The sequence below is a fragment of the Propioniciclava coleopterorum genome, from assembly GCF_011393335.1.
Classification (GTDB): Bacteria; Actinomycetota; Actinomycetes; order Propionibacteriales; family Propionibacteriaceae; genus Propioniciclava; species Propioniciclava coleopterorum.
Map to the genome: position 1 here is coordinate 1751726 of NZ_CP049865.1, position 909546 is coordinate 2661271.

Below are 909546 nucleotides of genomic sequence, written 5' to 3' on the forward strand. Positions count from 1 at the left end.
GCGCCGGACGCCGGAGTGCCTGATCCGGCGCGCGAGGAGGCCGACATGGGAGACCAGAGCCAGCCTCCGCAAGAGGCGGCCGCCGCGGCCCCAGGCACGCCTGCTCAGGGGCCCGACGCGGCCCGGGAGGAACGCGGGGCGCCCCGTGGATTGCCCGCCGAAGCGGACGTCCCCGCGGCGGAGGCCCAGGCGCCCGATGCGGCCACGCCCGGCGAGGCGAGCACCCCGGCTGAGGCGAGCACCCCGGCCGCCGGCGTCCGCGCGCCCGACGCGGGAGCAGCCTCCGATCCGGTGCAGGGGGCGCCCGCGCCTGCTGATCTGCTCATCGCCGGGGTCACCTCGCTCGCCGCGGCCGCCATCGTGGGTGGGATCGGCCTGCAGCGCCGGCTGCAACGCCACTCCCGACCCGTGGGGCGCCGGTTCGTCCAGCCGGGGGAGGACCTCTCCCGCTACGAATCCGCGCTGCAGCAGGCGGGCGCGGGCGCCGCGGCCCTCGCCGGGGAGCGCACCACCTCCGGACGCGACGAACTCCTGGCCAGGGCGCAACGCCTGCTGGCGGACGCGTGGCGGCGTCCGGGGCAGCGCGCCGTACCGCTCGCCCGCGCCACCGTCGACGACCAGGGCGTGGCCTTCGCGTTCGCCGAACCGCCGTCCGCTGCCCCGGCGGGCTTCGCCCGGATCGGGGACACGCTGGCCATCTCCTGGGAGCAACTCGCCGCCTCACCGGACGTCGACGGGCCGGCGGCGTTCCCCGCCCTCGTGACGCTGGGACGCGAGGCGTCGGGCGCCCACGTGATGCTGGACGCGATGGAGTCGGGCGTCCTCGGCATCGCCTGTCGCGCGGAGCAGGGCCGCGGCGAGGTCCTCTCGGCGATCCTGATCGAGCTGGGCTGCGCCCCGTGGGCCGACGAGCTGGAGCTGCTCGTCGTCACCGGCGATCCCGACTTCGCGCGGGCGACGGCGGCCTCCCGGATCGCCACCGAGGCCGACGCCGCCGCCGCCCTCGCCCGGATCGAGACGCTCGCCCGGGCTCGGGCCGAGGGGGCCGACGGCCGTTCCTGGCGCGATCGCCGGCTCGACCCCGACCTGACCGACGCGTGGGCCCCCGTGATCGTCCTGTGGGAGCAGCCCCTTGGCGCCGACGACCTCGGGCGCCTGCGGGCGGCACTCGACGGGCGCGGCGACGGTCTCGCGGCGATCGTGGGCGTCGACGCCCCGGCCGGCGCGGCGGACTGGACCCTGACCTGGTCGCCGCCCGCCCCGGCCACCGGCGCGCCGCCGCCACCACCCCCGCTCGTCGAAGCCGGCGGCATCAGCGTCACACCCCAGGCGGTCTCCGACGACACCCGCGCCGCCGTCACCGGGCTGTTCGCCCTGGCCACCACGACCTCCACCGAACCCGCGCCCTGGTGGCCCGAGGAAGAGGCAGACATGGACATCGTCGCGATCGAACCCGCCCCCGAGGGCGCCCAACAACGCGCCGAGGTGCGGTGGAGCCGCCCCGGGTCGCTCCGGGGCGACACCCTCGCCGGCGAGCGGATCGGGCCGCGCCTGCACCTGCTGGGGCCCGTCGAGCTGACCGGCTGCGCCGGCGACCCTCCGTCCCGGGCGCAGCGCCAGTGCGTCGAGTACTGCGCCTGGCTCCACCTGCATCCGGGCGCCTCGCCGCAGCAGATGGGCCGCTCGCTGCTCGTCGCGGAGGGCACCCGACGCTCCAACCTGAGCCGGCTGCGGACCTGGCTGGGCTCTTCGGACGCGGGGGAGTTGTACCTCCCGGATGCCTACTCCGGACGGATCTGGCTGTCGGAGGACGTGACCTCCGACTGGGGCGACCTGCTCCTGCTCACCTCCGGCGGTCTTAACGCGCTGCCGCTCGACCGGCTCCTGGCGGCGCTGCGCCTGGTGCGGGGCGCGCCCCTGGCCGACGCGGCTCCGGGACAGTGGGGCTGGGCCGAGGAACTGCGGGCCGACGCCGGCGCGTTGATCCGCGACATCGGGGTCGTGGCCGCCCGCCGGGCGCTCGAGGACGGCGACATGGATACCGCGCGCTGGGCCGCCGGCCGCGCGCTGGTCGCCGCCCCCGACGACGAGTTGCTCATGGTGGAGCGCATCCGCACGGAGCATCGCGCCGGTCGTCCCGACGACGCGCGCCGGCTGGTCCAGCGCGTCACCCGCACCGCCCGGGCCCTCGGGCTCGACCTGCTGCCCGAGACCGTGGACGTGTGCCAGCAGGTCGTGGAAGGCCGCCTCCGCGCCCGCAACTGAACCAGTCTGACGGCGTCTGGGGCGGGACGCCGGCCGGTCCTCTGTCAGAGGGTGCAAGCGGCGTCGGGACACGCCGCCCCGACCGCTCGAGCACGCGCCGCCTGGTGCCCAGGCACTGGCCCTCGGCTCTCTCGCTCGGATCGGTGCTGTGAGCTCAGTCCACTCGCGGGGCTGAGGCCCGCAGGGACGCGAGGGCCGCGACGAAGGCGTCCGAGATCTGCGGGTCGGGGACCCGGACGCGGATCCAGGAGCGCCCCAGCCCGGGGAAGGATTCGCCGCGCCGCACCGCGAAGCCGCGGGCGGCCAGCGCCGGGCGCACCGAGTCCGGGCCGAGCTCGGCGGTGTCGACCAGCACGAACGGGGCGTGGCCGGCGACCACGCCGAACCCGGACGCCTCCAGGGCGGCGACCAGATGGTCGCGGTGCCGGCGCACAGTCCGGTAGCGCTCGGACGCCTCGGCGCGGGAAGCCTGCGACGACACCGCGACCATCGCGGCCAGCGCGGGGCTGGACACCGGCCACGGCGGCTGGGCCGCCGCGAGCCGGGCGATCAGCGCGGGATCGCCCACGATGTACCCGACGCGCAGCCCGGCGAGTCCCCAGGTCTTGGACAGCGACCGCAGCACGAGGCGTCCGGGCATCGTCGGCTCGATCAGCGACTCGGCCTCGTCGGCGGCGTCCATGAAGGCCTCGTCGACCACGAGCAGGCGCCCGCGTCCGGCCGCGAGCAGGTCGTCGCGGGCGTGCAGCCAGCCGGTCGGGTTGGTCGGGTTGCCCACGAACAGCGCGTCCGCCCAACTGGGCAGCGCGCCCAGCGCGGGCGCGTAGCCGGTCCGACTCCCCGGCTCCACTCCCGCCCGTGCTCCGTCGTTCCGCGCCCGCGCGCCGTCGTTCCACGCCCGCGCGCCTTCATTCCGCGGCCGCGCGCCGTCGGGTCGCGACTCCGCGGCGAGCGCCCCCGTCGCGGCGCCCCCCATGTCCCCGGTGTGCACCGGCAGCAGCCACCGCTGCACCGCGCGGCCCGCGGCCCGCAGGGCGGCCTCCGGCTCGGTGAACTGCGGATGCACCACCAGCGGATGCGCCGCCTCAATCGTGCGCGCGACCAGGGAGAACGCCTCCGCGCCCCCGGCGGTCGGCAGCACCATCTCGGGCGGGACGCCGTGGGCGGCGGCGATCGCCTCGCGGGCCTCGTCCAGGCGCGGGTAGGCCCCGAGGGTGGCCGTCGCGTCGTGGATGATCGTGGCCAGCCAGGGCGGCGGACCCGCCGACTGGACGTTGACGGCCAGGTCGACCAGCCCGGGCGCGACATCGGCGTCCCCGTGGTGGTGCAGGTCGATCCCGCCGACAGCCGGCGGGGCCGCGTCCGACCGTCCGGCATCGAGCGGCGCCGCTGCATCAGGGTGGCGGGCGGGCACGAGCAGCGATGCGACGGCGTCCGGCTCGGCCTCCGGACGAGCCGCGGCGTACCGGGCGGCCGCGTCGGCGAAGCGCTGCGCGGCGTCGGGGACTCCTGCCCAGTGCAGGTGCAGGTAGGAGCTGTGCAGGGTCGGCGTCCCGGTGCCCGCGGGGTCGAGGGAGAAGCCCTCGGCCGCCGCGTCCCACTCCCAGGCGGGCTCGGGCCCGTGCCCGGGGCTCGTCCGCGTGCGGTGGAACTCGTGGCCCAGCGTGGTGGCGCCGGCGTCGGCGAGCAGAGTCGGGGTCGGTGCGGTGGCGGACCGGTAGCCGAGGGTGAGCGGCGGCGTCATCCGCGCCGAGGAGGGCAGCGCCCCCACCATCGGGTGTCCGTCCAGGTGCTCGCCCAGGTACAGCTGGCCCGCGCACTCGGCCACCGTCGGCACCCCGGACGCCACGGCGGCGGCCACGGCGGCGCGTAGCGGCTCGTTGGCGCTCAGGTCGGGCGCGTGCACCTCGGGGAAGCCGCCCCCGATGTAGAGCGCGGACGTCCGCGGCGGCAGGGCCGCGTCCAGCAGCGGGTCGACCTCGACGACTTCGCACCCGGCCGCGGCGAGCAGTTCGGTGGTCTCGGGGTAGCGGAAGGTGAAGGCGCGTCCGCCGAACACGGCGATCCGCGGCCGTCCGGGGACGGCGCGCACCTCGGCGGCCGGGTCCCAGGCGGTGGCGTGCAGCGGGGCGGCGTCGGCGGCCAGCGCGAGCACGCCATCCAGGTCGACGTGGGCGCCGAGGTGGGCGGCGAGGGCCGCGATGGTGGCGGCCGACCCGGCGCGTTCGCCGGCGGGGACCAGCCCCAGGTGCCGCGAGGGCGCGGCCACCGACGCGTCCCGCGGCAGGACGCCGACCACCGGGACGCCCGCGTCCGCGAACACGCGGGACAGCTCGGCCCCGTGGCGCGGGCTCGCGGTGCGGTTGATGAGGACCCCGGCGATCCGGACGGTCGGGTCGAACGCGGCCAGGCCGAGCGCGGCCGCGGCGGCCGTCCGCGACGAGCCGGCGGCGTCCACGACGAGCAGGACGGGGGAGCCGGTGAGCGTCGCCACGTGCGCGGTGGACCCGTGCCCGTCGGTGCCCAGGCGCCCGTCGAACAGCCCCATGACGCCCTCGATCAGCGCCACCTCGGCGGGCTCGGGGACGCGGCAGCCGTGCAGCAGCAGGGGCACGATCCGCTCCTCGCCCACCAGCACCGGGTCGAGGTTACGGCCGGGCCGTCCGGTCGCCAGCGCGTGGTAGCCGGGGTCGATGAAGTCGGGTCCGACCTTGAAGCCCGCCGCCCGGACGCCGCGGGCCGTCAGGGCCGCCAGCAGCCCCGTGGTGACGGTCGTCTTCCCCGCCGAGGACGCGGCCGCCGCGATCACCAACCGCGGGAGCGTCACCCCCGCGCCCGACCTCGTCGGCGTCGCGCCCGCCGTCGACGGCGCGGGCGGTGCGTCCCGGACCTGCTGCATCGGACCCCCTCACGTCCCGGGTGACGATTGTGCCGCAGCACCGGCACACCCTGCGGCTCCGGCACACCCTGGCTACGTCGCACTCGGCGGGCCAAGCCGGACCCCCGGGCCTCCGCTGAGCGGCGACCCTGGCGCGAGCCGTGGCTGCGTCAGCGGCCCGAAAAATCAACAACGACGCACTCGAGCCCCGATTCGGGGTGATCCGACGGCTTTCGGGGGCCGCGAGTGCGTTGATGGTGATTTACTGGCCGACCTCCACCGCGCGGGTCGAGCCGCCGGCCAGTCGAGGTCAGCGGGACTGGCGCGTGACGAGGCCGGCCGAGGTCGCGGAGCCGTGGGGGCACCGACCTGCCCGTCAACGCCGTCCACCTCGTGGAGGGCGGACGCGAGGTGACCGCCCACATGATGGCCGCGCCCGGAGGGGCTCGGGGCGGGAAGTCGCGGTCGGAGTCGGGCGCACGGCGAACGCGCGGAAGGGGAAGAGATCAACCAAAGGACCGTCGACCTGCTGTCAGCGGGCCAGGGTGAGCAGCGCGTCCAGGTCCGCGTGGGCCTCGAGGGCGTCGGCGACCTCGTCGAGCATCTGTTCGCGACGGACGGCGAAGTCCACCGCGCTCGGATCGGGGCGCCACGCCGAGCCCGCGGCGTCCGCGACGCGCGCGAGCCACGCCCGGCGGAAGCCGTCGTTCTCCAGGGCGCCGTGCCAGATGGTGCCCCAGGTGTTGCCGACCCGCACGCCGTCCAGGAACGGCTCGTCGCCGCCGTCGACGGTGACGACCCCGTGGTGGATCTCGTACCCGGTGACCGGGTGGCCCTCCCAGGAACCCGACGGGCGGCCCAGCGTCTTGTCGGGGCGGAAGTCGACCCGGGTCGGCAGCAGCCCCAGACCGGTCACGGCGCCGTCGCCGGACTCGACCGGGTCGTCGATCACCCGCGCCAGCATCTGGTAGCCGCCGCAGATGCCCAGGATCGCGCCGCCCGACGCCGCGCGCTCCCGCAGCGCGGCGTCCAGACCCCGCGCGCACAGCCAGCCCAGGTCGGCCAGCGTCGACCGGGAGCCGGGCAGCACCACGAGGTCGGCGCGAGCGAGGTCGTCGGGGCGGTCCGCGACGAACACGTCGATGCCGGGCTCGGCGGCCAGCGCGTCCAGGTCGGTGGCGTTCGAGATCCGCGGGAACCGGACGGCCGCGACCCGCAGCGTCCCGGCGGCGCCCGGCGTGCGCGGCCAGCGCGCGAACGCCAGCGCGTCCTCCGAGTCGAGCCACACCTGCTCCAGCCACGGCAGGACGCCGAAGCACCGCAGCCCGGTGCGGGCCGTCAGTTCGGCGAGTCCCGGCTCGAGCACCGCTTGGTCGCCGCGGAACTTGTTGATCAGGTATCCCGCGAAGCGGGCCCGGTCAGCGTCGTCGACGATCGCCCAGTGCCCGAAGATCGAGGCCAGGACGCCGCCGCGGTCGATGTCCCCGACCAGCAGCGTCGGCAGGCTGAAGCGCGTGGCCAGCCCCAGGTTCACGTAGTCGCCGGCGCGCAGGTTGATCTCGGCCGGGGACCCGGCGCCCTCGGCGACCACCACGTCGTGGGTGGCCGCGAGTTCCTCGAATGCGGCGAAGGCCGCCTGCGCGAGGGCGGCGCGTCCGGTGGCGTACTGTCCGGCCTCCAGCGTCCCGCCGGGGCGTCCGTTGAGGACGACGAACGAGCGCCGGTCGGTGGCCGGCTTCAGCAGCACGGGGTTGTGGATCGCGGACGGTTCCACCCCGGCGGCGAGCGCCTGCAGGTACTGGGCGCGCCCGATCTCCGAGCCGTCCGGGCAGACCATGGAGTTGTTCGACATGTTCTGCGCCTTGAACGGCGCCACCCGGACGCCGCGGCGCGCCCACGCCCGACACAGCCCGGCCACGATCAGCGACTTGCCGGCGTCCGACGAGGTGCCCGCCACGAGGAGTCCTGTCACCGGCCGATCCTCCCACGGGGCCCGGTCTCGCCGTGCTCGGTCCCGCCGTGCCCGACACCTCGGTGGCCTGGGCCTCGGTGGACAGGCCGGACGCGAGCCGAGGCGGCGCCTGCCGCCCGCTCGCGTCCCTGTGACCGCGGTCGGGCGGCGAGCCACTGCTCGGCTCAGAGACGGCTCGGCCCCGGGACCCGACGCACCATCGGCGTCGCGAGTGACCGGACGTCCCCTGCATCGGAGAACCTGCCGCGCAGGGGCGGTGCCGACGGCCCCGATGCGGGATGATGGGGGCGAGGCCGCATGCCGGTCCCATCGCCCGGGGCGGCGGCCGCAGCCCGTTCCGCCGGGGCGGGGGAGCGGGCGCACGCCGTAGGTAACGCGCTGGCCGGTCGCGACGACCGGCCGAGACACCGGAAGGAACGACATGGAGATCGTGATCTGCAGCACTCCCGAGGAGGCCGGCGAGGTCGCCGCGGCCCGCGTCGCGCAGGTGGTGAAGGAGGCCGGTCCCCGCGCGGTGCTCGGCGTCGCCACCGGTTCGTCGCCGCTGGCCCTGTACGAGGGCCTGACCCGGCGCGTCGAGGAGGGCACCCTCGACCTCTCGGAGGCGTCCGCGTTCGCGCTCGACGAGTACGTCGGGCTCCCCGCGGGTGACCCGAACAGCTACGCGGCCACGATCGACAAGACCGTCACCGTGCCGCTGAAGATGAACCCGGCGAACGTCCACGTCCCCGACGGCGCCGCCGAGGACCTCAAGCAGGCGTGCGAGGACTACGAGGCCGCGATCAAGGCCGCCGGCGGCGTCGACGTGCAGATCCTGGGCATCGGCTCCAACGGCCATATCGGCTTCAACGAGCCGTCGTCGTCGCTGGCGTCCCGCACCCGGATCAAGACGCTGAACGAGCGCACCCGCGAGGACAACGCCCGCTACTTCGCGTCCATCGACGACGTGCCGCGCCACTGCCTCACCCAGGGCCTGGGCACCATCATGGATGCCCGCGCCGTCGTGCTGGTCGCGCAGGGCGAGGGCAAGGCGGACGCCGTCGCGGCGCTCGCCGAGGGCCCGGTCAGCACCATGTGCCCCGGCTCCATCCTGCAGATGCACCGCACGGTCACCGTCGTCGTGGACGAGGCGGCGGCGTCCAAGCTGAAGCTGCGCGAGTACTACGACGTCACCTACGAGCACAAGCCCGAATGGCAGGAGTTCGACGCCTGAGTCCGCTCCACGAACCCGGGTTCCGCCGCGCGCGGGGCCCGGGTTCGGCACTTCGGCGTGTGAAGCTCACCGCGGCCGGGACGTTCGGGCGCCAGCGCGACGTTTCTTGGTGCCGCGGTCGGGCGGCGCCACGCGGCGAGTGACCAGCGCCCGCGACCCGGGGCGGTGTGTCGTCGTGGTGTCCCGAGCGCGCGTGCCCGCAACGGCGACCAGGGGTGATGCCGCCGCGAACCAGCGCTGGGGGCACCAGAGCGACACCGCCGCGTAGAGCGCACCGCCCCGGCACGCCCCGAACCGACGAAGGTCAGGCCCGCCAGGTGAAGATGATCTCCGGACGCCCCGAGCCGCCCAGTCGCTGTGCGCGCGTGGCGCGGCCCTGCTCGGTGAGGTACTGCAGGTAGCGCCGGGCGGTCACCCGCGAGAGCCCGAGCGCCCGCCCGACCTCGGACGCCGACGCGCCGCCCGGCGAGCCGCGGAGCGCGGCGATCACGTCGTCCAGGACGCCGCGGTCCAGCCCCTTGGGGGCGTTCGCCGGGTCCGTGGGACGCCGCAACTGCCCGATCATGGCGTCCACCGCCGCTTGGCTCGCCGCCGGCACAGCGTCGAGGCCCGCGCGGTAGGCGCGGTACGCCTCGAGGCGGTCGCGCAGGTCGGCGAACGTGAACGGCTTGAGCAGGTAGCCCACCACCCCGAGCGTCAGCGCCGTGCGGACCGGCTCGACCTCCCGCGCCGCCGTGATGGTGAGGATGTCCACGGGACGCCCCGCGGCGCGGACGCCGCGCAGCACGTCGAGCCCGCTGCCGTCGGGCAGGTTGAGGTCGAGCAGCACGAGGTCCACCGGCCGGCGGGCCAGCGCGCAGGCCGCCTCGTGCACCGACGCCGCGGACCCCACCACCTCGAAGCCGGGAACCCGCGCGACGTACTCCGCGTGGGCGGCCGCGACCAGGGGCTCGTCCTCCACGATCAGCACGGCCAGCTCAGCCATCCCGGCCCCCGATCCCCGCCACGCCCCCGGGCTCAGTCGTGCCCAACCCGCCGGCCCCCGGGAGCCGCACCTCGAACGTCGCGCCCGGACCCCGACCCACCGTGACCGTGCCGCCCAGCGCCTCGACGACCTGCCGGGTCAGCGTCAGGCCGATGCCCCGGCCGGCCGGGCCGTCGGCGTCCTTGGTGGTGAAGCCGCGCTCGAACACGCGCGCCGGGTCCGGGACGCCGGGGCCGTTGTCGCTCACCGTCAGGAGCAGGCCGTCATCGACCTGGGCGTCGACCTCGACGACGGCGCCCTGCCGGCCGGCGACGGCGTCCAGCGCGTTGTCGATCAAGTTCCCCAGCACCGTCACCAGCGCCTGCTCGGGCGCGGTCCCGGCCGGCAGGTGGGCGTCCGGGTCGAGCGTCAGCCGGACGCCGCGCTCGGACGCCTGCGCCGACTTGCCCAGCAGCAGCGCCGCGACGGCGGGTGGCTCGATCGCCGCGAGGATCGCCGCGTCGGCGTCCCGCTCGCCGCGCAGCCGGCCCGTCGCGAAGGCGACCGCCTCCTCCGCACGCCCCAGCTCGATCAGCGTGACGACCGTGTGCAGCCGGTTCGCGGCCTCGTGGCTGCGGGCGTGCAGCGCGTCCGCGAGGCCCTGGGTGGCGCTGAGGCGTCCGGTGAGGGACTCCAGTTCGGTGCGGTCGCGCAGCGTGGTCAGGGTGGCGACGCGCCGGCCGTCCCGGACGACCGCGTCGCTGGAGACCAGCAGCAGCCGCGCGCCCGTGGCGTGGGCGACGTCGACCTGCTGCGCGTCCCCGACCAGCAGCGCCGCCAGGTCGGGTGCGAGCCCCAGGTCGGCGACCGGGCGGCCGACGGCGTCCGGGCCGAGCCCGAGCAGCCGGACCGCCTCGTCGTTGATGACCTGCACCCGCCCGGAGGTGTCGGCGATGACGAGGCCCTCGCGGACCGCGTGCAGCAGCGCGTCGTGGTGGTCGTGCAGCCGCCGCACCTCGGACGCGTTCAGCCCCAGCGTCTCGCGGCGCACCTGGCGGGCGACCACCCAGGCGCCGGTTCCGGCGACGAGGGCGGCGACCACGCCCGGCACGACCATCTGCGGCCACATCGCCCACAGCGCCTGCGACACCTTCGCCCGGACGATCCCCACCGACACCAGGCCGACGACGCGGCCGTCGTCCAGCACGGGCACGACCGCGCGGGTGGAGGGCCCCAGCGTCCCGGTGTACTGCTCCACCACGATCCCGCCGCGCCGGGCGGCGTCGGTGGTGCCGAGGAACGTCCCGCCCACCAGCGCCTGGTTCGGGTGGGTGTACCGGACGCCCTCGGGCGTCATCACGACGACGAAGTCGGTGCCGGTCGCGTCCCGCGTCCGCTCGGCGAAGTCGGTGAGCTCCGCGGTCGGCCCGCCGGCCGCGAGCGCGTCCCGAACCTCGTCGGACGCCGCGACGGTGCGCGCCACGTCGGTCACCTGGTCGGCGGCGGCGTCCTCGACCTGGACGCTGGCGCGCCAGAACCCCAGGGCGACCGACGCCCCCACCACGAGGACCGCGACCACGCCCAGCACCGCCAGGACGTGCGACGCGACGCTGCGCTGCGGGGAGGCCATGTCAGACCAGCGTGAGTTCCACGACGGGCACCGCGACGTCCGGACGCCGCACCGGCAGGTGCACCGTCAGCGTCCCGGCGGGCTCGCCCGCGGGCGTCATGTTCGAGGGGCGCCGGCCGGGGTCACTGACGGACGTCCGCAGCCAGGAACCGTCGTTGAGCAGGCGGGCGTAGCTGACGCGTCCCGCGAGGCCGGGCAGGTGGACGTACCCCAGCGGCCACGTGTGCAGGAACAGGTACAGCCTCGATCCGGACGCCGTGTAGACGCCCTCGCGGGGCGGCGTGAACGGGGCGTGCCCCGCGCCGACGATCGCGTCGCGGTGCAGGTCCATCCAGGTCCCGATCTCGGCGAGGGTGGCCGCGTCGCGCGCCGTGAGGGCGCCCCGGCCGTCCGGGCCGACGTTGAGCAGCATGTTGCCGTCCATGGACACGGAGTCGGCGAGCATCCGCACCAGCAGGTCGGCGGGCTTGTGGTCGACGTTGTCGCGGTCATAACCCCACGACCCGTTCATCGTCTGGCACGCCTCCCACAGCTGCGGCGCGCCGGACGCGTCGGTCAGCGGCGAGGTCGGCTGGTACTGCTCGGGGGTCACGAGGTCCCCGGGGATGCCGAGGCGGTCGTTGACGAGCATCCCGGGCTGCAGTTCGCGGCACAGGGCCAGCAGCCGCTCGGCGTCCCAGTCGGCGGCGCCCTTGCCGTCCTGCCCCGGGTAGGAGAAGTCGAAGAACAGGTAGTCCAGGGGGCCGTAGCCGGTGAGCAACTCGCGGACCTGACCGTGGAGGAAGGTGCGGTAGCGGTCCATGTCCCGGCCGGCGTTGAGAGCGTCGCGGTCGGGCGCGTCGCGCAGGGGGTGGTGCTCGTCGACCGTGAAGTCGGGGTGGTGCCAGTCGATCAGCGAGTGGTACAGCCCGACCCGCAGCCCCTCGGCGCGGCAGGCGTCCACGAACTCGCGCACCAGGTCGCGCCCGCAGACCGCCGGGGAACTGAAGTCGCTCAGCGCGGTGTCCCACAGCGCGAACCCCTCGTGGTGCTTGCTGGTCAGCACGGCGTACCCCATGCCCGCCTCGCGCGCGGCGCGGGCGAGGGCGGGGGCGTCGAACCGGTCGGGGTCGAAATGCTCGAGGTAGGGCCGGTAGTCCTCCTCGCTGAGGCGCTCGCGGTTCTGCACCCACTCGTGGCGCGCCGCCGCCGAGTACAGGCCGAAGTGGACGAACAGCCCGAACCGGGCGTCGGTGAACCAGTGCGACATGCGACTCCTTCGTCGGCGGACCGCGGCATGACCCGCCGCGGGTGAACACTATGAACACAAGGATGCCTCCGACCGGGGCCGCGCGGGACGCTGACGACGGGTCACGCCGTGGTGGCCCGCTCCCCGGACGGAGTTGTACCCATGATTGCCCTGCACACCGGGATCGCGATCGTCGCGATCATCCTGCTCATCATCAAGGTGAAGGTCGACCCGATCATCGCCCTGATCCTCGGCTGTCTCTACCTGGGGCTGGCCTCGGGGATCGGCTTCGCCGAGACCGTGGACGCCATCACCGCCGGCTTCGGCGACATCATGACCAAGATCGGCCTGCTCATCGGGTTCGGCGTCCTGATGGGGGCCCTGCTGCACTCGATGGGGGCCTTCAAGGTGATGGTCGAGGCGCTCGTGCGCGTCGTCCCGCCCAACCGGCTGCCCTACGCGCTCACCCTCGCGCTGAGCACGATCGCCCCCTCGATCTACGTCGACGTCCAGGTCGTGCTGGCGGCCCCCGTCGCCCGGTCGTCCTCGAAGTTCCTCGGCAAGAACGGGCTGGCCTGGCTCGCCGGCGCGCTCGGCACGGGCATCTTCTGCGGCTACGTGTTCGTCGTCCCCGGCCTGTCCGCCATCTCGATCGCCGGCCTGCTCCAGGTGCCGCTGGGCACCTACCTGCTGTTCGGCATCGTGATCGGCCCGGTGACCGCCGTCATCACGACCTGGCTGTTCCGCCGGATGCTCAACCGCGGCTGGTGGAACGCGGCCAAGGACGAGGAGGAGTCCAACGCCGAGGACATCGAGCAGGCCGAGGAGAGCGTCGCCCCCGAGAAGCGGCCGTCGCTGGCGCTGTGCCTGGCACCCATCGTCGTCCCCCTGATCATGATCGCGACCGGCGCCTTCTGCCAGCTCGCCGGGATCGAGAACGCCTTCATCAACTTCCTCGGCGACGCCAACGTGGCGCTGTTCATCGGCCTGCTGGGCGCCTACGTGATGGCCCGCCGGTACGTCGGCCTCGAGCGCTCCACGCAGGCCTTCACCGAGGGGCTGCAGACCACCGGCGAGATCCTGCTGGTCACCGGCGTGGGCGGTTCGCTGGGCGCGGTCATCAAGGCCACCGGCCTGGCCAAGCTGCTCGGCGGCCTGTTCTCGGTGGACGCCGGCGCGCCGGTGATCCTGTCGCTGCTGCTGGCCTGGTTCATCGCGGCGCTGCTGCACCTGGCGATCGGGTCGGTCTCGGTCGCGGCCATCACCGCGGCCGGCATCATCGCGCCGATCGCCGGCCAGTTGCCCATCGCGCCCGTGGCGCTCGGCCTGGCGATCGCGTCGGGGTCGCTGTTCGCGCTGCAGGTCAACAGCAACTTCTTCTGGATGTTCAAGTCGCTGCTGGGGCTGTCCACGCAGGGTTCGCTGAAGACGATGACGACCGTGACGAGCATCGCGTCGTTGGTGTCGCTGCCCCTGGTGATGGTCGCCTCGCTCGTCGCCCGGTGACCGTTCCCACCCCCACCAGGCTCGGCGTCCCCGCTCGCCCGGGGCGCCGGCCCTGCACTTTCGGCGGGATTGACAGCGTTCTGCTCGCGCGGACGCCCCGAACGGGTCTACTCTGAGAGAACTACTACACGCCATAGTGTTCCGCACGTGGGGCTGAATCCGCCCCGCGCGTCAGGGTGAGACCGTGGTGGCGTCAAGGAGACAATCCACATGTCAGCGTCCGCACCGGAGGCGTCCGCGCCCATATCGTCACGCAGCGACCGCAAGTTCTTCGGCCACCCGGCCGGACTCGGGTGGCTGTTCCAGGTCGAGATGTGGGAGCGCTTCTCCTACTACGGCATGCGCGCGATCCTGCTGTACTTCCTGGTCGACACGTTCGCCAACGGCGGCCTCGGGCTGCCCGAGACGACGGGCCAGGCGGTCGTCGCGACGTACGGCGCGGCCGTCTACCTGCTGGCGATCCCGGGCGGCTTCATCGCCGACCGCGTCATCGGCCCCTGGAAGGCGACGCTGTACGGCGGCATCGTCATCATGGCGGGCCACATCTGCCTCTCGATCCCGAGCGTGGCGACCGCGTGGATCGGCATCTGCCTCGTCGCGATCGGCACCGGCTTCATCAAGCCGAACCTCTCCACGATGGTCGGCGAGCTCTACGACGAGGAGGATCCGCGTCGCGACGCCGGCTTCCAGATCTTCTACATGTCGATCAACGTCGGCAGCTTCTTCTCCCCGCTCGTCGTCGCGTTCCTGCGCGGCAACTGGGGCTACCACGCCGGCTTCGCCGCCGCCGCGGTCGGCATGGCGTTCGCCCTGACCGCCTTCCTCATCGGGCGCAAGGCGCTGCACGGCATCGGCAACCAGGTGCCCGACCCCCTGACCGCCGAGGGACGCCGCCGGCTCGGCATCATCTCGCTCGGCATCCTCGCGGGCGCGGCGCTGCTGTTCGTGCTCTTCAACGCCCTGGAGGGCGACATCCCGGCCGCCATCATCGACACCGTCGCGGCGATCTCGATCATCGCGTCGGTCGGCTACTTCGTGGCGATGCTGCGCAGCCCGCGCGTCACTGCGCCCGAGCGCAGCCACGTCAAGGCGTACATCCCGCTGTGGATCGGCGCCATGTTGTTCTTCATGATCTTCGAGCAGGCCGCCGGCAAGATGGCGACGTTCGCGATGAAGAACACCGACCTGCACCTCGGCGCGCTGACGATCGACCCCTCGTGGTACCAGTCGATCAACCCGTTCGGCATCGTGATCCTCGCGCCGATCGTCGGCGCCTTCTTCACCGCGCGGGCGGGCAAGTTCCCGAACACGGCCGCGAAGTTCGCGTTCGCCGTGTTCCTGATCGGCATCTCGGCCGTCGCGATGGGCGCCGCGTTCCAGGCGTTCCCCGGCGGGGACATGCTGGCGCCGTTCTACGTGCTGGCGCTGGTCTTCCTGCTGCAGACCGTCGGCGAACTGTTCCTCTCCCCGGTGGGCCTGTCGGCCACCACGCTGCTGGCGCCCAAGGCGTTCGCGTCCCAGGCGATGGCGCTGTGGTTCCTCACCTCGGCCGCCGGCCAGGGGATCGCGGCGCTGGTCATCAAGGCGATGGCCGGGCTGTCCGACGCCACCTACTACTACGTGCTGGGCGCCGTCACCCTGGTCTGCGCGGTCGGCCTGTTCGCGCTGGTGCCCTGGACGCAGCGCAAGATGAAGGACATCGAGGACATGAAGCTCCGGGCCGCCGAGGCCGAGCGCGCCGAGCGGGCCGCCCGCTAGCCTCGCGGGTGAGGGGCCCGACCTCCCGGGCCCGCACCGGAGGGAGCCGGCGATGACGTGGCTGTTCGGCGTCGGCCCCGCCGTCCTGATCGTCCTGGGCGGCGTGGCCACGTACCTCTGGTTCAGTCGGCTGGATCCCGACGTCGTCGTCCCCGACGTGTCGCCGCGCGAGCCGGCGGACAAGGGGAAACGGGTCTGGAACGCGCACGTGTGGCCGCCGGGCCGGCGCTTGCCCCACCTGGAGGGCGTCGGCACCCTCACGCTGGCCGACGGCGTGTTGAGCTTCGCGCCCCAGGGCTTCGGCCACGCCTGGAGCGTGCCGGTCGCCGACCTCCGCGTCGGGCTGGCGTCCCGCAACGGCGTCCCGGACATCTGGCTGACGGCCGAGAGGGGCGCCTTCGCCCGAGGGGCGACCGTGCTCCACGGCGAGGTGGCGCGCGGCCGGCTGCTGTTCACCGAGCGGGTCGACTTCAAGGGTCTGGTCGAGCGGCGGGACGCTGCGGAGTTCGTCGGGTGGCTGCGCGCGGCGGGGGCGCTGTTCGATCCCGCCGCCCGGCCGCCGCGCCGGGGCCGACGGACGCCTCCCGCCGGGTGACGGGGCCCGGCGTCCGGGCCCGCTCGAGGGCGGGAATAATTGAAGCTTCATGTTGTGGAGGGGGTGACCCGTTGCCGCTCCCGGCGCGGGAGGGAAGGAGAACCCCCGATGACCGACACGATGCTGACCTGGACGCAGGGCGTGTACGCCTTCGACCGCAAGGACTACGGCGCGGCGGTCGAGCACTTCTCGCAGGTGCTGGCCGCCGAGCCGGGCAACCTGAACTGCCGGGAGTACCTGGCCCGGGCGCAGTACCACCGCGCCTCGCTGGGCCCCGCCGAGCAGGAGGCCCGCCGCATCCTCGAGGTCGACCCCACGAACGAGTACGTGCAGATGCTCCTGGCCCGCGCGCTGGAGCGTCAGGGGCGCCACGAGGAGGCCGCCGGCGTGCGACGCGTGCTGGCCGCCCTCAGCGGAGATGCCCGCCACGCCGCGGGCCACCGGGCCTTCGCCTGAGCGTCCCCGACGCCCGCCGTCCCTCCCGAGGGCGGCGGGCGTCGTCGCGTCCGGATGCGCCCGCCGGCGATGGTCGACCCTGGCCGAACGGCGTTGTGCGCGGCTAGGTTGATCCGTGGCTCGATCCGCTGACGAGAGGAAATGCCCATGCGGCCCCACCTTCTGCAGTTCACGGCCACGGCCGTGACGGTGGCCCTCGTGGCCTCGCTGCACCTGGGAGCACCACGAGAGGCCCCGGCTGCGGAAGCGCCGCCGGGGACCACGCAGCGCGTCGCCGGACAGGCGCGCGATCTCGCCGATCTCGGTGCGCTGGAGACGGCCCACCCCACCGATCCGGACGCGGCGCTGGCCGCCCTGGTGGACGCGGCCCTGACGTCCGCCCCCCTGGAGGCCGGGACACCCGCCCTGCTCGACGACACCCCGATCCTGGACAACCTGGACGCCGCCGAGCTGATGGGCCTGCTCCAACTCGCCCGCGACGACGGGCGCAGCGCGCCCGACGTGATCCGGCAGTACGGCGCCCAGGACGCGACCGCGGCGGCCGCCGATGCACTCGCCACCGACTATCCCGAGACCTTCGTCGGGGCGGAGCTCAACCGGGCCGATGGATCGAACTGGTTCGGCTTCGTGGGCGACGTCCCGGAAGCGGCGTTGACCCGGATCGCGGCGCTTCCGGCCCCCAGCGACGTGACCTCCGGGCTCGCGCACTCGCGGGCCCGCCTCGAGGCGCTGGCGCTCGATCTCACCAGCGGCCTGAGCATCGCGTCCTCCTCGTGGCCGGAGTTCGACGCGCAACGACTCGTGTACCGCGTTCACGGCGGTGACCCCGCACTGCGGCGGGCGGCGCTCGAACGCGCGCGAGGGATCGCGGGCCGCGCAGGGGTGGCGCTGGACGCCTCGATCGAGCCCGGCGGCGTCACAGCCGAGGACGGCTACGCCCGCGGGGGCATGACCGTGAAGGGGCACAACTCGGGCAAGCCGCAGGGAACCTGCACCGGCGGGTTCATCATGAAGACCTCGACGGGCGGACGGCGGATGTCCTCGGCCGGGCACTGCGGCCAAGCGATGCAGGCCGGAGCGCTGCTGCGGCTGCGCGCCATCGACGGCGGCAACTCGGCGCCTGTCCGCGAGACGATCAGCTGGGACAATCGGGACGGAGACCTGGCGCTCTTCACGTTGGGCACCTTCAAGCCGATGGCGGTGTTCTACGCCAAGTCATCACTCAAGGTCAGCGTGCGGGGCTGGAACCGCTGGTCCGCCAAGGGGACCTCGCTGTGCAAGTTCGGTGTGACCACGGGCTTCACCTGTGACGTGGTCGACCGGACCGGCTTCACCCACATGGGCACCGGGGAACTGGTGAAGATGCGGCAGGGGAAGTCGGATCACGGCGACTCGGGTGGCCCTTGGTTCTCCGGCCACACCGCCTACGGGATCCACTCCGGCCGGACGCTGATCTCGAGGGATTCCTTCTACACGCGGCTGAACGGCTTCGTACGGCATGACACCTACGTCGTCCTCTACTGACGGTCGGACTCACCGCGAGGTACGGCACCTCGGCGCGTGTCGGCGCGGCTGCTCAGGAGGGTCCCAGGGGCGTGCCGACGCCCGGAAGGTGGGCGGCGCGGTACTCGCGCGCCCGGGCCGCACAGTTGGGGTTGACCGCGCTCAGCCCCAGCGCGTCCACGCGCTGCATCCGCTCGCCCATCCGGCGCCAGGCGGCCGCCAGCCGCCCGCGCCAGGAGGGGTGCGCCCCGGCGTCCATGGGAACAGCGTAACCCCGCTCCGGAGCGGGGCCTGTGCCCCGGCGGCTCGCACGCACTAGGGTTCACGGGTGAGCGAAGAGCAGGGCACGGGGATCGATCCCACGCAGGAGCAGGACACGCCGGACGTCGACGAGGTGACGGCCGCGCAGGATCCGGCCGATCCGACCTCGGAGGAGGCCGCCGCGACGGCGGAGGAGGCCCCGGCGGCGGACGGCCCGGGGAAGAGCCCGACCGAGGCACAGGAGCAGCCCGACGCGTCCGACGCGACGCCCGAGGAGACCGAGGCGTCCCGTCAGCCCGCCGAGCCCGAGCAGGATCCGGCTCCCGCGCACGGGGACGAGTCCGACGAGTCGGCCCAGCAGCAGCACGCGATCGAGACGCCGCAGCCGGCCCCCGAGCCCGAGCTCGACGGCTTCGCCGCGCTGGGCCTGGAGCCCAAGATCCTCAAGTCGCTGAAGGACCTCGGCTACGAGCGTCCCTCGCCGATCCAGGCCGAGACCATCCCGGCGCTGCTGGAGGGCCGCGACGTCGTGGGCCTCGCCCAGACCGGCACCGGCAAGACGGCGGCGTTCGCGCTGCCGATCCTCCAGCGGCTCGAGCGCAAGCACAAGGTGCCCCAGGCGCTGGTGCTCGCGCCCACCCGCGAGCTCGCGCTGCAGGTGTCGGAGGCGTTCGAGACCTACGCCACGCACATGAAGGTGCGGCTGCTGCCGGTCTACGGCGGGCAGGGGTACGGCGTGCAGCTGGCCGCCCTGTCGCGCGGCGTGGACGTCGTCGTCGGGACGCCGGGCCGGGTCATCGACCACCTCGAGCGCGGCACCCTCGACCTGTCGGAGCTGCGGTTCCTCGTCCTGGACGAGGCCGACGAGATGCTCAACATGGGCTTCGCCGAGGACGTCGAGCGCATCCTGGCCGACACCCCCGCCGACAAGCAGGTCGCGCTGTTCTCCGCGACGATGCCGCGGCAGATCCGGTCGCTGGCCAGCACCTACCTGGTCGACCCGCTCGAGATCATGGTCAAGGGCAAGACGGCGACCGCCACCAACGTGACCCACCGCTACGCCGTGGTGTCCTACCCGCGCAAGCTGGACGCGATGACCCGGATCCTCGAGGTCGAGGACTTCGACGGCATGATCGTCTTCGTCCGCACCAAGAACGAGACCGAGACGCTGGCCGAGAAGCTGCGCGCCCGCGGCTGGTCCGCGGCGGCGATCAACGGCGACCTGCCCCAGGCGGCCCGCGAGCGCACCATCAACCAGCTCAAGTCCGGCAAGCTCGACATCCTGGTCGCCACCGATGTCGCCGCGCGCGGCCTGGACGTCGACCGCATCAGCCACGTGGTGAACTTCGACATCCCCACCGACACCGAGAGCTACGTCCACCGCATCGGGCGCACCGGCCGCGCCGGCCGCAGCGGCGCCGCCATCTCGTTCGTCACCCCCGCGAGCGGCACCTGCTGCGCTCGATCGAGCGGGTGACCGGGCAGTCGCTGGCGCAGATGGACCTGCCGACCGTCGACGACATCAACGCCACGCGCCTGTCGCGCTTCGACACGGCGATCACCGAGGCGCTGGCCGACACCGAGCGGATCGACTTCTTCCGCGACGTGGTGAGCCACTACGTGCGGGAGTTCGACGTTCCCGAGGTGGACGTCGCCGCCGCGCTGGCCGCCGTCGGTCAGGGCGAGGAGCCGCTGCTGCTGGACGAGTCGTCCGAGTTCAAGCCCGAACAGTTCAAGGGCTCGCGCCGCGACCGCGACGACGACGTCCGCCCGGGCGGGTCCGAGCGGCCGCGCCGGGCCGCGGGCGGCGACAGCCACCTGGCGACCTACCGGATCGCCGTGGGCCGCCGCCAGAAGGTGACGCCCCGCCAGATCGTCGGGGCGCTCGCCAACGAGGGCGGCCTCGGGCGCGAGGACTTCGGACGCATCGACATCCGCGGCGACCACTCGCTGGTGGACCTGCCCGCGCAGTTGTCGGAGGAGGTGCAGCGCAAGCTCGCCCGCACCCGGATCTCGGGCCAGCTCATCGAGCTGCGGCCCGACAGCGGCGGCGGCTCCCGCGGCGAGAAGCCGCGCGGCAAGGACGGCTTCGGCGGCAGGGACCGCCGGGGCAAGGGCGGCGGCTTCAAGGGCAACGACCGCGGCCACCAGGGTGGCAGGGGCCGCGGCGGCTGGGACGACGACCGCGGCGGACGCGGCGGCAACGGCCGCTCCTGGGGGCGCGACGACAAGCGCCGCTGACCCAGGCCGATGAGCCGCCCCCCGCGTCACGTCGCCCGCGCGTCGCCCACCCGGGGCGCGGCGCTGGCCCACGCCGCGCGGGAGCTGCGGCAGCACCCGGCGCGGTACGCGGCCATGCTGCTGGCGGTCGTGGTGTCGGTCACGTTCCTGGCGGCGAGCCAGGTCGTGCTGGCCACCGAGTCCCACGCACTGGCGGCCCGCAGCGTCCTGTACGCGTCCCGGGCGGACGTGATTGTGGACACCTACGTCTGGAACTGGGGCGGGGCCGTCGCGCAGCGCGACGGCGCCCTGAGCGTGGCCGAGACCGCGCTGAAGGCGGACCCCGCGGTGGTCGTGGTCGAGCCCTTCAGCCAGGTGCGCGGCGAACTCGTCAACGGCGAGAGGGTCGCGGGGGTCATGCTCACCTCGGCGTTGAGCAGCCCCGCTCTGCGCTGGGCCGAGCCGGTCGAGGGACGCCTGCCGGACGGCCCCGGCGAGACGCTCCTGGCCCAGGAGACCGCCGCGCAGCTCGGGCTGCGGGTGGGCGATCCCGTCCAGCTCAACATCGTCGGGGCGGCGCCGCTGACGGTCGTCGGGCTGACCCGCGAGCGCGGCTACGGGACGCCGCCCGCCTACGTGCCCGCCTCCACGATCGCCGAGGCCGGGAAGGCGCTGCCGCCGGCCGACCCCCGCGTCATCATCAACCCCCGGGACGCCGCGGAGAAGACCCCCGGCTCTTCCGGCGGCACCGTCGGCGTCCGGCTGCTGGTCCGTACCGCCGACCCGTCCCAGGCGCCGGCCGTGGCCGCTGACGTCGCCGACGCGCTCTACGCGGCCGGGCACCTGCGCGTCGTCGCGGAGGCGAAGCTCGCCTCGACGGTCCGCGCCCAGGCCGCCGAGGCGGAGGGACGCTCGGAGTCGGCGACGCCGCTGCTCGTGACGGCCGCGGCGGGGGTCGCGCTGCTCGTGGGCGCCCTCATCATCGGCAACACGCTCACCATCCTGCTGACCCAGCGGCGGCGGTCCATCGGGCTGCTGCGGGCGGTGGGGGCCACCCGCCGCCAGGTGCTGGAGCGGGTGCTGGCCGAGGCCGTGCTGCTCGGGGCGGTCGGCTCGCTGGTCGCCGTGCCGCTCGCGGTCGCTGCGGCGGCCGTCATCGCGGGGTGGGCGACCCACTCGCTCGACTTCGGGCTCGTGGTGCCGTGGGGCGCGGTGGCCGGCGCGGTCGGGCTGGGCTTCCTCATCACCGTGGTGGCCGCTGTCGGCCCGGTGCTGCGGGTCACCCGGGTCTCGCCGCTCGAGGCGCTGCAGCCCGCCGTCCCGGTCAGCCGGGCGGCGGCGCACGCCCGGCGGCGCGCGCTGGCCTGCGCCCTCGTGGGCGCGCTGGGGCCGGGGCGCTGACGTGGGCGCTGCTCGCCGGCGGCGCGCCCGCCGACCGGCGCCTGTGGGTCGGGCTCGCGGGCGGCCTCCTCGCCGCCGGCGCGGGCCTCGTCGCGACGCCGCTGTACGTGCCCGCCCTGATGCGGCTGGTCGCCGCCCCGCTCACCCGCCGCAGCCCGCTCGCGCGCGTCGCCGTCGCGGACGCCACCCGGAACCCCGGGCGCGTCGGGGCGGCGGCGTCCGCGCTCCTCGTCGCGGTCGGGCTGATCGTCGTCGTCCAGGTCACCGTGGCGGGCGTGCGGGCCGCCGCGTTCGCCGAGATCGATCGGCGCTACCCGATCGACATCGCGCTGCAGTCCGCCGTCCGGGGCCCCGACCTGATGAACCCCAACGGCAGCGGGCCGGAAACGTACCGCGACGCGAGCGGACGCCTCATCGGCTTCCAGCCCGACGCCCTCGACATCGTCCGCGCCACTCCCGGGGTCGCGAGCGCGGTGATGGTCCCGATGAGCGACACGGCCCTCGCGATCACCGGCACGAACACGGTCGGCGAGTATCCCGTCGCGCCCCTCACCCCCGAGGCGGCGGCGGCCCTCCGGAGCCCCCTCACCCTGGAGCGGGGCGAGGTGGGGTTCCCCACCGACGCCATGGCGGACCTGCGCGGCGACGTCGGGACGCGGGTCCAGATCATCCTCATGGTCGGGGAGTACCAGAACCTCACGATGGTGCGCGCCGACGTCGGGCCGGACGTCCTCGTCGTCCGGCCCGAGACGTTCGCCGCGATGCAGACCCCCACCCGCGACGGCCTCATCCTCGTCACGCTCACCGACCCCGACGACGGCGACTCGGTCGGGGACACGCTGCGGGCGCGCCTCACCCAGGCGAACCCCGGGATGGCGCTGGGCGGCAGCGCCGAGCAGAAGGCGGCCCTGCGCGCCGTCCTCAACGACCTGACGGCCGTCATCACCGGGCTGCTCGGCGTCGCCGCGCTGGTCGCGATGATCGGCGTCGGCAACACCCTGAGCCTGTCGGTGATCGAGCGCACGCGGGAGCATGCGCTGCTCCGCGCGCTGGGGGTCACCCGGGGCGGGCTGAAGCGGATGCTGCTGGTCGAGTCGGTGCTGCTCGCCGTCATCGCCGTCGTGATCGGGGTGGCCGCGGGCGTCGGGCTGGGGTGGGCGGCGGCGCGGCTGATCGCGGACAGCCTCGCCCTGCCCGCACCGCCGCTCACCCTGGACGCCGCCCCGCTCGCGATCACCGCCGCGGTGGTGCTGGTGGCCGGGGCGCTGGCGTCCGTGCTGCCCGGACGCCGCGCCGCGAGCACCGCGCCCGTGGAGGCGCTCGCCGATGTCGGCTAGATCAAGGAGGCAGCCATGACCGAGCCCGTTCCCAGCCGCGCGCTGCCGGACGACGGGGCGGTGCGTCCGGTGGTCGCGCCGCGGCATGCGCGGAGGAGCGCCGCGCCGCGGCACGCCGAACGGGACGCCTCCCCGCGCCGCGCCATCGCGCCGGGCACGCCTCCGCCCGCCGTCGAGGCGCGCGCTCTGCGGAAGGTCTACGGGGAGGGCGACACGGCGGTCGAGGCGCTGCGCGGCGTCGACGTCTCCTTCGCCCGGGGCACCTTCACCGCCGTCATGGGGGCGTCCGGGTCGGGGAAGTCGACGCTGATGCACTGCCTCGCGGGGCTCGATCGGGCCAGCGCGGGCTCGGTGAGCATCGGCGGCGTGGAGCTGGGCACCCTCGGCGACGACGACCTGACCCGGCTGCGGCGCGACAAGGTGGGGTTCGTCTTCCAAGCGTTCAACCTGCTCCCGACGCTCACGGCCGCGCAGAACATCACCCTGCCGCTGGAGTTGGCCGGCCGCCGCGTCGACCCGGACGCCCTCGCGGCCGTCGTCGACCAGCTGGGCCTGGCCGACCGCGTCGACCACCGGCCCTCGGAACTCTCGGGCGGGCAGCAGCAGCGCGTCGCCATCGCCCGGGCGCTGATCGCCCGGCCCGACGTGGTCTTCGCCGACGAGCCCACCGGGGCGCTGGATTCGGTCACCGGGCATGCCCTGCTCGCCGAGCTTCGCCGCGCCGTGGACGAGGACGGCCAGACGATCATCATGGTCACCCACGACCCGGCGGCGGCCGCGTACGCGCACCGGCGCCTCACGCTGGCCGACGGCCTGCTGGTGGGGGACGACGCCGGGGCGGCGTCCGTGTAGTGTGCGGAGCACCCATCGCCCGAGCACGGAGGCACCGGCCCAGCCCATGAACGAGATCGCGGTTTTCGCCGGCAGCGCCGGCGTGGAGTTCGCCCACCAGATGTGTGCCGAGCTCGGGGTCGAGCTCAAGCCGTCCCGGATCCAGCGGTTCGCCAACGACTGCCTCGAGGCGCAGCTGCTCACCAACTGCCGCCAGCGCGACGTGTTCATCGTGCAGCCGCTGGTCGCCCCGGTGCAGGAGAACCTGATGGAGCTGCTGATGATGATCGACGCGGCGCGCGGCGCCTCCGCCGGACGCATCACCGCCGTCATCCCGCACTACTCCTACGCGCGCTCCGACAAGAAGGACGCCCCCCGGATCTCGATCGGCGGCCGGCTCGTGGCGGACCTGCTGAAGGCGTCCGGCGCCGACCGCGTCCTCACGATGACGCTGCACTCGCCCCAGGTGCAGGCGTTCTTCCGGATCCCGGTCGACCAGCTCCACGCCCTCAACGAGATGGCCGAGCACTTCCGCCGCGAGGACCTGTCCAACACCATCGTGGTGTCGCCGGACCTGGGCAACGCCAAGGTCGCCACCACCTTCTCCCGGATGCTCGGCACGCCGGTCGCGGCCGGCGCCAAGCAGCGCTTCGAGAACGACCAGGTGCGGATCACGAGCATCATCGGCGACGTCCACGGCCGCGACGTCATCGTGCTGGACGACGAGATCGCCAACGGCTCGACCATCCTGGAGGTGCTGCGGCTGCTCCGCGAGGAGGGCGCCGGGAGCGTCAAGGTGGCGTGCACGCACGGCATCTTCTCCAACGGGGCGGTGCAGCGGATCGCGGCCGACCCGAGCGTCACCGAGATCGTGTGCACCAACACGGTGCCCATCGCTGAGTCCAAGCACGACCCGAAGCTGACGATCCTCACCGTCGCGCCCGCGTTCGCCAAGGCGATCCACCACATCCACACCGGCGAGTCGGTCAGCGCGCTGTTCAACGCGCCGTAGGACGGTCGCGGTCGGGGCCCCCGGCCCGTGCCTCGCATGACCCGTCCGCCTGACGACGCGGGGCTGCCGCGCCCGCGCGCCCGGCTCCTACGATGGGGGCCATGACGCGCGAACCCCTGACCCTGGTCGGCAACGCCAAGGGCGGCACCATCAGCGTGCTGCGGCTGCACGAGGGCGAACTCGTCCCCCTGCTCACCAACTCGGTGGGGGCGGGGTGCAGCACCTTCGCGGTGGACGCCGCGCGCGGGCTGGTCTACAGCGCCACCACCGCGCCGACGCCCGCAATCATCACGCTCACCCTCGATGCGGCCACCGGCGAACTCGCCGAGATCGCCCGCACCGACATCCCGGACGCCCTGGCGTACCTGACCCTGTCCCGCGAGGGGACGCTGCTGCTCGGCGCCTCCTACCACGGCGGCTGGGGCGCGGTCTGGCCCATCACCGAGGGCACCGTGGGGGAGGCGACGGCGCGGGTCGAGTACGCCAACCTGCACTGCGTCATCACCGACCCCGCCGGCCTGCACGCCTACTTCGTCTCGCTCGGGGCCGGGCTGATCGCCCAGTACGAGCTGGACGCCGACGGCCGGCTCGCGCCGCTGTCCCCCTCGACCGTCGCGGCGCCCGAGGGTTCGGGGCCGCGCCACCTGATCCTGGGCGGTGCGGGCACCGACGCCTACCTCGTCACCGAGTACTCCGGCGAGGTCATCCGCTACGCCCGCGACCGCTCCTCCGGCGTCCTGACGGCGCAGGAGGTGCTGGAGGTGTTCGATCCGACGATCGGGCTGAAGCACAGCCGCTTCGGTGCCGACCCGCGCGCCGAGCACCTGATCTGGGGCGCCGACCTGCACCTGGCCCGCGACGAGCGGTACCTGCTGGCGTCCGAGCGCTCGGGCAGCACCGTCGCCACCGTCGAACTCGACGAGGGCGGCGTCCTGGGGCGGGTCGTGGCCCTGTGGTCGACCGAGCAGCAGCCCCGCGGCTTCGGCGTGGCCCCCGACGGCGTCGCGGTCGTGGTGGCCGGCGAGGCGTCCGGGGCCGTGGCGCTGGGGACGGTCGACCCCGACGGGTCGGTGACGCCGCGGCAGCGGGTCGAGACCGGCGCCGGCCCGAACTGGGTCCGGTTCGCCTGAGCCGGGCTCAGTCGAGGTCGGTCTCGAGGTTGCCCGCCCGGTGCAGCGCGGCCTCGGCGTGCGCGGCGCCGTTGGCGCGGCCCTCGGCGGCACCGCCCTGGGGGTGCAGCGCGTGCGGGTGCAGGCCGTTCGCGCGGGCCGGCGCTTCCTGACCGGGGGCGTCCTGGCCGGTGCCGCGGACGGCGGCTCCCTGGGGCGCGACGGTTCCGGCTTCGTGCGCGGCGCCGTTGAGCGCGGGGGCCCCGTGCCACTCCCACAGTGAGCCCGGCCGGCCGCGCCCCGCGACGACCTTGCGGCTGCTGACCCGCAGCCCGGCGATCCCGCCGAGGCGGCGGTTCAGGTTGCCCCGGTCCGGGGCGGCGCCGGCGAGCGACTCGGTCAGGGCCACCGCCTTGCTCACCGGGAACTCCGGCCCGGTGATCGCGCGGGTGAAGGCCTCGTTGCGCCACAGCCGGTCCACCAGCAGCGGGCGACCCACCTCCACCATCTGGTTGTGGTCGAACGCGAGCGTCGGGACGTCGTCGAAGGAGTGCCATTCGACCGGCCCGGTCGCCTCGCCCTCCTCTGCGACGGCCCAGAGCACGACCGACAGCGTGGCGCCGCGCGGGTCGCGGTGCGGCTCGTCGAACACGGTCAACTGGCCCTGGCCCCGCACGCCGAGGCCCACCTTGGTCCGAACGGCCCGCTCCGCGGCGTCCGCGAGGCGCTCGCCCTCCCACAGCGTCACCCCCGGCAGGGCCAGGTGGCCCGCGAAGGGGGCCGCGGAGCGGCGGACCAGGGCCAACTCCACGCGCCGCAGCGGCGCGTTGTAGCGGAGCGTGATGGCGTCGACCGAGACGTTCGAGGTCGGTGGGCGATTCATGTAAGCGTCCTTGCTCGGAACCGGATTCCCAACCCACACTAGCCCGGAGTGGTCGCCGGGGAGCGGAAAGGCGAACGCCCGTTAGGCTGAGGGCCAACGGAAAGAAGGATCCTCCCATGTCGCTGTTTTCCCGGGTAGAGCAGGCCCCGCCGGACGCCATTCTGGGCCTCACCGAGCAGTTCAAGGCCGACACCAACCCGCGCAAGGTGAACCTGGGCGTCGGGGTCTACCAGGACGCCACCGGGAAGCTGCCGCTGCTGCGCTGCGTGGCCGCCGCCGAGCAGCGCCTCGCCGCCACCCCGACCGCGAAGGGCTACCTCGCCATCGACGGCATCCCCACGTACGGCCGCGAGGTCAAGGAACTGGTCTTCGGCGCGGACTCGCCGCTGCTCGAGCAGGGCCGCGTCGTGACGGCGCAGGCGCTCGGCGGCACGGGGGCGCTGAAGCTGGGCGCGGACCTGATGCGTCAGGTCACCCCGGACGCGACGGTGCTGATCTCGACGCCGAGCTGGGAGAACCACCTGGCGCTGTTCACGCGCGCCGGCTTCACCGTGGAGAAGTACCGCTACTACGACGCCGCACGCAAGGGCGTCGACGTCGACGGCATGATCGAGGACCTGCGCGCCGCGGCGCCCGGCACGATCGTGGTGCTGCACGCCTGCTGCCACAACCCGACCGGCTACGATCTGGCCCCCGCCGACTGGCAGCGCGTGATCGACGCGGTCGTCGAGGGCGGGCTGACCGCGTTCCTGGACATGGCCTACCAGGGCTTCAGCCAGGGCATCGAGGAGGACGGCGCCGTCGTGCGCGCGTTCGCCGAGCGGGTCCCGTCGTTCCTGGTGTCCACCTCGTTCAGCAAGAGCTTCTCGCTGTACGGCGAGCGCGTGGGTGCCCTGTCGGTGGTGTGCTCCGACGCCGCCGAGGCGGCCCGCGTCCTGTCGCAGCTCAAGATCGTCATCCGCACCAACTACTCCAACCCGCCCACGCACGGCGCGGCGCTGGTCGAGACGGTCCTGGAGGACCCCGAACTGCGCGCCCAGTGGGTGGCCGAGCTCGGCGAGATGCGCGACCGGATCAAGGCGATGCGCACCAAGCTCGTCGACGGCCTGGCGGCCGCCGGCGTCGAGGGGATGGGCTACATCACCGACCAGGTCGGCATGTTCAGCTTCTCGGGCCTGACCAAGGAGCAGATGCAGCGGCTGCGCGCCGAGTACGCCGTCTACGGCACCGACACCGGCCGGATCTGCGTTGCGGCCCTCAACGACGACAACGTCGCCTACGTCAGCGAGTCGATCGCGGCGGTGCTGCAGGGCTGACGCCTCCGGTGATCGGGGCGCCCGCCCCGATCACGGAGTGTGCCCGGCGTCAGGGCGGGGTTCCTCCAGCGGGGCCGCCGAGGGCGGCTGCGGCCGGGGGAAGTCCTCGACCGCGTACTTGAACGCCAGCACGATGACGTCGGCGGCGTGGTCGGCCGTGAACGACGCGGTGTTGACGATGAGGTCGAACGGCTGGGTCTGGGTCGGATCCCAGCGGTACAGGCGGCGGGCCAGGTCGGCGCGGACGCGATCCTCCCGCTCCTGCCGCTTGCGCGCCTGGTCCAGGGGGATGCCCGCCTGCGCCGCCGCGTAGGCGACCCGTGCGTCCGCGGGCCCGGTCAGCTTCACGTGCAGCGCCTTGGGTTCGCGGGCGAAGATCTTGGTGGCGTTGCGGCCGAGGATCACCGCGCCGCGCCCGGCCAACTCCAGCAGCGACTCGGTGTTCTCCGTGACGATCTCGTGGTCGGTGCGGGAGGCCAGATCCCACGTCAGGTCGGCGTCGGTGGGCATGGGGGTGAGGGAGCGCAGGAAGCGCTCGAAGAAGTTGGCCTCCGCGGCGTCGCGCTCGGCGGCCGCCTCGAAGGTCTCCGAGCTCACCGCCTGCCCGATGTAGGGGACGCCCAGCTGGGCGGCGACCCGCTGCCCGATCGCCTCGGCGCCGGCGCCGTACTGCTCGAAGATCGTCACCAAGGGGACGCCGAGGGTCTGCTTGGGCAGCCCCGCGCCGCCGCACGCGGCCGGGTGCAGCCGGAAGCGGGCCGCCTCGCCGTCGCCCTCGCGGGTCACCACCCCCATCGCCTCGAAGGTGGCCAGCGCGTGCGCGACCCCCTCGGCGGTCAGCCCCGGATCGTTGCCGATCACCGCCGCGGTCAGTTCGGCCCGCGGGGCGGCGTCCGGGTGTTCGGCCAGGAAGACCAGGACGGCCCGCCGCGGGGCGGTCATCCGTTCGCCGCGGCCGCGCAGGCGCTGGCTCGTGTCGCTGATCAGTCGGTCGAGGTCCATGGCTCAGGCTAACCCGAGATATTCCTCGAGGGTCAAGGATGAGTCCGGACCGAACGCCGCCGCCACCTCGACGCCGACCCAGCGCAGGTGCCAGGACTCCCACGCGTACCCCGTGATGTCGGTCTTGCCGTCGGGGTAGCGGACGATGAAACCGTGCTCGAAGGCGTGCTTGGCCAGCCAGGCGGCGTGCGGCGTGCGGGCGAACGCCGAGCCGCGGTTCCGCCCGTCCCAGGCGTCCAGCGACAGGCCCGTCTGGTGCTCCGAGGCCCCCGGTTCGGCGTAGTACCGCCGCGCCGTGGCCTCGGGATAGGTGCGCATCGCCTTGTCGAAGCTGGCCTTCTGGGTCGCGAAGCTGCGGTAGCCCGACCGGATGCTCATGGTCAGCCCGTCCGCCTTCGCGGCCGCGGCGAGCCGGCCGAACCCCGCCGTGGCGTCGGGATGCAGCCCGTTGCTGCGGCCGGCCCAGTCCGGGACGTAGCCCGCCGAGACGCGGTGGGTCTTGCTCACCACGACGAGGCCCTGGACGGTGTACGGCGTGGCCAGCGCCGGCCCCGTCCGGTCGTCCGGCGGAGGCGTGGGCCGCGTCGGCGTGGGGGTCGGGGTGGGGGTGCTCGGCGCGGGGAGGCCGGCTCGAGCGCCGGCCCGGCCGTCCCGGGCGGGGGAGCGGGCGCGGGGGTGGTGCAGCCGGCGAGCAGCAGCGCGCCGCCCGCGGCCAGGAACGATCGCCTTTTCACCCGTGCAGTCTAGGAGCGCCCCTGTACTACTGGGTGTCGTAGTAATGTCGTGGACATGACCGACACCGCCGGCGAGGCCGCGCGCACCCCCCGTCCCGCACCCGGCCACCCCTCCCACCCAGCAGGACGCGGCGGGCACCCGGGAGGTCATCCCGGCGGGCACCCGCACGCGGCGCCGTCGCGCCGGCACCTCGACTTCGACTCGGCCCCTTCATCGCGATCTGGGAGACGACCCAGGCCTGCGACCTGGCGTGCAAGCACTGCCGCGCCATGGCCCAACCGCTGCGCGACAGCGGCGAGCTGACCACCGACGAGGCCAAGGCGCTCATGACGCGGCTGCGCGAGTTCGGGCCGATCGTGTTCGTGTTCTCCGGGGGCGACTGCTTCAAGCGTCCGGACATCGTCGAACTGGTGGAGTTCGGCGCGAAGCTGGGGCTGCGGATGGGCATCACGCCCGCCACCACGTCGCTGGCCACCAAGGACCTGCTGATCCAGCTCCGCGACGTCGGCCTGACCCGGGTCGCGATCTCCCTGGACGGCTCGAACGCCGCGATCCACGACGAGTTCCGGCGCGTGCAGGGCTCGTTCGACCACGGGCTGCGGATCCTGCGGGAGGCCCAGGAGGTCGGGCTGTCCACGCAGGTCAACACGGTGATCCGCAAGGCGAACATCGACGACATGGACGCCATGACCGAGCTGATGACCACGCTCGGGGTGGTGTTCTGGGAGGTCTTCTTCCTGGTCCCGATGGGGCGCGCGAAGGCCGAGGACGTGGCGTCCGCCGACGAGTTCGAGGCGGTGTTCCACCAGCTCTACGACCTGTCGAAGACCGCGCCCTTCGACATCAAGGCCACCGCGGCCCCGCAGTACTCGCGCGTCGTGATGCAGCGCAAGCGCGCCGAGGTGCGCGCGGGCGCCGACGAGGACGTCACCGAGGTGATGACCCGCGGCATGCACTACTCGCAGTCCGACGGCATCGGACGCGCCCGCAACGTCAACGACGGCGACGGGTTCGTGTTCATCTCCCACACCGGCGACGTGTACCCCTCCGGGTTCCTGCCCGTGACGGCCGGCAACATCCGCGACGACGACATCATCGACATCTACCGCAGCTCGCCGGTGTTCCGGGCGCTGCGCGACCGCACCCAGCTCAAGGGCAAGTGCGGCGTGTGCGCCTACCGGGACGCGTGCGGCGGCTCGCGGGCGCGCGCCTACGCGATGACCGGCGACTACCTGGCCGAAGAGCCGTTCTGCGCCCACCAGCCCACGCGGGCGCCCCTCGTCGCCAGCCCGGCGCCGCGCTGATCCCCGCCGCGTCGGGTCAGCCGGCGTCGCGCGACCCGGTCGGTGGCAGGTCCGCCCCGCTCCCCGGCGCGGCGGCGTCCACCTCGGCCCGGCCGCGCTGGAGCGCCCAGCGGCGGTGGGCGCGCTCGATGCCGCGCTCGGCGGGCGGGGGCAGCGGCGTCCGGGGGACCGGGCGGCTCAGGATGTGCTCGAGGATGCCGGTGAGCCGCTCCGCGGGGATCACGCCGTCGGGCCCGGGACGCCGTCCCTCGAAGTAGCCGCCCCGCCCCTCGTGGACGACGGGCCCGCCGTCCACGATCGTGACGCGGCCCTCGTCGACCGCGCGGTGCCACGGCGAGCTCGCGGTGATCGGCCAGCGGCCGGGGAACGCGAGCGGGCCCAGCAGGCGCGAGCGGTCGCGGCTGCCGCGGATGTCCCAGAAGTGCTGCAGGTGGTCGAAGCCGGGGTCGGCGCTGAACACGCCGCCGATCGAGACCACGCTGACGGGCGCGCCCAGCAGCGACAGCATCGAGGACGCCCCCAGCGCCATCTGGCCGCCGCCGCTGAAGCCGACCAGGGTGACGGGAACCCGGCTTCCGGGGGTGTAGCCGTGCGCCAGGAGGGCGTCCCAGATCGCCAGCGCCAGCCCGGCGTTGAAGGTGGGGCCGTACCGCGGGTCGGCCGAGACGAGAACCTGGAGCACGTTGCGCAGGTTGATGAGGTAGGGGGCCAGGCTCTCGCGGCGGACGCGGCGCAGCCGGGCCAGCGACGACCACAGCCACGAGGTGGCGCGCTGCAGCAGGTTGCGGTCGTCCGCGGCGTAGGGGAAGACGTCCGCGATCACCTCGACGCGCGGCAGGTCGTCGGCGACGCGGCGCCACACGGCCTGCTCCCGCTGCGAGATGCCCTTCCCCTCCACCACGCCGATCCCGGACAGGTAGACCACGTAGCGCTCCGGGCCGTCCGCGGGGCGGCGGCCGCCGGGGCCGGCTTCGCGCTGAGCGCCATGGTGCGGCGCGCCTCGACCGCGCCCTGGGAGGACCACCACCGCAGCGACTCCAGCGGCGCCAGCAGGGCGAACGCCACCAGCAGGCACAGCAGGACGCCGAGCAGCCAGAACACCATCATGGCCGGCCGCCGTTCTCCGCGTCCGGTGCGTCGGGGGGCGACGCGTCCGGGGAGGGGGCCTCGACGGCGCTCGCGGCGGGGCGGGGCTCCCGGTGCCGGCTCGCCAGCACCGGGACGAACGGGCCGCCGGTCAGGATGTTCGCGGACGTGACGAGCACCGGCTCGCCGGTCGCCAGCGTCCACAGCCGCGACGACACCCACCCCAGCGGGGCGCCGAGCAGCCGGGCGAGCAGCTGCATCAGGAACCAGCCCGAGCCGGTGATGAGCAGCGCGAGCCACGCGGGGAGGTCGTAGGCCGCCCCCAGCAGCAGGAACAGCAGGAGGAAGGACCAGACCTCCAGGACCCGGCCGATCCCCAGCCCGACGTAGGGGAGGAACGTCAGTGCGTTGAACACGTGCGGCGCCAGCGCGAGCAGGAAGACCGTCAGGATCGTCGTCACCGGGAGGGGCAGCCCGGTGACCGCGAGCGCGACGCCCCAGGTCACCAGTGCTTCCAGCAGCCGCAGCGCGATGAGGTAGACCAGCGCGAGCGCCCCGGAGATCAGCGCCCGGACGCCGCGGATGCGGTTCAGGAACAACACGCCGCTCTGCCCGACCCCGATCGACAGCAGTGCCAGCGCCGCCACCCCGATGGATGACCAGAGCAACGGGAGCGTGCCGAGCCGTCCGGTCAGGTCGGCGTCCTGCCGCAGGACGTCGCCCACCAGTTGCAGCGCGGCGACGAGCGCGCCCCAGACGTCGGGCATCACGCCTCTATCGTCGCACCACCCGGGGTGCAGCGAGGTCCGCCGCGCGGCCCACGGATCGGACGGCGCCCAGGCGGGGGTCTGCCTTGCGGGCGGGTCGGAGAGGCGGGCGGGCTGAGGAGAGGACGTGGTGTCCGCGTCGTTCTCGTCGGGCCGCTGGGGAAGCCTGCCCGGTCCACGCCGAGGCCTGCGAGAGGGCGGGGTCACGGCGAGTGCCTCGGACTCCGGCCCCCAACCGCCGGCCACTCCACGCCGGGGTCTGAGAGGGCCGGCCGCGGTGGTGCTGGGGGCTGTGGACCGTCAGCCAGCGGCTCGTCCTCACGGCGCCTGCGAGGCTGCCCGGGAGTTGAGAACGTTCAGGAAGCTGGACCGACGTCGGCGCGGCACCCTGGCTACAGGGCCGAGTGGTGAATTAGCGCTGGCGGGGTGGGTTCCGATAGCCGCGCCGCGCGTTCCCCGCTCATACTTTCGTACAGGCACACTCCCGGGGGTGTCCACCGTAGGGATGAATCTGCCCGGGGTTCCGTGTCGGACCTTGGGGAAGTATGAGGAATTTTCATAAACTTCACATATGCGCAACAGGACGGCCAAGGATGCCCTGGCCCGGTGGATGGTACTCACCGCCGCCGGTGCCGGCCTCGTCGTGCTGTTCCCCCCGGCCGCGTTCGGCGGCCCGTCCTCGGCCGAGCCGGTGGCGTCCGCGGTGCACTTCGTGCCCGTGATCGCGGCGAGCGTCGTCGCCGCCGCCTGGGTCGTGTTCCACCTCCACGTGGCGCAACTGCGGATCCCCTGGCACCGGGACGCCGCCGCGGTGGCCCTCATGGTCGTCGGTTCGCTGGGCGCGGTGGCCACGATCGTCGGGATCGCCATGAACTCGCTGCCCGTGCTGCTCGCAGCCCTCGCGGCGTCCGCGTTCCTGCACCTGGCGCTGGCGTGTCGGATCGACCGCCTGCGCCATGGCCGGGTGAACCCCGTCGTCAGCGTGCCGGCCGGCCCCGTCCCCTCCTGACCCTCACGTCTGCGGCGGCCGTCGAAGCCGCGACGTCAGGGCCGCTCCCGGCCCCGGGTTCTGCTCAGAGGTAGGTGTCGAGCGCCTTGAGGATCGCGCCCTTGGAACGGGCGCCCTTGATCTCGGTGGCCAGCTCGCCGTCCACGAAGAGCTGCAGGACCGGGATGCTCATGATCCCGTAGCGCGCCGGCGTCGTGGGGTTGTCGTTGGTGTCGAGCTTCACGAAGTCGATCTTGTCGCCGTGCTCTGCGGCGAGCTCCTCGATGATCGGGGAGAGCTGCTTGCACGGGGTGCACCAGTCGGCCCAGTAGTCCACGAGCACGGGCTTGGACGACTTCAGGACCTCCTGGTCGAACGTGGCATCGGTGACGGCGGGGACGTTGCCCATGGTCTCTCCTCAATGGTGGGTCGATCGGTGATCGTGTCGGTGCCATCCTAAACGCCGCCGATGCGTCCGGTTCTTCCCGGCGTCCCGACCGAGGTCCGGCCCGGCCCGGCCCGGCGTCCCGACAGAGGCGCGGATCAGCGTCCCGACCGAGGCGCGGGTCAGCGTCCCGACCGAGGCGCCGCCGACCCGCGCGCCGGTATCGAACCGCGCCATGGTGGCGGCCGCATGCCCGTGCGGGGAGCATCCTGGCACGCGACGAGGGTCCGACGCGGGATCAGGCCCGCAGGCGTCCCGGCGCGGTGGTTACGCTCGCCTCATGGAGTGGATGCGGATCGGCGAGGTGGCGCGCCGCACGGGGCTGACCACGCGGACGCTGCGTCACTACGACGAACTCGGCCTGCTCGTCCCCAGCGGACGCACCGACACCGACTACCGGATGTACACCCTGGAGGACGTGCAGCGGCTGCTCGCGATCCAGCACCTGAAGTCGCTGGGGCTCGGGCTGGCCGAGATCGCCGCCGCGCTCGACGACCCCGGCTTCGACCCGACCGCCACGCTGCGCCGCCACATCGAGGCGGTCGAGGACCGGATCGCCGCCGAGCAGGACCTCCTGCACCGCCTGACGTCGCTGGTGGCCGCCCCGCACGAGGACTGGGACGACGTCCTGGTGGCCATCGCCCTGAGCGAGAGGCTGCGCCACCCCGAGGCGGCCGTCCGGTTCCGAGCCACCCTCGACGCCCCGCCGACATCCCCACGCCGGACCTGATCGAGTTGCTGCGCGGCGACCCCGAGCCGGGGGTGCGCGAGGTCGCGAGCTGGGCGCTCGTCCAGCGAGGCCCCGAGGCGTTCGACGCCGTCGCCGGGCACCTGGCCGACCCGGACGCCGACGTGCGCCGCCAGATGGCGCACGTGCTGGGCAAGCTGGCCGACCCTCGGGGTGTCGATCCGCTCGCGGCGCTACTGTCCGACCCCGCGCCGGAGGTGGCCGCCAAGGCCGCCTTCGCGCTGGGTCAGCTCGGCGGGGAGGACGCCGTCGCCGCGCTGGCCGGCGCGCTGGGACGCGGCACCGCCACCCAGCGCGCCACCGTCGTCACTGCCCTGGGTCGCCTCGGCTCCCTCCGGGCGTCGCGGCCGGACGCGCTCGGGGCGGCGCCCGCGGTCGCGGACGTCCACGACCGGCAGGGCGGCCTCGACCGGCAAGGCGCCCGCGGCCCGCGGTCGGACGCGGCCCGGGCGGCGGTGGCGGTCCTCGCCTTCGGGGACCCTGCGGCGCGCGCCGACGCCGCCGAAACACTGGGACTGCTGGACGACCCGGCCGCACTCGGCGCGCTCGCGGCGGCCGCGTCCGATCCGGTGGAGGAGGTCCGCCTCGCCGCCCTGATGGCGCTGGCGTCTCTGCCGGGGGCTGCCCCGACGTTGGCCGCCCGGGCCGACGCCGAGGGTCGCACCGGGATGCTCGCCCGGGCGCTCGCGGCCCGCGCGCGCTGATCGCCGCACCGAGGTGAGGACCGGCCGGCAGGCGGGGTCGCCCCCAGACCACGGGTCGCCCCTGAGAAATCGGGTCGCCCCCTAGAAATCAAGAACGACGCACTCGAGGGGCGGGCCGCAAATCCCACAAGGGGAAATGCCGGCGCGCTCGGGTTCGAGTGCGTCGTTCTTGATTTCTCGGTGGTCAGCCCAGCCGGGACGCGACGGCGGCCACGCGCGGGTCGGGGTCGCCGGCGAACGCGGCGGCCTGCGCAGCCGCTTCCTCGCCGAGTTGGCTCAGCGCGGCGAGCGCGGCCAGGCGGACGTCGGCCTCCGGGTCGGAGGCCAGCGCGGCGAGCGCGTCCGCGCCGCCGGCGGCGTCCTCGCCCAGGTGGCCCAGGGCGTCGGCGGCGTGCTCGCGCACCCGGGCGGCGTCGGAGCCGAGCGCCGTCACCAGCGCGGGGACGGCGTCGGCGCCGAAGCGGAAGAAGGCCCCGGTGAGGGCGTCCTTCTGCAGGGCGTCGCCGTCGCCGAGCCGGGTGGCGAGCAGCGGCAGCGCCTCGGGGCGGCCGGTGTTCGCCACGGCGCGGTAGGCCTTGATGGCGACGTCGGCGTGCGGGTCGGCCAGCAGCGGCGCGAGCGCGTCCAGGTGCGCCGGGTCGGCGGCCTTGCTCAGCACGTGCGCGCCGGTGCGGCGGGTGTCCGCCGACTCGGCGTCCAGCATGCCCAGGACCTGCGGCAGGGCCTGGTCGATGTGCTGGACGGTCGCCCAGGTGAGGTCCTCGCGGACGCAGCTGTCGCCCTCGACCACGAGCCGCTCGATGAGCGCGCTCGCGGCGGCGGGGGTACCGTCGTGGCGCACCCCGAGGGCCAGGGCGGCCTGGCGCCGGGTCGTGCCGTCCGGGTGGGACAGCAGGGTGATCAGCTGATCGGTGTTGGTGTCGTTCATGGGTCGTTCCCACCTCCTGATCCTCGACGGTAGACGTTCACGTCGCGTGAAGGTCAAACGCACTGGCTAAGCTCGCCGCCTACGCGCACCCCCGCGCTCCTCGACGAGGATCAGCCGCCCCCGTGACAGAAGGACCGATGATGAGTCGCACCGCACTCGCCCGCGCTGGATCGGCCGCGGTGGCCGTCGCTGCGGCGCTGACGCTGGCCGGATGCAGCTTGGTGTCGCCCGCCGCCCCGAGCGGAGCGCCGGGACCCCCGGCGACGGAGCAGCCCGCCGCTGCGGAGACGGGAACGCCCGGAGCGGAGTCGACGGCCACCGCACGGTTGCCCAAGTACTCGGATGCGTACCAGATCGGCAGCTGCCTGGCGCTCACGGGAGACGCCCAGTACCTGGTTCCCCCTGTTCCGTGTTCCGAGGCGCACGAGGAGGAGGTCTTCGGCTTCTTCGAGTTCCCCGACGGCGGCTATCCCGACGAGGCCGCCCTGCAGAAGTTCCTCCGGGGTGCCTGCGATGAGGCGTTCACACGGTACGTCGGTATGGAGGAGCGCGATTCCAAGTACGGGTGGTACGGGGGGGTGCCCGGCGTGGCGAGCTACGAGCGGGGCGGCCGTGAGGGCGTGTGCCTCGCCTTCGCCGACATCCACGACATCACGAACCTCCCCGTACTCACCGGGTCGATCAAGGGCACCAACGAGTGATGCGTCGGCGCGGCGCTGCGGGCCATGACGTCGGGTCGCCGGTCCGGGTGGCGAAGGATCAGGCGCGCGCGATGGCCTTGTCGGTGAGCACCGCGTCGGCCAGGGCGGCGAGGTAGCGCTCGGCGTCCAGCGCAGCGGCGCAGCCTGTGCCGGCCGCGGTGATCGCCTGCCGGTAGGTGTGGTCGACGAGGTCGCCCGCGGCGAACACGCCGGGCAGGTTGGTCTCCTGCGTGCCGGGCTTGACCAGCACGTAGCCGCCGGCGTCCAGGTCGACCTGGCCGCGGACGAGTTCGGAGCGGGGGTCGTGGCCGATCGCCACGAACACGCCCTGCACGGCGACGTCGCTCGTCTCGCCGGTCTTGACGTTGCGCACGGTGATCGACTCCACCGACACGTCGCCGTTGATGGACTCGACGACCGAGTCCCAGAGCATGCTGACCTTGGGGTCGGCCTCCGCGCGGGCGGCCATGATCTTGCTGGCGCGCAGCTCGTCGCGGCGCACGACCATCGTCACGGTCTCGCCGAAGCGGCTGAGGAAGGTCGCCTCCTCCACGGCGGAGTCACCACCGCCGATGACCGCGATCGGCTTGTTGCGGAAGAAGAAGCCGTCGCAGGTCGCGCACCACGAGACGCCCTTGCCGGAGAGCTTGTCCTCGCCGGGGATCCCCAGCCGGCGGTAGCCCGAACCCATGGCGAGGATCACGGCCTTGGCGCGGTACTCGACGCCGTTGGCGTCCTTCACGACCTTGATGGGGCCGGTCAGGTCGACCTCGACGACGTCCTCCTCGACGAGCTCGGCGCCGAACCGCTCGGCCTGGCCGCGCATGTTCATCATCAGGTCGGGGCCCATGATGCCCTCGGGGAAGCCGGGGAAGTTCTCGACCTCGGTCGTGTTCATCAGCGCGCCGCCGGCCTCGACCGATCCGGTGAACATGAGCGGCTCCAGCGCCGCGCGGGCGGTGTAGATGGCCGCGGTGTAGCCGGTGGGGCCGGAGCCGATGATGATGACTTCGCGAACGTCGCTCATGCTGCTTTCCTCGTGTGGGCGTGTGGGGTCAGCCTACTGGCCGCGCCCCCTCAACCCCGCCGCGCCGCCGGGCATTCCCGGCCGGCCGTCTCAGGGCGTGACCTGGATCTCCGCGATCGTGCCCTGGTAGTTCGGGCCCACCCGGGGCAGCGCGGTGAGGTACACCAGGACGAACCGCGTCGTCACGGGGCGGTCCAGGTGAAGTTGGACGTGGCCCGTCGACGGCTCGAACGAGGCCACGCGCCGCCACGAGGACGCCGCGTCCAGGGGCGGGCTCGTCACGTCCGCCTGCACCGGGACGCGCACCTCGCCGGTCGTCGGGGCGTCCCCGAGCGTCAGGACGATCCACGACACCGGCTTCGGCTCGCCCAGGTCGACGACGACGCCGGCGCCGGGCTTGCGTCCGTTGAAGTCGGCCGACCTGCCGTACCGCTCGGTGGTCCAGGCGGTCGCCGGGTTCCCGTCGATCGTGAGCTGTGCCAGGTCGGGGTTCTCGCGGTCGTCGCCCCCGTCGGCGCTGGGGTCGAAGTCGCGGGCGCCCGCGAGCACGTAGGCCTGCTGGGGTGCCGCCGGCATCGCGCTGGTCCGGTTGAACTGGTTCACGAAGACGCCGACCAGCCCGACCACCAGGGCGATGACGACCAGCGCGAGCAGCGCGCCCTGCCAGCGTCGGGAGGGGTCGCGCGAGGGTGCCTGCTCCGAGACGCGCAGCTGCTCCGACGGCGGGGGGATCGGCGTGTAGGGCTGTCCGGGCGCCGGCTCCTCGTCGTCGACGTCGGACCAGATCGACTGGGTGGCCTCCTCGTGGTCCGGGCTGCCCCACGGCGAGGCGGGCGCGTCCGCGCGGTGATGCAGGGCGCCGGTGGGCTCGCCGGGATCGTCCTCGACCGGCTCGTCGTCGGCCGAGGGCCGCGATCCGAACACCCGGCGTCGGCGCTCGAACGGGACGTCCTGGCTGACGCTCAGACGGGCGGCGCTCGCGGGCGCTCCACCGGAGGCGGCGGGAGGAACGGCGGCGACGCCCCCGGGCGGCCGGCCGGGGGCTGTCCGCCGGACGCGGGTGGTTGCGCGCCGGACGCGGGTGGCTGCGCACCGGGGGCGTGCGGCCGCGCGGCGGGCGATCCGTCGACGGGAGCGGGTTCGGCCGCCCGACCTTCCGGACGCCCCAGCGGTCCGCGTCCGGACGCCCCGGGCAGCCCCTGCGGCGTCCCCGCGGGGATCCGCACCAGTTCGACCGGACCCTCGAGCCGCAGTTCGAGCAGGTGGGCGGCGTCGGCGCCCCCGAGCAGCGCCGAGAGCGCCTCGGCGATGTCGGCGGCGGTGGTCAGGGGCGTGCCCCGGCCGCGCGGCGCGCTGGAGAGGATCCGCTCGGCGATGTCGGACACCTCGACCGACACCCGGGTGGACGCCTGGTCGGGCGGCAGTGGGCGGCCGTGCCGGTCGGTGGTGGCCGCCGGGAGCCCGTACCGGCTCGGCCCGGGCCAGCGGGCGGTCAGGGACGCGTACAGCACCTCGCCGAGCGCCTGGACGTCGGCGCGCTCCGGGTCGCTGTCGGCGGCGTCCGGGTGCAGCGCGTGCTCGACCAGGAAGCCGACGATCTTCGGGTTGCCGCTGGTGGTGACGACGATGGTGTCGGGGTTCAGGACCCGGTGGTGCAGCCCCTGGGCGTGCATGCCGGCCAGCCCGGCCGCGAGCTCGCGCACCAGCCAGGCCGCCTCGAGGTCCGACAGCGGGCCGTCGTGCAGCAGCAGTTCGAGCGAGCGTCCGGGGGCGTACTCGCAGACGACGAAGCTGCCGGCGCCGCCCGACTCGTCGAGCACGGCGTCCCACACCCGTAGGAACCGGTTGTCGATGGCGGGGGCCGCGCGGCGGGCCTGGTCGAGGACGTCGAGGGCGCGCGGGTCGTGCGGGTCGAGGATGTGGATCAGCACCGGGCGGCCGAGCTTGAGGTCGAGCGCCCGCCAGGTGACGGTCGAGCCGCGGCGGTTGAGGGGTTCCTCGAGCCGGTAACGGCTCTCGAGGATGTCGCCCTGGGCGTCGCGCGGGTCGAAGTCGGGGTCGGCCGGGGTGCTCGACGGGTCCGGATAGGCCAGGACGACGGCGTCCCGCTCGGCGGCGCCCTCGATCGTGACGGCCTCCTCGGCCTCGGCGAGCTCGGTCGGCAGGGAGTCCCCGCGGCGCCGCAGGACGGCCAGCAGTTGCCCGGCCTCGGGGATGTGCAGCAGGCGCGCCATGCCGAAGAAGGTGGCGCCGGCGAGGGCGAGCGCTCCCAGGAACGCACCCAAGGTCACCCCGAAGGACGCCTCGCGCGTCCACCAGGCGATGCCGGCGGCCAGCAGCGCTCCGGGCAGCACCGACAGGAAGAGCTGGGTGAGCAGCCGCACCAGCGGCGCGCCGGACAGGGTGGGCAGCCGGCGCGCGAGCAGCCGATGCGTCAGCAGGGCGCCGACCAGGTAGGCCACCGCGTAGGCGATCGCCAGCCGCGGCGCGACGGTGGCGGGGTCCTGCACGAGCGCGACCAGCCCGACCGCCAGGGCGACGTTGACCAGCGCGATCCCCACCTGCACGAAGAACGGGGTGCGGGTGTCCTCCAGCGCGTAGAACCCCCGCAGGTGGACGTACTGGACCGTGAACGGCACCAGCCCCAGCGCGAACGCCATCAGCGTCCAGCCGATGAACGCCCAGGTGTCGGCGTTGGCGCCGTGGCCGAACGCGAGCCGCGCGAACGGCAGGCCGAGCACGAGGAAGGCCACCGCGGCGGGCACCAGGAACGTCAGCGCGAGCCGCATGGTGCGCATCGTCTCGGCGGCGACCCCGGGCAGGTCGTGCGCGGCCGCGAGCCGGGACGCCGAGGGCAGCATCGCCGTGGCCAGCGAGACCGTCAGCAGCGAGTGGGGCAGGATCCACACCAGGTAGGCGGTGTTGTAGGCCGTCAGTCCGGCGCCCGGGACGCCCGCCTGCTCAACGGTCGCCCCGCTCGCGAGCCGGCTGACGACGACCTGCACCAGCGTGGTCAGCAGCACGTAGCCGAGCATCCACTTGGCGAGGTGGAACGTCTCTCCGAGCCCCTGGCCCTTCAGGTCGAAGCGGGGCCGGAAGGTGAGGCCCGTGGCCCGCATGCTCGGGATGAGCGCCAGCGTCTGCACCAGAATGCCGATCGTGGAGCCGATGCCGAGCACCAGGACCTGCTGGTCGGAGAACGGCGCCGACCGGTCGCCCGACGTGCCCCAGATCGCGAGGTAGAGCCCCAGCACCCCGATCCCGACCACGTTGTTGAGGATGGGCGCCCACATCATCGGGCCGAACCGGTCGCGGGCGTTGAGCACCTGGCCGATGAGGAAGAACGCGCCGAAGAAGAACAGCTGCGGCATCGTCAGCAGGGCCATCAGCACCAGTTGCTGCCAGTGCCCGGCCATCGCGGGGGTGCGCCACACGCCGGCCGTCCACAGGCTCATCACCTGCGGCGTGAGCAGCATGGCGACGGCCGTCACCCCGAGCAGGACGAGCGTGAAGGCGGTCATGATCCGGTTGATGAACGCCTCGCCCGCGTCGGCGTCGTTCCGGGTGTGCCGGACGATCTGCGGGACCAGCACCGTGTTGAGCGCGCCGCCGGCGAACAGCATGTACAGCGAGTTGGGCACCAGCGTCGCGAGGGTGAACGTCTCGACCTGCGGGTTGGCCGAGCCCAGCACGATCACGAGCAACCCGGCGCGCAGGAAGCCGAGCACGCGGCTGATGAGCGTCCCGGACGCCATCACCGCGGTCGCGTTGAGCAGCCGCCGGCTGGATGCCTCGGGCGTCGGGGACGCGGTGGGCGCGGGCGAACGCGTCGGCTCAGCCATGTCCCACCCCCTTCTGGCGCGCGCGCACCTTCTTGATGCGCAGCGCGGTGCTCACGACCAGCACGATGCCCGAGACGATGACCAGCGTCCACGCGATCGCGCCGAAGTTGGTGGTCTCCACCGTGATCTCAGTGTCGGGGGTGAGCCGACGACCGTCCACGGATTCCAGGTGCACCTGCGCGGTCACCACCCCGCCGCCGGCCGCGGTCGCGGCGAGCATGACGGTGCTGCTGGCACCCGCCTGCACCGTGACGGGCTCGGGGGCGGTGAAACGGATGCGCTGGGGGTTGTCGGTACTGACCGCCACCCGGACGACGGCCGGGTCGGTGAGGTGGTTGGTCACGGTGACGGGGAAGTCGCTCGTGGCGCCGGTCATCGAGAAGCGGGGCAGCGCGTCCAGGGTCACGGGGGGCTCGGCGGTCGCCGCGAGCCGCCGGTCGATCGCGTCGAACCACGCCTGCTGCTGCGTCTCGGCGTCCTCCCACCGCAGCGAGCCGCCGCGGGCCACCTGGGCGTCCGCGATGTCGGCGATGCCCGTCGAGGGGGCCAGCGCGCCGTAGACGCGGAGCCGCTCGCCGAGGCGCTCGAGCCGCGCGACCACGTCGCGCGTGAGGACGCCGGTGCGCGGGGGCGAGTGGGGGTCCACTCGGCGGGCGGCGTCCCCAGCACGTCGGCGAGCGGAGCGCGGCGGAAGCCGGCGGGCAGCGGGTCGGCGTCGGAGGCGACGTCCGCGGCGGTGCGGAGCCAGCGGACCTGGCCCCCGCCGGCGAGGGCCTGGGCGGCGAGGGTGTTGCGCCGGTTCACCGGCGTGTCCGGCAGCAGGGCCGTGGGGCTGAACGAGGGGGGATCCACCTCGACGACGGTGACCCCGCCGGCGCGGGAGACGGCGGCGGGAAGCCGGACGCCGAGCGCGAGGACGGGGGCGCCGAGGGGCTCGACCCGCTTCAGCGCGGCCGCGTCCGGGGAGACCAGCAGGACCGCGCGGGAGCCCGGGCTCTCCACCCGGGCGCCGGCCGTCACGGCGTCCTCCTGCAGCGCGGGGAAGCGGGCCGTCCCGGACGCGGACAGGTCGGGCGTCCCGAACAGGCCCGTGTGCCCCCGGGACGCGTCGAGCGCCTCGAACGCCTCGAGCCACGCCGCGGCGGCCGCCTCGCCCTCGCCGCGCACGCGCTCGGTGCCGGAGGTGACGAAGTAGCCGTCGGCCATGTCGCGGACCTCGGCGAGCAGGCCGGGATCCACGAACCAGTCGGTGTCGCGGGCCGCGGCGGCGTCCAGGAGTGCGCGGAGGCGTCCGGTGGAGAGTTCCTCGGCGAGCCCGTCATCGGTGAACAGGTCGGCCTTGATCTGCCGCGGCCGCGAGGAGAGTTCCACGACCGACGCCACCGGGACGTCCTGGCGGGGCACCTGCGCCAGCGTGCGCAGCGTCCCCAGCGTCCGGATCGGGGTCTCCCCGACGGCGCGGCCCGCGGCGTCCACCCCCACCCAGTAGGAGGCCGTCGCGCCCAGGCCGAGGTTGCTGGTGGCGGCGTCCACGGAGAACGCGGTGGTCTGGCCGGGCTGGATCTCCTGGTCGGCAGCGGTGAGGGTGACGGTGGCCGTCTGCCCGCCGACCGTGCCCCCCTCGGTGGTGGTCTTCTCGGTCAGGGCCTTCTCGACGGCCTCGCGGGACACGAGCGGCCGCGACGAGCGCCACAGCGAGACGGTCAGGGTGCGCAGCGGCGCGTCGGAGGTGTTGGTGACCGTGCCGGCCAGGTGCAGGCGGCCGTCGACGACCTCGGCGCGGCTCAGGGTGAGGGAGACGGCCTGCTCCGCCGCGTGCGCCGGCGGGCCGGTCAGCGTGAGCGCGACCAGCAACAGCAGGCTGAGCAGGGGTCCGAGGATCCGGCGGCGGCAGGGGCCGGGCCGGTTCGCAGTCACCTGTCCATCGTAGGCCGCTAAGCTCGATCAACGTGTCCTCCCTCTCCGTAGACCAGCGTCGCGCCCTCTCCGAGGCGGTGCTCGCGACCCCGGCGATCCGCCGGGTCGGCGACGCCTTCGCGGCGTCCGGGTACGACCTGCACCTGGTCGGCGGCCCGGTGCGGGACGCGCTCATGGGGCGCGGCGTGCACGACCTGGACTTCACCACCGACGCCCGCCCGGACGCGATCGAGGCGATCCTGCGGACGCTGACGCCCGCGACCTGGGACATCGGCCGCGCGTTCGGCACCATCGGCGCCGCGCTGCGCGACGGCGGCCGGGAGGACATCGTCGAGGTGACGACCTACCGGGCCGACTCCTACGACCCGGCCTCCCGCAAGCCGACCGTCGAGTTCGGCGATTCCCTCACCGACGACCTGATCCGCCGCGACTTCACCGTGAACGCCATGGCGCTGTCGGTCGTCAACGGCGCCTTCTCCGACCCGCACGGCGGCCTGGGCGACCTGGCCGCGGGCGTGCTGCGGACGCCGTCGCCGCCCGAGGTCTCCTTCGGCGACGACCCCCTGCGCATGATGCGCGCGGCCCGCTTCACCTCGCAGCTCGGCTTCACGCCCGCGCCGGAGGTCGTCGCGGCCATGGAGTCCATGGCGAAGCGGATCGACATCATCTCCGCCGAGCGGGTCCGCGACGAACTGTCGCGCACGCTGCTGTCGGACGCCCCGCGTCCCGGCCTGGACCTCCTGGTGCGCACCGGGCTCGCCGACCGCGTCATCCCCGAGGTGTCGGCGCTGGTGCGGGAGGTGGACGAGCACGGCCGTCACAAGGACATCTACGAGCACACGCTCACCGTGCTCGAGCAGTCGATCGACCTCGAGAAGGCGCGGGGCCACGCGCCCGACCTGGTGGGGCGGCTCGCCGCGATCTTCCACGACGTCGGCAAGCCCCGCACCAAGCGGTTCGAGGGCGGCGGCAAGGTCTCGTTCCACCACCACGACGTCGTCGGCGCCAAGATGACGAGGAAGCGGCTCGCCGAGCTGCGGTTCTCCACCGACCAGATCAAGGCGGTCGCCAAGCTGGTCGAGCTGCACCTGCGCTTCCACGGCTACGCCGACACCGACTGGACCGACTCCGCGGTCCGCCGCTACGTGCGCGACGCCGGCGATCAGCTCGAGCGGCTCCACATCCTGACCCGCGCCGACTGCACCACCCGCAACCAGCGCAAGGCCAACCGGCTGCGGACCGCCTACGAGCAGCTCGAGTGGCGCATCGACGAGCTCGCGGCCCAGGAGGAGCTGGACGCCATCCGGCCCGACCTGGACGGCACGCAGATCATGGCGATCCTGGGGATCAAGCCCGGCCCGGTCGTCGGCCGGGCCTACGGGTTCCTGATGGAGCGCCGCCTGGAAGAGGGCCCGCTGGGCGAGGAGCGTGCCACGGCCGAACTGCTCGCCTGGTGGGCCGACCAGGAGCACTGAGCACGCCCGCGAGCCCGGGCTCCGCGGGCTGCTCCTCGGGGGGCGGATGTCGTCCTGGTGCCCCGAGAGCCGGTGCCGATCGCCGCGACCAGGGGTGATGCCGGCCAGGCCGGGCGCTGGGGGCACCAGAACGACATCCCGGGCCGCGCGGACGCCGCGCCGCCGCCCCCGGGCACCCTCGGCCGCGCCGATGGCAACCCCGGACGCCGGATGCGGCGGCGCGGCCCCGCGGTGAGAGCATGGCGGGGACGTCGAGGCGAAGGGAAGTGCGGTGCGGGAGCGGTTGAGGTCGGGGGTGGCCCGGTTGTCGGCGGCGCCGATCGCGCTGCTGCTGATCTCGATCACCACGGTGCAGCTGGGCTCCTCCATCGCCAAGGACCTCTACTCGCTGGCGGCACCGCTGTCGGTGGCGTGGCTGCGGCTCGGCGCCGCCGCGATCATCCTGGGGGTGCTCACCCGGCCCAAGCTGACCGGGCGGTCGGCGTCCGACTGGGGCTGGGTGGTCGGCTACGGCGCCAGCATGGCCGCGATGAACGTCACCTTCTACGAGGCGATCCAGCGGATCCCCGTCGGGATGGCGGTCACGCTGGAGTTCCTGGGCCCGCTGGGGGTTTCGGTGGCGCTGTCGCGGCGCTGGCGCGACCTGCTCTGGGTCGGCCTCGCCGCCCTGGGCGTCGCGCTGCTGGGCTTCTCGCCGGGGGATCTCGACCCGATCGGCGTCCTGTGGGCGCTGGCCGCCGCCGCGCTGTGGGCGGCCTACATCCTGCTCGCCGGGCCGACCGGACGCCGCTGGTCCGGCGTCGACGGCGTCGCCGTCGCCTTCTGGGTCGGCTTCCTCGGCGTCACCCCGATCATGCTGGCGCTGGACGCCTTCCCCGACCCGATCGTCCGGGTCTGGCTGGTCGGCGCCGCCGTCGGCCTGCTCAGCTCGGTCATCCCCTACGGCATCGAGATGGTGGTGCTGCGGCGCATCGAGCCCCGCATCTTCGGCATCCTGATGAGCCTCGAACCCGCCGTCGCCGCCCTGGCGGCGCTGATCCTGCTGGGCGAGACGCTGCGTCCGGTCGAGGTGCTCGCGATGGCGTGCGTCGTCGCGGCGTCCATCGGCGTGGTGCGGACCGCGCGGAGGCGTCCGGAGAACACCACGGAGGCCGCCGCGGAGGAGGGCCTGTAGCCGGCGCCGCGGCGGCGGCGCACCGGCCGTGAGGATCGGCCGGACGCTCAGCCGACGGCGGCGTCCAGCCTCGACAGGGTGGCCTCGTCGACCGCGAAGCGCCACGGTTCCGGGTCGCGCGGCGTCCGCCCCACGAGCGAGCGGCCCTCGGGCGGCGCGGTCCAGTCGACGAGTTGCGCGCACGTGAGGTCGAGCGCCTGGAGCAGCGTCTCGAAGTTCCCGCGCAGGGCCGGGGTGGGGAGGTGGCGCCCGTTCAGCCAGCCCTGCAGCGTGGCCGGCGGGACCCCCGCGACCCGGGCCGCGGCGCGGATCGACAAGTGCTTGCGGATGCGCGCCTCGTTGATGAGCCGCCCGATCTCTGGGTAGGGGGGCCGGGGTCCGTCCATGCTTGTAGTATCAACCAATCGTGCCGATATGTGCCACGCGGTCCACGCTCACGGGCGTACGAATGTGTACGACTTCGGCGCCGATTGCCCTAGCAGTCACGTGAAAGCGGTATCAGGGGCGCGTGGGGCGCCGGCGGCGGCACCCGTCGGCAGCGGAGGGGCCCGACCCGGTTCCGCCGGCGGGGACACGCGATTACCCTCGAGGGATGAACGTGTTCACCCTCGCATCCCGCGTCGCGGTCGCCGCGCCGTTCGTCTACCTGGGCTGGCAGGCCGCCCGTCAGCCCGGCGGGCGGGTGAAGGCCGCCGAGGCCTTCGGCATCCCCGCCGACCTGTCGGATCTGGCCGTGCGGGCCAACGGCGCGGCGATGGTCGCCGGCGGCCTGTCCGTCGCGACCGGCATCCTGCCCCGGCTCGGCGCCGCGGGCGTGCTCGCCGCCCTGGTGCCCACCACGATCGCCGGCCACCCGTTCTGGAAGGAGACCGACCCGCAGGCGCGGGCCGCTCAACTCACCCAGGCGCTGAAGAACCTCGGCATGGCCGGTGGGCTGCTGGCCGTGGTGGCCGCCCCCGGAGGCCGCACCCCGAGCTGACGGCTCGCGCCGACCACCCCCGCGACCGCACCATCGGCTGACGCCTGCGACCGCACCACCGGCAGACGGTGCCCCCTGCGACTGCACCACCGGCTGACGGGGCTGTCCGCCGGGCGTGGATCGCGAGCCTCACCGCGGGGTCAGCGTGGGGGCGGGGCGATCACGACGAGCCGCGGCAGCGGGACCTCGCGGCGAGGGACGACCGTCGCCGGCACCTCCCCCTCGGGTCTACCCGCGGCCGGGACCTCGAAGCCGCCCCAGCGCGGAAGGGCCGCGGCCACCACCCAGTCGGATCCGACGGGCCCGGCCGAGAACTCGCCGCCGGTGAGCGCGGCGCGCTCGCTCAGGCCGAGCAGCCCGTAGCCGGTCGAGAACGGATTCGGGGTCGGGGTCGCCGCGGGTCGGCTCGTCACGGTGAGGGACAGCGTGGCCGCCGAGACCCGCACGTCGATCCGGCAGGGGGACGCGGGGGCGCCGTAGCGCAGGATGTTCGTGGTCGCCTCGCGCAGGATCCTGGACGCCGTCCGCCGCGTCACCGGATCGCAGTCGTCGGCCCCGGGGTCGACGTGGCTCGTCACTGCGTGACCCGCGTCCGTGAGCGCCGACGTGACCGCCGCCACGGCGACCGTGGGGGCGAGCCAGGTGGCGGACGCGGCGGGCTGCGGTCCGCTGCGGCGTCCGGCGGCGATGATGATCTCCAGGTCGGCCCGGGCGCTGCCCAGGATGTCCGAGACCCGCCGCGCCACCGCGCGCACGGCGCTGCTGTCAGCCCGCCGGGTGTGGGCGTCCACCTGGAGGCCGATCAGGGTGAGCTGGTGGGCCACCACGTCGTGCAGTTCGCCCGCCAGCAGGCGGCGCTCGGTGCTGCGGGCGGACGCGGCGGCGGTCCGCAGCTGATCGAGGTCCTCGAGTTGCGCGGCCCGGGTCCGCAGGAGGTGGCCCGCCCCCAGGCCGATGATGAGCCCCAGCGTCAGCGGCACGAAGATCAGCACGCCGAGCGCCTCCGGTTCCAGGCGCCCCCACGCGGCCGCGACGCCCGCCACCGTCCACGCGATCGCGAACGGGGCGAGCCAGCGCGACGAGCGGGCCGCCAGCACCGCCGTCAGCGCGATGACCGCCGGGAGCAACGGCTGCTGGATCGACGGGTCGGGGCGGGCGCCGAGCAGCAGCACGACCAGCCCGGCCGCGAGCAGCCAGGTCGCGACCCGCGGGGCCCAGGGCAACACCGACAGCCCGAGCCACAGCGGTGCCCAGAGCGCCGCCGCCGCCCAGCCTGCGTCGCCGGAGGCCAGCAGCCCGCCCGCCGACACCCCGACGGAGATCAGGCAGGCGAGCGCGAGCGCGCTGAACCCGAAGCGCAGCGGGCCGAGCGGGACCCGTGCGAGCCAGTGTCCCCGTCCGGGGTCGACGGCGGACGCGGGGGCGGCGCCGAGCGGGACGCTGCGCTCCCACGCCTCACCGCCCGCCTGGCTCAGCCGCACCGAGACGGCGCCGCCCTCGCGGCGGCACTCCAGGAGGATCTCGCCGCCCGGGACGCCGCGGCTCCGCAGCGCCTCGGCGCCCTCGCGCAGGGTCCGCGCGAGGGCGGCCCCGACGCCGGGCGACATGTCGCCGACCTCCTGGTCGACCGCGAGGGTCACCGGGAAGCCGTAGCCCACCAGCACGTCCTCCACGCCCTCCAGGACGCCGGCGATCGACACGGGGGCCGCGTCGGTGGTGTCGCGAAGGGTCGTCACGAGCCCGCGCAGCCGGGCCAGGGCCCCGTCGGCCACCTGCCGCACCCCCGCGAGGGTCTGGGCGACCTCGGCGTCGCCGGCGCCGTGGACGGCGGTGCGCACCCGCTCGTCCGCGTCGGCGAGGTCCTCGCGCAGGATGGTGGCCAGATCGTCGGCCAACGCGCTGCGTTCGGCCTGCTGCACGGCGCGCGCCCGCCGGGCGAGCGCGTCCATCTCGGCGGAGGCGCGGCGGGCGTTGCGCCGCGCGAGCCGGAGCATCAGCCCGGCGAGCAGGCACACCGCGAAGAACAACAGCGACACCAGGGCGTCCCAGGCGGTGGTCAGCACCGATCCCGCCAGAACCGCGGCCGCCAGCGCCACGACGCAGAGGAGGGCGTCCCGGCGGGGCAGCGTCCCCAGCGCCACCACGACGGTCACGAGCAACGGAAGGATCCCGAGCGCGTAGCCGGGCTGGAACGCGCCGGCCACCAGCACGCCCGCGGTCAGCACGGTGGCGGTCCGGGGGTGCCGCGGCGCGATCGTGACCGCGACGGTCGCCACGACCGCGACGACGATCACCCCTGCCGCGACGCCCGGGGTACCGATGACGTCGATCGCCTCCCAGGCGGCCAGCGCCGCGACGAGCAGGTGGATGACGCGCAGGATCTGCAGCGTCGGCACCCGCGCCGTTGTGGGCGTCATGGTCGTCTCCTGGGGGGGATGGAGCAGCGTCGGTCCTAGCAAACCACGGATCAGGCCTCGTGGGGCAGGGTGAGGGCGACGACCCAGGAGCCGTCCTGTGGTCCGGAGGCGAAGGATCCCCCGGTCAGGCGTGCCCGCTCCCGGAGCCCGCGCAGGCCCCAGCCCAGGCGCGCGCCGGCGAAACCGGCGGGCAGCGCGCTGCTCACCTGGAGTGTGACGAGCTGGGCGTCGACGGTGATCCGGACGGCGCACCTCGTGCGGGGGGCCGCGTAGGCGACGACGTTCGCCACCGCCTCGCGCAGGGTGCGGCTGAGGGTGCGCTGCACGGTCATCTCGAGCTGGTCGGCCCGGGCCGGCACCTCGATGCTGGGGTCGAACCCGGCCGCCACCAGCGCCTGCTGGGCGGCCGCTGCCGCCTGCGTGGGGGTGAGGTGCTCGGCGAGTTCCCGGATCTCGGTGCCGGACGCGGCGGTGCTGGGGTCGTCGCGCAGCACGTCGACCAGGAGCCGCAGCTCGGTCAGCGCGGCACCGGTCTCGCGCCCGACCGTCGCCAGGACGCGGCGTAGGGCCGCCTCGTCCTCGTTGCCGTCGACGCCCATGAGCTGCAGCGACGCGGTCGAGAGGTGGTGCGACACGACGTCGTGCAGTTCGCGCGACAGCGTCCGACGCTCGTCGGCGCGGATGCGGGCGCTCTCGGCGGCCTCGTGGCCCTCGGCCAGTTCGCGGCGCTCCTGCCGCGCCGACACGTAGCGCATCGCCGCGCCGCACAGCAGGCCGACCGCCAGGTTGAGGCCCAGCGTCGCCGCGACGGGCGTGGCGAACGGGCCGGCGAGCGCGGCCCGCGCGACGACGAAGGCGACCAGCAGCACGGCCACGGAGGCGGCGGTGCGCCGGCCCACCTGCGCCAGCCCGATGGCCGGTACGAGCAGCAGCAGCATGCTTTCCAGGCCGGTGGGGGTCCAGAAGATGGCGGCCGTCAGGGGGATGGCCGCCAGGACGATCCCCAGCCGGGGCCGCCACAGCAGGGTGAGCAGGGCCGCGTAGGAGACGAGGTCCATCACGACCACGAGCGGGGTGTCGGCGAAGGTGAGCGGCGACACCACGGTGAGCCGCAGGTAGTCGATCAGCAGGAAGGCCCCGAGCGCGGTCGCCAGGAGGCGCAGCTGGGTGCCTCCGCTCAGCGCCCGCACGCGGCGAGCGGTGAACACGCCGACCCGCTCGCCGGTGCTGAACGCCGTGGTGGACATCGGGGTCAGCGCCCGCACGCCCGGGGCCACACGATGCAGATCCACATCTGCTTCGGCTCCCGGATCAGGGTCTGCTGCGCGGGTTGGACGGCCGCGAGCGGGCCGAGGACCCCGGCGAGGGCGAGGGCGGTGAGAGCGAGCTTCAACTGGTGCATGACGGCCATCCTTGGCGGGTCGAGGGAGGTGATGTCGCAACACTCTCCCGAACGGCCCCGGCCCCACCAGTTCACCTTCGGTCAGGTCGTCCCGGCGTCCCGGTCTGGCCGTTGGTGAATGGCAACCGGGGCCCGGTGGCTGAAAGATGGGGGCATGGGCTCCTCCACCCCCGCCGCGGTCCGGGTCCTGATCGCCGATGACGACGTCCTGGTGCGCGACGCCTACCGGGCCTTCTTCGCCGCGCGCGGCGAGTTCACGCTGGTGGGGGAGGCGCGCAACGGCACCGAGGCCGTCGAGTGCTACGCCACCCTCGAGCCCGACATCGTGCTGATGGACCTGCAGATGCCCGGGATGTCCGGCATCGAGGCGACCGGCGCGATCTGCGCCAAGCGGCGGGACGCCTGCGTCGTCGCCCTGACCACCTTCGGCACCCGCGAGTACATCGTCGCGGCGCTGCGCGCGGGAGCGTCGGGCTACCTGCTGAAGGACGCGGGCGCCGACAACCTGCTGGCCGGCATGCACCAAGCGCTGCGCGGCGACATGCCGCTGTCCTCGGCCGTTCGCCGGCAGCTGGTGGCGACCGTGACCTCGGAGGAGTCCTCGCCGCGCCCCAGCGCCGACGTCGGGCTGACCCCGCGCGAGCACGAGCTGCTGCAGTGGCTCACCAAGGGCATGACGAACTACCAGATCGCCCGGCAGATGTACGTCTCCGAGGGGTCGGTCAAGCAGTACCTGGCCCACATCGGCGACAAGCTCGGTGTGAAGTCCCGCACCCAGATCCTGGTCCGCGCCATCCAGCTCGGCCTGGTCGATCCCCACCTGGCCGACCCGGACTGAGCGCACGGGCGGGCCGGGTTCACGTTCGGCCAGTGTTGGCCCCCGGCCGTTGTCGGTGCGCCGGCCCTGTGTTTGATTCGTAGCCAGAACGCTCCGACCCCGGGAGCGCCTCCCGAAAAGGAGTCCGACGTGACCCAGATGGAAGCCGGAACGATGACGACCCCCGAAGCGTTCGCCCCCGCGCCGATCGACGCCCGCGGCGTCCGGAAGGCCTACCAGGTGGGCGACGGGTTCAACGAGATCCTGCACGGCATCAGCCTGCAGGTCGCCCCGCAGGAGATGGTCGCGGTGATGGGGCCCTCGGGCTCCGGCAAGTCGACCCTGCTCTACTGCCTCGCGGGGCTGGAGGCGCCCAGCGCCGGCGAGGTGGCCCTGGCGGGCCGGCCGTTGGCCGCGCTGAACCGCACCGACCTGGCGAAGATGCGGCGCGCCGAGGTGGGCTTCGTCTTCCAGTCCTACAACCTCATCCCGACGCTGACGGCCGCCGAGAACGTCGCGCTCCCCGCCACGCTGGCCGGGCGCAGGCCGGACGCCGACCTGATCGCCCGCACCCTCGCCGCGGTCGGGCTGACCGAGCGCGCCGACGCCCGGCCGCCCTCCATGTCGGGCGGCGAGCAGCAGCGCGTCGCGCTGGCCCGGGTGCTGGCGCAGCAGCCGCAGGTGCTGTTCGCGGACGAGCCGACCGGCGCCCTGGACAGCCGCACCGGCGAGATGGTGCTGGCCGAACTCGTCCGGATCGCCCACGAGCCCGGGCGCTGCGCGCTCGTGGTCACCCACGACCCGTTGGTGGCCGCGGCGTGCGATCGGGTGCTGTTCCTGCGCGACGGCCACCTGGTGCGCGAGCTGCGCGGCGGCTCCCCCGCGCGGTGGCCGAGGCGCTCGCCGCGCTCACCTCGGAGGGCTGAGCCGTGCGCACGCTCTACCTCGCGGAGCTCCGCGACTCGTGGACGGCCTGGCTCGGCGTCTGCCTCGCCTTCGTCGTGACCAACCTGTCGTTCGCCAACTCGGCGCTCGTGCAGGCGTCCGGCTGGGCGGCCGTGCGCAAGGGCGAGCTGGACCTCATGGCCAGCGGCGAGTTCACGCTCGTGCCCATCTCCAACTACGTGTTCTCGGGGCTGGTGGGTCTCACCGTGATCGCCACCTCGGCGAGCATGGTGGTGGACGCCCGCCGCGGCAGCCTGGCGCGGCTCGCGCTGGCCGGGGCAACGCCGGCCCAGGTGGTGCGTACGGTGATGCTCCAGCTGCTGGCGGTGTCGCTGGCGGCCGCGGTCATCGCGGACCTCATCGCCGTGGCGACGTTGCAGCCGTGGCTGGCCTTCCTCACCACGGGGCTCGACTCGGGCGAGGTCATCAAGCAGCCGGCCCCCGTGTACGACTTCGGGGCGGTGCTGCTGGCCAACGCGGGCGTCGTGCTGGTCGCGCTCCTGGGCGGCTACGGGCAGGCGCGTCGGGCCGCAGCGGTCCCTCCCGTCGAGGCGTTGCGGCAGGCCGCCGCCCCGCCGCCGCCGCGGATGCGGGTGCTGAGCTGGGTGATGCTCGTGGTCTGCGCGGGCGTCCTGGCGCTGCTGTTCGCGGCGATCATCCCGATCGCCTCGGTGCGCGACAGCGAGACCGTGAGCACGCTGCTGCAGATGTCCCTGGTCGCGCTGGTGCTGTTCGTGGTGATGGTCGCGATCCTGTCGCCGATCCTCATCAGCCCGCTCGCGCGCGGCTGGACGGCGCTGATCCCCACCCGGGCGGCGGTGTGGCAGCTCGCCCGCAAGAACATCTACGTCCGCGGCCCCCGCTTCGCCCGGTCGGTGATCCCCATCATCTTCACGATCGGTTTGATGCTCGGCCTGCTGGCGCTCGGCCCCACGATCTACGCGACCAGCGCGGCCAGCGGCCTGGACGGCGGTCCGATCACCCTGGACAAGGCCGGGATCGGCGCGTTCCTGTCGCTGCTCGGGCCGGCGCTGGCGATCGCGCTGGCCGGCGGCGTGGGCAACCTGTTCATGATGAGCAAGCAGCGCGACGCCGAGCTCGCCCTGCTCGGCATCACCGGCGCCACGCCCGACCAGCGCCGCGTCCTGCCGCTGCTCGAGGCGGTGATCCTCGTGGTGACGGCCGCGATCCCCGCGGTCGCGGCGCTGGGGGTCATGCTGGGCTACCTCGGGCTCAGCTTCACCGCCACCGGGATGGTGCCCGCGTTCGCGGTGCCCGCGATCGCCTGGGCTGTGAGCATCGGAGGGACCGGCCTGATCATGATGGCGGCCACCGTGCTGCCGACGCTCGGCGCGCTGCGCCTGCCCGAGCCGCGCGTGATCGCGCGCCTGGCCGCCGAATAGGACCCGGGCCCTCCTCCGGGTCGCGAGCCCGGCCCCCGTCACGGGGGCCGGGCTCTCGTTCGTCGTCGCCCGGGTTCGCGAGGGTGCCGGCTCTCCTTCGCCGCTCGGCGGTCGCGCGGGGAAACACCTTCGACCAGACGCGCTGGACGAACGGCCAAAGGGGGCGTCCACGCATTGACCGGCCCCCGATGCTGGGTTTTGATGGAGCCAGGAAAAAGAACCAGGAAAGCGGAGATCTCCCTTTCCAGCGACATTCCCTTCACCCCGACCTAGGAGGATTCCATGGGCGTTCGACCGGAGTATTTCATGGCCACGCACCCCGATTCCCCCTTCTACGGCGCGCCGCAGCGCCTCGACGAGATGATGGGCGCCGGCGAGCGCCTCCAGGCGGCCGACCTCCCCGCCGGCTGGTTGCGCCAGACCTTCGGCGTCTGGGAGGGATGGACGCCGCGCGACTGGCGTCCCCGCCTACAGGGCTGGAAGATCCACGTCTCCGCGTCCCTGGCGCACGCCACCACCACGCTGGAGCGCGTGACGTCGATCTGCGTCGAGCGCGAGGTGGCGTTCAAGTTCCTCCCCAACGAGGCGATGCTGGCCGACACCAACGGCAAGCAGGCCGACCGCGGTTCCTCGGGCAAGTTCGTCACGATCTACCCCGGCGACGACACCCAGTTCGCCGAGCTGCTGATCGCCCTGGAGGACGCGCTGGCGGGCCAGGACGGCCCCTACATCCTCAGCGACCTGCGCTACGGCGACGCCCCGGTCTACGTCCGGTACGGCGGCATCATGGCGCTGCACTACCCCGACGAGCGCGACCAGCCGGTCGCGGCGCTCGCCGGGGGCGACACCCTGACGCTGGTCCCCGACGAGCGGCAGCCGAAGTTCACCGTCCCGGCCGGCGTCGAGCTGCCCGCCTGCCTGGTCGCGCCGTACGAGCGCTCCCGGCAGGGCACGCCGTCGCGGCTGCGCGAGTTCAAGGCCGTCTCGGCGCTGCACTTCAGCAACGCGGGCGGGGTCTACCTCGCGACGCTGCCCGACGGCACCCGCCGCGTCCTGCGCGAGGCCCGGCCCCACACCGGCATCGACGGCCGCGGCCGCGACGCCCTCACCCGCCAGCTCGAGGAGGAGCGCGTCCTCACCGACCTGAGCGACCTCCCCGGCGTCCAGCACCTCGTCGGGTCGTTCACCGCCTGGGAGCACCGCTACCTGGAGCTCGACTACGTCGTCGGCCGGACGCTGACCTCCTGGGTCGTGCAGAACAGCCCCTACGACTCCCGCGACGGCGGCGCCAAGCGTGCCGAGTACGGGCGTCGCTGCCGCCGCATCGTCGGCCGGCTCGTGGACACCGTCGCCGCCATCCACGCGCGCGGCTGGTGCATCGGGGACGTGCACCCCGGCAACATCATGGTCACCGACGACGACGACGTGGTCATCCTCGACCTCGAGGACGCCAGCCGCCTGGACGCCGAGCGCACCGTCGGCTTCCGCGTCTTCGAGTTCTGCGCCCCCGAGGAGTTCACCGCCGAGCAGGCCGACTGGTACGCGGTGTCGCGCTCGATCATGCTGCTGTACGAAGCGGACTGGGAGCTCGAGGTGGTCGCGCCCGCCTTCTGGGCCGAGGCCGTCCGCCGGCTGGAGGCCGAGTACGGCGCCGAGGCCCGCGCCCAGCTGGACGCGGTGACCGCCCGGTTCCCGACCCTCGAGCATCACCTGCTGTCCCCGCGGGAGACGGTCGGGCTGTACGCGACGCCGCCGACCGCCGACGAGGCGATCCCCGCGCTGGACGCCGGCGTCGCCTGGTCCCGGGCCTTCTCGGCGCGGAACTCCTACCCGGGCGACCCGACGCAGGCCCGCGACGTCAGCGAGAGCCTCGGCTTCGGGAGGGCCGGCGTGGTGTGGTCGCGGCTGCGCACCGACGCGGCTCAGCACTCCGACGACCTCGACCTCCTCGAGGCCGCGGCTCGCGACTGGTCGCCGGAGGAGATCCCGGGCCTGTACGACGGCCTCGCCGGCCTGGCGCTCACGCTGGCTGACGCGGGTCGCCCCTCGGCCGCCGTCGCCGCCGCCCGGCGCGCGCTGCAGGGCGCCGAGGCCCGGCGCCGGCTCGACCTGTACGGCGGCCAGGTCGGCGTCCTGCTGGCCGGCATCGAGGTGGCGGCCGCGACCGGCGACGAGGAACTGCGCCGCGACGCGCTGGCCGGTCACGAGCGGTTGCACCGGGCCGTGGCGCGGGCCGGGGGACACCTCGACGCGCTCACCCACCGCCGCGGCCTGCACTTCGGGCTCGCCGGGCTGGCGCTGCTGGACCTGTCGGCGCACCTGGCCACCGGCGAGGCGCGGCTGCTCGACCGCGCGATCGACCGGTTGGCCGACGAGGTGGGCGCCTGCTTCGTCACCGCCGACGGCGAGATGATGGTCCGCGACGTCGACAACAACCGGGCCCTGCCCTACATCGAGTGGGGCAGCGCCGGGGTCTGGGCGGTGGTGCAGCTCGCGGAGCGGCTCGCCCGGCAGCGGCTCCTGGACGACGAGCAGCGGGACGCCTTCGCCCGCTCCTGCTCCGCCGACTTCTACGTCTACCCGGGTCTCGACCACGGGCGCTGCGGCACCGCGGTGGTCCTCAGCGGCGCCGGCCCCCGCTACGCGGCGGAGGTGCAGCGGCAGCGCGACCTCGTGCTGGCCACGCTCCTCAAGCGGCTCGACATGGCCTTCGTGGCCGGTGACGGCTACCTGCGGCTGAGCTCCGACCTGGCGACCGGCGCCGCCGGCGTCCGGCTGGGCCTGCACTGCCTGGCCGCGGGCCGGCCGTTCGACTGGCTCCCCCTGGGGCGCGGCACCGCCGACCGGATCGCCGCCCTCCCGCTGCCCGACGCCGCGGGCGTGCCGGTCCCCGACCGGCCCGCGGCCCTGATCCCGGGGGTGGTCGGCCATGGCTGACGCCCTGTCCCTGCAGGACATCGACCTCGTCGAGACGCCTGCGGAGGAGTACCACTCGACCAACAGCGTGTACGCGTGCGTGCTGATGAGTCAGCTCAGCATCGGTTGTTGAGTACGCGCGAGAACTCAAGGAAAGGAGGTGAACACCATGGCTGACGTCCTGAACATGCAGGAGGAGTACCCGGAGGTCCCCCGCGAGGAGAAGGCGTCGAACGTGAGCTGGGGCTTCTGCCGCAACAGCTACCGCTCGTACGCGTTCTGCCTGGTCAAGTGAGGCCGGCGCCCGCCCCGACGCACCCGGAAAGGAGGTGAACCCATGGCCGACATCCTGAGCCTGCAGGAGGCCTACGACCAGACGCCCGACGAGGAGAAGGCGTCCCGCTGGTCGATCGCCGTGTGCCACAAGAGCTACAAGTCCCTGGTCGCCTGTTTCGTCAAGTGACCGCCCGCCCCGTCGACCCGTGAAGGAGGTGAACCCATGGCCGAGATCCTCGATCTCCAGGACGGCGAGCAGGAGACGCCGCGCGAGGAGAAGGCGTCCAACATCAGCCTCCGCTGGTGCCGCAACTCCTACATCTCCGTGGCGCTCTGCTTCGTCAAGCAGTGACCCGCCCCCGACCCATCGAGTTCCCGAAAGGAGGTGACGAACATGGCTGACATCATCGATCTGCAGGCCGGCGACGAGCAGGTTCCCGGCGAGGAGAAGGCGTCGCACGTGTCCTACGCGTTCTGCCGCAACTCCTACAAGAGCCAGGCCTGGTGCTGGAAGTGGTGAGTGATCGCCACCTCGATGGCCGGCTCGGACAGCGCCTATCTGGCTGATCCGACCATCACCGACGACCGCCGTCGTCCCTTTCGGGACGGCGGCGGTTCTCGCGTGCCGGCGTCCCCTGGCGATTCGTCCCGGCTTTCCTAACGAACGGCCAGGACGTTTCTTTTCGCATTGACCGGGGCATTCGTCGGCATTTGGATGAAGGCATCCCCGAAGGGTTCGGGGAAAGGCGAAGGAGACGGAGATGGCTGACGTGATCTCCCTGCAGGGCGAGGGCTGCCAGTCCCCGGACGAGGAGAAGAACTCCCATCTCTCCTACGCCGCCTGCAACAACTCGCGCCAGAGCCAGGCCTGGTGCTGGCGCTGGAGCTGAAGGAGGAGCGATGGCCGACGTGCTGCGGCTGCAGGCCGAGGACGACCGCCCGGCGACGCCGGGGAGGAGAAGGTCTCGAGGCTCAGCTACCTGCAGTGCCACAGGAGCGCGGTGAGCGTCGCCCTGTGCGCGGTGTTCCCCCGCCGCTGACGACAAGTCAGGGAGTCGTCCCGATCGGCGCCTATCCGATCGGAGCAACTCCCTGATCCCCACCAATGGTGCCACGAGAGTGGCCGTTCGTGAATGGACAGCCGGCCCGACCGGCGACAGGAAGGAGCCCCGATGTCCGCATCGACCGCCGGCGCGCAGCGCATCGGTGAGCTGCTGGCCGACCCACCCCGCAGCCCGCTGCGGCGCCTGAACGCCATCCTGGCCTCGGACCGACGGGCGATGCTCGTAGCGTTCGTCGGCACCATCGTGGCGTCGCTGGCCTCCCTGGCCCAGCCGGCGCTCACCGGCGCCATGGTCGCCGCGCTGCAGCAGATGGACCTGCAGCTGCTCGCGCGGATCGGCGGTGTCCTGGTCGGGGTCGCGGTCCTGGGGTCGCTGCTGTCGGCCGGGGTCAACCTGGTCGTCGCCTACGCCGGCAACCGGCTCGTAAGGCACTTCCGCGACGAGTCGGCCGCCATCGCCTTGAAGGTGCCGGCGGAGAAACTGGTCGAGCACCCCACCGCCGACCTGGTGGCCCGCTGCTCGATCGACTCGGAGAAGATGGGCGACGTCTTCACCCGCGGCCCCATCCAGGCGCTCGGCAGCCTCGTGCTGGTCGGCGGCTCGCTGGTCCAGATGCTGCTCATCGACCCGGTGCTCACCGGGTCGGCCGTCGGGTTGTGCGTGCTGGCGCTGGTGGTCATCGTGATCGCCTCGCAGCGGCTCACGGGCATCTCGTTCGAGCGCCAGGAGGCCCAGGGCGCCTACGTCGCCGAGGTGACCCGCGCCCTGGACGCCGTCCTGACCATCCGCGCGTTCGTGGCGAACCGGTTCGCGATCGGACGCCTCGCGTCCACCAGCCAGCGCCTGCAGGACGCGTCCAACCGCACCGCCCGCGCCCAGGCCTTCATGGAGCCGCTGGTCTCGGGCCTGATCCAGGCCACCATGCTGGCCATCGTCCTCATCGCGTTCGTGCGGGTGCAGTCGGGCGCGCTGCCGGTGGACGCCCTGGTGGCGTTCTTCCTCTACACGATGATGCTCGTCGGGCCGATCGCGGGCGCCACCGAGACCGTCATGCTGATGGCCGAGACGCTGGGCGCGCTCAAGCGTCTCGTCGAGCTGCGGCTGGTCACCGAGCGGACGCCGCGCGTCACGCTGGAGCTGCGCGAGCGCCTGGAGCACGAGACGCTCGAGGAGTACGGCAACCGGCCCCGGGCCGACCCCGACGTGCTGGAGGGCGAGATCAGCTTCCGCAACGTCTCGGTCACCTACGCCGGCGCCGGCGAGGGGGCCGGCGGGCGCGAGCACGCGCTGAGCGACGTCTCGTTCGACGTCCCGCGGGGCTCCTGGGTGGCGCTCACCGGCACGTCGGGCTCGGGCAAGTCCACCATCCTGTCCCTGATGGAGCGGTTCCTGGTGCCCAGCCGGGGGCTCATCCTGGTCGACGGGATCCCCCTGGAGGACCGCGACGAGGACGTCTACCGCAGCCAGGTGGGCTACATCGAGCAGGCCTGCCCGCTGTTCGCCGGCACGGTGCGCGACAACCTCCTGCTCGGCCTCGACGGCATCGACGACGCGGAGTGCTGGGAGATGCTCGGACGCGTCGGGCTGGGCGGCGTCATCGGCGAACGCCCCGAGGGCCTGGACGCCCCGGTCGGCGAGTCGGCCTACGCCTTCTCCGGCGGGGAGCGGCAGCGCCTGGCCATCGCCCGGACCCTGCTGCGGCGTCCGCGCCTGCTGCTGCTGGACGAGATCACCTCGGGTCTGGACGTGCTCAACCGCACCCAGATCATGGGGCTGATCCACTCCACGATGGGCGGCATCACCACGCTGGCGGCGGGGCACGGGCGGTTCGCCACCCAGGGCGCCGACCGGGTCCTCGTGCTGGACCGCGGCCGGCTCGTGGAGGACGGCGAACCCGACGCCGTCGCGGCCCGCTCGGCCCTCTTCCGCTCCCTGATCGCGCAGTAGGGGCCGGCGATGAGCGAGTACGGCTGGGTCGACGACCTCGACGCCGACGCCTTGGTGGCCGAGCTGCGCCGCCACGGCGTCGAGCTGGACGGCGACCCCTCCCATGCCGACCCGGGCGCCGACCTGGACCCCGAGGACCTCTACCAGCTGATCCCGCTGGGGCGGACCTGGCTGCGGCTCGACCCCGACTCGGCCGGCCGGATCTGGGGGTCCTTCATCCCGGACGCCGCCCACCCGGCCGTCACCGACGGACGCCCCCCGATGCGGCTCGACGACGACGCCGCCGACCTCGACGGCTGGATGACGGCGCGCGCCGACATCGACGGCTCGGGCCGCCGCTGGGTCAGCGTGATGCGCCGACCCGAGCGGGAGGCGTACGTGGCCCTGCTGTACGACGCCGGCCCCGAGCGCCCTTCCCGGCTGCTGACCGTGCCGGGCGTCTACCCCGACATCACGCTGCTCGACGACGGCGACCGGCTCGCGTTCGTCGAGCCGGACCGCGAGGTGCGCGGCGGGCAGCGCGCGGTCGTCGCCCGGACCGACGCCGCCGAGTACGAGAGCTCGCGCACGGTCATCTCGTCCTCGCCGACCGGGGGCATCGGCATCCGGCCGTGCTCGGTGCGGCGGTTCTTCAAGCTGAGCCGCGGCGTCCGGTCGCAGCGGGTGTGGGACCTGGTCGACGTCCGGACGCCCACGCCGCGGCCCGTCCCGGTGCCGGGCGCGCCGGGCGAGCCGCACCTGTTCGACGTGGCCCTGCTGCACGGCGCGCCGGTGCTGATCCAGATCCTCAACGGCGACGGCGCCTGGACGCTGCAGGCGACCGAGCTCGTGGACGGCGAGCCGCGCCACTCCTGGGTCTGCGCGACGGGCGTGGGCCGCGCCCGCGAGGTCACCTCCGGCACCGAGTACGCCGTGGTGCGGGTCTCCCGCGACGGCGAGGAGACCCTGCACCGGATCGGCATCGCGGGCTTCTCCTCCGGGGTCGAGCCGCTGCTCCGCGCCCCCGGGCTGCTCGACCTGTCCGCCAACCAGGTCACCCCGTCCATCGGGTTCGCCGCCCTGGAGATGAGCGGCGGCATCCCGCCGTTCGAGTGGTACTTCGACAACGCCGGCGCCGTCCGCAACGACCCCGCGCGCGTCGAGCGCCGGGCCGCCGGGCTGGCGCGGGCCGCGCGCGAGACGTTCCACTCCGACGACGGCTACCCGGTCGATCTGGACGTCCGGTGGCCGGCACGGGCGGGGGAGGCCTTCACCGGGCCGGTGCTGCTCATGGTCTACGGCGCCTACGGCCTCGACCTCGACCTCGACAGCGATCCCGACCTGAGCCGCTGGCTGGACGCCGGGTTCGCCGTCGCCACCCCGCACGTGCGCGGCGGCGGCCCGGAGCGGCGCCACCTGGCCGGGACGCGCGCCAACCGCGACCGCTCCCTGGCCGACACCGTCGCCGCCATCGGGCACCTGCGCCGCGGCGACGGGGCGCTCACGGCGTCCGAACTGGTCGTGCTGGGCGCCTCGGCCGGCGGCTTCCTGGCGGCGACCACGCTGAACACCTGTCCCGGCGACGTGGACGCCTGCGTGATCGTCAACGGCTTCGTCGACCCGCTCACGAGCCTCCTGCGCGAGGACACCACCACCCGCGCCAGCGACCAGGACGAGTGGGGCGACCCGCGCGGCAACCCCAACGACCTCGCGACGCTGCGCGCGATCTCGCCCGTGGACAACCTGGCGGCCGCCTCGGGGGCCGAGGCCCTCGTCGTCGTGGCCGCCTGCGACGTGCGCGTCAACCCGCGGCAGGGCCTGAAGTGGTTCCTGCGCTACCGCGGCCTCGGCGGCCCGGCGACGCTCTGGTACGACCCGCAGGGCGCCCACGACTGCTGGGGCGCGGGCATGTCCCGCTCCGCGCTCGTCGACTGGGTGACCGCAGCCCTGGCCCGCCGTCGGCGCGACCGCGCCGCCTGACCCCGCCGATCGGAAGGAACCATCATGACGAAGACCACCCGCCGCCGGCGCTGGGCCGGCGCGATCGCGGCCGTCCTGGCGCTCGGGCTGGCCCCGCTCGCAGCCCCGGCCGCCGCGGCGTCCGGGCCGGACGTCACCTCGGCGCTCGAGCGCCGCCGCGTCGACACGGTGCCCACCCCGGCGCTGGACTGGCGACCGTGTGAGTGGGGGGAGTGCGCGCGGGTGCGGCTGCCGCTGGACTACGACCAGCCCCGCGGGGCGAGCGTCGAGGTCGCGCTGACCCGGATCCCGGCGCGCCGCCCCGACCTGCGGATCGGCAGCCTGTTCCTCAACCCGGGTGGGCCCGGCATGTCGGGAACCCAGTTCCCGCAGCGCGCGCTCGCGTGGCTGGGCGACGACGTCCAGGACCGGTTCGACCTGATCGGCATGGACCCGCGCGGGACCAACGACAGCACCACGAGCCGGTGCTTCCGCTCGCCGGAGCGGCTGGACGCCGTCACGGGCGTCCTCACCGGCATGGGCTTCCCGGTCACCGACACCGAGGAGCGCGACTTCATCCGCGGCGCCCGCGCCGTCGCCACCTCCTGCTCCGGGCCCGGTCGTCAGATGGCCTCGGCGATGTCGACGGCGCAGGTGGCCCGCGACATGGACGTCCTGCGCCGGGCGGTCGGCGACCGGAAGCTGTCCTTCCTGGGCTTCTCCTACGGCACCTACCTGGGGCAGGTCTACGCCAACCTGTTCCCCGACCGGGTGCGCGCGCTGGTGATCGACGGCGTGGTGGATCCGACCGCCTGGGTCGGGTCGGCGCGGACGGCCGGCACGCCGATCTCGGTGCGCATGAACTCCGCCCCGGCGAGCTGGGCGGCGCTGGACGAGACGCTGCGGCGCTGCGCGGCGTCCGGTGCATGCCCGATCGCCGACCCGCACGCGACCCTGGCGCGCGTCACCGACGCGCTGAAGCGGCAGCCGCTCACCATCGACGACCCCGAGAACGGGCCGTGGGAGCTCACCTACCAGCAGTTCGTCTCGACGCTGCTCTACAGCCTGTACGGCGAGGCCGGCCCCGAGGAGATCCCGGGCCTGATCGCGATGGTGGACGCGATGCAGCAGCCGGAGCCGGCCGGCCGCGCCGCGCGCGGCGCCGGGCCGGCGCGGGAGTACGGCGCCGCCACCCGGCGCGCCGTCCAGCACGCGCGCGGCTACGACAACTCCCTCGAGCAGGTGCCGATCGTGATGTGCAGCGACAGCCGCAACCCGCGTCGCGCCGACGCCTGGGAGCGGCTCGCCGACCGCGAGGACGCCCGCGCCCCGTACTTCGGACGCCACTGGCTGTGGGGGTCGGTCTACTGCGCCCAGCAGCACTGGCGGGCCACCGACGAGGACGCCTACGCGGGCCCCTTCACGAAGGTGACGTCAGCGCCCGTGCTGGTGATCGGGAACGAGCATGATCCGGCCACCTCGTACGCCTCGGCCGTCGCGGTCTCGCGGCTGATCCCGCGCAGCCGCCTGCTGAGCAGCAACAACTGGGGCCACACCGCCTACGGCGTCTCCGCGTGCGCGACCGCCCACGCCGACCGCTACCTGGTGGCCGGGACGCTGCCGCCCGCCGGCACACGCTGCACCGACGGGGCGCAGCCCTTCGGCTGAGCGGCCCAGGGGATCACTTCCGGGGGGTCTGGGCGACCTCGAAGTCGAACACGAACGTGCCGTCGGGCGTGACGTGGGTGATGGTCACCGCCACGTCGTAGACGTCGCTGCCGTCGGTCAGTGAGCACGGCAGCGTGTCGCCGGGGGCGATCCACACGGGTTCGCTGCCGCAGTCGACCTTCGGGCGCCGACCCACCTGCTTCTCCAGCTCGTTCTCGACCGACGTGGCGATCCCCTCGGGCCGGGACTGCATCCTGCCCTCGGCGTTCATCGTGGGCGTCGGCGTCGGGGTGGCGGACGGGGCCGGGGAGGACGGGACGGGCGCCGACGGCTTCGCGGCGGGCGACGTCGGCGCGCCCGTGACCGGTGCGGTCGTGGTGGGGGCTGAGGGGAACGCCGAGAGCACCGAGCAGCCGCTCGCCCCCAGGGCCGAGACGAGCAGGAGGCCGACGGCGGCGAGTCGCGAGCGCTTCACGGGGTTTCCTTCGGGTTGGGGGCGGGGAGACGCCGCGGGCCGCCCGGGGGACGGGCCCGCGGCGCCCGGTCACAGGACCGGGGAGGTGTGCCAGATGCGCTGGATGTAGTCGCGCATCGAGCGGTCGGAGCTGAAGTAGCCGGTCCGGGCCACGTTCAGGATCGCCGAGCGCGTCCACGCGTCGGTGTCGGCGTACTTCTTCTCGACCTCGGCCTGCGCCGAGACGTAGGAGTCGAAGTCGGCCAGGGCCATGAACCGGTCGGAGTTGAGCAGGCTCTCGGCGAACTGGGCGAACATGTGGGTATCGCCGTCGGCGAAGTAGCCCGACAGGATCAGGTCCAGGGCGGCCTTCAGCTGCGGGTTCTTCGCGTAGTACTCGCTGGGGTGGTAACCCTTGGCGCCCAGCTCGGCGACCTGCGGCTCGTTCATGCCGAACAGGAAGAAGTGCTTGTCACCCACCAGTTCGCGGATCTCGACGTTGGCGCCGTCGTCCGTGCCGATCGTGAGCGCGCCGTTGAGGGCGAACTTCATGTTGCCGGTGCCGGACGCCTCCATGCCGGCCAGCGAGATCTGCTCGGACAGGTCGGCGGCGGGGATCAGCTTCTCGGCCAGGGTGACGTTGTAGTTGGCCGGGAAGGCGACCTTGAGGCGCCCCTCGAGCCGCTCGTCGTTGTTGACCTTCTCCGCCACCTTGTTGATGAGGTGGATGGTCTCCTTGGCCATCTTGTAGCCCGGCGCGGCCTTGGCGCCGAAGACCACCGTGCGCGGCGTCACGTCGGACGCGGCGAGCTTGCCCGAGAGGACCTGCTCGTACAGCGACACGATGTGCAGCAGCTTCAGGGACTGGCGCTTGTACTCGTGCAGCCGCTTGACCATCACGTCGAGCAGGTGGCCCTCCGGCAGTTCGATGCCGTCGCGGGTCTTCAGCAGGTCGGTGAGGCGCGTCTTGTTCCACTGCTTGATCTCGCGGAACTTCGCGCGGAAGTCGGCGTCGTCGGCGTAGGGCTCCATCTCCTTGAGCCGCTCCAACTGGGTGACCCAGCCCGACCCGATGGTGTCGGTGATGAGCTCGGACAGCTTCGGGTTCGCCATCCGCACGAAGCGGCGCGGCGTCACGCCGTTGGTCACGTTGGTGAACTTGTCGGGCATCATCTGGGAGAAGTCCGGCAGCACCTTGTCGCGCAGCAGCTGGCTGTGCAGCTCGGCCACGCCGTTGACCTTCGTCGCGGCCACGGTGGCCAGGTAGGCCATCCGGACGCCGCGCTCGGGCAGCTCGGCGATGATCGACATGCGGCGGGCGCGCAGCTCGTCGCCGGGGTACTCCTCGCGCACGCGGGCGAGGAACTCCTCGTTGATCTGGTAGATGATCTCGAGGTGCCGCGGCAGCAGGCGGCCGAGCAGGTCGGTGGACCACACCTCGAGGGCCTCGGGCAGCAGCGTGTGGCAGGTGTAGGCGAAGCACGAGGTGGTGACGTCCCACGCCTCGTCCCAGGTGAAGCCCTTCTCGTCGATCAGGATGCGCATCAGCTCCGGCACCGCGATCACGGGGTGGGTGTCGTTGAGCTGGAAGTGGATCCGCTCGGCGAGCCGGTGCAGGTCGAAGCCCTCCTCCAGCTCGCGGTCGATGAAGTCGTGCAGCGAGGCGGCGACGAAGAAGTACTGCTGCTGCAGGCGGAGCTCCTTGCCCTGCGGCGTCGAGTCCTCGGGTAGAGCACCTTGGAGATGTTCTCGGCGAACGTCTGGGCGCGGACGGCCTGGGCGTAGTCGCCGGCGTTGAAGATCTGCAGGTCGAACGCCTGCGTGGCCTGGGCGCTCCACAGGCGCAGCGTGTTCACGCGGCCGTTGAGGTAGCCGGGGACCATGTAGTTGTACGGCACGGCGAGCACGTTCCAGGACGGCACCCACACCGACGTCTCGACGCCGTCGACGACCTTCTTCTCGGTGTGGCCGCCGAAGTCGACCTGCACGGACGCCTCGGGGTGCCGGAACTCCCACGGCGAGCCCAGCTGCAGCCAGGTGTCGGGCTGCTCGACCTGGCGGCCGTCGACGAACGTCTGGCGGAAGATGCCGTACTCGTAGCGGATGCCGTAGCCGATGCAGGGCACGTTCATGGTGGCCAGCGAGTCGATGAAGCACGCGGCCAGGCGGCCCAGGCCACCGTTGCCGAGGCCGGGCTCGACCTCCTGGTTGCGCAGCGTCGCGAGGTCGATGCCGCACAGGGCCAGGCCCTTCTCGGCGATCTCGGTCAGGTCGGACGCCAGCAGCGCGTTGCCGAGCTGGCGGCCCAGCAGGTACTCCGCCGACAGGTAGCCGACGACCTTGGACTGGGTCTCGCGGTTCTTGCCGCCGGTCTCGAGCCAGCGCGCCATCAGGTAGTTCTTCACCGTGCTCGCCAGGGCCAGGTACTGGTCGTTGACGCTCGAGCGCGACAGGGCCACGCCCTGGTTGGTGTTCAGTTCGTGCAGGAACTCCTGGACGAAACCGTCCACCGAGTGCGGCGGGGACGAGACGGGGGCCGTCGCACGCGGGTGCGTGGGCGTCGAGGTCGGGCCGAACACCCGGTGCTCCACGGACGCGGGCGCGTCGGCGGTCGGCTGGTGATCGAGCGGCTGCGCAGTTTCAGGCATGGTCCCCAGAGTAGGGCCGGATCTCAAGGCGGGTGAACGGGTCCAGCGCAACGGCGTCGTCGGGCGACCGGGGGCGGGCCCGGGCTCGGATCTGTCCGGGATGCGGACGGATCCGGCCGGTGCGCCGCTGGTGCGGGGGCCGACGGCGCGCGTCCGCCGGCCCCCGCACCGCTCAGCCCAGCGTGCTCGGCGCCTTGGCGGGGACGCCGTGGACCTGCTCGCCCACGAAGCCCAGGACGACCTCGTACCAGACCTTGGCGTGCTGCGGCGTGAGGATCCAGTGGTTCTCGTCGGGGAAGTACAGGAACCGGTGCGGCGAGGCGCCGTCGGCGTCCGCGGGCAGGCCGGAGTCGCTCAGCAGCTCCCACCACAGCCGCAGGCCCTCGCCGATCGGGACGCGGTAGTCCTTGTCGCCGTGGATGACCAGCATCGGGGTGGTGATGTTCGCCACGCTGGCGTGCGGGGAGTGCTCCAGCGTCATCTGCTCGCTCATCTCGCGGCGCCAGTAGAACGGGGCGTCGGTGGTCGGGCCGAACTGGTCCAGCGCCCACAGCGAGGCGTGGGTGACGACGCCGGCGAACCGGTCGGTGTGCCCGGCGATCCAGTTGGCCATGTAGCCGCCGAACGAGCCGCCCATGGCGACCGTCTTCGAGCCGTCGACGTCGTCGCGGGCCTCGACGGCGTCGGTGATCGCCATCAGGTCGGTGAATGGGTGCGCGCCCCACGATCCCCAGCCGCGCTGCACGAACTCCTCGCCGTACCCCGTGCTCAGCGCCGGGTCGGGCAGCAGGACCGCGTAGCCCTGCGCGACCATGATCCACGGGTTCCAGCGCCAACTCCACGCGTTCCACGACGCCACCGGGCCGCCGTGGATCCACAGCGCGAGCGGCGCCTGGTGCTCGGGTGAGGCGTCGGCGGGCAGCGCCAGCCAGGCCCGGACGCGCTGGCCGTCGGCGGCCTGCGTCTCGACCTCGACCAGGCGTCCCGGCACCTCGGGGCGCTCCGTCGGGTTCGGCAGCCGGGTCACGTCGCCGGAGGCCACGTCGATCCGGACGACCTCGCTGGGGAACGCGTAGCCGGAGCGCACCGCGTAGACGGTCGCCCCGTCGGGGGTGATCGCTGCGGCCGAGTAGGCGGCGTCGTCGTGGGTGAGCTGCCGGCGCGCGCCGCCCGCGGCGTCCAGGATGAACAGCGGGCTGCGTCCGTCCTGGTCGGCGTGCACCAGCAGGCCCGAGCCGTCGGGCAGCCACGCGAGCGGGGTCGCCCAGCGGTCCCAGCCGGGCGCCAGCGGCGTCAGGTCGCCCGTAGCGAGGTCGAGGACGTGCAGGGCCCAGGACGGCGTCCGCTCGGGGGTGCCGACGCGCTCGACGTCGACGATGGCGCGGCGGCCGTCGGGGCTGACCGGGCCGGCCATGTAGCCGGTCGTGGCGTCGGGGGTCAGCAGGTCGCGGCGGGTGCCGTCGGCGTCCACGCGGGTGACGGTCTCCGAGGACTCGCCCCGGGCCGCGGGGATCGTGCGGGTGACGAGCACGAACGACCCGTCGGGCGCTGGGAACACCGGGGAGTTGAGCAGCCCGGACCCGATGCCGCGCGTGAGGTCGGTGAGGGTGGCGCGGGGCTTGTCCGGGTCGGACCCCAGATCGGGGTTCACGGCGGCGTCCGGGGTGACGGCGAAGACGTGGGGGTGGTCCGGGCCCAGATCGTGGTCCCAGAACCGGACGGGGCTGCCCGCGTGCAGGATCGCGGACACCTTCTTCTCCTTGCGCTCCTTGCGCAGGTCGGCGTCCCGCTTCTCGGGGTCATGGGCCTCCTCGCCCGCGACGGGCCGCTCGGCCGCCGGCAGGACGCCCGCGCTCACGAACACCGTGCCGGAGCCCTGCGCGACGGTGACGCCGTCCACGCCGCCCGGGCGGGCGACCAGCGTCCGCGCCTCGCCGCCGGCGGCCGGCAGCACCCACAACGCGCCGGTCGGGTCGTCGCCGTCCCGGGCGTCCGGGTCGGGCCGCGCCGAGAGGAAGTACAGGTCGTTGTCGGGGCCGTAGGCGATCCCGGACTCGCCCTTGCCGCTGCGCGTGACGCGGCGGGCGGGCCGCTCGCCGGCCGGGTCGAGTTCCCAGACGGCGTTCACGTACCTGGTCTTCGTCGGGTCGAGCGTCGAGACGACCGTCGCCAGGCGGGTCCCGTCGGGGCTCAGGGCGAGTCCGTTGAGCCGGGGGAGCGCGATGTAGGCGTCCAGGTCGTGGAAGGGAGTCTGCTGCGTCATGGCCCCATCCTGCCGCGCGGGACGGACACGCGACCCGTTGCGGCGCAGCCGTCCCCCGGATCGTGACCGGGGGCGATGCCCGGCGGCGTCAGGAGTGCGGCGGCGCCACCGGGTACTCGGGGACGGCGGACCGGATACCGGCGTCCTGGAGGGAGCGCACCGACTTGGCGAGCAGGTCGCGCTGCAGCGCCCACTGCTGGTTGGGGGCGGTCTTGGCGAGGATCGTCAGGGTGATCACGCCCGGGGTCACCTTGTTGACGCCCAGCACGGAGGGGCGCTCCAGCAGGACGTCGCCGAACGTCTTCTCGTCGAAGACGCGGTCGACGACCTCGTTGAGCACGGCGACGGCGCGGGCGGTGTCCTGCCCGGGCGCGATGGGGATGTCGATCGTCGCGGTGGACCAGCCCTGGCTGCGGTTGCCGACGCGCTGGATCTCGCCGTTGCGGACGTACCAGACCTGCCCGGAGACGTCGACGAGTTTCGTGACGCGCAGCCCGACCTCCTGGACGGTGCCGACGGCCTCGCCGGTGTCGATGAGGTCCCCGACGCCGAACTGGTCCTCGAAGATCATCAGGATCCCCGAGATGTAGTCCCGCACCAGCGACTGGGCGCCGAAGGCGAGCGCGACGCCTCCGATGCCGGACGCCGCCAGCACCGGCTCCAGCGGCACGCCGAGGATCCGCAGGATCGTCAGCGCCACGAGCACGATCAGGATGACGTCGACCGCGTTGCTCAGCACCGACCCGACCGTCTTGACGCGGGCCTCGTGCCGTGCGTTCAGGGCGCCCGAGAGATGGCCGAGCACCTTGTCGGCGCGCGATTCCTTCGGCTTGTGCTGCTCGCTGGCCTTCACCGAGGCGTTCACGCCGGTCCGGATGGCCCGGCGCAGCACGAAGCGCGCCACGATCGCGATGAGGAGCACGACTCCGATCTCGATGGCCGTGTCGGGCCAGGTCGCGGTGATGAGCGGCGTCATGCCCCCATTGTGGCGGACGTGCCGACGACCTGCCGCAGCGCCGCGTCGGGCGTAGGGTGGTGTTGCCCGCCACCACGTCAGAGAGGTGCGCCATGTCCGTGATCGAGAACTCCAAGCTGACCGTCGTGGGGGCCGGCAGCGTCGGGACGTCCATCGCCTACGCCAGCCTGATCCGGGGTGCCGCCCGGCACGTCGCCCTGTACGACATCGCCCACGCGAAGGTCGAGGCCGAGGTGCTGGACCTGGCCCACGGGACGCAGTTCACCGGGGCGACCGAGATCAGCGGCGGCAGCGACCTGTCGGTGATCGAGGGCTCGCAGGTCGTGGTCATCACCGCCGGCGCGAAGCAGAACCCGGGCCAGTCCCGGCTCGACCTGGCGGCCGTCAACGCCGGGATCATCACCGACATGATGCCGAAGCTCATGGAGGTGGCCCCGCAGGCCATCTACGTCATCGTCACCAACCCGTGCGACGTGCTGACGGCCATCGCCAAGGAGGTCAGCGGCCTCCCCGCGCACCAGATCTTCTCCTCGGGCACGATGCTCGACACCTCGCGGCTGCGCTGGCTGCTGGCCCACCGCGTCGGCGTCTCGACGGACTCGGTGCACGCGTCCATCGTGGGCGAGCACGGCGACACCGAGTTCCCGCTGTGGTCGACCGCCACCATCGGCGGGGTGCCCGTGCTGGACTGGCGCGGCCCGCACGTCGACCCCATCACCCGCGAGGAACTCGACCACATCGCCGCCGACGTCCGCGACGCCGCCTACACGGTGATCCAGGGCAAGGGCGCGACCAACTACGCGGTGGGGCTGTCGACGACCCGCGTGGTGGAGGCGATCTTCCACGACCAGCGGTCCGTGCTCCCGGTCAGCACCGTGCTCGACGACTTCCACGGCGTCTCGGGCGTGGCCCTGTCGGTGCCCTGCATCGTGGACGCGGCGGGCGCCACCCCGATCAAGGAGACGCGGTTCGACGACGAGGAGTGGCGGCTGTTCGAGGCCTCCGCCGAGGAGATGCGCCGGGTCGCCGCGGACCTGGGCCACTGAGCGGCGGCGCCGCTCAGGCGGCCGTCGGCCGCGCGGTCTCGGGCGCGTCGGACAGCGCCAGGGTGGTCAGCGCGTCGGTGAGCACCGCGTTGAAGGTCTCCGGGCGCATCGCCGTCACCAGGTGTGACGCGCGCGGCACCACCAGGAAGCTGGCCTGCGGGGCGAGCCGGCGGAACAGCCGCTCGTGCAGCCGCAGCTGGTCGAACTGCCCGTTGACGAACCACGCCGGCATCGTCAGGCGGCGGACGGCGGTGGGGAGGTCGAGCGCGGCGAGGCTGGCCAGGGCGGCGTCCTGGGCGTCCAGGGCGTAGCCGCCCGCGGCGAAGTCCCCGCGGGTCGCCACCGGCAGCGTCGCGGTGAGCGCCAGCCGGGTGAAGGCGAGGCCGCGCCCGGGGAGCCGGTCGACCGCCTTGAGGACGCCGCGGTAGGCCTTCAGGCCGAAGCCGCGCGGCAGCGACGTGCAGGACGCCGCGACCAGCCCGGCCAGCGGCGGGCGGGGGTGCGAACCGGCATAGGCCGTCGTAAGCAGGCCGCCCATCGAGTGCCCCACGAGGAGCACCGGCCCGGACGCCGCGGCGGTCCGGACGGCCTCGTCGATGGTGGCCAGGGCGGCGTCCAGCGTGAAGGCCTCGGCCCGGCGCTCCCCGTGCCCGGGAAGATCGACCGCCGTGCCCGTGACGCCGAGCGACGCGACGTGTTCCAGCTGGGGTCGCCACATGGTCCGCGAAGTGCGGATGCCGTGCACGAAGACCACCTGGGGAGCCATGGATCCAGGCTAGCGAGCCGCCGCAGAAGCGGTAGGGGCCCACGGTCTCCCCCGCTCGGCCGGCGGTGGCGGCCGGCGGCCGGGCGGGGTGCTGCCGCGGGCTCAGGTGCCGTCGGACGCCGCCGCCGTGGCCGGCCGCGCGCCCGCGTCAGGCGCCCGCGATCGCGTCGGCGAACCAGCGGGTGAGCGTCGTCGGGTGGGTGATCGCGGTGCCGACCACGACCGCGAACGCGCCGCGCCGCATGGCCTCGGCGGCCTGGGCGGGGGAGTGCACCCGGCCCTCGACGAACACGGGCAGCGCCCCCAGCGCGACGACCTGGTCGACCACCTCCCAGTCGGGGCCCTCGGTCGGGGGGCGCTCGCCGGTGTAGCCGGCCAGCGTGGTGCCGAGCACGTCGACGCCCGCCGCCACCGCGGCCTGCGCGTCGGCGACCGAGCCGCAGTCGGCCATCACCAGCACGTCGGGGAAGGCCGCCCGCAGTTCGGCGACGGTCTCGGCGAGCGTCCGGCCGTCCGGGCGCGGCCGGCGGGTGCCGTCGAGCGCGACGATCTGCGCGCCCGTCTCCGCGACCGCCAGGCAGTCCGCCAGCGTCGGGGTGATGAACACGCCCTCGCTCCCGACCTTGACCAGCCCGATCACCGGGACGTCGATGGCCGCGTGCATGGCGCGCAGGTCGTCCAGGCCCTTGCCGCGGATGCCCACGGCGCCGCCGGCGACCGCGGCCTGCGCGATCTGCGTCATGGTGCGCGGGTCCAGCATCGGCTCGCCGGGGTAGGCCTGGCACGACACGACCAGCCCGCCGCGCAGCGCCTCAAGGATCTCGTTCATGGTTCCTCCACTCGTCAGATGTCGTGCGGCCCGGCGAACACCGCGCTCGCGGCGCCCAGGAGCGCGGCCGCCTGCCCCGCCGCGGCCGGGACCACGGGGACGCCGGCCAGCACGTCGATCAGTTCGGCGCGCAGGGTGGCCTCGAACCGATCCCACCACAGCGGCCCGGCGTCGACCAGGCCGCCGCCGAGGACGACCAGTTCGGGGTCGAGCGTCGTGACGATCCCGGCGACGCCGCGCGCCAGCCCGGACGCCGCGGCGTCGATCGCCGCGAGCGCACGCGGGTCGCCGGCCCGGGCGCGCTGGAAGACGGCGCGGGTGTCGGCCACCTCGGCCGACCCGCCGCGCGCGAGGTAGCCGCGATGGATGGCCGGCCCGGCGGCCAGGGCCTCGAGGTGGCCGGTGCGTCCGCACGGGCAGAGCAGCCCCTCGGCGCCGGGGGCCGGGACGTGGCCCATCTCGCCGCCGACGTGGTGCGCGCCGGTCCGCAGCCGTCCGTCCACGACCACCGCGCCGCCGATCCCCGTTCCCGCGGCCACCATCAGGAACGTGGACGCCGACGCCGCGGCCCCCACCCAGGCCTCCCCGAGCGCGTGCGCGTCGACATCGTTGCGGACCTCGACGACCACGTCGCCCAGCCGGTCCCGGACGCCGGCGCGCAGGTCGGTGCCGACCCAGTCGCGGAACGTGGAGGTGGCGGACACGATCACCCCGGCCCGGGCGTCCACGGCGCCCGCGGTCCCGATGCCCACGCCGGCCAGGCGCGCGCGTCCGGCCGGCCCGGCGTCGGCGGACGCCGGGGTGGCGAGCGCGGCGCGCACGGCCCCGGCCACGGCGCGGGCGACGGTGTCGAGCACCGCGTCCGGGCCGACGGCCGCCGGGGTGGGCAGCGTCACGATCGGCCCGACGTCGCCGCCGACCGAGACCACGGCGGCCGAGGTCTTGGTGCCGCCGAGGTCGACCCCGACGACGAGCGGGCGGGTCGTCACCGCGTCAGGCCGACCTCGTCGAGGATGGCCACGATCTGCTCGGTCTCGGCGTCGGTGAGGCCGCGCATCGGGGCGGGCATCGTCGGGGTGTCGATGATCCCCAGCGCCGCCGCGGCGGCCTTGAAGGCGCCGATCCCGGCGGCGTCGCCCGAGCGTCCCTGGGGCACGAACGCGATCTCGAACAGCCGGGCGAGCCGGTCCTGCTCGGCGCGGGCGGCCGTCCAGTCGCCCTCGGACGCGGCGCGCCACAGCCGGGCGTAGCCGGCCGGGTCGACGTTCGCGAGCCCGGGGACCGCGCCGTCGGCGCCCAGCAGGGCCATGCCGTCGACCATCACCTCGTGGCCGGTCGACAGCGACAGCGGGCTGCCCGCGGCGCGGTTGGCGGCCACCAGCCTGCGGAAGGCCACGTCGTCGCCGGAGGAGTCCTTGACGCCGGCCAGGACGCCCTCGCGGCCGAGCTCGACGAGCATGTCGACGCCGAGCTTGGTGTGGACGCGGACGGGCACGTCGTAGGCGACGACGGGGACCGAGACCGCGCGCGCCACCAGCCGGAAGTGCTCGGCGATCTCGCCGGCGTCGTTGAGCGAGTAGAGCGGGGCGGTGACCACGACGGCGTCGGCGCCGCGGGCCTCCACGTGGCGGGCCTGGTCGATGACGCGGGCCGCGGACATGTCGGGGGTCCCGACGAAGACGGGGACGCGGCCGGCGGCCAGCGCGACCACCCGGTCGACGACGGTGTCGCGTTCGGCGTCGGTCAGGTACGCGACCTGGCCGGAGGAGCCCAGCACGAAGACGCCCGAGACGCCGCCGGAGATCAGGTGTTCGACGAGGCGGTCGAGGCTGTCGAGGTCGAGGGAACCGTCCGCGCGCAGCGGGGTGAGGACGGGCGGGACGATGCCGTTCAGGAGGGACATGGCTGGGGACTCCTCAGAGTAGGGACGGAACCGCGCTCAGCAGAGTGCGGGTGTATTCGTGGTGCGGGTCGGTGAACAGCTGGTCGGCGGGGCCCGTCTCGACGATCCGGCCGGCGTACATGACCGCCATCCGATCCGAGACGTAGCGGACGGTGGAGATGTCGTGGCTGATGAAGACCATGCCCAGGCCCAGCTCGTCCTTCAGGTCGGTGAGCAGGTTGAGCACCTGGGCGCGCACCGACACGTCGAGGGCGGAGGTGGGTTCGTCGGCGACGATCACGTCGGGCTCCAGCGCCAGGGCGCGGGCGATGGCGACGCGCTGCCGCTGCCCGCCCGAGATCTGGCGGGGCAGCACGTCGAGGGCGGACTCGGGCAGCCCGACGAGCCGCAGCAGGTCCCGGACGCGGTCCCCGCGCTCCTCCGGCGTCCCGATGCCGTGGACGCGCAGCGGGTCGACGAGCTGGTCCCGGACGGTCATGCGCGGGTTGAGCGCAGTGGCCGGGTCCTGGAACACGACCGAGACCGAGCGGCCGAGCGTCCGGCGGGTGGAGGCGTCGTAGTGCAGGGGCTGGCCGTGGAACAGCACCTCGCCGTCGGTGGGGTGCTGCAGCCCCACCAGGACGCGCGCCAGGGTCGACTTGCCGCAGCCCGACTCGCCGACGATCCCGACGGTCTCGCCGCGCGCGATCGTGAAGTCGACGTCGTTGACGGCGTGCACGGTGCCGGGCTTGAACAGCCCGCCGGTGCGCGTCCGGTGCACGACGTGGACGTGGCGCAGCTCCAGAACCGGCGCCGGCGAGGTGGGCAGCCCTTCGGGACGCCCGGGGGTGCCGTCGGCGGGCAGTTCCGGGGTGGTCGCGACCGGGATGGCTTCGCTCATCGGACGTCCTCCAGTTCGGGGTGCGCGGCGTACCGGTGGCTCGTGCCGGGCACGGTCACCAGGTCGGGGCGGACGTCGAGGCCGACGTCGGGGTGCGAGGAGCGCGGGGCGAACCGGTCGCCGCTGACGAACTCGCGGGGGCTCGGGACCACGCCGGGCACCTGGTGTAGGCGACCGGTGCCGGCCTCGATGGACAGCACGGAGCCGAGCAGGCCGCGGGTGTACTCGTGGCGGGGGTCGGTGAGCAGGTCGAACGTCTCGCCCGACTCCACGACCTGGCCGGCGTACATCACCGTGATCTTGTGGGCGACCTGCGCGACCAGCGCCAGGTCGTGGCTGACGAACACCATCGCGAAGCCCAGCTTCTCGCGCAGGTCGTTCAGCAGCTCGATGACCTGCTTCTGCACCGTCACATCGAGGGCGGTCGTCGGCTCGTCGGCGATCACCAGTCTCGGGTTGCGGGTCAGCGCCATCGCGATGAGGACGCGCTGCCGCTGGCCGCCGGACAGCTCGTGCGGGTAGGAGTTCAGCGTCCGGGTGGGGTCCAGGCCGACGAGCTCGAGGAGTTCCTCGGCGCTGCGGCGCCCGCCGCGGGAGGTGAGCTGCTTCATCTGCGCCTTGATGAGCATCGACGGGTTGAGCGAGCTCAGGGCGTCCTGGTAGATCATCGCGATCTCGTGGCCGCGCAGCGCGTTGTGCTCCTTGGGCGACAGCGCGAGCAGGTCGGTGCCGTCGAAGAGCACCTGGCCGGACAGCTGGGCGGTCTTCGGCAGCAGTCCCATGATCGCCATCGAGGTGATCGACTTCCCGCAGCCGGACTCGCCGACCAGGCCCATCGTCTCGCCGGGGCGGACCGTGAAGTTGACGTGGTCGACCACGTCGACGTCGCCGTGCGCGTCCGGGAACCGGATCGACAGGTCGCGCACCTCCAGCAGCGGGGCGTTCGCGCCGACGAAGACGAGTCGGTCGTCGCGGGCGCGCTCGGCGGAGGCCAGGGCGGCCAGCCGGTCGGCCAGCGGGACGACCTCGCCCTGCGCCTCGGCCGGCGTCCCACCCGCGCGGGGCGCCGAGGACGCCTCGACCGGGTCGTTGAGCTTCACCTTGCGGGCCCGCGGGGCGACCATCGCGTCGGTCATGCCCTCGGAGAGCACGTTCAGCGACAGCGTGGTGATGAGGATCGCCAGTCCGGGGAAGAACGTGGCCCACCAGCCGCCGATCAGGAGCAGTTGCTTGCCCTCGGCGAGCACGTTGCCCCACGACGGGTTCGGCGGCTTCACCCCCGCGTTGATGAACGACAGGGACGCCTCGAACACGATCGCGTCGGCGACCAGCACCGTGGCGAACACCAGGATCGGGGCGATGCAGTTGCGGGCGACGTGCCTGGCGAGGATCCACGGCGTCGAGGCGCCCATGACGCGGGACGCCGAGACGTAGTCCTCGCCGAACTGCGCCAGCACGTTGGCCCGGACGACGCGGGTGAGCTGCGGGGTGTAGAGGAACGCGATCGCCAGCACCAGCACCGGGATCGAGTTGCCCCACCCGGCGACGAACACGGCGGCCAGCGCGATGCCGGGGAAGCTCATGACGATGTCGAGGATGCGCATCAGCACCTCGGAGACCCACTTGCCGGCGGTCGCCGCGATCGAGCCCAGGATGGCGGCGGCGACCAGCGCGACGGCGGTCGCCGCCAGGCCGATCACCAGCGAGTTGCGCGCGCCGTTCAGGACGCGGGAGAACACGTCGCGGCCCAGGGCGTCCGTGCCGAACCAGTGCTCGGCGCTCGGCGGCAGCGCGGGGACGCCCGAGGCCAGCGGGTTCACCGTGACGAGCGGGGCGAACAGCGCCCCGAGGACCACCACGCCGAACACGATCAGCGCGATCCGCGATCCCAGGGGGAGCGCGCCGAGCCGCAGCCCGGGCCGGGAGAGCTTCTCGGTGAGGGTGCGTCGCATGTCAGACCGTCCTGATCCGGGGGTTCACGATGACGTAGAGCACGTCGACGATGATGTTGATGGCGATGAACGCGATGGCCACCGTCAGCGTCACGCCCTGCACGAGGAACACGTCGTTGCGGGTGACGCCGTCGAGGATGAGCTGGCCCATCGCCTGGATGTTGAAGATGATCTCGATGATCACCGCGCCGCCCATCAGGTAGCCGACGCGCAGGCCCAGCACCGTGATGGGGGTGATGAGGGCGTTGCGCAGCACGTTGCGTCCGACGACCACGGGCATCGGGATGCCGGCGCCCACGGCGGTGCGGACGTAGTCGCGGTCGAGTTCCTCGACCACCGAGGTGCGCACCACCCGGATCAGCGAGCCGGCCACGGGGACCGCCAGCGCGATGGCCGGCAGCGTGATGTTGTTGATCCAGATCCCCGGGTCCTGCGAGAGCGGCACCCAGGTGTCGATCACGGCCGGATACAGCCCGGCGCCGCCCGGAACCGTGGACAGCGCCTGGATCAGCAGCAGGGCCAGCCAGAACGACGGGGTGGCCAGCGCGGCGATCGACAGGACGCGGATCAGTTGGTCGGGCCAACGGTCGCGGTACAGGGCCGCGGCGACGCCCAGCAGCAGCGAGATCACGATGGCCAGCGCCAGGCCGACCAGGGTGAGCTGCAGCGTCACCGGGAACGCCTTGGCGATGAACTGGGTGACCGGGGTGTTGCCCGAGGACGTGCCCAGGTCACCCTGCACCAGCCCGCCGAGGAACCGCACGTAGCGCAGCAGCAGCGGGTCGTTGAGGCCGTGGTCGCGGCGCCAGTCGTCCAGGTCCTTCTGCGAGGCCGATTCCCCGAGCGCCAGGCGCGCGGGGTCCGCGGGGAGAACGACATCACGAAGAACACCAGGAAGGTGACGCCGAGGATCATGATGGGCAGGGCGATCAGGCGTCTCCCGATGAGACGCAGCAAGGTGGTCACGGATTGCACTCCTTCTCGGGGCCCGGGAGTGGGCTCGCCGGGGGTGTGCGCGGGGCCCGTCGATGGGCCCCGCGCGCCGCACGCGGCGGTGGGGTGTTACTTGGTGCTGCCGGTGTCGAGGAACGCCAGGCCGGTCAGGGCGATCGGCTTGAAGTCGACCAGCGACGCCTTGTCGTAGCCCGACGTGGCCTTGCGGTGGAACAGCGGGTACAGCGGGATGTTCTCCGAGAGCAGGTTGAACGCCTTGCCCCAGATCGCCTTCTGGTCCGCCTTCTCGGCCTTGAGGCCGTCGGCCAGCAGCGTCTGCATCTGGTCGTAGGACGGCTGGCCCTTCCAGTGCATCCGGCTGTCGGTCCACACGTCCCCGGCGAACCACCAGCGCATGAGCAGGTCGGGGTCGTTGCCGAACACCGAGGGATCACCGGGGGCCACGACCACGTCGAAGGCGTCCGGCTTGCCGTCGATGGTGTTGTAGACGTCGGAGGACTTCTTCTCGGTGAAGTCGACGCTCATGCCGATGGCCTCCAGGGCCTCCTTGATCAGCGGCGTGATCTTCTTGACCCAGCCGTGGTCGGTGCACAGCAGGCGGAAGCTCTTCAGGCCGGTCTCCGCGAACAGCGCCTTGGCCTTCTCGGGGTCGTAGGCGTAGACGGTGGACGCCTTCTGGTAGTCCGGGTGCGTGTCCTGCAGGAAGGACGTCGCCGGGGTGGCGTTGCCGAGGTAGGCGGTCTGGATCATCTTGTCCAGCGGCAGCGCGTAGAAGAACGCCTGACGGTTCTTGACGTCGTTGAACGGCGCGGCACCCATGTTGAACATCGTGAACAGCAGCGAGAAGCCCTGCTCGGCGGCCACGGTCGAGGACTGCTGCAGCGTCGCGATGGACAGGTCGGGCACCAGATCCATCGCCTGGACGGCCTTGGAGGTGAGCGCGTTGGTGCGGGTCGCGTCGTCCGGCATGATCTTCCAGACCATCTGCTTGGCCAGGGCGGGACGCGAGCCCGTGTAGGCGTCGTTGCGCTCGAACCGGATCTCCTTGGAGGTGGCCGAGTTGTCGGTCATCTTGTAGGGGCCGGTGCCGACCGGGTTGGCGTCGAAGGCCTTGGCGTCGGCGGAGGCGACGGCCTTGGGGACGATCTTGACCACGGCGACGCGCTCGGCGACCAGCGTGACGGGGTAGGCCAGCTTGATCGTGACGGTCTTGTCGTCCTTGGCGGTCACGCCGGAGACGAACGGGATGAACTGGCGGTACAGCGACTTGTTCGCCGGGTCGAGGACGCGCTCGAACGAGTACACGACGTCGGCGGTGGTGACGGGGCTGCCGTTGTGGAACACGGCGCCGTCGCGCAGCGTGGCCTCGTAGGTGGTGTCGTCCACCTTCTTGGGCAGTTCCTTGGCCAGCGCGGCGTACACCTCGCGCTTGCCGCTGGGCAGGATCTCGGTGAGACCCTCCATGGTGTGCCAGTTCGCGGCGACGGTGAGCGCGGCGGACGTGGTCATCGGATCGAAGCCGTTGGTGCCCAGCTCGTAGCTGATCGCGGCCGTGATCGTGCCGTCCTTGTTCACCGCGGCCGCGGTGGCGCCGGGCGTCGTGGTGCCCCGCTGCGCAGGCGTCGTGCCGCAGGCCGACAGCGAGCCGGCGAGGGCCGCGGCGGCACCCAGGGCGCCGCTCAACTTGAGGAAGCCACGACGAGTGGTGGCGAGGGACCCGTTCTCCATTGAATGCTCCTATGATGTCGGACGTCTGATGTCTGACGTTGTGTCATTATAGGCATGGAACCAGCCGAAGGAGCAAGGGATGAAACAGGACCGCCATGACGGGGCGCGTGCCACGGTCACGGCCATCAAGGACCTGATCCTCGCCGAACACCTCAAGCCGGGCGACCCGATGCCGACCGAGGCCGAACTCGTGGATCGGCTGGGCGTCTCCCGCTCCAGCGTGCGCGAGGCCGTCCGGACGCTCGTGGCCCTGGACATCCTCGAGGTGCGGCACGGGACCGGCACCTTCGTCGGCCAGTTGTCGCTGCGTCCGCTGGTGGAGGGCATGGTCTTCCGCGGCGTCCTGCTGCCCGGCGACGACCTGTCGGTGCTGCGCGAGGTCGTCGAGGTGCGCCGCGGCCTCGATCTGAGCCTCGCCCCGCGCGTGGTGGAGCGGCTGTCGGGCGCGGAGACCGACGACCTGCGCGACTGCGTCGAGCAGATGAAGGCGCTCGCCGCCCAGCACACGACCTACCCGGTGCAGGACCGGCAGTTCCACCTCAACCTGGCCGAGCGGCTCGGCAACGCGCTCTACGGCCAGCTCGTCGCGGCCTTCTGGGACATCCACACCACCGTCGCCCCGCGGCTCGGGGTGGTCGGCCAGCGCGACCTCGACGTCACCGCCGCCGCGCATGGCGCGATGCTGGACGCCGCCGTGAGCGGAGATCTCGAGGCGTACCGGGCGGCCGTCGAAGCGCACTACGATCCGATTCTGAGGGTGCTCGACGAACGGCACCCGGCTCCCGTCTCCTGAGGAGGGACAGCGCCATGATCCGACTCCGCGCCGCCCGTGTGTTCACCGGCCACGAGATGCTCAGCCCCGGCGAGCTCGTGATCGAGGGGGAGGCGGTGGTCGCGGTCGGTGCCCCCGAGGAGGGTCCGGGCGAGGTCGTCGACCTCGGCGACGTGACGCTTTCGCCCGGCTACGTCGACGCGCACAGCCACGGCGGCGGCGGCTTCTCCTTCGTCGAGGACGCGCTCGCGGCCGCCGCGCTGCACCGCGCGCACGGCACCACGTCCATCGTCGCGTCCCTGGTCACGCAGTCGATCGACGAGCTCGACGACCAGGTCCGCGCCCTCGCGCCGCTGGTGGACGCCGGCGAGCTGGCGGGCATCCACCTCGAGGGCCCGTGGCTCAGCCCGGCCTACAAGGGCGCCCACCCCGTCGACCGCCTGCGCGACCCCGCCCTGGACGAGGTGAACCGCCTGCTGGACGCCGGCGCGGGCACGGTCAAGATGGTGACGATCGCCGCCGAGCGCGAGGGCGCGCTGGAGGCCATCCGCAGCATCGTCGAGCACGGCGCCGTCGCGGCGCTGGGCCACAGCGACTGCACCTACGACGAGGCGCGGGCCGCCATCGACGCCGGCGTCACGGGCGCCACCCACCTGTTCAACGCGATGCCGGGCCTCAAGCACCGCGAGCCCGGCCCGATCCTGGCGCTGCTGGAGGACCCGCGGGTCTGGTGCGAGCTGATCGTCGACGGCGTCCACCTGCGTCCCGAGCTCGCCGCCTGGGTGATGTCCTTCGACCCCCGGATCGTGCTGATCACCGACGCCATGGCGGCGGCCGGCTGCGAGGACGGCGACTACGTGCTGGGCGAACTCCCGGTGGAGGTGCGCGACCACATCGCCCACATCGCCGGGACCGACACGATCGCCGGCTCGACGCTCACCCTCGACCGCGGCGTGGTGAACTCCATCGCCGCCGGCGTCGACCCGATCGTCGCGCTGAAGGCCGCGACCAGCCATCCGGCCGAGTACCTGAGCCTCTCCACGGTGGGCACGTTCGCGCCCGGCACCCGCGCCGACGCGGTCGTCCTCGGAGCGGACTGGTCCGTCGAGCGCGTCCTGTACCGGGGCGCCTGGCAGGACGCCGCCCGGGCCTGAGCGCCCGAGCGGCGGCCGCCTGCTGCGCAACCGCCGCGGGCGGGCGTCGGGCCCCGACCCGGCGGTCGGTCAGGCCGTCGCGTCCACCGGCGGCAGGTCGGCCACCAGCGCCGGCAGGGCGTCCTGGATCGGCTCGCGGATGATCGCCGAGGCGAGGTAGTCGTAGGGGGTCTCCTCGGCGTTGAGGATCACGACCTTCGCCGCGTGCCCGAACGCGTACGGCACGAGCCCGGCGACCGGGTGCACGGTGAGCGAGGACCCGATCGCCAGCACCAGGTCGGCCTGCTCGGCGAGCTCGACGGCGGCGTCCAGGATCTCCCGGTCGAGCGGCTCCTCGAACAGGATCACGGTCGCCCGGGTGATGCCGCCGCACTCCGGGCAGCGGGGGTCGGGGTCGCCGGCTTCGACCCGGGCCAGCATGGCCGCCATCGCGCCCGTGGCGCCGCAGTCCTCGCAGCGCCAGGCGCGGGCGTTGCCGTGCACCTCGTGCACGAGCCGCGGGGTGGACCCGGCGAGCAGGTGGAGGCCGTCGGTATTCTGCGTCACGATGCCGGCCAGCCGGCCGGAGTCCTCCAGGTCGACCAGCGCGAGGTGGCCCGCGTTCGGCGTGGCGGTGCGGGCGGGGGAGTGGGCGCGGGCCTGCCAGGCCTTGGCGCGCACGTCGTCGTCCTCGAGGTACCACGACAGGGTGGAGATCCTCTCGGCCTCCGGGTCCTGCGTCCAGCGGCCCTGCGGACCCCGGAAGTCGGGGATGCCGGAGGCGGTCGACAGCCCCGCCCCCGTCAGGGCCAGGATCCGGCGGGAGTGGGCCACCAGGTCGCGGGCGGTGGTCAGGTCGGTGTCGGTCACGGCGGGCTCCTTCCTCTCGCCCCATGCTCTCACCGTCGGACGCCCGCGCCGGACGTCGGGGTCAGGGGCGCCGCCGCGGGGGATGCGTGACGACCCAGGCGGCCACGGCCAGCGCCGAGAACCCGACGAGGGCGGTGACGCCCGCCACGACCGCGGGGTCCGGCCGTGTGGAGCGGGGAGCGGGCCGGCGCTGCGGCGGTGAGGGCGGCGTCCAGGGGTCGCCGAACCGGTCCCGCAGGTCCTGGTCCTCCACGGGCTGGGCCGGGAGGAAGCACCAGTTGGCTCCGTAGTGGCCCGCACCGCCGTAGCCCCAGAGCGTGAACGTCGAGCCGACCTCGCGCCTGCCCAGCCCGCAGGCGGGCCCTTCGACGTTGGCGTCCATCGTCACCTCGGGCAGGTGCTCGCCCTTCCAGACCCGCTCGACGCCCAGCACGTGGCGGGCCTGCGTGCGTCCGGGCCCCTGGTACGCCACCTCCAGGACGGTCACGTCGGCGATCAGGTCCGCCGCGTCCATGAGTTCGCTCGTGGTCAGGGGCCGGCAACTGCAGGCGTGGGCCGGCGGCGCGGTCGTCACCTGCGCCCAGCCCAGCGCGCCCAGCATCATCCAGAACGCGGCCAGGAGCGCGGGCAGCCGCCGTCGGGTGGGCATGGGTCCATTCTGCCCTCACGCCGGCCTCTTCGCAGCCCGGCGTCGCCGGCGTCGTGACGCTCCGGCCCGGCTGGGGACGGCCGCCCCGGGACGCCGTTCTCCATCCGGTTGCCGCCCCGGGGTGCACCGAGGTTGGGATCGGGGCGGTGGCCGAGAGAAGATGGGAGGGGGGTCGCCCCAACCCCCGGGATCTGAGGTTCAGCATGCTTCACCACCAGGGCGCACGCCGCGCCGCCGCCATCGCCGCCATCACGGCCCTGACGTTGGCCGGATGCGCCAAGGTGCCGCCGGGTGCGCCCGCCACCCCGGCGCTCGTCACGCCCACGTCCACGCCGACGGCGACCGAGCCGTCGATCACGCCGAGCCCGTCGGCGACCGACGCCTCCCCGACGGCGACGCCGCCCACCGGCCCCACGCCGAGCGGGAGCCCGACCGCGACGGGCACCACGACGCCGCTGCCGGCGGGATGGGTGACCGGCAAGCCGGTCGAGGATCGCAGGATCCCGCCGGGTCAGGGCCACGCGTCGGGGCCGAACACGACCGACAAGGTCGTCCTCACCTTCGACGACTGCCCCAAGACGCTGGACGACATGAAGAGCACGGTCACCGCGATCGAGGCGCTGGGCGTGCGCGTCGTGCTGTTCCCGCTGGGCAACTGCATCGCCAAGGGAACCTTCGACGTGGACTTCGCCCGCCAGCACGGGATGTTCGTCTACTCGCACTCGGTCAACCACCCCCAGCTCACCAAGATCTCCGACGCCGCGATCCTCAAGCAGCTCAAGCCGCCGGCCGTCCAGGGCACGTGGCTGCGCCCGCCGTACGGCGCCGCCAACGCGCACGTCGCCTCGGTGGTCGCCTCGGCCGGCATGAAGATCTGGCTGTGGGACTTCGACACCGAGGACTGGCGCGGCAAGCCGCAGGACCAGCTCGTGAGCGAGGTCGTCCAGTACTCCGAGCCGGGCGACACCGTGCTGATGCACATGCAGTGGCACGGCTTCAACGCCGACGCCGTCGCGAAGATGAAGCAGGGCCTGGCCGCGCGCGGCATCGAGCTGTGCGGCCTCAACGGCCCGGCGACCGCGACGGGTCCGTTCAACTGCTGACCCGCCGGCGGGCCCGTCGCCCGCCGGGAACAGGCCCCGTCCCACGCCGGGAATAGACAAGAACGCTCCGCGGATGACCCAGGAGCGAACATGCAGATCGGCGTCTTCTCGGTGAGTGACATCACCACCGATCCCACGACGGGGACCACGCCCACCGAACACGAACGGATCCAGGCTGCCGTCGCGATCGCCAAGAAGGCCGAAGAGGTCGGACTGGACGTCTTCGCCATCGGCGAGCACCACAACGAGCCGTTCTTCTCGTCCTCGCCCACGACCACGCTGGGCTACATCGCCGCGCAGACCCAGGACATCGTCCTGTCCACCGCGACGACCCTGATCACCACGAACGACCGGTCAAGATCGCCGAGGACTTCGCGATGCTGCCCTGGCCGACGGCCGCGTCGACCTGATGATGGGGCGCGGCAACACCGGCCCGGTCTACCCCTGGTTCGGCAAGGACATCCGCCAAGGCGTCAACCTGGCGGTGGAGAACGACGCGCTGCTGCGCCGGCTGTGGACCGAGGACGTCGTCGACTGGCAGGGCAAGTTCCGCACGCCGCTGCAGGGGTTCACCTCCACGCCGCGGCCGCTGGACGGCGTCGCGCCGTTCGTGTGGCACGGCTCGATCCGCACCCCGGAGATCGCCGAGCAGGCCGCCTACTACGGCGACGGGTTCTTCCACAACAACATCTTCTGGACCATGGACCACACCAAGCGGATGGTCGACCTGTACCGGCGCCGCTTCGAGCACTACGGTCACGGCGCGGCCGACCAGGCCATCGTCGGGCTGGGCGGGCAGTTCTTCATGCGCCGCAACAGCCAGGACGCCGTGAACGAGTTCCGGCCCTACTTCGACAACGCGCCGGTGTACGGCCACGGCCCGTCGATGGAGGACTTCACCTCCCAGACGCCGCTCACGGTCGGCTCGCCGCAGCAGGTGCTGGAGCGCACCCTGTCCTTCACCCAGGAGGTCGGGCACTACCAGCGCCAGCTCTTCCTGATCGACCACGCCGGGCTGCCCCTGAAGACCGTCCTGGAGCAGCTCGACCTGCTGGGCGAGATCCTCCCCGAGCTCCGCAAGGGGTACGCCGAGGGCCGGCCTGCGCACATCCCGGACGCCCCCACGCACGCCTCGCTGGTGGCCGCTGCGCAGGCGTCCGGCACGCTCACCGGCGACCACACGCCCGCCGGTTCCGACGACGTCACGGGCAAGTCGCCCTACGACGAGGCCTGAGGAGGTTTCCACCATGAGCTACCTGCTGGTGATCAGCGCGGGCATGGGCGTCCCCTCGTCCACCCGCCTGCTGGGCGACCGCCTGGCCGGCGCCACGAACGAGGCGGCCGCCGCGCCGCTGGAGGTCAGGACCCTCGAGCTGCGCGACCTGGCGGTCGACCTGGCCCACCACTACACCTCGCACATCGCGAGCCCGGCACTGCGGGAGGCCTTCGACCTGGTCGGGCGCGCCGCGGGCGTGATCGCCGTGACGCCAGTCCTGAACGCCGGGGTCAACGGCCTGTTCAAGCTGTTCTTCGACCTGTTGGACGAGGGCGTGCTCGCCGGCCGCCCGGTCCTGATGGCGGCGACCGGCGGCACCGCCCGCCACAGCCTGGCCATCGACAACGCCATGCTGCCGCTGTTCTTCTACCTGAAGGCGGCGGTGTCGCCGACGGCAGTGTTCGCGGCCACCGACGACTGGGGCTCGCCCGACTCCGGACTCTCGCGGCGGATCGCCGCGGCGGGCGCCGACTTCGCGGCACTGGTCGCGTCGCGTCCGGCGACCGACTACGCCGACGAGTTCGCCGACGTCCCGGACTTCGCCTCGCTCCTGGGCTCCTGACCCGGTGCCCGCCGCGGCCGTCGCCGTCGGCGGGCTCGGGGGTCAGTTGGCGTGGGCGATGACCTTGTCGTAGAGGATGCCGAAGCGCTCCATGCGTCGGTGGTAGTAGTTCAGCCGGTCCGGGTGCGGGACGAACGGCTCGCCCTTCGGGGCGGGCGCCGCCTCGGCGTCCGGGGCCAGGAACGGCAGCGTGGACAGCGCGGTGCCCCGCAGCGTCGAGCGCTTCAGCGTCAGCGGCACCACCGGGACGCCGACGGCGTCCGCGACCATCTGCAGCAGGCTCGGCAGCGTCGCGGCCACGTGCCCGGTCGCGACGATCTCGCGCGGCTGTCCGGTGACGGCGATCAACTCGCGCAGGATCCGGACGTAGGACAGCGCGACCCCCTCGATGGTGGCCCGGTAGAGCTCGACCGGCGTCGTCGCGGCCGAGACCCGGTGGAACACGCCGCGCGCCTCGCCCACCCAGCCGGTCGAGCGCTCGCCGGAGAACCACGGCAGCACCACCGGGAGTCCCGGGGCAGGATCGGCGGCCAGGGCGGCGTCCAGTTCGTCGGCCGGGGGCAGCCTGAGGGTCGCCTCGAGCCAGCTGACCGCGCGGCCCACGTCGTTGAGGGCGCCCCCGAGGATCGAGCTGTGCTCGTCGACGCGGTTGCACCACAGGCCGCGGGGAGGTTGTCCAGATCGCCGGAGACCAGGACGCGGAACGCGCCCGACGTCGCCGCCGAGAGTACGGCGGTCGAGGCGTCCACCGAGCCGGCGCCGATCGACTGGGAGTGCCCGTCCGAGATCGGCGCGAACCACACCGCGTCCGCCAGTTGGGGCCAGCGCTTCCCCACGGCCCGCCGCGGCTCCAGCGGCTGCAGCGGGGAGGCGATCGGGGAGAGTTGCTCCCGGTCGACCCCGACCAGGTCGCACAGCGTGGTGTCCCAGGTCCCGTTGCGGCGGTCCAGCATGCCCGTCCAGGCGGCCGTGGAGGTGCCCGCCGCCGTCGTCCCGATCAGCTTCAGCCAGGCGTACTCGCCCAGGCTCATCCAGCGGCGCACGCGGTCGAAGGTGCGCGGATCGTTCTGCTGCAGCCACAGGAACCGCGGCGGCAGGTAGCCGGTGTGCTGGCGGGTGCCGGTCCGCTGCTGGGTGTCGTCCTCGTTGAGGATGCTCTTGAGGTAGTTCACCTGCGGCGCGCACCGGCTGTCGGCGTAGGTGTAGCAGGGCGTGATGGCCGCGCCGTCGGCGTCCACCCCGACCAGGCTGGACGCGAAGGTGTCCAGCGCGACGCCGGCGATCGGCCCGTCGAACTGCGCCAGGACGTCGTCGATGGCCTGCCCGATCTCCTCGGTGACCTGGTCGGGGTCGATCGTGGACGTGCCGTTGGCGAGCGTGCGGAACGCGTGGGGGCGCTTGGCCTTGAGCTTGCGCACGGGCCGGGCGCGGGCGTCGTAGAGGCCGCTGCGCGTCCCCGAGCTGCCGACGTCCAGGGCCAGTACGAAGGGCCCGGTGGCCTGCGCGGGGGTGACGTCCAGGGTTGCGGTCACGGCTCCTCCAGGGGTTGCGGGACGGCCCCACGCTAGCCAGGCCGGACGGTGCCGCCCGGGAAGGCTTGGCCGGCGAGACGCGTAGGCTGAAGCCCGTGACTCAGCAGACCCCCGAGGGGCGGCGCGCCGACGCGCTGCGGATGGCGGAGATGGCGGCCGCCGGCAAGCGCGCCGAGGCGATATCCGCCCAGGCGCTGATCGACGACTTCGTGGCGACGGCGCGCTCGCGCGGTCTGCCCACCGAGCGGCTGATGGCGACGCAGTTGGACGGCCGCGTCGTCAAGACCGACAAGCAGGGTTGGTACCTCAACAAGAAGCGCTCGGTCGCGATCGGGGAGGGGGGCGAGTGGTACGTCCTCACGGTGCCCTCCACGACGTGGGGCCGGTTCACCGGGGTGAAGCTCCAGCCCTCCCAGCCGGAGCTGGTCGTGGCGCGTGGGGGCCGCGACGGCGAGTCCGGCGACCTGGTGGAGTTCCTGCAGCGCGTGCTGGACGTGGCGGACGGGGCCGGCTCGGATGGGTGACCCGTTTCGGGTGGGCCGCACGTGTCGGGCGGTGAAATGCCCTGAACGTACGGCGCCGAGGGACTGCGGCACCCCAACCAGCAGCCCCCCGGGCTGAAACTGAGATTATGTCAATGCTCTCTCAGGTGCAATCCCTGTGGGGTTACTCGCGTTCAGATGGCTCAGTCGCCGTTCTCGGCTCAGCTTGAATGGTGAATTTGTCAGTCCGACTGATGAAGGCGTGGGGGAGGGGGGAGGTCTCCCCGTGGCGTCCTCCCAGGGGTGACAGGGCTGCCCGCGACCGCCCGGTCCTTCCGTGGGGCGACGCCCGGACGCCGACCCTCGGCGCGGCTCGCGCGGACGCCGCGGCGGCCCGCCGCGCCGCGGGTGCCACCACCTGAGCAACACCGGTTCCGCTACGGACAACACCGCGGACAACACCCCACCGCTTGGGTGGTGCCATGACTCGACATCAGCTGACTGCCACGCTCACCGCGCTCAACCGGGAGTGGGCCGCCCTGTGCCACGAGCACCGCCGGCTCCCTTCCTCCTGGCGGCTCGCGTGCGCCGGTGTCCCCGCCGACAAGGGGCTCGAGCAGGTGCTGGATGCGGTGCGCGCCGACCCGGACGCCACCCTCCTCGGGTTGCTCGCGCTGCACCGTGCCGGCGACCCGCTCGCGGGGCGCGTGGTGATCCAGGCGATGCTGGGCAAGCTCGTGCTGATGGCCGTCCGGGACGCCCAGGCGTCCCTGCCCGACTACCTCGCTGCCATGTGGGAACGTGTGGCTTCCTATCCTGTGAACCGACGCCGGCGTAGGGTCGCCGCCAACCTGGCCTTGGACACGCTCAAGTCGGTGAAATCCAACCGATGGCAACTCGGTTCGGAGTTGCCCGGGTTGCATGCGGAGTCGGTCACCGGGGCGGCGCCCGATCCGGCCGCGGCGCTCGACGACGCCGACCGCGTGCTCGCCGAAGGGGCGCGCCTGGGCGTCATCTCGGAGCTGATCCGCGCCACGATGCGCTGCGTCTACGTCGAGGGCCGCACGGGGGCGGACGCGGCCGCCGTCCTGGGTGCGACGCCGTCCGCGGTGCGCCAGCGCTGCTCCCAGGGGGTGCGGGCCCTGCGTGCCTCGGCGCCGGTGCTGGCCGGACAACTGGTCGGCTGACGTGCCGCCGGGGCGGGGCGGACGGGACGGACGAAGCAGCCCGTCAGCGGCCGGCGAGCCCGTTCTCGTAGGCGAACAGCACCAGGCCGACCCGGTCGCGCGCCTGCAGCTTGGTCAGCAGGCGGCCGATGTGGGTCTTGACGGTTCCCTCGGCCATGTAGAGGGTGCGCGCGATCTCCGCGTTGGTGGAGCCGGCCGCGACCTCGAGCAGCACCTCGCGCTCGCGCTCGGTCAGCAGGGCCAGGCGCGGGTCGTGCTCGCCCGGGGTGGGGACAGGGTGGGGACCACGTGGTCCAGCAGTCGGCGCGTCGTCGACGGCGCCACGACGGCGTCCCCGGCGGCGACGTTGCGGATGGCGTTGAGCAGGTCGGTCGGGCGGGCGTCCTTGAGCATGAAGCCGGACGCGCCGGCCTTGAGCGCGGCGAACGCGTACTCGTCCAGGTCGAAGGTGGTGAGCACCAGCACGCGCGTGTCGATGCCGGAGTCCGCGATCCGCCGGGTCGCCTCGACCCCGTCCATGACGGGCATGCGGATGTCCATCAGGACCACATCGGCGGGCGCGGCGATCAGCGCCTCCACGGCCTCGGCGCCGTTGGGTGCCTCGCCGACGACCTCCAGGTCGTCCTCGGAGTCGATCAGCATGCGGAAGCCGCTGCGGACGAGCGCCTGGTCGTCGGCCAGGAACACCCGGATCGTGGCTGGACTCATCGTTGCGTTCCCTCTCTGCCGACTGGACGGTGCGGGGTGGACTCCCGCACCGGGAGCACCGCGCGAACGCGGAAACCGGGGCCATCGCTGCGCGGCCCCGCGGACAGCGTCCCACCCATCGAGGAGATGCGCTCGTACATGCCGCGCAGTCCGTTGCCGCCGCCGTCGGTGGGGTCGTCGACGCCGGTGCCGTCGTCGACCACCTCGACCGTGATGCAGGTGGCGGAGTAGGTGAGGGTGGCGACGGCCGTCGCGTCCGGGCCGGCGTGCTTGAGGAAGTTCGTCAGCGCCTCCTGCGTGACGCGGAAGACCGTCAGCGCGAGCGCCTGGGACACCGGCTGGGGGTTGCCCTCGACGACGAGCCGGATCCGGTCGCTGGTGCGCCCGACCATGTCGGGGATCTCCTCCAGGGTCGGGGCGGGCGCGTAGGACACGGACTCCTCGTCGGGTCCGGCCCGCAGCACGCCCACGATGCGGCGCATCTCGTGCAGCGCCTCCCGGCCGGTCTCGGCGATCGTGTCGAGCGCCTCCGCGGCCACCTCGGGCTTGCGGGACGCCGCCGCGCGGCCCCCCTCGGCCTGGACGATCATGACCGACAGCGAGTGCGCCACGATGTCGTGCAACTCGCGGGCGATCATCGTCCGGGTGGACGCCTCCGAGAGCCGGGCCTGCTGCTCGCGCTCGGCCAGCAGCAGCCGGTACCGCTCCTCCGCGGCCCGCACCTGGGTCTGGCGGGCGTCGGCGACCTCACGCGCGCGGCGTCCGATGGCGTACGGCGTCAGGACGGCACCCAGGCAGGCGCCCCAGAACAGGACGTAGAAGCTCAGGTTCTCGTTGTAGCGCGAGAACCACTGCAGCGGGCCGAGGATGGCGCCGACCGCGCCGACCACGATCACCGAGCGGGCCATCGGGCCGGGCACCCAGCGCGCCACGCTGTACGCGACGATCGGCACCGAGATGAGCGAGAGCGTGGGGTCGGCGAACACCTGGACCTGCCAGACGCCGCCCACCGTGACCAGCGCGAGCATCAGCAGGGGGGAGTGGCGCCGCAGCACCAGGGGCATGGTCATCGCCGCGGAGAAGAACGTGACCACGGCGAGGTAGTCGGCGCCCTGGGCCGGGAACACGTAGGAGGGGACGATGCTGAGCAGGGTCAGGGACACGGCGAGGATCCCGTCGGCGGCCCAATCTCGGTGGGTCGCCCCCGGCGGGAAGAGGACGTCGACCTTGCTCATCGCCTCAAGCGTAGAAGCGTCCGCCAAGCCGGGGGCGGCGGTCGCCTAGACTTCGTGCGTGGTCTACCTGCGGTGGTTCGGAGTCCTCGGGGCGGTCGTCCTCGCCCTCACCTGGCGCGTGCGCCGGTCCCGCCGGGACGCCGACGCCCGGGTCTGGTCCGACGCCACGGACGCCCTGTAGCCCTCCGGCGCCCACGCCCGGACCCGGCGCAGGGACGCGCGGCCCAGGGTGGCAGTGAGAGGGCTCCCCATCGGTCCCCGACGCTGCCTAGACTGACGCCCGGCAACGGCCAGGTCGTGCTCGATCCCTTGTGAACCGCTGGTTCGGGGCCGGGAGGCGACCGGCGGACGACCGGATCCAGGAGGGGACGCCATGATCGAGGCTCCGCGCGCCGCACACCCGCACCCGAGTCGGCGTCGGCGCGCCCGGACGGTGGTCCTCGCCGTCGTCGGGGTCGTCCTGGCCTCGGCGCTCATGCTCGCCGGCTTCTACGCGTGGCGGGTGTGGTCCACCGCGAGCGAGATCCGCCGTGACGACACGCTCCTCCCCTCGCCGGACGCGGTGGATCCGGAGCGGCCCGCGCCCGCGGCGACGCTCACGGGCTCGTTCAACTACGTGCTGATGGGGAGCGACGTGAACCCCGACGGCGGGGAGGGCCGCAGCGACGTCCTGATGCTGGCGCACGTTCCCCCCGCGCGGGACAAGGTCTACGTGATCTCGTTCCCCCGCGACATGTGGGTCCAGATCCCCGGGCACGGCATGGGCGAGATCAACGCCGCCTTCGCCCACGGCGGCCCCGCCCTCACCACCCGGACGCTCGAGGCGCTGGTCGGCGTCCGGATGGATCACGCGGTGCGGATCGACTACGACGGCTTCGTCGGCCTGACGACCGAGCTGGGCGGGGTCACGGTCGACAACCGGGTGGAGAGCACCAAGCAGGGGGCGTCCGCGGTCTACCACTGGCCCGCCGGGCCGGTGACGCTGCAGGGCGAGGAGGCGCTCAACTACGTCCGGCAGCGCCACGGCCTTCCCCAGGGGGACCTGGACCGGGCCGAGCGGCAGCGCGCCATGGTCCGCGCCATCCTCGGCAAGCTGATGAGCCGCGACGTGCTCGCCGATCCCGCCCGCTTCGCCACCGTGATGGGCGCGCTCGGGAAGCACGTCACGGTGGACGCCGGCCTGACCAACGACGCCCTCTTCGCCGCGGCCTCCAGCATGCGGGTGACGTCGTCCGCCGACATCGTGCTGCTGCAGGCGCCGTTGTCCGGATTCGGTCGCTCGGCAGACGGCCAGTCGATCGACGTCGTCAACACCCGGCAACTCGCCGAGATGCGGGACGCGATCCGCGACGGGCGGATGGCGGAGTACGCCGCAGCGCACCGGAACCAGCCGTTGGTCGGCAACCGCTGATCACACCGCGCCGGGGGACAGGTCCAGCCGGCGCAGGCGCTGCGCGTTCAGCGCGACGACCACGGTGGACGCCGACATCAGCAGCGCCCCGACGCTCATCGGCATCACGATGCCGAGGGGCGCGAGCACGCCGGCCGCCAGCGGCACCGTGACGAGGTTGTAGCCGGCCGCCCACCACAGGTTCTGCCGCATGATCGCGTAGCTGGCCTGCGAGAGCCGGATCACCGACAGCACCGAGCGGGGGTCGTCCGAGGCGAGGATCACTCCGGCCGAACCGATCGCCACGTCGGTGCCCGCGCCGATCGCCAGCCCGACGTCGGCCTGGGCGAGAGCCGGGGCGTCGTTGACGCCGTCACCGACCATCGCGACCCGGTGCCCCTGACGCTGCAACTCGGCCACGCGTCCCGCCTTGTCTTCCGGACGCACGCCCGCGATGACGTGGTCGATGCCCAGCTCGGCGGCGACCGTCCTGGCGACCGCCTCGGCGTCCCCGGTGATCATCCCGACCTCGATGCCCAGCCGGTGGAGCCCCTCCACCGCCTGCCGGGATTCGGGGCGGATCGCGTCGGACAGCCGCAGGCCGCCCACCACCTCGCCGCCGCGCAGGACGTGCAGGATGATCGCGCCTTCGTCGGACCACGTCGACGCGATCGGCAGCGCCGTGACGTGGTGCTCCTCGAGCAGCCGCGGCCCGCCCACGCGGACGCTCGCGCCGGCCACCGTGGCGCCCACGCCGACGGCGGGCGACGAGGTGAAGTCGGACGCCTCGGGCACGGCGACCCCGCGGTCGGACGCAGCCGCCACGATAGCCCGGGCGAGGGGATGCTCGCTCCCGGCCTCGGCCGCCGCCGCCCACGCGAGCACCTCGTCGGCGTCGTGGCCGGGCGTGGGCTCGACGGCGGTGACGGTGGGGCGGCCCGCGGTCAGGGTGCCGGTCTTGTCGAACAGCACCACGTCGACGGTCCGCATCGCCTCCAGAGCGAGCCGGTCCTTGATGAGGATCCCCGCGCGGGCCGCCTTCTCGGTCGAGATCGACACCACCAGCGGGATCGCCAGGCCGAGCGCGTGCGGGCAGGCGATGACGAGCACGGTGATGGCGCGTTCGAGCGCCTGGTCAGGGTGCCCGAGCGCCGACCAGACGATCGCGGTGAGGACGGCGGCGCCGAGCGCGTACCAGAACAGCCAGCCGGCGGCCCTGTCGGCCAGGCGTTGCGTCCTCGAGCTCGACGCCTGCGCGTCGGCGACCAGCTTCTGGATGCCGGCCAGGGTGGTGTCGTCGCCGACCGCCGTGACGCGGACGCGGACGCCGGAGTCGGTCGCGATGGTGCCCGCGACGACGTGGTCGCCCACGCCCCGCTCGACCGGACGCGACTCGCCGGTGACCATCGACTCGTCGAACGTGGCGGTGCCATCGACGATCTCGCCGTCGGCCGGGACCGAGGAACCGGGGCGGACCACGACCACGTCGTTGACGCGCAGGTCGGCCGGGGGCACGGTGACGATCCGATCACCCTCGACCCGCTCGGCCTCGTCGGGCAGCAGCGCCGCCAGCGAGTCCAGCGCGGAGGTCGTCTCGGCCAGCGACCGCATCTCCAGCCAGTGGCCGAGCAGCATGATGGCGACCAGGAGCGCGAGTTCCCACCAGAAACTCAGGGAGGCGTCCAGCAGGCCGAGGCGGGCGCCCCAGGAGGACAGGAAGGCCGTCGTGATCCCCAGGGCGATGAGCAGCATCATCCCGGGCTTGCGGTCCTTGATCTCGGACCAGGCGCCGGTGAGGAAGGGCCGCCCGCCCCACAGGTACATCACGGTGCCCACGACGGGGGCGACCCAGCCGACCCAGGCGGCCGTCGGCAGGTGGTAGCCGAGGAGGTGGGCGAACATCGGGTCCAGCGCCACGGTCGGCACGGCGAGAACCAGCATGATCCAGAACAGCCGCCGGAACATCGCCGCGTGGTGGGCCATGTGGCCCCCGCCGTGGGTCTGCCCTGCCTGCCCGTGCCCGTCGTGCCCGGACGCGTCGTGCCCCGACGCGTCGTGCCGGGAGGGGTCGTGCCCGGGCGCGTGGCCCCCGCTTCCTCGGGGCCGCTCACGCTGTGGGAGGCCCGGTCGTGCGTGGCCGGAACCCGCGCTTCGGGCCGAGGCGAGGGGGAAGGGGAGTCGTGGTGGTCGGGGTGCATGTCTCGATCCTCTCTCATGCCGACGGCTCGAGGGTATACCCCCGGGGGTATCATCCAAGCGGGCTGTGCCCCCAACCGTTCCGCTCGGGGCCGGGGTTCGGTAGAGTCGATGGACCCAATCGAAGGAGGTGGGCGCGATGTTGACGGCGATGTCGCACTTCTTCTCCCGGCTCGTCGAGATCTGGCGCGACTGGCGCAGTAAGGCCGACGGCACCGAGGTGACGGACGTCTATCCGGCGGACGCGGCGGACAGCCCCCAGGTGACCGGCAACGAGTTCCACGCCGCGTTCCACACCGAGGCGGGATTCCTCTAGGGCGCCGCGGTCCCGCTACCGTGCGGGCATGCCCACGATCCGTGCCTCCGGCAACCGTTTCAAGGCCGCGCTCGCCTCGGGCCGACCGATCATCGGCCTGTGGGTGGCGTGCGCCGATCCCTATCTCGCGCTGGTCGCGGGCGGTGCCGGCTTCGACTGGCTCGTCGTGGATGGGGAGCACGGCCCCAACGACGTGCGCAGCATCCTCGGCCAGTTGATCGCGCTCGAGGCCTCCGACGCCGCGTTGGTCGTCCGCGCGCCGATGGGCGAGCCCTGGCTGATCAAGCAACTGCTCGACATCGGCGCCGACACCCTGCTCGTCCCGATGGTCGACGACGCCGAGCAGGCGGCCGCGCTCGTCCGCGCGGTGCGCTACCCGCCGGCGGGGATCCGCGGCGTGGGTGCGGGCGTCGCCCGCGCCTCCGGGTTCGGGCGCGACGCCGGCTACCTGGCACGCGCCGACGACGGGGTGTGCCTCATCGTGCAGGCGGAGAGCCGCGCCGCGCTGGAGAACCTGAGCGAGATCGCCGCGGTCGACGGCGTGGACGCCGTCTTCATCGGACCCGCGGACCTGGCCGCCGACATGGGGCAGCCGGTGGCTTCCGCCGCGGTGCAGGAGGCGATCGCGGCGGGCATCGCCACGATCCGGGCGGCCGGCAAGCCCGCGGGCATCATGACGCCCGACGAGACGCTCAACCGGCGCTACCTGGACCTGGGTGCGCAGTTCGTCGCGGTGGGGGCGGACACGCTGGTGTACGCGTCGGCGCTGGACGCCCTCGCCCGCCGCTACGGGCTCGGCGAACCCGACGCGCAGCCGGCCACCTACTAGGTCCTCGCCCGGCTAGCCCAGGACCCACAGGGCGTTGGACGCCGGCCACGGACGCTCGGCCCAGCCGTCACCGTCGCGTTGCGCGAACGCCACCAGCGGCGTCCAGTGCTCGACGTAGCCGGGCTGCGTGTAGTCCTCGGCGTGGCGGACCTCCAGCCCGCTGACGGCCGCGAACCGCGCCGCGGCGTCCGGGAGCGGGCCCGCCACGGTGTAGTACTCCAGGCCCTCGCGCGGCAGGCTGTCCCAGCCCCAGACGTAGGTGAGGAGGAACTCGGTCGTCCAGCGCGCGTCCCCCTCCAGGGCGCCATCGACCAGTCGGACGCCGCCGTCCCGGCCGTCGCTCCACGGCGGGAGCGCCAGCCACTGTTCGAGGAACGCCGGGCCGTCCTCCGCCCGGAAGGTGACCCGGCAGGGGGTCGCCGCATCGCGCGGCCCGACGCCGTCGCGGATGATCAGGCGCCCACCGGGCCGCAGCATCCGGGAGGCGACCTCGACGGCGTGATCGCGGGCGGCGTCCCGGTCGCCGTCGGCGTAGGACCACACCTCGTGCAGCACCGAGGACAGGATGACGTTGTCGAAGGTCCCGGGCTCGAAGACGGCGTCGGCGTCCAGGATGTCGCCCGTCCGGACCAGGCCGCCGGAGCGCTCCACCGCGGACGCGCTCGCGTCCAGCCCGTGCGCGTCCCAGCCCGCCTCGCGGAGCCGGGCCGTCAGGGAGCCGTCGCCGGCCCCGAGGTCGAGGACGCGCCCGGGCAGCAGGTGCGCGAGCATGCGGGCCTTGTCGCCCAGCCCCGCCGCCATGCGCGCGAAGTACGTGTCGTGATGCAGCGTTCCCAGGCCGTGGTGCTCGGTCATGGCGCCCCTCCCGCCGGCGCGGGCCGCCGGTCGGTCAGCCAGGCTAGCGTCGTGCCCCGAGACGCACGAACCCCGCCCCGGTCGAGCCGGGGCGGGGTTCGTCGCGCGGGGTGTCAGCGGTGGCGTCCCGAGGACGTCGTCGTGAAGGTGCCCTCGGCACGCGTGCGATCGTCGTTGACGACCCGGTAGGAGTAGGTGGTGTCCGGGCTGAGGCGGCCGCCACGATTCCCCACCTCGACCGTGCGGGTGCCGGTGCCGTAGGTGGTCACGGTCCACTGGTCGCGACCCGACGTGACCCGGACGGTCGTCCGGCGCTCGGCGTTGCGCGGCACCGTGATCGTCAACTCGGCCGACGTGCGCCCGGGCGTCACACTGACGGCCCAGTCGCGCGGGTTGGCCGTGGGGCTCGGCGTCGCGGTGGTCGGGGTGGGCGTCGGCCGCGGGGTGGCGGTCGTGGGCGTCGGCGTCGGCGTCGGCCGTGGGGTGGCGGTGGTCGGCGTCGGCGTGGGCGTTGGTGTCGGCTGGGGCTTGCGCGAGGCGTCCAGAGCGATGCCGGTGTAGGTGCCGAACTTGCCGCCGATCTGGTCGTGGTTCACGCCGGGGACCCAGGTGGCCCAGGTGCGGAAGCCCTGGGACGTGTAGTAGGAGTGTCCCGCCTTGGCGTAGCCGAGGGCGTCGTACCGCTCGCTGCTGTTGGCGGCCGTGTCGTTCTGCCCCGTCACCCAGTGCAGGGCGAGGTTGGCCTTGGTGTCCGCGGTGAAGGGCGTGACGCCGACGTTGGGCTTCCCGCCGCCGCCGAAGACGACCGTGCCGCCGAACGCCAGCGTGTTGGCGCGCTTGGGGAGGTAGCACTGCGTGATGAACTGGGCGCCGCCGCTGAACCCGGTGAGCCAGACCTCCTGCGAGGTGACGCCGTGGGTGCTGCGCACGTGGGCGAGCAGGTCGGTGAGGTAGGCCTCGTTGCGGGTGCACGCCGACCACCAGGTCTGATCGGAGGCGGGCGTCTGGACGCTGACGAAGTTCAGGTTGCGCGACGTCGTCTGGGCCGCCAGTCCCGAGCCGCCGCCGATGGCGTAGGACTGCGACGGGTTCCGGTGGCCGTACTGGCCGTCGCCGTCGAGATAGACGAGCAGGCCCGCGGAACTGCCGGACGCCGGATAGAAGTGATAGTTCGAACTCGCCCCGTTGGACGCGGTGAACGGAACGAATTGCTTGATATCGGCCGCGATGGCTCGCGAGGACGTCATCACGACGGCCGTTGCGAGGCACACAGCGGCTGTCGTGACGGCTGCGATTCGCGTCACGAAGGTCAACCCTGAGGGCACGGGATCCTCCGATCAATGTGGATGAACGTTTCATCCACAAGGGAGTATGCACATCCCGTGGCGCGCGTGGGTCGCAGGGGCCAATCAGAGCGAGAAAGCGCTCGATAACAGTGTTTCAATCCTCAACCAGCGGTTGAGGGTTTCCCTCATTCGGCCCGGATGAATGATGAATTAAGGGTCCGCGGGGCGTCTTCGCGAAGGGCCCCGAATCAACCGGGAATGGTCCGGGGCGTGCCCGTCGAGGCGCGAATGGCGAGGTTGGACGGCAGCGCGATGTGTTCCGCGGGCCTGTCCGGGTCGGCCAGGGAGGCGAGGACGAGCCCGAGCGCGCCCGCGGCGAGCGCCTCGATGGGCTGCTCGATCGCCGTCAGCGCCGGGCGCGCGTAGCGCGACACCTCGGTGCCGTCGAACGCGACGACGCTCAGGTCGTCGGGGACGCGCCGGCCCTGTGCGTGCGCCTCGGCCAGCAGGCCGATCGACTGGGTGTCGGAGGAGGCGATGATCGCGGTGATGGTGTCGTCGGCGAGCAGGTCGCGGGCGGCGCGTCGGCCGCCGTCCCGGGTGAAGTCCGAGTGCACCACGTCGCTTGGGTGCGGGGTCAGCCCGGCCGCGGCCAGGGGTCCCGCCAGCCGCGGCGCTGCTGGTGTCGGCGACCGTGTTCGTCGCCGGCCTGCAGGGGATCGGCCTGATCCGCAGCCTGCAGGCGGCCATGCAGAACGCGTCGGTCGCCGGCTGGGTGCTGCCGCTGCTGCTGGTCGGCCTGACGGCCGTCATCGTGATCCTGAGCGGGTCGGGCACGGCGCTGTTCTTCGCGATGGTCCCGCTCATGTACGGGCTCGCGGCGGCGGCCGGCATCAGCGCGCTGGCGGTGACGGTGCCCATGGGCATGGCGGGCAACCTGCTGCGGGCGGCGTCACCGGTGGCGGCGGTCGTGGTCATCGTCGCCGGGGCGACCAAGGAGAGTCCGATCAACATCGTGAAGCGCACCTGGTTCCCGATGGTCATCGGCGTCGTGTGCATGTTCGTGCTGTCGATGTTCATGTTCCTGTGAGCAGGCGGGGACGGGCCATCCGTGCCCTCGTGTTCGGGTCGCTGAACCTCGACGTCACGTTCCGGGTGCCGCACATCGTGGAGGCCGGCGAGACGCTCACCGCGTCCGCGCGGGCCATCCACCACGGCGGCAAGGGCCTCAACCAGGCGACGGCGCTCGCCCGCGCCGGCGTCCCGACGGCGATGGCCGGACGGATCGGGCCCGACGGCGCGCCCGCGTGGCCGACGTCGACCTCGCCGACGTCGACTTCCTGTTCGTCAACGAGGGGGAGGCCCTCGGCTTGGCCGGCTGGGCCTCCACCGCCCGAGAGGCGCTGGAGGCGCTGTCGGCGCGGCGTCCGAGCCAGATCATCGTCATGACGATGGGTGGGGCCGGCGCGATGTGCATGGTCGGGGGCGAGCGCTGGGAGGTCCCCGGCGCGGACGTCGAGGTCGTCGACACCACCGGTGCGGGCGACACGTTCACCGGCTACTTCCTGGCCGGGATCGTGCGGGGCCTGCCCCCTGGTGGACTCCCTGAGGGTCGCCCGGGACGCCTCCGCGATCACCGTCGGACGCCTCGGCGCGGCCGAGTCGATCCCCGAGTGGTCCGAGGTGCGGGCTCAAGCCTGAGCCCAGGGTTCCGCCGGCGCCGTGCGCGCCGGCGGAACCCGAGGCGCGCCTACCTCGTCCAGCCGGGACCGACCTGGAGATCGTCCATCTCGAGCGCTCTGACGCGTCCGTCCGCGAACGTCACCCGGGCGGAGAAGACCCCGATGTTGCTTCCGAGTCGGCGGCATTCGAAGGAGAAGGTGTCGACCGCTCGCGACCGGTGATCCGCGTGCGGGGCGATCGTCTCCGACACGGTGACCTCGTGGCGTGACCCGGGGAGTGTGTGGTCGAGGCCGTCGAGCACCTCCACATCGAACGTCACGCTGGACCAGGTGATATCGGTGAGATTCGTGAATCGAGGGCGGAGCCGGTAGGTGCACGTGCCCGCGCGGCGGTCGGCGGAGACCTCCCAATCGCCGATGAGCCGAAGAGTGTTGCGCGTGGCGATCCGCTCCTCGTCGATGCATCGGTTGACCAGCGCCTGGAACGAGGAGTAGTCCGCGACGTGTGCCTGGCTCGCGAGTGGAAGCTTCGCGAAGCGGTCGCGGGCGGTGGCGATCGCCGGGCAGGCGCCGGACGCACGCGCCGCGTCGAGCAGGCCTTCGACTTCGCCCAGTTCGGCCTCCCCCAGCCCGATCAGTCGGTCCGCCTCAGCGATCGCGTCGGCGTTGTGGACGCGCGCCCGCAGCGTCGGGTCCAGAGCCTCCAGTCGTCCTCGCGCCTCCTCGACGCGGCCGCGCGCGTCGATGTCCACGACCCCGATCCGTTCGATGGCGCGTCCCACCTCCTCGACCTGTGCGGCCTGTTCGGCCCGTTCGCGCTCGATCGCCTGTTGCCGACCGAGGAGTGCGACGCCGCCGCCAACCGCCAGGGACACGGCCAGGAACACCGCGGCCAGCGGCCACCACCGGCGGCGAGCCGCCCCTCAGCGCGCGTCATGGCGCGTCAATCCGGCTCTTCATACCTGCGGTGGGTCGAGGTTGAGTCCGCCGCCGATGAGGAGCATGCGTAGTCGGTAGTTCTCGCGGTTGCGGAAGCCTCTGGCGATGCGTCGGTGGAGCTCGATGAGCCCGTTGATGCTCTCGGTGCCGCCATTGGATGCGCGGCCGGTGTCGAAGTAGGCCAGGAAGGCGTCTTTCCACTGTCTGAGGGTGCGGCCGAGTCGGGCGATCTCGGGGATCGGGCAGGAGGGGAACCCGTCGACGACTTGCTCGGCAATCTGGCGGCCCTTGGCTGGGTCGGGGTGGGCGTAGGCGGCTCGAACCTTCTGGGCGCACTGCCAGGCGACGTGGACGGCGTCGTGGCGGTCATCGGCGGCGATCGCCGCGGCGAGGCGGGCGTGTTGCTTGTCTGTGAGCCGTTCGGCCGCGCAACGCAGGATGTTACGGATCCCGTAGAGCGGGTCGCCGGAACGACCCCGGTGGCCGTGGATCTCCTGCTGCACGCGGCGGCGGACCTCATCGACGGCCCGGCTGGCCAGAGCGACCACATGAAACGCATCAAGGACGGCGGTGGCGTCGGCGAGCTTGTCGTCGATGGCGTTCTTGTAGCCGCGGAACGGGTCCAGGGTGGCGACCTCGACCCCGGCCTTGAACCCCTTCCCGCGCTGGTCGAGCCACGTCTTGTACACGGTGCCCGAACGTCCCGGCACCAGATCGAGCAGCCGGGCATGGACGCGTCCGTCCTTGTCACGAGTGAGGTCGACCATGCCGGTGAGCTCCTTGGGGCCACGCTTGCGGGGGCTCACGTGGTGCCACAGGTGCTCATCCACCCCAAGCGTGGTCACGCCGGCGAACCGGGACTCATCAGCGGCGGCACGCTGCAGGATCGGCTCGATGCTGGTCCACACAGTCCGCCACGTGGTGGCCAACTGCCGAGCCAGCCCGGCGATGCTGGCGTGCTCGCGTCGGACCTGCTCGGTCGCCCAGCGACACGCCCGGGTGGTGAGCATCGCGCGTGGCTTGGCGATCTGTTCGTCCTGCTCGGTGAACACCCCTACGGGACAGGACGGCTCGGGACACGTCCACGTGCGTTTGCGCCAACGCACGCGTGTCGGGGCTCCGAAGCAGGGGATGTCGACCAAGGTGACCGTCCGTCGGCCATGGCTGCGGGCTACCACCCCGCAGGTCGGGCAGCCCATCATCGCTGGTGGGGACTCGACCTCGACCACCAGCCCGGCAGGTCGCCGGTCCACTCCGATGACGTGCACGCCGGGCAAGCCGACCAGACGGTCACAGTTGTCGCAGTAGGCGTCGTCATGGGGGCAGCGCGCAGCACACGTCGTAGGCTCAGACACAGTCGGGGTCCTCGGTGGATAAGAAGCTTGGTAACTCCTGATCCTGAGGGCCCCGACCCCTACCTCAGCCCACCCCGCTCACCCGGCGTGTCGCCCCCGACCCACCGCAAGTACGAAGAGCCGTCAATCCTTGGTCCAGCCGGAACCCAACTGGATCTCGTCCAGGGCCGCCGTCCGGGTGTCGCCGTTCGCGAAGAGGACCTCTACCCGGCGGATGGTGAACCCGTCGAACGTCGCACAGTCGTACCGGAGTGTGAAGGTGGAGCGGGACTTGTGGTCGCTGCCGGGCCCGACGCCCTCGTCGAGGGTGAAGTACTGGGACGTGGAGCCGGCGGCGTCGGGGATCTCGCGGCCCTGCGCGTCGTGGCCACTGACGGTGAAGGTCACGCGGGCCCAGGCGCGATCGGTCAGGTTGCTGAACGTGGGACGCAGGTCGTAGGAACAGATCCCCCTGGACTCCCGCACGCCGTTCACCCACCAGGTCCCGGTCACGCGGACCGTGTTCCGACGGGCGGCCCGCTCCTCGTCGGTGCACTTCGTGGCGAGTTCCTGGAACGCCGCGTGGTCCCGGACGTGGGCGCGGCTGGGGAACGGCAGCGCCTGATAGGTGGTCCCGGCGGGCACGACCGCGGCGCAGTCCCGCGACGCCAGGACGGCGTCGATCGCCCGCTGGGCATGATCGATGGCCTGGACCGTTGCTCGCATCTGAGCGATGGCCTCGTCCAGCACGCCCGCGTTGCGGACGCGCGGGCGCAGGTCCACGCCCAGGGCGAGGTACATCCGCTCGATCCCCTCGACGCGCTCGCGGGCGTTGATGTCGACGGTGCCGATCTGCTCGATGGCCCATTCGACGCGCTCGACCGCCTGGGTGTCGCTCACCGTGCGCAGGAGGGCGAGCCCGCCTCCCAGCAGGGCGAGGGCGAGGACGCCGATCACCAGGAACACCGGCCAGCGCTTCCGGCGCGGAGCCGGCGGGCCGGAAAGGGCCGGAGGAAGCCCGGGGCCGGCGCCGTACGGGGGCGGAGTGGTGGGTACGGAATGGGGCGGCGATCCGTGCGGCTCCGATCGAGCGATCCCGCCGAGATCGCCCGGCCGATGGCCGGGCCATGAGGGGTCCGGGGGTCTCGACATCTCGCCCCTTTTGATCGGGCCCGCACCATTGCGGGCCACCTGAACGCGAGCGTATCGCCGGCCTCCCCCTGCGGGAGCGGAATTGCGTCAAGGGGACGGTTGCACGGATTGAGCTCAGTTCCCAGGGTGTACCCCGGCCAAGGCGTTGATAGCAGCGCGTCTGGTTGAACAAAGGGAGAACGTCAGGATGGGATTGGCTTGTCCACGGACAGATCGGCTCGGGCACGACTTACCCACCGCTGAGGAGAACCCCCATGACTCGTCTGATTCCGCTGGGTGCAGAGGAACGCATGGTCCAACTCGCCGAGGGCCCTGTCCGGGTGCTCACCGGCGGCAACGCCGACGACGCGACGATCCCCGTGGTGCTGATCCACGGCGGCGGCACCGACAACGCAGGCATCTCCTGGTTCCACAGCTTCGCAGCGCTGGGTGGCGATCGCGGCGTGATCGCGGTCGACCTTCCGGGCTTCGGAGGCACGAAGGAGGTGCTGCCCGTGGGAGGTCCCGGACCGATGGCGGACTTCGTCGTCCGGGTGGCCGATGCAATGGGCGTGTCGAAAGCGGCGATGATCGGCGTCTCCATGGGCGGCGATGTCGCGCTCAACGTCGCGCTCCGCCATCCCGAGCGGACGGCGGCGCTCGTCCTCATCGCTCCCGGTGGCCTGGCCGAACGGGTCGGAGGACGAGCGACGCATTTCTTGTCCTGGCTCGGCGCGCAACTCCCCGATTGGCTCCTGCTGCCCCTGGCTCGGGTCGCCAACCGCTTCTCCCGCTCCGTCCTGAAGGCGATCGTCGAGGATCTGGCGACGCTTCCGCCCGAGGTCGTCGACGAGTTCGTGCGTGAGGCCAGAGGCCCGCGGGCCGGCATCGGCTACGGGCGCTACAACCAGGAGACGATCGGCCGGACGCGGCTGCTCAACGACCTGACCCCGCGACTGCACGAGATCGGTGTGCCCACGCTGCTGTTCCATGGTGAGAGCGACCGAATGGTCGACCCCGCGGACTCCCGGCGCGCCGCCGAGCTCATCCCCGATGCGCGGCTCGTGCTCGTCCCGCGCATCGGTCATTGGGTCCAGCTCGAAGCGCCTGATCTCTTCGCCGAGGAGACACGGCGCTTCCTCGCCGCAGTCGAAGGCGCACCCGGCGCGTCGTAGCCGCCGGCGGTGCGCCCGGCGCGAGGACCCGCAAGAGACCGGGCCAGGAGACGAGATTCCGTCCCGAACGACGGTGAGGTCAGGGAGTCTCGACGTCGTCCAGCACCCAAACCTGCTTGAGGGGGATCTGAGCGCGCGTGCCGGCCGGCAGCCGGTCGTACGTCTCGAACAGCTTGTCCAGCATCGCCTCCGCGTCCCACACGCGCAGCATGGTGCGATCCCGCTCGAACTCCTTGCGGGCGGGTTTCGTCACCCCACCCCACGCCACGAGCAGCCCCTGGTCGGCCTTGTGCTGCACCATCGCCGAGTGGAGGCCGCGGACGACCTTGACGTCGATCGGTGAGGACTCCGACTTCACCTCGACGATGAGGGTGGGCGCGTCGAGGCCCAGTGGGCCGCGCCCGGCGATGATGTCGACGCCGCCGTCCGGCCCGGGAGGGGACACCTCGCACTGGAAGCCGAGCACGGTCAGGACGTCGGACACGAGATGCGTGAGCTGGTGCTCCCGGAAGGTGGCCGCCACGTGCGTGCGCACCCGGTCCCTGATGGCTTCGATCGTCGGGGCGGTGTCCGGGTCGGTGACGTTCGTGTCGAGGTTCTCGTGCGCGGGCGTCGTGGTGATGGCCCGCGGATCGACGCCCGTGGCGGCGACGGACTCCAGACGCTCCAACGCGTTGTGGCGCGACGGGCTGAACACGGTCATGGCGCCGCCCAACGTGTAGAGCAGGTCCTGGGCGATGACCGCCTTCGCGACCGGCTCGGGCTGCCAGTCGACGGACACGAACTTCTGTCGGGTGGGGTCCGGCTCGTCGGCGTCAAAGGCATAGCCGCCCGTGACGCGGCCGAACTGCACGTAGCCCGGCCGGGACTTCAGGGGCAGCACGATGAGGTCGCCGGGCTGGATCGTGTTGCGGAACGCCCACAGTTGAGCGGTGTAGTTCGACGCACGGTTGGCGGGGATGCCGGGCTCGCGGGACTCCACCAGCGCCCGCACGTCCTCGCGCGACCGGCACGCAGCGATGTCGCCCAGGTTGGGCCAGCCGATCGTGGCCCGCCCTCGGTCCAGGTTGAACTGTTCGTTCGCGCCCCGTGCGCCGGCGCGCACCACCCATGCGGTCATGGAGTCACTTCCATTCGCGTTTGCCAGTCGGGTTGCTGAGCCTCAGCGCTCGAGAACCCCGTCAGAAAGGGTGGCATGAATGGTCCGCTGGTGCGAGGACCTGCCCGGGTCGCGGTGGACCCAGGGGGACTCGAACCCCCAACCCCCTGCTTGCAAAGCAGGTGCGCTACCAATTGCGCCATGGGCCCCGGCGAAGGTCGAGTATAGGTCACCGGCCCTACCCGCTCACGCGGGGGCGTCCGGCTTTCTGGGGAGCGGGAACGCGAGACCGTAGATCTTGACGGTGCGCCGGTCGGACGGCTGGTCGGCGGCCGCGGCCTTGGCGGCGTCCACGTGGCGCGTGATGAGCTCGGTCAGCTCGTCTCCGAGGGCGTTCATCTCGTCCTTGGTCATGGCGACCGTCGACTCCGAATGCAGCGTGTTCTGCACCCACGCGACGTCCTCGGACGCCTGGCGCGCGCCCCACTCGGTCAGGTGGTCCGCGGTCGCCTGGGTCCAGTGCTGCAGCACCGCCTGTCCGGCCAGCCGGTCCTCCTCGGTGTCGGCGTCGAACCGGAAGCCGATGGGGTGCCACCAGCGCTCGCGGCCGGTGCCGCGACCGATGTCCTCGGCGATGAGGCCGTGCCGCTCGAGCTGGCGCAGGTGGTAGCTGGTCTGGCCGGTGCTCTCGCCGATCTCCCGCGCGAGCATGGACGCCGTCGCCGGACCGCCGTCCTTGAGCAGGTCGTACAGCCGCATGCGCAGTGGGTGGGAGAACGCCTTCAGCGTCGCGGCGTCGAGTCGCCGCGTCTCGGGCTTGTCGGAGGGCATGGTGCAGAGATACCTTTGCAGAGAATCCTTTGCATAACTTCTTCTGGTCCCAGGATAGGGGGCGCGATGACCCGCACCGACGCCGACCCGGCCGGACGCGTCCTCGGGCGCCGCTTCGGCGTCCACCTCTCGGCGGTGGGACTGGCGAACCTCGCCGACGGGGTCGTGCAGACCGCGGTCCCGCTGCTGGCGATCACCCTCACGCGCTCCCCGGCGCTCATCGGCGCCCTGACCGCCGCCGTGTGGCTGCCCTGGCTGCTGGCCGGGCCACTCGCGGGGGTGTACGTCGACCGCTGGGACCGCCGCCGCACCATGCTCGTCGCCCTCGGCGTCCGCGCGGGGCTGCTCGCGGCGGTGGCGGCGCTCGCCGGGGCCGGACGCCTCAGCATCGGAATGCTCGTCGGCCTCGCGCTCGGCTACGGCGCCACCGAGGTCTTCACCGACCTCGCCGCGCAGGCCCAGGTGCCGAACCTCGCCGGACGCGACCCCGGACGCCTCCGCGCGGCCAACGCGCGACTCGCCGCCGTCGAGGCGTTGACCAACTCGTTCGCCGGCCCGCCGATCGCGGGCTTCCTCGTGGCGGCGTCCGCCGCCTGGGCGCTGGGCGCCCCCGCCGCGATCGTCGCCGTGGCGGTCGTGACCCTCGCGGTCGGGCTGCGCGGCCGGTTCGTGGCTGCCCGCGGCGCCACCCAGGACGAGATCAAGGGCACCGCCGCCGGCGCCGACGCGCTCCCGACCGTCCGCGCCGAACTCGTCGAGGGGGCCACCACGCTGTGGCGGCACCCGGTGCTGCGTCCCTTGCTGCTGGCCGCGTCCGCCTGGAACTTCGCGTCGACCGCGTTCATGGCCGTCATCGTGCTCTGGCTCGTCGGGCCGGGATCGGCCGGCGGGTTCAGGCCGCAGCAGTTCTCCCTCGCCCTGGTCGCCATGCCGGTCGGGGCGCTCGCGGGCAGCGTCGTCGCCGAGACCGTGCTGCGGCGCGTCCCTGAGATCCCGGTCATGGTCGCCTGCTGGGGGATCAACGCGGCCGTGACCGTCGTGCCGCTGCTGTCGCCGACCCTGCCCGGTGCAATCGTGTGGCTCCTCGTGGCGGGGTTCGCCGGCACGATCGGCAACGTCGTCACGACCTCGCTGCGCCCCCGCCTCATCCCGGACCGCCAACTCGGCAAGGTGTCGGGGGCCTCGCGGGCGCTCGGCTACGGCGCGATGCCGCTGGGCGCGCTCGTGGGCGGCCAGGTGGGGGAGTGGTTCGGCATCCCGGTCGTCCTGGTCGGGGTCGCGGTGGTCTTCGCGCTGGCGACGCTCGCCGTCGGCGTCCGGGTGCGGCAGTCGCTCGTGGACGCCCTGCTGCCCGCGTCCTGAGTCGTCCCGCGCCCGCGCGCCGGCGCGTCCCCGAGCCCGCGACAAGGCGCGACGCGCGCTCGCCGACATAACGCACGATGCAACCTGGTTGCGCGGTCAACGACTTTTCCCGTACCGTTGATCGCGAGGGGAGTACTTCATAAGCCTCCGCCGGACACTACGAACGGTCACACATCGTTCTCGGCGTGAGCGCCCGACAAGGGTGAAGGAGACCTCAGACCGACAACGATCTGAGGAGACCTGTGTCCCCGCAACTCATGCCGCTCGAATCCGGGCTGTCCACCATCGGCACCCCCGCCCTGTGGGCCTGGACCATCGGCGGCGTCCTGGCGCTGTTCGTCCTGGACTTCATCATCACCCGCCGTCCGCACGAGGTCTCCATGAAGGAGGCCATCGGCTGGTCGGTGTTCTACGTCGCCCTGCCGCTGCTGTTCGGCGTCTACCTGCTCACCCAGTTCGGCGGCCAGATCGGGCTGGAGTACTACACCGGCTACCTCGTCGAGAAGTCCCTGTCGGTCGACAACCTGTTCGTGTTCATGCTGATCCTCAGCGGGTTCGCGGTACCGAAGGAACTGCAGCAGCGTGTCCTGCTCATCGGCGTGGCCGGCGCCCTGGTGCTCCGCGCCATCTTCATCGCGCTGGGCGCCACCCTGATCGCCCAGTTCAGCATCACGTTCCTCTTCTTCGGCCTGATCCTGCTCGCCACCGCCGTGAAGGTGTGGAAGGACGCCCAGGGCGAGGGCCACGACCAGGACGTCTCCGACCTCAAGGTCGTCCGCCTCATCCGCCGCTTCTGGCCGGTGACCGACGACTACCGCGGCACGAAGATGACGGTCATGCAGGCCGGACGCCGCGCGCTGACCCCGCTGGCCGTCGTCACGATCGCGATCCTGGCCACCGACATCATGTTCGCCATTGACTCGGTGCCCGCCGTCTACGGCATCACCGGCGACCCCTACCTCGTCTTCGTGACCAACGCGTTCGCGCTGCTGGGCCTGCGCGCCCTCTACTTCGTGCTGCAGGGCGTCCTGAGCAAGCTGGTCCACCTCAGCTACGGCCTGGCGATCATCCTCGCCTTCATCGGCGTGAAGCTCGTGCTGCACTGGGCGCACGGCGTGTGGGCCTGGGTCCCGACCGTCCCGACGCTCGCCTCGCTGGGCGTCATCCTCGGCGTCCTCACGCTGGTGACCGTCACGAGCCTGATCGCCAACAAGCGCGCCGAGCAGGCCGCGGCGGCCGCGCAGGAGGACGCTCTCGAGGACGCCAACGCCTAGTTCGGAGCGTCGCGCTTGACAGGCCGACGGCAACCATTCTTCGCGTCAGGCGCGGATGCAACTATTCTGGGTATGTGTGGCCGTCGTGTGAGTTGATGTGCTATGTCCGCGCGCGGGTGGATTCCTCCCCCGGGCGCGGACCGCGCCTCGCTCCCGACTCCGTTCGGACCGCACCCGCGGCGTCCCAAAGGCGCGGCGGGTTCGCCGGGCTCAGCGCCGCATGATCACATCCGCCCCGGGGTGCGATCTCCACCGTCCGGCGCTGGGGGCGTCGGCCGCAACCGAGGACAGGCATGACTGAACCCAACCAGGGCCCGACCACGCCCGGGACGCGTTCCGCTGGAAAGCGGAAGGCGCGCCGCACGCCCGGTCAGGTCGTGTTGTCGATCGTCAAGTGGATCGTCGTCGTCGCGATCGCGCTCGCGGTGATCGGCGCCGGCGTGTTCGGCGTCCTGTACGCCACGACGCCGATCCCCGACCCCAACAAGGACTTCAAGACCAACGTCACCACCGTCTTCTACGCCGACGGCCAGGAGCAGATGAGCACCTTCGCGGTGCAGAACCGCGTCTCCATCCCGCTGGCGGAGATGGGCGACATGGCCAAGAAGGCCGTGGTCGCCGGCGAGAACGAGACCTTCTGGGAGGACCCGGGCATCTCCGTGCCCGGCCTGATCCGCGCGGCCACCTCGCTGGTCGGCCCCGGGGACGCCGTGGGCGGCTCGACGATCACCCAGCAGTGGGTCAAGGTCATGTACCTCACCCAGGACAAGACCTTCACGCGGAAGCTGACCGAGATCATCCTCGCTCTCAAGGTGGGTCAGGACCTGCCCAAGGAGCAGATCCTCGAGAACTACCTCAACACCGTCTACTTCGGACGCGGGGCCTACGGCATCCAGGCTGCCTCGCAGGCCTACTTCGGCATCGACGCCAAGGACCTCGACCTGAAGCAGTCCGTGGCGCTGACGGCGATCATCAACTCGCCGGGCAACCTCGACCCGGCCCGCGGCGACGCCCAGAAGCGCGACCTGATGGAGCGCTACCAGTACGTGCTGAACCAGATGGTGAAGCTGAACTACATCACCGACGCCCAGCGCGCCGAGATCTACACCACGCTTCCGGAGTTCCCCCAGATCTCCAACGACTCCCGCTTCGGCGGCCCGAAGGGGCACCTGCTGAAGATGGTCCGCGACGAGCTCAAGGCGGCCGGCTTCGACGAGGCCACGATCGAGGGCGGCGGCCTCCAGATCCGCACCACGATCGACAAGAAGCTGCAGGACGCCGCGGTGACGGCCGCGCAGGACCAGGCCAACAAGATCGCCAAGGCCCAGAAGCAGGACCCGAACTTCTACCACCCGGCGATCGCGTCGCTCGACACCGGCACCGGCGCCATCCTGGCCATGTACGGCGGCCCCGACTACACCAGCGACTTCAACAACTACGCCACCATCGCCCGCGCGGCGGGCTCGACGTTCAAGCCCTGGGCGCTCGTGGCCGGCATCCGCGACGGTGCGTCGCTGACCGACCGGTTCAACGGCGACGAGTTCACGCCCAAGGGCGAGAAGAAGCCGATCAACAACGCGGGCAACCGCAACTACGGCCCGGTGACGCTGGAGAAGGCGACCACGAGCTCAATCAACTCGGCCTACGTGGATCTGGTCACCCAGATGAAGGACGGCCCCAACAAGGTGATCCAGGCGGCCACCGACGCCGGCCTGACCAACCACAACTGGGAGCCGGTTCCCGGCATCGCGCTCGGCTCGGCCGAGGTCTCCCCGCTGGAGGCGGCGCGCGGCTTCGCGACGCTGGCCAACCAGGGCAAGCGCACCAACCCGCACATCGTCGCCGAGGTCAAGGACATCGAGGGCAAGGTCATGTACCAGCCGACGATCAACCCCGAGCAGACCGTCGAGGAGGATGTCTCCCGCAACTCCGTCTCGGCGCTGCTGGGCGTGACCCAGGACGGCACCGGCCGCGTCGCGGTCTCCGGGCTGGGCGGTCACCAGGTGGCGGGCAAGACCGGCACCAACTTCTCCAACGGCGAGACTCTCGCCACGTGGTTCGTCGGCTCGACGCGTCAGATCTCGACGGCGTTCGTCCTGACCGCCGGCCCCAACGCGCGCAGCAACCTGGGCCGCAACACCTACGGCTCGACGTACTCCGCGGTGGGCTGGAACGCCTACATGAAGGTCGCGTTGCAGGGCAAGGAGAAGATCGCCTTCCCGGGACCGGTCAAGCAGACGCGCAAGGGCAACTTCACCGCCCCGCCCACGCCGAAGCCGACCGCGACGCCGACGCCGACGCAGACCACCGTGGCGCCGACGACGCCTCCGCCGTCCCCGACGCAGGAGCCCACCCAGGAGCCGACGCAGGAGCCGACGCAGGAACCGACCCAGGAGCCGACGCCGACCCCGACGCGTCCGACGAACACGCCCAAGCCGACGGCCACCCCGACCAACGGGAACGGTGGCGGCGGGGGCAACGGCGGCGGCGGCAGGCCCACCCCGACGGCGCGGCCCTAGCGCGCCCGCGGCATGACCGCTTCCCCGCTCGACACGCTGCTCGGCGGCCCTCGTGGCAGCCGGGCAGCGGCGTCCCCGCGCCGTGCACCGCTGTCGCCGGTGCTGCTCGCCCTGGGCCTCGCCACGGTCAACTGGTCGATCCTGATGGCGCGGCAGGCGCCCTGCCTGGCCGACCCGGGCGCCCAGTACTCGGCCGGCTGCTACTCCGACATCACCGCCCTGTGGGGGTTTCGGGGATCGAGGACGCCCAGATCCCCTACGTCGAGGCGGACCTGGAGTATCCGGTCCTGACAGGACTGTTCATCTACGTGACGCGGCTGCTCTCGGGGGTGTTCCCCGGCGACCGCATGATCGCGTTCTTCGGCACCACCGCCGTCGCGCTGTTCCTCTGCTTCCTCGGGCTGATCCTCGTTCATCTCCGCATGCCGGCCTCGGAGGTCGGGCCCGTCGGGGGCGTCCGGGGCTGGACCGGAGTGCGCGCGCTGGACGACCGCGAGGGCGCCGACGCCTGGGTGCGTGACCCGCGCTGGCAGGCGGTGATGCTGGCCGCCAGCCCCCTGGTCGCGGCCGGCGCGCTCATCAACTGGGACCTGCTGCCCATGCTGCTGGCGTCCGGGGCCATCCTGGCTTGGGCGAGAGGACGCCCCGGATGGTCGGGCGCCCTGATCGGGCTCGGGACGGCCGCGAAGCTCTACCCGGCGCTGCTCCTGCTCCCCATCGCGCTGATCTGCCTGCGGGACCGGCGCTGGCGCGACGGCGTCGCGACCCTGGCGGGGGCGATCCTGGGCTGGCTGGCGGTCAACCTGCCCGTGTTCCTCGCCGCCCCCGACGGCTGGCTGCACTTCTGGACCTTCAACACCGAGCGCACCGCCGACCTGGGGTCGATCTGGTACGTGCTCGAGGGGCTGGGCGTCCAGTTCCCGAGCCTGACGCTGCTCATGGCCGTCGGCCTGATCCTGGGGGCAGTGGGGCTCGCGATCGCCTACCTGAAGGCGCCGGCGGTGCCGACGCTCGCGCAGGGTGCCCTGCTGATCGTGCTGCTGTTCTGCCTGGTCAACAAGGTCTACAGCCCGCAGTACATGCTGTGGCTGCTGCCGCTCGTCGTGCTGGCGCGCCCCGTGTGGGTCGACTGGTTGGTGTTCACCGCCGGTGAGCTGGTGTACTGGGCGGCGGTCTGGGTCTACCTCGACGGCGGGTTGTTGGCCGGCGACGGCGAGCCGCGCGCCTACTGGGCGGCCATCCTGGTCAGGATGGGGACCGAGATCTTCGTCGCGGCGCGCGTCGTGCGCGACATCGTGGGAGCGCGGGTGGAAGGACGCCGGTGGCGCGAGTGAAGCGGCTGGAGGACGAGAACCTCCGGATCGTGCAGGTGTGGCTCCTGACCCGGCTGCTGTTCGCCGTGATCGCGGTCGCGCTCGCCGTCATGGGGCAGCGCCCCCTGGACTCGGTCGTCGCGCAGTGGGACGTCGCGCACTTCCTCAAGATCTCCACCGAGGGTTACGCCGACCCCAACGAGATGGCGTTCTTCCCCGGCTGGCCGGCGGTGCTGCACGCGGTGGGGCTGACCGGCTTCTCCAAGGTGATGGGCGGCACCGTCATCGCGCTGGCCTGCTCGCTGGCCGCCGCGTTCGCGCTGAAGCGGATCGCGGGGGCGTGGGGCGCCATCGCCTGGCTGCTCGCCCCGACCGCGGTCTTCACCGCGGTGCCGTACACCGAGGCGCCGTTCTGCGCGCTGGCCTTCTGGGCGTGGGAGCGCGCCACCCGCGACAAGTGGGGGCAGGCGGCCGTGCTGGCGGCGCTGGCGTCCACGCTGCGGGTGTCGGGGCTGTTCCTCATCGGCGCGCTGTTCATCCTGGCGCTGACCCAGAAGCTCGGCCGCGGCCAGGTCCTGGCGGTCCGGTTGTCGTGGCTGGTGCTCCCCGCGGCCGTCATCGTGGTGTACGTGGCCTACCTCTACGGGCTCACCGGCTCGTGGACCGCCTGGTTCTCCGCGCAGGAGGCCGGCTGGCAGCGCGGCTTCCACTGGCCGTGGGAGGCGCTGGCCAACCACTGGGGCGTCCTGTGGGTCCCCAACGCGGAGCATCCCGAGTGGCCCTGGGTCTTCCGGGCCGAGCTGATCTCGTGGATCGTCGGCGTCCTGGTGACGCTGGTGGCGCTGGCGAAGAAGCGCGTCGCCGAGGCGTCCTGGGTGGCGGTGCAGGTGCTGGCGTTCTCCGTGTCGTACTGGCTGATGAGCGTGACCCGCGCCGTCCTGCTGTGGTTCCCGCTGTGGCGGCTGATCGGCGAGTTCATCGAGTCCCGCCCCCGGACCCGCGCGTGGGCCGTGCTGGGCTGGATCGCCGCCGGGATCGCCGTCGCCGTGCAGTGCGTCTGGGCCTGGCTGTACTTCACCGGCCGCTGGTCGAGCTGACCCCGCCCCGTTGCGTCGCCCGCGGCGCCCGCGTTTGGGACGGGTTGCCCGCGTTCGGGTCGAGTCGCCCGCGTTCGGGCCCGCGTTCGGGTCGAGTCGCCCGCGCTAGAGACGAGTTGCCCGCGTCTGCGTCAGTTGCCCGCGTAGGAAAGGGGGCATCTGGCGTTTACGGGGCGACTGGCTGCGGCGGCGCAGGAGGATGCGGCACTCGCCCCGGTGAGTCGCCCGCGTTTGGGACGAGTTGCCCGCGTTTGGGACGAGTCGCCCGCGTTGGGGACGAGTCGCCCGCGTTGGGGACGAGTCGCCCGCGTTGGGGACGAGTCGCCCGCGTTTGCGTCAGTTGCCCGCGTAGGAAAGGGGGCGTCTGGCGTGAGCGGGGGCGACTGGCCGTGACGGAACGTGGCCGTGGCACAATCGCGACGTTCGACGCTGACGGCGTCCTGGCGGGCAGGAGGATCCATGGGGCAGGACCTCGCGACGCTGGTGCTGCTGCGGCGCGTCCGGGATCGCATCGACCGGGAGTACGCAGCCCCCCTCGACGTGGAGGCGCTCGCCCGCGGCGTCCACCTCTCGGCGGGGCACCTCAGCCGGCAGTTCAAACTCGCTTACGGCGAGTCGCCCTACCAGTACCTGATGACCCGGCGGATCGAGCGCGCCATGATGCTGCTCCGCAGCGCGGACCTCAGCGTCACCGACGTGTGCTTCGCGGTCGGGTTCTCCTCTTTGGGCACCTTCTCCACCCGCTTCAGCGAGCTCGTCGGGGTGCCGCCGAGCGTGTACCGCGAGCGCGGCGCGCCGTTCGCGCCGGGCATGCTGCCCTGCATTGCGCGGCAGTTGACGCGACCGGTCAGGAATCGAGAAGCCGGCGGCGCCCCCGCGTCGTAGCGTTGCGCGCATGACCATCACCATCGCCAACAGCTTCCTGCCCCACACCGACGCGGAGGCGTCCACGGCGTTCTACCGGGACGTCCTCGGGTTCGAGGTCCGCCTCGACGTCGGCCAGGGCCAGATGCGCTGGATCACCGTCGGCCCCGTCGGGCAGGACACCGCCATCGTGCTGCACCCGCCGGCGCTCGACCCGGGGCTCACGGACGCCGAGAAGACGACGATCAACGAACTGATCGCCAAGGGCAGCCTGTTCTCGATCCACCTGGCCACCGACGACCTGGACGTCGCCTTCGCGGCGATCGAGGCGGCCGGCACCGAGATCGTGCAGGAGCCGATGGACCAGGACTGGGGGAGCCGCGACTGCGCCTTCCGTGACCCGGCGGGCAACATGATCCGCCTGCAGCAGAAGAAGGGATGACCGACATGGCCGGGAAGCAGGGCGACGGCGTGGGGTTCAGCGCCGAGGAGAAGGCCGCCATGAAGCAGCGTGCCGAGGAACTCAAGGCGACCAAGGGCGTCAAGGGGGCGGCCAAGACCGCCAAGGAGTACGAGGCGTGCCTGGCAGCGATCGACGCGCTGGAGGGCGTCGACCGGCAGATCGGCGAGCGCCTGCACGTCATCGTCAGCGAGGAGGCGCCCGACCTCGCGGCGAAGACGTTCTACGGCTTCCCCGCCTACGCCCGCGACGGCAAGGTCGTGGTGTTCTACCAGCCGGCGTCGAAGTTCAAGACGCGGTACGGCACCGTCAGCTTCGACGAGGAGGCGGCCCTGGACGACGGCGTGATGTGGCCGGTCTCCTTCGCGGTGCTCGAGGTGACCCCGGCCGTGGAGAAGGACCTGCGGGCGCTGGTGAAGCGGGCCGCCTCCTGACTCCCACCGATCGCCGGGTCGGCTGAGGTACGGGGGCGGGCCACCGGAGTCCCACGGGCGCGGGGCGTCAGCGGCGGGTCACCGAAGCCCGGCGAACCGAGCCGCCCAGAGCTTGTTCGCTAGCCTGGATGCACCTGCGCTCGCCGATCACCCCGACAGGACGGAGTCACCCGTGACCACCCCCGCACCTTCCGCGCCCGGGAGGCGCATCGCCCGGATCGCGGGCTGGCTGGCCATGGTCGTGGCCCTCAACGTGGGCTGGGTCGCCGGCTCGATCGCGCCGAACCAGGCGGCCTTCCGGGCGTTCGGCGTGTGCGCCCGGGGTGCCTGCCCCGAGGCGTCCGACCCCGGACGATGGGGGGCCGCCTGGATCGTCTGGGGTGCCGGTGCCGCCCTGCTCGCCCTGGGCGCCTACGTGAGCCTGGCGAGCACGGACGTCCGCGACGTCGGCCTGCGGACCGGCGCCGTGGGCGGCGTGCAGCGTGCCCTGCTGGGGGCCGCCGCCGTGACGGGCGTCCTCGCCGTGGGCATGTTGGCGGCCGGAGCGGGCGAGTCGGTCAGCTTCCAGTGGTCGGCCTTCCTCCTGACCGCCACCGCACCCTTGACCGCCCTGATCTTCTCCCTCGTCGTCGGTCGATGGTCGGCGCCGCTGCGCGCCGCCGTCGGGGTCGTGCTGGGGTTCTTCGGGCCCCTCCTGCTGACGTTGGTGTGGGAGTCGTCGATCACCCGCACGCGGACGCCCGGAGGGGAGCTCGGTGGGCTCTACTCCTGGCTGTTGTTCAGGTCGCCGGGCGCCGCGCTCGGGGTGGCCGTGGCGCTTCTGGCGGTCGTCGTGTTCCTGGCCAGCGCGCTCCCATCCCGGGCGGCGCGCCGCTGAGGCTCACGCCTTCGGGCGCACGAACGCGGTCAGCACCTCGCTGAGCAGCCGGACGCGGACGTCGCCGGCGATGGTGTCCGACCCGATCAGGGCCCCCAGGACGCCGTAGTCGTGCACGGCGTGCAGGACGCCGACCGCCTCGGGCCCCGACGCGACCAGTTCGTAGCCGTGCCGCGTCACCGCCTGCTCGATCACCTGCGAGACCGCCTCGGTGCCGCGGCGGTGCGACTCGCGGTAGACCGCCGCCATCTCGGGCGAACGGGCCGCGTGCAGCCGCAGCTCCTGCGCGGCGAGCACCCACGTCTTGTCCGACTCCCGGGACGCGAAGAACACCGACAGCGCCGCCTCGATGACCTCGTCCAGCGACGCGGTGTCGGGCAGCCCCTCCACCGACGCGACGGCGTTGGCCAGCGCGACCATCTGGTCGTCGAACTGGCGCTGCAACGCCGCGACGCACAGGTCGTCCTTGCTCGCGAAGTTGGAGTAGAAGGCGCCGCGGGTGAACCCCGCCGCCTCGCAGATCTCCTCCACGGACGCCCCCAGCACGCCCTTCTCGGCGAACACGGTGAGCGCCGCCTCGACCAGGCGGTCGCGGGTCGCGGCGCGTCGTGCGGTGACCTCGGTCATGGCTCCTCTGTCTGTCGGTACGACCCGACCCTACGGCGAACGCGCCCGCGGCGTGCGTCGCCGGCCCGCAACCCGGTTTGGGTCGACGTGATCGATACAGTACCGTATTCGATACAGTCTTGTATCGAGAGGTCGTCATCGCGTGTCCACCTGGATCTATCGACTCGCCCACGCGTGCTGGCACGCCCGACGCCGCGTGGTGGCGGTCTGGCTCGCCGTCGTGCTGGGCCTCGGCGTCCTGGCGGCCACCGTCGGCGGCAGCTTCGACGACGAGTTCCGGATCCCGGGGCGTCGTCGCAGAAGGCGCTCGACCAGCTGCGGATGACCTTCCCGCAAGCGGCGATGTCGTCGTCGACCATGATCGTGATCGCCCCCGACGGCCGACACATCACCGACGCCGACATCAAGAGCGTCGTCGAGGACGCGGACGCGAAGCTCGACGAGATCCCCTGGGTCGACTCGACCCAGACCCCCTACAACGAATACGTGTCCGGGCTCATCAGCGACGACGGCACCGCCGGGCTGATCCGCGTCAACATCCTGGACGCCTCCGTCTCGGAGTTCACCGACCCGCAGCGGGAGATCCTGCTGGAGGCCGGGGAGGAACTCCAGGCGGCGATCCCCGGCAGCACCGTCCACGTGGGCGGCGAGGTGTTCTCGGTGGAGATGCCCCACATCACCCCCGTCGAGGGGATCGGCGTCGTCGTGGCGATCATCGTCCTCATCGTCGTGCTGGGCTCGTTCCGGGCGGCGATCATGCCGATCATCAGCGCCCTGGTGGGCGCGGCGGCGTCCATGCTGTTGATCATCGCGGCCGCCGGTATCATGCCGATCAACTCCACCACCACCATGCTCGCCCTGATGCTGGCGCTGGCCGTCGGCATCGACTACTCGCTGTTCATCGTCTCCCGGCACCGCGACCAGCTCGCGACGGGCATGGACGCCGAGGAATCCGCCGCCCGCGCCACCGCGACCGCGGGCTCGGCGGTGGTGTTCGCGGGCATGACCGTCGTCATCGCCCTGGTGGGGCTCGCGGTGGCCCAGATCCCCTTCCTCACCACGATGGGCGTCTTCGCGGCCGTCGCGGTCGCCATCGAGGTGGCGCTCGCGCTGACCCTGCTCCCGGCGATGCTCGGGTTCGCCGGCGCCAAGCTCGCGCCGAAGCCGTCGAAGAAGCCCGGACGCAAGAAGTTCGACGCCTCGACCTGGTGGGTCGGCGTCATCACGCGGTTCCCGGCGGTCACGATCGCGGCGGTCGTGCTGATCCTCGGCGCGCTCAGCATCCCCGCCCAGAACCTGCAGCTCGCCCTGCCCAACTCCGGCCGCAACGCGCCCACGGCGACCGACCGGATCACCTTCGACGCCATCAGCGACCGGTTCGGCGTCGGCTACAACGGGCCCCTCGTCATCACCGGGAGCATCGTCGAGTCCACCGACCCGCTGGGCCTGCTGGACGACCTCAAGCGCGACGTCGAGGCGGTCCCCGGCGTGAAGATGGTCGCGATGGCCGTCCCCAACCCCAACGCGGACACCGCCATGATCCAGGTGATCCCCACGACGGGACCCGACGACCCCGCCACGAGCCGGCTCGTCCACGACCTGCGCGCCCTGGAGCCCGGCTGGAAGGCCGAGCACAACGTGGAGATGTCGGTCACCGGGTTCACCGCCATCGCGATCGACGTGTCCGACCAGCTCGGGGCGGCCCTGCTGCCGTTCGGCATCTTCGTGGTCGGCCTGTCGCTGGTGCTGCTGTCGATCGTGTTCCGCTCGATCCTCGTGCCCATCAAGGCCGCGCTGGGCTACCTGCTGAGCGTCGGCGCGGCGTTCGGCCTCACCACGCTGGTGTTCAACCAGGGCATCGGCAAGGAGATCGTCAACCTGCACGACCCGCAGCCGATCATCTCGTTCCTCCCCATCATCCTCATGGGCATCCTGTTCGGGCTGGCCATGGACTACGAGGTGTTCCTCACCTCCCGCATGCGCGAGGAGTACGTGCACGGCAACCGCACCAACCCCACCGAGGCGGGCTTCGTCCACTCGGCGAAGGTCGTCGTCGCGGCGGCGATCATCATGATCGCGGTGTTCGCCTTCTTCATCCCGCAGGGCTCGGGCACCATCAAGCCCATCGCGTTCGGGCTGGCGATCGGCGTCGGGATCGACGCGTTCCTGGTCCGCATGACGCTCGGCCCCGCCGTGATGCGCCTGCTGCACGGCCGCGCCTGGTGGCTGCCGAAGTGGCTCGCCCGCCGGATGCCGGTCCTGGACGCCGAGGGCGAGGCCATCACCCACCAGCTGGCCCTGGCCGACTGGCCGTACCCGGGCGCCGACCACGCCGTCTACGGCGAGGGGCTGGAGGCGTCCGACGGCGACGTCGAGCTGTTCTCCGGCATCGACCTGGACGTCCCCCGCGGCGGCCACGTCGAGGTGGACGGCCCGCCCGCGGCCCGGCGCGCGCTCCTGCTGGCCCTCACCGGACGCCTCGCGCTCACCGGCGGCGACCTCAAGGTGCTCGGGCTGGTGCTGCCGCAGCAGGCCGGACAGGTCCGCCGCCAGGCCACGTTCGTCGACGCCACCGACCCGGACGCCGCCGCGCGCCTGGCCGACCCGGCCGGCGAGCTCGTCGTCATCGACGACGCCGACCGCCTGGACGCCGCCGGACGCGACGCGCTGGCCCGGCTGAACGAGCGTCCCGACATCACCGTCGTGGCGGGCGTCTCCGCCGCCGACGACACCGCGCAGGGCCTCACGCCCCGCGCCACGAACTCCCACCCGGCGCCCGCGGGCGTCGACGACTCCGTCCTCGTTGGAGGTGCCGCATGAAGCCCAACCGTCGCGCGTGGGCGACCGCGCTTGTCCTGTTGCTCGTCCCGCTGCTCGTCGCCGGCGGTCTGCTGTGGGGCACGTCCCGCGCGGACGCGGGCCTGCGCGGCGTCCAGGCCGCCGTCGTGAACAACGACGAGATGGTCACCGTCAACGGGCAGGCGATGCCGCTGGGCCGCCAGCTCGCCGCCGAGCTCGTCGACACCGATCGCGATCAGAACTTCACCTGGGTGCTCGCCTCGGAGGAGAAGGCGGCCGAGGGCCTGAAGTCCGGGCGGTACGCCGCGGTCGTGACGATCCCGCGGGAGTTCTCCGCGGCGGCGTCCTCGTTCAGCAAGCCCGCCAACGAGGCCGTCAGGGCCACCATCCACGTCGAGACGTCGCCGGTGGCCGGCATCTCCGAGACGGCGCTCGGCCAGTCGATCGCCGACGCGGCCGGCAACGCCCTCAACCGCTTCCTGACCGGGGAGTACCTCAAGAACATCTACCTGGGCTTCAACCAGATGTCGGAGCAGATGCTGGAGATGGTGGACGGCACCCGCCAGCTCGCCGACGGGGCCGGGCAGCTCGCCGACGGCGCGGGGCAGTCCGCCGACGGCGCCGACCAGCTCGCCGGCGGCCTGCAGATGGCCGCCGCGGGTTCCCCCCAGCTGCGGGACGGCGCCGCCCAGTCGGCGTCCGGCGCGCAGGCGCTGGCGGACGGCCTCGGGCTCGCCTCGGCCGGTGGCGCCCAGCTGCGCGACGGCGTCAGCTCGGCGACCAGCGGCGCGCACCAGCTCGCCGGCGGCGCCCGGTCGCTGGCCGACGGGACGCGGCAGTGGGCGGACGGGGCCGACACCTACGCCAACGGCGTCGACACCTACGCCGACGGCGTCCAGACCTACGCCGACGGCGTGCGCACGTACGCCGACGGCGTCTCGCAGTACACCGGGACGATCGTGAGCCTGGTGCAGCCGATCCGCGACGCGATCTCCCAGCTGCCCGAGTGGGCCGGCTGGATCACGAAGATCAAGGACGTGGTCGCCGACCTCACCGGCAACGCCATCAAGCTGGACGCGCAGATCCAGCAGGTGATCGAGCGGATCCGCGACTACGTTGAGCGGACGTTCGGCGTCGCCGACGACGCGTCCGCGCTGGCGGCCTCGGCGAAGGCCGCGACGACGCGCGCCGCGAAGGCGTCCGCCGCGCCCACCGCGGCGTGCCCGGCCGAGTTCGCCGCGGTGGAGGGCGGCTGCGAGGCGTTCGCGGCCGGCGTCGCCGCCGCGGGCAAGCAGGCCGCCACCGCCGACGCGCAGTTGGAGGACGCCCTGGCCGGCGTCCGGACCAAGGCAGACGCGCTGGCCGCGGAGGCCGATCAGGCGCAGCAGGCGGGCGAGCGGATCCTCGCGCTGCTCGACAAGCTCTCCGAGGCGTCCACGAAGATGGTCGCCTGGGCGCCCACCGTGCAGGCCGAACTGCAGAAGCTCGAGGCGCAGATCCCGCCCGGCACCCCCACCACCAAGGCCGAGGTGCTGGCGCTGCTCGACCAGTTCCTCGACGCGAGCAAGCAGCTCGACCAGGGCGGCCAGGCGCTCGCCACGGGCGGGCAGCAGCTCGCCGGCGGCGCGGACCAGCTGGCCGGCGGCGCCCGGGAGCTGTCGTCCGGGGCGCGCGGGCTGGCGTCCGGCACCGACCAGATCGCCGGCGGGGTCGACGGGCTGGCCGGCGGGCTCGACCAGCTCGGCGCGGGCGTGGCGGCCTACACCGGCGGCGTGGACACCGCGGCGTCCGGGGCCGCGCAGCTCGCGGGCGGGCTGGGGCAGCTCAGCTCCGGCATCGACGCCTACACCGGCGGCGTGGACCAGGCGGCCGCGGGCGCGACCCAACTGGCCGACGGCCTGGGGCAGCTCTCCGACGGTGCGCGCGGCCTCGCCGACGGCACCGACGAACTCGCCGACGGCGTCGCCGAGGGCGCGGGGGAGATCCCGACCTACAGCGAGGCCGACCGCGACCGGCTGTCGTCGGTCGTCGCGGCCCCCGTGGACACCAGCGGGATCGAGATGCTGGTGCGTCCGAACCTGGCGTGGGTGAGCCTGCTGCTGGTCAGCGCCCTGTGGGTCGGCGCGCTCGCCACCTTCGCCGCGACCGGCCGCACCGACCGGCGCGCCGCGCTCTCGACCGCCGGGACGGGCCAGCTGCTGGGGCGGGCCTTCCTCCCGGGCCTGGGCATCATCGCCGGGCAGGGGGTCCTGCTCGCGATCCTCGGGGCGGTCGCCCTGCGGCTCACCGCCGGCGAGGGGGCGCTGCTCACGATGGTGCTCCTCGTGGCGGCCGGGGCGTTCGCGCTGCTGAACTTCGCGCTCGCCCGCCTGCTGGGCAACCCCGGCAGGCTGGTGTCGCTCGGGCTGCTGGTCGTGACGATGGTGACGGCCGCGACCGCCACGGCGCCGTCGCTCTTCGGCGCCCTGCGGGGGCTCTCGCCGGTGTCCCCGGCCCTGGACGCCGTCCGGGAGGTCTCCACGACCGGGAACGTGACCATCCCCGTGTTCATCCTGGCCGGCTGGGCGATCATCGGGGCCGTGGGTGCCGTCGCCGCCGTCGCCCGGACGCGGATGGTCCCGCTCGCCGCCCTCGCTGCCCGCCGCTGAGGCGCCGCCGGCGGCCCGCGGCCGGCGGCTTGGGCGTCCTGAAGGGGAAACATCGCCCTGGACGGCGCCATCGTCCGCGGGGCGCCGCGGTTACCGCAGTGGCCCCGGGGCGCCGCGGGTTGCCGCCGGACCGGCGCGGCGCTAGGCAGGGGGCATGCAGATCACCGTTCTGGGTGCCGGCACCATCGGGCTCTCGTGGGTGCGGCGCTTCGTGGCCGGCGGCCACGACGTCGTCGTGTGCGACCCGCGTCCCGACCTGGCCGACGCCCTGGCCACCCTCCCCTGACCGACGACGAGCGCGGCCGCGTCCGCGTCGAGGCGGACCGCGCCGCCGCGCTCGCCTCCGCCGACCTCGTCCAGGAGTCCGGTCCCGAGCACCTGCCCTTCAAGCGGGAACTGCTCGCCGACTTCGCCGCGCACGGCCGACCCGCGGCGCTGTGGTTCTCCTCGTCCTCGGCGCTGCTGCCGACCGACATGGCCGCCGACGCGCCCGACGAGGTGGCCGCCCGGGTCGCGATCGGGCACCCCTTCAACCCGCCGCACCTGATGCCGCTGGTGGAGGTGGTCCCCGGCGAGCGCACCTCGCCCGCCACCCTGGACGCCGCGCGCGCGTTCTACGCCGAGCTGGGCATGGAGCCCGCCGTCCTGACGCGTGAGGTGCCGGGGTTCGTCGGCAACCGGCTCCAGAAGGCGTTGTGGGCGGAGGCGTTCGGGCTCGTGCTCGACGGCGTCGTCTCGGTGGAGGACCTGGACACGGTCATGCGGAACAGCCTGGGGCTGCGCTTCGCCTGCGTCGGCATCGTCGAGGCTGCGGCGATGGGCGGCGGCGCCGCAGGCGTCCAGGGGCTGATGGACCTGCTGCGCGAGTCCTTCGCGAAGATCGAACTGGGCGACCTCGACTGGTCCAACGAGGCGCTCGCGCCGCTGTACGCGGCCGCCGAGCGGGCCTACGGGGCGCCGGTGCGTCCGGAGCTGATCGCGCGGCGCGACGCGCTGCTCACCGACGTCCTGCGGGCGCGGGGGCAGCTGGACTGATCAGGACGCGGGCGCAGCTGGACTGATCGGGCCCCTGGAGAAGCCACGGGCCTCAGGACGCGGACGCAGCTGGACTGATCAGGACGCGGGCGCGTCCTCCTGGCCCGCGTCCGGGGTCGCGGGGCGCTCCAGCGCTGCCTGGGCGTCCTTGGACTGCGCGGCCTCCAGGGCGGCCTGCTTCTTCGCGGCGGCCTTGATCGCGACCGAGCGGTGGAAGTCCTCCTGGGTCGGCATGCCGTAGGCGCGCGCGGTCGAGTCGTGCAGTTCGACGACGTAGTTGTAGAGCCGATCCTTGAAGTGGGGGACCGTCTCGCCGGGCAGGGCGCGCTGCGGCGTCCCGAACACGATGTGGACCGGCGGACGCCCCGGGACCGGCAGGGTCTGGCCGTACGGCATCGCCGCGTAGGCGCCGACCAGCGCCATCGGGAGCACCGGCACGTCGTGCTGGATGCTCAGTGCCGACACGCCCGACTTGAACGGCGCCATCGCGCCGGTGCGTGACCGGGTGCCCTCGGGGAAGATCAGCAGCGGGACGCCCTCGTCCAGCAGGCGGCCCGAGAGGCCGGCGTGGCCCTTCATGCCGCCGCGGTCGACGGGGTAGGCGTTGAAGAACAGCCGCGTGCCCATCGACTTGGTCTTCTGCTTGAAGAAGTAGTCGGCGGCGGCGCCCGCGGCGAGGTTCTTGCTCAGCCGGCGCGGCAGCGCCCCGAAGATCACCGTGGTGTCGACGTGGCTGGAGTGGTTCGCGATCGCGATAAAGGGGGCGTTGAGGCCGTCGAGGCGGCGCATGCCGTGGACGTGGACCGACAGCGCGGACCAGATGTAGGGCTTCATGACCAGTTGCTGGGCGATGAAGCGCCCGATGGCGCCGGGGCCGTCGGAGTACTTGCCCAGGTCCTCCTTGCTCACAGGCCGCCCCTCGCGTTGATCACCGCCCCATTGTGCCCTACCGCCGCAGGGCGCCCCAGTGGTCCGTTCACCGTGATGTCACCCTTCCCTTGTCGGTAGCCCGCGGGAAGCGCTCGTGTCGTCGCTGCCCGACGGTCAGCCCTGCTTGGCCTTTGAGAGCCGGCGGCTGATCGCGTGGACGACGCCGCGCGGGAGGTGCTGCAGCGCGAACGCCGCCAGCTTCCAGCGCGTGGTGGGGATCGAGACGACCTTGCCGCGGTCGGCGTCCGCCAGCGCCTCGCGGACGCAGCGCTCGGCGCTGACCCAGACGGGGCCGGGGATGGAGCGCGCCTGGCCGTCCAGGCCGGCCCGCTCGTGGAACTCGGTGGTGACCCAGCCGGGGCAGAGCACGGTGACCGTGACGCCGGTGCCGGCGAGCTCGCCCGCGAGGCCCTCGGACCACACCCGCGCGAACGACTTCACCGCCGAGTAGCCGCCCTGGGCGATCCACGCCGCCAGGGAAGCCACGGTGATGATCGTGCCGCGCCCGCGCGACGCCATTGCCCGGCCGGCGGCTCCGCCCAGCAGCATCGGGGCGAGCGCCATCACATCGAGGGCGCGCTCGAGCTCAGCGGTGTCGGCGTCCAGCAGGGTGGTGGTGAAGCCGAAGCCGGCGTTGTTGACCAGCACGTCGACGGGGGCGTCGGCCGAGGCCAGCCGGGCGGCGACGGCGTCGATGTCGGCGCGGACGGCCAGGTCGGCGGGCAGCACCTCGCAGCGCACCCCGTAGCGGGCGGCGAGTTCCTGGGCCTGGGCGGCCAGCCGCCTCTGGTCGCGGGCCACCAGCACCAGGTCGTCACCCCGGGCGGCGAGCTGGCGGGCGAACTCGGCCCCGATCCCTGCGGTGGAGCCCGTCACGAGCGCTGTGGTCATGCGCCCACGGTAGCGGCCGCAGGGCGCGCGGCAGCCGCCCGGGAAATCAACGATCGCGCACTCACCGCTGCCGCCCGGGGCGTTCGGCCTTGTCGCGCCTCGGGGTAGGGGTCGCGAGTGCGCAGTTCTTGATTTCTGGCTGGGGACACCAGGGCAGCACCCCGGGGCGCCGAGTCCACGAAGTGCCTGGGGGCGGCGATCCAGGGGTGCCGAGCCCACGAAGGCCCCAGGCGCTGAGCCGCGAACGGCCAGGGCGACACCCCCGGGTGCCGAGCCCGCGACAGCACGAGCGCGGCACCCCGAGGGGCGCCGCGCTCGCGTCGCAGAAGGCGAGGGGGCTCAGGCGATGACGGCCTTGACCTCGCGGGCCATCTGGAGTTCCTCGTTGGTGGGGACCACCAGGACCGCGAACGCGGAGTCCTTGGTGGAGATGGCGCGCGCCTCCTTGGAGCGCAGCGTGTTGGCGACGGGGTCGAGCGTCACGCCGAGCGCGGCGAGGCCCTTGACGACGTCGCGGCGCACCGAGGAGGAGTTCTCCCCGACCCCGGCGGTGAACGACAAGGCGTCGATGCCGCCCAGCAGCACGAAGTAGCGGCCGATGTAGCCGACGATCCGGCGGATGTAGACATCCCAGGCGAGTTGGGCGCGCTCGTCGCCGTCGTCCTTGGCCGCCTCGACGTCGCGCATGTCGGACGCGCCGACCAGCCCGAGCATGCCGGAGGCCTTGTTCAGCAGCGTGTCGATCGCGTCGGTGCTCATGCCCGCCTCGCGGTGCAGGTAGGCGATCATGCCCGGGTCGACGTCGCCGGAGCGCGTGCCCATCACGAGGCCCTCGAGCGGCGTGAGCCCCATCGAGGTGTCGATCGCGACGCCGTCCTTGATCGCGGAGATGGACGCGCCGTTGCCGAGGTGGCACACGATCTGGCTCGTCTGCTCGTACGGCTTGCCCAGCAGTTCGGCGGCCCGGTGCGACACGTAGCTGTGGCTGGTGCCGTGGAAGCCGTAGCGGCGGATGTGGTAGCGCTCCGCGACGTCGGTCGGGATGGCGTAGGTGTAGGACGCCGGCGGCAGCGTCGAGAAGAACGCCGTGTCGAACACCGCGACGTGCGGCACGTTCGGCAGCGCCTTCTGCGCGCCGCGGATGCCGGCGATGCCGGGCGGGTTGTGCAGTGGCGCGAGCGGGGAGAGCGCCTCCAGCGTGGCGACGACCGACTCGTCGATCAGCATGGTGCGGGTGAGCTTGTCGCCGCCGTGCACGGTGCGGTGGCCGACCGCCCGGACGTCGTCCAGGCTCGGGCCGTGGTCGGCGAACATCTGCACCATGGCCGCGAGCGCGAGGCTGTGGTTGCTGTACTCCTCGTTGGCGACGAACTCCTCGCCGTTCACCTTGTGCGTGAGGACGCCGACGTCCTGGCCGATCCGCTCGATGAGGCCGGACGCCAGCACCTCCTCGGTGTCGGCGTCGATCATCTGGTACTTGATGGAGCTCGAACCGGCATTGAGCAGCAGGATCGGCGTGGCCATGGTTCTCCTTCGTTCCGGACGCGCTCGCGCCCGACTTTCCTCCGGGCGGGGTCGCCCGGTTGCGTGAGGTTCTCCGCTCCGGGGTCGCCGGGGCGAAAGGGCCGGACGCCGCGGCGTCCGACCCCGGGGTGGCTCAGCTGTGCTGGGCCTGGATCGCGGTGATGGCGATGGTGTTGACGATGTCGTCCACCAGGGCGCCGCGCGACAGGTCGTTGACGGGCTTGTTCAGGCCCTGGAGGACGGGGCCGACCGCCAGCGCGCCGGCTGAACGCTGCACCGCCTTGTAGGTGTTGTTGCCCGTGTTCAGGTCGGGGAAGATGAACACCGTCGCCTGGCCGGCGACCTCCGAACCCGGCATCTTCTTCGACCCCACCGTCGGGTCGACGGCCGCGTCGAACTGGATCGGCCCCTCGACCTTCAGCTCCGGCGCCCGCTGCTTGACGATCTCGGTGGCCTCGCGGACCTTGTCGACGTCCGCGCCCTGGCCCGAGGTGCCCGTGGAGTAGGAGAGCATCGCCACGCGGGGCTCGATGCCGAACGCCCGCGCGGTGGCCGCGGAGCTGATCGCGATGTCGGCGAGCTGCTCGGCGGTCGGGTCGGGGTTGACGGCGCAGTCCGCGTACACGTCGACGCGGTCGGCCATGCACATCAGGAACGAGCCGCTGACGACGGAGACGCCCGGCTTGGTCTTGATGAACTCCAGGCTGGGCCGGATGGTGTTCGCGGTGGTGTTGACCGCGCCCGACACCATGCCGTCGGCCAGGCCGAGGTGCACCATCATGGTCCCGAAGTAGCTCGGGTCGGTCATCTTGTCGCGGGCCTGCTCGAGCGTGATGCCCTTCTTGGCGCGCAGCCGGGCGTACTCGGCGGAGAACCGGTCCACCAGGTCGGGGTCCGACATCGAGACGATCTCGGCGCCCTCGAGGGACAGCCCCAGGTTGAGCGCGCGGTTCTTCACCTCGGTGGCGTCGCCGAGCAGGATGATCTCGGCGGTGCCGCGCCGCAGCACGGTCGCGGCGGCCTCGAGGATGCGGTCGTCCGCCGACTCGGGCAGGACGATCCGGCGCTTGTCGTGCCGGGCCATCTCGGAGAGCTGGTACTCGAACATGAGCGGCGTCCGGATGCCGGCGCGGTCGACCCGCATCGCGGCGAGCAGCGCGTCGGCGTCCACGTTCTCGGAGAACAGCCGACGGCCGAGCTCGGTCTTGCGCTCGGAGCTCGTCATGGTGCCCTCGAGGCCGAACAGCTTCTCGGCGGTGGTGTAGGTGCCCAGGTCGGTGACGAAGATCGGGAGGTCCTGGCGGATGTTGGCGATGAGCTGCGCCATGGTCTCGGGGATCTCGTAGCCGCCGGTCAGCACGAGCGCGGTGAGCGGGGGGAACGCGCCGGAGCGCTGGGCGAGGATGATGCCCGGGATGATCTCGGTGCGGTCGCCGGGGGAGATGACGGTCGACTCGGGCTCGAGGCGCGCCAGCACGTTCGGCAGCGTCATCGCCGCGACGAGGACGCTCTGGCTCTCGTGGGTCATGACGTCGGTGCGGCCGGCGACCTGACGACCGTTGATGGCCTTCACCTGAGCGCCCAGCGTGGGCGCCGCCAGGACGGGGTGCGCCGGCAGCGTGCCGACCACGACGTCGGGCAGGGCCGCGCGCACGGCGTCCGCGTACGGGGTCTGGTCGCCCTCGGGGGTGCGGGTCGGGATGACCGCGATCACCTGGGCATGGTGCTTGTCGAGCAGGTCGACGGTGCTGCGCGCCAGCTGGGTGACCTCGTCGGGAGTCCGGTTCTTGGCCGACACCGCCAGGGCGATGGGAGCGTTCAGGTTCGCGGCCACGCGGGCGTTGAACTGCAGTTCCTGGGCGCCGAGGTTGTCGGTGTAGTCCGAGCCGAGGATCACCATCGTGTCGTAGTGCGCGGCGACCTCGTTGTAGCGCTGCAGGATGGTGGCCAGCGCCGCGTCGGCGTCGGCGCGGACGTCCTCGTAGGTGACGCCGAACGCCTCGTCGTAGTCCTCGTGGACGACCGGCTGGTGCACCAGCGTGGACAGGATCTGGTCGGGTTGATCGCCGCCCGTGATCAGGGGGCGGAACACCCCGACCGATTCGACCTCGCGCGTGAGCGCGTCCAGGATGCCGAGGGCGACCACCGACTTCCCTGTCAGGCCCTCCGGTGCGAGTACATAGATGCTCCGAGTCACGAGGGTCAGGCTACCGGTCGGACGCCGATCCGTGCGGCCCGAGGTGACCGCGATCTCCACGCAACGCCCCCGTTGCCCGGATGGCGGACCGGCGTCCCGCCCAGTGGGCAGGCCGGCGGGGTCGCTCCCCTTGTCGGATCAGAGTCGCGCGCGCAGCCACGCGATCTGGTCGGCGTGCGACACGTCTGCGGTCGGGGTCTCGAGAATGACCGGGGCGCCCGCCTCGCGGACGACCGAGACCAGGTAGTCGGCCTCGCACTCGCCGGCGCCCAGCACGGCGTGCCGGTCCGCGCCCGAGCCCGCGGCGTCCCGGGAATCGTTGAGGTGGACCAGATCGATGCGTCCGGTGATGCCCTTGATGGCGTCCACCAAGCCGTCGGGATCCAGCCCGCCGGCGTGCGCGTGGCAGGTGTCGAGGCAGAATCCGACGTTCTCGATGCCCTTGGCGTCGGCGATGGTGTCCCAGAGTCGGGCGATCCTCTCGAGCTGGCGGGCCATCGCGTTGGCGCCACCGGCGGTGTTCTCGATGAAGATCGGGACGGTCAGGTCCAGGCCCTCGATGGCCTTGCGCCAGTTGTCGAAGCCGACCTGGGGGTCGTCGCCGTTGTTGACGTGGCCGCCGTGCACGATGACGCCGCGGGCGCCGACCTCGGTGGCCAGCTTCACCTGCTTGGCGAGGATCTGCCGGCTCGGGATCCGGATCCGGTTGTTGGTGGTCGCGACGTTGATGACGTACGGCGCGTGGATGAACAGGCCCACCCCGGCCGCCTCGGCGTCCGCCTTCAGGCCGGCGGCGCCGCCCGGATGCGGGACGGCGTGGCCCTTCCAGGCCTGCGGGTCGCCCAGGAACGTCTGCGCGATCGGGAAGCCGTCGGCGTGCGCGGCGGCGATCGGGTCGTCGACGTGGCCGCCGATCTCGATGCTCATGCGCTCAGCCCGCCCAGCACGTCCATGGCCTCGTCGACGTGCGCGATCGGGACCAGGAGGTGGTCGTGGTAGAAGCCGGCGATCACGTTGCACGACAGCCCGACGCGGGCCAGCGCCGTGCTGACCGCGGCGGTGATGCCGACGGCCTGCAGCGACGTGTGCGCCTCCAGGGTGATCCAGCCGAACACCCCGTCGTAGGCGAGCCGATGCTCGTCGGCGATCGCCTGGTCCAGCACGAGCGTGGTGCCCTCGTCCTCGACGATGCGCGCGTGGAACGCGACGTCGGGCGGGTTCTCGCTGGTCACGTAGACGTAGGAGCCCTGCCGGACGTAGGGGCGCAGCGCGCCGAGGATCTCGTGCAGATCGGTCATTCCCGCCATGGCGTCAGTCTAGGGTGGCGAGCGCGCTCAGAGCCGCGGCACTCGAGTGCCGCCGGCTCCGACCCGGGGGACCGGGCTCAGCCGGCGACGCCGGAGGCGTCCGACCAGACGAAGGCGGGGACGGCCCGGATGAGCCGCCGGGCCGACTCCGTGTGACGTAGCACGGCGTCCGGGCCGTGGTAGCCGGTCAGGCCCAGGACGAGGTCGCGCCCGAAGAACTGCCAGGTCGCCTCCTTGGGCGGCAGTTCGGAGACGAGCGCGCGCACCTCGTCGGTGAGGATCGCGTGCGCCTGCCGCTCGTCGCTCGCCAGCACCCCCCAGCCCTTCGCGAAGGCGGGCGAGTCGGATGCCATCCCGCGCAGATCGAGGGCGACCCGGCCGCGCACGTCGAGCGGGGCGACGGCGGCCGGCAGGTCCAGCACGATCACCTGGCGGCGGCGGAACTGCTCCCAGACCACGGCAGCCTCGTCGACCGCCCACTCGGCCTCGAACGTCAGGAACGGGACGCCCTCCAGCGTGCCGCTGGCCACGTTGCGGGCCGAGTGCAGGGCGGTCGGCGTCCGACCCGCTCGCGGCACCGGGCCCTCCTCGAGGTTCCAGCGCTCCGCCAGATCGGGACGGTTCTCCTCGAATCTCAGCCCGTGCTCGGAGGCGAACCGCCGCCACGAGGCGGCGCGCCCTCGCGCCGCAGCGCGCGGACGGGCGTGTTGAGCAGCCATCCGGACAGCCGGACGAGCGCCGGCCCGCCGGCGAAGACCCTGAACGTGCGCATCCCTCGAACCTAACCGACCGCGTCGGCTGAGCCGAACGGTGTCCGGCCGGCTTGCCGAACAGCTGCGCCGCCCTCGCCGCGGCGTCCGCGGCGCTAGGGTGTCCGTGCCAGTCAAGCTCACGCGAGCCCAGGGAACCCGGTGCGAATCCGGGACTGACGCGCAGCGGTGAGGGGGACGGACGGGGCGTGCCGCGATGCGGCCACCACTGGGGCGGACGCCCTGGGAAGGTGCTCCGGCCGGACGATCCCGAGTCCGAAAACCTGCTGGCCCACGCGGGGAGCCCCGCGCGGTCACCGTCGGGCCCACGCGCAGCCAGCCCCCTGACCTGAACAGGTGGAACCATGTCCGTCCTCATCCGCGACCGCGCCGACCGCTGCCCGGGGATCCTGCGTCCGTGGCCCGCCGCCGACGGGCTGCTGGTCCGCGTCCGGCTCGTCGGTGGGCGCATCACCGCCCGCCAGCTGCGCGGCCTGAGTGTCGCGGCGACCGTTTTCGGCGACGGCTGCGTCCGGCCCACGACCCGCGCGAACCTGCAGTTGCGCGCGTTCCCGGGCACCGACGGCGTCCTGGACGCCGACGCGCTGGCCGCCATCGAGGCCAGCGGGCTGCTGCCCGCGCCGGCACACGACCGGGTCCGCAACATCACCGTGTCGCCGCAGACAGGCCTCGCCGGCGGCCGCGCCGACCTGCGTCCGCTGGCCGCCGACCTGGACGCGCAGATCGTCGCCAGCGACGTGCTGCCCGGCCTGCCCGGCAAGTTCGCGTTCGTGCTGGACGACGGCCGCGGCGACCTGATCGACCGGCCCTGCGACGTCGGCCTCGTCGCCCTGGACGCCGAGACGGTCCAGCTCCGCGTCGGCGAGCACTACGGGGCGGTCGTCCCGCTGGCCGCGGCCGCCCGCGAACTCATCGCGCTGGCTGAGCTGTTCTGCGCCGCCCGCGGCACCGGCCCGACCGCGCCCTGGCACACCTACGAGATGGCATCCCCCCTGGTCGCCCCGGTGGACCCCGACCCGCGCGTCCCGCAGGCCACCGGGCCGCTGCCGTTCGGTCCCGTGCCCGGCGGGCTGCACGCGCCGGTGGGCGATGACGGCCTCGACCCCGCCGACGTCGACGCCCTGCTCGCCGGCGTGGACGAGGTGGTGTTCACGCCGTGGAAGGGCGTCCTGATCCCGTCCCCCACGCAGGTGGCGTCCTCGACGCACGGTGGTGCGGCGCAGGCGGACGCCGGCGGCTCGGACGCGGGGCAGCGGTGAGCGGGCTGCGACGTCCGGCCCGGCGCTACCCCTACGTGGACGCAGGGGCGGACATCTACGTCGACTCGTTCGCGACCATCCGCCGCGAGGCCGACCTGACCGGCGTCCCCGCGGACGCGGAGAAGGTCGCCGTCCGGATGATCCACGGCTCGGGGCAGGTCGACCTGGCCCGCGACCTGGTCGTCCACCCGGGCCTGCTCGCCGCCGCCCGCGGCGCGCTGGAGGCGGGAGCGCCGATCCTGTGCGACGCCACCATGGTCGCCACCGGCGTCACCGCGTCCCGGCTCCCGGCGTCCAACGACGTGATCTGCCTGCTGAACGACCCACGTGTGCCCGACCTGGCCCGCGCGTTCGGCACCACCCGCTCGGCCGCCGCGGTCTCGCTGTGGGAGCCGATGCTCGCGGGCGCGGTCGTCGCCATCGGCAACGCGCCCACCGCGCTGTTCCACCTGCTGGAGCTGATCCTGGACGGCGGTCCGCGCCCGGCGGCGATCGTCGGCTGCCCGGTCGGCTTCATCGGCGCGGCCGAGTCCAAGCAGGCGCTGGTCGACCTGGCCGCCGACCACGGCATCGACATCCCCTACGTGACCGTGCTGGGACGCCGCGGCGGCTCGGCGATGACGTCGTCGGCTTTGAACGCGCTGGCCCAGGAGGCCGAGTGAACACCCCCGCGCCCCGCGAGCCCGGCGCCGCGCCTGCCACACCCGTGCCCGAGGCGGACCCCGAGACGGGCCGCGCGGCCGCGTCCGGGACGCTGGCGATCGTCGGCGTCGGTCCGGGCGATCCCGAGCTGATCACCCTCAAGGCCGCCCGGCTGATCGAGGACGCCGACGTGGTGGCCTTCCACGCGGCGCCCGGAAAGGCGTCCAACGCCCGCCGGATCGCGGCCCCGCTGTTCCCCGCGGGCGTCGTCGAGGAGGAGCTGACCTACCCCGTCACCACCGGCGCCACCGACCACCCCGGCGGCTACGCCGGCGCGATGGGCGCGTTCTACGAGGCCGCTGCCGCGCGCCTGGCGGACCACCTGGACGCCGGCCGCTTGGTCGTCCTGCTCGCCGAGGGCGACCCGCTGTTCTACGGGTCCGGGATGTACCTGCACGACCGGCTGGCTACGGCGTACGCGACCGCGATCGTGCCCGGGGTGCCCGCGTTCGCGGCGGCGACCGCCGCGGCGGCGTCCCCGCTGGTCAGGCAGACCGACGTGCTCACCGTGCTGCCCGGCACGCTGCCCGAGCCCGAACTGGCCCGGCGCCTGGCCGACACCGACGGGGCGATCATCATGAAGCTGGGCCGGACGTTCCCGGCCGTCCGCCGCGCGCTGGAGGCGTCCGGACGCCTCGACGGCGCGGTGTACGTCGAGCGCGCGTCGATGCCCGAGCAGCGCCAACTGCTGGTCGCCGACGTGGACGCCGCGTCCGTGCCCTACTTCTCGCTGATCGTGGTGCCCGGCGACGCCCGCAACGGCCGCCGCACCCGCGACGCCGCCGACCCGGCGATCCGCGCGGCCGTGCTCCGCGACGGCGACGGGAGCGACGTGCCGGCGACCCGCAGCGCTGCCCGACCCGGCGGCGCCGACGGTACGAGCGCCCCAGCGAGGTCGGTCGCGGTCGGCGCGAACGTGGGCGGTCTGCACACGGCGGTCCCCGTGCCCGCCGAGTTGCTGGTCGTGGGGCTCGGCCCCGGACCCGACCGGTGGGTCACCCCCGAGGTGACCGCGGCGCTGGCCGAGGTCGAGCATGTGATCGGCTACGGCCCCTACGTGAACCGGGTGCCGCAGCGTGCCGGGCTGATTCGGCACGCGTCCGGCAACACCGTCGAGCGCGACCGGGCCCGGCTGGCGCTCGAGCTGGCGGCGGCGGGGGAGCGCGTCGCGGTCGTGTCCGGCGGCGACGCCGGGATCTTCGGCATGGCGTCGGCGGTGTTCGAGGTCGCCGAGGACCCGGCGTTCGCGGGCGTCCCGATCCGGGTGCTGCCCGGCCTCAGCGCGGTACAGGCCGTCGCCGCCCGCGCGGGCGCCCCGATCGGCGGCGACTTCGCCGTGGTGTCGCTCTCGGACCGGCTCAAGCCGTGGTCCGTCATCGAGGACCGGCTGGTCCACATCGCGCGGGCCGACCTGGTGCTGGCGCTCTACAACCCGGCGTCCCGCTCGCGCACCGAGCAGATCGCCCGCGCCCACCAGGTGCTGCTGGCGCACCGCGCACCGGAGACGGTGGTGGTCGTGGGCCGCGACGTCGGCCGCGCGGAGGAGTCGCTGCGCGTGACGACGCTGGGCGCGTTCGAGCCGGCGTCGATCGACATGAAGTGCCTGGTGATCGTGGGGGCGTCCGGGACGCGCGTCGGCCCCGCCGGGGTGTGGACGCCGCGCTTCGTCCCGGGCGAGGAGGCGCAGTGAATCCCGAACAGACGCGTCCGGAGCCCAGGGGGGACGCGGCCGGGGTGCGCGTCCACTTCGTGGGCGCCGGACCCGGGGCCGCCGACCTGCTGACCGTTCGGGCGGTCCGGCTGCTGGAGGCCGCGGACGTGGTGCTGTTCCCCGGCACCTACCTAGACCCGGGCGTCCTGGCGCACGTCAGCCCGGACGCCGAGCTGATCGACACCCAGGACCTCGACCTGGACCAGATCACCGCCCGGATCGTCGACGCGGCCCGCGCGGGCCGCTCGGTGGTGCGGCTCGCTTCGGGCGACCTGTCGGTCTACTCCGCGCTCCACGAGCAGGCCCGTCGCCTGGACGCCGCGGGCGTCGCCTGGGACGTCACGCCGGGCGTCCCCGCCTACGCGGCGGCGGCCGCCGCGGTGGGACGCGAACTCACCGTGCCACTGCTGGGCCAATCGGTGGTGCTCACCCGCACCCAGGCCCGCTCCACCGCGATGCCGAGCGGGGAGGCCCTGGCCGCATTCGCCGCGACCGGAGCCACGCTCGTGCTGCACCTGGCGATCACCCGCACCCGGGAACTGATGGCCGAGGTGGCGCCGCACGTCGGGGCGGACTGCCCGGTCGTCGTCGCCCACCGGGTGAGTCAGCCCGAGCAGCAGATCCTGCGGGGCACAGTCGCCACCATCGCGGACGCCGTGGAGGCGGCCGGGCTGCGCCAGGCGGCGCTGATCATGGTCGGCCGCACGCTCGATCCGGCTTCGGCGGGGGAGTCCTACCTGTACGACCCGCGCCGCGACCGCACCATCAAGCGCCGGTAGCCGGAACGGCTCAGGCGGGCTTGGTCCAGGCCCACTGGGTGACGCAGCGGGCGGGGGTCCAGCCGGTGAAGGAGCCCAGCGGTGCGGCGACCTCGATGCCGATGCGGGTCAGTTCGCCCCCGCGCTCGGCGAACAGGCCGGCGAGCCGCATCTCGGTCTCCAGCGTGACGCCGTGGACGACCAGCCGCCCGCCGGGACGCAGTGCGGCCAGGCAGGTGTCGAGCACACCCGGGACGCTCGCGCCGCCACCGACGAAGATCGCGTCCGGCTCGGGGAGCCCGGCGAGCGCCTCGGGCGCAGCCCCGCGCACCACGCGCAGCCCCGGCACGCCGAGCGTGGTGGCGTTGCGCATGATCCGTGTGGCCCGCTCCGGGTTGGACTCGATCGCGATCGCCCGGCACGTCGGGTGCGCGCGCAACCACTCGATGCCGACGGAACCGGCGCCGGCGCCGACGTCCCACAGCAGCCCGCCGGGCGTGGGCGCCAGCCGCGCCAGGGCCGAGGCGCGCAGGTCGCGCTTGGTCAGTTGGCCGTCGTGGGCGTAGGCCGTGTCGGGCAGACCGGGCGTCCAGCCCAGGCGGTGCGGCCCGACGACCTCGATGCCCACCACGTTCAGCCGCGGCGAGCGGGCCGACCAGGCGTCGGCGATCCCGTCGATCCGGGACGCGGCGGCCGAGCCGAGGTCGCCCAGGACGTGCAGCCGGCTCGCCCCGTAGCCCGCGCCCACGAGCAGGGCGGCGACGGCGGCCGGGGTCGTCTCGTCCGCGGACAGGGCGAGCACGCGGCGTCCGGGCGCGAGTTCGCGGGCCAGCAGGCCGATCGGACGCCCGACGAGGCTGACGACGGCGGTGTCCGCGGCCGACCAGCCCAGTTCGGCGCGGGCGAGCGCCACCGAGGAGACGGCGGGCACGATGCGGACGGCGTCCGCCCCGAGGAGTTCGACCAGGGTCGCGCCGATGCCGGACACCAGCGGGTCGCCCGACGCGACGGCCACCACGTCGCCCTGCGGCAGCTTCGCCAGCAGGCCAGGCAGGCCCGCCTTCAGCGGGGAGGGCCACGTGAGGCGGCGCTGGTCGGCGGCCTCCGGGACGAGCGCGAGTTGCCGGGGGGCGCCCAGCAGCACATCGGCGTCCTCGATGAGGGCGCGGGACGCGGCGGGGAGCCCGGCGAGACCGTCCGCGCCGATCCCGACCACGGTCAACCGGCGGGTGGGATCGACGCGGTTCAACACGGGTCACCACGCTATCGTGGGCGGCGGCACGAGGTGCCCCGAAGTGACGTTCGTCGGAGACGGCGAAGCGCGCGCGACGGGGAGAATCTGGGAAGCCGGTGAGATTCCGGCACAGGCCCGCTGCGGTGAACCGAGCCCCGGGAGGGGACTCGGCCAAGTCCGAAGACCGGCCTCGCGCCACGACCGACCGGTTGGCGACAGAGCGGGAGCCTCACATGCCACTGCAGTACCCCTTTTCGGCCATCGTCGGCTGCGAGGCCGACGACCTCGACGACATGGGCCTGGCCCTGGTGTTGTCCACCATCTCCCCGGAGATCGGCGGTGTGCTGATCCGCGGCGAGAAGGGGACCGCCAAGTCCACCGCCGTCCGCGCGCTCGCCGCGGTGCTGCCCCCCGTCGACGTCTTCGAAGGGGACCGGTTCTCGATCGACCCCGACGACCCCACCGCCACGTCGCCCGACGTGCCCGCCGCCACGCCGTCGCCCGGCCCGGGCGTGCGTCCCGGGGCGGCACGCGACGACCACGGCGGGGCGGCGTCCGACGACCACCCCGTCGCGGAATGGCCGGCCGCGGGACGCGCGCGACGCACCCGGCCCGTGCGGCTGGTGGAGTTGCCCGTCGGCGCCACCGAGGATCGCGTGCTCGGGTCGATCCACCTGCAGAGCGCCCTGTCGGCGGGGCGGGTGACGTTCGAGCCGGGGCTGCTCGCCCGGGCGCACCGCGGCATCCTCTACGTCGACGAGGTGAACCTGCTGCACGACCACCTGGTCGACCTCCTGCTGGACGCCGCCGCGATGGGACGCGCCACCATCGAGCGCGACGGCATCTCGGTCGAGCACGCCGCCCGCTTCGTCCTGATCGGCACGATGAACCCCGAGGAGGGCGAACTGCGTCCGCAGCTGCTGGACCGGTTCGGGCTCACGGTGGAGGTCGCCGCGCCGCGCGATCCGGGGCACCGGGTCGAGGTGGTGCGCCGCCGGCTCGCCTTCGACGCCGGCCCCGCCGCCTTCGCCGCCCGGTTCGCGCCGCAGGACGCCGCACTGAGCGCCCGGATCGGGGACGCCCGCGCCCGAATCGGCTCGGTGGCGCTCAGCGGGGCGGCGCTCGCCGCGATCGCCCGGGTGTGCGCCGGCTTCGAGGTGGACGGCCTGCGCGCCGACATCGTCACAGCCCGCGCCGCGGTCGCGCACGCCGCCTGGTCCGGACGCGGCACCGTGACGCGCGCCGACATCCGGCAGGCCGCGCTGCTCGCCCTGCCGCACCGCCGGCGCCGCAACCCGTTCGACGCCCCCGGCCTCGACGAGGACCTGCTCGACCGACTCCTGGGCGACGACGAGCCCGAGCCCGACCCCGACGACCTGCCGCCCGAGCCCGACGGCCCGGACGACCCCGGCCCGGACGACCCCGGCCCGGACGATCCCGGTCAGGAGGCCGCCGATGACACCGACGGGTCCGGCGAGCCTGCGACCGACGCCCCCGGGCGCCCCGACGCACCCGAGGGTTCCGACCCGACCGGACGCTCCGACGCCCCGCAGCCGGCGACCGATCCCCAGGGCTCCGCCCCGCCCGAGGACCTCGACCCGCCGCCGCTGGACGCCCCCGCCGACGCCGGACCGGACAGGACGGTCACCGCGGCCGCGCCCTACCGCCCCGGCTGTTCGCGGTCCGCGGGATGGGCGCCGGCAGCGCGGGACGCCGCAGCCGCGCGCTCTCGACCCAGGGCCGCCGGATCGGGGCCGAGCCCGCGGCGTCCGGGGCGGGATCGCTGCACCTCGTCGAGACGCTGATCGCGGCCGCCCGGCACCAGGGCGCGCGCCGCGCGGACGGCGGCCGGGTGCGGCTGGAGGCGTCCGACCTGCGCGTCGCCGCCCGGGAGGGCCGCGAGGCGAACCTCATCCTGTTCTGCGTGGACGCCTCTGGCTCGATGGCCGCCCGGCGCCGGATGACCGCGGTGAAGACCGCGATCCTGTCGCTGCTGCTGGACGCCTACCGCCGCCGGGACCGCGTCGGGCTGGTCACGTTCCGGCGCTCCGGCGCCGAGGTGGCGCTGCCGCCCACGGGTTCGATCGACATCGCCGCGTCCCGGCTGGAGGACCTGCCCGCCGGCGGCCGGACACCGCTGGCCGAGGGGCTGGAGGAGGCGGCGCGGGTGATCCTGCGCGAGCGCGTCCGGGACCCGCGGACGCGTCCGCTGCTCGTGGTCGTCACCGACGGCCGCGCCAACGCCGGCCCGGACGCCCTCGCGCGGGCCGGGCGGGCGGCGTCCGGGATCGCCCGACTGGGCGTCAGCGCGGTGGTGATCGACAGCGAATCGGGGCCGCTGCGGCTCGGACTGGCCCGCACGCTGGCCGCGGCGCTGAACGCGGAGCACGTCGGCGTCGACGAGGTGAGCGCCCAGGCGCTGACCGGCGCCGTCCACGCCTGGCGCGACGCCGCACCCGGCCACGACGCCGCGTTCGGCCCCACACCAGGGTCACCAGCCTCCGGCGCGCGCCCCGCGTCCCGCCGCGTCACGAACCGCACGAAGGGAGCGGCCTGATGCCGCAGGGACAGCCGACGACCGTGCCCGACGACGGGCTCACCACCCGACAGCGCCGCAACCGGCCGCTGCTCGCGGTCCACACCGGCGACGGCAAGGGCAAATCCACCGCCGCGTTCGGGCTGGCGCTGCGGGGCTGGAACCAGGGCTGGAGCATCGGGGTGTTCCAGTTCGTGAAGTCCGCCAAGTGGCGCATCGGCGAGCAGACCGTTCTGGAGCGCCTCGGCGAACTGCACGCCCAGACCGGCGAGGGCGGACCCGTCGAGTGGCACAAGATGGGGTCCGGGTGGTCCTGGACGCGCAAGTCCGGCGACGCCGACGACCACGCCGAGGCCGCCGCCCAGGGCTGGGAGGAGATCAAGCGTCGGCTCGCCGCGCAGACCCACGACCTGCTCATCCTGGACGAGTTCACCTACCCGATGGAGTGGGGTTGGGTTTCGGTCGACGACGTGGTGTCGACCCTGCGCGAGCGCCCTGGCTTCCAGCACGTGGTGATCACCGGACGCCGCGCGCACCCCGCGCTGATCGAGGCCGCCGACCTGGCCACCGAGATGACCAAGCTCAAGCACCCGATGGACGCCGGCCAGAAGGGCCAACGCGGCATCGAGTGGTGAGTGACTAGGGCCGGCTGACCAGCTGATTGATCCGCTGCGGGGACAGCCCGAGCACCCGGGCGGCTTCGCGCTGGGTCATGCCGGATTCGAGCAGGGAGACCACCGCGGAGCGGCGCTTGGCGCCCGCGTCGGCGAGGGCGGAGCGGGCGGCGTCCTCGTCGCGGGCAGCCTCGGCCAGAAGGGTGGCGGTCGTCTCGGGGAGCAGCACGGAGACGTCGACCGCCACGTCGCTCTCGCAGATGTCGAGGTAGGCGGCCACGACGGACCGCGACACCTCGTCCGCCTCGTCCAGTCGGTGCACCTGGGCGGCGATCCCCAGTTCCGGGACGGTCAGCACCCACCACCGGCCTTCGCGCGTGGCGGTGACGTCGTAGGTCGTCATCAGCGTCTCCCTCTTCTCACAGCCATTCATCCGGCACCTGAGTCAGGTGCGCTGCGATCTGGCGCACCACGCCGGCGGACACCTGCCGGTGATGGGGCACGACCCGTTCGCACCGAGCCGTCGGGGAGCCCCCACACCTCGTGCGAGCCCTTGGCCGTCCGCAGCAGCACCCAGCCCTGCGCGCGCAGCACCGCGACGACGTCCCGGTACTTCTGCGGCTTCATGCAGCGTGTCTATCCTACCCTGGATGTCGCAACAAGGGGCCTCTAGAGATCTGTGGGTGACGTGCGACTCAGCCCCTCCGGCGCAGGACCCACGCGAGCGCGTCCGCCGGTGACGTCACGGTCTCCACGCCGTCTCCGTGGTCGGGACGCCGCACCACGACGACCGGGACGCCCAGCGCGTCGGCGGCGTCCAGCTTGGGGCGGGTGAAGTCGCCGCCGGAGTCCTTGGTGATCAGGACGTCGGCGGCGTGCTCGCGCATCAGGGCCAGCTCGCCCTCCAGCGTGTAGGGGCCCCGCGACGTGACCAGCCGCCAGGACGCAGGCAACTCCAGGTCGGGGGCGTCCACCACGCGCGCCAGCACGGCCGAAGCGCGGAGGGCGGGCACGAACCGGGCGAGTTCCTGGCGTCCGACGGTGACGAAGGGACGCGCCCCCAGCGATGCGGCCATCCGGGCGGCCTCCTCGTGGCCGTCGGCGTAGCGCCAGCCCGGACGCGGCTCCCAGCCCGGACGCTCCAGCCGCAGCAGCGGGACCCCCTGGGCGGCGCACGCGGCCGCCGCGTTGGCGGACATCCCGCGCGCGAACGGGTGGGTGGCGTCGACGACCAGGTCGAACCCGGCCAGCGCGGCGCGCAACCCGGGCACCCCGCCGAAGCCGCCGATCCGCACCGCACCCACCGGCAGACGCGGCCGGGCGACCCGGCCGGCGAGCGAGGAGGTGACGTCGATCCCGGCCTCCACCAGCGCCGCCGCCAGCGCCCGTGCCTCGCCTGTGCCGCCCAGCAACAACACCCGAACGCCCGGTGCTGGCGGCTCCCCGCTCACGAGGACGCCTCGGGTGCGCGCAGCAGCGCCAGGTCCATCACCCAGCCGGCGGCCTCCTTCGCCGCGGCCCGGGCCGCCTCGATGGCGGGCACCACGTCCGCGACGCGCCCCGACACCAGCGCCTCCGACGGGGTGCCGAGGTTGGCGCCCCACCAGATGGTCCAGTCGGCCAGGCCGTCCAAGGGCAGCCGGGACAGCAGCATGATCACGATGTTCGTCTGCCCCGACGCCAGCGCCTCGGGCAGCCGCCGCCCGGTGGTGACGTGCACCGGCGCCCCGACCGGGTGCAGCACGATGCGGTGCCGGGCGGCCAGAAGCTGCGGCGCGCTGATGCCCGGGATCACCTCGAAGTCCACGCCCAGCTCGGCCGCCAGCGCCGCGACGATCCGGATCGAGGAGTCGTACAGCGACGGGTCGCCCCACACCAGGAACGCCGCCGAGCCGCCCCGGGCGCGCAGCACGGACGCGTACGCCGCCACCCGGGCGGCGTGCCAGGCGGCGACGGCCGCCGGGTAGTCGGCGGGGTCGTCGCGGTCGCGCGGCGGGTCGTCCACCGCGACGATCGCCAGCCCGAACGGCTCGACGACCGCCCGCCGGATCGCCAGAAGCCCGTCCGCGTCCGACTTCCGCGCCGCGATCACGTAGTCGGACGCCGCCAGCGCGGCCGCCGCCTCCGGCGTGACGTGCTGGGGACCCATCCCGATCCCGACGATCCGGATCGGGCCCACCGGGGCCGATCGGGCGTGCGTCGCAGCCGGGGCCGATCGGGGGTGCGCCGCAACCGGGGATCCCTCGCCGCCCCGTGGGTCGTCGCTCACGCGTCCTCCTCCAGGTCGCCCTCGACGTCCAGGTAGACCTGCTGCATCGCGGCCAGCACGGCGGTGTCCGGCTCGGCCCACAGGCCCCGGTCGGCGGCCTCGTGCAGCCGCTCCACGATGCCGCGCAGCGCCCACGGGTTCGACCGCCGCAGGAAGTCCTGCGTCTCGGCGTCCAGCACGTACTCGCGCGCCAGCGCGTCGTACATCCAGTCGTGGACGACCCCGGCGGTGGCGTCGAAGCCGAACAGGTAGTCCACGGTCGCGGCGAGCTCGAAGGCGCCCTTGTAGCCGTGGCGGCGCATCGCGCCGATCCAGCGCGGGTTGACCACTCGCGCCCGGAACACCCGCGCGGTCTCCTCGGCCAGCGTCCGGGTGCGGACGGCGTCCGGGGTGGTCGAGTCGCCGACGTACGCGCGCGGGTCGGCGCCGGTCAGCGCCCGCACCGTGGCGACCATGCCGCCGTGGTACTGGAAGTAGTCGTCGGAGTCGGCGATGTCGTGCTCGGCGGAGTCGACGTTCTTGGCCGCCACCTTGATGCGGCGGTAGTTGGCGCGCATGTCGTCGGCGGCCGGCGCCCCGTCCAGGTCGCGGCCGTAGGCGAAGCCGCCCCACGCGGTGTAGACCTCGGCCAGGTCGGCGTCGTCGCGCCAGCTCCCGGACTCGATCACCTGCAGGATGCCGGCGCCGTAGCTGCCCGGCTTCGACCCGAAGATCCGGGTGGTCGCCCGCCGGGCGTCGCCGTGCAGCGCCAGGTCGGCGTCCGCGTGGGCCTTCACGAAGTTGGACGCCGCGGGCTCGTCCAGCCCGGCGACCAGGGCGATCGCGTCGTCCAGCATGGCGATGACGTGGGGGAACGCGTCCCGGAAGAAGCCCGAGATCCGGACCGTGACGTCGATGCGCGGCCGCCCCAGCTCGGCGAGCGGCACGACGGTCAGCGACGCCACCCGGCGGGACGCCTCGTCCCACTCGGGCCGGACGCCGAGCAGCGCCAGCACCTCGGCGATGTCGTCGCCGCTGGTCCGCATCGCCGACGTGCCCCACACCGACAGCCCCACCGAGGTGGGGTACTCGCCGGTCTCGTCCAGGTAGCGCTGCAGCAGCGAGTCGGCCATCGCCTGGCCGGTCTGCCAGGCCAGCCGTGACGGGATGGCGCGCGGGTCGACGGTGTAGAAGTTGCGCCCGGTCGGCAGCACGTTCACCAGGCCGCGCAGCGGCGACCCGGACGGGCCGGCAGGGATGAAGCCGCCGTCCAGCGCGTGCAGCACGCCCGCGAGCTCGTCGGTGGTGCGGTCCAGGCGCGGCACGACCTGCTCGGCGGCGAACCGCAGCACGGCCCGCACGTCGGCGTCCTCGTGCAGGCCCTCGACCGCGTCGACCGACCAGTCGGCGTCCTCCATGCCGGCGACCAGAGCGCGCGCCTGCCCCTCGATCCGGTCGACCTCGGCGGTCGGGGCGTCCGGCGCCAGCCCGAGCGCGGCGCGCAGGCCGGGCACGGCGCCGCCGACGCCGCCCCACACCTGCGCGGCGCGCAGGATCGACAGGACGAGGTTCACCCGGGCCTCGCCGGTCGGGGCGTCGCCCAGGATGTGCAGCCCGTCGCGGATCTGCGCGTCCTTGATCTCGCACAGCCAGCCGTCGACGTGCAGCAGGAAGTCGTCGAACTCCTCGTCGTCGGGCCGCTCCTCCAGGCCCAGGTCGCGGTGCATCTCCGCGGCGCGCATCAGCGCCCAGATCTCGCCGCGGATCGCCGGCAGCTTGGCCGGGTCCATGGCGGCGATGTTGGCGTGCTCGTCCATCAACAGTTCGAGGCGGGTGATGTCGCCGTAGCTTTCGGCGCGCGCCATCGGCGGGATCAGGTGGTCCACGATCAGCGCGTGCGCCCGCCGCTTGGCCTGCGCGCCCTCGCCCGGGTCGTTGACCAGGAACGGGTAGATCAGCGGCAGGCTGCCCAGGGCGGCGTCGGGCCCGCAGGACGCCGAGGGCGCGGCGTTCTTGCCGGGCAGCCACTCCAGCGAGCCGTGCTTGCCCAGGTGGACGACCGCGTCCGCGCCGAAGCCGTGCTCCAGCCAGCGGTAGGCGGCCAGGTAGTGGTGCGAAAGCGGCAGGTCGGGGTCGTGGTAGATCGCGATCGGGTTCTCCCCGAAGCCGCGCGGCGGCTGGATCAGGATCACCACGTTGCCGGCCCGCAGCGTCGCCAGCACCAGTTCGCCGGCGTCGTTGACGAACAGCGTCCCGGGCGCCGGGCCCCACGCGTCCGCCATCGCCGCGCGCAGGTCGGCGGGCAGGTCGGCGGTCCAGCGCTCGTAGTCGGACGCCGGGATGCGGGCGTGCGCGTCGGTCAGCTGCGCGCTGGTCAGCCACTCCTCGTCCTGCCCGCCCGCGGCGACCAGCGCGTGGATCAGGGCGTCGCCGGCCGCGGTGTCGTCCTCCGGCGTCCCGGCGGTGTGCGCGGCCAGGATCCCGGTGACCGGGTTGTCGGCGCCCAGGTCGTAGCCGTCGGCGGCCAGGCGGCGCAGCAGCCGGATCGCGGAGACGGGGGTGTCCAGCCCGACGGCGTTGCCGATCCGGGCGTGCTTGGTCGGGTACGCCGAGAGCACCAGCGCCAGCCGCTTCTCGGCGTTGGAGGTGTGCCGGAGCCGGGCGTGGTTGACGGCGATCCGCGCCACGCGGGCGGCGCGCTCGGGGTCGGCGACGTAGTGCGGCAGGCCGTCCTCGTCGAACTCCTTGAACGAGAAGGGCGCGGTGATGATGCGGCCGTCGAACTCGGGGATCGCGATCTGGTTGGCCGAGTCCAGCGGGGTGACGCCGTCGTCGGACGCCGCCCACTCGGCCCGCCCGGTGGTCAGGCTGAGGCCCTGCAGCACCGGGATGTCGAGCGCGGCCAGCCGCGCCACGTCCCAGGCCTCGTCGTCGCCGCCCGCCGACGCGGCCGCCGGCGTGCTGCCGCCCGCCGCGAGCACGGTCACGACGAGGGCGTCCAGGGTGGCCAGCGCCTCGTACAGGTCGTCGGGCGCCGAGCGGAGCGACCCCGCGAAGATCGGGACGCCCACCGCCCGGTCCGTGGCGTCGATCGCGTCGGCCAGCGCGTGCGCGAAGCCGGAGTTCCCGCTCGCCTCGTGCGCCCGGTAGTACAGGACGCCGACGCGCGGCAGGTCGGCGTCCGCGGCCGTGGGAGAGGGCCGCGGCGCGAACCCCCAGGCGGGGATCGCCGCCGGGGGCTCGAAGCCCTCGCCGGTCAGCAGCACGGTGTCGGAGAGGAACGCGTGGAGCTGGCGCAGGTTGTCGGGCCCGCCCTCGGCGAGGTAGCGGTGGGCCTGCGCGGCGACGCCGATCGGGACCGACGACAGCTCCATCAGCTCGGCGCTGGGGCTCTGCTCGCCGCCGAGGATGACCAGCGGCGTCCGGGCGGCGCGCACGGCGTCCAGGCCGGGCCACAGGTCGTGCGGCGAGCCGAGCAGCCGGTAGACGACCAGGTCGGCGTCCGCGAGGACCGCGTCGAGCGCGGCGTCCGAACTGCGGGCCGGGTTCGCCCAGGCGTAGCCGGCGCCCGAGGCGCGGGCCGACAGCAGGTCAGTGTCAGAGGTGGACAGCAACGCGATGCGGATGGTGGGCTCGGCCACGATTCCTCCTGAGGGGTTCTCGCCCCGTCGAACGGTCGGATCGCGCGCGCCCCGTATCTGGCTGGCCGTCCGCGAGGACGACATCACAGTGGCGGAACCGCCCCGGACTCTCACCGGGTTCCTGGCGGACGCGTGCGCGACCACCCTAGGGGACGCCGGTCCCGGGGCCGCGCACGCTCGGCCGCTGGATGGCGGCGGCAGCGGCCGGTCGAGGATCAGCGAGCCGGCACCGCCCGGGCGCTCACCGTGCTCGGACCGGCCGCGCACCCGGCCGCCCCCACCATCGCGCTGCAGCACGGCGCCCAGCGGGTCGGGCGCCGCGACGCGGGGCCTCGATCGGCACTGGTGCGGCCCGCTAACCTACGGTTGTGACAAGTTGGGGCAACGCCGACCCAGGGGGACCGATGGACACCAGCAATATCGCCGTGCGCATGGCCGAGGTCTTCCGGCGGTTCCCGGACCGGCCCGCCACCCGGATCAAGGCCGGTGACGGCTGGGAGGTCCGCTCCTACCGCGAGCTGGCCCGCGACGTCGCCGCGCTGGCCGGCCACCTCGTGGCGCAGGGCATCGAGCCGGGCGACCGCGTCCTGATCCTGTCCAACAACCGGCCCGAGTGGAGCATCGCGGACCTGGCGCTGCTGTCGATCCGCGCCGTGCCGGTGCCGATCTACCCCACGAGCACGCCCGAGCAGGTGCGCCACATCGCCGGCGACTCCGGCGCGGTCTGGGCGTTCGTCGAGAACCAGAACCTGGTCGAGCGGCTGCTGCCGGTGTGGCCCGAGCTGCCCGCGCTGCGCGGCACCTGGACGTTCGACGGCGTCGCCGCCGACGACGCGCGGGTGCGTCCGCTCGCCGACGTGCTGGCCGACCCGGTCTCCCCGGACGCGTCCGCCGCGGCGGCGTCCCGGCTGACGGACGCCTCGGGCGACGACCTGGCGTCCATCATCTACACCTCCGGCACCACGGGCGAGCCCCGCGGCGCCGCCCTCAACCACCGCGGCTTCACCTCCGAGCTCGACTCGCTGGACGCGTTCTTCGACATCACGCCCGAGGACCACTCGCTGGCCTTCCTGCCGCTGTCGCACGCGCTGGAGCGCGCCTGGACGTTCAAGGTGCTCACCTCGGGCTGCATGAACACCTACGTCGCGGACGCCCGCACGGTCGCCGACGCCCTGGTCGAGGCCAAGCCGACGATGTTCGTCAGCGTGCCGCGGCTGTACGAGAAGGTCTTCACCACGGTCCATCAGAAGGTCGCCGGGTCACCGGCCAAGAAGGCGATCTTCCAATGGGCGATGCGGGTCGGCGCCTGGAACCAGCGCGCCTACCGCAAGGGCCGACGCCCCTCGCTCGGCCTGCGCGCCATGCTCCCGGTGGCGAACAAGCTGGTCTTCGGCGCGATCCGGGACGCCCTGGGCGGCCCCAAGACCGTGATGGCGTGCGGCGGCGCCCCGCTGCGGGAGGAGATCGAGGAGTTCTTCTCGGCCGCCGGCATGCTGCTGTGCCAGGGCTACGGCCTCACCGAGGCGTCCCCGCTGATCTCGTTCAACTCGCCGAGCGCGTTCAAGTTCGGCACGGCCGGGCGGGTGATCGAGGGCGGGGAGATCCGCATCGCCGAGGAGGGCGAGATCTGCTACCGCGGCCCGAACGTCATGGTCGGCTACTGGAACAACCCCGAGGCGACCGCCGCGGCGATCGACGCCGACGGCTGGCTGCACACCGGGGACGTCGGCTACGTCGACGTCGACGGATACCTGGTCATCACCGACCGCATCAAGGACATCATCGTCACGTCCGGCGGCAAGAACATCGCCCCGGCCCCCATCGAGGGCCTGATCCTGGCCGACCCGCTGTTCGAGCACGCGGTCGTGCTGGGCAACAACCGCCCCTACGTGACGCTGCTGGTCCGCCCGCACCTGCCCGCGCTGGAGGACCTCGCCCACCAGTTGCACCTCACCTTCGCGGACGCGGGGGAACTGCCGACCCGTCCCGAGATCGTCGAGGAGATCAAGCGGCGCGTCGCGGCGCTGACCGACAAGCTCCCCAGCCAGGAGAAGGTCAAGGACATCCGGGTGATGCTGGAGGAGCTCACCATGGACAACGGCCTGCTCACCCCGACGCTGAAGGTGAAGCGGCGTCAGGTGGAGGAGCGGTTCTCCGCGCTGATCGAGGAGATGTACGAGAAGGTCAGCCACATCAAGGACCGCCGCCACTGAGTCCAGCGGTGGCGTCCGCCTCGGCGGTGCGCGCGCCGCTTCCGGCTCAGATCCAGCCGTTGTCGGTCGCGGATCGCAGCGCCTCGGCGCGGTTGCGGGCGCCCAGCTTGCCGATCGCAGCGCTGAGGTAGTTGCGGACCGTGCCCTCCGACAGGTGCACCGCGCCGGCGATCTCGCCGGTGGACGCCCCGCCGGCCGAGGCGGCCAGCACCAGCGCCTCGCGTTCCGACAGCGGGGACGCCCCGATCGACAGGGACGCCGCCGCGAGGTCGGGGTCGACCACGCGCAACCCGCTGGCGGCGCGGCGGATACCCTCGATGAGCCGGTCGACGGGGGTGTCCTTCACCAGGAACCCGACGGCGCCCGCCTCCATCGCGCGGCGCAGGTAGCCCGGCCGGCCGAAGGTGGTCAGCACGATGACGCGCGTGCCCGGTGAGGCGGCCGCGATCAGCGGCAGCGCGTCCAGGCCGTCCTCGACATCGAGGCCGCCGGCGGGCATCTGAACATCCAGCAGCAGCACGTTGGGGGCGTGCTCGCCGGTCACGGCCACCGCGGCGGCCACGGTGCCGGCCTGCGCCACGACCTCGAGATCGTCCTCCAACCCGAGCGTGGTGGCCAGGGTGGCGCGGATCAGCGTCTGGTCGTCGGCGATCGCCACCCTGATCATGAGTTCCTCCTCGTCGCGGGCGTGGCCGCGTCCGCCCCGGTGTGGGCGGTCGGCGTGAGCACGGTGGCCCGCACGGTCGTCCCCGCCGGCGACGACTCGAGCGTCAGCGCGCCGCCGGCGGCCTCGACCCGCTCGGCCAGGCCGCGCAGCCCGGTGTGGCGCGTGTCGGCGGGGATGCCGCGGCCGTCGTCGGTGATGGTCACGGACGCCTCGTCGGCGGTGATCGTGCAGGTGGTCGCGCCGGCGTGCCGCACCACGTTGGTGACGGCCTCGCGCACGACGTAGCCGAACAGTTCGGCGCGGGCGTCGTCCAGGACGGGCAGCGCCGAGGGCGTCCGGCACTCGACCCCGGCGGCCTGCAGCACCGACCGCGCCGAGGCGACCTCGGCCGCCAGCCGCACCTCGCGCATCCCGGAGGCGGTGGCGCGCACGTCGGCCAGCGCCTGCCGGGCGACCTCGCCCAGCGTGCCGACCTCGGCTCTGGCGGCGCCGTCGTCGCGGCCGATCAGCCGCTCGATCAGGTCGGCCTTGATCGCGATGGTGGTCAGCGAGTGGCCCAGGATGTCGTGCAGGTCGCGGCCGATCCGTTCCCGCTCGGCGGCGACGGCGAGCACGGCGGTGCGCTGCTCGGCGCGCAGCAGCCGCTCCCGCATGCCCGCCTGCTCCATGGCGATGCCGATCGACCAGGCCAGCGCGAACGCCATCACCGACATGATGATCGCGAAGGTGTCGGCCTGCGTGAGGGCGACGCCGACCGCGGCCAGCGCGACGACGATGACCATCGGACGCGCCTCCCGCCACGGAAGCAGCATCGTCGCCACCATGGTCATGTAGGGCGCGAAGTACGACACCAGCGTCGGGGTGTCCGCCGCGACGGCGAGCGCGCCGATCGCGGCGATCAGGCCGGCGAGCCACGTCCAACGGGCACCCGGCCGCCAGTGCATCACCAGGCTGGATCCCAGGAACAGCACCAGCACCGCCAAGGACCCCGCGATCACGGACGGCAGCCGGGCGGGGGCGCCGGTCGCGGTCAAGACGATCGGGATCGCCAGGAACGCCGTGCTCGGCAGCATGTAGCCCGCGCCCTGGGCCAGCGAGCGCCGCCACCAGTGCAGGTCGGTGGCCGCCGGGTCGTAGCCCGGTGCGGTGGACGCGAGCGGCTCGGTCATAGCGGCGCCGGCGTCCAGGTGCCGCCCGGGCCCGCGATCGCCAGCGTGAGTCCGGGCACGTCGTCGCGCACCACGCGGACGTCGGTGCCCAGCGCGGCCAACCGCGGACGCAGCGCCCCCGGATCGGGATGGGTGAGCTCGAAGACCACCAGATCAACCCGTGCCCCGATCGTGCCGGCCGGCGACGGCGTGGCGCCCCAGTCGATGACGAACGGGATGACGCCCGAGTCGTCGGCCGCCAGCGGCCGGGTCAGCCGCCAGGTGAGCAGCGTGCCATCGGGCGCCCGCCGCGACCCGTCGCCCAGCGGGCCGAGGTCGGCGCCGGCGGCGGCTGCGGCGGCCAGGGCGGCGTCCGGGTCGGCCGGGTGGACGGCGAACGTGCGCGCCACCGGCGCGGTGACCCGGTCGAGGCCGAACACCACCTGCTCGGCCGTCCCGACCGCCGGGTCGAGCCCGATGATCTCCAGGTAGGCGCCCTCGCCGAACGTCATCAGGTGGTTGCGGGTGCCGAACCGGGGGTGGACGCCGCCGGCCTCGGGCGTGACCCCCGTGGCGGCCGCGATGGCGGCGACCGTTCCGGCCAGGTCGGGAGTGGCCACGACGATGTGATCGAGGTTGGTGGGGATGGTCATGTCGTCCTCCGTTCGCTGCTGATCACACTACGACGCACCCGTGCGACCCCTGGGGGTGGGGCTCAGCGCCTGGACGTCCGCACGGCCCGCCGGTAGCCCAGCGCGCCCAGCCCGACCAGCACGAGGCTCCAGGCTCCGATCACGGCCACGCCCCGCCACGGGAACTCCCCGCCCATGATCGGCCAGGCGCCGATCTGCGCGGCCCAGTACGACGGCAGCGACAGGCCGAGGGCCTGCATCGGGGCGGGCATCATCTCCAGCGGGATCCACAACCCGCCCAGCATCGACAGCGCCAGCATCACCAGCGTCGTCGCTGCGGACGCCGCGGCCGGCTTGAACCACAGGCCCAGCGTCAGGCCCAGCAGGATCATCGGCAGCAGCGCCAGCAGCAGCAGCGCGAAGGAGCCGAGCCAGGCGGCCGCGTCCAGCCGGACGCCGCGCAGCGCTCCGGCGACGAACACGATCCCGATCGCCGGGATCACCACGCCGACCGCCACCAGCACCTTCGCGGCGACGAACTGCGCCGGGGTGAGGCCGGTGATCATCAGCTGCCGGAACCAGCCCGTCGAGCGCTCGTTCTGGATCTGGTTGCCGGCCGACATCGCCGCGCCCAGCCCGCCGTAGGTGGCCATCATGACCATCATCGCCGCCGCGACGCTGACGCCGCCGTCGGCGGCGTAGCTGCCGAACATCGACGAGAAGAACAGGTACATCGTGGTCGGCATCGCGACGACGAAGGCCAGGAAGCTCCACTCGCGCAGCATGATCCCCAGGCTGCCGAGCAGGTAGTGCACGAACGGGTTGGTCCGGCGTCGGGCGGCGCGGGTGGCGTCCGGGGTGGACGCGGCGGTGGTGAGCGTGGTCATGGCGGTTCTCCTGGTGGTGGTGGGTGTCAGGCGACGAGCTCGAGGAAGGCGTCCTCGAGGCTGGGCGAGGTGACCTCGACGTCCCGGACGCCGGGGTGGGGGAGCAGGGCGCGCAGCGCGGCGTCGGAGTCGGAGCAGTTCAGCGTCCAGCGGCCGGCGGTCTCGGACGCCGACACGACGCCGGGCAGGTCCGCCCAGTCGGCGTGCGGGCCGGCGAAGGTCACGTGGCGGCCGCCGACGACCGCCTTGATCTGGCTGCCGGTCCCGTCGGCGACGACGCGGCCGGCGTTCATCACGACGATGCGCTGCGCGAAGGCGTCCGCCTCGTCGAGGTAGTGGGTGGCGAACACGATGGTGCGGCCGCCGTGTGCGAGGTCGGCCATGGTCGCCCAGAACCGGCGCCGGGTGTCGACGTCCATGCCCACGGTCGGCTCGTCCAGCAGCAGCAACCGGGGATCGCCCATGATCGCCAGCCCGAACCGGACGCGCTGCGCCTGGCCGCCGGACAGCTTCCCGACGTTCGCGCGCAGCAGCGGGGCGAGCTCGGCGCGCTCGATCACCTCGTCCAGCGGAAGCGGGTGCGCGTGCAGACCGTGCATCAGCTTGAGCAGCGTCGAGACGTTGACGTCGGCGAGCAGGGCGCCGTTCTGCAGCATCGCCCCGACCGCGCCGGTGCGGACCGCCGCCGTGGGCGTCCGGCCGAAGACGGCGGCGCTGCCCGCGTCGGGCCTGGCCAGGCCGAGGATCATCTCGGTCGTGGTCGACTTGCCGGCACCGTTGGGGCCCAGCAGCGCCAGGATCTGCCCGGCCGGGACGGTCAGGTCGAGGGCGTCGACGGCGGTGAGCGCGCCGTAGCGCTTGGTGAGCCCGGCGAGCCGGATCGCGGGTTCGGTGAGGGTGGTGTTCGTCATGTCCTCAGCCTCGCCGCGCGCCGCCGGGCTCCCCAGGGGGCGTCGTCACGACCTGGCCGTGACATCCGTCACACGAAGTCCCAATCAGCTCCACATGAAAATGCCGGACTTGGAGTTCACGGGTGGGTGATCCCGAGAGCCTGTCGGGTATTCGCGAGGTTCGCGCGCAGCAGCGGAGCGAGTTCGGCGCGCTCGATCACCTCATTCAGCTCCAGCGGGTGCGCAACCCGGCTGAAGGTCAGCCCATCGTGCGGTGGCCGTCGATCCCCTCGCGGATGATGTCGGCGTGGCCGGCGTGCTGGCTGATCTCGGCGAGCATGTGCAGCGCGACCCGGCGCACCGACCAGCTGACGCCCTGCTCGAACCAGGGCGCCTCGGGCACGGGTGGGCCAGGTCGAGGTCGGCTTCGGCGAGGACGGCCTCCGTCGCGGCCGCCACCTCGTGGATGCGCGCCCGCAGGACGTCCAGAGTCTCGTGATCGGCGAGCACGAAGCGGGTGTCCTCCCACTCGCTGCCGTCCCAGTCGCCGTCGTTCTCGGCGCCCTCCGCGGCGACGGCGTCCCAGTCGACGTCCGACTCGTACACCCCCGATCCGCCGAACGCCTCCGCCCCGGCGACGGCGAAGGCCATCCACTGCTCCTCGGTGTCGGCGACGTGCTTGAGGAGCGACGCGATCGTCAGCTGGCTGACGCTGCTGCGCGAGCGCGCCTGCTCGTCGGTCAGCCCGTCGGCCGTCTGCAGCAGGAAGCCGCGGTGGCGCCGCAGCGTCTCGATCAGGGCGGTGCGTTCGGGGGAGTCCGTCATCGGCTCGCCTTTCGGGTCGGAGGTGCGGTTCCGGGGCCGGGGTGGCCGCCCGCCGCGTGGCGGGGATCCGCCAGGAGGAACGCTACGGCTCGGTCGGCCGCGGGCGGAACCCCTTCGGGCGCCCGGCGCGGCCGCCCAGCGCCGGGCCGAGCACCGCCCCAGCCGATTGAGCACCTGCTCGGCGCGCCTCCAGGCCGCCGCGGGCCGGCGGCGGAGGAAACCGGCAACAGCCCTAGGGTGTGGGCCATGGACCTGGCCTCCGCCCAACGCGACCTGCTCGCCACCGAACGCTGGGCCTGGCTCGGCGCCCACCTCCAACGCTGGTACGCCGCGCCGCTGACGGCCGGAGACGGCGAGGCGCCCGAGGCGATCGCGGCGGCCGAGCGGCGGGTCGGCGTCGCGTTCCCCGAAGCCCTGGTCGAGTGGTTCCTGCTCGTGGGCCGCCGGCTGCGGGCCGTCCAGGACGCGCCGCTGGCCTTGGACGCCGTCGCCGCCGAGGAGGGCGGGCTCGCGTTCTGGCAGGAGAACCAGGACGTGTGGACGCTCGCGGCGACTCCGGCCGGCGACACGGCGATCGACGACGCGTCGTTCGCGTGGGCCGAGCCGCCGCTGGTCGCGGCGCTGGAGGGGATGCTCGCCTCCGATCTGATCGTGGGTGCCTGGTCCGGCGGCGGCCATGGCCCGCTGGGGCGCCTCGCCGACGGCGTCGTCGGCGGCGTGATCGTCGACGGGGAGCCGGACCTCGTGGCGGGCTACCCCGACCTGGGGCTCCCGGCCAACCCGTTCTTCAGCGTCGGCGTCCGCGGGGACGCCGCCACGCTGCTGCGCTGCGACCCGGCCGGCGGCATGGGCCTGGAGTGGGCGGCCGCGACGCCGGACGCCGTGGCGGCCCTGGACAAGGTGGTTCCCCTGGATCCGCCGGGCGGCGTTCACGTCGTGGCGGTCGCGTTCGAGGGGCTCGACCCCGACCTGCTCGGGCTGGTCACCGACGCACGCGGCATCCCGGACGCGGCGCGAGTAGCCCCGTGGCTCGGCGCCGCGGCCGGGCTGAGCACGGCCCGCGCGTCGCGGCCGACCCCCACGACGCCCGGGTCGGCGGTGTTCGAGTACGAGACGACCGAGCCCGACGCCCTCGTGGCGCGGCTCGCGTCCGGGATCGAGGGTCCGCTGCGGGCACACCTGACCGTTGCGCGCCGCCCGGAGCGGATCGGCACGTTCACGCGCGTCTTCCCCGATCCCGGACGCCGCTGGCCCTGAGCCCGGACGCCGCCGGCCCTGCTGAGCGGGCCAGGGACGCCGAACGCCGCGTCAGTCCCCCACGCCGCCTCCCGGGGCGCCGCGCGCGGTCGGTCAGCGCCAGCCCAGCGCGGGCGCGACCTCGGTGAGGATCGACTCGATCACGTGGGTGTTGTACGCCACGCCCAACTGGTTGGGGACGGTGAGCAGGAGCGTGTCCGCGGCGGCGATCGCCTCGTCCTGCGCGAGTTCGGCGATCAGGACGTCCGGCTCGGCGGCGTACGAGCGTCCGAAGATGGCCTGACCGGAGTCGATGAAGCCGACCTGGTCGCTCGCGTCGCGGTTGACCCCGAAGTAGCGGCGGTCCTCGTCGGTGGTGAGCGCGAAGATGGACCGACTCACCGACACGCGCGGCTCGCGCTGCCAGCCGGCGTCCTTCCACGCCTGCCGGAACAGGTCGATCTGCTTGCGCTGCTGCACGTGGAACGGCTCGTCGCTCTCGTGGTCCTTCAGGGTGGAGCTCATCAGGTTCATGCCCAGCTTGGCGGCCCACTGCGCGGTCGCGTTGGAGCCGGCGCCCCACCAGATCCGGTCGCGCAGCCCGGGGGACTGCGGCTGGATGCCGAGCGGGCCGGGGTGCGGGTTGGGGAACATCGGACGCGGATTCGGCTCGGCGAACACGGCGCCGTCGATCACCTGGAGCATCACCTCGGTGTTGCGCCGGGCGACGTCGGCCATGGTCTCGCCCTCGGGGGCGGCGTAGCCGAAGTAGGAGAAGCCGTCGATCACCTGCTCGGGCGAGCCCCGGCTCACGCCGAGCTCGAGGCGTCCGTCGGCGATCAGGTCGGCCGCGGCGGCGTTCTCGGCGAACATCATCGGGTTCTCGTAGCGCATGTCGATGACGCCGGTGCCGATCTCGATGCGGGACGTCCGCGCGCCGATGGCGGCCAGCAGCGGGAACGGCGACCCGAGCTGGTGGGCGAAGTGGTGAACGCGGAAGTAGGCGCCGTCGGCCCCGATCTCCTCGGCGGCGACGGCCAGGTCGATGGACTGGTGCAGCACGTCGGACGCCGACCGCGTCCCCGACTGCGGGTGGTCGCTCCAGTGCCCGAACGACAGGAAGCCGATCTTCTTCATGCCAGAACAATAGGCGTCGCGGTGCGCGCGCCGACCTCCCGGCCTCCCTGGCGGGCGGCGCGGTCGGCGGCGTTCGGCCTCGTCGGGACCGCTTCCCCGACGCGGTTCCTCTCGTCGGGGAAGCTACTCGAACCGGTTGATCATGAACTGGGCAGCCCGCACCAGGTACTCGCGCAGTTCGGCGTCCTCGGGTTCGGGCAGATCCAGGGAGTCGACGGCGGCGAGCATGTGGGTGACCCAGCGGTCCCGCTGGTCGGGGGTGACGGCGAAGGGCGCGTGCCGCATCCGCAGCCGCGGGTGGCCGCGGGTCTCCTGATAGGTCTTCGGCCCGCCCCAGTACTGCTCCAGGAACAGCCGCAGACGGTCGGACGCCGGCCCGAGATCCTCCTCGGGGTACATCGCCCGCAGCGTCGGGTCGCCCGCAACGCCCTCGTAGAACCGGTCGACGAGGGCCTTGAACGTCGGCGCGCCGCCGACGCGCTCGTAGAAACTGGGGAGGTCCTGGGTGGTCACGCCGTCCATGCTGCCACCCGCGGCGTCCCCGACGCGGGCGGGGAAGCCGAACGGGCGCGGACGTCACCGCCCGCGCCCGTTCGACGGGAGATCAGCGCAGCGTCTCGATGAAGATGTCGTTGCCCGGACCCAGCGGCAGGCCGGCGAAGTAGTAGATCGCCAGCACGCCCAGCCACAGCAGCCAGAACGGCACCACGAACGGGAGCATGCCCGACATCAGGTTGCCGAAGCCCGCGTTGGGGATGTAGCGCCGCAGGTACGTGAGCAGCACGATCATGTACGGGTTCATCGGGGTGATGACCTGCGTGGCGGAGTCGCCCACCCGGAACGCCGCCTGCACGAAGGCCGGCTCGAGCCCGACCAAGCCGAACATCGGGACGAACACCGCCGCCATGATCGTCCACATCGACGAGCCCGAGATGATGAACAGGTTCAGCACCGAACACAGCATCACGAACAGGATGATGACGCCGAAGCCGGTCAACCCGGACGCCTTCAGGCCGTCCGCGCCGGCGACCGCGATCCACGAGCCGATGCCCGACCAGTTGAACAGCGCGATGAACTGGCCCATCACGAACGCGAGCACCAGGAACGGGATCATGTCCTTCAGCGCCAGCCCCATCAGCTGCGGGACGGCGTTGAACCCCTTGATGGAGCCCGACGTCTTGCCGTAGAGGAAGCCGCCGACGGCGAACAGCACGAACACGATGAAGACGATGGAGTTCAGCAGCGGCGAGCGCGGCAGGAACTCGCCCTCGGCGTTGCGCCATGGCGAGAACGGGACCAGCACGGCCGCCAGGATCACCAGCCCGGTGATCAGGACGCCCCAGCCGCCGAACTTGAGCCCCCGACGTTCGGCGTCGGTCAGCTCGTGCCCCACGGCCTCGTTGGTGTCGACGGTGACCTCGACGCCGTCGTCGTCGATGGTCAGCACGCTGTCACCGCTCGACTCGACTTCGGCGTCGGAGATGCCCTGGCGGACCAGACGCGGCTCGATGATCTTTTCGATGATGAAGCCGGCAGCGATCGACAGCACGATCGAGGAGACCACGTTGAAGTAGTAGTTCGACACCGGGTTCACCGGGGCGGCGGCCGCCGCGACCGTCGGCACCGACGGCAGCACGGCGTTGGTGATGCCCGCGAACAGGGCGTCCAGCGAGGTGGGCACGATCGACGTCGAGTAGCCGGCGCCCGCGGCCGCGAAGCCGCCCAGCAGGCCGGCGACGGGGGAGCGTCCGACCGCCTTGAAGGCCATCGCGGCCAGCGGCGGCAGGATGACGAACACCGAGTCGGCCATGATCGAGCCGACGACGCCGAGGAAGCCCACCATGTAGGGCAGCAGCCAGCGGGGTGCGGAGCCGATCGCGGCGCGGATGGCGGCCGACAGGAAGCCCGTCTTCTCGGCGATGCCGATCGCGAGCAGGATCGGCAGCACCGTCACCAGGGGCGGGAAGCCGACGTAGTTCTGGCCGATGTTCGAGGTGAACCACGCCAGGCCCTCACCGGTGAACAGGCCCTTGACGACGGTGGCGTCCTTCGCGCCCGGCACCTGCACGGTGACGCCGGCCAGCGCGGCCGCCGTCCCGACGACGCCGACGATGAGGAACAGCCAGATGAAGAGGTTGAACGGCTGGGGCAGCTTGTTGCCGGCCCGCTCGAGCGCCGAGAGCAGTTTGTCGCTCCGCGTGGGTTCGGCCGTGGCGGTTGAGTTGGTCACGTGATGCTCCTTCCCTGGGGGTGCCCGGGTGGTGTTGCAGGTCGTGGTCGGTCGTGTGGTCGGCGTGGCGCCGCGCGCCGGTGCGCGGCGCCGGGAGTGATCCTCTCGTGTCTACTGCGGCTCGGGGAACAGGTGGTCCACATCCATGACGCCGCCGGCGGCCGCGAAGTCCTCGGCGACGGCGCGGGCCAGGTCGTCGTCGACCAGGAAGTCCAGCGCGGTCGCCGCGAGGCCGTAGGCCCCGTCGCCGATGCCCGTCAGGGCGAACTCGGACGCCGCGGCCTCGGCGAAGTCACGGGTGTGCAGCGCGGCGTTCTCGTCGGCGATCTTGAGCAGCGGGTGGATGCCCGGGACGCGGACGCTGACGTTGCCGAAGTCCGTGGACGCGGCGATCGTCTCCGGGACGACGCCCAGAGGAAGGGACCGGCGTCCTCGCTCGCCCTGGGCCAGCGCCCAACGCTCGGTCAGGGGGCCGTTGCTGCGCACCGGCAGCGACGGCGGGTGCTGGTCCCACGCGATCTCGACGCCGACGCCGGCCATGGTCGCCGCGCCGACCGCCAGGTCGTGGACGCGCTGGGACAGGTCGACCAGCGTCTCGGCGAACTTCGAGCGGACGTACACGTCGACGACGGCCTTCTCGGGGATGATCGACGCCCGCGTCCCGCCCTGGGTGATGACGGCGTGGACGCGATCCACCGGGATCATCTGCTGCCGCAGCAGCCCGATCCCCGTGTAGAACAGGGTCGCGGCGTCCAGGGCGTTGCGGCCCATGAAGGGTTCGGCGGACGCGTGGGCGGCCCGCCCCGTGTAGGTGATCGTCAGGGTGCGGCGTCCCAGCCACACCTGGTCGGCGACGTCGTAGCCGTACGGGTGCAGCATGATCGCGGCGTCCAGGCCCTCGAAGGCACCCTCGCGCGCCATGTACTCCTTGCCGGTGTGGCCCTCCTCGCCGGGCGTCCCCAGCAGCACCACGCGTCCGGAGAAGGCGTCGGGACGCCGCCCGGCCAGCCGGTGCAGCGCCAGGAACGCGCCGACCCCCGTGGCGCAGATGATGTTGTGCCCGCACGCGTGCCCGATGTCGGGCAGCGCGTCGTACTCGGCCAGCACCGCGATCGTGCGTCCGCCCTCGCCCGCGGTGAACTCCGCGTGCACGGCGGTGTCGCGCCCGAACGCGCCGACCTCGGCGTCCAGGCCCTCCGCGCGCACCAGGGCGGCGACACGTTCCGCGGACCGGGTCTCCTCGAAGGCGGTCTCGGGGTCGCCGTGCAGGGCGAGCGCGAGCGCGCGCAGGGGCTCCTGGAGGGCGGCGACGTCGGCGGCCAGCTCCTCCCGCAGGTCGTCGGGGGCGCCCGGGTGCGGCGAGGTGATGGGGGCCGCCGTCGCCGTGCGCTCGGCCGTGTCGGCGGCCAGTTCCTCGGAGAAGAACGGCGAGGGGACGGTGGGGGAACTCGGGTGGGACATGGTCGAGACCCTAGCAATGCGCCGTTTTGGACGCCTCGGGGTGCCGGTGGGGCCGGCGCTTCCGGGCGCGGGAGGGGAGCCCGGCCGCGGCGTCCGGGCGGATTGGGGCAGGCGGGGCGGGGTCCGGTAGTCTGGTCGGTGGACCGCTCTGCGCGCGTCCGTGCAGTGAACCCTCCTGCCCCGGGAAAGACCCGTGGCCGCTAGTCCAGAGGAGGTGGGAAATCACATGCGCAAGTACGAGATCATGGTGATCGTCTCCCCCGACGTCGATGACCGTCAGGTCGCCGGCATCGTGGAGAAGCCGCTCGAAGGCCTCAAGGCCGCCGGTGGCACCGTCGACAACGTCGACCTGTGGGGCCGTCGTCGCCTCGCTTACGACATCCAGAAGCAGTCCGAGGGCATCTACGCGGTGCTCGAGGTGACTGCCGAGCCGGACGTCGTCAAGGAGCTCGACCGCCAGTACACGCTCAACGAGCAGATCATGCGGACGAAGGTCATCCGCCCCGACCTGCACAAGTGAGGTCGTTCTCCCCAGATTGTCGTCGGGACCTCGTGTTTGTCGGTCCCGCCTGACAGGCTGGAGGAGTAGCGGACGCCTCGTGCGTCCGGCCTCATCATCAACGTCCGACCGAATCGGAGATCTGAACCAATGGCTGGCGAAACCATCATCACGCTCGTGGGCAACCTGACGGCTGACCCCGAGCTCCGCTTCACCCCGTCCGGGGCGCCGGTGGCCAACTTCACCGTCGCCTCCACTCCTCGCACGTTCGACCGAACGACGAGCGAATGGAAGGACGGGGACGCCATGTTCATCAACTGCTCGGTGTGGCGGCAGGCCGCGGAGAACGCGGCCGAAACCCTCACCAAGGGCATGCGCGTCATCGTGCAGGGCCGGCTCAAGAGCCGCTCCTACGAGACGCGCGAGGGTGAGCGTCGCACCGTGTTCGAGATCGAGGTCGACGAGGTCGGTCCCTCCCTGCGTTACGCGACCGCCAAGGTCAACCGCACCAGCGGTGGCGGCGGCGGTGGCTACAGCCAGCAGGGCGGCTCCGGTGGTGGCGACAACTGGTCGTCCAACCAGGGCCAGGGAGGCGGCGGCGGTTACGGCGGCGGGGGCAACAGCAACCGTCCGCCGGTCAACGACCCTGGGCCTCGGCCCAGAGCGACGAACCTCCGTTCTGATCCCACCCGTTCCACCCACGTCATTCCGGCACTGAGCCGGGCTCCAGGAAGAGAGCACCACAATGGCCCCACAGCGTAAGCCTGTGAACAAGAAGAAGATCGCCCCGGTGAAGTCGATCAAGATCGGCACCATCGACTACAAGGACACCGCGACCCTGCGGAAGTTCATCTCCGAGCGCGGGAAGATCCGCGCCCGTCGGGTGACCGGCCTGTCCGTGCAGGAGCAGCGCAAGGTCGCGATCGCGATCAAGAACGCGCGTGAGCTCGCCCTGCTGCCGTACACGTCGAACGCGCGCTGAGAAAGGAAGCTGACATGAAGCTCATCCTCACCGCCGCGGTCGACCACCTCGGCATCGCCGGCGACATCGTCGAGGTCAAGGACGGCTACGGCCGAAACTACCTCCTGCCCCGCGGCTTCGCGATCCGTTGGACGCGCGGCGCCGAGAAGCAGATCGAGGGCATCAACCGTGCCCGCGAGGCCCGCACGGTCCGCGACAACGAGCACGCCTCCGAACTGCGCACGCAGCTCGAGGGCCTCGAGGTCCAGGTCCCCGCCCGCGTCTCCGACGAGGGCAAGCTGTTCGGCGCCGTCACCGCCGCCGACATCGCCTCGGCGATCAAGAAGGCCAACGGTCCCGCCGTCGACAGGCGCAACGTCGTCATCAGCAAGCCGATCAAGACGGTCGGCGAGCACAAGGTCGGCGTGAAGCTGACCGACGCCGTCACCGCGCACGTCCCGGTCAAGGTCGTCGCTGCCTGATCCTCACCGATCACCGCGAACGCCGGTCACCCTGAGGGTGGCCGGCGTTCGTGCGTCACGGGCCGGTCGCCCTCGGGGTCGGCCGTCCGGCGGGCCGCCGGCCCTGGGGCCGCACGCCCCTGCACCGGCTCCGACCCCCAGGGGCGGCGACCCCCAGGGGCGGCGCCTTCGTTCGACGCCCAGTCGCCCCCTTTTGGTGCAGTTGCCCACGTTGCAGCGGGGGCGTCTGCGCCTCCGGCGGGCGGTTCGTCGCAAAGGTGGGCGGTTCGTCGTGAACGGGGGCGGTTCGTCGCAAGCGCGGGCGGCTCGTCGCGAACGGGGGCGGTTCGTCGTGAACCGGGGTGGACGAGGGTCAGTCGTCCATCTCGCTGGGGTGGACGTTGCTGCGCGCGAGCCGGACGGCGCGGGCGCCGATGCCGCCGGCCAGCAGCAGGCCGAGGATCGTCCAGACGATCCCGTCGGCGATGAACACCGCCACCATGGCGATCAGGATCGGCACCAGGTACATCAGCGACCAGCGCAGGTAGCCGCCGAAGCTCGGCATCGCGACGCCGGCGCTGTCCGCGACGGCCTTGGTCATGAAGTTGGGGCCGTTGCCGATGTACGTGATGGCGCCGCACAGCACCGAGCCGAGCGAGATCGCGACCAGGTACGCCTCGGGGACGCCGGGGGCCATGCCGATGCGTGGCTCGCCGGGAAGCTGGGAGGCCATCTCGAAGAACGTGGCGTAGGTGGGCGCGTTGTCGAGGAACGCGGACAGCCCGCCCGAGAACACGAAGAACGTCACCTCGTTGAGCGGCAGTTGGGGCGCGACCTGCCCGAGGAAGTTCAGGGCGGGGATCATCGCGAGGAAGATCCCGATGAACAGGGCCGCGACCTCCAGGATCGGCGCCCAGGTGAACTGGTTGAGCGAGAACCGCACCTCGCGGTCACCCAGCAGGTAGGAGCCCAGCGCGGCGGCGAGGAACACCAGCTCGCGCCAGGGCACCATCTGGGCGAGCGTGGCGTGTCCGGTCTCGATGGCGTGCAGGTCGAGCGAGGGCACGAAGGCCACCGCGGCGATGATGACGGCGAAGAACACGAAGTTCATCTCGCCGCGGATGCGCAGCGGCGTGACGTCGGTCTCGTCGAACGCGATCGCCTCGTCGGTTTCGCGGGCGTAGGCGCGGCGGTCGAGCGCGTAGTAGGTCAGTAGGAGCAGGGCGTTGACGAACAGCCACTCCACCCAGAGCCGGAACGTCCACTCGAACGGGACGCCGCGCAGGAAGCCCAGGAACAGCGGGGGGTCGCCCAGCGGGGTCAGCAGGCCGCCGCAGTTCGCGACGATGAAGATCGTGAACACCACCGTGTGGACGCGGTGGGCGCGCTCCTTGTTGGTGTTCAGCAGGGGGCGGATGAGCAGCATGGCGGCGCCGGTCGTCCCGATGAACGACGCGATCACGCCGCCGATGGCCAGGAAGATCGTGTTGTTGCGGGGCGTCGCGCGGATGTCGCCGGCCAGGAAGATGCCGCCCGACACCACGAAGAGCGCGAGCAGCAGCATGATGAACTGCACGTACTCGAACAGGGCGTGGACGACCTCGCCGCCGTGGCCCGCGATCACGAACCAGAGGGCGACCGGGATCCCGCAGGCGAGCGCCACCAGCAGTTTGACCGAGTTCTTCTCCCAGGCGTGCTCGGTGGCCGGAAGGAGGGGGAGCACCGCGATGGACAACAGCAGGATGACGAACGGCAGTACGCTCCACCACTCAACGACCATGACCGTTCCCTTCCGCCGACCGCGACGTCGGCCCGCTCATTCTCGCAGCGGCGGACACCGTTCGGGTCGGGTTTCAGTCCTCGTCGGCGTCGGGGTCGGCGTCGGGCGCGGGCTGTGAGGTGGTCTTGCCGGCGTGGAACGTGAACTGCCCCATCGTGCCCCCGGACAGGAACGAGGTCGCCGCCGTCGGCGGGCGATCCTCCTGCCCGGACGCCTCGGGCGCGGCCTTCTCGGCGCCCGGCTGGTTCGGCAGCACGGGCTCGCCGAGCGCGGCGAAGATGGCCCGGTCGATCTGGTCGCGGGCCTGGACGCGGTGTTTGCGCGTTTCGGGCATGCGGACATCCTACGGCCACGCGAGCGGCGGCCCGCAGCGAGAGGGGGCTGGGGGCCGACAACCTGCAGCACGTTCGAGCGGCCCACGTTCCGCGGGGTGGCTCCCGCGACCCGACGCGCCGGGCGTCGCCCGGGGCTGCGTGCGTGTTTCACCCTGCCGGAACAACGACGGGCCCGCGATGTCGCCGCCCGCGCCGTTCCCCGACGTGGGAGGCGTGATGCCCGGCATACGACCGGCGGCGGCGCGGGGGAGTCGAGCCGCGCACGCCGGGTTCTGCGGGAGTGGGCCAACTACCGGACGCGCCGGGCGGCGGTCAAGGGGTGGCCGCAAGGACAATCGAACCCGACACGATGCGGTGTGGGCGTGTAAGGTCATGACAGGTTGAGGTTGGTTGTTCTTGCTGCGGTACCCGTCGGAAGATGAACGAGCGTCACCCCACCGCCCCCGGATCCCCGAGGGTTGTTGTACATAGAAATGAAGGCAGGAAACATGGCCACCGGAACCGTCAAGTGGTTCAACGCCGACAAGGGCTACGGCTTCATCTCCCCCGACGACGGCTCGTCGGACGTTTTTGCGCACTACTCCGCGATCAACTCGCGCGGGTTCCGTTCGCTGAACGAGGGCGACAAGGTCGAGTTCGACACCGAGCAGGGCCCCAAGGGTCTGCAGGCGACCAACATTCAGTCCATCGCCTGATCACACCAAGCTCCAGAACGCCGCGGCCCGTCCAGGGCCGCGGCGTTCTGCGTCCCGCGCCCTGTGGTTCCCCGGGTCGCGCCCCGTGCCCGTGCGGGGCGGGCCGCGGCGTCACAGCACCAGGCTGAGCATCCCCGAGACCAGGATCGCCACGATCACCGTGTTGAACAGGGTGGCGGCGACGGACAGCCAGGCGACCGACCGGCGTCCGGCGGTGGTGAGGATCGCGACGTCGGCGGTGCCGAAGGTCGTCATGACCTGCACTCCCGCGTAGGCGTAGTCGGTCAGCGAGTGCGGGCCCGGATCCGGGAACCGCAGCGTCCGCTCCTTGGCGTCCAGCCGGACCAGGGTGAGGGTGGCGGCGGTGAAGAGCACCAGCCAGCCCAGGACGACCGTGCCGATGGTGGCCAGGATCATGAGGGGGCTGGACCGCAGTTCGGGGTCGGTGAGCGTCACGACCACCACCATCAGCGAGTACATCACCGCCGCGGAGGCCCAGGACGCCGGCGTGGCGCCCATCAGGCGCTCCCAGTGCCGCGCCCGGCGGGACGTTGCCCGGCGCACGGCCAGCAGCAGACCCGAACGCGCCAGCCGCCCGAAGGTCAGCCAGGTGATGGCGAGGTAGAGGGTGAAGTAGGCCAGCTGCGCGCCCACGAGCAGCGCCACCATGTCCCGGTCGGGGTCGCCCCTGCCCCGCAGCCACAGCGACGCCGGGATCACGTACACGACGGACGTCGCGAGCAGGGACAGGAGGGTGCGGCGGGTCTCCGACACCAGGAAGGTCGACCAGCGGCCGGGACGCGTGGGGGCGAGGCGGGCATGGTTCCATCCTGACACTCCGCCGAACCGACCCCGCTTCGGCGTCCGCGGGGCCGATCGTGAGGCGGCGATGACCGGTCGGTCGGAGCGTCAGACCTCGGTCGGGTAGGCTGGGTCGGCCGTCTCCTCGGCCTCGGCGAGGCGCGCGGCCTCCTGCTCCTCATCCTCGGGCGGGATGGGCGAGCCCGGCAGCCGCGCGATGAGCTCGGCGCCGCCCTCGGGCGCGTGACCGGCCTTGACCCAGCCGCCGTGCGCCTGGATCGTCTGGGCGACGATCGACAGGCCGAGCCCCGAGCCCGTCGTGGAGCGGGCGTGCTCGGAACGGTAGAACCGCTCGAAGACGTGCGGGAGGTCCTCGTCGGCGATGCCGGGGCCCTCGTCCGCGACGCGGAACCGGTCGCCCTGCAGTTCGACGGTGATGGTGCCGCCCGCGGGGGAGAACTTCACCGCGTTGTCGAGCAGGTTCGTGACCGCTCGCTCGAGGGCGTCCGGCTCGCCGACGAGGTAGAGCGGGTCGAGCGTGACGCGCCAGGCCAGGCCGGGACCGCGCCGCTTCACCCGGTCGAGGGCGTGGTAGATGATGTCGCGCAGGTCGACCGGCTCGGGGGCCGCCTGCACCGACTCCTCCCGACTCAGCTGCACCAGGTCGCCGACGAGCTGGGTGAACTCGCCGAGCTGGGCGGCCACGTCGCGCAGGATCTCGGAACGGGCGCCGTCCGGCAGCATGCCCTGCCGCTCGTCGGCGACGAGCAGCTCGACGTTGGTGCGCATCGACGTGAGCGGCGTGCGCAGCTCATGGCCGGCGTCCGCGATGAGGCGGCGCTGCCGCTCCCGGGAACTCTCCAGCGCCTTGAGCATCCGGTTGAACGTCGCCCCGAGGTCGGCGATCTCGTCGTCGCCCCGGATCTCGACGGGGGTCAGCTTGTTGGTGGCCGCGATCGAGGAGACCGCGTCGGAGAGCTGCCGGATCGGCTGCAGGCCCGACTTGGCGATCATGTACCCGATCGCCGCGGCGATGGCCGCGCCCACGCCGCCCACCAGGAGCAGCGACAGGCCGGTGGTCTGCAGGATCGCCAGGGTGGGCGACAGCGGACGCCCCACGATGAGCGCGAAGTGCTCGCCCTGGTTCACCAGCGGGACCGACACGATGCGGGTCAGGGCGCCCGCCGAGTTCAGGCCGGTCCGCGACGACCAGCCGTGCGACACCCGGGCGATCGCCAGTTCGTCGGGGCCCCACTCGAGGGTCGTCTGCCGGTTGGGGGTCATGATCGCGTGGCCGTCGGCCCGCACCAGCATGACGATGACGTTGGCGGCCCGCCACGTGGTCGTGTCGATGCCGCCCATGTTCTCCAGGTCCTCCGACAGCGCGCCGGAGGTGATGTTGGCGACGTCCACGAGCTCGGTGTCGAGCTGGTCGTACACCGTGACCAGCGTCATGGCGTAGGCGGCGACGCCCGTCACCGCGACGGCCGCCGCGATGGCGAGGGCGATCAGGATGGCGAGGCGTTCCTGCAGCGAGCGGTTGGCCGAGGAGAAGAAGTCGCGGACCCAGCTCACCATGGACGACTCACGGCGCGGACTCCCGCAGCACGTACCCGATGCCGCGCACCGTGTGGATCAGGCGGGAACCGCCCTCGCCCTCGGTCTTGCGGCGCAGGTAGCCGATGTACACCTCCAGCGAGTTCGCCGTGGTGGGGAACTCGAAGCCCCACACCTCGTTCAGCAGCCAGGAGCGCTCCAGCACGCGGCGCGGGTTCTCCATGAACGTCTGCAGCAGGGCGAACTCGGTCCGGGTCAGCGCGATCCGCTTGCCGCCGCGGGTCACCTCGCGGGTGCCCAGGTCGAGGCGCAGGTCCTCGAAGCTCAGCACCTCGCCGCCCGCGTTCGCCGACTCCTCGTTCTCGGGGCGGCTGCGCCGCGTGAGGGCGCGCAGGCGTGCCATCAGCTCGTCCAGGGCGAACGGCTTGGCCATGTAGTCGTCGGCGCCGGCGTCCAGGCCGTCGACCCGATCCCCGACGGCGTCGCGGGCGGTCAGCACCAGGATCGGCACGTCGTTGCCCTGCGAACGCAGCATGCGGGTCGTCTCCAGGCCGTCGAGCCGGGGCATCATGACGTCCATGACGACGGCGTCGACCTTGTGCGAGGAGAGGTGGGCGAGCGCCTCCAGCCCGTCCTGGACGGCGGAAACCTCGTAGCCGCTGTACTGGAGCGAACGCTTCAGCGAGTCACGGACGGCCTGGTCGTCGTCCACCACGAGGATCTGCATGCGGCCATCCTATCGGCGCAGATCGGACGCCTGAGCGAGGATGCCGGGCATCGCCGCCTCGATGGCGGACAACGTTTCCTCGAACCCGGCGGCGTCGCCGTACCAGGGGTCGTCCACGCCCGTGCCGGGCTCCGCGGCGGGGTCGTAGTCGGTGAGGAGGCTGAGGTTGTCGGCGTCGGGCGCCAGACGCCGCATCCGGTCGAGATGCACCTGCTCCAGGCCGATCACCAGGTCGGCGTCCGCGATCTCGGACGCCGTGATCCGCCGGGCGCGGTGCCCGTCGGCGCGGTAGCCGTGGCGCGTCAGGACGGCGCGGGCGCGGGTGTCGATCGGGTTGCCGGTCTCCTCCGACGAGACGCCGGCCGAGGCGAACTCCAGCCCGGCCAGCCCGTCGCGGTCGGCCCAGCCCTGGGCGACCCGCTCGGCCATGGGGGAGCGGCAGATGTTGCCCCAGCAGACGAAGACGACGCGGACGGGCCGCTCCGACGTCACGAATGCACCTCGCCGCGGCGTCCGACGAAGGAGTTCAGGACGAAGCTGACGATGGAGACGAGCAGGGCCCCCAGAAGGCGTCCCAGAACCCGGTCACGCCCCACGGCACGCCCAGCTGGGCGCAGACCCACGAGGTGAGCATCAGCAGGGCGGCGTTGATGACGAGCAGGAACAGGCCGAGCGTCAGCAGCAGCAGCGGCGACGTCACGAACACGAACAGGGGCTTGATCAGGGCGTTCACGAGGCCGAAGATCGCGGCCACGATCAGGATGGTGACCGCGGCGTTCGCGGGGCTGCCGGTGACGTCGAGCCAGATGCCGGGCAGGAGCCAGGTGGCGACGCCGAGGGACAGGGCGCTGACCAGAAATCGAAGGATCACGTGACCACTCTCGCACGTGCGGCAGAATGGACGCTTCCGGGTTCCACCCTGCCGTGCCCTGAGTCGGTCGGGGTGATGGTGCGAGAGGCTGTGGACGCGTGGGCGAGTTGACCGGTCGGGACTTCCTCAAGGAGGTCGACTTCACTCCGGACGAGTGGAGCCACCTGGTGGAACTCTCGGGGGATCTCAAGCGCGCCCGACGCGAGGGGCGCGAGGAGCAGCGTCTGCGCGGCCAGAACTACGCCCTGATCTTCGAGAAGAGCTCGACCCGCACGCGGGCCGCCTTCGAGGTGGCGGCGCGCCACCAGGGCGCGTCCACCACCTACCTCGACCCCGCCGGCTCCCACATTGGGACCAAGGAGTCCGCCGCCGACACGGCGCGCGTCCTGGAGCGGATGTACGACGGCATCGAGTTCCGCGGCGCCGAGCAGGACACCGTGGAGGAGTTGGCCGAGCACGCCGGGGTCCCGGTCTGGAACGGCCTGACCGACGAGTGGCACCCCACGCAGGCGCTGTGCGACGCCTTCACGATGATCGAGTCCGCCGGACGCCGCGCCGACACGCTGTCGTTCGCCTACCTCGGCGACGCCCGGTTCAACATGGGCAACTCGCTGCTGACGATGGGCGCGATGATGGGCATGGACGTCCGGATCGTGGCGCCGCGCGAGTTCGCCCCCGACAAGTCCCGGGTGGACTCCGCCCGCGAGATCGCCGCCAGCACCGGCGCGCGGATCACGGTGACCGACGACGTCGCCGAGGGCGTCACGGGCGCCGACTTCGTCCACACCGACGTGTGGGTGTCCATGGGCGAGCCCACCGGCGTGTGGGCGCAGCGGTGCCGCGTGCTGGCGCCCTACCGGGTCACCGCGCAGGTCATGAAGCTCGCCGGACCCGACGCGAAGTTCATGCACTGCCTGCCGGCGTTCCACGACCTCAGCACGTCCACGGCGCGGCTGGTGCATGACCTGACGGGGATGCGCGAGCTCGAGGTCACCGACGAGGTGTTCTCCTCCGAGGCGTCGATCGTGTTCGAGCAGGCCGAGAACCGGCTGCACACCATCAAGGCGGTCATGGTGGCGACCGCGTCCTGACGGTCAGGACCCGGCGCGGGCCTCGGCGTCCTCGGCGAACACCAGCGGGCTGAGCGCGCCGACCTCGGTGAGCCAGGCGCGGGCGTCCTCGGGTGAGGTCCACAGGTGCGCGACCCAGCCGGCGCGCTGGGCGCCCTCGACGTTCGGCGTCCGGTCGTCGAGGAAGGCGATGTCGCCGGGCTCGACCTCCAGCACCTCGGCGACGCGGGCGTACACGCCGGCGTTCGGCTTGGTCATCCCCATGGACGCCGAGATGAACCAGTAGTCGGCCTCGTCGGCGAAGTCGGAGTCGGCGATGGCGAGGTCCACGTTGAAGGGGGCGTTGCTCAGCACGGCGACCTCGCGGCCGGTGGCGCGCACGTCGCGCAGCAGCCGGCGCGACTCCTCGGGGAGTTGCGCCCAGGCGGCGCCGTCGAGGGCGGCCAACCCCTGGATCATCTCGGGGGTCGCCGGCTTGCCGAGCCGCTCCAGCAGCGGCGTCCAGTACTCGGCGTCCGAACAGCCGGCGTCGTAGGCGAGCCGGTCGACCCAGTAGGCCTCCTCGTAGTCGGCCAGGGGGACGCCGAGCATCGCCGCGGCGTCCTCGAGGACGCCCTCGCCGGGGGACAGGACGATGCCGAAATCGAACACGACTGCGCGGATCATGCCCCCAGTCTGGCAGGGAAGCCGACGCGGCAGGCCGGGCTCAGGGAGTCGGCGTCTGCGAAGGCGGAGCGGGATCGTCCCCGGCGGCGTCCGGGGTGCTGGGGGCGACCACGGGCGCGGCGTCGGCGTAGGCCCGCGTCAGCACCTTGTAGGGCCGCGAGGCCAGCGCGGCGAGCGTGATCGCCAGGCCGACGAGGCTGACCACGGTGAACACGAGCGCGATGCCGCGCCCGGCGCCGTCGCCCAGCAGCCAGCCCCACTGCGCTTGGCCCTCCGGGCTCTCCATGTAGGGGATGAGGCCGAACTGGGCGATCGGGCCGATCAGGAAGGCGCTGATGGGGGAGGCCGCCACCTCGACGCTCTGCGCGAAGCCGAACACGCGGCCCTGCTTGGCCAGGGGCACGACGCGCTGCAGCACCGTCTGCTCGGCGGCCTCGGCGAACGGGATGAGCGCCATGTAGGCGAGCATCCCGATGACGAGCAGCCAGATGGAGTCGCGCAGCGCGAAGGTGCCGCCGATGATCCACATGGCGACGTTGGCCAGTAGCAGCGTGCGCAGCGGGCGCGACCCCAGGCCGAAGCGCGCCACGACGGCGCCGCCGATCAGGAAGCCCGTCCCGACGATGCCGAAGATGATGCCCCACGCCTCGACCGAGACCAGGCTGAGCCCGTACGGGTCCAGCAGCGCCATGTAGATGCCCCCGATGAGGTTGTTGAACGTGGAGAAGATGATGAGCGCGATCAGTCCCGGGACGCTGCGGATCGCCGCCCACGCGCCGGCGAAGTCCACCTTGCTGGGGGCACCGTCCGCGTGGACGATCTCGGGCTCGGGCAGCGGGACGGTGAGCATGTGCGCCAGGGACGCCACCGTGAGCGCCAGCGCGATGACCAGGGCCGTGGTCATCCCGAGCTGGCCGATCGCCAGGCCGGCGATCACCGAGGTGAGCATGAACGACAGCCCGACGACCATGCCGACCAGGCCGTTCGCCCGCGCGCGGCCGGCGTCCGGGACGAGCAGGGTGACCACGGTGGACAGCGCGATGCCGCGCGCGGACTCCATGATCGCGCCCGTCAGCAGGAACAGCACGAACATCAGGAAGGCGGGGCTGCCGATCCGCAGGATCTCCTCGCGCGGGGAGAGGAAGTAGACCAGTGCCGCCAGGCCGAAGAAGGCAGCGGTGACGCCCTGGGACCAGACCATCACGGTCTTCTTGCGGGTGCGGTCGATCCAGCTGCCGAAGGGCACGCCGAAGAGCGCCATGCCGAGCATGTAGGAACCGCCCAGAATGCTCGTCACGAGCACGTTGCGCGTCTCCAGATACATCCAGAACGTCACCGCGGACCACAGGAAACTCGTGGTGACGTTGGCGATGAAGGTGTTGATCAGCACGGCCCGGAAACTGCGCTGGTCGGGGTCCGAGACCATCGGGCTCCTCACGGATCGGGCGAGCCCGCCCATCCTAGCGACGCGCGGACGCCGGCGAAACGTCGTCCTGGTGCCGCGAGTGGATCGCGCCGCTCGCTGCGCGCCTTGTCAGCGCGCTGCGCCCGGATTCCGCCCGCGTCTGGGGGCACCAGAACGACATCAGCTGGTGGGACGGAGCGGCGGATCGCGCACCCGGTCGCGGGAGGGGGCGTCGTACGTTCGCCCGGCGGCTCAGCAGCGCCGCTGCCGGGTCGATGGCAACCGCCCGACTTCCTACCTACGGTTACGTAACTGTATGGTGGAGCCGTGACCGAACGCCAAGGACCCGACGCGTCCGAAACGGTGGTGACCCCCGGCGGCACCCGCATCGTCCGTAGCGAGGAGTTCATCCAGCTCCTCACGCCCGAGGGCGAGCGGGTCGAGGCCGAGGGCTTCACCTACGACCACGACGACGCGACCATCGCCGCGAACCTGCGCCACATGGTGCTGGGACGCCGCTTCGACACCGAGGCCACCGCGCTGCAGCGCAAGGGCCAGCTCGGCCTCTGGCCGCCGGCGCTGGGGCAGGAGGCCGCACAGGTCGGCTCCGGCGCCGCCGTCGCGGACCTCGACATGATCTTCCCCAGCTACCGCGAGCACTCGGTCGCGCTGATGCGGGGGATCGACCCGCTCGACATGCTCAAGACCTTCCGCGGCACGGCGATGGTCGACTGGGACTCGGTCGCGCACCGCTTCCACCTGTACTCCTTCGTGATCGGGACCCAGGCGCTGCACGCGACCGGCTACGCCATGGGCATGCAGCGCGACGGCGTCGTCGGGAACCCCGACCCCGCCGACAACGGCGCGGTGCTGGTGTACTTCGGTGACGGCGCCACCAGCCAGGGCGACGTCAGCGAGGCGCTGGTGTTCGCGGCGTCCTACGACGCCCCGGTCGTGTTCTTCGTCCAGAACAACCAGTGGGCGATCTCGGAGCCGATCGAGCGGCAGAGCCGCATCCCGCTGTACCGCCGCGCCACCGGCTTCGGCATCCCCAGCGTCCGCGTCGACGGCAACGACGTCCTGGCCGTGCAGGCCGTCACGGAGTGGGCGATGGACCGCGCCCGCCGCGGCGAGGGGCCGACCTTCATCGAGGCGTTCACCTACCGGATGGGCGCCCACACCACCTCCGACGACCCGACGAAGTACCGCGAGCGGGCCGAGGAGGAGGAGTGGCGCGGCAAGGACCCGATCGCCCGCGTCCGCAGCTACCTTCTCGCCCGCGGCGCCATCGACCAGGCGTGGCTCGACGCGCTGGAGGCCGAGTCCGAGGAGCTGGGCGTCCGCGTCCGGGAGGGCTGCCTGGAACTGCCCGAGCCCGTCCTGGAGGACTACTGGGAGCTGGCCTACGCCACCCTGCCGCCCGGCCTGGCCGAGCAGCGGGACGCCTACCTGGCCTACGAGGCCGGCTTCGAGGGGGAGGACGCCCGATGAGCGAGACCATGACCATGGCCAAGGCGCTGAACGCCGGCCTGCGCCGCGCGCTGGAGGCCGACCCCAAGGTGGTGCTCGCCGGCGAGGACATCGGCCAGCTGGGCGGCGTGTTCCGCATCACCGAGCACCTGCAGCGCGACTTCGGCCCCGAGCGCGTCATCGACTCGCCGCTGGCCGAGTCCGGGATCGTCGGGACCGCCCTGGGCATGGCCCTGCGCGGCTACCGCCCCGTCGTGGAGATCCAGTTCGACGGGTTCGTCTACCCGGCGTTCGACCAGATCGTCTCCCAGGTCTCCCGGATGCGCTTCCGCTCGATGGGACGCCTCGGGGTGCCGATGGTCGTCCGGATCCCCTACGGCGGCGCGATCGGCGCCATCGAGCACCACTCCGAGTCGCCGGAGGCCTACTTCGCGCACACGCCGGGGCTCGTGGTCGCGACGCCGTCCACGCCGCTGGACGCCTACTGGATGATCCAGCAGGCGGTCGCCTCCGACGACCCGGTGGTCTTCCTCGAACCCAAGCGCCGCTACCACGAGAAGGGCGAGGTCGACCTGACCGAGCCGCCGCTGGCGTTCGACGCCGCCCGCGTCGTGTTGGAGGGGACCGACGCCACCCTCATCAGTTACGGTCCGATGGTGAAGACGTGCGTGGAGGCCGCGCTGGCCGCCTCGACGGAGGGGCGCTCGCTGGAGGTCATCGACCTGCGCAGCGTCTCGCCGCTGGACGACGCGACCATCCGCGCCTCGGTCGAGAAGACCGGACGCGCCATCGTGGTGCACGAGGCCATCCGCTCCGGCGGCATCGGCGGCGAGATCGCGGCCCGGCTGCAGGAGTGGTGCTTCTACTCCCTGGAGGCCCCCGTGCTCCGTGTCACCGGCTACGACCTGCCCTACCCGCCCAGCCGCGTCGAGAAGAACTACCTGCCCGACCTCGACCGCATCCTGGACGCCGTCGACCGGTCGATGGCCGACTGACCCCAGAACGGAGAACTCCATGTTCGAGATGACGCTGCCCGACCCGGGCGAGGGCCTCCTGGAGGCCGAGATCACCCAGTGGCTCGTCGCGCCCGGCGACGAGGTGAAGGTCAACGACGTCGTGGTCGAGATCGAGACGGCCAAGTCGCTGGTCGAGTTGCCCGCGCCCGTCGCGGGCGTCGTGGCCGCCCTGCACGCCGAGGTCGGATCCCTGGTGCCCGTCGGTTCGCTCATCATGACGATCCGCGAGCCGGGCGACGCGCCGGCGTCGGCCCCCGGCACGGACGCCCCGGCGCCCGCCGGCGCCGACCAGCCCGCTTCCGACACCTCCGCTCCGGCTCCCGGCACCCCCGACGTCGGCACCTCCGACGAGCGGCCGGCCGCCGAGGCCGTCGTGGAGGGGCGCGTCGAGGGCGGCCCCGAGCCCGTCGCCGAGGCCAAGCCCGAGGCGTCCGGGTCGGTGCTGGTGGGCTACGGCACGTCGGCGTCCCGGGTGGCGCGCCGCCCCCGCAAGGGCGTCGCGGTGCCGCAGGGACCCGAGACCGACCAGGTCAACGACTCCTACGGGCTGGACGAATCGCCCGCCCACAAGGTGGATCAGGTGTACCCGACCTCGGCCGTCGACGACGAGCCGATCGAGCCGCCGCTGCCGCGCCCCGAGGACGGCAAGCGTCCGGGCCAGGCCGTCGACCCCGTCGGACGCCCCCTGGCCAAGCCCGCCGTCCGCCGACTGGCGCGCGACCTGGGCATCGACCTGGGCGTCATCGCCGGCACCGGACCCAACGGCACCATCACCCCGCCGACGTCGCGCAGGCGGCCGCCGGGGAGGCGTCCGGACGCCGCGGCGACACCCGGATCCCGCTGCGCGGCGTCCGGCGGCAGATGGTGCAGGCGATGCAGGCCTCGCTGCAGGTGCCGCAGGCGTCGGTCTGGATGGACGTCGACGTCACCGAGACCGTCGCGCTGCTCGACCAGCTCCGCGCCCGCCGCGAGTTCAACGGGCTGCGGATCTCCCCGATCGTCGTGCTCGCCAAGGCCGTCTGCCTGGCGATGGCCAAGCACCCGGAGGTGAACTCGACGCTCGACCTGGACCGCCAGGAGATCGTCGTGCACCCCGACGTGAACCTCGGCATCGCCGCCGCGACCCGCCGCGGGCTGGTGGTGCCGAACATCAAGGCCGCCAACGACATGAACATCCTGCAGCTGGCCGAGGCGCTGAACGAGCTCGTCGACAAGGTGCGCGAGGGCCGAATCACGCCGGCGGACGCCGCCCGCGGCACGTTCACCATCACGAACGTGGGCGTGTTCGGCGTCGAGGGTGGCACGCCGATCCTCAACCCGAACGAGTCCGCGATCCTGCTGCTCGGCACCTTCAACCGGCGGCCCTGGGTCGTCGGGGAGGGCGCCGACGAGCGGATCGAGATCCGTTCGGTAGCCAAGCTGACGCTCACGATCGACCACCGCGTCCTGGACGGCGAGCAGGCCTCCCGCTTCCTCGCCGACGTGGCGACGATCCTCACCGACCCCGGGCTGGCCCTGCTGTTCTGACCGCTCGGCGGTCCGCCCCCGGGGCGGCGCCGGGGTCGGTCGGGCGGGCGCGCCACAATGGGCGGCATGTTGACCACCTCGACGGCCCTCACGCGCCTGGACCACATCCGGGCCAACCTGGACGCCGTGCGCGCCCGGGTCGGCGACCGGCGGGTGCTCGCCGCGGTCAAGGCCGACGCCTACGGGCACGGCGCGGTGGAGGTCGCCCGGATGCTCGAGGCGACCGGCGCCGCCGACTGGCTCGGCGTGGCGACGGTGCCCGAGGCTCTCGAACTGCGCGCGGCCGGCGTCCGGCTGCCGATCCTCAAGCTCAGCCACGCGCTGGGGGAGGACCAGGTCGAGGCCGCGGTCGCCGCCGACGTCGACCTGGCCGTCGTGGACGCCGCGGGCATCGACCTCGTGGCGGCGGTGGCCTCCCGGCTCGGCCGGCGCGCGGCGGTCCACCTCAAGGTCGACACCGGGATGCACCGCATCGGCTGCCCGCCGCAGGACGCCCCGCTCTGGCGGTCCGCGCCGACGACGCGGGGCTGCTGCTGCGGGGCGTGTTCTCGCACCTGCCCGTCTCCGACACCGAGGACGGCCGCGCGTTCACGGCGTCCCAGATCGACCTGTTCCGGGGCGTCACGGCGGCGGTGGAGGCCGCCCGCGGGCCGGTCGAGCTGCGCCACCTCGCCAACTCTGGCGCCGTCCTGATGCATCCCGACGCCTGGTTCGACATGGTGCGGCCCGGGATCATCGCCTACGGGAGCCTTCCCGACCCGGAATCGACGCCGGCCATCCCGCTGCTGCCGGGCCTCGCATGGAGCACCCGGGTCACGTTCGTGAAGCCGCTCGCCGCCGGCGAGACCGTCTCCTACGGCCGCACCTGGACCGCGCCGGCGGACACCCGGATCGCGACCATTCCGGTGGGGTACGGCGACGGGTACTCCCGCCTGCTGTCCAACCGCGGCCGCGTCCTGATCCGCGGCGCCGCCCACCCGATCGTGGGGCGGGTCTGCATGGACCAGCTCATGGTCGAGGTCGGACCCGGCTCCGACGTCGCCGCCGGCGACGAGGTCGTGCTGGTCGGACGCCAGGGCGACGAGGAGATCACGGTGGCCGAGCTCGCCGCCGGCATGGGCACCATCCCCTACGAGGTGACCTGCCTCATCAACGCCCGCGTCGGACGCCGCTTCCGGGCCTGAGCTGCCTGCGGCGGATCACTCCTGGCCGGTGTAGAACGCGTAGGTCTCGTTCGCGCGGGTCGTCGCGGTGACGGGATCGGTGCCGGCGGCCACGTCGGCGTCCGCCCAGGCGTCGGCCGAGCGGCGGCTGAACCGGCGGCCCTCCTCGCCGAGCTGCCAGGCGTCGAAGTCGCCGATGCCGGCGTCCTGGACGCCGAGGTCGAGGGCGAGCCCCAGCAGCGCGCCGTCCCAGCCCGCGCCGGTGGCGCCCGGACCGAACTGCTCCCACATGCCGGCCGGCAGGTCGTCGGCGCGCGCGATGTGCTCGAGTTCGAACGAGGTGCGCCCCTCGCCGGCCTCGGCGAGCGTGACGGTCACCCACGAGTCCGGGGCACCCTCGAACGCCCAGGTCACCGTGTAGTGCGCGTGGCCGCCCTCGGGCGGTCGGCACTCCAGGATGCGGCCGCCGGCGTGCCCTTCGAGCTGGAAGCGGCCCCCGACCCGGAAGTCGCCGTGCACCTGCAGGAACCAGCGTCCGATGTGCTCGGGGTCGGTCACGGCGCGCCACACGCGCTCCAGGGAGACGTCGAACCGCTGGGTCAGGGTCTGCATCCAGGCGGGGGCGCCGTCGTGCTCCGCGGGGTGCAGCGTGCGGGTCACCGCGTCGATCTGCCGGTCGACGTCCACCATGGGGTCCTCCTGGGTTGTCGGATCTCCACCGTACCCCCGCGGTCCCCGACCGGATCAGCCCGCGGTCAGCCGGCGGCGGGTGATGAAGACCTCGCGGGCGTAGCCGCCGATCGCGATCGTCGAATAGCCGTCCATGGTCGCCCCGACCCCACCGCCGAGCAGCGGGATGCGGCGGGCGAACAGCAGGCTGGCGCGGCGGCCGCCGATGCGGCCCACCAGTTCGCCCAGGACGCGCTCGCTGACCTGCCGGTCGAGGGTGACGTCGAAGACCGGCGCGGTGGCGATCGCCAGCGGGGACGTGGGCAGGATGCCGTCGTCGATCAGCTTCCGGACGCCGTCGCGGCCCATGAGGCACAGGATCATGGCGGTGCGCACCGAGCGGGAGTCGATGTCGTAGCCGCGCAGGTGCGCGATCGCGGCGATCAGGCGGATCTGCACCACGGCCAGCCCGGCGATGTTCGCCGGCAGGGTCACCGCCAGGGTGGGCAGGCCGCCCAGGCTCGTCACGAACCCCTGCGCGCCCGCCAAGCCGACGTGGGTGAACACCAGCGACTCGATGGCGTCCTCGACGCCCTCCTTCTTGACCAGGTGCTTCGCCGCGGCCGTCTTGGCACCCGGGACCATGCTGGTGCCGTTGATCGCGGCCTCCAGCAGGCCCCGCAGCGCGTTGCCGCCCACCTCGGGGGCGCGCGCGATCGGGTTCCGGCTCACCTCGCGCGATTCGCCCGTCATGTGTGTCTCCTCACCGCGGTGCCGCTGCCGGGCACTCATGGCCAAGGCTAAGCGGACGACACCCCGCGGCCAACCCGCGATCCCCCGGACGCGGCCCTGAGTCGCCGCGGGGGTGCCCCGGCGGGCGTGCCAGACTGCACGCATGGCGTTGTCGGGGGTCTTCGGGCCGGCGGAGCAGTGGCCGGAGCAGGATCTCATCGCGCTCTCGGTCGAGTTCGACGCCGACCTGGCCGCCGAGGCGTACCGCGCCGGCGTCTTCCCGATGCCGCTGCACGAGGCCGGCTGGCCCCCCGACACCATGGGCTGGTGGTCGCCGATGCACCGCGGCATCCTCCCCCTGGACGACCTGCGCGTCACGCGCTCGCTGCGCAAGTCGGCCCGCCACTACCGCGTCACGGTGGACGCCGCCTTCGACGCCGTGATCGCCCGGTGCGCCGACCCGGCGCGTCCGTCCGGCTGGATCGACCAGGCGGTGATCGGCGTCTACACCGAGCTCAACCGGCTCGGCGTCGCCCACTCGGTCGAGGCGTGGACGCCCGCCGGCGAGCTCGCGGGCGGCCTCTACGGCGTCAGCCTGGGCGGCCTGTTCGCCGGGGAGTCGATGTTCCACGACCCGGCGATCGGGCGGGACGCGTCCAAGGTCGCGCTGCTGGGCCTGGCCGCCGTCCTGGACGACGGCGTCGAGGGGCGGCTGCTCGACGTGCAGTGGGTGACCGACCACCTCGCGACGCTGGGCGCGGTCGCGGTGGACCGCGTCGACTACCTGCGGCTGGCCGAGGAGGCGCTGGCGCTGCCGGCGCCCCGTGGCCGCAGCCGGGGACCGCGGTCGACGTCACCGGGGACGCTCGCCCAGCTTGACCGCCGAGCCGCCCCAGAACTGGTTGCCGCGCAGCACCAGCGTCCCGTTGGAGCCGTCGCCCTGGGCGCCCCGCTCGATGTCGTTGCCCGACAGGATGCCCCGGGTCTCGTCCAGCACGCGGACGCCCTCGGGCACGTGGATCGTGTGGCCGCCCATGAAGGCGTGCAGTTCGAGCACGACGATCACGCCCGGGCCCATCACGTCGCGCAGGTCCATGATGTCGCCGCCCCACCACGCGAAGTTGCGCACCAGCGTCTGACCGGGCGAAAGGTCGTAGCTGCGGCTCGACATGATCGAGAAGGACATGCCGGCGCGGGAGTCGACCACCGCGTCGCTGCGCACCGCCGGGGAGCGCTGCGGCTTCCAGGTGCGGCGCGTCGCGAGCGCGATGCGGGCGGGGTAGTCGCGCGCCTCCGGCAGGTCGGCCATGAGCGGGGGGAGTTCGTCGCGGTAGCGGGCCGCCAGCGTCCGGTCCTGCCGGACGGACAGCTCGTCGGGGGTGATCCGGCCGCGCACGAACGCCTGCTGCAGGATGTCGAGGGCGGCCTCGCGTTCGATGTGCCCGGCGCGCACGCGACGTGCGCTCTGCTCAGACATGGGGTGGAGTCTACGGGGCGCCGCGAGGCGCCCCGGACGACCTCAGCGGGACTTCTTGTCCAGCCGGATGGTGCTGCCGCCGAGGAAGGACGTGCCGGTCAGCACGAGGACGCCGTTGGAGCCGTCGCCGCGGGCCGCCTTCGTCACGTCGTTGCCGCCCAGGATGGCCTCGCTGTTGTCGACCACCTTCACCCCCGAGGGGATGTAGACGGTGTTGCCGCCGAGGATGGCGTCCACGTGCATGGTGACGGTGACGCCCGGGCCGAACGCCCGCGCCGCGCGGATGGTGTCGCCGCCCATGATGGCGATGGTGCGGATCGAGGTCTGGCCCGGCTCCAGGTCGTAGTTCTTGCCCGCCAGGATCGCGTACCGGCTCCCGACCTCCGCGTCCACATCCTCGGCGTGGTGCGCGTGCGCGACGACGCTGCTCAGGCGGGCCGGCAGCGTGCGCGCCTCGGGCAGGTCGGCGACGATGGGGTAGAGCTCGTCGGTGAACTGGCTGGTGAGCGCGCGGTCCTGCCGCTCGGTCACCTCCGACGGTGTGAGCCGACCGTTGGCGAAGGCGTCCTGGATGACGGTCAGGGTCGCGTCGCGGTCCGCATCACCGGCGCGGAGGCGCGGCTGTTCGGGAACGGACGGAGTGCGTGGCGGCATACGACAAGCCTAACCACAGCACCCCGGTTAGTCTGGCTGTGCCCGGGTCGGACCGGGGGCTTCACGGAGGAAGGTGGCGGACATGCCTGAGATGCCGGAGGTCGAGGGGCTGCGTGCCCACCTGGAGCAGAACCTCGTCGGCCGCACCGTCACCTCCGCCCAGCTGGCGGCGTTCAGCGCGCTGAAGACCTTCGAGGTGCCGCTCACGGCGCTGCAGGGGCTCGACGTGACCGCGGTGGAGCGGCACGGCAAGTTCCTCGCGGTGGGCGTCGACGGCCTCTGGCTCGCCTTCCACCTCGCCCGCGCCGGCTGGCTGACCTGGCACGACCCCGTCCCGGCGACCCCGGTGCGCCCGAGCAAGGGCCCGCTCGCGCTCCGCCTCGCGTTCGAGGGCGTGCCCGACAGCCCGGACGCCGACAACACCGGCGAGGGCCCGGTCGGGTTCTCGCTCACCGAGGCCGGGACGCAGAAGCACCTGGCCGTCTACGTCGTGCCCGACCTGGCGCTGGTGCCCGGGATCGCGCGGCTCGGCCCCGATCCGCTGGCCGATGGGTTCGACCTCGAGGCGTTCCGCGGCGTCCTGGCCGAGCACGGCCGCACGCAGCTCAAGGGCCTGCTGAAGGACCAGTCGGTGTTCGCGGGGATCGGCAACGCGTACTCCGACGAGATCCTGCAGGCGGCGCGGCTCAGCCCGTTCAAGCTCGCGGGTTCCCTCACCCCCGACGAGTCGGCGGCGCTGTTCGAGGCCGTCCGGGACGACCTGACCGCCGCGATCGGACGGGCCGTGGGCGCCAAGCCCGCCCAACTCAAGGACGGCAAGCGCACCCACCTGCGCGTCCACGGCAAGGGCGGCGAACCCTGCCCCACCTGCGGCACCACGATCGCCGAGGTGAGCTTCGCCGACTCCTTCCTCAACTACTGCCCCGGCTGCCAGACCGGGGGCAAGCTCCTGGCCGACCGCCGGATGTCCAAGCTCCTGAAGTAGGACCCCATGGCGACCCGCCCGACCGGACGCGGCGGCCGCCCGGCGGCGGCGCCCAGTAGCCTTGGCTCACCCCTGTCGGAATCCTGGAGGCACGAGTGAGCGCGATCGTCGAGCGGTGGCACCGCTTCGGTGATCAGCCGTGGACCCGGGACGGACGCCGCGGGCTCGCGCTCATCGTCGCGTCCTGCCTGGTCACGATCCTGATCGCGTTCCTGGGGCCCTCGACGGTGGCCCTCAACGTCGGCCCCGCCGGACGCAGCCTGCTGCCCCCGTGGTTCGTCCCGGTCGAATGGGGCAAGGCCATCGGCCTGCCGCTGTCGGAGTGGGTCGTGGTGCCGGTGCTGTGGGTCGGCATCACCCTCGGCGCCATCGGGCTCGTCCTGGCCTACCGCGCCGTGCTGGCGGGCTGGCGCCCGCGGATCGCCCGGCTGGTGGGGCTGGGCGTGGGGCTCAACCTGGCCACCGCCTTCACCCTGCCGCTGACCAGCGCCGACGTGCTGATGTACGCGGCCTACGGCCGGATCCAGCGCCAGGGTCTCGACCCGTACAGCATCACGCCCGCCGAGATCTTCCGGCAGTCCTACGACCCCGTCCTGGTGTGGACCGAGCGCCCCTGGCAGGACACCCCGAGCGTGTACGGGCCGATCGCGTCGGCGTCCCAGTGGCTGGCCAACGTGCTGGGCGGGGAGTCGATGCACGACGTCGTGTTCTGGCTGCAGATGCTCGCCGTCATCCCGTTCATCGTGATCGGGCTGGTCGTGGTCAAGCTCGCGGCCGGCGACCCGGCCCTGCAGACCCGCGCCGTGCTGTTCACCCTGCTCAACCCGCTCCTGATCTGGTCGGTGGTGGCGGGCGCCCACAACGAGGGCCTGACCCTGGTCTTCGCGATCATCGGACTGCTCTTCATGCGCCGCAGCGCGTTCGTGACGGGCATCTTCATCGGGCTCGCCGGTGCCGTGAAGGTGTCCCTGGTGTTCTACGGCCTGGCGATGGTGTGGGGGTACCGGCACGACTGGCGCAAGGTCGTCGCGCTCGGTGTGGGGGCGCTCATCCCGATCGGGCTGCTGTACGGCCTGTTCGCGCCGCAGGCGCTGTTCGCGGCGTCCCGCAACACCGGCTACATCTCGGGCGGCTCCTGGGCGCCGTGGCTGAGCTCGGCGCTGGGCTGGGTGATGCCCGACGGCATCGCCCGCTCCATCACGGGCTGGGTCGGCTGGATCGGGCTGTTCGTCATCGGCTGGATGCTGTCGCGCGTCCTGCCGTGGAAGGCGCTCCCCGGCGCCACCGTCCCGGCGGAGCGCGACCCGCTCACCATCACGGTGCGCACCGCCGTCGTGCTGTGCACCGCGTGGCTGGTCACCTCCCCGTACACCCTGAGCTGGTACGACCTCATCGTCTGGGTGCCGCTCGCCCTCCTGCCGCACACCCGCCTGGACGGCCTCATGGTGCTGCGCGGCGCCGCGCTGTCGGTGGCCTACGTCACCGGCCGGACCGTCGGGTTCAGCGCGGCCATGACCGACTCGGTCGCGTTCGTCGTCCGGGACGTGATCTGCTCCGGCATCCAGTGGCTGGTGCTCATCCTGATCGTCCGCTGGTTCTGGACCACCGCCCGCAGTTGGCCCACCCGCGCCTTCGTGACGGCCGGGTTCCGGGACCTGCTCGTCGCCACCCCCCTGGACGCCGCGGGCCGCCCGGCGCCCGTGGTGCGGCACTGGCGGCGTCCGACGGCCAAGCCGTAGGGCGGCGCGCCGGGCCCCCGCCCTAGACTGCCGAGGTGCTCGGATACTTCGGCCCGAGGGGACCTTCACCCACCAGGCGTTGCGCACCGTCACCGACGCGGACGCGCGGCCGTTCGCGAGCGTGCAGGCCGTGCTCAACGCGGTCCGCTCCGGCGAGATCGAAGCCGGCCTGGTGCCCATCGAGAACTCCGTGGAGGGCGGCGTCACCGCCACCCTGGACAACCTGGCGTCCGGCGAGCCGCTGGTCATCACCTCCGAGGTGCTGCTGCCCGTCGCGTTCGTGCTGGCGGTGCGCCCGGGCACGGCGATCAGCGACGTCCGCCGCGTCATCACGCACCCGCACGCGCACGCGCAGACCCGCGACTGGGTGATCGCCAACCTGCCGCAGGCCGTCGTCACCGAGGGCGGCTCGACCGCCGGGGCCGCCGAGGAGGTGGCCCGGGAGGACTCGCGCTTCGACGCGGCCATCTGCGCGCGCGTCGCCGCCGACCTGTACGGCCTGGACTGCCTGGCCACCGACATCGCCGACAACCCCGACGCCGTGACCCGGTTCGTGATGGTGCGGCGTCCCGGCGCGCTGCCCGAGCCGACCGGCGCCGACAAGACCACCCTGGTGGCGTACATGTTCGCCGACCACTCCGGCGCGCTGCTCGACATCCTGCAGCAGTTCGCGATGCGCGGGGTGAACCTGACCCGCATCGAGTCGCGCCCGACCAAGAAGGCGTTCGGGGACTACTGCTTCTCCATCGACGCGGAGGGCCACATCGGGGAGCCGCGGCTGCGCGGCACGCTCAAGGGCCTGCACCGGGTGTGCCGCACCGTGACGTTCCTGGGCTCCTACCCGCGCGCCGACAAGGTCGAACCCAAGATCGCCCGCGGGTTCACCGACGCGGACTACGCCGCGGCCGAGCGCTGGATCGACGACCTGATGGGACGCGAACCGCGCGCCTGATCCCGACCCCGGCGTCCGGGCGTCAGCCGTCGTCGTAGGTGCCCCGCGACGACGAGGCGACCTCCCGGACGCGGGGGAGTTCGGCGAGGTCGCGCACCAGTTGGGTGAGCGAACCGCCGACGGTGTGCAGCTCGATCCGGACGCGCTGCATCCGCGGCCCGCCGGTGTCGTCGCGGACCTGGAGGACGTCGAGGTGGTCCACCGAGGCGCCGCAGTCGCCGATGGTGGACATGATGGTCCGCAGGACGCCGTGGCCGTCCTCGTAGGTGATGTTGACCACCTCGTGGGTCGAGTGGGCGTGCGGCAGCACCCTGCGCAGCGGCCGCAGCCCGAGCACCACCAGGAAGTACAGCAGGGTGGCGAAGCCCGCCAGGTCGAGGACGCCGGCGCCGGCCGCCATCCCGATCGCCGCCACCAGCCACACGCTGGCCGCCGTGGTGAGGCCCTGCACCGACTCGCGGCGCACGAAGATCAGGCCGGCCCCGAGGAAGCCGATGCCGGTGACCACCTGGGCGGCGACGCGCGAGCCGTCCACGTTGGTCACGGTCAGCCCGGGGAGGAGCCACTCGCCCTGCCGCGACACGACGGTGAACAGGGTCGCGCCCAGCCCTACCAGCGCGCACGTGCGGATCCCCGCCGCCTTGGCGTGGAACTCCCGCTCCAGGCCGATCAGCATCGACAGCACCATGCCGACCGTGAGCTCGATCATCGACTCCCAGTGCACCCTCGCCCCCTTGACCGGGCCACCGTCTCGCCAAACGCGTCCCGGCGCAAGTACCCCGCCGGTGGGGTGCGGTCAACGGCGCCCCGGCACCATGACCTCCAGCACGCGGGCGAGGCTGCGGGCCTCCAGCCGGGTGCACGTGCCCATCGCGTCCCCGTCGATCTGGTACGGGACCGGGGCGCGGGTCTCGAACACCACCACCTTCGCCTGCGCACGCTCCACCCCGGGGGCGTCGGCCGCCCGCGCCAGGATGCGGGTGGTGATGGCGCCCCAGTCGGTAGGCCGCTCCGGGGAGGCGACGACCACGTCGAGGCGTCCGTCGTCGGGGGCGGCGTCCGGGGCGATCTGGATCTGGCCCTGGATCGCGCCCACGTTGGCGACCATCGCGAGCCCCACCCGCCGCTCCACGGGCTCGTCGTCGCCGACCTCGATGCGGGCCTCGAACGGCGGCCGGTTGACGGCCTGCAGGGCGGCCATCACGTAGGCGGCCGAGCCGACGATCTTCTTCAGGTCGTCGTTGGTCTCGGCCATGATGAGCGCGTCCGCCCCCATCCCGGCCATCACCAGGGAGTAGTCCGGCTCCCGGTCGTCGGCCCGCACCTCGACCAGGTCGATCGCGCGGACGCGGCCGTCGAAGGCCACGTCGAGGGCCTCGGCCATGTCGAGGGGGACGCCGAGGTTGCGGGCGAGCAGGTTGCCGGTGCCCGCGGGCAGGATCCCCACGGGGATGCCGGAGCCGGCGAGTTCGGCGCAGGCCGTCCGCACGGTGCCGTCCCCGCCCGCGACGAGCGCCAGGTCGACGTCCGCGCGGCGCGCCCGGCGGGTGGCGGCGGCGCCCGAGTCCTGCGCGTCGGTCTCCAGCCACAGCGGCGGTAGCCAGCCGCGCTGCTCGCACTCGCCCTGCACCTGGTGCCGGAAGGTGCCCAGATCGGGGATCTTGGTGGGGTTGTAGACCACGCCCACCCGGCGCTCCACGTCGCCGTTCCAGGCCGGGGTGAGCCGGTTGACGTGGACGCGGAAGGCGGCCAGCGCCAGGGACGCGACGGCGATCCCGAGGAAACCGCCGCCGATCAGGTCGGTGACGAAGTGGGCGCGGAGCAGGAAGCGGTTGGCGAAGACCGCCCACCACACGACCGCCAGCAGGAGCAGGGTCAGCCGCGTGACGAGCAGCCGCCGTCGGGTCACGACCTGCGCGGCGCCGATCATCACCGCGGCCACCGTCGCGGCGGTCATGTGCGCGCTGGGATAGGACAACCCCTCGGCGCTGATGAGCGGGACGACGAACGCGGGCCGCGGCCGTCCGAACCACGCCTTCAACAGGTACACCGCGCCCACCGCGACCGGGATGCTGGCCGCCATGGCCCAGCACAGCCGGTTCAGGCGGCGCCGGAAGGCCCAGAGCGCGAAGCCCGCGACGACGCCGTAGACGATCACCGGGCTGGACGCCAGCGCGAACGCCGCGAGTATCTGCCCGGCGGGGGAGGACGCCTCGACGCCGGGGCCGTCCGAGAGCGCGTCCAGGCCCGCCAGCGTGGGCGTGCGGAGCGTGAGCCAGGACCACAGGACGAACAGGACGGTGGCGATCCCCGCCGCGGCCGGGGCCACGCCCACGTTCCTCCTCATGCGGGCGATTCTCGCACGCGGGTCCCGGGGTTCCGGCCCGCGTCCCGTCGGGGGGCGCCACCCGGCGAGGATAGGATCGAGCCGTGATCGACCCGAAGATTCTGCGCACCGACCCCGACGCCGTCCGCCGCAGCCAGGCGGCCCGCGGCGAGTCCGTGGACCTGGTGGACCAGCTCGTCGTCGCCGACGAGCACCGCCGCTCGCTGATGTCGTCCGCCGAGACGGCCCGCGCGGAGCAGAAGTCGCTCAGTTCCCGCATCCCGAAGGCGTCCGCCGAGGAGCGCGCCGACCTGCTGACCCGGACCAAGGAGCTCTCGGCGCAGGTCAAGGTCGCCACCGCCGAGGCGGAGGCCGCGAACGTGGTCTTCGACGACCTGCTGCGCCAGGTGGGCAACCTCGTCATCGAGGGCGTCCCCGAGGGCGGCGAGGATGACTTCATCGTCCTGGAAGAGATCGGCACGCCGCGCGACTTCGCCGCGGAGGGTTTCGAGCCCCGCGACCACCTGGAGCTCGGCGAGATCCTGGGCGCCATCGACATGGAGCGCGGCGCGAAGGTCTCCGGCGCCCGGTTCTACTACCTGACCGGCCAGGGCGCCCTGCTGGAGATGGCGCTGATGCAGCTCGCGATGGCCAAGGCGCAGGAGTGGGGCTTCACGCCGATCCTGCCGCCGGCCCTGGTGAAGCCGCGCGCCATGGAGGGCACCGGCTTCCTGGGCCAGGCGGCCGAGAACGTGTACCGGATCGAGGCCGACGACCTGTACCTGGTCGGGACGGCCGAGGTGCCGCTGGCCGCCTACCACTCCGAGGAGATCCTCCCGGCCGCCACCCTGCCGCGGATGTACGCCGGCTACTCGCCGAGCTACCGCCGCGAGGCGGGCAGCTACGGCAAGGACACCCGCGGCATCTTCCGCGTGCACTGGTTCGACAAGGTCGAGATGTTCGTCTACTGCGCCCCCGAGGACGCCGAGGAGATGCACGCGAGGCTGCTCGGCTTCGAGAAGGAGTTCCTGTCCACGCTGGAGCTGCCGTTCCGCGTCATCGACGTGGCCGCGGGCGACCTGGGGCTCTCGGCGGCCCGCAAGTACGACTGCGAGGGCTGGGTCCCCACCCAGGGCAAGTACCGCGAGATCACGTCGACGTCGAACTGCACCGAGTTCCAGGCCCGCCGCCTCGACATCCGGCTGCGCGACGAGGACGGCGTCCGCCCGCTCGCCACCCTCAACGGGACGCTGTGCGCGATGACCCGCATGATCGTGCTGCTGCTGGAGAACCACCAGCAGGCCGACGGCTCCGTGACGATCCCCGCGGCGCTGCGCCCCTACCTGGGCGGGCGCGAGGCGCTCACGCCGGTCGCCTCCTGACCCCGTGGCGGCGCTCACGCCGGGGGACGCCCGCGGCCTGATCCCCGCGGCGTTCGCGGCGCGCATGGCGTCCGGGATGCCGGCGGCGGCCGCGTGGGTCGAGGCGTTGCCCGGACTCGTCGCCGACGTCCTGCGCCGCTGGCACCTGGAGCCGGACGGCGACCCGCTGACCGGCTACACCGCCCTCGTGCTCCCCGTGCGGGACGCCGACGGCGTCCTCCGGGCGGTCAAGTTCTCGTTCGTCGAGGACGACAACGTCGGCGAGATCCCGACCATGAAGCTGTGGGGCGGCCGCGGGGCCGCCGAGCTGGTGCGCGCGGACCCGCGCCGCGGCGTCCTGCTCCTGGAGTGGCTGGGCGAGCCGCTCGAGGAGTGGTGGGACGCCGACGAGGCGACCCGCGCCGTCGCCGCGCTGTACCGGGACCTGCATCGGCCCGCGGCGCCGCAACTGCCGGACGGGCACGCGCTGGTCCGCGGTTGGCTGCGCGACCTCGAACGGCTGGGGCGCCGCGCCCCGGCCCCGCCCCGATTCGTCGAGTGGGCGCTGCGGGCCGGCCGGGAGCTCACGGCCGCGCCCGGGTCGCACGTCATCCACGGCGACCTGCACTACCTCAACGTGCTGCGCCGCGGCGACGGCTGGGCGGCGATCGACCCGAAGGGCTACAACGCCGACCCGTGCCTGGAGGTGGTGCCGCTGCTGTGGAACCGTTGGGAGGACCTGGAGGCGTCCGGGGACGTCGGCGAGGCGATCCGCGACCGGTTCTACGCCGTCGTCGACACCGCCGGCTTGGACGAGCGCCGGGCCCGCGACTGGGTCGTCGTGCGGTGCATGATCAACGTCGCCTGGCAGGCGGAGCCGGGCGCCCCGGCCGGCGCGGGGCTCGACTCGGCGCAGGAGTGGCTGACCCGCAACATCACCCTCGCGAGCGCCATGCAGGCCATCGAGGTGGCCGACCCCCTCTGACCCCGCGCCGGGCGCCGGATCGTGCTGGTCTCCCAGAGCGTCGCCCTGTGCCGAGGGCTGGGTCAGAGGGACGTCGCGGGACGCCCCTCCGGCGCCGCACCGCCCGCCGCGACCTGCGCGGACGCGTCGGCGTGCGCCCGGCGGAACGCCTCACCCACCCACGCCCCGCCCGGGTAGACGTTGGCTTCGCCGACGGCGTCCACCAGCCCGGCCGCGCGGAGCCCGGCCAACACGTCGGGGTCCACGGCCGCGAGTTTGAGCGTGGAGCCGTGCGCGGCCAGCCGCTCGGCGTACCGGCGCAGCACGTCGGCGGCGGCCAGGTCGACGTGGGTGGTGCCGCGCAGCCGCAGGATCACGACCGACCCGACCGATCCCGGCTCGATCCGGGGCAGCAGCGACTCGAACCGCGGGGCGCTGGCGAAGAACAGCGAGCCGTGCGGCTGCAGCGCGACCACGCTGCGCGGCGGGACCACCGCGGGCGGGTCGTCCTCGCGGAGCCCGCGCTCGGCGTCCAGGTGCAGGGCGCGCAGCGTCACGCGGGTGGAGTGCTCGGCGACGTAGAGGATCAGACCCAGTCCGATGCCGGCGAGCACCGCGAACTGCAGCGGCACGAGCAGCATGAGCGCGAACGTGGCCGTCAGCACGACCGCCTGGTAGGGGCCGGCGCGCGCCACGGCGTCCGGACGCGCCCGGATCACCGCCCGGACGCCGACCACCGCCAGCAGGCCGCCGAGCGCGGGCAGCGCGGCGAACCCGACGATCCCCGACCCGAGCGCGATGGTGAGCGCCATCGTGGCGGCGGCCACGAACTGGGCCAGCCGCGTCCGGGCGCCGGCCTGCAGCAGCAGGGAGGACGCCGTCAGGGAGCCCCCCGCCGGCAGCCCCCCGAAGACGGCCGACAGCAGGTTGCCCACGCCCTGGCCGACGATGTCACGGGTGGGGCTCGCGCGGCGCCCTTCGGGCGGGGGCAGCCCCGCCGCGACGCCGGCGCCCTGCATGACGCAGACCAGCGCCAGCGACAGGGCCGGGACGACGAGGTCGGGCGCGTCCGCCCAGGCGGGGAGGACCGGGAGCGGGAGCCCGCGGGGCAGGGCGACGAGGTCCCGCATCAGCGGCACCGACGCGCCGGCCCAGGCGTTGAGGGCGACGGCTACCGCGGAGCCGGCCGAGACGGCGAGGACGAGGCCCACGCCCGCGGCCCGCGTCCGCAGGGTCACGACGATCAGGGCGATCGTGACCCCGGCCACCGCCAGGGACGCGGGGCGCCACGCCGCGACGTGGGCCAGCGTGTCGGCGAAGCGGGTGAGCCGGTCGGCGGCGGGGGAGGCGTAGCCGGTCAGGTGGCCGACCTGGCCCAGCACGATCTTGACGCCCACCCCGGCCAGGAAGCCGGCCATCACCGCCGTCGGGGCGAACCGCACCAGGCGCCCGACGCGCAGGGCCGCCGCCAGCAGCAGGAACCCGCCCGTGAGCAGCCCGAGCATCGCCAGGGACGCCGCCGGATCGGGCCGGGCGGCGACGTCGGTGTCGGCCACCACCAGCGACATCGCGCTGGTGGCCTGCACCGCCAGCAGCGGCGTCCCGGTGAGCAGCGCGCCGCCGAGCAGGCCGAAGAGGTACGCGTAGAGGCCGGCGAGCGGGTTCACCCCGGCGAGGACGCCGGCGGCGAGGCCGTCCGGGACGCTGTGGACCCCCAGCACCGCCCCGGCGACCACGTCGTGGCCGAGGGTCTCGCGGGGGAGGGCGCGGCGCCGGCCGCGGTCGTCGGTGATGGCCACGTCAGCGCGGCGGCAGGGTGCCCGGCCGGAGGCCGGGACGCGGTCCGGGGAGCCGGCCGGGGCGTCCCGGGTCGGGCGGCGGCAGCGGGACAGGACGCGGGAGCGGCACCGGGTCGGGAGGCCGCAGCGGGACAGGTCGTGGGAGGGGCGCCGGGTCGGGAGGCGGCAGCGGGACACGATGCGGGAGGGGCGCCGGGTCGGCCGGGTGTCCCGGCCTTGGACCCGGGATCGGGCTCGGCATCGGGACCGGCGGCGTCGTCGCCGGGGCGCCCCGCGGGACGCGGCGTCCGTGCATGGCGTCCTCCCGGCCGATCCGTGCGCCGGGACCTCCGCCGGTGGCGGGTCGGCGACGCTCCCTCGACCCTACGCCCGCACGCTTCCGTCGGCAGCCGAATCGCGACGTCACCCCTGGTCAGAACAAGGTTGTGCGCCGCCTGGGGCCGAGCGTGCCCGGCTGATCCGTGCCCGGGCGGCGGCGCATAACCCGACCGGCCACTCCGGGACGCCTGCGTCCTGGCGGTCGGAGTCGCGGGCCGTCTCGCTGGATCGCTCCCGGGTCGACCGGCGGGCGGGCCCCGACGGTGAGCGCCGGGCCGATCGGAGGTGGACGAGCCCGAGGGAGCGAAAGCGACGTCAGGGCCGGCCGATCGGGGGGGGGACGAGCCCGAGGCGCGCATGCGGGACGGTCGGTGCCGGGCAGATCGGGGATGGACGCGCCGAAGGGGGCGAGCCGACGCCGTTATCGTCGGGGCATGAGCTACGACCACTGGCTGTTCCCCGCCCCCTGGTGTGACGACCCCCGCGCCCTGGAGGCCGCACTCGAGACCGACCTTCCGGCCACACCGACGGCCGCCGCGCTGGCCGCGGAGCTGAACGCCGCCGCGGCGGCGTCCGACGAACGGCTGTTCACCGTCTCCCCGCTGGAGGCCTCCGGCGACCTGCTGGTGGTGCCGTCGCCGTTCGGCAGCGTGCAGGAGGTCCGCGACGTCCTCATCCCGCTGGCGTTCGCGGCGGGCTACGCCGTCCACGACCCGCAGCTCGCCGTTGATCTCGACCCGCGCACCGCGACGCCGGGCGAGCTGACCACCGACGAGCAGGGGTCGTTCCCGGTCATCACGCCGGCGCTGATCGACCACCTCGTGGCGAACATGACCATCGACGACTTCGTGATCGTCGCGACCGACGATCAGGTCTACATGCAGAGCGCCTGCCGCGAGTTCGACGCCTACCAGCTCGAGTACCGCGACGGCTCGGCGGACCGACACTTCGGCACCGAGGTCGCCACCGCCGACGAGGTCGCCGCCGCCATGCGGGGCTGGCTCGCCGGCGACGACTCCAGCTATCGCGACCTCGACTGGGAGCAGGTCACCTTCTAGCGCGTCGGGCGGGTGCTCTCGCGGACGAACAGCTGCCAGGTGAAGTCATGCATCGTCCCGGGCGTGCCCGCACCCGTCGCCGCCCGCACCAGCAGTTTCGCCTGGGCCTCGAAGAAGTCCCGGGGCCCGGCGGTGGTGAGGGACGGCGAACTGCTCGCGCCCGCGGGGGTGTTGCCCAGTCCGGCGACGTAGACGTCCTGGGGGACACGGAGCCCGAGGGACTGCGCCGCCTGGATGGCGGCGAGCGCCGCGTAGTCGGTGTTGCACACGATGGCGCGCGGACGATCGGGCCGGGTGAGGCAGCGCTGGGCGGTCCGGAACGCGTCGGTCCTGCTGCCGTCGTAGTCGAGCAGCCGACGAGCGCTGACCCGTCCGGCGTCAACGGCGTCGAGGTAGGCCCGCCTGCGGTCGCCCTGACGCGTGGCCTCCCCGCGCCCCAGGTAGGCGACGTCGCCGGTCAGCGTCGTGACGTGCTCCATGACCAGCGCCGCCCCGGGACCGGCCAACGACCGGACGACGTCGAACCCGCGAGGCTCCAGGGTGTCGCTCATGGCCACGATCCGCTGACCCGCGCGGGCCATCTCGGTCAGGCGCGGGGCATCGTCGTCCTCGGGGTTGTCGATGTAGAGGAGGTCCGGCTGGACGCGGCGGGCCGTCTCGTACCAATCGCCGTCGGCCTGGATGAGCGCGGTCAGGCCGTTGGCGGACGCGACCCTGCTGATGCTCTCCTGAACGGCGAGGGCCCACGGGTCGCCGATGACCTGGAGGCTCAGCAGCAGGAGCCCGTTGGAGCCCGTGCGCATCGCCTGCGCGGCCGAGTTCGCCCGGTACCCCAGTGTCTCGGCCGCCCGCCGCACGCGCGCGGCGGTCGCCTCGGAGATCGGCACGTTCGCCCCGCGCAGCACGTAGGAGACGGTGGCGGTCGAGACGCCGGCCCGCTCCGCGACCATGCGGATGGTCGCGCGCTGAGGCGGCTTCTGCGTCGCGGGATCGGTCACGCCGATCATTCTCCCGTGATCGCCCCCAGAACGTTGACGTCGCCGAGAAGTGTCGTCTCGGCGTTGGCCAGCGGGACCGGTATCGGGCCCTCGCCGTGCGGGTCCCGCAGCCGCACTCCCAGTCGGAGGCCGGCGAGATCCGGGAGGGCGGCGGTGTCGAACTCCGCGCTCAGGAGCACCGGTGCCGGGGCGGAGGGGGCGTCTTCGGCCCGGCCACCGGGGCCCCACGTGCGGGGGTCGGTGTCCACCCGCTGCTCGGCCACGGCCGCGCCGTCGGCGTCCAGCAGCACGAACGACACCACCCATGGCCGCAACGGGGCGCTGAACCCGACGTTGCGCAGTTCGAGGCGCACCGTCAGGGAGCCGCCGGCCACCGCGGCGCTCCACCACCGACCCTCGAGGCGATAGCCGAGGTGATCCCGCAGGTACTCGAACCACGTCCGGACGCCGGGCAGGTCGTCGCCGTCGCGGAACCAGTCGGACGCCACCCCGAGCCCGGCGGCACCGAGTTCGGCCGATGTGACGGGGGTGCGCCGCCAGGCGGCCAGGGTGACGTGGGCGTTGTGCACGATCCCGAGCGTGTCGGTGCGCAACGTCTGGAGGCGACGTGCGGCCGCCAGGGGATCCACCGGCGCGTCCCACGGGTAGTCGTCGACGCCCTGTTCACCGTCCCAGGGCAGTTCGACGTCCATCGGCATCGTGCCGGACGCCGCGACGTAGTCGGGCCAGCCCTCCTCCTCGGGCCGGAACAGATCCATGCCGTCGTCGGACAGCGTGAAGTAGTCGTTGTGGAAGCCGATCCGAGCCCGGACCGAGGCGTCGGTGACCAGGCGGGACTTCGCGTGGTACCGCAGCTGCGTGTGAAGATCGTCCGGCAGTTCCGCCAGCAGCGCCGTGAGCACCGCGGTGGCCACCTCGGGGTCGGTGGACAACGGGTGGATGCTCGCACCCCATTCGCCCCACAGGCCGAGGAACCCCGCCTGCCACACGGTGACGATGTCGGCGAACTCCGAGACGATCGGCCCGAGTTGGTGGATGTGGGTCAGTACGTCCTCGAGCGTGTACGGCCGCCGCGGCAGGAAGCTGTGGTCGTAGGCGAAGCGCAGCACCACGCTGAACCCGCCGGCGCGGAGTTGTGCCAGGCCGGTGCGGACCTGCTCCAGCGCCTCCCCGGGGAGCGGCCCGCCCACGTAGCGGCCGAGGTAGAAGTACTGCTGGACCACGTCCGCGTCGGCGCCGTAGCGACCGCGGAGGAACTGCACAGCCCCGCCGACGTCGCGCGGGTGGTCCCGCTCGAGCGGCCACACCCCGCACAGCTCCGGCAGCCGGACGTTGAGCTCGTACCGCAGGCCCCGGTGCGGTGTGCGCAGGCGGGGCTGGTCGCGGCGGTGGCCACTCAACGGGCGCGGTGCGGCGGGGACCGCCGCGGTCATGTCATCACCCCTTGCTTCCGCTGAAGGCGATCCCTGCGATGAACTGCTTCTGCAGGAACAGGAACACCACGATCATGGGGATCGTCGCCATGAGCGAACCAGCCATGAGCGTCGGGTAGTCGGTGAAGTTCAGGCCGAGCATCTGGCTCAACCCGACCGACAACGGCATCCGCTCCTGGGTGCTGGTGACGATCAGGGGCCACAGCATCGCGTTCCAGGCGCCCAGCACCGAGAACACCGTGAGGGCGATCACGCCCGACTTCGCCAGCGGCAGCATCACCTTGAAGAAGATCTGGAACTGGTTGGCGCCGTCCAGGCGGGCCGCCTCCTCCAGCTCGGCGGGCAGGCTCATGAAGAACTGACGCATCAGGAAGGTGCCGAAGGCCGAGAAGAGGCCGGGGAGGATGATGCCCGGGACGCTGTCCAGCCAGCCGATCGCCTGGATGATCTCGTACTGGGGAAGCAGGAAGAGCTGCCCCGGCACCATCAGCACCGACAGCACCAGGATGAACAGCGCCCCCCGCCCGACGAAATGCATGCGGGCGAACGCGTAGCCGGCCATGGTGCACAGCACCACGTGGCCCGCCGTGGTGACGACCGTGATGACCAGGCTGTTGATCGCCATGTCCAGGAACGGCATCGACGTGAGGACCTTGCCGAAGTTGGTGAAGACCCAGGGGTCGGGGACCCACTGGGGCGGAACGGCGGTCGCGCCGGCGAAGTTCTTCAGCGACGAGAGCACCTGCCAGATGAACGGGAAGGTCATGGCGATGGCGCCGATGATGAGCACGACGTGCACCACGATCGGCTGGCGGCGCGGGCGGCGTCCGGTGGGGGATTCGGCGGCGGCCGCGACGGTGCGTGTCTCACTCATAGTGCACCCACTTCTTCTGCAACGAGAACTGAATGATGGTGAGGGCGAGGATGATCACCAGCAGCACGAAGGCGATCGCCGCGGCGGCACCCTGGTTGTGCTTGAGGAACCCCGTCTCGTAGAAGAGGAAGACGATCGTCTTCGCATGGGGGAGGGCGGCGCTGTCCGGTCCGATCATCACGTACACCAGGTCGAACACCTGCAGGGCCCCGATGACGGACAGCACGGTGATGAAGAACACGCTGGGGGAGATCATGGGGACCGTGACCGACAGGAATCGGCGGACGGGCCCGGCGCCGTCCATCTCCGCGGCCTCGTACAGCGAGGGAGGGACGCCCTGCAGTGCGGCCATGAAGATGACGATGTTCGACCCCAGGCTGCTCCAGATGCCGACGATCGCGACCGACAACAGGACGGTGCCGGGGTTGTTGAGCCACGAGGTGCCCTGGACGCCGACCATGCCCAGCAGTTGGTTCAGGATCCCGTAGTCGCCGTTGTAGATCATCTTCCACACGAGCGCGATGGCCGCCGGCATCGTGACCACCGGCAGGAAGTAGAGCACGCGGTAGACGCTGCGTCCCTTGAGGCCGGGCGTGTTCAGCAGCGCGGCGATCACGAGGGCCAGGGGGATCCCGACGAGCGAGAAGACGGTGTAGATCGCCGTGTTGAGCAGCGCCTGGGGCAGTTCGGGGTCGGAGAACAACTCGCCGTAGTTCGCCAGCCCGACCCAGGTGGAACCGCCGAAGGCGCCCGTCTCGGTGAACGAGAGGTAAAGGGTCCGGAAGATCGGCCAGATGAAGAAGATCACCAGGCCCAGGATCAGGGGGCCGAGGAACAGCGTCGGCCACAGGAACGTCGAACTGCCCGGAGGGAGGGACACGTCCGCCCTGCCTCCCCCGCGCCGGTGGGAGCGACTCGGGGCGGGGGCGTCCGGTACGACCACGGGGGGTGCCGCGACTGGGAGGGACATGGCCTACTTCTTCGCCTTGTCGATCACAGCCTGGACGGCTGTGTTCAGGGCGTCCAGCCCGTCGGACACGGATTCCTTGCCGGTCCAGATGTTGCGTCGGTGCTCGGACTCCACGTCCTGCCACGATGACATCGAGACCGACTTGGGGTAGCTCTTGGCCGTCTTCGAGGCATCCAGGAACACCTGCAGGTCGAACTGCGGGTAGGACTTCAGCCACGCATCCTGCGTTCCGGCGTAGGCGGGGATGGCGTTGCCGGCCTCCGCCTGGATCCGGGCTCCGTCCTCGCCTGCCACGAAGGCGACGAACTTCTTCGCCTCGTCGAGGTTCTTGCTCTTGGCGTTCACGCCCACCCCCACCGAGTTGAGCACGGTGATGCTGCCCGCGGGGCCCGCCGGGACCGGTGCGACATCGATGTTCTTCGCCTCGGCGCTCATCGCGAAGGTCTTGGCGTTGGAGTTCTGGGTCCAGTACATCGCGATCTTGCCCGAGCCGAACGAGTCGGACGGCGGGGTGTCCGTCATCTGCTGCAGCGTCGGGGAGGTGCCGTCGTCGATGAAGGACTTCAGGAAGCTGACGCCCTCCTTCGCCTGGGGGAGTTGTAGGCCGCGTCGCCGGCGTCGTCGATGACGGTCCCGCCCGCGCTGTAGATGGCCGGGTACCAGTTCTGTTGGGTGGCCGAGCTCGCGGCGAATCCCTTGACGTCCCCCTTCGACAGCGTCTTGGCGTCCTGCTGCATCTGTGCCCAGGTGTAGCCGGGGCCCGGAGCCTTCAGGCCGGCCTCCTCGAAGAGCCGCTTGTTGTACCACATGGCGACCGTGTCGAAGTCCTTGGGCAGGGCGTACTGCTTGCCCTGGTAGTTGAACATGCTGGTGGACGACTCGGGATACGGCGAGAGGTCCACCCCGTCGAGCGGGGCCAACTGGTTCTCGGATGCGTACAGGCCGAAGTAGATGCCCGTGAACCACATCACGTCGGGCCCGTTGCCGGCCGAGACCGTGGTGCGCATCTTGTCCCAGTAGTTGTCCCAGGGGGTGAGTTGGACCTGCACCGTGACGCCGGGGTTCTTCGCCTCGTAGGCGGTCGCGATCTGCTTCATCGCGGGCTCCTGGAGATCGTCCCAGATGGCGAACGTGAGGGTCTTGTGCCCGGCCGGGCCGCCGGCCGGCGTGGCGCACCCCGCCCCGGTGACGGCCAGGGCGGCGGCCAGGAGGGCCGCGGCCACATGTTTGGTGAATTTCATCTCGAGTCCCATCGATCAGAGGGTCCGACGATTCATCTTTGAATCGTTGTGAGTGGTGACTTAATCGATTAAATATCTATTTTCCGGGATGCTAACCCTCGTGCGAGTTATGGAGCAAGACCCATCGTGATCTCGTTTCGGCAACGGGCCGGGTCTGGGCCGATGCGGCTCCGGTGGGCGCCGAGGTGGTGGTGAATCCGCTTGTCAAGCAGCCACGGCGGTGCACCGCGGCGGAAGCGGTTGCTCACGCTGGGCGACTCGCCGCGGCGGCCGAGCCGCGAGGAATTGTTCGGTGCTAGACCCAATCCTTGGATTTGAAAACCAGGTAGAGCGCGACGCTGCCGACGGCGATGAGGGCCACCGACAGCCACAATCCCAGGGGCTCACTGAAGCCCGGGTAGGGCACGTTCTGACCGAACCAGCCCGTGATCGCGGTCGGCACGGCGATGATCGCGGCCCAGCCGGCCAGCTTCTTCATCACGGTGTTCAGCCGCTCGTCGCTGAGCGCCAAGTTGGTCTCGAACGCGGAGCTCACCAGGTCGCGCAGCGACTCGGTCCACTCCGCGGCGCGCAGGACGTGGTCGTACAGGTCGTCGAACCACGGCCGCAGCGCCGGGGCGTCGGTGGTCTGGTCGCGCAGCAGGCCGCTCACGACCTCGCGCATCGGCAGGACGATCCGGCGCAGCGTCACGAGTTCCTTGCGGACGTCGAAGAGCGTCCGCGCGAACGGCGTCCCGGCCTGCCGGTTGTCGAACAGCTGGGACTCGAGCTCCTCGACGCGCTCGTCCAGGGTCTCGATCCAGGCGAACTGGTCGTCGACGACGGCGTCCAGCAGGCCGTGCACGAGTGCGCCGGAGCCCGCGTCGAGCAGTTCGGGATCCTCCTCCCAGCGGCGCACGATCTCGGTCATGTCGAAGGCGTCGTTGCGCCGGATCGTGATGAGCGCCGCGGGCATCACCCACCCGGACAGCCGGCTCAGCGCGAGATGCTCGGCGGTCGACTGCCCCGGGAGCACCGCGTACACGGTGAAGAACAGGTGGGTGTCGTGCCGGATCAGCTTGGGCCGCTCCTTGGGGCCCAGCGCGTCCTCGACCGCCGTGGCGGGCAGGCCGAGCTGGCTCGCGAACGTGGACAACCCGGCGGCGGTGGGGGCCACGATGTCGACCCACACCAGGACGTCGGGGTCGTGCGCGATGTCGACCACGTCCTCCAGCGGCACGTGCTCGTGCAGCAGCCGCCCGTCGCGCCAGGCGCGGCAGCTCACCTGGGTGGCGTCGGCGTCGGGCTGGACGGCGTCCTCGTGCAGTTCCATGCGCCCATGATGGCCCGAGGACCGGCGCCGCGCCGCCCTCGACCGGTGGGACGCGTGGGCGCCTTTCGGCGGGACGCGGGCGGGCCAATACGGTGTCACCATGAGCTTTCGACCCCGACTGGTGGCCCTGGACGTCGACGGCACGCTCGTGGACGAGACGAACATCGTCCGCGCGGACGTGCGGGCGGCGATCCAGCGCGTGCTGGACGCCGGCGTCCCGGTGCTGCTGTCGACCGGACGCAGCTGGGCGTCCGCGCTGACGGTGCTGGAGCAGTTGCCCGACCTGAACGCCGAGCACGTGTGCTCCAACGGGGCGGTCACGGTCCGCTACCCGCCCTTCGAGGTGGTCGACATGCTGACGTTCGACCCGCGCCCCGTGGCGGAGCTGATCCGCCGCGAAGTGCCGGACGCCCTGCTGGCGGTGGAGGTGATCGGGCAGGGCTACCAGGTGACGGGCGAGTTCCCGCCCGGCGAACTGCACGGCGTCATCGAGGTGGTCGACGTCGAGGAGATGATCGGCCGCGACGTCACCCGGATCATCGTGCGCGACCCGAACGCCGGCGAGGACGAGTTCATCGCGCTGGCGGAGCGGCTCGGCCTGGAGGGCGTCAGCTACTCGATCGGCTACACCGCGTGGCTCGACATCGCGCCCAAGGGCGTGGACAAGGCACACGGGCTCGCGCGGGTGTGCGCCCGGGCGGGCATCGACGCCGCCGACGTGCTGGCGCTGGGCGACGGGCGCAACGACGTCCAGATGCTCGAGTGGGCGGGCCGCGGCGTCGCGATGGCGAACGCGCCCCGCGAGGTGCTCGACCTCGCCGACGCCGTCACCGGCAGCGTCGAGGACGGCGGCCTGATCGACGAACTCGACCGCTGGTTCGCCGTCCGCTGACCTCGCGGCGCACCGCTCAGGGGCGACCTCCCGGGGCATGCTGGCCGGGACCTGTCGTTCTGGTGCCCCGAGCGCTCGAGCCCGCCTGCATCGCCCCTCGTCGGCGGGTTCGGGCGCGCGACTGGGGGCACGAGAACGACACGCCGGCCGCAGGCCGCGCCGCCCGCGATCGCCAGCAGCGTCCCGGCGCCGAGGGCCCGCGCACTGACGCCGCGCGGGCGCGGCGGGGTGACCCGGACGCGGCGGCGGTGCAGGCTGGGGGCATGCAGCCGTACGCGCGGGAGCCGGAGTACCTCACCGAGCTCGCCGACGGGACCGTGAAGCAGCTCAACCCGTTCACCGGCACCGAGGTGTGGACGGTGCCCGGGCGCGGCAACCGGCCCCTGGGCATCGCCCACCCCGACCCGCACCCCCTCGACCCGGCGCGGGAGGGCGCGCACTGCTCGTTCTGCGAGAAGCGTTACGCCGAGACCCCGCCCGAGAAGTCCCGGATCGTCGCCACCCCGCACGGCCACGAGACGCTCTACGGCGTCCCGGCCGCCCGCATGAACGACACCGTCGCCGAGTTCCGCCGCGTCCCGAACCTGTTCGAGATCCTCAGCTACGAGTACTGGCACGCCAACTACGGCTACACCCTGCCGGTGCGGGTCGCCGAGCGGCGGCGCGCCTACCTGGAGTCGCCCGAGGGTCGCGCGCACGTCCTGGCGGTGATCGGCACGAAGCTGCGCGCATCGGGACACGACCCGGCCGACATCGCCGCGATGAGCGAGGAGGACCGCATCGAGGCCGCATCCGGGTTCTTCGGCGGCGGCCACGACCTGATCATCGCCCGCCGTCACTACGTGCCCGGCGCCCGCGACGACTCCCAGCTGGCCGGCTCGGGGACGCTCACGCCCGCCGAGCACCGCCTGTTCATCGACGCCACCGTGGATGCCGTCCAGGGGCTCTACGACCTCAACCGGTACGCGCGCTACGTCACCGTGTTCCAGAACTGGCTCAAGCCCGCGGGTGCGTCCTTCGACCACCTGCACAAGCAACTCGTCGCGATCGACGAGCGCGGCGTCCAGAACGAGGCGACGCTGGCGAAGCTGCGTGTCAACCCCAACCTGTTCAACGAGGTGGCGGCCAACTACGCGTCCTACCGGAACCTCATGATCGCCGAGAACGACCACGCGCTCGCGTTCGCCGGCTTCGGGCACCGCTACCCGACCATCGAGATCTACTCCAAGTCGGAGCACTCGTTCCCGTGGGAGCACACCCCGGCCGAGCGGCACGCGATGAGCGACATGATCCACGCCATGCACGCCGCGACCGGCGCGGACGTCCCCACCAACGAGGAGTGGCACTACCGGCCGCTGGACGTGGATCTTCCGATGCCGTGGCGGGTGATGCTGAAGTGGCGCGTCTCGACGCTGGCCGGTTTCGAGGGTGCGACGAAGATCTACCTCAATACGATCGCTCCCGTGACGCTGCGGGATCGGGTGGTGGACCGGTTGTTCGCGTTGCGCGCCGAGCACCGGATCGCCGAGGATCTCAAGCTCGCCTTCGAGGCACCGTGCCGCCCCAACTCGCTGCGGTACGCGGCCGGACGCCGCTGAACCAGGAGGACCGATGAGCCAGCCCGTTCCCTACCAGCAGCCCGAGGCCGTCTGGGCGCGCTTCTCCGCCGACCCGCGCACCTCGCCGGCGCTGCGCGCCTCGGACGCCGACCGCGACGTCGCCGTCGGGGTGCTGAACGCCGCCTTCGAGGACGGTCGCCTGGACACCCTGGAGCACGCCGAGCGGCTGGAGCGGGTGCTCGCGGCGAAGACCTTGGCGGACCTGCCGCCGCTGATCGCCGACGTGGTGGTCAGCGGGCCCGCCGCCGGACCCGCGCCCGCCCGCTCGTCCCACCGGCCGATGCGGCGGGTCCGGAACGCCGCCTTCGTCTGCTGGGTGGCCCTGGCGGCGCTGGTGAACGTCATCTGGGCGGCGACGTGGCTGCCGTCCGGCGGCGGCCCCGCGTACTACTGGCCGATCTGGTCGATGATCGGCACCTTCGTGCCGGTGCTGGTGTTCTTCCTGATCGACCTCATCCAGAGCGGCGGACGGCCGCATCCCGACCTCGGGCACGACACCGGCGGCCGGCGCGCGCTCGAGAGCGATCGACAGCGACGCGAGCGGCGCCGACCCGGCGACCGCTGACGGGAGGTAGTCTCCACACCGGCGACGTATCAGCGTCGCGCCAGGAGGACCATCATGACCCACCCCGTGCCCGTCGAGCCGCCCGGCGATCTCTGGTCGCGCTTCAGCGCGGACCCCCGGACCGCCCCGACGTTCCGCGCCTCGGACGCCGACCGCGACGTCGTGGTGGGCGCGCTCGCGTCCGCCTTCCAGGACGGCCGGCTCGACGCCGACGAGCACCAGTCCCGACTGGAGCGGGCGCTGTCGCTCAAGACCCTCGGGGACGTCGTCCCGCTCATCTCGGACGTGGCCCTGGCGCCCCGCGCCGAGCCCGCGCCGGCCCCGGTGGCCCGGCGTGAGGGGCGCGTGTCGAAGGACCTGCTGCGGAGTTGGGTGACGGTCGCGCTCATCACCAACATCATCTGGCTCGTCATCTCGGTGACGTCCGGTTTCGCGAACTACTACTGGCCGATCTGGCCCATGATCGGCCTCGGCATCCCGGTCGTGGTGAGCCTCATCTTCGGGAGCGGCTCGTCCGGACGCGACGAGCCCGACGCGATCGAGGGGCGCGACTCCGACCGCTGACGTCCCGGGTCTCCGCGTCGGCGCGGTGGACAGCCCTCGTGGAGCCGCCTGGGTGGCGCACCTGGGAAGCGGCTGTTTATTCCTGTCGGTGGCGCGGGCTAGTCTTTCCGCCCGTGGCAGTCATCCAGGCACGCGACCTGACCAAGAAGTACGGCGACTTCACCGCCGTGGACGGCATCTCCTTCGAGGTGGCGCCCGGGGAGTCGTTCGGCCTGCTCGGCCCCAACGGCGCCGGCAAGTCCACGACCATGCGCATGATCGGCGGCACGTCGCTGCGCACGTCGGGCGAACTGACGGTGCTGGGCCTGGACCCCGAGCAGCACGGCCCGCAGGTGCGGGCGTCGCTCGGCGTGGTGCCGCAGCAGGACTCGCTGGACGAGGAACTGCGCGCCCGCGACAACCTCATCGTGTACGGGCGCTACTTCGGGCTGCCGCGGGACTACCTGCAGCGCAAGGCCGACGAGCTGCTCGAGTTCGCCCAGCTCACCGACAAGGCCAAGGAGAAGGTGCAGGCGCTGTCGGGCGGCATGAAGCGCCGGCTCACCATCGCGCGCGGGCTGGTGAACGAGCCCCGCGTCCTGCTGCTGGACGAGCCGACCACAGGCCTGGACCCGCAGGCGCGGCACATCCTGTGGGACCGCCTGTTCCGTCTCAAGGAGCAGGGCGTGACGCTGGTCGTCACCACGCACTTCATGGACGAGGCCGAGCAGTTGTGCGACCGGCTGATCGTCATCGACCACGGCCGGATCGTGGCCGAGGGGTCGCCGCAGGCGCTGATCCGCAGCTACTCGACGCGGGAGGTCGTCGAGGTGCGGTTCGGGTCCAGCCGGAACGCGGCGATGGAGGCGGAGATGCGCCAGCTCGCCGAGCGCATCGAGGTGCTGCCCGACCGGATCCTGCTGTACGCGCACGACGGCGAGGGCCTGCTGGACGAGATCAACCGCCGCCAGCTCAACCCGCTGACGTCGCTCGTGCGGCGCTCATCGCTGGAGGACGTGTTCCTCCGGCTGACCGGGAGGAGCCTCATTGACTGAGCACCCCACCACGCATGCCGGCCCGCAGATCACCTTCAGCGGGCTCGACCACGCCGCCCTGGCCGACCGCACCCGCCGGTGGGGCTGGGTGCAGTACGCCGGCTACCGGGACGCCGCCGAGCGCCCGTTCCTCGGCACGACGCTGGCCGTCGCCCTCGGCAACCCGGTGCTGTACCTGGCCGCGATGGGGCTGGGGCTGGGCTCGATCGTGCAGCAGCCCGTCGACGGCGTCCCCTACCTGACGTTCGTCGCGCCGGGCCTGCTGGTCTCGACCGTCGTGTCGACGGGCGCCCAGTTCGGCACCTGGCCGATCTTCGGCGGCTTCAAGTGGCAGATGAACTACCTGGCCGCGCAGGCCACGCCGCTCGAGCCGAAGCAGATGGCCCAGGGCGAGGCGCTCGCCATCGGCGTCCGGCTGCTGGTGCAGGCCCTGCTGTTCTGGATGATCGGCTTCGCGTTCGGCGCGTGGCCCTCGCCGGGCTCCGTGGCGATGGTCCCGATCGCGATGCTCGCCGCCCTGGCCATGTTCACCCCGCTGATGGCGTACGCGGCGACGCTGCAGGAGGAGGGGCTGCAGTTCAACTTCGTGCAGCGACTGATCGTGATGCCGATGTTCCTGTTCGCCGGCACCTTCTTCCCGCTCGGCGCCATGCCGATCTACCTGCAGTGGATCGGCTGGGTCTCCCCGATGTGGCACGGGACGCAGCTCGCCCGCATGGTGGCGTTCGGGCTGGACGTGCCGCCCTGGCTGGCGGTCGTCCACGTCGTGTTCCTGGTGGGGTTGTTCCTCGGTGGGCTGTGGGCCGCCGGCCGCACCTTCACCCGGAGGCTGGTCCGATGAGCCTGGACGTGATGGCGCCGATCCGCGCCCGCCTGGCCGCCCGACCCACCTGGCTGGGGGCGCTGTACGCCGGCAACGCCCGCGCCGTGATCGAGCGCGGCTTCCGGGTGATCCGCAACGCCAACTGGGGCGTGATCGCCACGGGCTTCTTCGAGCCGGTGTTCTACCTGCTCGCGATGGGCGTCGGCATAGGCGCGCTCGTGGGGTCGGTGCCCGGCCCGGACGGCCGCCCGATCAGCTACGCGATGTACATCGCCCCGGCGCTGCTGGCGACGTCGGCCATGAACGGCGCGATCTACGACTCGGTCAACAACGTGTTCTTCAAGCTGCGCTACAGCAAGGTCTACGAGGGCATGCTGCAGACGTCGCTCGGCCCGATGGACGTCGCGATCGGCGAGATCTTCATGGCGCTGTTCCGCGGCCTGCTGTACGCGATCGGGTTCCTGGGCGTGTTGGCCGCCATGGGCCTGGTGACGAGCGCCTGGGCGCTGGCGATGATCCCGGTGGCGCTGCTGATCGCGCTCGGGTTCGCATCCATCGGCATGGCGGTGACGAGCTTCATGAAGGGCTTCCAGCAGCTCGACCTGGTCCCGATGGTGCTGCTGCCGATGTTCCTGTTCTCCGCGACCCTCTATCCGATCACGGTCTACCCCAGCCGATCCAGTGGGTGATCCAGGCGCTGCCGTTGTGGCACGGCGTCGAGCTGATGCGGCAGCTCTCGGTGGGGTTCTTCACGCCCGGGACGCTCGTGCACGTGGGCTACTTCGTCGTCATGAGCGTGCTGGGGATCGCCGCGGCGAGCCTGCGGCTCCGGGCGCTGTTCCTGCGCTGACGCCGCCCAGCGCGGAGGTCCGGACGCGGCGCGCCGTCGTCATCCCACGGCGGTATCCGCCGGCCCGATCTGGGCGGACGCGGCGGGCCGGCGGTTTGCCGTCCGGGGCGGACGCGGGCAGCGGGCTCTGGGCGCGAGGCTGATGCCTGTCCCGGTGGAACCTCCACCCCGAACGAAAGGCAGCATCATGGCGAGCAACCTCTTCAAGCGCACCGCGGCCGGCCTGCTCCTGGCGGGCAGCATCCTCGTCGCGGCACCCGCCATGGCGATGGCGGACACCATCGTCCACACGGGCACCAACTCCAACGGCAGCCACAACTACGTCAACGTGAACACCGGGTTCACCTTCACGAGTTCCACGTTCCTGGGCCACAAGTTCGAGACCTGCCAGAGGCCGCAGTGAGCCGGCCGGGGCGGCTCGTGGCGGCGGTCGCCACGGGTCTGATCCTCGCGGCGGGCCTCGCCGCGCCGGCCTCAGCGGCACCGTTGCGGGACCAGGGTCGGGCGCCCTGCGACCTCAGCGTCTGCACCCCCTTCCCGTGCCCCTACTTCGGCTGCGAGTGGCCTCGCCTGCCCTGGTAGTCCGCCCCCTCCGACGCCCCGTCACCTCCCCCGGTGACGGGGCGTCGGCGCGTCACGACCGGGGAGCCGGGCCGCGGAAGAAGCCCGTCCGCCAGGCGAGGGCGACCGCCGCCGCCCGGTCCCGGGAGCCGGTCTTCATGAGGATGCGGGCGACGTGGGTCTTGACCGTCGCCTCCGACAGCACCAGCGCGTCGCGGATCTCCTGGTTCGACAGCCCGTCGGCGACGAGCGTGAGGATCTCCTGCTCGCGCGGCGTCAGGACCGCCGTGATCGCGGTCGCGTCCCCCGCCCGGAGCGCGCGCTCGCGCAGCACGTCGATCACCGTGCCGGCCATGGCCGGGTCGATCCAGGCGCCGCCGCCGACCACGCGGTGGATCGCCTCCATGAGCTGACCGGGGGCCGCCTGCTTGAGCAGGTAGCCGCTCGCCCCCGCGCGCAGGGCGTCGTACATGAGCGTCTCGTCGGCGAACGTCGTCAGCGCCAGGACGCGGACGTCGGGGTGGCGCCGGATGATCTCCTCGGTCGCGCGGACGCCGTCCAGCACCGGCATCCGCAGGTCCATGAGGACCAGGTCGGGCGGGTCGGCGTCCACCCGGCGCAGCGCGTCGCGGCCGTCGGTCGCCACCCCGGCGACGCTCAGCCCGGGGGCCGCGTCCACCAGCATCTCCAGCCCGGCGGAGATGAGCGCCTCGTCGTCGACGATGAGGACGCGCAGCGGCGCGGCGGGATCGGTTCCGGTCATCGGGGCCTCCTCGTGGATTCTCACCCGGACGCCTCGGGCGGTGACTGCGGGCCGGTGACGGGTGCGGGGGTGGGCACGGGGAGCCGGGCGGTCGTGACGAACCGGTCGCCGTCGGGGCCGAACTCCAGACCGCCTCCGACGGCGGCGAGCCGCTCGGCCAGCCCGACCAGCCCCAGGCCGCCGGGCAGCCGCGGGGGAGCAGCGCCCCCGACGCCCGGGAGGACGCCGTGAGCGTGAGGTCCTCGCCCCAGGCGATGCCGAGGTCGATCTCCGCCCCGGCGCCCGCGTGCTTCATCGCGTTGGCCAGCGCCTCCTGTAGGAACCGGTGCGCGGCCAGGTCGAGGCTCCGGTCCAGGGGGCGGGGCGACCCCGAGCGCTCCACGGTCACGGTGAGCCCGTTCGCCCGGGCGTCGTCCACCAGGGCGTCCAGGTCGGCCAGCCCACCGAGGCGTTCGCCGCCGTCCGCCGTCTCCGCGGCGTCGGCGCTGCGGAGGGTGACCAGGAGCCGGTGCAGTTCCCGCAGCGCCTGGTGCGCCCCCTGCTCGATGCGGTCGAGTGCGGTGTCGACCCGGGGGCCGACCGGGTCGGTGCGCCCGCCGGCCGCCGCGGTCAGCGCGCGGGCGCCGCCGGCCTGCAGGACGATCCCGGCCAGCGAGTGCGCCACGATGTCGTGCAGGTCGCGGGCGACAGCGCGCCGCTCCGCGATCCGCGCGGCGTGCCGCGCCTCGGCGAGGCTCGCCTCCAGGTGGCGGACGCGCGTCGCGGACCGGGCGGCGGCCCGGCCGACCGCCCAGACGGCCGCCGCGACGCCCCACCACAGCGCCAGGACCGGAACGAGCCGATCGGCGGTGACCGGCCCCGTCCACGCGGTCGAGTTCCAGGCGTTGAGGCCCAGAGGCACCGCCGCGGCCGCGAGCGCGAGCAGCGCGGGCCCCCGCGCAGCCGTGCGGGCGAGGAGGAAGAGCCCCAGCAGCAGTCCCGTGAAGGGCTCCCACGCGGGGATCAACAGCGCGATGGCCGTCGACAGCGCGGCCGCGGCGCCGAAGCCGAGGGCCGGACGCACGGCTGCGGCCGCCCCCGCCACGACAGCCGCGAGCGCCGCCGCGACGAGGGCGGCGACCGGGGCGCTGCCGCCGGGACGCAGTCCCGCGGTCCCGTCCCACAGCGCACTCTCCAGCGCGAAGCCGCCCGCCGCGCAGAGGACCACGGCGGCGAGCGTGGCCCGCCCTAGCGGCACACCTGCAACCGCGGGAAGAGCAGGCACCAGAACGAGCGCGCGGGCATCCGCATGTCGGGGTCGCGTGGGTCGAGGGCGGCCGCGTCCAGTTCGAGCGCGAGCGTGACGAACGCGTCGTCGGCTCCCTGTCCCGCCCGGACCCCAGCGGCGGGCTCGCCCTCGATGCCGGGCTCGGGCAGGTGGACGGCCGTCACGGCGAACGCGCGGCGTCCGTCGGGCAGCGCGTGGCCGGCGTCCGGCTGGGTCAGGGCGTCGGGCACGGCGATCACCACGAGCGGAAGTGGGAGGGAGCGGGCGGTCGTGACCACCGCGTCCGGGGCGAGGGCGATCACGGGGCCGAGTTCGGCGCCGGGGGCCTGAGGGGTGCCTGTGTGCAGGACGACCCGGGGTGGGTTGCTCATGCCCCAGTGTGGCCCGGCAGGGGCGGGGGCGGAAGAGGTCCGGGCCCGCGCGCGGGGCGCGAGCCCGGACCAGGTGGGGTGCCGCGGGCGGCTGGATCAGATGTTCGCGCGGTCGGTGCGGGCGACGGCGCGGTCGAGCAGGTGCAGCCCGCGCTCGGAGAGGTCGCCCGCCGAACCGTCCCCGGTGATGCTCACCGAGACGAGCGAGCGGTCGACCTGCGTGGTCAGGACGACGGTGCCGTCCCAGCTCGCGACGAACGTGGTGCCGTCGAAGACGACCTGAGGGGTGTAGTTCGGGTAGTCCAGCGCCGCGTAGCGGCAGTAGCCGGTGTCGCTCACGACCTGGTCGAAGGCGTGGGCCGCGTCGCCCCACACGGTCACCACCTCGGTGACGCTGGTGCGCTGATCGGCGGTGAGCCAGTTCCACTGGCGGCCGCCCAAGGGGCGCGGCTCGGTGCCCTCGGCGCCGTTGCCGGTCACGTCGCAGTACTGCCCGACGGAGGCGGGCTGGTCGGGGTAGTTCCCCGTGTCCAGGGCGAGCGGGATGCGCTCGCCGAAGTCGCGCGGCGTCAGCGCCACGCGCTTGGGGACCGTCGGCGAGCCGTGGCGGCTCGGGGCGGCGTCGGCGGCGGGGGAGAACAGGGACGCGGTGAGCGCCGTGGCAAGGGTGGTGGCGATGAGCACTGCCTGTGTTGTCCTCTTCATACCGATCCAGACGAGCGGGGCGGCGGGGAGGTTGCGCGGAATCTGCGAGGGGGGTCTGGGATGCCGGGACGCCGCGTGACACCCTGGCTGCATGACCAGGCGACTTCCACCCCCGGTGTACGCGCTCGTCGCAGCGGGGTTGCAGTGGGCGATCTCCCGCCCCCACGCCCACGACGGCGAGCCCGGACGCCGCGTCACGCCGGCGTCCACCCTGGCCGCCCTCCCCGTGCTGGGCGCCGCCGGAGCCCTGGGGGTGACGGCCATCGCGGGGTTCACCCGGGCGGGGACGACGGTGGATCCGCTCGACGTCGACGGGGTGACCCGGCTCGTCGAGTCGGGCCCCAACCGGTTCACCCGCAACCCCATGTACCTTGCGCTCGCCGGCGGGCTCGTCGCGCACGCCGTCGCCCGCCGGTCCTGGGCCGCGCTGCTCCCGGTGGCCGCGTTCGTCGTGCTGCTGGACCGGACGCAGGTTCCGGTCGAGGAGGCGGCGCTGCGCGCCCGGTTCGGCGCCGACTACGACGACTACGTGCGGCGGGTGCCCCGCTGGATCGGGCCCGGCGGGGGCGAGAAGGGCGCCGGCTGAGCACACGTGCCGAGGCCCGACCCCGGCGATATTCGGGGCACGGGGACCCGGTGGGTGACGTCAGGCCGGACGCGTGCCCCGGGCGCGGAACGCCCGGACGCCGCGGCGTCCCAGCCGGAGCGAGACCAAGCCGACGCCGGCGAGGATCAGGCCGGTGGCGCCGGTGACGATCAGGCCGAGCTGCCAGCCCTGGCCGTCCATCACGAAGCCCACCACCGGCGGGGCCATGGCGCTGCCCAGCGTGCTGAAGGTGCCCTGCCAGCCGAACGCCTCGCCCCGGCTCGCCTCGGGGACCACCTCGCCCAGGCGTTCGGTGATCGCGGCGAGGCTGGGGGCGCAGAACAAGCCCGCCAGCCCCATCAGCAGGGTGAACGCCCACGGCGTCCAGCCCAGCGCGCCGAGCGCCGTGGTGACGCCCAGCCCGGCGATCAGCGGGGTCAGGCCGACCGAGCCGCGCGGCAGGCTGCCGAACAGCAGCCCGCCGATCAGCGAACCGCCGCCCCACACGATGATGACGACGGCCAGCATGACCGTGGAGTCCATGGCGCGGGTGGCGGCGACGATGCCCAGGTCGGTGCCCGACAGGGTGAACGCGACGGCGACGGTGGCCACGAAGACGGTGATGACCGGCCCGCTCAGCCACGAGCGGATGCCGCCCCGGCCGTCGACGGTGTCGGTGCGTCCCTCGCTCACCAGCGGCGGGTTGATGATCGTCAGGGCGACCGCCGCGGTGATGCTCAGCAGGGCGAGCAGCGTCAGCGTCCAGCCGGTGCTCCAGTTGACCGCGAGCAGGATGCCCAGCGTCGGCCCGCCCATGAACGCCATCTCGGTGACCACCGAGTCCAGCGCCAGCGCCGGACGCCGCAGCTCGCCCGGGACCGCCGCCAGGACCAGTTGGCGGGTGAGCACGAACCACGGCACCGCCAGCAGCCCCACGCCGGCCATCACGCCCAGCAGCGCCCAGTAGCCCAGGAACGGTGCGGCGACGAAGCCGATCGGAAGCAGGATCAGGCTGGGCAGCAGCGTCCGGCGCAGGCCGAGCGTGTCGAGCAGCCGGCCGCGCAGCGGGGACGCCACGGCGACCGCGATGGTGAACACTGCCGACAGGACGCCGGCGCTCGCGTAGCTCTGGCCCAGGTCGCCGACGACGTGCAGGGTCAGCACCACCATGACGCCGAACCAGGGCGCCTTGCCCAGCGCCCCGAGCAGCACAGCCTGGCGCACGGCCGGGTAGCGCCAGATCACGGCGTAGGAGCGGAAGTTCACCGACTCAGGCTAGTGCCGGACCATCTCCGAACCCCATTCGTTTCCCCCGGTTGCCAGCGGTGCGGCGGGCGCTCCGGAGCGGGCGGTACGGCTAGAAGGTGAGGACGATCTTGCCGATGTTCGAGCCGCCGGTGAGCTGCTCGTGGGCGGCGCGCACCTCGGCGAGCGGGAAGCGGGTCTGGTGCGCGGTCCGGATGTCCCCGGACGCGATCAGGGGCCAGATCTGCGACGCCACCCGCGCCACGATCGCCGCCTTCTCGGGCACCGGCCGGAAGCGCAGCGACGTCGCGGTCACCGTCGCGGACTTGGTCAGCAGGGCGTTGATGTTCAGTTCGCCCTTCACCCCGCCCTGCATCCCGATGATGACGAGGCGGCCCAGGCGGGCCAGGCTGCGGACATTCGAGCCGAGGTACTTGGCGCCCATGATGTCGAGGATGACGTCGGCGCCGTGGCCGTCGGTGGCCTCCTTGAGCTCGGCGACCCAGTCGTCGTGGTAATCCAGCGCGATGTCCGCGCCGAGCTCGCGGCACAGCGCCAGCTTCTCCGGCGACCCGGCCGTGGTCGCCACGCGGCAGCCCAGCGCCTTGGCGTACTGGATGGCGAACATCCCGATGCCGCCGGTGCCGCCGTGCACGAGCAGCGTCTCTCCCGGCTGCAGCCCCACGACGTCCATGTTCGAGACGACGGTGGCCGCGACCTCCATGATCCCGGCGGCCTCCACCAGGTCCACGCCGTCGGGCGGCGGCGCGACCTGCCCCGCGTCCACGACCACGAACTCGGCGTACCCGCCGCCGGCCAGCAGCGCCACACAGGGGTCGCCGACCGACCAGCCCGTGACGTCCTCGCCGACGGCGGCGACGTGCCCCGCCACCTCGAGTCCGATGATCGGGCTCTCGCCCGGGGGCGGCGGGTAGTGGCCCTGCCGCTGCAGCACGTCCGCCCGGTTGACCCCGGCGGCGACGACCTCGATCAGCAGCTGTCCGCGCCGCGGGGTGGGCGTCTCGACCTCTTCGACGGTGAGGACCTCGGGCCCTCCGGCTTCCTTCGTGACGACGGCTCGCATGCCCTCACCCTAGACGCGCGCCCGACGCGCGCGGGACGGCGTCGCCCATGTCCGGAAGGGGACGCCGCCGCTCGCTAGGATGTGGGCGATCGGGCGAGGTCGCATAGTGGACTAGTGCAGCCGCCTTGAAAGCGGCCGAGGTGCAAGCCTCCGTGGGTTCGAATCCCACCCTCGCCGCGTGTCCACTCAGGAGTTCGTGATCCGACCCCGGCCCGCCGTGCGGGCGTTCGCCCTGGCCGCAGCGGCCGCCCTGCTCGGGGCGCTCGCCCTCGTCGGCGGGTCCGCCTGGGGGTGGGGCGTGGTCGGGACGACGGTCGGGATCGTGCTGATGCTCGGCGGGCTGGGGCTGGCGATCCTCGCGGTGGTCTCGGCCCGGCGTCAGGCGGTCACCGTCTCGTTCGACGACGAGGGGTTCCGCGTCGCCTCGGCCGGCGAGCCGACCCACACCGGAACCTGGTCGGCCGTGACGCGCGTGACCGGCGCGCCCGGACGCCTCACGCTGCACGAGGGCGACGAGCGGCGCACTCACCTGATCGCGCCGCGGGGGTCGGACGCCGACCTGGACGCCATCGGCGAGGCGATCGGCCACCACCTCGACGCCGACCGCGGCTACACGGCGTTCGAGGGCTGAGCGTTCCCGCGCATCACTGCGGGTTGTAGGCGCACTCGTCGACGACCGACGCGGGGGTCGCGGGGGCGTTCGGGTCAGCTGTGGGCGGCGCGGACGGGGCGTCCGTCGCGGGCGCGGCGGGCGTGCCCTCGGGGGCCGGCGCCGAGGTCTGCGGCTCGGGTGCCGGCGGGTTGATCGCGGCCAGGACGCGGGCGCGGGCGGCGTCCCAATCGGGCTTGACGGTGCTGAAGCCGTCCTTGTCGTTCTCGAACGAGACGCTCGTCATGGTGCCGTCCTTGACGCGCAGCGACAGCGCGAGCAGGGCGGGCGCCTTGCTGGTGGGGGCGTCGGTGGCGACAATGTTGCGTCCGGCCTTCGACAGCGCCTCGTAGTTGGCCAGCACCGTGGTCGGGTTCGCCTGCTTCACCACGGCCTGCACCACGCAGCGCTGCCGGGCCATCCGGTCGTAGTCGCCGGACGCGGAGCCGTAGCGGCCGCGGGCGAACCACAGCGCGTCCATGCCGTTGAGGCGCTGGTCGGGGCCTGGAGGCAGCCAGCGGTCCGGCGGCACGTTCCCGGTGGTCTTGCCGCCGACCGGCACCGGCGCGTTGATGTTGACGGTGATGCCGCCCAGGGCGTTGATGAACTCGATGAAGCCGTCCATGTTGATCATGGCGTAGTAGTCCACGGGCAGGCCCAGCGCGGCACCGACCCCCTCCTTGAGGGCGTACGCGCCGGGGTCCTCCACGCCGGCAGGGATGGCCTCCGGGCTCTGGACGGGCACGTTGTGGTAGATCGCGTTGAGGAAGTACTCGGCGTCGTTCTGCATCCCGTTGGTGAAGCCGTTGGGCCAGCGCTTGGCCAGCGGCGACCCCTGCGGGAACGGGATCCGCTGGGTCTGGCGGGGCAGGCTGAACAGGACGGTGTCGCCGCTGCGGGTGTCGATGGAGGCGAGGATCACCGTGTCGGTGCGCGCGCCCACGGCGTCCGCGCGATTCTGGCCGGAGTCGCCGCCGAGGATCAGCACGTTGAGCCGCGGCTTGTTGGCCCACGGGTCGCCCGCGGTGCCGAAGTCGTCGCCCTCGGACGGCCCGCCGGCGGCCTCGCCGAAGATGCCGGTGAGCATGGTGGAGGTGTCGTAGAGGGTGCGGGCGCCCACGATGCTGGGTAGGAGCACGACCGCCGAGAGGACGGCCACGGCGAGTCCGCCGACGGCGCGCTGCCAGCCGCGGGGTTCGCGGGGCCGCAGCGCCAGGTGGGTCGCGGCGATGCTGGTCGCCCACAGGACGCCGAAGATCGCCAGCGCGAGGGCGCCGAGGGTGAGGACCGCCGGGCTCGCGGCCGCGGCCAGCACGGCCGCCGGCGAGGTGAGCGTGACGGCGACGCCCGCGATCGCCAGGACGAGGAAGATGCCCAGGAACGCCAGGCCGACCTTTTTGAAACGGGTGCGGGTCAGGCCCAGTCCCGGCAGCACGGTGCCGGCGGTGGCCCAGCCGAGGGACGCCGCGAACGAGCGGCCCGGTTCGGACGCGGGTGCGACGCGACGCGGCTCGAGGTCGGGATCCAGCATCCGCGCGGGCCGGCCGGAGGACGCGCGGCCGTGTCGGGCCGTTGCGCGGGAGTCGACCGCTGGACGGGACGCCGGCGCGACCCGGCTGGCCGCGGCGCGTCCGGGACGGGCTGCGCGCGAGGTCGCGGCGGCGCTGCGGGATCCTGCGGCGCTGCGGGACCCGGCGGCGCGGGAGGGGCGTCGTGCCGGGGCGTCCCGGTCGGCCCGGGCGCTGCGGCCGCGGACGGGGGTGCTGCCGCGTTCGGCGGGGGAGGCGGCCCTGCGCGGGCCGGCGGCGCGCTCGGCGCGCGCCTCGGCCGTGCGGAGCGACGTGGCTTCTGCCGACCGGGTGGGGCGGGCCGCCGAGGTCCGCGGAGGACGCGCGTACGCCCTGGACGCCGCAGCGCCCGCGTCGTCTTCCGCCGATCGGCGCATGCGGTGTACCTCTTCACCTCGGGTGCCGGTCCAGTCTACGTCGGCGCTCCGGCGCTTTTGCTGACGGGGGAGGACGACCGGTAGGCTCTCTGCTTGGCTGAGGAGGTGTCGCCTAGTCCGGTCTATGGCGCCCGCCTGCTAAGCGGGTTTGGGGGTTAACCCCATCGCGGGTTCAAATCCCGCCACCTCCGCCACCTGGCAACAGGATGCAACGCCACTCGGGTTCCCCGGGTGGCGTTCGTCATGTTCAGGGCCTTGTGGTGCCCAACTCTGTGGCCGGACGGCGGGCACGGCGGGTGGCCCCGCGTCCCTTGGCCGTGATCGGTGAGACGCCCGCGAACGAGGCTGTCCCTCGATAGCATCGCGCCAGGTCGGGGCGGTCGAACGCCGTCGTCGGGGCCGCGAGGGGGTGGCCTTCGATCCATCCGGGCGATCGCGTGGGCGGGGGGTTGGCAATGACGGCGAGGTCGGTGCCCGAGCGTCCGGTGTTCGTGACGACATCCGAAAAAGAGGTGTGGCGGCTGCTGGTCGACCAGCTCCCCGACGGGTGCGTGGTGCTGGCCAACCTTCGGGTGTGCGGCGAGGAGCGCGACCACGAGGCGGACCTGGTCTGCCTGATGCCGGGCAACGGGATCGTCGTGGTCGAGGTCAAGGGCAACCGCGTCTGGGTCGAGGACGACCAGTGGTACCAGAAGTGGGGCGGCTCGTCCCGGTGGATCGACCCCGTCGACCAGGCCGCCCGCACGATGTACGCGCTGCGCGACTACGCGGAGGGCGACTTCCGGCACGGTGGGCCGCGGCTGTGCTGGAGCCGCCACGTGGTCCTCGCGCACACCGCCCTTGAGCAGGACTTCGCCATGCCCGAATGCCCGCGCTGGCAGATCAGCGGCAGCAACGACCTGGGCGACCTCGGTGCCCGGATCTGGGAGACCACCGCGTCGCACCGGCCGTTCGGCCGGATCCCGGACGCCGACGACGTCGACGCGCTGCAGGAGATCCTGACCGGCCGCTACCTGCCGTCCCGCGACGTGGTGACCGAGGCGGAGGACCGCGCGCTCGAGGCGGACCGGCTGACCGCCGAGCAGGCGATGCTGCTCCAGGTGACGCGGCTGCTGAACCGCGTCGAGATCCGCGGCGGCGCCGGGTCGGGCAAGACCGTGCTGGCGATCCGGCAGGCGTCCGACCTGGCGTCGGGACGGCTGACCGGGGAGCGCCGACGCGTCGCCGTGGTCTGTTACTCGATCGGGCTGAGCCGCCACCTGCGGCGGCACCTGTTGCGCGGCACCAAGGCCGACCGGCCCGTGTTCGTGGGCACGTTCGAGGAGTTCGGCAACCGCTTCGGCGTCCGCAGCCCCGGGCGCGAGGAGAGCGAGCGGTGGGAGCACGACTTCCCGGCGGAGGTCGCCGAGCGGGTCTCCACGCTCGACGAGGCGGACCGCTTCGACGCGATCGTGGTGGACGAGGCGCAGGACTTCGCCGACCACTGGTGGCCGGCGCTGCTGCTGGCGCTCAAGGACGAGGAGGCCGGCGGGCTGTACGCCTACTCCGATGAGCGGCAGCGCATCTTCCCGCGCTTCGGCCGGCCGCCGATCCAGTTCGTCCCGCTGGTGCTCGACCACAACCTGCGCAACACCCGGCAGATCGCCGAGGCGTTCCTGCCGCTGGCCCCCACCGGCATGGACATCCGCGGCGGCGACGGGCCCGAGGTGACCTTCGTCGCGGCGCCCACCGCGGAGGCTCTGGACGCCGCGGACGACCAGGTCGACACCCTGTTCGACGAGGGCTGGCGCCCGGTCGACATCGCGCTGATCACGATGGGCAAGCGGCACCCGGTGCAGGAGGAGCGGCAGGCGTCCCTGGGGCAGGACGGCTACTGGCGCAGCTTCTGGTCCGAGGACGACATCTTCTACGGCCACGTCCTGGGCTTCAAGGGGATGGAGCGCCCGGCCGTGGTCCTGTGCGTGAACGAGGACGGCGACCGCGACCGCTCCGCGGAGCGCTTCTACGTCGGGTTGTCCCGCGCCACCGACCGGCTCATCGTCGTGGGCGACCCCGCCGTCGTCCGCCGGATCGCCGGCGCCGACGTCGCCCGCCGACTGGGCCTGTAGGACGCCGCTTCCCGGGGGTGTCAGCCGTTCGACGTCGCCTGCCCGTGGCGGTGCGCGCGGGCGTTCACGACACCCCGGTGTTGGTCGCCAGCCGCCCTCGTTCGCGTCGAGTCGCCCGCGTTTGGGACGAGTCGCCCGCGTCTGCGACGAGTCGCCCGCGCTTGTGACGAGTCGCCTGCGTTTGCGACGAGATGCCCCCGTTCGGTGCAGACGCCCACGTAGGAACGGGGGCGTCTGACGCAAAAGGGGGCGTCTGACGCAATAGGGGGCGTCTGGGACGGGCTCCGACGCGCGGAGCCACTACCGCGTATCTGACGAGCCCTGCTCCGCGTCGAGTCGCCGGCGTTTGCGTCGAGTCGCCCGCGTTTGCGACGAGACGCCCGCGCTTGCGACGAGACGCCCGCGCTTGCGACGGGCCGCCCGCGTTTGCGTCGAGACGCCCCCGTTCGGTGCAGACGCCCACGTAGGAACGGGGGCGTCTGACGCAAGAGGGGGCGTCTGGAACAAGCTGTGACGGGCGGAGCCTCTATCGCGCGTGCGGAAGTGCCCACGGGGGCGCCGGGCGTGGCTGCGATCCAGTCGACTCGGGAGCAGAGCGTCCCCGGCGTTCCGTGCGAGAAGCGTGCGCACGCATCGGACGCCGACGCGTCCGGCTCCCGTTGTGTGGCAGGCACGCGAGCGTGCCGCGCGGGAAGACGACGAACCGCCCCGGCGGGGGCCGGGGCGGTCAGTCAAGGGGACGGGTCAGCGGGCGGCGTTGATGCGCTCGCGCAGGGTTTCGAGCTGGTGGTGCAGGCGCGGGGGCACCTTGTCGCCGAACTGCGCGAAGTACTCCTCGGTGAGGTCCGCCTCGGTCGACCAGGCGTCCGGATCGAGGTGGAAGATCGCCTCCACGGTGGCGTCGTCCAGGTCGAGACCCTCCAGGTTGAGGTCCTCGGGCAGCGGCAGGTGGCCGGAGATGCCGTCGCGGGACTCGACCTCGCCCATCACCCGGCGCAGCGCCCACTCGAGCGGGCGGATGTTGTCGCCGAAGCCCGGCCACAGGAAGCCGCCGTCGGCGTCCTTGCGGAACCAGTTCACCTGGAACACCTTCGGCGCCTTGTCGCCCAGCGTCCGGCCCATCTCGAGCCAGTGCGCCCAGTAGTCGGCCATGTTGTAGCCGCAGAACGGCAGCATCGCGAAGGGGTCGCGGCGCAGCGCGCCGACCGAACCCTCGGCGGCGGCCGTCTGCTCCGAGGAGACCGTGGCGCCCATGAAGACGCCGTGCTCCCAGTCGTAGGACTCCGAGATCAGCGGCACGTTGGACGCGCGCCGCCCGCCGAACAGGATGATGTCGAGGGGGACGCCGGCCGGGTCGTCCCAGTTCGGGGCGATGGTGGCGGCCTGCTCGGCGGCCACGGTGAACCGGGAGTTCGGGTGGGCGGCGGGCGTGCCGGACTCCGGGGTCCAGTCCTGGCCGGTCCAGTCGATCAGGTGGTCGGGCGCCTGCTTGGTGAGGCCCTCCCACCACACGTCGCCGTCGTCGGTCAGGGCGACGTTGGTGAAGATCACGTCGTGATCCAGGGCCGCGAGGGCGATCGGGTTGGTCTTGGCCGAGGTGCCCGGTGCGACGCCGAAGAAGCCGGCCTCCGGGTTGATGGCGTACAGCCGGCCATCCTCGCCGGGACGCATCCACGCGATGTCGTCGCCGATCGTCTCGACGGTGTAGCCGGGGATCGTCGGCTGCAGCATCGCCAGGTTGGTCTTGCCGCAGGCGCTCGGGAAGGCGGCGGCCAGGTAGAAGACGCGGCCGTCGGCGTCCCGGGTGATCTTGAGGATCAGCATGTGCTCGGCCATCGTGCCCTCCTCGCGCGACAGCACGGACGCGATGCGCAGGGCGAAGCACTTCTTGCCCAGCAGGGCGTTGCCGCCGTAGCCGGAGCCGAAGGACCAGATCTCGTGGGACTCGGGGAAGTGCGTGATGTACTTCTCGTCGTTCGCGGGCCACGCGACGTCGTCGCGGGGGGTGCCCGCGGCGTCCACGAGGGGGTAGCCGACCGAATGGACGGCCTTGACCCACGGCTGCCCGTCGGCGATCTCCTGCAGGGCCGAGGAGCCCATCCGGGTCATGATCCGCATGTTCAGCACCACGTAGGGGCTGTCGGTGATCTCGACGCCGAGGCGGGAGATGGGGCTGCCGAGGGGGCCCATCGAGAACGGGATGACGTAGAGGGTGCGGCCGCGCATGCTGCCGTCGAAGAGGCCGTGGAGCGTCTGCTTCATCTCGGCCGGGTCGGCCCAGTTGTTGGTCGGGCCGGCGTCCTCGGGGGACGTGCTGCAGATGAAGGTGCGCGACTCCACGCGCGCCACGTCGGACGGGGTCGAACGGGCGAGGTAGGAGCCGGGTCGCAACTCGGGGTTGAGCGGGATCAGCGAGCCCTGGTCGACCATCAACTGGGTGATGGCGGCGCGCTCCTCGTCGGAGCCGGTGACCCACTCGATGCGCTCGGGCTGGGTCAGCGCCGCGACCTCGTCCACCCAGGCGACGAGGTCGGAGGGGGCGTTCGTGGGGGCGTTGTTCGGGATGGTCTGAACGGTCATTCGCTACTCCTTTTGCGTGTCGCCGACCCGTCCACACTGACGGGTCCGGCCTGACCTGATCGCTGCAACCATCCTGCCAAACTCGTGAATCTCCTCCAAATCCGAGCTTCCTGTGCCTAAACTACGGCGCCCACAGTTCGGGGGTGAAGATCATTGTGTGCCGACGACCAATAATCCGGACGCCGCGCGGGCTGCGCCGCGGGGGATCGGTTTCCCGCCGAGCGGACGCAGGGGCCGCGTCGGCGTGGTGCTGGGGGCCAGGGCGCAGGGTGGTGCCGGGGACTCCCGGGCGCAGGGTGGTGCTGGGTGCCCAGCGCTCCCCGTTGATGCCGCAGCCGGCCGGACGCGGCGGGCGGGCCCGCGGCGTCCATGCTCCGTCCTGCCTCGCGGATGACGTGGGCGCCGCCCATCAGGGCAACAAGGCGCCCTCGTGGGGAGCCTCGGTTTTGTGCCGGAGGGGTGAGGGGGCTAGAGTAAATGACCGGTCACCGACCGATGCGCTCGTAGCTTAACGGATAGAGCAGCTGACTACGGATCAGCAGGTTGGGGGTTCGAATCCCTCCGAGCGCGCCACATTACGAAGGCCCCGCCACCAGCACGGTGGCGGGGCCTTCGTCGTCAGGGCGTGTGGCGCAAAGCGCGGTCGCGACGGGTGTCCGTGACGAGCCGCCTGGGCCGCCGTCGCGTCCGGTGCGCAGCGGGATGCCCAGGCCCGAAGCGACCGCCGCATTGCGTCCCCATCACTCCCTGGCGCGACGATTGAGTCTTGAATGCTCCCCAATACTTCTCCTTCACTTCGGAGGTGCGCCGCTTCGGGCGGTGCTTCCACGGACGAAGGAGTCGACATGGGTCTCTCACCGCAGGTCAGCCGCCGGACGTTGCTCACCGGGGTCGCCGCCGCTGCCGTCATCGGGCACGCCACGCTCGGATCTGGGGTGCTGACGGCGCGCGCCGCCCCCATCTCGGAGCTGGAGGCGATCGGCCTGGCGCTCCGCCCGCCGGTCTACCTCCTCGAGACCGCGGTGCCGGCGAACTTCGCCGTGGACCGCGGGGCGCTGTCCATCACGGGCGACCGCGCCAAGGTCGGGGAGGCGAGCCTCAAGTGGGAGCACGGGCCGGCGTCCCGGCTGCGGATCAGCGGCCCGATCGGCTGGGAGCCCGCCCCCTACAAGGCGGGCGACGATCAGGCGTGGATGGGCAAGGTGCCGACCTTCGCGATGTGGGTCTACAACGACGCCCCCTCGGCCGAGCCGCTCGTGGTCGAGTTCGGACGCGGCACGCGCGTGGACACCCGGTTCACGTTCAACCTCGACTTCACCGGCTGGCGCACCATGTGGGTGCGCTACGGCTACGACACCGAGGGCAAGCCGCGCCCCGACATGGACACCATCACCTTCTCGGCGCCCGCCCGCACCGGGACGCTGTACCTGGACCAGATCATCGTGAGCACGCCGATGCGTCCCGACCACCCCACGCCCGACCACCAGGTACCGAAGGTGCAGCCCGAGATCGACCTGGCCGACAACTACCACTGGCTGGCGCTCAACGCGTTCGAGCAGGACCTGGCGCGCCGGGGCCTCCCCACGCCGGTCATCACCGACGCGCTGCGCCGCGACCTGGCGACGATCAAGGAGCGTCAGCTCGCCCAGAACCAGGGCGGCCCCAAGCCGACCGCCGCGCTGCTGGCGCAGTACACCGCCGACGTCGAGGCGCTGGGGGTGCCCGACCTCGCGACCCGCGACGGCCGCCTCGTGCCCGCGCGTCCGGGCGCCTTCGTCGACGGCTACCAGACGGCGATCTTCCCCGCGGAGCTGAGCGCCGGCGTCCGGGCGGGCGTGAAGCCGCTGCGCACCTACACCGACAAGATGTTCCAGATCGCCCGCGCCCACGAGCAGGCCCGGCGGCTCGGGCTGCCGCAGGCCGACGCGCTGGGCCGGCTGTGGCTGCGCTGCCACGTCCACCTGCGCGACCAGGGGTTCGCCGCCGGCAGCGCGCAGGGCACCATCCACCACATCGGCTACCAGCACCGCGGCTGGTGGGACTCGCTCGTGCTGGTGCGTCCGCTCCTGGAGCAGAACGGGCTGTGGGAGCAGGCCCGCGCGGACCTCGCCTGGTTCGTCGGCCTCGGCCGCCTGCTGCAGGACTTCGAGAACCCCGACCACTACGGCGGGCTGGTCGACGTCCTCAACACGCTGCTGCTCGGCCTGGTCACCGCCGCCGTGCTGATGCCCACCGAGCAGGAGCAGATCACCGCGCTCAACGCCGTCCGCGAGTGGTGCGACCGGGCGATCACCCACTCCCCGGGCGTCCAGGGCGGCTTCAAGCCCGACGGGTCGATGTTCCACCACATGGGGATGTTCCCCGACTACGGCCGCGACGGCCTGATCGGCTCGGCGCCCGTGATCGCGCTGCTCGCCGGCACGTCCTACCAGCTGGGCTCCCGAGCGCGCGAGATCGTCCGCAAGGCGCTCCTGACGCTGCGCGCCCACGCCAACACCACCCAGTGGCCGCTGCCTCTGTCCGGACGCAACCCCGGCGGCGTCACCCAGTTGCAGGTCAACACCTTCGGCATCCTCGCCAACGCGCCGCTGCCCGACGGCAGCCCGCTGGACGCCGACGTCGGCCGGGCCTACCTGCGGCTGCTACCCGCCGCCCCCACCGCGGCGCAGAAGGCGCTCGCCGCGCCGCTGCAGGCGGCCGGCCTGGTCGCCGAGCCCGCGCCGGAGGGCCACTGGAGCATCAACTACGGCGTGGTCGGGTTGCACCGGCGCGGGGAGTGGCTGGCCACCATCCGCGGCCACAACCGCTACCACTGGGCGACCGAGATCTACGACGGCGCCAACATGTACGGCCGCTACAACTCCTACTGCTCGATCTGGCTGCAGTCGCGCCGGTCGTCCGAGGGGCCCATCACCAACCAGGCGAACGGGTACGCGCAGCCGGGCTGGGACTGGAACCGTTGGCCGGGCACCACGACGCGGCAACTCCCGTTCGACGAGCTCAAGGCCGACCTGACCGGGACGATCGAGCAGATGGTGCTGTCGGAGTCGGCGTTCGCCGGCTCGGGTTCGCTGGAGGGACGCCACGGCGTCTTCGGCATGGACCTGCGCGAGCACCCGTTCTTCGACCCGTCGCACCGGGCGCGGACGTCGGTGTTCTGCTTCGACGACCGGCTGGTGGTGCTGGGCTCCGACATCCACAACGACGACCGCCGCCACGTCACGCAGACCACCCTGTTCCAGGATCTGCTGATCGCCGGGCTCGACACGACCTGGGACTCCGCCCACGGCACCGCCTCGGGTGCGGTCGAGCGCGTCGAGACGCTGGCCGACGCCCGCGTCCTCGTGGACGCCGTCGGCCACGGCTACTACGTGCCGGCCGGGCAGCGGCTGGTCCAGCAGCGCCGCACCGTCGAGGCACCCGACCAGACCGGCACCAAGTCCGCCGCGGTGCCCAGCGCGGTCGCGGTGCTCGACCACGGCTCCGCGCCGCGGGGTGCGGGTTACGAGTACGCGATCCTCGTCGAGGCCGGACAGGCCGGCGCGGCCGCGTTCGCCGCGTCCATGCGCGGGGAGCGTCCGGCGTACACGGTGCTCCGCAAGGACGCCGCCGCGCACATCGTCGCCGACCGGGCCACCGGCGTCACGGGGTACGTGCTGTTCGAGAAGGGCCAGCAGTTCCCCGGCCCGGTGCGCGGGGTGAGCCGGCCCTGCCTGGTGCTGACGCGGGAGGAGGGCGACGAGCTGATCGTGTCTGTGACCGACCCGGATCTGCACCTCTACGAGGGGCGGGATCCCGACCAGTACGAGCGCGGCCGCTACACCGGCCGGATGACGTCGTACTCGCGTCCGTGGCGCAACAGCCCCAGCAAGGCGTCCACGGTGATGGTGAAGCTGCGGGACGGCTGGCGCGTGGTGTCGGGGCCGGGCAACGGGAACAGCAGCGGCAATCTGAAGGTGACCTGCGTCGACGGCCGCCCGGTGGAGTTCCGCCTCCGCCGCGCCTGACCGACGGGACGGCCCCGGACGCCCGCGCGAGGTGTCCGGGGCCGATTCACGGTCGGTCAGCGCGCGTCAGCTCACCAGCGTTCGGTGACGGTCGGGTTGGCGCGGCACCCGACGTTGTCCACCTGGATGCCCCGGGACGACTTGCCCGGCTCCGTCACGTAGCCCCGAACGGTGACGCAGCGGGAGGCCGTTCCGGTCACCTTCACGGGGCCGGCGTAGTAGGAGTACGAGCCGGTCTGCGAGCCCGCGTCGGTGAAGGAGACGCCGCTGCACCCGCCGGTGAACGAGCGGCACTTCGCGATCTGGACGCCCGTGGCGGACTTCACCCCCCACAACCGGTTGCTGTGCCGCATGCAGGCGCTGTTCGTGCCGCCGTTGGCGGAGGAGTAGTAGACGTCCAACTCGCCGATCTTGTCCCCGCGCGTGCTGTGGACGGCGAAGCTGCCGGTCAGCGAGCCGGTGCAATTCGCGGCGGCGTCCGCGGTGGGGGCGGTCGAGAACAGGACGCCCGCGCTGCCGAGCAGCAGGAAGAGCGACAGGACACAGGTGCGGAGGACTTTCATGGGGGTAACTCCTGACTCGAGGGGGTGATGCAGCCGGAGACGCAGCCGGGTGGCCGTGCCCGCGGGGTGGCCGAAGCCGCCGCCACCGCCCGACTGTAGGCCCGGCGGCGTCCGAGGGGAACCCTCCCGGGAGGGCGGGTGAGTTGACCCGGCGCGACCTGTGCCGGTGGACTGGGCGCATGAGCTCACCGGCGATCGTCCCGCCCCGGCGCCGAGGTGACCTGCCCACGATCCGGCGGCGGATCGAACTGCTGAGCTTCGGCTTCGCGGTGGTGGCGTTCGCGTTCTGGTTCGGGATGGTGCTCAACGAGCCGCACGAGGCGTTCCGCATCGACGTGTTCGTCTACCGGGGTGGCGTCGAGGCGATCCTCGCCGGACGCCCGCTGTACGAGCCGGTCTACGGCCCGCTGTTCTTCGTCTACCCGCCGTTCGCGGCGCTGCTGTTCCTGCCGATGGCGCTGTTGAACGACACCCTGCTCAGCGCCGCGATGATCTCGCTCAACCTGCTGCTGGTGATCTGGACGGTCGGCGTCACCTCGCGCGAGGCCCGCGGCGCGGGCACGGTCATCACCCGCGGCACCGCCGCCTGCCTCGGCATCGGCTTCACGTTCCTGCTCGTGCCGCTGGCCGACACCATGTGGCTGGGCCAGATCAACATCCTGCTCATGGCGCTCGTCGTCGCCGACCTGATCGCCGTCTCGCGCGGGGCGAAGTGGGCCGGCATCGCGATCGGGATCGCGGCCGGGATCAAGCTGACGCCGCTGCTGTTCGTCGTCCTGCTGCTGTGGTCGCGGCGCTGGCGTCCGGCCGGCCTGGCGCTGGGGACCTTCGCCGTCACGGTCGCGCTCGGCTTCGTCGCCCTGCCCCGCGACGCCCTCACGTTCTGGACCGTCGCGCTGACCGACACCCGGCGGATCGCCCCGTCGGAGTGGATCGTCAATCAGTCCTTCGACGGCGTCGTCGCCCGGTTCTGGCCGGACGCCCCGGGCTGGGTCTGGCTCGTGGGGGCCGCGCTGGTCTGCGGGTTGGCGATCCTGCTCGGCGGGCGGCTGCTGAACCGCCGGCTGCCGATCCTGGCCGCCGCGGTCGTCGGCGTCGCGTCCGCGTTCGCGGCGCCCTTCTCGTGGGAGCATCACTGGATCTGGCTGGTCATCCTGTGCTGGTGGCCGCTGTGCGCCGCCATCGTCGGCTTCGTCAACCGGGACCGGCGCTGGCCCTGGTGGGCGGCCGGCGCCCTGTTCGTGACGCTGCTGACCGCCCGCTACGACGACGGACACGGCCGCGCCATCGGCGTCTTCGCGTTCGGCGGCGACGACCCCGACTCGTTGTGGACCATGGCCTACCCGCTGGGCGCGGTCGTCGTGCTGGCCGCGCTGACGGTCGCCGAACTCATCGGCCATCCCAGCCGGACGCCGCAGGTCGACCCGGGTCAGCCACCCGGGGCCTGAGCAGCGTCGCCGCGGCGTCCGAGGCCGTTCCGAGGGGCCTTCGGGTGGAACACGCGGCGGGCGGCGCGCCGCGTCACGCACAATGGAGGCTGACCCGCTTGAAGGAGCTTCATGATCGTCCACGTTTTCGCGCTCACCGCACCGGTGGAGCCGACCGCCGTCTGGCGGCACTGGGTGGACGTCGATCAGTGGCCCGACCACTTCCCGGGGCTGAAGACCGCCAAGCTGAACGGCCCCGTCGCCGTCGGCGCGGTCGGCCTGGTCAAGCCGCTGCGCGGGGGCGCTGGTCCTTCCGGATCGCCGAGGTCGACCGCTCCAAGAAGCGCTTCGCGATCGAGCGCAAGCTGCTCTTCACGACGCTGCGGTTCTCGTTCGCGCTCGATCGCCCCGAGGAGATCGAGGACGGCGACACCCTCGAGCCGCAGCTCCCGAGCGATCCGGACACCTGGACGGCGACCTACACGGTCACCCTCAAGGGCACCCTGGCCGCGATCTACGACCGCACGGCCGCGCGGCCCATCGCCCGGCAGCTGGAGCGGCTGGCCGCCAGCGTGGCCGAGTCGTCCCCGCCGCAAGACTGATCAGCGCGCCGCCGGCAGGGGCTCAGGACGCGTCGTAGGGCTCGTAGGGCAGGTCGGGGAACGCCCGGGCGACACCCGCGTTGCGGATCGTGCCGTCCTGCACGTTGAGCCCCTTCGCCAGCGCCGGGTCGGCCGCCAGCGCCTCGCGCCAGCCGGCCTTCGCGATCCGCAGCACGTAGGGCAGCGTCGCGTTCGTCAGGGCCCACGTGGACGTGTTCGGCACGGCGCCGGGCATGTTGGCGACGCAGTAGAACACCGACTGGTGCACCATGAACGTCGGATCGTCGTGCGTCGTCGGATGGGAGTCCTCGAAGCAGCCGCCCTGGTCGATGGCCACGTCCACCAGCACCGATCCGGGCTTCATGTGGGCCACCATCTCGTTGGTCACCAGCTTGGGCGCGCGCTCGCCTGGCAGCAGGACGGTCCCGATCACCATGTCGGCGCCCAGCACCTGCTCCCGCACCGCCATGTCGGTCGACATGATCCCGCTGACCCGGTTGTCGTAGCGCCAGAACGTCTGCCGCAGCTTCTCCAGGTCGGTGTCGAGGATCGTCACGTCGGCGCCCATGCCGAGGGCGACGTTGGCCGCGTTCTGGCCGGCCGTCCCGCCGCCCAGCACGACGACCTTCGCGTTCTGGACGCCGCCGACGCACCCCATCAGGACGCCGCGGCCACCCTGGGCCTTCATCATCGCGTGGGCGCCGACCTGCGGCGCGAGGCAGCCCGCCACCTCCGACATGGGGTAGAGCAGCGGCAGCAGCCCGCTGGGCAGCTGCACGGTCTCGTACGCGATCGCGGTGGTCCGGGCGTCGATGAGCGCCTGGGTCAGCGGCTCGTCGGCGGCCAGGTGCAGGTAGGTGAACAGCACCAGGTCGTCGCGCAGCAGCCCGAACTCCTCCTCGATGGGCTCCTTGACCTTGAGCACCATCTCGCCGGCCGCCCACGTCTCCTCGGCGGTGGGCAGCACGGTGGCCCCCGCCGTCACGTAGGCCTCGTCCGGCATGGACGAGCCGACCCCGGCCCCCGCCTGGACGAAGACCTCGTGACCCTTGCGCACCAGCTCGTCGACGCCGACCGGCGTGATCGCGACCCGGTACTCATGGACCTTGATCTCGGTGGGGACCGCGATGCGCATGGCTTCTACCCTCCGGACTTGCGGCGGAAGGTGCGCTTGCCGCCCTGCTGACCGTGGGGGCCTCCGGCCGCCTTGCGCTTGTTCTCACCACCGGCCGCACTGCCGTGCTGGGCGGCGCGCTTGGCCTCCAGCGCCGCACGCATCTGCTCCTTGGGATCGGGGGTGGAGTCTGCCTGCTTCGCCGCGTCACTCATTCCCTCACCTTGGCACCTCCCCTCGGCGGCGTCCAGTGGCGGGGGTGGCACCATAGGCGCATGACCCTCTACAGCGCCGGCCTCCTGCCGTACACGTGTGACGAGGGCGCGCTGCGGGTGTTCATCGTCCACATGGGTGGGCCGTTCTGGGGACACCGCGACCAGGGCGGATGGTCCCTGGCCAAGGGCATGTACGTCCCGGGGAGGAGTCTCCGACGGACGCGGCGCGCCGCGAGTTCCTCGAGGAGGTGGGCGTCCCCGCACCCCCCGGCGACCTGCTGGACCTCGGCGAGGTCCGGCTGAGCTCGGGCAAGCGCGTGCACGGGTTCGCCGTCGGGGCCACCCTCGACCTGGCGTTCGTGTCCAGCAACACCTTCGAGGTCGAGTGGCCGCGCCGGTCCGGCCGGATGCAGACCTACCCCGAGGTGGACCGCGCCGGCTGGTTCGACCTCGCGAAGGCCCGCACCCGCCTCACGCAGGGCCAGGTCCCGTTCCTGGACCGGCTGCGCGAGGCGCTGCAGGTGATGCCTACCTGATCATCCCCGTGATCTCCACGGTCAGTTGCTTGGCAGCCGCCGCGGGCGTCTGCCGGTCGAACCGGACCTCCTGCAGCGCCCGCGCGATCGAGTTCTGGCTGTCCGCCGCACCCTCGGGCTGGATCGTGGGCGAGGGGAGCGTAATGTCCTTCCCGGCCTGGGCCAGCCACTCCACGATGTACTTGTCGGTGGCGGACAGGTCGGCCTCCATCGCCGAGAGCGCCGCCTCGGACGAGGGGACGCCGCGGTTCAACTGCTGGATCTTGGCGGCCTGAGGGCTGTTGAGCAGGAAGTCGACGAAGGTGCCCGCCGCCTTCTGCTGGGGAGACTTGGCCGCGATCGACCAGAACATGCTGGCCTTGAGGAACAGGCCGTTCTCGGCGGCCTTGCCGGTGAAGGACGGCGGACGCAGCATCGACACGTCCTGGCCGGTCGCCTTCTGCGCGTTGGCGAGCTGGTTGGTCCACGACCAGAACATCGCCGACTTGCCGGTCGGGAACGCCTGCTGCTCGTAGGGGACCGAGCCGTCCTCCTGGGCCTTGCTGGCGCTGTTGAAGCCGGCGCCCGACGTCATGATCGTCTTCTGCAGCTCGAACCACTGTGCCAGGACGTCGTCGGTGTAGCCCACGCCGTCGGCGCTGAACAGGTCCTGGCCCTTCTGGCGCAGGTAGATGGTCAGGTCGGCGTAGGTGCCGCCGCCGGTGGCACCCACGGTCCCCTCGGGCGACGCCTTGGTGATGGCTTGGGCGGTGCTGAGGTAGTCGTCCCACGTCCAGGTGGAGTCGTCGGGCATTGCAACGCCGGCCGCGGAGAACACGGCGGGGTTCGCGAACAGGGCGAAGGCGTTCCTGCCGGTGGACAGGGCGTACAGCTTGCCCTCGAAGGTGCCCGCCTGGCGGTCGTCGTCGGTCAGGCCGCTCAGGTCGAGGCCCTCGACCTTGGTCAGGTCGGCCAGCACGCCGCGTCCGCCGTACTCGGCGAGGTACTTGCCGTCCATGTTGATCACGTCCGGCGCGGTGTTGCCGGCGACCATGGTCGCGAGCTTGTCCCAGTAGCTGCTCCACTCGGAGGGCTGCGTGGCGACGGTGATGTCGGCGTGCTCGGCGGCGAACGCGTCGACCATCTGCTGGGTGAACCGCTGGTAGAAGTCGGGGCCCCAGAAGCTGAACTGGAGCTTGGCGGGGCCGGCGGTCGCCTGCGGTGCGGCGCTGGAGGAGCAGCCGGCGAGGGCGGCCGCGGACAGGGCGCCGGCGCCGAGCAGCAGCGCGCGGCGGGAGAGGGTGGGGTTCATGATGCGACTCCTCGATGAGAGGTGGGTGGATGAGCCGACATTACGGTAAGCGCTTTCTCGCCGGGAAGTGGTGGCGGCGGGTTGCCCTGGGAAGCGCCGTGATGTCGTCCTGGTGCCCCGAGGCGGCCTGCGTGGCCGGGCGAACGTCCGGCACGGCCGGTGATGCAGAGGGGCCGTGTGGCTGGGGGCACCAGAACGACACGGATGGGCCGCGGCGCGACCCGCGTGGGACGGTGACCCGCCGGGGATGGATCGCGAGCTACCCTCGTCACCTATGTTCGCTCCCGGTCGCCCCCGCGCTCCCCGCCCCGTCGAGGCGACCCGTTGAGCCAGTCCGCCTTCGACCGGCTCGGCCCGGCGTTCCCGCAGCGCGCCCCCTGGGGGACGAGTTCCAAGCTGCGCGCGTGGCAGGCCGAGGCACTGGAGCGCTACCTCGAGGCGGCGCCGCGGGACTACCTCGCGGTGGCGACGCCGGGCGCCGGCAAGACCACCTTCGCGCTCCGCGTCGCGGTGGAGCTGCTGCAGGCCCGGGTGGTGCGCCGCATCATCGTGGTCGCGCCCACCGAGCACCTGAAGGTGCAGTGGGCCGACGCGGCGGCGAAGGTCGGCATCCAGCTCGACCCCGGCACCGGCGGGCGCAAGCGTGGCCGGTCGCGGCAGTACGACGGGGTCGCCGTCACGTACGCGGGGGTCGCGGCGGCGATGCTGGCCTACCAGACGCTCACCTCGAACTTCGAGACGCTGGTGATCCTCGACGAGGTGCACCACGCCGGGGACGCGCTGGCCTGGGGCGACTCGGTCCGCGAGGCGTTCCAGTACGCCACCCGGCGGCTGTCGCTCACGGGCACCCCGTTCCGCTCCGATGACAACCCGATCCCGTTCATCACCTACGCGCCGGCCGAGTCGGGGGCGCTGGTGTCGCGGGCCGACTACACCTACGGCTACGCCGAGGCGCTGCGCGACCACGTGGTCCGCCCGGTCGTGTTCATGAACTACGGCGGCCCCATGCGGTGGCGCACCAAGTCCGGGGACCAGATCGAGGCCAACCTGGGCGAGCTGACGACCAAGGACATCACCGCCCAGGCGTGGCGCACCGCGCTCGACCCCAAGGGCGAGTGGATCGGCGCGGTGCTCAAGGCCGCGGACAAGCGGCTCAGCGAGGTGCGCCGCCACGTCCCGGACGCCGGCGGTCTGGTGATCGCCACCAACCAGACCAACGCGCGGGCCTACGCGCGCCTGCTGGAGTCCATGACCGGGACCAAGCCGACCGTGGTGCTGTCCGACGACGCGGGCGCCAGCGCGCGCATCGAGGAGTTCTCCGCGTCCGAGGACCGCTGGATGGTCGCGGTCCGCATGGTGTCCGAGGGCGTCGACGTGCCGCGGCTGGCCGTCGGCGTCTACGCGACCGCCACCTCGACGCCGCTGTTCTTCGCCCAGGCGGTCGGCCGCTTCGTGCGGACGCGCCGGCGCGGCGAGGTCGCGACCGTCTTCCTGCCGACGGTGCCGATCATCCTGGCGCACGCGTCCTCGCTGGAGCGGCAGCGCGACCACGTCCTGGGCAAGAAGCCCGGCGAGGACGAGGTCGTCGACGTGTGGGAGGAGGCCGAGGCGCTGCTCGCCGCGGCCAACCGGCGCGAGAACGCGTCCGACGAGCTGATGGGGGCCTTCGAGGCGATCGACTCGTCCGCGACCTTCGACCACGTGCTGTTCGAGAACCAGCAGTTCGGGATGCACGCGGTGCCCACCTCCGACGACGAGGCCGACTACCTCGGCCTGCCCGGCCTGCTGGAGCCAGACCAGATCACCCGCCTGCTGCGGGAGCGGCAAAGCAGGCAGGTGCGCCGCCATGACCGGGCGCAGCGCCGCGAGCGCGTCGCGCCCGAGGTCGCCCTGCACCGCGCGCTGGCGTCGCGCCGCAAGGAGCTCAACACCCTGGTCGCGCAGTACGCGCGGGTGAAGGGCGTGCCGCACAGCCACGTCCACGCCGAGCTGCGTCGCCAGTGCGGCGGCCCGACGCTGGCGCAGGCGACCACCGACCAGGTCGAGGCGCGGATCACCCGGATCCGCGAGTGGAACAACCGCCCCTGAGGGCGCTCAGTCCTCCCGCGCCTCCTTCACCTGCGCGACGAGCTGGGTCGGGTTCACGAAGCGCAGCGCGACGAGCAGCATCACCATCATCGTGGTGGTGTAGATGACGGCCATCGCCGAGATGAGCTGGCGGGCCTCGCCGCCGCCCGCCGAGGTCATGGCGCGGTAGATCGCCCACGACGAGGGTGTCGGAGGTGGGACCGGACACCAGGAACGTCAGCTCGAACATGCCCACCGTGCGCACCAGCACGAGGATCCCGGCGGCCAGGATGCCCGGGATCAGCAGCGGCGCCAGGATCCGGGTGAAGACCTGCCGCAGCGACGCCCCGCACATCCGCGCGGCCGACTCGATGGCCGGGTTGATCTGCTCGATGAACGGCGTCATCGTCAGGATCACGAACGGCACCGACGGCACGAGGTTCACCAGGATCACGGCGATGATGCTGCGTCCGAGCCCGAACGAGTACATGACGGTCGCCAGCGGGATGCCGTAGGTGATGGGCGGCATCAGGATCGGCAGCAGGAACAGCAGCGAGACGGCCTTCTTGCCCGGGAAGTCGCGCCGGGCCAGCAGGTACGCCGCCGGGACGCCGATCAGCACCGACAGCACGACGACCGCGAGCGCCACGCCGACCGTGACGCCGATGACGCGGGTCAGGTTGAAGCGCGACCAGGCGCCGGTGTACCAGCTGGTCGTGAACTCCAGCGGCAGCCAGGTGTTGAACCACTGCTTGCCGAACGAGTCCACGACGACGGCGACGATGATCCCGATCAGGAAGACGAGGAAGACGATCATCCCCGCCCACACGAACCACGTCGAGGGGGAGGCGGCGAGCGAGCGCTCGCCGGGGAGCCGGGACGCCGCGGGCTTGCGGCGGGCGCGGCGCGGGGCGGCGGCGGTGTCGGTGGTCATCAGCCCTTGCCTCCTGTCGAGCCCTTGTAGAGGAACGAGCGCCACAGCAGCACCACGGCGACGACGGCGAGCTCGACCACGCCCATCATCAGAGCGATCGTGGACGCCATCGGGTAGTCGTTCTGCTCGCCGAAGGCGCGGAACGCCATGAGCGCCATCACGCGGGTCTCCCCGGTGGGGTCGCCGACCAGGCGGGCCGACGGGAACACCGAGAACGCCAGCACGAAGGTCAGGATGAACGTGGTGGCCAGCCCCGGCGCGAGCAGCGGCGAGCGTCCGGCCGGCGGCCTCCAGGGACGGATCGATGCCGGACAGGTAGGACGAGATGAGCAGGAACGCGAACGGGAATCCCGTGATGACGAGGGAGAACACCACGCCCAGGTAGTTGTTGACCAGCGTGAGGGGCTCGTCGGCGAGGCCGATGCCCATCAGGAACCGATTGATCCAGCCGTGGCGTCCGGCGAAGATCAGCAAGCCCTGGGCGGTCAGGACGGTCCCGAGCGTGATGGGCAGCACCAGGATCGACGTCATGAGGCGCTTGCCCCGGAACCGGCGGCGCAGCACCATCGCGACCGGGATCGACGCCACCACGTTGAACAGCGCCACGGGCAGGGCGAGCCGCATGGTGATCCACACGGAGTCGAACAGAACGGGTCGGTGAAGAACGCCACGTAGTTGGCGAACACCCCGCCGCCCGACTGCTGCTGGGTGGCGAGGTTCGGCTGCAGGGTGAGAACGATGCCGTAGCTGAACGGGTACACGAACAGGACCAGCGTGAAGACCAGCGCCGGCACGAGCAACAGCAGCGAGGCGTCGACGCCCCGCTCGGCGAGCCGGTGCCGCAGGCTCGCGGTGCTGCGCGGCGCCCGGCGGGCGGTGGACGCGGTGGTCATGATGCGGACGCCTCCGCGCGGGCCGGCTCGGCCCCCGACCCCAGCACCGCCGGGAAGACGAGGACGCGCTCGCGGCGGGCGGTCAGGGTGAGCGGCTCGCCGACCTGCGGCGCCAGCGGCGTCCGGACGTGCAGCAGGCCGACGGGGCTGTCGACGCCGACGCTGAACTCGCTGCCGTGGTACTCCGCCACCAGGACCGTGCCGTCGATCGCGTTGTCCGGACGGGGCTCGCCCGGCGGCACCGCGACGAGGTCGTCGGGGCGGATCGCGACCCGCACCTCGGCGCCGACGGTCGGCGCCCCGATGGGAGGCCCGGTGAGGCTGAGGCCGTCCAGGTCCACCCGCGCACGGTCGCCCTCGATCGACGCCAGGCGTCCGGTGAGGAGGTTGCGGTAGCCCATGAAGTCGGCGACGTGCCAGTTCTGCGGGTGGTCGTACAGGTCCTCCGGCGTCCCGATCTGCTGGACGCGGCCCTCCCGCAGCACGACGAGCCGGTCGGCCAGCGACAGGGCCTCCTCCTGGTCTGCGTGACGTAGATCGTGGTCAGCCCCAGTTCCTGGTGCAGGCGCCGGATCTCGGTGCGCATGTCGAGGCGCAACGTGGCGTCCTGGTTGGACAGCGGCTCGTCCATCAGCACCAGCGAGGGCTGGGTGGCGACCGCGCGGGCGATGGCGACGCGCTGCTGCTGGCCGCCCGACAGCTGGCCGGGCAGCTTCTTGGCGTGCTCCTCGAGCTTGACCAGCGCGATGGCCTCCTTGACCCGCGTCGCGATCTCGGACGCGTGGAGCCGCCGCATCTGCAGCCCGAACGCGATGTTGCGCTCGACGGTGAGGTGCGGGAACAGCGCGTAGCTCTGGAACACCATCCCGAAGCCGCGCTTCTCACTCGGGAGGGTGTCGATGCGCCGCCCGTCGAGCAGGATCTCGCCGTGGGTGAGCGGCAGCAGCCCCGCCAGGCAGTTGAGCGCGGTGGACTTGCCGCACCCGGACGGCCCGAGCAGGGCGATGAACTCGCCCGCCCGAACGGTCAGGTCCAGGCCGCTCAGCGCCGCCAGGCCGGCGAAGCTGCGTCCCACGTTGTCCAGTTCGAGCGATTCGAACGTGCCGGCCGTGATCGCCATCGTGTCTCTTCCTTCGGGTGAGGCGGTCCGCCTCGGTGGTCGGGTCGTGACGGGGTGGGTCGTGCCGCGTCCCCGGCCCTTCCGGGTACCGGGGACGCGGCGACGATCACTTCTTGTACTTGCCGGCACCGACCTCGCGGTCCCAGATATCGAACGCCTTCACCATCGCGGCCGGGGGCAGCGGCGTGTGCTTCGGCGCGGACGCGATCAGGTCGTCGAACCACGGACGGCCGAACTCCTTGATCACCTTCTGGTTGGCCTCGGGAGCCTTGTCGAGCGTGGCGCCCTTGATGGCCGGGCCGGGGAGGTGTCGGCACTGAGATCGTGAGCGGGGCGGCGCGTGGCGCCCGCGTCGGTGCCGGGCAGCTCGCGTGAGTACCCGCCGCCGCGTTGTCGGGCTGCCCGCGTCGGCGCCGAGTGGCCCCCGCTTGTGCCCACCCGCCCGGGTTTGGGACGAGTCGCTCGCGTTTGGGACGAGCTGCCCGGGTCTGGGTCGAGTCGCCCGGGTTTGGGTCGAGTCGCCCGGGTTTGGGACGAGTCGCCCGGGTCTGCGTCGAGTCGCCCGGGTTTGCGTCGAGTCGCCCCGCTTTGGGACGAGTCGCCCGGGTCTGCGTCGAGTCGCCCCGGTTTGGGACGAGTCGCCCGCTTTTGGGACGAGTCGCCCGCGTTTGCGCCGAGTCGCCCGCGTTTGGGACCATCGCCCGGGTTTGCGTCGAGTCGCCCGCGTTTGGAACGAGCCGCTCGCGTTTGGAACGAGACGCTCCGTTTTGGGTCAGTTGCCCCCGCAGCAACGGGGGCGACTGACCCGAACGGGGGCGGCTGCACCGCAGTGGGAGCGGACGGAGGGGCGGCTGCGCCTCAGTGGGACGGTTCGGAGCGGGGTGGCTGCGCGTCAGCGGAGACGGCCCGAACGAGGGGGCTTCGCAGCGGTGCGGCTGGAGGATCAGAGTGGACTCGTGTCGCGACGCGCCTGCGGTGCCCACGCCGTCCGCATCCGCGTCGTCCGCATTCCGGTGGGCCGCATCCGCGCCGTTCGTATTCCGGTGGGCCGCACCCGCCGTCCGCGTCGAGTTGCGGGCAGCCCCCGGGTGGGCTCAGAAGAACGGGAGCGCGAGCGCCAGGATCCCGCCGAGCAGCACGAAGAACAGCACCACGCCCCAGGTGACGGCCGCCTTGGTGCGGCGCGGCTTGGCCTTGATGACCGCCGCCATCACCAACAGCGTGACCGCCACGGTGAGCGGTGTCGCGACGAGCGGCCATTCGGCGGGGGTGCGGTCGCGCAGCCACCAGGTGAGCAGCATCACGCCGGTGATCCCGAGCCAGAAGTAGCCGTGCTGGAACAGCGGCTTGGACTCCGAGGTCATCTCGGGGAGCGGTTTCCGGTTCAAGCGCAGCACCATGCCCCCATTGTCTCAGCCTCGCGCCGGACCGGCGTCAGCGCGCGCCCGCGGGCGGGGGGAGCGCTGACTCAGCTCGCACTGGGCCTGCCCCACGGACACCGGGAGCGTGACCCCGCCCACACCGACGCGCGCCCGCGGGCGCGCGTCGGTGGCTAAGGTGGGCGCAGCGGCGGCGCGCGACCGCCCGAGGAGGAGCGATGCCGGTCTTCGAGCGCGACTCGCGCTACCCGTTCCCGCGCGAGGACGTCTTCGCCTGGCATACCCGACCCGGTGCCTTCGTCCGGCTGAGCCCGCCCGGCATGGTCACGGTGCTGCGGCCGCTCAGCGACGGCATCGAGGTCGGCTCCACCGCGGACCTCGTCATCTCGCATCCGCTGCTGGCCGGACTGCTGCCCTCGATCCCGCGCCGCGGCGGACGCGGGCCGGTCGGCGCCCGCTGGCGCGTCCGGCACACCGAGCTCGAGCCGGGCCGGAGCTTCGTCGACGAGCAGGTCAGCGGGCCGTTCGCGAGCTGGCGGCACGAGCACCTCTTCCGCGACGGCCCCGCAGGCTCCACGATCATCACCGACCGTGTCACCTACGAACTGCCCCCGACCCTGCCCGGACGCCTCCCGCTGGCCCTGATCGAGATGCAGCTCGACGGCATGTTCGCGTTCCGGGAGCGGCAACTCCGTGACGACCTCGACCTGCACGCACGCCTCGCGTCCCCGCCGCGTCGGGTCGTGATCGCGGGCAGCAGCGGCATGATCGGCACCCAGCTCGCGGCGCTGCTCAGCACGGGCGGGCACGCGGTGATGCGGCTGATCCGCTCGGGCGTCGCGACCGACGCGGTCCGCTGGGATCCGGCGCACGGACGCCTCGATGCCGGCGCCCTGGCCGGCGCGGACGTCGCGATCAACCTCGCGGGTGAACCGCTGCTGGGGCGCTTCAACCGGGCGCACCGCGACGCCATCCTCCGCTCGCGGCTGGGCGCATCGGCCACGCTGGCCCGGGGCGTGGTGGACGCTGGCATCCCGACCCTCGTCCAGGCGTCGGCCATCGGCGTGTACGGCCCGCGGCGTCCGGGGGAACTGCTGACCGAGGCCTCCGCGCCGGGGGAGGGGCTGCTGGCCGACGTGGTCCGCGCGTGGGAGGGCGCCGCCGCGCCGGCCGCGGCCGCCGGAGTCCGGACCGCCTGGATGCGCACGGGCATCGTCCTGTCCGAGGTCGGTGGGGCGCTCGCGCCGCAGGTGCCGCTGTTCTCGATCGGGCTGGGCGGACGCCTCGCCGCCGCCGACGCCTGGCAGAGCTGGATCGGGCTGGACGACGCGGTGCGGGGGTTCGCGCACGTCGCGCTCGCCGACGCCGCCGAGGGGCCGCTCAACCTGGTCGCCCCGCGGCCGGTCACGCAGCAGGAGTTCGCCGAGACGCTCGGGCGGGTGCTGCACCGGCCGGCGCTCGTGCCCACCCCGGCGATCGGGCCGAAGCTCGTGTTGGGCGGCGTCGGCTACGACCAGATGATCGACACCGACCAGCGCGTCTCGTCGGTCAAGCTCGCCGACACGGGGTTCTGGTTCGCCCAGGGGGCCCTGTCGGACGCTCTGCGCCACGCGCTGATGCGCTGAGCCGCCGCACTCGCCCGAACCGCGTGCCTTGCCCGCCGGATGTGCCGTCCGTCCCGGCCGCTCGCCCACTCGGCGCGCAGGCGGCTCGTGGCGCAGACCACCTGGCTGTTCACCGGCACCATCGCCGACAACCTCAGGATCGCGAACCCGGACGCCGCGGACGACGAGCTGTGGCGCGCGCTGGCCGACGTGGGGCTGGACGGTTTCGTCGCCGCCGCGCCCCGCGGGCTCGACACCCCCACGGGGGTACGCGGCCTGGCGCTGTCGGGCGGCCAGGCGCAGCGGCTCTCCCTCGCGCGGGCGCTGCTGTCGCGGCGCTCGCTGCTGCTGCTGGACGAGCCCACCTCGCAGGTCGACCTGGAGTCGGAGCGGATCATCCTCGACGCCCTGGACCGCCTGAGACCCGACCGCACCGTCGTCCTGGTGACGCACCGCGCCTCCGCGTCGCTGACGGGCGCGCGGACGCTGGAGTTGCGGGCGGGTCGGCTGAGCGAGGGAGGTGCCCGTGTCGACGCCTGAACCGGTCGGACGCCGGACCCTCGCGCGCTGGCTCATCGCGGTCACCCGCCCCGTCCTGGCCCCGCTCGCGGCGTCCACGCTGGTGCGCGTCGTCGACCAGGCCGCGGGCCTGGCGCTGTTCGGGGTGGCGGCGGTCGGCGTGCTCGCCGGGTGGCCGCTCCCCGTCCTGGTCCGCTGCCTGGTGGGGCTGAGCCTGCTCAAGGCCGCAGCCGCTCCGGCGACCTGCTCGAGGTGCACGGCGTGGCGTGGAGCAAGCAGTCGGCGCCGGACTTCCTCGGCGACGTCGCGTGGCGCTGGGGCGACATCAAGGATGCCTTCGACGACTTCTCCCTGGTCGGCACCGTCACGAACGACGGCGTCGAGGAGGTCATCCAGGATGGTTCGCCGGCCCAGTTGCTCGGCGTCGACTACTGGGTGGAGCGCCTCGGGGAGGCCGGGCTGCTCAAGCCGGGCACGGTGTTCATCAGCGGCACCATCCCGATGAAGCAGGGCGTCGACCAGTTCGCCGACGCCTGGGCGGTCGAGTTGTCGGACGGCGCCGGCCATACCAGCCGCGTCCGCTACGACGTCGAGGTGCTGCCGGCCGCCTGGCAGTGAGCGCCGGCCGCGCCGGACGCGACGGAGCCCGCGGGACGCCTCGGCGACCCGCGGGCTCCGCGACGTCAGGGGGCTACTTGCTGGGGCACAGGGGCAGGGTCAGCGCGTCGTGGGTGGCGCGGAAGCCCATGGTGGTGAAGAAGCCGTGGATGTGGGCGCGGTCCTTGTCGGTGGTGACCATCAGGACGCGGGCGCCGCGGCTCTTGGCGTAGCCGACCATCCAGGCGAACACCTCCTTGCCGATGGCGATGCTGTCGGCGCCGGCCCGGATGCGGGCGCCGGAGCAGAACGCCCGGATCCCGCCGCCGCGGGCCATGGTGGTGACGAACGAGAGCTGCAGCGTCCCGATGATGCGGTCGGAGTCGTCGAGGATGACGAGCAGCGACTGGTTGGGGTCGGAGTCGATCCGCTCGAAGGCCGCCTCCAGGTCGCTGTCGCCCGGCGTCGGCCCCAGCACCTCGTCGCTGATCAGCGTGGTGGTCGCGACGTGCTGCGGGGAGGTGGGGTCGTCCGCGAGGAGGCGTTCGATGGTGGGGATGTGCTCGCGGGTGGCACGAATGATCGTGGCCCCGTCGAGCTCGGCGAGGATCTCCATGCCACGATTGGACACCCGTTTCGTCCCCGGGGCAAAACGGCGGTCGACGACGAAGCCCCGCCGCGCTGGACGGCGCGGCGGGGCCTGTGGCGGTCGGGTCAGTTCTTCGGGCGTCCGAAGAAGTCGTCGTCGGTGGGGGAGCCACCCTCGCCGGGCTTCTGCTCGCCGCCCTGGCCGGGCTGTGCGTCCGGGCGGCCGAAGGGATCCTGCTGGCCGGGCTGATCCGGCGCGCCGTACTGGCCGGAGGCGTCGTACTGGCCCGGGGCGCCGTACTGGCCGGGGGCCTCCGGTGCGCCGGGGTAGGGCTGCTGCGGGTCGGCGGCGTAGCGGGCGCCGTCGTCGTACTGGCCGGGCGTCTGGCCGAAGGGCTGACCGGGATCGTTCCAGGGGGCGCCGCCGGGGAACGACGGGCCGACCGGGTACCCGGCGCCGGCGTTGGCCACCTCGCGGGTGCGGCCGAGGTACATCAGGGCGATCCAGATGTAGGAGACGGGGATCAGCGCGATGCTCAGCACGAACGCCAGGAGGCCCCCGATGAAGCCCATGGCGCCGGCGCCCTGGCCCTGGGCGGCGCTCTGCGCCGCGCCGGTGATCATGCCCTGCGGGATCGACGTGATGATTCCGACGACCAGCCCGATGACGAGCTGGTAGCCGAAGGTGCGCCACCAGGCGCCCTTGGTGAGGGCGAACGAACGCTTGAGGGCGTCCCAGGCCTTGAGGCCCTCCTCGGCCATGATCACCAGCGCGTAGGTGATCCTGACGCTGACCCACACGGCGGCGACCATCAGCGCGATGGTGGCGACCACGATGAGGAACGTCGCGCCGCCGCTCGGGTTGCCGCCGCTGCCGGCGATCACGGCGAACAGGATGCTGGCGAAGACCACGTAGGCGGCCAGGCCGATGCCCGCGCAGATCAGGATGAAGCCCACCAGGCGGCCCATGAGGCCGCGGGTGCGCTCGGTGAGGGTGGCCCACGTGGGAACGGTGCGGCCCGTCGCGTAGTCGAGCGTGGCCACCATCATGCGGGCGTAGAAGACGTAGGTGAAGATCGAGAGCGCCACCATGATGAGGACGCCTAGGAGGGACACGCCGATGATCGAGCCCATGAGCGCGCCCGGATCGGGGCGCCCGCTGAGGACCTGCGGCATCATCACCGCGGCGATGATCGCCACGACGATGAGGATGCCGACCAGGGAGATCAGGATCGGGGCGATGACGAGGGGAGGTAGAGCTTCCAGCCCCGCTTGTAGGTGGCGATCGTCGACGAGAACAGATCGCCGAGCCGGAGCGGGCCGGGAGGCGCCGTGGGTTGGTTCGGGGCATGGGGGCGGCATTTTGCGGCATGGACCAAGTCACGCAGGGATCCTAACAACAGGCCCCCCTCGCCTCGGGGAACCGGTGCCCAGGTTGTGGACAACTCCCCACGGGGGCTCCGGGCGTGCGTTCCCCGGGCGTCCGCTCGCACGCCGGAGCGGAGGGCGCGTCCGGCCTAGTGGGAGCCTCCTGGCGCCATCAGGACCTGGGCGACGACGATGTCCTTGCCGTCGTAGGCCACCGAGGGCGGCCCCTGCAGTTCGTAGCCTTCGCGGAGCGCGTCGTTCACCTTGCGTTCGAAGTCCGCGTCGTTCAGCCCCGTGATGAGCTTGTACCGCGGCGCCTCCCCGGACCCCCGGGATGCCCCGGACGCCGCGGGCGCAGCGGCAGCGGGTGCGGGCGCGGCGGCGCGCGCCTGGCCGCGGCGCCGGCGGCGCGGGGACGGCTCGGCGGGCGGGCGTCCGCGGTCGGGCGCCGGGACGGGGGCCTTGACGATCCGGTCGGCGGCGGGCGCGCCGTCGGTGTCGAGCAGCACGACCTCGCCGTAGGCGGGCACCACGGCGTTGACGCCGAGCTCCCGCTTGATGCGGGCCGCCAGGTTCGCCGCCGAGTCCTTCTCGCCGTGCACGCAGTAGACGGTCTGCGGGCGCGGCTCGAGTTCCTTGAGCCAGTCGAGCAGGTCCGAGCCGTCGGCGTGCACCGAGAACTCGTGGTCGTGGTAGATCTCGGCCCGCACCGGGACGTACTTGCCGTTGATCTTGACCTTGTCGGCGCCCTCGGACAGCTGGCGTCCGCGCGTCCCGACGCCCTGGTAGCCGGTCAGGATCACCGCGTTCTTGGGGTCGGGCAGCAGCGCCTCGAGGTGGTGCAGGACGCGCCCGCCGGTCGCCATGCCCGAACTGGAGATGATCACCGCCGGGCCGTGACCCTCCTTGGCGGTCAGCCTCTTGGAGTCCTCGGGCGACTCGACCGTGGTGAGGTCGGGCACCTTCACGAAGTCCTCGGGCCGCAGGTCGGGGCGCAGTTCGTCGGGGTGCGACTGGTAGACCCGCAGCGCCCGGACGCCCATGGGCGAGTTCACGAACACCGGCACGTCGGGGATGCGGCCCTCGCGCTCGAGGTCGGAGATCGTCTTGAGCACGACCTCGGTGCGGTCGATCGCGAACGCGGGGATGACGACGCTGCCGCCGCGCTCGATCGTGCGACGGATGACGTCGGCGAACCCCTCGTGCGGCAGGCCGTCCGGCTCGGGGTGCTCCCGGTCGCCGTAGGTCGACTCGATCAGCACCGTCGGCGCGCCGAGCGGCGTGTCGCGGGGGCGCAGCACCGGGTGGTCGTGGCGTCCCAGGTCGCCGGAGAACAGCGCCGACGCGGTCGGCGTCCAGAGGTTGACCGAGGCCGAGCCGAGGATGTGGCCGGCGCGCGTCAGCCGGATGGTCACGGTCTCGTCGGGCGACGCGGTGAAGCCCGGACGCTCGTTGCCGGTGAGCTCGAAGTCGGTGTCGTACTCCAGCGCGACGAACTGGGGCAGCAGGTCCTCGACGTCCTCGGTGGTGTACAGCGGCAGCGCCGGCGCGTGCTTGGAGTAGCCGCGCTCGTTGGCGTCCTCGGCCTCGAGTTCCTGCAGCTTGGCGGCGTCGCGCATGACGATCTCGGCGAGCTCGCGGGTGCCCTGGGTGCACCAGATGGGGCCGTCGAAGCCGTTGCGCGCCAGGGCGGGCAGGTAGCCGACGTGGTCCATGTGGGCGTGGGTGAGCACCACGTCGGAGATCGTGGCGGGGTCGACGGGGAACTCGTCCCAGTTCTTCAGGCGCCACTCCTTCTCGCCCTGGAACATGCCGGCGTCCACGAGGACGCGGCGGCTGCCGACGGTGACCATGAACTTCGACCCGGTGACGGTCCCGGCGGCGCCGAGGAACGTCAGTGTCGTCGAGGGTGTGCTCGCCATGCGCCCCACTCTGGCATGCTCCCGGGGCCGCGGGAAGGTCCGCTGCGCACCCGTCGCGCCCGGCGGGCGGGCCAAGGAGGGCGTCAGGACGGCCGGAGTGCGTCCAGTTCGCGCTGCCGGGCGGGTGGGGCGGTCTGCCGGTAGGACTCCTCGATCAGGGCGTCCACCTCGTCCCAGTCGGGCTCCTCGGCGTCCAGGGGGAGCGCGAGCCAGCCGTAGGGCCCGTCGTAGGCGGGGACGACGAAGCGGTCGTCGCCCAGCAGCAGGTCGCGGTGGTCGGGGTCGGGCTTGACGAGCAGGGCGCGCGCGAGCGAGGTGTCGTCGTGCGACCCCTTCACGTGCCCGCCGTAGCTGGCGAACGTGCGGGTCGTGAACCAGTTCGGACGGCCGTGGCTGATCCGCTCGGACGCCCCCGGGTAGGCCAGGCACAACTCCCGCAGGGTGGCCAGGAGGTCGTCGTCGGGGGCGAACATCAGCGGATGCGACACCGCTCAGCGCCCCTTCTGCGCCTGCTCCGCGACGCGGAACGCGACGATGTCCGCGATCAGGTCGGTGGGCAGCGGGCGGTCCAGCGGGAACTGGATCGCGCCCTTGCTGTACTTCAGCCCGAGCTCGTCCAGCCGTTCGGCGGCGAACGCGACGCCGGAGGGGCCGGGGTAGAAGCCGACGTGGCCCTTCGCCGTCGCGAAGTGCACGAGGTTGCCGTTCAGCTTGTAGGTCGGCATGCCGTAGGACAGCGCCAACTCCACCTCGGGCACGTTGGCCTCGATGAGCGCGCGCAGTTCGTCGAGCCGTTCGCGGTGCGCCCCCGAGACGCCGGCCAGGTAGTCGTCGATGACTGACATGCTCGGCACTCTATTCGTCCGGCCCCGGCGCCGGACAGCGCCGGGGCGTCCGGCGCGGAACACGCGAGGAGGCGACGTGAGCATCGAGCGGGCACGACGGCACCTGGACGGCTTCGGGCTCGGGGCGCGGATCATCGAGACCGAGGCGTCCTCGGCGACCGTGGCCGAGGCCGCGGCGGCGGTCGGCACCGAACCCGAGCGGATCGCCAAGACCCTGTCCTTCGACCTCGGCGAGGCGGGCATCGCCCTCGTCGTCGCCGCCGGGGACGTCACCGTGGACAACCGGGCGTTCAAGGACGCGTTCGGCGTCAAGGCCCGGATGCTGCCGGTCGCCGAGCTGCCGCAGCGGGTCGGGTACGCGGTCGGCGGGGTGTGCCCCTTCGGCGTCGAGCCGGGCGTCCGTGTGTTCCTGGACGCCTCCCTGCGCCGGTTCGCGACCGTGTTCCCGGCGGCCGGCACGGCCAACTCGGCCGTGGAGCTCAGCCTGGCCGAGCTCGAGGCCGCCTCCGGCGCGGAGGGATGGGTGGAGGTCACGAAGCCGCGCGCCTAGCCTGGTTCGGTGACCGACGCACGCAAGCCCCGCAGGCCGACGTTCCGCGACCCCGCCGCCCTGGAGGCGCTGGGGGAGCGGCACGACCCCATCGCCCAGCTGCACGCCGCCCACGAGACGGCGGCGGCCCTGGTCCGGGTCGGGCGCGCCGCCGAGGACCCCGCGGTGACGCGGCGGCTGGTGGCGCTGGTGGACGAGGTCGGCCTCAGCACGCTGGCCGACCTGTGGGCCACGCGCCCCGCGGCGTCGCTGCCCGGCACGCTGTACCGGCTGTACGTCCTGCGGGAGTGGGTGCGGACCGACCCGACGGGCGTCGCGCGCGAGTACGAGGCCGGGATCCGGTTCACCGAGCCGAACCACGCCGTCGCGGGCGCCGACCCCGCCGGCCCCGACGAGGTGATGCGGGTCGCCGACGAGATCCTGCAGGGCGTCTTCGCCGGCGACCTCGCCGTCGCGCTGGAGCGGGCCGCGGCCTTCGCCCACGTCGTCGCGGCCGGGCGGGCTGACGTGACGCCGGGGATGGACAATGTGGTGCGCGCCGGCCGGCTGCAGGATCTGGCCGCAGAGCTGAGCGCCGCGGCGTCCCTGTGGCGGGCCGGGGATCTGCGCTGAGGCGTCCGGGCGGGTGCTGCGCGGCCCGGGGCGGGGCGGCGGCAGCCGCGGGGCTTGGCCAACGCGTCGGGTGCGCCTATTCTCGTGGAGGCGTCGGGCTGCGGTAGCCCCGGGCTCCAACTTTTGCCGCTGCGAGCGGCCACGCGCCGAGAGGCGCTCCCAGCCCGACGCCCTTACTTGTTCCTCGCCGCGGCGAGGCGCGCCTCAGCGCTGGACGAAGGGCACGCAGAGCTTCGGGTTCGGCCCGGAGCCGAAGCGGTAGTCGTACTGCACCCCGCCGGCCTCGACGATCACCGCGTACCCCGGCTCGAGCGCCTGGGTGTAGACGTGTCCCGGCTCGGGGCAGCCCCACGACCCGTCGTTCCAGGTGACGGCGCGCGCGCTGATGACGATGAGGTCGTCCGTCGCGATGCCGCGCGCGGTCAGGTCGGAGCGGATGGCCTCGAGGCGATCGCCGGGCAGGGCGACCGGCGACCCGGTCTGGTCGGGGATCGGCGGCGCGGTCTCGAACCGGTCGGTGGGGGACGCCGGCGCCGGCGTCGCGGCGGGCTCGGTGGGGCTGGGGGAGTCGGTCACGGGGGCTCCTGCGCATCCGGCGAGCAGGAGCAGTGCGGCGATCGCCAGTGGTGCGCGCATGGTTCCTCCTCGAGGTTCTGGCATCCAGCGTAGCCAGCCCGCCCGGCGGCGTCGCGGAGGTGGCGTTCGGGCCAGGCGTGCGGCGTGACGGCCCGCAGCCGCGGCTCCCGCGCCGGTCAGGCGAAGAAGTCCTCGTCGATCTCGACCACCTTGTACGTCTCGCGGACCTGGACCCCGACCCCGAACCGGATCATCAACTCGGCCAGCCGCTGCCCGTCGATCAGGATGATCCGGGTCGGGGTTGAGCGGGCGTAGTCCACGGCGGCGCTCGAGAAGGCGCTGGTCGTGATGAACACGCCGCTGTCGGCCCGCCCGTGCAGCGCGCCGACGAAGCCCTGCAGGTCGGGCCGCCCGACCGAGTTGCCTTCGGCGTAGCGTTTCGCCTGGATGTAGACCCGGCTGAGCCCGAGGTAGTCCTGGTCGATGACCCCGTCGATCCCGCCGTCGTTGGTGAGCTGGGTCGCCGAACCGGACCCGAGGGTGCCGCCGTAGCCCATCGCCAGCAGCAGTTCGACGACGGCCTGCTCGAAGAAGGCTGGCTCCTTGCCCCGCAGCCGGGTGAGCAGGTCGCCGGCCACCTCGCGGTGGATCCGATCGACGCCGTCCTGCACCTGCTCCGTAGGCGTGAGGCTCGCCACGGAGGACGTCTCTTCTTCGTGCGTGACCTCGTGGGCGTGGATGGCCGGCGGCCTGCTGGAGACGTAGGCCGCAGCCCCGATGCGGGGTCCGTGGTCAGCGACTCCACGTCGCGCTCGCGCATCCCCGAAGGGAACCGTGCGATCAGCGCGTGCCCCGCCGCGGTGATGACGTAGTGACCCCGGGAGGGCCGGTCCAGCGCCCCGACCCTCGTCAGGTAGGACAGCGCCCATCCGACCCGGTTCTCGTAGGTGAGTTGGCCGGACGCCAGGGCGACCGCCATCTGCTCCTCGCTCAGGCGGGCCTGGAGGGACACCTCGTGGCGGATCTCGTGCCTGTTCCGGACCTGACCGTCGGCGAGGACGCGGAGGGTGTGGATCATGAACCCCTCCCAGGTGGGCATGGCGGCGTTGGTCATGACGTTCCCTTCTCACCCGAGAGGCCCAGGAAGCGTTCGAAGAACGCGCCCAGCCGCTCGATCACGCGTTGTTTCTTCTCGCCGTGGCCGCCCTGGGGCGCGAACCGGGACAGGGGCGGCAGCACGGCGGTGATCGCCGTGCCGGTGGTGCGGAGCTCTCCCTGGCGGAAGGCGTCCGCGATGAAGGCGTGCGTCTCGGGCTCGCGCAGGTTCTCCTCGGCGACGATCGCGGCGAGTTCCCGCTCCCGCCGGGCCGCGATGTAGGCCTGCCACTCGTCGTCCACCGCCCCGTGCAGCGACACCTGGTCCACGAAGTCCTCGATGAGGTCGCGCTTGTCGCGCAGGGTCGGGCTGGCGTTGATGGACCGGGTGATCTCGGCCCGGATCTCCTTGTCGTCCCCGTCGCCGCGCTGGTCCCGGAGCCGGCCGACCAGCATGAGGATGTAGTCGACGTTGATCTCGACCTGCTTGATGAGCTCGATCTCGAAGACCACGTCGTCGTTGATCGACTCCCGGTCGGCCTCGCTGCCCCTGCGGAACTCGGCGTGGATGTCCAGGTAGTGGCTGCGGTAGTCCTGCATCTGGCCGGGGCTGAGCAACTCGCTGCCGGCGAACTCGTCGAAGGAGGTGAGGATGTTCACCAGCCGCAGGATCTGGCCGAACAGCTTCACGAACTCCTTCTGCGCCTCCTCCCCGACGATCGGCTGGCCGAGGGGGAAGCCGGCCAGCAACTCGGCGACGTGCGCGGAGTACGCGGCGTAGTACTCGGCGTAGGGGGCCAGTAGCACGACGCCCCGCGCGTCCTTGTTGCCGAAGAGCTCGAGGGCCTCGTTGGTGGCGTCCTCCAGGTTCCGGAACGCGACGATGTTGCCGTAGGTCTTGACCGAGTTCAGGATGCGGTTGGTGCGCGAGTAGGCCTGGATCAGCCCGTGCGAGCGGAGGTTCTTGTCGACGAACAGCGTGTTGAGGGTGGTCGCGTCGAAGCCGGTGAGGAACATGTTGACGACGATGACGAGGTCCAGCTCACGGTTCTTCAGCCGCTTGGACAGGTCCTTGTAGTAGTTCTGGAACCGGTCGGCGGACGTGTCGAAGCTGGTGCCGAACAGGTCGTTGTAGTCCTGGATCGCGTCCTCGAGGAACTCGCGGGAGTCGGTGGACAGGGCGTCGGTGTCGAACGCCTCCTCGTCGAGGATGCCGTCGTCGCCGGCCTCGTTCGCGCCGTAGGAGTAGATCAGCCCGATCTTGAGCTTCCGGTCGGGCACCCGGTCGGATTGCGCGAGCTGGAAGTGGTTGTAGTACCGCTTGGCCGCGTCGATGGACGCCGTGGCGAACAGCGCGTTGAAGCCGCGGACCCGCTTGTCGCCGAGCGCGTACGCCGAGGACCGCCTGGTCTTCTGGTCGAAGTGTTCGAGGGTGTAGTCGACGATCTGGCGGATGCGCTGCGGTGCCAGCAGCGCCTTCTCGGTGTCGATGGCGGGGACCTGAGCGTCGATCACGTTGCCGACCGCGATGGTGTTCACGTAGTCGATGCGGAAGGGCAGCACGTTCTTGTCGGTGATCGCGTCCACGATCGTGTAGGTGTGCAGTTTGTCGCCGAACGCCTGCTCGGTGGTCTTGAGCTGCGGGTTGCCGCCGCTGCCGCTGTTGGCGGCGAAGATCGGGGTGCCGGTGAAGCCGAACAGGTTGTAGCGCCGGAAGGCACGGGTGATGTCGGTGTGCATGTCGCCGAACTGCGAGCGGTGGCACTCGTCGAAGATGATCACCGCGTGCTGGTCGTAGACGGGGTGGCCCTTGTTGCCCTTGACGAAGGACGACAGCTTCTGGATCGTCGTGATGATGATCCGGGCGGACGGGGCCTCCAACTGCTTCTTCAGGATGGCGGTGGAGGCGTTGGAGTTGGCCGCCCCCTTCTGGAAGCGGTCGTACTCCCGCATGGTCTGGTAGTCCAGATCCTTGCGGTCGACCACGAACAGCACCTTGTCGACGCCGGGGAGCCGGGACGCGAGCTGCGCGGCCTTGAACGAGGTGAGGGTCTTGCCCGAGCCGGTGGTGTGCCAGATGTAGCCGCCGGCGGCGACGGCGCCGAGCCGGCGGGCGGTGCTGGCGGCGTCGACGCGCTGGAGGATCTTCTCGGTGGCCACGATCTGGTAGGGGCGCATCACGAGGAGCAGCCGGTCGTCGGTCAGCACGCAGTACCGGGTGAGGACCGCGAGCAGGGTGTGCTTGGCGAAGAACGTCTTCGCGAACGAGGCGAGATCCTGGATGGGACGGTTCTGGGCGTCGGCCCACCAGGAGGTGAACTCGAAGCTGTGGGAGGTCCGTCGCGCCTTGCCCGGCTGGGCGCCGTCCTTGAGGTGCTGCGAGCGCGTGGTGTTGGAGTAGTACTTGGTGAGCGTCCCGTTGGAGATGACGAAGAACTGCACATACTCGAACAGCCCGGACCCGGACCAGAAGCTGGTGCGCTGGTAGCGGTCGATCTGGTTGAACGCCTCGCGCAGGTCGACGCCGCGCCGCTTCAGCTCCACGTGCACCAGCGGAAGCCCGTTGACCAGGATCGTCACGTCGTAACGGTTCGCGTGGGCCGCGCCGCCCTCGCCGTCGCCGACCTCGTACTGGTTGATGACCTGGAGCCGGTTGTTGTGGATGTGGGTCTTGTCGAGCAGCGTGATGTTCTTGGTGGTGCCGTCGTCGCGCTTGAGCAGTTGGACGTGGTCCTCCTGAATGCGGACGGTCTTCTCGACGATGCCGTCGTTCTTGCCGGCGATCCTGGTCTCGAAGAAGGAGTCCCACTCCGCGTCGGAGAACGTGATCTGGTTGAGCGCCTCCAGTTGCGCGCGCAGGTTGGCGACGAGTTGGGCCTCGGTGGTGATCGGCAGGTACTCGTACGCCTGGGCCTGCAACAACGTCAGCAGCTCGGCCTCGAGTTGCGCCTCGGACTGGTACTCGGACGCCCCGGGCTCGGCGGCGTGTTCCGCGACGACCGTGCTGAGGTCGGACACCGCGATCGGGTCGTACACCCGCGTCTGGCTCATGCGGGCGCCTCCTCGAACGTGAGCAGCTTGTCGCGGTAGTACTCGTACTGCCTGCGCCGGGCCGCGATCTCCGCGGGTAGGCCGATGGAAAGGTCCTTAGTAAGGCTCTCAAATGAGCTCAAGCGCTGGACCAGCTTGGTCTGGAGCGCCAGTGGAGGAAGGGGTATCGGGAAGCTCTTGATCAGCTGCATGTTGAGGTCTCCGCGAGCGCCTCGGCCCAAAGCCCTGAGCGACTCATAGTTGGCGCTGACCCAATGGAACACAAACCGGTAGTCGGCAATGGCAGGATCGATCTCAAGATTGCAGCAATGCTGGTTCGTGGTCAACGGAATCTTGGCAATCGCGCATCGAGCGGCGGTGGCGCCGGAGATAGCCACCACCACACAGTTTTCGCGAGCCCAGGTGACGGGGGTTTCACGAAGGGCGGTTTCGTTGATGAAGAGCTCTGTTTTCCAGATTTCATTGAACGCAACTTCCCCCGTTCTGAGCCAGGGGATCGTCCCGTTTGAGTAGTACCTAGAGTCGCGTGCTTTCGGCGTCGCGCCAGTCGAGACCCGACTGGAAATGTCTCCTAGGGTGGACCAGTTCACGTCTGGTGTGCAAACCGCGGAGAAGGCTGCAGTGCGGAGGTATGAGTACTGAGCGATGCGCGCTTCCAGCTCCGCTTCCAGCTCCGCTTCCAGCTCCGCTTCCAGCTGGGTGAACTGATCCAGGACCCGAACGATCTCCCGCTGCACCTCGATCGGAGGGATTGGGAATCGGAAGCGACGGAAACCCGCCATGTCCACTGAGGCGAAGCTGGAGACGGTTGTATTCTTGACGCACCATTCGTCGAGAACGAAAGCGTAGTAGTGTAGAAAGCGAGGCTCCACCTGGTCCCGAAATTCTTGCCGGATGGCCAGTGATGTGAACCTCTGGTTTGAGAGATGCGGAACGGTAACGAGCGCGTGCTCGCCGATAGTGGCTGACGTCGCGACCAGCAATGAGTTGGCAGGGAAGAGCCGCCCCTTGGCGGCTTCCGGCGGGATCAACTGCGTTGCGTACTCTAGTACCCGTCCGTTCGCTCGGATGTCATCCATGCGAAACCAAGGAATCGTCCCGCCTTCCCACAGTTCCGGGTTGGACTTGGGTGGAGTGTAGCCATTTCGGACGTGGAACAGTTGTTCAATCTCAACGAATTGAACAGCTTTAAGATTCGTCGCGTTCGTCAGGCCATCAGCGGGGGTCACTTCGAGCCCTCCAGGTCCGCGACGATCGCGTCGATCGAGGCGCGGAGTTCGGCCTGACGGGCGACGATCCGGGCGATCTCGGCGTTGAGTTCGGCGATGTCGACCACCTCGCGGGTGTCCTCGGCTTCGACGTAACTCGAGACGGACAGGTTGTAGTCGTTCTCGCCGATCGCCTCGTTCGTCACCAGCGTGGCGACGTGGGCGACGTCGGCGCGTTCGGTGACGCGCGCCACGATGTGGTCCTGGTTGCCGGGCAGCAGCTTGTTCTTGTTGCCGACCCGGGAGAACTCGGCCGAGGCGTCCAGGAACAGCACGGCGTTGTCCGCCTTGGACTTCTTCAGCACGATGATGCAGGTCGCGATCGTGGTGCCGAAGAACAGGTCCGGTGGGAGCTGGATGACGGTGTCGACGTAGTTGTTGTCGACCAGGTACTTGCGGATCTTGCGCTCCGCGCCGCCGCGGTACAGCACACCGGGGAACTCGACGATGGCGGCGGTGCCGTCCACCGCGAGCGAGGACAGGATGTGCATCGTGAACGCCAGGTCGGCCTTTGACTTCGGGGCGAGCACCCCGGCGGGGGCGTAGCGGTCGTCGTTGATGAGCAGCGGGTTCGCGTCGCCCTCCCACTTGATGGAGTAGGGCGGGTTGGAGACGATCGCCTGGAAGGGCTCCTCGTCGCGGTGCGCCGGGTCGAGGAGGGTGTCGCCGTGGGCGATGTTGAAGTTCTCGAAGTTGATGTCGTGCAGGAACATATTGATCCGCGCGAGGTTGTAGGTGGTCAGGTTGATCTCCTGACCGTAGAAGCCGCCCACCTTGCCGGGCCCGAGCACCTTCGCGAACTTCAGCAGCAGCGAGCCGGAGCCGGCGGCTGGGTCGTAGACCTTGTTCACCCGCTCCTTTCCCGCGACGGCGATCCGCGCGAGCACCTCGGAGACCTCCTGGGGCGTGTAGTACTCGCCGCCGGACTTGCCCGCCTGCGACGCGTACATCTGCATCAGGTACTCATACGCGTCCCCGAACAGGTCGATCGAGTTGTCGGCCAGGTCGCCCAGCGGCAGGTCGCCGATCGCGTCCAGCAGCTTGACCAGCTTCTCGTTGCGCTTGGCGACGGTCGGGCCCAGCTTGTTGCTGTTCACGTCGAGGTCGTCGAACAGGCCCTTGAGGTCGTCCTCGCTGGGAGTCCCCACCGCCGAGCCCTCGATGTTGCGGAACACCCGCTCCAGCGTCTCGTTGAGGTTCGCGTCGGCGGGGGCGGCGGCGCGCACGTTCCGGAACAGCTCCGAGGGGACGATGAAGAACCCCTTCTCGGAGACCGTCGTGCGGCGGGCGTGCTCGGCCAGGTCGTCGGAGAGGTCGGCGTAGTCGAACCCGACGACCCCCGCGTCGCCTTCGCCCGCATTCAGGTAGGCGGTCAGGTTCTCGGAGACGAACCGGTAGAACAGCATGCCGAGCACGTAGCTCTTGAAGTCCCAGCCGTCGACGCTGCCGCGCAGGTCGTTGGCGATGCGCCAGATGGTCTTGTGCAGCTCCGCGCGTTGGGCTTCCTTCGTGGTGGGTGCCATGACTCCTGCTTCTGCGCTGACGGCGCTGTGATGATGTGGGCTCAAGGTAGCAGCGCCCACCGACAGCCGCCCGCGTGCTCGCACATCGGCGGGGCGCGCCCACGCAGCGCAACGCCGAACGCCCCGCCCCCTGCGAACAGGGGGCGGGGCGCTCGGAGCGACGCGCGGTCAGCGACGACGCAGCAGGATGGCCTCGTCGGCGCCGGACCGGTTGTCCAGGACCGCGACCATGATGCCCTCGGGCTGCTGGGCGGCGAACGCCCGGGAGTCGATCGACACCTTGACCTTCGCCTTCTTCGAGCCCTTGTTGACGTCGACCGACTGGCCGTTCTCGATGGCGGGCGCCCACGCGTTGTAGCGGGCGACGCCGTCGAACTCGTCGTAGGCCGCGCTGGAGGCGACCGACTCGATCGCGCCGGTGTAGGCGAAGACGCCCGTCGCCTTCGTGATGCCCAGGCTGCTCGCCTTGACCGGCAGCAGCGTGGTGCTGTTGTCGGTGGGCGACACCGCCAGGTACCCGGCCGCGCTCGTGGTCTTCTTGGCCACGTCGTAGATGAACACCTCGTTGCGGCCGTCCGCCGAGGCGGCACGGACCAGGCCGGAATCGACCGCGAACACGATGAACTCGGGCCGGCCGTCGTTGTTGCGGTCGATGATCACCTGCGACTGGTTCCGGGCCGCGTTGGAGTAGCGGTCGTAGCTGTTCATCGCGAACACGAGCAGCTTGTCCGAGCCCAGATCGAACGACTGGACGCCGAGCGCCCGCAGGTCGGTGCCGGGGTGCCCGCTGAGGCCGACGTCGTTCTGGCCGTCCACCAGCCCGAGCTGATAGAAGTCGGCCGTCGTGCCGAGCGCACCGCCCTTGTTGGTCAGTTCCACGTTGACGTTGCCGCGGACGCTGACCGAGCCGTTGGCATGGGTCTGCGGGTTCAGGTTGCCGTTGAGGGACGCCTCGACGTTGGCCTGGGCCCGCGGCACGAGCAGCCACGGCACCCGCAGTTCGGTGGCGCCGCCCTTGAGGACGACGTTGCCCGACGCCTCGTAGAACGCGAAGCCGCCCGTCAGCGCGGACCCGACCGAGCCCATCTCGACGTTGACGGTCACGTCGACCTTGGCGGTGCCGCCGGCCGGCACGGTGACCGACCGGGTGCTGAAGCTCACCGAGGCCGGACGCGACTGCGGGGTGGCCTCGTTGGACAGCGCCAGCGTCACCGGGGAGGTGCCGTGGTTGGTGACCGTGATGTTCTTCTTGCCGGAGAACCGGTCGGTGGCCTCGGCGAAGCCGAAGCTCAGGCTCGCCTCACCGAACGAGCCGCTGGCCGTCCGGTAGCTGTCGCCCACCACGGTGACCTGCCCCTTCACCGACTGCGCGGTGTCGACCAGGCCCGCGCCGCCCAGGGTGAGGCGGTAGTCGCCCACCCTGCCCGGGTCGGCGGTGTTGACCAGGTTGGCCGCCACGTCGGGGGCCGACCAGTTCGGGTGCGCCTGGACGTTCAGCGCCGCGACGCCGGCCACGTGCGGGGCCGCCATCGAGGTGCCTGACTTCACGGCGGCGTCGTTGCCCGTGCCCACGCCCGCCGAGACGGTCGAGACGCCGGGGGCTGTGACGTTGGCCTTCAGCCCCGAGTCGCCCGTACGCGGGCCGCCCGAGCTGAACGAGGCGAACTTGGTGAACGCCGGGTTGTCCAGCGGCTGGGCCGCCAGCGTCACCTGCTGGCCGTTCGCCGCGACGACCTTGTCGCCGTCGTCGGTCGCCGCCGAGCCCAGGACGCCGCGGAAGCCCAGGAACGGGATCGTGACCTCGAAGGGGGCGCCGGTGTCGGGGTTCTCGACGATCGCGCCCTCGAACGGCGGGTAGTTGGCCGAGGTGTCGATCATCGCCGCCGCGGCCGCGCCGGCCTGTTGGGCGTAGATCGGACGCGCCGCGCGGGCGCAGGTGCCGCGCACCGACACCGCGAGCTGGTTCGCGCCCGCCTTGATGCCGTTGCTGGTGTAGGCGGCCACCGAGCAGCCCAGGGACTCGTTCTCGGCGGTGGCCGGGTCGTCCTTGAGCGCCACGATCGTGAACGGGCCCGCCGGCAGCGGGTCGAGGCCGTTGGCGTTGATGGCGACCAGGCTGGACCCGTCGGCGAAGGAGACCTTCGCGCCCGGGAACTGGGCCGTGGAGTCGTTCGCGGCGACGCTGACGACGCCGCGTCCGGTGCCCGGCGAGCCGGTCAGGTACGGGTTCGGGCCGGAGTTGCCCGCGGACGCGATCACGACCACACCGGCGCCGACCGCGTTGGACGCCGCGACGGCGGAGGTGTCCTCGGCGGTGCCGTAGCTGGAGCCGAGCGACATGTTGATCACGTCGACGCCGTCCGCGACCGCGCGGTCGATGGCCTCGGTGGTGACGTCGGTCGATCCCGCGCAGCCGAACACCTTGTAGGCGTACAGGTCGACCTCCGGCGCGACGCCCGGCCCGACCTTCCAGGGCTGGCCCGCCGTCGCGGCGTTGTACGGCCCGGTGTAGGCCGCGCCGTCGGCGGTCACGCCGCCGCCGCCCGCGGTGCCGGCCACGTGGGTGCCGTGGCTGTTGCAGTCCAGCGGGTTCGGATCGGGCTTGGGCACGCTCCCGGCGGTGTTGGCGTCGTAGGCGTTGCCGACGAAGTCCCAGCCGCCCTTGATGCGCGGCGCGTTCGGGCCGAACAACGCCGGGTCGGCCGGCTGCGTCTCGGTGGCCTTCGCGGCCTCGAACGCGGCGACGGTGCCGGGGCCGGCGAAGTCGGCGTGGGTGTAGTCGATGCCGGTGTCGATGATGGCGACCTTGACGCCCTTGCCCGTGAAGCCGGTGTCCTGCCACACCTGCGGGACGCCCAGGTAGGGCACCGAGGTGGCGTTGTCGAGCTCGTGCACGGTCACGGCGTGGACGGCCTTGACGCCCGGCGCCTGCGCCAGCGCGTTGACCTCGGTGCCGGCGACCTGCACCTTGACGCCGTTGTAGGCGTCCTGCATCTCGGCCAGCACCTTGCCGCCGACCTGCTTGGCCTTGTCGGCCACGCCCTTCTGCTGCTGCTTCAGCTGCTCGCGGAGGGCCTTCTTCTCGGCGTTGTCCAGCTTGCGGCGCTGCTTGGCCTCGACGACCGTGACGGGATCACCGGACAGCTCCACGATGACCTTGACGGGCGCCTTGCTCAGCGAGCTCGGCACGAGCTTGGCGTCGACCGTGCCGCTGGGGGCGGTGACGAAGCTGTCGACTCCCGAGGGTGGCGCGGCCTGCGCCGTCAGCGGTGTGGCGACGGCCAGCACGGCCGCACCCACCACAAATTTCCAGGTTCGCACGATGGTGGACCTTTCGTCGGTGAGGGGGTGGTCTCCTCACGGGCAGCAGTGCCCGGTCAGTGCTACGAGGGTAGGCGGCGAGAGCGGGGTTGTCTGCCCCCGGTTGTTCACTCTTGCAGTTTGACCCCCGCCCTGGTGGCACGCCGCCGACGTCGCACAACGCCGTCACGCTCGGGGGTTCCCGCTGGCCGCGGGACGGGACCCGCAGCCCGGCGGCCCGCGACCGGACGGTGGCCGGGCGCCCGTCCGGCGGCCGTGACCGGGCGGTTCGCGGGCGGCGGGCGGAACACGGTTCGCGGGCGGCGGGCGGAGCACCGGCGGCGCGGTTCACCGCGCGGTCAGGCATGGGATCACGCCGGCGGCGCGACTACGGTGAACGCATGGAGCCAACGGATCAGCCGGGCGGGGCGGCCCAACCCACGGCCGCCGTCCGCGCCGCCGCGGACCTCGGACTGGACGTGGAGGTCGTGACGCACGGCCCGGTGCGATCGCTGGCCGAGGCGGCCGCCGCCCGCGGCGTCGACCCGCACGACCTCATCAAGACCCTGGTGGTGCGGCGGGGCCCCGACGACTACGTGTTCGTCCTGGTGCCCGGCGACGGCACCTTCAGCTGGCCCAAGCTGCGCGCGCTCCTGGGGGTCTCGCGGCTCTCGATGCCGGACGCCGACGTGGCCCGCGACGTCACCGGGTACGTCCGGGGCACGATCACGCCGCTCGGCGCCACGCACGCCTGGCCGGTGATCGCGGACGCCGGCATGGTCGGACGCCGCGTCTCCCTGGGCGGCGGCGCCCCCGGCGTCGGGCTCTCGGTGGACGCCGATGCGCTCCTCGCCGCGCTGGACGCCACGGTCGCCGACGTCGTGGACTAGCTGCCGGGACGCCGGGCCCCGCCGGACGGGCTGCGGGTCAGTCCGTGCGGCCGCGGCGGCGGACGACGGGGGCCAGGGCGATCACCGCGAGGCCCGAAAGCACGAGCAGCGTCAGGCTGACGCGGAGGTTGGTGAGGTCGCTCACCAGGCCGATGATCGGCGAGCAGAGCAGGAACCCTGCGCGCAGCAGCCAGCTCACCAGCGTGATGCCGGCGCCCTCCGGCAGGCCGGGGAGGCGTCCCGCCGCGGCGTAGGCGGCCGGGATGACCGTCGCGCAACCGAAGCCGGCCAGCGCGTAGCCGATCATGACGGTCGGCAGGGTCGGGACGCCCACGATCAGCAGGCCGCCCACGGCGATCATGACGCCGCCGGCGCGCATCACGTTGACGCGGCCCCAGCGGTCGGTCGCCGGGTCGCCCAGGACGCGTCCGATGAACTGCGCGCCCAGCATCGTGGAGTAGCCGAAGCCCGCCACGCCCGCGGTGACGCCGACCGTCTGCACGAGGTAGACCGCCGACCAGTTGAACCCGATGTCCTCGACCAGGGCTCCGGCGATCGCCAGCACGGCGAGCGGCAGGATCAGCGCCCACGCCCCCGCGGGCAGCTTCGTGGGCGGGGCGGGGTGATCGTCGGGCATCTCGACGCGGCCGCCGTTGGGGAGGCGCCCGAGCCAGGTGGCGAGCACGGCCAGCAGGACGGTGAGCCCCGCGACGCTGCTCAGGTGGACGCCCAGCGGCACCGCCGCGGCCGCCGCGAACGCGCCGATGAAGCCGCCGACCGTGGCGCCGAGGCTCCACAGCGCGTGCAGCGAGTTGATGATGGTGCGGCGGTAGGCGTCCTCGACGCGGACGCCGTGGACGTTCTGCGCGGCGTCCACGATCGAGTCGGTGAAGCCGGCGACGGCCAGCGCGACCGCGAACACCGCGAACGCCGGCGCGAAGCCCGCGATCGAGACGGCGATCGCCATGATGACGGTGCCGCCCAGCGAGACCGCCTGGGCGCCGAACCGGCGGATCAGCGGGGCGGGCAGGGCCGAGGCGATCATGGCCGCGAACGGGCTGATCGCCACCATCAGGCCGAACTGGGTGTTCGACAGGTCGAAGGCGGCCTTGATCTCGGGGTAGCGCGGCAGCAGGCCGGCCAGCATCAGGCCGTTGGTGAAGAAGAACAGCGAGATGCCGGTCCGGGCACGCACGGGGCTGGTAGTGGCCGACACCCGCCCCAATTTACTCTGCGGCGGAGATTACGTCGATGGTCGGTTGCCCTCGGCCATCCCGACCGAGGGCCGCCCGGCTCAGCCGCGCTTCTGGATCGCCGCCCACTCGTCGCGCAGCCCGACGGTGCGGTGGAACGTCGCGGGCAGGTCGGGGTCGACCGCGAAGTAGCCCAGCCGCTCGAACTGGACGACCTCGCCCGGGCTCACGTCCGCCAGCGCCGCCTCCAGCTTGGCGTCGGTCAGCACCTCGCGGCTCGCCGCGTTGAGGTCGTCCAGCGGCTCGCCGGTCGCCGCGCCGGGGTTCTCGGCGGTGAAGAGCCGGTCGTACAGGTTCACCGTCGCGCCGACCGCGTGCGGCGCCGAGACCCAGTGCATCGTCGACTTCACCTTGCGGCCGTCGGGGGAGTTGCCGCCCTGTGAGGCGGGGTCGTAGGTGGCGTTCACCTGGACGACCGCGCCCGAGGCGTCCTTCACCACGTCGGTCGCGGTGACGAAGTACGCGCCGCGCAGGCGCACCTCGCGCCCGGGAGAGAGCCGGAAGAACTTCGGCGGCGGCACCTCGGCGAAGTCGTCGGCCTCGATCCACAGCTCGCCGGTGAACGCCACCTGGCGGGTGCCGTCCTCCGGGTTCTCCGGGTTGTTGGTGACCTCGAAGTGCTCCACGACGGGGTTCCCGTCCGCGTCGGTGGGCCAGTTGGTCAGCACCAGCTTGAGCGGGTTGAGGACCGCCATCCGGCGCTGCGCCGTCTTGTTCAGGTCGCGGCGGACGTAGCTCTCGAGCTCCTCGATCGCCTTGCGGGAGTTGGTCTTGGTGATGCCGACCGCGTCGCAGAACGCCACGAGCGCCGAGGCGGGGTAGCCGCGGCGGCGCAGGCCGCGCAGCGTGGGCATGCGGGGGTCGTCCCAGCCGTCGACGACGCCCTCCTCGACGAGCTTGCGCAGCCGGCGCTTGGAGGTGATGGTGTGCGTCAGTTCCAGCCGCGCGAACTCGCGCTGCTTGGGCGCGGTCGCGGTGAGCGGCAGGTGGGAGAGGAACCAGTCGTACAGCGGGCGGTGCGACTCGAACTCCAGCGTGCACAGCGAGTGCGTCGTGCCCTCGATCGCGTCGGACTGGCCGTGCGCCCAGTCGTAGGTGGGGTAGATCTTCCAGGCGTCGCCGGTGTTGTGGTGGTGCGCGTGCCGGATCCGGTACATGACCGGGTCGCGCATCTGCATGTTCTCGTGCGCCATGTCGATCCTGGCCCGCAGCACGCGCGACCCCTCGGCGAACTCGCCGGCGCGCATCCGGCGCAGCAGGTCGAGGTTCTCCTCCGGCGTCCGGTCGCGGAACGGCGAGTCGGTGCCGGGGACGCCGAAGCTGCCCCGGTTGGCCGACATCGTCTCGCCGTCCTGGTCGTCGACGTAGGCCAGCCCGCGCTCCACGAGGTGCTCGGCCCAGGCGTAGAGCTGCTCGAAGTAGTCCGACGCGTGGCAGACCGAGGCGGGGTGAAAGCCCAACCACTCGATGTCGGAGACGATCGAGTCGACGTACTCGGCCTCCTCGGCGTCCGGGTTGGTGTCGTCGAGGCGCAGCACGGTGGTGCCGCCGAAGTCGTCGGCGACCCCGAAGTCGACCGTGATCGCCTTCAGGTGCCCGATGTGGAGGTAGCCGTTCGGCTCGGGTGGGAAGCGCGTCTGGACCCGGCCGCCGTACGTGCCCTGCGCGGTGTCGGCGCGGACGATGTCGCGGATGAAATCACTGGGTCCGGGCGGCGTGTCGGTCATGAGCGAAGGCTACCCAATCACCGTGTCGGGACCCGATTCGGGCTGCCCTGTTTCAGCGCGCCCGCCGGTGGCGCCGGCCGACTCGAGAGGGCGGGCCGCTCCCGGCGGGCGCGGCGCAGGAGTAGGGCTGCCGCGTCAGTCGACCAGGACGCCGACCTGCATGGACGCCAACTGCGCGTTCGGACGCGGCTTGGTGCTGTGCTGGGTGGTGAACGCCTGGGTGGCGTCGGTGCCGCACAGGTTGAGGATGCGCTGCGGGCCGCCCGGGTGCTGCCCGATCCAGGAGGTGAGGTCGTACACCTTGCCGTCCACGGCCGCCCAGCAGTCCTCGCGGCTGTTGTGGGCCGCCACCTGGGCGAGCGTGTACGCGGGCGCCGACTCCTCGGTAGCCACGGCGCCGGGCTGGGCGCGCCCCGAGCCCCAGACGGCGTCGGCGCCGCTGTGCCCGGTCACGAGGGTCAGGCCGACGACCGCGACGGCCGCCGTCACCGTCAGCGCGCCGGACGCCATGGCCGCCAGCGGCGACGAACCGGGCGGGGCGGCGTCGCGGCGTCGCTCCAGGAACCACCACAGCCACGCCAGCGCCGCGGTCACGAGCGAGACGATCATCAGGGCCGTCCCGAAGGTGGCGTGGGTCTCGGGAAGGGTCTCCTGCTCGGCCAGCACCACCCCGGTGAGCCGCGCGGCGATGGCGGTGAGGGCGCCCACGCTGAGGGTGATCAGGGCCAGGACGCCGTAGCGCTGCCGCACCTTCGGCCACAGGACCGAAGCGAGGACGCCGAGGGCGCCGACCGGGAGCGCGACCACAGCCAGATGGACGACCAGGGGGTGCAAGGGGAGTCCCAACATGCGCACAAGCGTACGGAACGCCCCTGTGAGGCCGGCCGTGCGGGGTGGCCGGCGGACGCCTGCGCAGGGGACGTCGCGGTCGTTGCGCGGACTCTGCGTGAAAGCTCGCCGGGAACAAGAGAAAATGCTGTCATGCTCGGGGCCTCGCCATCATCTTGTTGTGCCAGCTCGTCGGGGAGGTGGTCGTCCACCTGTTCGGCTGGCCGATCCCCGGCGCCGTCCTCGGGATGATCCTCTTCTTCGGCTGGCTGACGCTGCGGCGGGCCGGCGACGACTCCCGCGAGGCCCGCGCCGGCGACCTGCTGGTGAAGTACATGCCGATCCTGTTCGTGCCCGCGACGGTCGGCTGGGTGGCCTACGGCCCGCAGGTCGTCGCGCAGTGGCTGCCCGGGCTGGTCGGCGCGTTCGTCTCCTGGGGGCTGACGCTGGTGCTCGTCGGCTGGTGCGCGCAGCTGCTGCGACCCCGGCGCCGCCCGGCGGGGGAGGCGTCGTGAACCTCGCCGCCACCTGGGAGTGGCTCACGCACTCCCCGCTCACCGCGCTCACCCTGACCGTCGGGCTGTACTGGGCCTGCGACAAGCTGTGGCGCCGCACCGGGCGGCACGCCCTGCTGACGCCGATCCTCACCGCGTCCGCGCTCATCGGCGTGCTGCTGCTGCTGCTGACCGGCTGGGACTACGCGGCCTACGCCGAGGGGACGTCCATGGTGACCTTCCTGCTCGGGCCGGCCACCGTCGCCCTGGGCCTGCCGCTGCACCGGCAGGCGTCCAAGGTGCTCGAGGGCGCGCCCATGGTGCTGGGCGCGGTGCTGTTCGGCGCGGTGTTCTCGGTGCTGTCGGGCTACTGGCTGGCGACCTGGCTCGGCGCGACGCACGAGCTGGCCCTGACGATGGCGCCCAAGTCGGCCACCACCCCGATCGCGATGGCGCTCGTCGAGCAGTTGGGGGGCTGGCCCCGGTCGCGGTGATCTTCGTCATGATCGCCGGCATCTCGGGTGCGGTGATCGGGCCGTGGCTGCTGACCGTGGTCGGCGTGACCGATCCGCGCGCCCGCGGCCTGGCGATGGGGACCGCCTCGCACGGCATCGGGACGGCGCGCGCGTTGCAGGAGGGGCAGACCGAGGGGGCGTTCGCCGGGCTGGCGATGGGCCTGACGGGCCTGGTGATCTCGGTGGCGATCACCGTCCTCATCCCGGTCTGACCAGTTGAGACCCGCTCACTCCTCGACGGCCTCGTAGGGCGGGGACTGGGGGCACTGCACCTCCAGCAGGTTCTGCTTCAACGGCGGCAGGGACCACGGGTAGCCGTCCCAGGTGGGGTCGCGGACGAACCGTTCGCGCGGCGGCAGCTGGACGCTCGGCTCCTGGCCGTGGGCGCGCAGGCACGGGACGAGGAACGTGTCGAGGTACTCCCACACGACCGCGAGCACGGCCGGCTGTGGCCCGTCCCCGAGGAAGCGCGGGTCGGGCGGGTACTGGGCCGCGCACGCGAGTTCGGCCAGCGCCCGGGCCCGATCGGCCGGCAGGTCGCTGCGGGCGCGGCCATCCGACGAGACGGTGGCGGGGAAGCCCGCGTCCGTCGAGCACTGCGCCAGGACGTCGGCGATCTCGCTCAGCCGCACGATCCGGACGCGCGGCGGGAGCGAGGCCACGCTGACGTTGAACCCCTCCGCCACGGACTCCAGGTAGTTGTGGATCCGCCGATCGGCCTCCTCGTCGCTGATCGGCGCCAGGACGGGTGGGGTCGCGGGACGCCAGTCCTTCCACGCCGTGCCGCGGGGGGATCCGACGGCGTCCGCCGTGGGGGTCGCCGGCCCCGGCGTCGGCGCCCGGTGGGGCGAGGGGGTCGGTCCGGTGGTCGGCGCGCCGGGGCCCGCGTCCGGGGACGGACCGGTCCCCGCGGTGCACCCGGCGAGCAGCGCGCCCACCAGCGCGACGGCGACCACCGCCGCGCAGCCGGAGGGGCGGCGCCCCGGTGCGACACGCATGCTCCAAGGATGCGACCGGACGCGGTGGGTGGGAAGCCCCCGCGCTGACGACCGGCGGGGCGTCAGGCGGGCGGCTGAGTCGGCAGGGCGCAGGACGCCGACCCACCCGGCAGGCGCCGCCGGTTCCGGGCCACCCAGCCGTAGAGGGCCGCGGCCGGACGCCGCAGTGCGCGGGAGCCGAGCGCCCGACCCAGCCAGGCGAGCGGGCCCCCGGCGGCCCGCAGGATCTCGGCCCACGCCTCGTGCCCGTAGGCCACCGACCCGTCCGTGCGGACCAGCGGCATCTCGACGAGCGCCCGGCCGGCGTCGACGCCCAGCGCGGCCAGGTCGGAACCCTGGATGCTCGCCAGCGCGATCGTCGGGACGCGGCGGGCCAGGATCCCGGCGCAGCGGGTGCAGAACCCGCAGTCGGCGTCGTACAGGGCCAGCGGACGCGTCGGCCCCGGGACGCCGGGTTCGGGACGCGTCGGCACGATCGTCGGCTCAGGCGAACAGGTCGGGGCGGCCGAACATCGCGGCGGTGGCCCGGGCGGTCGGCGTGCCGGCGTCCGGGTCGGCGCCCGCCTCGCGCAGGGCCGCGATCACGTCGTCGGCCTGCTTGAACACGGCTCCGGCGAGCGGGGTCTGGCCGCGGTGGTTGGGGGCGTTCACGTCGGCGCCGCGGGCGATCAGCTCCGCGACCGTGGCCGCCTGGTCGTGGTAGGCCGCCAGCATCAACAGGGTGTTGCCGTCGGCGTCGGTGAGGTCGACCGGCGCGCCGGCGTCCACGTAGGCGCCCAGCCGGGCCGCGTCGCCCTGCCGGGCCAGGTCGAACAGCCAGTTGGCCAGCGCGGCAGGGTCAGTGCCATCGGGGATGTCGGTCACGTGCCCGAGTCTAGGAGGCCGCCCCGTCCGACCGGATGGTGGCGTTCAGGACGAACGGCCGAACAGCCGGGCGATGTCCTAGGTCAGTCCGTCGGAGTAGGTGGGGTGCTGCGGCCACCCCTGCGGTGAGTCCTCCCAGGCCTCCTGGCGTCCGTAGGGGAGCACGTCGGCCCAGTGCACGACCTGCATGAACTGCTCCGCTCCGCGCCCCGTCGTGGAGTAGGTGCGGTAGACGTCCTCGCCGTCGCGCAGGAAGACGTTGTAGGCGAACCCGCCGCCGGGCGGCGCGTCCACGTCGGCGCCGAAGTCGCTGTCGTGCGTCGAGTACCACTCCAACTCGTTGCCCACCCTCTCCCGGTAGGCCAGCGCCTCGCCGATCTCGCCGGGCGTGACGATGACCAGGCGCGCGTCGTAGGGCTCCAGCAGTTGAGGACGGGTGAACCCTGCGGTCCCGCCGGTGCAGCCCGGGCACTGCCACTGTGCGCCGGGTTGCCACATGTGGTGGTAGGTGATGAGTTGTCGCTTGCCGCCGAAGACGTCGACGAGCCGGACGGGACCCTCGGCGCTCATGAGGGTGTAGTCGGGCATCTTCACCATCGGAAGCCGTCGGCGCTGCGCGGCGATCGCGTCGAGTTCCCGCGTCGCGGCCTTCTCCCGGACGCGGAGTTCGGCCAGCGCGCCGCGCCAGGTCTCGGCGTCGGCGATGGGTGGGCGTGCGGTCGTGGTCATGGGGTTCCCCTCGGTCCGTCGTCCTTCCAGCCTCCGCCCACTCGCGGTCCACCGCAACCCCCACCGCCGATCCGGGGCATCGGGCGCCACAGCCCGGCTCGGCCGGCTCGTCAGGGCAGCAGGGCCAGGAGGGCGTCCGGGTTGTGCCGGAACCGCTCGATGTCGAGCGTGCCCGCCGACAGCGCCTCCAGGGTGGTCGTCAGGACGCGGTTCACCGGCGTCGGGACGCCGAACCGCTCGCCGTGGCGCACCACCGCGCCGTTGATGTAGTCCACCTCGGTGCGGCCGCGGCCGCCGTGCAGGTCGATGTGGAAGCTCGGCATCTTGTCGCCGCGGCTGTCGCCCAGCAGCCGAACCAGCACGGGCTGCAGGATCGCCCTCGGGACGCGGCGGGCGCCGAAGCCCAGCGCGCGCACCGGGGTCCCGGGGAGGTCGACGGGCTTGAACCCCTGCGCGGCCATCACGGCGACGGTCTCCCGCAGCGCCGCGACCTCCATCGCGTAGAGCCGGTCGTCGGCGTAGATCGCGGCCACCGGCAGGTCGAGGATCGCCGAGGATGCGTTGCCCTGCAGGTTGGTCATCAGCTTCGACCACTTCATCGGGCCGGCCTCCGGGTAGGCGCGCGCGCCGAGACCGGCGTGATCCAGCGCCCGGACGACCTTCGCCGACAGCGGGTTGCCCAGCGCGATGCCGATGCCGCGGTGGGTCTCCTCCACCACCGCGCCGAGCCCCGGCTTGGCGATGGCGGTGGCGACCGCCCCCGCGATCACGCGGTCGGCGCCCAGGGCGTCCCGGATGAGGGGCTCGTTGTCGACGCCGTTCTGCAGCGACAGGACGGTGGGGATCGGCAGCCCGGTCGCCTGCAGGTCGCGCAGGGCGCCCGCGGTGTCGAAGGACTTCAGGGCGACCACCAGCACGTCCCAGGGGGCGGCGTCCAGCGCCATCACGGAGTCGGTGAACAGGCGCACGTCGTGGACGCGGCGCGTGCCCGCCCTGGTGGTGATGCTGAGCCCGTTCGCGGCGATCGCGCCCGCGGGGCCCGGTTGCTCGATGAAGCCCACCTCGTGCCCGGCCGCGGCGAGCGAGCCCCCGACGTAGGTGCCCAGGGCCCCGGCGCCCAGGAAACAGAACCTCATGGCCTCACCCTAGTGACGCGGGGCGAGCCGCCCGGGCTGTTGCCGTGAGTCAGCGGCGCGGACCAGGCCGTCACGGGCGGGTGGCCGATGCGCTCGGGGGTGCTCACCTCGCCGTGGCTCACAGCCGGACGCGGTCCGCCTCCAGGAAGCTGGTCACCGCCGGGACGTCGCCGCGCGAACTCAGGTCCAGCACGCCGGCGGCGACCGGGATGACGTCGAACCGGACGCCCTCGGTCATGAGCAGCCGGACGGCGTCCACGACCTCGTACTCCCCACGCACCGAGGGGCCGATGCGGCGGCAGGCGTCCTGGATGGTCGGCTCGAACAGCCAGCAGTTCATGCTCACCATCGGGTGCCGGCCGAACGCGGCGGCCTGCTCGGGCGTCGGCTTCTCGACGATCGCGGTGAGGGCGCCGTCGGGGTCGCGGGTGAGGACGGCGAACGCGTCGAGCCGCTCCTCGGGGATGTTGGACTCCGAGATCAGCACCGACGGCGCGAACCCGATGACGGCGCTGCCGCGGGAGGCCAGCAGCGCCCGCAGCGCCGGCACGGGGTAGAGGTTGTCGCCGTTGACGGCGACGAACCGGTCGCGTCCGGTGAAGTCGGCGGCGGCGGCGATCGCGTCGGCGGTGCCGCGCGGCTCGGCCTGCACGGCGTAGTGGACGGTGATGCGCGAGAGCGGCTGGGCGTCGTAGTACGACCGGATCTCCTCGTGATCCGGAGCGACGACGAGGCAGACGTCGGTGATCCCGGCGGCGGCGAGGCGCGACAGCGAGTGGTCCAGGAACGGACGCTCACCCACCGGCATCATGGCCTTCGCCCCGGACGCTGCCGCCTCGGCCTGGTCGGGCCGCAGGTCGGCGCCGGCGTCGCGGCGCATCCGGGACCCGAGGCCGCGGGCCATCACGACCGCCTTCGTCACGCTCATCGTTGAGCTCCGTTCGTCGAGGGTGGGAACAACGTTGTTCTACCCCCAGTGTGCCGTCTCCTGGAGCGGTCCGAGATCCGGCTCGTCGCGCAGTTCGAGGATCGCTCCCGGCGCGAGCAGTTCGAGCACCACGATCTCGTTGGCGCCGGCCTTCCACAGCGGGGCCGCCGCGTACAGCGTCACCTGCGGGCCGAGGTCCCAGTAACGCCCCAGAAGGGTGCCGTTGAGCCACACGAAACCCTTGCCCCAGCCGGGCAGCGCGAGGAAGCCGTCGGCCGGCCCGTCGACCTCGAGGCTGAACCGGGCGAGCGTCGGGCCCACGCCCGCGGCGTCCGGCGCCCACGCGATCCGCTCGAGCCAGCCGGGGAGGTCGATGCGCAGGGCGCGGGACTCCCAGCCGTGCACGAAGCGGTCCGCGAGCCGCACCGCCGCGAGCCCCTTGCGCTCGCCCATCCGGGGGCCGAAGTTCGTGCGGCCCTGGTTCTCCACCAGGATCGTCAGCTCCGTGCGGGCGCCGTCGGTGCGCGGCGTCATGGGGAGGCGCGGGGTGCCGTCGGTGCGGTCGAACGTGCCGGCGTCCACGCCGTCGACGATCACCTGCGCGCGGTCGGCCAGCCCGTCGAGGATCAGCTCCCGACCGTCCGGCGGGATCACGGTCGAGCCGCGGTACAGCACCAGCCCGTGGTCGGCGCCCAGGTCCTCCAGGCTCAGGGGCGCCGGGGCGGTGCGGGGCGCGTCGAACAGGTCGACGTGGTCGAGCAGGGACGCCCAGGCGAGCGGCGCGGCCGACGCGGGGGCGTGGCGGGGGAGCGGGGCCGGCGGCGCGGGCGGCCTGACGCCGGTGTGCGCGGCGATCGCGGCCCGGAACGCCTCGAACTTGGGCGTCAGCTCGCCTGCCTCGCCGACCGGCGCGTCGTAGTCGTAGCTCGTCACGGTGGGCTGGAACCCCTCCTCGGGGTGGTTGGCGCCGTTCCACAGCCCGTGGTTGGTGCCGCCGTGCGCCATGTAGAAGTTGACGCTCGCGCCGAGCCGCAGCAGGTCGGCCAGGACGCGCGCGGCGTCCCCGGCGTCCCGGACGTGGTGCGGCTCGCGCCAGTGGTCGAACCAGCCGTTCCAGAACTCCATCACCATGTCGGGGCCGCCGGGCTGGAACGAGCGGAGCTCGTCCAGCGCCTCGACCGGACGCGACCCGAAGTTCGCCGTCGCGTGGACGCCGGGCAGCGTGCCGTTGATGAGCCAGTCCGGGCCGGGGCCGTCCGAGGTGAACAGCCAGGTGTCGACGCCGCGGGCGAGGAGCCCGGCGCGGACGTGCTCCAGGTAGGCGGGGTCGCTGCCGTAGGACCCGTACTCGTTCTCCACCTGGACGCCGACGACGGGGCCGCCGCGGGTGGCCTGCAGCGGGGCGACGACGGCGATCACCGCGTCGAGCCACGCGTCCACGTGCGCGAGGTAGGCGGGGTCGGACGTCCGCAGCGTGAGCCGCTCGCGCATGAGCCACGCCGGCAGGCCGCCGAAGTCCCACTCGGCGCAGATGTAGGGGCCCGGACGCACGATGACGTCCAGGCCGAGATCGCCGGCGAGCGTGATGAAGCGGGTCAGGTCGCGCGGCCCGGTGAAGTCGACCCGCCCCGGCGTCCGCTCGTGGTAGTTCCACGCGACGTAGGTCTCGACGGTGTTCAGGCCGAGCGCGCGGACGCGCCGCAGCCGGTCCTCCCACAACGCGGGCGGGATGCGGAAGTAGTGCACCGCCCCGCTGATGATCTGGTGCGGACGCCCGTCCCGCAGGAAGACACCCTCGTCGACCGTGATCGTCACGCCGTCCCCCTGTTAGTTCAGACTCCTAACTAAGTATGGCATGGCCCCGTCGGGGGCCGTCCAGGGTCTCCGGGGGCGCGTGTTTGCCAGACTGGTCCCCATGACACCCTTCGGCAGGAAGCCGCGCCCCGCCAGCCCCCTGGACTCCTTCTGGGCGTGGTGGGCCACGGCCGGTGGGTCGCTCGACCCGACCTCCCCGGGGCCGTGGGTCGAGGACCTGGCCGAGCGGGTCAGGGCGATCCATCCCGGGCTCACCTGGGAGTTCGGGCCCGGCGCGCGGGCGCAGCACCGCCTGACGCTCAGCGCCGCGGGGGACGCCGCCGCGCGCGCCGCGGCGCAGCGCTGGTACGACGCCGCCCCCGAACAGGGCCCGAGGTGGGAGTTCGCGCCGACCAAGACCCCCGACCCCGCCCCGCTGGCGTCCCGCCTGCGGTTGGGGGACGCGACGCTCGATCTGGCCGAGACGGTCTTCGAGGCGCGCACCGACCCGCGCGAGGAACGCGTCCACGTCGGGGTGTTCCATCCCGCCTTCCCCGGCCTCGACGAGCACACCCGTGGCCAGATCGCGTTCCTGGTGGTCGACTGGCTGCTCGGCGAGGACGCCGTGGAGCGCTGGGTGGGGCGCCTCGACCTGCTGGTGGTCCCGCCCGCGCGTCCGGCGTCCGGCGAGGACGTGGCCGCGGCCGTCGCGGCCCTGGCGGCGGCGAACGTCCCCGACTCCTGGGTGATGTACGAAGGGGAGCGCGAGGGCGCGCCCGTGCGGGTGATCTGCCGGGCCGGCGTCCGCTGGGTCGACGTCCCGACGTTCGACACCCACCACCTCATCGCGGTCGCCTACGAGGCCGGCCCCGACGGGCTGCCCGCCGCCGCGCGGAACGTCGAGAACATCCAGGCCTTCTCCGAGCGGCTGAGCGACGCCGTGGGCGGCGAGGGCATCCACCTGGGCCGCGAGCTGTGGAACGGCGTGGCGGTGTTCCACACCTACGTCGACGGCACCACCGACGCGGGGGAGCGGGTCGCCGCCGTGGCGCGGGGGGTCGGGGTCCCGGACGAGGTCGCCGCCGATCCCGGCTGGTCCGAGGTGCGCCACATCACCGGCTGAGCCGGCCCGCATCCCGCCCCGCCCGGGAGGTTCCCGCACTCCGTCGGACGCCTCGCCTAGGGTGGGGGCATGAGCCCTACAGGTCGCGCCGAGGCGTCCCGCGGTCGCCCGGGCGCTCGCGTGTGGTGGGTGGCCTTCGTGGTGCTCGCCCTCATCGTCGCCGGAATCGGCGCCTGGATGTGGACGCGGCCCCCCGCCGAATACACCCCCGCCACCCCGACCCCGACGCCCACCCCGACGCCCTCGATCCCGCCGATCGCCCGGCAGGAGGTGTGGACGTCCGACACGCCGGCGTCCGGCACCTACCTGCTCAACACCATCACCGCGCAGCCGGGCATCGAGGCCCCCAAGACGGTGAAGTACGTGGTGAAGGTCGAGGACACCACCGAGGTCAAGCCCGACGAGGCCGCGGCCGAGGTGCAGAAGACGTTCGACGACCCGCGCGGCTGGGCGGGCTACGGCAAGCGGAACTTCACCCTCGTCAACGACGAGTTGGAGGCGGCGCTGGTCCTCTACATCGCGTCCCCGAAGACCGCGAACGAACTGTGCAAGCCCGCCGACGTGGAGTCCAAGTGGAACTGCCGGGTCGGTGACCGGGTGGTGCTCAACTCCGACCGGTGGCGGTTCATGACCCCCACCTACGACGACCTGGGCGTCTACCGCAGCTACCTCGTCAACCACGAGGTGGGGCACTACCTGGGGCAGGGGCACGTCGGCTGCCCCAAGGCCGGGGCGAAGGCGCCGGTGATGATGCAGCAGAGCATCGACATGGCCGGCTGCGTCCCCAACGCGTGGCCCAAGGACGCCGACTGACGGGCGGTGGCACGCCCGGCCTCAGGAGGCCGACTGACGCGGGGGGCATCGCGCCCGGCCCAAGGGCGTCGACTGACGCGTGGCACGCCCGGCGTCCCGGCGGCGCGCTTGGCTAGGCTCGGCGCGTGATCACCATCCTGTCGCCGGCCAAGTCGCTGGACTACGAGAGCAAGCTCGCCACCCGCAAGCACACCGAGCCGCGACTGCTGGCCGAATCCGAGCGGCTGATCGACGTGCTGCGGCACAAGAGCGTCTCCGAACTGGCCGGGATGATGCACATCTCCGACGAACTCGCCGCCCTCAACGCTCAGCGCTACGCCGACTTCTCGGTGCCGTTCACGACCCGGAACGCCCGCCCGGCGATCCTGGCGTTCCACGGCGACGTCTACCTGGGCCTGGACGCCCCCGGCAGCTTCGGCGAGCGGGACTACACCGCCGCCCAGAAGTCGCTGCGGATGCTGTCGGGACTCTACGGCGTGCTGCGCCCGCTCGACCTGATGCAGCCCTACCGCCTCGAGATGGGGACCCGGCTGCGCACCGACCGCGGGGCCACGCTGTACGACTTCTGGGGCGACACCATCACCGACGTGCTGGCCGCGGACCTGGCCGAATCGCCCGGCTCGGACGTGCTGGTCGATCTGGCGTCGGGGGAGTACTTCAAGGCCGTCCGCCCGCGCCGTCTGGGCAAGCGGATCATCACGCCGCGCTTCGAGGACACCGACGCCCGCGGCAAGCGCAGCATCGTGTCGTTCTACGCCAAGCGTGCCCGCGGGGCGATGGCCGGCTGGATCGTCCGCAACCGGATCCAGAGCGCGTCCCGCCTGGTCGAGTTCGACGAGCTCGGCTACCGGCTGGACGCCGGCGCGTCCCGCCCGGACGCCCCGGTCTTCGTCCGCAGCTTCGAGGACCGCCCGGCCGTCGGCTGACGCCCCGGAGGGACCTGCGACGCAGGCCCATGAGTGGACCGGCGGCGCGGCCCGCCGGTCGTGATCGGGCGGTGGGTGCGAGGATGGCGGGATGGCCATCGAGGTGACGCCCCCGTCGGAGCAGTGGCCCGTGCAGTTCGCCGGGGTCGCGGCGGCGCTCACGCGCGCGTTGGCGGGGGTCCCGGTCGTGGGGATCGAGCACGTGGGGTCCACGTCGGTGCCGGGGCTCGCGGCCAAGCCGATCCTCGACATCGACGTCGTCGTGCGGCGGGAGGACGTCGCCGCGGCGATCGCGGCGCTGGCAGCGGCGGGGTACGAGCACCACGGCGACCTCGGCGTCACCGACCGCGAGGCGTTGCTCGCCCCGGATGCGGACCCCAAGCGCAACGTCTACGTCTGCGTGGCCGGGACGCTGCACCTGCGCAACCACCTCGCGGTGCGTGACGTGCTGCGGCGGCGCCCCGACCTGCGCGACCGGTACGGCGCCGTGAAGCTGGCGCTGGCGGCCGACCCCGCCATGGACATCGAGACCTACCTGGACGGGAAGTCGGACATCCTGCGCGAGGTGCTCGGCCACTCCGACCTGTCGGAAGAGGAGAAGGCGCTGATCTTCGCGCTGAACACGAACCGCTGATCGGCTAGGCGTGCGGCCCCGGAAGCGAGGCCGCGTCGGGGGCGTGGACGATGCCGCCGTTCGGCAGGTCGAACCAGTCGATGTCGCGCGGCCCGTGGCCCTGCAGCAGCGACATCGCCACCTGGATGACGTGGCCGTGCGTCACCAGCACCAGCGCCCCGTCGTGGGCCGCGGTGATCCGGTCGAGGGCCTCGGCCAGGCGCGCGTACAGGTCGGCGACCGACTCCCCGTCCCCCAGCGGATCTCGTTGATGTGCCCCGTCGTCGGGTGGCTGCCGGTCAGCTCTGAGAACAGGAGGCCCTCCATCGTCCCGAAGCTCTGCTCGCGCAGCCCGCGGTCCAGGAACAGCGGCACGTCCAGGGCGTCCGCGATCACCTCGGCGGTCGCCCGCGCCCGCTGCAGGTCGGAGGAGACGATCGCCACCGGACGCGGGCGCGCCACCAGCAGCGCGGCGGCGGCCTCGGCCTGGGTGTGGCCCAAGGGGGTGAGCGGGCTGTCCCACTGGCCCACGACCCGGCCCTGTGCGTTGCCGACGCACTGGCCGTGGCGGACGAACGTCACCGGATGGGGGAGCACGTCATCAGCCTAGCCGCGGCACTCCGGGGCGGCGGGGGCGGCGGGAGGTTGGTGCTCGCCCGGTGTCGGCCGCGGCGGCTACAGGTGCAGCGTGCGGCCCGCGACCACGAGCACGACGTCATCGAGGGCGCGCGCGACGGCCTGGTTGGTCCAGCCGAGCAGGTCGGTGAAGATGCGCCCGGAGCGATGCTCGGGCACCACGCCCCAGCCCACCTCGTTCGTAACGATCACCAGCGGGCCGGGATGCCCGGACGCCGCAGCCGCGAGCTCGGCGGTCCGGTCGCCGATGACGGCCTGCAGGTGGTCGCGGGGGGCGTCCCAGCCCTCGGCGTCGAGCTGGCGGGTGAGCCAGGTCCCCAGGCAGTCGACCAGCACCGGCCCGTCCACCGTGCGCAGCGCCTCCGCCACGTCGAGGGTCTCCAGCGTCGTCCACGTGTGCGGGCGGCTCAGCTTGTGGGCGGCGACGCGGGCGGCCCACTCCGGGTCGGCCTGCGGGTCCGCGGGGTAGCCGGGCGTGACGTAGGTCACCGCCCCCTTGTCGGCCAGCAGGCCTTCGGCGTAGCTCGACTTCCCGCTCCGCACCCCACCGGTCACCAACACGCGCACGTCCGCAGACTACCGGCGCCCCGCCCCCGTCGCCCGGTGTGCTCAGCCGGGGCGGGGGTGTCGTCCTGGTGCCCCCAGTGCCGCGGCGGAACCGAGCGACAAGGGGTGATGGCGACGAGCGGCGCCACTGGGGGCACCACGACGACACGCCGCGGTCGGTGGGTACCCGGGGGTGGCTTTGGGAGCTTCCCCACGGGGGCGGTCTTTGGGGAGCTTCCCCTCACGGGGGCGCTGGTGGCTTCAGCCGATCGCCAGCCCCAGCAGGACGCCGAGCGTCGCGGCCTCCACCAGGGCGCCCAGCACGTCGCCGGTGATCCCGCCGAGGCGCCGGGTCGCGCGCCACAGGACCAGCCCCGCCGCAGCAGCGCCGAGCGCGATCGCCAGCGGCCAACTCCACCAGGTGAGGGTCGCCCCCAGCGCCTGGGCGCCCACCACGGCGAGGTGACCCAGCGCGAGGTTCGCAACGACGGCGACGCCGAGCAGCCAGCCCGGGACGCAGCCGGCCATCGCCTGCCCGAGCCCGTCGGCGCGCGCCGGCCGCACCCAGGCCGCGCAGCCCAGCGCGAGCGCGAGGCGTCCGGTGGCGAGCGCGAGCCCGGCGAGCGCCCAGCCGAGCGGGCGGGCGAGCAGGTCGCCGAGCAGCACGGCCTGGGCGCCATAGACGAGCACGAGGGTCACCGCGCCCATGGGTCCGACGTCGCCGCGCCGCATGATCTCCAGGGAGCGGTCGCGGTCGCGGCCCGAGCCGAGCCCGTCGGCGGTGTCCGCCAGCCCGTCGGCGTGGATCGCCCGGGTGAGCCACGCCAGCGCCCCCACGGCGAGGAACCCGGCGGCGGCCGACGGCACCCCCAGCGCGACGAGCGCCCAGCCGGCCGCGGCGCACGCCAGGGTGACGGGCAGCACCACGAGCCACCCGGCCGCCATCGCGACCCGGGCCTCCGCACGCTCCACCTGGCGTGGGGCGGGGCCGGGGATCGCGGTGAGGGTGCCCCACGCGAGTCGCAGCCCGTCCCCGATGGCGCTCACGCCCGCGCCCTGCCCGGACGCGGGCGCTCCGCGTCGGGCGTCACAGGTCCGCCAGGGCGGCGATCTCGCGCAGCGCCGCGCCGGCCGCCTCGAGGATCGGCACCGCCAGCACCGCCCCCGAGCCCTCGCCCAGCCGCATCCCCAGGTCGAGAATCGGAGTGAGGCCCAGGCGCCGCTGCGCGAGCGCGCAACCGGGCTCGGTGGAGACGTGCCCGGCGACCATCCACGCGGACGCCCCGGGCGCGAGTTCCTCGGCCATAAGCGCCTCGGCGGACGCGATCAGTCCGTCCACCACGACCGGGATGCCTCGGGTGGCCGCGCCGGTCATGAAGCCGACGGCGGCGGCGATGTCGGCCGAGCCGAGCGCCGCCAGCCGCTGCCGCGGGTCGGACGCCCGGGCGCCGACCCGGTCCAGCGCCGCGTCGATCGCGGCGGCCTTGCGGGCCAGGCCGGCGGCGTCCACGCCGGTCCCGGAGCCGGCGACGTCCCCGCCGCGCAGGCCCAGCGTCGCGGCGACGAGCGCCGCCGACGGGGTGGTGTTGCCGATGCCGAGGTCCCCGGCGATGAGGACCTGCGCCCCGTCGGCGATGGCCTCGGCGGCGATGGTGTCGCCGGCGGCCAGGGCGGCGTCCAGTTCGTCGGGGGTGAGGGCGTCCTCGTCGCTGATCGGGCGTGCCGGCCGCACATGGAACCGGCGCACCTCGTCGGGGACGCCGGTGAGCCCGTCGACGCCGAGGTCGTGCACGGTGACCGTGGCGCCGACGCTGCGCGCGATCGCGCTCACGCCGGCGACGCCGGCCAGGATGCCGTGGACCATCGCGACCGTGACCTGGGTGGGGTACGCGGAGACGCCGCGGGCGGCGACGCCGTGGTCGCCGGCGAACACCGCGACGCGGACGTCGGTCAGCGGACGGGGCGGGTTCACCCCCTGGCAGGCGGCGAGCCAGGCGCCCAGGTGCTCGAGGCGGCCGAGTGCGCCGGTGGGCTTGGCCTGGGCGTCGGAGCGGGCCTGGGCGGCGGCGCGGAGGGACGGGTCGGGTGCGGTCACAGTGTTCGTCATGGCCGGACCATCCTCCCACCGATCGCGGAACGCTGAGTTCGCCGGCGCCGCCGCACACCAGGTCCCGCCCGGCCGGTGCATCGGCGGCGGGTCTGGCAGCATCGGGGCATGCGCACGTGGCTGCCGCGCGGCTTCGAGGCCCGCACCGAGACCGAGGTGAAGCGGTCCCGGTTCCTGGCGACCGTGGCGCGCGTGGACGACGAGGCGCAGGCCCGCGACGTGATCGCGCTCGTCAGGGCCGAGTTCCCGGACGCGCGGCACCACTGCCAGGCGTTCGTCGTGGACGTCCCCGACGCGCAGCCGATCGAGCGAAGCTCCGACGACGGCGAGCCCGCGGGCACCGCCGGGATGCCGATGCTGGAGGTGCTGCGCGGCGCCGCGCTGGGCAACGTCGTCGCGGTCGTGACGCGCTACTTCGGCGGGACGCTGCTCGGCACCGGCGGGCTGGTCCGGGCCTACTCCGACGCCGTGTCGTCCGCGCTGGCCGGTGCGCCGCGCGTGCGTCCGGAGCGCCGGCTGCTGTGGGGCGTCGACGTGCCCGCCGCCGAGGCGGGCCGCGTCCAGGGGGCGCTGCTGAACCGCGGCATCGACGTCCTGGACGCGGCGTGGGCCGAGTCGGTACGGCTGACGCTGGCCGTCGCCGACCCGGACGCCGTCCTGCCGATCCTGCGCTGATGCATGCGGCGCCCTCGGCCGTCCCGCCCAGCGGCGTCCGGGGGCGGGCTCAGTGGCCCGCGGGGATCCCCGCCGGGTCGGCGTCCTCGGGCTTGCGCAGGAAGAACGACGCGATCACGGCGGCGGTCCAGACCGCACCCGCGCCCAGGAACGCCCAGTGCGAGCCGGCCAGCATGGCCTGGGCCTCGGGGGCGCCCGCCTGCGCGGCGACGGCGGTCTGCATCGCGAACACCGTCACGAACAGCGCGGTCCCGGCGGCGCCGGCGACCTGCTGGATCGTGCCGATCAGCGCGGAGCCGTGCGAGTACAGCCGCGGCGGCAGCACGCCCAGCGCGACGGTGAACAGCGGCGTGAAGATGCAGGCGAACGACACGCTCATCACCACGTGGGCGACCATGATGAGCCACCACGGCGTCGTCGGGGTCAGCATCGCGAAGAACCCGAACACGGCCAGCACCACCATCGAGGCGGGGACCACCAGCACGCGCGGCCCGACGCGGTCGTACAGCCGCCCGACGAGGGGCCCATCACGCCCATGGCGATGCCGCCGGGCAGCATCATCAGCCCGACGTGCAGCGGCTGCAGCGCGTACACCTTCTGCAGCAGCAGCGGCAGCATGATGATCGAGCCGAACAGCGCCATCATCGCGATCGCCATCATGAGCAGCGCGACCGTGAAGGTGCCGAAGGTGAAGGCGCGCAGGTCCAGGAAGGCGCGCTCGCGGCCCTGGAGCACCAGCTGGCGGGCGACGAAGCCGATCAGGCCGGCGACGCCGACGCCGATCGCGAGCATCGGCTCCCAGAACGGGGCGTCGGAGCCGATGAGGCTCAGGCCGTAGATGAGGGGCGCGAACCCGATCACCGTCAGCGGGATCGACCACAGGTCCAGCGGGGCCCGGGTCGGCTCGCCGGCGTTGCGCAGCTTGAGGCGTCCGAGCACGAGCATCGCCAAGGCGATGGGCAGCACGAACGCGAAGATGTAGCGCCACGAGCCCAACTGCAGGAGCAGGCCCGACAGCGTCGGTCCGACCGCGGGCGCCACCGAGATCACCAGCGAGATGTTGCCCATCACCTTGCCGCGCCCCTGCGGCGGGACGAGGTTCATGATCGTCGTCATGAGCAGCGGCATCATGACGGCCGTCCCGGACGCCTGCACGACGCGGGCGCCCAGCAGCAGCCCGAAGCTCGGGGCGACGGCGGCGAGCAGCGTCCCGGCGCTGAACAGGGTCATGGCCAGGGTGAACACGGTGCGGGTCGGGAACCGCTCCAGCAGCCATCCCGTCACGGGGATGACGACGGCCATCGTCAGCATGAACGCGGTGGTCAGCCACTGCGCGCTGCGCTCGGTGACGCCGAAGTTCGCCATGATGCTGGTCAGCGCGACGTTCATGGTGGTCTCGTTGAGGATCACCACGAACGCGGCGATCAGCAGGATCGTGATGATCGACGTCGACCCGGACGCCGCGGGCGCCTCCTCGGTCGGGGTCGAGGGGTGAGCGGACGCCGGCGCGCGGTCCGCCGCCCGGGAGGTGGCCGGCTCGGGCGCGCCCGGCTGGCCCGGCGCCGGCTCGAAGGTCGGGGTGGTGTGGTCGAACGGCCCGTCCGCGGACGGGCTCGACGAGGTTTCGCGAGTCATGGACATGACGCTCCTCAGCGATCGATGACGGATCGAGGTCGTCGCTGACCAAGAACGAGAACGGGGCTTTACCACACGGTTCCGGGGCGCGCAGCCGAAAAAGAATATGCGAAACGGGGTTCGCGATCAAGGAGGGTTGCGCGGCCCGACCGTCGGTGCGCCCGAGGCGGCGTCGAGCGAACCCCGGCAGTGCGGGCTGGGTCGCCAGGATGGGAGTGGTGGGTTCGGCGCGGGCGATCCGCGCCGAACCCCGGCGGTCAGCCGGCGATCCAGGCGGTGGCGTCCTGCGGCAGCCGACCGTCCTCCAGCGGCGCGGAGGCCAGCAGGACCTCGCCGTCGGGAAGGTCGATCGGGTCGGCGCCGAAGTTGACCACGACGGTCAGCTCGTCGCCGCGCCGGAACGCGAGCACGTCGTCGGCGCTGTCCAGCCAGAACAGGTCGCCGTGCCGGAACTCGGGACGCTCGCGGCGCAGCTTCAGGGCGGCGCGGTACAGGTTGAGCGTCGAGTCCGGATCGGCCGCCTGGGCCTCGGCGGTCAGCTCCGCCCACTCGGCGGGCTGGGGCAGCCACGGGGCGGCGTCCGTGCCGAACCCGAACGGGGCGGTGTCGCCGGACCAGGGCAGCGGCACCCGGCAGCCGTCCCGGCCGCGGACGCGGTGGCCGGAGCGCTCCCAGGTGGGGTCGTCCAGGAGATCCTCGGGCAGGTCCTCGACCTCGGGCAGCCCGAGTTCCTCGCCCTGGTACACGTAGGCGCCGCCGGGCAGCGCCAGCTCGAGCAGGGCGGCGGCGCGGGCGCGGCGGCGTCCCAGGGCGACGTCGGTCGGCTCGCCGTGCATCGCGACGGCCAGCTCGGCCGGGTCGTCCCAGCCCTCCGCGTCGCCGGCGGCGGCGAAGTTCGCGCCGGTCACCGGCTTGCCGTACCGGGTGGCGACCCGGTTGGTGTCGTGGTTGCCCAGCACCCAGGTGGCGGGGGCGCCGACCTCGACGTGTGCGGGCAGGCTCTTGCCGATCACCGCGCGCTGCGAGGCCGCCGACCACTCCGACAGCAGGGCGTCGAAGTTGAAGGTGGAGTGCAGTCGGTCGGTGGACACGTAGCGGGTCAGTCGCTCGATCGGGTCCAGGTAGGCCTCCGCGACGAACACGCGCTCGCCGAGAGCCGTGTCGGCGTACTCGCGCGCGATGGCGCGCCAGCGGCGCTGGATCGCCTCGACGCCCGGGTGGTCCCACTGCGGGCTGCCCGGAGCCTTGTCGTTGTTGCCGTGGCCCGTGACCGGGCTGAGGGCGACGTCGGGGAGGGCGGGGTCCTTGGCCATCGAGTCGGCGACGTCGATGCGGAAGCCGTCCACGCCCCGGTCGAACCAGAACCGCAGGACGTCGTCGAACATGGCGGCGACGGCCGGGTTCTCCCAGTTCCAGTCGGGCTGGGAGATGTCGAACATGTGGAGGTACCACTGGCCCGGCGTCCCGTCGGCGTTGGTGGTGCGCGTCCAGGCGGGGCCGCCGAAGACCGAGCCCCAGTTGTTGGGCGGCAGTTCGCCGTCCTCGCCGCGGCCGTCGCGGAAGATGTAGAGGTCGCGGTCGGACGAACCCGGCTCGGCGGCCAGCGCGCGGCGGAACCACGGGTGGTCCCACGAGGAGTGGTTCGGTACGAGGTCGATGAAGACGCGCAGCCCGAGCGCGTGCGCCTTCTCGATCAGCTCGTCGGCGTCGGCGAGCGTCCCGAAGCGCGGCGAGATGTCGCGGTAGTCGGCGACGTCGTAGCCGCCGTCCAGCAGCGGCGAGGGGTACCACGGGCTGATCCACAGCGCGTCCACGCCCAGGTCGGCGAGGTAGGGCAGCTTGGAGATGATGCCCTGGACGTCGCCGGTGCCGTCGTTGTCGGCGTCCGCGAACGAGCGCGGGTACACCTGGTAGACGACGGCCGTGCGCCACCAGTCGGGATCGTCGAAGTGGGGGTTCTTGGCCGCGACCTGCGGCGTGGAGGATGCGTGGGTCACGCAGACCAGTGTTTCGGCCGCGTGGGCGCACATCAAGCCTTTGCCGCGAAGAATATTCGGCGCCTCCCGGCGCCGGGCGACCCGGCGACCGAGGGGCGGGCCCGGGCGCGTCCGCGGCGGCGCGACCCTAGGCTGACGGCCAGGAACGTCGCCGACGGAGGGACGAGAACCGTGTGGGCCATGCAACTGACCGCGCCGGAGCGGATCGAACGCGTCGAGGTGCCCGACCTGACCGCCGACGCGCTCGGCCCCGACGAGGTGCTGCTGCGGTTCGTCACCGGGGGGCTGTGCGGCAGCGACTCGCCCAAGTTCCGCGGCGCCTTCGACCCGGACGAGCCGTTCGTCGGCGCCCCCGGCGTCCCGCTGCACGAACTGGTGGGCGAGGTGGTCGCCAGCACCTCGTCGCGGCACGCCCCCGGTTCGCACGTGGTCGGCCTGGTGCAGCGGTTCGCCGGCCTGGCCCAGTTCAGCCGGACGGCCGCGGACACGGTGGTCGCCGTCGCGCCCGGCCTCGACCCGGCCGACGCGGTGGTCGTCCAGCCCGTCGCGACCGTGCTGAACGCGCTGCGCCGCCTGCCCGAGCCGGTGAACGACCGGGCCGTCGTGCTCGGGTTGGGTCCGCTGGGGCTGCTGTTCTGCCACACGCTGCACCAGCGCGGCTACCGCGTCACCGGCGTCGACCGGGTGGACCGCTCCGACGTGGCGGCGGCGTTCGGCATCGACGACCTGGTCACGGCGGACATCGACGCGTGGACGGATGCCTCCGGCGCGGACGCGGCCGTGGTCGTCGAGGCGGTCGGGCATGACCAGCGTCTCGTCGCGGACGCTGTCCGCCTGGCCGCGAACGAGGGCCACGTCGTGGCGTTCGGCCTGCCCGACGGCGACGCGATCTTCCCGCTGCGGGAGTTCTACCAGCGCCGGCTGTCGCTGACCAGCGGGAACACCCGCGACTGGCAGCGCTACCTCGCCGAGGCGCAGGACTACGTCCTGGAGCACCCCGAGCTGCACACCGTGGGGATCACCCACCGGTTCCACCCGTTCGACGCGCAGGAGGCGTTCGCCACCCACGTCCGCCCGTCCGCCGGCCGGCTCAAGGTGGTGTTGTCGGAGTCGGTCGCCCGCCGGGGCCAAGGGGCCTGAGGCCCCGGCACCCGGCGGGCGCCCGGGGGCTCAGGACTCGGGCGCCCCGCCGATGTCGACCATCCACGGGATGCCGAACTTGTCGATCAGCTGGCCGTACTCGTCGCCCCAGGCCTGCTTGGCCAGCGGCATCACGATCGTCGCGCCATCCGACAGGCCCTCCCAGTAGCCCTTGAGCTCGTCGGACTCCGTGCCGGAGATGCTGATCGAGATGTTCTGGCCGACGGGGGACGCCTCCATGCCCGGGGGCAGGTCGGACGCCATGATGGTGTAGCCGGCGGGCGTCTCGAGCTGGGCGTGCATGACGCCGTCGGAGTCGCCGAAGCCGAACTGCGCGAAGGTCGCGATGGTGAGCTCGCCGCCCAGGACGTCGCGGTAGAACTCCATGGCCTCGCGGGTCGTGCTCGCGAAGTTGAGGTAGGGGTTGAGACGGGACATGGTTCCTCCGAAATCGATGCGTTGGGGCGCGCGGAACAAGGTAATCCCGCCGCGCCCGCTCTGACCAGACCCCGTCGTCTCGACTTCGACTGCGTTCTTCGGTCACGCGGACCACGCGCGCTCACGCGGCACGGTCAACCCGGGTTCATGGACGCCACAAGGGTGTTCGCCGGCGAGGCGAGGTGCGCGCGGCGGGCGGGTCGCCGCCCCAGGGGATCTCTCAGAGAGTGCCCGGGGCGCGCCGGAGTTCCACCGGCAGGTCCTCCAGCAGGCGGAGCCAGAGCTCGGACGCCGTCGGATAGGACGGCACGGCGTGCCGTAGCACGCGCACGGGGATGCCTCCCACGAGGGCGATCGTCGCCGCGTGCACGAGCTCGGCAGTGTCGGGGCCGACGAATGTCGCCCCCAGCAGGACACCCTCGTCGGCGTCGACCACGAGCTGCGCCCGCCCGGCCGCGTCGTCCTGCAGCAGGGCGGCCCCCGAGGCGGCGTCCCACGGCGCCGAGGAGGTCACCACGCGGTGCCCGGCGTCGCGGGCGGCCGCCTCCGTGAGCCCGACGGTCGCGACCTGCGGGTCGGTGAAGATGACCTGCGGCACCGGGACCGACTCCGGCGGGTCCGCATCGGGCGGGGCACCGCCGAACCGGTGCGCCAGGTCGGCGCCGACGACCCGGGCGCGGTACTTGCCCCAGTGTGTCAGCGGGGCCTCGCCCGACGCGTCCCCGACGGCCAGTAGCCAGTCCGGAAGGCGTCCCGCGGTGACGTCGTCGCGGCCCAGGCCCACGGCGTCCAGGCCAAGGTCGTCCAGGCGGGGGCGGCGCCCGGTCGCGACGAGCACCTCCTCGACCGTGAGCGGGCCGTCGGGTAGGTCGAGGGTGACGTGCCCGCCGTGGATCCGGCCCAACCCGGTGTCGTGGGCGTGCGGGCGGTGTGCGCCGGACGCCTCGACGCCGAACCGGACGTCCACGCCCGCGCTGCGCAGCCCGGCGGCGACCAGGTCGCTCGCGAAGGGTTCGGCCGAGGCCAGCACCCGCTCGCCGCGGACCAGCAGCGTCACGTCGGAGCCGAGGGCGGCCAGCCAGGTCGCCGCCTCGACCGCCACCACGCCGCCGCCGACCACCGCGAGGGTGCCGGGCACCTCGCGCACCCCGGTCGCGTCGCGGGAGCCCCAGGGGGCGAGATCCCGGAACAGCGCCGGTACGACCGGGACGCTGCCGGTGGCGATCACCACCGCGCACCGCGCCTCCAGGTCGCGCGCGCCGTCGGGACCCTCGACCCGCACCCGCCGCTCGCCGATCAGGCGGCCGTGGCCGCGGATCGGGCGCAGGCCCGCGTCGGTCGCCCAGCGCACCTGGCCGGCGTCGTCGTAGTGGGCGACCCACGCGTCCCGGCGGGCGAGCAGGGCGCGGGCGTCCAGGGTCGCGCCCGTCACGCCGGGCAGATGGGACGCCGTCCGCAGCACGCTCACCGGGCGCAGCAGGGCCTTGCTCGGCATGCAGGCGTAGTAGGAGCACTCGCCCCCGAAGAGCTCGCCGTCGATCAGCGCCGCGGTGAGGTCCGTGCCCTGCGTCGCGTACTGGGCGACGTTCTCGCCGACCGGCCCGGCGCCGATCACGATGAAGTCGAACGCGTCATCAGCCATGCTCCAGCCTGACACGGATCCCTCGCCCGAGCGCCCGTGAGTTCCTGGCGCCGGCCCGTCGCCGTCGCAAGGCCAGCCGCCCTCGCTTGGGACGAGCCGCCCGCGTTCGCGACGAGCCGCCCCCGTTCGCGACGAGCCGCTCGCGTTCGCGACGAGTCGCCCGGGTTTGCAGCGAGCCGCCCTCGTTTGGGACGAGTCGCCCGCGTTTGCGTCGAGTCGCCCCTGTTTGCGTCGAGTCGCCCGCGTTTGCGACGAACCGCCCCTGTTTGCGACGACCCGCCCCCGTTCGCGACCAGCCGCTCACTCTTGGAACCAACCGCCCCCGTTCGATGCAGACGCCCCCGTTGCAGCGGGGGCGTCTGCACCGAGAGGGGGCGGGAAGTTGCTGCCCGTCCGACCAATGGACGCCTTCTCAGCGTCACCGGCAGGTGGGGAGGGGCGGCGGTGCTTGGTCACGCGGACGCTCCAGGCGTCGATGCGGACGCGATCGGGCTGCGGGACGCGGTGACACGACGAAGCTGCCGGCGAACTCGGCGAACTCGGCGAACTCGGGAACTCGGCGAACCCGGCGGACGGCGAGTACGGCGTCATGGTCCTCGCGTGTTCGGTCGGGTCGAGGCTCGAACCGGTCGGGGAGGCGGGGCTGGCCGCGCCACCGGGCGGCGGACCTGAGGTCCGAGCACGTCGCGCCACGCCGGTCGGCACGACGCGCGGCCGCCGCGCCGGAGCCGGGCGGGGAAGGCGTGCCACGGTGGACCCATGACGACTCCGGAGTTCGTGCTCGCGCTGCGCGAGAAGATCGGCGACCACCCCCTGTGGCTGCCCGGGGTGAAGGGGATCGTGCTCCGGGCCGTCGGGGAACCGCCGGACGCGACGGCGGAGGTGCTGCTGGTCCAGCGCCGCGACAACGGCCGCTGGACCGTCCCCGCGGGCATCCTCGAGCCCGGCGAGGAGCCCGCCGACGGCATCGCGCGAGAGGTATTCGAGGAGACGGGCGTGACGGCCGAGCCGGTCCGACTGGTGGGGGTGCAGGCGCTGCCGCCGACCGTCTACCCCAACGGGGACCGCGCCCGCTACCTCGACGTGATCGTCGCGCTCGACCCGCGCTCGGGTGAGGCGCACGTCCACGACGACGAGAGCATCGACGTCGCCTGGCGGGCCGTCGACGACCTGGCCGACGTCCCGCCGCTGCACCGCCGCGCGATCGAATGGGCGCTGTCCCAGGATCCGCGCTTCGCGCCCACGGGTGCCGCGGACCCTGCGGGCTGGTTCGTGCACGACGGACGCCCCACGCGGCCCCCGGCGTCCGGAGCGCGCTAGCCAGACGGCCGGGTGGCCGGTCGGTCGCGAGGAATCGGGGCCTGGCGACGATTCCGATCACGCACCGGCAGCAGGGGCCCTGCACGCCGCGGTGTTGGGAACGGCCAGGCTCGAGGCGTCCTGCGTGCGGTCACCGTGAATCGGCGTCCGCCGCTTCCACGCCGGCCCGGTGCCGGCGACCGTGGGCGTCGTGTCCGGGCCCCGCATCCGGATGCAAGGGGAGCGCCACACGTGCGCTGGACGTTGCGCAGGGTGGCGCGCACGTTCTCACGCAGCGGTCGAGCGCCCGTCCCGGTGCCGGCCCCTCGGGGTAGCGTGGCCGCATGGCGCAGATCACCAGCACCGCCGTCGTCCCGACGGACCGGGCGGCGCGATTCGGCAAGCAGTTGGCCTCCCACCTCGGCCGCCGCAACGGCGGGGAGTGGCTCGATGACGAGCAACGCGGGAGCGTCGACTTCGTGGAGGCGACCGCCGCGCTGGCCGCCTCGCCGGACGCGCTCACCCTGACCGTGGACGCCGGACCCGAGGTGATCGAGCGCTTCGAGCAGGTGGTGGGACGCCACCTCGTGCGGTTCGGACGCGACGCCGGGTTCGTGGTGACCTGGACGCGCTCCGACGGCACCCCGGGCAGCGAGCAGCGCTTCGACGACCCGGACGACCGCCCGGAGGCCGGGCAGACCACGAAGGAGGAACAGCGATGACCCGCACCGAAACCGACAGCATGGGCCCCATCGAGGTGGCCGACGAGGCCTACTGGGGCGCGCAGACGCAGCGCTCGCTGGGCAACTTCGACATCGGCCGCGACACGTTCGTGTGGGGCCGCCCGATGATCCGCGCCCTCGGCGTCCTGAAGAAGGCCGCCGCCCAGGCCAACGGCGAACTGGGCGAACTGCCCGTCGAGACCGCCGACCTGATCGTGCGCGCGGCCGACGACGTCATCGCCGGGACGCTCGACGACCAGTTCCCGCTGGTGGTGTTCCAGACCGGCTCGGGCACCCAGTCGAACATGAACGCCAACGAGGTCATCAGCAACCGCGCGATCGAACTCGCCGGCGGCGTCCGGGGCAGCAAGCAGCCCGTGCACCCCAACGACCACGTCAACCGGGGCCAGAGCTCCAACGACACGTTCCCGACCGCGATGCACATCGCCGTCGTCGGCGAGCTCAACGACCGGCTCTACGGCGCGATCGGCCACCTGCGCAACACCCTGGCCGCGAAGGCGGAGGAGTACGCCGAGGTCGTCATGGTCGGCCGCACGCACCTGCAGGACGCCACCCCCGTCACGCTCGGGCAGGTCATCGGCGGCTGGGTCGCGCAACTCGACTTCGCGCTGGAGGACGTCCACCACGCCGAGGGCGGCGTCCGCGAGCTCGCCATCGGCGGGACGGCCGTCGGCACCGGCCTCAACGCGCACCCCGACTTCGGCAAGCTCGCCGCGAAGATGATCTCGGCGGAGACCGGGCTGGACTTCGTGCAGGCCCCCGACCTGTTCGCCAGCCTCTCGGCGCACGACGCCCTGGTCGAGGTCAGCTCGTCGCTGCGCCTGTTGGCCGGCGCGATGATGAAGATCGCCAACGACGTCCGCTGGTACGCGTCCGGGCCGCGCAACGGCATCGGCGAACTGCACATCCCCGAGAACGAGCCGGGCAGTTCGATCATGCCGGGCAAGGTGAACCCCACCCAGAGCGAGGCGGTCACCATGGTCGCCACCCGCGTGTTCGGCAACGACGCGACGGTCGGGTTCGCCGGAAGCCAGGGCAACTTCCAGCTCAACGTGTTCAAGCCGGTGATGGCGCACGCCGTCCTGGAGTCGACCCGGCTGCTCGCCGACGCGGCGGTGTCCTTCACCGACCACTGCGTCGCCGGCCTGGAGCCCAACCTGGCCCGCATCCAGGCCAACCTCGACTCGAACCTGATGCAGGTCACGGCCCTCAACCGGCACATCGGCTACGACGCCGCCGCCGCGATCGCGAAGGACGCCAACAAGACCGGGTCGACGCTGCGCGAGGCGGCGCTGCGGTCGGGTCACCTGACCGAGGAGCAGTTCGACGCGTGGGTCGTCCCGATGGACATGACCCACCCGTCCGCCGCCGAGTAGCGATCCGCCGAGCAACCGATGTTGCTGCTGGTCCCTGCGGACCCGCTGCGGGGTGCCCGCCCGGATCCGCACTGGGCCCGGGAGTACGAGGCCGCGCTCGCGCTCGGCCTGGACGTGGCCCTGCTGGACCACGACGCCGCCGAGCGCGGGGACGCCGCCGCGGCGGTCCACCGCGTGCCCGCCTCGGCCGACGTCGTCTACCGCGGCTGGATGCTGACCGCGGGGCAGTACGCGGGGGTGGCCGGCGCGCTGGCGGGCCGCGGCGCGCGGCTGCGCACCAGTCCGGACGCCTTCCGCGCCGCCCACGAGCTGCCCGGCTGGGCGCCGACGTTCGAGGGGCTGACCCCCGACACCGCGGTCGCAGACGGCTTCGACCGGCCGGCGTTCGAGGCGGCGCTGGACCGGCTCGGCCCCGGTGCCGCGGTGCTGCGGGACCACGTGAAGTCGGCCAAGCAGGACTGGGAGACTGCGTGCTTCGTGCCGGAGGCGTCCGACCGGGAGCGGGCGTGGCGCGTGGCGCAGAACCTGATCCGGATCAGGGGCGACCACGCCGTCGGCGGCCTGGTGGCCCGCCGCTTCGAGGAGCTGACCGGCCCCGAACTGCGCAGCTGGTGGGTCGACGGCGCGCTGGTGTGCATCGGCGCCCACCCGGACGAACCCGACGCCGACACCCCGGGCGGCAAGGGCGTCGCCGCCTGCGACGAGTCGCCCCGCGACCCGGCCCTGGTCGCCTTCCTGGAGGCCATCGGCGTCCGGGTGCGCGGGCTGGGCCTGCCGTTCGTGACGGTCGACCTGGCCCGCGGCGCCGACCGCTGGTGGGTCATCGAACTGGGCGACGGCCAGGTCAGCGACCTGCGCCGCGACGCCGACCCGCGCGTCCTGCTGCGGGCGCTCGCCGAGTGAGCCGGACGCCGTCCCGGCGGGAGGAGCGCTGCAGTCGGGCGCTGCCGGGCCGCGGACGCAGTCGATCGACGGGGCGTCCGACCGTGGGGTTAGGCTCGGACGGGTGAGGATCGCCACCTGGAACGTGAACTCGGTCAAGCAGCGCGTGCCCCGGCTGCTGCCCTGGCTGGACGAGCGCAAGCCCGACGTCGTGTGCCTGCAGGAGACCAAGCTGAGCGACGAGGCGTTCGCCGACCTGCTCGCCGGTCCGCTGGCCGAGCGCGGCTACACCTTCGCCCACCACGGACAGGGCCAGTGGAACGGGGTGGCGCTGCTGTCGCGGGTGGGGCTCGCGGACGTGGAGCGCGGCTTCCCGGGGCAGCCCGACTTCGCCGACCGGGCCGAGGCGCGCGCCATCGGCGCCGACTGCGGCGGGGTGAAGGTGTGGAGCCTCTACGTGCCCAACGGGCGCGAGGTCGACTCCGACCACTACGCCTACAAGCTCAGCTGGCTGGACGCCCTGGCGGCGCACGCGGCGTCCGGGCCGGGCGACGTGGCGCTGTGCGGCGACATGAACATCGCCCCCGCGGACGCCGATCTGTTCGACCCGGCCGCCTACGTCGGCCACACCCACGTCACGCCCCGGGAGCGCGAGCGGCTCGCCGCGTTCGGGCTCGTCGACGTGATGCGGGAGCGCTGGCCCGATGAGCGGGTCTTCTCCTACTGGGACTACCGCGCGGGCATGTTCCACCAGGACCTCGGCATGCGGATCGACCTGGTTCTCGCCTCGGGGCCGGTCGCCGGGCGCGTCCGGGCGACGTGGGTCGACCGGGCCGCACGCAAGGGCAAGCTGCCCAGCGACCACGCGCCCGTGATCGTGGACCTGGACGTCGCGCCCGACGGCGACATCGGTCCGGTCGTGCCGCCGCCGTCGCGTCCAGCGCGGGGACGCCGCGGCGTCACGCTGCCGCAGGGGTCGCGGTAGGCCGCCGAAATGGCACGGCACGGGGGCGACCTCGAACGGACGACGCGGACGGCGGCGTGACGCGTCATGCCGGTGACCGTGCCGGCGAGGGGACGCACAACACCGGTGATCGGGCGGCCCAGGTGGCCGTGCTGGTCGCCCTGAACGAGGCCGATCTGCTCCGCGCGTTCGCGCTGGAGCGCGCGCCCCGCTGGGTACGGGGCACTGTGGCACGACCGTTCCGCGGCCGCGTCCGGCGCCTGGCCGAACAACTGGCGGACTTCGACGCCGCGGTCGCGGCGGTGGGGCTGCCGGCGGCGTCCGCGGCGATGCTCGCTCACCTCGTGCCGCGGCTGACCGTGCGCGGTGCCGCGCCGGCGACTGGTCCGATCCTCGTGGTCGCGAACCATCCCGGGCTGTTCGACGCGCTCGCCCTGTTCGCCGCGCTCGGCCGCGACGACGTGGCCGTGGTCGCCCTGGATCACCCCTTCCTGCGGGCGCTCCCCGCGCTGCGCGCGCACGTGATCCCGGTGCCGGCGGAGGGACCGCGCGCCGGGGTGCTGCGCGCGATGGCGGCACGGTTGGGGTCCGGCGGGGCCGTCGTGACGTTCCCGGCCGGCGCCATCGAACCCGACCCGGGCGTCCGGGACGCGACGGCGTCGTTGGCGCGCTGGTCGGGCAGCGGCGCGACGGTGCTGCGCTTGGCGCCCGGTTCGCGGATCGTCCCGGCGGTGATCAGCGGCGTGCACACGGCCCGCGCCTTGGACCACCCGCTGACGCGGCTGCGGCGGCGTCCCGCCGACCGGGAGTGGCTCGCCGCGGTCGGGCAGCTACTGAGCGCCCGGTGGCGGACGCGGCACGTCACCGTCCGGTTCGGCGCCCCCATCGACGACGCCGACGGGGTGCCGGCCGCGGTCGGCGACCTGCTGGCCGCCGCCAGATGCGCGGGCTGACCATCGCTGTGCTGAGCGGAGACGCCGGCCTGATCGGTGGTGTCGTTCTGGTGCCGCGCGTCGAGTGGGTGCGGCTCATCACCCCTTGTCGCGTGCTCTCGGCCGCCGACTGGGGGCACCAGAACGACACCGACCGGCACGGTGGCGCCGAGGCCGCAGCCGTGGGTGTCGACCAGAAGGTGTTGAGGCGGGGTGGACGGCTCAGTAGCTCGTGCCGGGGCCGGGGCGGTAGACGAGGTCGTCGTAGTCGGGGTGGCGGTTGATCCAGTCGCTGACGAACGGGCAGGTCGAGAGCACCTGCATGCCCTGGCTCCGGACATGATCGAGGGTGGCCTGCACCAGCCGACTTCCCAGGCCGAGCCGCTCCCAGCGGCGACTCACCTCGGTGTGGGTGAAGACGATGATCTCGCTGGTCTGGTCGTAGGAGGCCCACCCCAGCACCTTGCGCCCCAGACGGGCTTCGAAGCGGCGGCGTTCGGGGTTGTCGATGACCTCGACACCGTCCAGTTCGTCCATGCTGCATCATACGACGACGGCTCACCCCCTCCGGGGGAGCGCCGTCTCGGTGACGCCGTTCGGCGGTCGGCTCACGTCGCCATGGGGCGACTCGGGGCAGTGCCGGCCGGCCGCGATGTCAGGGCCTCCACCGTGGAGGCGCCAGTCCCCGCGATGTCAGGGGGTCTCCACCGTGGGGGCGGTCATCGTGGGGGGCGCCGACGAGCCGATCAGTGCTCGGCGCGGAACCGGGCGTGCACCTTCGCCGAGCCGCGGACGTCCTCGGGGGAGAGTTCGGTGGTCTCCGCGACAGCCTTGCCGCGCATCATCACGCCGGCGGGGCCGTCGTAGGCGACGGCGGGCATCGGGCCGTTCTCGCCGAGGAGGCCGGGGTCCGCGACCTGCTCGACTTGGATCGTCGCGTAGCCGCAGGCTGTGGCGATCGCGGTGGCGCGCTGGCGGGCGTCGGCCACGGCGTCCGTGAGCGCCTTCGCCTCCACCTCCAAGCGGGTCGCATCGGTCAGCGCCCATTCGACGTACCCGACGTTGACGTCCTCGTCCGCGCCCCACCGGGTCACCGCGGCGGCGAGTTCGGTGAAGTCGCGGAACTTCACCTGGATGCGCGCCGACGCCGAGTACCGGCGCGGCCCGGGCTTGCCCTGGGGGTTGGTCGGCTGCCACGAGGAGGTGGTCAGCGGACCGACGCTGAACCACGTCACCGGGGCGTCGTCGCCGGCCGCGAGCCGGCGCACCTCGGCGTCGATCCGGGCGACCGCGCTCTGGGCGCGGCGGCTGGCGCGCGCGGCGTCGACGTCCTCGGCCGTGACGCGCATCTGGGCGGTGCCGCGCTCCGGCGGGATGGAGTACTCGCTGGTGCCCATGACGGAGATCTGCATGCGGTTGCCCCCTTCGGCGTCCGGACGCGTCCGCGTCCTGAGGGGACGATACCGGCCCGAACTGCCGAAACAGGCCGGCCACGGAGAGGTCGTGCGGCCCGCGTGGCCGTCCGCGGGCGGGTTGCGAGGTCGTGTGTGTCGGGCGTTGAGCCGGCAGGACCAGAACCCCGGCGCCCGACGCCGCGCCGCCCGGTGACCCGCCACCCGGCGACACGGCCGCCGGTGACCCGGCCACCCGGCGACACGGCCACCCGGCGACCCGGCCATCCGCCGGCGTGGTCGGCGTGGGGCCCTACGATGAGCGGACGTACGAGAGCGAGGGGGAGCATGGACGCGTCCCAGCCGGTGGGGCGGCTGCGGCTGCCGGTGGTCGCCGCGCCGATGTTCCTGATCTCCGATCCCGCGCTCGTGGTGGCGTGCTGCCGCGCCGGGGTGGTCGGGACGCTCCCGGCGCTCAACCAGCGCACCACCGCCGGGTTCGCCGGCTGGCTCGAGGAGATCGAGGCCCAGCTGAGCCCCGCCGACGCGCCCTACGGCGTCAACCTCATCGTGCACCCGTCCAACCCGCGGCTGCGGGCCGACCTCGACCTGGTCGTCGCCCACCGCGTCCCGATCGTCATCACCTCCCTCGGCGCGGTCACCGACGTCGTGGACGCGGTGCACTCCTACGGCGGGCTGGTGCTGCACGACGTCACGACGCTGCGGCACGCCCGCAAGGCAGCCGCCGCCGGCGTGGACGGCCTCATCCTCGTCTCGGGCGGTGCGGGCGGCCACGCCGGCTCGACCAACCCGTTCGCCCTGATGGCGGCCGTCCGGCCCTGGTTCGACGGGCTGGTGCTGCTCGCGGGCAGCCTGTCCACGGGCGCGGACGTCCTGGCCGCGCAGGCGCTCGGCGCCGACCTGGCCTACCTCGGCACCCGCTTCATCGCCACCGCCGAGGCGGGCGCGTCGGACGCCTACAAGGCGATGCTCGTCGAGGCGGGCGCCGCCGACGTCGTCTACACCCCCGCCGTCAGCTCGATCCCGGCCAGCTTCCTGCGCGCCAGCCTGGACGCCGCCGGCATCGACCCGGACGCCGCCCCCGGCCCCGTCGACCTCGACCACCTCACCCGGCCCGATGAGACGCAGGCCAAGGCGTGGCGCGACATTTGGTCGGCGGGCCAGGGCGTCCAGGCCATTACCGACGCGCCCCCGGTCGCCGGCCTGGTCGACCGGCTGGCGGGCGAGTACGACGCCGCGCTCGCCCGGCTCGACGGCCTGGCGCGCCCCCGCGTCACCTGACCGACACGCGGCGTCCGGTGCCCGGCCCCACCGACCGCCGTCCCGACCGGGGGCCGCAGCACACGAGGGGAACAGCGATGACAACGTTCGTCATGGTCGGCTGGGGCTACCGCTCCCGCGCCTGGTGGGAGGCCGCCCAGGGGATCGGCGCCGAGTGCGTCGGCATGGTCGTCCGGACGCCGCGGGACACCCCGGTGCCCGCCTACCACTCGCTGCCCGAGGCGCTGGCCAAGACCGGGGCGAAGCTCGTCGTCGCGTCGGTGTCCTGGGACCAGACGCCCGTGATCGCCCGGCAGGCGGTCGAGGCGGGCGTCGGCGTCCTGCTGGAGACGCCCGCCGCCGGCAACACCGAGGGGCTCGAGGCGCTGTGGCGCGACGTCGGCGCCAGCGGGCTGGTGCAGGTCGCGGAGCAGTACCCGCGCTACCCCTCGCACGCGGCGCGCCTGGCGGTCACGGCGTCCGGGGTGATCGGGACGCCGACGCAGGTCCAGGTGTCCTCGACGCAGACCTACCACGCGGTGGCCCTGATGCGGGCCCACCTCGGCCTGCCCATGGGGGCCGCGCGGGTCACCGCGGCGAGCGTCACCGCGCCGGCGCTGCAGCCGCTGTCGCGCGCCGGCTGGACCGGCAAGACCGAGCCCGAGGACACCACCACCCGGCACGCCGTGTTCGACTTCGGCGACGGCCGCAGCGGCGTCTACGACTTCAGCGACCAGCAGACGCGCAACCTGCTGCGGTTCCGCCGGCTCGCGGTCCGCGGGACGCTCGGCGAACTGGACGGCGACGACGTCGTCCGCTGGGGCGGGCCGGAGACGATCCTGACCGGACGCATCGAGCGGCGGCAGACCGGCTACGACCTCGACATGTCGGGCTTCGATTCGGAGCACCTCAGCTACGAGGGGAGGTGCTGTGGCGCAACCCGTGGCCCGGCAACCACTGGCCCGACGACACGATCGCCACCGCGACGCTGCTGCGCGACACGCTGGCGTGGGCCGACGGCGGAGCCCCGGAACCGTATCCGCTCGCCCAGGGCTGCCAGGACGCCGCGCTCGGCTTCGCGATCGAGCAGGCGATCAAGGCGCAGCGCCCCGTGGAGGTGCCCGCCGGCCCCTGGGCCGGCTGAGGGGCGTCAGCCGAGCGTGAGCTCGACGGCGCCGGTCGCGCCCAGCTGGTAGGGGGACCGCGCCACTCGATCAGGGTCGTGTCGAACGTCCAGGTGGCGTCATCGTGGCCCCTTCCGGGTCGCGCGACCAGCACTCCCCGGTCGCGCGACAGGCCCCTCGCTAGGCGATCCGGTCGATCACGAGCGGGCGGGCGACGAACGTCTCGCCCTCCTCGGCGAAGCTGATCGCGTCCGCCAGCACCTCCTGCGCCCGGCCGAAGCGGGCCGGGTCTGAGGTGTGCAGCGTCAGCAGCGGTTGGCCGGCCTTCACGGCGTCGCCCGGCTTGGCGTGCAACTCGACGCCGGCGGCGAAGTCGACCGGATCCTCCTTGCGGGCGCGGCCCGCGCCCAGGCGCCAGGCGGCGACGGCGACGTCCATCGCGTCGATGCCGGCGATGACCCCGTCGTGGTCGGCGGTGATGACCTCGGTGTCCGCGGCCACGGGCAGCGGGGCGTCCACGTCGCCGCCCTGAGCGGTGACCATCCGGCGCCACACGTCCATGGCGCGTCCGTCGGACAGGGCGGCCTCGACGTCGGCGTCCGGTTGACCGGCGGCGGCCAGCATCTCCCGCGCCAGCGCGACGGTGAGCTCGACCACGTCGGACGGCCCGCCCCCGGCCAGCACCTCGACGGACTCGCGCACCTCGAGCGCGTTGCCGACGGTCAGGCCGAGCGGGGTGGACATGTCGGTGAGCAGGGCGACGGTCTTCAGCCCGGCGTCGGTGCCCAGGTCGACCATGGTGCGGGCCAGCTCGCGGGCCTTGGCCTCGTCGGTCATGAAGGCGCCCGCGCCGGTCTTGACGTCGAGCACGAGCGCGCCCGTGCCCTCGGCGATCTTCTTGCTCATGATCGAGGATGCGATCAGCGGGATGCAGTCCACCGTCGCGGTGGTGTCGCGCAGCGCGTAGAGCTTCTTGTCCGCCGGCGCCAGGCCCGTGCCGGCCGCGCAGATCACGCCGCCGACCTCGCGCAGGATGGTGAACATCTCCTGGTTGGACAGGTTCGCGCGCCACCCGGGGATCGACTCCATCTTGTCCAGCGTGCCGCCGGTGTGGCCGAGGCCCCGGCCCGACAACTGGGGCACCCGGACGCCGAACGCGGCGACCAGCGGCACCAGCGGCAGCGTGATCTTGTCCCCGACGCCGCCGGTGGAGTGCTTGTCGGCGGTCGCCCCCAGCACGGTGAAGTCGAGCCGCTCGCCGGACTCGATCATCGCGCGCGTCCAGCGCTCGATCTCGGGGCGGGTCATGCCGTTGAGGAAGATCGCCATGGCGAGCGCGGACATCTGCTCGTCCGCGACGACGCCCCTGGTGTAGGCGTCCACCACCCAGGCGATCTGATCGTCGGACAGTGTTCCGGAGTCCCGCTTGGTGCGGATGACGTCGACAGCATCGAAGGGCTCAACCATGGGCTCAGCGTATGGCTCGGACTAGGTTGGGACCACTCGAACGGCGCCGTCCAGGGGAGGCAGCATGAGCAACACCGAGACCGACGCCCGCCCGATCGTGTGCGAACACGGCGAGGCGGCCGACCCCCACCTGGTGGAGGCCTACGAACCCAAGGACGTGCAGCTGGGCGGCGAGGACGCGATGCGGGTGCGCCGCACGCTGCCGAACCTGCGCCGCTCCTTCGTGGGCGCCTGGTGCTTCATCGACCACTACGGCCCCGAGGAGGGGGCGTGCATGGACGTGCCGCCGCACCCCCACACCGGGCTGCAGACCGTGAGTTGGCTGTTCAGCGGCGAGATCGAGCACCGGGACTCCGGCGGCGTCCACGCGATGGTGCGGCCCGGCCAGGTCAACCTCATGACGTCCGGCTACGGCATCGCGCACTCTGAGGTGTCGACGCGGAGCCGGGCCGCGCTGCACGGCGTCCAACTGTGGGTGGTGCTGCCCGAGCACTCCGCGGACCTGAGTCGCGAGTTCCAGCACCACGAGCCGGACGCCGACGCCCCGGCCCCCGGCGTCTCGGCGCGGACGTTCATCGGACGCCTCGGCGACGCGTCCTCGCCGGTGCACACCGAGACGCCGCTGCTGGGGGCGGAGATCGTCCTGGCGCCCGGGGCGACGTGGGAGACCGAGGTCGCCTCCGGGTTCGAGCACGGCGTCCTGGTCGACACCGGCGTCGTGGACTTCGACGGCACCCGCCTGGACCCGAGCGTGCTCGGCGTCCGAGACGCGGGCCTGGGGCACCTGCGCCTGCACAACCCCACGGACGCCCCCGCCCGGCTGATGCTGCTCGGAGGGGAGCCGTTCGACGAGGGCGTGGTGATGTGGTGGAACTTCATCGGGCGCAGCCACGAGGACATCGCCCGGCTGCGGCAGGAATGGAACGACGCCCCCGACGACCGCTTCGGCGCCGTCGCCGGCTACCGGGGGCCGGTGCCCCGGCTGAAGGCGCCGGTGCTGCCGGATCTACGGCTCAAGCCGCGGTTCCGTCGGGGCCGTGCCCAGTAGAGCCGGCGACGTTGCCGGCCCGGACCGCCCCAGGTAGGCAGGGGCCAGGGCTGTTCCGGGCACGAAAAAGCGCCGAGACCGGAAGGTCTCGGCGCGGTCTGGGCGAACAGGGTCAGCGGGGCTGGTCGTGGTAAACGAGATCCGCCATGTTCATGCCCCCGTGGAAAGCCGCCTTGAGGCTCAGGAACAGGAAACGCATCGCACACACTCACTTATTGTCGTAAATCTTCCGGCTGTCCGCCGCTCTGGCTACAAATATACGCGACTAGCACTCGTTAGCGCAACAGGCAACGGTTCTGGTTGCACTCGCTTGCCTCCCCGCGCGATCCCGCCTTGTCGGAGCCGTGATGGGGTGTCCAAATAGGCGTCCAGTATGTGGACGCGCCGGGAGCGCGGCAGGTCCGCGGTTCCGGCGGGCGGGGCGGTCGCGGGGGGGCGAGACGTCGCGGCGCCCCGTCCGGGTGGGTGTGGCCGTGGTCGTCGCGGGCGCGCCGTCCCGGGTGTGGCCGTGGTCGTCGCGGCAGCGACCGCTCGAGAAAGGCTGCCGGCGGGGCGGTTCGCGGTCCGCCCCGCCGGCGCTGTTCCAATGGGGCGTGGCGCGCTCAGGCGTTCGGGTCGTCGCGCAGCGCCTCCCGGCGCTCGTCGTCGGCACTGTCCGAGGCGTCCTGCGGCGGGGGCAGGCTCTCGTCCTCGTGGGCCGTCCCGTAGTTCTTGGGGGCGCCGTCCTCGGTCTGGTTGGCGTACTCGGCGTAGGGAGTGGGGTCGCCCTCGTCGACGATGCCGCCGGGGCGGAGGCGGTCGATCTCCGAGACCTCGCCGCCGTCCACGTACTCGCCCTGGTTGTCGCTCATGCGCGCTCCTCTCGTCGGTGAGTGGGTCCGCCGGCCGCTCGCGGCGGGGTGCGGGCCGCGCGGCGGGGGTGCCGCGTCCGGTCAGCCTACGCCGCGGGTGGTCGCCGCGTAACGGCGTGAGGGGCGCCCGTCCGCCCAGCAGCCCCCGGATCATGCAGCGGTTGGCGTCGAGTTGCGCAAGGTTGCCAAAAATGGACAGCGCTTTCTTTGAAAACATCGGATGAACGACCGGCGTCGCGCCCAACGACGTTTCACCAGCTTCGGATCCCGCATGACGTGGTTATCTAGGACCTTCATCTCTATTTTTGTGCGGTTGCGTGTTGTTGTCCCCCTTCGGGGGACACGTCCCCCTGGCCCGGAGCGGGCACGGGGAGCCCTCCTCCCGAGGGGGTGACGTCCTCCGACGTGTGACGCCTCACCCATAACATGGGTTCGTTGATCTTCGCCGGTCCTCTCAACTCGCCCTCGTCAGGAACGGTGTTCCATCTTTCGGGAGGCCCCGCCCATGACATTGTCCACATCGACCCGCGCCGAGGTGCAAGCCGGATATCTGTTCCCCGATGTACAGATCGATCCGTCGAATCGGCCCCACCGCCTCATCGAGTTCTTCGAGCGATCCGTCGATCGCGCTCCCGACCAGACCGCCCTGGTGTGCCACGGCGAGACCCTGACGTACGCCGACCTCGAACGGCGCGCGAACCGGCTGGCCAACCACCTCATCGCCCAGGGCGCGCGCCCGGGGGAGCGGGTCGGCATCTTCGTCCAGCGTTCCGTGGACATGTACGTCGCGATCCTCGGCGTCGTCAAGACCGGCGCGGCGTACGTCCCGATCGATCCGGCCGCGCCCGCGGACCGCGTCCACTACTTCGCCCAGGACGCCTCGCTCGTCGCCCTGCTGACGACCTCCGACAAGGTCGACGTCGCACGCGAGGCCGGCGTCCCGCTGCTGCAACTGGACACCGAGGCCGAGGTCATTGCCGCACGGTCCGAGCGGCGTCCCCACACCGATCCCGCGGGCGATCCGGTCGCCTACATCATCTACACCTCGGGCTCCACGGGGCGTCCCAAGGGGGTGCTGGTCGCCCAGTCGTCGATCACCAACTTCGTCGACGTCGCGATCCAGATCTACGACGTGCGGCCCACCGACCGCGTGTACCAGGGGCTCACCATCGCGTTCGACTTCTCTTTGGAGGAGCTGTGGCCGACGTGGGGCGTCGGCGCCACCATGGTGGCCGGCCCGATCGACGGCCGTCAGGTCGGCAGCGGCCTGGCCGACTTCCTCGAGGAGGAGCGGGTCACGTTCTACCACGGCGTGCCGACCGTTCTGGCCACGATCGACCGCCCGCTGCCGCTGCTGCGCACCCTCAACCTCGGCGGCGAGGCCTGCCCGCAGGGGCTCGTGGAGCGCTGGGGCGGCCCGGAGCGGCGGATCCTCAACACCTACGGCCCGACCGAGTGCACCTCCTCGTGCACCTACGCCGAACTCGTGCCCGGGAAGCCGGTCACGATCGGCGTCCCGCTGCCCACCTACTTCGCCGCGCTGCTGGGGAGGACGGCCAGCCGGTCGCCGACGGCGAGATCGGCGAACTCGCGATCGGCGGCGTCGGGGTCGCGATCGGCTACCTCAACCGCCCCGACCTGACGGAGGCCAAGTTCGTCGTCAACGAGCACGGCGACCGGATGTACCGGACGGGCGACCTCGCCCGCCTGACCGCGGACCGTGAGATCGAGTACCTCGGGCGCGCGGACGCCGAGGTCAAGGTGCGCGGCCACCGCGTCGACCTGGGGGAGATCGAGACCTCGATCCAGGAGAACCCCGCCGTGCAGGCGGCCGTGGTGAACCTGATCGACAAGGAGATCAACGGCGGCCGGCTCGCCGCCTTCATCCTGCTCGCGCGCCCCGTCGACGACGTGGACGCGCTGCGGATGGACCTGCACGAACACATGCGCGCGAAGCTCCCGCCGTACATGGTCCCGGACTTCATCGACACCATCGACACCATCCCGCTGATGCCCTCGGGCAAGGCTGATCGCAAGGCGCTGCCGCGTCCGGCGACGGACCCGCTGGTGTCCTCCGGGGGCGAGTTCGTCGCGCCCGAGGGCGAGATCGAGGAGTACCTGAACGGGGTCTGGGCCGACGTGCTCGGACTGCCCGCGGAGACCATCTCGGTCGCGGCCGACCTGTTCGACGACCTCGGGGCCACTCGCTGGTCGCCGCCACGCTGGTGTCGGCCCTGCGCCGCTCCGGCGAGTTCGGCACAGCGACGCTGTCGGTGCCCGAGGTGTACGAGCACCCCACGATCCGCGGTCTCGCGGCCCATCTCGCGGAGCAGGCGACGCAGGACCGGTTGCCGCGGCTGTCGCGGGACGAGGTCGTCGCGGCGCGCCCCGCCCCCGCCCCCTGGTGGCGCGTGTGGGGTTTCGGGCTCGCGCAGTTGGGCTGGATCGTCGCCACCGTCGTGGTCGCGATGTTCCCGGTCGGGATCGTCTACGCCGCCAACGGCGGCGAGCCGAACTACACCATGCTGCTGCAGATGGGCCTGACCGTGCCGTTCTCGTACCTGCTGTCGCGCTGGGCGATGCCCGCGCTGGCCGCCAGGACGTTCGGACGCCGGATCCGGCCGGGCAGCTACCCCCTGTACGGGGCGATGCACCTGGCGGTCTGGGTCGTCGGGCGCGCCATGAGCCTGTCGCCCATGCCGCGGCTCGCCGGCTCGCCGTACGCGCTGACGTACCTGCGCTGGTGCGGTGCGCGCATCGGCCCGGAGTGCCACCTGGGCACCGCCGAAATCCCGCTCCCCACGATGCTCGAGGTCGGCCGCAACGTGACCGTCGGCTACGCGACGCACCTCGCCGGCTACGAGATCCGCGGGGGTTACCTGCACGTCGGACGCATCCAGTTGGGTGACGACGTGATGGTGGGGGCCAACTCGGTGCTCGCCCCCGGCGCGGTGCTCGGCGCCGGCGCCGTGCTCGGCAACCAGTCGCTGGTGCCCGAGGACGTGGCGGTGCCCGCGGGCGAGTTCTGGGACGGTTCGCCGGCCACCAACGGCTCGCGCGATGCCGACCCGGTCGTCACGGAGATGCTCGAGTGCGATCACGCCCCCCGCGACTGGGGGCGGGCCGAACTGAGCCGCTTCCGGGTGAGTATCCTCGCGCTGGAGCTCGTCCCGATGGTCGCGCTGATCCCGTCCTTCCTCCTGGTGTGGGCGACCCTCATGACGTTCGATCACATCGCGGCGCTGCTGATGACGCTCGCCACGGGGCCGTTGTTCGTGATCACCGCGTGCACGCTCATCCTGATGCTGCGGCGGTTCGCCCTGGAGCGCACCCCGGTCGGCATCCACCACCTCCGTTCGACGCTCGGCGTCGAGAAGTGGTTCTCCGACCAGCTCCTCAGCGTCAACCTCGAGTTGACCAACTCGCTGTTCGGCACCCTCTACACGCCGCACTGGCTCCGCCGGCTGGGGGCGAACATCGGCAAGCACGCCGAGATCGCCACCATCGCGAACATCGACCCCGATCTCCTCACGCTGGGCGAGGGCGCGTTCGTCGCCGACATGGGCTCGGTCGGGTCGGCGATCTACGCCAACGGCCACGTCGCGTTCCGGCCCACCACGGTCGGCGACCGGGCGTTCGTCGGGAACGCCGCGTTCGTCCCCTCGGGGAGCGAGATGGGCGACAACTCGCTCATCGGCGTCATGTCCATCCCCCCGACCGGGGGCATGGCCGAAGGGACGTCCTGGCTGGGCTCGCCCGCGATCTACCTCCCCAAGCGCGAGGTCTACGAGGAGTTCGACGAGAAGGCCACCTTCGCGCCCCCGCGCTGGAAGGTCGTCTCGCGCTACGTCATCGAGTTCTTCCGGGCCTGCCTCCCGGCCACGATCCTGGGCCTGTCGACGTTCGGGACGCTCATGACCGTCTCGCTCATCGCGGCGGAGGAGCTGCCCCTGTGGGTGACCGTGGCGGCCACCCCGCTGCTGGCGCTCGCGTTCTCGGTGCTCACCGTCTTCGTCATCGCCCTCATGAAGTGGCTGATCGTGGGGCGCTACCGGCCCCGCGTCCAGGCGCTGTGGAGCGGGTTCGTCCGCCGCACCGAGTTCATGACCGGCATCTTCGAGACGACGGCGGTCCCGGTCCTCTTACAGACCCTCGCGGGCACCCCCATGCTGCCGCCGCTGCTGCGCCTGTTCGGTGTGCGGATCGGACGCCGCTGCCTGCTGGACACCACCTACATCACCGAGTTCGACCTGGTGACGATCGGCGACGACGTCTCCGTCGGGGCGCACGTGTCGCTGCAGACCCACCTCTTCGAGGATCGGGTCATGAAGATGGGCCGCGTCCGCCTCGAGGACGACAGCTCGATCGGCGTCCGCGGGATCGTGCTGTACGGCGCCACCCTCGGCGACCACGCCGAACTGGCGCCGCTGTCGCTGGTCATGAAGGGTGAATCCATCCCGCCGGCGACCCGCTGGATCGGCATCCCGGCCCGACCCGACGCGATCGGCGCGGGTGAACTCCCGGCCCCGATCCCGCGACGAGCGCGGGTGCACGCATGACCGACGTGGGGGCGTGGCCGCCGTGGCCGGTGTCCCGCAGGCGGGCGGCTCCCGGTCGGAGGACCTGCCTCCGCCGCCCGGGCCGGCACAACCGGCGACCGGCACGCTGCCCCACGCGTGCGAGGAGCCCAGCCACCCCCGCCGCAGCGGGCTCGGGCTGCCGATCGTCCGACAGCCCCGGTTGTTCGGCCTGGACATGGCGCGCGGGCTGGCGATCGTCGGCATGATGATCGTGCACGTGACGCCGATGGTCACGTCAGCCGGCACGAAGCCCGCTGCCTGGCTGCTGTCCTCGGGCAACGCCGCCGCGCTGTTCGCGGTGCTCGCCGGCGTCGGCGTGGGGCTCACCACGGGTCGCTCCACCCCGCCGCGCGGACGCCGGTGGGTGGCGGCCTGCCTGAACCTGCTCGTCCGCATGGTCTTCATCGGCACCATCGGTCTCCTGCTGGGCTTCTTCATCCCCGCCGAGCACGCCGAGATCATCCTGCCGACGTACGCCGTCCTGTTCGTGATGCTGATCCCGTTCCTGCGGGCCTCGCCGCTGTTCAACCTCTCGATCGGCGTCATCCTGGCGCTGCTCGCGCCCGTCGCGAGCCACATGATCAGGAACACCTGGGCGCTGCCCGGCTGGGACGCGCTGCAGGGCGTCGTCGAGAACCGGACGCTGCTCGATCCGATCATCGACCCCGTCGGGACGCTGCAGTTCGTCGTGCTCACCGGCGCCTTCCCGGCGCTGACCTGGTTCGCCTACTCGCTGGTCGGGCTGGGGACCGGCCGGGCGCGGATGGCGAACCGGATCGTCGCGGTGCGGCTGCTGCTCGGCGGCTTCGTCGTCGCCTGCACGGCTCTGATCGCGGAGTGGATCCTCATGGACGTCGTCGGGGGGCGCAACGCCCTGGGCGCCGTGGCCGCGCGCACCATGAGCCTGGAGAACTTCACCGACATCCTGGTCTGGGGTGCCACGGGCACCGTCCCGACCACCGACTGGTGGTGGAACGCGGTGCTCGCGCCGCACACCGGAACCTCGCTTGACCTGCTGTTCACCCTCGGCGTGGCCACCAGCGTGCTGGGGGCCTGCCTGGTGATCGGGCGCGTCGCCGCGGCGCCGTTCCGTCCCCTCGCGGCCCTCGGCTCGATGCCGCTGACCGCCTACGTCGGCCACCTGATCATGCTCGAGGTGCCCGCGCTGGGGCACGACTCCTGGCCCACCCTGCTCATCCAGCTCGGAATCCTGGTGGCCTTCGCGCTGGTCTGGCGGACGTGGTTCGCGCGCGGCCCGCTCGAGGCCGCCCTCGCCCTGCTGACCGACGCGATCAAGCGGGCGTTCAGCGGGCCCTACCGGCCGGCGCGCAGCAGATGAGCGCCCGGGGCCGCTGCGACGTGTGGGTCGTGCCGGTGGCCCCCGGTTCAGCCGACGCCGTCGCCGGACTCCTGGCGGCGGCGCTGGCGAGTTGGGACGCCAGGCCCGCACCGTTGGTCCGGTCGTGCCGCCGCTGCGGCTCGACCGCGCACGGGCGCCCGGCGCTCTCAGCCCCCGACGCGCCCGCCGTCTCCTGGTCGCGGACGCGCGGGGCGGTGGCGTTGGCGCTGACCGACGCCCCGACCGTCGGCGTGGACGTGGAGGGGCCGCACCCGGACCGCCGCCTGGACACGCTGGCCGACTGGGTCTGGACGCCGCGGGAGCGGGCCGCCGCGGCCACGGCGCCCGACGCCGGCGCGCTGCTGCTGCGGGACTGGGCGCGCAAGGAGGCCGTCCTGAAGGCGTGGGGCTGGGGCCTGGCCCTGCCGATGGCCGAGGTCGACCTGGCCGACCGCCGGGCGACGCGGCCGGGCGAGCGGGACCTCGTCGTCCACGACCTGGGGGATCTGGCGACGGTGTGGGGTGCGCCGACGGCGTCCGGGATCGGGGGCGCGGTGGCCGTCCCGCCCGGCGTCGCCGTGAGAGTGCTCGACGGGCGGCCGTTGCTGGGCCGCCGGCGGGCTACGACTGCTTGACGTCGAGGCGGCCGCTGTAGCGCGCGATCCGGAAGGTGCCGTCGGTCTGCCGCTCGAGGTAGTGCACCGGCTCGTTGCGCGCGGCGAACGTCACGGGGTGCCCGCGAGCGGCCATCTCCAGCCCGGCGCGATACGCGAAGCGGACGCTGATGAGGCCGGTCTCGCCCTCCAGGCCCACCCGGCCGCGCTCGATCGCCTGGGACGTGACCACCTGGCCGCGCGCGGGCTTCTGGATCTCGGCGTCGGCCTCCCAGCCGCTGAACATCAACACGTCGAGGTTCTCGCGCGCGACGGGTTCGCCGCGCAGCGCACGGTCGACCTCGTCGCGCCAGTACTGCTGGGCGAGCGGCGTGAGCTGGCCGATCACGGGGGAGATGAGTGCCTCGGAGGTCGGGCGGCGCTCGGGATCCATGAGTTCCTCGCGGAACTGGTGCGTGAGCGCGAAGTCCACCGAGAACTCCCAGGCCGCCCGGGCCACGTCGGCGCCGACAGCGGTGACGACCTCGGCGTCGTACTCGGGTTCGCGGACCCACAGGCTCGGAGCGGCCGCCTCGGGGTCGACCATCGCGGCGCATCCGGACAGGAGCACGGCGGCCGCGACGGCCGCCACCCCCCGGACGGCCGATCGGCGGCTGATCTGGATGTGGCTCAATGGTCCTCCCGCGACCTCGACAAAGCCTCACCAGTTTACGGTGTCACCCCCCGGAGGGACCACGTTATGCCGTGGGTTCCACGCAACGGATCGGCCCTGACGACGCGCGTCGCCGCGGCCTCGGCGGCCTCACGCGATCGGCTCGCCCTCCGCGGGTGGGGCGCCGGGGTCCGCGGCCAGCTCCGCACGCAGGGCCAGCGCCTCGGCCAGGTCCGCGCCGAACACGTCGGCGTTCCGTGCCGCCAACTCCCGGCGCAGTTCCACGGCGTCGTCCGCGGCCGCGAGCGCGGCGTTCAGATCGCCGCTCAGGCGGGCCTCCCGCGCCCGCTCGAGCAGTTCGTCGGACCGGGCGGCCAGCCGCAGCGAGTCGGCGGGAGGCAGGTCGGGGCGGGGCGGGGGCTGGGTCTCCGCCTCCAGTTCGGCGGCCCGCTCGGCGACCCGGGCACGCAGCCAGGACCACGCCGCGGCGGCCGCGAACCCGATTCCGGCCAGGACGCCGAGCGAGAACACGGTCTGCGCCGTGGCCCCCGTCGCTGCGGCGGCTTCCGGGTCGGTGCCGGCCTGGTAGCTCCACGCGAGGATCGTGCCGCCGGCCACCGCCAGGCAGGCCAGCGACGCGATGATCAAGGTTCGCCGGGACATGGGCCTCGCTTCCGTTCGCAACTGCTGCGATCCACCCTAGGGCGCGTGCCGCGCGGCGCGGCCGACGCCCTGGCGGGTGGCCGTGGGGGGCGGGTTCACCTAACCCGGGGGCGTTTGGTCTGCCGGAGGGGGCGACATGGGGGATGGGACTGACGACCGCGTCGTGGAGAGTGGCGGCCGCCGGCTCCTGGTCTGCGCCGACGACGGGCCGGTGATCGCGTCCACCCAGGACGCGCTGGACCTCATCGGGGCGGCCTTCCGGAACGCGGAGTTCGTGGTCGTGCCCGCGCATCGGCTGGACGCGTCCTTCTTCCGGCTGGGGACGGGGTTCGCCGGCGACGTGATGCAGAAGTTCGTGAACTATCGGGTCAAGCTCGTGGTCCTCGGCGACATCGATGCCCACCTCGAGCGCAGCGACGCGTTCCGTGGCCTGGTGGCCGAGTCGAACGACGCCGACCACATCTGGTTCCTGCCCGATCTCGACGCCCTCGACGCCAGGCTGGCCGGCGCCGCCTGACGCGGCTCAGAGGGTGCGTCGAGCGGCCCTGTTGCGCGACAACCATGGTGGCGTGTTCGCCGCGGTGGTCGGTTCGCCGCGGTGGTCGGTTCAGCCAGCCGGGAGCGCAGGAGGCGGGCGCTCCCACTAGTCCCGGGGGAGGGCGAGTTCGACCACGACGCGGTGCCCCCGGCGGTGCACCTCGCGGAAACCGTGGGACAGGAACGTGCTCAGGACGCCGGTGTAGAGGTCGCCCCCGGGCAGGCGACCGCCGTCGGTGTCGACCGGACGCGCCAGCAGGCGGCTCGCCGCGTTGCGCTCGGCGTGGTCGACGGCGGCCTCGAGCATCTCGGTGGCGATGCCGGTGTGCCGCGCCACCGGCCGGACGACGAAGCAGGTGATGGCCCACGTGGCCGGATCCCCCAGCGGGAGGCGTGCGTTCGGGTAACGCTCCCGGGGGCCCACCTCGACCCAACCGGCGGGTTCCTCGTCGAGGTAGGCGATCAGCCCCGGCGCCGGGTGCTGGCCGACCACCTGGCACAGCAGAGCGGCACGGTTGGCCTCCGAGGCGTCGAAGGACCACTCGGGATCGATGAAGTACTGGCACCAGCAGCGGGCGGGGCCGCCGCGATGCCCGAACACCGAGGCGAGGTCGTCCCAGCGTGCGGGGGTCGCGGGGTAGATGGTGAGGGGTCGTGTCCTCATGACGCCTCCTCAGGGAAAAGACGGTGGCGTTCACCGAGAACTGTACGCGCCGAACTCCCTCACCACTAGGTGCGATGCCAGAAAATCAGACGGAAATCGGGGCGAGGCATGCCTCCGCCGCGGCCTCGGCGTGCGTGGCCATCGAGTCGATGACCGGCAGCGGCGAATCGGCCTGGGAGATGAGGAGTTCGATCTCGGTGCAGGCCAGCACCACGGCCTGCGCGCCGGCGTCCTTCAGGGCCTGGATCTCGGCGACGAACACCGCGCGGCTGGCGTCGGTGACGATGCCCTGGGTCAGCTCGTCGAAGATGATGCCGTCGATCACCTCGTGGCGGTCCGGGGCGGGCGCGATGGCGGTGATGCCGTGCCGCGCGAGGCGCTCGGCGTAGAAGTCCTCGGCCATGACCCACTTGGTGCCCAGGATGGCGAGCCGCTCGAAGCCCTGGCGGGTCGCGGCGGCGCCCACGGCGTCCGCGATGTGCAGCAGCGGGACGCCCATGGCGGCCTCGACGGCCGGGGCGACCTTGTGCATGAGGTTGGTGCCGATGAGCACGGTGTCGGCGCCGGCGCGCTGCAGGCAGCGGCCCGCCTCGGCGAGCAGTTCGCCCGCGGCGTCCCAGTCCTCGGCGACCTGCATGGCGCGCACCTCGTCGAAGTCGAGCGAGTCGATCATGATCTTGGCGCTGTGGTGGCCGCCGAGCGCCTCCTGCACCTTGGCGTTGATGATCCGGTAGTAGTTGATGGTCGAGTACCAGCTCATCCCGCCGATGATCCCGATGGTCTGCATGGCCGCCCCCCTGCGTGTCGAAAAAACCCCCGTGGCTTGCCTCTATGCTCCCGGGGAGTCGGGTTTCCCGGAAGGCCGAGATCGTTGCCGGGGCATAAGCCACACTTATGCCATGGATCCGCGACGCCTGTTGATCTTTCGAGCAGTCGCCCGCGCCGGCTCGTTCTCGGCGGGGGCGCGCGAGTTGGGCTGGACGCAGCCGGCCGTGAGCCAGCACATGGGACGCCTGGAGCGCGAGATCGGGACGCCGATCTTCGCGCGCAGCACCCAGGGCGTCCAGTTGACCGAGGCCGGGCAGGCGCTGCTGCGTCGCGCCGACGAGGTGGCGGGGCTGCTCGCCGCCGCGTCCTCGGAGATGGCCGACTTCACCCTGGCGGGCGCCGGGCGGGTCCGGCTGGTGGCCTTCCCCTCGGCGCTGGCGACGCTGGTCCCGCGCGCGCTGGTCGCGCTCGAGCGCACGCATCCGGGCGTCGAGGTCGCCCTCAGCGAGGCCGAGCCCCCGAGGCGGTCGAGGCCGTCCGCGCCGGCGAGGCCGACGTCGCGCTCACCTTCCGCTACGAACACGAGGACCTGCCCGCGGACCTGACGGCGCTCGCCCTGGCGGTCGAACCCGTCCGGCTCGTCGTGCCGCGCTCCCGCCTGATGCTCGGCGGCAGGGTGGCCGACCCGCACGGGCTGCGGACGCTGGACGGCCTGCGCGAGGCCGTGTGGGCGGCCGGCTGCGAGCGCTGTCGCGCCCACCTGCTGCGGATCTGCGCGTCCGCCGGATTCACCCCGCGGGTGCGGCACACCACCGACGACTACGTGGTGGTCCAGGCCCTCGTCGCCCAGGGGCTGGCCGTCGCCGCGCTGCCGGAGTCGTCGCTGGACGCCCACCATCACCCCGACGTGCTCGCCCTCGACGTCCCCGGGCTCGGCGCGCGCACGATCGACGCGGTCACCCTGCCGGGCGTCGAGCGGGTGCCGGCGGTGGCCGCCGTGCTGGGCGCGCTGGCCGGGGCGTCCTGACGGGAGGGGGCGCCCACGGCCTTGTGGCCTACTCCTCGCCCGTCGCGCGGGCGCCGGCGGGCTCGGTGGCCTGCGGCGACCCGGCGCCGCTGCCGTGCGGGGCCGCCACGACGCGGCTGCCGGCCAATCGGTCGTGCGGGGGGCGTCCGCTGCCGAGGACGGTCATGCCGACCCCGACGCCCACCACCACGTAGGTGAGCGCGGTCGCCGTCAGGATGAACGGGGCGCCGGTCTCGAAGAGTCCGAAGCTGGCGCCGAGCGCGACGGTGTGCCCGAGTTGCCACGGGATGGCGATCTTGGCCACGTTGCGCAGCAGCGCCCGGCCGCGGGGGAGCGGGCCACCGTCCGTCGACCCGACCCGCAGGCCCCGCGCCCGCTTGCCGCGGGTCGCCGCGTGGGGGCCGGACTCGGCGGCCGCGGCCCAGACGGTCGCCACGGCGGCCGGGATGAGGCTCAGGCCCCAGACCGGCCAGAACGACAGCGCGGGGAGGGTCAGGTAGGCGATGACCCCGGGCACCGCGAGCAGCGCGGCCACGCCGAGGTAGCCGAGGCAGTCCAGGGCGTACGCCTGCAGCCGGAGTCCGGCCAGGTGGTTGATGAGGGTGCGGCGGGGCGTGTCGGGCTCGAAGGGTGGGGGCATGCGCCCCAGCGTCGCCCGCCCGCGCGGAACCGTCAAGGGTCGCCGAGGGACGGTGCGTCGGACCCGACACCGCGCCGAGCGGACGCCGGGCGATCCGCCGCCGGGCCATCCGGCACCGGCGGATCCGGGGCTGTCTCTGCCTTGGATAAGTACTTGTTCATATAAAACAAGCCTGATATAAAGAGGTTGTGCACGCCTTCGACATCCTCGGCGACCCCGTCCGGCGCCGGATCCTGGAGCTCCTCGCCGCCGGCGAGGTGCCCGCCGGCGGCATCGTCGACGCCGTGACGGCCGAGTTCGGCATCACCCAGCCGGCGGTGTCGCATCAGCTCCGGATCCTTCGGGATGCGGGCTTCGCCGAGGCGCGTGCGGACGGCCGTCGGCGGCTCTACGCGCTGCGGCCGGAGCCGTTCCGCGAGGCGCAGGCGTGGCTGGAGCGCTACGGGGCGTTCTGGACCCAACGGCTGGACGCGCTGGACACCGAGGTGGCCCGCGTCCGCAGGCAGCGAGAGGAAGACCCGACATGACCGCGACCGACCGACTCGACGTGTTCGCCCGAGCCCTCACGGGCAGCGCGGAGCGCCCCGCCCTCACCTTCACCCGCAGCTATCCGGTGGACGCCGACGACCTGTGGGCGGCCGTCACCGACCCCGCCCGCCTGGCCCGCTGGCTCGGCGCCGTCGAGGGCGCCCCCGCGGGGGTGGGGGATTCCTTCCGCGTCGACCTGGGCGACCACGACCTCGTCGACCTGGTCGTCACGGCGTGCGGGCCGGGTCGCGTCGCCTGCCGGTGGCGCTACCCGGGCGAGCCCGACAGCGAAGTGGTCGTCGCGGTCGCGCCCGAGGGCCCGGGATCGCGCCTCACCCTCACCCACGCCCAGTTGGCCGCGGCTGCCGCGCTCGACTACGGCGGCGGCTGGGAGGACCTGCTCGACGCCCTGGCTGCACGCCTCGCAGGTGGGGCCGCCGGTCCGGTGGGCGACGATGGAGGTTCCTGGCCCGTCGGCGGCTCGGTCGACCGGTGGCGGACGATCCGCGACGGCGTCCTGGAACTCGAGCGGACGATCGCCGCGTCGCCCGACCGAGTCTGGGACGCGCTCGCCACGCCTGAGGGGTTGGCGTCCTGGTGGTGGCGGCACTGGGGCGACGTCGTCGTGGAGGCCGACGTCCGGCCCGGCGGCGCCTACCGGATCGCGGCACCCGGCGCGGGCATCGTCCTGGAGGGGCGCTACCTCGCCGTGGACGCCCCGGACCACCTCGCCCTCACCTGGGTCTGGACCGACGCGGACGGGGCCACGCGCGACGAGGCGGTCGACCTCGCGCTCGCCGAGGCCGGCGACGGGGCGACCCTGCTGACCGTGCGGCACAGCGGCCCGTGGGCCACCCCGGCGCCCGCGCAGGACTACCGGCAGGGCTGGGAGTTCACCCTGGCGCAGCTCGCGGACGTGCTCGCCGGGTCTTGACAGGTGACCAAATGGTCACCTAATGTCGAGGGCATGGACGACAGCGACGCAGTGTTCAAGGCGCTGGCCGATCCTGTCCGGCGACTGCTGCTGGATGCTCTCTTCGAGCGGGACGGCCGCTCGCTCGGGGAGCTCGAGGCCGTCGTCAACGACCACGTCGAGATGACCCGGTTCGGCGTCGCGAAGCATCTGCGGCAGCTGGAGGCGGCCAACCTCGTCACCACCCGCAAGCAGGGCCGGGAGAAGCTCCACCATCTCAACCCCGTCCCCATCCAACAGATCCACCGACGCTGGATCGGCAAGTACACGCGGCGGGCGACCATCGCCGGCGCCTTGCTCGACCTGAAGTCGGCCATCGAGGAGGAACAGCCATGAGCGACATCCAGATCTACACCGTCTACATCGAGGCCCCCGCCGCCCGCGTGTGGGACGCCATCACCACATCGGAGTTCACCAACCAGTACGGCTACGGCGGCGACACCGAGGTCGACCTGACCCCGGGCGGCGTCTACCGCAACCTCACCTCGCCCGGCATGAAGGCGATGGGGATGGGGGACGTGGCGGTCAGCGGCGAGGTGCTGGCCGTGGAGCCGAGGTCCCGCCTGCAGATCACCTGGGCGCCCGCCTGGTACCCGGACGCCGCCCCCACCACCGTGACGTGGGAGCTCACCGAGTTCGAGGGGCCGCTCACCAAGGTCGTCCTGACGCACGACGTCTCGGCGAACCCGGAGCTGGGGCGCGAGATCGCCGGCGGCGGCGAGCCCACCCAGGGCGGCGGTGGCTGGCCGTGGATCCTGGCCGGGCTCAAGACCGTCCTCGAGACCGGACGCCCCATGGTCAACTCCGGCTCCTGACGGCTAAGCCGAGCCTGAACCGACGTGGCTCGCTCCGCACCGCGGGGCGGGCCTCCGGTCGTTCTCGGGGTCCGCGGTCGGATTCCCCACAGCGTCAAGCCGCTGAGATCCGGTTTCGGCCCCGCGTCAGCTGCGGCGGGCGCGGTCGAGCGCCAGCGCGAGCTGAGTGCGGTCGGCCGCGTCCAGCTTGCGGAGCAGGGTCGAGACGTAGTTCTTGACCGTCCCGGGCGCCAGGTGCAGGCGCCGGGCGATCTCGGGGTTGCTGAGCCCGTCGGCGACGCAGTCGGCGACGGCCCGCTCCGCGTCGGTGAGGGACGCGAGGGGATCCGGCGCCGGCTCGCGCGGCCCCGCCAGCGCCGTCCGGGCGACGCGCGGATCGAGGTGGAGCCCGCCGCTCAGCGCGGTGCGGACGGCGGCGACCACCGTTTCGGGGGAGGTGTCCTTCAGCAGGAGTCCGGCCGCACCGGCGGCCAGCGCCTCGGACACCACCGCCTCGGTGTCGAAGGTCGTCAGGGCGAGCACGGGCAGCCCCGGGAACTGCTCGGCGCAGCGCCGGATCAGCTCCGGCCCGTCCATGCCCGGCATGACCATGTCGGTCAGGACGGCGTCCACCTCGGTGCGCGCCAGCAGGGCCAGCGCGTGCGCACCGTCGCGCGCCTCGGCCACGACCCGCGCCTCGCCGGTGCTGTCGAGCAGCATCCGCAGGCCGCGGCGCAGCAGCTCCTGGTCGTCCACGACGAGCAACCGCAGCCGCGTCATGCGGCCAGGCCGCTCGGGTAGCGGGCGTCCAGCACGAACCCGGACGCCTCGGGTGCGGCCCGCAACGTCCCGCCGGCCGCCTCGACGCGCGCCCGCAGGTGGCGGAGCCCGAAGCCGGGTTCGAGCCGTCCCGTCGGGCCGCCGTCGTCGGCGATCCGTACCCGCCGCTCGTCGCCGCCGTCGAGCGTCACCGTGACCGACGTCGCGTCGGAGTGGCGCGCCACGTTGGTGAGCCCCTCCTGGATGATCCGGTACGCGAGTGGGTCCAGGCGGGCGGTCTCCCCGGTGTCCGCGCGGACGAGGTCGACCGCCAACCCGGTGCCCGCGAAGGCGCCGGCGAGGCGCGCGAGGGCGGCGTCCAGATCGATGGTGGTGGCCTCCTCGGCGGTCAGCGGGCTGAGGCTGCGCACGAGCAGGCGCAGCGAGGCCAGCGCGTCGCCCGCCTCGGCGCGGGCGCGCTCGACCTCCGCCCACGCCGCCCCGGGGTCGGGGCGCAGCCGGAGCGCCACGTCCAGCCCCATGCCGACGATCGTGAGCCGCTGCCCCAGTTCGTCGTGTAGGGCGCGGGCCTGCTCCATGCGCTCGCGGGCCAGTGCGCGGTCCAGTTCGGCGAGCGCCTCGTCGCGACGGGCGGCCGCCTCACGTTCGCTCAGCGCGCGCGCCAGATCCAGTTGGGCGATCGCCTCGGAGGCGAGGATCCCCAGCGCCACGAGGACGCCCACCATGGCGAGGTTCTCGACCGCGCCGCCCCGCGGGGGCCAGATCGCGTAGCTCGTGGCGACGGCCGCCACGACGGCCGCCCCGACCGCGACGGCCGTCCAGCGGCCGAACTCCCACACCAGCCCGCACAGGGCGAGCGCCGCGAGCGGCACGCCGGAGACGTTGCCCGAGACGCCCCACACGGCCAGGCCCAGCGCGCACAGCGCCACGGCCCATCCGCGTCCGGGTCGGCTGCCGCGCGTGCGCCACCAGCGGGTCGCGACCAGGGCGGTCGCCGGGGCGAGGGCGGCGAGCGCCGCCGCGTGCCACCACGGCCGGCCGCCGTCCAACAGGTACAGGGCGCCGAGCAGCGCGGACGCGCAGGCGACGCCGAGGGTGGCGGCCGCGAGGCGTCCGAACCGGCGGGAGGCGGCGACGTCGGGGGTCATGCCTCCCCATTGAACTGGACGCGCCCGACCGGCGCATGTGACCGGGGTCACATCGCGGGCCGCCGGGTCGTGACCGCGGGCACTGGGGCGGGGCGTCGCGAACCGGTGGGCTGGAGGCATGCGAACCGAGAAGGAAATCATGACCGGGGTGAACGGGTCCGAGCCGGACCTCCCGCGCGGGCGGGGCCGGCTGGGGACGCTCGGGCGGTGCCTGATCGCCGCCGTGGGGATGCTCGCGTGCGCGGCGGCGCCCGCGCTGGTGCTGCTGATCCCGCCGCTGGGGCCTGGCTGGCGACCCCGCCGGGCGGCGGCGTCCTCACCGCCCAGGTGGCCGTCCTGACCGCGTCCTACGGGCTGGCGCCGCTGGCGGCGTGGCTGCTGTTGCGCCTGTGCGCCCGCGTCGAGGGGGTGTCGTGGCGCAGCTACCTGGGTCCCGCGTCCGGCCGCCGGGCCGTGGCCGTGCTGATCACGACGGCGCTGCCCGTGGCGGCGGTGACCGCGGCGGCGTCCTGGGGCGCGTGGTGGTCCGGTCTGGACGCCGGGCGCCCCGTGCTCGGCGGCGCGGGTGGCCTGCCGCTGTTGCTGGTGCTGTTCTACGGCCTGGCGCGGGCGTTCGTCCTGCAGGGCATCCAGGAGGAGTGGTGGTTCCGCGGCTTCGCCTTCGTGGACGTGCGCCGGCATCCGTGGTTCACCCTCGCGGCGACCACCGTGGCGTTCACGGTGCTGCACCTGACGTCCTCGGGTGGCCAGCAGTCGGGCGCCGAGCGCGTCCTCTACCTCGCGCTCCCGCTGGGCATGGGCCTGTGGGCCGGGGTGGAGCGCTGGTGCTCGGGCACCGTGTGGGCGGCGGTCGGCGTCCACGGCGGCATCCACACGGGGCTGCTGGTGCCGGCGCTGCTCGGCTGGCCGCAGGGGCCCGCGTCCTGGGTGGTGCTGGGCGTGACGCTCACCGTGGCGGCGGCGCTCCGGCTCGCGCTCGCGCGGCCCTAGCGCCCGTCGCGACCGTGAGGTGTCGTTCTGGTGCCGCCAGTGGGCCGGCGCGCCGGCGCGAATCGCCGTGACCAGGGGCGATGCGTCGGGGGTCGCGCGCTCGGGGCACCAGAACGACACGATGCCCCGGGACGCGGACGCGCCGCCCGGGAAGCCCGGGCGGGCGTCAGTGCTGATCGGGCCTCAGCGGCCGAAGATGCGGCCGAAGATCCCGCCGCTCGAGGACGACGACTCGGCCTTCTCGTGGCCGGGGCACCATTGGCCGGCGGGCACGGTGGCCTTCACCGAGTCGATGTGCTGGCCGCAGCCGGCCCAGGTGGTCTTGCCGCAGGTCTTGCAGGAAACAGGTCGGCACATGGGTGGTTCTCCTTCGTGGAAACGTTTTTGGTGGTGTCGTGCGGTGCTGGTCAGGCCAGCGTCAGGAAGAGCTTCTCGAGCTCCTCGGTGGTGATGCCGTCGCCCTCACGGGCGGCGTCGGGATCGGTGATGCAGTCCTTCATCGCGGTCGCGATGATGGCGAAGCCGGCCTTGTCCAGGGCGGACGAGACGGCGGCGAGCTGGGTGACGACGTCGCGGCACGAGCCGCCGGCCTCCATGGCGTCGATGACGCCGTTGAGCTGGCCGCGGGCGCGGCGCAGGCGGTTGAGGATGCGGCGGTGGGCGTCGGCGTCGGTGGTCGTCATGGTCGGTCCTTCCGGGGTCGGGGTCGGGGTCGGGTCGGATGCTGGGGTGGCGGGCACGGGCGGCGGGCCAGGCGCGGGCCGCCCCGCGCCCCCGTGCCGCCCGGGTGCGGCGGGGTGCCCACGCTATGCGGGAACGGTCTCCCGCTCGAGGACGTCGGCGGCCCGATCCCCGAGCGTGGCCCGCAGGGTGAGCATCCCGCCCGACAGCGACGCCGAGTCGAACCCGGCCTGGGCCAGGACGCGGTGCGCGATCGCCGACCGCACGCCGGAGGCGCACAGGACGCGCACCGCCCGGCCCGCCGCGGCGGCGTCCACCTCGTCGAGGCGGTCGCGGAGCTGGGTGTGCGGGATGTTGAGCGAGCCGGGGAGGTGGCCGGTCGCGTACTCGGCGACGCTGCGGGTGTCGAGCAGCAGGGCGGTGTCGCGCACCTCGTCGAGCTCGTCGGCGTACCAGAGCCGCAGGGTCTCGTCGAGGACGTTCGAGCCCACCATGCCCGTCAGGTTCACGGCGTCCTTGGCCTGCCCGTAGGGCGGGGAGTAGGCCAGGTCGAGGTCGATGAGGTCGGCGACCGTCATGCGGGCGCGGATCGCGGTGGCGAACACGTCGATGCGCTTGTCGACGCCCTCGGCCCCGACGGCCTGCGCGCCCAGGAGGAGGCCGTCGCCGTCGCGGACGTGCACGATGAGGTGGATCTGCCCCGCGCCGGGGAAGTAGCCGGCGTGCTGGTTGGGGTGCAGGTGCAGGGTGCGGTAGGCGAGTCCCGCGGCCGCCAGGGACGACCGGTTGGCGCCGGTCATCGCCGCGGTGAGCGTCCCGACCCGGACGATCGCCGTCCCCACGGGGGCCGGGATCGGACGCGCCTGCTCGGGGCGGACGATGTGGTCGGCCACCTGTCGGCCGGCGCGGTTCGCGGGGCCCGCGAGCGGGACGGGCCGGCGCACGCCGGTCACGGCGTCCACCGACGCGACGGCGTCGCCGACGGCCCGGACGCCGGGCGCGGACGTCCGGCCGTGCTCGTCCACCAGGATGGCGCCGCGCTCGCAGGCGATGCCCGCGGCCTCGAAGGCCTCGGTGTCGGGGCGGACGCCGACCGACAGCACGACCAGATCGGTGGCCACGCGGCTGCCGTCGCCCAGCACCACGGTGTCGTGGCCGGAGGCGTGCTCGATGGCGGTCGCGGCGACGCCGGCGCGCACGTCGATGCCCAGGGCCCGCAGTTCCTCGGTGACCAGGTGGGCCATCTCGGGCTCCAGAGCGGGCAGGACGTGGGGCGCGAGTTCCACGACGGTCACGTCGAGCCCGCGCTCGGCCAGCGCCTCCGCGGCCTCCAGGCCGATGAAGCCGGCGCCGAGCACGACGGCGCGCCGGGCGCCCGCCTCGACCTTCTCGCGCAGGGAGATCGCATCGTCGACGGTGCGCAGCGTCCGGACGCGCGGGGAGTCGAGGCCGTCGATCGGCGGGCGGATGGCCCGCGCGCCCGGCGCGAGGACCAGCGCGTCGTAGGACAGGTGCCGGACGCCGTCGGGCGTGCGCACCTCCACGGTGCGCGCCTCGGTGTCGACGCCGATGACGTCGTGCCGGGTCCGCACGTCCAGGTTCAGGGCGGCCTCCAGCGACGCCGGCGTCTGGACCAGCAGCTTGTCCGCGTGCTCGATCTCGCCCCCGACGTAGTAGGGCAGGCCACAGTTCGCGAACGAGACGTGCTCGCCCCGCTCCAGCACGACGATGTCGGCTGTCTCATCCAGTCTGCGGGCGCGGGCCGCGCAGCTCATTCCGCCGGCGACGCCGCCGACCACCACGATCTTCATGTCCATCAAGATACCCCCGGGGGTATCGAGATCAAGCCCGGTTGCCTTGCGGTTGCCGCGGCGGACGCCCCGCCGTCGCGGCAAGCGGGTGGCGCGGGCTACCCGCGCGCCTGGCGGCGGTACAGCAGTGTGGCGACCGCGTAGGCGACCGCGAGGATGCCCAGGCACCACGCCAGGGCCACTCCCAGGTCGGCCCCGACGGGACGCCCGGCGAGGAGGTCGCGGATCGCGTTCACGATCGAGGTGACCGGCTGGTTCTCCGCGAACAACCGCAGCGGCCCCGGCATCGTGGCGGTCGGGACGAACGCGGAACTCACGAACGGCAGGAAGATCAGCGGGTAGCTGAACGCGGACGCCCCGTCGACGGTCCTCGCCGTGAGGCCGGGGATCACCGCCACCCACGTCAGAGCCAGGGTGAACAGCCCGAGGATGCCCGCGACGGCGAGCCAGGCGAGCGGCCCGGCGGGGGAGCGGAACCCCATCAGCAGCGCAACCGCCACGACGATGACCAGCGAGACCGCGATGGCCACCAGGGAGGTGAGCACGTGCGCCCACAGCACCGAGGAGCGGGCGATCGGCATCGAGCGGAGTCGCTCCATCAGGCCGCCCTCCTTGTCCTGGAACAGGCGGAACGCGGTGTAGGCGATGCCCGAGGCGATGGTGATGAGCAGGATGCCCGGCAGCAGGTAGGTCACGTAGGGCTCGGGCCCGGCGGAGATGGCACCGCCGAAGACGTACACGAACATCAGCATCATCGCGATCGGCATGAGCGCGGTGGTGATGATCGTGTCGGGGCTGCGGGTGACGTGCCGCAGCGAGCGTCCCAGCAGGGCGGACGTGTCGGCGAGGGCGTGGCTGGTCATCGGTGTTCCTCCGTGGTGGCTGCGGCCGACTGGTGGCCGGTGTCGGGGCCGGCGCCCCCGGACGCCGCGCGCGGGCCGCCGACGAGGGCGAAGAAGACGTCCTCGAGGGTCGGCTGCTTCTCCACGTACTCGACGGTCGCGGGCGGGAGGACGGCCTTGAGTTCGGCCAGGGTGCCGTCGATGATGATCCGACCCTCGTGCAGGATGGCGATCCGGTCGGCCAGGTGCTCGGCCTCGTCGAGGTACTGGGTGGTCAGCAGGATGGTCGTGCCCTTGCCGGACGCCTCCCGCACGGCGTCCCAGACCTCCAGGCGTGCCTGCGGATCCAGTCCCGTGGTGGGCTCGTCGAGGACGATGATCGGCGGGTCGCCGATCAGGCTCATCGCGATGTCGAGGCGGCGCCGCATCCCGCCCGAGTAGGTCTGGACGCGCCGGTCGCCGGCGTCGGTGAGCCCGAACCGCTCGAGCAGCCGTCCCGCGACCGCGCCCGGGGCGTCCACGTGGCGCAGGCGCGCCATCAGGACGAGGTTCTCCCGGCCCGTGAGGACGTCGTCCACCGCGGCGAACTGCCCGGTGAGGCTGAGGGACGCCCGCACGTCGGCGGCCTGGGTCGCCACGTCGAAGCCGTGGACGGTGGCGGTGCCCGCGTCGGCCCGTAGCAGCGTGGCGATGATGCGCACCAGGGTGGTCTTGCCGGCCCCGTTGGAGCCCAGCAGCGCGACGATGCTGCCCGGCTCGGCGCGCAGGTCGACGCCGCGCAGGACGGAGACGTCGCCGAAGGACTTCTCCACGCCGGTGACGGCGATGGCGCTCATGACTGGCTCTTCTCCGCGGCGTCGATGGCCTCGATCAGGCGCCGGCGCTCCTTGTTGACCCACTGACCGTCCGCGTAGGTGCGCAGGAAGTCCTCGGCGAAGGCGACGGGGTCCTCGCCGACGATCGTCCGCACGGGCGTGCCATCGGCCGCGGCCTGCTCGAAGAGGTCGGCCAGATCGTCGGCCATGGTGACGATGACGTCGCCCTTCACGATCGACCCGTAGTAGGTGAGGTAGCGCTCGATGGCCTCGGTGGCCCGGCGGTACGGCTCGGGCAGGGCCGCGACCCGGGCCTTGTAGGCGCGCCAGCGGCGCTTGTCGCCGAGGTCGCCGACGACCTTCTCGAGCAGTTCGTTGATGTTCATGCGTGGTTCTCCTCGTCCCGCAGGGCGGCCAGGCGTCCGTCGAGGAACGCCCAGGTCCGCCAGAATTCGTCCAGTTGGTCGCGGCCCTGGTCGTTGAGCGAGTAGACCTTCCGCGGCGGCCCCTTCTCCGAGGGGACCTTCGCGACGTCGACCAGCCCGCGTTGTTCGATGCGCAGCAGCAGCGCGTACACCGTCCCTTCGGCGATGTCGGCGAACCCCTGCTCGCGCAGCCAGGTGGTGATCTCGTAGCCGTAGGCGGGGCGGGCGGCCAGGATCGCCAGGACGATCCCCTCCAGGGTGCCCTTGAGCATCTCCGTCATCTGCCTGCCCACCGCGTCCTCCTGCTACTCACTGACACTGACTACCAGTACATAGTAACGCCGAGTACCGAGATGGCAAGGGGGTCGGGGCCGTGAGTTTCGCTGTCGGACCTGTCAGGCGGGCTGGCAGTGGGGGCAGACGAACAGTTCGCGCTGCTCCGGGGGCGTCCCAACCGTCACGCGCGTGATCGGGGTGCCGCAGCGCCGGCAGGGGCGCCGCGCCCTTCCGTACGCGAACGGCTCCGGACGCCGCCGCAGTCCGAGCATCAGCAGCGAGGGCAGCCGCTCCACCAGGCGGGCGAGGGTGCCCGGGTCGGCCGCCGCGACCGGCGTAAGCGGGTGGAGGCCCTGCAGGAACAGCGCCTCGGACGCCCAGTAGGTCCCGACGCCGGCGAGGATCCGCTGGTCGAGCAGGGCGTCCCCCAGCGTGCGGTCGGACGCCGCGCGCAGCCGGGCTAGCGCCGCCGAGGCGTCCCACTCGGGGCCGAGGACGTCCGGCCCAGATGGCCGATCAGGGACGCCTCGCGGTCGGTCGGCACCAGGTCGAGCATCCCGAGGCTGAACCCCACCGCCACGTGCGCCCCGGTGACGAGCACGGCACGCGCCAGCGTCCGCGGGCCGGGGATCGGCCGTTCGCCGGTCGCCCAGACGCGCCACGAGCCGTCCATCCGCAGGTGCGTGTGCAGGGTCAGCGGCGGCCCGTCCGCGGCGTCCAGCCTGGTCAGGAGGTGCTTGCCGACGCTCCGGGTACCCACGACGCGGCGGCCCACCAGGCGGGCCGCTGGCGCCGAGGGCCAGCGCAGTTCGGCGCGGGTCAGCACCTCGCCGCTCAGCCGGTCGAGTCGGCGGGCGGTGAGCAGGACGCTGTCACCCTCGGGCATGTCCCCCATGGTGACGCATCGGGAATCACTCGCAGGCGTGCAGCGTGGGCCGGTAGGTCAACTCGAGCGTCCGGCCGTCGAGGACCCGGTGCTCGAGCAGTTCGAGGTCGTAGTCGTCCACCCCGGCGAACAGCGGCTCGGTCCCGGTGTCCCCGGTGAGCACCGGGAACACCGTCACCTGGATCCGGTCCACCAGCCCCGCCGCGAGCAGCGCCCGGTTCAGCGACAGGCTGCCGTGCGAACGCAGCGGGAGCGGCGAGGCCTGCTTCAGCCCGGTCACGACCTCGACGGCGTCGCCGCTCGCCAGGGAGGCGTCCGGCCAGTTCAGGGGGGCGCGCAGCGTGGACGAGATCACGGTCGCGGGGAGATGGGTCATGAGGCTTACCCACGCGTCGCCGACGTCGGGGAACTCGTCCCGGCGGTCGAGGAAGTCGACGAACATCCGGAAGGTGTCGGCGCCGAAGACCATCAGCTGCGGCTCGGAGTAGAGCTCCCGGCGACGTTCGAGCAGTTCGGGGCCCTGTTTGCCCCAGTAGCCGCCCCAGTCGCCGATGGTGGCGCCGTATCCGTCCAGGGTGGAGAACAGGTCGACGGTGTAGGTGGCCAGCATGGCGCCTCCTCATGGGGGAGCCCGACAGCCCCGGCGAGGGTGGCCTCCGGGAAGGGTCGCCTGCGGCCGCCCACCCGCCGGAACGTCGGCACGGGACGTGGTCCCGTGGCCGCCATGGTAGGCACGCCGCGGTCCGTGAGAAAAGGCGTCCCACCCTGCCCGGGTGGGTATCCCCCTGCTCAGAGCGGCCAGGACTCGGGGGCGCCCGCGATCCGGACGGTGATTCCCAGGACGCGGCCCCGGCGGTTCAGCGCGACGTGCGCGACGGCGTCGCCCTCCTCGTGGTGCAGGACGACCCGCCCCACGATCGGCCCCGGCGCGCGGCCCCGAAGGGGCTCCCCGTCCAGGTGGTGCAGGGTCGCCGCGCCGATGCTCTCGTGGGCCCCGATCGCGTCCACGATCTGAGCGCGCACCGTGCGCAGTCGCTTCACGCCGAGGCTCCGCGCGCAGGTGGACGTCATCCGCGCCCTCAGGGACGCCAGGTCGTCGCGCCCGAACAGGGAGGCCGCGTCCCGGGCCGCCGCCTCGGTCGGCGTGTGATCCGGCGCGACCGTGGTGGTCGGGTCGCCGAGTTCGGCGTGGGCGAAGCGCTTGTAGGCGGCCTGCCGCGAGACGCCCAGGGTGTCGGCGATCTCCTGCCAGGTGTGTCCCGCGTCGTGGGCGGCGGTGACGCTCCTGCCCAGGTCGATGTCGGCCGCCGCGACGGCCTCGCGGGCGCGGAGGATCGCCGCCAGGGTGGGGCTGCCCTCGGCCGCCGCTCCGCCCGCCGTGTCCCCACGCTCCGACGGCGCGGCCGGGGTGCCGCCCGACGGTCCGTAGCGGCGATCCTGGGCGTGCCCCGTGGGGGAGTCGGGGCCGGAGCGGCCCTGGAGTGCGACACCCTGGAAGGGGTCGTGCGGGTGGGGTCGGGTCACGGGCGCGCGTCGTCCTCGTGGCGAGAGGCGGTGGACGCCGTCGCGGCGGTGCTGACGGCGCCGACACCGATCGCCACCGCGATGCCGACGATGACCGCCACCCCGGATGGGCGTGCAGCAGGGTGTGGGCGATGACCATCGCGAGGGCGCCGCCGACGAACTGGACCATCTTCGTCATGGACGCCTGTGGCGTGCGGGGCGCGCCGAACAGGGCGGCGTCCCGGCCGAAGGATGCCGGCGCGAACCACGCGCCGACCGCGAACGCCACGGCGCAGAGCGCTCCGACGGCGAGGTCCGGGGCGGTGATGCCGTCGAAGGGGCTGGCCAGCAGGACCGCGAGAGCGACGATCGTGACGGCGATGACGATGCTGAGGGGGGTGCGCATGCTCCACTCTCGGCCCGGTTTCGGATATCTGTCAACCCTGTGTTGACAGATCTGGTCGTTCTGCCGGCGTCCCCTCGCCCGGCTGCGACGCGCGGTCGCCGCCGGGCGATCGGGGTCAGACGACGATGCGGATCTCCCGGACCTGGGTGTTGCCCTTGGTGTCGACGAAGACGCGGTACTGACCCACCCGGTACGTCCCGGCCGCGTTGTTGCGGATTGTGACGGTCTCGGTCAGTTCGACCACGGCGCCGCTGGGATAGGTCTCCGTGACGGTGATGGTGAGGCTGTTCGACGAGCCGGACCCGCGCGTCACGACGGCCGTCGGCGCCACGGACGCGGGGCTCTCCCAGCACGCGTGCAGGGTGAGGTCGTCGGTGACCGGCGTCGCGAAGTCGTACGGCGCCGTGCAGGCGGCGTCGACGGACCAGCCGGTGAATCGGTGCCCGGGCCGGGTCGGGTCGGCGGGCCGCTCGACCGTCGCGCCGTCGTGCACCGCCACGGCGTCGATGGGCGAGCCGCCGCCGGTGTCGAAGCTGACGCGGTGGCCGTTGACCACGAAGATCTCCGACCAGCCGCTGCTCCCGGCCGCGTTCAGGGCGCGGATCCGGAACACGTACATCCCGTTCGGGTCGGACGCCGTGGCGAGCAGCGAATCGGTCTCCGGCGTGGCGAACTGGTTCATCGTCTCCGTGACGAACCTCGTGGGACGAGGCCCGGCGGGGATGTCCGCGACCGACGTCCAGGCGCCGCGACCCTGGTCCCACTGCAGTTCGTACTGCGTGGTGGTCACGTCGGGGTCGGCCCAGACGACCGTGAAGGTGCCCTCATGGACGACGACCTTGCCGGGAGCCGGGATGAAGTCGCTGATCGCCGAGCGGACCTCGTCGTTGATCGTGACGTCGGTGACGCTCGGTGCGACCGGGGCCTGCGTCGCCGCGGGCGCGGGGAGGGCGCCGGACCGGGTCTCGATCTCGGTGCGCAGCGCGGCCGCCTGGGCGTCGGTGCCGGTCGGCCACACGCCTCCCGCGTTCGGGCGGAACGACCAGTCGAACTGGGCCGGCGGGTTGGTCGTCATCGCCGGGTTCGTGGTGGTCGAGCCGGCCGCCACGACGACGCCGATGTCCAGGTCGGGGTCGAAGTTCGCCCGGGACGCGGCGTCCAGGACGTTGGGCTGCAGCGCCAGCGCCGCCTCCCGGAGGTCGGACAGGGCGGCCTCGGTCAGCCCGGGTCGCAGGTCGGAGTCGCGCCGGAAGCCGGACACGTCGGCGGGGAAGTCGCCGTCGGTGGCGACCTCACGGGTCACGATGAAGCCCGGGGCGTCGCCGAAGAAGTGGTTGAAGCCGGCGTTCGCGGTGGCGGACTCGCCGGGCCCGGGCTCGTAGTCGATCGTCTGGCTTCCGCGGGCGTGGCCCTGGCGGCTGCGCAGGAACGGGAAGTTCACCGTGTCGAAGACGTTGCCCTCGGCCCAGATCGTGGCGTTGTGGCCGGCGCCGATGCCGTAGCCGGTGTTCCGGTCCAGCAACTGGTTGTGGTACGGGTGGCCCTGGATGTGGTCGTAGAGGTTGTTGAACACGTGGACGCGCCCGTTGCGGACGCGCGGGGTGCGCTCCTCGGACCCCTGGAACCAGTTGTGGTGGATCGTGCCGTAGTGGGCGCTGATCGATCCGGCGCCGCCGCCCACGAGCATCGCCTTGCTGCTGCCGGCGAAGTGGTTGTAGCCGACGGTGTAGTTGCGGGCGTGGTTGGAGATGTCGACCGCGCCGTCGCCCTTGGCCTGGTCGGGGTCCTGGCCGAGCGCGAGGTGCTTGTTCTGGCCGTAGCCCAGGGTGTTGTGGTGCACCCACAGGTTCGAGCCGCGCGTCCCGGTGCCGCCGCCGTCGAGGTAGATGGCGTCGTCGTACCACTGGTCGAAGTTGAGGTTGCGGAACTCGACGTTGTGGGCGCCGGCGGTGGTGATGCCCCAGCCGAACAGGGTGGCGTCGGGCCCGATGCCCTCGACGGTCACGTTGCCGTTGCCCTTGCCGATCGCGACCATGCGGCTGTCGGTGGCCGCCGGCGGCACGACTGCCCCGGCGCCGGCCTTGGTCGCGGCGACGGTGTCGAAGGAGCCGACGGTGCCCAGGAAGCGGATCACCAGCGGGGTGCGGGCGTCCGCGGCGCCGCCGCGGCCCGCGGTGAAGGCATCGGCGGGCAGCGTGGTCGCCATGGTGTCGTGGCTCACGTAGCGCACGACCGCGGCCGGGTCGAGGCGGCCGTCGGGCAGGTAGCCGCCGGTGGCGCCGTTCGGCGCGGCGGCGTTGGTGCCCGGGAAGTCGGAGACCCGCTGCGTCGAGGGCACGAACGCCGCGCCGTTGCGCGGGAACGACTCGGTCGTCAGGCCGGAGAGGGTGTGGAGCACGGTGGCGCCGTCGGTGGCGCGCACCTGCAGGTCGTAGCCGCCGCGCGGCAGCCCCGGCACGTCGACGCGCCAGGTGTTGCGGGCCGGATCGACCTCGCGCACGAGTTCGGCGTCGGCCTCCTCCCAGGAGGCGAGCCAGCCGGTGATCGGGCTGCCGTCGCGCCAGTCGAACGCGCCGGTCGTCCGCACGAAGACCCGGTAATCGGCGGCGTCGCCGGTCCAGGTGGCGTGCGCGGACTCGAACCAGGTCCCGCCGCTGGCCTGCGCTTCCGCGGCGCGCGCGGTGGTGGCCAGGGCGGGGAGCATGCTGACGGCGAGCAGGGCGCTCGTCAGGATGCCGAGGGATCTCTTCACTCCCATAGGGAAGCTCCTTCGACAAGAAAGCGGTTGCCGGGACGCCAGCACGGCCTTCGGGCGCCGGGAAGGGCTCGCCTCTGAATCGTCGCGCCGCCCGCGTTTGTGACGAGTCGCTCGCGTTTGTGACGAGTCGCTTGCGTTTGTGACGAGTCGCTCGCGTTTGTGACGAGTCGCTCGCGTTTGTGACGAGTCGCTCGCGTTTGTGACGAGTCGCCCGCGTTTGGGACGAGTCGCCCGCGTTCGGTGCAGTCGCCCCCGTAGGAAAGGGGGCATCTGCCACAAAGGGGGGCGACTGCGCCGGCGTGGCGGAGCGCGTGCGATCGCCATGATGCGTAGCGGAGCGGGGCACCCGCGTCTTGGCCGCGTCGCGGAGGCGCCCGGCCTTCGGGCAGACCCGGCGACGAGTCCTTCGTCATCCGATGGGCGTGAACTGGGAAGCGCCGGGTGCCGGGGCCCTTGCTGTCGTTCTGGTGCCCCGAGAAGGAGTCGCCTTCCGCGGGTGCCCTTGTCAGCGCAAACCGGGCGGTGCGCGGCGTCCAGTCGGGGCACCAGAGCGACGTGTGCGCCCCAATCGCCGAGATGAGCGAGGAGAGGCTCCCTGGCGAGGAGAGTGCCTGCCGGCCATGCGGGTCGGCACCCGCACGTCGGCGATCGCGCGGCGGGACGGATTGGCCGTTGACTCGTACCTGGCCGCGATCACGATCGGGTCCGGGTGTGCCCTCACCCCTGGCCGGTCGGCTGGTCCGGATGCGGCCGAGGGGCGCCGGCGTCCACGGTGGGGTCGGCGATGTGGACGGCCACGCCCGCCGCCCGGAAGCCGTCGAGCAGGGCGGCCGGGGCGTCCGGGGTGGTCACGAGGTCGTCCAGGTCGTCCAGATCGGCGAACCGGAACGACGAGGTGCGCGTGAGCTTGGTGCCGGTCGCCAGCAGGACGACCCGGTTGGCGGCCGCGCGCATCTCGCGCTTGATGCGGGCGTCCTCCCAGGTCGTCGTGGTGAGGCCGTGGGTGGGCGAGGCGGCGCAGGCGCCGATGAAGGCGAGGTCGGCGCGGACGTTCCGGATCGCGTCGATGGACGCCGCCGCGCCGGCCGCGAGGGTGTCGGGCAGGAGGGGGCCGCCCGGCGTGACGACCTGGCAGGCCGGGTCGGTGCCCAGCACCACGGCGGTGTGCAGTGACAGGCACAGGGCGGTGAGGGGGCGGCCGCGCAGTTCGTGGGCCACCGCCACCGTGGTGGTGCCGTTGTCGAGGATGATCGACTGGTCCGGCTCCACCAGCGCGGCGGCCACGCGGGCGATCGCCGCCTTCAGGTCGTGTTCCTCGGCGGCGCGGACGTGGTGCGGCATCGGCGTGCCCCGCTGGTGGACGCGGACCGCGCCCCCGTGGATGCGCCGGAGCAGGCCGCGGCCCTCGAGGTCGGCCAGGTCGCGGCGGATCGTGACCCCGGAGGCGCCCGTGAGCTCGGACAGGGCCTCGACGGAGACGGGCTGGTGGCCGATCGCCCGAATGATCACTTTGTGGCGAGATGATCGTTGCACATGATCATTTGAGCATGAACCATGGGGTCATGACCAGCGGACGAGCGAAGGGAACGATCATGAATCGGCCGTGGCGGAGGGGACTGCAGGACGTGCTCGAGATGGGCGGCGTCGTGGTGGCCGTGGAGGCGATCGTCGACCCGGGGCTGCGCGCCTCCCGGGTGCCGACGGGCTGGGCGGTCGAAGCGGGCGCGGCCCCACGTCCCGCGCGTCCGACGGGGCTGCGCACCGACGTCCGGCACGCCGCCGGCCTCGCGCCCGAGGTGTCCGGCGAGGACACCGACGGCCTCAACGCCGCCCGGCAACTGCTGTGGCTGCTCGACCTGCTCGGCGTCCCGTGGTGCTACGTCACCGACTACTCCGAGGGTGAGGCGGTCGTGCAGTTGCTGATGGCGCAGGTGCCGGTGAAGCCGGTGCTCGGCGACCTGACCGCCTACGGGCTCGCGGGCGCCGCGCACGCGATGGGCGTCCCGGCGCTGAGTTGCGCGGCGCTCCTGCCCGACCGGCACGGCCCGCACGACGAGGCGGTCCTGGCTGGGATCCTGCCGCTCACCCTGGGACGCGTCTTCGGCGACGTCCCGGACGCCGCGGGCGACGTCCCGGCATCGGGCGGCGCGCTATCGGGCGTCGGCTGGGCCGCCCGGCTGGCCGGGGCAGTGGAGCGCTTCCAGTCCGAGGGGCTGCGCCGCACCGCCGCGGTGCTCCGCCCCGCGTGAGCCTCGCGCCGGCGTGAGCGACGCTCGCCGCCCGCGGCCGGGCGCGCGCCGCCGCGCCCACGTTTGCGGCAGTCGCCCCCGTTGCACCGTGGGCGGCTGACGCGAGCGGGGCGGCTCGCTGCATACGGGGGCGACTGGGCGTGTGCGCGGCGGCGAGGCGCGTCTGGTTAGGGTGGTGGTTCAGGACGGCCGCGGCGAGGCGCCGCGCGCCGGGACTCACCCCCGAGCCCAGGAGACTGCATGTTCACCGAGTTCCTCCGCGACCATCTGTTCACCGTCGGCTGGTACGGCCTCATGGCGTTCGTCTGGCTGGGATGGTCGCAGGAGGCGCCGCCGAAGAAGCTGCGGGTGTGGCTGGGCATCGCGTCGGTCGTCGGCCTCGGCCTGGCCGTCTTCTTCGGCATCCAGGTGGCGCGGCACTGGAGCGAGCCCGCCGCGCTCGACACCCGGCTCGGCTGGTACACCGCGCTCGTGGCGGCGGAGGTGGTCGCCGCCGGCGTCGGCGCGATCGTCCTGGCGCGCCGCGGCGCCTCCCGGTGGATCGCCTGGTGGGTGGGCATGGTCGTCGCCGTCCACTTCATCCCGCTCGGCTTCATCCTCTCCGACCCCGCCAACGTGGTGCTCGGGCTCGTCCTGACCGGCGTCCTGGTGTGGCTGGTGCCGCGCCTGCGCGCCGACGACCGGCCCACCAGCCGGCTCGTCGGTCCCGTCCTGGGCTTCTCACTGCTGGGTTTCGCCGTCGTCTCCGCCCTGATGGCGCTGCCGAAGTTGTAGCGGGACCTCCGGCCCGGCGAACGAGGCCCGTGGAGCGGCGCTACACCGTGTGGTCGTGGGCGCCCGGGGACATCAGCCGCGCCAGCGTGGACGCAGAAGCGAGCATCGCGGAGGTGGCCGCCGCCAGGTGGGCGTCGCCGGGCGGCTCGCCCGCGATGGTGGCGAGCAGCACGGCCCGGCGGACGAGTTCGCGCGCGAAGGAGGCCGTCGTCCCCTCGGTCGCCGTCGCCGCCTCGGCGATCCCGGCGTCGCTGAACGTGTCGGGGGCGGGGGAGTACAGCCGCAGCAGCCGGCGGCGGCCCTCGTCGTCCGGCAGGGGGATCTCCATGGCCAGGTCGATCCGGCCGGGACGCTGGGTCAGGGCCCGCTCCATGTCGTCGACGCGGTTGGTCGTGAGCAGGAAGGTGACGTCGGCGTCCGGGTCGAGGCCGTCCATCGCGTCCAGCACCTCGAACAGCAGCGGCTTGAGGCCGCCCATCATGTCGCGGTCGGACGCGATCAGGTCGCAGTCCTCCAGGACGACGATCGCGGGTTCCAGCTTGCGCGCGAGCCCCGCCGCGAGCCCGATCGCGCGCAGCGTCTCGCCCGACAGCAGCACCACCGTGTGCTCCGGCGTCCCGCTGAGCAGGTGGCGGACGGTGTGGGTCTTGCCCGAGCCGGGCGGACCGTACAGCAGCAGCCCGCGCTTGAGGTGCTGCCCTTGGGCGCGCAGCGCGTCGGTGTGGGCGGCGAAGCCGATGACCTGCTCGCGGATGCGGTCCAGGACGCCGGCCGGAAGGATGACGTCCTCGGCGGGCAGCTCGGGACGCTGGACGAACGTGACCCCGTTCGCCGTCGCCTCGTAGCCGGTGGCGTCCAGGGTGATGACCTGGCCGCGCAGCACGCTGTGCTCGATGGAGAGCGCCCGGAGTTCGGCCAGCAGTCGCTGGGCGACCGTCCGGTCGGAGCACAGCACCTCCAGGCCCGCCTGCTCGCGTCCGTAGCGGGGGTTGGGTTGTCGCAGCAGCACCGCGACGGGCTGCCCGTCGTAGCGGAACAGCCGGACGCCGAACCCCAGGCAGGTCCGCTCGGTGTCGGGACCCGTCGGGAGACTCGCGTAGTCGACCGGCCCCACCGACGTGTGGGCGAACGCGTGCCGCTGCAGCATGTCGGCGAACTCCGCGTGGTGCCGCATGTCCCCCGTGACGCCGATGAGCACGGCGTCCGGGTCGCGGTCGGCGAGCATCTCGAGGGCGATGTCGGCGTCGACGTAGCGGTGGGCGGGGATCCGGTCGGCCACCACGGGCACGGCGGCGGCGTCGGCGCCCAGGTGCGCGCTGAGCCGGGCGGTCAGCGGTTCCCCGCCCGTGGAGAGGCTGTGCCGCTGCACGATGTCGAGCAGTTGCTTCAGGGTGTCGAGCGTCTCGGTCTCAGGGGTGCCGGTCATGGCGGCAGCGTAGGGACGCGCGCGTCCCGCCGAGAGGGGAGGGCTCCACCTCGTGCGGGGCCGCGCCGCGGCCGGACGCCGCCGCGGCGCGGTGTGCCCGTCAGCGGAGGAGCACGAGCTCCTGGGTGGCGCGGGTCATCGCGACGTAGCGGTCCACCGCGCCGGCGACGCCGGGGCCGAAGGCGTCCGGATCGAGCAGGACGACCAGGTCGAACTCGAGGCCCTTGGCCTGCTCGGGCGGCAGCGCGAGGACCCGCTCGCGCGGCGCGGGCAGCGGCCCGGTGCCGATGATGCAGGCGACCCCGTCGTGGGTGGCGAGCCAGTCGGACACCACGGCGTCCAGGTCGCCCGGCGACCCGTGGCGCACCGGGATGCCGGCGCGGCGGATCGACGTCGGCACCGAGGCGTCGGGCAGGGCGGCGAGGATGATCGGCGCGGCGACGTCCATCACCTCCTGCGGGGTGCGGTAGTTCACCGTCAGCTCGGCGCGCCGGACGTGGTCGAAGCCGAGGCGTCCGAGCCGGTCCTCCCAGGCTTCGGCGAAGCCGCCGCGGGCCTGCGCGCGGTCGCCCACGATCGTGAAGCTCCGCGACGGGCAGCGGCGGATCAGCATCGCCCACTGCGCGTCGGTGAGCTCCTGGGCCTCGTCGACGACGATGTGCGCGAACGGCCCCGCGAGCGGGTCGCGACCGTCGTCGAACCCGGACTCGTCGACCAGCGCCTCCCGGATGCTGGCGCGGCGCAGGTACTGCAGGCCGCTGTCGGGGTCGTCGTCGGTGCGCAGCAGGTAGTCGACCACCTCGTCCATCTCCGCGCGGTCGCGGGCCAGACTGGCACGGCGCTCCTGCTGCTTCGCGGAGAACTGCGGGTCGCCCAGCCGGGCGCGCATGGCGTCCAGCAGGGGCAGGTCGGCGTCGGTCCACGGTGAGCCCTCGGGACGCCGCAGCGCGCGGGCGTCCTCGGGGTCGATGCCCGGGACGCAGCGGCGCAGGTAGGCGGGCACGGCCCACAGGTCGGCGACGAGGTCGTCGGCGTGCAGGATCGGCCAGGCGGTGCGGAACTGGTCGCGGAGTTCGGCGTTGCGGGCCAGGTCGGCGCGCAGTTCGTCGGGCTCCTCGCCGGCCTCGCGCTCGACGAGTTGGGTGAGCAGGGCGTCCCACACGTCGTCGCGGGCCTCGTTGTGCGGCGTGCCCGGGTCGACCTCGGCGAACGCCTGCGCCCAGTCGTCGGCCGTCACCGCCACGTCGCCCCAGCCGGTCTCGAGCGCGGTGTCGTCGGTCGGCGGTTCCTCGTACAGCGCCACCGCCGGCTCGATCGCCGCCACCAGCGGCAGGGACGCCTTCAGCGCGGCCACGCGCGGGTCGGGTTCGGGGATCGCGTCCGCCGCTTCGGGGACCAGGTCGGCCGGCGTGCAGGTGCGCACCCCCTCCTCGCCGAGGCTCGGCAGCACGTCCGCGACGTAGTCGAGGTAGGGCTGGTGGGGGCCGACCACCAGGACGCCGCCGCGATGGCCGCCCAGCCGGGGGTCGGCGTAGAGCAGGTAGGCGGCCCGGTGCAGGGCGGCGACGGTCTTGCCGGTGCCCGGGCCACCCTCGACGACCAGCGCGCCGCGGGAGTCGGCCCGGATCACCGCGTCCTGGTCGGCGGCGATGGTGGTGAGGACGTCGCGCATCCGGCCCGTCCGGCGCTCCCCGAGGCTCGCCAGGAAGGCGGAGTCGTCGTCGAGCGCCAGACCGGCGCGGGCGGCCGGGCCGGCGTCGGGGTGGAGGAGTTCGTCCCAGTAGTCGACGATCCGGCCCAGCGACCACCGGTACCGTCGCCGGCTCGCGACGCCGCGGGGCTCGGCGGCGGTGGCGGCGAAGAAGGGTTCGGCCGCCGGGGTCCGCCAGTCGATGAGCAGCGGCTCCTCCTCGGGGCCGGTCGCGCCGATCCGGCCGATGAAGGTAACCGTCCCGTCGGGGGCGACGACGCGGCCCAGGCACACGTCGCGCCCGAACCGGCGCAGGATGCCGAGGCGTCCGGACAGGCGGTGGATGTCGAGGTCGCGGTCCAGGGCCTTGCGGCCGCGTCCGGCGGGCTCGGCGCGGAGCCGGTCGAGGTCGGACGCCAGCGCGGCGGCCTGGGCGTCCAGCGTGGCGGCGACGCGGGACAGGTGCGCCTCGTCGGCGCCGATGCGAGAGGGGTCGGCCTTGGCGGCCAGGCGAGGGGGAAGGTGGAAGATCGGATCGCTCACGGGTGCTCCTGGGTCGGTGCTCGTCGCGCCCGTCGGGGCGGCGACGGCTACCGAGTATGCGCGCCGGGGAGGGCCTTGCGGCAAGCCCCCGGTGGGTCTATAGATTTGAAGTGCAGGGACGCTCGCGGGTCCGCGGGTCCGCGGCGCGAGGTCTCCACAACCCCGAGAGGCAGCCTGCGGAGACACAACCCTGGAGACGCAACCCCAGGGATCAGAGCATGCGTCGACGCGCGCGGATCACGCCGCGGGACCCGGCGGCGCCTCCACGGGGCGCGGCACGTACTCCAGCAGTTGGATGCCCGCGTCGAAGGTCCGGCTCTGCACCAGATCGAGCAGCAGGTCGGGGTAGCCGTCGAAGATCCGCTCGCGCCCCGTCAGCCCGGTGATGACCGGGAAGATGACCACGCGGAACCGGTCGACCAGGCCCGCATCGAGGAGTGCCCGGCACAGGCTCAGGCTGCCGAGGGTGCTCAGAGGCGGCCCGTCCTGCTCCTTGAGCGCTCGCACCGCCGCGACGGCGTCCCCCGTCACCAGCGTGGTGTTCGGCCAGGCGAGCGGCTCGCGCAGCGTCGAGGAGAACACGTACTTCGGGGTCGCGGCGAGGGGATCGTCCTCCCCGGCGGCCGCGAAGCCCGACATCAGCCGGTACGTGGTCGCCCCCATGAGCAGCGCATGCTCGGGTTGGTCCGCCAGCCAGGCCAGGTACTCGGGCCCCTCCATGCCCCAGAACCCCGGCCACCCCTCGGCGGCGGCGTACCCGTCGAGGGAGATGATGAAGTCGATGGTCAGTGTGCGCATGACGCACCTCCCGATGTTCGTCAGCCCTGATAGCCGATCAGCCAGGTGACGCCGAACCGGTCGCGGACCTGGCCGTCGTGGTCGCCCCACGGGCGCACCTGCAGCGGGTCGAGGATCTCGCCTCCCTCGGCGAGGTCGGCGAACCACTCCTCGAGCACCGCCGGTTCTGCCGTCCCGAGCAGCGCGAAGAGCAGGCCGTCGACGCGCAGGGATGCGTCGCCCTCGTCCGCGTCGGTGGCGAACAGGTCCACGGGACCGTTGAGCATCCCGTGCGCGATGGCGTCCGGGCGGGTGTCGCGCCCGAAGTCCGCGTAGGTGTGCAGGACCAGTTCGCCGCCGAAGACGCCCTGGTAGAACGTGAGCGCTTCGCGGGCGGTGCCGTCGAGGAAGAGGTACGGGGTGAGACCGGTCATGCGTCCACGCTACGACGCGCGCGCCGATTCGGGAACGCCCGCGGTGCCGCGGGACCAGCGGTCCGGGTCACTGGAAGTCGTCGTAGGGGACCACGGGCGCATACCGGTCCTCCTGGTCGCGAGCCATGAGGTCGATGCGCCAGAAGTCGCCCGGCGCGAACGGGACCAGGCTGTCGCAGCGTCGGTAGACGCCGTCGGGGCCGAACAGCGAGTCGCTGCCGTACCACTCCGCCCCGGTGCCGTAGCGGACCTCTTGGAGGCGCATGACGGGCGGAACACCGATGCGGGAGGCGATCGATGGTCATGTGCAGGCTGATCGCGACGGGGTCACCTAGCGGTGCAATGAGGTTTGGTTGCCCGGGTGGAAGCGGTCTGGCATCATGAAAGCAAGCCAGGCCACTGCGGTGAGTGCTGGAAGTGAACCCGGGATTTCCTGCCGGACGACAGGGCCCGGGTTTCGCGTTGTTCGGGCTCAGTGCCTACGGCGCGCGCTCGATGAATGTGATCTTGCTGGCGAGCCGGTCGAAGAGCTCCGGTTCCCCGCAACGTCGGGCCGTGACCATGCCGCACAAGGCGTCAGGAATCCACAGCAAAGGTTCGTCTCGGCCCACTTGGTGGTCGATCCGCATGGTGCTGTTGAGGAGGCGCCGCTGGCGAAGGTGGTCGAGCATCTGCCGGTCGCGTTGATCGTCCTTGGGACCCCGCGATTCGAGGATGACCTGGTCCACACCCAGGCCTGCCAGTTCGGGGAAGAGCACTCCCAAGGTGAGCCGTCGGCGACGCTCCGATGTGGCGTGAACCTCGTGAGGTGAGGTGACCACCACGAGGTGTTCGATGTCGAGTGCAGCGAGCGTTTCCGTGATCCGGGCCTGGCGACGCGACTGCTCATCGCGCCAGTGGAGCTTGACCTGGCCGGGGAGGAGCAGCCCCGCCATGGCGAGACGGGTCGGCTCACACTGCCGCAGGGTCGTGATGGCGGCCCCCATGATGTACGTGCCGGGGTCGTCCCGCGTGTTCGAGCCGGACTCATCGACCCACGCGATGAAGGCGTCATCGATCACGGTGGTGCATCACTACCGCTGCATGTCGACGAAGCGGCTCAACGCGCCCTGGAAGGCGACGGGCAGCACGTCGGTGGCGCCGTTGCGGTGCTTGGCGACGATGAAGTCGGCCTCGCCGGCGCGGGGGGACTGCTTGTCGTAGGCGTCTTCGCGGTGCAGCAGGATGACCACGTCGGCGTCCTGCTCCAACGAGCCGGACTCACGCAGGTCGGACAGCATCGGCTTCTTGTCGGTGCGGGACTCCGGGCCACGGTTGAGCTGGGACAGCGCCACCACGGGCACCTCGAGTTCCTTGGCCAGCAGCTTGATCTGGCGGGAGAACTCCGAAACCTCCAGCTGGCGGGACTCGACCTTCTTGCCGGAGGTCATCAGCTGCATGTAGTCGATGATGATCAGCTTGAGATCCATGCGCTGCTTCAGGCGCCGCGCCTTGGAGCGGATCTCCATCATCGTCAGGTTGGGGGAGTCGTCGATGAACAGCGGGGCCCGGCTGACCTGGGAGGTCTTGGCCGAGATCCGGCTCCAGTACTCCTCGGTCATGTCGCCCTTGCGGATCGCGCCCATGGGGACGCCGGACTCGGCGGCCAGGAGACGCATCACGATCTCGGACTTGGTCATCTCCAGGCTGAAGAAGACGCTGCACAGCCCGTGCTTGATGGACGCCGCCCGCGCGAAATCAAGGCCGAGGGTGGACTTACCCATGCCCGGACGCGCCGCGACGATGATCATCTGGCCCGGGTGCAGGCCGTTGGTGAGGTGGTCGAGGTCGATGAAGCCGGTCGGGACGCCGGCCATCTGGCCGTGCTGGGCCAGCGCCTCGATCTCGTCCAGGGTGACCTCGACGAGCTCCGACAGCGGCTGATAGTCCTCCGAGGCCCGGTTTTCGGCGACCTCGAAGATCGCCTGCTGGGCGGCGTCGACGATGTTCACCACGTCGCCCTCGGCCTGGTAGCCCATCTGGCTGATTTTCAGCGACGCGTCGACGAGCCGGCGCAGGATCGCCTTGTCGCGCACGATCTCGGCGTAGTAGGTGGCGTTCGCCGTCACCGACACCGCCGACACGAGCTCGTGCAGGTAGATGTGGCCGCCGATCTGCTGGATCTGGCCCTTCTTGCTCAGGTTGTCGGCGACGGTGATCGCGTCGACGGGCTCGCCGCGGCCGTACTGATCCATGATCGCGTCGTAGATGTACTCGTGCGCGGGCCGGTAGAAGTCGCGGCCCTTGAGCACCTCGGTGACCTCGCCGATCGCGTCCTTGCTCAGCAGCATCGCCCCGAGCACGCTCTGCTCGGCGGGCAGATCCTGCGGCGGCGTCCGATCGGAGCCACCGCCGGACCGCCCGAAGGGGACGACATTGTCGGACCACGATCCCTGCTGGTCCATCGACATGTGATGCGTCCCTTCCTTCACGATCGCGACGCTAGGCGCCGCCTCCGACAGTTCCCGCACGTCGGCGGCGCGTGTGGGGGCCACGGTGACGGGATCATCCGAACGTAGCCCGCCCGGAGGCGTCCCACAAACCCTCCATCAACCTCCGCCTGTGGATGAAATGTGGATAGGTGTGGACCCACGCCGCACCCCCTGTGCACGACACGCCGGACGCGGTGGGCCCGCCCCGGCAACTGAACGCAGCAACCACGCCCTGACAAGGGAAAACGGTCCGATCCGCCTGTGGGTGACGGGCGGATTTTCACTCTTCCTCGTCGGCGGAAGCCGAGTTGACGTCTCCCGACCCGGGGGTGCTATGGGGGCGTCCGGGGCGCGGTTGTCCACAGGAATCGGGCACCCCTGTGGGTGACGGGGAGGCGTCCCCGCCCCGGCTGCGGCGGTGGGGTTTGATCCGCGCCCCGCGCGCGTGAAACTAGGGGGTGACTGCCCGTAACGCCCCGTGGAATAAACCCCCATGGGGTATGGTTGAGCCCGTCAGGAGGCAACACATGAACGACGACATCGCCATGCCGGAGGTGCCGAACGACGCCAGCACGCTGGCCACCGACGACACCCCGCAGCCGACGCTCGAGTCCGCGCCCGAGCAGGCCGAGCAGGCCGAGGGCTGCTGCCACCCCGACGATCCGGACGCCGCCCACCAGCACGGCTACATCACCGCCAAGGACAACTACCTCCGCCGCCTGCGCCGCATCGAGGGCCAGGCCCGCGGCCTGCAGCGCATGGTCGAGGAGGAGAAGTACTGCATCGACATCCTCACCCAGGTCTCCGCGATGACGAAGGCCCTGCAGTCGGTGGCCCTGGAACTGCTCGAGGACCACATGGCGCACTGCGTCGTCTCGGCCGCGCGCGAGGGCGGCCAGGCCGCCGAGGACAAGATCCAGGAGGCCTCCGAGGCGATCGCCCGGTTGGTCCGCAGCTGAACCCCCTGACACCCACCACTGTTCACAGCAACGAGGAGTAGAGATCGTGGATCTGAGCATCAAGGACGCCAACGCGACCGGCGGCGGCTGCAACTGCGGCTGCGGCGGCCACGAGGAGGCGGCGACCGAGCAGGCGCAGCCGACCTGTGCGTGCGGCGCCGACTGCACCTGCGGCTGCCAGGACGGCGGACCCTGCACCTGCGGTGAGGAGTCCCCGGTCGCCAAGGACACGTCCGACGCCCCGGCCGGCGCCACCGTCGGGCAGTACACCGTCTCCGGCATGACGTGCGGCCACTGCGTCAACGCGGTCACCGAGGAGGTGTCCGCCATCCCCGGCGTCACCGAGGTGAGCGTCGACCTGGAGTCGGGTTCGCTCAAGGTCATCTCCGACGCGCCGGTCGACTTCGACCGCATCGTCGAGGCCGTCGCCGAAGCCGGGGACTACTCCGTCTCCTGAGGCAGGCAGCGGGCCGGGCGACCGGCCCGCGGGCGCCCCGGCGTCCCACAACTGAAGATCCCAACCGCCAGGACCGGCCCGTCCTCGCCCCCGGGGCGACCACACGCCGGCCCTCCGCACGAAGGAGCACCACCGTGTCCACCCGGACCACCACCCCCGTCACCACCGACCCCGACCGGCGCGCGTCGCTCGAGCTCGACATCAGCGGCATGACCTGCGCGTCCTGCGCGGCCCGCATCGAGAAGAAGCTCAACAAGGTCGACGGCGTGACCGCCTCGGTCAACTACGCCACCGAGAAGGCCAAGATCCTGGCCCCGACCGCGCTCAGCCTCGACGAGCTCATCGGCGTCGTCGAGAAGACCGGCTACGGCGCCAAGGCGCCCGACCCCGCCGCGCCCGAGGTCGACCGCGTCGCCCCGCTGCGCCGCGACCTGCTGCTGGCCGCCGCCCTCGGCCTCCCGGTCATCGCCATGGCGATGATCCCCGCCCTGCAGCTGCCCGGCTGGACGTGGACCTCCCTGATCCTGACCACCCCGGTCTACTTCTGGGCCGCCCGGCGCTTCCACCACTCCGCCTGGGTCAACCTGCGCCACGGCGCCACCACCATGGACACCCTCATCTCGCTGGGGACGTCGGCCGCCTACTGGTATTCGGTGTGGGCGCTGCTGTTCACCCACGCCGGCGACCTGCACTACACGCACCCCTTCGAGTTCAGCATCGGGCACTCTGACGGCGCCGCCATCTACTTCGAGGCCGTCGTCGGCATCGTGGCGTTCCTGCTCGCCGGACGGCTGTTCGAGGCCCGCGCCCGCACCCAGTCGTCGGAGGCGCTGCGGGCGCTGCTCACGCTGGGGGCGTCCGAGGTCACCGTGCTGCGCCGCGGTAAGGAGGAGCGGCTGCCGATCGACTTCCTCAAGCTCGGCGAGGAGTTCGTCGTGCGCCCCGGGGAGAAGATCGCCACCGACGGCGAGGTCGTCTCCGGCGGCTCCGCGGTCGACGAGTCGATGGTCACCGGGGAGTCCCTGCCGGTCGACAAGCTGCCCGGCGACCACGTCATCGGCGCCACCGTCAACGTCAACGGGCGCCTCGTCGTCCGCGCCACCGCGTTGGGGGAGGACACCGAACTCTCCCGCATGGCCCGCATGGTCGAGGAGGCCCAGACCCGCAAGGCGCCCGTCCAGGCGCTCGCCGACCGGATTTCCGGGGTGTTCGTCCCGATCGTGCTCGGCATCGCCGCGCTCACGCTGGTGGGCTGGCTGCTCGCCGGCGAGACCGCCCTGTTCGCCGCCACCGCCGCCGTCGCCGTCCTGATCATCGCCTGCCCCTGCGCCCTGGGGCTGGCCACCCCCACGGCCCTGCTCGTCGGCACCGGACGCGGCGCCCGCATGGGCGTCATCATCTCCGGGCCCGACGTGCTCGAGCGCGCCCGCTCGGTGCGCGCCATCGCCCTGGACAAGACCGGCACCGTCACCACCGGCGAACTCCGCGTCGTCGGCACGGTGCCGGCGGCCGGCATCGCGGACGCCGAACTGCTCCGCTGGGCCGGGACGGCCGAGTCCGGCTCCGAGCATCCGCTCGCGCAGGCGATCGTCGCGGCGGCGTCCGAGGGCGGGCTGGGCGTCCTGGACGCCTTCGAGAACGTCCCCGGCGAAGGGGTCCGCACGCGCGTGGACGGCGTCGACGTGGCCGTCTCGCGTCCGGACGCCGTGGCGGCCCTGCCCGCCGCGCTGGCCGAGGCGGTCGACGCGTCCCAGGGCCGCGGCGAGACCGCGGTCGTCGTGGTGCGCGCCGGACGCCCGGTGGGCGTGATCGCGCTCGCCGACACCGTGAAGCCGACGTCGCGCGAGGCGGTCGCGCACCTGAAGGAACTGGGGCTGACCCCGGTGCTGATCACCGGCGACAACGAGCGCGCCGCCCGGGCGGTCGCCGCCGACGTCGGCATCGACCGGGTGCTGGCGGACGTGCGTCCCGACGGCAAGGTCGCGGCGATCCGCGACCTGCAGGCCGAGGTGGGGCAGGTCGCGATGGTCGGCGACGGCGTCAACGACGCGGCCGCGCTCGCGGCGTCCGATCTGGGGATCGCGATGGGCTCGGGCACCGACGCCGCGAAGGAGGCCGCCGGCATCGTGGTGATGCGTCCCGACCTCATGCTGGTCGTGGACGCCGTCCGGCTCTCCCGCGCCACGCTGCGCACCATCCGGACGAACCTGTTCTGGGCGTTCGCCTACAACGTGGCCGCCATCCCGCTGGCCGCGTTCGGCCTGCTCACCCCGATGATCGCCGGCGCCGCCATGGCGTTCAGTTCGGTGTTCGTGGTGTCCAACTCGCTGCTGCTGCGGCGGTTCCGGCCGATCTCCGACTAGGGGGATCCCGGGGCCGCGCGACGGGCCGGAGCCGCCGGTTCCGGCCCCGTCGTCGACGCCCGTCGCGGCAGTATCGCGGTTCGTCGGAAAGTGTCCCCGCTGACTGTCGCTTGCGAGTGATCGGGCCGGCACCCTCGCAGTCGCCAGTTATACTAGGGCTACTGGTATGACAGGAGTTGGGCATGAAGACCTGGAAAGTGGTGGTGGCCTCCGCCGGAGCGCTCGCTCTCGGGTTGGGCACCTGGGCGGGGTGGGGAGTGTGGAACAACCTGACGGCGTCCGACCGGGCCCTGGTCGCCGTGGAGCGGGCCGGCTTCGTGGAGCGAACCGCGACCGTGAACGGGCGCGCGATCGCCTACGGTGAGGGCCCGGACAACGGGCCGGCGCTGCTCCTGATCCATGGCCAGTCCACCGACTGGAAGAGCTACGCGGGTGTCCTCCCGGAGTTGGCGCGCCGCTACCACGTGTACGCCGTCGATTGCTTCGGCCACGGACGCTCCGCGCACGATCCTGCTCTCTACGACGCCGCCGGCCACGGAGTGCAACTCGGGGCATTCCTGGACCAGGTGGTCCGTGGGCCCGTCATCGTGTCCGGGCACTCCTCGGGAGGGCATCTCGCCGCGTGGCTCGCGGCCCATCACCCCGACGTCCGGGGCGTCCTGCTGGAGGACCCGCCCTTCTTCACCACCACGCTGCCGCGGGCGGCGACCACCTGGAACTACGTCGACCTGGCCACCACCGCGCATACTTTTCTCGCCGAGGGTGGCGGCGACTTCGTGGCCTACGTGAACGAGCATCAGCGGATATGGCGGTTCTTCGGTGACTCGGCCGACTGGTTCAGGCAACAGGGACGTGACTATCACACGCGGCATCCTGGCCAGCCGATCAGGTACTGGGCCATGCCCCCGGTGATGAACGAGTCCGTGCGCGGCCTGGCGGCCTACGATCCCCATTTCGGCGATGCCTTCCACACCGCCAGTTGGGACGCGACCTGGGACCAGGCCGCGACGCTGGCGTCCATCGACGTGCCGTCGACGCTGGTGCACACCCGGGTCTCCTACGACGAGGACGGAATCCTGATGGCGGCGATGGGGGAGGAGGAGGCGGCGCGCGCGCGGGCGCTCATCCGGGGCGTGGAGTTCGTCAAGACCGATACGGGCCATGGCTTCCACGTCGAGGATCCCGCCCACTTCATCCGGCTCGTCGACGGGCTCGCCGCTCGGCTTCCGTGAGCCGCGTGGGGGAGAATGGGCGCATGCCGGATCAGCACTTCACCATTCCGTCCGGGCCGCCTCCTGCCGGGCGGCTCGCGGCCACGGTCAAGGTGGGCGCCAAGGGGCAGATCGTGATCCCGCAGGACGCACGTGACATGTTCGGGATCCGGCCAGGTGACACGCTTCTGCTGCTCGCTGACGTCGAGCGGGGGATCGCCATTGTCCGCAACGACGTGTTCCGCGGGTTCACGGATGCCGCGCTCGACCACGCTGCGCCCCCGTTCCCGCCGAAGGACCCTTCTGTCTGACCGGCGCGTCACACCACAGCGACGCCGACAGGCTTGACGGAAGTCGGGCGCTCAGCCCAGCGGGAGCGGGCGGGCCGGGTGCAGGGCGTAGTCGGCCATGTGGTCGAAGACGCCGCGCAACTCCACGCGCGCCGGATCGCGGTAGTAGCCGCGCTGCGCGTCCGGGAAGTCCTCCCAGGCGCCCGAGAAGTCGAACGCCCACGTGAACAGGTCGTGGGGCTCGTCCGACACCGCGAAGAGCACCCGGAACCCGTGCCGCTCCCGGAGCGGGACGACCCGGCGCCACAGGTCCAGGAAGCCCGGCCAGCCCAGGATCGAGTACCGGCGCATCACCACCGTGCCGGCCTCGCCCGCGGCGTCCGGGGTGGTCAGCAGCTCGACGCGCACCGGCCGCTCCACCAGGTTGCCGAAGACGTGCGGCGCCGCTGACCGGCCGACCGCCAGCGCGTCCGGGTCGGTCGCCAGGGCGGCGCCCCGCGGACGTGGTCCGGGTGCGACCACAGCGCGGTCACCTTCGGCTCGGCGTCGGTCTCGACGAACGCCCGGTGCAGCACGAACCCGTGCCGGCGGCGCGCGGCGACCTCGCGCGGCCACACCCCAAGCCAGGCGTCCAGGTGTCCCGGCCGCACGGTGAAGCGCTGCAGCGTCGTCACGCCCGGCGGAACGGGGGCGCGGTCCAGGGGTGGGCTGGCCATGCCCTGATCGTTTCACGGCGCTACGGTGTCCCGGTGTCGTCCTCCGCAACCCGCCCGATCGCGGCGCTGATCCTCACCAACATCCTCGGCGGCGTGGGGGTGGCTTCGGGTGTTGCGGTGGGGGCGCTCCTGGTCGCCAGCCTCGGCGGGACCGCCGTCGCGGGTCTTGGGCAGGCAATGTCGGTGCTCGGCGCCGCCGTCGCCGCCGTCCCGCTCGCCAACCTCGCCGCCCGCCGCGGCCGCCGCATGGCGCTCGGGGTCGGCTACGTCATCGCCGCCCTCGGCGCGGTCGGGATCCTGGCCGGCGCCACCCCGGGGGTGGCTGTGGCTGACACTGGTGGGCGTCACCGCCTTCGGATTCGCCCAGGCGACGAACCTCCAGTCCCGCTACGCCGCCTCGGACGCCGCCCCGCGCGCCACCCGCGGCCGCACCATGTCGATCGTCGTGTGGGCGACCACCATCGGCTCGGTGGTCGGCCCGAACCTGAGCGAGTCCGGCGCCGAACTGGGGCAACGTCTCGGACTCAACCCGCTCGCCGGCCCCTACCTGTTCTCGCTGCTCGCCTTCGCCCTCGCCGCGCTCGTGGTCGTCGCGGTCTACGGACGCGCCGGCGCCGCCCCGGCCGGCTCGATCCCACCCGCCCCGGACGCACCGGACGCCGCCGCGGCGCCGACCCCTGGCCCGACCACGCCGGTTCAGCCGCCAGCCGCGGGCACCGCGACGTCGGCGTTCGGTGGCGTCCCGGCCCCGGTGTCCGGGACCCCCGTTCCGACGCCGGCGTACGGTGCCTCCACCTCGAGGCCTGCCTACGGCGAGCCCCCGGCCCCGCGCCCGGCTCCGCCCCCATCCCGGCCCCGACCCTGCCGCCGGGCTGCGCCCGGGCGCCCTCATGGCGCTGCGCTGGGCGATGGCCCACCCGGTCGCCCGGTTCGCGGTGCTGCTGCTGGTGATCGCCCACGCGGTGATGGTCGGCATCATGTCGATGACCCCGGTGCACCTGGGGCACGAGGGCGAGGGGCTGCGCATCGTGGGCCTGGTCATCAGCCTGCACATCCTCGGCATGTACGCGCTCAGCCCGGTCTTCGGCTGGATGGCCGACCGCGCCGGTCCCCTCAGGACCGCCCTGGTCGGACTGATCATGCTCGGCGCCTCGGCAGCGCTCGTGTTCGTCGGGTCGGCGTCGCTGGCGGTCGTGATGGCCGCCCTCATCCTGCTGGGGCTCGGCTGGTCCGCCTCCACGATCTCCGCGTCGGTGCTGCTCGCCGGGGTGAACGCCGGCGCGCTGCGGGTGCCGCTGCAGGGCGCCACGGACGCGCTGATGAACTACGGCGGCGCCGTCATGGCCCTCATCAGCGGCCCGCTGCTCGCCGCGCTCGGGTTCGGCGGCCTCGCCCTGGTCGCGGGCCTGCTCATCATCCCGGCCGCGGCCTTCGGCTGGATCGCCCGCCGGCACCGCCGCGCCGAGTCCGTGGTCTGAGCCGGACCCTCAGGAGGCGTGCGGACGCCGCCGCCGAGAGATCAGCCAGCGCACCCGCAGCAGGCTCTGCTCCAGCAGCAGCCCGGGGCGACGTCGGTCCCGAGGACCCGCCCCCGCGAGGACCTGCCCGCGGCGCGGGCGGGACGCGGCGGCGGGGTCAGCGGTCCGCGACGTCCCCGTCGATGTAGAGCCAGCGGCCATCCTCGAAGACGAAGCGGCTGCGCTCCCGCAGGACGCCCGCGCGGCGTCCTGCGCGCCAGGACGCGGTGAACGTCACGGTGCCGGCGTCCTCCCACGCCCGCCCGGCCTCGGTCGCCTCGATGACCAGACCTGTCCAGACGGTGTCGGCGTCCAAACTCAGGTCGGCCGGACGCGTCGAGGGGTGCCAGGTGTCGGCCAGGTAGCCGGTCAGCCCGCGCGCGAACGCGGCGTAGCGCGAGCGCATCAGCGCGGACGCCGTGGGTGCGCCGCGGCGTCCGGCGTGGAAGGGCCCGCAGCACGCGTCGTAGGGCTTGCCCGACCCGCAGGGGCACGGGTCGCTCACGGCGCCCCCCGCTCGCCGGGGCCCGACCCGTCGGAGGCCTCCTCAGGGCGCCCACGGTCGTTCCCGCCCGGCGCGTCCTCGTCCGGGTCCGGCGCATCGCCGCCGGCCGGGAGGCCCGGTTCCGCGCCGCCGACGTCCCCGGACCGGGCTGCGGCCCCACCCGGAACGGCCCCACCCGGAACGGCCCCACCCGGAACGGCCCCGCCCGGAACGGCCCCGCCCGGTACGGCCGCACCCGGAATGGTCCCACCCGGAACCGCGTCGCCGTCGGGCGGGATCGCGTGCATGGACTCGGCCACCGGCCGCCCGGCGGCGAGGTCGCGGTACAGGCTGATGATCGCCTCGGACTGGTGGTGGATCGTCCACCAGGACGCCATCTCGCGGGACCGGGCGTGCGCCCGCGCCGCGAAGTCGGGCGACTCCAACCGCCGGATCATCGACACCAACTGCCGGGCCAGCGACTCCGGGGTGGGGCGGGCGAACAGGCCGTTCACGCCCTCGTCGACCACCAGCCGGAGCTCGGGGTCCACGGACACGATCGGCAGCCCCGCGTGCGCCGCCTCGTGCAGCACCAGCGCCTGGGTGTCGGTGGTGGACGGGAACGCGAACACGTCCGCGGACGCGTAGTACGGGCCCAGGTCGTCGCGCGGCACCTGGCCGACGAGGGTGACGCCGCCGCGCCGCCGCGCCGAGCGGAGCTTCTGCGCCAGCGTCGAGGACACCTTCCAGTCGCCGACGAACATCAGCTCGGCGTTCGGGATCTCCTCCCGGACCCACGCGAAGGCGTCCACGAGCAGGGCGATGTTCTTCTCCGGCGCGATCCGCCCCACGTACAGGATCCGCGGCCCGGACGCCGCCGGCAGCGGCCGGCCCTCGGGGAGGGCGTCCAGGCCGTTGGGGACCACCCGGATCCGGGAACGGAACGCGAGCTCGCGGACGCGCAGCGCCGTCTTGTCGGAGGGGGCCGTCACCAGCTCGGCGGCCTCCAGCATGCCGCGGGCGGCGTTGAGCAGGCTGCGGCGCGACAGGCTGCCGCCGCGCAGGCGGAACCGGAGCCGCCGCAGCGACAGCCAGTTGCGGTCGACGAGCCAGCGCCGCATCTCCTGAAGCTGCGGGCGCTTCATGCCCCGCGTGGCGACCTTCAGCAGTTGGTAGAAGGCGTCCATGAAGGGCGTGAGCATCGCGTAGTGGTCGGCGTAGGCCTCGAAGTCGGTGTGCCAGGTCACCAGCAGCGGGCGCTCGACCCGGTCGGCGGCCCAGACCCCCAGCAGCCCGATCGGGCCCAGCCCGTGCACGTGGATGATGTCGGGCGGGTCGGCGGCGAACTCGTCCAGCGCCCGCTCGAAGCCGCGGCCGCCCGCGACGGCGACCGGGACGCCGGGCAGCTTGATCGAGGGCAGCCGCTTCTCCGAACGCAGCGGATGGTCGCGGTACGGATTGGGCCCGTCGGTGGCCGGCGCCACCACGAGCACCTCGAAGCCTGCGGCGAGCAGTTCCCGCTCCAGGAACTGGACCGCGAACAGCAGCCCGCTGGGGGAGGGGCCGTAGTTGTCGGTGAACAGCGCCACCCGTAACCGACGGCCCGTCGGCGCCGCTCCGGAGGGGACGCCGTGGGCGGCGGGGCTGTGGCGGGCGCGGGTCGGCTTGGAGGGTTCCATCGCCCCCGATCCTACGGGGAAGGGCGACCGCCCGCGGCCGGGCGCGGTTGCGAGGAACGCCTCCGCCCGCGGCGGGATCGGATTACCGTGAAAACGGAGGGGTCACGACGGTGGCCTCCCCGCTACACCCCCGAAGCTGTTACCCCACAGAAATGGAGCGTGACGTCATGACGTCGTACGTGGCAGTGCTGACCTTCCCCAACAGCGCGGACGTCTACCAGGCGTACTCGGACCTGAAGTCGTCCCCCGTCATCGGCGAGGTGGGCTCGGCGGTGATCCTTCAGCGGGACGCCGACGGTGCCCTCACCGTCCCGCAGGACTTCGACCCCGGCGCCGGCGCCGGCGTCGCGACCGGCTCGCTCGTCGGCCTGCTGGTCGGCATCCTGGGCGGACCGCTCGGCATGCTGCTGGGCTGGGGCGCCGGCGCGGCGATCGGCGCCCTGACCGACGCGGATCGCGCCGACGACGCCGACTCGGCGCTGTCGGTGCTCGCGCGGAGCGTCCCCGCCGGGCGCAACGCCCTGGTGCTCCAGACCGAGGAGACCGACGAGTCCGCCCTCGACCACTTCGCCGCCGACCGCGGCGCCACCATCGTGCGCCAGCCGCTCGACGAGGTGCTCGCCGAGGCGGAGGCGGAACAGGACGCAGCCGAGGTCGCGCGCGAGGCTGCGAGCGAGAAGCTGCGGTCGGAGCGCAAGGCCGGGCGCAAGGAGAAGATCGAGGACCGCATCGCCGCGCTGAGGGCGAAGCTGGAGCAGCTCTAGGCCGGCGCCCACCCATGCACGAGGTCCCCGACCACGCTGTCGGGGACCTCGTCGGCGGAGCAGGTCCGCCTCAGGGTGGCTTCGGACCCGCTAGAGCGAGCCGTACCGTTCCTTGGCCGCCTGGATCGCCCCGACGTAGCCGCCGCGCTCGATCGCGTCGGCGTCGGTGACCATCGGCAGCGCCACCATGCCGCGCATCTGGTCCAGCGAGGTGAACCCCTTGCGGACCAGCCAGCTGTGCAGCCCGCCCACGAGTTCGGCTGTGTAGCCGCGCCCGTGCCGGATGAGCGACGCCGTCGTCATCACGACGTCGGCCCCGGCCAGCAGGTACTTCACGACGTCGTCGCTGGTCTCCACGCCCGTGGACCCCGCCAGCGAGGCCCGCGTGTGGTTGCGGAGCGCCGCGATCCACGTGCGGGGGAGCCGGCCCTCGTGCGGCGTGGACAGGTCGAAGGACGTGTCCATCCGCAGGGTCTCTGGGTCGATGTCCGGCTGCAGGAAACGGTTGAACAGCACCAGGCCCGCCGCGCCGGCGTCCACCAGCTGCAGGGCCATGTTGCCCGGCGAGCTGAAGTACGGCGACATCTTCACCGACACCGGGATCCGGACCGCGTCGGCGACAGCCGCCACGATCTCCAGGTGCCGCTTGGCGACGACGTCGCCGGTCGTGGCGATGTCGCCGGGCACGAAGTAGATGTTCAGCTCGATCGCGGACGCCCCCGCGTCGGCCAGCTCGCGGGCGAACTCGACCCAGCCGCCCAGGTCGGCGCCGTTGAGCGAGGCGATGATCGGGACGTCGACCGCGTTGACGGAGCGCTCGACCAGCGACAGGTAGGTGTACGCAGCCGACTTGGTCGTGATCGGGTTCGCCGGGAAGTAGTCCAGCGCCTCGGGGGAGGCGTTCTCATGCGACGCGATCAGCGCCTCGTCACGGGCGACCTCGGCGCGCAACTGCTCCTCGAACAGCGAGTAGAGCACGATCGCGGACGCCCCGCCCTCGGCCAGGCCCTTCACGCCGTCGACGTTCTGGCTGAGCGGACCGGCGGACGCAACGACGGGGTGCTTGAGCTCGAGCCCCAGGTAGGTGGTGGTCAGATCCATCGCTCACTCCTTCGCATCGGCGGCGAACTGGCCGGCCCCGCGGGCCGCCATCTCCTCGTAGTCGCGCCAGCGGCGCTCGACCTGCTGCTGCCCGAACTCCAGCATCCGCTCGGCGGCCTCGGGGTCGGACTGCCGCAGCATCCGGAACCGTAGCTCGTTCTCGTGGTACTTGCTCAGCGGGAAGCGCGGGCGCGGCGAGTCCAGCAGGAACGGGTTCCGGCCGGCCATCCGCAGCACCGGGTTGTACCGCATCAGCGGCCAGTGCCCCGAGTTGACGGCCAGGTACTGCTGGTCGAGGCCCTTCTTCATGTCGATGCCGTGGGCGATGCAGTGGCTGTAGGCCAGGATGATCGACGGCCCGTCGTAGGCCTCGGCCTCCCGGAACGCCTTCAGCGTCTGCTCCGGGTCGGCACCCATCGCCACGCGGGCGACGTACACGTTGCCGTAGGAGATCGCCTGCAGGGCCAGGTCCTTGGAGATGGTCTCCTTGCCGGCGGTGGCGAACTTCGCCACCGCGCCCATCGGCGTCGCCTTGGACGCCTGGCCACCGGTGTTGGAGTACACCTCGGTGTCCAGCACCAGCACGTTGACGTCCCGGCCCGAGGCGAGCACGTGGTCCAGGCCGCCCGAGCCGATGTCGAAGGCCCAGCCGTCGCCGCCCACGATCCACACCGAGCGGCGCAGCAGGTGGTCGGCCACCGAGCGCAGGTCGGCCGCCTTGGGGCCCTCGAGGCCGTCCAGGACGCCCTTGAGCTCCTCGACGCGGGTGCGCTGGGCGCTCAGGTCGGACTCGTACTGCTGCTCGGCGTCCAGGATGGCGTCCACCAGGTCGTCGTTGCCGATGACGGGACGCATCTCGTCCAGCCGGGTGCGCGCCAGCTCGGTCTGCAGGTCGGCGGCCAGGCGCAGGCCCAGGCCGAACTCGGCGTTGTCCTCGAACAGCGAGTTGGACCAGGCCGGGCCGCGGCCGTACTTGTTGCTCGACCACGGCGTGGTGGGCAGGTTGCCGCCGTAGATCGAGCTGCAGCCCGTCGCGTTGGCGATGGACGCGCGCCCGCCGAACAGCTGGCTCAGCAGCTTCAGGTAGGGCGTCTCGCCGCAGCCGGTGCAGGCGCCGGAGAACTCGAACAGCGGTTCGAGGTACTGGACGCCGCGGACCGTCGCGAAGTCCACCCGGCTGCGCCGGTTGATCGGCAGCGACTCGAAGAACGCCACGTTGGTGCGTGCGGGCTCGCGGTCCTCGACGAGCTCGAGGTTGATCGCCTTGCGGTTGTGGCCGCCGTTGCGCACCTTGACCGGGCACGCCTCGACGCACAGGCCGCAGCCGGTGCAGTCCTCGGCGTACACCTGCAGGGTGTAGCGGGCCCCGGGCAGGCCGGCCGCGTTCAGCTCGGCGGTCTGGAAGCCGTCGGGCATGCCGTCGAGCGCCGTCTCGGGGTAGTACTTGGCGCGCAGCACCGAATGCGGGCACACGAAGGCGCAGTTGCCGCACTGGATGCACTCCTGGGGGTCCCACACGGCGACGATGTCGGAGATGTTCCGCTTCTCGTACTGCGTGGTGCCGCTGGGGTAGGTGCCGTCCACCGGCAGCGCCGACACCGGCAGCAGGTCGCCGTTGTCGAGCAGCATCTGCGCGGTCACGTCGCGGACGAACTCGGGCGCGTGGTCCGGCACGGGGGCGAGCAGCTGCTTGTCCGAGACGGGCGCGTCCGGCACCTCGACGCGGTGCAGGTGCGCGACGGCGGCGTCCACGGCGTTCTCGTTCTTGGCCACCACGTCGGCGCCGCGGCGTCCGTACGTCTTGCGGATGGACTCCTTGACCGCCTCGACGGCGTCCTCGCGCGGCATCACCTTGCTGATGGCGAAGAAGCACGTCTGCAGCACGGTGTTGGTGCGGTTGCCCATGCCGGCGGCGCGGGCGACCGCGTTGGCGTCGATCGTCCACAACTCGCAGTCCAACTCGATGAGGCGGCGCTGCATCCCGACCGGCAGGTGCGCGAACAGCTCGTCGGGGCTGTGGTGGCTGTTGACCAGGACGACGGTGCCCCGGCGGGCCATCTTGAGCACGTCGACGCGCTCGAGGATCGACCAGTGATGGACGCCGATGAAGCCGGCCGCGTTCACCAGGTAGGGCGCGGTGATCGGCTTGGGGCCGAAGCGCAGGTGGCTGACGGTGCGGCTGCCGGACTTCTTGGAGTCGTAGACGAAGTAGCCCTGGGCGTACGTCCCGTCCTGGCTGCCGAGGATCTTGATGGTGTTCTTGTTGGCGCCGACCGTGCCGTCGGAGCCGATCCCGAAGAAGACCGCGCGCAGCGTCTTGTCGGACTCGACGTCGATCTCGGGGTAGTCGATGCTCAGCATCGTCACGTCGTCGTTGATGCCGACGGTGAACCGGGGCCGCGGCGAGGGCTTGTCGAGCTCGTCGAAGACGCCGATGACCATGCCCGGCGTGAACTCCTTGCTGGACAGCCCGTAGCGTCCGCCGATCACGCGCGGCAGGGTGGCCCGCGCGCCGGAGGAGACCGCCTCGGCCAGCGCCGAGGTCACGTCGAGGAACAGGGGCTCGCCGCCCGCGCCGGGCTCCTTGGTGCGGTCCATGACCGCGATGCGGGTGGCCGAGGCCGGGATGGCCGCGAGCAGCTGCTCCACGGGCAGCGGGCGGTAGAGCCGGACGTGGACGACGCCCACCTTCCGGCCGCGCTCGTTCATGTACTCCACGGCCTGCACGGCGGTCTCGATGCCCGAGCCCATGATGACGATGACGGCTTCGGCGTCCGGGTCGCCGTGGTACTCGACCAGGCCGTAGCCGCGTCCGGTGAGCGCGCGGTACTCGTCCATGGCCTGCTGGACGATGCCGGGCACCTTCTCGTAGAAGGGGTTGACCGTCTCGCGGCTCTGGAAGTAGGTGTCGGGGTTCTGCGCCGTGCCGCGGATGTAGGGGTGCTCCGGGCTCAGGGCCCGGTTGCGGTGCTCGATGATGAGCTCCTCGGGCACGTAGGCGCGCAGGTCGTCGTCGCTGAGCATGTCGAGCGTGTTCAGCTCGTGGCTGGTGCGGAAGCCGTCGAAGAAGTGCAGGAACGGGACGCGGCTGCGCAGCGTGGAGAGCTGCGCGATGGCCGCCATGTCGTGCGCTTCCTGCACCGACGCCGAGCTGAGCAGGGCGAAGCCGGTCTGCCGGACCGCCATGACGTCCTGGTGGTCGCCGAAGATGGACAGGCCCTGGGCGGCCAGCGAGCGGGCGGCGACGTGGAACACCGTCGAGGTCAGCTCGCCGGCGATCTTGTACATGTTCGGGATCATGAGCAGCAGGCCCTGCGACGCGGTGAACGTCGTGCTCAGCGCGCCGCCCTGGAGGGCGCCGTGCAGCGCGCCGGCGGCGCCGCCCTCGGACTGCATCTCGATGACGGTGGGCTTGACGCCGAAGACGTTGCGGCGCCCCTGGCTGGCCCAGTCGTCGGCGAGCTCGGCCATGGTCGAGCTCGGGGTGATCGGGTAGATGGAGCACAGCTCGTTGAGCCGGTAGGCGACGGAGGCGGCCGCCTCGTTGCCGTCGATGATCGCTCGGGTCATGGTCGTGTCAGTCCTTCTCAGCGCTCGGGGATCATCTCGATGGCGTGGACCGGGCACTGCTCGTAGCAGGTGCCGCAGCCGGTGCACTTGGCGTAGTCGTACTTGTAGCGCAGCCCCTTGCCGAGTTTGATGACCGCGTCCTCGGGGCACGAACCCAGGCAGCCGTCGCACTCGATGCAGTTGCCGCAGCTCAGGCAGCGCCACGCCTCGGTGCGGGCCTCGGTCTCGGTGAGGCCGCCGACGACCTCGTCGAACGCGACGCGCGCGGCGACGGCGAGCTCGGGCTGGGTGGTGCGGCGGTTGTCGCCCCAGTACCAAAGATTGAGCTTGTCGAAGCTGGCCAGGTCGTGCTTCTCGGTGAGGATCGCGGGCATGTTGGACAGCCACAGGTCGATCATCTTGGCGGCCTTCTTGCCGTGGCCGACGCCGATGGTCACCGTGCGCTCGGAGGGCACCGCGTCGCCACCGGCGAAGATGCCGGGGACGTCGGTCATGAGGGTCCTGGGGTCGACGTTGACGACGTCGCCGTCGAAGCTCATGCCGGGGATCGAGTGCAGGAAGCCCGAGTCGGCCTCCTGGCCCAGCGCGAGGATGACCGTGTCGGCCTCCAGCGTCTCGAAGCGGCCGGTGCCGCGCGCCTTGCCGGCGTCGTCGAGCTCCATGATCTCGACCTGCATCTGGCCCTCGTCGAACTGGTTGATGGTGCGCAGCCAGTTCATCTTGACGCCCTCGCGGACGGCCTCGGCGTGCTCCTCGGCGTGCGCGGGCATCTGCTCCTGCGTCCGCCGGTAGACCACGATCGACTCCTCGGCGCCCAGGCGGCGGGCGGTGCGGGCGGCGTCCATGGCGGTGTTGCCGGCGCCGTAGACCGCGACGCGGCGTCCGATCAGCGGGCGCTCGCCGGAGGCGACGTCGCGCAGGAAGCTCACGGCGTCCACGATGCGCCCGGCGTCCATGGTGGGGATGTCGACCCGCTTGGACAGGTGCGCCCCGATCGCGACGAACACGGCGTCGAAGTGGCCGGCCTTCTGCTCGGCGAGCAGGTCCTCGACCTTGTGGTTCTGCACGAACCGGACGCCCAGGTTGCGGATGCGCTCGATCTCGGCGTCCAGGACATCGCGGGGAGGCGGTACTCGGGGATGCCGTAGCGCATCATGCCGCCGGGCAGCTCGGACCCGTCGTGGATCTCGACCTCGTGGCCGAGCATCGCCAGGTGGTAGGCGGCCGACAGGCCCGAGGGGCCGGACCCGATCACCAGGACGCGGCGTCCGGAGGTGCGGGCGGGCTTGAGGAACTGCCAGGCGTTCTCGATGGCGGCGTCGCCGAGGAACCGCTCGACCGAGTGGATGGAGACGGCGCCGTCCAGCTCGATGCGGTTGCAGGCGGTCTCGCACGGGTGGTAGCAGACCCGGCCGTGGATCGCCGGGAACGGGTTGTTGCGGGTCAGCTCGCGCCACGCGCCCAGGTCGTCCTTGGCCTTGACGAGGCGCAGCCACTCTTGGATGTTCTCGCCGGCGGGGCAGGCGTCGTTGCAGGGCGGCAGCAGGTCGACGTAGATCGGCATCCGGACGCGCACGGGTCCGACGCGGCCCGCCGAGGTGCCCAGATCGGGCAGTTGTGTCAGGTTGCGGGTCGTGGGCTGGTCCATGCTCAACCTCCGAGTCGGGGCACTGATGCGGTAACACTACCTTTTGTAGTAGATCCCCGCAGGCTTGGCAAGCGTTTTCCCGAGAGATAATTCGGCAAGGTTGTCGACACGAAAAACATTTCGTGTTAGTGGGGCTGATGATGGGGTTCGCCGCTCGCGCTGCTGCGTCCCGCGTTGGGGGCGGTCTGGGGCGCGTCGCCCGCGTTCGCGACGAGTGGCCCGCGTTCGCGACGAGTGGCCCGCGTTCGCGACGAGTGGCCCCCGTTCGCGACGAGTGGCCCCCGTTTGCGACGAGTCGCCCTCGTTTGCGACGAGTCGCCCTCGTTTGGGACGGGCCGCCCCCGTTTGCGACGAGCAGCCCGCGTTCGCGACGAGCCCCCCGTTCGCGACGAGTCGCCCCCATTCGCGTCAGTTGCCCACGTAGGAAAGGGGGCAACTGGCGCTAGCGGGGGCGACTGGCCGCGGCCGTCTCACTGCAGGGGGCTGTGAGAGCCCCCGTGATCGAGCGGGCGTCTCGCGGCGGGCTGGCGTCTCGCGGCGGGTTGGGTGTCCCGTTCATCGAAGAGGCGGGACGTGGTCGGAGCCGAACGCGGTGCCGCAGTGGCGAGACGTCCAGGTCGGCGGCCGGTCAGGACGCCGAGGTGCGGACCATGCGGTGCATCATGAGGTCGCCCCATTCGGGGCCGGAGCGGCCGCCGAAGCCGTCGAGGCGGAAGCCGTTGCGCTCGTAGAACCGCTGCGCGCCCGCGTTCCCGTCGATCACCCAGAGGTAGGCGTCCTGGTGGTCGGGTAGGACGGCGTCCAGGAGTTCCTGGCCCAGGCCGCCGCCGCGCACCTCGGGCATCACGTACAGCGTGTCGAGGCACCGCTGCGCGCCCGCCGGGACGTGGGCGTCCCCGAACAGGTGGAGTTCCCAGTCGCCGACGCCCTTGAAGGCCGACGCCACGCCGATGACGGCGCCGCGCGCGCTGCGCGCGATCCGGTGGCGCGCCTCGGGTTCCACGCCGGCCTCGGCGGCCGCCGCCTCGGCGTCCAGGTCGGCCGCGAAGGCGGCCCGTCGCTCCGGCGCGGACTCCCACAAAGCGGCCGCGTGGCCGGCGTCGGCGAGGTGGGCGTAGGCGACGTGCTGCATGGCGATGTGGGCGCGGACGGTGTCGTCGATGTCGGCCGCCGTGAGCGGCGCGATGGAGGCGTGGTGCATCCCTCCATGATCGCAAACCAGGGGGTCCGCGCGCGCATCGGGGTTGCCGCGAGTTGCTGCAACCCGACGGCAATGTTCCGATTTGGGTGGTGAGACCCCGGCGTCCGTGTTGCACTCTACTTACACGAGCAACGCAAGATCTGCTTACACGAGCAATGATCGTGTGGTCAGCGATGACACCCGATGCGGGGTGTTGTGGCCGGCCCTCGGTGGGCCTCAGGCTCGCCTCACACACAAGGAAAGGCCGACACAGGTGTCAGACAACAACCAGGGTCCGGACGAGGACCAACTCTGGGGAGCTTCCCGCGTCTCCGGGACCGACGACTTCGCCGCGATGACCCCGCAGGGCGTCACCGTCCTGGACGGCGACGAGGACGATGACGAGCGGGACTTCGTGCCCCGCAGGGCCGCTTCATGGGCGCCCTGTCGCTCGGCGTCTCCCAGTCGATCGACAACTCCGAGGGCGGCGTCTCGAAGACGTTCTTCCCGCAGATCATGGTCGCCTTCGGGCTCGGCGACGCCCAGCTCGGCCTGCTGAACGCGCTCAGCAACGCGGCCCGCATGATCTTCGGGCCGGTCTGGGCGATGCTCGCCGACCGGTTCGGACGCAAGCCCATCCTGTTCGTCGTCACCGGCGTCTGGGGCCTGTGGACCATCGCGACCGGCTTTGCGACGAGCTGGCCGATGCTGCTCGTCCTGTACTCGGTCGCCCTGATCGGCACCGTGGCGTCCGAGCCCATCCTGAACGGCCTGCTGGGCTCGCTCTACAAGCGCTCCGAGCGGGGCCGGGCGTTCGGCATCGTCCGCTCGACGTCCTCCGGCGTCGCGATCGTGCTGACGCCGCTGCTGGGCCAGTTCGGCCACAACCCCGAGGGCTGGCGCTACGCGATGATCGCGATGGGCGTGCTGTCGCTGCTGTCCGGCGTCCTGATCCTGCTCTTCGTCAAGGAGCCCAAGGAGGTCGCCGCCGACGACCGCGCCGAACTCAAGGCCGACGCCGGCATGTTCTCCTGGGCCGACGTCCCGAAGCTGTTCAAGATCCCCACGATCGCGTTCATGGCCCCGATGCTGCTGCTCGTCACCTCGCTGGTGCTGTTCGGCTTCATGAACCAGGTGTGGGCCCGCGACCTCGGCTACGGCGTGGTCAACGCGTCCTACCTCAACACCGTCTTCCAGATCGGCTCGACGCTGTCGGCGCTGCTGGGCGGCTTCCTCGCCGACTTCTTCGTCCGCAAGCTCGGCCCCAAGGGTCGCGTCACCCTGTTCCAGCTCTACGCGGTGTCGTTCGGCATCATCATCGCCCTCACGATGTACTTCTCGTCCTGGTGGGACGCCGACGTGTCGCCGGGCACCGGCCAGACGGTCACCAACGACCCGAGCCTGCTGTACTACGTGATGGTCTTCCTCATGGGCCTGGTGTTCTCGATCGGCTTCACCGGGTGCGTGCTGCCGATGATCTCCACGGTCTGCCCCAAGCAGCTCTCGGCGACCGCGTTCGCGGTGCTGTTCTCCCTGATCCAGGGCGGCATCAACGTGGTCTACAACCTGGCCGTCGGCCAGATCGCCGACGCCATCGGCAGCCTGCCGCTGACGATCCTGGTCGGCGTCTCGGTCCCGTACTTCCTGAACGCGATCTACTGGTTCGTCTTCTACAAGACCTACCCCAAGGACATCGCCCTGCAGGATCAGCGCAGCGAGCTGATCGCCCAGGGCAAGTTCTGAGTGCTCGTCTCAGGGCCGCGGTTCTGAGCGCCCGAAGTTCTGGGCCCAAGTTCTGATCCCTCCGGACCGACCAACCCTCACCGCAGGGCCGGACGCCTCGGCGTCCGGCCCTGCGGTGTCCGCGCTTGGGGCGGGTTCGACTCGGGCCGCCCGAATCAACGACGCGCCGCCCGCGTGTACGTCGAGTCGCCCGCGTTGGTGACGATCCGCCCGCGTTCGCGACGAGCCGCCCGCGTTGGTGACGAGCCGCCCGCGTTCGCGACGAGCCCCCCGCGTTCGCGTCACGCCGCCCGCGTTTGTGACGAGCCGCCCGCGTTTGTGACGAGCCGCCCGCGTTCGCGACGAGCCCCCCGCGTTCGCGTCACGCCGCCCGCGTTTGTGACGAGCCGCCCGCGTTGGTGACGAGCCGCCCGCGTTCGCGACGAGCCCCCGCGTTCGCGTCACGCCGCCCGCGTTTGTGACGAGCCGCCCGCGTTGGTGACGAGCCGCCCGCGTTCGCGTCGAGCCGCCCGCGTTGGTGACGAGCCGCCCCCGTTTGCGACGAGTCGCCCTCGTTTGTGACGAGCCGCTCCGTTTCCGGTCAGTTGCCCCCGGTGCAACGGGGGCGACTGACCCGAACGGGGGCGACTCGGCGCGCGGGAGGAGTCCGCGTGCGAAGCGCGTCGCCCGGCAGGCGTGTAGACGCCGTCGCGGACGTGGGGTCCACCCGGACATCGGGACCTCGGGTTCTGCAGGGTCCTCCACCTTCGCGGGCCGGGTTGCCCACCGCGAGCCGGTCGCGGAGTGGGCCGGGCCCCAGGAAGCCGAAGCTCAGTCGAACTTCACGAAGGCGCGGATGGGGGAGTCCATGTCGCGGATCTCGGTGAACCCCCGCGCCTCGTAGAACGCGCGCTGACGCGGCTCGTCGTCGGTGATCAGGGCCTTCTGCCGCACGGTGCAGAAGGGTTCCAGGACGCTCTGGAGCAGGCGCGTCCCGATCTGGCGCCGCTGGTGCGTGGGCGCGACCAGGATGTCCTGCAGGTAGACGATCGTCAGGCCGTCGCCGACGACGCGCGCCAACCCGACGAGCCGGTCGCCGTCCCGCGCGCAGACCACCCGCAGGGATCGGCTCATCGCGTCGTAGAGCAGCGAGGGGTCCCGGGTGTAGGTGTTCCAGCCGACGCTGTCGTAGAGGGCGACGAGTTCCTCGACGCGGGGGAGGTCGTGGTCCGTCAGCTGGATGCGGGGCATGGGGACGACCCTAGGCCGCGGCTCGGTGGACCAGGCGCAACGCCGCACCGTGGTGCGCAAGACCGGCGTGTGGCAATCGGGACGTCGTGCGCGGTGTGCAGGCTCAGACCGGGCGCATCGGTCGGCGCATGGTCGGCCCGGCCCGAGCACGGCCGCGCGTCGCGCTGGCCGGGCTACCTCGTCGGGCGAGGGGAGTTCTGAGGGGCTGACGCCACGCGCGTCAGCGCACCAGCGCGCCGATCCCGGCGAACAGGCCCCAGATCAGCAGGCCGACCAGGACGAGGGAGACCACCACGAACGCGGCCACCATGGCGACGGCCAGCCCGAGGTAGCCCTTGGCGCTGACGTCGACGCGGCGGCCCGTCCGGACGCACTCCTCGAGCAGCCGGTAGTTCTTGCGGTTGGCCCGGTGCAGCACGTCGAGGGCGTCGCCGGCGACCGGGACGAAGCCCATGCCGGTGTCCAGCAGCAGGTTGCCGCCCATCCTGGCCAGCACCGGCAGCGGGACGCGCTGGCGGACGGCGTCCACCATGATCGCGCTCGACAGGCCGGTGCCGATGAGGTCGCCCACGCCGGGGATGAGCCCGACGACGGCGTCCGCGCCGATCCCGAAGGTGGTGCCGGGCACGCGGATCAGGTCGTCGGTGAACCGGGCCAGTGCCCGGCTCATCGTGATGTCGGGATAGGGCTCCCGCGGCGGTGTGCTCACGCCCCGAGGCTAGTGCGGCGGGGCGCGGAGCGGCATCGGGGCACCCCCGAGCCGACGCGGACGCCACCCCGGACGCCGAGCGGGCAGCACGTCCTGACAGCGCGCGCCGGAACGCCGCGGCTCGGCGGCCGCAAGAAGGGCGCTGGATGTCCTGACCGGACGCGTTGATCAATGTGCCCGCTCGAGGCGTCGCACGGTCTCGACGTGGTCCGCCAGTTCATCGTCGGTGAGAGGTGGCAGTCGGAGGAACCATCGGAAGAGGAGGGGCGCCAGAAGGAGCTCCATGGCTTGCTCGGCGTCGGCGAAGCCGTCTGCAGCGACCAGCCGGGCGAACTGCCGTTGCTGGGGCTGTAACAGCGCGGTGTGGAACTGGCGGGCGATCGCGTCGTCGCTCTGAACAGCAGCGGCCAACATCCGCAGCAGTGAGGCTCGTGGTTCGGATGCGAGTTCGGCGCTGGTCGCCTTCAATGCCTCAAGCAGTTCGGGGTGGCCGACGAGGGGCTCGGCCGCAGCGGATTCTGCTGCCAGAGCATCGAACAGGAGGGCATGCAGCGATGGCCACGTGCGGTAGAGCGTTTGCTTTCCGACACCCGCTTCGGCGGCGATTCCCTCCATGGTCAGAGCGCTCGGTCCGCCGCGCTCGGCGAGATGCAGGACGGCGGCGAACACACGCGCAGCAGTGGTAGGGCGGGCCATGGCCAGAGTATAAACGAGACGCAGCGTCTCGTTTGGTGTTCAATGACGCCATGACGACAACGAACACCTGGCTCATCACCGGCGCGAGCAGCGGTCTTGGTCTTGCCTTGACCCAGAAAGTATTGGCTGCGGGCCATCGCGTCGTGGCCACCAGCCGCTCGGGCGCGCTGCCTGTGCAGCACCCAGCTCTGACCGTGATGCACCTGGATCCGACCGACCGGAGAGAGTGTCGGCGAGCCGTCCAGGAAGCTCACGAGGTCGCAGGCCGACTCGACGTCCTGGTGAACAACGCGGGCTACGGCCTCGTGGGCGCCGTCGAGGAAGTCAGCGAGGAGCAAGCGAGGGCCATCCTTGAGGTCGACCTCTTCGGCCCCTTGTGGCTCACCCAGGCGGCGATCCCGCTGATGCGCGCTCAGGGCAGGGGCCACATCGTGCAGGTCTCCTCGACCGGCGGGGTCGGCTCCATGCCGATGCTCGGCCTGTACAACGCCGCGAAGTGGGGCCTTGAGGGTTTCACCGAGTCCCTGGCTGGCGAGGTCAGCTCCATGGGTGTGCGTGCCACCCTCGTCGAGATCGGCGCCATGGATACCGAGTGGGCGACCTCGGGGATGCAGTTCAGCTCGCCGCTTCCCGCGTACGACGAACTGCGCCGACAACTCTTCGGAACCTCCCTCGTGCCCTGGCCGAGCGAGCCTGGGGCCACGGGCGGCGGCTCGTCTCCGGCAGTCATCGCCGAGGGGATTCTCGCCCACGTGAACGCGGAAGAAGGGCCCCTACGGCTGGTCCTCGGTGAGGGCGCCGCCGACCAGATCCGCATGGTTCTCGATCAACGCCACCGGGACTATGCGCGTCAGCCGGGGTTCCGGGTCGAGGGCTGACATCCGCCGCGCGGCCGGATGCGCGCCTCGCTTGGGCTCAGTCACGCTGAGCGCTGGGGACGCTGGGCGTCGAGTTGGAGTCCGCCGCGCCCCTCGGCGGCGCGCCGCTCAGCGTCCCCATCGCCCATGAATCGCGCGACGGCAGGGCTCCCCGGTCAGGAAAGCTAGAAGTAGACGGCGACCGGACGGCCGTTGGGGCCGTCCATCACGGTGATGTCGGTGTTGAAGATCGTGCTCAGGACGCCGTCCTGCATGATCGCCTCGGGGGTGCCGAACTCGGCGATCACGCCGTCCTTCATCGCGCAGATGTAGTCGGAGTAGGCCGCCGCGAAGTTGATGTCGTGCAGCACCACGATGATGGTGCGGTCGAACTCGGCGGCCGCGCGCCGCAGGTGGCGCATCATCGCGACCGAGTGGGCGATGTCGAGGTTGTTGAGCGGCTCGTCCAGCAGGACGTGGTCGGTCTCCTGGCACAGCACCATCGCGACGTAGGCGCGCTGCCGCTGCCCGCCGGAGAGCTGGTCGAGGTAGCGTCCCTCGAGTTCGCCGAGATCGAGGAAGTCGATGTAGCGGCTGATGATCTCCTCGTCCGCGCGGGTCAGGCGGCCCTGACTGTGCGGGAAGCGTCCGAACCCGACGAGCTGGCGGACCGTCAGCCGGGTGATGAAGTGGTTCTCCTGCCGCAGGATCGACAGGATCTTGGCCAGGTCGCGCGATTTGGTGGACGCCACGTCGTACCCGGCGACCTCGATGGCGCCCTCGTCCATCCCGAGCAGCCGGCCGATCATGGTGAGCATGGTGGACTTGCCGGCGCCGTTGGGTCCCACGAGCGCGGTGATCCCGCCGGTGGGGATCGTCAGGTCGATCGGGCCGATCGCCACCTCGGAGCTGTAGCGCTTGACGACGCTGTCGAGGGAGATCACAGGCGGCCCTTCTTGAGGATGACGATCAGGAACACGGTGCCGCCGACGAGCTCGATGATGATCGAGACGACGCCGGAGCCGTAGAAGATGTGGTTCATGACGAAGTAGGCGGCGCTGAGCACCACGAACCCCGTCAGCGCCGCGACCGGGAACAGGTAGCGGTGGTCGAACGTGTCCGCGAACTGGTAGGCCAGCGTGGCGACGAGGAAGCCCAGGAACGTCAGGGGCCCGACCAGCGCCGTGGACGTCGCGATCAGCGCGGACGCGGCGATCAGGACGATGATCATGGTCCGGCGGTGGTTGACGCCCAGGTTGACGGCGGCGTCCCGGCCCAGGCTGAGGGTGTTCAGCGAGCGCGACATCGCCCACAGGACGGCGACGGAGACGACGACGAGGGGGATGGCGACCGGGAAGTAGGCGGGGTTGGCGTTGCTGACCGAGCCGAACATCCGCGCCGTGAGGACGTCGAACTCGCTCGGCGTGAGCAGGCGCTGCATGAACGAGGAGACCGCGCCGAGGCCGCCGCCGATCACGATGCCGATCAGCAGCATCACCTGGAGGTTCGCGAAGCGTCCCGACAGCAGCCAGCCGTACAGCGCGCAGGCCAGCGCCATCATGATCACGACCTGGAACACGAACGACCACACGCCCGTGAACGAGACCAGCCCGGCCAGGCCGAACAGATACACCGAGGTGGTCTGGATGGCCCGGTACAGCGACTCGAACCCCATGATGGACGGCGTCAGGATGCGGTTGTTGGTGACGGTCTGGAACGCCACCGTGGCGACGGCCTGGCAGACCGCGATGAGCGCCATCACGAAGACGGCGACCGAGCGGTGCTGCGCGATCAGCCAGAAGCCGCGGGTGCCGAGGGGCATCGGGTTGGCGTAGCTGATGAGCAGGGTGCCGAACAGCAGCGCCAGCCCGACCAGCGCGGCGACGACCAGCCAGTAGCGGCGGGCGGCGCGCGGCGTCGGGAACGCGCCCGACCGTCGGGGCGAGGACGCCTCGCGCGGGGCGGCGGGCGCGTGGGGGGCGGCGGTGATCAGGGCCATGGTCGTTACCTCACAGGGCCCCGGCGCGGCGCTGGCGCAGGAGCAGGGCGATGAAGACGGCCGCACCCACGATCCCGAGGATCAGGGAGACGGGCACCTCGAAGGGCATGATGATGACGCGGCTGATGATGTCGCAGGCGGTGACGATCCCGACGCCGAGCAGCGCCACCCAGGGCAGGTTGCTGCGCAGGTCGTCGCCGCGGATCATCGAGACGATGTTGGGCACGATCAGGCCCAGGAACGGCAGGTTGCCCACGACGACCGTGACCACGCCCGTCGCGATGGCGATCAGCCCGGTTCCCAGCAGGACGATGCGGTTGTAGTTCAGGCCGACGTTGGTGGCGATGTCCTCGCCGAGCCCCGCCACGGTCAGCCGGTCGGCGACGACGAAGATCGCGATGACGATCAGCACCACGACCCACAGCACCTCGTACTGCCCCTCGATGACGCTGATGAAGCTGCCCGCGAACCACACGCCCAGGTTCTGCAGCGAGTTGGTCTGCAGGGCGACGAAGGTGGACACCGACCCGACGACGGCGCCGAGCATGATCCCGACGATGGGGACGATGAGCGAGGAGCGCAGCGTGACCCGGCGCAGGAACGCGAAGAAGATCATCGTGCCGATGAAGGCGAAGATGACGGCGCCGACCATGCGCACCAGCAGCGGCGGGTTGGGGAACACGATCATGGTCGCCAACAGCCCGAGGCCGGCCCACTCGGTGGTGCCGGTCGTGGTCGGCTCGACGAAACGGTTCTGGGTGAGCAACTGCATCACCAGGCCGGACATGGCCATGGCGGCGCCGGCGAGCACCAGCGCGATGGTGCGGGGGACGCGGGTGATGAAGAACATCTGCCAGCCGTCCTCGGCGCCGACGATGTCGTAGACGCCGACGAACAGCGACGCCACCAACAGGACGCCGACGACGGCGACCCCGATGAGGAGCCGCCAGTCGAGCAGTCCCGCCGCGCGGGTCGCGCGGGGTCTGGTCGTGGTGCCCGTCATGGGTGTCGCCGTCGCCGGAGGGGGTGTGGTGTTCAGTGCGCCGTCCTCACTTGGCCGCGGAGAAGGCCTTCGCCAGTTCCTCGAAGAACGTGGTGTAGGTCTGGATGCCCTCGTTGGTGTAGGTGTCGGCGGGCATGTAGACGATCTGGCCCTTGGTGACCGCGGTCACGTTCGCCAGCGCCTTGGAGTCCTCGAGCACCTTCGCCGCCGGGACGAACGAGGGGTCGCCCGCCTTCACGGCCGCGTCGCGGTCCATGACCAGGATCCAGTCGGGGTTGGACGCCGCGATGGTCTCCACCGAGATGTCGTCGCCCTGGTGGTCGTCCGTCGCGCCCTCGATCTTCAGCGCCGGCTCGAAGCCCACGAGGTCGAAGACCGGGCCGAGCGTCCGGCCGACCTTGGGGGCGAGGTAGCCGATCTTGCCGCCGGAGGTGTTGACCGCCATCACGGTCTCGCCCTTGTCGTAGGCCTGCTTGACGGCGGCGATGGAGGCGTCGAACTTGTCGTTGATGGCCTTCGCCTCGGCGTCCTTGCCGAACACCTTGCCCAGCTCGGTGGTCTGACGCTTCAGCTCGGAGTCGAAGGGCTGGTCCTCGCGGGGGTCGAGCAGCAGCTGCACGGCGCCGGGCGCGCGCGTCGCGATGTCGTCGTACTTGGCGGCGAACCGCTGGCCGGTGATGATCAGGTCGGGCTCGGCGGCCGTGATGAGCTCCAGCTTGGGCTCGTTGTGGGTGCCGATGTCGACGATCGACTCGTCGGTCTTGAGCTTGTTGGTGTTCGGCATCAGGCCGCGGGACGCCGCGACGGGCTTGACGCCCCACTCGGCCAGCGTCTGGAAGGTCCGGTTGTCGAGGGCGACGACCGACGCGGGCGGGGTCGTCACGGTCTTGGTGCCCTTGTTGTCGGTCACCTGGACGGTGGTCGCGGTCTGGGCGGAGGGGGAAGCGGCGGGCGCGGCGTTCTGTGCGGCGCAGCCGGAGAGCGCGAGGGCGAGCGCGGCGACGGGGGCCAGCGCGCGGCCGACGAGGCGGTTCATGGGTCTCCAGACGTTCGAGGTTGTTTAGGCTTACCTAAGTTAGGTCAACCTAAGCATGTGGCGGCAAGGCCACGCAACTCGTTGCCCAATATACGTGAGACTCCGCTTTCCTAATTCTGGTGCGCGTCGGCATCGAGGGCAGGTCGGGGTGGTCGGCCACGGGCCGCGGCCAGGCCTCCATGTGCGGGTGCTGTGGTCAGCCGAGCACGAGTTCGCGGTCGCAGCGCGCCCGGACCTCCGGGTCGTGCGTGATGACCAGCAGCGGGGACGCCCCGGCGCCGGCCCACACGTCGTCGAGCAGCGCGCTCGCCGTCTCGGGGTCGAGGTGCTCGCTCGGCTCGTCCAGGATCAGCACCTGGTACTCCCCGACGACCAGGCGGGACAGCGCCAGGCGCCGCGCCTCGCCGCCGGACAGTGCCGTGCCCAGTTCCCCGACGACCCGGTCGGCCGCCACGTCGAGGCGGACGGCGGCCAGCGCGGCCTCCACCTGGTCGCGGGTGGCCGCCTTGTCGCCGATCATCACGTTCTCGGCCACGGAGGTGGAGAAGATGTGGGCGTCCTGGGCCAGGTAGCCAACCCGCCCGGTCACCTCCACCGAGCCCGCCGCGGGCGGGATCAGCCCCAGCAGTGTCGCGGCCAGCGTCGTCTTGCCGATCCCGGAGGGCCCGACGACGGCCAGCGACTCGCCCGGCCCCACCTCGAACGTCAGCCCGCTCAGCAGCGGGGCCGCCCCGGCCAGCCGATGCTGAGGTCGCGGGCCGCGAGCGCCGGCGTCGCGGCCGTCGGGGCGGCGTCCAGGTCGCCGCGGCCGACGGGCCGGGCGGCGAGCAACTCCCGGACGCGGGCCAGCGCGACCCGGGCGCGGGTCGAGGTCTGGGCGGCCTTGGTGAAGTCGGCGAAGACCTCGTGCAGCGCCAGCGGCATGAGGGTCAGGACGGCGAGCAGCGTGTGGTCCAGCGTCCCGGCGCGCACCTGCACGGCGCCGATCCCCAGGGTGGCGATCACCGAGCCGCCCGCGGCCAGCGTCTGGAGCGCGGTCGCCAGGCCGCGGGTGCGTGCGGCGCGCTCCTCGTGGCGGCGCAGTGCGTCGTCGGCGGCGGCCACGCGCGCCAGGGCGCGGTCCTGCGCGTCGTAGGCGACCAGGTCCGGGGCGGTGCGGCCCACCTCGTGCACCGCGTCGGCCAGGGCGCCGCGTCCGGACAGGGTAGCGGCATCCGCGCGGGCTGACAGCCGGGCGGCCAGCCAGGGTGCCAGCACCCCGGCGACCAGCGCCCCGGCCAGCAGCGCCAGCGCCGCGGGCCACGAGAAGACGCCCATGATGACGGTGGTCGCGAGCAGCACGAACAGCCCGGATCCGAAGGGCAGCAGCACCCGGACGACGGCGTCCAGCACCGCGTCGACGTCGGCGACCACGCGGGTGAGCAGGTCGCCGCGGCGGCGTCCCAGCAGGGTGGTTCGGGCCAGCGCCCGGTAGGTGTCCAACCGCAGCGCCGATTGCAGCCGCAGGCCCAGGTCGTGACCCACCAGCCGTTCGAGGTAGCGGAACACGCCGCGGCTGATGCCGAACGCGCGGACCAGCACGGACGCGGCGGTCAGGTACATCACCGGCGGATGCTCGGCGGCGCGCGACAGCAGCCAGGCCGAGACGCCCATCAGCGCCACCGACGACAGCGACGCGGCGCCGGCCAGCAGGACGGCCAGCGCGAGCCGCGCCCACCCGCGGGGGACGGCGGAGATCAGCGAGCGGAGCAGGGGGATCACGACGCGGCCCCGATCGTGACGACGCGGTCGGCCTCGGCGAGCACCGCCGGCCGGTGCGACACGACGACCACCGTGACGCCGGTGCCCCGCAGGCTCCGCAGCAGGGCGGCCTCGGCGTCGGCGTCCAGGCCGGCGGTGGGCTCGTCCAGCAGCAGGACGTCGGCCCCCGCGTCGATCCGCAGCAGGGCCCGGGCGGTGGCGACGCGGCGGCGTTCGCCCGCCGAGAGCCCCTCGCCGTCGTCGCCAACCGGACGCTCCGGGTCCATGCCGGCCGCCCCGGCCCGGGCCAGGGCGTCGGCCAGCGCCGTGGCGTCGGCGTCGGCGTCCGCGAGGCGGAGGTTGTCGGCGATCGTCCCGTTCACCATGCCGGGGTCCTGCCCGACGAACGCGATCCTTCGGCGCGCGGGCAGGGTCAGGGCGCCCGCGCTGGGGCGGAGAAACCCCATCAGGGCGTTGAGCACCGTGGTCTTGCCGCCGCCCGAGGGGCCGGTGAGGACGACGAACTCGCCGCGCCCCACGGTCAGGTCGACCCCGGTGACGGCGGGGCCGTCCGCGCCCGGGTAGGTGTGGCCCAGGCCGCGCGCCCGCAGGACCGGCCCGGCCTGCTCGGAAGCCTCGGACGCCTCAGGCGCCGGCGCGGGGCCGGCCGGACCGGAGGGACCCGCGGCGTCGATCACCGCGAAGGCCTGGTCGGCGGCGGCCATCCCGTCGGCGGCGTCGTGGTAGTGGACGCCGACCTGGCGCACCGGCAGGTAGACCTCGGGCGCCAGGATCAGCACGAACAGCGCGGTCCCCAGCTCCAGGTCGCCGTACACGACCCGGAACCCCACCGTCACCGCGATCACGGCCACGGACAGGGTGGCGAGCAGCTCCAGGACGAACGCCGACAGGAACGACACCCGCAGCGTCCCCATGGTCTCGGCGCGGCTGGCGTCCTCGGTCTTGGTCAGGCCGATCGCCTGGGCGCGGGCGCGTCCGAAGACCTGCAGCGTCGGCAGCCCGGCGACCAGGTCGGCGAAGTGCCGGGCCAGCCGCTGCTGGGTGCGCCAGCGCTTCTTGGTGCGGGCCTCGGTCGTCCAGCCGACCAGCGCCATGAACACCGGGATCAGGGGCAGCGTCAGGACGATGATGAGGGCGGCCTGCAGATCGGCGAGGGCGATCGCCGCGCCCACGATCAGCGGGACGGTGCAGGCCAGCGCGAGCTGCGGCAGGTACTTGGAGTAGAAGCCGTCGAGCGCGTCCAGCCCGACGGTGGTGAGGTTCACCAGCCCGGCGGTCGAGGTGCGGTCGGCCAGCGGGTCCGCCAGCCGCGCGGCCACGATGTCGCGGCGCAGCTGGGACTTCACCGCGGCCGCGGCCCGGTGCGACATCAGGGTGTTGAGCCAGTTCAGCCCGGCCTTGGCCGCGAAGATCCCGGCCAGGGCGAGCAGGGCGGGTGCCAGCGCGGGCCACTCCCGGGTCCCGGGGACCGGGGTGAGGTAGTCAAGGCCGGGGGCGGCGTCGAAGAACCCGGCGATGGTGTCGGCCAGCACCCGGCCCTGCCCGACCGTCAGCAGCGCCAGCGCGACCCCGATCGCAACCCCGGCGACGAGGTAGCCGCGCGTCGCGCGCGCCCGGCGGAGCAGGCGCGGGTCGATCGGGCCACGGGTGGGCGCGCCACCCTCGGGCGCCGGGGATGCCGCAGGGGCGGCGTCCGGGCGGACGCCGCCCCTGGCGGTCTGTTGTGGTGGCACCCCGTCAGGCTACGCGGACGCGGAAACCGGGATCGTGGCGACGTCGTCGGGGATGTTCTTCGTGCTGATCCGCTTGCGGAACACCCAGACCGACCAGCCCTGGTAGGCCAGCACGATCGGGACGAAGACCACCGCGGCGCCGGTCATGATCGACAGGGTGAGTTCGGTGGACGCCGCCGTGACGCGGTCGAGCGGGATCCCCGTGCCGGAGTTGATGAAGCCGAGGTTCGGCCACATCCGGATGAAGATCCAGACGGCGACCAGCAGGATCGTCACGGTGGTGCTGGCGAACGCCCAGCCGTCCCGGTCCGCGCGGATCGCGACCCAGGCGGCCACCAGGGCCACCGCGGCGACGGCCGCGAGCGCCCAGCCGAGCGCGCCGATGCCGAAGGCGACGTTGGCCCAGATCAGGTAGGCGGCGCCCAGCACGATGGCCGCGAGCCCCTCCTTCTGGGCGAACGCCTTGGCGCGCTCGTGGACGGTGTCGCGCGTCTTGAGCGTGATGAAGTTCGCGCCGTGGAACAGGAACAGCGCGACCATCACGACGCCGCCCAGCAGGGCGAACGGGCTGAACAGGCTCCAGAAGCCGCCGGTGAAGACGTGGAGGTGGTTGCTGCCCTCGGCCAGCGCGACCGGCATCCCGATGATGAAGTTGGCGAACCCGACCCCGAAGACCAGCGACACGATGAACGAGCCGATGCAGGCCATCCAGTCGAAGGCGTTGCGCCAGCGGGCGTCGGGGTGCTTGGCGCGGTACTCGAACGAGACGCCGCGGATGATCAGCCCGACCAGGATGAGGAACAGCGGCAGGTACAGCCCCGAGAACAGCGTGGCGTACCAGCCCGGGAAGGCCGCGAACATCGCGCCGCCGGCGGTCAGCAGCCACACCTCGTTGCCGTCCCACAGCGGGCCGATGGTGTTGACGATGACCCGGCGTTCCTTCTCGTTCTTGCCGAGGAAGGGCAGCAGCATGGCCACGCCGTAGTCGTAGCCCTCCAGCACGAGGAAGCCGATCCACAGGACGGCGATCAGGCAGTACCAGACCACCTGCAGGGTGGTGGGCTCAGTGGCGAGAAGCGTCAGCATGTCGTCTCACTCCCTCTCAGTAGGCGAAGGAGAGGACGTCGTCCTCACCCTTGATCTCGACGGGAGCCACCTCGGCCGGCAGGCCGGCCTTCGCGTAGCGGATCATCAGCCCCACCTCCACGACGGCCAGCGCCCCGTAGATGAGCGTGTAGAGCACCATCGTCGCGAACACCGAGCCGACGCCCACCCCGGGTGAGACCGCGGACGCCGTGGGCAGCACCCCGGCGACGATCCAGGGCTGGCGGCCCATCTCGGTGAAGATCCAGCCCGCGGAGTTGCCGAACAGCGGCCCCAGGACGACGGCCAGCATCAGGAAGGACCACAGCACCGAGTGTTTGGGCAGGCGATCCTTGCGGAGCGTGAACAGCGTCCAGGCGCCGATCGCGATGGCGATGAAGCCCAGCGTCATCATGATGCGGAACGTCCAGTAGGTGACCGGGATGTTGGGCGTGAAGTCGCTGATCCCGATCGTGGCGAGCTTGTCGGAGTAGGCCTGCTGCAGCGCGTTGTTCGGGTTGACCAGCGCGCCCTGGCGGTAGGACTCCTGCAGGTTGTTGATGCCCTCGATGCGCGCGTAGGGGTCGTTCTTGGCCAGGATGCCCAGGACGCCGGGCACGTGGATCTCGAAGATCGGACGCGAGCCGTCCAGGCTGCCGATGGTCAGCAGCGAGAACGGCGCCATCTCGCCGTCGCCGCCGGCGGTCTCGTACAGCGCCTCGGCCGCGGCCATCTTCATGGGCTGGACCTGGTACATGACCTTGCCCTGGAAGTCGCCGGACAGGATCACGGCGGCGCCGGAGGCGAGCAGCACCCAGGCGGCGAACTTGGTCGACCAGCGGAAGGCGGACACGTCGGCGTCCTCCTGCGCGGTGCGGTCGGCCTTGTTGAGCTTGGCCAGGTGCCAGCCCGAGATCGCCAGGACCAGGCCGCTGCCGGTCATGTAGGCGGCCGACAGCGTGTGGGGGAAGGTCGCCAGGAAGACCGGGTTGGTCAGCAGCGCCCCGAAATCGGTCATCTCGGCCCGGTCGGTGAACGGGTTGTAGGTGGCGCCGACCGGGTTCTGCATGAAGCTGTTGGCGGCGAGGATGAACACCGCCGAGACCGTGGCGCCGGCCGAGGCGAGCCAGATGGCGGCCAGGTGCAGCTTTTTGGGCAGCCGGTCCCAGCCGAAGATCCACAGGCCGAGGAACGTCGACTCGAGGAAGAAGGCCAGCAGGGCCTCCAGCGCGAGCGGCGCGCCGAAGATGTCACCCACGAAGCGGGAGTACTCCGACCAGTTCATGCCGAACTGGAACTCCTGCACGATGCCGGTGACGACACCCATGGCGAAGTTGATGAGGAAGAGCTTGCCGAAGAACTTGGTGAGACGGAGGTATTTGTCGGCTCCGGTCCGGACCCACATCGTCTGCATGACCGCCACCAGCAGCGACATCGCGATCGTGACCGGCACGAAGAAGTAGTGGTAGACGGTGGTGATACCGAACTGCCATCGTGCGATCGTTTCGGGACTCATGTGCGGGAGGGTACTACCCCTTGTCGTGGCCTCCAAGTCGAGTTGAGTAGCCGTTTTCTACTACTAAGTGTCGTAGCAAGGATGATGTGTGGATATCATGGGGCTATGCCGATCCTCGGAGACCTCGAACACGCGGTGATGAACGTGCTGTGGGCGCGTTCGGTGCCGACGCCCGTTCGCGACGTGCATGAGGCGCTCGCTCAGAGCCGGGAGATCGCCTACACGACGGTCATGACCGTGCTCGACCGACTCGCCAAGAAGGGCATCGTCACGCGCCACCTCGAAGGCCGCGCCTGGCTGTACCAGCCCGCGCGCAGCCGCCTCGACCTGTACGCCGACACCGTGAACGAGGCGCTCGCGACGCTGGAGCCCGAGGAGCGCCTGTACGTGCTGCGGGGCCTGTTGGCGCAGGAGTCCCCGGCCGACGCCTGAACGTTGCCGCTCGTCACGCCCCCGTTGCGGGGTAAAACCCCTAGTAGGTAAGCCTTTCCTTCGTTGCGCCCGCGCGCGTTCCGGCGCATCATCGGTGTTGTGAGGACCACCGAGATCCCCGACGAGCGGGCCGTCGTGCGCCCGCCGCACGCCGAAGAGGGCGGCGACTCCCACGCCGCGCTGCTGAACAAGCTGCGCGCCGCGGTGCTGGGCGCCAACGACGGCATCATCTCCACCGCCGGCCTCGTCATGGGCGTCGCCGGTGCCACGACGAACAGCGCGGCCCTGGCGACCGCCGGCATCGCCGGCCTGGTCGCCGGTGCGCTGTCCATGGCCGCCGGTGAGTACGTCTCGGTCTCCGCCCAGCGGGATTCGGAGCGCGCGCTGCTGGCCAAGGAGCGGCACGAGCTCGCCACCATGCCCGAGGAGGAACTCGACGAACTCGCCGGCCTGCTGCGCGAGCGCGGCCTCAGCGCCGACGTCGCGCATCGGGCCGCCGAGCAGATGATGGCGCACGACGCCCTGGGTGCCCACGCCGACCTGGAGCTCGGCATCGACCAGCACGACCTCGTCTCGCCGTGGGCCGCCGCCGTCTCGTCGCTGTTCTCGTTCGCGGTCGGCGCCCTCATCCCGCTGCTCGCGATGGTGCTGGCCCCGGCCGATGTGCGCGTCGGGGTCACCGTCGGCTCGGTGCTGGTGGCGCTGTTCCTGACCGGGTTTGCGTCGGCGCGTGTGGGCGGGGCGCCCCCGGCGCGCGCGATCGCCCGCAACATCGTGGGCGGCTTCCTGGCGATGGCCGTCACCTTCGGAATCGGCACGCTCGTGGGCACGCAACTCGGCTGACCCGCCGGGCCCCGCGTGTCAGGATGGGGGTGACCCACGAGGAGGGAACGATGAGCTTCGACGTCGACCACGTGCTCCGCGAGGCCACCACCGCGGAGCTTGCGGCCCTGGTGTGCGGCGACGGATTCTGGGAGACCGCGGGGATCCCGCGGCTCGGGGTGCCGAAGCTGTGGCTCTCCGACGGGCCGCATGGGCTGCGCGTCGACAAGGCGGGCGACCTCACGGACGCCGAGCCGGCCACCTGCTTCCCGACCGCCGTCGGTCTGGGGTCGTCCTGGAACCCGGCGCTGCTCAAGCGCGTCGGGGAGGCGCTCGGGCTCGAGGCGAACGCCCTGGGCGTCGACGTGATCCTGGGGCCGGGCATGAACATCAAGCGTTCGCCGTTGTGCGGGCGCAACTTCGAATACTTCAGCGAGGACCCGCACGTGTCCGGGACGCTCGCCTCGGCGATGGTCTACGGCATGCAGAGCGTCGGCGTGGGCGGCTGCGTCAAGCACTTCGCCGCCAACAACCAGGAGACCGACCGGATGCGCGTGGACGCCGTGGTCTCGCAGCGCGCGCTCCGCGAGATCTACCTGGCCGGCTTCGAGCGGGCGCTCGCGGCGTCCCAGCCCTGGATGGTGATGTGCGCCTACAACCGGCTCAACGGGACGCTGGTGTCGCAGGACCCGTGGCTGCTCACCGACGTGCTGCGCGGCGACTGGGACTACCGCGGCGCCGTCGTGAGCGACTGGGGGCCGTGTACGACCGGATCGCGGCGCTCATCGCCGGGCTCGACCTGGAGATGCCGCACGCGCCGGGCAACTCGGACGCCGCGATCGCCGAGGCTGTCGAGTCGGGGCAGCTCAGCCGCGAGCTGCTCGAGCTCGCCGCCGAGCGGATCCTCGTCCTCACGCACCGGGCGGTCACGGCGGTGCGCCCCGCCGGCAAGCTCGGCCATCACGACCTGGCGCGCGAGGCGGCCGTCGAGTCGACCGTGCTGCTCAGCAACGACGGCGTCCTGCCGCTGGCGGACGGGGTGCGGGTGGCGCTCGTCGGCGAGTTCGCCCGGACGCCGCGCTACCAGGGCAGCGGGTCGTCCAAGGTGCACCCGATCCAGCTCGACCGGCTCGTCGACACCCTCGCCGAGCGGCGCGAGGTCACCTTCGCGCCCGGGTTCGCGCTCGACGGTGAGCTCGACGACGACCTGATCGACGAGGCGGTGGCCGCGGCCGAGGCGTCCGATGTGGTGGTGGCGTGCCTGGGGCTGCCCGAACCCGAGGAGACCGAGGGCGCCGACCGCACCCACCTGCGGCTGCCGGACAACCAGCTCGCGCTGCTCGCCGCGCTGGCCGAGGTCGGACGGCCCGTCGTGGTCGTGCTGTCGAACGGCTCCGCGGTCGAGGTGGCCGCCTGGCTCGACCAGTGCAACGCCCTGGTGGAGGGTTGGCTGGGCGGGGAGGCCGGCGCGCTCGCGCTGGCCCAGGTGCTGACGGGCGAGGCGGAACCGTCCGGACGCCTCACCGAGACGCTCGGCCTGCGGCTGGCGGACTACCCCAGCGCGCTGATGTTCCCCGGCGAGACCGGCCGGGTGCTGTACGGCGAGGACGTCTTCGTCGGGTACCGCGGCTTCGACGCCCTCGACCGCGAGGTGGCGTTCCCGTTCGGGCACGGCCTGGGTTACACCACGTTCAGCTACGACAAGCTCGCGGTGAAGGCCGTCGGGACCGTCGCGAGCCGCGACCTGCGCGTCGCCGTGCACGTCACGGTGACCAACACCGGCGGGCGGGCCGGCGCCGACGTCGTCCAGGTGTACGTCCGCAACGCGCCCGCGTCCGTGCCGCGACCCGTCCGCGAACTGCGGGGATACGCCAAGGTCTGGCTCGAGCCGGGGAGAGCCGCACCGTCACGATCGCCCTGGACGACCGGGCGTTCGCGTTCTGGTCCACCGAGCACGACCGCTGGGTCGTGGAGAGCGGCGACTACGCCATCGAGGCCGGTCCGAACAGCCGCGACCTGCCGCTGGCCGGGGGCATCCACCTGGACGTGCCCGCGCTGCGGACCCGGCTGCACGACGAGTCCACCATCGACGAGTGGCTGGCCGACACCGAGGCCGCCGAGGCGCTGCAGGCCCGCGTCCTGGAACGCGGCGGCGAGCGCTTCGAGATCCCGCCGGGCCTGCTCGCCGTGGTGGGCGGCCAGCCGCTGCGCCGGTTCGTCCAGTTCCCGGGGAGCGGGATCACCGTGGAGGACGTGGACGCGATCCTGGCGCGCTACGGACGCTGAGGGCCCGGCACGAGCGGTCCGAGCCCCCGGCGCGGAGTGCGCCGAGGGCTCGGAGGGGACGCCGCGGGCCGGATGCTGTGAGCGGCTCGCGGACCCGCGTCAGTTGCGGGGGCCGTCGCCGCCCAGGTACTCCTCGTGGGTGATCGCGGTCGGCGTGTGCCGGACGGTCTTGTTCACCACAAAGGTCAGCACGCCCAGGACGGCGCCGATCGCGAGCAGGATCAGGGCGATGGTGAACTGCTCCATCGGGCGTCCCGTCCACGGGCCCACCAGGTAGAACGTGCACAGCCCCGCCACGATGGGGATCCACGTCGGCGCGGTGAAGTGCTGGTGGTCGACCTTGTCCTTGCGCAGCACCAGCACCGCCACGTTGGTGATGGTGAACACGCCGAGCAGCAGCAGCGCGGTCGTTCCGCCCAGCTGGGACACCTGACCCACGAACGTGATCAGCACCGCGGCCAGCGCGGAGGTGAACAGGATCGCGAACCACGGCGTCCGGCGGGCCGACAGCACCTTGCCGAACACCGGCGGGAGGATGCCCTGCTTGGACATCCCGTACAGCAGGCGGGACGCCATCAGCATGTTGATCAGGGCCGTGTTGGCCACGGCGAACATCGAGATGAACGGGAAGATCGCGCCGAACGGCAACCCCGGGGCGCCCATCTGGACGACGGTGAGCAGCGGCGTCGCGCCCGTCTTGGTCAGCTCCCCGACCGGGACGATCGCGACGGCGGTCAGGGACACCAGCACGTAGATGACGCCGGTGATCCCCAGTCCGGTGAGCATGATCTTGGGGAAGATCTTGTTCGGCTCCTTGGTCTCCTCGGCCATGTTGACCGAGTCCTCGAAGCCGACCATCGCGAAGAAGGCCACCGACGTCGCGGCCGACACGGCCAAGAAGACGCCCTTGTCCTCGGGGGTCTCGAACACCATGGCGCGGCTGAAGTCGGCCTTGCCGTTGGCCATCGCCAGGAACCCGACGAAGATGACGATGAGAAGGCCGGACAGCTCGATGATCGTGAGGACGATGTTCGCCTTGACCGACTCGCCGACGCCCCACAGGTTCACCGCCATCACCAGCGCGATGAACGCCAGGGCGATGATCGTGATCGTCACCGGGGAGTTCCCCAGGCCGAAGCCCTTCATGAAGTTCTCGGCGAAGGCCCGGGACGCCGTGGACGCCGACGTGATGCCGGAGGCCATCACGGTGAACGCCACCATGAACGTCAGGAACCCGATCTTGAACGCCTTGTTGGTGTAGACCGCCGCGCCGCCGGCGTGCGGGTACTTGGTCACGAGCTCCAGGTAGGCGAACGCGGTCATCACGGCCACGACGAACGCCAGCAGGAACGGCAACCAGACCGCGCCGCCGACCTCCTTGGCGACCGTGCCCGTGAGCGCGTAGATGCCGGTGCCGAGGATGTCGCCGATGATGAACAGCAGCAGCAGTCCCGGGCCCATCACCCGCTTGAGTTCGTCCTTGTGTTCCTCGATCTGTTCCGTCGACCGGAGATCGGACATGGGGGTGCCTCCTTACTCGTCAGGGGCGACGCGGCGTCGTCGCCGCGTGATGGGAGCACTTTTCTGCAACGTCGTCCCGGTGTAAAGGGTTGTGATCCAACTGATACTGAGGCGCGCGGACGCCGAAGGGGCGCCCGCAGTGCGTGCGCGGGCGCCCCTCGGCGACGGGCGGAAGGCGTCCGGGCGCGACCGCGGCGTCCGGACGCAGGCCTCAGGCGGCGTCCTCCTCGAGCTGGGGGCCGCTGAACTGCGACTGGTAGAGGTCGTGGTAGGCGCCCCTGGCGTCCAGCAACTGCTGGTGATCGCCCTGTTCGACGATCGAGCCGTTCTGCATGACCAGGATCGCGTCCGCGTCCCGGATCGTGGAGAGCCGGTGCGCGATCACGAACGACGTGCGGTTGGCCCGCAGCGCGTTCATGGCCCGCTGCAGCAGCAGCTCGGTGCGGGTGTCGACCGAGCTGGTCGCCTCGTCGAGGATCAGGATCGCCGGGTCGGCCAGGAAGGCGCGGGCGATCGTGATGAGCTGGCGCTCGCCGACCGAGATGTTGGAGCCCTCGTCGTCGATCAGCGTGTCGTAGCCCTCGGGCAGCGAGTGGACGAACCGGTCCACGTAGGTGGCGGTCGCCGCGGCGCGGATCTCGTCTTCGGTGGCGTCCGGACGCCCGTAGGCGATGTTCTCCCGGATGGTGCCCTGGAACAGCCAGGTGTCCTGCAGCACCATGCCGATCTTGGAGCGCAGTTCGGCGCGCGGCACCTGCGCGACGTCGACGCCGTCGAGCGTGATGCGCCCGCCGTCCAGCTCGTAGAACCGCATCAGCAGGTTGACCAGGGTGGTCTTGCCGGCGCCGGTGGGGCCCACGATCGCCACGGTCGAGCCGGGCTCGACGGTCAGATCGAGGTCCTCGATGAGCGGCTTGTCCGGGGTGTAGGAGAACCGGACGTCGGAGAACTCGACGCGCCCCCGCGTCGGCACGGGGAGGTGCTGTGCGCCGTCGGCGACCTGCTCCTCGGCGTCCAGCACCTGGAAGACGCGCTCGGCCGAGGCGACGCCGGACTGCAGCAGGTTCGACATGGACGCGACCTGCGTGATCGGCTGGGTGAACATCCGGCTGTACTGGATGAACGCCTGGACGTCGCCCAGGCTCATCTGGCCGGTCGCCACGCGCAGGCCGCCGACGACGGCGACCGCGACGTAGCTCAGGTTCCCGATGAACATCATGACCGGCATCATCAGGCCCGAGAGGAACTGGGCGCCGAAGGCGGCCTCGTACATCTGGTCGTTGTCGCGCGCGAACGCCGCCTCGACCTCCTTGCTGCGGCCGAACACCTTCACCAGCGCGTGGCCGGTGTAGGCCTCCTCGACCTGGGCGTTGACGTCGCCGGTCGACTTCCACATCTGCGCGAACCGGCTCTGGGAGCGCTTGCCGATCACCATGGCCGCGGCCAGCGAGATCGGCACGGCGACGATCGCGATGATCGCCAGCACCGGCGAGACCCAGAACATCATGAACAGGACGCCGACGAGCGTGAGCAGGTTGCTCAGGAGCTGGCTCAGCGTCTGCTGCAGCGACTGGGCGATGTTGTCGATGTCGTTGGTGACGCGGCTCAGCAGTTCGCCGCGGGGCTGCCGGTCGAAGAACGACAGCGGCAGGCGTCCGAGCTTGGCCTCGACCTGTTCGCGCATCCGGTACACCGAGTTCTGCACCGCGGTGTTGAGCAGCCAGCCGGCCGCCCACGCGACCACGGCGCCCGCGACCGCCAGCGAGATCGCCAGGATGCCGACGCGGGCGACGGCGTCCCAGTCCACCCCGACGCCGGGGGTGAGGTTCATGCCGGACAGCATGTCCGCGAAGGTGCCCTGCCCGGACGCGCGCAACTGCTCGATGATCGTCGCGAGCGGGACGCCGGCCGGCAGGTTCTTGCCGATGAGGCCGGCGAACAGCAGGTTCGTCATCTCGCCGAGGATCTTGGGGTTGACCACGTTCATCACCACGGCGAAGGCGGTGAGGATCGTCACCACGATGATCCGCGGACGCTCGGGGCGCAGGTTGCCCAGCAGGCGCTTGAGCGAGGGACCGAAGTTGATCGCCTTCTCGTTCGACATGGCGGCCATGGGGCCGTGCCCGCGGGTCTGCGGCGCGTTCTTGTCCCGCACCGGCGCCTCGGTGACGCGGTGCGGGGTGTTCTTGGCGTCGCTCATGCTGCCTCCTCGGCCTTGAACTGGGAGTCGACGATCTCGGCGTACGTGGGGCAGGTCTCGAGCAGTTGCTCGTGCGTCCCGATCCCCTCGATGCGGCCGTCGTCGAGGACGATGATCTGGTCGGCGCCCGCGATGGTCGCGACGCGCTGGCCGACGATGACGACCGCGGCGTTCTCGGTCTCGCCCGCCAGGGCGGCCCGCAGGCGGGCGTCCGTGGTGACGTCGAGGGCGGAGAAGCTGTCGTCGAAGATGTAGACGTGCGGGCGCCGGACCAGCGCGCGGGCGATGGACAGCCGCTGCCGCTGGCCGCCCGAGACGTTGGTGCCGCCCTGGGCGATCGGGGCGTCCAGCTGACCGGGCATCTGCTCGACGAAGTCGCGGGCCTGGGCGACCTCGAGCGCGTGCCACAACTCCTCTTCGGTCGCCTCCGGGTTGCCGTAGCGCAGGTTGGACGCGACGGTGCCGGTGAACAGGTACGGCTTCTGCGGCACCAGGCCGATCGAGCCCCACAGCACGTCGGGGTCGAGTTGGCGCACGTCCACCCCGTTGACGCCGACCGTGCCGGACGTCGCGTCGAACAGGCGGGGATCAGGCTCACCAGGGTCGACTTGCCGGCGCCGGTCGAGCCGATGATCGCGGTGGTCTGGCCGGGCGCGACCGCGAACGAGATGTCGGAGAGCACCGGCACCTCCGCGCCGGGGTAGGTGAAGGTGACGTTGTCGAAGACGACCTGGCCCGGGTCGGGGTCTCGGTGACCCCGTGCTCGGGCGGGACGACGCTGGAGCGGGTGCGCAGCACCTCCTGGATGCGCTGGGCGCAGACCTGGGCGCGCGGCGCGATCATCAGCATCATCGTCGACATCATCACGCTCATCAGGATCTGGATGAGGTACTGCAGGAACGCCGTCAGCTGGCCGATCTGCATCTCGCCGGCGTCCACCCGCAGGCCGCCGAACCACATCACGCCCACCGAGGACGCGGCCATGACGAACTGCACGACGGGGAACAGCGTGAGCATGCGGCGTCCGACGCGCAGCGAGGTGGTGGTGAGCTCGCGGTTCGCGCGGGCGAACCGCTGCGACTCGTACGGCTCGCGGACGAAGGCGCGGATGACGCGCAGGCCGGAGATCTGCTCGCGCAGCACCCGGTTGAGCGTGTCGATCCGGCCCTGCATCTGCCGGAACAGCGGCATGGCCTGCATGAGGATGATGAGGATGACGGTGCCCATCACGGCGACGGCGACCGCGATCAGCCACGACAGGCCGACGTCCTCGCGCAGCGCCATGAACAGGCCGCCGACCATCATGATCGGTGCCTGCACGATCATGAACGCGGTCATCATGACCAGCATCTGCACCTGCTGGACGTCGTTGGTGGTGCGGGTGATCAGCGACGGGGCGCCGAAGTGGCTGACCTCGCGCGCGCTGAAGCTCAGCACCCGGTCGAAGACCGCCGCGCGGAGGTCCCGGCCGAAGCCCATGGCGGTCTTGGCGCCGAAGTAGATGGCGGTGACCTGCCCCAGGATCTGCACGAGCGAGACGCCGAGCATGACGGCGCCGAGGCTCCAGATCACGCCGGTGTCGCCCTTGGCGACCCCCTCGTCGATGATCCGGGCGTTGAGCGTGGGCAGGTACAGGGACGCGGCGGTCGAGATCAGCTGGAACAGCACGATCAGGCCGACGTTGCGCCAGTAGGGGCGCAGGTAGGTCTTCAGTGTGGCGAGGAGCATCAGGCTTCCTTTGCGATTCCGTGGAGAAGCAGGTCGGTGATGGCGGCGGGGTCGGCCAGGTCGGGGTGCCCGGCGAACGGGTGGAGCGCCCCGAACGTCAAGGAGATGAGCGCGGACGCGGCGAGATCCGGGCTGGTAGACAGCTCGGCGCGGTGACGGGCGAGCACGGCCGTGGTGGCGTCGGTGATGCGGCGGTGGAACGCGCGGGAGCCGCTCTTGCGCCGGTCGTCGTCGCAGGCGCTCTTGTCGCCGGTGTCGCGGCCGTCGTGCGGGTCGCCCGGGTGCGGCCCCCAGCCCGGGGGCGGCGGGAACTCGTGCGCGAGCTCGATCAGGGTGCGGGCCCGCAGCACGTGCGCCGCGATCAGCCCCGCCAGCCGTGTCACCGTGGCGGCGAGGTCGCCCTCGGGGATCCCGGCGAGTTGGTCGGCGATGTCGTCCTGGTGCATGGCCTGGTGGATGGACGCGTGCACCAGGTCGTCCTTGGACGCGAACACCCGGAAGATCGTGCCCTCCGCGACGCCCGCAGCCTCGGCCACCTGCCGGGTGGACACCGCGGCGCCGTGCTCGGTCAGCAGCGGGATCGTCGCTTCGATCAGCGCCCGGCGGCGCTCGTCGCGGGGGAGTGGTTTGGCTCTGGTCACGGTGTCGAAGGATAGGTGAGTGAGTGCTCACTCACAAACGGGATGCCTCCTGTTGCGCAAACGGCCTTGCGAGTCGTGTGTGGCGCAACCGTGGAAACCGGACGACGTGACCCGCCGCACGGACTAGCCTCCTCAGGGAGGTGGGCATGGATCTGGTGCTGAAGGCCGCGACGCTGGTCGCGATCATCGCGCTCGGCTACCTCGTGAAGCGGCTGGGCTGGCTGCAGGGCGCCGACTTCCGCGTGCTGTCCACCATCGCGCTGCGCATCACCCTGCCCTGCGCGCTCATCGTCGGCTTCGACAAGTTCGAGATCCAGCCGTCCCTGCTGTGGCTGTCGCTGTTCGCCTTCGTCACGGTCGTCGCCGGGCAGGTGATCTCGTGGGTGGTCGAGCGCCGGTGGGGGCTGCGCGCCCAGGCCTTCGGCGTCCTGAACGTGTCCTCGTTCAACATCGGCCTGTTCGTCATCCCCTACCTCGGCGCGTTCCTGGGGCCCGAAGCCATCGTGATCGCGTCGATGTTCGACGTCGGGAACGCCCTGTCGGCCGCCGGGGTGGGGTACGCGTGGGGGCTCGGCCTCGCGGCCGGCCGGAAACCGTCGATCCTGAAGTTCCTCAACACGCTGCTGCACTCGCCGGTCTTCATGACCTACCTCGTCCTCCTGCTGCTGGGACTGTTCCGGATCCACCTCCCCGGCCCCGTGCTCGGATTCGCCGCCACAGTCGGCGCCGCGAACACGTTCATCGCGATGTTCATGATCGGCATCGGGCTGGAGATCGTGCTCGACCGGCGCTCCTACGTGGTGGCCGCCCGTTACCTGGCGACGCGCTACGCCGTCGTGGCGCTGGCCGCGATCGCGCTGTGGGTCCTGGTGCCGTTCTCGCACATGGAGAAGGTGGTCCTGACGGCTGTGCTCGTCGCGCCGATGGCGGCGATGTCGTCGGGGTTCACCGCGGAGGCGGACCTCGACGTGAGCGTGTCGACGTTCATGACGACCTTCACCGTGCTGGTGGCGATCGTTGCGATGCCGGCCCTGCTGTTGGCGCTCGGCTGATCGCTGCCATGTCGCATTCCTGCTAGATCTTGGCGTCCGCGTGCCGCAGGATGGACGCATGATCCCGAACCGAGAGACCTGCCTGGCGGCCGTCGCCAGCCGCGATGCGCGGTTCGACGGCAGCTTCTACACCGCGGTGACGTCCACGGGCATCTACTGCCGCCCGTCCTGCCCCGCCCGGACGCCGCGGGCCGCCAACATGGTCTTCCACCCCAGCGCCGCCGCGGCGCAGGCCGCCGGGTTCCGCGCCTGCAAACGGTGCCGCCCCGACGCGGTGCCCGGTTCGCCCGAGTGGGACGCCCGCGCCGACGTCACGGCCCGCGCCATGCGCCTGATCGGCGACGGGGTGGTGGATCGCGAGGGCGTCGACGGGCTGGCGTCCCGGCTGGGCTATTCGGTGCGGCAGGTGCAGCGGCTCACGCTCACCGAGGTGGGGGCCACGCCGCTGAGCCTGGCCCGCGCGCAGCGCGCCCACACCGGGCGCATCCTGCTTCAGACCACCGACCTGCCGCTGGCCGAGGTGGCGTTCGCGGCCGGCTTCGGCTCGATCCGGTCGTTCAACGACACCATCCTCGCGGTCTACGCCGCGACGCCGTCGGCGCTGCGCGGCCAGGGCCGGACGCCGGGGCGGCGTCCCGGCGAGCGGCTGCTGGAGATCTCGCTGCGGCTGGCCTTCCGCGCCCCGTTCGACCCGTCCAACGTCTTCGGGCACCTGGCCGCCACCGCCGTCCCCGGCGTGGAGGAGTGGCGCGGCGGCGCGTACCGCCGGACGCTCCGGCTGCCCGGCGGGCCCGGCATCGTCGCCCTCGCGCCCCGCGCCGACCACGTCGCCGCCACGCTGCATCTGAGCGACCCGCGCGACCTCACCCCCGCGATCGGACGCTGCCGCCGGCTGCTCGACCTGGACGCCGACCCGGTCGCCGTGGACGCCGCGCTCGCGGCCGACCCGGCGCTGGCCCCGCTCGTCGCGAGCAACCCGGGCCGCCGCGTCCCCCGGACGGTCGACGGCGCCGAGTTCGCGCTGCGGGCCGTGCTGGGTCAGCAGGTCTCCACCGCGGCCGCCCGCACGCACGCCGGCCGCCTCGTCCGCGCCCTCGGCGAGCCGATCACCGACCCGGCCGGCGGCCTGACGCACCTGTTCCCGACGCCCGAGGCGCTCAGCGAACTCGCCCCGGGGCACCTGGCCGCGCCGGCGTCCCGGATCGCCACCTTCACCGGTCTGGCCGCCGCGCTGGCGTCCGGACGCCTCGACCTCGACCCCGGCGCCGACCGCGACGAGGCCCGCACGGCGCTCGGCGCGCTGAAGGGCATCGGGCCGTGGACCGTCGAGATGGTCGCGATGCGCTCCCTCGGCGACCCGGACGCCTTCCCCGCCACCGACCTGGGCCTCAAGCGGGCCGCCGCCGAGATGGGCCTGACGGACATCGCCGCCGCGTCGCGGCGCTGGCGACCCTGGCGCGCCTACGCCACCCAGTACCTCTGGGCGGTCGACGACCACCCGATCAACCATCTCCCCCAGGAGGAATCATGAAGCACCGCATCATCGACTCGCCGGTCGGCCCGCTGGCCCTCGTCGTGGACGACGACGGCGTGCTGTGCGCGCTCTACATGGAGAACCAGGCGCACCACCCCGGCGAGGAGGCGCTCGGCGAGCGGGACGACACCGTCGCCGCGGACGCCGTGGCCGAGCTCGCAGAGTACTTCGCCGGCGAGCGGACCGCCTTCGACGTCCCCACCGCTGCCCGCGGGACGGACTTCCAGAAGGCGGTGTGGCGCGAGCTCGCCGCCATCCCCCCGGGGAGACCCGGACCTACGGCGAGGTGGCGGCCGCCCTGGGGAAGCCGTCGGCGTCCCGGGCCGTCGGCGCGGCGACCGGACGCAACCCGATCGGCATCATCGTGCCCTGTCACCGGCTGGTCGGCTCCACCGGCAAGCTCACCGGCTACGCCGGCGGGGTGGAGAAGAAGCGCTGGCTGCTGGACCACGAGCGCGGCTGAGCCGATCCCGCGGCACCCCCTCGGCGTCCGGGGCGGCCGGGGCTAACCTGTGACCCGTGACGACTCACGCCAACGAATCCGTCCCGCCGCCGATCACCCTGGTGATCCTGGGGGCGTCCGGTGACCTGACGCACCGCCTGCTGCTCCCCGGGCTCGGGACGCTGCTGCGGGCCAAGCCCGCCTACGACGTCCACCTGGTCGGGGCCGCGGCCGCCGACATGACGGCCGACGAGTGGCGCGACCGCGTCCGCGGCGGGCTGGAGGAGGGCGGCTGCCGCCGGCAGCGAGCCGACGACATGGCCGCGGCGTCCACCTTCGTGCACCTCGACGTCACCGACCCCAAGGAGATGCAGACCTTCCTCGACGCTCAGGCCGCCCAGGGACGCCCCATCGTCCTCTACTTCGCGCTGCCGCCGGCGGTCACCCAGAAGTCGATCGGGGTGCTGAGCGGGTTGAACCTGCCCCCCGACATCCGGCTCGCGCTGGAGAAGCCGTTCGGGTCCAGCCTGGCGACCGCCAAGGAGCTCAACGCGCTGCTCGCGGGCTTCATCCCCGAGGACCGGCTGTTCCGCGTGGATCACTACCTCGGCAAGGCGACCGTGCTGAACCTGCTCGGGCTGCGGTTCGGGAACCGGATCTTCGAGCCGGTGTGGAACGCCGCCAACATCGAGCGGGTCGAGATCATCGCCGACGAGGCGCTGGCGCTGGAGGGGCGCGCGGGCTACTACGACCACGCCGGCGCGCTGAAGGACATGATCCAGAGCCACCTCATGCTGGTCATGGCCATCTTCGCGATGGAGCAGCCGGCCCGCATCGACGCGGTCGAACTGCGCGACCTCATCGTCCACACGCTGCGCTCGACCCGGCTGTGGGCCGGCGAGGGGGAGCGGTCCTCGCACCGCGCCCGGTACACCGCGGGCAGCATCGACGGACGCCAGGTGCCCGACTACGTCGCCGAGCCCGGCGTGGACCCCGAGCGCATGACGGAGACGCTGGCCCAGGTCACCCTCGAGATCCACAACGCGCGCTGGGCCGGGGTGCCGTTCCGGCTGCGCAGCGGCAAGGCGCTCGGCGACGGGTTCCGCGGGATCGTCGTCCAGTTCCGGCCGGTCGCGCACCTGCCGGTGGGCTTCCACAACGAGGCCGCCCCGAACGTCCTGGTCATCGGGTTCACGCCCGAGACGCTCGCCCTGCGCGTCACGACGAACGCCGAGGGGGACCGCTGGGACCTGGAGACCAGCACCCTGTCGACGCAGCTGGGCGAGTCCCCGGTCCGCCCCTACGGCGAGATCCTGGACGAGATCCTGACCGGAAACATGCTGCTGGGCGTCCGCGGCGACATGGCCGAGGAGAGCTGGCGCATCCTGGATCCGCTGCTGCAGGAGTGGGCCGACGGGGTCGTCCCGATGGACAGCTACAGCGCCGGCTCGTACGGACCGCAGGCCTGGAACGACGCGCCCGGCGCCTGACGCCGGCGCGGGCGACCCCGGTTCGGGGCGGGCACCGATCCTCGATAGGCTGTCGGGGTGACCGGAACCAGCCCTGCCGCAGCGCAGCCCGACCAGCCGTCCGTCTCCGAGCAGGTGCAGGTGCGCCAGGAGAAGCGCGCCCGCATCATCGCCGACGGCGGACAGGCCTACCCGGTCGAGGTGCCGCGCACGCACGCGCTCGCGGCGGTGCGCGAGGCATGGGGGCACCTGGAGCCCGGCGTGGAGACCGACGAGGTCGTGAGCGTCGCGGGCCGCATCATGTTCCTGCGCAACACCGGCAAGCTGTGCTTCGCGACGCTGGCCGACCAGTTCACCCAGGACGCCGACGGCGGCCGCCTGCAGGTCATGCTGAGCCTGGCCGAGGTCGGCCAGGAGTCCCTGGACCGCTGGAAGGCCGACGTCGACCTGGGCGACTTCGTGTCGGTCACCGGCCGGGTCATCGCGTCCAAGCGCGGCGAGCTGTCGGTCATGGCGACCGACTGGACGCTGGCGTCCAAGTCGCTGCGTCCGCTGCCCACGCTGCACAAGGACCTGTCGGAGGAGTCCCGCGTCCGGCAGCGCTACGCCGACCTGGTGGTGCGCGACGAGGCCCGCGCGATGGTCCGCACCCGCGCGGCCGTCACCCGCTCGATCCGCGAGACGCTGCACCGGCTGGGGTTCCTGGAGGTCGAGACGCCGACGCTGCAGCTGATCCACGGCGGCGCGGCCGCGCGTCCGTTCGGCACGCACCTCAACGCGTTCGACATCGACATGACGCTGCGGATCGCGCTCGAGCTGTACCTCAAGCGCGCGATGGTCGGCGGCACCGACCGGGTCTACGAGATGGGCCGCATCTTCCGCAACGAGGGCATCGACTCCTCGCACTCGGCCGAGTTCACGATGCTGGAGTCCTACCAGGCCTGGACCGACCAGCGCGGCATCGCCGAGACCACCCGCCAGATCATCGTCGACATCGCCGACGCGCTGGGCAGTCGGCAGATCGAGACGCCCGACGGCGTCATCGACCTGGACGGCGAGTGGCGCTGGCTGCCGCTCTACGACGGCCTGAGCGAGGCCGTCGGCGAGACCATCACGCTGGACACCCCGCTGGCGCGGCTGCAGGCCATCGCGGACGACCGCGAGATCGCGTTCGACCCGGCCTGGGGCGCGGACAAGCTCGCGGTGGAGCTGTTCGGCGAGATCGTCGAGCCGGGCCTGCTGCAGCCGACGTTCGTGTGCGACTACCCGGCGATCGCGCAGCCGCTCGCCCGCCCGCACCGCGACCAGCCCGGCCTGATCGAGGCCTGGGACCTCATCATCGGGGGCATGGAGCGCGGCACCGGCTTCAGCGAGCTGATCGATCCGGTCATCCAGCGCGAGCGGTTCACCGAGCAGTCGCTGCTCGCCGCCAAGGGCGACCCCGAGGCGATGCAGCTCGACGAGGACTTCCTCAACGCCCTGGAGTTCGGCGCCCCGCCGATGGGCGGCATGGGCATGGGCGTGGACCGCATCGTCATGCTGTTCACCGACAAGGGGATCCGCGAGACCATCCTGTTCCCGCTGCTCAAGCCGCAGGGCTGAGCCCACGCGCGACGAGGGCCCCGGGACACATCGTCCCGGGGCCCTCGTCGCGTCGTGGGGCGCTCAGCGGCGCGGCGTCACTTCCACTGCGTGGCGACGCCGAACGAACCCGCCATCAGCACCATGGCGATCAGCATGTTCCAGTTGCCCAGCGTGGACATCACCGGGACGCTGATGCCGGTGGAGGTCGTGAGGTACCACACGACCAGCCAGGCGACGCCGAGCAGGAGCAGGGTCAGGAAGGTCGGCACGACCCAGCTGCGCGTGGTGGTCAGCTTCTGCTGCTTCTTCTTGGGGCGCTTGGCGTCCTTCGCGGCGCGCGCATCGGCGGCGACCGCGGGGTTGCCGGACTTCGTCGCGTCCTTCTTCTTCTCGTCGGCCACCGACCACTCCACTCGTTCCCGGATCACAAATCGACCCAAGCCTACCAACCGGCGGCGCCGCGGCCCCTCATCCGCGCGCGCTCGTCGGCGCGGTCCTGCCGCTGGACGCCGCCGCATAGGCTGGGCGGCATGAGGGCTGGGGAGGTGTTGCGGCAGGCGCGGGAGAGCGCCCGCGTGACGTCGTGGCCCAAGCGCGCCGCCACCGTCGCCGTGTGCGTCCTCGCGGGCTGATGATGGCCGTCGGCGCCCTCGCCTCCCGCGGCAACGACCTGCGCCCCGAGCGAACGACCGAGCTGATCGCGCTGGTCCGCGCCGAGACCGACCGCGCGGACGCCCTGAGCAAGCACGCGGCGGCGCTGCGGCAGGAGGTCGACGACCTCACCCGGCGGCGTGCCGGGGCGGCGCAGGGGCCGGAGGCGTCCGCGCTGCAGGCCGCGGGGCAGGCGGCCGGCACGGTGCCCGTGTCGGGACCCTCGGTCACCGTGACCCTGACCGACGCGCCGGCGTCCGTGCAGCCGGCGGGCGTGGCCGACGACCTGCTCGTGGTGCACCAGCAGGACATCCAGGCGGTCGTGAACGAGCTCTGGGCCGCCGGCGCTGAGGCCATGACGATCCAGGGCCAGCGGGTGGGCGCGCGCACCGGCATCAAGTGCGTGGGCAACACGGTCGTGCTGCACGGCGTCCCCTACGCGCCGCCGTACGTGATCACGGCCATCGGCGACCAGACACGGATGGAGCAGGGGCTGCGCGACAGCAGCTACCTGACGATCTACCGCCAGTACGTGGACGCCTACCGCCTGGGCTACGAGGTGACACGCCAGGCCCGCACCGAGATGCCGGCCTTCACCGGGCCCGCGTCGTTCGCCCGCGCGGACGCGGTGCGCTGACGCGGCGCCGGACGTCCCCGCGGCTCAGGCGTCGGTGACGGCCATCAGCGGCGCCAGGCCGGCGGCCCGCGCCGGCGCGTCGAGGTCGCCGCAGGCGGCCAGCCAGTTCGCCAGCATCTGATAGCCGCCCTCGGTCAGGACCGACTCGGGGTGGAACTGGACGCTCTCGACCGGCAGGTCGCGGTGCCGGACCGCCATGATGACGCCCGACGCCGTCCGCGCCGTCACCTCCAGGACGTCCGGGACCGTCGCGGGGTCCAGGGCCAGCGAGTGGTAGCGCGTCGCGGTGAACGGGGACGGCAGCCCGGCGAACACGCCCTGCCCGTCGTGGAAGACCTTCGAGGTCTTGCCGTGCAGCAACTCGGGGGCGCGCCCCACCACGCCGCCGTACGCGACCGCGATCGACTGCAGGCCCAGGCACACCCCGAAGATCGGCAGCGTGCCCGCGCGGCCGCGCACCAGGTCGATGCAGACGCCGGCGGCCTCCGGCGTTCCGGGGCCGGGGGAGAGCAGGATGCCGTCGTAGGGCGCCGCGAAGTCGGGGTCCTCGAACCGGGGATCGTCGTTGCGCCAGACGTCGACCTGCGCGCCGATCTGCGCCAGGTAGCTGACGATGTTCCAGACGAACGAGTCGTAGTTGTCGACGACGAGGATCCTTGCCATGGCGTCCATTCTCCCTCAGGTCGCGCGCGGTGCCGCGTCCGGATCTGCGGCGAGACGCCGACGCCCGCCGGGCCGCGCGGGGCGGCGTCCGGCGGGCGTCGGGGATCTGTCACTGGTTCTCGTCGTCGTCCCCCGACTTGGTGGGTGTCGGCGACGGGCTGGCGGACGTCGGGGTGCTCGTGGGCGTCGGGGTGGCCGAGGTCGGCGTCGGGGTCGGCGTCGGCTCGGGGCCCTTGGAGACGATGATGGTGATCTTCTCCGACCGCTGCACCGTGGTGTCCGCGTCCGGGCTGGTGGACATGACCTCCCCGGCCTTCATGCTCGGGTCGAAGGCCTCCTGGGTGGCCAGGTTCGTGAAGCCGGCGTCCTTCAGGGTCTGCTCGGCCTGCGCCAGCGTCTTCCCCCGGACGTAGGGCACCTTGGCGCGCCCGGTGGCGACCTGCAGGCGGATGGTCGAGTCGGACGCGACCGAGGACCCCGACGGCGGATCCACGGCGACGACGGTGTCGGGCTTGTCGTCGGCCGACTCGCGGTCGGCCTCCTCCTGCAGGATGGACGCCTCGTTGAACCCCGCTGTCACGAGGGCCTGCTTGGCCTCGGCGAACGACTTGCCCGTCAGGCCCGGGGGCACCGTCAGGAAGAGCGGCCCCTGGTTGATGGTCAGCTTGACCGTGGAGCCCTCCAGCACCTCGGTGCCGGGCTGCGGGCTGCTGGTGACGACCCGGTCCTTGGTGGCGTCGTTGGGGCCGTGCACGAACTCGATGTCGGGCTTGAGCCCGACCCCGGCCAGCGCCGACTCGGCCTGCGGCTGGGTCTGGTTGATGACCGCGGGCACCTGCACCTGCTTGGGCCGCGACTGCTGCTGCAGCAGGAACCAGCCGGAGACCAGGCCGACCAGCAGGAGCGCCACGACGGCGAGCGTCCACCACAGGCGCGCCCTGCTGCGGGGCTTCTCCGGCACGGGTTCGGGCTCGACGGGGGCCTCGCTCGGCGAGACCACGGTCGGCGCGACGGTCGGCGCCGTGGCGGGCATCAGCTCGGTCGCCTCGCCGGCGACCAGCGCGGCGCCGGCCAGCGGGATCGTCGCCGTCACCGGCCGCCCCTCGAGGATCCGCGCGACGTCGTCGCGCATCTCCTCGGCGGTCAGGTAGCGGTCGTCGGGGTTCTTGGCCAGCGCCTTCAGCACGACCGCGTCCATCGCGGGCGTGACCTCGGGGTCGAGTTGGCTGGGCGGTACCGGCTGCTCGCGGACGTGCTGGTAGGCCACCGAGACGGGCGAGTCGCCCTGGAACGGCGGGCGCCCCACCAGGAGCTCGTACAGCAGGCAGCCCGCGGAGTAGATGTCGGAGCGGGCGTCGACGGACTCGCCGCGCGCCTGCTCGGGCGAGAGGTACTGCGCGGTGCCGATCACGGCCGCGGTCTGCGTCATCGTCGAGGAGGTGTCGGAGACGGCGCGGGCGATGCCGAAGTCCATCACCTTCACGATGCCGGTCGTGGTGAGCATCACGTTGGCGGGCTTGATGTCGCGGTGGACGATCCCCGCGCGGTGGCTGTAGGCCAGCGCCTCCAGGACGCCGACGGTGAACTCCAGCGCCCGCTGGGGCAGGATCGGGCGGCCCTCGCGCAGGATGTCGCGCAGCGTCCTGCCCTCGACCAGCTCCATGACGATGAACGGGACGCGGGTCTGGCTGTGCGGATCCAGTTCCTCCCCGGTGTCGTAGACCGACACGATGTTGGGGTGGTTCAGGCCCGCTGCCGCCTGCGCCTCGCGGCGGAAGCGCTCCTGGAACGTCGGGTCGCCGGCCAGGTCGATGCGGAGTTCCTTCACGGCGACGTCGCGGCTCAGGCGCAGGTCGCGCGCCTGGCTGACCAGCGCCATCCCGCCCCGGCCGATCACCCGGCCGACCTGGTAGCGCCCGCCGAGGATCCTCGGCTGGTCGATCATGACTTCCTCCCTGGTGGCGTCCGGGTCGTACTTGGCCCGGCGCGGTACGTGCTGGTCGTTCATCGCATCGACTCGATCACTGCTTGGGCGATCGGGGCAGCATAGCGACCCCCCGAGATCTCGCTTCCGTCGACGCCCGCGTCCTGCACGAACACGGCCACGGCGATGGCCGGGTCGTCGGCGAAGGCGACGAACCAAGCGTAGGGCGCGCGGTCGCCGTCCGTGTTCGCGGTGCCGGTCTTGCCCCCGACCCGGACGCCCGGGATCTGCGCGCGGCGTCCGGTGCCGTTCTCGACGACGCTGACCATCATGTCCTGCAGCGCCCGGGCGTTCGCGCTCGACATCGCCGTGGACAGCTGGCGGGGCTGCGGGTGCTGATGACGTTGAGGTCGGCGCCCCGGATCCTGCTGACGAGGTAGGGGTCCATCACGACGCCGTTGTTCGCGACGCCGGCGGCGACCATGGCCATCTGCAGCGGGCTGGCGGCGACGTCGTAGCCGCCGATCGAGCTCAGCATCGTCTGGGCCGGGTCGGGGTTGTCGGGGAAGCGGCTCGCGACCCCGTCCAGCTCGGGCAACTGCTTGGCGCCGAAACCGAACTTCTGCGCCTGCTCGCGCAGCTTGTCGGCGCCGAGCTGGCCGCCGACGCTGGCGAAGGCGGTGTTGCAGGAGCTCTGCAGCGCCTGGCGCAGCGAGGTGGGGTCGGCCGAGCAGCCCGAGGAGTTGGACAGCTGGTACGTCGACCCGGGCAGCGTGAGCTTGGCGGGCGAGGGCACCTCGGTGTCCGGGGTCATGCCCGACTCCAGCGCGGCGGCGCTCACCACCAGCTTGAACGTCGAGCCCGGGGGTAGACCTCGCGGGCGGCCCGGTTGTTCATCGGCCTGGCCGGGTCGGTCGTGAGCGCCTTCCAGGAGTCCTGGGTGGCCTGCAGGTCGTGCGAGGCCAGGGCGTTGGGGTCGAAGCTCGGCGACGACACCAGGGCCTTGATCGCGCCGGTGGTGTAGTCGATCGCCACGACGCCGCCGGGGCGGTTCCCCAGGCCCTGGGCGGCGGCCTGCTGCGCGCGGGCGTCCAGCGTCGTCTCCAGCGTGGCGCCCTGCGGCTTCTTGCCGGTCGCCGCGTTCACGAGGTTCTGGAGGAACTGGGAGTCCGAGGTGCCCGACAGCTGCGCGGAGTAGAACTTCTCCAGCCCCGAGCCGCCGTACAGGAACGAGTAGTACCCGGTCACGTGGGCGTACAGCGGGCCCTGGGCGTAGGACCGCTGGAACTGGAAGCGGTCCTGCACGGGCGACGAGGTGACGATCGGGGTGTTGCCGACCATGATGTCGCCGCGGTCGGTGCCGAACTCGGCGTCCCGGACGCGCCGGTTGGCGGGATCGGAGGTGAGCGACGGCGTCCGGACGACGTAGGCGAAGGACGCGTTGAGCATCAGGGCCAGGAACATGACCATGACGACGACGGAGACCTTGCGGATGGGCCCGTTCATGGGGTTCCCTCCTCGGGGTCGCGGGGGGCCTCCGGGGGCGAGCCGGGGGCGGGCACGGCGCGCTGGGCGACGGTCGGCTCGTCCATGCCGAGCGGCTCGTCCATGCCGAGCGGCTCGTCGGCGCCGAAGGCGGCGGGGTCGGGACGCGGGGGCTCGGCGTGCGGGTCGGGCTGCGGCGCGCGCTGCACCGGGATGGCCTGCGTGGCCTCGGCCGACAGGGACGCGAACTCGCCGGTCGGCGCTTCGGCCTGCGGCCGGCGGACCTGGTGGGTGATGGTGAGCATCAGCGCCAGCAGCAGGTAGTTCGAGATGAGGGAGCTGCCGCCCTGCGACACGAACGGCGTGGTGAGGCCGGTCAGCGGCAGCAGGCGGGTGATGCCGCCCAGGATGATGAAGACCTGCAGCGCGAACGCGAACGCCAGGCCGGTGGCCAGCAGTTTGCCGAACGGCTCGCTCGACCCCAGCGCCGCCCGCAGCACCCGGGCGACGATGACGCCGAACAGCACGACGAGCGCGCACAGGCCGTACAGGCCGAGCTCCTCGCCGATCGCGGCGCCGATGAAGTCGTTCTTGGCCAGCGGCGTCAGGTACGGGCGCCCGAGCCCCCAGCCTGTGCCGAACAGCCCGCCCCAGGCGAAGCCGAACTGCGCGCTGATCACCTGGAGGTTCTTGTCGTAGTCGGAGAACGGGTTCAGCCAGGACGAGAACCGGGTCTGGACGTGGTCGAACATCGAGTAGCCGACGACGCCGAGCACCGCGACCATCAGGACACCGAGGATCGCCCAGCTGGGACGCTCGGTGGCCACGTAGAGCATCGCGACGAACAGCCCGAAGAACAGCAGCGTCGTGCCCAGGTCCTTCTCGAACACCAGGATGATCAGGCTGAACACCCAGGCGACGCCGATGGGCGCCAGGTCGCGGGGCCGGGGGAAGTCGATGCCGAGGAAGCGGCGTCCGGCGGTCGCCAGGACGTCGCGCTTCTCCACCAGGTAGGACGCGAACGCGATCGACAGCACGATCTTGGCGATCTCGGCGGGCTGGAACGAGAACGGGCCGAACTCGATCCAGATCCGGGCGCCGTGGTTCTCCTTGCCCAGCCCCGGCACCAGCGGGGACAGCAGCAGCAGGAAGCCGGCCACGAACCACAGGTAGGTGTAGCGCTGCAGGACGCGGTGGTCGCGCAGCAGGAAGACGGTGACGCTGAACACGGCGACCGCGACGGCGAGCCAGGTGAGCTGCAGCCGCGCGCTGGCCAGACCGTCGGCCTGGTCGAGCCGGTAGATCATCGACAGGCCCAGCCCGTTGAGCAGGAACACCACCGGCAGCAGCAGGGGGTCCGCGTACGGCAGCCGCCAGCGCACGACGCCCCAGGCGATCGCGCCCAGGCCGAACCAGGCGCCGAGCGCGGCCGGCCAGCCCTCGGGCAGCGCGCCGTCGTGTTGGTTCATGCTCACCATCAGGTACCCGGCCGAACCGAGCGCCAGCGCGAACAGCATCATCAGCGCGGAGACGACCGTCCGCTTGCGGTAGACCACGACCTCCGCCATCAGCAGTCCTCCGGCGGCGTGATCGGCGTGACGCTGGGGACGGGGTGGCGGTCACCCCCGGCGAGGCGGTGTCGGTGGGCTGCGGGCTCGCGGGGTCGAGCGGGACGCCGTCGATCGTCGGGCTCGGGGTGGGACTGGGCGTGGGCGTCGCGGTGGCGCGGGCGCGCTGCTCGCGCTGCGCCACGCAGATCGCCGCCTTCTCCTTCAGCTCGCCCATGGTGGAGCGGGCGGAGTCCAGGTCGCCGACCCGGATCGTGGAGCGGACGCGCTCGGCGTAGTAGGGCGGCAGGTCGCCGACGCGGGTGTCCTTGTCGGCCTCGATGAGCGAGGAGAGGTCCTGGCCGAGCACCCGGTCGGGCACGCCGCGGAACAGCGCCACGTACTCCTGCGACGGGCCGATGAAGTACTGGGTCTGGGTGTACTGGTACCACAGCGTGCCGCCGCCGACGAGGGCGAGGACCGGCACGAGCACGGCCAGACTGATCTTGAGCCACGTGGACGGCCTGCGCCGCCCGGTGAGCGCGTAGCGCTCGGCCTCGGTGATGGCGCGCTCCTGGACGCCCTCGGGGTCCACGTCGGCCGCCGAGAACGACAGGGTGTGCTCGGCGCTGTCGGGTCCGCCGAGGCTGTCGGCGGCGCCGAACGCCTCGGGGCGCCGGCCGGCCCGCCGTCCTCGACGTCCGCCAGGACGATGGTGATGTTGTCGTGGCCGCCCGCGGCGTGCGCCAGCCCCACGAGGCGGTCGATGGTCTCGCCGCGCGGCAGTCCCGCGGTGAGGACGGGCGCCATGGCGGCGTCCGTGACGAGCCCGCACAGGCCGTCGGAGCAGATCATGAGGCGGTCGCCGACGCGGATGTCGAGCCAACCCAGGTCGGGCTCGTGCTGGGCGGCGCCGTTGAGCACCTTGAGCACCAGGTTCTTGTGGGGGTGCTCGAGCGCCTCCTCCTCGCTGATCCGGCCCTCGTCGACCAGCGACTGCACCCAGGAGTGGTCGCGGGTGACGCGGTGGAGGCTGCCGTCGCGGACGAGGTAGGCGCGGGAGTCGCCGATGTTGACCACGGCGAGCCGGTCGTCGGCGAGCACGAAGCCGCAGACGGTGGTGCCCATGCCGGCCAGGCCCGGGTCGTCCTCGACGCGCTCGATGAGGCGGTCGTTGGCGCGGGCCAGCGTGCTCGCGAGCACCGTCAGCACGTCGACCAGTTCGCCCGGCTCGTCCTCGCCGGTCGGGACGGGCTCGCCGGACGCCTCCCGCTCGGCCCGGGCGGCCGCCACGCGGGCGTCCAGCTCGGCGTCGGTGCGCTCCAGCTCCCAGGTCGCGATCGCGGAGGCGAGGTCGCCGGCGGCGGCGCCGCCCATGCCGTCGGCCACCATCAGCATCGTGGGGGAGACGTACGCCGAGTCCTGGTTGGTGGTGCGCACCAGCCCGATCTCGGAGTGGGCGTCGTAGCTCAGCGTCAACGCCATGCTCACGCCTCCACGGTGAGCAGGGTCCGCCCGATCCGCAGCGTGTCGGCCGGTGTGAAGCGGGTCGGCCCGCTGAGTCGCTCGTTGTTGAGGTAGGTGCCGTTGGTCGAGCCGAGGTCCTCCACGACGTAGCCCTGGCCGCTGCGGTAGATGCGGGCGTGCCGGGTCGAGACGTAGTCGTCGTCGAGGATCAGCTGGCAGTCGGCGCTGCGGCCGATCTTGAGCTGATCGCCGAGCGCCATCGTGAGGCCGGCCTGCTTGCCGCGCGTGATCCGCAGCGTCGTCGGCACGACCTGGGCGGCCGCGCGGGCGCGGCGCTTCGTGCGCGGCTCGGCGGCCTGCTGCGCCGGGTGCGGTGCCTCGACGGCGTTGGCCGGGACGCGGCGCCCGAACAGGTCGGAGCGGATCACGGCGCCCGTGAAGAGGATGAAGACCCACAGCAGCGCCAGGAAGGCGAACTTGAGGGCGAAGACCAACAGCTCAGACATCGGTCACCGGCGACCTCACCAGCATCCGCGTGTTGCCGAGCTCGATGCGGGAGCCCTCGCGCAGCGGCGCGGACTGGACGCGGCGGCCGTCCACGATGATGCCGTTGGTCGACCCCATGTCCTCGATGCTGACCTGCGGGCGGTCGCCCTGGCCGTGGACGCTCACGCGGGCGTGCAGCCGCGAGATGCCCGGGTCGTTGATGCGCACGTCGGCGTCCGTGCCGCGGCCCAGCGTGAAGCCGGGCTCGGTGAGCGGGTGCCGGATGCCGTTGACCTCCAGCACGAGCGCGGCGCGCCGGATCGACGTCGTGGTCGCGGGCGTCGCCGCGGCGGCGACGGCCTGGCTGTCGACGGTGAACTGGCCCAGCGGCAGTTCGGCGTCCTGCTCGTAGGCGATCGTCACGGGCCCGTTGAAGACGTAGCCGGCGTTCGCCGCGTACTCCCGCAGCTGCGGGATGATGTCCTGGTTCAGGGTGCGGCTGTAGGGGACGAGCCGGTCGTAGTCGTGGCTCGACAGCCCGATGGTGAAGTCGTTGGGGACGAGCTTGCGGTTGCGCGACAGCAGGCGGGCCTCGGCGTCCAGTTCCTTCTGGAGGCGCGCGGTGATCTCGACGGGCTGCACGTCGCCCTTGAAGGCGCGCGCGAAGGCACCGTTCACGACGCCCTCCAGCTTGCGTTCGAGGTTGTCGAAGACGCCCACGTGTCCCTCCTCACCTCGCATCGTCTCACCCGCGCACGGCGCACGGGCCCGGTCAAGCCTAGCTCGCCCCGTCGCACGGGCCTTCGTCCCGCCCCTCGTGACCGAGGAACCGGCTGTCGGTTCAGCGAGCCTACTCCAGGACGACGGCCACGGAAGGCGTGCTCAGACGGATGACGTCGGCGGTCGCAGAGACGTCGCCGAAGGCTGCGACGAGGGTGCCGCGCAGCGGCGCCTCGGTGTCGGCGTGCGGGGCGGCGATGACCGTGAGCGGGCCATGCTGCAGGCGGAACCAGCCGGGGCCGTGGGCGGTCGAGGACTCCAACCCCGGTCGCTCCAGGTGCGCGTTCCTGAGCCGCATCAGCGTCCGGTACCAGGCCAGCATCGGCGCGTGCTCCGGCGTGGTGAGCTCGTCCCAGTCCAGCTTCGACGCCGCGAAGGTGTCGGGGGACTGCGGGTCGGGGATCTGCGGGTCGGGGCCGTACAGCGCCTCCCAGCCGTGCCCGGCGAACTCGCTCTGGCGGCCCTTCGTGACGGCGGCGCCCAGTTCGGGCTCGTGGTCGGTGAAGAACAGGAACGGGGTCGTGGTGCCCCACTCCTCCCCCTGGAACAGCATCGGGGTGAACGGCGACAGCAGCAGCAGCGCGGCGCCGGCGGCGACCTGTTCGGGGCTCAGCGTCGCGGCCGGGCGGTCGCCCAGGCCACGGTTGCCGACCTGGTCGTGGTCCTGGGTGAAGGTGACGAACCGGCTCCGCTCGACGTCGTCGGGCACGGGGGCGCCCCAGTCGCGTCCGCGGAACGTGGAGTAGCCGCCGTCGTGGACGAACACCCGGTCGAAGGCCCGCTGGAGGGTCTCCTCGCTGCCGAAGTCGACGTAGTAGCCGAACGTCTCCCCGGTCAGCCACGCGTGCAGGGCGTGGTGGATGTCGTCGGCCCACTGGCCGTCCATGCCCCGGCCACCGTCGGCGGTCGGGGTGATGGTGGCGATCTGGTTCTCGTCCGATTCGGCGATCAGCGTCCGGGGCAGCCCCGTCTCGGCCTCCAGCGCGGTGACCGCGTCGGCGAGCTCGGCCAGGATGTGGCGCGGGGAGTCGTCGACCAGGGCGTGCACGGCGTCCAGGCGCAGGGCGTCCAGGTGGAAGTCCCGTAGCCAGCGGATCGCGTTGTCGACGATGAACGCCCGGACGCCGTCGGCGCCGGCGTCGTCGAGGTTGATCGCCTTACCCCACGGGGTGTGGTGCTTGTCGGTGAAGTACGGGCCGAACACGGGCGCGTAGTTCCCGGCGGGGCCGAAGTGGTTATAGACGACGTCGAGGACGACCGCCAGACCGTGAGCGTGGGCCGCGTCGACGAACCGCTGCAGCGCGGCCGGCCCGCCGTAGGCCTCGTGGACGGCGTAGAGCGAGACCCCGTCGTAGCCCCAGCCCCGGTCGCCCGGGAACGGGACGACCGGCATGAGCTCGACGGCGTCGACGCCGAGGGTCGCCAGGTAGTCGAGGCGTCCGATGGCGGCGTCGAGGGTGCCCTCGGGGTGAACGTGCCGACGTGGAGCTCGTAGATCACCCCGCCCAGGACGCGGCCGCCCGTCCAGCCGGCGTCGCCCCACGCGTGCGCGGCGGTGTCGAACGTCCGGCTGGCGTCGTGGACGCCGTAGGGCTGCCGCGGGCTGCGCGGGTCGGGGCGCGGGGTGCCGCCGTCCACCGCGAGCAGGTAGTCGGTGTCGGGCGGCAGGGCGAAGGTCCACAGGCCGCCCTCGCCGCGCTCGAGCGGGATCCTGGCGTCGTCGCGGCCGGGCAGCACCGCGGTGACGGACTCGGCGTCCGGCGCCCACACCTCGATCGGGAGGAGTGCGGCCGGCCCGGGGGTCGACGCCGCGGCGGGGGTGTGCTCGGGGGTCATGGCTGGTGGCCTTCCTCGGGCTTGTCGAAGAACCGCTTGGTGAGCCAGCCGAGCAGGCCGGTCACCTCGGCGTCGGACTCGTCGTCGCGTTGGGTCGGGGTCGGCTGGTGCCGCACGCCCGGACGGAACAGCGGGATGCCGATCTCGGGGGTCGGCGCGTCGCCGTCGGCTTCGGCGTCCGCGGTCTTCTCCAGGACGGCCGCCGGGTAGCGGTTCAGCAGGTCGGCGATCAGGACGCTGCCGCCGTCGAACTCGGCGCCGGTCAGGACGTCGCGCCAGCGGCCGGCGGGCAGGACGACGGTGTGCTCGGTGAAGCCGTGCGTCTCGATCACGCGGTTCAGCCGGGCCGCGATGGTGACGACCTGCGGGTCCTCGCCGCGGGCGAAGCACACGGCGTGCCCGGTGCTGGCCGGCAGCGGCCGGTAGGCGGCCGTCGCGCCGACGAAGGCGTCCGGACGGCGGCGGCGCAGCCGGTAGATCTCGCGGGTGAGGTGCTGCTTCTCCTCGGCCAGGTCCTGGGGCGCGCGGCCGTCCAGGGCGGACGCCGTGGCGGCCAGCGCCTCGAAGTCCGCCGCGGAGCGGTTGTCGGGGTCGACCAGGTAGTTCTGCAGCGTCTCGCAGCTCTGGTAGTTGTCCGCCACCCCCAGGCAGGTGAGCTGGATCGCCTTGCGCGACAGGATCGAGGTGCGCACCGCGTCGTTGGTGAACTCGTACCAGTCGGCGAACGCGCCCAGGATGTCGCCGTCGGCGTACAGCTTCTCGATGAACGCGCTCAGCTCGTGCTCGCGCTCGGGGTCGCCGTGCGTCCAGGACGTCCAGATCTTCTGCTCGCGCGACGCCTTCAGCATGTACGCCTCGAGGCGCTCGCGCTCGATGGGGCCCTCGGCCGTCCAGGTGCCGGCCAGCGTCTGCCACAGCAGGTTCTCGGTGTGGCCCTCGATCGCGCCCTCGGCGTAGGGGTGCAGCTTGGTCAGCAGCGCGCGCCACTCCGAGGAGTACTGCGACAGGACGCCGATGCGGCTGCGGACGTCCTCGGAGCGCTTGGTGTCGTGCGTGGTGCCGCACGTCATGGTCGCCGGCCACTCCTGGGCCATGGTGGAGGCCCACTGGTGGAACTCGTCGGGGTTGATGCTCCACGCCTCGGGGTTGCCGCCGACCTCGTTGAGGGCGACGAGTTGGGTCCACCGGTAGAAGGCGGTGTCCTCCACGCCCTTGGCCATGACGGCGCCGCACACCTGCTGGAACCGGATGACCAACTCGTCGCGCTGGACGCGCTGCGTGCGTCCCTCGACGCCGACCTCGCGGCCCAGCACCAGGTCGACGACCACCTCGAGGGTCTCGTGGAGCTCCTCGTCGAGGTTCGCCCGCGCCAGGCGGGCCGCCTCGTTCACGATCTCGATGGACGCCTCGGGCGCCGGCTCGCCGGGGACGATGTAGGCGCGGTAGCGGTCCAGCGCGACGATCATCTCGGTGAGGCAGGCGCGGATCCAGCTGAAGGTGTGGTCGCGCAGCATGATGTCGTCGCGGCAGATGGCGTCGGCCAGCGTCGCCAGGCGGTGCACCTCGGCGAACAGGCTCGTGGTGGCGACCTCGCGCTTGGAGGTGGTGATCACCTCGGGCAGCGTCCCGGGGATGTCGCCGGTGATCACGTGGGCGATGTTGCCCAGGTCGCCGGCCCCGTTGGGGTCGCAGTGCAGCGCGGAGATCCGCCAGCTCGCGTCGTAGCCGGTCGTGCCCGCGACCGGCCAGTCGGCGGGCAGTTCCTCGTGGCCCTCCAGGATCTTCTCGGCGGTGATCCAGGCGCCGCCGGTGGCCATCGACAGCCGACGCAGGTAGCCGCGCGGGTCGGCCAGCCCGTCGGGGTGGTCGATGCGGAACGCGTCGATGTGGCCGGCGTGGAACAGGTCCAGCAGCAGGGCGTGGGTGGCGTCGAACACCTCGGGGTCCTCGACCCGGACCGCGACGAGGGTGTCCACGTCGAAGAAGCGGCGGAAGTTGAGCTCCTCGTCGGCCACCTTCCAGTAGGCCAGCCGGTAGAACTGCTCCTGGACGCACAGCGGCAGTGGCAGGTTCTCGGTGCCGGCGCGCACCGGGAAGACGTGGTCGAAGTAGACCAGGACCGGCTGGGGGCCCTCGTCCTCCATGCCGGGGACGACGCGCTGCTCCAGCGTGATCTCGTTGTTCGCCAGCACCGTGCCGATCCGGGCGCCGAGCACGGGCATCAGCGTGCCGTCGGCGCCCTCGGCGGTGCCGTCGAACCAGGCGGCGTACGGCGACGCGGGGCCGTCCTTGAGCACCGACCACAGCGCCTTGTTGTAGTACAGCGGCGTCGGCACGCCCATGTGGTTGGGGACCACGTCCACGATGACGCCCATGCCGCGGGCGTGCGCCTCCGCGGCGAGCCGCTCGAAGCCGGCGCGCCCGCCGATCGTGGCGGAGATGGTCGAGTGGTCGACCACGTCGTAGCCGTGCGTGCTGCCCGGGGCGGCCTGCAGGATGGGGAGAGGTACAGGTCGGTGACGCCGAGGTCGTCCAGGTAGTCCAGGTGCTCGCGCGCCTGGTCGAAGGTGAGATCGGGTCCCAGCTGCAGCCGGTAGGTGGACACCGGCGTGCGGCGTCCGGTCGAGGGCAGGTGCGTGGGGTGGGTCTCGCTCACGGCCGTTGTCTGGGTCACTCGTTTCCTCCGAGGATCGGGTGCGTCAGGAGCCCCCAATCTATCCCTGTCGGCCCGATTCGGAGTTGGCCGTCGGGCCGTGCTAGGCTAGCCGGGCTGTTCCCGAGAGGGAGCTAGGCGCGAGTGGCGGAATGGCAGACGCGCACGGTTCAGGTCCGTGTGTCCGAAAGGACGTGGAGGTTCAACTCCTCTCTCGCGCACCACGGCTATTTAGTACAAGTAGCCCGATTTGTTCAGTAGAACCCCCGGCCTGGGGAGACCCGGGCCGGGGGTTCTGCGTTGTCAGGCTCTCAGGGGGCGGGCGAGGCACCAACGCGGTGTCCAGCCGGGACGATCCGGTGATGGTCAGCCTCCCGGAGGTCCTCAGAGACGACGAAAGCCCCCGACCGGACCTGTTTCCGGGCAGGGGCTACTGAGGCGAGGACTACGAGGCGATGCGCTCCGGCTGGGCCGGGGAAGTTGTGGGGTCGGACTCAGGTGGTCCGGCCCGGGTGGGCTGTGGAGGATGGTTGCCGTCCCACCAGGCCGGGTCCTCGTCGTCAGGCAGGTAGGGATCAGGTTCCCCGGTCCACTGCTCATAGAAGTCGCTGGGCATGTTGATGATGAGGCGGGTGTTCACGGCGTCCACGTTGGCGTGTCCCAGTGGATCGAGAAGAACGGACAGGTTCCCGAGGACGGCCCCAAGTCCTGACAAGCGAAACGCCCCCATCTCTTGGCGGAGGCCGGGGGCGCTTCGGAAGTCCTACCAGGACGCTCGAAAGGAGCGGTTTCATGCTAACACCTGGCGTTGACCAGGCAATCTGTGCCCCGGAGGGCGCGTCGTGAGCACGGCAAAGGCAGGCTAAGCGCGACTGCCATTCTCGTGGTTGGAGGATGAGGTGTTCACTGACGTGATGAGCGCGGGGGCCTTTAGGCTCCGTGTTCTCCTGACGGCGCACTGTGCCTACGACCTGACTGACGGCTGGGTCTCCGAGAGGCTCATGCGCTCGCTGGTTGACCAGCCCGACAGCCTTGAAGAGTTGCTTCGTCTGGGCTATCTGGAGCCTGCCGTTCGCGAGGACCGTGGTGTCCAGATCGAGGGCTACCACCTCTTGGGGTTCGGGGACGAGCAGATGAGCCGGGACCAGCGCCTGGCTGAGCGTGAGGCGGCACGAAACAGGATGCGCAACGTCCGAGCAAGCAGGAAGGGTAACGGTGTTCGAGGGAACGTTCGCCCGAACGTGCAGGAGAATACCGTCCGAACCGACGACGAACGTTCGCGACGTAGTAGTAGTGCCAGTAGTAGTGGTAGTGGAAGAGACTGAGTGGTTGCGGCCATCGGTGATCCCACGCTGGAGGTCGCACAAGGCGCTGCGCGCCGCCTCGACGGGAGTCACCGTCTGGCATTCGGTCCGCAGTCCGCGAACCGCCAGCAGCCCATCCAGGTCGACAACAAGCACTGTGACAGTGCCAGCAGGTTCGCCCTTCCGGCCACGCCCTTTGGGAACCCGGCCCACCCGCCCCGGGGGAAGCCTGCCGAGTCAGGCGGCTCGGGCAACTACGAGCAGCCTCTGCATGCCTCCCAGGCTGAGATGCTCCTGCTGGCGCGGATCAGTCCCGAGCGCTTCGTCAGGCAGATGAGGGTCAAGGCCGACCAGAAGGGCTGGGCGCACATCGACTGGAGTGGCTTGGTGGCCAAGCAACGTTTCGTCAAGACGCTGGCGGTGCGGCAGGGGGAGGTCGAGGCGCTCTTGCCCCAGGTGGAGGCGTGGCTGGCGGAAGGCGCTCAGTGATCGCTTCGAGTCAGTCAGGTCTCGGCCCAGCCTGGCCGGTTCTGTCGGCCTGGCCACCTACGATCAGAAGAGCGGCCCTAATGGGCTTTGACACGCAGCAAGGCAGGTACATGAAGCGCAGCCCCAAGGGACGGCTCGAACTCACTTGGATGGGCAAGGACTCTGCCCTCATCCCGGTCGAGGACGGCAAGTACGACTATGCCTGGGTGGACCCAAGCGACCCCCGTGCCCTGGAGGTCAAGTCCATCGAGGTCGTGGAGCAGGTCGGTGAGATCGACGGCCCGACCGGGGCGAACGAGAACCTGCTCATCGTCGGAGACTCGGGAGACGCCCTCCGCTCACTGGGGACGATCCCAGAGTACGCGGACAAGTACCTGGGCCAGGTCAAGTTGGTCTACATCGACCCGCCGTTCAACACGGAAGAGACGTTCGAGAACTACGCCGACCAGTTGGAGCACTCAATTTGGCTGACTCTGATGCGTGACCGCATCAGCGAGATGGGGCCACTTCTTACACCTGATGCGTCGATCTGGGTGCATCTGGACGACGGTGAAGTGCATCGCATGCGCCTGTTGCTGGATGAGGCGTTCGGTGCCGACCGCTTCGTAACGACGATTGTCTGGCAGAAGAAGACATCCAGAGACAACCGCGCAGCCTTCAGTTCAAGTCAGGACTACATCTTGGTGTACGCCCTCCAAGGTGCTCAGGTCTGGAAGCATGCGCGCCATCGACTGCCGGACATGGGACGGTTCGCCAATCCGGACCACGACCCACGGGGTCCTTGGCGCAGTGTTCCGATGTCTGCTCAGGCGGGCCACGCAACGCAGTCGCAGTTCTATGACATCACCACTCCAACTGGCGTAGTCCACTCTCCGCCCCCGAACCGTGCCTGGACATACACCAAGCCTCGTTTCGAAGAACTTCTCGCGGATGATCTGATCTATTGGCCCCGAAACGGGGATGGCAAGCCGCGCTTGAAGAAGTTCCCGACAGAAGACGATGGGCTGGTCCCCATGACGATCTGGCTGACCGATGAGGTTGGCGGGAATCCAGATGGAAAGCGGGAGAGCAGCGCGCTCTTTGGCGAGGATTCTGTCTTCGACACACCCAAGCCCGAACGACTGCTGGAGCGCGTTGTTCACATCGCGACCTCTCCGGGGGACTTGGTGATGGACTTCTTCGGAGGCTCAGGCACGACGGCGGCAGTGGCCCACAAGATGGGGCGACGCTGGCTGACCGTGGAACTCAGTCAGTCCAACGCTGATCGCTTCATCACTCCGCGACTGACCGCCGTCGTACGTGGAGAGGAGCCTGGTGGGATCACGTCTACCTCTGAGCGTGTGGCGGTCGAAGAACTGCCCGATGGCATGACGGCCCAAGAAGCCCAGAAGTTCAACTCTCTTTTGACCAAGGCGGCGAAAGGGATGGACATGCTTGATTCCGCGACGCTGAAGGCCCTACGCGCAGCGACCAAGACTTGTGACGAGAAGACCCTTCTCTGGGAAGGTGGTGGCGGATTCACCGTGTCGAAGATGGGTCCCTCAATGTACGAGGTGGATGACGAGGACGGTCAGGTCTTCCTGTCCCCGACGCGACGAACGGGGCTTGGTCCAAGGCCATCGCTGGGCAGTTGAAGTTCACCCTCACTCCAGACGATCCTGTCTTCTGCGGCGTCCGCAACCGACAGCGACTCGCGGTCATCGACGGCGTGGCTGACCAGAGCGTCGTCCGGACCGTGGTCGAGCACCTGGGCCAGAAGGAGAAGGCTGTGATTGTCGCCAAGGGAGTGCTTCCCGAAGCAGCCCAACTGCTTCAGGAGTTGTCGCCCGGGTCCCGGGTGAAGAAGGCTCCCGAGGACATGTTCCCGAAGGGGACGGTGAACTGAGGTGGCTGTGGATATCACTTACGACGAGGCACTGATCGAGGAGATCGCTGCCCGGTTCGACCTGCGCGATCCCAACAAGAACGCGCTGTCGGCTGTGGTGCAGAGGATCGCTGATGGCCATTCGGGGCTTCAGGAGATGGTCACGGACCTGGCCACGGGCGTCGGGAAGACGTTCTTGATGTCCTCACTGATCGAGTATCTGGCGCAGCAAGGCGTCCGCCACGTCCTGGTGGTGACGCCGGGCTCCACGATCCAGCGCAAGACGTTGATGAACTTCGATGCTGCCTCGCACAAGTACGTGGCAGGGGCAGACATCGCGCCCTTCATCGTGACGCCGGACAACTTCCAGGCGGCGAACGTCGGTTCGGTGTTGCGTGACGCGAAGCGCCTGAAGGTGTTCGTCTTCAACGTGCAGCAGTTGATCCGTCCCACCGACAAGGTGAGCCGGAAAGTCCGTGATGAGGACGAGAACCTCGGGGACGCGCTCTACTCGCACCTGACCAATGCCGACGACCTCTTCGTCATCGCGGACGAGCACCACGTCTACCGGGAGAAGGCCAAGGCGTTCTCGGCAGCCATCCGCGACCTGGGCCCGGTCGCCCTGGTCGGCCTTACTGCCACGCCCGACAAGGACGACTACACCAAGGTGATCTTCCAGTACACGCTGGGCGAGGCCATCGCTGACGGGCATGTGAAGGTGCCGGTCATCGTCTACCGGAAGGACGGCACGAAGGACGAGCGGACGCAGTTGCAGGACGCGTGCCAGTTGCTCGGGCACAAGGAGAAGTCCTACGGGGTCTATCGCCAAACCAGTCCTGATGCTCCTGCGGTCAAACCAGTGCTGTTCGTTGTCTGTCAGACCATCGAGCACGCCACCGAGGTCGGTCAGTTGCTCGCACAGCCGGGCATGATCGGGGACGGCTCGCAGGTGCTGGAGATCACCTCTCAGTCCTCCGACGAGGCTCTGGAGGCGCTGGCGAAGGTCGAGGAGCCGGACTCTCCGATCCGCGCCATCGTCAGCGTGAACATGCTCCGCGAGGGCTGGGACGTCAAGAACATCGCGGTCATCGTGGCCTTGCGGAGGCTGGCCTCCCAGACCCTGACGGAGCAGATTCTTGGCCGTGGCCTGCGGCTGCCCTTCGGGCAACGCACTGGTATCGCGGATGTCGACCAGGTCGACCTCGTGGCACACGACTCCTACCAGCAGTTGCTCTCCCAGAAGGACGTGCTCCGACAGCGAATCCAACTCCCATCGACGGCGGTGGAGGTGGACGATCAGGGCTTCGCCACCAGCGCCGAGGTCGACCCGAACCAGCCCGTCCCCGTAGACCCCGGTACGGGTTCACCCGAGCCCGGGCAGGTCGGTGGTGCCGGAGGCAGCAGCAGCCTGACTCCTGCCCCGGGCCAGTGGACCCTCTTCGAACTGGAGGAGGACGAGTCCGCCCAGGACGAGGACTACCAGCCGAATCCTGGTCTTATCTTCGAGGAGACCGAGCAGCGGGTGGAGACCAAGGTCCCCGAGCCGCAGTACCGCGTCGAGGGTGCTCCGCAGATCATCTTCCCCCGACGCGAGTCTCGACTGGTGCACTCGCCCTTCTCACTGTCCGACATCCCGGACGGTGACGCCGAGAAAGCAGGGGTGGCCTTCATCAAGGAGGTGCCCACCTTCATCTTCCGGGACGCACTGGAGGCCAAGCGGACGGGTGATCAGGTGCAGATCATCAGCACCCCGCAGGGAACGGCGGAGGCCCAACAGACCTTGGCCGGCCTGGACGTGGTGCACGAGGAACTGACAGCCGCGATCATGCAGCAGCCGGAAGTTCCGGCGGAGAAGGCGTCCAAGAACGCCGCGAAGCGCCTGGTGAAGGCGTTCCTGAAGGGCGCAGGCGTCACCAGCGACGACGAGACCGCTGAGTGGGGCACCAAGCGCCGCCAGCAGGCCGTGGAGGGCATGCGGTCGATGATCCGGGACAAGATCACCAACCGGCCCCGGCAGGAGTCGTTCGAGTTCGTCGGCATCACGCTGCCACTGGAGCCCGTCACGGTGGAGCCGGACGCCCCCATGGCCCACAACGTGACCAAGTTCAAGAAGGGCCTCCAGTACGTCGGCTGGAAGAAGAACGTCATGCCGATGGCCACCTTCGACGCCGGGACCACGGAGTGGCAGTTGGCCCTGCTCATGGACCGCGATCCGAACATCCAGTGGTGGGTGCGCATCTACACCAACGGTCAGGCGTTCATCCGCACCACGGACGGCTACTACTTCCCCGACTTCATCGCACTCGACAAGGATGGGACCTGCTGGCTGATCGAGGGCAAGGCCAACGATCACGCCAAGGATGACTCGGTTCTGCGCAAGAAGAAGGCTGCCGAGGACTGGGCACGGGCTGTGCGGGACGAGGATGACTTCGGCACGTGGCGGTACATGTTCGCCACCGAGTCCGACATCAAGCAGGCGGGAGGCTCCTGGAACGCCCTGCTGACGAGCACGAAGCCGGAGTAGGGATGGACGAATGACGAGGCATGAGGGCTTCTTCCAGCAGCGTCAACCCGCAGCCGTTCTGAAGCACGCGCTTCTGCGGGAGTACACGAAAGTATTCGCAAGCACCGTTGGCTCTCAGGACCGCGCTCGACCCGTCTGGGTCATCGACGGATATGCGGGAGCCGGTGCGTATGAAGAGCCCGACCCCGAAGGAACCCATCCGGACGGCTCGCCCCTGATCGTTCTGAAGATGGCTGAGGGGTTCCAAAGCAAGGAGTTGTCCGCACTGCTGGCTACGGACCGAGTGATTCCGGTCGTCCACGGCATCTCTTACGAGGACCTGCGCGATGAGAGCCCGTTGCTGGCATCCCGCTCGGGGCTGAGCACTGGGGAGGACACGCTGGAGCAGGTCGCGGTGAAGATCGCCAACGCTGTGCGCCCGGAGCAAGGCTGACGCCGGGGCGCACAGCAGTCGTACACCTGTGTGCCTACTCTCGATAGCACCTAGCCACGCAAGGCCGATCCGAGAGGGACCGTCATGAACCAGCACCACACGCCCGGCGACACCCTCCGGGCCGAACTGGAGGCCCTCAATGCCGAGTTCGAGGCTGAGGAGCGCGAGGACCGCTGCGCTGAGGCCCAACGCCGCCGACAGGGGCTTCCGGAGTCCAAGCGGGACATCCGTGCGTATAAGGGCTTCGCAGGCGGCGGCGCGGCTCCCCGATCCTGAGATCGGCCTAGCCGCCCGCGACCCATGCCTCCTCCAGCAGCACCGAAGCCAGCGCGTACTCGGTGCGGTCCCGGTCGAGGTCGGGGATGAGGTGGGTGAGCCGGTCGAGCGCTGCGTTGCTCGCCTCGAAGACGGTTGTGATGAGGGACTGCTGTGCCACGGTGTCGATCATGTGCCTGGACTGTAGCCCGGATGTCGGACAGCCTCATCCTTACTGGCCAAGTGCTCTTGCCCTCTCCTCCATGAAGACCTACAGGAGCCCCGCGACCTGAGTGAGTCGCGGGGCTCCTGTTGTGGGTCAGCCCTTCGGCGGGTGGGAGTCCTTCCCGTAGGAGTTCTTCTCACCGATGGTGCCGTCCATCTTCTTGATGAAGTGCTCCACTCCCCGATCCTTGGCCATCTCGCGCCCAGCAGCCTGCGCTGACGCCTTGGTGTCGTGGACGTTGCTCGCCCGGCTGTTCCCCTGCGCGCGGTTCTTCCACTGACCGTCCTCGTGGTAGGTCTCGATGTCGCCCTTGGCCATGATTCACCTCCCTCCTACGCTTGTCTTTTCTCCAGCATGGACGGCACCACTGACACTCCTCGGGAGTGAGGGTTACTCACGGGCAGAAGCCGCCGTGCGCCAGTGGTTCAGGATGTCGTCGCGGTAGTGGTGCTGGGGGTGTCTGGCACCGTCCACCCCGACCCACTGCCGATCCGCGACGTGCGGCCGACAGGACGCCGCCCACGGACGCGACCGTGCCCGCCGCGCGGACGCGGCGGGCACGGAGACGGTTCAGGCGATCCGGGCGATCGGGGCGCCCTGGGCGACCTCGTCGCCCTCGGCGACCAGCAGGGTGATGGTCCCCGCGACGGGGGCGAACACCTCGGCGTCCACCTTGTCCATCTGGACCTCGCCGACCAACTGGCCCTCGCCGACGGCCTCGCCGTCCGCGGCGTACCAGGTGGCCAGGACGCCGGTCGCGTCCGGACGCTCCGGGCTCATCTGCGGGAACGTCAGTTCCGTCATGCGAGCACCTCCCGGATGCCGGCCTCGATCCGCTCCTGGCGCGGCAGCACCGCGTACTCCAGGACGTGGGCGTAGGGGATCGGGGCGTCCGCCATGGTGATCCGCTTCGGCGGCGCCTTCAGCAGCCCGGGATCGGACTCCACCACGGTGGTGACGATCTCGCCCGACAGCCCGAACGACTGGTAATCCTCGTCGACGACCACGAGGCGTCCGGTCTTGCCCACCGAGGCGAGGATGGCCGCGCGGTCCAGCGGGACGACGGTGCGCAGGTCGATGACCTCGACCGAGATCCCGTCCTGGGCGAGCTTCTCGGCCACGTCGAGGGCGTGGTGCACCGACAGCGACAGCGTCACGACGGTGACGTCGGTGCCCTCGCGGGCCACGGCCGCCTTCCCGATCGGGACCAGGTATTCGCCCTCGGGTACGACGCCGATCGACCGCGGGTTCTTCGCCATCCAGGGCAGCCCCATGACGCCCTTGTGGAACATGAACACCACCGGGTCGTCGTCGCGGATCGCCGACGCCATCAGGCCCTTGGCGTCCGCCGGGTTCGACGGCACGACGACCTTCATGCCGGGCAGGTGCGCGAACGTCCCCCACAGGCACTGGCTGTGCTGCGCGCCGTCGGAGTAGCCGCCGCCCACGGCGGTGGTGAGCACCATCGGCACCTTCACGTTGCCACCGGACTCGAAGTGGATCTTCGCCATGTGGTTGTAGATCTGGTCCAGACACACCCCCATGAAGTCGGCGAACATCAGCTCCACGATCGGACGCATGCCCTCCACGGCCGCGCCGATGCCCAGGCCGATGAACGCCGTCTCGGAGATGGGCGTGTCGATGACGCGGGTCGGTCCGAACTCCTCCAGCAGGCCGCCGGTGGAGCCGAAGATGCCGCCGTAGCTGCCGACGTCCTCGCCCAGGTAGAGCACCTCGGGGTTGGCCCGCATCTCCTGGGCGATCGCTTCGGCCATCGCCTTGCTGGTGTTGAGCCGCCGGGTGGGGGCCGCTGTCGTCGTGGTCATGTCATGCCTCCTTCGCGAACGCGTACCGCGTCGCCTCGGCCGGGTCGGGGAGTGGGCTGTCCTTGGCGTGGCTGATCGCCGCCTCGACGCGCTCGGACGCCGCCGCGGCGATCCGCTGCTTGGCCGCGTCGTCCAGGACGCCGTCGGCGACGAGCGCCGCCTCGTAGCGGGGGATCGGGTCGTGCTCGGCCACGTCGGCCAGCTCCGGACGGTAGCCCTGCGCGTCGCCCTCGAAGTGCCCCAGCATGCGCAGCGTCGAGACCTCCAGCAGGGACGGGCCGCCGCCGCTGCGCGCGCGCTGCACCATCTCCGCGGCGGCCGCGTGCACGGCCTCGACGTCGTTGTCCTCCACCCGGACGCCGGGGATGCCGTAGGCGGCCGCCCGGTCGGCGTTCGAGGGGATCGCGGTGGACGCCGAGCGCGGCACCGAGATGCCCCACGCGTTGTCCTCGACGACGAACACCACCGGCAGCTTCCACAGGGCCGCCAGGTTCAGCGACTCGTGGAACGCGCCCTGGTTGGCGGCGCCCTCGCCGGTCGCCGCGACGGCGATCCGGTCGGTGCCGCGCCGCTGGAACGCGAACGCCTGACCTAGCGCCGGCGGGTAGCCCTCGGCGATGATCCCCGAGCACGAGAAGTGCACGGCCGGGTCGAAGAGGTGCATGTGCCCGCCGCGGCCCTTGCCCAGGCCGGTCTCGCGCCCGAAGATCTCGGCGGTCATGGCGTCCAGGTCGACGCCGTGGGCGATCGCGAAGTGGTGCGGGCGGTGCGTCGCGGTGACGGCGTCGTCACCCGTCAGGTGGGCGCACACGCCGACGGCCACCGGCTCCTGCCCGGCGGCCAGGTGCATCTCGCCGGGGATCAGGCCCTTGCCGATGTCGAAGCCGGGGCCCTTGTCGGCGTGGTACTCGCGCTGGATGGCGAGCTCGTAGGTGCGGATCAGCACCATCTGCTCGTACAGCGCGAGCCGGTCCTGCTGCGTGAGTGTGGTGGGCGAGTCGAGCGTGGCCGAGGCGCCGGTTGGCTCGGTCATGGTGAACCTCCTTCGTTGGTGGTTCACCCCACTGTCTCCCGCGGCGTCCGCCCCAGCCAGACCGGTTGTTTCACATGGTGATAGAACGCCGTCGCCCCGGTGCCGGTCAGCCGAGGCGGTCCGCCTCGAGGGCGAGTGAGAGCAGGCTGGCGGCCCGCCGGAGCGTCGAGCGGTGCGCCAGCGCGGTGTCCAGGTTGGTGGTCGGCAGCGACACCGCCACGGCCCCCACGGCGTGCGACCCGGGGACCGCCGCCGCGATGCAGGTGGTGCCCAGCGCGTACTCCTGGATGTCGACGGCGATGCCCGGCTCGGCGTCGAGTTCGGCCAGCAGGGCGCGCCGGTTGGTGTGGGTGTGCGGGGTCAGGTCGAGCAGCGGGTGCCGCGCCAGGTAGTCCGCGCGCCGCTCGTCGGGGAGCGCCCCGAGGATCGCCTTGCCCAGCGCGGTGGCGTGGGCGGCCTCGTGCAGGCCGACCCACAGGTCCGTCCGCGGCGCGCCCGGGGCGTCCACGATGTCGACGATGTCGATCTCGCCGTCGTCGAGGAACGCCAGGTAGGCGGCGGCGCCGAGTTGCTGTTGCAGCGTCCGCAGCACGTGGCGGGCCCGCTGCGGGATGGCGTTGGCGCGCTGCGCGCGGGCCAGGTGGCCGACCTGGTCGCCCATGACGTAGCCGCCGTCGCTGCGGACGAGGTAGCCCTCGTGCACCAGGGTGCGCAGCAGGTGGTAGGCCGTCGGCAGCGGGATGTCGGTGAGCCGCGACAGCTGCTTGGCGGTGACCGGACGCCCGGCGTCCCCCACGGTTTCGAGCAGCGTCAGGGCGCGGATGACCGAGTTGATCAGTGTGGGCTCCGCGGCCATGCGTCCCTCCCCGCCGTTGCTCGACGCTAGGCGGCGCGCCGCGCCCCGGTCAAGGCCCGACCGGGGACGAGGCGCCGGGCGCGTCCGTCGCGGAACGGCAGCCGCACGGGCGGAGTTAAGGTACCTTAACTCTTGTGCAGGATGGTGTTCTCTCCCGCGACGCGGGGCTTCAGCCGGCGGCCGCGCCCCGGCGTCCCGGCGTGCGCACCTGGCTGTGGGGGCCGGCCTTCGTGGCCGCCATCGCCTACGTCGACCCCGGCAACGTCGCGGCCAACCTGACGGCGGGCGCCCGGTACGGCTACCTGCTGGTCTGGGTGCTGGTCGGCGCCAACGTCATGGCGCTGCTGGTGCAGTACCTGTCGGCCAAGACGGGGCTCGTCACCGGTTCGAGCCTGCCCGAACTGCTCGGACGCCGCCTGCGCCGGGGCCCCCGCCTCGCCTACTGGGCCCAGGCCGAGCTCGTCGCCGCGGCGACCGACCTGGCCGAGGTGCTCGGCGGGGCGATCGCGCTGAACATCCTGTTCGGGCTGCCGCTGGTGTGGGGCGGCCTGATCGTCGGCGTCGTGTCGATGCTGGTGCTCGCGATCCAGACCCGCCGGGGGCAGCGCCCGTTCGAGTTCGTCGTGATGGGCCTGCTGCTCATCATCACCGTGGGCTTCATGGCCGGGCTGTTCGTCAGCGACGTGTCGTGGCCCGCGGCGGCGTCCGGCCTGGTGCCGCGCTTCGCGGGGACCGAGTCGGTGCTGCTGGCGGCCGGCATGCTCGGCGCGACGGTGATGCCGCACGCCATCTACGTCCACTCGGCGCTCGCGCGCGACCGGCACGGCCACCAGCCGCACGAACTGCCGCGGCTGCTGCGCGCGACCCGCTGGGACGTGCTGGCGTCCATGATCGTCGCCGGGGCCGTGAACATCGCCATGCTGCTGCTGGCCGCCGCCAGCCTGCAGGGCGTGGGCGGCACCGACTCGATCGAGGGCGCGCACGCGGCCATCAGCGGGACGCTCGGGTCCGTCATCGGCACCCTGTTCGCCGTCGGGCTGCTGGCCTCGGGGCTCGCCTCCACCTCGGTGGGCTGCTTCGCCGGCGCGACGATCATGGCCGGCCTGCTGCACGTGCGCGTCCCGATGCTCGCCCGGCGCGCGCTCACCCTGATCCCCGCGCTGGTGATCCTGGCCACGGGGGTCAACCCCACGTGGGCGCTGGTGATGAGCCAGGTGGTGCTGAGTCTGGGCATCCCCTTCGCGCTGGCGCCGCTGGTCCGGCTGAGCAGCGACCGGGCGCTCATGGGAGACTTCACCAACCCGCGCGGGCTGCAGGTCGTGGCCTGGGTGGTCGTCGGGCTCGTCGTCGCGCTGAACGTGGCCCTGATCGGATTGACGCTGACCGGAGGTGGTTGATGGAGGCCGACGAGCTGACGCCGGTCATGCAGGACTACCTCAAGGTGATCTGGTCGGCCGTCGAGTGGGGCGACCCGCCCATCACGACGACCGGGCTGGCCGACCGGTTCGGGACGAGCCGCGCCAACGTGTCCGACGTCATGCGCCGCCTCCACGGCCACGGGCTGGTCGACTACGAGCCGTACCGGCCCGTCACCCTGACCGCGCTGGGGGAGCGGCTGGCGCTGGCGATGGTGCGGCGCCACCGGCTCATCGAGTGCTTCCTGGCCGACGTCCTGGGCTACAGCTGGGACGAGGTCCACGACGACGCCGAGCGGCTCGAGCACGCCGCGTCCGACCGGTTCCTCGACCGCATCGACGCGCTGCTCGGCCACCCGACCGCCGACCCGCACGGCGACCCGATCCCCACCCCGGACGGCCGGCGCCCGGCTCCGCCCGGCGCGATCGCCCTGCCGGACGCCGCCCCGGGCCCCCACCGCGTCGTGCGCGTCTCGGACGCCGACCCGGCCGTGCTGGCGCGGCTGGAGGCGCTCGGCGTCCGCCCGGGTTCGATGCTGACCGTGCGTCCGGACGGCGGGTACGCCGACGCCGCGGGGGACCCGCTCGACCTGGGCGCCGCCGAGCGGGACGTCCGGGTGCTGCCGCCCCAGGACTGACGCCCGCGCGTCACGCCTTCTGCAGCGCCTGCAGCACGGCCGGGTCCTGGGCGTCCAGCCAGTCGCACAGCCAGCGGTGGCTCACGAGCTGGACCTCGGGGGTCCTACCGAACTCGGTCATCAGGGCGAGCAGGTTCTCCTGGTAGACGCCACCGACCCACGGGGTCATGTGGTTGCCCAGGATCAGCGGGGCCCGGTTGCCGCGCAGGCACAGCTGGAGCGCGTTGCGCAGCGCGTCGGCGTGCTCGGCCTTCCACGTCCGCCGCTGGGACGCCGACCCGCCGTTGGTCTTCCCGCCCGCCTGGACCACGAGGAAGTTGTAGTCCATCGGGATGATGCGCCCGCCCCGGAACGGGATCTGGAACATCGACATGTCGTAGAGGCCGTAGCGGTCCTTGGCGGGCCAGGCCTGCCGCGGTCGGACGCCGGAGGAGTCGTAGCGCCAGCCGCGCTTCGCGATCACGGGCAGCAGCGTCGCGCGGCCGGCGAGCTCGGGGGTGCGGCCGCCGACGAGTTCGCGGCGGTGGTCGAACGGGAGCGGGTCGATGTCGGTCCAGCCGGTGATCGTGCGCCACGTCGTGACGAGCTTGTCGACCTGGCTGAGTTCCTGCTCCCAGTCGGCCGACGTCCACGACGGCACGCCGTTCGGGTCGGAGAAGTGCCCGCAGAAGTGCGTCCCGATCTCGTTGCCGGCGGCCCACGCCGCGGAGATGTCGATGATCGTGCGGCGCACGGTCGCGTCCGACATGAAGGAGATCTGGGAGTCCCCGGCCGGGCGCCGCGGCGGCTGGTACTGGGTCCGCTTCGACTTGGGCAGGAAGTACAGCGCCGAGAGGAACATGGTCTGGGTGCCGTCGACGGCGCGGGCGGCGCGCACGTAGTCGAGGATCGCGTCCTGGTTGCCGGAGGCGCCGTCCCAGCTGAACACCACGAACTGCGGCGGGCGTTCGCCGGGCCGCAGCCGCGTGATCGGCCGCTGGAAGGGCTGCGGGTCCGGCGACGGGGCCTGCGAGCCGTCCCCGATGGGGGCGCCGAGCCGCACCCGGGGCGTCCCGGTGGGGGAGGGCGAGGGCGACGCGGTGCCCGGCGAGGTGGGCGAGGGGCTGCCCGGCGACGGGGTGCCCGGCGAGGCCGCGGGCGGCGGCGATGCGGTCGGGGCACCCGCGGGTCCGGGGCGGACGACGGCGCAGCCGGACACGCCGACGCCCGCGGCCAGGGCGAGGAAGGCTCGTCGGTCGAGTCGTGTGGGTCGATCCGCGGTCATGGCGTTCCGTTCAGCGGGCGTTGCCTCTCAGGCTAACCCCGTACCCCGGAACGGCAAGGACGTTCGCCCGTGTGGCGCGCCAGGCCGCGACCGAGCGGGCCGGCGCATACCGGCGGCAGGCTCAGGTGGTCTCGCGCAGCATCAGCGTCCCGGGCAGCAGGACGCGCCGCTCGGGCACGGTGTCGCCCGTGGTGGAGGTGATCATCGACACGGCCTCGGCGATCGCCTCGGCGGCGGGGAGCCGGATCGTCGACAGGCGCGGCCGCGTCTGGATCGGCAGCGCGTCGTCGCAGCCCAGCAGGGAGGTGTCGGCGGGGATGGAGACGCCGCGATCGGACAGGCCGTCCAGGACGCCGCAGGCGATGACGTCGTCGAAGGCGATGAAGGCGTCCACCTCGGAGGGGAAGCCGGCGGCCATGCTGCGGGCCTCGTGGTAGGTGCCGGACTCGTCGCGCAGGTACGTCGTCGACAGGCCGAGCTCGTCGGCGAGCCGCTCCAGGGTGGAGCGGCGCTCGAACTCCGACCACGAGCGGTGCGGGCCGCCGACGTAGCAGAACGAGCGCGCACCCTGGTCGACCAGGTGGCGGATCCCCTCGGCCAGGGCGTCCGCGGACGAGACGAGGACGCGCGCGACCTCGGTGGTGTCGTTGTTGACCAGGACGAGCCGGGTCGCCGCCCCGACCTGCCGCAGTTCCTCGGGCGTGAGCCGCGACGAGGCGATGATGAGCCCCTCGCAGTGCGGCACCAGCGAGGCGATGTGCGCCCGCTCCCGGTCGGGCACCGAGTTGCTCTCGACGGTCAGCAGGGCCAGGCCCGCGGCCTCGGCGGTGCGCTGCGCCGCCCGGATCAGCGGCGGGAAGAACGGGTTGGTGACGTCGGGGACGATCAGCCCGAGCAGGCCGGTCTTGCCGGTCACCAGGGCGCGCGCGTGCCGGTTGGGCACGTACCCCATCGACTCGGCGGTCGCGACGATCCGCGCGACCGTCTCCGGCCGGAGCAGGTTCGGCGCGTTGAAGGCGCGCGAGACCGTCGAGGCGGACACCCCGACGACCCGCGCCACCTCGTGGATGGTGGACCGGCCCGGCACCTCAGGCCCCGAGGAGGCCCCGCCCGGCCCGCGTCAGCAGTTCGGCGGAGCCGCGGCGGAAGGGTCCCGGCATGGCGTAGTACATGCAGGCATCCTCCACCTCGTAGCCGCCCTCGGGGTAGGCGTCCGCGGTGGGCAGGTAGCCCGCGACCCCGTCGGTGTACCCGGCGACCATCACCCGCGGCCGCACGGCCTCGAGGTCCTCGGCCACCCGCAGGAACGGCTCGCCCGGCAGGGTCACGATCGCGGCGGCGCCCAGGTCGATGACGCCGACCCGCCCGCGCCACGGCTCGGCCTGGTCCTCGGGACGCCAGGCGCCCGCCCACGCGATCCAGATGTCGAGGACGGCCCGCTGCCCGGGGTCGGCCGCCTCCCGCTCGGCCTCCCAGCCGGCGCGCCGCGCGGCCACCTGCTCGGGGTCGAGGTCCTCGTAGCCGAGCTCGATCGGGGTGGACGCGAACCGCGCGGTGTCCACGGCGAGCGGCTCCCAGGACGCCGACGCCAGCCCGGACGCGAGGCGTCCGCCCAGCTCGGCGGCCCGCTCGAACGTCCGCCCCGAGGCCTGCTGCGAGCTGAAGGACGCCGTCGCGGCGTGCCCGGTGTTCACGTCGCCGGCCGCGCCGGTGAGGAAGACGCACGGCGCGCCGCTGTCGTCCTCGACGCCGGCGCGCAGCGGGTGGGCGTAGTCGGCGGTGATGAGGGTGTTCGTGCCGTCCAGCACGACCGGGTGGCAGGGGTAGGACGCCAGCGTCGCGATCACGGCGCCGTCGGCGTCGGCGAACCGCAGCGCGGTCAGCGGCGGGTCGATGGCCCGCTCGGGGTGGCGGCGGTCCTTCGCGACGCCGGTGCCGCGCACCGACGCCCAGGCCGCGGTCGCCGGCCGCGCCGACGCCCGGGCCGCGTCCAGGGCCTCGATCGCGGCCGCCACCACGGCGTCGTGCACCGCGGCGGCGTGCCCGCCGGCGCGTCCGCACCCGATGGAGGGCCCGCTGTGGGTGTGCAGCGCCGACACCACGGCCGCGTCGACGCTGTCGGGCCGGTCGGCGCCGGTCGCGGCGGCCTCGATGGCCGCGCAGGTGTCCTCGTGCAGGACGCAGGCGTCCACCGCGACGACACCGACCCCGCCCAGGACGAGCGCGCGCACCGTGGTCGGGTCGTGGACGCCGGTGCTGGGCGAGCGCCGACCGGCGAACCCGCCCATCGGCGTCCCGGCCGGGACGTCGACCTCGCGCACCGCGGCGCCGACGTCGATCACGGGCGCACCCCCTGGCGCAGCACGTCGACCACCGCGCCCGCGGCGTCCAGCAGGACCAGATCGGCGCGGGCGCCGGCCTGGACGCGGCCGATGGTGCGATCGCCGATCACCCGCGCGGGCGTTGCGGAGGCCATCTCGACGACGGTCGGCAGGCCCAGCGGGGTGTGGGTGAGCGTCCACGCGACGACCTGGGCCAGGTTGACCCCCGACCCCGCCAGCATCTGGCTGTCGGCGAGGGTGAGGCGGCCGTCGGCGTGCAGTTCGACGTCCCCGCCGACCGGCTGGCGGTAGCGGCCCGGCGCCGCCCCGGCCAGCGCGACCGAGTCCGAGACCAGGAACGAGCGTCCCGGCCCCTTGGCGCGCACCATGGTGGTGAGCGTGTCGGCGGGCAGGTGGTGGCCGTCGCCGATCAGGCCGGCGGTGAGCCGGTCGTCGGCGAGCTGGGTCCAGATCGGGTTGGGGTGGCGGGGCAGCGTCCCGAAGATGCCGTTGCCCAGGTGCGTCGACAGGGTCGCGCCCGCGTCCACTGCGGCTCGGATCTGTTCCGGGGTCGCGTGGGTGTGCCCGACGGCGACCCGCACCCCGGACGCCACGATCGCCGCGATCTGTTCGGGGGCGCCGGCCACGTGCGGGGAGACCGTCACGTAGCCGAGCGGCCCGTGCTCGGCCCAGCGGGCCACCTCGGCGGCGTCCACCGGGCGGATCTGGGCCAGGTCGTGCGCCCCGCGCGGGCCGTCCTGCTCGGAGAGGAACGGGCCCTCGACGTGCACGAACGGGATCGCGGCCGCGACGACCGGGTCGGCGTCCCGGGCGGCGGTGATGGCGCGCATCGACGCCACGATCGCCTCGTGGGAGGCGGTGATGATCGTCGGCACCCACGTGGTGACGCCCTTGCCGGCCAGCACCTGGGTGATGCCGGCGACCGCCTCGGGGGTGGCGCCGGCGCCGTTGACGTCCAGGCCGGCGTAGCCGTTGACCTGCAGGTCGATCAGGCCCGGGATCACCCAGGGCAGCGTGGCGTCGCGGGAGTCGGTCCGGCGGACGCCGACGATCCGGTCGCCGCGGGTCTCGACCTCCAGGACCTCCCCGGTGTCGGGGCTGCGGCCCTCGATCACAGGCATCGCACGCGCCCCTTGAACCGGGAGATGAACCGCTGGTTCGCCTCGTCGCCGCCCGGCGCGTTGCCGCTGCGCCACATCGGCACCTCGACGCCCCGGCCCGCGAGCCGCTGCAGCGTCTCCAGCATGATCCAGTTCAGCGCGAACGCGTTGGCGAACGTGGAGCTCGCGCCCGAGCGTTCCAGGGCCCCCTCGACCTGGATCAGCGCGTCCCCGACCGGGACGTGCGTGTTGACGTGCAGGTCCACCACGTCGTGCAGGTTCTGCTTGGAGGGATGCCGCGCCGGATGGTCGGGCGCGGTGTTGTCGGCGTGCTCGCGCGAGCTGACGCCGATGACCGTCGCACCGAGTTCGCGGGCCCGGAGCGCGGCGTCGATCAGCGCCGCGTTGATGCCGTAGGCGTTCACGAGGATGAGCACGTCGTCGGCGCCCAGCGAGGCGTCGTCGATGACGATGCGGCCGTAGCCGGGCGTCCGCTCGATCGCCATCGAGCGCAGGGCGCCCGAGGACATGAGCGTGCCCTCGTCGAGGATCGCGGAGACGTGCATCAGGCCGCCGGCGCGGAAGAACACCTCCTGGCTGGCGAGGTTCGAGTGCCCGCCGGGCCCGTACACGTGGACGAGCCGGTCGGCCTCGATCTGGTCGGCCAGCACGTCCGCGACCGCCGCGACGGCGTCCGGCTCGGTGGCGAGGATCTGCTGCATCAGGCCGGTGACGGCGCCGTAGTACTGCGCGCCGAGGCTCTCGGGCTGCACGTCACTCATCGGCGGCCGCCTCCTCGTCCACGTGCAGTTCGACGTTGGGGTGCAGCTTCAGCGCGGTCCCGGGGACGTCGGGGGTCGGGTCGAGCGCCAGGGTCTGCGTCACGGCGTTCTTCTTGGCCTCGCCGAGCACCGAGCACACGACGAGTCCGGCGTTCAGCAGGCGGGGGATCGTCACGGTGAGCGCCTGGGCGGGCACGGCGTCCAGGGACGGGAAGTGGCCCTCGTCGACCTGCTGCTGCCGGGAGGTGACGTCCAGTTCCACCAGCCGGACGGCCGCGGGCTCGTCGAAGTCGGCGGGCGGGTCGTTGAAGGCCAGGTGCGCGTTGACGCCCAGCCCGCACAGCGTGACGTCGAACGGCTCGTCGCCCATCGCGGCGGCGTACTGGGCGACGGCCTGCTCGCCCGGCTTGGTCGGATCGATGCGGTGGAAGGTCGGCGTCCCGGCGACGTGGTCGAAGAAGTTCGTGTGCAGCCAGTTGCCGAAGCCCTGCGGCGCGTCCTCGGACAGGCCGAGGTAGTCGTCCATGTGGAAGAACGTCACCTTGTCGAAGTCGATGTCCTGGGCCGCGAGCGCCGTGAGCGTCGGCGCCTGGCTCGGGGCGGCCGCCAGCATGACGCGGGCCGCGCCGCGCTCGGCGATGGCGGCGTTGATCGCCTGCGCCGCGTGCTCGGCGGTCACCGCGCCGAGGTCGGCGAGGGAGGGGTGCACGGTGTAGCTCAGGGGATGCGTGGACATGGTGTTCCTTTCGATGCGGTTGAGGAAGATCAGGGCGCGGGCGATGTGGAACGGGTCCTTGACCGGCAGCGCGACGACCCGGTTGAGCGGGTCGCCGGCGCGGTCGCGGATCTGGATCCACTCCTGCCCCGCGGCGGGGAAGACGCGCATGGTCCACTCCTCGACCCGGGCCGCGTCGGCGGCCAGGTCGGGGGAGACGTGCGCGTAGAAGGCGAGCCCGTACAGGGCCTCGGCGTGCACCCACCACAGCTTGGTGTCCCAGGTGTCGGCCACCAGGGCCTCGTACGGCGAGCCGGGGACGGCCTCGCCGCGCGGGACGCCGCCGTCGCGGTCGACGTAGCGCAGGACGCCGCCGTCGCGGTCGTCCCACCCGACGGCGATCGCGCGACGGGCGTAGTCGGCGCGGAGTTGCGGCGTCAGGACGGCGAAGCCCGGGTCGTCGGCGATGGCATGCTCCATCATCCACAACAGCTCGAGCAGATGGCCAGGGGTGACGTGCCGGGCGAGCAGCGTGTCCTCCTGGCCGGGGCGGGTGGGGGCGAACTCGCGCCACTCGCCTCCGGGGAAGTGTACGTCCTCCAGCTGCCGCCCGGCCCAGTCGCGGACCGCGCGGGCGGCGTCCGGACGGCCGGGGGTGCGGTACAGCTCGGCCGAGACGTGCAGCAGGGTCATGGGCCCTGCCAGGTCGGTGAACCCGTCGGGCACCGGGTAGGGCTCGGACGTGGCCGTGCGCCCCTCGATCGCCGCGCGGGCGGTGTCGAGGATGCGCACCGCGGCGGCGAGCCAGGCCTCCGCCCGGGGGTCCCCGGCGGGCAGCTGACGCAGCCCGGCGGAGACGCCCAGGACGAGGAAAAGGTCGGCGAACACGCTGGTCGCGGTCTCGCCGGCGGCGTCGGGGACCGGGACGCCGTCCTCGGTGACCCGGAAGTGGGTGCGGCCGTCGTCGCGGACCGCCTCGGCGAGCATCCGCTCGCACGTGGCCAGGCAGCGGCGGCGCCACAGCCCGGCGTCCAGGTCGAGGCGGCCGGCGTCCGCCTCGTCGGCCAGCTCACCCGACATCCAGGCCCAGCGGCCCTGGGACCAAGTGAACCGGTCGGGGGTGGTGAGCGCGCCGGCGTTGTCGAACCCCGTCCGGACGCCGCCGCGCTCGTCGTCGACTCCGTGGTCCTCCCACCACGGCAGGATCTCCTGAGTCAGGTGGGAGGACCACCGAGTCGCGTGCGTCATGCCCGGCTGCCCTCCACATCCGCCTCGCCGGCGACCATGTCCTCGTTGAGGGAGTCGATGAGCGCGTCGGTCTCGGGGGTGTTCTCGGGCTTGATGAAGCCGATGGCGACGAACAGGATGATCGAGACGAGCACCGGCGTGGCGACCGTCCAGGCCTGTGCGTTGTTGCCGAAGGTCTTGATCCAGTCGGCCAGCACCCAACGGTTGAGGGCGAACATCAGGAGGCCGCCCGCCGTCGAGATGAGCGCCGCCGACGAACCGGAACGGCGGAAGTAGGGCAGCATGCCGAACAGCATCGGCACCGCGACCGGGCCGACCAGCGCGCCGAACCACAGGATGAGCAGGCCGAGCACGCCGCCGAAGCTGTCGGAGGTCAGCGCGATGATCATCGAGAAGGTGATGAACAGGAACGTGATCAGGCGGGAGAAGAACAGCTCGGTCTTCTCCGGCAGGAACGACTTGCCCTTGCGGAACTGCGGGATGATGTCGCGCACGACGACCGACGCGATGGCGTTGGAGTCCGAGGACGTCATCGCCATGGTGTGGGCGAACATGCCGGCGAGCACCAGGCCGATGAGGCCCTGCGGCAGCAGTTCGGTGGCCAGCAGCGCGTAGGACTGATCCGGCTTGGCCAGGTTCGGCAGCAGGATCGGGGCGGCCCACATCGGGAAGAACAGCACGAGCGGCCAGATCAGGTACAGCCCGGCCGACAGCAGCAGGGAGCGCTTGGCCTCCTTGCCGTTCTCGGTGGCGATCATGCGCATCGCGAGGTTCCACGTGCCGCCGTTGTAGGACAGCGTCGAGATGATGATGTACGCGAGGAAGAAGCCGAGCGTGAGCGTGCCGTTGAACGGCAGCGAGTTCTCCGGGGGGAGCTGCTTCCACATGGTGATCGGCGTCGCGGCGCCGTCGAGGCGCATCATCACGGCGACGGCCAGCGCGATCGCGGCCACGAACTGGATGACGAACTGGCCGAAGTCGGTGAGCACGTCGGCCCAGATGCCGCCGATCGTGGAGTAGATCATCGTGACGCCGCCCACGAGCAGGACGCCCCACACCATCGGGACGCCGGCGAAGACGTTGAGCAGGATCGCCGAGGCGGTCCACTTGGCGGCCACGTCGAAGATCTTCAGCAGGGCGCCCGACCACGCCAGGACCTGCTCGGTCGCCACGTTGAAGCGGACGGCCAGGTACTCCAGCGGGGAGATGATCCCCAGCCGCTGCCGCAGGCGCGGCCAGCGCGGCGCGAAGAAGATCGCGCCGATCACGCAGGCGATGGTGATCGAGATCGCCCACCACACGTACACGGCGAAGCCGGTGGTGTAGGCGAGCGCGGCGTAGCCGACGAACACGGCCGCCGAGTAGCCCGACATGTGGTGCGAGATGCCGACCAGCCACCACGGCACCTTGCCGCCGGCGACGAAGAAGTCAGCAGCGTTCTTGATCCGTCGCTTCGACCACCAGCCGATCGCGACCATCACGAGGAAATACGCGCCGACCACGATCCAGTCAAGCGTTCCCATGGGTGTCCCCTCCTAGAAGGCCCTGCGCCAGTGCCGAGCCATTTCGGCGGACTATGGCATGCAATCGATTGCATGGGAAGCGGTTCGCGCCGCGGGTCACCCGGGAGGGGTTACCGTCCTTCGGCGGGGCCGTGGTGTGCCATCAACTCCATCTGCTCCAGGACCATGGTCACCGCGCCCTGCTGCTTGTCCGGCGGGTACTTGTACCGGCGGAGCAGCCGCTTGATCTCTGAGCGCAGCTTGGCCTGGACGTCGGGGCGACGGGTCCAGTCGGTGCGCGTGTCGCGCCGCATCACGGCCACGAGTTCGCGGGCGATCTGCGCGAGGACGTCCTCACCCTGGAGGAGCACGGCGGAATCGTTCTGGCTGACGGCGTCGTAGAAGGCGAGTTCGTCGTGGGACAGCGGCGGGTCGAACGCGTCGCCACGGCGTCCCTCGTCGGAGACCTCCGCGATCAGGTTGGCCAGTTCCGCGAGCACCTCGGCGGCGGTGAGCTGCTGATTGGTGTAGCGGTTCATGAGCTCGGTGATCCGCTCGCTGAACGCCTTGGTCCGCACCACGTTGCCGGCCGTGGCGTGGCGGGCCTCCTGCATGAGCAGGTCGCGCAGCGCCTCGATGGCCAGGTGGGGGTGGTCGGCGCGCTGGACCTGGTCGAGCATGGCGGGCGTGAGCGCGCCGAGGGTGGGGCGGGGGATGCCGGCCGCGGAGTAGATGTCGGTGATATCGCCGGTGGCGGTGGCGTCGGCGACGACGCCGCGCAGGACGCGCAGGATCTCCTCGGGGATCGGCTCGCCGCTCGCCTCGCGCTCCTTGGCGTCGTACTTGGCCATCCAGACGCGTACTTCTTCGTAGAAGCGCACTTCGCTCTTGAGGTGCGACCACGACTCGGCCCCGGACGCCAGCGCCCAGATGCGGCCCAGTTGGGCCGACAGGATTCGGTAGCGCTCGCCGAGCGTCAGTTCGCCCCCGGCGACCTGGTTGCCCGGCGTCAAGGGGGAGCGCAGGTACTCCACGGCCCCCGCGACGGCCTTCCGCCCGCGGTGGGGATCGTTGGACCCCAGAATTGTCTTCCAGCCGAACCCGGCCAGGAGGCCACGGAGTGCCTCGATGAGCTGGATGCCGGCGGCCGCCGCCTCGTCGACGGTCTTGCCGACCGGCCGGGACGCCTGGTCGGTGTCGGTGTACTCGGCGAGCGCCGCGCGCAGGTTGTCCGCGAGCGGTGCGTAGGCGACCAGGAGGCCGTCCTGCTTGCCCCGGTAGGTGCGGTTGACGCGGGCCAGGGTCTGCATCAGGAGGGCGCCCTTGAGCGGGCGGTCCAGGTACAGGGTGTGCAGCGGCGGGGAGTCGTAGCCGGTCAGCATCATGTCCTTGACGATGACCAACTCCAGCTCGTCCTCGATGTTCTTGAGGCGTTCCTTCACGACCGCGTTCTCGGAGTCGCGCCGGACGTGGTCGCGGATCGGCGGCACGTCGGACGCATTGCCGGAGTAGACGACCTTGATCCGCCCCTTGTCGAGGTCGTCGGAGTGCCACTCGGGCCGAAGCGCGACGATCTCGGTGTAGAGCCGGGCGCAGATCTCGCGGGTCGCGCCGACGATCATGGCCTTGCCGTGAGGCACCACCTCGGAACCGGAGGCCACGCCCCCCGCATCCGCGGCCGCGTCGGCCCCATCGGTCGCGTCCGCGTTGGCGAGCGCCTCGGCCATCCGCAGCCGCCGGGCTTCCCAGTGAGTCACGATGTCGCGGGCGAGTGCCTCGATCCGCTCCGGTGCGCCGTAGATGGCGTTGATGACGGCCACCGACTTTTCGATCCGCTCACGCTCGGCCAGGTCGAGGCCCCGGCCCTGCTCGTCGGCGATCCGGTCGAGGTCGTCGGCGGACACGTCGTCGGCGAGCTTCACCTGGATGAGCCGCGGCTCGAACGTGACGGGCACCGTGGCGCCGTCGTCGACCGCGCGGCTCAGATCGTAGATGTCGATGTAGTCGCCGAACACCTCGCGGGTGTTGCGGTCGGTCTGGCTGATCGGGGTGCCGGTGAACGCAATGAGGGTGGCGTTGGGGAGCGCGTCCTTGAGGTGGCGGGCGTAGCCATCCAGGTCGTCGTAGTGGCTCCGGTGCGCCTCGTCGACGATGACGATGACGTTGCGCCGCTCGGTGAGCAGGGGATGCTCGTCGCCGGCGTCGCGCTCGGCCGCGTTGCGCCCGAACTTCTGCAGCGTGGTGAACAGGATGCCACCGCTGTTGCGGTTGGTGAGTTCGGCGCGGAGCCCGCTGCGGGTCTTGACCTGCTGCGGGGTGTCGGCGAGCAGCGTGGAGCGGGCGAACGTCTCGTACAGCTGCCCGTCCAGCTCGGTGCGGTCGGTGATGACCACCAGCGTGGGGTTGAGCAGCCGCGGGTGCGTCATGACGAGGTTGGCGTAGAGCTCCATCTCCATCGACTTGCCCGACCCCTGGGTGTGCCACACAACGCCCGCCTTGCCGTTGCTGTCGACCGCGCGCACGGTCGAGGCGACGGCCTTGCGGACCGCGAAGTACTGGTGCGGCTTGGCGATCCGCTTGGTCAGTGCCCCGTCCTTCTCGTCGAAGGCCGTGTAGTGCAGCGCGATGTCGAGGAACCGGTCGGGCGCCAGCAGGCCGAAGGTCAGAGCCTCCAGCTCGGGCAGGTTCGGACCGGTCTCCAGCGGGACGCCGTGTTCGTCGACCTTCCAGGGCGAGTAGTGGTTGAGCGGGGTGAAGGGGGTGCCGTACTGGGCGGTGAGGCCGTCGCTGATCACGGTGGCGACCACTGTCCGGAACGCGAGCGGGAACTCGTGCAGGTAGGTGCAGAGCTGGCTGTGCGCCTTGGCCACGGTCGCCTGCTTCGAACCCGCCTGCTTCAGCTCGACCACCACGAGCGGCAGCCCGTTCACGTAGAGCACGACGTCGAAGCGACGGCTGAACCCCTTGTCGATCAGCCGCACCTGCTGAACGGCGAGCAGGTCGTTCTCGTCCGCGGAGGCGGACAGCAGCCGCAGCGTCGGGTTCTGCTCGCTCCCGGTCGCGTCCACGAACGTGACCCCGCGGTACCCGTGCACCAGGTAGTCGTGGAACGTCTTGTTCTCCGCGGGCGCGTCCTGGGACGCCGGCACCAGCACGTCGGACGCCGCCTGCGCCAGGTACTGGTCGGGCACCTCCGGGTTGAGCTTGCGCAGCGCGGCGAGGAAGTCGTCGCGGTGCGCGAGATCCCCGAGCGAGGACCGCTGCGCCTCGAACTCCTGGCCCTTCCCCGGACGCCAATCCAGGTCGGCCAGCCAGTCGAGCATGGTCGCTTCCCACTCCGACTCGAGCATCACAACACTTCCTCCGCGGACGCCACGGCGTCCTTGACCTTGATGGTTCCGTCCATGAGCGCGGGCAGCAGCGTGTCCCGCAGCTCAGCCAGGGTGCGCGACTCGCGAGAAGCGGCGAGCGCACGAGCGTGGATGGGGTCAACCTGTTGGTGAAACTGTTCGAGTACCTGTGTGTCGGGTAGATCGAAGTGCATCGTCTTGAAGACCCCGCGCGGAAGCTCGAGGAATGTGGCTCCGTTGGCTCGGTTGAGGTACTCGGGAACACGGCGCTCCATCTCGTGCAGAAGCCACCAGCGGTGGGTGTCCTCATGCGGCGTCACGACGATGAAGCCCTGGTTCACAGCCGTCGGAACTTGGTTCACGGCAAAAGCGCCGATGGTCGCTCGGGAAGTCATGAGGATGCTTCCGACGGGGTAGAGGGGAGACGAGCAGGCGGCGAAACCCTCAGCCGTGATGTGCCGAGGAGTGTCGTCCAGGTAGGGAGCGCCGAGCGCCGTAATGTCGCTCGGCACAGCCCATGGGACGTCGCCGTCCCAGTACTCCGGTCGCTTGGTACTTGGCGTTGCCCCGCCTCCCACAGATGCCACCTCGGTGTACAGCGTGTCGCTGGTCGCCTCCTGTTGGAGGACACGTGCGTGCAGGGCGCGACTGAGGCCCAGGCAGGTAGCGATGAGTTCGGTGTTGGCGGCGATCTTGTCGTCCAGGGCCCCAAGCACCTCCGAGATCGCCTGCTGCTCCGCAAATGACGGCAATCTCACGCGGATGGAGTTCATGGAAGCCTGCGATAGTTTGGGCTGGGTCGAACCGGTCAAGTATCCGCTGATATCAGTTACGGCGAGCAGGTAGGCGAGGAAACGCGTGTCGGCGACCCCTGGCTTGCCGCGGACCACATGCGCGTGGTTGTTCACCCAAAACTGTCCTTTCGCGAGAAAGGCCACCGGTGTTGATCGACTCCTCAGGTTCTCGCCATCCTCGGCGATGAGTAGGTAATCTCCCTCGAAGAGGAAGCCATCCACCCAATCGACGATGCCGGAAGCCCCGTAATACGGGTAGGGGCCAGCGATGCGCTGTGAAGCAGTGACCGGGACTCGCTTTGAATCGAAGTTGTCGAGAATTTCCCCCAGGCTCAGGTCGACCTTCACTTCTCAAGCCTCTCCAGTTGCTGTCGGACGGAGGCCTGCAGGCGCGTTGACTGGTTGAAACCCTGTTCTAGAGCCGATGAAAGTTCTTGTATTCGCTCGTGCACTTTTTTCCCAGCAACGGCGAGGTGGGCACCGACGAAACGTCCCGGAGTTAGCGCGTACTCCGCCTGCTTGATGTCGAACGCCGAAGCTGATCGGCAGAATCCCGGGACGTCTTCGTAGATGCGGTCACGCGTCTGGTCACTCCCCCCTCCATCTGTGCTCGACGCGACTGCCGGCATCCCCCGCCACGTGTGGTAGGTGTCGGCGATCTTCTGGATGTCGGCGTCCGAGAAGGCGCGCTCGGCTCGGGTCACCATGTGCCCCAGCGAGCGGGCGTCGATGAACAGCACCTCGCCGCGGCGGTCGATCGACCCGACGCCCCGGTCGGACTTGTCCTTGTCGAAGAACCACAGGCACACGGGAATGCCGGTGGAGCGGAACAGCTTCTCGGGCAGGGCGACCATGCACGAGACGAGGTCGTTCTCCACCAGTTGGGCGCGGATCTCGCCCTCGCCGCCGGAGTTGCTGGTCATCGAGCCGTTCGCCAGCACCACGCCCGCGGTGCCCTTGGGGCCCAGGTGGCTGATGATGTGCTGCAGCCAGGCGTAGTTGGCGTTGCCGGCGGGCGGGACGCCGTAGGCCCAGCGGGCATCGGACTCGCGGCGGTTCCAGTCGGAGATGTTGAACGGCGGGTTCGCCATGACGTAGTCCATGGGGGTGCCCGCGTGGTAGTCCAGCGCGAAGGTGTCGCCCCAGCGCGGGCCGAGGTTGCCGTTGAGGCCGTGGATCGCGAGGTTCATCTTCGCCATCCGCCAGGTGCTCTCGTTGAGTTCCTGGCCGAACACCGACAGGTTGGACGGGTCCTCGTGGTGCGCGGCCAGGAACTTCTCGGCCTGCACGAACATGCCGCCCGACCCGCAGCAGGGGTCGTAGACGCGGCCCTTGCGGGGCTGCAGCATCTCCACGATCACGCGAACGACGCTGGCGGGCGTGTAGTACTCCCCGCCGCGGCGTCCCTCGGCGGAGGCGAACTTCGCCAGGAAGTACTCATACACCTCGCCGAGGAGGTCGCGGGCCTTGGTGGCGCCCTGCCCGGCGAACTGCATCGAGTTGAGCAGGTCGAGCAACTCGGCGAGCCGACGCTGGTCGACGTTGGGCCGGTTGAACAGGCGGGGGAGCGTGCCGTCGAGGGACGGGTTGGCGCTCATCATGAGGTCCATGGCCTCGTTGATCCGCTGCCCGATCGTCTTGTCGCCCTGCACCTTGGCCAGGTCGAGCAGCGTCGCCCACCGGGCGTCGAGGTCGACCCAGAACACGCCATGGCCGGTGTACTCGTCGGGGTCCTCCAGGGTGTCCTCGATCTGCTCGGCGTCATAACCCTCCTCGGCCAACTCCGCCTCGATCTCGGCGCGGCGCTCGGTGAAGGCGTCGGAGACGTACTTGAGGAAGATCAGCCCGAGCACCACGTCCTTGTACTGGGACGCGTCCATGGAGCCGCGCAGCTTGTCCGCGGCCTTCCAGAGCGTGTCCTTCAGCTCTTTGGCCGAGGTGGGCACCGGCGCAGCCGCCGGCGTCTTGGATCGCGCCATCATTCGCCTTTCATCGGGTCGGGTCGGAGGTTGTGGAACGCCACGGAGCCCGGAAGCACCGAGCGAACCACGAGCGTGCGGAGTTCGTCCACGTGGGCTTGCCGAGCGCGAAGCTCGGCGTCGACGTCGTCGAGGCGGGCCAGCACGAGGTCGGCCTGGTCGGCGTCCTGGGCGAGAGGGATCGCCCAGGTCCGCCACTTGCTGTTCCCGGGAGGCAGGGCATTGATCGTCGCGGCGAGCGCCCGGGCGGAGAACGGTGTCCCCGGGGCGACCCGGAGGGCGCGTGCCGGGTAAGCGACGGCGGCACCGCCCGCGGCGTCCACCATGGCCCGAGGCCTCCCGGAGGTCGCGAAGATGACGTCGCCGGGCTCGGTCAGCTTCACGTCCGGATATGCCGCCGTGAGAGCGAGGAGATCGACGACCTCGGGGAGGCCAGTGGCGAGGGCGCCCGCCGTCCATACTCGGGTGCTGCCCGACGGCAAGGCGGCCAGGCGTGCGCCGGCCAGCATGGCGATCTGGCGCGTGCGGACCGCCTCCGCGAGCGTGATGTGGCGACGCATCCCGTCCACCTGCAGGGTCGGAGCGAGGCCGTCCAGAGCGGTCGTGGGCGCGCTGAGCGACTCCAGCAGTTGTTGGATGCGGGCGGCGTCATCAGCCGGTGCGGCTACTTGCTCCGTGGTGGGGAGCCGAAGCGAGGCCAACGAGCCGGCCGCGGCCAGCAGCGTTGTGGCGGAGGCGGGCTGCAGCAGCGCGAACGCTCGCTCGCTGGCCTGGCGGGATGCGGCGACGATGTCGTCCAGCAATTGCTGCCACCACACCTCGCTCGGCTGGTGGCCGGAGAGGTCGCCCACGCGGATGATCTCGGGTGCGTCTGAGCCGAGCAGCCACAAGGCCAGGTGCTCGCGACCGGCGGCCCGGTCCAGGCCCTGCGGGAGGCGAACCGCGGCGATCAGCGTCCGCGCCGCTGGCCGCAGGAAGGTGTCCCGGCGCCCCTCAACATCGCGGGGTAGAGGGTCGGTGAGCACGGACGCCGGACCGACCAGGAGCGCCATCGTCCGGCCGCTGAGCTGGAGGGCCACCTCATCGGCGATGTCGAAGGCGGCCTTGGGATCGCGCGGGAGCGTCACGAGGACGACCGCGCCGTCGGGTGTACCCCAGTCCTCCTCGAAGGCGGTGACCCTGGGCCGTTGCCCGTGGGCGGCGTACCGGCGACGGATCCCGCGGAGGCTGGAATCGGGGTCGTGGGCCGCGAGCACGATCGTCGACTCGGGGAGGTCAGGATCGTTCCGGACGAGAGCGTCGGCGGCCGTGCCGGACACATCGATCAACGTCCCATGATCGGTGACCAGAGCACGAGCCGCCGTGCTGAGGAAGCGCGCTAGGGCGTCGCCCATCTCGATGGGCTTCGCGGCGGAGGGGCGGGCCGCACCCCGAGCGCGCGAGGCCACCAGGAGTTCTTCGTAGGCGTCCGCCGTTGTCCAGGCCGCGTCCGCGAGGGTGTCGGCCTCGGCTCGGAGAAGTTGGCTGTCGGCGTCCTCGGCCTCGCTGAACAGCCACGCGTCGTCGGGGTCGATCTCATCGACGAGGTCGAGGAGGTCCTCGGGGTCCGTGGCGGCCAGGGCGACCCCGGTCACCGCCCGGACGGTGAGGAGAGTCAGGAGGCGGTCCAGGGTGGGAGCGTCGTGATGGGAACGAGCAAGGGTGAGGGCTGCATCTCGGCGCGCTTCGGGGTTGTTGCCGCGCCGGGTGGTCTCGAGCCAATCGAGCACCTCGTCGGCCCGAAAGCGTCCGTCGGTCATCGGCGCCGGGAAAGGAGCCCCAGCGACCACACGCTTGCGCCACATGGAGACCACCGGCCGCCGCACCCCAGCCAGGCGCGCGACGTCGGCGAGCGAGAGCGCCGTGGCGGCTTCGTCGGTGGTCATGCCCCCTCCTCCCGGGGGTAGTTGACGCGGATGCACACACACTATTCGACGCCGTGCGAAGTGGCTGTCTCAAACATGATAAGGGGGGTTATCAGACAAGCGGGTAGTCATGCCGAGCGACGCGGATCATCATTGACCTGGGTCATCGCACAGGGCGATGTCCAACGTGAGGAGTTGTCGTGTGCTCCCACTGATGCGGACGAGGGAACTCGCCCATCAACAGAACGAGCGCCCGGCCCTGGCAGGCCGAGCGCTCGGGGCACGGGGTGAACCGCGCGGGGTTGCGTTCCTGCAGCACATCACCTCCCGTGCCCCAACGCAAGCGAGGCACGGGAAGGAGGTGAGGATCAGATGGGCAAGTCCAAAGTGACGAGCACCAAGGCCGCGAAGGCGGCGAGCAAGGTGCTGTCGAACCCGAAGTCGAGCAAGGCCGCCAAGACGGCGGCCGGCTCGGCGCTGTCCCAGAAGCCCTCGAAGGGCCGCTGATTCGGAGCCGGGGTCGTCCTGGCCCCGGCTCTTCACCTACAAATTGCTGAAGGAGCAACATCATGAACTGGTACTTCTCTGTCGCTAACACCAGTGGCGGACAACCGAGCTGGTGGCTGTATGCCGGCAACCACAGGATGGTGGCGTGGGCGGGCGAGACGTTCCCGTCGACCTACAACGCGCACCGTGCTGCCGCGTCGTTCAAGGCGGGCGCTGCGACGGCTCGCTACGAGGTCTACCCGGATGCGGGCGGTTCCTACCGGTGGCGTGCATGGCGGGCCTCGGACAAGGTCGCGGCGTCTGGGGAGTCCTTCTCCAGCCAGAGCGCGGCTTCCGAGGCGGCGCGCAATGTGCAGCTCAACGCAGGGGGCGCGTCGCTGTAGTTCGCGATGGGCCGGGTGGCGGGGAAGTCGCCGGCCTCAACGCCCCGGACGTGCGCCGGGTCAGAAGTCCCAGTCCTCGTCCTCGGTGTTCACCGCCTTGCCCATCACGTAGCTGGAGCCCGATCCGGAGAAGAAGTCGTGGTTCTCGTCCGCGTTGGGCGACAGGGCGGCCAGGATCGCCGGGGAGACGGCTGTGGCGTCCTTGGGGAACAGCGCCTCGTACCCCAGGTTCATCAGGGCCTTGTTGGCGTTGTAGCGCAGGAACGCCTTGACGTCCTCGGTCAGGCCGAGCGGGTCGTAGAGGTCCTGGGTGTAGTCCTCCTCGTTGTCGTACAACTCGTACAGCAGCGAGAACGTGTAGTCCTTCAGTTCCTCGCGCCGCTGGGGCGACGCGTCCTTCAGGGCCTGCTGGTACTTGTATCCGATGTAGTAGCCGTGGACGGCCTCGTCGCGGATGATCAGCCGGATCAGGTCGGCGGTGTTGGTCAGCTTGGCGCGGCTCGACCAGTACATCGGCGCGTAGAAGCCCGAGTAGAACAGGAACGACTCCAGCATCGTGGAGGCGACCTTCCGCTTCTCGGGGTCCTCGCCGTAGTAGTACTCCAGCACGATCCTGGCCTTGCGCTGCAGGTGCTCGTTGTCCTCGCTCCACCGGAACGCGTCGTCGATCTCCGCGGTCGAGATGAGGGTGGAGAAGATGGAGGAGTAGCTCTTGGCGTGCACCGACTCCATGAAGGCGATGTTGGTGTACACGGCCTCCTCGTGCGGCGTCCGGGCGTCGGGGATGAGCGACACCGCGCCCACGGTGCCCTGGATGGTGTCCAGCATGGTCAGGCCGGTGAACACCCGCGTCGTCATGAGCTGCTCGGCCGGCCGCAGCGTCCGCCACGACGGGATGTCGTTGGACAGAGGCACCTTCTCGGGCAGCCAGAAGTTGGAGGTGAGGCGGTCCCACACCTCGAGGTCCTTGTCGTCCTGGATCCGGTTCCAGTTGATCGCCTGGACGCCGCGCAGCAGGGTCGGCTTGTCGGTCACGTTCGTTCCTTGGTCGTCGCTCGTCGTGGTGGTGGGAGGCGTCACAGCATGCAGCTGACGCAGCCGTCGATCTCGGTGCCCGCCAGCGCGAGCTGGCGCAGCCGGATGTAGTAGAGGGTCTTGATGCCCTTGCGCCACGCGTGGATCTGCGCCCGGTTGAGGTCGCGGGTCGTCACGTTGTCGGGGAAGAACAGCGTCAGCGACAGGCCCTGGTCGACGTGCTGGGTGGCCGCCGCGTAGGTGTCGATGATCTTCTCGGGCCCGATCTCGTAGGCGTCGGCGTAGTACTCGAGGTTGTCGTTGGTCATGTAGGGCGCCGGGTAGTAGACGCGCCCGATCTTGCCCTCCTTGCGGATCTCGATCTTCGCCACGATGGGGTGGATCGAGCTCGTGGAGTGGTTGATGTAGCTGATCGACCCGGTCGGCGGGATCGCCTGCAGGTTCTGGTTGTACAGCCCGTGCTGGGCGACGTCCGCGGCGAGTTCGGCCCAGTCGTGCGGCGTGGGGAGGTGCACGCCGGCGTCCGCGAAGAGCTGCGCGACCCGCGGCGTGGCCGGCGTCCAGTCGCCCCCGACGTAGCGGCGGAAGTACTCCCCGGACGCGTAGGTCGACCGCTCGAAGCCGTCGAACGTCTCGCCCCGTTCGCGCGCGATCGCGCAGGACGCCCGCACCGCGTGGAAGGCGACGGTGTAGAAGTACAGGTTGGTGAAGTCCAGCCCCTCCGGCGAGCCGTAGTGGATCGCCTCGCGCGCCAGGTACCCGTGCAGGTTCATCTGCCCCAGTCCGATCGCGTGGCTCATGGCGTTGCCGCGCTCGATGCTGGGCACGCACGCGATGTCGGACTGGTCCGAGACGGCGGTCAGGGCGCGGACGGCCACCTCCACGGTGCGGCCGAGGTCGCCTGAGTCCATCGCCCGGGCGATGTTGAGCGAGCCGAGGTTGCAGGAGATGTCCTTGCCGACGACGTCGTAGGACAGGTCGTCGTGATAGGTCGACGGCGTGGAGACCTGCAGGATCTCCGAGCACAGGTTCGACATCGTCACGCGCCCGTCGATCGGGTTGGCGCGGTTCACCGTGTCCTCGAAGACGATGTAGGGGTAGCCCGACTCGAACTGGATCTCGGCGAGCGTCTGGAAGAACTTGCGCGCGTTGATCTTCTTCTTGCCGATGCGGCCGTCGTCGACGAGCTCGTGGTACTTCTCGCTGATCGAGATCTCGGTGAACGGGACGCCGTGGACCCGCTCGATGTCGTAGGGGCTGAACAGGTACATGTCCTCGCCGGCGCGCGCCAGCTCGAAGGTGATGTCGGGGATGACGACGCCCAGCGACAGCGTCTTGATCCGGATCTTCTCGTCGGCGTTCTCGCGCTTGGTGTCCAGGAAGCTCAGGATGTCGGGGTGGTGGGCGTGCAGGTACACCGCGCCCGCGCCCTGGCGCGCGCCGAGCTGGTTGGCGTAGGAGAAGGAGTCCTCCAGCAGCTTCATCACCGGGATCACGCCCGAGGACTGGTTCTGGATCTTCTTGATCGGGGCGCCCGACTCGCGGATGTTGCTCAGCGACAGCGCCACGCCGCCGCCCCGTTTGGACAGCTGCAGCGAGGAGTTGATCGCCCGGGCGATCGACTCCATGTTGTCCTCCACGCGCAGCAGGAAGCAGGAGACGAGTTCGCCGCGCTGCGCCTTGCCGGCGTTCAGGAAGGTCGGGGTCGCCGGCTGGAAGCGTCCCGCCATGATCTCGTCGGTGATCTGCTCGGCCAGCGCGCGGTCGCCCGCGGCGAGGGTCAGGGCGACCATGCAGACGCGGTCCTCGAACCGCTCGAGGTAGCGGCTGCCGTCGAAGGTCTTCAGCGTGTAGGAGGTGTAGTACTTGAACGCGCCCATGAAGGTCGGGAACCGGAACTTCACCGCGTAGGCCCGCTTGAACAGCGACTTCACGAAGTCGAACCCGTAGGCGTCCAGGACGCCGGCCTCGTAGTAGCCCTCCTCCACCAGGTAGTCGAGCTTCTCCTTCAGCGAGTGGAAGAAGACGGTGTTCTGGTTGACGTGCTGCAGGAAGTACTGCCGGGCGGCGAGCCGATCGGCGTCGAACTGGATGCGGCCGTCCGCGTCGTAGAGGTTCAGCAGCGCGTTCAGCGCGTGGTGGTCGAGGCGGTGGACGTCGGCTTGGTCGGTGCCGGGGTCGGTGAGAACGGTGGAAGCCATGAGTGGAGCCCTTCGCGGACAGCCTCGACGTCGTCGGGCGTGCCCATCAGTTCGAACTGGTAGAGGTGGGGGACGCCGCACTTGGCGGCGATGATCGTGCCGGCGAGGCAGTAGGCCTCGCCGAAGTTGGTGTTGCCGGCGGTGATGACGCCCCTGATCAGGGCGCGGTTGTCGACGTCGTTGAGGAAGCGGATGACCTGCTTGGGGACCGCGCCGCCCTGGTTGCCGCCGCCGTAGGTGGGGACGACCAGCACGTAGGGTGCGGCCGCCCGCAGCGGTTCGTCCGAGCCGCGCAGCGGGATCCGGGACGCGGGCAGGCCCAGCTTGGACACGAAGCGATGGGTGTTCTCCGAGGTGGAGGAGAAGTACACCAGCCGGACAGCGGCCTGGGCGGCCGCCACGTCAGGCCGCGGCGACGCGTGCGGCCGCCGCCTGGATCCGATCCGGACGGAACCCGGACCAGTGCTCGTCGTCGGCGACCACGACCGGCGCCTGCTGGTAGCCCAGGGCCAACACCTCGAGGAGCGCGGCCTCGTCCGCGGCCAGGTCGACGACCTCGTAGGCCAGGCCGAGCTTGTCCAGCGCCCGGTAGGTGGCCGTGCACTGCACGCAGGCGGGCTTGCTGTAGATGGTGATGCTCACGTGAGGGAGTCCCTTCCGTCCGATCCGTCGCGAAGTGGGTGTGCCTGCGCAGCCGACGAAAAGGGGTGGGACCGACGCGGACCGGAGGGTCCGCCGCGGCGCAGCCCTCCCGCGAGGCCGAGCAAACGGGCGCCCGGGCGTCCGGGGACGCGTCGGGCGGCAGAGGCAGGTCTTCGGACTCGTGGGCTGGGACCGGCTGTACGTGCCGGTCGGTCCTACTGGCCGTCGCTTCCCAGGACGTGGCGTCCCAGTGCTGTTGACGGCGGTCGTTCCCACTCACCGCTGCGGGGCAGTTCCGGACTCTCACCGGATTCCCTCTTGCGACGACCCACCTGGCTGGTGGGCCGAACCGCTGCGTCCGCCACTATATACGGAAAATCACACGGCTGTAACCCCCACATCTAGTGGGCGGGGGCTCAGGTGGCGTCGTCGAAGGCGCCCGTCACCCAGCCGATGTGGCGGGCAGCGGACGCCGCGACCACCCGGTCGGCGTCCTCGGTGATGGCGTTGGCGAAGTTGGACCAGAGCCGGGAGTAGCTGCGCTCGCCCAGCGTGGCGAGCATCCGCTCGACCGTCGAGCCCGACAGCGGGATCCGATTGGGGTAGCTGCGCATGAAGCTCACGCTGCTGCGGTCGGGGTTGGCCATGATCGTGTCGCCGGCCAGCAGGACGCCGCGGCCGTCCGCGCCGGACGTCCAGTGCAGGACGAGGCTGCCCGCGAAGTGGCCGCCGAGCGTGACGATCTCGGCGTCCTCGGCCAGGCGGTGGGCGCCCTCGATCTCCACCAGGCGCTCGTCGCGCCGCTGCACCCAGCCCGCGTCCGGACGCGAAATCAGCACCGGCGCGTCGTCCAGCGCCCGCGACCAGGCGACCTGGGCGCCGTACATGTGCGGGTGGCTCGCGACCACCGCGATCACCGGGCCCAGGCTTTCGATGAACCCGACCGCGCCGCGGTCGACCAGGCCGATCGGGTCCCACAGCACGACCCCGTCCGCCGTCCGGATCACCTGCATCGTTTGACCGATGCCGACGTCGGACGCGGTCACGCTCCACTGTCGCTCGTCCACCTGGCCGACCGTCACGACCGAGCGCGCCGCGAGATCCGCCTGGGTCGTCCACGCCTGCCCGGACGCGGGCACCCACTGCCGCTCGTCGGCGCAGATCGGGCAGACCGCGGGGAGCGGCGTCGTCGCCTCCACCCCGCAGGTGGCGCAGCTGATGAGGTCCGGTTCGAACGTGGTCGCCATGGTCGCTCCTCGGGTCGTGCCTCGAGGCTAGGCCCGATCCCGCGCAGGCGGAACCCCGCCGACCCGCCTCGGGGGCGGTGCCGATCCCGGCAAGACGGACCATTGACCGCCGAACAACTCGTATGCATACTTGCATGCAAACAACGGCGTGACACCTCTGGAGGACGAGAACAACATGAGCGAGACGGGCGCGGAGCTGCTGGTGGCATCCCTGGGGGCAGCCGGGCTGACCACCATCTTCGGGGTCCCCGGCGATACGGGGGTCGCGTTCTACGACGCGCTCGAGTCCAACACCGCCGGGGTCCGGCACGTGCTGGCACGCGACGAGCGGCACGCGGCGTTCATGGCGGACGCCTTCGCCCGCGCCACCGGACGCATCGGCGTCGTCGAGGTCTCCTCGGGCGGCGGGGCGACGTTCGCGGTCGGCGGCCTGGGGGAGGCGCGCGCGTCCGGCATCCCGGTGCTCGTGCTCACCTCCGACATCCACCGCGCCAGCCGCGGCACCGGCGCGCTGACCGAGATCCACCAGCCCGACCTGTTCAAGGCCGTCAGCAAGCGCGTCATCTCGGTGGACGCCGCCGCGGACATCCCCGCCGCCGTCGCCGAGCTCGCCGCGGTCGCCGTCGCGGGCCGCCCCGGCCCCGTCGTGCTGATCGTCCCCGAGGACGTCTACGAGCAGCCAGTCGACCTGGCCGCCGCCGACCTCGCCGCGCCCGCCGCGGCCGCCCGCACCACCCCGGCGGAGCGGACGCCCGCCCCGCAGGACGCCGTCGAGCGGGCCGCCGCCGCGCTCGCCGCTGCGCAGCGTCCCGTGATCTTCGCCGGCTCGGGCGTGCACGCCTCCGGCGGCTGGGAGGCGCTCGCCGACCTGGCCGAGCGGGCGGCCGCGCCCGTCGCCACCACCATCCACGGCGTCGGCGTCCTGCCGGACGCGCACCCGTGGCTCCTGGGCACCTGCGGCAACAACTCGGGCCTCAGCGCCGTCAACGCGCACCTGGCCGACGCCGACTTCGCGCTGTTCGTCGGGACCCGCGCCAACGCGACCGACACCAACGGCTGGACGACGCCGCCGCGCGCCATCCCGACCGCCACCATCGAGATCGAGGACGCGCGCGTCGACCGCAACTACCCCGACACCATCGGCCTGCCCGGCGACGCGGCGACCGTGCTCGCCCAGCTGGCCGCGGCGGTCGCCGAGGCGGCCCCCGACGTCCGCGCGGCGCGGGCCCGCGCCGCGGCCCAGGTGCGCGACGCGTGGCGCCACGAGGACTCCGGCACGCGCCCCGGCAGTCTGCCCGCCGGCATGATCGACGCCCCCGACGTGGTCACCGCCGTCGCCGAGGCGCTGGTCGGCACCCCGGCCGTGGCGGTCGCGGACCCGGGCACCCCGACGCCCGCGGTCACGATCTACTGGCCCAACGAGCGGGCGGGCCGCGACGTCCTGATCCCGCGCGGGCACGGGCCGATGGGGTACGCCATCCCGGCCGCCGTCGGCGCCTCCTTCGCGCGTCCGGGCGACCCGATCGTCGCGTTCACCGCCGACGGCAGCCTGGCCATGGCGTGCGGCGAACTGGAGACGGCCGTGCGCTACGCGCTCCCCATCCTGTTCGTGGAGCTCGACAACCGCTCGCTGGGCTGGATCAAGATGCTGCAGCACCTGTACGAGGGCGAGCGCTACTTCGGCGTCGATCCCGGCCCGATCGACGGCCCGGCCCTGGCGCGGGCGTGCGGGATGCGCGGCGTCCACGCGGCCACGGTCGAGGATCTGCGCGCCGCCGTGGAGGCGTTCGCCGCCGACCGGCTCCCGACGTACATCGCGGTCCGGGTGCCGCACATGATCGACCGCGTGCCGCAGGTTCCGGCCTGGCACGCCGCCTTGGCGGGCGACTCCGAGCGCCCCGTCTACTAGGTTCACCCGGTGGGGCGGCGGAAAACGCTGTCCCACCGCGGATGGCCGGCGCGCGGGGAGGTTCCCGCGCGGCGGTCCCGGCGCCCTTCCGCGACGCCGACCAGGCTTTGCCGACCCTCGACGATGAGAGGAATCCTCCGATGACGACCACCGCATCCACACCCGCTCAGGTGAACCGCCGGCGCCACGGCGCACCCGCGTGGATCATCGCCCTGTTCACAGCCCTCGCGCTCGCACTGGCCGGCTGCAGCGCCCTCGCGGACGGCGAGCCCGGCGCCCCGGGCCAGCTCGACGCCATCTCGGTCGCCGGGGCGGGCCCCACCAGCACCTGGTACCAGTACGGCGCCGCGATCTGCCAGCAGGTCACGACCGAACTGGGGGCCGCCTGCACCCCGACGCCGTCGACCGGCGTCGTGGAGAACATCCGCACCGTCGGGGAGGGCAGCGTGACGATGGCGTTCGGCCACCCGAACGTCCTCGCCGACGCCGCCGCGGGCAAGGGCCAGTTCAGCGCGCCGGTCACCAACCTGCGCTCGCTGGTGGCGACCTACCCGTTCGCGCTGCACGTCGTCACCCTCAAGAAGAGCGGCATCACGACCCTGGAGGGCCTGCGCGGCAAGCGCCTCGGCGCCGGCCCGGGCGGCAGCGTCGACATCGAGTACTTCCAGGCGATCCTGGACGCCGCGGGCATCCCGCTGGCGGACCTGCAGACCCGCCAGTTCGACCTGAGCGCCCGCGTCGGCGCGCTGCGCGACGGCAACGTGGACGCCATCGTGGCGCTCGGCGGCGCGCAGGCCGCGTCGATCCAGGAGCTCGCCGCGACCGCCGAGATCTCCTACATCCCGATCCCGGCCGACATCCTGGCCAAGGTCAACGCCGCGCAGCCCGCCTTCACCGCGGGCACCATCCCGGCCGGCACCTACAAGGGCGTGGACGCCGACGTCCCGGCCCTGTTCGGCTTCGGCGTCCTGTTCGCCCGGGAGGACCTGCCCGAGCAGGCCGCCTACGACATCACCCGCCTGGTGCTGGAGAAGCACGACGCGATCGCCGAGGCCGTCCCGGCCGCGAAGGAGACCACCAAGGAGACCGCCGGCAACGTCCCGATCGACCTGCACCCGGGGGCGGCGCGCTACCTCAAGGAGATCGGGGCGGTCAGCTGATGTCGGGCACCCAGTCCCCGGCGGAGGTGCGCGGCGCCGACCTGGTCGAGGAGACCCCGCAGGAGGCCGCCGCCGCGCGCAAGCCCTGGGTGAACGCGCTCGTCGTCGCCGCCAGCGTCGGCCTGGCGCTGTTCCAGCTCGCCACCGCCGTCTTCGGCGAACTGGAGGCGCTGTCGCAGCGTCCCATCCACCTGGCGTTCGTCTTCGTCATCGGGTTCATCGTCGCCCGCGGCCGGCTGCCGCTGCCGCTGCGGCTGCTCGCGGCCACGGCCGGCGTGGTCAGCACCGTCTACCTCGTGACGATCAGCGGCGACCTCGCGTCCCGGATGGGCCGCGGCACGCCGCTCGACCTCACCATGGGCGTCCTGTGCATCCTCGCCACGCTCGCGCTGGGCTGGGTCGCCATGGGGCCGGCGCTGAGCATCATCGCGTCGCTGTTCCTCGCCTACCAGTTCTTCGGGTTCTGGCTGATGGGCCCGTTCCGGCTCGCCCGGTTCGACCTGTCGCGCGTGGTGTCCTACCAGTACCTCACCTCCGAGGGCCTGTTCGGCATCCCGCTGGGCGTCATGGCGAGCTTCGTGTACCTGTTCCTGCTGTTCGCATCCCTGCTGAAGGTCAGCGGGCTGGGCAACCTGGTCATGGACCTGGCGCTCGGCCTGGCCGGCCGCAGCTCGGGCGGGCCGGCCAAGGTCGCGGTGATCTCCAGCGCCGCCACGGGCACCATCACCGGCTCGGTGGTCGCGAACGTCGTCTCGACGGGGTCCATCACGATCCCGCTGATGCGCCGCACCGGCATGACGCCGCGGTTCGCCGGCGCCGTGGAGTCGGTCGCGTCCACGGGCGGGTCGTTCCTGCCGCCCGTCATGGGCACGGCGGCGTTCCTGATGGCCGACATGACCGGACGCGGCTACGGTGCCGTCGTCATGGCCGCGACCATCCCGGCGCTGCTGTACTACCTGTGCCTGTACCTCCAGGTGCACTACTACGCCCAGGCGAAGGGCATGACCGGGCTGCCGGCGTCCGAGATCCCGGACTGGCGCGCGGGGCTGAAGGGGCGCTGGCACCTGTTCGCCGCGCTCGGCGTCCTGGTGTACTTCCTGGTCATCGACCGGGCCACGCCCGCCCGCAGCGTCCTGTACGCCATCGGCGCGCTGGTCGTCCTGGCGCAGCTGCGCCGCGGCACCCGGCTCAACTGGCGGGTCTACGTCGACGCCATGGTGGACGCCGGCAAGATGACGGTCTCCGCGACCGCGGGCTGCGCGCTGGCCGGCGTCATCATGGGCGTCGTCACGCAGACCGGCATCGGGCTCACGTTCGCCAACATGGCGGTCAAGCTCGCCGCCGGCAACGAGTACCTGCTGCTGTTCTACGTCGCCCTGGGCGCCACGCTGCTGGGCATGGGCGGGGTCGCGACGGTGGCCTACCTGATCCCCGCGATGATCGTCGCGCCCGTGCTGGTGAAGTCGGGCATCGACCTGATGGCCGCGCACCTGTTCTGCCTCTACTACGCGATGCTCAGCTACATCACCCCGCCCGTGGCGCTGGGCAGCTTCGCGGCGGCCGGCATCTCGGGGGCCAGTCCACTGGCGACGTCGATCACATCGGTCCGGCTGGGGATCGTCGGCTTCGTGCTGCCGTTCATGTTCGTGAAGGACCCCGAACTCCTGCTGCAGGGCGACGCCCCGGGGATCGCGCTCACGCTGGCGATCTGCGTGCTGGGTGTGTTCGGCTTCGCGCTGGCCTTCGAGGGCTGGATGCGCGGCCGGCTGACCATCGTGGAGCGGGCCGTCGCGCTGATCGGGGCGGTGCTGGTGCTGATCGTGCCCGGCGACACCCCGACCACGGCGGGCGCGGTGCTGGTGGCCGCGCTCATGGTCTGGCGCTACGTGGCGTCCCGGCGGGCTCCCCAGCCGGTGCGGGGGTTCTGACATGGGCGCCCCCGCCCGGATCCGGGTCGATCACGCGATCATCGGCTGCCGCGACCTCGCGGCGTCCTCGGCGCGCCTCGAGGCGGCCGGACTGCGGGTCGTCCCCGGCGGCGACCACCCCGGACGCGGCACGTCCAACGCGCTGATCGGACTCGCCAACGGGTACCTCGAGCTGATCGCCTACGCCCGGCCCGAGGAGACCGGCCCCGGCGCCGTGCGGAACTCGCGCGTCGCCGAGCTCGTCACCGGCGCCGAGGCGTGGGTCGGCTTCGTCCTGCACGCCGACGACATGGCGCACGCCACGTCGCTGCTGGCGGGCGCCCCCGGGATCGGGGCGATCGCCGGGCGGGACGCCGACCGCCGGACGCCGAGCGGGGACCTGCTGCGCTGGACGTCGGCGATGGGGCAGGAGTGGGAGTTCGGCACCGACGCGCCGTTCCTCATCACCTGGCCCGACGGCTCCCCGTCGCTCGACGCGACGGCCGGCGACCTGGTCGCCGTCGTCGTCAACAGCCCCGAGGGGCGGCTGCCGGAGATCCTGCGACGCTGCGGGCACGCGCCGCGCTCCGAGGCGGGCGGCGCCGCGTTCTGGGACCTGGACGGCGGCCCGACGCTGATCACGGTCGCGGACGGCCGGGCCGCGGGCGTGGTCGGGGCGGCGCTGCGGCGTCCGGACGCGGCCCCGGCCGACGTGGGGCCCGACGACGTGGCCTGGCTGCTGGGCCGGCCGAGCACCGGTGCCGTGACGTTCACGCCGCGCGGCGGTGTGGAGTGGGTGACGACGTGAGGAGCGACATGCGCGACGCGACGATCCGGATCGGTGCGGGCTTCGACGGCCACCGGGAGGTGGACGGCCTCGACCTGCGCGTGCGCGACGGTCGGATCGTCGAGCGCGGCGCCGCCGGGACGCTGGCCGGCGGCGAGGTGGTCGACCTGACCGACCACTACGTCACGCCCGGGCTGGTGGACGCCCACGTCCACCTCAACTCCCAGGGCGGCCGCTCGCTGGCGCAGTGCCTCGCGACCCCGTACAGCCTGGAACTGTTCCAGGCCGTCGCCAACGGGCGCGAGCTGCTGCGCCACGGCGTCACAGCCGCGCGCGACCTCAGCGGGGTGCCGACCGGCTTCCGGGACGCCCTCGCGGCGGGCCTCGCGCCGGGGCCACGGCTCCGCGTCGCGGTGACGCCGCTGGGACGCACCGGCGGCCACGGCGACCGCTGGACGCGCAGCGGCGTCGACGCGATGCCCGAGCAGCCCGAGGTGCCCTCGGGGCTCGTCGACGGCCCGCTCGAGGTCAAGAAGCTCATCCGCGTGCTGATGCGCCTGGGCGTGGACTGCGTGAAGGTCTACGCGTCCGGCGGCGTCACCAGCAGCACCGAGTCGGCGCAGGCGGCCGGCCTGGACGCCGAGGAACTCGACGCGGCGGTGCGCACCGCGGCCGAGGGTGGCCGCGCGGTCGCCTCGCACGCCACCTCGCTGGAGGGGGCCCGCCTCAGCGTCCGCGCCGGCGTCCACACCCTCGAGCACGGCATGTACCTCGACGACGACCTGGCCGCGGACATGGTCGCGCGCGGCACCTTCCTGGTGCCCACGCTCGTCGCGCCCCTCAGCCTGATCCGGCGCGGGGAGGCGGGCGACCCGGCCGTCCCCGCCGCGACGCTGGCCAAGGCGCGTGCCGTCGCCGACGACCACCGCGTCAGCCTGGCGCTCGCGCTGGCCCGCGGCGTCCGGATCGCGGTCGGTTCGGACGCGGGCTCGGTGCCCTACGGCAGCGGGACGCTGCAGGAGTGCGTCCTTCTGGCGGAGGCGGGGCTGGCGCCCGACGCCGTGCTGCGCGCCGTCACGACCGACGCTGCGGCCGCCGCCGGATTCTCCGGTGGCGAGGGGAGCCTCGACGTGGGCGCCCCGGCCGATCTGATCGCCTGGGACGCCTCCCCGATCGCCGACCCGGCCGTCCTCGGCGACCCGCGCCGGCAGACGCAGGTCCGGCAGGGCGGCGTCGTCGTCGCCGAGCGGGGCGCGCTGCGGCCCACGCCCTGACCCCACCCCGCGGCGCCGCCCGGCGCCGCGACCCGCCCCCTCACTCGACCACGCCGCGGCACAGGGGCCGCGCGCGTTCCCACCAGGAAAGGTTCGTCCATGAAAGCGCTCGTCATCCAGCAGTCGGGGCCCATCCGGGAGTCCTGCGTGATCCAGGAGATCGACCGTCCGGCCCCCGGGCCCGGGGAGGTCCTGGTGCAGGTGGAGGCGTCCACGTTCAACTACCACGACGTGTTCACCGTGCGCGGGATGCCGGGCATCACGATCGGGTACCCGCGCGTCCCCGGCCTGGACGCCGCCGGGCGGGTCATCGCCGCCGGCGAGGGCGTGGACCCGGCCCTGGTCGGGACGCGCTGCGTCGTGTTCCCGCTGCACCCGACCAAGGGGCTGATGGGCGAGATGCTCGACGGCGGGATGGCCGAGTACCTCGTCGCGCACGCCGACCAGGTGCTGCCCATCTCCGAGGAGATGGACGCCGCGGAGGCCGCGTCGCTGGGCGTCGCGTACGGCACCGCCTACCGGATGCTGATCACCAAGAAGACGGTGAACCCCGGCGACCGCGTCCTCGTGTTGGGCGCCGCCGGCGGCGTCGGCGTGGCGGCCGTCCAGCTCTGCAAGGACCTGGGCGCGGAGGTGATCGCGGCCGTCGGCAGCGAGGACAAGGCCGAGGTGATGCGGGCCATCGGCGCCGACGCGGTCGTGAACTACCGCGAGCACGACTTCCGCAAGTGGGTCTTCGAGCACTACGGCAAGCCGTCGCGCCGCGACCCGGGCACCGGCCTGGACGTCGTGGTGAACTCCACCGGCGGCGACACCTGGGTCGACGGGCTGAAGTGCCTGCGCCGCGGCGGCCGGGTGGCCGTCTGCGGGGCCACCGCCGGGTTCGACCCGAAGGAGGACCTGCGCTTCGTGTGGACGTTCGAGCTGTCGATCGTCGGCTCGACGGGCTTCACCCGGCCCGAGGTCGAGGAGGTCATTCGGCTCACCGAGGCGGGGCGCCTGCGCCCCCTGGTCTCGACGCGCCTTCGGCTCGACGACGCGGTCGAGGGCCTGGCGATGCTCGAGGACCGCACCGCGATCGGCAAGGTCGCCATCCTCCCGGGCGGGGCGACGGCATGAGCACGCTGGAGCACATCAACGGGCGGCTGGCCGCGTCGGAGTTCTACGCGAGCATGGGGCTGGTCGCGACCGACCTCGCGCCGGACCGCCTGGAACTGCGGGCCACGCTCGGCGCGCCGTACATCGTCGGCGGCGAGCAGGGGTTCGTCCACGGCGGCATCCTGGCGACCCTGCTCGACCTGACCGGCGACTGGGCACTGTTCGGGGCCGGCATGGCGCCCGGCCCGACCGTGACCCTGACCGTGAACTACCTGCGCCCGGTTCCCGCCGGGGCGGTGCGCTGCGTGGGCGAGGTGCTGCGGCTGGGACGGCGTCACGCCTTCTGCCGGGCGAGCATCCTGGCCGAGGACGGCACGCTGCTGTGCTTCGGCGAGGGCGTGTACGTGCCCGCGGCGGCCCCGGAGGAACCGTGATGTTCACCGGGCTGGTGGATCGGCGCCGCGGCGGCGCGACCGCGATCCTGGAGGCGGGCCAGAGCGGCTGGCGCCGCGTCAGCTACGACGAACTGCTGCGCGCGGCGGCGCTGCGCCGGGAGGGGCTGGCCCGGACGCTGCGCCCCGGCCAGCTGGTCTTCCTGCGCGGGAACAACTCCTCGGCGTGGCTGGCGAGCTTCCTGGCGGCGACGGACGCCGGCGCGGTGGTCGTCCCCCTGCCCGTCAGCACGCCCGAGCCCAAGGTTCGCGCGCTGGCCGAGCGGCTGGGGGTCACCGCGATGCTGGACGCCGCCCACGACTTCGCGCCGACCCGGCTGCCGCACGCCGCCGACGCGCCGCCACCGCCCGCGGGCACGGCGGTTGTGCTGCTCTCCTCGGGCACGACGGGGGAGCCCAAGGGCATCTGCCTGGGCGCCGAGGGGTTGGCCTGGGGGATCCGCGCCGAGGCGCCCGCGAACCGGTTCGTGGGCCGCCCCCGGCTCGTCACCGGGCCGCTCAGCCACATGAACGGGCTGACCAACTCCCTGCGCACGCTGGCGGGTGGCGGCACGGTCGTCTACCCGGCCGACCTGTCCGGACGCGGCGTCGAGGACGCGCTCGTCCACGGGCGCGTGGAGGAGGTGCTCGCCGTCCCGGCGCTGTTCGCCAAGCTGCTCACCGAGGGCCGCGCCGGCGTCACGTTCCCGCTCGTGCAGCACGTGTCGCTGGGCTCCGCTGCGCCGTCGGAGGAACTCGCCGGCTTGATCGCGGCGGCCTTCCCCGAGGCGGTGGTCACGAACCGGTACGGCACGACCGAGGCGGGCTTCATCGTCTTCCAGTTCGACTCCGACGCGCCGTTGACGTCGCTGGGGCGGCCCGACCCGCGCGTCGAGGTCCGGCTGCGCGACGCGGCCGACGTCGAGGGCGGCAGCGAGGGCGTCCTGCAGGTGCGCTCGCCGCTGCGGGCCCTGGGTTACCTGGGCACGTCGGCGCCGTTCCCCCTGGAGGCCGACGGCTTCGTCGACACCGGGGACCGGTTCCGGGTCGGACCCGACGGCCGGTGGGCCTGGCTCGGACGCGCCGACGACATGGTCGACTGCGGCGGCCAGCTCATCTCCCTGGAGGAGGTGGCGCAGGCCGTGCGCAGCCACCCCGGCGTCCTCAACGCCCAGGCGGTCGCCGTGCCGTCGGCCACCAAGGCCAACAAGCCGGTGGTCTTCGTCGTCCCGCGGGGCGACGCGGCCCCGGGCGAGGAGGAACTGCGGGCCTGGGCGTCGCAACAGCTGGACCCCGTCGCGCTGCCGCGGCAGGTGTGGCTGCTGGACGCCCTGCCGGTGGGTGCCGCGGGCAAGGTCGACCTGGCCGCGCTGCGGCAGCGGGCGCTCGCGGAGGCCCGCCCCGAGGTGCGCCTGTGATCGGCGCCACCTGGCTCGGGGTGGACGCCGGCGTCTGGCTCGTCGTCCTGGCGATGGTGCTCATCGGCGCCGTCGTCCAGGGCGTCGTCGGCTTCGGGCTCGGGATCGTGGCGGCGCCCATCGTCGCCGGGGTCGCGCCCGAGCTCATGCCGGGCGCCCTCATCGTCGCGTCGATGCCGCTGCCGCTGCTCACCCTGGGAGGGGAGTGGCGCTCGATCGACTGGCGCGCCCTGGGCTGGCTCATGGTCGGGCGGCTGCCCGCGACCGCGGTCGGGGTGGCCCTCGTCGCGGTCATCCCGGTGCGGGCACTCCAGCTCATCGTCGCGGCGTCAGTGCTGCTGGCGCTGGGGTTGTCGCTGTTCCGGCTCGAGGTCCCGCGCAACCGCGGCACGCTGGCCGGCGCGGGCGCGGTGGCCGGCATCACCGGCACCACCTCGGCCATCGGCGGCCCGCCGCTGGCGATCGTCCTGCGCAACGACGAGCCGGCGCAGGCGCGGGCCACGATGGCGGTCTACTTCCTCGTGGGGGCGGTGCTGTCGCTGACCGGCCTGACGCTGACGGGCAGCATCGAGCCCTCCAGCCTGGCGATCGGGGCGCTGGGGACCCCGGCGGCCGTCTTCGGGTTCCTCGTGGCGCTCCGGCTGCGGCGCCACGTCGCGGGCGGCCGGTTCCGCACCGCCATCACCGCGGTGAGCGCGGTCGCGGCGGTCATCCTGCTCCTGCGGGCGCTGTAGCGCTCAGCGCGCCGGTCGCGGCGCGCGGTGCCGCTGCGGCGGCTCGGCACCTCCTCGGCGCCCCGCGGCGGCTCAGTGCCCCTGCAGCAGCTTGGTGGCCATCAGCACGTGGTCGCGGGCCGCGACGGCGGCCGCCTCGGCGTCCCCGGCGTGGATGGCCTCGGCGATCCGGACGTGCTGGGCCCACGAGCGGGCCAGCTCGGCGGGGCTGTAGCCGGCCTCCACCTGGCGGTTGAAGGCCAGGATCGTGTTGCGGTCGGTGTCCTCGGCGAGCCGGGGCGAGTGGGCCGCCTCGAGGATCCGCCCGTGGAAGGACGCGTTGATGTGCACGCGCTCGTCGCCGCGGAGCTGGTCCGACTCCTCGTACCGGTGGGCCAGCGCCAGGATCGCGGCCTTCTCCTCGGGGGTGCCGCGGACCGCGGCCAGGTAGGCGGCGTGCGCCTCCAGCGCCGCGCGGACCTGGTAGATGTCCTCGATCTCCGTCACCGAGTGCCGCCGGACGACCCAGCGCCGCCGCTGCGAGACCACCAGGCCGTCGCGGGCCAGCCGCTGGACGGCCTCGCGCACCGGCGTCCGGCTGACGCCGAGCCGCTCGGAGAGCTCGGCCTCGGCCAGCGCCTCCCCGGGCATCAGCTCCCCGGCGACGATCGCCTTCTTCAGCGCCGCGTACACCTTGGAGCTGGCGAGCAGGCCGGGGCCGCTCTCGCCGGTTTCGGGTCCAGACTCGTCCACGACGCCGACCCTATTGCACGGAGCCGCACCGCTGGGAGCAATCATGTATGCAACTTTACATGCAAAGGGTCCGCCGGTCATGATGTCGGCATGGATGGAGTGACCCGCGTGCCCCTGCCCGTCAACGAGCCGGTCCTGGGTTACGCCCCGGGCTCCCCCGAGCGCGCGGCCCTGGAGGCCAGCCTGGACGCGCTCGCGACCCGCGAGCCCGCGCTGCTGCCCGCCTGGATCGGCGGCCGCTTCGTCCCAGGGTCTGGGGAGCGGATCGACGTGACGATGCCGTCGGACCACGGTCACGTCCTCGGCTGGATCCGGGCGGCGGGCGCCGAGGACGCCCGCGCGGCGGTCGACGCCGCGCTGGCCGCCGGGCCCGCGTGGGCGGACCTTCCCTTCGACGAGCGCGCCGCGGTCTTCCTGCGCGCCGCCGACCTGATCGCCGGGCCCTACCGCGCCGAGATCAACGCCGCCACCATGCTGGGCCAGGGCAAGACGGCCCAGCAGGCCGAGATCGACTCCGCCTGCGAGCTCGTCGACTTCCTGCGGTTCAACGTTGCCTACGCGCAGCGGATCATGGCCGAGCAGCCCGAGAGCGCGCCCGGGGTGTGGAACCGGATGGAGTACCGCCCCCTGGAGGGTTTCGTCTACGCGATCACGCCGTTCAACTTCACCGCGATCGCGGGCAACCTCCCGACCTCGGCCGCGCTCCTGGGCAACCCCGTGGTGTGGAAGCCCGCCGTCACGCAGACCCTCGCGGCGTCGGTGTTCGCCCGCGTGCTGGCGCAGGCGGGCCTGCCCGGCGGCGTCATCAACATGCTGCCCGGGCATGGCCGCGAGATCTCCGACGTCCTGCTGGGCCACCGCGACCTGGCCGGCATCCACTTCACCGGCTCGACGCCCGTCTTCCAGTCGCTGTGGCGCCAGGTCGCCGACAACATCGCCGGCTACCGCTCCTACCCGCGCCTGGTCGGCGAGACCGGCGGCAAGGACTTCGTGGTCGCCCACCCGACCGCCGACCGGGCCGCGCTCGTCACCGCGCTCGTGCGCGGGGCCTTCGAGTACTCCGGGCAGAAGTGCTCGGCCGCGTCGCGGGCCTACATCGCCCGCTCGGTCTGGGACGACATCCGCGACGACCTCGTGGCGCGCACCGACGCCCTGGCCGTCGGCGACGTGCGCGACCTGACGAACTTCACCTCGGCGGTCATCGACGAGCGCTCGTTCCGCAAGCTGGCCGCCGTCATCGACGCCTGCCACGCCGACCCGGGCATGGACGTCGTCGCCGGCGGCACCTACGACGACAGCGTCGGCTGGTTCGTGCGTCCCACGGTCGTCGTGGGGACCGACCCCGCCTCCGACCTGTTCACGACCGAGTTCTTCGGCCCCATCCTCGGCGTCCACGTCTACGAGGACGCCGACTTCGAAGCGGTGCTCGACCTCGTCGACGAGGCGTCGCCCTACGCGCTGACCGGGGCCGTCTTCGCGACCGACCGGGCGGCGGTGCTCGAGGCGTCCCGCCGGCTTCGCTTCACGGCGGGGAACTTCTACGTCAACGACAAGCCGACCGGCGCGGTCGTCGGGCAGCAGCCCTTCGGCGGCGCCCGCGCGTCCGGCACCAACGACAAGGCCGGCTCGCTGTGGAACCTCATCCGGTGGGCCAGCCCGCGCGCCATCAAGGAGGCGCTGGTGCCGCCGACCAGCACCGGCTACCCGCACATGGAGGCCTGAATCGGTCCGCCGCGCGGGGCGTCCGGACCGGGAGGGCGGGCACCCGCGCACCGCCGGGTGGCCCTCGCTCGGGGTGCGGACGGCGTTGTCGCGGCCAAGCGCGGCAATCCGTTGACCCCAAGGTGATCGATCACTAACGTCGCAGATCAGGACCAACATCCGCGATCGGAAGGCGATCATCATGCTGCGCGTCGGCATCATCGGGACCGGCGGCATCTCGGCCGCCCACATCAACGGCTACCTTGAGTTCGGCGATCGGTGCGAGATCGTCGGGCTGTGCGACATCGTCCCGGCCAAGGCCGAGGCCCGCAAGGAGGAGTTCGGCCTGACGGGGGCGCGCGTCTACGACGACGCCGGCGCCATGCTCGCCGCCGAGGACCTCGACCTGGTCAGCATCGCCACCCCGCCCAACACGCACGCGCCGCTGGCGATCCAGGCGCTGCAGGCCGGCGTCAACGCGCTGGTGGAGAAGCCGATGGCGCCCTCGCTGGAGGAGTGCGACGCCATGCTGGCCGCCGCGGAGGCGTCCGGGAAGCTGCTCAGCGTGGTCGCCCAGAACCGGTTCCGCGACGATATGGCCACCCTCAAGGAGGCGCTCGAGTCGGGGCTGCTCGGCACCCTGTCGCACGCCCAGATCAACTCGGTGTGGTCGCGCTCGCTGCCGTACTACGACCTGTGGTGGCGCGGCACGTGGGCGTCCGAGGGCGGCGGCTGCACCCTCAACCACGCCATCCACCACCTCGACCTGACGCTGTGGCTGCTCGGCCGCCCGAACGCGGTCACCGCGGTGCTGTCCAACGCCCAGCACGACAACGCCGAGGTCGAGGACCTGTCGGTGGCGATCCTCGCCTACGACCGCGCGCTGGCCGAGGTCACCTCCTCGGTCGTCCACCACGGCGAGGACCAGCAGTCCATCATCATCCAGGGCCAGCATGCCCGGGTGGCGCAGCCGTGGCACGCGGCCGCCGACGCGCACCGGCCCAACGGCTTCCCGTCCGGCCCCAACACCGACCTGGTCGAGAAGCTGGACGCCCTCGCCGAGGCCCACGAGCCGCTGCCGCACACCCGGCACGCCGGCCAGATCGGGGACGTCCTGGCCGCGCTGGCCGAGGGCCGCGAGCCGGCCATCACCGCCGCCGACGGCCGCAACTCGATCGAGCTCGTCACCGCGATCTACGAGTCCGGCATCGAGCGCCGCACCGTCGATCTTCCGATCCCGCCCGAGGATCCCTACTACTGCTCCGGCACGCTCGTCGAACGTGCGCCACACTTCTATGAGAAGTCCGCCTCGGTCAGCGACCTGGACGGCGAGATCACGGTGGGAGCAACGCAGTCATGAACAACAACAACGCACAAGGAGCGATCTCCATGGCCTCTGACGGGATGAACTACGCGCCCGCACCCATGCCCAAGCCCGTCGTCGAGCCCGGCGACTTCACCTTCTCGGTGGTCGGCCTGGACCACGGCCACATCTTCGGGATGACCGAGGGGCTGCTGGGCGCCGGCGCCACCCTGAAGTCGGTCTACGATCCCGACCCGGCCAAGCTCGAGGCCTTCAAGGGCCTGTTCCCCGACGTCGAGGTGGCCCGCGCCGAGGAGGAGATCCTGGGCGACGATGCCGTGCAGCTCGTCGCGGGCGCCGCGGTCACCGCCGACCGGGCGCCGCTGGGCCTGCGCGTCATGGAGGCCGGCAAGGACTACTTCACCGACAAGGCGCCGCTGACCACCCTGGAGCAGTTGGCCGCGGTCCGCGAGACCACCGCCCGCACCGGCCAGAAGTACGCCGTCTACTACAGCGAGCGCATCCACGTCGAGGCCGCCGTCATGGCCGGCCAGCTCATCGAGCAGGACGCCATCGGCCGCGTCATCCAGGTGATGGGCATGGGCCCGCATCGCCTCAACGCGCCGTCGCGTCCGGACTGGTTCTTCGACAAGGAGCGCTACGGCGGCATCCTGTGCGACATCGGCTCGCACAACTTCGAGCAGATGCTGTACTTCACCGGCGCGAAGGACGCGACGGTCACCGACTCCAACATCGCCAACTACGCGCACCCGGAGTACCCGGGTCTGGACGACTTCGGCGACGCCCACATCGTGATGGACAACGGCGCCTCGGGCTACGTCCGCGTCGACTGGTTCACCCCGGACGGCCTCAGCACCTGGGGCGACGGGCGCACCTTCATCCTCGGCACCGAGGGCTACATCGAGCTGCGCAAGTACGCCAACATCACCACCGGCGAGGGCCCCGGCCACGTCTTCCTGGTCGACGGCAAGGGCGAGCACCACTTCAACGCCACCGGCAAGGTGGGCTACCCGTTCTTCGGTCAGCTCGTCCTCGACTCGCTGAACCGCACCGAGAACGCGATGACGCAGGAGCACGCGCTCAAGGCCGCCGAGCTGTCGGTCCAGGCCCAGCTCCAGGCGCGGGACCTCACCCCGCGCGGCTGAGACCCCTCCACGCAGCGGTGCCCGCCTCCCCCGGGGAGGCGGGCACCGCTGTCGGTGTGATCAGGACTTGTCGTCGTCCGAGGGGCCGGGGCCGAGCGGGATCGCGCCGGTGCCGTCCTGCTCCTCCTCGATGACCTCGGTCTCCTCGAGTTCCTCGACCGCGAGGTCCTCCTGCTTCTTGCGGAGGTCCTCGTCGTCCTGCGTGCGGTCCGGGTCGCTCATGGGGTCTCTCCTTGCTGCTCGCTCGGATGCCGGGCGACCCGGGTGTCCAGGCCGCTTCCCGGCGGGGGTGCGGCCACTATAACCACGTCCGGTGCGCCACGTCAGGGGTGCCGAACCGGCCCTGAGCAGGGCGGGCGTCCGGACGCGCTGTCTGTTCGGCGTCCGGACGCCCCGCCTGTTCGACGCCCCGGGCGAGCCGGGGCGCGCCGGCGAGGTCAGCCGCGGCGGGCCGTCACCATGGTCGCGCCGCCCTCGGCGAGCCGCAGGGTGTCGCCCTCGATCTGGTACGAGGTCGCCTTCTCCAGGGCCGCGGCGAACTGCTGCTCCTGCTGCATGACGCCCTCGGGGGCGGGGCACATCTTGCGCGTCGTGGCGAGCGGCCCGAGCTTGATCGTGCCGTCGGAGAACGTCGCCGCGCCGTTGATGGCGTTGCAGCCGGCGTTGGCCGAGACGGAGTCGCCGGTGAAGGCCACCGTCACCTCGGTGTCGACGATCGGGCTGGTCACCCCACCCGCGCCGTTGTTGAACCCGGTGACGACCCATTTGGTTCCGTCGAGGTCCTGGGAGGTCACGGCGAACGCGAGGATCGCCTTGCCGGACGCGTCACGCAGTTCGAGGCGGTCGAAGCGGGCGGCGTAGGTGCGGACCTCCTTCAGCGCGCTGAGGAAGGCGGTCTCCTGGGTCATCACGTCGGGCGCGCACGCCATCATCGTGGAGGTGGCGTCCCCGACCGTGAGGGTGTCGCCGTGCAGCGTGAACGACGCCTGGTAGCGGTTGCACCCGGCGCTGCCGCTCACGCGGCCGTCCGCGCCGAACAGCGCGGTGACGGTGGACCCGGCGACGGGGGCGGCGCCGCGCAGGTCCTCCAGCACCCAGGAGGTGCCTCGGGGGTCGCTGTTGGCGGCGTCCGGCCGCGGCGTGCCCGCGGGGACCGCGTCGTACGCGCACCCCGTCAGCAGCAGCGGCAGCGCGCACAGCGCGACCCAGAATGTACGGATGGTCATGAGGCCCTCCCGGTCTCGTCGTCGGCGCGCCTGTTCGCCCCGTTGCGCTGCGCGTCGTCCGTCCAGTTTAGTGGCGGACGGATCTCAGGGCCGCATCAGCGTCAGCAACTCGCGGGCCCAGGCGGCGGCCTTGGCCGTGTCGACGTGGTCCTGGCTGCCCTTGCCCAGCACCGCCAGAAGCAGGCGCTGGAAGAAGCCGACCTCCTCCTTGACGTAGCGGCCCGCGAAACTCTCCGACGCCGCGGCGTCGACGGACTCGACGGCCGGCCGGTTGTAGCCCAGCGCCTCCTCGCGCTTGCTGGGATCGGCGGCGTTCAGGCACGTGTTGAACACCGCGACCTTCGTGGCCAGCAGGGCGGCCTGGTGGGCGTCCAGCCAGGCGGACGCCTCGGGGTACCACACCGTCGCGTTGATGCCCGAACCCACCACCACGAGGTCGGCGCCGTCGATCGTCGGGGCGTCGGCGAGCGAGGCGAGCCGGACGCGGTGGCCGCCCTGGCGGAGCGGCGCCTCCAGCGCGCGGGCGATGTCGTGGGCGGCACCGCTGCGGGTGGCGTAGGCGATCAGGACGGAACCCATGATTCCTACACTACAGGCTGTAGTAATGCCGAGGCGAGTCGGGTTTCCTTCCCGGCGTCGCTCAGTCGACCGCCTCCACCAGGTGCAGCACGGCGTTCTCGGGGAACATCAGGGGGGCCGCCACGCCCGCGCCGGCGAGCGCGGCGCCGGTCAGGACGACGCCCTCGCCGTCGCCCCACCACGCGGGCGGGCGGAGTGCGGGCGGCCGGCCGGCCAGCAGCGGACGCACCCGGTAGCGGCGGTCGGCGTCCAGCCCGGGCAGGCGCAGGCGTCCGGGCAGGGCGGTGTCGGGGGAGGCGACCAGCGCGTGGCTGAACACCGCCCGGGAGCGGTCCGGCGCGACGACCCCGCCGGCCAGGATCGCGGGGTCGGGGTGGTCGATCCGGATCAGGTCGCCGCGGAGCAGCAGCCCGCGTTCGCGCTTGTAGAAGGCGATCCACTCGGCGAGCTCGGCCCGATCCTCGGGGCCGGCCGTGCGCAGGTCCCACTCGATGCCCAGGTGGCCGAACACGGCCGTGGCCGCGCGGAAGTTTAGGGTGTGCGAGCGGCCCGTCGTGTGCGAGGTGCCGCTGGCGATGTGGGAGCCCATCATCTCCGGGGGGACGAGCTGGGTCGTGCCGCGCAGCATCCGCTGGCGGTCGAGCGGGTCGATGCAGTCCGACACCCAGACCCGATCGGTGCGCGCGAGCACCCCCAGGTCGACGCGGGCGCCCCCGGAGGAGCACGACTCGATCTCCAGGCGCGGGTGGGCCGCCCGCAGGTCGTCCATCAGCCGGTAGGCCGCCAGGGTCTGCGCGTGCACGCCCGGGCGTCCGGACGGCTGGGTGCCCGCGTCGATCAGGTCGCGGTTGTGGTCCCACTTGATGTAGTCGAGGTCGTACTCGGCGATCACGGCGCTCATCGCGTCCCGGACGTGGGCGTAGCACTCCGCGATGCCCAGGTTCAGCACCTGCTGCTGCCGCGACGGGATCGGCGTGCGTCCGCCGGTGGCCATCACCCACTCGGGATGCGCCCGCGCGACGTCGGAGTCGAGGTTCACCATCTCCGGCTCGAACCACAGCCCGAACTGCATCCCCAGCCCGCGGACGTGATCCACGAGCGGGTGCAGGCCCTGGGGCCAGACGTCCGGGGACACGAACCAGTCCCCGAGCCCGGCCGTGTCGTCGCGCCGCGCCCCGAACCAGCCGTCGTCCAGCACGTAGCGCTCGACCCCGACCGAGGCCGCGATGTCGGCCAGCTCCAGCAGCGGCTCCAGGGCGTGGTCGAAGTAGACCGCCTCCCACACGTTGAGCGTCACCGGACGCGCGGCGTCCGGGTGCCCGGGGCGGGCGCGCATGAACCGGTGGAACCGGCGCGCCACGGCGTCCAGCCCCCGGCCGTGGGAGCCGTGCAGCCAGGGCGAGGTGTAGCTCGCGCCCGGTTCGAGGACGACCTCGCCGGGCAGCAGCAGCTCGCCGCCGCCCAGGACGCGCTCGCCCGTCAGGACGCGTTCGGCGTAGTGGGTGTGGTTCCCGCTCCAGCCGACGTGGACGCCCCACACGTCGCCGCCGGCGAATCCGAAGCCTGGGCTGCCGGCGTGCAGGACGGTCGCCGCGTCCGCGCCGGTGCGGCCGTGGCGTCCCTCGCGCAGGTGGGTGCCGAGGGTGAACGCCCGCCGCTGCGGGACCCGCTCCTTGCCCCAGCGTCCGCCGTAGTCGAGCAGTTCGTCCGCCTCCGCGGGCACCGGGTAGGCCAGGGTGAGGTCGTCGAGCTGGTAGGCGTCCGTCCCGGTGTTGGTCAGAATGGCGCGGCTGCGCAGCAGGCCGCCGGCCGCCAGCTCGACGGTGAGCGACAGCCCCAGCCCGGACGCCTCGTCGCCGGCCTCCACCTCCAGGTGGCGTCCGGTGGCCAAGGTCGGCGCATCGGATCCGTCCGCCGCGAGGGGAGCGCCGTCGAGGGTGAGGCCGGTGACCGCGAAGCGCGGCGACCAGTCGCGCCCCGCGCGCGACCCGCTGATCCCGGGGCGTCCGACCCAGCCGGTGTGCGCCTCGGGCAGCAGGGCCAGCCGCGGTGGCGTGTCGGGCAGGTTGGGGCCGGGCGGCGGAACCGCCGCGGCCGCGACGGCCGCCGCGTCCGCGGGGCTCAGATCGCCCAGGTCGGCTCCCCAGTGCAGGATCGCGGGCAGGCGTCCGGCCGTGAGATCGAGGAGGACGGCGACGTCGTCGCCGCGCAGCAGGACGGACGTGTGGTGCGCGGTCATGGCACCACTCTTGCGGGGCGACGCCCCCGGTTCCAGCGGGTTCCGCCGGATTGCCGCGCCAGTCCCGCGCGTGGGGGACGCGTCCGCACCGGGCCACGCCCGGCCGGGCTCCGGCGCCGGCCCGAGGGCATCCGGCGGCGAGCAGACGCCCTGCGCCCGGTTCCCCCGCCGGGTCGGTGCGCCGGGTCGGTCATCCGGCGCGGGCGCGGGCCCGATCAGTCGGCGACGAGCGCGGACGCGGTGTCGACGTCGGTGATCAGCGTGGTGACCCAGCCGCCCAGCAGCGCGGCCCGGATCGCTTCGACCTTGCGCGGGCCCCCGGCGGCGGCCACGCGGCGGGGGACGCGGCGCAGTTGGGCCTCGGTGATCCCTGCGATCTGGGCGTCCACGTCGGCGTTCAGGGCGCGCCCCTGCCCGTCGAAGTACCGGAAGCAGATGTCGCCCACGCCGCCCAGCCGCTGCACCCGGTCGGCGACGCCGTCCAGGATCGTGCCGCTGTCGCGCAGCAGCGGCGAGGGCTCGACGCTGCCGATGCCGACCAGCGCCTGCCCAACATGACGGTGGTCGTGCCCGCCGATCCGGCGCAGACCGCCGCGGTGCTGCGCTGGGCCCACGGCCACGACGGCCCGGTCTACGTCCGGATCGCGCGGGAGCCCGTGCCGGCGATCTTCGACACCGACCACGTCTTCCGTCCCGGCCGGGTCGACGTGGTGCGCGAGGGGAGCGACGTGACCCTCGTGGCCAACGGCATCGTGCTGCACCGCACCCTGGCCGCCGCCGAGGCGCTGGCCGCGGAGGGTGTCGAGGCGCGGGTGCTGGCCGCCGCGTCGGTCAAACCGCTGGACGACGCGGCGATCCTCGCCGCCGCGCGCGAGACCGGCGCCATCGTCACCGTCGAGGAGGGTTACGCCGCCGGCGGGCTGGGCGGCGCCGTCAGCGAACTGGTGGCCCGCGAGGCGTCCGCCCCGGTGCGGGTGCTCGGCTTCGGCGACGCCTTCGCCGCGACCGGCTCGGTGGACTGGCTGCTCGCCCAGGCCGGCCTCACGCCGGCCGGGATCGCCGCCGCGGCGCGCGATCTGCTGCGGGTGGCCGCCTGAGGGCGCCGACGTCGGTCAGGAGGCGTTCAGTCCAGCGCGAGGCGCCGCGCCATCACCGGGATCAGCGCGTCGCGGAACCGGCGCCGGAACGTTCCCAACTCCTCCAGGCCGGGCGGAGCCGGACGCCGCCCCGCGTCGGCGAGGAACGCCATGGCCCCCAGCAGCGCGTCCGTGAGGACCTGCGGCGATACGCCCCGTGCGGCCAGCCAGGCGTCGGTGACCTCGCCGGGGTCGAAGGTCGCGCCCTGGCCGTACGCGGTCGCCGTGAGCAGGCAGGCGTCCAGGTGCGCCGTGCCGCGGGCCGCCCACGGCCAGTCCAGGATCCAGGCCCGCCCGTCGGCCAGCAGGGTGTTGTCGGAGCGGGCGTCCACGACGCAGAGCCGGTCCCCGTCGCTGCGGGGCAGGGCATCGAGCGCGAGTCGGTCGAGCTCCGGAAGGTGCGCGGCGATCCACGGATCGAGGTCGGGATCGGGATCGTGGATCAGCCGGGTGAACCCCGCGTAGTCGGATCCCAGCATCTCCGAGGCGGCTGGCAGGTCGAGAGCGGACGCGTCGACGGCGCCGACCGCTCCGAGGGCGTCCAGGGTCGCTTCGAAGTCGGGGAGCAGCCAGGGGATCTCCGGCTGCCGGCCGTCCACGTCCTCGAAGAGCAGCACCACCCAGCCGTCCAGTTCGGTCGTCGCGAGCATGCGCGGCGCCGGGACGCCCGCGGGCAGCAGCGCGTTCACCCGCGCCTCGGTGCGGTAGAGCGCCGCCGAACCTCGTTCTGGCTCGGGTGAACGGCCTTGCAGAACGCCCGACGGCCGTCGGCGAGCCGCAGCCGCTCGGCCGCTCCCGGTGAGAAGCCCCCGGTCTGGGGCAGGTGTTCGACGACCGCGCCGCCCAGGGCGGACTCCACCCAGGCGTGGACCGGCCCGGGGAGGTCCTGGTATCCGATGCGTCGCGTGAACACACCGGCACGCTACCGGCTGCGCGGCGGATCGCCGGTGGCGGGCGGGGCGCGTCGTTAGGGTGGACGCCGACGCCGACACCAGGAGGAAGCGCGTGGACCCGCAGCAGCTCGAATCGATCGCCGCGATGCTCGGGGTGGTGGGGCGCCTGCACCGCGAGCCCCCGGGCGACACCGAACTCGGCCTGCTGCGCGCGCTCGTCGACCAGTGGCCGCTCGACGCGGCCCCCGACTCCGACGCCGGCCTGGAGCTGTGGCGCGCCTCCGCGGACGCGGGGGAGGACGCCGCGCAGATCCGCGCCGACCACGACCGGCTCTACGGCGTCGCCGCCAAGGCTGTGGTCGCCCCCTTCGAATCGGTGCAGCGCGAGAAGGACCGGCTGGTGTTCGGCCAGGCCACCCACCAGGTGCGGGACGCCTACGCGCGGCTGGGGCTGCAGGCGCCCGAGCTCAACCGCGAGCCCGACGACCACGTCGGGCTGGAGCTCGACTTCCTGTCCCAGGCTCTGCTGCTGGCCCGCGACGCCGCCGACGCGGGGGACGCCGCCGCCTCGGCCCGCATCCTCGACGCGGCGGCGGACTTCCTGCGCGAGCATCCGCGCGCCTGGGTGCCGGACGTGATGGCCACGGTGCGGGACGAGGCCGACACCGCGTTCATGCGGGGCCTGGCGCTGCTGACGCGCGCGGTGTTGGACGCCGCCGATCGCTCGCTGCCGGCGCGCGATTGAGGCCGCCGGCGCACCGCCCGGTGGGCGCGCCGGCTCGGGTGCGTCGGCCCTTGGGTCGGCCCAGATCGAGGGGCCGCGGCTCAGGTCAGTCCGCTTCGATCAGTCCGGCTCGGGTCCTGCCCGCTCCGGGGCGGCCGGCAGGGCCTTGCGTCGTCCGGTCGCCGAGCGGGAGCGGCGCAGCGTGATCGACCCGTCCGCGTCCGGACGCGCCAGCTGCCACGGCGGCGCCAGCGTCAGGTAGACCTCGACGACGTCCTCGGGTGGGTCGGTCATGCCGGTGACGATCCACGCGTGGATCACCGCGACCATGCTGTGGGCCTGCTGGCTGATCGCCATCGCCGTCCACAGCGGCGGCACCGGTGGGCCGGTCAGCAGTGCCGTCATGGCGTGGACGTAGCGGCTGGACGCCTCCTCGAAGTAGTTCGTCAGGGCGCCCGACACGGTCGACTCCTGCGACGTGATGACCTCGTAGACGGCGCGGTGGTCGCGCACGTGCTCGAGCAGCCCCTGGTAGATCTGGCGCCACAGGCCGACGTAGTCGGCGCCGGCGTGGCTCATCTGCTCGGCCAGCGCGTCCAGCCGGGGCCGGAGCTCGGCCACCAGGGTCTCGGCGAGCAGGGCGGCCGGCGACGCGCCGTGGGCGTAGAAGGTGGCGCGCGACACCCCGGCCGCCGTGGCGAGCTCCGCGACGGTGATGGTCTCGGCGGGTCGGGTGGCGGCCAGGTCCAGGAGCGCGGCGATCAACTGCTGGCGCACGCGCCGGTAGCGCGGGTCGTCGGCGGGGGTCCGGCTCACGGCGTTGTCCTCTCGTGTACGGGCCGACAGTAGCCGGGTGGTTGAACCGCCAACGACACCGTTGCCGGTGCGTCGGCGCACGGCGTCCCGGTCGGCCATCCGTCACGGTCGTCGGGACGGAAAATGCGGTTTTGCGACACGGCTATTCGACACCTGCACTATAGTGGACAGTTGTCGAATAGGGCCGCGATCCGACGGCCCGGAGGGGGACGGACCGCATGACCGACGAGGCCGTGATCCACGCCGAGGGGGCGCCGCACGAGCAGGCGCGGGGCCTGAGCCGCCGCTCGCTCGTGCAGTGGTCGGCAGCCGTGGGCGGGACGACCGCCCTGGTGACGCTGATGCCGAAGAACACCGCGAACGCCGCCGGACCGGGCGCCGGGGCCGAGGCCGGTTCGGAGTTCGTCTGGTCCGCGTGCACCGTGAACTGCGGTTCGCGGTGCCCCCTGCGCCTGGAGGTGAAGGACGGCACCATCCTGCGCGTCCTGCCCGACGACACCGGCTCGGACGAACTCGGCGACCAGCAGGTGCGCGCGTGCGTCCGCGGCCGCGCCATCCGCCACCGGATCTACAACCCCGACCGCCTCAAGAAGCCGATGAAGCGCAAGCCCGGCACCAAGCGCGGCGAGGAGCAGTGGGAGACCATCTCCTGGGACCAGGCGCTGGACGAGATCGCCGACAAGATGAAGGACATCAAGGCCAAGCACGGCAATGAGTCCATCTACATCAACTACGGCACCGGCACGCTCGGCTCGACCATGGCCCGCTCCTGGCCGCCGGAGCGCACCGCCTTCGCCCGCCTCATGAACACGTGGGGCGGCTACCTGGACCACTACTCCGACTACTCGACCACGCAGATCACCGCGGCCTACCCGTACTTCTACGGCGGCTGGCAGTCGTCCAACTCCTTCGACGACGCCCGGAACGCCCGGCTGCAGGTCATGTTCGGCAACAACCCGCTCGAGACCCGGATGTCCGGCGGCGGGCACACGTTCGTGAGCCAGCAGATCAAGCGCGATCACGGCGTCCGCACGATCATCATCGACCCGCGCTACTCCGAGACGGCCGCGGTGATCGGCGACGAGTGGGTGCCGCTGCGTCCGGGTACCGACGCCGCCCTGATCGCGGGCATGATCCACGTGATGCTGGCCGAGAACCTGCACGACCAGGCCTTCCTCGACCGCTACTGCGTCGGCTTCGACGAGCACACGCTGCCCGAGGGGGCACCCGCGCACGGTTCCTACCGCTCCTACGTGGAGGGCGCGGGCCCCGACGGCATCGCGAAGACGCCGGAGTGGGCCTCCGCGATCACCGGCATCCCCGCCGCGCGGATCGTGCAGCTGGCCCGCGACATCGCCGGCGCCAAGCCGTGCGCGATCACGCAGGGCTGGGGCCCGCAACGCCACGCCAACGGCGAGAACACCGCCCGCGCGATCTTCATGCTCGCCTGCGTGACCGGCAACATCGGCATCCCCGGCGGCGGCACCGGCGGCCGCGAGGGGTCGGCCGGCCTGTCGATCGTCACCCCGTTCAACGACGGCCTGAAGAACCCCTCCAACAAGATCATCTCGGTGTTCTCGTGGCTCGACGCAGTCGAGCACGGCGAGAAGATGGACACGTTCAACGCCGGTGTCTGCGAGAAGCCGGCCCCCGGCGTCCGCGCGGCGAAGGTCCCGGTCGACGCGGAGGGCAACCCCACCAACACCAGGCTCGAGACCCCGATCAAGATGGTGTGGCAGTACTCGGGCAACTCGGTGGTCAACCAGACAGGCGACAACAACCTGTCGGTGGAGATGCTGCAGGACGACACGCTGGCCGAGCTGATCGTCGTGTGCGACATCCAGTACACGGTCTCCGCGCGCTACGCCGACTACATCCTGCCGGGCACCTCGGCCGCCGAGGAGGACGACATCCACCCGGGCGAGAACGGCGGGCCGATGGCGTACGGCATCGTGTCGTCGCAGGCGATCGAGCCGCTGTACGAGTGCCGCAACATCTACGACATCTGCACCGACCTGGCCAAGCGGCTGGGCACCGAGGCCGCCTTCACCGAGGGCAAGAGCCGCGAGCAGTGGCTGCGCGACACCATCGCGGCGAGCCGGGTCAAGGATCCCAAGCTGCCCGACTACGACACCTGGAAGAGCCAGGGCATGTACCGGCGCAACGCCGGTCCGTCCATCGCGATGGCGAAGTACCGCAGCGACCCGGACGCCAACCCGCTGCCCACCCCGTCGGGGAAGATCGAGATCTACTCCGGACGGCTCGCGGCGATGGCGAAGGCGTGGGAGTTCGGGGTGTTCCGGCCCAAGCTCCCCGGCGACCAGCTCACGGCGCTGCCCGAGTACGTCGACTCGTGGGAGAGCGGCGAGGCGGCCCGCGACTCCGACCAGCATCCGCTGCAGGTCATCGGCCACCACTACAAGGGGCGGACGCACTCCACCTACGGCAACGTCGACTGGCTGCAGGAGGCGCACCCGCAGACCGCGTGGCTCAACAACCTGGACGCCGCCGCGCGCGGCATCGCCAACGGCGACGAGGTGTTCGTGTTCAACGACCGCGGCACCGTGAAGCTGCAGGCCCGCGTGACCGAGCGGATCATGCCCGGCGTGGTGTCGATCCCCCAGGGCGCCTGGTACGACCCGAAGCCGGCCTCGGCGGTCGCCCCGCCGCCCGGCGCGAACAAGGACAAGCCCGTCGACGTCGCGGGCAGCGTCAACTCGCTGACGTCGCTGCACCCCTCGCCGCTGGCCAAGGGCAACGCGGTGCACACGACCCTCGCCCAAGTGGTGAAGAGCTAAGAGGATTCAGGACAGATGGCAGAGAACTTCACCCAGGCCGGCGCCCAGTACGGCTTCTACTTCGACCAGACGCTGTGCACCGGCTGCAAGGCGTGCCAGGTCAGCTGCGTGGACAAGCACGACCTGCCCACCGGCGTCCTGTGGCGGCGGGTCGCCGAGTACTCCGGAGGCACGTGGCGCGTGGACGGCACCACCGCGACCCCGAGCATCTTCACGTACTACTCGTCGGTGGCCTGCAACCACTGCGAGAACCCGATCTGCATGCAGGTGTGCCCGACGACGGCGATGACCCGGCGCGACGACGGCACGGTGTACGTCGACGACTCCAAGTGCGTCGGCTGCCGCTACTGCGAGTGGGCCTGCCCCTACGGCGCGCCCCAGTTCAACGCGGACACCGGGCACATGACCAAGTGCGACCTGTGTCACGACTACCGCTCCGAGGGCAAGGCCCCCGCCTGCGTCTCAGGCTGCCCCTCCCGCGCCCTCGACTTCGGCCCGATCGAGGAACTGCGCCGCGCGCACGGCACCGAGGCGGGCATCGCCCCGCTGCCCAACCCGGCGATCACCGAGCCGCACCTGGTGATCACCCCGCACCGCAACGCCCAGCCGTGGGACAACGCCACGGGTCACATCGCGAATCCCGGAGAACTGTGATGAACGCTCATGACCTCCCGATGGTGCTTTTCACCGTCATCTCGCAGCTGTGCGTGGGGACCTTCCTCACGCTCGGCGTGATCAAGATCGTGGCGGCCGGACGCCACTCGGCCCCGTGGTCGAGCGCGTCGTGCAGCCCGTCCTGTACGCCATCGGCCCCGCCATGGTGTTCGGCCTGGCGGTGTCGATGCTCCACATGAACGACATCACCAACACGTTCAACGTGATCCGGCACTGGGATTCGTCCTGGCTGTCGCGCGAGATCCTGTTCGGCGTCTCGTTCGCGGCCTTCGGCTTCCTGTTCGCCCTGATGGAGTGGTTCAACTGGGGCAGCCCGATCATGCGGAACACCGTGGCCGCGGTCGCGGCCGCCCTCGGCGTCGGCCTCGTGCTCGCCGAGTCGATGATCTACTACTCGCTGGTCACCGTGCCCGCCTGGCACTCCTGGATGGTGCCGTTCTCGTTCTTCGCGACCACGATCATGCTGGGCGCCCTCGCCGTGGGCGCCGCGCTGATGGTCACCGCGTGGGTGCGGTCGCGCCGCGCCGACGCCGCGCGTCCGGATTCGCCCGCCACGATCGCGGAGGACCTCAAGCCCGAGGGCTCGACCGGAGGCGGCCTGGCGCTGCAGATCCGGCGCCGCGTCCAGCAGATCAACGCGCCCACCAACCTCGAGGAGTGGACGCTGTCGGTGGGGGTCGTGCGGTGGATCGCGTTCGTGTCCGCGGCCGTCGCCGTGGCGCTGCTCGTGGCCTACCCGGTCTTCATCGGCCAACTGGCCCAGGGCGGCCCCGCCGCGCAGGCGTCGCTGGGGATCCTGATGGGCGGCACGCTCGTCGTCCGGCTGGCCCTGTTGGCCCTGGTCGCGGTCGCGCTCGGGTTCTTCGTGTACCGGATGGCCGCCTCGGCGAAACTGGCGACCGCCCGTACGCTGGTCGTGCTGGTGATCGGGGCCTTCGCGCTCGCGCTGACCAGCGAACTGCTCGGCCGCTTCCTGCACTACGCGATCATGGTGCGGATCGGCCTGTGACCGACCAATTGGAGGCTCGCGTGACGGACGTGACGGCGATGGGTGTCGCCGCGGCGGGGTTCGCCCTGTCGCAGGTCGTGCTGGCCCCGCCCGAACGCGGCTTCCTGCTCCGGATGCGCGACTCGCGCGCCCGGCGCTCCTGGCCGCTGCACGACGCGGCGTCCGAGGCGGGGCTCGCCCTGGTCGGCCAGGGGTTCGAGGCCCAGGGCGTCCGCGAGGACTGGGGCCGGCTGCTCGGCCCCGGCGCCGAGGTGGACGCCCTGCTCCCGGACGCCGCCGCGCTGGTGGAGCTCTACGACGCGCTCGGCGTCCCGGCCGAGCAGCGCGCGGGCGTCCCGGACGGCCACGTCGGGCTGGCCCTGATGGGGCTGGCGCACGGGGTGGCCCGGCGCGCCCAGGTCGAGATCGAGGGCGACGTCGCGGAGGCCGAGCGGCTGCGCGGCCTGACCGCGGACCTGCTGCTGCGGGTGCGGAACGGCGTCACCGCGGCCGCCGACGCCGTGGGCGCCGGAGCCGACTCCACCTTCTACCGCGCCGTCCCGCTCTGGATCGCCGGCTACCTCGACGCCGTCGCCGAGCAGACGGCCTAGCGACGCCGCGATGACCGCAGAGCCGGACCTCACGCGTCCGATGCTGCGATGGCTGACGTCCATCGACCTCCCGGCCCGCGTCCTCGTGGTGTGCGCCCACGGCGGGGCCGGCTTCGTGCCGGCGACCGAGGCGCTCGTCCGCCTCGACGGCTGCGTCGCGGACGCCGGCATCGGCCTGCCCGCCCAACTGCTGGCCTGCGGGGTGGCGCGCGTCGGCGTCCTGCCGTGCGTCGAGGACCCCGCCCGCGGCGCCGCGCAGGTGGCGAGCTGGGCGGAGGTGCTGCCCGACGTCGCCGCCGCGGATCCCGTCCCGACGCCGCGTCGCCGCATCCGGCGGCCGGCCAGCGGCCCGGTCTACGAGTTGGGCCGCCCGCAGGTGTCGCGGCGGTTCGCGTTCGGCCTGGGCGCCGCGCACGGGCTCCCGTTCGCGCTCGCCGACGAGGAGCCCCAGCGGGTGGTGGCCTCCCTGCGTCTGCTGGAGGAGCAGGGGCGCGCCCGGTTCGCGCGTCCCGCGACCCCGGCCGCTGCCGTTCCCGTCGACCCGTCGGCGTCCGGCGAGGTCCTGGCCGCGACCGCCGCCGACCGGCAGTTGACCGGCGAGGACCGGATCGAAACCGTCGACCCGCTTCCCCCGGTGGACGACCACCCCGCGACTCCCGCGGACCAGCCTTGCGCGGCCGTCGACCAGCCCGGTTCCCATCCGGACGCGCCAGGGGCGACCGGCCGGCGCGCCGAGCCCGGCAGCAGCGCGGTCGCGCTGGCGGCGTCCGGGTGCGTGGCGTGCGGAGTGTGCGTGCGGGCGTGTCCGCACGACGCGCTGGACCTGGCCCACGAGGCCGACCGCAGCGTCCTCACGCAGATCCCCGAGCGCTGCTCGGGCGAGCAGGCGTGCGTCCGGCTGTGCCCGCACGACGCGCTCAGCGTCGCCGGCGCGTTCAGCCTGTTCGACCTGGCCCGCACCCCGACGGCGGAGCTGGCCGTGGTCGCGACCGCCGGCTGCAAGCGCTGCGGCGCGCGCCACCCGGCCGCCGAGGGCGAGCTGTGCCCGCCGTGCGCGTTCCGGTCCCGCAACGCGTTCGGCCACATGCCCGTCCAGCCCCGCTAGGCCGAACCCGGCGACCTGGACCCGTCCCTCGCCGCGGGCCCGCCGGCGGGCAGCTGAGAGTCCCGAGCCGGCGTCCTGAGCCGCGCGGGTGGCGATGCTTCCCGATCGACGGGGCGGGCGGTAGGTTCCGCGCATGCGTCGATGGTTGCCGCGCATCCTGCTCGGGGTGCTGCTCCTGCTCGTGATCGCCGTGGTCGGCGCGTACTGGTACGCCCGGCCGCTGCTGCTGACCGGCACCGGCTACGCCGCCCACAACGCCTGCGCCGTGACGCACCTGGCGGGACGCGACGACCCGGCGTCCGACCTGCCGCCGAACCCGCTGGTGCCCTACCTGTCGGTGACGGTGACCGACGACGGAGCGTCCGCGAGCGTGCTGGGCGTCCTGGCGACGCAGAAGGCGTGGTTCACGCCCGGCTTCGGCTGCACGCTGGCCGCGCAGCGCCCCGACCTGGGGAGTGCCACGCCGGCGTCCGCGGGGCGGGGCTGCCCGGCGGGGCATCCGTGGCGGCCGTGGACGCGGCGATCGGGCGGGCGTTCGGCGACGACCTGGACGCCGCGGCGCGGGCCGGGCTGGGCACCCGCGGCGTCGTCGTCCTCAAGGACGGCCGGGTGGTGGGCGAGCGGTACGCCGACGGCTTCACCGCCGACACGCCGCAGCTCGGCTGGTCGATGAGCAAGAGCGTCACCAACCTGCTCGCCGGACGCCTCGCGCTGGAGGGGACCGTCGCCCCGCAGGACCACGACCTGCCGCAACTCCCCGGCGACAAGGCCGCCATCACCGTCGACGACCTGATGCGGATGACCAGCGGCCTGTCGTGGGACGAGACCTACGACCTGGGCACCCCGATCACCCGGATGCTGTTCATGGAGCCCGACATGGGCTCCTACGTCGCCTCGCTCCCCGTCGCCCACGCGCCCGGGGCCTACCAGCAGTACTCCAGCGGCAGCACCACGCTGCTGTGCGACGTGCTCGGGGAGAAGGCCGGCGCGAAGGCCGACCTGCCGCGCCGCGAGCTGCTGGCGCCGCTGGGGCTGAGCCGCGCCACCTGGGAGCCCGACGCGTCCGGGACGCCGGTGTGCGGTTCCTACCTGTGGGCCACGCCCCGGGAGTGGGCGACGATCGGGTGGTTCGCCCTGAACGACGGGGTGTGGAACGGGCGGCGGATGCTGCCCGAGGGCTGGATGGCGCGCTCCACCACCGCCGAGCCGGTCGAGCAGACCCAGGAGGACGAGGGCTACGGGGCCGGCTGGTGGCTCAACACCCGCCCCGACGGCTCGCCCGTCGCGCCCGGGCTCCCCGCGGACGCCTACCGCGCCGTCGGCCACGACGGCCAGCGCGTCTACGTGGTGCCCTCCGAGGGCCTCGTGGTGGTGCGGATGGGCTTCAGCCCGTCGGCCGACGACCTGCGCACCGACGCCCTGGTCGCGGACGTGATCGCCGCCCTGCGCTGACCCGTCAGGCCGGTGGGGTCGCCCGGGCGGCCAGCAGGTCCAGGCCGATGGTGACCACGTCGGCGACCGACGGCAGGGCGTCCACCTCGGCGCGCGGGAGCCACTCGGCCCGGTCGGTGGAGCCGGCCACCTCGGTGGTGCCCAGCGCGCCGCCCACGATGCGGGCGGTGTAGAACAGCCGGACGCCCTTGCGGGGGCGGGGCCGCTCGGTGTCGATCCAGGTCGAGGTGCCCAGGAAGCCGTTCAGCTCGACGTGGTAGCCGCTCTCCTCGTGGACCTCCCGGACGACGCCGTCCTCGACCGCCTCGGCGAACTCGATGCCGCCGCCGGGCAGCGACCAGGCGGCGAGTTCGGGGCGAGCCTCGCCGTTCCACCAGCTCAGCAGGACGCGGTCCGCCGGATCGACGATGACGGCGTAGCCGGCGACCCGGGTGTCGTACTCGGTGAAGTCCATCCCGCCACGCTAACGCGAGCCTCCGCCCTCCGCCGTGGCGCGCGGGCCCGCGGGGCCGGCGGGGTCGCCGGTCAGGCGCGCCACGAGCGGGTCGTTGACCCGGCGCGTGAAGAACTCGATGAGCGGGCCGTTGAAGAACGCGGTCATCACGGTGCCCAGCCCGACGGGCCCCCCGGCGACGGCGGCCGCGACGAGGAACGCCAGGTCCTGCGGGACGCGGACGGCCTTGTACGACCAACCGGTGCGTTCGACGACCATCGGGGCGAGGGCGTCGTACGGGGCGATCCCCACGTCGGCGCTCATGTAGGCGGAGGCGCCGAAGTCGAAGATCATGATGCCGACGAGGAAGTACACGATGGCGGTCAGCGGCCGCCCGTCGTGGGGCAGGATCGGCTGCAGGACGCCCGTGAAGAAGTCGATGAAGAACCCCGTCAGCACCATGTTGATGATCGTCCCGATCCCGATGAACGAGCGGCCCCAGATCAGCACCGGGAGGAAGAGCGCCGCGTTCGCCAGGAGCTGGAACGGCCCCAACCCCCAGCCCAGCAGCGCTCCGACGCCGGCGTTGAAGGCGGTGTAGGGGTCGACGCCGACCCCGCCCACGCGCAGGATCGCGGCGCCCAGGCCGAGGATCACCACGCCCGCCAGCGCGTAGAGCGGACGCACGACGCGGCCTCGATTCGGGTCCTGGGCCATGGTTGAACTCCTGGGGTGGGGGAGATCGGTGCTGCCTGCCCAGCATCCTAGGACGGCGTTGTGGGGGTATCCAGAGCGCGGACGCCGACCTAGCGTGGGGGCATGCAGGCACTGACGATCAGCCCCGGAACCGCCCAGTCGCTCCGGCTCGACGAGATCGACGCACCCCCGGTCCCCGACGGCGAGGTGCTCGTCGACGGCCTGCTCCTGGGCGTCTGCGGTACCGACCGGGAACTCGCCGACGGCGAGTACGGGTGGGCGCCGCCGGGTCGGGACCGGCTCATCATCGGCCACGAGTCCCTCGGCCGGGTCGCCCAGGCGCCGCCCGGCTCCGGGTTCGAGCCCGGTGACCTCGTGGCCGGCGTGGTCCGCCGGCCAGACCCGGTGCCGTGCGGCGCGTGCGCCCACGGTGAGTTCGACTTCTGCCGCAACGGGCGCTACACCGAGCGCGGCATCAAGGAACTGGACGGCTTCGGCGTCCAGCGCTGGACGTCCGCCCCGGAGTACCTGGTGAAGCTCGATCCGGCGCTCGGGCGGGCGGGCGTCCTGATGGAGCCCTGCTCCGTGGTGGCCAAGGCGTGGGACCAGGTCGACCGGATCGGCGGCCGCGCCTGGTTCGAACCCCGGACGGCCGTCGTCTGCGGCGCGGGGCCCGTGGGGCTGCTCGCCGCGCTGCTGGGCGTCCAGCGGGGGCTCGACGTCCACGTCCTCGACGTGGTGACGGCGGGGCCCAAGCCAGGGCTGGTCGCGGACCTGGGCGCCACCTACCACACGGCCGGTCTGGACACCCTGCTGGACGAGGTCCGCGTGGACGTGGTGATCGAGACGACGGGCGTCCCGGCCGTCCTCGCGGCGGCCCTGCGGAATGCGACGCCCTACGCGCTCACGTGCCTGCTCGGCATGCACGACCCCGAGCCGCCCGTCGCCCTCGATCTGGCGACCGTCGGCAGGGACGCGGTGCTGGGCAACACCGTCGTGGTGGGATCGGTCAACGCCAACGTAGCCCACTGGCGCGCCGCCGCGCAGGCCCTCGGGGAGGCCGACTGCTCCTGGCTGCTGCGGCTCCTCAACCGCACCGTCCCCCTCTCGCGCGCGCCGGAGGCCTTCGTGCCCCAGCCCGACGACGTGAAGGTGGTCATCGACCTCCAGCCCTGAGGACGCCCCCTCCGGCGTGCCCGCGGGGCGCTAGCGTTGCCCCGACACCTAGAAGGAGCGACGATGCCTGTTCTCGACCCCTACGCCGCCGATACCGACCGCTACGACGGCCGGATGCCCTACCGCCGGACCGGCGACAGCGGCCTGATGCTGCCCGCCGTCTCGCTGGGGTTGTGGCACAACTTCGGCGACGACGTCCCGTTCGCCCGCCAGCGGGACATCCTGCGCCGCGCGTTCGACCTGGGCATCACCCACTTCGACCTGGCCAACAACTACGGCCCGCCCTACGGCGCCGCGGAGGAGAACTTCGGGCGACACCTGCGCACCGACTTCGCCCCCTACCGCGAGCAACTGGTCATCTCCACCAAGGCCGGGTGGGACTTCTGGCCCGGCCCGTACGGCAACCTCGGCTCGCGCAAGTACCTCCTGGACTCCCTCGACGCCTCGCTGCAGCGCATGGGGCTGGACCACGTCGACATCTTCTACCACCACCGCGCCGACCCGGACACGCCGCTGGAGGAGACGATGGGGGCGCTCGACCACGCCGTCCGCTCCGGACGCGCGCGCTACGTCGGCATCTCCTCCTACTCGCCCAGCCGGACGCAGCGGGCCGTCCAGATCCTCAAGGAGATGGGCACGCCGCTGCTGATCCACCAGCCGTCCTACTCGATGCTGAACCGCTGGGTCGAGGAGGGGCTGCTGGAGGTGCTGCAGGCCGACGGCGTCGGGGCGATCGCGTTCTCGCCGCTCGCCCAGGGCATGCTGACGAACAAGTACCTCGGCGGGATCCCGGGGGACTCCCGCGCCGCGCAGGGCAAGTCGCTGTCGGAGGGCCTGCTCACCGAGGAGAACCTCGCGCACATCAGCGCCCTGAACGACATCGCCGCGGCGCGCGGCCAGTCGCTGGCGCAGATGGCGATCGCCTGGGTGCTCCGCCAGCCGGCGGTCACCTCGGCGCTGATCGGCGCGTCGTCGGTCAAGCAGTTGGAGGACTCGGCCGCCGCGGTCCAGAACCTCACCTTCACCGACGCCGAGCTGTCCGCGATCGACGACCACGCCCGGGAGGGCGGCCTCAACCTGTGGGCGGGGCCGTCCTCGGTGGAGTGAGGCCGGGGCCGGACGCCGAGCGGGCGCGCCCACCGATCCGCTCGGCCCCGGCCTGACCCCGGACGCGTCGCGCCCGGGCGGCGCCGATCAGGCGGTGCTCCACGCGGTGGACCGGTCGCGGCCGGCCGCGATCAGCATCTCGGCCAGCGCCGTGGAGAGCCAGTACGCCGGGAACTCGAGGTGGACGCCGGTGTCGAAGGTCACCGTCCCGTCGCCGAGTTCGAGCCGCAGGCCGTCGAAGCCGTCCGCGTGCCAGATCTGCGAGGCCGGAAACCACCGGGCCCCCGGCGCCGCCATCGCCTCGGCGCGCGGGGCGCGGACCACCGCGCGGACCCGCTCGAACGGGCTCGGACCCGCAGCGGCCGGCAGCACCAGCACCCCGTCGCCGTGGACGAACGCGTCCAGGACGACCCCGCGGTCGATCCGGCCGTCCTCGACGGGGTTCAGCCCGGCCGAGGCGGCCAGGAAGCGTTCGTCCGGGTCGCGGGGGAGCCGCAGGTCCTCGTCGCCGTGGTGCGCGGCGATGAACGCCCTCAGCGGCTCGTTGCTGGAACCGGAGACCGCGTCCCGCAACGCCTCGGCCAGCCCGGGCGGGTCGTCCCACACCACGTGGTCGTCGCCGCCGAGGGACCAGTCGATCCGCAGCGCCCGCACGCCGAGCGCGACCCGGCTCGCGGTCAGCAGTTCCCACTCGAAGTCGGCGCCGACGAACGCCGGGTCGGTCAGCACCGAGCGCGGCGTGGGCTCCTGGCCGCCGTCCAGGATCTCCTCCATGCTCAGCCACTTCAGCTGGTCCCCCGCCCGCTGTGCGACCTCGTCCCAGCCGACCGCCGGGTACGGGGCGACCAGCAGGCCGTCCTCCAGGTCGGTCAGGGACGCGAGGCCGCGGTCGAGCAGGTCGACGGCGAGTTCGCCGCGGGGCGCGAAGCCGCCCGGGCTCGCGGCCAGGATCCGCTGGTGCGCCTCCGCCATGGACGCCCGCGCCCGGCCGTGGTCGAACAGGTCGAGCCGCATCCGGGTCTCCGCCCCGTGCTCGGCGGCGCGGGCCAGGACGGCGCGGGCGTCCGTCAGGGCGGTGCGGGGCGCGATCCGGCCGGCCGCGCGGGTGGCGCGCTCCTCGCGGGCGTGCTCGCCGGTGCCGGCGATGGCGCGGTACACCGCGGCCCGCAGCTTCAGGATCCAGCCGAGATCCGCCCGGGCGGCGCGCTGGGTGAGCCGCTCGCCGAACGGGTCGGTCCCGCCGCCGGCCGCGCTGAGTTCGGCGGTCAGCAGCGCCCGGAACTGGTCGGTGGTCAGCAGGGCCAGCGTCGGCACGCCGACCCGGAGCAGGCCGCGGTCGTGATCGACGCGCAGCGCCGGTTCGCCGTCGAGCGCCAGGCGCTCGGGCGGTGCGACGCGGGCGGCGCGCGCCGCCTCGGTCAGGGTGTCGCGGAGCCGGGGGTGCGGCGTCGGGTCGAGCGGGGTGTCGATCTGGACGGGCGGTGGCCCGTCCCCCTCGCCGCGGCGGGGGAACGCGAGCCCGAGCACGATGAGCGCCAGGACCAGGCAGACGGTGCGCACGAACGGCCCCCAGCCGAGGCCCAGCTCGAGCCACAGCCCCAGCGCGGCGATCCCGCCGGCGATCAGCACCGGGATCAGGAACTGGACGACCGAGGCGACGGTGAGCCGCACGCGGCTCGGGCCTGAAGGCATGACGGGACTCCTCGGGAGGGGGCGGTGGCACCGCAGAGGCTATCGCCCCGGCGAGCCGATGCCGGTGGTCATTCCGGGGCGCGGGGAAGCTCGCGACGCGATCCGTAGGCGCTCAGCAGGAACGGCAGCGCGGAGAGGGCCTGCACCAGCGCGCCGACCCACAGCGTCTCGCGGGCGCCGATCAGCGAGCCCAGGCCCCCGGCCAGCAGCGCCCCGAGCGGCATGATGCCCCACACCACGAACCGGATCGACGCGTTCATCCGCCCCAGCAGGCGCGGCGGGCACAGCCGCTGCCGCGCCGTGACCTGCACCATGTTGTAGCTGACGACGCAGAAGCTCAGCACCACCTCCGCGACGGAGAGGACGACGATCGCACGGGTGACGTCCAGCCCCGCGGCGACCGGGAACAGCGCCGTCGCGACGGCCGCCAGCGCCATCGACAGCCGCAGCATGACGCCCTCGCCGAGACGCTCGGCCAGGCGCGCCGCGAGCAGCGACCCGATGATTCCGCCCACCGCACCCGCGGTGAACAGGACGCCGAGCATCGCCGGGGGCGCGCCGACGTCCCGGAGCACGACCAGCGTCAGCAGGGTGAAGACGATCGTCGAGCCGAGGTTGGACAACCCGGTCGTCGTGACGAGCAGCCGCAGCAACGGCTGGGACGCCACGAACGCGATGCCCTCCCGGATCTCCACGAACAGGTTCTGCCGCTCGGACGCCGGAGCCGGGACCTCGTCGTCCCGGATGAACCCCAGCAGGAACGCTGACAGCGCGAACCCGATCGCGTTGGCCAGCATGAGGAAGGGGGCGGCGATCACGGCGAGCAGCCCGCCGGCGACGCCGGGGCCGCCCAGCCGCGCGACCTGCGCGACGCCCTCCAGGACGCCGTTGGCGCGCCCCACCTGCGCGCTGGGCACCAGGATCGGCAGGTAGCTCTGGTAGCCGACGTCGAAGAACACCGTGGCGACCCCGACCACGCCGGCGATGACGTAGAGGTGCCAGATGTGCAGGACGCCGGTCGCCCACAGCACGGGGATGGCGCAGATGGCGAGCGCGCGCACCCAGTCCGCCACGATCATCACCCGCCGCTTGCGCATCCGGTCGACCCAGCCGCCCGCGAGCAGGCCCACCAGGAGGAAGGCCGCGGTGTTGGCGGCGTTGAGGTAGCCCATCTCGGCCTCGGTGGCGTGCAGAAGCGTCACGGCGATGACCGGCATGGCGAGCAGTTCGAACTGGAAGCCGAACTGGCTCAGCGCCTGGCCGGCGAGCAGCAGTCGGAAGCCGGGGTGGCGCAGCGGGGATCCCGGATCCCGGCCGGGCGCCGGCGGCGAGGCGGGCGTGGACACGGCGTCCATCCTTCCACGGCGGCGGGGCCGGAGCGTGGGCGAGGCGCCGCCCGAACGCCGTCCCGGGTAGCGTCGGGGGCATGCTGAACGTGGACGGCCTGCTCAACCTGCGCGACCTCGGCGGGACCCCGACCCGGGACGGGGCGGTCGTGTTGCCCGGGCGGCTGTGGCGCTCGGAGAACCAGACGCTGCTGGAGCCGTCCGCCCTGGCGGCCCTGCAGGAGGCCGGGCTGAGCGACGTGATCGACCTGCGCAGCAACTTCGAGGCGCAGAACTCGCCGTCGCCGTTCGTGCGGCGTCCCGGGGTGACCTACCACCACCACAGCTACTTCGCCGGCGACTCCGATGCCGCGGTGCTGGCCAAGGCGCTGCCGTGGGAGGGCAAACAGCAGCAGATCCGCACCGGGGACGAGAATGCCGACACCTACCTCGACTACGTCCACGAGCGGCCCGACTCGGTGCTCGCCGCGGTCCGCGCGATCGCCCACGCGCCCGGCGCCGCGCTGGTGCACTGCGCCGTCGGCAAGGACCGCACCGGGTTCACCGTGGCGCTGGCGCTGGGCGCCGTCGGGGTGGCCGACGACCTGATCGTCGAGGACTACGCCCGGACCACCGCCGTCATCTGGGAGGTGGCGCAGCGGCTGTGGCAGGACCCGACCTACGCGCACCGCACCAACGCGGTCACCGCCGAGCACCTCGCCGCCCGGCCCGAGTCGATGCGCGCCGTGCTGGGCTACCTGGACGCCGAGCACGGGGGCGTGGCGCCGCTGCTGCGCGGGCTCGGCTGGACCGACGCCGACCAGGACGCCCTGGCCGCCCACCTGCTCGGCTCCTAGCCCCCCGGCTCAGAGGAGCGCGTCCAGGACGCCGTAGACCATCAGGCCCAGGAAGAACGCGACCACCGCGGACGCGACCATCGCCAGCGGCAGCACCACCCCCTGGACGAGGCGGCCCTCGCGGAGGTCCTCGGCGGTGTCCAGGGACGCCGCGGAGAACGTGGTGAAGCCGCCCAGCAGGCCCGCGGCCAGGACGGGATGCTGCTCGATGCCGCCCGGGATGCTCACGACCAGCGCCATCGCGAACGCGCCGATCACGTTGGTGACGAAGGTCGCGACCCGCGACGTCTTCCCGGCGCGCACGTGCAGCAGCGTGAGGGAGTAGCGCAGCACCGCGCCCACCCCGCCGGCCAGGGCGACCCACAGCCAGGTCATCCGCGGGACCTCCCCAGCGCGTGCCCCACGGCCAGCCCCGCCAGGGCCGCCGCGACGCCCGCGACGATCTGCCCCAGGACGAACCAGACGAGCCAGCCGGTCGCGGAGTCCCCGTAGCCGACGGCCGCGGAGAAGGCGTCCAGCGTGAACGCGCTGTAGGTGGTGAAGCCGCCCAGCACGCCGGTGCCCAGCAGCAGGCGCCACTCGGCGGCGCCCAGCCGGTCCGAGCGCGGCGGCGCGGCCGCCAGCACGCCGATCAGGAACGACCCCAGCACGTTCGCGACGAGGACCGCGTAGCCGGGCGGGTGGGCCGCGTCGTAGGGGAGCGCCAGGCTCAGCAGATACCGCGCCAGGGTGCCCACGGCGCCGCCGACGAAGACGAGCCCGAACCGCGCGGGCAGCCCGGGATCGGTCCGCACCGTCAGCGCCGCCCCGCCCGGGGGCACCGGGGCGTCCGAGCGGGGTGGCGGGGATCACGTCAGTCGAGCGCGTCGAACAGCGAGATCGCGGGGTCGATGATCTTGCCCGGGTTGAGGTTGCGGCCCGGGTCGGTCGCGTCGAACAGCGAGCGCATGATCGCCACGCCCTCGGCGGAGACCACCTGCTCCATCCAGGGGGCGTGCTCCATCCCGACGCCGTGGTGGTGCGACAGCGTCCCGCCGTTGTCGACGAAGGCCTGCTGGATCGAGGTCTTCAGCAGCGCGTACTCGGCGTCGGGGTTGTCGCCGACCTTGAACGCGAAGGTGAAGTACAGGCAGGCGCCCACGTGGTAGGAGTGCGACAGGTGGCACATCACCCAGCCCTTGCGTCCCAGCTGCTGGTAGGCCTTCTCGGCGGCCGCGTACACGGCGCGGTGGATGCCGTTGAGCTTCGACCAGGGCGCGGCCGTCTCGGACACGTCGCCCATGACGTCCTGCTCCAGCAGGAAGTCCCGCAGGTAGGGGGTGTCGAACTTCTTCTGGTCGTAGAGCGCGCCGGGGCCGGTCCCCAGCACCAGGGCGCCGTGCGTCTTCGCGATCTTGTCCACCGCCTTGCGGCGGCGGGCGACGTCCTCGGCGGACCCCTCGAAGCAGACGTAGCTGATGCACATCTGGTCGGTGTCCCAGCCGCGCTTGCGCATCAGCGCCCACAGGCCCTTCTGCCCGGCGGCCTCCACCTTCTTCTTCACGGTCGTGGCGGCCTTCTGGGTGGCCAGGGAGAAGCCGGTCTCGTTGCCGTCGGAGATCCGCACGAAGGTCGTGGGGATCTCCTCGTCGGAGATCTGCCGGATCGCGGCGACCGCGGTCTTCCACTCGGGGTACATGTAGGCCACGACGGTGCGCTCGGCGGGCAGGCGGTGCACCTGCACCCACAGCTCGGTGATGACGCCGAGGCGTCCCTCCGAGCCGATGAACATCTCGCGCAGCGACGGCCCGGTCGACTCGCTGGGGACCGGCTTGAGCGACACGGTGCCCGAGGGACGCACCACGGTCATGCCGCGGACGATGTCGGCGATGTCGCCGTACTTGTCCGACTGCATGCCCGAGGAGCGCGTCGCGGCCCAGCCGCCGACGGTGGAGTGGGTGAACGAGTCGGGCATGTGGCCCAGCGTCCAGCCGCGGTCGTTGAGCGCCTCCTCCAGCGCGGGGCCCTGCATGCCGCCGCCGACGCGGGCCAGCCCGGCCTCCTCGTCGAGCTCGTACAGGCCGGCCAGCAGCCCGGTGTCGAGCGACACGATCGGACGCCGCTCCGCCGGGTCGAGCTGCAGCGAGCGGGCGATGTTCGTGCCGCCGCCGTAGGGCACGACGACGGCGTCCTGCTCCACGGCCGCCGCGAGGACGGCCGCGACCTCGGCGTCCGTGCGCGGGTAGACGACCACCTCGGGCAGCCGGCCGTAGTCGCCGCGGGACACGTGCAGCAGTTCGGTGACCGAGCTGCCGTGGCCGTGGACGACCCGCTCGTGGGCGTCGGTGGTGACCTGGTCGGCGTCGGTGGCCGCGACGAGCGCCTCGAGCAGCGCGCCGGGGACCTCGGACTCGGCCACCGTGGCGGGGTCGAACGCGATGGTGTCGATCTTGCGGGGACGCAGGTCGATGTTGAGCGCCTTCTTCACGAACGGCGCGAAGGCGGGCTTGTTGAGGTAGTTGAAGAACACACCCTCCTCGCCCCAACCCCACCACTTCATGTGCTTGACGTCGGGCTTCATGCTTCTCCTTCGGAAACTCGTCGCGTGGTTCGGCGTCCGGAGATCGCCGAGGAGATCGAACGCATGGCGCCGCCGGGCAGCAGGCGCAGGACGCCGGCCAGCACCTTGTACCGCAGCGACGGGACGGAGACGACCGCGCCGCGCGCCGCGTCCCGCAGCGCCTCGCGCGCCACCTGGTCGGGGCTGAGCCACAGGGCGGCGGGCACCTTCGAGCGCTTCGCCCGGCCGCCGCGGGCGTGGAACTCCGTGCGCACCCAGCCCGGCAGCACCGCCGTGACGTTCACGCCCGTCCCCGCGAGCTCGTTGGCCAGCACCTCGGTGATCGCGAGCGCGTACGCCTTGAGCGCGGAGTAGGAGTCCTGCCGGGTCAGCGCCGAGACCGACACCACGGTGATGATGCTGCCCTGCCCGCGCTCGATCATCGCGGGGCCGCGGCGGACGCCAGGACGCGGGGCGTGCGGCCCATCGCCTCGTACGCCCGGTCGGCCAGCTCGTCGTCGCCGCCGACCAGCGGCGTCTTGAGCGAGAAGCCCGCGTTGTTGATGAGGAGGTCGAAGTCCCCGGTCCGCAACCGGTCGGCGACCCGCTCGACGTCGTCGCGGTCGCTGAGGTCGGCCGCCAGGGTGTCCACCCGGACGCCGAAGGCGTGGGAGAGGTCCGCGGCGACGGTGCGCAGGCGGTCGACGTCGCGGGCGACCAGCACCAGGGGGCGGCCCTCGCGCGCCAGGGCGCGGGCGAAGGCGAGCCCGATGCCGGACGTCCCACCGGTGATGAGCGCTGCCCGCATGGGAAGTCACGCTACATTACGCTGCTCGTGCTGAAGCATCCCCGTGGTGCTTTTGGAAGGAGCACCCGTGCCGACCCAACCCGTGAACGTGCTGCTGACCGGAGTGACCGGATTCCTCGGCCAGGCTGTCCTGGAGCGACTGCTGTCCTCGACCGACGCCCGCATCACCTGCGTCATCCGTCCGCGCGGCGCCCAGAGCGGCCGCGCCCGGCTGGACCGGCTCCTGCGCAAGCCCGTCTTCGCGCCCTGGCGCAAGGCCGTCGGCGACGCCGAGGCCCAGCGGATCTTCGCCGAGCGGACCGACGTCCTCGAGGGCGACCTCTCCACCCTGGAGCGCATCGACGTGCCGGTCGACGTGGTGGTGCACTCGGCGTCGACGGTGTCCTTCGACGCCCCGATCGACGAGTCCTTCGCCAACAACGTCGGCGGCCCGGAGGCGCTCTACGCGGCGCTGACCGCGTCCGGGCAGGACCCGCACGTCATCCACGTGTCGACCTGCTACGTCGGCGGCATCGCCAAGGGCCTGCGGCCGGAGGCGTCCGTGGACCACGACGTGGACTGGCGCGCGGAACTGGAGGCCGCGAAGGTCGCCCGCGCCGAGGCCGAGGCCGCCTCCCGCACGCCGGAGAAGCTGCAGGAGTTCATCGACCAGGCCACGGCCGCGCACGGCAAGCAGGGCCCCAAGACGGTGGCGCGCGCCTCGGAGCAGGCCCGCGCCGACTGGATCACCGCCCGGATGGTCGAGCTGGGACGCACCCGCGCCCGCTCGGTGGGCTGGACCGACGTCTACACGTTCAGCAAGGCGCTGGGGGAGCGGGTCGCGGAGCAGGAGTGGGCGGCCAAGGGCCACCGGCTCTCGATCGTGCGCCCCGCGATCATCGAGTCCGCGCTGCGGCACCCGACCCCGGGCTGGATCGACGGCTTCAAGGTCGCCGACCCGCTGATCATGGCCTACGCCAAGGGCAGCCTGCCCGAGTTCCCGGGGCTGCCCGACTCGGTGCTCGACGTCATCCCGGTCGACTACGTGGTCAACGTGGTGCTGGCGCTCGCACGCCTGGGCCACCAGGGCCCCGAGCGCTCCGACGTCGGCTACTTCCAGGTCTGCTCGGGTGCGTCCAACCCGCTGCCGTTCCACCGGATGTACTCCGAGGTGCGCGCCTACTTCCTCCAGCACCCGCTGGAGGACGACAAGGGCCGCCCGATCATCGTCCCGACGTGGCGGTTCCCCGCGAACAACGCCGCCGAGCGCTCGCTGCGCCTCAAGGAGCGGCTGTCGGCGCTGGGCTCCCGGATCGGCGAGGCCCTGCCCTCCACGGCGTGGACCAGGCAGTGGAGCAGCAGCCTGTCCCGCATGGAGCGCGGGCTGGGGTCGCTGCGCACCTACGTGGACCTGTACCAGAGCTACACGCGCACCGAGATGCTGTTCGACGACCAGCAGACCCGCGCGCTGGGCGCCAAGCTGCCCGACGGCACCCCCGACGACGAGACCTTCGACGTGCGCGACATCGACTGGACGCACTACTGGCAGGACGTGCACCTGCCCGCCATGACGTCCCTGGCGAAGGTGCACGCCCGGGCCTCCAGCGCCCGCAAGGCGTCCCGCTCCAAGGCGCGGGCGCTCGAATCCGGCACCGACGTGCTGGCCGTGTTCGACCTCGAGGGCACCCTGCTGCCGAGCTCGCTCGTGACCCAGTACCTCTCGATCATGCGGTTCATCCGGCCGCTGGCCCAGTTCCCGGCCGAGTTCGCCGACCTCGTCGGCAAGACCAACGTCTACCTCAAGGCCGAACGCCGCGACCGCGGCGAGTTCGTGCGGGCGTTCAGCCGGCGCTACGCCGGGACGCGGGTCGCCGACATCGAGCGGGCGGTCGACGGCCCGTGGGGCGACGCGCTGCTGCGCTCGCTGCGTCCGGGGGCGCTGTCCCGGATCGAGGAGCACCGGGCGGCCGGGCACCGCACGGTGCTGGTCACGGGCTCGCTCGACCTGTTCGCCGCCCCCCTGGCGTCGCTGTTCGACGACGTCGTGGCGTCCCGGATGGAGGTCGCCGACGGCGTCCTGACCGGGTACCTGGCGACGCCGCCGCTCGTGGACGAGGCCCGCGCCCAGTGGCTGAAGGACTACGCCGCCCGGCACGGGCTGGACCTGAGCCGCTCGCACGGGTACGGCGACTCGGTGGCCGACGTCAGCTGGCTGCAGTTGCTCGGGCGTCCGGTCGCGGTGAACCCCGACCTGCAGCTGTACCGCGCGGCGAGCCGTGCCTACTGGCCGATCGAGGACTGGAAGCACGCCTGAGCGGCGAAGTGCCCGTACCTCGGCGGGTGAGGCGACCCTTACCCCGCCGCGGTTAGGATGAGCCCGTGGCTCGATCCCGGATCACGGACGCCCAGTTGTTGGCGCACGTCAACAAGCTCGGCGACGAACACCCCCCGATTCGTCTCGACTCCGTCGACTACACGGTGAACAACCCCGACGTCCTGCGCACCCGGTTCGCGGGCGTCCTGGACTACCTCGCCCGTGTGGAGTTGGAGGTCGAGCGCAACGTCCTGGAACTGCTGACGATCATGCCGAACCCGTCCGAGGCGGATCGGGTGTTCTACTCCGACGTCTGGTACGACCAGGAGATCGCGCACGGCCAGATCCTCGACGAGCTCAAGCGCCGCATCGACCTGCCCGAGGCGGAGCCGCAGCTGGCCGTCGGGTTCGCGGTGCAGGCGCTGGGCGCCCTGGCGCGCTTCGAGCCGATCCAGGACGTCGCCCGCACCATCTACTACTTCACGGGCGCCTCGACCGAGCGGCAGGCCGTCCTGGCCTACAACGCGCTGTCGACGCAGCTGGACGAGCTGGGGGAGAAGGCCGTCCGCGAGACGATCATCAACCAGATCAAGCGGCAGGAGCCCGGCCACTTCGCGTTCTACCGGATGAGCGCCGAGAAGATCATGACCGACGGCACCCTGCGTCCGTGGCAGGTGTTCCTCGCCCGTCTGCTGCGCGAGCGTTCCTACGAGTTGGTGGGCACCCACAACGACCCGGTGCACCAGGCCACGATGGGCGAGGTGATCGACGTGCTGGGCTTCGACGGCCAACTCGAGGCCTTCGCCAAGGAGATCGGACGCCTCGAGGCGAAGCTGCTGTGGGCCAACAAACAGGGCATGGAGTTCCCGCCCTACGTGCTGCGCGCCCTGCGCGAGAGCGTCGAGCTGTACCGCGAGCAGGGTTCCTTCGCGGCGCGGCTCTCCTAACGCTGGCGCGGAATCGTGGGCATGATGGACTCATGACCGAGCACGATTCCCGCTGGATGTACCGGCAGACGATCGACGCGATGGTGGTGGCCTGCCTGCAGGGTCAGGGGCAGGTCTCCGCGGAACGCATCCGCGTCGGGGTCTGGAATCCGAACGCGGACGACGAGACCGACCCCAACCAGGTGACGATGAATGCGCTGCTCCGCTCGATGGAGGAGAGGCACCGCCAGGCGCTGGCCGTGCTCTTCGCCGAGGAGTTCGCCTCCGGCATCTTCAACGCCCTCACCGTGCTGGCGGCCGCCCGGATCGAGCCCTTCACCCAGGGCTACGAGGGCGAGCCGTCCGACGACTTCCTGGGCCGCATCGACGGCTCGGAGTGGCCGACCGAGGCGCACTGATCCTGCCGGAACCCGGACGCCGCGTGCTGCGCGAGGTCGGAAGACCTGCGGTGTGGGCGTCCGGGCGATCGACGGGCGTCGCGGCGGTCCGGCTAGCGCGGGGCGGCCGAGCGGCGCGTCACGGAGCGCTGCGTCCGGTTGAACACCGACCACAGGAAGACGGCCGAGCCGCACCAGACCAGGATCAGCCCGAGCCAATACGACGGGGTGACCACCTGGCCGAACACGGTGATGCCGAGCAGGAACTGGATGGTGGGGCCGAGGTACTGCAGGACGCCGACCACGCCGAGCGGCAGCCGCGGCGCGGCGACGGCGAACATCCACAGCGGCAGCGCCGTCAGGACGCCCGCGAGCACGAGGAGGCCCGTGTGCTGCGCGCCCACCCCGAAGGTGCTGGCGCCGGTCGCGGCCAGGAAGGTCCAGTAGCCCAGGGCCAGCGGCGACAGCACGCCGGACTCCAGGAACAGCCCCTCCAGCGCGGGCAGGGTGGCCCGCTTCTTCACCACGGCGTACAGGCCGAAGGTGGCGGCCAGGGTCAGCGAGACCCACAACCCCGCCCAGTTCTCCCACGCGATGACCACGACGCCGATGCCGGCCAGGATCGTCCCGATCAGGCCGCCGCGGCTCATCCGCTCGCCGAACAGGAAGACCCCCAGCACGATGTTGACCAGCGGGTTGATGAAGTAGCCCAGGCTCGACTCCACGACGTGGTTGTTGTTCACCGCCCAGATGAACGTCAGCCAGTTGCCGCCGATCAGCAGCGACGCGGCCAGCGTCCAGCCCAGGCGTCCGCGGCCCAGCGCCCGGCGTACCCACCCCCACGGTCGGCGCAGCAGGAGCAGCACGATCCCGACGGCCGCCATGGACCACAGCACGCGGTGCGCGAGGATCTCCAGCGGCCCCGCGGGCTTCAGGAGCGGGAAGAGCAGGGGGAAGAACCCCCAGATGACGTAGGCACCGACGCCGGCCAACAGGCCGGTGGCCTCCCCGCCCAGGCGAGGGGCGCCACGCGTCCCGGGATCAGATTGCACGTGAGCACTCTAGGACTCATCGCGGCGCCCGACGCCCGGGCATCCGCTGTACAGCCCTCGGCGTCCCGCTAGGGTCGTTGCGTGCTGCTGTCTGATCGCGATATCGCCGCCCAGCTCGACGCCGGACGCGTCCGGCTCGACCCGTTCGAGCCACGGCTGATCCAGCCCTCCAGCGTCGACGTCCGGATGGACCGGTTCTTCCGGCTGTTCGACAACCACAAGTACCCCTTCATCGACCCCGCCGAGGACCAGCCGGAGCTCACGCGGCTCGTGGAGGTGGACGCCGAGGAGCCCTTCATCCTGCACCCGGGCGAGTTCGTCCTGGCGTCCACCCTCGAACTGGTGACGCTGCCCGACGACATCGCCGCCCGCGTCGAGGGCAAGAGCTCGTTGGGCCGGCTCGGGCTGCTGACCCACGCGACGGCCGGGTTCATCGACCCCGGGTTCACCGGCCACGTCACGCTGGAACTCAGCAACGTCGCGACCCTGCCCATCAAGCTGTGGCCGGGCATGCGCATCGGGCAGCTGTGCTTCTTCCAGCTGAGCTCGCCCGCCGAGCATCCCTACGGCTCCGCGCAGCGCGGATCGCACTACCAGGGGCAGCGGGGGCCGACCGCGTCGCGCAGCTTCGAGAACTTCAGCCGGACGCGGACGTAGCGGCGGATCAGGCGGCCTCGAGCGCGGCGTCGGTGATGAGGCCGCGCAGCAGGACCTGCTCGTGCTCCTCGTACAGGTCGTCCGCGGCCGTCGTGCTCGGCCACAGGGACAGTTCCAGCAGCGCGTGCCCGTGCAGGGCGGCCCAGACGAGCATCAGGCGCCCCTCCTCGGTGCCGTCGCGCAGCAGACCGGCCCCCTCCAGGCGGGCGATCATGTCGCGCAGCGGCTGCAGCGTCTCGTCGGCGAGCGACGTGACGGCGCCCTGCTCGGGATGGCCGGCGAAGACCAGGCGGTACAGCGACGGGTGGGAGCGCGCCCAGTCGCGGTAGGCCCGCAGACCCCGCGCGAACGTCTCGACGGCGTCGCCGGTGGGATCGGCCGGCGGTTCCTGGGCGGCGACGAACGAGGCGCGGGCCACCCGGGTGACCTCCTTGATCAACGCGTCCTTACCCCCGAAGATGGAGTAGATCGCGTTGGTGGAGGTGTCGACCGAGGCGGCCAGTTCGCGCAGCGACATCTGCTCCGGGGACTCCTGCTGAAGGCGCTCGTAAGCAGCCGCGATCAGTCGATCGCGAAGGTCGTCCGGATAGGTGTTCAAGCGCGCCATGAGGCAACACTATAGGGGCAGGAGGCGTCACCGAGCCGTGACGTCTAGGGTTCGCGCGCCTTCACTTTCATTTGGCCCAGTTTCCACGTCTCCACTAGTGGGGCGGGGATTCGCCGCCCCGCTCAGTAAGCGGTCCCCGGCCGATTCGCGACCTCCCCGGGGGAGGATTCCTCTCCCTCGCGCAGGGTGGCCGCGACGGCTACACGGACTCGGTGAGCAGGGCGTCCAGCGCGCGGCGTCCGGCGATCTGGAGCGCCGTCCCGGCCTCGCACTCCTGCGCCAGGATGAGCGCCAGGTGGAGCGCCCACGCGCGGGCCCGGCGCCACGTCGCCTCGTCGGTGGCGCCGCCCTGGCTGAGGCGGTCCAGGAAGATCTCCCGCCCGGTGGCGTCGAAGGTGAGCCACGCGGTGGCCAGGTCGCAGGCCGGGTCGCCCGCGGTCATGTCGCCCCAGTCGATCACGGCCGACAGCTGGCCCTCGGCGCCGACGATGAGGTTCGCGGGGTGCAGATCGCCGTGCAGCCACACGTCGACGCCGTCGAACTCCGGGCCGGACGTCCAGGCCTCCCAGCGCAGGAGCAGAGCGGTGTGCTCCGGTTCGCGCGCGATCCGGCCCCGGGCGCGGGTGTCTGGTCCCTCCTGGGCCAGCGACATGCCGCGGACGGGGTTGAGCGGCGCGTGCGCGGGGGCGGGCACGTGCAGCGTCCACAGGAAGTCGGCGAGTTGCTCGGCGAAGGCCGTGCGGTCGGCGGGGGCGATGTCCGAGGCGCGGGGGCCGTCGAACCAGGGCGCCACCATCCAGGCGTAGGGGTACTCCTCGCTCGGGCGGCCGGCGAAGACGGGCTGGGGGATGGGCAGGGTCACCAGGGGTTCGATGATCGGGAGCCACGTGATCTCGTTCTCGACCAGCGGCGCCGCCACGGCGCGCCGGGGCAGCCGGACGACGAGGGAGTCGCCCAGCCGGAAGATGGCGTTGTCCCAGCCGTTCTCGACCAGGGACAGGGGCAGGCCGGCCAGGGAGGGGCACTGCTGGGACAGCAGCCTCTCCACGAGGGCGGCGTCGATCATCACTTCTGCAACGGGGGTCGGCACGCTCTCTATTGCACGTGGCCGCCCCCGCGTCCTCCAAAACTGGACCGGGGGTTGCCGGGTGTTGTCCGGCGCGCGCGCGAGCGGGCGTGCACGCCGGCCCGCGGCCGCAGGCGCACGGAGGTGGGGACGGCCGTCCGGGTGCGGCATGCTTGGGGCCCATGAGCGTGTTGGAGGACGCCCTCGCCGGGCACCGCGTCGTCGTGAGCCTGCCCGCCGGCGGCATCGCCGACTGGATCGCGGTCGCCGAGGTGCTGGTCCAGGAGGGCCTCAGGGCGTGGGCCTGGCCCGCCGACCAACTCGAGGTTCTGGGCGAGCTCACCTCCCTCTACGGGCGCCGCGCCCACATCGGGGTCGCCGGGGTGCTGAGCGACGAGCAGTTGGCCGCGGCCGCCGCTGCGGGCGCCCGGTTCTGGCTGTCGCCGCTGGCGGTGGACGCCGACCGCGCGGTCCCCCTGCCGTACCTGGCCGGCGCGCTGACGCCCAACGAGGTCGCCGCCGCCGCCCGGACGCGCGAGGCCGCCGTCCTCGTCACGCCGGCCGACGCGCTGGGCACCAGCTACGCCCGCACCCTCCCGGTGCTGGTCCCCGAGGTGGAGATCGTCCCGTGGGGCCGCCTCGAGCGGTACCAGTGCGAGATGTGGCTGGAGGCGGGCGCGAGCGCCGTCGTGGTGCAGGACGTGGTGGTGCGGCCGGAGCTCTCCGACGGGGTCAACGTCATCGACGAGGTGGGCCGCCGGGCCGCCTCGTTCGGACAACTCGTGGCAACAAACACCCCTTAGACCTCCCTGAGTTGGTCCCTGAGAAAATCTCAGTTACCTTGGGTGATGTCCTCAGTTTTGACTCATCAGTAACGGAGACATCAGATGTACCAGCCCCGTCGCGCCGCCGATGTGAATGACGCCATCGCGCGCCCCGAGCCGGAGGGCTACGCAGCCACGTTCCGCTCCGCCCCGCGCCGTTCGGTGCGTTCCCGCTCGCAGCTCATGCGCACCCGGGTCGCCCCCGCCGCGGTGTCCGTCGCCCTGCTGGCGACGTCGGGTGCCTTCGCCCTGAACCTGAAGGCTTCCGAGCAGCCCGCCACCGCCGTGCCGGCTCCCGAGCGCGAGGACACCACCTCCCGTGATGCCTCCCGCCTGATCGAGTCCGAGGCGCCCGCCACCGAGGCTCCGGTCGAGGCCGCCGAGGAGGGGGAGACGCAGGGCGCCGAGGCGTTCGTCGCCGGCTCCTGGGCCTCCTCGTTCGGCACGGCCGCCGGCACCAAGTACGCGCAGAGCGCGCTGACCGTGCACGCCCAGGCGTCCGACGCGTCGGCCTCGCTCGGCAGCGTCAAGGAGGGCGGCAAGGTCTCGGTCACCGACAAGGTCGTCTCCGGCTTCCGCCAGGTCGCCTTCAACGGCAAGGTCGGCTACGTCGCCGACGCCCAGCTCGGCGCGAAGGCCCCGGTCAAGGAGACCCCGAAGCCGACGCCGTCCGCGACGTCCGCCTCCGCGACGTCCGCCTCCGCGAAGGCCAGCAAGGCGCCCGCGTCCAAGGCTCCGGCCGGCGGCTCGAGCGAGGCCTACACCGGCGGCACCGAGTACACCGGCAAGTCGGTGCTGGGCCTCAAGCCGCGCGCCATGGTGGTCTACAACGCGGTCACCGCGAAGTGGTCCTTCACCAGCATCGGCGGGTACCGCGCCAGCAGCCGCTCCAACCACCAGCTGGGCGGCGCCATCGACTTCATGACCTTCAAGGACTCCGCCAAGGGCTGGGCCGTGGCCAACTACGTGGTCGCCAACGCCGAGGCGTTCAAGGTCGATCACGTCATCTTCGAGCAGAAGATCTGGACGCCCTACCGGCCGTACTGGCGTCCGATGGAGGATCGCGGCAGCATCACCCAGAACCACTACGACCACGTGCACGTCTCGGTCAAGCTCTGAGCCTGCGTCGTCACGGCGGCCCGTCCCTTCGGGGCGGGCCGTTCCGCGTCGCAGGGCCGAGAAACCGCCCGCGGGACGGCCGCCACGCGCTTGCCCGAGCCAATAGGCTTCCCCCATGATCGATCCCACCAAGACGGACGCCTGGGCGACGCTGTCCGACCTGTACGAGGGGTTCACCCCCGACCTGCGCGGCTGGTTCGAGGCCGATCCGGGACGCGCGCGGGAGTTCACCCGCACCGCGGGCGACCTGTACGTCGACCTGTCCAAGAACCTGGTCAACCACGCGATCCTCGACACCCTGTGCCGCCTCGCCGACGAGGTGGGCCTCGGTGAGCGCCGCGACGCCATGCTGCGCGGCGACCGGATCAACGTGACCGAGGACCGCGCGGTGCTGCACACCGCGCTGCGGCGTCCCCGCGGCGACGTGCTGGAGGTGGACGGACACGACGTCGTCGCCGACGTGCACGAGGTGCTGGACCGGGTCTACGCCTTCGCCGACCAGGTCCGCTCGGGGGAGTGGACCGGCGTCACGGGCGAGTCGATCACCACGGTCGTCAACATCGGGATCGGCGGCTCCCACCTGGGGTCGGTCATGGTCTACGAGGCCCTGCTGCCCTACAAGCCCGAGGGCCTGGAGTGCCGTTTCGTCTCCAACGTCGACCCCAGCGACATCTACGAGAAGACCGTCGACCTGGATCCGACGCGGACGCTGTTCATCGTCGCGTCCAAGACGTTCACCACGCTGGAGACGATCACCAACGCGCGCCTGGCGCGGGAGTGGCTGCTGACCGGGCTGGTCGAGTCCGGCGCGATCGAGGACACCGACGCCGCCCGCGCCGAGGCGATCGCCAAGCACTTCGTCGCCGTGTCCACCGCGCTGGACAAGGTCGCCGAGTTCGGCATCGACCCCGCCAACGCGTTCGGGTTCTGGGACTGGGTCGGCGGCCGCTACTCGGTCGACTCGGCCGTGGGCACCGCCATCGCGGTCGCGATCGGGCCGGACAACTTCGCCGACTTCCTGGCGGGCTTCCACGCGATCGACGAGCACTTCGCGTCGGCGCCGTGGAAGGAGAACGTGCCGGCCCTGATGGGGCTGCTGAACATCTGGTACACCGACTTCTTCAACTGCCGCAGCCACGCCGTCCTGCCGTATGCGCAGTACCTGCACCGGTTCCCGGCCTACCTGCAGCAGCTCACGATGGAGTCCAACGGCAAGAGCGTCCAGGCCGACGGCGATCCCGTCACCACGGCGACCGGCGAGGTATTCTGGGGCGAGCCCGGCACCAACGGCCAGCACGCGTTCTACCAACTCCTGCACCAGGGGACGCAGCTGATCCCGGCCGACTTCATCGCGGTGGCGACCCCGACGCGGGCGCTGCGCGACGGCGACCAGGACGTCTATGAGCTGCTCCTGGCGAACTTCTTCGCCCAGACCAAGGCGTTGGCGTTCGGCAAGACCGCCGCCGAGGTGCGCGCCGACGGGGTGGCGGAGGAGCTCGTGAGCGCGAAGGTGTTCTCGGGCAACCGCCCCTCGACGTCCATCATGGCGCCGGCCCTGACCCCCTCGGTGGTCGGCCAGCTCATCGCGCTGTACGAGCACATCACCTTCGTCGAGGGCGTCGTGTGGGGCATCAACAGCTTCGACCAGTGGGGCGTCGAGCTCGGCAAGGTGCTGGCCAAGCAGATCACGCCCGCGCTGTCGGGCGACGAGGCGGCCTTCGCCGAGTTGGACCCGTCCACGCAGGGGCTGATCTCCTACTACGAGTCGCACCGCGAGGGCTGAGTCCTTGGCCTCCCGGCAGCGGCGTCGTCGGCGTCCCGTGCTGCGTGTCCTCACGGTCGCGCTGTGCGTGGTCGCCCTCGGCGTGGGCTCGATCGCCGGGCCGGCGCTGTGGACGCGGTGGATGGCGCGCGACCGTGTCCTGACGCTCGCCCAGGCGCCGGCGCGCGACGTCGCGATCATCTACGGCGCGGAGGTGTACCCCTCGGGCCGGCCGTCGCCGTACCTGCGGGCGCGGCTCGACCTCGGCGCCGCGCTGTACAAGGCCGGCAAGGCCAAGGCGTTGATCGTGTCGGGCGATGACGCGGCCTCCCACAACCGCGAGGCGACCAGCATGAAGAAGTACCTGGTCTCGGTCGGCGTGCCGGCGGCGAAGGTCGTCGAGGACGCCTACGGGCTGGACACCTACGACACGTGCGTCCGCGCCCGGGACGTGTTCGGGGTGACGTCGGCGCTGCTGGTCAGCCAGCGCTACCACCTGCACCGAGCCGTGGCGACCTGCCGGGCGGTGGGTGTGGACGCCGTCGGCGTCGGCGACGTCTCGGTGAAGAAGACCTCCAAGCGCTGGGACGAGTTCGCCCGCCGCGAGTTGGGCGCCAACCTGAAGATGGTGTGGGACCTGGTCACCTCCCGCGCGCCGGTGCAGGAGCCCCCCAGCGACGCCGTGAAGCGGGCCCTGGCCGCCTGATCCCCGCGGCGCCGGCCGACCGACGCTCGCCTCGCCGCCCGCCCGCGGCGGGGCGGTGGCCGCCGCGCAACCCGGGTGCGGGTCGGCATCCGTCCTGTGGGATCATGGGGTAATGCAATCCCTCGCCTCTCTGCTCTCGTCGCGGGTCGAGGCGGCCGCCGGAATCGACCCCGAGATGCGGCCCGCCACCAAGCCCCAGTTCGGCCACTTCCAGTCCAACGTGGCCCTGCGCCTGGCCAAGAGCGAGGGACGCCCGCCGCGCGAGGTCGCGGCGAGCCTGGTGGAGCGCATCGACGTCGCCGACCTGTGCGAGCCGCTCGAGATCGCCGGCCCCGGCTTCATCAACTTCCGGATCCGGCCCGAGGTGCTGGCGCGGGCGGCGTCCGACCTGCTGGCCGACCCGCACACGGGCATCGACCAGGCCGAGACGCCGGCGCGGATCGTCATCGACTACAGCTCGCCGAACGTCGCCAAGCAGATGCACGTGGGGCACCTGCGCACGACCATCATCGGCGACTGCTTCAACCGCGTCCTGACCGCGACCGGCAACACGGTGATCCCGCAGAACCACATCGGGGACTGGGGCCGCCAGTTCGGCATGCTCATCGAGCAGGCCCTCGACGAGGAACTGGACCTGGACGGCCTGGACCTGGCCGGCGCCGAGGAGCTCTACAAGCGCGCCAACGCCCGGCTGAAGGCCGACGAGGGCTTCGCCGACCGGGCCCGCGCCCGCGTCGTCGCGCTGCAGGCCGGCGACGAGGAGACGCGCGCCATCTGGCAGCGGCTCATCGACGTGTCCAAGGTCGGCTTCAACGAGGCCTACGACCGGCTGGGCGTCCTGCTGACCGACGCCGACATCGCGGGGGAGTCGTCCTACAACGACCTGCTCGAGGGCGTCTGCGAGGACCTGGAGGCCCGCGGCATCGCCAAGATGGACGACGGCGCCCTGGTGGTCTTCGTCGACGGCTTCGACGCGCCCGCGATCCTGCGCAACAGCCACGGCGGCTACGGCTACGACGTCACGGACGTCGCCGCGCAGAAGTACCGCGTCGACGACCTGCACGCCGACCGCATGATCTACGTCACCGACGCCCGGCAGCACCACCACTTCGAGCTGGTGTTCGCGGTGGCGCGCAAGGCCGGCTACGTGCCGGACACGGTCTCGACCGAGCACGTCGGCTACGGCATGGTGCTCGGCGCGGACGGCCGTCCGTTCTCCACCCGCGAGGGCACCGCCGCCTACCTGATCGACCTGCTGGACGCCGCCGAGGAGCACACCACCCGCCCGGTGGCCCTGGCGGCGATCAAGTACGCCGACCTGTCCAACCAGCTGCAGAAGGACTACGTCTTCGACCCGGAGCGGATGACCGCCACCTCGGGCGACACCGGCCCCTACCTGCAGTACGCGCACGCCCGAGCCAGCCGCATCCTGCGCAACGCCGCGGACCAGGGCATCGCCTGGGACCAGGTCACGGCGCTCACCGAGCCCGTCGAGCAGGCGCTCGCCCTGCAACTGAGCCGCTACGGCGAGATCGTCGCCGGCGTCGCCGCGGACCTGCAGCCGCACAAGCTGTGCACGTACCTGTTCGAGCTGGCCTCGACCATGAGCGTGTTCTACGAGCAGTGCCCCGTGCTGAAGTCCGACGGCGAGGTGCGTACGTCGCGCCTGGCGCTGTGCGCGACCACCCGCAAGGTGCTGGCCTCCGGCCTGGGCCTGCTCGGCATCGAGGCGCCCGACCAGATGTGAGGACGCCCGCCGGCGCTCAGGAGCCGGACGCCTCCGCGGCGGCCTGCTCCTTGAGCGCGTCGGGGTGCTTGCGCCGCTGCTGGGCGAGGTAGGCGGCGCCCACGATGCCGGCGGCGTTGCGCAGTTCGGCGGGGATGATCTTCGTGTTCAGGTTCAGCAGCGGCAGGAACTTGTCGGCGTTCTTGCTCACGCCGCCCCCGACCACGATCAGGTCGGGCCAGGTGAGGAACTCCAGCTTCTCGTAGTACTTCTGGAGTCGCGCGGCCCAGTCCTCGTAGCTGAGGTGCTGCTTGTCGCGCACCGACGCGGCTGCGAAGGACTCCGCGTCCTTGCCGTCGATCTCGATGTGCCCCAGCTCCGCGTTCGGGATGAGCACCCCGTTGTGGATGAGTGCGGTGCCGATGCCGGTGCCCAGGGTCGTCACGATGACCAGGCCGGGGTGCTTCTTGGCCGCCCCGTACCGCACCTCGGCGACGCCCGCGGCGTCCGCGTCGTTGACCAGCACGATGTCGCGACCCAGCAGGTCCTCGAAGATCTTCTCGGCGGGCGCATCCACCCAGGTGGGGTCGATGTTGGCCGCCGAGCGGGTGACGCCGTGCGTCACGACGGCGGGGACCGTGATGCCGATCGGGCCCTTACCCAGTTGGTCGGACAGCTGGTCGACGATCTGCTTCACGACGCCGGCGACCGCTTGGGGGTGGCGGGCTGCGGGGTGGGGATGCGGATCCGCTCGGTGGCGAACTCGCCCTTCTTGAGGTCGACGATGGCGCCCTTGATCCCGGAGCCACCGATGTCGATGCCCAGCGCGTGCTTCTTCATGGACGCAGCCTAGCGAGGCTCCTGCGCGGGGAAGGGGCTTCCGTGGTCTGCCGAACAGTGTCCGGACGTAGTGCGGTCGAGGGCGTCCAGAGGTCGGCCTCCGCTTCGGACGCCTCGTGGGCCGGCGCGGCGAGCTGCCACGCGGCGCCCGAAGGGGGTGGCGAGGTGAGCTCCTGGTTGCGGGCCGCGCGGGCGGCGTCCATCTCCCCGAAGGCGAGCCGGCGCGCCTGGTCGGCCTGGAGATGCTTGATCCGCGTGCGGTCCAGCTGGCTGGCGGTCAGCGCGACCACGCTGGCCAGCCCGAGGCGGCGCTCGAAGGGGCCCTGGTGGAGTTGCATCGACTGGAGCCGGGCGTGCGGGATGATCGTCTGCTGCCGCTCGAACCAGCCGTCGCGCACGGCCACCACCCGGCTGTCGGCGGCGTACCCCAGCCACGACCACGACAGGGGCGAGAGCCAGCGGGCGCGGCGCGGCGTCCGGCGGAAGCGCAGGTCCTGCAGCCTCAGGTCGGGCCACAGGGCGGCGAGCGCCGTCTGGATCTGGCGCGGGTTGCCGATCGGCAGGTAGATGGTCGAGGCGTCCTGCGCGTCCTCGCCCGACGGCATGCCCAGCACGGTGAGGGTAAGGCGGGCGCGCTTCAGGGGCCGCCAGAACAGCGGCTGGCTGATCTTGACCGACTGGACGCGATGGGCCGGGATCGTGTGGCTGTGCAGCGTCGTGAGGCCGCGCGTGATGCGGATGCCGGCCGGCGTGACGGCGAGGGTGAAGTTGAACTGGCCGATCAGCCGTTTGGACAGGAAGCCGCCGATCGCGAGCAGCAACGGCACGACGCCGACGCCGAGCGCGATGAGGGGCTGCTGCAGCCAGATCGAGATGCCGAGCGGGACGAGGAAGGCCAGCAGCAGGAACGGCAGCTCGGTGGAGAGCAGCGCGCCCAGGACGATCTCGCCGGGGTTCAGCCGGATGAGCACCTGGTCGCCCTGGCCGGTGTCGTCCCAGGCGGACGCCTCCCGGCGGGTGTCGCGGGTGGTGACGTGCTGCCGGTGCGCCCGCGCCATCAGGTAGTCGCGCACCTCGGTGGCCCGCTTGCGGGTGAGGAAGGACAGCTTGGTGGCGGGCTCGGAGCCGACCTCGACCGACAGCTCCGCGAGGCCGAGCAGCCGGGCGGCCAGCGGCTGATTGATGTCGACCGACTGGATCCGGCTGTAGGCGATCCGCTTGCTCTCCTGGAACGCGCCGGTGTTCTCGACCCGGAGCTCCTGGTCGTCCATGACGAGCTTGGTCGTCCACCACGTCCAGTAGTTGGTGCCCAGCGTGACCAGCAGCGCGGCGATCAGGCCGAGCATCCACCACGGCGTCTGGGCCAGCAGCGGCCCGAGTTCGCCGATGTCCTCCCAGCGCAGGTTGCCCTGCGCGAGGGCGGAGATCAGCGCGTAGCCACCGGCCAGCACGAAGATCCACGCGCGGACCAGCGGGCTGAGCGGATGCATCCGCTCCTCGGTGCGGCCCTCGGGCACCTGGGCACCCGGCGGGCCCGCCGGGGTGTTGCCGGGCGGAGGGAAGGCGGCATGGCCGGGCTGAGGGAAGGGGGCGTGGCTGGGCGGCGGGTCGTAGCGGTAGTCGGGGCGTCCGGGCGGCGTCGGGTCGGGGTCGGGGCGTAGCGCGCGCCGTGGTCGGGTGCGTCGCCGTCGGCCTCGGCGGGCTCCGGCGCGAACCGGCGCGCGGGGTGCGGCTCGTCCTGGTCCTGGTGGTGGGGCGGCGCGGTGCGGACGCGGTCCCCGGTCGCGGGGTCGGTGTCGGGCGGGGTCGCGGTGCGGCGCGGGCGTTCCTCGCCCGCGGGGTCGGTGTCGGGCGGGGTCGCGGTGCGGCGCGGGCGTTCCTCGCCCGCGGGGTCGGGACCCTCGCGCGCGGGATCGCGCCGCGGGTCGTCGGGGAGGCCGGGCGTCGTCACAGGCCCGACCCCTCGGCGTCGGAGAGTTCGATGATGAGGTCGCGCAGGGCGCGCGCCTCGTCGCCCGGCAGGCCCGGGATGGTGGCGTTGGCGGCGAGGCTCGCCGTCACCACGTCGACGTTCGCGAGCCCGAAGGCGCGCAGCAGGGGACCCGAGGTGACGCGCACCATCTGGATGCGTCCGAACGGGATGATGCTCAGGTCGCGGAACCACAGGCCCTGGACGACGCACAGGTCCTTGTCGCGGCGGGCCCACCCGGTGGCGCGCACGACGCGTCCGGCGCGGACCCAGCGCCACAGCCACCACAGCAGGCCCACGCCGGCGACCACGAGCGGCGGCCAGGTGGGGAACGGGACGAACAGCCACGCGGCGACCGTGAGGGCGCCGAAGACGATCAGCGTCCCGATGGACAGCGAGATCCGGCGGACGGTCGCGAGCTTGGGCGACACGCGCCGCCAGGCCTCGGCCGGTGGCGCGAAGGGCTCGACGGCGCGCTCGGGCGAGCCGTCCAGGCTCGGATCCGGGACGAAGGCAGCGTCGGGACTGGTCTGCATGGTTTCAGCCTACGGGGCGGGGCCGGGTGCGAGGGGTCAGGGCTTCGGCCCCTTCGCGTCGATCCCGCCGAACATGACGAGGCCCTTGAGCACGATCGTGGGGGCGCCCGGGGCGGGGTCGATCCGCTTCAGGTCGGTCCCGCCGAAGAGGGCGAGGGTCTCGTTGCGGACGTTGACGCCGGGCGGCACCACGATGTCCACGCCGCCGAACCCGCAGATGATGTTCATCTCGATCACGTCGGAGGCGAAGGTGGCGTTGCGGAAGTCGAACCGCGAGCCGCCGAACAGGGTCAGGTTGGAGATGTGGCGCCGCGCGCGCCAGCCGCCGGTGCGCTGCATCGAGCCGAACATCGCGAAGGTGGTGTCGGCGGCCTCGTCGGAGGTGCTGCCGTCCAGGCTCGGGGCGCCCGCGGAACTGAACGCGCCGACGGCGCGTCCCTGGTTGGTGCTGGGCACCAGGTCGGCGGTGAGCGCGCGCAGATCCTCGAAGGTCCTGGCCTCCATCGCCTGGGCGACCCGGGTGTCGTGTTCCTCGCGCGTGAGCCGGCCCTCCGCGTAGGCCGCCGAGAGGAGGTCGGAGACCATCGCGCGGTCGCTGTCGCCCGCGCGCATCCCGCCGGCGGGACGCCGCTGCTCGGGTGCGTTGTCGATCATGACAACACGGTAGGTCGCCGCGGGCGCCCACGGCAGGGCGCGGGACGCCAACCAGGGACGAATCGGGGAGTGCCCTGCAGGGCCGGACGACATGCGCGCGGCCCACCGGGGCCGCTATGATGCTCGGGTTGCCTCGGCGACGCGCGGGCGTAGCTCAATGGTAGAGCGCCAGCTTCCCAAGCTGGACACGCGGGTTCGATTCCCGTCGCCCGCTCTCTTCATGCCCGGACGCCGTCTGCGGTGTGGCGCCGGTGTCGACTTCCGCCGGGGATCCCCCTTCCGCCCGTTCGGGACTACCGTTCGTGGTGGGGTGGTCGCGATGGCGCGGCGGCGTTTCCGGGGGCTCGTGGCGGTGGGTGCGCTGATGGTGCTCGTCGCTGGTTGCGCCGCGTCCGTCCCCCTCGCCGCGGACGTCGACCCGCCCGGCGTCGTGTCGGAGGCTGCGCCCACGGCGTCCACGGGCGCACGCGGGACGCAGGGGTCCGTCGCGATAGGCGGCCCGGGACTTGGCGCGGTCTCGATCGAGGTGGAGGCAGCGGTCTCCCGGTTCGCGAGCCCGACGCACCGCATCCTGTGCGAGGTCGCGCGCGACCGCGCCGCCTGCACGCTGCCGCTCGGCATGAACCGGATCGGCGTGCCGTCGCCGGAGCGCGTCTGCCCGGGTGGTGTCGGCACCGTCTCCCGCGTCGAGATCTCGCCCACGGGCATGACGTTCCGGTGCGGGACCGTGTTCGGCCCGTGGGCCGAGCCCGCGACGTCCAGCACCCGGTGGGCCGACGGCCTCGACGTCGGCCTGACGGGCGGCATGGTGACGCTTCCCGACGGCTGGACGCTGGCCGCCCCCCGCGTCTACTGCTCCAGTGCCGACGCCGGGGTGACCTGCATCCACATCCCGACCGGCGAGGGCTTCCGCGTGGCGCCGGCCGGGGTGACGCGCGTGCACGTCTGAGTCGCGGGCCCGCCGCGTCGCGTCCGGGCGCGTCGCTAGGGTGGTGGGCCGAACCCCCGACCCAGGAGCCACCATGACCGGACTGGACCTCGTCTACCGCCGCGACGACGACGGCGTGCTGCACTACCGCGATGCCTGGACCACCCCGGACGCCGTGATGCGGCACACCGGCAAGGTGGGCCACATCGGCGCCCTCCGGCCGCGCCGCACGAAGGACGCCGCGGCGGCGAAGCAGGCCCTGGCCGAGTTCGCGGCCGAGTCGGAGGCTCTGGGGTTCGCGCCGTTCCCCGAGGACGATCGCGCGTGGGTGGTCCTGCAGTACTGGGCCGTCACTCCGGACTTCTCCCATGTTCAGGACGCCCGCATCATGTCGGACCTGTGGGACGCGCTGAGCGGCCACCTGCTGCGGCGCGGGCTGGGGGACTGCGACGGCTACGACGTCGGCGGCCACCCCGAGAACCCCGACCACGCCCGCTACGTGAAGGTCAACTGGTTCTGCCCGGTGGTGGACGCCGACCTGGGCGTCGCGGCGGTGCGCGGGTTCATCCGGGCCTTCCACGTCGGCTCGTCGGCCGTGATCGGGGTGCGCCCCACGCAGGACGCCGATTACGAGCTCGCCTACTCCCCGCGCAAGAGCGACACCGGCTTCTGGATCTAGGGCCATCGGCACCGTCGCACCGGACGGGTGTCACGCGCGCCCCCAGCGTCGGGAACGCGAGCCCTCTCCCACTACGACGAACGGCGCCGACCCGGCAGGGTCGGCGCCGTTCGTCGTCTGGCTCGATCAGGCGTTGCGACCGGCGTAGGTCCCGGCGATCAGCAGGGTCGCGCCCAGGGTGATCGCCACCAGGGCCAGCCACGGCGCCGCGGCCGGGACGTCCGTGCCGGTCTGCGGCAGCACGTCGGTTCCGTCACCGGTGCCGGGCGTCGGCGTGGGCCCGCTCGGGGTGCCGGCGCTGGGGGTCGCGCTGGGCGACGTGACCGGTCCGGAACTCGGCTCGGGATCCGGCGTCGGGGACGCGGTGTCCGAGGGCTCCGGCGTGGGCGTCACCGTCGGATCCGGGGTGGGCGTGTCGCTTGGCGTCGGGGTCGGCGTCGGCGTGTCGCTCGGGGTGGGCGTGGGCGTCGGCGTGTCGCTCGGGGTGGGCGTGGGCGTCGGCGTGTCGCTCGGCGTCGGCGTCGGGGTGGGGGTCGGGGTCGGGGTTGGGGTGTCGCTGGGCGTGGGCGTGGGCGTCGGCGTGGGGGTGTCGCTGGGCGTGGGCGTGGGCGTCGGCGTGGGGGTGTCGCTGGGCGTGGGCGTGGGGGTCGGCGTGGGGGTGTCGCTGGGCGTGGGGGTGGGCGTCGGCGTGGGGGTGTCGCTGGGCGTCGGCGTCGGCGTGTCGCTCGGCGTGGGCGTCGGGCCGGGACGCTCGGCGCAGGGCAGCAGTCCGTTGAAGGTGTGGTGGTGGATCTCCCCGCCGCCCTGGCTCGTGATGTCGCGCGCCAGCCACTGGCCGTTGGTCGTGACGCCGGAGTTGAACGCCAGCGACGCGTCGGGCGCCCAGATCGCGCCGAGGGTGAGGCCGTCGACGCGCACCTCACCGGTGACCTGCGAGAGGTCCAGGAAGATCGAACGGGCGTAGTGCTGCTGGGCACTCTCGGACGGGGACCAGCCCTCGAACCGGAGTTCGCCCAGCGTGGTGGTGCCGGCGGGCACCCGGATGACGAGCGGCGCCTGCGCGGTCGGCGCGTAGCCGCCGGCGCGGTCGAGCTTGATCGTCCGGCCCGCGATCGCCGGCAGGTCGATGACGTTGGGCCGCGTGGTCGAGAACCCCGACACGAAGGCCATGCCGTGCTCCTCGGTGACGGTCACCCGGTTGACGAGGTCGGCGTCGGGGGCGTACATCGCGGCCAGGCACTGGTTGGTCCGCTCGATGCCGGCGCGCAGCCCGCCGAGGTAGGCGTCCACCCCGGACTCGGCCGTGGCGAGGGCGGCCACGTCGGCCCCCTCGAACGGGACGGCCTTCAGGTCGAGGATCCCGCCGGAGGCGTTGGCCACGCGCAGGAAGTCGCGGCCGGCGGCCGGGCCGACGCCACCGCCGCGTCGGCCCCCGGTGAGCCCGGCGACGTCCACGAGCTTGACGGTGGCGACGGCCTCGTTCGAGGTGGGGGCGATCGAGCGGGAATCGTCACGGTTGGAGACGTCGAAGGCGCCGGAGCCCGCGAAGGAACCGGCGAGGATGCGGACCGGGACGCCGTCCACGAGCGGAACGGTGTAGTCGGGTCGGCCGGCGGCCTTGTGGATGACCGGGTAGCCGTTCTGGTTCCCGGAGGCGATCGAGCCGAACACGGCGATCGAGCCCTCGAGCTCGGAGTTGGCCAGGCGGGCGTCGCCCAGCGACACCAGGGTGAAGCCGGCATTGGTCTCGAAGGGCTGGTACGTGGTGACCGCGGCCGAGGCCGGTGACCCGATCAGCACGGTCGCGCCCAGCACCCCGCCGGCGAGCGCCGTGGCCGCCATCGTCCTGCGCAGCCGCTCGGCGACGCGCCCCCTCTGCAAACCCACGGTTGATCCCTCTCCTGGGTGGGTGCGTTCTCGCTGGGGGCGAAGCCGTCTGCGCACGATTCAAAAAAAGAAAGACCCCCTGCCGGCGCGTGCCGATCGGGGGTTGTCCCGGACATGTTAGGAAATTCGTCAACCCCGCTGCAAATCAGCGTAATGAGAGCGCTCTCCGCGGTGGGAAAATTTCACTATGCTACGCACGGTGGAGAGTTGTTTCTTGTGGCGGTGAGCCGGGGTGAATCCCCTTGTCCCGCGGCTGTGGCCGGTTGGAAAGAAACGTCAGGCGCAACTTGCCGGTCGGTGGGCCGTCAGGGCAGGCGCCGGCGCATCTCGGCCACGACGACCTCGAAGGTCGCGCGGCTCACCGACACCGAGACGCGGCGCACGGCGTCGGGATCGACCCGGATCACGCGGTTGACGCGGACCTCGCTGGCCCGGCCCTGCGGATCCCAGGCACCGGTGCCGATGTCGACCCAGTAGCGGCCCTCCCGGGCCTCCTGCCGCGCGTCGCGGTCGTGGTCCACGCTGGTCATCTGCAACGCCAGCAGCCACGCCCCGTCGCGCCCGACCAGCAGCACCGGCCGATCCTTGCCGCGGGAGTGGTCCTCCTCGTAGGGGACCCAGGTCCACACGATCTCGCCGGGATCTGGCCGCTTGCCGGGCACCGGGACGTAGGCCACCTCCGGCATGCCGCGGAAGTCCCCCGGGTAGCCGGACGCCGCGGGCGCCCCCGACGGGCGCCGGGGAGCGCCGGGAGATGTGGACCGCGGGCGGGGCGACCGTCCGGCCGGCTTCTGGGTGTCGCGCAGCCAGGTCCGCAGCCCGGTGCGCAGGGTGTCGCCCAGGATGCGCCCCAGCGCGTCCATCAGTCCCCGGTTGCTCATGCGAGGTACCGGGGCAGCGGCCCGTAGAAGATCGAGCGCTCGGCCGGGGGCGGCGGCGGCACCGGATGCCTGCGCGCATGCCAGGCGGCGAAGAAGGCGCGGGACGCGGGCAGCCAGATCGCCCCGGCGGCCGCGGCGATCGGGAGGATGCTCAGCGCCATCCAGAGGTTGCCGAGCAGCGACAGCAGGGAGACGCCGACCGCGACGAGCGCGGCGACGCGCGTCCAGCCGTAGCCCTGCCACGCGTAGTAGCCCGCGATGATCGCCCCCGCACTGACCAGCAGCGTCACGGCGAACAGCCCGGTGACCATCGCGATCCGGATCAGCGACCCAGGCTCGGTCTCCACCACACCGTTGAGCCAGGCGGCGCCGGCGAACAGGTCGACGTCCTTGGAGCGGTAGAACGCCACCAGGACGCCGGCGACGACGGTCGCCACCCCGAGGTACGCGGCCACCACGGCGACCCAGATCGACCAGGGACGCCGGGGGTCTCCGCTCACCGGATGGATCGAGGTGTCGCGCGGGGCCTCGACGACGGCGATCGCGCCGGCGTCCGGGGCGGGCTCGACGGCCGACGCGGCGTCGTCGGCGCGGTGCTCGGCGGGCTCGGTCGACATGGCGCCCAGTCTAGGCGGCGGCGCGCCGACCGCGCCGCGGCGTCCCGTCGCGCGTCACCAGGGTTCGACCAGGTAGTGCTGCAGGGTGTGGCCGACCGGTCCCGCCAGCGTCCGGGCGGACGCCGCCGCGAGCGCGGGCAGCCGCAGGGTGTCCCGCCCGACGACCGCGCCCAGCAGGGCGGTCGCGGCGAGCTGGGCGCGCAGGACCGCGTTGGCGTGGCCGAAGTGCGTCGCCACGGGGACGAACACCTCGCGGGCGACCATCTCGGTCATGGCGCGGCTGCCGGTCACCTGGGCGGGCACCAAACCGCCCAGGTACTCCTCGTAGCCGGGCTGGTCGTGCAGTTCGAGGAAGATCCGAGCGGCCCGGCGTCCCACCTGGTCCGGCGGGCCCCCGAGCACCTCGGTGAGGTGGTCGGCCGGGTCCCAGGTCGTCCCCATCACCGACAGGGTGAACAGGTCGACCTTCGAGGTGAAGTAGTGGTGGACGAGAGCCGGGTCGACGCCCGCCTCCCGCGCCACCGCGCGCAGGCTGACCTTGTCGTAGCCCTCCTGGTGGAACAATCGGGCCGCCGCGTTCCGGATCGTGCCCTTGGTGTCGTCGTGGCCGGGACGCCGTCCGCGCGGGCGCGCCGCCGCATTCGTGGCCATGATGGCTCCTTCCCTGGCTCGTGGGGTTCCCGCCGATGGGAGTGGACACATGCTGCTCCGCGAAGGCGTCCACGCACAAGCCGAACCGTGCCCGGACGTGCTGACGGGCGCCGCCACCGAACCGTATCGGTGGCGACGCCCGCTGCGTGAATCAGGCCTGCTTCATCGACCCGGTGTCGAGGAAGCGGCGGTGCCAGGCGTGCGCGCGACCGAGGTCGTGCGGGGTGTGCTCGGCGTTGGAGACGGCCGCGGCGTGCTCGATGTACTCCTTGAGCATCTCGCGGTAGTCCGGGTGGGCGCAGTTCTGGATGATCACCTTGGCGCGCTGCTTGGGCGACAGGCCACGCAGGTCGGCCACGCCCTGCTCGGTGATGATCACCTGGACGTCGTGCTCGGTGTGGTCGTGGTGGCTGACCATCGGCACGATGGCGGAGATGTCGCCGCCCTTGGCCAGCGACGGCGACACGAACACCGAGATGTAGGCGTTGCGCGTGAAGTCCCCGGAGCCGCCGATGCCGTTCTGCATCTTCGAGCCCATGATGTGGGTGGAGTTCACGTTGCCGTAGATGTCGGCCTCGATCATGCCGTTGCAGGAGATGACGCCCATGCGGCGGATCGCCTCGGGGTTGTTCGAGATCTCCTGCGGGCGCAGCACGATGTGGTTGCGGTAGTGGGCCGCCTTGTCGTTCATGAGCTTCGCCGCGTCGGGCGAGAGCGAGAACGCGGTGGCGGACGCGACCAGCAGCTTGCCGGAGTCGATCATGTCGACCATGCCGTCCTGGATCACCTCGGTGTAGGAGGTGAGCCGTTCGAACGGGCCCTCGTTGAGGCCGACGAGCACCGCGTTGGCGATGTTGCCGACGCCGGACTGCATCGGGAGCAGATCCTTCGGCAGCCGGCCCTGGGTCACCTCGTTGCCGAGGAAGTCCAGGAGGTGCTCCGCGATCGTCTTGGACTCCTGGTCCAGCGGCTTGAACGGGGTGTTGCGGTCGGGGGAATCGGTCTCGACGACGGCGACGACGCGGTCCCAGTCGATGTCGAAGAACTTCGAGCCGATGCGGTCGCCGGGGGCGGTGATCGGAAGCGGGACGTTGTGGCCGGGCATCTTCATCGAGTAGACGTCGTGCATGCCCTCGAGATCCTCGGACTGCCACGCGTTCACCTCGAGGATGATCTTGTCGGCCTTCTCCAGGTACACGTTGTTGTTGCCGATCGACGACGACGGCACCGCGGTCCCGTCCTCGTTGATCTTCGTGACCTCGATGACGGCGGCGTCCAGGTTGCCCCAGAAGCCGTACCGCACCTGCGGGCCGGAGTGCGAGAGATGCACGTCGCTGTACTCGGAGACGCCGGCGTTGATCTTGCCGCGCATCACCGGATCGGACTGGTACGGCATGCGGGTGGAGATGCCGTCGACGGCGGCCAGGGCGCCGTCGTGCTCGGGGGCGGTGGACGCGCCGGTGTAGGACGCGATCTTGAAGGCCTCGCCCTTGTCATGGGCGGCTTGGATCTGCTCGGCGAGCGCCTCGGGAACGGCCTTGGGGTAGCCGGCGCCGGTGAACCCGGAGAAGCCGACGCGGTCGCCGTCCTTGATCTGCTTGGCGGCATCCTGCGCGGACATCACCTTGGCGCGAGCCTTGTCGTTGGCAATACGCGACATCTATTTCCTCCCTGAAATGACGCTCCTTGGCCGTCAGCCTAGCGGGGGTGGCCCGATGTCAGGCCTCAAATCGACCGGTCCGGGTGGCTCCGCCTCCGCGCCGAGATGAAAGCGCCCGAAAGGCGGACACGTATCCTGGTGAGGAAAGGGGGTCCGCGTGAAGCAGGACGAGTCCACCCACCCCGCACCCGAGGCCGCCGGCGACGCGGAGCCCGGAGCGACGCCCGTAGCCCGACGCCGTCAGGTGCCGTTGTGGCTCGCGATCCTGGGCAACCTCGTCGTCGCCCTGGTGATCGTGTCGGTCGTGCAGGCGTTCCTCGTCCGGGTCCACAACGTGGCGTCCGGGTCCATGGAGCAGACCCTCGGCGTCAGCGACCGCGTCCTGTCCTCCGATCTGCCGTACCTGGCGTCCTCGCCGGCGGTCGGCGACATCGTCATCTTCGGCCACGGCGAGACCTGGAACGACGCCGGCCTGCCGCCCTCCGACGACGCGTTCGTCAACGCGGCCCGCGGGTTCGGCGACGTCACCGGGATCGGGACGTCGAGCCGCACGTACACCGTCAAGCGCGTGCTGGGGACCCCCGGCGACGTCGTGTCCTGCTGCGACGCCACCGGACGGATCGTCGTCAACGGCATGGCGATGGTCGAGCCCTACCTGTACGAGGACCTGCCCTTCGAACTCGGCGTCCTCGACTGCAACTCGGCTCCCATGTCGCCGCGGTGCTTCGGCCCCGTCCCGGTGCCGCGCGACGGCTACCTGGTGATGGGCGACCACCGCTCGAACTCCGCGGATTCGGTCGCCGCCTGCCGCGGCACCCGCCGCACCGAGTGCGCCAAGTTCGTGCCCGCCGAGCGGATCACCGGCAAGGTCATCGCGAAGGCGTGGCCGCCCGGGCCGATCTAGGCCATCCGCGGGACGCCGAACCGCACAGACATGCCGCAGGGGCGGTGTCCGAACCTCCCGGACGCCGCCCCTGCGGTGAAGCCGACCTGTCAGGCCAGGGTGATGCGCTGCTTGAGGTGGTGGGACTCGCCCGGACGCAGGGTCACCGGGTGGCCCAGGGCGTTGGCGGCCTCGATGCAGATCATCTGCTGCCACTCGTCGTCGCCGAAGTCGGGCATGGCGGCGGCCTTGTCGATCCAGGGGTTCCAGATGACCGTGTTCGCCGAGCCGGACTTGGTGATGACCAGGTCGCGCCCCAGCGCCGGGTCGTGGATCGTGACCTCGCCCGTGCTCTCGTACACCCGGTCGGTCTCGCCCGCGACGGTCAGGTCGCCGGACTGGACCTGGCCCTCCTCGCCGGTGACCTTGTCGAAGTAGGTGGCGCCGTCCAGGCCGCTGATCGAGATCTTCGTGACGTCCCCGACGCGCAGGTACGTGTGCAGGGCCTCGTCGAAGGTGATGTCCTCGTCGCCGACGTTGTCGATCTGCAGTTCGAGGCCCAGGTACTCCGGGGTGAACTTCGCCCGGAACCAGGCCTCGTAGCGCTGCGGCCAGTTCGGCTGGTCGCCGCTCATCGACTCGTCGAGCGTGTACTCGACGATGAGGCGGCCGTCGCGGTCGAGGGTGTCCTTGACGTTGGACATGTGCCAGGTCTGGAGTCGGCCGAAGCCGTGGAGGGGCTGCAGGTCGCCGGAGCGTCCGGGGCCGAACCAGGGGAAGCAGATCGGGACGCCGCCGCGGATGGGCTGGCTGTCGGCGAACCACGACTTCTCGCTCATCCAGATGACCGGCTCGGCACCGTCGGGTCGCCAGGACCAGACCTGGGCGCCCTGGTCGAAGATGCCGTAATGCCCGGACTGCCCCTGCGCGGCCTCGACGCCGCGAAGTGGATTGTCGGTGATCTCATGCGCCATCGGTAAGACCTCCTGCTGTCGTTATGACTTTCCCTGGAGCCTAGTCCGGGCGACCATCGCTGGGCGACCGGTTCGCCAAACTGTCGGCGCCGGATTGCGGGGCCGCATTCGGGCGGACGCCACCGTCCGGGTTCAGCCGCGAATCCGCCGGCATTCCAGGTAGAACCGCTTGTCACGGGCGTGTCCCATCGAGAATGTCTTGCGCGGGAAGGGCCCGTCCACGGCCACCGAGGCGAAGAAGTCCTCCTTGGCGATCGCCGGCAGCAGCACGCCGAGGGCGTCCGGACGCCGCCCCAGGTCGTCGACGACCTCGCCGTCGTGCACGTAGTCGGCCTCCGCGCCCGGATGCTCGGGCAGCCACCGGTCCAGGAAGGCCTGGACCGTGCCCACCGCCAGCTGGTGCGTGGGCGCCGTCGCCTCGACGACGCGGACGCCGTCGGCGTCCACGAGCGCGAACGCCTGCCCGGACGCCGCGGCGACCGCAACCTCCGCCGCCGCGGTGTCGGTGACGGGCCGGACGGAGCCGCCGACCGCGGCGACCAGCGCCTCGGCCAGCCCGGGCGCCCCGGTCACGAGCCGGTGGATGGGCTCGAAGTGCAGCGACGGGTCGTGCAGGTTCACCAGCTCCACCAGCGCGTGCCGCCCGGGATGGTCCGGGCCCGCGCCCGCGGCCTTGAGCGCGGACCAGATCGTGGCGGCGGCCGCGAGCGAGTGGTTGCCGTCGCCGACCGCCAGCAGCAGCGGCGCGTCGGCGTCCAGGCCGTAGCGGGACGCGTACGCCTCCGGGGTGACGAGATCGGCCAGCGCCGCGAGGACGGCGTCCTGGACGCCGGCGTCGGCGATCAGCGCCCCGGCGATGTGACCCGAGCCGCCCATCAGGTCGGCGTCGTAGGCCGGCACCAGCCCGTCGCGGGCCGCGTCCACCGCGGCCAGGACCGTGCCGTCGGGGTCGTCGTACAGCACCAGCACGTGGGGGAGTTCGAGGTCGGCGTCCCGGCGGACCGCGATGCGCGGCGGCAGCCGGTCGATCACCGTCCCCTCGGTCGACCGGATCGGGCTGGTCGCCTGCGGGCTGAAGTCGTAGGCGTCCAGGTCGATCTCGACCAGCAGGCCCCGCTGGACGCCGCGGCTCACCTCGCGCTCCACCAGCACCAGCGCCTCGTGCTCGACGAACAGGCCGTCGGCCTCGTAGCGCCGCATCGCCTCCTGGCAGGCGGCGATCCGCGCCTCCACGTCGGCGGCGTGCAGGTGGAGCTCGGGCAGGATCATCCGCAGCGTGGAGGGCGCGTCCCCGACGGCCGCCTCCGCGGCGTCCCAGTAGTCGGGCTGCGCGGTGAACTGGTCGCAGGCGATCACCGCCCAGCGCGCCACATCGACGTCCGGACGCGGCAGCAGGACGAGCGGCACCCGGACGGCCGCCGGCGCGTTCATGCGGCCCCCTCGAAGCTGGATTCCATGCGCTCGATGTAACCACGGCGGGGCGGGCGCACCAAGGCCGGTCCATGCCGCGTCGTCGGGCGGCTCGGGGGCACCGGCCGCGGCGTCTTCGATACGCTGAACGCCATGGCGAACTATCTGGTCACCGGCGGCGCGGGCTTCATCGGCACCAACTTCGTGCGGCACCTCCTCGAGCACACCGATGACCACGTGACGATCGTCGACAAGATGACCTACGCCGCGCGGCCGGAGTCCGTCGACGGGCTGGATCCACAGCGGGTGACGTTCGTCCAGGGCGACGTCTGCGACGCCGCGCTCATGGACCGGCTCGTCGCCGCCGCCGACGTCGTGGTCCACTTCGCCGCCGAGTCGCACAACGACAACTCCCTCAGCGACCCCTCGCCGTTCGTGCAGACCAACGTGGTCGGCACCTACACCCTGCTCGAGGCGGTGCGCCGGCACGACGTGCGCTACCACCACATCTCCACCGACGAGGTCTACGGCGACCTGGAGCTCGACGACCCGGAGAAGTTCACCGCGACCACGCCGTACAACCCCTCCTCGCCGTACTCGGCGACCAAGGCCGGCTCGGACCTGCTCGTCCGCGCCTGGGTGCGGAGCTTCGGGGTGCGGGCCACGCTGAGCAACTGCTCCAACAACTACGGCCCCTTCCAGCACATCGAGAAGTTCATCCCGCGCCAGATCACCAACGTGATCGACGGCGTCCGGCCCAAGCTGTACGGCGCCGGGCTCAACGTCCGCGACTGGATCCACGTCGACGACCACAACGCCGCCGTTCTGCGGATCATCGAGGACGGGCGGATGGGGGAGACCTACCTCATCGGCGCGGACGGCGAGAAGGACAACAAGACCGTCGTCGAGACGATCCTGCGCCTGATGGGCGAGCCGGTCGACGCCTACGACCACGTCAACGACCGCGCCGGGCACGACCTGCGCTACGCCATCGACGCCACGGCGCTGCGCGACGAGCTCGGCTGGCGCCCGCGCTTCACCTCGTTCGAGGACGGGCTGGCCGACACGATCGCCTGGTACCGCGACAACGAGGCGTGGTGGCGGCCGATCAAGGCGGCCACCGAGGCCAAGTACGCCGCCACCGGCCAGTGACCGCCAGCGACGATCAGGAGCGCCCATGAGCGAGTTGAGCATCGAGACCACGCCCGTCCCCGGGCTGCTGGTTCTGACCCTGCCCCTCCACCAGGACGCCCGCGGCTGGTTCAAGGAGAACTGGCAGCGCGCCAAGATGGTGGCGCTGGGGCTGCCGGACTTCGGGCCGGTGCAGAACAACATGTCCTACAACGAGGAGGTCGGCGTCACGCGCGGCCTGCACGCCGAGCCGTGGGACAAGCTCATCGGTCTCGCGCAGGGCCGGATCTTCGGCGCGTGGGTGGACCTCCGCCCGGGCGACTCCTTCGGGGCCTCCTTCTCGCTGGAGATGGGGCCCGACAAGGCCGTGTTCGTGCCCCGCGGCGTCGCCAACGGCTACCAGGCCCTCGCGCCGCACACGACCTACTCCTACCTGGTCAACGACCACTGGAGCCCCGAGGCGCGGGCGTCCTACACCTACCTCAACCTGGCCGACGAGACGGCGTCGGTGCCGTGGCCGATCCCGGTGGAGCAGGCGATCATCTCCGACGCCGACCTGGCGCACCCCCGGCTGGCCGAGGTCGTCCCCATGCGCCCGCCCGCCACGGTCATCCTCGGCGCGTCCGGCCAGTTGGGTCGCGCCCTCCAGGCGATGCTCCCGGACGCGCGCGCGGTCGACCAGGCCGAGCTCGACCTCACCGACGCGGCCGCCGTCGCCGACTTCGGATGGCAGGGCGTCGGCACCGTGATCAACGCCGCGGCGTGGACCGCCGTCGACGCCGCCGAGACCCCCGAGGGACGCCGTGCCGCCTGGCGGGTCAACGTGGACGCCGTCCGGCACCTCGTCGACGCCGCCGGTGAACACGGGTTCACCCTCGTCCACGTGTCCAGCGACTACGTGTTCGACGGGGAGGCGACCACCCACGCCGAGGACGAGCCGTTCAGTCCGCTGGGGGTCTACGGCGCCACCAAGGCGGCCGGCGACGCGCTCGTGGCCACGCTGCCCCGGCACTACATCGTCCGGACGAGCTGGGTGATCGGCGACGGCGGGAACTTCGTGCGGACGATGGCCCGGCTCGCCGCCGACGGGGTCGCCCCGTCGGTCGTCGACGACCAGATCGGCCGCCTGACGTTCACCGACGATCTCGCGGCCGGCATCGTCCACCTGATCGACTCCGGCGCGGGCTTCGGGACGTACAACCTCACCAACGAGGGCCCGCCGGCCTCGTGGTTCGAGGTCGCCCGGCGCGTCTTCGAGCTCACCGGCCACGACCCGGCCTCGGTGTCGCCGCAGAGCACCGCCGAGTTCGCCGCGGGGCGCGTCGTCTCGCCGCGGCCCCGCCACAGCACGCTGGAGCTGGCGAAGATCCGGGCGACGGGCTTCCGCCCGCGCGACGCGGACGCCGCCCTGGTGGACTACCTGCGCTGATCGGCGTCCGAAACGCCGGTGCGGGGAGGGACTTGGCCGACTCGGCGGGGGCACGCGAAGATGGCCGCATGCGCGGAATCATTCTGGCCGGCGGCTCGGGTACCCGGCTGCACCCGATCACCCAGGCGACCTCGAAGCAGCTCGTGCCGGTGTACGACAAGCCGATGGTGTACTACCCGCTGACCACGCTGATGTTCGCGGGGATCCGCGACGTGCTGGTGATCACCACCCCGCACGAGAGCGAGGCGTTCCAGCGCCTGCTCCAGGACGGCTCGCAGTTCGGCATCGACATCAGCTACGCCACCCAGCCCGAGCCCAAGGGGCTGGCGCAGGCGTTCACCATCGGCCGGGACTTCGCGCGCGGCGAGAAGTGCGCGCTCGTCCTGGGCGACAACATCTTCTACGGGCCGGGGCTGGGGCGTCAGCTCCACAAGTACAACGACCTCAGCGGGGCGGCCGTCTTCGCCTACTGGGTGAACGACCCGACCGCCTACGGCGTCGTCGAGTTCGACGACGAGCGCCGCGCCATCTCGATCGAGGAGAAGCCGGCCCATCCCAAGTCCAACTACGCCGTCCCCGGCCTGTACTTCTACGACGAGCAGGTCACCGACATCGCGGCGGACCTGCAGCCCTCGGCGCGCGGGGAGTACGAGATCACCGACGTCAACCGCGTCTACCTGGAGCAGGGGGCGCTGCAGGTCGAGGTGCTGACCCGGGGCACGGCGTGGCTCGACACGGGCACCTTCGACTCGCTCAACGACGCGAGCAACTTCGTCCGGACCATCCAGGCGCGCCAGGGCCTCCAGGTGGGGTGCCCGGAGGAGGTCGCGTGGCGCCAGGGCTTCCTGTCCGACGACGGTCTGCGCGAGCGCGCCGAGAAGCTCACCAAGTCGGGCTACGGCGACTACCTGCTCAACCTGCTGGCGCGCGCGGCCCAGTAGCCGTCAGCCGCAGGCCACCCCGGTGGCGTGGATCGGGCAGTAGCCCGCGGGGTTCTTGAACAGGTACTGCTGGTGGTACGGCTCGGCGTAGTAGAACGCGGGGGCGTCCACCACCTCGGTGGTGATCGGGCCGTAGCCGGCCTCGGCGAGCTTCGGCTGGTAGGACGCGATGGTCGCCAGCGCCGTCGCGCGCTGCTCCCCGTCGACGGGGAAGATCGCCGAGCGGTACTGGCTGCCCACGTCGTTGCCCTGCCGGTCGCCCTGGGTGGGGTCGTGGTTCTCGAGGAAGATCCGCACCAGGTCGGCGTAGGACACCACCGCCGGGTCGAAGACGACCTTGACGGTCTCGGCGTGGCCCGTCAGCCCCGAGCAGGCCTCCTCGTAGGTGGCGTTCGGGGTGAAGCCGCCCTGGTAGCCGACGGCGGTGTTCACGACGCCGGGGGTCGACCAGAACAGCTTCTCGGCGCCCCAGAAGCAGCCCAGGGCGAAGTAGGCGACCTCGGCGCCGGCGGGGACGTCGGTGACGTCGATCCCGAAGATGTCGTGGCGGACGCCCGCGGGCAGGATGCCGGTGGAGCGGCCGGGGAGCGCGGTGGCCGCGTCGGTGGGACGTGGAGGAGTGCGGAAGCCGAACATGTTCCCACGGTACCCAGCCGATGCCCTGACCCCCAGCACGGGGAAGGCTCAGGGTCTGGGGGTGGTGCTCCGGGGTTGTGGGGTTCTGCCGCGCCGAGCAGACTGAAGACACAGCCCGGGAGGTGCCGGCACAGGGCCGGCTCCGTCGAACAGACGACTGCCGAGACCACAGGTCGCTCCCGGTGACGCAGGACAGGAGTGACATGACTGATCAGCCCAACGAGCAGGATCGCCACCACGAGGCGCAGGACGCCGCGGCCCACACGCCCGACGCGGCCGCCGAGGAGACGAGCGCCCGTCACGACGAGGTGCACGCCTCGGCCAAGGACCACGACCCGACGCTGACCCAGGGCGAGAAGTTCACCCCGGAGAAGCTCGGCGACGCGGCCATCAAGTTCGCCACCGAGACGGTCTACGCCGCCGCGGGCCTGGCCAACGTGCTCGCGGAGAAGGCCAAGGAGCTCTACGACGCGCAGCGCAAGCAGATCGCCGACAACACCCCCGAAGGTGTCGACCCGAACTTCCGCAAGTTCGTCGACTCCATGCCCGACCAGTTCAAGACGTTCATGGACGACGCCAACAAGGCGTTCCACGACCTGTCCGAGCGCGGCCGCACCACGATGGCCGACTTCCAGGACCAGGTGCAGCACGCGTGGAAGCAGTGGGAGGAGCAGCGCGAGCAGGACGAGAAGACCGGCGCGTTCGACCTGAAGGACGCCGCGGAGGCGACCCAGGACGCCGAGGCCGCCGTCGCGCCCGAGTCCCCGGCATCGCCGATCGTGCCCGACACGCACGCCGCGGGCGACTCCGACCTCCACGTCGGTGAGTACCCGGGCGAGTCCAAGGGCGACGTCCGCAACGACTGACACGTCCGACCGAGCACACGGCCCCGCATGCCCCGGCATGCGGGGCCGTGGCGCGTCCGGCGCCGCTTCGGGGCGTGTCTCCCGTTGTGGTTGCGCGATCGCCCGCCAGTGGTGCTACAGTCGCCACGGCGCATCGCGCCAAGGTCATCGGGATTGTGACCCACGGCAAAACCCGAGACGTGTGCCCGCACCACCGACGGTCCGGGCGTTCCACGCACGTTTCTGCCGAGGAAGTGACGATGACACGATCATCTCTTTCGGAGCGTCTCGCGGGCGGCCTCGTGGTCTCCTGCCAGGCACTGCCCGGTGAACCGCTCCACACCGAGACCGGCGGCGTCATGCCGCTGATGGCGATCGCCGCGCAGCGCGCCGGCGCCGTCGCGATCCGCTCCAACTCCGCCCGCGACGTCGCCCAGATCAAGGACGCCGTCGACCTGCCCGTCATCGGGCTCATCAAGCGCGAGTACCCGCCGTTCGAGCCGTTCATCACGGTGACGATGGAGGAGGTGGACGCGCTGGTCGAGGCCGGCGCGGACGCCATCGCCCTGGACTGCACGCTGCGCGAGCGTCCGGACGGCCTCACTCCGGCCGCGTTCGTCGCCCGGATCCGGGAGCGCCACCCCGGCGTCCCGCTCATGGCCGACATCGCCACCTACGAGGAGGGGATCGCGGCCGCCGAGGCGGGCGTCGACCTCATCGGCACCACGCTGAGCGGCTACACGCCGCAGTCGGCCGGCGCACCGATACCCGATCTCCCGCTGGTGGAGCGGCTGGCCCGCGACACCGAGGTGCCGATCGTGGCCGAGGGGCGCATCCGGCGACCCGAGCAGGCGCGGGCGGCCCTGGACGCCGGCGCGCACTGCGTGGTCGTCGGCGGCGCGATCACGCGTCCGCTGGAGATCGCGACCGAGTTCGTGGACGCCCTGCGCTGACCCGTCGACGCCGACGGGCACCACCGCCCGAGGCGTCCGCTCCGGCCTGTCGGCCGGCGCACCCCCTCGCCCGCAAGGGCACACGATCCGCCGCCCGGCGACGCGCGGCGCGAAGAGAAAGACGACAACCCGTGTTCAAGACACTCCAGAAGGTCGGCAAGGCGTTCATGCTGCCGATCGCCATCCTCCCGGCGGCGGGCCTGCTGCTGGGCATCGGTGGCGCCCTGTCCAACCCCAACACCGTCGCGGCGTTCCCGGCGCTCGGCGTCCCCGCGCTCCAGGTGGTCTTCCAGATCATGGCGGCCGCGGGCAGCGTCGTGTTCGCCAACCTGCCGCTGCTGCTGTCGATCGGCCTGTGCATCGGGCTGGCCAAGCGCGACAAGGGCACCGCCGCGCTGGCCGGCATCACCGGCTACCTCGTCATGGTCGGCACCATGGAGGCCCTGGTCACCCTCAACAACCCCGAGGGCTCGATCGACACCGGCGTGGTGGGCTCGCTCGTCATCGGCGCCGTCGCCGTGTGGCTGCACAACCGCTACTACAACATCCAGCTGCCGGCCATCCTGGGCTTCTTCGGCGGATCGCGCTTCGTCCCGATCGTCACGGCTTTCGCGGCGATCTTCGTGGGCGTCGCGTTCTACTTCATCTGGCCGCCGATCCAGCAGGGCATGGTCGCCGCCGGCACCGCGATCGCGAGCTGGGGCCCGATCGGCACGTTCTTCTACGGCTTCCTGATGCGCCTGTCGGGCGCGGTCGGCCTGCACCACGTCATCTACCCGATGTTCTGGTACACCCCGCTCGGCGGCACCGAGATCGTCAACGGCGTCAGCATCTCCGGCGCCCAGAAGATCTTCTTCGCCCAGCTGGCCGACCCCAACCACGTCGGGCTGTTCACCGAGGGCACGCGGTACTTCGCCGGCCGCTTCGCCACCATGATGTTCGGCCTGCCGGGCGCCTGCCTGGCGATGTGGCAGTGCGTGCCGAAGGATCGCCGCGCCCGGTACACCGGCCTGTTCCTGTCCGTGGCGCTCACCTCGTTCGTCACGGGCATCACCGAGCCGATCGAGTTCATGTTCCTGTTCGTGGCGCCGTGGCTCTACGTGATCCACGCCTTCCTCGACGGTGTCTCGTTCTTCATCGCCGACGTGCTCAACATCAACATCGGCAACACGTTCTCCGGCGGCGTCATCGACTTCCTGTTGTTCGGCGTCCTGCAGGGCGAGGACCGGACGCACTGGCTGTACCTCATCCCCATCGGGCTGCTGTGGTTCGGCCTGTACTACGTGACGTTCCGCTTCCTGATCACCCGCTTCAAGGTCGCCACCCCCGGCCACCTCGACGACACGCTGGCGGCGGCGGCCACCGACGCGGGCCAGGCCGTGAAGGGCTCGGACGCCGACGCGGCCCCCGCCGAGGGCGAGGGCACGGCGCTGGAGCAGGAGGCCGACCAGGTGCTCACCGCCCTGGGCGGACCCGACAACCTCGAGGACCTCGACGCCTGCATCACCCGACTGCGGGTCTCGGTCAAGGACCCCGCGCAGGTCGACAAGGCGGCGCTGCGCCGCATCGGGGCGGCCGACGTGTTCGAGGTGCGGGGCGGCGTCCAGGCGGTGTTCGGCGGGAAGGCCATCCTGTACAAGAACATCATCAACGAGAAGCTCGGCATCGAGGACTGAGGGAGAAGGAGTCGCATCATGTGGAACCCGTTCGCCAAGGCATCCGCCAAGGACATGGAGTCGGTCCACCGCCCCGTCGAGGGTCGGCTGCTGCCGTTGGAGGAGGTGCCCGATCCCGTGTTCGCCAAGCGCACCATGGGCCACGGCTTCGCCGTCGAGCCGACCGGAGGCACCTTCCGCGCCCCCGTCGCCGGTGAGCTGATCCTGCTGGCCAAGACGCTGCACGCGTACGCGATCCGCACCGACGCCGGCGCCGAGGTGTTGGTGCACGTGGGCATCGACACGGTCACCCTGAGGGGCAAGGGCTTCGCGGCCCTCGCCGCGACGGGGGACCGCGTCGAGGTCGGCGACCCGATCCTGACCTGCGACCTCGACGCGGTGGGGCAGCAGGTGCCCTCGCTCATCACGCCCGTGGTCCTCACCAACGGGAAGGCGTTCACCCTGTCCGAGCCCGACCTGACGGCGGGTCCGGACGCACCGGTCGCCACGCTGGCGAAGGTCTGACCGGCGGCGATGATGCGCGGGGGGCGCGCGACGGTCACGATCCGCCGCATCTACAACAACAACGTGGTGTTGGGGGCCGACCCCGACGGCACGGAGGTGGTGCTGCTCGGTAAGGGGCTGGGCTTCCAGCGGAAGCCCGGCGACCGCGTGGACCCCGCCGGCGCGCAGCGGTTCGTGGCGCAGGGGCCCTACAAGGCCGCGGCGGTCGCGACCCTGCTCAGCGACGCCACCCTGGAGGAGGCGGCGACGGCCCGGGACATCGTGGCGCTCGCCCACGAGCGGCTCCGGGTGCCGGTGAGCCAGGGCTTCCTGCTGCCGGTGCTGGACCACCTGTCCTTCGCCGTGCGGCGCGCCCGGGAGGGGGTGAAGGTCGACATCCCACTGCGCTGGGAGGTCGCCCAGCTCTACCCGCGCGAGGCCGAGGTCGGACGCGAGGCGGTGGCCCTGGCCGGCGACCGCCTCCGCGTCCGGCTGCAGGAGGACGAGTGGGTCGCGTTCGCGCTGCACTTCATCAACCAGCAGTGGGTCGGCGGCGACCTGAGCAAGACGGTGGCGATGACGGACGCCATCACCGGAACGTTCGCCCTGCTGGAGGAACTGTGGGGGCGTCCGCTGGACCAGACGTCGGTGAGCTCGGCCCGGTTCGTGACGCACCTGCGCTACCTGTTCGTGCGGGCGATCGAGGGGCGGCAGCTGGTCGGCTCGGGCATCGACGTGATGGGCGCGGTCCAGAGCGTCTACCCCGAGGCCGCGGAGGCGGCCCGCCGGGTTGCCCAGCTCATCGACGCCTCGGTCAAGGGCAGCCTCACGACCGAGGAGGTCGCCTACCTCGCGCTCCACACGGGACGGCTGTACGCCGAGGTGCACTACCCGGGCTGACCGAGATCGCCGACGCCGGGCGGATCAAAGGGCGGTGGACGGCAGCGCGCGAGCGAGGCCGTCCACGCGTTCGGCTCCGGGCAGCCCCAGCAGGGTGGCCGCGGGCACGAACAGCTTCGAGCCGCGGATCCCCGACCCGACGCACAGCCAGTCCTGGTCCGCGACCGCGCCGTCGACCCAGATCGGCCAGTCGGCGGGTGCGCCCACGGGGGTGATGCCGCCGAACTCCATGCCGGACAGCGCCACCGCCTGCTCGCGCGGCGCGAAGGACGCCTTGCGCGCGTCCAGCCGCTTGCGGACGACGGTGTTCACGTCGACGCGGTGGGTGGCCAGCGTCATGCACACGGCGAACCGCTCGACCTCGCCGCGCACCCCGCGCACGACGACCGCGTTCGCCGACGCCTCCAGCGGGACGCCGTAGCGCGCGCAGAAGTTCTCCGTGTCGGCCAGGTGGGGGTCGATCGGGGTGACGTACGCGTCCAGCCCGGTCGCGGCCAGCGCGGCGCGCACGGGCTCGGCGAGCAGATCGGGGCGATCCAGGGCGGGGGCGGCCTCGAGGCTGCCCAGGACGTCGGCGGGTGGAAGGCTCACCCGCCCGATCCTGCCACGCGGGGCACGCGCCGCCCGGGTCGGCGTCCGAGGCGAGAAACACCGGCCTGGCCTCGGGCCGCGTCCCTAGGCTGGCCGGCATGGGATTCCTCGACCCGGTGACCCTGCTCGGACGCGAGGTGCGGCTGGAGCCCCTCACCTCCGATCACGCGGGCGGGCTGGCGGACGCGGCCCGCCTCGATCAGGTGTGGGGGCTGTGGTACACCTCGGCGCCGGAGGCGGACCGGATGCGCGCCGACATCGACGCCAAGCTGGCGCGGGCCGCGACGGGCGAGATGCTGCCGTTCGCGGTGCTGCGTCCCGACGGCGTCCCCGTCGGCGTCACGACCTACCTGCACCCGCTCCCCGCCGTGCCCGCGGTGGAGATCGGCATGACCTGGCTGGCGGCGTCGGCGCGGCGCACCGCCATCAACACCGAGGCCAAGAAGCTGCTGCTGGGCAACGCCTTCGAGGCGTGGGGATGCCGCCGGGTGGCGTTCCGCACGACCTGGCTCAACCTGCGCTCGCGGGAGGCCATCGAGCGGATCGGGGCGACGTTCGAGGGCCGGATCCGCAACGACCGGGTCATGCGCGACGGCACCGTCACCGACAGCGCGCAGTACTCGATCACCGATGCCGAGTGGCCGGCGGTCAGGCAGCATCTGCGGCACCTGCTCAGCCGCTGACGGCGCGTCCACTCAGGCGCCGGAGCGCTTGACCAGGCCGCGGATCCGCAGGGCCGCCACGATCGCGGCGATGCCGTACACGAGGGCGAACGCGCCGAACATGATGGCCGCGGTCGCCAGCGTCGCGCCCGGGGCGAACATCGTCAGGACGCCGCACAGGATCCCCAACACGCCCACGACGATCAGCATCCACTCGCCGGTGACGGCCTTGCGGATTCTGATGGCGGTGGCGATCTGGGCGATGCCGGAGGCGAAGAACCAGACGGCCAGGATGACGGCGATCGCCGATAGCGCGGCGTTCATGTTCGCCAGCGCGATGCCGCCCGCGACGACGCTGACGATGCCGAAGACCGCCAACAGGGCGCGGGTGCCCCCGCCGGCCAGCGGGATGGTGAACGCGTTGATCAGGAGGCCGACGCCGTCGGCGATCAGCCAGATCCCGATGAGGATGGCCAGGGTGGCCAGAGCGATGCCGGGCTGGACGATGGTGATGAGCCCGGCCAGCACCGCGACGATGCCGCGGGCCAGGATCCAGGGCCAGGTACGTGCTGCGAAGTGGAGCATGAGGGTGGCTCTCTGCGTGGGGATGGGTGCTTCTCACGCTACGCCGACCAGCGTGGGGGAGGAAGCCGCTCCGGGGTCCTTGTGGCGAAGGGCGCCGGCCGAAGTCGGGCCGACCCTGCCAGAGGGGGAACTGGGCGGAGCCGGCGGAGGGAGTGGGCCCGCAATGACGGACCCACTCCTGCGCGGCCCCGATGAGGGGGTCGACGCGCGCCACGCTCAGTGGGTGCGTCCGAGCGCCTCCCACAACCCCAGAAGGTAGGTGATGCCCAGGGCCCGGTCGTGGAGGCCGTAGCCCGGGCGTCCGCGTTCGCCCCAGATGTCACGGCCGTGGTCGGGCCGGACGTACCCGTCGAAGCCCGTCTCGTGAAGTGCCTCCACGATGGCGAACATGTCCAACGATCCTTCCGACGACGGGTGGGCCGTCTCCCGGAACGTCCCCGGCCCGGTGTGCAGGATGTTGCGCAGGTGCACGAACGGCACCCTCCCGAGGGCGCTGAACTCCCGCATCAGGGACGGGACGTCCGTGTCCGGGTCGCTCCCCAGCGAGCCCGTGCAGACGGTGAACCCGTGGTACGGGGAGTCCGTGAAGGCGGCGATGGCCCGCATGTCCTCCGCGCCTTTGACGATCCGGGGCAGCCCGAAGACGGATCGGGGAGGATCGTCGGGATGGACGGCCATCCGGACGTCGTGAGCGCGACAGGCGTCCAGGATCGCGTCGATGAAGTAGGCGAAGTTCGCCCGCAGCCCATCCTCGTCCACGTCGCTGTAGGCCTCGAACAGCGCCTCGATCCCCGCGAGCCTGTCCTCCTCCCAACCCGGCAGCCGGAAGCCGTCGGCGCCGCCCTGCACGCGGAGCATGACGTCGCGGAACGAGCCGGACACGATCTGTTGGTCGTAGGCCATCGAGAAGGAACCGTCGGGTGCTTCCGACCGCAGGTCGGTGCGGATCCAGTCGAACACCGGCATGAAGTTGTAGCAGATCACCTTCACGCCGTGCCGGGAGAGGTTACGGATCGTCGCGATGTAGTTCTCGATGTGGCGGTCGCGCTCCGGCAGCCCGATCTTGATGGCGTCGGAGACGTTGACGCTCTCGACGACCTCCAGGAGCAACCCGGCCGCCTCGATCGCCTCACGCAGGGCGGCGATCCTGGCGAGCGGCCACTCCGCGCCCGCGGGCAGGTCGTGGAGGGCTCCGACGACGTGTCGCACGCCGGGGATCTGGCGCACGTGCGCGAGGGGGATCGGATCGTCCTCCTCGCCGAACCAACGGAATCCCATCTTCATGGCGTGCTCCCGGTCACGTGTCGAGCCAGCCCAGCGGCACCATGACGAGCGCCGGGAACAGCGCCAACAGGAACACCAGCACCGTCTGGGCTATGAAGTAGGGGATGACGGGTCTGATGATCTCGTCCATCTTCACCTTCCCCGTGGCGCAGGCCACGTTGAGTACCGGCCCCACCGGGGGCGAGGTCAGCCCCAGCACGTTGGCGAGCGTGAACACCACGCCGAAGTAGATCGGACTGATGCCCGCGGCGTTGAGCAGCGGCAGCACGATCGGAGTGAGGATCAGGATGGTGGGGACGACGTCCATCGCCGTTCCCACGAGCAGGACCACGATGACGAGGACCACCATGAGCAGCGTCGGGTTCTCCACCAGGGGATCCAGCAGGCCCGTGATGAGCCGGGGGAGGCCGCCGATCGTCATGTAGTAGGCGGCCACCTGCGCCGCAGCGGCCAGGAACATCACGACGGCCGACATCTTGGCCGCCGACCGGAGACCCTGGAAGATCACCGGCAGATCGAGTTCGCGGTAGACCACCGTCCCGACGATCAGGGCGTAGACCACGGCGACGACGCCGGCCTCGGTGGCGGTGAAGATCCCGCCCCGCAGCCCCAGCAGGATGATGACGGGGAGCAACAGCGCCCAGATCCCGTCCAGGACGGTCTTACCGGCTTCCTTCAGGGTCGGCGTCGGCTCGTTCGACCGGACGCCGTCCTTGCGGGAGACGAAGAACCAGATCAGGCACATGATGAGCGTCAGGTAGATCGCCGGTGCGATGCCGCCGAGGAACAGCGACTTGATCGAGACCCCGGCGGTCACGCCGTACACGATGAACGGCACCGAGGGCGGCATGATGGGGGAGACCAGGTTGGCGCTGGCGACGAGGCCGGCGGACTTGGCCCGGTCGTAGCCGGATCGGACCATCATCGGGATGAGGATCGCGCCGAGTGCCGCCGTGCTGGCGACGGCCGAGCCCACCAGGCTGGCGAACAGCAGGCAGGCCAGGATCGTCACGTAGCCCAGGCCGCCGCGGACGCGACCCACGAAGATGTTGGCGAAGGCGATGATCCGGTGGGTGAGCCCGCCGCGGTTCATGAGTTCGCCGGCGAGGACGAAGAACGGCAGGGCCATCATCGCGACCGAGTCCGTGCCGCGCATGAGTTGGGCGGCGAGGATCTGCGGGTCGGCGGCGGCGCCCCCCATGTGGACGCCGACCGCCGCGCCGGCCAGGAGCAGTGAGAAGGCGATCGGGACGCCGAGCAGGATGGCGACGATCAGGTAGGTCAGGAAGAGCAGCAGCAGAAGCACGGTCGTTCCCCTCAGTCGATCTCGGCGAGCGGGTCGGCGCCGTCGTCGCGGATGGTGGTGAGGTCGTCGACCGAGCGACGGGCGACGAACACCTGGTAGAGGTTGCCCACGGCGACGAGGATGATCGCCACCCCGGTCACGACGCCGACGCCGTAGACCAGGGCACGGGGGAACTGGGTCGCCACCCAACGGTCGTTCAGGTTCTGCACGGCCAACTGCCAACTCCCGACGGCGAGCAGGCCCATCATCCAGATGATGACGAGCTGGATGCCGGCGTAGAGCACGCGACGGGGGCGCTCGGGCAGCCGTGTGAGCACGGTGTCCACGCCGAGATGCCGGTTGTCGCGGAACGCGCCGATCGTGCCGAAGTAGACGAGGTAGATGAACGCGAGCCGCGCCACCTCCTCCGACCAGACCAGCCCGGTGGAGAAGACGTACCGCAGCACGACGTTGAGGAAGAACAGGGCGATCATGAGTGCCAGGAAGACCGCCATCATGATGTCGACTCCGCGGAAGAGCCGATCGAGGAATGTGGACATGGGCCGCACCTTCGGTCAGGGGGCGGGTCGCGACGGACCCGCCCCGGGGTTCCGTCAGCTCACCGCTCGGATCTTGTCGGTCAGTTCGCGTGCCCAGGCGTTGTCCGCGTAGAGCTTGTCGGTCACCGGCTTGATCTTCTCGATCATCCGGTCACGGTCGGCGGGGGTCAGTTCGGTCACTGTGAGGCCCTTGTCCTTCAGCGACTGGCGGTCGGTGTCCACGCTCGCGATGTACTGGTCCCACGCCTGCGTCGACGCCTTCGCGGCCGCGTCCCGCACCACCTTCTGCTGCGCCTCGCTCAGCCGGTCCATGGCCGCGTCGCTGGCGACGATCTCCAGCGTCGCGATGATGTGGTTGGTCTCGTAGATGTAGTCCTGCACCTCGTTGAGGCCCTCGCTGATGACCGTGACCATGCCGTTGTCCTGGCCGTCCACGACGCCGGTCTCCAACGCCGAGAACAGTTCGCCGAGCGGGATCACTTGGGCGCTACCACCGAGGTTCTCCGCCAGCCCGATGTGGATCGGGTTGTTCGGCATGCGGAACTTCTGGCCGGCGAAGTCCTCGATCGTCGTGAGCTTCTTGCTGCTGGTGAACGTGCGGGCGCTGTTCGGGCCCCAGCCGAGCACCTGGACGGTCGGGAACTTCTCCTCGAACTTCTGGTTCACCTCGGCGGCGATGTCCCCGGTCCAGACCTTCTTGGCGTGCTCGAGGTCGCGGTACAGGAACGGCCAGTCCGAGATCAGCATCGTGGGGAACTCCTGGTTCATCGGGGTCCCGACCACCGCCACCTCGATCGTGCCGTTGCGGACGCCGTCCCACAGATCGGCCTCGTTGCCGAGGGTGCCCGAGTGGTAGACCTCGACCTGGATCGCCCCGTCGGAGCCCTGCTCGACCTCGGGCTTGAACACCTCGTCGAGGACCTTGGCCATCGGGTGCGTCGCGCCCCAGTTGTCGCCCACCTTCAGGGTGATCGGCTGGTCCTTGGACGCGCCCCGGGGGCCGCCGCGCCCAGGTTGCACCCGGCCAGTGCCAGCGCCAACGCTCCGGCCAATGCGACCGTCGTTACCTTCTTCATCTCACCTGACTCCTTCGATCGGCGGGCTCCGGTGCCCGTCCTGCTCCGTCATCCTGGGAGGCGTCCGGGCGGCTGCTCCGATCGGATCGCCCCCGGGTCGTGTGCGGGGGTGTGCGCGACGTCGCCGTCGCGGCCCGGCGTCGAAAAGCGGGGTTTTCAAGGCAGGACGCTTGTATACAAACGAAGTATGGAAGAAGCGGTCAAGGTCGATTTTTGCCACCCTCGTTGCCCTAGGGTGGGCGCATGGCGAAGAGGGGGGTGGTGGCCGCGGTGCCGTGCAACGCGCGCGACCGGGCGTACGAGGACCTGCGTCGCCGCATCGTCATGGTGGAGCTGCCTCCCGGCGCCGCCCTGTCCGAGAACGAGATGGCCGTCGCGCTGGGGGTCTCCCGCACGCCGGTGCGGGAGGCGCTCCTGCTCCTGGCCAACGAGGGCCTCGTGCGCGTCTTCCCCAAGGTGGGCACGTTCGTGTCGCGGGTGGACGCCGAACAGGTCTCGGAGGCGCAGTTCATGCGGGAGGCCGTCGAGCTCGCGGCACTGGAGTCGATCCGCTTCCCGGTGTCCGCCGACGCGCTGCGGGCGCTCGAGGCGAACGTGGCCGAGCAGGATCGCGTGGGGGACGACCCCGCGCGGTTCTTCGAACTCGACGAGGCGTTCCACCGTGGCCTCATGGAACTCGGCGGTCATGGCCTGTCGTGGTCCTTCGTCGCGGCCGCGAAGGCGCACCTCGATCGGGCGCGGATGCTGGGCGTGACCCTGCTGCCGATCCTCGAGCCGCTGCGCCGCGAGCACCGCGCGATCTACGAGGCGGTGCGCGACGGTGACGGCCCGCGGGCGGCCGCCGCGCTCCGGGCTCACCTGCGCACCGTCTTCGACGACATCCAAACCATCCGTGCGCAACGGCCGGAACTGTTCCTCGCCGACCCGGACTCGCTCCCGACCCGTCGCTCGGTGGCCGTCTGGGAGTGACCTTCGGTTGCCGGGCACCCCGGGAATACCCGGGGCGTCCCCGGGGTTGAGTCTGGTGAACTCAACTTCTCGGATTGAGTCTGTTACGCTCAATCTCGAGTCACCCACAAACCTGGAGGTAAATCAACCATGGCACGTGCAGTCGGTATCGACCTCGGCACCACCAACTCCGTCGTCGCCGCCATGGAGGGCGGTGAGCCGACGGTCATCCCGAACGCGGAGGGCGCCCGCACGACGCCCTCCATCGTCGCCTTCTCCAAGAACGGCGAGGTCCTGGTCGGCGAGGTCGCCAAGCGCCAGGCCGTCACCAACGTCGATCGCACGATCCGCTCCGTCAAGCGCCACATGGGCACCGACTGGAGCATCGACGTCGACGGCAAGAAGTACACCGCGCAGGAGATCAGCGCCCGCGTCCTGCAGAAGCTGAAGCGCGACGCCGAGGCGTACCTGGGTGAGACGGTCACCAACGCCGTCATCACCGTCCCCGCCTACTTCGGCGACGCCGAGCGCCAGGCCACCAAGGAGGCCGGCGAGATCGCGGGCCTCACGGTCGACCGCATCATCAACGAGCCCACCGCCGCCGCGCTGGCCTACGGCCTCGACAAGGGCGACAAGGAGCAGACGGTCCTGGTCTTCGACCTGGGCGGCGGCACCTTCGACGTCTCGCTGCTCGACATCGCCGACGGCGTCTTCGAGGTGAAGGCCACCAAGGGCGACAACAAGCTGGGCGGCGACGACTGGGATCAGCGCATCGTCGACTGGCTGGTCAAGAAGTTCAAGGACGCCCACGGCGTCGACCTCAGCAAGGACAAGATGGCCCGCCAGCGCCTCCTCGAGGCGTCCGAGCGCGCCAAGATCGAGCTGAGCGCCGCGCAGGAGACCGAGATCAACCTGCCCTACATCACGGCGAGCTCCGAGGGCCCGCTGCACCTGGACGAGAAGCTCAGCCGCGCCGAGTTCCAGCGCATGACCCAGGACCTCCTGGAGCGCTGCCGCGCCCCGTTCAACGCGGTCATCAAGGACGCCAACACCTCCGTCGACAAGATCGATCAGGTCATCCTGGTCGGCGGCTCGACCCGCATGCCGGCCGTGGCCGACCTGGTCAAGGAACTGAGCGCCAAGGACCCGAACAAGGGCGTGAACCCGGACGAGGTCGTCGCGCTGGGCGCGGCCCTGCAGGCCGGCGTCCTGAAGGGCGAGGTCAAGGACGTGCTGCTCCTCGACGTCACCCCCCTGAGCCTCGGCATCGAGACCAAGGGCGGCGTGATGACGAAGATCATCGAGCGCAACACCACCATCCCGACCAAGCGCTCCGAGGTGTTCACCACCGCGGAGGACAACCAGCCGTCGGTGATGATCCAGGTGTACCAGGGCGAGCGTGACTTCGCCCGCGACAACAAGTCGCTGGGCAACTTCGAGCTCACCGGCCTGATGCCGGCTCCGCGCGGCCTGCCGCAGATCGAGGTCACCTTCGACATCGACGCCAACGGCATCGTGCACGTCTCCGCCAAGGACATGGCCACCGGCAAGGAGCAGTCCATGACGGTGACCGGCGGGTCGGCCCTGAGCAAGGACGACATCGACCGCATGGTCAAGGACGCCGACGCGCACGCCGAGGACGACCGCCTGCGCCGCGAGTCCGTCGAGCTGCGCAACGAGGCCGACGCCCTGGCGTTCCGCACCGAGAAGCTCCTCAAGGACAACGAGGAGACCATCGGCGAGGACGTGAAGGCCCCCGTCCAGGAGGCGCTCACGAAGCTGCAGGACGCGCTGAAGGGGACGGACAACGACGAGGACGTGAAGTCGGCGATGAACGACCTCAACGAGAAGTCCTCGGCGATGGGGCAGGCGATGTACGCCGCGGCCCAGGCCCAGCAGCAGCAGGCCCAGGGTGGCGACGCCGGCCAGCAGGCCGACGGCGGCTCCGACACCGGTTCCGACGACGCGGGAGACGACGACGTCGTCGACGCCGAGATCGTGGACGAGGACGACAACAAGTAATGCCGAGGCGCCGGCTGGGTAGGCTCCGGGTGACCGGGCGGCCTGCCCAGCCGGTGCCGCGCATGTGCGAGGAAGTGGAGCGAACGTGAACGACCAACACCCTGACGACCTGCCCCAGGACGAGGGCACCGAGCACCGGGACGAGTTCCAGGTGCCCGACGACGCGTCGTCGATCACCGAACCCGCCGCGGACGCCGCGTCCGAGGAGGCCGACCAGCTCAGGCAGCAGCTCGCCGAGCGCACGCTGGACCTGCAGCGTCTTCAGGCGGAGTACGTGAACTACAAGCGGCGCGTGGACCGCGACCGGCACCTGGCCCGCCAGGCGGGGGTCGACCAGGTCGTCAACGACCTGCTGCCCGTGCTGGACGCCATCGACGCGGCCCGCCACCACGAGGAGCTCGAAGGCGGCTTCAAGCTCGTCGTCGACGCCCTGGAGAAGGTCGCCGGCAAGTACGGCCTGGTCGCCTACGGCGAGGTCGGCGACGAGTTCGATCCCACCATCCACGAGGCCCTCATGCAGGTCCCGTTGGAGGGCGACCACCAGCATCAGGTCGTGTCGTCGGTGATGCAGAAGGGGATCAAGCTCGGTGATCGTGTCCTGCGCCCGGCGCGCGTCGGCGTCGCCGACCCCAACTGACGACCGCGCGGCCCGGACGCGAGAGGAGGCGCCGTGAGTACCAAGGACTACATGGAGAAGGACTACTACAAGACGCTGGGCGTCTCCAAGGACGCCAAGCCCGAGGAGATCAAGAAGGCGTTCCGCAAGCTGGCCCGGGAGAACCACCCCGACCAGCACCCCGGTGACGCGGCCGCCGAGAAGCGCTTCAAGGAGGTCTCGGAGGCCAACTCGGTGCTCTCGGACCCCAAGAAGCGCAAGGAGTACGACCAGCAGCGTTCGATGTTCGGCGGGGGCGGCTTCCGCTTCCCCGGCGGCGGCGGCCAGGGCGCGCCCGGCGGCTTCGGCGGCGCGGGCGGACCGTCCATGGACGACCTGTTCCGCAACGCGACAAGCGGCGACCAGAACATCTCCGACCTGTTCGGTGGCCTGTTCGGGCAGTCCACGTCGTCGCGGCGCACCACGCGCAACGCGTCCCGGCGCGGCAGCGACATCGAGGGCGAGGTCACGATCGACTTCGACCAGGCGGTCAACGGCACCACGGTGACGATGCAGACGATCTCGGACACCCCCTGCGCGGCCTGCCGGGGCACGGGGGCGGCGCCGGGCACGTCGCCCGAGATCTGCCCGACGTGCCAGGGCTCCGGAACCAAGACGACCCAGACGTCCGGCGGCTTCAGCGTCGGCGAACCGTGCCCGACCTGCCACGGACGCGGCCTGTACGTCGAGGATCCCTGCCCGGTCTGCCACGGCTCCGGCCGCGGGCAGTCGACCAAGACGATGCAGGTGCGGATCCCGGCGGGCGTCGAGGACGGCCAGCGGATCCGGCTCAAGGGCAAGGGCGGTGCCGGCGAGAACGGCGGACCGTCCGGCGACCTGTACGTGCTGGTCAACGTCACCCCGCACCGCATCTTCGGCCGCAAGGGCGACAACCTGACCCTGACCGCGCCGGTCACCTACGCCGAGGCCGCCCTGGGTGGCGACGTCGAGGTGCCGACGCTCAACGGCCAGCGGGTCAAGCTCCGGATCCCGCCGGGCACGCCCAACGGCCGGACCTTCCGGGTCCGCGGACGCGGGGTGGCGAAGAAGAACGGCGAGAAGGGCGACCTGCTCGTCACGACCGAGGTCCAGGTGCCCAGCACCATGAGCGACAAGGCGACCGAGGCGCTCAAGGCGCACGCGGACGCCCTCGGCGCGAGCGACCCGCGCGCGGACCTGTTCAAGAAGTGACCTCCCGATGAGCGAACGCCTGCCCGCCAACCTCGACGTCGACGCACCGCTGTTCACGGTGTCGGTGGCGGCGAGGTTGGCGGACATGCACCCGCAGACACTGCGCGGCTACGACCGGCTCGGCCTGGTCGTCCCGGTCCGCAACCGGGGCCGGGGCCGCCGCTACTCGCTGCGCGACGTGGCCCGGCTGCGGCACATCCAGCACCTGTCGCAGGAGGAGGGCATCAACCTCGAGGGGATCCGGCGCATCCTCGCGCTGGAGACCGAGCTGGACGAGGCCAACGCGCACATCGACCGGTTGATCTCCCTGCTGGAGGAACGCCAGCTGCCGCTGGCGCCGCGGACCTTCACCGTGGGGCAGGGGACCGTGCACCTGGGCCGCACGGTCCGCACCAAGCCCGCCCGCGCCCTCACCGCCGGCGACTGAGCGCGCCTCATTCCCGGAGGTGGCGCAGGAAGCGCTCCGGGTCGGCCAGGAAGTACCGCTCGTTGACGACCAGGTCGAGATCCTCCCAGGTCGTCGCCTCCATTCCGTGCTGCCCCAGCTGCCAGATGGCCGCCCCGGGCAGCGCCGCGAAGATGGGGGAGTGCGTGGCCATCAGCACCTGCACGTTGCGGTGCTTGAGCAACTCCACCAGCGTGGCGAGCGCGTGCAGCGACGACGTGAACGACAGGGCGGACTCGGGCTCGTCCAGCACGTAGAGCCCCGGCCGGACGACGCCGCGGCCCGTCCGCGTCCGGCTGTCGAGGATGGCGCGGAACGACTCGCCGTGCGACAGGCGGTGGAACGGGTCGCCGCCGGTCGCGTCCAGGTAGCTGAACAGCCCGTGCATCGTCTCGGCGCGCAGGAAGTACCCGCCGCGCGCGGCGCCGGCCCCGCGCACCAACTGCAGCGCCTCGGCCAGGGGCGACTCGGTCGCCGCCGTCGAGAACCGCGCCCCCGTCGACCCGCCCTCGGGGTTGAAGCCGTACGCCTCCGCGACGGCCTCCAGGATCGTGGACTTCCCCGAGCCGTTCTCGCCGACGAGGATCGTGGCCTGGGACAGCTCCAGCCCCGACTCCAGCAGCCGCCCGACGGCCGGGATGTTGTACGGCCACACGCGGGCGTCCCACTCCGCGCCGCGGCGGGCCTCGACCGCGCGGACGGGCCGATCGGTCTCCACCAGCTTGCGTCCCATGACCCCGAGGCTAGGGCGCCGCTCCGACACGAATCGCCGCCACGGCCTGCCGTACGCCCGGACGCTGTGGTTGAATCGGCTCAGAACGGACTCGGCGAACCGGCGGAAAGGGTGGCGCATGAGCGGAACCGCGGCGTCCACGAAGATTTGGCGACGCCTTGGCTCGCACGCCCGCGACGCCCTCCTGCGGGGTCTGACCGCGATCGAGCTGCGCACGATCCTGGCCGACGTGGCCCGGGCGCGCGCGGCCGCGCTGACGCCGGCCGACATCATCAAGCGCTGGCGCGAGGACCGCACGCTGGCACCGTCGACCGCCGACCCGCGCGCCGTGCTGGCGCTCACGCAGCGGCTGTGGGAGGCCGTCCCCTCCGACTTCGCCGGCGTCACGCTGTCCCCGCTCACCGCGCTGGGCACCGGCGCGCACCTGGGCGGACGCGGCCAGAACCGCGTCATCACCACCATGCGCGGCACCGAGCTGATCGCGGACCCGACGCACGCGCTCGCGCTCGAGGCGTCCCGGCAGCGGCGCAACGGCCACGCCCGCGTCCACCTGGCCACGCACGCGCGGGCCACGCACGCGCCCGACCCCGAGGACGACGCGGCCCACCACCTGATGTTCGCGCTGTGCTCCAGCGCGCCCGACGGCGGCGGGATGAGCACCGAGGCCGAACTGCTCGACCTGCACCTGGATTTCTGGCGCGAGGTGATGGGGGCGACGGTGCCGCACGGCCGCGTCCAGCTGGTGGTGTGGGACGCGACCCTGGCGCAGCTGTTGGAGGCGCGGGGGTCCCGCGACGACCTCATCGTGGTGAAGGGCCCCGACAAGACGCCGTGGCGCAACCCGTACGCGGCCGCCGCGTTCCGGCTCGTGGTCGACGGCAAGGAGCCGGTGGTGCTCGGGGACGGCGGGTTCGTGCCGTGGACCCAGGCGCTGACCCGCAACCGCAAGGACCGCTGCCTGGTCTCGGGCATCAGCGTCGACGCGCTGGTCGAGCAGCACTGGATCGCCGCCCAGTAGAACCTCCGGCCGTTCAGCCGGTGATGTCGTAGGTGGCCAGCTTCTTCCTGCTCCGCCGCGTCGAGGACGCCTGCAGCGCCAGCAGTTCGGCGTAGATGCCGCCCGAGGCCGCGAGCTCGTCGGGGGTCCCGATCTCGTCGATGCGGCCGTCCTTGAGCGTGATGATCCGGTCGACGGAGCTGATCGTGGAGAGCCGGTGCGCGATGATCAGGCTCGTCCGGTCGGCCATCAGGTCCTCCAGGCCCGCCTGCACCAGGCGCTCGGAGCGGGAGTCCAGCGCGCTGGTGGCCTCGTCCAGGACCAGCACCGGCGCGTCCTTCAGCATGGCGCGGGCGACCGCGATCCGCTGCTTCTGGCCGCCCGACAGCCGCACGCCCCGCTCCCCGATGAGGGTGTCGTACCCCTGGCCGAGCCGCGCCACGAACTCGTGGGCGTGCGCCCGGGACGCCGCCGCCTCCAGCTCGCCGGCGCTCGCGCCGGGGCGCCCGTAGGACAGGTTCTCCGCGACCGTGCCCGAGAACAGCGACGCGTCCTGGAACACGACGCCGATCTCGCGCCGCACGTCGGCCAGCGGCGCCTCGGCGGTGTCGACGCCCGCCAGGTCGATCTCCCCGGCGTCCGGGCGGTAGAGGCCCAGCAGCAGGTTGACCAGCGTCGTCTTGCCGCCGCCGGACTCGCTGACGAGGGCGACCTTCTCACCGCGCCCCACCTCGAAGCTGATGCCGTGGAGCACCTCCTCGTCGGCGTCGTAGCCGAAGCTGACGTCGCGGAACGCGATGGCCGGCGCGCCCGGCACGGCGGGCCACGCGGGGGAGGGCTCCGGCTCGGCGGGCGGCTCGTCGCCCCCGTCCAGGCGCGGGGAGGCCACCGCGGAGACGGCCGCGTGCGGCTCGGGCTCGGCGTCCATCACCTCGAAGTAGGACGCCGACCCGGCGATCGCGTGCTGGGAGGAGTCGACCAGGAAGCTCATCATCATGACGGGGGTGCGCGCCATCGCCACCAACTGCAGCAGCAGGACCATGTCGCCGATGCTGAAGGCGCCCTGGGCCGTCCGGGCGAACACGATGAGGTAGATGCCGAAGAAGATGACGTTGAGCGAGCCGCGGCGCAGGATGTCCATCGAGTGCCACCAGCGCGACTGCTCGGTCGTGGTGGCCACGACGCGGCGGTAGTGGCCGTCGAAGGCGTCCAGCTCGGAGCGCTCCCGCACGAAGCTCTTCACGACCTTGATCTGGCCGACCACCTCGGCGAACCGGCCGCCCGCGGCGTCCAGCTCGGTGTTCTTGACCGCCTCCAGGCGCTGCCACCGCTTCGAGGTCAGCGCCGTCAGCCAGGTGAACAGCGGGTAGATCAGCACCAGCAGCACCGCCAGCGGCCAGCTGTAGAACGCCGAGATCGCCACGACCGCGATCACGGTGATCAGCGTCGGGAAGAAGCTGTTGGCGAACATCTGGAGGAACTGCGTCACCTCGGAGATCGACCGCTGCAGCCGGTTGATGACCGCTCCGGTGAGCTGGTTGTCGAAGTAGCGCTGCGGCAGCGACAGCAGCTTGGCGAAGTAGCGCGAGCTCAGGATGGCGCGCAGCCGCATCGCCATGGTGTCGCCCAGGTAGCCGCCGAGGTTCGTCAGCACGGTGTTGAGCAGTTCGGCGACCAGCAGCGCCAGCGCGAGCCACAGCAGCGGCGCCAGGCCGCCCCCGCCGCCGCCGATCTGGGCCACGACCTCGTCGGTGGCCCGCGCGATGATGAACGGCGTCGCCAGCGACGTCAGCGCGACGCCGATGGAGGTGAGGATGATCCCCAGGTACCACGGCCACAACTCGCCGGCCGTGCGCAGTACGCGGACAAGCGCACCCACGTCGGTTCCTTCCTGACTGGACGGGCGCGCGGGGAGGGACGTTGGCCGTCCGGACACGGCGCCGACGTCCCACCCTACGTCGACCGGGATCCGGTGGCGAGCGGCCGTCGCGGTGGCTGGCAACCCGAATCCGTGTTCTGCGGCTTCGATGGAACAATGGGGCGTCTGAGAAAGGTTCGGTCATGTTGTTCCGCGCTCCCGCACCCCGTCCAGGATTCCGCGTCCTGACCTTCGAGCTCCCCGCCGATCACCCCGCCGGTCGGATCAGCGTGGTCGGCACCTTCAACGGCTGGACGCCGGGGGCCGATCCCTTCGTCGCCGACGGCCCCGTCCAGCGGGTGGCCGTGACGGTCCCCGCCGACGTGGAGACGTCCTTCCGCTACCTGGGGGAGCACGGGTGGTGGTTCGACGACCGGTCCGCCGACTGGATCGACGACCGCGGCTCGCACGTCGCCCCGGCGCCCGCCGCCGAGGTGGCCGACGCTCCGGCGTCCGAGCCGGTCGAGCCCGCCGCACCGGTGGAGCCCGCCGCACCGCTCGAGCCCGCCGAGGCCGTGGACGGCCCGGCTCACTCCGACGAGGCCGGGGAGCAGATCGAGCCCGAGGACGCACCCGCAGCACCCGCCGAACCCGCCGAACCCGCCGAGGTCGCGGACGCGGCGCCCGAGCCGGGGGAGGGCGACGCCGAGGCGGCCGCCCCGTCGGAGGACGCCGGCCCCCGCCGGGCGGCCGGACACGCGACGCTGAGCGCGGCCGAGTACGCGGTCGAGGTGGCCGACAAGCGGCGCCGTAAGGCCGAGAAGACGGCGCGCAAGGCGGCCGACAAGGCCCGCAAGAAGTCCGCGAAGGCCGCCGAGAAGCTGCGCAAGCACGCCGAGAAGGCCGAGAAGGTCGCCCGCCGGGCGATCCAGGACGCCCACGGGGATCGGTCCGAACGCGCGTGAAAATCTCCTCCACGAGCGCCCGTCTCTGGTGGGCGCTGATCGCGATCGTCCTGTTGTCCCTCAACCTGCGCCCGGGCGCCACGTCGCTGGGCCCCGTGCTGGCCGAGGTGAAGGCCAGCCTCGGCATGGGCGGCACCATGGCGGGTCTCATCACCGCCCTCCCCGGGCTGTGTTTCGCCGTCTTCGGCGCCCTGGCCGTCACCCTGAGCCTGCGGCTGGGGCTGGCCGGCGCGCTGGCGGCCGGCGTCACGGCGACGGCGATCGGCCTGCTGGTCCGCCCGTTCGTCGGCTCGGTGGCGCCGTTCGTGGCGCTCAGCGTCTTCGCGTTCGCCGGGATGGCCGTCGGCAACGTCCTGATGCCCGCCTTCGTCAAGAAGACCTTCCCCAACCGGCTGGCCGGCGTGATGTCGGTCTACACGATCGCGCTGGCGATCGGCGCGACCACCGCCTCCATGATCGCGGTCCCGCTCGCGTCGGGCGGCCCGGAGGGGTGGCGCGTGTCGCTGGGCGTCTGGGGTGCCGTCGCCGCGGTGGCCGCGCTCGTGTGGCTGCTGCTCGCGGCGTCGGAACGCCGGCGGCGCCTCCCCGTGGACGCCGACGCGCCCCGGCGCTCCGGGTCGGTGTTCGCCGTCATGGGCTCGCGCAAGGCGGTCGGCATGGCGGTGTTCTTCGGCACCCAGTCGATGCAGGCCTACGTCCAGTTCGGCTGGATCGCGCAGATGTACCGCGACGGCGGGCTGGACCCGCTGCAGGCGGGCATCATGGCGTCGATCATCCCGGGCTTCGGCATCCCCGCGGGGTTCATCATGCCGACGGTGGCGCAGCGGATGAAGGACCCGCGCCCCATCGTCATCGTCCTGGGCCTGCTGCTGGTGGCCGGCTACACCGGCATCTGGCTCGCGCCCACGGCCGCCCCGATCCTGTGGGCGGTGCTCCTGGGGCTGGCCGGGTTCTCGTTCCCGTTCGCGCTGGCGCTGTTCACCATCCGCACCCGCGACCCGCACGTCACCACGCAGGTGTCGGGCTTCGCCCAGTCGGTCGGCTACTTGTTCTCCGCCGCCGGCCCGTTCATCGTGGGCATGCTGTTCGAGGTGACCGGCAGCTGGACGATGCCGCTGTGGTTCCTGCTCTTCACCGCCTTCCTGGTCACGGTGTCGGGTCTGGTCGCCGCCAAGCCCGGCTACGTCGATGACGAACTCGCCCGCGCCTGACGCCCACGACCGCGTCGTGCTGGCCGTGAGCCTCGTCCCGGCGGGGCGGGTCGCCAGCTACGGCGACATCGGCCGGCTGACCGGCGTCGGCCCCCGCCAGGTCGGGGCGATCCTGCGGGACACCGACGTCGAGGTGCCCTGGTGGCGGATCCTCGGCCACGACGGCGTCCTCGCACCGCTGGCGCGGGCGCGTCCGCACTGGGACGCCGAGGGCATCGAGGTCCGTCCGAACGGCCGCGGCTGCCGGATCCGCGCCCACCGCGCCGACCTGGCCGACCTCGCGACCGAGTATCTGCTGGCCGCCGCGGCGCGGGGCTGGCCGGTGACCGAGCCGGACTGAGTACGGCGCTCCGGGCTTCGTGGGCCGGCCGCGTCCGGCTCCGACGGCCGCCGGCGGGCCGTCCCGCCGCCCCGGCAGGATCAGGCCCCGACGGTCTCCGGCTCGCCGATCACCGGCGGCTGTTCTCCGATGCGGCCCTTGCTGAGCCGGTCCACGATGAGCGCGATGGCGCCGTCGCCGGTCACGTTGGTGGCCGTGCCGAAGCTGTCGATGGCGATGTAGGTCGCGATCATCAGGCCCACCTGCGCCTCGTTGAAGCCCAGCATCGAACTCAGCAGTCCCGCGGCCGTCATGATGGCGCCGCCCGGGACGCCCGGGGCCGCCACCATCGCGATGCCCAGCATGCACACGAACCCGACCATGGTGAGCGGGTCGATCGGCATGCCGCTGAGCACCATGATCGCCACCGAGAACGCGGTGATCTTCACGGTGGAACCGGCCAGGTGGATGGTGGCGCACAGCGGGATCACGAACGAGGCCACCGGCGGGTTGACGCCGGCCTTGATGGCCTGGCGCAGCGTGACCGGGATGGTGGCCGCCGAGGACGAGGTCCCCAGGGCCGTCGCGTACGCCGGCAGCATCGTGGCGAGCGCCCGCAGCGGGTTGCGGCGGGCGACGGCGCCCGCGATCCCGAACTGCACCAGGAGCACCACGACGGTGAGGGCGAACACCAGGGCGATCACCGCGACGAACGTCACGATGATGCTCCACACCTGGCCGGCGACCGTCATGTTCAAGAAGATGCCGAAGATGTAGAGCGGCAGCAGGGGCAGGATCACCCCGGAGATGACCTTCTCCACGATGGCGCGCAGTTCGACGAACCCGCGCTGCATCGTCGCCGACGGCACGAACGTCATGCCGAGCCCGACGACGAACGACAGCACCAGCGCGGTCATGACGCCGAACACGGGCGCCATCTCGACGGTGAAGTAGGGCGCCAGGAGGGCGTCCTCGGGGTTGCCCAGCGAGCCGGGCGCGTTGGTCGGGTCGAGGATGAGCGGGAAGACGGCGCCGCCGACCACGAGCGCGAGCAGCCCGGCGAACAGGGTGGACGCGTAGGCGATGGCGGCGGTGATCCCCAGCCACCTGCCGGCGCCGCGGCCCAGCTCGGAGATGGCCGGCGTGATCAGCGCCACGATGATCAGCGGGATGATGAACGTGAGGAAGTTGCCGAACAGGCCGTTGAAGGTGACGAAGACGCGTGCGAGGGCCGGCGGGAAGAACAGGCCGCACACGATGCCCAGGGCCAGCGCGATCAGGATGCGCGGCAGCAGGCCGATCTTTCTCATGGATGCTCCTCGGGGGTGGTGCCTGAGGACACGCTAGGCGCTGATGAGGGCTTCCGCAGCCCCGACCGGCCGCTTGGGGATCGTCAGGACAGTCAGCGCCGCGACGGCGCACAGTGCGGCCGCCAGGAACCAGGCGCTCACGTAGCTGCCGCTGGTCATCCGCCACAGCCCCGCCGTCGTCGCCCCGATCCCGGCCCCGATCATGTGGGAGGCGAACACCCAGCCGAACACCACGCCGGAGCGGGCCATGCCGAAGTGGAGGCGGCACAGCGCGACGGTGGGCGGCACGGTCGCCACCCAGTCCAGGCCGTAGAACACGATGAAGAACCACAGGCCCCACTCGACGCCCGGCCCCATCACCAAGGGCAGGGCGAGCAGCGACAGGCCGCGTCCGGCGTAGTAGACCAGCAGCAGCAGACGCGAGTCGACGCGGTCGGTGAGCCAGCCGGACAGCAGCGTCCCGATGATGTCGAACGCGCCGACCATCGCCAGCAGGGTCGCGGCCAGCGTCGCGTTCATGCCGTAGTCGTCCGCGGCCGGGATGAAGTGGGTCTGGATCAGCCCGTTGGTGCTCCAGCCGCAGACGAAGAACGACAGCACCAGGGCCCAGAAGGTCCACGTGCGGGCGGCGTCCCGCAGCGTCGCCAGGGCGACCCGCACGGGGTTGGCGGCGTCGTTGGCCGGTGGCAGCGGGGCGTCGAGCGTCAGGTCGGTGGCCCCCAGCGGGCGCAGCCCGACGTCGGAGGGGCGGTCCTGCAGCAGCACGAGCACCAACGGCACCAGCGCCAGGGACGCCGCGGCGACCGACCAGGCCGCCCAGCGCCAGCCCGGCCCCTGGGCCAGCACGGCGATGAGCGGCAGGAAGCTGAGCTGCCCGGTGGCGTTCGCCGCGGAGAAGATGCCCGTGACCAGGCCGCGGTGGCTGTCGAACCACCGGTTCGCGACGATGGCCCCCAGGACGAGCGCCATCGATCCCGTCCCGATGCCGATGAACCCGCCCCACAGCAGCCACAGCTGCCACGGCGCCGTCATGACCGAGGTGAGCGCGCTCGAGACCCCCACCACCGTCAGGGACGCCGCGACCGTGCGTCGCACGCCCCATCGCTCCATGATCGCGGCGGCGAAGGGGGCGGTCAGCCCGTACAGCACGAGGTTGAGGCTCACCGCGCCCGAGGTCACGGCGCGGGACCAGCCGAACTCGGTCTCGATCGGGATGAAGAGCACGCCGGTGCTCGACCGGAAGGCGGCGGCACAGACCAGGGCGAGCAGGGTCACGAACGCGACCCACCAGGCGCGATGGACCGAGCGCGGCATGGGCGGACCTCCCGGGGGCGAGCGGCGCCGATCCGCGCCGCGGTGTGCATTCTGGCACCACGGGCGGCGGCGCGACACGGGCGCACCGCCCCGCGGAAGGGAGTGGTTCAAGGATCCACTACAATGGTGGGTAGCGATCCGCTTCAGTCTTGCCTCGGGTCGCATGATGATGCGATCGTCCACCTCCCGATCGCGGGTCGCGCCGCAACGATCACCCGATCGGCCCCTGCGTCAGCGCGCCGGGCGAGACGCCCAGGAAATCAGGACACGTGACTTCAGCTTTCGCACGCCTCGGCGTGCCCACCAACCTCGCCGACGTCCTCGCCGGACGCGGCATCGACACCCCCACCCCGATCCAGGCGGCGACGCTGCCCGACTCGCTCGCCGGCCGCGACGTGCTCGGCCGCGGCCGCACCGGCTCGGGCAAGACCTACGCCTTCTCGCTGCCGCTGGTCGCGCGGCTCGCCGCCGACCGCCGCAGGCCGGCGCCCGGGCGTCCGCGCGCGCTCGTGCTGGCCCCGACCCGCGAGCTCGCCTCCCAGATCGCCGACTCGCTGCGCCCGCTGGCCGCCGCCGACCGGCTGTCGCTGCTCACCATCTTCGGCGGCGTCAACCAGAACCCGCAGGTCCGCGCCCTGCGCGGCGGGATCGACATCCTCGTCGCGACGCCGGGCCGCCTGCTCGACCTGCGCGACCAGGGCCACCTCAGCCTCGGCGACGTCGAGGTCACGGTGATCGACGAGGCCGATCACATGAGCGACATGGGCTTCCTGCCCGGCGTGAAGAAGATCCTCGCCGACACCCCGAGCCGGTCGCAGCGGCTGCTGTTCTCGGCGACGCTCGACAACGCGGTGAACGTGCTGGTCAAGCAGTTCCTGCACGACCCGGTCGTCCACGAGGCCGACTCGGCGCAGTCGCCGGTGGCGACGATGGACCACCACGTGCTCACCGTCACCCCGGACGAGCGCCTGGACGTGATCGCGGACCTGGCGGCCGCCCCCGGTCGCACCATCCTGTTCACGCGGACCAAGCACGGCGCCAAGAAGCTCGCCAAGCAGCTCATCGGGCGCGGCATCCCCGCGGTCGACCTGCACGGCAACCTGGCCCAGAACGCCCGCACCCGCAACCTCGAGGCCTTCGGGTCGGGCCGGGTCGAGACGCTGGTCGCGACCGACATCGCCGCGCGCGGCATCCACGTCGACGACGTGGCGCTGGTCGTGCACGCCGACCCGCCCACCGAGCACAAGGCCTACCTGCACCGCTCCGGGCGCACCGCCCGCGCCGGGTCGTCCGGCACCGTCATCACGCTGGCCACCCCCGACCAGCGCCGCGACGTGCAGGGCCTGATGCGGGCCGCCCGGATCAAGCCCGAGGTGACCGCCGCCACGACCGAGGTGCTGCAGGGACTCGCGCCCGGTGCGCGGCACGTGCTGTCCGCCGAGCAGGTGGCCGAGCGTCTGCCGGTGACCCCGGTGCAGCAGCAGTCGTCCGGGGGCGGCGGTGGCCGCTCGCGTCGCGGGCGCGGCGGCTCCGCGGGCTCGGGCTCCGGCTCGCGCGGCTCCGGCTCGGCCGGCCGCCCGGCGTCCGGCGGCAAGCAGGCGCCGAAGAGCTCCGGCCCTCGGGGCGGGGCGAAGAAGACGGCCGGCGTGGTGCCGGCGGGCAGCTCCCGGGGCGTGGCCGCCTTCTCGGCCTCGGCCGGGCGCAGCAGCCGCCGCTCCCGCTGAGGCCGCACGGCTGAGCCCTCGGCGTCCGACGCCGGGGGCCGGCCGCGGCCATCCTGCGCGAGGACGCGCGGGGGCCGTCAGATCGGCCAGACGGCCAGCCCGAGCAGAGCCAGGTAGCCCAGGAGCACCACGGCGACCACCGCGAGGTTCCACACCCGGTTCTGCGCCATGACGGCCACGAACTCCCGCAGCAGCGCGCTCGGGTAGTAGTAGCGGGCCGTCGGGGCGCCGACGACCTTGGCGTCCAGGCCGACCGAGCGCGTGAGCATGGCCGCCCGGAAGGCGTGGTAGTTGCTGGTCACCACCACCACGGGCGCGTCCGGGTCCGGCAGCAGCGCCCGCGACAGCACCAGGTTCTCCCGGGTGTTCCTGGACGCCGTCTCGGCGACCACGAGCTCGGCGGGGGTGCCCGCGTCGATCACGTGGCGCCGCATGGCCTCGCCCTCCGGCAGCGTCTCGTCGGGCCCCTGCCCTCCGCTGGTGATCAGCAGCGGACGCGGATCGTGCGCCTCCTGCACCTCCCGGGCCTTCGCCAGGCGCCCGGCGAGCAGGGGCGGCACGCGGTCGCCCAGCAGCCCGGCGCCCAGCACGATGACCGCCTCGGGGTGGGTCCGCAGCGGGAGGCGCCGGTACAGCCACGACGTGCCCGCGAACACCACGAAGCAGAGCGCGACGTAGCCGGCCAGGGCCATGATGCACAGGTACAGGCCGGTCAGGGCCGCCTGCACCCCGATCGGCCAGTCGGTCGGCCACGTCAGGCGCGGCAGGAACGTCAGGCCGAGCATCGCCAGCCCGGCCAGCAGCGACAGCATGTTGCCCGGCGTCCGGGACTCGCGCCGCCACATCATCACGCCGTTGACGAGCAGGAACACCATCAGCACCGGATAGCTGACGAACGTCACCACGAACAGGGTGCCCAGCAGCGCGGCCAGCGGCAGGTACCAGCCGCGTTCGGCCAGCAGGACGCCGACGCTGAACAGCGTCAGGCCCAGGCCCCCCATGAGCATCAGCCCGTAGAGGATCCGACGCCCGTCGGCCAGCATGCGCCAGAGCCCCCAGCCGAAGCACAGCAGGCCGATGACGAGCAGGGGGTAGAGCAGCCAGGACATGCCTCCACCCTGTCACGGCCGTCCGTGCGAACGGGTGACCCGGGCGGCAACCCGTGGAATACTGAGCCCGTCGGCCAGGTTGAGTCTAGTGAACTCAACTTTCCTACCACCCCGCGAAAGGACCGCCGTGGACACCGCGAAACTCACCACCAAGAGCCGGGACGCCGTCAGCGCAGCGCTGCGCAACGCCCTGACCAACGGCAACCCCCAGGCCGAGCCGGCACACCTGCTGCACGCGCTGCTGATGGTGCCCGACAACACCGTGGGCCCGCTGCTGGAGAGCATCGGCGCCGACCCGGCCGCCATCGACCGCTCCGCGCAGGAGGCCATCAAGAAGCTGCCCAGTTCCACCGGGTCCTCGGTGTCGCAGCCGAGCATCTCCGGGGCGCTGGCGCGCGTGCTGGCCGACGCCGAGACCCGCGCCGAGCAGATGGGCGACGAGTTCGTCACCACCGAGCACCTGCTGATCGGGCTCGCCAGCGTCGAGTCGGACGCCAAGCAGATCCTGACCCGGGCCGGCGCGACCGCCGACAAGCTGACCGTGGCGTTCAACGACGCCCGCGGCGGCAAGCGGGTCACCTCCGCCGAGTCCGAGGGCGGGGAGTCCGCGCTCGACAAGTACTCGATCGACCTCACCGAGCGCGCCCGCGAGGGCAAGCTCGACCCGGTGATCGGCCGCGACTCCGAGATCCGCCGCGTCGTGCAGGTGCTGAGCCGCCGCACGAAGAACAACCCGGTGCTGATCGGCGAGCCCGGCGTCGGCAAGACCGCCGTCGTCGAGGGGCTGGCCCAGCGCGTCATCGAGGGCGACGTCCCCGATTCGCTGAAGGGTCGCCGCGTCGTGTCGCTCGACCTGGCCTCCATGGTGGCGGGCGCCAAGTACCGCGGCGAGTTCGAGGAGCGGCTCAAGGCCGTCCTGAGCGAGATCACCGAGGCCGAGGGCCAGATCATCACCTTCATCGACGAACTGCACACGGTCGTCGGCGCCGGCGCGTCCGGCGAGGGCGCCATGGACGCGGGCAACATGCTCAAGCCGATGCTGGCCCGCGGCGAGCTGCGGCTCATCGGCGCCACGACGCTGGACGAGTACCGCGAGCGCATCGAGAAGGACCCGGCGCTGGAGCGCCGCTTCCAGCAGGTGCTCGTCGGCGAGCCGTCGGTCGAGGACACCATCGCGATCCTGCGCGGCCTGCGCGAGCGCTACGAGGCGCACCACAAGGTCCGCATCACCGACGGCGCCCTGGTCGCCGCCGCGCAGCTGTCGAACCGCTACATCACGAGCCGGCAGCTGCCGGACAAGGCCATCGACCTGATCGACGAGGCCGCCTCGCGGCTGCGCATGGAGATCGACTCCAGCCCGGAGGAGATCGACCAGCTCCGCCGGCAGATCGACCGGATGACGATGGAGCAGTTCGCCCTGGAGAAGGAGGAGGACGTCGCCAGCAAGGAGCGGCGCGACCGCCTCGCCGGCGAGGTGGCCGACGCCAAGGAGACCCTGCGCGGCCTCGAGCAGCGCTGGGAGTCGGAGAAGCAGGGCCTCAACCGGGTCGGCGACATCAAGAAGGAGATCGACCAGCTCCGCGCGTCCGCCGACAAGCTGCAGCGCGACGGCGACCTGACCCGGGCCTCCGAGATCCTCTACGGCCAGATCCCCAAGCTGGAGGCCGAGATGGCCCAGGCCGCCGACGACAACGAGGCCACCGCGCCCATGGTCGCCGACGAGGTGTCGGCGTCCGACATCGCCGAGATCATCAGCAGCTGGACGGGGATCCCCGTCGGCAGGATGCTGCAGGGCGAGTCGGACAAGCTGATGAAGATGGAGCTCGAGCTCGGACGCCGCCTCACCGGCCAGGAGCAGGCCATCCGGGTCGTCTCGGACGCCGTGCGCCGCTCGCGCGCCGGCATCAGCGACCCGAACCGGCCCACCGGCTCGTTCCTGTTCCTCGGCCCCACGGGCGTCGGCAAGACCGAGCTGGCCAAGTCGCTGGCGGAGTTCCTGTTCGACGACGAGCGCGCCATGGTCCGCATCGACATGAGCGAGTACGGCGAGAAGCACACCGTCTCGCGCCTCGTCGGCGCGCCCCCCGGCTACGTCGGCTACGAGGAGGGCGGCCAGCTCACCGAGGCGGTGCGGCGGCGTCCCTACTCGGTGGTGCTGCTGGACGAGGTCGAGAAGGCCCACCCCGACGTCTTCAACATCCTGCTGCAGGTGCTCGACGACGGCCGCCTCACCGACGGCCAGGGCCGGACGGTGGACTTCCGCAACGTCATCCTGATCATGACCTCGAACCTCGGTTCGCAGTTCCTGGCCGACACCTCGCTGCCGGTGGAGAAGCGCAACGAGGCCGTGATGGGGATCGTCCGCTCGTCCTTCAAGCCCGAGTTCCTGAACCGGCTCGACGACATCGTGATGTTCGACCCGCTGACGCAGGAGAACCTGGTCCACATCGTCGACATCCAGCTCAAGCGCGTGGCCGCCCGCCTGATCGACCGCCGGATCACGCTGGAGGTCACGCCGGCCGCCAAGCAGTGGCTCGCCGAGAAGGGCTTCGACCCGGTGTACGGTGCCCGCCCGCTCAAGCGCCTCATCCAGACCACCGTCGAGGACGGCCTGGCCCGGGCGATGCTGTCGGGGGCGCTGCACGAGGGGCAGACCGTCACGTTCGACGTGGACGCCGACGGCGACGGGCTGACCATCAAGGACTGACCCGGTCGCCAGGGCCCGACCCGCACCCCGCGGGTCGGGCCCCGTCGCGTCCGGAGGGTGCCCCCGCGGCGTGCGCCTCGCTAGGCTCGGGGCAGGCCACGCGCGTCGAGGAGGAGCCATGCCGTACTTGACCATCCCCGGGGAGAGCCCCATCCAGCTCTACTACCGCGACAGCGGCGGGGAGGGCCGCCCGATCGTGCTGATCCACGGTTGGCCGCTGTCCAGCGAAGCCTGGGCCGAGCAGATCCCCGACCTGGAGCGCTCCGGCCACCGGGTGATCGCCTACGACCGCCGCGGCTTCGGCAAGTCGGCCAAGACGCCGGACGGCTACGACTACGACACCCTGGCCGCCGACCTGGATCAGTTCATGACCCAACTCGACCTTCGGGACGCAGTGCTCGTCGGGTTCTCGATGGGCGGCGGCGAGGTCGCCCGCTACGTCGGGCGCTACGGCGAGGACCGGCTCGCCGGCGTCGTGTTCGCCGCGGCGATCACCCCGGCGCTGTGCGTCACGCCCGACAACCCCGACGGCGCGATGGGCATCGAGGGGTTCATGGACCTGCGCCAGCAGTGCCGGGCCGACCGGGACGCGTTCGTGCCGACGTTCATGACCTGGTTCTTCAGCAACCCCAGCGAGCTCGCGGTGACGCAGCAGCAGTTCCAGGACGCGCTGGCGATCGGGGCCCAGGGCTCCGACACCGCGCTGCAGGACTGCATCGTCGCCTGGGCGGCCGACTTCCGCGAGGACGTGAAGAAGATCGGCGTCCCGACCCTGGTGATCCACGGCAACGCCGACAACAACGTGCCCTTCGAGGCCTCCGGCGCGCGGATGCCGGACATGATCCCGGGTGCGCAGCTCGTCGAGATCGACCACGGCCCGCACGGGATCAACGTGAGCCACGCGGGCGAGTTCAACGCGGCGCTGCTGTCCTTCCTGATGACCCTGTGAGCCCGGACCATCGAGCGAGGGTCGAGAACGACCCGTTCCACGGCGGCGCCTTCCGCGTCATGGCCGGCGACACCGCCCAGTCCTGGGTGGTGCCCGAGGATCCGCTGCACCTGGAGTTCGAGTACGTGCAGCGGATCTGCGAGACGCTCGACGCCACCGTGCTCGCCCGACCCGCCGACGAGCGGCTCCGGATCGTGCACCTGGGCGGCGGCGGGCTCACGATTCCGCGCTACGTCGCCGCGCGGCGGCCACGCACCGCGCAGGTCGTGTGCGAGCCGGACGCCGACCTGGTCGAGGACGTCCGGCGCCTCATCCCGCTGCCGCGGCATTCGGGCATCAAGGTGCGCACGGTGGACGGGCGCGCCGGGCTCGAGGCGATGCCGCCGGACTACCACGACGCCCTGATCCTGGACGCCTTCGACGGCGCCCGAGTCCCGCCCGCGCTGGCCACGGCCGAGTTCCTGGCCGAGGTGGCCGCGCGGCGGCGTCCGAACGCGGTGTTCGTCGCCAACGTGACCGACCGCGCCCCGTTCGGCTGGGCGCGCCGCTTCGTGGCGGGCGTCCGGGCGGTGCACCGCTCGCTGATCATCAGCGCCGAGACGCCGGTGTGGAAGGGCAGGCGGTTCGGCAATCTCGTCGTGGTCGCCTCCAACGGACCCCTGCCGGCCACCGAACTGTCGCGCACGGCCGCGCGCGCCGCGTTCCCGTACCGGTTCCTCGCCGGCCGCGAGGTGGTGGACTGGATCGGCGACGCCGAGCCGTTCACCGACGCGGACGCGCAGGCGTCCCCGGTCCCGCGCCGGGGCACCTGGTTCTCCTGACCCACTGGCATACTCGCACCCGTGACCTCCGATCCCGCCGGCCCCGCGCGCGCCGTCGACGCGCCGCCGCGGCGCCGCCGGCCGCGGGCGATCACGCTGACGGGCCTGGTCGTGTTGGTCCTGGCGCTGGGCGCGCTCGGCTGGTCGGTGTGGGACCTGGTCCTGCGCCCACCCGTGCCGCCCGCGGACGCCGACCGCACGGTCGCCGGGCTGCGCGCCGACTGGGAGGCCGGCCGCGCCGGTCGACCCGACCCCCTGGCGACCGGCTCCGCGATCGCCGTGCTGAGCGTCCCCGCTCTGGGCGGGCAGGAGTGGCCGGTGCTCGTCGGCGCGGACGCCTCGATCCTGGGGCGCGGCGTCGGCTGGTACCCCGGGACGGCCGCGCCGGGCGAACTGGGGAACTTCGCGGTGGCGGGTCACGGCGGGGTGTCCGGCCCGTTCTCCGGCCTGGCGCGCCTCGCCCCCGGCGACGAGATCGTCGTGGAGACCGCCACGCACCGCTTCACGTACCGGGCCGCCGACCCCGCGGTGGCCTCGGTCGCGACCGGCGACACCTGGGTGATCCAGCCGGTCCCCGGCCGTCCCGAGGTGCGCCCGACCCAGGCGCTCCTGACCCTGACCACCGCGCACGACCTGGTCGGCTCGGCCTCGCGGACCGCGGCGTTCGCGACGCTCACCGACGCCGCGCAGAAGTAGGCGGCCGCGGCCTCGCACTAGGCTGAGCGCCATGTCCGACCGCAGCGCGCTCATCGACCACATCTCCGACCTCGCCGTCGTCCGCGGCAAGGTGATCCTGGCCTCGGGCCGCGAGGCCGACTACTACGTCGACCTGCGCCGTGTGACGCTCGACGGCGCCGCGGCACCCCTCGTCGGCAGGGTGATGCGCGAGCTCGTGGCGGACTGGGACTTCGAGGCGGCGGGCGGCCTGACGCTGGGCGCCGACCCGGTCGCGGTCGCCATGCTGCACGCCGCCGCCGCGGCGGGGGAGCGCCTCGACGCGTTCGTCGTCCGCAAGGAGTCCAAGGCCCACGGCCTGCAGCGCCGCATCGAGGGCACCGAGGTCGCCGGACGTCGCGTGCTGGTCGTCGAGGACACCTCCACGACCGGCGGCTCGGTCATGCAGGCCGTCGAGGCGGTGCAGGAGGCCGGCGGCATCGTCGTCGGGGTCGCGACCATCGTGGATCGTGACACCGGCGTCCGGGAGAAGATCGAGGCCGCGGGGCTGCCGTACCGGTTCGCCGTCGGTCTGGACGACCTCGGGCTCGCCTGAGGCGCCCGGCTCGGGGGCTCACCTGAGGCGTCCCGCCCGGGAAAGGATCCGGGGCGTGTCCTGGACGCGGCCGTGTCGCCGCCGGAGGCGCACCGGCTAGTGTGACGCCATGGAGTTCCTATTGATCCTGATCCTCGTCGTGGTCGTCGCCGGCGGTGCCTGGGCCTTCGCGGCCTACAACGGCTTCATCCGGGAACGCAACCTGATCCAGGAGTCCTGGCGTCAGGTCGACGTCGAACTCAACCGTCGCTACGAGCTGATCCCCAACCTGGTGGAGACGGTCCGCGCCTACGCCGCGCACGAGCGGAACACGCTCGAGGGCATCGTCCGGCTGCGCTCGCAGGCCCAGCAGCTCGCCGCTGCCGAAGGTGGCGCGGCCCCGTCCGCGGCCCGGTCGCAGGCGGAGGAGCAGCTGAGCACCGCCGTCCGCGGCCTGATGGTCAGCGTGGAGGCGTACCCGGAGCTGCGCAGCAACCAGAACTTCATCGAGCTGCAGCGCCAGTTGGCCGAGACCGAGGACCGCATCGCAGCGGGCCGCCGGTACTACAACGCCAACGTGCGCAACTACAACACGCGCATCGAGTCGGTGCCGACCAACGTCATCGCGAACATGTTCAAGTTCGAGAAGGCGACCTACTTCGAGGTCAACGAGCCCGAGGTGCGGCGCGCGCCGGACGTGAACTTCGGTGAGATCTCCTACCGGGGCGACACGCCGCAGCAGCAGGGGCAGGTGGGCGCCCAGCACGGCAACGAGCTGCCCAACCCGCAGAACGACCCGTCCCGCTACGGCCAGCAGGCCCCGAACCTCGGCCAGCCGGCCCCCCAGGAGCAGTACCAGGCGCCGAACTACGGCCAGCAGCCGCCGCAGCAGCAGGGTTACCAGGCTCCGAACTATGGCCAGCAGCCGCCGCAGCAGCAGGGTTACCAGGCTCCGAACTATGGCCAGCAGCCGCCGCAGCAGCAGGGCTATCAGGCTCCGAACTACGGCCAGCAGCCCCCGCAGCAGGGTTACCAGGCCCCGGACCAGGGTCAGCAGAGCCCGCAGCAGCAGGGCTACCAGACGCCGAACTACGGCGCGCCGTCCGACCAGCCCCAGGGCGGGACGCCCGAGGGCGGCGACACCCCGACGGACCCGCGCCCCGAGGGCGGCCCGCAGCGGTGATCAACCGCGCGGGCGTCCGACGAGCGTGAGGGCGCCCAGCGCGGCGATGGACGAGCCGCCCAGCAGGAGGTAGATCCCGGCGAAGCCGCGGTTCAGCCCCTGCTGGAACGCCTGCTCGACCTGCGGCCCGGCCGCCCGGATCTCGGACCGGTAGGCGACCAGCGCCTGGTCGAACGTCCCCGGCACCGCATCCCGCAACTCGACGAGCTGGCCCCGCGTGGTGGCCAGCTCGTCGCGCTTCTCCAGGAGGGCGGCGCGGCTGGCGGCCAGATCGTGACGGGCCTGCTCGACCGATGTGCGTCCGGCCCGCAGGTCGTCCCGCGCGCCGGCGAGCGCCGCGCGTCCCTGCTCCAGCTGCGCGCGGGCGGACGCCAGTTCGGCGCGCTGCGCGGTGACGGTGGCCAGCTGGCCGCGCAGGACGTCCCGCTGGGCGGCCGCGGCGTCGCGCTGCCCCTGCAGGTCGGCGATCGCCGCGCGCAGCCCGTTCAGCTGGGCCATGGCCTGTTGCAGGTCGGGCATGCCGGCGGGCGGGCCGGCCGGTGTGGTCGGCGCGGGCGCGGTCGGGGCGCCCGTCGGCGTCGCGGGACCGGTCGGCGTGGGGGAGGCTGTGGGGGACGGCGTGGGCGTGGCCGTGGGTGTCGGCGTGGGCGTGGCGGTCGGCTTCGGGTGGGTGTGGCGGTCGGCGTGGGCGTCGGAGTGGGGCTCGCCGTCGGCGTGGGCGTAGCCGTGGTGCTCGGCGTCGGAGTGGCCGTGGCGCTCGGTGTGGCTGTCGCGCTCGGCGTCGGTGTTGCGCTCGGGGTGCGCGTCGGCGTCGGAGTGGCGGTGGCGCTCGGCGTCGGGGTCGGGCTGGACGTCGGGGTCGGGGTGGCGGTCGCGCGCGGCGTCGCCGTTGCGGTCGGGGTGGGCGTCGCCGTTGCGGTGGGCGTCGGCGTCGCCGTGGCGGCGTGCGGGCTCGCGGTCAGCGGCGGCCGGGATCCGTCCCGGGTCGCGCGGAGCGGGGCGGCCGTGGGGGCCTGGATGCCTGTGGGGGGCTGCGGGGCGGCGCCGGGAGCACCGGGCATGCCGGGCGTCCCCGGGATCGAGGCGGGCGGCCCGGCGTGCGCGGCGGCCGCGGCCTGGGCGGCGGCGATGCCCCGCTCCGCCTGGGCGAGGGCGGCCCGCTGCTGGGCCAGGCCGGCGTCCATGCCGGCCACGGCGCGGTCGAGCCCGGCCACGCCGGCGCGCATGCCGGACGCGGCGGAGTCCAGGCCCGTCACGCCCCGGGACATCTTCGCGAGGGCGGCGTCCATGTCGGACAGCTTGCGGGTCATCTGGTCGATGCCGTCGGTCATGCCGGGGAGCTTGTCGTCCATGTCGGACAGTCCGTCGGCCATGTCGGAGGCCGCGGCGTCCATGCTCGTCACGCCGGAGTCCAGCCCGTCGATGCCGGACTGCACCCCCGCCTGGATCGTGGCGACCGTGGCGGGCGTCTCCTGGTCGAACATCGTCTCGGCGACATGCTCGGACACCCCGACGATCGTCGTGACGTCGGCGTTGCGCAACTCGTCGGTGAGGTCCTGGGGCAGCGAGCCGCCGCCCGCGGTGTCGATGGTGACCTCGGTGGTGTCGAGGGCGGACAGGTCGATGCCCGCGACCTTGTCCTTGAGGTCGGGGTCCTGCTGCCAGGCGGTCAGCGTGCGCTTCAGCTCGGCCGCATGCGGCAGGGCGGGGACGGCGACCCGGGTGGGCAGCACGCCGGTGACGTCGTCCTGGACGACCACGCCGGCCTGGGCCAGGAACCCGACCATCACCGCGGGGGCCAGCGTCGTGCCGATCGAGCGGACCAGCGACAGGGTGGCCAGCGCGGAACTGGACTCCTCCTCGCGCGTCCGCTCCAACATCATGTAGTTGAGCGGCGAGCCGATGACGAAGCCCAACCCCAGCCCGACCAGGCCGAGCGAGACCATGACGCTGGTCAGCGACGGGGACGGGATCGCCCACCAGACGATGCAGGCGGCGGCGATCGCGCTGACGAGCAGGCCGAAGCCCAGGACGGGCTTGGCGCCGAACCGGTCGGTGAGTCGCCCCGAGAGCGGAGCCCCGATGCCGGACGTCAGCCCGAGCGCGATGACCACGTAGCCGCCGCTGCCCGCGGGCAGGCGCAGCGAGTTCTCGGCGAACTGGGGCACGAACACCACGCCCATCAGGATCACGCCGCTGAGCAGCGAGAGCAGCAGCGTCAGGGCGATGCCGCGATCGGTGAAGTAGCTCAGGTTGAGCACCGGGTCGGCCGCGCGCCGCTCGACCAGGATCAGGATCGGCAACAGCACGACGAACGCGGCCAGGTAGGGCCACACGTCGGTGCTGGTCACGCTGCCCGTCACGTCCAGGTAGTCCAGGTTCCGCAGCCCGTAGAGCAGCGCCAGGATCATCGCGACGAGGAGCATGCTGCCCCACACGTCGATGGGTGTCGGCTCGCCGCGGTGGTTCGGCAGCAGCAGAACCCCGGCGCCCACGATAGCCAGGGAGATGGGGACGTTGACGTAGAAGATCCACTGCCAGTTGTCGTTCCCGACGATGTTCAGGATCAGGCTGCCCGCCGACGCGCCGAAGATGTTCGCCACGCCGTAGACGGCCCCGACCAGGCCCAGTGCCAGGCCCCGGCGCTCCTTGGGCACCTCGGTCCCGATCTCGGCGGTCGCGATGGGGAGGATGCCGCCGCCGCCGACGGCCTGCAGGGCGCGGGCGGCGATGAGCATCTCGAAGCTCCCGACGTCCTGGGACAGGCCGCACAGCAGCGAGCCGACGCCGAACAGCGAGATCGAGAGCAGGTAGATCGGCTTGCGTCCGTTGCGGTCGGCGAGCTTGCCCATGATCGGGATGGCCGCCGCGTAGGCGAGCGTGTAGATCGTGATCATCCAGATGCCGGAGGCCTCGTCCACCCCGAGGTGGGTCGCGATGATCGGACGCGCCGGCGTCACGATGCCGGTGTCGATGGCGCCCATGAAGATGCCCAGAAGGTAGAGCGTCATCGGGGCTGCCCAGAGCTTGTTCGCCGATGTGGTCACGCGCCCGAGCATACGCGCGATCGTTCAAAAACTGAACGGTTCGAGGATTGAACTATTCGGGCAGGTTCCGCCCGAAGTCCGTCAGCGACGCGTTCACGTCGGCCAGGAACCGGACGCACAGGGCCAGGTCGTCGGTGCTGTACGCCGCCAGGGCGTCCTCGTGGATGTGCCGCAGCGGGCCGAAGAACGCCGTCGCGACCTCGAGGCCCTTCTCCCCGATGCGCAGCCGCACCCGGCGCCGGTCGTGCGGGTCCGGATCGCGCCACACGTGCCCGGACTCGGCGAGCCGGTCGACCAGGTAGCTGACCGCCGCCGGCGTCAGGTGCAGCTCGTGGGCGAGCTGGCCGCCCGTCAGGGGGTGGCCGTCGCGCTCGGCGCGGTGGATCGCGGTCAGGGCGCGGAAGTCGGACTTCGCCAGCGACTGCCGGGAGGCGAAGGCGGCGCCGATCTGGTCCGCCACCAGCGAGAGCCCCTGCAGCTGGCCCACGATCCCGCCGATGAGCGCCTCACGGGGCGGCGTCGGGTCGCCGGGGGCGCCGGGACGCGCGCCCGTGTCGTCGGGGTGCGTGACCGCGGCTTCGGCGTCCATGGGGGCATGCTAGTCCGGCCGCCGCGGCGAAACTGTCGGACCCCGCGCCTAGCGTGACCACGGTGATGACGAACGACTGGTCCGAGGGCCTCGACGGCCCGCAGCGCGAGGCGGTCGAGCACGGCGACGGTCCGCTCATCGTCGCGGCCGGAGCCGGCACGGGCAAGACGCGGGTGCTCACGGCGCGGGTGGCGCGGCTGCTGGACGCCGGCGTGCCGCCCGAGCGCATCCTCCTGCTGACGTTCACGCGCCGGGCGGCGGCGTCGATGACGAGCCGGGCCGCCGCGCTGTGCAGCGACCCGCAGGCCGCGCAGCGGATCGCGGGCGGCACCTTCCACGCGGTCGCGCACCGGGTGGTCGCGGAGTACGCCCAGCACCTGGGGCTGCGCGACGTCACGGTGCTCGACCCCGACGACGTCATCGACCTGCTCGACCTGCTGCGCGACGAGCACGGCCTAGACGGCACGCAGCGTCGGCTTCCGACGACCCGGGCGATCGCCGACATCTGCTCGCGCGCCGTCAACACCGGGACGCCGGCCCGCGCCGTCATCGCCGACCAGTTCGGCTGGGCCCTGGACAGCGCCGACCAGATCGTCGAACTCCTGCGCCACTACGCGGCCCGCAAGCGCGAGCGCGGCCTGCTCGACCTGGACGACCTGCTGGTCGCGTGGCGCGCCCTCGTCCGGGATCCCGGCGTGGGGGCCCGGCTGCGCGCCCGCTGGGACTGGGTGCTGGTCGACGAGTACCAGGACGTCAACCAGCTCCAGGTCGACATCGTCCACGGGCTGGCCCCCGACGGCACCGGGCTCACGGTCGTGGGCGACGACGCCCAGGCCATCTACGGGTTCCGCGGCGCGAGCGCCGGGCACCTGCTCACCCTCGCCGACTCGTTCCCGGGCTCGCGCCTGGTCACGCTGCAGCGGAACTTCCGCTCGACCCAGCCGATCCTGGATCTCGCCAACGAGGCGCGTCCCGGCGACCTCCCGATCCGGCTGCTGGCCGACCGCGCGGCGCGCGGGGAGCGGCCGGGGCTGGTGGTGTGCGAGAACGGCGACGACGAGGCGCGCACCGTGGCCGACCGCATCCTGGCCGCCCACACCGACGGCCTGCCCCTGCGCGAGCAGGCCGTCCTGATGCGCACGGGCAGCCACAGCGCGCTGCTGGAGGTCGAGCTGAAGGTGCGCAACATCCCCTTCGTGAAGTTCGGCGGGATCGGCTACCTCGAGACGGCGCACGTCCGGGATCTGCTCGCGTCGTTCCGCGTCGTGCTCAACCCCGCCGACGAGGTGTCCTGGTACCGGCTGCTGGGGCGCCACCGCGGCATCGGCAAGGTGCACGCCCGCTCGCTCGCCCGGATGCTCGCCGACGGCGGCACCGAGCGGGCGGCCGAGGCCGTCGCCGAGGCGCCGGCCCGCGCCCGGACGGGCCTCCAGGGCACCCTGACGCTGCTGGGCTCGGTGGACGCCGCCACGGCGGTCCCCGCGATCGTGGACGCCTGCCACGGGGCGGTCGACCCGCTGCTGCGGCAGCACTACCCCGACTGGCAGCGCCGCGTCACCGATGTGGACGGCGTCGCCCGCGCGGCGGCCCAGCACGCCGACCTGCGGGCGTTCGTGGGCGAGCAGGCGATCGACCCGGTCGACCTGGCGGGCGACTGGGCCAAGGATCCGCACCTGGACGAGGACTGGGTGACCCTGTCCACCATCCACTCCGCCAAGGGGCTGGAGTGGGGGGCCGTGCACCTGATCCGGGGCTGCGACGGCGCCCTGCCCTCCGACATGGCGCTGGGCAGCGACGACGGCCTGGCCGAGGAGCAGCGGCTCTTCTACGTGGCCCTCACCCGGGCCCGCGACACCCTGGACGTGTACGTACCCGCGCGCCTGCCCACGCATCCCACGAGCTTCAACGCCCGGTTCATTATGACCAAGCCGAGCCGGTTCCTCGCGCCCGAGGCGCGCGCGCTCATGGACGAGACCGACACGCGGGCGTCCCGCGGCGAGGTCCCCGCCCAGGGCGCCGAGGCGCCGCCGGCGGTGGCGCGGGTGCGGCTCGACGAGTTCGACGACCTGTTCGCCTGAGACGGCCCATGACCCGTTCCGGGTGGCCCGGAGTATGGTCCCTTCGGTGACGACGGGTGCGCAGGAGTTCGATTTCGCGAAGATCAGGTGGATCTACTTCGGCCTGCTGATCGGCATGTTCACCTCATCGATCAGCCAGACCATCGTGAGTCCGGCCATCCCGCGGATCGTGTCGGAGCTCGGCGGCGTCCAGTACTACTCGTGGCTGTCCACGATCGTGATGCTCGTCTCGGCGATCATCACCCCCGTGAGCGGCAAGTTGGCCGACATGTTCGGACGCAAGCGGTTCTACGTCCTCGGCCTGGTCGTCTTCCTGTTCGGCTCGATCCTGTCCGGCGCCGCCCAGACCTTCACGTGGCTGATCGTGTCGCGGGCGATCCAGGGCGTGGGCATGGGCGTGCTCATGCCCCTGTCCCAGACGATCCTGGGCGACATCATCCCGCCCCGGCAGCGCGGCAAGTACGCCGGGTACATGGGGGCGCTGATGGGGGCCGCCCAGGTGGCGGGCCCGCTGATCGGCGGCATCATCACCGACCTGTCCACGTGGCGCTGGCTGTTCTACGTCAACCTGCCCGTCGGCCTGTTCGCGCTGTTCCTGGTCATCCGGTTCATGAACGTGCCCGAGCTCGACATCCCGCGCCGGGTCGACTACGCGGGCATCACGACCATGACCATCGGCGTCTCCTCGGCGCTTCTCGGCATCAGCTTCGGGGGCACGCTGGGCTGGCTGGACCCGATGGTCGTGGCGCTGCTGCTGGTCGGCGCCGTCTTCCTGGTGGCCTTCGTCTGGGTCGAGGGTCGCGCGGCGGAGCCCATCGTGCCGCTGCACCTGTTCCGCAACTCGATCTTCACGTGGTCCGTCGTGGCCTCCTGCTTCATGAACATGGGGCTGATGGCCCTCATCATCTACACCCCCGTGTACGCCCAGGGCGTGCTGGGGGTCTCGGCGACCGAGTCGGGGCTGATCCTCATCCCGATGAACGTCGGGCTGTTCGTCATGGGCATCGTGATCGGCAACCTCACGACCCGGACGGGCCGCTACAAGTCGTTCATGGTGGCCGGGGTGGTCCTGATGGGGGTCGCGACGGTCCTGATGACGCGCCTCACCGCCGACTCGACGTCGCTGCAGCTCACCGCGTTCACCACGCTGTTCGGGCTCGGCGTGGGCATGGCCTTCCAGCTCTACGTGCTCACCGTGCAGAACGCGGTGCAGCGGCGCGATCTCGGGCCCGCGACGTCGTCGCTGCAGTTCTTCCGCAACGTCGCCAACACCCTGGGCACGGCGGTCGCCGGCACGATCATGACCTCGCAGCTCCAGTCGGGCATCAACTGGCGGATGACCCCCAAGGCCCGCTCCGAGGCGCCGCCCGGCGGCATCGACCCCAACGTCGTGCTCAACCACGAGGCGCTGTCCAAGCTCCCCGAGTCCGTCGTCATCATCCTCAAGGCCGCGCTGGCCGATGCCATGCACAGCATCTACGCGCTGCTGCCGTGGCTCGCGCTGGTCGTGCTGGCCGCGACCCTGGCCATCAAGGCGATCCCGCTGCGGGACTCCCTGCCTCCGCTCGAGCCCGAGAAGGCCCTGGACTCCGCCACGATGAGCGCCGCGGACCCGAACACGCTGCCGCTCACCGAGGAGGAGTTCCGCGCCCGCAGCACCGAGCGCATGATGGCCGCCCACCTCATCCTGCTCATCGAGCAGGTCAAGCGCGGCGAGAACGAGATGCTGCGCGCCGCCGTCGCCGAGTACGGGGACGGGGACCTGCAGCGCGGGCTGCAATTGCTGCGCTCGACGAGCACGATGCTGCTGGCCGAGGACCCCGCGGTCATCGACGAGCACGAGGAGTTCGCGGTCGAGCTGTCCGACCGTGGGCAGAAGCGGGAGATGCTCAGCCGCGACATCACCGACGAGCTGAACCGGATCGCCGCCCAGGTGGCGCGGCACGCCGGGCCGGCGGGCCCCGCGGTGAAGCCGCGACTCGGCACGTCGCGGGGGATCGACGCCCGCGCGCTGCAGCGGGCCGTGTGGATGCTGGACACCGCGCTGGTCGCGGACTTCGCCGAGCGACGCTGGAACGCCGTGGACGACACCGACGGCCCCGAGCCGATCATCGCCGTCGACGACGAGACGCCGGTCGACCGCTGGCCGGTGTCAGAGGCGACACCGGGCGAGGGGCCCGACGGCGACGAGGGCCCGGACGGCGACGAGGGCCCGGCGGCGCCCGAGGCGTCCGGGCGCTAGCTACCGGCCCCCGGCGTCGATGGCCTCGCGCTCGCCGGAGTAGCGGTCCTCGACCTTGCTGAAGGCCCAGGACGCCAGGACGCCCAGCGCGAGCATGACCGCGCAGCTGAGGAGGAAGACGGGCAGCGACAGCCCGCTCTTGTCGATCGCCGCCTGCGTGAACACGACGGTGGGGAAGATGGCCAGCGACGAGCCGACCACCATGCCGAGGATGAAGTGGTACATCGCCGAGTAGTGGTGGGCGAAGGCCCAGTCGGCGCCCTTGGCGAACAGCAGGACGCACAGCACCAGGCCGACGAACAGCGGGAGGAAGACGCCCGGGTCGAAGTCCTTGATGCCGGCGGCCATCTTGTCGTACAGGCCGAAGTAGATGAGGAAGTTGGACGGGCTCATGCCGGGCACGATGACGCCCAGGCCGATGAGCGCGCCCGACCCGAGCCACACGCCGATGTTCGGGGTCACGCTGAGGTCGGACTGGCCGCCCACCAGCATGATCGCGAAGATCGCGACCGCGGCGACGGCGAGGATGATCCAGTCCTTGGTCGAGCGGCCCTGCTTGCCCGCCTGGCGCCACAGCGACGGGAACGTGCCGATCACGAAGCCGATGAACAGCGTGACGAACGCGGCCTCGTAGCGGCCGAACGCGGCGGCCACCACGATCGAGAACAGCACGACGCCGATGACCCCGCCGATCCCGATCGGGATGAAGTAGCGGACGTTGGCCCAGAAGCGGTGGCGCAGGTTGGCCAGGAACCGGATCATCGGGTCGTAGACCTTGAAGATCACCGCCAGCACGCCGCCGGACAGGCCCGGCAGGATGAAGCCGATCCCGATCGCGATGCCCTTCAGCAGCCGGACGATCCAGGCGCCGGCCGACTCGGGGACGTCGAGGTAGGCGTCCTGCGAGGGGGACGGCGTCGCGCCGGTGGCGTCGGGGGACGGGGTCTGCGACATGGTCTGCGCTCACTTTCCGGGGACGAGGCCCTGATCGAGGGTACCCGGGCGCCCCTGCGCCGCCGAAGTCCCCACCCGGACGGTTGCAGGGTCCGCCCGGCAACGTCCGGCGGGGCCGCCGTGGTGGCCGACGGCCGTGGGGCGGCGGAGACGCCGGCGCGCGGAACGCCACTAGGGTGAGCCGCGATGAACGAGCCAGTCCCGCCCGCCGCGTCCCTCGTCGACCCGGACGCCGTCCCGGAGGATCCCACCGCGGCGTCCGTCGGCGTCGGGCCGCACCCGCGCCCCTGGCCCGACGACCCGCGGCTCGACCCGGAGCTGCTGGCCGAGGGGGACCGGCGCAACGTGCTGGACCGGTACCGCTACTGGTCGGTCGAGGCGATCGTCGCCGACCTGGACGCGTCCCGCGCGCGGCTGCACGTGGCGATCCAGAACTGGGAGCACGACTTCAACATCGGCTCGGTGGTGCGCACCGCCAACGCCTTCAACGTCGCGGGCGTCCACATCCTCGGACGCCGGCGCTGGAACCGCCGCGGCGCGATGGTGACCGACCGGTACCTGCACGTCTTCCACCACCCGACCGCGGCCGACTTCGCCGCCTGGCTCGTCGAGCACCGGGTCACGGCCGTCGGCGTGGACAATCTGCCCGGCTCGGTGCCGCTCGAGGGCGTCGAACTGCCGCGCGACTGCTGCCTGGTCTTCGGCTCCGAGGGGCCCGGACTGACCGACGAGGTGGTGGCGCTGTGCTCCTCGCTGGTGGCCATCACCCAGTACGGCTCGACCCGCTCGCTGAACGCGGGGGCCGCCGCGGCGATCGCCATGTACCAGTGGTCGCTGCAGCACCGCGCCCGACCCCCGCTCACGACCCGGGGAGCATGAGTCCCCTGTTCGCCCCGCGGGAACGGGGCGGGACGGAGGTGCCCGGTAAGCTCGCCGCCATGGACGTGCTCAGCTACCCGGTGCTCATGGATCCCGAGCCCGCGGTGCTGCGCTGGCGCGCGCGACGGGGCCGGGTCATCAGCCGCGTGATCGGGCTGGTCATCTCGGTCGCGATCTGGGCGGTCATCTGGTGGCTGAACCGGGAGAACCTCTGGCAGGGCTTCTGGTGGATCCTCGGGATCAGCCTGGGCATCTCGGTGGCCCTGCTGCTGTGGTCGGCGATCACCGCGCACCTTGCCAAGCGCGACGTCAAGGCGCTGCACGAGGGGCTCGCGCTGGGCCTGGGCCGCGACGGCATCTACCTCGACGGGCCGGTGCCCTGGGACGCGATCCGCGCCTTCCTGGTGAAGCCGGGCCGCCTGAAGGGGAGCGCGACGCTCGTCGTCGTCTCGAAGGCCGGCACGTGGCGGACGCTGCCGCTGCAGTGGCTCGACCAGACCCCCGCGGCGATCGACAACGCCATCCGCGCGCTGTCGGCGAACCGCCTCCGGATCGACCTCGCCCCGATCGACCGCGACGTCACGGTCGCGCACGAGTGGAGCGTGGCGGCCGCCTGAGCGCCGGGCCGCCCCAGAGCGCTAGACTCACAGGAGTCCGACGCGTTGTAGTACTCGTTGTCCGGCCCGTGGGCGTCGCCGTCTCGGCGGCCCCGGTCCACCGGTCGACCGGGCTGCGACGCGCACCAAGATGCGACAGAATAGAAGACGTAGAAACTGTCTTCCGTGAGGAGAAGAAAATGCCGATCGCAACGCCCGAGGTGTACGCCGAGATGATCGATCGGGCGAAGTCGAAGGGCTTCGCCTACCCGGCGATCAACGTCACGTCGTCCCAGACCCTGAACGCGGCCCTGAAGGGCTTCGCCGACGCCAACAGCGATGGCATCATCCAGTTCTCGACCGGCGGCGCGGAGTACGCGTCCGGCCAGGCCGTCAAGAACATGGTGACCGGCGCCGTCGCGCTGGCCGAGTTCGCCCACGTCGTCGCCGAGCAGTACCCGGTGAACATCGCGATCCACACCGACCACTGCCCCAAGGACAAGCTGGACACCTACGTGCGCCCGCTGCTCGAGGTCTCCGCCGAGCGCGTCAAGGCCGGCAAGAACCCGCTGTTCCAGTCCCACATGTGGGACGGCTCGGCCGTGCCGCTGGACGAGAACCTCGCCATCGCCGAGGAGCTGCTCGCCAAGACGTCGGCCAACCACCAGATCCTCGAGATCGAGGTCGGCGTGGTCGGCGGCGAGGAGGACGGCGTCGCCCACGAGATCAACGAGAAGCTGTACTCGACCATCGAGGACGGCCTGGCCACCGCCGCGGCGCTCGGCCTGGGCGAGAAGGGTCGCTACATCACGGCGCTGACCTTCGGCAACGTGCACGGCGTCTACAAGCCCGGCGCGGTGAAGCTGCGCCCGGCCGTCCTGAAGGAGATCCAGGACGCGGTCGCGGCCAAGTACGGTCGTGAGCGCCCGTTCGACCTGGTGTTCCACGGCGGCTCCGGCTCCAGCCCCGAGGAGATCGCCGAGGCGGTCGCCAACGGCGTCATCAAGATGAACGTCGACACCGACACCCAGTACGCGTTCACGCGTCCGGTCGCCGGCTGGATGATGAGCAACTACGACGGCGTCCTCAAGATCGACGGCGAGGTCGGCAACAAGAAGAAGTACGACCCGCGCGCCTGGGGCAAGGAGGCCGAGGCCGGCATGGCGGCCCGCATCGTCGAGGCCTGCCAGGACCTGGGCTCGGTCGGCACGCACGTCTGAGCCGACCCGACGCACGACCGCGGCGTCCGCCCCCTCGGGGACGGGCGCCGTCGGCGTCTCAGGAGCGCGCCAGCTCCGCGGTGATCGCGGCCGCGATCGAGCCGTCGAGGTTGCGGGGCGTCCAGCCCTCGGTGCGCACCCACTCGCTCGTGCAGCCGGAGCAGGCGAAGACGAGGTCGCCGTCGCGCTCCTCTCCGGTGGGGGACCAGTCGCAGCGGGACTGGCACGGTTCCTGGCGCAGGGCGTGTGGCATGGGGCCATCATCCCAAGTCCGCGGGTCGCGCGGGCCGGGATCAGGCAGCCCGGACGGCCTCAGGTCGTCTCGCTGATGTAGGCGGCCAGCGCGTAGCGCTGGTGCTGCAGGCCGAAGCCGCCCGCCAGATGCCGGGTCAGCGGGTGCAGGAGCCGTCCCAGGACGCCGAAGGTGCGGTAGCCGTATTCGTGCACCAGGTCCGTTCCGCCGGGGCCGTCCGTGAGCGTGAAGCGGTGGTAGCCCAGCGGCTCGCCGGCGTGGCGGGGCGCCTGCAGGATCCGCATGGTCCAGGTGAGCACGTCGCGTCCGGGCTCCTCCTCCCGGCCGAGTTCGGCGCCCAGCGTCATGGACCGGGAGCCGCGGGCGAGCTCCGCGCTCAGCCCGTCGGGGGCGACGTCGCCCTCGCCGAACGCCGAGAAGTAGGGCAGCGCGGCGGGGGCGGCGAGCAGGTCCGCGGCCCGGGCGCGCGGCGTGGACACGTACGAGCCCACCGCGCGGGCGAAGGCCGGGGCGGGCAGGAGGCCCGGGGCCACGGGGACGGTGGCCGCCGCGAACGGGTCCGTCGACCCCTCCTTCAGGGGCGCCACCAGCTCCTGCGGCGCGACGCCGTCGGCGTTCACCAGCCGCCGCACCGCCCCCGAGGGCTCCTGCAACAGCGCGACGAGCAGCGCGAAGGTGTCGGGCGCCCTGGAGGCCGCGTCGGTGATCGCGCGGGCGCGCGCCGTCTCCTTGTACCCGCCCGTACCGGTGGCCGCGAAGGGCAGGGGCTCGGGCAGGGCGTCGGACGCGAGGCCGAGCCCGGCCAGGTCGTCGCTGAGGGCCTCGCGCGCCCGCTCGCGGGCCGAGGCGAGCGTGATCCCGTGGCCGCCGAGCAGTCTGGCCGCGGCGCCGCCGACGCCGAGGAGCCCGAGGTACTGGTGGTCGACGTCCACGGCGTCCGCGCGCTGACGCTCGGCCTCCCGCCAGGAGGCGCTCAGCCAGGCGTGGGTGAGGGAGGGCTTCATCGCGGGGTCCTTCCGGGGAGCGGGAATCGTTTGGCGTACTTCTTGTGGACGGCCTGCCGGGTCACCCCGAGGGCGGCGGCGATCTCCACCCAGCCGCGGCCGGCGCGCAGGGCGTTCTCGACCTGCTGCGACTCGAGCATGTCCGCGACCCGGCGCAGCGAGGCCACCGCGCGCAGCCCGGCGAGGGGGTCGGCCGCGTCGGCCGCCGTCCGGGCGATCTCGGCTGGTTCCATGTCCAGCAACCTAGGTTGACCAGCCCCGCGGTGTCAACTCAGGTTGACGTCGACCCCGCGGGGACGCGGAAGCGCCCGCCCCGAGAGCCGGGACGGGCGCCGCGTGGGACCGGATCAGCGCAGCTGGGTGATGGTGCGGTGGTCCATGTCGTCGAAGTCCTGGTTCTCGCCGGCCATCGCCCAGACGAACGAGTAGGCCCGCGTGCCGACGCCGGAGTGGATCGACCAGCTCGGGGAGATGATCGCCTGCTCGTTCGCGACGATCAGGTGGCGGGTCTCCTCGGGCTCGCCCATCAGGTGCACCACCCGCGCGTCGTCGGCCACGTCGAAGTAGAGGTAGGCCTCCATGCGGCGGTCGTGCGTGTGGGCGGGCATGGTGTTCCACATGCTGCCCTCGGCCAGCTCGGTGACGCCCATCGAGATCTGGCACGACCGGATGCCGTCCGGGTGGATGTAGCGGTTGAGGGTCCGCTTGTTCGACGTCGCCTGCTCGCCGAGCTCGCGCTTGTCGCCCTCGCCGGGCTGCACGAGGGTCGTCGGGTAGGACGCGTGCGCGGGCGCCGAGTACAGGTAGAAGCGGCCCGGGGCGGCGAAGGTGATCTCGCCGGCGCCGCGGCCCACGTACAGGCAGCCCTTGTTCTTGATGGCGTACTCGGTGCCGTCGACGGTCACGACGGCGTCCTGCCCCACGTTCACGATGCCCAGCTCGCGGCGGTCGCAGAAGTTCTGCGCGCGCAGCTCGGCCGGGACCGGCAGGGTCAGCGGGCCGTCGGTCGGGACGGCGCCACCCAGGATCACGCGGTCCTGGTGGCTGTAGAGCAGGTGCACCTCACCGTCGCTGAACAGGTCCTCCACCAGGAAGCGCTCGCGCAGCTCCTCGGTGTCCATCCGCTTGACGTGCTCGGGGCACAGGAATAGCGATTCTCCATCGTTCTCCTCTTTCTCCTCTAGTGGTGTTCGTCGATGTAGCGCTGCATCACCGCGATGTCGGCGTCGCCCAGGCCGGCGGCGTTGAGCCCGTCGTAGAGCGTCCGGAGGAACGCGGTGAGGGGGGTCGGCGTGTCGGTCTTCGCCCCGGCCTCCGCGGCGAAGCGGAGGTCCTTGGCCATGAACTTAGCCGGGCCGGACGCCGAGTACTCGGCGTTCGTCAGCTTGTCCCGCTTCTGGTCCAGCACGCGCGAGGCGGCCAGGCCGCCCGACAGCGCGTCGAACAACTGGGCCAGGTCGATGCCCGCGTCGCGGGCCAGCAGGGACGCCTCGGACAGCGCCGCCACCTCTGCGCCGACGATGAGCTGGTTGCAGGCCTTGGCGACTTCGCCGGCGCCCAGGGGGCCCAGGTGCATCGGCGTCCCGCAGGCCTCGAGCACAGCACGCGCGGCCGCGACGTCGGCGTCCGAGCCGCCGACGAGGATCGACAGGGTGCCGTCCGACGCCTTGGCGACGCCGCCGCTGACCGGCGCGTCCACGACGCGCACCAGGCCGCCGGTGTCGGAGGCGGCCCGCGCGGCGAACGCCTGCACGGCGGCGGGGGAGACCGTCGAGCACACCACCAGCACGGTGGGGGCGGCGACGCCGGCCCACAGCCCGTCGGGGCCTTCGAGCAGCGCCTCCAGGTCGGGCAGGTCGGGCAGCATCGCGATGATGACGTCGGCGCCGTGCGCCGCTTCCCGCGGGGTGGCCGCGGGGGACAGGTTCTCGCCCGTCAGGGCGGTGGCGGCCTCGGGCCGCCGCGCCCACACCGCGGTGGGGAACCCGGCCGCGGCGATGTGCGACACCATCGGTGCGCCCATCAGCCCCGGTCCCAGGAACCCCACGCGCGGCGTGGACGAGGAGGTGTGCTGCGTCACTGCTCGTCGGCTCCCCACACCTGGACGAGCACCTTGCCGGACGCCTGGGAGTCCTTCGCGACCGCGAAGGCGCCGACGGCGTCCTCGGCGGACACGACGTGGGTCACCACGGCGTCCACCTCGGGATGCGAGGCGAGCAGCTCGATCGCCTCGTCGATCTCGTTGTCGAACCGGAAGCAGCCGACCCAGGTGATCTCCCGCGAGACCAGCGCGCTGAGGTCCAGCGCGATGGGCTTGGCGGGCAGCATGCCCACCTGGGCGAGCACGCCGCGCGGCTTGAGGCTCGCCAGGCAGGTGGCGATGGACGCCGGCGCCGAGCTGCACTCGAACGCCACGTCGAACGCCCCCGCGGGCAGGCCGTCCTCGCCGGCCTTGAACACCTCGTCGGCGCCCACCTTCGCGGCCCGCTCGAGCGGGCCGTCCAGGACGTCGGACGCCGACACCGACGCCGCTCCGCGCGCCTTGGCCGCGAACGCGGTCAGCAGCCCGATCGGCCCGGCGCCGGAGACGGCCACCTTCTTCCCGGTCAGGTCGCCGGCCATGGTGCACGCGTGCAGCGCGACCGCCAGCGGCTCGGCCAGCGCGGCGCGCTGCAGCGACAGCCCCTCGGGCAGGACGCGGAGCATGTCGCGCCCCACCAGCAGGGTCTCGGCGAGCGCCCCCTGGGTGTGCGGCCAGGTGGACGCGCTGCCCAGGTAGGAGCCGCCCGGACGCAGGTGGCGCATGTTCTCCATGCCCGCCACGTCCGGACCGAAGGTCGCTGGGTGCACCGTCACCGGGGTGCCGGGCGCCAGTTCGCCGCTCGGATCCAGGTCCACGACCGCGGACAGCTCGTGGCCGGGCGCCAGCGGCTCCCGGACCACGAACGCGCCGTTGGCACCGTGGAAGTAGTAGTGCAGGTCCGAGCCGCAGATGCCGACGTACTGGACGCGGATCCGCACCTGGTCCGCGCCGGGCTCCGGCGTGGGGACCTCCTGGACGGAGGCGTCCTCGGCACCGGAGATCATGAACTGCTTCATGGGTGACCGCCTACCTGATCAGGCCGGCCTGGCGTGGCAGCCAGAGCGACAACTCGGGGACGAACTGGATGACCAGCAGCATGATGATCAGGCCGATGAAGAAGGGCATGAGCGGGCGGATGACCGTCTCGACCTTCTGGCCCGCGACTCTTGCTCCGACGAACAACACTGGTGCTGATGGCGGCGAGATCACCGCGATGCACATGTTGAAGATCATCATCATGCCGAAGTGCACCGGGTGGATGCCGTAGTACTGCTCGGCGATCGGCAGGAAGATCGGCGTGAAGATCAGCACCGCGGGCGTGGCGTCCAGCGGGATGCCGATGATCAGGAGCATCACCATCATGATGAGCAGGAAGATGACCTTGGAGTCGGTGACCGACACGAGCCACTGCCCCAGCAACTTGGGGATGCGGGAGTAGGTCATGACGTAGCTCATGATCGTGCTCAGCGCGATCAGGAAGATCACGACCGAGGACGTGCGGGTCGCGTCCAGCAGGATCTTGGGCAGGTCCTTGACGCCGATCGTGCGGTAGAGGAACGACAGGGTCGCCGCGTAGAGCACCGCGATGGCCGCGCCCTCGGTCGGGGTGAAGATGCCGCCCACGATGCCGCCGATGACGACGACGATCAGGCCGAGGCTGGGGATCGCGCGCCAGGTGGAGAGCAGCGCCTCCTTTGGCGTGGCCCAACGCGCCCCGCGCAGCGCGGGGTTCTTGCGGGTGTACCACCAGACGATGACCGCGCAGGTCAGCGCCCACAGGATGCCGGGAATGTAGCCGGCCAGGAACAGCGCGCCGATCGAGGCCTGGGAGACCAAGCCGTACACGATCGTCGTGTTGGACGGCGGGATCAGCATGCCGGACGGCGCGGAGGCGACGTTGGCCGCCGCGGCGAACCGCATGTCGTAGCCCTCCTTGCGCTGCGCCGGGGCCATGATCGAGCCGACGGCCGAGGCGCCGGCGAGCGCCGACCCGGAGATGGAGCCGAACAGGGCGTTGGCGATGATGTTGGTCTGCGCCAGGGAGCCGGGCATCCGGCCGGTGAGCGTGCGGGCCAGATCGATCAGACGTTGGGCGATGCCGCCCTTGTTCATGATCGTTCCCGCCAGGACGAAGAACGGGATCGCGAGCAGCGGGAACGAGTCGATGCCGCCGTAGATCTTCTGGGCCGCCGTGATGACGCCCTTGTCCGCGCCGACCAGCACCACCAGGGCGACGGCGGAGGGGAGGCCGATGGACACCGAGACGGAGACGCCCAGCGACATCAGCACGAACATGCCGAGGATGAGGATCAACCCCACGACGAGTGGTGCGTTCATCAGATCGACTCCTCCGTCAGGTCGGTCAGGTCCATCTCGTTGGGGTCGACCACGGTCGGCGCCGGCTTGTAGATGGTCTGGATGATGTGGATCACCGAGTAGAGGGCGATCAGGCCGCCCGCGATCGGCAGCGCCATGTAGATGACGCCCTGGGAGACGGGCAGCAGCTGGACGACGTCGTCCATCGTGTTGGCGGCCAGCCGGCCGCCGCCGATGCACATCACCCAGATGGCGAAGAAGGCGACGATGGAGTGGGCCAGGATCTGCATGGCCTTCACGCCGCCGCCGGGCAGCTTGCTGACGAGGAAGTCGATGGCGACATCGTCCTTCTCGCCGATGACGTAGGCCGCACCGATGAGGCCCTGCCAGATGAACACGATGCGCGCGAGCACTTCGGTCCACTCCTGGCCGGAGAGCGGCAGCACCTGCCGGACGAAGACCTGCCAGGTCACCAGCAGGACGAGCACGACGAAGAGGATGATGCAGAACCAGCGCAGGAAGACGTCCAGCCCGCGCTTGAACGCTTCGATGGCGTTGAGCATGGGGTTCCTTTCTCGGGAGGGTCAGCAATGCCGGCCGCCGCCTGAGGGGCGGCGACCGGCATCGCGGGGACCGTCCGGCTAATGCTTAGCCGTTGGCCTTCTGGACCGCGTCGTACAGCTTCTGGCGGACCGGGTTGTTGATCGAGGCCTTGACCAGCGACTCGGTCGCGGCCTTGAAGGCGGACGTGTCGACGTCGTCGTTGAACTTCGCGCCGGTCTTCTCCGAGGCGGCCTTCGACTCCTCGACGAACTCCATGAAGCCCTTGTTGGCGGCGTCGATGGTCTCGGGGATCAGCTCGAGCAGGGCCGTGCGGTCCTTCTCGTCCATCTTGTTCAGCACCTCGGTGCTCATGAGCAGGTAGTCCGGGATCATGAGGTGACGGGTGTAGGAGTAGTACTTCGCGACCTCATCGTGCTTCAGCGCGTTGAAGACGGTCTCGTTGTTCTCCGCGCCGTCGAGGACGCCGGTCTGCAGCGCGCTGTAGACGTCGCCCTGGCCCATCGGGGAGGCCACGCCGCCCATGTCCTGGATCATCTTGACCTGGGAGTCGGACTGCTGGACGCGGATCTTCATGCCGGCCAGGTCGGCCGGGGACGTGACCGGCTTCTTGGCGTTGTAGACGTTGCGGACGCCGGCGTGCAGCGCACCCAGGACCGTGATCTTCTTGCTGCCCTCGATCGACTTCTTGAGGTCGCCCATGACGGCCTCGTCGGCGAAGACCTTGGCCTGCGCCTCGGGGGAGTCGAACACGTAGGGCAGGTTGAACACGATGAAGTCCTGGTTGAAGGACTCCATGACCGGGCCACCGATGTACATCATGTCGACGGTGCCATCGGACACCTGCTGCACGACCTCGTTCTGGGAACCGAGGGTCTCGTTGGCGAAGACCTCGATGGTGTAGCGGCCGTCGGTGGCCTGCTCGAGCTTCTTGCCGAGCTCCTCGGCGGCCTTGAACTGCGGGTGGGCCTCGGTCTGGTTGAACGCGAGGCGGAAGGTCGTCTTCTCGCCACCTCCGGTGCCGCCTCCCCCAGCGGGGCTACCACAAGCGGACAGAGCCAGCGCGGTGATTCCCGCGACGACGGCCGCGGCGATCTTCTTGGCTTGCATTTAGTTTCATCTCCTCATGCTTCGTTGCAAAGTGCCCCTACCGGACGTACGGGCTTCCAGGACCGTGGGTGACTACAAGGATCGCCGCACGTTCTGCTGGTCTTCTGGGTGGACGACGCCGGAGGTGGAGCGTCGGGTCGGGGCGCGCATCAGGCGCTCGCCCCCGGGTCGAGGTTCCGGTTGCGACCGGGCGCACCGAGGACCTCGGGGTTGATGATGTTGCGGGGGACGCGGCCGGCGATCAGGTCGGCGGCGTTCTCGACGGTGCGGCGCTTCAGCTCGCCGTAGCTCTCCTCGGAGTACCACGCCATGTGCGGGGTCACCGTGAGCTGCGGCAGCTCCAGGAGCGGGTCGTCCGCCGGCAGCGGCTCGGTCTCGGTGACGTCGAGCGCCGCGCCGCGGATGGTACCGGCACGCAGGGCCTCGCCCAACGCCGCGGTGTCCACGATGGGGCCGCGGGCGGTGTTGACCAGGATGGCGTCGGGGCGCATGGACGCCAGCGCGTCCGCGTCGATGAGGTGGTGGGTCAGCTCGGTGAGCGGCGTGTGGATGGAGACCACCTGGCTGCGGCGCAGCAGTTCGTCGAGGCTGACGTGGGGGTAGCCGCGGAACTCGTCGGCGTCCCCGGCGAGGATGTCGTGGCAGATCACCTGGAAGCCGAGGCCGGCGGCCTTGCGTGCGGTGGCGGAGCCGATCAGGCCCAGCCCGACGATGCCGAAGACCCGTTCGCCGACCAGGTGCATGGGGCGGACGCCGGGGAAGTCCACCACACCGGCGCGCAGGCCGCGGTCGAGGCGGGTGACCTCCCGGGCGGCGTTCATCGCCAGCGCGATGGCGTGGTCGGAGACCGCCTCGGTGCCGTAGTCGGGGACGTTGCAGACGGCGATCCCGCGCTCGGTGGCCGCGGGGATGTCGACCGAGTCGACGCCCACGCCGTAGCGCGAGACGACCTTCACGTTCGGGAGGGCGTCCAGGATCTCGCCGGTGATCGACGCGTACTGCACCACCAGCGCGTCGGCGCCCTCGGCGCTGGCGATGAGCTCGCCGGGCGTCAGGGAGTTCGCGATGACGAGTTCGTCGCCGGACGCAGCCACGACGGCACGCTCTTGCTCGAACGCGTCGTGGTCGCAGTCGGTGATGACGATCCGCATCAGCCCGCCTCCTTGTGGGGAAATGCCTGTGGTGCGAACGTTGTCACAAAGGTCTAACCTTTCGCAACAACGGCGGCACGTCGTTACTTGATCGAAGCCTTGGACGGAGGTGTCCATGCCCGCACCCGTGGCCTACCAGCATGTGCTGGAGGTGCTCGGCCTCGCGATCGCATCCGACGAAGTGGGGGCGTCCTCGATCATCCTCATCGAGGAGGTCGAGGCCCGCTTCGCGGTGTCCCGCAGCGTGGCCCGCGAAGCCCTGCGCATCCTCGAGTCGCTGGGGATGGTTGCCATGAAGCGCCGGGTGGGTTGCATCGTGCAGCCGCGCGCCGGGTGGAGCGTCACCGACCCGCGGGTGATCCACTGGCGGATCTCGGGCCCCCACCGGGTGCAGGAACTGGACCAGTTGATGCAGCTGCGGGCCGGCGTCGAACCCATCGCCGCGCGCCTGGCCGCCGGGTCGGCCCGCACCGTCGGGCTCGTGCTGCTCGAGCACGCCGAGGAGATGCGGTCGCTGGCGTCCCAGGAGCGGGGGCACACCGCGGAGTTCCTGGCCGCGGACGTCGCCTTCCACAAGGCGCTGCTGACGGGGTCGGGCAACGACCACTTCGCCGCGATGGGGGAGGTGGTGGCGGCCGTCCTGACCGAGCGCAACCGCCTGGGACTGCTCGAGCCGAAGCCGGACCCGCGCGCCGTGCAGATGCACGTGCGGATCGCCACCGCCATCCTCGAGGGCCGGATCGAGTTGGCCGAGGCGAGCGCGCGCGGCCTGGTCGACGTGGTGGCCGCCGAGGTGCTGATGGCCGGCGGCCTGGAGGTCGTGGCCGGGGGCTGACCCGCCGCGCCACCCCGCCGGTTGTCGCCCCGCGCGGGTCGGTGGGCGTCGGCCCGCTCAGGGCTGGGGCTGGTCGTAGGGCCGCGCCGGCACGACGGGCACGCGGCGCATCGACACGGCCAGCGCGATCGCGACCAGCACGAGGCCGCCGGTGAGCGCGGCGACGGCCGGCCAGCGACCCATCGACCAGGCCTGGCCCGCGAGCGCGCCGCAGACCGAGGAGCCGGTGTAGTAGAAGGCCAGATAGAGCGACCCCGCCATCCCGGTGCCGCGACCGCGACTGGCCGCCCGCGCGGTGACCCACCCGCTGGTGGTGCCGTGCGCGGCGAAGAAGCCGAACGTGATGAGGCCGACGCCGCCGACCACGGCGGTGAGGTGGTCGACCAGCGTGAGGGCGACCCCCGCCGCGAAGATCGCCAGGGCGACCGGCACCACCGTCCGCGAACCGAACCGGGCGGCGAGCCGGCCCGCCCACGGCGAGCTGAACGACCCGATCAGGTAGGTGACGAACACGAGGCTGGCGACGCCGACGCCCAGGTCGAAGGGCGGCGCGACGAGACGGAACGAGAGTCCGTTGAACGCCGCGACGAAGGCGCCCATGGCGCAGAAGCCCAGGGCGTACAGCGTCAGCAGGCCGCGGTCCAGCAGCATGCGCCGGGCGTTGTCGGCGAGTTCGACGCGGTTGAGCGGCGTCGGGACGAAGCGGCGCGCCGGCGGCAGCAGCACGCCCAGCGCGACCGCGATCGCCAGCGCCATCGCGGCGATCCCGGCCAGCGCCGCCTGCCAGCCGAAGGCCTCGGCCAGCAGCCCGGTGAGGAGGCGTCCGGACATGCCGCCGATGGCGGTGCCCCCGATGTAGAGCCCCGTCGCCGCGGTCGCCCAGTCGCCGTGGATCTCCTCGCGGAGGTACGCCGTCGCCACCGCGGGCAGCCCCGCGACCGCGAACCCCAGCGCGCCGCGCAGGAGCAGCAGCAGCCCCCAGGTCGGGGCGAAGGCGGACGCGACGGCGATCAGCGCCGCGACCAGCAGGGTGACGCGCATCAGCGTGAGGCGGCCCAGCGCGTCCGACAGCGGACCGAAGACCAGCAGCGCGGCGCCCATCGAGATCGTCGTCACCGACAGCGCCAGGGTCGAGGTAGCCGGCGAGACCCCGAAGGCGTCCGCGAGCAGCGGCAGCAGGGGCTGGGTGCAGTAGACCAGCGCGAAGGTGGCCAGCCCCGCCAGGAACAGCGCGAACGTGATGCGGCGGTGGGCCGGTTCGCCCGGCGTCCACCCCGGCGGCGGGGCGGAGACGGGCGGCATGCGGCCATTCTTCCACCGTCGTCGGCGCCGCGGGTTCGGGCGGTCGCGGCGCTGCCCGCCGCTCAAAAACCTTGTTGTGCAGCGTCCGTGGAACGTTTTCGCCGTGTTGCGCACCGTTGCAGGGCCGGGACTGTCCTAGGGTGAATCGCATGGCCGAAGACGCGCGCACCCTCCTCTTGGCCGCCCCCGTCGGGCGGACTGAGCTGCCGGAGGACCCGGCCCTCGCCGACCTGCTGACCGCCGGGGACGAGGCGTTCCTGGACGTCGTCGCCCGGCACCCCGACTCCTCGCTGGTGTGGGCGCTGCTCGCCGAGGCGTCCCTGCGCGCCGGGAACGTGCAGGGCGACCTCACCGCCTACGCGTTCGCGCGCACCGGCTACCACCGCGGCCTCGACGCGCTCCGCCGCGCGGGCTGGCGCGGCAAGGGCCCCATCCCGTGGGCGCACGAGCCGAACCAGGGCTTCCTGCGGGCGCTGTGGGCGCTGGCGTCGGCGGCGCGCCGCATCGGCGAGCAGGCCGAGTACGAGCGCTGCGTCCTGTTCCTGCTGGAGGCGTCCGAGGAGGGCTACGTCGCCCTCGTGACCTCCCGCCCGTTGTCCCTGTGACGCGCGACGCGGGCCGCCCAGGGACCGGACCCTGGGCTCCCGGACGCCCCGCCCGCTAGAATCAGGGTGTAAGAGCCCGGATCGCACTTGCGCCGGGCTTTCCGTTTGCAGTGAGAGGCGATCATGCCAGGCATCGTGGTCATCGGGACGCAATGGGGCGACGAGGGTAAGGGGAAGGCCACCGACCAGCTCGGTGACCGCGTGGACTACACGGTCCGCTACTCCGGCGGGAACAACGCCGGCCACACGCTCGTGGTGAACGGCGAGAAGTACGCGCTGCACCTGCTCCCCTCCGGCATCCTCAACCCCGGCGTCCCCGTCATCGGCAACGGCGTCGTGGTCGACCTGGAGGTGCTGTTCTCCGAGATCGACGCCCTCGAGGCGCGCGGCGTCGACACCTCCAAGCTGGTGCTGTCGGCCAACGCCCACATCATCGCGCCGTACCACAAGGTGCTCGACAAGGTCACCGAGCGGTTCCTCGGCAAGCGCAAGATCGGGACCACCGGCCGCGGCGTCGGCCCCGCCTACGCGGACAAGATCAACCGCGTCGGGATCCGGATCCAGGACCTGCTGGACGAGGACCTGCTGCGCGACAAGGTCGAGGCCGCCCTGGTGCAGAAGAACCAGGTGCTGGTGAAGATCTACAACCAGATGGCGATCGACCCCGCCGAGGTGGCCGACGAACTGCTGAGCTACGCCGACCGCGTCCGCCCGATGGTCCGCGACGTCGCGCGCGAGCTCAACGACGCCCTGGACGCCGGCCGGCTGGTCGTGTTCGAGGGCGCGCAGGCGCACCACCTGGACGTCGACCACGGCACCTACCCGTACGTGACCTCCTCCAACCCGATCGCCGCGGGCGCCTGCACGGGCTCGGGCGTCGGCCCGAACCGCCTCGACCGGATCGTCGGGATCGCGAAGGCCTACACCACCCGCGTGGGCGAGGGCCCGTTCCCCACCGAACTGCTCGACGAGGACGGCGAGCGGCTCCGCGTCGCCGGCGGCGAGTTCGGCACCACCACGGGCCGCCCGCGCCGCTGCGGCTGGTTCGACCCGCTCGTGGTCGAGGCCGCCTGCACCTACAACGGCGTGACCGACGTGTTCCTGACCAAGCTCGACATCCTCACCGGCTGGGACAAGATCCCGGTCTGCACCGGGTACGAGATCGACGGGCAGATCGTGTCCACCTACCCGGTGATGATGGACGACATCGTCAAGGCCCAGCCGGTGTACGAGTTCCTGGACGGCTGGACCGAGGACATCTCGGGCGCCCGGACGTTCGAGGAGCTCCCGCCCACCTGCCAGGCGTACGTCCGTCGCCTGGAGGAGCTGATCCGCTGCCGGATCTCCGGCATCGGCGTCGGCCCGGGCCGCGAGCAGGTCATCATGCTGCACGACCTGATCGACTGATCCCGCTCGCCCGGGGGGTGGCAAACGCGGGCCTTGCTCACCCCCACCCATTTTGGCCTACCATAAAACGAAATACGTGTCCCCAGGCGAGAGGCGGAGTTCGGTGAAGGCAGCGCGACTGTACGGGCTGGGCGACGTGCGCGTCGCGGACGAGACGGAGCCGACCCCGCGCGAGGGGGAGACCAGGGTCCAGGTGCGCGCGGTCGGGCTGTGCGGCTCGGACCTGCACTGGTTCACCGACGGCGGCATCGGCGACGCCACCATCGGCGAACCGCTCGTGCCCGGCCACGAGATCGCCGGCATCGCGCTGGACGGCCCGCACGCCGGGCGCGTCGTCGCGGTCGACCCCGCGATCCCGTGCGAGCACTGCGCCCGCTGCCTGGAGGGCAACCCCAACCTCTGCCCGCAGGTGCGGTTCTCCGGCCACGGCGACGTGGACGGCGGCGTCCGCGAGATCATGACGTGGCCCACCCACCGCATCTTCCCGCTGCCCGAGGGCACCACGCCCGACGAGGGCGCGATGCTGGAGCCCCTCGGCGTCGCGATCCACTCCTGGGACCTGGGCCACGCCCGCCTCGGGGACGTCGTCTCCGTCGTCGGCGCCGGCCCGATCGGCCTGCTGCTGGTGCAACTGGCGCTGTCGGCGGGCCACACGCTCGGCACCGTGGTGGAGCCGCTGGAGCACCGGCGCGCGGCCGCCGCGGACCTGGGCGCGGGGCACGTCGTCGCGCCCGGCGAGCCCCTGGAGCCGGCCAGCGACGTCGTCTTCGAGGTCAGCGGCCAGCCGGACGCCGTGCGCGCGTCCCTCGAGCTGGCCCGCCCGGGCGGCCGGGTCGTCCTCGTCGGGATCCCCGACGACGACGTCACGACGTTCCCGGCCGCGCTCGCGCGGCGCAAGGGCCTCACCATCGCCATCGTGCGCCGGATGCCCGAGGTCTACCCGCGGGCGATCGACCTGCTCGCGCGGGGCCGGGTCGACCTGACGCCGCTTGTCTCGCGGCGCTTCTCGATCGACGACGCCGCGGAGGCGTTCCGGCACGCGTCCGGCCGCAGCGGACTCAAGATCATCATCGACCCCGGGATGTGAGCGTCATGACCGTCAACGGCACCCTCCACCACATCGCGGACGGCGACTACAGCGCCACCGTCGCCACCGGCGGGGCCACGCTGGTCGCGCTGACCCGCGGCGGCGAGGACCTGATCGCCACCTTCGACGCGGAGGCCGAGGTCGGCGTCGGGTACAAGGGACGCGTCCTGGCGCCCTGGCCCAACCGGATCGCCGACGGCCGCTACACCTGGGCGGGCGTGGAGTACCAGCTCGGCGTGAACGAGCCGGCGACCGGGACCGCGCTGCACGGCCTGGCGTTGTGGATGCCCTGGGAGGTCGTCCGGCACGACGGGACCGCGATCACGCTGTCGCTCGCGATGCCCGGCTCGCTCGGCTACCCCTTCCCGCTCGAACTGGAGATCACCTACGCGGTGGACGCCGAGACGGGGCTGGCGGTGCGGTTCATCGCCCGCAACGCGGGGAACGTGGCCGCGCCGGTGGGGCTCTCGCTGCACCCGTACCTCACCCTGGGCGACCGCCCCGTGGACGCGTTCACCCTCGCGCTGGAGGCCGAGCGCTACCTCGCGGTGGACGACCGCCTTCTGCCGACCGGACTCGTCGACGTGGCGGGCACCCCGCTGGACTTCCGCGGCGGCGCCCCGCTGGACGGCGTGTTCGTCGACCACGCCTACGCGGCGCCCGCCGGGGACTGGGAGGCCGTGCTCCGCGGCCCGGACGGGGCGGTCGGGGTCGCCTCGGACGCACCGTGGGTCCAGGTGCACACCGCGGACGCCATGGGCCGGATCTGCCTGGCCGTCGAGCCGATGACCTGCCCGCCGGACGCCTTCAACGGCCCCGCCGACGCCGTCGCGCTGGCGCCCGGGGCCGTCCGCGAGCTCACCTTCGGCATCCGCGCGCTCGACTGACCCATTCCTGTCGGCGGCCGCCCCTCGGCGGCTGTCGGTACGGCTCCGCGCCCTGCAGCTTCGCGACGCCTCCTCGGGTCGGCACCCCTGGAATCAACAACGACGCACTCGAAGGGCTGCTGGAGAATCTCACTAGGGGGAACGCCGGCGCGCCGGGGTTCGAGTGCGTCGTTCTTGATTTTTCGCGGTCAGCCCAGGCGGGAGGCGACCGAGGCCACGCGTGGAGCGGGGTCGCCGGCGAAGCGGGCCTGTTGGGCATCGACCGACGTCGGCGTGCCGGCAGCGGCGCGAGGCCGACGACCGTTCCGGCGACCGCTCGGCCGGGCTACCGGGCGTCGAGGTCCGCGACCTGGGCGGCCACCCTGTCGTAGCGCTCCTGGATCTCCGGGGTCGGGGTCGCGGTGAAGGTCTCGGACTCGACGACGCTCCACACGGGGGGCTCGGGCTCGCCCGAGGCGACCCAGGCGGCCTGGCGGGCGGCGCCCAGCGCGACGTACTGCGCCGGACGCGGCACCTCGACCGCGACGCCCAGCACCGCGGGGGCGAGCTCCCGGACGGCTCGGGACTGCGCCCCGCCGCCGATCAGGGTGACGCCGTCGATGCGGACGCCCTGGGCCCGCTGCGCCTGCATCCCGACGCCGAGGAGGCACAGCAGGCCCTCCACGCCGGCGCGGGCGACGTTCTCCGGGGTCATGTTGGCCAGCGTCACGCCGGCCAGGGTGCCGGACGCGTCGGGGAGGTTCGGCGTCCGCTCGCCGTCGAGGTGCGGCACGAAGACGATGCCGCCAGCGCCCGGCTCGGCGGCCAGCGCCAGTTCGTCCAGGCCGGCGAAGTCCACGCCGAGGACGCGCGCGGTGGCCTGCAGGATGCGCGCGCCGTTGATGGTCGCGGTGAGCGGGAGGTAGTTGCCCAGGGCGTCCGCGAACCCGGCGACCAGGCCGGTCACGTCGCGCACCGGGGTGGCCGACACCGAGCACACCACGCCGGAGGTTCCGATCGAGACCGTCACCTGGCCGGGCGTGTGCGACAGGCCGAGCGCGGCGCCGGCGTTGTCGCCGCACCCGGGCCCGATCAGCGCGTCGCCCAGGCCGAGGGCGGGATCGCCGTGGCCGGCGGCCTCGTGCGGTCCCAGGACGCGCGGCAGCACGATGTCGGCGACGTCGGCCTCGTCGCGGCGCAGCGCGTGCGCCAGCAGGTCGCGGCGGTACTCCCCGCTCACGGCGTCGAAGTAGCCGGTGCCCGAGGCGTCCGAGCGGTCGGTGACCAGCGTCGACAGGTCGCGGCCGCCCAGCAGCTTCCAGGTGAGCCAGTCGTGGGGGAGGCAGATCGCCGCGATGCGGGCGGCGTTCTCGGGCTCGTGATCGGCGACCCAGCGCATCTTCGTCACGGTGAAGCTCGGCACCAGCACCAGCCCGGTCGCCTGCACCCACGCCTCGGCGCCCAACTCGGCGACCAGGTCGGCCGCGCTGCCCGCCGACTTGGTGTCGTTCCACAACTGCGCGGGCCGGATCACCTCGCCGTCGGCGTCCAGCAGGACGAGGCCGTGCTGCTGCCCGCCCACGCTCACCGCCGCGACGTCGGCCAGGCCGCCCGCCTGCTCCGCGGCGGTGGTGAACGCCTCCCACCAGGCGTCGGGGTGGCACTCGGTGGCGTCGGGATGGCTCGCCGACCCCTCGCGGACCACGCGTCCGGTCTCGGCGTCCACCACCAGGACCTTGCAGGACTGCGTCGAGGTGTCGACGCCGGCGACGAGGGTCATGTCTCTCCTTCGGGACGCTCCGGCGCGCGGCGTGGCCGGCGCGACGGAGTTTAGTTCATTCAAGCAACATAATAGCCGGTCGGCGCCCGGGTCAAGCGGTTCGCGGCCGGATCAGGCGGGCGCGGCGGTCGTGCCGCGGGTGCGCAGGTGCGCCTCGAGGCGCAGGTGCTGATGCTCCGGCGTCCGGCCGCGCAACAGGTCGCTGAGCATCGCGATCGCCTGGACGCCGATCTCGGTGAGCGGCTGGGCCACGGTCGTCAGCGGGTGGGCGGCGCGGTTGGCGTCCGGGATGTCGTCGAAGCCGATCACCGACAGGTCGCGGGGGACCTCCAGGCCCATCGCGTGCGCGATCTCGATCACGCACAACGCGGACATGTCGTTGGAGGCGAAGATGGCCGTGGGCCGCTCGGGCAGGTGCAGCAGGCGCGTCGCGGGGCCGACCGCGCCGTTCCAGGTGTAGTCGCCCTCGGTCATGAGGCCGTCGGTGGACAGCCCGTGCGCCGACATCGCCTCCCGGTAGCCGGCGCGGCGCTCCCGCGCGGACTCCAGGTCGGCGCGCCCGCCGAGGTAGCCGATCCGGCGGTGGCCGAGCTCGACGAGATGGTCGACCGCCTGCCGGGCGCCGTCGCGGTCGTCGACCCGGACGCTGGGGTAGCGCTCGCCGCCCTGGTGGGGATCGACCATGACCAGGGGCAGGTCGAGCAGCGGGTCGTCGATGAGGCTGGGGGCGATCACGATCGCGCCGTCGATCAGGCTGCCGCCCAGCCGCAGCAGCAGCCGGGACTCCCAGCCGGTCGGCGGCGGGGCGTCCCCGACGGTGCCCGACCACGCCATGATCTCCACCGCCGGCACGTGCAGCGCGCCCTGGGCGACGCCCTTGAGTACCTCGGTGGCGTAGGGCTCGAAGCCGCTCACCAGCACGCCGATCACGCCGGTGCGCATCGCGCGCAGGCTCTGGGCCCCGATCCGGCTCACGTATCCGAGTTCGTCGACCACGTTCTTCACGCGCTGGCGGGTGTCCTCGGCGACGCCGTCGCGGCCGTTCATGACCTTGGAGATCGTGGCGACGGAGACGCCCGCGCGATCCGCGACGTCGCGGATGGTGGGGCGGCTGGAACTCATGCGTGTCAGGCTAACGGATGTAAAACGTTTTCGAAACACATTGACACACTTTTGTACTGCGGCGATACTAATATGACGAGCGAGAGCACCCCATCAACGAGGAGGGCGGAGCTGTGCACACGAGCGCAGACCAGGTGAGCGGGACCCGGCGGGTCGACGAACTGCTGGCGGAGATGACCGTGGCGGAGAAGGTCGCCCAGCTGGGCAGCTTCTGGGCCAAGGACGGCGCGGCCGAGGGCGACGTCGCCCCGATGTCGCAGGAACTCGGCCAGGAGGCCCCGGGCTTCGACGCCGCGATCGAGGGCGGGCTGGGCCAGCTGACGCGGACCTGGGGCACGACGCCGCTCACCCCCGAGCAGGGCATCGCCGCGATGCGGGAGCGGCAGCGCCGCGTGATGGCCGCCAACCGCTTCGGCATCCCCGCGGTCGCGCACGAGGAGTGCCTCACCGGCTTCACGGCGTGGGGCGCGACGGTCTACCCGACGTCCCTGGCGTGGGGCGCGACCTTCCACCCCGAACTCGTCCACGACATGGCGCGCGCCATCGGCGAGGACATGGCGGGCGTCGGCGTCCACCAGGCGCTCAGCCCGGTGCTGGACGTCGTGCACGACTACCGGTGGGGACGCGTCGAGGAGACCATCGGGGAGGACCCCTACCTGGTCGGCACCGTCGGCGCGGCCTACGTCCGCGGCCTCGAGGACGCCGGCATCGTCGCGACCTTGAAGCACTTCGCCGGCTACTCGGCCTCGGTCGCCGCGCTCAACCACGGCCCCGTCCGGATGGGGCGGCGCCACTTCCGCGACGTCGTGCTCGTGCCGTTCGAGATGGCCCTGCAGGTCGGCGGCGCGCGCTCTGTGATGAACTCCTACACCGACGTCGACGGCGTCCCGTGCGCGGCCGACCGCTGGCTGCTCACCGACCTGCTGCGCGGCGAGTGGGGCTTCACCGGCACCGTCGTCTCGGACTACTTCGCCATCCGCTTCCTGCAGAGCGCCCACCAGGTCGCCGAGAGCAAGGGGGACGCCGCCGCGCTGGCCCTGTCCGCCGGCCTCGACGTCGAACTGCCCGGCACCGACGCGTTCGCCGACCTCGCCGCGCAGGTGGCCTCGGGCGCGGTGCCCGAGGAGGTGCTGGACGTCGCCGTGCGGCGCGTCCTGGAACAGAAGGCCGAGCTCGGGCTGCTCGAACCCGGCTGGGAGCCCCGCCTGGACGCCGCCGCCGACATCGACCTGGACTCGCCGCGCAACCGGGCGATCGCGCGGCAGCTGGCCGAGGAGTCGATCGTGCTCGTCGCCAACGACGGCACGCTGCCGCTCGCCGCGACCACCAGGGTCGCCGTCATCGGGCCGGTCGCGGCCGACGGCCTCACGATGATGGGCTGCTACGCCTTCCCCAACCACGTGCTGAAGCACCACCCGGGCGTCGAGGCGGGCATGGACCTGCCCACCATCGCCGAGGCCGTGGCCGGCGAGTTCGCCGCCACGACCTTCACCCAGGGCTGCGCCATCGACGGCGACGACGCCTCCGGGATCGACGAGGCGGTCGCCGCGGCTGCCGCCGCCGACGTCGCCATCGTCACCGTCGGCGACATCGCCGGACTGTTCGGGGCGGGCACCTCCGGGGAGGGCAATGACGCGCCCGACCTGCGGCTGCCCGGCGTCCAGCACGAGCTCGTCGAGCGGGTGCTGGCCTCCGGGACCCCCGTGGTCCTGGTCGTGTCCTCGGGCCGCCCCTACGCGCTGGGCGGGCTCGCCGAGCGCTGCGCCGCGGTCGTGCAGGCGTTCTTCCCCGGCGAGGAGGGCGCCGGCGCGGTGGCCGGCGTGCTGTCGGGCCGCGTCAACCCGGCCGGGCGGCTGCCCGTCGGCATCCCGCGGGTCTCCGGCGCCCAGCCGTGGACGTACCTGATGCCGCCGCTGGGCCGGCGCCAGAAGGGCAACACCAGCCTCGACCCGGAGGTGATGTTCCCCTTCGGGCACGGCCTGGGCTACACCGACTTCGAGGTCTCCGACCTGGCGCTCTCCTCCGACGAGATCGCCCCGGACGGCTCGGTCGAGATCGCGGCCGACGTCACCAACACCGGGGCGCGCGCCGGCGTCCACGTGGTGCAGCTGTACCTGCGCGACGAGGTCGCCCAGGTCACCACGCCCGTGAAGCGCCTGGTCGGCTACGCGCGGGTCGCGCTCGAGCCGGGCGAGACCCGGCGCGTCACCTTCGCGCTGCACGCCGACCGCACCAGCTTCACCGGCCTGGACCACACCCGGATCGTCGAGCCCGGCTGGTTCACCGTCTGGGTGGGCCACAGCTCCGAGGACCTGCCGCTGAGCGGGCGCTTCCGCATCGTCGGCGACGTGCGGGCGGTGGGCCACGACCGCGAACTGCTGACGCCCGTCACGATCGCCTGAGCGGCCCCGGAAGAAGGACGACCATGAGGTACTTCCCCGACAGCGACGCCTGCTGGCTGGGCGGGCCGGGCGCGGCGCAGGTCGCCGCCGCCCGGCTGGTCGGCACCACCGGCACGCCGGTGCCGGACGCCCTCGCGGCCGACCACGCCGACGCGGCGGTCCGGCTCGGCGTCGGGGCGGGCGCCGCGGTGGTGGCGCTCGAGCTCGACCCCGACGACGACCTCGGCCCCGAGGGCTTCCGGCTCACCCGGACGCCGCAGGGCGTCGCCGTCGCGGCGGCGTCCGAGCGGGGGCTGGTGTACGGCTACCACCGGCTGCTGACCACCGGCCTGGACGCCGCGCCGCTGGGGGAGCACCGGCCCTCGGCGCCGATCCGGATGCTCGACGACTGGGACAACCTGTCGGCCGCCGAGCACCTGGGCAGCGTCGAGCGCGGGTTCTCCGGGCCCTCGATCCTGTTCGCCGACGGCGCCATGGTGGCGGACCTGAGCCGCCTGCGCGACTACGGGCGGCTCATGGCCTCGCTGGGCCTCAACGCCCTGTGCCTCAACAACGTCAACGTCCACGACGCCGGCACCCATCTGATCGCCGACATGCTGCCCGACGTCGCCCGGGCGGCCGCGGTGCTGCGCGACTACGGCGTCACGACCTACCTGGCCGCCAACTTCGCCGCCCCGATCACGCTGGGCGACCTGACCACCGCCGACCCGCTCGACCCGGGCGTCCGGGCGTGGTGGGCCGAGGCCTGCGCGCGGGTCTACGCCGCGGTGCCGGACTTCGGCGGCTTCGTCGTGAAGGCCGACTCCGAGGGTCGGCCGGGGCCGTTCACGTACGGCCGCACGCACGCCGACGGCGCCAACATGCTCGCCGCCGCGCTCGCGCCGTTCGGCGGCACCGTGTTCTGGCGCTGCTTCGTCTACGACTGCCGCCAGGACTGGCGCGACCGCAGCACCGACCGCGCCCGGGCGGCCGCCGACCACTTCCAGCCGCTCGACGGCGCCTTCGCCGACAACGTGGTGCTGCAGGTCAAGTACGGACCGATCGACTTCCAGGCGCGCGAGGCGATCTCGCCGCTGCTGACGACGCTGCGCGACACCAACGTCGTGATCGAACTGCAGGTCACCCAGGAGTACACCGGGCAGCAGAAGCACGTGTGCTACCTCGGCGAGCTGTGGGCCGAGGTGCTCGGCTTCCGCATCGGGCGGGACGCCGACGGCGGGCCGAGCCTGGGGGCGCTCGTGGCGGGCCCCGCCGGGGCGCGCACCGGCTTCGCGGCGGTCTCGAACGTCGGGGCGGGTGAGTTCTGGACCGGGCACCCGTTCGCGCAGGCCAACCTCTACGCCTACGGCCGCCTCGCCTGGGACCCCGGGCTCGACCCCGCCGACATCCTGCGCGAGTGGATCGCCGCCACCTACGACCTGGACGCCGAGGCGTCCGCGGACCTGGAGGCGATCCTGCTGGGTTCCTGGGCGACGTACGAGGCGTACTCCGCGCCGCTGGGCGTCGGCTTCATGGTCGAGCCCGGCCACCACTACGGCCCCAACGTGGACGGCTACGAGTACTCGCTGTGGGGCACCTACCACTTCGCCGACCGGGACGGGATCGGCGTCGACCGGACCGTGGCCACCGGCTCGGGCATGACCGGGCTCTACACCCCGGAGGTGGCCGCCAGGTACGAGACGCTGGAGGCCTGCCCCGACGAGTACCTGCTGTTCTTCCACCACGTGCCCTACGGCCACGTCCTGCACTCGGGGCGGACCGTGATCCAGCACATCTACGACAGCCACTTCGCGGGCGTCGAGGCCGTGGAGGCGATGCGCGGCAGTTGGGCCGCCCTGCGCGGAGCGCTGCCGGCGAGGGTGGTGGCCGAGGTGGACGCCCGCCTGGACGAGCAGTTGCGCTGCGCCGTCGAGTGGCGCGACCAGATCAACACCTACTTCTTCCGCAAGTCGGGGGTGCCGGACGCCCACGGGCGGCTGATCCACGCCTGAGGCGTCACAGGAGGCGAATCAGGCCCCGCTCGGTGCCGGCGGCCCGGTCCGAGGCGCGGTCCGCCTCGACGTAGAGCGTGAAGGTGCGGCTGCCCGACCGGGCGCGCGCCCAGTCCAGCACCTCACCGACGTCCTGGGCGGCGGTCAGACGCCACTCGTCCGTGGCGCCCTCCTCGTCCTCGAAGTAGACGCGGTAGACCGCGTCCTGCTCCCACGTCGTGTCGCGCGGGTCGACCCCGGAAGCACGCATGTGACCACCTCCTGGCCAGAACCTACGCCGTCGCGCCCGGCCTAGCCAGAGGCCGGTGGCGCTCAGCTCGCGTGCGGGTCGGCGGGCGCGTCGCCCGGGTCGTCCCCATCGGCGAGGAAGTGGGACTCGATGTGGCTGAACACCGGTCGGGTGAGCGAGATCACCACCACACCGATGATGCTGCCCAGGAACGCCAGCAGCCAGTCGAACGTCCAGGCGGTGAGGATCACCAGCGCCAGGCTCATGGCCAGCAGCCCCACGGCGACCAGCGGGCGGATCAGCACGTAGGACGCCGCCAGCCGGGCCACGTCGGGGGTCCGGAACGAGAAGTGGGCGGCGATCGCCTGGGAGAGCCAGGCCCAGGGGGCGCCGACGATGCCGAGCGCCGCGAAGGCGATCGTCCAGCCGAGCCCGACCCCCTCGGGGCGCTGGGACAGCAGGTGGATGTCGACGAGGATGAAGGCCGCGACGGCGACGACGGGGGCCCACAGCAGCAGCGACTGCCGCCAGCCCTGCCGCAGGCCGCGGCGGAACAGGGTCGAGGGCGCCGTCTCGCCGTCGAGCCGGGGGAGGGCGTACAGCACGCCGGTGAGCGCGGGGCCCAGCGACAGCGCCGTCGCCGCGAACAGGATGGCGTTGGAGACATCCGGGGCCAGCGCGACGAGCGCGACCCACCAGGGCAGGCTGACCAGGACGAACCACGCGTCCAGGACCATCAGGTCGTAGACGCGCTGGGCGAAGCGGGCCAGCGGCTTCTCGTCGAAGCCGGGGGCGGGCATCGAGGGCCCTCGGGTGGCGGACATCAGGCCTCCCACGTCGGGGAACGGTGCGGGGCGGCGACGTCGCGTCGCCGCCCCGATCGTTCCGGTGGAACCAGCAGGCTACTTCTTCTTCGACTTGAAGTTGGTGTAGGCCTCGTTGAGCAGGTCGGTGTACTGCTGCAGTCCCTGGCCCTTGAGCTCGGTCTGGAACGCGTCGAACTCGCTCAGCGGGCGCTGGCCGGTCACGAACTTCAGCGTGTTGGTGTCGATGAAGTCCTTCAGCGGCGTCAGCAGCAGGGTGGCCTGCTCGCGCTGCGCCTCCGACAGCGGGTGGGCCGGCGGCAGCGGGATCTGCGTCCGCTCGGCGGCCATCCGCGCCTGCCACTCCTTCTCCTCGGGGGCGAACATCGAGTGCACGAGGTCGGTGGTGCCGCCGTAGGAGAAGTTGCCGCCGGAGAACCCGAAGTCGGCGTTCAGCTTCTTGGGAGCGCCGGGGTTCATCCACTGGTAGGTGACGTCCGGCATGAGCTCACGCTCGCTGCCGTTCCGCTTGAACGTGACGCCCTCGACGCCCCACTTGGCGAACTCCTTGGCGTCGTTGTTGTAGAACAGCCAGTCCACGAACTGCAGGATCGCGGCGAAGTTCTCCGAGTCCTTGGCCTTGGCGGTCAGCATCACGCCGTTCTCCAGGCGGGTGCCGCCGACGACCTTGCCGGCCGGGCCCGCGGGCAGGATGTTCTTGGCGATGGAGTAGGTCCCGGCGCCCAGCGTCTTGTCCATGAGCGCGCGGTGCGACGACGGGTCCTGCGAGTTGCCCGAGATGACGCCGGTCTTGCCGGTGGTGAACGCGGCGATCGCGACGTCGTCCTTCTGGGTGAAGGACTGGGGGTCGAGCAGCTTCTCGGCCACGAGCTTGTGCAGGAACTCCAGCATGTCGCGGAACTGCGGCGTCGTGGCGGAGACCACGAACTTGTCCGCGGCCTTGTCGAACTGGGCGTACTCCTGGTTGCCCCAGGTCGCGCCCGAGGTGGTGCCGTAGGAGTTGGCCACCAGGTTCAGCAGGTTGAGGCCCTGGTAGCGGTCGCTCATCACGTAGTCGCCCCCGACGAGCGGCTTGATCGCCTTCATGGCCTCGTAGACGTCGTCCCAGGTCTGCGGCTCGGAGACGCCGGCCTTCTGCAGCAGGTCGGTGCGGAAGATCAGCGTGTAGTCGGGCCACAGCTTCTCGTGCATGCCGGGCAGCAGGTAGAACTTGCCGTCCTCCTGGCGCAGCGTGTCGAGTTCGGGGTCCAGCTTGAAGTCCTTGGCGAACTTGGAGAAGTTCGGCATCTGGTCGACGTAGTCGCTCACGGGGAGCACCGCGCCCGAGGAGACGAACGCGGCCTCCTGGCCCGGGTAGACCTTCGGGATGACGATCGGGGCGTCGCCGGCGCTGATGAGCAGCGAGCGCTTCTGGTTGTAGTCCGACATCGGAACGGTGGTGACGTCGAGGGTCACCTTGGTCTTCTCGGTCAGGTGCGTCCAGAACAACCAGTCCGACTTGTACGGGTAGTTCGGGTGATCCGAGAACAGGATCGGCAGCGTGAAGGCCTCGGTGGCCGTGAACTGCTGATCGGCCGCGAAGTTGTCCATCGCGCCCTTCTTGCTGCCCTCGGCGACGGGTTCGGTGCCCCCGCCGCCGCTGCAGGCCGCCAACGAACTCGCCAGGGCGATGCCGGCAACTCCGCCGAGCAGCGTCCGCCGCGAAATCGAATACGACATGGGTATTCCTCCTTGTGGTGAGTGGTTCGGTCAGCCCTTGACCGAACCGAGCATGACGCCCGAGACGAAGTACTTCTGGACGAACGGGTAGATGGTCAGGATCGGAAGGACGGTGAGGACCATGGTCACCGCCTTGATGTTGGCCGCGATCTGCGTTTCGTTGTCCACGCTCGCGCCGACGTCGTGGACGCCGCTGGTGCCGGCGATCAGGTTGCGGAGGTAGATGGTGACCGGGAACAATTCCTTCTTGTCCATGTAGAGGAAGGCGCCGAACCAGGCGTTCCAGTTGGCCACCGCGTAGAAGAGGATCATGGTGGCCAGCACGGCCTTGGACAGCGGCAGCACGACCCGGAGGAACGTCTGCACCTGGTTGAGGCCGTCGATGGCGGCGGCCTCCTCGAGTTCGTTGGGCATGCCCTCGAAGAACGACTTCATGACCAGCAGGTTGAACACGCTGATGGCGTTCGGCAGGACCACCGCCCAGATCGAGTTCTTCAGCCCCAGGGTGCTGATGAGGATGTAGTTCGGGATCAGGCCGCCGTTGAAGAACATCGTGAACACCGCGACGCCGATGAGCAGGCTGCGACCCTTGATGTGCTTCTTGCTCAGCACGTAGGCGTAGCAGGTGGTCAGCACCATCGAGATAGCGGTGGCCACCACGGTGTAGAGCACGGTGTTGCCGTAGTTGCGCCAGAACATCGGGTCGGACGCCACGGCGGCGTACGTCACGGTGTTGAAGCCCACCGGGAACAGGTTCACCTTGCCCGCGGTGATGGCCTCCTGGCTGGAGAACGACTGCGCGATGATGTTCACGAACGGGTACAGCGTCAGGAACACCACGAGCAGCAGGAAGGTCACGTTGAAGACCGTGAAGGTCTTGTACGACTGGGATTGCTTCATGATTCAGGCCACCCTCACCACAGGCTCGAGCCGACGAGCTTGCGGGACAGGAAGTTGGCGCTGAGCACCAACGTCAGCCCGATGACGGACTCGAAGAGTCCGATGGCCGTGGCGTAGGAGAAGTTGTTGCTGACCAGGCCGACGCGGTACAGGTACGTCGAGATGACGTCGGCGGTCTCGTAGGTCAAGGGGCTGTAGAGCAGCAGGATCTTCTCGAAACCGACCGCGAGGAACGTGCCGATGTTGAGGATCAGGAGCGTGACGATCGTGGGCAGGATGCCCGGGATCGTGACGTGCAGCGTCTGCCGCCAGCGGTTTGCCCCGTCGATGCGGGCCGCTTCGTAGAGGTTCTCGTCGATCTGCGTGAGCGCCGCGAGGTAGAGGATCGTGCCCCAGCCCATCGTCTGCCACACGTCCGAGGTGACGTAGATGGTGCGGAACCAGCTCGCCTCCTGGATGAAGTTGATCGGGGTGCCCCCGACCGCGCTGATGAGCTGGTTGATCGACCCCTCCAGGGAGACGATCTGCAGGATCATGCCGGCCACGATCACGATCGACAGGAAGTGCGGCAGGTAGGACGCCGTCTGCACGAACTTCTTGAACTTCTTGCTGCGGAGCTCGTTGAGCAGCAGCGCCAGGATGATCGGCATCGGGAAGCTGACCAGCAGCGTCAGCCCGCCGAGGATCACCGTGTTGGTGAAGACCTTCCAGAACGTGGGGTCGTTGAGGAACATCTCGATGTAGCGGAAGCCCACCCAGGACTCGCCGAACATGCTCCCGCCCGGCTGGAACTTCCGGAAGGCGATGACGTTGCCGAGCATCGGCACGTACCGGAAGATCACGAAGAAGGCGAGGGGAGCAGGGCGAGCGCGTACAGCTGCCAGTCCTTGCGGAACGCCTTGCGCCACGTCACCCGGTGTTTGGGCACCTTGCGCGGCTTGCTCGCGTTCATGGCGGCGAGCACCGCGGGGTCGCCCTGGGGTTCGCCCGTGGGCAACGCGGCCGGGTCGGCCGTATTCGTCGACGACATGCCACTCCCTCGTGTCGAATCCGAAGTTTCGGAAAGTTTCGTCGTGTCCGAGACTAGGGGGAGCGCTTTAGTTGTGTCAATAGACTTATCCCGATTGCCCCGAGCCCCGCCTGGACGCCGACGCGCACCCGGCGAGGGCGGGGGGCGCCGCCGTTCGGGCCAGCGTGCCGCGACAAGGGCGGATGGGGATCCCCCGTGGCGGGCATTCGGGTCACGATCGGGTGACGGGGCGTCCGCGATCGGTGCCGCCGAGCCGAGGGCTCGTCGTCGAGGTGATGTCGGTGGGGGCCTCAGGCCGCCGGGAAGCCGATCGCCCGCGCGTGCCGGGCGAAGCGCTCGCCCAGGATCTGGTAGCCCTCGGCGCTGGGGTGCAGCCCGTCGGGCAGCAGGGCGGCGTCCGAGGGGCCGAGCAGGTCCCGCCCGTCGGTGAAGGTGAGGTGCGCGTCCTCGCGGGCGGCGAGCACCTCGGCGATCAGGCCGCGGATCGCGCCCACGCTCAGCGCCCCGTTCACGACGTCCGCCGGGTCGCCCTGCGGGTGCGCCCGGCCCTCGGCATCGAACCAGAGCGGCCCCGGCCGGTCCTCGCCGTCGGGGAAGGCGATGGGGGAGAGCAGCAGGATCGGCGTGGCGGGCCTGCCCTCGCGGATCGTGTCCAGGAAGCCGTGCAGCGCCGGCGCGAACGTCCGTGCCGTCATCGTCGCGCCGTTCTGGATGTTGATCCCCACCGCCAGGCTGATCGCGTCGGCGTCCGAGTCGCGCAGCGTGCGGGCCACGAACGGGTCCAGCATCGCCTGGCCGCCGAAGCCCAGGCTCTGCAGGCGCAGGCCCAGCCGGCGCGCGGCCAGCGCCGGCCAGGTCAGCAGCGGCCCGGCCGCGCCCGAGCACTGGCTGATGGAGGACCCGTAGTGCCACCATCGCGTGCGGGTGTCCTCGGGCAGTTCCCGCAGCCCGGACGCGTCCACGCCGGCGATCTCGGTGACGCCGCCCGGCGGCAGCCACAGCTCCACGGGGCCCTCCCCGGCCGGCAGCGGCACCCGCACGTCCACGAAGGGGGCGTGGCGGTCCGGGACGCCGTCGTCGGTGAGCGTGCAGACCCGCTCGAGGGCCGCGGACGCCTCGGCGTCCCCGCGCAGCGCGGTCACGAGCTGCGGCGGCGCCGCCTCGGGGTGGTAGACGGCCGCCCGCAGCCGCAGCGTCACGGCGTCCGCCGTCGGCCACAGCCGCAGCCGCACGCCCGAGCCGCCCCGGACGCCGCGGTGCATGTCGGCGGGCACCTGCGGCACGGTCCAGCGGGGGAGCCGGCGCGGGATCACGCCCGTGGGTGTGGCCTCGAGATCCAGCGCGCCCGCGACCTCGATGCGCGGATGGGGGAGCGTGAGCATCGCAGCCTCCTGTGAAACGATTTTGTTACGCTGTGATCCTAAAGCCTCGAGCCCGTCCGGCGCCCGCCGCCGCCCAGGAGGAACCCGATGACCGAGTTCGTCTTCCGTCGCCCGCTCAACACCGACTGGATCTGCACGCGTCCGGCCGGGCACTTCGAACGCGTCACCGGCACCAGGCCTCCCGCCCGGGCCGTCCGGCTGCCCCACGACGCCATGCGGGACGCCGACCGCACCCCCGACGCCCCCAGCGGCGGCTCGTCGGGTTACTACCCCGGCGGCGCCTGGCGCTACGAGCGCGTCCTGGACGTGCCCGCCGAGTGGGCCGGCCGACACGTCGGCCTCACCTTCGACGGCGTCTACGGCAACGCCCGGATCTTCGTCGACGACGTCCAGGTCGCGCACCGGCCCAACGGGTACGCCCGGTTCCACGTCGAGATCGGCTCGCACCTGGTCCCCGGCACCCCCGCCACCATCCGGGTGGACGTCCGCACCGGTCAGGACAGCCGGTGGTACTCCGGCGCGGGCCTGTACCGCGGCGTGGAGCTCGTCGTCGCCGACGGGGTGCACCTGGCGCCCGACGGCGTCGTCGCGACCACCCCCGAGGTCGACGACGAGTATGCGGCCGTCGAGGTCGTCGCCCACGTCGTCAACGACACCGCACGGCTGCGCGTCGTCCGCGCCCGCTTCGCCCTCGCGGACGCCGGCGCGCCGGTGGCGGCCGAGGACGCCCCCGTCACCGTGCCCGCGCGCAGCACCATGACGGTGCGCCGCAAGCTGTGGATCCCGAACCCGCGCCGCTGGTCGGTCGAGGACCCGCACCGCCACGACCTCGCCGTCCGGCTGTACGACGGCGAGGAGACCCTGGACGAGACCGCGCTGCGCGTCGGCGTCCGGACGGTGCAGGCCGACCCCTACCGCGGCCTGCGGATCAACGGGACGCCGCTGAAGCTGCGTGGCGCCTGCATCCACCACGACAACGGCGTCCTGGGCGCCGCCGCGCACCCGGAGGCGGAGGCGCGCAAGATCGCCCGGCTCAAGGCCGCGGGGTTCAACGCGGTGCGCATCTCGCACAACCCCGCCTCCCAGGCGCTGCTGGAGGCGTGCGACGCCCAGGGCATGCTCGTGATGAACGAGGCCTTCGACGCGTGGGGCGCCGAGAAGAGCCCCACCGACTACGCCGGACACTTCGACCGCTGGTGGGCCGACGACCTCGCCGCGCTCGTGGCGTCCTCGGTGAACCACCCCAGCGTGATCATGTACTCCATCGGCAACGAGATCCCCGAGCTGGGCCGCGCCGACGGGCGGATCACCGGGCGGCTGCTCGCCGAGGAGGTGCGCAGGCTCGACCCGACCCGCCTGGTCACGAACGGCATGCAGATGCTCTTCCTGGTCGACCTGGACCGGCAGATGGAGGAGGCCGGCGGCCTCAACCAGTTCATGGGCGGTGTGATGGACCGCACCGCCGACGGCGGCCAGGGCTTCGCCGCCGGCCAGAACGTCCTGGCCACCACCCCGCGGGCGGACGCCGCCGTCGAGGAGGCCTGCTCGGTCCTGGACGTGACCGGCTACAACTACGCCGAGGCGCGCTACGCCTACGACGCCGAGCACCGGCCCACCCGGATCAGCGTCGGCTCGGAGACGTTCCCCAGCCGGATCGCGCACAACTGGAACCAGGTCGAGGCGCACCCGCAGGTGCTGGGCGACTTCACCTGGGTCGGGCACGACTACCTGGGCGAGGCCGGCATCGGCGGGCACGCCTACGCCGAGCAGGGGGCGACCTTCCCCTACGGCCTGGGCTACCCCAACCTGACCGCGGCGTGCGGCGACCTGGACCTGCTGGGCGAGCCGCTGCCGATCGCCGCCTACCGGGCGCTCGTCTTCGGGCTGCGCACCGCGCCGGCGATCGCCGTCGAGCGGCCCCAGCACCACGGCTGGACCATCCCGGCGCCGAACGCGTGGCAGTGGACCGACACGATCGCCTCCTGGACGTGGCCCGGTGCCGAGGGGCTCACCACCATGGTCGAGGTGTACGCCGACGCCGACGAGGTCGAGCTGTTCCTGGACGGCCGCAGCCTCGGTCGCGCGCCGGTGGGGGACCAGCGCCTCCTCGTGGCCCGCTTCGAGGTCGCCTACGCGCCCGGCGAGCTGGTCGCCGTGGCGCTGCGCGACGGGGCTGAGGTGGGGCGCACGTCGCTGGCCACCGCGGGCGAGGTGGCCGCGCTGTCGCTGTCCCGGACCGACGTCGCGCCCGACGGGACGCCGACCGTCGCCGACCTGGACGCCGACGGCGGGCTGACGTTCGTCACCGCCGAGCTGGTGGACGCCGCGGGCCGCCGCAACACGGGGTCGGACCGACTGCTCCGCGTCGAGGTGAGCGGCCCCGGCGAGCTGATCGGGCTGGGTAGCGGCGCCCCGCGCACCGAGGAGCGGTTCGACGCGTCGCAGGTGACCAGCCACGACGGCCGCGCCATGGCCGTCGTCCGCGCCACCGGCCCCGGCGAGATCGTCGTCCGCTTCGCCGACGCCGACGGGCTCGCCGCCGAGGTGGTCGTCCCGGCCGTCTGAGCCCACGACGCCCAACGGCGCCGGCCCCGCGAGGGGGCCGGCGCCGTTGCGCGTGCGGGGAGCGTCAGCCGATCAGGTGCATCAGCGCGAGCTGGTGCAGGTTGACGTAGTGGTAGTCGCGCTCGGCGGCCGCGTCCACGTCGAACGCCTCGTCCTTGGCCAGGAAGTCGGCCACCGACTCGCCCTCGGCGAGCGTGGGCTCGGCCAGGTCGTAGACGCCGGACAGCTTCATGGCCTCCTGCACGGCCGGGTCGGCGCGGAAGGCCTTCGCCTTCTCCGCCAGCTGCAGGTAGGTCTCCATGTTGGCCGCCGCCGACTCCCACACGCCGGCCATGCCGTCGGTGCGCGACGGCTTGTAGTCGAAGTGCACCGGGCCGGTGTAGACGTGGGCGTCCGGGGTGGCCGCGAAGCCGTTGACCAGCAGGTCGACCGTGAAGAACGCGCTGAGCAGGTCGCCGTGGCCGAAGACCAGGTCCTGGTCGTACTTCGGGCCGTGCTGGCCGTTGAGGTCGATGTGGAACAGCTTGTCGCAGTACAGCGCCTGGGCCAGGCCGTGGGTGTAGTTCAGGCCCGCCATCTGCTCGTGGCCCACCTCGGGGTTCAGGCCGACGATGTCGCCGTGCTCCAGCGTGGCGATCAGGCCCAGGGCATGACCGATCGTGGGCAGGAAGATGTCGCCGCGGGGCTCGTTCGGCTTGGGCTCCAGGCCGATGCGCAGGTTGTAGCCCTTGTCCTTGATGTACCCGGCGACGGTGTCCAGGCCCTCGGCGTAGCGGGCGTGCGCGGCGTAGAGGTCCTTGGACGAGTCGTACTCCGCGCCCTCGCGGCCGCCCCACATCACGAAGGTCTCGGCGCCGAGCTCGGCGGCCAGGTCGACGTTCTTGAGCACCTTGCGCAGGCCGAAGCGGCGCACGGAGCGGTCGTTGGAGGTGAAGCCGCCGTCCTTGAACACCGGGTGGGTGAACGTGTTGGTGGTGACCATCTCGATCACCAGGCCGGCCTTGTCGGCGGCGTCCTTCAGCTGCCCGACGATCCGGGCGCGGGTCGCGTCGTCGGCGTCGAACGGGAAGACGTCGTTGTCGTGGAACGTGATGCCCCAGGCGCCGAGCTCGGCGAGCTTGTCGCTGTACTCCCAGGGATCGAGCGTCGGGCGCGTGTTGACGCCGAAGGGATCCGTGCCGGTCCAGCCGACCGTCCAGAGCCCGAACGAGAACTTGTCCTCGGGAGTTGGTTTCCGCACCATGTCTGAAGCCTCCTTGCTTTTGTATTTTCAAAAAACTTATACTGTGCATGCTCTACAGTCAAGGGCAATCGCACGGACCCGACGCCGACCCCGAAGCCTGGCGCGCGGCCGATCAGGAGACGATGGAGGAGCAGTGGCCAGCTATCGCGTGGGGCGTCCCGTGCCCGACGAGCGCCCCGACGCGGTGCGCCAGTCGAGCCTGCGGTCGCTCAACCTCGCCACCGTCATCCAGCGCGTGTTCGGGGCGTCGGCGCCCCTGTCGCGCGCCGACGTCGCCGCCGACACGGGCCTGACCCGCTCGACGGTGTCGCGGCTGGCCGACGACCTGATCGCCGGTGGCCTCATCTCCGAGAGCGAGCCGCAGACCGACGGCCAGCGCGGCCGCCCCGCCGTGCCGCTCGTGCCGGCGGGGCTCACGTGGTTCGCGCTGGGGCTCGAGATCAATGTCGGTCGGCTGTCGGCGCGCGTGATCGACCTGACCGGGCAGACGCTGGCCTCCGAGGTGGCCGACGTCGACCTGCGCGACTCCCAGGCCGAGCCGGTGATCGCGCAGTTGGGGGAGATGGCGCGGCGCGTCCTGTCCTCGGCGGACGTCGGCACCACGCTGGCGGGCGTCCAGGTGGCGCTGCCCGGCCTGGTGGACGTCGACGCCGGCGTCCTGTTGCGGGCGCCCAACCTGGGCTGGTGGGACGTGCGTCCGCGCGAGGCCCTCGCCGCAGCCCTCGACCTCGACCCCGCCCTGATCGGGGTCGGCAACGAGGCCGACTTCGCGGCCGAGACGATCGCCTGGGACGCCCCGGGCCGGCCCTCGGACATCGGCGAGTTCCTCTACGTCTCCGGCGAGGTCGGCATCGGGTCGGCCCTGGTCACCTCGGGCAAGGCGATGGCCGGCGGCCACGGCTGGGCCGGCGAGATCGGGCACGTCTGCGTCGACCGGCACGGCCCGGTCTGCGCGTGCGGGGCGCGCGGGTGCCTCGAGGCGTACGTCGGGCAGGCCGCGCTGAGCGCGACGGCCGGCACCCGCGACACCGACGAACTGATCGAGCGGCTCGCGGCCGGCGACGCCCGCGCGCTGGAGGCCGTGACGGAGGCCGCCGAGACCCTGGGCGTCGTCCTGGCCGGCGCGCTGAACCTGCTGGACGTCGCCCGCGTCGTGCTCGGCGGTCACCTGGGACGCCTGGCCGCGCACCTCATCCCCGGCATCGAGACCGAACTGCAGCGCCGCGTGGTGGGGGCGCCGTTCGAGGCGCTGTCGGTGACCTCGGTGCCCGACGACCGCGACATGCCCTCCCTCGGCGCCGCCTACGTGGCGCTGCATCGCGTCCTGGACGACCCCGCCCCCTGGCTGGCCTGAGTCTGACCGGCCTGAGTCGGGCCGACCTGAGTGTGGCGGCCTGAGCCTGGCTGACCTGTGTCGCCTAGCGCGCCGGAACGGACGCCGCCCTCGCGCCGTCCGGCGCGGCTGCCCGGCTGGGCACCCGCACCGGCGTCACGCGAGGGCGGCGTCCGGGGTCCGGCTCAGTCCTCGGGCCAGATCGTCACCTCGTTGCGGCCCGCGGTGAGGCCGAACAGCGGGCCGGCGACGGCGGGCGCGTCGCGCCGCTCCCCGAGGAGGTCGACGTCGAGCACCAGCGGCGAGCCGTCCGGGTTGTCGAACTCGGCGTCCACCATGCGCACGCGCGGCAGGTCGGCCGTCGTGACGACGCCGAACCGGTGGTCGGCGACGGCCGCCGGCAGGGTGATCCCCAGCGTGACGACGCCGTCGACGTCGGTGACCCGCACGTCGGCGTCCTCGTCGCTGACGACCGCGCCGGTCTCGCCGGCGTAGGGCCGGGCGCCGCCGAGGTAGACGTTGTCGCGCAGGTACACCGGGTTCTTGAGGTTCCAGTAGACGTTGACGTCGCCCGGGAGCGCGGCGCGCACCGCCCCCATGTACTCCTCGAACGAGGCCGGGTGGCCGTCGTAGATGCCGGTGCCGTAGGTGATGAGCGCGTCCGGCCACAGCTTCGCGTCGTACGCCTGCGCGACCTCGGTCGGGTCGCCGCCGTTGCCGACGAACACGTTGCCGATCCAGCGGTCGTCGCCGCCGTAGATGGACGCGTACCCGGCGACCTCCGTCGAGTGCGGGACATGGTAGGGCGTCGGACGCTCCATCACGGGCTGCAGCAACACGGTGCCGGCCACGAGGTTGCCCACGTAGGCGCCGCCGTCGCTCATCGTCTCGATGGCCGCGGGGGAGGCGAACACGTTGTGGTCGACCACGTAGGGCCCGTGCGACACCTCGACGTAGAGGTCGCGGCTGTTGCCGTGCAGCACGTTGCGGGAGATCCGCGTGCCCTGGGTCTGCCAGTCGCTCCAGATCCCGAGCGCGCAGTCGTGGATGTGGTTGCCGACGATCTGGACGTCGATGGCGGCGTGCAGCTTGATGCCGCCGATCTCGTGGCCGTAGAACTCCCGCTTGGTGGCGACCGTGTGGATCTCGTTGCCCTCGATCGTGCTGAATACGCAGCCCAGGTGCCCGACGATGCCGTTCTGGCCGCAGTCGTGGATCAGGTTGTTCCGCACGATGTGCGAGCCGATCCGCTCCTTGTTCCAGCCGTACTGCCGCGCCGTGAAGACCGACTCGAGCTGGTACTGGTAGCCGGGCTTGTCGAGGCGGTGGGTGAAGTAGTTGTCGCCCGTCGAGGCCTCCTTGCCCAGCGACACCGCCGAGCACTTGGCGTCGTGGATGTGGTTGTCCTCGATGATCCAGCCCTTGGCCCAGTTGGGGCCGATCAGGCCCGGCTGGTCGGCCGTCGGGGGCGCCCACGGGGTCGCGGCGTGCGCCAGCTCGAAGCCCCGCACCGTGATCCAGTCGACGTGGTTGCGGCGCGGGTAGAACACCGAGCGGCGCACGTTGATCTCGACCAGGGCGGCGCGGGGGTCGGCGTCGCCCACGTTCACCCGGATCGTCGTCTCGTCGGTGCCGACTTCGGCGTGCCAGACCAGCAGCGTCCGGTCCGGGTCGGCGATCGGCATCACCTGGCCGGTCCGGTCGTCGACCACGGTCTCGCGCCGCTCGGGGACCGGAGCGCGTCGAGGTCGCCCGCCTCGTACAGGCTCACCCCGTCGAGGTAGACGTCGCCCAGATGGACGCGGGTGCCCGGCTCGAGCGGCCGCACCACCCAGTCACCCGCCAGTTCGATGGCGAACGGGTTCCAGTCGCCGAACAGGGCGTTGGGCACCGACGCGCGCCAGACCCCGTCGCCCTCGTCCTCCCAGCCGGTCACGGCCTCGGAGCCCTTGATGACGACGTGCTCGCCCTCGGCGGCGGCGTAGGTGATGCGCCGGCTGTCGCTCAGGCCGCCCCGACGGGGGTCGACCCACTCGCGGTACTCGCCGCCGTGCACCAGGACGGTGTCCCCGGGGAGGGCGAGTTGCGCGGCGTGGTTGATGGTCCGCCAGGGCGTCGCCTCGCTGCCGTCGGCTTGGTCCGACCCGCTCGTGCTGACGTGATAGACGGTCATGGCTTCCTTTCATCGTGGCGCGCCCCACGGTGGGGCGCGCCGGTGGGTGTCACTTTCCGATGCCGGCGGTGAGGCCGCTGAGGAGTTGGCGGCGTCCGACGATGTAGAGCAGCAGGATGGGCAGCGTCGAGAGGACGACGGCGGCCAGGACGGCCGGGATGTTCACCTGGTACTCGCCCAGGACGGCCCACAGGCCCAGCGGGCATGACCCGCAGGTTTTGTTCTCCGAAGATACCAAATGCTGCGCAGCTTGTGAAAGGGTTTAGTTGCGCGGATAGACCGATTCAAAACACCTTGTCAGACGCGGTGTGAGGCGCGGCAGGTAGGTCGGGAAACCGATCACCCGGCGAGGAAAGCGGTACCCCGTATGCGCCTGCCGGGCCACCAGTGCCGACCGCATTTTGAGTGATGACGACTAGATAACGATCCAGATCCCCCCGGCGCTCGCGTTTCCCGGCGGAGCGCGCCCGGTCGAGGGTCGCGCCCCTGCATCGGTAGGCTCCGCCCCATGGAACAGCTCACCGTGCTCGTGCTCGGCGGCGGCGGTCGCGAACACGCGCTGGCCCTCGCGCTCGCCGCGGACCCCTCCGTCGCCGGACTGCACTGCGCCCCGGGCAACCCCGGAACCGCCGCCGTGGCCACCAACCATCCGGTCGATCAGACCTCCGGGGACGCCGTCGTGGCGCTCGCGCGCGACCTGGACGCCGACCTCGTCGTCATCGGGCCCGAGGCCCCGCTCGTGGCCGGGGTCGCCGACGCCCTGCGCGCCGCCGGCATCCCCGCCTTCGGGCCTTCGGCGGCGGCCGCCACGCTCGAGGGCTCCAAGCAGTTCGCCAAGGACGTCATGGTCGCGGCCGGCGTCCCCACCGCAGCGTCGGTGTACTGCACCACCGTCGACGAGGTCGCGGCCGCGATCGACGGGTTCGGCCCGCCCTACGTCGTCAAGCAGGACGGACTGGCCGCCGGCAAGGGCGTCATCGTCACCACCGACCGGGACGCCGCCCTCGCCCACGCCGCCGACGCGCTCCCCGCCGTCGTCGAGGAGTACCTCGACGGGCCCGAGGTGAGCCTGTTCGCGATCACCGACGGCGTCACGGCCGTGCCGCTGCTGCCCGCGCAGGACTTCAAGCGGGTCGGCGAGGGCGACGCCGGGCCCAACACCGGCGGCATGGGGGCGTACACGCCCCTGCCGTGGGCGCCCGAGGGCCTGACCGAGGCGATCATGGCGCGGGTCGTGGAGCCGACCGTCGCCGAGATGGCCCGCCGCGGCACCCCGTTCGTCGGCCTGCTGTACGCCGGGCTGGCGCTCACCTCGCGCGGGCTGCGCGTGGTGGAGTTCAACGCCCGCTTCGGCGACCCCGAGACCCAGGCCGTGCTGTCGCTGCTGGAGTCGCCACTGGGCGAGGTCCTGCACGCCGCCGCGACCGGACGCCTCGCCGAGGTCCCCCCGCTGCGCTGGCGCGCGGGCTCGGCCGTCATCGTCGTGCTCGCCGCCGACGGCTACCCCGGAACCCCGAGCCTCGGCGGCGCGATCTCCGGGCCGCGGCTGGACGGCCGCGACGGCGACGTGCACCTCGTGCACGCAGGGACGCGGCTGGCCGGCGACACGCTCGTCGCGTCCGGGGGTCGCGTCCTCGGCGCGGTGGCCCGCGGCGCCGATCTGTCCGCGGCCCGCGTCGCCGCCTACGCCGCGATCGACGACCTGGACGCGCCCACGCTGTTCCACCGCCGCGACATCGCCGAGCGCGCCGCCGCCGGCCTCATCGAGACGCCCACGCTGTGAGCGGCCATCGTCTCCGTCACTGGCGCGCCGACGACGCCCACGTCCTGCTCGCCGCCGTGGCGGGCGACATCGACATCGCCCGGCAGTTGCCCACGCTGGAGACGGTTTCGGACGCCCACGCGCACATCGCCAAGACCTCGGGGGACGACGATCGGGTCGCCTTCGCGATCGTCGACGGCGAGGATGCGGTGGTCGGCGGCATCGCTGCGGTCCTCAACCGGACCATGCGCACCGCCTGGGTGTCCTACTGGCTGCTGGAGCACGGACGCGGCCAGGGGCTGGCCACCCGGGCGACCGTGGCGCTGTCGGAGTGGCTGTTCGAGCACAACATCCACCGCCTCGAACTGGCGCACCGGCTCAACAACCCCGCCTCGCAGCGGGTGGCCGAGCGCGCCGGCTTCGTGCGCGAGGGCATCATGCGCGAGGAACTCGAGTACGACGGCGTCCGCTACGACACCGCGCTCATGAGCCGACTGCCGGGCGATCCCACCCCTGACGTCGAGCCGCTGCCCGGGCTGCGGCGCTGATCCCTCCCGGGGTTCCGTGCGGGGGCCGGACGTGACAGGCTCGAGGTCTCAAACCCCTGAGGAGGTGGAGGTCATGGCACGACTCGACAGCGAGGAACGCGACGACCTGCCCGATTCCGCGTTCGCGTTCCCGGAGCAGCGCAAACTCCCGATGGTGGACGCCGACCACATCCGCAACGCCATCGCACGCTTCGACCAGGTCGAAGACGTCACCGACGCCGACCGCGACAAGGCGTGGAAGCGCCTGGTCGCGCAGGCGCGCAAGCACGACATCGAGGTCTCCGAGGACTCCTGGCGCGAACTGGGGCGGTGACCCTCAGCCGTCCAGCGCCTCGGACGCGGTCCGCCCCCAGCCGTGCAGCGTGACCGGGGAGTCCGGTCCGATGTCGGTCTGGTCCACCCACGTGCCCGCGCCGAGCCCCGGCACGGTGAAGGTCACGCGGGCGGCGCGGTCGCCCGGGTCCAGCGAACTGCCGCCGCCGCGCCACTGCAGCATGAGGAAGGCGCTCTCACCCGGGGCGACGTCGAGCGGCGTCACGGGCCGGTCGACACGCTCGGGCGCACCCGGTCGGCCGTCCGCGTTGACGAAGCCGAGTTCGGGCAGCCGGTCGAGCGCCACGGTCTCGGGGCGCCCGCAGTTCCTCACCTCGACGGGGAGGTAGCGCCGGCCCAGCGCCGCCTCGACGACCCCGAACCGGAAGACCGGCGACCCGTCCGGGCAGGTGTTGGACGGGTTACTGGGCGCGAACGCGTCGGGCCCGGTGGCCGTCGGCGGCGTCCCGGGCGTGGGTGGCGTGGTCGCCGGGGTGGCGCGCGGCGGCGAGGGCGTGGCCGTGGGGGAGACGGGTGCGGGCTGGGACGGCAGCGCCGTCGGCGCGGGAGCGGGGGGCGCGTCCGGCCGGACGCTCGACAGCACCAGCGCGATGGCTCCGCCGGTGGCCAGGGCGACGGTCGCCGCGGCGAGGGCCGCCCGCGTCAGGGTGTGCATGCTCCGATCCCATCACGGGCTCGGGCCGCGCGGGAGCGTTCCGGGACCTCGCCCCGTACGACCCCGGTCGTCAGTAGACGACGACCTTGGCGCCCACCGGGGTGTTGTCGAAGAACCACTTGGCGTCGGAGAGGCTGGCGACGTTGATGCAGCCGTGGCTCGACCCGGCGTAGCCGCGCTTGGCGAAGTCGCCCGAGTAGTGCACGTACATGTTCGGGTTGAACTTGATCGAGTAGGGCATCGACGCCTCCCAGCGGTCCGAGAACGCCTTGGCGTCCTTGGCGTACACGCTGTAGCGCCCGCTCACGGTGGGGAAGATCCGCAGCTTGCCGTTGTCGTCCTTCGTCATGCCGCCGAAGCGCACGTTGATGGTCTTGACGGCCTGGCCGTCGCGCAGCAGCGTCAGCGTGCGGTTGCCCTTGCTGGCGCACAGCACCACGCCCGCCGCGCGGCAGGACGCCGGAGCGGCGTTGGCGCCGGGGCCGCGTCCGGACGCCAGGGCCGCCCAGGTCTCGGGTCCGATGATCGCGTTGTCAGTGATCCCGCGGGACCGCTGGTAGTTGAGGACCGCGTTGGCCGTCGACTGCCCGAAGGTGCCGTTGGGCGTCCCGACGAACAGCTTCAGCCCGGCGAGGATCTCCTGCGCCTTCTGGACGCAGCCGCCCTTGGCGTTGAGGGCGAGGGACTGCCCGGTGCAGGCTCCCACGTCCACCGGAGCCGCCGGGGCGGCCGGCTTCGTGGACGCCGCCTTGGTGGGCTTGGGGGTGCTGGACGCCTTCGGCTTGGCGGTCGTCGGCTTGGCCGAGGTCGGCTTCGCCGTGGCCTTGGGGGTCGGCTTCGGGGTCGCCGTCGCGGACGTCACCGGTGCCACGCTGGGCGTGGGCTCCGGGGTCGCGGTCGTGGGCTCGGGCATCGGCGTGGCCGGGGGTGTGGTCTCGGGCGCGGCCAGCGGGGTCTCGATGGGCGGTGTCGGTGCGAGGGCGACCTGCGGCGGCTGCACGGCACAGGCGGTGAACAGCGGTGCGACGGCCAGACACACGATGGCTGCGGCTCGGCGCTTCATCGGTTGCTCCTTCGGGGGAAGACCCGCCGTCAACGGCGGGCGTAGTACTGCGAGGTAAGCGTCTCGCCCGCGCGTCGGCGCCGCAACCCCGCGCCGCGCGATCGTCGCCGGATCGTGACGCGGCGAACGCCGGACGGCGTTCTCCGGGCCCCGTGGGAAGATGTCCGGGTCACCCGTGCCGCAAGGAGAACCGATGAGCGTCCCCAACGTCCTCGCCACCCGCTACGCCTCGCCCGCGATGCGCGAGCTGTGGAGTCCCGAGGCGAAGATCGTCGCCGAGCGGAAGCTCTGGCTGGCGGTCCTCGGGGCGCAGCGCGACCTCGGCGTCGATTTCGGCGGCGACGATCCGGACGCCGTGATCGCCGACTACACCCGCGTCCTCGGCGACGTCGACCTCGGCTCGATCGCCGACCGGGAGCGCGTCACGCGCCACGACGTGAAGGCCCGCATCGAGGAGTTCAACGCCCTCGCCGGGCACGAGCACGTCCACAAGGGCATGACGTCGCGCGACCTCACCGAGAACATCGAGCAGTACCAGGCGCTGAGCTCGCTCAAGCTGGTCCGCGAGCGGATCGTGTCGGTGCTCGTCGCGCTGACGCGGCTGGCCGTCCAGTACCGCGACCAGCCGATCGCCGGCCGCTCGCACAACGTCGCCGCGCAGATGACGACGCTGGGCAAGCGGTTCGCCACCGCCGCCGACGAACTGCTCATCGCCTACGAGCGCGTCGACGAGCTGATCGCCCGGTACCCCGCCCGCGGCATCAAGGGCCCGGTCGGCACCGCGCAGGACATGCTCGACCTGCTCGGCGGCGACCCCGACAAGCTGGCCGCCCTGGAGCGCCGGGTCGCCGAGCATCTCGGCTTCACGCGCGTCCTGACCTCGACCGGCCAGGTCTACCCGCGCTCCCTCGACGTGGACGTGATCTCGGCGCTGGTGCAGACCGCCGCCGCCCCCTCCAACGTCGCCACATCGATCCGGCTGATGGCCGGCGCGGAACTGGTCACCGAGGGCTTCAAGGAGGGCCAGGTCGGCTCGTCGGCGATGCCGCACAAGATGAACACCCGCAGCTGCGAGCGCGTCAACGGGCTGTCGGTGGTGCTGCGCGGCTACCTGTCGATGGTCGGCGAGCTCGCCGGCGACCAGTGGAACGAGGGGGACGTCTCCTGCTCGGTGGTCCGCCGCGTGGCCCTCCCGGACGCGTTCTTCGCGATCGACGGGCTCTTCGAGACGTTCCTGACCGTCCTGGGCGAGTTCGGGGCGTTCCCCGCCGTCATCGAGGCCGAGCTGCAGCGCTACCTGCCCTTCCTGACCACCACCAAGGTGCTGATGGCCGCCGTCCAGCACGGCGTCGGGCGCGAGCAGGCCCACGAGGCCATCAAGGAGCACGCCGTCGCGGTCGCCCTGGAGATGCGCCAGAAGGGGCTCAAGGAGAACGACCTGCTCGACCGGCTGGCCGCCGACCCGCGCCTGGGGGTGTCCCGCGACGTCCTGGACGCCGCGATCGCCAACCCGCTGGAGCTCACCGGCTCGGCCGCCGCGCAGGTGCACGCCCTGGCCGAGCGGGTCCGCGAGGTGGCGACGCTGCACCCCGAGGGTGCCGCCTACGCCCCCGGCGACGTCCTGTAGCCGGCCAGCCTCGGGCGCGCGGGCGCAGCTGCGCGCGGGCGGGGTGTGCCCTCACGGGGCTTCGGAGGCGTACCACTCCTGGGCGCCGGCGGTCCTCCCGCCGTCGATCACCAGCGACTGCCCGGTGATGAAGGCGGCGTCCGCGCTTCCCAGGAACGCCACGGCGGCTGCAACCTCCTCGGGTCGGCCGAGGCGTCCCAGCGGTGCCAGCCGCGCGACCCGGTCGCGGTACTCCCGCCCGTACTCGCCCCACAGCGGCGTCTCGATCGCGCCCGGCACCACCGCGTTGACCCGGATGCCGGGGGCGTAGTCGACCGCGAGCTGCCGGGTCAGGCTGAGGATCGCGCCCTTCGCCGCCGCGTACGCGGGGAAGCCCTCGAACCCCTGCAGCGCGTGGATCGACGACGTGATCACCAGCGAGCCACCGTCCAGGCGGGGCAGCAGTGCGCGGGCCCCGAGGAACACCGAGTCGAGGCTGACCCGCAGCTGCGCGTGCCAGGCGGCGTCCGCCAGCTCGGTCAGGCGGGCGCGCTCGTTCCGACCGACGTTGAGGACGCCGACGTCCAGCGGTGCCCCCTCGGAGGCGATCGCGTCCCATGCGGCGGGGTCACAGGCGTCGAACAGCGCGGCCTCGGCCGTGCCGCCCGCCGCCCTGATCGCGTCCACCGTCGCGCGGGCGCCCGCAGCGTCCAGGTCGGCGACCGTGACGGCCGCGCCCTCGGCGGCCAGGCGAAGCGCGGTGGCGGCCCCGATGCCGGACCCGGCGCCGGTGATGAGGGCGGTGCGGCCGGCGTAGCGCCGGCAGGTCGTGTCCATGGCACCATCCCAGCACAGCCCGGCGACCCGCTACGGTGCTCGCGTGATGACGAGCCCGCCCCCGCGCGCGCTGTCGGCGCGCGTCGGGATCGTGCTGCTCGTCGTCGCCGGGTTGTCGTGGGGGACCTCCGGGGTGCTGGGGACGCTGCTGGTGCGCGCGTCCGGCCTGCCGTTCCTGAGCGTCGCCGCCTACCGCATCCTGGTCGGGGGGCTGCTGCTGACGGGATTCGCCCTCGCCGGACGCCGGTTCAGGCCGCCGCGGACGCGCGCGGGGATCCTGCGGATCGCGCTGCTCGGCGGGGCGTCCGCGGTGTTCCAGCTCGCGTTCTTCAGCGCGGTCGGCGCGGTGGGGGTGTCGGTGGCGACCCTCGTGGCGATCGGGTCGGCGCCGGTGTTCGTGCTGGTGGTCGACCTCGCCACGGGGCGGCAGCGCCTGCACCCGCGCCTGGTGGCCGCGCTCGCGTGCACCGCGGCGGGCCTCGCGCTGTTCATGGGGACGCCGCCGGCGGGCATCGACCCGGCCGAGGCGCTGCTCGGCTGCGGGCTCGCGGTGGTCGCGGGGGCGGCGTTCGCGTCCATCAGTCTGCTCGGCGCCCGGCCGCACCCGGACTTCGACGACGTCACCGGGACGGCGCTGGCCTTCGGGCTGGGCGGCCTCGTGGTGCTGGTCGTCGCGGCGGCGTCCGGCGGCCCGATCGCCTTCGCCCCGACGCCGGCGTCCGTGGCGCTGGTGCTGCTGCTGGGCCTGATCCCCTCGGCGGTGGCCTACTTCGCGTACCTGACCGGTCTGAAGGCGCACAGTTCCACCACCGGCGTCCTGGTGTCGCTGCTCGAGCCGGTGACGGGCGCGGTGCTCGCCGCCGTCGTGCTGGGGGAGCGGCTGCCGCCCGCCGGGCTCGTCGGCGCGGGGTTGCTGCTGGCGGCGGTGGCGCTGGTGGCGTGGCCGCCGCGCGGCTCAGCGCGAGAGGTGGACGCAGCAGGCGCCGGGCTCGGCGAAGGGGATCAGCTCGGCGTCGGCGTCCCCGAGGTGGCCTGCACGAGCCCGGCGTGGATCGCGCACACGACCCCCGTGTGGGCCTCGGCGGCGTCCAGGAGGGGGCAGGTGTGGAGCCGGATGGTCCGGTCGGCGACGGCGGGGGAGAACCCCAGATCCTCGAGCAGCCGGACGGCCGCCTCGGGTGACGGCGCGTCGGTCTTCGCCGCGCCCCACTCGCGCCCGATCGCGCGGGCCTGCGCGGCGGAGTCCGGGGACTCGTCCAGGTGGGCGGCCACCGCGCTGACGAGTTCGACGTAGGCGCTCACGGCGGGATCGCCACGTAGCGCCGACCGTCCCGCCCTGGTCAGGGTGTACCCCATCGCCGGACGCCCGCGGCCCGAGCGGGGGAGCGGCTCCGCGGACGCCAGGCCCGCCGCAACCAGGCCCTCGAGGTGGGCGCGCGTCGCGTTCGGGTGCCCGCCCAGCCGCTGCGCCAGGGTGGCCAACGGGACGCCGGCGCCCAGCTCGTCCAGCGCCGCCGCGACCCGGGCGCGCGCGGGCGGCAGCGGCTCGCCGGCCTGCAGCCGGGCGGGTCCCGTGCGTCGCGTCGTCATGGGAACAGCATAGTGGAATAAATACAAGGACATGTGTAAGAATGACGGCGACGGTCGGCCCCGGCCGGACTCAACGGGGCCGACCGCCCACGAACCGCCACACCAACGGAGAAGAGAACATGAGCGAACTGCCCGTCGTCGAGCGCCCCACCTGCGGCTGCGGCCACCACGACGAGGACCTGCCCGTCCTGGACGCCCGCGCCATCCCGCACGCGATCCGGCACGCCGCCATCCTCGGCTCCCTCGCCTCCCTGACCCCGGGTGGCGCCATGGCGCTCGTCGCCCCGCACGACCCGCTGCCCCTGCTGGCGCAGATCCGCGACGCCTACGGCGACGCCATCGAGGTCAGCTACCTGCAGCGCGGCCCGGAGTCCTGGACCCTGAAGTTCGCCCGCCTCTGACCGAGCCGCCGCCCGCCGCGGCACCTCCACCACCGCACAGATGAATCCGAGCACGCTCGATCACCCCGAGCCGGCCGCGCCCACGTCACTGGGTCACCGCGCGGCCATTCCAGCGCGCGGGCGGCCGTCTCCGGCACCCCGGACGGCCGCCCCGCGCGTCGCCCTGCTCGCCCTCGGCGGCGTCTGCATGCTCGCCGGCCTGGACGCGGCGCTCGTCGCGCTCGGCGTGTGGGCGCCGGTGACCGCCCTGTACCTGCCCGACGTGCACGGGATGGTGATGGTGCTCGGCTTCATGGGGACCCTCATCGCCCTGGAGCGCGCCCAGGCGCTGCGACAGGCGTGGGCCTACCTGGCGCCGGCGCTGCTGGCCTGCGGCGGCATCGCCCTCGCGCTGGGCGCCCACCTGCTGGGTCAGCTGCTCCTCATCCAGGGCTGCGTGCTGTTCGCCCTGGTGTACCTCGCCCTGTGGCGCCGCGCGCCGCTTCCCCTCGTGGCGGTGCAGGTGCTGTCCACGATCCCCGCCCTGCTCGCCGCCCTCCTGTGGCTGAGCGTCGACGTGGCGGCGCTGCTGCCGCTGCTGGAGGCGTTCCTCCTGCTCACCATCGCGGCCGAGCGCGCCGAACTGGCTCAGCTCAGCCTCGGCCCGCGCGCCGCGCCCCGCCTGGTCGCGCTGGCGTCCTGGCTGGTGCTCGCGGCGTCCGCGAGCCTGCTGTGGCCCGCGGTCGGGACCCGGGCCTTCGGGCTCGGCATGGTCGCCGTCGCCGTGTGGCTGCTGCGCGACGACGTGGTCCGGCGCATGATCCGCACCGACGGGCTGCGCCGGTACAACGCGGCGGCCCTGCTCGCCGGGTACGTCTGGCTGATCGTCGCCGGGCTGGTCTGGCTCGTCGGCGGCGTCCCCGCCTCGGACGGGCTCTACGACGTCGCCGTCCACGCCGTCTTCCTCGGCTTCGGGATGTCGATGATCATGGCGCACGCCCCCCTCATCTTCCCGGCCGTGCTCGGCCGGCCCCTCCCGTACCGTCCGTCGATGTGGCTGCCGTTGGGGCTGCTGCACGGCGGGCTCCTCCTCCGCGTCCTCGGGGACGCCTTCGGCCGGGGGCTGCCCTGGCAGATCGGATCGGTGGTCACCGTGGTCTCGCTGCTCGTCTTCGCCGCAACGGCCTTCGCGAGCGCGGTGCGCGCATGAACCCCACCGTGGCCCCACGCCCCGCCGAACCGGGCGCGCCCGCCGGACGCGGGCGCTCGCGCAGCCGACGCCTGCGCGACCGCGTGGCGATCGTCTGGCTGGCTGCCGCCGTGGTGATCTCGGTCGTCCACCGCTGGGTGCCGAGCGCCACCTGGCTGATGATCCACCTCGTGCTGCTCGGCGCGCTCACCCATTCGGCCATGGTGTGGAGCGAGCACTTCGCGCACACCCTGCTGCGCTCCCTGCCCGACGACGCCGGACGCCGCCGCCAGGACCAGCGCATCGGCCTGCTGGGCGTCGGTTCCCTGCTGGTCTTCGTCGGCGTCCCCACCCAGTGGTGGTGGGTCGTCCTGGCCGGCGCCACGCTCGTCGCCGGGGCGGTCGTCTGGCACGCCGTGCACCTCGTCGCCGTGATGCGCCGCGCCCTGCCGAACCGGTTCCGGATCGTGACGCAGACCTACGTCGCGGCGGCGATCTGCCTGCCGGTCGGCCTGGGGTTCGGCGTCGCGCTCGCCTTCGGGCTGCCGGAGGAGTGGCACGGCCGGCTGGTGGTCGCCCACATGGGCGCGAACCTGCTCGGCTGGATCGGGCTCACCGTGACCGGCACCCTGGTGACCTTCTGGCCCACCATGCTGCGCACCCGGATGGACGACCGCGCCGAGGTGCTCGCCCGCGAGGCGCTCCCCATCCAGCTGATCGGGCTCACCGTCCTGCTGGCCGGCGCGGTGGTCGGCTGGCGGCCGCTGGCGATCTCCGGGCTGCTCGTCTACGGGCTCGGGGTCGCCTGGTGGGGCCGGGCGCTCGTCCGGCCGCTGCGCGCGCACGGGCTGCGCGAGTTCGCGCCCGCCTCCGTCCTGGCCTCCCTGGTGTGGGCGGGCGTCGGCCTGATCTGGGTCGGCTGGCTGCTGGCGACCTCCCCGACGTGGGCCGGCGTCGCCGAGGTGATCCCGACGGTCGCGGGTCTGTTCGCGGTCGGGTTCGCCGCCCAGCTGCTCTCGGGCGCGCTGTCCTACCTGATCCCGTCGGTCATGGGCGGCGGGCCCTCGGTGGTGCGCGCCGGACGCGACTGGTTCGACCGGGGCGCCACCGTCCGGCTGATCGTCATCAACGGCGGCCTGCTGCTGTGGCTGCTGCCGGTGGCGTCCTGGGTCAAGGTGACCACCTCGAGCGTGGTGCTCGTGGCGCTGGCCGCCTTCATCCCGCTCCTGCTGGGCGGCGCGCGGGCGTCCGGGGCCGCGCGTCGCGCCCTGGCCGCCGGCGAGCCGCTGCCCGCGCCGGCCGAGCGGCCGTTCTTCTCGCTCAACCAGGTGATCGCGGGCGTGACGGCGCTCGTGTTGGCCGTGACCCTGGGCGTCGCGGCCGACCCCGCGGCGTCCGGCCTGCCGACCACGCAGGCGGCCACCGCCGGCAGCGGTGCCGTGGCGCCCACGGGGAACACGACCCGGGTCGAGGTCGTGGCCAAGGGCATGAGCTTCATCCCGAACTCCATCACGGTGCCCGCCGGGGATCGGCTCGTCATCGTGCTGCGCAGCGACCCGAGCAACACCCTGGAGCACGACCTGATCCTGCCCACGGGCCGCACGCCCCGCATCAAGGCGGGCGAGACCGCCGAACTGGACGCCGGCGTCATCACCGCGGACGTCCAGGGCTACTGCTCGGTCGCGGGGCACCGGCAGATGGGGATGACGCTCGACATCGTCGCCGAGGGCGCCCCGGCCGGGCACGGCGCCGGAGCCGCCCCGGGCGCGGGGGGCGCCACGCACCAGATGGGCGGCACCGGGACGGGCGAGGCGATCCCGGCCAACCCGGCCGAGACGCTGCAGCGCACGGTCGACCCCGTCCTGCCCCCGCTCACCGACGCCCGCGAGCACCAGATCACGCTGCGGGTCACCGAGGTGCCGCTCGAGGTGGCCCCGGGACTGTGGCAGACGCGCTGGACGTTCAACGGCGCGGGCGTCGGGCCCACGCTGCACGGACGCGTCGGGGACGTCTTCGAGATCACCCTGGTCAACGACGGCACGATCGGGCACTCGATCGACTTCCACGCGGGCGCGCTCGCGCCCGACAAGCCGATGCGCACCATCGCGCCGGGGGAGTCGCTGGTCTACCGGTTCACCGCCGAGCGCGCCGGGATCTGGATGTACCACTGCTCGACCATGCCGATGAGCACCCACATCGCGGCCGGGATGACCGGCGCGGTCGTCATCGAGCCCGACGGGCTCGACCCCGTGGACCACAGCTACGTGCTCGTCCAGTCGGAGGTCTTCCTGGCCAACGCGGCCACCGCGCCCGACCAGGCCCGCGAGATCGACTCGGACAAGGTCGTGGCCGAGAAGCCCGACCGCGTGGTGTTCAACGGCATCGCCAACCAGTACGACCTGTCCCGGTTCCAGGCGCGGGTGGGCGAGCGGGTGCGGTTCTGGGTGCTGGACGCCGGCCCCAACCGGGCCAGCGCCTTCCACATCGTGGGCGGCCAGTTCGACACCGTCTGGACCGAGGGCACCTACCTGCTGCGCCAGGGGAAGGCGGCCCTGGGCGGCACGGACGGCGGCTCGCAGGTGCTGCCGCTGCAGCCCGCCCAGGGCGGCTTCGTCGAACTGAGCTTCCCCGAGGCCGGCAACTACCCGGTCGTCTCGCACATCATGGTGGACGCCGAGCGCGGCGCCCACGGCTACGTGGAGGTCGCCCCGTGACGGTCGGGTGACCCCCCCGGGCGCCACGACGAGGAGGCTGCCGCGTCGAGGTGCGCTTGGCTCCAGATGCGAGCCCACCAACCTGCTGATGGGCGGGCTGAGCGTCGTCGTCACCGGCTGCTCGGCCGCCTCCGGCGCGCCCGCGCCTGCCGTCCGCCACGGCGGCCTGGTCGGCCTCGCGGCGCGGGTCTGCATTGCGTGGGCTGCGCCGCGCGGTGGGCCCGCGTGAAATACCCTGGCGGGAGTGTGGGCCCGGGCATCCCTGACCGGTGGCCTGGGAGTGATCGGGCAACCGGAAGGAAGCGGACGTGAGTCAACTCGGCGGGTTCATCTGGGGCATCGCGGACCAGTTGCGGGGGGTGTACAAGCCGGCGCAGTACGGGACGGCGACGCTCCCGTTCCTGATCCTGCGCCGGATGGAGTGCGTGCTGGCCGACCACCGGGCGGAGATCAACGCTCTGGCCGCCACGACCCCCAACGATGACCTGCTGGCGGCCAAGCTGCGCCGCGACTTCGGGGTGCACTTCTGGAACCGGACCGACTACACGTTGGCGTCGCTGCTGGGTGACCCGGAGAACCTGCGGGAGAACGTGCTGGACTACGTGGCCGGGTTCTCGGCAAACGTGGCCGACATCTTCGAGAAGTTCGGCTTCGACAAGACGGTGGGCAAGCTGGTCGAGAACGATCGGCTGTACCTGGTCGTGGAGGCGTTCGCCGGTATCGATCTGCACCCGGATCGGGTTTCCAACGCCGACATGGGGGAGGTGTTCGAGCACTTGATCTTCAAGTTCTCCACCGCCTCCAACGAGACCGCCGGTGAGCACTTCACCCCGCGGGACGCGATCCGGCTGATCGTGGACCTGGTGCTGGCCCCCGATGATGACGTGCTGGCCACCCCGGGCACGATCCGCAGCATCTACGACCCGACCGCCGGGACCGGCGGCATGCTGAGCGTGGCCGAGGAAGCCATCTGGGAGATGAACGATCAGGCGGTCGTCACGTTGGCCGGGCAGGAACTCAACGACGAGTCGTATGCGGTGTGCAAGTCCGACATGATCGCCAAGGGGCAACGCGTCGACGCGATCCGCCTCGGGGACACGCTGCGCAACGACCTGCACGCGGGCACCACCTTCGACTACTGCCTGTCGAACCCGCCCTACGGTGGCGACTGGAAGGCCGCTGCGGCGGTGGTGCGCAAGGAGAGCGAGAAGGGTGGGGGCCGGTTCGACGCCGGGCTGCCGCGCATCTCCGACGGCCAGATGCTGTTCCTGCAGCACCTGGTCTCCAAGATGCGGCCCGCGCAGGCCGGGGTGGCCAACTCGGGCGGCCGGGCCGGGATCGTGCTGAACGGGTCGCCGCTGTTCACCGGTGGCGCCGGGTCGGGGGAGTCCGAGATTCGCCGGTGGCTGATCGAGTCCGACCTGGTGGACTGCATCGTCGCCCTGCCGACGAACATGTTCTACAACACCGGGATCGCCACCTACGTGTGGATCCTGGACAACGCCAAGCCGGCGCAGCGCCGCGGCAAGATCCAGCTGATCGACGCGACGGCCCGCTGGACGAAGCTGCGCAAGAACCTGGGCTCGAAGAACCGCGAGATCGGTGAGCAGGACCGGGCCGCGATCGTGGAACTGTACGAGGCGTTCACCGACACCGAGGAGTCGAAGATCCTCGAACCGGCCGACTTCGGGTTCTGGGAAATCACCGTCGAGCAGCCGCTGCGGCTCCGCTTCGAGGTGACCCCGGAGGCGCTCGAGGCAGTCCTGGAGGCCAAGCCCGTCGCCAAGCTGAACCCGGCCGACCAGCAGGCTCTACGGGCCGCCCTGGACGCCCTGGCGGGCCAAACGTGGACGAACCGGGACGCGTTCGTGAAGGCGCTGCGCAACGCGCTCACCGCGCAGCGGATCACCCTGGCCGCCCCGGTGATCAAGGCGGTGTGGCAGGCGGTCGGGGAGCGCGACGAGACCGCCGACATCTGCACCGGCCCCAAGGGCAGCATCGAAGCCGACACGGACCTGCGCGACACCGAACTGGTTCCGTTCCGCGACACGATCGAGGACTACTTCGCCCGCGAGGTCACCCCGCACGTGCCGCAGGCGTGGATCGACCACTCCAAGACGAAGGTGGGCTACGAGATCCCGTTCACCCGACTGTTCTACAAGTACGTCCCGCCGCGCCCGCTGGCCGAGATCGACGCCGACCTGGACCAGCTGGCCGCCGAGATCATCGCCATGCTGCAGGCGGTGGAGGGATGAGCTTTCGCGAACTCCGCCTGAGCCGGGTCGCGCGGATCAAACTCGGGAAGATGCTTCAAACGGAGCCGGCAAGCGGGGCAGACATTGAGGCCGACTATCTGCGTGCGGCACACGTTCAGCCGAACGGCTTGATCTTGGACCTGGGCGATGACCAGCGCATGTGGTTCGGACCCAAGGAACTCCTTGATCACGACCTTCGGGCCGACGATGTGGTCATTGTCGAAGGAGGGGCTGGCTACGGTCGGAGCGCGCTCATCAGGACGCCGCGTCCCGGTTGGGGCTTCCAGAACTCGATCGTTCGGGTGCGCCCCAAACCTGGCATCGCTGATGGTGCGTTTCTGGACTATGTCCTGCAAGCTCGCCTTTTTGACGGCAGCATTCCGCTCGTGTGCAGTACCGCCACGATTCCCCACTTCACCGCCGAGAAGGTTGCAGCCTTTCCGGTCCCAGTCCCGCCCCTCTCCGAGCAGCAGGCGATCGCCGACTTCCTCGGCCGTGAGACCGCGAAGATCGACGCGCTGATCGAGAAGCAAACGGCGCTCATCGAGCGGCTGCGCGAGCGGCGTGACTCTGTGTGGTCACGCCTGTACCAAGCCGTGGAGTCCGATGAGGTCCCCGTCCGGCGGATGGTCAGTTCGCTTGTTGACGGGCCGTTTGGGTCGTCGCTCACGTCGGCCCACTACTCCGAGGCAGGTGTCCGGGTTATCCGACTGGGCAACATCGGAATCAACGAGTTCCGGGATGAGGACCAGGCGTTCGTCTCAGAGGCCTATGGCCATCAGCTGTCGGCGCACAGCGCCCTTCCTGGCGATGTCGTCATGGCCGGGCTCGGCGATGAACGTATGCCGCTAGGTCGGGCGGCGGTAGTGCCAAGCGGGCTTGGCTCGGCGATCGTCAAGGCTGACTGCTACAGGCTCCGTCCGATCCCGGGCGTCCTGGCCAGCTACTTGGCCTGGGCGCTGTCGGCACCTCCGGTTCGTCCCCAAGCGTTGGATCTTTCGCGGGAGCAACCCGCTCACGGCTGAACACATCGCTCGCTCGGCGGATCACGGTGCGAGTCCCCAGCTACGCCCGGCAGAAAGATCTGATGGCCGAGTGGGAGGAGCACACCGCGAAGATCGACGCGTTGATCGCGAAGGCGGAGCGGTTCGTGGAGGTGGCGCGTGAGCGTCGTTCTGCTCTGATCACGGCCGCGGTGACCGGCCAGCTCGACATCACCGGGAAGGCAGCATGAGCGCGCAGCACCGGGAGAAGACGTTCGAGGACGAGCTGGTTGCTCATCTGGCGGCGCACGGGTGGGAGTACAGCCCTGACGACGACGGCTACGACGTGGACCGGGCGCTGTATCCGCCGGATGTGGAGGCGTGGCTGGCCGGCACGCAGCCGCAGGAGTGGGACAAGCTGGTCAAGCCGTCCTTCAGCCCCGAGGCGCAGCGCAAGGCCGTCGACAGCTTGTTGACCCGGCTGGCGAAGGTGCTCGATCAGGACCCGAAGGTCGGGGGCGGAAGCCTGGCGGTGCTACGGAAGGGCTTCAAGCATCAGACGGCCAGCTTCACGATGATGCAGCGGCGCCCCGAGCAGACCGTGAACGAGACGATCAACGCCCGGTACGCGGCGAACCGGCTGCGGGTGATGCGGCAGGTGCACTACTCGGTGAAAAAGCCGGCGCTGTCGTTGGACCTGGTGTTCTTCGTCAACGGCATCCCGGTGGCGACCGCGGAGCTGAAGACCGACTTCACCCAGTCGATCAACGACGCGAAGCGGCAGTACCTCTACGACCGGCCGCCGGCTGGCGAGCCGCTGCTGGGGTTCGGTAGCCGGGCCTTGGTGCATTTCGCGGTGTCCAACGACGAGGTGTGGATGACGACCCGGCTGGCCGGGGAGCAGACCCGGTTCCTGCCGTTCAACCGGGGCGTTGCCGGGCATGCGGGGAACGGCGCCGATGAGGACGGCGGCAGCCCGACCAGCTACCTGTGGCGCGACGTGCTGGCCCGGGATGCGTGGCTCGACATTCTGGGCAAGTTCATCCACTACGAGACGACCCAGCACAAGGACCCCGACACCGGAGCGGTGGCGTCCAGCCGCGCGCTGATTTTTCCCCGCTTCCATCAGCTCGATGCGGTCACCCGCCTGGTCGCCGATGCCCGCGTGAACGGGCCCGGCCAGCGGTACCTGATCCAGCACAGTGCCGGATCAGGGAAGACGCGTTCGATCGCGTGGACGGCGCATCGGCTCGCGACGTTGCATGATGCGGCGAACAAGAAGGTGTTCGACACCGTGATCGTGGTGACCGACCGAACCGTCCTGGACGATCAGCTGCAGGAGGCCGTCAAACAGATCGAGACCACCTCCGGGGTCGTGGCCACGATCAGCAAGCGGGAAGCATCCAAGGAATCCTTCTCGTCCAAGTCGGCCTACCTGGCCTCGACCTTGGCCGGCGGCAAGCTCATCGTGGTGGTGACCCTGCAGACGTTCCCGTTCGTGTTGGAGGCGATCCGGCAGAACAAGGCGCTGGCGGGCAGGTCGTTCGCTGTCATCGCCGATGAGGCCCATTCGAGCCAGACCGGGCAGGCGGCGGCGAAGCTGAAGCAGGTGCTCTCAGCGCAGGAGTTCGCCGACCTGGCCGACGGCGGCGAAGTCGACGTCGAGGCGGTCCTGGCCGCCGATGCTGCGGCTCAGGCCGACGCCCACAACATCAGCTTCGTGGCCTTCACGGCGACCCCGAAGGCGAAGACGATCGAGCTGTTCGGCACCCGCCAGGCGGACGGTTCGCCGCCGCGCGCGTTCCACGTGTACACGATGGCCCAGGCGATCGAGGAGGGCTTCATCCTCGATGTGCTGGCCAACTACACCAGCTACTACACCGCCTGGCAGTTGGCCAAGAACGCCGAGTCGAATGGATTGCCGGTCGTCCGCACCGACGAGGAGGGCAACCTGGTCGACCAGGACGCCGCCAGGAAGGGGCTGCTGCGCTGGGTGAAGCTCCACCCGACCAACATCGCCCAGAAGGTGGCGATCATCGTGGAGTTCTTCGAGGCGAACGTGAAGCATCTGCTCGACGGGCAGGCCAAGGCGATGGTGGTGACCGACTCCCGCATGGCCGCGGTGCGCTACAAGCGTGCCATCGACGCCTACATCGCCAAGCAGGGCTACTCGGACGTGGCCACGCTGGTGGCGTTCTCCGGGGAGGTCGTCTTCTCCCCGTCCGATCTGCTGCCGGAGGACGCCGGCACGCTGATCGCCGATGAGCCCTACACCGAGTCCACCATGAACCCCGGCGTGAAGGACCTGCGGGGCGCGTTCGACACCGACGAGTACCAGGTCATGATCGTGGCGAACAAGTTCCAGACCGGATTCGACCAGCCCAAGCTGTGCTTCATGGCCGTCGACAAGCGCCTGGATGGTGTGGCGACCGTGCAGACCCTTTCCCGGCTGAACCGGGCGCTGCCGGGCAAGAAGACGATGGTGCTGGACTTCGTGAACAACCCCGACGACGTGCTGGCGTCGTTCCGGCAGTTCTACGCCGAGGCCGAACTGTCGGGCACCACCGACCCGAACCTGATCCACGACCTGGCCACCAAGCTCGATCTGACCGATATCTACTGGGCCGACGAACTCGGACATGTGGTGGAGGTGTTCATCCAGGGCTTGGGCAACAACGCGCTCGCCGGTGCTCTCCAGCCGGTCAAGCACCGCTACATGGCCCAGTGGAAGGCGGCCCACTCGGGCCACGACAAGGCGAAGGTGAACGAACTGGACCAGTTCCGCAAGGACGTCAGTTCCTATGTGCGGCTCTACGACTTCATCTCTCAGGTGTTCGCGTTCGAGGACACCGACGTGGAGAAGCACGCCATCTTCTACCGGCTGCTGGCGCCGCATCTGCGCACCGACCAGGCGGACACCCCCGTGGACCTGACCGGCGTGACGCTGCCGCTCATCTACCAGAAGAAGACCGGCGACAAGCAGGACCTGGGCTTGGCCCAGGCGCCGGCCGCCGACCCGATGAAGCCCATCACCGGGGTCGGGACCAAACCGCCACGCGAACCGCAGGATGTGTTGTTGGAGCGGGTCATCCAAGAACTCAACGCCAAGTTCACGGGGGAGGACTTCCGCGAAAGCCAGGTGAAGGCGTGGGTGGCGGCGCTGACCGAGGCGCTGCGGGAGGACCAGAGCCTGGTCGCCCAGGCGAAGGTGAACAGCCTGGAGCAGTTCCTGGCCTCCCCGTCGCTGCACGACGCCGTCATGCTGGCCGTGGCAGAGACGCACGTGGCGCAGGGGCGGATGGCTGAGTTGTTCGGTGAGAAGGGTGCGGTCGAGCAGGCGGTCCTGGAGGCGCTCGGGGAGATCTTCTACCGGGATGAGCACGACGCGAAGAACTGACTGACGGCTGTCCGCCGCCTCCTCAGCGGCCGGGGCGTCCGTCGGGCGGAAGTGTTCAGCCGACCCCGACCTGCAGCAGGCGTCCGCCCGCGCCGTCCTCCAGCAGCCACAGCGAACCGTCGGGGCCCTGCTGCACGGCGCGGATCCGGTTCCCCAACGGGACGGTCTGGGTGGCGACGGCGCGGCCGTCCTCGAGGTCGACCCGGAGCAGCGCCTGGCCCGACAGCGCGCCCAGCAGCGCGTCCCCGCGCCACGCCGGCACGGCGTCCCCGGTGTAGAGCAGCAGCGATCCGGGCGACACCGACGGCGTCCACCAGGCCGACGGGGCGACGAACCCGTCGCCGTCGGCGTGGTCGGGGATCTCGCCGCCGCCGTAGTGCGAGCCGTTGGACGCCCGCGGCCAGCCGTAGTTGCCGCCCGGCTCGATCAGGTTGAGTTCGTCGCCGCCTTGGGGGCCCATCTCCGAGGCCCACAGCCTGCCGGCCTCGTCGAAGTCGAGCCCCAGCACGTTGCGGTGCCCGTAGCTCCAGATCGCCTCGGCACCCGGCCGGTCGGCGAACGGGTTGCCCGGCGCGGGGGTGCCGTCGGGCAGCAGCCGCAGGATCTTGCCCAGGGTGGTCGACAGGTCCTGGGCGGGCTCCATCTTCTGCCGGTCGCCCGAACTGACGAACAGGTGGGCGCCGTCGGGGGAGAACGCCAGTCGGTGGCTGAAGTGCCCACCGCCCGACGTCGGGGGTTGCCGCCAGATCGCCGTGAGACCGTCGAGTCGGGCGGCGTCGCCGTCGACGGTGAGGCGGCCCCGGCCGACGACCGCGCCGGACGCCGACCCGTCGCCCTCGACCCAACTCAGGTACACCGTGCCGTCCTCGGCGAAGGTCGGCCCCGGCACGACGTCGCCCAGTCCGCCCTGCCCTGCCACCCGGACGCGCGGCGTGCCCGCCACGGCCAGTTGCTTCCCGGACGCCGGGTCGATCAGGTGCAGGGCGCCGGTGCGCTCGGTGACGGCCAGCCAGGGCGTCCCCGGAAGGAAGGCCATCGCCCAGGGCTCGTCGAACGTGGCGCGCTCCGTCGTCATCACGGAGGGGGAGCCGTGCCGCCCGAGGTCCCGGTCGCTCCCGGCGACGGGGCCGTGACCGGCGGCGGCGACGGTGGGTTCGCGGGACCGGACGCGGTGCAGGCGGTCGCCGACAGCACGCCGGCCAGGGCCAGCGCGGACGCGGCGATCCGGGGGTTCATGTCCCGACGCTACCCGGACGCCCCCAATCCCCGGCAAGCCCCGGGACGCCGTTCGCCGCGGCCGCGCCCCAGGAGCGGCGAGATCGTTCCCCCTTGCGCTCGGCAAAACCCGGGTCTAACCTACAACCAAATGGTTGTATATGAAGGCTCCGAGGAGCAGACGAACCGGATCTTCCGGGCCCTGGCCGACCCGACGCGACGTGACATCGTCCGCCGGACGGTGTCGGGCGAGGCGTCGGTCTCGGAGCTGGCGGCGGCCTACGACATGTCGTTCGCCGCGGTGCAGAAGCACGTCGCGGTGCTCGAGGCGGCCGGGCTGGTCGCCAAGGAGCAGCGCGGACGCGAGCGCATCGTCCGCGGCCGACCCGAGGTGCTGCGGCACGTGCACGCCGTGCTCGACGAGCTCGAACTGCTGTGGCGCACCCGGATGCAGCAGCTGGACGACCTCTTCGCGCAGGAGGCCGAAGCCGACGCCGCCACCCGACCCCACGACGGCACGCCGCCGCCCCCCGTCCCCTGACCGATCGGCCCGCCGGAGAGCGACGGACCCACCACCATTCGGCCGACCCCGGCCATCACCCGAAGGAACCGACATGCCCATCACCGATGTCACCCGCGACCTCGACGCCCTCACGCTCACCGTGGTGGCCGAGTTCCCCGTCCCCGTGCAGCGCCTCTGGGACGCCTACACCGACCCGCGCCAGATCGAGAAGTTCTGGGGCCCGCCGACCTTCCCCGCCACCTTCACCCGCCACGACGCCCACGCCGGCGGGCGCAGCGACTACGTCATGACCGGCCCCGACGGCGAGCGCCACGGCGGCTACTGGGAGTGGCTGTCCGTGGACGCCCCCCGCTCCTTCGAGGTCGTCGACGGCTTCGCCGAGGCGGACGGCCGCCCGAACACCGACCTGCCCACGACCCGCGCCCGGTTCGCGTTCGAGCCGGCCGGGGCGGGGTCGCGCGTGACGTGCGTGTCGACCTTCGGGTCGTTGGCCGAACTCGAGCAACTCGTCGCCATGGGCATGGAGGAGGGCATGCGCGAGGCCATGGGGCAGATCGACGCCGTGGTGGCCGACCTGGCCTCCTTCGCGGCAGGGCGCGGCACCCAGACCCAGCTCCTCGACGACACCCGGGTGCGGATCACCCGCATCATCCGCGGGTCCGTCGAGGACGTCTGGCGCGCCCACCACGAGCCCGCCCTCATCCAGCGCTGGATGCGCGGCCCCGACGGCTGGGTCATGCCCGTCTGCGAGCTCGCCTCCGAGGTCGGCGGCACGTTCCGTCAGGAGTGGGAGACCGACGAGGGTGCCGACCGGTTCGGCTTCACGGGCACGCTGCTGGAGTCGACGCCCCCGTACCGCGAGGTGAGCACCGAGCAGATGATCGGCACCGACGGGCCGGGCACCGTGAACGAGCTCACGCTGACCCCGGTCGAGGGCGGCACGCTGCTCGCCCTGGTCATCACCTACCCCGACGCCGCGACGCGCGACGCGGTGCTGGCGACCGGGATGGCCGAGGGCATGGAGGCCGGCTACGCCCGCCTGGACGCCGAACTCCAGGCCGCCTGACCGGCTGATCCGAGCGGTCGGCCGGCCCCCGGTCGTCCGGCCGCTCATGCCACGGTCGACACGTGCGTCGGGTGCGGACGGAGCCCCGCCCGCACCCGACGCCCGCGGCCCGAACTACGCCGAGACCGGCCGGTTGCTGCGCAGGACGCCCTGGGGGTCCGTCGCCGCCTTGATCGCCTGCAGCCGCGCCCTGGTCGCGTCGTCCCACCAGGTGTTGGCCTCGTCGTGGCCCAGGAAGTTCATCGGCGTCCGACCCGCCGTCGACGTCGCGGCGCAGTCGGCGATCCGGCCCAGCCAGCCCGCGAACACGGGCTCGAGCTCGGGTGCCGGCAGCAGCGCGAACGCCGTCAGGGAGTACGGCTCGGCGATCGGGCCGTGGCTGCCCAGATCCACGGGCGGCTCCGCCAGGCGGCCGCCGAGCTGGCGGATCTGCACGATCGCGACCGGGCAGTCGCTCCCCGGCCCCACCGTCGCCTCCAGCGCGTCCGCCGTCGCCGCGTCGAGCTCGTTCAGCAGCGTGGACACCGACAGCACGGGCGTCGGGTCGACGGGCTCCTCGGCCAGGTGGGGGATCTGCTCGGGCCCCAGCGGGCCGACCGAGTCGCGGATGGCGCCCGGGATGGCGCGCAGCGGCGCGAGCAGGTCGTCCAGTTCGTCCGCCTCGCCGAGGTGCGCGACCGCGACCGTCACGAAGTGGCCGCCGCGCAGGGGTTCGGGGATCTCCGGCAGGGGCGGCAGCGCCATGGCGTGCCACCAGGCCGTGAAGGTGTCCGGCGCCCGCTCGCAGACCGCGCGGAAGGCGTCGAGCACCGGACGCAACCGGTCGATCGGCCACCACAGCTGCCCGCCGTGGATGACGGGGGCCGGGTGGAGGCGCAGTTCGAGCGACACGACCACGGCCAGGTCCCCGCCGCCGCCGCGCAGCGCCCAGAGCAGGTCGGGGTCCGCGGCGTCCACGTGCCGCAGCGTGCCGGTGCCGTCCACCACGTCGGCGGCGACGATGCTGTCGCAGCCCAGCCCGAAGGCCCGCCCGAACCAGCTCAGCCCGCCGGTCAGGGTGAGCCCGACCACGCTGGGGTCGGGGTTGGAGCCCGACAGGAAGGTCAGCCCCGTGCCGGCGAGGGCGGCGCCGAGCTCGCCGGCGTTGACGCCCGCGCCGATCCGGGCGGTCCGTCCCTCGACGTCGATGTCGATCCGATCCAGTGCGCGGGTGCGCAGCAGCAGGGAGCCGCTGACGTCGGCGCCGGCCCCGTGACCGCTGGGCTGGACGCAGACCTGGACGCCCTCGGCGCCGGCCCACTGCACGGCCCCCACGACGTCGTCGACGTCGTCGACCGCCAGGACGGCCAGCGGGCGCTGGTCGACGTTGAGGACCCACGGCGCGCGCACGCGGTCCCAGTCGGGGTGCTCGGGGGTGAACAGGTCGCCCGAGACGCGCAGGCGCAGGGCGTTCAGTGCCGCGGTCGACAGCGTCGGGCCGGGCGGTTCGAAGGTGTGGGACATGGGTGCTCCTCCCGATGGTGCGGCGGTCGCGCGCGCCGGCCGAGGGCTGGAGCCGCGCTGCTCGACTCGACTGCGCCGTGGCGGCGGGGTGTGGGCGTCGACGGTCCGAGGAGACGGGAGCGCTGCGCCACGGGTGAGCGGCTCAGCGTGCACGCGAACCATGGTGAGCGCCCTTGTCCCCGCGTGTCCTCCCCCGAAACGGGTGAGGAGGGCGGCAACACCGCGGGCGGGGTGCCCGAAGCACACGATCCCGGCGTGTCCGCGCGGTCGGAGCTGTCTCGGACAGCGCCGGTGGGGGCACGCCGTCCGGCCTACCATCGAAGGGTGACCGACGACTACTACGGACTCGACCTCCCCCTCGTGTACGCCGGCAAGGTGCGGCGGATGTACGCCCTGCCCGACGCCGAGCCGTCGGAGGAGCGGGGGACCGGCCGGTTCCTGATGGTCGCCACCGACTCGATCTCCGCGTTCGACCACGTCCTGAGCTCGATGATCATGGACAAGGGTGCCGTGCTGACCCGGATGAGCCTGTGGTGGTTCGACCAGCTCGGCGACATCGTGCCGAACCACGTGGTCTCCACCGACGTGCCGCCGCCCGTGTCCGGACGCGCCGTCGTCACGGAGCGCCTGGAGATGATCCCCGTCGAGTGCGTCGTCCGCGGCTACCTCACCGGCTCGGGCTGGGCCGAGTACAAGAAGTCCGGAACCGTCACCGGCATCGAGCTGCCCGCCGGACTGCGCGACGGCGACCGGCTGCCCGAGCCGATCTTCACCCCGGCCATCAAAGCCGAACTGGGGGAGCACGACGAGAACGTGCCCTTCGAGACGATCGTCGCGCTGCACGGTGCCGACACCGCCGAGGAACTGCGCCGGCTCTCGCTGGCGCTCTACTCCCGCGCGGAGGGGATCGCCCGCGAGCGCGGCGTCATCCTGGCCGACACCAAGTTCGAGTTCGGACGCCGCCCTGACGGCACGATCGTGCTGGCCGACGAGGTGCTCACGCCCGACTCGTCGCGGTTCTGGGACGCCGAGCGCTGGCATCCGGGCGGCGCGCAGCCCAGCTTCGACAAGCAGTTCGTCCGGGACTACCTCGCCGAGGAGTCCGGCTGGAACTCCGATTCCGACGTGCCGCCGCCCGCGCTGCCGGCGTCCGTGGTGGCCGCGACCCGCGACCGCTACGTCGAGGCGTACACCCGGCTGACGGGCCTGCCGTTCAACTGACGCCCACGGGGCGCCGGGTGGGCCGTGGCGAGCGGCGGTTCGGATAGGATCGCGGGCATGGCGCGAGTGATCGTTGACGTGATGCCCAAGCCGGAGATCCTTGACCCCCAGGGCAAGGCGGTCACCGGTGCCCTGCAGCGACTGGGTTTCACGGGCCTGACGGTCCGCCAGGGCAAGCGCTTCGAGATCGACGTGGACGGCGACGTGACGCCCGAGCGCCTCGACGAGATCCGGGACGCCGCCGAGAAGCTGCTGGCCAACACCGTGATCGAGGCCTTCGACGTCCGGGTGGACGCCGAATGACCCGCGTCGGCGTCGTCACCTTCCCGGGTTCCCTGGACGACCAGGACGCCCGCCGCGCCGTGACGCTCGCGGGGATGGAGGCCGTCCCGCTGTGGCACGCCGCCCACGACCTGGAGGGCGTGGACGCGGTGATCCTGCCCGGCGGCTTCTCCTACGGCGACTACCTGCGCTGCGGCGCCATCGCGCGCTTCAGCCCGATCATGACCGAGATCGTCGCCGCCGCGAACTCCGGCCTGCCGGTGCTGGGCATCTGCAACGGCTTCCAGGTGCTGTGCGAGTCGCACCTGCTCCCCGGCGCCCTCATCCGCAACGACCGCCGCACCTTCGTGTGCCGCGACCAGACCCTCAAGGTCGAGTCGCGCGACACGGTGTGGACGTGCGCGATGGAGGAGGGTCAGGAGATCGAGATCGTCCTGAAGAACGGCGAGGGCCGCTACATCGCCGACGACGAGACGCTGGCCCGCCTCGAGGGCGAGAACCAGGTGGTGTTCCGCTACCTCGGCGTGAACCCCAACGGCTCCTCCAACGACATCGCCGGCGTCACCAACGCCCGCGGCAACGTGGTGGGACTGATGCCGCACCCCGAGCACAACGTCGAGGCCCTCACCGGCCCCTCGCTGGACGGCCGGCTGTTCTTCGACAGCCTCACGCAGTTCCTCTCGGCGCGCGTCTGAGCCCACGCACCGACGCCCACGCACGCACGAAGGCCGCGCCCCCGCCGGGGCGCGGCCTTCGTCGTCCTAGACGCTGATGTCGTCGGAGTCGCTCAGCTTGAAGAACAGCAGCAGCGACAGCACGGTCGTGATCGTCAGGATCGTCGACAGGGCCGCGGCGGTGCCGTAGCTGGCCCGCATCACCTCGGTGAAGATCGCCACCGACATGGTCGCGGTCTTGCCGGTGTAGAGGATCAGCGTCGAGCTGAGCTCGTTGATGACCGTCACCCAGCTCAGCACCGCGCCCGACAGGACGCCGGGCAGCATGGCCGGCAGGGTGACCCGCACGAACGACTTCATCGGGCGGGCGCCGAGGCTGACGGCGGCCTCCTCGATGTTGGGGTTGATCTGGTGCAGGATCGCGGCCGAGGAGCGCACCGTGTACGGGACGCGGCGCACCACGTACATGATGACCAGGATGGCCACCGTCCCCGACAGCATGAGCGGTGGCCGGTTGAACGTCAGCAGCATCGTGATGCCCAGCACCGCGCCCGGGATCACGTAGGGGAACATGATGAACATGTCGAGGATCCGCGTCAGGATGTTCGCCCGCCGCACCGACACGTAGGCCACCAGGACGCCCACCACCACGATGATGACGATCGCCATCACGCCGAACAGGAAGGTGTTGATGACCGGGGTCATCATGCCGTCCAGCACCTGCCGGTAGCTCTCCAGGGAGAACCCGGGCACGAAGATGACGCCCTTGGTCTTCAGGAACGACGTGTACACCACGGTGAGCTGGGGCAGCGTGGCGACGAACACGATGATCCACAGGAACGCGTTCACCGCGACGGCGCGCCAGCCGTGCAGTTGCTTGGGCTTCATCGGGTTGAGCGCGCTCATCAGGAACTTGCGCCGGTTGCCCAGCCAGTTCTGCACCCAGAACACCACGCCGGCGATCACCATCAGGATCACCGAGATCGCGGCGGCGAAGTTGGAGCTGCCGCCCGTCTCGCCGACGAACTCGTTGTAGATCAGCACCGGGAGCACCGTGTAGCCCTCGCCGATCAGCTGCGGGGTGCCGTAGTCGGCGATGGCCCGCATGAACACGATGACGCTGCCGGCCAGGATCGTCGGCACGATGACGGGCAGGATCACCTTGGTGGCGGTCCGCCAGGCGGTCGCCCCCAGGCTCTCGGACGCCTCCCCGACCGACGCGTCCATCTTGCGCAGCGCGCCGCAGGCGTACAGGTACAGGTAGGGGAACAGCTTCAGCACGAACACCATGGCGATGCCGTTGAAGCCGTAGATCGACGGCATCTCGAAGCCGGTGGTGTCGGACAGGAACCGGGTCACGATGCCCGCCCGGCCGAACAGCAGGATCCACGCGTAGGCGCCGATGAAGGGGGGCGACAGCAGCGAGATGATGATCAGGATGTCCATGGTGCGCTGGAACCGGATCCTGAACCGGGTCACGAAGTAGGCCATCGGGACGGCGATCACGACCGTCCAGAACGTGACGACCAGCGTCACGACCAGGCTGTTGACCAGCGCGCTGCGGTAGTACTCCCGGCCGAAGAACTTCGCGAAGTTGTCCAGCGTCCAGGTGTGGGTCTCGGGGTCCTGGAAGCCCGAGACGATCAGCGTGACGAGCGGGTAGACCAGGAACAGCCCGAAGCCGGCGAACGCCGCCCAGGTCACCCAGGTCCAGAAGTCAGGACGCCGCCGCTGCCCGATCGTTGCCGACGACATTGCTGGTCACCCCCTCGATGAGGGTGCGGCCGGATCCGTCGAAGACGTTGACGGCCCGGGCGTCCAGGCCGAGGTCGATGCTGTCGCCGATCTCGAACAGCCGCGTCCCGAAGTCGGCGCTCTGGTTGACCAGGAACTCCCGGCCGTGGGGGTCGTCGAGGATGTACTGGACGTGCGCGCCGAGGAACTGCCGCAGCCGCACGGTCCCGGACAGTCCGGTGGGGGAGTCGGCCACCACGAAGTTCTCGGGGCGGACGCTCACGACAACCTCGTCGCCGGCGGCGACGTCGGCCCGCAGGGTGTCCAGCGCCAGGGTGTAGCCGCCTGCCAACCGCAGCCCGCCGCGTCCGCCCGCGTTCTCCAGGACGGTGGCGTCGAAGCTGTTGGAGTGGCCCACGAAGCCGGCGACGAACTGGTTGAACGGGCGCCGGTAGATCGCCTCGGGGCTCGCGATCTGCTGGATCTCACCCGCGTTCATGACCGCGATCCGGTCGGAGACCGACAGGGCCTCCTCCTGGTCGTGGGTGACGTAGACGGTGGTGATGCCGATCTCGCGCTGGATGTCGGCGATCGCCTGCCGGATCTCGATGCGCAGCTTGGCGTCCAGGTTCGACAGCGGCTCGTCCATGAGCAGCACCTGCGGGTTGATCACGATGGCCCGGGCCAGCGCGATGCGCTGCTGCTGGCCGCCCGACAGGTTCTCGGGGAACCGCTTGGCCAGGTGCTCCATCTTCACCTTGGCCAGCATCTCCAGGGTCCGGCGCTCGGCGTCCGTCTTGGGCACCTTGCGGTTCTCCAGGCCGAACATGACGTTCTTCTCCACCGTCATGGAGGGGAAGATCGCGTAGTTCTGGAAGACCATGCCGTAGTCGCGCTTGTAGACGGGCACATCGTTGATGACCTGGTCGCCGAACGCGATGGTGCCGCGCTCGATGTCGATGAAGCCCGCGATCATGCGCAGCAGCGTGGTCTTGCCGCAGCCGCTGGGGCCCAGGAGGGTGAAGAACTCGCCGTCGTGGATGTCGGCGGACAGGTCGGGGATGACGACCGTGTCCCCGTATCGCTTGGTGATGTTGCGGATGGTGATGGGAACGCTCACGGTGTCCTCGGCTCGGGTCGGCTCCGCCGGGGCCGGGAATGACCCCGGCGGAGCGGGAAACGGTGGTGGAAGGAAGCCGTCGGCTACTTGGTGAACAGGTCCATGAAACGGTCCTTGACCTTGGAGCCGTTCGCGTCCATCCAGGCCTTGTTCTCGGCCACGACCTTGAGCGTGTCGAGCGCGGGGAAGTTCTTCTGCGTCACGTCGGCGCGGACGGTGCGCAGGCCGTATTCCTCCATCTTCGACTGGTAGTCCTTGCCGGTGAGGAAGTTGATGAAGGCCTTGCCGTTGTCGGTGTTCTTGCCGTTCTTGATGAGCATCACGTAATCGGCCAGAACCATCGTCCCCTCCTGGGGGTAGACGGTCTTGATCTCGGGCTGGACGGCCGCGTACTTCACCGCGTTGGTCTCGTTGGTGATGCCGACCGCGTACTCGCCGGTGCTCACCATGTTGAACACGTTGGAGGAACTGCCCTGCATCTTGTTGTCCAACTGCTTGGCGAACTTCTCGACGTACGCCCAGCCGTCCTCGGGGTTGCCGTTGCCCATGGCGTGCAGCATGTTGACGATCTGGGACAGGGAACTGGACGACTTGGCGGGGTCGGCGAACGCGATCTTGCCCTTCAGCGCCGGGTCGAGCAGCGACGCCCAGCCGTCGACGGTGGCGCCGCCGGTCTGCTTGGTGTTGACCATGATCGAGTTGAGCATGATCGAGAACGGCACGAGGCGCTTGTCGCCGCCGGCCTTGGACTGGTAGTCGGGCAGGAAGGACGCGTCGTCGGCCGGGACGAACTCGGCGAAGCTGGCCAGCGCGGGCGCCACGGACTGCCCCAGGCCACCCCACTGCACGTCGGCCAGCGGGTTCGCGCCCTCGGCCTGGATCCGCTTGATGAGCTCGCCGGTGCCCGCGCTGACGACCTCGACCTCGTAGCCGGACTTCTTGAAGGCGGCCACGGCGGGCTCGTACTGGTCCTTCGGCGAGGACGTGTACAGGCTCAGCACCTTGGAGCCGCCGGCGGGGGCGCCGCCGCCGGTGCCGCCCGTGGCGGGGGTGCCGTTGTCGGAGGAACAGCCGGCCACGACCAGCCCGCCGGCGACGCCGCCGGCCATCATCAGGAACGTTCTGCGCTTCATCGTGAAACCCCTTGTGAAATCAGAGTGGACGCCCAGCCCTCGGCTTCGGGGGCGGGCGGTACTCGGATTCTAGAAAGGGCGAGAATGCGGCCGATAGTGGCCGGGAATGCGCCGGCGTCACGGTTTGGTGATGCACGTCACGAAGGGGCCGTCCGCGATCACGCGCCGATCACGGACGGCCTCGTCGAGGCGGGGGAGTGCTCAGCGTTCGGCGATGGAGAGGCGCTGGTACAGCGGGTGCCCGGGGGCCAGGGCGAGCAGCGCCTCGGCGCCGTCGATCCCCTCCCCGACGGGGGCGGTCAGGGCGAACGTCGGCCACTGCAGCGTCAGGTAGTCGGTGAAGCGTCGCCGAACCCGGTCGCTGCGGAACACCCCGCCGATCGCGGCGACGCGTGGCACGGTCCGGCCGCCCAGGTGGACGCGCTGCAGGGCCGCCTGCACGGACTCCGACAGGTGGGCGGCGGCCTTGTCCAGGATGTTGCCGGCGACCCGGTCGGACGCCGCGAGCTGGTTGACCTGCGCGGAGAACGCCGCGATCCGCGCCACCCGGTCGGGGTCGCCCTGCAGTTCCAGGTAGGCGTTCTCCAGGTCGGGGAACTGCTCGGCCAGCAACGCGGTCAGGCCGGTCATCTGCCGCCGGCCGTCGTAGCCGCGCATCGCGGCCTCCATGGCGGTGCGGCCGATCCAGTACGCGGAGCCGGCGTCGCCGATCAGGTTGCCCCAGCCGTCCACGCGCGCGGCGTCCCGGGGCCCGACCGCGAGGCAGATGGTGCCGGTCCCGGCCGCGATCACGCACCCCTCGCCGTCGCCGAGCGCCCCGAGGTAGCTGGTGATCGAGTCGTGCGCGACGATCACGCGCCGGACGCCGGCGTCCACCAGCAGGGCCAGCAGGTCGTGCGCCGTCTCGCGCCCCAGGCCGGACGAGCCGATCGCGACGGTGTCCACCGGGGCGCCCGCGGCGTCCAGGCCGGCGCGCACGAACGACTCCCACTGCGACGCCAGCGGCGTCGAGGTGCGGACACCAGGCAGGGTCAGGTCGCCGCGGTCCGGGACCCCGACGAAGCGGACGCGGGTCGAGGACTGCCCCGCGTCGAGGGCGAGTGCTGCGACCTGCACGGTCATGGGCGACCTCCCGTTGTCTAGGGGTGCGACCCCGAACGGCGGGGCACCCATCACGCTACCGTCCGGCGGCGCGCGCGTCAGGCCCCCGTCCGGTTCCGGGGGAGCGGGCGCGGGCGCCGCGGGTCGGCGCGGCACGGTAGATTGAGCGGCGTGGTTGACACGGTAGAGAACGCTTGGGCCACCCCCGACGCAGAGCAGCCCTGGGCCGAGCTGGGCCTGAAGGCCGACGAGTACGCGCGCATCAAGGAGATCCTCGGCCGCCGCCCCACCGGGTGCGAACTGGCGATGTACTCCGTGATGTGGTCGGAGCACTGCTCGTACAAGTCGTCCAAGAAGCACCTGTCCCGGTTCGGGGTCCTCGGCGATCAGACCCCGCGCGGTCCGCTGCTGGCCGGCATCGGTGAGCAGGCGGGCGTCGTCGACATCGGCGGCGACTGGGCGGTGACGTTCAAGATCGAGTCCCACAACCACCCCTCCTACGTGGAGCCGTACCAGGGCGCCGCCACCGGCGTGGGCGGCATCGTGCGCGACATCCTCGCCATGGGCGCCCGCCCGATCGGCGTGATGGACCCGCTGCGGTTCGGCCCGCTGGATGCCCCCGACACCCTCCGCGTGCTGCCGGGCATCGTGTCCGGCATCAGCGGCTACGGCAACTGTCTGGGGCTGCCGAACATCGGCGGCGAGGTGCTGTTCGACGCCACCTACGCGGGCAACCCGCTGGTCAACGCGCTGTGCGTCGGCGTCCTCAAGCACGACGACCTCAAGCTGGCCAAGGCGACCGGCCTGGGCAACAAGGTCATCATGTACGGCGCCGCCACCGGCGGCGACGGCATCGGCGGGGCCTCCATCCTGGCCTCCGAGACCTTCGACGCCGACGGGCCCGCCAAGCGTCCCAGCGTCCAGGTGGGGGACCCCTTCATGGAGAAGCTGCTCATCGAGTGCACGCTGGAGCTGTTCGCCGCGGGGATCATCACCGGCATCCAGGACTTCGGCGCCGCCGGCATCTCGTGCGCCACCTCCGAGCTGGCCAGCGCCGGCGACGGCGGCATGCACGTCGATCTCGACACCGTCGTGCTGCGCGACCCGACGCTCTCGCCCGAGGAGATCCTCATGAGCGAGAGCCAGGAGCGCATGATGGCGGTCGTGCGCCCCGAGGACGTCGACACCTTCCTGGGCATCTGCGCCAAGTGGGACGTGCTCGCCACCGTGGTCGGCGAGGTCATCGAGGGCGACCGGCTGTTCATCGACTACCACGGTGAGCGCGTCGTGGACGTCGACCCCCGCACCGTCGCGCACGACGGGCCCGTCTACGACCGGCCCTCGGCGCGTCCGACCTGGATCGACGCCCTCAACGCCGACCGCGCCGAGGACCTGCCGCGCGCGGCGTCCGGCGCCGAGTTGGCGGAGGAACTGCTGACGCTGGTCGGCTCGCCGAACCAGGCCGACAAGAGCTGGATCACCGACCAGTACGACCGCTACGTGCGCGGCAACAGCGTGCTCGCGCAGCCCGAGAACTCCGGGATGCTCCGCATCGACGAGGAGACCGGGCTGGGCATCGCCCTGGCCACCGACAACAACCCGCGGTTCTGCCTGCTCAACCCCTACCTGGGCGCGCAGTTGGCGCTGTCGGAGTCCTACCGCAACGTCGCCGCGTCCGGCGCGGAGCCCGTCGCCATCACCGACTGCCTCAACTTCGGCTCGCCCGAGGACCCCGACGTGATGTGGCAGTTCATCGAGTCGATCATGGGGCTGGTGGACGGCTGCCGCGAGCTCGGCACCCCCGTCACCGGCGGCAACGTGAGCTTCTACAACCAGACCGACGGCGTGAACATCCACCCGACGCCCGTGGTCGGCATGCTCGGCGTGATCGACGACGTCGCCGACCGGGCGCCGATGGGCTTCGCCTACCCCGGGGACGCCGTGCTGCTGCTGGGGGAGACCCGCGACGAGCTGTCGGGGTCGTCCTGGGCCGACGCGGTGCACAGCCACCTGGGCGGCATGCCCCCCATGCCGAACCTCGCCGCGGAGAAGGCGCTCGGACGCGTCCTGATCGAGGCGTCCAAGCGCGGGCTGCTGAGCTCGGCGCACGACCTGTCCGACGGCGGACTGGCCCAGAGCCTGGTCGAGTCGTCGCTGCGCAACGGGCTCGGCGTCTCCCTGACGCTGCCCGCGGGCGACACGACGACGTGGCTGTTCTCGGAGTCCCCGGCGCGCGCCCTGGTCTCGCTGTCCGGCGAGCACTACGCGGCGTTCGCCGAGTTGTGCGCCGGTGCCGGCGTCCCGGTGACGCGGCTGGGCGAGGTCACCGGCGAGGGCGTCCTGGAGGTGCACGGCCAGTTCACGCTGCCGCTGGAGCAGATCCGCGCGCGCTGGGAGGCGCCGATCCGCGACGCCATGGCGGCGCACTAGATCATGGGCGACCCGCGGGAGCCGGGCGGGCAGGCGTCCCCTGACCGTCCCGACCCCGTGCCTCCGCAGCCGGGGGCGTCGCCGCAGTATCCGGGGCAGGGCTGGCGCCCGCAGCCGCCGGCGCCGCAGCAGCCGCCGTACGCCGGGCACCCCGGCCAGGGATCGCCGTACGGCGGGCACCTCGGCCAGGGATCCGCGCCGTGGGGTGCTCCCGCGCCGCAGCCGGCCCCGTCGTCGGGGACGCCGCCGTGGGGTGCGCCGACGCCGCACTCGGCCCCGCCGTCCGGTGCCGGGCCCTGGGGTGCGCCCGCGCCGCACCGGGCCCCGTCGTCCGGCGCCGAGCCGTGGGGCGCGTCCGCTCCGCAGCCGGCCCCGCCGCCCGGCGCCCGGCCGTGGGGCGCGTCAGCTCCGCAGCCGGCCCCGTCGTCGGGGATGCCACCCTGGGGTGCCCCCGCGCCGGCCCCCGGCGCCCCGGACGCCTGGCAGCGTGCGGCTTGGCCCGCGCAGGGCTCCGGCCGGGTCGAGCCGGCGACCCCCGCCGACGCGCCCTACGCGGGCGACGTGCTGTGGCGGCACGACCAGCATCAGGGCTACGGCGATCTGCACCTGCCCGTCGACCGGAACGATCCCTGGGCCGGCGCGCCGCTGCGGGGCGCGGAGCGGTTCGCCGTCCCGGCCGCGCACTGGACGCCGCTGGTCAGCACCTGGATCGGCCCGACGATCCTCCTGCTCACCGTGGGGGAGACCGACCTGCGGGTGCGCGAGCACGCCCGCGCGTCGCTGAACTTCGAGATCACGATGGCCCTGCTCCTGCTGTTGGCGTCGCTGACGCTCGCGGTCGGGTGGGCCGTCGGGTTCGTGCTGGTCCCCCTCGTGGTCGGCTTCTGGCTCGTGGCGCGCGTGGTCGCGACCGTGCGCGCCGGACGCGGCCGGCTCGTCCGCTACCGGGGCGCCCTCCCGGTCATCCGGTAGCCCGGGCGTGGCGATAACGCCGCTATGATGGCCCGCGTGAGTAGCACGACGACCCCGCGGCGAGCGCTGCTGGCGCCCCAGGGGCCGCGGCGGCGCACGCGCCCCGCCCTGGTCGTCCTCGGGCTGGCGTTCCTGCTCCTGGGCGGCGGCGTGCTGGGCTGGAGCGTCTACCAGCTCTACTTCGACCCGCTGGTCGACCCCCGGGTCGCGCAGGCGGAGGTGTCGGACCTCCGCGACGAGTGGCAGCGGCAGCCGGTGGACGGCAAGCCGATCCCCGGCGAGGCGATGGCCCTGCTGCGCATCCCCGGCTTCGGTGAGTCCTTCGAGCAGCCCGTCCTCGCGGGCACGACCCAGGCGACGCTGAAGAAGGGGCTGGGCTGGTTCGACAACACGGCCGAGGCGGGCCAGGTCGGGAACTTCGCCGTGGCCGGACACCGCGGCTCCAAGGGGCCCTTCGCCCCGATCATGACGCTCAACAAGGGTGACAAGGTCGTCGTCGAGACCCGCACCGCGATCTACACCTACGAGCTGACCAACAACCCCCGCGACATCACGGTCAAGAGCAGCGAGATCTGGGTGCTGGACCCCGTGCCCGGCGAGCCCGCCGCCATCCCCACCGAGCCCCTGCTCACGCTGGTCACGTGCGAGGACCTGTTCCACTCGCCCGACCGCACGATCAGCTTCGGCCGGCTGGTCGACACCCAGGCCAAGAAGCAGCCCTGACCGCCGACGGACCGCTGTTCCGCCAGCCGGTAGACTCCCGTCACGTGACCTGTACGGACGCTGTGCGCTTCGACCCCGTCGGTGACCCCAAACCCAATGAGGAATGTGGGGTGTTCGGCGTGTGGGCGCCGGGCGAGGAGGTCGCCAAGCTCACCTACTACGGCCTGTTCGCGCTGCAGCACCGCGGCCAGGAGTCGGCCGGCATGGCGGTCAGCAACGGCGACCGCATCATGGTGTTCAAGGACATGGGGCTCGTCTCCCAGGTGTTCGACGAGCCGACGCTCAACTCCCTGACCGGGCACCTGGCCATCGGGCACGACCGCTACTCCACGACCGGCGCGTCGGTGTGGAAGAACGCGCAGCCCACCTTCCGTTCGACGCACAACGGCGGGCTGGCGCTGGCCCACAACGGCAACCTGACCAACACCGAGGAACTGGAGGCCTGGCTGCGCTCGCGCGACGAGCACGCCAAGATCATCGCCAAGGACTCGATGGACTCCACCAACGACACCTCGCTGGTGACCGCGCTGCTGGCGACCTTCCCCGGCACCACCTGGGACGCCGCGCTCAACGTGCTGCCGCGGCTCGAGGGTGCCTTCTGCTTCACCTTCATGGACTCCTCGGCGCTGTACGCCGCCCGCGACCCCCAGGGCATCCGCCCCCTGGTGCTGGGACGCCTCGAGCGCGGCTGGGTCGTCGCGTCCGAGACCGCGGCGCTCGACATCGTGGGCGCGACGTTCATCCGCGAGGTCGAGCCCGGCGAGCTGATCGCCATCGACTCCGGCGGCCTGCGCTCGGTGCGCTTCGCCGAGGCCAACCCGAAGGGCTGCCTGTTCGAGTACGTCTACCTGGCGCGCCCCGACACCGTCATCGCCGACCGCCGCGTCCACTCGGTGCGGGTGGAGATCGGCCGGACGCTGGCCATGGAGGCCCCGGTGGACGCCGACCTGGTGATCCCCACCCCCGAGTCGGGCATCCCCAGCGCCATCGGCTACGCGGAGGCGTCCGGCATCCCCTACGGGCTCGGGCTGGTCAAGAACTCCTACGTGGGGCGCACGTTCATCGAGCCCTCCCAGACGATCCGTCAGCTCGGCATCCGGCTCAAGCTCAACCCCATCCGGGACGTCATCGAGGGCAAGCGGCTCGTCGTGGTCGACGACTCGATCGTGCGCGGCAACACCCAGCGCGCGCTGGTGAAGATGCTGCGCGAGGCGGGCGCCGCCGAGGTGCACGTCCGGATCAGCTCGCCGCCCGTGGAGTGGCCCTGCTTCTACGGCATCGACTTCGCCACCCGCGCCGAGTTGATCGCGCCCGGCATGTCGACCGAGGAGATCTGCCGCTCGATCGGCGCGGACTCGCTGGCCTACATCAGCCTGGAGGGGCTCGTCGCCTCCACGGGCGTCCCGAAGCGGCGGCTGTGCCGCGCGTGCTTCGACGGGCAGTATCCGTTGCCGGTGCCCGCCGGCGTCGCCGAGGAGATGCGCCTCAACGTGCAGCAGGAGGAGACCGATGAGTGAGCCCACCAGCGCCTACGCCGCGGCCGGCGTGGACATCGAGGCCGGGGACCGCGCCGTCGAACTGATGAAGGCCCACGTGGCCCGCACGCGGCGTCCCGAGGTGCTGGGCGGCCTGGGCGGCTTCGCCGGCTTCTTCGACGCCTCCGCCTTCAAGAACTACGACCACCCGGTGCTCGCCACGTCCACCGACGGCGTCGGCACCAAGGTCGCGATCGCGCAGGCGCTCGACAAGCACGACACGATCGGCTTCGACCTCATCGGGATGCTCGTGGACGACCTGGTCGTCGTCGGCGCCGAGCCGCTGTTCGTCACCGACTACATCGCAACCGGCAAGGTCGTCCCCGAGCGGATCGCCGCGATCGTGCAGGGCATCGCCGCCGCGTGCGAGGCCGCGGGTGCGTCGCTGCTCGGCGGCGAGACCGCCGAACACCCCGGCCTGCTGGACCCCGACGAGTACGACATCGCCGGCGCCACGACCGGCGTCGTCGAGCGCGACAGGATCCTCGGCCCCGACCGCGTCCGCCCCGGCGACGTGGTGCTGGGCCTGGCGGCGTCCGGGCTGCACTCGAACGGCTACTCGCTGGTGCGGCACGTGCTGCTCGAGCGGGCGGGCTGGGCGCTGGACCGCGACGTCCCCGAACTGGATCGGACGCTGGGGGAGGAACTCCTGACCCCCACGCGCGTCTACGCCCGCGACATCCTCGCCCTGATCGACACCGCCCCCGTGCACGCGATCAGCCACATCACCGGCGGCGGCCTGGCCAACAACCTCGTGCGGGTGCTGCCCGCGGGCGTCCGCGCGACGCTGCGGCGCGACTCCTGGACGCCGGCCCCGATCTTCTCGCTCGTGCAGCAGGTCGGAGGGGTCTCGCAGGCCGACATCGAGGCCACCCTGAACATGGGCGTCGGCATGGCGCTCGTCGTCCCGCAGGACTCGGTGGACGCCCTCGCGCGGGAGGCGTCCGAGCGCGGGCTGGACCCGTGGGTGATGGGGAGGTCTCGGCCGCCGAGGGCGAGGCCACGGTCGCGTTGGTCGGCGAGCACGGCGGCGCGTAGCCGGTCCCACCCGGGTCGGTATCGACCCTGGTCGCGGGTCCGCTCGGCACCGGTTCCTCGCGCAGGTCCGGCGTGTCCATGCCCGCCCGTCGGCTTTGTCCACGCCTCGAACTCGGGTACCATCGGCGTCACGAACAGAACCTCACGCGGCTAGACCGCCATGAAGCTAAGGGGGTCGACCCGGACATGGGGCGCGGCCGTGCAAAGGCGAAGCAGACCAAGGTCGCTCGCGATCTGAAGTACCGTACCTTCGACACCGATTTCTCCTCCCTGGAGCGTGAGCTCCGCGGTGGCCAGTCGCCGTACGGCGCCTCCGCCGCCGAGGACGACGTCGACGACACCGAGGACGAATACGACGACGATCCGTACGCGGACGACGACGACGAAGCCGACGATGACGACGCTGCAGGACGCGGCGGGTACTGATCGACCACACCCCCAACGGTGGCGACCCGATCCTCTGGAGGGGTTCGAGCACCGCGATCTGCCCCTGACCGCGCAGCCGCTTCCGGGTGAGTCCCTCGATCCACTGGTCGGCACGCTGATCCGACGCTCCGATCCGGAGTTGCGGCGCAGCGCGCGGGCCGTGCTGCACGTGCACGGGTGGAACGACTACTTCTTCCACCCGCACGTCGCCGAGTTCTACGAGGCGCAGGGTTACGCGTTCTACGCGCTCGACCTGCGCCGCTACGGCCGCAGCCTGCGCGCGGGGCAGTTCCACGGGTACATCGACGACCTCGACGACTACCGCGAGGAGATTGACGGCGCCGTCGCGGCGATCCGGCGCGAGCACTCCCACCTGGTCCTCACGGGCCACTCCACGGGCGGGCTGATCACGACGCTGTGGGCGGGCGACCGCCCGGGGCGGATCGACGCCCTGGTCCTCAACTCGCCGTGGCTCGACATGTGGGGGCCGGTGGGCATCGGAAGCCTCATGCGCCCGATCGTGGGCCCGATCGGCAAGCGGAACCCGACGTCCCCGCTGAAGATGCCGGAGGGTGAGGAGCCGATCTACGCGATGGCCACGCACGTCGACTTCGGCGGCGAGTGGAACTACTCCCTGGACTGGAAGTCCGCCGGCTCGGAGGTCGTCCGCCTCGGCTGGGTGCGGGCCATCCTCAACGGTCACGCCCGCGTCGCCCGCGGCCTGCCGATCGACTGCCCGGTGCTGGTGACGATCTCCGCCCGGACGGCCTTCCTGCGGCGCTACAGCGAGGAGGCCAGGACCGCCGACGTCGTGCTGAACGTGGACCGGATCGCCGCAGCGTCCTGGCACCTGGGGGACGCCGTGACGCTGATCCGCATCGAGGGCGGCATGCACGACCTGAGCCTGTCCCTGCCCGAGCCACGGCAGCGCTGGTTCGACGCCGTGGCGACGTGGCTGCACGCCTACGGCCCGAGCGCCTGAGCGGCGCGGCCCGGAGCTGCCGGCGATCCCGCGCCCGGGACGCCCGCCGCTGGCGGCGGCCGCGCACAGCGTCTGCGGGAAGGCCCTGATCCGCGGCGGGGATGAAGAAAACCGCCGGCGAGGGACTCGCGCGGCGGTGGTGAAGCAACGGTGGAACGGTGGTGGCCAGGACCGGGGTCGAACCGGTGACCTTCCACTTTTCAGGCGGACGCTCGTACCAACTGAGCTACCTGGCCATTGCCTCTACGGCAGCGACCCCGACGGGACTCGAACCCGCGACCTCCGCCGTGACAGGGCGGCGCGCTAACCAACTGCGCTACGGGGCCTTACATGAAGGCCGCTGCCCTTTCGGACAGCTTGAGAAGCATAACCCAGGTGGGGTCCAGGTGTGAAATCGGCCTCGCAACCAGCGCCCCGGCGGCGGATTCCTCGTCGCCGCGCTGGTGCGGCGCGTGGCGTGCGCCTCGGGATCGTGGTGCTGGTCGTTGAGGAGCGTCATGTCCATGGTTCACGAAGCCTCGTCGAGCCCCCACGCGAAGGCCGCCCGCCGTGGCGCCGCGGCAGCAGCACGGGTGCGGGTGGGGCGTCGCGCTCGAGCGCACACCTGGGGCGGGGCACAAAAGTTCGACGGCCCCGCCGGACTCAGTCCGACGGGGCCGTCACCTGGCATCCCCAACGGGATTCGAACCCGTGTTGCCGCCGTGAAAGGGCGGAGTCCTGGGCCACTAGACGATGGGGACAGGCGTGGACAGCATAGGGCACGCCGGGCGCGCGCCCCAAGTCCACAGGGGGCGTCCCCTCAGGACTCCGGCCGCTCCCGGCGGGCGGCGTCCACGGTCGCGCGGGCGCCGTCGAGCCAGGCCTGGCAGCGGGCCGCGAGCTTCTCGCCCCGCTCCCACAGCGCCATCGACTCCGACAGCGGAACCTTGCCCGATTCCAGTTGCTGCACCACCTGCACCAACTGCTCGCGGGCGGCCTCGTAGCTGAGCTCCTGCTCGCCGGTGGGTGCCTGGGTCATGCGTCCTCCTCGGTGTCGGGATCGTGGTCATGCGGTTCGACGTCGACGACCGCGGCGGCGATGTCGCCGTCCATCAGCCGGGCGACGATGATCTCGTCGGGCTCCACCTGCTCGATGGAGGTCACGGTGCGGCCGTCGTCGGTGGTCAGGATGGCGTAGCCCCGCTGCAGCGTGGCCTGCGGCGACAGCGCCCGGATGCGCGCGATGGTGTGGCCCACGGCGTCCTGCTCGCGCTCGAGCGTCCGGGTGATGCCGCGGCGCAGGCGCCCGGCGAGGTCGTCCAGCCGCTCGGCCTGCAGCGCCAGCGCGCCGCCGGGGTCGCGCAGCACCGGTCGCGAGCGCAGGTCGTCGAGGCGCTGCTGCTCGGTGAGGACGCGGCGGGTGATCGCGCCGCGCAGCCGGCTGAGCCCGGTCGCGATGACCTGGGCCTCCGCGACGGCGTCCGGGACGACGAGCTTGGCCGCATCCGTGGGCGTGGACGCGCGGACGTCGGCGACCAGGTCGAGGATCGGGGTGTCGGTCTCGTGCCCGATCGCGGACACGACGGGGGTGCGGCAGTGGAACACCGCGCGGGCGAGGGTCTCGTCGCTGAAGGGGAGCAGGTCCTCCATGGAGCCTCCGCCGCGGGCGATGATGATCGTCTCGACGTGGTCGAGCCCGTCGAGGTGGCGCAACGCGGCCATCACCTGCTCGACGGTCTTCGGGCCCTGCACCAGCACGTGCGAGACCTCGACCCGGGCGGCCGGCCAACGCCGGGAGATGTGCTCGAGGACGTCGCGCTCGGCCGCCGAGTCCTTGCCGGTGATCAGGCCGATCGCGGCGGGCAGGAACGGCAGTCGCCGCTTGCGGTCGGGCTGAACAGCCCCTCGGCCTGCAGCGCCCGCTTGCGCTGCTCGAGGTGCGCCAGCAGCCGGCCCTCGCCGGAGGGGCGCAGGTCGCGGCACTCGAACGTCAGCGAGCCGCTGCCCTGGAACACGGTGGCGCGCACGTGGGCGGCGACGAGGGTGCCCTCGGTGAGCGGCCCGGCGGCGTCCAGGGTGGCCGTGGAGACCGACACCTGGACGCTGACGTCGGCGAGCTTGTCGCGCAGCGTCAGGAAGTGGACGCTGTGGCCGGCGCGGCGCTTGAGCTGGACGATCTGCCCCTCCACCCAGACCGGCCCGGTGCGCTCGACCCAGCCCTTGAGGGCGGTGACCACGGCCCTCAGCGGCTGCGGGGATTCGGGAGAGCTGTCCAACGGCACGGCGCCAGCCTAGGGGGCGCGGCGGACGTTTTCGTCCTCGGGGTGCGTCAGGGGCGGAGAGGGCCGCCCGGCAGGCTCAGGGGGCGGGGTCGAAGAGGGCGACGAGCCGGGCCACCGCGGCCGGATCGCCCGCGACGTCCACGCCCGCCTCGGCCGGCTCCGCGGCCTCGTACAGCACGCGCGTCCAGGCGGTGGAGTCGGCGACGACCCGGGCGTCCGGCTCGGGGACCGTGCCGCGGCGCACCGTGAGGCCGGCGGCGTCCACGCGAGCGACGTAGTCGTAGCCGGGGTCACCATCGCGTCGCCAGACTGGCCCTTCGCGCGTTCTGCGTATCGTCCGCTGGCTGGGCATGCCCGTCCGAGTCGCCCCCGTTTGTGGCAGTTGCCCCCGTAGCAAAGGGGGCGTCTGCCGCGAACGGGGGCGACTCGTTGCGAACGGGGGCGACTCGTTGCGAACGGGGGCGACTCGTTGCGAACGGGGGCGACTCGTTGCGAACGGGGGCGGCTGGTTGCGAGCGGGGGCGACTGGGTGTGGACCGGAGGGCTGGCCGCGCCGAGGCGGCTGCCCTGTGTCGGGTCCTCGACGCGGGCCTACCCCAGGAAGGCCGGGGGCAGGATGCCCTGGGAGGCCAGGCCGGCGATGATCGCCGCGGCCACCACGCCGACGAGCACCAGGTCCCCGGCGCCCAGGGGGACGGGGCGCCAGACCGTGCGCGGCCCGTCCGCCAGCCCGCGGGACTCCAGCGCCAGGGCGATCCGCTCCGCCGAGCGCACCGAGGTCGTCAGCAGCGCGAACGCGCAGCGCCCCCATCCGCGGGCGCCCAGCCGGGGGCGTCCGTCGCGTCCCAGGGGAGCGCGGACCGCGTGGGCCGCCCGGATCGTCGCCCAGCGCGCGGGCATCGCGCCGAGCATCCGATGGCCGGCGAGGATCGCGTAGGCGTAGCGCGGGCTCAGACGCACCCGCAGCAGCAGGCTCACCATCAGGTCGCGCGGCGGCGTCGTCGCCAGGAACCCGAGCGTCAGGACGCCGATCAGCAGTCCGCGCAGGGCCAGGGCGATCCCGATGCTCAGTCCCTCGTACGTCACCCGGATCGGCGCACCGGGCCAGATCTCCGTCCCCGGGCGGCTCAGCGCGTTCACCGACACGAGTCCGACCGCGAACAGGACGAACGGCGCCTGCCCGAGCAGCAGGGTCCGCGCCGGCATCCGGGCGGTGGCGAGCACGCCGACCAGCGCGAGCAGGTACCAGCCGGCGAGCGGGGCAGGGTCGAACATCACCAGGGTGATCAGGGACACACCCAGCAGGACGCCCACCTTCACGGTCGGTTCGCGCCGCGCGAGCCACGCGGCCGGCGCGCCGTGGTGGGCCGCGGCCGGAGGCTGTGGGGTGCTCACGGGACCTCCTCCCGGACAGTGGTCTGCCCACGGGTGCCGTTCTGGACGGTGCGGGGCGCCTCGGTCTGTTCGCCGGGTGGTGCCGCGCGCCCGCGGTCGGCTCCCGCCGTGGTGCGTGCCAGTTCCACGGTCCTGTCGTCGAGGTCGGCCAGCAGGTCGCGCAGTTCGCGTGGCCCCGCGGACGCCTCCGCGACCCGCAGCAGCAGGTGCGGCGGGCGCAGCCGGGCCCGGTCGAGGAGGACGCGGTCCCGGAGCAGTTCGTGTGGGGTCGCGGCGGCGAGCAGCGTGCCCTCGCCCACCACGAGGACGCGGTCGGCGTGCGCGGCGACCGCGCGCAGGTCGTGGCTCGAGAACAACACCCCCTGGCCGGCGTCGGCTGCCGCCCGCAGCGCGCGCATGGTGGTCAGCGCCGCGAGCCGGTCGAGGCCGAACGCGGGTTCGTCGGCCAGCAGGTGCGGGCGCCGATGCAGCAGCATCGCCGCGAGGCTGACGCGCCGCTGCTGCCCGCCCGAGAGCCGGAACGGGTTGCGGTCGGCCAGGCCGAGCAGACCGAACCGGGCCAGCATGGCGTCCACGCGCTCCCGCGTCTCCGGGTCGTCCGGACGCGGCAGGCCGTGCATCAGCTCCGCGCGCACGCTCGTCGCCGCGAACTGGTGCTCGGGGTTCTGGAACACCAGGCCCGGCCGCGGACCCGCCACGGACCCCGCGGCCGCCGGGATGAGCCCGGCGAGGCACGCCAGCAGGGTCGACTTGCCGCTGCCGTTGGCGCCGACCAGCGCGACCAGTTCCCCGCCGCGCAGGTCGGCGTCCACGTCGCTGAGCACCGGCCGTGCGCGCCCGCCCGGGCCGCGCCCCACGGCGAGTCCCCGCGCGACCAGCGGCGCTCCGGCCGGGGACGCGGGCGCCGCGCCCCCCTGCGCTCCGCCCCCGTGCGCGGGGCCGGTCCCGGCCGGGCGACGCCCGGCCAGCCACCGGTCGAGCAGGGCGTCGACGATTCCCGACGGGCCGCGGGCGGGGGATGCGGCGGCCGCAGCCGGTCCCCGCGCGGGGATGCTTCCGGCCGGGCGGCGCTCGGTCAGCCGGGGGTCGAGCAGGGTGCCGGTCGGGCCGAGGGCGGGGGACGCCGCGGCCGCAGGCGCTCCGCGTCCCGGCCCGGTCCCGGACGCGCCGGGCGAGGGCGGCTCCCGCCGCACTCGATGGTCAGTGTGCTGCTGGTCGCGGAGCGTCGCCCGTCCGGGATCGCGCGTTGGAGCGGGTCGTGCGGCGCCGACCACGGCGTCCGGCACGGGCGCACCCAGGAGCGCGCGCAGTTCCAGTTCGGCGGGTAGCCAGCAGCCCTGGCCCACCAGGACGCGCAGGTCGGCGTCCGAGAGGGCGCGCGGGTGGACGTCGTGCCGAACCCGACCGCTGCGGTCGAGCACCAGCCAGCGGGACGGCAGGCCGTCCAGTCCGTCCTCGCCGGCGAGTTCGTCGAGGCGGTGCTCGACCAGCACGTACGCGGCGCCCGTCGCACGCAGCGCCGACGCCAGGGCGCCGCGCACCGCGTCCACGCCGTCGGCGTCCAGCATGGAGGTGGGCTCGTCCAGCAACAGCAGCGGCGGCTCGGGGGCGATGGCGCCCGCCAGCGCCACCCGCTGCAGTTCGCCGCCGGAGAGCTCCCCGGTCGCCCGGCCGGCGAGACCGGACGCGCCCGCCCGGGTCAGCGCGAACCGCACCGCGGGCCAGATGGCCGGCGCGGGCGCGCCGAGGTTCTCCAGCGGGAAGGCCACGTCGTCGACGACGTCGGGCAGGCACACCCCCGACTCGGGGTCCTGCGCGACCACGCCGACCAGGTCGGCCAGCCCGGCCACGGTGCTGTCGGCGACGCTCCGGCCGGCGATCTCGGCCCGCCCGGTGACGTCGGCGTGGATCGCGTGCGGCACCGCGCCGTGCAGCAACCGCAGCAGCGTCGACTTGCCCGACCCGCTCGGCCCCAGCACCAGGACGCCCTCGCCGGGACCGATGACCAGGTCGAACGGGCCGACGCCGTCCCCGGAGCCGAAGACCGCCTCGAGCCCCGAGGTGGCGACCAGCGCGGCGCCGGGCACCTCAGCGCTCCCGCCGCTGGGCCGGGACACCGACCCCGCCGCGCGCCGCGGTGAACTGGTCCAGCACGCCGGTGGCCCGCAGCGCGTCCACGACGACCCGGGCCAGCAGGCCGCCCAGCACCACCCCGGACGCCAGTTGCAGCGCCAGCCGCAGGGGCCAGATGTCCTGGCCGAACCAGTCGAACCGGAACGCGGAGAAGCAGAAGACGAACCCCGCGCCGAGCAGTCCCGACACCGCGAACCGCGCCCAGCCGAAGCGCCGGTAGCGTCCCAGCGCGAAGGGCAGCTCGCTGCCCGCGCCCTGGATGGCGGCCGCCACCATGAGCAGCGGACCCACCGGCGAGCCCAGGAAGACCACCTCGACCACCGAGGCGATCACCTCGGCGATGATGCCCACGAACGGACGCCGGATGATCGCCACGGCGATCGGCGCCACGATCAGCCACCCCCCGAGCAGCACGTGCTGGGCCAGGTCCCCGGCGGGCCCCATCAGGACGGCGAGCAGATTCCACGCCTGCACCAGCACCCAGTACAGGAAGCCGAAGACCACCCCGAGCATCACCATCAGCACGATGTCGCGCAGTGGCAGGGCGCGTGTCCCGCGCGCCGCGGGCTCAGGCGTCGACACGGGCGTGGCTGGGGCTGTTCACGGACACGGTCAGGTGGCTGGTGACGTGCTGGACGGTGCGCCCGACCATGGTCCAGCCGGCGAAGGCGGTCGCGAGGACGTCGCCGAGGTCGCCGGTCAGCCGGGTCACGAAGTGCGAGGACCCCTGGAAGGTGCCGTTGCCGCGGGCCAAGTCGATCGCCGCCTCGATGTCGCGCATGTGGTCCGGGGCGTGGTCGCCCACGGCGATGTCGGCGAGCGGGTACAGCGCCCACTCCGCGGCCGCGAACCGGCCGGTGCGGCGTCCCGCCGGTGGCGCGACGGGACGCGGCCCGGCGCCGCCGGGCGCCGAGCAGCGGGCCTCGCCGGGGCAGCCGCGCGACAGGTGCACCGACACCGACGCGTGCTCGCCCGTCTCCGCGACCGCCGCGGCCAGGTCGGTGACCCACCGGAGCAGCGCGTCCTCGGGCCCGCCCACGTAGGTCGACACGTCGCCGGTCTCGACCACCAGGCCCGAGGCGTCCAGGTCGCCCAGGGCGCCGAGGATCACCTCGGCGTAGCGGTCGCTCATCACGGCCACCGTGACGCGGGCGCCCACGCCGAAGCGCAGCGGGTCCTCCCGCAGGGCGGCGGGCTCGGCGGAAGGTGGTGCGGTGGGGGTCATCATCGTCTCCTTCGTGCGGTTCGTCGCACGAGGAGGATGGACGCCGGATGCGTGTACCTCGAGATTCGCTTCCTTCGCCGGCATGACCCGGATCAGGTTCAACGGTCGGAGTATGAGAACTCCCTCTCAGTCCGGCTTCTCCGGACTCCCGTGCTTCGCGGCCAATCTAGCAGCGCTCCGCCGGCCGACCCGCGCCCGATCCCGGGTGAGACGCCGGCGGTCGCCGGGCCGGAACCGGCCCGGGGTTGCCCGCCGTCTAGACTGGTCGCCATGACCAAGAGCGTTGTCGTGGCCGCGCCGCGTGGGTACTGCGCCGGGGTCGACCGTGCCGTCGTCACGGTCGAGAAGGCCCTGGATCTGTACGGCCCGCCCGTCTACGTCCGCAAGCAGATCGTCCACAACAAGCACGTCGTCGAGGACCTCGAGCAACGCGGCGCCATCTTCGTCGAGGAGCTGTCCGAGGTCCCCGAGGGGGCCACGGTGGTGTTCTCGGCGCACGGCGTCAGCCCCGCGGTCCACGACGAGGCGAAGAGCCGTCAACTGAAGACCATCGACGCGACCTGCCCGCTCGTGACCAAGGTGCACCACGAGGCGAAGCGGTTCGCCGGACAGGGGCAGCAGATCCTTCTGATCGGGCACGCCGGCCACGAGGAGGTCGAGGGCACCATGGGCGAGGCGCCCGACCGCACCATCCTGGTCGAGCACCCCGACGACGTGGATCACGTCGAGGTCGAGGACCCGTCGCGGGTGGCCTGGCTCAGCCAGACGACCCTCAGCGTGGACGAGACCTGGGAGACCGTCACGCGGCTCCGCGAGAAGTTCCCGCTGCTGATGGACCCGCCGAGCGACGACATCTGTTACGCGACCCAGAACCGGCAGTCCGCGGTGAAGCAGATCGCGGCGCACTCCGACCTCGTGATCGTGGTCGGCTCGCAGAACTCGTCCAACTCGGTTCGCCTGGTCGAGGTGGCGCTGGAGGCCGGCGCGAAGGCGTCCTACCGCGTCGACAACGCCGGCGAGATCGACCCGGCCTGGCTGGAGGGCGTCGAGTCCGTCGGCGTCACCTCGGGCGCGTCGGTGCCCGACATTCTGGTGCAGGGCGTCCTGGACTACCTCACCGACCGGGGCTTCCCGACCGCCGTCGAGGAGCGTCTCACCGAGGAGAACCTGACGTTCGCGCTGCCGCCCGAACTCCGCAAGGACCTCAAGCAGGCCAAGGGCCGCTGAGCAGGGGATCCAGCTTGCGCAGGACGCGGTGCCAGCGGGGCGCCCGGCGGCCCGCGGTGATCGCGATCCCGGCGCAGTACTTGCTGATCGAGCCCGGTCGCTGGCCGAGGCGGTGCAGGAGTTGGTCGGCGGTGCTGCGTCCGGTTGCCGACTTCGTCTCCACCAGGACGCCGCCGCGTCCGACCAGCGCGCCCGCGATCGAGCCGTCGAAGGACAGGTCGATGTCGCACGTCAGCCGGACGCCGCCCACCGGATCCACGAACGTCGCCCGGCGGTAGCGGCTCACTAGGCTGGGGCGCAGCGTCTCGGCCGGCGGGTCGCCGTTGAGGTGCGCGTCGATGAACCCCAGCCCGTCCTGAGAGCCCTGCGGCGCCAGGCGATCCATCGCCTCCGCCGCCCACGGCACCCGGTGCTTGACCGTCTCGCCGCGCGCGCCCTTGGCCTTGACCTCCAGGACCGTCAGGTCGGTGTCGAGGTAGCTGCGGGTGCGCACCTTGTACCTGATCCGCCGCCCCTGATGGTGATCGCGGAAGAACCGGAGATCAGGGGTGTCGAAGTAGACCGACAGGTAGTCGAAGACGCGGATGTCGCCGATCTCGAGGACGCGCAGGTCGGGCCCCAGGCCGTCCAGCAGGCGGCTGAGGACGCCGAGCGAGACCAGGTACTTCTGGTCGACGCGGGTCTGGAGTTCGGCGACGGCGTTGACCTCGTCGAGCCCGATGGCGTCCCGATGCGCGGCGAGGTCCTGCAGCAGGATGCGATCGGCCCGGTGCGCGGGCGCGGGCGCAGGCACGAGCCGCCGCCCGACGCGCTCGGGGGCCAGCGTCACGAGGTGTAGGCGTCAGCGCGCGAACGCAGCGGCGCGGTGATGGGGGACTGCGGCGTCTCGGGGGCGCGGTGCGGAAGAGCGGGGCTGGGGATGGCGGCGTACCGCGGGCCGACGTGCCGGATCGGGGCGTACCAGACGTCGAGGACGGTCAGGTCGCGGACGAGGTCCACCTCGTGCACGCTGATGCGGCGCACGGGCGCGCCGAGCCGGATCGACACGGTCCGCTCGAGGAGGTCCGGGTCGAGGATGGCCTCGTCCAGCGTCAGCGTGATCGACGTGATCCGGCGGGCGACCTTGGGGTGGTCGGCGATCGTCACGACGAGCAGGATCAGCGCGGACAGCGTCGGGGTGACCCACCACGCGAACGGCGCGAGGCCGCCCAGCAGGCCGAGCGCCAGCGCCGAGAAGTAGTAGGCGATCTCGCCCTGGCTGATCGCGTCGGACCGCAGGCGGATGATCGACAGCACGCCGAACAGGCCCAGCCCCAGGCCGACGCTCGCCTCGGTCGTTCCCAGAGCGAGCGTGACCGCCATGACCCCGACGTTCAGCGTCAGGAAGGCGAACATCAGATCGCGTCGATGGTGACGGGGGTAGTACAGGGCGACGGCGAGGATCGTGGCCGCGACGAGATCGGTCCCGACGGCCACCAGGCTGGCGAACGAAAGCATCCAAGTCCTAGAGGAGGCAACGCCGACACAGGTGCGTCGGCGGGGTGTGCACAAACACCGGAAGGTTAACGGAAGGTGAACGATCGCGTCACGGGAGGGGATCCCTCCCCCGGGTGGCGTCGCGGACCCCGCGGGCTAGCCCGACAGGCGCTTGGCCAGCGCTTTCGCCTCCTTCTTCGGTGCCCGGGATCCCCACCAATCTCCTGCGCGGAACTTGGCATCGCCGAGGTCTTCGAGCGCCTGGATCAGGTCGGCCACCCGTCCGGGATCGGCATCGGCGAGCGGCCGCAGCGCGTCCACGAGGGCCTGGGACGCCGCGAGGATCGCCTTGCGGTCCCCGGACGCCGACGCCGCCGCCACCGCCGCGCGCGCCTCCTCCAGCGCGGACGGCCGCTCCGCCGGGCCGTCGGCCGGGACGGGCTCCGCGGGCGTGCGGTCGGGGGCTGCGGGCTCGGCCGGGAGCGGCGCCGCGGGCTCGGCCGGGCGTGATGCCGCAGGCTCGGCCGGAAGTGACGCCGCTGGCTCGGGTGCGAGCGGGGCCACGGGCTCGGCCGTGACAGGTCCCGCGGGCTCGGGCGCGACGGGCTCGGGCGCGCGGGGTGCGGGAGCCTCGGCAGGGGCCGCCTCCGCCTGGGCCGGCTCGGCAGGGGCCGGTGCGGGCGCCGGCGCCGGACGCTGCGGGGGCACGGGCGCCGGTCCCGGACGGGGGACGGGAAGGGCCGGGGCGCGGGGGCCGGGGGCGTCGGCTCGGGCTCGGCCGGGGCGGCGGGCTCGCGGCCGGGGCCGGGCGCGGCTGGGGTGGGGCTCGTCGCCGCCGGGCTCGAAGCCGCAGCGGCCTCGTCGGGGGCGGTGGCGACCGGGGCGGCCGCGTCGGCGACGGTGCGGTGCGCGCGGGTGCTCGCGGCCAGGGACTCGTCGTCGGGCAGGTCGTCCCAGTGCGGTGCCGGCCCGGGGCCGGGCAGAGCGGCGCCGCGGGCCGACGCCAGCGCGTAGGCGGGGTCGGGCACCGACGCGACGGCGGTGCCGCGCGGGTCGGCGGCCCGCAGCGCCCGGGTCAGCTCGTGGAAGCTCCGCAGCGAGCGTTCGGACGCCTCGGCGTCCCCGGTGGCGCGCTCGGCCTCGGCGCGGGCCAGCGTCGCGACGGCCAGCCAGGCGGACAGCCCCTCGGGGCGGCGCAGCGACCCGTACCGGTCGAACAGCGAGGCGAGGGCGTCGCGGGCGTCCGCGGCCTCGTCGGAGCGCAGCAGCGCGTCGGCGAGCGCGGTGACCGCGGCGAACTGGGCGGCCAGCCGGTCCCCGGCGCGGGCCTCGGACGCCGCGAGCGCGGCCGCGGCCTCGGCGGCCAGGCCCGCCTGCGCGACGGCCTCCTCGAGGTGTCCGGCTCCGGCGAGGTCGCGGGCCAGGTCGGCGCGGGCGTGCGTCTCGGCGTCGAGCGCGGCGTCCCCGAGCGCGGGCCGGGCCGCGGCCCAGCCGTCGGCCAGGGTGCGCCGCGCCGCGATCGCCTCGGGCAGCGAGCCCGCAACGGGCAGGCGGTCGGCCAGGTCGCGTCCCGCGTCGGCCAGCGGCGTCACGAACCGGCCCGCCTGACCGTCGGCGGCCCGGCCCCGCGTCACCTGGGCGTCGAGGGACGCGCGGGCGACCTGCGTCGCCTCCCGGGCGAACGCGGCGGCGTCGGACGGCAGGCCGGCGGCCCAGCGGGCGTCGCCGGCGAGCAGCAGGGCGTCCACCAGGACGCGGTCCTCGGCCGCGTCCGCGCGGCCCTCGCGGGCGCGCGCCGCCGCGGCGTCGGCGTACGCGTTGGCCAGGGCCAGGTCGCCGTCGGCGAGGGCGCCGCGGGCGCGGGCCTGCAGCAGCCAGGACGCCGTGCGCCCGGCGAGGTAGGGGACCAGGTCGACGTGCGGGAGCAGCCGCATCCACCCCCGCGCGGCGGCCGCCATCTGGCCGGCGGCCGACGGCTGCCCGAGCCCGGCCTGCACCGCGGCGAGCTGCGTGGTCGCCGTGACGAACCGGACGCCGTCGTCCACCGGTGTGAAGGGGCCCACCGCCCCGTGGAGGGCCACCAGGCCGTTGGCGCGCGTGAGCGCGTCCTGGGCGTCGGCGGCGGCCTCGGCGTGGTCGTGGGCCAGCAGCCGCAGCGCGGTCACCTCGTTGAGGGCGTCCACGAGCGGCTCGGCCACCGACACGTCGCTGGCCGCCCAGCCCCGCAGCTTCTTCACCTGCGAGGCGGCGTCCTTGAGGCGGCGCGGGTGGGGATCGGACGGGCTCATGCGGGCTCCCTCGGACAACACGTGGGGGATGGTCCCCTCAGGTTACGCGACGACGCCGACCCGGGCGGGGAGCCCGGATCGGCGTCGACGGTGTGACAACGGGTTACTCGACGTCGCCCTGCACGACGCGGGTCGGCGTCGCCTCGGTCGAGGACTGCTTGCCCGCCGCGGCGCGATCCAGCAGGGCGCGCAGGTCGAAACCGGTGGCGTCGGAGACCAGCTGCATGGTCTGCGTCAGCGTGTCGGTCACCTGGCGCGGGAGCTGGCTTGCGCCGTCGGAGGAGATCACCGTCAGCTTGTCGATGCTGCCCAGCGGCGACGCGACCTTCTCGGCCATCGACGGCAGCACCTCGACCAGCATCTGCAGGACGGCCGCGTCGTTGTAGTTCTTGAACGCGGCGGCGCGCTTGTCCATGGCCTCGGCCTCGGCCTGGCCGACCGCCAGCGTCGCGGCGGCCTTCGCCTCGCCCTCGGCCCGGACGGCCTCGGCCTCGGCGATACGGCGGGCCTTCTCCGACTCACCGCGCTTGGCGCCCTCGATCGCCTCGGCCTCGGCCAGCGCCGAACGGCGGGACTTCTCGCCCACACCGGTCAGGCGGGCCTTCTCGGCGTCGGCCTCGGCGTTCGCGATGGAGGCGGCCTTGTGGGCCTCGGCCTCGAAGATGGCCGCGTTGCGCTGCGCCTCGGCGGCGGTCTCCACGCGGTAGCGCTCGGCGTCCGCGGGGCGGCGGACCTCGGTGTCGAGCTGACGCTCCTTCAGGGCGGCCTGCGCGACGGCGACCTTCTCCTGCTCCATCAGGATCGCCTGGTCGCGGTCGGCCTGGGCCAGCGGGCCGGACGCGGCGGCCTGCGCGCGGGCGGCGTCCGTCTCGGACTGGATCTCGGCCTGCTTCAGCACGAGCGCCCGCTGCGAGATGGCGATCTCCTGCTCGGCGGCGATCTGGGCCTGCTCGGCCTCCCGCCGGGCCTCGGCCTCGGCGACCGCGGCGAGGCGTCCGACCTTGGCCGACTCGGGGCGTCCCAGGTCGGAGAGGTAGGTGCCGTCGTCGGTGATGTCCTGGATCTGGAACGTGTCCAGCACCAGGCCCTGGCCCGTCAGGGAGGACTCGGACTCGTCGGTGACGCGCTGGGCGAAGGCCGCGCGGTCGCGGATGATCTGCTCGACGGTCAGCGAGCCGACGATGGAGCGCAGCGAGCCGGCCAGCGTCTCCTGGGTGAAGGTCTCGATCTCGTCCTGCTGGGACAGGAAGCGCTGCGCGGCGGCGCGGATCGAGTCCTCGTTGCCGCCGACCTTGACGATGGCGACGCCGTCCACGTTCAGCTTGATGCCCTGGCCGGACACGGCGTTGCGGATGGTCACCATGATGCGGCGCGAGCTGAGGTCCAGCACGTGGAGGCGCTGGATGAACGGCACCACGAAGATGCCGCCGCCCATCACGACCTTCTGCCCGGACAGGTCGGTGGAGACCAGGCCGGTCTCGGGGTTGCGCACCTCCTTGCCCTTGCGTCCGGTCAGGATGAACGCCTCGTTGGGTTTGGCGACCTTGTAGCGGCTGGCGACCAGGAGGCCGACCAGCACGACGAGGACCACCAGGCCGATGATGGCGATGGTCATGGGGGACAGGGGCATGGGGCGTTCCTTTCGAGGAGCGTCAGGGGATCGGGGGCGGCAGGACGGGGTCGTCCTCCCGCTTGACGGGGGTGACGGCGACGGCCGTCGGGGAGACCACGGCGGAGACCCACACCTCGGAGCCCTCGGCCACCGGCTGGGCGCAGCGGGCGGCGTACTTGCGCACGTGGCCGCCGACGTTGAGGCGCACCTCGCCGTAGCCGTCGGCGGGGATCGCGGTGATGACGTAGGCCGGGTGGCCCACGAGGGTGTCCACCCGGAAGCTCGCGGAGTCGTCGCGGCGCAGCGCGCGGGTCAGCTTCACCGCGCCGAGGGCGGCGAGCGCCCCGACGACCAGGCCCACGACCACGGCGATCGCGGTGCTGTCGGAGACGGCCAACCCGATGGCGCCGCCGAAGCCGAAGGAGCCCACGAAGGCCGCGATGCTCGAGACCGAGAACAGGTCGTTGTCGAGCGCGTCAAGGTGGAGCGCGCCGTCCAGCACATCGCCGAGGACGAGCGCCAGCACGACCAACACGATGCCTGCCCCGCCGAGCACGAGGAAGGTGGTCACGTCGGTCTCCTCACGCGAATCGGGACGGGGATCTCCGGTCCCGGGTGTTCCGATTTCCACTCTATCGGTAGGACCGGACAACCCGTGGGAGACCGGTTGTTCTGGTCGGCCCTGCTGGTCGGGACGCCGGGCGCGATCCGGCGGTCGGCCGGGCCGGTGGGTTCCTCGTCGCGCCCCGGACGCGTCAGGCGGCCACCGCGAACTCGGCGGCGTCGTGGCCGGCGCGCCGGGCGAGGGCGTCGGCAGCGGCGCGGAACGCCGGCTCGGCGCCGCGGGGCAGCGGACGGTCGGGCCGCAGCTCGACGCGGAACCGCCCGGGCCGCTCGGTGCGCTTCCACGCCCCGACCCGCCGCAGGTCCCAGATCGCAGGGCCGCCGCCGGACTCGCCGTACTTGGCGACCGAGTCCGCGGCGCCGGGCAGCGGCAGCACCGAATGGGTCAGGACGGCCTCGTCGAAGGTGGACAGCAGCCACGCCCCCGCGGCGCCGGTCTCCCCGGTCGGCCCGCTCGAGCGCGCGGACGGACGCCGCTCGTCGAGGGCGCGGGTGCCGGCCAACAGCTCGACGTCGTCCACGACCACGCGGGTGACGCCGTCGCCGAGCTCGCCGATCGCGGCCGCGATCTCGGTCCGGGTCAGGCGGGTCCAGCGCTGCAGGTCGGCGACCGCGACCGGCCCGTGCGAGGCGAAGAACCGCCCGACCAGCTCGGTGACCGCCTCCGCGCGGGGCCGCGGCGCGGCGGGCGGGAGGACGCTGTCGGCGAGGACGTAGGTGTGGCCGTTGAGGCCCGCGGGGTCCACCGGCCCCGAACAGACGAGGCCCTCCAACTCGGCGATCAGGCACACGTGCGACACCTGCGCCCAGAACTCCGGGTGCGACCGGTCCAGGACGCCGGCGCCGACGAACGCCGCGCCCAGCTCCGCCCGGGTCCGCGGCCCCTCGGCGACCTGGGCGAGCAGGAAGTCCAGCCGCGGCGTCCGATCGGCGGGCTCGGCCAGCCCGAGCCTCCGGTGCCGCGCCGCCATCCCCGACAGCACCTTCGGGGAGGTGAGCGCGAGCAGCCAGCGGACGTCCTCGGCGGCGACGTGGTGCCAGGTCGGGCGCAGCACGTGGGTGCGCACGACGCGGCCGGCGTGCAGCGCGGCGGTCGCCTCGGCGGCGGTGGCCCGGGTGCGCTGCGCGAGCGAGTCGTGGGCCAGCGGCACGTCCTGGGACTGCACGGCCAGCGACTCCCGGACCGCGCTCACGGGGTCCGGCGCCGGCGTCCCGGTGAGGCGCTGCAGCGCGAACCGGATCTCCCACAGCTCGCGCACATCCCTGACCCGCAGCCTAGGAGACGCCGGGGGAGGGGCGGGCACGGCCCCCTCCGGCGGCGCGCCGGCGGCCGCTAGCGTGGGGGTGTGAGCCAGACCTTCACCACCCGCGCCCTGCTGTTCGACATGGACTCGACCCTGGTGGACTCCACCGCCGTCGTGGAACGCGTCTGGACGCAATGGGCCGCCGAGCACGACCTGGCCGCGGCTGACGTCCTCGCGGTCATCCACGGGCGTCAGGGGCACCTCAGCATGGCCGAACTGCTGCCCCACCGCTCGCAGGAGGAGAACCTCGCCGACAACGCGGTGATGCTCGCCCGCGAGCTCGACGAACTCGACGGGGTGGTCGAGATCCCCGGCGCCGCCACACTGCTGGCGTCGCTGGGGGACGCGTCGCACGCGCTGGTCACGTCGGCGACCCTCGAGTTGGCCACCGCCCGGATGCGGGCGGCGGGGCTCGCGATGCCGACCGCGGTGGTGACCGCCGAGTCGGTGACGCGGAGCAAGCCGCACCCGGAGGGCTTCCTGCGCGCCGCCGAACTCCTGGGCGTCGGGCCGACCGACTGCGTGGTCTTCGAGGACTCCGCGTTCGGGATCGAGGCCGGGCTGGCCGCCGGGATGCGCGTCGTGGGCGTCGGCCCGACCGCCGCCCGCCACAACCCGACCTGGGCGGTCGACGACCTCACCGGCACGCGCGTCGTGCCGGTGCCCGACGGGCTGCGCGTCACCCTGGGCTGAGCCGATCCCAGCGGGCGGCCGGTGCCGGCGGGGCAGCCGGTCTCAGCGGGTCGCGGACGCGGCGGCGCGGGCCGCGGAGGGGAGCGCCTCGGCGATCCGGTTCAGGGCGGCGTCGTCGTGCGCCGCCGAGAGGAACCAGGCCTCGAACACGCTCGGCGGGAGCGCCACGCCGGCGTCCAGCATCGCGTGGAAGAACGGCGGGTACCGGAACGTGTCGGCGGCCTTGGCGTCGGAGTAGGTCGCCACGCCGCGGGCCGCGGCGTCCTCGCCGAAGAACACGCTGAACAGGTTGCCGGCGGTCTGGATCCGGTGCGGCACACCCACCGCGTCCAGCGCGTCGGCGAGCGCCCGCTGCACCGTCAGCGAGGCGGCGTCCACCTGGGCGTAGGCCGCGGCGTCCGCGAGGGTGAGCGTGGCGATGCCGGCGGCGGTCGCCAGCGGGTTCCCCGACAGGGTGCCCGCCTGGTAGACGGGTCCGACCGGGGCGAGCAGGTCCATCAGCGCGGCGGGGCCGCCCAGGCCTGCCAGCGGCATGCCGCCGCCGACGACCTTGCCGAACGCGAACAGGTCGGGGGTGTAGGTCGGGTTCTGGACGCCGGCCTCCAGCCCCCACCAGCCGGACGGGCCGACGCGGAAGCCGGTCAGCACCTCGTCCAGGATCATCAGGGCGCCGTGCGCGGCGGTGATCCGGCGGATCGCCTCGTTGAAGCCCGGCAGCGGCGTGACGATGCCCATGTTCGCCGGGGCGGCCTCGGAGATCACGCACGCGATCTCGGAGCCGCGCTCGGCGAAGACCGCCTCCAGCGCCGCGACGTCGTTGTACGGCAGGACGATCGTGTCCCCGGCGGACGCCTTCGTGACGCCCGCCGACCCGGGCAGCCCGGCGGTCGCGACGCCCGAACCCGCCTCGGCGAGCAGCGCGTCGGAGTGGCCGTGGTAGCAGCCGGCGAACTTCACGATGACGTCGCGCCCGGTGGCGCCGCGGGCGATCCGCAGCGCGGTCATGGTGGCCTCGGTGCCCGTCGAGACGAACCGCACCTTCTCGGCAGCGGGGACGCGCCCGCGGATCAGTTCGGCCAACTGCACCTCGGCGGTGGTGGGGGCGCCGAAGCTCAGGCCGCGGGTCGCGGCGTCCTGCACGGCGGCGACCACCTCGGGGTGCGCGTGCCCGAGCAGCGCCGGGCCCCACGAGCACACCAGGTCGACGTACTCGCGGCCCTCGATGTCCACCACGTGCGGGCCGGACGCCGACGCCAGGAACACCGGCGTCCCGCCGACCGAGCCGAACGCCCGGACCGGGGAGTTCACCCCGCCGGGGATCACCTCGCAGGCGTGGCGGTAGACCTCTTCCATCGACAGGTGCCCGGGCATGATGTCCTTCCGGTTGGTGGAGCGGGGAGGGGCCGCGCGGGCGCGGCCGACCCGTCCATCCTCGCACGCCGGCCCGGTGGCTCAGCCCGCGTGCTCGATCTCCAGCGCCTCGTCGAACTCGCGTTCCACGGCCGGGTTCGGGCGGTGGGTCGCCAGCGAGACGGCGACGGCCACCAGCAGGTTCAGCGCGAAGGCGGGCAGGATCTCGTACAGCTCGAAGACGCCGCCCAGCGGGTTGAGCACGAGCTTCCACACGAACACGGTGACCGCGCCGACGACCATGCCGGCAGCGGCGCCGGCCGCGGTCAGGCGCCGCCAGTACAGGCTCAGCACGATCGTCGGGCCGAAGCCGGCGCCGAAGCCGGCCCAGGCGAACGCCACCAGCCCGAGGATGGTGTCGTTGCGCTGGGCGGCCAGGGCGGCGGCGACGACCGCCACGATCAGGACGCCGATGCGGCCCAGCCATACACCGCCGGACGGGGTGAGGGGCTTGGTGGAGAAGGCGCGGTAGATGTCCTCCACCAGCGCCGACGACGTCACGAGCAGCTGCGAGGAGACCGTCGACATGATCGCGGCCAGGATCGCCGCCAGCAGGAAGCCGGCCGCGAGCGGGTGGAACAGCAGCTGCCCCAGCGCGATGAAGACGCCCTCGGGGTCGGGCAGCGCGGCCTGGTCGTGCCGGAAGATCGCGATGCCGACGAACGCCGTCAGGGTGGCGCCGAGTGTGGCGGTGAGCATCCAGCCGATGCCGATGCGGCGTCCGGCCTTGGCCTCGGCGGGCGACGTCAGCGCCATGAAGCGGACCAGCACGTGCGGCATGCCGACGTAGCCCAGCCCCCACGCGATCGCGGAGATGATGCCGATCGGGGTGCCGCCCTCGAACCAGGTCAGGAGCTTGGGGTCGACGGCGTTGATCGCCTCCACCATGGCGCCCGGGCCGCCCAGGTGGATGATGCCCACGATCGGCAGGATGACCAGGGCGACGACCATCATCATCCCCTGCACCACGTCGGTCCACGAGACGGCCAGGAACCCGCCGACCAGGGTGTACAGGACGGTGACGACGGCCACCAGCCCCATCCCCACGAAGTAGTTCATGCCGAACGACGTCTCGAAGAAGGTGCCGCCGGCGACCATGCCGGAGGACACGTAGAGGGTGAAGAAGATCAGGATGATGGCGCCCGAGATCAGGCGCAGGAGGTTGGAGTCGTCCTTGAGGCGCGAGCCGAGGAACGAGGGGATGGTGATCGAGTCGCCGGACACCTGGGTGTAGGCGCGCAGCCGCGGCGCGACGAACTTCCAGTTCGCCCAGGCGCCGACGAGCAGGCCGATCGCGATCCAGCCCTCGACCAGGCCGCTGACGTACAGCGCGCCGGGCAGGCCCATCAGCAGCCAGCCGGACATGTCGGCGGCGCCGGCGGACAGCGCCGAGACGAAGGGGCCCAGCGAGCGGCCGCCGAGCATGTAGTCGCCGAAGTCGGTGGTGCGTTTGTGGGCCATGAAGCCGATGACGACCATCGCCACCAGGTAGATGGCCATGGACACGATCTGCCAGAACTGATCGTTCATGGGGGCGACCTCCGGGGTGTGAGGCAGGGGGTGGGGTCACCCTAACCCGGCGGGACGCCGCCCGTCCGCCCCCGCGGCGATCGGCCCGCGGCCCGCCCCGGGCTCAGCGGGCGGCGAGTTCCAGCGCCGCGTAGGTCAGCACGATGTCGGCGCCGGCCCGGACGATGCTGGTGACGGTCTCGGCCAGCATGGCGTCCCGGTCGAGCCAGCCGCGCTCGGCGGCGGCGCAGATCATGGCGTACTCGCCCGAGACCTGGTAGGCCGCGACCGGCACGTCGGACGCCGCGGCGACGTCGGCGAGCACGTCCAGGTAGGACATCGCGGGCTTCACCATCACCATGTCGGCGCCCTCGGCCAGGTCGAGCAGCGCCTCGCGCAGCCCCTCGCGGCGGTTCGCCGGATCCTGCTGGTAGGTGCGTCGGTCGCCCTGCAGCGAGCTGCCGACGGCCTCGCGGAAGGGGCCGTAGAACGCGGAGGCGTACTTGGCCGAGTAGGCCAGGATCGCCACCTCGGCGTGCCCGGCGGCGTCCAGACTGTCGCGGATCGCGGCGACCTGGCCGTCCATCATCCCCGACGGCCCGACGACGTGCGCGCCGGCCTCGGCCTGCGCGACGGCCAGCCGGACGTAGGCGTCCAGGGTGGCGTCGTTGTCGACCCGACCTGCCGCGTCCAGGACGCCGCAGTGGCCGTGGTCGGTGAACTCGTCCAGGCAGGTGTCGGCCATGACGACGGTCGCGTCGCCGACCTCGGCGCGCACCGCGCGCAGCCCGCGGTTCAGGATGCCGTCGGCCCGCGCGCCGGCCGAGCCGGCGGCGTCCTTGTCGGCCTCGTCCGGGACGCCGAACAGCATGATGCCGCCCAGCCCGGCCTCGGCGACCGCGGCGGCCTCCCTGCGCAGCGAGTCGAGTGTGTGCTGCCGGACGCCGGGCAGCGAGGAGATCGGCGCGGGCTCGGTGAGCCCGTCGCGCACGAACACCGGCAGCACCAGCTGGCTGGGGTGGACGCGCGCCTCGCGCACCAGGTCGCGCAGCGCGGGCGTGGCGCGCAGCCGGCGGGGGCGGATCACGGGGGTCATGCGGGCTCCTTCGGCAGGACGGCGGTCAGGGCGCCCAGCACGCCCGCGGCGTCCTGGGTGGCGGCGGTCGCGGTGACGGTCCAGCCGGACGCCGCGGCGGCCCGGGCGGTCGGCTCGCCGAACGCGATCACGGCGACCCCGGCCGGAGCGATGCCGAGCAGGGCCGCGGCGGCCTCGGCGATCGACCCCGCGGTGAGGACGACCGCGTCGTAGTCGGCCCACGGCCGGGTCGCGGGCGGTTCGTCCACCGGGACGGTGGTGTAGGTGGCGACGGTCTCGACGTCCCAGCCCGCCTCGGCGAGGCCGTCGGCCAGCACCGGACGCGCCAGCGCCGAGCCCGGGATCGCCGCGGACGCGCCTTCGGGCTCGGCCGCCAGCAGGGCGGCGAGCAGGGCCTCGGCGTCCGAGCGCCCGCTCGGAACCAGGTCGACCTGGTACCCCAGCTCGGTGATCGCGGCCGCGGTGGCGGACCCGACCGCGGCGATCGCGTCGCCCAGCATGTCGAGCTCGACGTCGGCCTCGGCGAGCACCGCGACGGCGGTCGGCGAGGTGAGCACCACCCAGTCGCAGGTGCCGGGCAGCGCGAAGGGGAGGTCCTCGGTGCGGGTGACGGGGACGGCGTCCACGTCGGCGCCCGCGGCGCGGAGCGCGTCGGCCAGGGCCCCGTCGGCCCGCGGCAGCAGCACGCGGCGGCCGACCAGTTCGGGGCGGGTCGCGGGCGACCACAGCGCGGTGTCGGTGTGGAAGTCGGCCAGCTCCGAGGGCCGGTCGGCGCCCAGCGGCGTCACCTCGGCCGCGCCGCGCGCCAGCAGGGCCTCGGCCACTCGGACGCCGAGCGCCGCGTCGGGCGCGTGGGAGTCGGCCGACGCGGACGCCTCGACGAAGCGGGTGCCATCGGCGCTGAACACTGCGGCCCGCAGGGTCAGGACGCCGCCGGCGACGGACGCGGACGCGCCGACCGGGGCGGCGCAGCCGGCGCCCAGCCGGGCGAGCACGGCGCGCTCGGCCTCGACGGCGGCGCGGGTGTCGGGGTCGTCCAGGGACGCCAGCGCGGCCAGCACGGCGGCGTCCTCGCTGCGGCACTCCACGGCCAGCGCACCCTGCCCTGGCGCGGGCAGCAGCGGCAGGAGATCGCTGATCGCGTCGCCGCGGCCCAGGCGCTCCAGGCCGGCGGCGGCCAGCACGACGGCGTCCAGGTCGGCGTCCGGGCCGAGCGCGCGGGCCAGGCGGGTGCCGACGTTGCCGCGGATCTCGACCACGCCGAGGTCGGGGCGCAGCGCGCGCACCTGGGCGGCCCGGCGCGGCGACCCGGTGCCGACCCTCGCCCCTGCGGGCAGGTCGGCCAGCCGCAGCCCGTCGCGGGCGCACAGGGCGTCGGCGTGCGGCGCGCGGGCCGGGATGGCGCCGATCGCCAGACCCGGGACGGCGGCGGTGGGGAGGTCCTTCAGCGAGTGCACCACCAGGTCGACGCGGCCCTCCAGCAGGGCGACCCGCAGGGCGGCGGCGAACAGGCCCAGGCCGCCGGCGTCCAGCAGCGAGCCGGTGGTGACGTCGCCCTCGGAGCGGATGGTGACCAGCTCGACGTCGTGCCCGGCGGCGCGCAGCGCGTCGGCGACGTGCCCGGACTGGGTGCGGGCCAGTTCCGAGCCGCGGGTGCCCAGCTTCCACGTCATGACAGCTCCTGTGCGACGGCGGTGGCGTGCGGGATGACGGCGGCCAGCCCGGTGCCGGCGAACCAGGCGCCGGTGACGGCCAGGCCGGGATGATCGGCCAGGGACGCGGCGAGCGCGGCGACGCGGGCGCGGTGCTCGGGGGTCTGCGGCGGCAGCGAGTTGGGGAAGTGCACGACCGCGTGCCCCGCGACGTCCTGCTCGCGCAGGTCCACGCCCAGCAGCACGGACGCATCGGCGAGGGCGTCGGCCAGCGTCGGCTCGGGCGTCGGGACGCCCGCGCGGCCGTAGCTGACGCGCAGGACGTGCAGCCCCGACCCGGCGACGACCGCGGGCCATTTGAGCGAGTAGTGGGTGATGGCCTTGCAGGCGACCCGGCGGGTCTCGCCCTCGGCGAGCGGGGTGACGAGCAGGCCCGAGCCGCGCGGCCCGGCGTCGAGGCGGGGCTCGGCCAGGCTGATGCAGACCTGGGCCAGGTCGGCGCCGCGGGGGAGTTCCCAGTCGCCGATGTCCAGGCCCTCGACGGTGCGGAGGAGGTCGAGCGCCGCGCGGCCGTCCAGCGCGATGACGAGGCGGGACGTGGTGTCGACGGTGGTCTCGCCGGTGGCGACCGGCGGCGCGGCGGGGTCGGCGGCGCGGCCGGCGGCGTGGTGCGTCACGCGCCACCGGTCCCCGTCGCGGGCGATCGCGGTCACGACGCGCCGGGTGGCGACCTCGCCGCCCAGCTCGCCGATCCGGGTCGCCAGGGCGCGGGGCAGGGTGAACATGCCGCCGGAGGCGGCCGACACGACGGCGCCGGCGGGCGCGGCGGCGCGAACCGCGGCGGCCGCGCGCACCAGCGAGCCCTCCCGGGCCAGCGCCGCGCGCAGCCCGGGAGAGACGACGTCGACCGCGAGCCGGGAGGGGTGGGCCGAGTGGACGCCGCCCGCGATCGGGTCGACGAGCCGGTCCAGCACCTCCTCGCCCAACCGGGCCGTGACCAGCGCCGCGAGGTCCTCGGCGTCCGCGCCCGGCTCGGGGCCCATCGTCAGGTCCTGGCGGGCGCGGGCGAGCCCGGCCGGCGACAGCAGCGCGGCGACGATGGGGTCGTCCAGGTCGGTCGGGATCCCCAGCACGCCGTGCGGGATCGCGATGGCGTGCCCCGCCGGTTCGCTCGGGTCCGCGCCCGGACGCCGCCGGTGCGACCAGACCCACGAGCCGCCGGCCGGGTCGACCACCTCGAGGCCGAGGTCGGCGCAGAGGCCGGCGACCTCGCGGGAGCGCTTGGCGAACGATTCGGCACCCAGGTCGACCCACACCCCGCCGACGGGGGCACCGAAGACCAGCCCGCCGGGCGTGCCGCGGGACTCCAGCAGCAGGGGAGCCAGCCCGGCCCGGGCGAACGTGTGGGCCGCCTGCAGGCCCCCCACGCCGCCGCCGACGACGATGGCCTCGCGGTGCGTCATGCCTGGTGGATCCGTTCCACCAGCGCCGTCAGGACGCCGGGGTCGGTGGTCGGGGGGACGCCGTGGCCGAGGTTGACCACGTGGCCGGGCGCGTGCGCGCCGCGGGCCAGCACGTCCAGGGTGTGCGCCTCCAGCGGGGCCCAGCCGGCGGCCAGGAAGGCGGGGTCGATGTTGCCCTGCAGCGGGACGCCGGGCAGGCGGCGGGCGGCCTCGTCCAGCGGGGTGCGGTAGTCGATGCCCACCGCGTCGGCGCCGACGGCGAGTTCCTCGAGCAGATGGCCGGTGCCGGTGCCGAAGTGGATGCGCGGCACGCGGCCCGCCACGGCGTCCAGCGCCCGGCGGGACCAGGGCGCCACGGAGGCGGTGTAGTCGGCCAGCGACAGCGAGCCGGCCCAGGAGTCGAACAGCTGGATCGCCGAGGCGCCGGCGTCCACCTGGACGGTGAGGAACTCCCCGGAGATCCGCGCGCACCAGGCGAGCAGGTCGGACCAGGCGTCCGGGTCGGCGTGCATCATGGCGCGGGCGGCGAGGTGGTCGCGGCTCGGCCGGCCCTCGACGAGGTAGGCCGCGAGGGTGAACGGGGCGCCGGCGAAGCCGATCAGCGGCGTCCAGGAGGCGTCGCCCGACGGCGTCCCGGCGAGCTCGTCGCGGATGATCCCGATCGCCGCCGCGATGGCGGGGGTGTCGCCCAGGTCGCGCTCGGCCAGGCGCCGCACGTCGGCGGCCGACCGCACCGGGGAGTCGATGACGGGCCCGACGCCGGGCGCGATCTCGACGTCCACCCCGGCCAGCTTGAGCGGGACCATGATGTCGGAGAAGAAGATCGCCGCGTCCACGCGGTGGCGGCGCACCGGCTGCAGCGTGATCTCGGCGGCGAGCTCGGGGATCAGGCACGACTCGAGCATCGTCGTGCCCTCGCGGACGCGCTTGTACTCCGGAAGGGACCGGCCCGCCTGCCGCATGAACCACACCGGCGGGGTGTCGGGGCGCTCCCCGTTCAGGGCGCGCAGGAGCGGGGGCGTCGAGGAGGAGGAGGTCACCCCCTGATTCTAGGGCGTGCGCTGGGCGGCGGAGTCCGCTCAGCGGGTCAGCCGCAGCCCGGCGGCGGCCGCCACCGCGGCGACGACGGCGGGCAGGTCGGCCGAGGCGTCGACGCGCGGCACGGTGGGGAACGCGAGGTCGAGCCGCTCCCGGTAGGCGCGCACCGTGCGGGCGTCCAGGGCGTCCGGGTCGCCCTCGACCGCGTCGGCGGCGCGCACGGACGCCCGCGCGCTGCCCAGGGCTGGGGCGACGTCGAGCACCACATGGACGAAGCGGGCGCGGGCCGACTCCGCCGCCCACGCCAACCCGTCGGGGAACGTGCGCTCGGCCGCGAGCTGGGAGATCACGGTGGAACGCCCGGCGGCCGCGCGCTCCAGCACGGTCGCCGTGACCAGCGCGCGTGCCCGCAGCCCCGCCGCACCCGGATCCTCCCGCCAGCCGGGCACGTGCGAGCGCACCTCGTCCACGTCGAGGTGGAGCATGCCGGGGACGCCCCGGGCCAGCACAGCCGCCACCGTCGTCTTGCCCGAACCGGGCGCGCCGTTCAGCAGGACCACGACGGGGCCCCTCCACGCGTCCGGTGCCATCCCCCACCCCCTTCGTCGGTGTCGCCGCCCGACCGCGCCGACCCCACGATCCCGCTGCCGCGCCGGGCCTGTGCGCGGTGATCCCGGCAGGTTACGCCCGGCCCGGGCGTGGCGGCCTGTCCCGGCGCCGGGGCGACCGCGAACAGCGTCCGGCGATGTTCCGGCGGGTGGCTGGGATTCGGCCGGTGACGGCCGCGGATGGTTGAATGGGACCGTCATGACGTTGCACCTGATCTCCGTCCATCACGCCGAGCACGGCCTGGCCGCGGTCGAGGCGGTCACCCCGCAGGTCGCCGGCCTCGGGCGCAGGCTGCTCGCCGACGACGCGGTCCGCGGGGCGGTCGTCCTGGCCACCTGCAACCGCGTCGAGGTCTACGTGGACGCCGACGCGCCGGCCGATCACGTGGCCGGCCGCGTCCGCGCCGCCCTGGGGGACGCCGAGCCGCACGAGGGCCCGCTCGCCGTCCGCGAGGACGCCGACGCGCTGCGCCACCTGTTCGACGTCGGCGCCGGCCTGGATTCGATGGTTGTGGGCGAGCGCGAGATCGCCGGCCAGTTGCGGCGCGCGCTGAAGGCCGCGCACCGCGACGGCACCTCCTCGGGGCTGCTCACCGAGACGATCGAGCAGGCACTGCGCACCTCCCGCAAGGTGGCCCACCTGACGCGGCTGGCCACCACCGGCCGCTCGGTCGTCGCCGTGGGCCTCGACATGATCGCGCGCGAGTGGCCCGCGACCCGCGTTCTGCTGGTCGGGACGGGCGCCTACGCCGGGGCGGTCGTCGCCGCGCTGCGCGAGCGGGGCTGCGCCGACATCGCCGTGCACTCCTCCTCCGGACGCGCCGCCGCGTTCGCGGCCTCCCACCCCGGCACCCGCGCCGCGTCGGCGTCCCTGGTCGAGGCCCTGCGCGACACCGACGTGGTGCTCACCTGCCGCGGGCTGGGGCGTCCGGTGCTGACCGCGCCGCTGCTCGCCGAGGCGACCGACGGCCGCGCCGCCCCGCTCGCGGTGCTCGACCTGGCCGTCGCCCGCGACGTCGACCCCGCCGCCGGACGGCTGCCCGGCGTCCTGTTGGTCGATCTGCCCACCATCCAGCGCCACGTCCCCGAGGCGTCCCGCCGCGAGGTCGGCCGGGCGCGCAACCTGGTGGACGAGGGCGTCAAGGACCTGGTCACCCGCCTGAAGGGACGCGAGATGGACCCCGCCGTCATCGCCCTGCGCGACACCGTGAACGCGATGGTGGCCGACGAGGTCGCCCGCCTGCCCCAGGGCCGACCCGTCACCGGCGAGGAGGCGGCACACGCCCTGCGGCGGCTGGCCGCCCGCCTGGTCCACGTGCCCAGCGTCCGGGCCCGCAAGGCCGCCCAGGAGGGGCGCGCCGAGGAGTACCTGTCGGCGCTGTCGGAGCTGTGGGGCATCGAGCCGGCCGTCCAGCCCCTGCTGGCGAACCTCGAGGTCGGCGGCGCCGACGAGCGCGACGTGGACGCGGCCGTGCCGCCCGACACCCTCGACTGCGACACCTGTCCGATCACCGGCCTGCGCCTGTCCGACCTCGGCGCACGCCCCGAGCTGGAGGCGATGTGAGCTTCGACCACGACGCGATCTGCGTGTTGTCCTACGGCGGCCCGCGGGGGCCGGAGGACGTGCTGCCGTTCATGCGGAACGCGACGCGCGGCCGCGGCATCCCGGACGAACGGCTCGTCGAGGTGTCGGGTCACTACGCCCTGTTCGGCGGGGCGTCGCCGATCAACGGCCAGAACGAGGCCCTCGTCGAGGCGCTGCGGGCCGCCCTGGCCGAGCGCGGCATCGACGTCCCGATCGTGATCGGCAACCGGAACTGGACGCCGTACGTCGCCGACACCTTCACCGAGCTGGCCGCCGGCGGCGCCCGCCGCGTCCTGGCGCTGGCGACCTCGGCGTACGCGTCCTACTCCTCGTGCCGGCAGTACCGCGAGGACATCGCCGCCGCCCTCGCCGCGACCGGGGTGGAACTCGAGCTGGACAAGATCGGGCCGTTCGCCGAGACCGACGGCTTCGTCACCGCCAACGCCGACGCGCTGCGCGCCGCGCTCGCGCAGGCCCAGGGCGAGCCGCGCGTCATCTTCGTGACGCACTCGATCCCCACCGCGATGAACGCGGCGTCCGGCCCGGGTGAGGGCAACACCTACGAACGGCAGCACCAGCGCGTCGCGGCCGCGATCGCCGCCGCGGTGGGCCTGCCCGAGGACCGGTGGGAGATCGCCTACTGCAGCCGCTCGGGCGCCCCGCACATCCCGTGGCTCGAGCCGGACGTCAACGACCGCATGGAGGAACTCGCCGCGGCGGGCACCACGTCGGTGGTCACCGTCCCCTTCGGCTTCATCAGCGACCACATGGAGGTCGCCTACGACCTGGACACCCAGGCCGCCGAGACCGCGCAGCGCGTCGGGCAGTCCTACGTCCGCGCCGCCACCGCGGGCACGCACCCCGCGTTCGTCGCGATGCTGGCCGACGCGATCGCCGACCCGCGCCCCGGGCAGGTCGGCGGGCTGCCGTCCTGCGGCGCCACCTGCTGCCTGTCGGGACGCCCCGGGGAGGCCAAGCCGGCCGCCTGCGGCGCCGACGCCACCGCCTGACCCGACCTCACCACAGGAGGAAGCATGACCGATCGCCCCACCGCCCAGCCCGCCGGGCAGCCGCCCGCCAAGGTGCAGGGGGCGCCGTTCAGCGGCGACCCGCGCGACACCTACGTCGCGCCCGAGGAGGTCAACGCCGGCTCCCACTACGTGATGTACGCCGTGTTCTCGACGCTGGTGCCGCTGCCGGCCTCCGACGAGGAGCGCGGCGACGAGGTCGCGGCCGCCCTGCAGGCCGTCGAGGCCGCCGGCGTCACGGTGCGCGGCTGGTACGACGTCGGCGGGTTCCGCGCGGACGCCGACCTGATGGGCTGGTTCCTCGCCGACGACCCCACCCGCATCCAGGCCGCCTACCACGCGCTGCGGAACTCCGATCTCGGCGGACGCCTCGACCCGGTGTGGTCGGCGGTCGGCGTCCACCGCGGCGCCGAGTTCAACAACGCCCACACGCCGTCGTGCTTCTCCGGGATCGCGCCGCGGCCGTGGCTGACGGTGTACCCGTTCGTCCGCAGCTACGAGTGGTACTACATGGACCCGGCCAAGCGCTCCCACATGCTGCGCACGCACGGCATGGCCGCCCGCGAGTTCCCCGACGTGCTGGGCTCCACCACCTCGGCGTTCGCGCTGGGCGACTACGAGTGGCTGCTGGCCTTCGAGGCCGACGAACTGCACCGGCTCGTCGACGCGATGCGCGCCCAGCGCGCCGTCGAGGCCCGGCTCCACGTCCGCGAGGAGACCCCGTTCTTCACCGGGCCCCGCGTCGAGTTGGCGGACTGGGCCACGCGCCAGCCCCTCGCCTGATGGCCGCCTTCGAGGCGGTCCTGTTCGACTGCGACGGCGTCCTGGTCGACTCGGAGCCGATCACCAACCGCGTCCAGCGCGAGGTGCTGGCCGAACTCGGCTGGGAGCTGACCGAGGCCGAGGGCATCGCCCGCTTCGTCGGGCACGCCTTCGCCGACTTCGCCCCCGACATCCACGAGGCGACCGGGGTCTGGATCGACGAGGCGTGGCTCGAGGGCTTCCGGGCCCGCCGGGACGCCGCCCTGCGCGCCGAACTGCGTCCGGTCCCCGGCGCCGCCGACGCGGTGAGGGCGATCGCGGACGCCCTGGGCGGACGCGTGGCGTGCGCCTCGGGGGCCGACCGCGCCAAGACGCAGATGCAGGTCGACATCGCCGGCCTGTCCGACGTGTTCGGGGACCGGATCTTCAGCGGCATGGAGTGCGTGCTGACCAAGCCCGCGCCCGACGTCTACCTGGCCGCCGCGGCGGCGCTCGGGGTCGACCCGGCCGCGTGCGCCGTGATCGAGGACTCGGCCGCCGGGGTGTCGGCGGGGCTGGCCGCCGGCGCCACCGTGTTCGGCTTCGCGCCGCAGGGCCCCACGCACCAGCTCCCCGAGGCCTTGTTGGCCCAGGGCGCGGCGGCGACCTTCTCGGCCATGGCGGACCTGCCCGCCCTGGTCCTCGGCGGGCGGCCGCGAGCGTGACAGCGCCCGAGCCGCCGCGATCCCCGCAGCCGCCCCGGCGCCACCCGCTCAGCCTGTGGCTGCTGGTCGCGGCGTTCGTGCTCGTGCTGGTGATCAGCCTGCCCGGGGTGGCCGAGTCGGCCTCGGACCGGGCGCTGTCGATCGGCGCGGGCGTCGGCCTGGCCGGGGTGGCCTGGAGCCTTCTGCGGGAGTACCGGCGCCGCTAGCGTGGGCGTCATGTCCACCGAGGAGATGCGGCGCCGCGCGGCGGCCTTCGCCGGCACCGGCGCCGAGTACCACCGGCTGCGCCCGTCCTACCCGGGGCCCACCGTCGACTGGATGGTGCCCGCCGACGCGCGCGTCGTCCTCGACCTCGGCGCCGGCACCGGACGCCTCACCGACGCCCTGGTCGCGCGCGGCCTCGACGTCGTGGCGGTCGACCCGTCGGCGTCCATGCTCGCCGTCCTGGCCGCCCGGCTGCCCGGGGTGGTCGCCGTCGCCGGTACCGCGGAGGCCACAGGGTTGCCCGACGCGTCGGTGGACGCGATCGTCGTGGGGCAGGCCTGGCACTGGATGGATCCGGACGCCGCCTCGGCGGAGGCCGCCCGGGTGCTGCGTCCCGGCGGCACCCTGGCCATGGCGTGGAACCAGTTCGTCCCCGCCCCGGCTGGCAGACCGAGTTCGACGCGATCCAGCACTCCGCCCGCGGGATCGACCTGGCCGACGAGCAGGACGCCGCCGCCCGGGCGCCCTTCACCGACCGGGCCGAGGAGCGCTGGACGTGGACGCGGGAGGTGCCCGCGGAGGACTTCCTGCAGCGCTACACCACGCACTCGCCGTTCCTCGTGCAGGACGCGCAGGAGCAGCAGCGCCGGCTGTCGGGTTGGCGCGCCCTCCTCGACGCGCACGCCGGCGCCCACGTCACCGAGCACTACGAGACGCGGGCCTGGCGGTTCCGGCTGCCCGCGTGAGGACCACCCCCGGCGAGCCGGCGGGCCTCAGCGCACCTGGGCGAAGAACCGCACCAGTTCGGCGGTGATCTGCGCCTCGGCGGTGGCGCGATCCACGTCGGGGACGCCGTCGCCGGCCTGCGGGCCGTAGCGCCCGAAGAAGCTGTGGACCGCGCCGGGCACCGTCACCAGCCGTGTCCCGGCGGGCAGGCTGCCCACCCCGGCGCGCACCCGATCGGGATCGGCCACCCCGTCGTTGCCGGCCAGCAGCGACACGGCCGGGAACGGGGCGTCGACGAGGTCGGCATTGTCGGGCGGGTAGGCCGCCAGCAGGACCAGGCCCGCGACGGCGTCCGGGTGCGCGGCGGCGTAGGAGGCCGCCATCGCCCCGCCGAGCGAATGCCCGCCCACCACCACCGGCAGCCCGCCGGCCAACTCGGACGCCAACCGCTCGGCCCGGTCGGTGCCCAGGACCGCGAGGTCGAGCGGCATCTCGGGGATGAGCGTCCGGACGCCGTGGGCCGCGAGCGCGTGCCCGATCCACTCGTAGGCCTGCGGCCGGACCAGCCCGCCCGGGTAGAGCACGAACGCGACCCGCGCGTCGCCCTGGGCCGGGTCGACGACCAGCACGCGGCCGCCCGCCTCCGCGAGCCGGACGCGCGCCGGGGCGTCGGGGACGGCGGCGTCCTGCCCGACGACGAGCGGCGTGCGCAGCACGTACGGCTGGGCCAGGCCGACGCCGTAGCCCAGCAGCCCGAGGATCACGGCCAACAGGAGTCCCGTGCGCTTCTTCACCCCGCCATTGTCCCGGCACCCGCGCGTCGCCCGCGTCATCGCCCGCCGCGGGGGCTCCCGCCCCGAGGGGGATCGCGGCGGAGAAGCGCGCGGCGCGCCGCCTGACCCGCTCCGAGTGATCGCCCTGACAACGCCTGAGGCGCTAGATTCCCGGGATGGACGTCCTGATTCTGGGTGGCCACGGAAAGGTGGCCCTGCTTCTCGCACCGCTGCTCGTCGCGCGCGGTGACACCGTCGACTCGGTCATCCGCAACCCGGAACAGGCCGATGCGGTCCGGGCCTCGGGTGCCAACCCGATCGTCGCCGACATCGAGTCGCTCAGCACCGATGCCCTGGCCGACCTGATCCACGGCCACCACGCGGTGGTGTGGTCCGCGGGAGCCGGGGGCGGCGACCCGCAGCGCACCTACGCGGTGGACAAGGACGCGGCCATCCGCTCGATCGACGCCGCCGAGCACGCCGGCGTGCGGCGCTACGTGATGGTGTCCTACTTCGGATCCGACCTGAACCACGGCGTCGAAGCGGGCAGCGGGTTCTTCCCGTACGCCGAGGCCAAGGCGGCCGCGGACACCTACCTGCGCGCCAGCGACCTGTCGTGGACGGTCGTCAGCCCGAGCACGCTGACCCTGGAGGCGCCCACGGGCAGGATCGACGCGGCGGCGTCCACCTCGGGCAGCGTGAGCCGGGCCGACGTGGCGGGCGTGATCGCCGCCGTTCTCGCCAACCCGACCACGGCCGGGCGCACGATCCGGTTCAACTCCGGGGAGACGGAGATCGCGGCCGCGGTCGCCCGCTGAGGGCGGCTCAGACGGGGCGCGTCACGGCGGCGCGGGGTCGGCGGCGCCGCCGCACGCCCGCCCGGACGAGCTCGAGTTCGGCCAGGGCGGCCATCGCGTGCGGGTCGCCCGCGCGCCAGGCGGCCACCGGGTCGGCGCCGATGCTGCGCAGTTCGTCGATGGGCTGGGTGGCCAGCGCGCGCAGCGCCAGCAGGTCGGTGCCGTCGGCGGTGTCCACCAGCGCCCGCACCTCGGCGGCCCGGCGGGCGAACGCCAGCCGGCGGGGGACCCAGAGGATCAGGATGATCGCGACGGGGATCACGAAGGCCAGCGCGCCCGCGACGGTGGCGGTCTGCTCGATCGCCGCCACCTGCCCGGACGCGGAGGCGGCCAGGTCGCCCAGGGTGCCGGCCATCCCGTCGAGCGGTTGCCGCAGACCGTCCCCGACCAGGGGGATGCCGGCGGCCTGGTTCGCCGCGTCCGCGGCCTGCCGGCGCAGGTCCTCGGCGAGCCCGGCGGCCTGCCGCGACGGCTCCGCCACGGCGCGGATCACGCCGTCGGTCAGCCGGCCCGCGAACCACCAGGCCACGCACCACAGCAGCACGAAGGCGTCGGCCGCGATCTGCCGGGCCAGGCGCCACGACGGGCGGGCGTAGAACTGCATCAGAGCATGAACCGGTAGAAGGGGCTGTCGGGGTCGACGGGCTCCGCCTTGATCGGGCTCCGCTCGATCCGGACGAGCAGCTCGGGCAGGCTGGCGGGGTCGCCCAGTTCGATGCCGACCAGGGCGGGGCCGACGTCGCGGTTGCTGCGCTTGACGTACTCGAAGTGCGTGATGTCGTCCTCGGGGCCCAGCACCTCGTCGAGGAAGCGGCGCAGCGCCCCCGGCTCCTGGGGGAAGCTGACCAGGAAGTAGTGCTTGCGGCCCTCGTACAGCAGCGACCGCTCCACGATCTCCGCGTACCGCGACACGTCGTTGTTGCCGCCGGAGATCACCGCGACGACGAGTTCGCCGCGGCGCGGCGGGTCCAGCCGCAGCGACGCGGTCGCCAGGGCGCCCGCCGGCTCGGCGATGATGCCGTCGGACTGGTACAGCGACAGCATCTCCGAGCAGATGGCGCCCTCGGGGACCGACAGCAGCCGCGGCGCGTGCCGCGACGCGATGGCGAACGTGACGTCGCCGGCCCGGCGCACCGCGGCGCCGTCCACGAACGTGTCGATGCGGCCCAGGCTGGTGGGCCTGCCGGCGTCCATCGCGGCGGCCATGCAGGCGGCGCCGGTGGGCTCGACGGCGGTGATCGCGGTGTGGGGTGAGCGCGCGGCGAGCCACACCAGGCTGCCGGCCAGCAGGCCGCCCCCGCCGACGGGCAGGATCATCCGGTCGGGCTCGCGGCCCAGTTGCTCGACGGTCTCCTTCGCGACGGTGCCCTGGCCCGCGATGGTGCGGGCGTCGTCGAAGGCGGGCACGATCGTCGACCCGGACGCCGCCGCGGCCTCCTCCGCGGCCGCCGAGGACTCGTCGTAGGAGTCGCCCACGACGACGAGCTCCACGAACTCGCGCCCGAAGTGCCGCATCCGGTCGCGCTTCTGCCGCGGCGTGGTGGACGGCACGAAGATCCGGCCCGCGATGCCGAGGGCGGCGCACGCCATGGCGACGCCCTGGCCGTGGTTCCCGGCGGAGGCCGCGATGACGCCGGCGGCGCGCTCGGCGTCGCTGAGCTGCGCGATCAGGTTGTAGGCGCCCCGGATCTTGTAGGAGCGGACCGGTTGCAGGTCCTCCCGCTTGAGCCAGATCTCCGCGCCGGTGGCGGCCGACAGCCGTTCGTTGTACTGCAGCGGCGTCTCCGAGATGACGCCGGCCAGCCGGACGCTCGCAGCGTCGACGTCCGCGACGGTGACGGGCAACGGGTCGCGGCTGGTGCCCGCGGGAAGGTGGCTCACCCGGCCATTGTGCCCCGGTCGCGGCCTGGATCGTCGGGGGCGTCGTCGATGAGATCCAGCAGGGCCGGCTCGTGGCGCCGCAGTTCGTCGGCCTCGGGGAGGGCGGGCTTGCGCGGGCGCCCGAGCGCGGAGGGCACGTCGGTCGCGTCCGCGACGAGCTCGGGGGCGGCGATCTGGCGCAGCGGCTCCTCCACGGACCCCAGCGGGGCCAGCTCGGCCTGGGTGACGTCGAGGTCGCGGAACCGCCGGGCGGTGACCAGGACGCGGTTCTCCAGCGAGCCCACCGACGCGTTGTAGGCCTTGACCGCGGTGCCCAGCGCCCGGCCCAGCTTGTCGACGTTGTGCCCCATGGTGCCGAGCCGGTCGTACAGCTCGCGGCCGAGCTGGGACACCTCCGCCGCGGACGCCGCCAGCTTGGCTTGCTTCCAGCCGTACGCGACCGAGCGGAGCAGCCCGATCAGCGTGGTCGGGGTGGCCACCACGATGTCGCGCGCGCTGGCGTACTCGTGCAGGTCGGGGATGAGCCGCAGCGCCTCGAACCCGAGCGCCTCGTTGGGCACGAACATCACGACGAACTCGGGCGTGCCGGGGTCGGCCTTCCAGTAGTTCTTGCCCGACAGCGCGTCGACGTGACCCTTCACGTTGCGGGCGAACAGCCCGAGGTAGCGCTCGCGCTCGCGCTCGTCGTCGGTCTCCTGCGCGTCCAGGAACGCCGACAGCGGCACCTTGGAGTCGACGTAGACGAACTTGCCCTCGGTCAGCATCACCTTCAGGTCGGGGCGGATCACGCGGTCCTCGCTGGTGGAGGACGTCTCCTGCTGGACGAAGTCGCAGTGCTCGAGCATGCCCGCGAGCTCGGCGACCCGCTGGAGTTGCAGCTCGCCCCACGCGCCGCGGACCTGCGGCTTGCGCAGCGCCGTCGACAGCGCGTTGGTCTCGCGGCGCAACTGCTCGCCGGTGAACTGCACCGCGCGGACCTGCCCGGCGAGCTCGGTCGCCATCGCGACCCGCGCCTGCTCGACCTCGGCCAGCCGGGTGTTGAACGCGGCGAGGCTCTCCTTGATCGGCGCCATCAGCTGCTCGGTGGCCTTGAGGCGCTGCTCGGCGGTCACGTCGGCGCGCCGGCCCTGCTCGTCGAGCGCCTGCCCGCTCAGCAGCTTGAACTCCTTGATCAGCACGTCGCGGTCGGCGGCGACCTCGGCCGCGCGAGCGACGGCAGCGTCCCGCTCCGCGACGGCGGCGACGATCCTGGCCTCGGCCCCCGCCAGGCGCGCCCGGGCCTCGGACGCCAGCGCCGCGGCGGCGTGCGCGTCCGCCCGGGCCTCGGCGACCTCCTGCCGGGCCAGCGCCGCCTCGGCCTTCGCCTCCTGGACGCGGACCTGCGCCTGCGCGGCCGAGGTGCCGGCGTCGGCCAGCTCCGTGCGGGTCTGCGCGGCCTCGGCGCGGGCGCGTTCGGCGTCCGAGCGGGCCTGGGCGGCGTCGGCCCGCAACCGCTCGACTCCCGCCCCGTCGCCGGAGTCGGAGGCCGACTGCCGCAGCCACAGCCACGCCCCAGCGCGCCGAGGGCGACGCCGAGGAGCAGGGCCAGCAGCACCGTCAACGTGTCCATGCACCGATCCTCACAGGTGCTCCCGACAGTTTCCGCCGCGACCCGCCCCCTCACCCCGTAGTGGTGGGCGCACCGCCGCGGCGGGCGTCACCGCCGGAGACTCGGTGGCGGCGTCTCGAGCGACGCGGCGGCCAGGCGCGCCGCCTCGGCCGCGAGCGGGGTGCCGCGCGGCGGCTCCGCGGCCAGCGCGCGCAGGGCCAGGGCCGCCGCGGACGTGCCGCGCGCCCGCCGCGCGAGCTCCGCGGGCGTCGGCACGGGGCTGCCGTAGGCGCGCGCGAGCTCCGCCCCCGCCTCGTACAGCGTGCCCGCGCCCCTGACCTCGGCGGTCGCGGGCAGCAGCGCGGCGATGACCTGCAGCACCCGGTGGCCGGCCAGCGCGCCGATCGATGCGGCGTCGGTGAGCGCGGCGGCCACCCGGCCGGCGTAGATGGCGTGGTCGGCCAGCAGGGCGGCGAGCTCGTCTGCCAGGACGTCCGGGGCCAGCAGGTTCGCCTCGGCGAGCGCGGCCAGCGCCTCGGCCGTGGCGGCGCGGTGGCCGGCTTCCTTGGCCGACAACCCCAGCGCGAGCGCGAACGCCGTCGGGCCGCCGACGAGCCGCCGGGATGCGCCCAGCGCCGCGAACACCTCGGGGACGCCCCGCACGTTCACCACCGCCACGGCGGCGGACAGCGCCGGGGAGAAGTGGGCGGCCAGGACGTCGGGGTTGTTCGCGTACAGCACCCCCGCCCACTGGGCGAGCTGCGCGTAGCCGTCCTGCTCGCGCGCCTCCTCGACGCGGTGGCCGTACTCCTGCGGCACGCGGGTCGTGTCCAGCGCCCGGTCGGCGTAGGACGCGCGCGGCCCGGCGCCCGAGCCCGGGGCCGTGTACAGCAGCCGCGGCGGCGTCGGGTCGCCCGAGCCGAAGGTGCCCTCGCCGACGGCGTGCCGCCCGCGCACCCAGTCCAGGGCGGTGGCCGGCAGCGGCGCCAGCGCGACCTGCTCGACGACGCCGGGTCGCAGCGCCTCCACCAGCAGCGCCCCGGGGCCGTGGGTCGCGATCATCCGGTAGCCGGCGCGGAACGTGTGGATCTCGACGACCTCCTCGGTGCCGTCGGCCCCGAGCCGGTGCGTCGTCGCGGTCCGCTCGCTCACCTCGGCGTCCGGCGGGACGGGCGCGTCGTCGGCGAGGAACACGTGGCGGCGGAAACCCCGGAAGTCGAGGTGGGGGACCGGGAGTCCCAGCCAGGCGCGCAGCCGCACGGCGAGGTGGCGCCGCGGCGAGGACCGGGAGGCGTCGAGGTCGCCCTCGGCCACCGCCAGGGCCCGGTCGGCCAGGCTGCGCCACGCCGGGGCGACGGCGAGGGAGGCCGGGGCGGCGTCCAGGCCGTCGAGCGCCGCCATCATGCCGGGCAGCAGGGTGCCGTCGCCGACGCCCTCCAGGAACGACGCCACCGCGTCGCGCAGGGCCTCGCCCTCCAGCGGAGGCGGGTCCCACGGCAGCGGCGGCAGGTCGGCGCGGCGCGGCCCCGGCACGTCGACCGGCGGCGTCGAGGCGCGGGGCGGCTCGGGAGCGGCCACGGCGGCCGGGAGCAGCGCGGACGCCCGGCGCGCCACGTCCGCGGGCAGCCGTCCGACGACCGACGCCACGACCTCCCCGACCGGCCCGGACGCCTCGGGCGCGGCGGCGACCACGTCGGCCAGGAGCGCGACCTGGCCGGCGAGCAGCTTCTTCTCGGTGCGTTCGAACACCGGCGCGTCCAGCAGCGCGGCGACCTGCTCGGTCGAGGGGCGGGCACCCCCGGCCAGGGCGGCGCGCAGGGTGTCCTGCGCCAGCCCCACCGCCACGCTGGGGGCGGCGGCCAGCACGGCCACGTGCGTCCCCCAGCGCGCCATCGTCTCGGCCGGGGTCGGTTCCAGGCCGCGGTGGACGCGGGGGTACCAGGTCACGGCCCGCGGCGCGAAGTCGCGCAGCAGGGCCGCGAGGCTCTCGTCCAGCAGCCGCGCGCGCACCGCCGGGTCGGCGGCGAGCTCCGCGACCGCGGCCGCCCAGTCCGGCGCCTGCCGCTCGTCGACGAGCCGCCAGTCGCCGCCCAGCGGCTCGACCCGGAACAGCGCCCAGAACTCGTGCCACTGCTCGGGGTGGGCGCGCAGGTGCCCGGGCAGGGCGTCGGGTGCCGGGACCTCGGCGTACAGCCACCACTCCAGGTAGTCCGCGGACTCCGGGCGCAGGTCGTGCGCGGCCTTCACGGCGCGCGCCGTCGCGACGGCCATGCGCGGCTCGCCGCCGGCCTGCGCGAGTTGGTCGAGGAACCGGGCACCCCAGTCCGCGTCGCGCCCGGCCAGCGCGCCGGCCAGCACGTCGGCGAGCGCCTGGGACCGGGCGTCGGGGAACTGGCGGACCTCCCAGCTCGCCATCGCCTCGGCGACGGCCCTGGGCGCCCCCAGCGCGGCCAGGACGAGCGCGGCCCGCGGCGTCCAGCCTTCGGCGCGCAGCAGGCGGCTCGCCGGGACCGTGCGCGCCAGGGCGGCGCGCTCCGCCTCGTCGGCGCCGTCGAACGCGGCGTCCAGCGCGGGGAGGGTGTCGGGGCCGGTGCCGGTGGCGCCGCGCTTGAGCAGCGAGCGGCGGGCGGCGAGATCGGTCATGGTGCCTCCGCGGCGAGGTGGGCGACGAGGACGTGCTTGCAGGGGCCCCGGGTGCCGCGGTACTGCGCGTACCACGGGCAGGTGCAGCGGTCGTCGGCCAGGCGCACCTCGTGGGTCGCGGCGCCGGAGCGGACCAGCGCGATCCCGTCTGTCACCTCGACCGCGCCCGCCTCCGCGAGGGCGTGGGCGTCCGCCAGGCGGGGGTGCAGCGCCGTGAGGGCGGTGGGGAGGTAGGGCAGCGGCCGGTGGAACCAGGCGCCTGCGTCCAGGTCGTAGCCGACCTGCCCCGAGGTGGCGAGCAGCGCCAGCGCCCCCGCCACGCGCTCGGCGGGCAGCCCCGACCCGGCGCCGAGCTTGGCGGGGTCGATGCGCGGGTCGAACGCGAGCAGCGCCGAGACCAGGTCGGCGTCGTGCTCGGTGTGCGGCCCGGCGAGCGCGGACAGCACCGCCCCCTCGCCGGAGAACCCGCGCGTCTTCTCGGGGCTCAGCCCGATCGTCAGCGTCGCGCCCGGCAGCCCCAGGACCCACCCGGACGCCGAGGGCGGCGAGCCGGCCGACACGTCGGGGGCGAAGGCGCGCAGCCCGGTCGCGTGCCGCAGGATCGGCTCCAGGACGCGCAGCCGCTCGGGGCCCGCCACCGCGACGGCGCCGGCCGTGGGCCGCGACGCCAGCCGCAGCCCGCGGGACGCGCGCGTCGCCCACAGGACGGTGCGCGTCGTCGAGGAGCGGGGCAGCCCGCGCACGAACGCCCGTGCCGCGTCGGCGTCCAGCTCGTGGCGCAGCGCCATGCCGGCGCTCAGCGCCTGGGTCTCGGCGAAGCCCTTGAGCCAGCGCGTCGGCAGCGGCACCCTCTCCTCGACCACCGCGCCGTCGAGGGTCGTGGCCCGCAGCCCGTCGGTGCCCACGTCCAGGTGGAGCGGTTCGCGGGCGCGCAGCCCGGCCAGCGCCTGGCGCAGCGGCGGGTTCACGTCGACGTTGGTGACGCCCGCGGCCACGCGCTCGGCGTCGAGCGCGGACGCCGCCACGTCGAGCCGCGCGTACACGCCGCAGCAGGCGCTGAACGACTCCAGTCGCAGCCCCTCCGGGGTCGAGGTGACCACGGGGTCGGCGGCCCGCAGCACCGCGGCCTGGGCGTTCGGGGGCACGTAGAACCGGGTCCGGGCGACCCGCGCCAGCGCCAGCAACCCGGCGGCCACCACGTCGGGACGGGCCACGAAACCCGAGAAGAAGTGCGGGTGTTCGGCCGGGCCGTCGGCGTCGCTGCCGCCGCTCGTCGCGAGCGTGAGGGCGTCCCCGTCCAGCTCCGACGGCCACAGGTAGCGGTAGGTCGCGGTCACGGCGCCACCCGGAGTTCGGTCCGGGTGACGGTGACCAGGTCGATCGCGGCGACCCGGACGCCGTCGGGCACCCCGCGGACGCTCGGGTCGACCCAGACGCCCGTCGCGGCGCGCCAGGGCAGCAACTCCAGGGTGAGGCCGTCGCGGCGGGCGGCGTCCAGGTGGTCGCTCAGGTCGACGTCCCAGACCCGGCCGTGCCAGAAGTGGTCGCTGAGCACCTCCTCGCCGAGTAGGGCGCGCCCGACGTCGCCGCTCCACCTCACCCGCAGCAGCACCCGGTCCGCCCCCGGCGCGACGTCGGGGACAGCCACCGGGACGCGGGCGGCGCCCGAGGCGTCCGTCGGGGCGCTCAGCCGGGCGGCCGGCCCGCCGACCCGGGGGAGCGGGGCGCGGGCGTCCGGTGCCAGGTCGGCGGCCAGGCGTCGCGTCCCGGCGGCGGTGGCGAGTTCCCCGCTCCACCACCCGGCGGGGCCGGTCGCGGCGCGCAGGCCCGGGCCCTGCAGGCGCCGGCCGCCCCACACCGACAGCCGCGTCGTCGGGGCCTCGGTGCGCACGACGAGCGCGCCGTCGCGCACCGAGAGGGCGGCGTCGGCCAGCAGCAGCGTCGGCGCGCCGGCGAGCGGCAGCAGCCAGAGCCGGTCCGCCGAGGCCTGGTCCAGCACGAGCACACGCACCCCGGGCAGGCCGAGCAGGCACGCGGGGCCGGGCTCGGGCTCCACGACGGTCGCGCCGTCGGCGGGCCGGGACGCCGCCCCCTGCACGGGCACGTCGCCCTCGAGCACCACCTCCACCGGGACGCCGTCGGTCGCCCCCAGGACGACCAGGTCGCCCTCGGCGTCGCTCACCCGGGCCAGCAGCTGCGCCGTAGCGCTGCGCAGCGTCACGCCCGGGGCGAGCGGCAGCCGCAGCGGCCACGCGACCGCCACGCCCGCGGGCAGGTGGAGGGGGCGGCTCGGCACGGCGATGACGGCGTCGTCGAAGGCCACCTGCACCTGGGCGACGGGCACCCCCGGCAGGGCGTGCCGGGCGGGCTGGTGCGTGGTCCAGAACAGGTGGCCGCGCCGCCCGTCCGAGCGCACCGACCAGCGCAGGTCGGCGCCCTCGTCCGGCCCGATCGTGGCCGGCATGGCGGCGAGGTCGGGGTCGGCCGCCAGGAACAGGTGCTGGCGCCGCAGCAGGTGGAAGTGGGGCCGGAGCTGTCCGAACTCGCCGATCGGGGCGTGGAAGTCGTAGCTGCGGGTCGGGACGTCGTTGGGGTAGCCCGTGGCCTGCGACTCCTGCTCGGTGCCGTGCGGCCCGACGCGCTGCGTGCCGCCGGCGTACATGTAGTAGCCCTGCCACGCCGAGCCGGAGGCGATCTTCGCCAGCGTCAGCGCGGCCACGTCCTCGGGGGTGACGAGCGGGCGCCGGTGGTAGGCGACGTGCATGCCGCCGCCGAGCTCGCAGGTCGCGAAGGGCACCGCGTCCGCCTTCTGCAGCCGGACGCCGTCCCGCCCGGCGGGCCCGTCGCCGAGGGCGGCGCGGACGTCCGCGCCGACGCCCAGGTCGTCGCGCACCGCGCTGGGCCGGAAGTGCACCGCCGCCCAGTCGGGCCAGTCGGTGTCCGCCTCCTCCCAGAACCCGTCGGCGTAGCCGCCGAACACGGGCAGCAGCGTGTCGGGCACCTGGGCGCCGCCCCAGCCGGTCGCGGTCCACAGCGGGACGCGCAGCCCGGCGTCCTCGGCCAGCGCGCGCAGGGTGGCGAGGTGCCCGGGCTGGTCGTACAGCTCGTTGTCCACCTGGACGCCGACGACCGGCCCACCCTCGGCGTGGTTCAGCCCGGTCAGCTGCGCGGCGATCTCGCCGTAGAGCCGGCGCACGAGCCGCAGGTAGCCGGGGTCGTCGGTGCGGGTGACCACGTCGGCGGCCCCCAGCCAGTCGGGGAACCCGCCCAGGCGGGCCTCACCGTGCGCCCAGGGGCCGAGCCGCACGACGACGTCGAGCCCGTGCGCGGCGGCCCGCTCCACGAACGCGCGCAGGTCCAGGTTCCCCTCCCAGCGGAATCGCCCGGGCTCGGGCTCGTGCGCCTGCCAGAACACGTAGCAGGCCACCGCGTTCAGGCCGCCGGCGCGGGCGTGGGCCAGCACCTCGTCCCAGCGGTGCCGGGGCAGCCGCGCGTAGTGCACCTCGCCGGAGACCGGGAACCAGGGCCGCCCGCCGCGCTCCAGGTGCGTCGCGGTCACCGCGATCCGGTCGGGCGCACCGGGCGGCTCGCCCAGCGGCAGGTGGTCGCGGCGCGGCGGCGCGGGGCGGGGGACGCTCAGCGCCGCCAGGGGCGCCGAGGAGGGTGGGGGCGGCGTGGACGCCGGCGGCGGGGACGGCTTGGACGGGGCGGGCACGGGAGACCTTCCTGTGGCGGGTCGGCACGACTCTACGAGGCCGGCGCGGCGCCCGGGCGGCGTCTTGGTCCGCGAGGTCGCGGGCGCGGCCGACGCGCCTGCCGGACTGCGGCACAATGGCGGCCATGGCTTCGGAGTACATCGACGATCTCGCCTCGTTCGTCACCGCGTCCCCCTCCTCCTTCCACGCCGCCGCCGAGCTGGCGCAGCGGCTGGACGCCGAGGGCTTCGCCGTGCAGGACGAGACGCAACCCTTCGACGCGAACCCCGGCGGGCACTACGCGGTCCGCGACGGCGCGGTGATCGCCTGGTGGCTGCCGGAGGGCTTCGACCCGGCGCGCGCGGGCTTCCGGATCGTCGGCGCGCACACCGACAGCCCCAGCCTGAAACTCAAGCCGCAGCCCACGGCGTCCGCCTTCGGGTGGCAGCAGGCCGCGGTCGAGATCTACGGCGGGCCGCTGCCCAACGCCTGGCTCGACCGCGAGCTGGGGCTGGCGGGCCGGGTCGTGACCCGCGACGGCGAGCAGGTGCTGGTCGCGACGCCCGCCTGGCTGCGCGTGCCGCAGGTCGCCCCGCACCTGGACCGCTCGGTGAACGAGTCGCTGTCGCTGAACCGGCAGCGCCACCTGAAGCCGATCTTCGCGGTCGGGCACCCCGAGCTCGACCTGCTCGACCTGATCGCCGACGTGGCCGGGCTCGACGTCGCCGACGTCGCCAGCCACGACCTGTACGCCTACCCGACCGAGGCGCCGGCGGTGTTCGGGCCGACGGAGGAGTTCTTCGCCAGCTCCCGGCTGGACAACCTCTCCTCGGTGCACGCCGGGCTGCGCGCGCTGCTGGACGCCCCCGAGGGCTCCGACGTGACGGTGCTGGCCTGCTTCGATCACGAGGAGGTCGGGTCGGCGTCCCGCTCGGGCGCCGCGGGCCCGTTCCTGGAGCAGGTGCTGCGTCGGGTGGCCGGCGCGGTCGGCGTCCGGGGGTCGGGGTGGGAGGAACTGCTGGCGCGCTCGTCCTGCATCTCCGCGGACGCCGGGCACGCGATCCATCCGAACTACCCGGAGCTGCACGATCCGGACCACCAGCCGCTGCTCAACGGCGGGCCGCTGCTGAAGTTCAACGCCAACCTGCGCTACACCACGGACGCCGCGAGCGCGTCGCTGTGGCGCCGGGCGTGCGCGGCCGCCGGCGTCCCCACGCAGGACTTCGTGTCCAACAACGCGGTGTCGTGCGGGTCGACGATCGGACCGATGACCGCCGAACGCTTCGGCATCGTGATGTGCGACGTCGGGATCCCGCTGCTGAGCATGCACTCGACGCGCGAACTGGCCGGGGTGCACGATCCCGGCTACCTCGCCGGCGCCCTGACCGCGTACTACGCCGGGGCCTGAGGGCCGGTGCCCGACCCGTCCCCGCGCACGGCTGAGGCCGCATGATCCTCGCGCTGGCCGTCTCGCTGCTGGCGGGGCTGGCCACGTCCGTCGGCGGCGCGCTCGCGCTCGGCCGCCGCACGCTGGAGCGGGCCTGGTTGGCGGTCGCCCTGGCGTTCGCGTCCGGGGCGATGCTGCTGGTGAGCCTCGTGGAACTGCTCCCGCTGGGGATCGCGTCGCTGGGGGAGCAGTTCGGCCCGAAGACGGCCGCCGGCGTCGGCTACCTGGTGTTCTTCGTGGGCATCGGCCTGGTGCTCGCGATCGACCGCTTCCTGCCCCAGCCGCTCAACCCGAACGAGACCGAGGGCCGCGAGCACGAGGTGGCCGCGGGCGAGGTGCCGCACACGCAGCGGCTGCTGCGCTCGGGGCTCCTGGTCGCGTTGGTGCTGGGACTGCACAACTTCCCCGAGGGGATGGCGACCTTCCTCTCGACCTACTCCGACGTCGGCGTGGGGATCCCGCTGGCGGTCGCGATCGCGATCCACAATGTGCCCGAGGGGATCGCGGTGGCCGCGCCGGTGTACGCCGCGACCGGGTCGCGCTCGAAGGCGTTCTGGTGGGCGACGATCTCGGGCCTCACCGAGCCGGTCGGCGGGCTGATCGCCGCCGGCCTGGTCACGTGGGTGATCCCGCCGGCGTTCTTCGGCGTCTTCTACGCGCTGGTGGCCGGGATGATGGTCTTCCTGGCGCTCGACGAACTCCTGCCGGGCGCCTGGCGCTACCAGACCGACAAGCACCAGACCGTCTACGGGATGCTGGCCGGCATGGCCGTGGTCGCCCTCAGCCTGATGCTGTTCGCCTGACCGCCCCCGGACGCGGCGGGTCGCCGCGCCCGGGCCGGGGTGCCGCCGACCCGCGGGTCGGCCGGGCGATCGGGCGGGGGAGCGGTCAGGCCAGCGGGAAGCGGAGCCCCGCCATGGCCGTCCCGTTCCAGCCGGGCGCGGTGATCTCGCCCGGGCGGACGGCGAACACGTCGCCGCCCTGGGCCAGCACCTGCACCACGATCATGGAGGACAGGTCGTAGCCGTCCTTGTCGTAGGCGATCGCGCCGGACGCGGTGTCCAGTGAGCCGCGGATCTCGGCGGTGAAGTCGTACACCATCGTGGAGACCGCCCCGGACGCCGTGGCGCGGGCGATGTCGGCCAGGTCGTGCGCCACCAGGCCGCCCGAGGTGCCGTCCATCAGCCGGGTGGCGAGGGCGTCCACCTGCGCGGCGTTGTGCCCGGGCAGCCGGACGCGGATGGCCTCGTCGATCTCGTGGCCCGCCAGCGCGTCGGGGGAGCCCTGCACGGTGACGAGCGGGTGGCCCGAGGCGTGGGCGTTGCGGTACAGGTCGAGCAGCGGCTGCGCGGCGAACAGGAACAGCGGGATGTCGCGGTCGACGCCGCGCAGTTCGGCCGTCACCGCGTCGGAGACCCGGCGGATGTAGGTGCTGAGCAGCACCTTCAGCCCCTCGTCGCCCACCAGGCGGCGGACGTGGTCCCGGTCGCGCACCGTGGCCCGGTTGGTGGCCTCGGCGACGTCGGCGATGCCGGTGCGCTCGATCTCGAGCTCGACCGCGCGGGTGGTCGCGGTGGCGTGCCACAGGTTCCAGCCGTCCGCCGACAGCGTGAGCGCGTAGGCCTCCTGCGGGGTGGTGACGGCGCGCACGAGTTGCCCGATGTCGTAGCGCGTCCCGACCTGCACCTGGGGCTGCAGGATGTTGGGCAGCACGTAGGCCTCGTACCCGTCCTCGGCGAGGAACAGGGCGATCGACCCGGCCAGCTCCGACCACACGTCGCTCGCGGCGAAGGCGTCCCACTGCGCGCGCAGCGCGTCCTCGACGGCGGGGCGGACCCCGGTCTCCCGCACCTGGCGCAGCGCGTCGTCGACGGCGCTCTTCAGGGCGAGGCGGCTCGCCGGCCGGTCGGCGGGGTCGGTCGGCGCGTAGATCGTGAGGGCGCGCTCGTGGGGCTTGCCCAGCCGGGTCAGGTCGTCGAGGTCGGGTAGCCGGTAGCGGGTTGGCATCTGGGTAACTCCTTCGATTTTGGCCCCTCAAGACTAAAAGTTTCGTTGAGGTTTCTCCTAATCAACGATGAATAACTTGCCTCGACGTCGACACAATGAACACCGTTGTGAATCACGGAATGATTGGTAAGCCTTGCCTCACGCTGAGGCGCAATTCCTCCGATAACGGCGAAATCAGGATGGACGCATCCTCCCGATCATGTTATCAAACCGTTACCCGGGCCGGCTTGACGGACGCCCCGCGCTGAGGTGGACTCTTCCCAACCACTGAGAGCGCTCTCACCTCTCGTGAACCATCGGGTGAGAGCGCTCCCAGCAGGCCAGGCGGGGGGCCCGCCGCACACTGACGAAGGAGTTACAGTGCGCAAGCAACGCAAGGCGGCCATCGCAACGATCAGTGCGTTGGCGCTCGCCCTGACCGCCTGTGCCGGCGGAGGCGCGGGAACCACCCCGACCGCCGCGTCCACGGCGACCGGCGGCGGCGAGCAGAAGATCACGCTCACCGTGGCGACGTTCAACGAGTTCGGCTACGAGGACCTCGTGAAGGAGTACACCAAGCTCCACCCGAACATCACCGTCGAGCACAAGAAGGCCGCGACCGCCGACGAGGCGCGCGAGAACCTCAACACCCGCCTGGCGGCCGGCTCCGGCCTGTCCGACGTCGAGGCGATCGAGGTCGACTGGGTGCCCGAGATGATGCAGTACGCCGACAAGTTCGTCGACCTGAAGGATCCCGCGCTCAAGGGCCGCTGGATCGGCTGGAAGGAGGCCTCGGCCACCACCAAGGACGGCAAGCTGATCGGCTACGGCACCGACATCGGACCGGAGGGCATCTGCTACCGCTCCGACCTGTTCGCCAAGGCGGGGCTCCCGACCGACCGCGCCGAGGTGGCCAAGCTGCTCGCCGGCGACTGGGACACCTACTTCTCGGTCGGCAAGCAGTTCGTCACCAAGACGAACATCCCGTGGTACGACGCCTCCGACGGCGTCTTCCAGGGCATGATCAACCAGATCGACAACCCGTTCGAGACCTCCGACGGCAAGCCGATCCCGCTGGGCGACAACGCCAAGATGAAGGCGACCTACGACAAGCTCATGAAGGCGTCGGTGGACGACAACCTGTCGGCCAACCTCGCCCAGTGGAGCCCCGACTGGGTCAACGCCTTCCAGAAGGACGGTTTCGCGACGATGCTGTGCCCGGGCTGGATGCTGGGCGTCATCGAGGGCAACGCCAAGGGCGTCACCGGCTGGGACATCGCCGACGTATTCCCCGGCGGCGGCGGCAACTGGGGCGGCTCGTTCCTGACCGTCCCGGCCCAGGGCAAGCACCAGGCCGAGGCGAAGGCGCTGGCCAACTGGCTGACGGCCCCCGAGCAGCAGCTCAAGGCCTTCAAGTCCAAGGGCACGTTCCCGAGCCAGGTGGAGGCCATGAAGTCCGACACCCTGCTCAGCTCGACGAACACCTTCTTCAACAACGCGCCGACCGGCAAGATCCTCACCAGCCGCGCCAACGCGATCACGGTGACGCCGTTCAAGGGACCGAACTACTTCTCGATCCGCGCGCTGACCTCGGACGCCATCAACCGCGTCGACGTGGACGCCACCGACGATCGCGAGGCCTCCTGGGCCAAGGCGGTCGCCGCGTACAAGGACCTCGGCCTCGGCTGATCCTCCTGGGGTGCCGGCGTTCCACGGGGCGCCGGCACCCGCCATGTCCAGCCCGTCCGTCACCGACCGCAGGAGGTCATCATGGCTGCCCACGGCACCGCCCAGGGGCGACGCTCACCTGGCGACAGCGGCTCTCGCGGATCGACGTCCGCTGGTCGCCCTACCTCTACATCGCCCCCTTCTTCATCGTCTTCGCGATCGTGGGGCTCTACCCGCTGCTCTACACCGCCTACGTCTCAATGCACCAGTGGCACCTCATCGGCGGCCAGGGCGACTTCGTCGGCCTGCAGAACTACGTCGACGTCGTGCAGCAGGAGCGCTTCACCCGCGCCCTGGTCAACACGTTCTCGATCTTCCTGCTCAGCTCGGTGCCGCAGGTGATCGCCGCGATCGTCATCGCCGCCATCCTGGACGCCAACCTGCGCGCCAAGACCTTCTGGCGGATGGGCGTCCTGGTGCCCTACGTCGTGGCCCCGGTGGCGGTCTCGCTGATCTTCTCCAAGATCTTCGCCGACCAGTCGGGCCTCATCAACACGCTCCTGACGGGGTGGGGGCTCGACCCGATCGGCTTCCACTCCGACCGCTGGGCCTCCCACGTCGCCATCGCCGCCATGGTCAACTTCCGCTGGACCGGGTACAACGCCCTGATCTTCCTCGCCGCCATGCAGGCGGTGCCGCGCGACCTCTACGAGGCCGCCATCGTCGACGGGGCGAGCCGCGTCCGGCAGTTCTTCAGCGTGACCGTGCCGATGCTGCGGCCCACCATCATCTTCGTCATCATCACCTCGACCATCGGCGGGCTGCAGATCTTCGATGAGCCGCGCATGTACGACACGCTCGGCCTGGGCGGCGCCGACCGGCAGTGGATGACGATGACGATGTTCCTCTACGAGCTCGGCTGGGGCGCCCAGAAGAGCTTCGGCCGCGCCGCAGCCGTCGCGTGGATCCTGTTCTTCATCATCGTCGCCATCGGCATGGTCAACTTCGCCCTGACCAGGCGCATCGCCTCCGGGGACGCCCCGCGCGTCCGCCGGCGGCGTCCCCGGAAGGAGGTCGTGCGATGAACTCCGTCGCCGCCGTCGAACAGACCGCCGGCAAGGCGGCCGCCCGCGCCGCCAAGCGCCGCCGCGAGGCCGCGTCCGGACGCCGCCCCCAGCGCGGCTACGGCGCCGAGCGCCGGCCGCCGTGGATCACCTACGCGCTGCTGGTCGTGGTGCTCCTGATCTCGGCGTACCCGCTGTACTTCGCGTTCCTGCTGGCGTCCTCCGACGTCGCCACGATCGCGCGCAACCCGATCCCGTCGCTGCTGCCCGAGCCGCACCTGTGGGAGAACCTCGGCCGGGTGCTGTCCTCCGACATCAACTTCTGGCCCGCCGTGGTGAACTCGATCCTGGTCGCCGTCATCACCGCCTTCTCGGTGGTGCTGTTCTCGACGCTGGCCGGGTTCTCGTTCGCGAAGCTGAACTTCCGCGGACGCGGGCCGCTGCTGGTGTTCGTGATCGCCACCATGGCCGCCCCGACGCAGCTGGGCATCGTGCCCCTGTTCATCGTGATGTCGAAGCTCGGCTGGGTCGGGCAGTTGCAGGCCGTCATCGTCCCCGGGATGGTCACCGCGTTCGGCGTGTTCTGGATGACCCAGTACCTGCAGGAGGCGCTGCCGTACGAACTCGTCGAGGCCGCGCGCGTCGACGGGTGCTCGATGATCCGGACGTTCTGGCACGTCGCGCTCCCCGCGGCGCGGCCGGCGGCGGCGATGCTCGCCCTGTTCACGTTCGTCGGGTCCTGGACCAACTTCTTCTGGCCGTTCGTCGTCCTGGGGTCGAGCAACCCCACCCTGCCCGTCGCGCTGCAACTGCTGCAGGCGACCTACTTCAAGGACTACTCGCTCATCATGGCCGGCGTCGTCATCGCGACCCTGCCGCTGCTGCTGGTCTTCGTCGTCGCCGGACGCCAACTCGTGTCCGGCATCATGCAAGGAGCCGTGAAGGGATGACCTCCACCACCGACCTCACCACGTCCGAGCTGACGTTCCCCGCCGGGTTCTCGTTCGGGACGGCCACCGCGGCCTACCAGATCGAGGGCGCCGCCGCCGAGGACGGCCGCCGCGACTCGATCTGGGACGCCTTCTGCCGCGTCCCCGGGGCGGTGATCGGCGGGGACAGCGGCGAGGTGGTGTGCGACCACTACCACCGGATGCCCGCGGACGTCGACCTCATCGCCGACCTCGGCCTGGACACCTACCGGTTCTCGACGTCGTGGGCGCGGGTGTGCCCCGACGGCGGGCCGGCCAACCCCGCCGGGGTCGACTTCTACTCCCGGCTGGTGGACGAACTGCTCGACCGCGGCGTCCGGCCGTGGCTGACGCTGTACCACTGGGACCTGCCCCAGGCGCTGCAGGAGGCCGGCGGCTGGGTGAACCGCGACACCGCCCATCGGTTCGCCGACTACGCGCAGGTGATGGTGGACGCCCTCGGCGACCGCGTCGACGTCTGGACCACGCTGAACGAGCCGTGGTGCTCGTCGTTCCTGTCGTACGCGGCCGGCGAGCACGCGCCGGGGCACACGTCGCCGTCCGAGGCCGTGGACGCCGCCCACCACCTGTTGCTCGCCCACGGCCTGGGCGTCCAGGTGCTGCGCGGGCACGGCCGCGACCTCACCGTGGGCATCACCACCAACCACACCGTCGCCGACCCGGCCGACCCGGACGATCCCGGCGACGTGGACGCCGCCCGCCGGATCGACGGTGCTTTCAACCGGGTGTTCCTCGACCCGATCTTCCGGGGCGACTACCCGGCCGACGTGCTGGAGGACATGTCCTGGGCCGGTCTCGGGCGCGTGGCGCGCGAGGGCGACATGGCGCTCATCAGCGCCCCGATCGACGTGCTGGGCGTCAACTACTACAACGGCGGCGCCTTCGCCGCGCCCGACCCCCGCGTGCACGAGCCGCTCACGCACCCCGGACCCGGGGGCCTGCTGCGCCGCAGCCCCTACGTCGGGTCCGAGCGGGTCCGCGGGGTGTCGCGCGGCCTGCCCGTGACCGACATGGGCTGGGAGATCCAGCCCGACGGGCTCACGCGGCTGCTGCTGCGGCTGCAGCGCGAGTACACCGGGCCGGCCGGGATCCCCATGGTCATCACCGAGAACGGGGCCGCGTTCCCCGACGTCGCGGACGCCGGAGGGTTCGTCCAGGACCACGACCGGATCGCCTACCTGCGCGACCACCTCGCCGCCGTGCACGCCGCGCTCGAGCAGGGCGCCGACGTGCGCGGCTACCTGGTCTGGTCGCTGCTGGACAACTTCGAATGGGCCTGGGGCTGCGGCAAACGGTTCGGGATCGTCCACGTGGACTTCGACACCCTGGAACGGACGCCCAAGGCGTCCGCGCAGTGGTATTCCGGAGTCGCGCGGACCGGACGTGTCACGCTCGTGTCCTGATGAAGGAACACGATCACGCGGGCCGCCCCCGGGCCACGCTGGAGGATGTCGCACGCGAAGCGGGGGTGTCGCGGGCGACGGCGTCCCGCGCGATCCGCGGCGGCGACCTCGTCAGCAGCGCCAACCGCGAGGCCGTCCAGGAGGCCGTGGAGCGGCTCGGCTACGTGCCGAACCCCGCCGCCCGCAGCCTCGTCACCCGGCAGACCGACACCATCGCGGTGGTCGTGCCCGAGCACGACGACCGGATCTTCTCCGACCCGTTCATCGGGCGCACGATCGCCGGCGTCGGCGAGGCGCTGGCGGACACGCCGCAGCAGGTCGTGCTGCTGATGCGCAGCCGCAGCCGCGGCAACGAGCAACTGGCCGCCTACCTGCGCGGCGGCCACGTCGACGGCATCGTCGTCGTCTCGCACCACCGCGACGACCACCTGGCGCGCGAGATCGCCCGCTCCCAGCTGCCGACGGCGTTCATCGGTCGTCCCCTGGAGGACGGCATCGACCTGCCCTACGTCGACCTCGACAACGTGGCGGGCGGACGCCTGGCCGCCGAGCGGCTCCTCGCGTCCGGGATGCGGCACCCCGCGACCGTCACCGGCCCGCAGGACATGGTGGCCGCGATCGACCGGCTCGCCGGCTGGGGCGAGGCGCTGCGCGCGGCCGGGCTCGACGACTCGGTCCGCTACGAGGGCGACTTCACCATGCTGCCCGCCCAGGAACTCGGGCGGCGGCTGTTCGAGGAGCATCCCGAGGTCGACGGCGTGTTCGCGGCCAACGACCTCATCGCCGTCGGCGTGATGAACGCCGCGCGCGAGCGGGGGCTGCGGGTCCCCGGCGACGTGCGGATCGTCGGCTTCGACGACACGCCCCTGGGGATGTCGACGCACCCGCAGCTCACGAGCATCACCAACCCGGCCGGCGAGCTGGCGCGGATCGCGACCCAGCTCGTCCTGGACCAGTTGGCGGGGGAGCGGCCCGCCTGGCCGGTCATCCTGACGCCCGAGCTCGTGGCGCGCGAGAGCGCCTGACCGCCCCCTGGGCCGTGTCAGCCGACGACGGCGGTCGGCTCGATGCGGACCGGGAAGTTCACCGAGGCGGCGATGAAGCACCAGTCGTGCGCGTCCGCGTGGGCCGCCGCGGCGGCGTCCAGCATGCTCGCGTCGGTCACCGTGACCCGGGGACGCAGCACCGCCTCGACGAACCGGCCCCCGTTGCCCTCGGTCGTCAGCGTCCCGGTCGCCTCGTCGGCGTAGCCGGTGACGACGACGCCGCGGGTCACGGCCGCGTGCAGGTAGCTGAGCAGGTGGCACTCGGACAGGGCGGCGAGCAGCAGTTCCTCGGGGTTCCAGCGGGACGCGTCCCCGCGGAAGTGCGGGTCCGCCGAGGCGGCCACGTCCGGCTTGCCGGACGCCGCCAGGGTGACCGCGCGGTCGTAGTCGCGGTAGCCGGACGTCCCCGTGCCCCGGTCGCCGGTCCAGGTGGTGCTGACGGTGTAGCGGTGATCGGCCATGCGTCGAGTCTGCGGAACGGGTGCCCGTCGGTCAACGGCGCGGGCCGGTCGGCCGGTGGGGCGGCCGGGGCGGTTGCCCGGGAGGACCACCCGAATCGGCCCGCGGCGTCCGGGGCCATAAGATGGACGATCGTGGCACTCACCATCGGAATCGTCGGGCTCCCCAACGCGGGCAAGTCCACCCTGTTCAACGCGCTGACGCGCAACGACGTGCTCGCCGCGAACTACCCGTTCGCGACGATCGAGCCGAACGTGGGGGTGGTCGGAGTCCCCGACCCGCGCCTGGCGGGGCTGGCGAAGGTGTACGGCTCGGAGAAGATCATCCCCGCGACGGTCAGCTTCGTCGACATCGCCGGCATCGTGAAGGGCGCCTCCCAGGGCGAGGGCATGGGCAACGCGTTCCTGGCCAACATCCGCGAGGCGGACGCCATCTGCCAGGTCACGCGCGTCTTCGAGGACGCCGACGTGACGCACGTCGACGGCTCGGTGAACCCCGGCAACGACATCGACACCGTGACGACCGAGCTGATCCTGGCCGACCTGCAGACGCTGGAGAAGTCCATCGTCCGGGTCGAGAAGGAGGCGCGCATCAAGAAGGAGGCGCGCCCCAAGCTCGAGGCGATGCAGGCCGCGATCGAGGTGCTGAACTCCGGCCGGACGGTGTTCGCCTCCGGCATGGACATCGCCGAGCTGAAGGACCTGTTCCTGCTGACGGCCAAGCCGTTCATCTACGTGTTCAACTGCGACCAGGACGAGCTGGCCAACGAGGCCCTGCAGGAGCGGATGAGCGAGCTGGTCGCCCCCGCCGAGGCGGTGTTCCTGGACGCCAAGTTCGAGTCCGAGCTGGTCGAGATGGACGAGGACGAGGCACGCGACTTCCTGGCGGAGATGGGCGTCGAGGAGCCCGGCCTGGACAAGCTGGCCCGCGCCGGTTACGAGACGCTGGGCCTGCAGAGCTACCTGACCGGCGGCCCCAAGGAGGCCCGCGCCTGGACGATCCGCAAGGGCGCCACCGCCCCCGAGGCCGCCGGCGTCATCCACACCGACTTCCAGAAGGGCTTCATCAAGGCCCAGATCGTCTCGTTCGACGACCTGATCTCGCTGGGCTCGGAGGCCGCGGTGAAGTCCGCGGGGAAGATGCGCCTGGAGGGCAAGGACTACGTGATGGCCGACGGTGACGTGGTGGAGTTTAGATTCAACGTCTGACCTCGATCAGGTCAGAATAGATTTCTGACCCACAGTGTTGATGCTGTAGCCTTTCGTTTCAACGTCTGTGTTTGCGTTCGAGATGCGCTTCTCAGTTCGGAGCTGCACTTTGTGCGGCGTGAACATCGAGTCGGCTGAAACCAGGAGAAGCACATGCAAGCGCGAGTAATCGGTTCCGAGCAGTCGATGGAACGGTGGCCTCCTGGTATCGCAATGCTGACCGCGTGCGTGGACTTGTTCGGTTGATCCGTTCCAGGACGCTCTCCGGTGTCGCCGAGAGTGAGTCCTCGCCGCCGCTGATGGTTCTCCGTTCCGGAACGTGGTCGAGTTCCGGTTCAACGTCCAGCGTTTGTTGACGCAGCGCGTACACGTCTTCTCGTGATCAGATTACTCGGGAGCGGATTCCGATGAGACTGAACTGATCGAGCCCATCCACCCGGAGAGACCTTGATCGATCTCAATAGGGATAGCCGTACCGAATGAGGAGAACGATCGCCGACGCCAGTGAATAGATCAAGAACGTGACGCCGAGCCAGCAGCAAGCCAATCGACTTGTCTCATACTCGGCTCGCTTCAGGCGCGGAACCATGAGCGCGAGGCCAGTCACTTGGACCGCGGCGAGTCCCAAGTACGACCAATCCTTGAACACCCACGCCAGGGGCGCAAAATGCACAGCGACACACAGTGCGATCCACCAGCCAAACCACCTGTATCGATGTCGGATCTTCAAGAAGATTGCGCCGGCGCCGATGAAGACGCTCATGACGATGAAGATGGCTCCAAAGACCCACCAGTTGCCGTCGTCCAGGGCGCTTGGCGTGTTCCAGTTGCGGCCGACGAGGACTCCAAATGTCGCGGCAATGATCAACCCGACCGAAGCTCCGACCCACTGTGGAAGTCGAGATTTGGGCGCAGAGTCCTCCTGCGCCATAGCGAACCACACGCACGCCATGACTCCGAACAGGGTAATTGCAAATGCCTGATCTCGCATGAATTCGGTGATCAACGTTCTCTGTCCGTTCGTCGGTGCGCCTGTACCACATGGCTGGGTTCCACGAGGGTGCGGTGAGCAACAGATACTCACGACACACTACCGGCCGTAGCGTGGCCGGTTCCCTGTCAACGCTGGCGCTCATCCTCTGCAGTGCAGTCCCCTCGCGCCGGCGCTCGAAGGCTGGTCGCCTCGTACCGATATCTGTCTTGGCGCTCTCCGTCGATGAGGTTCCGCGTGCCCTGTGAGCAGAGCGTGGTCGGCGTCACTCTGGACGAGCTCGACGCGGTTGCGCGCGGTACCTCGATGCCGTCAGCGGTTTCTCTGCGCTCCGGTAGTGCCGGGCGCTCGGTGCGGTGACCGGCGTCGCGCCCGTCGGGGGCGCGGGACTTGGTTGGCGCTGCCGCAGTGGTCGCCACCATGCACCGTCCGAAGTAAGGATAGGCTTACCTTATGAGTCGGAAGAAGAACACGCCGCCCGACCGGCGGTTCATGGTGGCGCACGTCGTTCGCGTCGAGCGGGTGAGCCCGAACTTCGTCCGGGTGACCCTGGGTGGCCTGGACGGGCTCGAAGCCTGGGGCGCCGACCACTGGTGCTGACTGTTCTTCACGCGCGACGGGCAGGACGCGCTGAAGCTGCCCACGAGCACCACCGAGCTGGGCTGGTACCTGCAGTATCTGGCGACGCCGAAGGCGAAGCGACCCTGGGTGCGCGCGTACACGCTGCGGGACTGCAGGCCCGAGGTCGGGGAGGTGGACATCGACTTCGTCATCCACGGGCATGACGGTGGGCCCATCGGGCCGGGGACGCGGTTCGCGCTCAGTGCGCGCCCGGGCGATCGGGTCGGGTTCCTCGACCAGGGGTCCGCTTTCACCCCCGATCACCCCCACGACTGGACGCTGCTGGTGGGCGACGAGACCGCTCTGCCGGCGATCGCGGGCATCTGCCGCGCGCTCCCCGAGGACGCACGGGGGATCGCGGTCGTCGAGGTCCCCGCCGCCGAGGATCGCCAGGACTTCCCGGCGCCCGCCGACATGCAGGTCGTCTGGGTGGTGCGAGACGAGTCGGGCCGACCCGACGAGCGGCCGGGCGAGCTCGCGCTCCGGACGCTGACCTCGGCGGCCCTGCCCGACGGTGACGTGCACGCCCACGCCATCGGCGAGTCCGCGCTGGCGACGGGAGCGCGCCGCCACCTGGTGCAGGAACGAGGGGTGCCGAAGCGCAACGTCGACTTCGTCGGGTACTGGCGGCACGGCCGGCCGGCGACCGGCTGAGCCGGCCCAGCGCGGGGCGTCCGCGTGGCCGGTGACCTCCTGAGGGCAGAATGCGCCCGGAGGGCAAGGGTCACGTATTGCCCCGCTACGCTCCAGAGGGGGAGCCTGAGGGGGACGCATGAAGCCTTGCCGGTTGCACATCACCGGCGCGAGTGGAGCCGGCACCACCACGCTTGGGCGCGCCCTCGCGACTGCCTGGTCAGTCCCGCACGCGGACACCGACGACTACTTCTGGGTGCCCACGGCGCCTCCCTACACCACCAAGCGGGCAGCGTCCGGACGACTGCGGCTCATGGAGGAGCTGTTCCTCCCCCGGGACGCCTGGGTGCTCTCCGGGTCACTGGTCGGCTGGGGCGACCAGCTGGTCGATCGCTTCGACGCCGTCGTGTTCCTGTCGGTCGACCAGGCTGTCCGAATCGATCGGCTGCACCGGCGCGAGCGGGCCCGCTACGGCGCCGACATCGAGGCCGGGGGCGCGAGCGAGAGGTCCTATCGGGAGTTCATCGAGTGGGCGAGCGGCTACGAGGATCCCGACTTCGACGGCCGCAGTCGCGTCGAGCACGAAGCATGGCTGGACTCGCTTCCCTGCCCGGTGCTCCGCCTGGACAGCGCACGTCCGACCGACGAGTTGGTCGCCGCGATCCTGGACGCCTGATGACCTGATTCACCGCAGAGCGAACCTCACCGCAGTGGGAAACATCACCGCAGAGCGAGGGCGTTCTGGATGTAGGCGTCCTCGATGCCCTGCGACGCGGCGAGGTCGCGGAAGAGCGCGATCGAGGCCGGATGAAGCTCGTAGGTGTCGTCGTAGAGCTCGTCGCCGCGTTGCTCCGACACCTCGAGCCACGCGATCGACAGCTTCAGCAAGCCGCTGATGTCACGCGCGATCGGCTGCGGGTCCCAGTAGCCCATCCCCTGCACGGCGAAGAACACCTCGCCGTCGACCGACGACGGATCCAGCATGATCGGGTCGCCGCCGCTGTCAGCGATGACCAGCATGTTCGGCGGCCAGTCCGCGGCGGGGTCGCCCGTGCGTCCGTCGGTCGCGTAGCCGACCTGCTGACCATCCAAACCGGCGAAGGGATAGAAGGTGATGTCCTGCCAGATGCTCTCCACAACCGCATCGGCCGGGTTGTGCCGGGTGTAGAACTCACGGGCGTCCGCGCGAGCGAAGCGCCTCTCGACCTGATCCGGATCGGTGTCCGCAAGGAACTGAGGAAGCCCGTGGAACTCGACGGCGGTGGTGTTCGCCGTCAGTTCCACGAGGCGCGTGATCAGTTGTTCCACGAGGGTTCCTGTCTGTGAGGGGGGCTGCCCACGGTACGGGGCTCCCGGCTGTGGTCTGGTGATGGTCATTATCGCGTGCCGAAGATCTGCGGACCGGAGCCGACCCGTGTGCGCCGGAGCGGCTGGTGGCCGCCGCCGACGGATGCCCACGCTGGGCGCGTCCGGGATGCGGACGCGTCGTGTCGGGTGGTCGTCGGAGACCGCGAGGATGACGGCAGGCGCGGGCACCCCCGCTCCGCCGCCTGAGAGGAGCACCATGTCCGACGCCACCACCGATCTGATCGGTGCCATCGCCGCCGCGCTGGCCGAGGACACCGCCGAGGAGGGGTGGGACGCCTTCGCGCTGGTCCTCGTCTTCGGCGACGGCTACCGCAGCACCCACGGCTACGCCTACCCCGCCGACGGCTCCATCACGCCGGTCTCGGTCGACTGGGACGACATCGAGGAGCCGCTGCACACCTACCTGGGCGGGTACCTCAAGCCCGGCGACCTGCTGCCCGCCACCATGCTGGTCCAGTTCGACCGCACCTCGGGCCAGTACGAGGTGACGTTCGAGGACAAGGACGAGGACCGCTGGCACGCGGGCCCGTCCAACTTCCAGGAACTGCGCGAGCAACTGCGCCCGAACTTCGCCTAGCGCGTGGCCATGGCCAAGCCCGCTGACCCGGCTGTTCAGGCGGGGCTGGCCGAGGCGGGCACGCTCGCGCAGATCCTGGCGCTCGACCACGCGGCGCTGCTCGACGCCGTCCTTCCCGAGGCGCCGGAGCCGCTCCGGGCCGCCGTCCGGGACGCCGGCTCGCTGGGCATCCTCGCGCGGATGCAGGCCGTCGGGGCGGCGCTGCACCACCACCTCGGCCCCGACGCCTGCGCAGGCCTGGCGCGTCATCGGTCCGACACGGTGCGGGGCTGGGGCTGGTTCGCCCTGGTGGCCGGCCGGCCGTCGGCGTCCGCACCAGATCTGATCGACCTGGTCGTTCCGGCGGCCGACGACGCCCACTTCGGCGTCCGGGAGTGGGCGTGGCTCTGCGTCCGGGAGCGGCTCGCGGGCGATCTGGACGCCGGCATCCCCGCGCTCGCGGCCCTGACGTCGGACCCGTCCGAGCGGATCCGCCGGTTCGCCTGCGAGGCGCTGCGGCCCCGTGGGGTGTGGGCCAGGCACATCGCGGCGCTCAAGACCCGCCCGGAGTCGGCGGCGCCGATCCTCGAGCCGCTCCGGGCCGACGGTTCGCGCTACGTGCAGGACTCGGTCGGCAACTGGATCAACGACGCCGCCAAGACCAGCCCGGAGTGGGCGACGGCGCTGGCCGCGCGCTGGGCGCAGGAGAGCCCGACGCCGGCGACGCAGCGGATCCTGCGGCGAGGGCTGCGCTCGTTGTGAGGGGTGCCTCGCGGCGACCCCCGCGTCTGGAAGCGGTGGCCGGCGCCCAGGGCGATTCGCCCTGCTCGGCCAGCCAGCTGCGGTTCGCGAAGGCGGCCATCACGGCGTCGCGCAGGCGGCGTCCACCCTCGGCCCGGTACAGATCCCGATCCTGGAACGGCGAGGCCGGCCGGAAGGGGGCGCTGGCGTGGATACGCTCGGCCAGCCGGTCAGGTACGCGTGGCCGCCGTCGCGGTGGCCGGCCATCTCGGCGGCGTCCAGCCTGATCAGGACGCTGTCGTCGATCGCCGCGCTGGAGGTGTAGCGGGCGTCCAGGAACAGGGCGCCCTCCTGCTCGACCAGGAACCAGCGGCCCGGCTCGTGGTCGACGTAGCGCACGCCGGACGCCTCCCGGCGCGCCTGCCCGGGGCCTGCCCACCGCTCGACCGGCGGGATCGGCTCCCGCGGACGCCGGCGCGCCTGGTCGGGGGTGTAGTAGGTCAGCAGGGGCTCGCCGCCGCGGACGACGGTGAGGCACGTGACGCGGCCGCAGTCGGTGCAGGCGGCCTGGCTCTCGGCACGCTCCATCAACCCGGACGCCCCAGCGGCAGCAGGTCGGCCAGCCGCCCGCGGCGAACGCGAACCGGACGAATCCGCCCTCGACCGGGACGTACGGCGCCCGCAGCCCGGCGAAGTGCGCCGGGTGGCCGAACGCCCGCTCGAGGTCGCCGATCTTGGCGTCGCTCCCGGCATCCACCCAGGCGCGCAGGTCGGCGTCCGGGAGGCGCAGGACGACCGCGGCGACCGCGCCGTCGTGCGTGACGACCTCGACCCGTGCCGCACGGGTGGCGTCCGAACCGCCACCGCCCCACGAGACTGTCCGCCGACGCCGTTATGCTCGCGGTCATGTCGCGCATGGCCTCAGAACTGACCCGCGTCCGCCCCGACTGGCCCGCCCTCCCCGACGACCTCGAGCGCGCGTTCGCGTGGCTGGAGGAGCACGGGCACGGACGCGACGCGCCCGCCGGCTTCGTGCTCAGCCCGTCCCCGGACGCGGCGTGGGCCCCGGCGTTCGTCTCGGGACTGTCGCTGGAGGGCTACTTCGAGCCCGGCACCCCCGGGTACGCGCGGCTGCTGCCGATCGCCGAGGCGGCCGGGGACGGCTCGCAGGTGCTGCTGTGGCGCGACCCCGAGGACGGGCAGCGCGTCGTCGTGCTGGACTCCGAGGGCTCCGGCCACCTCATCGCCGACGATGCCCGCGACCTGCTCGTGCTGCTGGGCGTCGGCTACGACGAACTGACCGAGTACAGCCTCGGCGAGCCGCCGGCCGACCCCGTCCCGGAGGAGGCGCTGGCCGCCTACCGTGCGTGGCTGACCGAGGCGTTCGGCGTCGAGGTGCCCGACGAATGGCCGGCGGTCGGCGACGACGCCTTCACGGCGTGGCTGGACGCCGAACTCGGCAACGCGCCGGAGCCCGCCCCGAACCCGTAGCCGGGGGGACCGTCATGCCCGGCGAGGTCAACGACCTGCTGGCGCTGCTGGGAACCCCGACGGACCGGACGCGGCGGCGCGGGTGGCGTCCCTGACGGGCGCGTCGATGAAGGCCAAGCTGGCCTCCTCGCGCGTCCCGCTGCGCAAGGTCGGCATCGAGGCCGAGTCGGATCGGCACGGCATCTCGACGTTCTGGATCCGGATGACCGACCGCCCGTTCGGCTCCATCGTGCGGACGGCCGGGCCGGCCTACCCGCGTCCGGACGCGCTGATCGAGGGCCTGGACGCCACCTCGACCCCCGAGGACGCGGTCGCGCTGTTCGGCGAGCCCGAGGCGCAGGGCGCGCTGTTCGTCTCCTACGTCGTCGGCGGTCGCCACGTGAACCTCGGCTTCGAGGATGGCGTCCTCACGCTCGTCACCCTGATGACGAGGCTGCCCTGAGCGTCGGCACCACCGTGGCCCGAGCCCCGGTCCCCGCGTCCGACCCTGGTGACCTCGCGCACGCCGCACCGTCGCGGTACCGGCGGCGCGCGGACCGGGGGCGGGCGATGAGCGATGAGCCCTGGCTGACGGGGCGGATCCCCGGCGCCTGGACGCCCCCGGCCGCTAGGCTCCCGGCATGGCTCTTTCGCGTGACGTGATGATCGAGATCCTGGCCGAGGCGGACCCGGTCGGCCTCATCGCCACGGGCGCGCCGCGCGACGAGTACGCCCGCGAGGCGGACGCCATCCTGGAGCTCACCGGGGTGCCCACGCTCACCGAGATCACCGGCATCTTCGGGGTCAGCTTCGGCGACCCCGGCGCCTGCCAGCGCGAGACCGCCCGCTGGATCGTCGACGAGATGGTCGACCGCGGGGCGGACTTCTCCGCCTGAGGCGCGCGTCGGGCTTCGTCCCCACGGCGCGCCGTTGACGCATCGGCGGCGCCCTGCTTTCCTTCACAAGGGGAAATGCCCGGCGAGCGATCGATGGGGGAGTCCGTGACGACGAACACGCAGGCGCGAACAGGGGCGTGGACGCCGCTGCGGCACCGGGTCTTCCTCGCGCTGTGGCTGGCTCAGCTCGGCTCCAACATCGGCTCCTGGATGCAGACCGTGGGGGGCCAGTGGTTCCTCGTCGAACGCGAGGCCAGCCCCCTGGTGGTCTCCCTGATGCAGACGGCGAACCTGGGCCCGGCCCTGCTTCTGTCGCTGGTGGCCGGGGTGCTGGCGGACGCCTGGGACCGACGCCGCCTGCTCATCCTCACCAACGTGCTCGCGGCCGCCGCGTCCATCGGGCTGACCGTCGTCGCCGCGCTCGGGATGCTCGGGGCCGGCGGCCTGCTCGCCTTCACCGTCCTGATCGGCGCGGCGGTCGCGCTCGGCGCGCCCGCCTGGCAGGCGATCCAGCCGGACCTGGTCCCGCGCGAAGAGATCCCCGCCGCCGCAGCGCTGGGCGGCGTGGGCGTGAACGTGGCGCGGGCGGTGGGACCCGCGCTGGCCGGCGTTCTCCTGGCGCTGACCACCCCGCGGTCGTGTTCGGCGTCAACGCGGCCAGCTTCGTCGCCACCGCGATCGTGCTGCTGCTCTGGCGCTCGTCCCCGGCCGCGCCGCTCCATCCGCAGCCGTTCTGGGCGGCCGTCCGTTCGGGTGGCCGGTACGTGCTTTCGGCCCCGCGCGTCCAGCGCCTGCTGCTGCGGGCGGCGGTGTTCCTAGTGCCCGCGAGCGCCCTGTGGGCGCTGCTTCCGCTCGTCGCGTCCGGCCGGCTCGGCCTCGGGGCGAGCGGCTACGGCGTCCTGCTCGGCGTCCTCGGGGTCGGGGCGCTCGCGGGTGTGGCGCTGCTGCCGTGGCTGCGGACGCACCTGTCGCTGGGGGCGGTGCTCGCGGCGTCTTCCCTCGTGTTCGGGATCGCCACGGCCGGGTCGGCCGTCCTCGGCTACCTCGCGCTGGCGCCGCTGCTCGCTCTCGCCGGCGTCGCCTGGATCATGACCCTCTCGACGGTCAACGCCGCGTTGCAGCTCACCCTGCCCGCGTGGGTGCGGGCGCGGGGGTTGTCGGTGTACCTGCTCGTCATGAGCGGATCGCAGGCGGTCGGCGCCGCCGCGTGGGGATGGGTGGCGACGGTCTGGGGCGTCGCGACGACGTTGTACGTGGCCGCTGCGGCGCTGCTGCTGGCGGCCCTGAGCCTGTGGTGGTGGCCGGTGCTGCCCGGCACGGCCCAACTGCGGCGCGGCATCTCCGAGCGGCTGGTGGACGAGCCGCCCGCCTGGGCCGCAGGCGCCGGTCGGGTGTGGATCGATGTCGCCTACGTGACCGACGTGGCCGACCACGACGCCGTGGCCCGCATCCTCGCGCTCGAGACGGTGCGCAGGAGGACCGGCGCCTCCCAGTGGTACGTCGTCGCCGACGCCGACGGGGCGATCCTTCGTGAGCGGTACCAGTTCGAAACCTGGGACGAGTACGCGCGTCAGGAACGGGAACGGCTCACCGACGAGGACCGCGCGCTCATCGACCGGGCCGCGGCCGGTGCCACCGAGGTGTCGACCTCGGTGGAGTTCGCGGTCGGCCAGCGCTGAGGCGGCCCGAGCGACCGCAGCGCCGACCACGCCTTGCCGTTCCGCGCCCTGACCTCGCCGGAGGCTGGCTCGTCGGCAACCGTCCCGACCCGCCGGCCCGCACCACGAGCTCATCGGTGGCTCTCGACCAGCCCGCGTGACCGGGGCCGACCTGCCGCCCGTCGCCGTCAGCGAGGGGGTGCAAGGCGCACCTGCTGCTCGGCGGCACCGGCTGACCGGACGGCGAGTCGGCTGTCAGCGCCCCCAACTAGACTCGCGGACGTGCCGCCCACCAACGATCCCGCCCCCGAGTTGGGGCTGCCGTACGACGAGGAGCCGCCCTACGACCCGTGGGACGAGCCGCCGTTCGACCCCTACGACGACTGGACGCCCCCCGCCGAGCCCGCCGGCGTCCCGGCCGGAGCCGGGGCCGAGCGCCGCAGTGCCGCCGCGCCGGCGTCCGGGGTGCGTGCACCGCAGTACCCGACCGGCGCCGACGCCCTGGCGACGGTCTACGGCTTCGACTCCTTCCGCGGCGACCAGCAGGCCGTCGTCGAGCACGTCATCGCGGGCGGCGACGCCATCGTGCTCATGCCGACCGGCGGCGGCAAGAGCGTCTGCTACCAGATCCCGGCGCTGGTGCGTCCCGGCACGGGGCTGGTCGTCTCGCCGCTGATCGCGCTGATGCACGACCAGGTGGACGCCCTGCGCGCCAACGGCGTCCGGGCCGCGTACCTGAACTCGACGCAGTCGGCGTCCGAGCGGGCGGCCGTCGAGCGGGACTACATCGCCGGCGAGCTCGACCTGATCTACATCGCGCCCGAGCGGCTGTCCGGGGCGTCCACGCGGGCGATGCTGCGGCGCGGCACCCTCAGCGTGATCGCGATCGACGAGGCGCACTGTGTGTCGCAGTGGGGTCACGACTTCCGGCCCGACTACCTGGCGCTCGGCGACCTGGGGGAGGCGTTCCCCGGCGTCCCGCGGCTGGCGCTCACCGCCACCGCGACCCGGGCCACGCACGCCGAGATCACCCAGCGGCTGCACCTGGACGAGGCGCAGCACTACGTGTCGAGCTTCGACCGGCCCAACATCACCTACCGGATCGCGTCCAAGGCCGAGCCGCGCCGCCAGTTGGTCGACTTCATCGCCTCGCAGCCCGAGGGGGCGTCCGGGATCGTGTACGCCCTCTCCCGCAAGGCCGTGGAGCAGACCGCCGAGTACCTGCGTGGCCGCGGCGTCGACGCACTGCCGTACCACGCGGGCCTGCCCGCCCAGGTGCGGGGGCGAACCAGGGCCGCTTCCTGCGGGAGGACGGCGTCGTCATGGTCGCGACCATCGCGTTCGGCATGGGCATCGACAAGCCGGACGTCCGGTTCGTCGCCCACATCGACCTGCCCAAGTCCGTCGAGGGCTACTACCAGGAGACCGGCCGCGCCGGCCGCGACGGGGAGCCGTCGGTGGCGTGGATGGTCTACGGCCTGGGCGACGTCGTGCAGCAGCGCCGCCTCATCGACTCCGGCGAGGGCGACCGCGCCCACAAGCGTCGGATGCAGGGCCACCTCGACGCCATGCTCGCCCTGTGCGAGACCGTCGAGTGCCGCCGGCAGAACCTGTTGGGCTACTTCGGCCAGGAGTCCGCGCCGTGCGGCAACTGCGACACCTGCCTGCAGCCCCCGACACCTGGGACGGGCTCGTCGCCTCGCAGAAGCTGCTGTCCACGATCGTGCGGCTGCAGCGCGAGCGCGGCCAGTCCTTCGGTGCGGGGCACCTCATCGACATCCTGCGGGGTGCCGAGACCGACCGGATGCGTCAGCAGCGCCACGACCAGCTCTCGACCTACGGCATCGGCAAGGACCTGTCCGAGCAGGACTGGCGCAGCGTCATCCGGCAGTTGCTCGCCCGCGGCGTCCTCGAGTCGCAGGGGGAGTACGGCACCCTCGCCATCACCGAGGCCGGGCTGCCGGTGATGCGCGGCGAGGAGCCGGTCGCGCTCCGGCGGGACGCGCTGGGCCGGGCGTCTGGACGCGCGCGCAAGGCGTCCGCCCCGGTCGGCCTGGAGGGGGAGGACGCCGGCCTGTTCGAGGCGCTGCGCGCCTGGCGCGCCGAGGCGGCCCGCGAGCAGGGCGTCCCCGCCTACATCGTCTTCGGCGACGCCACCCTGCGCGCGCTGGCGACCGAGCGTCCGGCGTCCCTGACCCAACTGGACGCCATCAGCGGCATCGGCGCCAAGAAGAAGGAGTCCTACGGCGACGCGGTCCTGGCCGTGATCGCCGAGCACGGCTGACAGGTTTCCCCCGTGCCGGCGGGCGGGCCTGCCACGCTGAGCGAATGACCATGAAGGGCCGCGGGCCGGAGCCGCAGTACGACTATGAGCGGGAAGCGCGGCGGCTGGTCCGCGCCACGTACCGCCGGATCTGGGACCCCGGCACCCGCACCGCTGGGGCCGATGTCACGGGCTGGTTCCGGCACCCGGAGGTCATCGACGACAGGGACGCGACCGACGCTGCCCTGAGTTGCGCGGGGATCCGGCCGCTCCTTGCTCCAGGGTGGCCCAAGGTGTGGCGGCGACTCCTCGTCCGTCGCACACCCAGGTGACCAGAGGGGCGACCGGAGACAGAGGCTCTGGCCAGTTGGACGGTATCTTTACAACGGTAACTTACCGCTGGTAAGTTCGGGCCATGGTTGATGACTACCACCACCGGAACCTGCGGGCGGCGGTCCTGGAGCGGGCGGCCGCTGTGGTCGCCGACAGTGGACCCGCGGCGCTGACCCTGCGCGGGTTGGCGTCCGATCTCGGGGTGAGTCACGCGGCCTTCCGGCACCACTTCGGCAGTCGCGAGGGCGTCCTGTCTGCTGTGGCGGCCGACGGCTTCGCCCGGCTGGAGGCCGCGTTGTCCGGCGTCCGGGCTGCTGACCCGCATGCGCGGCTGCTGGGCATGGGGGAGGCGTACGTGGCCTTCGCGCTGACCCATCCCGGACACTTCGCGGTGATGTTCCCCACCGAACCCGACCGCTTCGTGGACGCCGACCCTGCGGGGGCCAAGACATACCGACTACTGCGGGAGGCCGTCCTGGCGACGGGGCTCGCGCCCGAGCGTCTGGACGCCGGCGTCGCCGCGGCCTGGGGGCTCGTGCACGGGCTGGCGGTGCTCGCCCACTCCGGCGCTCTGGTGGGCGCGGGGTTGGGTGCTGCCCCCGAGGGCGGCGTCCCCGCGCTGATCACGGCCGCTCTCCGTGCCGCGCCCATCGGCGGCCGGCCATCCCCGGTCGCCGTTGGTGACCGGCCACTCCCGGTCGCCGGCGTTGAGCCGCCTCCTGTCGCCGGCGGCGTCCGTCCGGCCTCTGTCGGAGGCGTCCAGTCACCCTCTGGGGGCGGCGTCCAGCCGCCTGCTGTCGCCACTGGCGGCCAACCACCCCCTGTCGAAAGGAACCTGCCATGAGCCAGTTGACCTCTCCCACCCTGATCTCGGCCGGCGTCGTGCTGCTGACCGTGCTCGGGATCGGCTACGGCGGGACGTTCCTGCTCCGCATCCTGAACGGCGGGCTGGAGTTCACGCCGTTCCAGAAGTCCTCCTTCCGCGCCGGCCACGCCCACGCGGGCGTCCTGGTGACACTCGGCCTGGTGGTCGCGCTGTTCGTCGACCTGTCCGGCGGGCGCGGACTGCTGGTCGAGCTCAGCTACGGCGTCCTGTTCGCGGCCATCTTCATCCCGGCCGGCTTCTTCTTCGGCGCCATGGGTCGCGGACGCACGCGCCCGGGTCCCTGGTTCAACCTGCTGTGGGTCGGGGTCGCGAGCCTCGCCGTGGGCCTCATCTCCGGAGCGGTGGTGCTGATCCAGGCGGGACTGTCGTCCTGAGGCGCCGGTGGCGGTCATGCCGGACAACTCGGTGGGCCCCGGAGCGGTGGTGCTGACTCCACGTCCGGGTCGAGGAACTCGGCCAGGGCATCCACATCCCCGCTCTCCGTTCCTGGGTCGGGGGCGTGGCGAGGTTGAGGCCGTTGTAGGTGGGGGCTTCATGGGCCGACGTCTCGCTGAACGACAAGGACGTCCGGGCCGACGTCTGGCCCGGTGCCGGCTCGGTAAGCATCGGCGACGTGGAACTGGGCTCCTGGCACGACGGCGGTGTCGCTCATCGGGGCCATCGCCGGTCGGTGTGTGCCCCGCGCGACGACGACTTGGTCCGGCTCTCGCGCGACGGTGGGCCTCGCCTTCCAGGCGAGTGACCCGCGCACCGTCACGGTCGATGACCCGCCGGTGCCACGGGTATCAATCTGGTCCCGAGGCTCACAGCCGTGCGGGGCATCACCGCTGCCTGGAGTTGGCCGACCGCGACGTCCTGGACGCCCTCGAGGCCGTCGGCGACAGTGGGCCTGGGCTATCGGGCCGACCAGACGGGCTGGTCGCGTTGGTCGGCGCCAACGACTGCGGCACGTCGACGCTGCTGGCGTGTCTCGCCGCGCTCATCCCGGCAGCCGCGGGTTCCAGGGGGTGCGAGGCCGGGGCTGTGGCCGCTGTGCGATCACTTCATCGTCCACATCAACCGCGATGGTTGCCGTCCGAAATGTTTGGCGGGCTAGGTAGGCGCTCGCCATCGCCACCGCGCTGCTACACCGAACCGCTCCGCCGGCCACATGTTCAGCTGCAGCGGGGCCACTAACTGAGATACGCCCGAGTTCGTCGGCGGGTCATCGGCGGGGTGATGTTCGAATCGGGATAGTGAATCGATCTGGATGCCTCCGTCCTCGGGGGAAAATGTCAGTGGGTCCTTCTAGGGTTGTTTCATGGAGACGTTGATCCGGACGCGAAGTGAGGCATTCCTGGCGAATGTCCTCACGGGTCTGGACGACCTCGACCCCGACGGCTTGGACCGGGTGCTGCTCACCGATGCTGACCGCGTCGCGCTCGCCGAGCAGGCACTGTCGGCGGCGGGTCGTCTGCAAGCGTTGGCCGGGGTGTTGGTGGCTGAGGCGGATCGGGTGGCTGCTCCGCAGGCGGTGGTCGGTGTCGGCACGCTGTCGTGGTTGCACGACGCGCAGCGGATGACCCGTCGCGAAGCGGGCCGGCTGTTGGCCGCAGCCCAGGAAATGTCGAGCCGACCGCTGCTCCGGGAGGCGACTCTCACCGGCGCGGCCACACCGTTGCAGGCGCGCGCGGTCACCCGCGTGCTTGCCCAACTGCCCGAGGATCTTCCCGACCAGAAGGTGCGTGACGCCGAGTCGATGATGGTGGAGTTCTGCGCCCAGTTCGACTCCCACGAACTGGGCCGGCTGGCCCGGCATCTGCTCGAAGTCATCGCCCCGAGGTCGCCGAGGAAACGCTGGAACGCCGCCTCGAGCGCGAAGCCCGGCACGCCCACACGGTGCGGCATCTCTCCTTCACCCCTGATGGGATGGGGTCGGTCCTGATCAAAGGCAGCCTGCCGACGGTCGAGGCGGAACTGTTGCGGGCGCAGGTCGAGGCGATCGCGCACCTGCACCACCGCCGCGCCCTGGACTGCGCCGACCCCCTCGCCGAGAAGGCGACCCCCACCCAGCGCCGCGCTGATGCGCTGATCGAGCTCGCCCGCGCCGCCGCGGTGCACCAGGACGCCCCCAACCACGGTGGGGGCCGGCCGCGGATCATGGTGCTGATCGACCACGATCGCCTGGTCGATGACTGTCGGAAGGCGCAGTTGCTCGATTCGGGTGCGGATCTGACGCCCACGCAGGTGCGGGTGCTGGCCTGCGACGCCGGCATCCTGCCCGTGGTGATGAACGGCGCCGGCGAAGTGCTGGACGTGGGGCGGGCGAACCGCCTGGTCACCCCCGCCATCCGCGCCGCGCTCGTCGCCCGAGATCGCGGCTGCGTGTTCCCCGGATGCGACCGCACCGCCGCCGCGTGCGACGCCCACCACATCACCCCCTGGCAGCGCGGCGGACCCACCTCGCTTCCGAATCTGGTGCTCTTGTGCCGGCACCATCACAACACGGTCGAACCTGACCATCGGCATCCCGACACCCGCTGGCAGATCCGAGTCGACGACGGCGTCCCGGTGGTGATCCCACCGACCAGGGTCGACCCCCAACAACGCCCCCGGCGCAACCACCGACACCGACCACGAACCGACCAGGACGACGCTGCCTCGGACGGGGAACTGTCGGTCGAGGGCCCCTGAGGTTGGACGGGGCACACTCCACGCGCGGGTCGGCGGCCCGCCTGAACCGGAGTAGGTGAACGTGAACGGGTCGACGGTGTCGGCGTTCGCGGCGTGTCGTCGAGAAGACGCCCGTGGTTGGGTCAGTGGCCGGAAGTCCGGTTCAGGATCACTGCTTGCTCGTCGGCGTCGAGGGCTGACCGCGGGTTGGGCGCGTGCTGGGGAGCGGCTGGGTGTCCGCAGTTCTCTGCGCCATCAAGGTTGGGCGCAGACCGCAGCGTCGGCCGCGGCCAGACGTACAGTCCATTCCGAGACGCCTCACCAAGGCGTTTTGCCTTGTCGCCTGGCATGCGAGGCCGGGGCCCATCTCGAAGGTGATGATGCGCTCCGTGGGAGGCAGCGCCGATGTCCGTCTCGGGCGGCGGTCGGCAGCCTCAGCGCACATCCGAAGCGAGGATCTGGGGATGCAGAGGATTTGCTGTGGACAACCATCGCGAGCCCTTGGTGCTGTGCCATGCTGAGCGAACCCCCAGGAGGTGACAATGCCACCCCGACCCGTCTTGCCTGTCACAGTCATTCTGGCTGCCGCGCTGCTATCCGCCTGCACGCCACCCAGCGCGCCCACGCCGGCTCCAACGCCCACGCCGACGTTCAGTTGCGTCCCCGAGGCGGGCGGTGATCCGGTGCCGTGCGGCCCGATCGAGTACGAGCAAGCCCAGAAGCGCGACGCGCTCTATACCGAAGCCGAGAGTGTGTACCGGAACTTCTGGGATGAGTACATGTACGCCTACACGCTCAAAGAGCCGAGTATCTCAGGCGCTCTCGAGGCGGACACAATGGGGACGTTCCGCGGATATCTCGACGCAGAGTTTGCCGCCGATCGGTACACCAGGCGTGTGTCGGGGTCACCCGTGCTGGTGCGTGTCGGCAGGCTTCCCGGTCTCTCTCGCGCCGGATCAGTTGTTGCGCTCCAAACATGCTACGACGCATCTCAGTCTCGATACATGAGGCCGGACGGAGTAGAAGTTGGCGGCGCGATTATCGACGCTCGGATGTATTTCGCCTTCGATGGCGGGTCGCTAAAGATTACGGATGCTGAGGCCAAGGTGGTTCAGTCATGCTAACGTTTCGGCGCATTGTGCTCGCGATTCCCTTCGCGATTTTCGGACTCGGCGCCGGGGTGTTGCCTGTTTCCGCAGACGTGGGGAGTGCCTCGGGATGGGTCGACGCCACTGGAGTTAGCGTCAGCGCGAGGACAGAGAAACAGAGCGTGTCCGGTGCTGGGCCCGCTCGCGCTGAAGCTGCTCCGCAGGGTGGAAGTCGTGTGGCGACCGCCCAGAGGCCCGCCGGGAAAATCTCTGCCGGTTTGACGGTTCTTGCCGTTGGGCCCGTTCCCCCGTCGCTAGCCGGCAGCGTGCGGGCGGGGCGGACGTTCATCCCCGAGTGCTTCAACGGCTTTGAGGAAGTGGCGGCCTGCCAGCCGACCGCTGCTCCGGCGGGACCAGCCGATCCCGCCGACCCGTCGCGGCCGGCGGCGCCGGAACCAGCGCCTCCGACGCGGGCCGAGGTGGAGGCGGTCGTGAGGTCCCTCGTCGCTCGCATGGACCTCCCGAGTCCGCGCCGCAGATCGGGCCGGATCCGTCGGCCAACGAGTGGGACATGGCGGTGGTGGGGCATCCGCTGTGGCTCTGGGTTCCCGGGGACGCCGCGATGAGCTCCCGCGTGACGGGGTACGGGATCACGATCACCCTGGACGCGCGGCGGACGTCCACCACCTTCGCGATGGGCGACGGCAAGTCGGTCACGTGCGCCCGCATGACCCCGTACTCAGCCGGCGTGAAACCGGGGACGGCGTCGCCCACGTGCGGCTACGCCTACTCCTGGCCCTCACTGCCGGACGGCACCTACCGCGTCACAGCGTCCTCGCGCTGGGTGGTCGACTGGACCGCGCTGGGCTTCTCCGGCGCCATCCCTGTCACGATGACCGGCGCTCGCGACCTGCCGGTCGGCGAACTCCATGCGCTGAACGTCGCGAGGTGACGCGTCACCGTCAGGTGGCCGCGGAACGTTGCCCTGCCCCGGTGCTCGCGAGAGTGAACGGGCCGGCGATCGGCGCAGTGCCTCCGCGCTGAACGCTTGGCCAGGAAGTGGCCACCGAGGTGACGGGTCATCCCGGCGTCCGCCGGGTCGACGGGAGGCGCGGGGATCCCCGGTGCGCGTGATCCGGCCACCGCGATCGGCTGACCGACGGACAGGCAGGGGAGAGTGGTTGTCTAGGCTGGCCCGGACATCGATCCACCAGGAGCGCCACCATGGTCGACCCTCGCCGCGCAGGCGGCCCCCCGGACGCCGACGTCGTCCCGGGGCACATCGCCGTCCGCGGCGCGCAGGAGAACAACCTGCGCGACCTGGACATCGACATCCCCCGCGACACGGTCGTGGCGTTCACCGGGATCTCGGGCTCCGGCAAGTCGTCGCTGGCGTTCGGCACCGTCTTCGCGCAGTCGAATCAGCGCTACCTGGAGTCCGTGTCGCCCTACGCCCGGCGCCTCATCAACCAGGGGAGCGCGCCCAAGGTCCGGCACATCACCGGCCTGCCGCCCGCGGTGGCGCTGCGGCAGCAGCACGGCGGCGGCAGCACCCGGTCGACGGTCGGCACGGTGAGCCGCGTCTCGAACGTCCTGCGCATGCTCTACTCGCGCTCCGGCACCTATCCGCCCGGCTATCGGCCCGCCGATCTGGCGGGCAGCTTCCCCCGGGACGCCGCCCCGCTGGACTCCGACAGCTTCTCGCCCAACACCGCCGTCGGCGCCTGCCGCACCTGCACGGGGTTGGGCCGCCAACTCCTGGTCGACGAGAGCCTTCTCGTGGGCGATGGCGACCTCAGCATCCGCGACGGCGCCATCGCCGCCTGGCCGGGGGCGTTCGGCGGCCAGAACTACCGGCGCATCCTCGAGGGCCTCGGCATCGACATCGACGCCCCTTCAACTCGCTGCCCGCGGCCACCCGGCACTGGATCCTGACCACCGACGAACAACCGACCCTGCTGGTCAACACCAGCACGGTCGAGGGCTCCTACCGCGGCACCTACATGAGCCCCAAGCGCTGGGTCGAGCACACCTTCTCCGACACCAAGTCCACCCGGATGCGCGCCACGGCGGCCTCGTTCATGACCGAGCAACTCTGCCCGACCTGTCACGGGCTGCGCCTCAACCCCGAGGCGCTCGCCGTCACCATCGCCGGGGAGAACATCGCCCACGCGGCGTCGCTGCCGCTCACCGAACTGCGCGGCTTCCTGGACGCCGCGCGCGCCCATCCCGACACCGCCGACCTGCCGATCGAGCGCCGGCAGGCGGCCGAGGCGCTCCTGGACGTCCTGGACGATCAGCTGGCCATCCTCGTGGACCTCGGCCTGGGCTACCTGGCGACCAGCCGACCCACGTCGACGCTGTCCGGCGGCGAACTCCAACGCCTCCACCTCGCCACCCAGCTCCGCAGCGGCCTGTTCGGCGTCCTCTACGTGCTGGACGAGCCCTCCGCGGGCCTGCACCCCTCCGACACGGAACTGCTGCTGGGCGCGCTGCAGCGCCTGCAGGACGAGGGCAACACCGTCTTCGTCGTCGAACACAACGCCCCGCTGATCGCGGCGGCGCAGTGGGTCGTCGACCTGGGGCCCGGTGCCGGACGCTACGGCGGCGAGGTGCTCTACAACGGGCCCGCCGCCGGCCTGCGGGACGCCGCCGGCTCGGTCACGGCGCGCTACCTCGGCCCGGACGCCCCTGCCGCCCCCGGCCCGGCCGCGCCGCGCCGCCCCGACCACGCGATCGACCTGCGCGGCGTCTCGGGACACAACCTGCGCGGCATCGACGTCACCTTCCCGCTGGGGGCGTTCACCGCCGTCACCGGCGTGTCGGGCGCGGGCAAGACCACCCTGCTGCACGCCCTGGCCGACCAGGCGCGGCGCGGGCTGCACGCCGACGACGTCATCGCCGACCTGGAACGCAACCCCGACTCGGTCGAGGACGCCGAGGAGCGCGCCCACGGCGTCCCGCTGTGGGATCTTGAGGCGGACCGGCTCACCGTCGCGCAGGCGTCCGGGCTGGAGCGGATCGACCGCCTCGTCGTGGTCGACCAGAAGCCGATCGGGCGGACGTCCCGCTCCAACCTGGCCACGTACACGGGACTGTTCGACGCCGTCCGGCGGCTGTTCGCGGCCCAACCCGAGGCGCGTGAGCGCCGCTTCGGCGCGGGCCGGTTCTCGTTCAACCTGCCGGCCGGCCGGTGCCCGCACTGCCTCGGCGACGGTGTGGTCAGCATCGAGCTGCTGTTCATGCCGACGCAGACCGCCCCGTGCCCGGTCTGCCGCGGCGCCCGCTACAACCCCGAGACCCTGGAGGTGCACTACCGCGGCCGGACCATCGCGGACGTCCTCGCGATGAGCGTCGACGAGGCCCGGGACTTCCTCGCCGACGTCCCGATCCCCGCCCGCATCCTCACCCTGCTCTCCGACATCGGGCTGGGCTACCTGGCGCTGGGGCAGAGCGCGACGACGCTGTCGGGCGGCGAGGCGCAACGCATCAAGCTGGTCAGCGAACTCCACCGGGCACCCGCCGGCCACACCCTCTACCTCCTGGACGAGCCCACGAACGGACTGCACCCCGCCGACATCGACCTGCTCGTCGGACAACTGCAGCGGCTCGTGGACGCCGACAACACGGTCGTGATCGCCGACCACGACCCGCGCACGATCGCCGTCGCCGACCGGGTGATCGATCTGGGCCCCGGCGCCGGGAACGCGGGCGGCCGCGTCGTCGCGCAGGCCACCCCCGACGAGATCGCCGCGGCGCGGGGGAGCGAGACCGGTCGGCATCTGGCTGCGGTCCTGCGCCCCCGGAAGACCTCTGGAGCAGACGACCCGGCCTGAAGCGGGATCGCCCCCGGAACCAACAGGAGCCCGTCCCATGGGTGGTCGAGGACTGATGGGGAGTCCCAGGACGCCGCCGACCGGCGCTAACCGCGCAGTTCGGCCAGCGCGGCCTCCAGTCGCCGCTGCCGGGTGGCCTCCTGCTTGGCCTCGGCGATGCCGCGCGCCAACTCCTTGCGGCGGGTGAAGCTGAGGGCTTCGAAGGCGCGCCGCGCCCGGTCGTCGGACGCGAGGGCCTCGGCCAGCAGCGGCGGCACGTCGACGGTGCGTTCGCCGTCGTCCAGGGCCACGGTGACCTCGACCGTGTCGCCGATATCGACCCCGAGCTGGGCCCGCGACGCCTTGCTCAGTCCGATGCACGCCGGCCCGCCCATCCGCGTCACGCGGAGCCGCGCCGAGGCGTCCCCGATCGTGACGACGACGGGTGGCGTCTTCGCCGAGGACAACTCCGCTGCCTGAGCGTCACTCAGCGGGATGGACGCGGCGGGTCCCGTCGCCTCGATGGTGGTGGTGAACCGGATGCTCGTCATGGCGCCTCCCGTGTCGGTGGTGGCCGATTCTAGGGCCATGCCCGCTCCGGTCCGGGTCCTGAGCCGATGGCCGGGGGGCAGCGGCGGCGCCCCCGTCCGGGCGGACATCCCCACGCGACAGGCCGGGTGGCCGACAAGGGCAAACGATTTCCCGCCGCCGGGGGCTCGACAGGGGAGAAGAACGGTGTGATGGTGGACGAGCCGGGCGACCGGCTCGGCCGACCGAACACCCCCCTGGAGGTTCCCATGGCAGGCGACGACCGCACGAGCAGTTCGATGGAGGCCTCCGAGGCCGCGCGCATCATGGACGACCCGAACGCCACCGCCGAGGAGAAGTCGGTCGCGGCCAGTGTGCTCGCCCAGGACGGCACCGACGACCGCACCAGCGAGCGGGTCGCGGGCGAGGCGGGCCAGTTGCTCGACGACCAGGACATCAGTGCCGAAGACCGCGACGTGGCGGCCTCCGACCTTTCCCAGCGCTCGGACGAGCGCTGATCGCCAGCGGCGCGAGTAGCGCCGCGGCACCCCAAGGCGACGCCGTCCCGAACCACGGTTCGGGACGGCGTCGTCGTCTGCACACGAGTTGCGGTCATCCTGCGCCGGCACGGCTCGGGTGGGCGAAGCGCCGCCTCGATCGGCCGTGGCACTGCTCGCGGGTCCGGCGCCGGCGTGCGTGACACCGCGGTGACCCCGCCCACGGACGACCGCGGCCACGCGGCTAGATCTGCACCGACGGCTCCTCGCCGGGCGCATCCCCCTCGGGGCTGACGACGCCCTTGTCGGCGTCCTCCACCAACGCGCCGACGCCCTCGCCGGGCGGGGTCTGGTCCACGCGCAGGGCGAAGTCGTCGCCGTGCTGGCTGACACCCTCGACCACCGCGGCGTTGATCGCCTCGACGGCGTAGCGGCGCCGCACGATCATCGGGTCGTTGTGCAGGTCCTTCACCAGGGACACGGCCATGCCGATCATCACGATCATGAACGGCAGCCCGGCGATGATCGTGATCGACTGCAGCCCGTTGAGGGCGTCCTCGCCGCCGATGACGAGCATGATCGCCGCGGCCGCGCCGGTGGCGACGCCCCAGAAGATCACCGTCCAGCGGTGAGGTTCCATCGTCCCGTTCTCGCTGAGCGTACCCATCACGATGGAGGCGGCGTCCGCCCCGGAGACGAAGAAGATCGCGACGAGGATCATGACCAGCACCGAGGTCACCGTGCCCCACGGCATGGTGTCCAGCAGCGCGAACAGGGTGCCCTCGACCGACTCGATCTGGCTCAGGCCAGCGCCGGTCTGCTCGGCGTTGATCGCCGCGCCGCCGAAGATCGAGAACCAGATGAGGCTCACGAGGCTGGGGAGCAGCAGCACGCCGGAGACGAACTGCCGGATCGTCCGGCCGCGGGAGATGCGCGCGATGAACATGCCCACGAACGGCGTCCAGCTCACCCACCAGGCCCAGTAGAAGAAGGTCCAGGACGCGAGCCACTCCTCGGCGGCCGTGCCGGAGGCCCCGGCGCGGGCCGACATCTGCATCAGGGTCTGCAGGTAGGTGCCGAGCGTGGTGGGCAGCAGGTTCAGGATGAACACGGTCGGGCCCAGCACGAACACGAACAGCGCCAGCACGACGGCGAGCACCATGTTGGTGTTCGACAGGTACTGGATGCCCCGGCTCACGCCGGAGACCGCCGAGACGATGAAGCAGGCCGTCAGGCCCGCGATGAGGAGCACCAGGAACGTGTTGCCGACCTCGCCGATCCAGCCGACGATCTTGGCGCCGTGCGCGATCTGCAGCGCGCCCAGGCCCAGCGAGGTCGCCGACCCGAACAGCGTCGCGAAGATCGCGAACATGTCGATGATCTTGCCGCCCGGTCCGTAGGTCTGCCGCTTGCCGAGCAGCGGCTCGAACACGGCGCTGATCGTCAGCGGACGCCCCTTGCGGAACACGCCGTACGCGATCGCGACGCCGACCACCGCGTAGATCGCCCAGGGGTGCAGCGCCCAGTGGAACAGGGTGGTCGCCATGGCGGTCCGCACGGCGTTCTCGTTGCCGGCCTCGCCGGTGCCCGGCGGCGGAGCGATGAAGTGGGCCAGCGGCTCGGCGGCGCCGTAGAACATCAGGCCGATGCCCATGCCCGCGCTGAACATCATCGCGATCCACGACACGGTCGAGAACTCGGTGCCCTCGCCGTCGCGGCCCAGCGGGATGTTGCCGTACTTGCCGCCGGCCAGCCACAGGACGAAGAACACGAAGCCGGTCGCGGTGAGCGCGAACAGCCAGCCGGTGTTCGAGACGACCCAGGACAGGCCCGTGCTGGAACTGCTGCTCAGGGTGGCGGGGGACAGGATGCCCCAGAGCACGAAGGCCAGCGACAGGACGGCCGTGACGCCGAAGACCACCTTGTCGAGGCGGCCCGGGCGCTCCTCCCGGACGTCGGCGGTGGGCTCGAGCGCCGGGTGGTTGGCGTCCAGGACGCGGCCCTGGCCGGTGAGGCGCGCCAGGCCGGCCGGGTTGGCCCGCAGCAGCGTCCGGTTGAGCGATTTGGGGGTGGCGGGGCGGCCCCGCCGCGGCGCAGTTTGGGCCGCTTGGGCCCGGGTGCGGCGTCCGGGTTGCGGGGGTGGCGTTCGCCGTTGGTAGCCATAAATATGTCTCCTCGTGCTGACAACCCGCAGTAGGTTACCGGGCAAAGGAAACTGAGTCACCTTGTCGGAGGTCGGTACCACCCCTCGCGGGGCGGTCTGCAGACGGCTAAACCCCCAGTGAGGCGCCGAACTGCGCCACCGACGTGGCGGGCCGGCCGAGGAGTTCGGGGACGTCGGACGTCACGCCCGAGAGCGCCCCGAGGCGACCGCGACGTAGGTCGACACCCAGGCGTCGTACTCCCAATCCTCGTGTCCGGGCCAGTCGCGGCGACGGCTCGCGTAGGCCTCCTCGAGGGTCTCGTCCTCGAAGCGGTAGCGCCGCCCCGACGCCGCGTTCACCTCGGCCAGCGCCTCGGCGAACGTCAGCGAGTCCGGCCCCGTCAGCGTGTACGTGCGTCCGGCATGCGCGGTGGGGGAGGCGAGCACGGCTGCCGCGACCGCGGCGATGTCGTCGCGCACCACGAACGCGCAACGACCGTCCGCCGCGGGCCCACGCACCACGCCGTCGGCGTCCGCGAACTCCGGCAGCACGTCGGTGTAGAAGTTGTCGCGCAGCAGCGTGAAGTTCATGCCCGAGTTCCGGATCGCCTGCTCGGTGGCCCAGTGGTCGCGCCCCAGGGTGAACACGGCGTCCGGCGCGGCCGCCGCGAACGACGTGTACACCAGGTGGCGCACCCCGGCCTCCGCCGCGGCGGCGACGAACGTCAGGTGATCCGCGACCCGGGTGGCCGACTCGCCGGCCGAGACCATGAGGGCCACCTCGATGCCCGTCAGGGCCGCCCGGACCGCCGCCGCGTCGTCGTAGGAGGCGACCGCCACCTCGGCGTCGGGCAGGTCGGGTGCCCGGCTCGGGTCGCGCACCACCAGCCGAAGCGGGTGCCCGCGCTCCGCGAGCAGCGCCGCGACGCGCCCTCCGAGGTGTCCGGTGACGCCGGTGAGGGCGATGCGTCCGGTCATGGGGTGCTCCTCACGAGGGTCCGGGTCAGAAACGGTTCGCCCAGGTGGCCTGACGGGTGTCGGGATCCCAGGAGTACACCTCGTCGCCCGACACGAACGTGCGCAGGACGCGGTTGCGGACGTCGAGGGGGTCGCCGCTCCACAGCACCAGATCGGCGTCCTTGCCCTTCTCGAGCGAGCCCACGCGGTCCTCGACGCCCATGACGGTGGCGGGATTGATCGTGATCGCGCGCAGCGCCGCCTCCGGGTCCATGCCCTCCTTGACCGCCAGCGCGGCCTGGGTCACGAGGAAGTCGATGGGGACGACCGGGTGGTCGGTGATGATCGAGACGTCGACGCCCGCGCGCGTGAGGATGCCCGGCGCCGCTGCGATCCGGTCGCGCACCTCGACCTTCGAGCGGGAGACGATGAGCGGGCCGTACAGCACGGGCACGCCCTTCTCGGCGATCAGGTCGGCGATCTTCCAGCTCTCGGTGCCGTGGTCCAGCACCAGGCGGTACCCGAACTCGTCGGCCATGCGCAGGGCGGTGGCGATGTCGTCGGCGCGGTGGCAGTGCTGCCGCCACGGGATCTCGCGGTTCAGGACCATCAGCAGGGCGTCGTTGACGAGGTGCTGCTGCGCGTCGTCCTTGGCGCCGTGGTTGCGGGCCTCGACGAACGCGTTGCGGATCGTCAAGGCGGTGCCCAGCCGCGTCGAGGGCGTCTTCTTCTGGTCGCCGTAGACCCGCTTGGGGTTCTCGCCCAGGGCGGCCTTCAGCCCGGAGGGGGACTTGAGCACCATCTCGTCCACGACGCGCCCCCACGTCTTGACCGCGACGGTGAGGCCGCCGATCGGGTTGCCCGACCCGGGGTTGACGTTGACCGAGGTGACGCCGCCGGCGAGGGCGTCGTCGAAGCCCTTCTCGAGCGGGTTGATGGCGTCCAGTGCGCGGGCGGCGGCCATCACCGGATCGGTCATCTCGTTGGTGTCGTTGCCGGCCCAGCCTTCACCCTCCTCGTGGACGCCGAGGTGCACGTGCGCGTCCACGAAGCCGGGCAGCACCCAGCCGCCCTCGGCGTCCAGCACCGCATGTCCCTTGGGGATCCGCGCCTTGGGACCCAGCGCCGAGATCTGGCCATCGGTCATGACGATGGTGCCGTCGAAGGGCTCGGCGGTGACGGGGACGATGTGTGCTCCGGTGATGGCGACGTTCATGCGCCCGACTCTAGTCTTCTTCGCTCGGACGCCGTCCCGCCGGCCGCCGGTGGCAACCCCCGGCGGGCACGCCCCGGACCGGGCGGTCAGCGGCCCAGGAAGTCGCGCCAGGCGGGCAGTTCGGCGCGGGCCTGCGCCAACCCGCGGGCGTGGGCGGCCTCCAGTTTGGCCACGTCGCGCTCGGAGTTGGCGATCCGCATGTCCTGCGGCACGAACAGGTACGCGTCGCCCGAACGCTCCAGGTCGAACAGTTCCTCCCGCGTCGCGTTGTAGCGGGTGTGCCGCGACAGCAGCGCGTCGGCGACGGCCGGATACCGCCGGAAGTGGCTGCGGTAGAACCTCGGGTACTTCAGGGGGCGTTTGACGTAGGAGCGCTCCTGGGTGAGCACGACGAAGAACCGCCGGAAGCCGGCGGCGCGGGCGGCGTCCAGCGGGATGCCGCCGGTCTCGCCCAGGGCGCCGTCCACGTGGAGGTCCCCGTCGATGTCCACCGGGGGCATGAGCACCGGCATGGTCGAGGACGCCTGCACCCGGACCATGAGGTCGCGCATCCGGTGGATGTCGTCCCGTCCCCAGCGCACGGTGGCGCCGTCGCGGCAGCGGAAGGCCGTCAGCGACAGTTGCGCCGGATGGTCACGGAAGCGGTCGAACGCGTACGGCAGCGCCTCCTGCGGCCCCGAGGTGTGCTGGTAGATGTACTCGGCGTTGAAGTACCCCCGGCCCCGGGCGAAGCTGCGCAGCCCGCCGAACCGCGGGTCGGCCGCGAAGCTGGTGAAGGACGCCTTCGCGCGCGGCCCGTCCCCCGCGAGGTAGTTCGCCGTGTGGGATGCCCCGGCGGAGATCCCCGCGACGAACGGGAACACCAGGCCCGCCTCCAGCAGTCGCACCACCACCGCGGAGGTGTGAGCGGCGCGCATGCCGCCGCCCTCGAAGATCAGGGCGACGTCGGGGACGTTGACGGCGGGCGGCACGGGCATCCTTTCGTGGTTCCGTCCCCAGGTTAGGCGTCCGGACGCAGCGCCGGACCCTATGGCGCGACCTCCGGCGGCGGGATGGGGGAGTCGGCCTCGTCGGGGGTGTCGGCGGAGACGGGTTCGCGGACGCGGCGCCGGGCCAGGCGGCGGCGCAGCCGTTCGGTGCTCGCGCGTGGGCCGAGCGGCCGGATGCGCAGCGCCCGGAGATTCAGCTCGAGCGGCTCGGGCAGCATCCAGCCGAGTCGGCGCGCCAGCATGCCCAGGATCGTGGTCGTGAGGATCGCCACGAGCATGCCGAGGTCGGGGCGTCCGAACACCTTCATGCAGACGAGGGCCTCGACGCTGCCCAGCGCCGCCAGCGATGCGTACAGGGTGTTGCCCCCGAAGACCGTGGGGGTCTTGCCGACCAGCACGTCGCGCAGCATGCCGCCACCCACAGCGGTGATGACGCCCAGCATGATGCTGGGCAGCACCGCCAACCCGAGCGTGGCCGCCTTGATCGTGCCCGTGGCCGACCAGCAGCCCAGGGCCAGCACGTCGGCCACGACGAGCGAGCGCCGCGGCCAGGTGCCGTCGAGCCGCACCACGTAGGCGACGACGGCCGCGGTCAGGGCGCCGGCGAGATAGGCGGGGTCGGTGAGCGCCACGGGGAAGCCGGAGCTCAGCAGGACGTCGCGGATCATGCCGCCGCCCAGCCCGGTGATGATCGCCAGGGTCACGAACCCCACGATGTCGAAGCGCTTGGAACGCGCGAGCGCCCCGCCCAGCAGCCCGCTCGCGACCACGCCGGTGACGTCGACCACGCGGAACAGGGTGTCCAGTTCCACGCTCGCCCTCCTCTCCTGATCAGGCACCGTAACGGCGCATGCACAGCGTTCTCGTCACGGAATCGCCGCAACCGCGCGCCGGACGATTGTGGCGTTTCGCCCCGGGTCGGTGAGAATGTCCTCGTGCACCTCCCACGCCCCATCACCCTCGTCGCCGCTGCCCTCGTCACGGCTCTCGCTCTGACCGGCTGCGCGACCGCGCAGCCCGGCCCGGTCGCGCCGCTCGCGACGACCACGCCCGCCGCCCCCGACGGTACCGCCACCGCCTCGGCGACACCCCAGGTTCCGGCGTCCGGGACGCCCGCTCCCGCGGTGTCCGGAACGCCCACCCCCGCGGCGTCCGGGACGCCGTCGGCGACGCCCGGCGCGACCCCCGAGCCCACGCTCCCGACGCTGTCGGCGGCCCAGGAGGAGAAGTTCGGCGCGTGCGTGACCAAGCGCATCGAGAACTGGTCGAACGGGGACTGCGCCAAGCTGGCCCAGGAGACCCTCGGCGAGATCGGCTTCCTCGAGGGCGGGACGAGCAAGCGCATCGACGTCCGCACCTCCAACGCGATCCTGAACTACCAGCGCTCCCGGGGCATCAAGGCGACCGGCGCGATCGACGAGGTCACCTGGCTGGCGCTCGCCACGAACCAGGAGCCGCGCTCGACCGACCTCCCCGACGGATGCAAGGTCGGCGGCACGGTGCTGTGCGTCGACCAGGGCGCCCGGACGCTGACCTACCTCGTCGACGACAAGGTCGAGAAGGTCGTGCAGGTGCGGCTGGGCGGCTACGCCCAGCACGCCAAGAAGAAGAACTGGCGCAACTTCCCGACCGCGAACGGCACCTACAAGGTCTACGACAAGCAGCGGAACCCCTACTCGGAGAACTACGGGCCGGCGCGATGCCCTACAGCATCATGTTCCACCCCGACATGTACGTGCACTACTCCTCCGACTTCGCCAAGCGCGGCTACGCGACCTCCAGCCACGGGTGCGTCAACGTCGGCGACAAGGACGCGATCCTGTGGCTGTACGAGAACACCCCGATCGGCGCCACGGTCCACGTCTTCTGATCCTGGGGGGAGGCCCCGAAGGCCTGGACGCCGCCGGGGCGCTCGGAACGGGGCCGGCGGAGCCTCGGGGGCCGCTAGCCTGCGGCCATGACCTTCGCCGAACATGCCGCTTCCCTGTCCGATGAGCTGATCGCCCTGCGCCGCACGCTGCACGCCGACCCCGAGGTGGGCCTCGACCTGCCCCGCACGCAGCGCCGCATCCTGGAGGCCCTGGACGGCCTCGACCTGGAGATCAGCCTGGGCACCTCGTGCACGTCGGTGACCGCGGTGCTGCGCGGCGGCAGGCCGGGACCGGTCGTGCTGCTGCGCGGCGACATGGACGCCCTTCCGGTCGACGAGCAGACCGGGCTGGAGTACGCCTCGACCAACGGCGCCATGCACGCGTGCGGCCACGACCTGCACGTCACCGGCCTGATCGGGGCCGCGAAGCTGCTGGCGGCCCGCCGCGACGAACTGCCCGGCTCGGTCATCTTCATGTTCCAGCCCGGCGAGGAGGGCGAGGGCGGCGCCCGCCGCATGCTGGAGGAGGGCGTCCTGGACGCCGCCGGCGAGCAGCCGGTCGCGGCCTACGGCGTCCACGTGGCCACCGGCCCGTACGGTGTCTTCGAGACGCGGGGCGGCACGCTGATGGCGGGCGCCAACGAGTTGTACGTCACGATGCACGGCAAGGGCGGCCACGGCTCGCAGCCGCAGTCCTCCGTCGACCCGGTGCCCGCGCTGCTGGAGTTCGGGCTCGCGCTGCAGACGATGGTGACGCGCCGGTTCTCGGTGTTCGACCCGGTCGTCGTCACCGTCACGCAGCTGTCGGCGGGCAAGGCCGTCAACGTCATCCCGGCCTCGGCCAAGCTGGGCGCCACCGTGCGCACGCTGTCCAAGGCGTCCATCGACACCCTGCTCACCGAGACGAAGCGGCTCGCCGAGGGCATCGCCGCCGCGCACGGCTGCACCGCCGAGGTGGAGTTCCTGATCGACTACCCGGTCACCGTCAACGACGCCGACGAGGCGGCGTTCGCGCTCGAGGTCGCGGGCGACCTCTACGGCGCCGACCGCGTCGTGGAGGCGTCCGCCCCGCACATGGGCTCGGAGGACTTCAGCTATGTGCTCGAGCGCGTCCCGGGCGCGTTCGTGTTCCTCGGCACCACGCCGCCCGCGATGGACGTCGCGACTGCGGCGTGGAACCACTCCCCGCTGGTGGTCTTCGACGACGCGGTGCTGCCCGACCAGGCGGCCTTCCTCGCCGAACTGGCCTGGCGCCGCCTGCAGCGCCCCTGACCAGCGGAACGGGCCGGAGGGGATTCCCTCCGGCCCGTTCGCGCGCTGGGATCAGCGCGCCGGGGATCAGCTCGCGCGGATCAGCTCGTGGCCGCGAGGTCGTTCGCCGCGACCCAGCCCGGCAGCTCCACCAGGCCGCCGTGGGCGATGATCTTCTCGCCCGACCCGGGCTGGGCGGTCAGTTCGTGGGTGGTGCCGTCGGCGAGGGTCAGGGTGAGGCGGCCGCGCAGGATCGCCTCCTTCACCGACGCGACCTGCTCGGCCGGGATCCAGATCGCGCCGGGCAGCAGCCGCGCGTCGAACGGACCCGCGCCGACCGCGCGCTCCAGGAGGGACCGGTCGGGCGTGACGCCGACGTTGGCCGCGGCGCGGGTGCCGGCCGAGTAGTCGGCCGGCAGCAGCAGGACGCCGCTGGTCCAGGCCGCGACGTGCACGGTGTCGCCCGCGGCGGTGCGCTGGTGGCTGCGCCACTCGATCAGCTCCGGAAGCTCCCAGTCCTGTCGGGACGCGGTGACGGGCTCGTCCAGGGGCGCGCCGCAGGACGCGAGCCACCCGATCAGCCCCGCCACCCGCTCGGCTCCGGACGCCTCGTCGGCCGGCTCCGGCGGCGCGATGACCCCGCCGTCGGGGGCCGCCCACACCACCCGGGCGTCCCGCACCACCTGGCGCGCGCCCGGCACGCGCGCGAGCGCGCCGTCGACCAGGTGGTTCAGCGTGCTGAAGGAGCCCCACAGCTCGCCGTCCTCCTCGATGTCGCGGGCTGCGGCCTCGAGGGCCGCGCGGTAGCTGGCGGGGTGGCACACCTCGTTCTCGGCGAGTTCGACCACCAGCCGGTCCCCGGCCTGGCGCGCGGCCACCGCGCCGCCGGCGGCGAGGACCTCGTCCCAGGTCGCGAGCGCCTCGTGCGCGACCCGCAGGTCGCCCTCGTGCTCGGCCAGCCGTTCGGCGCCGCCGACGAGGACGAGCGCGGAGCGGTCGTCGCGTGGGGCTTCGACATCGGGCAGGCTTCGGATGCGGGCGATCCGCTCCCGCAGCGGCGGGTGGGTGTCGAACGCGGACGCCTCCTGCTCCGCGAGCGCCTCGGCCAGTTCCTCGTCGCTCAGGACGCGGGCGGCGACGACGTCGGCGATGGCGCCGGCCACGGGGCCGCGCAGCCGCGCGGGCTCGCAGGCGGGCATCCGCTCGACGCCGACGACGAAGTCGGCGTGTTCGGCCCGCACGAGGCCCTGCAGGGCGGCGACGGTGGCGTCCCGGCCCGCGACCCGGACCGACACCTCGTCGGCGAGCGTCTCGGCCGCCCGGTCGGGTGCGGCCGCAGCCCAGATGTAGAGCGTGAGGTAGGCCCGGAACAGCCAGCGGGAATACCAGGGCGCCTCCTCCAGATCCGGTGCAGCGCCTGCCGGGTGCGGGCGAGGAACGCGGGCTCGGAGGTGTCACCCCCGACGAAGTGCCCCAGTTCGTGGCCGAGGACGGCCCGCAGTTCGGTGACGGTGAGCGCGCCCAGGATCGGGATGCCCAGCTCCATCTCCTTGATCCCGGCGGCCTCCGTCACGGACGCGTAGTTCTCCCGGGTGAGCACGATCCGCGCCGGGGGATCGGTCTGCGCGGCCCGGGCCAGCTGGGTGACCTCGGCCCACAGCGCGGGATGGTCCTGCGGGGTGAGCTCGGGGCCCTCCAGCGGCTCGGGGCGGCCGGAGCGCACGCTGCGCCAGATCGCCGCGGCGACGACCACCACGAGCGGGACGACGATCCAGCGCAGGAACGGCTGGATGGACAGGTGCGTCGCGGCGCTGGCGGCGAAGGAGAGCCACACGAGCGCCGCGAGCACAGCGACGACGAACAGCGGGAACGCCACCAGGACGAGCCGGGGCGCCCACGCCCGCACGACGGGCACGGGAGTCTCCTGTCTCAGCTGAGCGCGTCGATGATGGAGTTCAGCGTCGCCGAGGGGCGCATCACGGCCGACGTCTTGGCCTCGTCGGGGCGGTAGTAGCCGCCCAGTTCGACCGCGTGACCCTGGACGCCCAACAGCTCGGCGTCGATGGCGTCCTGGTTCGCGGCCAGCGCCTCGGCGACCGGCGCGAACGCGGCCGCCAGCTCGGCGTCCTCGGTCTGCGCCGCCAACTCTTCGGCCCAGTAGCGCGCCAGCCAGGCGTGGCTGCCCCGGTTGTCGATCTGCCCGACGCGGCGGGCGGGGGACTTGCCCTCGTCCAGCAGGGTGCCGGTGGCGGCGTCCAGCGCCTTGGCCAGCACGGCCGCCCGCGGGTTGTCGGCGCTGCGTGCCAGGTGCTCCAGGCTCTCGGCCAGCGCGAGGAACTCGCCCAGGGAGTCCCAGCGCAGGTAGTTCTCCTCGACGAGCTGCTGCACGTGCTTGGGCGCGGACCCGCCGGCGCCGGTCTCGAACAGGCCGCCGCCGTTCATGAGCGGGACGACCGACAGCATCTTGGCCGAGGTGCCCAGCTCCAGGATCGGGAACAGGTCGGTGTTGTAGTCGCGCAGGACGTTGCCGGTCACCGAGATGGTGTCCTCGCCGCGCCGGATCCGCTCGATCGAGCGCTGCGTGGCCTCGACCGGGGACGCGATGGTGATGTCCAGGCCCTCGGTGTCGTGCTCGGGCAGGTACTTCTCCACCAGCGTGATGAGGTTGCGGTCGTGGGCGCGCTCGGCGTCCAGCCAGAAGATCGCCGGGGTGCCGGAGACCCGGGCGCGGGTGACGGCCAGCTTCACCCAGTCGCGGATCGGGGCGTCCTTGGTCTGGCAGGCGCGCCAGATGTCGCCGGGGGCGACGTCGTGCTCCATCAGCACCTCGCCGTCCGCGGTCACCACCTGCACCTTGCCGGCCACGTCGATGACGAACGTCTTGTCGTGGCTGCCGTACTCCTCGGCCTTCTGCGCCATCAGCCCGACGTTGGGGACCGAGCCCATGGTGGTCGGGTCGTAGGCGCCGTTGGCCTTGCAGTCGGCGATGACCGTCGCGTAGACGCCGGCGTAGCTGCTGTCGGGGATCACCGCGAGGGTGTCCGCCTCGGCGCCGTCGGGGCCCCACATGTGGCCCGAGGTGCGGATCATGGCCGGCATCGAGGCGTCCACGATCACGTCGCTGGGGACGTGCAGGTTGGTGATGCCCTTGTCGGAGTTCACCATCGCCAGCGCCGGGCCGTCGGCGAGTTCGGCGTCGATGGACGCCTTGATCTCGGCGCCGTTGGGCAGCGCGTCCAGGCCCGCGAGGATCGAGCCGAGGCCGTTGTTGGGCGTCAGGCCCGCGGCCGCGAGGTCCGCGCCGAACGCGGCGAACGTCTTGGGCAGGAACGCCTTGACGACGTGGCCGAAGATCACCGGGTCGGAGACCTTCATCATGGTGGCCTTCAGGTGCACCGAGAACAGGACGCCGAGCTCCTTGGCGCGGGCGACCTGGGCGGTGAGGAAGGCGTCCAGGGCGGCGGCGCGCATCACGGTGGCGTCGACGACCTCGCCGGCCAGCACGGCCAGCTTGTCCTTGAGGATGGTGACGTCGCCGTTGTGGTCGACGAGCTGGATCCGCAGTTCGCCGGCCTCGGGCATGATCACCGACTGCTCGTTGCTGCGGAAGTCGTCGCGGCCCATCGTCGCGACCTCGGTCCGGGAATCGGCGCTCCAGGCGCCCATCGAGTGCGGGTGCTTGCGGGCGTAGTTCTTCACGGCCAGCGGCGCGCGGCGATCGGAGTTGCCCTCGCGCAGCACGGGATTGACCGCGGAGCCCTTGACGGCGTCGTAGCGGGCCTTGTCCTGCGGGCTCGCGGCCTCGTAGCTGGGCAGGTCGTAGCCCTGCGCCTGCAGTTCGGCGATCGCGGCGTCCAGCTGCGGGACCGAGGCGGAGATGTTGGGCAGCTTGATGATGTTCGCCTCGGGGGTCTTGGCCAGTTCGCCCAGCTCGGCCAGCGCGTCGGCGACCTTCTGGTCGGCGGGCAGGTCATCGGCGAAGGCGGCCAGGATGCGCCCCGACAGCGAGATGTCGCGCGTCTCCACGTCGACGCCGGCCGTGGAGGTGAACGCCTCGATGATCGGCAGGAACGAGAAAGTTGCCAGCAGGGGTGCCTCATCGGTGAGCGTGTAGATGATCTTGGCCATGGCGACGTTGATCTCCCTTGATTCGTGGTGTCGGTGCGCCGTCAGCCTATCGGTTGCGCGGGGGCGCCCGCGGGCCGATCACCGAGGGGCCGCCGGCTGATTCCCCGGGTGGTGGGCCCCCGCGCGATCGCGACGCCGGGGGCCCACGCCCGTGTGTGCGGCCGGAGATGGCGTGACGATTCCAGCCCATGACCCGAGTGAAGGGCCTCCACCCACGTCACCAAGGTGGTGCGCCGGACCAGCGTCCGACGACGGCCTAATCGTTCGAGCCATGCCACGCCGCGAGCGACGTGCCCCACCTGTTTACCCTCGTGCTTCGGCGCGCCGCAAGAAGAAGACGCCGGTTCCACAGGCATCCGCGTGTCGTCCACCGCGCCGGGGGACTCATGCACATCGCGTCCCCCTGTTGTGCACAGCTTGTCCACGGACGCGGCCGTCAGGCCGGCTCGCGAGCATCCGTCAACCGCCGCCCGCTGAGCAGCCCGGGGAGCCCCCGTCCCGCCGCGGTGAGCGGAACGGTGAGCACCGCCAGCGCCCCGAAGAGAAGCTGCGCGGTGCCGCCGGGCAGCAGGCCGAGCAACACGAAGCCGACCACGCCCCCCAGGGCGCGCATCGTCCGGGCGAGGGCCTCGGGCTGCGCGCCGCCGCGGTAGCGGAGTTGGACGGCGAGGTCGCCCACCGAGCGGCCGGTCGCCCAGGTCACGGCGAGCCAGATCGTCACGGGCGCCGCAGTCCCGACGGCCAGGCTCCAGGTGCCGGCGTCCACCGCGGCCGGGTCGCCCAGTACGTAGAACAGGACGAGGTTGACCGCGACGGCGGCCGTCCAGCCGACGAGGGAGGATCCCAGGACGTCGCACAGCATCGCCAGCCAGCGGCGGCCGCGCGTCACCGGGCGCGGCAGGTCGGCGTCCGGCCGGACGCCGCCGCGCCGCCACGTACCCGGCAGGGCGAGCGCGGCCAGCGATCCGAGCGCCGCGCCGAGCGTGTTGGTCTCCAGGTCGACCACGTCGAAGACGCGGTAGGGGCACGGGTAGAGGCCCCACACCCCGGTGAGCTGGGTGAACTCCACCAGCGCCGACACCCCGAGCCCGGCCGCCAGTGCGGTGGGCAGCCCGCGGCCGCCCAGGACGCGGACGAAGAAGCCGAGCGGGGTGAACAGGGCGACGTTGAGGACCAGTTGCTGCACCGCGCGGTTCCGCAGCGGGTTGCCACCGGCGGCCAGGGCGTCGCGCACCTCGGGGATGAAGCCGAGGGGGTCCAGGCTGACGCCCATGCAGCGGTAGCTGTCGGAGGAGGGCAGCGGCAGGAGCGTGTAGGTCCAGATCGCCCAGAAGTAGACCAGCGCGGCCAGCCAAGCCAGCACCCGGCCCCCGCTCAGCCCGCCCCGGCGCCGGTAACTGATCGCGACGAACGGGACGAAGAGCGCGACGGCCGCCAGCAGCCCGACCACGACCGCGACGACCCCGGAATACACCACGCCTCCACCCACCGGGGCACCCTACCGAGCAGGGGTCGGCGAATCGTGCAACTTTCTGGCAACCCCTGCGGAGGTCTGTTGGCGGCACCTATCGTTCGGCACGAGTCCAAGGGAGGCATCGATGCACGTCAGCGCCGCGTTCGTCGAGGCACTGCCGCGCCCGGCGGCTGAGAAAGTGGCCCGGCTGCGGATGCTCATCGCCGAGGGTTCGTTGGCAACCGACGCCCCCCTTCCGATCGCCCGCGTGGCCGAGTCGCTCGACACCGACGCCGACACCGCGCTCGAGATCCTGATGGAGTTGGGGCGCGACGGCTACCTCGAACGGGTCGACGAGGCCACAGTGCGGGTGTGCACCGAGCAGGAGTTCCGCGGCTCGGACGTCCTGGAGGTCCGCGGCATGCTGGAGCCGGCCGCCGTGCGCTGCGCCGCGGTGCACGTCCGCCCCGCCGACCTCATCACGCTGCGGCAGCAGGAGCAGCGGGTCGCCGAAACCGTCTCCGACCGCGACTTCACCGCCTTCCGGCGCGCCGAGGACGCCCTGGTCTCCTCGCTGCTGTCGCTGCACCCCAACGCCGAAATCGCCCGGCTGGTCGCCGACCTGCGCGTCCGGACGCCCTACGACGGCCTGCGGGACGCGCTGGAGTGCGGCGTCCTCGCGCCGACGCTGCAGCCGCACACCCGCCTGCTCGATCTCGTCGAGGCCCGCGACGCCGACGCGGTCGAGGCGCTCATCCGCCGGACGCTCGTGGCCCTGCGGTTCGCGGGCGCGCCCGTCATGGACGCGCCCTACCTGCACGGCGTCCCCGTCGGGCCGGACGGCCAGCCCGACGGCGAGTTCCTGGACGCCGCCTACGACTGAGGGATCCCCTCAGCGCTGCGCCATCGGCACGAAGTCCCGCTCGCGCGGGCCGGTGTAGATCTGCCGGGGGCGCATGATCTTCTGCTCCGGGTCCGTGACGCCCTCCAGCCACTGCGCGCACCAGCCGGCGGTGCGCGGCACGGCGAACAGCACGGTGAACATCTCCGGCGGGAACCGCAGCGCCTCGTAGATGAGGCCCGAGTAGAAGTCGACGTTGGGGTAGAGCCGGCGCGTGACGAAGTACTCGTCCTCGAGCGCGATCCGCTCCAGCTCCTGCGCGATCGAGAGCAGCGGGTTCACGCCGGTCACCTCGAAGACGTCGTCGCAGGCCTTCTTGATGATGCGCGCCCGCGGGTCGTAGTTCTTGTAGACGCGGTGGCCGAAGCCCATCAGCTTCGCGCGTCCGGCCTTCACGCCCTCGATGAACTCGGGTACCCGGTCGACGCTGCCGATACCGCGCAGCATCGCCAGCACCGCCTCGTTCGCGCCGCCGTGCAGCGGCCCGAACAGCGCGCCGATGCCGGCACCCGCCGAGGTGAAGACGTCGTTGCCGGCCGACGCCACGGCACGCACCGCGTTGGTGGAGCAGTTCTGCTCGTGGTCCGCGTGCAGGATGAACAGCACCTCCAGGGCGCGTGAGACCCGCGGGTCGGCGCGGTAGACGCGCTGCTGGCTCTGGAACAGCATCGCCAGGAAGTTGTCCACGTAGCCGAGCTCGTCGTTGGGGTACACGAAGTGCCGGCCGATCGAGTGCCGGTACGCCCAGGCGGCCATGGTCGGGATCTTGCCCAGCAGCCGGATCATGTTGAGCTCGCGGGCCTCGGGGTCGTCGATGCGCCGCGAGCTGGGGTAGAAGGTCTGCATGGACGCCACGCCGGCCATCAGCTTGGCCATCGGGTGGGCGTCGTAGCGGAACGCGTCGATGAGGTCGCGGACGTTCTCGTGCACGAGGCGGTGGGTGTTGACCTGCTTCTCCCAGCCCTCCAGCTGGGCGGCGGTGGGCAGTTCGCCGTAGAGCAGCAGGTAGGCCACCTCGAGGTGAGACGCGCGCGCCGCGAGCTGGTCGATGGGGTAGCCGCGGTACTCCAGGATGCCCTCGTCGCCGTCGATGAACGTGATCGCGCTGCGGCAGGCGGCGGTGTTCATGAAGCCGGGGTCGTAGGTGGCCAGCGGGCCGGCCGCGGTGGGGACCTTCTTCAGGTCGGTGGCGCGGATCGTGCCGTCGGTGATGGGGAGGTCGTGGCTCGCGCCGCCGGACGTGGACACCTGCAGGGTCTCGGACATGGCCTCACCCTAGGGAGACCGCCGCCCGCGCGGGGGCGGTTCCAGCGTGCGACCCCCACCCGTGGACGCCGTGGGCGCTGGTAGGCCCGTCGGCCGGCCCGGGCGTCAGCGGACGGTCGGGGTGGCCTGCTCGTAGCGCAGCCGCCAGGCCTCACCCTGCTTGACCCAGATCGAGGACCGGGCGCTGACGGCGCTGCGGCTGCGGGCGTGCCAGCGCAGCAGCATCACCCAGGGCGCCAGCTCGTCCAGGCCGTCCACCTCGACGCTCACCGGCTCGGGCAGCGGGGCGAGCGAGGCCAGCGTCCTGCCCTTGCCGGAGGAGACGCCGCGGCCGTCGACGCCGGTGAACCGGGGGTGCAGGAGTTCGGCGGCGGCCGTGGCGTCCGAGCGGAGGGCGTCCGACAGCCAGCGGCGCTGGTGCTCGATCACGGGGTGCTCGGCGGCGTCCTCGGCGTCGGTGAACAGGTCCGGTTCGGGGGCCGGGGCGGCGGGCGCGGGGGCCTCGGGCTCGGGGGGCGCCCCGACGCTCGATCCGCGGTAGCCCGGGCCGGCGTCCACCGGACGCCGCTGCTGGTAGGCGGTCGCCGCCGCCCGCGCGCGCACGTCGGCGGCCTCGTTGAGCTCGTGCCCGGCGTGACCCTTCACCCACTCGAACGTCACGCGTCGCCCCGGCAGGGCGGCGTCGATCGCCTGCAACAGGTCGACGTTCTGGACCGGCTTGCCGTCGGCCTTCTTCCAGCCCTTGCGCTTCCAGCCGGGCATCCACTTGGTGACCGAGTTGATGACGTACTGGGAGTCGCACAGGATCAGCAGGTCGTCGGGGTCGTCGGCGGTCTGCTCCAGCAGGTCCAGCACCGCCTTGAGTTCGCCCATGTTGTTGGTGCCGTGCGGCCAGCCGCCCGCCCGCCAGCTCTCCCCGTCCACGAACCAGGCCCAGCCTGCGGGCCCGGGGTTGGACAGGGAGGAGCCGTCGGCGGCAGCGATGATCATGCGCCCCATTGTGCCGGGGCGCGGCCTCACTCCTGCGCCAGCGCCGCCGCGGGCGGGACGGCCGCCGCGCGCCGCGCGGGCAGCATGGAGGCGAGCCACGCGCAGCCGAGCGTCAGGGCGGCGACCAGCGCGAGCTGCAGCCAGGGCAGCCGGACCACGATCGGCATGTCGATCACCAGCAGCGCGCCGACGCCGGCGAGGCCGTAGGCGATGCCCAGGGCGATCCCGGAGACGGCGGCGACCGCCGCCAGCAGCAGCGCCTCGCCGCCCAACATCCGGCCCACGGCCGCCCGATCCAGACCGAGCGCCCTCAGCAGCGCGGTCTCGCGGCCGCGCTCCAGGACCGACAGCCCCAGGGTGTTGCCGACCCCCACCAGGGAGATGAGCACCGAGACGGCCAGCAGCGCCAGCACCACGAGCAGGAGGGTGTTGAACACGCTCGCCAGCATCTCCTTCTCGCCCTGGGCGGAGGCGACCTCCAGGCCGGGGTGATCGGCCAGCGCGGTGCCGAGGGCGCCCAGCGTCGCCGAGGCGTCCGCGCCGGGGGAGAGCTTGACCAGCAGCACCTCGGTCGCCTCGGGCGCGAGCCGCTTGAGCAGCGCGGGGGTGACGGCGGTCAGCGTGGCCTGCGGGACGATCCGGGCCACGACGTCGACGCGGGATTCGTCCGCGGCGACCAGCCGCAGCCGGGAGCCCTGGGTGATGCCGTTGCCGGCGTCCAGCGCGACCTCGTCGTCCCGCAGCCCGCTCAGCCCGGACCAGCCGAGGGCCGCCACGTCCTGGTCGGTCACGCCGAGCACCGACGCGAAGTCGGGCTTGGTGCCGCCCTCGATGCCGGTGGTGAACGTCGGGACCTGACGGGCCGCGGCCACGCCCTCGACGGCGCGCACCTTGTCCGCGACGTCGGGGGTCAGGGTTCCGGCGATCATCACCTCGGCGGGGTAGCGCCGGGCGTTGGCCTCGTCGATGGTCGCCTGGGCGACCGACGAGCCCGTCAGCACCATGGTGACCAGGGTCGTGCCGATGAGCAGGGCGCCCGCGGTGGCCGCCGCGCGGCGCGGGTTGCGGCGGGTGTTCTCGGCCGCGAGGCGGCCCACCACGGTGCCCCGGAACGGGGTGCCGAGCAGCCGCGCCATCGCCGGGATCCACCACGGGGCCAGCAGCAGGACGCCGGTGAAGCTGACGACGCCGCCGGCCAGCCCGAACGGGAGTTCGTGCCGGACGCCGCCGTAGGCCAGCAGGGCCGCGCCCGCCAGCAGGGCGAGCGCCCCGATGACGGTGCGCGTGGCGCCGATCGGGCGCCCCGAGCGGGCCTCGAGGGTCGGGCGCAGCGCCGCCAGCGGCGCGACCCGGGTGGCGGCGCGCGCCGGCACGATCGCGGCCAGCACGGTGACGGCGATGCCGGCCAGCCACGGCACGACGAGCGACACGGGATCCGGCACCACGGTCGCGGCGGAGAACATGTCGGGGGCGAACACCGGCAGCAGGGCCGTCAGCCCGACGCCGACGCCGAGGCCGAGCACGCCCGCGACGGCGGCGGTGAGCGCGGCCTCGCCGATCACCTGGCGGAACGTCTGGCCGCGGGAGGCGCCCAGGCAGCGCAGCAGCGCCAGCTGCCGGGTCCGCTGGGCGACGAGGATCGCGAAGGTGTTGCTGATCACCAGGGCGGCGACGAAGAAGGCGATGACGCCGAACGTCAGCAGGACCGCGGTGACGATCTGGGTGCCGACGGTGAAGTCCTCGACGAGGTCGGCGATCCAGGTGGCCGCCGTGACGGTGCGGGCCTCGGCCGCCTTGACCTGCGGCACCGCGGCGATCGCGTCGGCGAGCGCCTGCGGGTCGCCGGTGCCGGCGACCATCACCTGGGCGTAGAAGTCGCCGACCAGGGGCAGGATGGTCTCGTTGGGGCCGAGCAGCAGCGGCTGGCCGGGCGAGGCGGAGGCGTCCGAGGCCACCTTGACGATCCCGACCACCGTGGACGCCGGGGCGTCCGCCCACGTCAGCGTCGCGCCGACCCCGACCTTGCCGGTCTTGGCCATCGCCTCGTTGATCACCACCTCGCCGGGCGCCGCGGGCATCCGGCCCTCGATCGGGTGGGTGCCGCCCTGGGCCGGCAGGGTCTCGACCATGAGGTAGAACTGCGGCGAGCCGTACACCTGGCTGCCGCTGACCAGGGGCCTGGTCGCGGTGACGCCCGGCACCGCCGCGATGGCGGCGGGGACGTCGGTGGGTAGACCGGCGCTCCGGGTGCCGTCGACGACGACGGCCGCGTCGCCCGCGCGTCCGGCGACCTGGTCGGCGTAGGACCTCGACAGGGAGCCGCCCAGCAGCAGCGTCGCGCACGTGAAAGCGACCCCCAGCAGGATCGCGAGGCTGGAGGAGATCAGGCGGCGTGGTTCGCGCAGCATCCGCGTCACCGCCGCTCGTCGGCCACGATGCGGCCGTCGGCGAGCCGGATGATCCGGTCGCAGCCGGACGCCGCGGCGGCGTCGTGGGTGACCATGACGACGGTCTGGCCGAAGTCGTCCACGCTGCGGCGCAGCACGCCGAGGACGTCGGCGCCGGACTGGGAGTCCAGCGACCCGGTCGGCTCGTCGGCGAAGATCACCGTCGGGCGCATCACCAGCGCGCGCGCCACCGCGACCCGCTGCTGCTGTCCGCCGGAGAGCTCGGAGGGGCGGTGCGTGAGCCGGTCGGTAAGGCCGAGGCTGCCGACGACCTCGTCGAACCACGCGGCGTCCGTGCGGCGCCCCGCCAGCTTCTGGGGGAGCACGATGTTCTCGCGGGCGTCCAGGGTGGGAACGAGGTTGAACGACTGGAACACGAACCCGATGCGGTCGCGCCGCACGCGGGTGAGGCGCTTGTCGTCCAGCCCGGTGAGCTCGGCATCGCCGACCCAGGCGCGGCCGCCGGTGGCGGTGTCGAGTCCGGCCAGCAGGTGCAGCAGCGTCGACTTCCCGCTGCCCGAGGGCCCCATGATGGCGGTGAACTCGCCGGCGTCCAGCTGGGTGCTCACGGTGTCCAGGGCGGTGACGGCGGTGTCGCCGGAGCCGTAGACCTTGCTGAGCCCTTCCGCGCGGACGGCAGGGGGGGCGATGGGCATGGTGGGACGTCCTTTCGTCGACGGTTTCTCCCAGTCTGTCCGCGCGCGGCCGTGGCGCCATCGGTCCCCCGGATCGACGCGTCCCCGCCTGTGGGCGGACGGCCTCCACCCAGGGGGTGAGGGGCGACCGCCCGTTCCTCCGGTCCGCCTCGCGTCCGCAGAGACGCGCAAAGGCCGCCCGGGTGTGCCGGGCGGCCTTTGCGCGTGGTGTGAGCCGTCAGGGCTGGGGGCGCACCAGGCCCGCGTCGTAGGCGAGCACCACGAGCCCGACGCGGTCGCGGATCGCCAGCTTGGCCAGGATGTGGCCGATGTGGGTCTTCACCGTCGCCTCGGCGAGGAACAGCGTGCCCGCGATCTCGGTGTTGGTCAGCCCCTGGGCGACCAGGGTCAGCACCTCGCGCTCCCGCTCGGTGAGGTCGTCGAGCCGCTCGGCCGCGCCCGAGCCGCCCTCGGCCGGCATGAGGGGCACGAAGCGCTCCAGCAGCCGCCGGGTCGCGGTGGGGGCCACGACGGCCTCGCCGCTGTGCACCGCGCGGATGCCGGCCAGCAGTTCGGCGGGGCCGGCGTCCTTGAGCAGGAAGCCGGAGGCGCCGGCCTGCAGGGCGGCGTAGACGTACTCGTCCAGGTCGAAGGTGGTGAGCACCAGCACCTTCACCGGGGAGCCGGACTCGACGATGCGGCGGGTGGCCTCGACGCCGTCCATGATCGGCATGCGGATGTCCATGAGGACGACGTCGCAGCCGGTGGGGCCGGCGGCCGCGCGGACGGCGTCCGCGCCGTTGCCGACCTCGGTGACGACGGTCATGTCCGGTTGGGCGTCCAGCACCATCCGGAATCCCAGGCGCACGAGCTCCTGGTCGTCGGCCAGGATCAGGCGGATGGGATCGGTCATGCGGCGGCTCCTGTGGTGGTGGGCAGGAAGGCCTCGATCACGAAGCCCCCGGTGATGTGGTTGCGTGCGTTCATGCTGCCACCGAACGCCGCGACGCGCTCGCGCATGCCCACCAGCCCGTGCCCCAGCCCGTCGCTCATCCCGGCGCCGCGGCCGTTGTCGCGCACCTGCACCGACACCCCGGCGGGCGCGTGGTGGATGCGGACGCGCACCGACGCGTCGTCGCCCGCGTGCTTGACGGCGTTGGTCAGGCCCTCCTGCACGATGCGGAAGATCGCCAGTTCCATCGCGGGGCTGAGCAGGCGGCGCAGGCCGACGTCGCCGCTGACCTCGAGCCGGACGTCGCGCCCGGCCGCGGTCAGGCCGTCGACCAGGCCCTGCATGTCGCTGAGGGACGCCGCGGGCGCGAGCTCCACGTCCTGGCCCTCCCGCAGGACGCCCACGAGGCGTCGGGTCTCGACCAGGGACTCCTGCGCGGTGGTGCGGATGGTCTGCAGGGCCTTCTCGGCGGTGGCGAGCCGCTGCTCGGGGGGAAGGGTCTCCATCCCCGCGGCGTAGGCGCCGCCGTCGGCCTGCACGACGATCACCGCGAGGCTGTGGGCGACCACGTCGTGCATCTCGCGGGCGAGCCGCTGCCGCTCCTGGGTGGCGGCCAGGATCACGGCCTGCTGGTGCTGGGTCTGCTCGACCGCGAAGGCGTGCCGCTGCGACTCGCTGGCGAGCGTCCGGGAGCGGACGGCGGTCCCGATCGCCCAGGAGGCGGCGACGAGGGACGCCATGCCGGCGAAGGACGTGACGATGGACATCGCCGCCTCGCGGCTACCGCCGGAGTTGAACGCGTTCCAGCCGATGGCCGCCAGCAGGGCGGCCCCGATGCCGACGAACAGCCAGGCGCTGCGCCACCGCTCGCGCCCGTAGGCGGCGACGGTGTAGAGCATGATCGGCACGACGACGTTGGCCGGGGTGGGGCCGAAGTTGAACACCAGCTGGATCAGGTGGGCGGGGATGATCACCAGCGCCACCAGGTCGGGGAACTTGAGTCGCCACAGCATCGGCACGGCCATGCCCAGCCAGTAGAGCCCGATCACGGTGGAGCCGAGGTAGCTGTCGGCGAAGCAGAAGAACGTCACGACCAGGAAGAAGGCCAGGTCGGTCGGTCGCGGGAACCAGAAGGCCGGCTCGCTCGGGCGCAGCTGAGGCCGGGCCGGGGCGTTGGGGGACGTCGTCGAGATGCTCACACGGCAAGCCTAGGAGCGGGCCGGGCCCGATCCATCAGCCCCCGGGATGGTCGCCCCTACCCCGGCGGCATGGTCCGGCGTCCGGGCGTCCGTCAGTGCGGGTGCGAGTGCCGGGTGTGGTCGTGGTCGAAGGGTTCGTCCTCGCAGCCGGGGTCGTCGAGGAAATCCTGGCCGGACTCGTGCAGCGATCCCAGGCCGTAGGCGGCCTCGAGGTTGGCGCGGGTCAGCACCGCCGCAGGGGGCCGGCGGCGAGCACGCGCCCCGACGTCAGGAGCACCCAGTCCGCGGCGCGGGCCTCGTCGAGGTCGTGGGTGGTCAGGACGACGCCGTGGCCGTGCTCCCGCTCGGAGTGGATGATCTCGTCGATGGTGCGCATCGAGACCAGGTCGAGGCCGGTCAGGGGCTCGTCCAGCAGCAGCACCTGGTGCTCCTGCGTGATGCCCTGGGCCACGTAGACGCGCTGGCGCTGCCCGCCGGACAGCTCGTCCAGGTGGCGCTTGGCCAGGTCGGTGACCCGGACGCGGTCCATCGCCCAGGCCACCCGCTTGCGGTCCCGGGCGCTGGGGCGGCGGAACCACCCCAGCGATGGGTACAGCCCCATCGCGACCGCCTCGCGGACCGTGATCGGCGTCCCGGCGGGGAAGGTGAGGGACTGCATGACGTAGGAGGTGGTGCCGCGGCGTCCGGGTGGGCCGTCGAGGACGCTCAGCTCGCCCGACAGCGGCTTGATGATGCCCGCCAGCGCGTTGAGCAGCGTCGACTTGCCGGACCCGTTGGGCCCGATGATCGCGGTCACCGCCTGGTGCGGGATGGTGAAGTCGGACGCCGCGAGCGCCACCTGGTGGCCGTAGCCCAGGGTCAGGCCGGACGCCCGCGCGAACAGTGTCTCGCTCATGCGGTCACCGCCCGGGGGGTCGCGCCCCGCAGCGTCTGCGTGAGCCGGGTGACGGCGAGCACCGCGAAGAAGACCACGATGGCAACGAGCGCCATGGTCGCCGAGCCGGCGGTGCCCCAGTGGTAGCTGAGGGTCAGGCCGAGCCACACGGCGAATGCGGCCAGCACGACCGACAGCCCGAACATCTGCGGGACGGTGCGGGCCAGCAACGCCGCCGTCGCGGGCGGGCCGACGAGCAGGCCGAAGACCAGCAGCGTCCCGACCGCCTGGAAGCTGCCGATGACGGCGGTCGCGATGAGGACGAGCAGCGCGGCGTGGGTGAACCGCGGGCTCATGCCGAGCGTGTCGGCCTTGGCCGGCGAGAACGACAGCGCCAGCAGCGGCCGGTAGAGGATCAGCGAGCCCGCGACGACGATCGAGCCGAGGATCGCCATCGAGGTCAGGGTCGGCTGGTCGACCCCGAAGATGTCGCCGAACAGGATGGAGGTGAGCGAACCGGTGTAGGTGTGCGACTTGGAGATCAGCGCGACGCCGAGCGCCATCATGCCGACGAACAACAACCCGATCGCGGTGTCCTCCTTCAGGGAGGTCTGCCGGTGGATGAGCTCGATGCCGCCCACCATCACGAGCGCCGCGACGGCCGCCCCCAGGTAGGGGCTGAAGCCGAAGATCACGCCCGCCGCGATGCCGGGAAGGACGCCGTGCACGAAGGCGTCCCCGAAGAAGCTCATGCCGCGCAGCACGAGCCACACCCCGACGATCGAGCACGTCGCTGCGGCGATCAGGCCGCCGATCAGCGCGCGTTGTTGAAAGCCCAGCATGAAGGGCTCGGTCCACCAGTCCACGAAGGTCCTCTACTGCTTCAAAGCGTCAGCGACGCGGTGCGCGTCGGTGAGCATCATGCCCTGATAGGTGTCGGCGCCGGAACCGGCGGGGCCGACCGAGCCCTCGTAGAGTTCCACGACGCTGATCTGGGTGCCGGCTTCCTTCGCGACGGCGTCCACCAGGCGGGGGTTGACCGTGTTGTTGCTGAAGATCGCGTGGACGCCATCGGTCTTGATGGTGTTGACCAGGGCGGCCAGCTCGGCGGAGCTCGGCTCCGCGTCGGTGCCGCCGCCGGGGATGACGACGCCGGCGACCTTGAAGTCGTAGGCCTGCGCGAAGTAGCCGTAGGCGTCGTGGTCGGTGACCAGGACGCGGCGGTCGGCCGGGATGGGGGCGAGGATGTCGCGGACCTCGTTGTCGACCTTCACGAGGTCCTGCTGCACCTTCTGGCCGCAGTCGCTGAACTTCGTGTCGCCGGTGGCCTCGGTCAGGCGGTCGCCGATGAGGGCGGCGCCGCGGGCCATGCGGGAGGCGTCCATGTGGACGTGCGGGTCGAGGGGGCCGTGGTCGTGGCCCTCGTGGCCCTCGCCCTCGTGCTCGTGATCGTGGCCCGCCTCGCCCTCGTGGTCGTGGTCCTCCTCGGCGAAGGGGAGGGGGTCGAGCTCGGGGCCGACCTCGAAGACGTTGGCGCCGTCGCCCTTGGCGTTGGCGAGGGTGGTCTGCAGACCCTCCTCCAGGCCCAGCCCGTTGGCGACGACCAGCTTGGTCTTCACCAGGGCGGCCACCTCGGAGGAGGACACCGAGAACTCGTGGGGGTCGTCGCCGGGGCCCATCAGGGTCGCGGAGGTGGCGCCGGCGCACTGGGCGATGTCGCCCAGGACCGAACCCCACTGCGTGGTGGTGGCGATGGCGATGGGGGCGTCCGCGGCGGTCTGGCTGGGCGTGCCCGCGGGGGAGGCGGGGGCCGTCCCGGGCGCGGCCGGGGCGCCCGCGCAGGCGGTGGTGACCAGGGCGAGCGAAGCGATGACCGCGGGGAGGGCGGCGCGGGTGACGCGCATGGGCAGTCTCCTGTCGTTATTGAGAACGATTCTCAATCTAGCAGGGGCGTCCGGCTGGTCAAAAACGCGGGCGCACGGTTGCCACGGCCGATGGACCTTCGGGGTTCTCCGGTGAAGTCGCCCCCGTTTGCGGCAGTTGCCCGCGTTCCTGCGGGGGCAACTGGCGCAAGCGCGGGCGTCTCGGCGCAAACGCGGGCGTCTCGTCGCAAATGCGGGCGGCTTGTCGGAAACGGGGGCGTCCTGTCGCGAGCGCGGGCCTCTTGTCGCGGGCGCGGGCGTCTTGCCGCGGGGCGGGGTGCCGGACGTAGGGGTGGTTCGTCCCGTCGCGAAGGCGGCGGGACGCCGGCGTGGGTGGGGGCGTCAGCGGGGAGGCGGGCCGAGGGTGGCCGACAGGCGGGCCAGGGCGTCGTGGGCGGCGGTGAGGTCCTCGGGGGCATCGCGCCCAGGACGCGCTGCGCGCCGCGCTCGCGCGCGGCCGCCACCTGGGTCAGCAGGTCGTTCCCGGACGCCGTGAGCGACAGCAGGGTGGCGCGGCCGTCCGTCGGGTCGGGGGTGCGGGCCACCCAGCCGCCCGCCACCAGCGCGTCGATCACCTCGGTGGCGGATCCCCGGGCGACGCGGAGGCGTCCGGCGATCTCGGAGGGGCGGGCCGGCTCGAGGCGGTGGATGGCGCGCAGGGCGTGCGCCTGGTGCGGGTTGAGGGGGAGTCCCTCGAGGGCGTCGGCGTTGGCGGCGCGCAGTCGGCGGGCGGCGCGCAGGATCAGGTCGGCCAACTCGGACGTCTCGGACACTGCGGTCTCGGGAATACTCACGGGCCCTCCGTGGTTGATAGTGAGGTAACCTCAGCATATCAACGAAAGGGGAACGCATGAGCATGGGACCCCCTGAGATGCGCGGCCCGTCCCGCATCGACCCCCGTGACCGCGCCCAGTTGGCCGAATCGCCGGTCTCCCCGGAGCGCGTCCTCGCACTGTTCCGCCCCCACCTGGGCCCGCTGACGATCGTCATCGTGACGGTCATCGCGGCCTCCGTGGTGGGCCTCGCGCAGCCGTTCCTGCTGCGCAGCGTCATCGATGACGCCCTGCCCCATGGCGACACCCGGCTGCTGATCGCGGCCGTCGCCGGCATGGTCGCGGTCGCGGCCGCGACCGGCGTCCTCGGCGTCGTGCAGACCTGGCTGGCCACCACCATGGGCCAGAAGGTGATGAGCCGGCTCCGCTCGGACGTGTTCGCGCACCTGCAGCGGCAGTCGATGGCCTTCTTCAAGCGCACGCGCGGCGGCGAGATCCAGTCGCGCCTCATCAACGACATCGCCGGCCTGCAGTCGGTGATCACCACCACCGCCACGTCGGTGGCCTCCAACGTCACCACCGCGATCGGCACGGCCGTCGCGATGGCGATCCTCGACTGGCGGCTCAGCCTGCTCAGCCTCATCGTCCTGCCCCCGGCCATCATCCTCACCCGCCGCGTCGCCCTCATCCGGCGCGACATCACCGCGCAACGGCAGCAGACGATGGCCGACCTGCACGCGCAGGTCGACGAGGCGCTCAGCGTCAACGGCGCGATGCTCACCAAGACCCTCGGGGCCTCCGACGCCCGCATCGACGCGTTCGACAGCACGTCCGCCACGCTGGTGGACCTCGAGATCCGCAGCCAGCTCGCCGGCCGGTGGCGCATGGCCACCATGCAGATCATCTTCGCGACCATCCCCGCCCTGATCTACCTCGCCGCCGGCTTCCCGGCGCTGACCGGGCAGCTGACGATCGGCACCGTGGTCGCGTTCACGGCGCTGCAGTCGCAGATCTTCCGGCCCATCCTCGGGCTGCTGAACATGGGCGCCCAGTGGATCTCCTCCATGGCGCTGCTCAGCCGGATCTTCGGCTACCTCGACCTCCCGATCGACGTGCCGGAGCCCACGCACCCCGTGCCGCTGGACCCCGGGACGGTGCGCGGCCACGTCCGGTTCGACGACGTGTCCTACCGCTACCCCGACGGGGACGTGGACGTGCTGTCCGACATCGACCTCGACCTCACGCCGGGCCGCTCGGTGGCCGTGGTGGGGGAGACCGGCTCGGGCAAGTCCACCCTCGCCGCGCTCCTGGTGCGGCTGGCCGACCCCACGTCCGGACGCGTGACCCTCGACGGGGTCGACCTGCGCGACCTGGCCGGCTCCGACCTCGCGCACGCGATCGGCGTGGTCAGCCAGGACACCTACCTCGCCCACGCCAGCGTCCGCGACAACCTCCTGCAGGCCAAGCCGGACGCCGACGACGCCGAGCTGTGGCGCGCCCTCGAGGTCGCCCAGGTCGCCGACACCGTCCGCGACCTGCCCGCGGGGCTGGACACCGTCGTCGGCGCGCGCGGCCACCGCTTCTCCGGCGGCGAGCGGCAGCGCGTCGCCGTGGCCCGGACACTGCTCGCCGACCCGCGCGTCCTCGTGCTCGACGAGGCCACCAGCGCCCTGGACACCGAGACCGAGCGCGACTTCCAGGCCGCCCTGGACGCCCTCGCCGCGGGCCGCACCACGCTCACGATCGCCCACCGCCTCAGCACCGTGCGCGACGCCGACGAGATCATCGTCCTGGAGCACGGCCGGGTCGTCGAGCGTGGGACCCACGACGACCTGCTCGCCGCCGAAGGGCGCTACGCCGCCCTGGCCTCCTGAGACCGAAGGGCGCTACGCCGCCCCGGCCTGCTGAGCACCGCGCCGCGGCCGTCGTAGGGTGGCCGCCATGGTGCGCCTGGATCCGGAGGTGTGCGCGGCCGTCTGGGCCGCCCCCACGCTGATCCTCCTCCCGGACGCCCCCGCCGCGGCCGCCGAGTGGACGCTGCACGCGAGCGGGGACGGCGGCATCGACCCGGGGCGCCGCGAGCCGGTGCCCTGGACCCAGATCCCGCTGACGCCCGTGCCCGGCCCCCACCCCCGGACGCCGTCGCCGAGCACCCGCACCTGGCCGGCGCGGCGGCGCTGGTCCTCCCCGCCGACGTGGACGCCGCCGCGCTCGCGGCCGGGCAGTTGGCCCTCCTCGGACGCGACCCCCGCGGGGCGGTCGTCGCCGCCACCGGCGTCCAGACCGCGCCGCTGCTCGACGCCCTGTACCCCGACCCGGACGCGCCCGGCGTGAGCTGGGAGGACGGCGTCCCGACCCTGCGGCTCTGGGCGCCGACCGCCCGGGCCGTGGACATCCTCGTGTGGCCCGCCGGGCCCCCGGCGGAGCACGACTCCGGCGCGCCGGCCGCGCCAAGGAGCGGCGAGGTCTCAGGCGACCCGCTGCGCGTCCCCGCGAGCCGCCACCCCGACGGCACCTGGAGCGTCGTCGGCTCGCCCGGCTGGGCCGACGCCCGCTACCTGTACGCGGTGACGGTGTACGCGCCGGCCTTCGACCGGGTGGTGAAGAACCGGGTCACCGACCCGTACGCGCTCGCCCTCACCGCGGACTCGGCCGCCGCGGTGCTGGTCGACCCGTCCGACGCCCGCTGGGCCGACCCGCGCTGGCTCGCGGCGCCGAGCCCGCCGTTGGTGCACCCGGTCGACCAGGTGTCCTACGAACTGCACGTGCGGGACTTCAGCCGCGACGACGTCACCGTGCCCGCCGACCTGCGCGGCACGTACGCCGCGTTCGGCGTCGAGGGCCGCGGCCGCGCGCACCTGCGCCGCCTCGCGCAGGCCGGCCTCACCTCGGTGCAGTTGCTGCCCGTCCACGACTTCGCGTCGGTGCCCGAGCGCCGCGACGCCTGGGTCCAGCCCGATCCGGCCGCGCTGCGCGCCGCGCCCCCGGACTCCGCCGAGCAGCAGCGGCTCGCCGCACACCGGCCGGGTTCGCCGTTCAACTGGGGCTACGACCCCTGGCACTTCCTGGCGCCGGAGGGCTCGTACGCGACGTCGGCGGCGCTCGACGGTGGGCGCCGGATCGCCGAGCTCCGCGGCGCGGTCGGAGCGCTGCACGAGCTCGGCCTGCGCGTGGTGCTCGACGTCGTGTTCAACCACACCCGCGACGCCGGGCAGCAGCCGGCGTCCGTGCTCGACAAGATCGTCCCCGGCTACTACCACCGCCGCGCCCTCGACGGCCGGGTCGCCACCTCGACCGCCGGGCCGTCGGTCGCCACCGAGCGACGGATGGCGGCCCGGCTCGTCACCGACGCCGCGGTGCACTGGGCCCGCCACTACCGGATCGACGGCTTCCGGTTCGACCTGATGGGCCACCACGGCCGCGACGTGATGCTCGGCGTCCGGGCCGCGCTGGACGCCCTCACCCCGAGCGCGACGGAGTCGACGGCCGCGGCGTCACGCTGCACGGCGAGGGCTGGGACTTCGGGGAGGTGGCCGGCAACGCCCGCTTCGTGCAGGCCACCCAGGGCCAGCTCGACGGCACCGGCATCGCCACCTTTTCCGACCGGCTGCGCGACGCCGTCCGCGGCGGGGCGCCGTTCGACGCCGACCCGCGCAGGCAGGGCTGGGCGTCCGGGCTGGCCGGCGCGCCCAACGGCGCCGCGATCAACGGCGGCGCCGACGAGCAGGCACAACGGCTGCTGGCCGCGACCGACGTCGTCCAGGTCGGGCTGGCCGGCACCCTGCGCGACGTCGCGTTCCGCTCGGCGCGCACTGGCCGGATGACCCGCGGCGACGAGATCGGCTACGAGCCCGGACGCCCAGCCGGATACGCGGCCCAGCCGGACGAGGCGCTCAACTACGTGGACGCCCACGACAACGAGACCCTGTACGACGCCCTCGCGTACAAGCTGCCGACCGACACCGACCCCGAGCAGCGCGCCCGCGCCCACCTGCTCGCCCTCGGCGTCGCCACGCTGGGCCAGAACCCGGTGCTGTGGCACGCCGGGGTCGACCTGCTGCGCAGCAAGTCGCTGGACCGCAACAGCTACGACTCCGGCGACTGGTTCAACCTCTTCGACGTGACGGGCGCCGACCACGGCTTCGGCCGCGGCCTGCCGCAGGCCGGGGACAACCGGGCCGCCTGGGGGATCGCCGGCCCCCTGCTCGCCGACCCGGCGCTGCGCCCCGGCGGGGCGCTCGTCCGCTCGGTGCACGAACGGGCGCTGGACCTGCTACGGCTGCGCGCGTCGAGCCGGCTGTTCCGGCTGGGGTCCGCGGCGAACATCGCCGACAAGGTGTCCTTCCCGGCCTCGGGCACCTGGGCGCAGCGCCCCGGCGTCATCCTGATGCTGCTGGACGATTCCCGCGGCGTCCCCGTCGACCCGGACGCGGCGGCCCTGCTCGTGGTCGCGAACGCCCTGCCCTGGTCGGTGCACCAGCCGCTGCCGCCGGCCGTGGGCAACGGCTGGGAGCTCCACCCGATCCAGGCGCGCGGCGCGGACCCGGTCGTGCGGCGCGCCCGCGTCGACGACGGCGCCGCGGCCATCGCCGGCCGCACCCTGGCGGTGTTCCGGCGTCCGCGCGGCTGAGCGGTGCAACCCGCGGGGCCCTCCGGCGCACCGCCGGCTGGGCCGTGGCAACCTGTGAGACCGGACGCCCACGGCCACTCCGGACGTGGAAGGCTGGCTCGGAACCACGCTCTCGACGACGACCACCGGAGGTTCCGTTCCCCATGATCCAGCTCGGCTTCAGCACCATCGGCTGCCCCGACTACACCGTCGACCAGGTCATCGACCTGGCCACCCGCAGCGGGCTGCGGGGGATCGAACTGAGGTTCCTGCAGGGCAGCACCGACTTCGACGAGCAGCCCGAGTTCGCGCCCGACGCGCTCGCCGCCACGCGTGCCCGCTTCGAGGACGCCGGGCTGGACGTGGTCATCATCGACACCAGCCTGCGGATGTGCTCGCTGGACGAGGCCGAGCGGCAGGAGCAGCGCGACCGCGCCGCCCGCTGGGCCGACATCGCGGCCGGGCTGGGCGCCCGCTACCTCCGCGCGTTCGGCGGCCCGATCCCGGACGGGCAGCCCCGCGAGGAGACCCTCGACGCCATCGCGACCGGCCTGTCCGAGCTCGCCGAGATCGCCGACGCCCGCGGCGTCCAGCTGCTGCTGGAGACCCACGACAGCTTCTCGACCTCGGCGAGCATCCTCGACCTGTACGCGCGCGGCGCCTCCGACAAGCTCGGGCTGCTGTGGGACACCCTGCACACGTTCCGGCACGGCGAGGACCCCGCCGACACCTGGCGCGACCTGGGCGAGCGCGTCCGCCACGTGCACGTCAAGGACTCCCGCGTCGCCACCGCCGACGGCTTCGACATCGCCCTGATGGGTGAGGGCGCGGCGCCGATCGACGACATCTGGCGCGTCCTGAGCGACGGCGGCTACGACGGCTACGCGCACTTCGAGTGGGAGAAGGGCTGGCACCCCGAGGTCGAGCACGGCTCGGTGGCGGTGCCGCACTTCGCCGCCTTCATGCAGCGCTTCGCCTGAGGCTCCGGGGAGGGGTCCTGCACCTGCGCCTCGGTGCCCCACCCGCCCGCAAGCCGGCCCCGAGGAGCCATCGGCGCGTCCCACGGAGGAAGCGGTCATGGGCCTCACCGCCGGGGCGCCGTAGGGTGCGCGGACATGGGGGAGAAGCTCACCCGCGCACAGCGCCTTGACCGCCTGCCGTTCACCCGGCAGCACACCCGCCTCCTGGTCGGCTCGGGGGTCGGCTGGGCCCTGGACGCCATGGACGTCGGCCTGATCTCGTTCGTCATGGCGGCGCTGGCCATCTCCTGGAAGCTGGACCCGGGCACGCTCAGCGTCATCGGCTCGATCGGCTTCGTCGGCATGGCCATCGGCGCCAGCCTCGGCGGGCTGCTGGCCGACCGGCTCGGACGCCGCCAGGTCTTCGCGCTCACCCTGCTGGTCTACGGGCTCGCGACCGGGGCGTCCGCCCTGGTCGGCTCCGTGGCCGCACTCATCGCGCTGCGGTTCGTCGTCGGGCTGGGCCTGGGCGCCGAACTGCCCGTGGCGTCCACGCTGGTCAGCGAGTTCGCGCCCAAGCGGATCCGCGGCCGCGTCGTGGTCGCGCTGGAGGCGTTCTGGGCGCTGGGCTGGATCCTCGCCGCCCTGCTGGGCTACCTGCTGGTGCCCTCCAGCCCGGATGGCTGGCGCTGGGCGCTCGCCGTGGGGCTCGTGCCCACCCTGTACGCGCTCGTGGTGCGGTTCGGGCTGCCCGAGTCGGTGCGGTTCTCCGAGAGCAAGGGCCGCTTCGACGAGGCCGAGGCGTCCGTGCGCCGCTTCGAGGACGCAGCCGGGGTGCTGCCCGCCGAGAGCCCGAACGTGGTCCCGGAGCGGACGGCCGGCACGGTGTCGATCTGGAGCCCGGCGCTGCGGGGCCGCACCCTCGCCCTGTGGACGGTGTGGTTCTGCATCAACCTGTCCTACTACGGCGCGTTCATCTGGATCCCGAGCCTGCTGGTGGGACGCGGCTTCCCCCTGGTGAAGAGCTTCGAGTTCACCCTCATCATCACGCTGGCCCAGATCCCGGGCTACGCCGTCGCCGCCTGGCTGATCGAGGTGTGGGGACGCCGCCTCACGCTGGCCACGTTCCTGGCCGGGTCGGCCCTGGCGGCCGTCGGCTTCGGGTTCGCGAACACCGAGATGACCATCCTGCTCGCGGGCTGCCTGCTGTCGTTCTTCAACCTCGGCGCCTGGGGTGCGCTGTACGCCGTCGGGCCGGAGCTGTACCCCACGACGATCCGCGGCACGGGCACCGGGGCGGCGGCCGCGTTCGGCCGGATCGCCTCCATCATCGCGCCCCTGCTGGTCCCGGTGATGCTCGGGGCGGGCGGTTCCGGGCTGGTCTTCGGGGTGTTCGGCGTGGCGTTCATCCTTGCCGCGGCGGCCGCGTTGCGGCTCCCGGAACAGCGCGGCCTCGCGCTGGACGCGGGCTAGGACGCCGTCCCGAAAGCAGGGCAACCCGACGCGATGCCCGCGGGCGTGGCCTAGCCTTGACGCAGAGGTGCCGCGCCCGAAGGGCCGCTGACCGACGATATGAGGAAGGGCATCCATGACTGATTTCACCTGGACCGACCAGGATCGCCGCGCGGTCGACACCGCGCGCGTGCTGGCGGCGGACGCCGTGGAGAAGGTCGGCAACGGCCACCCCGGAACCGCCATCTCGCTGGCGCCGCTGGCGTACCTGCTCTACCAGAAGATCATGACCGTCGACCCCGCCGAGCCCCGCTGGCTCGGCCGCGACCGCTTCGTGCTGTCCGCGGGTCACGCGTCGATCCTGCAGTACAACCAGCTCTACCTCGCCGGCTTCGGGCTCGAACTGTCCGACATCGAGTCGCTGCGCACCTGGGGCTCGAAGACCCCCGGCCACCCCGAGTTCGGCCACACCGCCGGCATCGAGGCGACCACCGGCCCCCTGGGCGCGGGCGTCGCCAACGCGGTCGGCTTCGCGATGTCGGCGCGCCACAGCCGCGAGCTGTACGACCCGACCTCGGCGCCGGGCACCTCGGTGTTCGACCACTACGTCTACTGCATCGCCGGCGACGGCTGCATGCAGGAGGGCGTCTCCGGCGAGGCCTCCTCGCTCGCGGCGACCCAGGAGCTGGGCAACCTGATCCTGTTCTACGACGACAACCGGATCTCGATCGAGGGCGACACCAAGATCGCGTTCTCCGAGGACGTCGAGGCCCGCTACGCCGCCTACGGCTGGCACGTCCAGCACGTCGACTTCACCAACGGCTTCACCAGCTACGAGGAGAAGGTCAAGGACCTCTACGACGCGGTGGAGGCGGCCAAGGCCGTCACCGACCGCCCCTCGTTCATCAAGGTCACCACGGTCATCGGCTGGCCGCTGCCCAACAAGGCCGGCGACCACAGCGTCCACGGCTCCAAGCTCGGTGGCGACGAGATCACCGCGCTGAAGAAGGAGCTCGGCTTCACCGACGAGCCGTTCGCCATCGAGGAGTCGGTCGTCGCGTTCACCCGCGAGAACGCCGCCGAGCGCGCCAAGGCCGCGCACGCGCAGTGGGACCCGCGGTTCGCGTCGTGGCGCGAGGCCAACCCGGAGCGGGCCGAACTGCTCGACCGCGTCCTGGCCAAGCAGGCCCCGTCCGACCTGATCGGCGACCTGCCCGTCTTCGAGCCCGGCTCGATGGCGACCCGCGCCGCGTCCGGCAAGGTGCTCGCCGCCCTGGCGACCGCCACCCCGGAGCTGTGGGGCGGCTCGGCCGACCTGGCCGGCTCGAACAACACCACGATGGCGGGGGTCGACTCGTTCATCCCGGCCGAGCGCAGCAGCCACGAGTTCACCGGCGCCCCCGGCGGCCGCACGCTGCACTTCGGCATCCGCGAGCACGCCATGGGCAACATCATGAACGCGATCTCGATGGACGGGCTCAGCCGCGTCTACGGCGGCACGTTCCTGGTGTTCTCCGACTACATGCGGACCACGCCCCGCCTCGCCGCCCTGTCGCACGTCCCCACCACCTTCGTGTGGACGCACGACTCGATCGGCGTCGGCGAGGACGGCCCCACCCACCAGCCGGTGGAGCAGATCATGAGCCTGCGGCTCATGCCCGGCATCGACGTGGTGCGCCCCGGCGACGCCAACGAGGTGGCCCAGGCCTGGGCGCAGATCCTCAACGTGTGGGATCGTCCGGCCGCGCTCATCCTGTCGCGCCAGAACATGACGACGCTGGACCGCTCCGAGGGCTCCGGCTTCGCGCCCGCGTCCGGCGTGACCCGCGGCGGCTACACCCTCAAGGACGCCTCGGGCGCCCCGAAGGTCGTCGTCGTGGGCACCGGCTCCGAGCTCGAGGTCGCCGTCGCGGCCGCCGAGAAGCTCGAGGCCGAGGGCATCCCCGCCCGCGTCGTCTCGATGCCCTGCGTGGAGTGGTTCCAGCGCGAGGACGACGCCTACCGCGAGGAGGTGCTGCCCGCCGACGCGCCGAAGGTCGTCGTCGAGGCCGGCGTCACGGTCGGCTGGAAGGACCTGCTCGGGGCCAACACCGAGGCCGTCGGCGTCGACCAGTTCGGCCAGTCCGCGGCCGCGGGCGTCATCTTCGAGAAGTACGGGGTGACCGCGGACGCGGTCGCCGCCAAGGCGAAGGCGATGCTCGGCTGATCACAGCTCGATCAAGCGGTGCCCCTTCTCCCCCGGGAGGAGGGGCGCCGACGCGTCCGCTGGCTACGATGGAGAAGTTGCACTGACCCAGTTGCTGGAGGGCCGATGACCGACCACCCCACGTCCCCCGCGCCGCGCAAGCGCCGAGCGGGCAGGATCGCCGCCGTCGCGGGCGGCGCCCTCGTCGTGCTGCTGGGCGCCGGCTACGGCGTCGCGTACGCGATCTCGGGCAACACGCTGGCCCCGCAGACCACGGTCTCCGGCGTCGAGGTCGGCGGGCTCGACCCTGCCGCCGCGCAGGCGAAGCTGACCTCGGAGCTGGGTCCCCGGGCGTCCGCGCCGCTCACGGTCGCGGCCGGGGAGAAGTCGGTCCAGCTCACCCCGAGCAACTGGGGCTGGGCGTCGACTACGAGGCCTCGATCCGGGCCGCGGGCGGCGAGAAGTCCTTCGACCCGCGCGCCATCTGGGACAACCTGACCGGCGGCGGCCCCCGCGACGCCGTGGTCACGCTCGACCCGGCGGTCGGGGAGGCGGCGCTGGCCGACCTGGGCACCCAGGTCCACACCGAACCCGAGAACGCCGACCTGGCGATCGTGGAGGGGGCGCCCAAGCTCACCGAGGCCAAGCAGGGGGCCGACCTGGACGCCGCCGCGACCGTGCGGGCCGCCGAGCAGGTGTACCTGACCGGCACCACGGTGGACGCCGTCGTGACCGCCAAGGACGCCGAGATCACCACCGCGGAGGCGTCCGAGGCGCTCGAGAAGGTCGCCCAGCCGGCGCTGTCTGCGCCCATCACCGTCGCCGCGGGCGACAAGACCTTCGAGGTGGCGCCGGCCACCATCGCGTCCGCGCTGTCGTTCGAGGCCGCCGACGGCGCCCTGACGCCGAAGCTGGACCCCGACAAGCTGATGGCCGCCTCGAGGGCCAAGCTGCAGGAACTCGGCATGCAGGCCCCCAAGGACGCGAGCTTCACCTTCGCCGACGGCCGCCCGACGGTGGTGCCGTCCACGGACGGGCTGGGCGTGTCCAAGGAGAACCTCGCCAAGGCCGTGGGCGAGACCATGACGAAGACGTCCGAGCGCAACGCGTCGGTCGAGGTCGGCGCGCTGAAGGCCGCGTTCACGACCGAGGACGCCAACAACCTCGGGATCAAGGAGGTCACCGGCGAGTTCACCACGAAGTTCCCGGCGACCGCCTACCGCGTCAACAACATCGGCAAGTCGGCCGGGCTGGTCAACGGCGTCCTGGTGAAGCCGGGGGAGACGTTCTCGATGAACCAGGTGCTCGGTCCGCGCACCCTGGCGCGCGGCTGGCAGGCCGGCGGCGCCATCGACGGCGGCAAGGTCGTCGAGCGGATGGGCGGCGGCATCTCCCAGACCACCACGACCACGTTCAACGCGATCTTCTTCGCCGGGCTCGAGGACGTCTACCACAAGCCGCACTCGCTATACTTCAGCCGCTACCCGATGGGCCGCGAGGCCACGCTGGACTACGTGTCGGTGGACATGAAGTTCAAGAACAACACCGAGTACGGCGTCCTCATGCAGGCCTACACCAACAACCCCAAGGTCGGCGGCCAGGGCACGGTGACGGTCCGGGTGTGGTCGACCAAGAAGTACGACGTGAAGGCGTCCGACCCGGTGCAGAGCGCGTTCCGCAGCCCCGGCCCCGCGATCCAGAGCGACGCGGCGGTGTGCAGCCCGCAGAGCGCGATGTCGGGCTTCCGGGTCGACTACAACCGCCTGTTCTACCAGAACGGCGCCCTGGTCAAGACCGAGCCGTTCAACTGGACGTACAACACGCTGCAGGCCGTCCGCTGCACCAATCCCAACGCGCGCGCCGACCGCATCGAACGCTGACGCCTAGCCCACGCGCAGGAACCCGGACGCCGCGGGCGCGTCGTCGGCGCCCGGAAGCCTGACCTGGACCGAGCGCGCGCCCATCCGGGTCGCCCACCAGGCGGCGGCGACCCAGTCGTCCGGCGACCCACCGGCGACCGTCACCCACTCGCCCTCGAACCGGGCTGCGGCGCCCCCGAAGGCCGCGGTCTCGCCCCACGCGGGGACCATCTCGGGCGGCGTCCGGCCGGCGAGCAGGTCGCTGATCCGGGCGACCCACGGCGTCCCTGCGGCGCCGGTGCGGTCGGCGAGGTCGTCCAGGAGGGCACGCGGGGCGGCGTCCGGGCGGCGGCCGCGGCTGATCGGCACCCGCCGCAGCGCCTCGACGTCCCCCCAAGCCAGGCGGCGTTCGGTTCCGTGACGGTCGACGAGGGCGACCGCGTCGGCGTCCACGTGCGTGACGAAGCCGAGCGCCTCGGTGCGGGCGCCGTCGGTGTCGGTGAACAGGACGCCGACCCGTTCGCCGATGCGCAGCGGCGGGTTCAGAGCCGAGAGGTGTTCGCGGCGGTCGGGTTGCATGGTTCCTCCGATGGCGAGTTGTAGAGTGTGAGGCGTCTCCAGGAGACGGGCAGCCACCAACATAGGGGAGCGGTTTTCATGACCTACGTGATCACGTCACCGTGCGTCGACGTCAAGGACCTCGCATGCGTGGAGGAGTGTCCGGTCGATTGCATCTACGAGGGCAACCGGATGCTCTACATCCAGCCCGACGAGTGCGTGGACTGCGGTGCCTGCGAGCCGGTCTGCCCGGTGGAGGCGATCTACTACGAGGACGACGTCCCGGCGGACGAGGCCGAGTACTACGACATCAACGTGAAGTTCTTCGACACGATCGGCAGCCCCGGCGGCGCCGCCCGCATGGGCAAGATCGACGCCGACCACCCGACGGTGGCCGCGCTGCCGCCGCAAGGGGAGTGACCTCCCCGCTGTCGGGGCGCCTTCCCGACTTCCCCTGGGACACGATCGCCGGGGCGAAGGCGCGCGCCGCGGCGCACCCCGACGGCCTGTGCGACCTGTCGGTCGGCACGCCGGTCGATCCCGTCCCGCCGGCCGCGCAGCGCGCGCTGGCCGAGGCCGCCCCCGACTGGGCGGGCTACCCGACCGTGTGGGGGACGCCGACGCTGCGGGCCGCGATCCGCGCCTACCTGGAGGGCCGCTGGTCCTCGGTGCCGCTGACGGACGCGAACGTGCTGCCGGTGGTGGGCACCAAGGAACTGGTGGCGCTGCTGCCGCTGCAGTTGGGCGTGGGCCCGGGGCGCACGGTCGTCATCCCGACGACCGCCTACCCGACCTACGAGGTCGGGGCGAGGATCGCCGGGGCCGAGGTGCTCGCCACCGACGACCCGGCCGCGGCCGCCGCGGCGAACCCGGCGCTGATCTGGATCAACTCGCCGGCCAACCCGCACGGCGCCATCTTGGACGCCGACGCACTGCGCGCCTGGGTGGCCGCCGCCCGCTCGTGCGGCGCGGTGCTGGCCTCCGACGAGTGCTACGGCGAGTTCGGCTGGGACGCCGAGCCGGTTTCGGTGCTCGACCCCGCGATCAACGGCGGCTCGCTGGACGGGCTGCTGGCGGCGTTCTCGCTGTCGAAGCGCTCCAACCTGGCCGGCTATCGCGCCGGGTTCGTCGCGGGCGACGCGGCGGTGGTGGGCGAACTGCTGGCCGTCCGCAAGCATTCGGGGCTGATGGTGCCCGGGCCGGTGCAGGCCGTGATGGAGGCCATGCTGGCCGACGACGCGCACGTCCAGGAACAACGCGAGCGCTACCTGGCGCGCCGCGCGGTGCTCGCGCCCGCGCTCGAGGCGTCCGGGTTCCGCATCGACGACTCCGAGGGCTCGCTGTACCTGTGGGCGACCCGGGGCGAGGACTGCCGCGCCACGGTCGACTGGCTCGCCGAGCGCGGCATCCTGGCCGCGCCGGGGGACTTCTACGGCGAGGCCGGCCGTGAGCACGTCCGGATCGCCCTCACGGCCTCCGACGAGCGGATCGCCGCCGCGGCGTCCCGCCTGCTCGGCTGACCGGGCCGACAGCGGTCAGCGGCCCGGCGTGGGCTGCTGGTCGGGGTAGGTGATCGTCACCGTTGTGGCGTTGTCGGGCTGGCCCTCCCAGGCCCCGGCGACGCGGCCGTTCGGCGTCCAGCTGCGGGAGCCGACCTGCACCGTCGCCGCGCCGTAGTAGGCGGTGTTGCCGACCGCGATGTGCGCGGCCGACCAGGCGTCCCGGCTGGTCTTCGCCGTCACGGTGAGCGTGCCGCCGGAGCGGGTCACCCGGCTCGACTCGGGCAGCGTGCGCGTCAGGAAGGCCTCCAACCCGGCCGGATCCGCGCGCGGCGGGTCCTTCACCAGGCACGTGAAGGACGCCGGCGTCTCGCCGGTCAGGGCGCTCGCGATGCGGCGCGCGTTCTCGACGTGCCGGGCGTAACCGTTGGGGTGGCCGCTGCGCTGCACGGCCTGCGCGACGTCGTTGACGTCGCCGGTCGCCCAGCCCTTGACCTTCACCAGCGCGTCGTAGAACTTCCCCGACGCGTAGTAGGGGTCCTGCACCTGCGCCTCGGTGCCCCACCCCTGCGAGGGACGCTGCTGGAAGAGGCCGAGGGAGTCGCGGTCGCCGTAGTCGAGGTTGCGGATCCCCGACTCCTGGTAGACGGTCGCCAGCGCGATGGTGGAGGCCCGCGGCACCAGCTCGCGCTGGGTCGCAACGCCCACGATGACCGTCGCGTTGTGGGTCTGCTCCACGTCGAGGGGCACCGCGAGTTCCTGCACCTGCGCGACGCACTGGTCGGCCAGGGGCAGCGGCTCCTTGTTGTAGGCGTAGAAGACCGCCAGTCCGGCCAGCACCAGCACCGCGCTCAGCGCGGCGATGGCCAGCCCGGTGAAGACCCGTCCCACGGCACCCATCGCGGCTCAGTTGGCGTGCAGCGCGGCGTTCAGCTCGACCGTGCGGCCGGCGCGCGGCTTGGCCGCGACGGCGCCCGTCACCGAGTCGCGGTAGAACAGCCAGCCGTCGGTCCCGGACAGCTCGGCGGCCTTGACCAGGCGGCCGTCCGGCAGCGCGACCTTGGTGCCGGCGGTGAGGTACAGCCCGGCCTCGACGACGCAGTCGTCCCCGAGCGAGATGCCGATGCCGCTGTTGGCGCCGAGCAGGCAGCGCTCACCGATGGAGATCTGCTGCTTGCCGCCGCCCGACAGCGTGCCCATGATCGAGGCGCCGCCGCCGACGTCGGAGCCGTCGCCCACGACGACGCCCGCCGAGATCCGGCCCTCGACCATCGACGTGCCGAGCGTGCCGGCGTTGAAGTTCACGAAACCCTCGTGCATCACGGTCGTGCCGGACGCGAGGTGCGCCCCCAGCCGGACGCGGTCGGCGTCGGCGATCCGGACACCGGTGGGCATCACGTAGTCGACCATCCGCGGGAACTTGTCCACGCCGAACACGGTGACGTGGCCGCGGGCGGCGCGCAGCGCGGCGCGCACCCCCTCGAAGCCGGCGACCGCGCAGGGGCCGGCGGACGTCCACACCACGTTGGGCAGGACGCCGAAGACGCCGTCCAGGTTGAGGGTGCGCGGGGCGACGGCGCGGGAGCTCAGCAGGTGCAGGCGCAGGTAGGCGTCCGCGGTGGACGCGGGGCGGCGTCCAGGTCGATCTCGACGAGGACGGCCTCGGTGGCGACGCGGCGCACCGCGTCCTGCGTGACGCCGGCGCTCAGCGCGGCGGGCGCCTGCTCCCGGTCGGCGGCGGAGGGTTCCCCGAGCGCGGGCGCGGGGAACCACACATCGAGGACATCGCCGGATTCGGTGGTGGTGGCGAGGCCCCAGCCCCAGGCAGTGCGCGCGGAAGACGTCATGCGTTCCAGCCTACCGGGGGCACAACGGGGCTCAGGACCAGACGACGACCAGCGGATCCTTGGTGAGGTCGACGGTGAAGGCGACCGCGCGCTCCAGGCGGGTGGTGCCCTCGGTGGTCAGGCCGTTCTGCGACACCGTCGCCGTGGCGTCGATCACGTAGGCCAGGGGACCGGTCGCCGACAGGTTCGCGGCGTCGAGCGTCGGGGCGAAGCCGGCCCACGGGTCGTTGACCAGCGCGAACTTCACCGAGCCCGGCGTCACCTCGACGTCGTCGGTGCGGACGCCGAACGGGCAGTCGGCCGGGCGTGCCTCGGTGGAGGCCAGGCACTCGTCGAAGCGGGTCTTCACAGCGGTCAGCACGTTCTGCTTGCCGGTCTCGCTGAGGACGGCCGTGACGTCGAGCGAGGTCGGCTCGGCGTCCGGGGAGGCGACGACGGCCTGGGGCGTCCCCTCGATGCTCACGTTGTCGGTGCCGGTGGCCACGGTGTAGCTGCCCGGGAAGACGGGGTTGGTGCCCTCGGTGACCTTCGCGGAGTTCACGGTCAGCCCGGCGGTGGAGCTCAGCGTCAGGTCGGCCGTGCCGTCGGAGATCAGCCATTGCGTGCGGCCGTCGCCCTCGAGGTGGAGAGTGGTGCTGACGGCCTGGTCGCCGATCCGGTAGCTGGCCGGCACCGTGGCGGCGCTGCCGCCGTCGAAGACCGGGGTGCCCACCTGGATGTCGGTGAGCGGCGCTGTGCTGCGGGACGCGGTGAGCACCTCGCCGGTCAGTAGCGCGGTGTTGGCGGGCTTGTCCGCCAGCGTGGCGAGCGCCGCCTGCGCGTCGCCGCTGGCGATGGAGCTCAAGTAGGTCGTCGCCGTCTGGGCGATGGCCTTGTCACGGTTGGTGTTGGCGGTGCTGATGACCGCCCACACGATGCCGACGACGATGAGGAGCACCGCGAGGCCGGCGGCGAGGAACACCAGCGGCTTGCGCGCGCTCGAGCCGTCACCGTCGCTCTCGGGGCGTCCCCGGCCGGCGGCGCCTCGGAGGCATCGGCGTCCGGGGCCCCCTCGCCGAACGTGTCGTCGGGGTGGGTCTCATCGCCGAGGGGCTCGTCGTCGAACGTCCCGCCCCCGGGCTGGTCGTCGGTCTCGACGGTCCACGACTCCTCGGCGACGTCGAACACCTGGGTCGCGTCCGGGTCGGATGCGAAGACCTGGGTCGCGTCGGGGTCGGACGCGGGGGCGTCCGGCTGCTCCGCGGAGGCCGCGGCGTCGATCTCCTCGCGCGCGGCGAACGCGTCCGCGTCCTCGGCGAACGTGTCCTCGGCGAACGTGTCCGGCTCGGCCTCAGGCGCGTCCTCGTGCGTCGCGCTCGCGTCCCCGAGGCCGTCCGCAGGTGCCTCCCAGGGGTCTTCCGCGGGTGCCTCCCAGGGGTCCTCCGCGGGCGCCTCCCACGGGTTCTCCGCGGTGGCGTCGCCGGCATCCGCGGCGGGCGGTTCGCCCGGCGCTGCGTCGGATTCCTGGCCCTCCTGCGGCAGGGGTCGGGTCGCCTCGGCGTCGGGCTCCCACTCGCTGGGGGTGGCCGGGGAGTGGCTCATCGCGTCCTCCTGTGTCGTGTGCCACCAGCCATGATGCCACGGGCGGGGCCTAGGCTGGCAGCATGTCCCTCGACCTGCACGCCGACCTGCCCGACCTGCTGACCGCCGTCACCGACATCGAATCGGTCAGTGGGAACGAGCGGGCCCTCGCGGACGCCGTGGAGGCGGCCCTGCGCGCGTGCCCCCACCTCGACGTGATCCGGCAGGGCGACGCCGTCGTCGCGCGCACCATGCTCGGACGCCCCGAGCGGGTGGTCATCGCCGGCCACCTCGACACCGTTCCGGTGGCGGCCAACCTGCCCTCGCGGCGCGACGGCGACCGGATCTACGGCCGCGGGACGGCCGACATGAAGGGCGGCGTGGCCGTGGCGCTGTCCGTCGCCGCAGCCACCCCCGAACCGCGCCACGACGTCACCTGGATCTTCTACGACAACGAGGAGGTCGAGGCCGCCCGCAACGGGCTGGGGCGCCTCGCCCGGGAGCGGCCCGACCTGCTGGCGGGGGACTTCGCCGTCCTGATGGAGCCCACCTCGGCCCGCATCGAGGGCGGCTGCCAGGGGACGCTGCGCTTCGAGATCACCACGCTCGGCCTGGCCGCGCACTCGGCGCGCAGCTGGCTGGGGCACAACGCCATCCACGACGCCGGCGCGGTGCTGGCCACGTTGTCGGGCTACCTGCCGCGCACCGTCGTGGTCGACGGGCTGGAGTACCGCGAGCGCCTCAACGCGGTGGGGATCGCGGGCGGCATCGCCGGCAACGTCATCCCCGACCGCTGCACGGTGACCATCAACTTCCGGTTCGCGCCCGACCGCAGCGTCGAGCAGGCACAGGAGCACGTGCGGGAGGTGTTCGCCGGACACGACCTGACGTTCACCGACGCGTCGCCGGCGGCGCGCCCGGGGCTCGAGGAGCCCGCGGCGGCAGCGTTCGTCGCGGCGGTGGGCGGCGAGCCGCGCGCCAAGTACGGCTGGACCGACGTGGCGCGGTTCGCCGAACTCGGCGTCCCGGCGGTCAACTTCGGCCCCGCGGATCCGGGCAAGGCGCACGCGGACGACGAGTTCTGCTCCGTCGACGACCTCTACGTCACCCGCGACGCGCTCGTCCGCTGGCTCGCCTGACCCGCCCCCGGGTCACACCGTTACGCTGGGCCGCGTGAGCAAGAAGGGCAAGAAGGGCTTCCGTCAGCAGGGGCCCGTCATCCGCCGCGGCGACCAGGTGCAGGCGACCACCACCGACCAGCGGCTGCTGCAGGGCGGCCGCGGGAGCGACTGGCTGCACTCCGACCCCTGGCGCGTCCTGCGCATCCAGGCGGAGTTCGTCGAGGGCTTCGGAGCGCTGGCCGAACTCGGCCCCGCCGTCAGCGTGTTCGGGTCGGCCCGCACCCCCAAGGACGACCCCATGTACGCCCAGGCCGTCGCGCTGGGCCGTCGGCTCGCCGAGTCGGGCTACGCGACGATCACCGGCGGCGGGCCGGGCATCATGGAGGCCGCGAACAAGGGCGCCAGCGAGGCGGGCGGCGTGTCGGTGGGGCTCGGCATCGAGCTGCCCTTCGAGGACGCCCTGAACAAGTGGGTCAGCCTCGGCATCAACTTCCGCTACTTCTTCGTGCGCAAGGTGATGTTCCTCAAGTACGCCCAGGGGTTCGTGGTGATGCCCGGCGGAATGGGCACGATGGACGAACTGTTCGAGTCGCTGACGCTGGTGCAGACCCAGAAGATGACGCGTTTCCCGATCGTGCTCTTCGGCTCCGAATACTGGTCGGGGCTGGTGGAATGGATGCAGCAGCGCATGCTGGCCGATGGATACATCAAGGAGACTGATTTCGAGCTGTTCCACGTGGTCGACGACGTGGAACGGGCCGTCGAGATCATCCTCGAGGACGGCCGCAACGGCCACACGCGGGGGGCGTGACGATGGAGTGGTTCCTGTGGGGGATGGTGGTCGTCGTGCTGGGCCTGGCGGCCGTGGCGGCCGCGGGCAGGTTCGGCGGGATGCCGACCACGGCGGTGCACGACAGCCCGGTCCCCGAACTGCCCGACCGGCCGTTGACCGGGGACGATCTGCGGCACCTGCGGTTCGCCGTCACGCCCCGCGGCTACTCGATGGCGCAGATCGACGACCTGCTGGACCGCCTGGCCCTCGAACTCGACGAGCACGACGCGCAGACCCCCGTGGGAACCCGGGTGGCGGTCCGCGGCGGGGACGCCGTCGCGGCGGAGGAATGGGCGAAGTCGCCCGCCTCCGACTCCGAGTTGTTCCGTTCTGCGATAATGGACCCGGACGTGAGCCAGCAGCCAGGAGAAGAGGGAGAACATGGCAGCAATGAAGCCCCGCACGGGTGAGGGCCCCATCGAGGTGGCCAAGGAGTCGCGCGTCATCGCGATGCGGATCCCGGCAGACGGCGGCGGCCGGCTGGTGATCGAGCTCAACGCCCAGGAGGCGGCTGAGTTGCTGGAGGCGCTGAAGGGCGTCGTCGGCTGATCCGACCCTGAACACGCGAACGGCCCCGGAGCGCTCAGCTCCGGGGCCGTTCGCCGTCCGTGGGCTCAGGCGTCCCGGCGCGCCCGATGGCGGGCGATGGCGGCCTCGTAGACCTCCACCGTCTCCTCGGCGATCTTCGCCCAGCTGAACTCGTCGATGCAGCGCTGCCGGCCGGCCTTCCCCATCGCGGCCGCCCGCTCGGGGTCGCGGGTCAGCTCGTTGATGCGGGCCGCGAACTGCGCCTCGAAGTCGGCGACGTAGGCGGCGTCGCCGGCCCGCGCCGGGTCGTAGGGCACGAGCAGGCCCGTGGTGCCGTCCACCACGACCTCGGGGATGCCGCCGACCGCCGAGGCGACGACCGCGGTCTCGCAGGCCATGGCCTCCAGGTTCACGATGCCCAGCGGCTCGTAGATGGAGGGGCACGCGAACACGGTGGCCGCCGTGTTGACCTGGCGGACGTCGGCGCGCGGCAGCATCTCCTCGACCCAGAACACGCGCCCCGGACGCTCGGCGTTCAACGTCGCGAACTCGGCCTTGAACTCCGCGGCGATCTCGGGGGTGTCGGGGGCGCCGGCCAGCAGCAGGATGGTCGTGTCGGGGTCGAGCATCCGGGCGGCGCGGACCAGATGGATCAGACCCTTCTGGCGCGTGATCCGCCCGACGAACGCCACGATGGGCTGATCGAGGGGGACGCCGAGGCGCTCCAGGACGTCCGTGCCGTGATCGGGGGAGAACTCGTCGGTGTCGATGCCGTTCTTCACGACGTGGATCCGGTCGCGCTCCACCTCGGGGTAGGCGTTGGTGATGTTGGTGATCATCGCCTCGGAGACCGCGATGACGGCGTCCGCCTCGGCGAAGGCCGTCCGCTCGATCCAGCTCGAGACCCGGTAGCCGCCGCCCAACTGCTCGACCTTCCAGGGGCGGTCGGGCTCCAGGCTGTGCGCCGTCACGACGAGCGGCACGTCCTGCAACTGGCCGCCGATGATGCCGGCGAACTGGGCGTACCAGGTGTGCGCGTGGATCACGTCGACCTCGGGGATCGCGGCCGCCATGGCCACGTCGGTCCCCAGCGTCCGCAGCGCGCCGTTGGCGCCCTCGGGGAACGTTTCGGGGAAGGCGCGGGCGCCGTCGCGCGGCTCGCCCATGCAGGAGACGTCGACCAGATCGGTGATCCGGGCCAGCTGGGGGACGAGCTGGGCCACATGGACGCCGGCGCCGCCGTAGATGGTCGGGGGGTACTCGCGGGTGAGGATCGAAACGCGCATGCCCAGATGGTGGCACAGGTTCCGGGTCCTCGGGGAGTGAAGTCCCTCGTCGCGGGCGTCACCCGATGCCGGTGGGCGCAGGGTTCCGCCCTCAGTTCTGGGATCCCTTTCCGGGGCCGGTCCGTGTGGCCTAGGTTTAGGCCATGAGCGATCGACCGAATGTCCTGTCGATTGTCCTGGCCGGCGGAGAAGGCAAGCGACTGATGCCGTTGACCGCCGACCGGGCCAAGCCGGCCGTCCCCTTCGGCGGGACCTACCGCCTCATCGACTTCGTGCTGTCCAACCTGGCGAACTCCGGTCTGACCAAGATCGCCGTGCTGACGCAGTACAAGTCCCACTCCCTGGACAAGCACCTCGCGCAGACGTGGCGGATGTCGACCCTGCTGGGCAGCTACGTCACGTCGGTCCCCGCGCAGCAGCGCACCGGCAAGTCGTGGTTCAGCGGCAGCGCCGACGCCATCTACCAGTCGATGAACCTCATCAACGACGAGGATCCCGACTACGTGGTCGTCTTCGGCGCCGACAACATCTACCGGATGGACGTCGCCGAGATGCTGACCGCGCACATCGAGTCGGGCGCCGAGGCGACGATCGCCGGGATCCGCGTCCCGCGCTCCGAGGCGTCCGCGTTCGGCATCATCGACGCGGGCGACGACACGGTCATCGACGCCTTCCTCGAGAAGCCGGCCGACCCGCCCGGGCTGGTGGACAGCCCCGAGGAGTCCTACGCCTCGATGGGCAACTACATCTTCACGCGCAAGGCCTTCGTGGAGGCGCTGCGCGCCGACGCCGAGGACGGCGGCTCCAAGCACGACATGGGCGGCAACATCGTCCCCTCCTTCGTGGACAAGGGCCAGGCCCACGTCTACGACTTCACCCGCCAGTCGGTCCCCGGCGCCACCGAGAAGGACCGCAACTACTGGCGCGACGTGGGCACCATCGACGCCTACCACGCGGCCCACATGGACCTGGTCAACGTCGTGCCGGAGTTCAACCTCTACAACCGCCGCTGGCCGATCTTCACGTCCCAGCCGCAGGCGCCGGGCGCCAAGTTCACCCTGCGCGGCACCGCCGAGGACTCGATCGTGACGTCGGGCTGCATCATCTCCGGCGGTGACGTCGACCGGTCGGTGCTCTCGCCGAACGTCATCGTCGACAAGTGGGCCAAGGTCGAGGAGTCGGTGATCCTGACCGGCGCGAAGATCGGCCGCAACGCCGTCGTCCGCCGCGCGATCCTCGACAAGAACGTGGTGGTCGAGGACGGTGCCGAGGTCGGCGTCAACCCCGACGCGGACCGCGCGCGCGGCTTCCACGTCTCCGAGGGCGGCATCACGGTGCTCAGCAAGGGCGACCGGGTCAGCGCCCAGTAGCCCACGCAGCAACGACCACGGCCCCGCGAGTGACTCGCGGGGCCGTGGTGCGTCGGTGGGTCAGGCCCGGCGGGCCACCAGGACGCCGTCGCCGACGGGCAGCAGCACGGGGGACAGATCCGAAGAGTCGGCGACCGCCGCCAGCGTCTCGCGCATGATGACGGTGTCGTCGTCCTCGTTGCCGGCGTCGGCGACCCGGCCGGCCGACAGGGCGTGGGAGATCACGAGGAGGCCGCCGGGGCGCAGCAGCCGCAGCGACTGCTCGACGTACTCCACGGCCTCGAGCGGGTCGGCGTCGACGAGCACGAGGTCGTAGGCGGCGTCGCTGAGCTTGGGCAGGACCTGCAGCGCGGCGCCGGCGATCAGCCGGGCGCGCCGGGCGGGGATCCCCGCGTCGGTGAGGACCCGGCGGGCGGCCGACTGGTGCTCCGGCTCGGTGTCGATCGAGGTCAGCGTCCCGTCGGGCATCCCGTCCAGCAGGGCCAGCGAGGACACGCCGGCGCCGGTGCCGATCTCGACGGCGGTGCGGGCGTCGATCGTGCGGGCCAGGAAGGTGAGCAGGGCCGCGGTGCCCGGGGAGACGGCGCCGATGCCGAGCCCGTGCGCCGCGGCGCGGGCGGCGGCGGCGTGCTCGGACTCGGGGACGAACGCCTCGGCGTACGCCGAGGCCGCGGTCGGGGGAGGCTGGGCGTCGGTGCAGCGTTCACGGGAGCCACACTAGCGGTCCACGGGTCGGGCGGGCCGACGGATGGGCCTAGACTGTCCCGCATGGCCCCGCAACCTTTCGGGCGACTCATCACGGCCATGGTGACGCCCTTCACGTCCGACGGCACGCTCGATCTCGACGAAGCGCGCCGGCTCGCGGCGTACCTCGTCGACGAGCAAGCCAATGACGGCCTGGTGATCAACGGTACGACCGGTGAGTCGCCCACGACCGACGACGACGAGAAGAAGGCGCTGCTCGCGGCCGTCAAGGCCGAAGTGGGGGACCGGGCGCAGATCATCGCCGGCGTCGGGACCAACGAGACCGCCGCCACCATCAAGCGCTGCCGCGACGCCCAGGACGCCGGCGCCGACGGCGTCCTCGTCGTGACCCCGTACTACAGCAAGCCCCCGCGGACGCCCTGCTGGAGCACTTCGTGCTGGTGGCCGACGCCACCGACCTGCCGGTGATGCTCTACGACATCCCGCACCGCTCGGGCATCCCGATCCCCGAGGACGTCCTCATCGAGCTCGACCGGCACCCGACGATCGTCGCGGTCAAGGACGCCAAGGGCGACCTGGTCAGCTCCGCCCGGGTGATGGCGACCACCAACCTCGCCTACTACTCCGGCGACGACGCCATGACGCCCCCGCTGCTGTCGGTCGGCGGGGTCGGAGTGGTCGGCACCTCCACGCACTTCACCGGCGCCGCGACGCGCGAGTGGCTCGACCTGTGGGCCGACGGCGCCACCGCCGAGGCGCTGGAGATCTACCGGCGGCTGCTGCCGGTGTACACCGGCGTCTTCGCGACCCAGGGCTGCATGCTGGTCAAGGCCGGCCTGCAGGCGCGCGGCTTCTCCGGCAACACCCTGCGCCGTCCCCTGAAGGCGGCCAGCACCTCGCAGGCGCGCACGTTCGTCCAGCTGCTCGAAGCAGCCGGGCTGTGACCCGCTAGCCCCGAAGGTACGCCGTGGATTTCAACATGCCGGAGATCATCGTCCTCGGCGCGCTGGCGATCATCATCTTCGGTCCGGAGAAGCTGCCCGAGCTCGCGCGCAAGGCCGCCCGCGTCCTGGCCTACCTGCGCAAGATCGGCGACGACGCGCGCGGCCAGCTCCGCGAGGAGCTCGGCCCGGAGTTCGACAACTTCAACATCACCGACCTGAACCCCAAGAACCTGGTCGCGCGGCACCTCCTCTCCGGCGACGAGATCGCCGACTTCCGCGAGATGCGCGACGACGCGATCGCCACGGGTCAGCTCGTCAAGGACACCGTCAGCGACGCGACGGGCACCTCGACGAGCGACACCCCGGCCGCCGCCGCGGCGCCCGCGGTGACCGTCCCGTTCGACCCCGAGGCGACCTAGGACGCAGCCGCGGCCGGCGTCACCGGCGCGTCGATCCCGTGCGCTACCCTTCCGCACGTGAGTGGTTCCCCGACGTCGATCTTCGTGTCGCGCATCAAGGGCCTCCCGATCATGGACGCCAGCGGCGACCAGGTGGGCAAGGTCCGCGACGTCGTCGTGCAGAACCGCTCCAACGCCCGGCCGCCCCGGGTCAAGGGCCTCGTCGTGGAGCTGTTGCGGCTGCGGCGGGTGTTCCTGCCGATGGAGCGGGTGCACTCGATCGACGGGCAGCAGGTCATCATCTCCGGTGTGGTGAACACCGTGGTGTTCCAGCGCCGCGACCAGGAGCGCCTCGTCATGGGCGACCTGTTCGACAAGCGCGTCGACCGGCCGGGGGAGAAGCCCGCCACGATCTTCGACGTCGCCATCGAACAGAGCCGGACGCGCGCCTGGGAGGTCGGCGAGGTCGCGCTGCGGGAGGCGACCGGCCGGCCCTTCAGCCGGGGTCACGTCGTGGTGGTCGACTGGGACGAGGTGCCCGACTACTTCGGCGACTCGGCTCAGGGCACCGACCAGGTGGTGGCCCAGCTCGCGGAGATGAAGCCCGCCGACGTCGCCCGCGAACTGCACGAGATGAGCCCCGAGCGCCGCGCCGAGGTCGTCTCCGCGCTGGAGGACGACGTGCTCGCCGAGGCGCTGGAGGAACTGCCCGAAGCCGAGCAGGTCCGCCTGATCCAGCACCTGGACACCGAGCGCGCCGCGGACGTCCTGGAGGAGATGGACCCCGACGACGCCGCCGACCTGATCGCCGAGCTGACCCCGAGCTCGCCGAGACGATCCTGCAGCAGATGGAGCCCGAGGACGCCCAGGACGTCCGGACGCTGCTGAACTACGACGCCGCCACCGCCGGCGGCCTCATGACGCCCGAGCCGGTGATCCTCGGCCCGGACGAGACGGTGGCCGACTGCCTGGCCAAGCTCCGGCAGGAGGAGGTGACGCCGGCGCTCGCCGCCCTGGCGTTCCTGTGCCGGCCGCCGCTGGACACCCCGACCGGCCGCTACGTGGGGGCGGTCCACATCCAGCGGCTGCTGCGCGAGCCGCCCTCGACGCTGGCCGCGAACCTGGTGGACGCGTCCATCGCGCCGCTGCGTCCCGACCATTCGGTCGCCCAGGTGAGCCGCTACTTCGCGACCTACGACCTCGTCTGCGCCCCCGTCGTCGACGACAAGGGCCGCCTGCTCGGCGCGGTCACCGTCGACGACGTCCTCGACCACATCCTGCCCGCCGACTGGCGCGGCCTGCAGCTAGCGGAGGGGGCCGACGATGCCGCCCGCTGATCGCCTCAACACCCCGGACGCTCCCGCACCTGGTTCCCCCGGTTCCGGCTGCCCGACGACGCGTTCGGCTCGTTCGCCGAGAGCTTCGCCCGCTTCATGGGCACGGCCCGGTTCCTGCTGTGGATGACGATCTTCATCATCGTGTGGATCGTCATCAACCACTACAACTCCGACATCCTCGGCGACCCGTTCCCGTTCATCTTCCTCACCCTGCTGCTGTCGCTGCAGGCCTCCTACTCCGCGCCGCTGATCCTGCTCGCGCAGAACCGGTCGGAGGCCCGCGAACGCGTCAGCATGGAGCACGACCGCGAGGTGGCCGCGCAGAGCCGCGCCGACATGGACTTCCTGGCACGCGAGATCGCGTCGCTGCGGATCCGGATCAACGACATGCCGACCCGCGACTTCCTGCGCAGCGAGCTGCGCGACCTGCTGGAGGAACTGAACCGCGACGACGACGACAAGGGTGCCCCCGAGCAGCCCGGACGACCCTGAGTCGGCTTCTCCATCGCGCTGTCCTAGACTGAGGGCATGTCTGTCGCCAGCCTCACCGATGCCGTGTGGGACGCCCTGTCCCACGTTCAGGACCCCGAGATCCACAAGCCGATCACCGAACTCGGCATGGTCGAGTCGGTCGAGGTCGACGAGGCCGGCCAGGCGAGCGTGTCGGTGCTGCTCACCATCTCGGGCTGCCCCATGCAGAACACCATCGAGCACGACGTGCACGCCGCGCTGCAGGGCGTCGAGGGCGTCACCGGGCTCGACCTGAACTTCGGCGTCATGAGCGACGCGCAGCGCGACGAGCTCAAGACCAAGCTGCGCGGCGGCGTCCGGGACCGGGAGATCCCGTTCTCCAAGGACGACAACCTCACCCAGGTGCTGCTGATCGCGTCCGGCAAGGGCGGCGTCGGCAAGTCCAGCGTGACGGTCAACCTCGCGACCGCGCTCGCGGCCCAGGGCAAGCGCGTCGGCATCCTGGACGCCGACATCTACGGCCACTCCGTCCCGCAGATGCTCGGCATCGCGGACGCCGACGTGACCGGCATCGACGACATGATCATCCCCGTGCCCGCGGGGAGAACCTGAGCGCCATCTCGATCGGCATGCTCAAGCAGTCCCGCGACCAGGTGATCGCCTGGCGGGGCCCCATCCTGGACCGGGCCATCCAGCAGTTCCTGGCCGACGTGTACTGGGGCGACCTGGACTTCCTGCTGGTCGACCTGCCCCCCGGCACGGGCGACGTCGCGATGAGCCTGGGGGCGAAGCTCCCCAACGCCGAGGTGATCGTCGTCACCACGCCGCAGCAGGCCGCCGCCGAGGTGGCCGAGCGCGCCGGCACCATGGCGTCCATGGTCGAGCAGAAGGTGCTCGGCGTCGTGGAGAACATGGCCTACCTGGACGCCGAGTGCCCGCACTGCGGCCAGACGCACCGCGTCGACCTGTTCGGCTCGGGCGGCGGCGCCCGCGTCGCCGAGGCGCTGACGCTGCGGCTGGGCTACGACGTGCCGCTGCTGGCCGAGGTGCCGATCGACGCGCGCATGAGCAGCTCGGGCGACGCGGGCGTGCCGCTGGTGCGCCAGGACGCCGAGCGTCCCGCGGCCGCCGCCCTGGCGGGGCTGGCCGAGCGGTTGGCGTCCCGGCGGCGCGGGCTGGCCGGCCGGAAGCTGACGCTGCACGTCGGCTGAGCGGCCGCTCGGCGCCGGGACGCCGGCGGGTCAGTCGACCCGCTCGAAGGTCACCGGCGTCGCCAACTCCACAGTGCGCGACACCGTGCAGTCCCGCTCGTGCGACGCCCGCAGGGCGTTGTCGATCCGGGCGCGGGCCTGATCGCCCTCGGGGCCCTCGGGGAACTCCAGCGCGAACCGCAGGGTGACGTCCTCGAGGTGATTCCCGCCCTCGGTGGACTTGCGTCCCGACGCCGTCACCTCGAAGCGGGTGGGCTCCGCGCGCCGCGCGGTGACCACGTCGACGTCGATCGCCGAGCAGCCCGCCAGTGCCGCGAGCAGCAGTTCGACGGGGCTGAGGGCGCCCTCGCCGCCCACGCGGACGGTGGCGCCCGCGGCGTTCGTGGCCTCGTACGTCCGCGCGCCGGTGCGCGTCAGCGTGATCGAAGTGGGCGGTGCGGTGTGCGGAGTCTGGGTCATCGGCCCATTCTGCCTCGTCAGCGCCGATAGGCTGCCTCCGTGCTGGACGACACGCGGCGCCGCATCGACGGGCACTGGGCCCGCCGGTTCGGCATGCCCGTTCCGGGGCTCTCGCCCGTCATGGTCGGCTCGACCGGACTGCACGAGGACGCGGCGCTGGTGCTGCTGCTGGGCGACCACGCCTACGTGGACGCCCCCCGGGCGCACCTGGACGCCGTCGCGGCGACCGTCGGCGCGCTGCCCCCGGGCGCCGTGCTGGACCCGGCGTCCTGGGGCGCGCTGGCCTCCGGCCCCGTGCTGGGGCCGGCCGACCACTTCTGGGCGGATCGCTCCACCGAACTGCGGCCCGACGTCGGGCTACTGGACGCCGCTCGCCGCGACGAGTTGGCCGCGCACGTGTCGGCGACCGAGTGGGCCGACGCCGGCTTCGACCGGCCCGTGCAGGCGTCGTTCGGGATCGTCGAGGACGGTGAGGTCGTGGCCGCGTCCGTCGTGACGCCGCTGTGGGGCTGGCCGCTGGACGTGGGCGTCCTCGTGCGCCCCGACGCGCGCGGGCAGGGCCACGGCCGCCGGGTCGCGCAGGCGGCGCTCGCCTCCGCGATCGGGATGAGCGGGTTCGCCGGCTACCGGGTGGAGCGGTCGAACACGGCCTCGCGGGCCATCGCGCTCGGGCTGGGGCTGACCCCGCACGGGGCCAACCTGAGCGTGCCCCTGCCCGTAGGCTGACGCCATGCCGACCACGCCTCGTCCCGACCGTGTCCGCCGCACGGTGCTCGCCGTCCCCGGGTCCTCCGACCGCTTCATCGAGAAGGCGCGCGGGCTGGGCGTGGACGCGCTGTTCCTCGACCTGGAGGACGCCGTCGCCCCGGCCGTGAAGGAGGAGTCCCGGCACCGCATCGTCGCGGCGCTGCGCGACCCGGCCGGCTTCGCGGCGCCGACCGTCACCGTCCGGGTCAACGACTGGTCGACGCCGTGGACGTTCCGCGACACCGAGACCGTCGTGCTGGGCGCGGGCTCCCGGATCGACTGCCTCGTGCTGCCCAAGGTGACCCGCGCCGACCAGGTGGTGGCCCTCGACCTGCTGCTGACCCAACTCGAGCACGAGGCGGGACTGCCCGTCGGCGGGATCGGCATCGAGGCGCAGATCGAGGAGGCCCGCGGGCTGACGCACGTGAACGAGATCGCCGCGTCCTCGCCGCGGCTGGAGACCCTGGTGTACGGGCCGGGCGACTTCATGGCGTCCATGGGGATGGCCGGGCTGAACGTCGGAGCCCAGCCCGCCGGCTACCCGGCCGACGCGTTCCACCACGTCATGATGACGATCCTGGTCGCCGCCCGCGCGCACGGCCTGCAGGCCGTCGACGGGCCCTTCGTCGCGATCCGGGACGTCGACGGGTTCACCGCGTCCGCGCGCCGCGCGGCCGCGCTCGGGTACGACGGCAAGTGGGTGCTGCACCCGGGGCAGGTCGAGGCCGGCAACGTGGCGTTCTCGCCCGACCCGGCCGACCTGGCGCGCGCCGAGCGGATCATGACGGCGTACGCCGAAGCGGGAACGGCGGCCGGGGGAGCGCGCGGCGCTATCGTGGTGGACGACGAGATGGTCGATGAGGCCGGGGTGAAACTCGCCGCGGCGATCGTGGCCCGCGGCCGGGCGGCCGGATCCACGATCGGGAGGGAATCAGCATGACGCAGCCCAACGCCTTGAGCGCGAGTTCCTCGCTGTTCAAGCTGGAGTACCCCCAGTCACTGGGGGTCTACGACAGCTACTCCGACGCGCAGAAGGCCGTCGACCAGCTCGCCGACTCGAACTTCCCGGTCACCAACCTGGCGATCGTCGGCACCGACCTGCGCCTGGTCGAGCGGGTCACCGGACGCCGCACCTGGGGCACGGTGCTGGGCCAGGGCGTGACGAGCGGCCTGTCGACGGGCTTCATCGTCGCGATCGTGATGATGATCCTGCAGCCGCAGCCCGATTCGTTCTTCGCGCAGCTGTTGACGGCGCTGCTGATCGGCGTCGTGATCGGCCTGCTGTTCTCGGTGCTGGGCTACGTGCTCGCCCGCGGACGCCGCGACTTCACGTCGGTGTCGCAGACCATCGCCACCAAGTACGAGCTGTTGTGCGAGCACAAGGTCGCCGGGCAGGCCCGCGAGCTGCTCGCCAAGGGCGCCGCCACGCGCGGCAACCAGTTCAACCAGCCGGCGCCGGCCGCCTACCCGGCCTACCCCGGCGCCGACCAGCAGCAGCCCGGCTACGGGCAGGGCTATCCGCCGCCGGCCGGCTACGGCCAGCAAGGCTGGACCCAGGGCGGCTACCCGCAGCAGCCCTACGATCAGGGCTACGGGCAGCAGGCCCCCGCCCCGTACGGCCAGCCCGCCCCGGACGCCTACGGGCAGCAGCCTCCGGGCGGCTACGGCCAGACCCCGGGCTACGGGGAACAGGCGCCCGCCCCGGCTACGGCGAACAGGTGCCCTACGGCGCCACCGGCGGCCAGGAGTGGCGTCCCGGCCCCCAGAGCCCGGTCGATCCCGACGCCCCGCGCCGAGACCAGGACGAGTCCGAGGACCCGGATCGGGGCTTCCGCCGCCCCGAGGGCGACGACCGGGGCTGATCCCTCTCCGAACGCGGCCGTGCCGCCCCTCCCGACGGGAGGGGCGGCACGGTTGTCTTCGGGCTCAGGCGTCCAGCATGTTGCCGCTGAGGTACTCCGCGTAGGCGGGCAGGTCGAGCTGACCCGAGCCCGACACCCCGATGAGGATCACCGGAGAGGTGCCGTCCTCGGCCGCCTGCCGCGCCTGGCGCAGCGCGCCGGCGATCGCGTGGTTGGACTCCGAGGCGGGCACGATGCCCTCGGCGCGGGCGAACTCCACGCCCGCGGCGAACGCCTCGCGCTGCTTGACGGCGATCGCCCGCAGCAGGCCCTCGTGGTAGGCGTGCGACACCAGCGGCGCCATGCCGTGGTAGCGCAGGCCGCCCGCGTGCACCGGGTCCGGCACGAAGTCGGCGCCGAGGGTGTACATCTTCAGCAGCGGCGTCATCTGCGAGCTGTCGCCGAAGTCGTAGCGGTACTCGCCCTCGGTCAGCGAGGGGGCGGCCGCGGGCTCGCACGCCACCACGTCCACGTTCATCCGGCCCTCGATGTTCTCCCGCAGGAACGGGAAGCTGATGCCGGCCAGGTTCGAGCCGCCGCCCGCGCACGCGAACAGGAAGTCGGGCGCCTCCTCGCCGAACTTCGCGAGCTGCTTGATCGCCTCCTGCCCGATGACGCTCTGGTGCAGCGTCACGTGGTTGAGCACCGAGCCGAGCGCGTAGGAGGCGCCGGGGTCGGACGCCGCGACCTCGATCGCCTCCGAGATCGCCATGCCGAGGCTGCCCGGGGTGTCGGGGAACCGCTCGCGGAGCGCGCGGCCGGCCTGGGTGGCGTCGGACGGGGACGCCGTGACGGAGGCGCCGTAGGTCTCCATCAGGATGCGGCGGTACGGCTTGGAGTCGAAGGTGCTGCGGACCTGCCACACCTCGCACGACTGGCCGAAGATCTGCGTGGCGAACGCGAGCGCCGAGCCCCACTGTCCGGCGCCGGTCTCGGTGGTGAGGCGCATGCGCCCGGCCTCGCGGTTGTAGAAGGCCTGCGGCACGGCGGAGTTGGTCTTGTGCGACCCGACCGGGGACTCGCCCTCGTACTTGTAGTAGATGCGGGCCGTCGTGCCCAGCGCCTGCTCCAGCCGGCGCGCGCGATGCAGCGGCGAGGGACGCCACAGGCGGTAGATCTCGCGGACCTTCTCGGGGATCTCGATCCACCGCTCGGTGGAGAGCTCCTGCTCGATCAGCCCGGCGGGGAACAGCGCGGCCAGATCCTCGGCCTGCAGCGGCTGCTGCGTGCCCGGATGCAGGTGCGGCGGCGGCGGCGTGGGGAGGTCAGCCGTGATGTTGTACCAGTGCGTGGGGATCTCGTCCTCGTCGAGGAAGACCTTCGTCAGTTCGGCCATGGCTGAACTGTAGGGCGTCGGGCGCACCGCGCGCGCGACGCCCATAACCGCCGCCCGGACGCGTCCGGACGGCGGCGCGGCTCAGGCCTGCTGGCGGGCCAGCCAGGCCTCGACGTCGTCGGCCTCGCGCGGCAGCGCGTCGGACAGGAGGCGGGCCTCGCCGTCGGTGATGACGATGTCGTCCTCGATGCGGACGCCGATGCCGCGCAGTTCCTCGGGCACGAGCAGGTCGGTCGACTTGAAGTAGATGCCCGGCTCGACCGTGATCACCATGCCCTCGCGCAGCTTGCCGTCGCGGTAGAACTCGCGCCGGGCCTGGGCGCAGTCGTGGACGTCGAGCCCCAGGTGGTGCGAGGTTCCGTGCACCATCCAGCGCCGGTGCTGTCCGCCGTTGACCGGGTCGAGGGACTCCTCGACCGGGACGGGCAGGATGCCCCACGCGTGCAGGTGCTCGGCGACCACGCGGATCGCGGCGTCGTGGACGTCGGAGAAGGACGCCCCCGCCCGCGCGGCGGCGATCCCGGCGTTCTGGGCGGCGAGCACGGCGTCGTAGACCTTGCGCTGCGCGGGGGTGAAGGTGCCGCTGATCGGCAGCGTCCGGGTGACGTCGGCGGTGTAGAGGGTGTCGACCTCGACGCCCATGTCGCACAGGATGAGGTCACCCTCGTGCAGGTCGCCGTCGTTGCGGATCCAGTGCAGCGTGTTGGCGTGGTCGCCGGACGCGCAGATGCTGCCGTAGCCCACCCCGTTGCCCAGGTGGCGGGCGTGCAGCTCGAAGACGCCCTCGCACCAGCGCTCGCCGCGTCCGTTGCGCACCGCGGTGGGCAGGTCGGCGGCGACGGCCTCGAAGCCGACGGTGGTGGCGTCGCAGGCCGCCTGCAACTGCTCGAGCTCGAAGTCGTCCTTGATGAGGCGCAGCTCGGACAGCATGACGGCGAGTTCGTCGTCCGAGGAGGGGTCGGCGCCCCCGTTGCGGCGGCGCAGGTCGTCGACCAGCGTGGTCAGGGACGCGTCCACGTCGCGGACCATCCGGGTCGGGATCCTCCCGAACTTCTGCGACAGCGCGTTCGGGAGCTCGTGCAGCGACCGGGTCTGCAGGCCGGTCATGGCCGCCATCTCCTCCAGCGACTCGCGCTGCCCGACCCACATCTCGCCGTAGCGGGCGTCGGCGTAGAACTCCGCGTCGGTACGCGGGGCGCGGGGCTTGAAGTACAGGGTCGCCTCGTGGCTGGAGCACTCCGGCTTCCCGTCCTCGTTCTCGACGAAGGTGGGCTCCAGGACGAGCACGGCGTCCGGCTCGCGGTCGGCGCCCAGCCCCGTCAGGTGGGCGAAGGCGGAGTGCGGGCGGAAGTTGTAGTCGGTGTCGTTGCTGCGCACGACCAGGTTCCCGGCGGGGACGACGATCCGCTCCCCGGGGAAGGCGGCGCTGACCGCGTCGCGGCGGGCGGGGGCGAACTCGGAGGCCGGCAGCGCCGCGGGCATCTCCTCGGAGTAGGGGGCCCACTTCGTGGGGATGAAGGCCACGAACGCGTCCGAGAACGGAGTCTGGCGGTTGGGTAGCTGTGGCGCCTTCTGCGACATGGAAATGTGTCCCCCTCGATCGTTGTGCCCGGTGTGCTGTCACTCTACCCCGGGGGCGCCCGCCGAGAGCCGTTGTGGGACGCGCGTGGAAGCCCCCGCAACCCGCCGTTCGCTAGGAGTTCCAGTGCAGGACGGCCCAGGATTCCTTCTCGCGTCCCAGCACCGAGACCGATGCCGTCGCCAGCGGGAAGCTCTGCCCGAAGATGAGGGGGAAGTCGAGCCAGCACAGCGCCAGGACGCGCGACGCGTGGCCGTGCCCGAAGCAGATCGCATTCTCGACGCCGGACTCCCGGACGCGCTGCACCACGCGGGTGAGGCGGGCGCGCACCTCGTCCGCGGACTCGCCGCCGGCCGGGCCGTTGAACCACAGCCGCCAGCCCGGGTGGTGCTCGGCGCGGATCTGCTGCGACGTGAGGCCCTCGTAGTCGCCGTAGTTCCACTCGGCCAGATCGTCGGTGACCTCGTAGTCGGTGAAGCCGGCCAGCTCGGCCGTGCGGCGGGCCCGCTCGCGGGGGCTGGTGAGGACGAGGCCGAAGTCCGCCGGGTCGAGGCGTTCGCGCAGCGACAGCGCCTGCTCCACCCCGTTCGGCGTGAGGTCGAGGTCGGTGTAGGAAGTGTGCTGACCCGACTTGCTCCAGGCGGTTTCGCCGTGCCGGACCAGATACAGGTTCGTCATGGCGCCATCCTTGCAGGACGGTGGGGCGGGGGCGACCGCGACCGGCCGGAACGCCCGGGTCGCTGCGGTATCGTGCGAGCGGGCCAAGCACGCAGGAGGAGACCCATGAAGGCAGACCCGGGAGCGCAGGGCAGGTTGCTCGATCTTCAGGCCACCGACACCGCGATGGCCCAGCTGGACCACCGCCGGGCCACCCTCCCCGAGACCGCGACGGCGCGGTCGCTGCAGGCCGACCGCGCCCGAGCGGCCGAGCGGGTCATCGCCGCCGACACCGTGCTCTCCGACGCCGACCTGGAGCTGAAGAAGGCCGAGCAGGACCTGGTCCCGGTGCGCGAGCGCCTGGCCCGCAACGAGACCCGCGTCGCCGACGGCAGCGTCGGCGACCCCAAGGCGCTGCAGGGGCTGCTGGAGGAGATCCAGCACCTCAAGCGCCGCATCGACGAGCTGGAGGACTCCCAGCTCGAGGCCATGGAGCGCCTCGACGAGGCCCGCGCCGTCGCCGACCGGGCCCAGGAGGGCAAGAAGGGCGTCGAGGACGAGTTGCGCGGCGTCCTGGCCGTGCGGGAGACCCGGCTGGGCGAGATCGCCGCCGAGCGGGACGTCCTCGAGCGCGAGCGGCACGTGATCGCCGCCGCCGTCCCCGCCGACCTGCTGGCCCTCTACACCCGGATCGCGGACAAGTCCGGCGGGGTGGGCGCGGCCAAGCTGCAGCACGGACGCTGCGGCGGCTGCCAGCTCGAGGCCAACAACGCCGACATGAACGCCTACCGCGCGGCGGCGCCCGACGAGGTGCTGCGGTGCGAGGAGTGCGGCCGCATCCTGATCCGGACGGCGGACTCGGGGCTGTGAGCCCGATGGCCGCCTACTTGCGGAGCAAGGACGCTCCCGAACCGATCCGCCCCGGGCTCGCGCGGCTGCGTGGCGAGCTGGACGTGCCCGTCGACTTCCCGGCCGACGTCCTCGCCGAGGCGCAGGCCGCCGCCGACGGCGTCCGGCCGCCCGAGCGGGACGCCACCGACATCCCCCTGGTGACCATCGACCCGCCCGGCTCCACCGACCTGGACCAGGCGCTGTTCATCGAGCGCTCCGGGGACGGCTACCGCGTCGTCTACGCCATCGCCGACCTGGAACGCTTCGTCGCGCCCGGCGGCGCGATCGACGCCGAGGCGCACGCCCGCGGCGTCACGCTGTACGCCCCCGACGGCCGCACCCCGCTGCACCCGCCGGTGCTCAGCGAGGGGGCGGCGTCCCTGCTGCCCGACCAGGAGCGCCCGGCGTTGCTGTGGGAGCACACCCTGGACGCCTCGGGCGCCACGGTCGCCTCCACGGTCGCGCCGGCCCGGGTCCGCAGCCGCGCGCAACTCACCTACGAGCAGGTGCAGGCGGCCCTGGACGGCGGCACCGCCGACGACTCGCTGCAGTTGCTGCGCGAGGTCGGCCGCAAGCGCGAGGAACTCGAGCGCGCCCGCGGCGGGGTCAGCCTGCAGATCCCGAGCAGGAGGTCGAGGTCGTCGACGGGCAGTGGACGCTCGAGTTCCGCACCACGCTGCCCGTGGAGGGCTGGAACGCCCAGATCTCGCTGATGACCGGTATGGCCGCCGCGGACATGATGCTCGCCGGCGGCGTCGGCGTCCTGCGGACCCTGCCGCCGTCGCGGCAGGCGGACGTGGACCGGCTGCGCCGCGTCGCGAAGGCGCTGCGGATCCGCTGGCCGGGCTCGGTGACCTACCCGGAGTTCGTCCGGGCGCTCGACCCGGCGCAGCCGCGCGACCTGGCGATGCTGAACGCGTGCACCACGCTGTTCCGGGGCGCCGGCTACGTGGCGTTCGACGGCGAGGCCCCGAGCAGCCGCTGCACGGCGCCATGAACGCCCCGTACGCGCACTGCACCGCGCCGCTGCGCCGCCTCGTGGACCGCTACGCCAACGCGGTGTGCGTCGCGCTGTCGGCCGGCACCGAAGTGCCGCAGTGGGCCCGCGACGGCCTCGCCGACCTGCCGAGCGCGATGGGCAAGGCCACCCAACGGGCCAACGCCTACGAGCGCGGCATCCTGGGGCTGGTCGAGGCGCTGGTGTTGCAGCCCCGGCTCGGGGACACGTTCGTGGGCACCGTGGTCGACCTCAACGAGAAGACCCACCGCGCCGAACTCCAGCTCGAGGACCCGGCGGTGTCCGCGCCGATGGCGGGCGAGGGGGCCGACCTGGGCGAGGAGGCGTCGGCGCGGCTGGTCGAGGCGGACGTCGAGAACGGCACGGTGCTGTTCGAACGCGTCTCGGGGTAGACTCCCTCCTCGGACGAGTCGGCCGGGTGATCGCGGCGCGCGAGCGTCGAGGAAAGTCCGGACTCCACAGAGCAGGGTGGTGGGTAACACCCACCCGGGGTGACCCGCGGGAAAGTGCCACAGAGAACAGACCGCCCCTCCGCGAGGAGGGGTCAGGGTGAAACGGTGGTGTAAGAGACCACCAGCACCCCCGGTGACGGGGGTGGCTCGGCAAACCCCACCCGGAGCAAGACCAAGAAGGGCCACGGCCCGCGGACGCCGTTCGAGCGCTGCTCGCGCGAGGCGTCCGGGTAGGTCGCACGGCATCGCCGGGTTCTCCCGGTGGACCGGAGGCCGCCGGCGACGGCGGTCACAGATGGATGATCACCGCCCCCACGGGGGCACAGAATCCGGCTTACAGGCCGACTCGTCCCACCCATCCGCGCCTGGCAAGGCTCGGTGGTGCCCGGCCGCGACGCCCGGCTAGGTTGGTGACGGCCCGAAAACCGACCCCCGAAAGAGGACCATGACCGACCAGCCCGTGCGCAACCCCGAGGTCTCGATCCCGCTCGACAGCAACCACCCCAAGGTGCCGCAGCTCATCGACAGCGTGATCATCCTCGCCATCGAGGCGCAGAACGCGTTCATCGACAAGTACGCCGACTACGGCCAGTGGGCCGTCGACCTGTCGATCCCGACATTCACCTACACCGGGCCCGACCGGGAGGCCGTATTCACGCCCTACTTCATCGGGTCCACGTCGGGGCAGTCCGACACCTGGATGTGGGGCTGGAACAACATCAACAACTTCCCCGAGGGCGTCGTCGAGATCGCCGAGGAGGTCTACAACTTCGGCGCGCACTTCTCCGAGCCGCTGCTCACCGAGGCCACCCAGCCGCTGGCCGAGGACGCGCGCCGCGAGGCGGGGCTGCCCGAGGCCGACCACGGGTTCGGCATCGAGCGCACGTTCATGCACGTCGCGCAGGCGCTGTCCGGGATCGCCGCGCCGGTCTGGTACCGCGGGCCCTCAGGGCCCAACTCGTACGCGTGGTTCCTGCTGAGCAACCCGGCCGAGTTCAGCCTGCCGGAGGCGTCGGTGCTCACGACGGTCTCGGCGCTGACCGAGGCGCTGCAGAGCGGCTACGTGAGCGACGCCGGCATGGCGCTGGAGGGGTACGCGTCCAAGCGTGAGGGCGTCACCCTCGACATCGACGACACCCAGGCGGTCCTGCACACCCCCGGCGGAGACGTGAACGTGGACCTGGACGATCAGGGGCGGATCGCCCGCATCCACGGCACCGCCGGCCCCGCAGGAGCCGGGCCCGCCGAAGCGCCCGCGGACGAACAGCCCGGGACGCCCCCGGCGCCGGAGAAGCCCAAGGGCTTCCTCGCCAAGCTGTTCGGGCGCTGACGCCGGCGCTCAGAGCGCCTCGGCCGGCCGCAGGCCGAGGCGCTGGAACGCCAGGAAGCACCCGCCGGCGGCCGCCGCGCAGATGGCGCCCGACAGGGCGAGCGCGGTCGGCGCCCCGTAGGTGTCGGTGACCCAGCCGGTGATGAGCGAGCCCAGCGGCGTGGTGCCCATCATGACGACGAAGTAGAGGCTCATCACGCGCCCGCGCACCGTGGGCTCGGACTCCAGTTGGACCGACGCGTTCGCCATCGCGTTGAACGAGACGCCGGCCAGGCCGGTGAGCACCAGCCCCACCATGAACAGGGGCAGCCAGCCGATCAGGCTCAGCACGAAGAGGGCGGCGCCGAAGGCGGCCGCGGTGACCGACAGCCGCCGCGGCGTCACGGTCTCGCGGCGGGCCGCCATCATGGCGCCGAACACCGAGCCGATCGCCATCATGGAGTTGAGGACGCCGTACAGCGCCGACCCGCCGTCGAAGACCTTGCCGGAGTAGGCGGTCAGGATGATCGGGAAGTTGAACCCGAACGTGCCGATGAAGAACACCAGCACGATGGTGATGATGATGCGCGGGTGGCCGGCCACGTACGCCAGGCCCTCCCTGAACGCCCCGACGCCGCGCCCCGTGCGGGGGCCTCCTCGAACTCGGAGGAGTCGAGGGTGGCCAGCGCGTAGATCATCGGCAGGTAGCTGAGCGTGTTGATCACGAACGCCCAGGCGACGCCCGCGGCCGCGATCAGGAGGCCGGCGAGCGCCGGCCCGGTCAGCCGGGCCAGGTTGAAGTTCCCGGAGTTCAGCGCCACGGCGTTGGACAGCAGGCGCGGCGGCACGATGACCCCCACGAAGCTCTGGCGCGACGGGTTGTCCAGCGTCGTGACGATGCCGAACAGCAGGGCGATCAGGTAGACCCACTCGACGGTGACGATGCCGGTGAACGTGATGGCGGCCAGCGCGGCCGACAGGATCATCATGGCCGTCTGCGTCATCATCAACAGTCGGCGCTGGGGTAGCGGTCGGCCAGCACGCCGCCGTAGAGCCCCAGCACCAGCATGGGGCCGAACTGCAACGCCATGGTGATGCCGACGGCGAGGCCGGAGCCGCCGGTCAGCTCGAACACCAGCCAGTCCTGGGCGATGCGCTGCATCCAGGTGCCGTTGTTCGAGATCATCGCGCCGAAGAAGTAGCGCCGGTAGTTGTGGACGGACAGGGACGCGAAGACCGGGAGCCGGTCGTCGCGCGGTTCCTTGGAGCGGAGTTTCATCAGAGGTTCCCCAGGTGCTGCAGGGCCGGGATGGCGCGGAGGAGGGCTTCCTCCTCCTCGGGCGACAGCGTGGCGATGCGGTTGGCGAGCCAGACCGAGCGTTGCCGGACGGTGTCCGCGACGTAGTCGTCACCGGCTTGGTGGAGGTGGACGATCGTGGATCGGCGATCGTTCGGGTTGGGTTTCTTGGAGACCATGCCCAGGTCGGCGAGCCGGTCGATGATGCGCGTCATCGTGGGGGGCCGGACGTGCTCCGCGGCGGCGAGCGCCTGCAGCGTCATGGGACCCTCGCGGCGCAGTCGGCCGAGGACGGCGATGCCGGTCGCGGAGAGGGGCGAGGTGCCGGAACCTTCGTTGCGCAGGCGGCGCGACAGCCGCGAGACGGCCGTGCGGAGGGCGTCCACCTGTTCTGGTTCCATGTGACCCCAGAATAGGTCGTTAGTTAGCCTAAGTAAATAGTTGTTGCGGCAACCACAACACCTCTCGGCGGCGGAAGCGGCGCCGAGGGGGTGGGTCAGGCGAAGTCGGCGGGCGGCGTGGTGAGGATCTCCGCGCCGGTCTCGGTGACGACGATGGTGTGCTCCCACTGGGCGCACCGCGACCCGTCGTTGGTGGCGACGGTCCAGTCGTCGTCCCAGACGTGGCTGCTCGGGTCGCCCAGGGTGAGCATCGGCTCGATGGTGAAGGTCATCCCGGGCTCCATGACGTCGCGGTAGACGTCGTTGTCGTAGTGCAGGATCACCAGGCCCGAGTGGAACGAGCTGTGGACGCCGTGGCCGGTGTACTCCTTCACCACCCCGTAGCCGAAGCGCCTGGCGTAGGCCTCGATCACGCGGCCGATCACGTTGGTCTCGCGCCCGGGCTTCACCGCGCGGATGCCGCGCAGCATGGCCTCCTTGGTGCGCTCCATCAGCAGGCGCGAGTCCTCGTCGAGGTCTCCGACCCGAAGGTGGCGCAGTTGTCGCCGTGCACGCCGTTCTTGAAGGCGGTGACGTCGATCTTGACCAGGTCGCCCTCCTCCAGAGGGCGCGCGTCCGGGATGCCGTGGCAGATGATGTCGTTCACCGAGGTGCAGATCGACTTGGGGAAGTGCCGGTAGCCCAGCGCGCTGGGGTAGGCGCCGTGGTCGAGCATGTACTCGTGCGCCACGGCGTCCAGGCGGTCGGTGGTGACGCCCGGCGCGATCGCGCGCGCGGCCTCGTACATCGCGTCCGAGGCGATCCGGCTCGACTCGCGCATGAGCTCGATCGTCTCGGCGGTCTGCACGTCGGGGCCGGTGTAGCGGTCCGGCGCGGGTCGGTCGACGTAGTGCGGGTGCGCGATCGAGGCGGGGACGGGGCGGCGCGGGGACTGCGGGTAGGGCGTCATGGGTGTCACGCGCCGATCATAGTGGCGCGCCCCGGACGCCTCAGGCGAGCAGGACGACCGAGCCGAGCGCGACCAGCAGGCTCGTGAACGTGCCCACGAGGAAGTACTCCGTCACCTCGTCGACGGCGCGGGGCTCGGAGCGGGCGGCCGCCTGCAGTTCGGGGAACCGGAGCAGGCCCTTGGCCGCGACGACCACCGCCGCGGCCTCCACGTAGCCGGCGGCGCCGAACCCCAGGATCAGCAGCCGCTCCATCGGGCCGAGCAGGCGGCCGCCGCGCAGCCGCTCGGACGCCGGGGCGACCCCCTCCCGGCCGTCCAGCCGGGGCGGCTGGGCGTGGATCGACACCAGCACCAGCCGGACGAGCCGGTTCCCCGTGGCGGTGTTGGCCACGGCCAGCGCGGCGATCATGAGGATGCCGCCGGCGCCGCGGCCGGAGATCGCGGGCACCTGCATCCAGGTGAGCCAGGCGCCCAGCGCGCCGGCCACGGGCGACGCGAAGCCGGACAGCGCGACCAGGGCCACGGCGGGCAGCGCCAGCACTGCCAGCGTCCGGCGCGCCCGGACCGGGGTGCTCTCGGCGGTGCCGGCGACGGCGTCCCAGGCCACGACCGTGGCGGCGATCACGGCCAGGGCGGCCAGATCGGGGCCGACGAACCCGGCCAGCAGGCCGGCGGTCACGCTGAGCGCGGCGCCGAGCAGGCCGGGGACCCAGCGCAGGCCGGGGCGCGCCGCCGCGAGCAGGTCGGCCACGCCGACGCCGAGCAGCAGCAGGGCCAGCCAGCTCATCGGGCCTCCTCCAGTCGGGTCATCGCATCGGCGAGAATAGCGAGCCCGCCGCGGGCGACGCGCTGGCTCACCGCCGACGGGGTCACGCCGAGCGCGGCCGCGGCCTCGGCCTGGCTGCGGCCGGCGCGCAGCCCGACGAGGATGTCCGCGTCGGCGTCGTCGAGCCCGTACAGCCCGGCGTCCACGAGTTCGACCGCGGCCAGCAGCGGGCCGACCGGGCGCGGCAGGTCGTGCGCCGTGCCGATCCCGGTGCGCAGGGCCCGGCGGGCGCCCCGCGCGGCGGCCTCGACGGCCTCGATGGCGGCGCGCGCGGCCCACCAGGCCGAGCCGTCCTGGACGTTGGCGTCGCGGTCGATCACCTCGACGGTGCCCACCCCGAGCCCGAACCGCACGTCGGCGGGGCGCAGCGCGAGCCGGACGCCGTAGCTCGCGGCCAGCGCGTCGCCGAGGGTGGCGAACACGCCCTGGAACTCGTCGCCCGCCGTCACGCGGAGCGGGTCGAGGACGCCGCGCCCCGTGTTGGCCGCGGCCAGGGCGTCCACGAGCCTGCGGTGCAGGTCGGACCGCACCGGGGCCGACCGGGACCCGACCAGGTCGCCCAGCAGCGCCACATAAGCACTGGGCTTCACTTCGCTCATCTGAAGATCATAGCTTCAGTGTGGCGCGCTGTCACCGGGTCGCCCCCGGGCGGTGAGCGCGTGGGGCATCATGGAGGCGCGCGCCGACGATGGTGCGGTTCCGGCCGACGCCCTCAGGAGGGGACCATGCCGCAGGATCAGTGGTACTACTGCCTCGTCCACCACGCCGTCGAGCCCGCCGAGGGCTGCAAGGCGATCGAGCGCCTCGGGCCGTACCCGACGCGCGAGGAGGCCGAGCAGGCGCTGCAGATCGCCCAGGAGCGCAACGAGGAGTGGGACAACGACCCGCGCTTCAACGACGAGGACGAGGACGACGACGAGGGCGGCTCGGCCTTCGACGCCCTGAAGCCCTGAGCCGAGCCGTAACCGTCGTGTAACAGCGGGCGGGCAGACTGACCCCATGGACAAGCAGACCGATTTCGTCCTGCGCACGCTCGAGGAGCGGGACGTCCGCTTCGTCCGGCTCTGGTTCACCGACGTCCTGGGCTTCCTGAAGTCCGTGGCGATCGCGCCCGCCGAGTTGGAGGGCGCCCTCGCCGAGGGCATCGGCTTCGACGGCTCGGCCATCCAGGGCTTCGCCCGGGTCTACGAGTCCGACATGGTCGCCCACCCCGACCCGTCGACGTTCCAGCTGCTGCCCTGGCGCGGCAACCCCGGCGGCACGGCCCGGATGTTCTGCGATATCGGCCTTCCGGACGGCTCGCCGTCCTTCGCCGACCCGCGCCACGTCCTCAAGCGCGCCATGAAGAAGGCCGCCGACATGGGGTTCACCTACTACGTGCACCCCGAGATCGAGTTCTACCTGTTCAAGCAGCCCCTGATCCCGGGCGAGGTGCCCGTCCCGGTCGACCGCAGCGGCTACTTCGACCACACCACGGCCACGGCGGGCACGGACTTCCGCCGCACCGCGATCACCATGCTGGAGCAGATGGGCATCTCGGTGGAGTTCAGCCACCACGAGGGCGGGCCGGGCCAGCAGGAGATCGACCTGCGCTACGCCGACGCCCTCACCATGGCCGACAACATCATGACGTTCCGCGTCACGGTGAAGGAGGTCGCGGTGATGCAGAACCTCTACGCCTCGTTCATGCCCAAGCCGCTGGCCGACCAGCCGGGGTCCGGAATGCACAGCCACGTCAGCCTCTTCGAGGGCGACACCAACGCGTTCTACGACGCCTCCAGCGAGTACAACCTGTCGAAGACGGGCCGCCAGTTCGTGGCGGGGCTGCTGCACCACGCGTCCGAGATCAGCGCGGTGCTCAATCCGTGGGTGAACTCCTACAAGCGGCTCGCGGGCGGGGGAGAGGCCCCGAACTACATCTGCTGGGGGCAGAACAACCGCTCGGCGATGGTCCGCATCCCGATGTTCAAGCCGACCAAGGCCAGTTCGGCGCGCGTGGAGCTCCGCTCGCTCGACAGCTCGGTCAACCCGTACCTGGCCTACGCGCTCATCCTGAACGCGGGGCTGTCGGGCATCGAGAACGAGATGGTGCTGCCCGATCCGGCCGAGGACGACGTCTGGTCGCTGACGGACCGGCAGCGCGAGGCGCTCGGCATCAAGCCGCTGCCGCACAGCCTGGACGCCGCCGTGCGCGCGATGGAGACCAGCCAGCTCGTCGCCGACACCCTGGGCGAGCACGTCTTCGACTTCGTGCTGCGCAACAAGCGGGCCGAGTACGCCGAGTACATGCGCCAGGTGACCCCGCTCGAGCTCAGCAAGCTGCTGCCCTCGCTGTAGGCGCCCTCCCCGGGCGGGGCCCCGGGCGCCCGTCGAGCGGGTTCCCGCACCCCAACCGGACGCCGGCGGCGCCCCTTGTCACGTCCCCGGACGGGCGCTTCCCCACCCCCTGCGCTGAGACACGTCCGGACGCTCGGGCGGGGTGTGTCAGGGTGGATGGATCGTGAACAACACACTCTTCGCCCCCTTCGAACCCGACGCCCACGGCACCCCGCTGCCGGACGCCGTCGTGCGCGTCGGCGAGCGCGGGGACCTGCCCCAGACGGCGGCGCTCGCCGCGCAGCGCGAGGGGGTGCCCCCTGCGACTGGGTGGCCCAGCACCAGCGCCGCTTCGACGCCGAGGGCAACGTGCTGTTCGTGGTCGAGCACGGCGGCCGCATCGTCGGCTACGGCTGGGTCGCCTGGCTGACGCCGGTGCAGCACGGTGGCCGCAACGCGCCCGACGGCTGGTACCTCAGCGGCGTCGTGATCGCTCCGGGGCTGCGGCGCCGGGGGCTCGGCCGCCGCCTCACCCAGCAGCGGATCGCGTGGGCGCTGGAGCGCGGCGACGCGGTCCACTACGTGGTGGCGGCCTCCAACCGGGCCTCCCGCGACCTGCACGCGTCGCTGGGCTTCGAGGAGGTCACCGACGACTTCCGGATGCCGGGCGTCGTGTTCACCCGCGACGACGGGCTGCTGTGCCGGCTGGTCGACCGCGCCGAGGCGCCGGTGATCGACCTGGCCTCGCGCCGCCGCTAGCCCCACCCAGCAGGAGCATCGGGGCGAGCGCCGGCCCGGCGCGCCCTCCGGCTCAGAGGTCGCCGAGCAGGACGCCGAGGTCGGCGTGCGCGCCGCTCGCCCGGACGCGGTGATCCGCCCGCGCGTCCGCCCAGGCCAACCGCCCCGACACCAGCGCCAGCCACGTGGCCGCGTCCGTCTCGACCACGTTCGGCGGCGTCCCGCGCGTGTGCGCCGACGACACGCCCGCGACGCCGATCTGCACGGCCCCGAACGGGGGCACCCGGACCTCGACGAGGCGTCCGGGGTTGTCGGCCTCCAGCCGGAACAGGCTCGTCCGGACGGCGGCGGCGAGGCTCGGACGCCCGACGTCCAGGCCGGCCGCCAGGCACGCCGCGACGAGGCCCTCCTCGGCGCGGGCGGCCAGGTCGGGATCCGTGGGCGGTGCCGCGGCGAGGCGCCGGGCGACGTCCTCGGGGACGTCCGTGTCCTGCGCGGCCGCCGCGCGGACGCGGTCGACCAGCGCCGCGAGCCGGGCCGGCGCCGCGGCGTCCCGGCGCCTCACCGGGTGGCCGTGGGCGTCGGCGTGGGGGAGGAGGCCTGCTCGTTCTGGCGCGCCTGGGCGGCCCCCGATTCGAACTGCTCGAAGCCGCCCGGCACGGGCAGCCGCCGGTCCGCGAGGACGACCAGCTGGCCCTCCTTCAGCCCGGCGGTGACCTCGATGCGGCCGTCGCCCTGGCGTCCGGTCGCGACGGTGACGACCTCGGCGGTCGTGGCGTAGGGATCGGTGACGACCTGCACGGTGCCCGCGTGCTCGGACGTCTTGGTGACCGCCGACATGGGCACGGTCAGGACGTCGGCCGCGCGCGCCAGGTCGAGGGTCACCTGGGCGTAGGAGCCCTCCGGCAGCGTCTGGCCGGGGTCGTCGGTGGTCAGCCGCGCCGGGTAGCGGGGCGTCCCGGAGTCGCTGCTGGGCAGGACGCCGACCGCCGTCACGCTGCCCGTCAGGGTCGGCCGGGACGCCAGATGCCCCACCTGGGCGGTCACGCCGGGGCCGACCAGCGGGCGGTCCGGGAGCGGCACGTCGACCGCGATCGTCACGGCCCCGGGGCCCACGACGGTCGCCGAGCGTCCGGAGGAGGACTCGCCGACCGAGAAGTCGAGCGCGCCGACGACCCCCGAGACCGGGCTGGTGACGGTGGCGTCGTTGAGGTCAGTCTCGGCGCGGTCGACGGCCTGCTGCGCCTGCAGCACCTGTGCGCGGCCGGACGCGATGGTGGCGTCGGTGACGGTCCCGCCGAAGTTCGCGGCCATCTGCTTGGCCATCTCCTCCTGCGCGGCCTTGATCGCCTGCTCGGACGCCTGCTTGGCGGCCTGCTCCATCTGCGCCTGCGCGGCCGCCAGCGCGGCGGTGGCCTGCTGGGTCTGCTGCGCGAAGCCCTGGACGGCGGCGGTGATCGCCGCGCCCGCCTCGCCCTCGGCGGCGGCCACGGCACCCATCGCCTCGGAGCAGGCGGTGATCTGGTCGGCCATGCCGATCAGTTTGTCGAGGTCCTCCTGCGTGATGGGGGGCGTGGGCGTCCCGGAGGGAGTGGGTGCGGGGGTGCCCGACGGCGTCGGGGTGGGGCTCGGGGTCGCGGTGTCCGACGGGGTGGGGGTCGGGGTCGCGGTGTCCGACGGCGTGGGAGTCGGCGTGGCGGTGTCCGAGGGGCCGGGGGAAGGCGTGGCCGAGTCGGACGGCGTCGGCGTCGGACGGTGTCCGTTCCCGGCCGTGGCGCCCGCCGGCGTCGGCGCGGCCGAGCGCGCGTGCGGCTGGTGGCTCGGCAGCGTGGTCGGGAGGCCGGAGGGCAGCGCGGTCGGGACGCCGGAGGGCAGCGCGGTCGGCAGCGCCGTGGGCAGCTGGATGTCCTTGAGCTGCTGCAGCGCCTCGAACACCGGCGTGCAGACCTGCTGCTGGTGCTTGACGACCTGCTGCAACCGGCCCAGCGAGCCGTTCATGGCGGTGACGTAGGCGGGGGTGCCGCCCGTGCCGCCCGGCAGCGTGGCGCCTCCGGTCGCTCCGCCGCCCGGGGTGCCGCCGGTCGGCGCACCGCCCGCGGCGGGAGCGCCGCCGGTCGTCGCGCCGCCGCCCAGCGACGTGGGCGTCCGGGTGGAGCCGGCCTTCTGGGCGGCCAGGTCGGAGTCGAGCTGGGCCTGCGCCTGCGTGAGCTGCGCGCGGGCCTGCAGCAGCGACAGCCGCAGCTCCGCCGGGTCGAGGGAGGCGATCGACTGGCCGGCGGTCACCGTGTCCCCGAGGCGGACGTTGACCGACGTGACGAGCCCGGTGGCGCTGAACTCCACCTTGGCGGCGCCGGTGCGCTCGACGGGGCCGACGAGGGTCAGCTGCTGGCTGATGTCGCCGTGCGACGCCGGAGCCGTGACGTAGGAGAGGGTCTTCTGGGGGCGCGGCCACAGCACGACCAGGAGCAGGACGAGGGCCAGGCCGGCCCCGATCCCGGCGATCAGCTTTCCGCGACGGCTGCGCATCACTCACTCCTCAACGCGTCGATGGGCGGCAGGTTGGCGGCGCGTGCCGCCGGGTAGACCCCCGCGATCACGCCGATCCCCAGGGAGACCGCCAGGGCCAGCAGCGTCGCGGGCAGTGACAGGGTCACCTCGAGGTTCAGCAGCGGCGTCAGGATGGCGGCGCCGAGCAGGCCCACCAGCACGCCCAGCGTGCCGCCCAGCAGCCCGAGGATCCCGGCCTCGACCATGAACTGGCGCCGGATCAGCTTCGGCGTGGCCCCCAGCGCCTTGCGCAGGCCGATCTCGCGGACCCGCTCGCTCACCGACACCAGCATGATGTTCATGACGCCGATGCCGCCCACGATCAGCGAGATGGCCGCGAGCCCGCCCAGCAGGGACGTCAGCACCGACGTCATCGTGCCGGCGGCGGTCAACAGCGCCTGGAAGGTGAAGATCGAGAAGTCCTGGTCCGCGGTGGTGGTCTGCCGGTTCACCGTCAGGGCGTTGGTGATCTCCTGGTGGGCCGCCGCGATGGACGCGTCGTCGCGGGCGGCGACGTAGATGGTGCTGATCGAGTTGGCCATCGACGGCGGCGAGAGCCGCTGCGCCATGGTGGACATCGGGACGACCACCACGTCGTCGTCGTTCGACAGCGACGCCGACCCCGACGACTCCAGCACGCCGATCACGACGAACGTCTGACCGTTGAGCACGACCTCGTGCCCGACCGGGGGCTCCCCGCCGAACAGGTCGCGCGCCGTCTGGGGTCCGAGCACGGCCACCTGCGCCGCCGACGCCTGCTCCGCGTCGGTGAAGAACCGGCCGTCGCCCATGTGGCGGGCGCGGACGTCCATCCACGCCGGCAGCGTGCCGTTGACCTGGGTGGACGTGTCGGCCGTCCCGAACTGCACGGTGACCGCGGACGTCATCACCGGGGCGACGCCGGCGACGTCCGGGGCGACCGTCGGATCCGCGATCAGGGCGGCGTCCGCGAGCGAGAAGCCGGCCCCGCCCCCGCCGCCGGACAGCCCGGCGCCCGACATCGCGCCGCTGCCTCCCGGCATGACGATGAGCAGGTTGGAGCCGAGCTTGTTGATCTCCTTGCCGATCTGCAGCCGGGCGCCCTCGCCCAGCCCGACGGTCAGCATGACCGCCGCGATGCCGATCAGGATGCCGAGCATGGTGAGCAGCGACCGCATCCGGCGGCCGTTGAGCGCCTCGAGCGCGGTGCGCAGGGTCTCGGTCCAGCTCATGCCCGCACCACCTCGTCCTCGGAGATCAGGCCGTCGGTGATCCGCAGGACGCGGCGGGCCTCGCGCGCCACGTCGGGCTCGTGGGTGATGAGCACGATGGTGCGGCCGGCGTCGTGGAGCTCGTGGAACAGGCCCAGGACGTCGCGGGTGGAGACGGAGTCGAGGTTGCCGGTCGGCTCGTCGGCGAGGATCAGCGTCGGGTCGGTGACCAGCGCGCGGGCCACGGAGACCCGCTGCTGCTGTCCGCCCGAGAGTTCGCCGGGGCGGTGATCGGTGCGATCGCCGAGCCCGACGCGCGTCAGCGCCTCTCGCGCGCGCTCGCGCCGCTCGCCCGCCGACACCCCGGCGTAGACCAGCGGCAGTTCGACGTTGCGCAGCGCGGTCATCGAGGGGAGCAGGTTGAACTGCTGGAAGACGAACCCGATCTGGCGGTTGCGCACCTGGGCGAGTTCGGCCTCGCTCATGTGGCTCACGTCGGTGCCGCCCAGCAGGTAGGTGCCCTGGGTGGGCACGTCGAGGCAGCCGAGGATGTGCATCAGGGTCGACTTGCCGGAGCCCGAGGGCCCCGTGATCGCGACGAAGTCGCCGCCGTCGACGTCGAGGCTCACCCCGCGCAGCGCCTCGACCTGCACGGCGCCGGTGTCGTAGGTCTTGCGGACGTCGGCCATCGACAGCAGGGCGGTCATCGGCTCGGCGAGGGGCTCGGGGACGAGGTGCCGCGGGGGTCGAACGGGTTCGGCGGCGGCCCGCTCACGGTGACGGCCTTGGGGGCGAGCAGTTCGTCGCCCACCTGCAGCCCGGACACGATCTCGACGCGGTCGCCGAACTGCCGGCCGGTGGTGACGGGGACCAGGCGGCCCTCGGCGCCGTCGGGCACCCGCACGTGCGCCTGCGTGCCGTCGTACTCGATCGCGTTGCCGGGGACGGTTAGGACGCCCTCGACGGTCTCGGTGGTGACCACCGCGTCGGCGCTGGACCCCGCGAACAGGGCCGAGGTCTTGTCGTTGACCCGGATGGTGACGGGGAAGGTGGCGGCCTGGCCGCTGGCCCCGGACGCGACGATGCCGACGCTGTCGACCGTGCCGCTCACGTGCGTCTCGGTGCCCTTGGGGGTCACCACCGCAGGCTGGCCGGCCTTCAGCGCGGCCACGTCGGCGGTGCCCACGGTGGCCTCCAGCTTCCACGCGTCGGGGACGATGATGACGAACTGGGCGCCCGAGCCCGACGACGAGCCGGAGCCCCCGCCGAGGGAGGACAGGTCGGGGGAGCCGAGCCCCGACAGCCCGCCGCCCATGCCGGACAGGCTTCCGCCCGGCGCGCCGCTCATCCCGCCGCCCCCCAGCGAGGAGCCGAGGCCGCCCCCGCCGCCGCCGGCGACCTGGTCGCCGACCTCGACGTCGACCGTCGCCACGATGCCCGCGATCGGGGCGGTGAGGACGGCGTCGCCGAGCCGGGTGCGGGCCTGGTCCAGCGACGCCTGCGCCGAGGACACCTGGGCCTGCACGGCCGTCACCTGCGCGGACGTGGAGGAGGAGGCGTCGCGGACGGTCTGGAGTTGGGCGCGGGCCGCCTTGAGGTTGGCCTCGGCGAGGGTCGCCGCGTTGCGCAGGTCCCGGTCGTCGAGCGTGGCCAGGGTCTGGCCGGCGGTCACGGTCTCGCCCACTTTGGTGTCGATCGCGCGGACGGTGCCGGGGACGGCGAAGGACACGTTCGCCTGCTGCTGGGGCCGGATCACGCCCGACAGCGACACGCTCGTGGTCTCGCTGGTGCGCGTGACCTTGACGGTCTCCGTCGCGGGCGCGGGCAGCGGGCGCGGGCTCACGAGGGCGAACCATCCGGCGACGAGCGCCACCACGAGCAGGGCGATTCCGATGAGGGTGACCCACCGGCGACGGGACCAGCGTTGGCGGGGTCGATGCGTCGGCATGGGGCCCTACTTCCTGAATCGTTCAGCGTTCCCAATGTAGCCGCCGTCACCCAAAATCAGCGGCGGTAGCATCCCCCCATGGCCCTGGACCGGACGTCGACCCTCGCCGGACGCCTCGCGGGGCGCGGGTTCGGCGATCCGCACCACGCCGCCGGCGTCATGGAGCGATGGCTGGAGCGGCACGACGAGGACGCCGTCATGGCGCTCACCGAGGAGACCCTCGCCAGCGCCGACCCCGACCTGGCCCTGGCCGGCTTCGTGCGACTCGCCGAGGAACAGCCCGCCGGCTTCGAGCGCCTGCTCGCCGACCGCGGGACCGCCCGCCGCGTCGCCCGGGTGCTCGGCGGCTCGGTCGCCCTCGGGCACCACCTCGCCGCGCATCCAGCCTCGCTCGCCGAACTCGAGCACGCGCCCACCCGGCGCGACGCCGACGCGCTGCGCCGCGAACTTCTGGACGCCGTCGGCGCCGATCCCGACGCGGCCGCCCCCGTGGCGCGCCCGGGCGCCTCCGACGACCTGCGGCTCGCCTACCGGCGGGCGCTGCTGCGCGTCGCGGCCCGCGACCTGGACGCCGACGACCCCGTCTCCGTCGTCGCCTCGGTCGGCGCCGAGTTGGCCGACCTGGCCGACTCCACCGTCGAGGCGGCGCTGGCCGTGGCGCGGGAGGCGACGCCGGGTCACGAGGCCGTCCGGCTCGCGGTGCTGGCGATGGGCAAGGCGGGCGCGCGCGAGCTGAACTACGTCTCCGACGTCGACGTCATCTACGTCGCCGAGCCCGCCCTCGACGCGGCCGGCGAGCCGGTCGTCGGCGCGGCGGAGGCCGTCGCGGTCGGGACGCGGCTGGCGGCGGCGCTGTCGCGGACGTGCTCGGCGCACACCGCGGCCGGCACGATCTGGCAGGTCGACCCGAACCTGCGCCCCGAGGGCAAGGCCGGCCCGCTGGTCCGGACGCTGGCGTCCATGCGGACCTACTACGAGAAGTGGGCGAAGAACTGGGAGTTCCAGGCGCTGCTGAAGGCCCGACCGATGGCCGGGGACCGCGCGCTGGGGCAGGAGTTCGTCGACCTGGTGGCCCCCATGGTGTGGCGCGTGGCGGACGACGCCCAGTTCGTGGGCGAGACCCAGGCGATGCGTCGCCGGGTCATCTCGCTGATCCCGGCCCGCGAGGCCGCCCAGGAGATCAAGCTCGGCGCCGGCGGCCTGCGCGACACCGAGTTCAGCGTCCAGTTGCTGCAACTGGTGCACGGCCGGGCCGACGACCGGCTGCGGCTCCGCGGCACCTTCGAGGGCCTGGACGCGCTCGTCGCGCACGGCTACGTCGGCCGCGGCGACGGCCGCCAGATCGCCGAGGCCTACGCGCTGCAGCGGGTCCTGGAGCACCGGATCCAGCTGTATCAACTGCGCCGCACCCACCTGATGCCCACCGACGACCTGGGGTTGCGGCGGCTGGCGCGCGCCGCGCACCTCGAGGACGCCGACGCGCTGGCCGCGGCCTGGCGGTCCTCGACCCGCCGCGTGCAGCGGCTGCAGCAGCGCATCTTCTACTCGCCGCTGCTCGAGGCGGTCGCCCGGGTGCCCTCGGAGCAGGTGCGTCTGACCTCGCAGGACGCCGAGACGCGGCTGCGCGCGCTGGGCTTCAACGACACGGGCGCGGCCCTGCGTCACATCGAGGCGCTGTCCACGGGCATGAGCCGGCAGGCCGAGATCCAGCGGCAGCTGCTGCCCGCGATGCTGGGGTGGTTCGCGGCCGGCCCGAACCCCGACCACGGCCTGCTGGCGTTCCGGCAGGTGTCCGAGGCGCTGGGCTCGACCTCGTGGTACCTGCGCGCGCTGCGCGACGAGGGCGCGATGGCGGAGAACCTGGCGCGGGTGCTGGCGTCCAGCCGGTACGCCGTGGACCTGCTGCTGCGGGCGCCGCAGACGGTGCAACTGCTGGGGGAGCACGCGGGGGAGCGACGCCCCGCCGAGGAGATCCGCGCGGAGATGGCCGCGGTCGCCGGGCGGCACCAGGACCAGGGCGCCGCGATCGAGGCCGTGCGCGCGGTGCGGCGCAAGGAACTGCTCCGGGTCGCCACCGCCGACCTGCTCGGGCGCGCCGGCGTCACCGCCGTGGGCGAGGCGCTCAGCGACGTGATGGCGGCCACGCTCGACGTCGGCCTCGAGGTCGCCGCCCGCGGCGTCCAGGACCCGCCCGCGCTGGCGCTGGTCGCGATGGGACGCTGGGGCGGGGGCGAGCTGACGTTCAGCTCCGACGCCGACGCCATGGTCGTGGTCGCGGACTCCGCCGACCCGGAGGCCAACGCGAAGGCGACGAAGATCGTCACCCGGCTGCGCGAGCTGCTGCGGCGTCCCGGGCCGGACCCGGCGGTCGAGATCGACCTGGACCTGCGTCCGGAGGGCAAGGGCGGCCCGATGGTCCGCAGCCTCGCGTCCTACCTGGCCTACTACGAGAAGTGGTCGGCGACCTGGGAGGCGCAGGCGCTGCTGCGCGCCGCGCACGGGGCCGGCGACCCGGGCGTCACCGCGGCGCTGCTCGCGGGCGTGGAGGCGCGCCGGCACCCCGAGGGCGGCCTGTCGGACAAGCAGGTCGCCGAGATCCGCAAGCTCAAGGCCCGGATGGAGACCGAACGGATGCCGCGCGGCACCGACCCGCGGCGCCACGTCAAGCTGGGGCCGGGCGGGCTGTCCGACGTCGAGTGGACCATCCAGCTCGTGCAGCTCCGGCACGCCCACGAGGTGCCCGGGCTGCGCACGCCCGGCACCGCCGCCGCCCTGGACGCCGCCGTCGCGGCCGACCTGCTCGGCGCCGACGACGCCCACGCGCTGCGCGAGGCCTGGGAGATGGCCACGCGGATCCGCAACGCCACGATGCTGCTGCGGGGCCGCGCCGCCGACTCCATCCCCACCGACGCCCGGGAGCGATCCGCGGTCGCGGAACTGCTGGGCTACGCCAAGGGCGAGGCGTCCTTCTTCATCGACGACTGGACGCGCCGGGCGCGCCGGGCCCGCGCCGTGATGGACCGGCTGTTCTGGGGACTGGACTGAGGGTTCCCCCGCCCGCTCGGGGCGGCTGTTCTAGAATCGGAGACGATGACCACGACCCAGTTCACGACCGTCCCGGCCCGCCTGACGGGCTGGGGGCGCACCGCAGCCAGCACCGCCCGGGTGCTCTCCACCCCCGATGTCGACCAGATCGCCGCGGCCGTCGCGCGGGCCGCCGCCGAGCGCGCCGACGGCGCCGGACGTGGCGTCCTGGCCCGCGGCCTGGGCCGCAGCTACGGCGACGTCGCGCAGAACGGCGGCGGCCTCGTCGTCGACATGACCGCGCTCAACACCATCCACGCGATCGACCCGATCACCGCGACCGTCACCGTGGACGCCGGCGTCAGCCTCGACGCCCTGATGCGGGCGGCGCTGCCGTACGGGCTGTGGGTCTCCGTGCTGCCCGGCACCCGCCAGGTGACCGTGGGCGGCGCGATCGGCAACGACGTGCACGGCAAGAACCACCACTCGGCGGGCAGCTTCGGCGACCACGTCGTCTCGATGGACCTGCTCGTCGCGGACGGCCGCGTCCTGACGCTGCGCCCCGGCGGCTCGCCCGACGATCCCGATGCCTCGCTGTTCTGGGCCACCGTCGGCGGCATCGGGCTGACGGGCATCATCCTGCGCGCGACGCTGTCGATGACCCGCACCGAGACGGCCTACTTCCTGGCCGACGGCGTCGTCACCCACACCCTCGACGAGACGATCGCGGCGCACTCGGACGGCTCGGAGGAGCGCTACGACTACTCCTCGGCCTGGTTCGACGCCATCTCCCCGGCGCCCAAGCTGGGCCGGGCGGCGATCAGCCGCGGCAACCTCGCCACCCAGGCGCAGCTGCAGGAGTTCGCCCCCAAGCTCGCGGCGCGCCCGCTGGAGTTCTCCGGCAAGACGTTCGTGACCCTGCCCGACGTGTTCCCCAACGGCCTGGCCAACAAGCTGACCTTCGGCCTGCTGGGTCAGGCGTGGTACCTCAAGTCCGGCGACTACACCGACCAGATCCAGAGCCTCACCGGCTTCTACCACCCGCTCGACATGTTCGGGGAGTGGAACCGCGCCTACGGCACCAAGGGCTTCCTGCAGTACCAGTTCGTGGTGCCGCCCCAGGCCGTGGAGGAGTTCAAGGCGATCATCGGCCAGATCCAGGGCTCGGGGCACTACTCGTTCCTCAACGTGTTCAAGCTGTTCGGCGAGGGCAACCAGGCGCCGCTGTCCTACCCGATGCCGGGCTGGAACGTCTGCGTCGACTTCGCGATCAACCCCGGGCTGTCCGACTTCCTGACCCGGCTGGACGCCCAGGTCGGCGAGTTCGGCGGCCGCCTCTACACCTCCAAGGATTCGCGCACCACCGCCGAGACCTTCCACGCCATGTACCCGCGGATCGACGAGTGGATCGCTACCCGCCGCCGCATCGACCCCGACAACGTCTTCGCCTCCGACATGGCCCGACGACTGGAGCTGCTGTAATGATCGACGCCACCGGCAACCCCGCCAAGATCCTCGTCCTGGGCGGCACGTCCGAGATCGGGCTGGCCATCGCGTCCGAGTACCTCTCGCACGCGCCCGCCGACGTCGTCCTGGCCTGTCAGCCGGGCGACCCGCAGACCGAGGCGGCCGCCGACCAGATGCTGGCCGCGGGGGCGCCTGAGGTGATGGTGATCGACTTCGACGCCACCGCGTTCGACACGCACGCCGCCGTCATCGACGCGGCCTGGGCCGACGGCGACGTGGACGTCGCGATCGTCGCGTTCGGCCTGCTCGGGGACGCCGAGGCGCTCTGGCGGGACCAGGCCAAGGCCGTCCAGATCGCCCAGGTGAACTACACCGGCGCCGTCAGCGTCGGCGTCCTGCTGGGGCAGCGGATGTCCGCGCAGGGCTACGGCCAGATCATCGTCATGAGCTCGGCCGCCGGCGAGAAGGTGCGGCGCTCGAACTTCGTGTACGGCTCGACCAAGGCGGGGCTCGACGGGTTCTACCGCAACCTGGGGGAGGCGCTGCAGCCCGCCGGGGTGAAGGTGCTGGTGATCCGGCCCGGGCAGGTCCGCACGCGGATGTCCGCCGGGGTCAAGGAGGCCCCGCTGACGGTCGACAAGGAGGACGTCGCCCGGCAGGCGGTGGACGCCGCCCGCGACGGCAAGGCGCTGATCTGGGCGCCGCCGCTGTTCCAGCTGGTGATGCTGGTGCTCAAGCACATCCCGGGCCCGATCTTCCGCAAGCTGCCGATCTAGCCCGCCTCCGTTCGGCGTCCGCAGCGCCGCCGCCAGGGGCACGCGGCGGAACCGGCTACTCGCCGGGGTAGACGACCCCGACCTGCGCGCGCACCTCGTCGAGCGTGGCCATGATCGCCACCGACTCGGCCCAGGGGAGCCAGGGCGACTCCTGGCGGCCCTGCTCGACCAGCGTCGCGAAGTGCGCCGCCTGGTGGGCGAGCCCTCCCGAGCGCGTGATGACCGGCTCCGGGCTGGAGACGCGGTCGCCCGCGAGCGGGACGAGCGTGAGCGACTGCGGGTTGTAGAACGGCCCGCCGATCTCCACGCGTCCGGCGCTGCCGGAGACGGCGGCGGTCGTCGGCGTCCGGGCGGCCAGCGTCGTGCCGAGCAGCGCGTGCGCGTCCGTGCCGGGGTGGCCGTCCAGGACCATCGACACCGTGCGGTCCACGCCGGTGTCGGTCAGCGTCCCGCGGGCCGTGACGCGCGTCGGGGTGCCCAGCACGAAGCTGGCGAACGAGACCGGGTAGATGCCGAGGTCGAGCAGGGCCCCGCCGGCGGCGTCCGGGTCGAACATGCGGTGCCGCGGGTCGGGCGGGAAGAACTGCCCGTGGTCGGCGTGCACCGAGACGAGCTCGCCCAGCGCCCCGTCGGCCAGCAGCTGCCGCAGGACGTCGATGTGGGGCAGGAAGCGCGTCCACATCGCCTCCATCAGGGTGACGCCGGCGGCGCGGGCGGCGTCCACGACGGCCTGGGCCTGCCCGGCGTCCTGGGTGAAGGACTTCTCGACCAGCACGTGCTTGCCGGCCTCGATGGCCGCGAGCGCCTGCTCGGCGTGCCGGCTGTGCGGCGAGGCGACGTAGACGACGTCGACGCCGGGATCGGCCAGCAACTGCTCGTAGGAGCCGTGGGCGCGCTCCAGCCCGTGCTCGTGGGCGAACTCCTGGGCGCGCGCCGTGGAGCGCGACCCGCACGCCACCACCCGCTGCGTCGTGTGGGCGGCCAGGGCGCGGACGAAGCTGGACGCGATGCCGCCGGGGGCCAGGATCCCCCAGCGCAGGACGGGCGCGTCGGCGGGATCGGGGACGCGGGTGAGCGGCAGTGAAGTCACGGGGGTCAGCCTAGGGGAACGGCCGCCGCGTCCGGCCGGGGTCGTGCCACGATGGAGCCCCCGACAGGAAGTGAGCGCACCGTGATCCCAGCCGTTGTCGACCGTCGATTCCTCGACGAGCACCCCGACGCCGTCCTCGCCGACGTGCGGTGGTACCTCGACGGCCGCTCGGGCCGGGACGCCTGGCTCGGCGGGCACCTCCCCGGCGCCGTGTTCGTCGACCTCAACACCGTGCTCGCGGGGCCGGCCACGCCCGAGGCGGGCCGGCACCCGCTGCCCGAGCCGGAGGCCTTCGCCGAGGCGCTGGCCGCGCTCGGGATCGCGGACTCCGACACCGTCGTCGCCTACGACGACGCGGGCGGCGCCTCCGCCGGCCGACTGGTGTGGCTCCTGCGCAACATCGGGGTGGACGCCGCCCTGCTCGACGGCGGCATCGGTGCCTGGGAGGGGCCGCTCGACACCGGCGAGACCACCCGGCCGGCCGCGGCGTTCGCCGCGCGTCCGTGGGACGCCGCGACCCTGGCCACCATCGACGACGCCGCCACCGCGTTCCACGTCGTCGACGCCCGGGCGGGCGCTCGCTACCGCGGGGAGACCGAGCCCGTCGACCCGCGCGCCGGCCACATCCCGGGCGCGATCAACATCCCGTTCCCCGGCAACCTGGACGCCGACCAGCGCTTCCTGCCGCCCGACGTCCTGCGCGCCCGGTTCGAGGAGGCGGGCATCATCGACGCCTCGGCCGTGGTCGTGTACTGCGGCTCCGGGGTGACGGCGTGCCACAACCTCCTGGCCCTGGAGCACGCCGGCCTGGGTCGCGCCCGGCTCTACCCTGGCTCGTGGTCGCAGTACGCCGCGACGACGCGTCCGGAGGCGACGGGAGCGGCACCGGGGGAGCGGCCGCCGGCCGACCCCGACGGCGTCACCCGCTGAGCCGCGCCCGGCCACGCGCCGGCGGATGCCCGGCCCACCTCCGGTCAGCCTTCGCGCCGGTCGGCGCCCGGACGACCTCGGGTCAGCCTGGTCGGCGCCGGACGACCTCCGGGTCAGCCCTCGGCGGTGTAGTGCTCCTTCAGCGCCGGGTAGTAGTCGTCCCAGGCGACCGCGCCCACATCGCCCCCCGTCTCGGAGGCGACCAGCCGGTCGAGGTAGTACTCCCAGCCCGGGCCGACGTCGGAGGCCGCCTCGGCGGTCAGGTCGCGCTGCTCGAACGTGAGCGTGGTGACGCCGTCCTCCTCCTCGAGGTCGAGGTACAGCGTCCAGGCGTCACCGTTCAGGTCCTGGCGCACCGTCAGCCCCGTGGGGGCGTGGCACCGCAGCACCTCCATGGCCGAGGGCTCGGTGGCGCCCTCGGCGGTCATCAGGAAGTCGACCGTCCCGGTGGCGGGGTCGCCGGACCAGGTGCCGATCCACGGCGCGAGCCGCTCCGGCTCGGTGATCGCCGCCCAGACCTCGGCGAGCGGCGCGTGGAACTCCCGGGTCAGCACGATGTCGTTCAGGTCGCCGCGGGGGACCAGGCGTCCGGTGGGGGTCTTCGACATGACTGCCTCCTGCATCGGTGTGGGGAACCAGGATCCCACGATCGACCCCGTTCGTCCCTGTCAGGCGGCGGTGCAGCCCGCGCCCCGGCGGTCGCCACCAAACGGCCGTCCGGACGCTGTGGGCGGCCCCTGCGCCTCGGTGAACGACGAGCCCGCACGGGCGGCGAGCGCCTGCGGCGTTCGCGTCCCGTGCGGGCCGTGTGCGGTCAGGGGCGACGAACCCGCCGGCCGGAGGAATCGGTCACAGGTCGAAGTACATCTCGAACTCGTGCGGGTGCGGGCGCAGCCGCAGGGCGTCGATGTCCTCGCGCTTGAGGTCGACCCACGCCTCGATCAGGTCGGGGGTGAACACGTCCCCGGCGAGCAGGAAGTCGTGGTCGGCCTCCAGGGCGTCCAGGGCCTCGCCCAGCGACGCGGGGACCTGGGCGATCTCCGCGTGCTCGTCGGGCGGGAGCTCGTAGAGATCCTTGTCGATCGGGGCGGGTGGCTCGATCTTGTTCTGGATGCCGTCCAGTCCGGCCAGCAGCATGGCGGCGAAGGCCAGGTACGGGTTGGCCGACGGGTCGGGGCAGCGGAACTCCATGCGCTTGGCCTTGGGGGAGGGGCCGGTCAGCGGGATCCGGATGCAGGCGGAGCGGTTACGCTGGCTGTAGACCAGGTTCACCGGGGCCTCGAAGCCGGGGACGAGCCGGTGGTAGGAGTTCGCGGTCGGGTTCGTGAACGCGAGCAGCGCCGGGGCGTGGTGCAGGATGCCGCCGATGTACCAGCGCGCCAGGTCGGACAGGCCCGCGTAGCCGGCCTCGTCGGCGAACAGCGGGTCGCCGTCCTTCCAGATGGACTGGTGCACGTGCATGCCCGAACCGTTGTCGCCGAAGATGGGCTTGGGCATGAAGGTCGCGGTCTTGCCGGCCTCCCAGGCGGTGTTCTTGACGACGTACTTGTACTTCATGACGTTGTCCGCGGCGCGCAGCAGCGTGTCGAACTTGGTGGCGATCTCGCCCTGGCCGGCGGTGCCGACCTCGTGGTGGGCGCGCTCGATGATCAGGCCGACGTCCTGCAGGTGGCGCACCATGTCGTCGCGCAGGTCGCCGAAGTGGTCCACCGGGGCGACGGGGAAGTAGCCGCCCTTGTACTTCACCTTGTAGCCGCGGTTGGCGTGCCCGTCGATGTCGGTCTCGGCGCCGGAGGCCCAAGCGCCCGCGTCGGACTCGATGAAGTAGTAGGAGGCATTCGCCTTCGTTTCGAAACGCACGGAATCGAAGACGTAGAACTCGGCCTCGGGGCCCATGAACGCGGTATCGCCGATTCCGGTTGACTTCAGGTATTCCTCGGCCTTCCGCGCGATATTGCGCGGGTCGCGGCTGTAGGGCTCCTTGGTGATCGGATCGTGCACGAACCAGTTCATGTTCAGCGTCCTGCTCTTGCGGAACGGATCCATGTACGCGGAGGTGGGATCGGGCAGCAGCGCCATGTCCGACTCGTGGATCTTCTGGAACCCGCGGATCGAGCTGCCGTCGAAGCTCAGGCCCTCCTCGATGATGTCGGCGGTCAGGAACTTCGCCGGGATGGTGAAGTGCTGCATCACGCCGGGCAGGTCGCAGAAGCGGACGTCGATCGTCTCGATGTCGTTGTCGGCGATGTAGGCGAGGAGGTCGTCGGCGCCTTGGAACATGGGTCCTCCGAGTTGGTAGGTGTCTGACGTCCATCGACGCTACTCAGCCAGGATCACCGGCCAGTGTCGCCCGTGTTTCGGCGGTGTTACAGCACCCCGGTACGCTTCCGGACGTGACGCAGGCACTCGATCATCCCGGCCACAGCCTCGGCCTGCCCGAGTCCGGACGCGGGGCGCTGGCCCCCTGGCGGGCCCGGGTGAGCGCTCTGGTGATCGACTGGGGGGCCAGCATGGCCGTCGCGGTCGGCGCCTTCGGCGGCGGCGTCTTCGAGGCCAACACGTGGCGCTCGTTCATGATCCTGGCGGTGTTCTTCGTCCAGAAGGCGCTGCTGACGGCCTTCACGGGCAGCAGCTTCGGCCAGTTGATCACGGGCGTCGGCATCCGCCGGACCGACGGGTCGCCGGTCGGCCTGTGGCGGGCCGTCGTGCGGTCGGCCATGGTCTGCCTGGTGCTGCCGGCGGTCGTCGTCGGACCCGACCGCAGGGGCCTGGACGACCTCGCCCTGGGCACGGTCGTCGTGAACCGCCGCTGATCACTTTTCACTTAGCCACTTGGGGATTCGTCACGCTTGGGTAACGAATGGGAATCGGTTTGTACCACTCCTTGCCCAGCCCGCTTTCGGGATGTGTACGGTTCAGGCACGACTCCCAGCTACCCGTTTTCGGGCAGGTGGTCAGCCTAGAGAGTCCCGCAGGGGGTTCTCCCGCACTCTTGGAGGAACATTGAGCAAGCGCAAGCTTCTCGCCGCAGCAGGCATCGTCCTGTCCAGCGCGCTGGCCCTGTCGGCCTGCACGCCGCCGACGCCGCAGGCGACGACCACCGCGAACACCGCGCCCAAGTCCATCAACGTCGCGTGGAACCAGGCGTTCTACAGCTACAACAACAACACCGACTACGGCAACGCCACGGCGAACGCCAACGTCATCTACATGGCCAACGACAACATCGCCTACTACGACAAGGATCTGAAGCTCGCTCAGAACCCGTCGTTCGGCAAGATGGAGAAGATCAGCGACAGCCCGCTGAAGGTCAAGGTCACCTTCGCCGACACCGCTTCGTGGTCCGACGGCACCCCCGTCGACGCCTCCGACGCGCTGCTGATGTGGGGCAGCCTGTCCGGCCACTTCAACACGAAGGAAGACGTCGAGCAGGACGACGAGGGCAACGTCGGCGCCAACGAGGGCAGCGACGTGTTCTTCAACGGTTCCTCGCCGGGCTACGGTCTGATCACCGACTTCCCGGAGATCTCCGACGACAACAAGTCCATCACCTACACCTGGTCGAAGCCGTACGTCGACTGGGAGATCCTGATGGCGACCCCGACCGGCGTCCCGGCCCACATCGTCGCCAAGCGCGCCCTGGGCACCGCTGACGCCGCCGCGTCCAAGAAGGCCTTCGTCGAGGCGTTCAAGAACAAGGACAACGCCGCGCTGTCGAAGATCTCCAACGTCTTCAACAACGACTTCAACTTCAAGTCGATGCCGGCCGACAAGGAACTCCTCGTCGGTTCGGGTCCGTACACCATCACGGACCTGAAGGAGGAGCAGTACACCACGCTCGAGAAGAACCCGAACTACAAGGGTTCGCACAAGCCGTCGATCGACAAGGTGACCATCCGCATCACCCCGGATCCGCAGGCCTCGGTGCAGGCGCTGCAGAACGGTGAGATCCTCGTCACCCAGCCGCAGTCGACCGCCGACATCCTCAAGCAGCTCCAGGGCATGCAGAACGTGTCGGTCCTGACGCAGAACGGCGGCACCTACGAGCACGTCGACACCGTCTTCACCAACGGCGGCCCGTTCGACCCGGCCAAGTACGGCGGCGACGCCGAGAAGGCCAAGAAGGTCCGCCAGGCGTTCCTGCAGACCATCCCGCGCCAGAAGATCATCGACAACATCATCAAGCCGCTGAACCCGACCGCCGAACTGCGGAACTCGTTCACCACGGTTCCCGATGACAAGGCCGCCTACGGCCCGATCACGCAGGCCAACGGCATGGAGGCCACCTACGGCGGCGGCTCGAACACCGACAAGGCCAAGGCTCTCCTGGCCGAGGCCGGCGTCACCAACCCGACCGTGCGCATCATGTACGCCTCGAACAACACCCGTCGTCAGCAGGAGTTCCAGCTGATCAAGGAGGCCGGCGAGGCCGCGGGCTTCAAGATCGAGGACGTCGGCAGCAAGGACTGGGGCCAGCTGCTCAAGCAGCCGAACCAGTACGACGCGTCGCTGTTCGGGTGGCAGTCCACCTCGACCGGTGTCGCCGAGGTTGCTCCGAACTACCTGAGCACCGGCCAGAACAACTACGGCAAGTACAAGAACGATTCGGTGGACGCGCAGCTGAACGAGCTGAACGTCACCACCGACACCGCCAAGCAGCTCGAGATCCTCAAGAGCGTCGAGAAGCAGCTGGTCGACGATGCCTTCGGCATCACCATCTTCCAGTTCCCCGAGGTCACGGGAATCAGCAGCAAGATCCAGAACGTTTCGTCGATCCCGTTGTCGCCGAACTACTACTGGAACTTCTGGGAGTGGAAGGTCTCCTGACCTTTCCGGTCATCACCGCGTAACATCCTCCGGTGGGGCGTCAGCGAGCCTGACGCCCCACCGGCGGGTGACGGGGCCTCTCGGGCCCCCTCGCATGTCCAGCCCCCGTTCCCTGCTCAATCTCGAGGTACCTATGGCCCGCTTCCTAGCCCGACGGCTCGCGCTCGCGCTCGGCATCCTTTTGGTGTTGTCATTCGTCATGTACGGCCTGCTGGAGATCGCGCTCGATCCCCTGGCCGACCTTCGCGAGAACCCCGCCCCCAACCGCGAAGAGCTCATCGCGAACCGTGTCCGGCTCCTCCACCTCGACCTGCCGTGGTTCCAGCGGTACTTCATGTGGCTGGGCAGTTTCATCCAGGGTGACTTCGGCATCGCATGGAAGACCATGCAGCCCGTCGGCTCCCTCGCCGCGAACGCGATCGCCACCTCGGTGCAGCTGATCTTCGCGGCCAGCATCATCTCGGTGATCACCGGCGTCACGATCGGCCTCATCTCGGCCCTGCGCCAGTACACGTCTTTCGACTACGTCATCACCTTCGTGTCGTTCCTGCTCTACTCGCTGCCCGTCTTCTGGGTCGCGGTGCTGTTGAAGCAGTTCTTCGCCATCGGCGTCAACGACTACATCGCCAACCCGACCATCAACTGGCCGGCGGTCATCATCGTCAGCGTCCTGTCGGGCCTGTTCTGGGCCGGGGCGCTGGGCGGACGACGCCGCAAGAAGCTGATCACCTTCGCCGGCGCCTTCATGGTCACCCTCGGCGTCCTGGCAGCGCTGCTGCTGTCGGGCTGGGTGGGCAACCCCTCGATCGGCATCATCGGGATCGCACTGGTCTCGCTGGCCATGGCGGTCGTCGTGACCGCGCTGTTCGCCGGCATGAACAACAAGCGTGCCCTCTACTCGGCCCTCACCGCAGCCGTGGTCGGCACGGTCGCCTGGTGGCCGCTGCAGTTCCTCTTCTTCTACCAGGAGATGAACTGGCTGTGGATGATCGGCCTGCTGGCCCTCGCCATGGTCGTGTGCGCCGGCATCGGCTGGCTGTTCGGGGACCGGACAAGAACGTCTCGATCCGCGGCGCCATGATCGTCGGGCTCGTCACCAGCGTCCTGATCTTCCTGGATCGCGTCCTGCAGACCTGGGGCCAGTACTACAACTCCAGCGAGATCAACGGCCGCCCGATCGCCACGCTGGGCTCCGAGACGCCCGGCCTCAACGCCGACTTCTGGATGAGCCAACTCGACCGCGCCACGCACCTGGTGCTGCCGACCATCGCGCTGGTCCTGATCTCGTTCGCGACCTACACCCGCTACGAGCGCGGCGCGATGCTCGAGGTGATGAACCAGGACTACATCCGCACGGCGCGGGCCAAGGGCCTCTCCGAGCGCGTGGTCATCGTCCGCCACGCCCTGCGCAACGCGCTCATGCCGCTCGCCTCGATCGTCCCGGTCGACTTCATCACCCTCATCGGCGGTGCGGTCATCACCGAGACGATCTTCAGTTGGGCGGGCATGGGCCGACTCTTCATCGACTCCATGAACAACCAGGAAGTCGATCCCGTGATGTTCTACATCATGCTCACCGGCGCGTTGGCGATGATCGCCAACCTGGTCGCCGACTTCCTGTACGCCGTCATCGACCCCAGGATCCGGGTGAACGCATGAGCAACGACAACGAGCGCAACCAGACCCCGGGTCCCGATGAGGAGCGGCATGTGCGCGACCGCTTCGACGAGGCGATCCCCGAGGGGCCGCTGCACGACCGGGAGATCGCCCTGGATCCCGAGGACGCCGGGGAACACGCCGTGAAGGTGGCGTCGGGCGGTGACGCCTTCGGCCGCGGCGAAGGCGTCGGCGAGGGCAAGGAGGTCCAGGGGATGTCCCAGGGCCAGATCGTGTGGAGCCGGTTCATCCGGCACCGCGGCGCGATCTTCGGCCTGATCACCCTCTCGCTGGTCATCCTGCTGTCGGTGATCTCGATGGGGATCGGCCCGATCAACGGCCTGTGGCGCGACCAGGAACTGCGGTCCGGCGACGTCATCAACGGTGGCGCCCCGACGCTGCAGATCCCGGGCATCAACGGGAACACCTTCAGCATCGGCATGTTCCCCTTCGGCCAGGACTCCCTGGGGCGCGACTACTTCGCCCAGGTGATGATGGGCGTCCAGACGTCGCTGTTCGTCGCGTTCGTGCTCGGCGCGGTCGCGCTGATCATCGGCGTCACGATCGGCTCGCTGGCCGGCTACTACCGCGGCTGGGTCGACATGGCGCTCATGCGCATGACCGACCTCGTCATCACGCTGCCCGTCATCGTGCTGGGCGCCGTCCTCGGCTCGCTGATCTCCAAGCTGCCGCTGCGCCTCAACGCGGGTCCCGAGGTCGCGATCTGGCTCCGCGAGAACATGCCGCTGCTGCTGGCCGTGGCGCTCGGCTGCGTCCTGTGGACCGGCCTGGCGCGCCTGGTGCGGTCGGAGTTCCTGACCCTGCGCGAGCGGGAGTTCGTCGACTCGGCCCGCGTCGCCGGCGCCAGCGACTGGCGGATCATCACCAAGCACATGCTGCCCAACGCCGTCGGCGTCATCGTGGTCAACGTCACGTTGATGATGTCCTCGGCGGTCACCCTCGAGGCGGCGCTCTCCTTCGTCGGCTTCGGCATCCAGGCGCCCGCGGTGTCGCTGGGCCGCCTGATCTCGGAGAACCAGGGCGCCTTCTCGACGCGGCCGTGGCTGTTCTGGTGGCCGGGCCTGTTCATCATCCTGATCGCGCTGTCGATCAACTTCATCGGCGACGGCCTCCGCGACGCCTTCGACCCGAGGACCAAGCGGATCCCCTCGGCGCGCGCCATGCGCAAGGCCGAGGCCCAGTTGGCCGAGAAGAAGGCCAGGGTGGCCGCCGACGCTCAGGGAGGGGCCCGATGATCGGCCGCAAGAAGTCCGAGGAAGCCGTGCCGGAGAACACCTCCGCGTTCACGAAGTCGATCAAGCTGAGCCGCGACACCGGCGGCCCGGTCGCCATGGGCGACACGATCCTGACCGTGAAGGACCTGACGGTCCAGTTCTGGGTCGGCGACGAGTGGTTCACCGCGGTGGACAAGCTCTCCTACACGCTGAAGGCCGGCGAGGTGCTGGCGATCGTGGGCGAGTCGGGTTCGGGCAAGACCCAGTCGTCGATGAGCCTGCTGGGCCTGCTGCCGCCCACCGGCCGCGCGACCGGATCGGCCAACCTCAAGGGCACCGAGCTGGTCGGGATGTCGATCCAGGAGCTGCGCGAGATCCGCGGCAACGAGGTCTCGATCATCTTCCAGGAGCCGATGACGGCGCTGAACCCGGTCTACACCGTGGGGTTCCAGATCGTGGAGACCCTGCGCACGCACTACCTGATGAGCCCGACCGTGGCCAAGGAGCGGGCCATCGAGCTGATGACGCTCGTGGAGATCCCCAGCCCCGCGGACAGCTTCGACAAGTTCCCCCACCAGCTCTCGGGCGGCCAGCGGCAGCGCATCATGATCGCCCAGGCGCTCGCGTGCGAGCCGAAGCTCCTGATCGCCGACGAGCCGACCACGGCCCTCGACGTGACGGTGCAGGCAGAGATCCTGAAGCTGATGCGGGACCTGCGCGAGCGGGTCAGCGCCGGCATCATCCTCATCACGCACGACATGGGCGTGGTGGCCGACATGGCGGACCGCATCATCGTCATGAAGGACGGCGTCGTCGTCGAGCACGGCACGAGCCAGGAGATCTTCAAGAACCCGCAGCACCCCTACACCCAGCAACTGCTGGCCGCGGTGCCGCACCTGGCCGAGCACGTGGACGGGGACGAGCTGAGCGGGCCGCCGCAGACCATCATCATGGTCGACGACGTTCCCGTGCCGCTGTCGGAGCCCCGCTCGGACAAGCCCCGGCCCTCCTGATGGACGACGTGGCGATCGTCTACCCCAAGCAGGGACGCCGCCCCGAGTTCCGCGCCGCCGAGCACATCAACCTGCGCATCGACCAGGGCGAGGTGATCGGCCTGGTCGGGGAGTCCGGCTCGGGCAAGACCACGATCGGACGCGCCGCGGTGGCCCTGCTGCCGGTGCGCGAGGGTAAGCTGGTCGTCGCCGGCCACGACATCACCAACGCGTCGATGAACGAGCTCAAGCCGTTCCGCAAGACCGTCGGCATCGTGTTCCAGGACCCGGGCAGCTCGCTCAACCCGCGCCTGCCCGTGGGGAGTCCATCGGCGAGCCGATGCTGCTGCACGAGGGCCTCAAGGGCGCCGAGCTCAGCAAGCGCGTCGAGGCCCTGCTCGACTCGGTGCACCTGCCGCGCGCCATGCGCAACCGCTACCCGCACGAGCTGTCGGGCGGCCAGCGGCAGCGCATCGGCATCGCCCGGGCGCTGGCGCTGAACCCGAAGCTGCTGATCGCCGACGAACCCACCTCGGCGCTCGACGTGTCGGTGCAGGCGCGCGTGCTGGACCTGTTCAAGGACCTGCAGGCCGAGTACGGCTTCGCCTGCCTGTTCATCAGCCACGACCTGGCGGTCGTCGAGCAGGTGTCCAGCCGGATCGCGGTCATGCACCACGGCCATCTCGTCGAGGTCGGGGACACCCTCGACATCGTCACCCGGCCCCAGCACCCCTACACCCAGCGGCTGCTGTCGGCCGTCCCGGTGCCGGACCCCGACGAGCAGCGCAAGCGGCGCGAGCTGCGCGACGCGATCATCGAGGAGCAGCACATCGTCTCCTGACGATCGGCCCCACCCGCGCCCGTGCCGGGTGGGGCTGTCTCCTCCCCGGGGGTAGGCTGGCCGGATGACCGAGCCAGTCCCGCGCGCCCACGTGATAACGGTGTCCGACCGTTGCCACGCCGGCGAGCGCACGGACGCCTCGGGGCCGGCCGCCATCGCCGCGCTCGCCGCGGCGGGGTTCAACACCACGGCCTCGCTCGTCCCGGACGGGCCCGAGCCGGTCGCGGCGGCGATCCGGGAGGCGACCGCCTCCGGCGCCCGGCTGGTGATCACGTCCGGGGCACCGGGCTGGCGCCCCGCGACCTGACGCCCGAGGGCACCCGCACCGTCATCGAGCGGGAGGTGCCCGGGCTCGCCGAACTGCTGCGCAGCACCCCTGGCAAGCCGCATGCCTACCTGAGCCGCGGCGTCGCCGGCACGCTCGGGGACGCGCTGGTGGTGAACCTGCCGGGCAGCCCGAAGGCCGTCGTCGAGGGCCTGGCCATGCTGCTGCCGCTCGTGCCGCACATCCTCGACCAACTCGCAGGAGGAGACCACTGATGCCCGTCATCCACACCGCCGTCACCCGGGAGGTGCTGGACGCCGCCGCGCACGAAGCGCTCGTCACGGACCCGACCGCCGGGGCGGCCGTCTGCTTCACCGGCATGATCCGCGACCACGACCCCGAGGCCGCCGGCGAGGTGACCGGCATCGAGTACACCCATCACCCCGACGCGGACGCGATGCTGGCCGCCATGGTCGCGCGCGTCCTGGGCGACGCCGACCCGCGGGGGGAGGCGCGCGTCGCGGTCTCGCACCGCGTCGGACACCTCGACGTCGGGGAGCTCGCCCTGGTGTGCTGCGTCTCCACCCCGCACCGCGCCGAGGCGTTCGCCCTCTGCTCGGCGATCGTCGAGGTGATCAAGGCAGAACTCCCGATCTGGAAGCGCCAGCTCGAGTCGGACGGCCGGACCGTCTGGTCGGGCCTCGGGCTGGGGGAGGAGCGCCCGTGAGGGAGTTGCCGCTGCTCATGGACGGCCACGGACGCGAGCACCGCGATCTGCGCATCTCGCTGACCGACCACTGCAACCTGCGCTGCACCTACTGCATGCCCGCCGAGGGGTGCCGTGGCTGCCCAAGGCGAACCTGCTCACCCTGGACGAGCTGCTGCGCATCGTGGCGGTCGCGGTGGACGCGGGCGTCACCGAGGTGCGCCTGACAGGCGGGGAGCCGCTGCTGCGTCCCGACATCGTGGCGATCGTCGGCGGCATCGCAGCGTTGGAGGGCCCGCAGGGGCACCCGGAGGTCTCCATGACCACCAACGGCATCGGGCTGCGCACCACCGCGGGCGCGCTCGCCGAGGCGGGCCTGACTCGGGTGAACATCTCCCTCGACACGCTGCGGCCCGACCGGTTCAAGCAGCTGTCCCGCCGGGACCGGTTCGACGACACCCTGGCCGGCATCGCCGCCTCCCAGGCCGCGGGCATGACGCCGCTGAAGCTCAACACGGTGCTGATGCGCGGCATCAACGACGACGAGCCGATCGACCTGCTGCGGTACGCCCTCGACCTGGGCGCCGAGCTGCGCTTCATCGAGCAGATGCCGCTGGACGCCGGCCACACCTGGACCCGCGAGGGGATGATCACCGCCGACGAGATCCAGGCGGCGGTCGAGCGGTCGTTCGACCTCACCCCGCTCCCTGGGCGCGGGGCGGCGCCGGCCGAGCGCTTCGAGGTGCGGCTCAAGGGCAGGACCCGGCCACCGAGCGCCTCGGCACGGTGGGCATCATCGCGTCGGTGACGCGGCCGTTCTGCGGCGACTGCGACCGGATCCGGCTCACCGCCGACGGCCAGCTGCGCAACTGCCTGTTCGCGACCGGTGAGGCGGACCTGCGGACGCCGCTGCGCGCGGGCGCCGACGACGCGGCGCTGCGGGCCCTGATCCACGAGAACCTGGCGGCGAAGCTGCCCGGGCATGGCATCAACGATCCGGGGTTCCTGCAGCCGCGGCGTCCGATGAGCGCGATCGGCGGCTGAGCCGCTCCTAGCCGCCGGCGAACGGCGGCAGCACGTCCACCAGCGAGCCGTCGGCCAGCGGCGCCTCGGGGAGTCGACGTGCGTGCCGTCCACCAGGATGGAGCAGCGCTCCAGGACCCGGGCGAAGTCGGGGCCGTGCGCGGCGACGAGCGCCTGCCGCAGCGCGCCCAGGGTGTCGGCGTCGACGGTCTCGGCGTTGGTGCCGGACGCCTCGGCGGCGGCGGCGAAGTAGCGGACCTTAGCCATGGGGGTTCTCCTCGGGTCGCGGGGCGGTGTCGAGCGCGTCCTGCAGGCGCGCCATGAGAGCGGTCGGGTCGACGTCGGGGTGCTCGCGCAGCGCCAGGCCGGCGATGAAGGACGCCACGGGGGCCATCGGGCGGGCGCCGGAGTGCGCGACGCGGCGCGTCATCCGCAGCACCGCGTGCTCGTCGGCCACCGCGGGATCGGCCCCCACCCGGCGGCACGCGTCCGCCACGAACGCGGACCAGGCGGCGCGCTCGGCCGGATCGTCGGGCTCGGCCTGCGCCGGGTGGCTGCGGATCCACAGCTCGAGCTGCTCGGGGTGTCCAGGTCCTCCACGGAGGCGCCGTCAGGATCCACCGGCAGCAGGGCCAGGTTCGCCATGACGCCGCGGACCGACCGGTTGGCCGGGTCGCCCCACGCGTCGAAGGCGCGCCGGAGCGCGTCGGTGCGGTAGAAGGCGAGCAGGTGCTGCAGTTCGCCGCCCTCGTCGCGCAGCGCCAGGCCGTCGGCCTCCTCGGGCGCGGACGCCAGCGCGCGGCGCAGCGTCGCGACGGCGTCCGGGGCGCCGGGCAGGTCGCAGGCTAGGACGAGCGTCCAGCCCGCGGGGAGGCCACGGCGTCGAGCCCGGCCAGCACCCCGGCGGCCGGTCCCGTGCCGGCGGGCTCCTCGCGGGTCAGCAGGACGCCGGGGGGCACCGCCACGTCGCCGACGACCACGGTGGTCGAAGCGCCGGTCGTCGCGCGGAGCACGATGTCGAGCAGGCGCTCGCCGCCGACGTCGAGGTCGGCCTTGGAGACGTGGCCCATCCGCGAGCCCTGGCCGCCGGCCACCACGACGGCGTCGAAGTCGGTGCCCATGCCTCAGTCCTCTCGGGTCCAGGTGCCGGAGCGGCCGCCCTGTTTGGACAGCAGCTTGATGTCGGTGATGTGGGCGGAACGATCCAGCCCCTTGACCATATCGATCACGGCGAGCGCCGCGACGCTGACCGAGGTCAGCGCCTCCATCTCGACGCCGGTGCGGTCGGCGGTGCGGACGGTGGCGACGATCTCGACGCCGTCGTCGACGATCTCCAGGTCGACGGTGCAGCCGTGGACGCCGATGGTGTGGGCCAGCGGCAGCAGGTCGGGGGTCTTCTTCGCCGCCTGGATGCCGGCGATCCGCGCCACGGCGATGACGTCGCCCTTGGGGACGCCGCCGTCGCGCAGCAGCGCGATCACGTCGGGGGCGACCGCGACCCGGCCGGAGGCGGTCGCCGCGCGCACGGTCGCCTGCTTGGCCGTCACGTCGACCATGCGGGCCGAGCCCGAGGCGTCCAGGTGGGTGAAGGGCATGGTCACGGCAGCCTCCTGACGGTGAGGGCGTCGCCGGGCGACACCTCGGTGACGTCCTCGGGACGGCCGCCAACGCGTCGGCGGCCACCAGCGAGGTGACCATGTGGGACGCCGACCCGCGCCGGTGGGCGGGCCGGACGACCTGGCGGCCCTCGGCGTCCACGTCGAGCTGGACGGGCACGAGTTGGCGGCGGCCCCGCGGCGAGGTCCAGGCCTCGCCGGCGATCGCCGTGGTCCAGCCGCGGTCGGGGCGGTCCAGCAGCCGGTCCAGCGCGGCGGAGACGAACAACTCGTAGCTCACCGACGCCGACAGCGGGTTGCCCGGCAGGCAGACCACGGGGACGCCCCGGCTGCCCCAGCGGGCCCAGCCCTGCGGCTTGCCCGGCTGCATCCGGACGTGGCGGAAGCGTGCCCCGCGCGTTCCAGGACGATGCGGGTGACGTCGGCGTCCCCGACGCTGACGCCGCCGGAGACGACGATCAGGTCGCAGCGGGCCGCGAGCGCTTCCAGCGCCTGGGTGAGCGCGGCGGGAGTGTCCTCGACGGCTCCGGCCACCAGCGGGATCGCGCCGTCGCGGGCGACCGCGGCACCCAGGAAGGTGGCGTTCGACTCGTAGATCTGGCCGCGCCGCAGGGGCTGCCCGGGCGCGACGAGCTCGTCGCCGGTGGCGATGATGCCGACCCACGGCCGCCGGACGCACTCGATCGTGGCAGCGCCGGCCGCCGCGGCGGCGGCGAGGGCGCGCGGACCCAGCACGGTGCCCGCCGGCAGCACCTGGTCGCCGGCGCGGACGTCCTCCCCGGCGCCGCGGATGTGCTGCCCGGGCCGCACCTCGGCGGCGAGCCGGATCCGGTCGGGCCCCAGTTCGACGACCTCCTCGACGGGGATGACGGCGTCCGCGCCCGACGGCACGGGCGCCCCGGTCATGATCCGCACGGCCTCGCCGCGGCCCAGGAGCGGGTCGGCGTCCGACCCGGCGAAGACGTCGCCGACCACCGACAGCTCGACGCCCGGCGAGGCGTCCGCGACGCGCAGCGCGAACCCGTCCATCGCGGAGTTGGCGAACGCCGGCACGTGGCCGCGCGCCAGCACCGGCTCGGCGAGGGTGCGTCCGGCGGCCTCGCGCAGCGGCACCGCTTCGGACGCCGCCTCGGGCCGCACGAGCGCCAGCACCTCGGCGAGGTACTCCTCGACCGACAGGACGGGGCGGGTGGTCGCCGCCATCAGTAGCGGGCCTTCTCGGGTTCGACGTCGTCGATCCAGGACAGGATGCCCCCGGCCAGCACGCGGACGCGGGTGAAGCCGGCCGCCTCCAGCGACGCGGCGGCGGCTTCGGCGCGCGGCTGCACCTTGCAGTGGACGACCAGGTCGGCGTCCCGGGGCAGGTCCGGGGCGCCGGACAGCACCTCGCCCAGCGGGATCCGCACCGAGCCGTCGATGGCCGCGATGGCGACCTCGGCGGGCTCCCGGACGTCCAGGACGGTCGGCGGGGACTCCCCGTCGAGCTCCGCGGCGAGGTCGGTCGGCGTGATGAGCGTGAACACGGGTTGCTCCTTGGTCGGTTCCGGTGCGGCGGTGTCGGCGCTGCGGTCGCGCGGACGCAGCGGGATGGCGGTGACGGAGGCGTCCAGGAGGTCGACGAACGCGATCCGGCCCAGCAGGGGCGATCCGACGCCGCAGATCAACTTGACCGCCTCGGCGGCCATCATGGAGCCCACCTGCCCGGTCAGCGCGCCCAGGACGCCGGCGTCGCCGCAGCTGGGCACCGTGCCGGGCGCGGGCGGGCGGGGGAACAGGTCGCGCAGGTCGGTGCCGGCCCACGGCGAGGGCGGGGCGTTCCAGAACACCGAGACCTGCGCCTGCGTCCGGTAGACCGAGGCCCACACGTACGGCAGGCCGAGGCGCGCGCAGGCGTCGTTGACGGCGTAGCGGGTGTCGAAGTTGTCGGTGCCGTCGAGGACGAGGTCGGCGCCGGCGAACAGCTCGGCCGCGTTGTCCAGCGTCAGCCGGGTGCGGTGCGTGGTGATCGCGACGCCGGGGTTCAGGGCGGCGACGGCCTCGCGCGCGGTGTCGACCTTCGGCCGTCCGACGGAGGCGTCGGGGTGGATGACCTGGCGTTGCAGGTTGGTCACGTCCACCATGTCGTCGTCGATGATCGTGACCGCCCCGATGCCGGCGGCGGCGAGGTAGAGCAGGGCGGGGGAGCCCAGCCCTCCGGCGCCCAGCACGGCGACGTGGGCGTTGCGGAGCCGGCGCTGGCCGGCCTCGCCGACGGCCGGGACGAGCAGGTGGCGCGCGTAGCGGTGGGTCTCCTCGCGGCTCAGCGGAGGCCCTGGTTCGACGAGGGGGGGCAGGGCGACGGACATGGCTTCAGCCTACCGGGGGGCCCGGCTCAGGACTCGGCGTCGGCGGGCGCCGCGCCCGCGTCCACGGCCGCCGCGGCCACGGCGTCGCGGGCCTGCTCGGTGCCGCCTCCCAGGCCCCAGATGTGGGTGGCCACGGGCGCCATCGGCCGGGTGAAGTCGCGGGCCACCTGGCCCGACAGGTCGTGGATGGCCGCCATGTCGACCGCGCCCGGGTCGACCTCGACCGCCGCGCACACGTGGTCGATCCAGGGCTGCCAGTCGGCGGGGTTCAGGGGGGCTCGGCTCACCCCATCCACCCTAGCGATCATCCGATTCCTCGGTGGCGCTCCCCGGCGTCTACTATCGTGTGTCGTATTGAACACGTGTCGTTTTGAGCGAGGAGATGCGAGATGGCTCCAGAGATCAGCCGCCGGTCGTGGCTGAAGTGGTCGGGTGCGGTGGCGGGCGCCACGCCGCTGCTGACCGCGTGCGCGCCGAAGCAGCCCACGCGCGAGCCGTTGCCGATCGCCACCGACGGCATGGCGGGCGTCGACAAGACGGTGTGGAGCGCGTGCGTTGTCAACTGCGGCTCCCGCTGCCCGCTGCGCCTGCAGGTCAAGGACGGCGCCGTCGTGCGCGTCCTGCCGGACAACACCGGCGACGACTCGCTGCTCAATCGGCAGATCCGGGCCTGCGTCCGCGGCCGCAACATGCGCCAGCGGATCTACAACCCCGACCGCATCAAGACGCCGCTCAAGCGCCGCGAGGGGACGCCGCGGGGTGGCGGCCAGTGGGACGAGATCAGCTGGGACGAGGCGCTCGACCTGTTCGCCGAGAAGCTGAAGCACACGATCGACACCTACGGCAACGAGGCCGTCTTCAAGGTGTACGGGTCGGGCGTGTGGAACGCGCACCTGGGCACGTCGGGCGGCTGGATGAAGCTGTTCAACCTGCTGGGCGGGTCGCTGGGCTACTACGGCAACTACTCGTACTCCCAGATCGGCACCATCACGCGGTTCCACTACGGCAACCCCGACGAGCAGATCTCCAACAGCTTCGAGGACTCGATCGAGAACGGCCGGATGCTGGTGCTGTGGGGCAACAACCCGCAGGAGACGCGGATGTCGGGCGGCGGGCTGGTGTTCACCTCGCTGGAGGCCGCCAAGACCGACGGCCTGAGGATCGTGGTCATCGACCCGCGCTACTCCGAGTCGGCCTCGCTGCTGGCCGACGAGTGGATCGCGCCGCGTCCGGGCACCGACGCCGCCCTGGTCGCCGGCATCGTGCACCACCTGCTCGCCAACGACCTGCACGACCAGGCGTTCCTGGACCGGTACTGCGTCGGCTTCGACGAGGACCACATGCCGCCCGGCATCCCGGCCGGCAACTCCTACCGCAGCTACATCGAGGGCTCGGGACCGGACAAGGTCGAGAAGACGCCGGACTGGGCGGCGGCGATCACCGGCGTGCCGGCCGACGTGATCCGGCGCTTCGCGCTCGACCTCGGTCGCACCAAGCCGGTGAACATCTCCCAGGGCTGGGGGCCGCAGCGGCACGCCAACGGCGAGAACCAGGCCCGCGCGATCTACACGCTGGCCAACGTGCTCGGCCAGGTGGGCATCCCGGGCGGCGGCACCGGCGGCCGCGAGGGCTACTACTGGCCGCTGACGTCGTGGTTCGACGACGGCAAGAACCCCGTGAAGACGCAGATCTCCAACTTCGGGTGGACCGACGCCATCGAGCGCGGCCCCGAGATGACGGCCCTGCGCGACGGCGTCCGCGGCGCCGACCGGCTCAAGGTCGGCATCAAGTTCATGCTCGAGTACGGCGGCAACATGCTCGCCAGCCAGCACGCCGACAACAACCGGACGCGCGAGATCCTGACCGACGAGACCAAGTGCGAGTTCATCTGCGTGGTGGACAACCAGTTCACCGGCTCCGCCGCGCTCGCCGACCTCGTCCTGCCCGACACCACGACCGCGGAGCGCTGGGACCTCGCGCCGAGCGAGTACACCGGCGACATGGCCTACCTGATCATGTGCGAGAAGGCCATCGACCCGCTGTTCGACTCCCGGCCGGCCTACGAGATGGTCACCGGGCTCGCCAAGCGGTTCGGGCTGGAGAAGGAGTTCACCGAGGGCCGCGACCTGGAGGGCTGGGCACGCCACATCCACGAGACGAAGAACGTGCCCGCGGTCCCGGGGATGCCGTCGTTCGACGAGTTGAAGAAGGTCGGCGTCCACCGCTACCACAGCCCGGACGGGCTCACGGTGGCGCTGAAGGAGTTCCGCGAGGACCCGGAGGCCAACAAGCTCGACACGCCCAGCGGCAAGATCGAGATCTTCTCCTCCGAGTTGTGGGAGATGTCCAAGACCTGGGAGTTCCCCGACGCCGAGCGCGGCGACAAGATCACCGCCCTGCCCGAGCACGTGGCCACCTGGGAGGGTGCCGAGGAGGCGCTCGAGGCGGACGCCAAGTACCCGATCCAGCTGATCGGGCACCACTTCAAGCAGCGCACCCACTCCACCTACGGCAACAACGCGAACCTGCAGGAGGCGCACCCGCAGGTGCTGTGGCTCAGCCAGATGGACGCGCAGCGCCGCGGCATCGCCGACGGCGACCAGGTGGAGATCTTCAACGACCGCGGCCGCGTCCAGATCGAGGCCAGGGTCACGCCGCGCATCATGCCGGGGGTCGCCTCGCTGCCCCAGGGCGCGTGGATGCGGATGGACGCCGCGGGCGTCGACCACGGCGGCTCGGTCAACGTCCTGTCGCGGCTGCACCCCACGCCCGTCGCCAAGGGCAACTGCCAGCACACCAACCTCGTCGAGATCAAGAAGGCGTGACGACCATGGCTCTGGGCTTCTTCTTCGACCAGACGCGCTGCAACGGCTGCAAGGCCTGCCAGATCGCGTGCAAGGACAAGCACGACCTCCCGGTCGGCGTCATGTGGCGCCGGGTCGCGGAGTACAGCGGCGGCGGCTGGGTGGACCACGGCGCCACGTTCACCCCGCGGGTGTTCACCTACTACACCTCGATGGCGTGCAACCACTGCGAGAACCCGGTCTGCGTCCAGGTGTGCCCGACCACCGCGATGACCAAGCGCGACGACGGCACCGTGTTCGTCGACGACTCCAAGTGCGTGGGCTGCCGGTACTGCGAGTGGGCGTGCCCCTACGGCGCGCCGCAGTTCGACGCGGCGACCGGGCACATGACCAAGTGCGACCTGTGCGCCGACTACCGCGAGGGCGGCCAGGATCCGGCGTGCGTCTCCGCGTGCCCGGCGCGTGCCCTGGGCTGGGGTGAGATCGAGAAGCTGCGTGCCGAACACCCCGGCGCGGGAGCCGCGATCGAGCCGCTGCCCGACCCCTCGGTGACGCGGCCGAACCTGGTGATCCTGCCGCACCGCGACGCGCAGGCGTCCGGCAGCGGGACCGGCGACGTCCTGAACCGCGGGGAACTGTGACGGGTTCGGCGCCGGGGGTCGACGCCGCGCGGCTGGACGCGCTGGCCGCGGCCTGGACCGTGCTCGGCGGGCTGCTCGCGCAGGCGCCCGACCAGGCGAGCCTCGACCGGGTCCGGGACGAGGAACTGCTCGCCGCCTGGCCGCTCCCGCTGGACGAGGCGGGCGAGCGCGGGCTGGCGCTGCTGCGGGCGTCGCGCGTGGCCGGCGAGGACGCGACCGCGGTCCGCGACGACCACCTTCGCCTGTTCCGCGGCGCCGGCCGGGTGCTCGCCCCGCCGTGGGCCTCGGTGCACCTCAGCGACGAGGGCCTGATGTTCGACGAGGAGACGCTGCGCGTCCGGGAGGTCTACGCGGCCCACGACCTGCAGGTGCCCGGCCTGAACCGCGAGCCCGACGACCACATCGCCGTCGAGTTGGCGTTCTGCGCCGAACTGCTGCTGCGCGCCCTGGACGCCGCGGAGGCGGGGAACCCCGCGCGTGCCGCGGAACTGGTGGCGGCGCACGACGCCTTCGTCACCGACCACCTCGCGCCGTTCGCGCCGGAGTTCTTCGCGCTCGTGGCGCGCCACGCCACCACCGACTTCCACCGCGGCGTGGCCGCGCTGGGCGTCCACGCGCTGGCCGCGTCCCACTGAGGCGGCGGGCCGCCATGGCAGCATGGTCCCCGACCGAAGGGGGACCGATGGGCTGGGTCGACAAGCTGCTGGGGCGCGACAAGCGGGACGGGGATCGTCCCGCCGAGCAGGAGCAGTCCGGGCCGGTCGGCGAGGAGCAACTGCTGGCCGACGCCCGCGAGCGGATCAGGTCGGGGTTCCTCGACCGCGACGATCTGGCCGGGTGGGTCGCGGGCGGCCACGACCTGGCCGAGGACGACCCGCGCCCGCTGCGGGCCGCCGCGCAGGCCTGGGACGAGCGGCTGGCGGAGCAGGCCGGCTGGACCGGCGAGTCCGACTACGACCGGCTCGCCGCCGCGTTCGCCGACCTCGAGGCGTCCGGGGTGCTCGCCCGGATGAACTTCACGTGCTGCAACACCTGCGGCACCACCGAGATCGACGACGAGCGGACGCCCGACCACGACGCGCCCGAGGGCGCCTACCCGTTCCGGGAGTGGGCGTACACGTTCTTCCACTCCCAGGACGCCGAGCGGCTCGCGGACGCCCCGGCCGACCTGTTCCTGACGTACAGCTCGTTCCGTCCAGCCGCCGACGTCGACCCGGACCTCATGGCCCGCGCCCGCGCCGGCGAGCAGGAGGCCCGCGAGCAGGTCGTCCGCCACACCGACGCCACGGTCGGCCGGATCGTGGTCGACGCGCTGGCCGCGCACGGCCTGGCGCCGGATTGGTCCGGCGACCCGACCCGGCGCATCGCCGTCCCGATCACCGACTGGCGCAAGCCGCTGCCCTGAGGCCCCGGACGCGAAACCGCCCCCGACGACGAGTGTGTCGGGGGCGGCAGCACGTCCCAGTGGCGCTACTTGCGGGCCGTCGGGGAGGTCCAGGTGCCCTGCGGGGCGCGGGACGGCGTCGGCCGCTGGCCGGTGTCGCCCTTGCTGCGGTAGACGATGTAGGGCCGCACCAGGTAGCCGACCGGGGCGCTGAACACGTGCACCAGCCGGGTGAACGGCCAGATCAGGATCAGCAGGAAGGCCAGGAAGGCGTGCGCCTGGAACTGGAACGGGGCGCCGGCCATCAGCTCGACGTTCGGCTGGAAGGTGAAGATCGACCGGAACCACGGCGAGACGCTCTCGCGGTAGTTGAAGTGGTCGCTCAGCGCGGTGGAGATGGTGTTCCACATCCCGAAGAGGATCACCAGCCCCAGCACCAGGTACATCACCTTGTCGTTGACGGTCGTGGCGTTGAACACCGTCTTCACGGTGCGGCGCCGGAACACCAGGATCACGAAGCCGACGCAGATCATCGCGCCGGAGACCAGGCCGCCGACGACGGCGATCAGGTGGTAGGCGTGCTGGTCCATCACGACGTCGGTCCACCCCTTGGGGATGACGAGGCCCATGATGTGGCCCAGCAGCGCGAACAGGATGCCGAAGTGGAACAGCGGGCTGCCGATCCGCAGCATCCGCGACTCGTACAGCTGCGAGCTGCGGGTCGTCCAGCCGAACTTGTCGTACTTGTAGCGCCAGATCAGCCCGACGACGAACACCGCCAGCGCCAGGTAGGGGAACACGGCCCACAGGAAGGTGTTCATCGCGTCGCTCCTTGAACGTCGAAGTGGTCGGACAGGGACAGGTCGTCATCGGGGTGCGGGTTGAGCCGCGGGTCGAGGGAGTAGGCGTCCAGGCCGACGTCCTCGTTCGGCGGCCCCTCGGCGACCAGCCGGGCCACCGCCTCGGCCTGCGTGCCGTCCAGCGGGGGCAGGGTGGCGCGGAGGGCGGTCACCGCGTCCGCCCACGCCGAGCGGCGGGTCTCCAGGCCGAGTTGCAGCAGTTCGACGCCCGCCCGGTGGTCGTTGAGCAGCTTCCAGGCGATGCCGACGTCCCCGGTCGCGCCGAACTCCAGCAGGACGCTGAGGTGGTCGGGCAGCTCGTCGTCGCCGATCTCGAGCCCCGCGCGGCGGTAGGCCTGCTTGAACTGCACCAGGGCGATGCCGCGCTTGCGGGTGTCGCCGTGCGCGTAGTACGTCAGGTGCAGCGCGCACTTGCGGGTGGTGTCGAACGTGTCGACGTAGTCGGACCGGAGCGCGGCCAGCGGCACGGACCGCAGGTGCGCGACCACCCGCCCCAACGGCCCGGACGCCTCGGGCGGCAGCCCGGCGAGCGCCTCGTCGATGTCGTCCAGCAGGCCCAGCAGCCGGTCGTCGGGGTAGGACAGCAGCAGCGAGACCAGCTGCCAGGTGGCCCGCAGGTCGTCCTCGCGCCACGTCGGCGCGGGGTGCCGGCGGGACGGCGCGCGCGGCGGCTCCGGCTGCTGCCGCAGGCGCCCGAGCCACTCCATCGGGCGGGGGAGCGGGCTCACTGCGGCCCCTCCGGCCCCGGGATGCCGTGCCGGTGCTCGACCTGCTCGGGCGTGGCCTTGCCCGGGACGCCGCGGCCGTCCCACTCCAGGTAGGTGACCGAGCCGGGGACCTGGCTCATGTCGTCGGCCTGCATGCGGGCCTTCGTCTCGCGCAGCGTCTGGATCGCGACGGGCACCGGCCCGCCCGAGCCGCCGCCGAACGCGCCCGGCCCGGCGCCCTCGCCGACGGGGCACTCGGTGACGAGTTCCTCCAGCGAGTGCGCCTGCTCGGCGTGCGCGGTCGGGATGACGTAGCGCTCCTCGTACTTGGCGATCGCCAGCAGCCGGAACATCTCCTGCATCTCGGTGCCCGTCATGCCGACGGCCGCCGCGATGTCCTCGTTCGGCTCGCGCTCCAGGTTGATGTCGCGCATGTAGGACCGCATCGCCGCCAGCTTGTCCAGCACGTGCCGGACCGGGGTGACGTCGCCGGCGGTGAAGAGATTCGCCAGGTACTCCAGCGGGATCCGCAGCGCGTCGATGGCGCCGAACAGGTTGCCGGCGTCCTCGGCGTCCTCGCCGGTCTCGCGGACGGCGTCCACGATCGGCGACAGCGGCGGGATGTACCAGACCATCGGCATGGTGCGGTACTCCGGGTGCAGCGGCAGCGCGACCTTGTAGTCTTGGATCAGGCGGCGGACCGGCGAGGTCTTGGCGGCCTCGATCCAGTCGGGCGCGATGCCCTGCCGCTCGGCCTCCGCAGCGATCGCGGGGTCGTTGGGGTCCAGGAAGACCGCCCGCTGCGCCTCGTACAGGCCGTGCTCGTCCTTGGTGGACGCGGCGGCCAGCACGGCGTCCGCGTCGTAGAGCATCAGGCCGATGTACCGCAGCCGACCCACGCAGGTCTCGGCGCACACCGTCGGGATGCCCACCTCGACGCGCGGGTAACAGAACGTGCACTTCTCCGCCTTGCCGGTGGAGTGGTTGAAGTAGATCTTCTTGTACGGGCAGCCCGAGATGCACATGCGCCAGCCGCGGCAGCGGTTCTGGTCGACCAGGACGATGCCGTCCTCCTCGCGCTTGTAGATCGCGCCCGAGGGGCACGACGCCGCGCAGGTGGGGTTGAGGCAGTGTTCGCAGATGCGGGGCAGGTAGAACATGAAGGTCTTGTCGAACTCGAACGCGACCTTGTCCTCGATGCCCTTGAGCATCGGGTCGGCGTGGCCCGTCTTGTAGGTGCCGCCCAGGTCGTCGTCCCAGTTGGCGCCCCACTGCGGGTTCATCGGCTCGCCGGTCAGCAGCGAGTGCGGGCGGGCCACGGGGAAGGTCTTGGACGCCGGCGCGTTCAGCAGGTTCTCGTAGTCGTAGGTCCAGGGCTCGTAGTAGTCCTCGATCTCCGGCAGCTTGGGGTTGGAGAAGATCGTGGCGAGCTTGGCGAACCGGTTGCCGCCCTTGAGCTTGAGCCGGCCGTTGCGGCCGAGTTCCCAGCCGCCCTTCCACTGCTCCTGATCCTCGTACCGGCGCGGGTAGCCCAGGCCGGGACGGGTCTCGACGTTGTTGAACCACACGTACTCCATGCCGGTGCGGTTGGTCCATGCCTGCTTGCAGGTCACCGAACAGGTGTGACACCCGATGCACTTGTCGAGGTTCATCACCATCGCCATCTGGGCCATGATGCGCATGCTTGGTCTCCTTGGCTTCGTGAGTCGGGGATCAGTACTCGAGCGGGGCGGTGCGCTTGCGCAGCATCGTCACCTCGTCGCGGTTGTTGCCGGTCGGGCCGAGGTAGTTGAAGGCGAACGCCAGCTGCGCGTAGCCCCCGATGATGTGGCTCGGCTTGATGAGGATGCGCGTCATCGAGTTGTGGATGCCGCCGCGGCGTCCGTTGGTCTCGGTGAGCGGCACGTCGATGAGGCGGTCCTGGGAGTGGTACATGTAGACCGTCCCCTCCGGCATCCGGTGCGACACGATCGCGCGGGCCGACACGACGCCGTTGCGGTTGACCAGCTCGATCCAGTCGTTGTCGGCGATCCCGACGCGCTCGGCGTCCTTCTCGCTCATCCAGACCTGCTGGCCGCCGCGGGACAGGTTCTGCATGAACCAGTTGTCCTGGTACTGGCTGTGGATCGCCCACTTGAAGTGCGGGGTCAGGTACCGCACCGAGACGCCGAGCTCGTTGATCTCGCCCAGGGGCGCCTCGCCGAACAGCTGCGTCATGTTGAGCGGGCCGCGGTAGATCGGCAGCGCCTCGCCGAGGGCCTGCATCCAGTCGTGGTCCAGGTAGAAGTGCTGGCGTCCGGTCAGGGTGTGCCACGGCTTGAGCCGCTCGACGTTGATCGTGAACGGGGAGTAGCGGCGGCCGCCGGACTCCGAACCCGACCACTCCGGCGACGTGATCACCGGGGTGGGCTGGCCCACGATCTCGTTGAACGTGATGATCTTGCCCTCGTGCTCGGCCGCGAGGTCGTGCAGCAGCGTGCCGGTGCGCTTCTCCAGCGTCTTGAAGCCCTGGGTCGCCAGGTGGCCGTTTGTGGTGCCGGCGAGCGCCATGATCGTCTCGGCCACGTTGATGCCGTTGTCGAGCTTCGGACGCCCCGCGTCCACCCCGGCCCCGGTGCGGACGCCGTTCTTGCCCTTGAGGTAGGTGATGGCGCTGTTCACGTCGACCGTGACGGCCTTCGTCGTGGTGCCCAGGGTGTCCATGAGCGGGCCGACCGCGCCGTACTTCTCCGCGATCTTGGTGTAGTCGCGCTCGACCATCACCAGCTTCGGCATGGTGACGCCCGGGATCGGGTCGATCTCGCCGGACTTCCAGTCCAGGACGGCGCCGTGCGGGGTCGCCATCGCGTCGGGCGAGTCGTGCATCAGCGGCACGGCGACCACGTCGGTGCGGGTGCCCAGGTGGTGCTCGGCCAGCTCGGAGAACCGCTGCGAGATGAGCGCGAAGCTGTCCCAGTCGGTCTTGGACTGCCACGGCGGGTTGATCGCCGGGGTGAACGGGTGCACGAAGGGGTGCATGTCGGTGGTGTTGATGTCGTGCTTCTCGTACCACGTCGCCGCGGGAAGGATCACGTCCGACATCAGCGTCGAGCTCGTCATGCGGAAGTCGAGGGTCAGGACCAGATCGAGCTTGCCCTCGGGGGCCTGCTCGCGCCAGGTGATGTCCTTCGGCCGCAGGTGCTCGGGGCTCTCGGCGGCGTTCACCGCGTTGTCGGTGCCGAGCAGGTGCTTGAGGAAGTACTCGTCGCCCTTGGCGGAGTTGCCGAACAGGTTGGCGCGCCACAGCATCAGGACGCGCGGCCAGTTCTCCTCGGCGTCGGGGTCCTCGACGGCGAACTTGAGGCTGCCCTCCTTGAGCGAGCGGGTGACGTAGGGCCCGACCTCCAGCCCGGACGCCTTCACGTCGTCGGCGAGCGTGAGCGGGTTGCGGTCGAAGGTGGGGTAGGTCGGCATCCAGCCCGAGCGCGCGGACTGCGCGAACAGGTCGGCGGTCACCTTGCCCGCGAACTGGCCGTTGCCGGCGCCCTGCGCGCTGAGCTCGTCGGCGGTGAAGGTGTCGTAGCGCCACTGGTCGGTGTTGATGTACCAGTAGCCGGTCTGGATCATCTGCCGGGGCGGGCGGCTCCAGTCCAGGCCGAACGCCATCTGCGCCCAGCCGGTGATCGGGCGCGCCTTCTCCTGGCCCACGTAGTGCGCCCAGCCGCCGCCGTTGCGGCCCTGGCAGCCGGTGATGGTCGTCAGCATCAGCATCGTGCGGTAGATCAGGTCGGAGTGGTACCAGTGGTTGGTGCCCGCCCCCATCAGGATCATCGAGCGGCCCTGGGTGTCGGCGGCGTTCTGCGCGAACTCCCGCGCCACCCGCTCGACCTGCGCGGCCGGGACGTTGGTGATCGTCTCCTGCCAGGCCGGGGTGTAGGCGCCGGTCTCGTCGTCGTAGCCCGTCGGCCACGCGCCCGGCAGGCCGGGGCGGCCGACGCCGTACTGCGCCAGCATCAGGTCGAACACCGTGGTGACCAGGCGGTCGCCGACCCGGCGCACCGGGACGCCGCGGCGGATCGTCGAGGGCGAGCCGTCGGGGTTGTCGAAGATCGGCAGTTCGACCTCGACGGCCTCGCCGCCCTCGGCGAGCAGCGTCAGCTCGGGGCGGAGGTCGCCCAGGTCGAGGTTCCACTTGCCCAGGCCCTCCTCGCCGAAGCGGTGGCCGAGCGTGCCGTTGGGGATCGCGGGCGCGTCGGCGGCCGCGTCCCACAGCGCCGGCTTGAACATGGCGTTCTCGCTGGCCGCCTCCGTGTTGTCGAAGTCGCCGGCGACCAGGTTCTTGCCCGGGCGGTACAGGCCGTCGCCCGCGGCGTCCAGGGTCACGAGGAAGGGCAGGTCGGTGTAGGCGCGGGTGTAGTTCTCGAAGTAGGGCGTGGGGCGGTCGACGAAGAACTCCTTGAGCACCACGTGCCCCATCGCCATGCCCAGGGCGGCGTCCGTGCCGGGCTGCACGGGCAGCCACTCGTCGGCGAACTTCACGTTCTCGGCGTAGTCGGGGCTCATCACGACGACCTTCTGGCCGCGGTAGCGGGCCTCGGTCATCCAGTGGGCGTCCGGCGTGCGGGTCAGCGGCACGTTGGAGCCCCACATGATGAGGTAGCCGGCGTCCCACCAGTCGCCCGACTCGGGGACGTCGGTCTGGTCGCCGAAGACCTGCGGGCTGGCCACCGGCAGGTCGGCGTACCAGTCGTAGAAGCTCAGCATCGAGCCGCCGATGAGGCTGGTGAAGCGCGCGCCGGAGGCGTGAGACACCATCGACATCGCCGGGATGGGGGAGAAGCCCGCGATCCGGTCGGGACCCCAGCGCTTGATGGTGTAGATCTGCGCGGCGGCGATCATCTCCACGGCCTCGTCCCACGTCGCGCGGACCAGGCCGCCCTTGCCGCGGGCGCTCTTGTAGCGCTTGGCCTTCTCCGGGTCCTGCACGATGGACGCCCACGCGACGACGGGGTCGGCGTGCTCGGCCTTCGCCTCGCGGAACATGTCCAGCAGGACGCCGCGGACGTACGGGTAGCGCACGCGGGTCGGGGAGTAGGTGTACCAGGAGAACGCCGCGCCGCGCGGGCAGCCGCGGGGCTCGTACTCGGGCTTGTCGGGGCCGGCGCTGGGGTAGTCGGTCTGCTGCGCCTCCCAGGTGATGATGCCGTCCTTGACGTACACCTTCCAGGAGCACGAGCCGGTGCAGTTGACCCCGTGGGTCGAGCGGACCACCTTGTCGTAGGCCCAACGGTCGCGGTAGAACCAGTCGCCGCGCCCGCCCTCCTTGAACACCGCCCGGTTGTCGGGCGTCGTGGGCGCCTTGCTGAAGAACCTGCCGGCTCCCAGGAGCGCGTCGGACAAAGGGCCGTCCAGTCCCGGACGAGGCTGCGTCGAGGTCATATCAGAGCCTTTCAGGTGAAGCGGCGTTGGTCGAGGGGGCGGCCCGCAGCGGGTCGGGTCGCGCGATGTGGGCGATGCAGAGGTCGGGCCCCACGAAGGCCTCCAGCTCCACCCGGGAGCGGGGCTCGTGCAGCGCCTCCAGCGTCCCGGCGATGACGCCGCGGTGGACGCCGCAGGCGATGGCCGGGTTGGCGCGGGCGAGTTCCAGCAGCGGGCAGTGGTTGAGGCACACGGTGGCCGAGCGGCCCTCGTCCTCCACGGTGACGGTCGGCGCGTAGCCCCAGCGGTCGAGCACGTCGACGACGACGCCGACCTTGCCGAGCCAGGCGCCGGGGGTGAGCGCCGCGCGCGCGACCTCGTCGGCGCCGACCAGGTCGACGGCGTGCTCGACGGCCCAGCGGCGGCCGGCCTCCTCGGCCGAGGGCGCGTCGCCCGAGGCCATCGCGTCGGCCAGCACGGCCGCCAGCAGCCGGTAGCCGTCGGGCTCGGCGTCGGTCTGAGTGGGGACCAGCCACCGCTTGCGCGGCCGTCCGACGCCGGCGCGCTCGTCGCGGCTCGTGACGAGGCCCGCGCCGGCGAGCCGGTCGAGGTGGAAGCGGACGGTGGTGACGTGCAGCCCGAGGCGTCCGCCCAGGTCGGCGGCGGTGAGCCCGCCCGACCGCGTCGGCTGCCCGGCCGGGGCCAGCGAGGGCAGCCCGTCGAGCGCCGCGAGGATGGCGCGGCGCACCGGCGAGGCCAGGACCGCGTCGGCGTCCGCCTCGGCTGCGCTCATGGATCCCCCTTCTCGGGTGAGGTGGTCGCGATAAAAAGGATGTTGGCTGCGAGTCTAGACCCAAGGCGACCCGGCCGTGCAACCCACGGATATTGGTCGGCAATACGCATCTGACACGGGACGATATTCAACTACATGTCGTAGTTGACGGGGGCTGTCTCGATGTGGTGGAATCGACGTCGGTCCAATAAAAATGATCGACACCCCCACGGTCGACATCCCCCACGAGGAGACACATGGCCGACGCCGCCCCGTTCGCCCTAGCCGGAGCGAGGCTCCCGCGCGGGGCGAGGCCCCCGGAGCGACCCGCGTCCTGACGATGTCGACGATCGCGTTCACGATCATGTTCGCGGTGTGGTTGATGTTCGGGATCCTGGGCAAGCCGATCCAGAACGAGTTCGGGCTCACCGATGTCGAGCTGAGCTGGATCAGCGCCGTCGCGGTGCTCAACGGGTCGATGTGGCGCCTGCCCGCCGGCATGCTGGCCGACCGCATCGGCGGCCGCAGGGTCATGATCGCGATGCTGCTGATCGGCGCCGTGGCCAGCTTCGCGGTGTCGTTCGCCAACAGCTACCCGATGCTGCTGGTGCTGGCCTTCCTGGTCGGCTTCGTGGGCAACAGCTTCAGCGTCGGCGTCTCCTGGAACAACGCCTGTTTCAGCGACCGGCGCAAGGGCTTCGCCCTGGGCCTGTTCGGCGCGGGCAACGTCGGCGCCTCGGTCACCAAGTTCATCGGCCCGGCGATCATCGCCGCCACGGCCGGCGCGACCTACACCCTCGGCGTCCAGGGCGGCTGGCGGCTCATCCCGGTGCTGTACGCCCTCCTGCTGCTGGCGACCGCGGCCGCGACCGTCGCGTTCACCCCGCGGCACGACCGGATGCCCGGCGCCACCAAGAGCGTGGGGCAGATGCTGGCGCCGCTCTCGGACGTCCGCGTGTGGCGGTTCAGTCTGTACTACGTGGTCGTCTTCGGCGCCTACGTAGCCCTGTCGGCGTACCTGCCCGCCTACTACGTCGACAACTTCGGCGTCGACCTGGCGACCGCGGGCCTGCTCACCGCGACCTTCATCTTCCCGGCGTCGCTGCTGCGTCCGCTGGGTGGCTGGGTCAGCGACCGCTGGGGCGCCCGCCGGGCCATGTACTTCACGTTCTTCGTGATGCTGGCCGCGAGCGGCGTCCTCATGATGCCCAACGGCCACATCGTCCTGTACCAGCCCGACGGCGGCACCCGCGACATCCTGCACTACTCCATCAGCCTGGGACTGTTCGTGGCGCTGGTGTTCGTGATGGGCTGTGCCATGGGCATCGGCAAGGCCGCCGTGTACAAGCACATCCCGACCTACTTCCCCGACAACGTCGGCTCGGTGGGGGGACTGGTCGGCATGCTCGGCGGCCTGGGCGGCTTCTTCCTACCGCCGATGTTCGCCTACGCCAAGGCATGGACCGGCATGGCGAACACCGCGTTCGGCATCCTGTTCGGCCTGACCGCGATCTGCCTGGTCTGGATGCACTGGACGGTCCACCGCATGCTGGGCGCCGAGTCGCCTCACCTCAGCGACGAGCTCGAGGTGCCCGTCTCCCCGCGCAGCCCCATCGATTCTTTGACCCATGAGGAGGCCCGCGCATGAGCGCGACCGAAGACACCCGCTCCGGCAAGGAGTGGTTGACGAGCTGGAATCCCGAGGACGAGGCCACCTGGGACAAGCGCCTGGCGTGGCAGACCCTGTGGATCACCACCTTCACGCTGACGATGTGCTTCGTCACCTGGTTCCTGCCCAGCGCGATCATCCCCAAGCTGAACGCGATCGGCTACACCTTCAGCAAGTCCGAGCTCTACTGGCTGGCGGCGACGCCGGGCCTGGCCGCCGGTCTGCTCCGACTGGTGTGGATGGTCCTGCCGCCCATCATGGGCACCCGCAAGATGGTGGCCGCCACCACGCTGCTGCTGTTCTTCCCGGTGCTGGGCTGGGGTGTGCGCTCCATGAGCCCCACCGCCCCCTACTGGGAACTGCTCGTCCTGGCGTTCCTCGCCGGCATCGGCGGCGGCGCCTTCTCCGGCTTCATGCCCTCGACGTCCTACTTCTTCCCCAAGCGGATGCAGGGCACCGCGCTCGGCCTGCAGGCCGGCATCGGCAACTTCGGCGTCTCCCTGGTGCAGTTGCTCACCCCGTGGGTGATCGGCACCGGGATGCTGTGGTGGATGGGCCAGTCCCAGCACATGAAGGTGCCGGGCAAACCCGACGTCGAGGTCTGGTACCAGGCGGCCTCGTTCGTGTACCTGCCGTTCATCCTGATCGGCGCCTGGATCGCGTGGCGCTACCTCAAGTCGGTCCCGATCAAGGCCAACATCAAGCAGCAGTTCGACATCTTCCGCAACCAGGACACCTGGTGGATGACGATCCTCTACATCATGACGTTCGGCACCTTCTCCGGGCTGTCGGCGCAGTTCGGTCTGCTGCTCACCAACCTGTACGGGTCGGGCAACCCCGACATCGTGCAGGGCGCGGGCCAGACCGCGCAGTTGCTCGTGCCCGGCTACGCCGTCCCGGACGCCGCCGCGTACGTGTTCCTCGGGCCGCTGATCGGCGCCGGCGCCCGCGTGGCGTTCGCCCCGCTGACCGACCGGATGGGCGGCGCCATCTGGACGCTGGTCTCCGGCATCGGCCTGATCGGCTCGATCTGGTACACGATCGGCGGGCTGACCCCCGACACGTCCTCGGCCGCCACGCTGAGCGCCGGGTTCAACCAGTTCCTGTGGGGCATGCTGGCGATCTTCCTGTTCTCGGGCATCGGCAACGCGTCCACGTTCAAGCAGATGCCGATGATCTTCCAGCCGCGCCAGGCCGGCGGTGTCATCGGGTGGACGGCCGCGATCGCGGCGTTCGGACCGTTCCTGTTCGGCATCGGCCTGACCACCCTGGGCGTCGTGCCGTTCTACTGGATCGGCGTCGCGTGGGCCGTCATGTGCGTCGCGCTCACCTGGTGGCGCTACGCGCGTCCGGGCGCCCCGATGAAGAGCTGACCGGGTTCTTCCCGATCACCGGCCGGGCATCCCACGGGGTGCCCGGCCGCTTCGTTGCCGGGGGAACCGGGAGCGTCGCTGGGGCATCCGGGAAGTGTTGCGGGGGCCAGGGAGTGTTGCGGAAGCCGGGGGAGTCCCGCGGGGAGAGTCAGGCGCCGAAGATGTCGGCCGCGAAGGACGCGTGCGCCTCGCAGCGGGTGCAGCGCGGCCCCTCGCCCGGCGCGAGCACCGCCCGGCAGCGGGTGCAGCGCCCGGGCGCGACGCGGGCGATGATCGCCGGGCCGGGCGGGGCGGCGTCCGGGGTGACGGTGAGGACGTCCTCGGGGCACAGCCGGGCGCACTCGCCGCAGGCCGTGCACGCCTCGGCGTCCAGGATGAGTTCGGCGACGCCGTCCCGACTGCGCCAGCTCAGCGCCCGGGTCGGGCAGGTCAGGCTGCACACCTCGCAGGCGGTGCAGGACGCCGCAACCGCCACGCGCGGCACCGGTGCCTGCGGGTAGGACGCCCGGAGCAGGGCGCGCGCGGGGGCGTCGGGCGAGACCTCCGGCAGGGCGCTGGTCTGCCGGAGCGCGAACACGCCGCGCCGGGTGAACCCACCGCGGGCCCGTCGGGTCCGGGCGGGCGCCGTGGCCGGTTCCACGGTCTCCTCCGCGATGCGGACGCGGCCGTCCACGGTGGCGAGCAGCGCCGCGGTGCGTTCCATCACGCGGCGGGCGAGGGCGGGCGCGCCGCCCGCGCAGGACGCGCAGTCCGCGTGCACGAACCGCACCGTGGGCTGCTCCGGCCCTTCGCGCCCGGACGCGGCGGGGTCGGGGGAGTCACCCCGCACGCGCCGGGACGCATTCTCCGCGGGGGAATCCCCGCGGGCGAGCCGGCCGGCGGCGGCGACGACCGCCTCGGGGTCCAGGCCCGCGAGGCAGGCGACCGCGGCGACCGATTCGGAGCGATCCCGGGGCTCGGCGGCCCCCGCCCGGGCGCAGCGCACCTGCGTGGTTCGCCTCCCGGATGCCCGCGCGACGAGTTGCACCGGCGTGATGGCGGCGCCGGAGAACGCGGACGCCGGGCACGCCGGGACGCACGCGCCGCACCCGGTGCAGGCGTCCACGTCGAGGCGGGGTTCCCGCTCGCCGACCAGCAGGATCGCGTCCGCCGGACACGCGGCCGCGCAGGCCGTGCACGCCCGGCCGTCGGGCCGGGTGCACGCCTGCGCGTCGAGCGCCGGGGCGGTCCCGATCAGAGCCTGGTCACCTCCACCCACGTGTCGAGCTGGGCCGCGCCGCCGCCGATCGGGTCGGTGACGCCGCTGGGCACCTCGACGGTGTCGTCGGCGAGCAGGTCGTTCACCGAGAACCCGGCCCTGCGGGGGCCGGCGAAGCCGGTCTCCTCGTGGCCCGGCGTGACCGCCTGCGCCGCCTTGCCGTGGCCGTACTCCGCCGGCGGCAGCACCTGCTCGCCGTCGATCGTGTAGGCGTGGGCGGCGTAGCCCGAGTGGCCGTACGCGGCGTCCGCGCCGACCACGCCCGGGCGGATGCCCTCGGTGACGTAGGCCACCCCCTCGACCTCCGCGGTCGCCGAACGGACCATGACCTTGTCGTTGGTCTGGATGCCGCGGGCGCGGGCGTCCACCGAGTTGAGGTGGATGTAGTTGCTGCCGCGCACCTCGCGCAGCCAGGGCGAGTTCACCGTGCGGTGCGTGCCGTGGTTGCGCGACTTCCAGTTCACGAACTGCAGGGGCGTGTCGTGGGTGGGGTAGCCCGAGCCGTCGCTGCGCAGCGGCTGGCGCAGGGTGGCCATGCCGTCGAAGTTCTTCCCGGTCATCGGGTCCTTGGCGGCGCCGACCTTCGGGTCATAGAACGCGCACATCCCCTCGTAGCGGTACTTGAGCCAGTCGCCCTCATACCCGTTCTCGTACTCCTGGCCGCCGTGGCCCTCGAAGCGGCCGCCGCGGTTGAGCACGTAGGCGACCTTGGGCCACTCCTCGGCGGTGACCGCGGCCTTCCACGCGGCCTCGTCCCAGGTGTCCTTGAGCACCTTGTTCCGGGTGTCGGTGAACAGCTTCAGCTCCTCGGCCGACGCGTCCGGGACGGGCTTGCCGCCGGCGTAGGCGACGTTCGCGGCCATCTTGAGGTAGTAGTCCTCGACGGTGTTGAAGTGCGCGCCCGGCCCGAAGCCGTCCGTGCCCGCGCCGGGCAGGCCCAACGCCTTGGCCATCTCCAGGTAGAACCACTCCACCGGACGCGGCCCCTCGAACGCCCGCATCGTCGGCTGGCCCAGCTGCGTGACCGCGAACTGCTGGCTCGGGTAGACGCCCTCCTGGGTGAACCGCTCCAGGTAGGAGGTGTCGGGCAGCACGTAGTCGGCGTGCGCCGAGGTATCGCCGATCTCCAGGTCGAAGCTGACCAGCAGCTTGATCTTCTCGGTGTCGTGCAGCTGCTCGGCCCGGCGGTGGCCGCCGGGGGAGCTGTTCAGCGGGCTGTGCCGGTGGATGAACAGCGCGTCCAGGCTGTAGGGGTAGGACGCCAGCGCGCTGGGGATCACCTCGTGGCACAGGTTGCCGGGGAACTGGTACCAGCGCCGCTTGGCCGGGTAGCCGTCGGCCTTGAAGAACGAGGTGTCCTCGTACTTGGACTTCTCCCGCGTGATCGGGATGCCCCACGCCTGGTTGGCGTTCGCCACCTTCTCCAGGTCGTAGCGGCCGGCCCGCGGGCTGAACCCTTCTGACCAGTGATGTGGCCGCCCTTCCAGTCGTGGTTGCCGATCAGGAAGTTGAGGTAGGCGATGGCCCGGATCGCGTCGAAGCCGTTGGCGTGCATCGCCGGGCCCCGGTAGCTCGTGATCGCGGCCCGCTTGCCGTGCGAGGTGAACTCCCGCGCCACGTCGGCGACCGTCTGCGGGTCGACGCCCGCGTCGCCCACCCACTCCTCCAGGGTGCGGGACTGGGCGCGCTCGCGCAGCAGCCTGAACACGGTCTTGGCCAGCACCGGCTTGCCGCCGATCGACAGCTCGACCTCGGCGTCCAGATCGGCGGTCGGCGCGGACGCCGTGGGCGTCACCTGGCCGTTCACCAGGCACACCGGCTCGGGGTCGGCGACCTTGCCGGAGGCGTCCGGCTGCGGCGCCTCGGCCAGGCCGAGCGCGACGGTGGTGACGTAGCCGCCCTTGGGGTCGGAGGTGTTGACCAGGTAGGTCGCGTCGGCCCAGGTGGGCTCGCCGACGGCGTTCGCGGCGGCCTTGTTGGGCTGGCGCAGGTACTGCTCGTCGTAGCGCTCGTGGTCGATGATCCAGCGGATCATGCCCCAGGCCAGCTCGGCGTCGAAGCCGGGCTTGACCGGCAGCCAGGTGTCGGCCTTCTCCGCGGTCTTGCTCATCCGGGGGTCGACGACGACCATCTTCATGCCCAGCTCGCGGGCGCGTCCGATGCGCGGCGCGGTCCACGTCGGGCCCTTGTTGGCCGTCAGCGGCTCAGTGCCCCACACGATCAGGTAGCGGCAAAAATCGATGTCGGCGTACATCCGCTGGAAGGCGGTCGTGGGGTGGGTGCGCGCGTTCGCGACCACGCCCGTGACGCCGCAGGTGCCGCCGTGGTTGAACTGGTTGATGGTGCCGAACTGCTGCAGCGCCCAGCGGGAGCCGAGCAGGTTCATCCGGTCGCCGCCGATCATGGCGAACCGGTTGGACCTGGGGCCCAGCTCGGGACGCTTGGGGTCGAGCAGCTTTTCGCCCCACTTGGCCTCGAAGTCGGCCTGCGTCATCGCGCCCTCGCCGACCAGCTTCCAGTCGTCCATCACGGGCTTCTTCGGCGCCCAGCCGAAGATCTGCTTCACGCCGGGCGTGCCGAGCTCGGGGCTGCCGTTCAGGATCTCCGCCAGCGCCTCGTCCCAGGTGATCGACGCCCACTGGCCCGAGCCGCGCGGTCCGACGCGGCGCAGCGGCGTCTTGAGCCGCTTGGCGTCGTGGGCGACCTGGATTCCCGCCTGGCCCTTGAGGCAGGCGATTCCCCCGACATCGAGCGCGAATCCCTGGCCATGTTCCCCACGCCCTTCACGGCGTCGCCCGGGGTGGTGTCGTAGGGGATCGGACCGATCGGCTGGGTGGTCAGCGCGCTGTAGGGGTTGCCGGCGATCTTGCGGACCAGCGCGGTCGCGCCCGAGTCGCCCGGGTCGCCGAGGCGGACCTTGATGGTGCAGAACGTGTTGCACTGCATGCACATCGAGTAGACGACGTCGGACGCCTCGTACGGGTCTGCGTCCGAGCCGGTGCCGTGCGGTACGGCCTGGGTGAACGGGTTGCCGAAGCCCTCGTGGAACATGCCCACGACGGCCGCGGTGCCCGCGACGCCGGCGGTGGTGCCGATGACGGCGCGGCGGCTGATGCCGCCCTTGGTGGGCTCCTGGTCCTGCGGCGCCTGGGGCGCGGGCGTGACGTCGGTGCTCATGCGGGAACCTCCTGCTGCTGCTCGGCCGCGATGGCTTCGGTGTCGTCGGGGTCGGGGTCGAAGATGGGCTGCCACTCGCAGATGAGCGAGTAGGCCAGCGCGCCGCCGGCGCACAGGAAGGCGGCCACCATCCATTCGTTGATCGTGGGGAAGTAGATGTTGGTGGGGTAGCCGTCGATGACCGGGGGGACCAGCGGCGGGACGACGATGTTGAACCGGACGCCCAGGATGCCGACGATGACCATCATGGCCGCGGCGGCGAGCCAGCCGACGCGCTTCTTCAGCGGCGACATGCAGATGATCAGGGCGGCGACCAGCATCCCGATCTGGAAGAACCAGAACGACCACCAGTAGGGGCCGAAGGCCATGATCCCCATGATCGACTTGTCGTGGTGCTCGAAGGCCAGGATCGGGACGATGAACTCGTAGAACATCAGGCCCAGATCGATGAAGATCGCGCCGACCAGGACGACCGACAGCTGCTGCATCAGCTTGAGGCTGGGCCGCTTGCCCGCGCCGCGGCGCTGCCAGAAGTAGATGGCCATCACCAGGGCGGTGCCCGACACGATGGCCGACACCACGAAGACGATGGGGAACAGGCCGCCGAACCACATGCCGCGCGCCTTGACGACGGCGAAGATCGTGCCGGTGCCGCCGTGGACGCCGAAGATGGCCAGCGGGACGCCGATGATGCCCAGGATCCGCATCCAGCGGTGGGCGCGGATCGGGTCGGTGGTGCGGCGCTGGACCATGATCGCGAACACGAGCTCGACCGCCAGCAGGGCGACGTACATGGTGTAGAACCGGACCTCCCAGCTCAGCGGGGACGTCCAGTGGAAGTGGATCAGCGTGCTCAGGGCGCGGTCGAACCGGCCCAGGTCGAGGCCGATGAACGCCAGGGCGACGCCCATGCAGACGATGGCCGAGAGCAGCGCGGCGCGTCCGATGCGCTCGAACTGGTGCATGCCGAACACGTAGATCAGGCTGGACAGCAGGAACGCGCCCGCCGACAGCCCGACGAAGTAGATGTAGAACGCCACCCAGGCGCCCCACGGCATCTGCGAGGTGAGGTCCGTCACCTGCACGCCCTGGGTGAGGCGCGCGACGACGAACCAGGAGCCGGCGAGCAGCACCAGGCCGAGGAAGCCGTACCAGAGCCTGCGGTTGCGCGGGGTGAGGAACGGCTCGTGGGGCACGTGGCTCCACCAGCGCCGGGCGGGGGACGCCGCGGGGGCGTCCGGGGTCTTCGTGGTCGTGGACATGTGGCTCACCTCAACGCAGGTAGTAGACGCGGGGCTGGGTTCCGACCTCTTCCTTGAGGCGGAACGCCCGGGGCTGGCGGCCAGCTTGCTGACCACGGACTCGGGGTCGTTCAGGTCCCCGAAGAAGCGCGCGTCGCCGATGCAGGTCTCGGCGCACGCCGGCTCCTCGCCGCGTTCGAGGCGGTGCATGCAGAAGTTGCACTTGCGGACCGTGCCCCAGGGCGATTTCCAGGGGGCGCGCTCGCCGCGGTCGACGCCGTACTCGGGCGACTGCAGCACGTCGGCGCCCTGCACCTCGTCGACGTAGGACTCGCCGAAGTCGAAGCTGCGGGCCCCGTAGGGGCAGGCGGTGATGCAGTAGCGGCAGCCGATGCAGCGGTCGCCGTCGATGACGACGATGCCGTTGTCGTGCTTGTAGGTCGCGTTGACGGGGCACACCGTGACGCACGGCGGCTCGTCGCACTGCATGCAGGGCCGGGGAATGTTCACGCGGCGCACATTAGGGAACGTTCCCGTTTCCATTTCCACGACCACGTTGTAGGACACGCCGGGCGGGGTGCGGTTCTCCGCTTTGCACGCCACGGTGCAGGAATCGCAGCCGACGCACTTCTGCAGGTCGATGACCATGCCCCAGCGTGGCCCGCTCGACTCTTGGGTGGGGGACGTCATGGCGCGAAACCTCCTGGTGGGAACGCCGTTGGGCCGAAGAATCTGTGGGGGTGAGCCCCAGTCGGGTACTACCGTATGTCGTAGTTCGAGGTCGTGCAACTCGGGGCGGAGTTGTTCTCGTGTCGCATTCGTGCTACTCGGAAGCATTCAGTGAGCATTGTCCGAATGTCGCCTTGCCTCTTGATTTATCGGCGCGACTATGAGGCGGGTCCGGGGTCGGGGCGCCGGTCGCCGCGGGCGGGCCGGTCGGGGCGTCGCCGCGCCGGGTCGGCCCGGTAGGGTTGAGCGGTCATGGCGCATCTGCTCGGGGCCGAGGGCCTTCACCTGGAATTTCCCACCAAGGTCGTCTTCGACGCCGTCTCGCTCGGCGTGGACGAGGGCGACCGCATCGGTGTGGTCGGACGCAACGGCGACGGCAAGTCCAGCCTGCTCGGCCTGCTGTCGGGGCGGCTGGAGCCCGACGCCGGCCGGGTCACCCGGCGCGGCGGGGTGCGCATCGGCGTCCTCGATCAGGCCGACACCCTGGACCCGGACCTCACCGTGGCGCGCACCGTCGTCGGGGACGCGGCCGAGCACGAGTGGGCGGGCGACCCCCGCGTCCGGGACGTCATCGCCGGCCTGCTGGCCGACGTGCCCTGGGACGCTGAGATCGGGACGCTGTCGGGCGGGCAGCGGCGCCGCGCCGCGCTCGCCGCGCTGCTCGTGGGGGACTGGGACGTCCTGATCCTGGACGAGCCGACCAACCACCTCGACGTCGAGGCCATCACCTGGCTCGCCGGTCACCTCAAGCAGCGCTGGACCCCCAGCCAGGGCGGCCTGCTGGTCGTGACGCACGACCGCTGGTTCCTCGACGAGATCTGCACCGCCACCTGGGAGGTGCACGACCGGATCGTCGAGCCCTTCGAGGGTGGGTACGCCGCCTACATCCTGCAGCGCGTCGAGCGCGACCGGCAGGCCGCGGCCACCGAGGCGCGCCGGCAGAACCTGGCGCGCAAGGAACTCGCCTGGCTGCGGCGCGGCGCCCCCGCGCGGACCTCCAAGCCCAAGTTCCGTATCGACGCCGCCAACGCGCTGATCGCCGACGTGCCGCCGCTGCGCGACGCCCTCGAGCTCCAGAGCCTCGCCGTCGCCCGCCTCGGCAAGGACGTCGTCGACCTGCTCGACGCCGGGCTCGCCTACGGCGACAAGCAGGTGCTCAACAAGGTCACCTGGCGGATCGCGCCCGGCGAGCGCACCGGCGTCCTGGGCGCCAACGGGGCCGGCAAGTCGACGCTGCTGCACCTGATCGACGGCGACCTCGCCCCGACGTCCGGACGCGTCAAGCGCGGCACCACCGTGCAGGTCGCCACGCTGGGCCAGGGGATCTCCGAGCTGGAGGAGGTCTGGGACGACCCGGTCCGCGTCGTGCTGGGCCGGCTGCGCACCAGCTACACCTTCGGCTCCGGCTCCAAGGCTCAGGAGCTCTCCCCGGGGCAGTTGCTCGAGCGGCTCGGCTTCTCCAGCGCCCAGCTGTCCACGCCGGTGAAGGACCTCTCGGGCGGGCAGCAGCGCCGGCTGCAGTTGCTGCTGATCCTGCTGAGCCAGCCCAACGTCCTGATCCTCGACGAGCCCACCAACGATCTGGACACCGACATGCTGGCGGCGATGGAGGACCTCCTCGACGCCTGGCCCGGCACCCTGATCGTCGTCAGCCACGACCGCTACTTCCTGGAGCGGGTCACCGACCAGCAGTACGCGGTCATGGACGGGGCGCTGCGCCACCTGCCGCGCGGCGTCGAGGAGTACCTCGAGCTCCGCGCCGCCGCGGCGGCCGCGCCCCGCCCCGGCGCGTCCGGCCCGTCCCGGCCCGCCGCCGCGCCCGCGTCCGGGCTGACCAGCGGGCAGGAGCGGGCGCTGCGCAAGGAGATCCAGGCCGCCGAGCGCCGCATGGAGCGGCTGCACGCCGAGATCGAGAAGCTGAACGCGACGATGGCCACCGCCGACCCCTCCGACTACGCGGGCCTCCAGGCGCTCCACGAGGACGTCCGCACCCGCGAGGCCGAGATCGAGTCGCTGGAGGAGCGCTGGCTCGAGCTGGCGGACGATCTGGGCTGATCGCCGCCCCACCCGTCTCTTACTGTCTATAGTAGTAAGTACGGTAAGGACGGTGAGGACGGTGAGGGCGTGCACATCCTGGTGTCGCAGTCGAGCGGGGTGCCGCTCTACGAGCAGATCGTGGAGCAGGTCATCCGGGCGATCCTCGCCGGCGAGCTGGCCGCCGGGGACGCCCTGCCCTCGCTGCGCGCGCTCGCGGCGGACCTGCGCGTCAGCCTGATCACCACCACCCGTGCGTACGCCGAGCTGACCGCGGCGGGCTGGATCGTGAGCGTCCCGGGGCGGGGCGCCTTCGTGTGCGAACTGGACCCTGCCCGCATCCGCGCCGGCGCCCTGGAGCGCGTCCGTGCGGACCTCACGCGCGCCGTCTCGCTCGTGCGGGACGGCGAGCACGTCACCCTCACCGATCTGCATCACATGCTGGAGGAGGAATGGCGACGATGAACACGGCGATCGCGACGCGGGGCCTGGTGGTGGAGCACGGGACGTTCGCCCTCGGGCCCCTGGATCTGCAGATCCCCGCAGGTCTGGTCACCGGCTTCCTGGGGGCGAACGGGTCGGGCAAGACGACCACGCTGAAGACGCTGTTGGGGCTCGTCCGACCGCGGGGCGGCGCCTATGAGATGCCGCCGGCCGGTCAGGTCGGGGTCTCGCTCGACGAGCTCTGCCTCGTCCCGGACTGGACGCTGCGGCAGGCGGCGGCGGCGATCGCCGGGTTCCGCCCCGGTTGGGACCAGCCCTACGTCGACGCGGTCTGGGAGCGGTTCGGGTTGCGGCCGGACGCCCGGGTGAAGGAGCTGTCGCGGGGCAGGGAGGGGTGCTCGGGGTCTCGCTGGCCCTGGGGAACCACCCGGCGCTGCTCCTGCTCGACGAGCCCACGAGCGGGCTGGACCCGGGCGCGCGTCTCGACCTGGTGGACCTGCTGCGCGAGCACATGGTGGCCGACGGCAGGACCCTGCTGTTCTCCACCCACATCACGGCCGACCTGGACGACTTCGCCGACCACCTCGTCCTCATCCGGGACGGCCGCATCGTCTCGCAGGGTCCGGCCGCCCAGGTGCGCGAGGGGGTCGCGCTCGTGCGGGGGCTGCGCGAGGACCTGATCGGGGCGCCGGCCGGCCTGCTGCTCGGCGCCCGGTGGCGCGGCGACCGGTTCGAGGGCCTCGTCGCCGTCGACGAACTCGGCGCGGTCCCGCGGCGCTGCGAGGTCGCCGAGGCCTCGCTGGACCAGTTGGTGGCCCTCCTGGGCCGCACGGACCGCGGTGCGCCGCGGGGGAGGACGCGGTGATGGCAGCGACGTGGCGGTTCGCCGGGCTCGACCTGAGGGCCCTGTGGCCCTACTACCGTGCGATGGCGTTCCCGGTGGTGCTCATCCTGGTGGCGCTGGGGGTGACGACCGGCGAGCCGGGCGGCCTGATCGTCGCGATGGCGATGGCGGCCTGCATCTTCGTGCCGCAGTACCTGTTCTCGCTCGACGAGCGCTCGCGGCTCGACACGCTCTACGCGGTCCTCGGCATCCCCCGGGCCGCGGTGGTGCGGGGACGCTACCTGAGCACCCTGGCGATCGCGGGGGCCTTCATGCTGCTGGGCGTGGCGGGGGCGCTCGTGGTCGCGGCGGTGCGCGGCCTGCCGGTGACCGCCGGCGAACTGGCGCTGATGGCCGGGGTGGGGGTGCTGATGATGGCGGTGATCCTCGCGGGCACGCTGCCGCTGCCGTTCGCCCTCGGGCAGACCCGCGCGCGGTTCGCGGCGCTCGGCCTCGCGGGAGGCGTCACCCTCGTCCTCGCGCTCGTCGCCCTGCTCGCGCCGGGCGCGCTGTCCGCCGCGCTGGACGCCCTCGCCTCCTGGCACCCGGCGGCGGTGGCGACGGGGCTCGCGATGGTCGCGGGGGCGTTGCTCGCCGGATCGATCGCCCTGTCGACCGCGCTGTACGGCCGCCGGGACCTGTAGGAACTCAGTAGCCCGAGCGGGCGTACTGCGGGGCCTGGGGGTTGTCCGCCGGCAGCACGCCGAGCTCGGACGCCGCCGCGGCGGCCCAGTGCGGGTTGCGCAGGGCGGCGCGTCCGATCGACACGGCGTCGGCCTGCCCCGACACGAGGATCGTCTCGGCCTGACGCGCGTCGTCGATCAGCCCGACCGCGCTCACGACCGCGCCGGTGCCCGCGAGCGCTGCGTGGATGCGGGACGCGAGCGGCACCTGGTAGCCGGGCGCGACCGGGACGGCCGAGCCGGCGGTCAGGCCGCCGCTGGAGGCGTCCACCCAGGTCACGCCGTGGCGCTCGACGAGGACGCGCGCGAGCCGGGCGTTGGCCGCCACGTCCCAGCCCGACTCCACCCAGTCGGTGGCGCTGAGCCGGATGCCCAGCGGCTTGTCGGCGGGCCACGCGGCGCGCACGGCGTCCACGACTTCGCGCACGATCCGCGTCCGGTTCGCCTCCGAGCCCCCGTAGCCGTCGGTGCGCGTGTTCGTGAGCGGCGAGCAGAACTGGTGCAGCAGGTAGCCGTGAGCGGCGTGGATCTGGACGACGTCGTAGCCGGCCGCGTCGGCGCGCCGGGCGGACGCGGCGAACGCCTCGACCACCCCGGCGATGCCGTCGGCGTCCAGGGCGCGGGCGGGCGCCAGGGAGGGCAGCACGGGGGCGTCCGCGACCCCGACGGTCGCCCAGCCGCCGGCCTCCGGCGGGACGGTGCCCGCGCCGAAGCCCGGCAGCGCCGGGTAGGTGGACGCCTTGCCGCCGGCGTGGGCGAGTTGCGCCCCGGCGGCGGCGCCCTGGCTGTGGGCGAAGGCGACCAGGCGGGCGTGCGCGGCGGTCTGCTCGTCGTTCCACAGGCCGACGTCGCCGGGCGAGATCCGGCCCTCGGCGGTGACGCCGGTGGCCTCGGTCACCACCAGCCCGAAGCCGCCGGCCGCGAAGGCGCCGAGGTTCTGCAGGTGCCAGTCGTGCGGGACGCCGTCGCCGGCGTCGATCGCGTACTGGCACATGGGCGCCACGAAGGCGCGGTTACGCACGAACATCCCCGCGCCGGACGGCGCGGGGATCGTGACGGGCGTGAAGAGCAGGGGTGGGGTCGCCACGGGTCAGCGGCCGCGCATGGCGCGGTTGAGGCCCTTCGGGGTGGGCATCGGACCCTTGGGCAGCGGCGCCTTCGGGCGGACGGCGTCCAGCGCACGGATCCGCTGCTTCACCTCGGCGACCTGGAACGGCTGCAGCGCCTTGGGCAGCTTCTCGATGTGCTTCTGCAGATCGCCCAGCTTCATCTGGCCGCCCGCGTTGCCGAGCACCAGCGTCGTGACGGGCGTCCCGAAGGACACCTGCTCGTGCTTGCGCTGCTCGCCGTTCAGCATCTCGCGGACGCGTCCGGCCGAGCCCTCACCGATCAGGACGATGCCCATCGGCCCGACGACGCGGTGCACCATGTCCATCTGGCGGTTGGCGTTGATGCCCATGTCGTAGGAGTACTTCTTGTTGTTGAGCAGCTGCAGGGCGACCTCGGCCGAGCCCGGCTGCCCCTCGTAGCGCTTGATCGTGGCGAACTTCACCCGGCGGGTCAGGATCAGCATGGCGCCGAGCAGGCCGGCCATCAGCGCGAGCGGCACGTAGGCCCACCACGCCATCTGGGTGAGCAGCCCCAGCACGATGATGACCGCGGCGACGCCCAGGCCGACGCCCAGCATCCACCAGGTGACGGACGGGTCGATCTCGGCCGTGCGCTTGTAGGCCTCGACGATCTGCCGGACGCGCCCCCAGTCGCGGGGGTCGTCGCTGTTCTTCTTGCGCAGCTTCTCGGCCTTCTGCTCGGCCTTCTGCTTCGCGGCGAGCTCTTTCGCCTTCTCGCTAGCCATCCTGGTTCACTCCACGCTCGTCGTTGTGGGTGCCTTCTTGCGGGCCTCGATGGCCTGTCGGTAGAGCCTGCCCGCGCGATACGACGAACGGACCAGGGGACCCGAAAGCACTCCCGCATATCCTAGGCCCTTCGCCTCCTCTTCGAGGTCGCCGAACTCCTCCGGCGTCACCCAGCGGTCGATCGGGTGGTGCAGCGAGGACGGCCGCAGGTACTGCGTGATGGTGATGAGTTCGGTGCCGGCGTCGCGCAGGTCGACCAGCGCCTGGCTGATCTCCTCGCGGGTCTCGCCCATGCCGAGGATCAGGTTGGACTTCGTGACCAGGCCGAACGCCCGCGCCTTCGTCAGGACGCCCAGGCTGCGGTCGTAATCGAACGCCGGCCGGATCCGCTTGAAGATCCGCGGCACGGTCTCCACGTTGTGGGCGAACACCTCCGGGCGGGACTCGAACACCAGCCCCAGGGCGTGCTCGTTGCCCTTGAAGTCGTCCACCAGCAGTTCGACGCCGGTGCCCGGGTTGAGCGCCCGGATCTGGCGGCAGGTCTCGGCGTACAGCCAGGACGCCCCGTCGGGCAGGTCGTCGCGCGCCACGCCGGTGACGGTGGCGTACTTCAGCCCCATCTCGCGCACCGACTCGGCGACGCGCCGCGGCTCGTCCCGGTCGTAGCCCGCCGGCTTGCCGGTGGCGATCTGGCAGAAGTCGCAGCGGCGCGTGCACTGGTCACCGCCGATGAGGAAGGTCGCCTCGCGGTCCTCCCAGCACTCGAAGATGTTGGGGCAGCCGGCCTCCTGGCACACGGTGTGCAGGCCGCCGTCCTTGACCCGTTGCTGCATGTCGCGGTACTCGGGGCCCATCGTGGCCCGGGTCTTGATCCACGGGGGCTTGCGCTCGATGGGCGTCTGCGCGTTCTTGGCTTCGATGCGAAGGAGGCGGCGAGGCTGGGTGTCGGTCACCCGGTCATTCTAAACGCCGTCGGCACCCGGGTCGCGAGGGCGTCTGCCCAGCGCGTCCAGTACGGGTTTCAGCACGAGCCACCACTGGTCGACGGGGCGCCGGACGTCCCAGTCGACGAGGTCGTCCAGGTCCTTGACCGAGCGCATCCCGTCCGGGGTGGCGAAGGTGTGCAGGCTGCCGGACGACGCGAACTGCTCGGTCATCCAGTCGATGACCTGCGCGGCGAACCGGACGCCGTTGATGCGGTCGAACGGCGACGGCGTCCCGCCCTGCTGCACGTGCCCGAGCACGACCCCGCGGACGCTGTAGCCGCCCTGGCCCTCGGCCTCGAACATCCGGGTGAGCAGGTCGGTGGTGTAGAACGCGGAGGCGTCCTCGTTGCGGATCGCCAGCCAGAAGTTCTGGCCGTGGGTGAAGGCGTCCACCATGGCGTCCACGTCGTGCTTGAGGTCGGCGATCGTGATGCCGTCCTCGTGCAGGTAGACGCGCTCGGCGCCGGCGGCGACGCCCGTGGCCAGCGCGAGGAAGCCGCAGCGGCGTCCCATGGTCTCGACCACGAACGCCCGCTTGGACGCCGTGGCGGACTGCTTGATCCGGTCCACCGACTGCACGTCCACGTTCAGCGCCGAGTCGGCGCCGACGGCCATCTGCAGGCCCGGCAGGTTGTTGTCCAGCGACGCGGGCACGATCACCATCGGGATCCCCAGCGCCGGGAACCGCTTGCGTTCGTGGTTGATCCGGTTGAGCGCGCGGTACGCCTGGAAGCCGCCGATGATGACGAGCCCGTCGAGCCCGTGGGTCTCCAGCGAGCGGGCGACCGCGTACAACTCGCTGTCGCCGGGGATGCTGCGGCGCGTGCCGAGGTTGGCGCCGGCCGCGGCCTCCCAGCCCTCGACGTCGCCCCACGACAGCTCGCGCAGGTCGCCGTCGATCAGCCCCGGGAAGCCGCCCTGGATGCCCACCATCGTGTGGCCCTGGTCGACGCCGAGCCGCACGACGGCGCGGGCGGTCGGGTTCATGCCGGGCGCCAGCCCGCCGACGTTCATCACGCCGATGCGGCGCGAGCGTCCGCGCGTGGCCACCTCGGGGCGGGCCTCCGACAGCCGGCGGAACACCCCGGCCATCTGCACGAACGACGGCCCGCGCGCCGCCATCGCCTCGTCGTAGCGGCCCTCGGAGATCAGGGTGGCCACGTCCTTGGTGGCCTGCACGGCGTCCAGCAGCGGCATGGCGTGGGGCCGGTTGGCGCGCACGCCGATGACCTGCGGCTCCCGGTCGCCCGTCATCACCTCGTCGACGGCCGCGCAGCCGACCATCGAGGCCATCCAGCGGTCGTAGGCGCTCGGGACGCCGCCGCGCTGGACGTGGCCCAGGATCGTGACCCGCGCGTCCTCGCCCATCTCGTCGGACAGGACGCGCCGGACGGCGTCCGCGGTGATGGGGTTGCCGTCCCGGTCGGCCGCGCCCTCGGCGACGACGACGATGGATGTCCGGCGTCCGGCGTCGCGGGAGCGGCGCAGCACCCGCGCCATCCGTTCGTGCCAGTCGGGGCCGGGCGGGTTCTCGGGGATGAACACGTAGTCGGCGCCGCCCGCGACGGCGCTCATCAGGGCGAGGTAGCCGCAGTGCCGCCCCATCACCTCGACGACGAAGCTGCGCTGATGGGAGGCCGCCGTGGACGCGATGGCGTCGATCGCCTCGGTGATCCGGTGCAGCGCGGAGTCGGTCCCGATCGTCATGTCGGTGCCGACCATGTCGTTGTCGATCGAGCCGACGAGCCCCACGACCATCAGCGACGGGTGGGTGGACGCCTCCCGCTCGGTGATCAGGCCGTCGGCCAGCAACGTCTCGATGTGGCCGGGCCACTCGTCGCGCAGCACGTCGGTGCCGGTCAGGGAGCCGTCGCCGCCGATCACGACGAGCCGGTCGATGCCGGCGCGGATCAGGTTGAGGGCGGCGGTGCGGCGGCCCTCGGGGTGCGGAAGGCCGCGCAGCGGGCGGTGCCGATCACGGTGCCGCCCTGGATCATGATGCCGCTGACGTCCTCCCACGACAGCGGCCGGATGTAGTCGCCGCCGTCGACGGCGCCCTGCCAGCCCTCGTAGATGCCGTAGACCTCGGCGCCGGCGGTGATGCCGCCGCGCACGACCGCCCGCACGGCGGCGTTCATTCCGGGGGCGTCTCCGCCCGACGTCAGGACCCCGATGCGCACGCTCACGCGGCTCAGACTAGGGCGCGCTCCGGCCCGGACGTCAGCGCGAAGGAAAGTTGCCGTTCCAGTTGCGGTTCGATTGCACGGGCCACGTCGACCAACCGCGGGGGCGCCGCGCCGGTCTCGTCCTCGATGCTCGTGACGCCCGCATCCGCGATGCCACAAGGGATGATGCTGCCGAACAGCCCGGTCGAGGTGGCGGCCACGTTCAGGGCGAAGCCGTGCATCGTCGTCATCTTCGCCACCCGGACGCCGATGGCGCAGATCTTGCGCTCGGGCCGGACGCCGTCCGCCGGCAGCCACACGCCGGTGCGCCCCTCGACGCGGATCCCGGGGACGCCGAACTCGCCGGCGAGCGTGTCGATGACGGCCTGCTCGAGGCGGCGGACGTACTCCAGCGGCCCGTACTTCCGGGTCAGGGTGACGATCGGGTAGCCGACGAGTTGGCCCGGGCCGTGGTAGGTGATCTTGCCGCCGCGGTCCACGTCCACGACGGGCGTGCCGTCCTGGGGGCGCTCGTGCGGCTCGGTGCGCTTGCCGGCCGTGTAGACCGGCGTGTGCTGCACGAAGAGGACCTGGGGGCCGATCTCGCCGGCGACCACGCGCGCGTGCACGTCGCGCTGCAGTTGCCAGGTCTCCCGGTAGTCGCTCTCGGTGAGGTCCGCGCCGTCGTAGCCGAGGTAGGTGAAAGTGAATCCGTCACAGGCGTTCAGGGGTGCCACCCGATCATCGTACGCGCAACGGGTCCGCCCGACCGGCGGTTCCACAGGACGCACGCGCGCCCGCCCCCTCGCAAGGGGACGGGCGCGTGCGCTTGTCAGGAGCGGATCAGACGCCGAACTCGGCGCCGAAGTCGCCCTCTTCGAGGCGTGCCTTGACGAAGGAGAGGAATCGGGCCGCGACCGCGCCGTCGATGATGCGGTGGTCGTAGGTCAGCGACAGGTACATCATGTCGCGCACCGCGATCACCTCGCCGAGCTCGGCGTCCCTGATGACCATCGGGCGCTTCACCAGCGCGCCGGTGCCCATGATGGCCGACTCCGGCTGGTTGATGATCGGGGTGTCGAACAGGGTGCCGGCCGAGCCGTAGTTCGTGATGGTGAACGTACCGCCGCTCAACTCGTCGGGCGTGACCTTGTTGGCGCGCGTGCGGGCCGCCAGGTCGCCGATCTTCTTGGCCAGCCCGGTGACGTTGAGGTCGCCGGCGTCCTTGATGACCGGGACGAGCAGGCCGCGCTCGGTGTCGACCGCGATGCCGACGTGCTCGGCCGCCGGGTACGTGATCGTGCCGGCCTCAGCGTCCACCTGGGCGTTGACCACCGCGAACTGCTTGAGCCCCTCGACGGCGGCCAGCGCGATGAACGGCAGGTAGGACAGCGACGCGCCCTCGCGGGCCTTGAAGGCGTCCTTGGCCTTCGCGCGGAGCTTGCTGATGTTGGTCAGGTCGACCTCCACCGTCGCGGTGAGCTGCGCGGCCGTCTCCAGGGAGGCGTTCATCCGCTGGGCGATCACCTTGCGCAGGCGCGTCAGCTTCTCCGTGGTGCCCCGCTTCTCCGAAGGCTGCACGGGGCCGAGGCCTTGGCGGCCGGCGCCGCGGCGGGAGCCGCCGGTGCAGCGGCGGGTGCCGGGGCGGTGGCCTCGGGCGCCGGGGCCTTGGCCGCCTCGGCGGCGGCCAGGACGTCCTGCTTGCGGATGCGGCCGCCGACGCCGGTGCCCTCGATCGAGGCCAGGTCGATGCCGTGCTGCTGGGCGAGCTTGCGCACCAGCGGCGTCACGTAGCCGGCATCGGGGGCCTCGCCCGTGGCGCGGCGGGGAGCCGCGGACGGGGCGGGGGCGGCCTGCGGAGCCGACGCCTGCGGGGCCGGAGCCGGGGCGGCGGGCGGGGTCGCCGGGGCCTGCGGGGCGGGGCGGCCTCGGGTGCCGGGGCGGCGGGCGCTTCCTGCTGCGGAGCGGCAGCCGGGGCTTCCTGCTGCGGGGCCGGGGCGGCGGGCGCGGGGCGGCCGGTGCGGCGTTGGCGTCGCCGATGATGGCCAGGACGGCGCCGACCTCGGCGGTCTCGTCCTCGGGGACGCGGATCTCCAGGATGGTGCCGGCGGCGGGGGAGGGGACCTCGGTGTCGACCTTGTCGGTGGAGACCTCGACGATGGGCTCGTCGACCTCGACGGTGTCGCCGACCTCCTTGAGCCAGCGGGAGATGGTGCCCTCGGTGACCGACTCGCCCAGGGCGGGGAGGGTGACCTCGGTGCCGGACGCGGGGGCGGCGGCGGGGGCCTGCGGGGCGGGGGCGGCCTCGGGCGCGGGGGCGGCGGGCGCTTCCTGCTGCGGAGCGGCGGCCGGAACTCCCTGCTGCGGGGCCGGGGCGGCGGGCGCGGGGGCGGCCGGTGCGGCGTTGGCGTCGCCGATGATGGCCAGGACGGCGCCGACCTCGGCGGTCTCGTCCTCGGGGACGCGGATCTCCAGGATGGTGCCGGCGGCGGGGGAGGGGACCTCGGTGTCGACCTTGTCGGTGGAGACCTCGACGATGGGCTCGTCGACCTCGACGGTGTCGCCGACCTCCTTGAGCCAGCGGGAGATGGTGCCCTCGGTGACCGACTCGCCCAGGGCGGGGAGGGTGACCTCGGTGCCGGACGCTGCGGCGGCGGGAGCCTGCGGGGCGGGGGCGGCCTCGGGCGCCGGGGCGGCGGGCGCTTCCTGCTGCGGAGCGGCAGCCGGGGCCTCCTGCTGCGGGGCCGCCGGGGCGTCCTGCTGCGGGGCGTCGCCCGCCTCGTTCGGGTCGCCGATGACGGCGAGCGTGGCGCCGACCTCGGCGGTCTCGTCCTCGGGGACGACGATCTGGAGGATGGTGCCGGCGACGGGGGAGGGAACCTCGGTGTCGACCTTGTCGGTCGACACCTCCACGATGGGCTCGTCGACCTCGACGGTGTCACCCACCTGCTTCAGCCATCGGGAGACAGTGCCTTCGGTGACGCTTTCACCCAGCGCGGGGAGGGGGACATTGGTCGGCATGCTCGCAGGCTCCTTCTTCGATGACTGGCCGTTTCCGTCCCCCACACTAGCCCCCTGCCGCGCCTTTCACACCACGGCCCGGGCCGCCCCGAGCGCCCGGGAGCGCTCGGGGACGACCGCTCAGGAGCGCGCGTCGGCCAGCGTGCGGGCCAGCGCCACCAGGGTCCGGACGCCGCTGCCGGTGCCGCCCTTGGGGACATAGTCGTACGGCCCGCCGGTGTTCCACGCGGGGCCGGCGATGTCGAGATGGGCCCACGGCTCGCCCTCGGGGACGAACTCCTGCAGGAAGGCCGCCGCCGTCAGCGCGCCGCCGTACCGGGTGGTGCCCGAGGACGCCAGGTCGGCGACCTCGCTGCGCAGGTTGTCGTGGATGTGCTCGGGGATCGGCAGCTGCCAGAACGCCTCCCCGGACGCCTCCGCTGCATCCAGGAGGGTGTCGGCGGTCCCGTCGTCGGAGGCCATCAGGCCCGCGACCCGCTCGCCCAGCGCCACGACGCAGGCGCCCGTGAGGGTGGCGATGTCGACGGTGAGGTCGGGATCGTCCTCGCTCGCCCGCACCAGCGCGTCGGCCATGACCAGGCGGCCCTCGGCGTCGCTGTTGGCGTTCTCGACGGTCTTGCCGCCGTACATCGTCAGGACGTCGGAGGGCCGGTAGGCCGAGCCCGACGGCATGTTCTCGGCCATGGCCGCGTACGCGGTCACGCGCACCTTCAGCTTCAGCTCGGCGATGGCCGCGATCGCCGAGATGACCGCGGCGGCGCCCGCCATGTCGGTCTTCATCGTGATCATGCCGTCGGCGGGCTTGAGGTTGAGGCCGCCGGTGTCGAACGTGATGCCCTTGCCGACCAGCGCGAGGTGCGCCTTGGCGCCGCGCGGGTTGTAGCTGATCCGGACCAGCCGGGGCGGACGCGTCGACCCGCCGCCGACGGCCAGGATGCCGCCGTAGCCGCCGCGCGCGAGCGCCTTCTCGTCCAGCACCTCGACGTCCAGCTTGGCCGCCTTGGCGACGGCGCGGGCGTCCTCGGCGAACGTCTCGGGGTACAGCAGGTTGGCGGGGGTGTTGACCCAGTCGCGGGCGCGGTTCACGGCCCGCGCCACGGTGGCGGCCGCCTCGACCTGGGCGCCGGCGTCCTTGGCGGCGGACACGACCGCCAGCGACGCGATGGGGTCGGAGGCGGGCTCGCTGCTCGCCTTGACGTAGCCGTAGCTGCCCAGCAGCGCGCCCTCGGCGACGCCGCGGACGACCTCGGGCTCCACGGCGTCGACGCTGATGGCGACCTTGAGGTGCCGATCCCCGGCGGTCGCGGCCGCCGCGCGCACGCCCGACCCCGCGGCGCGGCGCACCTGCTCCGGCGTCACGTCGACGCCCCCCAGGCCGGTCACGACGACGACCGGCACACCCGGCAGCGTGACGGTGGCGCCCACCTTGGTGGTCGCCCCCAGTTGCTGCGCCGACGCCAGCAGCGAGGCGCCCTGGCGCTTGGTCCACGCCTTGTCCAGATCCTCCCCGGCGCCCACGAGGACGGGACCCCCGGAGGCCTCGGCGAGCCCGACGACAAGGACGTCGGCGTCCTTGGGCAGGCTCGATACAGCGGTGATCGGGGCAGCGAAGCGTTGGTCACAGGTCTCATCCCTCCGTGTGGTGGCTCGACTCGCCAGCCTACTCACGGTCGCAGCCCGGCGGGTGCCGGACGGGCACGCGGAGGACGCCGAACGGGCCCGTCCGCTGGGGTAGGTTGAGCGCATGGCCGAGGAGAAGACATCGCCGTTGCACGCGCGCCACGAGGCGCTGGGAGCCAAGTTCGCCGAGTTCGGCGGCTGGTCGATGCCCCTGCAGTACTCCTCCGTGGTCGCCGAGCACACCGCGGTGCGCCAGGCGGTCGGGATCTTCGACGTCAGCCATCTCGGCAACGCCCGGGTCGCCGGGCCGGGCGCGCGGGACTTCCTCAACGCCTGCTTCACCAACGATCTCGGCCGCATCGGCCCGGGCCAGGCGCAGTACACCCTGTGCTGCTCCGAGGACGGCGGCGTCGTGGACGACCTCATCCAGTACCTGGTCTCCGACGACGAGGTCCTGCTCATCCCCAACGCGGCCAACACCGCCACCGTCGTCGACCTGCTCGCCGCCGCCGCGCCCGAGGGCGTCACCGTGACGAACCAGCAGGAGGACTTCGCGATCCTGGCGGTCCAGGGTCCTCGCTCCGACGAGGTGCTTTCCGCGCTCGGCGTCACCGCGGACCTGGACTACATGCAGTTCCGCACCACCACGATCGCCGGCTGCGAGGTGTCGCTGTGCCGCACCGGCTACACCGGCGAACTCGGGTACGAGGTCGTGTGCCGCACGCAGGACGCCGGGGCCGTCTGGGACGCCCTGCTGGCCGCCGGCGAGCCGCTGGGGATGCTGCCCGCGGGCCTGGGCGCCCGCGACACGCTGCGCACCGAGATGGGCTACGCGTTGCACGGCCACGAACTGTCCGACACCATCACGCCGGTGATGGCCGGCCTGGTCTGGGCGGTCGGCTGGGACAAGCCCACGTTCTGGGGCGCCGAGGCGCTGCGCGCGCAGCGGGCCGAGGGCCCGCGCGCCGCTCCCGCGCCATCAAGGCCGCCGGGCGCGGCATCCCGCGTCCGGGGATGGAGTGCGTGGACGCCGACGGCGCCGTGGTGGGCGTCCTCACCTCGGGCACCTTCAGCCCGACGCTGCAGGCCGGGATCGGCCTGGCGCTGCTCGACCCGGCCTACAAGCCCGGCGCCGACGTGGGCGTCCGGGTGCGGAACCGGGTGGAGCCGTTCACCGTGGAGAAGGCGCCGCTGGTGCAGCCCCACGTGCGCGCCCAGTGACGCGGCGGTGGTGGGCGCACGTCGCCCTGGCCGCGGTCGGCGTGATCGTCGTGGTGTGGGTGCTGACGGTCGGGGCGAACCCGACGATCAGCTGCCGGGAGGTCGTCATGCACCCCGGCGACACCTGCGCCAACGCGCAGGGCACCCGCGTGCAGACCTACCAGGAGCGCTACGACGCGGCGCAGCAGGCGCGTCCCGTCATCGGCGGGGTGGGCGCCCTGGTCGCGGCGTTCGGGGCCGGCCTCGCGGTCGCCGAGGTCAGGCGTGCAGGCTCATCGGGCCGTACACGACCCGACCGTCCTGCAGCAGCGTGACCTCGTCGAGGCCCGCGTCCTCGAGTTCCTCGTAGTTCTGCGTGAGCCACGCCTCGGCGTCGGCCTGCGTGGGGAACTCCTGCGCCAGGCCCGTCGTGACGGCCACGGCGTCGTCGGCCTGCGGCGAGTCCCAGCGCCAGGGCATCAGAACGCCTCGCCGCGCTTGATCCGGGGCGGGGGCTGGCGCCAGCGGCGGAACGACATCTGGCGGTTGAAGCCGTAGAACAGCAGGCCCTTCAGCGGCGTGCCCGGGATGCGCTGGGCGGCGAGCTGCTTGAACCGGCGCCACAGCAGGGCGGCGTCCAGCACGATCAGGGCGATGAACGCCCAGGTGGCGTACAGCAGCCACTGGATGTAGGGCGTCAGCTGCGGGATGAACGCCAGCGCCATCACCCCGAGCAGCACGGGCATCGCGATCTCGGCGGGGTTGAAGCGGGAGTCGACCAGGTCGCGCATCAGCGTGCGGCCGGGCGTCTCCTCCTGGCGGGCGAGGTTGCGCTGCCGCTCGACGTAGGTGGCCTCGCGGTCGCGCTTCTTGGCCTCCTTGGGCGACAGCGTCGGGTTCAGGCGCTGCCGTCGGGCAGCCTCCGCGTCACGCCGCGACGGCGTCGGCGCGTTCTTCTTGTCCTGGGAGGAACGCGGAACCACGACGGGTTCGGGCTCGGGCGCGGGGTCCGACTTCTTGAACAGGGCCACGTGTGATCAGGTCCTTCTGCTGCGATGGGAACTCTCCCAGTCTAGTTCAGGGGAAGCTCCGGGGCACGACGCCGTCGCCGACGCGGGGGCGGGGGCTAGGCTGTGACCGCTGAACCGCCCACGGAAGGACCCTAAGGAAGACCATGGCCGGCTTGTTCGAACGACTCAGGATCATTTTCAACGCCAAGGCCGAGAAGGCGCTGGACAAGATGGAGGATCCGCGCGAGACCCTCGATTACTCCTACCAGCGGCAGCTCGAGCTCCTGCAGAAGGTGCGCCGCGGCGTGGCGGACGTCGCCACGAGCCGCAAGCGCGTCGAACTGCAGGCCAACCAGCTGGACGCCGAGATGAAGAAGCTGTCGCTCTCGGCGCAGCGCGCGCTCGAGGTCAACCGCGAGGACCTGGCCCGCGAGGCCCTGACCCGCAAGTCCGGGCTGCAGAGCCAGCTCGAGGACCTGATGACGCAGCACTCCACCCTGCAGGGCGAGGAGGAGAAGCTGGTCCGCGCCAGCACGCGCCTCCAGGCGAAGGTGGACGCCTTCCGCACCCGCAAGGAGACCATCAAGGCCACCTACTCCGCCGCCGAGGCCCAGACGCGCATCAACGAGGCGTTCACCGGCATCAGCGAGGAGATGGGCGACGTCGGCATGGCGATCCAGCGCGCCGAGGACAAGACGGCGCAGATGCAGGCCCGCGCCGGCGCCATCGACGAGCTGCTCGCGTCCGGCGCGCTGGAGGACCCGACGCACACCTACAAGGACGACATCACCCGCGAGCTCGACTCGTTGGCCTCGTCCTCGGAGGTCGAGAACGAACTGGCCGCCATGAAGGCGTCCATCGGAGCCCTCCCCGGGGCTCCCGCCCAGGCGGCGCCTCAGATCGCCGCCAGCCCCGCCCAGCCGGTCGAGGCCGAGGTCACCGAGGTGACCGACGACGCCGGTGCGGGCGACTCCCGTCCGGCGTCCGGCCCGCAGGGGTGACGCCATGATCGTGCGCATCCTGGGTGAGGGGCAGTACCGCCTCGAGGACGCCGAACTGGAGATCCTCAACGCGCTGGACGACGACGTGGAGGCCGCCGTCAAGGCGGGCGACGAGGAGTGGCTCGTCCGGGCCCTGACCCGGCTCCTGGCCGAGGTCAGGGAGCAGGGCAACCCGCTCGACGACGACCTGCTGATCGACTCCGACGTGATCATGCCTGCGGCGGACACGCCGCTGGAGCAGATCCGGGAGTGGATCGGCGACGAGCAGGGTGCCGGGGGTTGCTTCCCTAGTGCGCCTGCTCATCTGCACCGATCGCCTCGGGGCCCTCGCGTCGTCCGACGCGGGGGCCGCGTTGGGTCGCGCGTTCGTGCGCGCCCGCCCCGGCGTCGAGGTCGCCGTCGTGCCCATGGCCGCCGGCGGCGCCGACCTGCGCGCCGCGCTGGCCGACCTGGGCGACGCCTCCCCGGTCGTCACGTCCGGCGATCCGGAGGCGCCGGCCGTCGCGGGCATCGACCCCTGGTCGACATCCCTGGAGATCGGGAACGCCCTGGCCGCCGCGCTGGCGTCCCGGCCGGCACGCGTGGTGGTCGACCTGACCGGCGTTCGCACCCACGACGCCGGTTCGGGCATCCTCGCGGCGCTCGGCGCGCACGCGGACGTCGCCCTGGACGCGGGGGTCGGCGGGCTCGCCGGCATCACGCGCCTCGACCTCGAACCCGCCCGCGCGCTGGTGGGGGACACCGAACTCGTGGCCGTCGTGGACCCGGCCGAGCTGGGCGACCTGTTGCTCGGCCTGCGCGGCGTCACCGCGCGCCGCGGCCACGCCACGGGCGCCGACCCGGCGCTCATGCTCGCCACCGACGCGTCCCTGGGGTCGCTCGCCGGCCTGCTGGGCGTCCCGGACGGCCCGGGGATGGGCGCGGCCGGGGGAGCGGTGGTCGCCCTGACCGCGCTCGGGCGTGGCTCACCACCGGCCCCGCGCTGTGCGCCGAGACGGCGCAGTTCGAGAGGACGGCCGCCGCCGCCGACGTCCTCGTGACCGGGGCCGACCAGCTCGACTTCGTCCGGCGCGGCGGCCCCGTCGTGGGCGAGGTGATCGCCGCCGCCGAGCGGACCCTGCGGCCGTGCGTGGTGGTCGCCAGGACCGTCGACGTGTCGGCGCGCGAGCTCCGGACCTTCGGCGTCGAGGTGGCCTACGCGGTGGGCGGGGAGCCCGACCTGGGCGCCGACGCCCTCACGACCCGCGCCGCGGGCGTGGCGGGCAGCTGGACGTGGTGAGGGCGTCCGGGCTTCGGCGAACCCGCCCCGTGACCTAGACTGGAACGAGCACGGTGCCGCGCATCCCGTTCGGACGCGGCCCCACCGATCACGGAGGAATCACCCACATGAGCGTTGATCAGCAGCCCGAGGTCCAGGCCGACGGCATCATTCTGACCGAGGTCGCGGCGAAGAAGGTCTCCGACCTCGCCGCCAGCGAGGGCGAAGAGGGCCTGGCGCTGCGCATCTCGGTGGCCCCCGGCGGCTGCTCCGGCCTGCGCTACCAGCTGGCCCTGGACGACCGCGATCTCGAGGGCGACATCGAGAAGGAGTGGTACGGCGTCAAGGTCGTGACCGACCGCATGAGCGCCCCGTACCTGTCCGGCGCGACGATCGACTTCGTCGACACCATCCAGCAGCAGGGCTTCACCATCGACAACCCGAACGCGGGCGGCTCGTGCGCCTGCGGCGACAGCTTCCACTGACACACCCCGTGACCGCGAGGTCACGAAAGGGACACAGTGTCCCACACTGCGGGCACCCGGCAGCCTCGGAAGAGGCGATCGGGTGCCCCTTTGGGTTACTGTGCCTAGGTGCATCGACAGCCTGGCCGACCATGCCCTGTTATGGACCGGCCGACGACCAAGGGAAGGGTGTGACGTGGCTCCGAATCGAACCCGGTTCGCCCGTCGAGCCGTCGCGGCGGTGGCCGCCGTCGGTGGTGCGCTGGCGCTGAGTGGCTGCTCGCAGGCGACGCTGGAGCAGTGGACGCGGTGGGGCCTCCCCGAGGCCGCGACCGACCGTGCTCCGTTCATCGGGAACCTGTGGAACGGCGCGTGGATCGCGTCGATGGTCATCGGCGTCCTGGTGTGGGGCCTGATCGGCTACGCGATCATCCGGTTCCGCCGCCGCAGCCACGACGAGGCTCCCAAGCAGACGCAGTACCACCTGCCGATGGAGATCCTGTACACGCTGGTGCCGTTCCTCATCATCGGCGTCCTGTTCTTCTTCACCGTGCAGGCGCAGAACGGGGTCCTGGCGAAGGCCGCGGACGGCGACGTGCACGAGATCGACGTCATCGGGCAGAAGTGGTCCTGGACGTTCAACTACCGCGAGGCGGACAACCCCGCCATCGGCAGCGACGCCCACACCGTCGGCACCATCGAGACGATCCCCACGCTGTACCTCCCGCTGAACAAGCCGGTGCGGTTCAACCTCGAGTCGGCCGACGTCATCCACTCCTTCTGGGTCCCCGACTTCTACTTCAAGCTCGACGTCATCCCGGGCCACCCGAACAGCTTCGACGTGACGCCCACCAAGGAGGGCGAGTTCCTCGGCAAGTGCGCCGAACTGTGCGGCACCTACCACGCGCAGATGGTCTTCCACGTGAAGGTGCTCCCCGAGGCGGAGTACGAGGCGCAGATCAAGCAGTTGGCGGCGTCCGGCCAGACCGGTGACCTGGTCGCCCCGTCGTTCCCGTCCACCGGACCGAAGAAGGAGGGCTGAGCACATGACCGCAACCGCTGCACGCGTCGACTCCAGCGTCGCCGCCGCGCCCGCGCGGCGCCTCGGTAAGGGTGAGCTCGTCTGGTCGTGGATGACGACCACCGACCACAAGGTCATCGCGAAGCTGTACATCTGGACGGCCCTGGCGTTCTTCGCCTTCGGCGGCCTGCTCGCGCTCGGCATCCGCGCCGAGCTGGCGTTCCCGGGGCTGCAGTACCTCAGCTACGAGTCGTTCAACCAGTTCTTCACCATGCACGGCACGATCATGCTGCTGATGTTCGCGACGCCGATGTTCGCGGCCTTCGCGAACGCGCTGATGCCCATCCAGATCGGCGCCCCCGACGTCGCGTTCCCGCGGCTGAACATGTTCAGCTACTGGCTGTACCTGGCCGGTTCGCTGATCGCCTGCGCGGGCTTCCTGAGCCCGGACGGCGCGGCCTCCTTCGGCTGGTTCGCCTACGTCCCGCTCTCGGACGCCATCAACAGCCCCGGCGCCGGCGGCAACCTGTGGATCGTGGGGCTCTACCTGCTGGGCCTGAGCTCGATCCTCGGCGCGGTCAACTTCGTCACCACCATCGTGCTGCTCCGTGCCCCCGGCATGACCATGTTCCGCATGTCGATGTTCACCTGGAACATCCTGGTGACGTCGCTGCTGATCCTGGTCGTCTTCCCGGTGCTCGCGGCGGGCCTGCTGGTCCTGCTCAGCGACCGCGTCCTGGGCACGCACATCCTGGACGCCGCGACCGGCGGCGCGATCCTGTGGCAGCACCTGTTCTGGTTCTTCGGCCACCCCGAGGTGTACGTGCTGGCGCTGCCGTTCTTCGGCATCGTCACCGAGATCATCCCGGTGTTCAGCCGCAAGCCGGTCTTCGGCTACATCGGCCTGGTGGCCGCGACCCTGTCGATCGGCGCGCTGTCGATCTCGGTGTGGGCGCACCACATGTTCGTGACGGGCGCGGTGAACCTGCCGTTCTTCTCGTTCATGACGTTCATGATCGCGGTCCCCACCGGCGTGAAGTTCTTCAACTGGATCGGCACGATGTGGAACGGATCGATCCGCATGCAGAGCCCGATGCTGTTCTCCATCGGCTTCCTGACCACGTTCCTGTTCGGCGGCCTCACCGGCGTCATCCTGGCCTCGCCGCCGCTGGACTTCCAGGTGTCCGACACCTACTTCGTGGTCGCGCACTTCCACTACGTGCTGTTCGGCACCGTCGTGTTCTCGATGTTCGCCGGCTTCTACTTCTGGTGGCCCAAGTGGTACGGCTACAAGCTGGACGAGAAGCTCGCCGTGCTCCACTTCTGGCTGATCTTCCTCGGCTTCCACATGACGTTCCTCGTGCAGCACTGGCTGGGCGTGGAGGGCATGCAGCGTCGTATCGCCGACTACCTGCCGCAGGAGGGCTTCACCTTCCTCAACCAGGTCTCGACGGTGGGCGCGTTCCTGCTGGGCGTCTCGATGCTGCCGTTCCTGTGGAACGTGTACAAGAGCCACAAGTCGGCTCCCCGCGTCACCGAGGACGACCCGTGGGGCTGGGGCCGTTCGCTGGAGTGGGCCACCTCCTGCCCGCCGCCGCGCCACAACTTCACGTCCCTGCCCCGGATCCGCAGCGAGGCTCCCGCCTTCGACCTGCACTACCCGGAGATGTCGGGCCGCGGCGTCGTCGCGCCGGCCGAGCCCAAGGCTGAGATCGCGCAGGAGGAGTCCCGATGAAGTCCGAAGCGAAGATCTTCTTCTTCCTGGTCGCCTTCTTCGCGATCGTCACCCCGGCGTACGCCTACGTGACGTGGTCGATGGGCCACTTCGAGGTGATCGGCACCACGGTGCTGGCGCTCACCCTGCTGTTCTCGCTGATGATCTGGGGTCTGCTCATCATCACCGGGCGCACCGTGGGCATGCGTCCCGAGGACCGCAAGGACGGCGAGATCGTCGAGGGCGCCGGCGCCCTGGGGTTCTTCCCGCCGAGCAGCATCGTCCCGTTCTGGTCCGCGATCGCGATCGCGGTCATCCTGCTGGGCGCCGTCTATGGCTGGTGGCTGTCGCTGCTGGGCGTCGGGCTCGGCATCTGGGCCGCCTGCGGCTGGGCCTACGAGTTCTACACCGGCGACTACAAGCACTGAGCGTCAGGCGAACGGCCCCGGATCCCTCTCGGATCCGGGGCCGTTCGCCGTTCGCACGTCCCGGGCGATCGGAGTCGGCGCTCGCCGCCGCGCGGACGGACCGGGAACCGCTGCGCGGTCGGGTGCTGCCGCCGCGGGGCGGGGCGCCCGGCCGGAAACGCTGTTCCGGGCTGCGGGACGCCGGGGCCGCGGCGGGCCCGGGACCTAGAGTGACGCCATGAAACCGGTCGAACAGCGCGGCGCGTACGCCGTGGGCGCCCTGCTGCTGCTGAGCCTCACCGGCTGCGTGCTGGGCACCGGCGGGCCGCGCCCGGCGCCGTCGAGCCCCGCCCCCGAGCCCTCGGCCGCCCTGGATCTGGCGGGGGAGTGGCGGTCGTTCGAGGTCGGCGGGTCGGCGCCCGAGGGTGCGGCCCGCGAGATCATGATCGCCGTCGAGCCGGCCGCCTCCCCGTCGCCGGGAACCGCGGTGCTGCGGGCGTCCTACGGTGGCTGCCCCGCCGTCTGGGTGACCAGCTACACCCTCGACCAGGGCCGGCTGATGCTGGGCCCGGCCGCGCCGCTGCCGGCGCTGGGTTGCCTCGAGCCGCAGAGCTCGGGGGCCGGTTGGCTGGCCGGCTTCCTTTCGAACCGTCCGGCGGTCGAACTCGCCGACGGGATCCTCACGCTGTCCGGCGGCCCCAGCACGGTGCGGGCCCGCCGCTCCTAGCCGGCGAGCCACCCCCGGGGCCCGGGCTCGGGGTCACCAACTCACGTGGAGCGGGCGACCCTCCTCGTAACCGGAGCGGGACTGGACGCCCACGGTGGCGCGGGCGTGGAAGTCGGGCAGCGTCCTGGCCCCGGCGTAGGTGCAGGAGGAGCGGACGCCCGACGTGATGAAGTCCATCAGGTCCTCCACCCCCGGGCGCGCAGGGTCCAGGTACATCCGCGAGGACGAGATACCCTCCTCGAACAGCGAGGCGCGGGCGCGCTCGAAGAACGCCTGCTCCTTGGTGCGGGCGCGGACGGCGCGGGCCGAGGCCATCCCGAACGACTCCTTGTAGGCGCGGCCATCGGCGTCCCGCATGAGCGGGGAGGTCGACTCGTGCGTCCCGGCGAACCAGGAGCCCACCATGACGGCACCGGCGCCGGCGGCCAGGGCCAGCGCCACGTCGCGCGGGTGCCGCACGCCGCCGTCGGCCCAGATCGCCTTGCCGAGGTCCGCTGCGGCTGCCGCGCAGTCCAGCACGGCGGAGAACTGGGGGCGGCCCACGCCGGTCTGCATCCGGGTGGTGCACATCGCGCCGGGACCGACCCCGACCTTGACGATGTCGGCGCCGGCCTCGATGAGGTCGACGGTGCCCTCGGCGGTCACGATGTTGCCGCCGACGAGCGGCACGCGGACGCCGGTCCGGTCGGCGTGCGCGTCCCGGACGGCCCGCACGCTGCGCAGGGTCTCGAGCATGCGGTCCTGGTGCCCGTGGGCGGTGTCCATGACCAGGACGTCCGCGCCGGCCTCCAGCAGCGTCGTGGCGCGCCGCTCCGTCTCCCCGGAGATCCCGACGGCGGCGCCGATCTTGAGGCGGCCGTCGGCGTCCAGCGCGGGCGCATACAGAGCGGAGCGCATGGCCCCCTTGAGCGTGAGGACGCCCACCAGCTGCCCGGAGGCGTCCACCGCGATCGCGATCTTGCGGCGCTGCTCGGTGAGCAGGTCGAAGACCTCCTGCGGCGCGGAAGTGTCGGACACGATCGTGAGGTCGGTGGTCATCACCTCGTGGACCGGCACGAAGCGGTCCACGCCCGCGGCGTCCGAGGCGGCGACGAGCCCGACCGGGGCGCCGGCGTCCAGCACGACGGCGACGCCGTGGGCCCGCTTGGGGATCAGCGGCAGGGCGTCGGCGACGACCGTGTCCGGCGTCACGCGGATCGGGGTGTCGAACGTGACGTGGGCGGCCTTCACGCGGGCGATGGCCTCGGCGGTCGCGGCGGGGGAGAGGTCCTGGGGCACGATCGAGATCGCGCCGCGGCGGGCGACCGTCTCGGCCATCCTGCGTCCGGAGATCGCGGTCATGTTGGCGACCACGAGGGGCGTGGGCAGCGCCAGGCCGTCGGTCGACGTCAGGTCGACGTCCATCCGCGACCGGATGGAGGAGCGGGTCGGCGACATGAACACGTCGTCGTAGGTCAGGTCATGGTCGGGCTTGCCCGTCGTGAAACGCACGGGGGCCATCGTAGCCCGCGGTGTCGCGTCTGGCCCCCTGGGGCCCGCGCAGCCCCCTCGGGTGGTCTGGGGGCCCCCAGCACGCCCCTTGGCCGGCGCAGGCCGCTGGACGGCCCCTCACGCGCCCTCAGGGCCCCAGGCCGTCGCCCAGGGGCCGGCCGCCCCCGCGGCCTGGTCCTCGTCCGGTGGGGACGCAGAGGGGCGGCGACCCGAACCGGATCGCCGCCCCTCGTGGGTGCTGCTAGACGAGCTGCCTGGGCTCGTCGGACGCGCCTTCGTCCTCCAGGGCGGGGGAGTGGTCCTCCTCCTCGTGGTGGGACGCCTCGGCGATCTCCTCGCGCGTCGGCTTGGCGATGTCGTCGCCGGAGTACCAGCGCGACAGGCGGGCGCGGAGCCCGCTGACAGCGTCCGGGTTCTTCAGCTTCACGCCGTGCTCGTCGTGGGTCGGCGTCGGCTCCAGCGGCGTGAACTGCTGGTGCTGGGTGAGCGTGAAGGCCTCGTCGTTCGAGATCGGCGCGTGCGGCTCGGAGAAGCCACCCGTCGGGCTCTGGACGATGATGCCGGACTCCGAGCCGTGCAGGACGCGCTCGCGGTCGGCGCGCTGCAGCGACAGGCAGATCCGCTTGGTGATGATGAACGCGATCACCGGCCCGACGAACACCGCGATCCGGAGGAACCAGGTCACCGCGTTCAGCGAGATGTGGAACGTGGTGGCGATGATGTCGTTGCCGCCGCCGGCCCACAGCAGGCCGTAGAACGTCATGCCGGCCACGCCGAGCCCGGTGCGGGTCGGGGCGTTGCGGGGACGATCCAGCAGGTGGTGCTCACGCTTGTCGCCCGTGATCCACGCCTCCACGAACGGCCACAGGGCCAGGGAGGTGTAGAAGATGCCCATCAGGACGGCGAACGGCAGGAAGATGTTCCACGACCAGGTGGTCGGGCCCCAGTGGGACTCGATGCCGGGCATGATGCGGACCGCGCCCTCGACCCAACCCATGTACCAGTCCGGCTGCGAACCGGCGGTGACCTGGGCGGGGTTGTACGGGCCGTACATCCAGACCTGGTTGATCGACATCGTCGCGCCCATGAGGATCAGGACGCCGAACACGATGAAGAAGAAGCCGCCGGCCTTGGCCATGTAGACCGGGAACAGCGGGTAGCCGACCACGTTCTTCTCGGTGCGGCCCGGGCCGGGGAACTGGGTGTGCTTGTGGTAGACGAGCAGCGTCATGTGCGCGCCGATCAGGGCCAGCAGGATCGCCGGCACCAGCAGGATGTGCGCCATGTAGAAGCGGGCGATGATCGCGCCGCCCGGGTACTCGCCGTCGAACACGAAGAACTGCACCCAGGTGCCGATGACCGGCACCGACAGGATCGCGCCCTCGGTGAAGCGGAGGCCCGTGCCGGACAGCAGATCGTCGGGCAGCGAGTAGCCGGTCATGCCGGCGATCATCGACAGCGACAGCAGCACGACGCCGATGAGCCAGTTCAGCTCACGCGGCTTGCGGTACGCGCCGGTGAAGAAGATGCGCAGCATGTGCACCGTCATGGCGGCCATGAACAGGATCGCCGCCCAGTGGTGGATCTGCCGGACCAGCAGGCCGCCGCGGACGTCGAAGCTGATCTGCAGCGTCGACTCGAACGCCTCCGACATCTGGAGGCCCCGCATGAGCTGGTAGGTGCCCTCGTACTCGACCTCGGCCATCGACGGCTTGAACCAGATCGTCAGGAACAGGCCGGTGATGAGCAGAACGATGAACGAGTACAGCGCGATCTCGCCCAGCAGGAAGGACCAGTGGTCGGGGAAGACCTTGCGCAGCGCGGCCTTGCCGATCTTCGCGATGCCGACGCGCTCGTCGAGCCAGTCGGCGGGGGCGCCCAGCGTCTTGACGCCGTCGCTCTCGTCGGGACGTTGGGTCTCGAAGACCTCTCCGGTCTCGGGTGAAATGTCAGCGGGCCTCGCCATTACCGGTCACCCTCCTTGAAGTCGTTGCGGGAGTCGCGCTCGAAGAAGCTCGGGCCGACCGGGACCGTGAAGTCGCTCTGGGCGATCAGGTAGCCCTGGCCGTCCACCTTGAGCGGCAGCTGCGGCAGGGCTCGGGCCGCGGGCCCGAACACCACGACGCCGGAGTCGCCCAGGTCGAACGTGCTCTGGTGGCAGGGGCAGAGCAGGTGATGCGTCTGCTGCTCCCACAGGGAGATCGGGCAACCCACGTGGGTGCAGATCTTGCTGTAGGCCAGGATGCCGCCCACCTGCCAGTCCTTGCGGGACTCGGGGATCTTGATGGAGTTGGGGTCCATCCGCACCACGATGAGGGCCGTCTTGGCCTTCATGTTCTGGTACTCCACACCGTGCAGGTCGCGCAGGTTCTCGGGCTCGGCGTTGATCAGCTGGCCGATCTCGATGTCGGCGGCCTTCAGCGGCACCCAGTTGGTGTCGTTGACGACGCGGACGCCCTCGGCCCACAGCGTGTACTCGAGCGTCTTCTTGCGGAGGTCGGCGGTCGGCCAGGGGCCGAGGTCGGCCAGGGTCACCAGGGCGGGGACCGCCATGATGCCCAGCGCGCCGCCGAACGAGGCGAGGATGAGGCCGCGGCGCTTCACGCCCGCGTCCGCCACGCCGGCGTTGAGGACCTCGACGAAGCCCTCCTTCTCGGCGTCGGTGGAGTGCACGGGGTGGCGCTCCTCGGCGATCTCGGTGTCGGTCATCAGCTGGCGGGCCCAGTGGATCGCCCCGATGCCGATGAGCAGCACCGCCAGGCCGGCGGTGAGGCCGAGCAGGGTGGTCTGGACGTTCCAGTTCACGCCCAGCAGGTGGGCCGACGCGTCGCGGGGGACCGCGAAGTAGACGACGACGAACGCGATCGCGAAGACCGGGACGAGGGCGAACGCGGTGACGACCTGCAGGTACGCCCGCCGCCCGAGCGCCGGATCGGAATCCGTGTAGCGCTCGACGTGCTCCTCGATGCCGGGATCGGCGACCGGGAAGTGGGGGTCACCCGGCTCGCGCCGGGCCAGGGTGGACTGATCGTGCGTCATTTCGCGCGCGCTCCTCGAGAAGTGATCCAGACGGCGAACAGGCACAGGCCGCCGATGCCGATGATCCAGCCGAACAGGCCCTCGGTGACCGGGCCGAGCCCGCCGAGCGAGAAGCCGGCGCTCGGCTGGTCCTCGATGCCCTTGAGGTAGCCGATGATCGAGGCGAGGTCCTCGTCCGGGATGGCGCCCTCGGCGAACACGGGCATCTGCTGCGGGCCGGTGCGGACCGCCTCGTAGATGTGCAGCGGCTCGACGCCGTGCAGCGAGGGGGCGTACTTGCCGTTGGGCAGCGCGCCGCCGTTCGCGGCCGCCTGGTGGCACGCGGAGCAGTTGGTGCGGAACAGTTCGCCGCCGCGGGCGATCTGCTCGTCGGTCAGCGTCGAGTAGTCGTACTGCGACGACTTCGGGACGGCCGGGCCGGGGCCCAGCGACGCGACGTAGGCGGAGAGCTTGCCGATCTCCTCGGCGGTGTAGGTGTTCACCTTGCGGGGCGCCTGCTCACCGGGGCGGGCCATCGGCATCCGGCCGGTGCTCACCTGGAAGTCCACGGAGGCGGCCCCGACGCCGATGAGCGAGGGGCCCTGGGAGGTCCCCTCACCGTTCAGGCCGTGGCAGGAGGAGCAGGTCACCTGGAACAGGGCCTTGCCCTCGGCGACCTGCGCCGACGTGCCGGTGTCGGCGGCCACCTGGGCCGACGGCATCAGGGCCGCGTAGAGCGAGCCCAGCAGCACGAGGGCGAGGACGAGCGAGAGTGGACGCGCCGCCTTGTTTCGCCTTCTTGGGGTTCCCGATCGCATGAATGCGCCTTTCGAAGTCGTGACGGACGGGTCAGCGGACGATGTAGATCACGAAGAACAGGATGATCCACACGATGTCCACGAAGTGCCAGTAGTACGAGGCCACGATCGCGCTCACGCGCTGCTCGTGGGTGAAGGTGCGGGCCACGTACGTCCGGCCGAGCATGAAGATGAACAGCAGCAGGCCGCCCAGGACGTGCAGGCCGTGGAAGCCCGTCGCGAGGAAGAAGGCCGAGGTGTAGGCGTTGGTCTGGAGCGTGAAGCCCTCCGAGACGAGCAGGGCGTACTCGTAGGCCTGGCCGCCGAGGAAGACGGCGCCCATCACGAAGGTGAGGATGTACCACTCGCGCATGCCCCACTTGGCGGGGTTGAGGATGCTGCCGGTGCGGGAGACGAAGCCCCGCTCGGCGCGGTAGACGCCGATCTGGCAGGTGACCGACGACAGCACCAGGATCGTGGTGTTGATGAGGGAGAACCACGGCAGGTTGATCCCGAAGAGTTCCTGCATGAAGTGGGAACTGCCCCACTGCCACATGGTCTCCTCACCCGGCGCGGCCATCGCGGTGGTGGCGTTGCGGAGGTTGAAGTACGCGGCGAAGAGCGCAGCGAAGAACATCAGCTCGCTCGCCAGCCAGATGACCGTCCCGACCGCCAACGCGTCGGGACGCCCCTTCACGCCGATCAGGCGTGCGGGCGCCACCGGGTGAAGGGCGCCGTGAGGGACGACGGGGACCGCACTCGACTTCGATGTATTCGCCACGGGCGTCATTATTACCTGTTCACACTGTTGGGGTCACGTCGGGAACCCGGCCTGCGGACAAAAGATGAACGTTCGTGACCTCGCAGGGGTTGACGGACGCCGCAGGACCGCCCCGGAGCCCGGATGCGCGGACGCAGCGGGTGGGCGATAGCATGGCACCCGATCCACGTGGAAAGAGTGAGGACGCGATGAGCGAAGAGGCAACCGCCGCCAAGGCCACCATCCTGATCTACTCCGACGACCGCAGCGTCCGTGATGCGATCAAGGTGGCGATGGGTCGACGCGTGGCCGCCGACCTGCCCGAGATCTCCGTCGTGGAGTGTGCGACCTACCAGGCCGCGATCAAGACCCTCGACGCGGGCGGCATCGATCTGGTCATCGCCGACGGCGAGGCCGCGCCCCTGGGCGGCATGGGCCTGTGCCGCCAGGCCAAGGACGAGATCGCGAACTGCCCGCCGGTGCTGCTGCTGGTGCAGCGCGTCGCCGACGCGTGGCTGGCCACGTGGTCGCGCGCCGACGCCGTGGTGCCCTACCCGATCGACCCGGTGCGTCTCCCGACCCCGGTGGCCGAGTTGCTGCGCGAGCGCCTCGGCAAGCGGGCGACGGTGTCGTGAGCCAGACCTGGCCCGACCTCCTCACCGGTCTGGTGACCGGACACGACCTGGATCCCGCCGACACGGCGTGGGCCATGAACGAGATCCTCGCCGGCGCCGCGTCGCCCGCGCAGATCGCCGGCTTCATGGTGGCGCTGCAGGCGAAGGGCGTCACGCCCGGCGAGCTGACCGGCCTCGTCTCGGGCATGCTCGACAACGCCCGCCCGATCTCGCTGCCCAGCACCGAGGCCGTCGACATCGTCGGGACCGGCGGCGACCGCGCCAACACGGTCAACGTGTCGACGATGGCGGCCATCACCGCCGCCGCGGCCGGAGCCAAGGTCGTCAAGCACGGCAACCGGGCCGCGTCCTCGGCGTGCGGCACGGCGGACTGCCTCGAAGCGCTCGGCGTCGTGCTGGACCTCGACCCCGCGGTGCAGGCGCAGGTCTTCGACGAGGTCGGCATCGTCTTCCTGTTCGCGGCCCACTACCACCCGTCGCTGCGGCACGCCGCCGTCGCGCGGCGCGAGCTGGGGATCCGCACGGTCTTCAACTTCCTGGGCCCGCTGGCCAACCCGGCCCGCCCGTCCGCGCAGGCCATCGGCGTCGCCGACCCCGTGATGGCGCGGAACGTGGCCGACGTGGTCGCCGGACGCGGCCACCGCGGGCTCGTGTTCCACGGCGGAGACGGCCTGGACGAGCTCACCACCACGACGGACAGCCGCGTGTGGGTGATCGCGGACGGCCGCAGCGTCGAGACCACCCTCGACCCGCTCGACCTGGGTATCCAGCGGGCGCAGAAGGCCGACCTGGTGGGCGGGGATCCCGCGCACAACGCGCAGGTGGCGCGGGACGCCTTCGCGGGCAACCCCGGCCCCGTGCGCGACATCGTGGCGTTGAACGCCGCCGCAGCCCTGCTGGCGTTCGAGGGCCCCGACCCCGACGCGCCCCTGGCCGCGCAACTGCAGCCCCGGCTGGAGCGGGCGGCGCGGGCGCTCGACGACGGCGCGGCCACCGACCTGCTGCAGCGCTGGGTGGCGACCACCCAGCGCGTCGCGCGCTGAGCGACTCCGCGCCGGATACGACGGCGCCCGCACGCGGGTGTTCCCTCGCTCGCTGAATCGCCCCTGGTGGCCGTGCGTCGCCGGCGCTGGGCCGGCCTGCTGGGCGCAGCGTTCCGATCCGCCGGCTCAGCCGCCCGGGAGCAGGAGGGCCGCGAACGCCCCCGCGAGCAGCCCCGGGCCGTAGGCGAACCCGCCGGTGCGCCCCGACAGCCGCACCAGCACGCCGGTCAGCGCCCCCGCCACGGTTCCGGCCAGCAGCGCGGTGAGCGCCAGGGGCGGTGAGGTGCAGGCGGTGACTGCCCCGATCGTCGCGGCGAGCCGCACGTCGCCGTAGCCGAGCGCGCCGGTCAGGCGCCACGCGAGGTGGAAGAAGGCCCCCACCCCCAGGGCGCCGAGGACGGCCGCGATCGGTGGCGTCCACGACCCCTGCGCCACGCCCGCAACCACCGCTCCCGCCGCGGCCACCGCCCCGCCCACGAGCGAGAGCCGCCGCGGCAGCCACGTGGTGCGGGCGTCGATCGCACACGCCAGGACGTTGACCGTGCTCAGCGACGCCCACGCGAGCCACAGCGCCGGCGGGGTCGAGAGCCAGGCAACCGCGGTGGCCAGCGCCGCGAGCGCGCCGACCGAGACCGCGAACCCGTGCGTCCCCAGAGCGGCGTAGGGCGGCTTGTGGGCCGCCGGGCCGTCGGGCGGTTCGGGCAGCCGCGCCAGGACCGGGCGGGTCAGCGCGCCGGCGGCGAGCCCCGCCAGGAGGCAGCACGCCACCACCAGGAGCGGCGGGAGCGCGAGCGGGATGCCGGGGGCGGGCATGGGGTGAGCCTAGGCCGCCCGCGTCTCGTGCGGCACCCTGGTCCGGTCGACGGCCTCGGCCAGCGCGCGCGCCAGCAGCGCCTCCACGGCCGTCACGCCGGCCACCCGCCCGTCGAGCACCGCCCCCAACCGCTCGGGCGACCAACGCAGCGCGCCCGCCACGAGGGCGGGGCGGGCGCCGTCCAGCAGCGCCGCGGCGAGGCGCCGCGCCGTCGGCTCGGCCGGGCAGGCGACCCGCCGCAGCCCGGCCAGGGCATCGGGGGAGACCTCCCACAGCCGCACGGCGGTGGGCCGCGGGATGCGGCGCAGCGTGCGGCCGCGGCGCCCGTGCAGCAGGGCGTCCGCGTGGCGCACGCTCAGGCCGGCGTACAGCGCCACGACCTGCCACGGCAGCCCGGTGGTGGCGCACAGGTGGCGCAGGTGGGAGCGGAACGGCGCCGCATCGACCCACGCATCGGCGCAGGCGGGGTCGCGGGTGGGGCGAGGGGAGTGCAGGGGGTGGTCATGCGGGATCCTTTCGCGCGCGTTCACCCAGGAAGGCCTCCCGAGGGACCCGATTGTGAGATGAGCCGCGCCCCGAATGAAACGGTGGGGTCGCCGTCCACCCGGCTGCCGGCGTGCGCAGGGGTCGCCGCCCACCCGGGCGGAGCAGGTGCCCGGCATGCGAAGGGGGCGTGACCACCAGACCGGCGCAGCTGCGGGCATGCGAAGGGGGCGTGACCACTCGCGTGGTCACGCCCCCTGGTGCGTGGTGCTGAGCCCGACCGCTAGCGCTGGGCCTTGGTGAAGCCCGCGGCGGTGGCCGCGTCCTCACTGGCGAACCAGACATCGGCGATGGTGCGCTCGTAGCCCCCGTTGCCGGGGACGTGGAACTTCATCGAACGCTCGTTGCCCTTGATGCTGAAGCCCTCCGGCGGCTCGGTTCCGACGTAGGAACCCTCCCCGTAAGGGCTACCCGCGAAAGGGGCAGCATCACCCTCGGCGGCATCCTTGGCGTCGGAGGCCTTGGCCTTGGCGCTGTCGGCGCCCTTCTTCAGCGCGTCCTTGGCGTCCTCCACGGCGTCCTTGGCGTCGGCCTTGGCGTCGTCGAGCTTGTCGGCCGCGTCCTCGGCGATGTCGGCGGCCTTCGCCTTGACGGCGTCCACCTTGTCGCCCGCGTCGTCGATCCACTCCGCGGCGGCGTCCTTGACCTCCTCGCCCTTCTTCGTCAGGTCATCGACGAGGTTCTGGGTCGAGGTCGGGACGTAGGGCGAGCTGGGCTCGTGGGCCTGCCAGCCGGAGTCGCTCGGCGCGAGGAACTTGCGGATCGCCACGATGACGCCGGCCAGCAGGCCGGTGGCCAAAAGGACCTGACCGAACGTCTTCCAGCCCGACTTCTTCTTCTTGGGCGCGGGGACCGACGGCAGTTCGACCTTCGCCAGGTCGTCCGCGGCGTTGTGGAGCATGTCGCTCACGGCGGGGATGAAGTTGTGCTGCACCTTGTCCCGCGCGCTGTCGACGGCGGGGGCGAGACGGGCGTAGGCCTCGTCGATCGCCGGGGACACCTTGCTCAGCGCCTCATCGAGCTTGGGCTGCACGGCGTCGACGGCGTCGGCGGCGAACTTGGCGCCCTTCTTCTTGGCGTCCTTGGCGAGCGGGGTCAGATAGTCCTGAGCCTGCTGCAGGTACGCGCTCGCCTGCGCGAGGGCGTCCTTGCCGAGGTCCTGGGCGGCGTGGGTGGTGTCACCGACGACGCTCTCGAGGTTCTTCCGTTTCCTCACGGTCTTTCCTCCTGATGGTTGGGTTCGCGTGATCGCGTACCGCCACCGTACCCAAGGCGTCCGGCCGCGCACAGGGCCCGCGGCGAGGTCGCGACCCCGGGCCGACCCCGAGGCGCGACCCCGGTGGCGGATTCGGTACCGTGGTGGGGTAGCGCCCGGGCGAGGACCGGGCGATCCGCAGCGAAAGGAACCAACGTGGCCAAGCAGGCAACGCTCCACACCAACCACGGCGACATCACGCTCAACCTCTTCGACGAGCAGGCGCCCAAGACCGTCGCCAACTTCGTGGGGCTCGCCGACGGCACCAAGGAGTACCGCGACCCGGAGACCGGGGCGGCGACGACCGGCAAGTTCTACGACGGGCTGACCTTCCACCGCGTCATCGACGGCTTCATGATCCAGGGCGGCTGCCCGCTGGGCACCGGCACGGGGGACCCCGGCTACAAGTTCGGCGACGAGTTCCACCCCGACCTGTCCTTCAACCGTCCCTACCTGCTCGCCATGGCGAACGCGGGCCCCGGCACCAACGGGTCGCAGTTCTTCATCACGGTGGTGCCGACCCCGCACCTGAACTTCCGCCACACCATCTTCGGCGAGGTCGCCGATCAGGCCGGCCGTGACGTCGTGGACGCCATCGCGACGGTCCGCACGGGCTTCGGCGACCGCCCCGCCGAGCCGGTGGTGATCGAGTCGGTGGACATCACCGAGGCCTGAGCACAAGCTCTCAGCACGCGGGGGTCGGCGTTCCGCCGGCCCCCGTCGTCGTCCCCGGAGCTACTCGCCCAGGGAGAACGCGGCCTCCAGGTCGTGGGTGGAGTAGGCGCGGAACGCCAGATGGGTCTGGGTGCCGGTCACGCCGGGCACCTTGTTGATCCCGCCCGTGACCACGTCGGCGATCCGCTCGATCTCGCGGGTGCGCACCAGCGCGATCAGGTCCATGTCGCCGGTGACGGAGTACACCTCGGTCACCTCCGGCATCGCCGCGACCCGGTCGGCCACCTCGCTGACCTGGTCGACCTGCGTGGTGATGAAGACGATCGCGGTGTTCATGGGCCCACCCTAGCGACGCGGGCCGGCGTCGTCGGGCTTCCCGCGCCACCCGGCGCCAGGTGCGCTCCCGGGTGGGGTGCCCGCCGCCCACGGCGAGTGGGGAGCCTGCGGTGCCCGCGTCCCGGCACGGCCCGGCGCTGCCCGACCTCGCGGCGTCCGCGTCCGGCAGGGCCCGACGCGGCGGCCGCTCCCTGCCGTCACGTCGACGGCGGCGAGGCGGCCGGCCCCAGCGCGAGGCGGGGCAGATCGTCCTCGGCGATCGTGCCGTGCAGGGGCCAGCCCCATTCGCCGTCGACGTCGATCAGCCGGACGCCGGGCGTCTCGAGCCACGCCGCGACGCGCTCGGTCTCCTCGATCGTGGCCGCGGGCAGCCCCGGGACGGGACGCTCCACCTGCTCCGCGGCCGCCACGGCGTCCCGGGCCACCCCGGGCACGCTCTCGCCCGGCCGGGCCCGGGTGGCCGCGGCGAGGCGGCCGTACCGGATGACGTGCACCTCCCAGCCGGGCTCGGCGCGGCGCACGGCGACGAGTTGCGCGCAGCCGGCCAGCGCGCCGATCCGTCGGGCGCGGGTCGAGGCGCGGACGAAGGTCCGCAGCCGGGCGGTGAGCCGCTCCGCCTCCTCGAACCGTTCCTGCTCGACGAGGCGGGCCAGGCGCGCGCGGGGCGCGCGGACGACGGCCCGGACGTCGATCGTCAGGCCGTCGCGCACGGCGTCGGTGACGTGGTTGTACTCGGCCCGCCCCACCGAGCCGTCGCAGGGTGCCAGGCACTTGCCCAGGTCACCCAGGGCGCAGCGGCTGCCGAGCCGCCGCTCCGACAGGCGCCCGGTGCACTGCCGGATCGGGAAGGCCTCGTAGAGGGCGAGCATCGCCTGCTCGGCCGTCCGCCGGCGCGAGAACGGGCCGAAGTAGCTGGCCCCGTCGTCGGCGACGCGGCGCACCAGGGACAGCCGGGGGAACGGCTCGACGGTGAGCTTGATCCATTGCTGGCGCTCGGGGAACTTCGACCGGCGGTTGTAGCGGGGGGCGTGGGCCGCGATGAGCCGCAGCTCGAGCACCTCGGCCTCCAGGGGTGTGCGGCACACCGTCGTCTCCACGCCGGTGGCGATGCGCACCATCTCCTCCATGCGCGGGCGCTTCTCGGCCGCGGTGAAGTAGCTGCCGACCCGCGCGCGCAGGTTGACGCTCTTGCCCACGTACAGCACCTGACGCCGGACGGTTCCGTCCCGGTCGGGGAGGTCGGCCACGAACCGGTACACCCCGGGTTCGGCGGGCACGTCCTTGGCCCAGGTGCGCTTGGCGCGGCGCTCGGGTGAGACGCCGCGGGTGAACTCCAGCAGGTCCTCGACCGTCGAGACGCCGAGGTTCCCGACGCGCTCGAGCAGCTTGTGCAGCACCTCGACGGTGGCGCGGGCGTCGGTGAGCGCCCGGTGGTTGGGCGGCTCGGCCACCCGGAAGTGCCGTGCGAGCGTGGCCAGCTTGACGTTGGGCACCTCGTCGCGGGTCAGGACGCCGCGGGCGAGCGCCACCGTGTCGACGACCCCGAACCCGGGCCAGGCCAGCTCCTGGGCGGCGCAGGCGCGCTTGAGGAACCCGACGTCGAAGCCCGCGTTGTGTGCCACCAGCACCGCGCCGCGGGCGAACTCCAGGAACGGCGGAACGACCTGGTCGACGCGTGGCGCGTCGGCGACCATCGCGTCGGTGATCCCGGTCAGCACCGAGACGAGCGGGGGGATGTGCGCGTGCGGGTTGACCAGCGTCTGGAACTCGCCCTCGACCTCGCCGCCGCACACCCGCACCGCGCCGACCTCGGTGATGCTCGCGTCGGCGCCCGCGCCCGTCGTCTCCAGGTCGACCACCACGAACGGTGTCGTGGCCAGGGGGCGACCCAGGTCCTCGAAACTCGGTTGCAGCGCTGTCGACGTCATGGGCGGGACGCTAGGCGGCGGCTCCGACACTTCGGTCCCGTACGCCGGGACGATGCGGCTTCGGGCCGGCGGGCGGCGACGCTGCCGAGCGGAGCCGTCCCGGCCCGGGGAGGGGTGCGGGCCGGCGCGGGGCGTGCCGGGGTGTCCTCCGCCGCCCGCGGGTGCCCAGGCACCTGGTGCCGGTTCCGACGGTCCGCCGTGGCGCCGAGGCCCGCTGCGGGCGCATCTCCCGCGCCCGGCCACAGGTTTTGTCGGTGGGCGCTGTCAGGGTGGCGGCATGGACACGATGCTTGTGGATTGCGTCGGCTGCACGGCCCGCGGGCCCGCGTGCAGCGACTGCGTGGTCTCGGTCCTCCTGGGCGTCCCCGAACAGGACGCCCCGGAGATCGCCGGGCTGGCCGACGACGAGCGCAGCGCGCTCGAGGCCATGGCGGCCGGCGGCCTGCTGCCGCCCCTGCGGCTCGCCCGTCCGGTCGTGCCGCTCGCCCCGCCGCGGAGGTGGCGGCGCGGCGCGTGAGATGTCCCAGCGGTTGCTGGGGCAGGGCGTCGTGCGGGGCGGTAGCGTCGGCGCCGTGACGGGTGTGGGGCGACGGGCGGTGCTGCTCGGCGGGGCGGCGCTGCTGGCGGGGTGCGCCGCGGGGCCCGGCGTGGCGCCCGCGCAGCCAGGAGGACGCTCCCCGGCACCCACCGGTGTCGCGCCGGCGCCCACGGGCCCCCGAACGCCGCCGGACGCCTCCGCGCCGCCCGCCGCGGAGCTGAGGTCGGCGACGGTGGCCGAGATGGCCGCGCTCGCGGACCGGCTCAACGGCGCGGTCGCCGCCCGCGACCCGGACGTCTTCGCCGCGGCGTTCGGCCCCGGGGCGACGGGCCGGGCGGGCGTGCTGTACGGCAACGCGCTCGCGCTCGGCGGGTGGCGCGCCGAGGCGGGCGACGGCGTCCTGGTCGTGCGGACGCGCGTCGCGCAGGAGCCCGCGACGACCACCCCGACGCCGACCAGCGGCTGGGCGAGCGCGGCCCTGGTCCCCGCGGTGGACGCCCAGGGGCGCGTGGCGGCGCTCGCCGACCGGGCCGGGGACCACCCGGTGGTCTGGACGAGCGCGCCCGTCCGCGTGCTGACCGAGGGGCGGGTCGCGCTCGTCTCCGCCGAGTCACGCGCGGCCGCGGCAGCGCCCTGGCTCGCCGCCGCCGCGGACGCCGCGGCGCGGCTGGCACCCCTGGACTTCAGCGCGTGGCGCGCCGCGCCCTGGGACGGCTCGCTGACCGCGGAACTCCCCGCGGACCTGCTCCAGTTCGGCGAGGACGCGGGCGTCGGCGCCTACGTCCGCCTCCGCGGCCCCGACGAGGAGCCGCGCATCGTGTGCAGCCCCGCCGAACGGCCCGGCCTGGACGAGCAGGGACGCCGCGAGCTCCTGGCGCACGAGGCGGTCCACGCCGTCACCCGCTCGCCGGGCCGGGCGGCGCCGTTGTGGGCGATCGAGGGCTACGCCGAGCGGATCGCGGAGCGGGTCCACCCCGCGCTGGCGGCCCGCAACGAGGCCGAGCTCCGGGCGGCCTCGGCCGACGGGCTGCCCTCGGACGCCGACCTGCGCACGGGCGCGGCCGCGGCGTACCCGCGCTCCGCGGCGGCGGTGCGCGCCGCGGAGGAGCGCTGGGGGAGGCGCGGGTCGCGGCCTGGTTCGCGGACTGGGCGGGTGCCGCGCCGCCGCCGGCCGAGGCGTTCGCCGCCGAGCTCAGCGGCGCGCTGTCTCGGCTTCGACGCGCTGCATGAACGCCACCGAGGCGGCGAAGACCGTGGCGGCGTCGTGGTCCATGGTCGCCACGTGGTAGCTGTTGGGCAGGATCACCTCGGTGATGTCGTCGCTGGAGACGAGCCGCACCACCGCGTCCGAGGACGAGGCGGGCACCACGTGGTCCACCGCCGAGCGGAACAGGATGATGGGGCAGGTCACCAGGTCCAGGCAGGACCGCACGTCGGCCCACAGCTTGTGCAGTTCGTGCACCGCGGCGATGGGCGTGACGTCGTAGCCGCCCTCGTCCACCCCCTCCTTGCGGATGTCGTTCGCGATCGAGTCGACCTTGCGGACCACGTGCTTGAGCACGCCCGCGAACCGCGCCAGGGGGTCCACGGCCCCGAGCGCGGGATTCACGAGCATGAGCCCGGCGACGTCGGGATGCTGCTCGGCCAGTCGCAGGGCCAGGCTGCCGCCCATGGACAGCCCCGCCACGAACACCGTGTCGCAGGTCTCGCGCAGGGCGGCGTACGCCGCGTCCACGTGGTCGTACCAGTCGCGCCACGCGGTGACGTTCAGCTCCTGCCACGAGGTGCCGTGACCGGGCAGCCGCGGCAGCGAGACGGTGTAGCCGGCGTCGGCCAGATGGTGCGCCCATTCGATCAGGGACGCCGGCGTCCCGGTGAACCCGTGGCACAACAGGACGCCGACGTGCCCGCCGTCGGCGTGGAAGGGCCGGGCGTGCTCGGGGATCGTCATGGCGTCATCGTAGGCGCTGCGCCCACTAGGCTGGCGCGTCAGGAGGTTCGCCTGACATGAGCTGGTACGAGTTTTTCAAGGTGCCGTTCCGCGCCTTCGCGCGGGTCGGTTACGGCGCGCGTGCGGTGGGGGAGGACAACATCCCCGCGAGCGGCCCCGTCATCCTGGCGGGCAACCACATCGGTGCGGCCGACACCTTCGTCATGCCGGCGCTCATCAAGCGCAAGGTGACGTTCCCGGCCAAGGCAGAGATGTTCACCGGCGCGGGCGGCCCGGTCAACAAGCTCATCGCCTGGTTCCTCAAGGCGGTCGGCCAGGTGCCGCTGGACCGCTCCGGCGGCCGCGCCTCGGCCGACGGCCTGGGTCCGATCCTGGAGGTGCTCGAGGAGGGCGGCGTCGCGGGGATCTTCCCCGAGGGCACGCGCTCGCCGGACGGCCGCCTCTACAAGGGCAAGACCGGCGTGGCGCGGCTCGCGCTGGCCTCGGGTGCGCCGGTGATCCCCGTCGCGTCCCGGAACTCCCAGTTCACCGGCAAGAAGCTGGGCATCCCGTGGGCCGACCACCCCGTCATCACCTACGGCAAGCCGCTCGACTTCTCCGCGTTCGCCTGGGGCGTCAACGACCGCGCCGTGCTGCGCTGGGTCACCGACGAGATCATGGCGGCGATCCAGCAGTTGACCGGGCAGGTCTACGTGGACGCCTACGCCACCTCGATCAAGTACGGCGGCATGACCGAGGAGGAGGCGCAGCGCCGCACGAAGTCGCGCCCCGGCGGGGGGCCGGCGCCCCTGCCGCCCGTCGCCCCCGACGAGCCGACCGCCCCCGACGGCGCCGACGCGGGAACCGACCCGGAGGCCGCGCCGGGCGAGGCGTCCTGACCCGACGGACCGCGCCGCGACGCCGCCGCGTCCTACCGGTCGGCTCCGGGGCGGAACGTTGAATCCGGTCGCGTATCCTGTGCCGGTGCCCACGACGATTCCCACGCTGACGGACCTGCACGCGCGCGGAGCGGCCCAGCAGCCGACCTATCCCGACGCTGCGGCGCTCGAGGCGGCCGTCGCCGAACTGCGCCAGCGCCCGCCGCTGGTGTTCGCCGGCGAGGCGGACGAGCTGAAGGCCCGCATCGCGGACGTCGCGGCCGGCCGCGCGTTCCTGCTGCAGGCCGGCGACTGCGCCGAGACCTTCGGGAACGTGACGGCCACGAACATCCGCAACTCGCTGCGCGTCCAGCTGTCGATGGCCGTCGTGCTGCAGTACGCGTCGCAGGTGCCCGTGGTGAAGGTCGGCCGGATCGCCGGCCAGTACGCCAAGCCGCGCAGCAACGACCTGGAGACCCGCGACGGCGTCACCCTGCCCAGCTACCGCGGCGACGCGGTCAACGGGCTGGACTTCACCCCCGAGGCCCGCGTGCACGACCCGCGCCGCCTGCTCGACGTCTACAACAGCTCCGCCGCCACGCTGAACCTGGTGCGCGCCTTCGTCAACGGCGGCTTCGCCGACCTGCGCACCGTCCACAGCTGGAACGCCGACTTCGTGCGCAGCAGCAACGTGGAGGAGAAGTACACCCGCCTCAGCGAGGAGATCGAGCGCGCGATGGCGTTCATGATCGCCTGCGGCGTGAGCGACGACGCCCTGCGCACCGTCCACTTCTGGGCCTCGCACGAGGCGCTGCTCATGGAGTACGAGCACGCCCTGGCGCGCATCGACTCCCGCACCGGGACGCCGTACGGCACCTCGGGCCACCTGCTGTGGGTCGGGGAGCGCACCCGCCAACTGGACGGCGCCCACGTGGAACTGCTGGCCAGCCTCCGCAACCCGCTCGGCATCAAGATGGGCCCCTCGACCACGCCGGCGGACGCCCGCGCGCTGGTCGAGCGGCTCGACCCGGACGCCGAGCCCGGACGCCTCACCGTCATCACGCGGATGGGCGCCGGCACGGTGCGCGACGCGCTGCCCCCGCTCATCGAGGCCGTGGAGGCCACCGGCCGCAAGGTCGCGTGGGTGTGCGACCCCATGCACGGGAACACCTACGCCACCGAGCGGGGCTACAAGACCCGGTCGTTCCCGGTCATCTGGGACGAGGTCGACGGCTTCTTCGACGTGCACGCCGAGCTCGGCACCTGGCCCGGCGGCGTCCACATCGAGCTGACGGGCAACGACGTCACCGAGTGCGTCGGCGGCGTCCACGAGCTCGACGAGGCCGACCTGGCCACGCGCTACGAGACCGCCTGCGACCCGCGGCTCAACCGGGACCAGGGCATCGAGCTGGCCTTCTACCTCGCCGAGCGGCTCCGGGAGGACATCGCCCGCCGGGGCATCAACCCCGTGCAGGCGTTCGAACCGCGCGAGCTGTGATGATCGACCTGCGCTCGGACACCCTCACGCGTCCGACCGCGGCGATGCGCGCCGCCATGGCGGACGCCGCCGTCGGCGACGACGTGTACGCCGAGGACCCGACGATCGCGGAGCTGGAGTCGCGCGTCGCCGCCCTGCTCGGGCACGAGGCCGGGCTGTTCTGCGCGACCGGCTCGCTGGCCAACGTGCTCGGCGTCGCCACGCACGTGTCGGCCGGCCAGGAGGTGCTGTGCGACGCGGGCGCCCACATCGCCCGCGCCGAGATGGGGGCGCACGGCGCCCTGTCCGGCGTGACGATGCGCACGTGGGTCACCCCGGACGGCCGCGTCGACGTCGGCCAGGTCGGCTCGCTGCTCTCCCCGGACGCCGGCCCCTACCTGGTGTCGACGGCCTGCGTCGAGATCGAGAACACGCACAACTTCGGCGGCGGCACGATCCAGCCGTGGGACGACCTCGTCGCGGTGAGCTCGCTGGTGCGTGACGCCGGCGTGGGGCTGCACCTCGACGGCGCCCGGCTGTGGAACGCCCACGTCGCCACCGGCATCCCGATGGGCGACTACGGCGCGCTGTTCGACACCGTCAGCGTCTGCTTCAGCAAGGGCATGGGCGCCCCGATCGGCTCGGTGCTGGTGGGGAGCGCCGAGGCGATGGCCGCCGCGCGGGTCTACCGCAAGCGGCTGGGCGCGGGCTGGCGGCAGGCGGGGCTGCTCGCCGCGGCCTGCCTGCACGCGCTCGACCACCACATCGACCGGCTCGCCGACGACCACGCCGCCGCCCGGGCGTTCGCGGCGCCGCTGATCGCGGCGGGCCTGCCCGTGGTCGCTCCGGACACCAACATCGTGGTCGTCCCGACCGGCGACCGGCCGGCCGCGCACGTGGTCGCGGCGGCCGCCGAGCGCGGGGTGGCGCTGTCGGCGGTCGGGCGCGCGTGGTCCGCGCGGTCACCCACCTCGACGTGACGACGCCCGCCTGCGCCGACGCCGGCGCCTTGTTGGCGGGGCTGCTGGCCTGAGGCCGCGCCCTCAGCGTTCCAGGAGCGCGCTCAGCGCGAGCAGGTCGCGGGCGTAGCCGTCCGGGTCGTTCCCGGCGTTGCGGAAGCTGCGCAGCACGGCGTGCAGCCGCGCCGCCACGGGGTCCTGGGCCGTCGCGCGGGCGACGATGCGATCCACCTGCTTGTCCGATGCGGTCATGCCCCCAGCCTGGCACGGTGCTCGTCCGGGGGGCGACGGCCGGCGCGTCGCGGCGACGGCGCTCCCGCAGTTCCCCTGACGCCGCAGCGGCGATGCGTCCGGTCGGCCACGGTCCGGTTCGCTCGTGCCCGGCTGCGTCCCGGCACTCAGCCCCGGCGCAGCGCAGCCAGGACGCCGCGGGCGGCGGCGCGCCCGGCGCGGGTCGCGCCCAGCGTGGACGCCGACGCGCCGTATCCCACCAGGAAGACGCGCGGATCCCGGGCGGCCGCCACGCCGACGGTGCGGACGCCGCCGCCGGGCTCGCGCAGCCCCAGGCCGGCGAGGTGGTCCAGCGCGTGCCGGAACCCGGTCGCCCACAGGATCGCGTCAGCGGCCACCTCGCGGCCGTCGGCCAGCCGGACGCCGCCCGGGGTCACCGCGGTCATCGGGCCCGCCGAGACCAGGACGCCGCGCGCGATGCCGTCGCGGTACTCGGGCGTGAGGGCCAGCCCGGTGGCGGCGACGACGCTCTCGGGCGGCAGCCCGCGCTCGGTGCGGTCCCGGACGCGCTCCTCGACGGCGCGGCCCCAGTTCTCGTCGAACGGGCGCTCGACCCACTCCGGGGGCCGCCGCGTCACCCAGGTCGTGGACGCGCCCGCGGCGTCCAGTTGCAGGAGGAACTGCACCGCCGAGGCGCCCGCGCCGACCACCACCACGCGGAGGCCGGCGAACTCCGACGCGGCGGTGAAGTCGCGGGTGTGGAGTTGGCGGCCGGCGAAGGACGCGCGTCCGGGGTAGGGCGGCCAGAACGGCCGGTCCCAGGTCCCGGTGGCGTTGATGAGCGTCCGGGTGCGCCAGCGGCGGGCCCCGGCCGCGACCTCCAGAGGGCCGTCGGCCCGGGACTCCACGCCGGTCACCTTGGCGGGACGGAGCACGGGCAGGTCGAAGGCGCGCTCGTAGTCGCCGTAGTAGCGGGCCACCACCCGGGAGGCGGGCTCGTTCGGGTCGGGGGTTCCCAGCGGCAGCCCCGGCAGGTCGTGGACGCCGTGGGCGCGCCCCAGCGTCAGGGAGTCCCAGCGGTGCCGCCACGCGCCGCCGGGTCCGTCGTTGGCGTCGAGGGTGACGAAGTCACGCCAGGGCAGCAGGCCGCCGCGCGCGAGGTGGTGGGACGCGGACAGCCCGGCCTGGCCGGCGCCGATGACGACGGCGGCCAGCGTCTCGTCGGCCCGCGGGGTGTCCATGCCCCCTCAACCTGCTACAACGTTCAACTATTCCGGCGGCCGGCCCCAGACGTGCTGGGTGACGCGGGGCACGCGGGGCCGTGGTGCTCCGGGACGCCTCAGCGGGCCGTCGGCCGCCACGGCCGGCCGCCGCGCAGGTCGTGGACGGTGGTGGGCGTCATCTCGGAGTACCGGCCTTGGGCGAGGTTCCAGCCGCGCTCGGACAGCAGCCCCTCGTGGATGCCGAACCCCTCGGGCGCGCCGAGCGCGCGCAGGAAGTCGATGTGCTCCTTCATGGCCGCCCACGGCCCCATCATCGGGACGGCCACGACGTCGACGCCGTCGGGGGTGGCGTCCAGTTCGTCGCCGGGGTGGAAGAACGTGGGCTCGCCGGGGGCGCTGAGCACCAGGCCGACGTTCCCGATGCGGGGGATGTCGCGGTGGATCTCGGCGTGCGTGCCGCCGACCGCCCGGACGTGGACGTCCCCGATCTCGAGTTCGTCGCCGGGGTGCAGGGGAGCGCTCGTCCGTGCAGGTCGACGTGGTCGAGGATGCCGGCCTCGACGGCCACGACCGCGTCGGGGTTGGCGTCCAGCAGCGGACCGATGTGCTCGGGGTCGACGTGGTCGGGGTGCCGATGCGTCACGAGGACGCCGTCCAGCCCCGTCAGTCGGTGCCAGCCATGGCTGAAGTTGCCCGGATCGATGAGGATGCGGCTGCCGCCCGCCTCGACCAGCACGGCCGCGTGCCCCAGGTGCGTGATCTGCATGCCTCAGCCTAAACCCGGCCGCGCCGCCGTCGCGGGGTCGGTACGCCGGGGAGTCGGGGGCACGCGGCGGGCCGAGGTGCCGGCGAGACGCTACCCGAATGCCCGCGCCGCCGCGGCTCGCGCGGAACGACGTTTTCGCCCGCTGGACGTCCTGGCTTCCCGCGGGCAGCGGTCGTAGGGTCGCGCCGACGACCGGTCAGGTCGCCGGACCTTCGCGACAGGGCCGTCGATGACCACCGAAGCACCCCCGTCCGTCAGGACCCTCACCCTCAACACGACGCTGGCGATGGTGGGGGCCACGATGGCCACGCTCGTGCTGCACGAGTTGTCGCACGCGATCGCCGCCATCGCCCAGGGCTCGCCGGCCCGGCTGTTCCCGTTCGCGTCGGTGGCGCTGCGGGAGCGTCCCGTCCCCGAGCAGATCGTCGAGATGATGACCGGGCCCGTGTTCAGCCTCGTGCTGGGCGTGGTCCTGATCGCGGTGCTGCGCCCCGGGCCCCGCCCCGGTTTCGGCCACCTGTGGCTCTCCTGGTTGGGCTTCACCAGCGCGATGGAGGGCATCGGCTACCTGATCCTGACGCCGCTCGGCGTCGGCGACACGGGCATGTCGGCGGAACTGTCCGGGCTGCCGCCGGCGCTCGGCTGGGTGGCCGCCGCGCTGAGCATCGGGGGCATGGTGCTGCTGGCCCGCGCCTACGGCCGCCGGATCGCGCGCTTCGTCCCGCACGGGGACTCGCCGCGGCTGCGCGGGCTGTCCTTCTACCCGTGGATGATCGGGACGGTCGTCGTGGTCGCGCTGACGCTGCTGTGTTCCCGCTGCCCATGGACATCGTGGGGCCGCTGCTCAACCACCTGCGCCCGCCCGCGCCGCCAGATGGCCGGCCGCCGGGGTGAGCCGGCGGCGGTGATAGGAAGGAGGGCATGAGCGCACCGTCGTCCGATGTCCTGTCCTGGCTGGAGAAGCTGATCGCGATCGACACCACGAGCCGCGACACGAACCTGCCGCTGATCGAGCTCGTCGCCGATCACGCCCGGTCCCTGGGGCTGTCGCCGCAGGTGTTCCCGACCCCCGACGGCGCCAAGGCGAACCTGCTGATCACCGTCCCGGACGCCCAGGGCCGCACCGACGGCGGGATCATGCTCAGCGGGCACAGCGACGTCGTGCCGACCGACGGCCAGGCGTGGACGTCCGACCCGTACACCCTCACTGAGCGCGACGGGCTGCTGTACGGCCGCGGCGTCACCGACATGAAGGGCTTCGACGCCGTGGCGATCAACGCGCTGGCGGCCCTGGTCGCCCAGCCGCTGTCCACGCCGGTGCACGTCGGGCTCACCCACGACGAGGAGGTCGGCTGCGTCGGCGCCCAGCCGTTCGTGGACGCCATGAAGGCCGCCGGCGTGCTGCCCGACATCGTCTTCGTGGGGGAGCCCACCTCGATGCGGATGATCCGCGCGCACAAGTCGATCAACCTCGTGGAGGCGACCTTCCACGGCGTCCCCGCGCACAGCTCGCTCACCTCCTCGGGCGTCAACGCGATCGAGTACGCGGCCTCGCTGGTGCGGTACTGGCGCGAGCAGGCCGACCGCTGGCGCGCCGACGGCCCCTTCGACGAGGCCTACCCCGTCGCGTACACGACCGGCTCGGTCAACCTGTTCAGCGGCGGCAACGGCGTGAACATCGTCCCGAGAGCGCCTCGGTGACGCTGGAGTTCCGGTCCATCGCCGAGACCGACGACCGGGCGGTGCTGGACGCCGTCGTCGCCCACTGCCGCGACCTCGAGGCGCAGATGCGCGCCGAGCATCCCGAGGCGTCCGTCGACGTCACGATCGTGTGCGAGACGGTGGGCCTGGACACCCCGCAGGACGCGCCGGCGGTGAAGCTCGGGCAGGAACTCGGGCTGGAGGTGCAGGCCGACAAGGTCACCTACGGCACCGAGGCGGGCATCTACTCCGAGGGCGGCATCTCGGCGGTCGTGTGCGGCCCCGGCGACATCGCCCAGGCGCACAAGCCCGACGAGTTCATCGACCCCGACCAGCTGGCGCAGTGCGAGGCGTTCGTCGCCCGGCTGGTGGAGCACGTCCGAGCCTGAGGACGCCGCGGGGCTGACGCCGGGCCGCGCACGCGGCGCCCGGGGCCGCGCCGGTCAGACCAGCTTGATCACCACGGTCGAGCCCTTGGGCACCGACGCGCCCTCGCCCGGCTCGACGCTGAGCACCAGGCCGAAGCCGCCGCTGACGAGCCGCTCGAACTTGGGCTCCAGGCCCGCCTGACGGATCCGGTCGGCGGCCGTGTCGGCGCCCTGCCCGCGCAGGCCGGTGGGCACCGTCACCATCACGGGACCCTTGGAGACGACGACGCTGACGGCGTCACCGCGGTGGAGTTGGCCGCCCGCGGGGTCCTGGCGGATGATCGCGCCCTTGGGCACGGAGTCGTGGTTCTCCTCGCTGGTGTTCAGCGTGATCCTGTTCTGGCCCGCCCATGCCTGGGCGTCGGTCAGCTTCTTGCCGGTGAAGTCCACGCCGTCCACGGGCGCCGGGCCGGCGGAGACCACCAGGGCCACCGCGTCGTTCCGCCTGGCCTGAGTGTCCGGCTTGGTGCCCTGGGAGATCACGACCCCGGACGCGACGGTGTCGCTGTGCTCCTGCTTGACCTCGCCGACCTTCAGCGACGAGCCCTGGATCAGGGACGTGGCCTCCTCGGCCGTCTTCCCGACCACGCTCGGGACGGCGAACCGCTCCGGGCCGCGGGAGACCCAGGCGGTCACCACCCCGTCGCGCAGGATCCGGCCGCCCTCGGACGGCTCGGTGCGGATCACCTGGCCGGCCGGGACGTCCTCGGAGTACTCGCGCTCGAACACGACCGCCAGTTCGGCGGCCTGCGCGGCCGCCTGCGCGTCGGTCTGCGTCAGCTTCACCAGGGGCGGGGTGTCGGTGTAGCGGCCCTCGAGCACGTACCAGCCGCCCCAGCCGAGGCCCGCGACGATCGCCACGGTCAGGATGAGCGCCACGATCCGGCCCCACCGGGGCCGCGGGCGCTGGGTGCGCTCGGCGAGCGTGGGCAGCGACGAGGTGTGCGGCGAGGCGGGGGAGTAGGGCGAGGGGCCGTTGCTGTAGAACGGGGCGCCGTCGGTCGAGACGTCGAACGCGGGCGACACCGGCGTGACCGGCGTGAACTGCCGCTCGGCGCCCATCCGCGGGCCGCGGGGGCGGGGCGGACCGGGGCGGCCCCGGCGTCGGTGCGGCGGACCCGCGCGCTCAGCTCGGGGTCGTCCAGCACGCCGCGTCCCAGCGCGTCCCGCGCCGCGCGCAGGTGCCCCAGCAGGACGCCCGCGTCGGCGGGGCGGTGCATCCGGTCGCGGCTCGCCGCCGTCGTGACGAGCGCGTCCACGTACGGCGGGATGCCGCCTCGGCCGTCGCGCCACGTCGTGGAGACCTCCAGCGAGGGCGCCGTGATCTGGTTGTGCACGTGGCTGTAGGCCACCTGGATGGGGGTGTCGCCCGTGTGCGGCTTGCGGCCGGTGAGCATCTCGTACAGCACGATGCCGAGCGAGTAGACGTCGGAGCGGGCGTCCGCGTGGCCCTTGGTCACGAGTTCGGGCGCGATGTAGCTGACCGTGCCGATCACGAGCCCGGTGGTGGACGCCGAGGTGTGCGCGGTCACGGCGCGGGCCAGCCCGAAGTCGGCGACCTTCACCTGGCCGCGGTCGGAGATCAGGACGTTCTCGGGCTTGACGTCGCGGTGGATCAGCCCGGCGGTGTGCGCGGCGGCGAGTGCCGCGGCGACCGGCTCGATGAGTTCGATGGCCCGCCGCGGGTCCATGGGGGCCTCGCGGGTGATGAGCTGGCGCAGCGTGAAGCCCTGCACGTACTCCATGACGATGTAGGGCCGGCCCTCGTCGCTGCCCTGGTCGAAGACGCTGACGACGTTGGGATGGCTCAGATGCGCCGCGGCGCGCGCCTCGGCGTCGAACCGCTGCGTGAAGTCGCCGGACTCGCCCAGCCCCTCGTTCATGACCTTGAGGGCGACGGTGCGGGACAGGCGGAGGTCGTGCGCGACGTACACGGTGGCCATGCCACCGCGCGCCAGCTTCTTGACGACCTGGTAGCGGTCGTCGATCACGTGGCCGATGAGGCCACTGCGTTCAGTCGTCAACACAGATCTCCGCGGCATGGATCGGGGAAGGAGAAGGCATGCCGGGCCCGATGCCGAGTGTAGGCAGGCCCATCAATCACTTCCGGCGCGACCCGCCGGGATTGTGGCAGGCTGTGACCCGTGACCGCACTGCTGGGGATCGCCACCCGTTTGAAGTTGGCCCGTCTGATCCACATCGTGCCCGATGCGCCCGACCTGGTGCCCGTGCTCGCGCCCGCCTCCTACCTGGGCGGTGCCGACGTGGTCATGCTGGACGAGACGCTGCCGGAGTCGTATCGCGACGCGGCGTCCGGGGCGCAGATGGCCGAGATCCGCATCGCCGCGCGCCAGAGCCAGGGCCTGACCGGCTACCTGGGACGCCCCGCCCGCGCCGCCGAGCTGAACGCCGACCTGGTCTGCCTGTCGGAGGACCGCCACGACCCGAAGAAGGCACGGCCCGCGCTGGGCGAGTGGACCCAGATCGGCCGCCGCTGCAACAGCGCCGCCGAGATCGACGCCGCGCTCGCGGACGCCGAGGTCGGCTTCCTGCTCGTCGGGCCGGGGCGCGACCACCTGCTGCACGCCGCGAAGGCGGCCCCGGCCGACGACCCGGCGTCCAAGCCGTGGTTCGCCGTGGGCGGCATCACGCTGGCCAGCCTGGACGCGGTGCTGCGCACCGGCGCGATGCGCGTCGCGGTCGGCGGCGCGATCACGCACGCCTCCGACCCGGAGGGGGCCGCGCAGGCGTTCAAGGAGCGGCTGCGGGACGCGTGGAACGCGAACCCGAAGATGGAGGCCGTCACCAAGGCCGCCTTCGGCGGCGACGTGGTCCTCGAGCTCGACCCGAACACCGGCGCCCCGAAGCCCACGGACCTGAGCCTGTGACCCAGCCCCGCCCGGGAGGGTTGGGGCGGGCCACGGCGCTGATGGCGTCCGGGTCCCTGGTGTCCCGGATGCTGGGGATCGTCCGCAACGCCCTGCTCGGGTTGTGCATCGGCGGCATGGGCGCGGTCTCGGACGCCTTCCAGACCGCGAACACCCTGCCCAACACCATCTTCATCCTGCTGCAGTCCGGCGTGCTGACCGCCGTCCTGATGCCGCAGCTCACGCGCGCGCTGCGCCGGGAGCGCGACGGCGACCGGATGACCGACGCGCTGCTCACGGCGATCTTCGTGCTGATCGGGGCGGTCACGGCGCTCGCGCTGGTGTTCGCCGGGCCGCTGGTGAGCCTGATGGGGCTGCGCGGCGCGGCGCACACCCTGGGCGTCGCGTTCGCGTACTGGTGCCTGCCGCAGATCTTCTTCTACGCGCTGTACGCCGTGCTGGCCCAGGTGCTGAACGTCCGGGAGCGGTTCGGGCTGGTGATGTGGACGCCGGCGTTCGCCAACCTGGTGCAGATCGCCGGCATGGTCGTGTTCCTGTTCCTGTTCAGCCGGCCGGCCGCCGCGCAGCAGTGGTCCCCGGAACTTTTCACGCCGCCGAGGATTGCCGTGCTCGCCGGCACGGCCACCCTGGGCATCGCCGTGCAGGCCATCCCGCTCGCGGTGGCGCTGCCGCGGGCCGGCTACCGCTGGCGCCCGACGCTGCGGCTGCGCGGCTACGGCTTCCGGGCCGCGGGCCGGGTCGCGGTGTGGATGGCGAGCGCCGTGGTGATCGCGCAGTTGGGTGGCGTCGCGACGCAGGCGGCGATCAACCTGGTGGCCAGCGGAGCCCGGGCCAACGGCCAGATCGTCGCCGGCCAGTTCGTCTACCAGCAGGCCTTCACGATCTTCATGGTCCCGCACGGCGTCATCACGGTGTCGCTGCTCACCGCCCTGCTGCCGAGGATGACCCGGGCCGTGCAGGAGCACGACGCCGACCGGCTGCGCGGCGACCTGGGGCAGGGGCTGACGATGCCGCTCGTGGCCATGGTGCCGATCACCGCGCTGCTGGTCGCCCTGGCCCAGCCGATCAGCCGCGTGCTGAACCCCGGCATCGACCCGGAGTCGGTCGCGGCGATCGCTTCGGCGTTCGCCTGGATGAGCGTCGGCCTGGTCGGCTACGCCGTCGTCGGGCTGCAGCAGCGCTACGCCACCGCCCGCGAGGACGGCCGCACGTATCTGACGTTCCAGGTGATCGTGACCGTGATCCAGGTGGCGGTCGCGGCCCTGATCCTGACGGTGCCCCCGCCTCGGCGGTGATCGTCGTCGCGATCGGGCAGACGCTGAGCAACGGCGTCGCCGCGGTGGTCTTCCTGATCGTCGCCCAGCGACAGGTGGGCGGGCTGCCCCTGCGGATGCTCGCCGGCCTGGCGCTGCGCCTGCTCGGCGCGGCTGTGCCCGCGGGGCTGGCCGCGTTCGGGATCGCCCATCTGGCCTTCGGCGCCTGGGGCGGCGGCGTGCTGGTGTCGCTGGGGGTGTGCGCGGTCGCTGCGGCGTGCTTCGGGCTGGCGTTCCTCGCGCTCGCGCGCCTGCTGCGGGTCACGCAGGTCACCGACCTGGTCGCGGGCGTCACGCGCCGGCTGCGGCGCCGCTGATCGAGGGCGGGCCGGACGGACCGCGCCCGGCTAGAACGTGCGGCGCACGGCGACGCGCGCCATCGCCGCCAGGCCGTCGCGCCCGGGCTCGGTGACCGGGGCCGCGGCCAGCGCGGCCAGCGCCGCGTCGTACTCGCGCTCGATCTCGGCCTCCACGGCGTCCAGGGCGCCGCCACCGGCGATGATCGCCCGGGCCCGCTCGACCTGCGCCGCCGTGAGGTCGGGGGCGCCGAACAGTCCGGCCAGTTCGGCGGCGTCCGCCTCGCTCGCGCGGCCGAACGCCTCGGCGGCCAGCAGCGTCAGCTTGCCCTCGCGCAGGTCCTCGCCGGACTCCTTGCCGGTGAGCGCCTCGTCGCCGAAGATGCCCAGCACGTCGTCGCGGTACTGGAACGCCCGGCCCAGCGGCTGCCCGAACGCGGTCAGCGCCGCCAGTTGCGCCTCGTCGGCGCCGGCGGCGGCCGCGCCGACCAGCAGCGGGCGGCGCACCGAGTAGGACGCCGACTTCCAGGTCACCACGGTGGAGATCATCTGGGCCAGGTCGATCCGCCCGGCCTCGGTGCGGGTCAGCGGGTACGGGTCCCGCGCCTGGGCGAGCACGTCGAGGTACTGCCCGGCCGTCACCTCGGTGCGGACGGCCTCCAGGTGCGGGTACGCGCGGGCCAGCGCGTCGGCGTCCAAGCCGCTGCGCCGGAACATCTCCTGCGACCACACCAGCAGCAGGTCGCCCAGCAGGATGCCGCCGGCCCGTCCGAACGCCTCGGGGTCGCCGCGCCACGCGCGCTCGCGGTGGTCCGCCTCGAACTGCCGGTGCGCCGCCGGGACGCCGCGGCGCGCGTCGGACGCGTCCATCACGTCGTCGTGCATCAGGGCCGACACGTGCAGCACGTCCAAGGACGCCGCCGCGCGCACCACCCCCTCGGGCGGGGTGAGCTCGCCGGTGATCGCCGCCCACGCCCACAGCGCGAACGCGGGGCGCAGCCGCTTGCCGCCCGCGGTGAACATCCGGCTCCGCTTCAGCAGCGGCGACGTGGTCGGGGAGATACCCGACAGCACCCCCGCCTGCTCGTCGAGAAAGGCGTCGATCGCGCCGCCGACCGCCGCGCGGACGTCGTCGGATACCGGGTTGTCAGGCGCCAGAGTGACCACGCTGCGAGCCTACCCGCAGCCCGTCGGCGGGGCTGAACTAGGGTTGCCGGCATGCCATTCCCCTCCATCGCCGAGCGGTTGGCCCAGCGTGACGCACCGACCTTCAGCTTCGAGTACTTCCCGCCGGCCGACGACGCCGGCATCCAGCAGCTCATCGGCACCGTCGATCAGCTGAGCCCGCTGCGTCCCGACTGGGTGTCGGTGACCTACGGGGCGACCGGCGCGAGCCGCTACCGGACCTTCTCCGCGGTCGGTGCGATCCGCGGCCAGACCGCCGCCCGGACCATGGGGCACCTCACGGTCGCGGGCCAGGACGAGGGCGAGATCCGCCGGGCGATCGAGGCCTACGAGCGGCTCGGCGTCACCCAGATCCTCGCGCTGCGCGGCGACCCGCCCGGCGGCGGCGCCTACGAGCCGCGCTCGGACGGCCTCGCCACCGCGACCGACCTGGTCCGCCTGATCCGCTCGATGGGCGACTTCAGCGTCGGCGTGGCGGCGTTCCCCGCCGGCCATCCCGAGAGCGACCTCGACCTGGACGCCCGGATCCTGCTGGACAAGCAGGAAGCCGGCGCGGAGTTCGCGGTCACCCAGCTGTTCTTCGACGCCGAGGCGTACTTCGCGCTCGTGGAGCGGTTCCGGGCGCTGGGCGGCACGATCCCGATCGTGGCGGGCATCATGCCCGTGACCGTCCCCAGCCAGATCGAGCGGTTCGCCACCATGTCGGGCGCGCGGATGCCGGCGGCGTTCGAGGCGAAGCTGCGCGCCGTGGCCGACGACCGGGACCGGTTCCGGGCGGTGGGCCTGGAGCTGATGACCGCCCTGTGCGACGACGTCCTGGCCGGGGGAGCCCCCGGGCTGCAGTTCTTCACCCTGAACCGGTCCAAGGCCACGCAGGAGATCCTCGCCCGCCTGCGGGAGATGCCCGCGCGGGTTCCGGCCTAGCCGCACCCGGCGCCCGGCGCGGCCCGGTCAGCCCGCGGCGGCGGGGCGCGTGTCGATGCAGCGCACCGTGCGGGTCGGTAGCCCGGCCAGCAGCACCGCCTGCGCGTCGGCCTCCCGGCCGCGCGGCGCGCGCACCATCCGCGCCACCTCGCGCGCGCCGGCGGCGGCGAGCCCGTCGGCCAGCGCGTCGGGGGAGCGGTGCCAGCGCGGCAGCGTGACGTCGAAGCCCAGCGGCGCGAACGCCCCGCCGACGTCGCGCATCCCCGCGCCGGCCTGGAAGCCGAGCAGGATCGCCCCGCCCGGGGCGGTCACCCGGACCAGTTCGGCCAGCGCGCCGGGCAGGTCCGCGTCGGGCAGGTGGATCGTGGAGTACCAGGCGAACACCCCCGCGAACGACGCGTCGGGGAAGGGCAGGTCGGTCAGCGAGCCGCGCACGAGCGGGACGTCGGGATGGTCGCGGCGCGCCCGGTCCAGCATGCCGGCGGAGGCGTCCAGCCCCGTCACGGCCAGCCCGGCCGCGGCCAGCGTGGGGAACATCCGGCCGGTGCCGCAGCCGGCGTCCAGCACCGTACGGGGCGCGGGGACGCCGGCGCAGAACTCCGCGATCATGCCGTGGTCCGCCGGCGACTCGGGGGAGTCGGCGGCGGACCAGTGGTCGGCGTAGGCGTCCGCCACGGCGTCGTAGGCGGGCGCGACGGTGGCGTCCTCCGGCTCGCCGGGGCGCGCGCTCACGCCGGCTCGAGCTCCGGGGCCGGCACCGCGACCCCCTGGCGCCAGGCGCCGGGGCGGCCGACGTCGAGCGTCACCAGGCGCTGCGTGGGCCGGGTGAGCGCCACGTACAGCACGCGGATGCCGCCCGGGCTCTCGGCGACGATGGCGTCCGGGTCGACGACCACGACGCCGTCGTACTCCAGCCCCTTGGCCTCCAGCGGGCTGGGGAACAGGATGCGGTCGAGGTTCGCCGGGTTCATCCGGGTCGCCAGCCGGCGCTGCAGCGCGCCGCGCAGCGCCTCGCGGCGCGACGGCGGCGCGATGACGCCGACCGTGCCGCCCACCTCGTCGGTGAGCCGGTCGATGACGTCGGCCAGGTCGGCGACCAGGGCCGCCTCGGTGGTGGTGAGCAGTTCGGGTTCGTGGCCCGTCGAACGGACCGCGCGGGGCAGGTCGGCGTCCGGGTAGTGCGGCTCGACGACCTGCTTGGCGAGGTTGAACACCTCGGCCGGCGAGCGGTAGTTCACCGACAGCCGGAAGTCGCGGTGCGGGGCGTTGCCGATCAGCTCGCGCACCGCGCGGCCGACCTCCTCCAGGTCGGGCCAGCTCGACTGCGCCAGGTCGCCGACGACGGTCCAGGACGCCTGCGAGCCGCGGCGCCGCAGCATCCGCCACTGCATCGGGGTGACGTCCTGCGCCTCGTCGACCAGCACGTGCGCGTAGGTCTCGTGGGTGTCCTCGCGCAGGTCGGGATCGGCCTTGCGCTCCCAGACGTCGGAGGTCGTGACGAACTCGGCGACCGACTCCCCGCCCTCGATGAAGACCGGCTGTTCGGCGTCCGGCTCCGATGGCACGGGGCCCAGGATCGCGACGAGTTCGTCGAGCAGCGCGGTGTCGGCGACGGTCCAGGGCGCCTCGCGGGCGTAGGACTCGCTCAGCAGCCGCTGCTGTTCGGGCCGCAGGACGCCCTCGGCGGCGCGCGCCGTCACGGCGGGATCCGCGAGCCGGCGCAACACCTGCGGCGCCGACAGCGACGGCCACCAGGCGTCCATGAACGTCCGGAACGCGGCCTGGTCGGCGATCATGTCGGGCACCTGGTCGGCCTCGACGTCGGTCTCCTCGGGCACCTGCTGGGCCAGGGCGGCGACCACGGCCTTCTGCGCCGACTCGCGCGCCAGGTTGACCCGCTGGTGGCTCAGGATCCCGGCGCGGATGCGGGCGACCTGGTCCGCCGACAGGCTCAGCACCTCGCCCTTGATCGTGACGCGGACGCTCGGCGCCAGCCCGGTGGTGAGGTCGAGCGGCAGGTTCACCAGGGTGCGCAGCACCGTCACCATCTTGAGGCTGCCCTTGACGACGGCGGTGTCGGCGTCGTCGACGGTGTCGCTGGCCACTCCGGGCAGGACGTCGGAGACGATCGACCCGATGGAGCGCAGGGTGACCGAGTCCTCGCCGAGGCTGGGCAGCACCCGCTCGATGTAGTTCATGAAGACGGGGCCGGGGCCGACGACGAGCACGCCGCCGCGCTCGAACCGGCGCCGGTGGGAGTAGAGCAGGTAGGCGGCGCGGTGCAGCGCCACGACGGTCTTGCCGGTGCCCGGCCCGCCGCTGATGACGGTCACGCCCGGGTAGTCGGCGCGGATCGCCTCGTCCTGCTCGCTCTGGATCGTGGCGACGATGTCGCGCATCCTCGTGCCGCGCGCCCGCGCCAGGGACGCCATCAGCGCGCCCTCGCCGACCACGGGCAGGTTGTGGACGTTGGACTCGGCGTCCAGCAGGTCGTCCTCGATCCCGACGACCCGGTCGTTGCGGCAGCGCAGCACGCGGCGGCGCACCACGTCCATGGGACGCTGCGGCGTGGCCCGGTAGAACGGCTCGGCGGCCCGGGCGCGCCAGTCGATCACCAGCGGCTCGTACTCGTCGTCGCGGACGCCGATGCGCCCGATGTAGCGGACCTCCCGGTCCTCGGGGTCGTCCAGGTCGAGGCGCCCGAAGACGAGGCCCTCGTGCTCGGCGTCCAGTTCGGCGAGCCGGCGCGCCGCCTGGTAGGAGAACGCGTCGCGCTCGAACAGGGCGGTGCCGTCCTCCTCGCGCATCCAGGTGTCGCGTTCGGAGCGGAACAGGTTCTGGCCACTGCGCGCGGCGTTGCGGGCGGTGTCGGTCGCCTGGTCGAGTCGGGCGTAGACGGCGTCCACGTGGGCCTGTTCGGTGGCCAGTTCGTGGGCGAGCAGTTCGGCTTCGGTCAAGGTGGAGTCTTCCTCGTCTCTTTTCGGCCAGTGGTCCACTTTACTCCAGCCCGCGCGCGAAAGCGGCGGTTCCCGCCGACCCGTCCGGCGGTCGGCCTCAGCGCGCGAGCGCCTTGTTGGTGGGGCGGATGTCCTCCCCGGTCAGGTGGGCGTGCGCGGCGTAGGCCGCCAGGGCCCCCGAGAGCAGCTGCGCCCACGGCTCCGCGCCCGCGGCGCTGGACGCCGAGGCCAGGAACAACCCGGGTGCTGCCGGGTCGCTGACGAGGGGACGCCGCCGGAGCTGGTCGAAGAAGGTGCCCTCGCGGCGCAGCGGCCGGGGCCGGCGCCAGGCCACGCCGGGGTCGCGGGCGTCCACCACGGCGCGGGCCGGCGACGGGTCGGCGGGGGCGGCGTCGGCCAGGGCGACGCCGCGGTCGGCGATCCGGTCGCGCAGCACGTCGACGAGTTCGGAGGCGGGGCGGGCCGCGCCCGCGGCGTCCAGGAGGCGCCAGCGGCCGAACGTCCGCTCGACGGCGAGCCGGGAGATGAGCCAGGCCGGGGCGGCGCGCGGGTCGAGGCCGCGGTCGGTCGCCAGGGCGGTCACGCGGGCGGCGAGCGTGGGGTGCGGCAGCGTCCGGGCGACGTCGGCGAGGCTGCGGCGCGGGTGCAGGCCGGCGCGCGTCAGGGCGGCGTCCGACCCGGTGGCCGCGGTGATCTCCGCCTCGACGCCGAGCGGGCGTAGCGCCTGCCAGGTCGCGTCCGCGGCGTCCACGAAGGAGCGCCAGGCGTCGGCGTGGGCCGCCCCGAGGGCGTCGCGGTCGGCGTACCAGCGCTGCCCGCGGTCGGTGGGCGGGTCCGGGTCGGCGACGAGTTCCAGGCCGTGCAGGCCCAGGGCGCCCGCGGCCGGGCGTCCGGACTTCTTGAACAGGTCGCGCCACGGGGCGGGGAAGTCCAGGGTGGGGCCCAGTTCGGCGCGCAGCGCCGCCGCCCAGTCGTCGCGCCCGGGCACCAGGACGACGGTGTGCCCGACGCGGGCCAGCCGGACGGCCGCCGCGACGCCGGCGAACGTGCCGCCCAGGACGGTGACGTCGGCCACGGTCAGGCGGGCGCGGGGGTCTTGTTGCGGTCGCGCCACTGCCGGAACTTCACCCAGCCGCGCTTGATGCGGCTGCTGATGGCGTACAGCACGATCAGGCCGGCGATCAGCAGGACCGCCACCACGACCGCCGCGGCGATCGGGGCGAGCGCGACGAGGGTCGCGATGCCCGTGACCGCCACGTCGCCGGCCGAGGAGGCGGCCACGTTGGTGAACGGCTCGGGCGAGGTGTTGACCGCCAGCCGGATGCCCGCCTTGGTGAGGTGGCTGAGCAGCGCGGTCACCCCGCCGACCGTGGCCAGGGCGATGGTGGCCAGGTCGCCGCTCGCGCCCGCGTACACCGCGCCGATGACGGCGCCAGCGATGGGACGCACGACGGTCGAGGCGGTGTCCCAGACCGAGTCGACATAGGGGATCTTGTCGGCGACGACCTCGATCAGGCACAGGATCCCCATCGCGATCAGGACGTCGGTGCGCTGGAACCCCGCGGGCACGCCCTCGATGCCGGCGAACCGGCCCAGGACGCCCAGCACCAGCACGGTGCCCCACGCGTTGATCCCGCTGGCCCATCCCGAGGCGAACGCGGCCGGAAGCATCTCCATGGCGGACAAGCGTAGCGACGTGCGCCGACGCGGCCCGCATCCGGGCCGCGCGCGTCAGCCGGGGGAGCCGGAGTCGAGGCGGTCGGGGGCCAGCAGCGTGACGCGCGCGCCGGAGACCGCGATCAGGCGCTCGCGCTCCAGCCGGGCCAGCGCCCGGCTCAGCGACTCGGGCGTGGTCCCCAGGTAGGCGGCGACGTCGCGCTTGGCCCACGGGAACTCCACCCACGGGCCGCCCGGGCCCGGCGTGGCGGGCAGGTCGAGCAGGTAGGCGGACAGGCGCTCGGCGACGTCGACCGTGGCCAGCGCCAGGCGGCGCTCGGCGTCGGCCAGGCGCCGGCTCTGGACGCGGAGCAGGCCCAGGGCGAGTTCGGGGTGCACCGTGAGGGCCCGCCGCAGCCCGGCGCGGTCGAACGCGCACATCTCGGCGTCGGCGAGCACCTCGATGTGGTCGTCGGGGGCCTCGCCGGTGAAGAACGCGTGCTCGCCCACGACGTCGCCGGGCCCCGCGACGCGCAGCAGCCGGCGGCGTCCTGAGGTGTCGATCCGCTCGACGCGCAGGCGTCCGGTGTGGACGACGAACAGCCCGGCCGGCGGGTCGCCGGCGCGCTGCAGCACCGTCCCGCGGCGCAACCGGCGCGGCATCGCGAGGGCGCCCAGGGCGTCCTGCAGGGCGGGGTCGAGCTGCGCGAACGCCGGCACCCTGCGGACGCACGCGTGACCCGCGGCGTCGTTCGAGGTGGCCATGCCCCACTGTGGCACGCGGCGCGGGCCCGCGGCCTTGATCGACGTCAAGGCGCCGCCCGCCGGCCCGACCTAGCGTCGGCGGCAACCCACCACGATGATGAGAGGTCACCATGTTCCACCTGATCAGCGCCCTGTCGAAGCTCCTGCCCGCCGCCCGCGCGCACTGCGACACCGAGGGCGGCCCGGTCGTCACCGACGGCCGCCGCTCGCTGTCCGACGGCGACCTGGACCACGCCCTGAAGTGGATCCCCGCCGACGCGGAGCCCGAACTGCGCGACGTGTTCGCCGACGCCATCGCGGTGCGCGCGATGGCCGCCCAGGCGCAGCGCGTGGCGGACCGGCTGTTCCTGGAGACCCTGGTGCGGCTGCACCGGGCCGGCGAGGGCGTGGCGTTCACCGGCATCGAGCGGGGAGCGGTGACGCTGCCGCCGGAGGTGGTCGCCGCGGACGAGGCGCTGGTCAGCGGCGACATCGTGCCGCTGCGCGAACTCGTCCCGCCCGAGCGCCGCGACGAGCTCGGCCGTCGGTTCGCCGCGGCGCGGGCGCTGCGCGGCTACGACCTGTCCGACGTGGCGGCCGGGCGCGCGTACGTCGCCGCCTACGTGGACTTCGTGCACTACGCCGAGGGCCACGAGCACGCCCACGAGCACGCGGCGCACGAGCATGCGCACGACCACGCGGGCCACGACGCGGACGCGCACCCCGAGCCGGCCCATGCGTCCTGAGGGTCGGAGCCGACGCCCGGGCTGGCTGCCGCTGGCCCGGGTCGAGGGCGCCTCGATGCTGCCCACGCTGCGTCCCGGGGACGTCGTCGCGACGCTGCCCGCGCTGGGACGCGTCCGGCGCGGCGAGGTGGTGCTGCTGCGGCGCGGCGGCGTCCTGCTGGTCAAGCGCGTGGCGGCCGGCCCCGGCGACCTGGTCGAGATGACCGCCGGACGCCTGCGCGTCCTGCCCGGCGGCCACGACGCCGACTCGGCGTCCGGCCCGGGCGCGCGCTGGGCGGTGCCGCCGGGGAGCTACTTCGTGGTCGGCGACGCCGCCGCCGCGTCCTCGGACTCGCGGAGCTGGCCCGATCCCTTCGTGGCGCGCGCCGACATCCTCGGACGCGTCCGGCGGCGGTTCTCCGGGGTGGGCACCGGCGTGCGTTGACTCCCCCCGGGGTGCGCGAGTAACGTCGCGCGGCTGCCCGTACGCCGAGGGAAGGACGCAGCATGCGCACGCCACCACCGGGGCTGGTCTTCCGCCGGCTCGAGGTACCCACCGACCTGGAGGGCCCCGCCGGCGACGACTTCCGGGCGTTCACCGCGGTCCGCAACGCCATCTACGCCGAGATCGCCGGCAACCACGACGAGGACGCCGACCCGGCGGAGATCCTGGCCAGCTACCGGCCGCACGAGCACGCGGACAAGCGCGCCTGGCTGGTCGAGCTCGACGGCGAGGTCGTGGGGCGGCTCGCGGTGAACTTCCCGCAGGAGGAGGGGTCGCGGACCAGCTATCCGTTCGTCGAACTGCTGCGCGCGGTGTGGGGCCGCGGCATCGGCTCCGCCGCGCTGACCCTCCTGGAGGACCTCAGCGCCGAGAACGGCCGCCCCGTGGTGCAGCTGTGGGCCGAGCATCCCGACGCGCCCGGCGCGCGGATCACCCCGCCCACCGGTTACGGCAGCGTGCCCGACGACCACGTCGCCCGGTTCTTCGCGCACCGCGGCTACCGGCTGGAGCAGATCGAGCGCAAGAGCGTCCTGGACCTGGCGGCCTCCGCCGAGCGGGTCGCCGCGCTGCACGAGCAGGCGCGGGCGGCGTCCGGCGGCTACCGCGTCGTGTCGTGGGCGGGCACCACCCCGCCCGAGTTCGTCGAGGGCTACGCCTGGATGAAGTCGCGGATGTCGACCGACGCGCCCTCGGCCGACCTGGAGATCGACGAGGAGGCCTGGGACGCCGCCCGGATCGCCGAGGAGGACGCCGACCAGGAGGCGGCCGGGCAGCTCGTGCTGGTGACCGCCGCGGTGCACGAGGTGAGCGGCGAGCTGGCGGCCTTCACCGAGCTCGTGATCGGCCCCGATCGGGGGGCCGCGACGCTGCAGGGCGACACCCTCGTGCTGCGCGAGCACCGCGGCCACCGCCTCGGCCTGCTGGTCAAGACGGCCTCGCTCCTGGAGTGGCGCCGCCGCGTGCCGGGATCGCCCCGCCAGCTCACGTGGAACGCCGAGGAGAACCGCCCCATGCTGTCGATCAACGAGCTGATCGGCTACGTGCCCGCCGCCTACATCGGCGCCTGGAAGAAGGAGCTCCCCGCCGACTGACCCGCCCGGGTCGGGACGCCACGCCCGGACCCGCGTCAGGACGCGGGCTCGGGCCGGGTGAGCGGCGGGGTGAGCGCCGTGGCCGGCCCCCGGCGGTAGAGCTGCGCGGGCCGGCCGCCGTCGCGGACGGTCGTCGCGCCGGTGGGCTCGATGAAGCCCGGAGCCCCGGTGACCTTGCGGTGGAAGTTGCGTGGGTCGACGCCGGCGCCCCACACGGCCTCGTACACCCGCCGGAGGTCCGCGATGGTGAACGGCTCGGCGCAGAACGCGGTGGCGAGGGTGCTGTACTCCAGCTTGGCCCGGGCGCGCTCCAGCCCGTCGCGCAGGATCGCGCCGTGGTCGAACGCGAGTGCGGGCTCGCCGCGCAGCAGTGCCTCGACCGGCACCCAGCGGGCGCCCGCGGCGTCCGTGCCGGCGACCGGCGTCGGGAGGTCGGGGAGCAGGGCGAGGTGCGCGACGCTGACGACCCGCATCCGGGGATCCCGGTCGGGGGCGCCGTAGCTGCCGAGTTGCTCGAGGTGGCCGCCCGCCAGGAGCAGGCCCGTCTCCTCGGCCAGCTCGCGGCGGGCCGCCCCGAGGAGGTCCTCGTCGGGGCGGACGAAGCCGCCGGGCAGCGCGGCGTCACCGGCGAACGGCTCGACGCCGCGGTCGATCACCAGGGCGTGCAGGACGCCGTCGCGGAGCGTGAACACGACGAGGTCCACGGTGACGGCGAACGGTGGGAACGCGGTGTCGGGCTGGTCCATGGAGCCAGGCTAACCGGTGATCGTCACGATGACGACAACTACTAAGGGTCGAGTTGACGCTAAGCGCGGTGCGAGTTATCGTCTAGGTGACGCGAAACAGAAGGAGGCGTCATGGCCGACATCACCCGCTACCCGTTCTTCCGCCACCTCCGGGGCACCCCGACCGCGTACGTGTCGCAGCTGCGCAACGGCGCCGTCGTCCGCGAGGGGGTTGGGCTCTCGTTCTGGTTCCGGCCGCTGAGCGCCGCGCTCAGCGAGGTCCCCGTCGACGACCGCGAGCTGCCGCTGCTCGTGCACGCCCGCACCGCCGACTTCCAGGACCTGACCGTGCAGGCCACGCTGACCTACCGGCTCGCCGACCCCGCGCTGGCCGCGCGCCGCATCGACTTCTCCCTCGACCCGGACGCCGGCGGCTGGCACGGCAGCCCGCTCGACCAGGTCGCCGGGCTGCTCATCGACACCGCCCAGCAGCACGCGCTGGCCACGCTCGCCGGGCTCGACGTCACCACCGCCCTGACCCGGGGCGTCGCGCCGGTCCGCGACGCGCTGGCCGCCGGGTTGGCGTCCGACCCGCGCCTGGCCGAGACCGGCATCAGCGTCGTCGGCGTCCGGGTGGTGGCGCTGCGTCCCGAGCCGGACGTGGAGAAGGCGCTGCAGACCCCGACGCGCGAGCGGGTCCAGCAGGACGCCGACCGCGCCACGTACGAGCGGCGCGCGCTGGCGGTCGAGCGGGAGCGGGCCATCGGGGAGAACGAGCTGCAGACCCAGATCGAGCTCGCCCGGCGCCAGGAGCAGCTCGTCGCGCAGAAGGGGCTCAACCAGCGCCGGCAGGCCGAGGAGGCCGCGGCCGCCCAGGCGATCGCCTCCGACGCGGAGGCGTCGCGGACGCGCACCCTGGCCGCCGCCGGCGCCGACGCGACCCGGCTCACGGGCGCCGCGGAGGCCGAGGCGCAGGCCGCCAGCCTCGCCGCCCACGCCGCCACGCCCGAGGGCGTCCTGCTCGCCCTGGCGCTGAAGGAGCTGGCCGCCAACCTGCCCGCCATCGAGAACCTGGTGCTCACCCCGGACCTGCTCGCCCCGGTGTTGGCCCGGCTCGGGGTGGGCGCCAAGGACGCGGCGTGACCGGCCTGCCGCCCCGGGCGGTGCTCGTGCACCGCCGCACCGAGTTCGCCGAGCTGCTCGCCCGGCACGGCACCCGGGGCCAGGCGGCGTTCTTCCTCGCCACCCGCGGCCGCGACCTGGCCGAGGTGGAAACCCGGCACGAGCGGATGGAGGCGGCGATCGCCCGGGTCGCCGCCTCCGTCCCGGCCGACTGGCGGCAGGGACGCGTCGAGCGCGCCGACCTCGACCGCTTCCTGTTCGCCCCCGAGGACCGCATCGTGGTGGTCGGGCAGGACGGCCTGGTCGCCAACGTCGCCAAGTACCTCGACGGCCAGCCCGTCATCGGCGTCGACCCCGAGCCGGGGCGCAACCCCGGCGTCCTGGTGCCGCACGCGCCCGACGACGTGGCGCGCCTGCTCGCGGAGTCGGGCCGGACGGCGCCGCTGACCATGGTCGAGGCCGTGGCCGACGACGGGCAGCGGCTGCTCGCCCTCAACGAGGTCTACCTCGGCCACCCGAGCCACCAGACCGCGCGCTGGACGCTGCGCGCCGACGGGGGCGACGAGCGGCAGGCGTCCTCGGGGCTGATCGTCTCGACGGGGACCGGCGCGACCGGGTGGTGCGCGTCCGTGGCCCGCTCGCGCCGGACGCCGCTGCGGCTGCCCGGCCCCACCGAGGCCGCCCTGGCGTGGTTCGTCCGCGAGGCCTGGCCCTCCCCGGCCACCGGCACCGACCGCGTCGAGGGGCTGCTCGGCCCTGACGCCGCCCTGGAGATCGTCGTCGAGACCGACGGCCTGGTCGCCTTCGGGGACGGCATCGAGGCCGACCGGCTCACCCTCGCCTGGGGTCAGCGCGTCCGGCTCGGGGTGGCGCGGCGGCGGCTCATGCTGGTCGCCGGCTAGCGCGCCACGCCGCACAACGACGTTGTGAGGGCGCCGTGGCCGTGGTTAGTGTGGCCGGGACCGCGCGGCGCGGAGCCGCCACCGACCGTTGAACGACCGGGGGACACATGACCACGACACCCAAGCACGCGCGCGGCGCGGGCCTGCTGGCGGCGGTGATCGCCGCCGCGACGCTGAGCGGCTGCGTCGGCGGCCCTGCGCCGGCGGGTCCCTCCGACACACCGCCGCCCGCGCCCGGGACGGCCTCGGCGACCCCGACCGACAGCGTCGCGCAGGAGTCCGCCAAGAAGGCCGGCATCGACCTCACCGAGCTCGGCGACCCGATCGGCTCGGCGACCATCCCGGCGCAGGGCACCGACTCGGCCGAGGACACCCTCACCGTCACGCTGCACCAGCTCAAGCGGGTCGGCCCCAGCGTGCTGGGCGTCTACTCGTTCGAGGTCGAGTCCTCCTCGACCGACGCGCAGACCCTGCGGGCCTACCTGGGCGGCCTGCCGTGGCGTCCCTACCTGATCGACCAGGTCAACCTCACCAAGCACGCCGTCCTGGAGGGCGGCACGGCCAGCGCGCGCACCGACTCCGACTCCGTCAGGTTCGCGCCCGGGCAGACCCACTACGCGTACGCCTACTTCGCGGGGCCGCCCGCCGACGTGACGGCCATGGACGCCATCATCACCGAGGGTGCGCCGCCGGTCACCCAGGTGAAGCTGTCGTGAGGCGCGCCGTCCTCGCCGCGGCGCTCGCCGCGGGATCGCGGCCGCGGGCACGACGCCGGCCCTCGCGTTGACCGGTGACGAGTGGACCGCCGAACAGCGCGCCGACAGCATCACCCCGCTCGAGAAGGGCATCACCCCGCTCGAGGGCGCCATCACCCCCGTCCAGACGGTCAGCACCGAGCAGGGGGCCACGACGATCAGCCTGCAGTCCGACGTGCTGTTCGCCTTCGGTTCGGCCGAGCTCAGCCCCACGGCGACCGCGAAGATCGGCGAGCTGGTCCGCGGCATCCCGGCCGGGACGACGGTGAAGGTCGACGGGCACACCGACTCCATCGGGGACGACGCCTCCAACCTCGAGCTGTCGCGCCGGCGCGCCGAGACCGTCGCGGCGGCGATCCGCGCCTCCGGCCTGGATGTGACCCTGGAGGTCGCCGGCCACGGCGAGAGCCGGCCGGTGGCCCCGAACCAGAGCGCGGACAAGGACAACCCCGAGGGTCGCGAGAAGAACCGGCGGGTGACGATCTCCTACGGCGGATGAGGCGCGTCCCGCGGCGCGGAGCGGGCCTCCCGAGGCCTCCTCAGCGGGCGTCGGCGTCGAGCCAGTGCACCCAGCGGCCGTGCGACTGGGCGCGCGCCCGCACGACGCCGTCGAGGGCCACGATGAAGTGCGGGGTGTACGGACCCGGCGGGAGGGCGTCCACCGCCGGCCGCAGTTCTGTGATCACGGTGGGCCCCTCGAAGGAGAGCCAGTGCGCGCCGCCGGCGCGGATCGCGTCCACCACGGCGTCCCGGTCGTCCCGCTCCAGGTAGGCCAGCGCGGCCGAGTGCAGCACGACGGGGGTGGCGTCCGGCGCCTGCGCCCGCAGCGCGTCCAGGTGGCGGCGCAGCAGCCCGGCCGGATCCTCCGTCAGGTCCGCACGCGTCGTCGGCGCCGGGTCGGACGCCGCGGCGTCCAGCGCGGCCGCCAGCCGCCCCTCCCGGTCCTGCTCGCCCGGCCACACCAGCGCGCGCAGCCAGCGCCGGACGTCCGGGTCGGCCACCTCGAGCGGGTTGCGGTCCAGGCCGTGCCGGGCGGCGATCACCAGGCCGGCCGGATCGGCGGGCAGCGGATCGTCCGTCACGCAGGGGAACGTCGGGGCGTCCGCCGGGGCCGCCGCGGGGGCGGCGGTCAGCTCGACCGCGCCGGTGTAGGCGTACCGGTAGCGGTCGGCCAGCAGGCACAGCCCGCCCGAGGTGCCCAGCTCCAGCAGCGCGATCGGCTGCGGCAGGGACGCCAGCAGCGGCGCGAGCACCGTGCAGCGTCCGGGCTCGTTGGTCTGGGTGTTGCGGGTCAGCACGATCTCCTCGATCGTCGGCCAGTTCCGCTCGACCCAGGCCAGGAAGTCCGGGCCCGGCTCGGTGGGGCCGTCGAGGTAGCGGATCGCCGCCAGGAACCGGTTCGGCTGGCGGGCCTGCCCGGGCAGCGCGTCGAGCCGGTCGGCGATCGCGGGGGTTTCGGCGATCCAGGCGCACAGCCGCCCCCAGGTCGGCGACGTCGGCTCGGCCTCGGCGCCGAACCACTGGTAGAGCTCGTCGATCGGCGTCCGGACGAACGCGTGCGCATCCTTCATCGGGGGATTATCGCGGCGCGAGCGGGCCGTCGGTCGGGTGCCCGGATCGTGGCGGGACGCCGCGTCGACCCGCGGGGTGGCCGCCCGGGTTCAGGCCCGCCGCCGGGGGCTGCCGCCCCCGTGTGCACCCGCGAGCCGGGCGCCGCGGCCCGGTCATCCGTACGAGCCGAAGTCCTGGGCCTGATGCATGCGTGCCCGCTGCTGGGCCTGGTGGCGGCGGGCGTCCAGGTCGGCCTCGAGCCGATCAGCCTCCCGCGGCGCGGCCGTGGGCGGCGTCGTCGAGGCGCGGCGGCTGAAGCGTCGGCGTAGGTCGGTCCACCATCCCATGGTGACTCCTCGGGGTGTGGGCACCCTGAGGTGGGGCGCCGGTTGCGCTGAGGCTACCCCGGCGGACGGGGCGGGGGAACCCTCGAAGGATGGGGTGTCCGTGGCCGCGCACCGACCGCCGTTCGGAGGGCGCTCGCCCGGGAGGGTGGCGTCCCATCCGGGACCGCGCACCGGCCCCTGGCGAGGGGGGTCGCGGCCGTCTTGACGCAGTGTCGGAGGCCCGGCTTATAGTGAATCTCCCATCGAACAGACGTTCGAATGGTGGTTCCTTCGGGGTGGTCATGCGGCGCTACGACGAGCCGATCGCGGTGCGGTCGGGCGAGGTGGACGGGGCTTTGGGGCCCGTGGAGTTCCTGTGGCGGCGGCGGCTGTGGAAGGTGCTCGACGTCGAGACCACCTGGCGCGAGACCGCCGACTGGTGGTCGGCGCCCGGGGACGACCTGCTGGCCGAGTCCGAGATCTGGCGGGTGCTCGCCGCCCCGAACCGGGCGATGGTGCCGGGGGTCTACGAGCTGGCGCATCCGGTCGCCGGCGACGAGTGGTTCCTGCGGGCGGTGATGGACTGATGTCCCAGCCGATCCGTCCCGCCCGCGGCGAGCGGCCCCGCACCGACCGGCCGCGCGCCGACCGTCCCCGCGCGGGCCGTCCCCGCGGCGAGACCGTGCGTCCCGAGCCGGGGCGCCCCGAGTCCGGCCCCGCGCAGGACCGCGCCGAGCCAGGGCGGGACCGCGCCGAGGCCGCGCGGGAGGGCCGCGCCGAACCCGGGCGGGACCGCGCCGAGCCGGGCGTGGGCACGCCCCCCGCCGCAGCGACGCGTGACGCGCCGGCCCCGGCCGCCGTGCCCAGCGTCGACGCCACCCTGACCGCCGCCGAGGCCGCGGCGACGCCGGCGCGGCGGTTCCTGCTCGCGCACACCGCCGCGCTGCAGGTCGCCGCGCTGGTGCTGTCCCGGCGCCGCGCCGACGTGTCCGGGCGGCCCGGCGCGTGGGCGGCCCTGACCCGCGTCGCGCCCGAGCTGGGGGAGTGGGCCGCCTACTTCGACGCGTTGGCGCTCAAGCGCCGGGCCGTCGAGGCGGGCGCGGTCGGGCTCGTCACCAGCCGCGAGGCCGACGACCTGATCCGGGACGCCCACGCGTTCGCCCGCGCGGCCGGGGTGAGGGTGGGGGCGCATGGCTGACCCGTTCGTCCACCTGCGTGTCGCGTCGGGCTACTCGCTGCAGTACGGCGCGAGCCACCCCAGCGCGCTCGTCGCCGCGGCGGCCGGCCATGACATGGACACCCTCGGGCTCACCGACCGCGACGGCCTCTACGGCGCCGTCCGGTTCGCCAAGGCGTGCATGGTCGCCGGGGTGGCGCCCGTCGTCGGGGTCGACCTGGCCGTCGAGGACGCCGGCGCGCGCCCGCGCGGGCCGCGCGACCCCGCGCCGCCGCACCGCGCGGTGGTGCTGGCGCAGTCGCGGCGCGGCTGGGGCTCGCTGTGCCGCCTCGTCACCGCCACCCACGCCCGCGGCGAGCGCGGCACCCCGGTCACCACCCGCGGCCTGATCGGGGAGCGCCGCGACGACACCGTCGTCGTGCTCGGCCCGGACTCCGACCTGGGCGCCGCGATCGCGGCCCGCGACGAGCCCCGCGCCGAACGGGTGCTGGGCACCTGGTTGGAGCGGCTCGAGCGCGACCAGCTCGTCGTCGGCGTCACGAACCACCACCTGGCCGGCGCGGGGCCGGGCTCCGCGCGGCTGGCCGGGCGCATGCTCGCCTTCGCCGACGCGCACGGGTTGACCGGCGTGCTGACGAACGCGGTGCGGATGGCGCGCAAGTCCGACGCCCCCGTCGCCGACGTGCTGGACGCCGCCCGCCGGCTCGTCCCGCTGGACGCCCGCAACGTCGACCGCCGCAACGCCGAGGGGTACCTCAAGTCCGGCAAGGAGATGCTCGCCGGCGCGCAGGAGGTCACGCTGCTCGCCGGGCGCCGGGACGCGTCGCGCCTGATCGGCGACACCCGCACCCTGGCGCTGCGCTGCGCGCTCGACCCGCGCGCCGACGTCGGGCTGGGTGAGATCCACCTGCCCGAGTTCGACGTCGTCGGCCGCGGCGGGGCGAACGCCTACGCCGAACTGCGCGCCCGCTGCCGGGCGGGCCTGGTCGCGCGCTACGGCGCCCCGAGCGAGGCGGCGTCCCAGCGCCTCGACGACGAGCTGGCCGTCATCGGGCAGATGGGGTTCGCCGCCTACTTCCTCACCGTGGCGCACGTGGTGGAGCAGGTGCAGGGCATGGGCATCCGGGTCGCGGCGCGCGGGTCGGGCGCGGGCAGCCTGGTCAACTACTGCCTGGGCATCTCCGGGGTCGACCCGATCCGCTACGACCTCATCATGGAGCGGTTCCTCTCGCCGCTGCGCCGGGCGCTGCCCGACATCGACATCGACGTGGAGTCCGCCCGCCGGCTGGAGGTCTACGACAAGGTGTTCGCCGACTTCGGGGCGGAACGGGTCGCGGCGGTCGCGATGCTGGACACCTACCGCGTCCGGCACGCCATCCGCGACGTCGGCGCGGCGATGAGCCTGCCGCCGGGCGACATCGACGCCATCGCCAAGTCGTTCCCGCACATCCGCGCCCGCGACGTCCGGCACGCGCTGCGCGAACTGCCCGAGCTGCGGCGGGCCAACCTGAACGACTCCCAGCTGCGGGTGCTGTTCGAGCTGGTGGAGGGGCTGGACGGGCTGCCCCGGCACGTGTCGCTGCACCCGTGCGGCGTCATCCTGTCGGACGCCACCCTCGGCGACCGGACGCCGACCGAGAGCTCGCTGGGCGGCTACCCGATGAGCCAGTTCGACAAGGACGACGTGGAGGACCTGGGGCTGCTCAAGCTCGACATCCTCGGCATCCGGATGCAGTCCTCGATGGCGCACGCCCTGACCGAGATCGAGCGGGTCGGCGGCGGCCGCGTCGACGTGGACGCCCTGGCCCCCTACGACGACGAGGACGTCTACGCGATGATCTCCCGCGCCGAGACGATCGGCTGCTTCCAGATCGAGTCGCCCGGCCAGCGCGAACTCGTCGGCAAGTTCGGCCCCAGCGAGTTCAACGACCTCATCATCGACATCAGCCTGTTCCGGCCCGGGCCGGTGAAGTCCGACATGGTCGTGCCCTTCCTGCGCGCCCGCAACGGCTGGGCGCAGGCGTCCTACCCGCACCCCGACCTGATCCCGGCGCTGGCCGAGACCCGCGGCGTCATCGTGTTCCACGAGCAGGTGATCAAGGTCGTCGCGGCGATGACCGGCTGCTCGCTCGCCTACGGCGACGAGGCCCGGCGCGCGCTCGGCTCGCCCGCCGGCCAAGAAGACGTGAAGCGCTGGTTCTTCCCGGCGGCCCGGGAGCGCGGCTACGGCGAGCCCCTCATCGAGGACGTGTGGCGGATCCTGGTCTCGTTCGCGTCCTTCGGGTTCTGCAAGGCGCACGCCGCCGCGTTCGCGCTGCCCACCTACCAGTCGGCCTGGCTCAAGCACCACCACCCGGCGGCGTTCCTGGCCGGGGTGCTGACCCATGACCCGGGCATGTACCCCAAGCGCCTGATCCTGGCCGAGGCGCGCCGCGTCGGCGTCCCGGTGCTGGGGCTGGACGTCAACGCCAGCCGGGCCGTGTACCGCGTCGAGCCCGACGGGGACGCCCTCGGCATCCGGCTGGCGCTGACCGACGTCAAGAACATCAGCACCGCCGAGGTGGAGCGCATCGAGGCCGGCCAGCCCTACGCCGGGCTGGTCGATTTCTGGCAGCGCGCCGCCCCGGGCGTCGACGTCGCCGAGCACCTGGTGCTGGCCGGCGCGTTCGACTCCCTCTACGGCATCGGCGCCCCGCGCCGGATCACCGCGCACGGCCGGGTCACCCGCCGCGACCTGCTGCTGACGGTCTCCGACCTGGAGCGCGCCGACCGCGTCCACGCCCGGGCGCACGGCCGGGCCCGGGGGCTGGCCGGCGACGGGGCGACGGGGAGGCAGGCCGTCCAGCTGGCGCTGGACCTGACCTCCGACGGGGCGGCGCCCGGCTGCGACGTCCGGGTCTCGGGGTTGCCCGAGATGACCGCGTCGGAGCGGATGGCCGCCGAGCTGTCGGTGCTCGGCCTGGACGCCACCCGGCACGTGATGGAGGAGCACCGCGCCTTCCTGGCGGCGCTGGGGGCGACGTGGTCGGCCGATCAGCTCTCCGCACGCAGCGGCGCCCGGCTGCTGGTGGGCGGGGTGAAGGTCGCCACGCAGACGCCGCCGGTGAAGTCCGGGCGCCGCGTCATCTTCCTCACCCTCGACGACGGCACCGGGCCCGTCGACCTGACCTTCTTCGAGGACGCCCAGGGCGGCTTCGCCACCACGGTGTTCAACTCGTGGCTGCTCGTCGGGCTGGGCGAGCTGCGCCGGACCGGCGCCCGCGGCGTCTCGCTGCGCGCCCTGGGCGCCTGGGACCTGCTGCAGTTGGAGGCGCTGTGGCGCTCCACCCTGGAGGAGACGGGCGACGAGCGGGCGGCGATCGCGGCCGTCCGCGCGCTCATGGACGAGTCGCTGGCGCTGCAGGCGCAGCAGGAGGCCCGGGAGGCGGGGCCGGGGCGGACAGACTGGAACGCCAGGAGCCAGGACCGGCCCTACGCCGACACCGAACACGCCGGCGCCGCGGGCGGCATGGGGCAGCGCCGCGTCCTGGTGCACCCCAGCGGTTTCGTGCAGTCGCCCTACACCGACGTCGCGCCGGCGGGGGAGTCGCCGCGCGCGATCCCGCAGCGCTACGCCGACCCGGGGCGCAAGCTGTGGCACTCCAGCCCGGGCTCCTCGGGGCGCTGAGCCGTGCCCGTCATCGCTCACGTCGACATGGACGCCTTCTACGTCGCGGTCGAACTGCGCCGCCGCCCCGAGCTGCGCGGTCGCCCCGTGTGGGTCGGCGGCGCGAACCGCGGCGTGGTGCTGTCGGCGTCCTATGAGGCGCGGGCGTTCGGGGTCGAGGGCGGCATGTCCTCGACGCGGGCGCGGCGGCTGTGCCCCGACGCGGTGGCGATCCAGCCCGACTACGACGCCTACGAGGCGGCCTCGGAGGGCGTGTTCGCGATCTTCTCCACCATCACCCCGCAGGTGGAGAAGGTCTCCCTCGACGAGGGCTTCCTCGACATCACCGGCACGCGGCGGCTGCTGGGGGAGCCCGAGCAGGTCGGGGAGCTGATCCGGGCGCTGGTCGCCGACGAGCAGGGCATCCCGTGCTCGGTCGGCGTCGCGCCCACCAAGCTGATCGCGAAGATGTCGTCCAACCGCGCCAAACCCAACGGGCTGTTCCGGGTGCTGCCCGGCGACGTGATCGCCTTCCTGCATCCGCTGCCGGTGGAGAAGGTGTGGGGCATCGGGCCGGCGACCACCGGCGCGCTGAACAAGCTGGGGCTCTACACCGTCGGCGACGTCGCGCACACTCCGAAGTCGACGCTGCAGCGGGCGTTCGGGGCGCGGGCCGGCGGCGAGTTGTGGGAGTTCTCCTGGGGCATCGACGGCCGGCGCGTCGTCGCCACCGAGGCGTCCGAGCGGAGCGTGGGCAGCCAGGAGACGTTCGGCAAGGACACCGACGACCTGGGGCTGGTCACCACCGAACTGCTGCGGATCAGCGCGCGGGTCGCGTCCCGGATGCGGCAGGCGCGGGTGGTGGGCCGCACCGTCACGCTCAGCCTGCGGTTCGCCGACTTCCGGACGGTGCAGAAGTCCCTGACGCTGCCGTACCCGACCGACGTCACCTCCGAGATCCACGCCGCCGCCTGCCGGCTGCTGGCGGCGTACCGGCTGGAGCGGCCGCGGTTGCGGCGCGTCGGCGTCCGGGTGGAGAAGGTGCTGGACGTCGACCAGGTCGCCACGCAACCCGCCCTGGACGAGCCGGAGCACGGCTGGCGGGAGGCCGAGCGGGCCGCCGATGCGGCCATCGCGCGGTTCGGCCCGGACGCGGTGTCGCGTGCGACCTTGACCCGGCGCCGGGGTCAGGGCTGATCACGGTTCCGTTTGGCACTTTCGCCGCTTACACTTGGGGCCACAACCGGGGTAGCCCCACCGACGAAGGGAGGCGCGATGGCACTGTCCGAGCACGAGCAGCGACTGCTCGACCAGCTGGGAGCGGCCCTTGCAGCCGAGGATCCCAAGCTCGCCAATACGTTGCGGGGGAATCGAGCGCGTACCCTTCATCGCCGCCGAGCCGCCCTCGCGGGCCTCGGCTTCGTCGTCGGCGTGGTGGCCCTGCTGGCCGGCATGCAGTTCGGCTGGGTCATCAGCGTCGTCGGGTTCGTCGTGATGCTCGCCTCGACCGTCCTGGCGATCAGCGCCTGGCAGCACGTCGAGCGCGGCACCCAGGAGCAGGCCGGGACCCCGCACCGGGCGCCCACCGAACGCGACACCTGGCGTCACCGCCCGAGGACCGGCTCTGACCGACCGCCCCGCCGGCACCTGATCTCCGACCGCCCCCGTGGGGGCGGTCGCGCCGTCTCCGGACCCGATTCCGCCCCGCGTGCGTGGGGCCGGAACCGAGGCTTGACCGCGGGCGAGTTTCCCGGCGCGGTATCCCCGCGCCCGTTCCGGCTGTGGTCAGGCGACGCGGCGCGGGCGGGCGTCCTTGCGGGCCTCCGCGGCCGTCGTCAGGGCGGCGACCACCGTGGTCACCTCGTCGCGCCAGCCGCCGGGCAGGTCGTAGGTCTCCGACCGATCGAACAGCGCCCGCTCCGCCGCCGCGGCCAGCCGCCGCAGCGCCGCCAGGGCCTCCTCGTCGTCGCCGAACCGGGACGCGAGCCGCTCCGCCGCGAACCGCGGCGAGCCGTCGGGCCAGGGCAGCCTCAGGTCGGCGGCCGAGTCCCTCACCTCGTCCCACGCCGCCACGGTGTCGGCGCGCGCGTCGCCGGTGCCGGCCAGGCGCCGTTCGCGGCGCCGCGTGCGCCGCCAACCGGGCAGCAGCCGCGCCACCACGACGCCGCCCGCGACCACGACGGCAGCGGCCAGCAGCCAGGGCAGCAGGCCCAACAGCGAGGCCTCCTCGCCGGCGCCCTGCTCCTCGGGCTGCGGCTCCTCGCTGGGCTGCTCCTCCGGGGTGGGCTCGGCCGACGCGGTGACCTGCTCGGTGGGCTGCGCGGTCGAGGTCGGCGCGGAGGTCGGGTCGGTGCCGGCGGCGTCGCCGCGGGACGGCGTCGGCTCGAAGGCCACCCAACCCTGACCGTCCAGCCAGATCTCCGGCCAGGTGTGCATGTCGCGGGCGGTGACCTCCCACGCGTCGCCGACCCGCGTCCCGGGCACGAACCCGACCGCCATCCGCGCCGGGATGCCGAGCGTGCGGGCCATCAGCGTCATCGCGCCGGCGAACTGCTCGCAGTAACCGCGGTGCGACCGGAACAGGAAGTCCTCGATCGTGGCGATCCCGTCGCCCACGCCGACCGCCGGCGCGGTGGAGTAGGTGAAGCGGTCCGAGCGCAGGTAGGCCTCGAGCGCCTGCGCCTTGGCGCCGGCGGTGCCCCGCCCCTCGGTGACCTGCTCGGCCAGCGTGCGGATGCTCGGCGGCACGCCCGCGGAGTTCGTGTTGAGCTCACGCCGCGGGGCGTCGTTGGCGGACGCCCCCGCGATGGCCCCGGCCGACGGTGAGACGTCCAGGCTCGTCACCGTGTACGAGATCCCCTCGGTGGCCGCGGCACGGTTCGTCCGGTTGAGCGCCATGACGTCGAGGGTGTCCAGCGCGAAGCCCCAGTCGCCGGGGGCGTCGATCCGTTCGGGGGCGTACGGCACCGGCAGCCACTCGCTGCGGAACGCGCCGACCGCCACCTGGGTGGTGCGCCGCTCGCCGCTCGGTCCGCCCGGGACGGCGGGGAAGCGTCCCGAGCCGACGCGGACGTCGGCCAGCGCGAAGCCCTCGCGGGAGAACGCGGGCAGGGTGGCGAGCTTCAGGTAGGCGCCGTCGGGCGCGTCGGTGCGGTAGGACAGGATGACGTCGTCGGTGCCCTCGACCAGGTTGCGCTTGAGGTCGAGGCTCGGGTCGTTCATCTGCAGCGGCTCCTGCGAGCGCCGCGGCTCGAGCTGCGGGAACGCCTGCGCGACGGCGAAGGTCAGCGCGACCGCGACGATGCCGATCCCCACGGTCGTCAGCAGGGCGGCGGCGCGGGTCGCGAACTCGCCGCGCGGCAGGGCCGAGCCCGCCCACAGCACCGCCACGACCGAGGCCGCCAGCAGCAGGAACTCGGTGAACAGCATCGGCGTGACGAGGATCACCGAGGGCACGAGGTAGAGGCAGATCAGCGGCAGGACGCCGAGCGCGGGCTGACGGCGCGGCACCGCCAGGCCGTACGCCAGCAGGGCCAGCAGCGCCGCCGACGTCGCCACGATGAGCGTGACGCCCGGGTTGGCGGCCACGGGGGCGCTGGCGGACTGGATGAAGACCCAGCCGTGGGTGAGCGCGCCCGGCAGGTCGGCCAGCACGTCGGCCCCGAACGAGAACGCGAGCGTCGCGGCGACCCCGACGGCACCCACCACGATCTGGATCGGCACCCGCGGGACGGGCCCGAGCCGCTCGGTGAGCGCGCCGGCCAGCAGGACCGCGGCGGCGGCCAGGAACGAGCCGAGCAGCCCCCCGGTGTCGCGGGTCAGCTGCGTCCAGGGCCACAGCAGCAGCCCGAACGAAACGATGAGCGCCAGGGTGACGCGCCACGTGTACCTCATCGGACGCCCCCCTGGTCGGCCCAGGCGACGGCCAGCGCCTCGGCGGTGCCGGGCAGCGGCCGGACGGACCAGCCGTGGTCGGCGAGGATCGCGGCGCCCGTGTCCCAGGCGCCGCGCTGGTCGTCGGTGGGCGCAAGGACGAGGGCCATCCGGTTCTCCCGGGCGCCGGCCGCCGCCGCCAGCGACTCGGCCACGCTCCGGTCCAACTCGCCGAGCAGGGCGACGATCAGGTGCTCCCCGCCGCTGCGGGACAGCGCGGCGGTGGCCTCCAGGAGGTCGGGGGCGCCGGTGAGGCCCACGTCGACCAGCGGGTCGAGCCAGCGGTCCTCGCCGTCGGGGCGGTCGGCGTCCACGTGGGTGGGCGAACCCTCGGCGTCCACCAGGGTGACGGCGTAGCCGTCGCGGACCAGCCGGACCCCGATCGACGCGGCGGCCGACACCAGCGCCTCGAAGCTGGGGCTGACCGGCCCCGTCGGGGGATGGACGCCCGCGCGGGAGTCGAGGATCACCCAGGCGGTCGGGTCCCAGGCGGCCTCCTCGCGGCGCACCATCAGGCTGCCGGTGCGCGCCGTGGAGGGCCAGTGGATGCGGCGGACGTCGTCGCGCGCCTGGTACTCGCGCACCATGACGTCGTCGGGGCCGGAGATCGCCGTCTGCGGGATCGGGGTCTCACCGGTCGCGCCGTAGGACTGCGCGACCCGCCCGGGCAGCCACGTGAGCCACGGCCGGACGACGACCGTGGTGGCCGCGCTGCTGCGCACCGTGTGGACCCACAGCCCCAGGAAGTCGGCGAACCGGTAGGCGAACCCGGTCAGCCGGAACCGGCCGCGCCGCCGCGGGTGCAGCGGGTAGCCGGCTTCGGTGACCTCGCCGACCCGGGAGGCCGCGAGCCGGAACGGCACGCCCCGCCCCAGTTCGGGATCGGGCACGTCCTCGGCGAACACCGAGGTGAGCGGGCTCGGCCGGACCGTCGTGACGTGGACCAGCACCTCCAGCGGCTCGCCCACCTCCGCGATCGGCGGCGTGAGCCGGCGCTGGACCCGGAACCGCGGCGGGCGCACCAGCACCGAGACGAGCGCCACGAGCGGAAGCAGGAGCAGGAACAGTCCCGGCCACACGAGGTCCTGGTTCCCGAGGCCGAACGCGACCACGAGCAGGAGGACGCCGACCACCCACAGGGTGACGGTGCGCCCGGTGGGACGGGGGAGCGAACGCATCGGGATCAGGTGCGCCGCGGCGCGGGGACGTCGGCGACCAGTTCGGCCACGACGTCGGCGGCGGTGGCCTGCGTGGTCTGGGCGCGGTGGCTCAGCAGGACGCGGTGCGCGAGCACCGGGGCGGCCAGTTCGGAGGCGTCCTCGGGGATGACGTAGCCGCGCCCGGCGATGGCGGCGCGCGCCTTCGCGGCGCGCAGCAGGTGCAGGCTGGCGCGCGGCGATGCGCCGAGCCGGAGCAGATCGGAGGAGCGCGTGGTGGACACCAGGGACACCACGTAGTCCTTCAGCGCGGGGTGGACGTACACCTCGCTGACCCGCTGCCGCGCCCCAGGACGCCGGCGGCGTCGGTCACGGGGCGCAGGGCCGAGAGCGGGCTGCTGGAGGCGTGGTGCTCCAGCATGTCGACCTCGGCGGAGCGGGTCGGGTAGCCCATGGAGATGGCCGCCATGAAGCGGTCGCGCTGCGCCTCGGGCAGCGGGTAGGTGCCCTGCATCTCGATCGGGTTCTGCGTCGCGAACACCATGAAGGGCTCGGGCAGCGCGTGGGTGGTGCCGTCGACGGAGACCTGGTGCTCCTCCATGGCCTCCAGGAGGGCGGACTGGGTCTTGGGGGACGCGCGGTTGATCTCGTCGCCGATCACGATGTTGGCGAAGACGCCGCCCGGCTTGAACTCGAAGGCACGGGTCTGCGGGTTGAACACCGAGACGCCGGTGATGTCGCTGGGCAGCAGGTCGGCGGTGAACTGGATGCGCCGCACGCTGGACTCCAGCGACCGGGCCAGCGTGCGGGCCAGCATGGTCTTGCCGACGCCGGGCACGTCCTCGATCAGGATGTGGCCGCCGGCGAAGAGGACGACCAGCGCCATGTCGATGGCCTGGGGTTTGCCCTCGATGACGCCGCCGATGGCGGTGCGGAGGCGATCGGCCAGTGCGGCGACCTCGGTGACATCGGCGGATGTGGTGTTCGGCACGGCAGAAACCCTACCGGCACGCTCCAACGCCGGCGGGGGCCGGGTCCCGACGCCACCCGGGTGGGTCAGACGCCGAGGGCGCGGCGGTGCACCTCCTGCATGAGCGGCACGACGTCGACCGACATCAGCCGCAGGTCGGCGGGGACCTCGACGGTACGGATCTTGCCGTCGCTCTCCACCTTCACCGACGCGAGGTCGGGGCCGGCCTTCTGATGGATGACGCCGTAGCCGCGCACCGATGTCCACGGGTGCTCGGGCTTGCCGTCCACCGCGAAGCCCGTGCGCGTGAGCACGAGGCGATCCCGCAGCCGGGTGAACCGCACCCCGAGCGCGATCAGGTTGCCGACGAAGAAGGCCAGGATCGCCCCCCAGACGACGGCCGTGACCACGGTGGTGGTCGTGGCCCCGGCTCCTGCGCGCGGGGAGCGCCTGGCTGAACAGCCAGCCGAACATGGCGGCGAAGATCAGGCAGACGACCACCGAGACCATGCTCTTGACGCTGGCACGGTCGATCCCGACGCGGCCGGTCTGCTCGTACTGGGCGAGGGCGGATTCCTTGGTGGGCATGCTCGACACTAGCCCGGGCCCCGGGCGCGCCGCCCGGCGACGCCCGCTCCGCAAGACGCTGTTTCCGCGCGCCGGAGCCGGGCGGCCCGCCTGCGGGTCCTGAGACGTGTCGGCGTCCCGTTCCGCTCCACTTCACTCCCCGCAACGACGCCGCGGCGCGGGCTCGCGGCCCTGGGCCGCCGTGGCGGCGCGGTGCGCCCGGCGCCGGGCGCCCGCGGGTGAGCCGCCCCGATCCCGTCGGAATCGGTCTTGACAAGGCCGTTCGCGCCTCGCCCCTGGGGGCCATTGATTCGAGTGGTGGATTGTGGGGTAATGTGGAGGGTAGTGGAGGAAATCGGCGGCCAGAGGGGAGGGGTGCTGCATGTTCTTGGGCACGCACTTCCCCAAGGTGGACGAGAAGGGTCGGTTCTTCCTCCCGGCGAAGTTCCGGGACGAGCTCGGGGCGGGGCTGATCATCGCCAAGGGGCAGGAACGCTGCTTGACGATCTATGCCCCCGACGAGTTCCAACGGCAGGCGCAGGCGGCCATGAGCGGCCCTTCGACCCTGAAGGGCATCCGTGACTTCCAGCGCATGTTCGCCGCCGGCGCCTCCGAGGAGACGCCGGACAAGCAGGGACGCGTGACCATCCCGCCGGTTCTCCGGAACTACGCGGGGCTGGACAAGGAGATCGCCGTCATCGGCGCCTTCAACCGCGTCGAGGTCTGGGACCTCGAGGCATGGGAGGCGTACTCGGCCAGGCAGGACGAGGCCTACGCCGAGATGGACGAGGAGATCTTCCCCGGTGGGGAGACCCGCTGATGCGAAACCGCCCGCGCGGTGAGGCTTCGGTCCGACCGACGCCCTGACGCCACTTCCCCGGTGTCAGGTCGTCGGTACGGACCGGAACCCGACCGCACGGACCACACGAAGGAGGACCCCATGGTGCAGCCGCCCGCGACGGGACACGTTCCCGTCATGCTGGGGCGCACCATCGAACTCCTCGCGCCCGCCCTCGCCGACGGGGGCACCTACGTCGACTGCACCCTCGGCCTGGGCGGCCACGCCGAGGCGGTCCTGACCGCCTGCCCGAACGCCCGTCTGGTCGGCATCGACCGCGACCCGGACGCGCTGGCGATCGCGGGGGAGCGGCTGGCCCCCTTCGGCGACCGGGTCGCGCTGTACGAGGCCGTCTACGACGAGATCGCCGACGTGCTCGCCGAGGACGGGATGCCGCGGGTGCAGGCGATCCTGGCCGATCTGGGTCTGTCCTCGATGCAGATCGATCGCCGCGAGCGCGGCTTCGCCTACTCCGTCGACGCCCCCCTCGACATGCGGATGGGCCAGGGCCACGGGCTGAGCGCCGCCGACGTCGTCAACACCTACCCGGTCGCCGACCTGACCCGCATCCTGCGCGTCTACGGCGAGGAGCGCTTCGCCGACCGCGTGGCGCGCCGCATCGTCGCCGAGCGGGAGGTCGAGCCCTTCACCACCTCGGCTCGGCTGGTCGCGACCATCGACGCCGCGATCCCCGCCGCGACCAAGGCGACCGGCGGCCATCCCGCCAAGCGCACGTTCCAGGCGCTGCGGATCGAGGTCAACGGCGAACTGGTCGCGCTGGAGGGCCTGCTGCCCGCGGCCCTGGACGCCCTCGCGCCCGGCGGCCGGTTCGCGGTGCTGGCCTACCACTCGCTGGAGGACCGGCTCGTCAAGCGCTCCTTCGCCGCGGCGACCACCGACACCGCCCCGCGCGGGCTGCCGGTGGTGCCGCCGGAGCACCGGGCGCGCTTCATCAACCTGACGCGGGGGGCCGAGAAGCCCACCGGTGGCGAGGCGCAGGACAACCCGCGCGCGGCGTCCGCCCGCCTGCGCGCCGTGGAACGACGGGAGGTGCGGCCATGACGGCCTGGGAGGCGATCAAGCAGGCCCCGCGGAAGCTCGGCCAGGCCGCGACCCGCCCGAACCTGGTGGGGATCTCCAGCCCGCCGCAGCGCATGTCGGCGCTCATGTTCGGCGTGGTCATGGTGGCCGTGCTCGTCGCGGGGCTCGTGGGCGCGCTGGTGCTGAGCACCGCGCTGCAGACCCGCGAGTTCGAGCTCCGCGACGCCCAGCGCACCGCCGGCGAGTTGGGCTACCAGGTCTCGGACCTGGAGTCGCAGGTGAACCGCGCCAAGGCTCCCCAGCAGCTCGGACGCCGCGCCACCGAACTCGGGATGGTGCCCAACCCGCACGCCGTGTTCATCGACCTGGGCACCGGCGAGATCAAGGGCACCCCCACCGCCGCCAACGGCAACGAGATCCCCAGCCTGCGCATCCTTCCGCCCCCGCCGCCGTCGGTCGCGCCGACGCCCGGCGCGGAGGCCCAGCAGGAGGGCACGCCCACCGCCGAGGGGCAGGCAGGCGCCGAACCGGACGCCGCCACCCCCGCCGACCCGACCGCCCCGCCCACCGCGACGCCCTCGACCTCCGCGACACCCTCGGCCACCGCGACGCCGTCGGGCGCAGCCACCCCCTCGCCCGGAACCGGCGGCGCCACGCCGCCCCCCGCCACCGGCGTCCGCCCGACCCCCACGGGAGCGCAGGGATGAGCCGCGACGAGCCCACCCGTCGCCCCCGCGGGGACGCCTCGGGCCGCGGGTCCTCGTCCGGACGCCGGCCCGAGCAGGGCGGTAAGCAGGCGTCCTCGTCCCGCAGCGGCCAGGCGGCCACCGGCCGCGGACGGCAGGGGACCGGGCGCGAGCGCCCGGCCGGCGCGGGCCGCGGCGAGCAGCCGACGGCGCGCTCGGGGGCCCGGCAGGCGCCCCGCTCCGCCGCGTCGCGTCCGGGAACCTCCCGGGCCGCCACGTCCCGGACGGCCGCCGGCCGCCCATCGACCCGGCGCCCGGGAGGGCGACGCCCGGGCCGCAAGCCGGCGTCCACGACCTTCCGGCTGCGCATCCTCATCATGCTGATCGCCGTCGTCTTCTCGTTCGTCGGGGCGCGCGCGGTCCAGATCCAGGTCTTCAACGGCAAGGAGACGGCCGCGCAGGCCGCGACGAAGATGACGGTCGCGCGCGATGTCCCCGCGGTGCGCGGCACCATCACCGGCCGCGACGGCCAGGTGATGGCGCTGACCGAGTCCACCGTCAACGTGATCGCCGACCCCAAGGCCATCTCGACCAACGGCCGCGAGGCCGAGGCCATGAGCGCCAAGGACCGCGAACGGGCCGCCGTGCTGCCCGCCGAGATGGCCGCGATCATCGCGCCGCGGCTCGGCCTGGACGCCGCGGAGGTCGAGGCCAAGCTGCGCCGGTCGGACTCGCGCTACCAGGTGCTGGCCAAGCAGGTGCCCTCCAGCACGTGGGTCGACCTCAGCGCGTCGCTGTCCAAGTACCCCGGGATCACCCGGGAGTCCAACCCGCGCCGGATCTACCCGATGGGCACGGTCGGCAGCAACGTCGTCGGTTTCATGAGCGAGGGCAAGGGCGTGGCCGGGCTCGAGCGCAGCCAGGACCCGTCGCTGACCGGCACGCCCGGTCGGGAGATCTTCGAGACCTCTCCCATGGGCAAGATCCCGCTGGGCAACCAGGTGCTCACCCCGGCCGTCGACGGCACCGACCTGCAGCTCACCCTGGATCCGGACATGCAGATGATGGTCGAGCAGCGGCTGGCCGCCCGCGTGCAGGAGGTCAGCGGCAACTGGGGCGTCGCCATCGTGATGGACGTCGAGACCGGCGAACTGCTCAGCCTGGCGAACTACCCCAGCTTCGACCCCAACGACCCGGGCAAGGCCAAGCCGGGCGACACCGGGAACCGGGCCGTCAACGCCGTGTACGAGCCCGGCTCGGTGCAGAAGGTGCTCACGCTGGCCTCGCTGCTGGACGCCGGCCTCACCACCCCCGACACCGAGTACCGCATCGACGGCACCATCGACGTCGGGACGCACACCGTCAACGACTCGTTCCGGCACGGCCCGATCGACATCACCACCCGCGGCATCCTCGTGCGCTCCTCCAACGTGGGCGCGATCACGGCCGCCCGCGACATGGACTCCGACACGCTGCGCGACTACATGCTCAAGTTCGGGCTCGGCACCAAGACGAACCTCGGCCTGCCCGGCGAGCTGGGCGGCACCGTGCCCGGCGCGAACATGCCCCAGTTCCAGGCCGACTCGATGGCGTTCGGCTACGGCGTCTCCGTCAGCGCGGTCCAGATGGCGGCCGCGGTCGCCGCCGTCGCCAACGGGGCGTCTACACCGAGCCGACGATCGTCCGCGCCACCGGCACCGACGGCGCCCTGACGCCGGCCGCGAAGCCGGAGTCGCACCGCGTCGTGTCGGAGGAGGCGGCCAAGCAGGTCGTGGACATGATGCAGCAGCGCACCCTGTACAACGACGCGCAGATCGGCATCCCCGGCTACAACTCCGGCGCGAAGACCGGGTCGGCACGGTTGGCGTCCACCACGGGCGGCTACTCGGGCCAGGTCGCGTCGATCGTCGGCGTCGCGCCCGTCGAGGACCCGCAGATCCTCGTGTACGTGCTCGTGGCGCGTCCCGACACCGAGGGCGCCGGCCTGGGCATGGCGGGCCCGGTGTACCGCGACATCATGTCCGTGGCGCTTCCGCGTTATGGCGTGACGCCCAGTGATGAGATCGTGAAGACGCAACTGCCCCTGATCAAGGAGGAGGAGAAGCGTCGATGACCGACGACCCACGGCCGTCCGCGGTCGACGGCCTGCCCCTGGCATCCCTGGTGCCGGGGGCGTCCGGCGTCCTCACCGGTGTGACGCTCGACTCGCGCCGCGTGCGCCCCGGTGACCTCTACGTCGGACTGCCCGGCGCCAGCACGCACGGGGCCAGGTTCGCCGACGCGGCGGCCGCCGCCGGGGCGCTTGCGGTGCTGACGGACGCCGAGGGCGCGTCGCTGGCCGCCGGGTCCGGCCTGCCGGTCGCCGTGGTCGAGGACCCGCGGGTCGCCATGGCCGACGTGGCCGCCACCGTGTACGGGCGCCCCGGCGACCGCGTGGAACTGTTCGGCGTCACGGGGACCAACGGCAAGACGTCGACGGTCTTCCTCCTGGACGCCGCCCTCACCGCGCTGGGACGCACCGTCGCGACGATCGGCACCATCGGCTACCGCCTCGCGGGGGCGCCGGTGGAGTCCTCGCGCAGCACCATCACCACGCCCGAGTCCCCGGACCTCCAGGCGTTGCTCGGCGTCCTGGTCGAGGGCGGCGCCGACACCGTCGCGATGGAGGTGAGCAGCCACGCGCTGGCGCTGCACCGGGCCGACGGCATGGTCTTCGACGCCGCCGCCTTCACGATGCTGGGCCAGGACCACCTCGAGTTCCACCACACGATGGAGGAGTACTTCTCCGCCAAGGCGAAGCTGTTCACCGGCGGCCGGACGCGCGCCGCGGTCGTCAACACCGCCGACGACTGGGGGCGCCGGCTCGCCGCCATGGTGGCGGCCGAGGGGGCCGCGACGCTGGTCACCACCCTCGGCGAGGACGCCGACTACCGCGTCCGGTGGGCCGAGCCGCTGCCCGCGGGCGGCTCGCGCGTCCTGCTCGACCACCCCGGCGGCGAGGTCGAGTTCACCCTGTCGATGCTGGGGGAGTTCAACGTCGCCAACGCCGTCACCGCGCTCGCCCTGATCGGCGCGACCGGGGGCGACGTCCGGGCCGCCGCGCGCGGCCTCGCGGACGCGCACGTCCCCGGACGCATGCAGCGCGTCGACCTGGGGGAGGGGCGCCCGCACGTCGTGGTCGACTTCGCCCACACGCCGCAGGCCGTCGCCGCCGCGCTCAACGCCCTGCCCGCCACCGGACGCCGGATCGCCGTGCTCGGGGCGGGCGGCGACCGGGACCCGAGCAAGCGGGGCCCGATGGGCCGCGCCGCCGCCCGCGGAGCCGACGTCGTCATCGTCACCGACGACAACCCGCGCAGCGAGGTGCCCGGCACCATCCGCGCGTCGGTGCTCGAGGGCGCGCGGGGCCGGGGCGCCGAGGTCGTCGACGGCGGCGACCGTCGCTCGGCCATCGCGCGCGCCCTGGCGATGGCCGGGCCGGACGACTGGGTCGCGGTGCTGGGCAAGGGACACGAGACGGGCCAGGACGTCGGGGGGACCGTCAGCCCGTTCGACGACGTCGCGGTGGTCCGCGAACTGGGAGGACAGTGAGATGGAACCGGTGAGCCTGCAGCAGGTGGCGGCCGCCACGTCCGGACGCCTCGCGCGCGCAGCCGACCCGGCGGCGCCCGTCGGCCCGGACGTCGTCACGGACTCGCGCGCCGTCACCCCCGGTGCGCTGTTCGTCGCGTTCCTCGGGGAGCGGGTCGACGGCCATGACTACCTCGATGCCGCGGCGTCCGCGGGCGCCGTGGCCGCGCTCGTCGACCGCGAGGTGGACGCCGATCTGCCGCAGGTGGTCGTGCCCGACACCGTCGCCGCGCTGGCGCTGCTGGCCCGCGACGTCGTCACCCGCGCCGAGGCCGACGGCCTGGTCGTCGTGGGGATCACGGGGTCCTCGGGCAAGACCTCGACCAAGGACCTGCTCGCCCAGGTGCTCGCCGACGCCGCGCCGACCATCGCGCCGCCGGGGTCGTTCAACAACGAGATCGGCGCGCCGCTGACCGCGTGCCGCGTCGGCGCGGACACCCGCTTCCTCGTCAGCGAGATGGGCGCCCGCGGCCCCGGCCACATCCGGGCGCTCGCCGAGGTGATGCGCCCGGGCATCGGCGCCGTCCTCAACGTGGGGCACGCCCACCTGGGCGAGTTCGGCTCGGTCGAGGGCATCGCCCTGGCCAAGGGCGAACTCGTCGAGGCGCTCGCGCCGGAGGGCTGGGCGGTGCTCAACGCCGACGACCCGCGCGTCATCGCGATGGCGCTGCGCACCGGTGCGAGGCTCGCCGCCTTCTCCAGCCACGCCGATCCGGTCGCCACCGACGCCGCGTTGCGCGTGTGGGCCGCCGACGTCCGGCCCGACGACCTGCAGCGGTTCTCCTTCACGCTCCACGCGGCGGGCGCCGTGACGGGGTCGGCGCCGGTCAGCCTGCGCGTCCTGGGCGTGCACCAGGTGGACAACGCCCTGGCCGCCGCCGCCATCGCGCTGGCGGCCGGCCTCCCGTTGGAGGGATCGCGGCCTCGCTGTCGGCCGCGACGCCGCTGTCGCGCTGGCGGATGGAACTCGTCGAGCGCGCGGACGGCCTGGCGATCCTCAACGACGCCTACAACGCCAACCCCGACTCGATGCACGCCGCGCTCGACACCCTGGCCGGCCTGCGCCGCGAGGGCGGGCGCCTGCTGGCCGGCCTGGGCGACATGCTCGAACTCGGCGAGGGCGCCGAGGAGCAGCACCGGCTGGTCGGGGAGCACGCGGCCCGCCTCGGGATCGAGGTCGTCGCGGTGGGCGAGTTCGGCCCCGCGATGGCCGCGGCGGCCACCGCGGCCGGGGCCGGGGCGAGTATGTTGCTGACGTGGCTGATCTCACCGAACGCCTCCGGGGGCGGCCGGGCACCGGGACACGGTGCTGGTCAAGGCGTCCCGCGGGCTGGCGCTGGAACGGGTCGCCGAGGCGCTCGCCGCCACGACTGACGAAGGAGCCCTCCCGTGAGGATGATTCTGCTGGCCGGCGCGCTCGGCCTGATCGGGACCCTGGTGGGGACGCGCCTGGCCATTCACGTGCTCGTGCTGAAGGGGTACGGGCAGTACGTGCGCGACGACGGCCCCAAGGAGCACCTCAAGAAGGCCGGGACCCCGACGATGGGCGGCATCGCCATCATCATCTCGGTGCTGCTGGCCTACGCCCTGGCCCACCTGATCACCTGGACGCCGCCCACGGCGTCCGGGTTGCTGCTGCTCGGGTTGTTCACCAGCCTGGGCTTCGTCGGCTTCCTCGACGACTGGATCAAGATCTCCCGCGCCCGCAGCCTGGGCCTGAACAGCCGCGCCAAGCTGATCCTGCAGACGCTGTTCGCCGTGCTGTTCGCGATCGGGTGCTTCCTGTTCCCGAACTCCCGCGGCGTGACGCCCGCGAGCCAGTACGTCTCGTTCCTGCGCGACATCCAGTGGCTGCACCTGCCGGTCGCGATCGCCGTGCTGTGGATCGTCTTCATCATCGCCGCGCTGTCCAACGGCGTGAACCTCTCCGACGGACTCGACGGGCTGGCGACCGGCCTGACCACGATGGTCTTCGCCGCGTACGCGGTGGTGAACCTGTGGCAGAGCAGCCAGAGCTGCGCCTCGCTGTCGACCGCCGGGCCGCAGTGCTACGAGGTGCGCGACCCCGTCGACCTGGCCGCGGTGTCGCTGGCGCTGGCGGGCGCCTGCTTCGGCTTCCTGTGGTGGAACGCGTCCCCGGCCAAGATCTTCATGGGCGACTCCGGGTCGCTCGCCCTGGGCGGCGCCGTCGCCGGCCTGGCGATCCTGACGCGCACCGAGCTCCTGGTCGTCGTGCTGGGCGGCATGTTCGTCCTCATCACGCTGTCGGTCGTCCTTCAGGTCGGCTACTTCAAGCTCAGCGGCGGCAAACGGCTGTTCAAGATGGCGCCGCTGCACCACCACTTCGAAATGGTGGGGTGGGCCGAGCAGACGGTCGTCGTCCGGTTCTGGATCATCTGCGGCATCTTCATCGCCGCCGGCATGGGGTTGTTCTACGCGGAATGGGTGGTGGCGCAGTGACCGTCAAGGACTGGATCGCCGGCGCCGACCGGCTCTCGCCCTGGGCCGAGGCGACGGTCGTCGTGGCGGGGTTCGGCGCCTCCGGGTTCGCCGCGGCCGACGGCCTCATGGCGCTCGGCGCCGGCACCATCATCGTCCTCGATGAGTCCGACAGCCCCGGTCACCGCGAGAAGGCCGACCTGCTGCGCCGCCTCGACGTCGACGTCCGGCTGGGCGCCGGCTCGACCGCGGAACTCCCCGAGGGCGTCGACCTGGTCGTCACGTCGCCGGGCTGGGCGCCGACCGCGCCGCTGCTCGCGCAGGCCGCCGCGCGCGGCGTCCCGGTCTGGGGCGAGGTCGAACTGGCCTGGCGCATGATGCAGCCCGACCGGGTCGTGCCCTGGCTGGGCGTGACGGGCACCAACGGCAAGACCACCACCACGCTGATGCTCGCCTCGATCCTGAGCGCGGACGGCCTGCGCACCGACGCCGTCGGCAACGTGGGGCGCCCGATCATCGAGGCACTGCTCGACGACATCGACTACGACGTGCTGGCCGTGGAGCTCTCGAGCTTCCAGCTGCACTGGACCGACTCGCTGGCGCTGCACTCCGCGGCGGTGCTCAACCTGCACCCCGACCACCTGGAGTGGTACGCCGACGAGCCGGACCCGATGGCGGCCTACACCGCCGACAAGGCCAAGATCTACTCCCGCGTCACCCACGCCTGCGTCTACAACGTCGCCGAGCCCGCCACCGAGAAGATGGTCGAGGACGCCGAGGTGACCGAGGGCGCCCGCGCCATCGGCTTCCGGCTCGCGACCCCCGCCCCGTCGATGGTCGGCATCGTCGACGACATGCTCGTGGACCGCGCCTTCGTCGAGCAGCGCCGGGACTCGGCCATGCCGCTGGCGCAGATCGAGGACGTCCAGCCGCCCGCCCCGCACAACCTGGAGAACGCCCTGGCCGCCGCCGCGTTGGCGCGCAGCTTCGGCGTGAAGCCGCAGGCGGTCGCCGAGGGGCTGAAGGCGCTGCCGGTCGGCGAGCACCGGATCCAGACGGTGGGCGAGGTCGGCGGCGTCGCCTACGTGGACGACTCCAAGGCGACCAACCCGCACGCGGCGGCGTCCTCGATGCGGGCGTTCGACTCGATCGTGTGGGTCGCCGGCGGGCAGGCCAAGGGCACGTCGTTCGACACCCTCGTGCAGGACTACGGCGACAAGCTCCGCGGTGCGGTGCTGCTGGGCGTCGACCGCGGGGTGATCGCGGACGCGCTGGCCCGACACGCGCCGCAGGTGCCCGTGGTCGTCCTCGACAGCGGCGACACTGGGGTGATGGCACGAGCCGTCGCAGCGGCGGCCGACCTGGCCGAGCCGGGGGACACCGTCCTCCTGGCGCCGGGGTGCGCGAGCCGCGACATCTGGTCCGGTTACGACGCCCGGGGCCGGGACTTCGCCGCTGCGGTGGCCGAACTGGAACAACGCGACGCGTGAGGGGAGGACGGTTGTGGCGATCCTGACCCCGAGTCGCACCACCCGTCCGGCGAGCGCGGCGCCCGGTCGGAAGGACCGCGCCGAGCGGGGCCTGCGGGCCTCGGCGTCGCACTGGCTGGCGCATCCGCTGGCGGACGTGTTCCTGGTGACCGTGCCGACGCTGATCCTGATCGGGCTGGGCACGCTGATGGTCTGGTCGGCGTCGACGCCGTACGGCCAGCGCCAGTTCGACAACCCCTACTACTTCGTCTTGCGGCACGGGATGTTCCTGCTGCTGGCGCTCATCGCCGGGGCCGTGACCGCCCGCATCCGGGTGCAGGCCTACGCCGGCGTGCTGTCGTGGGTCATCCTGTCCGGGACCGTCATCGCGCTCGCGCTCACCTTCACCCCGCTGGGGTACGGCGTGGGCGGCAACAAGAACTGGCTCAACTTCGGCGGCTCCAACACCATGCTGCGGCTGCAACCCGCGGAGTTCGCCAAGCTCGCCATCGTCGTGTGGGGCGCCGCCGTCCTGTCGACCAAGCGCAAGCTGCTGGGCAGCGTCAAGCACGTGCTCATGCCGTTCGTCGTCTTCTCGATGGGCCTGATCGGCCTGGTGGTGCTGCAGAAGGACCTCGGCACCGCGATCATCCTCGCGCTGCTCATGCTCGGCATGCTGTGGTGCGCCGGGGCCCCGCTGCGCGTGATCAGCCTGCTGGTCGCGTTGTTCGGCGCCGGAACCGCCGCGCTGGTTTATCTCGAGCCGAACCGCATGGCGCGCATCCTGGGGTTCCTGGACCCCACCGCCGATCCCACCGGCATCAACCACCAGCCCATCCGGGCGCTCTACGGGCTCGCCACCGGCGGCTGGCTCGGCGTCGGGCTGGGCGCGGGCCGGCAGAAGTGGGGCGCGCTGTCGGAGGCGCACACCGACTACATCCTCGCCGTCATCGGCGAGGAGCTCGGCCTGCTCGGCACGCTCATCGTCTTCGCGCTGTTCGTGGCGCTCGCCTGGGGCGGCTTCCGCATCGCCGTGCGCAGCTCGTCGTTCTTCGGACGCCTCGCGGCGTCCGGCATCACCCTGTGGCTCACCCTGCAGGCGCTGATCAACATCCTCGTGGTGCTCCAGTGGGCGCCGGTGCTGGGCGTCCCGCTACCCTTCGTGTCGTACGGCGGGTCGGCGATGCTGGCCAACGTGATGGCCATCGGGGTGCTGGTGGCCTGCGCCCGGGACGAGCCCGGAGCCATCGCCTGGCGGCGCAAGCGGGCCAAGCGGAAGGCGCCGAGCCGCCGCTTCTCGACGGTCCTGCCGGGCCGTCGCCCATCCTGACGGAGGAACACCGATGGTCTCGATCGTCCTCGCCGGCGGAGGCACCGCCGGCCACACGTCGCCCCTGATCGCGACGGCCGAACGGCTGCGCGAGCAGGAGCCCGACGTCCGCCTCACGGTGGTGGGGACGCCCAAGGGCATCGAGTCGCGCGTGATCCCGGCCGCCGGCCTCGACCTGTGGATGATCCCGCCCGTGCCGCTGCCGCGCCGGCCCACCCCCGCGCTGCTGCGCGTCCCGGGCCGGCTGATGGGGGCGGTGCGCCAGTCCATCGCCATCCTCGACGAGGTCGGCGCGGACGCCGTGGTGGGCTTCGGCGGCTACGTGTCGCTGCCCGTGTACCTCGCCGCCCTCGCGCGGCGCGTCCCGGTCGTCATCCACGAGCAGAACGCCGTGCCCGGGCTGGCGAACAAGATCGCGACCCGGTTCGCCTCGGTCGTCGCCGTGTCGTTCCCCGACACCCCGCTCAAGGGCGCCCGCTACGTCGGCCTGCCGCTGCGCGCGGCCATCTCCCGGCTGGACGCGGACGCGGCCCGGGCGCAGGCGCGCGCCGACCTCGGCTTCGAGGGCGAGCGGCCGCTGCTGCTGGTCTCCGGCGGCTCGCAGGGCGCGGTCGCCATCAACGACGCCACCCTGGCCGCCCGCGACGAACTGCTGGCCGCGGGCGTCGACGTCCTCCACGTGCTGGGGCCCCGGAACCTCACCGGCGACCACGTCGTCGTCACGGACCCCGACACGGGCGCGTCCTACCGGCCCGTCGGCTACGTGGACGCGATGGAGCAGGCCTACGCGGCCGCCGACCTGATGGTGGGCCGCTCCGGCGCCGGCACCGTGATGGAGACCGCCACCGTCGGGCTGCCCGTGGTGTTCGTGCCCCTGCCGCACGGCAACGGCGAGCAGGCGCGCAACGCGACCTTCCTCGTCGAGGGCGGCGCCGGGGTCGTGGTGCCCAACGCCGAGTTCGACGGCCCGCGCCTCGTCCACGAGGTGCTGCCGCTCCTCAACGACCCCGAGCGGCTCGCCGCCGTCCGGGGGCGGCTGGCGGGGCTGGTGCCCAAGGACGCGGCCGCCGACCTGGCGGCCATGGTCCTCGACGTGGCCCGGGGGAAGTGACATGCCACTCATCACGCCCGTCGCCCTCGAACCCCTGGACGCGCTGGGCCCGGTCCACTTCATCGCCCTCGGCGGCGCCGGCATGAGTGGGATCGCCGCCGCCTACGCCGACAGCGGCCTGACCGTCTCGGGCAGCGACCGCGACGACTCCGCGGCCCTGCGGCGGCTCGCCGACCGCGGCGTCACCACCTACGTGGGCCACGACCCCGCCCAGCTGGGCGACGCGCGGACGGTGGTCGTCTCCTCCGCGATCAAGCCCGACAACGTGGAACTCGCGGAGGCCCGGCGTCGCGGCCTGCGGGTGTGGCACCGGTCGGCCGCGCTGGCGGCCCTGATGCTCGGCCGGCGCGGCGTCGCCGTGGCCGGCACGCACGGCAAGACGACCACCACCGGCATGATCGCCACGATGCTGATCGGCACCGACGCCGACCCCGGCTACGTCATCGGTTCGCCGCTGGCCACCACGGGGGAGAGCGCCGCGCTGGGGGGCGGGCCGGCGTTCGTGGTCGAGGCCGACGAGTCGGACGGCTCGTTCCTGCAGTACCCCGCCGAGATCGTGGTGGTCAC

829 protein-coding genes, 9 tRNA genes, 1 other RNA gene, 57 pseudogenes and 5 riboswitches (2 of these 901 only partly in view) are annotated in these 909546 nt (G+C 72.5%); of the genes and pseudogenes, 436 read left to right on the forward strand and 460 right to left on the reverse strand.

Features of this window, described 5'->3' with window-relative positions:
* A protein-coding gene (locus G7070_RS08440; RefSeq protein WP_166233369.1) for an AfsR/SARP family transcriptional regulator crosses the window boundary here: on the forward strand, nucleotides 1-2265 show its 3' portion. The gene continues 756 nt to the left of window position 1, outside the view; the window shows 2265 of its 3021 coding nt (coding positions 757-3021); its start codon lies off the left edge, out of view; the stop codon is at nucleotides 2263-2265.
* Nucleotides 2266-2419: 154 nt separating this feature from the next.
* Here G7070_RS08440 and G7070_RS08450 read toward each other — a convergent pair whose 3' ends face one another.
* Together G7070_RS08450 and G7070_RS08455 are read right to left on the reverse strand one after the other, a co-directional pair.
* Nucleotides 2420-5164 carry a bifunctional hydrogenobyrinic acid a,c-diamide synthase/histidinol phosphate aminotransferase CobBC gene (locus tag G7070_RS08450; RefSeq protein ID WP_206080035.1) on the reverse strand — a complete coding sequence of 915 codons (2745 nt, stop codon included), beginning with the start codon at nucleotides 5162-5164 and terminating at the stop codon, nucleotides 2420-2422.
* Between the two features lie 511 nt (nucleotides 5165-5675).
* Entirely contained in the window at nucleotides 5676-7115 is a 1440-nt protein-coding gene (locus tag G7070_RS08455) for a cobyric acid synthase (protein WP_166233370.1), read from the reverse strand.
* 421 nt (nucleotides 7116-7536) lie between these two features.
* On the opposite strand from G7070_RS08455, the gene nagB reads away from it, so the two are divergent.
* A complete protein-coding gene (gene nagB / locus G7070_RS08460; protein WP_166233371.1) occupies nucleotides 7537-8328 on the forward strand; it encodes a glucosamine-6-phosphate deaminase in 792 nt (263 codons plus the stop codon).
* 304 nt (nucleotides 8329-8632) lie between these two features.
* On the opposite strand, the gene G7070_RS08465 is transcribed toward nagB, so the two are convergent.
* The 3 genes from G7070_RS08465 to G7070_RS08475 are packed head-to-tail and all read right to left on the reverse strand — an operon-like array spanning nucleotide 8633 to nucleotide 12171.
* The gene (locus G7070_RS08465; RefSeq protein ID WP_166233372.1) at nucleotides 8633-9313 is read right to left on the reverse strand and encodes a response regulator; all 681 of its coding nucleotides are present in this window, start codon (nucleotides 9311-9313) and stop codon (nucleotides 8633-8635) included.
* The gene (locus G7070_RS08470; protein ID WP_166233373.1) at nucleotides 9306-10922 is read right to left on the reverse strand and encodes an ATP-binding protein; all 1617 of its coding nucleotides are present in this window, start codon (nucleotides 10920-10922) and stop codon (nucleotides 9306-9308) included. The genes G7070_RS08465 and G7070_RS08470 overlap by 8 nt, the downstream gene beginning before the upstream one ends.
* Before the next feature lies 1 nt (nucleotide 10923).
* Nucleotides 10924-12171, reverse strand: a complete 1248-nt coding sequence (locus tag G7070_RS08475) for an alpha-L-fucosidase (protein WP_166233374.1) — start codon at nucleotides 12169-12171, stop codon at nucleotides 10924-10926.
* Nucleotides 12172-12312: 141 nt separating this feature from the next.
* Between G7070_RS08475 and G7070_RS08480 the strand changes: the two genes are divergently transcribed.
* The 5 genes from G7070_RS08480 to G7070_RS08500 all read left to right on the forward strand — a co-directional run bounded on the left by G7070_RS08480 (nucleotide 12313) and on the right by G7070_RS08500 (nucleotide 17989).
* Nucleotides 12313-13656 carry a GntP family permease gene (locus G7070_RS08480; protein WP_166233375.1) on the forward strand — a complete coding sequence of 448 codons (1344 nt, stop codon included), beginning with the start codon at nucleotides 12313-12315 and terminating at the stop codon, nucleotides 13654-13656.
* Between the two features lie 210 nt (nucleotides 13657-13866).
* On the forward strand, nucleotides 13867-15414 hold the full coding sequence (locus G7070_RS08485; RefSeq protein WP_166233376.1) for a peptide MFS transporter: 1548 nt from the start codon (nucleotides 13867-13869) through the stop codon (nucleotides 15412-15414).
* Between the two features lie 52 nt (nucleotides 15415-15466).
* A complete protein-coding gene (locus G7070_RS08490) occupies nucleotides 15467-16009 on the forward strand; it encodes a hypothetical protein (RefSeq protein ID WP_166233377.1) in 543 nt (180 codons plus the stop codon).
* A gap of 108 nt (nucleotides 16010-16117) precedes the next feature.
* Nucleotides 16118-16465, forward strand: coding sequence for a tetratricopeptide repeat protein (locus tag G7070_RS08495; protein WP_166233378.1), 348 nt, complete (start codon nucleotides 16118-16120; stop codon nucleotides 16463-16465).
* 147 nt (nucleotides 16466-16612) lie between these two features.
* Nucleotides 16613-17989, forward strand: a complete 1377-nt coding sequence (locus G7070_RS08500) for a S1 family peptidase (protein ID WP_166233379.1) — start codon at nucleotides 16613-16615, stop codon at nucleotides 17987-17989.
* Between the two features lie 52 nt (nucleotides 17990-18041).
* Here G7070_RS08500 and G7070_RS08505 read toward each other — a convergent pair whose 3' ends face one another.
* Nucleotides 18042-18227 carry a hypothetical protein gene (locus G7070_RS08505; protein ID WP_166233380.1) on the reverse strand — a complete coding sequence of 62 codons (186 nt, stop codon included), beginning with the start codon at nucleotides 18225-18227 and terminating at the stop codon, nucleotides 18042-18044.
* Nucleotides 18228-18296: 69 nt separating this feature from the next.
* On the opposite strand from G7070_RS08505, the gene G7070_RS18600 reads away from it, so the two are divergent.
* From G7070_RS18600 to G7070_RS08535, 7 genes are all read left to right on the forward strand, one after another.
* On the forward strand, nucleotides 18297-19706 hold the full coding sequence (locus G7070_RS18600; RefSeq protein ID WP_246227568.1) for a DEAD/DEAH box helicase: 1410 nt from the start codon (nucleotides 18297-18299) through the stop codon (nucleotides 19704-19706).
* Complete coding sequence (locus tag G7070_RS18605; RefSeq protein WP_246227571.1) at nucleotides 19703-20470, forward strand: DbpA RNA binding domain-containing protein; 768 nt, start codon at nucleotides 19703-19705, stop codon at nucleotides 20468-20470. Before G7070_RS18600 ends, G7070_RS18605 begins: the two co-directional genes overlap by 4 nt.
* Before the next feature lie 9 nt (nucleotides 20471-20479).
* Nucleotides 20480-21850 (forward strand): ABC transporter permease, encoded by a 1371-nt coding sequence (locus G7070_RS08515; protein WP_166233381.1) that lies wholly within the window; start codon nucleotides 20480-20482, stop codon nucleotides 21848-21850.
* A gap of 107 nt (nucleotides 21851-21957) precedes the next feature.
* Complete coding sequence (locus tag G7070_RS08520) at nucleotides 21958-23187, forward strand: ABC transporter permease (RefSeq protein ID WP_166233382.1); 1230 nt, start codon at nucleotides 21958-21960, stop codon at nucleotides 23185-23187.
* 15 nt (nucleotides 23188-23202) lie between these two features.
* Entirely contained in the window at nucleotides 23203-24039 is an 837-nt protein-coding gene (locus G7070_RS08525) for an ABC transporter ATP-binding protein (protein WP_166233383.1), read from the forward strand.
* A gap of 46 nt (nucleotides 24040-24085) precedes the next feature.
* Entirely contained in the window at nucleotides 24086-25030 is a 945-nt protein-coding gene (locus G7070_RS08530) for a ribose-phosphate diphosphokinase (RefSeq protein WP_166233384.1), read from the forward strand.
* A gap of 101 nt (nucleotides 25031-25131) precedes the next feature.
* The gene (locus G7070_RS08535) at nucleotides 25132-26160 is read left to right on the forward strand and encodes a lactonase family protein (RefSeq protein WP_166233385.1); all 1029 of its coding nucleotides are present in this window, start codon (nucleotides 25132-25134) and stop codon (nucleotides 26158-26160) included.
* A gap of 7 nt (nucleotides 26161-26167) precedes the next feature.
* Here G7070_RS08535 and G7070_RS08540 read toward each other — a convergent pair whose 3' ends face one another.
* A complete protein-coding gene (locus tag G7070_RS08540; RefSeq protein ID WP_206080037.1) occupies nucleotides 26168-27022 on the reverse strand; it encodes an NUDIX domain-containing protein in 855 nt (284 codons plus the stop codon).
* 116 nt (nucleotides 27023-27138) lie between these two features.
* Between G7070_RS08540 and G7070_RS08545 the strand changes: the two genes are divergently transcribed.
* Complete coding sequence (locus G7070_RS08545) at nucleotides 27139-28338, forward strand: amino acid aminotransferase (protein WP_166233386.1); 1200 nt, start codon at nucleotides 27139-27141, stop codon at nucleotides 28336-28338.
* A gap of 30 nt (nucleotides 28339-28368) precedes the next feature.
* Here the strand turns inward: G7070_RS08545 and G7070_RS08550 are convergent, their stop codons facing one another.
* Both G7070_RS08550 and G7070_RS08555 read right to left on the reverse strand, forming a co-directional pair.
* Nucleotides 28369-29340 (reverse strand): cytidylate kinase family protein, encoded by a 972-nt coding sequence (locus tag G7070_RS08550; RefSeq protein WP_166233387.1) that lies wholly within the window; start codon nucleotides 29338-29340, stop codon nucleotides 28369-28371.
* 3 nt (nucleotides 29341-29343) lie between these two features.
* Nucleotides 29344-29850 carry a M15 family metallopeptidase gene (locus G7070_RS08555; RefSeq protein ID WP_166233388.1) on the reverse strand — a complete coding sequence of 169 codons (507 nt, stop codon included), beginning with the start codon at nucleotides 29848-29850 and terminating at the stop codon, nucleotides 29344-29346.
* 470 nt (nucleotides 29851-30320) lie between these two features.
* Here G7070_RS08555 and G7070_RS08560 point away from each other — a divergent pair, with 470 nt between their 5' ends.
* Entirely contained in the window at nucleotides 30321-31379 is a 1059-nt protein-coding gene (locus G7070_RS08560) for a TIGR04053 family radical SAM/SPASM domain-containing protein (protein WP_246227802.1), read from the forward strand.
* Nucleotides 31380-31395: 16 nt separating this feature from the next.
* On the opposite strand, the gene G7070_RS08565 is transcribed toward G7070_RS08560, so the two are convergent.
* Both G7070_RS08565 and G7070_RS08570 read right to left on the reverse strand, forming a co-directional pair.
* The gene (locus G7070_RS08565) at nucleotides 31396-32304 is read right to left on the reverse strand and encodes a hypothetical protein (protein WP_166233389.1); all 909 of its coding nucleotides are present in this window, start codon (nucleotides 32302-32304) and stop codon (nucleotides 31396-31398) included.
* 178 nt (nucleotides 32305-32482) lie between these two features.
* Nucleotides 32483-33235 carry a hypothetical protein gene (locus G7070_RS08570; protein ID WP_166233390.1) on the reverse strand — a complete coding sequence of 251 codons (753 nt, stop codon included), beginning with the start codon at nucleotides 33233-33235 and terminating at the stop codon, nucleotides 32483-32485.
* 607 nt (nucleotides 33236-33842) lie between these two features.
* On the opposite strand from G7070_RS08570, the gene G7070_RS08575 reads away from it, so the two are divergent.
* Entirely contained in the window at nucleotides 33843-34241 is a 399-nt protein-coding gene (locus tag G7070_RS08575; protein ID WP_166233391.1) for a hypothetical protein, read from the forward strand.
* Between the two features lie 64 nt (nucleotides 34242-34305).
* Here G7070_RS08575 and trxA read toward each other — a convergent pair whose 3' ends face one another.
* Entirely contained in the window at nucleotides 34306-34629 is a 324-nt protein-coding gene (trxA, locus tag G7070_RS08580; protein ID WP_166233392.1) for a thioredoxin, read from the reverse strand.
* A gap of 316 nt (nucleotides 34630-34945) precedes the next feature.
* On the opposite strand from trxA, the gene G7070_RS08585 reads away from it, so the two are divergent.
* Nucleotides 34946-35395, forward strand: a complete 450-nt coding sequence (locus G7070_RS08585; protein WP_166233393.1) for a MerR family transcriptional regulator — start codon at nucleotides 34946-34948, stop codon at nucleotides 35393-35395.
* Nucleotides 35396-35400: 5 nt separating this feature from the next.
* Nucleotides 35401-36117, forward strand: coding sequence for a HEAT repeat domain-containing protein (locus G7070_RS08590; protein ID WP_166233394.1), 717 nt, complete (start codon nucleotides 35401-35403; stop codon nucleotides 36115-36117).
* Nucleotides 36118-36301: 184 nt separating this feature from the next.
* Here G7070_RS08590 and G7070_RS08595 read toward each other — a convergent pair whose 3' ends face one another.
* Entirely contained in the window at nucleotides 36302-37045 is a 744-nt protein-coding gene (locus G7070_RS08595) for a HEAT repeat domain-containing protein (protein ID WP_166233395.1), read from the reverse strand.
* A gap of 140 nt (nucleotides 37046-37185) precedes the next feature.
* Here G7070_RS08595 and G7070_RS08600 point away from each other — a divergent pair, with 140 nt between their 5' ends.
* A complete protein-coding gene (locus G7070_RS08600; RefSeq protein ID WP_166233396.1) occupies nucleotides 37186-37746 on the forward strand; it encodes a septum formation family protein in 561 nt (186 codons plus the stop codon).
* A gap of 58 nt (nucleotides 37747-37804) precedes the next feature.
* Here the strand turns inward: G7070_RS08600 and trxB are convergent, their stop codons facing one another.
* The 5 genes from trxB to G7070_RS19565 all read right to left on the reverse strand — a co-directional run bounded on the left by trxB (nucleotide 37805) and on the right by G7070_RS19565 (nucleotide 44532).
* Nucleotides 37805-38773, reverse strand: a complete 969-nt coding sequence (trxB, locus tag G7070_RS08605; protein ID WP_166233397.1) for a thioredoxin-disulfide reductase — start codon at nucleotides 38771-38773, stop codon at nucleotides 37805-37807.
* Nucleotides 38774-38863: 90 nt separating this feature from the next.
* Nucleotides 38864-39697, reverse strand: coding sequence for a discoidin domain-containing protein (locus G7070_RS08610; RefSeq protein ID WP_166233398.1), 834 nt, complete (start codon nucleotides 39695-39697; stop codon nucleotides 38864-38866).
* 38 nt (nucleotides 39698-39735) lie between these two features.
* Nucleotides 39736-42615 (reverse strand): murein biosynthesis integral membrane protein MurJ, encoded by a 2880-nt coding sequence (murJ, locus tag G7070_RS08615; RefSeq protein WP_166233399.1) that lies wholly within the window; start codon nucleotides 42613-42615, stop codon nucleotides 39736-39738.
* Nucleotides 42608-43123 carry a DUF6049 family protein gene (locus G7070_RS08620; RefSeq protein WP_348981494.1) on the reverse strand — a complete coding sequence of 172 codons (516 nt, stop codon included), beginning with the start codon at nucleotides 43121-43123 and terminating at the stop codon, nucleotides 42608-42610. Before G7070_RS08620 ends, murJ (G7070_RS08615) begins: the two co-directional genes overlap by 8 nt.
* Nucleotides 43018-44532, reverse strand: a complete 1515-nt coding sequence (locus G7070_RS19565; protein ID WP_166233401.1) for a hypothetical protein — start codon at nucleotides 44530-44532, stop codon at nucleotides 43018-43020. Before G7070_RS19565 ends, G7070_RS08620 begins: the two co-directional genes overlap by 106 nt.
* A gap of 32 nt (nucleotides 44533-44564) precedes the next feature.
* Here G7070_RS19565 and G7070_RS08630 point away from each other — a divergent pair, with 32 nt between their 5' ends.
* Together G7070_RS08630 and G7070_RS08635 are read left to right on the forward strand one after the other, a co-directional pair.
* On the forward strand, nucleotides 44565-46007 hold the full coding sequence (locus G7070_RS08630) for a CCA tRNA nucleotidyltransferase (protein WP_166233402.1): 1443 nt from the start codon (nucleotides 44565-44567) through the stop codon (nucleotides 46005-46007).
* Nucleotides 46008-46278: 271 nt separating this feature from the next.
* Entirely contained in the window at nucleotides 46279-47181 is a 903-nt protein-coding gene (locus G7070_RS08635) for an EamA family transporter (RefSeq protein WP_246227576.1), read from the forward strand.
* A gap of 47 nt (nucleotides 47182-47228) precedes the next feature.
* Here G7070_RS08635 and G7070_RS08640 read toward each other — a convergent pair whose 3' ends face one another.
* Nucleotides 47229-47567: a helix-turn-helix domain-containing protein gene (locus tag G7070_RS08640; RefSeq protein WP_166233403.1), complete on the reverse strand. Its 339-nt coding sequence runs from the start codon at nucleotides 47565-47567 to the stop codon at nucleotides 47229-47231.
* 206 nt (nucleotides 47568-47773) lie between these two features.
* Between G7070_RS08640 and G7070_RS08645 the strand changes: the two genes are divergently transcribed.
* Entirely contained in the window at nucleotides 47774-48160 is a 387-nt protein-coding gene (locus tag G7070_RS08645; protein WP_166233404.1) for a DoxX family protein, read from the forward strand.
* A 140-nt stretch (nucleotides 48161-48300) separates the two neighbouring features.
* Here G7070_RS08645 and G7070_RS08650 read toward each other — a convergent pair whose 3' ends face one another.
* Genes G7070_RS08650 through G7070_RS08660 form a run of 3 tightly spaced genes read right to left on the reverse strand, consistent with a single transcriptional unit; the run spans nucleotide 48301 to nucleotide 51979 of the window.
* Complete coding sequence (locus tag G7070_RS08650) at nucleotides 48301-50577, reverse strand: sensor histidine kinase (protein ID WP_166233405.1); 2277 nt, start codon at nucleotides 50575-50577, stop codon at nucleotides 48301-48303.
* Between the two features lie 50 nt (nucleotides 50578-50627).
* Nucleotides 50628-51824 carry a sensor histidine kinase gene (locus G7070_RS08655; RefSeq protein ID WP_166233406.1) on the reverse strand — a complete coding sequence of 399 codons (1197 nt, stop codon included), beginning with the start codon at nucleotides 51822-51824 and terminating at the stop codon, nucleotides 50628-50630.
* 5 nt (nucleotides 51825-51829) lie between these two features.
* Nucleotides 51830-51979 (reverse strand): hypothetical protein, encoded by a 150-nt coding sequence (locus G7070_RS08660; RefSeq protein WP_166233407.1) that lies wholly within the window; start codon nucleotides 51977-51979, stop codon nucleotides 51830-51832.
* A 154-nt stretch (nucleotides 51980-52133) separates the two neighbouring features.
* On the opposite strand from G7070_RS08660, the gene G7070_RS08665 reads away from it, so the two are divergent.
* The 12 genes from G7070_RS08665 to G7070_RS08700 all read left to right on the forward strand — a co-directional run bounded on the left by G7070_RS08665 (nucleotide 52134) and on the right by G7070_RS08700 (nucleotide 64953).
* Complete coding sequence (locus G7070_RS08665; protein WP_166233408.1) at nucleotides 52134-52817, forward strand: response regulator; 684 nt, start codon at nucleotides 52134-52136, stop codon at nucleotides 52815-52817.
* Nucleotides 52818-52955: 138 nt separating this feature from the next.
* On the forward strand, nucleotides 52956-53801 hold the full coding sequence (locus G7070_RS08670) for an ABC transporter ATP-binding protein (protein WP_166235119.1): 846 nt from the start codon (nucleotides 52956-52958) through the stop codon (nucleotides 53799-53801).
* Nucleotides 53726-55144 (forward strand): FtsX-like permease family protein, encoded by a 1419-nt coding sequence (locus tag G7070_RS08675; protein ID WP_166233409.1) that lies wholly within the window; start codon nucleotides 53726-53728, stop codon nucleotides 55142-55144. The genes G7070_RS08670 and G7070_RS08675 overlap by 76 nt, the downstream gene beginning before the upstream one ends.
* A gap of 282 nt (nucleotides 55145-55426) precedes the next feature.
* The gene (gene lanKC, locus G7070_RS08680) at nucleotides 55427-58081 is read left to right on the forward strand and encodes a class III lanthionine synthetase LanKC (RefSeq protein WP_166233410.1); all 2655 of its coding nucleotides are present in this window, start codon (nucleotides 55427-55429) and stop codon (nucleotides 58079-58081) included.
* Between the two features lie 148 nt (nucleotides 58082-58229).
* The gene (locus G7070_RS19415; protein ID WP_284690960.1) at nucleotides 58230-58355 is read left to right on the forward strand and encodes a hypothetical protein; all 126 of its coding nucleotides are present in this window, start codon (nucleotides 58230-58232) and stop codon (nucleotides 58353-58355) included.
* Between the two features lie 42 nt (nucleotides 58356-58397).
* Complete coding sequence (locus G7070_RS19420) at nucleotides 58398-58523, forward strand: hypothetical protein (RefSeq protein WP_284690961.1); 126 nt, start codon at nucleotides 58398-58400, stop codon at nucleotides 58521-58523.
* Between the two features lie 36 nt (nucleotides 58524-58559).
* A complete protein-coding gene (locus G7070_RS08685) occupies nucleotides 58560-58688 on the forward strand; it encodes a SapB/AmfS family lanthipeptide (protein WP_166233411.1) in 129 nt (42 codons plus the stop codon).
* A 42-nt stretch (nucleotides 58689-58730) separates the two neighbouring features.
* The gene (locus tag G7070_RS19425; protein WP_284690962.1) at nucleotides 58731-58856 is read left to right on the forward strand and encodes a hypothetical protein; all 126 of its coding nucleotides are present in this window, start codon (nucleotides 58731-58733) and stop codon (nucleotides 58854-58856) included.
* Between the two features lie 241 nt (nucleotides 58857-59097).
* Nucleotides 59098-59226: a hypothetical protein gene (locus tag G7070_RS19430; protein WP_284690963.1), complete on the forward strand. Its 129-nt coding sequence runs from the start codon at nucleotides 59098-59100 to the stop codon at nucleotides 59224-59226.
* A 282-nt stretch (nucleotides 59227-59508) separates the two neighbouring features.
* Complete coding sequence (locus tag G7070_RS08690) at nucleotides 59509-61347, forward strand: ABC transporter ATP-binding protein (RefSeq protein WP_166233412.1); 1839 nt, start codon at nucleotides 59509-59511, stop codon at nucleotides 61345-61347.
* Nucleotides 61348-61356: 9 nt separating this feature from the next.
* Nucleotides 61357-63306, forward strand: coding sequence for an alpha/beta fold hydrolase (locus G7070_RS08695; protein WP_166233413.1), 1950 nt, complete (start codon nucleotides 61357-61359; stop codon nucleotides 63304-63306).
* 24 nt (nucleotides 63307-63330) lie between these two features.
* Complete coding sequence (locus G7070_RS08700) at nucleotides 63331-64953, forward strand: alpha/beta hydrolase (RefSeq protein WP_166233414.1); 1623 nt, start codon at nucleotides 63331-63333, stop codon at nucleotides 64951-64953.
* Between the two features lie 13 nt (nucleotides 64954-64966).
* Here G7070_RS08700 and G7070_RS08705 read toward each other — a convergent pair whose 3' ends face one another.
* The 4 genes and pseudogenes from G7070_RS08705 to G7070_RS08720 all read right to left on the reverse strand — a co-directional run bounded on the left by G7070_RS08705 (nucleotide 64967) and on the right by G7070_RS08720 (nucleotide 71294).
* A complete protein-coding gene (locus G7070_RS08705) occupies nucleotides 64967-65428 on the reverse strand; it encodes a hypothetical protein (RefSeq protein ID WP_166233415.1) in 462 nt (153 codons plus the stop codon).
* 69 nt (nucleotides 65429-65497) lie between these two features.
* Nucleotides 65498-68055: pseudogene (locus G7070_RS08710) on the reverse strand (glycogen/starch/alpha-glucan phosphorylase).
* Between the two features lie 172 nt (nucleotides 68056-68227).
* A complete protein-coding gene (locus tag G7070_RS08715; RefSeq protein WP_166233416.1) occupies nucleotides 68228-70318 on the reverse strand; it encodes a S9 family peptidase in 2091 nt (696 codons plus the stop codon).
* An 88-nt stretch (nucleotides 70319-70406) separates the two neighbouring features.
* Nucleotides 70407-71294 carry a mechanosensitive ion channel family protein gene (locus tag G7070_RS08720; RefSeq protein WP_166233417.1) on the reverse strand — a complete coding sequence of 296 codons (888 nt, stop codon included), beginning with the start codon at nucleotides 71292-71294 and terminating at the stop codon, nucleotides 70407-70409.
* A 92-nt stretch (nucleotides 71295-71386) separates the two neighbouring features.
* Between G7070_RS08720 and G7070_RS08725 the strand changes: the two genes are divergently transcribed.
* Nucleotides 71387-72340 (forward strand): L-lactate dehydrogenase, encoded by a 954-nt coding sequence (locus G7070_RS08725; protein ID WP_166233418.1) that lies wholly within the window; start codon nucleotides 71387-71389, stop codon nucleotides 72338-72340.
* 13 nt (nucleotides 72341-72353) lie between these two features.
* On the opposite strand, the gene G7070_RS08730 is transcribed toward G7070_RS08725, so the two are convergent.
* From G7070_RS08730 to G7070_RS08765, 9 genes and pseudogenes are all read right to left on the reverse strand, one after another.
* Complete coding sequence (locus tag G7070_RS08730; protein ID WP_166233419.1) at nucleotides 72354-73106, reverse strand: alpha/beta fold hydrolase; 753 nt, start codon at nucleotides 73104-73106, stop codon at nucleotides 72354-72356.
* 148 nt (nucleotides 73107-73254) lie between these two features.
* Nucleotides 73255-73935: an N-acetylmannosamine-6-phosphate 2-epimerase gene (locus G7070_RS08735; protein WP_166233420.1), complete on the reverse strand. Its 681-nt coding sequence runs from the start codon at nucleotides 73933-73935 to the stop codon at nucleotides 73255-73257.
* A gap of 14 nt (nucleotides 73936-73949) precedes the next feature.
* A complete protein-coding gene (locus G7070_RS08740) occupies nucleotides 73950-74924 on the reverse strand; it encodes an ROK family protein (RefSeq protein WP_166233421.1) in 975 nt (324 codons plus the stop codon).
* On the reverse strand, nucleotides 74921-75838 hold the full coding sequence (locus G7070_RS08745) for a dihydrodipicolinate synthase family protein (RefSeq protein WP_166233422.1): 918 nt from the start codon (nucleotides 75836-75838) through the stop codon (nucleotides 74921-74923). The genes G7070_RS08740 and G7070_RS08745 overlap by 4 nt, the downstream gene beginning before the upstream one ends.
* Nucleotides 75839-75851: 13 nt before the next feature.
* A complete protein-coding gene (locus G7070_RS08750; RefSeq protein WP_166233423.1) occupies nucleotides 75852-76718 on the reverse strand; it encodes an ATP-binding cassette domain-containing protein in 867 nt (288 codons plus the stop codon).
* Complete coding sequence (locus tag G7070_RS08755; protein WP_166233424.1) at nucleotides 76715-78670, reverse strand: dipeptide/oligopeptide/nickel ABC transporter permease/ATP-binding protein; 1956 nt, start codon at nucleotides 78668-78670, stop codon at nucleotides 76715-76717. The genes G7070_RS08750 and G7070_RS08755 overlap by 4 nt, the downstream gene beginning before the upstream one ends.
* A 1-nt stretch (nucleotide 78671) precedes the next feature.
* Entirely contained in the window at nucleotides 78672-79433 is a 762-nt protein-coding gene (locus tag G7070_RS08760; RefSeq protein ID WP_246227807.1) for an ABC transporter permease, read from the reverse strand.
* A 3-nt stretch (nucleotides 79434-79436) separates the two neighbouring features.
* Nucleotides 79437-79718: pseudogene (locus G7070_RS18615) on the reverse strand (hypothetical protein); the annotation flags it as partial.
* 14 nt (nucleotides 79719-79732) lie between these two features.
* On the reverse strand, nucleotides 79733-81352 hold the full coding sequence (locus G7070_RS08765; protein WP_166233425.1) for an ABC transporter substrate-binding protein: 1620 nt from the start codon (nucleotides 81350-81352) through the stop codon (nucleotides 79733-79735).
* Between the two features lie 79 nt (nucleotides 81353-81431).
* Between G7070_RS08765 and G7070_RS08770 the strand changes: the two genes are divergently transcribed.
* Entirely contained in the window at nucleotides 81432-82145 is a 714-nt protein-coding gene (locus tag G7070_RS08770; protein ID WP_166233426.1) for a FadR/GntR family transcriptional regulator, read from the forward strand.
* A 14-nt stretch (nucleotides 82146-82159) separates the two neighbouring features.
* Nucleotides 82160-83278 (forward strand): N-acetylglucosamine-6-phosphate deacetylase, encoded by a 1119-nt coding sequence (gene nagA / locus G7070_RS08775; RefSeq protein WP_166233427.1) that lies wholly within the window; start codon nucleotides 82160-82162, stop codon nucleotides 83276-83278.
* Between the two features lie 69 nt (nucleotides 83279-83347).
* Here nagA and G7070_RS08780 read toward each other — a convergent pair whose 3' ends face one another.
* The 3 genes from G7070_RS08780 to G7070_RS08790 all read right to left on the reverse strand — a co-directional run bounded on the left by G7070_RS08780 (nucleotide 83348) and on the right by G7070_RS08790 (nucleotide 85257).
* A complete protein-coding gene (locus G7070_RS08780; protein WP_166233428.1) occupies nucleotides 83348-84127 on the reverse strand; it encodes an SIR2 family NAD-dependent protein deacylase in 780 nt (259 codons plus the stop codon).
* Between the two features lie 61 nt (nucleotides 84128-84188).
* Nucleotides 84189-84776: a hypothetical protein gene (locus tag G7070_RS08785; protein ID WP_166233429.1), complete on the reverse strand. Its 588-nt coding sequence runs from the start codon at nucleotides 84774-84776 to the stop codon at nucleotides 84189-84191.
* 208 nt (nucleotides 84777-84984) lie between these two features.
* Nucleotides 84985-85257: a hypothetical protein gene (locus tag G7070_RS08790; RefSeq protein ID WP_166233430.1), complete on the reverse strand. Its 273-nt coding sequence runs from the start codon at nucleotides 85255-85257 to the stop codon at nucleotides 84985-84987.
* Between G7070_RS08790 and G7070_RS08795 the strand changes: the two genes are divergently transcribed.
* The 4 genes and pseudogenes from G7070_RS08795 to G7070_RS08805 all read left to right on the forward strand — a co-directional run bounded on the left by G7070_RS08795 (nucleotide 85247) and on the right by G7070_RS08805 (nucleotide 87717).
* Nucleotides 85247-85879 carry a polysaccharide deacetylase family protein gene (locus tag G7070_RS08795; protein ID WP_166233431.1) on the forward strand — a complete coding sequence of 211 codons (633 nt, stop codon included), beginning with the start codon at nucleotides 85247-85249 and terminating at the stop codon, nucleotides 85877-85879. The genes G7070_RS08790 and G7070_RS08795 overlap by 11 nt on opposite strands.
* 90 nt (nucleotides 85880-85969) lie before the next feature.
* Nucleotides 85970-86167 (forward strand): annotated as a pseudogene (locus G7070_RS19875) (LLM class flavin-dependent oxidoreductase); the annotation flags it as partial.
* 121 nt (nucleotides 86168-86288) lie between these two features.
* Nucleotides 86289-87113 (forward strand): CE1758 family FMN-dependent luciferase-like monooxygenase, encoded by an 825-nt coding sequence (locus G7070_RS08800; RefSeq protein WP_431977890.1) that lies wholly within the window; start codon nucleotides 86289-86291, stop codon nucleotides 87111-87113.
* A 13-nt stretch (nucleotides 87114-87126) separates the two neighbouring features.
* Nucleotides 87127-87717, forward strand: a complete 591-nt coding sequence (locus G7070_RS08805) for a CE1759 family FMN reductase (RefSeq protein ID WP_166233432.1) — start codon at nucleotides 87127-87129, stop codon at nucleotides 87715-87717.
* Nucleotides 87718-87759: 42 nt separating this feature from the next.
* Here G7070_RS08805 and G7070_RS19570 read toward each other — a convergent pair whose 3' ends face one another.
* The gene (locus G7070_RS19570) at nucleotides 87760-88632 is read right to left on the reverse strand and encodes an FGGY-family carbohydrate kinase (protein WP_348981499.1); all 873 of its coding nucleotides are present in this window, start codon (nucleotides 88630-88632) and stop codon (nucleotides 87760-87762) included.
* A pseudogene (locus G7070_RS18620) lies at nucleotides 88599-89249 on the reverse strand (FGGY family carbohydrate kinase); the annotation flags it as partial. The pseudogene G7070_RS18620 and the gene G7070_RS19570, both read right to left, overlap by 34 nt.
* Nucleotides 89250-89344: 95 nt before the next feature.
* Between G7070_RS18620 and G7070_RS08820 the strand changes: the two are divergent.
* Entirely contained in the window at nucleotides 89345-89773 is a 429-nt protein-coding gene (locus tag G7070_RS08820) for a hypothetical protein (RefSeq protein ID WP_246226959.1), read from the forward strand.
* 440 nt (nucleotides 89774-90213) lie between these two features.
* Complete coding sequence (locus G7070_RS08825) at nucleotides 90214-90918, forward strand: RNA polymerase sigma factor (RefSeq protein ID WP_166233434.1); 705 nt, start codon at nucleotides 90214-90216, stop codon at nucleotides 90916-90918.
* 43 nt (nucleotides 90919-90961) lie between these two features.
* On the opposite strand, the pseudogene G7070_RS08830 reads toward G7070_RS08825, so the two are convergent.
* Both G7070_RS08830 and G7070_RS08835 read right to left on the reverse strand, forming a co-directional pair.
* Nucleotides 90962-91626, reverse strand: a pseudogene (locus tag G7070_RS08830) (response regulator).
* The gene (locus G7070_RS08835; protein ID WP_166233435.1) at nucleotides 91623-92861 is read right to left on the reverse strand and encodes a sensor histidine kinase; all 1239 of its coding nucleotides are present in this window, start codon (nucleotides 92859-92861) and stop codon (nucleotides 91623-91625) included. The pseudogene G7070_RS08830 and the gene G7070_RS08835 overlap by 4 nt, the downstream one beginning before the upstream one ends.
* A 58-nt stretch (nucleotides 92862-92919) precedes the next feature.
* On the opposite strand from G7070_RS08835, the gene G7070_RS19435 reads away from it, so the two are divergent.
* Nucleotides 92920-93042 carry a hypothetical protein gene (locus tag G7070_RS19435; RefSeq protein WP_284690929.1) on the forward strand — a complete coding sequence of 41 codons (123 nt, stop codon included), beginning with the start codon at nucleotides 92920-92922 and terminating at the stop codon, nucleotides 93040-93042.
* 192 nt (nucleotides 93043-93234) lie between these two features.
* Entirely contained in the window at nucleotides 93235-94272 is a 1038-nt protein-coding gene (locus G7070_RS08840) for an LCP family protein (protein ID WP_166233436.1), read from the forward strand.
* Here the strand turns inward: G7070_RS08840 and G7070_RS08845 are convergent, their stop codons facing one another.
* Nucleotides 94273-96234: a heavy metal translocating P-type ATPase gene (locus G7070_RS08845; protein ID WP_166233437.1), complete on the reverse strand. Its 1962-nt coding sequence runs from the start codon at nucleotides 96232-96234 to the stop codon at nucleotides 94273-94275. It abuts the gene before it with no gap.
* Nucleotides 96235-96586: 352 nt separating this feature from the next.
* Here G7070_RS08845 and G7070_RS08850 point away from each other — a divergent pair, with 352 nt between their 5' ends.
* Nucleotides 96587-96763, forward strand: coding sequence for a hypothetical protein (locus tag G7070_RS08850; protein WP_166233438.1), 177 nt, complete (start codon nucleotides 96587-96589; stop codon nucleotides 96761-96763).
* Nucleotides 96764-96791: 28 nt separating this feature from the next.
* Entirely contained in the window at nucleotides 96792-97592 is an 801-nt protein-coding gene (locus G7070_RS08855) for an aldolase/citrate lyase family protein (protein WP_246226961.1), read from the forward strand.
* 12 nt (nucleotides 97593-97604) lie between these two features.
* Here G7070_RS08855 and G7070_RS08860 read toward each other — a convergent pair whose 3' ends face one another.
* From G7070_RS08860 to G7070_RS08870, 3 genes are all read right to left on the reverse strand, one after another.
* Complete coding sequence (locus G7070_RS08860; protein ID WP_166233439.1) at nucleotides 97605-98447, reverse strand: methyltransferase; 843 nt, start codon at nucleotides 98445-98447, stop codon at nucleotides 97605-97607.
* 113 nt (nucleotides 98448-98560) lie between these two features.
* On the reverse strand, nucleotides 98561-99694 hold the full coding sequence (locus G7070_RS08865; RefSeq protein ID WP_166230686.1) for an alpha/beta hydrolase family protein: 1134 nt from the start codon (nucleotides 99692-99694) through the stop codon (nucleotides 98561-98563).
* A gap of 287 nt (nucleotides 99695-99981) precedes the next feature.
* Entirely contained in the window at nucleotides 99982-100401 is a 420-nt protein-coding gene (locus G7070_RS08870; protein WP_166235125.1) for a LacI family DNA-binding transcriptional regulator, read from the reverse strand.
* 14 nt (nucleotides 100402-100415) lie between these two features.
* Here G7070_RS08870 and G7070_RS08875 point away from each other — a divergent pair, with 14 nt between their 5' ends.
* From G7070_RS08875 to G7070_RS19885, 3 genes and pseudogenes are all read left to right on the forward strand, one after another.
* Nucleotides 100416-100823 (forward strand): transporter permease, encoded by a 408-nt coding sequence (locus G7070_RS08875; RefSeq protein WP_206079687.1) that lies wholly within the window; start codon nucleotides 100416-100418, stop codon nucleotides 100821-100823.
* Between the two features lie 29 nt (nucleotides 100824-100852).
* Nucleotides 100853-101182, forward strand: a complete 330-nt coding sequence (locus tag G7070_RS19880) for a PfkB family carbohydrate kinase (protein WP_431977941.1) — start codon at nucleotides 100853-100855, stop codon at nucleotides 101180-101182.
* Nucleotides 101068-101313, forward strand: a pseudogene (locus tag G7070_RS19885) (carbohydrate kinase family protein); the annotation flags it as partial. The gene G7070_RS19880 and the pseudogene G7070_RS19885, both read left to right, overlap by 115 nt.
* Nucleotides 101314-101483: 170 nt before the next feature.
* Here G7070_RS19885 and G7070_RS08885 read toward each other — a convergent pair.
* The 3 genes from G7070_RS08885 to G7070_RS08895 all read right to left on the reverse strand — a co-directional run bounded on the left by G7070_RS08885 (nucleotide 101484) and on the right by G7070_RS08895 (nucleotide 104654).
* Nucleotides 101484-102302 (reverse strand): hypothetical protein, encoded by an 819-nt coding sequence (locus G7070_RS08885; protein WP_166233441.1) that lies wholly within the window; start codon nucleotides 102300-102302, stop codon nucleotides 101484-101486.
* A 69-nt stretch (nucleotides 102303-102371) separates the two neighbouring features.
* Nucleotides 102372-103583, reverse strand: a complete 1212-nt coding sequence (locus G7070_RS08890) for an ISL3 family transposase (protein ID WP_206079689.1) — start codon at nucleotides 103581-103583, stop codon at nucleotides 102372-102374.
* A 249-nt stretch (nucleotides 103584-103832) separates the two neighbouring features.
* Entirely contained in the window at nucleotides 103833-104654 is an 822-nt protein-coding gene (locus tag G7070_RS08895; RefSeq protein ID WP_166233442.1) for a hypothetical protein, read from the reverse strand.
* 440 nt (nucleotides 104655-105094) lie between these two features.
* Here G7070_RS08895 and G7070_RS08900 point away from each other — a divergent pair, with 440 nt between their 5' ends.
* Nucleotides 105095-105994, forward strand: a complete 900-nt coding sequence (locus tag G7070_RS08900) for an alpha/beta fold hydrolase (protein WP_166233443.1) — start codon at nucleotides 105095-105097, stop codon at nucleotides 105992-105994.
* A 79-nt stretch (nucleotides 105995-106073) separates the two neighbouring features.
* On the opposite strand, the gene G7070_RS08905 is transcribed toward G7070_RS08900, so the two are convergent.
* From G7070_RS08905 to G7070_RS08915, 3 genes are all read right to left on the reverse strand, one after another.
* Nucleotides 106074-107114: a restriction endonuclease gene (locus tag G7070_RS08905; RefSeq protein ID WP_166233444.1), complete on the reverse strand. Its 1041-nt coding sequence runs from the start codon at nucleotides 107112-107114 to the stop codon at nucleotides 106074-106076.
* 115 nt (nucleotides 107115-107229) lie between these two features.
* Nucleotides 107230-107302, reverse strand: a tRNA-Ala gene (locus tag G7070_RS08910).
* A gap of 37 nt (nucleotides 107303-107339) precedes the next feature.
* On the reverse strand, nucleotides 107340-107924 hold the full coding sequence (locus G7070_RS08915; protein WP_166233445.1) for a winged helix-turn-helix domain-containing protein: 585 nt from the start codon (nucleotides 107922-107924) through the stop codon (nucleotides 107340-107342).
* 66 nt (nucleotides 107925-107990) lie between these two features.
* On the opposite strand from G7070_RS08915, the gene G7070_RS08920 reads away from it, so the two are divergent.
* The 10 genes from G7070_RS08920 to G7070_RS08965 all read left to right on the forward strand — a co-directional run bounded on the left by G7070_RS08920 (nucleotide 107991) and on the right by G7070_RS08965 (nucleotide 118124).
* Nucleotides 107991-109286, forward strand: coding sequence for an MFS transporter (locus G7070_RS08920; RefSeq protein ID WP_166233446.1), 1296 nt, complete (start codon nucleotides 107991-107993; stop codon nucleotides 109284-109286).
* Nucleotides 109287-109528: 242 nt separating this feature from the next.
* On the forward strand, nucleotides 109529-110560 hold the full coding sequence (locus G7070_RS08925; RefSeq protein WP_246226965.1) for a TerC/Alx family metal homeostasis membrane protein: 1032 nt from the start codon (nucleotides 109529-109531) through the stop codon (nucleotides 110558-110560).
* A gap of 293 nt (nucleotides 110561-110853) precedes the next feature.
* Nucleotides 110854-113079, forward strand: a complete 2226-nt coding sequence (locus G7070_RS08930; RefSeq protein ID WP_166233447.1) for a transglycosylase domain-containing protein — start codon at nucleotides 110854-110856, stop codon at nucleotides 113077-113079.
* 12 nt (nucleotides 113080-113091) lie between these two features.
* On the forward strand, nucleotides 113092-113370 hold the full coding sequence (locus G7070_RS08935; protein WP_166233448.1) for a hypothetical protein: 279 nt from the start codon (nucleotides 113092-113094) through the stop codon (nucleotides 113368-113370).
* Nucleotides 113301-114413 carry a glycosyltransferase 87 family protein gene (locus G7070_RS08940; RefSeq protein WP_166233449.1) on the forward strand — a complete coding sequence of 371 codons (1113 nt, stop codon included), beginning with the start codon at nucleotides 113301-113303 and terminating at the stop codon, nucleotides 114411-114413. Before G7070_RS08935 ends, G7070_RS08940 begins: the two co-directional genes overlap by 70 nt.
* Nucleotides 114401-115489 (forward strand): glycosyltransferase family protein, encoded by a 1089-nt coding sequence (locus G7070_RS08945; protein WP_166233450.1) that lies wholly within the window; start codon nucleotides 114401-114403, stop codon nucleotides 115487-115489. Before G7070_RS08940 ends, G7070_RS08945 begins: the two co-directional genes overlap by 13 nt.
* 459 nt (nucleotides 115490-115948) lie before the next feature.
* Complete coding sequence (locus G7070_RS08950) at nucleotides 115949-116374, forward strand: helix-turn-helix transcriptional regulator (protein WP_166233451.1); 426 nt, start codon at nucleotides 115949-115951, stop codon at nucleotides 116372-116374.
* Between the two features lie 10 nt (nucleotides 116375-116384).
* On the forward strand, nucleotides 116385-116795 hold the full coding sequence (locus G7070_RS08955) for a VOC family protein (RefSeq protein WP_166233452.1): 411 nt from the start codon (nucleotides 116385-116387) through the stop codon (nucleotides 116793-116795).
* Nucleotides 116792-117247, forward strand: a complete 456-nt coding sequence (locus G7070_RS08960) for a hypothetical protein (RefSeq protein ID WP_246226967.1) — start codon at nucleotides 116792-116794, stop codon at nucleotides 117245-117247. The genes G7070_RS08955 and G7070_RS08960 overlap by 4 nt, the downstream gene beginning before the upstream one ends.
* 172 nt (nucleotides 117248-117419) lie before the next feature.
* On the forward strand, nucleotides 117420-118124 hold the full coding sequence (locus G7070_RS08965; RefSeq protein WP_166233453.1) for a hypothetical protein: 705 nt from the start codon (nucleotides 117420-117422) through the stop codon (nucleotides 118122-118124).
* Nucleotides 118125-118127: 3 nt separating this feature from the next.
* Here G7070_RS08965 and G7070_RS17745 read toward each other — a convergent pair whose 3' ends face one another.
* A complete protein-coding gene (locus G7070_RS17745) occupies nucleotides 118128-118751 on the reverse strand; it encodes a TetR/AcrR family transcriptional regulator (protein ID WP_206079690.1) in 624 nt (207 codons plus the stop codon).
* A gap of 142 nt (nucleotides 118752-118893) precedes the next feature.
* Between G7070_RS17745 and G7070_RS18625 the strand changes: the two genes are divergently transcribed.
* From G7070_RS18625 to G7070_RS08990, 5 genes are all read left to right on the forward strand, one after another.
* Entirely contained in the window at nucleotides 118894-119076 is a 183-nt protein-coding gene (locus G7070_RS18625) for a hypothetical protein (RefSeq protein ID WP_246226969.1), read from the forward strand.
* Nucleotides 119073-121571, forward strand: a complete 2499-nt coding sequence (locus G7070_RS19440) for an MMPL family transporter (protein ID WP_284690930.1) — start codon at nucleotides 119073-119075, stop codon at nucleotides 121569-121571. Before G7070_RS18625 ends, G7070_RS19440 begins: the two co-directional genes overlap by 4 nt.
* Nucleotides 121568-124198 (forward strand): YhgE/Pip family protein, encoded by a 2631-nt coding sequence (locus tag G7070_RS08980; RefSeq protein WP_166233455.1) that lies wholly within the window; start codon nucleotides 121568-121570, stop codon nucleotides 124196-124198. Before G7070_RS19440 ends, G7070_RS08980 begins: the two co-directional genes overlap by 4 nt.
* A 154-nt stretch (nucleotides 124199-124352) precedes the next feature.
* Nucleotides 124353-124484 carry a 3-hydroxyacyl-CoA dehydrogenase NAD-binding domain-containing protein gene (locus G7070_RS19230; protein WP_166233456.1) on the forward strand — a complete coding sequence of 44 codons (132 nt, stop codon included), beginning with the start codon at nucleotides 124353-124355 and terminating at the stop codon, nucleotides 124482-124484.
* Nucleotides 124436-125233, forward strand: coding sequence for a 3-hydroxyacyl-CoA dehydrogenase family protein (locus tag G7070_RS08990; RefSeq protein ID WP_166233457.1), 798 nt, complete (start codon nucleotides 124436-124438; stop codon nucleotides 125231-125233). The genes G7070_RS19230 and G7070_RS08990 overlap by 49 nt, the downstream gene beginning before the upstream one ends.
* A gap of 78 nt (nucleotides 125234-125311) precedes the next feature.
* On the opposite strand, the gene G7070_RS08995 is transcribed toward G7070_RS08990, so the two are convergent.
* The 8 genes from G7070_RS08995 to G7070_RS09030 form a co-directional block, all read right to left on the reverse strand.
* Nucleotides 125312-126142, reverse strand: a complete 831-nt coding sequence (locus G7070_RS08995) for a lysophospholipid acyltransferase family protein (RefSeq protein WP_246226971.1) — start codon at nucleotides 126140-126142, stop codon at nucleotides 125312-125314.
* A 135-nt stretch (nucleotides 126143-126277) separates the two neighbouring features.
* The gene (locus G7070_RS09000; RefSeq protein ID WP_166233458.1) at nucleotides 126278-127054 is read right to left on the reverse strand and encodes an SDR family NAD(P)-dependent oxidoreductase; all 777 of its coding nucleotides are present in this window, start codon (nucleotides 127052-127054) and stop codon (nucleotides 126278-126280) included.
* Nucleotides 127055-127393: 339 nt separating this feature from the next.
* Nucleotides 127394-128578, reverse strand: coding sequence for an acetate/propionate family kinase (locus tag G7070_RS09005; protein ID WP_166233459.1), 1185 nt, complete (start codon nucleotides 128576-128578; stop codon nucleotides 127394-127396).
* A 133-nt stretch (nucleotides 128579-128711) separates the two neighbouring features.
* Nucleotides 128712-130775, reverse strand: a complete 2064-nt coding sequence (gene pta / locus G7070_RS09010; RefSeq protein WP_166233460.1) for a phosphate acetyltransferase — start codon at nucleotides 130773-130775, stop codon at nucleotides 128712-128714.
* Nucleotides 130776-130913: 138 nt separating this feature from the next.
* Complete coding sequence (locus tag G7070_RS09015) at nucleotides 130914-131702, reverse strand: deoxyribonuclease IV (RefSeq protein ID WP_166233461.1); 789 nt, start codon at nucleotides 131700-131702, stop codon at nucleotides 130914-130916.
* Nucleotides 131699-132082, reverse strand: coding sequence for an ACT domain-containing protein (locus G7070_RS09020; RefSeq protein WP_166233462.1), 384 nt, complete (start codon nucleotides 132080-132082; stop codon nucleotides 131699-131701). The genes G7070_RS09015 and G7070_RS09020 overlap by 4 nt, the downstream gene beginning before the upstream one ends.
* A 77-nt stretch (nucleotides 132083-132159) precedes the next feature.
* A complete protein-coding gene (locus G7070_RS09025) occupies nucleotides 132160-132660 on the reverse strand; it encodes a hypothetical protein (RefSeq protein ID WP_166233463.1) in 501 nt (166 codons plus the stop codon).
* A gap of 56 nt (nucleotides 132661-132716) precedes the next feature.
* Complete coding sequence (locus tag G7070_RS09030; RefSeq protein ID WP_166233464.1) at nucleotides 132717-132854, reverse strand: hypothetical protein; 138 nt, start codon at nucleotides 132852-132854, stop codon at nucleotides 132717-132719.
* Between the two features lie 91 nt (nucleotides 132855-132945).
* A riboswitch (cobalamin riboswitch) is annotated at nucleotides 132946-133137 on the forward strand.
* 59 nt (nucleotides 133138-133196) lie between these two features.
* Here G7070_RS09030 and G7070_RS09035 point away from each other — a divergent pair.
* From G7070_RS09035 to G7070_RS09050, 4 genes are read left to right on the forward strand one after another with little or no spacing between them, the layout of a single operon-like run.
* Complete coding sequence (locus G7070_RS09035) at nucleotides 133197-134111, forward strand: nitrite reductase (RefSeq protein WP_166233465.1); 915 nt, start codon at nucleotides 133197-133199, stop codon at nucleotides 134109-134111.
* Nucleotides 134108-134773 carry a precorrin-8X methylmutase gene (locus G7070_RS09040; RefSeq protein ID WP_166233466.1) on the forward strand — a complete coding sequence of 222 codons (666 nt, stop codon included), beginning with the start codon at nucleotides 134108-134110 and terminating at the stop codon, nucleotides 134771-134773. Before G7070_RS09035 ends, G7070_RS09040 begins: the two co-directional genes overlap by 4 nt.
* A 44-nt stretch (nucleotides 134774-134817) precedes the next feature.
* Nucleotides 134818-136503, forward strand: a complete 1686-nt coding sequence (locus tag G7070_RS09045; protein ID WP_206080116.1) for a precorrin-2 C(20)-methyltransferase — start codon at nucleotides 134818-134820, stop codon at nucleotides 136501-136503.
* Nucleotides 136500-137303, forward strand: a complete 804-nt coding sequence (locus G7070_RS09050; protein WP_246226973.1) for a cobalt-precorrin-4/precorrin-4 C(11)-methyltransferase — start codon at nucleotides 136500-136502, stop codon at nucleotides 137301-137303. The genes G7070_RS09045 and G7070_RS09050 overlap by 4 nt, the downstream gene beginning before the upstream one ends.
* Before the next feature lie 10 nt (nucleotides 137304-137313).
* Here G7070_RS09050 and cbiE read toward each other — a convergent pair whose 3' ends face one another.
* Entirely contained in the window at nucleotides 137314-138534 is a 1221-nt protein-coding gene (gene cbiE / locus G7070_RS09055) for a precorrin-6y C5,15-methyltransferase (decarboxylating) subunit CbiE (protein WP_166233467.1), read from the reverse strand.
* Between the two features lie 29 nt (nucleotides 138535-138563).
* Nucleotides 138564-138709: riboswitch (cobalamin riboswitch) on the forward strand.
* A 40-nt stretch (nucleotides 138710-138749) separates the two neighbouring features.
* Between cbiE and G7070_RS09060 the strand changes: the two are divergent.
* The 3 genes and pseudogenes from G7070_RS09060 to cobO form a co-directional block, all read left to right on the forward strand.
* Nucleotides 138750-139829 (forward strand): annotated as a pseudogene (locus G7070_RS09060) (ATP-binding protein); the annotation flags it as partial.
* A 377-nt stretch (nucleotides 139830-140206) separates the two neighbouring features.
* The gene (locus tag G7070_RS17750) at nucleotides 140207-141073 is read left to right on the forward strand and encodes a vWA domain-containing protein (protein ID WP_206079692.1); all 867 of its coding nucleotides are present in this window, start codon (nucleotides 140207-140209) and stop codon (nucleotides 141071-141073) included.
* Nucleotides 141073-141687 (forward strand): cob(I)yrinic acid a,c-diamide adenosyltransferase, encoded by a 615-nt coding sequence (gene cobO, locus G7070_RS09065; RefSeq protein ID WP_166233468.1) that lies wholly within the window; start codon nucleotides 141073-141075, stop codon nucleotides 141685-141687. Before G7070_RS17750 ends, cobO begins: the two co-directional genes overlap by 1 nt.
* Before the next feature lie 4 nt (nucleotides 141688-141691).
* Here the strand turns inward: cobO and G7070_RS09070 are convergent, their stop codons facing one another.
* From G7070_RS09070 to cobN, 4 genes are all read right to left on the reverse strand, one after another.
* Entirely contained in the window at nucleotides 141692-142069 is a 378-nt protein-coding gene (locus G7070_RS09070; RefSeq protein WP_166233469.1) for a helix-turn-helix domain-containing protein, read from the reverse strand.
* Between the two features lie 292 nt (nucleotides 142070-142361).
* The gene (locus G7070_RS09080) at nucleotides 142362-143117 is read right to left on the reverse strand and encodes a cobalt-precorrin-6A reductase (RefSeq protein ID WP_206079693.1); all 756 of its coding nucleotides are present in this window, start codon (nucleotides 143115-143117) and stop codon (nucleotides 142362-142364) included.
* The gene (gene cobF, locus G7070_RS09085; RefSeq protein ID WP_246226975.1) at nucleotides 143114-143935 is read right to left on the reverse strand and encodes a precorrin-6A synthase (deacetylating); all 822 of its coding nucleotides are present in this window, start codon (nucleotides 143933-143935) and stop codon (nucleotides 143114-143116) included. Before cobF ends, G7070_RS09080 begins: the two co-directional genes overlap by 4 nt.
* The gene (gene cobN / locus G7070_RS09090; protein ID WP_246226977.1) at nucleotides 143932-147555 is read right to left on the reverse strand and encodes a cobaltochelatase subunit CobN; all 3624 of its coding nucleotides are present in this window, start codon (nucleotides 147553-147555) and stop codon (nucleotides 143932-143934) included. Before cobN ends, cobF begins: the two co-directional genes overlap by 4 nt.
* Before the next feature lie 53 nt (nucleotides 147556-147608).
* A riboswitch (cobalamin riboswitch) is annotated at nucleotides 147609-147677 on the reverse strand.
* A gap of 282 nt (nucleotides 147678-147959) precedes the next feature.
* Here cobN and G7070_RS09095 point away from each other — a divergent pair.
* Nucleotides 147960-149768 (forward strand): AMP-dependent synthetase/ligase, encoded by a 1809-nt coding sequence (locus G7070_RS09095; RefSeq protein WP_166233471.1) that lies wholly within the window; start codon nucleotides 147960-147962, stop codon nucleotides 149766-149768.
* A gap of 46 nt (nucleotides 149769-149814) precedes the next feature.
* Here G7070_RS09095 and G7070_RS09100 read toward each other — a convergent pair whose 3' ends face one another.
* The 6 genes and pseudogenes from G7070_RS09100 to G7070_RS09125 all read right to left on the reverse strand — a co-directional run bounded on the left by G7070_RS09100 (nucleotide 149815) and on the right by G7070_RS09125 (nucleotide 154817).
* On the reverse strand, nucleotides 149815-150435 hold the full coding sequence (locus G7070_RS09100) for a response regulator transcription factor (protein ID WP_166233472.1): 621 nt from the start codon (nucleotides 150433-150435) through the stop codon (nucleotides 149815-149817).
* Nucleotides 150432-151604, reverse strand: coding sequence for a sensor histidine kinase (locus tag G7070_RS09105; protein ID WP_166233473.1), 1173 nt, complete (start codon nucleotides 151602-151604; stop codon nucleotides 150432-150434). Before G7070_RS09105 ends, G7070_RS09100 begins: the two co-directional genes overlap by 4 nt.
* Nucleotides 151601-152236: a VOC family protein gene (locus tag G7070_RS09110; protein ID WP_166233474.1), complete on the reverse strand. Its 636-nt coding sequence runs from the start codon at nucleotides 152234-152236 to the stop codon at nucleotides 151601-151603. The genes G7070_RS09105 and G7070_RS09110 overlap by 4 nt, the downstream gene beginning before the upstream one ends.
* Nucleotides 152237-152298: 62 nt before the next feature.
* A complete protein-coding gene (locus tag G7070_RS09115) occupies nucleotides 152299-153102 on the reverse strand; it encodes an ABC transporter permease (RefSeq protein ID WP_166233475.1) in 804 nt (267 codons plus the stop codon).
* 26 nt (nucleotides 153103-153128) lie between these two features.
* Entirely contained in the window at nucleotides 153129-154013 is an 885-nt protein-coding gene (locus G7070_RS09120; protein ID WP_166233476.1) for an ABC transporter ATP-binding protein, read from the reverse strand.
* Between the two features lie 238 nt (nucleotides 154014-154251).
* Nucleotides 154252-154817: pseudogene (locus G7070_RS09125) on the reverse strand (DinB family protein).
* A gap of 246 nt (nucleotides 154818-155063) precedes the next feature.
* Between G7070_RS09125 and G7070_RS09130 the strand changes: the two are divergent.
* Nucleotides 155064-156074 (forward strand): hypothetical protein, encoded by a 1011-nt coding sequence (locus tag G7070_RS09130; protein ID WP_166233477.1) that lies wholly within the window; start codon nucleotides 155064-155066, stop codon nucleotides 156072-156074.
* 93 nt (nucleotides 156075-156167) lie between these two features.
* Here the strand turns inward: G7070_RS09130 and G7070_RS09135 are convergent, their stop codons facing one another.
* The 4 genes from G7070_RS09135 to G7070_RS09150 form a co-directional block, all read right to left on the reverse strand.
* Nucleotides 156168-157190, reverse strand: a complete 1023-nt coding sequence (locus G7070_RS09135; protein ID WP_166233478.1) for an LLM class flavin-dependent oxidoreductase — start codon at nucleotides 157188-157190, stop codon at nucleotides 156168-156170.
* A 123-nt stretch (nucleotides 157191-157313) separates the two neighbouring features.
* A complete protein-coding gene (locus G7070_RS09140; protein ID WP_348981455.1) occupies nucleotides 157314-157703 on the reverse strand; it encodes a globin in 390 nt (129 codons plus the stop codon).
* Nucleotides 157704-157794: 91 nt separating this feature from the next.
* Nucleotides 157795-159420, reverse strand: a complete 1626-nt coding sequence (locus G7070_RS09145; protein WP_166233480.1) for an AbgT family transporter — start codon at nucleotides 159418-159420, stop codon at nucleotides 157795-157797.
* Nucleotides 159421-159531: 111 nt separating this feature from the next.
* A complete protein-coding gene (locus tag G7070_RS09150; RefSeq protein WP_166233481.1) occupies nucleotides 159532-160881 on the reverse strand; it encodes a M20 family metallopeptidase in 1350 nt (449 codons plus the stop codon).
* A gap of 226 nt (nucleotides 160882-161107) precedes the next feature.
* Between G7070_RS09150 and rpsF the strand changes: the two genes are divergently transcribed.
* The 4 genes and pseudogenes from rpsF (at nucleotide 161108) to rplI (ending at nucleotide 162823) form a co-directional block, all read left to right on the forward strand.
* Nucleotides 161108-161401, forward strand: coding sequence for a 30S ribosomal protein S6 (gene rpsF, locus G7070_RS09155; protein WP_166233482.1), 294 nt, complete (start codon nucleotides 161108-161110; stop codon nucleotides 161399-161401).
* A gap of 129 nt (nucleotides 161402-161530) precedes the next feature.
* Nucleotides 161531-162063, forward strand: a pseudogene (locus G7070_RS09160) (single-stranded DNA-binding protein).
* Nucleotides 162064-162125: 62 nt separating this feature from the next.
* Nucleotides 162126-162362 (forward strand): 30S ribosomal protein S18, encoded by a 237-nt coding sequence (rpsR, locus tag G7070_RS09165; RefSeq protein ID WP_166233484.1) that lies wholly within the window; start codon nucleotides 162126-162128, stop codon nucleotides 162360-162362.
* A 14-nt stretch (nucleotides 162363-162376) separates the two neighbouring features.
* Nucleotides 162377-162823, forward strand: coding sequence for a 50S ribosomal protein L9 (gene rplI, locus G7070_RS09170; protein ID WP_166233485.1), 447 nt, complete (start codon nucleotides 162377-162379; stop codon nucleotides 162821-162823).
* Between the two features lie 352 nt (nucleotides 162824-163175).
* Here the strand turns inward: rplI and G7070_RS09175 are convergent, their stop codons facing one another.
* Nucleotides 163176-164582: a sodium:proton antiporter gene (locus G7070_RS09175; RefSeq protein ID WP_166233486.1), complete on the reverse strand. Its 1407-nt coding sequence runs from the start codon at nucleotides 164580-164582 to the stop codon at nucleotides 163176-163178.
* Between the two features lie 73 nt (nucleotides 164583-164655).
* A complete protein-coding gene (locus G7070_RS09180) occupies nucleotides 164656-164916 on the reverse strand; it encodes a hypothetical protein (protein ID WP_166233487.1) in 261 nt (86 codons plus the stop codon).
* Nucleotides 164917-165405: 489 nt separating this feature from the next.
* Here G7070_RS09180 and G7070_RS09185 point away from each other — a divergent pair, with 489 nt between their 5' ends.
* The gene (locus G7070_RS09185) at nucleotides 165406-165612 is read left to right on the forward strand and encodes a cold-shock protein (RefSeq protein ID WP_166233488.1); all 207 of its coding nucleotides are present in this window, start codon (nucleotides 165406-165408) and stop codon (nucleotides 165610-165612) included.
* Nucleotides 165613-165723: 111 nt separating this feature from the next.
* Here G7070_RS09185 and G7070_RS09190 read toward each other — a convergent pair whose 3' ends face one another.
* From G7070_RS09190 to G7070_RS09210, 5 genes are all read right to left on the reverse strand, one after another.
* Nucleotides 165724-166449 (reverse strand): DUF1345 domain-containing protein, encoded by a 726-nt coding sequence (locus G7070_RS09190; protein WP_166233489.1) that lies wholly within the window; start codon nucleotides 166447-166449, stop codon nucleotides 165724-165726.
* A 72-nt stretch (nucleotides 166450-166521) separates the two neighbouring features.
* On the reverse strand, nucleotides 166522-167991 hold the full coding sequence (locus G7070_RS09195) for a sensor histidine kinase (RefSeq protein ID WP_166233490.1): 1470 nt from the start codon (nucleotides 167989-167991) through the stop codon (nucleotides 166522-166524).
* Nucleotides 167992-167998: 7 nt separating this feature from the next.
* Entirely contained in the window at nucleotides 167999-168697 is a 699-nt protein-coding gene (locus tag G7070_RS09200) for a response regulator transcription factor (RefSeq protein ID WP_166233491.1), read from the reverse strand.
* Nucleotides 168698-168706: 9 nt separating this feature from the next.
* Nucleotides 168707-169189, reverse strand: a complete 483-nt coding sequence (locus G7070_RS09205) for a low molecular weight protein-tyrosine-phosphatase (protein ID WP_166233492.1) — start codon at nucleotides 169187-169189, stop codon at nucleotides 168707-168709.
* 34 nt (nucleotides 169190-169223) lie between these two features.
* The gene (locus tag G7070_RS09210; protein WP_206079694.1) at nucleotides 169224-169568 is read right to left on the reverse strand and encodes a phage holin family protein; all 345 of its coding nucleotides are present in this window, start codon (nucleotides 169566-169568) and stop codon (nucleotides 169224-169226) included.
* Nucleotides 169569-169666: 98 nt separating this feature from the next.
* Between G7070_RS09210 and argF the strand changes: the two genes are divergently transcribed.
* On the forward strand, nucleotides 169667-170659 hold the full coding sequence (gene argF, locus G7070_RS09215; protein ID WP_166233493.1) for an ornithine carbamoyltransferase: 993 nt from the start codon (nucleotides 169667-169669) through the stop codon (nucleotides 170657-170659).
* Between the two features lie 3 nt (nucleotides 170660-170662).
* On the opposite strand, the gene G7070_RS09220 is transcribed toward argF, so the two are convergent.
* Both G7070_RS09220 and G7070_RS09225 read right to left on the reverse strand, forming a co-directional pair.
* Nucleotides 170663-171304, reverse strand: coding sequence for an HAD-IA family hydrolase (locus G7070_RS09220; protein WP_166233494.1), 642 nt, complete (start codon nucleotides 171302-171304; stop codon nucleotides 170663-170665).
* Between the two features lie 40 nt (nucleotides 171305-171344).
* Nucleotides 171345-172730, reverse strand: a complete 1386-nt coding sequence (locus G7070_RS09225) for an MFS transporter (protein WP_166233495.1) — start codon at nucleotides 172728-172730, stop codon at nucleotides 171345-171347.
* 306 nt (nucleotides 172731-173036) lie between these two features.
* On the opposite strand from G7070_RS09225, the gene pdhA reads away from it, so the two are divergent.
* The 6 genes and pseudogenes from pdhA to alr all read left to right on the forward strand — a co-directional run bounded on the left by pdhA (nucleotide 173037) and on the right by alr (nucleotide 177906).
* Nucleotides 173037-174200 carry a pyruvate dehydrogenase (acetyl-transferring) E1 component subunit alpha gene (gene pdhA / locus G7070_RS09230; protein WP_246226978.1) on the forward strand — a complete coding sequence of 388 codons (1164 nt, stop codon included), beginning with the start codon at nucleotides 173037-173039 and terminating at the stop codon, nucleotides 174198-174200.
* The gene (locus G7070_RS09235) at nucleotides 174197-175174 is read left to right on the forward strand and encodes an alpha-ketoacid dehydrogenase subunit beta (RefSeq protein ID WP_166233496.1); all 978 of its coding nucleotides are present in this window, start codon (nucleotides 174197-174199) and stop codon (nucleotides 175172-175174) included. The genes pdhA and G7070_RS09235 overlap by 4 nt, the downstream gene beginning before the upstream one ends.
* A gap of 28 nt (nucleotides 175175-175202) precedes the next feature.
* Nucleotides 175203-175928, forward strand: a pseudogene (locus G7070_RS19890) (biotin/lipoyl-containing protein); the annotation flags it as partial.
* A 140-nt stretch (nucleotides 175929-176068) separates the two neighbouring features.
* Nucleotides 176069-176722, forward strand: coding sequence for a 2-oxo acid dehydrogenase subunit E2 (locus tag G7070_RS19895; protein WP_431977891.1), 654 nt, complete (start codon nucleotides 176069-176071; stop codon nucleotides 176720-176722).
* Nucleotides 176723-176788: 66 nt separating this feature from the next.
* Nucleotides 176789-177160: pseudogene (locus tag G7070_RS19235) on the forward strand (alanine racemase); the annotation flags it as partial.
* Between the two features lie 104 nt (nucleotides 177161-177264).
* Nucleotides 177265-177906 (forward strand): alanine racemase, encoded by a 642-nt coding sequence (gene alr, locus G7070_RS19240; RefSeq protein WP_250645983.1) that lies wholly within the window; start codon nucleotides 177265-177267, stop codon nucleotides 177904-177906.
* A gap of 15 nt (nucleotides 177907-177921) precedes the next feature.
* On the opposite strand, the gene G7070_RS09250 is transcribed toward alr, so the two are convergent.
* The gene (locus G7070_RS09250) at nucleotides 177922-178575 is read right to left on the reverse strand and encodes an SRPBCC domain-containing protein (protein ID WP_166233497.1); all 654 of its coding nucleotides are present in this window, start codon (nucleotides 178573-178575) and stop codon (nucleotides 177922-177924) included.
* Between the two features lie 54 nt (nucleotides 178576-178629).
* Nucleotides 178630-179307, reverse strand: coding sequence for an EcsC family protein (locus tag G7070_RS09255; protein WP_166233498.1), 678 nt, complete (start codon nucleotides 179305-179307; stop codon nucleotides 178630-178632).
* A 142-nt stretch (nucleotides 179308-179449) separates the two neighbouring features.
* On the opposite strand from G7070_RS09255, the pseudogene aat reads away from it, so the two are divergent.
* Nucleotides 179450-180160, forward strand: a pseudogene (gene aat / locus G7070_RS09260) (leucyl/phenylalanyl-tRNA--protein transferase); the annotation flags it as partial.
* Here the strand turns inward: aat and G7070_RS09265 are convergent.
* Nucleotides 180140-180763, reverse strand: a complete 624-nt coding sequence (locus G7070_RS09265; protein WP_166233499.1) for a DUF1707 SHOCT-like domain-containing protein — start codon at nucleotides 180761-180763, stop codon at nucleotides 180140-180142. The pseudogene aat and the gene G7070_RS09265 overlap by 21 nt on opposite strands.
* Before the next feature lie 42 nt (nucleotides 180764-180805).
* Nucleotides 180806-181417 (reverse strand): DUF1707 SHOCT-like domain-containing protein, encoded by a 612-nt coding sequence (locus G7070_RS09270; protein WP_166233500.1) that lies wholly within the window; start codon nucleotides 181415-181417, stop codon nucleotides 180806-180808.
* 82 nt (nucleotides 181418-181499) lie between these two features.
* Between G7070_RS09270 and G7070_RS09275 the strand changes: the two genes are divergently transcribed.
* From G7070_RS09275 to pheA, 3 genes are all read left to right on the forward strand, one after another.
* Nucleotides 181500-182402: an Fpg/Nei family DNA glycosylase gene (locus G7070_RS09275; protein ID WP_166233501.1), complete on the forward strand. Its 903-nt coding sequence runs from the start codon at nucleotides 181500-181502 to the stop codon at nucleotides 182400-182402.
* Between the two features lie 95 nt (nucleotides 182403-182497).
* The gene (mptB, locus tag G7070_RS09280) at nucleotides 182498-184141 is read left to right on the forward strand and encodes a polyprenol phosphomannose-dependent alpha 1,6 mannosyltransferase MptB (RefSeq protein ID WP_166233502.1); all 1644 of its coding nucleotides are present in this window, start codon (nucleotides 182498-182500) and stop codon (nucleotides 184139-184141) included.
* Between the two features lie 79 nt (nucleotides 184142-184220).
* Nucleotides 184221-185093 carry a prephenate dehydratase gene (gene pheA / locus G7070_RS09285; RefSeq protein ID WP_246226980.1) on the forward strand — a complete coding sequence of 291 codons (873 nt, stop codon included), beginning with the start codon at nucleotides 184221-184223 and terminating at the stop codon, nucleotides 185091-185093.
* A 22-nt stretch (nucleotides 185094-185115) separates the two neighbouring features.
* Here the strand turns inward: pheA and G7070_RS09290 are convergent, their stop codons facing one another.
* Both G7070_RS09290 and G7070_RS09295 read right to left on the reverse strand, forming a co-directional pair.
* Nucleotides 185116-185817 (reverse strand): MgtC/SapB family protein, encoded by a 702-nt coding sequence (locus G7070_RS09290; protein ID WP_206079695.1) that lies wholly within the window; start codon nucleotides 185815-185817, stop codon nucleotides 185116-185118.
* A 72-nt stretch (nucleotides 185818-185889) separates the two neighbouring features.
* Nucleotides 185890-187440 (reverse strand): bifunctional phosphatase PAP2/diacylglycerol kinase family protein, encoded by a 1551-nt coding sequence (locus G7070_RS09295; protein ID WP_166233503.1) that lies wholly within the window; start codon nucleotides 187438-187440, stop codon nucleotides 185890-185892.
* Between the two features lie 83 nt (nucleotides 187441-187523).
* On the opposite strand from G7070_RS09295, the gene serS reads away from it, so the two are divergent.
* Together serS and G7070_RS09305 are read left to right on the forward strand one after the other, a co-directional pair.
* Complete coding sequence (gene serS / locus G7070_RS09300; protein WP_166233504.1) at nucleotides 187524-188801, forward strand: serine--tRNA ligase; 1278 nt, start codon at nucleotides 187524-187526, stop codon at nucleotides 188799-188801.
* 4 nt (nucleotides 188802-188805) lie between these two features.
* On the forward strand, nucleotides 188806-189765 hold the full coding sequence (locus G7070_RS09305) for an aminoglycoside phosphotransferase family protein (protein WP_166233505.1): 960 nt from the start codon (nucleotides 188806-188808) through the stop codon (nucleotides 189763-189765).
* 62 nt (nucleotides 189766-189827) lie between these two features.
* Here G7070_RS09305 and G7070_RS09310 read toward each other — a convergent pair whose 3' ends face one another.
* Nucleotides 189828-191543, reverse strand: coding sequence for a SulP family inorganic anion transporter (locus G7070_RS09310; RefSeq protein WP_206079696.1), 1716 nt, complete (start codon nucleotides 191541-191543; stop codon nucleotides 189828-189830).
* Nucleotides 191544-192295: 752 nt separating this feature from the next.
* Here G7070_RS09310 and G7070_RS09315 point away from each other — a divergent pair.
* A complete protein-coding gene (locus G7070_RS09315) occupies nucleotides 192296-192919 on the forward strand; it encodes a hypothetical protein (RefSeq protein ID WP_166233506.1) in 624 nt (207 codons plus the stop codon).
* On the opposite strand, the gene G7070_RS09320 is transcribed toward G7070_RS09315, so the two are convergent.
* From G7070_RS09320 to G7070_RS09350, 7 genes are all read right to left on the reverse strand, one after another.
* The gene (locus G7070_RS09320; protein ID WP_206079697.1) at nucleotides 192916-193917 is read right to left on the reverse strand and encodes a LacI family DNA-binding transcriptional regulator; all 1002 of its coding nucleotides are present in this window, start codon (nucleotides 193915-193917) and stop codon (nucleotides 192916-192918) included. The two genes, G7070_RS09315 and G7070_RS09320, sit on opposite strands and share 4 nt — an antisense overlap.
* Nucleotides 193918-193922: 5 nt before the next feature.
* Entirely contained in the window at nucleotides 193923-195350 is a 1428-nt protein-coding gene (locus G7070_RS09325) for a DUF4874 domain-containing protein (RefSeq protein ID WP_166233508.1), read from the reverse strand.
* A 4-nt stretch (nucleotides 195351-195354) separates the two neighbouring features.
* Nucleotides 195355-196224, reverse strand: coding sequence for a carbohydrate ABC transporter permease (locus tag G7070_RS09330; protein WP_166233509.1), 870 nt, complete (start codon nucleotides 196222-196224; stop codon nucleotides 195355-195357).
* Nucleotides 196217-197104, reverse strand: a complete 888-nt coding sequence (locus G7070_RS09335; protein ID WP_246226982.1) for a carbohydrate ABC transporter permease — start codon at nucleotides 197102-197104, stop codon at nucleotides 196217-196219. The genes G7070_RS09330 and G7070_RS09335 overlap by 8 nt, the downstream gene beginning before the upstream one ends.
* Nucleotides 197105-197197: 93 nt before the next feature.
* Nucleotides 197198-197716, reverse strand: coding sequence for an extracellular solute-binding protein (locus G7070_RS19245; protein WP_166233511.1), 519 nt, complete (start codon nucleotides 197714-197716; stop codon nucleotides 197198-197200).
* Nucleotides 197717-197757: 41 nt separating this feature from the next.
* On the reverse strand, nucleotides 197758-198435 hold the full coding sequence (locus tag G7070_RS19250) for an ABC transporter substrate-binding protein (RefSeq protein ID WP_166233512.1): 678 nt from the start codon (nucleotides 198433-198435) through the stop codon (nucleotides 197758-197760).
* A gap of 295 nt (nucleotides 198436-198730) precedes the next feature.
* Nucleotides 198731-199747 (reverse strand): magnesium transporter CorA family protein, encoded by a 1017-nt coding sequence (locus G7070_RS09350; protein WP_166233513.1) that lies wholly within the window; start codon nucleotides 199745-199747, stop codon nucleotides 198731-198733.
* Nucleotides 199748-199847: 100 nt separating this feature from the next.
* On the opposite strand from G7070_RS09350, the gene G7070_RS09355 reads away from it, so the two are divergent.
* The 9 genes from G7070_RS09355 (at nucleotide 199848) to G7070_RS09390 (ending at nucleotide 206497) form a co-directional block, all read left to right on the forward strand.
* Nucleotides 199848-200639: an HAD family hydrolase gene (locus G7070_RS09355; protein WP_166233514.1), complete on the forward strand. Its 792-nt coding sequence runs from the start codon at nucleotides 199848-199850 to the stop codon at nucleotides 200637-200639.
* Nucleotides 200640-200902: 263 nt separating this feature from the next.
* Nucleotides 200903-202237 carry a DUF4921 family protein gene (locus G7070_RS09360; RefSeq protein ID WP_166233515.1) on the forward strand — a complete coding sequence of 445 codons (1335 nt, stop codon included), beginning with the start codon at nucleotides 200903-200905 and terminating at the stop codon, nucleotides 202235-202237.
* 13 nt (nucleotides 202238-202250) lie between these two features.
* Nucleotides 202251-202823 carry a DUF1707 SHOCT-like domain-containing protein gene (locus tag G7070_RS09365; protein ID WP_206079698.1) on the forward strand — a complete coding sequence of 191 codons (573 nt, stop codon included), beginning with the start codon at nucleotides 202251-202253 and terminating at the stop codon, nucleotides 202821-202823.
* Nucleotides 202824-202877: 54 nt separating this feature from the next.
* Entirely contained in the window at nucleotides 202878-203387 is a 510-nt protein-coding gene (locus G7070_RS09370) for a DUF1707 SHOCT-like domain-containing protein (RefSeq protein ID WP_166233516.1), read from the forward strand.
* A gap of 113 nt (nucleotides 203388-203500) precedes the next feature.
* Nucleotides 203501-204421, forward strand: coding sequence for an ABC transporter ATP-binding protein (locus G7070_RS09375; protein WP_206079699.1), 921 nt, complete (start codon nucleotides 203501-203503; stop codon nucleotides 204419-204421).
* Entirely contained in the window at nucleotides 204414-205262 is an 849-nt protein-coding gene (locus G7070_RS09380) for an ABC transporter permease (RefSeq protein WP_166233518.1), read from the forward strand. The genes G7070_RS09375 and G7070_RS09380 overlap by 8 nt, the downstream gene beginning before the upstream one ends.
* The gene (locus tag G7070_RS09385; RefSeq protein ID WP_206079700.1) at nucleotides 205259-205933 is read left to right on the forward strand and encodes an ABC transporter permease; all 675 of its coding nucleotides are present in this window, start codon (nucleotides 205259-205261) and stop codon (nucleotides 205931-205933) included. Before G7070_RS09380 ends, G7070_RS09385 begins: the two co-directional genes overlap by 4 nt.
* Nucleotides 205930-206094 (forward strand): hypothetical protein, encoded by a 165-nt coding sequence (locus G7070_RS17755; protein WP_206079701.1) that lies wholly within the window; start codon nucleotides 205930-205932, stop codon nucleotides 206092-206094. The genes G7070_RS09385 and G7070_RS17755 overlap by 4 nt, the downstream gene beginning before the upstream one ends.
* A 187-nt stretch (nucleotides 206095-206281) precedes the next feature.
* Nucleotides 206282-206497, forward strand: a complete 216-nt coding sequence (locus G7070_RS09390) for a hypothetical protein (protein WP_166233519.1) — start codon at nucleotides 206282-206284, stop codon at nucleotides 206495-206497.
* Nucleotides 206498-206728: 231 nt separating this feature from the next.
* On the opposite strand, the gene G7070_RS09395 is transcribed toward G7070_RS09390, so the two are convergent.
* The 4 genes and pseudogenes from G7070_RS09395 to G7070_RS17770 all read right to left on the reverse strand — a co-directional run bounded on the left by G7070_RS09395 (nucleotide 206729) and on the right by G7070_RS17770 (nucleotide 209761).
* Entirely contained in the window at nucleotides 206729-207418 is a 690-nt protein-coding gene (locus G7070_RS09395) for a response regulator (RefSeq protein ID WP_166233520.1), read from the reverse strand.
* Nucleotides 207419-207959: 541 nt separating this feature from the next.
* Nucleotides 207960-208682, reverse strand: a pseudogene (locus G7070_RS19900) (histidine kinase); the annotation flags it as partial.
* On the reverse strand, nucleotides 208646-209056 hold the full coding sequence (locus G7070_RS17765; RefSeq protein WP_206079703.1) for a hypothetical protein: 411 nt from the start codon (nucleotides 209054-209056) through the stop codon (nucleotides 208646-208648). The pseudogene G7070_RS19900 and the gene G7070_RS17765, both read right to left, overlap by 37 nt.
* A gap of 96 nt (nucleotides 209057-209152) precedes the next feature.
* The gene (locus G7070_RS17770) at nucleotides 209153-209761 is read right to left on the reverse strand and encodes a hypothetical protein (protein WP_206079704.1); all 609 of its coding nucleotides are present in this window, start codon (nucleotides 209759-209761) and stop codon (nucleotides 209153-209155) included.
* A 91-nt stretch (nucleotides 209762-209852) separates the two neighbouring features.
* Here G7070_RS17770 and G7070_RS09405 point away from each other — a divergent pair, with 91 nt between their 5' ends.
* Entirely contained in the window at nucleotides 209853-210347 is a 495-nt protein-coding gene (locus tag G7070_RS09405; RefSeq protein WP_166233521.1) for a methyltransferase family protein, read from the forward strand.
* Between the two features lie 60 nt (nucleotides 210348-210407).
* Here the strand turns inward: G7070_RS09405 and G7070_RS09410 are convergent, their stop codons facing one another.
* Both G7070_RS09410 and G7070_RS09415 read right to left on the reverse strand, forming a co-directional pair.
* Nucleotides 210408-211613, reverse strand: coding sequence for an MFS transporter (locus G7070_RS09410; protein WP_166233522.1), 1206 nt, complete (start codon nucleotides 211611-211613; stop codon nucleotides 210408-210410).
* Between the two features lie 91 nt (nucleotides 211614-211704).
* The gene (locus tag G7070_RS09415) at nucleotides 211705-212676 is read right to left on the reverse strand and encodes an NAD(P)H-quinone oxidoreductase (protein ID WP_166233523.1); all 972 of its coding nucleotides are present in this window, start codon (nucleotides 212674-212676) and stop codon (nucleotides 211705-211707) included.
* A gap of 92 nt (nucleotides 212677-212768) precedes the next feature.
* On the opposite strand from G7070_RS09415, the gene G7070_RS09420 reads away from it, so the two are divergent.
* Nucleotides 212769-212853 (forward strand) — tRNA-Ser (locus tag G7070_RS09420).
* A 1-nt stretch (nucleotide 212854) separates the two neighbouring features.
* Nucleotides 212855-213307, forward strand: a complete 453-nt coding sequence (locus G7070_RS09425) for a hypothetical protein (RefSeq protein WP_166233524.1) — start codon at nucleotides 212855-212857, stop codon at nucleotides 213305-213307.
* A gap of 13 nt (nucleotides 213308-213320) precedes the next feature.
* Here G7070_RS09425 and G7070_RS09430 read toward each other — a convergent pair whose 3' ends face one another.
* The gene (locus G7070_RS09430) at nucleotides 213321-214856 is read right to left on the reverse strand and encodes an LCP family protein (protein WP_166233525.1); all 1536 of its coding nucleotides are present in this window, start codon (nucleotides 214854-214856) and stop codon (nucleotides 213321-213323) included.
* A gap of 515 nt (nucleotides 214857-215371) precedes the next feature.
* Between G7070_RS09430 and G7070_RS09435 the strand changes: the two genes are divergently transcribed.
* Nucleotides 215372-215464 (forward strand) — tRNA-Ser (locus G7070_RS09435).
* A 297-nt stretch (nucleotides 215465-215761) separates the two neighbouring features.
* Nucleotides 215762-217378: a nuclease-related domain-containing DEAD/DEAH box helicase gene (locus G7070_RS09440; protein ID WP_246226984.1), complete on the forward strand. Its 1617-nt coding sequence runs from the start codon at nucleotides 215762-215764 to the stop codon at nucleotides 217376-217378.
* Nucleotides 217379-218122: 744 nt separating this feature from the next.
* On the opposite strand, the gene G7070_RS09445 is transcribed toward G7070_RS09440, so the two are convergent.
* Complete coding sequence (locus tag G7070_RS09445; protein ID WP_166233527.1) at nucleotides 218123-219958, reverse strand: phosphoenolpyruvate carboxykinase (GTP); 1836 nt, start codon at nucleotides 219956-219958, stop codon at nucleotides 218123-218125.
* Between the two features lie 497 nt (nucleotides 219959-220455).
* Between G7070_RS09445 and G7070_RS09450 the strand changes: the two genes are divergently transcribed.
* Nucleotides 220456-220531: transfer RNA gene (locus G7070_RS09450), tRNA-Arg, on the forward strand.
* A 272-nt stretch (nucleotides 220532-220803) separates the two neighbouring features.
* A complete protein-coding gene (locus G7070_RS09455; RefSeq protein WP_166233528.1) occupies nucleotides 220804-223965 on the forward strand; it encodes a chondroitinase family polysaccharide lyase in 3162 nt (1053 codons plus the stop codon).
* 71 nt (nucleotides 223966-224036) lie between these two features.
* Here the strand turns inward: G7070_RS09455 and G7070_RS09460 are convergent, their stop codons facing one another.
* Nucleotides 224037-224528 carry a hypothetical protein gene (locus G7070_RS09460; RefSeq protein WP_166233529.1) on the reverse strand — a complete coding sequence of 164 codons (492 nt, stop codon included), beginning with the start codon at nucleotides 224526-224528 and terminating at the stop codon, nucleotides 224037-224039.
* Nucleotides 224529-224707: 179 nt separating this feature from the next.
* Here G7070_RS09460 and G7070_RS09465 point away from each other — a divergent pair, with 179 nt between their 5' ends.
* Both G7070_RS09465 and G7070_RS09470 read left to right on the forward strand, forming a co-directional pair.
* Entirely contained in the window at nucleotides 224708-225976 is a 1269-nt protein-coding gene (locus tag G7070_RS09465; RefSeq protein ID WP_166233530.1) for a glycosyltransferase 87 family protein, read from the forward strand.
* A gap of 98 nt (nucleotides 225977-226074) precedes the next feature.
* Nucleotides 226075-226557: a hypothetical protein gene (locus G7070_RS09470; RefSeq protein ID WP_166233531.1), complete on the forward strand. Its 483-nt coding sequence runs from the start codon at nucleotides 226075-226077 to the stop codon at nucleotides 226555-226557.
* A 22-nt stretch (nucleotides 226558-226579) separates the two neighbouring features.
* Here G7070_RS09470 and ald read toward each other — a convergent pair whose 3' ends face one another.
* Nucleotides 226580-227692, reverse strand: a complete 1113-nt coding sequence (gene ald / locus G7070_RS09475; protein WP_166233532.1) for an alanine dehydrogenase — start codon at nucleotides 227690-227692, stop codon at nucleotides 226580-226582.
* A 5-nt stretch (nucleotides 227693-227697) separates the two neighbouring features.
* Complete coding sequence (locus G7070_RS09480; protein ID WP_166233533.1) at nucleotides 227698-227886, reverse strand: DUF5302 domain-containing protein; 189 nt, start codon at nucleotides 227884-227886, stop codon at nucleotides 227698-227700.
* A gap of 170 nt (nucleotides 227887-228056) precedes the next feature.
* Here G7070_RS09480 and G7070_RS09485 point away from each other — a divergent pair, with 170 nt between their 5' ends.
* On the forward strand, nucleotides 228057-228422 hold the full coding sequence (locus G7070_RS09485) for an NUDIX domain-containing protein (RefSeq protein ID WP_206080120.1): 366 nt from the start codon (nucleotides 228057-228059) through the stop codon (nucleotides 228420-228422).
* Here the strand turns inward: G7070_RS09485 and G7070_RS09490 are convergent.
* Entirely contained in the window at nucleotides 228415-229713 is a 1299-nt protein-coding gene (locus tag G7070_RS09490; protein ID WP_166233534.1) for an ABC transporter substrate-binding protein, read from the reverse strand. The genes G7070_RS09485 and G7070_RS09490 overlap by 8 nt on opposite strands.
* A gap of 324 nt (nucleotides 229714-230037) precedes the next feature.
* On the opposite strand from G7070_RS09490, the gene G7070_RS09495 reads away from it, so the two are divergent.
* On the forward strand, nucleotides 230038-231801 hold the full coding sequence (locus G7070_RS09495) for a DEAD/DEAH box helicase (RefSeq protein WP_166233535.1): 1764 nt from the start codon (nucleotides 230038-230040) through the stop codon (nucleotides 231799-231801).
* On the opposite strand, the gene G7070_RS09500 is transcribed toward G7070_RS09495, so the two are convergent.
* The 7 genes and pseudogenes from G7070_RS09500 to G7070_RS09520 all read right to left on the reverse strand — a co-directional run bounded on the left by G7070_RS09500 (nucleotide 231767) and on the right by G7070_RS09520 (nucleotide 236127).
* Nucleotides 231767-232714, reverse strand: coding sequence for an ABC transporter permease (locus G7070_RS09500; protein ID WP_206079705.1), 948 nt, complete (start codon nucleotides 232712-232714; stop codon nucleotides 231767-231769). The two genes, G7070_RS09495 and G7070_RS09500, sit on opposite strands and share 35 nt — an antisense overlap.
* Nucleotides 232714-232938 (reverse strand): hypothetical protein, encoded by a 225-nt coding sequence (locus tag G7070_RS17775; protein ID WP_206079706.1) that lies wholly within the window; start codon nucleotides 232936-232938, stop codon nucleotides 232714-232716. Before G7070_RS17775 ends, G7070_RS09500 begins: the two co-directional genes overlap by 1 nt.
* Before the next feature lie 303 nt (nucleotides 232939-233241).
* Nucleotides 233242-233607 (reverse strand): sugar ABC transporter permease, encoded by a 366-nt coding sequence (locus G7070_RS17780; protein WP_206079707.1) that lies wholly within the window; start codon nucleotides 233605-233607, stop codon nucleotides 233242-233244.
* Nucleotides 233604-234092 carry a TOBE domain-containing protein gene (locus tag G7070_RS18655; protein WP_246226986.1) on the reverse strand — a complete coding sequence of 163 codons (489 nt, stop codon included), beginning with the start codon at nucleotides 234090-234092 and terminating at the stop codon, nucleotides 233604-233606. The genes G7070_RS17780 and G7070_RS18655 overlap by 4 nt, the downstream gene beginning before the upstream one ends.
* Before the next feature lie 191 nt (nucleotides 234093-234283).
* Nucleotides 234284-234727: pseudogene (locus tag G7070_RS19905) on the reverse strand (ABC transporter ATP-binding protein); the annotation flags it as partial.
* Between the two features lie 106 nt (nucleotides 234728-234833).
* Nucleotides 234834-234974 (reverse strand): hypothetical protein, encoded by a 141-nt coding sequence (locus tag G7070_RS09515; RefSeq protein ID WP_206079709.1) that lies wholly within the window; start codon nucleotides 234972-234974, stop codon nucleotides 234834-234836.
* Between the two features lie 847 nt (nucleotides 234975-235821).
* Nucleotides 235822-236127 (reverse strand): hypothetical protein, encoded by a 306-nt coding sequence (locus tag G7070_RS09520; protein WP_166233536.1) that lies wholly within the window; start codon nucleotides 236125-236127, stop codon nucleotides 235822-235824.
* Nucleotides 236128-236324: 197 nt separating this feature from the next.
* Between G7070_RS09520 and G7070_RS09525 the strand changes: the two genes are divergently transcribed.
* The 3 genes from G7070_RS09525 (at nucleotide 236325) to G7070_RS18660 (ending at nucleotide 238847) form a co-directional block, all read left to right on the forward strand.
* Nucleotides 236325-237731 carry a TIGR01777 family oxidoreductase gene (locus G7070_RS09525; RefSeq protein ID WP_166233537.1) on the forward strand — a complete coding sequence of 469 codons (1407 nt, stop codon included), beginning with the start codon at nucleotides 236325-236327 and terminating at the stop codon, nucleotides 237729-237731.
* A gap of 39 nt (nucleotides 237732-237770) precedes the next feature.
* Complete coding sequence (locus G7070_RS09530; protein ID WP_166233538.1) at nucleotides 237771-238250, forward strand: ATP-binding cassette domain-containing protein; 480 nt, start codon at nucleotides 237771-237773, stop codon at nucleotides 238248-238250.
* Nucleotides 238251-238481: 231 nt separating this feature from the next.
* The gene (locus tag G7070_RS18660; RefSeq protein ID WP_431977942.1) at nucleotides 238482-238847 is read left to right on the forward strand and encodes a DUF2848 family protein; all 366 of its coding nucleotides are present in this window, start codon (nucleotides 238482-238484) and stop codon (nucleotides 238845-238847) included.
* Between the two features lie 73 nt (nucleotides 238848-238920).
* Here the strand turns inward: G7070_RS18660 and G7070_RS09540 are convergent, their stop codons facing one another.
* The 5 genes from G7070_RS09540 to G7070_RS09560 form a co-directional block, all read right to left on the reverse strand.
* Entirely contained in the window at nucleotides 238921-239442 is a 522-nt protein-coding gene (locus tag G7070_RS09540; protein WP_166233539.1) for a GNAT family N-acetyltransferase, read from the reverse strand.
* A 98-nt stretch (nucleotides 239443-239540) separates the two neighbouring features.
* Nucleotides 239541-240614, reverse strand: a complete 1074-nt coding sequence (locus G7070_RS09545; protein WP_166233540.1) for a glycerophosphoryl diester phosphodiesterase membrane domain-containing protein — start codon at nucleotides 240612-240614, stop codon at nucleotides 239541-239543.
* A 317-nt stretch (nucleotides 240615-240931) separates the two neighbouring features.
* The gene (locus tag G7070_RS09550; RefSeq protein ID WP_166233541.1) at nucleotides 240932-242704 is read right to left on the reverse strand and encodes an MBL fold metallo-hydrolase RNA specificity domain-containing protein; all 1773 of its coding nucleotides are present in this window, start codon (nucleotides 242702-242704) and stop codon (nucleotides 240932-240934) included.
* An 83-nt stretch (nucleotides 242705-242787) separates the two neighbouring features.
* Nucleotides 242788-243177, reverse strand: coding sequence for an MmcQ/YjbR family DNA-binding protein (locus G7070_RS09555; protein WP_206079710.1), 390 nt, complete (start codon nucleotides 243175-243177; stop codon nucleotides 242788-242790).
* An 18-nt stretch (nucleotides 243178-243195) separates the two neighbouring features.
* Complete coding sequence (locus G7070_RS09560; protein WP_166233543.1) at nucleotides 243196-243549, reverse strand: iron chaperone; 354 nt, start codon at nucleotides 243547-243549, stop codon at nucleotides 243196-243198.
* 76 nt (nucleotides 243550-243625) lie between these two features.
* Between G7070_RS09560 and G7070_RS09565 the strand changes: the two genes are divergently transcribed.
* Nucleotides 243626-244099 carry a YbaK/EbsC family protein gene (locus G7070_RS09565; RefSeq protein ID WP_166233544.1) on the forward strand — a complete coding sequence of 158 codons (474 nt, stop codon included), beginning with the start codon at nucleotides 243626-243628 and terminating at the stop codon, nucleotides 244097-244099.
* Nucleotides 244100-244108: 9 nt separating this feature from the next.
* Nucleotides 244109-244711 (forward strand): hypothetical protein, encoded by a 603-nt coding sequence (locus G7070_RS09570; RefSeq protein WP_166233545.1) that lies wholly within the window; start codon nucleotides 244109-244111, stop codon nucleotides 244709-244711.
* Between the two features lie 204 nt (nucleotides 244712-244915).
* Here G7070_RS09570 and G7070_RS09575 read toward each other — a convergent pair whose 3' ends face one another.
* The 7 genes and pseudogenes from G7070_RS09575 to G7070_RS09600 all read right to left on the reverse strand — a co-directional run bounded on the left by G7070_RS09575 (nucleotide 244916) and on the right by G7070_RS09600 (nucleotide 255545).
* Nucleotides 244916-245347 (reverse strand): DUF8738 domain-containing protein, encoded by a 432-nt coding sequence (locus tag G7070_RS09575; RefSeq protein WP_166233546.1) that lies wholly within the window; start codon nucleotides 245345-245347, stop codon nucleotides 244916-244918.
* Between the two features lie 116 nt (nucleotides 245348-245463).
* Entirely contained in the window at nucleotides 245464-245985 is a 522-nt protein-coding gene (locus G7070_RS09580; RefSeq protein ID WP_246226991.1) for a restriction endonuclease, read from the reverse strand.
* A gap of 200 nt (nucleotides 245986-246185) precedes the next feature.
* Nucleotides 246186-246401, reverse strand: a pseudogene (locus tag G7070_RS19910) (winged helix-turn-helix domain-containing protein); the annotation flags it as partial.
* Complete coding sequence (locus G7070_RS09585; RefSeq protein ID WP_166233547.1) at nucleotides 246398-249433, reverse strand: type I restriction endonuclease subunit R; 3036 nt, start codon at nucleotides 249431-249433, stop codon at nucleotides 246398-246400. The gene G7070_RS09585 and the pseudogene G7070_RS19910, both read right to left, overlap by 4 nt.
* Entirely contained in the window at nucleotides 249430-250662 is a 1233-nt protein-coding gene (locus G7070_RS09590; RefSeq protein ID WP_206079712.1) for a restriction endonuclease subunit S, read from the reverse strand. Before G7070_RS09590 ends, G7070_RS09585 begins: the two co-directional genes overlap by 4 nt.
* Nucleotides 250659-252224 carry a type I restriction-modification system subunit M gene (locus G7070_RS09595; RefSeq protein WP_166233548.1) on the reverse strand — a complete coding sequence of 522 codons (1566 nt, stop codon included), beginning with the start codon at nucleotides 252222-252224 and terminating at the stop codon, nucleotides 250659-250661. The genes G7070_RS09590 and G7070_RS09595 overlap by 4 nt, the downstream gene beginning before the upstream one ends.
* 168 nt (nucleotides 252225-252392) lie before the next feature.
* The gene (locus G7070_RS09600) at nucleotides 252393-255545 is read right to left on the reverse strand and encodes a S8 family peptidase (RefSeq protein ID WP_206079713.1); all 3153 of its coding nucleotides are present in this window, start codon (nucleotides 255543-255545) and stop codon (nucleotides 252393-252395) included.
* Between the two features lie 380 nt (nucleotides 255546-255925).
* On the opposite strand from G7070_RS09600, the gene G7070_RS09605 reads away from it, so the two are divergent.
* The gene (locus G7070_RS09605) at nucleotides 255926-256414 is read left to right on the forward strand and encodes an aminoacyl-tRNA deacylase (protein WP_166233549.1); all 489 of its coding nucleotides are present in this window, start codon (nucleotides 255926-255928) and stop codon (nucleotides 256412-256414) included.
* 37 nt (nucleotides 256415-256451) lie between these two features.
* On the opposite strand, the gene G7070_RS09610 is transcribed toward G7070_RS09605, so the two are convergent.
* The 3 genes from G7070_RS09610 to G7070_RS09620 form a co-directional block, all read right to left on the reverse strand.
* Complete coding sequence (locus G7070_RS09610; RefSeq protein WP_166233550.1) at nucleotides 256452-257630, reverse strand: MFS transporter; 1179 nt, start codon at nucleotides 257628-257630, stop codon at nucleotides 256452-256454.
* 78 nt (nucleotides 257631-257708) lie between these two features.
* Nucleotides 257709-259394: a glutamine--tRNA ligase/YqeY domain fusion protein gene (locus G7070_RS09615; RefSeq protein WP_166233551.1), complete on the reverse strand. Its 1686-nt coding sequence runs from the start codon at nucleotides 259392-259394 to the stop codon at nucleotides 257709-257711.
* A 135-nt stretch (nucleotides 259395-259529) separates the two neighbouring features.
* The gene (locus tag G7070_RS09620; RefSeq protein WP_166233552.1) at nucleotides 259530-260243 is read right to left on the reverse strand and encodes a cytochrome b5-like heme/steroid binding domain-containing protein; all 714 of its coding nucleotides are present in this window, start codon (nucleotides 260241-260243) and stop codon (nucleotides 259530-259532) included.
* Between the two features lie 158 nt (nucleotides 260244-260401).
* On the opposite strand from G7070_RS09620, the gene G7070_RS09625 reads away from it, so the two are divergent.
* Together G7070_RS09625 and G7070_RS09630 are read left to right on the forward strand one after the other, a co-directional pair.
* Nucleotides 260402-260737: a CidA/LrgA family protein gene (locus G7070_RS09625; protein WP_166233553.1), complete on the forward strand. Its 336-nt coding sequence runs from the start codon at nucleotides 260402-260404 to the stop codon at nucleotides 260735-260737.
* Nucleotides 260734-261443, forward strand: a pseudogene (locus tag G7070_RS09630) (LrgB family protein). The gene G7070_RS09625 and the pseudogene G7070_RS09630 overlap by 4 nt, the downstream one beginning before the upstream one ends.
* Before the next feature lie 15 nt (nucleotides 261444-261458).
* Here G7070_RS09630 and G7070_RS09635 read toward each other — a convergent pair.
* The 7 genes from G7070_RS09635 to G7070_RS09665 all read right to left on the reverse strand — a co-directional run bounded on the left by G7070_RS09635 (nucleotide 261459) and on the right by G7070_RS09665 (nucleotide 267701).
* Nucleotides 261459-262229: a hypothetical protein gene (locus G7070_RS09635; RefSeq protein WP_166233554.1), complete on the reverse strand. Its 771-nt coding sequence runs from the start codon at nucleotides 262227-262229 to the stop codon at nucleotides 261459-261461.
* A 62-nt stretch (nucleotides 262230-262291) separates the two neighbouring features.
* The gene (locus G7070_RS09640) at nucleotides 262292-262702 is read right to left on the reverse strand and encodes a thiol-disulfide oxidoreductase DCC family protein (protein ID WP_166233555.1); all 411 of its coding nucleotides are present in this window, start codon (nucleotides 262700-262702) and stop codon (nucleotides 262292-262294) included.
* A gap of 10 nt (nucleotides 262703-262712) precedes the next feature.
* Nucleotides 262713-263093, reverse strand: a complete 381-nt coding sequence (locus G7070_RS09645) for an ankyrin repeat domain-containing protein (protein WP_166233556.1) — start codon at nucleotides 263091-263093, stop codon at nucleotides 262713-262715.
* Nucleotides 263094-263171: 78 nt separating this feature from the next.
* On the reverse strand, nucleotides 263172-263822 hold the full coding sequence (locus tag G7070_RS09650) for a DUF899 family protein (protein ID WP_166233557.1): 651 nt from the start codon (nucleotides 263820-263822) through the stop codon (nucleotides 263172-263174).
* A gap of 110 nt (nucleotides 263823-263932) precedes the next feature.
* On the reverse strand, nucleotides 263933-264958 hold the full coding sequence (locus G7070_RS09655; RefSeq protein WP_166233558.1) for a ketopantoate reductase family protein: 1026 nt from the start codon (nucleotides 264956-264958) through the stop codon (nucleotides 263933-263935).
* A gap of 118 nt (nucleotides 264959-265076) precedes the next feature.
* On the reverse strand, nucleotides 265077-265886 hold the full coding sequence (locus G7070_RS09660) for a nucleotidyltransferase family protein (RefSeq protein ID WP_166233559.1): 810 nt from the start codon (nucleotides 265884-265886) through the stop codon (nucleotides 265077-265079).
* Nucleotides 265887-265925: 39 nt separating this feature from the next.
* A complete protein-coding gene (locus tag G7070_RS09665; protein WP_166233560.1) occupies nucleotides 265926-267701 on the reverse strand; it encodes a glycoside hydrolase family 35 protein in 1776 nt (591 codons plus the stop codon).
* Between the two features lie 100 nt (nucleotides 267702-267801).
* Here G7070_RS09665 and G7070_RS09670 point away from each other — a divergent pair, with 100 nt between their 5' ends.
* The 4 genes from G7070_RS09670 to G7070_RS09685 all read left to right on the forward strand — a co-directional run bounded on the left by G7070_RS09670 (nucleotide 267802) and on the right by G7070_RS09685 (nucleotide 271176).
* A complete protein-coding gene (locus tag G7070_RS09670) occupies nucleotides 267802-268803 on the forward strand; it encodes a hypothetical protein (protein WP_166233561.1) in 1002 nt (333 codons plus the stop codon).
* A 69-nt stretch (nucleotides 268804-268872) separates the two neighbouring features.
* A complete protein-coding gene (locus G7070_RS09675) occupies nucleotides 268873-269616 on the forward strand; it encodes a DUF3152 domain-containing protein (protein WP_166233562.1) in 744 nt (247 codons plus the stop codon).
* A gap of 125 nt (nucleotides 269617-269741) precedes the next feature.
* The gene (gene yaaA, locus G7070_RS09680; RefSeq protein WP_166233563.1) at nucleotides 269742-270542 is read left to right on the forward strand and encodes a peroxide stress protein YaaA; all 801 of its coding nucleotides are present in this window, start codon (nucleotides 269742-269744) and stop codon (nucleotides 270540-270542) included.
* A gap of 91 nt (nucleotides 270543-270633) precedes the next feature.
* Nucleotides 270634-271176 carry a GrpB family protein gene (locus tag G7070_RS09685; RefSeq protein ID WP_166233564.1) on the forward strand — a complete coding sequence of 181 codons (543 nt, stop codon included), beginning with the start codon at nucleotides 270634-270636 and terminating at the stop codon, nucleotides 271174-271176.
* 4 nt (nucleotides 271177-271180) lie between these two features.
* Here the strand turns inward: G7070_RS09685 and G7070_RS19255 are convergent, their stop codons facing one another.
* The 5 genes from G7070_RS19255 to cobT form a co-directional block, all read right to left on the reverse strand.
* Nucleotides 271181-271414 (reverse strand): histidine phosphatase family protein, encoded by a 234-nt coding sequence (locus tag G7070_RS19255; RefSeq protein WP_166235157.1) that lies wholly within the window; start codon nucleotides 271412-271414, stop codon nucleotides 271181-271183.
* Nucleotides 271318-271752: a histidine phosphatase family protein gene (locus tag G7070_RS19260; RefSeq protein ID WP_166233565.1), complete on the reverse strand. Its 435-nt coding sequence runs from the start codon at nucleotides 271750-271752 to the stop codon at nucleotides 271318-271320. Before G7070_RS19260 ends, G7070_RS19255 begins: the two co-directional genes overlap by 97 nt.
* A gap of 78 nt (nucleotides 271753-271830) precedes the next feature.
* Complete coding sequence (locus G7070_RS09700) at nucleotides 271831-272358, reverse strand: bifunctional adenosylcobinamide kinase/adenosylcobinamide-phosphate guanylyltransferase (protein WP_166233566.1); 528 nt, start codon at nucleotides 272356-272358, stop codon at nucleotides 271831-271833.
* A gap of 240 nt (nucleotides 272359-272598) precedes the next feature.
* Nucleotides 272599-273384, reverse strand: a complete 786-nt coding sequence (locus G7070_RS09705; protein WP_166233567.1) for an adenosylcobinamide-GDP ribazoletransferase — start codon at nucleotides 273382-273384, stop codon at nucleotides 272599-272601.
* Between the two features lie 40 nt (nucleotides 273385-273424).
* Nucleotides 273425-274444, reverse strand: coding sequence for a nicotinate-nucleotide--dimethylbenzimidazole phosphoribosyltransferase (gene cobT / locus G7070_RS09710; RefSeq protein ID WP_166233568.1), 1020 nt, complete (start codon nucleotides 274442-274444; stop codon nucleotides 273425-273427).
* A gap of 108 nt (nucleotides 274445-274552) precedes the next feature.
* Here cobT and G7070_RS09715 point away from each other — a divergent pair, with 108 nt between their 5' ends.
* Nucleotides 274553-275119, forward strand: coding sequence for an IMPACT family protein (locus G7070_RS09715; RefSeq protein ID WP_166233569.1), 567 nt, complete (start codon nucleotides 274553-274555; stop codon nucleotides 275117-275119).
* A 49-nt stretch (nucleotides 275120-275168) separates the two neighbouring features.
* Here G7070_RS09715 and G7070_RS17800 read toward each other — a convergent pair whose 3' ends face one another.
* From G7070_RS17800 to G7070_RS09725, 3 genes are all read right to left on the reverse strand, one after another.
* Complete coding sequence (locus G7070_RS17800; RefSeq protein WP_206079714.1) at nucleotides 275169-275603, reverse strand: MFS transporter; 435 nt, start codon at nucleotides 275601-275603, stop codon at nucleotides 275169-275171.
* Complete coding sequence (locus G7070_RS09720; RefSeq protein WP_206079715.1) at nucleotides 275543-276754, reverse strand: DHA2 family efflux MFS transporter permease subunit; 1212 nt, start codon at nucleotides 276752-276754, stop codon at nucleotides 275543-275545. Before G7070_RS09720 ends, G7070_RS17800 begins: the two co-directional genes overlap by 61 nt.
* A gap of 257 nt (nucleotides 276755-277011) precedes the next feature.
* On the reverse strand, nucleotides 277012-278784 hold the full coding sequence (locus G7070_RS09725; protein ID WP_166233570.1) for a glycoside hydrolase family 13 protein: 1773 nt from the start codon (nucleotides 278782-278784) through the stop codon (nucleotides 277012-277014).
* A 147-nt stretch (nucleotides 278785-278931) separates the two neighbouring features.
* Between G7070_RS09725 and G7070_RS09730 the strand changes: the two genes are divergently transcribed.
* A complete protein-coding gene (locus G7070_RS09730) occupies nucleotides 278932-279891 on the forward strand; it encodes a zinc-binding dehydrogenase (RefSeq protein WP_166233571.1) in 960 nt (319 codons plus the stop codon).
* Between the two features lie 30 nt (nucleotides 279892-279921).
* Here the strand turns inward: G7070_RS09730 and G7070_RS09735 are convergent, their stop codons facing one another.
* Both G7070_RS09735 and G7070_RS09740 read right to left on the reverse strand, forming a co-directional pair.
* Nucleotides 279922-280329: a VOC family protein gene (locus tag G7070_RS09735; RefSeq protein WP_166233572.1), complete on the reverse strand. Its 408-nt coding sequence runs from the start codon at nucleotides 280327-280329 to the stop codon at nucleotides 279922-279924.
* Nucleotides 280330-280549: 220 nt separating this feature from the next.
* The gene (locus tag G7070_RS09740; RefSeq protein WP_166233573.1) at nucleotides 280550-281971 is read right to left on the reverse strand and encodes a dihydrolipoyl dehydrogenase family protein; all 1422 of its coding nucleotides are present in this window, start codon (nucleotides 281969-281971) and stop codon (nucleotides 280550-280552) included.
* A 759-nt stretch (nucleotides 281972-282730) separates the two neighbouring features.
* Here G7070_RS09740 and G7070_RS09745 point away from each other — a divergent pair.
* The 6 genes from G7070_RS09745 to G7070_RS09770 all read left to right on the forward strand — a co-directional run bounded on the left by G7070_RS09745 (nucleotide 282731) and on the right by G7070_RS09770 (nucleotide 288188).
* Nucleotides 282731-283291 (forward strand): NUDIX hydrolase, encoded by a 561-nt coding sequence (locus G7070_RS09745; RefSeq protein WP_166233574.1) that lies wholly within the window; start codon nucleotides 282731-282733, stop codon nucleotides 283289-283291.
* A gap of 323 nt (nucleotides 283292-283614) precedes the next feature.
* Entirely contained in the window at nucleotides 283615-283992 is a 378-nt protein-coding gene (locus tag G7070_RS09750; RefSeq protein WP_166233575.1) for a DUF2218 domain-containing protein, read from the forward strand.
* Entirely contained in the window at nucleotides 283989-285389 is a 1401-nt protein-coding gene (fumC, locus tag G7070_RS09755; protein WP_166233576.1) for a class II fumarate hydratase, read from the forward strand. The genes G7070_RS09750 and fumC overlap by 4 nt, the downstream gene beginning before the upstream one ends.
* Before the next feature lie 18 nt (nucleotides 285390-285407).
* Entirely contained in the window at nucleotides 285408-286292 is an 885-nt protein-coding gene (locus G7070_RS09760; protein ID WP_166233577.1) for an ATP-grasp domain-containing protein, read from the forward strand.
* Nucleotides 286293-286395: 103 nt separating this feature from the next.
* Nucleotides 286396-287256, forward strand: coding sequence for an exodeoxyribonuclease III (locus G7070_RS09765; protein ID WP_166233578.1), 861 nt, complete (start codon nucleotides 286396-286398; stop codon nucleotides 287254-287256).
* Nucleotides 287257-287312: 56 nt separating this feature from the next.
* Nucleotides 287313-288188 (forward strand): lysophospholipid acyltransferase family protein, encoded by an 876-nt coding sequence (locus tag G7070_RS09770; RefSeq protein WP_166233579.1) that lies wholly within the window; start codon nucleotides 287313-287315, stop codon nucleotides 288186-288188.
* 201 nt (nucleotides 288189-288389) lie between these two features.
* On the opposite strand, the gene G7070_RS09775 is transcribed toward G7070_RS09770, so the two are convergent.
* Both G7070_RS09775 and G7070_RS09780 read right to left on the reverse strand, forming a co-directional pair.
* The gene (locus G7070_RS09775; protein ID WP_166233580.1) at nucleotides 288390-288704 is read right to left on the reverse strand and encodes a GNAT family N-acetyltransferase; all 315 of its coding nucleotides are present in this window, start codon (nucleotides 288702-288704) and stop codon (nucleotides 288390-288392) included.
* A gap of 209 nt (nucleotides 288705-288913) precedes the next feature.
* The gene (locus G7070_RS09780) at nucleotides 288914-289579 is read right to left on the reverse strand and encodes an SIMPL domain-containing protein (protein WP_166233581.1); all 666 of its coding nucleotides are present in this window, start codon (nucleotides 289577-289579) and stop codon (nucleotides 288914-288916) included.
* A gap of 327 nt (nucleotides 289580-289906) precedes the next feature.
* Here G7070_RS09780 and G7070_RS09785 point away from each other — a divergent pair, with 327 nt between their 5' ends.
* Together G7070_RS09785 and G7070_RS09790 are read left to right on the forward strand one after the other, a co-directional pair.
* Nucleotides 289907-290860, forward strand: a complete 954-nt coding sequence (locus G7070_RS09785) for an NAD(P)H-dependent flavin oxidoreductase (protein ID WP_166233582.1) — start codon at nucleotides 289907-289909, stop codon at nucleotides 290858-290860.
* A gap of 77 nt (nucleotides 290861-290937) precedes the next feature.
* The gene (locus G7070_RS09790; protein ID WP_166233583.1) at nucleotides 290938-292035 is read left to right on the forward strand and encodes a Gfo/Idh/MocA family oxidoreductase; all 1098 of its coding nucleotides are present in this window, start codon (nucleotides 290938-290940) and stop codon (nucleotides 292033-292035) included.
* A 108-nt stretch (nucleotides 292036-292143) separates the two neighbouring features.
* Here the strand turns inward: G7070_RS09790 and G7070_RS09795 are convergent, their stop codons facing one another.
* On the reverse strand, nucleotides 292144-293430 hold the full coding sequence (locus G7070_RS09795) for a thymidine phosphorylase (protein WP_166233584.1): 1287 nt from the start codon (nucleotides 293428-293430) through the stop codon (nucleotides 292144-292146).
* 64 nt (nucleotides 293431-293494) lie between these two features.
* On the opposite strand from G7070_RS09795, the gene G7070_RS09800 reads away from it, so the two are divergent.
* On the forward strand, nucleotides 293495-294478 hold the full coding sequence (locus G7070_RS09800) for a pirin family protein (protein WP_166233585.1): 984 nt from the start codon (nucleotides 293495-293497) through the stop codon (nucleotides 294476-294478).
* 602 nt (nucleotides 294479-295080) lie between these two features.
* On the opposite strand, the gene G7070_RS09805 is transcribed toward G7070_RS09800, so the two are convergent.
* Nucleotides 295081-295329 carry a hypothetical protein gene (locus G7070_RS09805; protein ID WP_166233586.1) on the reverse strand — a complete coding sequence of 83 codons (249 nt, stop codon included), beginning with the start codon at nucleotides 295327-295329 and terminating at the stop codon, nucleotides 295081-295083.
* 505 nt (nucleotides 295330-295834) lie between these two features.
* Here G7070_RS09805 and G7070_RS18670 point away from each other — a divergent pair.
* Genes G7070_RS18670 through G7070_RS09820 form a run of 5 tightly spaced genes read left to right on the forward strand, consistent with a single transcriptional unit; the run spans nucleotide 295835 to nucleotide 301883 of the window.
* Nucleotides 295835-296971 carry an AMP-binding protein gene (locus tag G7070_RS18670; protein WP_250645984.1) on the forward strand — a complete coding sequence of 379 codons (1137 nt, stop codon included), beginning with the start codon at nucleotides 295835-295837 and terminating at the stop codon, nucleotides 296969-296971.
* Nucleotides 296972-297009: 38 nt separating this feature from the next.
* Nucleotides 297010-297873 carry an AMP-binding enzyme gene (locus tag G7070_RS19580; protein ID WP_348981456.1) on the forward strand — a complete coding sequence of 288 codons (864 nt, stop codon included), beginning with the start codon at nucleotides 297010-297012 and terminating at the stop codon, nucleotides 297871-297873.
* Nucleotides 297798-299888, forward strand: a complete 2091-nt coding sequence (locus G7070_RS18675) for a Pls/PosA family non-ribosomal peptide synthetase (RefSeq protein WP_348981501.1) — start codon at nucleotides 297798-297800, stop codon at nucleotides 299886-299888. The genes G7070_RS19580 and G7070_RS18675 overlap by 76 nt, the downstream gene beginning before the upstream one ends.
* Before the next feature lie 13 nt (nucleotides 299889-299901).
* Nucleotides 299902-301248: a heparan-alpha-glucosaminide N-acetyltransferase domain-containing protein gene (locus G7070_RS09815; protein ID WP_166233587.1), complete on the forward strand. Its 1347-nt coding sequence runs from the start codon at nucleotides 299902-299904 to the stop codon at nucleotides 301246-301248.
* Nucleotides 301245-301883, forward strand: coding sequence for a 4'-phosphopantetheinyl transferase family protein (locus G7070_RS09820; RefSeq protein ID WP_166233588.1), 639 nt, complete (start codon nucleotides 301245-301247; stop codon nucleotides 301881-301883). The genes G7070_RS09815 and G7070_RS09820 overlap by 4 nt, the downstream gene beginning before the upstream one ends.
* On the opposite strand, the gene G7070_RS09825 is transcribed toward G7070_RS09820, so the two are convergent.
* Both G7070_RS09825 and G7070_RS09830 read right to left on the reverse strand, forming a co-directional pair.
* Nucleotides 301870-302535 (reverse strand): hypothetical protein, encoded by a 666-nt coding sequence (locus G7070_RS09825; RefSeq protein ID WP_166233589.1) that lies wholly within the window; start codon nucleotides 302533-302535, stop codon nucleotides 301870-301872. The genes G7070_RS09820 and G7070_RS09825 overlap by 14 nt on opposite strands.
* A gap of 129 nt (nucleotides 302536-302664) precedes the next feature.
* A complete protein-coding gene (locus tag G7070_RS09830; RefSeq protein ID WP_166233590.1) occupies nucleotides 302665-303177 on the reverse strand; it encodes a hypothetical protein in 513 nt (170 codons plus the stop codon).
* A gap of 136 nt (nucleotides 303178-303313) precedes the next feature.
* Between G7070_RS09830 and G7070_RS09835 the strand changes: the two genes are divergently transcribed.
* Nucleotides 303314-303694: a DUF4180 domain-containing protein gene (locus tag G7070_RS09835; protein ID WP_166233591.1), complete on the forward strand. Its 381-nt coding sequence runs from the start codon at nucleotides 303314-303316 to the stop codon at nucleotides 303692-303694.
* A 126-nt stretch (nucleotides 303695-303820) separates the two neighbouring features.
* On the opposite strand, the gene G7070_RS09840 is transcribed toward G7070_RS09835, so the two are convergent.
* Together G7070_RS09840 and G7070_RS09845 are read right to left on the reverse strand one after the other, a co-directional pair.
* A complete protein-coding gene (locus G7070_RS09840) occupies nucleotides 303821-304378 on the reverse strand; it encodes a GNAT family N-acetyltransferase (RefSeq protein ID WP_166233592.1) in 558 nt (185 codons plus the stop codon).
* A gap of 85 nt (nucleotides 304379-304463) precedes the next feature.
* Nucleotides 304464-305165 carry an aspartate/glutamate racemase family protein gene (locus tag G7070_RS09845; RefSeq protein WP_166233593.1) on the reverse strand — a complete coding sequence of 234 codons (702 nt, stop codon included), beginning with the start codon at nucleotides 305163-305165 and terminating at the stop codon, nucleotides 304464-304466.
* 112 nt (nucleotides 305166-305277) lie between these two features.
* Between G7070_RS09845 and G7070_RS18680 the strand changes: the two are divergent.
* Both G7070_RS18680 and G7070_RS18685 read left to right on the forward strand, forming a co-directional pair.
* Nucleotides 305278-305403: pseudogene (locus tag G7070_RS18680) on the forward strand (LysR family transcriptional regulator); the annotation flags it as partial.
* Nucleotides 305355-306173 carry a LysR substrate-binding domain-containing protein gene (locus tag G7070_RS18685; protein WP_246227836.1) on the forward strand — a complete coding sequence of 273 codons (819 nt, stop codon included), beginning with the start codon at nucleotides 305355-305357 and terminating at the stop codon, nucleotides 306171-306173. The pseudogene G7070_RS18680 and the gene G7070_RS18685, both read left to right, overlap by 49 nt.
* Nucleotides 306174-306201: 28 nt before the next feature.
* On the opposite strand, the gene G7070_RS09855 is transcribed toward G7070_RS18685, so the two are convergent.
* On the reverse strand, nucleotides 306202-306813 hold the full coding sequence (locus tag G7070_RS09855; protein ID WP_166233594.1) for an RDD family protein: 612 nt from the start codon (nucleotides 306811-306813) through the stop codon (nucleotides 306202-306204).
* 188 nt (nucleotides 306814-307001) lie between these two features.
* On the opposite strand from G7070_RS09855, the gene G7070_RS09860 reads away from it, so the two are divergent.
* The 4 genes from G7070_RS09860 to G7070_RS09875 are packed head-to-tail and all read left to right on the forward strand — an operon-like array spanning nucleotide 307002 to nucleotide 309129.
* Nucleotides 307002-307340, forward strand: coding sequence for an ArsR/SmtB family transcription factor (locus tag G7070_RS09860; protein ID WP_166233595.1), 339 nt, complete (start codon nucleotides 307002-307004; stop codon nucleotides 307338-307340).
* Complete coding sequence (locus tag G7070_RS09865; protein WP_166233596.1) at nucleotides 307337-308275, forward strand: SRPBCC family protein; 939 nt, start codon at nucleotides 307337-307339, stop codon at nucleotides 308273-308275. The genes G7070_RS09860 and G7070_RS09865 overlap by 4 nt, the downstream gene beginning before the upstream one ends.
* Nucleotides 308276-308308: 33 nt before the next feature.
* On the forward strand, nucleotides 308309-308650 hold the full coding sequence (locus G7070_RS09870) for an ArsR/SmtB family transcription factor (RefSeq protein ID WP_166233597.1): 342 nt from the start codon (nucleotides 308309-308311) through the stop codon (nucleotides 308648-308650).
* Nucleotides 308647-309129: an SRPBCC domain-containing protein gene (locus G7070_RS09875; RefSeq protein ID WP_166233598.1), complete on the forward strand. Its 483-nt coding sequence runs from the start codon at nucleotides 308647-308649 to the stop codon at nucleotides 309127-309129. Before G7070_RS09870 ends, G7070_RS09875 begins: the two co-directional genes overlap by 4 nt.
* Before the next feature lie 126 nt (nucleotides 309130-309255).
* Here G7070_RS09875 and G7070_RS09880 read toward each other — a convergent pair whose 3' ends face one another.
* A complete protein-coding gene (locus G7070_RS09880; RefSeq protein WP_166233599.1) occupies nucleotides 309256-309888 on the reverse strand; it encodes a response regulator transcription factor in 633 nt (210 codons plus the stop codon).
* A complete protein-coding gene (locus G7070_RS09885) occupies nucleotides 309885-311036 on the reverse strand; it encodes a sensor histidine kinase (RefSeq protein ID WP_166233600.1) in 1152 nt (383 codons plus the stop codon). Before G7070_RS09885 ends, G7070_RS09880 begins: the two co-directional genes overlap by 4 nt.
* 237 nt (nucleotides 311037-311273) lie before the next feature.
* Here G7070_RS09885 and G7070_RS09890 point away from each other — a divergent pair, with 237 nt between their 5' ends.
* Nucleotides 311274-312026 carry a CPBP family intramembrane glutamic endopeptidase gene (locus G7070_RS09890; RefSeq protein ID WP_166233601.1) on the forward strand — a complete coding sequence of 251 codons (753 nt, stop codon included), beginning with the start codon at nucleotides 311274-311276 and terminating at the stop codon, nucleotides 312024-312026.
* 183 nt (nucleotides 312027-312209) lie between these two features.
* Here the strand turns inward: G7070_RS09890 and G7070_RS09895 are convergent, their stop codons facing one another.
* The 14 genes and pseudogenes from G7070_RS09895 to G7070_RS09950 all read right to left on the reverse strand — a co-directional run bounded on the left by G7070_RS09895 (nucleotide 312210) and on the right by G7070_RS09950 (nucleotide 323962).
* Entirely contained in the window at nucleotides 312210-312383 is a 174-nt protein-coding gene (locus G7070_RS09895) for a DUF8730 family Cys-rich protein (RefSeq protein WP_166233602.1), read from the reverse strand.
* A gap of 50 nt (nucleotides 312384-312433) precedes the next feature.
* Entirely contained in the window at nucleotides 312434-312709 is a 276-nt protein-coding gene (locus tag G7070_RS09900) for a metal-sensitive transcriptional regulator (protein ID WP_166233603.1), read from the reverse strand.
* 123 nt (nucleotides 312710-312832) lie between these two features.
* A complete protein-coding gene (locus tag G7070_RS09905) occupies nucleotides 312833-314518 on the reverse strand; it encodes an FAD-dependent oxidoreductase (RefSeq protein ID WP_166233604.1) in 1686 nt (561 codons plus the stop codon).
* A gap of 98 nt (nucleotides 314519-314616) precedes the next feature.
* Nucleotides 314617-315381, reverse strand: coding sequence for an ABC transporter permease (locus G7070_RS09910; RefSeq protein ID WP_166233605.1), 765 nt, complete (start codon nucleotides 315379-315381; stop codon nucleotides 314617-314619).
* On the reverse strand, nucleotides 315378-316196 hold the full coding sequence (locus G7070_RS09915; RefSeq protein ID WP_166233606.1) for an ABC transporter ATP-binding protein: 819 nt from the start codon (nucleotides 316194-316196) through the stop codon (nucleotides 315378-315380). Before G7070_RS09915 ends, G7070_RS09910 begins: the two co-directional genes overlap by 4 nt.
* A complete protein-coding gene (locus G7070_RS09920; protein ID WP_166233607.1) occupies nucleotides 316193-316561 on the reverse strand; it encodes a DUF1048 domain-containing protein in 369 nt (122 codons plus the stop codon). The genes G7070_RS09915 and G7070_RS09920 overlap by 4 nt, the downstream gene beginning before the upstream one ends.
* The gene (locus G7070_RS09925; protein ID WP_166233608.1) at nucleotides 316558-316893 is read right to left on the reverse strand and encodes a PadR family transcriptional regulator; all 336 of its coding nucleotides are present in this window, start codon (nucleotides 316891-316893) and stop codon (nucleotides 316558-316560) included. Before G7070_RS09925 ends, G7070_RS09920 begins: the two co-directional genes overlap by 4 nt.
* Nucleotides 316894-316995: 102 nt before the next feature.
* Nucleotides 316996-317172 carry a zinc finger domain-containing protein gene (locus tag G7070_RS18690; RefSeq protein ID WP_246227846.1) on the reverse strand — a complete coding sequence of 59 codons (177 nt, stop codon included), beginning with the start codon at nucleotides 317170-317172 and terminating at the stop codon, nucleotides 316996-316998.
* A gap of 21 nt (nucleotides 317173-317193) precedes the next feature.
* Nucleotides 317194-317331 (reverse strand): annotated as a pseudogene (locus G7070_RS18695) (DNA glycosylase); the annotation flags it as partial.
* Nucleotides 317332-317336: 5 nt separating this feature from the next.
* Nucleotides 317337-317762 (reverse strand): DNA-formamidopyrimidine glycosylase family protein, encoded by a 426-nt coding sequence (locus G7070_RS18700; protein ID WP_246226994.1) that lies wholly within the window; start codon nucleotides 317760-317762, stop codon nucleotides 317337-317339.
* A gap of 25 nt (nucleotides 317763-317787) precedes the next feature.
* Nucleotides 317788-318372 carry a dihydrofolate reductase family protein gene (locus G7070_RS09935; RefSeq protein ID WP_166233609.1) on the reverse strand — a complete coding sequence of 195 codons (585 nt, stop codon included), beginning with the start codon at nucleotides 318370-318372 and terminating at the stop codon, nucleotides 317788-317790.
* Nucleotides 318373-318551: 179 nt separating this feature from the next.
* Nucleotides 318552-319286 (reverse strand): hypothetical protein, encoded by a 735-nt coding sequence (locus G7070_RS09940; RefSeq protein ID WP_166233610.1) that lies wholly within the window; start codon nucleotides 319284-319286, stop codon nucleotides 318552-318554.
* Between the two features lie 500 nt (nucleotides 319287-319786).
* A complete protein-coding gene (locus tag G7070_RS09945; RefSeq protein ID WP_166233611.1) occupies nucleotides 319787-322429 on the reverse strand; it encodes a pectate lyase family protein in 2643 nt (880 codons plus the stop codon).
* A gap of 717 nt (nucleotides 322430-323146) precedes the next feature.
* Nucleotides 323147-323962 carry a DeoR/GlpR family DNA-binding transcription regulator gene (locus tag G7070_RS09950; protein ID WP_166233612.1) on the reverse strand — a complete coding sequence of 272 codons (816 nt, stop codon included), beginning with the start codon at nucleotides 323960-323962 and terminating at the stop codon, nucleotides 323147-323149.
* 29 nt (nucleotides 323963-323991) lie between these two features.
* Between G7070_RS09950 and G7070_RS09955 the strand changes: the two genes are divergently transcribed.
* Nucleotides 323992-324678 carry a hypothetical protein gene (locus G7070_RS09955; protein WP_166233613.1) on the forward strand — a complete coding sequence of 229 codons (687 nt, stop codon included), beginning with the start codon at nucleotides 323992-323994 and terminating at the stop codon, nucleotides 324676-324678.
* A 240-nt stretch (nucleotides 324679-324918) separates the two neighbouring features.
* On the forward strand, nucleotides 324919-325452 hold the full coding sequence (locus G7070_RS09960) for a hypothetical protein (RefSeq protein ID WP_166233614.1): 534 nt from the start codon (nucleotides 324919-324921) through the stop codon (nucleotides 325450-325452).
* A 40-nt stretch (nucleotides 325453-325492) separates the two neighbouring features.
* Here G7070_RS09960 and G7070_RS09965 read toward each other — a convergent pair whose 3' ends face one another.
* The 7 genes from G7070_RS09965 to dnaB all read right to left on the reverse strand — a co-directional run bounded on the left by G7070_RS09965 (nucleotide 325493) and on the right by dnaB (nucleotide 332766).
* Nucleotides 325493-326878, reverse strand: coding sequence for an AAA family ATPase (locus tag G7070_RS09965; protein ID WP_166233615.1), 1386 nt, complete (start codon nucleotides 326876-326878; stop codon nucleotides 325493-325495).
* 100 nt (nucleotides 326879-326978) lie between these two features.
* Nucleotides 326979-329111: an RNA polymerase recycling motor ATPase HelR gene (gene helR / locus G7070_RS09970; protein ID WP_166233616.1), complete on the reverse strand. Its 2133-nt coding sequence runs from the start codon at nucleotides 329109-329111 to the stop codon at nucleotides 326979-326981.
* Nucleotides 329112-329348: 237 nt separating this feature from the next.
* Complete coding sequence (locus G7070_RS09975) at nucleotides 329349-329909, reverse strand: dihydrofolate reductase family protein (protein ID WP_166233617.1); 561 nt, start codon at nucleotides 329907-329909, stop codon at nucleotides 329349-329351.
* Nucleotides 329910-329929: 20 nt separating this feature from the next.
* Nucleotides 329930-330322, reverse strand: a complete 393-nt coding sequence (locus G7070_RS09980) for a VOC family protein (protein ID WP_166233618.1) — start codon at nucleotides 330320-330322, stop codon at nucleotides 329930-329932.
* 67 nt (nucleotides 330323-330389) lie between these two features.
* Complete coding sequence (locus G7070_RS09985) at nucleotides 330390-330587, reverse strand: hypothetical protein (RefSeq protein WP_166233619.1); 198 nt, start codon at nucleotides 330585-330587, stop codon at nucleotides 330390-330392.
* A 214-nt stretch (nucleotides 330588-330801) separates the two neighbouring features.
* Entirely contained in the window at nucleotides 330802-331383 is a 582-nt protein-coding gene (locus tag G7070_RS09990) for a hypothetical protein (RefSeq protein WP_166233620.1), read from the reverse strand.
* Between the two features lie 12 nt (nucleotides 331384-331395).
* Entirely contained in the window at nucleotides 331396-332766 is a 1371-nt protein-coding gene (gene dnaB / locus G7070_RS09995; protein ID WP_206080123.1) for a replicative DNA helicase, read from the reverse strand.
* Between the two features lie 554 nt (nucleotides 332767-333320).
* Between dnaB and G7070_RS19585 the strand changes: the two genes are divergently transcribed.
* From G7070_RS19585 to G7070_RS10020, 5 genes are all read left to right on the forward strand, one after another.
* Complete coding sequence (locus G7070_RS19585) at nucleotides 333321-333752, forward strand: metal-sensitive transcriptional regulator (protein ID WP_348981457.1); 432 nt, start codon at nucleotides 333321-333323, stop codon at nucleotides 333750-333752.
* A 46-nt stretch (nucleotides 333753-333798) separates the two neighbouring features.
* Complete coding sequence (locus tag G7070_RS18705) at nucleotides 333799-334209, forward strand: heavy-metal-associated domain-containing protein (protein WP_246226997.1); 411 nt, start codon at nucleotides 333799-333801, stop codon at nucleotides 334207-334209.
* Between the two features lie 134 nt (nucleotides 334210-334343).
* Entirely contained in the window at nucleotides 334344-336572 is a 2229-nt protein-coding gene (locus tag G7070_RS10010) for a heavy metal translocating P-type ATPase (protein ID WP_348981458.1), read from the forward strand.
* A 182-nt stretch (nucleotides 336573-336754) separates the two neighbouring features.
* Nucleotides 336755-337804, forward strand: a complete 1050-nt coding sequence (locus G7070_RS10015) for an alpha/beta fold hydrolase (protein ID WP_166233621.1) — start codon at nucleotides 336755-336757, stop codon at nucleotides 337802-337804.
* 23 nt (nucleotides 337805-337827) lie between these two features.
* Nucleotides 337828-338094, forward strand: coding sequence for an AbrB/MazE/SpoVT family DNA-binding domain-containing protein (locus G7070_RS10020; protein WP_166233622.1), 267 nt, complete (start codon nucleotides 337828-337830; stop codon nucleotides 338092-338094).
* 51 nt (nucleotides 338095-338145) lie between these two features.
* Here the strand turns inward: G7070_RS10020 and G7070_RS10025 are convergent, their stop codons facing one another.
* Both G7070_RS10025 and G7070_RS10030 read right to left on the reverse strand, forming a co-directional pair.
* Nucleotides 338146-338481, reverse strand: coding sequence for a hypothetical protein (locus G7070_RS10025; protein WP_166233623.1), 336 nt, complete (start codon nucleotides 338479-338481; stop codon nucleotides 338146-338148).
* A complete protein-coding gene (locus G7070_RS10030) occupies nucleotides 338463-338789 on the reverse strand; it encodes a hypothetical protein (RefSeq protein ID WP_166233624.1) in 327 nt (108 codons plus the stop codon). The genes G7070_RS10025 and G7070_RS10030 overlap by 19 nt, the downstream gene beginning before the upstream one ends.
* A gap of 890 nt (nucleotides 338790-339679) precedes the next feature.
* Here G7070_RS10030 and G7070_RS10035 point away from each other — a divergent pair.
* Nucleotides 339680-340267, forward strand: a complete 588-nt coding sequence (locus G7070_RS10035) for an MFS transporter (RefSeq protein ID WP_166233625.1) — start codon at nucleotides 339680-339682, stop codon at nucleotides 340265-340267.
* Between the two features lie 157 nt (nucleotides 340268-340424).
* On the opposite strand, the gene G7070_RS10040 is transcribed toward G7070_RS10035, so the two are convergent.
* Together G7070_RS10040 and G7070_RS10045 are read right to left on the reverse strand one after the other, a co-directional pair.
* Entirely contained in the window at nucleotides 340425-340811 is a 387-nt protein-coding gene (locus G7070_RS10040) for a YchJ family protein (protein ID WP_166233626.1), read from the reverse strand.
* A complete protein-coding gene (locus G7070_RS10045; protein WP_166233627.1) occupies nucleotides 340808-342379 on the reverse strand; it encodes a glycosyltransferase in 1572 nt (523 codons plus the stop codon). Before G7070_RS10045 ends, G7070_RS10040 begins: the two co-directional genes overlap by 4 nt.
* 257 nt (nucleotides 342380-342636) lie before the next feature.
* Here G7070_RS10045 and G7070_RS10050 point away from each other — a divergent pair, with 257 nt between their 5' ends.
* Nucleotides 342637-343233: a DUF1269 domain-containing protein gene (locus tag G7070_RS10050; protein ID WP_166233628.1), complete on the forward strand. Its 597-nt coding sequence runs from the start codon at nucleotides 342637-342639 to the stop codon at nucleotides 343231-343233.
* A gap of 90 nt (nucleotides 343234-343323) precedes the next feature.
* On the opposite strand, the gene G7070_RS10055 is transcribed toward G7070_RS10050, so the two are convergent.
* From G7070_RS10055 to G7070_RS10070, 4 genes and pseudogenes are all read right to left on the reverse strand, one after another.
* Nucleotides 343324-344334 carry a dihydroorotate dehydrogenase-like protein gene (locus G7070_RS10055; RefSeq protein WP_166233629.1) on the reverse strand — a complete coding sequence of 337 codons (1011 nt, stop codon included), beginning with the start codon at nucleotides 344332-344334 and terminating at the stop codon, nucleotides 343324-343326.
* A 3-nt stretch (nucleotides 344335-344337) separates the two neighbouring features.
* A complete protein-coding gene (nifJ, locus tag G7070_RS10060; RefSeq protein WP_431977943.1) occupies nucleotides 344338-347925 on the reverse strand; it encodes a pyruvate:ferredoxin (flavodoxin) oxidoreductase in 3588 nt (1195 codons plus the stop codon).
* A pseudogene (locus G7070_RS10065) lies at nucleotides 347922-349552 on the reverse strand (NAD(P)-binding protein). Before G7070_RS10065 ends, nifJ begins: the two are co-directional and overlap by 4 nt.
* 628 nt (nucleotides 349553-350180) lie before the next feature.
* A complete protein-coding gene (locus G7070_RS10070) occupies nucleotides 350181-350753 on the reverse strand; it encodes a GNAT family N-acetyltransferase (protein ID WP_166233631.1) in 573 nt (190 codons plus the stop codon).
* Between the two features lie 414 nt (nucleotides 350754-351167).
* On the opposite strand from G7070_RS10070, the gene G7070_RS10075 reads away from it, so the two are divergent.
* Nucleotides 351168-352475 (forward strand): MFS transporter, encoded by a 1308-nt coding sequence (locus G7070_RS10075; RefSeq protein ID WP_166233632.1) that lies wholly within the window; start codon nucleotides 351168-351170, stop codon nucleotides 352473-352475.
* Between the two features lie 810 nt (nucleotides 352476-353285).
* Here G7070_RS10075 and G7070_RS10080 read toward each other — a convergent pair.
* The 3 genes from G7070_RS10080 to G7070_RS10090 all read right to left on the reverse strand — a co-directional run bounded on the left by G7070_RS10080 (nucleotide 353286) and on the right by G7070_RS10090 (nucleotide 355110).
* Complete coding sequence (locus G7070_RS10080) at nucleotides 353286-353705, reverse strand: GNAT family N-acetyltransferase (protein WP_166233633.1); 420 nt, start codon at nucleotides 353703-353705, stop codon at nucleotides 353286-353288.
* A gap of 220 nt (nucleotides 353706-353925) precedes the next feature.
* Nucleotides 353926-354414, reverse strand: coding sequence for a DUF4112 domain-containing protein (locus G7070_RS10085; protein WP_206079718.1), 489 nt, complete (start codon nucleotides 354412-354414; stop codon nucleotides 353926-353928).
* A 168-nt stretch (nucleotides 354415-354582) separates the two neighbouring features.
* A complete protein-coding gene (locus tag G7070_RS10090) occupies nucleotides 354583-355110 on the reverse strand; it encodes a TetR/AcrR family transcriptional regulator (protein WP_166233634.1) in 528 nt (175 codons plus the stop codon).
* Between the two features lie 35 nt (nucleotides 355111-355145).
* Here G7070_RS10090 and G7070_RS10095 point away from each other — a divergent pair, with 35 nt between their 5' ends.
* Nucleotides 355146-355988 carry an SDR family NAD(P)-dependent oxidoreductase gene (locus G7070_RS10095; RefSeq protein WP_206079719.1) on the forward strand — a complete coding sequence of 281 codons (843 nt, stop codon included), beginning with the start codon at nucleotides 355146-355148 and terminating at the stop codon, nucleotides 355986-355988.
* Between the two features lie 164 nt (nucleotides 355989-356152).
* On the opposite strand, the gene G7070_RS10100 is transcribed toward G7070_RS10095, so the two are convergent.
* The 8 genes and pseudogenes from G7070_RS10100 to G7070_RS10135 all read right to left on the reverse strand — a co-directional run bounded on the left by G7070_RS10100 (nucleotide 356153) and on the right by G7070_RS10135 (nucleotide 366098).
* A complete protein-coding gene (locus G7070_RS10100; protein ID WP_166233635.1) occupies nucleotides 356153-356911 on the reverse strand; it encodes an iron ABC transporter ATP-binding protein in 759 nt (252 codons plus the stop codon).
* Nucleotides 356908-357966 carry an iron chelate uptake ABC transporter family permease subunit gene (locus tag G7070_RS10105; protein WP_166233636.1) on the reverse strand — a complete coding sequence of 353 codons (1059 nt, stop codon included), beginning with the start codon at nucleotides 357964-357966 and terminating at the stop codon, nucleotides 356908-356910. Before G7070_RS10105 ends, G7070_RS10100 begins: the two co-directional genes overlap by 4 nt.
* A gap of 10 nt (nucleotides 357967-357976) precedes the next feature.
* Entirely contained in the window at nucleotides 357977-358969 is a 993-nt protein-coding gene (locus tag G7070_RS10110; protein ID WP_166233637.1) for an ABC transporter permease, read from the reverse strand.
* Between the two features lie 46 nt (nucleotides 358970-359015).
* Complete coding sequence (locus tag G7070_RS10115; RefSeq protein ID WP_166233638.1) at nucleotides 359016-360005, reverse strand: siderophore ABC transporter substrate-binding protein; 990 nt, start codon at nucleotides 360003-360005, stop codon at nucleotides 359016-359018.
* 196 nt (nucleotides 360006-360201) lie between these two features.
* Nucleotides 360202-361766 (reverse strand): annotated as a pseudogene (gene cydC, locus G7070_RS10120) (thiol reductant ABC exporter subunit CydC).
* Nucleotides 361763-363340, reverse strand: a complete 1578-nt coding sequence (gene cydD, locus G7070_RS10125) for a thiol reductant ABC exporter subunit CydD (protein ID WP_246227911.1) — start codon at nucleotides 363338-363340, stop codon at nucleotides 361763-361765. Before cydD ends, cydC begins: the two are co-directional and overlap by 4 nt.
* A gap of 168 nt (nucleotides 363341-363508) precedes the next feature.
* Nucleotides 363509-364585: a cytochrome d ubiquinol oxidase subunit II gene (cydB, locus tag G7070_RS10130; protein ID WP_166233639.1), complete on the reverse strand. Its 1077-nt coding sequence runs from the start codon at nucleotides 364583-364585 to the stop codon at nucleotides 363509-363511.
* A 16-nt stretch (nucleotides 364586-364601) separates the two neighbouring features.
* Nucleotides 364602-366098 carry a cytochrome ubiquinol oxidase subunit I gene (locus G7070_RS10135; protein WP_166233640.1) on the reverse strand — a complete coding sequence of 499 codons (1497 nt, stop codon included), beginning with the start codon at nucleotides 366096-366098 and terminating at the stop codon, nucleotides 364602-364604.
* Between the two features lie 105 nt (nucleotides 366099-366203).
* On the opposite strand from G7070_RS10135, the gene G7070_RS10140 reads away from it, so the two are divergent.
* From G7070_RS10140 to G7070_RS18715, 4 genes and pseudogenes are all read left to right on the forward strand, one after another.
* Nucleotides 366204-366530, forward strand: a complete 327-nt coding sequence (locus tag G7070_RS10140; RefSeq protein WP_166233641.1) for a BlaI/MecI/CopY family transcriptional regulator — start codon at nucleotides 366204-366206, stop codon at nucleotides 366528-366530.
* A gap of 99 nt (nucleotides 366531-366629) precedes the next feature.
* Entirely contained in the window at nucleotides 366630-367373 is a 744-nt protein-coding gene (locus G7070_RS10145; RefSeq protein ID WP_246226999.1) for a VIT1/CCC1 transporter family protein, read from the forward strand.
* Nucleotides 367374-367423: 50 nt separating this feature from the next.
* A pseudogene (locus G7070_RS18710) lies at nucleotides 367424-368050 on the forward strand (glycoside hydrolase family 3 N-terminal domain-containing protein); the annotation flags it as partial.
* 107 nt (nucleotides 368051-368157) lie between these two features.
* Nucleotides 368158-369638 (forward strand): annotated as a pseudogene (locus tag G7070_RS18715) (glycoside hydrolase family 3 C-terminal domain-containing protein).
* A gap of 99 nt (nucleotides 369639-369737) precedes the next feature.
* Here G7070_RS18715 and G7070_RS10155 read toward each other — a convergent pair.
* The 4 genes and pseudogenes from G7070_RS10155 to G7070_RS17825 all read right to left on the reverse strand — a co-directional run bounded on the left by G7070_RS10155 (nucleotide 369738) and on the right by G7070_RS17825 (nucleotide 375728).
* Nucleotides 369738-371159 (reverse strand): APC family permease, encoded by a 1422-nt coding sequence (locus G7070_RS10155; protein WP_166233642.1) that lies wholly within the window; start codon nucleotides 371157-371159, stop codon nucleotides 369738-369740.
* A gap of 211 nt (nucleotides 371160-371370) precedes the next feature.
* Nucleotides 371371-373359, reverse strand: a complete 1989-nt coding sequence (locus tag G7070_RS10160; protein ID WP_166233643.1) for an ABC transporter ATP-binding protein — start codon at nucleotides 373357-373359, stop codon at nucleotides 371371-371373.
* Nucleotides 373356-375087, reverse strand: a pseudogene (locus G7070_RS10165) (ABC transporter ATP-binding protein). The gene G7070_RS10160 and the pseudogene G7070_RS10165 overlap by 4 nt, the downstream one beginning before the upstream one ends.
* Entirely contained in the window at nucleotides 375087-375728 is a 642-nt protein-coding gene (locus tag G7070_RS17825) for a TetR family transcriptional regulator (protein WP_206079721.1), read from the reverse strand. Before G7070_RS17825 ends, G7070_RS10165 begins: the two are co-directional and overlap by 1 nt.
* Before the next feature lie 146 nt (nucleotides 375729-375874).
* Here G7070_RS17825 and G7070_RS10175 point away from each other — a divergent pair, with 146 nt between their 5' ends.
* The 6 genes and pseudogenes from G7070_RS10175 to lysS all read left to right on the forward strand — a co-directional run bounded on the left by G7070_RS10175 (nucleotide 375875) and on the right by lysS (nucleotide 381827).
* Nucleotides 375875-376780, forward strand: a complete 906-nt coding sequence (locus G7070_RS10175) for an AEC family transporter (RefSeq protein WP_166233644.1) — start codon at nucleotides 375875-375877, stop codon at nucleotides 376778-376780.
* Nucleotides 376781-376838: 58 nt separating this feature from the next.
* Nucleotides 376839-378311 carry a DNA-3-methyladenine glycosylase 2 gene (locus G7070_RS10180; protein ID WP_166233645.1) on the forward strand — a complete coding sequence of 491 codons (1473 nt, stop codon included), beginning with the start codon at nucleotides 376839-376841 and terminating at the stop codon, nucleotides 378309-378311.
* A pseudogene (locus G7070_RS19445) lies at nucleotides 378308-378460 on the forward strand (methylated-DNA--[protein]-cysteine S-methyltransferase); the annotation flags it as partial. The gene G7070_RS10180 and the pseudogene G7070_RS19445, both read left to right, overlap by 4 nt.
* 89 nt (nucleotides 378461-378549) lie before the next feature.
* Nucleotides 378550-378777 (forward strand): methylated-DNA--[protein]-cysteine S-methyltransferase, encoded by a 228-nt coding sequence (locus G7070_RS19450; RefSeq protein WP_284690931.1) that lies wholly within the window; start codon nucleotides 378550-378552, stop codon nucleotides 378775-378777.
* Between the two features lie 56 nt (nucleotides 378778-378833).
* Nucleotides 378834-380246, forward strand: coding sequence for a glucose-6-phosphate dehydrogenase (locus tag G7070_RS10190; protein ID WP_166233646.1), 1413 nt, complete (start codon nucleotides 378834-378836; stop codon nucleotides 380244-380246).
* 114 nt (nucleotides 380247-380360) lie between these two features.
* Entirely contained in the window at nucleotides 380361-381827 is a 1467-nt protein-coding gene (gene lysS / locus G7070_RS10195) for a lysine--tRNA ligase (RefSeq protein WP_166235176.1), read from the forward strand.
* 77 nt (nucleotides 381828-381904) lie between these two features.
* On the opposite strand, the gene G7070_RS10200 is transcribed toward lysS, so the two are convergent.
* Complete coding sequence (locus tag G7070_RS10200) at nucleotides 381905-382237, reverse strand: cell division protein CrgA (protein WP_246227001.1); 333 nt, start codon at nucleotides 382235-382237, stop codon at nucleotides 381905-381907.
* Nucleotides 382238-382422: 185 nt separating this feature from the next.
* Here G7070_RS10200 and G7070_RS10205 point away from each other — a divergent pair, with 185 nt between their 5' ends.
* Complete coding sequence (locus G7070_RS10205) at nucleotides 382423-383097, forward strand: DUF881 domain-containing protein (RefSeq protein ID WP_246227003.1); 675 nt, start codon at nucleotides 382423-382425, stop codon at nucleotides 383095-383097.
* 24 nt (nucleotides 383098-383121) lie between these two features.
* On the opposite strand, the gene G7070_RS10210 is transcribed toward G7070_RS10205, so the two are convergent.
* The 9 genes and pseudogenes from G7070_RS10210 to treY form a co-directional block, all read right to left on the reverse strand.
* On the reverse strand, nucleotides 383122-383760 hold the full coding sequence (locus tag G7070_RS10210; protein WP_166233648.1) for an aminodeoxychorismate/anthranilate synthase component II: 639 nt from the start codon (nucleotides 383758-383760) through the stop codon (nucleotides 383122-383124).
* Nucleotides 383761-383869: 109 nt separating this feature from the next.
* Nucleotides 383870-385705 carry a Stk1 family PASTA domain-containing Ser/Thr kinase gene (gene pknB / locus G7070_RS10215; protein ID WP_166235180.1) on the reverse strand — a complete coding sequence of 612 codons (1836 nt, stop codon included), beginning with the start codon at nucleotides 385703-385705 and terminating at the stop codon, nucleotides 383870-383872.
* Between the two features lie 59 nt (nucleotides 385706-385764).
* Nucleotides 385765-387190 (reverse strand): annotated as a pseudogene (locus G7070_RS10220) (peptidoglycan D,D-transpeptidase FtsI family protein).
* Complete coding sequence (locus G7070_RS10225) at nucleotides 387187-388737, reverse strand: FtsW/RodA/SpoVE family cell cycle protein (protein ID WP_206079722.1); 1551 nt, start codon at nucleotides 388735-388737, stop codon at nucleotides 387187-387189. Before G7070_RS10225 ends, G7070_RS10220 begins: the two are co-directional and overlap by 4 nt.
* Nucleotides 388738-388941: 204 nt before the next feature.
* Nucleotides 388942-390201, reverse strand: coding sequence for a PP2C family protein-serine/threonine phosphatase (locus G7070_RS10230; protein WP_246227914.1), 1260 nt, complete (start codon nucleotides 390199-390201; stop codon nucleotides 388942-388944).
* A gap of 2 nt (nucleotides 390202-390203) precedes the next feature.
* On the reverse strand, nucleotides 390204-390689 hold the full coding sequence (locus G7070_RS10235; protein WP_166233650.1) for an FHA domain-containing protein FhaB/FipA: 486 nt from the start codon (nucleotides 390687-390689) through the stop codon (nucleotides 390204-390206).
* Nucleotides 390682-391389 carry an FHA domain-containing protein gene (locus tag G7070_RS10240; protein WP_166233651.1) on the reverse strand — a complete coding sequence of 236 codons (708 nt, stop codon included), beginning with the start codon at nucleotides 391387-391389 and terminating at the stop codon, nucleotides 390682-390684. Before G7070_RS10240 ends, G7070_RS10235 begins: the two co-directional genes overlap by 8 nt.
* Nucleotides 391390-391519: 130 nt before the next feature.
* A complete protein-coding gene (gene treZ / locus G7070_RS10245) occupies nucleotides 391520-392992 on the reverse strand; it encodes a malto-oligosyltrehalose trehalohydrolase (protein WP_246227007.1) in 1473 nt (490 codons plus the stop codon).
* 289 nt (nucleotides 392993-393281) lie between these two features.
* On the reverse strand, nucleotides 393282-395744 hold the full coding sequence (gene treY, locus G7070_RS10250; RefSeq protein WP_246227009.1) for a malto-oligosyltrehalose synthase: 2463 nt from the start codon (nucleotides 395742-395744) through the stop codon (nucleotides 393282-393284).
* 332 nt (nucleotides 395745-396076) lie between these two features.
* On the opposite strand from treY, the gene G7070_RS10255 reads away from it, so the two are divergent.
* Nucleotides 396077-396162: transfer RNA gene (locus G7070_RS10255), tRNA-Leu, on the forward strand.
* Nucleotides 396163-396383: 221 nt separating this feature from the next.
* Here G7070_RS10255 and G7070_RS10260 read toward each other — a convergent pair.
* Entirely contained in the window at nucleotides 396384-396578 is a 195-nt protein-coding gene (locus G7070_RS10260) for a hypothetical protein (protein WP_166233652.1), read from the reverse strand.
* A gap of 247 nt (nucleotides 396579-396825) precedes the next feature.
* Between G7070_RS10260 and G7070_RS10265 the strand changes: the two genes are divergently transcribed.
* The 7 genes from G7070_RS10265 (at nucleotide 396826) to G7070_RS10295 (ending at nucleotide 402828) form a co-directional block, all read left to right on the forward strand.
* Nucleotides 396826-397263: a hypothetical protein gene (locus G7070_RS10265; RefSeq protein WP_166233653.1), complete on the forward strand. Its 438-nt coding sequence runs from the start codon at nucleotides 396826-396828 to the stop codon at nucleotides 397261-397263.
* Complete coding sequence (locus G7070_RS10270; protein WP_166233654.1) at nucleotides 397264-397731, forward strand: hypothetical protein; 468 nt, start codon at nucleotides 397264-397266, stop codon at nucleotides 397729-397731. It abuts the gene before it with no gap.
* A gap of 110 nt (nucleotides 397732-397841) precedes the next feature.
* The gene (locus tag G7070_RS10275; RefSeq protein WP_166233655.1) at nucleotides 397842-399365 is read left to right on the forward strand and encodes a site-specific DNA-methyltransferase; all 1524 of its coding nucleotides are present in this window, start codon (nucleotides 397842-397844) and stop codon (nucleotides 399363-399365) included.
* Nucleotides 399362-399616, forward strand: coding sequence for a hypothetical protein (locus tag G7070_RS10280; RefSeq protein ID WP_166233656.1), 255 nt, complete (start codon nucleotides 399362-399364; stop codon nucleotides 399614-399616). Before G7070_RS10275 ends, G7070_RS10280 begins: the two co-directional genes overlap by 4 nt.
* A 7-nt stretch (nucleotides 399617-399623) precedes the next feature.
* Entirely contained in the window at nucleotides 399624-402119 is a 2496-nt protein-coding gene (locus tag G7070_RS10285; protein WP_166233657.1) for a DEAD/DEAH box helicase, read from the forward strand.
* A 10-nt stretch (nucleotides 402120-402129) separates the two neighbouring features.
* Complete coding sequence (locus G7070_RS17830; protein WP_206079723.1) at nucleotides 402130-402552, forward strand: class I SAM-dependent methyltransferase; 423 nt, start codon at nucleotides 402130-402132, stop codon at nucleotides 402550-402552.
* 84 nt (nucleotides 402553-402636) lie between these two features.
* The gene (locus G7070_RS10295) at nucleotides 402637-402828 is read left to right on the forward strand and encodes a hypothetical protein (protein ID WP_166233658.1); all 192 of its coding nucleotides are present in this window, start codon (nucleotides 402637-402639) and stop codon (nucleotides 402826-402828) included.
* A gap of 7 nt (nucleotides 402829-402835) precedes the next feature.
* Here G7070_RS10295 and G7070_RS10300 read toward each other — a convergent pair whose 3' ends face one another.
* From G7070_RS10300 to G7070_RS10325, 6 genes are all read right to left on the reverse strand, one after another.
* Nucleotides 402836-403000, reverse strand: coding sequence for a hypothetical protein (locus tag G7070_RS10300; protein WP_166233659.1), 165 nt, complete (start codon nucleotides 402998-403000; stop codon nucleotides 402836-402838).
* 126 nt (nucleotides 403001-403126) lie between these two features.
* Entirely contained in the window at nucleotides 403127-403351 is a 225-nt protein-coding gene (locus G7070_RS10305; RefSeq protein WP_166233660.1) for a DUF2188 domain-containing protein, read from the reverse strand.
* A gap of 252 nt (nucleotides 403352-403603) precedes the next feature.
* A complete protein-coding gene (locus G7070_RS10310) occupies nucleotides 403604-403837 on the reverse strand; it encodes a lipoyl domain-containing protein (protein ID WP_166233661.1) in 234 nt (77 codons plus the stop codon).
* Nucleotides 403834-404859, reverse strand: coding sequence for an alpha-ketoacid dehydrogenase subunit beta (locus G7070_RS10315; protein WP_166233662.1), 1026 nt, complete (start codon nucleotides 404857-404859; stop codon nucleotides 403834-403836). Before G7070_RS10315 ends, G7070_RS10310 begins: the two co-directional genes overlap by 4 nt.
* 1 nt (nucleotide 404860) lies before the next feature.
* The gene (locus tag G7070_RS10320; RefSeq protein ID WP_166233663.1) at nucleotides 404861-405892 is read right to left on the reverse strand and encodes a thiamine pyrophosphate-dependent dehydrogenase E1 component subunit alpha; all 1032 of its coding nucleotides are present in this window, start codon (nucleotides 405890-405892) and stop codon (nucleotides 404861-404863) included.
* A gap of 106 nt (nucleotides 405893-405998) precedes the next feature.
* Complete coding sequence (locus G7070_RS10325) at nucleotides 405999-406748, reverse strand: IclR family transcriptional regulator (protein ID WP_166233664.1); 750 nt, start codon at nucleotides 406746-406748, stop codon at nucleotides 405999-406001.
* 200 nt (nucleotides 406749-406948) lie between these two features.
* Between G7070_RS10325 and G7070_RS10330 the strand changes: the two genes are divergently transcribed.
* A complete protein-coding gene (locus G7070_RS10330) occupies nucleotides 406949-408145 on the forward strand; it encodes an Nramp family divalent metal transporter (protein ID WP_246227011.1) in 1197 nt (398 codons plus the stop codon).
* Nucleotides 408145-408801, forward strand: a complete 657-nt coding sequence (locus G7070_RS10335) for a metal-dependent transcriptional regulator (protein ID WP_166233666.1) — start codon at nucleotides 408145-408147, stop codon at nucleotides 408799-408801. Before G7070_RS10330 ends, G7070_RS10335 begins: the two co-directional genes overlap by 1 nt.
* 10 nt (nucleotides 408802-408811) lie before the next feature.
* On the opposite strand, the gene G7070_RS10340 is transcribed toward G7070_RS10335, so the two are convergent.
* From G7070_RS10340 to G7070_RS10390, 11 genes are all read right to left on the reverse strand, one after another.
* A complete protein-coding gene (locus G7070_RS10340) occupies nucleotides 408812-410065 on the reverse strand; it encodes a polysaccharide deacetylase family protein (protein ID WP_166233667.1) in 1254 nt (417 codons plus the stop codon).
* A gap of 121 nt (nucleotides 410066-410186) precedes the next feature.
* The gene (locus G7070_RS10345; RefSeq protein WP_166233668.1) at nucleotides 410187-411125 is read right to left on the reverse strand and encodes a LacI family DNA-binding transcriptional regulator; all 939 of its coding nucleotides are present in this window, start codon (nucleotides 411123-411125) and stop codon (nucleotides 410187-410189) included.
* Between the two features lie 28 nt (nucleotides 411126-411153).
* A complete protein-coding gene (locus G7070_RS10350; RefSeq protein WP_166233669.1) occupies nucleotides 411154-412407 on the reverse strand; it encodes an alkaline ceramidase in 1254 nt (417 codons plus the stop codon).
* Nucleotides 412404-413528 carry an N-acetylglucosamine-6-phosphate deacetylase gene (locus G7070_RS10355; RefSeq protein WP_166233670.1) on the reverse strand — a complete coding sequence of 375 codons (1125 nt, stop codon included), beginning with the start codon at nucleotides 413526-413528 and terminating at the stop codon, nucleotides 412404-412406. Before G7070_RS10355 ends, G7070_RS10350 begins: the two co-directional genes overlap by 4 nt.
* Nucleotides 413519-414289: a sugar isomerase domain-containing protein gene (locus G7070_RS10360; protein WP_166233671.1), complete on the reverse strand. Its 771-nt coding sequence runs from the start codon at nucleotides 414287-414289 to the stop codon at nucleotides 413519-413521. Before G7070_RS10360 ends, G7070_RS10355 begins: the two co-directional genes overlap by 10 nt.
* Nucleotides 414282-416252, reverse strand: a complete 1971-nt coding sequence (locus G7070_RS10365; RefSeq protein WP_166233672.1) for a 6-phosphogluconolactonase — start codon at nucleotides 416250-416252, stop codon at nucleotides 414282-414284. Before G7070_RS10365 ends, G7070_RS10360 begins: the two co-directional genes overlap by 8 nt.
* The gene (locus tag G7070_RS10370) at nucleotides 416249-417775 is read right to left on the reverse strand and encodes a sodium:solute symporter family protein (protein ID WP_166233673.1); all 1527 of its coding nucleotides are present in this window, start codon (nucleotides 417773-417775) and stop codon (nucleotides 416249-416251) included. Before G7070_RS10370 ends, G7070_RS10365 begins: the two co-directional genes overlap by 4 nt.
* A gap of 110 nt (nucleotides 417776-417885) precedes the next feature.
* Nucleotides 417886-421104: a type I restriction endonuclease subunit R gene (locus G7070_RS10375; protein ID WP_166233674.1), complete on the reverse strand. Its 3219-nt coding sequence runs from the start codon at nucleotides 421102-421104 to the stop codon at nucleotides 417886-417888.
* A complete protein-coding gene (locus G7070_RS10380; RefSeq protein ID WP_166233675.1) occupies nucleotides 421104-422246 on the reverse strand; it encodes a restriction endonuclease subunit S in 1143 nt (380 codons plus the stop codon). The genes G7070_RS10375 and G7070_RS10380 overlap by 1 nt, the downstream gene beginning before the upstream one ends.
* Nucleotides 422243-423880 carry a class I SAM-dependent DNA methyltransferase gene (locus tag G7070_RS10385; RefSeq protein WP_246227013.1) on the reverse strand — a complete coding sequence of 546 codons (1638 nt, stop codon included), beginning with the start codon at nucleotides 423878-423880 and terminating at the stop codon, nucleotides 422243-422245. Before G7070_RS10385 ends, G7070_RS10380 begins: the two co-directional genes overlap by 4 nt.
* Complete coding sequence (locus G7070_RS10390; protein WP_166233676.1) at nucleotides 423877-425802, reverse strand: hypothetical protein; 1926 nt, start codon at nucleotides 425800-425802, stop codon at nucleotides 423877-423879. The genes G7070_RS10385 and G7070_RS10390 overlap by 4 nt, the downstream gene beginning before the upstream one ends.
* Nucleotides 425803-426153: 351 nt before the next feature.
* Between G7070_RS10390 and G7070_RS19455 the strand changes: the two genes are divergently transcribed.
* Both G7070_RS19455 and G7070_RS10395 read left to right on the forward strand, forming a co-directional pair.
* Nucleotides 426154-426288, forward strand: a complete 135-nt coding sequence (locus G7070_RS19455) for a hypothetical protein (protein WP_284690932.1) — start codon at nucleotides 426154-426156, stop codon at nucleotides 426286-426288.
* A 62-nt stretch (nucleotides 426289-426350) separates the two neighbouring features.
* Nucleotides 426351-426671 (forward strand): DUF1508 domain-containing protein, encoded by a 321-nt coding sequence (locus tag G7070_RS10395; protein WP_166233677.1) that lies wholly within the window; start codon nucleotides 426351-426353, stop codon nucleotides 426669-426671.
* Between the two features lie 60 nt (nucleotides 426672-426731).
* On the opposite strand, the gene nrdF is transcribed toward G7070_RS10395, so the two are convergent.
* From nrdF to G7070_RS10420, 5 genes are all read right to left on the reverse strand, one after another.
* Nucleotides 426732-427706 carry a class 1b ribonucleoside-diphosphate reductase subunit beta gene (gene nrdF / locus G7070_RS10400; RefSeq protein ID WP_166233678.1) on the reverse strand — a complete coding sequence of 325 codons (975 nt, stop codon included), beginning with the start codon at nucleotides 427704-427706 and terminating at the stop codon, nucleotides 426732-426734.
* 41 nt (nucleotides 427707-427747) lie between these two features.
* Nucleotides 427748-429907: a class 1b ribonucleoside-diphosphate reductase subunit alpha gene (gene nrdE / locus G7070_RS10405; protein ID WP_166233679.1), complete on the reverse strand. Its 2160-nt coding sequence runs from the start codon at nucleotides 429905-429907 to the stop codon at nucleotides 427748-427750.
* On the reverse strand, nucleotides 429835-430308 hold the full coding sequence (nrdI, locus tag G7070_RS10410) for a class Ib ribonucleoside-diphosphate reductase assembly flavoprotein NrdI (RefSeq protein ID WP_246227015.1): 474 nt from the start codon (nucleotides 430306-430308) through the stop codon (nucleotides 429835-429837). The genes nrdE and nrdI overlap by 73 nt, the downstream gene beginning before the upstream one ends.
* Nucleotide 430309: 1 nt before the next feature.
* On the reverse strand, nucleotides 430310-430549 hold the full coding sequence (gene nrdH, locus G7070_RS10415) for a glutaredoxin-like protein NrdH (protein ID WP_166233680.1): 240 nt from the start codon (nucleotides 430547-430549) through the stop codon (nucleotides 430310-430312).
* 147 nt (nucleotides 430550-430696) lie between these two features.
* Nucleotides 430697-430918, reverse strand: a riboswitch (cobalamin riboswitch).
* A gap of 47 nt (nucleotides 430919-430965) precedes the next feature.
* On the reverse strand, nucleotides 430966-431796 hold the full coding sequence (locus G7070_RS10420; RefSeq protein ID WP_166233681.1) for an MBL fold metallo-hydrolase: 831 nt from the start codon (nucleotides 431794-431796) through the stop codon (nucleotides 430966-430968).
* Between the two features lie 175 nt (nucleotides 431797-431971).
* Here G7070_RS10420 and G7070_RS10425 point away from each other — a divergent pair, with 175 nt between their 5' ends.
* The 9 genes from G7070_RS10425 to G7070_RS10465 all read left to right on the forward strand — a co-directional run bounded on the left by G7070_RS10425 (nucleotide 431972) and on the right by G7070_RS10465 (nucleotide 442514).
* Nucleotides 431972-433705 (forward strand): thiamine pyrophosphate-binding protein, encoded by a 1734-nt coding sequence (locus G7070_RS10425; RefSeq protein ID WP_166233682.1) that lies wholly within the window; start codon nucleotides 431972-431974, stop codon nucleotides 433703-433705.
* Nucleotides 433706-433845: 140 nt separating this feature from the next.
* The gene (locus tag G7070_RS10430) at nucleotides 433846-434865 is read left to right on the forward strand and encodes a TAXI family TRAP transporter solute-binding subunit (protein WP_166233683.1); all 1020 of its coding nucleotides are present in this window, start codon (nucleotides 433846-433848) and stop codon (nucleotides 434863-434865) included.
* On the forward strand, nucleotides 434865-436793 hold the full coding sequence (locus G7070_RS10435) for a TRAP transporter permease (RefSeq protein WP_166233684.1): 1929 nt from the start codon (nucleotides 434865-434867) through the stop codon (nucleotides 436791-436793). The genes G7070_RS10430 and G7070_RS10435 overlap by 1 nt, the downstream gene beginning before the upstream one ends.
* Nucleotide 436794: 1 nt before the next feature.
* Nucleotides 436795-437580: a VOC family protein gene (locus G7070_RS17835; protein ID WP_206079725.1), complete on the forward strand. Its 786-nt coding sequence runs from the start codon at nucleotides 436795-436797 to the stop codon at nucleotides 437578-437580.
* 8 nt (nucleotides 437581-437588) lie between these two features.
* Nucleotides 437589-438833 (forward strand): metal-dependent hydrolase family protein, encoded by a 1245-nt coding sequence (locus tag G7070_RS10445; protein ID WP_166233685.1) that lies wholly within the window; start codon nucleotides 437589-437591, stop codon nucleotides 438831-438833.
* A 99-nt stretch (nucleotides 438834-438932) separates the two neighbouring features.
* Nucleotides 438933-439952: a zinc-binding dehydrogenase gene (locus tag G7070_RS10450; protein WP_166233686.1), complete on the forward strand. Its 1020-nt coding sequence runs from the start codon at nucleotides 438933-438935 to the stop codon at nucleotides 439950-439952.
* Nucleotides 439949-440365: a PaaI family thioesterase gene (locus tag G7070_RS10455; RefSeq protein WP_166233687.1), complete on the forward strand. Its 417-nt coding sequence runs from the start codon at nucleotides 439949-439951 to the stop codon at nucleotides 440363-440365. Before G7070_RS10450 ends, G7070_RS10455 begins: the two co-directional genes overlap by 4 nt.
* Nucleotides 440365-441780: a class I adenylate-forming enzyme family protein gene (locus G7070_RS10460; RefSeq protein ID WP_166233688.1), complete on the forward strand. Its 1416-nt coding sequence runs from the start codon at nucleotides 440365-440367 to the stop codon at nucleotides 441778-441780. The genes G7070_RS10455 and G7070_RS10460 overlap by 1 nt, the downstream gene beginning before the upstream one ends.
* A complete protein-coding gene (locus G7070_RS10465) occupies nucleotides 441777-442514 on the forward strand; it encodes a sulfite exporter TauE/SafE family protein (RefSeq protein WP_166233689.1) in 738 nt (245 codons plus the stop codon). Before G7070_RS10460 ends, G7070_RS10465 begins: the two co-directional genes overlap by 4 nt.
* A 72-nt stretch (nucleotides 442515-442586) precedes the next feature.
* Here the strand turns inward: G7070_RS10465 and G7070_RS10470 are convergent, their stop codons facing one another.
* Nucleotides 442587-443246: a GntR family transcriptional regulator gene (locus G7070_RS10470; protein WP_166233690.1), complete on the reverse strand. Its 660-nt coding sequence runs from the start codon at nucleotides 443244-443246 to the stop codon at nucleotides 442587-442589.
* A gap of 90 nt (nucleotides 443247-443336) precedes the next feature.
* Between G7070_RS10470 and pruA the strand changes: the two genes are divergently transcribed.
* From pruA to G7070_RS10485, 3 genes are all read left to right on the forward strand, one after another.
* Nucleotides 443337-444968, forward strand: coding sequence for an L-glutamate gamma-semialdehyde dehydrogenase (pruA, locus tag G7070_RS10475; RefSeq protein ID WP_166233691.1), 1632 nt, complete (start codon nucleotides 443337-443339; stop codon nucleotides 444966-444968).
* 181 nt (nucleotides 444969-445149) lie between these two features.
* Nucleotides 445150-446307, forward strand: coding sequence for a Gfo/Idh/MocA family protein (locus G7070_RS10480; RefSeq protein ID WP_166233692.1), 1158 nt, complete (start codon nucleotides 445150-445152; stop codon nucleotides 446305-446307).
* Between the two features lie 29 nt (nucleotides 446308-446336).
* The gene (locus G7070_RS10485) at nucleotides 446337-447416 is read left to right on the forward strand and encodes a Gfo/Idh/MocA family protein (protein ID WP_166233693.1); all 1080 of its coding nucleotides are present in this window, start codon (nucleotides 446337-446339) and stop codon (nucleotides 447414-447416) included.
* 60 nt (nucleotides 447417-447476) lie between these two features.
* Here G7070_RS10485 and G7070_RS10490 read toward each other — a convergent pair whose 3' ends face one another.
* From G7070_RS10490 to G7070_RS10510, 5 genes are all read right to left on the reverse strand, one after another.
* On the reverse strand, nucleotides 447477-447638 hold the full coding sequence (locus G7070_RS10490; RefSeq protein ID WP_166233694.1) for a hypothetical protein: 162 nt from the start codon (nucleotides 447636-447638) through the stop codon (nucleotides 447477-447479).
* A gap of 215 nt (nucleotides 447639-447853) precedes the next feature.
* A complete protein-coding gene (locus G7070_RS10495) occupies nucleotides 447854-448642 on the reverse strand; it encodes an META domain-containing protein (protein WP_166233695.1) in 789 nt (262 codons plus the stop codon).
* An 84-nt stretch (nucleotides 448643-448726) separates the two neighbouring features.
* Nucleotides 448727-449221 (reverse strand): flavodoxin domain-containing protein, encoded by a 495-nt coding sequence (locus tag G7070_RS10500; protein WP_166233696.1) that lies wholly within the window; start codon nucleotides 449219-449221, stop codon nucleotides 448727-448729.
* 61 nt (nucleotides 449222-449282) lie between these two features.
* Nucleotides 449283-451460 carry an alpha-galactosidase gene (locus G7070_RS10505; protein WP_166233697.1) on the reverse strand — a complete coding sequence of 726 codons (2178 nt, stop codon included), beginning with the start codon at nucleotides 451458-451460 and terminating at the stop codon, nucleotides 449283-449285.
* Nucleotides 451461-451675: 215 nt separating this feature from the next.
* The gene (locus tag G7070_RS10510; protein WP_166233698.1) at nucleotides 451676-452080 is read right to left on the reverse strand and encodes a sugar-binding domain-containing protein; all 405 of its coding nucleotides are present in this window, start codon (nucleotides 452078-452080) and stop codon (nucleotides 451676-451678) included.
* Here G7070_RS10510 and G7070_RS10515 point away from each other — a divergent pair.
* Nucleotides 452057-452557 (forward strand): transketolase C-terminal domain-containing protein, encoded by a 501-nt coding sequence (locus tag G7070_RS10515; RefSeq protein WP_166233699.1) that lies wholly within the window; start codon nucleotides 452057-452059, stop codon nucleotides 452555-452557. The two genes, G7070_RS10510 and G7070_RS10515, sit on opposite strands and share 24 nt — an antisense overlap.
* Before the next feature lie 26 nt (nucleotides 452558-452583).
* Here the strand turns inward: G7070_RS10515 and G7070_RS10520 are convergent, their stop codons facing one another.
* Together G7070_RS10520 and G7070_RS10525 are read right to left on the reverse strand one after the other, a co-directional pair.
* Nucleotides 452584-453285 carry a protein kinase family protein gene (locus G7070_RS10520; RefSeq protein ID WP_166233700.1) on the reverse strand — a complete coding sequence of 234 codons (702 nt, stop codon included), beginning with the start codon at nucleotides 453283-453285 and terminating at the stop codon, nucleotides 452584-452586.
* Nucleotides 453282-453509 (reverse strand): hypothetical protein, encoded by a 228-nt coding sequence (locus G7070_RS10525; RefSeq protein WP_166233701.1) that lies wholly within the window; start codon nucleotides 453507-453509, stop codon nucleotides 453282-453284. The genes G7070_RS10520 and G7070_RS10525 overlap by 4 nt, the downstream gene beginning before the upstream one ends.
* Before the next feature lie 92 nt (nucleotides 453510-453601).
* Between G7070_RS10525 and G7070_RS10530 the strand changes: the two genes are divergently transcribed.
* Entirely contained in the window at nucleotides 453602-454234 is a 633-nt protein-coding gene (locus G7070_RS10530; protein WP_166233702.1) for a TorD/DmsD family molecular chaperone, read from the forward strand.
* A gap of 99 nt (nucleotides 454235-454333) precedes the next feature.
* On the opposite strand, the gene G7070_RS10535 is transcribed toward G7070_RS10530, so the two are convergent.
* A complete protein-coding gene (locus G7070_RS10535) occupies nucleotides 454334-455029 on the reverse strand; it encodes a TetR/AcrR family transcriptional regulator (protein ID WP_166233703.1) in 696 nt (231 codons plus the stop codon).
* A gap of 218 nt (nucleotides 455030-455247) precedes the next feature.
* Between G7070_RS10535 and G7070_RS10540 the strand changes: the two genes are divergently transcribed.
* The 7 genes from G7070_RS10540 (at nucleotide 455248) to G7070_RS10565 (ending at nucleotide 462658) form a co-directional block, all read left to right on the forward strand.
* A complete protein-coding gene (locus tag G7070_RS10540) occupies nucleotides 455248-457827 on the forward strand; it encodes a DMSO/selenate family reductase complex A subunit (protein ID WP_166233704.1) in 2580 nt (859 codons plus the stop codon).
* Nucleotides 457828-457842: 15 nt separating this feature from the next.
* Nucleotides 457843-458481, forward strand: coding sequence for a DMSO/selenate family reductase complex B subunit (locus G7070_RS10545; RefSeq protein ID WP_166233705.1), 639 nt, complete (start codon nucleotides 457843-457845; stop codon nucleotides 458479-458481).
* Between the two features lie 115 nt (nucleotides 458482-458596).
* Nucleotides 458597-459511 (forward strand): DmsC/YnfH family molybdoenzyme membrane anchor subunit, encoded by a 915-nt coding sequence (locus G7070_RS10550; RefSeq protein WP_246227018.1) that lies wholly within the window; start codon nucleotides 458597-458599, stop codon nucleotides 459509-459511.
* A gap of 20 nt (nucleotides 459512-459531) precedes the next feature.
* Nucleotides 459532-460101, forward strand: coding sequence for a hypothetical protein (locus G7070_RS10555; protein ID WP_166233706.1), 570 nt, complete (start codon nucleotides 459532-459534; stop codon nucleotides 460099-460101).
* Between the two features lie 10 nt (nucleotides 460102-460111).
* Nucleotides 460112-461206 carry a 4Fe-4S dicluster domain-containing protein gene (locus tag G7070_RS10560; RefSeq protein ID WP_166233707.1) on the forward strand — a complete coding sequence of 365 codons (1095 nt, stop codon included), beginning with the start codon at nucleotides 460112-460114 and terminating at the stop codon, nucleotides 461204-461206.
* A gap of 133 nt (nucleotides 461207-461339) precedes the next feature.
* Nucleotides 461340-461879: a hypothetical protein gene (locus G7070_RS18720; RefSeq protein WP_246227020.1), complete on the forward strand. Its 540-nt coding sequence runs from the start codon at nucleotides 461340-461342 to the stop codon at nucleotides 461877-461879.
* Nucleotides 461819-462658, forward strand: a complete 840-nt coding sequence (locus G7070_RS10565; protein WP_246227917.1) for a serine hydrolase domain-containing protein — start codon at nucleotides 461819-461821, stop codon at nucleotides 462656-462658. The genes G7070_RS18720 and G7070_RS10565 overlap by 61 nt, the downstream gene beginning before the upstream one ends.
* A 4-nt stretch (nucleotides 462659-462662) precedes the next feature.
* On the opposite strand, the gene G7070_RS10570 is transcribed toward G7070_RS10565, so the two are convergent.
* Nucleotides 462663-463112, reverse strand: coding sequence for an NUDIX hydrolase (locus tag G7070_RS10570; protein ID WP_166233708.1), 450 nt, complete (start codon nucleotides 463110-463112; stop codon nucleotides 462663-462665).
* 9 nt (nucleotides 463113-463121) lie between these two features.
* Nucleotides 463122-463808: a YczE/YyaS/YitT family protein gene (locus tag G7070_RS10575; protein WP_206079729.1), complete on the reverse strand. Its 687-nt coding sequence runs from the start codon at nucleotides 463806-463808 to the stop codon at nucleotides 463122-463124.
* Between the two features lie 102 nt (nucleotides 463809-463910).
* On the opposite strand from G7070_RS10575, the gene G7070_RS10580 reads away from it, so the two are divergent.
* Both G7070_RS10580 and mgrA read left to right on the forward strand, forming a co-directional pair.
* Complete coding sequence (locus tag G7070_RS10580; RefSeq protein WP_166233709.1) at nucleotides 463911-464963, forward strand: glucose 1-dehydrogenase; 1053 nt, start codon at nucleotides 463911-463913, stop codon at nucleotides 464961-464963.
* Nucleotides 464964-465026: 63 nt separating this feature from the next.
* Nucleotides 465027-466070, forward strand: coding sequence for an L-glyceraldehyde 3-phosphate reductase (gene mgrA, locus G7070_RS10585; protein ID WP_166233710.1), 1044 nt, complete (start codon nucleotides 465027-465029; stop codon nucleotides 466068-466070).
* A gap of 87 nt (nucleotides 466071-466157) precedes the next feature.
* On the opposite strand, the gene G7070_RS10590 is transcribed toward mgrA, so the two are convergent.
* Both G7070_RS10590 and G7070_RS10595 read right to left on the reverse strand, forming a co-directional pair.
* Entirely contained in the window at nucleotides 466158-467762 is a 1605-nt protein-coding gene (locus tag G7070_RS10590; RefSeq protein ID WP_166233711.1) for a hypothetical protein, read from the reverse strand.
* A gap of 68 nt (nucleotides 467763-467830) precedes the next feature.
* On the reverse strand, nucleotides 467831-469108 hold the full coding sequence (locus tag G7070_RS10595; protein WP_166233712.1) for an MFS transporter: 1278 nt from the start codon (nucleotides 469106-469108) through the stop codon (nucleotides 467831-467833).
* An 80-nt stretch (nucleotides 469109-469188) separates the two neighbouring features.
* Here G7070_RS10595 and G7070_RS10600 point away from each other — a divergent pair, with 80 nt between their 5' ends.
* A complete protein-coding gene (locus G7070_RS10600) occupies nucleotides 469189-469944 on the forward strand; it encodes a tyrosine-protein phosphatase (protein WP_166233713.1) in 756 nt (251 codons plus the stop codon).
* Nucleotides 469945-469953: 9 nt separating this feature from the next.
* Here G7070_RS10600 and G7070_RS10605 read toward each other — a convergent pair whose 3' ends face one another.
* From G7070_RS10605 to G7070_RS19275, 5 genes are read right to left on the reverse strand one after another with little or no spacing between them, the layout of a single operon-like run.
* Nucleotides 469954-470319: a fluoride efflux transporter FluC gene (locus G7070_RS10605; protein ID WP_166233714.1), complete on the reverse strand. Its 366-nt coding sequence runs from the start codon at nucleotides 470317-470319 to the stop codon at nucleotides 469954-469956.
* The gene (locus G7070_RS10610) at nucleotides 470316-470765 is read right to left on the reverse strand and encodes a fluoride efflux transporter FluC (RefSeq protein ID WP_206079730.1); all 450 of its coding nucleotides are present in this window, start codon (nucleotides 470763-470765) and stop codon (nucleotides 470316-470318) included. The genes G7070_RS10605 and G7070_RS10610 overlap by 4 nt, the downstream gene beginning before the upstream one ends.
* Nucleotides 470766-470797: 32 nt before the next feature.
* The gene (locus G7070_RS10615) at nucleotides 470798-472504 is read right to left on the reverse strand and encodes an FAD-binding oxidoreductase (protein WP_166233715.1); all 1707 of its coding nucleotides are present in this window, start codon (nucleotides 472502-472504) and stop codon (nucleotides 470798-470800) included.
* Entirely contained in the window at nucleotides 472501-472926 is a 426-nt protein-coding gene (locus G7070_RS19270; RefSeq protein ID WP_206079731.1) for an SDR family NAD(P)-dependent oxidoreductase, read from the reverse strand. Before G7070_RS19270 ends, G7070_RS10615 begins: the two co-directional genes overlap by 4 nt.
* Nucleotides 472923-473291, reverse strand: coding sequence for an SDR family NAD(P)-dependent oxidoreductase (locus G7070_RS19275; protein WP_206079732.1), 369 nt, complete (start codon nucleotides 473289-473291; stop codon nucleotides 472923-472925). The genes G7070_RS19270 and G7070_RS19275 overlap by 4 nt, the downstream gene beginning before the upstream one ends.
* 67 nt (nucleotides 473292-473358) lie before the next feature.
* Here G7070_RS19275 and G7070_RS10625 point away from each other — a divergent pair, with 67 nt between their 5' ends.
* The 3 genes from G7070_RS10625 to G7070_RS10635 all read left to right on the forward strand — a co-directional run bounded on the left by G7070_RS10625 (nucleotide 473359) and on the right by G7070_RS10635 (nucleotide 476929).
* Nucleotides 473359-475584: an HAD-IB family hydrolase gene (locus tag G7070_RS10625; RefSeq protein WP_166233716.1), complete on the forward strand. Its 2226-nt coding sequence runs from the start codon at nucleotides 473359-473361 to the stop codon at nucleotides 475582-475584.
* Between the two features lie 65 nt (nucleotides 475585-475649).
* Entirely contained in the window at nucleotides 475650-476531 is an 882-nt protein-coding gene (locus G7070_RS10630) for a GTP-binding protein LepA (protein ID WP_166233717.1), read from the forward strand.
* A gap of 32 nt (nucleotides 476532-476563) precedes the next feature.
* Nucleotides 476564-476929 (forward strand): DUF6547 family protein, encoded by a 366-nt coding sequence (locus G7070_RS10635; RefSeq protein ID WP_166233718.1) that lies wholly within the window; start codon nucleotides 476564-476566, stop codon nucleotides 476927-476929.
* Between the two features lie 92 nt (nucleotides 476930-477021).
* On the opposite strand, the gene rarD is transcribed toward G7070_RS10635, so the two are convergent.
* The gene (gene rarD, locus G7070_RS10640) at nucleotides 477022-477960 is read right to left on the reverse strand and encodes an EamA family transporter RarD (RefSeq protein WP_166233719.1); all 939 of its coding nucleotides are present in this window, start codon (nucleotides 477958-477960) and stop codon (nucleotides 477022-477024) included.
* An 81-nt stretch (nucleotides 477961-478041) separates the two neighbouring features.
* On the opposite strand from rarD, the gene dcd reads away from it, so the two are divergent.
* Nucleotides 478042-478617: a dCTP deaminase gene (dcd, locus tag G7070_RS10645; RefSeq protein ID WP_166233720.1), complete on the forward strand. Its 576-nt coding sequence runs from the start codon at nucleotides 478042-478044 to the stop codon at nucleotides 478615-478617.
* A 7-nt stretch (nucleotides 478618-478624) separates the two neighbouring features.
* Here dcd and G7070_RS10650 read toward each other — a convergent pair whose 3' ends face one another.
* Both G7070_RS10650 and G7070_RS10655 read right to left on the reverse strand, forming a co-directional pair.
* The gene (locus G7070_RS10650; RefSeq protein ID WP_166233721.1) at nucleotides 478625-479224 is read right to left on the reverse strand and encodes a TetR/AcrR family transcriptional regulator; all 600 of its coding nucleotides are present in this window, start codon (nucleotides 479222-479224) and stop codon (nucleotides 478625-478627) included.
* Nucleotides 479225-479423: 199 nt separating this feature from the next.
* Entirely contained in the window at nucleotides 479424-480314 is an 891-nt protein-coding gene (locus tag G7070_RS10655; RefSeq protein ID WP_166233722.1) for an aminoglycoside phosphotransferase family protein, read from the reverse strand.
* Between the two features lie 158 nt (nucleotides 480315-480472).
* On the opposite strand from G7070_RS10655, the gene G7070_RS10660 reads away from it, so the two are divergent.
* The 5 genes from G7070_RS10660 (at nucleotide 480473) to argS (ending at nucleotide 486448) form a co-directional block, all read left to right on the forward strand.
* Entirely contained in the window at nucleotides 480473-481093 is a 621-nt protein-coding gene (locus G7070_RS10660) for a beta/alpha barrel domain-containing protein (RefSeq protein ID WP_166233723.1), read from the forward strand.
* Between the two features lie 84 nt (nucleotides 481094-481177).
* Nucleotides 481178-482233: an SH3 domain-containing protein gene (locus G7070_RS10665; protein WP_166233724.1), complete on the forward strand. Its 1056-nt coding sequence runs from the start codon at nucleotides 481178-481180 to the stop codon at nucleotides 482231-482233.
* Nucleotides 482234-482348: 115 nt separating this feature from the next.
* Nucleotides 482349-484016: a glucose-6-phosphate isomerase gene (pgi, locus tag G7070_RS10670; protein WP_166233725.1), complete on the forward strand. Its 1668-nt coding sequence runs from the start codon at nucleotides 482349-482351 to the stop codon at nucleotides 484014-484016.
* Nucleotides 484017-484053: 37 nt separating this feature from the next.
* Nucleotides 484054-484701, forward strand: a complete 648-nt coding sequence (locus G7070_RS10675) for a SanA/YdcF family protein (protein WP_246227022.1) — start codon at nucleotides 484054-484056, stop codon at nucleotides 484699-484701.
* Between the two features lie 112 nt (nucleotides 484702-484813).
* Nucleotides 484814-486448 carry an arginine--tRNA ligase gene (gene argS, locus G7070_RS10680; protein WP_166233727.1) on the forward strand — a complete coding sequence of 545 codons (1635 nt, stop codon included), beginning with the start codon at nucleotides 484814-484816 and terminating at the stop codon, nucleotides 486446-486448.
* 16 nt (nucleotides 486449-486464) lie between these two features.
* Here the strand turns inward: argS and ppgK are convergent.
* The 4 genes and pseudogenes from ppgK to G7070_RS10700 all read right to left on the reverse strand — a co-directional run bounded on the left by ppgK (nucleotide 486465) and on the right by G7070_RS10700 (nucleotide 490426).
* A pseudogene (gene ppgK / locus G7070_RS10685) lies at nucleotides 486465-487267 on the reverse strand (polyphosphate--glucose phosphotransferase).
* Nucleotides 487264-488784 (reverse strand): PH domain-containing protein, encoded by a 1521-nt coding sequence (locus G7070_RS10690; RefSeq protein ID WP_166233728.1) that lies wholly within the window; start codon nucleotides 488782-488784, stop codon nucleotides 487264-487266. Before G7070_RS10690 ends, ppgK begins: the two are co-directional and overlap by 4 nt.
* Nucleotides 488785-489214: 430 nt before the next feature.
* Complete coding sequence (locus G7070_RS10695; protein WP_166233729.1) at nucleotides 489215-489772, reverse strand: PH domain-containing protein; 558 nt, start codon at nucleotides 489770-489772, stop codon at nucleotides 489215-489217.
* A 36-nt stretch (nucleotides 489773-489808) separates the two neighbouring features.
* On the reverse strand, nucleotides 489809-490426 hold the full coding sequence (locus G7070_RS10700) for a DUF1707 SHOCT-like domain-containing protein (RefSeq protein ID WP_166233730.1): 618 nt from the start codon (nucleotides 490424-490426) through the stop codon (nucleotides 489809-489811).
* Between the two features lie 143 nt (nucleotides 490427-490569).
* Here G7070_RS10700 and G7070_RS10705 point away from each other — a divergent pair.
* The 3 genes from G7070_RS10705 to G7070_RS10715 all read left to right on the forward strand — a co-directional run bounded on the left by G7070_RS10705 (nucleotide 490570) and on the right by G7070_RS10715 (nucleotide 492033).
* Nucleotides 490570-490640 (forward strand) — tRNA-Gly (locus G7070_RS10705).
* 105 nt (nucleotides 490641-490745) lie between these two features.
* Nucleotides 490746-491375 (forward strand): hypothetical protein, encoded by a 630-nt coding sequence (locus G7070_RS10710; protein WP_166233731.1) that lies wholly within the window; start codon nucleotides 490746-490748, stop codon nucleotides 491373-491375.
* Nucleotides 491376-491448: 73 nt separating this feature from the next.
* Complete coding sequence (locus tag G7070_RS10715) at nucleotides 491449-492033, forward strand: hypothetical protein (RefSeq protein ID WP_166233732.1); 585 nt, start codon at nucleotides 491449-491451, stop codon at nucleotides 492031-492033.
* Between the two features lie 126 nt (nucleotides 492034-492159).
* Here G7070_RS10715 and G7070_RS18730 read toward each other — a convergent pair whose 3' ends face one another.
* The 5 genes from G7070_RS18730 to G7070_RS10740 all read right to left on the reverse strand — a co-directional run bounded on the left by G7070_RS18730 (nucleotide 492160) and on the right by G7070_RS10740 (nucleotide 497729).
* Nucleotides 492160-493920 (reverse strand): collagen-binding domain-containing protein, encoded by a 1761-nt coding sequence (locus G7070_RS18730; protein ID WP_246227024.1) that lies wholly within the window; start codon nucleotides 493918-493920, stop codon nucleotides 492160-492162.
* Between the two features lie 305 nt (nucleotides 493921-494225).
* Nucleotides 494226-494801 (reverse strand): type II toxin-antitoxin system PemK/MazF family toxin, encoded by a 576-nt coding sequence (locus G7070_RS10725; protein WP_246227026.1) that lies wholly within the window; start codon nucleotides 494799-494801, stop codon nucleotides 494226-494228.
* Nucleotides 494798-495418, reverse strand: a complete 621-nt coding sequence (locus G7070_RS10730; RefSeq protein WP_166233733.1) for a hypothetical protein — start codon at nucleotides 495416-495418, stop codon at nucleotides 494798-494800. Before G7070_RS10730 ends, G7070_RS10725 begins: the two co-directional genes overlap by 4 nt.
* Before the next feature lie 54 nt (nucleotides 495419-495472).
* Nucleotides 495473-496069 carry a TetR/AcrR family transcriptional regulator gene (locus tag G7070_RS10735; protein ID WP_166233734.1) on the reverse strand — a complete coding sequence of 199 codons (597 nt, stop codon included), beginning with the start codon at nucleotides 496067-496069 and terminating at the stop codon, nucleotides 495473-495475.
* A 151-nt stretch (nucleotides 496070-496220) separates the two neighbouring features.
* The gene (locus G7070_RS10740) at nucleotides 496221-497729 is read right to left on the reverse strand and encodes a succinyl-CoA:acetate CoA-transferase ScpC (protein ID WP_166233735.1); all 1509 of its coding nucleotides are present in this window, start codon (nucleotides 497727-497729) and stop codon (nucleotides 496221-496223) included.
* 157 nt (nucleotides 497730-497886) lie between these two features.
* On the opposite strand from G7070_RS10740, the gene lepB (G7070_RS10745) reads away from it, so the two are divergent.
* On the forward strand, nucleotides 497887-498633 hold the full coding sequence (gene lepB, locus G7070_RS10745; RefSeq protein WP_206079733.1) for a signal peptidase I: 747 nt from the start codon (nucleotides 497887-497889) through the stop codon (nucleotides 498631-498633).
* A gap of 89 nt (nucleotides 498634-498722) precedes the next feature.
* Here lepB (G7070_RS10745) and G7070_RS10750 read toward each other — a convergent pair whose 3' ends face one another.
* On the reverse strand, nucleotides 498723-499586 hold the full coding sequence (locus G7070_RS10750) for a D-hexose-6-phosphate mutarotase (protein WP_166233736.1): 864 nt from the start codon (nucleotides 499584-499586) through the stop codon (nucleotides 498723-498725).
* A 132-nt stretch (nucleotides 499587-499718) separates the two neighbouring features.
* A complete protein-coding gene (locus tag G7070_RS10755) occupies nucleotides 499719-501017 on the reverse strand; it encodes a DUF1015 domain-containing protein (RefSeq protein WP_166233737.1) in 1299 nt (432 codons plus the stop codon).
* A 132-nt stretch (nucleotides 501018-501149) separates the two neighbouring features.
* Here G7070_RS10755 and rfbB point away from each other — a divergent pair, with 132 nt between their 5' ends.
* The 3 genes from rfbB (at nucleotide 501150) to rfbA (ending at nucleotide 504497) form a co-directional block, all read left to right on the forward strand.
* On the forward strand, nucleotides 501150-502148 hold the full coding sequence (gene rfbB, locus G7070_RS10760; RefSeq protein ID WP_166233738.1) for a dTDP-glucose 4,6-dehydratase: 999 nt from the start codon (nucleotides 501150-501152) through the stop codon (nucleotides 502146-502148).
* Between the two features lie 25 nt (nucleotides 502149-502173).
* A complete protein-coding gene (locus G7070_RS10765; protein WP_166233739.1) occupies nucleotides 502174-503556 on the forward strand; it encodes a sugar nucleotide-binding protein in 1383 nt (460 codons plus the stop codon).
* Nucleotides 503557-503624: 68 nt separating this feature from the next.
* Entirely contained in the window at nucleotides 503625-504497 is an 873-nt protein-coding gene (rfbA, locus tag G7070_RS10770; protein ID WP_166233740.1) for a glucose-1-phosphate thymidylyltransferase RfbA, read from the forward strand.
* A gap of 3 nt (nucleotides 504498-504500) precedes the next feature.
* Here the strand turns inward: rfbA and msrA are convergent, their stop codons facing one another.
* Nucleotides 504501-505133 (reverse strand): peptide-methionine (S)-S-oxide reductase MsrA, encoded by a 633-nt coding sequence (msrA, locus tag G7070_RS10775; protein WP_166233741.1) that lies wholly within the window; start codon nucleotides 505131-505133, stop codon nucleotides 504501-504503.
* A gap of 203 nt (nucleotides 505134-505336) precedes the next feature.
* Here msrA and G7070_RS10780 point away from each other — a divergent pair, with 203 nt between their 5' ends.
* The 5 genes from G7070_RS10780 (at nucleotide 505337) to G7070_RS10800 (ending at nucleotide 509990) form a co-directional block, all read left to right on the forward strand.
* Nucleotides 505337-505999: a nucleotidyl transferase family protein gene (locus G7070_RS10780; protein ID WP_166233742.1), complete on the forward strand. Its 663-nt coding sequence runs from the start codon at nucleotides 505337-505339 to the stop codon at nucleotides 505997-505999.
* A gap of 239 nt (nucleotides 506000-506238) precedes the next feature.
* The gene (locus G7070_RS10785) at nucleotides 506239-506931 is read left to right on the forward strand and encodes an N-acetylmannosamine-6-phosphate 2-epimerase (protein ID WP_166233743.1); all 693 of its coding nucleotides are present in this window, start codon (nucleotides 506239-506241) and stop codon (nucleotides 506929-506931) included.
* A 131-nt stretch (nucleotides 506932-507062) separates the two neighbouring features.
* On the forward strand, nucleotides 507063-508607 hold the full coding sequence (locus tag G7070_RS10790; protein ID WP_166233744.1) for a PTS transporter subunit EIIC: 1545 nt from the start codon (nucleotides 507063-507065) through the stop codon (nucleotides 508605-508607).
* 18 nt (nucleotides 508608-508625) lie between these two features.
* Nucleotides 508626-509111, forward strand: coding sequence for a PTS sugar transporter subunit IIA (locus G7070_RS10795; RefSeq protein ID WP_246227027.1), 486 nt, complete (start codon nucleotides 508626-508628; stop codon nucleotides 509109-509111).
* A gap of 9 nt (nucleotides 509112-509120) precedes the next feature.
* On the forward strand, nucleotides 509121-509990 hold the full coding sequence (locus G7070_RS10800; RefSeq protein WP_246227029.1) for a PRD domain-containing protein: 870 nt from the start codon (nucleotides 509121-509123) through the stop codon (nucleotides 509988-509990).
* A 24-nt stretch (nucleotides 509991-510014) separates the two neighbouring features.
* Here G7070_RS10800 and G7070_RS10805 read toward each other — a convergent pair whose 3' ends face one another.
* Nucleotides 510015-510581, reverse strand: coding sequence for a YbaK/EbsC family protein (locus G7070_RS10805; protein ID WP_166233745.1), 567 nt, complete (start codon nucleotides 510579-510581; stop codon nucleotides 510015-510017).
* A 98-nt stretch (nucleotides 510582-510679) separates the two neighbouring features.
* On the opposite strand from G7070_RS10805, the gene G7070_RS10810 reads away from it, so the two are divergent.
* Nucleotides 510680-511264 carry a GNAT family N-acetyltransferase gene (locus tag G7070_RS10810; RefSeq protein ID WP_166233746.1) on the forward strand — a complete coding sequence of 195 codons (585 nt, stop codon included), beginning with the start codon at nucleotides 510680-510682 and terminating at the stop codon, nucleotides 511262-511264.
* Between the two features lie 12 nt (nucleotides 511265-511276).
* Here the strand turns inward: G7070_RS10810 and G7070_RS10815 are convergent, their stop codons facing one another.
* The 5 genes from G7070_RS10815 to G7070_RS10835 all read right to left on the reverse strand — a co-directional run bounded on the left by G7070_RS10815 (nucleotide 511277) and on the right by G7070_RS10835 (nucleotide 515977).
* The gene (locus G7070_RS10815) at nucleotides 511277-511828 is read right to left on the reverse strand and encodes an HdeD family acid-resistance protein (RefSeq protein ID WP_166233747.1); all 552 of its coding nucleotides are present in this window, start codon (nucleotides 511826-511828) and stop codon (nucleotides 511277-511279) included.
* 216 nt (nucleotides 511829-512044) lie between these two features.
* Nucleotides 512045-513112 carry a mannonate dehydratase gene (locus G7070_RS10820; RefSeq protein ID WP_166233748.1) on the reverse strand — a complete coding sequence of 356 codons (1068 nt, stop codon included), beginning with the start codon at nucleotides 513110-513112 and terminating at the stop codon, nucleotides 512045-512047.
* Nucleotides 513113-513125: 13 nt separating this feature from the next.
* Nucleotides 513126-514418 carry a TRAP transporter large permease gene (locus G7070_RS10825; protein WP_166233749.1) on the reverse strand — a complete coding sequence of 431 codons (1293 nt, stop codon included), beginning with the start codon at nucleotides 514416-514418 and terminating at the stop codon, nucleotides 513126-513128.
* Nucleotides 514419-514429: 11 nt separating this feature from the next.
* Complete coding sequence (locus tag G7070_RS10830) at nucleotides 514430-514957, reverse strand: TRAP transporter small permease (protein WP_166233750.1); 528 nt, start codon at nucleotides 514955-514957, stop codon at nucleotides 514430-514432.
* Nucleotides 514958-515011: 54 nt separating this feature from the next.
* On the reverse strand, nucleotides 515012-515977 hold the full coding sequence (locus G7070_RS10835; protein WP_206079734.1) for a TRAP transporter substrate-binding protein: 966 nt from the start codon (nucleotides 515975-515977) through the stop codon (nucleotides 515012-515014).
* 299 nt (nucleotides 515978-516276) lie between these two features.
* Between G7070_RS10835 and G7070_RS10840 the strand changes: the two genes are divergently transcribed.
* The 5 genes from G7070_RS10840 to G7070_RS10860 all read left to right on the forward strand — a co-directional run bounded on the left by G7070_RS10840 (nucleotide 516277) and on the right by G7070_RS10860 (nucleotide 521276).
* Nucleotides 516277-517002: a GntR family transcriptional regulator gene (locus tag G7070_RS10840; protein WP_166233751.1), complete on the forward strand. Its 726-nt coding sequence runs from the start codon at nucleotides 516277-516279 to the stop codon at nucleotides 517000-517002.
* A 129-nt stretch (nucleotides 517003-517131) separates the two neighbouring features.
* Nucleotides 517132-519003, forward strand: a complete 1872-nt coding sequence (gene dnaK, locus G7070_RS10845; RefSeq protein ID WP_166233752.1) for a molecular chaperone DnaK — start codon at nucleotides 517132-517134, stop codon at nucleotides 519001-519003.
* A gap of 85 nt (nucleotides 519004-519088) precedes the next feature.
* Nucleotides 519089-519640, forward strand: coding sequence for a nucleotide exchange factor GrpE (grpE, locus tag G7070_RS10850; RefSeq protein ID WP_431977892.1), 552 nt, complete (start codon nucleotides 519089-519091; stop codon nucleotides 519638-519640).
* Nucleotides 519641-519673: 33 nt separating this feature from the next.
* Nucleotides 519674-520849, forward strand: a complete 1176-nt coding sequence (dnaJ, locus tag G7070_RS10855; RefSeq protein WP_166233754.1) for a molecular chaperone DnaJ — start codon at nucleotides 519674-519676, stop codon at nucleotides 520847-520849.
* A gap of 7 nt (nucleotides 520850-520856) precedes the next feature.
* Nucleotides 520857-521276, forward strand: coding sequence for a heat shock protein transcriptional repressor HspR (locus tag G7070_RS10860; RefSeq protein ID WP_166233755.1), 420 nt, complete (start codon nucleotides 520857-520859; stop codon nucleotides 521274-521276).
* A 7-nt stretch (nucleotides 521277-521283) separates the two neighbouring features.
* On the opposite strand, the gene G7070_RS10865 is transcribed toward G7070_RS10860, so the two are convergent.
* On the reverse strand, nucleotides 521284-522027 hold the full coding sequence (locus G7070_RS10865) for an AAA family ATPase (RefSeq protein ID WP_166233756.1): 744 nt from the start codon (nucleotides 522025-522027) through the stop codon (nucleotides 521284-521286).
* Between the two features lie 118 nt (nucleotides 522028-522145).
* On the opposite strand from G7070_RS10865, the gene G7070_RS10870 reads away from it, so the two are divergent.
* Nucleotides 522146-523045 (forward strand): hypothetical protein, encoded by a 900-nt coding sequence (locus tag G7070_RS10870; RefSeq protein ID WP_166233757.1) that lies wholly within the window; start codon nucleotides 522146-522148, stop codon nucleotides 523043-523045.
* Between the two features lie 13 nt (nucleotides 523046-523058).
* On the opposite strand, the gene G7070_RS10875 is transcribed toward G7070_RS10870, so the two are convergent.
* Complete coding sequence (locus tag G7070_RS10875) at nucleotides 523059-524903, reverse strand: ABC transporter ATP-binding protein (RefSeq protein ID WP_166233758.1); 1845 nt, start codon at nucleotides 524901-524903, stop codon at nucleotides 523059-523061.
* A gap of 182 nt (nucleotides 524904-525085) precedes the next feature.
* On the opposite strand from G7070_RS10875, the gene G7070_RS17860 reads away from it, so the two are divergent.
* From G7070_RS17860 to G7070_RS10890, 3 genes are read left to right on the forward strand one after another with little or no spacing between them, the layout of a single operon-like run.
* Nucleotides 525086-525847: an early set domain-containing protein gene (locus tag G7070_RS17860; protein ID WP_206079735.1), complete on the forward strand. Its 762-nt coding sequence runs from the start codon at nucleotides 525086-525088 to the stop codon at nucleotides 525845-525847.
* Nucleotides 525844-527058, forward strand: a complete 1215-nt coding sequence (locus G7070_RS10885) for an MFS transporter (protein ID WP_166233759.1) — start codon at nucleotides 525844-525846, stop codon at nucleotides 527056-527058. Before G7070_RS17860 ends, G7070_RS10885 begins: the two co-directional genes overlap by 4 nt.
* Nucleotides 527036-527398, forward strand: coding sequence for an MGMT family protein (locus G7070_RS10890; protein WP_166233760.1), 363 nt, complete (start codon nucleotides 527036-527038; stop codon nucleotides 527396-527398). Before G7070_RS10885 ends, G7070_RS10890 begins: the two co-directional genes overlap by 23 nt.
* A gap of 80 nt (nucleotides 527399-527478) precedes the next feature.
* On the opposite strand, the gene G7070_RS10895 is transcribed toward G7070_RS10890, so the two are convergent.
* Together G7070_RS10895 and G7070_RS10900 are read right to left on the reverse strand one after the other, a co-directional pair.
* On the reverse strand, nucleotides 527479-528687 hold the full coding sequence (locus tag G7070_RS10895; RefSeq protein ID WP_166233761.1) for a dicarboxylate/amino acid:cation symporter: 1209 nt from the start codon (nucleotides 528685-528687) through the stop codon (nucleotides 527479-527481).
* Between the two features lie 33 nt (nucleotides 528688-528720).
* Entirely contained in the window at nucleotides 528721-530001 is a 1281-nt protein-coding gene (locus G7070_RS10900) for an MFS transporter (protein ID WP_206079736.1), read from the reverse strand.
* Nucleotides 530002-530270: 269 nt separating this feature from the next.
* Between G7070_RS10900 and G7070_RS10905 the strand changes: the two genes are divergently transcribed.
* Nucleotides 530271-531725, forward strand: a complete 1455-nt coding sequence (locus G7070_RS10905) for a DEAD/DEAH box helicase (RefSeq protein ID WP_166233762.1) — start codon at nucleotides 530271-530273, stop codon at nucleotides 531723-531725.
* A gap of 77 nt (nucleotides 531726-531802) precedes the next feature.
* Here G7070_RS10905 and G7070_RS10910 read toward each other — a convergent pair whose 3' ends face one another.
* Nucleotides 531803-532834: a YdcF family protein gene (locus G7070_RS10910; RefSeq protein ID WP_166233763.1), complete on the reverse strand. Its 1032-nt coding sequence runs from the start codon at nucleotides 532832-532834 to the stop codon at nucleotides 531803-531805.
* A 127-nt stretch (nucleotides 532835-532961) separates the two neighbouring features.
* Between G7070_RS10910 and clpB the strand changes: the two genes are divergently transcribed.
* The 6 genes from clpB to G7070_RS10940 all read left to right on the forward strand — a co-directional run bounded on the left by clpB (nucleotide 532962) and on the right by G7070_RS10940 (nucleotide 539743).
* Nucleotides 532962-535541, forward strand: a complete 2580-nt coding sequence (clpB, locus tag G7070_RS10915) for an ATP-dependent chaperone ClpB (protein WP_166233764.1) — start codon at nucleotides 532962-532964, stop codon at nucleotides 535539-535541.
* Nucleotides 535542-535659: 118 nt separating this feature from the next.
* The gene (locus G7070_RS10920) at nucleotides 535660-536490 is read left to right on the forward strand and encodes an alpha/beta fold hydrolase (RefSeq protein ID WP_166233765.1); all 831 of its coding nucleotides are present in this window, start codon (nucleotides 535660-535662) and stop codon (nucleotides 536488-536490) included.
* A 59-nt stretch (nucleotides 536491-536549) separates the two neighbouring features.
* Nucleotides 536550-537311, forward strand: a complete 762-nt coding sequence (locus G7070_RS10925) for a spermidine synthase (RefSeq protein WP_166235198.1) — start codon at nucleotides 536550-536552, stop codon at nucleotides 537309-537311.
* Nucleotides 537312-537332: 21 nt separating this feature from the next.
* A complete protein-coding gene (locus tag G7070_RS10930; protein WP_166233766.1) occupies nucleotides 537333-538007 on the forward strand; it encodes a sortase domain-containing protein in 675 nt (224 codons plus the stop codon).
* A 31-nt stretch (nucleotides 538008-538038) separates the two neighbouring features.
* Nucleotides 538039-538581, forward strand: a complete 543-nt coding sequence (gene pyrE, locus G7070_RS10935) for an orotate phosphoribosyltransferase (RefSeq protein WP_166233767.1) — start codon at nucleotides 538039-538041, stop codon at nucleotides 538579-538581.
* A 109-nt stretch (nucleotides 538582-538690) separates the two neighbouring features.
* Nucleotides 538691-539743, forward strand: a complete 1053-nt coding sequence (locus G7070_RS10940) for a LemA family protein (RefSeq protein WP_166233768.1) — start codon at nucleotides 538691-538693, stop codon at nucleotides 539741-539743.
* Here the strand turns inward: G7070_RS10940 and G7070_RS10945 are convergent, their stop codons facing one another.
* From G7070_RS10945 to G7070_RS10955, 3 genes are read right to left on the reverse strand one after another with little or no spacing between them, the layout of a single operon-like run.
* Entirely contained in the window at nucleotides 539744-540262 is a 519-nt protein-coding gene (locus G7070_RS10945) for a hypothetical protein (protein WP_166233769.1), read from the reverse strand.
* On the reverse strand, nucleotides 540229-542790 hold the full coding sequence (locus G7070_RS10950; RefSeq protein WP_206079737.1) for an MFS transporter: 2562 nt from the start codon (nucleotides 542788-542790) through the stop codon (nucleotides 540229-540231). Before G7070_RS10950 ends, G7070_RS10945 begins: the two co-directional genes overlap by 34 nt.
* Nucleotides 542791-542842: 52 nt before the next feature.
* Entirely contained in the window at nucleotides 542843-543379 is a 537-nt protein-coding gene (locus G7070_RS10955) for a MarR family winged helix-turn-helix transcriptional regulator (RefSeq protein ID WP_166233770.1), read from the reverse strand.
* 65 nt (nucleotides 543380-543444) lie between these two features.
* Between G7070_RS10955 and G7070_RS10960 the strand changes: the two genes are divergently transcribed.
* Together G7070_RS10960 and G7070_RS10965 are read left to right on the forward strand one after the other, a co-directional pair.
* A complete protein-coding gene (locus tag G7070_RS10960) occupies nucleotides 543445-545457 on the forward strand; it encodes an ATP-dependent helicase (protein ID WP_166233771.1) in 2013 nt (670 codons plus the stop codon).
* A 46-nt stretch (nucleotides 545458-545503) separates the two neighbouring features.
* On the forward strand, nucleotides 545504-547699 hold the full coding sequence (locus G7070_RS10965) for an MDR family MFS transporter (protein WP_166233772.1): 2196 nt from the start codon (nucleotides 545504-545506) through the stop codon (nucleotides 547697-547699).
* Here G7070_RS10965 and G7070_RS10970 read toward each other — a convergent pair whose 3' ends face one another.
* Nucleotides 547700-548653, reverse strand: coding sequence for a DUF368 domain-containing protein (locus G7070_RS10970; RefSeq protein ID WP_166233773.1), 954 nt, complete (start codon nucleotides 548651-548653; stop codon nucleotides 547700-547702). It lies immediately after the preceding gene.
* Between the two features lie 186 nt (nucleotides 548654-548839).
* Here G7070_RS10970 and G7070_RS10975 point away from each other — a divergent pair, with 186 nt between their 5' ends.
* From G7070_RS10975 to fbaA, 3 genes are all read left to right on the forward strand, one after another.
* A complete protein-coding gene (locus tag G7070_RS10975) occupies nucleotides 548840-549532 on the forward strand; it encodes a TrmH family RNA methyltransferase (RefSeq protein WP_166233774.1) in 693 nt (230 codons plus the stop codon).
* Nucleotides 549529-550149: a hypothetical protein gene (locus G7070_RS10980; protein WP_166233775.1), complete on the forward strand. Its 621-nt coding sequence runs from the start codon at nucleotides 549529-549531 to the stop codon at nucleotides 550147-550149. The genes G7070_RS10975 and G7070_RS10980 overlap by 4 nt, the downstream gene beginning before the upstream one ends.
* A 179-nt stretch (nucleotides 550150-550328) precedes the next feature.
* The gene (gene fbaA, locus G7070_RS10985) at nucleotides 550329-551348 is read left to right on the forward strand and encodes a class II fructose-bisphosphate aldolase (RefSeq protein ID WP_166233776.1); all 1020 of its coding nucleotides are present in this window, start codon (nucleotides 550329-550331) and stop codon (nucleotides 551346-551348) included.
* Between the two features lie 58 nt (nucleotides 551349-551406).
* Here fbaA and G7070_RS10990 read toward each other — a convergent pair whose 3' ends face one another.
* The 10 genes from G7070_RS10990 to G7070_RS11035 form a co-directional block, all read right to left on the reverse strand.
* Nucleotides 551407-551601, reverse strand: a complete 195-nt coding sequence (locus G7070_RS10990) for a hypothetical protein (RefSeq protein WP_166233777.1) — start codon at nucleotides 551599-551601, stop codon at nucleotides 551407-551409.
* A gap of 59 nt (nucleotides 551602-551660) precedes the next feature.
* Nucleotides 551661-552605, reverse strand: a complete 945-nt coding sequence (locus G7070_RS10995) for a hypothetical protein (RefSeq protein ID WP_166233778.1) — start codon at nucleotides 552603-552605, stop codon at nucleotides 551661-551663.
* Nucleotides 552602-552838: a hypothetical protein gene (locus tag G7070_RS11000; protein WP_166233779.1), complete on the reverse strand. Its 237-nt coding sequence runs from the start codon at nucleotides 552836-552838 to the stop codon at nucleotides 552602-552604. Before G7070_RS11000 ends, G7070_RS10995 begins: the two co-directional genes overlap by 4 nt.
* A gap of 114 nt (nucleotides 552839-552952) precedes the next feature.
* Nucleotides 552953-553726: a 5-dehydro-4-deoxy-D-glucuronate isomerase gene (gene kduI / locus G7070_RS11005; protein ID WP_166233780.1), complete on the reverse strand. Its 774-nt coding sequence runs from the start codon at nucleotides 553724-553726 to the stop codon at nucleotides 552953-552955.
* A 59-nt stretch (nucleotides 553727-553785) separates the two neighbouring features.
* A complete protein-coding gene (locus tag G7070_RS11010) occupies nucleotides 553786-554685 on the reverse strand; it encodes an NAD(P)-dependent oxidoreductase (RefSeq protein ID WP_246227032.1) in 900 nt (299 codons plus the stop codon).
* Complete coding sequence (locus tag G7070_RS11015; RefSeq protein WP_166233781.1) at nucleotides 554682-555704, reverse strand: L-idonate 5-dehydrogenase; 1023 nt, start codon at nucleotides 555702-555704, stop codon at nucleotides 554682-554684. The genes G7070_RS11010 and G7070_RS11015 overlap by 4 nt, the downstream gene beginning before the upstream one ends.
* A 10-nt stretch (nucleotides 555705-555714) precedes the next feature.
* Nucleotides 555715-557025, reverse strand: coding sequence for a TRAP transporter large permease (locus G7070_RS11020; RefSeq protein ID WP_166233782.1), 1311 nt, complete (start codon nucleotides 557023-557025; stop codon nucleotides 555715-555717).
* A complete protein-coding gene (locus G7070_RS11025; protein ID WP_166233783.1) occupies nucleotides 557025-557567 on the reverse strand; it encodes a TRAP transporter small permease in 543 nt (180 codons plus the stop codon). The genes G7070_RS11020 and G7070_RS11025 overlap by 1 nt, the downstream gene beginning before the upstream one ends.
* Before the next feature lie 85 nt (nucleotides 557568-557652).
* Complete coding sequence (locus G7070_RS11030; RefSeq protein ID WP_166233784.1) at nucleotides 557653-558675, reverse strand: TRAP transporter substrate-binding protein; 1023 nt, start codon at nucleotides 558673-558675, stop codon at nucleotides 557653-557655.
* Between the two features lie 149 nt (nucleotides 558676-558824).
* Nucleotides 558825-559826 carry a C-terminal binding protein gene (locus tag G7070_RS11035; protein WP_166233785.1) on the reverse strand — a complete coding sequence of 334 codons (1002 nt, stop codon included), beginning with the start codon at nucleotides 559824-559826 and terminating at the stop codon, nucleotides 558825-558827.
* 115 nt (nucleotides 559827-559941) lie between these two features.
* Here G7070_RS11035 and G7070_RS11040 point away from each other — a divergent pair, with 115 nt between their 5' ends.
* On the forward strand, nucleotides 559942-560661 hold the full coding sequence (locus G7070_RS11040) for a FadR/GntR family transcriptional regulator (protein WP_166233786.1): 720 nt from the start codon (nucleotides 559942-559944) through the stop codon (nucleotides 560659-560661).
* A gap of 57 nt (nucleotides 560662-560718) precedes the next feature.
* Here the strand turns inward: G7070_RS11040 and G7070_RS11045 are convergent, their stop codons facing one another.
* Entirely contained in the window at nucleotides 560719-561963 is a 1245-nt protein-coding gene (locus G7070_RS11045) for an MFS transporter (RefSeq protein WP_166233787.1), read from the reverse strand.
* Nucleotides 561964-562112: 149 nt separating this feature from the next.
* Between G7070_RS11045 and G7070_RS11050 the strand changes: the two genes are divergently transcribed.
* The 4 genes from G7070_RS11050 (at nucleotide 562113) to G7070_RS11065 (ending at nucleotide 565949) form a co-directional block, all read left to right on the forward strand.
* Nucleotides 562113-562568, forward strand: coding sequence for a DUF3151 domain-containing protein (locus G7070_RS11050; protein ID WP_166233788.1), 456 nt, complete (start codon nucleotides 562113-562115; stop codon nucleotides 562566-562568).
* Nucleotides 562569-562691: 123 nt separating this feature from the next.
* Nucleotides 562692-563975: an adenylosuccinate synthase gene (locus tag G7070_RS11055; RefSeq protein WP_166233789.1), complete on the forward strand. Its 1284-nt coding sequence runs from the start codon at nucleotides 562692-562694 to the stop codon at nucleotides 563973-563975.
* Nucleotides 563976-564078: 103 nt separating this feature from the next.
* Nucleotides 564079-565062, forward strand: coding sequence for a zinc-dependent alcohol dehydrogenase (locus G7070_RS11060; protein ID WP_166233790.1), 984 nt, complete (start codon nucleotides 564079-564081; stop codon nucleotides 565060-565062).
* A 5-nt stretch (nucleotides 565063-565067) separates the two neighbouring features.
* Nucleotides 565068-565949 (forward strand): aldose 1-epimerase family protein, encoded by an 882-nt coding sequence (locus G7070_RS11065; protein WP_166233791.1) that lies wholly within the window; start codon nucleotides 565068-565070, stop codon nucleotides 565947-565949.
* Between the two features lie 325 nt (nucleotides 565950-566274).
* On the opposite strand, the gene xylB is transcribed toward G7070_RS11065, so the two are convergent.
* Both xylB and G7070_RS11075 read right to left on the reverse strand, forming a co-directional pair.
* Complete coding sequence (xylB, locus tag G7070_RS11070; RefSeq protein ID WP_166233792.1) at nucleotides 566275-567708, reverse strand: xylulokinase; 1434 nt, start codon at nucleotides 567706-567708, stop codon at nucleotides 566275-566277.
* A gap of 111 nt (nucleotides 567709-567819) precedes the next feature.
* Nucleotides 567820-568830, reverse strand: coding sequence for a LacI family DNA-binding transcriptional regulator (locus G7070_RS11075; RefSeq protein WP_166233793.1), 1011 nt, complete (start codon nucleotides 568828-568830; stop codon nucleotides 567820-567822).
* Nucleotides 568831-568943: 113 nt separating this feature from the next.
* On the opposite strand from G7070_RS11075, the gene G7070_RS11080 reads away from it, so the two are divergent.
* Together G7070_RS11080 and G7070_RS11085 are read left to right on the forward strand one after the other, a co-directional pair.
* Nucleotides 568944-571232, forward strand: a complete 2289-nt coding sequence (locus tag G7070_RS11080; protein ID WP_246227033.1) for a beta-xylosidase/alpha-l-arabinosidase — start codon at nucleotides 568944-568946, stop codon at nucleotides 571230-571232.
* Between the two features lie 23 nt (nucleotides 571233-571255).
* Complete coding sequence (locus tag G7070_RS11085) at nucleotides 571256-573223, forward strand: glycoside hydrolase family 20 zincin-like fold domain-containing protein (protein ID WP_166233794.1); 1968 nt, start codon at nucleotides 571256-571258, stop codon at nucleotides 573221-573223.
* Nucleotides 573224-573227: 4 nt separating this feature from the next.
* Here G7070_RS11085 and G7070_RS11090 read toward each other — a convergent pair whose 3' ends face one another.
* The 7 genes from G7070_RS11090 to G7070_RS11115 form a co-directional block, all read right to left on the reverse strand.
* The gene (locus G7070_RS11090) at nucleotides 573228-573473 is read right to left on the reverse strand and encodes a hypothetical protein (protein ID WP_166233795.1); all 246 of its coding nucleotides are present in this window, start codon (nucleotides 573471-573473) and stop codon (nucleotides 573228-573230) included.
* A 62-nt stretch (nucleotides 573474-573535) separates the two neighbouring features.
* Complete coding sequence (locus G7070_RS11095; protein ID WP_166233796.1) at nucleotides 573536-574276, reverse strand: YesL family protein; 741 nt, start codon at nucleotides 574274-574276, stop codon at nucleotides 573536-573538.
* Nucleotides 574277-574354: 78 nt separating this feature from the next.
* On the reverse strand, nucleotides 574355-575995 hold the full coding sequence (locus G7070_RS11100; protein ID WP_166233797.1) for an ABC transporter substrate-binding protein: 1641 nt from the start codon (nucleotides 575993-575995) through the stop codon (nucleotides 574355-574357).
* Nucleotides 575996-576025: 30 nt separating this feature from the next.
* A complete protein-coding gene (locus G7070_RS11105) occupies nucleotides 576026-576895 on the reverse strand; it encodes a carbohydrate ABC transporter permease (protein ID WP_206079738.1) in 870 nt (289 codons plus the stop codon).
* Between the two features lie 14 nt (nucleotides 576896-576909).
* Nucleotides 576910-577737, reverse strand: coding sequence for an ABC transporter permease (locus G7070_RS11110; RefSeq protein WP_206079739.1), 828 nt, complete (start codon nucleotides 577735-577737; stop codon nucleotides 576910-576912).
* Nucleotides 577734-577925 (reverse strand): hypothetical protein, encoded by a 192-nt coding sequence (locus G7070_RS17865; RefSeq protein WP_206079740.1) that lies wholly within the window; start codon nucleotides 577923-577925, stop codon nucleotides 577734-577736. Before G7070_RS17865 ends, G7070_RS11110 begins: the two co-directional genes overlap by 4 nt.
* Before the next feature lie 290 nt (nucleotides 577926-578215).
* Nucleotides 578216-579307, reverse strand: a complete 1092-nt coding sequence (locus G7070_RS11115) for a GDSL-type esterase/lipase family protein (RefSeq protein ID WP_166233798.1) — start codon at nucleotides 579305-579307, stop codon at nucleotides 578216-578218.
* Between the two features lie 87 nt (nucleotides 579308-579394).
* On the opposite strand from G7070_RS11115, the gene G7070_RS11120 reads away from it, so the two are divergent.
* Nucleotides 579395-581872 carry a glycoside hydrolase family 2 TIM barrel-domain containing protein gene (locus tag G7070_RS11120; RefSeq protein WP_166233799.1) on the forward strand — a complete coding sequence of 826 codons (2478 nt, stop codon included), beginning with the start codon at nucleotides 579395-579397 and terminating at the stop codon, nucleotides 581870-581872.
* A 64-nt stretch (nucleotides 581873-581936) separates the two neighbouring features.
* Here G7070_RS11120 and xylA read toward each other — a convergent pair whose 3' ends face one another.
* On the reverse strand, nucleotides 581937-583115 hold the full coding sequence (xylA, locus tag G7070_RS11125; protein WP_166233800.1) for a xylose isomerase: 1179 nt from the start codon (nucleotides 583113-583115) through the stop codon (nucleotides 581937-581939).
* A 133-nt stretch (nucleotides 583116-583248) separates the two neighbouring features.
* Between xylA and G7070_RS11130 the strand changes: the two genes are divergently transcribed.
* Nucleotides 583249-584469: an ROK family transcriptional regulator gene (locus G7070_RS11130; protein ID WP_206079741.1), complete on the forward strand. Its 1221-nt coding sequence runs from the start codon at nucleotides 583249-583251 to the stop codon at nucleotides 584467-584469.
* Between the two features lie 164 nt (nucleotides 584470-584633).
* On the opposite strand, the gene G7070_RS11135 is transcribed toward G7070_RS11130, so the two are convergent.
* A complete protein-coding gene (locus G7070_RS11135) occupies nucleotides 584634-586058 on the reverse strand; it encodes a right-handed parallel beta-helix repeat-containing protein (protein WP_431977944.1) in 1425 nt (474 codons plus the stop codon).
* A gap of 15 nt (nucleotides 586059-586073) precedes the next feature.
* A pseudogene (locus G7070_RS17870) lies at nucleotides 586074-586621 on the reverse strand (DUF1565 domain-containing protein); the annotation flags it as partial.
* A 508-nt stretch (nucleotides 586622-587129) separates the two neighbouring features.
* Here G7070_RS17870 and purD point away from each other — a divergent pair.
* The 3 genes from purD to G7070_RS11155 all read left to right on the forward strand — a co-directional run bounded on the left by purD (nucleotide 587130) and on the right by G7070_RS11155 (nucleotide 589244).
* Entirely contained in the window at nucleotides 587130-588404 is a 1275-nt protein-coding gene (gene purD / locus G7070_RS11145) for a phosphoribosylamine--glycine ligase (RefSeq protein ID WP_166233802.1), read from the forward strand.
* Nucleotides 588401-588931 carry a GNAT family N-acetyltransferase gene (locus G7070_RS11150; protein WP_166233803.1) on the forward strand — a complete coding sequence of 177 codons (531 nt, stop codon included), beginning with the start codon at nucleotides 588401-588403 and terminating at the stop codon, nucleotides 588929-588931. The genes purD and G7070_RS11150 overlap by 4 nt, the downstream gene beginning before the upstream one ends.
* Before the next feature lie 73 nt (nucleotides 588932-589004).
* Nucleotides 589005-589244, forward strand: coding sequence for a DUF6582 domain-containing protein (locus tag G7070_RS11155; protein ID WP_166233804.1), 240 nt, complete (start codon nucleotides 589005-589007; stop codon nucleotides 589242-589244).
* 3 nt (nucleotides 589245-589247) lie between these two features.
* Here the strand turns inward: G7070_RS11155 and G7070_RS11160 are convergent, their stop codons facing one another.
* Nucleotides 589248-589919: a DUF4232 domain-containing protein gene (locus G7070_RS11160; RefSeq protein ID WP_166233805.1), complete on the reverse strand. Its 672-nt coding sequence runs from the start codon at nucleotides 589917-589919 to the stop codon at nucleotides 589248-589250.
* A 70-nt stretch (nucleotides 589920-589989) separates the two neighbouring features.
* Nucleotides 589990-590982 carry a L,D-transpeptidase family protein gene (locus G7070_RS11165; protein ID WP_166233806.1) on the reverse strand — a complete coding sequence of 331 codons (993 nt, stop codon included), beginning with the start codon at nucleotides 590980-590982 and terminating at the stop codon, nucleotides 589990-589992.
* 193 nt (nucleotides 590983-591175) lie between these two features.
* Between G7070_RS11165 and purB the strand changes: the two genes are divergently transcribed.
* Complete coding sequence (gene purB / locus G7070_RS11170; RefSeq protein WP_166233807.1) at nucleotides 591176-592609, forward strand: adenylosuccinate lyase; 1434 nt, start codon at nucleotides 591176-591178, stop codon at nucleotides 592607-592609.
* 51 nt (nucleotides 592610-592660) lie between these two features.
* On the opposite strand, the gene G7070_RS11175 is transcribed toward purB, so the two are convergent.
* Nucleotides 592661-593425 (reverse strand): SDR family NAD(P)-dependent oxidoreductase, encoded by a 765-nt coding sequence (locus G7070_RS11175; RefSeq protein WP_166233808.1) that lies wholly within the window; start codon nucleotides 593423-593425, stop codon nucleotides 592661-592663.
* Between the two features lie 46 nt (nucleotides 593426-593471).
* Here G7070_RS11175 and G7070_RS11180 point away from each other — a divergent pair, with 46 nt between their 5' ends.
* The 8 genes from G7070_RS11180 (at nucleotide 593472) to G7070_RS11215 (ending at nucleotide 605933) form a co-directional block, all read left to right on the forward strand.
* Nucleotides 593472-594719: a DMT family transporter gene (locus tag G7070_RS11180; RefSeq protein ID WP_166233809.1), complete on the forward strand. Its 1248-nt coding sequence runs from the start codon at nucleotides 593472-593474 to the stop codon at nucleotides 594717-594719.
* A gap of 415 nt (nucleotides 594720-595134) precedes the next feature.
* Nucleotides 595135-595416, forward strand: coding sequence for a DUF2249 domain-containing protein (locus G7070_RS11185; protein ID WP_166233810.1), 282 nt, complete (start codon nucleotides 595135-595137; stop codon nucleotides 595414-595416).
* Between the two features lie 40 nt (nucleotides 595417-595456).
* Nucleotides 595457-596605: a DUF8744 domain-containing protein gene (locus G7070_RS11190; protein WP_246227035.1), complete on the forward strand. Its 1149-nt coding sequence runs from the start codon at nucleotides 595457-595459 to the stop codon at nucleotides 596603-596605.
* Nucleotides 596602-599298, forward strand: a complete 2697-nt coding sequence (locus tag G7070_RS11195; protein WP_166233811.1) for a multicopper oxidase domain-containing protein — start codon at nucleotides 596602-596604, stop codon at nucleotides 599296-599298. The genes G7070_RS11190 and G7070_RS11195 overlap by 4 nt, the downstream gene beginning before the upstream one ends.
* Before the next feature lie 308 nt (nucleotides 599299-599606).
* The gene (locus G7070_RS11200) at nucleotides 599607-601553 is read left to right on the forward strand and encodes a type I restriction-modification system subunit M (RefSeq protein WP_166233812.1); all 1947 of its coding nucleotides are present in this window, start codon (nucleotides 599607-599609) and stop codon (nucleotides 601551-601553) included.
* Entirely contained in the window at nucleotides 601550-602578 is a 1029-nt protein-coding gene (locus G7070_RS11205; protein WP_166233813.1) for a restriction endonuclease subunit S, read from the forward strand. Before G7070_RS11200 ends, G7070_RS11205 begins: the two co-directional genes overlap by 4 nt.
* Nucleotides 602579-602640: 62 nt before the next feature.
* Nucleotides 602641-602787, forward strand: coding sequence for a hypothetical protein (locus tag G7070_RS11210; RefSeq protein WP_166233814.1), 147 nt, complete (start codon nucleotides 602641-602643; stop codon nucleotides 602785-602787).
* On the forward strand, nucleotides 602784-605933 hold the full coding sequence (locus G7070_RS11215; RefSeq protein ID WP_166233815.1) for a type I restriction endonuclease subunit R: 3150 nt from the start codon (nucleotides 602784-602786) through the stop codon (nucleotides 605931-605933). Before G7070_RS11210 ends, G7070_RS11215 begins: the two co-directional genes overlap by 4 nt.
* A gap of 55 nt (nucleotides 605934-605988) precedes the next feature.
* Here G7070_RS11215 and G7070_RS11220 read toward each other — a convergent pair whose 3' ends face one another.
* The gene (locus G7070_RS11220; protein WP_166233816.1) at nucleotides 605989-607008 is read right to left on the reverse strand and encodes a PQQ-dependent sugar dehydrogenase; all 1020 of its coding nucleotides are present in this window, start codon (nucleotides 607006-607008) and stop codon (nucleotides 605989-605991) included.
* On the reverse strand, nucleotides 607008-607169 hold the full coding sequence (locus G7070_RS11225; RefSeq protein ID WP_166233817.1) for a hypothetical protein: 162 nt from the start codon (nucleotides 607167-607169) through the stop codon (nucleotides 607008-607010). Before G7070_RS11225 ends, G7070_RS11220 begins: the two co-directional genes overlap by 1 nt.
* Before the next feature lie 130 nt (nucleotides 607170-607299).
* Here G7070_RS11225 and G7070_RS11230 point away from each other — a divergent pair, with 130 nt between their 5' ends.
* Nucleotides 607300-607689, forward strand: coding sequence for an ArsR/SmtB family transcription factor (locus tag G7070_RS11230; RefSeq protein WP_166233818.1), 390 nt, complete (start codon nucleotides 607300-607302; stop codon nucleotides 607687-607689).
* A 73-nt stretch (nucleotides 607690-607762) separates the two neighbouring features.
* A complete protein-coding gene (locus tag G7070_RS11235; RefSeq protein ID WP_166233819.1) occupies nucleotides 607763-608737 on the forward strand; it encodes an SRPBCC family protein in 975 nt (324 codons plus the stop codon).
* A gap of 114 nt (nucleotides 608738-608851) precedes the next feature.
* Here the strand turns inward: G7070_RS11235 and G7070_RS11240 are convergent, their stop codons facing one another.
* Entirely contained in the window at nucleotides 608852-610240 is a 1389-nt protein-coding gene (locus G7070_RS11240) for an FAD-binding oxidoreductase (protein WP_166233820.1), read from the reverse strand.
* A gap of 324 nt (nucleotides 610241-610564) precedes the next feature.
* On the opposite strand from G7070_RS11240, the pseudogene G7070_RS11245 reads away from it, so the two are divergent.
* A pseudogene (locus G7070_RS11245) lies at nucleotides 610565-611764 on the forward strand (phosphoribosylaminoimidazolesuccinocarboxamide synthase).
* Nucleotides 611761-612438, forward strand: a complete 678-nt coding sequence (gene purQ / locus G7070_RS11255) for a phosphoribosylformylglycinamidine synthase subunit PurQ (protein WP_166233822.1) — start codon at nucleotides 611761-611763, stop codon at nucleotides 612436-612438. Before G7070_RS11245 ends, purQ begins: the two are co-directional and overlap by 4 nt.
* A 66-nt stretch (nucleotides 612439-612504) precedes the next feature.
* On the opposite strand, the gene G7070_RS11260 is transcribed toward purQ, so the two are convergent.
* From G7070_RS11260 to G7070_RS11275, 4 genes are all read right to left on the reverse strand, one after another.
* Entirely contained in the window at nucleotides 612505-614172 is a 1668-nt protein-coding gene (locus G7070_RS11260; RefSeq protein ID WP_166233823.1) for an ABC transporter permease, read from the reverse strand.
* Entirely contained in the window at nucleotides 614135-615271 is a 1137-nt protein-coding gene (locus G7070_RS11265) for an ABC transporter ATP-binding protein (RefSeq protein WP_166233824.1), read from the reverse strand. Before G7070_RS11265 ends, G7070_RS11260 begins: the two co-directional genes overlap by 38 nt.
* A gap of 83 nt (nucleotides 615272-615354) precedes the next feature.
* Nucleotides 615355-616404: an extracellular solute-binding protein gene (locus G7070_RS11270; RefSeq protein ID WP_166233825.1), complete on the reverse strand. Its 1050-nt coding sequence runs from the start codon at nucleotides 616402-616404 to the stop codon at nucleotides 615355-615357.
* Between the two features lie 201 nt (nucleotides 616405-616605).
* Nucleotides 616606-617526 (reverse strand): N-acetylglucosamine kinase, encoded by a 921-nt coding sequence (locus G7070_RS11275; RefSeq protein ID WP_166233826.1) that lies wholly within the window; start codon nucleotides 617524-617526, stop codon nucleotides 616606-616608.
* A 150-nt stretch (nucleotides 617527-617676) separates the two neighbouring features.
* Here G7070_RS11275 and purL point away from each other — a divergent pair, with 150 nt between their 5' ends.
* From purL to G7070_RS11310, 7 genes and pseudogenes are all read left to right on the forward strand, one after another.
* Nucleotides 617677-619935 carry a phosphoribosylformylglycinamidine synthase subunit PurL gene (purL, locus tag G7070_RS11280; protein WP_166233827.1) on the forward strand — a complete coding sequence of 753 codons (2259 nt, stop codon included), beginning with the start codon at nucleotides 617677-617679 and terminating at the stop codon, nucleotides 619933-619935.
* Nucleotides 619936-620367: 432 nt separating this feature from the next.
* Complete coding sequence (locus tag G7070_RS11285; RefSeq protein WP_166233828.1) at nucleotides 620368-620907, forward strand: DUF4870 domain-containing protein; 540 nt, start codon at nucleotides 620368-620370, stop codon at nucleotides 620905-620907.
* A gap of 36 nt (nucleotides 620908-620943) precedes the next feature.
* Complete coding sequence (locus G7070_RS11290) at nucleotides 620944-621630, forward strand: class E sortase (protein WP_166233829.1); 687 nt, start codon at nucleotides 620944-620946, stop codon at nucleotides 621628-621630.
* Between the two features lie 44 nt (nucleotides 621631-621674).
* On the forward strand, nucleotides 621675-623147 hold the full coding sequence (gene purF, locus G7070_RS11295) for an amidophosphoribosyltransferase (protein WP_166233830.1): 1473 nt from the start codon (nucleotides 621675-621677) through the stop codon (nucleotides 623145-623147).
* Nucleotides 623140-624141, forward strand: a pseudogene (purM, locus tag G7070_RS11300) (phosphoribosylformylglycinamidine cyclo-ligase); the annotation flags it as partial. The gene purF and the pseudogene purM, both read left to right, overlap by 8 nt.
* Before the next feature lie 248 nt (nucleotides 624142-624389).
* Complete coding sequence (locus G7070_RS11305) at nucleotides 624390-624629, forward strand: DUF3073 domain-containing protein (RefSeq protein WP_166233832.1); 240 nt, start codon at nucleotides 624390-624392, stop codon at nucleotides 624627-624629.
* On the forward strand, nucleotides 624598-625611 hold the full coding sequence (locus G7070_RS11310; protein ID WP_166233833.1) for an alpha/beta hydrolase: 1014 nt from the start codon (nucleotides 624598-624600) through the stop codon (nucleotides 625609-625611). The genes G7070_RS11305 and G7070_RS11310 overlap by 32 nt, the downstream gene beginning before the upstream one ends.
* Nucleotides 625612-625770: 159 nt before the next feature.
* On the opposite strand, the gene G7070_RS11315 is transcribed toward G7070_RS11310, so the two are convergent.
* The 11 genes from G7070_RS11315 to G7070_RS11360 all read right to left on the reverse strand — a co-directional run bounded on the left by G7070_RS11315 (nucleotide 625771) and on the right by G7070_RS11360 (nucleotide 632625).
* Nucleotides 625771-625847, reverse strand: a tRNA-Phe gene (locus G7070_RS11315).
* Nucleotides 625848-625863: 16 nt separating this feature from the next.
* Nucleotides 625864-625937, reverse strand: a tRNA-Asp gene (locus G7070_RS11320).
* Nucleotides 625938-626275: 338 nt separating this feature from the next.
* Nucleotides 626276-626351 (reverse strand) — tRNA-Glu (locus tag G7070_RS11325).
* Between the two features lie 59 nt (nucleotides 626352-626410).
* Nucleotides 626411-626629 (reverse strand): exodeoxyribonuclease VII small subunit, encoded by a 219-nt coding sequence (locus tag G7070_RS11330; protein WP_166233834.1) that lies wholly within the window; start codon nucleotides 626627-626629, stop codon nucleotides 626411-626413.
* Entirely contained in the window at nucleotides 626626-627465 is an 840-nt protein-coding gene (gene xseA, locus G7070_RS11335) for an exodeoxyribonuclease VII large subunit (RefSeq protein WP_246227937.1), read from the reverse strand. The genes G7070_RS11330 and xseA overlap by 4 nt, the downstream gene beginning before the upstream one ends.
* Nucleotides 627435-627872 (reverse strand): exodeoxyribonuclease VII large subunit, encoded by a 438-nt coding sequence (locus tag G7070_RS18735; RefSeq protein ID WP_246227037.1) that lies wholly within the window; start codon nucleotides 627870-627872, stop codon nucleotides 627435-627437. The genes xseA and G7070_RS18735 overlap by 31 nt, the downstream gene beginning before the upstream one ends.
* 76 nt (nucleotides 627873-627948) lie before the next feature.
* Nucleotides 627949-628137 (reverse strand): hypothetical protein, encoded by a 189-nt coding sequence (locus tag G7070_RS11340; RefSeq protein ID WP_166233835.1) that lies wholly within the window; start codon nucleotides 628135-628137, stop codon nucleotides 627949-627951.
* A gap of 326 nt (nucleotides 628138-628463) precedes the next feature.
* Nucleotides 628464-629267 (reverse strand): energy-coupling factor transporter transmembrane component T family protein, encoded by an 804-nt coding sequence (locus G7070_RS11345; protein WP_166233836.1) that lies wholly within the window; start codon nucleotides 629265-629267, stop codon nucleotides 628464-628466.
* The gene (locus tag G7070_RS11350; RefSeq protein WP_166233837.1) at nucleotides 629264-631354 is read right to left on the reverse strand and encodes an ABC transporter ATP-binding protein; all 2091 of its coding nucleotides are present in this window, start codon (nucleotides 631352-631354) and stop codon (nucleotides 629264-629266) included. The genes G7070_RS11345 and G7070_RS11350 overlap by 4 nt, the downstream gene beginning before the upstream one ends.
* Before the next feature lies 1 nt (nucleotide 631355).
* Nucleotides 631356-631982 (reverse strand): ECF transporter S component, encoded by a 627-nt coding sequence (locus G7070_RS11355; RefSeq protein ID WP_206079744.1) that lies wholly within the window; start codon nucleotides 631980-631982, stop codon nucleotides 631356-631358.
* Nucleotides 631969-632625, reverse strand: a complete 657-nt coding sequence (locus G7070_RS11360; protein WP_206079745.1) for a YkoF family thiamine/hydroxymethylpyrimidine-binding protein — start codon at nucleotides 632623-632625, stop codon at nucleotides 631969-631971. The genes G7070_RS11355 and G7070_RS11360 overlap by 14 nt, the downstream gene beginning before the upstream one ends.
* A gap of 52 nt (nucleotides 632626-632677) precedes the next feature.
* Nucleotides 632678-632787, reverse strand: a riboswitch (TPP riboswitch).
* A 108-nt stretch (nucleotides 632788-632895) separates the two neighbouring features.
* On the opposite strand from G7070_RS11360, the gene G7070_RS11365 reads away from it, so the two are divergent.
* Nucleotides 632896-633852, forward strand: a complete 957-nt coding sequence (locus tag G7070_RS11365; RefSeq protein ID WP_166233839.1) for a 4-hydroxy-3-methylbut-2-enyl diphosphate reductase — start codon at nucleotides 632896-632898, stop codon at nucleotides 633850-633852.
* On the opposite strand, the gene G7070_RS11370 is transcribed toward G7070_RS11365, so the two are convergent.
* The 7 genes from G7070_RS11370 to G7070_RS11395 all read right to left on the reverse strand — a co-directional run bounded on the left by G7070_RS11370 (nucleotide 633830) and on the right by G7070_RS11395 (nucleotide 641111).
* Nucleotides 633830-634681, reverse strand: coding sequence for a polyphosphate polymerase domain-containing protein (locus G7070_RS11370; RefSeq protein ID WP_166233840.1), 852 nt, complete (start codon nucleotides 634679-634681; stop codon nucleotides 633830-633832). The genes G7070_RS11365 and G7070_RS11370 overlap by 23 nt on opposite strands.
* The gene (locus G7070_RS11375; RefSeq protein ID WP_166233841.1) at nucleotides 634678-635349 is read right to left on the reverse strand and encodes a DUF4956 domain-containing protein; all 672 of its coding nucleotides are present in this window, start codon (nucleotides 635347-635349) and stop codon (nucleotides 634678-634680) included. The genes G7070_RS11370 and G7070_RS11375 overlap by 4 nt, the downstream gene beginning before the upstream one ends.
* Before the next feature lie 135 nt (nucleotides 635350-635484).
* Nucleotides 635485-635607 carry a hypothetical protein gene (locus G7070_RS19460; RefSeq protein ID WP_284690933.1) on the reverse strand — a complete coding sequence of 41 codons (123 nt, stop codon included), beginning with the start codon at nucleotides 635605-635607 and terminating at the stop codon, nucleotides 635485-635487.
* Nucleotides 635595-637616, reverse strand: a complete 2022-nt coding sequence (locus tag G7070_RS11380) for a hypothetical protein (RefSeq protein WP_166233842.1) — start codon at nucleotides 637614-637616, stop codon at nucleotides 635595-635597. The genes G7070_RS19460 and G7070_RS11380 overlap by 13 nt, the downstream gene beginning before the upstream one ends.
* A gap of 103 nt (nucleotides 637617-637719) precedes the next feature.
* Entirely contained in the window at nucleotides 637720-639246 is a 1527-nt protein-coding gene (locus tag G7070_RS11385; protein ID WP_206079746.1) for a flotillin family protein, read from the reverse strand.
* A 22-nt stretch (nucleotides 639247-639268) separates the two neighbouring features.
* A complete protein-coding gene (locus G7070_RS11390) occupies nucleotides 639269-639799 on the reverse strand; it encodes a hypothetical protein (protein WP_166233843.1) in 531 nt (176 codons plus the stop codon).
* A gap of 184 nt (nucleotides 639800-639983) precedes the next feature.
* The gene (locus G7070_RS11395) at nucleotides 639984-641111 is read right to left on the reverse strand and encodes a DNA glycosylase AlkZ-like family protein (RefSeq protein ID WP_166233844.1); all 1128 of its coding nucleotides are present in this window, start codon (nucleotides 641109-641111) and stop codon (nucleotides 639984-639986) included.
* An 87-nt stretch (nucleotides 641112-641198) separates the two neighbouring features.
* Here G7070_RS11395 and G7070_RS11400 point away from each other — a divergent pair, with 87 nt between their 5' ends.
* Complete coding sequence (locus G7070_RS11400) at nucleotides 641199-641849, forward strand: HAD-IA family hydrolase (protein ID WP_166233845.1); 651 nt, start codon at nucleotides 641199-641201, stop codon at nucleotides 641847-641849.
* A 42-nt stretch (nucleotides 641850-641891) separates the two neighbouring features.
* On the opposite strand, the gene hemL is transcribed toward G7070_RS11400, so the two are convergent.
* The 8 genes and pseudogenes from hemL to G7070_RS11435 form a co-directional block, all read right to left on the reverse strand.
* Nucleotides 641892-643220 (reverse strand): glutamate-1-semialdehyde 2,1-aminomutase, encoded by a 1329-nt coding sequence (gene hemL, locus G7070_RS11405; protein WP_166233846.1) that lies wholly within the window; start codon nucleotides 643218-643220, stop codon nucleotides 641892-641894.
* An 81-nt stretch (nucleotides 643221-643301) separates the two neighbouring features.
* The gene (gene putP, locus G7070_RS11410) at nucleotides 643302-644789 is read right to left on the reverse strand and encodes a sodium/proline symporter PutP (protein WP_166233847.1); all 1488 of its coding nucleotides are present in this window, start codon (nucleotides 644787-644789) and stop codon (nucleotides 643302-643304) included.
* A gap of 103 nt (nucleotides 644790-644892) precedes the next feature.
* Entirely contained in the window at nucleotides 644893-645864 is a 972-nt protein-coding gene (hemB, locus tag G7070_RS11415; RefSeq protein ID WP_166233848.1) for a porphobilinogen synthase, read from the reverse strand.
* Nucleotides 645861-646550, reverse strand: coding sequence for a uroporphyrinogen-III synthase (locus tag G7070_RS18740; RefSeq protein ID WP_431977945.1), 690 nt, complete (start codon nucleotides 646548-646550; stop codon nucleotides 645861-645863). Before G7070_RS18740 ends, hemB begins: the two co-directional genes overlap by 4 nt.
* Nucleotides 646551-646619: 69 nt before the next feature.
* Nucleotides 646620-647537, reverse strand: a pseudogene (gene hemC / locus G7070_RS18745) (hydroxymethylbilane synthase); the annotation flags it as partial.
* A complete protein-coding gene (locus tag G7070_RS11425) occupies nucleotides 647534-648979 on the reverse strand; it encodes a protoporphyrinogen/coproporphyrinogen oxidase (RefSeq protein WP_166233850.1) in 1446 nt (481 codons plus the stop codon). The gene G7070_RS11425 and the pseudogene hemC, both read right to left, overlap by 4 nt.
* Nucleotides 648976-650019 (reverse strand): uroporphyrinogen decarboxylase, encoded by a 1044-nt coding sequence (gene hemE / locus G7070_RS11430; RefSeq protein WP_166233851.1) that lies wholly within the window; start codon nucleotides 650017-650019, stop codon nucleotides 648976-648978. The genes G7070_RS11425 and hemE overlap by 4 nt, the downstream gene beginning before the upstream one ends.
* A gap of 39 nt (nucleotides 650020-650058) precedes the next feature.
* Entirely contained in the window at nucleotides 650059-650577 is a 519-nt protein-coding gene (locus tag G7070_RS11435; protein ID WP_166233852.1) for a P-loop nucleotide/nucleoside kinase family protein, read from the reverse strand.
* A gap of 247 nt (nucleotides 650578-650824) precedes the next feature.
* Between G7070_RS11435 and G7070_RS11440 the strand changes: the two genes are divergently transcribed.
* The 7 genes and pseudogenes from G7070_RS11440 to G7070_RS18760 all read left to right on the forward strand — a co-directional run bounded on the left by G7070_RS11440 (nucleotide 650825) and on the right by G7070_RS18760 (nucleotide 655654).
* Complete coding sequence (locus G7070_RS11440; protein WP_166233853.1) at nucleotides 650825-652189, forward strand: glutamyl-tRNA reductase; 1365 nt, start codon at nucleotides 650825-650827, stop codon at nucleotides 652187-652189.
* On the forward strand, nucleotides 652186-653220 hold the full coding sequence (gene hemH / locus G7070_RS19915; RefSeq protein WP_246227038.1) for a ferrochelatase: 1035 nt from the start codon (nucleotides 652186-652188) through the stop codon (nucleotides 653218-653220). Before G7070_RS11440 ends, hemH begins: the two co-directional genes overlap by 4 nt.
* A gap of 24 nt (nucleotides 653221-653244) precedes the next feature.
* Nucleotides 653245-654021, forward strand: coding sequence for a hydrogen peroxide-dependent heme synthase (gene hemQ / locus G7070_RS19920; protein WP_246227039.1), 777 nt, complete (start codon nucleotides 653245-653247; stop codon nucleotides 654019-654021).
* Nucleotides 654021-654704: an HAD family hydrolase gene (locus G7070_RS11450; protein ID WP_166233854.1), complete on the forward strand. Its 684-nt coding sequence runs from the start codon at nucleotides 654021-654023 to the stop codon at nucleotides 654702-654704. Before hemQ ends, G7070_RS11450 begins: the two co-directional genes overlap by 1 nt.
* Nucleotides 654701-654910: a hypothetical protein gene (locus G7070_RS11455; RefSeq protein WP_166233855.1), complete on the forward strand. Its 210-nt coding sequence runs from the start codon at nucleotides 654701-654703 to the stop codon at nucleotides 654908-654910. Before G7070_RS11450 ends, G7070_RS11455 begins: the two co-directional genes overlap by 4 nt.
* 112 nt (nucleotides 654911-655022) lie before the next feature.
* Nucleotides 655023-655307: pseudogene (locus G7070_RS19595) on the forward strand (class I SAM-dependent methyltransferase); the annotation flags it as partial.
* Nucleotides 655308-655324: 17 nt separating this feature from the next.
* Complete coding sequence (locus G7070_RS18760) at nucleotides 655325-655654, forward strand: hypothetical protein (RefSeq protein ID WP_166230689.1); 330 nt, start codon at nucleotides 655325-655327, stop codon at nucleotides 655652-655654.
* Between the two features lie 27 nt (nucleotides 655655-655681).
* On the opposite strand, the gene G7070_RS11470 is transcribed toward G7070_RS18760, so the two are convergent.
* Nucleotides 655682-656428 carry an alpha/beta fold hydrolase gene (locus tag G7070_RS11470; protein ID WP_284690934.1) on the reverse strand — a complete coding sequence of 249 codons (747 nt, stop codon included), beginning with the start codon at nucleotides 656426-656428 and terminating at the stop codon, nucleotides 655682-655684.
* 155 nt (nucleotides 656429-656583) lie between these two features.
* On the opposite strand from G7070_RS11470, the gene G7070_RS11475 reads away from it, so the two are divergent.
* Nucleotides 656584-657225 (forward strand): SDR family oxidoreductase, encoded by a 642-nt coding sequence (locus G7070_RS11475; RefSeq protein WP_166233857.1) that lies wholly within the window; start codon nucleotides 656584-656586, stop codon nucleotides 657223-657225.
* Between the two features lie 7 nt (nucleotides 657226-657232).
* Here G7070_RS11475 and G7070_RS11480 read toward each other — a convergent pair whose 3' ends face one another.
* The 6 genes from G7070_RS11480 to G7070_RS11505 form a co-directional block, all read right to left on the reverse strand.
* Nucleotides 657233-657868 carry a hypothetical protein gene (locus G7070_RS11480; protein ID WP_166233858.1) on the reverse strand — a complete coding sequence of 212 codons (636 nt, stop codon included), beginning with the start codon at nucleotides 657866-657868 and terminating at the stop codon, nucleotides 657233-657235.
* A complete protein-coding gene (gene ilvA / locus G7070_RS11485; protein ID WP_246227041.1) occupies nucleotides 657868-659145 on the reverse strand; it encodes a threonine ammonia-lyase IlvA in 1278 nt (425 codons plus the stop codon). Before ilvA ends, G7070_RS11480 begins: the two co-directional genes overlap by 1 nt.
* Entirely contained in the window at nucleotides 659142-660635 is a 1494-nt protein-coding gene (locus tag G7070_RS11490) for a DNA recombination protein RmuC (RefSeq protein WP_246227043.1), read from the reverse strand. The genes ilvA and G7070_RS11490 overlap by 4 nt, the downstream gene beginning before the upstream one ends.
* A 206-nt stretch (nucleotides 660636-660841) precedes the next feature.
* Nucleotides 660842-663376 carry a DUF6493 family protein gene (locus G7070_RS11495; protein WP_166233859.1) on the reverse strand — a complete coding sequence of 845 codons (2535 nt, stop codon included), beginning with the start codon at nucleotides 663374-663376 and terminating at the stop codon, nucleotides 660842-660844.
* A complete protein-coding gene (locus G7070_RS11500; RefSeq protein ID WP_166233860.1) occupies nucleotides 663373-664713 on the reverse strand; it encodes an SWIM zinc finger family protein in 1341 nt (446 codons plus the stop codon). Before G7070_RS11500 ends, G7070_RS11495 begins: the two co-directional genes overlap by 4 nt.
* On the reverse strand, nucleotides 664710-667091 hold the full coding sequence (locus tag G7070_RS11505) for a beta-galactosidase (RefSeq protein ID WP_166233861.1): 2382 nt from the start codon (nucleotides 667089-667091) through the stop codon (nucleotides 664710-664712). The genes G7070_RS11500 and G7070_RS11505 overlap by 4 nt, the downstream gene beginning before the upstream one ends.
* Nucleotides 667092-667207: 116 nt before the next feature.
* Here G7070_RS11505 and G7070_RS11510 point away from each other — a divergent pair, with 116 nt between their 5' ends.
* A complete protein-coding gene (locus G7070_RS11510; RefSeq protein ID WP_166233862.1) occupies nucleotides 667208-668479 on the forward strand; it encodes a M18 family aminopeptidase in 1272 nt (423 codons plus the stop codon).
* Between the two features lie 41 nt (nucleotides 668480-668520).
* The gene (gene zupT, locus G7070_RS11515; RefSeq protein ID WP_166233863.1) at nucleotides 668521-669321 is read left to right on the forward strand and encodes a zinc transporter ZupT; all 801 of its coding nucleotides are present in this window, start codon (nucleotides 668521-668523) and stop codon (nucleotides 669319-669321) included.
* Between the two features lie 85 nt (nucleotides 669322-669406).
* Here the strand turns inward: zupT and G7070_RS11520 are convergent, their stop codons facing one another.
* Entirely contained in the window at nucleotides 669407-670525 is a 1119-nt protein-coding gene (locus G7070_RS11520; protein WP_166233864.1) for a baeRF11 domain-containing protein, read from the reverse strand.
* A gap of 360 nt (nucleotides 670526-670885) precedes the next feature.
* On the opposite strand from G7070_RS11520, the gene G7070_RS11525 reads away from it, so the two are divergent.
* The 5 genes from G7070_RS11525 to G7070_RS11545 all read left to right on the forward strand — a co-directional run bounded on the left by G7070_RS11525 (nucleotide 670886) and on the right by G7070_RS11545 (nucleotide 676653).
* Nucleotides 670886-672193, forward strand: a complete 1308-nt coding sequence (locus tag G7070_RS11525) for an ABC transporter substrate-binding protein (RefSeq protein ID WP_166233865.1) — start codon at nucleotides 670886-670888, stop codon at nucleotides 672191-672193.
* Between the two features lie 200 nt (nucleotides 672194-672393).
* The gene (locus tag G7070_RS11530) at nucleotides 672394-673257 is read left to right on the forward strand and encodes a carbohydrate ABC transporter permease (RefSeq protein ID WP_246227045.1); all 864 of its coding nucleotides are present in this window, start codon (nucleotides 672394-672396) and stop codon (nucleotides 673255-673257) included.
* The gene (locus G7070_RS11535; RefSeq protein ID WP_166233866.1) at nucleotides 673254-674186 is read left to right on the forward strand and encodes a carbohydrate ABC transporter permease; all 933 of its coding nucleotides are present in this window, start codon (nucleotides 673254-673256) and stop codon (nucleotides 674184-674186) included. Before G7070_RS11530 ends, G7070_RS11535 begins: the two co-directional genes overlap by 4 nt.
* A complete protein-coding gene (locus G7070_RS11540; RefSeq protein WP_166233867.1) occupies nucleotides 674183-675628 on the forward strand; it encodes a glycoside hydrolase family 1 protein in 1446 nt (481 codons plus the stop codon). Before G7070_RS11535 ends, G7070_RS11540 begins: the two co-directional genes overlap by 4 nt.
* Nucleotides 675628-676653: a LacI family DNA-binding transcriptional regulator gene (locus G7070_RS11545; protein ID WP_166233868.1), complete on the forward strand. Its 1026-nt coding sequence runs from the start codon at nucleotides 675628-675630 to the stop codon at nucleotides 676651-676653. Before G7070_RS11540 ends, G7070_RS11545 begins: the two co-directional genes overlap by 1 nt.
* A 17-nt stretch (nucleotides 676654-676670) precedes the next feature.
* On the opposite strand, the gene G7070_RS11550 is transcribed toward G7070_RS11545, so the two are convergent.
* Complete coding sequence (locus tag G7070_RS11550; RefSeq protein WP_166233869.1) at nucleotides 676671-677135, reverse strand: OsmC family protein; 465 nt, start codon at nucleotides 677133-677135, stop codon at nucleotides 676671-676673.
* Nucleotides 677136-677267: 132 nt separating this feature from the next.
* Between G7070_RS11550 and ychF the strand changes: the two genes are divergently transcribed.
* Nucleotides 677268-678341, forward strand: coding sequence for a redox-regulated ATPase YchF (gene ychF, locus G7070_RS11555; protein ID WP_166233870.1), 1074 nt, complete (start codon nucleotides 677268-677270; stop codon nucleotides 678339-678341).
* A 457-nt stretch (nucleotides 678342-678798) separates the two neighbouring features.
* Here ychF and G7070_RS11560 read toward each other — a convergent pair whose 3' ends face one another.
* Entirely contained in the window at nucleotides 678799-679347 is a 549-nt protein-coding gene (locus G7070_RS11560) for a hypothetical protein (protein WP_166233871.1), read from the reverse strand.
* Between the two features lie 438 nt (nucleotides 679348-679785).
* Here G7070_RS11560 and G7070_RS17880 point away from each other — a divergent pair, with 438 nt between their 5' ends.
* From G7070_RS17880 to G7070_RS11570, 3 genes are all read left to right on the forward strand, one after another.
* A complete protein-coding gene (locus G7070_RS17880; RefSeq protein WP_206079747.1) occupies nucleotides 679786-679932 on the forward strand; it encodes a hypothetical protein in 147 nt (48 codons plus the stop codon).
* Nucleotides 679933-680607: a siderophore-interacting protein gene (locus tag G7070_RS11565; RefSeq protein WP_431977946.1), complete on the forward strand. Its 675-nt coding sequence runs from the start codon at nucleotides 679933-679935 to the stop codon at nucleotides 680605-680607.
* A gap of 133 nt (nucleotides 680608-680740) precedes the next feature.
* On the forward strand, nucleotides 680741-681262 hold the full coding sequence (locus tag G7070_RS11570) for a P-loop NTPase family protein (RefSeq protein WP_206079749.1): 522 nt from the start codon (nucleotides 680741-680743) through the stop codon (nucleotides 681260-681262).
* A gap of 44 nt (nucleotides 681263-681306) precedes the next feature.
* Here the strand turns inward: G7070_RS11570 and G7070_RS11575 are convergent, their stop codons facing one another.
* On the reverse strand, nucleotides 681307-681894 hold the full coding sequence (locus G7070_RS11575) for an SMI1/KNR4 family protein (RefSeq protein WP_166233873.1): 588 nt from the start codon (nucleotides 681892-681894) through the stop codon (nucleotides 681307-681309).
* Between the two features lie 256 nt (nucleotides 681895-682150).
* Here G7070_RS11575 and G7070_RS11580 point away from each other — a divergent pair, with 256 nt between their 5' ends.
* Together G7070_RS11580 and G7070_RS11585 are read left to right on the forward strand one after the other, a co-directional pair.
* The gene (locus G7070_RS11580) at nucleotides 682151-682531 is read left to right on the forward strand and encodes a hypothetical protein (RefSeq protein WP_166233874.1); all 381 of its coding nucleotides are present in this window, start codon (nucleotides 682151-682153) and stop codon (nucleotides 682529-682531) included.
* Between the two features lie 9 nt (nucleotides 682532-682540).
* Nucleotides 682541-683272, forward strand: a complete 732-nt coding sequence (locus tag G7070_RS11585; protein WP_166233875.1) for a DNA alkylation repair protein — start codon at nucleotides 682541-682543, stop codon at nucleotides 683270-683272.
* 99 nt (nucleotides 683273-683371) lie between these two features.
* On the opposite strand, the gene G7070_RS11590 is transcribed toward G7070_RS11585, so the two are convergent.
* Nucleotides 683372-683839 (reverse strand): hypothetical protein, encoded by a 468-nt coding sequence (locus G7070_RS11590; RefSeq protein WP_166233876.1) that lies wholly within the window; start codon nucleotides 683837-683839, stop codon nucleotides 683372-683374.
* Nucleotides 683840-684157: 318 nt separating this feature from the next.
* On the opposite strand from G7070_RS11590, the gene G7070_RS11595 reads away from it, so the two are divergent.
* The 14 genes and pseudogenes from G7070_RS11595 (at nucleotide 684158) to G7070_RS11650 (ending at nucleotide 698333) form a co-directional block, all read left to right on the forward strand.
* Nucleotides 684158-684742, forward strand: a complete 585-nt coding sequence (locus G7070_RS11595) for a hypothetical protein (RefSeq protein WP_166233877.1) — start codon at nucleotides 684158-684160, stop codon at nucleotides 684740-684742.
* An 82-nt stretch (nucleotides 684743-684824) separates the two neighbouring features.
* Nucleotides 684825-685184 (forward strand): hypothetical protein, encoded by a 360-nt coding sequence (locus G7070_RS11600; protein WP_166233878.1) that lies wholly within the window; start codon nucleotides 684825-684827, stop codon nucleotides 685182-685184.
* Nucleotides 685185-685362: 178 nt separating this feature from the next.
* The gene (locus G7070_RS11605) at nucleotides 685363-685617 is read left to right on the forward strand and encodes a hypothetical protein (protein WP_166233879.1); all 255 of its coding nucleotides are present in this window, start codon (nucleotides 685363-685365) and stop codon (nucleotides 685615-685617) included.
* A 93-nt stretch (nucleotides 685618-685710) separates the two neighbouring features.
* Nucleotides 685711-687296: pseudogene (locus G7070_RS18765) on the forward strand (MFS transporter).
* 444 nt (nucleotides 687297-687740) lie between these two features.
* Nucleotides 687741-688499 (forward strand): annotated as a pseudogene (locus G7070_RS18770) (RecQ family ATP-dependent DNA helicase); the annotation flags it as partial.
* 122 nt (nucleotides 688500-688621) lie between these two features.
* Nucleotides 688622-688882 (forward strand): annotated as a pseudogene (locus G7070_RS18775) (RecQ family zinc-binding domain-containing protein); the annotation flags it as partial.
* Between the two features lie 35 nt (nucleotides 688883-688917).
* Nucleotides 688918-689559, forward strand: a complete 642-nt coding sequence (locus G7070_RS18780) for an RQC domain-containing protein (protein WP_246227047.1) — start codon at nucleotides 688918-688920, stop codon at nucleotides 689557-689559.
* A 394-nt stretch (nucleotides 689560-689953) separates the two neighbouring features.
* A complete protein-coding gene (locus G7070_RS11625) occupies nucleotides 689954-690715 on the forward strand; it encodes a TetR/AcrR family transcriptional regulator (protein ID WP_166233882.1) in 762 nt (253 codons plus the stop codon).
* On the forward strand, nucleotides 690712-691131 hold the full coding sequence (locus G7070_RS11630; protein WP_166233883.1) for a hypothetical protein: 420 nt from the start codon (nucleotides 690712-690714) through the stop codon (nucleotides 691129-691131). The genes G7070_RS11625 and G7070_RS11630 overlap by 4 nt, the downstream gene beginning before the upstream one ends.
* A gap of 926 nt (nucleotides 691132-692057) precedes the next feature.
* A complete protein-coding gene (locus G7070_RS19280; RefSeq protein ID WP_166233884.1) occupies nucleotides 692058-692681 on the forward strand; it encodes a DUF222 domain-containing protein in 624 nt (207 codons plus the stop codon).
* The gene (locus tag G7070_RS19285; protein WP_250645985.1) at nucleotides 692666-693430 is read left to right on the forward strand and encodes an HNH endonuclease signature motif containing protein; all 765 of its coding nucleotides are present in this window, start codon (nucleotides 692666-692668) and stop codon (nucleotides 693428-693430) included. Before G7070_RS19280 ends, G7070_RS19285 begins: the two co-directional genes overlap by 16 nt.
* Nucleotides 693431-695068: 1638 nt before the next feature.
* Nucleotides 695069-695449, forward strand: a complete 381-nt coding sequence (locus tag G7070_RS11645; RefSeq protein ID WP_166233886.1) for a hypothetical protein — start codon at nucleotides 695069-695071, stop codon at nucleotides 695447-695449.
* Between the two features lie 272 nt (nucleotides 695450-695721).
* Nucleotides 695722-696432, forward strand: a complete 711-nt coding sequence (locus G7070_RS17885; RefSeq protein ID WP_206079750.1) for an excinuclease ABC subunit UvrA — start codon at nucleotides 695722-695724, stop codon at nucleotides 696430-696432.
* A gap of 68 nt (nucleotides 696433-696500) precedes the next feature.
* Entirely contained in the window at nucleotides 696501-698333 is a 1833-nt protein-coding gene (locus tag G7070_RS11650) for an excinuclease ABC subunit UvrA (protein ID WP_206079751.1), read from the forward strand.
* An 86-nt stretch (nucleotides 698334-698419) separates the two neighbouring features.
* Here G7070_RS11650 and G7070_RS11655 read toward each other — a convergent pair whose 3' ends face one another.
* Nucleotides 698420-698863, reverse strand: coding sequence for a YdeI/OmpD-associated family protein (locus tag G7070_RS11655; protein WP_166233887.1), 444 nt, complete (start codon nucleotides 698861-698863; stop codon nucleotides 698420-698422).
* A 126-nt stretch (nucleotides 698864-698989) separates the two neighbouring features.
* On the opposite strand from G7070_RS11655, the gene G7070_RS11660 reads away from it, so the two are divergent.
* Complete coding sequence (locus G7070_RS11660) at nucleotides 698990-699358, forward strand: hypothetical protein (RefSeq protein WP_206079753.1); 369 nt, start codon at nucleotides 698990-698992, stop codon at nucleotides 699356-699358.
* Nucleotides 699359-699581: 223 nt separating this feature from the next.
* Here G7070_RS11660 and G7070_RS11665 read toward each other — a convergent pair whose 3' ends face one another.
* The 5 genes from G7070_RS11665 to G7070_RS11685 form a co-directional block, all read right to left on the reverse strand.
* Nucleotides 699582-701546 carry a BCCT family transporter gene (locus tag G7070_RS11665; RefSeq protein ID WP_348981459.1) on the reverse strand — a complete coding sequence of 655 codons (1965 nt, stop codon included), beginning with the start codon at nucleotides 701544-701546 and terminating at the stop codon, nucleotides 699582-699584.
* Nucleotides 701547-701681: 135 nt separating this feature from the next.
* Nucleotides 701682-702458 carry an NAD(P)H-binding protein gene (locus G7070_RS11670; RefSeq protein WP_246227048.1) on the reverse strand — a complete coding sequence of 259 codons (777 nt, stop codon included), beginning with the start codon at nucleotides 702456-702458 and terminating at the stop codon, nucleotides 701682-701684.
* A gap of 25 nt (nucleotides 702459-702483) precedes the next feature.
* Nucleotides 702484-703653, reverse strand: a complete 1170-nt coding sequence (locus tag G7070_RS11675; RefSeq protein ID WP_166233888.1) for an amidohydrolase — start codon at nucleotides 703651-703653, stop codon at nucleotides 702484-702486.
* Nucleotides 703654-703739: 86 nt separating this feature from the next.
* On the reverse strand, nucleotides 703740-704624 hold the full coding sequence (locus G7070_RS11680) for a patatin-like phospholipase family protein (protein ID WP_284690935.1): 885 nt from the start codon (nucleotides 704622-704624) through the stop codon (nucleotides 703740-703742).
* A gap of 56 nt (nucleotides 704625-704680) precedes the next feature.
* Nucleotides 704681-705454, reverse strand: coding sequence for a trimeric intracellular cation channel family protein (locus G7070_RS11685; RefSeq protein ID WP_166233890.1), 774 nt, complete (start codon nucleotides 705452-705454; stop codon nucleotides 704681-704683).
* Between the two features lie 429 nt (nucleotides 705455-705883).
* On the opposite strand from G7070_RS11685, the pseudogene G7070_RS19925 reads away from it, so the two are divergent.
* From G7070_RS19925 to G7070_RS11695, 3 genes and pseudogenes are all read left to right on the forward strand, one after another.
* Nucleotides 705884-706069: pseudogene (locus tag G7070_RS19925) on the forward strand (peptidoglycan-binding domain-containing protein); the annotation flags it as partial.
* Between the two features lie 272 nt (nucleotides 706070-706341).
* Complete coding sequence (locus G7070_RS19930) at nucleotides 706342-706512, forward strand: L,D-transpeptidase (RefSeq protein ID WP_431977947.1); 171 nt, start codon at nucleotides 706342-706344, stop codon at nucleotides 706510-706512.
* A gap of 87 nt (nucleotides 706513-706599) precedes the next feature.
* Complete coding sequence (locus G7070_RS11695; protein WP_166233892.1) at nucleotides 706600-707784, forward strand: M20 metallopeptidase family protein; 1185 nt, start codon at nucleotides 706600-706602, stop codon at nucleotides 707782-707784.
* 80 nt (nucleotides 707785-707864) lie between these two features.
* On the opposite strand, the gene G7070_RS11700 is transcribed toward G7070_RS11695, so the two are convergent.
* From G7070_RS11700 to G7070_RS11710, 4 genes and pseudogenes are all read right to left on the reverse strand, one after another.
* A complete protein-coding gene (locus G7070_RS11700; protein WP_166233893.1) occupies nucleotides 707865-709058 on the reverse strand; it encodes a M48 family metalloprotease in 1194 nt (397 codons plus the stop codon).
* A gap of 146 nt (nucleotides 709059-709204) precedes the next feature.
* Nucleotides 709205-709309 (reverse strand): annotated as a pseudogene (locus G7070_RS19935) (M48 family metalloprotease); the annotation flags it as partial.
* Nucleotides 709310-709692: 383 nt separating this feature from the next.
* Nucleotides 709693-711891 (reverse strand): NADP-dependent isocitrate dehydrogenase, encoded by a 2199-nt coding sequence (locus G7070_RS11705; protein ID WP_166233894.1) that lies wholly within the window; start codon nucleotides 711889-711891, stop codon nucleotides 709693-709695.
* Between the two features lie 436 nt (nucleotides 711892-712327).
* Nucleotides 712328-713368 carry a VanZ family protein gene (locus tag G7070_RS11710; protein WP_206079754.1) on the reverse strand — a complete coding sequence of 347 codons (1041 nt, stop codon included), beginning with the start codon at nucleotides 713366-713368 and terminating at the stop codon, nucleotides 712328-712330.
* A gap of 121 nt (nucleotides 713369-713489) precedes the next feature.
* Between G7070_RS11710 and G7070_RS11715 the strand changes: the two genes are divergently transcribed.
* Nucleotides 713490-714227 (forward strand): GntR family transcriptional regulator, encoded by a 738-nt coding sequence (locus G7070_RS11715; protein ID WP_166233895.1) that lies wholly within the window; start codon nucleotides 713490-713492, stop codon nucleotides 714225-714227.
* A 9-nt stretch (nucleotides 714228-714236) separates the two neighbouring features.
* Here G7070_RS11715 and G7070_RS11720 read toward each other — a convergent pair whose 3' ends face one another.
* From G7070_RS11720 to G7070_RS19940, 11 genes are all read right to left on the reverse strand, one after another.
* On the reverse strand, nucleotides 714237-715511 hold the full coding sequence (locus tag G7070_RS11720) for a citrate synthase (RefSeq protein ID WP_166233896.1): 1275 nt from the start codon (nucleotides 715509-715511) through the stop codon (nucleotides 714237-714239).
* Nucleotides 715512-715616: 105 nt separating this feature from the next.
* Nucleotides 715617-716501: a ribonuclease HI family protein gene (locus tag G7070_RS11725; protein ID WP_166233897.1), complete on the reverse strand. Its 885-nt coding sequence runs from the start codon at nucleotides 716499-716501 to the stop codon at nucleotides 715617-715619.
* 26 nt (nucleotides 716502-716527) lie between these two features.
* Entirely contained in the window at nucleotides 716528-718909 is a 2382-nt protein-coding gene (locus tag G7070_RS11730) for an FtsX-like permease family protein (protein ID WP_166233898.1), read from the reverse strand.
* 5 nt (nucleotides 718910-718914) lie between these two features.
* On the reverse strand, nucleotides 718915-719604 hold the full coding sequence (locus G7070_RS11735) for an ABC transporter ATP-binding protein (protein ID WP_166233899.1): 690 nt from the start codon (nucleotides 719602-719604) through the stop codon (nucleotides 718915-718917).
* Between the two features lie 217 nt (nucleotides 719605-719821).
* Nucleotides 719822-720496 (reverse strand): response regulator, encoded by a 675-nt coding sequence (locus G7070_RS11740; RefSeq protein WP_166233900.1) that lies wholly within the window; start codon nucleotides 720494-720496, stop codon nucleotides 719822-719824.
* Entirely contained in the window at nucleotides 720493-721734 is a 1242-nt protein-coding gene (locus G7070_RS11745; protein ID WP_166233901.1) for a sensor histidine kinase, read from the reverse strand. The genes G7070_RS11740 and G7070_RS11745 overlap by 4 nt, the downstream gene beginning before the upstream one ends.
* A 92-nt stretch (nucleotides 721735-721826) precedes the next feature.
* Nucleotides 721827-721964 carry a hypothetical protein gene (locus G7070_RS17890; RefSeq protein WP_206079755.1) on the reverse strand — a complete coding sequence of 46 codons (138 nt, stop codon included), beginning with the start codon at nucleotides 721962-721964 and terminating at the stop codon, nucleotides 721827-721829.
* The gene (locus G7070_RS11750; RefSeq protein ID WP_206079756.1) at nucleotides 721958-722629 is read right to left on the reverse strand and encodes a metal ABC transporter ATP-binding protein; all 672 of its coding nucleotides are present in this window, start codon (nucleotides 722627-722629) and stop codon (nucleotides 721958-721960) included. Before G7070_RS11750 ends, G7070_RS17890 begins: the two co-directional genes overlap by 7 nt.
* Nucleotides 722626-723474 carry a metal ABC transporter permease gene (locus G7070_RS11755; RefSeq protein ID WP_166233902.1) on the reverse strand — a complete coding sequence of 283 codons (849 nt, stop codon included), beginning with the start codon at nucleotides 723472-723474 and terminating at the stop codon, nucleotides 722626-722628. Before G7070_RS11755 ends, G7070_RS11750 begins: the two co-directional genes overlap by 4 nt.
* A 9-nt stretch (nucleotides 723475-723483) precedes the next feature.
* Nucleotides 723484-724512: a metal ABC transporter substrate-binding protein gene (locus G7070_RS11760; protein WP_166233903.1), complete on the reverse strand. Its 1029-nt coding sequence runs from the start codon at nucleotides 724510-724512 to the stop codon at nucleotides 723484-723486.
* Between the two features lie 32 nt (nucleotides 724513-724544).
* On the reverse strand, nucleotides 724545-725324 hold the full coding sequence (locus G7070_RS19940) for a MarR family winged helix-turn-helix transcriptional regulator (RefSeq protein ID WP_166233904.1): 780 nt from the start codon (nucleotides 725322-725324) through the stop codon (nucleotides 724545-724547).
* A gap of 56 nt (nucleotides 725325-725380) precedes the next feature.
* Between G7070_RS19940 and G7070_RS11770 the strand changes: the two genes are divergently transcribed.
* From G7070_RS11770 to G7070_RS11805, 8 genes are all read left to right on the forward strand, one after another.
* Complete coding sequence (locus G7070_RS11770; protein ID WP_206079757.1) at nucleotides 725381-727177, forward strand: ABC transporter ATP-binding protein; 1797 nt, start codon at nucleotides 725381-725383, stop codon at nucleotides 727175-727177.
* Between the two features lie 156 nt (nucleotides 727178-727333).
* Entirely contained in the window at nucleotides 727334-729127 is a 1794-nt protein-coding gene (locus tag G7070_RS11775) for a hypothetical protein (RefSeq protein WP_166233905.1), read from the forward strand.
* A complete protein-coding gene (locus G7070_RS11780; RefSeq protein ID WP_166233906.1) occupies nucleotides 729124-729933 on the forward strand; it encodes an alpha-1,6-glucosidase domain-containing protein in 810 nt (269 codons plus the stop codon). Before G7070_RS11775 ends, G7070_RS11780 begins: the two co-directional genes overlap by 4 nt.
* A gap of 143 nt (nucleotides 729934-730076) precedes the next feature.
* On the forward strand, nucleotides 730077-730892 hold the full coding sequence (locus G7070_RS11785; RefSeq protein WP_166233907.1) for a sugar phosphate isomerase/epimerase family protein: 816 nt from the start codon (nucleotides 730077-730079) through the stop codon (nucleotides 730890-730892).
* 135 nt (nucleotides 730893-731027) lie between these two features.
* The gene (locus G7070_RS11790; RefSeq protein ID WP_166233908.1) at nucleotides 731028-732344 is read left to right on the forward strand and encodes an MFS transporter; all 1317 of its coding nucleotides are present in this window, start codon (nucleotides 731028-731030) and stop codon (nucleotides 732342-732344) included.
* A gap of 115 nt (nucleotides 732345-732459) precedes the next feature.
* A complete protein-coding gene (gene tkt, locus G7070_RS11795) occupies nucleotides 732460-734529 on the forward strand; it encodes a transketolase (RefSeq protein ID WP_166233909.1) in 2070 nt (689 codons plus the stop codon).
* Between the two features lie 105 nt (nucleotides 734530-734634).
* On the forward strand, nucleotides 734635-735006 hold the full coding sequence (locus G7070_RS11800) for a hypothetical protein (protein WP_166233910.1): 372 nt from the start codon (nucleotides 734635-734637) through the stop codon (nucleotides 735004-735006).
* 23 nt (nucleotides 735007-735029) lie between these two features.
* Nucleotides 735030-736388 carry a VanW family protein gene (locus G7070_RS11805; RefSeq protein ID WP_166233911.1) on the forward strand — a complete coding sequence of 453 codons (1359 nt, stop codon included), beginning with the start codon at nucleotides 735030-735032 and terminating at the stop codon, nucleotides 736386-736388.
* Between the two features lie 3 nt (nucleotides 736389-736391).
* Here G7070_RS11805 and G7070_RS11810 read toward each other — a convergent pair whose 3' ends face one another.
* Entirely contained in the window at nucleotides 736392-736946 is a 555-nt protein-coding gene (locus G7070_RS11810) for a hypothetical protein (protein WP_166233912.1), read from the reverse strand.
* 78 nt (nucleotides 736947-737024) lie between these two features.
* Here G7070_RS11810 and fdxA point away from each other — a divergent pair, with 78 nt between their 5' ends.
* Together fdxA and dapC are read left to right on the forward strand one after the other, a co-directional pair.
* Nucleotides 737025-737345: a ferredoxin gene (gene fdxA, locus G7070_RS17895; RefSeq protein ID WP_206079758.1), complete on the forward strand. Its 321-nt coding sequence runs from the start codon at nucleotides 737025-737027 to the stop codon at nucleotides 737343-737345.
* On the forward strand, nucleotides 737342-738445 hold the full coding sequence (gene dapC, locus G7070_RS11815; RefSeq protein WP_206079759.1) for a succinyldiaminopimelate transaminase: 1104 nt from the start codon (nucleotides 737342-737344) through the stop codon (nucleotides 738443-738445). The genes fdxA and dapC overlap by 4 nt, the downstream gene beginning before the upstream one ends.
* 15 nt (nucleotides 738446-738460) lie before the next feature.
* On the opposite strand, the gene G7070_RS11820 is transcribed toward dapC, so the two are convergent.
* From G7070_RS11820 to G7070_RS11830, 3 genes and pseudogenes are all read right to left on the reverse strand, one after another.
* Nucleotides 738461-739324: a hypothetical protein gene (locus G7070_RS11820; protein ID WP_166233914.1), complete on the reverse strand. Its 864-nt coding sequence runs from the start codon at nucleotides 739322-739324 to the stop codon at nucleotides 738461-738463.
* 6 nt (nucleotides 739325-739330) lie between these two features.
* Nucleotides 739331-740271: pseudogene (dapD, locus tag G7070_RS11825) on the reverse strand (2,3,4,5-tetrahydropyridine-2,6-dicarboxylate N-succinyltransferase).
* 31 nt (nucleotides 740272-740302) lie between these two features.
* A complete protein-coding gene (locus G7070_RS11830) occupies nucleotides 740303-741232 on the reverse strand; it encodes a hypothetical protein (protein WP_166233915.1) in 930 nt (309 codons plus the stop codon).
* Nucleotides 741233-741914: 682 nt separating this feature from the next.
* On the opposite strand from G7070_RS11830, the gene dapE reads away from it, so the two are divergent.
* Genes dapE through G7070_RS11850 form a run of 4 tightly spaced genes read left to right on the forward strand, consistent with a single transcriptional unit; the run spans nucleotide 741915 to nucleotide 744333 of the window.
* Complete coding sequence (gene dapE, locus G7070_RS11835) at nucleotides 741915-742970, forward strand: succinyl-diaminopimelate desuccinylase (RefSeq protein WP_166233916.1); 1056 nt, start codon at nucleotides 741915-741917, stop codon at nucleotides 742968-742970.
* Between the two features lie 34 nt (nucleotides 742971-743004).
* Entirely contained in the window at nucleotides 743005-743763 is a 759-nt protein-coding gene (locus G7070_RS11840; RefSeq protein ID WP_246227050.1) for an LOG family protein, read from the forward strand.
* A 2-nt stretch (nucleotides 743764-743765) separates the two neighbouring features.
* Nucleotides 743766-744194 (forward strand): DivIVA domain-containing protein, encoded by a 429-nt coding sequence (locus G7070_RS11845; protein ID WP_166235231.1) that lies wholly within the window; start codon nucleotides 743766-743768, stop codon nucleotides 744192-744194.
* A complete protein-coding gene (locus G7070_RS11850) occupies nucleotides 744166-744333 on the forward strand; it encodes a DUF3117 domain-containing protein (protein ID WP_166233917.1) in 168 nt (55 codons plus the stop codon). Before G7070_RS11845 ends, G7070_RS11850 begins: the two co-directional genes overlap by 29 nt.
* 65 nt (nucleotides 744334-744398) lie before the next feature.
* Here G7070_RS11850 and glgA read toward each other — a convergent pair whose 3' ends face one another.
* A complete protein-coding gene (gene glgA / locus G7070_RS11855) occupies nucleotides 744399-745598 on the reverse strand; it encodes a glycogen synthase (RefSeq protein WP_166233918.1) in 1200 nt (399 codons plus the stop codon).
* 143 nt (nucleotides 745599-745741) lie between these two features.
* Here glgA and glgC point away from each other — a divergent pair, with 143 nt between their 5' ends.
* Entirely contained in the window at nucleotides 745742-746968 is a 1227-nt protein-coding gene (glgC, locus tag G7070_RS11860; RefSeq protein ID WP_166233919.1) for a glucose-1-phosphate adenylyltransferase, read from the forward strand.
* 60 nt (nucleotides 746969-747028) lie between these two features.
* Here the strand turns inward: glgC and G7070_RS11865 are convergent.
* Nucleotides 747029-747655 (reverse strand): annotated as a pseudogene (locus G7070_RS11865) (O-methyltransferase); the annotation flags it as partial.
* Nucleotides 747656-747736: 81 nt separating this feature from the next.
* On the opposite strand from G7070_RS11865, the pseudogene dapA reads away from it, so the two are divergent.
* The 5 genes and pseudogenes from dapA to G7070_RS11890 all read left to right on the forward strand — a co-directional run bounded on the left by dapA (nucleotide 747737) and on the right by G7070_RS11890 (nucleotide 752034).
* A pseudogene (dapA, locus tag G7070_RS11870) lies at nucleotides 747737-748617 on the forward strand (4-hydroxy-tetrahydrodipicolinate synthase).
* 35 nt (nucleotides 748618-748652) lie between these two features.
* The gene (locus G7070_RS11875) at nucleotides 748653-749036 is read left to right on the forward strand and encodes a sec-independent translocase (RefSeq protein ID WP_166233920.1); all 384 of its coding nucleotides are present in this window, start codon (nucleotides 748653-748655) and stop codon (nucleotides 749034-749036) included.
* Nucleotides 749037-749147: 111 nt separating this feature from the next.
* A pseudogene (locus tag G7070_RS11880) lies at nucleotides 749148-750352 on the forward strand (magnesium transporter MgtE N-terminal domain-containing protein).
* Nucleotides 750353-750448: 96 nt separating this feature from the next.
* Entirely contained in the window at nucleotides 750449-750844 is a 396-nt protein-coding gene (locus G7070_RS11885) for a DUF1003 domain-containing protein (protein ID WP_166233921.1), read from the forward strand.
* A 36-nt stretch (nucleotides 750845-750880) separates the two neighbouring features.
* A pseudogene (locus G7070_RS11890) lies at nucleotides 750881-752034 on the forward strand (Mrp/NBP35 family ATP-binding protein).
* A 30-nt stretch (nucleotides 752035-752064) separates the two neighbouring features.
* Here the strand turns inward: G7070_RS11890 and G7070_RS11895 are convergent.
* On the reverse strand, nucleotides 752065-752493 hold the full coding sequence (locus tag G7070_RS11895; protein WP_166233922.1) for an OsmC family protein: 429 nt from the start codon (nucleotides 752491-752493) through the stop codon (nucleotides 752065-752067).
* A 39-nt stretch (nucleotides 752494-752532) separates the two neighbouring features.
* Between G7070_RS11895 and G7070_RS11900 the strand changes: the two genes are divergently transcribed.
* From G7070_RS11900 to G7070_RS11915, 4 genes and pseudogenes are all read left to right on the forward strand, one after another.
* On the forward strand, nucleotides 752533-753219 hold the full coding sequence (locus G7070_RS11900; RefSeq protein ID WP_166233923.1) for a GNAT family N-acetyltransferase: 687 nt from the start codon (nucleotides 752533-752535) through the stop codon (nucleotides 753217-753219).
* Between the two features lie 4 nt (nucleotides 753220-753223).
* Complete coding sequence (locus tag G7070_RS11905) at nucleotides 753224-754180, forward strand: HpcH/HpaI aldolase/citrate lyase family protein (protein WP_166233924.1); 957 nt, start codon at nucleotides 753224-753226, stop codon at nucleotides 754178-754180.
* A pseudogene (locus G7070_RS18795) lies at nucleotides 754177-754683 on the forward strand (general stress protein); the annotation flags it as partial. The gene G7070_RS11905 and the pseudogene G7070_RS18795, both read left to right, overlap by 4 nt.
* Nucleotides 754684-754958: 275 nt before the next feature.
* On the forward strand, nucleotides 754959-755102 hold the full coding sequence (locus tag G7070_RS11915) for a hypothetical protein (protein ID WP_166233925.1): 144 nt from the start codon (nucleotides 754959-754961) through the stop codon (nucleotides 755100-755102).
* A gap of 64 nt (nucleotides 755103-755166) precedes the next feature.
* On the opposite strand, the gene G7070_RS11920 is transcribed toward G7070_RS11915, so the two are convergent.
* From G7070_RS11920 to G7070_RS11930, 3 genes are all read right to left on the reverse strand, one after another.
* Nucleotides 755167-756477: a TrpB-like pyridoxal phosphate-dependent enzyme gene (locus tag G7070_RS11920; protein ID WP_166233926.1), complete on the reverse strand. Its 1311-nt coding sequence runs from the start codon at nucleotides 756475-756477 to the stop codon at nucleotides 755167-755169.
* A gap of 81 nt (nucleotides 756478-756558) precedes the next feature.
* On the reverse strand, nucleotides 756559-758058 hold the full coding sequence (locus G7070_RS11925) for an aminopeptidase P family protein (RefSeq protein WP_166233927.1): 1500 nt from the start codon (nucleotides 758056-758058) through the stop codon (nucleotides 756559-756561).
* Between the two features lie 112 nt (nucleotides 758059-758170).
* Complete coding sequence (locus G7070_RS11930) at nucleotides 758171-758734, reverse strand: histidine phosphatase family protein (protein WP_166233928.1); 564 nt, start codon at nucleotides 758732-758734, stop codon at nucleotides 758171-758173.
* Between the two features lie 105 nt (nucleotides 758735-758839).
* On the opposite strand from G7070_RS11930, the gene G7070_RS11935 reads away from it, so the two are divergent.
* The 6 genes from G7070_RS11935 to G7070_RS11950 all read left to right on the forward strand — a co-directional run bounded on the left by G7070_RS11935 (nucleotide 758840) and on the right by G7070_RS11950 (nucleotide 762404).
* Complete coding sequence (locus G7070_RS11935; protein WP_166233929.1) at nucleotides 758840-759583, forward strand: zinc ribbon domain-containing protein; 744 nt, start codon at nucleotides 758840-758842, stop codon at nucleotides 759581-759583.
* Between the two features lie 5 nt (nucleotides 759584-759588).
* The gene (locus G7070_RS18800) at nucleotides 759589-760317 is read left to right on the forward strand and encodes an RNB domain-containing ribonuclease (RefSeq protein WP_246227052.1); all 729 of its coding nucleotides are present in this window, start codon (nucleotides 759589-759591) and stop codon (nucleotides 760315-760317) included.
* Nucleotides 760317-760601, forward strand: a complete 285-nt coding sequence (locus G7070_RS18805; RefSeq protein WP_246227054.1) for a hypothetical protein — start codon at nucleotides 760317-760319, stop codon at nucleotides 760599-760601. The genes G7070_RS18800 and G7070_RS18805 overlap by 1 nt, the downstream gene beginning before the upstream one ends.
* Nucleotides 760598-761014 (forward strand): hypothetical protein, encoded by a 417-nt coding sequence (locus tag G7070_RS18810; protein WP_246227056.1) that lies wholly within the window; start codon nucleotides 760598-760600, stop codon nucleotides 761012-761014. Before G7070_RS18805 ends, G7070_RS18810 begins: the two co-directional genes overlap by 4 nt.
* Nucleotides 761015-761028: 14 nt before the next feature.
* Nucleotides 761029-761427, forward strand: an RNA gene (gene rnpB / locus G7070_RS11945) — RNase P RNA component class A.
* A gap of 92 nt (nucleotides 761428-761519) precedes the next feature.
* On the forward strand, nucleotides 761520-762404 hold the full coding sequence (locus tag G7070_RS11950; RefSeq protein WP_166233930.1) for a DUF6882 domain-containing protein: 885 nt from the start codon (nucleotides 761520-761522) through the stop codon (nucleotides 762402-762404).
* Nucleotides 762405-762413: 9 nt separating this feature from the next.
* Here G7070_RS11950 and G7070_RS19295 read toward each other — a convergent pair whose 3' ends face one another.
* The 7 genes and pseudogenes from G7070_RS19295 to G7070_RS11985 all read right to left on the reverse strand — a co-directional run bounded on the left by G7070_RS19295 (nucleotide 762414) and on the right by G7070_RS11985 (nucleotide 766455).
* The gene (locus tag G7070_RS19295) at nucleotides 762414-762986 is read right to left on the reverse strand and encodes an MFS transporter (protein ID WP_166233931.1); all 573 of its coding nucleotides are present in this window, start codon (nucleotides 762984-762986) and stop codon (nucleotides 762414-762416) included.
* Nucleotides 762902-763387 (reverse strand): MFS transporter, encoded by a 486-nt coding sequence (locus G7070_RS19300; protein WP_166233932.1) that lies wholly within the window; start codon nucleotides 763385-763387, stop codon nucleotides 762902-762904. The genes G7070_RS19295 and G7070_RS19300 overlap by 85 nt, the downstream gene beginning before the upstream one ends.
* A 2-nt stretch (nucleotides 763388-763389) precedes the next feature.
* Nucleotides 763390-763662, reverse strand: coding sequence for an MFS transporter (locus G7070_RS19305; RefSeq protein ID WP_166233933.1), 273 nt, complete (start codon nucleotides 763660-763662; stop codon nucleotides 763390-763392).
* On the reverse strand, nucleotides 763662-764081 hold the full coding sequence (locus tag G7070_RS11970) for a MarR family winged helix-turn-helix transcriptional regulator (RefSeq protein WP_166233934.1): 420 nt from the start codon (nucleotides 764079-764081) through the stop codon (nucleotides 763662-763664). The genes G7070_RS19305 and G7070_RS11970 overlap by 1 nt, the downstream gene beginning before the upstream one ends.
* Nucleotides 764082-764176: 95 nt before the next feature.
* A pseudogene (gene map / locus G7070_RS11975) lies at nucleotides 764177-765039 on the reverse strand (type I methionyl aminopeptidase).
* A 31-nt stretch (nucleotides 765040-765070) separates the two neighbouring features.
* Entirely contained in the window at nucleotides 765071-765817 is a 747-nt protein-coding gene (locus tag G7070_RS11980; RefSeq protein WP_166233935.1) for a hypothetical protein, read from the reverse strand.
* Nucleotides 765814-766455, reverse strand: coding sequence for a SatD family protein (locus G7070_RS11985; protein WP_166233936.1), 642 nt, complete (start codon nucleotides 766453-766455; stop codon nucleotides 765814-765816). The genes G7070_RS11980 and G7070_RS11985 overlap by 4 nt, the downstream gene beginning before the upstream one ends.
* A gap of 126 nt (nucleotides 766456-766581) precedes the next feature.
* On the opposite strand from G7070_RS11985, the gene G7070_RS11990 reads away from it, so the two are divergent.
* The 3 genes from G7070_RS11990 to G7070_RS12000 all read left to right on the forward strand — a co-directional run bounded on the left by G7070_RS11990 (nucleotide 766582) and on the right by G7070_RS12000 (nucleotide 768931).
* Entirely contained in the window at nucleotides 766582-766809 is a 228-nt protein-coding gene (locus G7070_RS11990) for a hypothetical protein (RefSeq protein WP_166233937.1), read from the forward strand.
* A 46-nt stretch (nucleotides 766810-766855) separates the two neighbouring features.
* A complete protein-coding gene (locus G7070_RS11995) occupies nucleotides 766856-768193 on the forward strand; it encodes a glutamine synthetase family protein (RefSeq protein ID WP_166233938.1) in 1338 nt (445 codons plus the stop codon).
* Nucleotides 768194-768502: 309 nt separating this feature from the next.
* On the forward strand, nucleotides 768503-768931 hold the full coding sequence (locus tag G7070_RS12000; RefSeq protein ID WP_166233939.1) for a GNAT family N-acetyltransferase: 429 nt from the start codon (nucleotides 768503-768505) through the stop codon (nucleotides 768929-768931).
* A gap of 52 nt (nucleotides 768932-768983) precedes the next feature.
* Here G7070_RS12000 and G7070_RS12005 read toward each other — a convergent pair whose 3' ends face one another.
* From G7070_RS12005 to G7070_RS12025, 5 genes are read right to left on the reverse strand one after another with little or no spacing between them, the layout of a single operon-like run.
* Nucleotides 768984-769475: a sterol carrier family protein gene (locus tag G7070_RS12005; RefSeq protein WP_246227058.1), complete on the reverse strand. Its 492-nt coding sequence runs from the start codon at nucleotides 769473-769475 to the stop codon at nucleotides 768984-768986.
* The gene (locus G7070_RS12010; RefSeq protein WP_166233940.1) at nucleotides 769472-771436 is read right to left on the reverse strand and encodes an efflux RND transporter periplasmic adaptor subunit; all 1965 of its coding nucleotides are present in this window, start codon (nucleotides 771434-771436) and stop codon (nucleotides 769472-769474) included. Before G7070_RS12010 ends, G7070_RS12005 begins: the two co-directional genes overlap by 4 nt.
* Nucleotides 771436-772668: an ABC transporter permease gene (locus tag G7070_RS12015; protein WP_166233941.1), complete on the reverse strand. Its 1233-nt coding sequence runs from the start codon at nucleotides 772666-772668 to the stop codon at nucleotides 771436-771438. Before G7070_RS12015 ends, G7070_RS12010 begins: the two co-directional genes overlap by 1 nt.
* Entirely contained in the window at nucleotides 772665-773354 is a 690-nt protein-coding gene (locus G7070_RS12020) for an ABC transporter ATP-binding protein (RefSeq protein WP_284690936.1), read from the reverse strand. Before G7070_RS12020 ends, G7070_RS12015 begins: the two co-directional genes overlap by 4 nt.
* Nucleotides 773351-774595: an efflux RND transporter periplasmic adaptor subunit gene (locus G7070_RS12025; protein ID WP_166233942.1), complete on the reverse strand. Its 1245-nt coding sequence runs from the start codon at nucleotides 774593-774595 to the stop codon at nucleotides 773351-773353. Before G7070_RS12025 ends, G7070_RS12020 begins: the two co-directional genes overlap by 4 nt.
* A gap of 84 nt (nucleotides 774596-774679) precedes the next feature.
* Here G7070_RS12025 and G7070_RS12030 point away from each other — a divergent pair, with 84 nt between their 5' ends.
* The 3 genes from G7070_RS12030 to G7070_RS12040 are packed head-to-tail and all read left to right on the forward strand — an operon-like array spanning nucleotide 774680 to nucleotide 779862.
* Nucleotides 774680-777640 carry a bifunctional [glutamine synthetase] adenylyltransferase/[glutamine synthetase]-adenylyl-L-tyrosine phosphorylase gene (locus G7070_RS12030; protein ID WP_431977948.1) on the forward strand — a complete coding sequence of 987 codons (2961 nt, stop codon included), beginning with the start codon at nucleotides 774680-774682 and terminating at the stop codon, nucleotides 777638-777640.
* 45 nt (nucleotides 777641-777685) lie between these two features.
* Nucleotides 777686-779101 carry a decaprenylphosphoryl-beta-D-ribose oxidase gene (locus G7070_RS12035; RefSeq protein WP_166233944.1) on the forward strand — a complete coding sequence of 472 codons (1416 nt, stop codon included), beginning with the start codon at nucleotides 777686-777688 and terminating at the stop codon, nucleotides 779099-779101.
* Nucleotides 779101-779862, forward strand: a complete 762-nt coding sequence (locus G7070_RS12040; RefSeq protein ID WP_166233945.1) for a decaprenylphospho-beta-D-erythro-pentofuranosid-2-ulose 2-reductase — start codon at nucleotides 779101-779103, stop codon at nucleotides 779860-779862. Before G7070_RS12035 ends, G7070_RS12040 begins: the two co-directional genes overlap by 1 nt.
* Nucleotides 779863-779917: 55 nt before the next feature.
* On the opposite strand, the gene G7070_RS12045 is transcribed toward G7070_RS12040, so the two are convergent.
* Nucleotides 779918-780952, reverse strand: a complete 1035-nt coding sequence (locus G7070_RS12045) for a Gfo/Idh/MocA family protein (protein WP_246227060.1) — start codon at nucleotides 780950-780952, stop codon at nucleotides 779918-779920.
* Between the two features lie 81 nt (nucleotides 780953-781033).
* Here G7070_RS12045 and G7070_RS12050 point away from each other — a divergent pair, with 81 nt between their 5' ends.
* The gene (locus G7070_RS12050; protein ID WP_246227062.1) at nucleotides 781034-781882 is read left to right on the forward strand and encodes a sulfurtransferase; all 849 of its coding nucleotides are present in this window, start codon (nucleotides 781034-781036) and stop codon (nucleotides 781880-781882) included.
* Between the two features lie 113 nt (nucleotides 781883-781995).
* Here G7070_RS12050 and G7070_RS12055 read toward each other — a convergent pair whose 3' ends face one another.
* Together G7070_RS12055 and glnA are read right to left on the reverse strand one after the other, a co-directional pair.
* Nucleotides 781996-782490, reverse strand: a complete 495-nt coding sequence (locus tag G7070_RS12055) for an SRPBCC domain-containing protein (protein WP_166233947.1) — start codon at nucleotides 782488-782490, stop codon at nucleotides 781996-781998.
* Nucleotides 782491-782731: 241 nt separating this feature from the next.
* Nucleotides 782732-784162 (reverse strand): type I glutamate--ammonia ligase, encoded by a 1431-nt coding sequence (gene glnA / locus G7070_RS12060; protein WP_166233948.1) that lies wholly within the window; start codon nucleotides 784160-784162, stop codon nucleotides 782732-782734.
* 113 nt (nucleotides 784163-784275) lie between these two features.
* On the opposite strand from glnA, the gene G7070_RS12065 reads away from it, so the two are divergent.
* The 12 genes and pseudogenes from G7070_RS12065 (at nucleotide 784276) to G7070_RS19600 (ending at nucleotide 793448) form a co-directional block, all read left to right on the forward strand.
* Nucleotides 784276-784695: an RDD family protein gene (locus tag G7070_RS12065; RefSeq protein ID WP_166233949.1), complete on the forward strand. Its 420-nt coding sequence runs from the start codon at nucleotides 784276-784278 to the stop codon at nucleotides 784693-784695.
* 190 nt (nucleotides 784696-784885) lie between these two features.
* A complete protein-coding gene (locus G7070_RS12070; RefSeq protein WP_206079762.1) occupies nucleotides 784886-786709 on the forward strand; it encodes an ABC transporter family substrate-binding protein in 1824 nt (607 codons plus the stop codon).
* A 184-nt stretch (nucleotides 786710-786893) separates the two neighbouring features.
* Complete coding sequence (locus tag G7070_RS17905) at nucleotides 786894-787790, forward strand: ABC transporter permease family protein (protein ID WP_206079763.1); 897 nt, start codon at nucleotides 786894-786896, stop codon at nucleotides 787788-787790.
* Nucleotides 787787-788368 (forward strand): ABC transporter permease, encoded by a 582-nt coding sequence (locus tag G7070_RS17910; protein ID WP_206079764.1) that lies wholly within the window; start codon nucleotides 787787-787789, stop codon nucleotides 788366-788368. Before G7070_RS17905 ends, G7070_RS17910 begins: the two co-directional genes overlap by 4 nt.
* A complete protein-coding gene (locus G7070_RS12080) occupies nucleotides 788365-789621 on the forward strand; it encodes an ABC transporter permease (protein ID WP_166233951.1) in 1257 nt (418 codons plus the stop codon). The genes G7070_RS17910 and G7070_RS12080 overlap by 4 nt, the downstream gene beginning before the upstream one ends.
* Nucleotides 789618-790613, forward strand: coding sequence for an ATP-binding cassette domain-containing protein (locus tag G7070_RS17915; RefSeq protein WP_246227064.1), 996 nt, complete (start codon nucleotides 789618-789620; stop codon nucleotides 790611-790613). Before G7070_RS12080 ends, G7070_RS17915 begins: the two co-directional genes overlap by 4 nt.
* Nucleotides 790613-791067 (forward strand): annotated as a pseudogene (locus G7070_RS18820) (ATP-binding cassette domain-containing protein); the annotation flags it as partial. The gene G7070_RS17915 and the pseudogene G7070_RS18820, both read left to right, overlap by 1 nt.
* Nucleotides 791068-791259: 192 nt before the next feature.
* The gene (locus G7070_RS18825) at nucleotides 791260-791433 is read left to right on the forward strand and encodes an ABC transporter ATP-binding protein (protein ID WP_246227959.1); all 174 of its coding nucleotides are present in this window, start codon (nucleotides 791260-791262) and stop codon (nucleotides 791431-791433) included.
* 64 nt (nucleotides 791434-791497) lie between these two features.
* Nucleotides 791498-791973, forward strand: a pseudogene (locus G7070_RS18830) (MogA/MoaB family molybdenum cofactor biosynthesis protein).
* Nucleotides 791973-792425, forward strand: coding sequence for a molybdenum cofactor biosynthesis protein MoaE (locus G7070_RS12095; protein WP_166233952.1), 453 nt, complete (start codon nucleotides 791973-791975; stop codon nucleotides 792423-792425). Before G7070_RS18830 ends, G7070_RS12095 begins: the two are co-directional and overlap by 1 nt.
* 109 nt (nucleotides 792426-792534) lie before the next feature.
* Complete coding sequence (locus G7070_RS12100; protein WP_348981460.1) at nucleotides 792535-793212, forward strand: GTP 3',8-cyclase MoaA; 678 nt, start codon at nucleotides 792535-792537, stop codon at nucleotides 793210-793212.
* Entirely contained in the window at nucleotides 793209-793448 is a 240-nt protein-coding gene (locus G7070_RS19600) for a GTP 3',8-cyclase MoaA family protein (RefSeq protein ID WP_348981461.1), read from the forward strand. The genes G7070_RS12100 and G7070_RS19600 overlap by 4 nt, the downstream gene beginning before the upstream one ends.
* Before the next feature lie 238 nt (nucleotides 793449-793686).
* Here the strand turns inward: G7070_RS19600 and G7070_RS12105 are convergent, their stop codons facing one another.
* The 7 genes and pseudogenes from G7070_RS12105 to G7070_RS12130 all read right to left on the reverse strand — a co-directional run bounded on the left by G7070_RS12105 (nucleotide 793687) and on the right by G7070_RS12130 (nucleotide 797675).
* Nucleotides 793687-793995 carry a DUF6457 domain-containing protein gene (locus G7070_RS12105; RefSeq protein WP_431977949.1) on the reverse strand — a complete coding sequence of 103 codons (309 nt, stop codon included), beginning with the start codon at nucleotides 793993-793995 and terminating at the stop codon, nucleotides 793687-793689.
* A 277-nt stretch (nucleotides 793996-794272) separates the two neighbouring features.
* Nucleotides 794273-794548: a molybdenum cofactor guanylyltransferase gene (mobA, locus tag G7070_RS12110; protein ID WP_166233954.1), complete on the reverse strand. Its 276-nt coding sequence runs from the start codon at nucleotides 794546-794548 to the stop codon at nucleotides 794273-794275.
* Between the two features lie 3 nt (nucleotides 794549-794551).
* Entirely contained in the window at nucleotides 794552-795022 is a 471-nt protein-coding gene (gene moaC, locus G7070_RS12115; RefSeq protein ID WP_166235241.1) for a cyclic pyranopterin monophosphate synthase MoaC, read from the reverse strand.
* Between the two features lie 64 nt (nucleotides 795023-795086).
* Nucleotides 795087-795413 (reverse strand): annotated as a pseudogene (locus G7070_RS19945) (gephyrin-like molybdotransferase Glp); the annotation flags it as partial.
* Nucleotides 795320-796246 (reverse strand): molybdopterin molybdotransferase MoeA, encoded by a 927-nt coding sequence (locus G7070_RS12120; protein ID WP_206079767.1) that lies wholly within the window; start codon nucleotides 796244-796246, stop codon nucleotides 795320-795322. The pseudogene G7070_RS19945 and the gene G7070_RS12120, both read right to left, overlap by 94 nt.
* The gene (locus tag G7070_RS12125; RefSeq protein WP_166233955.1) at nucleotides 796246-797388 is read right to left on the reverse strand and encodes a ThiF family adenylyltransferase; all 1143 of its coding nucleotides are present in this window, start codon (nucleotides 797386-797388) and stop codon (nucleotides 796246-796248) included. The genes G7070_RS12120 and G7070_RS12125 overlap by 1 nt, the downstream gene beginning before the upstream one ends.
* Nucleotides 797389-797414: 26 nt before the next feature.
* Nucleotides 797415-797675: a DUF6457 domain-containing protein gene (locus tag G7070_RS12130; RefSeq protein ID WP_166233956.1), complete on the reverse strand. Its 261-nt coding sequence runs from the start codon at nucleotides 797673-797675 to the stop codon at nucleotides 797415-797417.
* A gap of 102 nt (nucleotides 797676-797777) precedes the next feature.
* Here G7070_RS12130 and G7070_RS12135 point away from each other — a divergent pair, with 102 nt between their 5' ends.
* From G7070_RS12135 to G7070_RS12150, 4 genes are read left to right on the forward strand one after another with little or no spacing between them, the layout of a single operon-like run.
* On the forward strand, nucleotides 797778-800213 hold the full coding sequence (locus G7070_RS12135; RefSeq protein WP_166233957.1) for a DMSO/selenate family reductase complex A subunit: 2436 nt from the start codon (nucleotides 797778-797780) through the stop codon (nucleotides 800211-800213).
* A 5-nt stretch (nucleotides 800214-800218) separates the two neighbouring features.
* The gene (locus G7070_RS12140; protein WP_166235243.1) at nucleotides 800219-800833 is read left to right on the forward strand and encodes a DMSO/selenate family reductase complex B subunit; all 615 of its coding nucleotides are present in this window, start codon (nucleotides 800219-800221) and stop codon (nucleotides 800831-800833) included.
* A complete protein-coding gene (locus tag G7070_RS12145; RefSeq protein WP_166233958.1) occupies nucleotides 800830-801468 on the forward strand; it encodes a TorD/DmsD family molecular chaperone in 639 nt (212 codons plus the stop codon). Before G7070_RS12140 ends, G7070_RS12145 begins: the two co-directional genes overlap by 4 nt.
* Nucleotides 801469-801515: 47 nt before the next feature.
* The gene (locus tag G7070_RS12150; protein ID WP_206079768.1) at nucleotides 801516-802238 is read left to right on the forward strand and encodes a DUF6891 domain-containing protein; all 723 of its coding nucleotides are present in this window, start codon (nucleotides 801516-801518) and stop codon (nucleotides 802236-802238) included.
* A 65-nt stretch (nucleotides 802239-802303) separates the two neighbouring features.
* On the opposite strand, the gene narI is transcribed toward G7070_RS12150, so the two are convergent.
* From narI to G7070_RS12175, 5 genes are read right to left on the reverse strand one after another with little or no spacing between them, the layout of a single operon-like run.
* Nucleotides 802304-803038 carry a respiratory nitrate reductase subunit gamma gene (gene narI / locus G7070_RS12155; protein ID WP_166233959.1) on the reverse strand — a complete coding sequence of 245 codons (735 nt, stop codon included), beginning with the start codon at nucleotides 803036-803038 and terminating at the stop codon, nucleotides 802304-802306.
* Nucleotides 803035-803805 (reverse strand): nitrate reductase molybdenum cofactor assembly chaperone, encoded by a 771-nt coding sequence (narJ, locus tag G7070_RS12160; RefSeq protein WP_246227065.1) that lies wholly within the window; start codon nucleotides 803803-803805, stop codon nucleotides 803035-803037. Before narJ ends, narI begins: the two co-directional genes overlap by 4 nt.
* The gene (gene narH, locus G7070_RS12165; RefSeq protein WP_166233960.1) at nucleotides 803802-805466 is read right to left on the reverse strand and encodes a nitrate reductase subunit beta; all 1665 of its coding nucleotides are present in this window, start codon (nucleotides 805464-805466) and stop codon (nucleotides 803802-803804) included. Before narH ends, narJ begins: the two co-directional genes overlap by 4 nt.
* 31 nt (nucleotides 805467-805497) lie before the next feature.
* A complete protein-coding gene (locus G7070_RS12170; RefSeq protein WP_166233961.1) occupies nucleotides 805498-809202 on the reverse strand; it encodes a nitrate reductase subunit alpha in 3705 nt (1234 codons plus the stop codon).
* A 1-nt stretch (nucleotide 809203) separates the two neighbouring features.
* Nucleotides 809204-809974, reverse strand: coding sequence for a helix-turn-helix transcriptional regulator (locus tag G7070_RS12175; protein WP_166233962.1), 771 nt, complete (start codon nucleotides 809972-809974; stop codon nucleotides 809204-809206).
* Nucleotides 809975-810293: 319 nt separating this feature from the next.
* Between G7070_RS12175 and G7070_RS12180 the strand changes: the two genes are divergently transcribed.
* Both G7070_RS12180 and G7070_RS12185 read left to right on the forward strand, forming a co-directional pair.
* Nucleotides 810294-811601, forward strand: coding sequence for an MFS transporter (locus tag G7070_RS12180; RefSeq protein ID WP_206079769.1), 1308 nt, complete (start codon nucleotides 810294-810296; stop codon nucleotides 811599-811601).
* Nucleotides 811598-812995: an MFS transporter gene (locus tag G7070_RS12185; RefSeq protein WP_166233964.1), complete on the forward strand. Its 1398-nt coding sequence runs from the start codon at nucleotides 811598-811600 to the stop codon at nucleotides 812993-812995. Before G7070_RS12180 ends, G7070_RS12185 begins: the two co-directional genes overlap by 4 nt.
* A gap of 148 nt (nucleotides 812996-813143) precedes the next feature.
* Here the strand turns inward: G7070_RS12185 and G7070_RS12190 are convergent, their stop codons facing one another.
* From G7070_RS12190 to nrfD, 5 genes are all read right to left on the reverse strand, one after another.
* On the reverse strand, nucleotides 813144-814253 hold the full coding sequence (locus tag G7070_RS12190; protein ID WP_166233965.1) for a 4Fe-4S dicluster domain-containing protein: 1110 nt from the start codon (nucleotides 814251-814253) through the stop codon (nucleotides 813144-813146).
* Nucleotides 814229-815254: a molybdopterin dinucleotide binding domain-containing protein gene (locus tag G7070_RS19605; protein WP_348981502.1), complete on the reverse strand. Its 1026-nt coding sequence runs from the start codon at nucleotides 815252-815254 to the stop codon at nucleotides 814229-814231. The genes G7070_RS12190 and G7070_RS19605 overlap by 25 nt, the downstream gene beginning before the upstream one ends.
* Before the next feature lie 275 nt (nucleotides 815255-815529).
* The gene (locus G7070_RS18840; RefSeq protein WP_246227067.1) at nucleotides 815530-816819 is read right to left on the reverse strand and encodes a molybdopterin-dependent oxidoreductase; all 1290 of its coding nucleotides are present in this window, start codon (nucleotides 816817-816819) and stop codon (nucleotides 815530-815532) included.
* A gap of 29 nt (nucleotides 816820-816848) precedes the next feature.
* Entirely contained in the window at nucleotides 816849-817430 is a 582-nt protein-coding gene (locus G7070_RS12200) for a hypothetical protein (protein ID WP_166233967.1), read from the reverse strand.
* Nucleotides 817427-819361, reverse strand: a complete 1935-nt coding sequence (gene nrfD, locus G7070_RS12205) for an NrfD/PsrC family molybdoenzyme membrane anchor subunit (RefSeq protein WP_246227069.1) — start codon at nucleotides 819359-819361, stop codon at nucleotides 817427-817429. The genes G7070_RS12200 and nrfD overlap by 4 nt, the downstream gene beginning before the upstream one ends.
* A 291-nt stretch (nucleotides 819362-819652) precedes the next feature.
* On the opposite strand from nrfD, the gene G7070_RS12215 reads away from it, so the two are divergent.
* The 5 genes and pseudogenes from G7070_RS12215 (at nucleotide 819653) to G7070_RS12235 (ending at nucleotide 823405) form a co-directional block, all read left to right on the forward strand.
* Nucleotides 819653-821455 carry an ABC-F family ATP-binding cassette domain-containing protein gene (locus tag G7070_RS12215; protein ID WP_166233969.1) on the forward strand — a complete coding sequence of 601 codons (1803 nt, stop codon included), beginning with the start codon at nucleotides 819653-819655 and terminating at the stop codon, nucleotides 821453-821455.
* A 69-nt stretch (nucleotides 821456-821524) separates the two neighbouring features.
* Entirely contained in the window at nucleotides 821525-821899 is a 375-nt protein-coding gene (locus tag G7070_RS12220; protein ID WP_166233970.1) for a GntR family transcriptional regulator, read from the forward strand.
* Nucleotides 821896-822204 (forward strand): annotated as a pseudogene (locus tag G7070_RS18845) (ATP-binding cassette domain-containing protein); the annotation flags it as partial. The gene G7070_RS12220 and the pseudogene G7070_RS18845, both read left to right, overlap by 4 nt.
* A gap of 68 nt (nucleotides 822205-822272) precedes the next feature.
* Nucleotides 822273-822743 carry an AAA family ATPase gene (locus tag G7070_RS18850; protein ID WP_246228166.1) on the forward strand — a complete coding sequence of 157 codons (471 nt, stop codon included), beginning with the start codon at nucleotides 822273-822275 and terminating at the stop codon, nucleotides 822741-822743.
* Entirely contained in the window at nucleotides 822743-823405 is a 663-nt protein-coding gene (locus G7070_RS12235; protein WP_166233973.1) for an ABC-2 transporter permease, read from the forward strand. The genes G7070_RS18850 and G7070_RS12235 overlap by 1 nt, the downstream gene beginning before the upstream one ends.
* Nucleotides 823406-823409: 4 nt before the next feature.
* On the opposite strand, the gene G7070_RS12240 is transcribed toward G7070_RS12235, so the two are convergent.
* The 9 genes and pseudogenes from G7070_RS12240 to G7070_RS12270 all read right to left on the reverse strand — a co-directional run bounded on the left by G7070_RS12240 (nucleotide 823410) and on the right by G7070_RS12270 (nucleotide 833131).
* On the reverse strand, nucleotides 823410-824531 hold the full coding sequence (locus tag G7070_RS12240; protein WP_284690937.1) for an oxidoreductase: 1122 nt from the start codon (nucleotides 824529-824531) through the stop codon (nucleotides 823410-823412).
* Between the two features lie 3 nt (nucleotides 824532-824534).
* Entirely contained in the window at nucleotides 824535-825299 is a 765-nt protein-coding gene (locus tag G7070_RS12245) for a DUF4191 domain-containing protein (protein WP_166233974.1), read from the reverse strand.
* 6 nt (nucleotides 825300-825305) lie between these two features.
* On the reverse strand, nucleotides 825306-826253 hold the full coding sequence (lipA, locus tag G7070_RS12250) for a lipoyl synthase (RefSeq protein ID WP_166233975.1): 948 nt from the start codon (nucleotides 826251-826253) through the stop codon (nucleotides 825306-825308).
* 9 nt (nucleotides 826254-826262) lie between these two features.
* Nucleotides 826263-828424: pseudogene (locus G7070_RS12255) on the reverse strand (6-phosphofructokinase).
* A gap of 53 nt (nucleotides 828425-828477) precedes the next feature.
* Nucleotides 828478-829188 carry a lipoyl(octanoyl) transferase LipB gene (gene lipB, locus G7070_RS12260; RefSeq protein WP_246227071.1) on the reverse strand — a complete coding sequence of 237 codons (711 nt, stop codon included), beginning with the start codon at nucleotides 829186-829188 and terminating at the stop codon, nucleotides 828478-828480.
* Nucleotides 829189-829294: 106 nt separating this feature from the next.
* Nucleotides 829295-830032: a 2-oxo acid dehydrogenase subunit E2 gene (locus tag G7070_RS19950; protein WP_431977950.1), complete on the reverse strand. Its 738-nt coding sequence runs from the start codon at nucleotides 830030-830032 to the stop codon at nucleotides 829295-829297.
* Nucleotides 829993-830241 (reverse strand): E3 binding domain-containing protein, encoded by a 249-nt coding sequence (locus G7070_RS19955; RefSeq protein WP_431977951.1) that lies wholly within the window; start codon nucleotides 830239-830241, stop codon nucleotides 829993-829995. The genes G7070_RS19950 and G7070_RS19955 overlap by 40 nt, the downstream gene beginning before the upstream one ends.
* A gap of 259 nt (nucleotides 830242-830500) precedes the next feature.
* Nucleotides 830501-831472, reverse strand: a pseudogene (locus G7070_RS19960) (biotin/lipoyl-containing protein); the annotation flags it as partial.
* Between the two features lie 120 nt (nucleotides 831473-831592).
* Nucleotides 831593-833131: a leucyl aminopeptidase gene (locus tag G7070_RS12270; protein ID WP_431977952.1), complete on the reverse strand. Its 1539-nt coding sequence runs from the start codon at nucleotides 833129-833131 to the stop codon at nucleotides 831593-831595.
* An 85-nt stretch (nucleotides 833132-833216) separates the two neighbouring features.
* On the opposite strand from G7070_RS12270, the pseudogene gcvT reads away from it, so the two are divergent.
* From gcvT to G7070_RS12280, 3 genes and pseudogenes are all read left to right on the forward strand, one after another.
* Nucleotides 833217-833996, forward strand: a pseudogene (gene gcvT, locus G7070_RS12275) (glycine cleavage system aminomethyltransferase GcvT); the annotation flags it as partial.
* A gap of 119 nt (nucleotides 833997-834115) precedes the next feature.
* Nucleotides 834116-834313, forward strand: a complete 198-nt coding sequence (locus tag G7070_RS19620) for a glycine cleavage T C-terminal barrel domain-containing protein (RefSeq protein WP_348981462.1) — start codon at nucleotides 834116-834118, stop codon at nucleotides 834311-834313.
* Nucleotides 834310-834627 (forward strand): NYN domain-containing protein, encoded by a 318-nt coding sequence (locus tag G7070_RS12280; protein WP_166233977.1) that lies wholly within the window; start codon nucleotides 834310-834312, stop codon nucleotides 834625-834627. The genes G7070_RS19620 and G7070_RS12280 overlap by 4 nt, the downstream gene beginning before the upstream one ends.
* Here G7070_RS12280 and G7070_RS12285 read toward each other — a convergent pair.
* Together G7070_RS12285 and G7070_RS12290 are read right to left on the reverse strand one after the other, a co-directional pair.
* Nucleotides 834572-834772, reverse strand: a complete 201-nt coding sequence (locus tag G7070_RS12285; protein ID WP_166233978.1) for a hypothetical protein — start codon at nucleotides 834770-834772, stop codon at nucleotides 834572-834574. The genes G7070_RS12280 and G7070_RS12285 overlap by 56 nt on opposite strands.
* Nucleotides 834772-835323 carry a DUF3043 domain-containing protein gene (locus G7070_RS12290; RefSeq protein WP_166233979.1) on the reverse strand — a complete coding sequence of 184 codons (552 nt, stop codon included), beginning with the start codon at nucleotides 835321-835323 and terminating at the stop codon, nucleotides 834772-834774. Before G7070_RS12290 ends, G7070_RS12285 begins: the two co-directional genes overlap by 1 nt.
* A gap of 143 nt (nucleotides 835324-835466) precedes the next feature.
* On the opposite strand from G7070_RS12290, the gene G7070_RS12295 reads away from it, so the two are divergent.
* From G7070_RS12295 to G7070_RS12335, 8 genes and pseudogenes are all read left to right on the forward strand, one after another.
* The gene (locus G7070_RS12295; protein ID WP_166233980.1) at nucleotides 835467-836303 is read left to right on the forward strand and encodes a PspA/IM30 family protein; all 837 of its coding nucleotides are present in this window, start codon (nucleotides 835467-835469) and stop codon (nucleotides 836301-836303) included.
* Between the two features lie 4 nt (nucleotides 836304-836307).
* Nucleotides 836308-836556 (forward strand): annotated as a pseudogene (gene pspAA, locus G7070_RS19965) (PspA-associated protein PspAA); the annotation flags it as partial.
* 154 nt (nucleotides 836557-836710) lie between these two features.
* Nucleotides 836711-837582 (forward strand): annotated as a pseudogene (locus G7070_RS12305) (glycerate kinase).
* Between the two features lie 107 nt (nucleotides 837583-837689).
* Nucleotides 837690-838046: a HesB/IscA family protein gene (locus G7070_RS12315; protein WP_166233982.1), complete on the forward strand. Its 357-nt coding sequence runs from the start codon at nucleotides 837690-837692 to the stop codon at nucleotides 838044-838046.
* Between the two features lie 175 nt (nucleotides 838047-838221).
* Nucleotides 838222-839067 carry an aa3-type cytochrome oxidase subunit II gene (ctaC, locus tag G7070_RS12320; RefSeq protein ID WP_431977893.1) on the forward strand — a complete coding sequence of 282 codons (846 nt, stop codon included), beginning with the start codon at nucleotides 838222-838224 and terminating at the stop codon, nucleotides 839065-839067.
* Between the two features lie 4 nt (nucleotides 839068-839071).
* On the forward strand, nucleotides 839072-840781 hold the full coding sequence (gene ctaD, locus G7070_RS12325; protein ID WP_166233983.1) for an aa3-type cytochrome oxidase subunit I: 1710 nt from the start codon (nucleotides 839072-839074) through the stop codon (nucleotides 840779-840781).
* Nucleotides 840778-841188, forward strand: a complete 411-nt coding sequence (locus G7070_RS12330) for a cytochrome c oxidase subunit 4 (protein WP_166233984.1) — start codon at nucleotides 840778-840780, stop codon at nucleotides 841186-841188. The genes ctaD and G7070_RS12330 overlap by 4 nt, the downstream gene beginning before the upstream one ends.
* A 217-nt stretch (nucleotides 841189-841405) precedes the next feature.
* The gene (locus tag G7070_RS12335; protein WP_166233985.1) at nucleotides 841406-841894 is read left to right on the forward strand and encodes a hypothetical protein; all 489 of its coding nucleotides are present in this window, start codon (nucleotides 841406-841408) and stop codon (nucleotides 841892-841894) included.
* 33 nt (nucleotides 841895-841927) lie between these two features.
* Here the strand turns inward: G7070_RS12335 and G7070_RS12340 are convergent, their stop codons facing one another.
* From G7070_RS12340 to ctaE, 5 genes are all read right to left on the reverse strand, one after another.
* Nucleotides 841928-843394, reverse strand: a complete 1467-nt coding sequence (locus G7070_RS12340) for a GuaB1 family IMP dehydrogenase-related protein (protein ID WP_166233986.1) — start codon at nucleotides 843392-843394, stop codon at nucleotides 841928-841930.
* Nucleotides 843395-843626: 232 nt separating this feature from the next.
* Nucleotides 843627-845351, reverse strand: a complete 1725-nt coding sequence (gene qcrB / locus G7070_RS12345) for a cytochrome bc1 complex cytochrome b subunit (protein ID WP_166233987.1) — start codon at nucleotides 845349-845351, stop codon at nucleotides 843627-843629.
* The gene (qcrA, locus tag G7070_RS12350) at nucleotides 845351-846424 is read right to left on the reverse strand and encodes a cytochrome bc1 complex Rieske iron-sulfur subunit (RefSeq protein ID WP_166233988.1); all 1074 of its coding nucleotides are present in this window, start codon (nucleotides 846422-846424) and stop codon (nucleotides 845351-845353) included. Before qcrA ends, qcrB begins: the two co-directional genes overlap by 1 nt.
* Nucleotides 846421-847221 carry a cytochrome bc1 complex diheme cytochrome c subunit gene (gene qcrC, locus G7070_RS12355; protein WP_166233989.1) on the reverse strand — a complete coding sequence of 267 codons (801 nt, stop codon included), beginning with the start codon at nucleotides 847219-847221 and terminating at the stop codon, nucleotides 846421-846423. Before qcrC ends, qcrA begins: the two co-directional genes overlap by 4 nt.
* A gap of 31 nt (nucleotides 847222-847252) precedes the next feature.
* Complete coding sequence (gene ctaE, locus G7070_RS12360; protein ID WP_431977894.1) at nucleotides 847253-847921, reverse strand: aa3-type cytochrome oxidase subunit III; 669 nt, start codon at nucleotides 847919-847921, stop codon at nucleotides 847253-847255.
* Between the two features lie 248 nt (nucleotides 847922-848169).
* Between ctaE and G7070_RS12365 the strand changes: the two genes are divergently transcribed.
* Nucleotides 848170-848595 (forward strand): response regulator transcription factor, encoded by a 426-nt coding sequence (locus G7070_RS12365; protein ID WP_166233991.1) that lies wholly within the window; start codon nucleotides 848170-848172, stop codon nucleotides 848593-848595.
* A complete protein-coding gene (gene trpD / locus G7070_RS12370; protein ID WP_166233992.1) occupies nucleotides 848592-849638 on the forward strand; it encodes an anthranilate phosphoribosyltransferase in 1047 nt (348 codons plus the stop codon). Before G7070_RS12365 ends, trpD begins: the two co-directional genes overlap by 4 nt.
* A gap of 126 nt (nucleotides 849639-849764) precedes the next feature.
* On the opposite strand, the gene G7070_RS12375 is transcribed toward trpD, so the two are convergent.
* The 3 genes and pseudogenes from G7070_RS12375 to G7070_RS19970 all read right to left on the reverse strand — a co-directional run.
* Nucleotides 849765-850451: a prepilin peptidase gene (locus tag G7070_RS12375; RefSeq protein WP_166233993.1), complete on the reverse strand. Its 687-nt coding sequence runs from the start codon at nucleotides 850449-850451 to the stop codon at nucleotides 849765-849767.
* Nucleotides 850452-850460: 9 nt separating this feature from the next.
* The gene (locus G7070_RS12380) at nucleotides 850461-850982 is read right to left on the reverse strand and encodes a hypothetical protein (RefSeq protein ID WP_166233994.1); all 522 of its coding nucleotides are present in this window, start codon (nucleotides 850980-850982) and stop codon (nucleotides 850461-850463) included.
* Between the two features lie 236 nt (nucleotides 850983-851218).
* Nucleotides 851219-851386 (reverse strand): annotated as a pseudogene (locus G7070_RS19970) (DUF5324 family protein); the annotation flags it as partial.
* 1020 nt (nucleotides 851387-852406) lie between these two features.
* Between G7070_RS19970 and G7070_RS12390 the strand changes: the two are divergent.
* The gene (locus G7070_RS12390) at nucleotides 852407-852925 is read left to right on the forward strand and encodes a peptidylprolyl isomerase (RefSeq protein ID WP_166233996.1); all 519 of its coding nucleotides are present in this window, start codon (nucleotides 852407-852409) and stop codon (nucleotides 852923-852925) included.
* A gap of 60 nt (nucleotides 852926-852985) precedes the next feature.
* Here the strand turns inward: G7070_RS12390 and G7070_RS12395 are convergent, their stop codons facing one another.
* Both G7070_RS12395 and G7070_RS12400 read right to left on the reverse strand, forming a co-directional pair.
* Nucleotides 852986-853261 (reverse strand): Lrp/AsnC family transcriptional regulator, encoded by a 276-nt coding sequence (locus tag G7070_RS12395; protein ID WP_166233997.1) that lies wholly within the window; start codon nucleotides 853259-853261, stop codon nucleotides 852986-852988.
* Nucleotides 853262-853458: 197 nt separating this feature from the next.
* Nucleotides 853459-855189, reverse strand: coding sequence for a DEDD exonuclease domain-containing protein (locus G7070_RS12400; RefSeq protein ID WP_166233998.1), 1731 nt, complete (start codon nucleotides 855187-855189; stop codon nucleotides 853459-853461).
* Between the two features lie 277 nt (nucleotides 855190-855466).
* On the opposite strand from G7070_RS12400, the gene G7070_RS12405 reads away from it, so the two are divergent.
* On the forward strand, nucleotides 855467-855706 hold the full coding sequence (locus G7070_RS12405; RefSeq protein WP_166233999.1) for a hypothetical protein: 240 nt from the start codon (nucleotides 855467-855469) through the stop codon (nucleotides 855704-855706).
* Between the two features lie 1213 nt (nucleotides 855707-856919).
* Here G7070_RS12405 and G7070_RS12410 read toward each other — a convergent pair.
* Entirely contained in the window at nucleotides 856920-857678 is a 759-nt protein-coding gene (locus G7070_RS12410; RefSeq protein ID WP_166234000.1) for an alpha/beta hydrolase, read from the reverse strand.
* A 56-nt stretch (nucleotides 857679-857734) separates the two neighbouring features.
* Between G7070_RS12410 and G7070_RS12415 the strand changes: the two genes are divergently transcribed.
* The 3 genes from G7070_RS12415 (at nucleotide 857735) to G7070_RS12425 (ending at nucleotide 860992) form a co-directional block, all read left to right on the forward strand.
* Nucleotides 857735-858556 carry a lysophospholipid acyltransferase family protein gene (locus G7070_RS12415; RefSeq protein ID WP_166234001.1) on the forward strand — a complete coding sequence of 274 codons (822 nt, stop codon included), beginning with the start codon at nucleotides 857735-857737 and terminating at the stop codon, nucleotides 858554-858556.
* 85 nt (nucleotides 858557-858641) lie between these two features.
* Nucleotides 858642-860033 (forward strand): class II 3-deoxy-7-phosphoheptulonate synthase, encoded by a 1392-nt coding sequence (locus tag G7070_RS12420; RefSeq protein ID WP_166234002.1) that lies wholly within the window; start codon nucleotides 858642-858644, stop codon nucleotides 860031-860033.
* Nucleotides 860033-860992: a threonine aldolase family protein gene (locus G7070_RS12425; RefSeq protein ID WP_246227075.1), complete on the forward strand. Its 960-nt coding sequence runs from the start codon at nucleotides 860033-860035 to the stop codon at nucleotides 860990-860992. Before G7070_RS12420 ends, G7070_RS12425 begins: the two co-directional genes overlap by 1 nt.
* Nucleotides 860993-861055: 63 nt before the next feature.
* Here the strand turns inward: G7070_RS12425 and G7070_RS12430 are convergent, their stop codons facing one another.
* The 3 genes and pseudogenes from G7070_RS12430 to G7070_RS12440 form a co-directional block, all read right to left on the reverse strand.
* Nucleotides 861056-861223 (reverse strand): hypothetical protein, encoded by a 168-nt coding sequence (locus G7070_RS12430; RefSeq protein ID WP_166234003.1) that lies wholly within the window; start codon nucleotides 861221-861223, stop codon nucleotides 861056-861058.
* Nucleotides 861224-861369: 146 nt separating this feature from the next.
* Nucleotides 861370-862443, reverse strand: a complete 1074-nt coding sequence (locus G7070_RS12435; protein ID WP_166234004.1) for an NAD(P)-binding domain-containing protein — start codon at nucleotides 862441-862443, stop codon at nucleotides 861370-861372.
* Between the two features lie 98 nt (nucleotides 862444-862541).
* Nucleotides 862542-863191 (reverse strand): annotated as a pseudogene (locus G7070_RS12440) (MBL fold metallo-hydrolase).
* 229 nt (nucleotides 863192-863420) lie between these two features.
* Here G7070_RS12440 and G7070_RS12445 point away from each other — a divergent pair.
* Genes G7070_RS12445 through G7070_RS17940 form a run of 3 tightly spaced genes read left to right on the forward strand, consistent with a single transcriptional unit; the run spans nucleotide 863421 to nucleotide 865281 of the window.
* Nucleotides 863421-864116 (forward strand): zinc metalloprotease, encoded by a 696-nt coding sequence (locus G7070_RS12445; RefSeq protein WP_166234005.1) that lies wholly within the window; start codon nucleotides 863421-863423, stop codon nucleotides 864114-864116.
* Nucleotides 864113-864892, forward strand: a complete 780-nt coding sequence (locus tag G7070_RS12450) for a M20/M25/M40 family metallo-hydrolase (RefSeq protein ID WP_206079770.1) — start codon at nucleotides 864113-864115, stop codon at nucleotides 864890-864892. The genes G7070_RS12445 and G7070_RS12450 overlap by 4 nt, the downstream gene beginning before the upstream one ends.
* Nucleotides 864889-865281, forward strand: coding sequence for a M20/M25/M40 family metallo-hydrolase (locus G7070_RS17940; protein ID WP_206079771.1), 393 nt, complete (start codon nucleotides 864889-864891; stop codon nucleotides 865279-865281). Before G7070_RS12450 ends, G7070_RS17940 begins: the two co-directional genes overlap by 4 nt.
* Before the next feature lie 54 nt (nucleotides 865282-865335).
* Here the strand turns inward: G7070_RS17940 and G7070_RS12455 are convergent, their stop codons facing one another.
* The gene (locus G7070_RS12455; protein WP_166234006.1) at nucleotides 865336-866199 is read right to left on the reverse strand and encodes a Stk1 family PASTA domain-containing Ser/Thr kinase; all 864 of its coding nucleotides are present in this window, start codon (nucleotides 866197-866199) and stop codon (nucleotides 865336-865338) included.
* The gene (locus G7070_RS12460; RefSeq protein ID WP_431977895.1) at nucleotides 866184-867311 is read right to left on the reverse strand and encodes a protein kinase domain-containing protein; all 1128 of its coding nucleotides are present in this window, start codon (nucleotides 867309-867311) and stop codon (nucleotides 866184-866186) included. Before G7070_RS12460 ends, G7070_RS12455 begins: the two co-directional genes overlap by 16 nt.
* Before the next feature lie 153 nt (nucleotides 867312-867464).
* On the opposite strand from G7070_RS12460, the gene G7070_RS12465 reads away from it, so the two are divergent.
* From G7070_RS12465 to G7070_RS12475, 3 genes are read left to right on the forward strand one after another with little or no spacing between them, the layout of a single operon-like run.
* Nucleotides 867465-868208, forward strand: coding sequence for a thiamine phosphate synthase (locus tag G7070_RS12465; RefSeq protein WP_166234008.1), 744 nt, complete (start codon nucleotides 867465-867467; stop codon nucleotides 868206-868208).
* Entirely contained in the window at nucleotides 868205-869503 is a 1299-nt protein-coding gene (gene murJ, locus G7070_RS12470; RefSeq protein WP_166234009.1) for a murein biosynthesis integral membrane protein MurJ, read from the forward strand. Before G7070_RS12465 ends, murJ (G7070_RS12470) begins: the two co-directional genes overlap by 4 nt.
* Nucleotides 869500-869838: a hypothetical protein gene (locus tag G7070_RS12475; protein ID WP_166234010.1), complete on the forward strand. Its 339-nt coding sequence runs from the start codon at nucleotides 869500-869502 to the stop codon at nucleotides 869836-869838. Before murJ (G7070_RS12470) ends, G7070_RS12475 begins: the two co-directional genes overlap by 4 nt.
* Nucleotides 869839-869868: 30 nt before the next feature.
* Here G7070_RS12475 and G7070_RS12480 read toward each other — a convergent pair whose 3' ends face one another.
* Nucleotides 869869-870984, reverse strand: a complete 1116-nt coding sequence (locus G7070_RS12480; protein WP_166234011.1) for a polyprenyl synthetase family protein — start codon at nucleotides 870982-870984, stop codon at nucleotides 869869-869871.
* Nucleotides 870985-871035: 51 nt separating this feature from the next.
* Between G7070_RS12480 and G7070_RS12485 the strand changes: the two genes are divergently transcribed.
* The gene (locus G7070_RS12485; RefSeq protein ID WP_166234012.1) at nucleotides 871036-871926 is read left to right on the forward strand and encodes a methylenetetrahydrofolate reductase; all 891 of its coding nucleotides are present in this window, start codon (nucleotides 871036-871038) and stop codon (nucleotides 871924-871926) included.
* A 27-nt stretch (nucleotides 871927-871953) separates the two neighbouring features.
* Here G7070_RS12485 and G7070_RS12490 read toward each other — a convergent pair whose 3' ends face one another.
* The 5 genes from G7070_RS12490 to G7070_RS12510 form a co-directional block, all read right to left on the reverse strand.
* A complete protein-coding gene (locus G7070_RS12490; RefSeq protein WP_206079772.1) occupies nucleotides 871954-872658 on the reverse strand; it encodes a class I SAM-dependent methyltransferase in 705 nt (234 codons plus the stop codon).
* On the reverse strand, nucleotides 872655-874883 hold the full coding sequence (locus G7070_RS12495) for a HelD family protein (RefSeq protein WP_246227076.1): 2229 nt from the start codon (nucleotides 874881-874883) through the stop codon (nucleotides 872655-872657). Before G7070_RS12495 ends, G7070_RS12490 begins: the two co-directional genes overlap by 4 nt.
* Before the next feature lie 97 nt (nucleotides 874884-874980).
* A complete protein-coding gene (locus G7070_RS19975; protein WP_206079773.1) occupies nucleotides 874981-875997 on the reverse strand; it encodes a phytoene desaturase family protein in 1017 nt (338 codons plus the stop codon).
* Nucleotides 875961-876560, reverse strand: coding sequence for a DUF4126 domain-containing protein (locus G7070_RS12505; protein ID WP_166234015.1), 600 nt, complete (start codon nucleotides 876558-876560; stop codon nucleotides 875961-875963). The genes G7070_RS19975 and G7070_RS12505 overlap by 37 nt, the downstream gene beginning before the upstream one ends.
* A gap of 54 nt (nucleotides 876561-876614) precedes the next feature.
* Nucleotides 876615-877304, reverse strand: a complete 690-nt coding sequence (locus G7070_RS12510; protein ID WP_166234016.1) for a Crp/Fnr family transcriptional regulator — start codon at nucleotides 877302-877304, stop codon at nucleotides 876615-876617.
* Nucleotides 877305-877414: 110 nt separating this feature from the next.
* Here G7070_RS12510 and G7070_RS12515 point away from each other — a divergent pair, with 110 nt between their 5' ends.
* From G7070_RS12515 to G7070_RS12525, 3 genes are all read left to right on the forward strand, one after another.
* Nucleotides 877415-878029 (forward strand): DUF6448 family protein, encoded by a 615-nt coding sequence (locus G7070_RS12515; protein ID WP_166234017.1) that lies wholly within the window; start codon nucleotides 877415-877417, stop codon nucleotides 878027-878029.
* Entirely contained in the window at nucleotides 878019-878453 is a 435-nt protein-coding gene (lepB, locus tag G7070_RS12520; protein ID WP_166234018.1) for a signal peptidase I, read from the forward strand. Before G7070_RS12515 ends, lepB (G7070_RS12520) begins: the two co-directional genes overlap by 11 nt.
* Nucleotides 878454-878515: 62 nt before the next feature.
* A complete protein-coding gene (locus G7070_RS12525) occupies nucleotides 878516-879604 on the forward strand; it encodes a GNAT family N-acetyltransferase (RefSeq protein ID WP_166234019.1) in 1089 nt (362 codons plus the stop codon).
* A 35-nt stretch (nucleotides 879605-879639) separates the two neighbouring features.
* On the opposite strand, the gene G7070_RS12530 is transcribed toward G7070_RS12525, so the two are convergent.
* Nucleotides 879640-880350, reverse strand: coding sequence for an NUDIX hydrolase (locus G7070_RS12530; RefSeq protein WP_166234020.1), 711 nt, complete (start codon nucleotides 880348-880350; stop codon nucleotides 879640-879642).
* A gap of 111 nt (nucleotides 880351-880461) precedes the next feature.
* Between G7070_RS12530 and G7070_RS12535 the strand changes: the two genes are divergently transcribed.
* The 4 genes from G7070_RS12535 (at nucleotide 880462) to G7070_RS12550 (ending at nucleotide 883607) form a co-directional block, all read left to right on the forward strand.
* Nucleotides 880462-881472, forward strand: a complete 1011-nt coding sequence (locus G7070_RS12535; RefSeq protein WP_166234021.1) for an SPFH domain-containing protein — start codon at nucleotides 880462-880464, stop codon at nucleotides 881470-881472.
* Nucleotides 881469-882353, forward strand: a complete 885-nt coding sequence (locus G7070_RS12540) for an NAD(+)/NADH kinase (protein WP_246227078.1) — start codon at nucleotides 881469-881471, stop codon at nucleotides 882351-882353. Before G7070_RS12535 ends, G7070_RS12540 begins: the two co-directional genes overlap by 4 nt.
* A 107-nt stretch (nucleotides 882354-882460) precedes the next feature.
* Nucleotides 882461-883069: a hypothetical protein gene (locus G7070_RS12545; protein WP_166234022.1), complete on the forward strand. Its 609-nt coding sequence runs from the start codon at nucleotides 882461-882463 to the stop codon at nucleotides 883067-883069.
* 67 nt (nucleotides 883070-883136) lie between these two features.
* Nucleotides 883137-883607, forward strand: a complete 471-nt coding sequence (locus tag G7070_RS12550; protein WP_166234023.1) for an OmpA family protein — start codon at nucleotides 883137-883139, stop codon at nucleotides 883605-883607.
* A 40-nt stretch (nucleotides 883608-883647) separates the two neighbouring features.
* Here the strand turns inward: G7070_RS12550 and G7070_RS12555 are convergent, their stop codons facing one another.
* Together G7070_RS12555 and G7070_RS12560 are read right to left on the reverse strand one after the other, a co-directional pair.
* Nucleotides 883648-884679, reverse strand: a complete 1032-nt coding sequence (locus G7070_RS12555) for a DUF2332 domain-containing protein (protein WP_166234024.1) — start codon at nucleotides 884677-884679, stop codon at nucleotides 883648-883650.
* A gap of 153 nt (nucleotides 884680-884832) precedes the next feature.
* Entirely contained in the window at nucleotides 884833-885006 is a 174-nt protein-coding gene (locus G7070_RS12560; RefSeq protein WP_166234025.1) for a hypothetical protein, read from the reverse strand.
* Between the two features lie 281 nt (nucleotides 885007-885287).
* Between G7070_RS12560 and G7070_RS12565 the strand changes: the two genes are divergently transcribed.
* The 5 genes and pseudogenes from G7070_RS12565 to G7070_RS19980 form a co-directional block, all read left to right on the forward strand.
* Nucleotides 885288-885572: a DUF6504 family protein gene (locus tag G7070_RS12565; RefSeq protein WP_166234026.1), complete on the forward strand. Its 285-nt coding sequence runs from the start codon at nucleotides 885288-885290 to the stop codon at nucleotides 885570-885572.
* Nucleotides 885572-886183 carry an SAV_6107 family HEPN domain-containing protein gene (locus G7070_RS12570; protein ID WP_166234027.1) on the forward strand — a complete coding sequence of 204 codons (612 nt, stop codon included), beginning with the start codon at nucleotides 885572-885574 and terminating at the stop codon, nucleotides 886181-886183. The genes G7070_RS12565 and G7070_RS12570 overlap by 1 nt, the downstream gene beginning before the upstream one ends.
* Nucleotides 886176-889829: a DNA polymerase III subunit alpha gene (locus G7070_RS12575; protein ID WP_166234028.1), complete on the forward strand. Its 3654-nt coding sequence runs from the start codon at nucleotides 886176-886178 to the stop codon at nucleotides 889827-889829. The genes G7070_RS12570 and G7070_RS12575 overlap by 8 nt, the downstream gene beginning before the upstream one ends.
* Nucleotides 889830-889832: 3 nt before the next feature.
* Complete coding sequence (dinB, locus tag G7070_RS12580; protein ID WP_246227080.1) at nucleotides 889833-891005, forward strand: DNA polymerase IV; 1173 nt, start codon at nucleotides 889833-889835, stop codon at nucleotides 891003-891005.
* Between the two features lie 78 nt (nucleotides 891006-891083).
* Nucleotides 891084-891260 (forward strand): annotated as a pseudogene (locus G7070_RS19980) (DUF3040 domain-containing protein); the annotation flags it as partial.
* A 333-nt stretch (nucleotides 891261-891593) separates the two neighbouring features.
* On the opposite strand, the gene G7070_RS12590 reads toward G7070_RS19980, so the two are convergent.
* From G7070_RS12590 to G7070_RS18880, 4 genes and pseudogenes are all read right to left on the reverse strand, one after another.
* Nucleotides 891594-893702 (reverse strand): transglutaminase TgpA family protein, encoded by a 2109-nt coding sequence (locus G7070_RS12590; RefSeq protein WP_166234029.1) that lies wholly within the window; start codon nucleotides 893700-893702, stop codon nucleotides 891594-891596.
* Complete coding sequence (locus tag G7070_RS12595) at nucleotides 893699-894919, reverse strand: DUF58 domain-containing protein (protein ID WP_166234030.1); 1221 nt, start codon at nucleotides 894917-894919, stop codon at nucleotides 893699-893701. Before G7070_RS12595 ends, G7070_RS12590 begins: the two co-directional genes overlap by 4 nt.
* Before the next feature lie 5 nt (nucleotides 894920-894924).
* A pseudogene (locus G7070_RS12600) lies at nucleotides 894925-895916 on the reverse strand (AAA family ATPase).
* A gap of 38 nt (nucleotides 895917-895954) precedes the next feature.
* Nucleotides 895955-896278: a hypothetical protein gene (locus tag G7070_RS18880; RefSeq protein ID WP_246227084.1), complete on the reverse strand. Its 324-nt coding sequence runs from the start codon at nucleotides 896276-896278 to the stop codon at nucleotides 895955-895957.
* A 539-nt stretch (nucleotides 896279-896817) separates the two neighbouring features.
* Here G7070_RS18880 and mraZ point away from each other — a divergent pair.
* From mraZ to murC, 13 genes and pseudogenes are all read left to right on the forward strand, one after another.
* Nucleotides 896818-897255, forward strand: coding sequence for a division/cell wall cluster transcriptional repressor MraZ (gene mraZ / locus G7070_RS12605; protein WP_166234031.1), 438 nt, complete (start codon nucleotides 896818-896820; stop codon nucleotides 897253-897255).
* 120 nt (nucleotides 897256-897375) lie between these two features.
* A complete protein-coding gene (gene rsmH, locus G7070_RS12610; protein WP_166234032.1) occupies nucleotides 897376-898335 on the forward strand; it encodes a 16S rRNA (cytosine(1402)-N(4))-methyltransferase RsmH in 960 nt (319 codons plus the stop codon).
* Entirely contained in the window at nucleotides 898332-899021 is a 690-nt protein-coding gene (locus tag G7070_RS12615; protein ID WP_166234033.1) for a cell division protein FtsL, read from the forward strand. Before rsmH ends, G7070_RS12615 begins: the two co-directional genes overlap by 4 nt.
* A complete protein-coding gene (locus tag G7070_RS19625) occupies nucleotides 899018-900712 on the forward strand; it encodes a peptidoglycan D,D-transpeptidase FtsI family protein (RefSeq protein ID WP_166234034.1) in 1695 nt (564 codons plus the stop codon). Before G7070_RS12615 ends, G7070_RS19625 begins: the two co-directional genes overlap by 4 nt.
* Complete coding sequence (locus G7070_RS19630; protein WP_348981503.1) at nucleotides 900709-901113, forward strand: penicillin-binding transpeptidase domain-containing protein; 405 nt, start codon at nucleotides 900709-900711, stop codon at nucleotides 901111-901113. Before G7070_RS19625 ends, G7070_RS19630 begins: the two co-directional genes overlap by 4 nt.
* Nucleotides 901114-901151: 38 nt before the next feature.
* Nucleotides 901152-902591 (forward strand): UDP-N-acetylmuramoyl-L-alanyl-D-glutamate--2,6-diaminopimelate ligase, encoded by a 1440-nt coding sequence (locus G7070_RS12630; protein WP_431977953.1) that lies wholly within the window; start codon nucleotides 901152-901154, stop codon nucleotides 902589-902591.
* Between the two features lies 1 nt (nucleotide 902592).
* A pseudogene (locus G7070_RS19985) lies at nucleotides 902593-903507 on the forward strand (UDP-N-acetylmuramoyl-tripeptide--D-alanyl-D-alanine ligase); the annotation flags it as partial.
* Between the two features lie 83 nt (nucleotides 903508-903590).
* Complete coding sequence (locus G7070_RS19990) at nucleotides 903591-904004, forward strand: glutamate ligase domain-containing protein (protein ID WP_246227086.1); 414 nt, start codon at nucleotides 903591-903593, stop codon at nucleotides 904002-904004.
* 15 nt (nucleotides 904005-904019) lie between these two features.
* Nucleotides 904020-905090, forward strand: a complete 1071-nt coding sequence (gene mraY / locus G7070_RS12640) for a phospho-N-acetylmuramoyl-pentapeptide-transferase (RefSeq protein WP_166234036.1) — start codon at nucleotides 904020-904022, stop codon at nucleotides 905088-905090.
* Nucleotides 905072-906559, forward strand: coding sequence for a UDP-N-acetylmuramoyl-L-alanine--D-glutamate ligase (gene murD / locus G7070_RS12645; protein WP_166234037.1), 1488 nt, complete (start codon nucleotides 905072-905074; stop codon nucleotides 906557-906559). The genes mraY and murD overlap by 19 nt, the downstream gene beginning before the upstream one ends.
* A 13-nt stretch (nucleotides 906560-906572) precedes the next feature.
* A complete protein-coding gene (ftsW, locus tag G7070_RS12650; RefSeq protein ID WP_206079774.1) occupies nucleotides 906573-907868 on the forward strand; it encodes a putative lipid II flippase FtsW in 1296 nt (431 codons plus the stop codon).
* 13 nt (nucleotides 907869-907881) lie between these two features.
* Nucleotides 907882-908979, forward strand: a complete 1098-nt coding sequence (murG, locus tag G7070_RS12655) for an undecaprenyldiphospho-muramoylpentapeptide beta-N-acetylglucosaminyltransferase (protein ID WP_166234038.1) — start codon at nucleotides 907882-907884, stop codon at nucleotides 908977-908979.
* A gap of 1 nt (nucleotide 908980) precedes the next feature.
* Nucleotides 908981-909546: the beginning of a UDP-N-acetylmuramate--L-alanine ligase gene (murC, locus tag G7070_RS12660; protein WP_166234039.1), read on the forward strand. 853 nt of this gene lie beyond the right edge of the window; 566 of the gene's 1419 nt are visible here — the first part of the coding sequence; the start codon lies at nucleotides 908981-908983; its stop codon lies off the right edge, out of view.

Coding starts and splice junctions, on each gene's coding strand:
- G7070_RS08450 (WP_206080035.1), bottom strand. CDS start 5,164: ATGCAGCAGGTCCGGGACGCACCGCCCGCGCCGTCGACGGCGGGCGCG.
- nagB (WP_166233371.1), top strand. CDS start 7,537: ATGGAGATCGTGATCTGCAGCACTCCCGAGGAGGCCGGCGAGGTCGCC.
- G7070_RS08465 (WP_166233372.1), bottom strand. CDS start 9,313: ATGGCTGAGCTGGCCGTGCTGATCGTGGAGGACGAGCCCCTGGTCGCG.
- G7070_RS08470 (WP_166233373.1), bottom strand. CDS start 10,922: ATGGCCTCCCCGCAGCGCAGCGTCGCGTCGCACGTCCTGGCGGTGCTG.
- G7070_RS08475 (WP_166233374.1), bottom strand. CDS start 12,171: ATGTCGCACTGGTTCACCGACGCCCGGTTCGGGCTGTTCGTCCACTTC.
- G7070_RS08480 (WP_166233375.1), top strand. CDS start 12,313: ATGATTGCCCTGCACACCGGGATCGCGATCGTCGCGATCATCCTGCTC.
- G7070_RS08485 (WP_166233376.1), top strand. CDS start 13,867: ATGTCAGCGTCCGCACCGGAGGCGTCCGCGCCCATATCGTCACGCAGC.
- G7070_RS08490 (WP_166233377.1), top strand. CDS start 15,467: ATGACGTGGCTGTTCGGCGTCGGCCCCGCCGTCCTGATCGTCCTGGGC.
- G7070_RS08495 (WP_166233378.1), top strand. CDS start 16,118: ATGACCGACACGATGCTGACCTGGACGCAGGGCGTGTACGCCTTCGAC.
- G7070_RS08500 (WP_166233379.1), top strand. CDS start 16,613: ATGCGGCCCCACCTTCTGCAGTTCACGGCCACGGCCGTGACGGTGGCC.
- G7070_RS08505 (WP_166233380.1), bottom strand. CDS start 18,227: ATGGACGCCGGGGCGCACCCCTCCTGGCGCGGGCGGCTGGCGGCCGCC.
- G7070_RS08515 (WP_166233381.1), top strand. CDS start 20,480: ATGAGCCGCCCCCCGCGTCACGTCGCCCGCGCGTCGCCCACCCGGGGC.
- G7070_RS08525 (WP_166233383.1), top strand. CDS start 23,203: ATGACCGAGCCCGTTCCCAGCCGCGCGCTGCCGGACGACGGGGCGGTG.
- G7070_RS08530 (WP_166233384.1), top strand. CDS start 24,086: ATGAACGAGATCGCGGTTTTCGCCGGCAGCGCCGGCGTGGAGTTCGCC.
- G7070_RS08535 (WP_166233385.1), top strand. CDS start 25,132: ATGACGCGCGAACCCCTGACCCTGGTCGGCAACGCCAAGGGCGGCACC.
- G7070_RS08540 (WP_206080037.1), bottom strand. CDS start 27,022: ATGAATCGCCCACCGACCTCGAACGTCTCGGTCGACGCCATCACGCTC.
- G7070_RS08545 (WP_166233386.1), top strand. CDS start 27,139: ATGTCGCTGTTTTCCCGGGTAGAGCAGGCCCCGCCGGACGCCATTCTG.
- G7070_RS08550 (WP_166233387.1), bottom strand. CDS start 29,340: ATGGACCTCGACCGACTGATCAGCGACACGAGCCAGCGCCTGCGCGGC.
- G7070_RS08575 (WP_166233391.1), top strand. CDS start 33,843: ATGGTACTCACCGCCGCCGGTGCCGGCCTCGTCGTGCTGTTCCCCCCG.
- trxA (WP_166233392.1), bottom strand. CDS start 34,629: ATGGGCAACGTCCCCGCCGTCACCGATGCCACGTTCGACCAGGAGGTC.
- G7070_RS08585 (WP_166233393.1), top strand. CDS start 34,946: ATGGAGTGGATGCGGATCGGCGAGGTGGCGCGCCGCACGGGGCTGACC.
- G7070_RS08595 (WP_166233395.1), bottom strand. CDS start 37,045: ATGAACGACACCAACACCGATCAGCTGATCACCCTGCTGTCCCACCCG.
- G7070_RS08600 (WP_166233396.1), top strand. CDS start 37,186: ATGAGTCGCACCGCACTCGCCCGCGCTGGATCGGCCGCGGTGGCCGTC.
- trxB (WP_166233397.1), bottom strand. CDS start 38,773: ATGAGCGACGTTCGCGAAGTCATCATCATCGGCTCCGGCCCCACCGGC.
- murJ (WP_166233399.1), bottom strand. CDS start 42,615: ATGGCTGAGCCGACGCGTTCGCCCGCGCCCACCGCGTCCCCGACGCCC.
- G7070_RS08640 (WP_166233403.1), bottom strand. CDS start 47,567: ATGGACGGACCCCGGCCCCCCTACCCAGAGATCGGGCGGCTCATCAAC.
- G7070_RS08645 (WP_166233404.1), top strand. CDS start 47,774: ATGAACGTGTTCACCCTCGCATCCCGCGTCGCGGTCGCCGCGCCGTTC.
- G7070_RS08650 (WP_166233405.1), bottom strand. CDS start 50,577: ATGACGCCCACAACGGCGCGGGTGCCGACGCTGCAGATCCTGCGCGTC.
- G7070_RS08655 (WP_166233406.1), bottom strand. CDS start 51,824: ATGTCCACCACGGCGTTCAGCACCGGCGAGCGGGTCGGCGTGTTCACC.
- G7070_RS08660 (WP_166233407.1), bottom strand. CDS start 51,979: ATGCACCAGTTGAAGCTCGCTCTCACCGCCCTCGCCCTCGCCGGGGTC.
- G7070_RS08665 (WP_166233408.1), top strand. CDS start 52,134: ATGGGCTCCTCCACCCCCGCCGCGGTCCGGGTCCTGATCGCCGATGAC.
- G7070_RS08670 (WP_166235119.1), top strand. CDS start 52,956: ATGGAAGCCGGAACGATGACGACCCCCGAAGCGTTCGCCCCCGCGCCG.
- lanKC (WP_166233410.1), top strand. CDS start 55,427: ATGGGCGTTCGACCGGAGTATTTCATGGCCACGCACCCCGATTCCCCC.
- G7070_RS19415 (WP_284690960.1), top strand. CDS start 58,230: ATGGCTGACGTCCTGAACATGCAGGAGGAGTACCCGGAGGTCCCCCGC.
- G7070_RS19420 (WP_284690961.1), top strand. CDS start 58,398: ATGGCCGACATCCTGAGCCTGCAGGAGGCCTACGACCAGACGCCCGAC.
- G7070_RS08685 (WP_166233411.1), top strand. CDS start 58,560: ATGGCCGAGATCCTCGATCTCCAGGACGGCGAGCAGGAGACGCCGCGC.
- G7070_RS19425 (WP_284690962.1), top strand. CDS start 58,731: ATGGCTGACATCATCGATCTGCAGGCCGGCGACGAGCAGGTTCCCGGC.
- G7070_RS19430 (WP_284690963.1), top strand. CDS start 59,098: ATGGCTGACGTGATCTCCCTGCAGGGCGAGGGCTGCCAGTCCCCGGAC.
- G7070_RS08690 (WP_166233412.1), top strand. CDS start 59,509: ATGTCCGCATCGACCGCCGGCGCGCAGCGCATCGGTGAGCTGCTGGCC.
- G7070_RS08695 (WP_166233413.1), top strand. CDS start 61,357: ATGAGCGAGTACGGCTGGGTCGACGACCTCGACGCCGACGCCTTGGTG.
- G7070_RS08700 (WP_166233414.1), top strand. CDS start 63,331: ATGACGAAGACCACCCGCCGCCGGCGCTGGGCCGGCGCGATCGCGGCC.
- G7070_RS08715 (WP_166233416.1), bottom strand. CDS start 70,318: ATGACGCAGCAGACTCCCTTCCACGACCTGGACGCCTACATCGCGCTC.
- G7070_RS08720 (WP_166233417.1), bottom strand. CDS start 71,294: ATGACGCCGCTCATCACCGCGACCTGGCCCGACACGGCCATCGAGATC.
- G7070_RS08725 (WP_166233418.1), top strand. CDS start 71,387: ATGTCCGTGATCGAGAACTCCAAGCTGACCGTCGTGGGGGCCGGCAGC.
- G7070_RS08730 (WP_166233419.1), bottom strand. CDS start 73,106: ATGGCTCCCCAGGTGGTCTTCGTGCACGGCATCCGCACTTCGCGGACC.
- G7070_RS08735 (WP_166233420.1), bottom strand. CDS start 73,935: ATGAACGAGATCCTTGAGGCGCTGCGCGGCGGGCTGGTCGTGTCGTGC.
- G7070_RS08745 (WP_166233422.1), bottom strand. CDS start 75,838: ATGTCCCTCCTGAACGGCATCGTCCCGCCCGTCCTCACCCCGCTGCGC.
- G7070_RS08750 (WP_166233423.1), bottom strand. CDS start 76,718: ATGAGCGAAGCCATCCCGGTCGCGACCACCCCGGAACTGCCCGCCGAC.
- G7070_RS08755 (WP_166233424.1), bottom strand. CDS start 78,670: ATGCGACGCACCCTCACCGAGAAGCTCTCCCGGCCCGGGCTGCGGCTC.
- G7070_RS08765 (WP_166233425.1), bottom strand. CDS start 81,352: ATGGAGAACGGGTCCCTCGCCACCACTCGTCGTGGCTTCCTCAAGTTG.
- G7070_RS08770 (WP_166233426.1), top strand. CDS start 81,432: ATGAAACAGGACCGCCATGACGGGGCGCGTGCCACGGTCACGGCCATC.
- nagA (WP_166233427.1), top strand. CDS start 82,160: ATGATCCGACTCCGCGCCGCCCGTGTGTTCACCGGCCACGAGATGCTC.
- G7070_RS08785 (WP_166233429.1), bottom strand. CDS start 84,776: ATGCCCACCCGACGGCGGCTGCCCGCGCTCCTGGCCGCGTTCTGGATG.
- G7070_RS08800 (WP_431977890.1), top strand. CDS start 86,289: ATGATGGGGCGCGGCAACACCGGCCCGGTCTACCCCTGGTTCGGCAAG.
- G7070_RS08805 (WP_166233432.1), top strand. CDS start 87,127: ATGAGCTACCTGCTGGTGATCAGCGCGGGCATGGGCGTCCCCTCGTCC.
- G7070_RS08825 (WP_166233434.1), top strand. CDS start 90,214: ATGACTCGACATCAGCTGACTGCCACGCTCACCGCGCTCAACCGGGAG.
- G7070_RS08835 (WP_166233435.1), bottom strand. CDS start 92,861: ATGAGCAAGGTCGACGTCCTCTTCCCGCCGGGGGCGACCCACCGAGAT.
- G7070_RS08840 (WP_166233436.1), top strand. CDS start 93,235: ATGATCGAGGCTCCGCGCGCCGCACACCCGCACCCGAGTCGGCGTCGG.
- G7070_RS08845 (WP_166233437.1), bottom strand. CDS start 96,234: ATGGCCCACCACGCGGCGATGTTCCGGCGGCTGTTCTGGATCATGCTG.
- G7070_RS08850 (WP_166233438.1), top strand. CDS start 96,587: ATGTTGACGGCGATGTCGCACTTCTTCTCCCGGCTCGTCGAGATCTGG.
- G7070_RS08855 (WP_246226961.1), top strand. CDS start 96,792: ATGCCCACGATCCGTGCCTCCGGCAACCGTTTCAAGGCCGCGCTCGCC.
- G7070_RS08860 (WP_166233439.1), bottom strand. CDS start 98,447: ATGACCGAGCACCACGGCCTGGGAACGCTGCATCACGACACGTACTTC.
- G7070_RS08865 (WP_166230686.1), bottom strand. CDS start 99,694: ATGACGTCCTCGCGAGCCATCGCGGCCGATATCAAGCAATTCGTTCCG.
- G7070_RS08900 (WP_166233443.1), top strand. CDS start 105,095: ATGACTCGTCTGATTCCGCTGGGTGCAGAGGAACGCATGGTCCAACTC.
- G7070_RS08905 (WP_166233444.1), bottom strand. CDS start 107,114: ATGACCGCATGGGTGGTGCGCGCCGGCGCACGGGGCGCGAACGAACAG.
- G7070_RS08915 (WP_166233445.1), bottom strand. CDS start 107,924: ATGCCCTCCGACAAGCCCGAGACGCGGCGACTCGACGCCGCGACGCTG.
- G7070_RS08920 (WP_166233446.1), top strand. CDS start 107,991: ATGACCCGCACCGACGCCGACCCGGCCGGACGCGTCCTCGGGCGCCGC.
- G7070_RS08930 (WP_166233447.1), top strand. CDS start 110,854: ATGACTGAACCCAACCAGGGCCCGACCACGCCCGGGACGCGTTCCGCT.
- G7070_RS08935 (WP_166233448.1), top strand. CDS start 113,092: ATGACCGCTTCCCCGCTCGACACGCTGCTCGGCGGCCCTCGTGGCAGC.
- G7070_RS08950 (WP_166233451.1), top strand. CDS start 115,949: ATGGGGCAGGACCTCGCGACGCTGGTGCTGCTGCGGCGCGTCCGGGAT.
- G7070_RS08955 (WP_166233452.1), top strand. CDS start 116,385: ATGACCATCACCATCGCCAACAGCTTCCTGCCCCACACCGACGCGGAG.
- G7070_RS08960 (WP_246226967.1), top strand. CDS start 116,792: ATGACCGACATGGCCGGGAAGCAGGGCGACGGCGTGGGGTTCAGCGCC.
- G7070_RS17745 (WP_206079690.1), bottom strand. CDS start 118,751: ATGACCGAGGTCACCGCACGACGCGCCGCGACCCGCGACCGCCTGGTC.
- G7070_RS19440 (WP_284690930.1), top strand. CDS start 119,073: ATGACCTTCCCGCAAGCGGCGATGTCGTCGTCGACCATGATCGTGATC.
- G7070_RS08980 (WP_166233455.1), top strand. CDS start 121,568: ATGAAGCCCAACCGTCGCGCGTGGGCGACCGCGCTTGTCCTGTTGCTC.
- G7070_RS19230 (WP_166233456.1), top strand. CDS start 124,353: ATGCAGATCACCGTTCTGGGTGCCGGCACCATCGGGCTCTCGTGGGTG.
- G7070_RS09000 (WP_166233458.1), bottom strand. CDS start 127,054: ATGACCACAGCGCTCGTGACGGGCTCCACCGCAGGGATCGGGGCCGAG.
- G7070_RS09005 (WP_166233459.1), bottom strand. CDS start 128,578: ATGGCCACGCCGATCCTGCTGCTCAATGCCGGTTCGAGCTCCATCAAG.
- G7070_RS09015 (WP_166233461.1), bottom strand. CDS start 131,702: ATGAGCATCGAGATCGGCGGCCACGTCGACGACCCGATCGCCGCCGCG.
- G7070_RS09020 (WP_166233462.1), bottom strand. CDS start 132,082: ATGGCGGGAATGACCGATCTGCACGAGATCCTCGGCGCGCTGCGCCCC.
- G7070_RS09030 (WP_166233464.1), bottom strand. CDS start 132,854: ATGCGCACGTTCAGGGTCTTCGCCGGCGGGCCGGCGCTCGTCCGGCTG.
- G7070_RS09035 (WP_166233465.1), top strand. CDS start 133,197: ATGTCCGTCCTCATCCGCGACCGCGCCGACCGCTGCCCGGGGATCCTG.
- G7070_RS17750 (WP_206079692.1), top strand. CDS start 140,207: ATGGGCGCCGGCAGCGCGGGACGCCGCAGCCGCGCGCTCTCGACCCAG.
- cobO (WP_166233468.1), top strand. CDS start 141,073: ATGCCGCAGGGACAGCCGACGACCGTGCCCGACGACGGGCTCACCACC.
- G7070_RS09070 (WP_166233469.1), bottom strand. CDS start 142,069: ATGACGACCTACGACGTCACCGCCACGCGCGAAGGCCGGTGGTGGGTG.
- G7070_RS09095 (WP_166233471.1), top strand. CDS start 147,960: ATGGACACCAGCAATATCGCCGTGCGCATGGCCGAGGTCTTCCGGCGG.
- G7070_RS09100 (WP_166233472.1), bottom strand. CDS start 150,435: ATGATCAGGGTGGCGATCGCCGACGACCAGACGCTGATCCGCGCCACC.
- G7070_RS09105 (WP_166233473.1), bottom strand. CDS start 151,604: ATGACCGAGCCGCTCGCGTCCACCGCACCGGGCTACGACCCGGCGGCC.
- G7070_RS09110 (WP_166233474.1), bottom strand. CDS start 152,236: ATGACCATCCCCACCAACCTCGATCACATCGTCGTGGCCACTCCCGAC.
- G7070_RS09115 (WP_166233475.1), bottom strand. CDS start 153,102: ATGACCACGCTCACCACCGCCGCGTCCACCCCGGACGCCACCCGCGCC.
- G7070_RS09120 (WP_166233476.1), bottom strand. CDS start 154,013: ATGACGAACACCACCCTCACCGAACCCGCGATCCGGCTCGCCGGGCTC.
- G7070_RS09130 (WP_166233477.1), top strand. CDS start 155,064: ATGGACCTGGCCTCCGCCCAACGCGACCTGCTCGCCACCGAACGCTGG.
- G7070_RS09135 (WP_166233478.1), bottom strand. CDS start 157,190: ATGAAGAAGATCGGCTTCCTGTCGTTCGGGCACTGGAGCGACCACCCG.
- G7070_RS09150 (WP_166233481.1), bottom strand. CDS start 160,881: ATGTCCCACCCGAGTTCCCCCACCGTCCCCTCGCCGTTCTTCTCCGAG.
- rpsF (WP_166233482.1), top strand. CDS start 161,108: ATGCGCAAGTACGAGATCATGGTGATCGTCTCCCCCGACGTCGATGAC.
- rpsR (WP_166233484.1), top strand. CDS start 162,126: ATGGCCCCACAGCGTAAGCCTGTGAACAAGAAGAAGATCGCCCCGGTG.
- rplI (WP_166233485.1), top strand. CDS start 162,377: ATGAAGCTCATCCTCACCGCCGCGGTCGACCACCTCGGCATCGCCGGC.
- G7070_RS09175 (WP_166233486.1), bottom strand. CDS start 164,582: ATGGTCGTTGAGTGGTGGAGCGTACTGCCGTTCGTCATCCTGCTGTTG.
- G7070_RS09180 (WP_166233487.1), bottom strand. CDS start 164,916: ATGCCCGAAACGCGCAAACACCGCGTCCAGGCCCGCGACCAGATCGAC.
- G7070_RS09185 (WP_166233488.1), top strand. CDS start 165,406: ATGGCCACCGGAACCGTCAAGTGGTTCAACGCCGACAAGGGCTACGGC.
- G7070_RS09195 (WP_166233490.1), bottom strand. CDS start 167,991: ATGGTGAGCTGGGTCCGCGACTTCTTCTCCTCGGCCAACCGCTCGCTG.
- G7070_RS09200 (WP_166233491.1), bottom strand. CDS start 168,697: ATGCAGATCCTCGTGGTGGACGACGACCAGGCCGTCCGTGACTCGCTG.
- G7070_RS09220 (WP_166233494.1), bottom strand. CDS start 171,304: ATGATCCGCGCAGTCGTGTTCGATTTCGGCATCGTCCTGTCCCCCGGC.
- G7070_RS09225 (WP_166233495.1), bottom strand. CDS start 172,730: ATGGTCTCGGACCCCGACCAGCGCAGTTTCCGGGCCGTGCTGATCAAC.
- G7070_RS09235 (WP_166233496.1), top strand. CDS start 174,197: ATGAGCGAGACCATGACCATGGCCAAGGCGCTGAACGCCGGCCTGCGC.
- G7070_RS19895 (WP_431977891.1), top strand. CDS start 176,069: ATGCAGGCCTCGCTGCAGGTGCCGCAGGCGTCGGTCTGGATGGACGTC.
- G7070_RS09250 (WP_166233497.1), bottom strand. CDS start 178,575: ATGGTGGACGTCGACCGGCAGATCGACGCGGTGACCCGCACGCTGCAC.
- G7070_RS09255 (WP_166233498.1), bottom strand. CDS start 179,307: ATGACGGGCGAATCGCGCGAGGTGAGCCGGAACCCGATCGCGCGCGCC.
- G7070_RS09265 (WP_166233499.1), bottom strand. CDS start 180,763: ATGTCTGAGCAGAGCGCACGTCGCGTGCGCGCCGGGCACATCGAACGC.
- G7070_RS09270 (WP_166233500.1), bottom strand. CDS start 181,417: ATGCCGCCACGCACTCCGTCCGTTCCCGAACAGCCGCGCCTCCGCGCC.
- G7070_RS09275 (WP_166233501.1), top strand. CDS start 181,500: ATGCCTGAGATGCCGGAGGTCGAGGGGCTGCGTGCCCACCTGGAGCAG.
- G7070_RS09295 (WP_166233503.1), bottom strand. CDS start 187,440: ATGAGGAGGAACGTGGGCGTGGCCCCGGCCGCGGCGGGGATCGCCACC.
- G7070_RS09315 (WP_166233506.1), top strand. CDS start 192,296: ATGAGCTACGACCACTGGCTGTTCCCCGCCCCCTGGTGTGACGACCCC.
- G7070_RS09325 (WP_166233508.1), bottom strand. CDS start 195,350: ATGACCGCGGCGGTCCCCGCCGCACCGCGCCCGTTGAGTGGCCACCGC.
- G7070_RS09330 (WP_166233509.1), bottom strand. CDS start 196,224: ATGAGTGAGACACGCACCGTCGCGGCCGCCGCCGAATCCCCCACCGGA.
- G7070_RS19245 (WP_166233511.1), bottom strand. CDS start 197,716: ATGACGGACACCCCGCCGTCCGACTCGTTCGGCTCGGGCAAGATCGCG.
- G7070_RS19250 (WP_166233512.1), bottom strand. CDS start 198,435: ATGAAATTCACCAAACATGTGGCCGCGGCCCTCCTGGCCGCCGCCCTG.
- G7070_RS09350 (WP_166233513.1), bottom strand. CDS start 199,747: ATGGAACTGCACGAGGACGCCGTCCAGCCCGACGCCGACGCCACCCAG.
- G7070_RS09355 (WP_166233514.1), top strand. CDS start 199,848: ATGAGCTTTCGACCCCGACTGGTGGCCCTGGACGTCGACGGCACGCTC.
- G7070_RS09360 (WP_166233515.1), top strand. CDS start 200,903: ATGCAGCCGTACGCGCGGGAGCCGGAGTACCTCACCGAGCTCGCCGAC.
- G7070_RS09365 (WP_206079698.1), top strand. CDS start 202,251: ATGAGCCAGCCCGTTCCCTACCAGCAGCCCGAGGCCGTCTGGGCGCGC.
- G7070_RS09370 (WP_166233516.1), top strand. CDS start 202,878: ATGACCCACCCCGTGCCCGTCGAGCCGCCCGGCGATCTCTGGTCGCGC.
- G7070_RS09385 (WP_206079700.1), top strand. CDS start 205,259: ATGAGCCTGGACGTGATGGCGCCGATCCGCGCCCGCCTGGCCGCCCGA.
- G7070_RS09390 (WP_166233519.1), top strand. CDS start 206,282: ATGGCGAGCAACCTCTTCAAGCGCACCGCGGCCGGCCTGCTCCTGGCG.
- G7070_RS09395 (WP_166233520.1), bottom strand. CDS start 207,418: ATGACCGGAACCGATCCCGCCGCGCCGCTGCGCGTCCTCATCGTCGAC.
- G7070_RS17765 (WP_206079703.1), bottom strand. CDS start 209,056: ATGAGCAACCCACCCCGGGTCGTCCTGCACACAGGCACCCCTCAGGCC.
- G7070_RS17770 (WP_206079704.1), bottom strand. CDS start 209,761: ATGAAGAGGACAACACAGGCAGTGCTCATCGCCACCACCCTTGCCACG.
- G7070_RS09405 (WP_166233521.1), top strand. CDS start 209,853: ATGACCAGGCGACTTCCACCCCCGGTGTACGCGCTCGTCGCAGCGGGG.
- G7070_RS09415 (WP_166233523.1), bottom strand. CDS start 212,676: ATGCGAGCCGTCGTCACGAAGGAAGCCGGAGGGCCCGAGGTCCTCACC.
- G7070_RS09430 (WP_166233525.1), bottom strand. CDS start 214,856: ATGCTGGATCCCGACCTCGAGCCGCGTCGCGTCGCACCCGCGTCCGAA.
- G7070_RS09445 (WP_166233527.1), bottom strand. CDS start 219,958: ATGACCGTTCAGACCATCCCGAACAACGCCCCCACGAACGCCCCCTCC.
- G7070_RS09455 (WP_166233528.1), top strand. CDS start 220,804: ATGGGTCTCTCACCGCAGGTCAGCCGCCGGACGTTGCTCACCGGGGTC.
- G7070_RS09460 (WP_166233529.1), bottom strand. CDS start 224,528: ATGAAAGTCCTCCGCACCTGTGTCCTGTCGCTCTTCCTGCTGCTCGGC.
- G7070_RS09465 (WP_166233530.1), top strand. CDS start 224,708: ATGAGCTCACCGGCGATCGTCCCGCCCCGGCGCCGAGGTGACCTGCCC.
- ald (WP_166233532.1), bottom strand. CDS start 227,692: ATGCGCATCGCGGTCCCCACCGAGATCAAGGTCCATGAGTACCGGGTC.
- G7070_RS09480 (WP_166233533.1), bottom strand. CDS start 227,886: ATGAGTGACGCGGCGAAGCAGGCAGACTCCACCCCCGATCCCAAGGAG.
- G7070_RS09485 (WP_206080120.1), top strand. CDS start 228,057: ATGGTCCCTGGCCAAGGGCATGTACGTCCCGGGGAGGAGTCTCCGACG.
- G7070_RS09490 (WP_166233534.1), bottom strand. CDS start 229,713: ATGAACCCCACCCTCTCCCGCCGCGCGCTGCTGCTCGGCGCCGGCGCC.
- G7070_RS09500 (WP_206079705.1), bottom strand. CDS start 232,714: ATGACCACCGACACCGCCGCCGCCCCGCGCCGCGCCCGCCGCAAGCCC.
- G7070_RS17780 (WP_206079707.1), bottom strand. CDS start 233,607: ATGACCACCGCGTCCACCGCCCGCCGGGCGCCGCGCAGCACCGCGAGC.
- G7070_RS09520 (WP_166233536.1), bottom strand. CDS start 236,127: ATGGTGCTGCGCTTGAACCGGAAACCGCTCCCCGAGATGACCTCGGAG.
- G7070_RS09525 (WP_166233537.1), top strand. CDS start 236,325: ATGCCGGTCTTCGAGCGCGACTCGCGCTACCCGTTCCCGCGCGAGGAC.
- G7070_RS09530 (WP_166233538.1), top strand. CDS start 237,771: ATGTGCCGTCCGTCCCGGCCGCTCGCCCACTCGGCGCGCAGGCGGCTC.
- G7070_RS09540 (WP_166233539.1), bottom strand. CDS start 239,442: ATGGAGATCCTCGCCGAGCTCGACGGGGCCACGATCATTCGTGCCACC.
- G7070_RS09550 (WP_166233541.1), bottom strand. CDS start 242,704: ATGGCGAGCACACCCTCGACGACACTGACGTTCCTCGGCGCCGCCGGG.
- G7070_RS09555 (WP_206079710.1), bottom strand. CDS start 243,177: ATGTTCGCCCCCGACGACGACCTCCTGGCCACCCTGCGGGAGTTGTGC.
- G7070_RS09560 (WP_166233543.1), bottom strand. CDS start 243,549: ATGTCAGTCATCGACGACTACCTGGCCGGCGTCTCGGGGGCGCACCGC.
- G7070_RS09575 (WP_166233546.1), bottom strand. CDS start 245,347: ATGCGCGCACCACTGGCGATCGCCGCACTGCTCCTGCTCGCCGGATGC.
- G7070_RS09585 (WP_166233547.1), bottom strand. CDS start 249,433: ATGAGCCAGACGCGGGTGTACGACCCGATCGCGGTGTCCGACCTCAGC.
- G7070_RS09595 (WP_166233548.1), bottom strand. CDS start 252,224: ATGGCACCCACCACGAAGGAAGCCCAACGCGCGGAGCTGCACAAGACC.
- G7070_RS09605 (WP_166233549.1), top strand. CDS start 255,926: ATGGAGCCAACGGATCAGCCGGGCGGGGCGGCCCAACCCACGGCCGCC.
- G7070_RS09615 (WP_166233551.1), bottom strand. CDS start 259,394: ATGACCGACACGCCGCCCGGACCCAGTGATTTCATCCGCGACATCGTC.
- G7070_RS09620 (WP_166233552.1), bottom strand. CDS start 260,243: ATGTTGGGACTCCCCTTGCACCCCCTGGTCGTCCATCTGGCTGTGGTC.
- G7070_RS09635 (WP_166233554.1), bottom strand. CDS start 262,229: ATGCGTGTCGCACCGGGGCGCCGCCCCTCCGGCTGCGCGGCGGTGGTC.
- G7070_RS09650 (WP_166233557.1), bottom strand. CDS start 263,822: ATGACCACGACCGCACGCCCACCCATCGCCGACGCCGAGACCTGGCGC.
- G7070_RS09655 (WP_166233558.1), bottom strand. CDS start 264,958: ATGAGGTTCTGTTTCCTGGGCGCCGGGGCCCTGGGCACCTACGTCGGG.
- G7070_RS09660 (WP_166233559.1), bottom strand. CDS start 265,886: ATGAGCGTGACGAAGGCGGTCGTGATGGCCCGCGGCCTCGGGTCCCGG.
- G7070_RS09670 (WP_166233561.1), top strand. CDS start 267,802: ATGACACCCTTCGGCAGGAAGCCGCGCCCCGCCAGCCCCCTGGACTCC.
- G7070_RS09675 (WP_166233562.1), top strand. CDS start 268,873: ATGAGCCCTACAGGTCGCGCCGAGGCGTCCCGCGGTCGCCCGGGCGCT.
- G7070_RS09685 (WP_166233564.1), top strand. CDS start 270,634: ATGGCCATCGAGGTGACGCCCCCGTCGGAGCAGTGGCCCGTGCAGTTC.
- cobT (WP_166233568.1), bottom strand. CDS start 274,444: ATGACGAACACTGTGACCGCACCCGACCCGTCCCTCCGCGCCGCCGCC.
- G7070_RS09715 (WP_166233569.1), top strand. CDS start 274,553: ATGCGCACGTGGCTGCCGCGCGGCTTCGAGGCCCGCACCGAGACCGAG.
- G7070_RS09720 (WP_206079715.1), bottom strand. CDS start 276,754: ATGACTCGCGAAACCTCGTCGAGCCCGTCCGCGGACGGGCCGTTCGAC.
- G7070_RS09725 (WP_166233570.1), bottom strand. CDS start 278,784: ATGTGCGCCCACGCGGCCGAAACACTGGTCTGCGTGACCCACGCATCC.
- G7070_RS09730 (WP_166233571.1), top strand. CDS start 278,932: ATGCAACTGACCGCGCCGGAGCGGATCGAACGCGTCGAGGTGCCCGAC.
- G7070_RS09735 (WP_166233572.1), bottom strand. CDS start 280,329: ATGTCCCGTCTCAACCCCTACCTCAACTTCGCGAGCACGACCCGCGAG.
- G7070_RS09740 (WP_166233573.1), bottom strand. CDS start 281,971: ATGGCTGATGACGCGTTCGACTTCATCGTGATCGGCGCCGGGCCGGTC.
- G7070_RS09745 (WP_166233574.1), top strand. CDS start 282,731: ATGACGACTCCGGAGTTCGTGCTCGCGCTGCGCGAGAAGATCGGCGAC.
- G7070_RS09750 (WP_166233575.1), top strand. CDS start 283,615: ATGGCGCAGATCACCAGCACCGCCGTCGTCCCGACGGACCGGGCGGCG.
- fumC (WP_166233576.1), top strand. CDS start 283,989: ATGACCCGCACCGAAACCGACAGCATGGGCCCCATCGAGGTGGCCGAC.
- G7070_RS09760 (WP_166233577.1), top strand. CDS start 285,408: ATGTTGCTGCTGGTCCCTGCGGACCCGCTGCGGGGTGCCCGCCCGGAT.
- G7070_RS09775 (WP_166233580.1), bottom strand. CDS start 288,704: ATGGACGAACTGGACGGTGTCGAGGTCATCGACAACCCCGAACGCCGC.
- G7070_RS09780 (WP_166233581.1), bottom strand. CDS start 289,579: ATGCAGATCTCCGTCATGGGCACCAGCGAGTACTCCATCCCGCCGGAG.
- G7070_RS09785 (WP_166233582.1), top strand. CDS start 289,907: ATGGACGCGTCCCAGCCGGTGGGGCGGCTGCGGCTGCCGGTGGTCGCC.
- G7070_RS09790 (WP_166233583.1), top strand. CDS start 290,938: ATGACAACGTTCGTCATGGTCGGCTGGGGCTACCGCTCCCGCGCCTGG.
- G7070_RS09795 (WP_166233584.1), bottom strand. CDS start 293,430: ATGGTTGAGCCCTTCGATGCTGTCGACGTCATCCGCACCAAGCGGGAC.
- G7070_RS09800 (WP_166233585.1), top strand. CDS start 293,495: ATGAGCAACACCGAGACCGACGCCCGCCCGATCGTGTGCGAACACGGC.
- G7070_RS09805 (WP_166233586.1), bottom strand. CDS start 295,329: ATGAGCGACAACCAGGGCGAGTACGTGGACGGCGGCGAGGTCTCGGAG.
- G7070_RS18670 (WP_250645984.1), top strand. CDS start 295,835: ATGACATTGTCCACATCGACCCGCGCCGAGGTGCAAGCCGGATATCTG.
- G7070_RS19580 (WP_348981456.1), top strand. CDS start 297,010: ATGTACCGGACGGGCGACCTCGCCCGCCTGACCGCGGACCGTGAGATC.
- G7070_RS18675 (WP_348981501.1), top strand. CDS start 297,798: ATGTTCCCGGTCGGGATCGTCTACGCCGCCAACGGCGGCGAGCCGAAC.
- G7070_RS09820 (WP_166233588.1), top strand. CDS start 301,245: ATGAGCGCCCGGGGCCGCTGCGACGTGTGGGTCGTGCCGGTGGCCCCC.
- G7070_RS09830 (WP_166233590.1), bottom strand. CDS start 303,177: ATGTCCCGGCGAACCTTGATCATCGCGTCGCTGGCCTGCCTGGCGGTG.
- G7070_RS09835 (WP_166233591.1), top strand. CDS start 303,314: ATGGGGGATGGGACTGACGACCGCGTCGTGGAGAGTGGCGGCCGCCGG.
- G7070_RS09840 (WP_166233592.1), bottom strand. CDS start 304,378: ATGAGGACACGACCCCTCACCATCTACCCCGCGACCCCCGCACGCTGG.
- G7070_RS09845 (WP_166233593.1), bottom strand. CDS start 305,165: ATGCAGACCATCGGGATCATCGGCGGGATGAGCTGGTACTCGACCATC.
- G7070_RS09855 (WP_166233594.1), bottom strand. CDS start 306,813: ATGCCCCCACCCTTCGAGCCCGACACGCCCCGCCGCACCCTCATCAAC.
- G7070_RS09865 (WP_166233596.1), top strand. CDS start 307,337: ATGACCGCGACCGACCGACTCGACGTGTTCGCCCGAGCCCTCACGGGC.
- G7070_RS09870 (WP_166233597.1), top strand. CDS start 308,309: ATGGACGACAGCGACGCAGTGTTCAAGGCGCTGGCCGATCCTGTCCGG.
- G7070_RS09875 (WP_166233598.1), top strand. CDS start 308,647: ATGAGCGACATCCAGATCTACACCGTCTACATCGAGGCCCCCGCCGCC.
- G7070_RS09880 (WP_166233599.1), bottom strand. CDS start 309,888: ATGACGCGGCTGCGGTTGCTCGTCGTGGACGACCAGGAGCTGCTGCGC.
- G7070_RS09885 (WP_166233600.1), bottom strand. CDS start 311,036: ATGACCCCCGACGTCGCCGCCTCCCGCCGGTTCGGACGCCTCGCGGCC.
- G7070_RS09895 (WP_166233602.1), bottom strand. CDS start 312,383: ATGTGCCGACCTGTTTCCTGCAAGACCTGCGGCAAGACCACCTGGGCC.
- G7070_RS09900 (WP_166233603.1), bottom strand. CDS start 312,709: ATGACGACCACCGACGCCGACGCCCACCGCCGCATCCTCAACCGCCTG.
- G7070_RS09905 (WP_166233604.1), bottom strand. CDS start 314,518: ATGAAGATCGTGGTGGTCGGCGGCGTCGCCGGCGGAATGAGCTGCGCG.
- G7070_RS09910 (WP_166233605.1), bottom strand. CDS start 315,381: ATGACCAGCCACGCCCTCGCCGACACGTCCGCCCTGCTGGGACGCTCG.
- G7070_RS09915 (WP_166233606.1), bottom strand. CDS start 316,196: ATGAGCGCCATCGCCGTCACCGGCGTGGAGAAGTCCTTCGGCGACGTC.
- G7070_RS09920 (WP_166233607.1), bottom strand. CDS start 316,561: ATGAACATCAACGAACTGCTCGAGAAGGTCGTCGGCGACCTCGGCGAC.
- G7070_RS18700 (WP_246226994.1), bottom strand. CDS start 317,762: ATGCCCGAGGGTGACAGCGTCCTGCTCACCGCCCGCCGACTCGACCGG.
- G7070_RS09935 (WP_166233609.1), bottom strand. CDS start 318,372: ATGCTGGCCACCTACACCGTCGACCTGTTCTCCACCCTGGACGGATAC.
- G7070_RS09945 (WP_166233611.1), bottom strand. CDS start 322,429: ATGGGAGTGAAGAGATCCCTCGGCATCCTGACGAGCGCCCTGCTCGCC.
- G7070_RS09955 (WP_166233613.1), top strand. CDS start 323,992: ATGACCAGCGGACGAGCGAAGGGAACGATCATGAATCGGCCGTGGCGG.
- G7070_RS09960 (WP_166233614.1), top strand. CDS start 324,919: ATGTTCACCGAGTTCCTCCGCGACCATCTGTTCACCGTCGGCTGGTAC.
- G7070_RS09965 (WP_166233615.1), bottom strand. CDS start 326,878: ATGACCGGCACCCCTGAGACCGAGACGCTCGACACCCTGAAGCAACTG.
- G7070_RS09975 (WP_166233617.1), bottom strand. CDS start 329,909: ATGCGCACACTGACCATCGACTTCATCATCTCCCTCGACGGGTACGCC.
- G7070_RS09980 (WP_166233618.1), bottom strand. CDS start 330,322: ATGACCGGTCTCACCCCGTACCTCTTCCTCGACGGCACCGCCCGCGAA.
- G7070_RS09985 (WP_166233619.1), bottom strand. CDS start 330,587: ATGCGCCTCCAAGAGGTCCGCTACGGCACCGGGGCGGAGTGGTACGGC.
- dnaB (WP_206080123.1), bottom strand. CDS start 332,766: ATGGACCAGCAGGGATCGTGGTCCGACAATGTCGTCCCCTTCGGGCGG.
- G7070_RS19585 (WP_348981457.1), top strand. CDS start 333,321: ATGAACGACGACATCGCCATGCCGGAGGTGCCGAACGACGCCAGCACG.
- G7070_RS10015 (WP_166233621.1), top strand. CDS start 336,755: ATGAAGACCTGGAAAGTGGTGGTGGCCTCCGCCGGAGCGCTCGCTCTC.
- G7070_RS10020 (WP_166233622.1), top strand. CDS start 337,828: ATGCCGGATCAGCACTTCACCATTCCGTCCGGGCCGCCTCCTGCCGGG.
- G7070_RS10030 (WP_166233624.1), bottom strand. CDS start 338,789: ATGGCCAGCCCACCCCTGGACCGCGCCCCCGTTCCGCCGGGCGTGACG.
- G7070_RS10035 (WP_166233625.1), top strand. CDS start 339,680: ATGGCGCTGCGCTGGGCGATGGCCCACCCGGTCGCCCGGTTCGCGGTG.
- G7070_RS10050 (WP_166233628.1), top strand. CDS start 342,637: ATGACGTCGTACGTGGCAGTGCTGACCTTCCCCAACAGCGCGGACGTC.
- G7070_RS10055 (WP_166233629.1), bottom strand. CDS start 344,334: ATGGATCTGACCACCACCTACCTGGGGCTCGAGCTCAAGCACCCCGTC.
- G7070_RS10070 (WP_166233631.1), bottom strand. CDS start 350,753: ATGCACCACGCCTCCATCGCGCCGCTCACGGCGGCCGACATCGACGAC.
- G7070_RS10075 (WP_166233632.1), top strand. CDS start 351,168: ATGGGCGCCCTGTCGCTCGGCGTCTCCCAGTCGATCGACAACTCCGAG.
- G7070_RS10080 (WP_166233633.1), bottom strand. CDS start 353,705: ATGCCCCGCATCCAGCTGACGGACCACGACCTCCCCCGCGTCGAGGAA.
- G7070_RS10090 (WP_166233634.1), bottom strand. CDS start 355,110: ATGGCCCGCCCTACCACTGCTGCGCGTGTGTTCGCCGCCGTCCTGCAT.
- G7070_RS10105 (WP_166233636.1), bottom strand. CDS start 357,966: ATGGCCCTGATCACCGCCGCCCCCCACGCGCCCGCCGCCCCGCGCGAG.
- G7070_RS10110 (WP_166233637.1), bottom strand. CDS start 358,969: ATGACGGGCACCACGACCAGACCCCGCGCGACCCGCGCGGCGGGACTG.
- G7070_RS10115 (WP_166233638.1), bottom strand. CDS start 360,005: ATGAACCGCCTCGTCGGCCGCGCGCTGGCCCCCGTCGCCGCGCTCGCC.
- cydB (WP_166233639.1), bottom strand. CDS start 364,585: ATGCTGACGCTTCTCGCCACTGAGCCCACCACCCTGCAGGTGGTCTGG.
- G7070_RS10135 (WP_166233640.1), bottom strand. CDS start 366,098: ATGAGTCCCGAAACGATCGCACGATGGCAGTTCGGTATCACCACCGTC.
- G7070_RS10140 (WP_166233641.1), top strand. CDS start 366,204: ATGCCGATCCTCGGAGACCTCGAACACGCGGTGATGAACGTGCTGTGG.
- G7070_RS10155 (WP_166233642.1), bottom strand. CDS start 371,159: ATGTCCGATCTCCGGTCGACGGAACAGATCGAGGAACACAAGGACGAA.
- G7070_RS10160 (WP_166233643.1), bottom strand. CDS start 373,359: ATGAGCGACGCCAAGAACACCCCGCACCGCGTCACCGAGGCGCCGGTG.
- G7070_RS10175 (WP_166233644.1), top strand. CDS start 375,875: ATGGATCTGGTGCTGAAGGCCGCGACGCTGGTCGCGATCATCGCGCTC.
- G7070_RS10180 (WP_166233645.1), top strand. CDS start 376,839: ATGATCCCGAACCGAGAGACCTGCCTGGCGGCCGTCGCCAGCCGCGAT.
- G7070_RS10210 (WP_166233648.1), bottom strand. CDS start 383,760: ATGGCAAGGATCCTCGTCGTCGACAACTACGACTCGTTCGTCTGGAAC.
- pknB (WP_166235180.1), bottom strand. CDS start 385,705: ATGATCGACCAGCCGAGGATCCTCGGCGGGCGCTACCAGGTCGGCCGG.
- G7070_RS10225 (WP_206079722.1), bottom strand. CDS start 388,737: ATGGCGGAGGTCGTGGTCTACCGCAAGCGGACGGTCGTCTCCGCGCTG.
- G7070_RS10230 (WP_246227914.1), bottom strand. CDS start 390,201: ATGGCGTTGACGCTGAGCTACGACGCCCACTCCGAGATCGGGCTGGTG.
- G7070_RS10235 (WP_166233650.1), bottom strand. CDS start 390,689: ATGTCTGAGCTGTTGGTCTTCGCCCTCAAGTTCGCCTTCCTGGCGCTG.
- G7070_RS10275 (WP_166233655.1), top strand. CDS start 397,842: ATGAAGCGCAGCCCCAAGGGACGGCTCGAACTCACTTGGATGGGCAAG.
- G7070_RS17830 (WP_206079723.1), top strand. CDS start 402,130: ATGACGAGGCATGAGGGCTTCTTCCAGCAGCGTCAACCCGCAGCCGTT.
- G7070_RS10295 (WP_166233658.1), top strand. CDS start 402,637: ATGAACCAGCACCACACGCCCGGCGACACCCTCCGGGCCGAACTGGAG.
- G7070_RS10300 (WP_166233659.1), bottom strand. CDS start 403,000: ATGATCGACACCGTGGCACAGCAGTCCCTCATCACAACCGTCTTCGAG.
- G7070_RS10305 (WP_166233660.1), bottom strand. CDS start 403,351: ATGGCCAAGGGCGACATCGAGACCTACCACGAGGACGGTCAGTGGAAG.
- G7070_RS10310 (WP_166233661.1), bottom strand. CDS start 403,837: ATGACGGAACTGACGTTCCCGCAGATGAGCCCGGAGCGTCCGGACGCG.
- G7070_RS10315 (WP_166233662.1), bottom strand. CDS start 404,859: ATGACCACGACGACAGCGGCCCCCACCCGGCGGCTCAACACCAGCAAG.
- G7070_RS10320 (WP_166233663.1), bottom strand. CDS start 405,892: ATGACCGAGCCAACCGGCGCCTCGGCCACGCTCGACTCGCCCACCACA.
- G7070_RS10325 (WP_166233664.1), bottom strand. CDS start 406,748: ATGGCCGCGGAGCCCACACTGATCAACTCGGTCATCCGCGCCCTGACG.
- G7070_RS10335 (WP_166233666.1), top strand. CDS start 408,145: ATGGAGGCCGACGAGCTGACGCCGGTCATGCAGGACTACCTCAAGGTG.
- G7070_RS10340 (WP_166233667.1), bottom strand. CDS start 410,065: ATGACCGCGGATCGACCCACACGACTCGACCGACGAGCCTTCCTCGCC.
- G7070_RS10355 (WP_166233670.1), bottom strand. CDS start 413,528: ATGCCTGTGATCGAGGGCCGCAGCCCCGACACCGGGGAGGTCCTGGAG.
- G7070_RS10360 (WP_166233671.1), bottom strand. CDS start 414,289: ATGAGTGACGTGCAGCCCGAGAGCCTCGGCGCGCAGTACTACGGCGCC.
- G7070_RS10365 (WP_166233672.1), bottom strand. CDS start 416,252: ATGACGCACGCGACTCGGTGGTCCTCCCACCTGACTCAGGAGATCCTG.
- G7070_RS10370 (WP_166233673.1), bottom strand. CDS start 417,775: ATGGGAACGCTTGACTGGATCGTGGTCGGCGCGTATTTCCTCGTGATG.
- G7070_RS10375 (WP_166233674.1), bottom strand. CDS start 421,104: ATGCTCGAGTCGGAGTGGGAAGCGACCATGCTCGACTGGCTGGCCGAC.
- G7070_RS10385 (WP_246227013.1), bottom strand. CDS start 423,880: ATGATGGCGCGATCCAAGACGCCGGCGGCTGCGCCGGTGCCCACCTCG.
- G7070_RS10390 (WP_166233676.1), bottom strand. CDS start 425,802: ATGACCACCGACGAAGCCGCCACGGCGCTCTCGCTCGCCGACGTCGCG.
- G7070_RS19455 (WP_284690932.1), top strand. CDS start 426,154: ATGGGCAAGTCCAAAGTGACGAGCACCAAGGCCGCGAAGGCGGCGAGC.
- G7070_RS10395 (WP_166233677.1), top strand. CDS start 426,351: ATGAACTGGTACTTCTCTGTCGCTAACACCAGTGGCGGACAACCGAGC.
- nrdE (WP_166233679.1), bottom strand. CDS start 429,907: ATGGCTTCCACCGTTCTCACCGACCCCGGCACCGACCAAGCCGACGTC.
- G7070_RS10420 (WP_166233681.1), bottom strand. CDS start 431,796: ATGGCGACCACGTTCGAACCGGACCTCATCAGCTGCGCCACCTGCGGG.
- G7070_RS10425 (WP_166233682.1), top strand. CDS start 431,972: ATGAGCGAGACGGGCGCGGAGCTGCTGGTGGCATCCCTGGGGGCAGCC.
- G7070_RS10430 (WP_166233683.1), top strand. CDS start 433,846: ATGACGACCACCGCATCCACACCCGCTCAGGTGAACCGCCGGCGCCAC.
- G7070_RS10435 (WP_166233684.1), top strand. CDS start 434,865: ATGTCGGGCACCCAGTCCCCGGCGGAGGTGCGCGGCGCCGACCTGGTC.
- G7070_RS17835 (WP_206079725.1), top strand. CDS start 436,795: ATGGGCGCCCCCGCCCGGATCCGGGTCGATCACGCGATCATCGGCTGC.
- G7070_RS10445 (WP_166233685.1), top strand. CDS start 437,589: ATGCGCGACGCGACGATCCGGATCGGTGCGGGCTTCGACGGCCACCGG.
- G7070_RS10450 (WP_166233686.1), top strand. CDS start 438,933: ATGAAAGCGCTCGTCATCCAGCAGTCGGGGCCCATCCGGGAGTCCTGC.
- G7070_RS10455 (WP_166233687.1), top strand. CDS start 439,949: ATGAGCACGCTGGAGCACATCAACGGGCGGCTGGCCGCGTCGGAGTTC.
- G7070_RS10460 (WP_166233688.1), top strand. CDS start 440,365: ATGTTCACCGGGCTGGTGGATCGGCGCCGCGGCGGCGCGACCGCGATC.
- pruA (WP_166233691.1), top strand. CDS start 443,337: ATGGATGGAGTGACCCGCGTGCCCCTGCCCGTCAACGAGCCGGTCCTG.
- G7070_RS10480 (WP_166233692.1), top strand. CDS start 445,150: ATGCTGCGCGTCGGCATCATCGGGACCGGCGGCATCTCGGCCGCCCAC.
- G7070_RS10485 (WP_166233693.1), top strand. CDS start 446,337: ATGGCCTCTGACGGGATGAACTACGCGCCCGCACCCATGCCCAAGCCC.
- G7070_RS10490 (WP_166233694.1), bottom strand. CDS start 447,638: ATGAGCGACCCGGACCGCACGCAGGACGACGAGGACCTCCGCAAGAAG.
- G7070_RS10495 (WP_166233695.1), bottom strand. CDS start 448,642: ATGACCATCCGTACATTCTGGGTCGCGCTGTGCGCGCTGCCGCTGCTG.
- G7070_RS10500 (WP_166233696.1), bottom strand. CDS start 449,221: ATGGGTTCCGTCCTGATCGCCTACGCCACCCGCAGCGGTGCCGCCCAC.
- G7070_RS10505 (WP_166233697.1), bottom strand. CDS start 451,460: ATGACCGCGCACCACACGTCCGTCCTGCTGCGCGGCGACGACGTCGCC.
- G7070_RS10540 (WP_166233704.1), top strand. CDS start 455,248: ATGACCGACGAGGCCGTGATCCACGCCGAGGGGGCGCCGCACGAGCAG.
- G7070_RS10545 (WP_166233705.1), top strand. CDS start 457,843: ATGGCAGAGAACTTCACCCAGGCCGGCGCCCAGTACGGCTTCTACTTC.
- G7070_RS10560 (WP_166233707.1), top strand. CDS start 460,112: ATGACCGCAGAGCCGGACCTCACGCGTCCGATGCTGCGATGGCTGACG.
- G7070_RS18720 (WP_246227020.1), top strand. CDS start 461,340: ATGCGTCGATGGTTGCCGCGCATCCTGCTCGGGGTGCTGCTCCTGCTC.
- G7070_RS10570 (WP_166233708.1), bottom strand. CDS start 463,112: ATGGACTTCACCGAGTACGACACCCGGGTCGCCGGCTACGCCGTCATC.
- G7070_RS10575 (WP_206079729.1), bottom strand. CDS start 463,808: ATGGCCCAGGACCCGAATCGAGGCCGCGTCGTGCGTCCGCTCTACGCG.
- G7070_RS10580 (WP_166233709.1), top strand. CDS start 463,911: ATGCAGGCACTGACGATCAGCCCCGGAACCGCCCAGTCGCTCCGGCTC.
- mgrA (WP_166233710.1), top strand. CDS start 465,027: ATGCCTGTTCTCGACCCCTACGCCGCCGATACCGACCGCTACGACGGC.
- G7070_RS10590 (WP_166233711.1), bottom strand. CDS start 467,762: ATGCCTTCAGGCCCGAGCCGCGTGCGGCTCACCGTCGCCTCGGTCGTC.
- G7070_RS10600 (WP_166233713.1), top strand. CDS start 469,189: ATGCTGAACGTGGACGGCCTGCTCAACCTGCGCGACCTCGGCGGGACC.
- G7070_RS10605 (WP_166233714.1), bottom strand. CDS start 470,319: ATGACCTGGCTGTGGGTCGCCCTGGCCGGCGGGGTGGGCGCGGTGCTG.
- G7070_RS10615 (WP_166233715.1), bottom strand. CDS start 472,504: ATGAAGCCCGACGTCAAGCACATGAAGTGGTGGGGTTGGGGCGAGGAG.
- G7070_RS19270 (WP_206079731.1), bottom strand. CDS start 472,926: ATGATCGAGCGCGGGCAGGGCAGCATCATCACCGTGGTGTCGGTCTCG.
- G7070_RS19275 (WP_206079732.1), bottom strand. CDS start 473,291: ATGCGGGCAGCGCTCATCACCGGTGGGACGTCCGGCATCGGGCTCGCC.
- G7070_RS10635 (WP_166233718.1), top strand. CDS start 476,564: ATGACCGAGCACGATTCCCGCTGGATGTACCGGCAGACGATCGACGCG.
- G7070_RS10650 (WP_166233721.1), bottom strand. CDS start 479,224: ATGGCGCGCTTGAACACCTATCCGGACGACCTTCGCGATCGACTGATC.
- G7070_RS10660 (WP_166233723.1), top strand. CDS start 480,473: ATGAGCGTGTTGGAGGACGCCCTCGCCGGGCACCGCGTCGTCGTGAGC.
- G7070_RS10665 (WP_166233724.1), top strand. CDS start 481,178: ATGTACCAGCCCCGTCGCGCCGCCGATGTGAATGACGCCATCGCGCGC.
- pgi (WP_166233725.1), top strand. CDS start 482,349: ATGATCGATCCCACCAAGACGGACGCCTGGGCGACGCTGTCCGACCTG.
- argS (WP_166233727.1), top strand. CDS start 484,814: ATGCAATCCCTCGCCTCTCTGCTCTCGTCGCGGGTCGAGGCGGCCGCC.
- G7070_RS10695 (WP_166233729.1), bottom strand. CDS start 489,772: ATGCAGACCAGTCCCGACGCTGCCTTCGTCCCGGATCCGAGCCTGGAC.
- G7070_RS10700 (WP_166233730.1), bottom strand. CDS start 490,426: ATGATCGACAACGCACCCGAGCAGCGGCGTCCCGCCGGCGGGATGCGC.
- G7070_RS10710 (WP_166233731.1), top strand. CDS start 490,746: ATGGCGCGGCGGCGTTTCCGGGGGCTCGTGGCGGTGGGTGCGCTGATG.
- G7070_RS10715 (WP_166233732.1), top strand. CDS start 491,449: ATGACCGGACTGGACCTCGTCTACCGCCGCGACGACGACGGCGTGCTG.
- G7070_RS10725 (WP_246227026.1), bottom strand. CDS start 494,801: ATGAGCAACCGGGGACTGATGGACGCGCTGGGGCGCATCCTGGGCGAC.
- G7070_RS10730 (WP_166233733.1), bottom strand. CDS start 495,418: ATGTCGACCGAGCCCGCCGAGCACCGCGCCGACGACGCCGCGTCGGCC.
- G7070_RS10735 (WP_166233734.1), bottom strand. CDS start 496,069: ATGGCCACGAATGCGGCGGCGCGCCCGCGCGGACGGCGTCCCGGCCAC.
- G7070_RS10740 (WP_166233735.1), bottom strand. CDS start 497,729: ATGTCGCGTATTGCCAACGACAAGGCTCGCGCCAAGGTGATGTCCGCG.
- G7070_RS10750 (WP_166233736.1), bottom strand. CDS start 499,586: ATGGCGCATGAGATCACCGACAATCCACTTCGCGGCGTCGAGGCCGCG.
- G7070_RS10755 (WP_166233737.1), bottom strand. CDS start 501,017: ATGAACGCGCCGGCGGCCGTCCGGGTGCCGCTCGTCCTGCTGCCGCGT.
- rfbB (WP_166233738.1), top strand. CDS start 501,150: ATGGCGAACTATCTGGTCACCGGCGGCGCGGGCTTCATCGGCACCAAC.
- G7070_RS10765 (WP_166233739.1), top strand. CDS start 502,174: ATGAGCGAGTTGAGCATCGAGACCACGCCCGTCCCCGGGCTGCTGGTT.
- rfbA (WP_166233740.1), top strand. CDS start 503,625: ATGCGCGGAATCATTCTGGCCGGCGGCTCGGGTACCCGGCTGCACCCG.
- msrA (WP_166233741.1), bottom strand. CDS start 505,133: ATGTTCGGCTTCCGCACTCCTCCACGTCCCACCGACGCGGCCACCGCG.
- G7070_RS10780 (WP_166233742.1), top strand. CDS start 505,337: ATGACTGATCAGCCCAACGAGCAGGATCGCCACCACGAGGCGCAGGAC.
- G7070_RS10785 (WP_166233743.1), top strand. CDS start 506,239: ATGACACGATCATCTCTTTCGGAGCGTCTCGCGGGCGGCCTCGTGGTC.
- G7070_RS10795 (WP_246227027.1), top strand. CDS start 508,626: ATGTGGAACCCGTTCGCCAAGGCATCCGCCAAGGACATGGAGTCGGTC.
- G7070_RS10800 (WP_246227029.1), top strand. CDS start 509,121: ATGATGCGCGGGGGGCGCGCGACGGTCACGATCCGCCGCATCTACAAC.
- G7070_RS10810 (WP_166233746.1), top strand. CDS start 510,680: ATGGGATTCCTCGACCCGGTGACCCTGCTCGGACGCGAGGTGCGGCTG.
- G7070_RS10815 (WP_166233747.1), bottom strand. CDS start 511,828: ATGCTCCACTTCGCAGCACGTACCTGGCCCTGGATCCTGGCCCGCGGC.
- G7070_RS10820 (WP_166233748.1), bottom strand. CDS start 513,112: ATGAAGATGGGATTCCGTTGGTTCGGCGAGGAGGACGATCCGATCCCC.
- G7070_RS10830 (WP_166233750.1), bottom strand. CDS start 514,957: ATGTCCACATTCCTCGATCGGCTCTTCCGCGGAGTCGACATCATGATG.
- G7070_RS10840 (WP_166233751.1), top strand. CDS start 516,277: ATGGCGAAGAGGGGGGTGGTGGCCGCGGTGCCGTGCAACGCGCGCGAC.
- dnaK (WP_166233752.1), top strand. CDS start 517,132: ATGGCACGTGCAGTCGGTATCGACCTCGGCACCACCAACTCCGTCGTC.
- G7070_RS10860 (WP_166233755.1), top strand. CDS start 520,857: ATGAGCGAACGCCTGCCCGCCAACCTCGACGTCGACGCACCGCTGTTC.
- G7070_RS10865 (WP_166233756.1), bottom strand. CDS start 522,027: ATGGGACGCAAGCTGGTGGAGACCGATCGGCCCGTCCGCGCGGTCGAG.
- G7070_RS10870 (WP_166233757.1), top strand. CDS start 522,146: ATGAGCGGAACCGCGGCGTCCACGAAGATTTGGCGACGCCTTGGCTCG.
- G7070_RS17860 (WP_206079735.1), top strand. CDS start 525,086: ATGTTGTTCCGCGCTCCCGCACCCCGTCCAGGATTCCGCGTCCTGACC.
- G7070_RS10890 (WP_166233760.1), top strand. CDS start 527,036: ATGACGAACTCGCCCGCGCCTGACGCCCACGACCGCGTCGTGCTGGCC.
- G7070_RS10895 (WP_166233761.1), bottom strand. CDS start 528,687: ATGAGAAAGATCGGCCTGCTGCCGCGCATCCTGATCGCGCTGGCCCTG.
- G7070_RS10900 (WP_206079736.1), bottom strand. CDS start 530,001: ATGCCGCGCTCGGTCCATCGCGCCTGGTGGGTCGCGTTCGTGACCCTG.
- G7070_RS10910 (WP_166233763.1), bottom strand. CDS start 532,834: ATGTCCTGGCTGCTCTACCCCCTGCTCGTCATCGGCCTGCTGTGCTTC.
- G7070_RS10920 (WP_166233765.1), top strand. CDS start 535,660: ATGCCGTACTTGACCATCCCCGGGGAGAGCCCCATCCAGCTCTACTAC.
- G7070_RS10925 (WP_166235198.1), top strand. CDS start 536,550: ATGGCCGGCGACACCGCCCAGTCCTGGGTGGTGCCCGAGGATCCGCTG.
- pyrE (WP_166233767.1), top strand. CDS start 538,039: ATGTCCGACCGCAGCGCGCTCATCGACCACATCTCCGACCTCGCCGTC.
- G7070_RS10940 (WP_166233768.1), top strand. CDS start 538,691: ATGGAGTTCCTATTGATCCTGATCCTCGTCGTGGTCGTCGCCGGCGGT.
- G7070_RS10945 (WP_166233769.1), bottom strand. CDS start 540,262: ATGCCCGACCTGCAACAGGCCATGGCCCAGCTGAACGGGCTGCGCGCG.
- G7070_RS10955 (WP_166233770.1), bottom strand. CDS start 543,379: ATGGACGCCGAAGCCGCGGTCACGCACCCCGACGACACGGGCGCGCGT.
- G7070_RS10960 (WP_166233771.1), top strand. CDS start 543,445: ATGACGAACGACTGGTCCGAGGGCCTCGACGGCCCGCAGCGCGAGGCG.
- G7070_RS10970 (WP_166233773.1), bottom strand. CDS start 548,653: ATGTCGCAGACCCCGTCCCCCGACGCCACCGGCGCGACGCCGTCCCCC.
- G7070_RS10975 (WP_166233774.1), top strand. CDS start 548,840: ATGAACGAGCCAGTCCCGCCCGCCGCGTCCCTCGTCGACCCGGACGCC.
- G7070_RS10980 (WP_166233775.1), top strand. CDS start 549,529: ATGAGTCCCCTGTTCGCCCCGCGGGAACGGGGCGGGACGGAGGTGCCC.
- fbaA (WP_166233776.1), top strand. CDS start 550,329: ATGCCGATCGCAACGCCCGAGGTGTACGCCGAGATGATCGATCGGGCG.
- G7070_RS10990 (WP_166233777.1), bottom strand. CDS start 551,601: ATGCCACACGCCCTGCGCCAGGAACCGTGCCAGTCCCGCTGCGACTGG.
- G7070_RS10995 (WP_166233778.1), bottom strand. CDS start 552,605: ATGAAGCCCTCCCTCACCCACGCCTGGCTGAGCGCCTCCTGGCGGGAG.
- G7070_RS11000 (WP_166233779.1), bottom strand. CDS start 552,838: ATGGAACCAGCCGAGATCGCCCGGACGGCGGCCGACGCGGCCGACCCC.
- kduI (WP_166233780.1), bottom strand. CDS start 553,726: ATGGACACCGAGGAGCTGCGCGAGCGCTTCCTGGTGGAGGACCTGTTC.
- G7070_RS11015 (WP_166233781.1), bottom strand. CDS start 555,704: ATGAAGCAGTTCATGATCTCCGGTGCCGAGGACGCCTCCGTCCAGGAG.
- G7070_RS11020 (WP_166233782.1), bottom strand. CDS start 557,025: ATGAACGCACCACTCGTCGTGGGGTTGATCCTCATCCTCGGCATGTTC.
- G7070_RS11025 (WP_166233783.1), bottom strand. CDS start 557,567: ATGCTCAACGCCATCGAAGCGTTCAAGCGCGGGCTGGACGTCTTCCTG.
- G7070_RS11030 (WP_166233784.1), bottom strand. CDS start 558,675: ATGCAAGCCAAGAAGATCGCCGCGGCCGTCGTCGCGGGAATCACCGCG.
- G7070_RS11035 (WP_166233785.1), bottom strand. CDS start 559,826: ATGCGGATCGTCATCACCGACTGCGACCACGACGCGTTCGAGCAAGAG.
- G7070_RS11040 (WP_166233786.1), top strand. CDS start 559,942: ATGCCCGCACCCGTGGCCTACCAGCATGTGCTGGAGGTGCTCGGCCTC.
- G7070_RS11045 (WP_166233787.1), bottom strand. CDS start 561,963: ATGCCGCCCGTCTCCGCCCCGCCGCCGGGGTGGACGCCGGGCGAACCG.
- G7070_RS11050 (WP_166233788.1), top strand. CDS start 562,113: ATGGCCGAAGACGCGCGCACCCTCCTCTTGGCCGCCCCCGTCGGGCGG.
- G7070_RS11055 (WP_166233789.1), top strand. CDS start 562,692: ATGCCAGGCATCGTGGTCATCGGGACGCAATGGGGCGACGAGGGTAAG.
- G7070_RS11065 (WP_166233791.1), top strand. CDS start 565,068: ATGACCGTCAACGGCACCCTCCACCACATCGCGGACGGCGACTACAGC.
- xylB (WP_166233792.1), bottom strand. CDS start 567,708: ATGACCCTCGTCGCCGGCGTCGACACCTCGACGCAGTCCTGCAAGGTC.
- G7070_RS11075 (WP_166233793.1), bottom strand. CDS start 568,830: ATGAGTTCCAGCCGCCCCACCATCCGCGACGTCGCGGATCGCGCGGGC.
- G7070_RS11085 (WP_166233794.1), top strand. CDS start 571,256: ATGAGGTACTTCCCCGACAGCGACGCCTGCTGGCTGGGCGGGCCGGGC.
- G7070_RS11090 (WP_166233795.1), bottom strand. CDS start 573,473: ATGCGTGCTTCCGGGGTCGACCCGCGCGACACGACGTGGGAGCAGGAC.
- G7070_RS11095 (WP_166233796.1), bottom strand. CDS start 574,276: ATGTCCGCCACCCGAGGGCCCTCGATGCCCGCCCCCGGCTTCGACGAG.
- G7070_RS11100 (WP_166233797.1), bottom strand. CDS start 575,995: ATGTCGTATTCGATTTCGCGGCGGACGCTGCTCGGCGGAGTTGCCGGC.
- G7070_RS11105 (WP_206079738.1), bottom strand. CDS start 576,895: ATGAAGCAATCCCAGTCGTACAAGACCTTCACGGTCTTCAACGTGACC.
- G7070_RS17865 (WP_206079740.1), bottom strand. CDS start 577,925: ATGTCGTCGACGAATACGGCCGACCCGGCCGCGTTGCCCACGGGCGAA.
- G7070_RS11115 (WP_166233798.1), bottom strand. CDS start 579,307: ATGCTCACGCTCCCCCATCCGCGCATCGAGGTCGCGGGCGCGCTGGAT.
- G7070_RS11120 (WP_166233799.1), top strand. CDS start 579,395: ATGACCGAGTTCGTCTTCCGTCGCCCGCTCAACACCGACTGGATCTGC.
- xylA (WP_166233800.1), bottom strand. CDS start 583,115: ATGGTGCGGAAACCAACTCCCGAGGACAAGTTCTCGTTCGGGCTCTGG.
- purD (WP_166233802.1), top strand. CDS start 587,130: ATGGAACAGCTCACCGTGCTCGTGCTCGGCGGCGGCGGTCGCGAACAC.
- G7070_RS11155 (WP_166233804.1), top strand. CDS start 589,005: ATGGCACGACTCGACAGCGAGGAACGCGACGACCTGCCCGATTCCGCG.
- G7070_RS11160 (WP_166233805.1), bottom strand. CDS start 589,919: ATGCACACCCTGACGCGGGCGGCCCTCGCCGCGGCGACCGTCGCCCTG.
- G7070_RS11165 (WP_166233806.1), bottom strand. CDS start 590,982: ATGAAGCGCCGAGCCGCAGCCATCGTGTGTCTGGCCGTCGCACCGCTG.
- purB (WP_166233807.1), top strand. CDS start 591,176: ATGAGCGTCCCCAACGTCCTCGCCACCCGCTACGCCTCGCCCGCGATG.
- G7070_RS11175 (WP_166233808.1), bottom strand. CDS start 593,425: ATGGACACGACCTGCCGGCGCTACGCCGGCCGCACCGCCCTCATCACC.
- G7070_RS11180 (WP_166233809.1), top strand. CDS start 593,472: ATGACGAGCCCGCCCCCGCGCGCGCTGTCGGCGCGCGTCGGGATCGTG.
- G7070_RS11185 (WP_166233810.1), top strand. CDS start 595,135: ATGAGCGAACTGCCCGTCGTCGAGCGCCCCACCTGCGGCTGCGGCCAC.
- G7070_RS11190 (WP_246227035.1), top strand. CDS start 595,457: ATGAATCCGAGCACGCTCGATCACCCCGAGCCGGCCGCGCCCACGTCA.
- G7070_RS11195 (WP_166233811.1), top strand. CDS start 596,602: ATGAACCCCACCGTGGCCCCACGCCCCGCCGAACCGGGCGCGCCCGCC.
- G7070_RS11205 (WP_166233813.1), top strand. CDS start 601,550: ATGAGCTTTCGCGAACTCCGCCTGAGCCGGGTCGCGCGGATCAAACTC.
- G7070_RS11210 (WP_166233814.1), top strand. CDS start 602,641: ATGGCCGAGTGGGAGGAGCACACCGCGAAGATCGACGCGTTGATCGCG.
- G7070_RS11215 (WP_166233815.1), top strand. CDS start 602,784: ATGAGCGCGCAGCACCGGGAGAAGACGTTCGAGGACGAGCTGGTTGCT.
- G7070_RS11220 (WP_166233816.1), bottom strand. CDS start 607,008: ATGACGACGGAGCGCGCCACGTTCGACGAGCCCTGGGCGATGGCCTTC.
- G7070_RS11225 (WP_166233817.1), bottom strand. CDS start 607,169: ATGAACCCCCGGATCGCCGCGTCCGCGCTGGCCCTGGCCGGCGTGCTG.
- G7070_RS11230 (WP_166233818.1), top strand. CDS start 607,300: ATGGTTGTATATGAAGGCTCCGAGGAGCAGACGAACCGGATCTTCCGG.
- G7070_RS11235 (WP_166233819.1), top strand. CDS start 607,763: ATGCCCATCACCGATGTCACCCGCGACCTCGACGCCCTCACGCTCACC.
- G7070_RS11240 (WP_166233820.1), bottom strand. CDS start 610,240: ATGTCCCACACCTTCGAACCGCCCGGCCCGACGCTGTCGACCGCGGCA.
- purQ (WP_166233822.1), top strand. CDS start 611,761: ATGACCCGCGTCGGCGTCGTCACCTTCCCGGGTTCCCTGGACGACCAG.
- G7070_RS11260 (WP_166233823.1), bottom strand. CDS start 614,172: ATGTCGTCGGCAACGATCGGGCAGCGGCGGCGTCCTGACTTCTGGACC.
- G7070_RS11270 (WP_166233825.1), bottom strand. CDS start 616,404: ATGAAGCGCAGAACGTTCCTGATGATGGCCGGCGGCGTCGCCGGCGGG.
- G7070_RS11275 (WP_166233826.1), bottom strand. CDS start 617,526: ATGACCGTGCAGGTCGCAGCACTCGCCCTCGACGCGGGGCAGTCCTCG.
- G7070_RS11285 (WP_166233828.1), top strand. CDS start 620,368: ATGCCACCCTGGGGTGCCCCCGCGCCGGCCCCCGGCGCCCCGGACGCC.
- G7070_RS11305 (WP_166233832.1), top strand. CDS start 624,390: ATGGGGCGCGGCCGTGCAAAGGCGAAGCAGACCAAGGTCGCTCGCGAT.
- G7070_RS11310 (WP_166233833.1), top strand. CDS start 624,598: ATGACGACGCTGCAGGACGCGGCGGGTACTGATCGACCACACCCCCAA.
- G7070_RS11330 (WP_166233834.1), bottom strand. CDS start 626,629: ATGACCCAGGCACCCACCGGCGAGCAGGAGCTCAGCTACGAGGCCGCC.
- G7070_RS11360 (WP_206079745.1), bottom strand. CDS start 632,625: ATGACCCCCACCGCACCACCTTCCGCCGAGCCCGCCGCCCTGCGGGAG.
- G7070_RS11365 (WP_166233839.1), top strand. CDS start 632,896: ATGACCAAGAGCGTTGTCGTGGCCGCGCCGCGTGGGTACTGCGCCGGG.
- G7070_RS11375 (WP_166233841.1), bottom strand. CDS start 635,349: ATGCTTTCGTTCGCCAGCCTGGTGGCCGTCGGGACCGATCTCGTCGCG.
- G7070_RS11380 (WP_166233842.1), bottom strand. CDS start 637,616: ATGAGCCCGTCCGATCCCCACCCGCGCCGCCTCAAGGACGCCGCCTCG.
- G7070_RS11385 (WP_206079746.1), bottom strand. CDS start 639,246: ATGCCCCTGTCCCCCATGACCATCGCCATCATCGGCCTGGTGGTCCTC.
- hemL (WP_166233846.1), bottom strand. CDS start 643,220: ATGCCCGGGCACCTGTCGATGGAAGAGGTCTACCGCCACGCCTGCGAG.
- putP (WP_166233847.1), bottom strand. CDS start 644,789: ATGAACGATCAGTTCTGGCAGATCGTGTCCATGGCCATCTACCTGGTG.
- hemB (WP_166233848.1), bottom strand. CDS start 645,864: ATGACCCCCGTGATCCGCCCCCGCCGGCTGCGCGCCACGCCCGCGCTG.
- G7070_RS11425 (WP_166233850.1), bottom strand. CDS start 648,979: ATGACGCACCGCGAGGCCATCGTCGTCGGCGGCGGCGTGGGGGGCCTG.
- G7070_RS11440 (WP_166233853.1), top strand. CDS start 650,825: ATGACGTTGCACCTGATCTCCGTCCATCACGCCGAGCACGGCCTGGCC.
- hemQ (WP_246227039.1), top strand. CDS start 653,245: ATGACCGATCGCCCCACCGCCCAGCCCGCCGGGCAGCCGCCCGCCAAG.
- G7070_RS11450 (WP_166233854.1), top strand. CDS start 654,021: ATGGCCGCCTTCGAGGCGGTCCTGTTCGACTGCGACGGCGTCCTGGTC.
- G7070_RS11475 (WP_166233857.1), top strand. CDS start 656,584: ATGGACGTCCTGATTCTGGGTGGCCACGGAAAGGTGGCCCTGCTTCTC.
- G7070_RS11480 (WP_166233858.1), bottom strand. CDS start 657,868: ATGCAGTTCTACGCCCGCCCGTCGTGGCGCCTGGCCCGGCAGATCGCG.
- G7070_RS11495 (WP_166233859.1), bottom strand. CDS start 663,376: ATGACCGATCTCGCCGCCCGCCGCTCGCTGCTCAAGCGCGGCGCCACC.
- G7070_RS11510 (WP_166233862.1), top strand. CDS start 667,208: ATGGCGGCCATGGCTTCGGAGTACATCGACGATCTCGCCTCGTTCGTC.
- zupT (WP_166233863.1), top strand. CDS start 668,521: ATGATCCTCGCGCTGGCCGTCTCGCTGCTGGCGGGGCTGGCCACGTCC.
- G7070_RS11520 (WP_166233864.1), bottom strand. CDS start 670,525: ATGCCAACCCGCTACCGGCTACCCGACCTCGACGACCTGACCCGGCTG.
- G7070_RS11535 (WP_166233866.1), top strand. CDS start 673,254: ATGAACTCCGTCGCCGCCGTCGAACAGACCGCCGGCAAGGCGGCCGCC.
- G7070_RS11540 (WP_166233867.1), top strand. CDS start 674,183: ATGACCTCCACCACCGACCTCACCACGTCCGAGCTGACGTTCCCCGCC.
- G7070_RS11545 (WP_166233868.1), top strand. CDS start 675,628: ATGAAGGAACACGATCACGCGGGCCGCCCCCGGGCCACGCTGGAGGAT.
- G7070_RS11550 (WP_166233869.1), bottom strand. CDS start 677,135: ATGGCCGATCACCGCTACACCGTCAGCACCACCTGGACCGGCGACCGG.
- G7070_RS17880 (WP_206079747.1), top strand. CDS start 679,786: ATGAGTCGGAAGAAGAACACGCCGCCCGACCGGCGGTTCATGGTGGCG.
- G7070_RS11580 (WP_166233874.1), top strand. CDS start 682,151: ATGTCCGACGCCACCACCGATCTGATCGGTGCCATCGCCGCCGCGCTG.
- G7070_RS11585 (WP_166233875.1), top strand. CDS start 682,541: ATGGCCAAGCCCGCTGACCCGGCTGTTCAGGCGGGGCTGGCCGAGGCG.
- G7070_RS11590 (WP_166233876.1), bottom strand. CDS start 683,839: ATGGAGCGTGCCGAGAGCCAGGCCGCCTGCACCGACTGCGGCCGCGTC.
- G7070_RS11595 (WP_166233877.1), top strand. CDS start 684,158: ATGTCGCGCATGGCCTCAGAACTGACCCGCGTCCGCCCCGACTGGCCC.
- G7070_RS11605 (WP_166233879.1), top strand. CDS start 685,363: ATGGCTCTTTCGCGTGACGTGATGATCGAGATCCTGGCCGAGGCGGAC.
- G7070_RS11625 (WP_166233882.1), top strand. CDS start 689,954: ATGGTTGATGACTACCACCACCGGAACCTGCGGGCGGCGGTCCTGGAG.
- G7070_RS11630 (WP_166233883.1), top strand. CDS start 690,712: ATGAGCCAGTTGACCTCTCCCACCCTGATCTCGGCCGGCGTCGTGCTG.
- G7070_RS19280 (WP_166233884.1), top strand. CDS start 692,058: ATGGAGACGTTGATCCGGACGCGAAGTGAGGCATTCCTGGCGAATGTC.
- G7070_RS19285 (WP_250645985.1), top strand. CDS start 692,666: ATGGGGTCGGTCCTGATCAAAGGCAGCCTGCCGACGGTCGAGGCGGAA.
- G7070_RS11645 (WP_166233886.1), top strand. CDS start 695,069: ATGGCGGTGGTGGGGCATCCGCTGTGGCTCTGGGTTCCCGGGGACGCC.
- G7070_RS17885 (WP_206079750.1), top strand. CDS start 695,722: ATGGTCGACCCTCGCCGCGCAGGCGGCCCCCCGGACGCCGACGTCGTC.
- G7070_RS11650 (WP_206079751.1), top strand. CDS start 696,501: ATGAGCCCCAAGCGCTGGGTCGAGCACACCTTCTCCGACACCAAGTCC.
- G7070_RS11655 (WP_166233887.1), bottom strand. CDS start 698,863: ATGACGAGCATCCGGTTCACCACCACCATCGAGGCGACGGGACCCGCC.
- G7070_RS11670 (WP_246227048.1), bottom strand. CDS start 702,458: ATGACCGGACGCATCGCCCTCACCGGCGTCACCGGACACCTCGGAGGG.
- G7070_RS11675 (WP_166233888.1), bottom strand. CDS start 703,653: ATGAACGTCGCCATCACCGGAGCACACATCGTCCCCGTCACCGCCGAG.
- G7070_RS19930 (WP_431977947.1), top strand. CDS start 706,342: ATGCCCTACAGCATCATGTTCCACCCCGACATGTACGTGCACTACTCC.
- G7070_RS11695 (WP_166233892.1), top strand. CDS start 706,600: ATGACCTTCGCCGAACATGCCGCTTCCCTGTCCGATGAGCTGATCGCC.
- G7070_RS11705 (WP_166233894.1), bottom strand. CDS start 711,891: ATGGCCAAGATCATCTACACGCTCACCGATGAGGCACCCCTGCTGGCA.
- G7070_RS11715 (WP_166233895.1), top strand. CDS start 713,490: ATGCACGTCAGCGCCGCGTTCGTCGAGGCACTGCCGCGCCCGGCGGCT.
- G7070_RS11720 (WP_166233896.1), bottom strand. CDS start 715,511: ATGTCCGAGACCCTGCAGGTGTCCACGTCCGGCGGCGCGAGCCACGAC.
- G7070_RS11725 (WP_166233897.1), bottom strand. CDS start 716,501: ATGATCATCGCTGCCGCCGACGGCTCCTCCCTGTCCAACCCCGGGCCC.
- G7070_RS11730 (WP_166233898.1), bottom strand. CDS start 718,909: ATGCTGCGCGAACCACGCCGCCTGATCTCCTCCAGCCTCGCGATCCTG.
- G7070_RS11735 (WP_166233899.1), bottom strand. CDS start 719,604: ATGCCCATCGCCCCCCCTGCCGTCCGCGCGGAAGGGCTCAGCAAGGTC.
- G7070_RS11740 (WP_166233900.1), bottom strand. CDS start 720,496: ATGACCGATCCCATCCGCCTGATCCTGGCCGACGACCAGGAGCTCGTG.
- G7070_RS11750 (WP_206079756.1), bottom strand. CDS start 722,629: ATGAGCGAGACACTGTTCGCGCGGGCGTCCGGCCTGACCCTGGGCTAC.
- G7070_RS11760 (WP_166233903.1), bottom strand. CDS start 724,512: ATGCGCGTCACCCGCGCCGCCCTCCCCGCGGTCATCGCTTCGCTCGCC.
- G7070_RS11770 (WP_206079757.1), top strand. CDS start 725,381: ATGAGCATGGGACCCCCTGAGATGCGCGGCCCGTCCCGCATCGACCCC.
- G7070_RS11780 (WP_166233906.1), top strand. CDS start 729,124: ATGACCCGCGGCGACGAGATCGGCTACGAGCCCGGACGCCCAGCCGGA.
- G7070_RS11785 (WP_166233907.1), top strand. CDS start 730,077: ATGATCCAGCTCGGCTTCAGCACCATCGGCTGCCCCGACTACACCGTC.
- G7070_RS11790 (WP_166233908.1), top strand. CDS start 731,028: ATGGGGGAGAAGCTCACCCGCGCACAGCGCCTTGACCGCCTGCCGTTC.
- tkt (WP_166233909.1), top strand. CDS start 732,460: ATGACTGATTTCACCTGGACCGACCAGGATCGCCGCGCGGTCGACACC.
- G7070_RS11800 (WP_166233910.1), top strand. CDS start 734,635: ATGACCGACCACCCCACGTCCCCCGCGCCGCGCAAGCGCCGAGCGGGC.
- G7070_RS11810 (WP_166233912.1), bottom strand. CDS start 736,946: ATGCAACCCGACCGCCGCGAACACCTCTCGGCTCTGAACCCGCCGCTG.
- fdxA (WP_206079758.1), top strand. CDS start 737,025: ATGACCTACGTGATCACGTCACCGTGCGTCGACGTCAAGGACCTCGCA.
- G7070_RS11820 (WP_166233914.1), bottom strand. CDS start 739,324: ATGGGTGCCGTGGGACGGGTCTTCACCGGGCTGGCCATCGCCGCGCTG.
- dapE (WP_166233916.1), top strand. CDS start 741,915: ATGTCCCTCGACCTGCACGCCGACCTGCCCGACCTGCTGACCGCCGTC.
- G7070_RS11845 (WP_166235231.1), top strand. CDS start 743,766: ATGGAGTGGTTCCTGTGGGGGATGGTGGTCGTCGTGCTGGGCCTGGCG.
- G7070_RS11850 (WP_166233917.1), top strand. CDS start 744,166: ATGGCAGCAATGAAGCCCCGCACGGGTGAGGGCCCCATCGAGGTGGCC.
- glgA (WP_166233918.1), bottom strand. CDS start 745,598: ATGCGCGTTTCGATCCTCACCCGCGAGTACCCCCCGACCATCTACGGC.
- glgC (WP_166233919.1), top strand. CDS start 745,742: ATGAGCGATCGACCGAATGTCCTGTCGATTGTCCTGGCCGGCGGAGAA.
- G7070_RS11875 (WP_166233920.1), top strand. CDS start 748,653: ATGCCGGAGATCATCGTCCTCGGCGCGCTGGCGATCATCATCTTCGGT.
- G7070_RS11885 (WP_166233921.1), top strand. CDS start 750,449: ATGGGCACGGCCCGGTTCCTGCTGTGGATGACGATCTTCATCATCGTG.
- G7070_RS11895 (WP_166233922.1), bottom strand. CDS start 752,493: ATGACCCAGACTCCGCACACCGCACCGCCCACTTCGATCACGCTGACG.
- G7070_RS11905 (WP_166233924.1), top strand. CDS start 753,224: ATGCCGACCACGCCTCGTCCCGACCGTGTCCGCCGCACGGTGCTCGCC.
- G7070_RS11920 (WP_166233926.1), bottom strand. CDS start 756,477: ATGGCCGAACTGACGAAGGTCTTCCTCGACGAGGACGAGATCCCCACG.
- G7070_RS11925 (WP_166233927.1), bottom strand. CDS start 758,058: ATGTCGCAGAAGGCGCCACAGCTACCCAACCGCCAGACTCCGTTCTCG.
- G7070_RS11930 (WP_166233928.1), bottom strand. CDS start 758,734: ATGACGAACCTGTATCTGGTCCGGCACGGCGAAACCGCCTGGAGCAAG.
- G7070_RS11935 (WP_166233929.1), top strand. CDS start 758,840: ATGAAGGCAGACCCGGGAGCGCAGGGCAGGTTGCTCGATCTTCAGGCC.
- G7070_RS18800 (WP_246227052.1), top strand. CDS start 759,589: ATGGCCGCCTACTTGCGGAGCAAGGACGCTCCCGAACCGATCCGCCCC.
- G7070_RS18805 (WP_246227054.1), top strand. CDS start 760,317: ATGACCGGTATGGCCGCCGCGGACATGATGCTCGCCGGCGGCGTCGGC.
- G7070_RS18810 (WP_246227056.1), top strand. CDS start 760,598: ATGAACGCCCCGTACGCGCACTGCACCGCGCCGCTGCGCCGCCTCGTG.
- G7070_RS11950 (WP_166233930.1), top strand. CDS start 761,520: ATGACCGACCAGCCCGTGCGCAACCCCGAGGTCTCGATCCCGCTCGAC.
- G7070_RS19300 (WP_166233932.1), bottom strand. CDS start 763,387: ATGACGCAGACGGCCATGATGATCCTGTCGGCCGCGCTGGCCGCCATC.
- G7070_RS19305 (WP_166233933.1), bottom strand. CDS start 763,662: ATGAAACTCCGCTCCAAGGAACCGCGCGACGACCGGCTCCCGGTCTTC.
- G7070_RS11970 (WP_166233934.1), bottom strand. CDS start 764,081: ATGGAACCAGAACAGGTGGACGCCCTCCGCACGGCCGTCTCGCGGCTG.
- G7070_RS11980 (WP_166233935.1), bottom strand. CDS start 765,817: ATGAGCTGGCTGGCCCTGCTGCTGCTCGGCGTCGGCGTGGCCGACCTG.
- G7070_RS11985 (WP_166233936.1), bottom strand. CDS start 766,455: ATGAGCGAAGTGAAGCCCAGTGCTTATGTGGCGCTGCTGGGCGACCTG.
- G7070_RS11990 (WP_166233937.1), top strand. CDS start 766,582: ATGCCGCAGGATCAGTGGTACTACTGCCTCGTCCACCACGCCGTCGAG.
- G7070_RS11995 (WP_166233938.1), top strand. CDS start 766,856: ATGGACAAGCAGACCGATTTCGTCCTGCGCACGCTCGAGGAGCGGGAC.
- G7070_RS12010 (WP_166233940.1), bottom strand. CDS start 771,436: ATGCGCAGCCGTCGCGGAAAGCTGATCGCCGGGATCGGGGCCGGCCTG.
- G7070_RS12015 (WP_166233941.1), bottom strand. CDS start 772,668: ATGAGCTGGACCGAGACCCTGCGCACCGCGCTCGAGGCGCTCAACGGC.
- G7070_RS12020 (WP_284690936.1), bottom strand. CDS start 773,354: ATGACCGCCCTGCTGTCGATGGCCGACGTCCGCAAGACCTACGACACC.
- G7070_RS12025 (WP_166233942.1), bottom strand. CDS start 774,595: ATGCCGACGCATCGACCCCGCCAACGCTGGTCCCGTCGCCGGTGGGTC.
- G7070_RS12035 (WP_166233944.1), top strand. CDS start 777,686: ATGACCACGACCCAGTTCACGACCGTCCCGGCCCGCCTGACGGGCTGG.
- G7070_RS12040 (WP_166233945.1), top strand. CDS start 779,101: ATGATCGACGCCACCGGCAACCCCGCCAAGATCCTCGTCCTGGGCGGC.
- G7070_RS12055 (WP_166233947.1), bottom strand. CDS start 782,490: ATGTCGAAGACCCCCACCGGACGCCTGGTCCCCCGCGGCGACCTGAAC.
- glnA (WP_166233948.1), bottom strand. CDS start 784,162: ATGTTCCAAGGCGCCGACGACCTCCTCGCCTACATCGCCGACAACGAC.
- G7070_RS17910 (WP_206079764.1), top strand. CDS start 787,787: ATGATCGTCGGGCTCGTCACCAGCGTCCTGATCTTCCTGGATCGCGTC.
- G7070_RS12080 (WP_166233951.1), top strand. CDS start 788,365: ATGAGCAACGACAACGAGCGCAACCAGACCCCGGGTCCCGATGAGGAG.
- G7070_RS17915 (WP_246227064.1), top strand. CDS start 789,618: ATGATCGGCCGCAAGAAGTCCGAGGAAGCCGTGCCGGAGAACACCTCC.
- G7070_RS18825 (WP_246227959.1), top strand. CDS start 791,260: ATGCACCACGGCCATCTCGTCGAGGTCGGGGACACCCTCGACATCGTC.
- G7070_RS12095 (WP_166233952.1), top strand. CDS start 791,973: ATGCCCGTCATCCACACCGCCGTCACCCGGGAGGTGCTGGACGCCGCC.
- mobA (WP_166233954.1), bottom strand. CDS start 794,548: ATGGGCACCGACTTCGACGCCGTCGTGGTGGCCGGCGGCCAGGGCTCG.
- moaC (WP_166235241.1), bottom strand. CDS start 795,022: ATGCCCTTCACCCACCTGGACGCCTCGGGCTCGGCCCGCATGGTCGAC.
- G7070_RS12120 (WP_206079767.1), bottom strand. CDS start 796,246: ATGGCGGCGACCACCCGCCCCGTCCTGTCGGTCGAGGAGTACCTCGCC.
- G7070_RS12125 (WP_166233955.1), bottom strand. CDS start 797,388: ATGTCCGTCGCCCTGCCCCCCCTCGTCGAACCAGGGCCTCCGCTGAGC.
- G7070_RS12135 (WP_166233957.1), top strand. CDS start 797,778: ATGGCTCCAGAGATCAGCCGCCGGTCGTGGCTGAAGTGGTCGGGTGCG.
- G7070_RS12140 (WP_166235243.1), top strand. CDS start 800,219: ATGGCTCTGGGCTTCTTCTTCGACCAGACGCGCTGCAACGGCTGCAAG.
- G7070_RS12150 (WP_206079768.1), top strand. CDS start 801,516: ATGGGCTGGGTCGACAAGCTGCTGGGGCGCGACAAGCGGGACGGGGAT.
- narI (WP_166233959.1), bottom strand. CDS start 803,038: ATGAACACCTTCCTGTGGGCCGTGTTCCCCTACCTGGCGCTGGCGGTG.
- narH (WP_166233960.1), bottom strand. CDS start 805,466: ATGCGCATCATGGCCCAGATGGCGATGGTGATGAACCTCGACAAGTGC.
- G7070_RS12170 (WP_166233961.1), bottom strand. CDS start 809,202: ATGACCTCGACGCAGCCTCGTCCGGGACTGGACGGCCCTTTGTCCGAC.
- G7070_RS12175 (WP_166233962.1), bottom strand. CDS start 809,974: ATGAGCGCAGCCGAGGCGGACGCCGACGCGGTCCTGGCCTCGCCGGTG.
- G7070_RS12180 (WP_206079769.1), top strand. CDS start 810,294: ATGTCGACGATCGCGTTCACGATCATGTTCGCGGTGTGGTTGATGTTC.
- G7070_RS12185 (WP_166233964.1), top strand. CDS start 811,598: ATGAGCGCGACCGAAGACACCCGCTCCGGCAAGGAGTGGTTGACGAGC.
- G7070_RS19605 (WP_348981502.1), bottom strand. CDS start 815,254: ATGCGGGCGTTCGAGGGGCCGCGTCCGGTGGAGTGGTTCTACCTGGAG.
- G7070_RS12200 (WP_166233967.1), bottom strand. CDS start 817,430: ATGAGCACCGACGTCACGCCCGCGCCCCAGGCGCCGCAGGACCAGGAG.
- nrfD (WP_246227069.1), bottom strand. CDS start 819,361: ATGACGTCCCCCACCCAAGAGTCGAGCGGGCCACGCTGGGGCATGGTC.
- G7070_RS12215 (WP_166233969.1), top strand. CDS start 819,653: ATGGCGCATCTGCTCGGGGCCGAGGGCCTTCACCTGGAATTTCCCACC.
- G7070_RS12235 (WP_166233973.1), top strand. CDS start 822,743: ATGGCAGCGACGTGGCGGTTCGCCGGGCTCGACCTGAGGGCCCTGTGG.
- G7070_RS12245 (WP_166233974.1), bottom strand. CDS start 825,299: ATGGCTAGCGAGAAGGCGAAAGAGCTCGCCGCGAAGCAGAAGGCCGAG.
- G7070_RS12285 (WP_166233978.1), bottom strand. CDS start 834,772: ATGCCCTGGCGCTGGGACTCGCCGCAGGCCGACGACGCCGTGGCCGTC.
- G7070_RS12295 (WP_166233980.1), top strand. CDS start 835,467: ATGGCCGGCTTGTTCGAACGACTCAGGATCATTTTCAACGCCAAGGCC.
- G7070_RS12315 (WP_166233982.1), top strand. CDS start 837,690: ATGAGCGTTGATCAGCAGCCCGAGGTCCAGGCCGACGGCATCATTCTG.
- ctaD (WP_166233983.1), top strand. CDS start 839,072: ATGACCGCAACCGCTGCACGCGTCGACTCCAGCGTCGCCGCCGCGCCC.
- G7070_RS12330 (WP_166233984.1), top strand. CDS start 840,778: ATGAAGTCCGAAGCGAAGATCTTCTTCTTCCTGGTCGCCTTCTTCGCG.
- G7070_RS12335 (WP_166233985.1), top strand. CDS start 841,406: ATGAAACCGGTCGAACAGCGCGGCGCGTACGCCGTGGGCGCCCTGCTG.
- G7070_RS12340 (WP_166233986.1), bottom strand. CDS start 843,394: ATGGCCCCCGTGCGTTTCACGACGGGCAAGCCCGACCATGACCTGACC.
- qcrB (WP_166233987.1), bottom strand. CDS start 845,351: ATGGCGAGGCCCGCTGACATTTCACCCGAGACCGGAGAGGTCTTCGAG.
- qcrA (WP_166233988.1), bottom strand. CDS start 846,424: ATGACGCACGATCAGTCCACCCTGGCCCGGCGCGAGCCGGGTGACCCC.
- qcrC (WP_166233989.1), bottom strand. CDS start 847,221: ATGCGATCGGGAACCCCAAGAAGGCGAAACAAGGCGGCGCGTCCACTC.
- G7070_RS12365 (WP_166233991.1), top strand. CDS start 848,170: ATGAGCGAAGAGGCAACCGCCGCCAAGGCCACCATCCTGATCTACTCC.
- G7070_RS12375 (WP_166233993.1), bottom strand. CDS start 850,451: ATGCCCGCCCCCGGCATCCCGCTCGCGCTCCCGCCGCTCCTGGTGGTG.
- G7070_RS12395 (WP_166233997.1), bottom strand. CDS start 853,261: ATGAACACCGCGATCGTCTTCATCACCACGCAGGTCGACCAGGTCAGC.
- G7070_RS12400 (WP_166233998.1), bottom strand. CDS start 855,189: ATGACGTCGACAGCGCTGCAACCGAGTTTCGAGGACCTGGGTCGCCCC.
- G7070_RS12405 (WP_166233999.1), top strand. CDS start 855,467: ATGGACACGATGCTTGTGGATTGCGTCGGCTGCACGGCCCGCGGGCCC.
- G7070_RS12410 (WP_166234000.1), bottom strand. CDS start 857,678: ATGACGATCCCCGAGCACGCCCGGCCCTTCCACGCCGACGGCGGGCAC.
- G7070_RS12415 (WP_166234001.1), top strand. CDS start 857,735: ATGAGCTGGTACGAGTTTTTCAAGGTGCCGTTCCGCGCCTTCGCGCGG.
- G7070_RS12425 (WP_246227075.1), top strand. CDS start 860,033: ATGATCGACCTGCGCTCGGACACCCTCACGCGTCCGACCGCGGCGATG.
- G7070_RS12430 (WP_166234003.1), bottom strand. CDS start 861,223: ATGACCGCATCGGACAAGCAGGTGGATCGCATCGTCGCCCGCGCGACG.
- G7070_RS12435 (WP_166234004.1), bottom strand. CDS start 862,443: ATGGACACCCCGCGGGCCGACGAGACGCTGGCCGCCGTCGTCATCGGC.
- G7070_RS12445 (WP_166234005.1), top strand. CDS start 863,421: ATGACCACCGAAGCACCCCCGTCCGTCAGGACCCTCACCCTCAACACG.
- G7070_RS12450 (WP_206079770.1), top strand. CDS start 864,113: ATGAGCGCACCGTCGTCCGATGTCCTGTCCTGGCTGGAGAAGCTGATC.
- G7070_RS12485 (WP_166234012.1), top strand. CDS start 871,036: ATGCCATTCCCCTCCATCGCCGAGCGGTTGGCCCAGCGTGACGCACCG.
- G7070_RS12505 (WP_166234015.1), bottom strand. CDS start 876,560: ATGGAGATGCTTCCGGCCGCGTTCGCCTCGGGATGGGCCAGCGGGATC.
- G7070_RS12510 (WP_166234016.1), bottom strand. CDS start 877,304: ATGGCCACCTCGAACGACGCCGCGGGTCACGCGTGCGTCCGCAGGGTG.
- G7070_RS12515 (WP_166234017.1), top strand. CDS start 877,415: ATGTTCCACCTGATCAGCGCCCTGTCGAAGCTCCTGCCCGCCGCCCGC.
- lepB (WP_166234018.1), top strand. CDS start 878,019: ATGCGTCCTGAGGGTCGGAGCCGACGCCCGGGCTGGCTGCCGCTGGCC.
- G7070_RS12525 (WP_166234019.1), top strand. CDS start 878,516: ATGCGCACGCCACCACCGGGGCTGGTCTTCCGCCGGCTCGAGGTACCC.
- G7070_RS12530 (WP_166234020.1), bottom strand. CDS start 880,350: ATGGACCAGCCCGACACCGCGTTCCCACCGTTCGCCGTCACCGTGGAC.
- G7070_RS12535 (WP_166234021.1), top strand. CDS start 880,462: ATGGCCGACATCACCCGCTACCCGTTCTTCCGCCACCTCCGGGGCACC.
- G7070_RS12545 (WP_166234022.1), top strand. CDS start 882,461: ATGACCACGACACCCAAGCACGCGCGCGGCGCGGGCCTGCTGGCGGCG.
- G7070_RS12555 (WP_166234024.1), bottom strand. CDS start 884,679: ATGAAGGATGCGCACGCGTTCGTCCGGACGCCGATCGACGAGCTCTAC.
- G7070_RS12560 (WP_166234025.1), bottom strand. CDS start 885,006: ATGGGATGGTGGACCGACCTACGCCGACGCTTCAGCCGCCGCGCCTCG.
- G7070_RS12565 (WP_166234026.1), top strand. CDS start 885,288: ATGCGGCGCTACGACGAGCCGATCGCGGTGCGGTCGGGCGAGGTGGAC.
- G7070_RS12570 (WP_166234027.1), top strand. CDS start 885,572: ATGTCCCAGCCGATCCGTCCCGCCCGCGGCGAGCGGCCCCGCACCGAC.
- G7070_RS12575 (WP_166234028.1), top strand. CDS start 886,176: ATGGCTGACCCGTTCGTCCACCTGCGTGTCGCGTCGGGCTACTCGCTG.
- G7070_RS12590 (WP_166234029.1), bottom strand. CDS start 893,702: ATGAGGTACACGTGGCGCGTCACCCTGGCGCTCATCGTTTCGTTCGGG.
- G7070_RS12595 (WP_166234030.1), bottom strand. CDS start 894,919: ATGCGTTCGCTCCCCCGTCCCACCGGGCGCACCGTCACCCTGTGGGTG.
- mraZ (WP_166234031.1), top strand. CDS start 896,818: ATGTTCTTGGGCACGCACTTCCCCAAGGTGGACGAGAAGGGTCGGTTC.
- rsmH (WP_166234032.1), top strand. CDS start 897,376: ATGGTGCAGCCGCCCGCGACGGGACACGTTCCCGTCATGCTGGGGCGC.
- G7070_RS12615 (WP_166234033.1), top strand. CDS start 898,332: ATGACGGCCTGGGAGGCGATCAAGCAGGCCCCGCGGAAGCTCGGCCAG.
- G7070_RS19625 (WP_166234034.1), top strand. CDS start 899,018: ATGAGCCGCGACGAGCCCACCCGTCGCCCCCGCGGGGACGCCTCGGGC.
- G7070_RS19990 (WP_246227086.1), top strand. CDS start 903,591: ATGGAACTCGTCGAGCGCGCGGACGGCCTGGCGATCCTCAACGACGCC.
- murD (WP_166234037.1), top strand. CDS start 905,072: ATGGGTGGTGGCGCAGTGACCGTCAAGGACTGGATCGCCGGCGCCGAC.
- murG (WP_166234038.1), top strand. CDS start 907,882: ATGGTCTCGATCGTCCTCGCCGGCGGAGGCACCGCCGGCCACACGTCG.